General features: G+C 71.5%; 822 protein-coding genes, 19 tRNA genes, 1 other RNA gene, 11 pseudogenes and 1 riboswitch (1 of these 854 only partly in view). Of the genes and pseudogenes, 447 read left to right on the forward strand and 406 right to left on the reverse strand.

Annotated elements, in window-relative coordinates; genetic code table 11:
- Positions 1-442 precede the first annotated feature (442 nt).
- Entirely contained in the window at positions 443-1609 is a 1167-nt protein-coding gene (locus tag EWV39_RS05010) for a hypothetical protein (RefSeq protein WP_129657420.1), read from the reverse strand.
- Here EWV39_RS05010 and EWV39_RS05015 point away from each other — a divergent pair.
- The 9 genes from EWV39_RS05015 to EWV39_RS05055 all read left to right on the forward strand — a co-directional run bounded on the left by EWV39_RS05015 (position 1562) and on the right by EWV39_RS05055 (position 11322).
- Positions 1562-2563, forward strand: a complete 1002-nt coding sequence (locus EWV39_RS05015) for a hypothetical protein (protein WP_129657423.1) — start codon at positions 1562-1564, stop codon at positions 2561-2563. The genes EWV39_RS05010 and EWV39_RS05015 overlap by 48 nt on opposite strands.
- Positions 2560-3555, forward strand: a complete 996-nt coding sequence (locus tag EWV39_RS05020) for an HAD-IIA family hydrolase (protein ID WP_129657425.1) — start codon at positions 2560-2562, stop codon at positions 3553-3555. The genes EWV39_RS05015 and EWV39_RS05020 overlap by 4 nt, the downstream gene beginning before the upstream one ends.
- On the forward strand, positions 3552-4082 hold the full coding sequence (locus tag EWV39_RS05025; protein ID WP_129657427.1) for a hypothetical protein: 531 nt from the start codon (positions 3552-3554) through the stop codon (positions 4080-4082). Before EWV39_RS05020 ends, EWV39_RS05025 begins: the two co-directional genes overlap by 4 nt.
- Entirely contained in the window at positions 4079-4810 is a 732-nt protein-coding gene (locus tag EWV39_RS05030; RefSeq protein WP_129657429.1) for a TlyA family RNA methyltransferase, read from the forward strand. The genes EWV39_RS05025 and EWV39_RS05030 overlap by 4 nt, the downstream gene beginning before the upstream one ends.
- A gap of 88 nt (positions 4811-4898) precedes the next feature.
- The gene (locus tag EWV39_RS05035) at positions 4899-6032 is read left to right on the forward strand and encodes an NAD kinase (RefSeq protein ID WP_129657431.1); all 1134 of its coding nucleotides are present in this window, start codon (positions 4899-4901) and stop codon (positions 6030-6032) included.
- A complete protein-coding gene (recN, locus tag EWV39_RS05040; RefSeq protein WP_129657433.1) occupies positions 6029-7759 on the forward strand; it encodes a DNA repair protein RecN in 1731 nt (576 codons plus the stop codon). The genes EWV39_RS05035 and recN overlap by 4 nt, the downstream gene beginning before the upstream one ends.
- A 78-nt stretch (positions 7760-7837) precedes the next feature.
- Positions 7838-9538: a CTP synthase gene (locus EWV39_RS05045; RefSeq protein WP_129657435.1), complete on the forward strand. Its 1701-nt coding sequence runs from the start codon at positions 7838-7840 to the stop codon at positions 9536-9538.
- A gap of 123 nt (positions 9539-9661) precedes the next feature.
- On the forward strand, positions 9662-10345 hold the full coding sequence (locus tag EWV39_RS05050) for an NUDIX domain-containing protein (RefSeq protein WP_129657437.1): 684 nt from the start codon (positions 9662-9664) through the stop codon (positions 10343-10345).
- A complete protein-coding gene (locus EWV39_RS05055) occupies positions 10342-11322 on the forward strand; it encodes a site-specific tyrosine recombinase XerD (RefSeq protein ID WP_129657440.1) in 981 nt (326 codons plus the stop codon). The genes EWV39_RS05050 and EWV39_RS05055 overlap by 4 nt, the downstream gene beginning before the upstream one ends.
- A gap of 133 nt (positions 11323-11455) precedes the next feature.
- Here EWV39_RS05055 and EWV39_RS05060 read toward each other — a convergent pair whose 3' ends face one another.
- From EWV39_RS05060 to EWV39_RS05085, 6 genes are all read right to left on the reverse strand, one after another.
- Positions 11456-12616, reverse strand: a complete 1161-nt coding sequence (locus EWV39_RS05060) for a bifunctional 2-methylcitrate synthase/citrate synthase (RefSeq protein ID WP_129657442.1) — start codon at positions 12614-12616, stop codon at positions 11456-11458.
- Between the two features lie 38 nt (positions 12617-12654).
- Entirely contained in the window at positions 12655-13566 is a 912-nt protein-coding gene (prpB, locus tag EWV39_RS05065) for a methylisocitrate lyase (RefSeq protein WP_129657444.1), read from the reverse strand.
- Positions 13567-15087 carry an MmgE/PrpD family protein gene (locus tag EWV39_RS05070; RefSeq protein ID WP_129657446.1) on the reverse strand — a complete coding sequence of 507 codons (1521 nt, stop codon included), beginning with the start codon at positions 15085-15087 and terminating at the stop codon, positions 13567-13569.
- Entirely contained in the window at positions 15084-15740 is a 657-nt protein-coding gene (locus EWV39_RS05075) for a GntR family transcriptional regulator (protein WP_129657448.1), read from the reverse strand. The genes EWV39_RS05070 and EWV39_RS05075 overlap by 4 nt, the downstream gene beginning before the upstream one ends.
- A 278-nt stretch (positions 15741-16018) precedes the next feature.
- Complete coding sequence (locus EWV39_RS05080) at positions 16019-16738, reverse strand: response regulator (protein ID WP_129657450.1); 720 nt, start codon at positions 16736-16738, stop codon at positions 16019-16021.
- The gene (locus EWV39_RS05085; RefSeq protein ID WP_129657452.1) at positions 16735-18045 is read right to left on the reverse strand and encodes a sensor histidine kinase; all 1311 of its coding nucleotides are present in this window, start codon (positions 18043-18045) and stop codon (positions 16735-16737) included. Before EWV39_RS05085 ends, EWV39_RS05080 begins: the two co-directional genes overlap by 4 nt.
- A gap of 55 nt (positions 18046-18100) precedes the next feature.
- Between EWV39_RS05085 and EWV39_RS05090 the strand changes: the two genes are divergently transcribed.
- Entirely contained in the window at positions 18101-18697 is a 597-nt protein-coding gene (locus tag EWV39_RS05090; protein ID WP_165313161.1) for a pyridoxamine 5'-phosphate oxidase family protein, read from the forward strand.
- Between the two features lie 109 nt (positions 18698-18806).
- The gene (locus EWV39_RS05095) at positions 18807-19289 is read left to right on the forward strand and encodes a putative immunity protein (RefSeq protein ID WP_337589936.1); all 483 of its coding nucleotides are present in this window, start codon (positions 18807-18809) and stop codon (positions 19287-19289) included.
- Between the two features lie 108 nt (positions 19290-19397).
- Here the strand turns inward: EWV39_RS05095 and EWV39_RS13950 are convergent, their stop codons facing one another.
- Positions 19398-20999, reverse strand: a complete 1602-nt coding sequence (locus tag EWV39_RS13950) for an SNIPE associated domain-containing protein (protein WP_202864895.1) — start codon at positions 20997-20999, stop codon at positions 19398-19400.
- Positions 21000-21675: 676 nt separating this feature from the next.
- Between EWV39_RS13950 and EWV39_RS05105 the strand changes: the two genes are divergently transcribed.
- The 11 genes and pseudogenes from EWV39_RS05105 to EWV39_RS05155 all read left to right on the forward strand — a co-directional run bounded on the left by EWV39_RS05105 (position 21676) and on the right by EWV39_RS05155 (position 33508).
- Positions 21676-23112 carry a cation:dicarboxylate symporter family transporter gene (locus tag EWV39_RS05105; protein ID WP_129657456.1) on the forward strand — a complete coding sequence of 479 codons (1437 nt, stop codon included), beginning with the start codon at positions 21676-21678 and terminating at the stop codon, positions 23110-23112.
- Between the two features lie 196 nt (positions 23113-23308).
- A complete protein-coding gene (locus EWV39_RS05110; protein ID WP_129657458.1) occupies positions 23309-24184 on the forward strand; it encodes a ParA family protein in 876 nt (291 codons plus the stop codon).
- A 266-nt stretch (positions 24185-24450) separates the two neighbouring features.
- On the forward strand, positions 24451-25398 hold the full coding sequence (locus EWV39_RS14300; RefSeq protein WP_202864914.1) for a segregation and condensation protein A: 948 nt from the start codon (positions 24451-24453) through the stop codon (positions 25396-25398).
- A complete protein-coding gene (gene scpB, locus EWV39_RS05120) occupies positions 25395-26192 on the forward strand; it encodes an SMC-Scp complex subunit ScpB (protein WP_129657462.1) in 798 nt (265 codons plus the stop codon). Before EWV39_RS14300 ends, scpB begins: the two co-directional genes overlap by 4 nt.
- Before the next feature lie 54 nt (positions 26193-26246).
- Positions 26247-27311 carry a pseudouridine synthase gene (locus EWV39_RS05125; protein ID WP_129657464.1) on the forward strand — a complete coding sequence of 355 codons (1065 nt, stop codon included), beginning with the start codon at positions 26247-26249 and terminating at the stop codon, positions 27309-27311.
- On the forward strand, positions 27308-28447 hold the full coding sequence (locus EWV39_RS05130; protein ID WP_129657466.1) for a prephenate dehydrogenase: 1140 nt from the start codon (positions 27308-27310) through the stop codon (positions 28445-28447). The genes EWV39_RS05125 and EWV39_RS05130 overlap by 4 nt, the downstream gene beginning before the upstream one ends.
- Before the next feature lie 43 nt (positions 28448-28490).
- Positions 28491-29252 (forward strand): annotated as a pseudogene (gene cmk, locus EWV39_RS05135) ((d)CMP kinase); the annotation flags it as partial.
- A gap of 221 nt (positions 29253-29473) precedes the next feature.
- Positions 29474-31048 (forward strand): ribosome biogenesis GTPase Der, encoded by a 1575-nt coding sequence (gene der / locus EWV39_RS05140; RefSeq protein WP_129657468.1) that lies wholly within the window; start codon positions 29474-29476, stop codon positions 31046-31048.
- 275 nt (positions 31049-31323) lie between these two features.
- Positions 31324-31397 (forward strand) — tRNA-Pro (locus EWV39_RS05145).
- Positions 31398-31530: 133 nt separating this feature from the next.
- Positions 31531-31887, forward strand: coding sequence for a VOC family protein (locus EWV39_RS05150; RefSeq protein WP_129657470.1), 357 nt, complete (start codon positions 31531-31533; stop codon positions 31885-31887).
- A gap of 496 nt (positions 31888-32383) precedes the next feature.
- Positions 32384-33508 carry a polysaccharide deacetylase family protein gene (locus EWV39_RS05155; RefSeq protein WP_129657472.1) on the forward strand — a complete coding sequence of 375 codons (1125 nt, stop codon included), beginning with the start codon at positions 32384-32386 and terminating at the stop codon, positions 33506-33508.
- 57 nt (positions 33509-33565) lie between these two features.
- Here EWV39_RS05155 and EWV39_RS05160 read toward each other — a convergent pair whose 3' ends face one another.
- From EWV39_RS05160 to EWV39_RS05170, 3 genes are all read right to left on the reverse strand, one after another.
- Positions 33566-33976 (reverse strand): VOC family protein, encoded by a 411-nt coding sequence (locus EWV39_RS05160; RefSeq protein WP_129657474.1) that lies wholly within the window; start codon positions 33974-33976, stop codon positions 33566-33568.
- A gap of 257 nt (positions 33977-34233) precedes the next feature.
- Entirely contained in the window at positions 34234-34788 is a 555-nt protein-coding gene (locus EWV39_RS05165) for a TIGR03086 family metal-binding protein (protein WP_129657476.1), read from the reverse strand.
- The gene (locus EWV39_RS05170; RefSeq protein WP_129657478.1) at positions 34785-35585 is read right to left on the reverse strand and encodes a helix-turn-helix domain-containing protein; all 801 of its coding nucleotides are present in this window, start codon (positions 35583-35585) and stop codon (positions 34785-34787) included. Before EWV39_RS05170 ends, EWV39_RS05165 begins: the two co-directional genes overlap by 4 nt.
- 336 nt (positions 35586-35921) lie before the next feature.
- Between EWV39_RS05170 and EWV39_RS05175 the strand changes: the two genes are divergently transcribed.
- Positions 35922-36734 carry an alpha/beta hydrolase gene (locus tag EWV39_RS05175; protein WP_129657480.1) on the forward strand — a complete coding sequence of 271 codons (813 nt, stop codon included), beginning with the start codon at positions 35922-35924 and terminating at the stop codon, positions 36732-36734.
- A gap of 24 nt (positions 36735-36758) precedes the next feature.
- Here EWV39_RS05175 and EWV39_RS05180 read toward each other — a convergent pair whose 3' ends face one another.
- A complete protein-coding gene (locus EWV39_RS05180; RefSeq protein ID WP_165313163.1) occupies positions 36759-37292 on the reverse strand; it encodes a helix-turn-helix domain-containing protein in 534 nt (177 codons plus the stop codon).
- A gap of 74 nt (positions 37293-37366) precedes the next feature.
- Here EWV39_RS05180 and EWV39_RS05185 point away from each other — a divergent pair, with 74 nt between their 5' ends.
- The gene (locus EWV39_RS05185; protein ID WP_129657484.1) at positions 37367-37723 is read left to right on the forward strand and encodes a hypothetical protein; all 357 of its coding nucleotides are present in this window, start codon (positions 37367-37369) and stop codon (positions 37721-37723) included.
- Between the two features lie 27 nt (positions 37724-37750).
- On the opposite strand, the gene EWV39_RS05190 is transcribed toward EWV39_RS05185, so the two are convergent.
- From EWV39_RS05190 to EWV39_RS05205, 4 genes are all read right to left on the reverse strand, one after another.
- Positions 37751-38980, reverse strand: a complete 1230-nt coding sequence (locus EWV39_RS05190; RefSeq protein WP_129657486.1) for an NAD(P)-binding domain-containing protein — start codon at positions 38978-38980, stop codon at positions 37751-37753.
- Positions 38981-39249: 269 nt separating this feature from the next.
- Positions 39250-40749, reverse strand: a complete 1500-nt coding sequence (locus EWV39_RS05195) for a DUF3500 domain-containing protein (protein WP_238148102.1) — start codon at positions 40747-40749, stop codon at positions 39250-39252.
- A gap of 166 nt (positions 40750-40915) precedes the next feature.
- Entirely contained in the window at positions 40916-41845 is a 930-nt protein-coding gene (locus tag EWV39_RS05200) for an Ltp family lipoprotein (protein WP_129657488.1), read from the reverse strand.
- A gap of 197 nt (positions 41846-42042) precedes the next feature.
- Complete coding sequence (locus EWV39_RS05205; RefSeq protein WP_202864896.1) at positions 42043-43617, reverse strand: FAD-dependent monooxygenase; 1575 nt, start codon at positions 43615-43617, stop codon at positions 42043-42045.
- Between the two features lie 323 nt (positions 43618-43940).
- Between EWV39_RS05205 and ppk2 the strand changes: the two genes are divergently transcribed.
- Positions 43941-44765, forward strand: coding sequence for a polyphosphate kinase 2 (ppk2, locus tag EWV39_RS05210; protein WP_193554689.1), 825 nt, complete (start codon positions 43941-43943; stop codon positions 44763-44765).
- A 32-nt stretch (positions 44766-44797) separates the two neighbouring features.
- Here the strand turns inward: ppk2 and EWV39_RS05215 are convergent, their stop codons facing one another.
- A complete protein-coding gene (locus tag EWV39_RS05215) occupies positions 44798-45709 on the reverse strand; it encodes a LysR family transcriptional regulator (protein WP_129657491.1) in 912 nt (303 codons plus the stop codon).
- Positions 45710-45802: 93 nt separating this feature from the next.
- On the opposite strand from EWV39_RS05215, the gene EWV39_RS05220 reads away from it, so the two are divergent.
- Entirely contained in the window at positions 45803-46975 is a 1173-nt protein-coding gene (locus EWV39_RS05220) for a YeiH family protein (RefSeq protein WP_129657492.1), read from the forward strand.
- A gap of 434 nt (positions 46976-47409) precedes the next feature.
- On the opposite strand, the gene EWV39_RS05225 is transcribed toward EWV39_RS05220, so the two are convergent.
- The 5 genes from EWV39_RS05225 to EWV39_RS05245 all read right to left on the reverse strand — a co-directional run bounded on the left by EWV39_RS05225 (position 47410) and on the right by EWV39_RS05245 (position 52679).
- Positions 47410-47628, reverse strand: a complete 219-nt coding sequence (locus tag EWV39_RS05225; RefSeq protein ID WP_129657494.1) for a DUF2316 family protein — start codon at positions 47626-47628, stop codon at positions 47410-47412.
- A 327-nt stretch (positions 47629-47955) separates the two neighbouring features.
- Positions 47956-49908 (reverse strand): heavy metal translocating P-type ATPase, encoded by a 1953-nt coding sequence (locus tag EWV39_RS05230; RefSeq protein ID WP_129657496.1) that lies wholly within the window; start codon positions 49906-49908, stop codon positions 47956-47958.
- A 5-nt stretch (positions 49909-49913) separates the two neighbouring features.
- Positions 49914-50309 carry an ArsR/SmtB family transcription factor gene (locus tag EWV39_RS05235; protein ID WP_129657498.1) on the reverse strand — a complete coding sequence of 132 codons (396 nt, stop codon included), beginning with the start codon at positions 50307-50309 and terminating at the stop codon, positions 49914-49916.
- A 112-nt stretch (positions 50310-50421) separates the two neighbouring features.
- Positions 50422-51543, reverse strand: coding sequence for a mandelate racemase/muconate lactonizing enzyme family protein (locus EWV39_RS05240; protein ID WP_129657500.1), 1122 nt, complete (start codon positions 51541-51543; stop codon positions 50422-50424).
- Positions 51540-52679: an alcohol dehydrogenase family protein gene (locus EWV39_RS05245; RefSeq protein ID WP_238148103.1), complete on the reverse strand. Its 1140-nt coding sequence runs from the start codon at positions 52677-52679 to the stop codon at positions 51540-51542. Before EWV39_RS05245 ends, EWV39_RS05240 begins: the two co-directional genes overlap by 4 nt.
- Positions 52680-53012: 333 nt before the next feature.
- Between EWV39_RS05245 and EWV39_RS05250 the strand changes: the two genes are divergently transcribed.
- Entirely contained in the window at positions 53013-53759 is a 747-nt protein-coding gene (locus EWV39_RS05250; RefSeq protein WP_129657502.1) for an IclR family transcriptional regulator, read from the forward strand.
- 66 nt (positions 53760-53825) lie between these two features.
- Here the strand turns inward: EWV39_RS05250 and EWV39_RS14220 are convergent, their stop codons facing one another.
- The gene (locus EWV39_RS14220; protein WP_272947828.1) at positions 53826-53954 is read right to left on the reverse strand and encodes a hypothetical protein; all 129 of its coding nucleotides are present in this window, start codon (positions 53952-53954) and stop codon (positions 53826-53828) included.
- Between EWV39_RS14220 and EWV39_RS05255 the strand changes: the two genes are divergently transcribed.
- Complete coding sequence (locus EWV39_RS05255) at positions 53934-54371, forward strand: NADPH-dependent FMN reductase family protein (protein ID WP_193554690.1); 438 nt, start codon at positions 53934-53936, stop codon at positions 54369-54371. The two genes, EWV39_RS14220 and EWV39_RS05255, sit on opposite strands and share 21 nt — an antisense overlap.
- 83 nt (positions 54372-54454) lie before the next feature.
- Here EWV39_RS05255 and EWV39_RS05260 read toward each other — a convergent pair whose 3' ends face one another.
- Together EWV39_RS05260 and EWV39_RS05265 are read right to left on the reverse strand one after the other, a co-directional pair.
- Positions 54455-55048, reverse strand: coding sequence for a short chain dehydrogenase (locus EWV39_RS05260; protein ID WP_129657504.1), 594 nt, complete (start codon positions 55046-55048; stop codon positions 54455-54457).
- Between the two features lie 88 nt (positions 55049-55136).
- Positions 55137-56507: a CynX/NimT family MFS transporter gene (locus EWV39_RS05265; RefSeq protein ID WP_129657506.1), complete on the reverse strand. Its 1371-nt coding sequence runs from the start codon at positions 56505-56507 to the stop codon at positions 55137-55139.
- A 144-nt stretch (positions 56508-56651) separates the two neighbouring features.
- Between EWV39_RS05265 and EWV39_RS05270 the strand changes: the two genes are divergently transcribed.
- The gene (locus EWV39_RS05270; RefSeq protein ID WP_238148104.1) at positions 56652-57425 is read left to right on the forward strand and encodes an AraC family transcriptional regulator; all 774 of its coding nucleotides are present in this window, start codon (positions 56652-56654) and stop codon (positions 57423-57425) included.
- 162 nt (positions 57426-57587) lie between these two features.
- On the forward strand, positions 57588-59141 hold the full coding sequence (locus EWV39_RS05275; protein WP_129657508.1) for an LTA synthase family protein: 1554 nt from the start codon (positions 57588-57590) through the stop codon (positions 59139-59141).
- Between the two features lie 52 nt (positions 59142-59193).
- On the opposite strand, the gene EWV39_RS05280 is transcribed toward EWV39_RS05275, so the two are convergent.
- Entirely contained in the window at positions 59194-60366 is a 1173-nt protein-coding gene (locus tag EWV39_RS05280; RefSeq protein WP_129657510.1) for a calcium:cation antiporter, read from the reverse strand.
- 217 nt (positions 60367-60583) lie between these two features.
- Between EWV39_RS05280 and EWV39_RS05285 the strand changes: the two genes are divergently transcribed.
- Positions 60584-61222 (forward strand): HD domain-containing protein, encoded by a 639-nt coding sequence (locus EWV39_RS05285; protein WP_129657512.1) that lies wholly within the window; start codon positions 60584-60586, stop codon positions 61220-61222.
- Positions 61223-61338: 116 nt separating this feature from the next.
- On the opposite strand, the gene EWV39_RS05290 is transcribed toward EWV39_RS05285, so the two are convergent.
- The 3 genes from EWV39_RS05290 to EWV39_RS05300 form a co-directional block, all read right to left on the reverse strand.
- Positions 61339-61977, reverse strand: coding sequence for an endonuclease (locus EWV39_RS05290; protein ID WP_129657514.1), 639 nt, complete (start codon positions 61975-61977; stop codon positions 61339-61341).
- Between the two features lie 104 nt (positions 61978-62081).
- Entirely contained in the window at positions 62082-62915 is an 834-nt protein-coding gene (locus tag EWV39_RS05295) for a MurR/RpiR family transcriptional regulator (protein ID WP_129657516.1), read from the reverse strand.
- Positions 62916-62947: 32 nt separating this feature from the next.
- Positions 62948-63241: an antibiotic biosynthesis monooxygenase gene (locus EWV39_RS05300; RefSeq protein ID WP_165313165.1), complete on the reverse strand. Its 294-nt coding sequence runs from the start codon at positions 63239-63241 to the stop codon at positions 62948-62950.
- Between the two features lie 73 nt (positions 63242-63314).
- Here EWV39_RS05300 and EWV39_RS05305 point away from each other — a divergent pair, with 73 nt between their 5' ends.
- The 7 genes and pseudogenes from EWV39_RS05305 to EWV39_RS05330 all read left to right on the forward strand — a co-directional run bounded on the left by EWV39_RS05305 (position 63315) and on the right by EWV39_RS05330 (position 68161).
- The gene (locus EWV39_RS05305) at positions 63315-64760 is read left to right on the forward strand and encodes an MFS transporter (protein ID WP_129657520.1); all 1446 of its coding nucleotides are present in this window, start codon (positions 63315-63317) and stop codon (positions 64758-64760) included.
- Positions 64761-64862: 102 nt separating this feature from the next.
- Positions 64863-66122, forward strand: a complete 1260-nt coding sequence (locus EWV39_RS05310) for a metal-dependent hydrolase family protein (protein WP_129657522.1) — start codon at positions 64863-64865, stop codon at positions 66120-66122.
- A gap of 221 nt (positions 66123-66343) precedes the next feature.
- Positions 66344-66805 (forward strand): MarR family winged helix-turn-helix transcriptional regulator, encoded by a 462-nt coding sequence (locus EWV39_RS05315; RefSeq protein WP_129657524.1) that lies wholly within the window; start codon positions 66344-66346, stop codon positions 66803-66805.
- Positions 66774-67004 (forward strand): annotated as a pseudogene (locus EWV39_RS14305) (hypothetical protein); the annotation flags it as partial. The gene EWV39_RS05315 and the pseudogene EWV39_RS14305, both read left to right, overlap by 32 nt.
- Positions 67005-67074: 70 nt before the next feature.
- The gene (locus EWV39_RS13955) at positions 67075-67260 is read left to right on the forward strand and encodes a hypothetical protein (RefSeq protein WP_202864897.1); all 186 of its coding nucleotides are present in this window, start codon (positions 67075-67077) and stop codon (positions 67258-67260) included.
- Positions 67261-67460: 200 nt separating this feature from the next.
- On the forward strand, positions 67461-67763 hold the full coding sequence (locus EWV39_RS05325; protein WP_129657526.1) for an ArsR/SmtB family transcription factor: 303 nt from the start codon (positions 67461-67463) through the stop codon (positions 67761-67763).
- Positions 67760-68161, forward strand: coding sequence for a VOC family protein (locus EWV39_RS05330; protein WP_129657528.1), 402 nt, complete (start codon positions 67760-67762; stop codon positions 68159-68161). The genes EWV39_RS05325 and EWV39_RS05330 overlap by 4 nt, the downstream gene beginning before the upstream one ends.
- Positions 68162-68302: 141 nt before the next feature.
- On the opposite strand, the gene EWV39_RS05335 is transcribed toward EWV39_RS05330, so the two are convergent.
- Complete coding sequence (locus EWV39_RS05335) at positions 68303-68485, reverse strand: hypothetical protein (protein WP_129657530.1); 183 nt, start codon at positions 68483-68485, stop codon at positions 68303-68305.
- 266 nt (positions 68486-68751) lie between these two features.
- On the opposite strand from EWV39_RS05335, the gene EWV39_RS05340 reads away from it, so the two are divergent.
- Positions 68752-69510 (forward strand): PIG-L deacetylase family protein, encoded by a 759-nt coding sequence (locus tag EWV39_RS05340; RefSeq protein ID WP_129657532.1) that lies wholly within the window; start codon positions 68752-68754, stop codon positions 69508-69510.
- 91 nt (positions 69511-69601) lie between these two features.
- On the opposite strand, the gene EWV39_RS05350 is transcribed toward EWV39_RS05340, so the two are convergent.
- Positions 69602-71020 (reverse strand): aminotransferase-like domain-containing protein, encoded by a 1419-nt coding sequence (locus EWV39_RS05350; RefSeq protein ID WP_129657534.1) that lies wholly within the window; start codon positions 71018-71020, stop codon positions 69602-69604.
- On the opposite strand from EWV39_RS05350, the gene EWV39_RS05355 reads away from it, so the two are divergent.
- The 9 genes from EWV39_RS05355 (at position 71019) to EWV39_RS05400 (ending at position 80766) form a co-directional block, all read left to right on the forward strand.
- The gene (locus tag EWV39_RS05355) at positions 71019-71996 is read left to right on the forward strand and encodes a DMT family transporter (RefSeq protein WP_129657536.1); all 978 of its coding nucleotides are present in this window, start codon (positions 71019-71021) and stop codon (positions 71994-71996) included. The two genes, EWV39_RS05350 and EWV39_RS05355, sit on opposite strands and share 2 nt — an antisense overlap.
- Positions 71997-72265: 269 nt before the next feature.
- Complete coding sequence (locus EWV39_RS05360) at positions 72266-72982, forward strand: GTP pyrophosphokinase (protein ID WP_129657538.1); 717 nt, start codon at positions 72266-72268, stop codon at positions 72980-72982.
- A gap of 177 nt (positions 72983-73159) precedes the next feature.
- On the forward strand, positions 73160-74683 hold the full coding sequence (gene exaC, locus EWV39_RS05365) for an acetaldehyde dehydrogenase ExaC (protein WP_129657540.1): 1524 nt from the start codon (positions 73160-73162) through the stop codon (positions 74681-74683).
- Positions 74683-75096: a DUF779 domain-containing protein gene (locus EWV39_RS05370; protein ID WP_129657542.1), complete on the forward strand. Its 414-nt coding sequence runs from the start codon at positions 74683-74685 to the stop codon at positions 75094-75096. Before exaC ends, EWV39_RS05370 begins: the two co-directional genes overlap by 1 nt.
- A gap of 257 nt (positions 75097-75353) precedes the next feature.
- Positions 75354-76619 carry a hypothetical protein gene (locus tag EWV39_RS05375; RefSeq protein ID WP_129657544.1) on the forward strand — a complete coding sequence of 422 codons (1266 nt, stop codon included), beginning with the start codon at positions 75354-75356 and terminating at the stop codon, positions 76617-76619.
- Positions 76620-76818: 199 nt separating this feature from the next.
- A complete protein-coding gene (locus tag EWV39_RS05385) occupies positions 76819-78243 on the forward strand; it encodes an MFS transporter (RefSeq protein ID WP_129657546.1) in 1425 nt (474 codons plus the stop codon).
- A 55-nt stretch (positions 78244-78298) separates the two neighbouring features.
- Positions 78299-78925 (forward strand): TetR/AcrR family transcriptional regulator, encoded by a 627-nt coding sequence (locus tag EWV39_RS05390; RefSeq protein ID WP_165313167.1) that lies wholly within the window; start codon positions 78299-78301, stop codon positions 78923-78925.
- A gap of 168 nt (positions 78926-79093) precedes the next feature.
- Positions 79094-80035, forward strand: coding sequence for an ATP-binding cassette domain-containing protein (locus tag EWV39_RS05395; protein ID WP_129659070.1), 942 nt, complete (start codon positions 79094-79096; stop codon positions 80033-80035).
- On the forward strand, positions 80032-80766 hold the full coding sequence (locus EWV39_RS05400) for an ABC transporter permease (RefSeq protein ID WP_129657550.1): 735 nt from the start codon (positions 80032-80034) through the stop codon (positions 80764-80766). The genes EWV39_RS05395 and EWV39_RS05400 overlap by 4 nt, the downstream gene beginning before the upstream one ends.
- Before the next feature lie 172 nt (positions 80767-80938).
- Here EWV39_RS05400 and EWV39_RS05405 read toward each other — a convergent pair whose 3' ends face one another.
- The 4 genes from EWV39_RS05405 to EWV39_RS05420 all read right to left on the reverse strand — a co-directional run bounded on the left by EWV39_RS05405 (position 80939) and on the right by EWV39_RS05420 (position 84951).
- The gene (locus tag EWV39_RS05405; RefSeq protein ID WP_129657552.1) at positions 80939-82390 is read right to left on the reverse strand and encodes a bifunctional PIG-L family deacetylase/class I SAM-dependent methyltransferase; all 1452 of its coding nucleotides are present in this window, start codon (positions 82388-82390) and stop codon (positions 80939-80941) included.
- Positions 82387-83571 carry an acyl-CoA dehydrogenase family protein gene (locus EWV39_RS05410; protein ID WP_129657554.1) on the reverse strand — a complete coding sequence of 395 codons (1185 nt, stop codon included), beginning with the start codon at positions 83569-83571 and terminating at the stop codon, positions 82387-82389. Before EWV39_RS05410 ends, EWV39_RS05405 begins: the two co-directional genes overlap by 4 nt.
- The gene (locus tag EWV39_RS05415; RefSeq protein ID WP_165313169.1) at positions 83568-84221 is read right to left on the reverse strand and encodes a glycosyltransferase family 2 protein; all 654 of its coding nucleotides are present in this window, start codon (positions 84219-84221) and stop codon (positions 83568-83570) included. Before EWV39_RS05415 ends, EWV39_RS05410 begins: the two co-directional genes overlap by 4 nt.
- Before the next feature lie 118 nt (positions 84222-84339).
- Positions 84340-84951: a TetR/AcrR family transcriptional regulator gene (locus tag EWV39_RS05420; protein WP_165313171.1), complete on the reverse strand. Its 612-nt coding sequence runs from the start codon at positions 84949-84951 to the stop codon at positions 84340-84342.
- Positions 84952-85237: 286 nt separating this feature from the next.
- Between EWV39_RS05420 and EWV39_RS05425 the strand changes: the two genes are divergently transcribed.
- Together EWV39_RS05425 and EWV39_RS05430 are read left to right on the forward strand one after the other, a co-directional pair.
- The gene (locus EWV39_RS05425) at positions 85238-86632 is read left to right on the forward strand and encodes an MFS transporter (protein ID WP_129657559.1); all 1395 of its coding nucleotides are present in this window, start codon (positions 85238-85240) and stop codon (positions 86630-86632) included.
- Positions 86629-87750, forward strand: coding sequence for an alanine racemase (locus EWV39_RS05430; protein ID WP_129657561.1), 1122 nt, complete (start codon positions 86629-86631; stop codon positions 87748-87750). The genes EWV39_RS05425 and EWV39_RS05430 overlap by 4 nt, the downstream gene beginning before the upstream one ends.
- A 55-nt stretch (positions 87751-87805) precedes the next feature.
- Here the strand turns inward: EWV39_RS05430 and EWV39_RS05435 are convergent, their stop codons facing one another.
- Both EWV39_RS05435 and EWV39_RS05440 read right to left on the reverse strand, forming a co-directional pair.
- The gene (locus EWV39_RS05435; protein ID WP_129657563.1) at positions 87806-88162 is read right to left on the reverse strand and encodes a DUF3817 domain-containing protein; all 357 of its coding nucleotides are present in this window, start codon (positions 88160-88162) and stop codon (positions 87806-87808) included.
- 113 nt (positions 88163-88275) lie between these two features.
- Positions 88276-89955, reverse strand: coding sequence for an ABC-ATPase domain-containing protein (locus EWV39_RS05440; protein ID WP_129657565.1), 1680 nt, complete (start codon positions 89953-89955; stop codon positions 88276-88278).
- Between the two features lie 219 nt (positions 89956-90174).
- Between EWV39_RS05440 and EWV39_RS05445 the strand changes: the two genes are divergently transcribed.
- Together EWV39_RS05445 and EWV39_RS05450 are read left to right on the forward strand one after the other, a co-directional pair.
- A complete protein-coding gene (locus tag EWV39_RS05445; protein WP_129657567.1) occupies positions 90175-90636 on the forward strand; it encodes a MarR family winged helix-turn-helix transcriptional regulator in 462 nt (153 codons plus the stop codon).
- Positions 90637-90744: 108 nt separating this feature from the next.
- Complete coding sequence (locus EWV39_RS05450) at positions 90745-92052, forward strand: MFS transporter (RefSeq protein ID WP_129657569.1); 1308 nt, start codon at positions 90745-90747, stop codon at positions 92050-92052.
- Between the two features lie 247 nt (positions 92053-92299).
- Here the strand turns inward: EWV39_RS05450 and EWV39_RS05455 are convergent, their stop codons facing one another.
- The 4 genes from EWV39_RS05455 to EWV39_RS05470 all read right to left on the reverse strand — a co-directional run bounded on the left by EWV39_RS05455 (position 92300) and on the right by EWV39_RS05470 (position 97469).
- Positions 92300-93013, reverse strand: a complete 714-nt coding sequence (locus EWV39_RS05455) for an alpha-ketoglutarate-dependent dioxygenase AlkB (protein ID WP_129657571.1) — start codon at positions 93011-93013, stop codon at positions 92300-92302.
- Between the two features lie 126 nt (positions 93014-93139).
- Positions 93140-94717 (reverse strand): glycerol kinase GlpK, encoded by a 1578-nt coding sequence (glpK, locus tag EWV39_RS05460; RefSeq protein ID WP_129657573.1) that lies wholly within the window; start codon positions 94715-94717, stop codon positions 93140-93142.
- Positions 94718-94787: 70 nt separating this feature from the next.
- Positions 94788-95588 (reverse strand): MIP/aquaporin family protein, encoded by an 801-nt coding sequence (locus EWV39_RS05465; protein ID WP_420329955.1) that lies wholly within the window; start codon positions 95586-95588, stop codon positions 94788-94790.
- Between the two features lie 129 nt (positions 95589-95717).
- On the reverse strand, positions 95718-97469 hold the full coding sequence (locus EWV39_RS05470) for a glycerol-3-phosphate dehydrogenase/oxidase (protein WP_129657577.1): 1752 nt from the start codon (positions 97467-97469) through the stop codon (positions 95718-95720).
- Between the two features lie 144 nt (positions 97470-97613).
- On the opposite strand from EWV39_RS05470, the gene EWV39_RS05475 reads away from it, so the two are divergent.
- The 6 genes from EWV39_RS05475 (at position 97614) to EWV39_RS05500 (ending at position 105171) form a co-directional block, all read left to right on the forward strand.
- Positions 97614-98573 carry a sugar-binding transcriptional regulator gene (locus tag EWV39_RS05475; protein ID WP_129657579.1) on the forward strand — a complete coding sequence of 320 codons (960 nt, stop codon included), beginning with the start codon at positions 97614-97616 and terminating at the stop codon, positions 98571-98573.
- Positions 98574-98896: 323 nt separating this feature from the next.
- A complete protein-coding gene (locus EWV39_RS05480) occupies positions 98897-102382 on the forward strand; it encodes a proline dehydrogenase family protein (RefSeq protein WP_129657581.1) in 3486 nt (1161 codons plus the stop codon).
- Positions 102383-102475: 93 nt separating this feature from the next.
- Complete coding sequence (gene gcvH, locus EWV39_RS05485; RefSeq protein ID WP_129657583.1) at positions 102476-102862, forward strand: glycine cleavage system protein GcvH; 387 nt, start codon at positions 102476-102478, stop codon at positions 102860-102862.
- 215 nt (positions 102863-103077) lie between these two features.
- The gene (locus EWV39_RS05490; RefSeq protein ID WP_129657585.1) at positions 103078-103530 is read left to right on the forward strand and encodes an FHA domain-containing protein; all 453 of its coding nucleotides are present in this window, start codon (positions 103078-103080) and stop codon (positions 103528-103530) included.
- A 69-nt stretch (positions 103531-103599) separates the two neighbouring features.
- A complete protein-coding gene (gene ftsR, locus EWV39_RS05495) occupies positions 103600-104364 on the forward strand; it encodes a transcriptional regulator FtsR (protein WP_129657587.1) in 765 nt (254 codons plus the stop codon).
- Positions 104365-104628: 264 nt separating this feature from the next.
- The gene (locus EWV39_RS05500; RefSeq protein ID WP_129659072.1) at positions 104629-105171 is read left to right on the forward strand and encodes a MerR family transcriptional regulator; all 543 of its coding nucleotides are present in this window, start codon (positions 104629-104631) and stop codon (positions 105169-105171) included.
- Here the strand turns inward: EWV39_RS05500 and EWV39_RS05505 are convergent.
- The gene (locus EWV39_RS05505) at positions 105168-105959 is read right to left on the reverse strand and encodes a ParA family protein (protein WP_238148105.1); all 792 of its coding nucleotides are present in this window, start codon (positions 105957-105959) and stop codon (positions 105168-105170) included. The two genes, EWV39_RS05500 and EWV39_RS05505, sit on opposite strands and share 4 nt — an antisense overlap.
- A gap of 285 nt (positions 105960-106244) precedes the next feature.
- Here EWV39_RS05505 and EWV39_RS05510 point away from each other — a divergent pair, with 285 nt between their 5' ends.
- Positions 106245-109694 carry a pyruvate carboxylase gene (locus tag EWV39_RS05510; protein WP_129657589.1) on the forward strand — a complete coding sequence of 1150 codons (3450 nt, stop codon included), beginning with the start codon at positions 106245-106247 and terminating at the stop codon, positions 109692-109694.
- A gap of 105 nt (positions 109695-109799) precedes the next feature.
- Positions 109800-111224, forward strand: a complete 1425-nt coding sequence (locus tag EWV39_RS05515) for a mycothione reductase (protein WP_129657591.1) — start codon at positions 109800-109802, stop codon at positions 111222-111224.
- A gap of 96 nt (positions 111225-111320) precedes the next feature.
- On the opposite strand, the gene EWV39_RS05520 is transcribed toward EWV39_RS05515, so the two are convergent.
- Positions 111321-113165, reverse strand: coding sequence for an AMP-dependent synthetase/ligase (locus EWV39_RS05520; protein WP_129657593.1), 1845 nt, complete (start codon positions 113163-113165; stop codon positions 111321-111323).
- A gap of 38 nt (positions 113166-113203) precedes the next feature.
- Complete coding sequence (locus EWV39_RS05525) at positions 113204-114028, reverse strand: alpha/beta hydrolase (RefSeq protein WP_202864900.1); 825 nt, start codon at positions 114026-114028, stop codon at positions 113204-113206.
- A gap of 158 nt (positions 114029-114186) precedes the next feature.
- Between EWV39_RS05525 and EWV39_RS05530 the strand changes: the two genes are divergently transcribed.
- Together EWV39_RS05530 and EWV39_RS05535 are read left to right on the forward strand one after the other, a co-directional pair.
- A complete protein-coding gene (locus tag EWV39_RS05530; protein ID WP_238148223.1) occupies positions 114187-115086 on the forward strand; it encodes a lysophospholipid acyltransferase family protein in 900 nt (299 codons plus the stop codon).
- A gap of 99 nt (positions 115087-115185) precedes the next feature.
- Positions 115186-116544 carry a class II 3-deoxy-7-phosphoheptulonate synthase gene (locus EWV39_RS05535; RefSeq protein WP_238148225.1) on the forward strand — a complete coding sequence of 453 codons (1359 nt, stop codon included), beginning with the start codon at positions 115186-115188 and terminating at the stop codon, positions 116542-116544.
- A gap of 135 nt (positions 116545-116679) precedes the next feature.
- Here EWV39_RS05535 and EWV39_RS05540 read toward each other — a convergent pair whose 3' ends face one another.
- Complete coding sequence (locus EWV39_RS05540; protein WP_129657599.1) at positions 116680-118215, reverse strand: protein kinase domain-containing protein; 1536 nt, start codon at positions 118213-118215, stop codon at positions 116680-116682.
- Positions 118216-118282: 67 nt separating this feature from the next.
- Between EWV39_RS05540 and EWV39_RS05545 the strand changes: the two genes are divergently transcribed.
- Positions 118283-118651: an Rv2175c family DNA-binding protein gene (locus EWV39_RS05545; protein ID WP_129657601.1), complete on the forward strand. Its 369-nt coding sequence runs from the start codon at positions 118283-118285 to the stop codon at positions 118649-118651.
- A 67-nt stretch (positions 118652-118718) separates the two neighbouring features.
- On the opposite strand, the gene EWV39_RS05550 is transcribed toward EWV39_RS05545, so the two are convergent.
- Positions 118719-119831 carry a polyprenyl synthetase family protein gene (locus tag EWV39_RS05550; RefSeq protein ID WP_238148106.1) on the reverse strand — a complete coding sequence of 371 codons (1113 nt, stop codon included), beginning with the start codon at positions 119829-119831 and terminating at the stop codon, positions 118719-118721.
- 113 nt (positions 119832-119944) lie between these two features.
- On the opposite strand from EWV39_RS05550, the gene dinB reads away from it, so the two are divergent.
- The 25 genes from dinB (at position 119945) to nrdR (ending at position 149911) form a co-directional block, all read left to right on the forward strand.
- Positions 119945-121234: a DNA polymerase IV gene (gene dinB / locus EWV39_RS05555; protein WP_238148111.1), complete on the forward strand. Its 1290-nt coding sequence runs from the start codon at positions 119945-119947 to the stop codon at positions 121232-121234.
- Between the two features lie 74 nt (positions 121235-121308).
- Positions 121309-121695: a DUF3040 domain-containing protein gene (locus EWV39_RS05560; protein WP_129657603.1), complete on the forward strand. Its 387-nt coding sequence runs from the start codon at positions 121309-121311 to the stop codon at positions 121693-121695.
- A gap of 298 nt (positions 121696-121993) precedes the next feature.
- Positions 121994-122425 carry a division/cell wall cluster transcriptional repressor MraZ gene (gene mraZ, locus EWV39_RS05565; RefSeq protein WP_129657605.1) on the forward strand — a complete coding sequence of 144 codons (432 nt, stop codon included), beginning with the start codon at positions 121994-121996 and terminating at the stop codon, positions 122423-122425.
- A gap of 177 nt (positions 122426-122602) precedes the next feature.
- Positions 122603-123589: a 16S rRNA (cytosine(1402)-N(4))-methyltransferase RsmH gene (gene rsmH, locus EWV39_RS05570; RefSeq protein WP_129657607.1), complete on the forward strand. Its 987-nt coding sequence runs from the start codon at positions 122603-122605 to the stop codon at positions 123587-123589.
- On the forward strand, positions 123586-124326 hold the full coding sequence (ftsL, locus tag EWV39_RS13795) for a cell division protein FtsL (protein ID WP_165313175.1): 741 nt from the start codon (positions 123586-123588) through the stop codon (positions 124324-124326). The genes rsmH and ftsL overlap by 4 nt, the downstream gene beginning before the upstream one ends.
- Before the next feature lie 138 nt (positions 124327-124464).
- Entirely contained in the window at positions 124465-126336 is a 1872-nt protein-coding gene (locus EWV39_RS05580) for a peptidoglycan D,D-transpeptidase FtsI family protein (RefSeq protein ID WP_238148112.1), read from the forward strand.
- Positions 126337-126466: 130 nt separating this feature from the next.
- A complete protein-coding gene (locus EWV39_RS05585) occupies positions 126467-128197 on the forward strand; it encodes a Mur ligase family protein (RefSeq protein ID WP_129657609.1) in 1731 nt (576 codons plus the stop codon).
- Positions 128194-129696 carry a UDP-N-acetylmuramoyl-tripeptide--D-alanyl-D-alanine ligase gene (locus EWV39_RS05590; RefSeq protein WP_129657611.1) on the forward strand — a complete coding sequence of 501 codons (1503 nt, stop codon included), beginning with the start codon at positions 128194-128196 and terminating at the stop codon, positions 129694-129696. Before EWV39_RS05585 ends, EWV39_RS05590 begins: the two co-directional genes overlap by 4 nt.
- Positions 129697-129703: 7 nt before the next feature.
- A complete protein-coding gene (mraY, locus tag EWV39_RS05595) occupies positions 129704-130825 on the forward strand; it encodes a phospho-N-acetylmuramoyl-pentapeptide-transferase (protein WP_129657613.1) in 1122 nt (373 codons plus the stop codon).
- Complete coding sequence (murD, locus tag EWV39_RS05600) at positions 130825-132375, forward strand: UDP-N-acetylmuramoyl-L-alanine--D-glutamate ligase (RefSeq protein ID WP_129657615.1); 1551 nt, start codon at positions 130825-130827, stop codon at positions 132373-132375. Before mraY ends, murD begins: the two co-directional genes overlap by 1 nt.
- Positions 132372-133628 carry an FtsW/RodA/SpoVE family cell cycle protein gene (locus EWV39_RS05605; protein ID WP_129657617.1) on the forward strand — a complete coding sequence of 419 codons (1257 nt, stop codon included), beginning with the start codon at positions 132372-132374 and terminating at the stop codon, positions 133626-133628. The genes murD and EWV39_RS05605 overlap by 4 nt, the downstream gene beginning before the upstream one ends.
- Before the next feature lie 111 nt (positions 133629-133739).
- On the forward strand, positions 133740-134798 hold the full coding sequence (locus EWV39_RS05610) for a UDP-N-acetylglucosamine--N-acetylmuramyl-(pentapeptide) pyrophosphoryl-undecaprenol N-acetylglucosamine transferase (RefSeq protein ID WP_238148227.1): 1059 nt from the start codon (positions 133740-133742) through the stop codon (positions 134796-134798).
- The gene (murC, locus tag EWV39_RS05615; RefSeq protein ID WP_129657621.1) at positions 134795-136285 is read left to right on the forward strand and encodes a UDP-N-acetylmuramate--L-alanine ligase; all 1491 of its coding nucleotides are present in this window, start codon (positions 134795-134797) and stop codon (positions 136283-136285) included. Before EWV39_RS05610 ends, murC begins: the two co-directional genes overlap by 4 nt.
- Positions 136282-137340: a cell division protein FtsQ/DivIB gene (locus EWV39_RS05620; RefSeq protein WP_129657623.1), complete on the forward strand. Its 1059-nt coding sequence runs from the start codon at positions 136282-136284 to the stop codon at positions 137338-137340. The genes murC and EWV39_RS05620 overlap by 4 nt, the downstream gene beginning before the upstream one ends.
- 260 nt (positions 137341-137600) lie before the next feature.
- Positions 137601-138824, forward strand: a complete 1224-nt coding sequence (ftsZ, locus tag EWV39_RS05625) for a cell division protein FtsZ (RefSeq protein ID WP_129657625.1) — start codon at positions 137601-137603, stop codon at positions 138822-138824.
- Between the two features lie 196 nt (positions 138825-139020).
- Entirely contained in the window at positions 139021-139842 is an 822-nt protein-coding gene (locus EWV39_RS05630; protein ID WP_337589938.1) for a purine nucleoside phosphorylase YfiH/LACC1 family protein, read from the forward strand.
- Positions 139835-140629: a YggS family pyridoxal phosphate-dependent enzyme gene (locus EWV39_RS05635; protein WP_129657629.1), complete on the forward strand. Its 795-nt coding sequence runs from the start codon at positions 139835-139837 to the stop codon at positions 140627-140629. The genes EWV39_RS05630 and EWV39_RS05635 overlap by 8 nt, the downstream gene beginning before the upstream one ends.
- A 126-nt stretch (positions 140630-140755) precedes the next feature.
- Positions 140756-141388, forward strand: a complete 633-nt coding sequence (gene sepF / locus EWV39_RS05640) for a cell division protein SepF (RefSeq protein WP_129657631.1) — start codon at positions 140756-140758, stop codon at positions 141386-141388.
- Positions 141389-141424: 36 nt separating this feature from the next.
- Positions 141425-141724, forward strand: coding sequence for a YggT family protein (locus EWV39_RS05645; RefSeq protein WP_129657633.1), 300 nt, complete (start codon positions 141425-141427; stop codon positions 141722-141724).
- A 158-nt stretch (positions 141725-141882) separates the two neighbouring features.
- The gene (locus EWV39_RS05650) at positions 141883-142605 is read left to right on the forward strand and encodes a DivIVA domain-containing protein (RefSeq protein ID WP_129657635.1); all 723 of its coding nucleotides are present in this window, start codon (positions 141883-141885) and stop codon (positions 142603-142605) included.
- 129 nt (positions 142606-142734) lie between these two features.
- Positions 142735-143328: a signal peptidase II gene (gene lspA / locus EWV39_RS05655; RefSeq protein ID WP_238148113.1), complete on the forward strand. Its 594-nt coding sequence runs from the start codon at positions 142735-142737 to the stop codon at positions 143326-143328.
- A complete protein-coding gene (locus EWV39_RS05660; protein ID WP_129657636.1) occupies positions 143325-144287 on the forward strand; it encodes an RluA family pseudouridine synthase in 963 nt (320 codons plus the stop codon). Before lspA ends, EWV39_RS05660 begins: the two co-directional genes overlap by 4 nt.
- A gap of 119 nt (positions 144288-144406) precedes the next feature.
- Positions 144407-147898 carry a DNA polymerase III subunit alpha gene (dnaE, locus tag EWV39_RS05665; RefSeq protein ID WP_238148232.1) on the forward strand — a complete coding sequence of 1164 codons (3492 nt, stop codon included), beginning with the start codon at positions 144407-144409 and terminating at the stop codon, positions 147896-147898.
- Positions 147899-147923: 25 nt separating this feature from the next.
- Positions 147924-149303 carry a histidinol dehydrogenase gene (hisD, locus tag EWV39_RS05670; RefSeq protein WP_129657640.1) on the forward strand — a complete coding sequence of 460 codons (1380 nt, stop codon included), beginning with the start codon at positions 147924-147926 and terminating at the stop codon, positions 149301-149303.
- Positions 149303-149911 (forward strand): transcriptional regulator NrdR, encoded by a 609-nt coding sequence (nrdR, locus tag EWV39_RS05675; protein ID WP_129657642.1) that lies wholly within the window; start codon positions 149303-149305, stop codon positions 149909-149911. Before hisD ends, nrdR begins: the two co-directional genes overlap by 1 nt.
- A 133-nt stretch (positions 149912-150044) precedes the next feature.
- On the opposite strand, the gene ppgK is transcribed toward nrdR, so the two are convergent.
- Together ppgK and map are read right to left on the reverse strand one after the other, a co-directional pair.
- On the reverse strand, positions 150045-150932 hold the full coding sequence (gene ppgK, locus EWV39_RS05680) for a polyphosphate--glucose phosphotransferase (RefSeq protein WP_129657644.1): 888 nt from the start codon (positions 150930-150932) through the stop codon (positions 150045-150047).
- 59 nt (positions 150933-150991) lie between these two features.
- Positions 150992-151906 carry a type I methionyl aminopeptidase gene (gene map, locus EWV39_RS05685; RefSeq protein ID WP_129657646.1) on the reverse strand — a complete coding sequence of 305 codons (915 nt, stop codon included), beginning with the start codon at positions 151904-151906 and terminating at the stop codon, positions 150992-150994.
- A 43-nt stretch (positions 151907-151949) separates the two neighbouring features.
- Here map and EWV39_RS05690 point away from each other — a divergent pair, with 43 nt between their 5' ends.
- A complete protein-coding gene (locus EWV39_RS05690; protein ID WP_129657648.1) occupies positions 151950-152189 on the forward strand; it encodes an SPOR domain-containing protein in 240 nt (79 codons plus the stop codon).
- 87 nt (positions 152190-152276) lie between these two features.
- Here the strand turns inward: EWV39_RS05690 and panB are convergent, their stop codons facing one another.
- Complete coding sequence (gene panB / locus EWV39_RS05695) at positions 152277-153140, reverse strand: 3-methyl-2-oxobutanoate hydroxymethyltransferase (protein WP_129657650.1); 864 nt, start codon at positions 153138-153140, stop codon at positions 152277-152279.
- A 119-nt stretch (positions 153141-153259) separates the two neighbouring features.
- On the opposite strand from panB, the gene glnA (EWV39_RS05700) reads away from it, so the two are divergent.
- Positions 153260-154600 carry a type I glutamate--ammonia ligase gene (gene glnA / locus EWV39_RS05700; protein ID WP_129657652.1) on the forward strand — a complete coding sequence of 447 codons (1341 nt, stop codon included), beginning with the start codon at positions 153260-153262 and terminating at the stop codon, positions 154598-154600.
- A 23-nt stretch (positions 154601-154623) separates the two neighbouring features.
- Positions 154624-157746 carry a bifunctional [glutamine synthetase] adenylyltransferase/[glutamine synthetase]-adenylyl-L-tyrosine phosphorylase gene (locus EWV39_RS05705; protein ID WP_238148114.1) on the forward strand — a complete coding sequence of 1041 codons (3123 nt, stop codon included), beginning with the start codon at positions 154624-154626 and terminating at the stop codon, positions 157744-157746.
- 89 nt (positions 157747-157835) lie between these two features.
- Here the strand turns inward: EWV39_RS05705 and glnA (EWV39_RS05710) are convergent, their stop codons facing one another.
- Positions 157836-159260 carry a type I glutamate--ammonia ligase gene (gene glnA / locus EWV39_RS05710; protein ID WP_129657654.1) on the reverse strand — a complete coding sequence of 475 codons (1425 nt, stop codon included), beginning with the start codon at positions 159258-159260 and terminating at the stop codon, positions 157836-157838.
- Positions 159261-159490: 230 nt separating this feature from the next.
- On the opposite strand from glnA (EWV39_RS05710), the gene EWV39_RS05715 reads away from it, so the two are divergent.
- Positions 159491-159949, forward strand: coding sequence for an RDD family protein (locus EWV39_RS05715; RefSeq protein ID WP_129657656.1), 459 nt, complete (start codon positions 159491-159493; stop codon positions 159947-159949).
- Positions 159950-160012: 63 nt separating this feature from the next.
- Here EWV39_RS05715 and EWV39_RS05720 read toward each other — a convergent pair whose 3' ends face one another.
- The 7 genes from EWV39_RS05720 to EWV39_RS05750 all read right to left on the reverse strand — a co-directional run bounded on the left by EWV39_RS05720 (position 160013) and on the right by EWV39_RS05750 (position 168504).
- Positions 160013-160759 (reverse strand): DUF4191 domain-containing protein, encoded by a 747-nt coding sequence (locus EWV39_RS05720; protein ID WP_238148115.1) that lies wholly within the window; start codon positions 160757-160759, stop codon positions 160013-160015.
- A 208-nt stretch (positions 160760-160967) separates the two neighbouring features.
- Positions 160968-161975, reverse strand: coding sequence for a lipoyl synthase (gene lipA, locus EWV39_RS05725; protein WP_129657658.1), 1008 nt, complete (start codon positions 161973-161975; stop codon positions 160968-160970).
- 53 nt (positions 161976-162028) lie between these two features.
- Complete coding sequence (gene lipB, locus EWV39_RS05730) at positions 162029-162808, reverse strand: lipoyl(octanoyl) transferase LipB (RefSeq protein WP_272947829.1); 780 nt, start codon at positions 162806-162808, stop codon at positions 162029-162031.
- Positions 162809-162973: 165 nt separating this feature from the next.
- Positions 162974-163324: a hypothetical protein gene (locus EWV39_RS05735; protein ID WP_129657667.1), complete on the reverse strand. Its 351-nt coding sequence runs from the start codon at positions 163322-163324 to the stop codon at positions 162974-162976.
- A 283-nt stretch (positions 163325-163607) separates the two neighbouring features.
- Positions 163608-165362 carry a 2-oxoglutarate dehydrogenase, E2 component, dihydrolipoamide succinyltransferase gene (gene sucB, locus EWV39_RS05740; protein ID WP_129657669.1) on the reverse strand — a complete coding sequence of 585 codons (1755 nt, stop codon included), beginning with the start codon at positions 165360-165362 and terminating at the stop codon, positions 163608-163610.
- Positions 165363-165426: 64 nt separating this feature from the next.
- On the reverse strand, positions 165427-166800 hold the full coding sequence (gene lpdA / locus EWV39_RS05745) for a dihydrolipoyl dehydrogenase (protein WP_129657671.1): 1374 nt from the start codon (positions 166798-166800) through the stop codon (positions 165427-165429).
- Between the two features lie 180 nt (positions 166801-166980).
- Positions 166981-168504 carry a leucyl aminopeptidase gene (locus EWV39_RS05750; RefSeq protein WP_129657673.1) on the reverse strand — a complete coding sequence of 508 codons (1524 nt, stop codon included), beginning with the start codon at positions 168502-168504 and terminating at the stop codon, positions 166981-166983.
- 243 nt (positions 168505-168747) lie between these two features.
- On the opposite strand from EWV39_RS05750, the gene EWV39_RS05755 reads away from it, so the two are divergent.
- From EWV39_RS05755 to EWV39_RS05765, 3 genes are all read left to right on the forward strand, one after another.
- Positions 168748-169671, forward strand: coding sequence for a proteasome assembly chaperone family protein (locus tag EWV39_RS05755; RefSeq protein WP_129657675.1), 924 nt, complete (start codon positions 168748-168750; stop codon positions 169669-169671).
- Positions 169672-169822: 151 nt separating this feature from the next.
- Positions 169823-171250 carry a hypothetical protein gene (locus tag EWV39_RS05760; RefSeq protein WP_129657677.1) on the forward strand — a complete coding sequence of 476 codons (1428 nt, stop codon included), beginning with the start codon at positions 169823-169825 and terminating at the stop codon, positions 171248-171250.
- Between the two features lie 424 nt (positions 171251-171674).
- Positions 171675-172991, forward strand: coding sequence for an RNA polymerase sigma factor (locus EWV39_RS05765; RefSeq protein WP_129657679.1), 1317 nt, complete (start codon positions 171675-171677; stop codon positions 172989-172991).
- A 114-nt stretch (positions 172992-173105) separates the two neighbouring features.
- On the opposite strand, the gene EWV39_RS05770 is transcribed toward EWV39_RS05765, so the two are convergent.
- Positions 173106-173315, reverse strand: a complete 210-nt coding sequence (locus tag EWV39_RS05770) for a DUF7455 domain-containing protein (protein ID WP_129657681.1) — start codon at positions 173313-173315, stop codon at positions 173106-173108.
- 247 nt (positions 173316-173562) lie between these two features.
- Between EWV39_RS05770 and EWV39_RS05775 the strand changes: the two genes are divergently transcribed.
- The 6 genes from EWV39_RS05775 (at position 173563) to cydC (ending at position 185400) form a co-directional block, all read left to right on the forward strand.
- Entirely contained in the window at positions 173563-175671 is a 2109-nt protein-coding gene (locus EWV39_RS05775) for a DNA gyrase/topoisomerase IV subunit B (RefSeq protein ID WP_129657683.1), read from the forward strand.
- A 305-nt stretch (positions 175672-175976) separates the two neighbouring features.
- On the forward strand, positions 175977-177605 hold the full coding sequence (locus tag EWV39_RS05780; RefSeq protein ID WP_129657685.1) for an L-lactate permease: 1629 nt from the start codon (positions 175977-175979) through the stop codon (positions 177603-177605).
- A gap of 97 nt (positions 177606-177702) precedes the next feature.
- Positions 177703-178782, forward strand: a complete 1080-nt coding sequence (locus tag EWV39_RS05785) for a malate dehydrogenase (protein WP_129657687.1) — start codon at positions 177703-177705, stop codon at positions 178780-178782.
- Positions 178783-178957: 175 nt separating this feature from the next.
- Complete coding sequence (locus tag EWV39_RS05790; RefSeq protein ID WP_129657689.1) at positions 178958-180526, forward strand: cytochrome ubiquinol oxidase subunit I; 1569 nt, start codon at positions 178958-178960, stop codon at positions 180524-180526.
- Positions 180527-180537: 11 nt separating this feature from the next.
- Positions 180538-181602, forward strand: coding sequence for a cytochrome d ubiquinol oxidase subunit II (cydB, locus tag EWV39_RS05795; RefSeq protein ID WP_129657691.1), 1065 nt, complete (start codon positions 180538-180540; stop codon positions 181600-181602).
- Between the two features lie 3 nt (positions 181603-181605).
- Positions 181606-185400 carry a thiol reductant ABC exporter subunit CydC gene (gene cydC, locus EWV39_RS05800; RefSeq protein ID WP_129657693.1) on the forward strand — a complete coding sequence of 1265 codons (3795 nt, stop codon included), beginning with the start codon at positions 181606-181608 and terminating at the stop codon, positions 185398-185400.
- A 175-nt stretch (positions 185401-185575) separates the two neighbouring features.
- Here cydC and EWV39_RS05805 read toward each other — a convergent pair whose 3' ends face one another.
- A complete protein-coding gene (locus EWV39_RS05805) occupies positions 185576-188089 on the reverse strand; it encodes a DNA gyrase/topoisomerase IV subunit A (RefSeq protein WP_129657695.1) in 2514 nt (837 codons plus the stop codon).
- Between the two features lie 85 nt (positions 188090-188174).
- Here EWV39_RS05805 and EWV39_RS05810 point away from each other — a divergent pair, with 85 nt between their 5' ends.
- The 3 genes from EWV39_RS05810 to EWV39_RS05820 all read left to right on the forward strand — a co-directional run bounded on the left by EWV39_RS05810 (position 188175) and on the right by EWV39_RS05820 (position 192868).
- Positions 188175-190874 carry a bifunctional acetate--CoA ligase family protein/GNAT family N-acetyltransferase gene (locus tag EWV39_RS05810; protein WP_129657697.1) on the forward strand — a complete coding sequence of 900 codons (2700 nt, stop codon included), beginning with the start codon at positions 188175-188177 and terminating at the stop codon, positions 190872-190874.
- 162 nt (positions 190875-191036) lie between these two features.
- A complete protein-coding gene (locus EWV39_RS05815) occupies positions 191037-191636 on the forward strand; it encodes a DUF5998 family protein (protein ID WP_129657699.1) in 600 nt (199 codons plus the stop codon).
- Between the two features lie 5 nt (positions 191637-191641).
- Positions 191642-192868, forward strand: coding sequence for an alkaline phosphatase family protein (locus EWV39_RS05820; protein WP_129657701.1), 1227 nt, complete (start codon positions 191642-191644; stop codon positions 192866-192868).
- Between the two features lie 95 nt (positions 192869-192963).
- On the opposite strand, the gene EWV39_RS05825 is transcribed toward EWV39_RS05820, so the two are convergent.
- Both EWV39_RS05825 and sepH read right to left on the reverse strand, forming a co-directional pair.
- Positions 192964-194043 (reverse strand): hypothetical protein, encoded by a 1080-nt coding sequence (locus EWV39_RS05825; RefSeq protein WP_129657703.1) that lies wholly within the window; start codon positions 194041-194043, stop codon positions 192964-192966.
- A 44-nt stretch (positions 194044-194087) separates the two neighbouring features.
- A complete protein-coding gene (gene sepH, locus EWV39_RS05830; RefSeq protein WP_129657705.1) occupies positions 194088-195017 on the reverse strand; it encodes a septation protein SepH in 930 nt (309 codons plus the stop codon).
- A gap of 266 nt (positions 195018-195283) precedes the next feature.
- Here sepH and EWV39_RS05835 point away from each other — a divergent pair, with 266 nt between their 5' ends.
- Positions 195284-195583, forward strand: a complete 300-nt coding sequence (locus EWV39_RS05835) for a DUF4193 domain-containing protein (RefSeq protein ID WP_129657707.1) — start codon at positions 195284-195286, stop codon at positions 195581-195583.
- A 108-nt stretch (positions 195584-195691) separates the two neighbouring features.
- Here the strand turns inward: EWV39_RS05835 and EWV39_RS05840 are convergent, their stop codons facing one another.
- Positions 195692-196195: a DUF3093 domain-containing protein gene (locus EWV39_RS05840; protein ID WP_129657709.1), complete on the reverse strand. Its 504-nt coding sequence runs from the start codon at positions 196193-196195 to the stop codon at positions 195692-195694.
- Positions 196196-196368: 173 nt separating this feature from the next.
- On the opposite strand from EWV39_RS05840, the gene dut reads away from it, so the two are divergent.
- The 4 genes from dut to EWV39_RS05860 are packed head-to-tail and all read left to right on the forward strand — an operon-like array spanning position 196369 to position 198945.
- On the forward strand, positions 196369-196815 hold the full coding sequence (gene dut / locus EWV39_RS05845) for a dUTP diphosphatase (protein WP_129657711.1): 447 nt from the start codon (positions 196369-196371) through the stop codon (positions 196813-196815).
- Between the two features lie 15 nt (positions 196816-196830).
- Complete coding sequence (locus EWV39_RS05850; RefSeq protein WP_129657713.1) at positions 196831-197754, forward strand: DUF3710 domain-containing protein; 924 nt, start codon at positions 196831-196833, stop codon at positions 197752-197754.
- Complete coding sequence (locus tag EWV39_RS05855) at positions 197747-198205, forward strand: hypothetical protein (RefSeq protein ID WP_193554691.1); 459 nt, start codon at positions 197747-197749, stop codon at positions 198203-198205. Before EWV39_RS05850 ends, EWV39_RS05855 begins: the two co-directional genes overlap by 8 nt.
- 20 nt (positions 198206-198225) lie before the next feature.
- A complete protein-coding gene (locus tag EWV39_RS05860; RefSeq protein ID WP_129657715.1) occupies positions 198226-198945 on the forward strand; it encodes a DUF3159 domain-containing protein in 720 nt (239 codons plus the stop codon).
- A gap of 129 nt (positions 198946-199074) precedes the next feature.
- Here the strand turns inward: EWV39_RS05860 and EWV39_RS05865 are convergent, their stop codons facing one another.
- Together EWV39_RS05865 and EWV39_RS05870 are read right to left on the reverse strand one after the other, a co-directional pair.
- Positions 199075-199812 carry a potassium channel family protein gene (locus EWV39_RS05865; RefSeq protein ID WP_129657717.1) on the reverse strand — a complete coding sequence of 246 codons (738 nt, stop codon included), beginning with the start codon at positions 199810-199812 and terminating at the stop codon, positions 199075-199077.
- Position 199813: 1 nt separating this feature from the next.
- A complete protein-coding gene (locus EWV39_RS05870) occupies positions 199814-200518 on the reverse strand; it encodes a potassium channel family protein (protein WP_129657719.1) in 705 nt (234 codons plus the stop codon).
- A gap of 111 nt (positions 200519-200629) precedes the next feature.
- Between EWV39_RS05870 and EWV39_RS05875 the strand changes: the two genes are divergently transcribed.
- From EWV39_RS05875 to dxs, 4 genes are all read left to right on the forward strand, one after another.
- Positions 200630-202591, forward strand: coding sequence for an APC family permease (locus tag EWV39_RS05875; protein WP_129657720.1), 1962 nt, complete (start codon positions 200630-200632; stop codon positions 202589-202591).
- Positions 202591-204108, forward strand: coding sequence for a class I SAM-dependent RNA methyltransferase (locus tag EWV39_RS05880; protein ID WP_129657722.1), 1518 nt, complete (start codon positions 202591-202593; stop codon positions 204106-204108). Before EWV39_RS05875 ends, EWV39_RS05880 begins: the two co-directional genes overlap by 1 nt.
- A 254-nt stretch (positions 204109-204362) precedes the next feature.
- A complete protein-coding gene (acnA, locus tag EWV39_RS05885) occupies positions 204363-207170 on the forward strand; it encodes an aconitate hydratase AcnA (RefSeq protein ID WP_129657724.1) in 2808 nt (935 codons plus the stop codon).
- A 122-nt stretch (positions 207171-207292) separates the two neighbouring features.
- Positions 207293-209251, forward strand: coding sequence for a 1-deoxy-D-xylulose-5-phosphate synthase (gene dxs, locus EWV39_RS05890; protein WP_129657726.1), 1959 nt, complete (start codon positions 207293-207295; stop codon positions 209249-209251).
- 95 nt (positions 209252-209346) lie between these two features.
- Here the strand turns inward: dxs and EWV39_RS05895 are convergent, their stop codons facing one another.
- From EWV39_RS05895 to EWV39_RS05920, 6 genes are all read right to left on the reverse strand, one after another.
- Positions 209347-209853, reverse strand: coding sequence for a Rieske (2Fe-2S) protein (locus EWV39_RS05895; RefSeq protein WP_129657728.1), 507 nt, complete (start codon positions 209851-209853; stop codon positions 209347-209349).
- Positions 209854-209898: 45 nt separating this feature from the next.
- The gene (locus tag EWV39_RS05900) at positions 209899-212073 is read right to left on the reverse strand and encodes a 3-hydroxyacyl-CoA dehydrogenase NAD-binding domain-containing protein (protein ID WP_129657730.1); all 2175 of its coding nucleotides are present in this window, start codon (positions 212071-212073) and stop codon (positions 209899-209901) included.
- 59 nt (positions 212074-212132) lie between these two features.
- Entirely contained in the window at positions 212133-213446 is a 1314-nt protein-coding gene (locus EWV39_RS05905) for a ribonuclease D (protein WP_129657732.1), read from the reverse strand.
- Positions 213447-213516: 70 nt separating this feature from the next.
- A complete protein-coding gene (locus EWV39_RS05910) occupies positions 213517-214239 on the reverse strand; it encodes a DUF3000 domain-containing protein (RefSeq protein ID WP_129657734.1) in 723 nt (240 codons plus the stop codon).
- A 79-nt stretch (positions 214240-214318) separates the two neighbouring features.
- Positions 214319-214780: a peptide-methionine (R)-S-oxide reductase MsrB gene (msrB, locus tag EWV39_RS05915; protein WP_129657737.1), complete on the reverse strand. Its 462-nt coding sequence runs from the start codon at positions 214778-214780 to the stop codon at positions 214319-214321.
- Positions 214773-215264, reverse strand: coding sequence for a hypothetical protein (locus EWV39_RS05920; RefSeq protein ID WP_129657739.1), 492 nt, complete (start codon positions 215262-215264; stop codon positions 214773-214775). Before EWV39_RS05920 ends, msrB begins: the two co-directional genes overlap by 8 nt.
- A gap of 198 nt (positions 215265-215462) precedes the next feature.
- Between EWV39_RS05920 and EWV39_RS05925 the strand changes: the two genes are divergently transcribed.
- The 3 genes from EWV39_RS05925 to EWV39_RS05935 all read left to right on the forward strand — a co-directional run bounded on the left by EWV39_RS05925 (position 215463) and on the right by EWV39_RS05935 (position 218742).
- Positions 215463-216707: an alpha/beta hydrolase family protein gene (locus tag EWV39_RS05925; protein ID WP_129657741.1), complete on the forward strand. Its 1245-nt coding sequence runs from the start codon at positions 215463-215465 to the stop codon at positions 216705-216707.
- Positions 216708-216922: 215 nt separating this feature from the next.
- Positions 216923-217999: a cell division protein ZapE gene (zapE, locus tag EWV39_RS05930; protein ID WP_129657743.1), complete on the forward strand. Its 1077-nt coding sequence runs from the start codon at positions 216923-216925 to the stop codon at positions 217997-217999.
- A complete protein-coding gene (locus tag EWV39_RS05935) occupies positions 217999-218742 on the forward strand; it encodes a TSUP family transporter (RefSeq protein ID WP_129659096.1) in 744 nt (247 codons plus the stop codon). The genes zapE and EWV39_RS05935 overlap by 1 nt, the downstream gene beginning before the upstream one ends.
- A 107-nt stretch (positions 218743-218849) precedes the next feature.
- Here the strand turns inward: EWV39_RS05935 and EWV39_RS05940 are convergent.
- From EWV39_RS05940 to EWV39_RS05950, 3 genes are all read right to left on the reverse strand, one after another.
- Positions 218850-218921 (reverse strand) — tRNA-Val (locus EWV39_RS05940).
- Positions 218922-218951: 30 nt separating this feature from the next.
- Positions 218952-219022 (reverse strand) — tRNA-Cys (locus EWV39_RS05945).
- 54 nt (positions 219023-219076) lie between these two features.
- Positions 219077-219149, reverse strand: a tRNA-Gly gene (locus tag EWV39_RS05950).
- Positions 219150-219425: 276 nt separating this feature from the next.
- Here EWV39_RS05950 and EWV39_RS05955 point away from each other — a divergent pair.
- The 5 genes from EWV39_RS05955 to EWV39_RS05975 all read left to right on the forward strand — a co-directional run bounded on the left by EWV39_RS05955 (position 219426) and on the right by EWV39_RS05975 (position 223914).
- Positions 219426-219497 (forward strand) — tRNA-Val (locus EWV39_RS05955).
- 143 nt (positions 219498-219640) lie between these two features.
- Positions 219641-220528, forward strand: a complete 888-nt coding sequence (locus EWV39_RS05960; RefSeq protein WP_129657745.1) for a PD-(D/E)XK nuclease family protein — start codon at positions 219641-219643, stop codon at positions 220526-220528.
- Positions 220529-220550: 22 nt separating this feature from the next.
- Positions 220551-221249 carry a peptide deformylase gene (def, locus tag EWV39_RS05965; protein WP_129657747.1) on the forward strand — a complete coding sequence of 233 codons (699 nt, stop codon included), beginning with the start codon at positions 220551-220553 and terminating at the stop codon, positions 221247-221249.
- Positions 221249-222187, forward strand: a complete 939-nt coding sequence (gene fmt, locus EWV39_RS05970; protein WP_129657749.1) for a methionyl-tRNA formyltransferase — start codon at positions 221249-221251, stop codon at positions 222185-222187. The genes def (EWV39_RS05965) and fmt overlap by 1 nt, the downstream gene beginning before the upstream one ends.
- Positions 222184-223914: an RsmB/NOP family class I SAM-dependent RNA methyltransferase gene (locus EWV39_RS05975; RefSeq protein ID WP_129657751.1), complete on the forward strand. Its 1731-nt coding sequence runs from the start codon at positions 222184-222186 to the stop codon at positions 223912-223914. Before fmt ends, EWV39_RS05975 begins: the two co-directional genes overlap by 4 nt.
- 20 nt (positions 223915-223934) lie before the next feature.
- Here EWV39_RS05975 and EWV39_RS05980 read toward each other — a convergent pair whose 3' ends face one another.
- From EWV39_RS05980 to EWV39_RS05995, 4 genes are all read right to left on the reverse strand, one after another.
- Positions 223935-224693 (reverse strand): iron ABC transporter ATP-binding protein, encoded by a 759-nt coding sequence (locus EWV39_RS05980; protein WP_129657753.1) that lies wholly within the window; start codon positions 224691-224693, stop codon positions 223935-223937.
- Complete coding sequence (locus EWV39_RS05985; RefSeq protein ID WP_129657755.1) at positions 224690-225730, reverse strand: iron chelate uptake ABC transporter family permease subunit; 1041 nt, start codon at positions 225728-225730, stop codon at positions 224690-224692. Before EWV39_RS05985 ends, EWV39_RS05980 begins: the two co-directional genes overlap by 4 nt.
- Positions 225723-226754, reverse strand: coding sequence for an ABC transporter permease (locus EWV39_RS05990; RefSeq protein ID WP_420329945.1), 1032 nt, complete (start codon positions 226752-226754; stop codon positions 225723-225725). Before EWV39_RS05990 ends, EWV39_RS05985 begins: the two co-directional genes overlap by 8 nt.
- 126 nt (positions 226755-226880) lie before the next feature.
- Entirely contained in the window at positions 226881-227879 is a 999-nt protein-coding gene (locus EWV39_RS05995; protein WP_129657759.1) for a siderophore ABC transporter substrate-binding protein, read from the reverse strand.
- Between the two features lie 299 nt (positions 227880-228178).
- Between EWV39_RS05995 and rpe the strand changes: the two genes are divergently transcribed.
- The 9 genes from rpe (at position 228179) to hisF (ending at position 235852) form a co-directional block, all read left to right on the forward strand.
- Positions 228179-228877 (forward strand): ribulose-phosphate 3-epimerase, encoded by a 699-nt coding sequence (gene rpe, locus EWV39_RS06000; protein WP_129657761.1) that lies wholly within the window; start codon positions 228179-228181, stop codon positions 228875-228877.
- 127 nt (positions 228878-229004) lie between these two features.
- Positions 229005-229150, forward strand: a riboswitch (FMN riboswitch).
- Between the two features lie 118 nt (positions 229151-229268).
- On the forward strand, positions 229269-229988 hold the full coding sequence (pnuC, locus tag EWV39_RS06005; RefSeq protein WP_129657763.1) for a nicotinamide riboside transporter PnuC: 720 nt from the start codon (positions 229269-229271) through the stop codon (positions 229986-229988).
- Positions 229985-231085, forward strand: coding sequence for a bifunctional diaminohydroxyphosphoribosylaminopyrimidine deaminase/5-amino-6-(5-phosphoribosylamino)uracil reductase RibD (gene ribD / locus EWV39_RS06010; RefSeq protein WP_238148116.1), 1101 nt, complete (start codon positions 229985-229987; stop codon positions 231083-231085). The genes pnuC and ribD overlap by 4 nt, the downstream gene beginning before the upstream one ends.
- An 11-nt stretch (positions 231086-231096) precedes the next feature.
- Positions 231097-232542: a 3,4-dihydroxy-2-butanone-4-phosphate synthase gene (gene ribB / locus EWV39_RS06015; RefSeq protein ID WP_129657765.1), complete on the forward strand. Its 1446-nt coding sequence runs from the start codon at positions 231097-231099 to the stop codon at positions 232540-232542.
- Positions 232539-233234 (forward strand): GTP cyclohydrolase II, encoded by a 696-nt coding sequence (locus EWV39_RS06020; protein ID WP_129657767.1) that lies wholly within the window; start codon positions 232539-232541, stop codon positions 233232-233234. The genes ribB and EWV39_RS06020 overlap by 4 nt, the downstream gene beginning before the upstream one ends.
- A gap of 193 nt (positions 233235-233427) precedes the next feature.
- Positions 233428-233901: a 6,7-dimethyl-8-ribityllumazine synthase gene (gene ribH, locus EWV39_RS06025; RefSeq protein ID WP_129657769.1), complete on the forward strand. Its 474-nt coding sequence runs from the start codon at positions 233428-233430 to the stop codon at positions 233899-233901.
- A gap of 10 nt (positions 233902-233911) precedes the next feature.
- The gene (locus tag EWV39_RS06030; RefSeq protein ID WP_129657771.1) at positions 233912-234175 is read left to right on the forward strand and encodes a phosphoribosyl-ATP diphosphatase; all 264 of its coding nucleotides are present in this window, start codon (positions 233912-233914) and stop codon (positions 234173-234175) included.
- Between the two features lie 46 nt (positions 234176-234221).
- On the forward strand, positions 234222-235067 hold the full coding sequence (gene hisG / locus EWV39_RS06035) for an ATP phosphoribosyltransferase (protein WP_129657773.1): 846 nt from the start codon (positions 234222-234224) through the stop codon (positions 235065-235067).
- A gap of 20 nt (positions 235068-235087) precedes the next feature.
- Positions 235088-235852, forward strand: a complete 765-nt coding sequence (gene hisF, locus EWV39_RS06040; RefSeq protein ID WP_129657775.1) for an imidazole glycerol phosphate synthase subunit HisF — start codon at positions 235088-235090, stop codon at positions 235850-235852.
- Between the two features lie 77 nt (positions 235853-235929).
- Here the strand turns inward: hisF and EWV39_RS06045 are convergent, their stop codons facing one another.
- The gene (locus EWV39_RS06045) at positions 235930-236613 is read right to left on the reverse strand and encodes a maleylpyruvate isomerase family mycothiol-dependent enzyme (protein WP_165313177.1); all 684 of its coding nucleotides are present in this window, start codon (positions 236611-236613) and stop codon (positions 235930-235932) included.
- A gap of 66 nt (positions 236614-236679) precedes the next feature.
- On the opposite strand from EWV39_RS06045, the gene hisI reads away from it, so the two are divergent.
- From hisI to EWV39_RS06095, 10 genes are all read left to right on the forward strand, one after another.
- On the forward strand, positions 236680-237063 hold the full coding sequence (gene hisI, locus EWV39_RS06050; RefSeq protein WP_129659102.1) for a phosphoribosyl-AMP cyclohydrolase: 384 nt from the start codon (positions 236680-236682) through the stop codon (positions 237061-237063).
- Between the two features lie 29 nt (positions 237064-237092).
- Positions 237093-238667 (forward strand): anthranilate synthase component I, encoded by a 1575-nt coding sequence (locus tag EWV39_RS06055; protein WP_129657779.1) that lies wholly within the window; start codon positions 237093-237095, stop codon positions 238665-238667.
- The gene (locus tag EWV39_RS06060) at positions 238664-239293 is read left to right on the forward strand and encodes a Trp biosynthesis-associated membrane protein (RefSeq protein WP_129657781.1); all 630 of its coding nucleotides are present in this window, start codon (positions 238664-238666) and stop codon (positions 239291-239293) included. The genes EWV39_RS06055 and EWV39_RS06060 overlap by 4 nt, the downstream gene beginning before the upstream one ends.
- Before the next feature lie 119 nt (positions 239294-239412).
- Entirely contained in the window at positions 239413-239667 is a 255-nt protein-coding gene (locus tag EWV39_RS06065; protein ID WP_129657784.1) for an HGxxPAAW family protein, read from the forward strand.
- 123 nt (positions 239668-239790) lie between these two features.
- Positions 239791-240636: an indole-3-glycerol phosphate synthase TrpC gene (gene trpC, locus EWV39_RS06070; protein WP_129657786.1), complete on the forward strand. Its 846-nt coding sequence runs from the start codon at positions 239791-239793 to the stop codon at positions 240634-240636.
- Positions 240626-242035, forward strand: coding sequence for a tryptophan synthase subunit beta (gene trpB, locus EWV39_RS06075; protein ID WP_129657788.1), 1410 nt, complete (start codon positions 240626-240628; stop codon positions 242033-242035). The genes trpC and trpB overlap by 11 nt, the downstream gene beginning before the upstream one ends.
- Before the next feature lie 2 nt (positions 242036-242037).
- A complete protein-coding gene (gene trpA, locus EWV39_RS06080; RefSeq protein ID WP_129657790.1) occupies positions 242038-242865 on the forward strand; it encodes a tryptophan synthase subunit alpha in 828 nt (275 codons plus the stop codon).
- Between the two features lie 5 nt (positions 242866-242870).
- Entirely contained in the window at positions 242871-243770 is a 900-nt protein-coding gene (lgt, locus tag EWV39_RS06085; RefSeq protein ID WP_129657792.1) for a prolipoprotein diacylglyceryl transferase, read from the forward strand.
- 480 nt (positions 243771-244250) lie between these two features.
- Positions 244251-248891, forward strand: a complete 4641-nt coding sequence (gene gltB / locus EWV39_RS06090; RefSeq protein WP_129657794.1) for a glutamate synthase large subunit — start codon at positions 244251-244253, stop codon at positions 248889-248891.
- Positions 248884-250344, forward strand: coding sequence for a glutamate synthase subunit beta (locus EWV39_RS06095; protein WP_129657796.1), 1461 nt, complete (start codon positions 248884-248886; stop codon positions 250342-250344). The genes gltB and EWV39_RS06095 overlap by 8 nt, the downstream gene beginning before the upstream one ends.
- A 210-nt stretch (positions 250345-250554) precedes the next feature.
- Here the strand turns inward: EWV39_RS06095 and EWV39_RS06100 are convergent, their stop codons facing one another.
- Positions 250555-251091 carry a flavodoxin domain-containing protein gene (locus tag EWV39_RS06100; protein ID WP_165313179.1) on the reverse strand — a complete coding sequence of 179 codons (537 nt, stop codon included), beginning with the start codon at positions 251089-251091 and terminating at the stop codon, positions 250555-250557.
- Between the two features lie 190 nt (positions 251092-251281).
- Between EWV39_RS06100 and pyk the strand changes: the two genes are divergently transcribed.
- Complete coding sequence (gene pyk / locus EWV39_RS06105) at positions 251282-252754, forward strand: pyruvate kinase (RefSeq protein WP_129657800.1); 1473 nt, start codon at positions 251282-251284, stop codon at positions 252752-252754.
- A 141-nt stretch (positions 252755-252895) separates the two neighbouring features.
- A tRNA-Leu gene (locus tag EWV39_RS06110) sits at positions 252896-252977 on the forward strand.
- 164 nt (positions 252978-253141) lie between these two features.
- Here EWV39_RS06110 and EWV39_RS06115 read toward each other — a convergent pair.
- Positions 253142-254746 (reverse strand): MFS transporter, encoded by a 1605-nt coding sequence (locus EWV39_RS06115; protein WP_129657802.1) that lies wholly within the window; start codon positions 254744-254746, stop codon positions 253142-253144.
- 82 nt (positions 254747-254828) lie between these two features.
- Between EWV39_RS06115 and EWV39_RS06120 the strand changes: the two genes are divergently transcribed.
- Positions 254829-255497 (forward strand): TetR/AcrR family transcriptional regulator, encoded by a 669-nt coding sequence (locus EWV39_RS06120; protein WP_129657804.1) that lies wholly within the window; start codon positions 254829-254831, stop codon positions 255495-255497.
- A 278-nt stretch (positions 255498-255775) separates the two neighbouring features.
- Here the strand turns inward: EWV39_RS06120 and EWV39_RS06125 are convergent, their stop codons facing one another.
- Positions 255776-255976, reverse strand: a complete 201-nt coding sequence (locus tag EWV39_RS06125) for a hypothetical protein (protein ID WP_129657806.1) — start codon at positions 255974-255976, stop codon at positions 255776-255778.
- A 238-nt stretch (positions 255977-256214) separates the two neighbouring features.
- On the opposite strand from EWV39_RS06125, the gene EWV39_RS06130 reads away from it, so the two are divergent.
- Complete coding sequence (locus EWV39_RS06130; RefSeq protein WP_129657808.1) at positions 256215-256679, forward strand: SRPBCC family protein; 465 nt, start codon at positions 256215-256217, stop codon at positions 256677-256679.
- A gap of 133 nt (positions 256680-256812) precedes the next feature.
- Complete coding sequence (locus EWV39_RS06135; protein WP_129657810.1) at positions 256813-257442, forward strand: ANTAR domain-containing response regulator; 630 nt, start codon at positions 256813-256815, stop codon at positions 257440-257442.
- Between the two features lie 160 nt (positions 257443-257602).
- Here the strand turns inward: EWV39_RS06135 and EWV39_RS06140 are convergent, their stop codons facing one another.
- On the reverse strand, positions 257603-258052 hold the full coding sequence (locus EWV39_RS06140) for a PaaI family thioesterase (RefSeq protein ID WP_129657812.1): 450 nt from the start codon (positions 258050-258052) through the stop codon (positions 257603-257605).
- A gap of 91 nt (positions 258053-258143) precedes the next feature.
- Here EWV39_RS06140 and polA point away from each other — a divergent pair, with 91 nt between their 5' ends.
- The 4 genes from polA to rpsA all read left to right on the forward strand — a co-directional run bounded on the left by polA (position 258144) and on the right by rpsA (position 264923).
- On the forward strand, positions 258144-260897 hold the full coding sequence (gene polA, locus EWV39_RS06145; protein WP_129659105.1) for a DNA polymerase I: 2754 nt from the start codon (positions 258144-258146) through the stop codon (positions 260895-260897).
- Positions 260898-260937: 40 nt separating this feature from the next.
- A complete protein-coding gene (locus EWV39_RS06150) occupies positions 260938-261744 on the forward strand; it encodes an HAD family hydrolase (RefSeq protein ID WP_129657814.1) in 807 nt (268 codons plus the stop codon).
- Between the two features lie 124 nt (positions 261745-261868).
- Entirely contained in the window at positions 261869-263212 is a 1344-nt protein-coding gene (locus EWV39_RS06155) for a GNAT family N-acetyltransferase (protein ID WP_129657817.1), read from the forward strand.
- A 226-nt stretch (positions 263213-263438) separates the two neighbouring features.
- Positions 263439-264923, forward strand: coding sequence for a 30S ribosomal protein S1 (gene rpsA / locus EWV39_RS06160; RefSeq protein ID WP_129657819.1), 1485 nt, complete (start codon positions 263439-263441; stop codon positions 264921-264923).
- A gap of 157 nt (positions 264924-265080) precedes the next feature.
- Here the strand turns inward: rpsA and EWV39_RS06165 are convergent, their stop codons facing one another.
- A complete protein-coding gene (locus tag EWV39_RS06165) occupies positions 265081-265809 on the reverse strand; it encodes an IMPACT family protein (RefSeq protein WP_129657821.1) in 729 nt (242 codons plus the stop codon).
- Positions 265810-265902: 93 nt separating this feature from the next.
- Between EWV39_RS06165 and coaE the strand changes: the two genes are divergently transcribed.
- From coaE to uvrB, 3 genes are all read left to right on the forward strand, one after another.
- On the forward strand, positions 265903-266523 hold the full coding sequence (gene coaE, locus EWV39_RS06170; protein WP_129657823.1) for a dephospho-CoA kinase: 621 nt from the start codon (positions 265903-265905) through the stop codon (positions 266521-266523).
- A 121-nt stretch (positions 266524-266644) separates the two neighbouring features.
- Entirely contained in the window at positions 266645-268492 is a 1848-nt protein-coding gene (locus EWV39_RS06175; protein WP_129657825.1) for a BCCT family transporter, read from the forward strand.
- A 78-nt stretch (positions 268493-268570) separates the two neighbouring features.
- Positions 268571-270715: an excinuclease ABC subunit UvrB gene (gene uvrB, locus EWV39_RS06180; protein WP_129657827.1), complete on the forward strand. Its 2145-nt coding sequence runs from the start codon at positions 268571-268573 to the stop codon at positions 270713-270715.
- A 109-nt stretch (positions 270716-270824) separates the two neighbouring features.
- On the opposite strand, the gene EWV39_RS06185 is transcribed toward uvrB, so the two are convergent.
- Positions 270825-271058, reverse strand: a complete 234-nt coding sequence (locus tag EWV39_RS06185) for a hypothetical protein (RefSeq protein ID WP_129657829.1) — start codon at positions 271056-271058, stop codon at positions 270825-270827.
- Positions 271059-271137: 79 nt separating this feature from the next.
- Positions 271138-271362: a hypothetical protein gene (locus tag EWV39_RS06190; RefSeq protein ID WP_129657831.1), complete on the reverse strand. Its 225-nt coding sequence runs from the start codon at positions 271360-271362 to the stop codon at positions 271138-271140.
- A gap of 287 nt (positions 271363-271649) precedes the next feature.
- On the opposite strand from EWV39_RS06190, the gene EWV39_RS06195 reads away from it, so the two are divergent.
- From EWV39_RS06195 to EWV39_RS06225, 7 genes are all read left to right on the forward strand, one after another.
- On the forward strand, positions 271650-272849 hold the full coding sequence (locus tag EWV39_RS06195) for a TerC family protein (RefSeq protein WP_129657833.1): 1200 nt from the start codon (positions 271650-271652) through the stop codon (positions 272847-272849).
- A 214-nt stretch (positions 272850-273063) separates the two neighbouring features.
- On the forward strand, positions 273064-274011 hold the full coding sequence (locus tag EWV39_RS06200) for a fumarylacetoacetate hydrolase family protein (protein WP_129657835.1): 948 nt from the start codon (positions 273064-273066) through the stop codon (positions 274009-274011).
- A gap of 227 nt (positions 274012-274238) precedes the next feature.
- On the forward strand, positions 274239-275471 hold the full coding sequence (locus tag EWV39_RS06205) for a pyridoxal-phosphate-dependent aminotransferase family protein (protein ID WP_165313181.1): 1233 nt from the start codon (positions 274239-274241) through the stop codon (positions 275469-275471).
- Between the two features lie 49 nt (positions 275472-275520).
- Positions 275521-276849, forward strand: a complete 1329-nt coding sequence (locus EWV39_RS06210) for an allantoate amidohydrolase (protein WP_129657837.1) — start codon at positions 275521-275523, stop codon at positions 276847-276849.
- A 55-nt stretch (positions 276850-276904) separates the two neighbouring features.
- Positions 276905-277729, forward strand: a complete 825-nt coding sequence (locus EWV39_RS06215) for a MurR/RpiR family transcriptional regulator (protein ID WP_129657839.1) — start codon at positions 276905-276907, stop codon at positions 277727-277729.
- Between the two features lie 116 nt (positions 277730-277845).
- Positions 277846-279234, forward strand: a complete 1389-nt coding sequence (locus EWV39_RS06220) for an acetamidase/formamidase family protein (protein WP_129657841.1) — start codon at positions 277846-277848, stop codon at positions 279232-279234.
- Between the two features lie 75 nt (positions 279235-279309).
- Entirely contained in the window at positions 279310-280779 is a 1470-nt protein-coding gene (locus tag EWV39_RS06225) for an amidase family protein (protein ID WP_129657843.1), read from the forward strand.
- Positions 280780-280897: 118 nt separating this feature from the next.
- On the opposite strand, the gene EWV39_RS06230 is transcribed toward EWV39_RS06225, so the two are convergent.
- Positions 280898-282301, reverse strand: a complete 1404-nt coding sequence (locus EWV39_RS06230) for an aspartate aminotransferase family protein (RefSeq protein WP_129657845.1) — start codon at positions 282299-282301, stop codon at positions 280898-280900.
- A complete protein-coding gene (locus EWV39_RS06235) occupies positions 282298-282807 on the reverse strand; it encodes an Lrp/AsnC family transcriptional regulator (RefSeq protein WP_129657847.1) in 510 nt (169 codons plus the stop codon). The genes EWV39_RS06230 and EWV39_RS06235 overlap by 4 nt, the downstream gene beginning before the upstream one ends.
- Before the next feature lie 292 nt (positions 282808-283099).
- On the opposite strand from EWV39_RS06235, the gene EWV39_RS06240 reads away from it, so the two are divergent.
- The 6 genes from EWV39_RS06240 (at position 283100) to EWV39_RS06265 (ending at position 290255) form a co-directional block, all read left to right on the forward strand.
- Positions 283100-283669: an HAD domain-containing protein gene (locus EWV39_RS06240; RefSeq protein WP_129657849.1), complete on the forward strand. Its 570-nt coding sequence runs from the start codon at positions 283100-283102 to the stop codon at positions 283667-283669.
- 20 nt (positions 283670-283689) lie between these two features.
- Positions 283690-284733, forward strand: a complete 1044-nt coding sequence (locus EWV39_RS06245; RefSeq protein ID WP_129657851.1) for an NAD(P)-dependent alcohol dehydrogenase — start codon at positions 283690-283692, stop codon at positions 284731-284733.
- 139 nt (positions 284734-284872) lie between these two features.
- Positions 284873-286909, forward strand: a complete 2037-nt coding sequence (thrS, locus tag EWV39_RS06250; protein WP_129657853.1) for a threonine--tRNA ligase — start codon at positions 284873-284875, stop codon at positions 286907-286909.
- 353 nt (positions 286910-287262) lie between these two features.
- On the forward strand, positions 287263-288390 hold the full coding sequence (locus EWV39_RS06255) for a quaternary amine ABC transporter ATP-binding protein (protein ID WP_238148121.1): 1128 nt from the start codon (positions 287263-287265) through the stop codon (positions 288388-288390).
- On the forward strand, positions 288390-289244 hold the full coding sequence (locus EWV39_RS06260; protein ID WP_129659110.1) for an ABC transporter permease: 855 nt from the start codon (positions 288390-288392) through the stop codon (positions 289242-289244). Before EWV39_RS06255 ends, EWV39_RS06260 begins: the two co-directional genes overlap by 1 nt.
- A gap of 48 nt (positions 289245-289292) precedes the next feature.
- Entirely contained in the window at positions 289293-290255 is a 963-nt protein-coding gene (locus EWV39_RS06265) for a glycine betaine ABC transporter substrate-binding protein (RefSeq protein WP_129657857.1), read from the forward strand.
- Positions 290256-290369: 114 nt separating this feature from the next.
- Here the strand turns inward: EWV39_RS06265 and EWV39_RS06270 are convergent, their stop codons facing one another.
- Positions 290370-290867, reverse strand: coding sequence for an FBP domain-containing protein (locus tag EWV39_RS06270; RefSeq protein ID WP_129657859.1), 498 nt, complete (start codon positions 290865-290867; stop codon positions 290370-290372).
- Between the two features lie 97 nt (positions 290868-290964).
- Between EWV39_RS06270 and EWV39_RS06275 the strand changes: the two genes are divergently transcribed.
- A complete protein-coding gene (locus tag EWV39_RS06275) occupies positions 290965-291546 on the forward strand; it encodes an HIT family protein (RefSeq protein WP_129657861.1) in 582 nt (193 codons plus the stop codon).
- 71 nt (positions 291547-291617) lie between these two features.
- On the opposite strand, the gene EWV39_RS06280 is transcribed toward EWV39_RS06275, so the two are convergent.
- A complete protein-coding gene (locus tag EWV39_RS06280) occupies positions 291618-292667 on the reverse strand; it encodes a hypothetical protein (RefSeq protein WP_129657863.1) in 1050 nt (349 codons plus the stop codon).
- Positions 292668-292717: 50 nt separating this feature from the next.
- On the opposite strand from EWV39_RS06280, the gene EWV39_RS06285 reads away from it, so the two are divergent.
- The 10 genes from EWV39_RS06285 to EWV39_RS06330 all read left to right on the forward strand — a co-directional run bounded on the left by EWV39_RS06285 (position 292718) and on the right by EWV39_RS06330 (position 304183).
- On the forward strand, positions 292718-294022 hold the full coding sequence (locus EWV39_RS06285) for a Mur ligase family protein (RefSeq protein ID WP_238148123.1): 1305 nt from the start codon (positions 292718-292720) through the stop codon (positions 294020-294022).
- A complete protein-coding gene (locus EWV39_RS06290; RefSeq protein ID WP_129657865.1) occupies positions 294022-294750 on the forward strand; it encodes a type 1 glutamine amidotransferase in 729 nt (242 codons plus the stop codon). The genes EWV39_RS06285 and EWV39_RS06290 overlap by 1 nt, the downstream gene beginning before the upstream one ends.
- Before the next feature lie 218 nt (positions 294751-294968).
- Positions 294969-295730, forward strand: coding sequence for a YebC/PmpR family DNA-binding transcriptional regulator (locus EWV39_RS06295; RefSeq protein WP_129657867.1), 762 nt, complete (start codon positions 294969-294971; stop codon positions 295728-295730).
- A gap of 37 nt (positions 295731-295767) precedes the next feature.
- Positions 295768-296424, forward strand: a complete 657-nt coding sequence (gene ruvC / locus EWV39_RS06300) for a crossover junction endodeoxyribonuclease RuvC (protein ID WP_129657869.1) — start codon at positions 295768-295770, stop codon at positions 296422-296424.
- Positions 296425-296469: 45 nt separating this feature from the next.
- Positions 296470-297111, forward strand: a complete 642-nt coding sequence (gene ruvA / locus EWV39_RS06305) for a Holliday junction branch migration protein RuvA (protein ID WP_129657871.1) — start codon at positions 296470-296472, stop codon at positions 297109-297111.
- Positions 297112-297133: 22 nt separating this feature from the next.
- The gene (gene ruvB / locus EWV39_RS06310) at positions 297134-298177 is read left to right on the forward strand and encodes a Holliday junction branch migration DNA helicase RuvB (RefSeq protein ID WP_129657872.1); all 1044 of its coding nucleotides are present in this window, start codon (positions 297134-297136) and stop codon (positions 298175-298177) included.
- Between the two features lie 150 nt (positions 298178-298327).
- Complete coding sequence (yajC, locus tag EWV39_RS06315; RefSeq protein WP_129657874.1) at positions 298328-298834, forward strand: preprotein translocase subunit YajC; 507 nt, start codon at positions 298328-298330, stop codon at positions 298832-298834.
- 75 nt (positions 298835-298909) lie between these two features.
- Positions 298910-300667, forward strand: coding sequence for a protein translocase subunit SecD (secD, locus tag EWV39_RS06320; RefSeq protein WP_129657876.1), 1758 nt, complete (start codon positions 298910-298912; stop codon positions 300665-300667).
- Positions 300660-301769, forward strand: a complete 1110-nt coding sequence (gene secF, locus EWV39_RS06325) for a protein translocase subunit SecF (RefSeq protein ID WP_129657878.1) — start codon at positions 300660-300662, stop codon at positions 301767-301769. Before secD ends, secF begins: the two co-directional genes overlap by 8 nt.
- 122 nt (positions 301770-301891) lie before the next feature.
- Entirely contained in the window at positions 301892-304183 is a 2292-nt protein-coding gene (locus tag EWV39_RS06330) for a RelA/SpoT family protein (RefSeq protein WP_238148242.1), read from the forward strand.
- Positions 304184-304303: 120 nt separating this feature from the next.
- Here the strand turns inward: EWV39_RS06330 and EWV39_RS06335 are convergent, their stop codons facing one another.
- Both EWV39_RS06335 and EWV39_RS06340 read right to left on the reverse strand, forming a co-directional pair.
- A complete protein-coding gene (locus EWV39_RS06335; protein WP_129657882.1) occupies positions 304304-304936 on the reverse strand; it encodes a hypothetical protein in 633 nt (210 codons plus the stop codon).
- A 207-nt stretch (positions 304937-305143) separates the two neighbouring features.
- Complete coding sequence (locus EWV39_RS06340) at positions 305144-306502, reverse strand: DUF349 domain-containing protein (RefSeq protein WP_238148124.1); 1359 nt, start codon at positions 306500-306502, stop codon at positions 305144-305146.
- Between the two features lie 247 nt (positions 306503-306749).
- Here EWV39_RS06340 and hisS point away from each other — a divergent pair, with 247 nt between their 5' ends.
- From hisS to EWV39_RS06485, 29 genes are all read left to right on the forward strand, one after another.
- The gene (hisS, locus tag EWV39_RS06345) at positions 306750-308096 is read left to right on the forward strand and encodes a histidine--tRNA ligase (RefSeq protein WP_129657886.1); all 1347 of its coding nucleotides are present in this window, start codon (positions 306750-306752) and stop codon (positions 308094-308096) included.
- A gap of 128 nt (positions 308097-308224) precedes the next feature.
- The gene (aspS, locus tag EWV39_RS06350; protein ID WP_129657888.1) at positions 308225-310003 is read left to right on the forward strand and encodes an aspartate--tRNA ligase; all 1779 of its coding nucleotides are present in this window, start codon (positions 308225-308227) and stop codon (positions 310001-310003) included.
- A 44-nt stretch (positions 310004-310047) separates the two neighbouring features.
- Positions 310048-310506 (forward strand): D-aminoacyl-tRNA deacylase, encoded by a 459-nt coding sequence (gene dtd / locus EWV39_RS06355; protein ID WP_129657890.1) that lies wholly within the window; start codon positions 310048-310050, stop codon positions 310504-310506.
- Positions 310503-311927, forward strand: coding sequence for a replication-associated recombination protein A (locus tag EWV39_RS06360; RefSeq protein ID WP_129657892.1), 1425 nt, complete (start codon positions 310503-310505; stop codon positions 311925-311927). Before dtd ends, EWV39_RS06360 begins: the two co-directional genes overlap by 4 nt.
- A 280-nt stretch (positions 311928-312207) precedes the next feature.
- Positions 312208-312843, forward strand: a complete 636-nt coding sequence (rpsD, locus tag EWV39_RS06365) for a 30S ribosomal protein S4 (RefSeq protein ID WP_420329946.1) — start codon at positions 312208-312210, stop codon at positions 312841-312843.
- 156 nt (positions 312844-312999) lie between these two features.
- Entirely contained in the window at positions 313000-313413 is a 414-nt protein-coding gene (locus tag EWV39_RS06370; RefSeq protein WP_129657895.1) for a DUF948 domain-containing protein, read from the forward strand.
- Positions 313410-313970: a hypothetical protein gene (locus EWV39_RS06375; RefSeq protein ID WP_129657897.1), complete on the forward strand. Its 561-nt coding sequence runs from the start codon at positions 313410-313412 to the stop codon at positions 313968-313970. The genes EWV39_RS06370 and EWV39_RS06375 overlap by 4 nt, the downstream gene beginning before the upstream one ends.
- Positions 313971-314030: 60 nt before the next feature.
- On the forward strand, positions 314031-316712 hold the full coding sequence (gene alaS / locus EWV39_RS06380) for an alanine--tRNA ligase (protein ID WP_129657899.1): 2682 nt from the start codon (positions 314031-314033) through the stop codon (positions 316710-316712).
- A gap of 46 nt (positions 316713-316758) precedes the next feature.
- Entirely contained in the window at positions 316759-317280 is a 522-nt protein-coding gene (gene ruvX / locus EWV39_RS06385; RefSeq protein ID WP_129657901.1) for a Holliday junction resolvase RuvX, read from the forward strand.
- Positions 317277-318485 (forward strand): endolytic transglycosylase MltG, encoded by a 1209-nt coding sequence (mltG, locus tag EWV39_RS06390; RefSeq protein ID WP_238148126.1) that lies wholly within the window; start codon positions 317277-317279, stop codon positions 318483-318485. The genes ruvX and mltG overlap by 4 nt, the downstream gene beginning before the upstream one ends.
- The gene (locus tag EWV39_RS06395; RefSeq protein WP_129657903.1) at positions 318485-319435 is read left to right on the forward strand and encodes a shikimate dehydrogenase; all 951 of its coding nucleotides are present in this window, start codon (positions 318485-318487) and stop codon (positions 319433-319435) included. The genes mltG and EWV39_RS06395 overlap by 1 nt, the downstream gene beginning before the upstream one ends.
- Before the next feature lie 159 nt (positions 319436-319594).
- Positions 319595-320815, forward strand: a complete 1221-nt coding sequence (aroC, locus tag EWV39_RS06400) for a chorismate synthase (RefSeq protein ID WP_129657905.1) — start codon at positions 319595-319597, stop codon at positions 320813-320815.
- A gap of 2 nt (positions 320816-320817) precedes the next feature.
- Positions 320818-321435, forward strand: a complete 618-nt coding sequence (locus EWV39_RS06405; RefSeq protein ID WP_238148128.1) for a shikimate kinase — start codon at positions 320818-320820, stop codon at positions 321433-321435.
- Positions 321436-321464: 29 nt separating this feature from the next.
- A complete protein-coding gene (gene aroB / locus EWV39_RS06410) occupies positions 321465-322571 on the forward strand; it encodes a 3-dehydroquinate synthase (protein ID WP_129657907.1) in 1107 nt (368 codons plus the stop codon).
- Positions 322572-322678: 107 nt separating this feature from the next.
- Entirely contained in the window at positions 322679-323242 is a 564-nt protein-coding gene (efp, locus tag EWV39_RS06415) for an elongation factor P (protein ID WP_129657909.1), read from the forward strand.
- On the forward strand, positions 323239-323649 hold the full coding sequence (nusB, locus tag EWV39_RS06420) for a transcription antitermination factor NusB (protein ID WP_129657911.1): 411 nt from the start codon (positions 323239-323241) through the stop codon (positions 323647-323649). The genes efp and nusB overlap by 4 nt, the downstream gene beginning before the upstream one ends.
- A 132-nt stretch (positions 323650-323781) precedes the next feature.
- Positions 323782-324405 carry a bifunctional pyr operon transcriptional regulator/uracil phosphoribosyltransferase PyrR gene (gene pyrR / locus EWV39_RS06425; protein ID WP_129657913.1) on the forward strand — a complete coding sequence of 208 codons (624 nt, stop codon included), beginning with the start codon at positions 323782-323784 and terminating at the stop codon, positions 324403-324405.
- Positions 324402-325400, forward strand: a complete 999-nt coding sequence (locus EWV39_RS06430) for an aspartate carbamoyltransferase catalytic subunit (RefSeq protein WP_129657915.1) — start codon at positions 324402-324404, stop codon at positions 325398-325400. The genes pyrR and EWV39_RS06430 overlap by 4 nt, the downstream gene beginning before the upstream one ends.
- Positions 325390-326700, forward strand: coding sequence for a dihydroorotase (locus tag EWV39_RS06435; protein ID WP_129657917.1), 1311 nt, complete (start codon positions 325390-325392; stop codon positions 326698-326700). The genes EWV39_RS06430 and EWV39_RS06435 overlap by 11 nt, the downstream gene beginning before the upstream one ends.
- 12 nt (positions 326701-326712) lie before the next feature.
- Positions 326713-327252: a PH-like domain-containing protein gene (locus tag EWV39_RS06440; RefSeq protein ID WP_129657919.1), complete on the forward strand. Its 540-nt coding sequence runs from the start codon at positions 326713-326715 to the stop codon at positions 327250-327252.
- Between the two features lie 70 nt (positions 327253-327322).
- Positions 327323-328510, forward strand: a complete 1188-nt coding sequence (gene carA, locus EWV39_RS06445) for a glutamine-hydrolyzing carbamoyl-phosphate synthase small subunit (RefSeq protein ID WP_129657921.1) — start codon at positions 327323-327325, stop codon at positions 328508-328510.
- Positions 328511-328514: 4 nt separating this feature from the next.
- A complete protein-coding gene (gene carB / locus EWV39_RS06450) occupies positions 328515-331811 on the forward strand; it encodes a carbamoyl-phosphate synthase large subunit (RefSeq protein WP_129657923.1) in 3297 nt (1098 codons plus the stop codon).
- Between the two features lie 26 nt (positions 331812-331837).
- Positions 331838-332647, forward strand: coding sequence for an orotidine-5'-phosphate decarboxylase (pyrF, locus tag EWV39_RS06455; protein WP_129659122.1), 810 nt, complete (start codon positions 331838-331840; stop codon positions 332645-332647).
- A 316-nt stretch (positions 332648-332963) separates the two neighbouring features.
- The gene (mihF, locus tag EWV39_RS06460) at positions 332964-333278 is read left to right on the forward strand and encodes an integration host factor, actinobacterial type (RefSeq protein ID WP_129657925.1); all 315 of its coding nucleotides are present in this window, start codon (positions 332964-332966) and stop codon (positions 333276-333278) included.
- 6 nt (positions 333279-333284) lie between these two features.
- Positions 333285-333869, forward strand: coding sequence for a guanylate kinase (gene gmk, locus EWV39_RS06465; protein ID WP_129657927.1), 585 nt, complete (start codon positions 333285-333287; stop codon positions 333867-333869).
- A 188-nt stretch (positions 333870-334057) separates the two neighbouring features.
- Positions 334058-334471 (forward strand): DNA-directed RNA polymerase subunit omega, encoded by a 414-nt coding sequence (rpoZ, locus tag EWV39_RS06470; RefSeq protein ID WP_129657929.1) that lies wholly within the window; start codon positions 334058-334060, stop codon positions 334469-334471.
- Positions 334472-334539: 68 nt separating this feature from the next.
- Positions 334540-335895 (forward strand): bifunctional phosphopantothenoylcysteine decarboxylase/phosphopantothenate synthase, encoded by a 1356-nt coding sequence (locus EWV39_RS06475; RefSeq protein WP_129657931.1) that lies wholly within the window; start codon positions 334540-334542, stop codon positions 335893-335895.
- A 34-nt stretch (positions 335896-335929) separates the two neighbouring features.
- Complete coding sequence (metK, locus tag EWV39_RS06480; RefSeq protein WP_129657932.1) at positions 335930-337135, forward strand: methionine adenosyltransferase; 1206 nt, start codon at positions 335930-335932, stop codon at positions 337133-337135.
- 14 nt (positions 337136-337149) lie between these two features.
- Entirely contained in the window at positions 337150-339537 is a 2388-nt protein-coding gene (locus EWV39_RS06485; RefSeq protein WP_129657934.1) for a primosomal protein N' family DNA-binding protein, read from the forward strand.
- 43 nt (positions 339538-339580) lie between these two features.
- Here EWV39_RS06485 and EWV39_RS06490 read toward each other — a convergent pair whose 3' ends face one another.
- Positions 339581-340678 (reverse strand): glycosyltransferase family 4 protein, encoded by a 1098-nt coding sequence (locus EWV39_RS06490; RefSeq protein ID WP_129657936.1) that lies wholly within the window; start codon positions 340676-340678, stop codon positions 339581-339583.
- Positions 340675-341616 (reverse strand): alpha/beta fold hydrolase, encoded by a 942-nt coding sequence (locus EWV39_RS06495; protein ID WP_165313184.1) that lies wholly within the window; start codon positions 341614-341616, stop codon positions 340675-340677. The genes EWV39_RS06490 and EWV39_RS06495 overlap by 4 nt, the downstream gene beginning before the upstream one ends.
- 112 nt (positions 341617-341728) lie before the next feature.
- Between EWV39_RS06495 and leuS the strand changes: the two genes are divergently transcribed.
- The 4 genes from leuS (at position 341729) to EWV39_RS06515 (ending at position 348429) form a co-directional block, all read left to right on the forward strand.
- Complete coding sequence (gene leuS / locus EWV39_RS06500; protein ID WP_129657940.1) at positions 341729-344287, forward strand: leucine--tRNA ligase; 2559 nt, start codon at positions 341729-341731, stop codon at positions 344285-344287.
- Between the two features lie 10 nt (positions 344288-344297).
- On the forward strand, positions 344298-345257 hold the full coding sequence (locus EWV39_RS06505) for a DegV family protein (protein ID WP_129657942.1): 960 nt from the start codon (positions 344298-344300) through the stop codon (positions 345255-345257).
- A 603-nt stretch (positions 345258-345860) separates the two neighbouring features.
- Positions 345861-346574 (forward strand): ComEA family DNA-binding protein, encoded by a 714-nt coding sequence (locus tag EWV39_RS13800; RefSeq protein ID WP_165313186.1) that lies wholly within the window; start codon positions 345861-345863, stop codon positions 346572-346574.
- Between the two features lie 49 nt (positions 346575-346623).
- Complete coding sequence (locus tag EWV39_RS06515) at positions 346624-348429, forward strand: ComEC/Rec2 family competence protein (RefSeq protein ID WP_129657946.1); 1806 nt, start codon at positions 346624-346626, stop codon at positions 348427-348429.
- Positions 348430-348523: 94 nt separating this feature from the next.
- On the opposite strand, the gene EWV39_RS14100 is transcribed toward EWV39_RS06515, so the two are convergent.
- Both EWV39_RS14100 and EWV39_RS14105 read right to left on the reverse strand, forming a co-directional pair.
- Positions 348524-348910 (reverse strand): GIY-YIG nuclease family protein, encoded by a 387-nt coding sequence (locus tag EWV39_RS14100; RefSeq protein WP_238148130.1) that lies wholly within the window; start codon positions 348908-348910, stop codon positions 348524-348526.
- Positions 348911-348977: 67 nt separating this feature from the next.
- Entirely contained in the window at positions 348978-349127 is a 150-nt protein-coding gene (locus EWV39_RS14105; RefSeq protein ID WP_238148132.1) for a hypothetical protein, read from the reverse strand.
- Between the two features lie 127 nt (positions 349128-349254).
- Here EWV39_RS14105 and EWV39_RS06525 point away from each other — a divergent pair, with 127 nt between their 5' ends.
- The 3 genes from EWV39_RS06525 to EWV39_RS06535 are packed head-to-tail and all read left to right on the forward strand — an operon-like array spanning position 349255 to position 352449.
- A complete protein-coding gene (locus EWV39_RS06525; RefSeq protein ID WP_129657948.1) occupies positions 349255-349464 on the forward strand; it encodes a heavy-metal-associated domain-containing protein in 210 nt (69 codons plus the stop codon).
- Positions 349464-350111 (forward strand): YdhK family protein, encoded by a 648-nt coding sequence (locus EWV39_RS06530; RefSeq protein WP_129657951.1) that lies wholly within the window; start codon positions 349464-349466, stop codon positions 350109-350111. Before EWV39_RS06525 ends, EWV39_RS06530 begins: the two co-directional genes overlap by 1 nt.
- 43 nt (positions 350112-350154) lie before the next feature.
- On the forward strand, positions 350155-352449 hold the full coding sequence (locus tag EWV39_RS06535) for a heavy metal translocating P-type ATPase (protein ID WP_129657953.1): 2295 nt from the start codon (positions 350155-350157) through the stop codon (positions 352447-352449).
- 125 nt (positions 352450-352574) lie between these two features.
- Here the strand turns inward: EWV39_RS06535 and EWV39_RS06540 are convergent, their stop codons facing one another.
- On the reverse strand, positions 352575-352946 hold the full coding sequence (locus EWV39_RS06540) for a VOC family protein (protein ID WP_129657955.1): 372 nt from the start codon (positions 352944-352946) through the stop codon (positions 352575-352577).
- A 62-nt stretch (positions 352947-353008) separates the two neighbouring features.
- Here EWV39_RS06540 and EWV39_RS06545 point away from each other — a divergent pair, with 62 nt between their 5' ends.
- Positions 353009-353461 (forward strand): MarR family winged helix-turn-helix transcriptional regulator, encoded by a 453-nt coding sequence (locus EWV39_RS06545; RefSeq protein WP_129657957.1) that lies wholly within the window; start codon positions 353009-353011, stop codon positions 353459-353461.
- 98 nt (positions 353462-353559) lie between these two features.
- Here the strand turns inward: EWV39_RS06545 and EWV39_RS06550 are convergent, their stop codons facing one another.
- From EWV39_RS06550 to EWV39_RS06560, 3 genes are read right to left on the reverse strand one after another with little or no spacing between them, the layout of a single operon-like run.
- Entirely contained in the window at positions 353560-355242 is a 1683-nt protein-coding gene (locus EWV39_RS06550; RefSeq protein WP_129657959.1) for an ABC transporter permease, read from the reverse strand.
- Entirely contained in the window at positions 355239-356165 is a 927-nt protein-coding gene (locus tag EWV39_RS06555) for an ABC transporter ATP-binding protein (RefSeq protein ID WP_129657961.1), read from the reverse strand. The genes EWV39_RS06550 and EWV39_RS06555 overlap by 4 nt, the downstream gene beginning before the upstream one ends.
- Complete coding sequence (locus tag EWV39_RS06560; RefSeq protein WP_129657963.1) at positions 356162-356866, reverse strand: TetR/AcrR family transcriptional regulator; 705 nt, start codon at positions 356864-356866, stop codon at positions 356162-356164. Before EWV39_RS06560 ends, EWV39_RS06555 begins: the two co-directional genes overlap by 4 nt.
- A gap of 141 nt (positions 356867-357007) precedes the next feature.
- Between EWV39_RS06560 and EWV39_RS06565 the strand changes: the two genes are divergently transcribed.
- The 6 genes from EWV39_RS06565 (at position 357008) to EWV39_RS06590 (ending at position 360086) form a co-directional block, all read left to right on the forward strand.
- Positions 357008-357253, forward strand: a complete 246-nt coding sequence (locus EWV39_RS06565; protein ID WP_129657965.1) for a hypothetical protein — start codon at positions 357008-357010, stop codon at positions 357251-357253.
- Between the two features lie 20 nt (positions 357254-357273).
- A complete protein-coding gene (locus tag EWV39_RS06570) occupies positions 357274-357519 on the forward strand; it encodes a hypothetical protein (RefSeq protein ID WP_129657967.1) in 246 nt (81 codons plus the stop codon).
- Between the two features lie 218 nt (positions 357520-357737).
- A complete protein-coding gene (holA, locus tag EWV39_RS06575; protein WP_129657969.1) occupies positions 357738-358748 on the forward strand; it encodes a DNA polymerase III subunit delta in 1011 nt (336 codons plus the stop codon).
- Between the two features lie 268 nt (positions 358749-359016).
- Positions 359017-359229, forward strand: coding sequence for a hypothetical protein (locus EWV39_RS06580; protein ID WP_129657971.1), 213 nt, complete (start codon positions 359017-359019; stop codon positions 359227-359229).
- Between the two features lie 102 nt (positions 359230-359331).
- Positions 359332-359673, forward strand: coding sequence for a cupin domain-containing protein (locus EWV39_RS06585; RefSeq protein ID WP_129657973.1), 342 nt, complete (start codon positions 359332-359334; stop codon positions 359671-359673).
- The gene (locus tag EWV39_RS06590) at positions 359670-360086 is read left to right on the forward strand and encodes a DUF488 domain-containing protein (RefSeq protein ID WP_129657975.1); all 417 of its coding nucleotides are present in this window, start codon (positions 359670-359672) and stop codon (positions 360084-360086) included. The genes EWV39_RS06585 and EWV39_RS06590 overlap by 4 nt, the downstream gene beginning before the upstream one ends.
- A 133-nt stretch (positions 360087-360219) precedes the next feature.
- On the opposite strand, the gene rpsT is transcribed toward EWV39_RS06590, so the two are convergent.
- Positions 360220-360483, reverse strand: a complete 264-nt coding sequence (gene rpsT, locus EWV39_RS06595; RefSeq protein ID WP_129657977.1) for a 30S ribosomal protein S20 — start codon at positions 360481-360483, stop codon at positions 360220-360222.
- A 330-nt stretch (positions 360484-360813) separates the two neighbouring features.
- Here rpsT and lepA point away from each other — a divergent pair, with 330 nt between their 5' ends.
- Both lepA and hemW read left to right on the forward strand, forming a co-directional pair.
- Positions 360814-362670 (forward strand): translation elongation factor 4, encoded by a 1857-nt coding sequence (gene lepA, locus EWV39_RS06600; protein WP_129657979.1) that lies wholly within the window; start codon positions 360814-360816, stop codon positions 362668-362670.
- Positions 362667-363896, forward strand: a complete 1230-nt coding sequence (hemW, locus tag EWV39_RS06605; RefSeq protein ID WP_129657981.1) for a radical SAM family heme chaperone HemW — start codon at positions 362667-362669, stop codon at positions 363894-363896. The genes lepA and hemW overlap by 4 nt, the downstream gene beginning before the upstream one ends.
- Before the next feature lie 91 nt (positions 363897-363987).
- On the opposite strand, the gene EWV39_RS06610 is transcribed toward hemW, so the two are convergent.
- Both EWV39_RS06610 and EWV39_RS06615 read right to left on the reverse strand, forming a co-directional pair.
- The gene (locus tag EWV39_RS06610; protein ID WP_238148134.1) at positions 363988-364404 is read right to left on the reverse strand and encodes a DUF4870 domain-containing protein; all 417 of its coding nucleotides are present in this window, start codon (positions 364402-364404) and stop codon (positions 363988-363990) included.
- Positions 364405-364566: 162 nt separating this feature from the next.
- Complete coding sequence (locus EWV39_RS06615; protein WP_129657985.1) at positions 364567-365427, reverse strand: DUF3097 family protein; 861 nt, start codon at positions 365425-365427, stop codon at positions 364567-364569.
- Between the two features lie 204 nt (positions 365428-365631).
- Here EWV39_RS06615 and hrcA point away from each other — a divergent pair, with 204 nt between their 5' ends.
- The 3 genes from hrcA to EWV39_RS06630 all read left to right on the forward strand — a co-directional run bounded on the left by hrcA (position 365632) and on the right by EWV39_RS06630 (position 368641).
- The gene (gene hrcA, locus EWV39_RS06620; RefSeq protein WP_129657987.1) at positions 365632-366645 is read left to right on the forward strand and encodes a heat-inducible transcriptional repressor HrcA; all 1014 of its coding nucleotides are present in this window, start codon (positions 365632-365634) and stop codon (positions 366643-366645) included.
- An 84-nt stretch (positions 366646-366729) separates the two neighbouring features.
- Positions 366730-367860, forward strand: coding sequence for a molecular chaperone DnaJ (gene dnaJ, locus EWV39_RS06625; protein WP_129657989.1), 1131 nt, complete (start codon positions 366730-366732; stop codon positions 367858-367860).
- 13 nt (positions 367861-367873) lie between these two features.
- Entirely contained in the window at positions 367874-368641 is a 768-nt protein-coding gene (locus EWV39_RS06630) for a 16S rRNA (uracil(1498)-N(3))-methyltransferase (RefSeq protein ID WP_129657991.1), read from the forward strand.
- Here EWV39_RS06630 and EWV39_RS06635 read toward each other — a convergent pair.
- A complete protein-coding gene (locus EWV39_RS06635) occupies positions 368629-369549 on the reverse strand; it encodes a GerMN domain-containing protein (protein WP_129657993.1) in 921 nt (306 codons plus the stop codon). The genes EWV39_RS06630 and EWV39_RS06635 overlap by 13 nt on opposite strands.
- A gap of 155 nt (positions 369550-369704) precedes the next feature.
- Between EWV39_RS06635 and EWV39_RS06640 the strand changes: the two genes are divergently transcribed.
- The 9 genes from EWV39_RS06640 to EWV39_RS06680 all read left to right on the forward strand — a co-directional run bounded on the left by EWV39_RS06640 (position 369705) and on the right by EWV39_RS06680 (position 380092).
- Positions 369705-370778 (forward strand): PhoH family protein, encoded by a 1074-nt coding sequence (locus tag EWV39_RS06640; protein WP_129657995.1) that lies wholly within the window; start codon positions 369705-369707, stop codon positions 370776-370778.
- A complete protein-coding gene (gene ybeY, locus EWV39_RS06645) occupies positions 370775-371272 on the forward strand; it encodes an rRNA maturation RNase YbeY (protein ID WP_129657997.1) in 498 nt (165 codons plus the stop codon). Before EWV39_RS06640 ends, ybeY begins: the two co-directional genes overlap by 4 nt.
- Positions 371273-371278: 6 nt before the next feature.
- A complete protein-coding gene (locus EWV39_RS06650; RefSeq protein ID WP_129657999.1) occupies positions 371279-372568 on the forward strand; it encodes a hemolysin family protein in 1290 nt (429 codons plus the stop codon).
- A 2-nt stretch (positions 372569-372570) separates the two neighbouring features.
- On the forward strand, positions 372571-373653 hold the full coding sequence (locus EWV39_RS06655) for a GTPase Era (protein WP_129658001.1): 1083 nt from the start codon (positions 372571-372573) through the stop codon (positions 373651-373653).
- Positions 373654-373745: 92 nt separating this feature from the next.
- Complete coding sequence (locus EWV39_RS06660; RefSeq protein ID WP_238148136.1) at positions 373746-375248, forward strand: LCP family protein; 1503 nt, start codon at positions 373746-373748, stop codon at positions 375246-375248.
- A gap of 271 nt (positions 375249-375519) precedes the next feature.
- Complete coding sequence (leuA, locus tag EWV39_RS06665; protein WP_129658003.1) at positions 375520-377253, forward strand: 2-isopropylmalate synthase; 1734 nt, start codon at positions 375520-375522, stop codon at positions 377251-377253.
- Between the two features lie 134 nt (positions 377254-377387).
- A complete protein-coding gene (gene recO, locus EWV39_RS06670; RefSeq protein ID WP_165313188.1) occupies positions 377388-378146 on the forward strand; it encodes a DNA repair protein RecO in 759 nt (252 codons plus the stop codon).
- Positions 378143-378928 carry an isoprenyl transferase gene (locus EWV39_RS06675; protein ID WP_129658007.1) on the forward strand — a complete coding sequence of 262 codons (786 nt, stop codon included), beginning with the start codon at positions 378143-378145 and terminating at the stop codon, positions 378926-378928. Before recO ends, EWV39_RS06675 begins: the two co-directional genes overlap by 4 nt.
- Positions 378929-379009: 81 nt before the next feature.
- On the forward strand, positions 379010-380092 hold the full coding sequence (locus tag EWV39_RS06680; protein WP_272947833.1) for a quinone-dependent dihydroorotate dehydrogenase: 1083 nt from the start codon (positions 379010-379012) through the stop codon (positions 380090-380092).
- 160 nt (positions 380093-380252) lie between these two features.
- On the opposite strand, the gene EWV39_RS06685 is transcribed toward EWV39_RS06680, so the two are convergent.
- Positions 380253-380840 carry a DUF3043 domain-containing protein gene (locus EWV39_RS06685; protein ID WP_129658009.1) on the reverse strand — a complete coding sequence of 196 codons (588 nt, stop codon included), beginning with the start codon at positions 380838-380840 and terminating at the stop codon, positions 380253-380255.
- Positions 380841-380900: 60 nt separating this feature from the next.
- Between EWV39_RS06685 and EWV39_RS06690 the strand changes: the two genes are divergently transcribed.
- The 5 genes from EWV39_RS06690 (at position 380901) to EWV39_RS06710 (ending at position 386046) form a co-directional block, all read left to right on the forward strand.
- Positions 380901-382331, forward strand: coding sequence for a dipeptidase (locus tag EWV39_RS06690; RefSeq protein WP_129658011.1), 1431 nt, complete (start codon positions 380901-380903; stop codon positions 382329-382331).
- 76 nt (positions 382332-382407) lie between these two features.
- Complete coding sequence (locus tag EWV39_RS06695) at positions 382408-382773, forward strand: HesB/IscA family protein (protein WP_129658013.1); 366 nt, start codon at positions 382408-382410, stop codon at positions 382771-382773.
- Positions 382774-383059: 286 nt separating this feature from the next.
- Entirely contained in the window at positions 383060-383917 is an 858-nt protein-coding gene (gene ctaC, locus EWV39_RS06700) for an aa3-type cytochrome oxidase subunit II (RefSeq protein ID WP_129658015.1), read from the forward strand.
- A 10-nt stretch (positions 383918-383927) separates the two neighbouring features.
- Positions 383928-385634 (forward strand): aa3-type cytochrome oxidase subunit I, encoded by a 1707-nt coding sequence (gene ctaD / locus EWV39_RS06705; RefSeq protein ID WP_129658017.1) that lies wholly within the window; start codon positions 383928-383930, stop codon positions 385632-385634.
- A gap of 10 nt (positions 385635-385644) precedes the next feature.
- Positions 385645-386046: a cytochrome c oxidase subunit 4 gene (locus EWV39_RS06710; RefSeq protein ID WP_129658019.1), complete on the forward strand. Its 402-nt coding sequence runs from the start codon at positions 385645-385647 to the stop codon at positions 386044-386046.
- A gap of 125 nt (positions 386047-386171) precedes the next feature.
- Here the strand turns inward: EWV39_RS06710 and EWV39_RS06715 are convergent, their stop codons facing one another.
- From EWV39_RS06715 to ctaE, 7 genes are all read right to left on the reverse strand, one after another.
- Positions 386172-386789 (reverse strand): methylated-DNA--[protein]-cysteine S-methyltransferase, encoded by a 618-nt coding sequence (locus tag EWV39_RS06715; RefSeq protein WP_129659132.1) that lies wholly within the window; start codon positions 386787-386789, stop codon positions 386172-386174.
- 5 nt (positions 386790-386794) lie between these two features.
- Positions 386795-387289: an RNA polymerase sigma factor gene (locus tag EWV39_RS06720; RefSeq protein WP_129658021.1), complete on the reverse strand. Its 495-nt coding sequence runs from the start codon at positions 387287-387289 to the stop codon at positions 386795-386797.
- 78 nt (positions 387290-387367) lie between these two features.
- A complete protein-coding gene (locus EWV39_RS06725) occupies positions 387368-387898 on the reverse strand; it encodes a methylated-DNA--[protein]-cysteine S-methyltransferase (RefSeq protein WP_129658023.1) in 531 nt (176 codons plus the stop codon).
- 434 nt (positions 387899-388332) lie between these two features.
- The gene (gene qcrB, locus EWV39_RS06730) at positions 388333-389961 is read right to left on the reverse strand and encodes a cytochrome bc1 complex cytochrome b subunit (protein ID WP_129658025.1); all 1629 of its coding nucleotides are present in this window, start codon (positions 389959-389961) and stop codon (positions 388333-388335) included.
- 2 nt (positions 389962-389963) lie between these two features.
- Positions 389964-391052: a cytochrome bc1 complex Rieske iron-sulfur subunit gene (gene qcrA, locus EWV39_RS06735; RefSeq protein ID WP_129658027.1), complete on the reverse strand. Its 1089-nt coding sequence runs from the start codon at positions 391050-391052 to the stop codon at positions 389964-389966.
- Between the two features lie 52 nt (positions 391053-391104).
- Positions 391105-391902 (reverse strand): cytochrome bc1 complex diheme cytochrome c subunit, encoded by a 798-nt coding sequence (gene qcrC, locus EWV39_RS06740; protein ID WP_129658029.1) that lies wholly within the window; start codon positions 391900-391902, stop codon positions 391105-391107.
- A gap of 52 nt (positions 391903-391954) precedes the next feature.
- Positions 391955-392593 (reverse strand): aa3-type cytochrome oxidase subunit III, encoded by a 639-nt coding sequence (ctaE, locus tag EWV39_RS06745; protein WP_129658030.1) that lies wholly within the window; start codon positions 392591-392593, stop codon positions 391955-391957.
- Between the two features lie 253 nt (positions 392594-392846).
- Between ctaE and trpD the strand changes: the two genes are divergently transcribed.
- Positions 392847-393899 (forward strand): anthranilate phosphoribosyltransferase, encoded by a 1053-nt coding sequence (gene trpD / locus EWV39_RS06750; RefSeq protein WP_129658032.1) that lies wholly within the window; start codon positions 392847-392849, stop codon positions 393897-393899.
- A gap of 47 nt (positions 393900-393946) precedes the next feature.
- On the opposite strand, the gene EWV39_RS06755 is transcribed toward trpD, so the two are convergent.
- The 3 genes from EWV39_RS06755 to EWV39_RS06765 form a co-directional block, all read right to left on the reverse strand.
- Positions 393947-394351, reverse strand: a complete 405-nt coding sequence (locus tag EWV39_RS06755) for a DUF3054 domain-containing protein (RefSeq protein WP_129658034.1) — start codon at positions 394349-394351, stop codon at positions 393947-393949.
- A gap of 128 nt (positions 394352-394479) precedes the next feature.
- The gene (locus EWV39_RS06760; protein ID WP_129658036.1) at positions 394480-395112 is read right to left on the reverse strand and encodes an RES family NAD+ phosphorylase; all 633 of its coding nucleotides are present in this window, start codon (positions 395110-395112) and stop codon (positions 394480-394482) included.
- Positions 395102-395767 (reverse strand): hypothetical protein, encoded by a 666-nt coding sequence (locus EWV39_RS06765; RefSeq protein ID WP_129658038.1) that lies wholly within the window; start codon positions 395765-395767, stop codon positions 395102-395104. The genes EWV39_RS06760 and EWV39_RS06765 overlap by 11 nt, the downstream gene beginning before the upstream one ends.
- A 150-nt stretch (positions 395768-395917) precedes the next feature.
- Here EWV39_RS06765 and EWV39_RS06770 point away from each other — a divergent pair, with 150 nt between their 5' ends.
- From EWV39_RS06770 to EWV39_RS06780, 3 genes are all read left to right on the forward strand, one after another.
- Positions 395918-397282, forward strand: a complete 1365-nt coding sequence (locus tag EWV39_RS06770) for an MFS transporter (protein ID WP_238148137.1) — start codon at positions 395918-395920, stop codon at positions 397280-397282.
- A 29-nt stretch (positions 397283-397311) separates the two neighbouring features.
- On the forward strand, positions 397312-398673 hold the full coding sequence (locus EWV39_RS06775) for an MFS transporter (RefSeq protein ID WP_238148139.1): 1362 nt from the start codon (positions 397312-397314) through the stop codon (positions 398671-398673).
- Between the two features lie 174 nt (positions 398674-398847).
- Positions 398848-399417, forward strand: coding sequence for a DUF2029 domain-containing protein (locus EWV39_RS06780; RefSeq protein ID WP_129658040.1), 570 nt, complete (start codon positions 398848-398850; stop codon positions 399415-399417).
- A 107-nt stretch (positions 399418-399524) separates the two neighbouring features.
- Here the strand turns inward: EWV39_RS06780 and EWV39_RS06785 are convergent, their stop codons facing one another.
- A complete protein-coding gene (locus EWV39_RS06785) occupies positions 399525-400010 on the reverse strand; it encodes a hypothetical protein (RefSeq protein WP_129658042.1) in 486 nt (161 codons plus the stop codon).
- A gap of 532 nt (positions 400011-400542) precedes the next feature.
- Between EWV39_RS06785 and EWV39_RS06795 the strand changes: the two genes are divergently transcribed.
- Positions 400543-400929: a hypothetical protein gene (locus tag EWV39_RS06795; protein ID WP_129658044.1), complete on the forward strand. Its 387-nt coding sequence runs from the start codon at positions 400543-400545 to the stop codon at positions 400927-400929.
- Positions 400930-401126: 197 nt separating this feature from the next.
- On the opposite strand, the gene EWV39_RS06800 is transcribed toward EWV39_RS06795, so the two are convergent.
- Positions 401127-402155 carry an NADP-dependent oxidoreductase gene (locus EWV39_RS06800; protein ID WP_129658046.1) on the reverse strand — a complete coding sequence of 343 codons (1029 nt, stop codon included), beginning with the start codon at positions 402153-402155 and terminating at the stop codon, positions 401127-401129.
- A 276-nt stretch (positions 402156-402431) separates the two neighbouring features.
- Between EWV39_RS06800 and EWV39_RS06805 the strand changes: the two genes are divergently transcribed.
- From EWV39_RS06805 to EWV39_RS06815, 3 genes are all read left to right on the forward strand, one after another.
- Complete coding sequence (locus EWV39_RS06805; protein WP_129658048.1) at positions 402432-403046, forward strand: DUF4286 family protein; 615 nt, start codon at positions 402432-402434, stop codon at positions 403044-403046.
- A gap of 213 nt (positions 403047-403259) precedes the next feature.
- Positions 403260-403520: a type B 50S ribosomal protein L31 gene (locus EWV39_RS06810; RefSeq protein WP_129658050.1), complete on the forward strand. Its 261-nt coding sequence runs from the start codon at positions 403260-403262 to the stop codon at positions 403518-403520.
- 130 nt (positions 403521-403650) lie between these two features.
- A complete protein-coding gene (locus EWV39_RS06815) occupies positions 403651-404670 on the forward strand; it encodes an LCP family protein (RefSeq protein ID WP_129658052.1) in 1020 nt (339 codons plus the stop codon).
- 239 nt (positions 404671-404909) lie between these two features.
- Here the strand turns inward: EWV39_RS06815 and EWV39_RS06820 are convergent, their stop codons facing one another.
- The 4 genes from EWV39_RS06820 to EWV39_RS06835 all read right to left on the reverse strand — a co-directional run bounded on the left by EWV39_RS06820 (position 404910) and on the right by EWV39_RS06835 (position 412017).
- Positions 404910-406115: a hypothetical protein gene (locus EWV39_RS06820; RefSeq protein WP_129658054.1), complete on the reverse strand. Its 1206-nt coding sequence runs from the start codon at positions 406113-406115 to the stop codon at positions 404910-404912.
- A gap of 267 nt (positions 406116-406382) precedes the next feature.
- Positions 406383-408962 (reverse strand): aminopeptidase N, encoded by a 2580-nt coding sequence (pepN, locus tag EWV39_RS06825; RefSeq protein WP_129658056.1) that lies wholly within the window; start codon positions 408960-408962, stop codon positions 406383-406385.
- A gap of 179 nt (positions 408963-409141) precedes the next feature.
- Positions 409142-411220, reverse strand: coding sequence for an acyl-CoA dehydrogenase family protein (locus tag EWV39_RS06830; RefSeq protein ID WP_129658057.1), 2079 nt, complete (start codon positions 411218-411220; stop codon positions 409142-409144).
- Positions 411217-412017 carry a TetR/AcrR family transcriptional regulator gene (locus EWV39_RS06835; protein ID WP_238148251.1) on the reverse strand — a complete coding sequence of 267 codons (801 nt, stop codon included), beginning with the start codon at positions 412015-412017 and terminating at the stop codon, positions 411217-411219. The genes EWV39_RS06830 and EWV39_RS06835 overlap by 4 nt, the downstream gene beginning before the upstream one ends.
- A gap of 113 nt (positions 412018-412130) precedes the next feature.
- Here EWV39_RS06835 and EWV39_RS06840 point away from each other — a divergent pair, with 113 nt between their 5' ends.
- The 22 genes from EWV39_RS06840 to EWV39_RS06945 all read left to right on the forward strand — a co-directional run bounded on the left by EWV39_RS06840 (position 412131) and on the right by EWV39_RS06945 (position 435480).
- Positions 412131-413435 (forward strand): acetyl-CoA C-acetyltransferase, encoded by a 1305-nt coding sequence (locus EWV39_RS06840; protein WP_129658062.1) that lies wholly within the window; start codon positions 412131-412133, stop codon positions 413433-413435.
- A 103-nt stretch (positions 413436-413538) separates the two neighbouring features.
- The gene (locus EWV39_RS06845; protein ID WP_129658064.1) at positions 413539-414873 is read left to right on the forward strand and encodes a 3-oxoacyl-ACP reductase; all 1335 of its coding nucleotides are present in this window, start codon (positions 413539-413541) and stop codon (positions 414871-414873) included.
- Positions 414873-415808 (forward strand): MaoC/PaaZ C-terminal domain-containing protein, encoded by a 936-nt coding sequence (locus tag EWV39_RS06850; RefSeq protein WP_238148253.1) that lies wholly within the window; start codon positions 414873-414875, stop codon positions 415806-415808. Before EWV39_RS06845 ends, EWV39_RS06850 begins: the two co-directional genes overlap by 1 nt.
- Before the next feature lie 105 nt (positions 415809-415913).
- A tRNA-Leu gene (locus tag EWV39_RS06855) sits at positions 415914-415999 on the forward strand.
- Positions 416000-416335: 336 nt separating this feature from the next.
- On the forward strand, positions 416336-417301 hold the full coding sequence (locus EWV39_RS06860; RefSeq protein ID WP_129658068.1) for an L-lactate dehydrogenase: 966 nt from the start codon (positions 416336-416338) through the stop codon (positions 417299-417301).
- Positions 417302-417398: 97 nt separating this feature from the next.
- Positions 417399-417698 (forward strand): hypothetical protein, encoded by a 300-nt coding sequence (locus EWV39_RS06865; protein WP_129658070.1) that lies wholly within the window; start codon positions 417399-417401, stop codon positions 417696-417698.
- Positions 417699-417774: 76 nt separating this feature from the next.
- On the forward strand, positions 417775-418605 hold the full coding sequence (locus EWV39_RS06870) for an undecaprenyl-diphosphate phosphatase (protein WP_129658072.1): 831 nt from the start codon (positions 417775-417777) through the stop codon (positions 418603-418605).
- 32 nt (positions 418606-418637) lie between these two features.
- Positions 418638-419945: a cysteine--1-D-myo-inosityl 2-amino-2-deoxy-alpha-D-glucopyranoside ligase gene (gene mshC / locus EWV39_RS06875; protein WP_129658074.1), complete on the forward strand. Its 1308-nt coding sequence runs from the start codon at positions 418638-418640 to the stop codon at positions 419943-419945.
- 9 nt (positions 419946-419954) lie between these two features.
- Entirely contained in the window at positions 419955-421055 is a 1101-nt protein-coding gene (locus EWV39_RS06880) for a site-2 protease family protein (protein ID WP_129658076.1), read from the forward strand.
- A 110-nt stretch (positions 421056-421165) separates the two neighbouring features.
- Positions 421166-422197: a tRNA (adenine-N1)-methyltransferase gene (locus EWV39_RS06885; protein ID WP_129658078.1), complete on the forward strand. Its 1032-nt coding sequence runs from the start codon at positions 421166-421168 to the stop codon at positions 422195-422197.
- A 37-nt stretch (positions 422198-422234) separates the two neighbouring features.
- Positions 422235-423971 carry a proteasome ATPase gene (gene arc, locus EWV39_RS06890; RefSeq protein ID WP_129658080.1) on the forward strand — a complete coding sequence of 579 codons (1737 nt, stop codon included), beginning with the start codon at positions 422235-422237 and terminating at the stop codon, positions 423969-423971.
- Positions 423968-425560: a depupylase/deamidase Dop gene (gene dop / locus EWV39_RS06895; RefSeq protein ID WP_129658082.1), complete on the forward strand. Its 1593-nt coding sequence runs from the start codon at positions 423968-423970 to the stop codon at positions 425558-425560. The genes arc and dop overlap by 4 nt, the downstream gene beginning before the upstream one ends.
- 81 nt (positions 425561-425641) lie before the next feature.
- Positions 425642-425842, forward strand: a complete 201-nt coding sequence (locus EWV39_RS06900; RefSeq protein ID WP_129658084.1) for a ubiquitin-like protein Pup — start codon at positions 425642-425644, stop codon at positions 425840-425842.
- Positions 425843-425847: 5 nt separating this feature from the next.
- The gene (gene pafA, locus EWV39_RS06905) at positions 425848-427278 is read left to right on the forward strand and encodes a Pup--protein ligase (protein WP_129658086.1); all 1431 of its coding nucleotides are present in this window, start codon (positions 425848-425850) and stop codon (positions 427276-427278) included.
- A 142-nt stretch (positions 427279-427420) separates the two neighbouring features.
- Entirely contained in the window at positions 427421-428446 is a 1026-nt protein-coding gene (locus EWV39_RS06910; protein WP_165313190.1) for an FKBP-type peptidyl-prolyl cis-trans isomerase, read from the forward strand.
- Positions 428447-428471: 25 nt separating this feature from the next.
- Positions 428472-428867: an FKBP-type peptidyl-prolyl cis-trans isomerase gene (locus EWV39_RS06915; protein ID WP_129658090.1), complete on the forward strand. Its 396-nt coding sequence runs from the start codon at positions 428472-428474 to the stop codon at positions 428865-428867.
- Between the two features lie 51 nt (positions 428868-428918).
- Positions 428919-430991 (forward strand): helix-turn-helix transcriptional regulator, encoded by a 2073-nt coding sequence (locus tag EWV39_RS06920; protein WP_129658092.1) that lies wholly within the window; start codon positions 428919-428921, stop codon positions 430989-430991.
- Complete coding sequence (locus EWV39_RS06925; RefSeq protein WP_129658094.1) at positions 430991-431206, forward strand: hypothetical protein; 216 nt, start codon at positions 430991-430993, stop codon at positions 431204-431206. The genes EWV39_RS06920 and EWV39_RS06925 overlap by 1 nt, the downstream gene beginning before the upstream one ends.
- 232 nt (positions 431207-431438) lie before the next feature.
- The gene (locus EWV39_RS06930) at positions 431439-432872 is read left to right on the forward strand and encodes an MmgE/PrpD family protein (protein ID WP_129658096.1); all 1434 of its coding nucleotides are present in this window, start codon (positions 431439-431441) and stop codon (positions 432870-432872) included.
- A gap of 26 nt (positions 432873-432898) precedes the next feature.
- On the forward strand, positions 432899-433732 hold the full coding sequence (locus EWV39_RS06935) for a phosphosulfolactate synthase (protein ID WP_129658098.1): 834 nt from the start codon (positions 432899-432901) through the stop codon (positions 433730-433732).
- Positions 433733-433737: 5 nt separating this feature from the next.
- Complete coding sequence (locus tag EWV39_RS06940; RefSeq protein WP_129659145.1) at positions 433738-434580, forward strand: L-threonylcarbamoyladenylate synthase; 843 nt, start codon at positions 433738-433740, stop codon at positions 434578-434580.
- 234 nt (positions 434581-434814) lie between these two features.
- Positions 434815-435480 carry a GntR family transcriptional regulator gene (locus EWV39_RS06945; RefSeq protein WP_129658100.1) on the forward strand — a complete coding sequence of 222 codons (666 nt, stop codon included), beginning with the start codon at positions 434815-434817 and terminating at the stop codon, positions 435478-435480.
- A gap of 104 nt (positions 435481-435584) precedes the next feature.
- Here EWV39_RS06945 and EWV39_RS06950 read toward each other — a convergent pair whose 3' ends face one another.
- Positions 435585-436145 carry a VOC family protein gene (locus tag EWV39_RS06950; RefSeq protein WP_129658102.1) on the reverse strand — a complete coding sequence of 187 codons (561 nt, stop codon included), beginning with the start codon at positions 436143-436145 and terminating at the stop codon, positions 435585-435587.
- A 305-nt stretch (positions 436146-436450) separates the two neighbouring features.
- Between EWV39_RS06950 and EWV39_RS06955 the strand changes: the two genes are divergently transcribed.
- From EWV39_RS06955 to EWV39_RS06980, 6 genes are all read left to right on the forward strand, one after another.
- Positions 436451-437785, forward strand: coding sequence for a GntP family permease (locus EWV39_RS06955; RefSeq protein ID WP_129658104.1), 1335 nt, complete (start codon positions 436451-436453; stop codon positions 437783-437785).
- A 196-nt stretch (positions 437786-437981) separates the two neighbouring features.
- Positions 437982-440234 carry an alpha-ketoacid dehydrogenase subunit alpha/beta gene (locus tag EWV39_RS06960; RefSeq protein WP_129658106.1) on the forward strand — a complete coding sequence of 751 codons (2253 nt, stop codon included), beginning with the start codon at positions 437982-437984 and terminating at the stop codon, positions 440232-440234.
- Positions 440235-440262: 28 nt separating this feature from the next.
- A complete protein-coding gene (locus EWV39_RS06965; protein WP_129658108.1) occupies positions 440263-441621 on the forward strand; it encodes a dihydrolipoamide acetyltransferase family protein in 1359 nt (452 codons plus the stop codon).
- A gap of 35 nt (positions 441622-441656) precedes the next feature.
- Positions 441657-442451, forward strand: coding sequence for an SDR family NAD(P)-dependent oxidoreductase (locus tag EWV39_RS06970; RefSeq protein WP_129658111.1), 795 nt, complete (start codon positions 441657-441659; stop codon positions 442449-442451).
- Positions 442452-442482: 31 nt separating this feature from the next.
- Positions 442483-443238: an SDR family NAD(P)-dependent oxidoreductase gene (locus tag EWV39_RS06975; protein WP_129658113.1), complete on the forward strand. Its 756-nt coding sequence runs from the start codon at positions 442483-442485 to the stop codon at positions 443236-443238.
- A gap of 114 nt (positions 443239-443352) precedes the next feature.
- The gene (locus EWV39_RS06980; protein WP_129658115.1) at positions 443353-444336 is read left to right on the forward strand and encodes a cyclase family protein; all 984 of its coding nucleotides are present in this window, start codon (positions 443353-443355) and stop codon (positions 444334-444336) included.
- A 171-nt stretch (positions 444337-444507) separates the two neighbouring features.
- On the opposite strand, the gene EWV39_RS06985 is transcribed toward EWV39_RS06980, so the two are convergent.
- The 8 genes from EWV39_RS06985 to EWV39_RS07020 all read right to left on the reverse strand — a co-directional run bounded on the left by EWV39_RS06985 (position 444508) and on the right by EWV39_RS07020 (position 454016).
- The gene (locus EWV39_RS06985; protein WP_165313192.1) at positions 444508-445230 is read right to left on the reverse strand and encodes a GntR family transcriptional regulator; all 723 of its coding nucleotides are present in this window, start codon (positions 445228-445230) and stop codon (positions 444508-444510) included.
- A gap of 98 nt (positions 445231-445328) precedes the next feature.
- Positions 445329-446522 carry an ABC transporter substrate-binding protein gene (locus tag EWV39_RS06990; protein WP_165313194.1) on the reverse strand — a complete coding sequence of 398 codons (1194 nt, stop codon included), beginning with the start codon at positions 446520-446522 and terminating at the stop codon, positions 445329-445331.
- 26 nt (positions 446523-446548) lie between these two features.
- The gene (locus EWV39_RS06995) at positions 446549-447367 is read right to left on the reverse strand and encodes an inositol monophosphatase family protein (protein ID WP_129658121.1); all 819 of its coding nucleotides are present in this window, start codon (positions 447365-447367) and stop codon (positions 446549-446551) included.
- Entirely contained in the window at positions 447364-448464 is a 1101-nt protein-coding gene (locus EWV39_RS07000) for an ABC transporter ATP-binding protein (RefSeq protein WP_129658123.1), read from the reverse strand. Before EWV39_RS07000 ends, EWV39_RS06995 begins: the two co-directional genes overlap by 4 nt.
- Before the next feature lies 1 nt (position 448465).
- Positions 448466-450328 (reverse strand): ABC transporter permease, encoded by a 1863-nt coding sequence (locus EWV39_RS07005; RefSeq protein WP_202864901.1) that lies wholly within the window; start codon positions 450326-450328, stop codon positions 448466-448468.
- Between the two features lie 230 nt (positions 450329-450558).
- The gene (locus tag EWV39_RS07010) at positions 450559-451086 is read right to left on the reverse strand and encodes a PH domain-containing protein (protein ID WP_129658125.1); all 528 of its coding nucleotides are present in this window, start codon (positions 451084-451086) and stop codon (positions 450559-450561) included.
- Positions 451087-451254: 168 nt separating this feature from the next.
- A complete protein-coding gene (locus EWV39_RS07015; RefSeq protein ID WP_129658127.1) occupies positions 451255-452070 on the reverse strand; it encodes an ABC transporter ATP-binding protein in 816 nt (271 codons plus the stop codon).
- A 110-nt stretch (positions 452071-452180) separates the two neighbouring features.
- Positions 452181-454016 (reverse strand): 2-isopropylmalate synthase, encoded by a 1836-nt coding sequence (locus EWV39_RS07020; protein WP_165313196.1) that lies wholly within the window; start codon positions 454014-454016, stop codon positions 452181-452183.
- 191 nt (positions 454017-454207) lie between these two features.
- Between EWV39_RS07020 and EWV39_RS07025 the strand changes: the two genes are divergently transcribed.
- The gene (locus EWV39_RS07025) at positions 454208-454864 is read left to right on the forward strand and encodes a FadR/GntR family transcriptional regulator (RefSeq protein WP_238148140.1); all 657 of its coding nucleotides are present in this window, start codon (positions 454208-454210) and stop codon (positions 454862-454864) included.
- A gap of 19 nt (positions 454865-454883) precedes the next feature.
- Here the strand turns inward: EWV39_RS07025 and EWV39_RS07030 are convergent, their stop codons facing one another.
- Positions 454884-455759: an Fpg/Nei family DNA glycosylase gene (locus tag EWV39_RS07030; RefSeq protein WP_129658130.1), complete on the reverse strand. Its 876-nt coding sequence runs from the start codon at positions 455757-455759 to the stop codon at positions 454884-454886.
- 80 nt (positions 455760-455839) lie between these two features.
- Positions 455840-456010, reverse strand: coding sequence for a DUF2188 domain-containing protein (locus EWV39_RS07035; protein ID WP_129658132.1), 171 nt, complete (start codon positions 456008-456010; stop codon positions 455840-455842).
- Positions 456011-456150: 140 nt separating this feature from the next.
- On the opposite strand from EWV39_RS07035, the gene EWV39_RS07040 reads away from it, so the two are divergent.
- The 6 genes from EWV39_RS07040 to moaA all read left to right on the forward strand — a co-directional run bounded on the left by EWV39_RS07040 (position 456151) and on the right by moaA (position 459856).
- Complete coding sequence (locus tag EWV39_RS07040; RefSeq protein ID WP_129658134.1) at positions 456151-456519, forward strand: hypothetical protein; 369 nt, start codon at positions 456151-456153, stop codon at positions 456517-456519.
- Complete coding sequence (gene tatA, locus EWV39_RS07045; RefSeq protein ID WP_129658136.1) at positions 456512-456796, forward strand: Sec-independent protein translocase subunit TatA; 285 nt, start codon at positions 456512-456514, stop codon at positions 456794-456796. Before EWV39_RS07040 ends, tatA begins: the two co-directional genes overlap by 8 nt.
- A gap of 105 nt (positions 456797-456901) precedes the next feature.
- Positions 456902-457750, forward strand: a complete 849-nt coding sequence (gene tatC / locus EWV39_RS07050; protein ID WP_238148141.1) for a twin-arginine translocase subunit TatC — start codon at positions 456902-456904, stop codon at positions 457748-457750.
- An 86-nt stretch (positions 457751-457836) separates the two neighbouring features.
- Positions 457837-458322 (forward strand): MogA/MoaB family molybdenum cofactor biosynthesis protein, encoded by a 486-nt coding sequence (locus tag EWV39_RS07055; protein ID WP_129658138.1) that lies wholly within the window; start codon positions 457837-457839, stop codon positions 458320-458322.
- Positions 458319-458774: a molybdenum cofactor biosynthesis protein MoaE gene (locus tag EWV39_RS07060; RefSeq protein ID WP_129658140.1), complete on the forward strand. Its 456-nt coding sequence runs from the start codon at positions 458319-458321 to the stop codon at positions 458772-458774. The genes EWV39_RS07055 and EWV39_RS07060 overlap by 4 nt, the downstream gene beginning before the upstream one ends.
- A gap of 20 nt (positions 458775-458794) precedes the next feature.
- Positions 458795-459856 (forward strand): GTP 3',8-cyclase MoaA, encoded by a 1062-nt coding sequence (moaA, locus tag EWV39_RS07065; protein WP_129659157.1) that lies wholly within the window; start codon positions 458795-458797, stop codon positions 459854-459856.
- Positions 459857-459918: 62 nt separating this feature from the next.
- Here moaA and EWV39_RS07070 read toward each other — a convergent pair whose 3' ends face one another.
- Both EWV39_RS07070 and EWV39_RS13960 read right to left on the reverse strand, forming a co-directional pair.
- Complete coding sequence (locus EWV39_RS07070; protein ID WP_129658142.1) at positions 459919-460158, reverse strand: MoaD/ThiS family protein; 240 nt, start codon at positions 460156-460158, stop codon at positions 459919-459921.
- Positions 460155-460469 (reverse strand): DUF6457 domain-containing protein, encoded by a 315-nt coding sequence (locus EWV39_RS13960; protein WP_202864902.1) that lies wholly within the window; start codon positions 460467-460469, stop codon positions 460155-460157. The genes EWV39_RS07070 and EWV39_RS13960 overlap by 4 nt, the downstream gene beginning before the upstream one ends.
- A gap of 124 nt (positions 460470-460593) precedes the next feature.
- Here EWV39_RS13960 and fdhD point away from each other — a divergent pair, with 124 nt between their 5' ends.
- The 5 genes from fdhD to EWV39_RS07100 all read left to right on the forward strand — a co-directional run bounded on the left by fdhD (position 460594) and on the right by EWV39_RS07100 (position 468695).
- The gene (gene fdhD / locus EWV39_RS07080) at positions 460594-461526 is read left to right on the forward strand and encodes a formate dehydrogenase accessory sulfurtransferase FdhD (protein WP_129658145.1); all 933 of its coding nucleotides are present in this window, start codon (positions 460594-460596) and stop codon (positions 461524-461526) included.
- Positions 461527-461624: 98 nt separating this feature from the next.
- Entirely contained in the window at positions 461625-463982 is a 2358-nt protein-coding gene (locus EWV39_RS07085) for an FdhF/YdeP family oxidoreductase (RefSeq protein WP_238148152.1), read from the forward strand.
- Between the two features lie 82 nt (positions 463983-464064).
- Positions 464065-466980, forward strand: a complete 2916-nt coding sequence (locus EWV39_RS07090; RefSeq protein ID WP_129658147.1) for a DEAD/DEAH box helicase — start codon at positions 464065-464067, stop codon at positions 466978-466980.
- The gene (locus EWV39_RS07095; protein ID WP_129658149.1) at positions 466977-467828 is read left to right on the forward strand and encodes a hypothetical protein; all 852 of its coding nucleotides are present in this window, start codon (positions 466977-466979) and stop codon (positions 467826-467828) included. Before EWV39_RS07090 ends, EWV39_RS07095 begins: the two co-directional genes overlap by 4 nt.
- A gap of 117 nt (positions 467829-467945) precedes the next feature.
- Positions 467946-468695: a polyprenol monophosphomannose synthase gene (locus tag EWV39_RS07100; RefSeq protein ID WP_129658151.1), complete on the forward strand. Its 750-nt coding sequence runs from the start codon at positions 467946-467948 to the stop codon at positions 468693-468695.
- A gap of 172 nt (positions 468696-468867) precedes the next feature.
- Here the strand turns inward: EWV39_RS07100 and EWV39_RS07105 are convergent, their stop codons facing one another.
- From EWV39_RS07105 to EWV39_RS07120, 4 genes are all read right to left on the reverse strand, one after another.
- Positions 468868-469203 (reverse strand): RNA polymerase-binding protein RbpA, encoded by a 336-nt coding sequence (locus tag EWV39_RS07105; protein ID WP_129658153.1) that lies wholly within the window; start codon positions 469201-469203, stop codon positions 468868-468870.
- A gap of 124 nt (positions 469204-469327) precedes the next feature.
- The gene (locus EWV39_RS07110; protein WP_129658155.1) at positions 469328-470596 is read right to left on the reverse strand and encodes an SPFH domain-containing protein; all 1269 of its coding nucleotides are present in this window, start codon (positions 470594-470596) and stop codon (positions 469328-469330) included.
- A 33-nt stretch (positions 470597-470629) separates the two neighbouring features.
- Positions 470630-471103, reverse strand: coding sequence for an NfeD family protein (locus EWV39_RS07115; RefSeq protein ID WP_129658157.1), 474 nt, complete (start codon positions 471101-471103; stop codon positions 470630-470632).
- Positions 471104-471229: 126 nt separating this feature from the next.
- Positions 471230-472600: a CitMHS family transporter gene (locus tag EWV39_RS07120; protein WP_129658159.1), complete on the reverse strand. Its 1371-nt coding sequence runs from the start codon at positions 472598-472600 to the stop codon at positions 471230-471232.
- A 590-nt stretch (positions 472601-473190) separates the two neighbouring features.
- On the opposite strand from EWV39_RS07120, the gene EWV39_RS07125 reads away from it, so the two are divergent.
- On the forward strand, positions 473191-473616 hold the full coding sequence (locus EWV39_RS07125; RefSeq protein WP_165313198.1) for a RidA family protein: 426 nt from the start codon (positions 473191-473193) through the stop codon (positions 473614-473616).
- A 165-nt stretch (positions 473617-473781) separates the two neighbouring features.
- On the opposite strand, the gene EWV39_RS07130 is transcribed toward EWV39_RS07125, so the two are convergent.
- Genes EWV39_RS07130 through EWV39_RS07145 form a run of 4 tightly spaced genes read right to left on the reverse strand, consistent with a single transcriptional unit; the run spans position 473782 to position 477118 of the window.
- Positions 473782-474516: a hypothetical protein gene (locus tag EWV39_RS07130; protein ID WP_129658163.1), complete on the reverse strand. Its 735-nt coding sequence runs from the start codon at positions 474514-474516 to the stop codon at positions 473782-473784.
- Positions 474517-474559: 43 nt separating this feature from the next.
- A complete protein-coding gene (locus EWV39_RS07135) occupies positions 474560-475495 on the reverse strand; it encodes a TrmH family RNA methyltransferase (protein WP_165313200.1) in 936 nt (311 codons plus the stop codon).
- 22 nt (positions 475496-475517) lie between these two features.
- Complete coding sequence (locus EWV39_RS07140) at positions 475518-476330, reverse strand: sulfite exporter TauE/SafE family protein (protein WP_129658165.1); 813 nt, start codon at positions 476328-476330, stop codon at positions 475518-475520.
- A complete protein-coding gene (locus EWV39_RS07145) occupies positions 476327-477118 on the reverse strand; it encodes an ABC transporter ATP-binding protein (protein WP_129658167.1) in 792 nt (263 codons plus the stop codon). The genes EWV39_RS07140 and EWV39_RS07145 overlap by 4 nt, the downstream gene beginning before the upstream one ends.
- 95 nt (positions 477119-477213) lie before the next feature.
- Between EWV39_RS07145 and serB the strand changes: the two genes are divergently transcribed.
- Entirely contained in the window at positions 477214-478164 is a 951-nt protein-coding gene (gene serB / locus EWV39_RS07150; protein ID WP_129658169.1) for a phosphoserine phosphatase SerB, read from the forward strand.
- A gap of 278 nt (positions 478165-478442) precedes the next feature.
- Here serB and EWV39_RS07155 read toward each other — a convergent pair whose 3' ends face one another.
- Positions 478443-479192, reverse strand: coding sequence for an SDR family oxidoreductase (locus EWV39_RS07155; RefSeq protein WP_129658171.1), 750 nt, complete (start codon positions 479190-479192; stop codon positions 478443-478445).
- A gap of 43 nt (positions 479193-479235) precedes the next feature.
- Positions 479236-479967, reverse strand: coding sequence for a beta-ketoacyl-ACP reductase (locus EWV39_RS07160; RefSeq protein ID WP_129658173.1), 732 nt, complete (start codon positions 479965-479967; stop codon positions 479236-479238).
- A 273-nt stretch (positions 479968-480240) separates the two neighbouring features.
- On the opposite strand from EWV39_RS07160, the gene EWV39_RS13965 reads away from it, so the two are divergent.
- From EWV39_RS13965 to EWV39_RS07175, 3 genes are all read left to right on the forward strand, one after another.
- Positions 480241-480750 carry a DUF3099 domain-containing protein gene (locus tag EWV39_RS13965; protein ID WP_202864903.1) on the forward strand — a complete coding sequence of 170 codons (510 nt, stop codon included), beginning with the start codon at positions 480241-480243 and terminating at the stop codon, positions 480748-480750.
- A 2-nt stretch (positions 480751-480752) separates the two neighbouring features.
- Complete coding sequence (locus tag EWV39_RS07170; protein WP_129658175.1) at positions 480753-480986, forward strand: uroporphyrinogen-III synthase; 234 nt, start codon at positions 480753-480755, stop codon at positions 480984-480986.
- Positions 480987-481056: 70 nt separating this feature from the next.
- Positions 481057-482022 (forward strand): SURF1 family cytochrome oxidase biogenesis protein, encoded by a 966-nt coding sequence (locus EWV39_RS07175; RefSeq protein WP_238148154.1) that lies wholly within the window; start codon positions 481057-481059, stop codon positions 482020-482022.
- A 234-nt stretch (positions 482023-482256) separates the two neighbouring features.
- Here EWV39_RS07175 and EWV39_RS07180 read toward each other — a convergent pair whose 3' ends face one another.
- From EWV39_RS07180 to EWV39_RS07205, 6 genes are all read right to left on the reverse strand, one after another.
- Positions 482257-483855, reverse strand: coding sequence for an ABC-F family ATP-binding cassette domain-containing protein (locus EWV39_RS07180; protein WP_129658179.1), 1599 nt, complete (start codon positions 483853-483855; stop codon positions 482257-482259).
- A gap of 115 nt (positions 483856-483970) precedes the next feature.
- Entirely contained in the window at positions 483971-484309 is a 339-nt protein-coding gene (locus tag EWV39_RS07185) for a metal-sulfur cluster assembly factor (RefSeq protein ID WP_129658181.1), read from the reverse strand.
- Positions 484306-485070, reverse strand: a complete 765-nt coding sequence (sufC, locus tag EWV39_RS07190; protein WP_129658183.1) for a Fe-S cluster assembly ATPase SufC — start codon at positions 485068-485070, stop codon at positions 484306-484308. Before sufC ends, EWV39_RS07185 begins: the two co-directional genes overlap by 4 nt.
- A 52-nt stretch (positions 485071-485122) precedes the next feature.
- Complete coding sequence (sufD, locus tag EWV39_RS07195) at positions 485123-486436, reverse strand: Fe-S cluster assembly protein SufD (protein ID WP_238148156.1); 1314 nt, start codon at positions 486434-486436, stop codon at positions 485123-485125.
- Between the two features lie 3 nt (positions 486437-486439).
- Positions 486440-487897, reverse strand: a complete 1458-nt coding sequence (gene sufB / locus EWV39_RS07200) for a Fe-S cluster assembly protein SufB (RefSeq protein WP_129658185.1) — start codon at positions 487895-487897, stop codon at positions 486440-486442.
- Positions 487890-488681: a helix-turn-helix transcriptional regulator gene (locus EWV39_RS07205; protein WP_420329948.1), complete on the reverse strand. Its 792-nt coding sequence runs from the start codon at positions 488679-488681 to the stop codon at positions 487890-487892. Before EWV39_RS07205 ends, sufB begins: the two co-directional genes overlap by 8 nt.
- Before the next feature lie 100 nt (positions 488682-488781).
- Between EWV39_RS07205 and EWV39_RS07210 the strand changes: the two genes are divergently transcribed.
- The 3 genes from EWV39_RS07210 (at position 488782) to EWV39_RS07220 (ending at position 491744) form a co-directional block, all read left to right on the forward strand.
- Positions 488782-489780, forward strand: coding sequence for an ABC transporter ATP-binding protein (locus EWV39_RS07210; RefSeq protein WP_420329949.1), 999 nt, complete (start codon positions 488782-488784; stop codon positions 489778-489780).
- Complete coding sequence (locus tag EWV39_RS07215) at positions 489777-490574, forward strand: ABC transporter permease (protein ID WP_129658189.1); 798 nt, start codon at positions 489777-489779, stop codon at positions 490572-490574. The genes EWV39_RS07210 and EWV39_RS07215 overlap by 4 nt, the downstream gene beginning before the upstream one ends.
- Before the next feature lie 87 nt (positions 490575-490661).
- Positions 490662-491744: a COX15/CtaA family protein gene (locus EWV39_RS07220; RefSeq protein ID WP_129658191.1), complete on the forward strand. Its 1083-nt coding sequence runs from the start codon at positions 490662-490664 to the stop codon at positions 491742-491744.
- 24 nt (positions 491745-491768) lie between these two features.
- Here EWV39_RS07220 and EWV39_RS07225 read toward each other — a convergent pair whose 3' ends face one another.
- Positions 491769-492671 carry a dihydrodipicolinate synthase family protein gene (locus EWV39_RS07225; protein ID WP_129658193.1) on the reverse strand — a complete coding sequence of 301 codons (903 nt, stop codon included), beginning with the start codon at positions 492669-492671 and terminating at the stop codon, positions 491769-491771.
- A 7-nt stretch (positions 492672-492678) separates the two neighbouring features.
- A complete protein-coding gene (locus EWV39_RS07230; RefSeq protein WP_129659172.1) occupies positions 492679-493611 on the reverse strand; it encodes a heme o synthase in 933 nt (310 codons plus the stop codon).
- A gap of 419 nt (positions 493612-494030) precedes the next feature.
- On the opposite strand from EWV39_RS07230, the gene tkt reads away from it, so the two are divergent.
- The 5 genes from tkt to pgl all read left to right on the forward strand — a co-directional run bounded on the left by tkt (position 494031) and on the right by pgl (position 500781).
- Positions 494031-496148: a transketolase gene (tkt, locus tag EWV39_RS07235; RefSeq protein ID WP_129659175.1), complete on the forward strand. Its 2118-nt coding sequence runs from the start codon at positions 494031-494033 to the stop codon at positions 496146-496148.
- A 144-nt stretch (positions 496149-496292) separates the two neighbouring features.
- Complete coding sequence (gene tal / locus EWV39_RS07240) at positions 496293-497393, forward strand: transaldolase (RefSeq protein ID WP_129658195.1); 1101 nt, start codon at positions 496293-496295, stop codon at positions 497391-497393.
- 100 nt (positions 497394-497493) lie between these two features.
- Positions 497494-499032, forward strand: coding sequence for a glucose-6-phosphate dehydrogenase (gene zwf, locus EWV39_RS07245; RefSeq protein WP_238148158.1), 1539 nt, complete (start codon positions 497494-497496; stop codon positions 499030-499032).
- Complete coding sequence (locus tag EWV39_RS07250) at positions 499032-500024, forward strand: glucose-6-phosphate dehydrogenase assembly protein OpcA (RefSeq protein ID WP_129658199.1); 993 nt, start codon at positions 499032-499034, stop codon at positions 500022-500024. Before zwf ends, EWV39_RS07250 begins: the two co-directional genes overlap by 1 nt.
- Positions 500017-500781, forward strand: coding sequence for a 6-phosphogluconolactonase (pgl, locus tag EWV39_RS07255; protein ID WP_129658201.1), 765 nt, complete (start codon positions 500017-500019; stop codon positions 500779-500781). The genes EWV39_RS07250 and pgl overlap by 8 nt, the downstream gene beginning before the upstream one ends.
- A 165-nt stretch (positions 500782-500946) precedes the next feature.
- Here the strand turns inward: pgl and secG are convergent, their stop codons facing one another.
- The 11 genes from secG to uvrA form a co-directional block, all read right to left on the reverse strand.
- Positions 500947-501195, reverse strand: a complete 249-nt coding sequence (secG, locus tag EWV39_RS07260; protein WP_129658203.1) for a preprotein translocase subunit SecG — start codon at positions 501193-501195, stop codon at positions 500947-500949.
- Positions 501196-501332: 137 nt separating this feature from the next.
- A complete protein-coding gene (gene tpiA, locus EWV39_RS07265; protein ID WP_129658205.1) occupies positions 501333-502145 on the reverse strand; it encodes a triose-phosphate isomerase in 813 nt (270 codons plus the stop codon).
- Positions 502146-502278: 133 nt separating this feature from the next.
- Positions 502279-503502: a phosphoglycerate kinase gene (locus EWV39_RS07270; RefSeq protein ID WP_129658207.1), complete on the reverse strand. Its 1224-nt coding sequence runs from the start codon at positions 503500-503502 to the stop codon at positions 502279-502281.
- A 51-nt stretch (positions 503503-503553) separates the two neighbouring features.
- The gene (gene gap, locus EWV39_RS07275; protein WP_129658209.1) at positions 503554-504558 is read right to left on the reverse strand and encodes a type I glyceraldehyde-3-phosphate dehydrogenase; all 1005 of its coding nucleotides are present in this window, start codon (positions 504556-504558) and stop codon (positions 503554-503556) included.
- Positions 504559-504944: 386 nt separating this feature from the next.
- Positions 504945-505919 carry a DNA-binding protein WhiA gene (gene whiA, locus EWV39_RS07280; RefSeq protein ID WP_129658211.1) on the reverse strand — a complete coding sequence of 325 codons (975 nt, stop codon included), beginning with the start codon at positions 505917-505919 and terminating at the stop codon, positions 504945-504947.
- Between the two features lie 88 nt (positions 505920-506007).
- Entirely contained in the window at positions 506008-507033 is a 1026-nt protein-coding gene (locus EWV39_RS07285) for a gluconeogenesis factor YvcK family protein (protein ID WP_129658213.1), read from the reverse strand.
- Positions 507034-507044: 11 nt separating this feature from the next.
- Complete coding sequence (rapZ, locus tag EWV39_RS07290; protein WP_129659178.1) at positions 507045-507896, reverse strand: RNase adapter RapZ; 852 nt, start codon at positions 507894-507896, stop codon at positions 507045-507047.
- A gap of 122 nt (positions 507897-508018) precedes the next feature.
- On the reverse strand, positions 508019-509998 hold the full coding sequence (gene uvrC, locus EWV39_RS07295) for an excinuclease ABC subunit UvrC (RefSeq protein ID WP_129658215.1): 1980 nt from the start codon (positions 509996-509998) through the stop codon (positions 508019-508021).
- Positions 509999-510047: 49 nt separating this feature from the next.
- Positions 510048-510737, reverse strand: coding sequence for a lysophospholipid acyltransferase family protein (locus tag EWV39_RS07300; protein ID WP_129658217.1), 690 nt, complete (start codon positions 510735-510737; stop codon positions 510048-510050).
- Between the two features lie 39 nt (positions 510738-510776).
- Positions 510777-511529, reverse strand: a complete 753-nt coding sequence (locus tag EWV39_RS07305) for an HAD family hydrolase (protein ID WP_165313204.1) — start codon at positions 511527-511529, stop codon at positions 510777-510779.
- The gene (gene uvrA / locus EWV39_RS07310) at positions 511529-514420 is read right to left on the reverse strand and encodes an excinuclease ABC subunit UvrA (RefSeq protein ID WP_129658221.1); all 2892 of its coding nucleotides are present in this window, start codon (positions 514418-514420) and stop codon (positions 511529-511531) included. The genes EWV39_RS07305 and uvrA overlap by 1 nt, the downstream gene beginning before the upstream one ends.
- A gap of 226 nt (positions 514421-514646) precedes the next feature.
- On the opposite strand from uvrA, the gene EWV39_RS07315 reads away from it, so the two are divergent.
- The 4 genes from EWV39_RS07315 to EWV39_RS07330 all read left to right on the forward strand — a co-directional run bounded on the left by EWV39_RS07315 (position 514647) and on the right by EWV39_RS07330 (position 520029).
- On the forward strand, positions 514647-515315 hold the full coding sequence (locus EWV39_RS07315; protein WP_129658223.1) for an MBL fold metallo-hydrolase: 669 nt from the start codon (positions 514647-514649) through the stop codon (positions 515313-515315).
- Between the two features lie 60 nt (positions 515316-515375).
- Positions 515376-517985 (forward strand): DEAD/DEAH box helicase, encoded by a 2610-nt coding sequence (locus EWV39_RS07320; RefSeq protein WP_129658225.1) that lies wholly within the window; start codon positions 515376-515378, stop codon positions 517983-517985.
- Positions 517982-519427, forward strand: coding sequence for an alpha/beta fold hydrolase (locus EWV39_RS07325; RefSeq protein WP_129658227.1), 1446 nt, complete (start codon positions 517982-517984; stop codon positions 519425-519427). The genes EWV39_RS07320 and EWV39_RS07325 overlap by 4 nt, the downstream gene beginning before the upstream one ends.
- A gap of 95 nt (positions 519428-519522) precedes the next feature.
- Complete coding sequence (locus tag EWV39_RS07330; RefSeq protein ID WP_129658229.1) at positions 519523-520029, forward strand: GNAT family N-acetyltransferase; 507 nt, start codon at positions 519523-519525, stop codon at positions 520027-520029.
- Positions 520030-520159: 130 nt separating this feature from the next.
- Here the strand turns inward: EWV39_RS07330 and EWV39_RS07335 are convergent, their stop codons facing one another.
- Both EWV39_RS07335 and EWV39_RS07340 read right to left on the reverse strand, forming a co-directional pair.
- Positions 520160-520936 (reverse strand): SOS response-associated peptidase, encoded by a 777-nt coding sequence (locus EWV39_RS07335; protein ID WP_129658231.1) that lies wholly within the window; start codon positions 520934-520936, stop codon positions 520160-520162.
- Positions 520918-521610, reverse strand: coding sequence for a lipoate--protein ligase family protein (locus EWV39_RS07340; protein WP_129658233.1), 693 nt, complete (start codon positions 521608-521610; stop codon positions 520918-520920). The genes EWV39_RS07335 and EWV39_RS07340 overlap by 19 nt, the downstream gene beginning before the upstream one ends.
- 199 nt (positions 521611-521809) lie before the next feature.
- Between EWV39_RS07340 and EWV39_RS07345 the strand changes: the two genes are divergently transcribed.
- On the forward strand, positions 521810-523315 hold the full coding sequence (locus EWV39_RS07345; protein WP_129658235.1) for a SulP family inorganic anion transporter: 1506 nt from the start codon (positions 521810-521812) through the stop codon (positions 523313-523315).
- Between the two features lie 39 nt (positions 523316-523354).
- On the opposite strand, the gene EWV39_RS07350 is transcribed toward EWV39_RS07345, so the two are convergent.
- Positions 523355-523990, reverse strand: coding sequence for an SRPBCC domain-containing protein (locus tag EWV39_RS07350; protein ID WP_129658237.1), 636 nt, complete (start codon positions 523988-523990; stop codon positions 523355-523357).
- Between the two features lie 115 nt (positions 523991-524105).
- On the reverse strand, positions 524106-524804 hold the full coding sequence (locus EWV39_RS07355) for a TetR family transcriptional regulator (RefSeq protein ID WP_129658239.1): 699 nt from the start codon (positions 524802-524804) through the stop codon (positions 524106-524108).
- Between the two features lie 245 nt (positions 524805-525049).
- Between EWV39_RS07355 and EWV39_RS07360 the strand changes: the two genes are divergently transcribed.
- From EWV39_RS07360 to EWV39_RS07370, 3 genes are read left to right on the forward strand one after another with little or no spacing between them, the layout of a single operon-like run.
- The gene (locus tag EWV39_RS07360) at positions 525050-525349 is read left to right on the forward strand and encodes an acyl carrier protein (protein ID WP_129658241.1); all 300 of its coding nucleotides are present in this window, start codon (positions 525050-525052) and stop codon (positions 525347-525349) included.
- 16 nt (positions 525350-525365) lie between these two features.
- The gene (locus EWV39_RS07365; RefSeq protein WP_129658243.1) at positions 525366-526553 is read left to right on the forward strand and encodes an aminotransferase class I/II-fold pyridoxal phosphate-dependent enzyme; all 1188 of its coding nucleotides are present in this window, start codon (positions 525366-525368) and stop codon (positions 526551-526553) included.
- Positions 526554-526589: 36 nt separating this feature from the next.
- Entirely contained in the window at positions 526590-528119 is a 1530-nt protein-coding gene (locus EWV39_RS07370) for an MFS transporter (RefSeq protein WP_165313206.1), read from the forward strand.
- Between the two features lie 125 nt (positions 528120-528244).
- On the opposite strand, the gene EWV39_RS13805 is transcribed toward EWV39_RS07370, so the two are convergent.
- From EWV39_RS13805 to EWV39_RS07455, 17 genes are all read right to left on the reverse strand, one after another.
- Complete coding sequence (locus EWV39_RS13805; protein ID WP_165313208.1) at positions 528245-528502, reverse strand: CGNR zinc finger domain-containing protein; 258 nt, start codon at positions 528500-528502, stop codon at positions 528245-528247.
- Positions 528503-528826: 324 nt separating this feature from the next.
- Complete coding sequence (locus tag EWV39_RS07380) at positions 528827-529759, reverse strand: ketopantoate reductase family protein (protein ID WP_129658248.1); 933 nt, start codon at positions 529757-529759, stop codon at positions 528827-528829.
- Between the two features lie 351 nt (positions 529760-530110).
- Positions 530111-531085 (reverse strand): class 1b ribonucleoside-diphosphate reductase subunit beta, encoded by a 975-nt coding sequence (gene nrdF, locus EWV39_RS07385; protein WP_129659181.1) that lies wholly within the window; start codon positions 531083-531085, stop codon positions 530111-530113.
- A 118-nt stretch (positions 531086-531203) separates the two neighbouring features.
- On the reverse strand, positions 531204-533303 hold the full coding sequence (gene nrdE / locus EWV39_RS07390) for a class 1b ribonucleoside-diphosphate reductase subunit alpha (RefSeq protein ID WP_129659185.1): 2100 nt from the start codon (positions 533301-533303) through the stop codon (positions 531204-531206).
- 50 nt (positions 533304-533353) lie between these two features.
- Complete coding sequence (gene nrdI, locus EWV39_RS07395; protein ID WP_238148160.1) at positions 533354-533818, reverse strand: class Ib ribonucleoside-diphosphate reductase assembly flavoprotein NrdI; 465 nt, start codon at positions 533816-533818, stop codon at positions 533354-533356.
- 69 nt (positions 533819-533887) lie between these two features.
- Positions 533888-534124 carry a glutaredoxin-like protein NrdH gene (nrdH, locus tag EWV39_RS07400; protein ID WP_129658250.1) on the reverse strand — a complete coding sequence of 79 codons (237 nt, stop codon included), beginning with the start codon at positions 534122-534124 and terminating at the stop codon, positions 533888-533890.
- Positions 534125-534404: 280 nt separating this feature from the next.
- A complete protein-coding gene (locus EWV39_RS07405; RefSeq protein WP_129658252.1) occupies positions 534405-535490 on the reverse strand; it encodes an App1 family protein in 1086 nt (361 codons plus the stop codon).
- A 165-nt stretch (positions 535491-535655) separates the two neighbouring features.
- Positions 535656-536378 carry an urease accessory protein UreD gene (locus tag EWV39_RS07410; RefSeq protein ID WP_129658254.1) on the reverse strand — a complete coding sequence of 241 codons (723 nt, stop codon included), beginning with the start codon at positions 536376-536378 and terminating at the stop codon, positions 535656-535658.
- Positions 536379-536391: 13 nt separating this feature from the next.
- The gene (gene ureG / locus EWV39_RS07415; RefSeq protein ID WP_129658255.1) at positions 536392-537306 is read right to left on the reverse strand and encodes an urease accessory protein UreG; all 915 of its coding nucleotides are present in this window, start codon (positions 537304-537306) and stop codon (positions 536392-536394) included.
- Positions 537299-537937: an urease accessory protein UreF gene (locus EWV39_RS07420; RefSeq protein WP_202864904.1), complete on the reverse strand. Its 639-nt coding sequence runs from the start codon at positions 537935-537937 to the stop codon at positions 537299-537301. Before EWV39_RS07420 ends, ureG begins: the two co-directional genes overlap by 8 nt.
- A gap of 47 nt (positions 537938-537984) precedes the next feature.
- On the reverse strand, positions 537985-539712 hold the full coding sequence (locus tag EWV39_RS07425; RefSeq protein ID WP_129658257.1) for an urease subunit alpha: 1728 nt from the start codon (positions 539710-539712) through the stop codon (positions 537985-537987).
- Positions 539709-540014, reverse strand: a complete 306-nt coding sequence (gene ureB, locus EWV39_RS07430; protein WP_129658259.1) for an urease subunit beta — start codon at positions 540012-540014, stop codon at positions 539709-539711. Before ureB ends, EWV39_RS07425 begins: the two co-directional genes overlap by 4 nt.
- The gene (locus EWV39_RS07435) at positions 540011-540313 is read right to left on the reverse strand and encodes an urease subunit gamma (protein ID WP_129658261.1); all 303 of its coding nucleotides are present in this window, start codon (positions 540311-540313) and stop codon (positions 540011-540013) included. The genes ureB and EWV39_RS07435 overlap by 4 nt, the downstream gene beginning before the upstream one ends.
- 784 nt (positions 540314-541097) lie before the next feature.
- Positions 541098-541796, reverse strand: coding sequence for a glutamine amidotransferase (locus tag EWV39_RS07440; RefSeq protein WP_129658263.1), 699 nt, complete (start codon positions 541794-541796; stop codon positions 541098-541100).
- The gene (locus EWV39_RS07445) at positions 541793-542848 is read right to left on the reverse strand and encodes a DMT family transporter (RefSeq protein WP_129658265.1); all 1056 of its coding nucleotides are present in this window, start codon (positions 542846-542848) and stop codon (positions 541793-541795) included. The genes EWV39_RS07440 and EWV39_RS07445 overlap by 4 nt, the downstream gene beginning before the upstream one ends.
- Complete coding sequence (locus EWV39_RS07450; RefSeq protein WP_129658267.1) at positions 542845-543441, reverse strand: TetR/AcrR family transcriptional regulator; 597 nt, start codon at positions 543439-543441, stop codon at positions 542845-542847. The genes EWV39_RS07445 and EWV39_RS07450 overlap by 4 nt, the downstream gene beginning before the upstream one ends.
- Before the next feature lie 131 nt (positions 543442-543572).
- A complete protein-coding gene (locus tag EWV39_RS07455; RefSeq protein WP_129658269.1) occupies positions 543573-544832 on the reverse strand; it encodes an amidohydrolase in 1260 nt (419 codons plus the stop codon).
- Between the two features lie 141 nt (positions 544833-544973).
- Between EWV39_RS07455 and EWV39_RS07460 the strand changes: the two genes are divergently transcribed.
- From EWV39_RS07460 to EWV39_RS07470, 3 genes are all read left to right on the forward strand, one after another.
- Positions 544974-546008 (forward strand): Lrp/AsnC family transcriptional regulator, encoded by a 1035-nt coding sequence (locus EWV39_RS07460; RefSeq protein ID WP_165313212.1) that lies wholly within the window; start codon positions 544974-544976, stop codon positions 546006-546008.
- Between the two features lie 497 nt (positions 546009-546505).
- Positions 546506-547918: a sugar porter family MFS transporter gene (locus tag EWV39_RS07465; RefSeq protein ID WP_129658273.1), complete on the forward strand. Its 1413-nt coding sequence runs from the start codon at positions 546506-546508 to the stop codon at positions 547916-547918.
- Positions 547919-548218: 300 nt separating this feature from the next.
- A complete protein-coding gene (locus EWV39_RS07470) occupies positions 548219-550387 on the forward strand; it encodes a heavy metal translocating P-type ATPase (RefSeq protein WP_129658275.1) in 2169 nt (722 codons plus the stop codon).
- Positions 550388-550493: 106 nt separating this feature from the next.
- Here EWV39_RS07470 and EWV39_RS07475 read toward each other — a convergent pair whose 3' ends face one another.
- The gene (locus EWV39_RS07475; RefSeq protein ID WP_238148165.1) at positions 550494-551150 is read right to left on the reverse strand and encodes a TVP38/TMEM64 family protein; all 657 of its coding nucleotides are present in this window, start codon (positions 551148-551150) and stop codon (positions 550494-550496) included.
- A 255-nt stretch (positions 551151-551405) separates the two neighbouring features.
- Between EWV39_RS07475 and EWV39_RS07480 the strand changes: the two genes are divergently transcribed.
- The gene (locus tag EWV39_RS07480) at positions 551406-553592 is read left to right on the forward strand and encodes a glycoside hydrolase family 3 protein (protein WP_193554694.1); all 2187 of its coding nucleotides are present in this window, start codon (positions 551406-551408) and stop codon (positions 553590-553592) included.
- Between the two features lie 146 nt (positions 553593-553738).
- Here the strand turns inward: EWV39_RS07480 and EWV39_RS07485 are convergent, their stop codons facing one another.
- On the reverse strand, positions 553739-555478 hold the full coding sequence (locus EWV39_RS07485; protein WP_129658277.1) for an L-aspartate oxidase: 1740 nt from the start codon (positions 555476-555478) through the stop codon (positions 553739-553741).
- Positions 555479-555555: 77 nt separating this feature from the next.
- On the opposite strand from EWV39_RS07485, the gene EWV39_RS07490 reads away from it, so the two are divergent.
- Together EWV39_RS07490 and EWV39_RS07495 are read left to right on the forward strand one after the other, a co-directional pair.
- Positions 555556-556497: a LysR family transcriptional regulator gene (locus tag EWV39_RS07490; RefSeq protein ID WP_129659201.1), complete on the forward strand. Its 942-nt coding sequence runs from the start codon at positions 555556-555558 to the stop codon at positions 556495-556497.
- 336 nt (positions 556498-556833) lie between these two features.
- The gene (locus EWV39_RS07495; protein WP_129658279.1) at positions 556834-557667 is read left to right on the forward strand and encodes a siderophore-interacting protein; all 834 of its coding nucleotides are present in this window, start codon (positions 556834-556836) and stop codon (positions 557665-557667) included.
- Positions 557668-557783: 116 nt separating this feature from the next.
- On the opposite strand, the gene EWV39_RS07500 is transcribed toward EWV39_RS07495, so the two are convergent.
- The 3 genes from EWV39_RS07500 to EWV39_RS14110 form a co-directional block, all read right to left on the reverse strand.
- On the reverse strand, positions 557784-558836 hold the full coding sequence (locus EWV39_RS07500) for a zinc-dependent alcohol dehydrogenase family protein (RefSeq protein ID WP_129658281.1): 1053 nt from the start codon (positions 558834-558836) through the stop codon (positions 557784-557786).
- A 1312-nt stretch (positions 558837-560148) separates the two neighbouring features.
- Positions 560149-560349 carry a hypothetical protein gene (locus EWV39_RS07505; RefSeq protein WP_238148168.1) on the reverse strand — a complete coding sequence of 67 codons (201 nt, stop codon included), beginning with the start codon at positions 560347-560349 and terminating at the stop codon, positions 560149-560151.
- Between the two features lie 147 nt (positions 560350-560496).
- Entirely contained in the window at positions 560497-560706 is a 210-nt protein-coding gene (locus tag EWV39_RS14110) for a response regulator transcription factor (RefSeq protein WP_420329950.1), read from the reverse strand.
- Here EWV39_RS14110 and EWV39_RS14225 point away from each other — a divergent pair.
- From EWV39_RS14225 to EWV39_RS07525, 4 genes and pseudogenes are all read left to right on the forward strand, one after another.
- Positions 560642-561124 (forward strand): annotated as a pseudogene (locus tag EWV39_RS14225) (ATP-binding cassette domain-containing protein); the annotation flags it as partial. The gene EWV39_RS14110 and the pseudogene EWV39_RS14225 sit on opposite strands and share 65 nt — an antisense overlap.
- Before the next feature lie 279 nt (positions 561125-561403).
- Positions 561404-561580 (forward strand): annotated as a pseudogene (locus EWV39_RS07515) (hypothetical protein); the annotation flags it as partial.
- A gap of 191 nt (positions 561581-561771) precedes the next feature.
- The gene (locus tag EWV39_RS07520; RefSeq protein ID WP_129658287.1) at positions 561772-562206 is read left to right on the forward strand and encodes a cupin domain-containing protein; all 435 of its coding nucleotides are present in this window, start codon (positions 561772-561774) and stop codon (positions 562204-562206) included.
- The gene (locus EWV39_RS07525) at positions 562203-563060 is read left to right on the forward strand and encodes an aldo/keto reductase (protein ID WP_129658289.1); all 858 of its coding nucleotides are present in this window, start codon (positions 562203-562205) and stop codon (positions 563058-563060) included. Before EWV39_RS07520 ends, EWV39_RS07525 begins: the two co-directional genes overlap by 4 nt.
- A gap of 353 nt (positions 563061-563413) precedes the next feature.
- On the opposite strand, the gene EWV39_RS07530 is transcribed toward EWV39_RS07525, so the two are convergent.
- A complete protein-coding gene (locus EWV39_RS07530) occupies positions 563414-564112 on the reverse strand; it encodes an MgtC/SapB family protein (protein ID WP_238148170.1) in 699 nt (232 codons plus the stop codon).
- A gap of 245 nt (positions 564113-564357) precedes the next feature.
- Here EWV39_RS07530 and EWV39_RS07535 point away from each other — a divergent pair, with 245 nt between their 5' ends.
- From EWV39_RS07535 to EWV39_RS07555, 5 genes are all read left to right on the forward strand, one after another.
- Positions 564358-565281: a tyrosine-protein phosphatase gene (locus tag EWV39_RS07535; protein WP_129658291.1), complete on the forward strand. Its 924-nt coding sequence runs from the start codon at positions 564358-564360 to the stop codon at positions 565279-565281.
- A gap of 200 nt (positions 565282-565481) precedes the next feature.
- A complete protein-coding gene (locus EWV39_RS07540) occupies positions 565482-566015 on the forward strand; it encodes a hypothetical protein (RefSeq protein ID WP_129658293.1) in 534 nt (177 codons plus the stop codon).
- Positions 566016-566419: 404 nt separating this feature from the next.
- Positions 566420-567244 carry a class I SAM-dependent methyltransferase gene (locus EWV39_RS07545; protein WP_129658295.1) on the forward strand — a complete coding sequence of 275 codons (825 nt, stop codon included), beginning with the start codon at positions 566420-566422 and terminating at the stop codon, positions 567242-567244.
- Positions 567245-567383: 139 nt separating this feature from the next.
- On the forward strand, positions 567384-567701 hold the full coding sequence (locus EWV39_RS07550) for an ArsR/SmtB family transcription factor (protein WP_337589940.1): 318 nt from the start codon (positions 567384-567386) through the stop codon (positions 567699-567701).
- Positions 567694-567990: a hypothetical protein gene (locus EWV39_RS07555; protein WP_129658298.1), complete on the forward strand. Its 297-nt coding sequence runs from the start codon at positions 567694-567696 to the stop codon at positions 567988-567990. The genes EWV39_RS07550 and EWV39_RS07555 overlap by 8 nt, the downstream gene beginning before the upstream one ends.
- Before the next feature lie 81 nt (positions 567991-568071).
- Here EWV39_RS07555 and EWV39_RS07560 read toward each other — a convergent pair whose 3' ends face one another.
- Positions 568072-568665, reverse strand: a complete 594-nt coding sequence (locus EWV39_RS07560) for a DNA-3-methyladenine glycosylase I (protein ID WP_129658299.1) — start codon at positions 568663-568665, stop codon at positions 568072-568074.
- 55 nt (positions 568666-568720) lie between these two features.
- Positions 568721-569062, reverse strand: coding sequence for a hypothetical protein (locus EWV39_RS07565; RefSeq protein WP_238148172.1), 342 nt, complete (start codon positions 569060-569062; stop codon positions 568721-568723).
- Positions 569063-569109: 47 nt separating this feature from the next.
- On the opposite strand from EWV39_RS07565, the gene EWV39_RS07570 reads away from it, so the two are divergent.
- From EWV39_RS07570 to EWV39_RS07580, 3 genes are all read left to right on the forward strand, one after another.
- Positions 569110-569577, forward strand: coding sequence for an SDR family oxidoreductase (locus EWV39_RS07570; protein WP_129658301.1), 468 nt, complete (start codon positions 569110-569112; stop codon positions 569575-569577).
- Between the two features lie 63 nt (positions 569578-569640).
- A complete protein-coding gene (locus EWV39_RS07575; RefSeq protein WP_129658303.1) occupies positions 569641-570471 on the forward strand; it encodes an ATP-grasp domain-containing protein in 831 nt (276 codons plus the stop codon).
- 186 nt (positions 570472-570657) lie between these two features.
- Positions 570658-571101: an SRPBCC family protein gene (locus EWV39_RS07580; protein WP_129658305.1), complete on the forward strand. Its 444-nt coding sequence runs from the start codon at positions 570658-570660 to the stop codon at positions 571099-571101.
- A 183-nt stretch (positions 571102-571284) separates the two neighbouring features.
- Here the strand turns inward: EWV39_RS07580 and aztD are convergent, their stop codons facing one another.
- The 4 genes from aztD to aztB form a co-directional block, all read right to left on the reverse strand.
- The gene (gene aztD, locus EWV39_RS07585) at positions 571285-572523 is read right to left on the reverse strand and encodes a zinc metallochaperone AztD (protein WP_238148174.1); all 1239 of its coding nucleotides are present in this window, start codon (positions 572521-572523) and stop codon (positions 571285-571287) included.
- A 93-nt stretch (positions 572524-572616) separates the two neighbouring features.
- Positions 572617-573564 (reverse strand): zinc ABC transporter substrate-binding protein AztC, encoded by a 948-nt coding sequence (gene aztC / locus EWV39_RS07590; RefSeq protein WP_129658309.1) that lies wholly within the window; start codon positions 573562-573564, stop codon positions 572617-572619.
- Positions 573561-574808, reverse strand: a complete 1248-nt coding sequence (locus tag EWV39_RS07595) for a YncE family protein (RefSeq protein WP_129658310.1) — start codon at positions 574806-574808, stop codon at positions 573561-573563. The genes aztC and EWV39_RS07595 overlap by 4 nt, the downstream gene beginning before the upstream one ends.
- Positions 574809-574817: 9 nt before the next feature.
- Complete coding sequence (aztB, locus tag EWV39_RS07600; RefSeq protein ID WP_129658313.1) at positions 574818-575669, reverse strand: zinc ABC transporter permease AztB; 852 nt, start codon at positions 575667-575669, stop codon at positions 574818-574820.
- 29 nt (positions 575670-575698) lie between these two features.
- Here aztB and aztA point away from each other — a divergent pair, with 29 nt between their 5' ends.
- Positions 575699-576349: a zinc ABC transporter ATP-binding protein AztA gene (aztA, locus tag EWV39_RS07605; protein ID WP_129658315.1), complete on the forward strand. Its 651-nt coding sequence runs from the start codon at positions 575699-575701 to the stop codon at positions 576347-576349.
- A 21-nt stretch (positions 576350-576370) separates the two neighbouring features.
- On the opposite strand, the gene puuE is transcribed toward aztA, so the two are convergent.
- Together puuE and EWV39_RS07615 are read right to left on the reverse strand one after the other, a co-directional pair.
- Complete coding sequence (gene puuE, locus EWV39_RS07610) at positions 576371-577261, reverse strand: allantoinase PuuE (protein WP_202864907.1); 891 nt, start codon at positions 577259-577261, stop codon at positions 576371-576373.
- Between the two features lie 383 nt (positions 577262-577644).
- Entirely contained in the window at positions 577645-578442 is a 798-nt protein-coding gene (locus EWV39_RS07615) for a helix-turn-helix transcriptional regulator (protein ID WP_165313214.1), read from the reverse strand.
- 70 nt (positions 578443-578512) lie between these two features.
- On the opposite strand from EWV39_RS07615, the gene EWV39_RS07620 reads away from it, so the two are divergent.
- Positions 578513-578869, forward strand: coding sequence for a VOC family protein (locus EWV39_RS07620; protein WP_129658319.1), 357 nt, complete (start codon positions 578513-578515; stop codon positions 578867-578869).
- A 143-nt stretch (positions 578870-579012) separates the two neighbouring features.
- On the opposite strand, the gene EWV39_RS07625 is transcribed toward EWV39_RS07620, so the two are convergent.
- Positions 579013-579243, reverse strand: a complete 231-nt coding sequence (locus EWV39_RS07625; protein ID WP_129658321.1) for a hypothetical protein — start codon at positions 579241-579243, stop codon at positions 579013-579015.
- A 293-nt stretch (positions 579244-579536) separates the two neighbouring features.
- On the opposite strand from EWV39_RS07625, the gene EWV39_RS07630 reads away from it, so the two are divergent.
- Complete coding sequence (locus EWV39_RS07630; RefSeq protein ID WP_129658323.1) at positions 579537-580070, forward strand: hypothetical protein; 534 nt, start codon at positions 579537-579539, stop codon at positions 580068-580070.
- A 263-nt stretch (positions 580071-580333) separates the two neighbouring features.
- Positions 580334-580558 carry a hypothetical protein gene (locus EWV39_RS07635; protein ID WP_129658325.1) on the forward strand — a complete coding sequence of 75 codons (225 nt, stop codon included), beginning with the start codon at positions 580334-580336 and terminating at the stop codon, positions 580556-580558.
- Positions 580559-580692: 134 nt separating this feature from the next.
- Here the strand turns inward: EWV39_RS07635 and EWV39_RS07640 are convergent, their stop codons facing one another.
- Positions 580693-581280, reverse strand: a complete 588-nt coding sequence (locus tag EWV39_RS07640) for a TetR/AcrR family transcriptional regulator (protein WP_129658327.1) — start codon at positions 581278-581280, stop codon at positions 580693-580695.
- A gap of 144 nt (positions 581281-581424) precedes the next feature.
- Between EWV39_RS07640 and EWV39_RS13810 the strand changes: the two genes are divergently transcribed.
- The 4 genes from EWV39_RS13810 to EWV39_RS07655 all read left to right on the forward strand — a co-directional run bounded on the left by EWV39_RS13810 (position 581425) and on the right by EWV39_RS07655 (position 584536).
- Positions 581425-581607, forward strand: coding sequence for a hypothetical protein (locus EWV39_RS13810; RefSeq protein WP_165313216.1), 183 nt, complete (start codon positions 581425-581427; stop codon positions 581605-581607).
- 10 nt (positions 581608-581617) lie between these two features.
- Positions 581618-582337: a YoaK family protein gene (locus EWV39_RS07645; RefSeq protein ID WP_165313218.1), complete on the forward strand. Its 720-nt coding sequence runs from the start codon at positions 581618-581620 to the stop codon at positions 582335-582337.
- Positions 582330-583184 carry an SDR family NAD(P)-dependent oxidoreductase gene (locus EWV39_RS07650; protein ID WP_129658330.1) on the forward strand — a complete coding sequence of 285 codons (855 nt, stop codon included), beginning with the start codon at positions 582330-582332 and terminating at the stop codon, positions 583182-583184. The genes EWV39_RS07645 and EWV39_RS07650 overlap by 8 nt, the downstream gene beginning before the upstream one ends.
- Before the next feature lie 308 nt (positions 583185-583492).
- Complete coding sequence (locus tag EWV39_RS07655; protein WP_129658332.1) at positions 583493-584536, forward strand: homocysteine S-methyltransferase family protein; 1044 nt, start codon at positions 583493-583495, stop codon at positions 584534-584536.
- A gap of 136 nt (positions 584537-584672) precedes the next feature.
- On the opposite strand, the gene EWV39_RS07660 is transcribed toward EWV39_RS07655, so the two are convergent.
- Entirely contained in the window at positions 584673-586307 is a 1635-nt protein-coding gene (locus tag EWV39_RS07660) for an MFS transporter (RefSeq protein ID WP_129658334.1), read from the reverse strand.
- A gap of 104 nt (positions 586308-586411) precedes the next feature.
- Here EWV39_RS07660 and EWV39_RS07665 point away from each other — a divergent pair, with 104 nt between their 5' ends.
- Positions 586412-586906: a MarR family winged helix-turn-helix transcriptional regulator gene (locus EWV39_RS07665; protein ID WP_202864908.1), complete on the forward strand. Its 495-nt coding sequence runs from the start codon at positions 586412-586414 to the stop codon at positions 586904-586906.
- Positions 586907-586940: 34 nt separating this feature from the next.
- Here the strand turns inward: EWV39_RS07665 and EWV39_RS07670 are convergent, their stop codons facing one another.
- The 6 genes and pseudogenes from EWV39_RS07670 to EWV39_RS07695 all read right to left on the reverse strand — a co-directional run bounded on the left by EWV39_RS07670 (position 586941) and on the right by EWV39_RS07695 (position 593058).
- Positions 586941-588050: a fatty acid desaturase family protein gene (locus tag EWV39_RS07670; RefSeq protein WP_129658336.1), complete on the reverse strand. Its 1110-nt coding sequence runs from the start codon at positions 588048-588050 to the stop codon at positions 586941-586943.
- Positions 588051-588758: 708 nt separating this feature from the next.
- A complete protein-coding gene (locus tag EWV39_RS07675; protein ID WP_129658338.1) occupies positions 588759-589262 on the reverse strand; it encodes a hypothetical protein in 504 nt (167 codons plus the stop codon).
- A 68-nt stretch (positions 589263-589330) separates the two neighbouring features.
- Positions 589331-590227, reverse strand: a complete 897-nt coding sequence (locus EWV39_RS07680; protein WP_129658340.1) for an FAD:protein FMN transferase — start codon at positions 590225-590227, stop codon at positions 589331-589333.
- A 21-nt stretch (positions 590228-590248) separates the two neighbouring features.
- Positions 590249-591130, reverse strand: a pseudogene (locus EWV39_RS07685) (aldo/keto reductase).
- An 87-nt stretch (positions 591131-591217) separates the two neighbouring features.
- A complete protein-coding gene (locus EWV39_RS07690) occupies positions 591218-592093 on the reverse strand; it encodes a helix-turn-helix transcriptional regulator (RefSeq protein WP_129658342.1) in 876 nt (291 codons plus the stop codon).
- A 95-nt stretch (positions 592094-592188) separates the two neighbouring features.
- Positions 592189-593058, reverse strand: a complete 870-nt coding sequence (locus EWV39_RS07695; RefSeq protein ID WP_129658344.1) for a helix-turn-helix domain-containing protein — start codon at positions 593056-593058, stop codon at positions 592189-592191.
- 102 nt (positions 593059-593160) lie between these two features.
- Between EWV39_RS07695 and EWV39_RS07700 the strand changes: the two genes are divergently transcribed.
- On the forward strand, positions 593161-594576 hold the full coding sequence (locus tag EWV39_RS07700) for an MFS transporter (protein WP_129658346.1): 1416 nt from the start codon (positions 593161-593163) through the stop codon (positions 594574-594576).
- A 240-nt stretch (positions 594577-594816) separates the two neighbouring features.
- On the forward strand, positions 594817-595554 hold the full coding sequence (locus tag EWV39_RS07705; RefSeq protein ID WP_129658348.1) for an SDR family oxidoreductase: 738 nt from the start codon (positions 594817-594819) through the stop codon (positions 595552-595554).
- Between the two features lie 359 nt (positions 595555-595913).
- Here the strand turns inward: EWV39_RS07705 and EWV39_RS07710 are convergent.
- The 3 genes from EWV39_RS07710 to EWV39_RS07720 all read right to left on the reverse strand — a co-directional run bounded on the left by EWV39_RS07710 (position 595914) and on the right by EWV39_RS07720 (position 598434).
- Positions 595914-595986 (reverse strand) — tRNA-Ala (locus EWV39_RS07710).
- A gap of 190 nt (positions 595987-596176) precedes the next feature.
- Entirely contained in the window at positions 596177-597190 is a 1014-nt protein-coding gene (locus tag EWV39_RS07715) for a sugar phosphate isomerase/epimerase family protein (RefSeq protein WP_129658350.1), read from the reverse strand.
- A 149-nt stretch (positions 597191-597339) separates the two neighbouring features.
- Positions 597340-598434: a Gfo/Idh/MocA family protein gene (locus tag EWV39_RS07720; RefSeq protein ID WP_238148175.1), complete on the reverse strand. Its 1095-nt coding sequence runs from the start codon at positions 598432-598434 to the stop codon at positions 597340-597342.
- Between the two features lie 201 nt (positions 598435-598635).
- Between EWV39_RS07720 and EWV39_RS07725 the strand changes: the two genes are divergently transcribed.
- From EWV39_RS07725 to EWV39_RS07755, 7 genes are all read left to right on the forward strand, one after another.
- Complete coding sequence (locus tag EWV39_RS07725; RefSeq protein ID WP_129658352.1) at positions 598636-599733, forward strand: Gfo/Idh/MocA family protein; 1098 nt, start codon at positions 598636-598638, stop codon at positions 599731-599733.
- The gene (locus EWV39_RS07730; RefSeq protein WP_129658354.1) at positions 599730-600479 is read left to right on the forward strand and encodes a ThuA domain-containing protein; all 750 of its coding nucleotides are present in this window, start codon (positions 599730-599732) and stop codon (positions 600477-600479) included. The genes EWV39_RS07725 and EWV39_RS07730 overlap by 4 nt, the downstream gene beginning before the upstream one ends.
- A gap of 48 nt (positions 600480-600527) precedes the next feature.
- Positions 600528-601790, forward strand: coding sequence for a phospholipase D-like domain-containing protein (locus EWV39_RS07735; RefSeq protein ID WP_129658356.1), 1263 nt, complete (start codon positions 600528-600530; stop codon positions 601788-601790).
- Positions 601791-601795: 5 nt separating this feature from the next.
- Entirely contained in the window at positions 601796-602101 is a 306-nt protein-coding gene (locus tag EWV39_RS07740) for a hypothetical protein (protein ID WP_129658358.1), read from the forward strand.
- 230 nt (positions 602102-602331) lie between these two features.
- A complete protein-coding gene (locus tag EWV39_RS07745; RefSeq protein ID WP_165313220.1) occupies positions 602332-602988 on the forward strand; it encodes a ScbR family autoregulator-binding transcription factor in 657 nt (218 codons plus the stop codon).
- A gap of 55 nt (positions 602989-603043) precedes the next feature.
- Complete coding sequence (locus tag EWV39_RS07750) at positions 603044-603493, forward strand: SMR family transporter (RefSeq protein ID WP_129658362.1); 450 nt, start codon at positions 603044-603046, stop codon at positions 603491-603493.
- Positions 603490-603810, forward strand: coding sequence for a DMT family transporter (locus EWV39_RS07755; RefSeq protein WP_129658364.1), 321 nt, complete (start codon positions 603490-603492; stop codon positions 603808-603810). Before EWV39_RS07750 ends, EWV39_RS07755 begins: the two co-directional genes overlap by 4 nt.
- A gap of 28 nt (positions 603811-603838) precedes the next feature.
- Here the strand turns inward: EWV39_RS07755 and EWV39_RS07760 are convergent, their stop codons facing one another.
- The 3 genes from EWV39_RS07760 to EWV39_RS07770 all read right to left on the reverse strand — a co-directional run bounded on the left by EWV39_RS07760 (position 603839) and on the right by EWV39_RS07770 (position 606115).
- The gene (locus EWV39_RS07760) at positions 603839-604444 is read right to left on the reverse strand and encodes a response regulator transcription factor (protein WP_129658366.1); all 606 of its coding nucleotides are present in this window, start codon (positions 604442-604444) and stop codon (positions 603839-603841) included.
- Entirely contained in the window at positions 604441-605550 is a 1110-nt protein-coding gene (locus EWV39_RS07765; protein WP_129658368.1) for a sensor histidine kinase, read from the reverse strand. The genes EWV39_RS07760 and EWV39_RS07765 overlap by 4 nt, the downstream gene beginning before the upstream one ends.
- 82 nt (positions 605551-605632) lie before the next feature.
- Positions 605633-606115: a hypothetical protein gene (locus EWV39_RS07770; protein ID WP_129658370.1), complete on the reverse strand. Its 483-nt coding sequence runs from the start codon at positions 606113-606115 to the stop codon at positions 605633-605635.
- 230 nt (positions 606116-606345) lie between these two features.
- Here EWV39_RS07770 and recQ point away from each other — a divergent pair, with 230 nt between their 5' ends.
- Entirely contained in the window at positions 606346-608220 is a 1875-nt protein-coding gene (recQ, locus tag EWV39_RS07775) for a DNA helicase RecQ (RefSeq protein ID WP_129658372.1), read from the forward strand.
- Positions 608217-609134: a N5-glutamine methyltransferase family protein gene (locus EWV39_RS07780; protein ID WP_165313222.1), complete on the forward strand. Its 918-nt coding sequence runs from the start codon at positions 608217-608219 to the stop codon at positions 609132-609134. The genes recQ and EWV39_RS07780 overlap by 4 nt, the downstream gene beginning before the upstream one ends.
- 105 nt (positions 609135-609239) lie before the next feature.
- Here the strand turns inward: EWV39_RS07780 and EWV39_RS07785 are convergent, their stop codons facing one another.
- Positions 609240-609761 carry an OsmC family protein gene (locus EWV39_RS07785; protein ID WP_129658374.1) on the reverse strand — a complete coding sequence of 174 codons (522 nt, stop codon included), beginning with the start codon at positions 609759-609761 and terminating at the stop codon, positions 609240-609242.
- 76 nt (positions 609762-609837) lie between these two features.
- On the opposite strand from EWV39_RS07785, the gene EWV39_RS07790 reads away from it, so the two are divergent.
- Together EWV39_RS07790 and EWV39_RS07795 are read left to right on the forward strand one after the other, a co-directional pair.
- Positions 609838-611511 carry an ABC-F family ATP-binding cassette domain-containing protein gene (locus tag EWV39_RS07790; protein ID WP_129658376.1) on the forward strand — a complete coding sequence of 558 codons (1674 nt, stop codon included), beginning with the start codon at positions 609838-609840 and terminating at the stop codon, positions 611509-611511.
- 2 nt (positions 611512-611513) lie between these two features.
- Positions 611514-612119: a TetR/AcrR family transcriptional regulator gene (locus EWV39_RS07795; protein WP_129658378.1), complete on the forward strand. Its 606-nt coding sequence runs from the start codon at positions 611514-611516 to the stop codon at positions 612117-612119.
- A gap of 15 nt (positions 612120-612134) precedes the next feature.
- On the opposite strand, the gene EWV39_RS07800 is transcribed toward EWV39_RS07795, so the two are convergent.
- The 4 genes from EWV39_RS07800 to EWV39_RS07815 form a co-directional block, all read right to left on the reverse strand.
- Complete coding sequence (locus EWV39_RS07800; RefSeq protein WP_129658380.1) at positions 612135-613538, reverse strand: MFS transporter; 1404 nt, start codon at positions 613536-613538, stop codon at positions 612135-612137.
- Between the two features lie 135 nt (positions 613539-613673).
- The gene (locus tag EWV39_RS07805) at positions 613674-614462 is read right to left on the reverse strand and encodes an IclR family transcriptional regulator (protein WP_129658382.1); all 789 of its coding nucleotides are present in this window, start codon (positions 614460-614462) and stop codon (positions 613674-613676) included.
- 140 nt (positions 614463-614602) lie between these two features.
- Positions 614603-615268 carry a hypothetical protein gene (locus EWV39_RS07810; protein WP_129658384.1) on the reverse strand — a complete coding sequence of 222 codons (666 nt, stop codon included), beginning with the start codon at positions 615266-615268 and terminating at the stop codon, positions 614603-614605.
- A gap of 108 nt (positions 615269-615376) precedes the next feature.
- Positions 615377-616078, reverse strand: coding sequence for a GntR family transcriptional regulator (locus EWV39_RS07815; RefSeq protein ID WP_129658386.1), 702 nt, complete (start codon positions 616076-616078; stop codon positions 615377-615379).
- Positions 616079-616266: 188 nt separating this feature from the next.
- Here EWV39_RS07815 and EWV39_RS07820 point away from each other — a divergent pair, with 188 nt between their 5' ends.
- The 6 genes from EWV39_RS07820 to EWV39_RS07845 all read left to right on the forward strand — a co-directional run bounded on the left by EWV39_RS07820 (position 616267) and on the right by EWV39_RS07845 (position 623543).
- Entirely contained in the window at positions 616267-617550 is a 1284-nt protein-coding gene (locus EWV39_RS07820; RefSeq protein WP_129658388.1) for an NRAMP family divalent metal transporter, read from the forward strand.
- 60 nt (positions 617551-617610) lie between these two features.
- Entirely contained in the window at positions 617611-618378 is a 768-nt protein-coding gene (locus EWV39_RS07825) for a LamB/YcsF family protein (protein WP_202864917.1), read from the forward strand.
- Positions 618379-618464: 86 nt separating this feature from the next.
- Complete coding sequence (locus EWV39_RS07830; RefSeq protein WP_129658390.1) at positions 618465-620315, forward strand: 5-oxoprolinase subunit B/C family protein; 1851 nt, start codon at positions 618465-618467, stop codon at positions 620313-620315.
- Positions 620312-622102: an acetyl/propionyl/methylcrotonyl-CoA carboxylase subunit alpha gene (locus EWV39_RS07835; RefSeq protein WP_129658392.1), complete on the forward strand. Its 1791-nt coding sequence runs from the start codon at positions 620312-620314 to the stop codon at positions 622100-622102. Before EWV39_RS07830 ends, EWV39_RS07835 begins: the two co-directional genes overlap by 4 nt.
- Positions 622102-622899 carry a putative hydro-lyase gene (locus EWV39_RS07840; protein WP_475197505.1) on the forward strand — a complete coding sequence of 266 codons (798 nt, stop codon included), beginning with the start codon at positions 622102-622104 and terminating at the stop codon, positions 622897-622899. Before EWV39_RS07835 ends, EWV39_RS07840 begins: the two co-directional genes overlap by 1 nt.
- 110 nt (positions 622900-623009) lie before the next feature.
- Positions 623010-623543 (forward strand): hypothetical protein, encoded by a 534-nt coding sequence (locus EWV39_RS07845; RefSeq protein WP_129658395.1) that lies wholly within the window; start codon positions 623010-623012, stop codon positions 623541-623543.
- A gap of 172 nt (positions 623544-623715) precedes the next feature.
- On the opposite strand, the gene EWV39_RS07850 is transcribed toward EWV39_RS07845, so the two are convergent.
- Positions 623716-623958, reverse strand: coding sequence for a PspC domain-containing protein (locus EWV39_RS07850; protein WP_129658396.1), 243 nt, complete (start codon positions 623956-623958; stop codon positions 623716-623718).
- A 109-nt stretch (positions 623959-624067) separates the two neighbouring features.
- Here EWV39_RS07850 and EWV39_RS07855 point away from each other — a divergent pair, with 109 nt between their 5' ends.
- Positions 624068-625000 (forward strand): aldo/keto reductase, encoded by a 933-nt coding sequence (locus tag EWV39_RS07855; protein WP_129658398.1) that lies wholly within the window; start codon positions 624068-624070, stop codon positions 624998-625000.
- A 145-nt stretch (positions 625001-625145) separates the two neighbouring features.
- Here the strand turns inward: EWV39_RS07855 and EWV39_RS07860 are convergent, their stop codons facing one another.
- Complete coding sequence (locus tag EWV39_RS07860; protein ID WP_129658400.1) at positions 625146-625706, reverse strand: TetR/AcrR family transcriptional regulator; 561 nt, start codon at positions 625704-625706, stop codon at positions 625146-625148.
- A 107-nt stretch (positions 625707-625813) separates the two neighbouring features.
- On the opposite strand from EWV39_RS07860, the gene EWV39_RS07865 reads away from it, so the two are divergent.
- Positions 625814-626203 carry an MmcQ/YjbR family DNA-binding protein gene (locus EWV39_RS07865; protein ID WP_129658402.1) on the forward strand — a complete coding sequence of 130 codons (390 nt, stop codon included), beginning with the start codon at positions 625814-625816 and terminating at the stop codon, positions 626201-626203.
- Positions 626200-626565, forward strand: coding sequence for an MmcQ/YjbR family DNA-binding protein (locus tag EWV39_RS07870; RefSeq protein ID WP_129658404.1), 366 nt, complete (start codon positions 626200-626202; stop codon positions 626563-626565). Before EWV39_RS07865 ends, EWV39_RS07870 begins: the two co-directional genes overlap by 4 nt.
- 190 nt (positions 626566-626755) lie before the next feature.
- Here EWV39_RS07870 and EWV39_RS07875 read toward each other — a convergent pair whose 3' ends face one another.
- The gene (locus tag EWV39_RS07875; RefSeq protein ID WP_129658406.1) at positions 626756-627742 is read right to left on the reverse strand and encodes an aldo/keto reductase; all 987 of its coding nucleotides are present in this window, start codon (positions 627740-627742) and stop codon (positions 626756-626758) included.
- 2 nt (positions 627743-627744) lie between these two features.
- Positions 627745-628731, reverse strand: a complete 987-nt coding sequence (locus EWV39_RS07880; protein WP_129658408.1) for a helix-turn-helix transcriptional regulator — start codon at positions 628729-628731, stop codon at positions 627745-627747.
- Positions 628732-628969: 238 nt separating this feature from the next.
- On the opposite strand from EWV39_RS07880, the gene EWV39_RS07885 reads away from it, so the two are divergent.
- Together EWV39_RS07885 and EWV39_RS07890 are read left to right on the forward strand one after the other, a co-directional pair.
- Positions 628970-629308 (forward strand): carboxymuconolactone decarboxylase family protein, encoded by a 339-nt coding sequence (locus EWV39_RS07885; RefSeq protein WP_129658410.1) that lies wholly within the window; start codon positions 628970-628972, stop codon positions 629306-629308.
- Between the two features lie 261 nt (positions 629309-629569).
- Positions 629570-630049 (forward strand): annotated as a pseudogene (locus tag EWV39_RS07890) (MFS transporter); the annotation flags it as partial.
- Between the two features lie 3 nt (positions 630050-630052).
- Here EWV39_RS07890 and EWV39_RS07895 read toward each other — a convergent pair.
- Positions 630053-630856: a class I SAM-dependent methyltransferase gene (locus EWV39_RS07895; protein ID WP_129659219.1), complete on the reverse strand. Its 804-nt coding sequence runs from the start codon at positions 630854-630856 to the stop codon at positions 630053-630055.
- Positions 630857-631090: 234 nt separating this feature from the next.
- On the opposite strand from EWV39_RS07895, the gene EWV39_RS07900 reads away from it, so the two are divergent.
- A complete protein-coding gene (locus EWV39_RS07900; protein ID WP_193554704.1) occupies positions 631091-632284 on the forward strand; it encodes a hypothetical protein in 1194 nt (397 codons plus the stop codon).
- On the opposite strand, the gene EWV39_RS07905 is transcribed toward EWV39_RS07900, so the two are convergent.
- Genes EWV39_RS07905 through EWV39_RS07920 form a run of 4 tightly spaced genes read right to left on the reverse strand, consistent with a single transcriptional unit; the run spans position 632263 to position 636309 of the window.
- Positions 632263-633084 (reverse strand): glycosyltransferase family 2 protein, encoded by an 822-nt coding sequence (locus EWV39_RS07905; RefSeq protein ID WP_129658412.1) that lies wholly within the window; start codon positions 633082-633084, stop codon positions 632263-632265. The two genes, EWV39_RS07900 and EWV39_RS07905, sit on opposite strands and share 22 nt — an antisense overlap.
- Positions 633084-634085, reverse strand: coding sequence for a glycosyltransferase (locus tag EWV39_RS07910; RefSeq protein ID WP_129658414.1), 1002 nt, complete (start codon positions 634083-634085; stop codon positions 633084-633086). Before EWV39_RS07910 ends, EWV39_RS07905 begins: the two co-directional genes overlap by 1 nt.
- Positions 634082-635158 (reverse strand): glycosyltransferase, encoded by a 1077-nt coding sequence (locus tag EWV39_RS07915; RefSeq protein ID WP_129658416.1) that lies wholly within the window; start codon positions 635156-635158, stop codon positions 634082-634084. The genes EWV39_RS07910 and EWV39_RS07915 overlap by 4 nt, the downstream gene beginning before the upstream one ends.
- Complete coding sequence (locus tag EWV39_RS07920) at positions 635155-636309, reverse strand: glycosyltransferase family protein (protein WP_238148176.1); 1155 nt, start codon at positions 636307-636309, stop codon at positions 635155-635157. The genes EWV39_RS07915 and EWV39_RS07920 overlap by 4 nt, the downstream gene beginning before the upstream one ends.
- Positions 636310-636722: 413 nt before the next feature.
- On the opposite strand from EWV39_RS07920, the gene EWV39_RS07925 reads away from it, so the two are divergent.
- Positions 636723-637970, forward strand: coding sequence for an MFS transporter (locus EWV39_RS07925; protein WP_129658418.1), 1248 nt, complete (start codon positions 636723-636725; stop codon positions 637968-637970).
- A gap of 264 nt (positions 637971-638234) precedes the next feature.
- Positions 638235-638648, forward strand: a complete 414-nt coding sequence (panD, locus tag EWV39_RS07930; RefSeq protein ID WP_129658420.1) for an aspartate 1-decarboxylase — start codon at positions 638235-638237, stop codon at positions 638646-638648.
- Positions 638649-638732: 84 nt separating this feature from the next.
- Here the strand turns inward: panD and EWV39_RS07935 are convergent, their stop codons facing one another.
- The gene (locus tag EWV39_RS07935; RefSeq protein WP_129658422.1) at positions 638733-639332 is read right to left on the reverse strand and encodes a TetR/AcrR family transcriptional regulator; all 600 of its coding nucleotides are present in this window, start codon (positions 639330-639332) and stop codon (positions 638733-638735) included.
- A 54-nt stretch (positions 639333-639386) separates the two neighbouring features.
- Between EWV39_RS07935 and EWV39_RS07940 the strand changes: the two genes are divergently transcribed.
- The 6 genes from EWV39_RS07940 to EWV39_RS07965 all read left to right on the forward strand — a co-directional run bounded on the left by EWV39_RS07940 (position 639387) and on the right by EWV39_RS07965 (position 645750).
- Entirely contained in the window at positions 639387-640343 is a 957-nt protein-coding gene (locus tag EWV39_RS07940) for a beta-ketoacyl-ACP synthase III (protein ID WP_129658424.1), read from the forward strand.
- A gap of 423 nt (positions 640344-640766) precedes the next feature.
- Entirely contained in the window at positions 640767-642125 is a 1359-nt protein-coding gene (gene mgtE / locus EWV39_RS07945) for a magnesium transporter (RefSeq protein ID WP_129658426.1), read from the forward strand.
- Between the two features lie 146 nt (positions 642126-642271).
- The gene (locus EWV39_RS07950; protein WP_129658428.1) at positions 642272-642529 is read left to right on the forward strand and encodes a ribbon-helix-helix protein, CopG family; all 258 of its coding nucleotides are present in this window, start codon (positions 642272-642274) and stop codon (positions 642527-642529) included.
- The gene (locus tag EWV39_RS07955) at positions 642526-642765 is read left to right on the forward strand and encodes a toxin (RefSeq protein ID WP_129658430.1); all 240 of its coding nucleotides are present in this window, start codon (positions 642526-642528) and stop codon (positions 642763-642765) included. The genes EWV39_RS07950 and EWV39_RS07955 overlap by 4 nt, the downstream gene beginning before the upstream one ends.
- Positions 642766-642954: 189 nt before the next feature.
- The gene (locus EWV39_RS07960) at positions 642955-644499 is read left to right on the forward strand and encodes an MFS transporter (RefSeq protein ID WP_238148177.1); all 1545 of its coding nucleotides are present in this window, start codon (positions 642955-642957) and stop codon (positions 644497-644499) included.
- A 117-nt stretch (positions 644500-644616) separates the two neighbouring features.
- Positions 644617-645750 carry an FAD-dependent monooxygenase gene (locus tag EWV39_RS07965; protein ID WP_129658434.1) on the forward strand — a complete coding sequence of 378 codons (1134 nt, stop codon included), beginning with the start codon at positions 644617-644619 and terminating at the stop codon, positions 645748-645750.
- A 107-nt stretch (positions 645751-645857) separates the two neighbouring features.
- Here the strand turns inward: EWV39_RS07965 and EWV39_RS07970 are convergent, their stop codons facing one another.
- From EWV39_RS07970 to EWV39_RS07980, 3 genes are all read right to left on the reverse strand, one after another.
- Complete coding sequence (locus tag EWV39_RS07970) at positions 645858-646475, reverse strand: LysE family translocator (RefSeq protein WP_129658436.1); 618 nt, start codon at positions 646473-646475, stop codon at positions 645858-645860.
- Between the two features lie 76 nt (positions 646476-646551).
- Entirely contained in the window at positions 646552-647349 is a 798-nt protein-coding gene (locus EWV39_RS07975) for a helix-turn-helix transcriptional regulator (protein ID WP_129658437.1), read from the reverse strand.
- The gene (locus EWV39_RS07980; RefSeq protein WP_129658439.1) at positions 647346-647978 is read right to left on the reverse strand and encodes a Type 1 glutamine amidotransferase-like domain-containing protein; all 633 of its coding nucleotides are present in this window, start codon (positions 647976-647978) and stop codon (positions 647346-647348) included. The genes EWV39_RS07975 and EWV39_RS07980 overlap by 4 nt, the downstream gene beginning before the upstream one ends.
- 57 nt (positions 647979-648035) lie before the next feature.
- Here EWV39_RS07980 and EWV39_RS13815 point away from each other — a divergent pair, with 57 nt between their 5' ends.
- Positions 648036-648212 carry a hypothetical protein gene (locus tag EWV39_RS13815; protein WP_165313224.1) on the forward strand — a complete coding sequence of 59 codons (177 nt, stop codon included), beginning with the start codon at positions 648036-648038 and terminating at the stop codon, positions 648210-648212.
- On the opposite strand, the gene EWV39_RS07985 is transcribed toward EWV39_RS13815, so the two are convergent.
- On the reverse strand, positions 648169-648936 hold the full coding sequence (locus EWV39_RS07985) for an SDR family oxidoreductase (protein WP_129658441.1): 768 nt from the start codon (positions 648934-648936) through the stop codon (positions 648169-648171). The two genes, EWV39_RS13815 and EWV39_RS07985, sit on opposite strands and share 44 nt — an antisense overlap.
- Before the next feature lie 87 nt (positions 648937-649023).
- Here EWV39_RS07985 and EWV39_RS07990 point away from each other — a divergent pair, with 87 nt between their 5' ends.
- Positions 649024-649914 (forward strand): helix-turn-helix transcriptional regulator, encoded by an 891-nt coding sequence (locus tag EWV39_RS07990; RefSeq protein ID WP_129658443.1) that lies wholly within the window; start codon positions 649024-649026, stop codon positions 649912-649914.
- 17 nt (positions 649915-649931) lie between these two features.
- Here the strand turns inward: EWV39_RS07990 and EWV39_RS07995 are convergent, their stop codons facing one another.
- The 4 genes from EWV39_RS07995 to EWV39_RS13970 all read right to left on the reverse strand — a co-directional run bounded on the left by EWV39_RS07995 (position 649932) and on the right by EWV39_RS13970 (position 654026).
- Positions 649932-651878 (reverse strand): excinuclease ABC subunit UvrA, encoded by a 1947-nt coding sequence (locus tag EWV39_RS07995; RefSeq protein WP_238148267.1) that lies wholly within the window; start codon positions 651876-651878, stop codon positions 649932-649934.
- Positions 651860-652447, reverse strand: coding sequence for a hypothetical protein (locus EWV39_RS14120; protein ID WP_238148178.1), 588 nt, complete (start codon positions 652445-652447; stop codon positions 651860-651862). The genes EWV39_RS07995 and EWV39_RS14120 overlap by 19 nt, the downstream gene beginning before the upstream one ends.
- Before the next feature lie 320 nt (positions 652448-652767).
- A complete protein-coding gene (locus EWV39_RS13820) occupies positions 652768-652938 on the reverse strand; it encodes a hypothetical protein (RefSeq protein WP_165313228.1) in 171 nt (56 codons plus the stop codon).
- Positions 652939-653384: 446 nt separating this feature from the next.
- Complete coding sequence (locus EWV39_RS13970; protein ID WP_202864909.1) at positions 653385-654026, reverse strand: TetR/AcrR family transcriptional regulator; 642 nt, start codon at positions 654024-654026, stop codon at positions 653385-653387.
- 185 nt (positions 654027-654211) lie between these two features.
- On the opposite strand from EWV39_RS13970, the gene EWV39_RS08005 reads away from it, so the two are divergent.
- Positions 654212-655891, forward strand: coding sequence for an MDR family MFS transporter (locus EWV39_RS08005; RefSeq protein WP_129658445.1), 1680 nt, complete (start codon positions 654212-654214; stop codon positions 655889-655891).
- A gap of 199 nt (positions 655892-656090) precedes the next feature.
- Here EWV39_RS08005 and EWV39_RS08010 read toward each other — a convergent pair whose 3' ends face one another.
- The 4 genes from EWV39_RS08010 to EWV39_RS08025 form a co-directional block, all read right to left on the reverse strand.
- On the reverse strand, positions 656091-657149 hold the full coding sequence (locus EWV39_RS08010; RefSeq protein ID WP_238148179.1) for a helix-turn-helix transcriptional regulator: 1059 nt from the start codon (positions 657147-657149) through the stop codon (positions 656091-656093).
- Entirely contained in the window at positions 657146-657733 is a 588-nt protein-coding gene (locus EWV39_RS08015; protein ID WP_238148180.1) for a dihydrofolate reductase family protein, read from the reverse strand. Before EWV39_RS08015 ends, EWV39_RS08010 begins: the two co-directional genes overlap by 4 nt.
- A 1407-nt stretch (positions 657734-659140) precedes the next feature.
- Complete coding sequence (locus EWV39_RS08020) at positions 659141-661798, reverse strand: DEAD/DEAH box helicase (RefSeq protein ID WP_129658447.1); 2658 nt, start codon at positions 661796-661798, stop codon at positions 659141-659143.
- The gene (locus EWV39_RS08025) at positions 661795-662784 is read right to left on the reverse strand and encodes a HamA C-terminal domain-containing protein (RefSeq protein WP_129658449.1); all 990 of its coding nucleotides are present in this window, start codon (positions 662782-662784) and stop codon (positions 661795-661797) included. The genes EWV39_RS08020 and EWV39_RS08025 overlap by 4 nt, the downstream gene beginning before the upstream one ends.
- Positions 662785-663418: 634 nt before the next feature.
- Here EWV39_RS08025 and EWV39_RS14400 point away from each other — a divergent pair.
- Positions 663419-663679, forward strand: a pseudogene (locus EWV39_RS14400) (recombinase family protein); the annotation flags it as partial.
- 251 nt (positions 663680-663930) lie between these two features.
- On the forward strand, positions 663931-664104 hold the full coding sequence (locus tag EWV39_RS14350; RefSeq protein WP_475197636.1) for a recombinase family protein: 174 nt from the start codon (positions 663931-663933) through the stop codon (positions 664102-664104).
- 283 nt (positions 664105-664387) lie between these two features.
- On the opposite strand, the gene EWV39_RS08035 is transcribed toward EWV39_RS14350, so the two are convergent.
- A complete protein-coding gene (locus EWV39_RS08035; RefSeq protein ID WP_129658451.1) occupies positions 664388-665701 on the reverse strand; it encodes a hypothetical protein in 1314 nt (437 codons plus the stop codon).
- 100 nt (positions 665702-665801) lie between these two features.
- On the opposite strand from EWV39_RS08035, the gene EWV39_RS08040 reads away from it, so the two are divergent.
- Together EWV39_RS08040 and EWV39_RS08045 are read left to right on the forward strand one after the other, a co-directional pair.
- Positions 665802-666599 carry a hypothetical protein gene (locus EWV39_RS08040; RefSeq protein WP_129658453.1) on the forward strand — a complete coding sequence of 266 codons (798 nt, stop codon included), beginning with the start codon at positions 665802-665804 and terminating at the stop codon, positions 666597-666599.
- A gap of 63 nt (positions 666600-666662) precedes the next feature.
- Positions 666663-667139, forward strand: coding sequence for a hypothetical protein (locus tag EWV39_RS08045; RefSeq protein ID WP_129658455.1), 477 nt, complete (start codon positions 666663-666665; stop codon positions 667137-667139).
- A gap of 883 nt (positions 667140-668022) precedes the next feature.
- Here the strand turns inward: EWV39_RS08045 and EWV39_RS08050 are convergent.
- Complete coding sequence (locus EWV39_RS08050) at positions 668023-668361, reverse strand: histone-like nucleoid-structuring protein Lsr2 (protein WP_129658457.1); 339 nt, start codon at positions 668359-668361, stop codon at positions 668023-668025.
- 267 nt (positions 668362-668628) lie between these two features.
- The gene (locus tag EWV39_RS08055) at positions 668629-669531 is read right to left on the reverse strand and encodes a LysR family transcriptional regulator (protein ID WP_129658459.1); all 903 of its coding nucleotides are present in this window, start codon (positions 669529-669531) and stop codon (positions 668629-668631) included.
- A 90-nt stretch (positions 669532-669621) separates the two neighbouring features.
- Here EWV39_RS08055 and EWV39_RS08060 point away from each other — a divergent pair, with 90 nt between their 5' ends.
- Positions 669622-670611: a DMT family transporter gene (locus tag EWV39_RS08060; protein WP_129658461.1), complete on the forward strand. Its 990-nt coding sequence runs from the start codon at positions 669622-669624 to the stop codon at positions 670609-670611.
- An 874-nt stretch (positions 670612-671485) separates the two neighbouring features.
- Here EWV39_RS08060 and EWV39_RS08065 read toward each other — a convergent pair.
- The 11 genes from EWV39_RS08065 to EWV39_RS08115 all read right to left on the reverse strand — a co-directional run bounded on the left by EWV39_RS08065 (position 671486) and on the right by EWV39_RS08115 (position 683172).
- Positions 671486-671561 (reverse strand) — tRNA-Ala (locus EWV39_RS08065).
- 186 nt (positions 671562-671747) lie between these two features.
- On the reverse strand, positions 671748-672173 hold the full coding sequence (gene rsfS / locus EWV39_RS08070) for a ribosome silencing factor (protein WP_129658463.1): 426 nt from the start codon (positions 672171-672173) through the stop codon (positions 671748-671750).
- 74 nt (positions 672174-672247) lie between these two features.
- A complete protein-coding gene (locus EWV39_RS08075; protein WP_129658465.1) occupies positions 672248-673258 on the reverse strand; it encodes a hypothetical protein in 1011 nt (336 codons plus the stop codon).
- Between the two features lie 24 nt (positions 673259-673282).
- Complete coding sequence (nadD, locus tag EWV39_RS08080) at positions 673283-673990, reverse strand: nicotinate-nucleotide adenylyltransferase (protein WP_129658467.1); 708 nt, start codon at positions 673988-673990, stop codon at positions 673283-673285.
- Between the two features lie 48 nt (positions 673991-674038).
- Complete coding sequence (locus EWV39_RS08085; RefSeq protein ID WP_129658469.1) at positions 674039-674281, reverse strand: hypothetical protein; 243 nt, start codon at positions 674279-674281, stop codon at positions 674039-674041.
- Positions 674282-674361: 80 nt separating this feature from the next.
- A complete protein-coding gene (locus tag EWV39_RS08090; RefSeq protein ID WP_129658471.1) occupies positions 674362-675669 on the reverse strand; it encodes a glutamate-5-semialdehyde dehydrogenase in 1308 nt (435 codons plus the stop codon).
- Positions 675670-675765: 96 nt separating this feature from the next.
- On the reverse strand, positions 675766-676983 hold the full coding sequence (gene proB / locus EWV39_RS08095) for a glutamate 5-kinase (protein WP_129658473.1): 1218 nt from the start codon (positions 676981-676983) through the stop codon (positions 675766-675768).
- A gap of 93 nt (positions 676984-677076) precedes the next feature.
- Positions 677077-678678, reverse strand: a complete 1602-nt coding sequence (gene obgE / locus EWV39_RS08100) for a GTPase ObgE (protein WP_129658475.1) — start codon at positions 678676-678678, stop codon at positions 677077-677079.
- A gap of 138 nt (positions 678679-678816) precedes the next feature.
- The gene (rpmA, locus tag EWV39_RS08105; protein WP_129658477.1) at positions 678817-679074 is read right to left on the reverse strand and encodes a 50S ribosomal protein L27; all 258 of its coding nucleotides are present in this window, start codon (positions 679072-679074) and stop codon (positions 678817-678819) included.
- Between the two features lie 56 nt (positions 679075-679130).
- On the reverse strand, positions 679131-679442 hold the full coding sequence (gene rplU, locus EWV39_RS08110; protein ID WP_129658479.1) for a 50S ribosomal protein L21: 312 nt from the start codon (positions 679440-679442) through the stop codon (positions 679131-679133).
- A 298-nt stretch (positions 679443-679740) separates the two neighbouring features.
- Complete coding sequence (locus EWV39_RS08115; RefSeq protein WP_420329952.1) at positions 679741-683172, reverse strand: Rne/Rng family ribonuclease; 3432 nt, start codon at positions 683170-683172, stop codon at positions 679741-679743.
- Positions 683173-683377: 205 nt separating this feature from the next.
- On the opposite strand from EWV39_RS08115, the gene EWV39_RS08120 reads away from it, so the two are divergent.
- Entirely contained in the window at positions 683378-684022 is a 645-nt protein-coding gene (locus EWV39_RS08120; protein WP_238148182.1) for a vitamin K epoxide reductase family protein, read from the forward strand.
- A 97-nt stretch (positions 684023-684119) separates the two neighbouring features.
- Here EWV39_RS08120 and ndk read toward each other — a convergent pair whose 3' ends face one another.
- The 11 genes from ndk to EWV39_RS08175 all read right to left on the reverse strand — a co-directional run bounded on the left by ndk (position 684120) and on the right by EWV39_RS08175 (position 699403).
- A complete protein-coding gene (ndk, locus tag EWV39_RS08125; RefSeq protein WP_129658482.1) occupies positions 684120-684533 on the reverse strand; it encodes a nucleoside-diphosphate kinase in 414 nt (137 codons plus the stop codon).
- Positions 684534-684725: 192 nt separating this feature from the next.
- The gene (locus EWV39_RS08130; protein WP_129658484.1) at positions 684726-686102 is read right to left on the reverse strand and encodes a folylpolyglutamate synthase/dihydrofolate synthase family protein; all 1377 of its coding nucleotides are present in this window, start codon (positions 686100-686102) and stop codon (positions 684726-684728) included.
- Positions 686099-686542, reverse strand: a complete 444-nt coding sequence (locus tag EWV39_RS08135; RefSeq protein WP_129658486.1) for a DUF4233 domain-containing protein — start codon at positions 686540-686542, stop codon at positions 686099-686101. Before EWV39_RS08135 ends, EWV39_RS08130 begins: the two co-directional genes overlap by 4 nt.
- A gap of 9 nt (positions 686543-686551) precedes the next feature.
- The gene (locus tag EWV39_RS08140) at positions 686552-688114 is read right to left on the reverse strand and encodes a bifunctional folylpolyglutamate synthase/dihydrofolate synthase (RefSeq protein WP_129658488.1); all 1563 of its coding nucleotides are present in this window, start codon (positions 688112-688114) and stop codon (positions 686552-686554) included.
- The gene (ileS, locus tag EWV39_RS08145; RefSeq protein ID WP_129658490.1) at positions 688111-691437 is read right to left on the reverse strand and encodes an isoleucine--tRNA ligase; all 3327 of its coding nucleotides are present in this window, start codon (positions 691435-691437) and stop codon (positions 688111-688113) included. The genes EWV39_RS08140 and ileS overlap by 4 nt, the downstream gene beginning before the upstream one ends.
- A gap of 573 nt (positions 691438-692010) precedes the next feature.
- Positions 692011-693267, reverse strand: a complete 1257-nt coding sequence (gene cobA, locus EWV39_RS08150) for a uroporphyrinogen-III C-methyltransferase (RefSeq protein WP_129658492.1) — start codon at positions 693265-693267, stop codon at positions 692011-692013.
- 188 nt (positions 693268-693455) lie between these two features.
- Positions 693456-694901, reverse strand: coding sequence for a sulfate adenylyltransferase subunit 1 (locus tag EWV39_RS08155; protein ID WP_129658494.1), 1446 nt, complete (start codon positions 694899-694901; stop codon positions 693456-693458).
- A 1-nt stretch (position 694902) separates the two neighbouring features.
- A complete protein-coding gene (gene cysD, locus EWV39_RS08160) occupies positions 694903-695793 on the reverse strand; it encodes a sulfate adenylyltransferase subunit CysD (protein ID WP_420329958.1) in 891 nt (296 codons plus the stop codon).
- 163 nt (positions 695794-695956) lie between these two features.
- Complete coding sequence (locus EWV39_RS08165) at positions 695957-696664, reverse strand: phosphoadenylyl-sulfate reductase (protein WP_129658496.1); 708 nt, start codon at positions 696662-696664, stop codon at positions 695957-695959.
- Positions 696661-698445 carry a nitrite/sulfite reductase gene (locus EWV39_RS08170; RefSeq protein ID WP_129658498.1) on the reverse strand — a complete coding sequence of 595 codons (1785 nt, stop codon included), beginning with the start codon at positions 698443-698445 and terminating at the stop codon, positions 696661-696663. The genes EWV39_RS08165 and EWV39_RS08170 overlap by 4 nt, the downstream gene beginning before the upstream one ends.
- Before the next feature lie 205 nt (positions 698446-698650).
- A complete protein-coding gene (locus tag EWV39_RS08175) occupies positions 698651-699403 on the reverse strand; it encodes a sirohydrochlorin chelatase (RefSeq protein WP_165313232.1) in 753 nt (250 codons plus the stop codon).
- Positions 699404-699599: 196 nt separating this feature from the next.
- On the opposite strand from EWV39_RS08175, the gene valS reads away from it, so the two are divergent.
- Entirely contained in the window at positions 699600-702218 is a 2619-nt protein-coding gene (valS, locus tag EWV39_RS08180; RefSeq protein WP_129658502.1) for a valine--tRNA ligase, read from the forward strand.
- Positions 702219-702324: 106 nt separating this feature from the next.
- Positions 702325-703830, forward strand: coding sequence for an LssY C-terminal domain-containing protein (locus EWV39_RS08185; RefSeq protein ID WP_129658504.1), 1506 nt, complete (start codon positions 702325-702327; stop codon positions 703828-703830).
- Between the two features lie 39 nt (positions 703831-703869).
- Here EWV39_RS08185 and EWV39_RS08190 read toward each other — a convergent pair whose 3' ends face one another.
- The 6 genes from EWV39_RS08190 to EWV39_RS08215 form a co-directional block, all read right to left on the reverse strand.
- Positions 703870-704490: a mycothiol-dependent nitroreductase Rv2466c family protein gene (locus tag EWV39_RS08190; RefSeq protein WP_129658506.1), complete on the reverse strand. Its 621-nt coding sequence runs from the start codon at positions 704488-704490 to the stop codon at positions 703870-703872.
- Positions 704491-704509: 19 nt separating this feature from the next.
- Complete coding sequence (gene clpX / locus EWV39_RS08195; RefSeq protein ID WP_129658508.1) at positions 704510-705805, reverse strand: ATP-dependent Clp protease ATP-binding subunit ClpX; 1296 nt, start codon at positions 705803-705805, stop codon at positions 704510-704512.
- Positions 705806-706027: 222 nt separating this feature from the next.
- On the reverse strand, positions 706028-706711 hold the full coding sequence (locus EWV39_RS08200; protein WP_129658510.1) for an ATP-dependent Clp protease proteolytic subunit: 684 nt from the start codon (positions 706709-706711) through the stop codon (positions 706028-706030).
- A gap of 53 nt (positions 706712-706764) precedes the next feature.
- The gene (locus EWV39_RS08205; protein WP_165313266.1) at positions 706765-707364 is read right to left on the reverse strand and encodes an ATP-dependent Clp protease proteolytic subunit; all 600 of its coding nucleotides are present in this window, start codon (positions 707362-707364) and stop codon (positions 706765-706767) included.
- Positions 707365-707722: 358 nt separating this feature from the next.
- Positions 707723-709069, reverse strand: coding sequence for a trigger factor (gene tig / locus EWV39_RS08210; RefSeq protein ID WP_129658514.1), 1347 nt, complete (start codon positions 709067-709069; stop codon positions 707723-707725).
- 138 nt (positions 709070-709207) lie between these two features.
- Positions 709208-709280, reverse strand: a tRNA-Pro gene (locus EWV39_RS08215).
- A 148-nt stretch (positions 709281-709428) separates the two neighbouring features.
- Here EWV39_RS08215 and EWV39_RS08220 point away from each other — a divergent pair.
- Positions 709429-709499, forward strand: a tRNA-Gly gene (locus tag EWV39_RS08220).
- A 174-nt stretch (positions 709500-709673) separates the two neighbouring features.
- Here the strand turns inward: EWV39_RS08220 and EWV39_RS08225 are convergent.
- Together EWV39_RS08225 and EWV39_RS08230 are read right to left on the reverse strand one after the other, a co-directional pair.
- Positions 709674-710591, reverse strand: a complete 918-nt coding sequence (locus EWV39_RS08225; protein ID WP_129658516.1) for an Fpg/Nei family DNA glycosylase — start codon at positions 710589-710591, stop codon at positions 709674-709676.
- A gap of 28 nt (positions 710592-710619) precedes the next feature.
- Positions 710620-711117, reverse strand: coding sequence for a ribose-5-phosphate isomerase (locus tag EWV39_RS08230; protein ID WP_129658518.1), 498 nt, complete (start codon positions 711115-711117; stop codon positions 710620-710622).
- Positions 711118-711271: 154 nt separating this feature from the next.
- Between EWV39_RS08230 and pepN (EWV39_RS08235) the strand changes: the two genes are divergently transcribed.
- Positions 711272-713824, forward strand: coding sequence for an aminopeptidase N (pepN, locus tag EWV39_RS08235; protein WP_129658519.1), 2553 nt, complete (start codon positions 711272-711274; stop codon positions 713822-713824).
- Between the two features lie 70 nt (positions 713825-713894).
- The gene (locus EWV39_RS08240) at positions 713895-714296 is read left to right on the forward strand and encodes a globin (RefSeq protein ID WP_129658521.1); all 402 of its coding nucleotides are present in this window, start codon (positions 713895-713897) and stop codon (positions 714294-714296) included.
- 73 nt (positions 714297-714369) lie between these two features.
- Here EWV39_RS08240 and EWV39_RS08245 read toward each other — a convergent pair whose 3' ends face one another.
- Positions 714370-715020, reverse strand: a complete 651-nt coding sequence (locus EWV39_RS08245) for a DUF8010 domain-containing protein (protein WP_129658523.1) — start codon at positions 715018-715020, stop codon at positions 714370-714372.
- A gap of 206 nt (positions 715021-715226) precedes the next feature.
- On the opposite strand from EWV39_RS08245, the gene EWV39_RS08250 reads away from it, so the two are divergent.
- Positions 715227-716099: an acyl-CoA thioesterase gene (locus EWV39_RS08250; protein WP_129659239.1), complete on the forward strand. Its 873-nt coding sequence runs from the start codon at positions 715227-715229 to the stop codon at positions 716097-716099.
- 297 nt (positions 716100-716396) lie between these two features.
- On the opposite strand, the gene ettA is transcribed toward EWV39_RS08250, so the two are convergent.
- Complete coding sequence (gene ettA, locus EWV39_RS08255; RefSeq protein ID WP_129658525.1) at positions 716397-718079, reverse strand: energy-dependent translational throttle protein EttA; 1683 nt, start codon at positions 718077-718079, stop codon at positions 716397-716399.
- A 512-nt stretch (positions 718080-718591) separates the two neighbouring features.
- Here ettA and EWV39_RS08260 point away from each other — a divergent pair.
- The gene (locus EWV39_RS08260) at positions 718592-719200 is read left to right on the forward strand and encodes a TMEM175 family protein (RefSeq protein ID WP_238148184.1); all 609 of its coding nucleotides are present in this window, start codon (positions 718592-718594) and stop codon (positions 719198-719200) included.
- On the opposite strand, the gene EWV39_RS08265 is transcribed toward EWV39_RS08260, so the two are convergent.
- Positions 719197-720708, reverse strand: coding sequence for an SLC13 family permease (locus EWV39_RS08265; RefSeq protein ID WP_129658529.1), 1512 nt, complete (start codon positions 720706-720708; stop codon positions 719197-719199). The two genes, EWV39_RS08260 and EWV39_RS08265, sit on opposite strands and share 4 nt — an antisense overlap.
- A 353-nt stretch (positions 720709-721061) precedes the next feature.
- Between EWV39_RS08265 and ybaK the strand changes: the two genes are divergently transcribed.
- A complete protein-coding gene (gene ybaK, locus EWV39_RS08270) occupies positions 721062-721559 on the forward strand; it encodes a Cys-tRNA(Pro) deacylase (protein WP_129658531.1) in 498 nt (165 codons plus the stop codon).
- Positions 721560-721647: 88 nt separating this feature from the next.
- Here ybaK and EWV39_RS08275 read toward each other — a convergent pair whose 3' ends face one another.
- Entirely contained in the window at positions 721648-722397 is a 750-nt protein-coding gene (locus tag EWV39_RS08275; protein ID WP_129658533.1) for an SDR family NAD(P)-dependent oxidoreductase, read from the reverse strand.
- Between the two features lie 174 nt (positions 722398-722571).
- Between EWV39_RS08275 and EWV39_RS08280 the strand changes: the two genes are divergently transcribed.
- Positions 722572-723222, forward strand: coding sequence for a mismatch-specific DNA-glycosylase (locus tag EWV39_RS08280; RefSeq protein WP_129658535.1), 651 nt, complete (start codon positions 722572-722574; stop codon positions 723220-723222).
- A gap of 64 nt (positions 723223-723286) precedes the next feature.
- Here EWV39_RS08280 and EWV39_RS08285 read toward each other — a convergent pair whose 3' ends face one another.
- The 6 genes from EWV39_RS08285 to EWV39_RS08310 form a co-directional block, all read right to left on the reverse strand.
- Positions 723287-724198 carry a macrolide 2'-phosphotransferase gene (locus EWV39_RS08285; protein WP_129658537.1) on the reverse strand — a complete coding sequence of 304 codons (912 nt, stop codon included), beginning with the start codon at positions 724196-724198 and terminating at the stop codon, positions 723287-723289.
- A gap of 43 nt (positions 724199-724241) precedes the next feature.
- Positions 724242-724802, reverse strand: coding sequence for an LOG family protein (locus EWV39_RS08290; protein WP_129658539.1), 561 nt, complete (start codon positions 724800-724802; stop codon positions 724242-724244).
- Between the two features lie 113 nt (positions 724803-724915).
- Entirely contained in the window at positions 724916-725869 is a 954-nt protein-coding gene (locus EWV39_RS08295) for a ribokinase (RefSeq protein ID WP_129658541.1), read from the reverse strand.
- Positions 725866-726924, reverse strand: coding sequence for a phosphotriesterase family protein (locus tag EWV39_RS08300; protein ID WP_238148186.1), 1059 nt, complete (start codon positions 726922-726924; stop codon positions 725866-725868). The genes EWV39_RS08295 and EWV39_RS08300 overlap by 4 nt, the downstream gene beginning before the upstream one ends.
- Positions 726921-728003 (reverse strand): DMT family transporter, encoded by a 1083-nt coding sequence (locus EWV39_RS08305; RefSeq protein WP_129658543.1) that lies wholly within the window; start codon positions 728001-728003, stop codon positions 726921-726923. Before EWV39_RS08305 ends, EWV39_RS08300 begins: the two co-directional genes overlap by 4 nt.
- Before the next feature lie 3 nt (positions 728004-728006).
- Complete coding sequence (locus EWV39_RS08310; protein ID WP_129658545.1) at positions 728007-728765, reverse strand: glutamine amidotransferase; 759 nt, start codon at positions 728763-728765, stop codon at positions 728007-728009.
- Between the two features lie 146 nt (positions 728766-728911).
- Between EWV39_RS08310 and EWV39_RS08315 the strand changes: the two genes are divergently transcribed.
- A complete protein-coding gene (locus tag EWV39_RS08315; protein WP_165313234.1) occupies positions 728912-729901 on the forward strand; it encodes a LacI family DNA-binding transcriptional regulator in 990 nt (329 codons plus the stop codon).
- Between the two features lie 9 nt (positions 729902-729910).
- Here the strand turns inward: EWV39_RS08315 and EWV39_RS08320 are convergent, their stop codons facing one another.
- Positions 729911-730456: a GNAT family N-acetyltransferase gene (locus tag EWV39_RS08320; RefSeq protein WP_129658549.1), complete on the reverse strand. Its 546-nt coding sequence runs from the start codon at positions 730454-730456 to the stop codon at positions 729911-729913.
- Positions 730457-730623: 167 nt separating this feature from the next.
- On the opposite strand from EWV39_RS08320, the pseudogene EWV39_RS14310 reads away from it, so the two are divergent.
- The 3 genes and pseudogenes from EWV39_RS14310 to EWV39_RS08335 all read left to right on the forward strand — a co-directional run bounded on the left by EWV39_RS14310 (position 730624) and on the right by EWV39_RS08335 (position 731840).
- Positions 730624-731074 (forward strand): annotated as a pseudogene (locus tag EWV39_RS14310) (DinB family protein).
- 157 nt (positions 731075-731231) lie between these two features.
- Positions 731232-731438, forward strand: a complete 207-nt coding sequence (locus EWV39_RS08330) for a hypothetical protein (protein ID WP_129658551.1) — start codon at positions 731232-731234, stop codon at positions 731436-731438.
- Between the two features lie 228 nt (positions 731439-731666).
- Positions 731667-731840: an antitoxin gene (locus EWV39_RS08335; RefSeq protein WP_129658553.1), complete on the forward strand. Its 174-nt coding sequence runs from the start codon at positions 731667-731669 to the stop codon at positions 731838-731840.
- 129 nt (positions 731841-731969) lie between these two features.
- Here EWV39_RS08335 and EWV39_RS08340 read toward each other — a convergent pair whose 3' ends face one another.
- Positions 731970-732278: a hypothetical protein gene (locus EWV39_RS08340; RefSeq protein WP_129658555.1), complete on the reverse strand. Its 309-nt coding sequence runs from the start codon at positions 732276-732278 to the stop codon at positions 731970-731972.
- Positions 732279-732870: 592 nt separating this feature from the next.
- Here EWV39_RS08340 and EWV39_RS08345 point away from each other — a divergent pair.
- Positions 732871-733107, forward strand: a complete 237-nt coding sequence (locus EWV39_RS08345; RefSeq protein ID WP_129658557.1) for a hypothetical protein — start codon at positions 732871-732873, stop codon at positions 733105-733107.
- 58 nt (positions 733108-733165) lie between these two features.
- Here the strand turns inward: EWV39_RS08345 and EWV39_RS08350 are convergent, their stop codons facing one another.
- From EWV39_RS08350 to EWV39_RS08435, 18 genes and pseudogenes are all read right to left on the reverse strand, one after another.
- The gene (locus EWV39_RS08350; protein ID WP_129658559.1) at positions 733166-733891 is read right to left on the reverse strand and encodes a sulfite exporter TauE/SafE family protein; all 726 of its coding nucleotides are present in this window, start codon (positions 733889-733891) and stop codon (positions 733166-733168) included.
- Between the two features lie 118 nt (positions 733892-734009).
- A pseudogene (locus EWV39_RS08355) lies at positions 734010-734220 on the reverse strand (arsenate reductase/protein-tyrosine-phosphatase family protein); the annotation flags it as partial.
- Positions 734221-734298: 78 nt separating this feature from the next.
- Positions 734299-734661, reverse strand: a complete 363-nt coding sequence (locus EWV39_RS08360) for an ArsR/SmtB family transcription factor (protein WP_129658561.1) — start codon at positions 734659-734661, stop codon at positions 734299-734301.
- Positions 734658-735749 carry an ACR3 family arsenite efflux transporter gene (arsB, locus tag EWV39_RS08365; RefSeq protein ID WP_129658563.1) on the reverse strand — a complete coding sequence of 364 codons (1092 nt, stop codon included), beginning with the start codon at positions 735747-735749 and terminating at the stop codon, positions 734658-734660. Before arsB ends, EWV39_RS08360 begins: the two co-directional genes overlap by 4 nt.
- Positions 735746-736000 (reverse strand): YbbN family protein, encoded by a 255-nt coding sequence (locus tag EWV39_RS08370; protein ID WP_129658565.1) that lies wholly within the window; start codon positions 735998-736000, stop codon positions 735746-735748. The genes arsB and EWV39_RS08370 overlap by 4 nt, the downstream gene beginning before the upstream one ends.
- 500 nt (positions 736001-736500) lie before the next feature.
- Positions 736501-736839 (reverse strand): hypothetical protein, encoded by a 339-nt coding sequence (locus EWV39_RS08375; protein WP_129658567.1) that lies wholly within the window; start codon positions 736837-736839, stop codon positions 736501-736503.
- Between the two features lie 400 nt (positions 736840-737239).
- Positions 737240-737740 carry a hypothetical protein gene (locus EWV39_RS08380; protein WP_129658569.1) on the reverse strand — a complete coding sequence of 167 codons (501 nt, stop codon included), beginning with the start codon at positions 737738-737740 and terminating at the stop codon, positions 737240-737242.
- A gap of 335 nt (positions 737741-738075) precedes the next feature.
- Positions 738076-738954 (reverse strand): phage major capsid protein, encoded by an 879-nt coding sequence (locus EWV39_RS08385; protein ID WP_129658571.1) that lies wholly within the window; start codon positions 738952-738954, stop codon positions 738076-738078.
- Positions 738955-739155: 201 nt separating this feature from the next.
- On the reverse strand, positions 739156-739698 hold the full coding sequence (locus EWV39_RS08390) for a flagellar biosynthesis protein FlhF (RefSeq protein ID WP_129658573.1): 543 nt from the start codon (positions 739696-739698) through the stop codon (positions 739156-739158).
- A 15-nt stretch (positions 739699-739713) separates the two neighbouring features.
- Positions 739714-739929 (reverse strand): hypothetical protein, encoded by a 216-nt coding sequence (locus EWV39_RS08395; protein ID WP_129658575.1) that lies wholly within the window; start codon positions 739927-739929, stop codon positions 739714-739716.
- A 147-nt stretch (positions 739930-740076) separates the two neighbouring features.
- Complete coding sequence (locus EWV39_RS08400; protein ID WP_129658576.1) at positions 740077-740262, reverse strand: hypothetical protein; 186 nt, start codon at positions 740260-740262, stop codon at positions 740077-740079.
- Positions 740243-740446 (reverse strand): hypothetical protein, encoded by a 204-nt coding sequence (locus EWV39_RS08405; RefSeq protein ID WP_129658578.1) that lies wholly within the window; start codon positions 740444-740446, stop codon positions 740243-740245. The genes EWV39_RS08400 and EWV39_RS08405 overlap by 20 nt, the downstream gene beginning before the upstream one ends.
- Positions 740443-741807 carry an AAA family ATPase gene (locus EWV39_RS08410; RefSeq protein ID WP_129658580.1) on the reverse strand — a complete coding sequence of 455 codons (1365 nt, stop codon included), beginning with the start codon at positions 741805-741807 and terminating at the stop codon, positions 740443-740445. Before EWV39_RS08410 ends, EWV39_RS08405 begins: the two co-directional genes overlap by 4 nt.
- 114 nt (positions 741808-741921) lie before the next feature.
- A complete protein-coding gene (locus tag EWV39_RS08415) occupies positions 741922-742194 on the reverse strand; it encodes a hypothetical protein (protein WP_129658582.1) in 273 nt (90 codons plus the stop codon).
- 4 nt (positions 742195-742198) lie between these two features.
- Entirely contained in the window at positions 742199-742480 is a 282-nt protein-coding gene (locus EWV39_RS08420) for a hypothetical protein (RefSeq protein WP_129658584.1), read from the reverse strand.
- Positions 742477-742893 carry a hypothetical protein gene (locus EWV39_RS08425; RefSeq protein WP_129658586.1) on the reverse strand — a complete coding sequence of 139 codons (417 nt, stop codon included), beginning with the start codon at positions 742891-742893 and terminating at the stop codon, positions 742477-742479. Before EWV39_RS08425 ends, EWV39_RS08420 begins: the two co-directional genes overlap by 4 nt.
- On the reverse strand, positions 742890-743177 hold the full coding sequence (locus EWV39_RS08430; RefSeq protein WP_129658588.1) for a hypothetical protein: 288 nt from the start codon (positions 743175-743177) through the stop codon (positions 742890-742892). Before EWV39_RS08430 ends, EWV39_RS08425 begins: the two co-directional genes overlap by 4 nt.
- 48 nt (positions 743178-743225) lie before the next feature.
- The gene (locus tag EWV39_RS08435) at positions 743226-743453 is read right to left on the reverse strand and encodes a helix-turn-helix transcriptional regulator (protein ID WP_202864911.1); all 228 of its coding nucleotides are present in this window, start codon (positions 743451-743453) and stop codon (positions 743226-743228) included.
- 114 nt (positions 743454-743567) lie between these two features.
- On the opposite strand from EWV39_RS08435, the gene EWV39_RS08440 reads away from it, so the two are divergent.
- Both EWV39_RS08440 and EWV39_RS08445 read left to right on the forward strand, forming a co-directional pair.
- Positions 743568-744191: a helix-turn-helix domain-containing protein gene (locus EWV39_RS08440; protein WP_129658590.1), complete on the forward strand. Its 624-nt coding sequence runs from the start codon at positions 743568-743570 to the stop codon at positions 744189-744191.
- Positions 744181-745302, forward strand: a complete 1122-nt coding sequence (locus tag EWV39_RS08445; RefSeq protein WP_129658592.1) for a tyrosine-type recombinase/integrase — start codon at positions 744181-744183, stop codon at positions 745300-745302. The genes EWV39_RS08440 and EWV39_RS08445 overlap by 11 nt, the downstream gene beginning before the upstream one ends.
- 82 nt (positions 745303-745384) lie before the next feature.
- Here the strand turns inward: EWV39_RS08445 and EWV39_RS08450 are convergent.
- Positions 745385-745460, reverse strand: a tRNA-Arg gene (locus EWV39_RS08450).
- 251 nt (positions 745461-745711) lie between these two features.
- Positions 745712-747241, reverse strand: a complete 1530-nt coding sequence (gene mptB / locus EWV39_RS08455; RefSeq protein ID WP_129658594.1) for a polyprenol phosphomannose-dependent alpha 1,6 mannosyltransferase MptB — start codon at positions 747239-747241, stop codon at positions 745712-745714.
- Between the two features lie 156 nt (positions 747242-747397).
- On the opposite strand from mptB, the gene orn reads away from it, so the two are divergent.
- Together orn and EWV39_RS08465 are read left to right on the forward strand one after the other, a co-directional pair.
- On the forward strand, positions 747398-748024 hold the full coding sequence (gene orn, locus EWV39_RS08460) for an oligoribonuclease (RefSeq protein WP_129658596.1): 627 nt from the start codon (positions 747398-747400) through the stop codon (positions 748022-748024).
- 141 nt (positions 748025-748165) lie between these two features.
- Positions 748166-748241: transfer RNA gene (locus tag EWV39_RS08465), tRNA-His, on the forward strand.
- Between the two features lie 206 nt (positions 748242-748447).
- Here the strand turns inward: EWV39_RS08465 and EWV39_RS08470 are convergent.
- Positions 748448-749677 (reverse strand): cytochrome P450, encoded by a 1230-nt coding sequence (locus EWV39_RS08470; RefSeq protein WP_129658598.1) that lies wholly within the window; start codon positions 749675-749677, stop codon positions 748448-748450.
- Positions 749678-749982: 305 nt separating this feature from the next.
- On the opposite strand from EWV39_RS08470, the gene EWV39_RS08475 reads away from it, so the two are divergent.
- From EWV39_RS08475 to EWV39_RS08485, 3 genes are all read left to right on the forward strand, one after another.
- The gene (locus EWV39_RS08475) at positions 749983-751215 is read left to right on the forward strand and encodes an NAD(P)/FAD-dependent oxidoreductase (RefSeq protein WP_129658600.1); all 1233 of its coding nucleotides are present in this window, start codon (positions 749983-749985) and stop codon (positions 751213-751215) included.
- A 179-nt stretch (positions 751216-751394) separates the two neighbouring features.
- On the forward strand, positions 751395-751685 hold the full coding sequence (locus tag EWV39_RS08480) for a DUF4287 domain-containing protein (RefSeq protein WP_129658602.1): 291 nt from the start codon (positions 751395-751397) through the stop codon (positions 751683-751685).
- 74 nt (positions 751686-751759) lie between these two features.
- Positions 751760-753277: a phospholipase D-like domain-containing protein gene (locus EWV39_RS08485; RefSeq protein WP_129658603.1), complete on the forward strand. Its 1518-nt coding sequence runs from the start codon at positions 751760-751762 to the stop codon at positions 753275-753277.
- 60 nt (positions 753278-753337) lie between these two features.
- Here EWV39_RS08485 and EWV39_RS08490 read toward each other — a convergent pair whose 3' ends face one another.
- Positions 753338-754219, reverse strand: a complete 882-nt coding sequence (locus EWV39_RS08490) for a 3-hydroxyacyl-CoA dehydrogenase family protein (protein ID WP_129658605.1) — start codon at positions 754217-754219, stop codon at positions 753338-753340.
- A gap of 99 nt (positions 754220-754318) precedes the next feature.
- Here EWV39_RS08490 and EWV39_RS08495 point away from each other — a divergent pair, with 99 nt between their 5' ends.
- A complete protein-coding gene (locus EWV39_RS08495; protein ID WP_165313236.1) occupies positions 754319-756133 on the forward strand; it encodes a TetR/AcrR family transcriptional regulator in 1815 nt (604 codons plus the stop codon).
- Positions 756134-756151: 18 nt separating this feature from the next.
- On the opposite strand, the gene EWV39_RS08500 is transcribed toward EWV39_RS08495, so the two are convergent.
- A complete protein-coding gene (locus tag EWV39_RS08500; protein WP_129658609.1) occupies positions 756152-756991 on the reverse strand; it encodes an SDR family oxidoreductase in 840 nt (279 codons plus the stop codon).
- 332 nt (positions 756992-757323) lie between these two features.
- On the opposite strand from EWV39_RS08500, the gene EWV39_RS08505 reads away from it, so the two are divergent.
- On the forward strand, positions 757324-757890 hold the full coding sequence (locus EWV39_RS08505; protein ID WP_238148188.1) for a YdeI/OmpD-associated family protein: 567 nt from the start codon (positions 757324-757326) through the stop codon (positions 757888-757890).
- 48 nt (positions 757891-757938) lie between these two features.
- On the opposite strand, the gene EWV39_RS08510 is transcribed toward EWV39_RS08505, so the two are convergent.
- Positions 757939-758685, reverse strand: coding sequence for a class I SAM-dependent methyltransferase (locus EWV39_RS08510; RefSeq protein ID WP_129658611.1), 747 nt, complete (start codon positions 758683-758685; stop codon positions 757939-757941).
- Positions 758686-758869: 184 nt separating this feature from the next.
- On the reverse strand, positions 758870-759739 hold the full coding sequence (locus tag EWV39_RS08515) for an NmrA family NAD(P)-binding protein (protein WP_129658613.1): 870 nt from the start codon (positions 759737-759739) through the stop codon (positions 758870-758872).
- 332 nt (positions 759740-760071) lie between these two features.
- Here EWV39_RS08515 and EWV39_RS08520 point away from each other — a divergent pair, with 332 nt between their 5' ends.
- On the forward strand, positions 760072-760920 hold the full coding sequence (locus EWV39_RS08520) for a PRC and DUF2382 domain-containing protein (protein ID WP_129658615.1): 849 nt from the start codon (positions 760072-760074) through the stop codon (positions 760918-760920).
- Positions 760921-761046: 126 nt separating this feature from the next.
- On the opposite strand, the gene EWV39_RS08525 is transcribed toward EWV39_RS08520, so the two are convergent.
- The 6 genes from EWV39_RS08525 to EWV39_RS08550 all read right to left on the reverse strand — a co-directional run bounded on the left by EWV39_RS08525 (position 761047) and on the right by EWV39_RS08550 (position 766611).
- A complete protein-coding gene (locus tag EWV39_RS08525; RefSeq protein WP_129658617.1) occupies positions 761047-762267 on the reverse strand; it encodes an amidohydrolase in 1221 nt (406 codons plus the stop codon).
- Between the two features lie 173 nt (positions 762268-762440).
- A complete protein-coding gene (locus tag EWV39_RS08530; protein ID WP_129658619.1) occupies positions 762441-763040 on the reverse strand; it encodes an energy-coupling factor transporter transmembrane component T in 600 nt (199 codons plus the stop codon).
- Positions 763037-763726, reverse strand: a complete 690-nt coding sequence (locus EWV39_RS08535) for an energy-coupling factor ABC transporter ATP-binding protein (RefSeq protein WP_129658620.1) — start codon at positions 763724-763726, stop codon at positions 763037-763039. Before EWV39_RS08535 ends, EWV39_RS08530 begins: the two co-directional genes overlap by 4 nt.
- Positions 763723-764856, reverse strand: coding sequence for an acetyl-CoA C-acyltransferase (locus EWV39_RS08540; RefSeq protein ID WP_129658622.1), 1134 nt, complete (start codon positions 764854-764856; stop codon positions 763723-763725). The genes EWV39_RS08535 and EWV39_RS08540 overlap by 4 nt, the downstream gene beginning before the upstream one ends.
- Positions 764853-766001, reverse strand: a complete 1149-nt coding sequence (locus EWV39_RS08545; RefSeq protein ID WP_129658624.1) for an AMP-binding protein — start codon at positions 765999-766001, stop codon at positions 764853-764855. The genes EWV39_RS08540 and EWV39_RS08545 overlap by 4 nt, the downstream gene beginning before the upstream one ends.
- A gap of 7 nt (positions 766002-766008) precedes the next feature.
- Complete coding sequence (locus tag EWV39_RS08550; protein WP_420329953.1) at positions 766009-766611, reverse strand: biotin transporter BioY; 603 nt, start codon at positions 766609-766611, stop codon at positions 766009-766011.
- A gap of 173 nt (positions 766612-766784) precedes the next feature.
- Here EWV39_RS08550 and def (EWV39_RS08555) point away from each other — a divergent pair, with 173 nt between their 5' ends.
- On the forward strand, positions 766785-767357 hold the full coding sequence (def, locus tag EWV39_RS08555; RefSeq protein WP_129658626.1) for a peptide deformylase: 573 nt from the start codon (positions 766785-766787) through the stop codon (positions 767355-767357).
- A gap of 67 nt (positions 767358-767424) precedes the next feature.
- Here the strand turns inward: def (EWV39_RS08555) and EWV39_RS08560 are convergent, their stop codons facing one another.
- Positions 767425-768186: a YaaA family protein gene (locus EWV39_RS08560; RefSeq protein ID WP_129658628.1), complete on the reverse strand. Its 762-nt coding sequence runs from the start codon at positions 768184-768186 to the stop codon at positions 767425-767427.
- 30 nt (positions 768187-768216) lie between these two features.
- On the opposite strand from EWV39_RS08560, the gene rnpB reads away from it, so the two are divergent.
- An RNA gene (gene rnpB, locus EWV39_RS08565) (RNase P RNA component class A) lies at positions 768217-768588 on the forward strand.
- A 53-nt stretch (positions 768589-768641) separates the two neighbouring features.
- Here the strand turns inward: rnpB and EWV39_RS08570 are convergent.
- Together EWV39_RS08570 and EWV39_RS08575 are read right to left on the reverse strand one after the other, a co-directional pair.
- The gene (locus EWV39_RS08570; protein WP_129658630.1) at positions 768642-769175 is read right to left on the reverse strand and encodes a hypothetical protein; all 534 of its coding nucleotides are present in this window, start codon (positions 769173-769175) and stop codon (positions 768642-768644) included.
- Positions 769172-769531 carry a terminase small subunit gene (locus tag EWV39_RS08575; protein ID WP_129658632.1) on the reverse strand — a complete coding sequence of 120 codons (360 nt, stop codon included), beginning with the start codon at positions 769529-769531 and terminating at the stop codon, positions 769172-769174. The genes EWV39_RS08570 and EWV39_RS08575 overlap by 4 nt, the downstream gene beginning before the upstream one ends.
- Positions 769532-769963: 432 nt before the next feature.
- Here EWV39_RS08575 and EWV39_RS08580 point away from each other — a divergent pair, with 432 nt between their 5' ends.
- From EWV39_RS08580 to EWV39_RS08605, 6 genes are all read left to right on the forward strand, one after another.
- Positions 769964-770680 (forward strand): nucleotidyltransferase family protein, encoded by a 717-nt coding sequence (locus EWV39_RS08580; RefSeq protein WP_165313238.1) that lies wholly within the window; start codon positions 769964-769966, stop codon positions 770678-770680.
- 34 nt (positions 770681-770714) lie between these two features.
- Positions 770715-770942, forward strand: a complete 228-nt coding sequence (locus tag EWV39_RS08585) for a hypothetical protein (protein ID WP_129658636.1) — start codon at positions 770715-770717, stop codon at positions 770940-770942.
- Between the two features lie 468 nt (positions 770943-771410).
- Positions 771411-771593 (forward strand): hypothetical protein, encoded by a 183-nt coding sequence (locus tag EWV39_RS08590; protein WP_129658638.1) that lies wholly within the window; start codon positions 771411-771413, stop codon positions 771591-771593.
- A 410-nt stretch (positions 771594-772003) separates the two neighbouring features.
- A complete protein-coding gene (locus EWV39_RS08595) occupies positions 772004-772630 on the forward strand; it encodes a class I SAM-dependent methyltransferase (protein WP_129658640.1) in 627 nt (208 codons plus the stop codon).
- A 426-nt stretch (positions 772631-773056) separates the two neighbouring features.
- A complete protein-coding gene (locus EWV39_RS08600; protein ID WP_129658642.1) occupies positions 773057-773242 on the forward strand; it encodes a hypothetical protein in 186 nt (61 codons plus the stop codon).
- Between the two features lie 205 nt (positions 773243-773447).
- Positions 773448-774362 (forward strand): EamA family transporter, encoded by a 915-nt coding sequence (locus EWV39_RS08605; RefSeq protein WP_129658644.1) that lies wholly within the window; start codon positions 773448-773450, stop codon positions 774360-774362.
- Positions 774363-774501: 139 nt separating this feature from the next.
- Here the strand turns inward: EWV39_RS08605 and EWV39_RS08615 are convergent, their stop codons facing one another.
- Positions 774502-775398 carry a Nif3-like dinuclear metal center hexameric protein gene (locus EWV39_RS08615; RefSeq protein WP_129658646.1) on the reverse strand — a complete coding sequence of 299 codons (897 nt, stop codon included), beginning with the start codon at positions 775396-775398 and terminating at the stop codon, positions 774502-774504.
- Between the two features lie 199 nt (positions 775399-775597).
- On the opposite strand from EWV39_RS08615, the gene msrA reads away from it, so the two are divergent.
- From msrA to epsC, 5 genes are all read left to right on the forward strand, one after another.
- The gene (msrA, locus tag EWV39_RS08620; RefSeq protein ID WP_129658648.1) at positions 775598-776122 is read left to right on the forward strand and encodes a peptide-methionine (S)-S-oxide reductase MsrA; all 525 of its coding nucleotides are present in this window, start codon (positions 775598-775600) and stop codon (positions 776120-776122) included.
- A gap of 227 nt (positions 776123-776349) precedes the next feature.
- A complete protein-coding gene (gene cysK, locus EWV39_RS08625) occupies positions 776350-777285 on the forward strand; it encodes a cysteine synthase A (protein WP_129658650.1) in 936 nt (311 codons plus the stop codon).
- Between the two features lie 276 nt (positions 777286-777561).
- Positions 777562-779001, forward strand: coding sequence for an APC family permease (locus tag EWV39_RS08630; protein ID WP_238148190.1), 1440 nt, complete (start codon positions 777562-777564; stop codon positions 778999-779001).
- Between the two features lie 59 nt (positions 779002-779060).
- The gene (gene ddaH, locus EWV39_RS08635) at positions 779061-779831 is read left to right on the forward strand and encodes a dimethylargininase (RefSeq protein ID WP_129658652.1); all 771 of its coding nucleotides are present in this window, start codon (positions 779061-779063) and stop codon (positions 779829-779831) included.
- A gap of 180 nt (positions 779832-780011) precedes the next feature.
- A complete protein-coding gene (epsC, locus tag EWV39_RS08640; RefSeq protein WP_129658654.1) occupies positions 780012-780596 on the forward strand; it encodes a serine O-acetyltransferase EpsC in 585 nt (194 codons plus the stop codon).
- A gap of 115 nt (positions 780597-780711) precedes the next feature.
- On the opposite strand, the gene gndA is transcribed toward epsC, so the two are convergent.
- The 6 genes from gndA to EWV39_RS08670 form a co-directional block, all read right to left on the reverse strand.
- On the reverse strand, positions 780712-782241 hold the full coding sequence (gndA, locus tag EWV39_RS08645; protein WP_129658656.1) for an NADP-dependent phosphogluconate dehydrogenase: 1530 nt from the start codon (positions 782239-782241) through the stop codon (positions 780712-780714).
- Positions 782242-782358: 117 nt separating this feature from the next.
- Positions 782359-783255 (reverse strand): tyrosine-protein phosphatase, encoded by an 897-nt coding sequence (locus EWV39_RS08650; protein WP_129658658.1) that lies wholly within the window; start codon positions 783253-783255, stop codon positions 782359-782361.
- A 174-nt stretch (positions 783256-783429) separates the two neighbouring features.
- The gene (locus tag EWV39_RS08655) at positions 783430-784077 is read right to left on the reverse strand and encodes a MarR family winged helix-turn-helix transcriptional regulator (RefSeq protein ID WP_129658660.1); all 648 of its coding nucleotides are present in this window, start codon (positions 784075-784077) and stop codon (positions 783430-783432) included.
- A 274-nt stretch (positions 784078-784351) separates the two neighbouring features.
- Positions 784352-785047: a hypothetical protein gene (locus tag EWV39_RS08660; protein WP_129658662.1), complete on the reverse strand. Its 696-nt coding sequence runs from the start codon at positions 785045-785047 to the stop codon at positions 784352-784354.
- 130 nt (positions 785048-785177) lie between these two features.
- A tRNA-Val gene (locus tag EWV39_RS08665) sits at positions 785178-785253 on the reverse strand.
- A 145-nt stretch (positions 785254-785398) separates the two neighbouring features.
- Positions 785399-785812 carry a DUF3052 domain-containing protein gene (locus EWV39_RS08670; RefSeq protein WP_129658664.1) on the reverse strand — a complete coding sequence of 138 codons (414 nt, stop codon included), beginning with the start codon at positions 785810-785812 and terminating at the stop codon, positions 785399-785401.
- A gap of 330 nt (positions 785813-786142) precedes the next feature.
- Between EWV39_RS08670 and aceE the strand changes: the two genes are divergently transcribed.
- The 5 genes from aceE (at position 786143) to fabF (ending at position 792806) form a co-directional block, all read left to right on the forward strand.
- On the forward strand, positions 786143-788884 hold the full coding sequence (aceE, locus tag EWV39_RS08675) for a pyruvate dehydrogenase (acetyl-transferring), homodimeric type (protein ID WP_129658666.1): 2742 nt from the start codon (positions 786143-786145) through the stop codon (positions 788882-788884).
- A gap of 99 nt (positions 788885-788983) precedes the next feature.
- Entirely contained in the window at positions 788984-789886 is a 903-nt protein-coding gene (locus tag EWV39_RS08680) for an ACP S-malonyltransferase (protein ID WP_129658668.1), read from the forward strand.
- Between the two features lie 36 nt (positions 789887-789922).
- Positions 789923-790951 (forward strand): beta-ketoacyl-ACP synthase III, encoded by a 1029-nt coding sequence (locus EWV39_RS08685; RefSeq protein ID WP_129658670.1) that lies wholly within the window; start codon positions 789923-789925, stop codon positions 790949-790951.
- Positions 790952-791141: 190 nt separating this feature from the next.
- Positions 791142-791384: an acyl carrier protein gene (locus tag EWV39_RS08690; protein WP_129658672.1), complete on the forward strand. Its 243-nt coding sequence runs from the start codon at positions 791142-791144 to the stop codon at positions 791382-791384.
- Between the two features lie 153 nt (positions 791385-791537).
- The gene (gene fabF / locus EWV39_RS08695) at positions 791538-792806 is read left to right on the forward strand and encodes a beta-ketoacyl-ACP synthase II (RefSeq protein ID WP_129658674.1); all 1269 of its coding nucleotides are present in this window, start codon (positions 791538-791540) and stop codon (positions 792804-792806) included.
- 266 nt (positions 792807-793072) lie between these two features.
- Here fabF and EWV39_RS08700 read toward each other — a convergent pair whose 3' ends face one another.
- The 8 genes from EWV39_RS08700 to EWV39_RS08735 all read right to left on the reverse strand — a co-directional run bounded on the left by EWV39_RS08700 (position 793073) and on the right by EWV39_RS08735 (position 802579).
- Positions 793073-793579 (reverse strand): DUF3145 family protein, encoded by a 507-nt coding sequence (locus EWV39_RS08700; protein ID WP_129658676.1) that lies wholly within the window; start codon positions 793577-793579, stop codon positions 793073-793075.
- Between the two features lie 147 nt (positions 793580-793726).
- Positions 793727-794686, reverse strand: a complete 960-nt coding sequence (locus EWV39_RS08705) for a tyrosine recombinase XerC (RefSeq protein WP_129658678.1) — start codon at positions 794684-794686, stop codon at positions 793727-793729.
- Positions 794683-795621, reverse strand: a complete 939-nt coding sequence (locus EWV39_RS08710) for a uroporphyrinogen-III synthase (RefSeq protein ID WP_129658680.1) — start codon at positions 795619-795621, stop codon at positions 794683-794685. The genes EWV39_RS08705 and EWV39_RS08710 overlap by 4 nt, the downstream gene beginning before the upstream one ends.
- Positions 795622-795715: 94 nt before the next feature.
- Positions 795716-797050, reverse strand: coding sequence for a DNA-processing protein DprA (dprA, locus tag EWV39_RS08715; RefSeq protein WP_129658681.1), 1335 nt, complete (start codon positions 797048-797050; stop codon positions 795716-795718).
- A 50-nt stretch (positions 797051-797100) separates the two neighbouring features.
- On the reverse strand, positions 797101-798642 hold the full coding sequence (locus EWV39_RS08720; RefSeq protein WP_129658683.1) for a YifB family Mg chelatase-like AAA ATPase: 1542 nt from the start codon (positions 798640-798642) through the stop codon (positions 797101-797103).
- Entirely contained in the window at positions 798643-799041 is a 399-nt protein-coding gene (locus EWV39_RS08725; RefSeq protein WP_129658685.1) for a YraN family protein, read from the reverse strand.
- Between the two features lie 114 nt (positions 799042-799155).
- Entirely contained in the window at positions 799156-801549 is a 2394-nt protein-coding gene (locus tag EWV39_RS08730; protein WP_129658687.1) for a phosphoketolase family protein, read from the reverse strand.
- 172 nt (positions 801550-801721) lie between these two features.
- Positions 801722-802579 (reverse strand): aldo/keto reductase, encoded by an 858-nt coding sequence (locus EWV39_RS08735; protein ID WP_129658689.1) that lies wholly within the window; start codon positions 802577-802579, stop codon positions 801722-801724.
- 137 nt (positions 802580-802716) lie between these two features.
- Here EWV39_RS08735 and EWV39_RS08740 point away from each other — a divergent pair, with 137 nt between their 5' ends.
- Complete coding sequence (locus EWV39_RS08740) at positions 802717-803700, forward strand: NYN domain-containing protein (RefSeq protein ID WP_129658691.1); 984 nt, start codon at positions 802717-802719, stop codon at positions 803698-803700.
- A gap of 133 nt (positions 803701-803833) precedes the next feature.
- The gene (gene nhaA / locus EWV39_RS08745) at positions 803834-805714 is read left to right on the forward strand and encodes a Na+/H+ antiporter NhaA (protein WP_129658693.1); all 1881 of its coding nucleotides are present in this window, start codon (positions 803834-803836) and stop codon (positions 805712-805714) included.
- Between the two features lie 127 nt (positions 805715-805841).
- Here the strand turns inward: nhaA and EWV39_RS14125 are convergent, their stop codons facing one another.
- A complete protein-coding gene (locus tag EWV39_RS14125) occupies positions 805842-806822 on the reverse strand; it encodes an SRPBCC domain-containing protein (RefSeq protein ID WP_238148192.1) in 981 nt (326 codons plus the stop codon).
- Between the two features lie 9 nt (positions 806823-806831).
- Positions 806832-807158, reverse strand: a complete 327-nt coding sequence (locus EWV39_RS08755; RefSeq protein WP_129658695.1) for an ArsR/SmtB family transcription factor — start codon at positions 807156-807158, stop codon at positions 806832-806834.
- A 253-nt stretch (positions 807159-807411) separates the two neighbouring features.
- Between EWV39_RS08755 and EWV39_RS08760 the strand changes: the two genes are divergently transcribed.
- Positions 807412-807669, forward strand: coding sequence for a type II toxin-antitoxin system Phd/YefM family antitoxin (locus EWV39_RS08760; protein ID WP_129658697.1), 258 nt, complete (start codon positions 807412-807414; stop codon positions 807667-807669).
- A 2-nt stretch (positions 807670-807671) separates the two neighbouring features.
- Positions 807672-807932 carry a Txe/YoeB family addiction module toxin gene (locus EWV39_RS08765; protein WP_129658699.1) on the forward strand — a complete coding sequence of 87 codons (261 nt, stop codon included), beginning with the start codon at positions 807672-807674 and terminating at the stop codon, positions 807930-807932.
- Positions 807933-807971: 39 nt separating this feature from the next.
- Here the strand turns inward: EWV39_RS08765 and bla are convergent, their stop codons facing one another.
- The 19 genes and pseudogenes from bla to ftsY all read right to left on the reverse strand — a co-directional run bounded on the left by bla (position 807972) and on the right by ftsY (position 827038).
- Entirely contained in the window at positions 807972-808973 is a 1002-nt protein-coding gene (bla, locus tag EWV39_RS08770; RefSeq protein ID WP_129658701.1) for a class A beta-lactamase, read from the reverse strand.
- 264 nt (positions 808974-809237) lie between these two features.
- Positions 809238-810695 carry an SLC13 family permease gene (locus tag EWV39_RS08775; RefSeq protein ID WP_129658702.1) on the reverse strand — a complete coding sequence of 486 codons (1458 nt, stop codon included), beginning with the start codon at positions 810693-810695 and terminating at the stop codon, positions 809238-809240.
- Positions 810696-810907: 212 nt separating this feature from the next.
- The gene (locus EWV39_RS08780; protein WP_129658704.1) at positions 810908-811645 is read right to left on the reverse strand and encodes a ribonuclease HII; all 738 of its coding nucleotides are present in this window, start codon (positions 811643-811645) and stop codon (positions 810908-810910) included.
- A complete protein-coding gene (gene lepB / locus EWV39_RS08785) occupies positions 811645-812367 on the reverse strand; it encodes a signal peptidase I (RefSeq protein WP_129658706.1) in 723 nt (240 codons plus the stop codon). Before lepB (EWV39_RS08785) ends, EWV39_RS08780 begins: the two co-directional genes overlap by 1 nt.
- Positions 812368-812555: 188 nt before the next feature.
- Positions 812556-813224: a signal peptidase I gene (gene lepB / locus EWV39_RS08790; protein WP_129658708.1), complete on the reverse strand. Its 669-nt coding sequence runs from the start codon at positions 813222-813224 to the stop codon at positions 812556-812558.
- 9 nt (positions 813225-813233) lie between these two features.
- Positions 813234-813587: a 50S ribosomal protein L19 gene (gene rplS / locus EWV39_RS08795; RefSeq protein WP_129658710.1), complete on the reverse strand. Its 354-nt coding sequence runs from the start codon at positions 813585-813587 to the stop codon at positions 813234-813236.
- Positions 813588-813776: 189 nt separating this feature from the next.
- Positions 813777-814643: a tRNA (guanosine(37)-N1)-methyltransferase TrmD gene (trmD, locus tag EWV39_RS08800; RefSeq protein ID WP_129658712.1), complete on the reverse strand. Its 867-nt coding sequence runs from the start codon at positions 814641-814643 to the stop codon at positions 813777-813779.
- Complete coding sequence (gene rimM / locus EWV39_RS08805; protein WP_129658714.1) at positions 814640-815251, reverse strand: ribosome maturation factor RimM; 612 nt, start codon at positions 815249-815251, stop codon at positions 814640-814642. The genes trmD and rimM overlap by 4 nt, the downstream gene beginning before the upstream one ends.
- 208 nt (positions 815252-815459) lie before the next feature.
- Positions 815460-815633, reverse strand: a pseudogene (locus EWV39_RS08810) (KH domain-containing protein); the annotation flags it as partial.
- Position 815634: 1 nt separating this feature from the next.
- Positions 815635-816033, reverse strand: a complete 399-nt coding sequence (gene rpsP, locus EWV39_RS08815) for a 30S ribosomal protein S16 (RefSeq protein ID WP_129658718.1) — start codon at positions 816031-816033, stop codon at positions 815635-815637.
- A gap of 355 nt (positions 816034-816388) precedes the next feature.
- The gene (locus EWV39_RS08820) at positions 816389-817609 is read right to left on the reverse strand and encodes an ABC transporter permease (RefSeq protein ID WP_129658720.1); all 1221 of its coding nucleotides are present in this window, start codon (positions 817607-817609) and stop codon (positions 816389-816391) included.
- A complete protein-coding gene (locus tag EWV39_RS08825; RefSeq protein WP_129658722.1) occupies positions 817606-818559 on the reverse strand; it encodes an ABC transporter ATP-binding protein in 954 nt (317 codons plus the stop codon). The genes EWV39_RS08820 and EWV39_RS08825 overlap by 4 nt, the downstream gene beginning before the upstream one ends.
- A 132-nt stretch (positions 818560-818691) precedes the next feature.
- Positions 818692-819465 carry a response regulator transcription factor gene (locus tag EWV39_RS08830; protein ID WP_129658724.1) on the reverse strand — a complete coding sequence of 258 codons (774 nt, stop codon included), beginning with the start codon at positions 819463-819465 and terminating at the stop codon, positions 818692-818694.
- Positions 819462-820880, reverse strand: a complete 1419-nt coding sequence (locus EWV39_RS08835) for a sensor histidine kinase (RefSeq protein ID WP_129658726.1) — start codon at positions 820878-820880, stop codon at positions 819462-819464. Before EWV39_RS08835 ends, EWV39_RS08830 begins: the two co-directional genes overlap by 4 nt.
- A gap of 2 nt (positions 820881-820882) precedes the next feature.
- Positions 820883-821989, reverse strand: a complete 1107-nt coding sequence (locus EWV39_RS08840) for a hypothetical protein (RefSeq protein WP_129658728.1) — start codon at positions 821987-821989, stop codon at positions 820883-820885.
- Positions 821990-822042: 53 nt separating this feature from the next.
- A complete protein-coding gene (locus EWV39_RS08845) occupies positions 822043-822534 on the reverse strand; it encodes an NUDIX domain-containing protein (RefSeq protein WP_129658730.1) in 492 nt (163 codons plus the stop codon).
- 10 nt (positions 822535-822544) lie between these two features.
- Positions 822545-824134: a signal recognition particle protein gene (gene ffh, locus EWV39_RS08850; protein WP_129658732.1), complete on the reverse strand. Its 1590-nt coding sequence runs from the start codon at positions 824132-824134 to the stop codon at positions 822545-822547.
- Between the two features lie 149 nt (positions 824135-824283).
- Entirely contained in the window at positions 824284-825603 is a 1320-nt protein-coding gene (locus EWV39_RS08855; RefSeq protein ID WP_129659259.1) for an ammonium transporter, read from the reverse strand.
- Between the two features lie 313 nt (positions 825604-825916).
- Entirely contained in the window at positions 825917-827038 is a 1122-nt protein-coding gene (ftsY, locus tag EWV39_RS08860) for a signal recognition particle-docking protein FtsY (RefSeq protein WP_129658734.1), read from the reverse strand.
- A 108-nt stretch (positions 827039-827146) separates the two neighbouring features.
- On the opposite strand from ftsY, the gene EWV39_RS08865 reads away from it, so the two are divergent.
- Positions 827147-828385 carry an MFS transporter gene (locus EWV39_RS08865; RefSeq protein ID WP_129658736.1) on the forward strand — a complete coding sequence of 413 codons (1239 nt, stop codon included), beginning with the start codon at positions 827147-827149 and terminating at the stop codon, positions 828383-828385.
- Positions 828386-828401: 16 nt separating this feature from the next.
- Here EWV39_RS08865 and EWV39_RS08870 read toward each other — a convergent pair whose 3' ends face one another.
- Positions 828402-832145, reverse strand: coding sequence for a chromosome segregation SMC family protein (locus EWV39_RS08870; protein ID WP_193554695.1), 3744 nt, complete (start codon positions 832143-832145; stop codon positions 828402-828404).
- 239 nt (positions 832146-832384) lie between these two features.
- Between EWV39_RS08870 and EWV39_RS08875 the strand changes: the two genes are divergently transcribed.
- The 3 genes from EWV39_RS08875 to EWV39_RS08885 are packed head-to-tail and all read left to right on the forward strand — an operon-like array spanning position 832385 to position 837513.
- Entirely contained in the window at positions 832385-833416 is a 1032-nt protein-coding gene (locus tag EWV39_RS08875) for a 3-oxoacyl-ACP synthase III (protein ID WP_129658740.1), read from the forward strand.
- Between the two features lie 45 nt (positions 833417-833461).
- Positions 833462-836245 carry an alpha/beta fold hydrolase gene (locus EWV39_RS08880; protein ID WP_238148194.1) on the forward strand — a complete coding sequence of 928 codons (2784 nt, stop codon included), beginning with the start codon at positions 833462-833464 and terminating at the stop codon, positions 836243-836245.
- A complete protein-coding gene (locus EWV39_RS08885) occupies positions 836242-837513 on the forward strand; it encodes an NAD-dependent epimerase/dehydratase family protein (protein ID WP_238148195.1) in 1272 nt (423 codons plus the stop codon). The genes EWV39_RS08880 and EWV39_RS08885 overlap by 4 nt, the downstream gene beginning before the upstream one ends.
- 34 nt (positions 837514-837547) lie before the next feature.
- On the opposite strand, the gene EWV39_RS14230 is transcribed toward EWV39_RS08885, so the two are convergent.
- Positions 837548-837682, reverse strand: a complete 135-nt coding sequence (locus tag EWV39_RS14230) for a hypothetical protein (RefSeq protein WP_272947835.1) — start codon at positions 837680-837682, stop codon at positions 837548-837550.
- Here EWV39_RS14230 and EWV39_RS08890 point away from each other — a divergent pair.
- The 3 genes and pseudogenes from EWV39_RS08890 to EWV39_RS08900 form a co-directional block, all read left to right on the forward strand.
- Positions 837666-838178 (forward strand): annotated as a pseudogene (locus tag EWV39_RS08890) (MFS transporter); the annotation flags it as partial. The gene EWV39_RS14230 and the pseudogene EWV39_RS08890 sit on opposite strands and share 17 nt — an antisense overlap.
- A 372-nt stretch (positions 838179-838550) precedes the next feature.
- The gene (locus tag EWV39_RS08895) at positions 838551-838802 is read left to right on the forward strand and encodes a type II toxin-antitoxin system prevent-host-death family antitoxin (RefSeq protein WP_129658744.1); all 252 of its coding nucleotides are present in this window, start codon (positions 838551-838553) and stop codon (positions 838800-838802) included.
- Positions 838799-839209: a type II toxin-antitoxin system VapC family toxin gene (locus tag EWV39_RS08900; RefSeq protein ID WP_129658746.1), complete on the forward strand. Its 411-nt coding sequence runs from the start codon at positions 838799-838801 to the stop codon at positions 839207-839209. Before EWV39_RS08895 ends, EWV39_RS08900 begins: the two co-directional genes overlap by 4 nt.
- 273 nt (positions 839210-839482) lie before the next feature.
- Here the strand turns inward: EWV39_RS08900 and mutM are convergent, their stop codons facing one another.
- From mutM to coaD, 5 genes are all read right to left on the reverse strand, one after another.
- The gene (mutM, locus tag EWV39_RS08905; protein WP_129658748.1) at positions 839483-840484 is read right to left on the reverse strand and encodes a bifunctional DNA-formamidopyrimidine glycosylase/DNA-(apurinic or apyrimidinic site) lyase; all 1002 of its coding nucleotides are present in this window, start codon (positions 840482-840484) and stop codon (positions 839483-839485) included.
- Positions 840477-841181: a ribonuclease III gene (rnc, locus tag EWV39_RS08910; RefSeq protein WP_129658750.1), complete on the reverse strand. Its 705-nt coding sequence runs from the start codon at positions 841179-841181 to the stop codon at positions 840477-840479. Before rnc ends, mutM begins: the two co-directional genes overlap by 8 nt.
- Positions 841182-841192: 11 nt before the next feature.
- A complete protein-coding gene (gene rpmF, locus EWV39_RS08915; RefSeq protein WP_129658752.1) occupies positions 841193-841396 on the reverse strand; it encodes a 50S ribosomal protein L32 in 204 nt (67 codons plus the stop codon).
- A gap of 2 nt (positions 841397-841398) precedes the next feature.
- The gene (locus EWV39_RS08920; protein ID WP_238148198.1) at positions 841399-842010 is read right to left on the reverse strand and encodes a YceD family protein; all 612 of its coding nucleotides are present in this window, start codon (positions 842008-842010) and stop codon (positions 841399-841401) included.
- 230 nt (positions 842011-842240) lie between these two features.
- Positions 842241-842714, reverse strand: coding sequence for a pantetheine-phosphate adenylyltransferase (coaD, locus tag EWV39_RS08925; protein WP_129658754.1), 474 nt, complete (start codon positions 842712-842714; stop codon positions 842241-842243).
- Positions 842715-842750: 36 nt separating this feature from the next.
- Between coaD and EWV39_RS08930 the strand changes: the two genes are divergently transcribed.
- The gene (locus tag EWV39_RS08930; RefSeq protein WP_129658756.1) at positions 842751-844025 is read left to right on the forward strand and encodes an aminotransferase class I/II-fold pyridoxal phosphate-dependent enzyme; all 1275 of its coding nucleotides are present in this window, start codon (positions 842751-842753) and stop codon (positions 844023-844025) included.
- Positions 844026-844142: 117 nt separating this feature from the next.
- On the opposite strand, the gene rsmD is transcribed toward EWV39_RS08930, so the two are convergent.
- Genes rsmD through EWV39_RS08955 form a run of 5 tightly spaced genes read right to left on the reverse strand, consistent with a single transcriptional unit; the run spans position 844143 to position 850491 of the window.
- On the reverse strand, positions 844143-844736 hold the full coding sequence (gene rsmD / locus EWV39_RS08935) for a 16S rRNA (guanine(966)-N(2))-methyltransferase RsmD (RefSeq protein ID WP_129658758.1): 594 nt from the start codon (positions 844734-844736) through the stop codon (positions 844143-844145).
- A gap of 40 nt (positions 844737-844776) precedes the next feature.
- Entirely contained in the window at positions 844777-847119 is a 2343-nt protein-coding gene (locus EWV39_RS08940; protein WP_129658760.1) for an ATP-dependent DNA helicase RecG, read from the reverse strand.
- A 3-nt stretch (positions 847120-847122) separates the two neighbouring features.
- Complete coding sequence (locus tag EWV39_RS08945) at positions 847123-848100, reverse strand: DAK2 domain-containing protein (protein WP_129658762.1); 978 nt, start codon at positions 848098-848100, stop codon at positions 847123-847125.
- Complete coding sequence (gene thiL / locus EWV39_RS08950; RefSeq protein ID WP_238148199.1) at positions 848078-849136, reverse strand: thiamine-phosphate kinase; 1059 nt, start codon at positions 849134-849136, stop codon at positions 848078-848080. The genes EWV39_RS08945 and thiL overlap by 23 nt, the downstream gene beginning before the upstream one ends.
- 14 nt (positions 849137-849150) lie before the next feature.
- A complete protein-coding gene (locus tag EWV39_RS08955) occupies positions 849151-850491 on the reverse strand; it encodes a hypothetical protein (protein ID WP_129658766.1) in 1341 nt (446 codons plus the stop codon).
- A 223-nt stretch (positions 850492-850714) separates the two neighbouring features.
- Between EWV39_RS08955 and EWV39_RS08960 the strand changes: the two genes are divergently transcribed.
- Entirely contained in the window at positions 850715-851221 is a 507-nt protein-coding gene (locus EWV39_RS08960; protein ID WP_238148200.1) for a DUF3515 family protein, read from the forward strand.
- An 83-nt stretch (positions 851222-851304) separates the two neighbouring features.
- On the opposite strand, the gene EWV39_RS08965 is transcribed toward EWV39_RS08960, so the two are convergent.
- From EWV39_RS08965 to leuC, 6 genes are all read right to left on the reverse strand, one after another.
- On the reverse strand, positions 851305-852429 hold the full coding sequence (locus tag EWV39_RS08965; RefSeq protein WP_129658768.1) for a D-alanine--D-alanine ligase family protein: 1125 nt from the start codon (positions 852427-852429) through the stop codon (positions 851305-851307).
- Positions 852430-852494: 65 nt separating this feature from the next.
- On the reverse strand, positions 852495-853610 hold the full coding sequence (locus EWV39_RS08970; protein WP_129658770.1) for an NAD(P)H-dependent glycerol-3-phosphate dehydrogenase: 1116 nt from the start codon (positions 853608-853610) through the stop codon (positions 852495-852497).
- A 76-nt stretch (positions 853611-853686) separates the two neighbouring features.
- A complete protein-coding gene (locus EWV39_RS08975) occupies positions 853687-854487 on the reverse strand; it encodes a lysophospholipid acyltransferase family protein (RefSeq protein WP_129658772.1) in 801 nt (266 codons plus the stop codon).
- A 2-nt stretch (positions 854488-854489) separates the two neighbouring features.
- Positions 854490-855821 carry a UDP-N-acetylglucosamine 1-carboxyvinyltransferase gene (murA, locus tag EWV39_RS08980; RefSeq protein WP_129658774.1) on the reverse strand — a complete coding sequence of 444 codons (1332 nt, stop codon included), beginning with the start codon at positions 855819-855821 and terminating at the stop codon, positions 854490-854492.
- A gap of 140 nt (positions 855822-855961) precedes the next feature.
- Positions 855962-856561, reverse strand: a complete 600-nt coding sequence (gene leuD, locus EWV39_RS08985) for a 3-isopropylmalate dehydratase small subunit (protein WP_129658776.1) — start codon at positions 856559-856561, stop codon at positions 855962-855964.
- A gap of 14 nt (positions 856562-856575) precedes the next feature.
- Positions 856576-858003: a 3-isopropylmalate dehydratase large subunit gene (leuC, locus tag EWV39_RS08990; protein ID WP_129658778.1), complete on the reverse strand. Its 1428-nt coding sequence runs from the start codon at positions 858001-858003 to the stop codon at positions 856576-856578.
- Positions 858004-858197: 194 nt separating this feature from the next.
- On the opposite strand from leuC, the gene EWV39_RS08995 reads away from it, so the two are divergent.
- Positions 858198-858923: an IclR family transcriptional regulator gene (locus tag EWV39_RS08995; RefSeq protein WP_129659273.1), complete on the forward strand. Its 726-nt coding sequence runs from the start codon at positions 858198-858200 to the stop codon at positions 858921-858923.
- Positions 858924-858969: 46 nt separating this feature from the next.
- Here EWV39_RS08995 and EWV39_RS09000 read toward each other — a convergent pair whose 3' ends face one another.
- From EWV39_RS09000 to EWV39_RS09070, 15 genes are all read right to left on the reverse strand, one after another.
- Positions 858970-860661 (reverse strand): GTPase, encoded by a 1692-nt coding sequence (locus EWV39_RS09000; protein ID WP_129658780.1) that lies wholly within the window; start codon positions 860659-860661, stop codon positions 858970-858972.
- Complete coding sequence (locus EWV39_RS09005) at positions 860658-862601, reverse strand: P-loop NTPase family protein (RefSeq protein WP_129658782.1); 1944 nt, start codon at positions 862599-862601, stop codon at positions 860658-860660. Before EWV39_RS09005 ends, EWV39_RS09000 begins: the two co-directional genes overlap by 4 nt.
- A gap of 125 nt (positions 862602-862726) precedes the next feature.
- Positions 862727-862799, reverse strand: a tRNA-Glu gene (locus EWV39_RS09010).
- A gap of 117 nt (positions 862800-862916) precedes the next feature.
- A tRNA-Gln gene (locus tag EWV39_RS09015) sits at positions 862917-862988 on the reverse strand.
- A 142-nt stretch (positions 862989-863130) separates the two neighbouring features.
- Positions 863131-864651 carry a glutamate--tRNA ligase gene (gene gltX, locus EWV39_RS09020; protein ID WP_129658784.1) on the reverse strand — a complete coding sequence of 507 codons (1521 nt, stop codon included), beginning with the start codon at positions 864649-864651 and terminating at the stop codon, positions 863131-863133.
- Between the two features lie 57 nt (positions 864652-864708).
- Positions 864709-865485, reverse strand: coding sequence for a fumarylacetoacetate hydrolase family protein (locus EWV39_RS09025; RefSeq protein WP_129658786.1), 777 nt, complete (start codon positions 865483-865485; stop codon positions 864709-864711).
- A gap of 73 nt (positions 865486-865558) precedes the next feature.
- Positions 865559-866656 (reverse strand): branched-chain amino acid aminotransferase, encoded by a 1098-nt coding sequence (locus EWV39_RS09030; protein ID WP_272947836.1) that lies wholly within the window; start codon positions 866654-866656, stop codon positions 865559-865561.
- A 50-nt stretch (positions 866657-866706) separates the two neighbouring features.
- Positions 866707-867774: a 3-isopropylmalate dehydrogenase gene (locus EWV39_RS09035; protein ID WP_129658788.1), complete on the reverse strand. Its 1068-nt coding sequence runs from the start codon at positions 867772-867774 to the stop codon at positions 866707-866709.
- A gap of 84 nt (positions 867775-867858) precedes the next feature.
- Complete coding sequence (locus tag EWV39_RS09040) at positions 867859-868440, reverse strand: hypothetical protein (RefSeq protein ID WP_129658790.1); 582 nt, start codon at positions 868438-868440, stop codon at positions 867859-867861.
- Complete coding sequence (locus EWV39_RS09045; protein WP_129658792.1) at positions 868437-869048, reverse strand: winged helix-turn-helix domain-containing protein; 612 nt, start codon at positions 869046-869048, stop codon at positions 868437-868439. The genes EWV39_RS09040 and EWV39_RS09045 overlap by 4 nt, the downstream gene beginning before the upstream one ends.
- 97 nt (positions 869049-869145) lie before the next feature.
- Positions 869146-870702: a methionine--tRNA ligase gene (gene metG / locus EWV39_RS09050; protein ID WP_129658794.1), complete on the reverse strand. Its 1557-nt coding sequence runs from the start codon at positions 870700-870702 to the stop codon at positions 869146-869148.
- Between the two features lie 168 nt (positions 870703-870870).
- Positions 870871-872466, reverse strand: a complete 1596-nt coding sequence (serA, locus tag EWV39_RS09055; protein WP_238148201.1) for a phosphoglycerate dehydrogenase — start codon at positions 872464-872466, stop codon at positions 870871-870873.
- 154 nt (positions 872467-872620) lie between these two features.
- A complete protein-coding gene (ilvC, locus tag EWV39_RS09060; protein ID WP_129658798.1) occupies positions 872621-873646 on the reverse strand; it encodes a ketol-acid reductoisomerase in 1026 nt (341 codons plus the stop codon).
- A gap of 125 nt (positions 873647-873771) precedes the next feature.
- Positions 873772-874281 (reverse strand): acetolactate synthase small subunit, encoded by a 510-nt coding sequence (gene ilvN, locus EWV39_RS09065; protein ID WP_129658800.1) that lies wholly within the window; start codon positions 874279-874281, stop codon positions 873772-873774.
- Between the two features lie 4 nt (positions 874282-874285).
- Positions 874286-876103: an acetolactate synthase large subunit gene (locus EWV39_RS09070; protein WP_129658802.1), complete on the reverse strand. Its 1818-nt coding sequence runs from the start codon at positions 876101-876103 to the stop codon at positions 874286-874288.
- A gap of 376 nt (positions 876104-876479) precedes the next feature.
- Here EWV39_RS09070 and EWV39_RS09075 point away from each other — a divergent pair, with 376 nt between their 5' ends.
- The 3 genes from EWV39_RS09075 (at position 876480) to EWV39_RS09085 (ending at position 877256) form a co-directional block, all read left to right on the forward strand.
- Positions 876480-876929: a hypothetical protein gene (locus EWV39_RS09075; protein ID WP_129658804.1), complete on the forward strand. Its 450-nt coding sequence runs from the start codon at positions 876480-876482 to the stop codon at positions 876927-876929.
- A gap of 140 nt (positions 876930-877069) precedes the next feature.
- Positions 877070-877142, forward strand: a tRNA-Lys gene (locus tag EWV39_RS09080).
- A 41-nt stretch (positions 877143-877183) separates the two neighbouring features.
- A tRNA-Lys gene (locus EWV39_RS09085) sits at positions 877184-877256 on the forward strand.
- Between the two features lie 114 nt (positions 877257-877370).
- Here the strand turns inward: EWV39_RS09085 and EWV39_RS09090 are convergent.
- A complete protein-coding gene (locus EWV39_RS09090) occupies positions 877371-877889 on the reverse strand; it encodes a MarR family winged helix-turn-helix transcriptional regulator (RefSeq protein WP_129658805.1) in 519 nt (172 codons plus the stop codon).
- Between the two features lie 153 nt (positions 877890-878042).
- Here EWV39_RS09090 and bcp point away from each other — a divergent pair, with 153 nt between their 5' ends.
- The 7 genes from bcp (at position 878043) to EWV39_RS09125 (ending at position 885227) form a co-directional block, all read left to right on the forward strand.
- Entirely contained in the window at positions 878043-878540 is a 498-nt protein-coding gene (gene bcp, locus EWV39_RS09095) for a thioredoxin-dependent thiol peroxidase (protein WP_129658807.1), read from the forward strand.
- Between the two features lie 60 nt (positions 878541-878600).
- Positions 878601-878685, forward strand: a tRNA-Leu gene (locus tag EWV39_RS09100).
- Between the two features lie 107 nt (positions 878686-878792).
- Positions 878793-880406: an ABC transporter substrate-binding protein gene (locus EWV39_RS09105; protein ID WP_129658809.1), complete on the forward strand. Its 1614-nt coding sequence runs from the start codon at positions 878793-878795 to the stop codon at positions 880404-880406.
- A 155-nt stretch (positions 880407-880561) separates the two neighbouring features.
- On the forward strand, positions 880562-882082 hold the full coding sequence (locus EWV39_RS09110) for a malate:quinone oxidoreductase (protein ID WP_129659279.1): 1521 nt from the start codon (positions 880562-880564) through the stop codon (positions 882080-882082).
- Positions 882083-882249: 167 nt separating this feature from the next.
- Positions 882250-883320 carry a YihY/virulence factor BrkB family protein gene (locus tag EWV39_RS09115; protein WP_129658811.1) on the forward strand — a complete coding sequence of 357 codons (1071 nt, stop codon included), beginning with the start codon at positions 882250-882252 and terminating at the stop codon, positions 883318-883320.
- A gap of 150 nt (positions 883321-883470) precedes the next feature.
- The gene (locus tag EWV39_RS09120) at positions 883471-884571 is read left to right on the forward strand and encodes an S-(hydroxymethyl)mycothiol dehydrogenase (RefSeq protein ID WP_129658813.1); all 1101 of its coding nucleotides are present in this window, start codon (positions 883471-883473) and stop codon (positions 884569-884571) included.
- Between the two features lie 2 nt (positions 884572-884573).
- Positions 884574-885227: an MBL fold metallo-hydrolase gene (locus EWV39_RS09125; protein WP_129658815.1), complete on the forward strand. Its 654-nt coding sequence runs from the start codon at positions 884574-884576 to the stop codon at positions 885225-885227.
- A gap of 148 nt (positions 885228-885375) precedes the next feature.
- Here the strand turns inward: EWV39_RS09125 and EWV39_RS09130 are convergent, their stop codons facing one another.
- Genes EWV39_RS09130 through EWV39_RS09140 form a run of 3 tightly spaced genes read right to left on the reverse strand, consistent with a single transcriptional unit; the run spans position 885376 to position 891100 of the window.
- A complete protein-coding gene (locus EWV39_RS09130; RefSeq protein WP_129658817.1) occupies positions 885376-886770 on the reverse strand; it encodes an MFS transporter in 1395 nt (464 codons plus the stop codon).
- Positions 886767-889835 (reverse strand): AAA family ATPase, encoded by a 3069-nt coding sequence (locus EWV39_RS09135; protein ID WP_165313248.1) that lies wholly within the window; start codon positions 889833-889835, stop codon positions 886767-886769. Before EWV39_RS09135 ends, EWV39_RS09130 begins: the two co-directional genes overlap by 4 nt.
- Positions 889832-891100 carry an exonuclease SbcCD subunit D gene (locus EWV39_RS09140; protein WP_129658822.1) on the reverse strand — a complete coding sequence of 423 codons (1269 nt, stop codon included), beginning with the start codon at positions 891098-891100 and terminating at the stop codon, positions 889832-889834. Before EWV39_RS09140 ends, EWV39_RS09135 begins: the two co-directional genes overlap by 4 nt.
- Positions 891101-891165: 65 nt before the next feature.
- Here EWV39_RS09140 and EWV39_RS09145 point away from each other — a divergent pair, with 65 nt between their 5' ends.
- The gene (locus EWV39_RS09145) at positions 891166-892485 is read left to right on the forward strand and encodes an ADP-ribosylglycohydrolase family protein (protein ID WP_129658824.1); all 1320 of its coding nucleotides are present in this window, start codon (positions 891166-891168) and stop codon (positions 892483-892485) included.
- Positions 892486-893025: 540 nt separating this feature from the next.
- On the opposite strand, the gene EWV39_RS09150 is transcribed toward EWV39_RS09145, so the two are convergent.
- Genes EWV39_RS09150 through clpS form a run of 7 tightly spaced genes read right to left on the reverse strand, consistent with a single transcriptional unit; the run spans position 893026 to position 898104 of the window.
- On the reverse strand, positions 893026-893874 hold the full coding sequence (locus EWV39_RS09150) for a phosphotransferase (RefSeq protein WP_238148273.1): 849 nt from the start codon (positions 893872-893874) through the stop codon (positions 893026-893028).
- A gap of 16 nt (positions 893875-893890) precedes the next feature.
- Positions 893891-894547 (reverse strand): RdgB/HAM1 family non-canonical purine NTP pyrophosphatase, encoded by a 657-nt coding sequence (gene rdgB, locus EWV39_RS09155; RefSeq protein ID WP_129658828.1) that lies wholly within the window; start codon positions 894545-894547, stop codon positions 893891-893893.
- Positions 894544-895305, reverse strand: coding sequence for a ribonuclease PH (gene rph / locus EWV39_RS09160; RefSeq protein WP_129658830.1), 762 nt, complete (start codon positions 895303-895305; stop codon positions 894544-894546). Before rph ends, rdgB begins: the two co-directional genes overlap by 4 nt.
- Positions 895302-896144 (reverse strand): MBL fold metallo-hydrolase, encoded by an 843-nt coding sequence (locus tag EWV39_RS09165; protein WP_129658832.1) that lies wholly within the window; start codon positions 896142-896144, stop codon positions 895302-895304. Before EWV39_RS09165 ends, rph begins: the two co-directional genes overlap by 4 nt.
- 3 nt (positions 896145-896147) lie before the next feature.
- Complete coding sequence (gene murI / locus EWV39_RS09170) at positions 896148-897161, reverse strand: glutamate racemase (protein ID WP_129658834.1); 1014 nt, start codon at positions 897159-897161, stop codon at positions 896148-896150.
- A gap of 37 nt (positions 897162-897198) precedes the next feature.
- On the reverse strand, positions 897199-897765 hold the full coding sequence (locus EWV39_RS09175; RefSeq protein ID WP_129658836.1) for a DUF2017 domain-containing protein: 567 nt from the start codon (positions 897763-897765) through the stop codon (positions 897199-897201).
- Between the two features lie 3 nt (positions 897766-897768).
- Positions 897769-898104 (reverse strand): ATP-dependent Clp protease adapter ClpS, encoded by a 336-nt coding sequence (gene clpS / locus EWV39_RS09180; protein WP_129658838.1) that lies wholly within the window; start codon positions 898102-898104, stop codon positions 897769-897771.
- 179 nt (positions 898105-898283) lie between these two features.
- Here clpS and EWV39_RS09185 point away from each other — a divergent pair, with 179 nt between their 5' ends.
- On the forward strand, positions 898284-899546 hold the full coding sequence (locus EWV39_RS09185) for a nicotinate phosphoribosyltransferase (RefSeq protein ID WP_129659282.1): 1263 nt from the start codon (positions 898284-898286) through the stop codon (positions 899544-899546).
- 60 nt (positions 899547-899606) lie between these two features.
- Complete coding sequence (locus tag EWV39_RS09190) at positions 899607-900242, forward strand: isochorismatase family protein (protein ID WP_129658840.1); 636 nt, start codon at positions 899607-899609, stop codon at positions 900240-900242.
- A gap of 164 nt (positions 900243-900406) precedes the next feature.
- Here EWV39_RS09190 and EWV39_RS09195 read toward each other — a convergent pair whose 3' ends face one another.
- From EWV39_RS09195 to EWV39_RS09215, 5 genes are all read right to left on the reverse strand, one after another.
- Entirely contained in the window at positions 900407-902149 is a 1743-nt protein-coding gene (locus EWV39_RS09195; protein WP_129659285.1) for a DEAD/DEAH box helicase, read from the reverse strand.
- A 187-nt stretch (positions 902150-902336) separates the two neighbouring features.
- On the reverse strand, positions 902337-902663 hold the full coding sequence (locus tag EWV39_RS09200) for a DUF3039 domain-containing protein (protein ID WP_129658842.1): 327 nt from the start codon (positions 902661-902663) through the stop codon (positions 902337-902339).
- A gap of 130 nt (positions 902664-902793) precedes the next feature.
- Entirely contained in the window at positions 902794-904374 is a 1581-nt protein-coding gene (locus EWV39_RS13825) for a hypothetical protein (RefSeq protein ID WP_165313250.1), read from the reverse strand.
- Entirely contained in the window at positions 904356-905216 is an 861-nt protein-coding gene (locus EWV39_RS09210; RefSeq protein WP_129658844.1) for an ABC transporter ATP-binding protein, read from the reverse strand. Before EWV39_RS09210 ends, EWV39_RS13825 begins: the two co-directional genes overlap by 19 nt.
- 86 nt (positions 905217-905302) lie before the next feature.
- Complete coding sequence (locus EWV39_RS09215; RefSeq protein ID WP_129658846.1) at positions 905303-906259, reverse strand: co-chaperone YbbN; 957 nt, start codon at positions 906257-906259, stop codon at positions 905303-905305.
- A gap of 327 nt (positions 906260-906586) precedes the next feature.
- Between EWV39_RS09215 and EWV39_RS09220 the strand changes: the two genes are divergently transcribed.
- On the forward strand, positions 906587-907879 hold the full coding sequence (locus EWV39_RS09220; protein WP_238148203.1) for an AI-2E family transporter: 1293 nt from the start codon (positions 906587-906589) through the stop codon (positions 907877-907879).
- A gap of 67 nt (positions 907880-907946) precedes the next feature.
- Here EWV39_RS09220 and EWV39_RS09225 read toward each other — a convergent pair whose 3' ends face one another.
- A complete protein-coding gene (locus EWV39_RS09225; RefSeq protein ID WP_193554696.1) occupies positions 907947-908282 on the reverse strand; it encodes an ATP/GTP-binding protein in 336 nt (111 codons plus the stop codon).
- A 48-nt stretch (positions 908283-908330) separates the two neighbouring features.
- On the opposite strand from EWV39_RS09225, the gene nucS reads away from it, so the two are divergent.
- Positions 908331-909023 (forward strand): endonuclease NucS, encoded by a 693-nt coding sequence (gene nucS / locus EWV39_RS09230; protein ID WP_129658848.1) that lies wholly within the window; start codon positions 908331-908333, stop codon positions 909021-909023.
- Between the two features lie 101 nt (positions 909024-909124).
- Here the strand turns inward: nucS and EWV39_RS09235 are convergent, their stop codons facing one another.
- Positions 909125-909385 carry a F0F1 ATP synthase subunit epsilon gene (locus tag EWV39_RS09235; protein ID WP_129658850.1) on the reverse strand — a complete coding sequence of 87 codons (261 nt, stop codon included), beginning with the start codon at positions 909383-909385 and terminating at the stop codon, positions 909125-909127.
- Between the two features lie 2 nt (positions 909386-909387).
- Positions 909388-910278 carry the 3' portion of a F0F1 ATP synthase subunit beta gene (gene atpD / locus EWV39_RS09240; RefSeq protein WP_129658852.1) on the reverse strand. Its footprint extends 570 nt past the window's final position, so the window shows 891 of its 1461 coding nt (coding positions 571-1461); its start codon lies off the right edge, out of view; the stop codon is at positions 909388-909390.

Here is a 910278-nt window from a genome sequence, read left to right on the forward strand (position 1 = left end):
CCCGGTCGTTAAGGCTCTGTGCGCCGATGGTACTGCACCCGTGAGGTGTGTGGGAGAGTAGGACACCGCCGAAAATATTTTTGTTAGAGGGAGGGTCCGTCACCGTGTGGTGACGGGCCCTCCCTCTTTTTGTGTTTAAGGGGGCCTCTTTCTCCTGCTGACCCCCTCGTACAGCGGGACGGGGCAGGCTTCTCAGAGCTGGAGGGCACTGCGGCCGGGTCCTTCCGCTGTCGGTGGACGGCGTCGTGCGGATCCTGGGGTGGGCATGTGCGCTGGGAAGGGGGAGGGACTCTTCGGTCCTTCTCCCTGGCTCAGGGAGGGGAACATGCTGAACATCGCCTAGGAGCGGGCACCGCTGTGTTGGGTCGTTCCCGGCGGGTTTCGTAGAATATTCCAGAAGCCATCTTGGCGGGCCGGGCCGGCGCCCCTTCGGGCAGCGGCTCTACGCCACACATCTACATCGAGGAGTATCAGCTTGGCTGAGCACGAGCGTCGCGACGGTGAACGGCGCGATCCGAGGGACCGGGGCCGCGGGCCGGGAGACCGAGAAGGACAGCGACGTCGTGACGGGGGGCCGAGCGACCGCGGGGGGTCCGGCTCGGGCCGTCGCAATGACGGCGGCGGTGAGCGCCGCGGAGGATACTCGAACGATCGTCGCGACGGCGGCTTCTCCGCAGGATCCCGGCGGCGTGACGATCAGCGCGGCGGATACGGCGGTGACCGTGATGGCCGTGGCGATCGCGGCTATGGGGCTGGGGCCCCCCGGCGCGAGGATCGCGGCGGCAGGGACGACCGGTCGGCGCGCGGCGACCGGGGCTATCGCGAGGATCGCGGCTCCCGGGACGGGTACCGCGGCAGGAACGAGCGCGACGGCCGCGGATACGGAGAGGATCGCCGGGGCGGGAACGACCGCGGCGGATACCGGGGCGATCGGCGTGACGACGGTCCCCGCCGTTCGGATCGCGGCGACCGCGGCGGGTTCGGCGGAGATCGGGACCGCCGCCCCCGGCGCGAGGATCGTCCGGAGCGCGACGGCTACCGTGGCGGACGCGATGATCGAGAGGATCGGCGGGGCGGCTCCCGCGGCTTCGACGATCGGGAGAACCGCAGCTTCCGCAGCGATCGCCGGGATGACCGCCGGGACAGCCGTCGTGATGGCCGGCGGGATGATCGTCAGGACAACCGTCGTGATGACCGGCGGGACAATCGCCGGGACGACCGCGGCGGGTTCCGGGGGGACCGGCGTCGTGAGGACGACCGCGGGCCCCGGCAGCGCCGGGACGAGCGCGGCGGCTCGCGCGAGGAGCGCCGGGACGGCCGCAGCGGCTTCCGCCACGACCCCCGCGAGCAGCGCCAGGGACATCGGGGCGGCCGTCCCGATCGGCCGGGAGCCAGGGAGGGGCAGCGTCCCCACCAGGACCGCGAGGGATACCGTCCCTCCCGTCCCAAGGCCCCGGAGGTCGACGAGGAGGTCACCGGGCGCGAGCTGGACAAGAGCGTCGCGCGCGAGCTGAGCGTCCTGGAGCCGGACAACGCGGCGCAGGTCGCCAAGCACCTCGTGATGGCCAGCCAGTACCTGGAGGTGGACCCCGAGTTCGCCCTGGAGCACGCGCTGGCCGCGGTGCGCCGCGGAGGCCGTGTGGCCGCCGTGCGCGAGGCCGCCGCGGTCGCCGCGTACGTCGCCGAGCACTTCGACGTCGCGCTCCGCGAGCTGCGCACCCACCGCCGCATGTCCGGCTCGAGCGAGCACCTCGCCCTGATCGTCGACTCCGAGCGCGCCCTGGGGCGCGTGGAGAAGGCCCTGGAGACCGCTGCGGAGCCCACCGCCAACAACCTGGAGCCCGCGCAGAAGGTCGAGGTGGCGCTCGTCGTCGCCGGCATCCACCGCGATCAGGGAGACCTGCAGAGCGCCCGGCGCGCCCTGGAGATCCCCGAGCTGGACCGCAAGCGCGCGTTCTCCTACAGCCCTCGGCTCTTCGAGACGTACTCCGATATCCTGGAGGAGCTGGGTGAGACCCGCCAGGCCCGCTCGTGGGCGCGTCTGGCGGTCATCGCCGAGGCGGCCCTGGGACAGGGCCAGTTCGAGGAACCCGAGATCTACGAGGTCGACGTCCTTCCCGACGAGGAGCCGGAGGGGACGCCGCTGCCCGACCCTGAGGAGGAGAGCATGAGCACCGACGACATCCAGCCCGAGGACATCCAGCCCGAGGAGGACCAGGTGAGCGTGGACGGCTTCGAGCCCGAGGAACTGGCCTCGGAGGAGGTGAAGACCGAGCTCGGCGACGTCGCCGACAAGCAGCTGCTGGAGGAGGAGGACCCCGGTTCCCCCGAGTCCACGGACGAGTCCGAGATCGAGGGCGACGTCGTGAGCGAGGACGTCACGGACCACGGCCCGGACGCGGACGGCGAGGCCGACCCGCAGGAGCTCGAGGGCGACGTCGTCCCCGAGGACGTCACCGGCGAGGACCCGGAGACCGAGCCCGTGCAGGAGATCGACCGCGAGACCGAGGAGTACCTCGAGGCGCTCGACGTCGAGGAGGAGGACGAAGACACCACCGCATGAGCGCGCTGCTGAACTCCTTCGACGCGATCCTCTCCGACCTGGACGGAGTGGTCTACGCCGGCCCCGATCCCATCCACGGCGCCGTCGAGTCGCTCAACCGCGCCCAGCGGGAGGGGACGGCGGTCGCCTACGTGACCAACAACGCCTCCCGCTCGGTGGACGCCGTGGCCGAGCACCTCAACGAGCTCGGCCTGTCCACCGACGGCGAGCACGTCGTCAGCTCCGCGCAGTCCGCGGCGAGGCTCGCCGCGGAGCGCCTCGGGCCGGGGGCGCCCGTGCACATCTGCGGGTCCCCGGCACTGACGCGGTGCGCCGAGGACGCGGGGCTGCGGGTCGTCCGCGAGGGGGAGCGGCCCCGGGCCGTCCTCCAGGGGTTCAGCCCCGAGCTCGGCTGGCAGGACCTGGCCGAGGCCTCGTACCTCCTGGCCGACCCCGACGTCCTGTGGATCGCGTCCAACACCGACATGACGATCCCCAAGGAGCGCGGGATCGCGCCGGGCAACGGGACGCTGGTCTCCGCGGTGGCCGCGGCCACCCGCCGGGACCCGCTCGTCGCCGGGAAGCCCGGGGCCGCGATCTTCCGCACGATCACCGAGCGGCTCGGGGCCGAGCGGCCGGTCGTGCTGGGGGACCGGCTGGACACCGACATCCTGGGCGCCCACGAGGCCGGTCTGCCGAGCATCGCCGTGCTCACCGGGGTGCAGACGCCCCAGGACCTGCTCAACGCCCGGACCGCCGAGCGCCCCACCTACGTGCTGGAGAACCTCCGCCAGCTCTTCCGGGACTACGCGGCCCCCGAGGTCGAGTCCCGGGGCGAGGGGACGGCGGAGGCCCGGCTGGCGGGTCGCGCGCGGGCCGTCGCCGAGGGGCAGACCGTGACCATCGACGCCGGCCACGAGTCGATCGAGGGCTGGCGCGCGGGCATGAGCGCCTGGTGGGCGGCCCACCCGGAGGCGGAGACCGCGACCGAGGCTGAGATCCGGTGGCGGTGAGCGAGGAGCCGGGCTCCGCATCGGTGAGCGAGGAGCGGGGCTCCGCCTCGGCGAGCGAGGACCAGGGCCCCGTGGCGATGAGCGAGGCCCAGCAGCCCGCGGCGGTGGGCGAACCTCAGGAACCCGCTGCGGGAAGCGGGGGCCGGGACTCCGCGGCGGAGGCAGAGGCCGCGGAGGCAGAGGCCCCGGACCCCGTCGCGCGGTTCGAGGGCACCGGCGAGCCGGACCGGCTCGAGGAGGCCCTGACCGCGCTCGACGAGCTGCCGCTGGAGGAGCACGGCCCGGCCTACGAGCGCCTGCACGCCGAGCTGCGCCGCCTGCTCGACCGCGAACCCTCGGAGGTCCCGGAAGGGCTGCTGCGGGGCGTCCGGGAGCCCGCGGCGGAGGGACGGACGGCGGAGGGGCCGACGTCGGGAGCCGGCCTGGCCGCCGACGCCGCGCCGGCCGTGGATACCGGGATGCCCTCGCCCTCCGAGACGCCTGCGCCCTCCGAGACGTCCCCCGCCCCCGAGGCCGGCCGGCCGTGAGGCTGGACCGGCGCCTGGCCGAGTCCCACGGCGTCGCCTCCCGGACGCTCGCGGCCAAGCTGATCGCCGCCGGGCGGGTCAGCGTGGACGGCGTCGTGGTCGGCAAGGCCTCCCGCGAGGTCCCCGACGGGGCGCGCGTGGAGGTCCGTCCCGCCGAGGGGCGCGAGTACGTCAGCCGGGCCGGGCACAAGCTCGCCGGGGCGCTCGAGGCGTTCCCCGGCGTCGTCGTCGAGGGGAGGCGCTGCCTCGACGCCGGCGCCTCGACCGGAGGGTTCACCCAGGTCCTCCTCGAGGCGGGTGCGGCGCACGTGGCGGCCGCCGACGTCGGCCACGGCCAGCTGGACCCGCGCATCCGCGCCGACCCCCGGGTCACCGCCTACGAGGGGATGAACGTCCGGGACCTCGCCCCCGAGGCGGTCGGCGGGCCGGTGGAGCTGGTCGTGGGCGATCTCTCCTTCATCTCCCTGCGCCTGGTGGTGGGGCCGCTGGCGGGCGTCGTCGTGCCCGGCGGGGAGCTGATCCTCATGGTCAAGCCGCAGTTCGAGGTCGGCCGGGCCGCGCTCGGCAAGGGCGGCGTGGTGCGGGACGAGGCCGCGCGGCGCCGGGCCGTCGAGGGCGTCCGCCGGGCCGCGGGCGAGGCGGGCCTGGAGGTCCTGGGCGAGGAGGCCTCGCCCCTGCCCGGGCAGGACGGCAACCGCGAGCACTTCCTGCACCTGCGCCGGTCCTGACCGCGTCAATCCCCGGCCGCCTCGCCTAGGCTGGGGGAGTGCGGTCCTTCGAACGAGCCGCCCGCCCCGCGCCGAAAGGTCACCCGCCATGTCCCGCAAGATCCTGCTCTTCGCCCACACCGGCCGCCCCGAGGCCACCGCCGCCGCGACCCAGGCCTGCGAGCGGCTGCGCCAGGCCGGGCTGACGCCGGTCATGAGCCGCGGCGACCTGGAGACCATCTTCGGCGACTCGACCGACACCTGCGGGGTGCGGGTCATGCACGAGAACGTCGCGCTGGACCAGATCGAGCTCGGCGTCGTGCTGGGCGGGGACGGGTCCATCCTGCGGGCGGCCGAGATGATGCGCCACACCGACATTCCGCTGATCGGGGTCAATCTCGGCCACGTGGGCTTCCTCGCGGAGTCCGAGCGGACTGACCTCGACGAGACGGTGGACCACATCGTCAACCGCACCTACACGGTCGAGGAGCGGATGGCCATCGACGTCGCGGTCTGGAACGCCGACCGGAAGATCCACCACACCTGGGCGCTCAACGAGGCCTCGGTGGAGAAGGGCAACCGGGAGAAGATGATCGAGGTGGTCATCGAGGTCGACGAGCTGCCGCTGAGCACCTTCGGCTGCGACGGCGTCGTCATGGCCACCCCCACCGGCTCGACCGCCTACGCCTTCTCCGGCGGGGGACCGGTGGTGTGGCCCGAGGTGGAGGCCATGCTGCTGGTGCCGCTGAGCGCGCACGCGCTGTTCTCCCGGCCCATGGTGACCTCCCCGAAGTCGACCATGGCGATCGAGATCCTCCCCACCAACTCGAACTCGGGCGTACTGTGGTGCGACGGGCGCCGCATGCTGGAGCTGCCGCCGGGATCGCGGATCGAGGCGTGGCGCTCCGCGAAGCCGGTCCGGCTCGCCCGCATCCACCCCGCGCCGTTCTCGGAGCGGCTGGTGAACAAGTTCGAGCTGCCCACCCGCGGCTGGCGGGGGCCTCAGCAGGCGGGGCTCGGGCACGAGCCGGGCGCCCCCGCTGCCGAGCCGGGGACGGCAGCGGCCGCGGCGTCCTCCGCACCGGGGACCCCGGGCGCGCCGGCTCCCGCAGACGGCCGCGCCCCGGCGCCCGCCCGGAAGCCGGGCCCGGGCGCCGCCCCGGCCGTCTCCTCCGCCCCGGAGGAGCCCCCGCACACCACCGGAAACCGCACGACGTCGCAGCACGAGGAGGACCAGGCATGATCGAGGAGATCAACATCCGCGACCTCGGGGTCATCACCAACGCGACCCTGCCCCTGGGGCCCGGGCTCACCGTGCTGACCGGTGAGACCGGCGCAGGCAAGACCATGGTCGTCACGGCGCTGGGGATGCTGCTCGGCGCCCGATCGGACGCCGCCGCCGTGCGCAGCGGCGCGGGCTCCGCCCTGGCCCAGGCCGTGGTGCGGCTCCCCCCTGGCCACCGGGCCGTGCCGATGGTCGAGGAGGCCGGCGGCGAGGTCCTGGAGATCACCGGCGAGGATCTCGCCGAGACCCACCCGCACGAGGTCATCCTCTCCCGGACCGTCAACGCCTCCGGGCGCTCCCGGGCGACCGTGGGCGGGGCCGCCGCGCCCATCGGCACGCTGGCCCGGCTCGGGGAGACCCTCGTGGCGGTGCACGGCCAGGCCGACCAGCTGCGGCTGAAGTCCGCCCAGGCCCAGCGCGAGACCCTCGACGCCTACGCCGGGGAGCGCCTGGCCGGGGTCCTGGGGGAGTACCGGGAGAACTACGAGCAGTACCGGGCCGCGGCGCAGGAGCTGCGCGAGGTCCGGGAGAACTCTCGGGCCCGCGCCTTCGAGGCCCAGAGCCTGACCGCCGCCCTGAAGGAGATCGACTCCGTCCAGCCCGAGGAGGGCGAGGAGGAGTCCCTCGACGCCGAGTCCGCCCGCCTGACCAACGTGGAGCAGCTGCGCGGCGCCGCCCAGACCGCCCAGGCGGCCCTGACCGGGGGGCACGACGCCGACCCCGACGCCGGCACCGTCTCCGTCCTGCTGGACGCCGCCCGCCGCGCCCTGGAGGCCGAGGCCGAGGACGACCCCGCGCTCGCCGAGCTCTCCCGGCGCGTGCGGGAGCTGATGATCCTCGCGACCGACGTCGGCGAGGAGCTCAGCGGCTACCTCTCCGACCTCGACGCCGAGGGCCCGGGCCGGCTCGCCCAGGTCGAGTCCCGCCGCGCCGCGCTGAAGAAGCTCACCCGCAAGTACGGCGCCGACATCCCGGAGGTCCTGGAGTGGGCCCGGGTCAACCGGGAGCGGCTCGAGCAGCTCACGGACGACCCCGCCCGCGCCGAGGGCCTCGAGGACCGGCTGCGGCACCTCCGCTCGACCATGCAGGAGCAGGCCGAGGCCCTGGCCGGCCTGCGCCGGGAGGCGGGGGAGCGCCTCGCCGAGGCCGTCTCGCAGGAGCTGAGCGCGCTCGCGATGCCCAACGCCTCCTTGGTGGTGGGCGTGGAGGAGACCGAGAAGTTCGGCCCGGACGGCAAGGACGCGGTCTCCCTGATGCTCGCCCCGCACCGCGGCGCCGCGCCCCGCCCGCTGGGCAAGGGCGCCTCCGGCGGCGAGCTCTCCCGCGTGATGCTCGCCCTCGAGGTGGTGCTGGCGGAGGTGGACCCGGTGCCGACGTTCATCTTCGACGAGGTCGACGCCGGCGTCGGCGGCAAGGCCGCGGTGGAGATCGGCAAGCGGCTGTCGATGCTGGCCCGCCACGTCCAGGTGCTGGTGGTGACCCACCTCCCGCAGGTGGCCGCCTACGCGGACCGGCACGTGCTGGTGCTCAAGAGCGACGACTCGACGGTCAGCCGCGTCGACGTCCTGGACGGCTCCGAGCGGGTCGTGGAGCTGGCCCGGATGCTCGCCGGGCACGAGGACTCCGAGGCCGCCCGCCAGCACGCCAAGGAGCTGCTGCAGGGCGCGGGGCAGGCGGTCGAGTAGGCCCGCCGTCCTCCCCGCCGCGGGCGAGGTGGCGGCGGACTCATCCGGGCCCCGGCGAGGTCCCCCGGAGGAGGACTCGTGATAGGCTCAAATTCCGTGGTGAATGATAAGAAGACAGCTTCGGCAACTGACCATTCCGACGAGAAGATCACGCGGCAGATCTTCGTGACGGGCGGCGTCGCGTCGTCCCTCGGCAAGGGGCTCACGGCCTCGAGCCTCGGCCGTCTGCTCCGCTCCCGCGGCCTCTCCGTGACGATGCAGAAGCTGGACCCGTACCTCAACGTGGACCCCGGCACCATGAACCCCTTCCAGCACGGCGAGGTCTTCGTCACCGACGACGGCGCCGAGACCGACCTGGACATCGGGCACTACGAGCGCTTCCTGGACGAGCCCCTCGACGCCTCCGCCAACGTGACCACCGGCCAGGTCTACTCCACCGTGATCGCCAAGGAGCGCCGCGGCGAGTACCTCGGCGACACCGTGCAGGTCATCCCGCACATCACGGACGAGATCAAGAACCGCATGCGGCGGCGCGCCACCGGCGGCGCCGACGCCCCGGACGTCATCATCACCGAGATCGGCGGGACGGTCGGCGACATCGAGTCGCAGCCCTTCATGGAGGCCGCGCGGCAGGTGCGCCGCGACGTCGGGCGCCGGAACGTGTTCTTCCTCCACGTCTCGCTGATCCCCTTCATCGGTCCCTCGGGCGAGATGAAGACCAAGCCCACCCAGCACTCGGTCGCCGCGCTGCGCGGGCTGGGCATCATCCCCGACGGGCTGGTCCTGCGCTCCTCGAGCGAGGTCTCCGAGCCGCTGAAGGCCAAGGTCGGCAGCGCGTGCGACGTCGACACCGAGGCCGTCATCTCCTGCGCCGACGCGCCCAGCATCTACGACATCCCCAAGACCCTGCACGTCCAGGGCCTGGACACCTACGTGCTGGACTACCTGGGCCTGGACTACGCCGAGGCCGACTTCACGGAGTGGGACAAGCTCCTGAAGACTGTGCACGAGCCGGCGCACCAGGTCACGGTCGGCCTGGTCGGCAAGTACGTGGACCTGCCGGACGCCTACCTCTCCGTCTCCGAGGCGCTGCGGGCCGGCGGCTTCGCCAACGACGCCAAGGTCCACCTCAAGTGGATCGCCTCGGACCTGTGCCAGGACCCGGAGAGCGCGGCCCACCAGCTCGGCGACGTCGACGCCGTCTGCGTCCCCGGCGGCTTCGGCATCCGCGGCCTGGACGGCAAGATCGGCGCGCTGCGCTACGCCCGCGAGAACGGCATCCCGACCCTGGGCCTGTGCCTGGGCCTGCAGTGCATGGTCATGGAGTACGCCCGCAACGTGGCCGGCCTCGAGGGCGCCTCCTCGACCGAGTTCGACCCCGAGACCCCCGCCCCGGTCATCGCGACCATGGAGGAGCAGAAGCAGTTCGTGGAGGGCGCCGGGGACCTCGGCGGCACCATGCGACTGGGGCTGTACCCCGCTAAGCTCGTCGAGGGCTCGGTCGTGGCCCGGGCCTACGGGACCACCGAGGTCGACGAGCGGCACCGCCACCGCTACGAGGTCAACAACGCCTACCGCGAGCAGCTCGACGACGCCGGGCTGGTCATCTCCGGCACCTCCCCGGACGGCCGCCTGGTCGAGTTCGTGGAGCTGCCCGCCTCGGAGCACCCGTTCTACGTCTCGACGCAGGCGCACCCGGAGTACCTCTCCCGGCCGACCCGCTCCCACCCGCTGTTCCGCGGGCTGGTCGCGGCGGCCCTGGAGCGCGCCGCGGGCTGATCCCGCGTCACGCCCCGACGCCCGGTGCCCGGCCTCCCACGGCCGGGCACCGGGCGTCTTCGCATCCGGAGATCTGCTCTGCGGGGGAGCGGGGGCGCCGCCCCGGCGCGGTAGCCTGGAGGGATGAGCGAGACGAACCAGACCTCCGGCGCACAGGACCGGCCGGAGCCGGCCGACAGGATCAACCCCCGCGAGCTCCTCTCCCGGGAGACGCAGTTCGAGGGCTACGTGTTCGACGTCGTGCGGGAACGATTCCGCTTAAGCCCCGGCGAGGAGCCGCTGGCCCGGGACTTCATGCGCCACCCGGGCGCCGTCGCCATCGCCGCCCTCAACGAGCGCGACGAGATCCTGCTGATCAACCAGTACCGCCAGCCCACCGGCATGAACCTGTGGGAGATCCCGGCGGGGATGCTCGACGTCGAGGGCGAGTCGCCGCTCGCGGCCGCCCAGCGGGAGCTGCTCGAGGAGACGGACCTACGGGCCGAGACCTGGCACACCCTGGCCGAGTTCCACAACTCTCCCGGGGTCTCCACGGAGGCCAACCGGGTCTTCCTGGCCCGGGGCATCTCCGAGGTCCCCTCCGCCGAGCGGATCGAGCGCTCCGGGGAGGAGGCCGAGATCGTCGTCCGCTGGTTCCCCCTCGAGGTGGCGGTGAGCGCCGTGCTGTCCTCCCGGCTGCACTCTCCCTCCGCGGTGATCGCGATCCTGGCCGCCCGGGCCAGCGTCGAGCGCGGTCACGCCGACCTCGCCGACGCGCGCGCTGAATGGCCCGCCCACCCGCTCCTGCGGGAGGCGGCCGGGCGATGACCGCGCGCGCCGAGGCACCGCCCGCCCTGGACCGGGCGATGCGGCGCTACCTGCAGCACCTGACCGTGGAGCGCGGGCTCTCCGCCAACACGCTCTCCTCCTACCGCCGCGACCTCGAGCGCTACCTGGAGCACCTGAGGGCCGAGGGCGTGGCCAGCGGGCCGGCCGACGTCGCCACTTCCGACGTCCAGGCCTTCGTGCGGCGGCTGGCCCGCCCGGCGGGGGAGGGAGGCCTCGGGCTCTCGACCCGCAGCGTGGCCCGGGCGGTGGTCGCCGTGCGGGGGATGCACCGGTTCTGGGTCCGCGAGGGCCTGGCCGAGGTCGACGCCGCGGAGCCCGTCGCGCCGCCGCGGCCCGGCGAGCGGCTGCCCAAGGCGCTGCCGGTGGACACGGTCGCGCGGATCCTCGACGCCCCGGACCGGGAGACGCCCGCGGGAGTGCGCGACGCCGCCCTGCTGGAGTTCCTCTACTCGAGCGGGGCCCGCATCTCCGAGGCGGTGGGGGTGGACCGGGACGACCTGTCCTCCGCGGCCGGCTCCGTCACGGCCGAGGCCGGGGGCGAGGAGGGATTCGTCCGGCTGCTGGGCAAAGGCGGCAAGGAGCGGATCGTGCCGGTCGGCTCCTACGCGGGGGAGGCCATCGGGGCGTACCTGGTCCGGGGGAGGCCGCAGTTCGCCGCCAAGGGGCGCGGGAACCCCGCGCTGTTCCTCAACGCCCGCGGAGGGCGGCTGACCCGGCAGGGGGCGTGGCTGATCCTCCGGAAGGCCGCCGAGCGGGCGCACGTGAGCGAGGAGGTCTCCCCGCACACCCTGCGCCACTCCTTCGCGACCCACCTGCTGGAGGGCGGGGCCGACATCCGGGTGGTGCAGGAGCTGCTGGGGCACGCCTCGCTGACCACCACCCAGATCTACACCCGGGTCACGGCCGACACCCTCCGCGAGGTCTTCCTGACCAGCCACCCGCGGGCGCTGGGGTGAGCGGGGCGGCTGTGCCGGGCCGGCCGCCCGCCCAGCACCCAGCCGGGTGCGTCGGCGCGCGGGGTCCGGCGCGGCTCTCACCGGGGCCGGGCCGCGCCGCCCGCGGACGGGGCGGCCCACGTCGTCGTCGTGCCTACGCCTCGGCGGACCGCTCCGGCAGGTGCCGCTCCTCCGGACCGGAGTAGGCGGAGAGCGGGCGGATCAGCGAGTTGTCCGCCAGCTGCTCCATCACGTGCGCCGTCCACCCGGTGATGCGGGAGGCGACGAACAGCGGCGTGAAGGTCCGGGTGTCGAAGCCCATGAGGTGGTAGAGCGGGCCGGTCGGGTAGTCGAGGTTGGGCTTGATGCCCTTGGCCTCGTCCATCGACTTCGCCAGGCCGTTGTACAGCCCCAGCATCTCGGGCCGGCCGTAGTGCTCGATCAGCTCGTGCAGGGAATCCTGCATGGTCGGCACCCGGGAGTCGCCGTGCTTGTACACGCGGTGGCCGAAGCCCATGACCTTGCGCTTCTCGGCCAGGGCCGCGTCCATCCACTCCTTGGCGCGCCGCTCGGCGTCCTCCTCGGACTCGTCCTCGCGGATGCCGATCTCCTCGAAGGTCTCCATGACCGCCTCGTTGGCCCCGCCGTGCAGCGCCCCCTTCAGTGCCCCGACGGCCCCGGTGACCGCCGAGTGCAGGTCGGACAGGGAGGAGGCGATGGTGCGGGCGGTGAAGGTCGAGCAGTTGAAGGAGTGCTCGGCGTAGAGCACCATCGAGACCGAGAACGCGGAGACGACCTCGGGGGCGGGGACCTCTCCGAAGGTCATGTGCAGGAAGTTCTCGCAGTATCCGAGGTCCTCCCGCGGCTCCACGAGCTCCTGACCGCGGCGGCGGCGCTGGTCGTAGGCGACCACCGCGGGCATGACCGCGAACAGGCGCTGCGACTTGACCAGGTTGGCCTCCGGGGAGGAGTCCTCCGAGGCCGGGTCCTGGGCGCCCAGCACGGAGACCGCCGTGCGGCACACGTCCATGGGGTGGCAGTCCAGGGGCAGGGCGTCGATCACGGCCTTCAGCTCGGGGGAGAGCGCCCGGTGGGACCGCTCGGCCTCGAGGAACTCGGCCAGCTCCCGCTCCCCGGGCAGCTCGCCCGTCCAGATCAGCAGGGCCACCTCCTCGAAGGAGCAGCGCTCGGCCAGCTCCTGGACCGGGTAGCCCCGGTACAGCAGCGAATTGGAGTCGGGGTTCACCTTGGAGATCGCCGTGGTGTCCGCGACGACGCCGGCCAGGCCCTTGCGGATCTCGCTCTCAGTGCTCATGTCATCCTCCTCGAAGACGGTGTGGGAACCATTCTCGCTCAATCCGCGTAGCGCTGGGGGACCTCGAAGTTGAAGATCCCCTCGTCGAAGCGGTTGTACCCCTCGTAGTCCACCAGCTCGTAGAGGCGGGAGCGGGTCAGCATCGCGTCCACCGCGGCCTCCTGCGTGCCGTCGCGCCGGATGGTGTCCAGGACGCCCTCCATGGCCCCGAGCGCGCTGCGCAGCAGGGTCACGGGGTAGATGACCATGTCGGCCCCGGCCTCGCCGAGCTCCTCGACGGTGTACAGCCGGGACTTGCCGAACTCGGTCATGTTGGCCAGGATCGGCACGTCGACGGCGGCGCGCACGGCCCGGAACTCGTCCAGGTCCTTCATGGCCTCGGGGAAGATCGCGTCGGCGCCGGCGTCGACCAGGGCCCGCATCCGCTCGATCGCGGCGTCGAGGCCCTCGACGCCGCGCAGGTCGGTCCGCGCCATGACAAGGAAGTTCTCGTCCCGGCGGGCCTCCGCGGCGGCCTTGACCCGCTGGACGGCGGTCTCCTCGTCCACGATGTTCTTGTTCTCGAGGTGCCCGCACCGCTTGGGGTTGAACTGGTCCTCGATGTGGCAGCCGGCCAGCCCGGCGGCCTCGAGCTCCTGGACGGTGCGCGCGACGTTCATCGGCTCGCCGAAGCCGGTGTCCGCGTCGACGATCGCCGGCAGGTCCGTCATCCGGGCGATCTGGCCGGCGCGCTGGGCCACCTCGGTCAGCGTCGTGAGCCCGATGTCCGGGAAGCCGAGCTCGTTGGCCAGCACGGCGCCGGAGATGTAGACGCCGTCGAAGCCCTTCTCCTGGATCAGCCGCGCGGAGAGCGGGGTGTAGGCGCCGGGGAACTGCCTGATCGGGCCCTCGGAGAGGAGCCGGCGCAGCTCGCGGCGCTTCTGCTCGGGCGTGGTGCTCGGGTACAGCATCTAGAAGATTCCCTTCGGTCCGGCGGCCAGGTCGATCCCGGCGGTGAGGTTGAGCGCGCCCAGCTCCCCGGCGGTCAGCGACTCGAGGTTCTCGGCGGCGTCGATGAAGCGGTCCAGCTCGGAGTCGGCGACCGAGCCCTCGGCGAGGCCGCGCAGCTTGGCCACGTACTGCTCGCGGGCGAAGGGACGCGCGCCGAGCGGGTGGGCGTCCGCCACGGCGATCTCCTCGACGATGGTGCTCCCGTCGGTCAGCGTGATCTCCGCGCGGCCGCCGAAGGCCTTCTCGGACGGGTCGCTCGCGTGGTAGCGGCGGGTCCACTCCGGGTCCTCCCGGGTGGTGACCCTGCGCCACAGGGCCACGGTGTCCGGGCGGCCGGCGCGCTCCGGGGCGTAGGAGGCGCGGTGGTCCCACGCCCCGTCCTGCAGGGCGACGGTGAAGATGTAGGGGATCGAGTGGTCCAGGGTCTCCCGGGAGGCCGTGGGCTCGTACTTCTGCGGGTCGTTGGCGCCGGAGCCGATCACGTAGTGGGTGTGGTGGGAGGTGTGCAGCACGATGGACTCGACCCGCTCCGGGTTGCCGAGCTCGGGGTGCTCGGCGTGCAACCGGCGGGCGAGGTCGATCCAGGCCTGCGCCTGGTACTCCGCGGAGTGCTCCTTGGTATAGGTGTCCAGGATCGCGCGCTTGGGCTCGCCGGGGGCGGGCAGCGGGACCTGGTACACGGCGTCGGGCCCGTCCAGCATCCAGGCGACGACGCCGTCCTCGCCCTCGTAGATCGGCACCGGCGAGGTCTGCCCCCGCATCGCTCGGTCCACGGACTCCACGGCCATCTTCCCGGCGAAGGCGGGGGCGTAGGCCTTCCACGTGGAGATCTCGCCCTTGCGGGACTGCCGGGTGGCGGTGGTGGTGTGCAGGGCCTGCCCGATGGCCTGGAAGATCGTCTCGGCGTCCAGCCCCAGCAGGGTGCCGATGCCGGCCGCGGCCGAGGGGCCGAGGTGGGCGACGTGGTCGATCTTGTGCTCGTGCAGGCTGATGGCCTTGACCAGGTCCACCTGGACCTCGTACCCGGTCGCGATGCCGCGCAGCAGCTCCGCGCCCGAGCGGCCGGCGTGCTGGGCCACCGCGAGGATCGGCGGGATGTTGTCCCCGGGGTGGGAGTACTCGGCGGCGAGGAAGGTGTCGTGATAGTCCAGCTCGCGGACGGCGACGCCGTTGGCCCACGCGGCCCACTCGGGGGAGACTCGGGTCGCGGCGGCGTCGAGCCCGTACAGGGCGGAGCCGGCACCGTTCGGGCCGGGGGCGTGGCACAGGGCCTGGTCGCGGGCGGAGACGATCGGCGCGCGGTTCAGCGAGGCGACGGCCACCGAGGCGTTGTCGAGGATGCGGTTGACGATCATCTCGCGGACCTCGGCCTGGACCTCCACGGGGTCGGCGGCGACCTGGGCGATCCTGAAGGCCAGCTGGTCCTCGCGGGGCAGGTTCTCGTCGCTGCGGTAGACGCGGACGGGGTGGGTGACGGTCACGGGTGTTCCTCCCTGGTGGTGGAGATGGCGGCCAGGATGGCAGCCATCGAGTTGCTCAGATGGACTCGGGTGCAGGCCCGGGCGAGCTCCGGGTCGCCGGCCGCGACGGCGCGGGCGATCTGGGCGTGCTCGGCGGCCGCGCCGCGCAGGCGCCGCTCGTCGCCCTTGGACAGCCTGCGCACGCGGCTCAGGTGGACGCGCAGGCTGCGCTGGGCCTGGACGAGGTAGGAGCTGGCCACCGCGGCGTCGAGGGCGGCGTCCAGGCGGTCCGCGAGGGCGTAGTAGGCGTGGCGATCGTCGTCGTCCTGGCCCGGGTCCTCGGCCATGGCCTCGAGGCGGCGGGCGAGCTCGGCGAAGAGGCCGGCGTCGCCGCGCTGGGCGGCCAGTCCCGCGGCCTGGGCGTCCAGGGCCATGCGCAGCTCGAACATGGCCCGCACGGACTCCGCGGAGACGGGGGAGACGGCGAGGCCGCGGCCCGGCTGGGGCTCCACGAGCCCCTCGGAGAGCAGGCGGGAGAAGGCCTCGCGGACCGGCGTCCGGGAGACGCCGAGGCGGGCGGCCTGCTCGACCTCGCTGAGCACGGTGCCCGGGGCCAAGCGCCATTCGACGATGTCCTCGTGCAGGAGGCGGTGGGCGCGCTCGCCTGCTCTCATGCTGGTCCCACCTCCTCGTCCTCATCCCTTCCCGGGTCTCCCGTGCGGTGACGGGGACCACGTGCTTCTTCCTCTATGTATACACAGGTTTGGGCCAAGGCTCAAAGATCCGCGTTCCGGAGGTGAGTGCGAGCGGGGTGAACGGGTGAAGTGTATACAGAGAGGGCGTGGGGCATGGAACGGAGCGGGCGGGCGGAGCGAGGGAAGGGGCGGAACGCGGAACAGGACGGACGGGAGGAACTGGGGAAGGACGGAAGGAGGGGGTGCGGGCGGCGGGGTCAGCCGATCCAGGGGTACTCGATCTCCGGGCGCCCCGGCGTGCCGTGCCGTCCCCGCCTGCCCACGAGCGAGCCGCGGTGCAGGTGCTCGAGGTAACGGCGGGCGGTCACCCGGGAGAGGTCGAGCATCCGGGCGACCTCTCCCGCCGAGAGCGCCCGCTCGGCCTCCCGCAGCGCTCGCGAGACGGCCTCGAGGGTCTCCGGGGAGAGCCCGCGGGGCAGGTCGGCGGAGGAGGCCTCGCCGTCGCGGCCCCACAGCCTGTCGATGTCCTCCTGGGCGAAGCTCGCACCGCCGCTCAGCCGCTCGCGGAAGGATCCGTAGGCGGCGAGCTTGGCGTGGAGATGGGTGAGGCTGAAGGGCTTGACCAGGTAGCCGAAGGCCCCCTGGAGGGAGGCCGAGCGCAGGCTGGCCGCGTCCCGCCGGGCGGTCACCACGATGATGTCCACGGGCAGGTCCGCGCCGCGGATGAAGCGCGCGACCTCGAATCCGGAGCGGTCCGGCAGGGTGAGGTCGAGGAGCACGAGGTCGAGGGGGCGCTGCGCGGCGGCCTCGGCGCGCAGCGCGGCCACCGCGGCCTGGGCGTTGTAGGCGACCGCCGCCACCTCGAAGCCCTCGAGGGAGCGGATGTACTCGGCGTGGGAGGAGGCGGTGATCTGCTCGTCATCGACGACCAGCACGCGCACGGTCCCGGCAGGAGGCGGGAGGGGCTGCGGCGTCATCGGCGTGCTCCTGGGGTCTCGGGCGGAGGCGGTGCGGCGGGGGCGGTGGCGCGGCGGGGGAGGCTGACGGTGAAGACCGCGCCGGCGTCGTTGGCGGCCGTGACCGTGCCCCGGTGCCGCTCGATCATCTCACGGAGCAGGTGCAGGCCCACCCCGCGCCCGGCGCTGGTGCCGGTCTTGGAGGAGTATCCCCACTCGAAGATCAGGGACTCCGTACCGGGCGGGAGGCCGGGGCCGGAGTCGGCGACGACGATCTCCCACCCGGCGTCGGTCTCGCTCAGGTCCACCTCGATCTGACGGGGCGCGCCCTCCGGGTTCTCCGCCACGGCGTCCATCGCGTTGTCCACCAGGTTCCCGACCACCGAGACCAGCTCGACGTCGCTGAGCGGAACTTCGTCCCAGGAGCCGCGCAGCTCGACGTCGACGGCGATGCCCCGCTCCCGCGCCTCCGCCTTCTTCCCGGTCAGCAGGGCCGCCAGGGCGGGGAGCTGGTCGCCCGCCGCGAGCTCCGCCTCCCACTCGCGTCCGGTGGCGATGTCCCCCTCGGCGAAGCCCCGGGCCTCCTCCACGCGGCCCAGCTCCAGGAGGGTCAGGACGGTGTGCATCCGGTTGCGGTGCTCGTGGTTCTGGGAGCGCAGCGCGGCGGTCAGGGAGCGGGTGGCCTCGGCCTGCAGGATGTCCTCGCGGCTGAAGCCGAGCGTCGCACGGTTCAGGTAGCGGAAGATCAGGACGGTCGAGGCGGTGCTGGCGACCAGCAGCGTGCCCGCCACCAGCGCCACGAGCGGCACCTGCGCGCGGACCACCGTGGAGATCTCGTCCAGCGTCACCCCCGTGGAGACCAGGCCTAGAACCTCGCCTTCCGCGCTGTAGACCGGCGCGATGGTACGCATCGAGAGCCCCAGCGTCCCGCGCTCCTCCAGGGTCTCGGCCTCCCCGGCCTGCGCCCCGACGATCTCGCCCTGGTACGGCAGGCCGATGGAGGAGGGGTTCTCGTGCGTGTACCGCACGCCGTCGGGGGACATGATCGTGATGAAACTGACCGTGGAGTTCTCGGTGATGCCGTGCACGTAGTCCTGCAGCCCGTCGCTGGGGTCATCCGCCATCAGGCGCTCGACGACGTACGGGTCCCGGGCGAGCGAGGCGGTCAGCGTGCGGGTGACCTCCCCGGCCCGGTCCCTCGCCGCGTTCTGGGCCTGCCAGTAAAACGCGGCGGCCACCACGGCGCAGACGACGAGCACGACCAGCATCTGCGAGATGAGGAAGGAACGGGCGATGTTCCAGTGGAAGCGGGGGAGCAGGGAGCGCATGCGAGAACCCTATACGGCGGCCGGCACGGTGGGGCGCCGGTGGGAGAATGCGAGCATGACGAAGGCATCGGAGGCAGTCCTCGAGGAGATCTGGCGCTCGCTCCACGCGGCGACCGCACGGCACACGCCGTTCACCCTGGGCTATCTGGGGACGGTCGACGCGGAGGGCGCGCCCCGTGTGCGTGCGGTCATCCTCCGGCGCGTCGACCGGGAGTGGGGCGAGCTCGCCTTGGCGACCGACCGGCGCTCGGCGAAGGTCTCCGAGATCGCCGGGAACCCGCGGGTCGCGCTGACCGTGTACGACGAGGAGCGTTCGGTGCAGCAGAGGATCGAGGGGAGGGCCCGGCTGGACGACTCCGCGGAGCGTGAGCGCGTCTGGGTCTCGCTCGGCTCTCACAGCAGGGACCTCTACCGCTCGCCGTGGGCACCCGGCACGATCTTGCCGGCGGAGGCGGGCGACGACGTCGAGCCCCGGCCGGCGGAGACGCACGCGGAGGCGGCAACGGACGACGCCGCCGCCTTCGAGCGCTTCGCCTGGGTCAGGATCGAGTGCGAGCGCCTCGACTGGCTCGACCTCTCGGCCTCGCCACAGGAGCGGTGGGAGTTCAGACGGGGCGCGGACGAGTGGGAGGGGCAGCGGATCGTGCCCTAGGACTTCTCTCCCGGCATCTGAGGGCCGTGGGCGAGGTCCGGGCGTGGGAGGATGGCGGCATGGTCTCTCCCCAGGCACTCAGCGAAGCCGAGCGGCGTCTCGTCGCCGGGTGGGCTGCCGACTCGCCGAGCGGGTCCTGCCGCTCTTCGAGGCGGAGGGCCCCTCGGACGGACGGCCACGCGATGCGATCGCCCGTGCCCGGGCGTTCGGCAGGGGCGAGCTCGGTGCCGCGGAGGAGATCAAGAGGCGGTTCGTAGCCGGGCGCGCGGCCGGGTCCGCGCACACCCCGGCGGGAGCGGCCGCGGCCAGGGCGGCGGCCCAGGCCTCCGGCGTCGCGCATATGGGAGCCCACGCGCTGGGGGCGGCTGCCTACGCCGCGAAGGCTGCGGGCCTCGCCCCGCCAGACCGTCCCGGGGCGAGGCACGAGGAGATCTCCTGGCAGCTCGGGAGGATGTCGCCGGAGGTGCGTGCCGCGCTGCGGCTCCTGCCGCCGCTGGGCGAGGATGCGGCGGGGCCGCTGGGGCGGGGGCTGCTGGCAACCGGCGTCCTCGGCGAGGTCATCCGGGAGATCCAAGCGGAGCTTGGTTCGTGAGCCGCGGTGATTTGATGGGCCCTTAATTCGTAACCTCTCCTGCCCCGGAAGATGGTGGTCTGAGAGGGGGCGGCCGCCCTCTTCGTTCCATACACTGCGTGATTCGGTCTATTCACCGTGTGACATGGCAACGCTGGCCCGATACTGCTCGGCCTCCGGGACCTCGATGAATTCGAGGAGGTCGCCCTGAATCGTTGCGAGGGCATCGCGAACCTGCGCGGGAGTGGCGTGAAAGAACTCGCGGCGGGTGTTGATCCTATTGACGCGCTTCGACTCGAAGTGACGGTGCAGGTTCGATTCGACCTCGACTGCGTTCTCGGAGAAGAAGAGAGCGTGCACATCGAAGCCGAAGGGGACAGATGCGTCCCCAAGTTCTTTGACTCGGTCCATGGGATCGAGCCGCCGGGTCATCCCGATCTTCACCATCTGCTCTCCGAATGCGCCGACATTCGAGATCACGTAGACATATCCAGCCTTCTGGTTCGCCTGGCGGTAGTCGACGTCTGCGATGCCCGCCTCGATCTCGATGATCTGCTGCTGGATCTCCGAGGCGCGATCAGCATCGCCGACAGTTTCGATCCTCGAGAGGACGGTCTCATAATGAGACTTTTCCTTCTCCAGGCGATCGCGCTGCGCCTGAAGCTCGGCATCGATCCGGGCCTGCTCCTTCAGTTCAGCTCGCCGCTCCCTCTCAGCCTCTCTCTCGATCTTACGGGCAGCCTCGGCCTTCACCGCTAGTTCGAGTTCCTCAGACTTCAGGTGCTGGTATCCGTAGTCGACCCGGCACACCATGGGACTCGTGAGTCGCTCTATAGCGTCTGCTGACCGGTTGATCTTGTTGAGGGAAGCGTCCATATTGCTTGCCGTGGCGGATTTGATGATGTTTTCCGTCTCGGCGTTAAAGCACCTGACGGCCAGCTTCGCGATGTTCTTTGCGAATCTCTGCTGCTGTGACGGTTTTTCAGGCAGGGACTCCTCATATTCCACCGCTTCGTCGTCGACGATGGTCTGCTTGATCTTGGACCGATTGGTCCGAAGCTCATTCTGGAGGTCGATGTACGTGCGGGCCGGGTGCGCGAAGTCCTCAAGCGCGGCCGCGGAAAGAGCCGATTCGACGCGGAGCTGGGGCATACTGGCACGCAGCTCTTTTACTTCATTGCGAGAGGCCAATGCATACTCGTCGGCGTCGCTGATGGTCTCGGCTAGGTAGGCATCGGCCTTCGAGATGACGTCGGCCGCGTATGCGTCAGCTTCCTGCCTTCGTTGAGAGGTCTGCGTGTCAACCTTGCGGTGACTCTCCCTGGCATATGCGTCGGCGTCCCGTCTCGTCGAGTGCGCATACTCGTCGGCCTCACGGCGGAGGGCCGTCATCTGCCTGGTGGTCTCGTCTCGGGCGGCTTGGGCCTCGGCGATTGCTTGTTGATGGATGTTCTCCAGATTTTCCTGCTCAGCTGAGACCTTCAGTCCCAGCTCGTGGAGCAGCACATCCTGTGTCCATACCTCTGGGCCGCCGTGATGGTGGAGAAAGGACTCCAGATGGTGATGGTTCGCCTTGACCTGTTCCAATTCCATGTTGAGACGCGAGATCTCTTCCGCCATCCGCCACATCGAGACCTTCTTGGCACCACCTGAGAAATGGCTCATGATCTTGGTCGGTTCTATCCTCTCCACAGGGGTGGGGCCGCCATAGATGTTTGCGAAATCGCTCAACGTTCAACCTTCCATTTCTGCGGAAATTCCCTCAGGGTAGGGGTGCTCGGGGGCATTAACGGGATCGTTGCCTTTCGCTAAGACGACGAGTCCGGGCCCTTCCAGCGGAGGCAATGGCTGCACGATATGTCGTTCGGATCGGGGACGTATCCGAAGGCGGCGTGTGCTTCCTCCCCTGATGCTAGGGGCTGAGGTGCCCCAGCGAGGGAAATTACTCCGCATTCACTTCTGGATGTCGTAGTCGCGGCACCTGGTAGGCGTATGCCCGGGAGCCAAGCGCAAACCGCAGTGGCCCTCAGGAGGATCTGAAGAGGTTCCCCCATCACTACGCCCTCCGGGATACGGATGAGGGGTCACGGGTACGGGTATCAGCGAAGCGATCCCGACAGCATGGTCTGCCTCTGCCCGCCGTCATCCCAAGGGGGATATGTCTCTCGGCCAATCATCGGGGCTTGATGGGGGTTCTTTCGGGGCATTTGAGCAAGGTAGTGCCATCTGCTGGAGTGCGCTTGTGCCGAGGTGCGGATCACGCCGCCCCGTGAACTCAATGACCACAACTCCCCGCCGAGTGATGCAGGACACCATACTGCTGTGATCGACACCATCCCCGCCGAGCGCCCGACGTCGTGGCCCGGGCGGGACCATCGCACATCACACTCACCGGAGGAGCTCTCTCATGGCTCAGACCACCGCGAAGAAGCCGTGGTACAAGGACGGGACGCACCTGTTGTACGTCTTCGTGATCCTCGCCGTCGTCCTCGGCGCCACGTTCGGCCTGCTCGCACCGGAGGCGGCCCAGACCCTCAAACCCCTCGGCACCGGGTTCGTCTCGCTCATCACGATGATGATCTCCCCGGTCATCTTCTGCACGATCGTCCTGGGCGTCGGCTCGGTCGCCAAGGCCGCCACCGTGGGCCGCGTGGGCGGCATGGCGCTGATCTACTTCGTCGTCATGTCCACCTTCGCGCTCGGCATCGGGCTGGTGGTCGGCAACATCCTGCATCCGGGGCACAACCTCGACTACCACGCCACCGGCTACACCCCGGAGGGAACCGGCGAGGGTGAGGGAGAGGGCGGCACCGCGGGCTTCCTGCTGGGCATCATCCCGACCTCGCTGCTCTCCTCGTTGACCGAGGGGAACATCCTGCAGACGCTGTTCGTGGCCCTGTTGGTCGGCTTCGCCCTGCAGAAGATGGGCGAGCTCGGCAAGCCGATCCTCACCTTCATCGGCTACCTCCAGGCCCTCGTCTTCCGGCTGCTCAAGATGATCATGTGGCTCGCCCCGCTCGGCGCGTTCGGCGCGATCGCCGCCGTCGTCGGTTCCACGGGGGTGCAGGCGATCGCCTCCATGGCGGTGCTGATGATCGGCTTCTACATCACCTGCGTGCTGTTCATCGTGCTGGTCCTCGGCGGGCTGCTGAAGATCGTCACCGGCGTGAACATCCTCAAGCTGATGAAGTACCTCGCCCGGGAGTATCTGCTGATCTTCTCGACGTCGTCCTCCGAGGCCGCCCTGCCCCGTCTCATCGCCAAGATGGAGCACCTGGGCGTGTCCAAGCCGGTGGTCGGCATCGTGGTGCCCACCGGGTACTCCTTCAACCTCGACGGCACCGCGATCTATCTGACCATGGCGTCGGTCTTCGTCGCCGAGGCGATGGGCACCCCGCTGGGGCTGGGAGAGCAGGTCTCGCTGCTGGTCTTCATGATCATCGCTTCCAAGGGCGCCGCCGGGGTCTCCGGGGCGGGGATCGCGACGCTGGCCGCCGGCCTGCAGTCGCACCGGCCGGAGCTGCTGGACGGCGTCGGGCTGATCGTGGGCATCGACCGGTTCATGTCCGAGGCCCGTGCGCTCACCAACTTCACGGGCAACGCCGTGGCCACGGTGCTGGTCGGCAAGTGGAACCGGGAGGTCGACCTGGACCGGGTCCGGCAGGTCCTGGACGGGAAGCTGAAGTTCGACGAGGCGACGATGGGAGGCGAGACCGGCGTCCACGCCCCGGAGAGCGAGGCGCGCGCCGAGCAGGCCGCGGCCCTGCCGGAGACCCGGCGGAGCGAGCCCCTCGCCCCGGCGGGCGCTCCGCAGGATGGGGAGGCCTCCTCCGGGCGGCGGTGACCGTGGGACCCGCAGACGTCCCCTGACGGAAGTCTCGGCCCGCGGGATCGGCGTCATTGCTACCTGACCTGCGGTTCCGACCTTCCAGCCAGCCCCTCGATCCACAGCGCGCACCGAGCGCGGCGAGGATCGAGGGGCTGGTTGTAGGGTTAAGCGGAGTAATCGACTCGAATTGGACGACGAGGGAAAGTTGCGCGTGAGCACACAGAAGACTGAATCCGCCCAGGGCCAGGACGTCGGACCCACCGGCCGGCCGCTGCGCCGGTTCCCGGAGCCCGCCCCTCTGGACTCCCACGGCCCGGCCCGCGTGATCGCCATGGTCAACCAGAAGGGCGGCGTCGGCAAGACCACCTCGACCATCAACCTCGGCGCCGCGCTCGGCGAGCTCGGCCGCAAGGTGCTGATGGTCGACTTCGACCCCCAGGGCGCGCTCTCCGCCGGCTTCGGGGTCAACCCGCACGAGCTGGACACCACCGTGTACAACGTCATGATGGACCGCAAGGTCGACGTGCACGACGCGATCCGCTCCACCGAGTTCGAGAACATGGACCTCCTGCCCGCCAACATCGACCTCTCCGCCGCCGAGGTGCAGCTGGTCAACGAGGTGGCCCGCGAGCAGGTGCTTTCCCAGGCGCTGCGCAAGGTCAAGGAGGAGTACGACGTCGTCCTCATCGACTGCCAGCCCTCCCTCGGCCTGCTGACCGTCAACGCCCTGACCGCGGCCGACGGCGTCATCATCCCGCTGATCTGCGAGTTCTTCGCCCTGCGCGCCGTCGCGCTGCTGGTCGACTCGATCGAGAAGGTCCAGGACCGGCTCAACCCCGACCTGCAGATCGACGGCGTCCTGGCCACCATGTTCGACTCCCGGACGCTGCACTCCAAGGAGGTCATCGCCCGCATCATGGACGCCTTCGGGGACAAGGTCTTCGATACGGTCATCAAGCGCACGGTGAAGTTCCCGGACGCGACCGTCTCCGCCGAGCCGATCCTCTCCTACGCGCCCACCCACACCGGCTCGATCGCCTACCGGGAGCTGGCGAAGGAGCTGATCGAGCGCGGGGGCGCCCGCTGATCAGGGACGTGCTCGCGACGGCGTCGGGGACCGAGGCGCCGGGCGACGCCGCCCCGGACGCCGAGGCGCCGGATGCCGTCGCCGCTTCCGACGCGGCAGCTCAGGAGGCCGCAGCGTCGGGAGTCGCAGCCTCGGGATCCGCGGTCTCCGGCGCTACCGGCTCGGGGCCCGCAGCCGGGGAGACCGAAGCCTCGGGACCCGCGCCCCCTGACGCCGCAGAAGACCCGCGGCCGGAGGGGGACTCCGGCGGCGGGTTCTCGGTCTCCTTGGAGAACTTCGCCGGCCCCTTCGACGTCCTCCTCTCGCTCATCTCGCAGCGGCAGATGGACATCACGCAGGTCGCGCTGGCGGCCGTGACGGACGAGTTCATCGCCTACGTCAGGGCGCTGCGCGAGACCGGCCTCGAGCGCGCCCTGGACGAGGCCACCGAGTTCATCGTCGTCGCCGCGACCCTGCTGGACCTGAAGGCCGCGCGGCTGCTGCCCGCCGGCGAGGTCGAGGACGACGAGGACATCGCGATGCTCGAGGCCCGCGACCTCCTCTTCGCCCGCCTCCTCCAGTACAAGGCGTTCAAGGACGTCTCCGGCGTCCTCTCCGAGCGGATGGAGGCCGAGCGCAGCCGCGTCCCGCGCTCGCCGACGCTGCCGCCGGAGTTCGCCGCGCTGCTGCCCGAGCTGGTCTTCACGACGACGCCGGAGCGCCTCGCCCAGATCGCCGAGAAGGCCCTGACGCCCAAGGACCACGCCCCGGACGAGGTCTCCACGGACCACCTCCACTCCTTCCGGGTGACGATCCGCGATGAGGCCGAGACCCTGGCGGCCCGGCTGATGCCCGGCGCCCCGCTGCCCTTCACCGCCCTGGCCGCCGACGCCGAGAGCCCCCTGGTGATCGTGGTGCGCTTCCTCGCGCTGCTGGAGATGTACCGGGACCGCGTGGTCGCCTTCGCTCAGGAGGCGCCGCTGGCCGAGCTGACCGTGACGTGGGTGGGCACGGACCCGGAGTGGACCCCGGAGCGCCTGGCACACGACGACTACCGCGGCACCCCGGAGACGGCGCCCGACGCCGTCCCCTCCGGAGCCGCTGCGCCCGATACCGTTCCGGATGCGGCCGCCCCGTCCGGCGCCTCTGCATCCGGCACCGCTCCGGACGCCGCCACCCCGCTCGGCTCCGGACAGGCAGACCCGACCGATCACCAGGAGGAGAGCCCCGCATGACCGGCCAGAGCCCCGACGATGTCGTCCCGGAGGCGGCCTCCGAGGCCGCCGCCTCCGCCATCGGCGGGCCCGCCACTTCGGACTCCGCGTCCCACGGCCCCGCCGCCTCGACGCCCGCCGCCGAGGACCCCGCCCGTGTCGAGCTCGTCCCCGGTGGTCCGAAGGCGGCGATCGAGGCCATCCTCATGGTCGCGGACGCGCCCATCGCCGAGCACCAGTTCGCCGAGGCGCTGCTGGTCTCCGTGGCCACCGTGGAGCGCGCGCTCGACGAGCTGGCCCGGGACTACGACGGCTACGGCGACCTCGGCGGCGAAGCGACCGGGATCACCGGTGACCCGAGCGACGCGGCGGGCTATACTGGGAAGTCGGCCTCCGGCGTCGTGCCTCCGCGCGAGCCGCGGGGTATGGAGCTGCGCAGGGTCGCCGGCGGCTGGAGGCTCTACTCCAGGCCGGAGTTCTCCGCGTGGGTCTCGCGCTTCGTGCTGGAGGGGCAGACATCGCGTCTGTCCCAGGCGGCGCTCGAGACGCTCGCGGTGATCGCCTACCGGCAGCCCGTCTCCCGCTCCCGGGTCGCCTCGATCCGCGGGGTGAACGTGGACGGGGTCATCAGGACCCTCCGCACGAGGGGGCTGGTGACGGAGGCCGAGGAGCCGGGGGAGTCCGGTGCCGTCCTGTTCGAGACCACGCCGCTCTTCCTGGAGAAGATCGGGCTGGAGGGCCTCGAGGACCTGCCGAAGATCTCCCCCTACCTGCCCGGCGTCGAGGACGTCGGGGAGTACGAACAGCGGACGTAGGCCCCACCCGGGCCGCGCCCGCCCACACCACTCATTTCCGAGGATTGAACGAATATGGCCAACAGATCGACGGGACGTCAGAACTCCGGCAGCAACGGCGCGGGCAAGGGCCCGCGCTCCCGGCAGGGGAAGCCCTCCGCCCGGGGTGGGACGTCCAAGGACTACCAGAAGCCGCAGCGGCCCGGACGCCCGGGCGCGCGCGGACCCCAGCCGGAGGTCAAGTCCGGCGCCAACAAGAGCGACAAGAAGAAGTTCAAGGCCCGGAAGGGCCAGTCCGGCAAGATCTTCGCCCGGGAGCGCGGGGAGCGCCGGACCAGCGAGCAGTACAGCGGCCCGCACCGTCCCCGCCGTCCCCGCGCGGCGCCGGTGGATCGCCTGGACGTGCACGACGAGCACGGCATCCGCCTGCAGAAGCTCATGGCCCAGGCCGGCGTGGCCTCGCGGCGCGTGTGCGAGATGATGATCACCGAGGGCCGGGTCACGGTGGACGGCGAGCTGGTCGTCGAGCTCGGCGTGCGGGTGGACCCGGACCACGCCGTGATCCAGGTCGACGGCGTGACCATCCAGACCGACGAGTCGAAGGTCTACTACGCCTTCAACAAGCCCGAGGGCGTGCTCGCCACGATGGAGGACCCCGAGGGGCGCCCCTGCATCTCGGACTACCTGAACCCGCAGCGCCACGAGCGGATCTTCCACGTGGGACGGCTCGACGTCGCCACCGAGGGGCTCCTGCTGTTGACCAACGACGGCGAGCTCGCCAACCGGCTGACCCACCCCTCCTACGAGGTGCCCAAGAAGTACCTCGTGCAGGTGCGCGGGCCGATGGAGCACGGCGTCGGCGCCGAGATGAAGAAGGGGATCCGGCTGGAGGACGGCGTCGCGCGCGTGGACGACTTCAAGCTGGTGGACTCCACGCCGGGCCACCTGCTGATCGAGGTCACCCTCCACACCGGGCGCAACCGGATCGTCCGGCGGCTCTTCGAGGCCGTCGGCCACCCCGTGGAGAAGCTGGTCCGCACCGAGATGGGCCCGCTGCGCATCGGCTCGCAGAAGCAGGGCACCGTCCGGAACCTCTCCAAGGTCGAGATCAGCCAGCTGCTGACCTCCGTGGGGATGTGACCGGGGTGCCGGCCCGCAAGGCGGCGACCGTCTCCGGACCGGTCCTGGTCATCGGCGCCGGGCTGCTGGGCTCCTCCGTGGGCCTGGGGCTCGCGGTGCAGGGGGTCGAGACCTGGGTCTGGGACATCTCCCCGACCACCGAGGCGGTCGCCGCCGACATCGGCGCCGGCCGCTCCCTCTCCCGGCTCGTCAGAGAGGAGGGCGAGGAGGCCGCGCGCGAGCGGGTGGACCCGCAGCTGATCGTCGTGGCGACCCCGCCCGACGTCGCCGCCGCCACCGTCATCCGCTGCCTGCGGGAATACCCGGCGGCGCGGGTCATCGACATCGCCTCGGTCAAGGTCCCGATCCTCGCCGAGGTCGAGGCCTCCGGCGAGGACGTGAGCCGCTACGTCGGCACGCACCCGATGTCCGGGCGCGAGAAGTCGGGGCCGGTCGCGGCGCGCGGCGAGCTGTTCACCTCCCGGCCGTGGGTCATCTGCGAGCACGACGCCGTCGCGCCCGAGACCGTGCGCCTGGCCCACGGGCTGGCCACGGACCTCGGCTCGATCGTCACCTACCTCGACGCGCAGGAGCACGACGCGACGGTCGCGCTGATCTCCCACGTGCCGCAGGTGATGTCCTCGCTGCTGGCCTCCCGCCTGCGCCAGACCCCGCTCGAGGCGCTGGGGCTCGCGGGCCAGGGGCTGCGGGACACGACGCGGATCGCCGGCTCGGAGCCCGGGCTGTGGGTGCAGATCCTCTCGGCCAACGCCCGGCCCGTCGTCGAGACCCTCTACGGCGTCCGGGAGGACCTGGACCGGCTGATCGGCACGCTGGAGGCCCCCACGGCCGACGGCGCCCGGCTGGACATCGCCCAGCTGATGAGCGAGGGCAACGCCGGCGTCGCCCGGATCCCGGGCAAGCACGGCGGCGCGCCGAAGGCGTTCTCCGAGCTGACGATCCTCGTGGACGACACCCCCGGGCAGATCGCCCGGCTGCTCACGGAGATCGGCGAGATCGGCGTGAACATCGAGGACCTGCGGATGGAGCACTCCCCGGGCCAGCCAGTGGGTATGGTCGAGGTAGCCGTGGTTCCCACCGCCCACGACCGGCTCGTGGAGGAGCTGGACGCGCGCGGATGGAAGATCGTCAAGTAACTCGAGCGGCCGCACGCCCGTGCGGCCGCTACACCCGTACACGATGGAGGACACCGTGACCGATAACAACGAGTCGATCCTGGCCGAGGCCGCGGCACCCGCCGCCCCGGCGCGGGAGCAGTTCCAGGACGCCGAGGCGGCAGAGCAGCGGCGCTCGGAGCTGGTCGTCGCGATCGACGGGCCCTCCGGGTCGGGGAAGTCCTCGGTCTCCCGGGAGGTGGCCCGGCGCCTCGGGCTGGCCTTCCTGGACACCGGGGCCATGTACCGGGCGCTGACCTGGTGGTGCCTCGAGGCCGGCGTCGACCTTCAGGACGAGGAGGCCGTGGGGACGGCCGCGGACCAGCTGGACCTGCAGATCGGGACCGATCCGCGTCGTCCCTCGCTGATGGTCGCCGGCACCGACGTCGAGGAGGCCATCCGGGAGGACCGGATCTCCGAGAGCGTCTCCGCGGTCGCGAAGAACCAGCGGGCGCGGGCGGTGCTGGTGGCCCGCCAGCAGGTGGAGATCGAGTCCAGCGGTAACCGGATCGTCGCCGAGGGGCGGGACATCACCACCGTCGTCGCCCCCGACGCCACCGCCCGCATCCTGCTCACCGCGAGCGAGGAGGCCCGGATGGCCCGCCGCAACGAGCAGCTGGGCGGGGACCGCTCCGAGGAGCAGATGACCACGCAGGTCTCCGAGCGCGACGCCGCCGACTCCCGCGTCGTGAACTTCACCGAGGCCGCCGAGGGCGTGACCCTGGTGGACTCGACCGAGCTGGACTTCGACGAGACCGTCGACGCCGTGATGGACGTGATCCGCCGGTCCGCCGAGCAGGTGCAGGCCGAGGCGGACGCCGCCGAGCGCGCGGAGCAGGACTCCGGGGACTCGGAGGAGCGGAACGAGGACTCCGGGGAGCGGACGGAGCGCGAGGACGAGGCCGGCACCGAGCCCGGCGAGGAGCACGAGCCCGGGGCGAAGCCCGGCGAGCAGGAAGACACCGGCGCCGGCGAGGACGGCGCCCACGAGAAGAGCGGCGAGGACGGATGAACCCCATGCACGACGAGTACGAGGAGAAGTACCTCGGGAACCAGGGCGAGGAGGATCGCCTCGCCGACTACATGGCCGAGCTGGACGAGGACGACGCCGAGCAGCGCGCCGAGGCCCTGCGCGCCGGCCTGGACGAGTACGAGCTCGACGAGGAGGACCGCGAGCTCCTGCTGGACTGGGGCTTCGAGACCGGCGTCGAGCGCACGGCCGAGCCCGACCCGGTGGTGGCCGTGGTGGGCCGCCCGAACGTGGGCAAGTCCACCATCATCAACCGGATCCTCGGCCGCCGCGAGGCGGTCGTGGAGGACAAGCCCGGCGTGACCCGGGACCGGGTGTTCTACCCGGCCGAGTGGAACGACAAGACCTTCACCCTGGTGGACACCGGCGGCTGGGAGTCGGACGCCAAGGGCATCAACGCCCAGGTGGCCGCGCAGGCCGAGCTGGCGGTGGCCCACGCCGACGTCGTGATCCTCGTGGTCGACGCCCTGGTGGGCATCACCGCGATGGACGAGGCGATCGTGCAGATGCTACGCCGGGTGAGGAAGCCCCTGATCCTGGCCGCGAACAAGATCGACGACGCCTACCAGGAGCCCGAGGCCGCCGCGCTGTGGGGCCTGGGCATGGGTGAGCCGCACCCGGTCTCCGGCGTGCACGGCCGCGGCATCGCGGACATGCTGGACGAGATGCTGAAGGTCATGCCCGAGCACTCGCAGTACGCCGAGCCCGAGCAGTACGAGGGGCCGCGGCGGGTGGCCCTGATCGGCCGCCCGAACACCGGCAAGTCCTCGCTGCTGAACAAGCTGGCGGGGGAGGACCGGGCCGTGGTCAACGACCTCGCCGGGACCACCCGCGACCCGGTGGACGAGCTCGTGGAGCTCGGCGGCGTGCCGTTCCGCTTCGTGGACACCGCCGGCATCCGGCGTCGTCAGCACATGGCCAAGGGCGCGGAGTTCTACGCCTCGCTGCGGACGCAGACGGCGTTGGAGCGCTCCGAGGTGGCCGTGGTGCTGCTGGACGTCTCCGAGCCGCTGTCCGAGCAGGACGTGCGGATCCTCCAGCTGGGCATCGAGTCCGGCCGCGCCATGGTGCTCGCCTTCAACAAGTGGGACACCCTGGACGAGGAGCGCCGGTACGAGCTGGAGCGGGAGATCGACCGGGACCTCGCGCACGTGGCCTGGGCCCCGCGCGTGAACATCTCGGCGAAGACCGGCTGGCACAAGGACAAGCTGGTGCCGGCGCTGCTGAAGTCCCTGGAGTCCTGGGACTCGCGCATCCCCACCGGGCGTCTCAACGCGTTCCTGGGCGAGATCGTGGCCGCGCACCCGCACCCGGTGCGCGGCGGCAAGCAGCCCCGCATCCTGTTCGGCACGCAGGTCTCCTCGCGGCCGCCGAAGTTCGTGCTGTTCACCACCGGATTCCTGGATCCGGGGTACCGCCGCTTCATCACCCGCCGCCTCCGGGAGACCTTCGACTTCGAGGGCACCCCGATCGAGGTCACCATGCGCGTGCGCGAGCGGCGCTCCCTGACCCGAGAGGGCGGCGGGCGCGGCGGGGCCTCCAAGCGGCGCTGACGCCGACGGGGGACGGCGACGCCGCCGATGGATGACGACGCCGGGGCCGTGCCTGCTGCTGCTGGTGCGGCCCCGGCGTCGTCCTTTCCACGCGGCTGGCGTGGTTCGGGGCGGCGTCCTGGCGGGCGCGGTCCGAGCCGGTTCCGCTGCTCTCCGATGTGGCTCCGGACTGTCAACGTGCGGCGCGGTAGGGGATCGTTCCTCCGGATGTGCGAACAGCGGCGGGATGATGTAATATCTATCGAGTGCCCGGGGGGAGATCCGGGGTACGGTTTCGGGTTGTGGCGCAGCTTGGTAGCGCACCTGACTGGGGGTCAGGGGGTCGCAGGTTCAAATCCTGTCAACCCGACGAGCAGGCCGGCTCTGACTAGGTTAAACGCTTAGTGGAGCCGGTCTTTTTCGTGTCGAAACAGCGATGCACAAACAAGTTACAAGGTTCGTTCTGGCCGTCAGCGCGAGACGGGAAGACTATGATGCAGGCTATGCAGGTACAACGTGTCGTGCCGAACCTCGTCGTCGCCGATCTGCCGCGGGCGGTGTCCGAGCATCGGGAGGTGCTGGGCTTCGAGGTGCTCATGGACCACGGGTGGATCGTGACGCTCGGCGACGCCGCCGGCCACCAGCTCAGCCTCATGACGGCGGACGCCTCGGCGCCGGTCCCTCCCGCCGTCTCGGTCTTCGTCGACGACGTGGAGGAGGCCCTGCGGCGGGTCCGCGCGGCGGGGCTGCAGATCGTGCACCCGCTCACCGACGAGCCGTGGGGAGTGACCCGCTTCTTCTACCGGGACTCGCAGGGCAGCGTGATCAACGTCGGGACGCACACGTCCTCCAGATTCTGAGAGGCGGGGGAAAGCGACGCGGGGCGCATCGATCTGCGACTGTGCATCCCTGCACGGTCGCAGATCGACCTCCTCCACGACGGTGAATGGTTGGAGATCGCCGAATGCGGCCGCACCCATCCTGGCATTCCCCGAGGAGTCGGTCTCGACCCTGCGAATTGATGCCTGGCTCTGCCCGACTGCAAACGTCTCTGAGAAGTGAGACTGCTTCCCCGCGGTTCCCGGGACCCGGATCGCCCTGGATCCGGCGGTTTTTGCGGTGTTGTTCACCCCCTCCTCAGGGGCACGAGATTGCACGGGATTTCCTCGATGACAAGGCAGCAAAAACGGTCGGTTCCTGTTCGGAATTGCAGGGAAGACGGGTAAAATTAATGAGGTTCACATCTGTACCCACGAGGATGCCAGATCTTCGATGAGCGGGGGACGCGGTTGTCTCGACCCGGATGGGTGATACTCCGCTGGGCTGGGCAGCGACATCACGGAGGTCAAGAGTCAGTTGGAGACAAAGAACATCGGCCAGGTCATGGCCGAAGGTACGGACATGGACACTCTCCGGAATGCTGACAATTCCGGACTGTACTATGTGCCCACCATCGCCGTGGCCGAATCCCTGATCAACTATCCGCAGCCAGCGCGCAGCGCCGTCGTGGAGGTTCTCTCAGGGGCGGCTGGGTCCGCCGGCGTCACCCAGCTCGTGTATGAGCGGGATGTTGATGATCCTGCTGTCTGGCGGCGCACCATGGTCACCGCCGCCCGCTGGACGCCCTGGGAGCGAGTCGACGGAGCATCCGGCGGAGACGGCGAGGAGAACTCGACGTCGACCACCACGGACCGTCCTGAGACAGCGGCTCTCCGCAACGAGATCCTCGTCCAGGACTTCACTCGCCGGTACAACGTCTCCACCGGCGGCAAGGGGGCTGTAGCGTTCCGCTTCGACCACGGGCTGACCAACTTCAAAGAGATCGTCCTGCCGCTCCTGCGACAGCACCAGCTGCCGGCCGGGATCGCGATGAACTCCCGGACCTGGGCGAACCCGAACAACGCCGGCGTCACCCAGACCGAGGCCAATGCGTGGGTGACCACTGACCGCATCGAGTACTGGGCCCACGGTGCCACCCACAAGGATGCTGCGAACGAGGAGCAGCTGGTCGACGAGATCGTCCGTGGCCTGGAAGAGCTCCGTGCTCAGCTTCCCGCCGCCACCATCGACGGGTTCATGATCCCCGGCGTGGGCGGGACGGGATACAATGGGTTCAACGCCGGCAGGAACCTGAAGTCCTTCAGTGCGACCGTCGCCGGGCAGCTGATCCTGGCGAATCACGCTGTCTCCTCGGGGTATCGTCCGGGGACGGTGCAGCGTCAGCTCGATGGCGTGGTCCGGCAGGGCCTCAGCCACTACTCGTGGGAGAAAGCCACTCTCGCCGGTGTGAAGGACCAGGTCGATGCCGCGATTAAGGGGAAGACCGGCCTGGTGCTGATGATGCATCCGCAGAACATCGGCAAGACCGGGTTCGTCTCCCCGGCAGTCGTCGAGGGAGTGATCGCCTACGTCGCCGCCAAATGCGACGCCGGTGAGCTCGTCGCGCTCTCCCCGTATCAGCTGTCTGCGGCGCGTCTGTGACGGAGAAGATGGGCGCTGCTGCCCTCCTCTTCCCAGTGCGGCGGGGCCGGCCCGCGATCATCTCATGTACCTGTCCCAGAAGCCCTGCCGGGGCTCGATCTGCTCGACGACGTCCACCCACAGGCCGGAGGGATCGGCGAACCCGAATCGGCGCTGGCCGAACGGCTCGTCGGTGAGCGGGTAGGACACCGCCAGCCCGCTCTCGGACAGCAGGTCGTGGGCGGCCTGGGCGTCCTCGACCTCCAGCTCGAAGCACAGGCCGGTCCCGCCGAACGTCTCCGCACCGGGCGGGGAGGAGGGGTGGTCCGGGGTCATGAAGGCGATCGAGGCGGTGCCGTCCTCCGCGACGAGCAGGCTGAACCAGGAGCTGTCGAAGGTCACCATGAAGCCCAGGACTCCGGACCAGAAGTCGCGGGAGGCGTCCTTCTGCGTGGTGACGACGATGGGGTACCGGTCTGAGAATCGCATGGTCTGCCTCCTGGTGCGTTCTTGCTCCGTGACGCGGGCGCTGGAGCGCCGGCGGAGCTCGGAAGCGCCAGGCGCCGTCTGCGCGCCCGGCGTCGCGGTGATCGGCTCCGCTGCGAACGAGCCTACCGGAGGCCCTACCCTCGGCCACGCGGATGACGGATGATGTGAGGGAAGCGCGGCCGGCGGCGTGTGGCGGACGACGACGTCCTCGCCGGGCAGCGGCTTCCGCATACGGGGTCCAGCAGGAAGCGGAACGCTCAGCGCGGCTCCCGGCCGAGGAAGGCGAGGAGCCGCTCGCCCGCCGTCGCGTCCTCGGGGGCCGGAAGCTCCGGCCCGCAGACCCCGTCCATCCGCAGGGCGTCGCCGAAGGAGCGCGCGACCTCCAGGTAGTGGGCGGCGTCGGCGTCGTCGAGAGCCTGGTGCTCCGTCAGGCCGGCGGCCCGGGCGATGTCCCAGCGGTGGACGAGGAGGTCCATGCCGTAGAAGCGGTCGATAACCTCGGCGATGGTCGTGGGGCCGAAGAATCCCTGGAAGGTCTCCTCGCCGCGGCCGTCGTCCAGGATCGTCTGGGTGAGTGCGCGCACGGCCTCCCAGTCGGCGCGCAGCTCGCCGGAGGCGGGTCCGAGCTCGACGTGCCGGCCCAGGAAGTCGCGGTTCGTCTCCACGACGTGCCGCAGCACGCCCTGGGCGTCCCAGCCCTCGCACGGGGCGGGTGCGGACCAGGCGTCGGCGGGGACGTCGTCGAGGGCCGCCGAGAGCTGGCGGGAGAGGCGGTGGTAGCGGTCGGTGATGGGGGTGTCCGTGGTGTTCATGGCTTCATCGAAGCACCGAACCGACGGCCGCTCTTGTACGGATCGGACATGTCGGGGAACGTCGAGAAGTAGTCGGAGAGCAGCGCCGCGGGGGCCTTGCCGGTGATGCGGCGGCACTCGCGGCCCAGGTGCGCCTGGTCGACGTATCCCGCGCCCACCGCGAGCCCCGCCAACGTCGGCCGGCTCTCGGTCGCGGCGAGGGCGAGGAAACGCTGCAGCCTCACCAGGCGGCCCAGCGTGGAGGGCGCGTAGCCGAACAGGCGCAGGCAGCGTCGGTGCAGGGTGCGCGGGTGGATGGCCAGAGCCGCGGCGAGTTCGCGCACGTCCTCGTGTGGTGCGGCGGTCAGCCGGGAGAGGACCGCTTCGGCGAAAGGATCGGGCTCGCCGGCGGCGCAATGATCGAGGAGGAGGGCGGTCAGCGCGTCCCGCCGAGGGGCGAGGCCATCCGTGGCCTCGATCCGCCGGGCCCAGCTCGCCGCGGTCTCCTCGCCCAGGATCTCCGCGGCGTCGACGCGCTCCTCGCGGAACCGCGAGAGGTCGAGCCCGAACAGGGCGGAGGGGACGCCCGGGCGGAAGCGGACGCCGACCGCCGTGGTACCGGGCGGCAGCTCGAAGGACCAGGCCGTGGTCTCCGGCCCGCAGAAGAGGAAGCGGCCCGAGGAGAGCCACAGCAGATCGCAGCAGGCGTCGGGCACCAGGAGGTGCTTCCCCGTCGGCTCGGCCGTCCAGGCGCACAGCAGCAGGCGCAGGCAGTCCTCGGGAGGCTCCACGGGGTCGTACCAACCGGTGCGCAACATGGTGCTCATCGTACGTGCGCTGCGGGAGGGAAGTGTGGGGAGCGCCATGGGGGAGATCGGTACTCACAAGTACACCTGCCGGTACGATGCAATACGCAGGACGGCGTATCTTTACCGCGCCGTCCTACTCACGACGTGGCGGGCATCTGATCTTCCCACGCTCGGGCCCCGGCGCCCTCGGGCTCGGGGCAGATGCAGGACCGGGCCGGGCGGAAGCCGAGCCGGGGAGACACCGGGTCTGGGAGACGAACCTCCTCGGACCGCGTCGGCATCGCGGCGGAGCGGGATGCGGTCGCCGCCTCCGCACCACCGAGAACACCGAGAAGGGAACACCTCATGACGATCCGGCGTCGCAGCCTCCTCAGCGCGACCGCAGCCGGGGTGGCGCTCGCAGCGATCGGCGGCGCGCCCGCCACGGCGGCCACGCCCCATGCCCACGGCACCTACTTCAGCTTCACCAGCCGTAGCGTGACCAGCCAGTACCACGTCTATGCGAAGGGCGTCGTGTGGACCAAGCGGGTCGGCGTCGTCTTCTACTTCGACGGCGACCACCGGACCAAGAAGAACTCGCGGATCCACAACCCCTCCCATCCGGACATGCTGAAGATGGCGGAGCACGCCAACTGGCGCAACATGATCCTGGTGGCGGTGGTCTCCCCGGACAAGGACGCCAGCGGCGAGGGGATGACCTGGTGGGAAGACATCGACCGCAATGGCGACTGGTTTCGGGCGCTGGCGCAGAACCTCATCGCCAAGCACGGCCTGGACGCCACCCGCCTCTGGTTCTGCGGCTACTCCGGCGGGGCGGAGTTCATCAGCTACGAGGTGTTCTCGGACCGGCAGAGCTGGATCAAGGGCGGCGGTGCCGTGATCATCGGCGGGGGCGGCTCCTACGGCCTGGAGACCGCCGCGCCCGCAGCGGTCAAGCGGATCCCGATGCGATGGATCGTCGGCACCAAGGACAAGGTGGGGGCCACCAGCCCTCCCACCTGGTCCGCCTCCGCCGCCGCGGCGGAAGGCGTGCAGGCCTATCGTAAGGCGGGCTTCACGAAGACCCGGACCATCACCATCAGCGGGGACCACCTCGCCTACGACATCCCCCAGCTGCTCGAGAACGCCCTGAACGACAACGGGGTGGGACGGGCCTGACCCTGGAGGCGGCGGCCCCCGCGCTCAGCTGTCCGCCTCGGGGATGAGCACGGTCGCCAGGCTGATGCGGCGCTGCCCCGCCCTGCGCTCCTGCAGATAGGGAGCGAGCATCTCGTTGAATTCTGCCTGGAGGGCCGCGATGTCCTGCTCGTCCAGGTAGACCGGCGCGCGTGTGAACCCGAGGAAATCGCGGGCCTCGAGGTTCCCCTCCTCGAGGAAGCGCTCGAAGTCGTTCGACAGCCCGCTGAGGAAGGTCGTGAACGCCGAGCGGAGCTGGACCTCGTCCATCGCGCGCAGCTCCTCCTGATCCACGTGCGCCATCCGCTCGCCCAGGGCGAGGGTCCGCTCGACGGCGCCGCGCACCTGCCGTTCCTCGACGACGGTCAGGAGCTCCGCCTCGAGGAGTGCCGAGACGTGCCGGTACAAGGTGGCCTGCTTGACCTCCGGCAGCGCCTGGCGCAGCTGAGCCGTCGTCATGCTCCGTCCGCCCAGCTGCTGGATGATCTTCATGCGGACCGGGTGCAGCACGACGTCTGCGATCGGACGATCTGCGGGCATCGGTCTTCCTTTCATCGTTATCACCATGATAATATTCTTACTACGACGTTCCCATTCAAGCAGAGGTGAGGGCGATGACGCAGATCGACGAAGACCCGAAGGGCCTGAGCATACGGTTCCCCGCCTGGGAGGCCCTGATGGCCGGGCGGAGCGCCCTCTTCCTGCCGCGGGACGCGATCCGCTCAGCGCGTGCCGAGCCCGGGTGGACGTCGGAGGTCCTCGGCGTGCGCTCGGGACTGGCGGTCTCGGGGTATCGCAAGCTGGGCACCTTCACGCACCCTTCGGGAACGCGCCGGCTGGTGTCGATGAAGCGAGGCGTGCCCCTGCTGCGTCTGCAGGTCGACAGGGCCGAGACCGGGTTCGACGAGATCCTGCTGAGCACCGCCGAGGCTGAGGGCATCGCGCGAGTGATTCCTGACGCGCGGGCGTGAGGCCGGCCCGCCTTCGGGACGCAGCTCCTACCGCGACGCCGCCGGCTGAGGCGCAGGCTGCGCACCGAGATGCCGGTCCACCGCCCGGACCGCGTCCCGTCCCGCCCGATTGGCTCCCACCGTGGACTGCGAGGGGCCGTAGCCGATGAGGTGCACCCGGGGCTCCCCGGCGACCTGCGTGCCCCGCAGGGCGATCCCGCCGCGCTCGTTGCGCAGCCCCAGCGGGTCCAGATGGGAGAGCGCGGCCTTGAACCCCGTGGCCCAGAGGATGACGTCGACGGAGGTGAAGGAGCCGTCCGCCTCGCGGACGCCGTGCGGCTCGATCGCGGCGAACATCGGCCGGCGGTCCAGGGCGCCCCGGCGTCGTGCGGCCAGGGCGTACGGGGTCCAGAGCAGGCCGGTGTAGGAGACGACGCTGCCCGTGGGGTTCCCCGCCGCGGCGTCGTCGGCGACCTTCTCGATGACCTCGCGGCCCTCGGCCTCCGGGCGGAAGCTCCCCTCCCGGAACACCGGCTCGCGGCGGGTGTACCAGAGGACGGTGGCGACGCGGGAGATCTCCTCGAGCTGCTGCAGGGCCGAGATCCCGCCCCCGACGACGGCGACCCGGAGCCCCGCGAACTCCTCGGCCGAGACGTAGTCGCGGGTGTGCAGCTGCCGCCCCCGGAAGGTCTCCTGCCCCGGGTAGCGGGGGAGGACCGGGTTGCCCCACGTGCCGGTGGCGTTGATGACGGCCCGGGTCCGCCAGCGGCCGGCTGTGGTCTCGACGTCGAGGGGGTTGGCGGGGGAGGCGTCCTCACCGCTTTCCCGGGAGACCGCTGGGGAAGCCGACGCGGCCCCGCCACCTTCGGCGGGCACCCGCCGGACGGCCGTGACGGCGACCGGGCGCAGGATCGGCAGGCCGGCGTGCTCCTCGAAGGCGGCGAAGTAGCGGGGGACGGCGTCGCGGCTGGGCTCGGCGGCGTCGATGGGAGGCTTGGGGAAGCCGGGCAGGTCGAAGATGCCGTTGACCGTCTCCATCGTGAGCGACCTCCAGCGGTGCTGCCACGCGCCGCCGGCCGAGCGCTCGGCGTCGAGGATCACGAAGCTGCGCTCCGCCCCCGGATCCGTCAGCGCACTCGCGTACCCGTGCCGGGCCAGGTGATGCCCGGCCGAGAGGCCCGCCTGTCCCGCCCCGATGACGACGACGCTCGCGAACCGGACCGCGTCCTCCCCGGCGGGCGCGGTGCTGGCCCCTCGGCCGCCCTCGGCTCGAAGCATTCCGGAGCCTCCTTCGTCGACGCGTCCATCATAGGAGGGGATAGTTGACACATCAACTATTCGGCGACGGGGAGCGGGGCGGCGGCGATGTGGGATCCTCTCCGCGGAAACGGAAACGGAAACGGAAACGGAAACGGAAACGGAAACGGAAACGGAAACGGAAACGGAAACGGAAACGGAAGCGGGCGTGCGGGGCCGGACGTGCTCGGGGTCCTGCCGAGGCCTCGCGGCCCTCACCCCCTGAGCCGTCGCGGCGCCCGCCCCTTCCGTCAGGCCGGCGCCGCCGTGCCGCCCGCCGTGCCGGAGGCCTCCTCCCCGTCCGTGCTCTCGGTCAGCCCCGCGTAATCGGTCTCGCGGTCTCGCCAGACCGAGTGGATGTGCGGCTCGCTGAACGCCACCCCGTTCTGCATGGACAGCTCGATCCACACGCTGGGGCCGTCGATGCGCACGTAGTCCCCGGCCTCGGAGAGGTCCGTCCCGCCGGAGAAGGAGACGTAGGTGTCCTCGAGCTCGGCCTCGTAGCGTTCCATGTAGGCGGCCGCCTCGTCCTCGGGGAGGTCGTCGACGTAGGTCTCGATGGCGGCGAGCACCAGTTGCTGCTGGTCCTCCGTGAGGTCCGAGACCTTGACGCCCTCGGCCTCCTCGGGGAACTCGCCGTCCGCGCCGGGGCCGAGCAGCAGGTCGTTCTGCTCGATCTCCGCCGCGGCCAGCTCATCCTCGGAGAGCGAGTCCAGCATGGCGGTCAGCGCGGTGGTCTCCTGGGTCATGGGGTCGTAGGTCTCGCCGTCGTAGGTGAACTCGCCGGTGGGCTCGGTGCCGCGGAAGGACGGGGTGGCGCTGGCCAGCTCGCCGTCGCTGTAGGTGTTGGAGACCGCCAGGTGGTGGCCGCCGAACTGCAGCTCCCAGGTGCCGTCCTCGCTGGGATCGCCGAGGAAGGCGATGTAGTAGTTGTCCGAGCCGTAGTCGGAGCCACCGGTCTCCTGCAGGAGGTAGTCGTCCGCGGCGAGGACGGACATGACCTCGTCGTAGCCCTCGTTCTCACCGTCCCCGAGGGCCGCCTCGAGGAGGGCCTCGAGGGCCGCGCGCTGCTCCTCGGAGAGGGTGGAGATCTGCAGCCCGACGCGGCCGCTCGAGGTGCCGGAGTCCGGGGCGGCGGCGGTCTGCTCGTCTTCGGACCCCTCGCCGGCAGAGGCGGCCGCGTCGCTTTCGGCGTCGTCGGCGGGCATCTCTCCCTCGGCGGGCGGCGCGCCCTCGGCCTGGGCCGCGTCGTCGGCGGAAGCCTCGTCCCCGGGCGCCTCTCCGGCGGCGCCGGACGGGGGAGCGCCCTCGCCGCCCGCGCCCATGCCGCCCTCCAGGAGGGCCTGGGGGAAGTTGGACCAGTTGGTCGCGTTCTCGTACGTGTAGTCCTGGTAGAGGGCTTCGCGCTGCTCGTCGTCCAGGGTGTCGGCGAAGGCCTGTGCGAGTTCGAGGACTTCGGCGGCGCTGCCGTCCGAGTCGGAGGTCTCGGAGGCGGCGGCCGACTCGGTGCTGCTCTGCCCGGAGGTGTCCTGCGCGGAGGCGCTCTGCGCGGTCGTGGTGCTCGCGGTGGTCTCGGAGGCGGTGGCCGCGCAGGCGCTGGTCATCAGGATCCCCACCATGCCGAGGCCCGCCGCCGCCATCCGGGTGCGATGCCGGAGGCGGGCGGTCCATCGGGAGCGGAGCTCCCGCTCGAAGCGGGCGGGGTCCTCGAGGAGGTCGGGGTGGGCCGGGGTCTGCGTCGTGGTGTTCATGCCTCCGAGGATGCCGGAGCAGCCTATGCTGTTCACCGGGCGCCTCTATGGATGGGCTGTGAGCCGATGCCGGGGGCGTCTCCCTGGAGTCCCCCCGCATAGCAGAGGAGCTCCCCGGCCTCTACAGGCCGGGGAGCTCCCTCATACATGCTCGGCGCCTGGCGGCCTACTTGCTGAGATGCTGAATGGCGTAGTCGGCTTCCTCAGGGGTGAACTGCTCGCCGTATTCGGAGATGAGCTGGTCGTAGATCGCGTCGGGAGACATCGACATGTTCTTCTGATAGCTCTCCGCCGACTTCAGCGCGTTCTCGTTCCAGTCCGCGTCGATGGTGTCGACTGCGTACTGGGCCTCATCCGGGGTGAACTGCTCGCCGTATTCGGACGTGAGCTGATCGTAGAGGCCGGCCTTGGACATGTGCATGGTCTTGGAGTAGCTTTCCGCCGACTTCAGCGCGTTCTCGTTCCAGTCCGCATCGAGGTTGTCCACCGCGTACTGGGCCGCTTCGGCGGAGAACTTCTCCCCGTACTCGGAGGTCAGCTGATCGTAGAGGCCGGCCTTGGACATGTGCATGGTGCTGGAGTAGGTCCCCGCCTTGCGGAGGGCGGAGCTGAACTCGGCGGAGGTGCCGCCATCCGCCTCCGCGCTCTCCGTCTCGGAGGGGGTGGAGGCGCTCGTTTCGGAGGAGGCGAACGTCGGCAGCTCGAGGTCGGACGCCCCGGCGGAGGGCAGTTCCTCCGCGGCGGAGTCCTCGGTGGGTGCCGTCGTCGGCTCCGAGGCGGGGCCCGTGCTCGGCTCGGCCGGTTCAGCGGTGGGCTCTGTGGTCGGCTCGGCGGTGGGGTCTGCGGTCGGTTCCGCCGTCTGGGAGGCGGGGGAGCCCTTCGACGCTTCGCTGATCGCGTTGCCGGCGCTGTAGACGAGCGCGCCGCATCCGGCGAAGAGGAGGACGACGACGACCGCGATGATCCCCACGATCCAGGGCCACTTCTTGCGCTTCTTCTTCGGCGGTTCCTGGTAATAGCCCTGCGGAGGGTACTGACCGTTCATCGGCTGCTGCCCCTGCGGGGACTGATGGGGATCATGAGGAGAGTTGCTCATAGGGACACAAATCCTGTGCTTTTGCTGGGTGGTGAGTGGAGACCTCTTGAGTTTACTCGTCAAGCAAATGGGTGACCCTATGTTGCGCGGGGCTGCGGAGCAGGAAGTCGCCTCGGCTCCTCACCCCGGCTTCCACAAGACCATGTCCCGAGTACGCGCGTCGCCGGACAGCGAAGCCGCGACGCCGACCGTCCGGGTCAGCCCGCCGTCCCGGAGCGCTCCCCGAACCAGCGCTCCAGGCTCTCGGCCAGCTCCGGCTGAGGGTCGCCCGCCCAGACGACGTGACCGTCGGGGCGCAGGAGCACGGCCGGGGCCGCCAGCTCGTCGCTCGCGGCGACGAGGAGGTCCACCCGATCGGCCCAGCCCTCCAGCGAGAGCTCCCCGGTCTGGTCGATCAGCAGGCCCCTTCCCGTGCGCAGGAACTCGTAGAGCCGACGTCGGCCAGCTGCGGAGGGCTTCTGCCGATCGCCGCCGGCGTCAGGATCCTGCCGGAGGCCGACGGCTGTGCTGGGAGCGTCGGGAGACGGTGTCGGGACCGCCGTCGCGGTCAGGGGAGCGCCGCCCCAGCGTCGCGGAGTCAGCCCGACGTCGCGCAGCCGCCGGCCGAGGAGCGGGGACCCGCTCGGCCCGACGTCGTACCGGACGCCGATCCCGGTGATCTTCTCGACCAGCAGCCGGTTGACGTCATCGAACCCGGAGAGCTCCGCGAGGAGGCGGCGCACAGCCCGCGGACCGGGCTCGGTGGAGAGCAGCTCGGCCTGGACGCGGGTGCTGTTCAGGACGTCCTCGGCGACGGGCCGGCGCTCGGACTCGTAGCTGTCCAGCAGGCCCTCCGGCGCCCAGCCGCGCAGCTCGGCGGCGAGCTTCCAGCCGAGGTTGAAGGCGTCCTGGATGCCGAGGTTGAGGCCCTGGCCGCCCACCGGCGGGTGGACGTGGGCGGCGTCGCCGGCCAGGAGCACCCGGCCGGAGCGGTAGCGCTCCGCCAGCCGGGTGGCGTCGCCGAAGCGCGAGAGCCAGCGCGGGGAGTGGACCCCGAAGTCGGTGCCGGCGTAGAACCTCAGCCGCCGCCTGAAGTCCTCGAGCGTCGGCGGGACGGCGCGGTCCGCGGCCACGCCCTTCGCCGGCACCACCACGCGGTAGACGCCCTCACCCACCGGGCCCAGGCCGAATCCCCGCTGGGTCTCGCGCACCCGCGCCATCGCCGCGGAGACCTCCTCCGGGGCGGCGGTCACGGACATCTCCCCGAGCAGGTGCTCGGTACGCGCCGCCTCGCCCGGGAAGCCGATGCCGAGCAGCCGGCGGACCGTGCTGCGGCCGCCGTCGCACCCGACGAGGAAGCGGGCGCGCAGGCGAGTGCCGTCCTCGAGCTCGGCGATGACGGCGTCGTCCTCCTGGGACACGGCGGTCACGGCGGTGCCGCGGCGGATCCCGGCTCCGAGCTCGACCGCGTGCTCGGCCAGGATCCGGTCCGTCACCGGCTGCTGGATGCCCAGGACGTAGCCGTGGGCGGTGTCCACCGCGGGCGGCCAGGGGGCCTCCAGGCCGGCGAACCGGGCGGCCTCTGGGTACCTGGTGCCGTGCTCCAGCAGCCGTCCCAGCAGCCCCCGCTGGTCCATGATCTCGATGCTGCGCACGTGCAGGCCGAGCGAGCGGACGTGGGGAGGCGGGACGGCGTCGCGCCCCAGCACGAGCACCTCGAGGCCGTGCAGCCGCAGCTCGGCGGCGAGCATGCTCCCGGTCGGCCCCGCACCGACGATGATCGCATCCAGCATGGATATCCCCCTATGAGATCGAGACCGGCCGGCGCGTGCGCTTCCCGAAGGGGGAAATGCGCCGCGGAATCGCGGCGAGAGCGGCTCGGCGGAGACATTCTGCCCGCTCACCGGGGTCTTGCGGCAAGACCCCTCCCCGGCTATATTCTGAAAATGCAGGGAGCAGACCGCTCTCTGCTTTTCCGTCCCCCCAGCGCAGTTTGCCCGTCCGTTCCCCGAGCCCGCCGGGCATTCCGTGCGGGACGTTTCCCCCTCGCCTTCACCGGCCGCCTGCTAAGCTCGGCGTCAACCGAGGACGCGACGACGCAGCAGGGGAGCGGGACATGACCGGACGGCTGTCGAAGAAGCTCTACAAGAGGGAACTCGAGGTCCTCCAAGCCGAGCTCGTGGACATGCAGGCGTGGGTCCAGGCCACCGGCGCGCGGATCGTGGTCATCTTCGAGGGGCGCGACGCCGCCGGCAAGGGCTCCACGATCAGCCGCGTCTCGCAGTACCTCAACCCGCGCGTCACCAAGGTCGTCGCGCTCCCGACGCCGACCGAGCGGGAGAAGACCCAGTGGTACTTCCAGCGCTACGTCGCGCACCTGCCGACCGCCGGGGAGATCGTGCTGATGGACCGCTCCTGGTACAACCGGGCCGGCGTCGAGCGCGTCATGGGGTACTGTACCAACGCCGAGTACCACCGCTTCCTGCACCAGGCCCCGCTGTTCGAGCGGATGCTCGTGGAGGACGGGATCATGCTGTTCAAGTACTGGTTCAGCGTCTCCGACGTCGAGCAGGAGAAGCGCTTCCGCTCCCGCAACGAGGACCCGATGAGGCGCTGGAAGCTCAGCCCCAACGACGTCCTCTCGATCACCCGCTGGGAGGACTACTCGCGGGCCAAGGACACGATGTTCGTCCACACCGACATCCCCGAGGCGCGGTGGTTCGAGGTGGACAACGAGGACAAGCGCCGCGGCCGGATCAACATGATCTCCCACCTGCTCTCCCGCATCCCGTACGAGGTGGTCGAGCGGGATCCCATCGACATCCCGGCCCGGCCGAAGTCCGGCGGCTATGAGCGCCCGCCCCGGGAGCAGAGCGCGCTGGTGCCCGACTACGCGGCGGAGCTGGAGAGGCGGGAGCGGGAGGGGGCGGGGGAGGGCTGAGGCCCTCCGGCCCCCCAGAAGAGCCCGCCGTATCAGGCCGCGCCCCGCCCTCCGCCGACGACGTCCAGGAACTCCCGCACCCGCCGTGGCGGCCTCGCGCCGACCCAGATCGCGGTCAGCGAGCGGGTGATTCGGAGGTCCCGGACCCGGACGGGCACGAGCCGGCCGGCGCGCACGTCCTCGGAGACGGCCAGCGAGCTCAGCGCGCCCGGGGCGACGCCGGCCATGATCGCGCTGCGCACCCCGAGTGTCGTCGAGAGGACCGCCGCGGGCTCGGCACGCAGGGGATGCCCCGCCTCGGCCAGCGCGTCCTCGAGCGCCTGCCGGGTGCCGCTGCCGGCCTCGCGGAGCACCAGCCCGGTCCCCGCGAGCTCCCGGGCGGAGACCCTGCCGCTCTGCGCCCAGCGGTGCCCGCACGGCACCACGATCTCGACGGCGTCGTGGGCGACGGCGAGGGAGCCGAGGCCGGCGGGGACGCTCGGCGTCTCGATGAACCCGAGGTCGGCGTCGCCCTCGCGCACGGTCTCGACCACCGCGCTGCTGTTCTCCGCCGTGAGCTGGACGAGGGGACCGGCGTCCCCGACGCGCAGGTGCCACCGCGCGATCCACTCCGGCAGGAGGTGCTCGGCGTTGGTGAGGCTCGCGGCGATGCGCATCGTCTCCCCGCGCTCCGCCCCGAGCGAGCCGACGGCGCTGGAGAACTCGTCGGCCGCGGCCAGCAGCGGGGTCGCCCAGCCCACCACCAGCTCGCCGGCGGGCGTCAGCCGGGACCCCCGCGGGGAGCGCACCAGCAGCCGCACGCCCAGATCCCTCTCCAGGCTCCGGATGCGCAGGGACACCGCCTGCTGGCTCACCCCCAGCCGCCCGCTCGCCGCCGAGATGCTGCTCTCCTCCGCGACGAGCGCCAGCGCTCGCAGGGCCTCCAGGTCGGGCTCATGGCTCATGCTCCGCATCCTCCTCCGGGCCACAAGCATAGCTTGTCCCCCGGGCGGCATCTGCCCCTACTAGTACAGGGGATCCGGAGACACGATGGACTCATGACCCACGCACAGCACGACGACGACGTCGCCCTCGGCGGGCAGTCTCCCCGGCCCTCCCTCGCCCGGGAGGGGCCCTCGGCCGCTCACGGCCCGACGGGCGCCTTCCCAGGTCCCGGAGCGGAGCGCTCCTCCCGTCCCGAGCGGGAGGGCACCCGGCTCTCCTGTGTCCGGGCGCTCCTGCCCGGCGTCGTGCTCTGCCTCGCCGCGGCCGGGGTCTCCTACGGGGTCAGCCTGCTGCTGCCGGGGGCCAGCCCGCTCATCGTCGCGATCGCGCTGGGCGTGCTCCTGACCAACCTCGTCCGGGTGCCGGCCGCGGCCTCGGCCGGCATCGACTTCTCCGCGAAGAAGCTCCTGCGAGCGGGGATCGTCCTCCTCGGGCTCCAGCTCGTGCTCTCGGACATCCTCGACCTGGGGGCGCCGATGCTGGTGGTCGTCGTGTGCATCGTCGCCGGTGGGCTGCTGGGCACCCTCCTGCTGGGGCGGCTGCTGGGGGTCCGGCCGGGGCTCACGCTGCTGATCGCCTGCGGGTTCTCGATCTGCGGCGCGGCGGCCGTGGCGGGGGCGGCCGGCGTCGTGGACCCGGACGACGCGGCCGAGGAGGACACCGTCACCGCCGTGGCCCTCGTGGTGATCTTCGGGACCCTGATGATCCCGCTGGTGCCCCTGGGCGCGAGCCTGCTGGGGATGGGGCCCGACGCGGCGGGGATGTGGGCGGGCGGCTCCACCCACGAGATCGCCCAGGTCGTCGCGGCAGGGGGGATCATCGGCGGCGGGGCGCTCACGGTCGCGGTCGTCGTCAAGCTCGCGCGGGTGCTGCTGCTCGCCCCCGTGGTGGCGGCCCTCAGCCTCCATCAGCGCCGGATCGGGCGGGTTGCGGAGGCCTCCGGCGGGCAGGCCTCGCGAACGACGCTGCCGCCCGTGATCCCGCTGTTCGTCGTCGGGTTCATCGCCATGGTCCTGCTGCGCTCCTTCGTACCCCTGCCGGGTGCGGTGCTGGAGGCGGGCGGGGCGCTGCAGACGGGGCTGCTTGCGGCGGCGATGTTCGGCCTCGGCTGCGGGGTCAAGGTGCGGAGCCTCCTCGCGGTGGGGCTGAGGCCCTTCGCCCTGGCCGCGCTCGCGACCCTCCTGGTCGCCGGCATCGCCTACGCGGGGATCTCCCTCGTCGGATGAGGGAGGGGAGCGGTATAGCGACCGCGTGAAAAGAGGGCCGCCTGGTGGAAGGTATTCCGCGAGGCGGCCTTTCTGCACGTCGGCCCCGTATTCTTCGGGACTCGGAATATGTTGAGGGGCCTGGCGTGAAGATAGCTACATGAACACGAGCCAGGCCCCAGCGACGAATGCGAAAAAACATTCCCTCGCCGCTCCTTAAGGCTATCAGAAAATAGGCTGAGGGGTTTTCCCGTGGAAAGAGGCAGGGTTGAAACCCAGGCCCGACGACGGTGGTCCCTCGGCGACGGAGCGCGCTTCCCTTTTCGCTGACAAGAGGTGAGGGGCGTATCCGATGTGGGTCAGACGCCTTCGAGTTCACCGGTTGGTGTCGGAGATGATCTCCTCGACGTCATATAGGCCGAACCATCGCGCGGTGTCTCTGCGCATCCGTTCCGTCAGGGAGGAGTGGAGTATGGGCGCGGCATCCCGCCGGCGCTCGTTATCTCCCTCTCGAGGTAGTCGCGGACCAACCAGATATCTCGCGGATCGGTCCCCATGACGGCCAGCGTAGCGTCGGCGTGGGCGACGTCCCAGCCGAGGGTCTCGGCAAGGTCCTCGGACGTGAGCCCGGTCAGGGCGAGGTTCTGCGTGGAGCTCTTGCCGGGTCCTGTCACGTTCGACGCGGGTCAGGGACATGGACGTCCTCCTTTCCTCTCCTGGCGTCTTCTTATCAAAATCCTCTGGATGTTATCCGTGTATCAACGGAATTCTGAAGAATCAGCAGGGAACCCGCGGGCCAACTCCATGCCGGCCACCATGCTGCGGCTTATCAGGAGGAAAGGGGAGTATATGGCGCTCTGGATCTCTTCACATGGAAAGCCCTCGTGGAAACCGTCGACTGGAGAGACGTGCGGAGGTCGGACTGGACATCCCCCGTCACAGACGGAACGGGACACACCGCTCGCGGGCGGGCAACGGGCAGAAGACGGGACCGGACCAGATCAACGTTCCCACCCCTCACCCGCCCCGCCCCCGCCGCCCGCGCGCCTGCCCGGGATGAGGCGGGCGGAGTTGAGGATGAACGCCGTCTCGCTGCCCACGTGGATGAGCGCCGCCGTCACCGGGGAGAGCAGCCCGCAGGCGGCCAGACCGATGCCCACGAGGTCCACGGCGATGGTCCCGGCGAAGTTGAACATCACGATCCGCCGGGCGCGCCGGGCGACGCGCACCGTCCCCACCAGGTCGTTCAAATCGGAGCTGATGAGCACGACGTCGGAGCTCTCCCGGGCGATCTCGGTGCCCGACCCCATGGCGATGCCGACCTGGGCGCGGGCCAGCGCCGGGGCGTCGTTGACCCCGTCGCCGACCATCGCCAGGCGGTGCCCGGCCGCGCGCTCGGCGTCGATGGCGGCGAGCTTCTCCTCCGGCAGCAGCCCGGCCCGCACCTCGTCGATGCCGAGCTCGGCGGCGACGGCGCGCGCGGCGGCCTCCTGGTCGCCGGTGATGATCATCGTCCGCAGCCCGCTGCGGTGCAGCGCGGCCACGGCTGCCTTCGCCGTATCGCGGAGGGGATCGGCGAGCAGGATCGTGCCCGCGTACTCGCCGTCGACGCCCACGTGGACGGCGGTGGTGGCGCCGGGGTCAGCTCGCACGGTGGTGGCACCGGGGCCCGCTGCGGCCTCGGGCGCCCCCGGCACCAGCGCACGGCTGCCCGCCGCGATGCAGCGGCCGTCGACCTCGGCGGTGACGCCCCGGCCCGGCAGGTAGGCGAAGTCCCGCCCCGGTTCCACCTGGCGCCCTAGCCCGCGGGCGTGCGCGACGACGGCCTGCCCGAGCGGGTGCTCGGAGTAGACCTCCGCCGCGGCGGCCCGGTCCAGGAGGTCCTCCGCGTCGACGCCCGCCACGGGCCGGATCCCGACCACGGCGGGCGTGCCGGCGGTCAGGGTGCCGGTCTTGTCGAAGACCACCGTGTCCACCGTGGACAGGGCCTCGAGGTGCGCGCCGTCCTTGACGAAGGCGCCGGAGCGGGCGATCCGCGCGATCGAGGCCAGCGCGGCCAGCGGCGTGCCCGCAGCGATCCCGCAGGCCCCGGCGACGACGACCACCGAGATCGTCGCGGTCAGGTCGCGGGTGACCACGTAGGTGAGGGCCGCACCGATCAGGGCCAGGTAGACCAGGGCGGCGGCCAGGCGGTCGGCCCAGCGCTGCACCGGCGGCTCGGAGGACTGCGCCCGCGCGACGGCGGCGACGATGCGTCCGTAGGAGGACTCGGCCCCGACCCGCTCCGCCCGGACCTCCAGGGCCCCGACCTGGTTGACCGAGCCGGCGAACACCTCGTCCCCGACGCCGAGGTCGACCGGCAGCGGCTCACCGGTGATCCGCGACTGGTCGACCGCGGACCCGCCGGCGACGACGGTCCCGTCGACCGGCACGAGACCGCCCGGAGGGACCACGACCGTGTCCGAGGCGGCCACCTCGGCCAGCGCCGTCTCCGCGATCCTCCCGCCCCGGCGGACCAGCACGGTCTCGGGGAGGAAGGACATCAGGTCCGTGAGCGCGTCGCGGCCGCGGTCCATGGAGAGGTCCTCGAGGATCTCGGCGGCCAGGACGAAGGCGGTGATCACCAGGGCGGTGCCCCACTCGCCGATGGCCGCCGCCGCGGCGATCGCGATGAGCATGGACAGCTCCATGCTCATCCGCCGGTGCCGGACGTCCTCGAAGGCCTCGACCGTGATGGGCCAGCAGCCCACCACGAGCCCGACGACGGCCGCGGCGGGCGCCGCCGGCCACGGCCAGGTCACCCCGAGGGTCACCGCTAGCGCGCAGGCGGCGACGAACAGGGTCCGCGCCAGGTCGCCCCGGTCGATGCGCCTCCACAGGCTCCGCGCCGAGGCGGCCGAGGGTGTCTGATTTACCGGGACGGGCGAGGCCGAGGGGCCGACGGCGTCGGGCACCCCGCTCACCCCTTGTCCGCCGGGGCCTCCGGCGCGGCCGTGATGGAGCCGTTCGCGGTCCGGTGGTGGGCCGGCGCCCCGCCGAGGACGTGCTGGGCCTGGAACACCGCGTGGGTGACCAGCTCGCGGGCGTGCTCGTCGATGAGGCCGTAGTATGCCCGGTTGCCCTCCTGACGCGCCGCGACGATCTTGCCCCAGCGCAGCTTCGCCAGGTGCTGGGAGACCGCCGTGGGCGACTTCCCGACCTCCTCGGCCAGGTCGTTGACCGACTTCTCGGACTCGCGCAGCGCCAGGACGATGCGGACCCGGGTGGCGTCGGAGAGCAGGGTGAACACCTCGGCGGCGAAGTCCGCGTACTGGCTCTCGGGACTGAAGGTGCATTTCTTCGTATCTTCACTCATGCTTAGATACTAAGGTAGTTCGCTCGGGGCGGCAATCCCCGCCCCGGAGAGCGGCGCAGGGGCCGAAGCTCACGAGGCGGGGGACAGCTGGGCCGAGGATGTGCCGGTGGGTCTACGACCAGCTGGCGACGGGCGCCCCGAGCACCGCCTCGTCGACCTCGATGCCCAGCCCCGGCAGGTCCGGCGGCAGCACGCCGCCCTCGGCCTCGACCGGTTCGAAGGCGGCCGTGGTCAGCGTGACCATGTCCGAGGTCTTCAGCACGCACCGCAGCAGGTCGGGCGGGACCGTCGCGCCGAGGTGCACGATCGCGGCGTAGGAGATGTCGGAGCCGACCGTGTCCTGCACCGTCATCACCAGGCCCGCGGCCCGGGCGATGTCGCGCTGGCGGCGGGCGGGGGTGAGGCCGCCCGCCGGGGTGATCTTCAGCCCGAAGCCGTCGGCGGCGTCGAGCTCTATCGCGTGGGCGAGGTCGGCGTCGTCGACCGCCAGCTCGTCGAGGAGCAGCGGATACGGTGAGGCCCTGCGCACCGCCAGGGTCTCCCGCCAGGTGGCGCAGGGCGACTCGAGGACGAAGTCGAGCCCGTCGGGGAGCAGGCTGAAGAGCCGGCGCGCGGTCTCCGGGGTGAGGCCGGCGTTGGCGTCGACGAGGAACCACTCGCCGGGGCGCCGGTCGGCGAGGCAGGCGACGATGCGGGCGGCGTCGAGCGCCGGGCCGCCGTCGCGGTCGTGGGTGCCGATCTTGATCGAGTGGCCCCGGTACCCGCGGGCCCGGTGGTCTGCGACGCGGGCGCGCATCTCCTCCGGCTCGCCGGCATGGATCGAGGAGATCAACGGCATCGGCACGCCCGTCCCGCCGCCGAGCAGCTCGCTGACCGGCAGTCCCGCGGACTTGCCGAAGAGGTCCCAGCAGGCGATGTCCAGCGCCGCCTTGGCGTCGTTGTGGCCGAGCAGGGTCTCGTCCATCAGGTCGCCGACGCGGTCGACCTGGCGCGGGTCCCTGCCCAGCAGCGCCGGGGCGAGCAGCTCGATCGCGGCCCGGGTGCCGCCGGGGTGGGCGGCGGCGTAGGTGGAGCCGAAGGGGGTGCTCTCGCCCCAGCCGGTCGTGCCGTCGTCGGCGGTGATGCGCACGATCGAGGCGTCGAACGTCTCGTAGGTGCGTCCGCGCGAGAGGCGGTAGACGCCGCCCGAGTAGGGCAGGGCGGCCTGGAAGAGGTCGATTCTGGAGATCCTCATGATGCGGGGTCCTCTCGTCCCTCGGCGGGGGTCGTCTCGGAGTCCTCGTGCGGCGGGATCAGCACGAGCTTGCCCGGGTACCGTTTGGCGACGAAGTCCTCCTGCGCCCGGCGGATCTCGCTCAGCGGGTAGGTCTTCGAGACCAGCGGGTGCAGCCTGCCCTCGTTGATGTAGCCCACCACGTTCTCCATGACCTCGTCCTCCTGGAAGGTGCAGCCGAACAGCGAGAGGTCGTTGAGGTAGACGGTGCGCAGGTCGATCTCGGCCAGTGGGCCCGCGATGGCCCCGGCGATGGCGTAGCGGCCGCCGCGGCGCAGCAGGGAGAGCAGGGCGTCCACGCCCTGCCCGCCGACGAGGTCCACGACGGCGTCGACCGAGCGGGCGCCGAGCTCGGCGACGAGGTCGGCCCCGCGGTCGATGACGCGATCCGCACCCGCCGCGCGGACCGCCTCGGACTTGCCCGCCGAGCAGACGGCGATGACCTCCGCCCCGCGCAGCTTGGCCAGCTCCACGGCGGCCAGGCCGACGCCGCCCGAGGCGCCGGTGACCACGACCCGCTCGGCCCCCACTCCGGCGCGGTGGAGCATCCCCTCCGCGGTGGTGAAGGCGATCGAGATGGTGCCGAGCGCGGCCGGCGAGAGGTCGGAGCGGACGGCGAAGGTCTCGCTGGAGGGAGCCACTGCGAACTGGGCGAAGCCGCCGTCGCAGTCGCTTCCGTAGGTCCAGCACTCGTAGGGGCGGCGGTCGACGTAGTGGCGCATCAGGTTGCGGACCACCACGGCCTCGCCCACGCGGCCGGCGTCGACGTCCTCGCCCACCGCCGCGATCCTGCCGTAGACGTCGCCGCCCTGGATGCGGGGGAAGGTCAGGGGTGCGCCCGACCACGAGGCGTCGTCGTCATCTGCCTGGTCGGTGCCCGCCGCCGCGGTCGAGTTGGTGTCGCCGCGCACGGCCTTGGAGTACCAGCCGATGCGGGTGTTGATGTCGGTGTTGTTGATGCCCGCGGCCTCGACCCGGATCAGCACCTCGTCGGCGCGGGGCTGGGGGACCGGCACGTCGGTGCGGTACTCCAGCTTCTCGGGGCCTCCGTGGCCCGTCAGCAGCACCGCGGCCATCGTCTTCGGCAGAGCGTCCATCGTCCGCCACCCTTCTGCTCGTATGCGCGACGCCGGGACCGGTCCCGGGGCGCCGTCGCTCCCGTTAATCAATCTGTCCACTGTCCGGACAGCTTGTCCGAAAAATTACCAGTGCGACGCGGCCACGGCAAGACCCGGGGCGGCTGCGGCAAGATCCGGGACGGACGCGGATGGTCTGAGACGGCTGCGGCAACGTCCGGAACGGTCGCGAATGGTCCGGGGCGGCCGTGGATAGGATGGAGCCGAGCAAGGAGGGGACCCATCGACGAGAACGCAGGACCCGAGGGCGCGCCACGGGGCGCCGGAGCCGGAGCGGAGGCCGCGCCGGAGCAGATGAACCGCTCGGCGCTGCGCGCCGCGCTGCTGCTCATCGCCGCCGGGGAGCATCCCGAGGGCGCCACCACGGCCGAGCTGGCGGCGGAGACGGGGATACCGCGTCCCACCGCCTTCCGCCTGCTGCTCAGCCTCGCCCACACCGGGCTGCTCGTGCGCGAGGGCGGGGAGTTCTCGCTGGGCTGGCGCACCGCCCGGCTGGGGCGCCTCGCGGACCCGTACCGCGGCCTCCTGCCGCGCATCCAGGCGATCCTCGACCGGCTGGCGGCGGACGTCGGCGAGTCGGTCGAGTACACGGTCTTCACCGGGCCGGGAGCGCAGGAGACGATCGCGCAGTCCTCCGGCGTCCGCCTGCTCGCCCCCTCGCAGCAGTACGTCGGCCGGAGCTTCCCCCTGCACGCGAGCGCGACGGGCAAGCTCCTGCTCTCGGAGCTCGACGACGACGGCGCCCGCGCCCTGCTCCCCGAGCGCCTCGAGGCGTTCACCGCCTCCACGATCACCGACCCGGACGCCCTGCTGGCCGAACTCGGCGCAGCGCGCTCCCGGCGCTTCGTGACCCTCGACAACGAACTCGAGCAGGGGCTCTTCGTGATCGCGGTGCCCGTGCGCGACGAAGCGGGGGAGGCCTTCGCCGGGCTCGCGGTCTCGGGGCTCGACCAGCGGATGAAGGCAGCGGGCGTGGACTCCTACGTCGAGAGGCTGAGGGCTGCGGCGGGGGAGATCGCCGGGATCGTCGCGGGGCGGTGAGCGGGGCGGCCCCGTAGCCCGGGCGTCCGCTCCCCGCGCGCACCCGCGCGCGCCGGCGACCTCGCCTCAGACGACGCCGGCCACCACCGCCCCCAGCGCTTCCTTCCCCTCGGCGAAGCCGATCTTCTCCAGCACGATCACGCGGGCGAGCCCGTCCGCCGCGCCGAGGATCGCGTGCAGGGCGGCGTCGGGCACCTGGCCCTTCGCGGAGAACGGCGTGAGCGCGGCGCGGCAGCGGGCGCTGAATGCCTCGTCGGCGTCCTGGCGCAGCTCCTCCAGCTCGCTGGATCCGGAGAGGGCCCCGAGGATGCCGGGCAGCTGGCGGGCAAGCCGGCCGCCGTCTTCACCTCCACCACGGAGCGGCACGGCGGCCAGGAGGCGACGCTGCTGGCGCTGGCCCACACCCTCTTCCACTGGGGCTCGATCATCGTCCCCACCGGATACGTGGACTACCCGCTCTCCCACGCCGCCGGCGGGAACCCCTACGGTGTCAGCGCCATCACCGGGGACGGGGCGCCGAACGAGCACGTGCTGGCGCTCGCCCGTCTGCAGGGCAGGCGCGTCGCGGAGTTCGCCGACACCCTGCGCCCGGTGGAGCAGGTCAGCGCCTGAGGTGAGAAGAGCGTCTGGCAGAAGGGCCCCTCTCCCGCCGCGGCGCAACGCCCGCGGCAGGAGAGGGGCCCCGCTCGTGCTCCTCAGACCTCGATGACCCTGCCGCTGACGATCCCCTCGACGGCGAGGACGTAGGCCCTGCCGACCTCCTCGTCCGCCACCGGTCGCTGGCCGACGAACAGCGGGTGGTAGTGGGGCGAGTTCTCCAGCACGTTCGGCGAGACGGCGTTGACGCGCACCCCGCGCGGGGCCTCGGCCGCGGCGGTGGGGACGAAGGCCTCCAGGGCGCCGTTGGCCGCCGCTGCCGCCGCGCCGGTGGCGATCGGCTCGCGGGTGAGCACGCCCGTGGTCAGGGTGACGGACCCTCCGTCCCGCACCCGGGAGAGGGCCTGGCGGACGACCTCGAGCTGCGCCAGGGTCTTCCCGGTGAGCCCCGCCGCGTAGTCGCCCCGGGTCAGCTCGGTCACCGGTTTGAAGGGGACGGAGCCGAGGGCGACGACGACGGCGTCGACCTCCCCGACGGCGTCGAAGAGGAAGCGGATCGACTCGGGGTCGGTGACATCCACGGCGTGCCCGGAGCTCCGGGAGGCCCGGACCACCTCGTGGCCGCGGTCCTCGAGGGCCGCGGCGACGACCTTCCCGATGTTGCCGGTGGCGCCGATGACGAGTGCTCGCATGATGGGATCTCCTGATCGTCGATGGGGGTGGGGTTGGCTGACAGAGCGGGGCCGGGCGATGGGGTACCTCCCGCACAGGATGGCCGATTCAGGGTGCGCTGTCCACGGCCTCGGGGATCCCGCGGCTCCGGGTGGCCGCGCCCCGCGCCCTCACGTGGACGGGCCGGCTGGCGAGGACCCCGGCGATCAGCTGGGCGATGAGGAGCACGCCCAGGACGATCATCGGCACGGCCCAGCCGCCGGTCAGGCCGTGGACGGCGCCGATCCCGATGGGGCCGAGCCCGGCCAGCAGGTAGCCGAAGCCCTGCGACATCGTGGAGAGGTGGCCGGTGAAGTGCGTGTCGGGGGAGCGCCACACGATGTAGGTCAGCGAGAGGCTGATCGAAGCGCCCTGGCCCAGCCCGAGCAGCGTCATCCACACCACGGCCCCACCGGCGGCGAAGACGGCCAGGCCGAGGTAGGCGACGCCGGTGAGCACGGCCGCCAGGGCCACGGGCAGCCAGGCCGGGCGCATCCGGGCGGCCAGCGCCGGGGTGACCAGCGAGGCGAGGATGCCCGGGAAGGCCGAGTAGGCCAGCATCCAGCCGGCCGCGCCGGCGTCCATGCCCGCATCCTGCAGGATGGTGGGCACCCAGGTCAGGGCGGTGTAGTAGCTGATGCTCTGCAGGCCCATCAGCGCGGTCACCGCGATCGCGACCGGATCGGCGAGGATCGCGCGGAAGGGCGGCTCGCCCCGCTCGGTGGGGGCGTCCGCGACGGCGTCGCTGGTCTTCATGCGCCCCGGCGAACGGCGCAGCTGCGGGATCCACACCAGCAGCGCCAGCACGGCCGGGACCGCCCACACGGCCAGGGCCGCCCGCCAGCTGCCGCCGACGGCCGGCAGCAGCGGTGCGGTCAGGCCCGAGGCCACGGCCGCCCCGACGAACAGGGCCGTGGAGTACAGGCCCATCATCAGGCCGGCGCGGTGGGCGAAGTCCCGCTTGATCGCCGCCGGCATGACCACGTTGCCCACGGCGATCGCGGCCCCGACGAGCACGGTGCCGGCGAACAGGGCGAGCAGGCTCGGATGCAGGCGCAGCAGGATCCCCGCCGCCAGGACGAGCAGCGTGATCCCGAGCAGCCGGTGCATGCCGATCCGCCGGGTCAGCCCCGGGGTGAGGAACGCGAAGGCGCCGAAGGCGAAGACCGGGATCGTGGTCAGCAGGCTCGCCGAGGTCGCCGACAGGCCGAGGGAGGCCCGGACCTCGCCCAGGACCGGCCCAACGGAGGCGACCCCGATGCGCAGGTTCAGCCCGATCAGGATCAGCCCGACGCCGAGCAGCAGCAGGGCCTGCCTGCCGTGCGGGGGATCGGCGGGCTCGCCGATCTCCGCCGGGGCCGGCGGCTCTCCGCCGGGGACGGGGTAATCCTCCAGCGCGGAGGCCTCCGCCGGGTGGATGTCTGCGGGACGCGGGTCCATGGGGTCCTTCCCTGTGGGCGTGCGAGGGGTCGATGTGCTGCGCGAGAGGCCGCCGGGGTGCTGTGCTGCGCGGGTGCGGCCCCGTCGTCGTGACGTCTTCCATGCTCGGCCGGGCGGGCGGGGGCGTACAACCGGTAGGCTGACTTGCGATGCCTGAAAACCGCCACGAATCGCCCTCGCCCGAGCAGATCCACCTCCTCGGCCACGACGAGCGCACTCCAGCGCACCGTCACGAGCGGGGGGCACCTGGTCTATCCCGCCGCCGGCGTCCTCTCGATGGTCACCGACGCCGGCTCGTGGATCGCGCCGTCCAACCGGGTCGTGTGGATACCGCGCGGCTTCACCCACCAGCACCGCGCCCACGGGGCCACGGACATGCGCATCGTCTTCATGGCCGGCTCCTTCGCCGAGCTCCTGCCGCAGCGCCCGGCGGTGCTGGCCGTGACGCCCCTGGCACGGGAGGCCATGCTGACGCTCACTGGGCGGAGCGAGCGGCCCGCGGCGGCGCGCGACCGGCTCCGCACGGTGGTCATCGACGAGCTCGCCGCCGCGCCCGAGCAGCCCCTGCACCTGCCCGAGCCGCACGACGAGCGGCTGCTGGCGGTGACGCACCTGGTCGAGGAGGACATGGCCAGCCCCGCCGCCCTCGGGGAGCTGGGCCGCCGGGTCGGGGCGAGCGAGCGCACCCTGAGCCGCTTGTTCCAGGCCGAAACCGGGATGAGCTTCCGACAGTGGCGCACCCAGCTGCGCGTGCACCGGGCCCTGCTGATGCTCGCCGACGGCGCCTCCGTCATCGACACCGCGACCTCCTGCGGATGGGCCAATCCCAGCGCCTTCATCGACGCGTTCACCGCGCTGGTCGGCCAGACGCCGGGCCGATACCAGCGCGCTCATGACGCTGCTCATCACGGCACGTGACGCGCCTGACAAGGCCGAGCAGAGTGTACGCCTCCCCACGATCAGGTAAACCGCTGTTGAACCGAGAGCGTAACTTTATTAGGCTTCTATGGGCCCGAAAACGGGTTGATTGTCAAGGGCGCTCGGCGAACCTGCGGGCATCTGGAACGCGAGGTATTAGCCATGTCTGGCCGGAATCTTCACACGACTCGACGAGTCGGCGCCGTCCTGGGGAGCGTCGTCGTCTATCTCCTGATCTGGGCGGGGCTCGTGATGCTGATCGCGGGGCTCGGCATCCGCTACTACTGGGGCAAGATCTCCGTGGGGCAGATGCTCCTGAACCTCGTCTCGGTGGAGACCGACGGCGGGGGAGGGTCCATCGTCTGGACCGGCATCCTGGGGCTCGGCGTCGTGCCCGTGCTCGTCACCCTCGGGATCGCCCTGTGGCAGTACTCCCGGCGCCGCAAGCGGCGCCGCACCGGGGACCAGCGGTCCCCCCGCTTCCGCTGGACCGCGCGCGCCCTCTCCACCGTCCTGGTCGCGGCGGTGGTCGTCGGCGGCACCACCGCCTTCAGCACCACGGTGGGCATGAAGGACTACATCCGCTCGGCGAACTCCGACTACAACGTGGAGGACTACTACGCTGAGCCGAACATCACCGATGATGCGAACAAGCGCAACATGGTGGTGATCTACCTCGAGTCCGGCGAGGCGACCCTCGCGGACGACCAGCTCTTCGAGAAGAACGCCTACGAGGGCCTCCAGGAGTCGACCAAGGCCTCGGACGGGTGGCAGAGCGTGGAGGACTTCCAGCAGTACGAGGGCGGCGGCTGGACCATGGCCGGCCTCACCTCGACGCAGTGCGGGGTGCCGCTGAAGGGCACCGGCTCCGCGGCCGGCAGCGGCGCCTTCAACGAGCTCGGCGGCGGCGTCGCCAGCTACCTGGGCGGGATCGGCTGCATGGGTGACGTCCTGGCGGACCACGGCTACAAGAACGTCTTCATGGGCGGGGCCAACGGCTCCTTCGCCGGGAAGGACACCTTCCTGGAGAGCCACGGCTACACCGAGGACCTGGACCTCTCCGACTGGCGCGCCGCGGGTGAGCCGGAGGAGAACTTCCGCAGCGACTGGGGCCTGAGCGACGAGCGGCTGATGGCCCACGCCCGGGACAAGGTCGACGAGCTGCACGCGGAGTCCGAGCAGACCGGCCAGCCCTTCAACCTCTCCATGCTGACGCTGGACACGCACGAGCCGGTGCACGTCTACGACTACTGCGACGTGGACACCGACAGCGACGTCACCTCCGTCTTCTCCTGCTCCCTGGACCAGGTGGCCGGGTTCGTGGACTACATGAAGGCCCAGGGCTACCTGGAGGACACCTCCGTGGTGATCATGGGCGACCACCTCAAGCACATGAGCGCCGGCGACGCCTTCCACGAGGAGCTGGACGACCACGAGAACCGCACCATCTTCAACCGCGTGTGGGTCCCGGGCGAGGAGCAGAACACCAAGCTGCGCTCCCGCGTGGACCAGCTGAACATGTACCCCACCATGCTGGAGGCCGCCGGCCTGGAGCTGGAGGACCACGAGGCCGGCCTGGGCGTCTCCGCCTTCACCTCGGAGATCCCGGAGGACTCCGCGCAGGCGCTGGATCCGGACGCCTACGCCGAGCTGCTGGACTCCATGTCCTCGCGGTTCTACGCGGAGGCCTGGGTGGGGGAGGCCACCGAGCAGTAGCGCCGGGCCGCCTCCCCGTCGCCGCCGGCGATGGGGAGGAAGACGCTCCCGGTCACGGAGCGGAGAACACGCTCAGTCCGTAGAGCACGAACAGGAGGACGTGGGCGCCTCCCTGCAGGGCCGTGACCTTCCGCCCGGTGAAGGTGGTCACCGTGAGCAGCATCGTGACCCCGAGCAGCAGCAGGTTCGCGGGAGTCTCGGCGAGGACCACGGCCTGCCCCGTCAGGAGCCCGATGGTGAGGACGGCGGGGATGGTCAGGCCCACGGTGGAGACCAGGGCGCCGTGGCAGAGGTTGCTCACGCGCTGGATCTCCCCGCCGTGCGCGGCCCGGACCGCGGTGATGGTCTCGGGCAGGAAGACGATCATCGCGATGAGGATGCCCGAGAGCGCCGCGGGGGCGCCCGCGCGGCCGAGGACGTCGTCGAGCAGCGCCGCCATGTCGTGCGAGAGCAGTACGATCGGCACGACCGTCGCGACGAGGACCGCCGCTCGCCTCGTGACCTCGGCCCGGTGCCGGGCGATGACGCCGAGGACCGAGGGGCGCTCGACGTCGTCCCCCCGCCCCTCCGGACCGGCGGCCTCCGCGGCGGCGACCTCCTGGAAGTCCTCGCGCTGGGCGCTCATCTGCCGGTAGAGGAAGAAGGCGTAGAGGACCACCGTGAGCACGATGATCGGCACCTCCTGCCCCGCGGAGTACGAGCCCTCCGAGCCGATGAGCCCCGGCAGGGCGAACGCGACGGCGAGGAGGACCACCAGCAGCGAGAGGTAGGCGGAGACGCCTGCGCGGTTCGGCCGCAGCTCGCGGTGCCGCATGCCCCCGACGAGCAGGCAGACGCCGACGACCAGGTTGAGGATGATCATCGAGACCGCCATGACGGAGTCGCGGGCGATGACGGCGTGCTCGCCCGGCCCGAGCATCACCGCCGAGATGAGGACGACCTCGATGAGCACGATCGAGAGGGTCAGCACGAGGGTGCCGTACGGGTCGCCGAGGCGGCGGGCGAGGTGCTCGGCCTGGCCGACGACGCCGAAGGCGCACACGACGATCACGGCGACGATGCCGGCCAGGACCGCGAGCAGCGCCGGCATCGGCAGGGGGTCGGGCAGGAGCGGCTGGGAGATCTTCAGGGCGGCGAAGGCGCCCCAGCCCAGCAGGAGGCGGAGGATCACGAGCGGCGTGAGGACGGAGCGGAGGGCGGACGAAGGGTGCACGGAAGGGAGCATCCGTTTTCTGCGGGGCCGTCCCTGCTCGTGTCGTCGCCGTCGGGTCGTCCCGCCGGGGTCGTTCGGCTCCCATTGTAGCGGGACCCGCCGGTTCCGTCCGAGGGCGGCTCGAGGCCGCCTCGGCCTGCCCGTCACAGCACCGTCCAGCCATTGCCCCGCCGCGTCGCGGACGAGATGCTGGGGGCAGCACGCATCGCCCACGGAAAGGACCCTTCCCATGACGACCACGGTCGCAGGCATCACCGTTCCCGACACGGCGCTGGTCGCCGACGCCACCGAATTCATCCGCGAGAGGGAGGACGACCTGCTCTTCGACCACTCCCGCCGCGTGTTCTTCTTCGGCGCCCTGCAGGGGCGAAGGCGTGGACGCGAGGCGGACCTGGAGGAGCTCTACGTCGGCGCGATCTTCCACGACATCGGCCTGACCGAGGCCTACCGGGACTCGCACAACCGGTTCGAGGTGGACAGCGCCAACGCGGCCCGGGACTTCATGCTCGAGCACGGCGCCTCGCCAGGGGACGCGCGCCGGGTGTGGCTCGGCGTCGCCCTGCACACGACGCCGGGGATCCCGGAGTTCCTCGACGGCGAGGTCGAGCTGGTCACCGCCGGGGTGGAGACGGACGTGCTGGGGTTCGGCTACCACGACCTCAGCGAGGAGGAGCGGCGCGCCGTCACCGACGCCCACCCGCGCCCGGACTTCAAGAACCGGATCCTCCAGGCCTTCGCCGAGGGGAACTACCACCGGCCCGAGACGACCTTCGGCAACGTCAACGCCGACGTGCTGGCACACTTCATGCCCGGCTTCGAGCGGGACGACTTCGTCGAGGTCATCCGCTCCAATCCCTGGGCGGAGTAGGGGGTCGGACGTCGGTTCCGCCACGCTTGCGGGCGCAGGGGGAATCGGCGGTGGATCCGGCCGTTCCCTGAGGAGCGGCCGGGCCTGCCGACGGCCGCCGGCAGGCCGGTGCGGGCTCAGCCGGCGTCGTCCTCCAGCAGGCTCGGATCGCGCGCGACCCGGACGAGGGCGGCGGCCAGGCTCGCGAGGTCCTCCTCGTCGACCAGGCGGGACAGCTCCTCGGCGTCGTCCGGCAGCCCGGCGGCGCGGGCCCCTTTCAGCACGAGCTCGTCGGCGTAGGGGCGCACGGAGGGCCAGACCTGCTGGACCTCGCGCAGGAAGATGCTCGCCCCGGTGGGGCCGATGCCGTCGAACTCCTGCAGGAGCTTGGAGACGCGCCCGACGTCGCCCCCGGCCTCCTCGCGCAGGCGCCGGAGGTCTCCCTTCCAGCGGTCGAGCAGCAGCGCGGCGGCGTCGTCCAGGCGGGTCGCGGTGCTCTCGTCGTAGCGCCGGTATCCGCCCCGTCCCAGGGCGTCGACCCGCTGCTGCCAGGTGCTCTCCCTGAGGCGCTGCGGGGTTCGCCAGCCGGCGGAGAACAGCTCGCGGGCGGTGGCCACGGCCAGGTCAGAGCTGATCCGCGTGGACAGCAGCAGGCTGAGCACCAGGAGCTGCCAGAGAGGAGCCGGCTTGTCGCGCAGGCTGATCGAGGCGTCGGCGGCGAAGGGACGGCCGTGCTCGCGCATCAGCCGGTGTACGAGGTCTCGTCGTGTGCTCATGGGCCGATCCTATGAGATGGACCGCGGCGGATACAGGCCGGGGGGATGGCGGGGCCGGATCCCCCGGCGGGGGGGGGGTCCTGGAACGGCGGGGCGGCGCCGGGCTAGGCCTGCTCGTCCATCAGGCCGAGCTCCTCCCACGCCTGCTCGACGCGGCCGAGGGAGGCCCGCGTCGGGGTGCTCTCCAGCTCCGCGAGGATGGCCTGCACGACCGCCGACATGGCCGTGAGCGAGGGGCTCGCGGCGATCCCCTCGATCGGGGTGAGCACCACGTGGTCGGCGTCCGCGCTCAGGGGCGAGGAGCGCAGGTCCGTCAGCACGGCGACCGTGGTCCCGTTCTCCCGCCCGAGCCGGGTCAGGGAGCGCAGGGCGCGGGTGAGCCGCCAGACGTTGAGGACCACGAGGCAGTCGCGCTCGTCCATCTGGGAGACGGAGACCGCCTGGGTCGTGGCAGGCCCCGCGGCCAGCTGGACGTCGTACCCGTAGATGGAGGCGAGGTAGCACAGGATCTGGCCGGGCCCGGTGCCGGAGCCGGTGGTGACCACCACGGTGCGGCGCGCCGAGCGGATCGCCTCGGCGACGCTGCGGACGGCCTCGACGTTGGCGGGGGAGGCGGCGGCCGCGAGGTTCGCCGCGTCCTGGCGCAGCATCCGCGCCGCGGCGTCGGAGGAGGCGGGACGCTCGGCCCCGGTGGTCACGAGCGAGCCGAGGTACTCCGCCCGGAGCGTGCCGCGCAGATCCGTCCACCCCTCGAAGCCGAGCTGCTGGGCGGCGCGGACCACGGTGGAGACGTTCACCCCGGCGCGCTCGGCGACCTCCCGCGCTGAGGCGTAGGAGGCGAACTGGGGCATCTGCGCCAGGAGCTGGACGACGCGCTCGGACTGGGCGCCGAGGCGGGCCCGTCCCGCCCGCTGTGCGAGCATCGAATCGATCGTCACCCGGGTGCGCCCCTCTTCCGTTCACCTGTGCGTCATTCCTCGAGGACCTGGAGCACCTGCCCGCCCGCATCCACGGCGCCGCCCGCGGCGCCCAGGATCCCTCGCGAGAACTCCTCGCGCTCGGGGGCGCCCTGCCAGGCCTCGTACGCGGCGGCGTCGGGCCATTCCGCGACGACGACCACGTTACCGGAGTCCTCGGCGTCCACGCAGAGACGCGCAGAGGCGGCGCCGGACTCCTCGAGGATGCGGGCGCTGCGGTAGTAGCGCACGACGTCGTCGCTGCGGTCCCGGGGGACCCGAAGGGTGAGAATCGTCAGAATTGTCATGTTCCAAGTGTTGCACATCACTTATATGTGCATCTACTGTTGCATTCGACATCCCTGTTGAACGGAGCCCACCATGACCACATCGGCCGATCCGACGGCTGCGCAGCACGCCGTGCTGCTCGCGAGACTGGACAACCTGAAGCCCGGCAGGCCCCACCGCCGCCTCATGGTGATGGGCGGCCTCGGCTACACCTTCGACTCCTTCGACGGGCAGCTGATGGGGTACGCGCTCTCCGCGCTCATCGTCATCTGGGCGATCCCCTCCTCGATCTCCGGGTGGCTGCTCTCCTCGATCTTCTTCGGCTACCTGGTCGGCGCGGTGGTCGCCGGGGTGCTGGCGGACCGCTTCGGGCGCCGCCGGCTGATGATGACCTCGCTGCTGGTGTTCTGCGCCTGCAGCCTGCTGATGGGCACCGCGCACTCCGTGCCGGAGCTGTTCGTCTGGCGCGCTCTGGCCGGCCTCGGCATCGGCGCCGAGACCGCGCTGATCACCCCCTACATCTCCGAGTTCCTCCCGGCGCGCGTGCGCGGCAGGTTCGTCGCCCGCACCGTCGGCTTCCTCGCCTTCGGGTACGTCCTCGCCGGGGTCCTCGCCCCGGTGATCATCTCGCCCAACCCGGAGGTCGGTTGGCGGATCGCCGCGGTGGTGACCGCGCTGCCGGTGGTCCTGCTGCTGTGGTGGCGGCGCTCGCTGCCGGAGTCGCCGCGGTACCTGCTCTCCCGTGGGAGGTACGAGGAGGCCCTCACGGTCGTCGAGGACTTCGAGCGGCGCAGCGGAGTGGAGTCCGCCGCCCGCAGCCCTCGCGAGGAGATCCAGGCCGCCCCGGCCCCGGTGGGCGGCGCGGCGCTCGCGGCCGAGCCCCAGCCCGCCCGGCGCGGCGCCCTCGCCCCGCTGGCCGCCCTGTGGAAGGGCCGTCTGGCCCGGACGACGCTGGTGATCTGGCTGCTCTGGTTCATCCTGACCGGCGTCAACTACGGCTTCGCCTCCTGGCTGCCGGCGCTGCTGGTCACGGCCAAGGGCTTCACGCTCACCGGGTCCTTCCTCTTCGCCCTGGTGACCGCCCTCGCCCAGATCCCCGGCTACTACCTCGCGAGCGTCCTGATCGAGCGGATGGAGCGGAAGTGGCTCATCGCGATCTACGCGACGGCGGGCACCGTCTCCGCGGTCATCGTCGCCCTGGCTCAGACCAACGGGGTGCTCCTGCTCGGCTGCGCCCTGCTGGCCGCCTTCACCAACGGCGTCGCCGCCGTCTACTACGCCTACACCTCGGAGCTCTACCCGACCTCGGTCCGTGCCACGGGGATGGGCGCGGCCTCGGCCATCGGGCGGGTGGGGGCCATCGCCGCCCCGGTCGCCATCGGCTACCTCTACGCCGTCATCGGGTTCACCAACGTCTTCCTCGTCCTCGTCGGGGCCCTGGCGCTCGCCGTCGTCGTGGTGGTCGTCTTCGGCGAGCGCACCTCCGGGCGCAGCCTCAACGAGGACGTGCCCGCCGAGGACGAGGCGGCCCGAGCCTGATCCCGACCCGGGTCCGGCCCCACCGGGGTCTGGCCCGCAGCTCGACGCACCCCGCGCCGGAGGGGCCGACCCTCCGCCGCGCCGACCTCCTAAGGAGACCCAATGCGCATCCGCATCATCAACGCCCACACCCTCGAGCCCTCCACCGGGGAGCGCAGGGAGGGGGCCTGGATCGACGTCGCCGACGGGCGGATCGCCGGCAGCGGCACGGGCGAGCCCCCGGCGGCCGCCGAGGACCTGCGTCTGATCGACGCCGCCGGCGGCACCGTGATGCCGGGCCTGGTCGACGCCCACGTGCACATCATGGTGACCTCGACGGACGCCGCCGACCGGGCCAGCTGGACGCCGGGCTACACCACGGTCCGGGCCCTGCGCTCGGCCGGGGACATGCTCCGGCGCGGCTTCACCACGGTGCGCGACGTCGGCGGCGCCGACTACGGCATGGCCCGCGCGCTGGGGGAGGGGCTCGCCGTCGGCCCGCGGCTGATCTTCGGCGGCAAGGCGCTCTCCCAGACCGGCGGTCACGGCGACTTCCGGCCCCTCACCGACGACTCGTACCGCTGCTGCGAGCTCAAGCCGGACTTCGGCCGCATCGCCGACGGCGCCGACGCCGTGCGCCTGGCCGCCCGGGACGAGTTCCGCAAGGGCGCCCACCACCTCAAGCTGGTCGTCTCCGGCGGGGTGGCGTCCCCGACCGACGAGATCTCCGCGGTCCAGTACACCCCGGAGGAGATCCGGGCCGCCGTCGTCGAGGCGGAGAACCACAACCGGTACGTCACGGTGCACGCCTACCACCCGCGGGCGGTGAACCAGGCGCTGCGGGCGGGGGTGCGCTGCGTCGAGCACGGGAACCTCGTCGACGCGGAGTCGATCCGGCTGCTCGTCGAGCGGGACGCCTTCCTGGTGCCCACGATCATCACCTACGAGGCGATGTACGAGGCGGGGGAGGCCTCCGGCCTGTCCGCCGGCTCCCTGGAGAAGCTCGCCGAGGTGCGCACGGCGGCCGTCGCCGCGCTCGAGCAGGCCCACCGGGCGGGGGTGAACCTGGTCTACGGCAGCGACCTGCTCGGCGACCTGCAGACCCGTCAGCTCGACGAGTTCGCCATCCGCGCGCGGGTCCTGCCGATCATGGACGTGCTCCGCAGCGCCACCAGCACCGCGGCGCGCCTGCTCGGCATGGAGGGGGAGATCGGGACCCTCGCGCCGGGCGCCCTCGCCGACCTGCTGGTGCTGGACGGGGACCCGGAGCAGGGCGTCGAGGTCCTCACGACGCCGGAGCGGCACCTGCGGCACGTGATCCACGGCGGGGCCGTGACCGACGTGGCGGGCGCGCGAGCGGAGGACGCCGCAGCAGTGCGTTAGTCCGACGCCGCGGGGTGCTCACCAGTCAGAGGCGACGGCCGCCCGTCAGCCGGAGGTCACGGTGCCCGCCCGCCAGCCGTCACGGCACCCGCCAGCCGGACGTCGCGGGAGTCCGCCGGTCGGCGGGTCGGAAGACGATGCGGTGACGACGCCGGTGCCGCGGGAGAGAGGATCTCCTGCGGCACCGGCGTCGTCGCGTCTTGGCAGTTAGGTTTCTACCTATGACCGATCGCGCCGAGCAGTTCTCCGTCGCCATCCGCTCCATCGCCTTCGCCCAGCGGGCGGCGGCCGACGAGCGGGTGCGCACCAGCGGGCTCACCCGCCAGCAGGGCTTCACGATCGGGTACATCGAGGAGCATCAAGACTGCGGAGTGATCGCCCGCGAGATCTCTGAGGCCTCCGGGACCACGCCGGCCTCCGTCGCGAGCCTCCTGCAGGGGCTCGAGGACCGGGGCCTCATCACGCGCACGCCCTCGCCGGGCGACTCGCGCGTGAAGCTCCTCTCCGTCACCGAGGAGGGGAGCCGCCTCACCGAGGGCTTCGACGAGGCGGTCCGCGCCGCCCAGTTCCGGCTCCTGGCGGCCCTGAGCCCCGAGGAGCAGGACCAGCTGCTCGCCCTGCTGGGCCGGGTGGTCGAGGCCGTGAGCCCCGATGTGCCCCCGCGCCCCCGCAGAGGCGCTTAGCCTCCCGCCGCGCACCACCGCCGGGCCCTCTCATCCTAGGCGAGTCGCCCTGCCCGCCGCCGCGGAGCTGCTCGCGCTCCTGCCCGCCGGACGCTGGGCCGCCGTCACCTCCGGCTCGCGCACGCTGATGCGGGACCGCCTGCGGGCTGCCGGGATCCCCGTGCCGGAGGTCCTCGTCAGCGCCGAGGACGTGCGAGCGGGCAAGCCCGACCCGGAGGGCTACCTGGCCGCGGCCGCGCGGCTCGGGGTGGACCCTTCACCGCTGCCTGGTGGTCGAGGACGCGCCGGCCGGCATCGGGGCAGGGCGGGCCGCCGGCGCGCGGGTGCTCGCCGTCGCCACCTCCCACGAGCCGGGGCAGCTGGTCGAGGCCGACGTCGTGGTCGAGGACCTTCGGGCCTGCGAGATCGTCCCGGAGGAGGGTGGCCTGCGCGTCGCTCTGCGGCCCCTCTCCTGAGGGGCGCCGGGCGTTCCGGACGCGCGTCCAAGGGGCACCGCGCTCTCGGCGGCGGGCTCATCCTATCTTCCCCGGCCCCGGCTGAGTCGGCTCGGGAGCCGGGTGCGTGACGACGGCGAGGGCGGGGGCCCCTCGAGAGGCGAGGGCCGAGGGGTCCCCGTCATAGACACGCAAGTGTCCGCTTGCCTATTATGGACCGCGTGACCGACGTCTTCAAAGCCCTCGCCGACCCCACGCGCCGGATCATCCTGGATGAGCTGACGGCTCGGGACGGCCAGACGCTCTTCGAGCTCTGCGCCCGTCTGCTCACCCAGCACGGGCTCGGCTCCTCCCGCCAGGCCGTCTCACAGCACCTCGGGCTCCTCGAGGACGCCGGACTGGTCGAGGTCCGGCGCGAGGGACGCTGCAAGTTCCACTACATCAACACCGACCCGCTCGGGCCGATCGTCCAGCGGTGGCTCAGGGGCGGCGACGCCGCGGGGTCGCGAAAGGAAACGACATGAGGATCAACCTGACGAGCGTCTTCGTCGACGACCAGGAGAAGGCCGCACGGTTCTACACCGAGGTGCTGGGCTTCGTGGAGAAGCACGACGTCCCGCTGGGCGAGGACCGGTGGCTGACCGTCGTCTCGTCCCAGGACCCGGACGGCGTCGAGCTGCTGCTCGAGCCGAGCGGGCATCCCGCCGTGGGGCCCTTCAAGGAGGCGCTCGTCGGGGACGGGATCCCGGCGGCGCAGTTCGCCGTCGACGACGTCCACGCCGAGTGCGAGCGGCTCCGGGCCCTCGGGGTGCGCTTCACCCAGGAGCCCGTGGAGATGGGGCCGGTCACCACGGCGGTCTTCGACGACACCTGCGGCAACCTCATCCAGATCGCGCATCATGCAGAGGCCTCGTCCCGGTGAGCCCGGCTGCGGGCTCCGCTCGGATCCAGGCTCCTGAGGGGAGCCTGCCGCGCGGCGGACGGACAGAGCGAAGACGGGAGGCCCCCACCGATCCGGTGGGGGCCTCCCGCGTGCTTCAGCAGATCTGTCGAGAGACCTCGATCAGTAGACGATGATCTTCACGCTGACGGCGTCGAGACCCGTGCAGGACGCGATCTCCTCCGCGCTCATCCCGGCCGAGTAGGCGTTCCGGATGGCGTTGTCCCGGCTCGTGAGGGCCCGTCGTACTCCTTCGGCCTCGTCTTCCAGCAGGGTCCGGAGACCCTCGTGTGCTTCGGCTGCCATTGCCATCCTTAGAAAGTGGTGAATACGGATGGTGGCCCCGCACCCCACCCTAGACCATGCCCCCGGCGCCGACCGGACCGCCCCGTGTGGGCTCGATCCCGCCCCTGGGACGGCGGGCGCCCGATGCTGCGGGTGCCGAAATCTCACGTCATGGACGCTCCGAGGCCGAGCAGGCCGGTGGGGTCGCGACCAGCAGGAGCCCTCGCTCCGAGGAGGCTCGCCGAGCCGCACTGAACCGAGAGCGGCACGAGGTCTACGCTCGGGGTATGAGTGATAACGCAGAGGACGGGGCCGCGGACCGCGCCGAGCCCGGTCCCGAACCCCTGGACGAGGCGGGCATCGAGCGGGTCCTGGTGGTGGTGGCCCACCCCGACGACGCCGAGTACGGCACCTCGGCGGCGGTCGCGAGCTGGACCTCACGCGGCGTCGGCGTGGCCTACCTGCTGCTGACAGCGGGGGAGGCCGGGATGAAACGGCCGCCGGAGGAGGCGGGCCCCCTGCGGGCCCGGGAGCAGCGCCGGGCCGGGGAGGCCGTGGGGGTCGAGCGACTCACCATCCTCGACTTCCCCGACGGCACGCTGGAGTACGGCCTGCCCCTGCGGCGGGCGATCGCCCGCGAGATCAGGGCGTACCGCCCCGACGCGGTGGTGACCGGCTCCGGCGACCTCTTCGTGGGCTGGGGCCTCGACCACGCCGATCACCGGGCCGCCGGGCTCGCGGCCGTCGACGCCGTGCGCGACGCCGAGAACCGCTGGGTCTTCCCGGAGCTCGCGGACGAGGAGGACCTGGAGCCGTGGGGCGCGACCTGGCTGCTGCTGACCGGCCGCGAGCCCACCCGCTACGTGCCGCTGGACGAGGACGCCGAGGCGCGGGCCGTGGCCTCGCTCGAGGCCCACGAGGCATATCTCGCCGATCTGCCCGGCCACCCCACGCCCGCGGAGTTCGTCCCGTGGATGCTCGCCGGCATGGGGAGGGCCGCCGTGGTGCCCCGGGCGATGGGCTTCGACGCGCACCGGCTGCGCTAGCCTCCCACCTGGACCTGGACCTGGACCTGGACCTGGACCTGGACCTGGCTGTGACCCCGGAGCCGGCTTTGCCCCTGGTGGCGGCCCTGCCCTAGCCCTGGCCGACGACCGGCCCGAGCACGTCGCCGATCACCCGCGCCGCCTCCGGGAAGCGCTCGGGGCGCGGGCCGGAGTAGTTGAGGCGGACGTAGGCCCCGGCGGGCTCCGCCGGGAACCACTCGCCGCCCGGCGCGATCACCACGCCGCGCCCCTCGCACTCGCGGGCGAAGCCCTCGGCCTCGACGCCCTCGGGCAACCGGACCCAGAGGTTGAGCCCGCCGAGCGGCAGGTGCTCGAGGGTCGCGGCGGGCGCGTGCTCCCGCAGGCTCCCGGCCAGGAGGTCGCGCCGCTCCCGGAGCTGGCGCCGCAGCCCCCGCCGGTGCGCCTCCCACCCGGGCTGGGCGACGACGTCGAGCGCCGCCGCCTGCAGGAGCCCGCTGACGTACATCGACCCCGCCGCGTGGTCGGCGAGGATCCTGTCGCGGGCCGGCCCCCGGGCGACGACGGCCGCGACGCGCAGCGCCGGTGAGACGCTCTTGGTCAGCGAGCGCAGGTAGATCACGTGTCCGTCCCCGTCCTGGGCCGCCAGCGGCCGCGGGTCGCTGTCGATGGCCAGGTCGTGCGCCCAGTCGTCCTCGATGAGGAACGCCCCGTGCCGCCGCACGACGTCGAGCAGCTCCTCTCCGCGCCGCGGTGACCACTGCGCGCCCGTGGGGTTCGCGTACGTCGGCTGGGCGTAGAACGCGCGGGCGCCGGAGAGCTCCAGGGCCCGCTCGACCTCGGCCGGCTCCGGCCCGCGTGGCCCCGAGGGGACCGGCACGAGGACGACGCCGGCCTGCCGGGCGGCGAGGATCGCGCCCCAGTAGCTCGGGGACTCGATCAGCAGCGGCCGGCCCGGGCCGACGAGCGCGCGGAAGAGCGAGCTGAGCCCGCTCTGGCTCCCGGGGAGGACGAGCACGTCGCGGTCGCTGGGAGCGGTGGCCCCCGCCGGGGCCGTCTCGGCGAGCTCGGCGGCGAACCAGGCCTGGAGCTCCGGCAGGCCGGCAGGTGGGGAGCGGGTCCCGGCCGCCTCGGTGCGCGCCGCCCGGGCGAGCGCCGCGCGGACCAGCCGCCCCGGCAGCAGTTCCTGCGCCGGGTAGCCGGAGTGCAGCCCGATGAGGTCGGGGGCGAGGGTGCGCTGCGTCGAGGAGAGCAGCCGGCCCTGGGCGGGCGGCGGCCCCAGGGCGGCGGTCTGCCAGCCGTAGTCCGCGGGCCGGGCCGGGCGCCGCGCGCGGACGAAGGTGCCGACGCCGGGGCGGCTCTCGACGAGCCCCTGGGCCGCGAGCATCCGCATGGCCTTCTGGACGGTCACCGGGCTCGCGCCGTGGTCCGCGCTCAGCCGCCGGTTGGAGGGCAGCCTGGCGCCGGCCGGCGCCTCGGCGATCCAGGCCCTCAGCGCCGAGGCGATCCGCTCAGTGCTATCGTTGTTCATGAAAGACAATAGTAACGTTATCTCAACATTACCCACAGCGTTATCCTCCCGGGCCGGGCTCTGGTGGGGCCTGCTCGGCGTCGCCGCCTTCTCCTTCACGGTCCCCTTCACCCGGGTCGCGGTCGAGGGGATCCCGCCCCTGTTCATCGGCTCGGCTCGCGCCGTGGTCGCGGCGGTCCTCGCGGCCCTCGTGCTGGCTATCACCCGTCAGCGCCGGCCGGACCGGCGGCAGTGGGGACGGCTGGCGCTCGTGGCCGGCGGCGTCGTGCTCGGCTTCCCGATGCTGACCTCCTACGCCCTGACGACGGCGCCCGCGAGCCACGGCGCGGTGGTCACCGGCCTGCTCCCCGCCGCCACCGCGCTCGTGGCCGTCCTGAGGGGCAAGGAGCGCCCGCCGCGGGCCTTCTGGGGGTTCACGGCCCTGGGCGCGGCGGCCGCGCTCGGCTTCGCCGCGCTGCAGGGCGGCGGCCTCGGCACCCTGCACTGGGCTGACCTCCTGCTCTTCGGTGCGGTGCTCGCCGCGGCGGTCGGCTACGCCGAGGGCGGGCTGCTGGCCCGCGAGCTGGGCGCCTGGCAGACCGTCTCCTGGGCCCTGGTCCTCGCCTCGCCCCTGATGCTCGTCCTCACCCTCCTCTCGGCCGTCGAGGAGCCCCCGGCCGGGACCCCGGTCCAGTGGCTCGCCTTCGCCTACCTCGCGGTGGTGAGCATGTACCTCGGCTTCTTCGCCTGGTACCGGGGGCTGGCCATCGGGCCGATGACGCGGGTCAGCCAGATCCAGCTCGCCCAGCCCGTGATGAGCATCGTGTGGGCCGCGCTGCTCCTGCGCGAGGAGCTCACCTGGCCTACTGTCCTGGGCGGGGTCGCGGTGGTGGGCTGCGCGCTGCTGGCCGTGCGCGCCCGGGCCGGAGCCAGGGGCGTTCGGCCCGTCGCGGAATCGGGCCGGGCCGTGCCCTCGTCGGCAGAGTCGGGTCGATAGCCTGGAGCCGGATCCCTGAGGCGCAGTCGTATCGGAGGCAGAGCATGGCAGAGGCGGGCGGGCGGCGTCGTCATCCGGAGCGGGCGGAGGCGGAGCGCGAGGCGGCTCCGGCGGATGCGGGGTCCGGGAGGCCCTCTGCAGAGGCGAGGCCCGATGCGTCCGGAGCGGATGCGGGGCCCGGGGCGGCTAGCGTCGCCGCGGAGGAAGCGGCCGGGGCGGCCTGCCGGGGCGACCCCTGGGCGGGCTCGCCGCCCGCGCCGGACGCCTCGATGGTCGCCTTCGCCCGGCGGATGCGCGGGGAGTTCACCCGCTTCCTCATGGAGTACCGCTTCGCCGTGGACGAGGTGCTCACCAAGGTGACCATCCTCCGCGAGGAGTTCCTCCACCTGCACCGCTACAACCCGATCGAGCACGTCACCTCCCGGGTGAAGACGCCGGAGAGCATCCTCGGCAAGGTCGTCCGCCGGGGCATCGCCCCCGAGCTGGCGACCATCCGGAGGCACATCACCGACATCGGCGGGATCCGCATCACCTGCGCGTTCATCGCCGACACCTACCGGGTGCTCGAGGCGCTGACCTCCCAGGACGACGTCCGGGTGCTGGAGATCAAGGACTACATCGCGGATCCGAAGCCGAACGGGTACAAGAGCCTCCACGCCATCATCGAGGTGCCGGTCTTCCTCTCCACGGGCACCGTGCCCGTGATCGTGGAGGTGCAGATCCGCACCATCGCGATGGACTTCTGGGCCAGCCTGGAGCACAAGATCTTCTACAAGCACGCCGGGGAGGTGCCGGACCACATCGCCAGCGACCTCGCCGAGGCGGCGGCCGCGGCCGAGCAGCTCGACCGCCGCATGGAGCAGCTGCACACCGAGGTGCACGGCCCCGCCCCGAGCGAGGCCGAGGGCCCCGCGGACACGGAGATCGACGACGCCCTGCTCCGGCGGCTGTGGGAGCTCTCCCGCAGCTCAGGCACCGGTCCCTGATCGAGGAGCCGCCCGCCGGATCCCGCCGAGGGGCCCTCCGCTCGAAACCCGGCCGGGGGAGCCGTTCGCAGGCTCTCCCGGCCGAGGACCCCACCGGGGACCCCTGGCCGCCCGCCCTCCACGGTGACTAGAATCACAGGACAGTGCAATGACGCGCGACACCAGGAGGAACGCCGAATGACCGTCTACGCAAACCCCGGTACCGACGGATCGCTGCTCAGCTTCGACTCCCGCTACGACCACTACATCGGGGGCGAGTGGACCCCGCCGGCCAAGGGCCGGTACTTCGAGAACATCACTCCCGTGACCGGCCAGGTGTTCTGCGAGATCGCCCGCGGCACCGCCGAGGACATCGAGGCCGCCCTCGACGCCGCCCACGCCGCGGCCCCCGCCTGGGGCAAGACCTCCCCCGCCGAGCGCGCCGCGGTCCTGCTTCGCATCGCCGAGCGGATGGAGGAGAACCTCGAGCGGCTCGCCGTCGCCGAGTCCTGGGACAACGGCAAGGCCGTGCGCGAGACCCTCGGCGCCGACCTCCCGCTGGCCGTGGACCACCTGCGCTACTACGCCGGGGCGATCAGGGCCCAGGAGGGCAGGCTCTCCCAGATCGACGAGGATACCGTCGCCTACCACTTCCACGAGCCGCTCGGCGTCGTCGGCCAGATCATCCCCTGGAACTTCCCGCTGCTGATGGCGATCTGGAAGCTGGCCCCGGCGCTCGCGGGCGGCAACGCCGTGGTCCTCAAGCCCGCCGAGCAGACCCCCGCCTCGATCATGGTGCTGATGCAGCTGGTCGGCGATCTGCTGCCGGCCGGCGTGCTCAACGTGGTCAACGGCTTCGGCGCCGAGGCCGGCAAGCCGCTGGCCTCCAACAAGAGGATCAGCAAGATCGCCTTCACGGGCGAGACCACCACCGGGCGGCTGATCATGCAGTACGCCTCGGAGAACCTCATCCCCATCACCCTCGAGCTGGGCGGCAAGAGCCCCAACATCTTCTTCGAGGACGTGATGGCCCAGGACGACGCGTACTGGGACAAGGCCCAGGAGGGCTTCACCATGTTCGCGCTCAACCAGGGCGAGGTCTGCACCTGCCCCTCGCGGGCGCTGATCCAGGAGTCCATCGCGGACGACTTCCTCGACGCCGTCGTCGAGAGGACCAAGAGGATCAAGCAGGGCAACCCGCTGGACACCGAGACCATGATGGGCGCGCAGGCCTCCAACGACCAGCTGGAGAAGATCATGTCCTACCTGGACATCGGCCGCCAGGAGGGCGCCGAGGTCCTCACCGGCGGAGGCCGCCTGGAGCTCGAGGGCGACCTGGCCGGCGGCTATTACGTCCAGCCCACCATCTTCCGGGGCGGCAACTCGATGCGGGTCTTCCAGGAGGAGATCTTCGGGCCCGTGGTCTCGGTGGCGACCTTCGGCGACTACGCCGAGGCGATGGGCATCGCCAACGACACCCTCTACGGGCTCGGCGCCGGCGTGTGGTCCAGGGACGGCAACGTCGCCTACCGCGCGGGTCGGGAGATCCAGGCCGGGCGCGTGTGGGTGAACAACTACCACTCCTACCCGGCGCACGCGGCCTTCGGCGGGTACAAGTCCAGCGGCTTCGGGCGGGAGACCCACCTGATGATGCTGGACCACTACCAGCAGACGAAGAACCTGCTGGTCTCCTACTCCGAGGACGCGCAGGGGTTCTTCTGATGGGCGACGCCGCACCGCAGGCCCTGGAGTCCCGCCCCGCCGTCGAGGGGGAGCGGGACTCCCGGGTCGCCCTGAGCCCGGCCGCGGTCCGGCTGCTGCGGACCCTGTGGGACATCCACGGACCGCTGATGTTCCATCAGTCCGGCGGCTGCTGCGACGGCTCCTCGCCTATGTGCTACCCGACCGGGGACTTCCGGTCCGGGGACGCGGACGTGCTGCTCGGCGTCTTCGACCTGGACGACGACGCCGGGTCCCGGCTCGGCGAGCTCGAGTTCTGGATGAGCCGCGAGCAGTTCGAGTACTGGCGGCACACGCACCTGACGGTCGACGTCGTGGACGGGCGGGGCTCCGGCTTCTCCGTGGAGGCGCCGGAGGGCAAGAGGTTCCTGATCCGCAGCCGGCTGATGGGCTGAGCGCTCGGCCCGGTCCGGGTTGCCCCTGTCCCGGTCCGGGCTCTCCGCTCCGCCCCGGCTCGCTCCTGTCTTGGCCCGGTCGCTCCGGTCTGCCTCTCTGGGCCGCCCCCGTCCCGGCCCGGGCGCGCCGGTCCGGCGGTGCTAACCTCGTCCAAGGGAGCGGCCGCAGGCGTCCGTTCGGAGCATCGCGCCGGCCTTCCCCGCCCCGATGCTCCCTCGTGCCCGCGGCACGCCGAGAAGGAAGAACCGACCCGACCGTGCCCCTCGTCCCCTCGGCCCGCAGACGCGTCGCCCTGCTGCCCGCGCTCGCGTCCTGCGTGGCGGGCATCGTGCTCCTCCACGCCCTCCTGCTGCGGATCGCGCGGCTGCGGTTGGACGGCGCGGAGGCCGGGGTGCCGGCCGGGGCGGAGGCGGCGTCGTCGGGCTCCGGATGGTTCGACGCCGTCGCCGGCCTGCTCGCCCAGACCACCGCACCGCAGTTCTACGGCTCCGCGCTGGCGGGGCTGGGGATGATCGCGGGCGCCGGGGCGGCCCACCTGGCGGCCTCGCGGCGCTCGCGCTGGCGGGGGTTCGACGTCGCCTACGGCACCAGGCTGTGGCCGTGGGTGCTCGCCGCGGCAGGCCTCGCGCTGATCCTGTCCGACCTGCTGTGGGGCCGGGTGCGGCTGGAGGGGCAGTGGGGGGCGGCCTTCTCGGCCTTCGTCTCCGCCGCGCCTGCGATCGTGCTGATCTACGGCCCCGGCTGGCGCACCGCCGTGACCGGGGCCGTGCTGGGAACCCTCACGACGCCGCCGCTCGCCCTCCTGCTGGTCTCCGCCGCGGCAGACCCGCTGGGCCTGCCGCGCGTGACCGGGAGCGTGGCGGCCATGGCCCTCGGCGCGCTGGCGTCCTTCCTGATCTGCCGGGCGCTGCCGTGGATGCGGGCCCCCGCCCCGCTCCCGCCGCGCCGCGACGTCCAGGTGGAGGCCAACCTCATCGCCGAGCAGGGCGCGGCCGGCTCGGGAGGGCGTCGCTGGTGGCGCCGCCGCGGCCGGCGCCGGGTCCGCGGCTTCGGCATGCACGACGCGCTCTGGCTACCCCGCCGCGCGCTCGCGGACTTCACCGAGGCGCAGTTCTACGGCAGAGAGTGGGCCTCGCTGGGCCTCATCGGCGGGATGCTGGTGGGCTGGTGGTGGACGCTGCCGGCGGGAGCGGGCGTCTCCGCCCTGATCCCGGACGTGCTCGCCGCCCAGCTGCTCACCGCCTGCCTGGCGGTGTGGCTCTACGCCGACCGGTGGTCGGCGGAGGGCTGGTACCCGACCTTCGTGCCGATCGTCTCCCTCGTCCCGGCCGCCGTGCTCGACCTCGGGGGCGGCTGGCCTGTCATCCTGGCCGCCAGCGCGCTGGGCGCGGTGATCGGCCCGAGCCTGGCCCGGAGGATCGCGCGGCTGCTGCCGGTGGACTTCCACCCCTTCATCGGCAGCGTGGCGGCGATGTGCCTGCTGACGGCCGGGGGAGTGCCGGTGCTGCGCCTGTTGCTCTGAGGCGCCCCACGGGCGCCCTCTCCGGCTCCGCCCCTGCATCCGGAGCCCTCCTGCACCGTGCCCGTCCGCAGGCGGCGTCATCCGGCACCCGCCCCTTGCCCGCCTTCGCGCGGCCGATATCATCCGGCGCCTTTCCCCCCCCCTCGCACGCCCGGCGTCATCCGGCGCCCCGCGACGCGGGGCGTGGTACCTTGCGGGCATGACTCAGCACTCGCACCATGAGGCGGGAGAGGCCGGGGGGCGACGTCGTTCCGGCTGGCTCTCCGTCCCCGCCCCGCGCCCCCAGCTCGATCCCGAGACCGTCCGGCACCGGTATCCTCGGCTGAGGACCCAGGTCTTCCTCGGCATCTTCATCGGCTACGCCGCCTACTACCTCATCCGCAACAACGTCCCGCTGGTGGCCTCCATCCTGGAGGCCGAGTACGGCTTCAGCACCTTCGGCCTCGGCCTGATCACCAACGCGGCCCTGCTCTCCTACGGCTTCAGCAAGTTCCTCACCGCGATCATCTCCGACCGCTCCAACGCCCGCTGGTTCCTGCCCATCGGCCTGGTGCTCTCGGCGATCGCCAACATCGTGCTGGCCTTCTCCTCGGCGCTGAGCGTCACGGTCGCCCTGTTCGCGGTCATCATGATCTTCAACGGCCTCTTCCAGGGCATGGGGTGGCCGCCCTCGGGCCGGGTCGTGGTCCACTGGTTCTCGACCAACGAGCGCGGCTCCAAGATGGCGATCTGGAACCTGGCGCACAACGTCGGCGGGGCGGGCGCGGGCCTGCTCGCGGCGGCGTCGATCTCGGCGTTCGGCCAGTGGCAGGCCGCCTTCTGGGCGCCGTCGATCGTCTGCGTGGTGCTGGCCGGCGTCGCCTTCCTGCTGATCAGGGACAACCCGCCCTCGCAGGGGCTGCCGCCGATCGCGGAGTACCGGGACAACCCGGACAAGGTGGAGACCACCGAGGCCGAGGACTCCGAGTCCACGTGGGAGCGGGTGCGCAAGCACGTCCTGACCAACCGGACCATGATCAACCTCGCCCTGGCCAACGTGTTCGTCTACACCCTGCGCTACGGCGTGCTGGTGTGGGCGCCGATCTACCTTGTCCAGGTGCGCGGGGCGGACCTCGGGGCGGGCATCGCGGGCTTCTCGGTCTTCGAGCTCGCGGGCATCCCTGGCACGCTGCTGTGCGGCTGGGTCTCGGACAAGGTGTTCAAGGGGCGGCGCTCGCCGGCGGGCGTGCTCTTCCTGGTCGGCGTGGGGCTCGCGGTGCTGCTGTACTGGCTCCCGGCGCGCGACGAGCCGCTGTGGCTGGCCTACACGGCCCTGGTGCTGATCGGCGGACTCATCTACGGGCCGGTCATGCTGATCGGCCTGCAGGCGCTGGACCTCTCGCCCAAGCACGTGGCGGGCACCGCCGCGGGTTTCACCGGCCTGTTCGGCTACGCCCTCGGGGCGACGCTGGCCTCCTCCGGCGTCGGGTTCATCGTCCAGCGCTTCGGCTGGGACCAGGCGTTCATCTTCATCCTGGTCTGCGTGGCCCTGGGCATCCTCTTCCTGCTGCTGGTCAACACCGACGAGAAACGGCTCGCCGAGCGGGCCCGCCGTCGCGCGGAGCAGGGGGAGCCGGAGTCCTGACGGCCTCGCACGTGCCCGCCGGTTCCGCGCCGGCCGCGCTATCCTGAGAAGCGTGGTGGAATCGGAATCTCAGCCCCGCCGGCGGGGGCGCCCGCGCAAGGCGCGCACCGGCGACGCCCGGGCGGCGATCGCCGACGCCGCCTCCGCCGAGTTCGCCGAGAAGGGGTACGATGCCGCCTCGATCCGCGGCATCGCCCGCCGCGCCCAGGTTGACTCGGCGCTGGTCCACCACTACTTCGAGTCCAAGGCCGGGCTGTTCGCCGAGGTGGTCAGGCTTCCCGTCCGCCCCGACGAGGTCATCAGGCCCAGCCTGGAGGCCCCGGACGCCCGCCTCGGCGAGTCGATCGCGCGCGCGGTGCTCACGGCGTGGGAGCGGACGAGTGTGAAGTCGGTCGGGGTGACCATGCTGCGCTCCGTCGTCAGCGACTCCGCCGCCGGCCGCCTCATCCGGCAGTTCCTGATGCGCGAGATCAAGGGATCCATCGCGCGGCGGCTGCGGGCCGGGGGAGCCGACGCCGAGGAGGCGGACCTGCGGGCGACGCTGGTGCTGAGCCAGCTGGCGGGCGCCCTCATCATGAGGCACGTCCTGGGGCTCGAGCCCCTGGCATCGCTGCCGGTCGAGGACGCGGTCGCCCGCCTTGCCCCGGCGGTGCAGGCGCACCTCGACGGGATCGCCGGGTAGGAGGCTGGGACAACGGCCGCGGGGGCCGTTTCCGGCGCACTCTGCCCACCCGCTGTCCGGGGAGCCCAGCCCCTGGCCCCTGACCGGAGAGCGCAGGCCCGCCCCCTCCCAGGACGTATTCCCGAGCCCTTGACCCCGGCGTCGGCCGGTGCCATTATTCATCACATGATGAATAACGTGGTCGAGACGCGGGGCCTCACGGTCCGCCGCGGCCGCAGGACCGTGATCGACCGGCTCGACCTCGCGGTGCCCCGCGGGGCGGTCGTCGGCCTCCTCGGGCCCAGCGGCAGCGGGAAGACGACGCTCATGCGGGCGATCGTCGGCGTGCAGGTCGTCGCGGACGGGACGGTGACCGTGCTCGGCCGGCCCGCGGGGAGCGCGCCGCTGCGCGGCCGCGTCGGCTACATGACCCAGCAGGCCAGCATCTACGAGGACCTCAGCGTGCGGGCGAACCTGCGCTACTTCGCCCGCGTCCGGGGCGCGCCGGCTGCCGAGGTCGAGCACGTCCTCGAGCGCACCGACCTCACGGCCCAGGCGGACCAGCTCGCCCGCACGCTCTCGGGCGGCCAGGCCAACCGGGTCTCGCTGGCGGCGGCCATGCTCGGCTCCCCGGACCTGCTCGTGCTCGACGAGCCCACCGTCGGCCTCGACCCCGTCCTGCGCGCCGACCTCTGGGACATCTTCCGCGGCCTCGCCGAGACCGGCACGACCCTGCTGGTCTCGAGCCACGTCATGGACGAGGCGACGCGCTGCGACCGCCTGCTGCTCATGCGTGAGGGCGAGGTCATCTCCGACCTCACGCCGGAGGAGCTGCTGGAGTCCACCGGCGCGCAGAGCGCCGAGGAGGCGTTCCTCAGCATCATCGAGGCCGACGCCGCCGACGCCGCCGACGCCGCCGACGCCGCCGACATCGGCGTGGGCACCGCCAGCACCACCGACGCTGTTGGCACCTCCGGCACAGACGCGCCTGCCGTGCGGGCGGCGGGGAGGCCGACGTCGCCGGAGGTGACCCCGCCCGGGTACCGCCCGCGCCATCGACGCGACGCCGTACCCCGCTCGCGCTCACAGGGCGGACGGGACGGGGACGTCCAGGGGGAGGAGACGCCATGACGCCGCGACGGACGCTGGCCACCGCCGGGCGCGTGCTGCTGCAGATCCGCAACGACCCGCGCACGATCGTCCTGCTGCTGGTCGTGCCCAGCCTGCTCATCGGCCTCGTGGCCTGGATCTTCGACGAGACCGAGGTCTTCGCGAGCATCGGCCCGGCGATGCTCGCGCTGTTCCCCTTCATCGTGATGTTCCTCGTCACCAGTATCTCCACGCTGCGCGAGCGCCGCAGCGGCACCCTGGAGCGGCTGCTGTCGATGCCGATGGGGCGCGGCGACTTCATCCTCGGGTACACGCTCGCCTTCGGCCTGCTGGCCGTCGTCCAGACCTCGGTCGCCGTCGCCTACGCGACGCTGGTCTGCGGCCTCGAGATCGAGGGCTCCGTCGGCCTGCTCTTCGTCGTCGCCGTCGCCGACGCGCTGCTCGGCACCTCGCTGGGGCTGCTCGCCAGCGCCTTCGCCCGCACCGAGTTCCAGGTCGTGCAGTTCATGCCCGGGCTGGTGTTCCCGCAGATCCTGCTCGGCGGCATCTTCCTGCCCCGCGGGCAGCTCCCCGGCGTGCTCGAGGTGATCGGTGACTGGCTGCCCCTCTCGCACGCGATCGACGCGCTCACCGCGGTCGCGACCGGCGACGAGGATGCCGGGTACGTCTGGCTGCGGGTGTTCTTCATCGCCTGCTGGGTCGTCGGCGCCGTGACCGTCGGCTCGCTGACGCTGCGCCGCCGGACGTCGTGACCCGGCGGGGCCGCCACGGGCAGGGCCAGGGGTGGGCGCCTGCGGGCTGAGGACTGCGCGGCACGAGCCCCTCGGCATCCGCGGGCACATGGCCGGCGCTCGGTACCCGCGGGCACGACGTCGGCGCGGCCGGCGCCCGCGGACAGGACGTCGGCGCCCGACGCCGCGGATCTCACCCGCCCCGCGCCGGAGCCTCCCGCTCGCCGTCCGCGGTCCCGAGGAACTCGGCCTCCGCCACGCTGGGCCCGGGAGGGCCGAAGACCTCGATGAGGACGTCCTCGTCGCGGTAGGAGGCGTGCCGGATCCACCCCGGGGTCTCCGCGAGGGCCCGGTGCACCTGCTCCGCCGTCCGGTGGGCCTCCTCGATCGGGTGGCGCCAGTGCACGGCGATCAGGAACCCGTCCGGGGCCAGGGCCCCGCGCGTCCGTTCCCTGAAGGCGGCGAACTCGGCCTCCGAGAGGTAGTAGCCCAGCTCGCTGAGCACGACGAGGTCGAGGGGCCCCTCGGGCACCTCGCTCGCCGCCCCCTCCCGGAACTCCACGTTCGCCGCCGGCACCCTCTGCCGGGCGGTCCGCACGGCGGAGGGCACGACGTCGCTCGCCAGCACCTCCTCGCAGCGCTCGGCGAGCCGGGCGGTCAGCCAGCCGGAGGAACACCCCGGCTCGTAGGCGCGGCGGAAGCGGCGCCGGGGCAGCATCGCCGTCGTGAGCTCGAACTTCCGCTGCTCGTACCAGCGTCCGTCCACCGCCCACGGATCCTCCGACTCCCGGTAGAGGGAGGCGAAGTCCATGGCCGCTGCGGGGAACAGGACGAAGCGCTCGCGCCACATCGTCTCGAGCGCGTGCTCGGTGATCACCGGGGCGCCCGCCGGGCGGTCGACGGCGCGGCCGAGCCCGGCGTCGAGCTGCGTGGAGAAGCGGCGCATCGCCTCCACCCGGGCCTGGGCCATCGCGGGGTCCACGGGGATCGTGCGGGCGAGGTCCCACTCGACCGAGGGATCCTCGCCGGCCTTCGCGTGATGCCAGAGCCACACCGGCACGTGGACGAGGTCCAGGTCCCGGCGGGCTTCCGCGGCCCTGACGGCGGCGCGGCCGACGGCCTCGTGGTCGGGATGGCCGTCCCGGGGGTGGGTCGCCGCGAGCCAGGCCCCGCGGGGCAGGGGCTCCGCGGCGGCGAGGACGGCCCCGGCGATCTCCTCCTCGTGCCCGGCCAGCGAGCCGTCGGGCAGGTCCAGGGGGATGCGGCGGATGCCGGGCGCGCCCTCGGCGCGGAAGGTCGACTCGAGCACGGCGAGGGCCTCCTGGGACTCGCGGCGGCGCACGGCGGCCAGCTCGGCCGCCGCGATCTCCTCGGGAGGGTGGGAGCCCTCGCCCTCCGTCGCGGCGAGGACCACGACCGGCGCCCCGGCGCGCAGCGCCGTGACGATCAGCGGGGCGGCCCCGAGCACCTCGTCATCCGGGTGCGGCGCGAGGACGATCAGGGCGGGCAGGCTGCAGGGGGCCCACCGGCCCGTCAGAGGGTCCTCGCTCCCAACCGGCCAGGGCGGGAGGGCGGCATCGAAGGCGCGCAGCTCGGCCGGGGTGCTGGCGGCGGCGGCGTCGCCGTGGAAGGCCGGCTCGCTCATGCCCGGCCCCCTTCCGGGTCCGCGGCGTCCCCGGGCTCCGGGCCGAGGCCGATCAGGGTGTCCCACGGGTCCGCCGCCGCTTCCCCCGGCTCGTCGGCCGAGGCGGTATGGGCCCCGGCCGAGGTCCGGGCGGCCTCGACCGATGCCCGGACGGAGCCCTCAGAGGGCACGCCCGCCTCGGAGGCGGCCTCGGCGAGGGCCGCCGCGACCGCCGCCTCGTCGCGCTCGGCGTGCGACTGCCGGACGTAGACGGAGAGGTCCACGGCCAGCCGGGCGTGCGCGGCGTCCTCGCTCAGCGGGCCGGGGCCCAGGGCCCGGCCGGAGCGGAGGGCCACCTCGTCGCAGAGCCGCTCGACCCGGGTGCGGACCAGCAGGGCGCGGGCGGCCGCGGCCGGCCCGGCCTCCTCCGGGTGCCGGTCCACGTGCTCGGCGCTCCGGAGCAGCAGCGACCACCCCGCGGCCAGCTCGCCCGCCGCCGCCCCCGCGTGGGAGCGCAGCAGCTCGGGGGCGCCGGGGCGCAGGGCGCGGTCCAGGAGGGGACCGGCCAGGGCGCGGGCCCCGCCGAACCAGCACGCGGCCACGCCGATGCCGCCGTGCCAGAAGCCCGGGCGGTCCAGGTAGTCCGCGTGGGAGCCGAGGCGCCGGGCGGGGACGTCGTCGAAGGCGACCTGCCCCGAGTCGCTCTCCGCCATCCCCACCGCGTTCCAGGTGCCCGGCACGGGCGCGACGCCGGGGTGCGATAGGTCGACGGCGAACAGGCCGGTGCCGGCGTCGCCGCCCTCCGGCCCGGTGCCGTCCCCGGTTCCCTCCTCCGGCCCGGCCTCCCGGGCGGTCACCAGCGCGTGGGTGGAGCCGGAGGCGCCCGAGCACCACGGCTTGACGCCGCGCAGCGTCCACCCGCCGCCGGATGCGGCCGGGATGGCGCGCAGCACCGGGCTCGGCGGCTCGGCGGCCCACACGCCCCACCGGCTGCCCGGCTCCACCAGGTCCGGCAGGCCGAGGTCGGCGGAGATGGCCGCGGCGTCGGCGTGCGCCTCGGCCAGGCGGGCGGCCACCAGGTCCCGGCGGGCCCACCCGGCCAGCGTCCGCCATCGCCGGAGGGTCCGCCCCCGTCCCGGCAGCGGGAGCCGGCGGGCGGCCGCGAAGAGGCCCGCGGCGTCGGGGGTGATGGGAGGGGTCATGGGATCTCCTTCAGGAAGTGGGCGAAGCCCCCGGGAGCGCGGCCCGTCAGCCGTCCCGAGGTCACCACGGTCAGGGTGGGCGGGCGGACCACGCGCATCCCGGCGGCCGTGGCCCGGAGGTACAGGTCGACGTCCTCGTCACGCGGGAGCGGGCGGAAGCCGCCCAGGGTCAGGTAGGCGCGCGCCGTCATCGAGAGGTTCGCGCCGTGGACGTGCTCGTGGAAGCCGCGGTGCACGCCGAGGGCGTAGTCGGTGCGCCACCGCGTGCGGCGGGGCTCCGCCAGCGAGGCCCGCCCGACGCCGACGGTCCCCAGCACCATGTCCGCGCCCTGCGCCCGGTGGCTCAGCTGCCGGGCGAACCAGGTGGGCGGGACGAGGGTGTCGGCGTCGGTGGTGGCCAGCCAGAGCCGCTCGGGGGAACGGTGGCCGGCCAGGGCGAGCTCGAATCCCGCCCGTCGGGCCGCCCCCACGCTGCGCGCCCCGATCTCGAGGACCTCGGCGTCCCGGCTGCGGGCGATCTCGGCGGTCCGGTCCCCGCAGGCGTCCGCCACCACGATCAGGCGCAGCGGGGTGCGCGCGACGCGGGCGGCACGGCGCAGCGCGTCGACGGCGGCGCCGATGCTCGGAGCCTCGTCGTGGGCGGGGACCACCGCTGCGATCTCACACCCGCGGTCTCGCCGCCGGGCGGATGTGGTGGCATTGATGGGGTCTCTCCCTCGGGCTGGTGCGTCCTCCCATCGTCCCACAGGGGAGAGGGAGCGCCCAGGGCTAGCAGAGCGGATGTTCGCCCTCGGCGCCGGCGCCGAGGAGCTCGCAGACGGCCTGGACGGTGCTCCTGGCGAGGGCGTCGTCCACGGGCGAGTCGAGGGGCAGCATCAGCCGGGCGAGGACCGGGCCCATCAGCAGGTCGCGGACCGTCTCCACGGGGACGGCCCCGGCCTCGATCTCGTCCCGCTCGGCGGCGGCCTCCAGGATGGCCTCGAGGCGCGTGCGGCGGGGCACGGTGAAGTACTCGGCGAACAGCTCGCGGACGGCCGGGTCGAGCCGGAGGGGCTCCATGAGGCCGGCCAGGTTGTGGCGGAACAGCGGCGAGGACAGGGCGGTGATCTCGTCCCGCTGGAAGCGCAGGAGGTCCCCGCGCAGCGAGCCCGTGGTCTGGTAGGCCGGGCGGGTGTAGTGGCTGTTGAGCACGTCGAGGACCAGGTGGGCGAGGTTCGCGTAGCGGCGGTAGAAGGTCGGCCGGGTGGTGCCGATCTCGGTGACCAGCCGGTCCACCGACAAGTGCGAGTAGCCCTCGTCGGCCATGATGCGCTCGGCGGCCTGCATCAGTGCCTCGCTGATGCCGGATTGGAAGGGCCGCCCTACTTTTCTGCTGGTCACACCGTCACAGTAGCAATCGGGGCAGGGTGGTGGACTCGTCGAACCGCTCCTGACAGCATCATGACAAGACATGTCGGCCTCTCGGACAGCAGCTGCTCGTTGGGCGCCGCGTACGGCATGGTCCACCGGACGGTCACCGGGGGCGCGACGGCTCGCCGAGCACCATCGCGTCATCCGGCGAGGAGCGCCCGGACGTCATCCGCACCATGGCACGCGGCCGCGGGAGCCGATGCGGCGGCCTCTGCCGGGCCCGTGCCCAGAGACCCCGACAGGAGCGCAGGTTCCCATGACACAGCGAGCCTCCTCACCCTGCCCCGGCGACGCCCCCCGCCCCGAGGACGCCGACGTCGCCCCCTCGCGGAGGACGGTGCGCCAGGCGGTCGCCGCCTCTGCGATCGGCAACGGCACCGAATGGTTCGACTACGGCATCTTCGCCGTCTCGATCACCTACATCACCCACCACTTCTTCCCGGGCGACGCCGCGACGGGCACGCTCCTCTCCCTGGCCACGTTCGCCTTCTCCTTCGTCATGAGACCCCTGGGCGGGCTCTTCTGGGGGCCCCTCGGCGACCGGATCGGCCGCAAGCGGGTGCTGGCGATGACCATCCTCCTGATGGCCGGCGCGACGTTCCTGATCGGGTTGCTGCCCACCGCGGGGAGCATCGGGGCGGCGGCGCCGGTGGCCCTGATCGTCCTCAGGGCCGTGCAGGGCTTCTCCTCCGGCGGCGAGTACGGCGGGGCCGCCACGTTCATGGCCGAGTACGCCCCGGACCGGCGTCGCGGCTTCTACGGGAGCTTCCTTGAGTTCGGGACGCTCGCCGGCTACGCCTTCGGCTCCCTCATCGTCCTGACGGGCGAGATCGTCCTGGGCGGCGAGGCGATGATGGAGTGGGGATGGCGCATCCCCTTCCTCGTGGCGGGACCGCTCGGCGTCGTCGGGCTCTATCTGCGCTCCAGGCTCTCGGACTCCCCGGTCTTCGAGGAGCTCGAGGGCCGGCAGGAGCGGCAGGGCGCGCTGGCGGGCCTGAAGGTCCTCTTCCGCGACCACTGGCGCCGGATGCTCGTCATGACGGGGCTCGTGATCTCCGTGAACGTCGTCAACTACACCCTCATCAGCTACATGCCCACCTACCTGGAGGGGCAGGTCGGCATGGCGAACAGGACGGCCCTGACCGTGATGTTCCTGGCCCAGCTCATGATGATGCTGCTGATGCCGCTGGGCGGGGCCCTGTCCGACCGGCTGGGGCGCAAGCCGCTCTGGTACGCCTCGCTCGTCGGCCTCATCGTCTTCTCCGTGCCCATGTACCTGCTGATGGACCAGGGGTTCTGGCTCGCCCTGCTGGGCTTCGCGGTGCTGGGCCTGCTCTTCATCCCGCAGCTGAGCACCATCTCCGCGACCTTCCCCGCCATGTTCCCGGCACCGGTCCGGTACGCTGGGTTCGCCATCACCTACAACGTGGCGACCTCGGTCTTCGGGGGCACCGCGCCCCTGCTGAACGAATGGCTGGTCGGTGAGACGGGCAACGCCCTCGTCCCCGCCTTCTTCATGGTCGCGGCCTCCGTGCTGGGGCTCGTGGCGACCCTGTTCATGAAGGAGACCGCCGGCGCCTCCCTGCGCGGCACGGGCGTTCCCGAGACGGGCGTCCAGCCGATCCTCCCCGAAGGGACGAAGACACCATGAACCACACCCCGGGCCCGGCCCTCGAGGGCCCCGAGACGCCCGCCGTCGTCGTCGACCTCGAGGTCCTGCGGCGCAACGTCCGCCGGATGGCCGACGCCGCCGCCTCGGCCGGCCTGGCCCTGCGCCCGCACGCCAAGACCCACAAGATCCCCGAGATCGGCCGCCTGCAGGTCGAGGCCGGCGCGGCCGGGCTGACGGTGGCCACCGTGGGGGAGGCGGAGGTCTTCGCCGAGCACGGGATCGAGGTGCTGTTCATCGCCTACCCGCTGTGGGTGACGGAGCGGATGGCGCGGCGGCTCCTCGACCTCGCCGGACGGGTGCGCCTGAGCTTCGGCGTCGACTCGGCGGAGGGGGCCGCCCATGCCGCCCGCCGCCTGGCCGCCGCGTCCGGCGGGGCAGGCGGAGCCCTGCCCGAGGTGCTGGTGGAGGTGGACAGCGGCCACCATCGCAGCGGCGTCGCCCCCGGGCACGCGCTCGCCGTGGCCGAGGCGGCGCGGGCCGGCGGGCTGGAGGTCGCCGGGGTCTTCACCTTCCCGGGGCACAGCTACGGGCCCGGCGCCGCGGCAGGCGCCGCGCACAGCGAGCACGAGGCCCTCACCGAGGCCGCCTCCCTCCTCGAGGAGGCCGGCTTCGAGGTCAGGCGGCGCAGCGGCGGCTCGACGCCGAGCGCCCTGCTCACCGAGCCCGGCGGCGCCACGGAGATCCGGCCGGGCGTCTACGTCTTCGGCGACGCGCAGCAGCTCGAGCTGGGGCGCTGCGCCGCGGAGGACGTCGCGCTGACGGTGTGGTCCACGGTGGTGAGCCGGCACGAGAGCCCGGAGGGCCCGCGCCGGACGGTGCTGGACGCCGGGAGCAAGGTGCTGGGCGGGGACCGGCCGGGGTGGGCGAGCGGCTACGGGCGCCTCGCCGACCACCCGGAGGCCCGGATCGAGGCCCTGTCCGAGCACCACGCCACCGTCGTCTGGCCGGAGGACCGGGAGCTGCCGCCGCTGGGCTCGCGGCTGCGGGTGATCCCCAACCACGTCTGCCTCGTGCCCAACCTGGTGGACGAGGTGCTCGTGGACGACGGCGCCTCGCTGCGGGCCTGGCGGGTGGCCGCCCGGGGCCGCAACAGCTGAGCCGGTGCCGGGGCGGCGTCGTGACGGTCCTGGAGCCCGCGGAGGGCGGGCCGGCCTAGCGGGCCGCGGCGGCCTCCTCCGGCGCCCCCGAGGAGGGTACCCGCCGGGAGAGCCGGCCGTGGCGGCGCAGCCACATCTCCATCGGGATCGTGCACAGCGGGGGCACCGAGGCCGCCAGCGCCACGACCCCGGCGACCACGCCCCAGCGGAGGCGGACCGCGGCGATCACCGTGACCAGCACGTAGAGCAGGAACGCGAAGCCGTGGGCGTAGCCGAAGACCGTGACGACGTCCTCCGTGGTGCGGGTGACGTACTTGAGGAACATGCCGGTCAGCAGACCGAGCCAGGTGAACGCCTCGATGAAGGCGATCGTCGCGTAGAGGCGGCCGATGCCGCTGAGGGGCTGCTTCATGGGGGTCTTCCTGCTTTCTCGGAAGGCGCCGTTCCGTCGGAAGGCGCCGGTGCCCCGGAGGGCTCCGGGGCGTGGTCTCATCGGGATGGGGCGGGGCAGGCGGGTGTGGAGCCTCAGCGGACGCGGAGCCGGCGGTGCCGGCTCACGGCGGCGTGGACCTCGTGGCGCCGGGGCAGCGCGAGGTCCCCGCGGATCCTGCGGGGGCCGGTGAGGGAGTCGAGGCCCTCCTCCTCGAGCGCCTCCAGCGCCCGCCGGACGGCCTCGCCGAGGCTCGTCTCCCCGTCCAGGGAGGCTCCGACCCTCTCCAGCAGCAGTGCGATGGCGGCGGTCTGCGCGCCGTCCACCAGCTGCGGCAGGTACGCGAGGTCGATGTCCTCCTTCCCGGCCTGGATCGTCTCGCGCCCGCGGGCCCGCGGCGGCTTGCGCTCCTCGGAGCGGAGGCAGCCGCGCGCCGGGATCCGCTCGCCGGAGCGGGCGAAGGCGCCGGCGGCGGGGGCCTCCGCGGCGTCGTCCTGCGCCGCGTGCCGGGCCGCGATCCGCCGGGCGTGCTCCGTGACCTCCTCGGGGACGTAGGTGTCCATCGCGACGACGTGGTCGGCCACCGGGAAGAACGCCCCGGACCCGCCGGCCACCAGGACGGTGGAGACGCCGCGCTCGTCGAAGAGCGCGCGGACCCGGTCCACGAAGGGGGTGATCGGCTCCGAGCCGGCCGGGATCAGCTCCCGCATGGCCCGGTCGCGGATCATGAAGTTGGTGGCCGAGGTGTCCTCGTCGATGAGCAGGGCCGAGGCGCCCGCCTCCAGGGCCTCGGCGAGGTTGGTGGCCTGCGAGGTCGAGCCGGAGGCGTTGGCGGTGGTGAAGGCGGCGGTGTCCGCCCCGGAGGGCAGGTCGGAGATGAAGGGCGAGATGTCGACGCCGGCCGCGGCCCGACCGTCCTCCGCCCGGATGCTGACGGCGTCGGGCACCGTGAGCACCCACTCCCGGCCGTCGCCGCCCAGGTGCGGGTACACCCCGCGCTCCACCGCGCGCAGCAGCGTCGACTTCCCGTGGTACCCGCCGCCCACGATGACCGTCACCCCGCGCGGGATGCCCATGCCCGTCACGGTGCGGCCGCTGCGCAGCGTGAACTTGGTGCGCAGCGAAGCGGGGGAGCGGAAGGCGACGCCGCCCTCGAGGGGCAGGTCGGAGACCCCGGAGCGCCGCGGCAGCACCGCGCCGTCGCCGACGAAGGCGATCAGGCCCCGCTCGGCGAGCTGGCCGTACAGGTCCAGCTGGTCCAGGTGCAGGCGCACGTGCTCGTCCAGCCGCTCCCGGTCCATCCCCTCCAGCAGGGCCGAGTCCTCGATGAGCCGCGGCAGCTCCTCGGTGAGCAGGCGGGCGGCGGCCCGGCCCTTGACGCGGCGGCCCGCGGCCGGCAGCGAGGCCGTCATGCGGACCTCCACGGCGTCGCCGTCGATCACGACGCTGCTGCGCTCGAGGACCTCCTGGCCCGGCCGGGTGATGCGCAGGTCGCGGGAGGCCTCGGCGAGGCGGGCGGCGAGGTCGCGGGCGAGGAAGTCGGCCACGGCGGTGCGCTGCTCGCGGGTGGCGGTGGCCTCGGCCGGCACGGAGGACTCGGCGAGCGAGACCACCGCGCGGATCGAGGACGGCGGCGCGTAGGGGTCGCTCTGGACATGGTCGACCACGAGGTCGCAGGCGCCGAGGTCGTAGCGCCCGACCAGCCGCTTGTAGGCGCCGTATCCGGAGCCGTCCATCTGGTTCAGGGTCTGCTGCAGCTGCTCGCGTTCGCGCACGGGGCTCCTCGGGGATCGGCGGGTCTTCCTCCCGCCCCACCGTAGCAATCCGGGGCGTCACGAGGGGCTTCCGGCGCGCGCTTAACAATCGCTCGAGGTTGTCGAATCCGCGTAGAATGGTGTCATCAGGGCGTCAGCGAGGGGCGGCGCCCTCGGGGAACGCGGACATGAGCCTAAATAAGATAGCCAAGCTATGTAATTGGTGGTAGGATTCCAGATATGCAGTCATCGCGCGAGACCCCCCAGGCCGACGCCGCCACCGAGCGCCGCGCGAGCGAGCTCATCGTCGCCGCCAGCCGCTTCGTCAGGGCGGCGTCGCGGCACCGGGGGAGGGACCGCTCGCCGATCGTGCTGCGCACGCTCTCCAACCTCCTGGCCAGCGGCCCCATGCGCATCGGGGACCTCGCGGTCGCCGAGCACATCACCCAGCCGACCATGACCGGGGTGGTCAAGCGGATGGAGCTCGAGGGCCTGGTGGCCCGCGAGAGCGATCCCGACGACGGCCGCGCCTGGCTGGTCGCGATCACCCCGGCGGGCCAGGAGGTCCTCGAGGGCTTCCGCGTCCGGGCCGGCGAGCGGGTGGAGCCCGCCCTCGCCCACCTGACCGAGGAGGAGCGCTCCATCCTGTGGAGCGCGGCTCGCATCATGGGCAAGGTCACCGCCGAGCTCAACAGCGAGTAGCCGCACCCCGAAGCGCCGCCGCTCTCACCCGACGGGACGGCGGCATTTTTCCGGCCATATATATAGCAAGACAAAGTACACACGTCGATCCGAAGGAATCCCCCACAGATGTCATCCAGCACCTCGTCCACCGCGACGGAGACGCACGGGACGGCCGACGCCGCGCCGCCCAAGACGTCCATCCTGAAGCAGCCCATCGCCGTATGGGCCATCGCCTTCGCGTGCATGGTCTCCTTCATGGGCATCGGCCTGGTCGATCCGATCCTCCCCGCCATCAGCCAGGATCTGGACGCGACCCCCGGCCAGACCATGCTGCTGTTCACCAGCTACCTCTTCATCACCGGCATCGCGATGTTCTTCACCGGCTGGGTCTCCAGCCGCATCGGGGTCAAGAAGACGCTGCTCATCGGCCTCGTCCTGATCGTCGCCTTCGCCGCGCTCGCCGGCGCCTCCGGCAACGTCGGGGAGATCATCGGCTTCCGCGCCGGCTGGGGCCTGGGCAACGCGCTGTTCATCTCGACCGCGCTCTCGGCGATCGTCGGCGCCGCGGCCGGCGGCAGCGGCCAGGCCGTGATGCTCTACGAGGCGGCGCTGGGCGTCGGCATGGCGGTCGGCCCGCTGCTCGGCGGGCTGCTGGGATCCATCTCCTGGCGCGGTCCGTTCTTCGGCACCGCCGCGCTGATGGCCATCGGCTTCATCGCCGTCATGGCCCTGCTGCGCGGGCCCCAGAACTCCGCGCCCAGCGGCCAGAAGATCTCCCTGACCGCCGGCTTCAGCGCCCTGAAGGACCCGGCGCTGCGCATCCTGGCCCTGACCGCGCTGTTCTACAACTTCGCCTTCTTCACCCTGCTCGCCTACAGCCCCTACCCCCTGGAGGCCGCGGCCGCCCAGGTGGGCAAGGAGTTCGGCGCCCACGAGCTCGGCCTGGTCTTCTTCGGCTGGGGCCTGGCGCTGGCCATCGCCTCGGTGTTCATCGCCCCGCTGCTGACCCGCCGCTTCGGCCTGCGCCCCGTGCTGTACACCATGCTCGGCCTCCTGGCCGTCTGCATGGCGGTCGCGGCGTTGGCCATCGACTCCCTCGTGACGCTGATCGTCATGATCGTCCTCTCCGGCCTCTTCCAGGGCGTGATGAACACCGCCCTGACCGAGACCGTCATGGAGGCCACCTCCCTGCCCCGCTCGATCGCCTCCTCGACGTACTCGGGCGTGCGCTTCATCGGCGGTGGTCTCGCCCCGGCCATCGCGGGGCCGATCTCCGATGCCCTGGGCGCCGAGATCCCCTACTGGCTGGCGGTGGTCACCATCGCGGTGGCCATCGTGCTCCTGGTCTTCGGCGGCAAGCACCTGACGGCTCCCCGCCGTCCGCACGAGAGCGCGGAGGGCGAGGCCGAGGCCATCGCCGTCGGCTCCGAGTGACCGCGCCGTGAGCGCTCGCACCGCGAGGCGCTGAGGACATCCGCCGGGCCGGGTGCCCGTCCTCCACAGGGACGGGCGCCCGGCCCGTCTCATTGCGCGGCCGGCGGCGGCACCGCCCGGGGCCTCCTCGGCGGCGTTCCGGCGCGCCGCGCCAGGCCCCCGCCCTCGTCCTCGCCCCGGGACTCCGGGGAGAGCACGGCATCCGGGTGAACCTGTTCCGCCTCGCCCATCACTCGCCTAAGCCCCCTCACTCCTGCCGCCCGGTGGCCCGCACCGTGATGTTGATCCTCCCGCGGAGCACCCCGCACCCTTGCGGGGCGCTGCCCTCGAGGACCCTGGGGACCCCGTGGAACATGAAGCGGCTCGGACCGCCGAAGACGATCAGGTCGCCCGAGGCGAGCCGCAGGTCCTCGTAGGGGCGGGAGCGGGTCTGGGTGTTGCCGGCCCTGAAGACGGCGGTGTCCCCGATGCTCAGGCTCACCACCGGTGCCGAGGAGCTCTCGTCCCGGTCCTGGTGCATGCCCATCCGGGCGCCGGGCGGATAGTAGTTGACCAGGGCGACGTCGGGCTCGTAGGTCTCGGCCCAGGCGTCGAGGCGGGCGGGGTCGAGGCCCGGCCAGGAGGGGGCCGTGCGGGGGTCGAAGGCGCTGCGCAGGGCGGCGCGGGAGAGGCGGACGAGCCACTCGGGCAGCGGCAGCGGGGCGGCGCCCTCAGGGCCGGCCGTCTCACTCCACCCCGCCGGCCCCCACACGAGGCCGAGCGGGACCATCCGCACCGACATGGGGTGCCCGCCCACCAGGGGCGAGTGCGGGGCGATCGGCCCCCGGCCCCACTCCTCGAAGCGGTCCGCGATCCACCGCTGCCGCCGGAGGCTCAGCCAGGCGGGGACGTGCACGGCGCCGGGCAGCACCTCGCGCGCCCGGCGGTCCAGGCGCTCCTCGCCGAACAGCGCGTCGTCCATCTCAGGCTCCCTCCGGGAACGCGGTGCAGGGGGTCGCGGGGTGCGGGCCCTGACGCGAGCGGGCCGCCGTCCGCACCCCGCGGCGGGGGAGCGGACGGCGGCCCGGCATGCGTGGGTCCGAGGGTATCAGCCCTCGTGGACGTCGTCGTCGACCCAGTCGAAGGTCCGCGTCACGGCCTTCTTCCAGAGACGGTACTGCCGCTCGATGTCGGCCTCGTCCGCCTGCGGGCTCCAGCGCTTGTCCTCCTGCCAGTTGGCGGTGACGTCGTCCTCGCCGGACCAGAAGCCCACCGCGATGCCGGCCGCGTAGGCCGCGCCCAGCGCCGTCGTCTCGATGACGTGGGGCCGGATGACGTCCACCCGGAGCACGTCCGCCTGGAACTGCATGAGGAACTCGTTGGCGGTCATCCCGCCGTCCACGCGCAGCTCGGTCAGGTCGACGCCGGAGTCGGCGTTCATCGCGTCCAGGACCTCGCGGGACTGGAACGCGGTCGCCTCCAGCGCGGCCCGGACGATGTGCTCCTTGCGGGCGTAGCGGGTCAGGCCCACCAGCGCGCCGCGGGCGTCGGAGCGCCAGTAGGGGGCGAACAGGCCGGAGAAGGCGGGCACGAAGTAGCACCCGCCGGTGTCCTCCACCGACTTCGCCAGCTCCTCCGTCTCCTGCGCGCTGCCGATCAGGCCCAGGTTGTCCCGCAGCCACTGGATCAGCGAGCCGGAGACCGCGACCGAGCCCTCCAGCGCGTAGACCGGCTTCTGGTCCCCGAGCTGGTAGGCCACCGTGGTCAGCAGGCCGTTCTCCGAGAACACCGGCTCCTCGCCGGTGTTCATCAGCATGAAGTTGCCGGTCCCGTAGGTGTTCTTGGACATGCCCTTCTCGAAGCACGCCTGGCCGAAGGTCGCCGCCTGCTGGTCGCCCAGGATGCCCGCGATGGGGGTCCCGCGCAGCATGCCGCCGACGCGGCCCTGGCCGTACACCTCGGAGGAGGAGCGGATCTCCGGCAGCATCGACATCGGGATGCCGAAGTCCTCGGCGATGTCCTCCTCCCACTCGAGCGTGCGGATGTTCATCAGCATCGTCCGGGAGGCGTTGGTGACGTCGGTGATGTGGATGCCGCCGCTGGTGCCGCCGGTCAGGTGCCACATGACCCACGAGTCGGTGGTGCCGAACAGGAGGTCGCCCTTCTCGGCGCGCTCGCGGGCGCCCTCCACGTTGTCCAGGATCCACTTGACCTTGGGACCGGCGAAGTACGTGGTCAGGGACAGCCCCACGCGGTCGTGGTACCTGTCGTAGCCGACGTCGCCGGCGAGCTCGTCGCAGATCTTCTGGGTCCGGGTGTCCTGCCAGACGATGGCGTTGTACACCGGCTCGCCGGTGTTCTTGTCCCAGACCACCGCCGTCTCGCGCTGGTTGGTGATGCCCACCGCGGCCACCAGGTGGTGGTTGACGTCCGCGTCCGTGAGGCACTGCGCCACGGCGCGGCGCACGTTGCGCCAGATCTCCTGCGGGTCGTGCTCGACCCATCCCGCCTTGGGGAAGATCTGCTCGTGCTCGTACTGGGAGACCGAGACGATCTCGCCCTTCTTGTTGAAGAGGATCGCGCGGGAGCTCGTGGTCCCCTGATCGATCGCCAGCACGTACTGCTTGTCGGTGTCCAGAGTCTGTGAGAACAAGGTCGAGGTACCTGAATCTTCCTGCTGCGTCATTGCGGCTTCCTTTCTGTGGCGCCTCCGCGGGGGAGGCGGGGGTCTTCTCCGGCGGGCTGCGCCGCCGGGATCAGAGGGCGACGAGGAGCGGGATCACCAGGGCCGCCAGCAGACCGCCCAGGATGGGCCCCAGGACGGGGACCCACGAGTAGGACCAGTCGGAGCCGCCCTTGCCGCGGATCGGCAGCACGGCGTGCGCGATGCGGGGCCCGAGGTCTCGGGCGGGGTTGATCGCGTAGCCGGTGGGGCCGCCGAGCGAGACGCCGATGGCCAGCACGACCAGGGCGACCGGCAGCGGGCCGACCTCGGCCGGTGTCATGCCCGAGTAGAGGACGAAGCCGACGAGAACGAAGGTCGCCAGGACCTCGGTCACCAGGTTCCACCCGTAGGAGCGGATCTCGGGACCGGTCGAGAAGACGCCGAGCTTCAGGGCCGGCTCCTCGTCCTGGTCGAAGTGCTGCTTGTAGGCCAGCCAGCACAGCACGGCGCCGACGATGGCGCCGACCATCTGCGCGACGATGTAGATCGCGATGTTGGCGAAGGTGGCGGGGACGCCATCGGCCAGGTCCTCGCCCGCGGCGGCCATGCCGATCGTCACCGCCGGATTGAGGTGCCCGCCGGTGAGGTAGGCGGCGTGGACGCCGGCGTAGACGCCGAGGCCCCAGCCGAAGGAGATCATCAGCCAGCCGCCGGCGTGGCTCTTGGTCTTGGGAAGCAGCTGCCCCGCCACGACGCCCGCGCCGAGCAGGATGAGGATCGCCGTGCCGATGAACTCCGAGGCGAACATCCCCAGGGGTGTGGGGGCGCCGTCCTGGACGAAGGCGGGGGAGAGTCCGAGGATCCCCACCGCGTCGGATGCGAGAAGTGGAATCGACATTGCCACTCAACTTTCCTGGCACAGCACTGTGCCATCTCTTCAGAGGTGCCCCGGTCCCGCGAGCGCTGGACCGGGAGGTGATTGATGGGTCAGGGGTGGTCGGTGGTCAGGGGACCGGCGGGGTCAGGAGGAGTGGAGCGCGATCTTGGGCGCGATCTCGGTCTCGGCCGTGACCTCGGCGGCGGCGCTCGCGTCGTCCTCGTGGGTCTCGGCCGCGGCCATGCTCTCGACGCGGCGCCGGTAGGTCGCCAGCTCCCGCTTCCGTGCCTCGGCGTCCCAGCCCAGCTCCGCGCCGGCGATCTCGACGATCTCCTCGGCGGCGGCCAGGCCGCGGTCGCGCTGCTCGAGGTCCAGGCGGACGCGGCGGATCAGGAGGTCCTCCAGGTGCAGCGCGCCCTCGTGGCGCACGCCGAGCAGGACCTCGGCCCGCAGGAAGGCGGGGGCGTCCCGGAGGGGGCGGCCCCAGACGGGGTCCTCCTCGATCAGCTCCAGGACGTCGTCGATCTCGGAGCCGTAGCGCTCCAGCAGGCTGTCCACCCGGGCCGCCGTCCAGCCGTGCCGCTGGGCGATCGCGTCGGCGCGGTTCCGCGCCGCCTCGTAGCCCTCGGCGCCGACCAGCGGGATGTCGTGGGTGACGGAGGGGCGCGCCTTGGCGGCGGAGCCGAGGGCGAAGTCGACGGCGTCGCGCGCCATCACCCGGTAGGTGGTCAGCTTGCCGCCGGCGATGACCGACAGGCCCGGGGCCGCCTCGGTCACGGTGTGCTCGCGGGAGACCTTGGTGGACTGGGCGGCGTCGTCCTTCTTGACCACCGGCTGCAGCAGCGGGCGCAGGCCGGCGTAGGTGCTGAGGATGTCGTCCCGGGTCAGCGGCTTGTCGAGGATCGCGTTGGCGTGCTCGAGGACGTAGTCGATGTCCTCGCGGGTGGCCACCGGCCGGGAGTAGTTCTGCTCGTACGGGGTGTCCGTGGTGCCGATGACCCAGTAGCGCTGCCAGGGGATGATGAACAGCACCGACTTCTCGGTGCGCAGGAAGATCCCGGTCTCGGCGTCGATGCGCTCGCGCGGGACCACGATGTGGATGCCCTTGGAGGCCAGCACCTTCAGCCCGGCCTCGGTGCCGCCGAGCCGCTCGGTCTGCTCGGTCCACACGCCGGTCGCGTTGACCACGTGGCGGGCCTTGATCTCGTGCTCGGCGCCGGTCTCCAGGTCCGTGACCTTGGCGCCGACGACGCGGCCGGTGGAGGACTTGACCAGCTCCGTGACCTGGGTGCGGTTGGCGGCGAGGGCGCCGTAGCCGGCCGCGGTGCGCACGACGTCGACGACGAGGCGGGCGTCGTCCACCCGGGCGTCGTAGAAGCGGATGGCCCCGGTCAGGGAGTCCGGGCGGATGCCGGGGAACAGCCGGCGCGCGCCCTTCTTGGTGTAGTGCCGCTGGGTCGGGACGATCTTGCGTCCGCGGGCGCCCAGCCGGGCGAGCGTGTCGTACATCCCGATGCCGACCGCCGAGTAGCTGCGCTCGATCACCGGCATCTTCAGGGGCCACAGGAAAGGCTGGGCCTTGACCAGGTGCGGCGCGATCCGGGTGAGCAGCAGGCCGCGCTCGGCCAGTGCCTCGGAGACGAGCTTGAAGTCGAGGTTGTAGAGGTAGCGCAGTCCGCCGTGGACCAGCTTGGAGGACCAGGAGGAGGTGCCGGAGGCCCAGTCGCCGGCCTCCACGACGGCGGTGCGCATCCCGCGCGTCGCGGCGTCGAGCGCGATGCCCGCGCCGGTGATGCCGCCGCCGATGACGAGGATGTCCACCCCCTCCTCGTCGGACATGCTCTCGAGGGCTCGTGACCGGTTCTCGGCCGTGAGATGGGTGGCGGAGATCTTCATGGTTCCTCCTGTGCTGAACGCCGGATGCTTTCCTCGCCCCGCCTGACTGGGGTCTCACGGGGCGCGGGACTACATCCAGTTCTACCCAATCGTGAAAGAATGAGCACGACCTGTGCACGAACGTGCAGAAAGGAGCGTCGCCTCATGAAAAAACGTGATGACCTGGCTCACTCGGCGGCCGTGATGTACTACGTCCAGGACCAGACCATGGACGCCATCTCCACCGAGTTCGGGGTCTCCCGGGCCACAGTCTCCCGCCTGCTCAAGCACGCCCGGGACACGGGACTGGTGCGGATCACCGTCACGGACGTCTCGCGGGGGACCGACGTGCTCGCCCGCCAGCTGGAGCGGGCCTTCGGGATCACCGCCCACGTGGTCCAGGTCAGGGGCGCGGCCACCGAGGCCGTGCGCCTGGAGCAGGTCTCCAAGGTCGCCGCCTCCGTGCTCGACACCCTGATGGAGCCCGGGACCATCCTGGGGCTGGCGTGGGGCTCGACCATCACGGAGCTGTCCAGGCACCTCTCACCCCGCCGGGTCCCCGAGTCGGTCATCGTCCAGCTCAACGGGGCCGGCAGCGCGCGGCGCTCGGGCATCCCCTACACCGGCGCGATCCTGAACTCCGCCGCGGAGGCCTTCGGCTCCCAGGTCGTGCACTTCCCGGTGCCCGCCTTCTTCGACTACGCGGAGACCAAGCGGGCGATGTGGCGGGAGCGGAGCATCCGCGGGGTGCTCGCGCTGCAGGCGCAGGCCACGGTCGCCGTCTTCGGCGTCGGGGCGCTGTACGGGACGGTGCCCTCGCACGTGTACAGCTCCGGCTATTTCGACGAGGAGGACTACGCCCTGCTCGCGCGCGAGCACGTGGTGGGCGACGTCTGCACCGTGCTGCTGCGGGAGGACGGCACCTGGGCCGACATCGAGATGAACAGCAGGGCCACGGGCCCGACGCCGCACGAGCTGTCCCGGATCGAGCACCGCCTGTGCGTGGTCGCCGGCGCGCACCGGACCCCGGCCCTGCTGGGCGCCCTGCGGGCCCGCGCCGTCACCGACCTGGTGGTGGACGAGCTCACGGCGAAGCTCCTGATGGACAAGGTCGAGCCGGTCTAGGGGCCGAGGACGGCTCCTTCCCGCGGCGGGACCACCCGGGGGCGGCGCTGCCGACGATCGCCTTCGGCGTCCGGCCCTCTTCCCCCGCGGTGGCCGCTCGGCACGTCGTCGCGCGCTCGGGTAGCACCCGTCGTCGCTCCGAGGCCGGGAAAGCCCTTCCCATGCGCCGTCGGTGAACATTAACCGAATCCCGCCGGGAGATTATCGTCGCCGGATGGGCTGAACCATACTGGGAAGAGCGCCGCGGCGATCCGCATCACCAGCGATGGGTCCGGGCCGGACGGCGCTGACCGCAGCTGTACGGAGACGCCCGAGGAGGTCGCATGCCCACGCACCAGTTCACCGACGAGAAGCACCAGGCGATGGCGGACGAGGCCGTCTCCCTCGTCCAGCGGTGGGTCGAGGAGTCCCGCGCGGTGCCCGAGGACCCCGCCGCCGCGCACCTGGCCGGCGTACTCAAGGACCCGCACGGGCTGGAGTTCACCGTCGGATTCGTCGACGGCGTCATCCGCCCCGAGGACGACGCCGCCGCCGGACGCAACCTCGGCGAGCTCGCCCCCATCGCCCCGAAGTTCCTTCCCCCGCACCTGCTCGGGGCCGTCAGGGCCGGCGGCTGGGTGGCGCCGAAGCTGCCGTGGCCGGTCATCCCGATCGCCCGGACCGCGATGCGCCAGATGGTCGGCCACCTCATCGTCGACGCCCGCGAGGACAAGCTCGGTGGCGCCATCGAGCACCTGACCGCCGGCGGCAACCGGCTGAACATCAACCTGCTGGGCGAGGCCGTGCTCGGCGACGAGGAGGCCGAGCGGCGGCTGGCCGAGACCGAGCGCGTGCTGCGCCGGGACGACGTCGACTACGTCTCCATCAAGGTCTCCGCCGTCACCGGCCCGCACGCCCCCTGGGCCTTCGACGAGGTGGTCGAGCACGCCGTCGAGCGGCTGACGCCCCTGTACGAGTACGCCGCGCGCTCGGCGACGCCGAAGTTCATCAACCTGGACATGGAGGAGTACAAGGACCTCGACATGACCACCGAGGTCTTCCGCCGCATCCTCGACCAGCCGCAGCTCAAGGGGCTCGAGGCCGGCATCGTGCTCCAGGCCTACCTGCCGGACACGCTCGGCGTCCTGCAGGAGCTGCGCGACTGGGCGCAGCGGCGCGTGGAGGACGGCGGGGCCCCGATCAAGGTGCGCCTGGTCAAGGGCGCCAACCTCTCGATGGAGCTCGTCGAGGCCGCCCTGCACTGCTGGCCGCTGACCACCTGCTCCTCGAAGGAGGAGACGGACGCCAACTACAAGCGGATCCTGGACTACGCGCTGCGGCCGGAGAACGCCCGGTACGTCAAGCTCGGCGTCGCCGGGCACAACCTCTTCGACATCGCCTTCGCCCTGCTGCTGGCCCGGGAGCGCGGCGTCGAGGAGCACATCGACTTCGAGATGCTGATCGGCATGGCCGCCCAGCAGGCCGAGGTGGTCCGGCGCGACGTCGGGCAGCTGCTGCTCTACACCCCCGCGGTCCGCCCCCAGGAGTTCGACGTCGCGATCTCCTACCTGGTGCGCCGGCTGGAGGAGAACGCCTCGAGCGAGAACTTCATGTCCGCCGTCTTCGAGATCGCCGAGAGCCGTTTCCTCTTCGACCGCGAGCGCGAGCGCTTCCGCCGCGCGCTGGCGGACGTCACCGACGAGGTCCCCGGCCCCGCCCGCACCCAGAACCGGGCCGAGGAGACCGAGGAGACGGTCTTCCGCCCCGAGGGCGGCTTCGACAACGCCCCGGACACCGACACCACGCTGGCCCACAACCGCCGCTGGGGCCGGGAGATCCTGGAGCGGGCGAAGGACTCCCGCCTGGGCGTCGAGCGGATCGAGGCGGCGCAGCTCGGCACCGAGGAGGAGGTCGACGACGCCGTCGGGCGGGCCCGCGAGGCAGGCAGGCGCTGGGGCGCCCGCCCGGCCGCCGAGCGCGCGGAGATCCTCCGCGAGGCCGGCGTGCAGCTGGGCCTGCGCCGGGCCGAGCTGCTGGAGGTCATGGCCTCCGAGACCGGCAAGGTCCTGGACCAGGGCGACCCGGAGGTCTCCGAGGCCATCGACTTCGCGAACTACTACGCGCAGCTGGCCGAGGGGCTGGAGGACGTCGACGGCGCCGAGTACCACCCGGTGGCGGTCACCGTGGTGACCCCGCCGTGGAACTTCCCCGTCGCGATCCCCACCGGATCGACCCTGGCGGCGCTCGCCGCCGGCTCCGCCGTGCTGTTCAAGCCGGCGGGGGAGTCCCGCCGGTGCGGCGCGGTGATCGCCGAGGCGCTCTGGGCCGCGGGCGTGCCGGAGGACGTCCTGCAGCTGATCCAGGTGGGGGAGAAGGAGCACGGCCAGCGGCTGATCTCCCACCAGGACGTGGAACGGGTCATCCTCACCGGCGGCTACGAGACCGCCGAGCTGTTCCGCTCCTTCCGGCAGGACCTTCCGCTGCTGGGCGAGACCTCGGGGAAGAACTCGATCATCGTCACTCCCAACGCGGACCTCGACCTCGCCGCGCGCGACGTCGTGAACTCCGCCTTCGGCCACGCCGGCCAGAAGTGCTCGGCGGCCTCCACGGTGATCCTGGTCGGGACCGTGGCGACCTCCAAGCGGTTCTACCGCCAGATCGTCGACGCCGTGCAGAGCCTGCACGTCGCGCACCCCACCGACGTCCGCGCCGAGATGGGCCCGGTGATCGCCCCGCCCGAGGGCAAGCTCAAGCGCGGCCTGACGACGCTGGGCGAGGGCGAGCGCTGGATCATCGAGCCGCGCCAGCTCGACGAGACGGGGAAGCTGTGGTCCCCGGGCGTGCGGGCCGGCGTGCGGCCGGGCAGCGAGTACCACCTGACCGAGTACTTCGGGCCGATCCTCGGCGTGATGACCGCCCAGACCCTTGAGGAGGCCATCGAACTGCAGAACGCGCCCGAGTACGGCCTGACCGCGGGCCTGCACTCGCTGAGCGCCGACGAGCTGGCCCGGTGGATCGACCGGGTCGAGGCCGGGAACGTCTACGTCAACCGCGGGATCACCGGCGCGATCGTGCGCCGCCAGTCCTTCGGCGGCTGGAAGAAGTCCGCCGTGGGCACCGGCACCAAGGCGGGCGGGCCGAACTACCTGGTGGCCCTGGGGAACTGGACGCGGCGCCCCTCGCGCTCGATCGCCTCGCCGGCCGGCGAGCACGTGAGGAACCTGCTCAAGCGCATCCGCGAGCCGCACGCCTTCGGCCGCGAGGAGATCGACTTCGTCTCCCGCGCGGCGTCCTCGGACGCGGCGGCCTGGGCGGCGGAGTTCGGCGTGGGGCACGACCCCTCGCGGCTCGGCGTCGAGCGCAACATCCTGCGCTACGTCCCCCATCAGGTGCACGTTCGGCTGGACTCCGGCGGCGCCCTCGCGGACGCCCTGCGGGTCGTGGCGGCCGGCATGACCGCCGGCGCGCCGATCAGCCTCTCCACGGCCCGGGCGCTGCCGGTAGCCATCGGCGGGGCGCTCGCGGAGGCCGGCGTCGAGGTCCTGGAGGAGAACGACGCCGACTGGCGGGCCGCGCTGCGCCACCTCGCCGGGACGCCGATCGGGGAGCTCGCCGGCGGCCGCTTCGAGGGCGCGCGCATCCGGTACGTGGGCCAGGACCCGGCCTCGGTCTACGAGGCCCTGGGCGGCCGCCCCGACATCGGCGTCTACGACGGCGAGGTGACCGAGGCGGGCCGCGTCGAGATGCTCCCCTTCCTCAAGGAGCAGGCCGTCTCCATCACCGCCCACCGGTACGGGAACCCGGACCGGTTCTCGGAGGGTGTGATCTGACGCCCGTTCGTCTCGCGGTGTGAGATAATGGTGACCGGCGTCTCCCCTCTGGGTGGGCGCCGGTCACCCGTCGTCGCCAGTTGAGAGGCCCTGATGAGCAGCATCCCCGCAGAGTTGTCCTACACCGCCGAGCACGAGTGGGTCTCCGCCCCCGATGACCAGGGCATCGTGACGGTGGGCATCACCGACCACGCGCAGGACGCGCTGGGCGACGTCGTCTACGTGGACCTGCCCGAGGCCGGCACGAGCTTCCCCGCGGGGGAGAGCTTCGGCGAGGTCGAGTCCACCAAGTCCGTCTCGGACCTCTACATGCCGATCGAGGGGGAGATCGTGGAGGTCAACGACGCCGTCGGCGACGAGCCCGGCAGCCTCAACCAGGATCCCTACGGCACCGGCTGGCTGGTCAAGATCCGCCCCGCGAGCCCCGAGGCGCTGAACCCGCTGCTCGACGCGGAGGGCTACGCCGCGGAGATCTCCTGAAGGTTCGACTGCGAATTTCACTCAGGGCTGTCCGCCGCCGGCGCGCTCTGCGGATAGAATGGGGAATCAAGTCCGCGTTGCCACCGCCACGAGGACGACGACCGGCGCCTCGGGGCGGGACCGGCGGTCAGCGGGCGGGGGAGCGCCCGCTCCCTCCCGGCGCGCGGCACCTACCCAGCGTCACGAGGCGCTGCGGGCCTGATCGAGGGGAACACATGTCTGAACATCACGAAGCCGGGCCGGACACGACCGCCATCGGCATCACCCAGTCCGCCGCCTCCGTGGGCGGCAAGCGGCAGCTCGCCGAGGAGGAGATCGCGGCGATCAACGCCCTGCCGGCCGAGTCGGCGCTGCTGATCGCCCAGGGCGGTCCCAACAACAGCGCCCGGTTCCTGCTGGACGCGGACCTCCCGCAGTCCTCCGGCTCCAAGGAGGGCATCGTGGCGGGCCGTCATCCCGAGGCGGACATCTTCCTGGACGACGTCACCGTCTCGCGCAAGCACGCGCTGTTCCAGTTCAACGCGGGCGCCTTCGACCTGACCGACATCGGCTCGCTCAACGGCACCTACGTCAACGGGGACCGGGTGGACCACGTGACGCTGAAGAACGGCGACGAGGTCCGCATCGGCAAGTTCGTCTTCGTCTACTACGCCAGCACCGCCCACTAGGACTCTCCGGGCGCCCGCGCCCGTCAGAGAGGAACGCGCCCGCGCGGCAGGAAGGGGACAACGAGCTCCATGACCACGCCCGACCCCAGCAGCGATCCGAGCGCCGGCGATCCCGGGGCCGCGCGGCCCTCCGAGGCCGCCGAGGACCGCAAGGACAAGACGATCGGCCAGGTGCTGAGCCACCTGGAGGGCGACTTCCCGGGGCTGAGCGCGTCGAAGATCAGGTTCCTGGAGGACCGGGGCCTGGTGTACCCGCAGCGCACCAGCACCGGCTACCGCAAGTACTCCGGCGGCGACATCGAGCGGCTGCGCTACATCCTCACCCTGCAGCGGGACCACTACCTCCCCCTGCGGGTCATCAAGGAGAAGGTGGACGAGCTGGAGGGTGCCGGCGCCGCCGCGCCGGCCGAGGCCGAGGCCGTGCCGGAGCAGACGAGCGCCCCCGAGGGCCTGGGCCTCGGCGAGGCCGGCCGGAGCTACTCGATGCGGGAGCTCTCCAACCACACCGGCATCCCGCTGCCGATGCTGCGCGAGCTCATCAACTACGGGCTGATCGGCGAGGACGCGGAGGGGCAGTTCGACGCGAACGCGGCGCGGGTGGCCGCGCTGTGCGTCCAGCTGACCTCCCACGGGTTCGAGCCGCGGCACCTGCGCTTCTTCCGCGCCGCGGCCGACCGCGAGGTGGGCCTGGTGCAGCAGGCGGTGGCCCCCTGGGCGATCCGCCGGGACGAGCGCTCCCGGGAGCGCGCCGCCGCCACGGCGCGGGAGATCTCCGCGCTGTGCACCAGCCTGCACGCCGCCCTGGTGAACGAGCAGGTCGCCAAGAGCTGGTGAGCGCGGCCCCGCGGGGCGGCAGGACACGGGCGAATGTCTTTGACCAGCACACCTCGTGGATCTAACGTCAGTACGACAGCACGACGAGCATCATTCTTTCTGCCGAGGAGGACCCGGGTGGGCCACGAAGGATCACACGACGACCCGCGAGCGGGTCGCGCCCCCGCGGGCCTTCGGCTCACCCCCGCCCCGGCGTTCGACGAGCAGCAGCTCCCCGGCCTGGAGGCGGAGGGCCCCGGCGCCCCGCCCACCGGCCGCCAGGGCATGCTGTTCGACGAGGACCTGGTGGCCCTCGACGAGAACATCGGCTACCGGGGCCCGGTGGCCTGCAAGGCGGCCGGGATCACCTACCGGCAGCTGGACTACTGGGCGCGGACCAAGCTCGTGGAGCCCACCGTCCGCGGGGCCCGCGGGTCGGGCACGCAGCGGCTCTACTCCTTCCGCGACGTCCTGGTCCTCAAGATCGTCAAGCGGCTGCTGGACACGGGCGTCTCCCTCCAGCAGATCCGCTCCTCGGTGGAGCACCTGCGCACCCGCGGGGTCGAGGACCTCGCCGAGATCACCCTCATGTCCGACGGCGCGAGCGTCTACGAGTGCACCTCCCCCGACGAGGTGATCGACCTGGTCCAGGCCGGGCAGGGGGTCTTCGGCATCGCCGTCGGGCGCGTCTGGCGCGAGCTGGAGAACAACCTGGCGACCATGCCCGGCGAGGACCTCCGCGCCGCCGTCGAGGAGGCGGAGGCCGGAGCCCTCCCCGCGGACGAGCTCTCGGCCCGCCGGCAGTCCAAGCGCGACGCCGCGGGCTAGACCAGCAGCCCCTCCAGGATCGCGTCGAAGCGGCGGGCCGTCTCCGCGGCCTCGCCCCCGGGCCACGCGTGCACCGGGTACGCCGCCCCCTGCACCTGCTGCCACACGCTCGAGTCCTCGATCTCCGGGGAGACCACGAGCCGGCCGAACATGCTCCGCAGCTCCTCGGAACGGTACCGGTGCTCCTCCGAGTGCCGCTGCACCTTGTTCACCACGACGCCGGCCGCTGGCACCTTGAACTCGCTCTCGGTCTCGAAGCGGGCGATGGCCCGCATGGTCCGCTCGGTCCCGGCCACGGCGAAGAGGCTGGGCTCGGCGACCGAGAGCACCTTCTGCGAGGCCGCCCACCCGATCCGGGTCAGGGAGTTCAGCGTCGGCGGGCAGTCGATGAGCACCAGGTCGTAGCGGTCGGTGCGCTCCAGCGCACGGCGCAGGCGGCCCAGGTTCTTCCGGGTGGCGGGCAGCCGGTCGTAGGGGAGTGCGCGGGCCGAGCCGGCGACGACGTCGAGCCTGGCCCGCTCGCCGATGCCCGCGATGCGCCCCCAGCCCGAGGGGACGGCGCTCCGGTCGAAGGAGGCCTTCCTCGGGGCCGCGAGCAGGGCGGCGGTGTCGGCCTCGCGGGTGTCGGCGGCGGAGAGCCCCAGGCCGGTGCTGGCGTCCCCGTGGGGGTCCAGGTCCACCACCAGGGTGTCGACGCCGCGCCGGAGCGCCGCGGAGGCCAGCCCCAGAGTCACCGAGGTCTTGCCGACCCCGCCCTTGAGGGAGCTCATGCTGACGACCTGGGTCACATCCACCTCGCGATGACGTATTCGTACGGGAACGACTATCCATCATATCCGCCGCGCCCGGGTCGTCCACGCCACCGGAGGGAGGCCTCGCCCGGCGCCTCACCCGCCCGTCCTCCCGAGTACGCTCTCGTGACCGAAGGGTCACTATGTGACGTGCGGCTCCGCAATGGCGGCCTGTCCCTGTGATGCCCGTTATATTGGTGGGGACAACGGTGTCGACAAGTCACTGTCATTCGACGTGCCCTCGCGCGCCCCACCGGGGCCGGGGCAGGAAACGGACCGCGCATGTTCTCTAAGATCCTGGTCGCCAATCGTGGCGAGATCGCCATCCGCGCCTACCGCGCCGCCTACGAGCTCGGTGCCAAGACCGTCGGCGTCTTCCCCTACGAGGACCGGAACTCGATCCATCGCCAGCAGGCCGACGAGGCCTACCCGATCGGCGAGGAGGGGCACCCGGTCCGGGCCTACCTGGACGTGGACGAGATCATCAGGGTCGCCCAGGAGTCCGGCGCGGACGCGATCTACCCCGGCTACGGCTTCCTCTCGGAGAACCCCCGCCTGGCCTCCGCCGCGGCCGAGAACGGCATCACCTTCATCGGCCCGCCGCCGGAGGTCCTGGACCTGGCCGGCAACAAGGTCGCGGCGCTGAAGGCCGCGCGCAAGGCGGGCATCCCCGTCCTGGACTCCTCCGAGCCCTCCGCCGACGCCGAGGCGCTGCTGGCCGAGGCGGAGAAGATCGGCTTCCCGATCTTCGTCAAGGCCGTGGCCGGCGGCGGCGGGCGCGGCATGCGCCGGGTGGACACCGCCAAGGAGCTGCCGGACGCGCTGGCCGCAGCGATGCGCGAGGCCGAGACCGCCTTCGGGGACCCCACCGTGTTCCTCGAGCAGGCGGTGCTGCGCCCGCGGCACATCGAGGTGCAGATCCTCGCCGACTCGGACGGCGAGACCGTGCACCTGTTCGAGCGGGACTGCTCGCTGCAGCGTCGGCACCAGAAGGTCGTGGAGATCGCCCCGGCCCCGCACCTGGACGAGGACATCCGCCAGGCCCTGCACCGCGACGCCGTGAAGTTCGCCCGGGCGCTGGGCTACGTCAACGCCGGCACCGTGGAGTTCCTGGTGGACACCGCCGGGGAGCGGGCGGGCCAGCACGTGTTCATCGAGATGAACCCGCGCATCCAGGTCGAGCACACGGTCACCGAGGAGATCACCGACATCGACCTGGTCCAGTCGCAGATGCGCATCGCCGCCGGCGAGTCGCTGGAGGACCTGGGCATCCGCCAGGAGGAGCTGCGCGTCAGGGGCGCGGCCCTGCAGTGCCGCATCACCACCGAGGACCCGACCAACGGCTTCCGGCCCGACGTCGGCAAGATCAGCGCCTACCGCTCGGCCGGCGGCGCGGGGGTACGCCTGGACGGCGGCACCGTCTACGCCGGGGCGGAGATCTCCCCGCACTTCGACTCGATGCTGTGCAAGGTCACCTGCCGCGGCAAGGACTTCACCACCGCGGTCCAGCGGGCCCAGCGCGCCCTGGCCGAGTTCCGCATCCGCGGCGTGGCGACCAACATCCCCTTCATCCAGGCGGTGTTGGAGGACCCGACCTTCCAGGCCGGGGACGTCTCGACGCCGTTCATCGACGAGCACCCGGAGCTGCTGACCAAGAAGCACTCCTCGGACCGGGCCACCAAGGCGCTGTCCTACCTGGCCAAGGTGACCGTCAACCGCCCCAACGGGGCGCGCGTGGAGGGCATCGACCCGCGCGAGAAGCTGCCGCGCTTCCCCGGGGACAAGGTCTCGGAGCCCTTCCGCAGCCCCTTCGACGGGCCCACCGAGCACCAGCCGCAGGACGGCTGGCGGCAGAAGCTGCTCCAGCTGGGCCCGGAGGGCTTCGCGAAGGCCCTGCGCGAGCACCGGCAGCTGGCGGTGACCGACACGACCTTCCGCGACGCCCACCAGTCGCTGCTGGCGACCCGGGTGCGCACCCGCGACCTGCTCGCCGCGGCCCCGGCCGTGGCCCACACCCTGCCCGAGCTGTTCTCGGTGGAGGCCTGGGGCGGGGCGACCTACGACGTCGCCCTGCGCTTCCTCGGCGAGGACCCCTGGCGCCGGCTGGAGCTGCTGCGCGACGCGATGCCCAACATCCCGATCCAGATGCTGCTGCGCGGCCGGAACACGGTGGGCTACACCCCGTACCCCACCGAGGTCACCGACGCCTTCGTGGCCGAGGCCGCCGAGGCCGGGGTGGACATCTTCCGCATCTTCGACGCGCTGAACGACGTCTCCCAGATGGCCCCGGCCATCGCCGCGGTCCGGGCCACCGGCACCGCGGTGGCCGAGGTCGCGATGTGCTACACCGGCAACCTGCTGGACCCGGACGAGAAGATCTACACGCTGGACTACTACCTGGAGCTGGCGCAGCGGATCGTCGACGCCGGCGCGCACGTCCTGGCGATCAAGGACATGGCCGGGCTGCTGCGCCCGGAGGCCGCCCGCCGGCTGGTCACGGCCCTGCGCGAGCGCTTCGACCTGCCGGTGCACCTGCACACCCACGACACCGCCGGCGGCCAGCTGGCCACCCTGCTGGCGGCCTCGGAGGCCGGGGTCGACGCCGTGGACACCGCGACCGCCTCGATGGCGGGGACCACCAGCCAGGTCTCGGCCTCGGCGCTGGTCGCGGCCACCGCGGCCACCGACCGGGAGACGGGCCTGTCCCTGGACGCGGTCTGCGCCCTGGAGCCGTACTGGGAGTCGGTGCGCTCGATCTACCAGCCCTTCGAGATGGGCCTGTCCTCCCCGACGGGACGGGTGTACACCCACGAGATCCCCGGCGGGCAGCTGTCGAACCTGCGGGCTCAGGCGACCGCCCTGGGCCTGGCCGAGCACTTCGAGGCCATCGAGGACATGTACACCGCGGCCAACCGGATGCTGGGCGACATCGTCAAGGTCACCCCCTCCTCGAAGGTGGTCGGGGACCTCGCGCTGCAGCTGGTCGGGATGAGCGTGGACCCGGCCGAGTTCGAGGCGGATCCGGGCAGCTTCGACATCCCGGACTCGGTGATCGGCTTCCTCAACGGCGAGCTGGGGACCCCGCCGGCCGGCTGGCCCGAGCCGTTCCGCTCCAAGGCGCTGGCCGGGCGGAAGTCCTCCCCGCGCCTGGTCGAGATCAGCGAGGAGGACCGGCAGGGCCTGGAGGGCGACTCGCAGACCCGCCGGTCGGTGCTCAATCGCCTGCTCTTCCCGGCCCCGACCGCCGAGTTCGAGCGGACCCGCTCCGAGTACGGCGACGTGTCGATGCTGCACACCCGCGACTACCTCTACGGGATGGTCGAGGGCCGCGAGCACGTGATCTCGCTGGGCAAGGGCGTGCGCCTGCTGGCCACGCTGCAGGCGATCTCCGAGCCCAACGAGAAGGGCTTCCGGACGGTGCTGTGCACCCTCAACGGCCAGCAGCGCTCCCTGGACGTGCGCGACGAGTCGGTCGAGAGCTCGGTGGCCGCGGCGGAGAAGGCCGATCCGGGCCGGGCCGGGCACGTCGCGGCGCCCTTCGCCGGGGCCGTGACGGTCACGGTCGAGGAGGGCGAGTCGGTGGAGCCCGGCGGGCAGGTCGCGACGATCGAGGCGATGAAGATGGAGGCCTCGATCACCACCCCGTCCGGCGGGAAGGTCAAGCGCGTGGTGCTGACCGGCGTCCAGCAGGTCGCCGGCGGGGACCTCGTCGTCGAGCTCGACCCGGCGTAGGGCCCGGCGCGTCCGGCGGGGAATGAACGGCCCCGCCGGGTGGTTCCCCTCTCTGGGCGGTCCCGCGCGGGACCGTCCAGAGCCGAGACCACGCGAAGGAGCCCCATGTCCCACCAGACGCAGCCGAAGACCGAGGACTACGACCTCATCATCGTGGGGTCCGGCTCGGGCAACAGCCTCATCACCGATGAGTGGGCGGATCGCCGGGTCGCCATCGTCGACGGCGGCGTCTTCGGCGGCACCTGCCTCAACGTCGGGTGCATCCCGACCAAGATGTACGTCTACCCCTCGGCGACGGCGCAGCACGGGCTGGAGCTGGACCGGCTCGGCGTCGGGATGGAGCGCACGGAGGTCAGCTGGCCGGCGATCCGGGACCGCGTCTTCGGCAGGATCGACGCGATCTCCCGGGGCGGTCTCGAGTACCGCGAGGGGCTTCCGAACGTGGACGTCTACGCCGAGTACGCGCGGCTGGTCGAGCCCCGGGTGCTGGAGACCGCCTCCGGGGCGAGGCTGCGCGGCGAGCAGATCGTCTTCGCGGCCGGCTCCCGCAGCGTCCTGCCGGAGATCCCGGGCATCGAGCTCGAGGGCGTCCACACCTCGGACACCGTGATGCGGCTCGAGGAGCTCCCGCGCGACGTCGTGATCCTCGGCGGCGGCTTCATCGCCGCCGAGTTCGCCGGCATCTTCACCGGACTGGGCTCCCGGGTGATCCAGGTCAACCGCTCCGGGCGGGCCCTGCGCGACCATGACGCCGAGATCGCCGCGCGCTACGTCCGCGAGGCCGGCCGCCGCTGGGACCTGCGGATGAACACGCAGATCGGGCGGATCGAGCGGGCCGGCGAGCGGCTCGCGGTCACCTTGGACGCCGAGGGCGGCGAGGAGACGGTGGAGGCCGACGTCGTGCTGGTCGCCACCGGCCGCCGCTCCAATGTGGACCTGCTGGGCGCGGAGGAGGCAGGGCTCGACGTCGTCGACGGCGTGCTCGCCGCGGACCGGCACCAGCGGGTCCTCTCCGGCGGGGAGCCGGTCCCCGGCCTGTGGGCCCTCGGCGACGTCAGCTCGAGGACGCAGCTCAAGCACCTCGCCAACGCCCAGGCCCGCACGGTCTCCCACAACCTGCTCCACCCCGAGGACCTGGAGTCCACCGACGAGCGCTACGTGCCGCACGCCGTGTTCACCACCCCGCAGATCGCCGCCGTGGGCCTGACCGAGGAGGAGGCCGCCCGCGACGCCGCCCTCGGGGACTACGAGATCGCGATCAAGGTCCAGGACTACGGCGACGTCGCGTACGGCTGGGCGATGGAGGACCACGAGGGCTTCGTGAAGCTCATAGCGCGGCGGGACACCGGCGAGCTGCTGGGCGCTCACATCATCGGCACCGAGGCCTCCAACCTCATCCAGCCGCTGATCCAGGCGATGAGCTTCGGCCTCACCGCGCACCGGATGGCCCGGGGGCAGTTCTGGATCCACCCGGCGCTGGCCGAGGTGGTCGAGAACGCCCTGCTCGGGCTCGAGGTGCCGGGCAACTGAGGTCCCGCGGCGGCCGGGCGGGGCGCGGCGTCCCGCTTCCGGGCCCCGCGCCCGTCCTGCCACGGCCCGCGGCGGCCCGGCGCCCGGCCTCGTCCCTCAGGCCGTCCGCCCCGGCTTCCCCGAGGAGTAGATCTCCTCGATGACCTCGGCGTAGTCCTTCACGATCCGGGGACGGCGGATCTTCATCGAGGGCGTGAGATGCCCCGACTCCTCCGTGAAGTCCTGCGGGATGATCCGGAAGGCGCGCACCGACTCGGCCTTGGAGACCGTCTCGTTGGCGCGGTCGATGAGCTCCTGGACGGCCTCCCGCACCTCGGGGCGCTGGGCGGCCTGGGCGGCGTCGAGCCCCGGGTCCAGGCCGAGCCCGGAGAGCTGCTTCGGGAGGGTCTCCTCGTCGAGCGTGATCAGCGCGGCGATGAACGGCCGGTTGTCGCCGACGACGACGCACTGCGAGACCAGCGGCGAGGACCGGATCACGTCCTCGTAGGTGGAGGGGCTGACGTTCTTGCCGCCGGCCGTCACGATCATCTCCTTCTTGCGGCCGGTGATCCTCAGCATGCCGCGGTCCGTGAGCTCGCCCAGGTCCCCGGTCCGGAACCAGCCGTCTTCCGTGAACGCCTCGGCCTCGGCCTGCTCGTTCCGGCGGTAGTGGTGGAAGACCCCGACGCCGCGGACCAGGACCTCGCCGTCCTCGTCGATCCTCACCGCCGTGCCGGGCAGGGGCGGGCCGACCGTGCCGATCTGGAAGTCCTTCACCGTGCCCACCGTGGCGGGGGCGGTGGTCTCGGTGAGCCCGTAGCCCTCGAGGATCTTGATGCCGACGGAGTGGAAGAAGTGCCCCAGGCGCGGGGAGAGCGGGCTGCCGCCGGAGACGGCGTACCTGGCCCGCCCGCCCATCGCGGCGCGCAGCTTGCTGAAGACCAGCCGGTCGAAGAGCCGGTAGCGGGCAGCGAGCAGCGGCGGGACGCGGCGCCCGGACATCACGGCGGTCGACCACTCGACGCCGGTCCGCTCCGCCATGTCGAACAGCCTGCCCTTGAGCGAGCTCGCCTCGTGGGCCTTCGAGCGGGCGCCGTTGTAGATCTTCTCGAACAGCCTCGGCACCACCAGCAGGAAGTCGGGGGAGAAGGAGGCGATGTCCGGTACCAGCTGGGCGACGTCGGGGCTGTGGCCCACCGTCACCTCGGCATCGATGCACAGTACGTGGATGTAGCGGGCGAACACGTGGGCCAGGGGCAGGAAGAGCAGCGTCGAGTTGTCCCCGTTGGCCACCTCGGGGATCGCGAGGCGGGCGGCGCCGGAGAGGCGCACGAAGTTGCCGTGGGTGAGCTCGCATCCCTTGGGCCGGCCGGTGGTCCCGGAGGTGTAGATGATGGTCGCCACGTCCTCCAGCCCGGCGGCGGAGCGGGCCCGCTCCAGCCGCTCGTCGGAGACCTCGTGGCCCGCCCGCCTGAGCGCGTCCAGCGAGTCCTCCTCGGAGTCCTCCGCGTCGATCCGCCAGATCCTCTCCGCGGCGGCCCCCTGCTCCTCGACCGCCCGGCGGACCACGCCGGCGTGCCGCTTCGTCTCGACGAAGATCCGCGCGGCCCCCGAGTCGGTGAGGTTCCACGCCACCTGGGAGGGGGAGGAGGTCTCGTAGACCGGGACCACGACGCCGCCGGCGTACATCACGGCGAAGTCCAGCACGGCCCACTCGTACCGGGTCCGCGACATCAGCCCCACCGGGTCGCCGGGGGCGAGCCCCTCGGCCAGCAGCCCCTTCGCGATCGACGTGACCTCCGCGTGGAACTGCGCGGCGGTCACGTTCCGCCAGCTGCCGGGGGCGTCCTGGATCTTGAACAGCATCGGGTCGCGGCCCTGGCGGACCTTCTGCTCCAGCAGGTCGGTGACGTTGCCCTCCGGGTCGAAGCGCATCGGAAGTTCGACAGCGGTCTCCTGCATGAAAAGCCCTCCTGATCTGCCGCAGCGCGGCGTTGGGTTCACCGGCCGGCGGGGTGCCCGGCCCGGAGTCCTTCGTCGGCGAAGAACCTGAGTGAATTCTCGAAGATGGTCGGCGCGTCCCGGTCCAGCGTCGCGACGTGGAAGCTGCCCCGCAGCTCGAGAACCTCCGGGGGGCGCCCCAGGTGCCGCACCAGGTGGTCCAGGCTGCCCTGCGGCACCACGTGGTCCCGCAGCGACTTGAAGATCTGCACCGGCGCCGTGACGGCCGGTAGGGTCCGGCGGGTCGCGCGGAACAGCGCGTGCAGCTCTCCCGCGGCCCTCAGGGGGGTCCGCCCGTAGGCGCCCTCACTCCGGCCGGGAACGCTGATGTCGTCCCCCACGCCGTTCACCGTGGGCACCGCCGCGGCCAGCAGCCGGGCCACCGAGAGCAGGGGAGTGGGGGAGACGACGCCGGGGTTGACCAGCGAGACCGCGGAGACGGATCGCCGCGCGGCCAGGTGGAGGGCCAGGGCGCCTCCCATGGACAGGCCGGCGACGGCGACCCGCCCGGCGCGGCGGCGCAGCCGCCAGTACGCCTGGTCCGTCGCCTCGGTCCACTCCCGCCACGAGCGGGCGGCCAGGTCCTCGACGCTGGTGCCGTGCCCCGGCAGCAGGGGCAGCTCGACGGCGTATCCCGCCTCGGCCAGGGCCCGGCCCCAGGGGCGCATGCTGTGCGGGGAGCCGGTGAAGCCGTGCAGGAGCAGGACGCCGTCGGGCCCTCCCTCCCAGGAGGCCGGGGCGGTGCTGATCCCGGCGTCGGGGGTCCCCGCGGGCGCGGCGGCGCCGGACGCCATCGCGCTGACCGCTTCTGTGAGGTATCCCATATCCCCATTCTGTCACGAGGTCCGCCCGCCGGGGGGACATCCGGGGCGCAGCTCGTCGCCGTCAGCGGATAGGCTGGGCGGAGGCGTCGCGGACGGCAGCGTGGCCTCCGGCGTCGTCCGGCCATCCCCATACCCGAAAGGGAGCCCGCGTGCTGTACATGTTCCTCAAGAGATGGGTGATCGGCCCGGTCGTCGAGCGCGTCTTCCGCCCGGAGGCCGAGGGGCTGGAGCATCTGCCCGCCTCCGGGGGCGCCATCCTCGCCTCCAACCACCTCTCCTTCTCCGACTCGGTCTTCCTCCCGGTCTCGGTGCCGCGGCAGGTGTACTTCCTCGCCAAATCGGACTACTTCACGGGCAGGGGGCTGCGGGGCCGGGCGGTCGCCGCCTTCTTCCGGGGCATCCAGCAGATCCCGATGGACCGCTCGGGCGGCAGCGGCAGCCAGGCCTCGCTGGGCGCGGCCGCGGAGGCCCTCGCGGAGGGCAAGGTGCTCGGCATCTACCCCGAGGGGACGCGCTCCCCGGACGGCCGGCTCTACCGGCCCAAGCTCGGCGTCGCCCGCCTCGCGCTGGAGAGCGGCGCGCCCGTGATCCCCGTGGCGATGGTCAACACCGACGGCGTCCAGCCGGTCGGCTCGCGGCTGCCGCGCCGGCGGGGCCGGGACGGCCGCAGGATCGAGCCGGTGCGCACGGTGCTCGGGCCGCCCGTGGACCTCTCCGGGTACGCGGGCCGGGGCACCGGGCACGCCGTGCAGCGGGCGGTGGCCGACGAGATCTCCGCCGCGATCCGCGAGCTGTCGGGGCAGGAGTACGTGGACGTCTACGCCTCCACCGTGAAGTCGCTCATGGAGGGGCAGCGGATCGCGGACGCGAAGCTGGCCGTGGCCGAGCTGCTGGAGCGGGCCAGGAAGCGCACCCAGGAGACCGTCGAGACGGCGAAGGACCGGGTGGAGACGGCGAAGGACCGCGTGGCCCCCGCCCTGGAGCGGGTGGAGGAGAGGGTCAGGGAGCTGCGGCGCCCGGACCAGGAGGACGGCGGGGAGGGCCCCGAGGGGCGCTAGCTCACTCTGTGAGCAGAATGACGCGCGACATAGGTGCGGCGTCCGACATGTCCGTACACTGTACCCATGGTGAATCAGACCCAGACCGCGCTGCACAGCATGCCCACCGAACCCGCTCCTCCGGCCAAGGACTATCCGGGCCTCGACGAGTGGCGGGAGCGTGCCGTGGACCAGCAGCCGACCTGGGCGGAGCACCCCGACTTCGGGCGCGTCATCGGCGAGCTGGAGTCCGTCCCGCCGCTGGTCTTCGCCGGCGAGGTGGACAAGATGCGCCAGCGCCTGGCCGACGTCGCCGAGGGCAGGGCCTTCTTCCTGACCGGCGGCGACTGCGCGGAGACCTTCGAGGGCGCGACCGCCGACCGCATCAGCGGCCGGGTCCGCACCCTGCTCCAGATGGCGGTGGTGCTGACCTACGGCGCCTCCATGCCGGTGGTGAAGATGGGTCGCATGGCGGGCCAGTTCTCCAAGCCGCGCTCCTCCAACCTGGAGACCCGCGACGGCGTGACCCTCCCGACCTTCCGCGGCGAGATGGTCAACGGCTTCGACTTCACCGAGGAGTCCCGCGTCCACGACCCGAACCGCATGGTGCAGGGCTACCACACCTCGGCGTCGACCCTGAACCTCATTCGCGCCTTCACCACCGGCGGCTTCGCCGACCTGCGGCTGGTGCACGCCTGGAACAAGGGGTTCGTCTCCAACCCGGCGCACGCCCGCTACGAGACGATGGCGCGCGAGATCGACCGGGCCATCATGTTCATGGACGCCTGCGGCGCGGACTTCGAGGCGCTGAAGAGCACCGAGTTCTACGCCGGCCACGAGGCGCTGCTGCTGGACTACGAGCGGGCGCTGACCCGCATCGACTCCCGGACGCACCTGCCGTACGACACCAGCGCCCACTTCCTGTGGGTCGGGGAGCGCACGCGCGGGATCGAGGACGGGCACGTGGACTTCCTGTCCAAGGTCCGCAACCCGATCGGCGTCAAGCTGGGGCCGAGCACCAGCGTGGACGACACGCTGCGGCTGATCGACAAGCTCGACCCGGAGCGCGAGCCCGGCCGCCTGACCTTCATCACCCGGATGGGCGCCTCCAAGATCCGGGAGAACCTGCCCGGCCTGGTGCAGGGCGTGCGCGACGCCGGGGCGAAGGTCGTGTGGGTGACCGACCCCATGCACGGCAACACCATCTCGGTGCCCTCCGGCTTCAAGACGCGCCGGTTCAACGACGTGATCGACGAGGTCCGCGGGTTCTTCGAGGTCCACGAGGCCCTCGGGACCTTCCCGGGTGGCATCCACGTGGAGATGACCGGGGACGACGTCGCGGAGTGCCTCGGCGGCTCGGACGCGGTGGACGAGGCCGCCTTCGCCGACCGCTACGAGACGCTCGTCGACCCGCGGCTGAACCACATGCAGTCCCTCGAGGTGGCCTTCCTGGTCGCCGAGGCGCTGGCCCGCCGCTGATCCGGCCGCGCCGGCCCGCCGCGGACCGGCTCCGCGCCCGCCCCGGCACCCGCCCCTTCACGGGCGGGTGCCGGGGCGGCATCGTGTGAGGCGGCCTCCGCCGAGGGCCGGCGGCCCGGCGATCAGCCTCGCGGTTCAGCCGCCCGCGGAGACCGCGGCCCCGGCGGAGCCCGCGGCCCCGGCGGAGCCCGCCACGGCTCCCGCCTGCCCCACCTGCTGGGCGAGGATCTCGACGCCGAGCAGCCATCCCAGGTAGCCCGCCGTGCAGGCGGCGAGGACGAAGACCAGGAGCCAGACCCAGCCCCGGTGCTGGCCGCCGCCGCCGAGAGTGTGCAGCGGCACGGCCGGATCGTGCGGCGCCCGGGCGGAGGCCGGCAGGGGCGCGGGCTGCTCCCGCACCGCGGCGGTGCGGCCGGGGGAGAAGGCGCGAGTGGCGTCGTCGAGGCCCCGGGCGGCGGCGACGCTCTCGGTGGGGCGCTCCTCCGGCCCATCGGGAGCGCGGGCGCCCGGTGCGTCACCCGGGGCGTCCGCGGCGGGGGGCGGGCCGCCTGGCAGGGACGCCGCGCCGGTCATGTCGTCGGGGGAGACCGCCACCGTCGGGCCGGTGACGGGGTCCAGCGCGGCGTCGTCCTCCTCGGGCGGGACCCGGCTTGCTCCGGCGGAGGCGCGGCCCCCGGTCTCCCCGGCCCCGCCGCGCTCCGGCGAGCGCGGCATCTCCGGCAGGTCCACGGCGGCGGTGTGCGAGTCGGTGCTCAGGACGCTGAACAGGTCCCGGGCGTCCTCCCGGTAGCCGGGCGGGCGCAGGTCCAGGGCCTCGGCGTCCAGGTCCTGCGAGATGTGCAGCAGCTCTCCCAGCAGGTCCTCGGCGTGCTGCGGGCGGTTCTCGGGGTCCTTGTCGCAGCACCAGGCGATGACCTCGGCGATCTCGGGGTCCAGGCCGGGGAAGCGGCGGCCGATGTCCGGCATCGGGTCGTTCACGTGCGCCATCGAGACCGCGTAGGGGGTCGCGCCGCGGAAGGGCGGCACCCCGGTCAGCATCTCGTACAGCACGATCCCCACCGAGTACGTGTCCGCCGCCGTCCCCGCAGGCTCCCGCTTGACCAGCTCCGGGGCGATGTAGTTGGCGGAGCCGACCAGCGTCATGGTCGAGGACTCCGCCTGGACCTGCCGGGTCAGCCCGAAGTCGGTGACCTTGACCGAACCCCGAGGGGAGACCAGGACGTTCTCGGGCTTGACGTCCCGGTGGACCAGCCCCGAGCGGTGGGCGGCCGCGAGCCCCCGGCTCAGGGGGACGGCGACGCGGAGCATCTCGCGCACGGTCATCGGCGAGCGGCGCTTGACGAGGTCCCGCAGCGTCGCGCCGTCGACCAGCTCCATGACCAGGAAGGCCAGCGGGGTCTCTCCGGACTCGTCCAGCCCCTGGTCCCACACGGCCACCACGTGCGGGTCGGCGATCGCGGCCGCGGCCCGTGCCTCCTCGGCGAAGCGTCGCGCCGTGACGGCGTCGGTGCTGAGGGTCTCCTTGAGCAGCTTGACGGCGACGGGCCGGTTCAGGCGCTCGTCGAGCGCCCGGTAGACCGCGCCCATGCCGCCGCGGGCGATCAGGTCGCCCAGGACGTAGCGGCCTTCGAGGGTGCGACCCGTGTGGGGTCCCGGTGCCGTTGGTCTCATGACCCTCGATTCTAGGCGATGTCGCGGCGCGCGCCGGAACGGGCCGGGCCTGGTCTACGCTGGGAGCGTGAGTGCAACAGAAAAATCCGCAGAGCTCTTCGATCTGGTACAGGACTGGATCACCATCCCCGACATCGCCGAGACCCTGGACCTCAAGGTCACCCGGGTCCACACCCTGATCTCCGAGCGGCAGCTGCTGGCCGTGCGCGACGCCGAGGGCGTCCGGCGCGTCCCGGCGCTGTTCATGCGCGAGGACCGGGTGCTGGAGTCCCTCAAGGGCACCCTGATCGTGCTGGCCGACTCGGGCTTCTCCGACGAGGAGGCCATCAGCTGGCTGTTCACCGAGGACGAGTCGCTGCCGGGACGTCCCATCGACGCCCTGCACGACGGCCACAAGACCGAGGTCCGACGCCGGGCGCAGGCCCTGGCCTGGTAGCACCGGCGGCCGCCCCGCGGGCGGCCCCGCCGCGAGAGCGCCCCTGAGCCGGGCCGGCCGGCCCGGCTCAGGAGGCGCGGCGCAGCGCCCTGGAGGCCATGACCTCCAGGGCGCGCCTGCTCTCCGCGTCCGTCTCGATGCGCTGCAGCGCGGCCCGGACCTGGCGCTCTGTGGTGTCGATGATGCGCTCGACCTCGGTCAGCGCACCCGTGGCCCGGATGGCCTCGCGCACCCGCTCGATGCCGGCGTCGTCGAGGGCGGGATCCCCCAGCGCCTCGTCCAGAAGGGCCGCCTCCTCGGGGCCGCCGCGCTGCTCGGTCAGCGCGGTCAGCACCGTGCGCTTGCCCTCCCGCAGGTCGTCCCCGGCCGGCTTGCCGGTGAGCTCGGGCTCGCCGAAGACGCCGAGGACGTCGTCGCGCAGCTGGAAGGCCTCGCCCAGCGGCAGGCCGAAGCCGCGCAGCTGGCGCAGCAGCGGCTCGGCGGCCCCTGCCAGCGCCGCCCCGATGGCGAGCGGGTGCTCGCAGGAGTACTTCGCGGACTTGAAGCGGATCACGGTGCTCGCCCGCTCCAGGGCGGTGGTCGGGTCCTCGCCGCCGATGGCCTCGGAGAGGCCGTCCAGGTACTGCCCGGCCATGACCTCGGTCCGCATCGTGTCGAAGATCCGGCGGGCCCTCCCGCTGGCCGACTGCTCGGTGCCGATCGAGGCGAAGACCGCCTCGGAGAAGGACAGGCACAGGTCCCCGGCGATGATCCCGGCCATCTCGCCGAAGCCGCGCGCATCGTGGCGCCAGCCCTCCGCCTCGTGGACGGACTGGAAGCGCCGGTGCACGGAGGGGCGGCCGCGGCGGGTGTCGGAGTGGTCGATGATGTCGTCGTGGATCAGCGCCGCCGCCTGGAACAGCTCGATGGCGGCCCCGGCCCGGACGATCGCCGGGGCCTCGGGGTCCCCGCCGGCGCACCGCCAGCCCCAGTAGGCGAACAGGGCCCGCAGCCGCTTGCCGCCCCGGCACAGGTCCTCGATGGCGTCGATCAGGGGCAGCGCGTCCAGGGACACCTCGGTGAGCATCAGCCGCTGCCGGGTGGTGTGGTCCAGCAGGGTCCGCTCGACCGATTCGACGTACCTCTGCTCCTGCTCGCTGAGGGCGGCGTCGGCGATGGCACGGGGGGCTGGGGAGTTCACGGGCGCGTTCCTCGATCTCCGGGTCCCGCCCGCACGCGGCACCCGGGAATAGTTATGGGCTGAGCACTGCTCTTCAGTGTAGGCGAGAGCGAGAGGGAGGGGGTAGACGGCCCGTGGCGCGGACGGCATCGGATTTCAGGGACCGGGTGATCCTGCACGTCGACATGGACGCGTTCTTCGTCAACGTGGAGCTGCTGCGGCGTCCCGAGCTGAGGGGGCGGCAGGTCGTGGTCGCCGGCTCGGGGCCGCGCTCGGTGGTGCTCTCCGCCTCCTACGAGGCCCGCGAGCTGGGGGTGGGCTCGGCGATGCCGGTCTCGCGCGCCCGGGGGCTCGCCCCGCACGCGGTGTACATCGAGCCCTCCCACGGCGGGTACCGCGACTACTCGCAGCGGATCATGGAGGTCCTGCGCTCGGTCACGGACCTGGTGGAGCAGGTCAGCGTCGACGAGGCGTTCCTCGACGTCACCGGCTCGCTGCGCCGCCTCGGCGGGCCCGTGGCGATCGCCCGCGGCATCCGGCGGGAGATCTACGAGGCGACGGGCCTGGTCGCCTCCATCGGGGTGGCCGGCAACAAGTTCATCGCCAAGATGGCCTCGACCGGCTCCAAGCCCGACGGCCTCTGGCTCGTCCCCGACGACCGCATCCTCGACTTCCTCGACCCGCTGCCGGTGCGCCGCCTGTGGGGAGTGGGGGAGAAGACCGCGGCCAACCTCGACGACGCCGGGCTGCGCACCTCCGGGGACGTGCGCGGCGCGGGCCTGGACTACCTCCGGCGCCGCCTGGGCCAGGCCGCCGGGACCCACCTGCACCAGATCGTCCGGGGCATCGACGAGCGACCGGTGGTGGTCGAGCGGACGGAGAAGTCGATGGGGGCGGAGCACACCTTCACCTACGACACCGACGACCTGCAGGAGATCCGCGCGGTGCTGCTGCAGCTGAGCCACGACGTCGCCCGGCGGCTGCGGCGCTCGGGGCGGCGGGCGCGCGGCGTCGCGATCAAGGTCCGCGACCGGGACTTCAGGACCCACAGCCGCTCCCGTGCGCTGGACCAGGGGATCACCACCGGCCGGGAGGTGTACGAGGGCGCGGTGCGGCTGCTGACGGAGATGGGGCCGCTGCCCTCCCGCGTCCGGCTCGTCGGCGTGCGGGTCGAGCGCCTGGACGAGGGCGACGCCGGCCGGCAGCTCTCGCTGTGGGACGGCGACGGCTCGGCCGGCCTGCACGCCGCGCCCGAGTGGGACGAGGCCGAGAGCGCGATGGACGTGATCCGGGAGAGGTTCGGCCCCCGGGGCCTGCAGCCGGCCCGCCTGGTGAGGGGCGGGGTGAAGCCCCGTTACGGGCCGGACGGCGGTTCCGGCGCCTGTGAGGATCCGTACCCCGTGTCCGATGAAAACGAGGCCTAAAACCACTATCCTTAAGAGTACGGAGACGTCGGCCCGCACCTTGTAAGGCGGCTCCACGGGAAGAGGAGAAGATCATGCCCCTATCTGAGCGTGAACAGAAGTTGTTGGAGCAGCTCGAACAGCAGCTCAACACCGAGGATCCCAAATTCGCCGAGAGCATGGAGGGGGAGACCCACGGTCCCGGCACGGTGCGGCTGCCCTCCGTCCGGCACATCGTCCTGGGGGTCGTGGTCGCCGTGATCGGCCTGGCCGCCGTCATCGCCGGAGTCGCGAGCAAGCTCATCGTCATCGGCGTGGTGGGCTTCGTCATCATGGGGGCGGGCGTCTACCTGGCGACGCTGGGCAAGAAGCGCGAGGCGGGCAATCCCGGCCGGGCTGAGCGGGGAGGCGGCTCGGGGCAGCAGTCGTCCTTCATGTCCCGGCTCGAGCAGCAGTGGGACAAGAGGCAGGGACGCCCCTGAGCGTGAGCGCTCCCGCGCGCTGATCTCCGTCCCCTCGCACCGCAGACCGGTGGCCGACGCCTGAAGGCGTCGGCCACCGGTCTTTTGTCATGCGCGCCCGGTCCCCGCCGCTGGCTCCCCGTCACTGGCTCCGGCGTCCGCGCCTCCTGGGAAAACCCACCGAAAATCCCTTCGGTGGAGTTCATCGTGGTCTGTGTGGTGCGGAGTGGAGTAAAGTGGAGCGCACGGGAGCGGTATAGCTCATATCTCGCCCGGACGCATCGGTTGTCGGCCCCCTGCCAGTCACGGAGGTGATGAGTTGTTTCTCGGAACCTACTCGCCTCGTCTCGACGACAAGGGCCGCCTCATCCTCCCGGCGAAGTACCGGGCCGAGCTCGCCGAGGGACTGGTGCTGACGCGGGGGCAGGAGCGCTGCCTCTACGTGTTCAGCCAGGCCGAGTTCGAGAAGGTCCACGAGCAGATGCGCCAGGCCCCGATCTCCTCCAAGCAGGCGAGGGACTACATCCGCGTCTTCCTCTCGGGCGCCTCGGACGAGGTGCCCGACAAGCAGGGCCGGGTGACCATCCCGCAGGCCCTGCGGGACTACGCCGGCCTGGAGCGGGAGCTGGCGGTCATCGGGGCCGGGTCCAGGGCCGAGGTGTGGGACGCCGGAGCCTGGGAGGCCTACCTGGCGGAGAAGGAGAACGAGTTCTCCGAGACCGACGAGGAGGTGCTCCCCGGCGTGCTGTGATCTCTGGTTCGTGATCTCCAGCCGATGCTCCCGCGGTGTTTCCTGACTCATCTTCCCCTGAGGCAGGCGGCGGCGGGGAGTGTTTGGATGGGGATCAGGTACGAGAGATCTGCCCAGGGCCAGGTGCGGCCCGTGACCCGATGGACGAAGAGACGAAGATGGAGGCCGAGGCCCGCGATGCAGACCTCTGAGAATCAGCGGCCGGCGCAGGAGCGCCACGTTCCGGTGATGCTGGAGCGGTGCGTGCGCCTGTTGGAGCCCGCGCTGACGGCGGAGTCCCCCGTCGTCGTCGACGCGACCCTCGGCATGGGCGGGCACAGCGAGGCGCTGCTGGAGGCCTTCCCCGCGCTGCGGATCATCGGCGTCGACCGGGACCCGCAGGCGCACGAGCTGGCGGGGGCCCGCCTGCGCCGCTTCGGAGAGCGCTTCATCCCCTTCCACGGCGTCTACGACGAGATCCCCGAGGCACTGGAGCAGGCCGGGTGCGCCGCGGCCGACGGCGTCCTGTTCGACCTGGGCGTCTCCTCCCTGCAGCTGGACGAGCGGGAGCGCGGCTTCGCCTACTCCTACGACGCGCCGCTGGACATGCGGATGAACGCCGAGGACGAGCTGACCGCCGAGCGCATCGTGAACGAATATGACGAGGGGCGCCTGCGCCGGGTCCTCAAGGAGCTCGGTGAGGAGCGCTTCGCCGGGCGAATCGCTAAAGCTCTAGTTGAGGTTCGTCAGGATCACCGGATTTCCAGGACCGGAGAGCTGGTCGAGATCCTCACCCGTGCCGTTCCGGCCGCCGCACAGCGCACCGGAGGTCACCCGGCGAAGCGGACCTTCCAGGCGCTTCGCATTGAAGTTAATCAAGAGCTTGAAGTTCTGACCCGCGCGGTCCCGGCCGCCCTCGACGCGATCCGCATCGGGGGGCGTGTCGTGGCCATGAGCTACCACTCGCTCGAGGACAGGATCGTCAAGAGGGCGATGACCAGCCGCGCGGTCTCCTCTGCTCCCAAGGGGTTCCCCGTGGAGCTCGAGGAGCACCGCCCGGAGCTGAAGATCCTGACCCGGGGGGCGGAGCCGCCCACCGCGGAGGAGATCGAGGCCAACCCCCGCGCCGCCTCGGCCAAGCTGCGCGCTGCAGAGAAGATTCGCGACACTAGGACGGCAAGATGAGTGCAGAACCCCGGCACCCGGACTCGGAGACCGAGAACGGCGCGCCCAGCGCTCTGCACCTGACGGCGGTCAGGGAGCGCGGAAGCCTGCGGGTCGTGGGCGCCAGCGAGCCGGCCGCCGAGCCGCAGGCCCCCGCCCAGGAGCCGGCGGCGCGCCCCGCCCTGGCGCTCGCCCCCGCCGCGCGGCGCCGGCGCCGCATCCCCGCGATCATCGCCACCATCCTCGGCGTGCTCGCGGCCCTGGGCTTCGTGCTGCTGCTCAACATCTCGATGTCCTCCAACCAGTACGACCTGGTCCAGCTGCGCAGCGAGCAGCGGACGCTGATGGAGGAGAACCAGGCGATCGGCCAGGAGATCCAGTACCAGCAGGCGCCCCAGAACCTGGCGATCAGGGCCTCGCAGCTGGGCATGGTCGCGGCGACCGAGCAGGGCCAGCTCGACGTCGGGGACTCCTCGCTCTCCGGCGAGGCCAAGCCGGCCGAGCCGCTCTCCGAGGACCGCGAGGAGGCCGAGCACTCCGGTCAGGTCAACCTGATCGACCCCCCGAAGGACAGCGACACCGACGCCGCCTCGGAGGCCGAGAAGCGTGCCGCCGAGCAGGAGAAGTCGGAGTCCGGCGATGACGGCGCGTCCTCCGGCGGCTCCTCCGACTCCGGCGATGGCTCGAATGGCGGATCCGACGGGGGCGGGGCCTCCTCGGACCAGGGGGCCGCGGGGAACCAAGGGGCGTCCGACTAGCACAGGCCGTCCGGCACGAGGCCGCGCGCCCGTGCCGGACGGCCGGTCACGCGCGCCCGGGGACACGTTCTACACTGGGGTCTCGCCGCCCGCGGGCGGCGTCGCGCCCCATCACGAGCTGAGGAAGAAGAGGAGCCTGTGGATTCAACGGAGGACCGCCCCGGAGGGGCGGGCGAGCAGGGCGACGGCGAGGCCCGGGACGGCTCCCGGACCGAGGCGTCCGGGGCCGCGGCAGGACCCGCCCAGGGCATCCTGCGCCGCAGCTTCCTCGGGATCTCCGCCTTCCTCGCCGTGCTGGCCGTGCTGGCCGGCCGCCTCTTCTACGTCCAGGCGATCGACCCCACGGGCCGGGCAGAGGAGGCGCTCGAGAAGCGCCGCCGCACCCAGATCGAGCCCGCCCTGCGCGGGGAGATCCACGACGTGAGCGGCGCGGTCCTGGCCCGCTCCATCCAGCGCTACAAGATCATCGTGGACCAGACCGCGGTGACCACCTTCTCCCGGTACAACAACGACGCCCTCGAGGAGGTCACGCCGGAGGAGCTGGTCTACCAGCTGGCCGACCTGCTGGACCTGCCGGACCGCGAGGTCATGGAGGCCCTCGACGGGGACAGCAGGTACGCCGTCGTCGCCGAGGAGGTCACCCCGGACGTCTACAACGCGGTGATGGACCTCGGCGCGGACGGCATCCTCTACGGCGAGGCGGTCTCCAAGCGCAGCTACCCGGACGGCTCGGTGGGCGGCTCCGTCGTCGGCTTCCTGAACTCGGAGGGCGCGGCCGGCGGCATCGAGCAGCAGTTCGACGACGACCTGGCGGGGGAGGACGGCGAGCGCTCCTACGAGATCAGCGCCGACGGCATCCGCATCCCCGTCGGCGAGGACCTCAACCGCCCCGCCAGGAACGGCAAGACCATCCGCCTGACCATCGACCGGGACATCCAGTACTTCGCGCAGCAGCAGGTCCGGGCCCGGGCCGAGGAGCTCGACGCCGAGTGGGGCACCGCGGTGGTCCTGCGCGTCAGCGACGGGGCGGTCCTGGCGCTGGCGGACTCGAGCACGATCGACCCCAACGACCTCGACGACGCCGATCCGGGCGACTTCACGCCCCGCGCCGTCGCCAACATCACCGAGCCCGGCTCGACCGAGAAGATCCTCACCGCCTCCGCGGTGATCGACGAGGGGCTCTCCCAGCCCACCAGCGTCTTCGACGTGCCCGCCCAGCTGCGGATCGACGGCGAGCTGATCACCGACTCCTTCGACCACGGGGACGAGCGGCGCACCCTGGCCGGCATCATCGCCGACTCCATGAACACCGGGACCGTGCTGGCGGGCAAGCAGCTGAGCAGGCAGCAGCGCTACGACTGGTTCCGCAAGTTCGGCGTCGGCACACCGACCGGCATCGAGCTGCCCGGTGAGGGCCAGGGGTTGTTCTCGGAGCCGGACACCTGGGACGTGCGCCAGCAGTACACCGTGCTGTTCGGCCAAGGCGTCTCCCAGACCCCGCTCCAGAGCGTCATGGCCTACCAGGCGATCGCCAACGACGGCGTCAAGCTCACGCCGAAGATCGTGGACTCGGTGGTCGACGTCGACGGGACGGAGGAGGATCGCCCCGCCCCCGAGGGCAGCCGGGTGGTCTCCGAGGAGACGGCCCGGAAGGTGCGGGAGATGATGGAGGTGGTCGTCACCGAGGGCGGCGCCAAGGAGGCGGCCGTTCCCGGCTGGCGGGTCGGCGGCAAGACCGGCACCGCCGAGGCCCCCGCGGACGACGGCAGCGGCTTCGACGGGTACACGACGTCGTTCATCGGGATGGCCCCCATCGACTCCCCCGAGTACATGGTGGCGGTGGTCATGCACCGCCCCCAGGGCGAGGTGACCGCGATCGGCACCACGGTGGCGTTCTCCCGCATCATGCGCAACGTCCTGGAGCACTACAGGGTGCCGCGCTCCACGGGCGACCCCGTGGAGATCCCCAAGTTCGCCGACGGTGAGGGCGACGACGAGGGGCAGGGGTAGCCCGGCACGGCTAGAATCGTCTCGATCATGGGAGTGACCACCCGCTTCACGCTCCGGCGGAGGATCCCCGAGACCACGTGCCAGGAGCGTAGAGTGTCCACGTCCACCCCGCCAGAGAAGGAAGTCCCAGATGCCTCACGAGGAATCGCCGGCCCATCTAGCCCCCGGCGCTGAGCCGGCCGCCGGAGCGGCCCCGGGACGTCCGGAGGAGCGGTCCCAGGGCACCGCGCAGACGCTGCGCCCCGCCTCCGTCCCGGCCCGCACCCTCGGGGAGCTCTCGGACCTCATCCGCGGCTGGGGCCGCGCGGCCGAGCTGACGGGCCCGGCCGGGACCGAGGTCAGCGGGGTCAGCATGGACTCCCACGACGTCCAGGCGGGGGACCTGTACGTGGCGGTCCCGGGATCCAACGTCCACGGCGCCCGCTTCTGCCCGGACGCGCGCGAGCGCGGGGCGCGGGCGGTCATGACCGACGCGGCGGGCGCGGAGATCCTGCGCTCGCTCGGCGTCGGGCTGCCGGTGATCCTGGTGGAGCGGGTCCGCGAGATCGTCGGGCCGCTGGCCGGCCACGTCTACGCGAGCCAGCCCGCCTCCGCGGCCCAGCAGCAGCTGTTCGCCGTCACGGGCACCAATGGCAAGACCACCACCACCTACATGATCAACTCCCTGCTCGAGGCGCTCGGGCGCACCACCGGGCTGATCGGCACCATCGAGATCCTGGCCGGCGAGGACCGCATCCCCAGCCGCCTCACGACGCCGGAGTCCACCCACGTGCACTCCCTGGTCACGGTCATGCGGGAGCGGGGCATCACGGCGATGTCCATGGAGGTCTCCTCGCACGCGCTGGACTACCGCCGGGTGGACGGGCTGGTGTACGACGTCGCCGGCTTCACCAACCTCACCCAGGACCACCTCGACCAGCACGGCAGCATGGAGGCCTACTTCCGCAGCAAGGCCCAGCTCCTCACGCCCGGTCACGCGCGCCGCGGCGTCGTCATCGTGGATGACGCGTGGGGCGAGGCCATGGCGGCCTCGGCGCGGGAGGCCATGGGCGAGGACGCCGTGGCGACGCTGGCGACCGGCCGGGGCGCCGGCGTCGAGGGCGCTGGGAACTCCGAGGGGCCCGACGCCGACTGGACCCTCTGCGAGGTCACCCCCGCCGGCATCGGCCACCGCTTCGCCCTGCGCCACCGCGACGGCCGGGTCCTGCGCTCGGAGACCGGCATGCCCGCCGCCTTCAACGTCTCGAACGCCGCGCTCGCCCTGGCCATGGTGGCCGAGTCCGGCGCGAGCCACGAGGCGCTGACCGCCGCCCTGCGCGAGCCCGGCTGCCTGACCCCGGCCGTGCCGGGCAGGATGCAGGTCATCGCCCGGCGGCCGGCCTCGATCGTGGACTTCGCCCACAACCCCGACGCGCTGGAGCGGGCCCTCGAGGCCGTCGAGCCCGCCGAGGGCTCGGGCGGCCGGGTGATCGTCGTCTTCGGCGCCACCGGCCAGCGGGACCAGCTCAAGCGCCCCCTGATGGGAGCCATCGCCGCCCGGCACGCCGACGTCGTGATCGTGACCGACGACGACCCCCACCACGAGCCGCCCGGCCCCATCCGCGCGGCGGTGGAGGACGGCGCCCGGCGCGCGAGCCAGGAGGGCGCCCGCGCCCGGCTGATCGAGAACGTCGCGCCGCGCGCCGCGGCCGTCCGCCGCGCCGTCGAGCTCGCCGAGGACCGGGACGCGATCCTGCTGGCGGGCCGCGGCCACGAGACGCATCAGGACGTCGCCGGGGTGGACGAGGCGCTCGACGACCGTGAGGAGCTGCGCGCCGCCCTGGCGGAGCGCGCGGCCCGGATCCCCGGAGGTACAGCATGATCCCCCTGACAGCACAGCAGATCGCCGACGCCGTGGGCGGCAGGCTCGTCGGCGTCGCGGACGCGGACGGCGTCGTCTGCACCTGCGCGACCACCGACTCCCGCGAGGCGGGCCCCGGCTGCCTGTTCATCGCCAAGCCGGGCGAGGCCACCGACGGCCACCGCTTCATCGGCGCGGCGGCCGCGGCCGGCGCCGTCCTGAACCTCGCCGAGCGGGAGACCCTCGACGAGGCGGGCTCCCCGAACCCCTCGGTGCTGGTGGACGACGTCGTCCTCGCGATGGGCCGGCTGGCCCGCGAGGTCCTGCGCCTGCTGCGCGCCGCCGGGACGGTGACCGTGCTCGGCATCACCGGCTCCGCGGGCAAGACCACCACCAAGGACCTGCTCGCGGGCATCCTGGGGGAGCAGGGGCCCACGGTCGCGCCGGTCGGCTCGTACAACGGCGAGGTCGGGGTCCCCCTGACCATCTTCCGCGCCGACCACTCCACCCGCTACCTCGTGATCGAGATGGGGGCCAACGCCGTCGGCAACATCCGCTACCTGTGCGACATCGTGGCGCCGGACTACGGGGCCGTGCTCAAGGTGGGCACGGCGCACGCCGGCGAGTTCGGCGGCGTCGAGAACATCGCGCTGACCAAGGGGGAGCTCGCGGAGGGCGCCTCCGCCGGCGTCGCCCTCAACGCGGACGACCCCCGGGTGGCCCCGATGGCCTCCCGCGCCGGCGCGCCCGTGGCGTACTTCGGGGTGCGCGGCCGCCACGTGACGGACCGGCTGGCATCCCCCGCGGGCGAGGCGTCCCTGGTCGAGGCCCGGGACCTGCGCACCGACGCCTCCGGCTGCCCCTCCTTCCGCCTCGTCCTGCCGGGCGGGGAGGAGCACGAGGTGGCCTCCCAGCTGATCGGCGAGCACCACGTCTACAACCTCCTGGCCGCCGCGACCCTCGCTCACCTCGTCGGGGTCCCCGGCGAGGCCGTGGCCCGCTCGCTGAGCAGCCAGCGGGCCGGCAGCCGGTACCGCATGGAGCGCACCGACCGCCCCGACGGCGTGACGGTGATCAACGACGCCTACAACGCCAACCCCGAGTCGATGGCCGCCGCCCTGCGCACGCTGGCCCAGATGGGGCGCGACGCCGAGCCGCCGCGCCGGACCTGGGCCGTGCTGGGCGCGATGCTCGAGCTGGGCGAGGTCTCGGTGGCCGAGCACGACAAGCTCGGCCGCGACGTCGTGCGCCTGAACATCGCCCAGCTGATCGCGGTGGGCCCCGAGGCCCGTCCGGTCTACAACGCGGCCCTGCTGGAGGGCTCGTGGGGCGAGGAGGCGATATGGGTGGAGACCGCGGAGGAGGCCGAGCGCGTCCTCGAGGAGAGCCTGCGGCCGGGGGACATCGTGCTGCTGAAGTCCTCGAACGGCGCGGGCCTGCGTTTCCTGGGCGATAGAGTTGCCCAGAGCCCGGCGGGAGACACCCGGCCGGACCAGACCTCCATGGAAGAAAGGCGCTAAGCACCGCATGATCTCCATCCTGTTGGCGGCGGCCTTCGGGCTGATCCTCACGATCGCCGGGACCCCCCTGTTCACCAAGTTCCTGGTGCGGCAGCAGTACGGGCAGTTCATCCGCGAGGACGGCCCCACGAGCCACCTGACCAAGCGCGGCACGCCCACCATGGGCGGCGTCGTCATCATGGGCTCCACGGTGGTGGCGTTCTTCCTGGCCCTGCTGATCACCATGCTGCTGACCGGCCGCTGGCAGCCGCCCGGGCTCTCGGCGCTGCTGCTGCTCTTCCTGATGCTGGGGATGGCCGCCGTCGGCTTCATCGACGACTTCAAGAAGATCGCCCGGAAGCAGTCGCTCGGCCTCACCGCCGGCGGCAAGATCGTGCTGCAGGGCGCCGTGGGGATCATCTTCGGCGTGCTGGCGCTGGTGCTGCCCGACTCCTCGGGCTGGACGCCTGCGACGACGCAGATCTCCTTCACCCGGGACATCCCGTGGCTGGACCTCTCCTTCGGGATCCCCGTGCTCGGCGTCATCCTCTTCGTGGTCTGGGCGAACCTGATCTCCACCGCGACCACCAACGCCGTCAACCTGACCGACGGCCTGGACGGGCTCGCCACCGGCGCCTCGATCCTGGTCTTCTCCGGCTACCTGATGATCACCATGTGGCAGGGCAACCACCTGTGCGGCGCGAACGCCGCCTCGGGCATCTGCTACGACGTGCAGGAGGCCGGGCAGCTCGCGGTGGTCGCGGCGGCGCTGATCGGCTCCCTGATCGGCTTCCTGTGGTGGAACACCTCGCCGGCCACGATCTTCATGGGCGACACCGGCTCGCTGGGCCTGGGCGGCGCGCTGGCCGGCTTCGCGATCCTCTCCCGCACCGAGCTGCTGCTGGTCGTGCTGGCCGGGCTCTTCGTCGTCATCTCGGCCTCGGTGATCCTCCAGGTCGGGTACTTCAAGCTCTCGGGCGGCAAGCGGATCTTCAAGATGGCGCCGCTGCAGCACCACTTCGAGCTCAAGGGCTGGAAGGAGGTCACCGTCGTCGTGCGGTTCTGGATCGTCGCGGGGCTGTTCGTGGCGCTCTCCCTGGGGATCTTCTACGGCGACTGGCTGCTGAACAACGGAGGAGTGCTGAATTGATGCGAGCGAGCAACGCCAACCCCGTCCTGGGCGACGAGCGGCTCGAGGCCCTGACCACGTGGGACTCCGACTGGGCCGGGCTGCGGGTCGTCGTCGTCGGCGTCGGCGTCTCCGGGTTCGCCGCGGCGGACACCCTGATCGAGCTCGGGGCGCGCGTGGTCGTCGTGGACGGCAAGGACACCGAGGAGAACCGGTACAAGGCGCAGACGCTGGGGATCGTGGGCGCCGTGGACACGGTGCTGGGCACCGGCGCGACCGACTCCCTGCCCGACGTCGAGGGGGAGCGGCCTGAGCTGGTCGTCACCTCGCCCGGCGTCCGGCCGACCACCGGCGTCCTCGCGCAGGCCGTGGAGGAGCGGGTGCAGATCTGGGGCGACGTCGAGCTGGCCTGGCGCGTGCGCCGCCGCGCCGGGCGCCCCACCGCCGAGTGGGTGTGCATCACCGGCACCAACGGCAAGACGACGACGGTCGGGATGACCGCCTCGATCCTTCAGGCCGGGGGCCTCGAGGCGATCGCGGTGGGCAACGTGGGGACGCCGATCCTCGACGCCCTGCGCGACCCCGTGGACTACGAGGTCCTCGCCGTCGAGCTCTCGAGCTACCAGCTGCACTGGTCCTACTCCCTGGCCCCGCTGGCCTCGGCCGTGCTGAACATCGCCGAGGACCACCTGGACTGGCACGAGGGCTACGCCAACTACATGGCGGACAAGTCGCGGATCTACGAGAGCACCCGGGTGGCCTGCGTCTACAACGCCGCCGTGCCGGACACCGAGCGCATGGTCGAGGAGGCCGACGTCCAGGAGGGCTGCCGTGCCGTCTCCTTCACCACCGACACCCCGTACCTGTCCCAGCTGGGCATCGTGGACGGCCTGCTGGTGGACCGGGCCTTCGTCGCCGAGCGGAAGACCTCGGCCGCCGAGCTCGGCGCGGTGGAGGACACCGGCGAGCTGCCCACCCGGCACACCGTGGAGAACGCCCTGGCCTCGGCGGCGCTCGCCCGGGCCGCCGGCGTCGAGCCCGCGGCGGTGCGCGACGGCCTGCGCGCCTACGAGCCCGGCGCCCACCGGATCCAGCCGGTCGCGACGACGCACGGGGTGCTCTGGGTCAACGACACCAAGGCCACCAACCCCCACGCCACCGCCGCCTCGCTGGGCTCCTTCGACCCGGTGATCTGGATCGCCGGCGGGCTGTCCAAGGGGGTGCGCTACGAGGAGCTCGTGGCCGCCCACGCCGGGCGGCTGAAGGCCGTGGTGCTGATCGGCACGGACACGGCAGGACTCCTCGACGCGCTGCGGTCGCAGGCGCCGGACGTCCCCGTCCACCGCGCCGGGGAGGGCCTGCCCGAGGCGGACGGCGACGCCGTGATCCGCCGCGCCGTCGAGATCTCCCATGGCCTGGCCGAGCAGGGGGACACGGTGCTGCTGGCCCCGGCGGCGGCGTCGTTCGACCAGTTCGCCTCCTACGGCGCCCGCGGCGACGCGTTCATCCGGGCCGTGACGGAGCTGGTGGAGCGGGTCTCCGGGGAGGACGAGGGGGAGCGGGGCCGATGAGCACCGCGGCCCCCGACCGGCAGGACCGGAGGCACCGGCCCCTCGCCCGCACCAGGTCCGTGAGCCGCTCCGCCTTCCGGGGCGTGTACCGGTGGATCGTGACGGGCTCGATGACCAGCGCGGCCGTGGGCATCGCGCTGTCGGTCATGGGGCTCACCGTGCTGGGCTGCATGATGGTGCTCTCGGCCTCCTCGGTCGAGCAGATCGCCTCGGAGGCCTCGCCGTACGCCCTGTTCATCCGCCAGGCGGTCTTCGCCGTGCTCGGCATCGTCGTGATGTTCGTCGCCTCCCGGATCCCCATCGGCTTCTGGAAGCACCGCAAGGTGGTCTTCGCCTTCATGGGCGTCGCCCTGGTCATGCTGCTGATGGTGATGAGCCCGCTCGGCGTGGCGATCGGCGGCAACCGCAACTGGCTGAGCCTCGGCTTCGTGCAGTTCCAGCCCGCGGAGCTGGCCAAGTTCGCGGTGCTGCTGTGGGCCGCGTGGGGCCTGGCGAAGTCCACCCACGTGGCGACCAGCGTCCGCGCGGCGCTGATGCCCTCGTGCCTGGGATTCTTCCTCACGGTCGCCCTGGTGATGCTCGGGGGCGACGCCGGGACGGCGATCGTCTTCGTGCTCATCTACGGCGGTGCGCTCTGGTTCGGACGGGCCCCGCTGAAGATCTTCGGGTACTCCCTGATCGGCGTCGCCCTGCTGAGCGTCGTCATCGTCGCGGCCAGCCCGGCCCGCATCCAGCGCGTCATCGGCTGGCTCGTCCCCTCCCAGTGCGGCGCGGACGAGACCTGCTTCCAGTCCAACGCCGGAATGGCGGCCCTGGCCTCGGGAGCCTGGTGGGGCGAGGGCCTGGGCCAGTCGCGCCAGAAGTACAACTACCTCCCCGAGGCCCACAACGACTTCATCTTCGCGATCCTCGGCGAGGAGCTGGGCTTCATCGGGGCGCTGGTGGTGATCGGGCTGTTCGCCATCCTGGCCCTCTCCCTGGCGCGCATCATCCTGCGCTCCAGCGACCGGTTCGTCCGGGTCGCGGCGGGCTGCACCCTGGCCTGGTACGTGGGGCAGGCCTTCGTGAACATCGGCATGGTCACCGGCCTGCTGCCGGTCATCGGCATCCCGCTGCCCTTCATCTCCTACGGGGGGACCTCGCTGGTGGTCTCCCTGTTCACGGCCGGATTCGCGATGTCGCTCGCGCGCACGCCGACGCACCCGGCGATCGAGCTCAGTGCCCTGGAGGAGCCCGAGTCCCGCGTAGACTAGTGGCCGGTCGAGGATTCCCCCGACGACCTTCGAGACCCCTCGGGAGCCGAGTTGAACGAATCACTGTCAGTCGTCGTGGCCGGCGGCGGCACCGCGGGCCACGTGTCCCCGATGCTCGCGATCGCCGACGCGGTCCGGGCGACCCGTCCGGAGTCCCACGTCGTAGCGGTGGGCACCACCTCCGGCCTGGAGACGCGCCTGGTCCCGGAGGCCGGGTACGACCTGGAGTTCATCGAGCGGGTCCCGCTCCCGCGCCGTCCCAGCGCCGACCTGCTGCGCCTGCCCGGCCGCTTCCGCCGCGCGGTGGCGCAGGGCCGGGAGATCCTGCGGCGGCACCGCGCCGACGTCCTGGTCGGCGTCGGCGGCTACGTGTGCACCCCGATGTACATCGCCGCGGCGCGGGAGAATGTGCCGGTGGTGATCCACGAGGCGAACCGCCGGCCGGGCATCGCCAACCGGGTGGGCGCCCGGCGGGCCGCGGTGGTCGCCACCGCGTTCCCCGACACGCCGCTGAAGGGCGCCCGGTACGTGGGCATGCCCATGCGGCGGGGCATCGCCCTCTCCGACCGGGAGGCGGACCGGGCCGGCGCCCGCCAGCTCATGGGTCTGCAGCCGGCGCCGCCGACCATCATCGTCACCGGCGGCTCCTCGGGGGCGCAGAGCCTCAACCGGGCCGTCGCCGACTTCGTCCTCAGCCCCGAGTGGGAGCGGGCCGACGCCCAGCTGCTCCACATCACCGGCGCCGGGAAGCAGGTCCGGGACGACGCGGGCGAGCTGGTGGCCGCCCCGGCGTACTACCAGACGGAGTACGTCGACGGCATGGAGAACGTCTATGCCGCGTGCGACCTGCTGGTCGCCCGCTCGGGCGCGGCGACCGTGAGCGAGGTGGCCGCCGTCGGCTGCCCCGCCGTCTTCGTCCCCCTGCCGATCGGCAACGGCGAGCAGGCGCTCAACGCCTCGGAGCTGATCGATGCCGGCGCCGCCCTCATGGTGCGCGACGCCGACCTCACCGCGGGCTGGCTCGTGGAGAACGTCCTGCCGCTGGTCCACGACGCCGATCGCCTGCGCGCGATGTCCGAGGCCGCCCGGAACCAGGGCCACCGCGACGCGGCCGAGCGCATGGCCGACCTCATCGCGCAGGCCGCCACCGAAGGAGGAACCCGCCGATGACCACGCAGCCGTCCGCCTCGCCCCACGGCCTCCCGGACTTCATGACCCCGCCCTTCCCGGAGCGCCCCGACCCCGCCGGGCTCGGCCGGGTCCACTTCGTCGGGATGGGCGGCACCGGGATGTCCGCCGTCGCCGACCTGCTGCTGGAGCGGGGGCTGCCCGTCTCCGGCTCGGACGCGAAGGACGGCGCCGCGCTGGAGGTGCTCCGCGGCAAGGGCGCCGCGGTCCACATCCCGCAGGACGCCCGGAACGTCGAGGGCGCGGACACGGTGGTCGTCTCGACCGCCATCCGCGAGGACAACCCGGAGCTGGCGGCCGCCCGGGCGGCCGGCCTGCGCGTGCTGCACCGCTCGGACGCGCTGGCCGCCGCGATGGGGGAGAACCGCACGATCGCCGTCGCGGGCACCCACGGCAAGACCACCACCAGCTCGATGATCGCCGTCATGCTCGACGGCGTCGGCGCGCGTCCCTCCTTCGCGGTGGGCGCCTCGATCGCGGCGCTGGGCACTAACGCGGCCCTGGGCGAGCCCGGCCCCGAGGGGTGGTTCGTGGCGGAGGCCGACGAGTCGGACGGCTCCTTCGTGAAGTACCGGCCCGCCGTCGCGGTGGTGACCAACGTCGAGGCCGACCACCTGGACTTCTACGGCACGCCGGAGGCCGTGGTCGAGGCCTTCGAGCGCTTCGCCCAGTCGATCGCGCCCGGCGGCGTGCTGGTGGCCTGCGGCGACGACGCCGGCTCCCGCACGCTCGCGCAGCGGCGCCGGGCCGAGGGCGCCCCCGTGGTGACCTACGGCACCGAGCCCGGGGCGGACATCCTGATCTCCGACGTCTCGGGGGACGGCACGAGCTCCTCCGCGGCGCTCTCCTGGGCCTTCGAGCTCGGCGGGAGCACTCTCGAGGGGCAGTGCGAGCTGCGGCTCGCCGTACCGGGGGTGCACAACCAGCGCAACGCCGCGGCCGCGATCGCCTGCGCCCTGATCGCCGGGGTCGACCCCGCCCGGGCCGCGGAGGCCCTGGGCGCCTACACCGGCGCGGCCCGCCGCTTCGAGCTCCGCGGCGAGGAGAACGGGGTGAAGGTCTTCGACGACTACGCCCACCACCCGACCGAGGTCGCCGCGGCCCTGCAGGCGGCGCGCACCGTCGCCGCCGGGCACAACGTCTACGCCCTGTTCCAGCCGCATCTGTTCTCCCGCACCCGCGAGTTCGCCCGGGCCTTCGCCGAGGCGCTCTCGCTGGCCGACCGCGCCTTCGTCGTCGACATCTACCCCGCCCGCGAGGAGCCCATGGAGGGCGTGACCAGCCGGCTGATCACCGAGGCCGGGTTCACCGAGGTCCGCTACGCCTCCTCGCTGCACGAGGCCGCCGCCCGGATCGCCGCCTCCGCGGCGCCGGGGGACATCGTCATGACCATCGGCGCCGGCGACGTCACGGAGTTCGCCCCCATCCTGCTGGCCGGACTGGCCGAGGCCGGGGGAGGCCGCCGGTGACGCCCTTCCACCGACCGAGGCTGCCGCGGCTCGTCCGGCGGGGCGAGGAGGATCGCCGGACGCCGGAGGAGCCGCCCGCCGGTGCCGCCCCGGAAGCGTCGTCCCCCGCGGCCTCCCCGGAGGAGCCCGGGGAGGCCGCGGCCGCTGGTCGGGAGGCTGCGCCGCCGGCGACTCGGCGGGCCGCTCCGCCGGAGCCCGGGCCCGAGGCCGCGGGGAGCCGGCCCGCCCCCGTCCGCATCAACGCCGTGGGGAAGGTCGCGCCGCTGGGACCGGGGGACCGCCCGACGCCGCCGAGCGCGCCGGAGGTGCCGGAGGACTCCGCGGACGTCCTGGACTTCCCCGGTCGCCGCGCGGACGCCGGCCGCCGCCGGCCCCTGCGCTGGATCCTCGGCGTGCTCGTCGCGCTGGCGGCGCTGGCGGCCTTCGCCCTCGTGGTCTTCTACTCCCCGCTGCTCGCGGTCCGCGACATCACGATCGAGGGCACCGACCGGGTCCCGGAGGCCGAGGTCCGTCAGGCACTCGAGCCCCTGCAGGGGGTGCCGCTGACCCGGATCGACGACGAGCGGGTGCGCGAGCTGGTCGGCGAGGACATCATGGTGCGCGACGTCCGGGCCGAGGCCCACCCGCCGCACGAGCTCGTCGTCAACGTGACCGAGCGGGTCCCGGTGGCCACGGTGAAGGAGGGCGACCAGTTCGTCCTGGTGGACAACGACGGCGTCGCAGTGGGAGCCGTGGGCTCCGCCGAGGAGGCGGAGGTCCCGCAGATCGACGGCGGGCTCGCCGCGGTGCAGGGCGACTCCTTCGGCGAGCTGGTGCGCGTGCTGCAGGCCCTGCCGCAGCCGCTGCTGGAGCAGATGCAGAAGGCCGAGGCGGAGTCGGACTCCGACCTGCGCCTGCAGATGCGGGACGGCTCCACCGTGGTGTGGGGGACGTCCGAGGACAGCGAGTTCAAGGCGGAGGTGCTCACCAGCCTGACCGAGGCGCTGGGCGACCGGGGCGCCGGCCTGACCTACGACGTCTCCAGCCCGGAGTACCCCGTGACGCGCGGCTCCTGAGCCGGAGGCGTCTCACCCTCCCCATTATTCAACCTTCAGTTGAAGGTGAAGCATGGGGAGGGGAAAGGGTGCGTCGCGGCGGATTGACAGGAAAATCTTAGGCGCGACACCCGCTATTGGTGCAACAGCTTTTTCGGACTTGATAGTCTGTATGAGGTATTGAAAGACGCCGTACCCAAAGCATCTGACGCGGAACTTTGACCTTGAAGTCGAAGTTGAAAGATGTCGACCGGCGGCTCCACGCTCTAATCGAGGAACTCATGGACGTTACTACTCCCCAGAACTACCTGGCCGTCATCAAGGTCGTCGGCATCGGCGGTGGCGGCGTGAACGCCGTCAACCGGATGATCGAGGTCGGGCTCCGCGGCGTTGAATTCATCGCCATCAACACGGACGCGCAGGCGCTGCTCATGTCCGACGCCGACGTCAAGCTCGACGTCGGGCGGGAGATGACCCGGGGGCTGGGCGCCGGGGCCAACCCGGAGGTGGGCCGCCAGGCCGCCGAGGACCACGAGGAGGAGATTGAGGAGGTGCTCAAGGGCGCCGACATGGTCTTCGTGACCGCCGGCGAGGGCGGCGGCACCGGCACGGGCGGCGCGCCCGTGGTGGCCCGCATCGCCCGCTCGCTGGGCGCCCTCACCATCGGCGTCGTGACCCGCCCCTTCACCTTCGAGGGCCGCCGCCGGTCCAACCAGGCCGAGACCGGCATCGAGGCGCTGCGGGACGAGGTCGACACCCTGATCGTCATCCCCAACGACCGCCTGCTCTCGATCTCGGACCGCAACGTCTCGATGCTCGACGCGTTCAAGTCCGCGGACCAGGTGCTGCTCTCGGGCGTCCAGGGCATCACCGACCTGATCACCACCCCGGGTCTGATCAACCTCGATTTCGCCGACGTGAAGTCGGTCATGCAGGGCGCCGGCTCGGCGCTGATGGGCATCGGCTCCGCGCAGGGCGAGGACCGGGCCGTCAAGGCCGCGGAGCTCGCGATCGCCTCGCCGCTGCTTGAGGCCTCGATCGACGGCGCCCACGGCGTGCTGCTGTCCATCCAGGGCGGTTCCGACCTCGGTCTCTTCGAGATCAACGAGGCCGCCCGCCTGGTCCAGGAGGTCGCGCACCCGGATGCCAACATCATCTTCGGCGCCGTGATCGACGACGCGCTGGGCGACGAGGCGCGGGTCACCGTGATCGCGGCGGGCTTCGACTCCCTCAACCCGGAGACCAACAGCAACAGCCAGTCCTCGCAGCAGGCGGGCGCGGGCCGGGGCCAGCAGCAGGGCTTCGGCGGCTCCCGCCAGCCCGCCGCCGCGCCGGCCGGCGGCGCGCAGCGCAGCGGGTCCACCGCCGCGAGCCAGTGGCAGGACAACTCGGACGTCCCGGCCAACGCCGGCTTCGACGTCGACCTCCCCCCGGCCGTGGAGCCGCAGGAGGAGCAGGGTTCGTCCCGCAAGGACTCGCTGGACGTCCCCGACTTCCTCAAGTAGGAAGCCGATGCGCCGCCCCGTGCCGGGGCGCGCATCACCCGGGGCCGCTCGTCGGGCGGGCCCCGGGACCGGCCGCAGGGCTCGGGCCGCCGAGGGCGGGGTGGCGCAGGCCGCCCCGCCCTCGGCGTCTCCGGGGCGGCGCCCGGCCTCCGCCCCGCGCGGCGGCTGTGTGAACGAACGATCGAGGAGGGCAGTCGTGGTGGTGGAAGAGCACGGCGTCCCGGCGCGTCCCGCGGGGGTGCCTCCGGCCTCGGAGGGCCTCTACGCGCGCGCTGACCTGACCGGCGGCACGAGCCTGGCCTTCACCGTGGTCCCGGCGGGCAACCTCGGGCTCCACGTGGGCGAGGACCCCGCCGCCGTCCAGGCGAACCGGCGGGGGCTCGAGCGCCTGCTCGGCATCCCGGAGCGCGGGACCCTCTTCCTCGAGCAGGTGCACGGCACCGCCGTCGCGCGCGCCGAGGACCAGGAGCCGCTCAGGCCCCGGGGCGCGGCCGAGGAGCGGGCCGTCGCCCCCGTGGCCGACGCCGCCGTGACCTCCACCGGCAGGCCCCTGGCGGTCCTGACGGCCGACTGCCTCCCGATCGTCTTCACCAGCGAGGACCCCGGCCTCTACGGCGTCGCGCACGCGGGACGGCGGGGACTGCTGGACGGCGTCGTCGGGGAGGCCGTCCGGACGCTGCGCGCGCTGGGCGGCACCGGGCTGACGGCCTGGATCGGCCCGGCGATCTGCGGGGCCTGCTACGAGGTCCCGGAGGAGATGGCCCGCGACGCCGTCCGGCTGGCCCCCGGCATCGCCTCCCGCACCTCCTGGGGCACGCCCTCCCTGGACCTGCGGGCAGCGGCCGAGGAGCGGCTGCGCGAGCTGGGCGTCCCCGCGGCCGCCGGGACGCGGGGCTGCACCGCGGAGGAGACGGACCTGTACTCGCACCGGCGGGAGCCGGGAGCGGGCCGGATCGCGGGCATCGTCTGGCGCCGCGGGGAGGATACCGCGGAGGAGAGGAGCACCACCCATGGATGAACTGCGCTGCGAGCCCGGGCGCGCCCGCGAGCTCGAGGCCGGCTGCCGGAGGGTCGCGGAGGAGGTCGCCGCGGCGGCGGCCGAGACCCCGCCCGGGATCAGGGCCGAGGGGCTCGACGTCGAGCTCATCCCGGTCACCAAGTTCTTCCCGGCCTCCGACGTGGCCGCCCTGTACGACGCCGGCGTCCGCGCGGTGGGGGAGAACCGGGACCAGGAGGCCTCCGCCAAGGCGGCCCGGCTGATCGCCTCGGGGCGGACGGAGCTGAGCTGGCACTACATCGGCCAGCTCCAGACGAACAAGGCGAAGTCGGTGGTCTCCTACGCCTCGAGCGTCCACTCGGTGGATCGATCCTCGCTCGTGGCGGCGCTGGCCAAGGCGTACCGCCGGCGCCTCGAGGCGTGGGAGGCCGGCGAGGCCGCGGCCCCGCCCGCGCACGCCTCCGGAGGTCTCGAGTGCCTCATCCAGGTGGACCTCGAGGAGGGGGCCGCCGGCCGGGGCGGCGCGGCGCCCGCCGAGGTCGGCCGCCTCGCCGAGGAGATCGAGCAGGCCGAGGGCCTGCGGCTGGGCGGCCTCATGGCCGTCGCCCCGCTGGGCGCCGAGCCGGGGCCGAGCTTCGAGCGGCTCTGGGAGATCAGCCAGCGGCTCCGGGCGGAGCACCCGCAGGCGCGGCAGATCTCGGCCGGGATGAGCGGGGACTGGGCCGAAGCGATAAGATGGGGGTCCACGAGGGTCAGGGTCGGCAGCTCCATCATGGGCCCCCGGCCGGAGGCCACCGGCCCAGCCTGACTGTTGGCTGGGAGGGGGCGTGTTGCCCCTCGGATTCCGAGGGCCGCCCGGCGATAATTGACCGATACGCGACGGTACCCGGCGGCGCCGGGCCCGTTCAGACGAACATCATCGAGGAGTCTCAACATGGCCGGAACTCTGCGGCAGGCGATGGTCTTCCTTGGCCTGGCCGACGACGGGTACGAGCAGCAGCCCGCACCCCAGAAGCGCCGGCCCGAGCCGGAGGCCGAGCAGGACCTCGAGCCCGCCGAGTCCTTCCAGGAGGAGCCGGAGTACGAGCCGGCCCCCGTCCAGCAGCCCGCCCCCCGCCGCGCGAGCCGTCAGCCGGAGAGGCAGGCCGCGGCCCTCGAGCCCGTGGGGGAGCCGGAGCCGGAGGACGACGTCGAGCCCCCCGCGGAGCAGCCCGAGCACCGGGCCCCCGTGACACCCATCAAGCGTGCCGAGGCACAGAGCGAAAGCGACAACGAATTGCGACGCATCACCACCATCCACCCGCGCTCCTACAAGGACGCCAAGGTGATCGGCGAGTCATTCCGGGACAACATCCCCGTCATCATGAACGTGACGGACATGGACGTCTCGGAGGCCAAGAGGCTGATCGACTTCTCCTCGGGCCTCACCTTCGCCCTGAACGGGAGCATCGAGCGGGTGACCGAGCAGGTGTTCCTGCTGACCCCGGCCAATCTGGAGGTCCTGGCGAACGACGTCGCGGACACCGGCTACGAGCACGAGGAAGTGCCCGTCTTCAACCAGCGCTAGCCCCGTCCCGACGCCCCGCCGACGAGTAGGTAATCCGTGGTCTCCATCCTCGCCCTGTTCAACTTCGCCCTGTACCTGCTGCTGCTGGTCCTGATGTTCCGGCTGGTCCTGGACTGGGTGCAGAGCTTCGCCCGGTCCTGGCGTCCGAAGGGCGTGGCGCTGGTCTTCGCGTCCAGCGTCTACTCGCTGACCGATCCGCCCATGCGCCTGATGCGCCGCATCATCCCGCCGCTCAACCTGGGCGGCATCTCCCTGGACATGGGCTTCCTGGTCCTGGTCCTGGGGATCGGGCTGGTGCGGGCCATCGTGGGCGGGCTGATGATCTCCGCCGGCTGACCCACCGCCGGAACACGACGCGCTGCCCGCAGGGGCAGGGCGAGGGACGGTGGCCCGCCGGCCGGTGCGCGCTAGGATGAGTCTCAGGCTAGCTACCGACCGTCGGCCGGAGCCTACCGGTGACCCGGACCCACATTTCTAGACACGAGGTGACATCCATGGCATTGACCCCCGAGCAGGTCATCAACAAGACCTTCCAGCCCACCAAGTTCCGAGAGGGCTACGACCAGGAAGAGGTCGACCTCTTCCTGGACGAGGTGGTCGCCGAGCTGCGGCGCCTCAACACGGAGAACGAGGACCTCCGCCAGCAGCTCAGCGAGGCCGGGGTCTCCGCCCCCGTGAGCATCGGCACGGAGGACGAGACCGTCTCCGAGCCGGTCCGGACGGCGTCGGACGACGCCGCGGACTCCTCCGAGGACGTCCAGCCCGAGGCGCAGGCAGAGGAGCCCGTCGAGGCCGAGGCCCCCGCCCAGGAGCCCGAGCCGCTGCCCGCCGTCGAGGAGCAGACGGCCGATCAGCCCGCCCCGGCCGCCCCCGCGCAGTCCCAGGCCGCCCCTGCCGCGTCGGACTCCTCCTCCGAGTCCGCCGCCGCGGTGATCGCGATGGCCCAGCGTCTGCACGACGAGTACGTGGCCCAGGGCGAGGCCGAGCGCCAGCGCCTGATCGACGAGGGCCAGTCCGCCGCCGACTCGCTGGTCTCGGACGCCGAGACCCGCCGCCAGGACGTGCTGGCGAGCCTGGAGGAGGCCAAGCGGAGCCTGGAGACCGACGTCGAGTCGCTGCGCGGCTTCGAGTCCTCCTACCGCGCGGAGCTGCGGAGCTACCTCAAGGAGCGCCTCGACGACCTCGAGAACGGCCCCTCGCTCGAGCCGGTCTCCTGATCCCTCCCGTCCATCCCGTCCGGGGGCCGATGCCGCGCGCATCGGCCCCCGGACGAGTCTGCGCCGCCGCGCCCCCGCGGTGCGGCGGCCACACCCCCCGTGTCAGCCGAGCCCAGGAGCGCTGAACCCGTGAGCACCCAGTCCGCCGGACGCCCCGAGGGGCCCGGAGAGGCATCCGGCCGAGGGCGCCGCCCCCGGCCGCTCGCGGGCGCGCCCCTGCTGCGCGGCCGGCTGGCCGCGGCGGCCCTGCTGCTGATCGGCTACGGGGCGGATCAGCTGACCAAGTGGTGGATCGAGAGCACGCTCCGGGAAGGGCAGTCGATCACGGTGGTCGACGGGCTGCTGTGGTGGAGGTTCATCCGCAACCCCGGGGCGGCGTTCTCCATGGGGGAGTCCTACACCTGGATCTTCACCATCGTCATGGCCGTGGTCGCCGCCGTGGTGGTGGCGGTCCTCCCGAGGGCCCGGCACCGCTGGTGGCTGCTCGCCCTGGGCGGGCTGCTGGCCGGCGTGCTGGGCAACCTGACCGACCGGCTGTTCCGGCAGCCCGGCTTCGGCGTCGGGCACGTGGTCGACTTCATCTCCGTGCCCCACTTCGCGATCTTCAACATCGCAGACACCCTCATCTGCGTCAGCATCGCGGGCATCGCGCTGCTGACGCTGAGGGACGTGCCGCTCACCGGCGTCCGCCGGGGAGCCGAGGAGCAGGAGGAGACCGCGTGAGCGAGACGACCGAGAAGCAGGACGTCTGGACGGTGGGTCCCGAGGACGAGGGCACGCGGCTGGACGCCGCGATCGCCGAGCGGACCGGCTCCTCCCGCTCCGCCGCCGCCGCCTGGTGCGGCGAGGGCAGGGTGTTGGTCGAGGCGGAGGACAGGCCGCTGCGGCCCGCCAAGTCCCTGCGGCTGCCCGCCGGTGCCCGGGTCAGCGTCGTCGTGCCGCCGGCGGGGGAGACGGTGCGCGTCATCGCCGAGACCGTCGACGGGTTCTCGATCCTCCACGAGGACTCGGACATCGTGGTGGTGGACAAGCCCGCCGGCGTCGCGGCCCATCCGAGCCCCGGCTGGCACGGGCCCACCGTGGTGGGGGCGCTGGCCGCGGCCGGCGTCGGGATCTCCACCTCCGGGGCGGCCGAGCGCCGGGGCGTGGTCCACCGGCTCGACGTCGGCACCTCGGGCCTGATGGTGGTGGCCAAGAACGAGGCCTCATACTCCGCGCTCAAGCGCGCCTTCAAGGAGCGGACGGTCGAGAAGGTCTACCACACGATGGTCCAGGGCATCCCGGACCCCCTGCGCGGGACCATCGACGCCCCCATCGGCCGGCATCCCGGGCACGAGTGGCGCTTCGCCGTCGTAGAGGACGGCCGGGCCTCGGTGACCCACTACGAGGTGATGGAGGCCTTCGGGCCCGCCGCGCTGGCCGAGGTGCATCTGGAGACCGGGCGCACCCACCAGATCCGGGTGCACTTCTCAGCGCTGCACCACCCGTGCTGCGGCGACCTCACCTACGGCGCCGACCCCCGTCTCTCGGCGCGGCTGGGGCTGACCCGGCAGTGGCTGCACGCCCGCCGGCTCGGGTTCCAGCACCCCGGCACGGGGGACGCGGTGGAGTACCTCAGCGAGTACCCGGCGGACCTGGAGTTCGCCCTCGAGGCGATGCGCAGCGGGGACGCGCTGGGCTGATCCGCGTCCATCGCGGGGAAGGGGCCCCGCCCCGCGCGATGGCCTAGAATGGACGGGTGACTTCCACGGCATCCTCCTCCAAAGGCTTCACGCACCTGCACGTCCACACCGAGTACTCGATGCTCGACGGCGCGGCCCGCCTGGACGACCTCTTCGAGCACGCGCACGAGCTCGGGATGGACTCCGTGGCGACCACCGACCACGGGTACCTCTTCGGCGCCTTCGACTTCTGGAACAAGGCCCGCAACGCCGGGATCAAGCCGATCATCGGCGTCGAGGCCTACGTGACGCCCGGCACCGCCCGGCAGGACCGCACCAGGGTCAAGTTCGCCGAGGGCGGGCGCGGGGACGTCTCCGGCGGCGGCGCTTACACCCACATGACGCTGCTGGCCGAGAGCACCCAGGGCATGCACAACCTCTTCCGCGCCTCCTCGCTGGCGTCGCTGGAGGGCCACTTCTACAAGCCCCGCATGGATCGCGAGCTACTGAACACCTACTCGGAGGGCCTGATCGCGACGACGGGCTGCCCCTCCGGCGAGGTCCAGACCCGCCTGCGGCTGGGCCAGTACCGCGAGGCCCGCGAGGCGGCGGCCGAGTTCCGGGACATCTTCGGCAAGGAGAACTACTTCTGTGAGCTGATGGACCACGGGCTCTCGATCGAGAAGAACGTGAGCAGCGACCTGCTGCGCCTGGCCAAGGACCTCGACCTGCCGCTGGTCGCCACCAACGACCTCCACTACACCCGCGCCGAGGACGCCAAGGCCCACGCCGCGCTGCTGTGCGTGCAGTCGGGGTCCACCATCCAGGACCCCAAGCGTTTCAAGTTCGACGCCGACGAGTTCTACCTCAAGTCCCCGGCCGAGATGCGCGAGGTCTTCCGCGACTTCCCGGAGGCCTGCGACAACACCCTCGCCATCGCCGAGCGCTGCAACGTGGAGTTCGACACCAGCGCCAACTACATGCCGAACTTCCCCTGCCCGGAGGGCGAGAACGAGGAGTCCTGGTTCGTCAAGGAGGTCGAGAAGGGCCTCCACTACCGCTTCCCGCAGGGCATCCCGGACGAGGTCCGCAAGCAGGCGGAGTACGAGACCGGCATCATCATCCAGATGGGCTTCCCTGGGTACTTCCTGGTGGTGGCCGACTTCATCAACTGGGCCAAGAGCCAGGGCATCCGCGTGGGCCCGGGCCGCGGCTCCGGCGCCGGCTCGATGGTCGCCTACGCGATGCGCATCACCGACCTGAACCCGCTGGATCACGGGCTGATCTTCGAGCGGTTCCTCAACCCGGACCGCGTCTCCATGCCCGACTTCGACGTCGACTTCGATGATCGCCGCCGCTCCGAGGTGATCCACTACGTCACCGAGAAGTACGGCGAGGACAAGGTCGCCATGATCGTCACCTACGGGACGATCAAGGCCAAGCAGGCCCTGAAGGACTCCTCGCGCGTGCAGGGCTACCCGTTCTCGATGGGCGAGCGGCTGACCAAGGCCATGCCGCCGGACGTCATGGGCAAGGGCATCAACCTCACCGACGTCTACGACAAGGACGCGAAGCGCTACAGCGAGGCCGAGGAGCTGCGCGAGCTGCTCGCCGGCGACGAGGACGCCCGGAAGGTCTTCGACACCGCCGAGGGCCTCGAGGGACTCAAGCGCCAGTGGGGCGTCCACGCGGCGGGGGTGATCATGTCCAGCCGCAACCTGATCGACGTCATCCCCATCATGCGCCGCGAGCAGGACAACCAGGTCATCACGCAGTTCGACTACCCGACCTGCGAGGGCCTCGGACTGATCAAGATGGACTTCCTGGGGCTGCGCAACCTCACCATCATCTCCGACGCCCTGGCCAACATCGAGTCCAACCGGGGCGAGACGCTGGACCTGGAGACGCTCGGGATCGACGACCGTCCCGCCTACGAGCTGCTGGCGCGCGGCGACACGCTGGGGGTCTTCCAGCTCGACGGCGGCCCCATGCGCCAGCTGCTCAAGCTCATGCGCCCCGACAACTTCGAGGACATCTCCGCGGTCATCGCCCTGTACCGGCCGGGGCCGATGGGCGCGAACTCGCACACCAACTACGCCCTGCGCAAGACGGGGGCGCAGGAGATCACCCCCATCCACCCGGAGCTGGCGGAACCGCTGGCGGAGATCCTGGACACCACCTACGGCCTGATCGTCTACCAGGAGCAGGTCATGGCCATCGCCCAGAAGGTCGCCGGGTACTCGCTCGGACAGGCGGACATCCTGCGCCGGGCGATGGGCAAGAAGAAGAAGGCCGAGCTGGACAAACAGTACGAGGGCTTCCACCAGGGCATGCTGGACAACGGCTACTCGGAGGACGCGATCAAGACGCTGTGGGCGATCCTGCTGCCCTTCTCCGACTACGCCTTCAACAAGGCGCACTCGGCGGCCTACGGCCTCGTGGCGTACTGGACCGCCCATCTCAAGGCGCACTACCCGCAGGAGTACATGGCCGCGCTGCTCACCTCGGTGGGCGACGACAAGGACAAGCTCGCCCTGTACCTCAACGAGTGCCGCCGGATGGGCATCACGGTCTTCCCGCCCGACGTCAACGAGTCCGCCCTGAACTTCACCCCGGTGGGGCAGGACATCCGCTTCGGCATGGGGGCCGTGCGCAACGTCGGCTCCAACGTGGTGGACGCGATGGTCGCCGCCCGGGAGGAGCAGGGGAAGTTCACCTCCTTCCACGACTTCCTCAAGAAGGTGCCGGCGATCGTCTGCAACAAGCGGACCATCGACTCGATGATCAAGGCGGGCGCCTTCGACGACCTGGGGCACCGGCGTCGTGCCCTGTCCCAGGTCCACGAGGAGGCGATCGACGCCACGGTCTCGGTCAAGCGCCAGGAGGCCGCCGGCCAGTTCGATCTCTTCGGCGGCATGGGCGTCGAGGAGGCGGATCCCAGCGCCGACCTCGCCGTCGCGATCCCGGACGTCCCCGAGTGGGAGCGGCGGGACAAGCTGAACTTCGAGCGGGAGATGCTCGGCCTGTACGTCTCGGACCACCCGCTGCGGGGGCTCGACGACGCCCTGGGCCAGCTCTCCGACTCCTCCGTGCAGTCGCTGCTGGACGAGGACGGGAAGCCCGACGGCGCGACCGTGACGCTGGCGGGGATGATCACCTCGGTGCAGCGCAAGGTCGCGAAGACCAGCGGCAACGCCTATGCCCGGGTCGAGCTCGAGGACCGGACCGGCTCCATGGAGGTCATGTTCTTCGGCAAGGTCTACGCCCCGATCTCCGGGGTGCTGGCCGAGGACCTCATCTGTACCATCAAGGGCCGCCTCCAGCGCCGCGACGACGGCACGGTCACGGTCTCGGCGCAGGAGCTCAAGGTCCCGGACATCGATCCGGACGGGCAGAAGGGCCCCGTGGTGATCTCGCTGCCCGAGCACCGCGCCACCGAGCAGAACCTCCGCGAGCTGGAGGGCATCCTCCAGAACCACCGGGGCGACACCGAGGTGCGGATGATCCTCGCCGGCCGCACCAAGGATGTGCTGATGAGGCTCTCCCCGCGGCTGAGGGTCAATCCGAACCCCGCCCTGTACGGCGATCTGAAGGTGCTCTTCGGCTCGGCATGCCTCGAGAAGGCGTCCTGACGGCGAAGGGCGTTAAACTGGTGGAATGACATCGACTTCCAGCACCTTCGCCACGACCGGAGCGCCGGAGCCACGGCTGCGCGTCATCGACCTGAGGGGGCGCCGGCTCAGCGACGCCGAGTTGCGCGCCGTCGTCCCCCGGCAGAGCGGCGACTTCGTCTCCTCCGCCGAGGAGGCGGTCGCGGGGATCCTGGAGGACGTGCGGCACCGGGGCGCCGCGGCCCTCCGGGAGCTCGCGGCGCGCTTCGACGGCGTCGAGCAGCAGCGTCTGCGCGTGCCGGCCGAGGCCATCGCCGAGGCCGTCTCCGGCCTGGACCCTGCGGTCCGCCGCGGCCTGGAGGCCGCGATCGAGCGGACCCGGGCGTTCGCGGCGGCCCAGCGGCCCGCCGACTCGAGCATCGAGGTGGCCCCCGGCGCTCACCTGACCAACCGCTGGACGCCGATGCGGCGCTCCGGCCTCTACGTGCCGGGCGGGCTCGCGGTCTACCCCTCCTCGGTGGTCATGAACGTGGTCCCGGCGCAGGCGGCCGGCGTCGAGTCGGTGGTCCTGTGCACCCCGCCGCAGCGCGAGTTCGGCGGGCTGCCCCACCCCACCACGCTGGCCGCGGCCGGCCTGCTCGGCGTGGACGAGGTCTGGGCGATCGGCGGCGCGCAGGCGCTCGGCGCGATGGCCTACGGGATCGAGGACGGCGAGGACCGGCTGGAGGCCGTGGACATCCTGACCGGGCCGGGCAACATCTACGTCGCGATGGCCAAGCGGCAGCTGCGCGCGCTGGTGGGCGTGGACGGCGAGGCCGGCACCACGGAGATCGCGGTCATCGCGGACTCCTCGGCGCGCCCGGACTTCGTCGCCGCCGACCTCATCTCCCAGGCCGAGCACGACCCGAACGCGGGGTCCCTGCTCATCACCGACTCCCAGGAGACGGCCGAGGCGGTCGCGGAGGCCGTCGCCGAGCAGGCAGCGGTCACCCGGCACCGGGAGCGGGTGGCCACCGCGCTGGCGGGCCAGCAGTCCGGCGTCATCCTCACCGAGGACCTCTCGGAGAGCATCCGGGCGGCCGACGCCTATGCGGCCGAGCACCTCGAGATCCACACGCAGGACCCGGCAGGGGTCGCGGCCCGGATCCGCAACGCCGGCGCGATCTTCCTGGGCCCCTACAGCCCCGTCCCGCTGGGGGACTACGCGGCCGGCTCCAACCACGTGCTGCCCACCGGCGGCTCCGCGGCACACGCCGGCGGGCTCACCACGGCGACCTTCATGAAGCCCGTGCAGATCGTCGACTACTCGGCCGAGGCGCTGGCAGAGGTGGGCGAGGCCGTCGTCGCGCTCTCCCACGCCGAGGACCTCCCCGCCCACGGCGCGGCGATCACCGTGCGCGGGGCCGCCGCGAAGGAGCGTCCCTGATGCACTGCCCCTACTGCCGCCATCCGGACTCCCGCGTGGTCGACTCGCGGGTCGCCGACGACGGCTCGGCCATCCGCCGCCGCCGCCAGTGCGCGGCCTGCGGGCGCCGCTTCTCCACGCTGGAGACGACCACGGTCAACGTGATCAAGCGCTCGGGGGCGACCGAGCCCTTCACCCGGTCCAAGATCGTCTCGGGCGTGCGCAAGGCGTGCCAGGGGCGGCCGGTCAGCGAGGACGACCTCGCGCTGCTCGCGCAGGAGGTCGAGGAGAGCATTCGGGCCCGCGGCGTCGCGGAGATCGACGCCAACGACGTCGGGCTGGCCATCCTCGCGCCGCTGCAGCGCCTGGACGAGGTCGCCTATCTGCGCTTCGCCAGCGTGTACCAGGCCTTCGAGGGCCTCGGGGACTTCGAGCGGGCGATCGAGACCCTGCGCGCCGAGACCGCGGAGCGGGCCGGTGGCGCCGGGCAGGAGCCGGAGGCGGTCGAGGACGAGTCCGGCGAGGAGCCCGCCCCGCGCCGGGGCCGGGGCGCACGGCGCTCGGAGACGACGCGGAGGAAGCGCTCCGCTGAGACGGCCGAGGAGCCGGACCAGCCGCGTCTGCTCTGACCTCCGGGACGTTCCCGGGCCGTCGCAACCCGGCGGAGGAGAGCCTTGGACTGGACCCCGGCATGTGGTTAGATGGAACCGGACGCCGATACTTGCGGAGGGGAAGCCGCCAAGTGTCGGCGTCCGTTCTCGTCTACGCCCGGGGCCCGGTCACCTCGTTCCGGTGCTCCCGCTCGCCGGGCTGCCCGGAGGCGAACAGCGAGGCCCCGACGATCCCCGCGTTGTTGCGCAGCGCCGCCGGCACGATGGGGGTGCCGACGTCCAGGTAGGGCATGAACTTCTCGGGCTTGCGGGACACTCCGCCGCCGACCACGAAGAGGTCGGGGGAGAAGAGCCGGTCCACCTTGGCGAAGAACCGCTGCAGGCGGGCGCCGTACTCCTTCCAGGAGAGCCCCTCGCGCTCCCGGGCCCGGACGGAGGCCCTGGCCTCGGCGTCGGCCCCGTCCAGCTCCATGGCCCCCAGCTCGAGGTTGGGGACGAGCACCCCGTTGTGGATGATCGCCGAGCCGATGCCCGTGCCCAGGGTGATGGCCATGACCAGGCCGTCCTGGCCGCGGCCCTCGCCGTAGATCGCCTCGGCCAGGCCCGCGGCGTCGGCGTCGTTCACCGCGTAGACCTCCCGGCCCAGCGCCTCGCGGACCGGGCCAGCCAGGTCCGCGCCGATCCAGGAGTCGTCGATGTTGCTCGCCGACCAGGTCTTCCCGTCCTTGATGATGGCGGGGAACCCCAGCCCGACGGCGGAGGAGGGCTCGGGCGCCGGATCGCGCCGCTGGAGCTCCTCGACGATCCGGCCGATCACCGGGATCACCGTGGCGGGGGTGGCCGGGTGGGGCGTGTCGATCCGGTGCCGCTCGCCCACCAGCGAGCCGGTGCGCAGGTCCACGATGCCGCCCTTGATCCCGGTGCCCCCGATGTCGACGCCGATCGCCAGATGGCGCGGCGAGGGCGGGGGCAGCTCCTCCGCGTGGTTCAGGTCGGCGGCGACGGCCACCTCGGGCCGCACGGATGCGTTCTGGCTCATGGGACTCTCCTTGTTCGTCGGGCGAGGCGGGAGGCCGGGCGGGTTCCGCTCCGGCGGGGCTAGGGGAGGGTCAGTACGTCCGCGCCGTCGGCAGTGACCACGAGGGTGTGCTCGAACTGCGCGGAGCGGCGGCGATCCCGGGTGACCACCGTCCAGTCGTCCTCCCACAGGTCCCAGGCGACGGTGCCGAGGTTGAGCATCGGCTCGATGGTGAAGACCATGCCCTCCTCCATCACCGTGCTGTACTGGGGCGCGGCGTCGTAGTGGGGGACGATCAGGCCGGAGTGGAACTCGCGTCCCACGCCGTGTCCCGTGAAGTCCCTCACAACACCGTACCCGAAGCGGGAGGCGTACTTCTCGATCACCCGGCCGATGACGTTGATCTCGCGGCCCGGGCGCACGGCCTTGATCGCGCGGCGCAGGGATTCCTCGGTGCGCTCGACCAGCTGCCGGGACTCCTCGTCCACCTCGCCCACCAGCAGCGTGCGGTTGGTGTCGCCGTGCATGCCGTTCTTGAAGGCGGTGACGTCGAGGTTGACGATGTCCCCGTCCTCCAGCACGGTCGAGTCGGGGATGCCGTGGCAGACGACCTCGTTCAGCGAGGTGCACACCGACTTCCAGAAGCCCTTGTAGCCCAGCGTCGAGGGATAGGCGCCGTGGTCGCAGATGTACTCGTGCACGACGCGGTCGATCCGGTCGGTGGTGGTGCCGGGGACGCAGTGCTCCTCGGCGGCCACGATGGCGCCCGCCGCGATCCTGCCGGACTCGCGGACCAGCTCGATCTCCTCGGGCGTGTAGAAGTTGGAGCCGTGCCCCTCCTCGGCGGTGGTCCGCCCGACGTACTCCGGGCGCTCGATGCCCTCGGGGACCCGGCGGACGGGGGAGACCCGGCCCGGGGCCAGGGTGCCGAGGGGGGCGCGTCCCGGCTCCGCCGGCGCGTTGTGGGTTATCGAATCTGTGTTGGTTTCAGGCATATCATCAACTGTAAGTGAATTCGCCGACCCGAGGAGCATCGTCATGAGCTACAAGGACGCCAGCCACCTGCCCCCCGAGCAGCAGTTCTGGTACAACACCTACACCCGGACCGTGGAGCAGGGCGCCCAGTCCGACTACCGGCAGCTCATCGGCCCCTACGCGAGCCGGGAGGAGGCCCAGCACGCCCTCGAGCGCGCGGCGCAGCGCAACGAGGAGTGGGAGGACAGCAACGCCCGCTGGGCGGCCGGGCACCAGCCCGGCCATCACCACCGGCACGGCTGAGGCCCCGGCCCGGCCTCGCGGCGGCATCCGGCCCGATCCTCCTGAGGGGGTCGGGGCCCGGCACCCGGGGCGGCCGGCCCCGGAAGGCTACTCCTTGAAGACGTGCTCCTCGGCGGGGAAGGACCCGTCCAGCACGTCCTTCCGGTAGGCCCCGGCCGCCTGGGCGACGACGCCGCGCAGATCCGCGTACTTCTTGACGAAGCGCGGGGCCCGTCCCTCGCCGAGGCCGAGCATGTCCTGCCACACCAGCACCTGGCCGGTGGTCGAGCCGCCCGCGCCGATGCCCACGGTGGGCACCCGCAGCGCCTCGTCCGCGGCCTGGACGGCCGGCTCGGCGGTCATCTCGATCAGCACGGAGAACGCCCCGGCCTCCTCGAGGGCGAGGGCGTCGTCCAGGAGCCGCTGGGCGGCGTCGTCGCGCCCCTGGACGCGGTGGCCCCCGAGCGAGTTCACGCTCTGCGGGGTGTAGCCCACGTGGGCCATGACCGCGACGCCGGCCTGGGCCATGGCGCGCACGTGCTCGGCGTAGTACGCGCCGCCCTCCATCTTCACCCCGTGGGCGCCGCCCTCCTTCATCAGCCGCACGGCGCTCGCCACGGCCTGGGCCGGGGACTCCTCGTAGGAGCCGAAGGGCAGGTCGGCGAGGACCAGGGCGCGCTTCGCCGCGCCGGAGACGGCCCGGGTCAGGGGGATGAGCTCGTCGAGGGTGACCGGGACGGTCGAGGGATAGCCGAAGACGGTGTTGCCGGCGGAGTCGCCGATGAGCAGGACCTCGATGCCGGCCTCGTCGAAGATGCCGGCGGTCATCGCGTCGTAGCTGGTGAGCATCGAGAACCGGTGCCCCCGGTCCTTGCAGCGCTGCAGGTGGACGGTGCGGACGGTGGCGACGCGGTCCAGCCAGTCGCCCTCGGACTCGGCGGGTTCCGGGTTGTCATGGAGATATGAGGCCATGGCCACCACTTTACGACCTGGCCGCGCGCCGTCCCCGCAGATCCCCCGGGACCCGCCCCGGGGAGCGGATAGAGTGGTGCCCGTACGGCCGGGATCGGAACCAACTGACGAGGAGAGCCATGGATCGCCAGCAGGAATTTGTGCTCCGCACCATCGAGGAGCGGGACGTCCGGTTCGTCCGGATGTGGTTCACCGACGTCGTGGGCACCCTCAAATCGGTGGCGCTCGCCCCGGCCGAGGTGGAGAGCGCGTTCGACGAGGGGCTCGGCTTCGACGGCTCCTCGATCGAGGGCCTCTCCCGGGTGCACGAGTCCGACATGCTGCTGCAGCCGGACCCCTCGACCTTCCAGATCCTGCCGTGGCGCGGCGAGGTCGAGCCGACCTCCCGGATGTTCTGCGACATCCTCACCCCCGACGGCGAGCCCTCCTCCGCGGACTCCCGCGGCGTGCTCAAGCGCGTCCTGGCCAAGGCCGGGGACATGGGCTTCACCTGCTACACCGCCCCGGAGGTCGAGTTCTACCTGCTGAAGTCCCCCGAGCTCAACGCCGAGGGCCAGCCCGAGCCGGTGGACCGGGAGGGCTACTTCGACCACGTCTACGGCGGCGTCGTCCAGGACTTCCGGCGCCGGGCGGTGACGATGCTCGAGGAGGTCGGCATCTCGGTGGAGTTCAGCCACCACGAGGACGGGCCGGGCCAGAACGAGATCGACCTGCGCCACGCCGACGCCCTCCAGACCGCGGACAACATCATGACCTTCCGCTCGGTCATCAAGGAGGTCGCCTACTCCCAGGGCATCTACGCGACCTTCATGCCCAAGCCCTTCACCGAGTTCCCCGGCTCCGGGATGCACACCCACTTCTCGCTGTTCGAGGGGGACTCCAACGCGTTCTTCGAGGCGGGGGCCGAGTACCAGCTCTCCCGCACGGCCCGGCACTTCATCGCCGGCGTGCTGCACCACGCGCCCGAGTTCACCTCCATCACCAACCAGTTCGTGAACTCCTACAAGCGGCTCTGGGGCGGGGGAGAGGCCCCGAGCTACCTGTCCTGGGGCCACAACAACCGCTCGGCCCTGGTGCGCGTGCCCCTGTACAAGCCCTCCAAGATGCAGTCGGCCCGCATCGAGTACCGCGGCATCGACTCCGCGGCGAACCCGTACCTGAGCTACGCCGTCATCCTGGCGGCGGGCCTGAAGGGCATCGAGAACGAGTACGACCTGCCGATGGCGGAGTCGGAGGACGTCGCCTCGATGTCCGCCGCGGAGCGCCGCAGCCTCGGCCACAGCCCGCTGCCCTCCTCCCTCTACGACGCGATCCGGCAGACCGAGGACTCCGAGTTCATGGCCGAGGTCCTCGGCGAGCAGGTCTTCAACCAGTTCCTGCTGAACAAGCAGGAGGACTGGACCGCCTACCGCCAGGTCGTCACCCCGTACGAGCTCAAGCACAACCTCGGCCTCCTGTAGGCCCGGGGAGGAAAGGACGCGAGATGGCCGACGCGAGCGCGACCACCACGGCCCCCGACGCCGTGCCGGGCAAGCAGCGGCTTGCCGGCCTCGGCTTCACCGACCTGACCGGGGCGCAGCGGTGGCTCGCCTCGCGCGAGCTCGAGGCAGTGGACGGGACCCGGCTGTTGGAGGGGCTGCGGCTCAGCCCCTCGCCGGACATCGCGCTCAAGAACATCGTGCGGATCCTCGCGGACCGACCCGAGTTCTCCCGCCGGGTCGAGCGGGGCGCCGAGGCTCTCTCGCTCTACCGGCTGCTCGGCGCCTCGGAGGCCCTCGGGGAGTTCCTCCTGCGCCGCCCGGAGCAGCTGGAGGTCTTCGACGAGGATCCCGAGGAGCTTATCCGGGGAGTGCGCGAGGGCCGTCCCGAGGCCTACCGGGAGGCGATGCACCGCTCGGTGGGCTCGGATCCGGCGGCTGTGCGGCCCGTGGCGGAGCTGACCGGCGCGGAGGCGGCCGAGGCCCTGCGCGTGGCCTACCGGACCCAGCTGGCGCGGCTGGCGATCGCCGACCTGTGCGCCGAGGAGCCGATCGATCTCATGCCGGCCGTCGGCGCCGCGCTCGCCGACCTGGCGGGCGCGGCGGTCGACGCCGCCCTGGCCATCGCCCGGGCGGAGCTCGCCGAGGAGGAGCCGGAGGCGGCCGACGTCGCCCTGGCCGTCATCGGGATGGGCAAGTGCGGGGCGCGGGAGCTGAACTACGTCTCCGACGTCGACGTCATCTACGCCGTGGGCCCGGCCTTCCCGGCCGGGGAGGCGGAGGATGCCGGACCCGAGGGGGACGGCGGGTCGGAGGGGCCGCCCGACGAGCAGACGCAGAACCGGGTGGGCACGCTCCTGGTCAAGCGGATCGGCAGCATCCTGCACGGCGTCGCCCCCGAGCCGGGCCTCTGGGAGGTCGACGCCAACCTCCGGCCCGAGGGCAAGGACGGCCCGCTGGTGCGCACGGTGGAGTCGCACCGGGTCTACTACGAGCGCTGGGCCGAGAACTGGGAGTTCCAGGCGCTGATGAAGGCACGGCCGATCGCCGGCGACGCCGCCCTGGGCCAGCAGTACCTCGAGGCCATCACGCCCTTCGTGTGGGAGGCCTCCGGGCGCGAGGGCTTCGTCGACTCGGTGCAGGGGATGCGCCACCGGGTGACGGACAACATCCCGGAGGAGGAGCGGGACCGGCAGATCAAGCTCGGGCCAGGAGGGCTGCGCGACGTCGAGTTCACGGTGCAGCTGCTGCAGCTGGTCCATGGCCGCACCGACGAGCAGGTGCGCACCCGCTCGACCACCGAGTCCCTGGACGCCCTCTCGGAGCGCTCCTTCATCGGCCGGGGCGACGCCGCCCGGTTCAGCCGGGAGTACCGGTGGCTGCGCCTGCTGGAGCACCGGATCCAGCTGCTGCACCTGCGCCGCACCCACCTGATGCCGGTCAAGGAGGCGGACCAGACCGTCGTCGCCCGCGGGATGCGGGGCCCGGGGGAGCGGGAGAGGATCACCCCCGCCGCGTTCATCGACTCCTGGCGGAAGGTCAAGCGCTCGGTGCGGGGGCTTCACGAGCAGCTGTTCTTCCGGCCGCTGCTGGCCGCCGTCGCGCACCTCTCCGCGGCCGAGGTCGCCCTCTCCTCGGAGGCCGCGCGGGACCGGCTCGCGGCGCTGGGCTACCTGGACCCCAAGGGGGCGATGCGCCACATCGAGGCGCTCACCCGCGGGCTCTCCCGCCGCGCCGAGATCCAGCGCACCATCCTGCCGGTCCTGCTGGGCTGGTTCGCCGACGGCGTGGACCCCGACGCCGGCCTGCTGGGCTTCCGCCGCGTCTCCGAGGCGCTGGGGCAGACGCACTGGTACCTGAAGATGCTGCGCGACTCCTCCGTGGCCGCGGAGCGGCTGTGCGCGATCCTCTCCAGCTCCCGCTTCGTCACCGACCTGCTGGAGGACGAGCCGGAGTCCATCGCCTGGCTGGACCGTGAGGACCAGCTGCGGCCCGCGAGCTTCGAGGCCCTGTGGACCGAGATCCAGTCGAAGATCTCCCGGCACAACGAGGCGGAGTCCGCGGCGCGGATGGTGCGCCTGATCCGGCGCCGCGAGATCCTGCGGGTGGCGATGGGGGAGACCTCGGGCCTGCTCACCTCGGAGGAGATCATGCGGGGCCTCTCCCACATCGACCAGGCGACGATCCTGGGCGTCCAGCGGGCCGCCGAGCGGGAGATGTACTCCCAGCAGGGGGACCGCCCGCTGACCGACCTCGTCATCGTCGGCATGGGCCGGCAGGGCGGCGCCGAGATCGGGTACGGTTCCGACGCCGACGTGATGTTCGTCCACCGCCCCTGGAAGGGCAGCGACGAGAAGGAGGCCGCCGCCCAGGCGGGGACGCTGATCTCCCGGATCGTGCAGCTGCTCAAGTCCCCCACGACGCCGGCCATCCGCGCCGAGAAGACGCTGATCATCGACGCGGACCTGCGCCCGGAGGGGAAGTCGGGCCCGATGGTCCGCTCCCTGGACTCCTACGCGGAGTACTACGAGCGCTGGGCCGACACCTGGGAGTTCCAGGCGCTGCTGCGCGCCCGGCCCCTGAGCGGCTCGGCGGAGCTGGCGGAGAGCTTCGTGCGGCTGATCGACCCGTACCGGTACCCGGCCGAGTTCCCGGAGAGCCGGGTCCGGGAGGTGCGGCGGGTGAAGGCGCGGGTCGAGTCCGAGCGCATGCCGCGGGGAGCGGATCCGAACCGGCAGCTCAAGCTCGGCCGCGGCGGCCTCAGCGACGTCGAGTGGCTCGTCCAGCTGCTCCAGCTGCGGTACGCGCACGAGCATCCCGGGCTGAAGACCACCGGCACGCTCACCGCGCTCGCCGAGGCGGTCTCGTACGGGCTGGTCGCGGCCGAGGACGCCGAGACCCTGGAGACCGCCTGGCGGCTGGCCACCCGCATTCGCGGAACCAACGTGCTGCGGAGCGGACGGCCCTCGGACTCCCTGCCCTCCAGCCGGAGGGACCTGGAGGCGACGGCGCGCTGGGTGGGCTATGGCCCGGACTCGGCGGGGCGCCTCGAGGAGGACTACCTGCGGATCACGCGGCACGCCCGGGCGGTCTACGAGAAGATCTTCTACGGGCACCTCGAGGACTGAGGGCGGCTCCGCGGGAGACGGGGCCCGGACGCAGGAGGGCCGCGGACGGTGTGATCCGTCCGCGGCCCTCCGATCGGCTCAGCGGCCTGCTACACGCCGTAGTAGAGCTGGAACTCCAGCGGGTGCGGCACCAGCGAGAGCGGGAGCAGCTCGTTCTCGCGCTTGTAGGAGATCCAGGTCTCGATCAGGTCCTCGGTGAAGACGTCGCCCGCGAGCAGGAACTCGTGGTCGGCCTCCAGCGCCTCCAGCGCCTCGCCGAGCGAGGCCGGGGCCGTCTTGATGTCCTTGGCCTCCTCGGCGGGGAGCTCGTAGAGGTCCTTGTCGATGGGCTCCGGCGGCTCGATGCGGTTGCGGATCCCGTCCAGGCCCGCCATGAGCTGCGCGGCGAACGCCAGGTAGGGGTTGCAGGAGGGGTCCGGGGCGCGGAACTCGAGGCGCTTGGCCTTGGGGTTCGAGCCGGTGATCGGGATGCGGATGCCGGCGGAGCGGTTGCCCTGCGAGTACACCATGTTGACCGGCGCCTCGAAGCCCTTGACCAGGCGCTTGTACGAGTTGACGGTCGGGTTGGTGAAGGCCAGCACGGCGGAGGAGTGCTCGAGCAGGCCGCCGATGTACCAGCGGGCGGTGTCCGAGAGGTTGGCGTAGCCGCGCTCGTCGTAGAAGAGGGGCTCGCCGCCCTTCCACAGCGACTGGTGGCAGTGCATGCCGGAGCCGTTGTCCCCGAAGACGGGCTTGGGCATGAAGGTCGCGCTCTTGCCGAAGGCGTCGGCGGTGTTCTTGACGACGTACTTGAACTTCAGCAGGTCGTCGGCGCCGAGGGTCAGCGTCGAGAACGTGTAGTTGATCTCGGCCTGGCCGGCCGCGCCGACCTCGTGGTGGGACCGCTCGACCGCGAGGCCGATCTCGTCCAGGGCCACGCAGATCGCGTCGCGCAGGTCGGCCTGCTTGTCCACGGGGGAGACCGGGAAGTAGCCGCCCTTGGTGGGGGTCTTGTTGCCGAGGTTGCCGCCCTCCTCCTTGCGCCCGGAGTTCCAGGGGGCCTCGTCGGAGTCGACGGCGTAGAACGTGGACTCGGGGGAGACCTGGTACCGGACGTCCTCGAAGATGAAGAACTCGGCCTCGGAGGCGAAGTTGGCGGTGTCGGCGATGCCGGTCGACTGCATGTAGGCCTCGGCGCGCTCGGCCACGCCGCGGGGATCGCGGTGGTAGGGGTCGCCGGTGCGGGGGTTCACGATGGAGCAGGTGACCACGAGGGTCTTCTCCACGCGGAACGGGTCGACGAAGGCCGACTTGGGGTCCGGGATGAGCTGCATGTCGGACTCGGCGATGCCCTGGAAGCCGCGGATGGACGAGCCGTCGAAGAGCTGGCCGTTGACGAAGAAGTCGTCGTCCACCGCCTTGGCCGGCAGGTTGAAGTGCTGCTGCACTCCCGGCAGGTCGGTGAAGCGGAGGTCGACGAAGACGACATCCTCCTCCTGGATGTACGTCAGGACTTCCTGGGCGGTTTGGAACATGGTCCGTGTTCTCCTTAGATTGCTGGACACGACCTCGCCGGGGCCCGCTCTTCCTCGGGCCGCCCGCGTGTGTTGCACAACGGTCACACTAGCCGCATCCGGTTGCCCCCCTGTATCCCGGATGTTTCCGGTGCGTTAATGCATCCGGCCGGAGCCGGGAGGCGGCCGCCGCGGCAGCCGATGCCCCCACTCTATCGTGAGCGGCCCCGGGCGTTGGTTATTGTGGGAGCATGCCCGCTTCCACAGACCCCTCCCAGGCCGCAGAGAGCTCCTCGGGGGACGGCCGCTCCTACCCCGACTTCCCGGGCCAGCTGCTCGGCCGGCCCGAGCGGGGCCCCGGCTCGATCGCCCGCTTCCCCCGCCGCATCCTCGCCTTCGTCATCGACTGGTACCTCTGCTACGCGATCTGCCTCTGGATCCTGGGCCCCCTCGACGGATGGCTCGCGCTGGCCGCGCCGATCGCCTTCTGGCTCTACCAGAGCCTGCTGGTGGGCTTCGGCGGGCACGCCCTGGGGCACTTCATCTGCGGCATGCAGGTCCAGACCATGGCGGGGGGCCCTGCAGGCTTCCGCAGGGCGGCCGTGCGCAGCCTGCTCATCCTGCCGGTCGTCCCCGTCGTCGTCGTGGACGAGAACTCCCGCGGCCTGCACGACCGCAGCGTGGGCACCGTCCTCGTGCTCTTCCGCTGACGACGACGGCTGGACCAGCTTCCCGGACCCGCCCCCGCCGCGTCTTCCGCGTGAGCGGGCGCCTCAGCGCCCCCGCAGGCCGCGGCGGTCCGGCCGGGCCTTCATCGGGTCCACGCCCTTCGGCACCGGGAGCCCCTGGCCGAGCGAGGCGAGGCGGTTGTTGACCGCGTGCACCTCCTGCATGGTGAGCGTCTTGTCCAGCTTCTTCAGGGACTTGGCGATCTTCTTCAGCGGGACCTGGCCCTCGTCGTTGCCCGCCTTGACGACGTGCACCGGGACGTTGGGCGCCACCCGGTTCAGCTTCTTGCGCTCCTGGTTGACCAGCGAGTTCACTCGCTGGGAGGGCCCCTCGGTGACGAGCACGACGCCGGGCTTGCCGAGCGCGCGGAACACCAGGTCCTGGCTGCGCGGGTTCATCGCCACCGGCTGCTCCTCGACGATCCACCCGCGCCGCAGCGTCGACAGGGCCGCCCCGGCCGCGCCGGTCTGCCCCTCGATCTGCCCGAACGCGGCCTTCTCGGCTCTCCTGGACAGCACGATCATCGCCACCAGCACGCCCACCGGGATGCCGATGATCGTGAAGGTGATCCAGTTGCCGAGGAGCAGGCCGATGACCAGGAAGACGAGTACGACCGCCAGGGCCACCAGGAGCAGGATCCACGTGATGTTGGGATCCGACTTCTTGGTCATCTGGTAGACCTGCTTCATCTGGGCGAAGGGGCCGGGGCCCTTGCCAGCCTTCTTCTTCCGCTTCTCCTCGCGCTTCTCCTCGCGCGTGAGCTTGCCCTTCTTGGACGGCTGAGACGACACGTCGATTCCTCATGGTGGTGGGTGGGAGGCGCCGAACGGCGCCGGGACATTCTGGCACTAGTCTACGGGAGAGCGGGGCGTGCCCGGGCACGTCACCGCACGGCGGCGATCCCGGGGCCCGGCCGCTGAGAGTGCGGACGCAGTCGGGCCGCGGCGCCCCGGGGATCCCGGGAGCGCCGCGGCCCGTGCGGTGCCCGTCGTCGTCCGGCTACGCGGAGGCGGCCAGCAGCGAGCTCGCCTCCTGCCGGGCCGAGCCGGAGTCCTCGATGTGGGAGAGGTGCTCCGGGATCGGCCGGCCCATCTTCTCCATCGCGCGGGCCCACAGGCGCCCGGCGCGATAGGAGGAGCGGACCATGGGCCCGGCCATGACGCCGAGGAAGCCGATCTCCTCGGCAGCCTGGGAGAGCGCCACGAACTCCTCGGGCTTGACCCACCGGTCGATCGGGTGGAACAGCGGCGAGGGGCGCAGGTACTGCGTCAGGGTGATGATGTCGGTCCCGGCGTCGTGCAGGTCACACAGGGCCTCGTAGACCTCCTCGTTGGTCTCGCCCATCCCGAGGATCAGGTTGGACTTGGTGATCATCCCGCGGTCCTTGCCGTGGGAGATCGTCTCCAGCGAGCGCTCGTAGGTGAAGGCCGGGCGGATCTTCTTGAAGATGCGGGGCACGGTCTCCACGTTGTGGGCGTAGACCTCGGGGCCGGCGTCGACGATCATGTCCAGCCGGTCTGGCTTGCCCTGGAAGTCGGGGATGAGGATCTCGACGCCGGTGTTCGGGTTCTGCTCGTGGATCGCCCGGATGGTCTTCGCGTAGTGCATCGCGGAGCCGTCCTCGAGATCGTCGCGGGCGACGCCGGTCACGGTCGCGTAGCGCAGGTTCATCTGCTGGATCGAGCGCGCGACCTTGACGGGCTCGAGCGGGTCCAGCGCGACGGGACGTCCGGTGGCGATGTCGCAGAAGTCGCAGCGCCGCGTGCAGGTGTCGCCGGCGATGAGGAAGGTCGCCTCGCGGTCCTCCCAGCACTCGTAGATGTTGGGGCAGCCGGCCTCTTCGCACACGGTGTGCAGACCCTGGCTGCGGGCCATGGTCTTGAGCTCCTGGTACTCCGGGCCCATCCTGGCGGTGTTCTTCATCCAGGAGGGCTTCTTCTCGATCGGCACCTCGGCGTTGCGCGCCTCGACGCGGAGCAGCTTGCGGCCCTCGGGGGCGATGGTCATGGTCACTCCTTGGGTGTCCGTACGTTCAGTCGGCTCGTTGCGGCGGCCGCGCGCTAGGCGTCGGCCGTCTCCTGTTCGACGGTGAACTGGGCGGCGAGCCGGTCCGCCTGGACGGCCAGTTCCCTCTCTACCCGGTCAACCACGTCCGAGGGCGTGATATTCCGGCCGGCCTCGGCGCTCATGGTGGTCACGGACGCGTCCGTGATACCGCAGGGGATGAAGCTGGAGAAGGCGGCGAGGTCGTTGGAGCAGTTCAGCGCGAAGCCGTGCATCGTGGTCCTGCGGGAGACCCGGATGCCGATCGCGGCGATCTTCTTGTCCGGCTCGATGCCCTCGCCCAGGATCCAGACCCCCGAGCGGCCCTCGACCCGCCGGCCGTCGATGCCGAAGTCGGCCAGCACGGTGATGAGGATCTCCTCGAGCAGGCGTACGTAGGCGACGACGTCGATGGGCTCGGGCAGCCGCACGATCGGGTAGCCGACGAGCATCCCGGGACCGTGCCAGGTGAGCTTGCCGCCGCGGTCGATGGGCACGACGTCGGTGCCGTCCTGGGGGTACTCGTGCGGCTCAGTGCGCTTGCCGGCGGTGAAGACCGCCTCGTGCTCCAGCAGCATCACCGTGTTCTGCTGCTGCTTGCGGCTGACCCGTCCGTGGATCTCCTCCTGCCGAGCCAGCGCCTCCCGATAGTCCACGTAGTCCGGGGCGAACCCGACGCGTTCGATATCCAAAGCCATGCTCCTCAGCCTACTCCAGACCTCGTCGCCGCGCGGTCCGGGGCCGGCCGGGACCACGAGGTGGGACGGGCCGCCCGGCGCGCCCCTCCGCGCGTCCATTCGAGGAGCCCGGGCGTCGGTTTCCGGGGCCGCGGGAGGGATGCAGCCAGCGGGGGTGACCCGGACATGCGCGGCAGCCGGCTCCCGGCCACGGGAGGAGGAGCCGGACGCGCCGAGGCCCCGCACCGAAGGGACGATGCGGGGCCTCGGCGGCGGTGCGGGGCATCAGCTCCAGAGGGTCGCCACCGCGATGTTGATCAGCGCGAGTCCTCCCACGGCGTGCGCCAGCCCCGTGGGTACGGCGCCGTCGCGGCGGTAGCGTCGCTGGCCGATGAAGGCGGCGACGGCGATGACCAGCCCGATGACCAGCTTCACGCCCACCTTGACGTAGTTGAGGTCCGCATCCTGCATCTCGCGTACGCCGACCATCAGCACCCCGGTGACCACGGAGACCAGGGCCGCGTAGAACTGCATGGGCAGGACCTTCGGCGGCTTGAAGTTGGCCACCCACAGGCCGAAGACCAGCGCGGCGCCGAGGATGTGCAGGAAGAGGAGGATGGAGAAGAAGACCGTCATACCCCGATGGTATCGATTCCGGAGGCCTTTGGTGTCACTGTGTCAGCAAAACGTGGCGAGCGCCTCATGGCAGCGGATCGGACGAGGCCGAGGGGGTGAGAGACGGGGTGGGGCGGCGAGAAATCGGGACAGGGCAGCGCGAAATCGGGGCGGGGCGGCGGGGAAAGGCGAGGAAGCGGGATAAGACGACGAGGATGTGGGACGGGATGCGGACGCGGCGAGGGCCCGCCACGACGGAAGCGTCGTGGCGGGCCCTCTGAGACGTCCGCGGGGGAGGACCGGCCTAGAGGCCGACCTCCGACTCGAACGCGCCCTCCTCGAGGCGCTTCTTCAGCGAGGAGAGGAAGCGGCCGGCGTCGGCGCCGTCGACCAGGCGGTGATCGTAGGTCAGCGACAGGTAGCACATGTGCCGGATCGCGATCGTGTCGTTGCCCTCGGCGTCGGTGATGACCACGGGGCGCTTCACGATCGAGCCGGTGCCCAGGATCGCCACCTGCGGCTGGTTGATGATCGGCGTGTCGAAGAGCGCGCCGAACGAGCCGATGTTGGTGATCGTGAACGTGCCGCCGGACAGCTCGTCCGGGCCGATCTTGCCCGACTTGGTGCGCTCGCCGACGTCGGCGATCTTCTTGGCCAGGCCGGCCAGGTTGAGGTCGCCCGCGTCGGAGATGACGGGGACCAGCAGGCCGCGCTCGGTGTCCACCGCGATCGCGATGTCCTCCGAGGCGTGGTAGGTGATCTCCTTGCTCTCAGCGTTGTAGGAGGCGTTGACCTTCGGGTGCTGCTGCAGCGCCTCGGCCACGGCCTTGGCGAAGAACGGCAGGAACGTCAGCTTGGCGCCCTCGCGGGCGGCGAAGGCGTCCTTGGCGCGGCCGCGCAGCTTGGCCACGCGGGTCATGTCGACCTCCGCGACCTGGGTCAGCTGAGCCGAGACCTCCAGGGACTCCTTCATCCGGTTGGCGATGGTCTGGCGGATGCGGGGGGCCTTCTCGGTCTTCCCGCGCTTCTCCGTGTCGGCCTTCACCGCGGGAGCCTTCTTCTGCTCCTGCTGCGCCGGCGCGGCCTGCGCCGGGGCCTCCGACTTCTTGGCGTCGACGGCGGCCTGGACGTCCTGCTTGCGGATGCGCCCGCCCACCCCGGTGCCCTGGATGGTCGAGAGGTCGATGTTCTCCTGCTTGGCCAGCTTGCGGACCAGCGGGGTCACGTAGGCCTCGGCGCCGGAGCCGGACCCGGCGTTCGCCGTGGAGGTCGGCTGGGCGGCCTGCGGGGAGGACTCCTTGGCGTCCTCCTCCTGCTTCGGCTCGGGCTCCGGAGCGGACTCCTGGGCCTTCGGCTGCTCGGCCGGCTCGCTCGGCTCGGGCTGCTCCTCCTCGGCCTTCGGCTCCGGCTCGGAGGAGCTCGGGGCCGACGACGCGCCCTCGGCGCCGACGATGGCCAGGACCTGGCCGACCTCGGCCTCCTCGTCCTCGTCGACCTTGATCTCCAGCAGGGTCCCGGCGACCGGGGAGGGGATCTCGGTGTCGACCTTGTCGGTGGAGACCTCGACCAGCGGCTCGTCGACCTCGACGGAGTCGCCGATGGACTTCAGCCAGCGGGTCACGGTCCCCTCGGTGACGGACTCGCCCAGCGCGGGCAGGGTCACCTCGGAGCCCTCGGCGTCGCCGGAGGAGGCCGGCGCGGAGGACTCCTCCTGAGCGGGGGCCTCTTCCTGGGCGGGAGCCTCCTCGGCGGGCGCCTCCTGCTCGGGCTCGGCCTGCTGCTCCTGCTCGCCGGAGTCCGAGGACTCGTCCGAGGCGCCGGAGCCGTCGCCGATGCGCACCAGCGGGGCGCCGACCTCGACCTCCTCGTCCTCCTCGACGAGGATCTCCTCGATCACACCGGCCACGGGGGAGGGGATCTCGGTGTCGACCTTGTCGGTGGAGACCTCGACCAGAGGCTCGTCGACCTCCACGGTGTCGCCCACCGACTTGAGCCAGCGCGTAACGGTTCCTTCGGTGACGGATTCGCCCAGGGCGGGCAGTTCTACGGTTTCAGACATCGTCTTCCCGTTCTCCTTGTGAATAGTGCCAGTGTGATTCGGTCTGGTTGCGGGGTGTCCGCGCTCAGCCGTGCAGCGGGTGGCCGGCGAGGGCCATGGCGGCCTCGCCGAGGGCCTCGTTCTGCGTCGGGTGGGCGTGGATCAGCTTGGCGACGTCCTCCGGGTAGGCCTCCCAGTTGACGATCAGCTGGGCCTCGCCGATCTGCTCGCCGATGCGGCGGCCGATCGCGTGCACGCCCACGATCGGGCCGTCCTTCTCCCGGACGAACTTGATGATGCCGCCGGTGCCGAGGATCGAGCTCTTGCCGTTGCCGGCCAGGTTGTACTCGGAGGTCTCGACGTTCTCCGCGCCGAACTTCTCCTTGGCCTTGGGCTCGGTGTAGCCCACCGAGGCGATCTCCGGGTCGCTGAAGGTCACCTTGGGGATGTTGATGTCCTCGACGACGACGGGGTTCATCCCGGCGATCTCCTCGGCGAGGAAGATGCCCTGCTGGAAGCCGCGGTGCGCCAGCTGCAGGCCGGGGACGATGTCGCCGGCGGCGTAGATGTTGCCCACGCCGGTGTGCAGCCGCTCGTTCGTGATGACGAAGCCGCGGTCCATGGTGACCCCGGCCTCCTCGTAGCCCATGCCCTGGGTGTTGGGGCCGCGGCCGACCGCCACGAGCACGATGTCGGCCTCGAACTCCTTGCCGTCGGTCAGCGTGACCTTGGCCGAGTTCTCGTCCTGCTCGACCTTCTCGAAGAAGGTGCCCAGGCTGTACTTGATGCCGCGCTTCTTGAAGGTGCGCTCCAGGACCTTGATGATCGCCGGGTCCTCGTTGGGGACCAGGTGGTCCAGGCCCTCGATGATCTGGACGTCGACGCCCATCGAGCGCCACATCGAGGCGAACTCGGAGCCGATGACGCCGCCGCCCAGGACGATCGCCGACTTCGGCAGGTGGTCCAGCTCCAGCGCCTCGGTGGAGGTGAGGATGCGGCCGCCGATCTCCAGGCCGAAGGTCTTGGAGACGGAGCCGGAGGCGAGGATGATGTGCTCGCCGGTGTACTCGGTGCCGTCGACCTCGATGGTCTTCTCGCCGGTCAGCTTGCCGTAGCCGTCGATGACGGTGACGCCGCGCATCTTCAGCAGGCCCTGCAGGCCCTTGAACTTGCCCGCGATGATCTTGTCCTTGTAGTCGCGGACCTTGGCCATGTCGATGCCCTCGTAGCTGAGCTTGACGCCGTACTGCTCGGACTCGCGGGCCTCCTCGGCGACTTCCGCCGAGTGCAGGTACGCCTTGGTGGGGATGCATCCCCAGTGCAGGCAGGTGCCGCCCACCTTGGAGCCCTCGATGAGGCCCACGTTGAATCCCAGCTGAACCGCGCGCAGCGCCGCGGCGTAGCCGGCGCTTCCCCCGCCCAGAATGAGAATGTCGAAAGCTTTTGCCGAATCGGCCACGTGCTCGCTCCCTCGCGTTGTGTGGGGCCCGGTGGCCCTTCACTGTTGGTTCAGTCCCTGCCTAGCTTATATGTCACGTGGGCACCCCTCCACTTGGGGGCCGCATGACACCGCTCCGGCGGTGCGTGATCTCACAGTGTGGGAGGAGGTGGGATTTTCCCCCCTCCTCCCACGGGCGGATCAGGCTCCCGCGACGTCCTCGAGCAGGCTCACCAGGGTGCTCACCGCGGCGCCGGTCCCCTCCTTGGGCGTGTAGCCGTACGGCGAGCCCTCGTTGAAGGCGGGCCCGGCGATGTCGAGGTGGGCCCACGGGATGCGGCCCTCCTCCGAGCTGCCGACGAACTCGCGGAGGAACAGGCCGGCGATCAGCATGCCGCCGTTGCGGCCGGCCCCGACGTTCTTCAGGTCCGCGACCGGGGACTTCAGCTCCTGGGCCATGTAGTCGGGCAGCGGCATCGGCCAGAACTCCTCGCCGGCGCGCTCAGCGGCCCGGACGACGCTGGAGCGGGCCTGCTCGTCGCCCATCACGGCGGAGCAGCGGCCGCCCAGGGCGACCATCTGGGCACCGGTCAGGGTCGCGACGTCGAGCAGCAGGTCCGGGGCGGACTCGGAGGCGTGGGCGAGCCCGTCGGCCATCACCAGCCGGCCCTCCGCGTCGGTGTTGAGCACCTCCACGGTGGTGCCCCCGCGCATCGTGAGGACGTCCTCGGGCTTGGTGGCGCTGCCGGAGGGGAGGTTCTCGGCCAGGCACAGCCGGGCGGTCACGCGGACCGGCAGCCGCAGCTCGGCCGCGGCGGCGACGGCGTTGAGGGCGGCCGCGGCGCCGGCCATGTCGCACTTCATCGTCATCATCGAGCCGCCGGGCTTGAGGGACAGCCCGCCGGAGTCGAAGGTGATGCCCTTGCCGACCAGGGCCACGTGGCGCTCGGCACCCTCGGGGGAGTAGTCCACCACGACCAGCCGCGGCGGCCGCGCCGAGCCCTTGCCGACGCCGAGGATGCCGCCGAAGCCGCCCTCCTCCAGGGCCGCCTCGTCGAGCACCTCGGCGGTGACGTCGTCGAGCCCGGCGATGCGCTCCAGGGCGCGCCCGGCGAAGGAGTCCGGGTACAGGCTGTTGGGGGCCTCGTTGACCAGCCGGCGGGTGTGGTCCACGGCCTCGCCGAGGACCAGGGCGCGGGCCAGCGCCTCGTGGGCCTCCTCGGAGCGGACCGGGGAGAAGATCACGGCCTCGGTGATCGGCTCCCGCTCCGTCGCCTCAGCGGAGGTGCGCTGGCCGACGTCGTAGAAGGCCCCGAACGCGATGCCCTCGGCGATCGCGGAGACCTCCTCCAGGGAGGAGGCCGGCAGGTCCACGGTAACCGAGCCCAGGCCGGCGAGCTGCCGGACGGCGGAGCCCGCGCCGTAGCGCAGGGCCTCGAGAGTCTCGGACTCCTGCGCGCCGGGGCGGCCGAGGCCGATCAGGGCGAGCACGTCGGCGCCGGCGTCACCGAAGCCGGGCAGGCGGTGGAGCTGGTCGGCCGCCCCGGAGATGCCGAGGTCCTCCAGGACGCCCTCCAGCCCCTCGCGGACCGATCCCGAGAGGGCCGAGGGGGCGAGTTCGGGGCCGTCCGGGCCGGCGTGGACGCCGACCACGAGAGCCTTGGTGGAGACGTTGGCCGCATCCGGGGCGGCGAGGGAGAGTGCCAGTTCGTGGGACTCGGTCATGTCGGGGAGCGCTCCTCATTGATGTCGGGGCCGGCGGCCGGCGCCGGGTGATCCGCGCCGCATCCGCCGTCGACGCACAGGCCCCCGGAAATAGACGGGGCCCGTCCGTCGTTGTTCTCTATAAGAGGTTTCGGTTACCACTGTAGGCGCTCTCCGGCTCGCCGCCGGCAGGGTCCCGGCGGCGGATGTCGACCGGAGGCTCGAGCAACCGCACCTCAAGGATCGGCCCAAGGAGGGTTCACGATGCAGGATCCACGCACGCTGTACCTGGGTAACCCCGGGCTGCTCAACGACCCCCGCCTGAAGGGGCTGAACATGGTGGTCTCGCTCACCGGCTTCGCCGAGGCCGGATACACCGCGCAGCAGGTCTCCGACGAGATCCTCTCGGAGCTGGGCGCCGAGGAGGTCGTGGAGTTCGACGTCGATCAGCTGTTCGACTACCGCTCCCGCCGTCCCCGCATCCGGTTCATCGAGGACCACTTCGAGGAGCTGGAGCTGCCGGAGCTGAAGCTCTACGCCGTCACCGACGGCCTGGGGCATCCCTTCCTGCTGCTCTCGGGTCCCGAGCCGGACCTGCAGTGGAAGCGCTTCAGCGAGGCTGTCGCGCAGATCGCCGAGAAGCTCGAGGTGAACCTGTTCGCCTCGATCGCCTCGATGCCCATGCCGGTGCCGCACACCCGCCCGCTGCCCGTGACCGCCCACGGGAGCAGGGAGGACCTGGTGAAGGGGATCTCGGCCTGGAAGCCGATCGCCGAGATCGGCGCCTCGGCCTCCCACATGCTGGAGGTCACCCTCACGGAGCGCGGCTTCGGGACCGTGGGCTACACCGTCAACGTCCCCCAGTACCTCTCGGAGGCGGAGCTGCCCCAGGCGGCCGTGACGGCCTTGGAGCACCTGGGCGCCGCGACCAAGCTCAATCTGCCCACCGACCGCCTGCGCGAGGCCTCGCGCGACGTCGAGCGGCAGATCGACGAGCAGGTCGCCGCGTCGCAGGAGGTCCAGGCCATCGTGCACCACCTCGAGCAGCGCTACGACGAGAACGTCGGCGAGGAGACGCAGCGCTCGTTGCTGGCCCGCGACGAGTCGGAGATCCCCGACGCGGACGAGCTGGGCGCCGCCATCGAGGCGTTCCTGGCGGAGCAGGACGACCAGGAGGGTCAGGAGTAGGGGAGAACGACGAGGCAAGCGCGGAGCGCCTGGGTCCGCGGCCGTCCACAGACGGCCGGATCCGGGGCTCCGCGCCTTTTTCGTCCACAGAACGCCGGGACGACGCCGGTTCACGCCCGGCGGCCTCCGCCCCGGGGCGCAAGGTGGGGCCATGCGATTCCCCTCAGCTCCCCGGGACCGGCCCTCGGTCCTGAGCACCCCCGCCGGCTCCGCCGAGGACGTCCTCGCCTATATGGTCCACACGCTCGGCTACTGGCCGGACGGCTCCCTGGTGGTCGCCTCGGCCGCCGGGGGTTGCCTCGGCCCGTGCCTCCGCCTGGACCTCCCGGACGGCGCACGCTCGCCGGGCGCCTGGGCGGCCGAGCTGCCGGGCGTGCTGGGCAGCCTCGCCGCGTGGGCCCCCGGCGAGCGCGTCACCGCCTTCTTCGCGGCCTTCGCGGGAGATCCCGGCCTCCTGACCGGAACCGTGGCCGGCACGGTCCGGTTGAGCGAGGGGGACCGGTGCGAGGCCGCTCGGGCGGAGGAGGGACCGCCTCCCGCGGGCAGCCCTCCGACGCCGTCGCCCTCGGTCCCGGACGGCCGGGCTCTGCTCGGTCTCGTCTGCGCCGCCCGGGCGGCTCTCCACGCCGGGCTCGAGCCCGCCGACCTCTGGCTCGTGGACCGGGAGAGGGGCCGGTGGGGCTGGCTGCGGGTCCCGGACCCGCGGGAGGGGGGCGGGCCGGTCCGGCCCGGCGGCACGATCGACGCGATCCTCGCCAGCCCCGTGGGGGCCGCGATGACCGCGGAGGGGAACGCCCTGCGGGAGCGCTCGACGGCGGTTCGGGACGACCCCCGGCTGGGCGGTCCCTTCCGGGCCGCCGAGCTGCTGGGCGCGGCGGAGGCGGCGCGCCTGATCTCCGCCATCCGCACTGGGATGGAGCCCACGCCCGGTGGCCGGGCTCGTCCGGGGGTCGCCGCGCGAGCGGCCGGGCCCTCCCGGGACCCGGCGGGCGGACTTCCGGCGGAGGGCGGACTTCCGGCGGATGACCGGGGCCTCCTCCGCTTCACCGAGGCGGTGCGCCATCTGGAGGCGGTGCTGAGGGCTTTCGGGGAGGAGGGGGACCATCGGGGGCGGCCCGGTCGCTCGCCCGCCCAGCTCCTCGAGGCCGCGAGCCTGGCCCGGGCGGCCCCGCTCCTGGGGGACGACGTCGGCCTCGGGGCGGCGCTCCTGTGCGCCGTCGGGGGACCGGCCCTCGCCGAGCGTCACCTCGTGGCCGTCCTGGGGCGGGGGAGCGCGCCGGCCGAGGAGCCGGGGGAGCGCGTGCTGCGCGGGCTGGGGGAGGAGCCTCCGGCCGACTTCCGGTGGGCGGGCCTGAGGCTGGTGCTGACGCTGCTGGGCGAGGCGATGGGGGAGCCCGCCGCCTCGCTCGCGGCGGTGGGGAACGCGCACGTCAGCTGGTTCCTCGGGCTCAGCAGCCAGGCCCAGCTGTACCTGCGTCTGGTCCGGGATCGACGGGCCGCGTCCGCCCTGGCCGTCCTGCGGGCGCGGATGGCCCAGCGGCCGCTGCCGCGATGGCTCTCCCAGCGGGGGCGGCCGTGAGCGCCGCGCCCGCGCCCTCCGACCGGAATACGGCGCGGGGCTCCCGCCGGGCTCCGGGCCTCGACGCGGCCCACGGCCCCGCTCCGGGCGGAGGCGGTACCGACCCGGGCCGGCGCGACCCTGAGCCGGTCCGACGGGGCCCGGCCCGACCCGGCCCGGAGCGGTCTGACGAGGCGGGGATCCGTGGCAGAATGTGCGGTGGCGCACTCTCGCCCGCCGCCCCATCGCCTGCAGATCCCCGCCTCACGCACCTCCCCAGACATTTTTCCGAGGACGGGAATAAGCGATTTCGGCCGGGTGTTGACAATGTCGAACGGCCTTGCAAGCGCGGCCGGGCGATCGTCCTGCGATCGGCTCCGGGCTTGACAGGGTCATAGGTGTTTTACGCACCTTGCGCAGTCTCACATGAACGAAAGGTTTTTGAGTGTCACCAGTTGCACGCAAGAAGGCGGAAGCCGAGGAGGCAGTGACCACCGAGGGCACCGCCCCCGTGACGTCGCGCGCCCGCAAGGGGTCCGCCTCGTCGAAGTCCGCTCCCGCACGCGCCGCGGGCACGGCCAAGAAGACGGCGGCGACCCGCAAGGCCAAGGCCGGTGACGCCGCGAGCGGAAAGCCCCAGGGCGGCGCTCGCAAGGACTCGGCCGACGAGGTCGAGGAGATCATCGAGGCGGAGGGCGGCGCCCCCGAGGAGCCCGAGACCGAGGTCGAGGAGGTCCAGGAGGACGAGGAGAAGGAGGCGAAGAGGACCGTCGCCGCGAGGGGCAACGGCTTCGTCATCTCCACCACCGACGACGACGACGAGCCCGCTCAGCGCGTCAGCACCTCCGGCGCCACCGCCGACCCGGTCAAGGACTACCTCAAGCAGATCGGCAAGGTCTCCCTCCTCAACGCGGAGCAGGAGGTGGACCTGGCGATGCGCATCGAGGCCGGCCTGTACGCGGAGCACAAGCTCAAGGACCAGAAGGACTCCCTCGACGCCGCCGCGCGCAAGGAGCTGCGCTGGGTCATCCACGACGGCAAGCGGGCCAAGAACCACCTGCTGGAGGCGAACCTCCGCCTGGTGGTCTCCCTGGCCAAGCGGTACACCGGACGCGGGATGCTCTTCCTGGACCTGATCCAGGAGGGGAACCTCGGCCTGATCCGCGCCGTGGAGAAGTTCGACTACTCCAAGGGCTTCAAGTTCTCCACCTACGCGACCTGGTGGATCCGGCAGGCGATCACGCGCGCCATGGCCGACCAGGCGCGCACCATCCGCATCCCGGTGCACATGGTGGAGGTCATCAACAAGCTCGCGCGCGTCCAGCGCCAGATGCTCCAGGACCTGGGCCGCGAACCCACCCCCGAGGAGCTCGCCAAGGAGCTCGACATGACCCCCGAGAAGGTCGTGGAGGTGCAGAAGTACGGCCGCGAGCCCATCTCGCTGCACACTCCGCTCGGCGAGGACGGGGACTCGGAGTTCGGCGACCTCATCGAGGACTCCGAGGCGGTGGTCCCGGCGGACGCGGTGTCCTTCACCCTCCTCCAGGAGCAGCTGCACTCGGTGCTGGACACGCTCTCCGAGCGGGAGGCCGGCGTCGTCGCCATGCGCTTCGGCATGACCGACGGGCAGCCGAAGACCCTGGACGAGATCGGCAAGGTCTACGGGGTCACCCGCGAGCGCATCCGCCAGATAGAGTCCAAGACGATGTCCAAGCTGCGGCATCCCTCGCGTTCGCAGGTGCTGCGGGACTACCTCGACTGAGGCGTCCCGCCGCTCCGGCGGACGGCGCGCGGGATCGCCCCGCCCGGATGCGAAGAAGGCCCCGGCCCCCTTGAGGGGCCGGGGCCTTCCCGGTGTTCCAAGTCTCGTGCGGCCTCAGGCCGATGCCGAGGACAGCTTGTCCCGCTCATCCTGCCACGTGCTGGCCATGGGGCGGAGCTTCTCCTCGTTGGCGCTCGCGTGGTGCGCGCAGAAGAGCAGCTCACCGCCCGTCGCCTCGAGGACGACCCGGACGTATGCCTGAGCTCCGCAGGAGTCGCAACGATCGGTTGCGTCCAGTCCTCGCGTTTCCAGAGTTGCCGTCATGATCTTCCTCCTGACGTGATGCTTCTGATCCCGCGCCGCCTTCCGGGGAAGGCGACGCCGATCGCTTAGTAGACGGTGAGTCGATCAGCGTTCGTGTACTCATGCAAACACGACCCCGCGGCGATTTCATCCCCGTCTCACGGCAGTTCGCTGTGGGCGTGTGAACCGCCGGTGCGACCTAGGCCGTAGACTGTAGGTCGCGCCGTCGGCGCCGATCCGCCACCCACGAACCAGGAGAAGGACTCGCGTGACACCCACCACCGATGAGTACACGGCCCGGCAGCTCTCCGTCCTCGAGGGGCTGGAGGCGGTGCGCAAGCGTCCCGGCATGTACATCGGCTCCACCGACTCCCGGGGGCTGATGCACTGCCTCTGGGAGATCATCGACAACTCGGTGGACGAGGCGCTCGCCGGCTACGGGCAGTCCATCGACATCATCCTCAACCGCGACGGCTCGGTGGAGGTGCGCGACGACGGCCGCGGCGTCCCCACCGACATCGAGCCCCGGACCGGCCTGCCCGGCGTCGAGGTCGTATTCACCAAGCTGCACGCCGGCGGCAAGTTCGGCGGGGGCACCTACAGCGCCGTGGGAGGCCTGCACGGCGTCGGCGCCTCGGTGGTCAACGCGCTCTCCGCGCGCCTGGACGTCCAGGTGGACCGCGGATCGAAGACCTACCAGATGTCCTTCCAGCGGGGCATCCCCGGCCGGTTCGACGACGCCGGCGCCCCCGCCGCGGACGCCCCCTTCGCCGCGTCCGGCCCGGGCGAGGGGCTCGACGTCGTCGGCAAGGCCCGCCGCGGCGCCACGGGCACCCGCGTGCGCTACTGGGCCGACCGACAGATCTTCACCCCCGACGCCGCCTTCGACTACGGTGCCCTGGTCGAGCGGGCGCGCCAGACCAGCTTCCTGGTCCCCGGCCTGCGCCTGCGCATCCGCGACGATCGTCGCCTGCCCGGCACCCCCGGCGAGGAGGGGACCCACGAGGAGGTCTTCCAGCACGACGGCGGCCTGACCGAGTACGTCGACTTCCTGGCCTCGGACGCCCCCGTGACCGACGTCTGGCGCTTCCAGGGCTCCGACCACTTCAAGGAGACCGTGCCGGTCCTGGACGCCAACGGCCACTCGGAGCTGAAGGAGGTCCGCCGGGAGTGCGAGGTAGACGTCGCCCTGCGCTGGGGCACCGGCTACGACACCACGGTCCGCTCCTTCGTCAACATCATCTCCACGCCCAAGGGCGGCACCCACCTGAGCGGCTTCGAGCAGGGGCTGCTGAAGACGCTCCGCAGGGAGGTGGCGGCCAACGCCCGCAAGCTCAAGGCCGGCTCCGACAAGATCGAGAAGGACGACGTCATGGCTGGCCTGACCGCGGTGGTCAACGTCCGGCTCGACGAGCCGCAGTTCGAGGGCCAGACCAAGGAGATCCTCGGCACCCCGGCGGCGCGCGCGATCGTCGGCAAGATCGTCTCCGCCGAGCTGGGGAGCCGGTTCACGGCCAGGGGCCGCGCCGAGAAGCAGCAGGCCTCCCAGGTGCTGGAGAAGGTCGTCGCGGAGATGAAGTCGCGCATCTCGGCCCGCGTGCACAAGGAGACCCAGCGGCGGAAGAACGCGCTGGAGACCTCGCAGATGCCCTCCAAGCTGGTGGACTGCCGCTCCAACGACGTCGAGCGCTCCGAGCTGTTCATCGTGGAGGGGGACTCCGCGCTCGGCACCGCCCGGCTCGCGCGGGCCTCGCACTACCAGGCGCTGCTGCCCATCCGCGGGAAGATCCTCAACGTGCAGAAGGCCTCGCTGACGGACATGCTGGCCAACGCGGAGTGCGCGGCCCTCATCCAGGTCATCGGGGCCGGCTCCGGGAGGAGCTTCGACGTCGACGCCGCGCGCTACGGCAAGGTCGTGATGATGACCGACGCCGACGTCGACGGCGCCCACATCCGCACCCTGCTGCTGACCCTCTTCTACCGCTACATGCGCCCGCTGGTGGAGGCCGGCCGGGTCTACGCAGCGGTGCCGCCGCTGCACCGCGTGGAGGTCGTGACCGGCGGCGGCAAGGCCAACGAGATGATCTACACCTATTCCGAGCGGGAGCTCTACGAGACTCTGAGCCGCCTGGAGGCCGAGGGGAAGCGCTACAAGGAGCCGATCCAGCGGTACAAGGGCCTGGGCGAGATGGACGCCGACCAGCTCGCGGAGACCACGATGGACCCGCGCCAGCGGATGCTGCGCCGGGTGCGGATCGAGGACGCGGAGGCGGCCGAGCGCTCCTTCTCCCTCCTGATGGGCTCCGAGGTGGCGCCCCGCAAGGAGTTCATCATCAGCCACGCCGACGAGCTGGACCTCGAGCAGATCGACGCCTGAGCCGCCGGCCTGAGCTGTCCAGGCGGCTCGGCCGGCCTCCGCGGTCCGGTCGGCCCGGCGGCCTCCGCTGCTCCGGCCGGCCCGGCGGCTTCCGCTGCTCCGCTTGACCCGGCCGGCCTCTGCCGCCACCCCTCGAATCCTCGTCCGGGGCCGTTCAACGGCCCCGGACGAGTGCGTTCTCACCCTCCTGAGTGTGGGTTTGTCTTTGTTTCCGTGGCTATACTTGGGTTATAGCATGCGATCCGGTCCGAGACCTCGACACCCGGGGCCCGAGGCCTGATCCGCGACCCAGGAAGGCCCGTACCATGTGGCAGCAGATCTACGACCCCCTCGACTCCCTCTGGCTCTCCGCCCTGCTGGCGGCGGTCCCCCTGGCGGTCTTCCTGCTGGGGCTCACGGTCCTCAGGCTGACCGGCCTGGTCTCGGCGGCCGCCGCGCTCGTCGTGACCTGCGCCGTGGCCCTGCTGGTCTACGGCATGCCCGTCTCCACGGCCGCCTCGGCGGGGCTCTACGGGGTGCTCGGCGGCCTGTGGCCGATCGGCTGGATCGTCCTCATGGCGGTCTGGCTCTACCGGATCGCCGTGCGGGCCGGGAACTTCGAGGTCATCCGCGGCTCGATCTCCGGCATCACCGTGGACCAGCGCATCCAGGTCCTGCTCATCGCCTACTGCTTCGGGGGCTTCCTCGAGGGGGCCGCCGGCTTCGGCATCCCCATCGCCATCTGCGCGGCCCTGCTGGTCAACCTCGGCTTCGAGCCCCTGCGCGCCGCCATGCTGGCGCTGGTGGCCAACGCCGCCGCGGGGGCGTACGGGGCCATCGGCATCCCGGTGCTGGTGGGCGCCCAGCAGGGCGGCGTCGGCGTCGCGGACCTCTCGGCGACCATGGTGATCGTGACCGTGCTGATCACCGCCGCGGTGCCCTTCATGCTCATGGCCATCATGGACGGGATGCGGGGTCTGCGGGAGACCGCGCCCGCCGCGCTGCTGACCGGCGTCGTCTTCGCGGGCCTGCAGGCTGCGGTGCTCCTGCTGCTGGGGCCGGAGCTCGCCGACATCGTGCCCCCGCTGGCGGCCATGGTGGCGCTCGCGCTGCTCATGCGCAGGTGGAGCCCGCGGGTTCCCTACCGTGAGCCCGGCGCCCCCGCTGCGGAGGCCGCCCGTTCCGGCGGCCTCGGCCTCGGGCGGGTCGTGGCGGCGTGGAGCCCGTTCTACGTGCTCTCGATCCTCATCCTGATCTGGAGCCTGCCGTTCATGGACGCGCTGACCGAGGAGGGCGGGCCGCTCTCCTGGACCACGCTCGGCTGGGCCATGCCGGCCCTGGACGGGCAGGTGCTGCGCACGGCGCCCGTGGTCGCCGCCGACGCGCCGGACACGGCGGTGTGGAGCGTCCCGCTGCTGGCCGCGAGCGGCACCGCGACCCTTCTGGCGGCCCTGCTGACCACCGCCTTCTCCCGCGGCATCTCCTGGCGGGCCTCCTTCGAGGAGCTCGGCGGCGCCGTGCGGCAGCTCGCCGTGCCGGTGCTCATGATCTGCCTGGTCATGGCCGTGGCCAACGTCATGAGCTTCTCGGGGATGTCCTCGACGCTGGGGCTCGCGCTCTCCGAGGCGGGGCGGGCGTTCCCGCTGATCTCCCCCGTGATCGGCTGGATTGGGGTCTTCGTCACCGGCTCGGTGGTCAACAACAACACCCTCTTCGCGGGTCTGCAGTCCGTCACGGCGGGGCAGATCGGGACCTCGCAGACGCTGCTGGTCGCCTCGAACACCGCCGGCGGGCTCGCGGCGAAGGTCGTCTCGCCCCAGTCGATCGCGATCGCCACCGCGGCAGTGGACCGCTCGGGGCGCGAGTCCCAGGTGATGAGGATGGCGCTTCCCTACAGTGCGGCACTGCTCGCCTACCTCTGCGCGTGGGTCTTCGCCCTCTCCTTCTGGCTCTAGGGGCTCCTTGCCGCCCCAGAGGCCCGGCCCGCGGCTCCGGCGCACCGGACGGTGCGCCGGAGCCGCTTCGCGTGACGCCGACCACTAGAGTGGGGGCATGACGACGCACGAGCACGCCCAGCCGGCCTCGCCGGAGAACGCAGACCCCGCCGGAGGGGGCGCCGGGCCGGTCACCGTGACGGTGACCGGGGCCGCCGGCAGCATCGGCTACGCGACCCTCTTCCGGATCGCCGCGGGGGAGATGCTGGACTCCGGCCGCCCGGTCCGCCTCCGGCTGCTGGAGATCCCCGCCGCCCTGAAGGCCGCCGAGGGCACCGCCCTCGAGCTCCAGGACGGGGCCTTCCCGCTCCTGGAGTCCGTGGACGTCTTCGACGACCCGGTCCGGGCGTTCGACGGCGTCGGGGCCGGCCTGCTCATCGGCTCGCGCCCCCGCGGCCCGGGCATGGAGCGCGCCGACCTGCTGGAGGCCAACGGCGGCATCTTCTCCGCCCAGGGCGCGGCCATCAACGCCGGGGCAGCCGAGGACGTGCGCATCGCCGTCGTGGGCAACCCCGCCAACACCAACGCGCTCATCGCGGCCTCCCACGCCCCGGACGTGCCCCTCGAGCGCTTCACCGCGCTCACCCGGCTGGACCACCACCGGGCGATGGCGCAGCTCGCGCTGGCCACGGACTCCCCGGTCTCCTCCGTGCGGCGGGTGACGATCTGGGGCAACCACTCCGCCTCCCAGGTGCCGGACCTCTCCCGGGCCAGCGTCGGAGGGCGCCCCGCGCTCGAGGTCCTCGCCGAGCACGGGCGGGACCGCACCTGGATCGAGGAGGAGTTCATCCCGCGGGTGGCCCGGCGCGGCGCGGAGATCATCGAGGTGCGCGGGGGCTCCTCCGTGGCCTCGGCGGCGCACGCCGCGATCTGCCACGTCCGCGATTGGGTCCTGGGCACCCCGGAGGGGGACTGGACCTCGATGGCGGTCCCCTCGGACGGCTCCTACGGGGTGGAGGAGGGCATCATCAGCTCCTTCCCGGTGACCTGCGCCGCCGGGCGGTATGATATTAATCACGACGTGAAGTTGGGGGACGACGTCGAGAACCGCCTCCGCGAGTCCGTCCGGGAGCTCCAGGAGGAGCGGGATGCCGTGAGATCGCTGGGTCTGCTGGGCCCCAGGGGCGGATCCTCCTAGATTCCGCGGCTCGGGCGCGCCGCCGGGGGCGCAAAGGGTGGAATTCACCCTTACTTTGCTGTCAACCACGGTCATCTGGTAGTGGGCTCGTCCTCCCAGCCGCGCTTGCTAGCTTGTTCGCAAGTTCGGTTCCCGGCGATCCCGGAGCCGGTGGACAGCGTCTGCGAGGAGAACCGTGGATATCGTAGAAATCGCCCGGTGGCAATTCGGCATCACCACCGTCTATCACTTCATGATGGTGCCCCTGACCCTGGGGCTGGGCCTGGTCGTGGCCCTGTTCAACGTCCTCTGGGTGCGCACCGGCCGGCACGAGTACCTGCGCCTGACCAAGTTCTGGGGCAAGCTCTTCCTCATCAACTTCATCATGGGCGTGGCCACGGGGCTGGTCCAGGAGTTCCAGTTCGGGATGGCCTGGAGCGAGTACTCCCGGTTCGTCGGCGACGTCTTCGGCGCCCCGCTGGCGATGGAGGGCCTGCTCGCCTTCTTCGTCGAGTCGACCTTCCTCGGCCTGTGGATCTTCGGCTGGGGCCGGCTGAAGCCCAAGATCCACGCCGCCTGCCTCATGGCGGCGGTCGTGGCCTCCTGGTTCTCGGCGTACTTCATCATCGTCGCCAACTCGTGGATGCAGCATCCCGTGGGCTACGAGATCGTGGACGGCCGCCCCGTCCTCAACGACATCTGGGCCGTGCTGACCAACAACACCGCCATGGTCGCGTTCCCGCACGCGATCTTCGGCTCGGTCGCCGTGGCCGGCTCCTTCCTGCTGGGCATCGCCTGGTACAAGCTGTGGAAGCGCCGGGTCCGGGGGATCGACACCGTGGACGCGCAGGGCCGCGTCGTCGTGGGCTCCCTCGAGACCGGCGCCGAGGACCGCGCGGACCACGGCATCTGGCTGCGCTCGCTGCGGCTCGGCTGCCTCCTCGGGGTCATCGGCTTCGCCGGCACGGCCTTCACCGGCCACGCCCAGGCGCAGCTGATGTACGAGCAGCAGCCCCTGAAGATGGCGGCCGCCGAGGCCGCCTGCCACGACGGCACCGCCTTCTCCGTGCTGACCATCTCCTCGCCGGGCTCCCGCGACTGCGACGACGTCAACGCCCTCATCGAGCTGCCCGGCCTGCTCTCCTTCCTGGCCAACGAGAACTTCCACACCGACGTCCCCGGCATCACCACCCTGGAGCCCCAGTACGAGGAGATGTACGGCACCAACCTGGCCGACGACGACCTCTACGGGGACCGCGCCGGTAGCGAGATCAGCTACGTCCCGCTCATGGAGGTCACCTACTGGGGGTTCCGCGTCATGATCGGCTTCGGCGGGCTCGCCGCGGTGGCCTGCGTCTTCGCCTGGTGGATCACGCGCAGGGGTACCGTGCCGGAGGCGAAGTGGCTCATGCGGCTCGCGGTCTTCGGGATCCTGGCCCCGTTCGGCGCCAACATCGCCGGCTGGGTCTTCACCGAGATGGGACGGCAGCCCTTCGTCGTCGCGCCCAACCCGGACCTGCCCCTGGACCAGCGGGTGTACATGTTCACCGAGGCCGCGGTCTCGCCGAACGCCTCGCCGTGGGAGCTGATCTTCTCCCTCGCGTCGCTGTGCCTCATCTACCTCGTCCTGATGGTCGTCGAGGTCTACCTCATCGCCAAGTACGTCAGATCGGGGGTGGTCGCCGCGATGCCGGAGCTCGTCGAGGAAGAGCACGACGACGATGACGACGACTCCCGCCGCGACGTCCTCTCCTTCGCCTACTAGGAGCCAGCGCAATGTTCGAACAGTTCATGGACCAGCCCGTCCTCCCCACCGTGTGGTTCTGCGTCGTCGGCTTCTTCTGGATCGGCTACGTGATCCTCGACGGATTCGACCTGGGCGTCGGCATGCTGATGGGCCGCATCTTCTCCCGGGACGAGAAGGAGCGCCGCCTCCTGCTCAACACCATCGGCCCGGTCTGGGACGGCAACGAGGTGTGGCTGGTGACCGCGGGAGCGGCGACCTTCGCGGCGTTCCCGATGTGGTACGCCGCCCTGTTCTCCGCCCTCTACCTGCCGCTGACCCTGCTGCTGCTGGCGCTGATCCTGCGCGCGGTCTCCATCGAGTATCGCGGCAAGGGCAGCGGGCAGCGCTGGAGCAGCCGGTGGAACGCGCTGATGGTGGGCTCCTCCACCGCCATCGCCTTCCTCATCGGGGCAGCGCTCGCCCTGACCACCACCGGGCTGCCGCTGAACACGAACGGGGACCGGGTCGGGGGCCCCTTCGCGTGGGTGACCTGGCCGGCCGTGCTGGGCGGCGTCGCGATGGTGGGGTTCTGCCTGGTGCACGCCCTGGCCTTCGTGGCGCTGAAGACCGACGGGCAGGTGCGCCACCGGGCCCGGACGCTGCTGGTGCGCTTGCTGCCCGTGGCCCTGCTCCCGGCGGCGGCCTGGGTGCTGATCCTGCAGTTCCGGGGAGGGACGCCGCTCTCCTGGGCCTTCACCGCGCTGGCGGTGCTGGGCGGCGTGCTGGCGTGGGTCGCCGCCGTCTCCGGCCGCGAGGGCCGGGCCTTCGCGGGGCTCGCGGTGTTCATCGGGGCGGGCATGCTGGCCATCTTCCTGGCGCTGTACCCGGCGGTGCTGCCCTCCACCCTGGCCGGCGGGCTCGACCTGGAGATCGCGACGGCGTCGTCCTCGGCCTACACGCTGCGGGTGATGACGGTGGTCGGCGCCATCGGCGTCCCGGTGCTGCTGATCTACCAGTCGTGGACCTACTGGGTCTTCCGCAAGCGGCTCTCGACCGCGCACATCCCGGAGGCCCACAGCGTGACCGAGCTCGCGACCCGTCCCTCGGTGCGATAGCCGATGGCACGGACCCGCTCCTCCCGGCGGCCGCCGCTGGGCCCCGACGCCCGGCGGATCCTGCCGCTCCTCGCGGCCGTCAGCGCGGTCCGGGGGCTGGCGACGGCGGTCTTCGCGGCCGGCGTCGCGACGCTGCTGGCGGGGCTGGCGCGGGCTGGGTTCGACGCCGCCCAGGCCGCGGGCGACCGCAGCTCCTCGGGGCTGCCGGAGTTCATCGGCGACGCCGCGGCCCGCCTGGACGGCCTCTTCCCGGCCTGGCTCGGGCTCGAGGAGCCGGGATGGGCCTGGCGGGCGGGCGGCGTCGCGCTGCTCGCGCTCCTGGCCCGGGCGCTCGGCGACTGGGGGCTCTCGGTCGCCGCGCGGCGGGCCGCCGGACGGGCCAAGTCCGGCATCCGGGCGCGGCTGCTGGAGCGGATCCTCGGCGCGCCCGCCCCGATGGGCGGGGAGAGCGGGGCCGCCGGGAGCGCCGGGGGCGACGCCGTGCTGGTCTCCCGCGGCCTGGACGCCCTGGACGACTACTACGTCAAGACCCTCACCGCTGCCGTGGCCTCCGCGGTGATCCCCCTGCTGGTGTGGATCGTCGTGGCGCTGCACGACGTGCTCAGCGCGGTGGTGCTGGCCCTGACCGTGCCGCTGGTGCCCCTGTTCATGGCGTTGATCGGCGGGAGCACCCTCGAGGAGACCCGGCGCTCCCAGAACGGCCTGCTGCGGCTCTCCGAGCACATCGTGGAGCTCGCGCGCGGCCTGCCGGTGCTGGTGGGGCTGCGGCGGGACCGCGCCCAGGCCAAGGCTCTCGAGGAGCTGGGGGAGGACTACCGGCGTCGGACCATGCGCACGCTGCGCTCGGCCTTCATGTCCTCGCTGGCGCTCGAGCTGATCACGACCCTCTCGGTGGCCGTGGTGGCGGTGTTCATCGGGGTGCGACTGGTCAACGGCGGGATCGGCCTGGACACCGCGCTCCTGCTGCTCCTCATCGCGCCGGAGTGCTTCCAGCCCCTGCGGGACCTCGGCACCGCCTTCCACCAGTCGCAGGACGGCGTCGAGGCCCTGCGCCGCGCAGAGGAGCGGCTGGAGGCCGAGCCGCCGCGCTCCCCGGTGCGCCGGACCGGCGCCCCTGGCCTGCGCGTCGTCGATCTCCGCCTGGGCTATCCGGGGCGGGAGGCCGTGCTGCGCGGGGTCGGCCTGCGAGCGGAGCCCGGGGAGATCACGGCCCTGACCGGGCCCTCCGGCTGCGGGAAGTCGAGCCTGCTGCACAGCGTCGCCGGGCTGGTCGGCGATGAGTCCTCGGGGGAGGACAACAAGCTCTCGGGGGAGGAGGCCGCCGAGGGCGCCCGGCTGAGCGGTGAGATCGAGGTCGGCGGACCGGTGCTGTGGATCGACCAGTCCCCGGAGTTCACCGCCCCCACCGTCCTGGACGAGGTGGGCCTGATGCTCGACCCCGACCACGCGGAGCACTGGCTGCGCGGGAGCGGCGCCGAGGAGGAGGCTGAGGAGGCCCGGGAGCCCGCCCCGGAGACGACGCGGGAGGCCCGCGCCGTCCTCGTCGAGCTGGGCATCGAGGACCTCGCCGCGCTCGCCCCGGCCGCCGTCAGCTCGGGGCAGGCGCGCCGGCTCGCCGTGGCGCGCGTGCTCGCCGCCGTGCGGGGCTCCGGGGAGTCGCCGGTGGTGCTGGTCGACGAGCCCACCGCCCACCTCGACGCCGCGGCCTCGGCCCGCGTCGGCGCCGCCCTGGAGCGGCTCGCGCGGGCGGGCGCCACGGTGCTGGCGGTGACCCACGACGCCGCGCTCGCGGCCGCTGCGGACCGGCACCTGCGCATGTCCGGCTCCGGGGAGATCTCCGAGGCCGCGGACGGGGCCGTGCCGGCGGACCACGCGGCGCCGGGGAGCACAGCGGCTCCGCCTGCACCCGCCGATCCGGCACCCGCCTCGGAGCCCGCAGGGGAGCGGACGCCGCCTGCGGGGAGGGCCGACGGCGCCTCCTCCGCCCACGACGCCGCCATGCGCCGAGACGCCCGCACGGGCTCCGTCCCGCGCCCCCTCCCGACGCTGCGCGCGCTGGGCCGGCTGACCGGCGCGTCCCCGTGGCGGGTCCTCGTCAGCATCGCGCTGGCCTTCCTGACCGTGGCCTTCGGCGCCGCGCTGACCGCGCTGTCCGGGTGGCTCATCGTCCGTGCCTCCCAGCAGCCGGGGCTGATGTACCTGCTCCTGGCCATCACCGGCGTGCGCTTCTTCGGCCTGGGCCGGGCGATCTTCCGCTACGCGGAGCGGCTGTTCACCCACGACCTGGCCCTGCGCGCCTCCGAGCGCCTGCGGATCGGCTCCTGGCTGGCCACCGGCCGGTCCGCACTCGGCGTCCGCTCCCTCCTGCGCGGCAGCACCTTCCTGGACCGGCTGATCGGCGACGTCGACGACCTGCGCGACGCCCTGCCCCGCGTGCTGCTGCCCGCCGCGACCCAAGTGCCGGTCATGGCCGCGGCGGTGCTGGCCACCGCGATCACGGTGCCCTCCGCGACGTGGCTCGTGGCCCTCGCCGCGGTGCTCGGCTGCACCCTGGTCCCGTGGGCCGCGCTGCGGGCCGACCGCAGCGCGGAGCACCGCGTGCGCTCGGCGAACTCCGCGACCCTGCGCCTGGCTGCCGACGCGATCGAGGCCGCCGACGACGTCCGCGGCAACGGCCTGGTCCGCCCGGTCCTGCGTGTGGTCCGCTCCCGTGAGGCGGCTGCGCGCCGGGCCTCCGCCCGGGCCGCCTACGCCGCGGGTCTCGGCGGCGGGGCGAGCCTCGCGCTGTGGTGGGCGACCGCGCTGGGCGTCGTCGCCCTCGCCTGGGGGCCGGTGACCGAGGGCGCCGTGAGCGCCCCCGTGGCCGCGATCCCGGTGCTGCTGTGCACCGCGCTGGTGGAGCCGACCGCCCAGGCGACCGAAGCGCTGCGCTCCTGGCCCGCCCTCGCGCGCCTGGTGGCGAAGATCGACGCCGAGGTCGACGCGGCGCCCCTGCCGGACCAGGAGGAGGCGACCGACGACCGGGACGACGCCGGCGCCTCCTCGGCGGCCGGGGTCGAGGCCGAGGCGGTCGCGGCCCGCTGGCCCGGCATGGAGCGGCCCGCCCTGACGGGTCTGAGCGGCGGCGCGGCGCCCGGACGGTGGTGGGGCATCACCGGGCCCTCCGGCTCCGGGAAGACCACGGCGCTCGCCGTGCTGCTGGGCTTCCTGCCGGCGGAGGAAGGACGGGTGCAGATGGGCGGAGCCCTCGCCTCCCCGGGACGGCTCCGCGGGCTCGCGGCGTGGTGCCCGCAGAACGCCTACGTCTTCGACTCCACGCTGCGGGGCAACCTCTCCCTGGCCCGGCCGCGGGGCGAGGCGCCCACGGACGAGGAGATGGGGGTCGCCCTGGAGCGCGTGGGGCTGGACGGCCTGCTGGCCGACCTGCCGCGGGGGCTGGAGACCGGCGTCGGCGCGGGGGGCTCGAGGCTCTCCGGGGGGCAGCGGCAGCGGCTCGCGGTGGCCCGCGCCCTGCTGACCTCCTCACCCCTGCTGCTGCTCGACGAGCCGACCGCGCACCTGGACGCCGAGACGGCGGAACGAGTCATGGAGGAGATCGCCCGCGGGACGGCTGCGGGGACCCCCGCAGCCGTCGCCGCGGCCCCAGCGGCGGCTGCGGAGGGCCGCGGACGGGGACCGGCTCCGGGCCCGGCCGAAGCAGGAGCGGTGCCGAGCGTCGTGATCGTCTCCCACCGCCCGGAAGACCTCCGGCACTGCGACGACGTCACGACGCTCGGGCCGGCCGCCGTCCGGGTGTAGCGCTCCCGGCACACCCGGTCCGGGCACCGGCCCCGGGCCTGTGTCGAGCACGGATCCGGTGCCGAGCGCGGAGGATCGGCACGATCCCGGGGCACCCGGCCTCAGCACACCAGGCCCGGTGCGCCTTCCAGGCCCCAGCGCACCCGGCCCGGTGCGCCCCGCCCCGGCCCCCGCCTCACCCCGCGGAGAGCGAGGGGCCCACGGCGTCGATCGTCTGGTTCATCTGCACGCCCGAGCCGTCCCGGGCGCCGTGCTCGGTGGGCAGCGGACGGGCCACGCCCGCCGCCGAGACCGCCCGCGCCGGCCCGGGCCCTGCCCACGCCAGCGAGAGCTCCCGCTCGCCCTTGAGGAAGCGGTGCGCCCGGACGCCGCCGGTCGCCCGGCCCTTGGCCGGGTACTCCTCCAGCGGCGTGACCTTGGCCGAGGCGGCCCCCGCCCCGGGCAGCGAGCCCTCGGGCGTGGCCACGGTGACCACCACGGAGCCGTCGCTGGGGGAGGCGGCGCCGAAGAAGAGCACGGCGTCGTCCTCGGCCAGCTTGACGCCCGCGACGCCGCCGCCGGTCCTGCCCTGGGGACGGACCTTCCCGGCGTCGAACCTCAGCAGCTTGGCCTGGCGGGTGATGAAGACCAGCGCGTCGTCGTCCGCGGCGGCGCAGGCCCCCACGACCTCGTCGCCGGGCTTCAGCGCGATGCCCTCCCAGTCGTCGCGGTTCAGGGGGTACTCGGGCTGCAGGCGCTTGACGACGCCGCGCCGGGTCCCCAGGGCGAGCACGCTGTTCAGCGGGGCCAGGGCCACCAGCCGCTCGCCCTTCCCCAGGCTCAGGAACTCGCCGGCGACGGCGCCGCCGGCCGGATCCGGGAAGCCGGAGCGGACCTCGAGCTGGGGGAGGTCCATCACGTTGACGCGGACCATCCGGCCGGCCGAGGTGACCGCGCCGACCTCGCCGCGCGCGGTGGCGGGCACGAGGGAGGCGAAGGCGTCGTGCTTGGTCCGCTTGGACGGATCCGCCAGCTCCTCGCGGCCGCCGGCGCGGCCCGGGGTGCGGCCCATCCGCCCGGAGGTCGTCAGGACGGCCCAGCACGGGTCGTCCGCGATCTCCAGGGCGAGCCCCAGGCCCTTCTTGGCACCGCTCGCGGCCGCCGGGTCGGTGGCAGAGGCGGCGAGGACGGCCAGCTCGTCCTGGTCGGTCAGGCGCGTGCGCCGGTCCGTGCCGTAGCGCTCGGCGACCTCGCCGAGCTCCTCGGAGACCAGCGTCCGCAGCCTCGCGTCCGACTCCAGGATCGCGGTCAGCTCCTCGATCCGGCGCTGCAGCTCGTCCCGCTCGCCCTCCAGCTCGATCCGGGAGAACTTGGTCAGCTGCCGCAGCCGCAGCTCGAGGATGTGGTTGGCCTGCAGCTCGGACAGGTCGAAGACGGTCATCAGCCGCTCGCGGGCCTGGGCCGTCTCATCCGAGCCGCGGACGATCTGGATGACCTCGTCGATGTCCACGATCGCCAGCAGCAGGCCCTCGACCAGGTGCAGCCGGGCCTTGGACTTCCCCAGCCGGTGGCTGGTGCGGCGGCGCACGACGTCGATCCGGTGGTCCACGTAGACTCGCAGCAGGTCCAGCAGCCCCAGGGTCTGCGGCTGCCCCTGGACCAGCGCGACGTTGTTGATGCCGAAGGAGTCCTCGAGCGGCGTGTGCTTGTACAGGCTCTGCAGCACGGCGTGCGGGTTGAAGCCGTTCTTCAGCTCGATGACCAGCCGGGTGCCGTTCTTGCGGTCGGTGAGGTCCACGACGTCGGAGATCCCGGAGAGCTTCTTGGACTGCACCCCGTCCTTGATCTTGTCGATGACCTTCTCGACGCCGACCAGGTACGGCAGCTCCGTGACCACGATGCCCTGCTTGCGCGGGGTCACCTGCTCGATCGAGGTGCGCGCCCGGGTCCGGAAGGTGCCGCGCCCGGTCGCGTAGGCGTCCCGGATCCCGGCCAGCCCGGCGATGACCCCGCCGGTGGGCAGGTCGGGGCCGGGGATGAAGCCCATGACGTCGTCCAGCGTCGCCTGGGGGTTCTCGATCAGGTGCTGCGCGCCCGCGATGACCTCGCGCAGGTTGTGCGGGGCCATGTTGGTGGCCATGCCGACGGCGATGCCCGAGGAGCCGTTGACCAGCAGGTTGGGGAAGGCCGCGGGCAGCACGCCGGGCTGGGTGAACTGGTTGTCGTAGTTCGGGACGAAGTCGACGACGTCCTCGTCCAGGTCGCCGGTCAGCGCCTGCGCGGCCGGGGCCATCCGGGCCTCGGTGTAGCGGGCGGCGGCCGGGCCGTCGTCGACCGAGCCGAAGTTGCCGTGCCCGTCCACCAGCGGCAGCCGCATCGCGAAGGACTGGGCCAGGCGCACCATCGCGTCGTAGATCGCGCCGTCGCCGTGCGGGTGCAGCTTGCCCATGACCTCGCCGACCACGCGCGCCGACTTCACGTGGCCGCGTTCCGGCCGCAGCCCCATCTGCATCATCATGTACAGGATGCGCCGCTGCACCGGCTTGAGCCCGTCCCGCGCGTCCGGCAGGGCGCGGGAGTAGATCACCGAGTACGAGTACTCCAGGAAGCTGGTCTCCATCTCGGAGGAGACGTCGATGTCGACGATGTTCTCCACGACGTCGGCGGGAAACTCCTCGTGGGAGGGCGTCGACTTGCGTCGGGCTGCCATGGGGCACTCCTTGCTGCTCACGGGCACGGGCCACACCAGTGTAGATCACCGCCGATCGTGTGATCGGCGCTACTAGGATGGGAGCATGGCAGACGAGATTCCGTACCCGTCCCACTGGGAGGCCGACGTCGTCCTGCGCGACGGCGCGACCGCGCACCTGCGCCCGGTCCTCCCGACCGACCAGGACGCCCTGACCGCGATGTACTCCGGCCAGTCGGAGCGCACCATCTACCTCAGGTTCTTCACCTACAAGTCGACGCTCTCGGCCCGCGAGCTCACCCGCTTCACCACGGTGGACCACCACGACCGCGTCGCCTTCGTGATGATGAACGGCAACGAGATGATCGGCATCGGCCGCTACGACCGCACCGACGAGCCCACCGAGGCCGAGGTCGCCTTCTTCATCTCCGACGCCCACCACGGCCGCGGCATCGGCTCGATCCTGCTGGAGCACCTGGCCGCCGCCGGCCTGGAGAACGGCATCACCCGCTTCTCCGCCGAGGTCCTGCCCGAGAACCGCAAGATGCTGGACGTCTTCTCCGACGCCGGCTACGAGCTCTCCCGCGGGTACGACGACGGCGTGATCGCCGTCCACTTCGACATCGACCCGACCGAGAGGTCCCGGGCCGTGATGGAGGCCCGCGAGCACCGCGCCGAGGCGAAGTCGGTCTCCACCCTGGTCGCGCCGCGCTCGGTCGCGGTGATCGGCGCCTCCCGGGACGCGCACCAGATCGGCCACGAGATCCTGGTCAACATCGTCGAGGGCGGCTTCGCGGGGCCCGTCTACGGGGTCAACCCCGAGGCCCTGGAGCTCGCCGGGATGCAGTCCTACGCCACGATCGGGGAGGTCCCGGAGACGGTGGACCTCGCGGTGATCGCCGTGCCCATCTCCGCGGTGGCCGACGTCGTCGAGCAGTGCGGGCGGGCCGGGGTGCGCGGGGTGCTGATCGTGACCAGCGGCTACGCCGACGACGGCGCCCGCGGCCGGGCCCGGCAGCAGGCGCTGGTGCGGGTGGCCCGGACCTACGGGATGCGCGTCATCGGCCCGGCCTCGCTGGGCGTCATCAACACCGACCCGGCCGTGAGCCTGTGCGCCTCGCCGAGCATGGGGCACCCGCTGCACGGGACCCTGGGCATGTTCAGCCAGTCCGCGGCCATCGGGGCGATGCTCTACACCGCCGCGCACCGGCGCGCCATCGGCGTCTCCTCGGTGCTCTCGGCCGGCAACCGGGCGGACGTCTCGGGCAACGACCTCATGCAGTACTGGGAGGACGACCCGGACACGCTGGCCTGCTGCATGTACCTCGAGTCGATCGGCAACCCGCGCAAGTTCTCCCGGATCGCGCGCCGGCTGGCCCGCACCAAGCCGCTGATCGTGGCCAAGTCGGAGGTCACCGGGCTGCAGCTGCCGCCCGGGCACACCGGCCGCACCAGCTCCGCGCCGCCGCGGGCGATCAGCGAGATGTTCCGGCAGGCCGGCGTCATCCGGGCCGAGACCAACGAGCACCTGATGGACATCGCCCAGGTGCTGGTCTCCCAGCCGCTGCCCGCCGGGCGCCGGGTGGCGGTCTTCTCCAACGCCTTCGCGCTGGCCGGCGTCGTCTCCGACGCGTGCGCCTCCCACGGCGTCGAGGTGAGCTTCGCCGAGGGCGCGCTGGACACATCCAGCGAGGACCTGGACCCGCTGGACCTCATCCGCGAGAGCGTGCTCGGCGCCCTGGGCTCCTCCGAGGTCGACGCCGCCGTCGCGACCTTCCTGCCCTCCCCGCTGGTCTCGGCCCGGGAGATCTCCGAGGTGCTGATGGACTGCGCGGCCCGGACCGGTAAGCCCGTCCTGGCCGCGTACTCGGGCATCCTGGACGCGAGCGCCGTCCAGCGCGGGGTCCACGCGAGCCCGCGCGTCACCGAGGACGGGAAGGAGCTGCCCGGGCTGCCGTGCTTTGAGAGCCCGGGGGGCGCCGTCGGCGCGCTCGCGGCCATCGTGGAGTACGCGGAGTGGCGGGAGAAGGAGGAGGCGCTGCTCGCCGAGGTGGACGGGACGGACCGCAAGGCGGCCGAGCGCGTGATCGGGGAGCTCTCCGCACGCGTCCCCGGCGAGGGCCTGCTCCGGCTCGACCAGGAGGAGACGACCCGGCTGCTGGAGACCTACGGCATCGAGGTGCTGCGCTCCATTCCCTTCCGGGACGCCGACGAGGCCGTCGCGGCGGCGGAGGCGATCGGCTACCCGGTGGCGCTGAAGACCACCGACGAGCTGCTGCGGCACCGGCTGGACCTGGGCGGGGTGCGCCTGGGGATCGAGGACGAGCAGACGCTGAGGAGGGACATCGACCTGATGCACCGGACGCTCGAGCCCTACGGCAGCTTCGACCTCGAGGTCCAGGCGATGGCGCCCACCGGGCAGAACTGCGTCGTCCGGGCGATGGAGGATCCCCTGCTCGGCCCCGTCATCTCCTTCGGGATGGCCGGGGACTCGGTGGATCTGCTGGACGACTGGGCGCACCGGGTGCCCCCGCTGACCGAGCGCGACGTGCGGCTGATGGCCCGGGCGCCCAAGGCCTCGCGGAAGCTCTTCGGCTACGGGGGTCTGCCCCCGGTGGACGTCGCCCGTCTTGAGGACCTCCTGCGCCGGGTGGCGCAGCTGAAGGACCTGCACCCCGAGATCGCGCTGCTGGAGCTCAAGCCCGTCATGGTCTCGGAGGACTCCCTGACCGTGCTCGCGGCGCAGGTGGAGCTCGGCAACCCGCGGCGGCGGACCGACTCGGCGCGGCGGACCATGCCTGGGTGAGAGCCTCGGTCCGGGGGACGAGATCGAGGCGGGGAGGAGCCCGGCCCGCCGGCGGCCGCCGTCACGGCGCGCGGATTGACCCCGGGCGTAGACTGGTGCAGTGCTTTCCGGCCGGAGGGCGCCGGCGAACCGCCGTCATCGAAGGACCGAAGAAGCGAGTGCATGGCAGACTCAGGACCCCACGGATCGAGGCTCGACCACGACATCACCAACGCCGGCTTCTACCCGGAGCTGGTCAGGGACGTGGTCAGGGACGCCCTGGACGGGCAGGAGCCCGCCTCCCACCTCGTGCAGCTCGAGACCCACTTCGACCAGACCGAGGTGCACCGGCACATCACGGTGCTCGCGCTGGCCGGTGAGATCGTGCAGATCACCCACGTGGACGACCAGTCGCTGGACGAGGACGGCCAGGACGTCGTCGCCCACGTCTCCACGGAGACCGTCCCCGTGCGGAACCTGAGCTCGGTGACGCTCTCCTACGCCTACCGGCAGCCGCAGAACTACACCTCGGCGACCCCCGCCGCGGAGGTGACCCTGATGATGTCCTGGACCGGGAGCCAGCGGATCGACGTGCAGCCCGCCGGCTGCCAGGACCCGGAGTGCGAGGCGGACCACGGCTACACCGGCGTCGCCGCGCGCGAGGACGTCGTGCTGCGGATCAGCGCCGAGGCGGACGGTCCGCGCGCGGTCGAGGACGCCCGCGAGTTCGCCCGGGCCCTGCGGCGCGCCAACACCGCCCTGTCCGGCACCACGCACGCGTGAGCACCGTGAGCGGCGCACCGGCGGGGGAGCCCACGGACCTGCTCGGGCGGCCCCTGCCCGCCGCACCGCGCTACGGCACCGACTCGGTGGCCGACGTGCTCGTCTCCGCCGCCTCCCGGTTCCGGCCGGTCGCGGACGGGGCCGGGGGCTTCGAGGACCGCCTCGGTCTCTCCGACCGGCTCGCGGCGGCGGGCCTGCCCGCGGGGCCCTACCGGAACGTGTGCGTGGTGCTCGTGGACGGGCTGGGGGAGTCGCTGCTCTCCGGCAGCCTGGGCCACGCGCCCTCGCTGCGGCGCGCGGCGCACCTGGGGACGCTCGACGCCGCGCTGCCCTCTACCACCGCCGCCTCCCTGGCCGCGCTGGGCACGGGGGAGCCGGCGGGGCGCACGGGCATGGTGGGGTACGACGTCGTGGACCCGGAGCGCGGCGTCGTCGTCAACCAGCTCTCCGGCTGGGACCCTCAGGTGGTGCCCGAGCAGTGGCAGCCGCTGCCCACCGTCTTCGAGCGGCTGGAGGGGATCGCCGACCCGGTGACCGTCTCCATGGGCGCCTACGAGGGCTCGCCGCTGACCCGCGCCGCCCTGCGCGGCGGCAGGTTCGAGGCGGCCCGGTCCACGCTCGCCCGCGTCACCCGCGCGACCGACATCCTCTCCACCCGCTCCCCGAACTTCATGTACCTCTACTGGGGCGAGCTGGACCAGGTGGGCCACCGGCACGGCAGCGGCTCGGACCGCTGGCTCGAGGCGCTGGAGGACCTGGACTCGGGCCTGCGCCGCCTGGCGGCGAGGACCGGCGAGGAGACCCTCCTCCTCCTGACGGCGGACCACGGCATGGTCGACGTCGCGCCGGAGGACCGCATCGACTACGGGGCGATGCCCGAGCTGCTCGACGGCGTGCGGCTCACCGCGGGCGAGCCCCGCATGGTCCAGCTGCACCTCGAGGACCCGGGCGACCGGGCCCGCCGCGACCGGCTGGTCCAGGCGTGGGGCGCGGCCTTCGGGGACCGCGCGTGGATCCTCGACCGCGACGAGCTGATCGAGGCCGGGTACTTCGGCGCCGGGATGCGCCCCGGCGTGCGGGAGCGCATCGGAGACCTCATCGTGGCTGCTCACGGGCCGCTGGCCCTGTACGACCTGCGCCGGACCCGGCCCGCGGCCCTGGAGATGGTCGGGCAGCACGGGTCCTGGACCGAGGCGGAGCGCTCGGTCCCGCTGCTGGCTCTGCGGCGCTGAGCCGGGCGGTCCCTGCCGGGGCCGCCTCTGAGACCCTCCGGCGGTCCGGGGCGGGCGAGCCGGCCCCCCGGAGGGTCTCAGGCCGGTCCCAGCCCTCAGCCTCCGGTGCCCGACGGCGCGGGCTGCGCCGGCGCGGCGGTCTCCCCCTGCTGCTGCGATCCCGTCCCCGCCGGGGCGGTCGGGGCGGGGGCCTCGGTGACCGGCGGGGTCTGCGTGGCGGGCGGCGCCTGCGAGGCCGGGGGCTCCGGCGCCCCCGTCTCCGCCGGGGGCTCGGTCTCCTGCGGTTCCTCGGGCTCCGGCTCCTCGCTCTCCTCCGGTTCCGGCTCCTCGGTCTGCTCCGGCTCGGCGGGAGCGGAGGTCTCCTCCGGCTCGTCCTCGGTCTCGCTGGGGGAGGGAGTCGGCTCCGCCTGCTCGGTGGTCGCCTCGGGCGCCGGGGCGGGGGCCTGAGGCTGCTGGGGCGGCACCGCCGGCGCGGGCGCCTGCTCCTCAGGAACGGGGTCCTCGGTCTCCTCGCTCGGGCTCGGCGGAGCGGAGGAGGGCGCGGGAGAGGACGACGTCGGGGAAGCGGAGCTCGACTCGGCGGGCGAGACCGGGGCCGGATCGTCTCCGCCCGCGGTGGCCCAGATCGCGACCGCTCCGGCCCCGACCAGCACGAGCGCGCCGAGGCCCACGCCGGCGCGCGCCAGCCGGCTCCGCGAGCCCTCGGGGGCCTCCTCCTGCTCCTCCCGCGCGGAGAGCGTGGCGAAGGCGGCCCGCGGCGGTGCTGCGTCCTCCCCGTCCTCCTCCCCGGCGGCGGACGACGCCGACGCCGTCGGCAGGGGCTCCGTGCGGGCCTCGGCCGTGATGTCCTGGCCCGTTCCGCCGGCCACGGCGGCGGTTCCGGCGGCCGGGGTCGGCGAGCCGGCGCGGTGCCGCGAGACCGGGCGGCTCCTGCGGGCGCGACGCCGGCGCTCCGCCCGCTCCTCGTCCTCCGTCTCCGCCTCGGAGTCGCCGAAGAGCTCGTCGCCGAGGCTCAGGCCCTCGTCGTCCTCGCCCTCGGACGCGCCGGAGCCGCCCACGTACTCGTAGCCGGGACCCAGCTGCCCGGCGTCGTCCGCGGCGGGATCGCCCTGCGGCCGCGCATGCGGATCCTGCGGCTCGTCAGGAGATCCCTGATCGCGGTGTCTGCGGCCCATGCTCGTCCTCGCGTGCGTCCCGTCGTCGTGCTTCTCGAAGTCTCCTAGTGGCGGTTGCCGAAGAGGATGTCGTCCCAGCTCGGGACGGAGGGGCGCTTGCCGCGGCCCCGTGACTCGGGCTCCTCCGCCCCGTCCGTCCCCTCCTGCGGGGTCTCCTGCTCCGTCTCCTCCTGGGCTGCGCCCTCCTGGGCGAGCCGGTCCGTCAGGTCCTCGACGCGGGCGTCGCTGTGCGGATCCTCACCCACGCGGGTCCCGCGCCGCTCCTCGAGCTCGTCGAGCAGCTCGGCCTCCGTGTCCGGCTCATCCTCGGGCACCGCCTGCAGGGCGGCGCGGTCCTCGGCCGCCTGCTCCGGGCGCTCCCGCTCGAGGGGCCGGCCCAGCAGGAACTCCGCGACGGCGTTGCCGGCCACCACGGTCTGGTTGGCGGGGTTGTAGACGAAGCGCGCGGGGAAGTCGGAGCCCTCGGGGATCTGGTCCAGCGCGGCCCGGGAGTAGTCGACCGAGACCGAGACGTTCCACTGGCCGTCCTCGCGCTGCCACGAGTTCCACTGCGCGTCGCCCTCGGCGAAGTTCCAGCGCTCCCGCACGGCCACGACCTGGTCGTTGAGGCTGAGGCGCTCGAGGCCCTCCTCCCCGGAGAGCGGGTCGACCAGGACGGCCCGGGCCGCCGTGACGATGTGCGCGCGCTCGGCCAGGATCGGCCACTCGTAGCGCTTGACGCGCTCGGGCTTCCAGCCGGACTCGGCCACGATCTCGTCGATCGTGGCGCCCTGGCGGAAGCGCGTCTGGATGTCCCGGGGCCCGAAGACCCCGTTGCCGCTCAGGCCGCGCGCCGGGTGGGCCCGGCGGGCCTTCAGGACGGCGTTGCGCAGAGAGGAGTCGATGACCACCCTGAACCGCTCGCCGCTCTCGGGCGCCTCGAGGACGAGGTGCTCGCCGTCATCGTGGACGCCGACGAATCTCAGCTGCTGCATCAGGTCTCCTTGTCGAATCGACTCGTCGCCCCCTCGCCTGACGGGGGAGACACGCGTGTCACTTGACAGAATACCCGGTGGACTAGCGACTCCAGGAATGCCGTGCGGTCACATAATTCGCTGTGAGAACAATCGGTTGGACAGGCGCGGCCCCTATGGTGAACAATCATCGCGTTACCGGCGCACCGGGGGGCTGAGTCGCGTGACCCGAATACCAGACGGGGGCCTTGCGGCTCTCCACCCAGATCTCTCGAAAGCGAGACACCATGGCAACCGATTACGACGCACCGCGGAAGCAGGACGACGAGGGCAACAACGACTCGATCGAGGAGCTGAAGTCGCATCGCGGCGACCAGCAGTCCAACGTGGTCGACGAGGACGAGAACGCCGCCGCGGAGAGCTTCGAGCTGCCCGGCGCGGACCTCTCCCACGAGGAGCTCTCGGTCGTGGTGCTCCCGGCCCAGCAGGACGAGTTCACCTGCGCCTCCTGCTTTCTGGTGCGCCACCGCTCGCAGATCTCCCGCGAGGAGAACGGCCTCTACTACTGCATCGAGTGCGACGCGTAGGACCGATGCGAGCAGCCGCCGGGTCCCGGCGGCCGCGATGACGAAGGGCCGGCCCGATGGGCCGGCCCTTCGTCATCTGCCGGGGGCGGCGGGGCCCTCCCGGGCGTCTCAGGCGGCGGGCCCGTCCAGCGGGTCCGCGCCGAGCGCCCGAGCCAGCTCCTCGGGGCGGCGGGAGTTGGTGAGCCAGTACGGGGTGGGGTCGGCCGGGTCGGTGATCTGGATGCGCGCGATGGGGGAGACCCACGGGCGGAAGTTCATGAAGGCCCTGCCGTCGGCCTCGGGACCCGCGGCGACGCGGGCGGACTCCCCGCGGAAGACCTCGACCTCGCCCACGAACTCCCGCTCGATGTGCGCCCGGCCGACCTGCAGCGACTCGTCGGTCACCTCCAGCACCGGCGCGAGGGCCCACAGCAGGACGCCCAGCCCGGCCGCCAGCACGACGGCGACCAGGATCGCCACCGGGATGCTGATGGGGGCTCCCACGGCGAAGCAGGCGAGGCCGAACAGCGCGACCAGGACCCACACGCCGGGCGAGGGGACCAGCTTCTCGTGGTAGCGGACGGCGGAGGAGGTGGGGGCGTCGTCGTGCCCCCGGGCAACGGAATCTGACATGCCTCCAGAATCTCACGGATCGGCTCCCGGCGCGCACTCGGCGGGGAAGCGCCCCGGCCCGCCCGCTTCCCCACCCACTGCACCCGCCCACCCACTACAGTTGAGTCGTGGCGGACGCGGCCCTTGCCGTCCCGCCCCGACCCAGATCCCCGACCGCAGGACGTCCCGAACGCATGAACCCGACCCTGACCGTGAAGCTGCAGCAACTCGACGAGGGCATCGAGCCCCCGGCCTACGCCCGCGACGGCGACGCCGGGGCCGACCTGCGCTCCCGCGTCGAGCTCACCCTGGCCCCGGGGGAGCGGGCGCTGGTCCCGACCGGCGTCGCGATCGCCCTGCCGGAGGGTTACGTCGGGCTCGTGCACCCGCGCTCGGGCCTGGCCTCGAAGCACGGCATCACCATCGTCAACGCCCCCGGCACCGTCGACTCGGGGTACCGGGGGGAGCTGATGGTGACGCTGCTCAACACCGACCCCGCCCAGGAGTTCCGGGTGGGGCGCGGCGACCGCATCGCGCAGCTGGTCATCCAGCGCTGCGAGCACGCCCGGTTCGACGTCGTCCCCCGGCTCCCCGAGTCCGAGCGCGGCGGCGACGGCTTTGGCTCGACCGGACATCTCTAGGAGGTAATCACCGTGATGGCATTCGGCAAGCGCAAGAACAGGAAGAAGGACTCCCGGCCCGAGGCGGCCGCGGAGCAGGGCCCGGACTCGGCGGAGGCCGGTCAGGAGGGTGCCCCGGAGGGGCTGGCCGCCGGTGCCGGCTCCACGCCGGAGGCCGCCGGCGTCCCGGCAGCCCAGGAGGGCTCCGAGGGGAGGACCGCCCAGGAGAAGTCTTCCCAGGGTGAGCCTCCCCGGCGCAAGGACCCCGAGGGCGAGGCAGCCCAGGGGAAGGCCTCCCAGGGCCAGGACGCCGAGGAGCAGGACGCCGAGGCCGCGGCCGTGGCCGACCGCGCCTCCCAGGGCCCCTTCGACGCCTCCGAGCGGGACGAGGAGGGCCACTACATCGACCTGGGCGGGCTCATGGTCCGCCCGGCCCCGGACGTGAACATCCGGATCGACGTCGACCAGAAGCGGCAGAACGTCGTCTCCGTGACCTTCCAGCACGAGGGATCCTCGCTGCAGGTCCAGGCCTTCGCGGCGCCCAAGAGCCGCGGCCTCTGGCCCGAGATCCGCACCGAGCTCGCGGAGTCGATCCGCTCCCAGAGCGGGGTCGCCGACGTCACCGACGGGCCGCTGGGCCGCCAGGTGACCGCCAAGGTGCCCGCCGCCCTGCCCAACGGCGGGCGCGGGTTCAAGGTCGCCCGCTTCGTCGGGGTCGACGGCCCGCGCTGGTTCCTGCGCGGGGTGATCTCCGGCGACGCCGCGGTCAAGGAGCGGGCCGCCCGGCCCCTCGAGGACGTCTTCAGGTCGCTGGTGGTGGTGCGCGGCGAGCAGCCCATGGCCCCGCGGGACCTGCTGCCCCTGCGGGTGCCGCAGGACGCCGTGGCCCGGGACGCCCAGGAGGGCGAGGCCGGCCTCGACGTCCCCGAGCGCGGCCCGGAGATCACGCAGATTGGCTGAGGGCCCGCCGGCGGAGGAACGCGGTCCCGCCGCCCGGGCCGCCGTCCGCCGTCTCCGTCCCGCCGCCCGCGGGGAGGCCGGAGCCGGCCCTCCCCGGGCCAGGGTCATCGTGGAGGGCAGGGTCTCCGAGGTCGTCATCCAGCCCTACGACGCGCTGCCTCGCTACGAGGCGCTGCTCGAGGTCTCCGCGAGCCACCGGGCCGCGCCGGCCGAGGGGCGGCGTCCCTCCCGCGCCTCATCCCCTGAGGCCGATGTGCCAGAATGGGACGCGCGCGAGCTGCCGCTGCCGGCGGGGAGCCTGGTCAGGCTCGTCTGGCACGGCCAGCGCGTCGTCCCCGGCGTGGGGGCGGGGACCCGACTGCGCTGCTCGGGGATGCTCACCGGCTCCGGGCCCGACGCCGTGATCTACAATCCGCGGTACGAGATCGTCTCGCGCAACCGTCAGTACTGAGCCGGCGAGGGGAGCTGAGCATGTCCGAACGACCGCCCGAGGAGGGCCCCGCCGAGGACCGCGAGGAGCGGGAGAGCCTCGGGGACAGGATCGCGGCCTCCTACGGCGCCCAGGAGGGCATCCGCCGCGACGCCAACGGGCAGATCGACGTCCTGCACGCCGTCGGCGGCGTCCGCGGGCTGCTCGAGGCCGTGGTGCCCGGCGCCCTCTTCCTCGCGATCTACCTCTCGAGCGGCTCGCTGGCGCTGGCCCTGATCATCGCGGTCGGTCTCGCGCTGGCGGCCTCGGTGCTGCGGCTGCTCCAGCGCGGCAGCGTCATGCAGTCGTTCTCCGGGGCGGTCGGCGTCGTCATCTGCGCCGTCTTCGCCCGGGTCAGCGGCCAGGCGATCGACTACTACGTGCCCGGCCTGTGGCTGAACGCCGCGTACCTGGTGGGCTGCGGGCTCTCGATGGCCCTGCGCTGGCCCTTCGTCGGCATCCTGCTGGGGTTCATCCGCGGCGAGGAGCTGAACTGGCGCAAGCAGCCGGCGCGGATGCGGGCCTACCAGTGGGCCACCGGCTTGTTCGCCGGCATGTTCCTGCTGCGGCTGCTGGTGCAGCTGCCGCTGTACCTGGCGGACAACGTGGCGGGTATCGGGATCGCCCGCATCGTCATGGGCGTGCCCCTGTACGCCCTGATCATCTGGTGGTGCTGGATGATCAGCCGGCCCGCCGCGACCTCGAGCGCCTCGCGGGCCTGAGCGGGAGGGGCGGCCCGGCCACGCCGAGGGCCTGAGAGAGAAGGGCGGCCCGCCCGCCCCGAGCGCCTGAGGGGGGCGGCGGGCCGTCCGGTCTGAGGGCCTGAGCGGGGGCCATCCGGCCCGAGGGCCCTACAGCTCCTGGCCCTGGGCCGTCTCCTCCGCGGCGTCCTCCGGACCCTCCGCCTCCGGGGCATCGCCGCCCCTGCGGTCCTCGCGGTTCATCATCAGCTGCAGCGCCTCCTCGCCGCGCTGGGTGGTGATGAAGAACAGCTCGTCGCCCTCCTCCAGCACGTCGTCGCGGCCCGGGGGGATCGGCAGGCCGTCGCGCAGGATCGCCACCAGGGTTGTCTCCGCGGGCCACGGCACGTCCCCGACGGTCTCGCCCGCCAGCCCGTGCTCCTCCGGCACCGTGTACTCGCTCAGGGTGGCGCCGCCGGCCTGCAGGCTCAGCAGGCGGACGACGTCGCCCACCTCCACCGCCTCCTCGACCAGCGCGGTCATCAGGCGCGGCGTGGAGACCGCGACGTCGACGCCCCACGAGTCGTCGAAGAGCCACTCGTTGCGCGGGTTGTTGACCCGGCCGACGGTGCGCGGCACCCCGAACTCCGAGCGCGCCAGCAGCGAGACCACGAGGTTGGTCTTGTCATCGCCGGTGGCCGCCACGACGACGTCGACCCGGTGGGGCTCCGCGCGCTTGAGCTCGCTGAGCTCGCACGCGTCCCCCACCAGCCACTCGGCCCCGCCCAGCTCGGAGCGCCCGATGGCCTCCGGCTTCCGGTCCATCAGGGCCACCCGATGCCCGTGGCTCAGCAGCTCCCTGGCGATGGAGGAGCCCACCGAACCGGCTCCCACGATCAGCACCCGCACCCTAGCTCCTCTCGGTCTTCACGGTCCGCAGCACGCCGTCGTCCTCGTGGGGAGGGGAGGAGAGGATCCTCGAGATCTCGTCGATCTCCCGGGTGCGCATCATCGCGTGCAGGACGTCGCCCTGCTGGTAGCTCGTGTCCGCCTCGGGGAGCAGGCCCTCGCCGAAGCGCGTGATGTAGGCGATGCGGACCCCGCCCGCCTCCTCGATGTCCTTCAGGGGCCGCCCCGCCCACTCCTCGTGCAGGTGCAGCTCCGCGAGCATGAGGCGGCCGGAGGACTCCCGGTAGTCCCCGGTCAGGCTCTGCTCGGGCAGGATCCGCCGGAGCACCTGGTCGCTGCTCCACCGGACCGCCGCGACCGTGGGGATGCCCAGGCGCTGGTAGAACTCGGCGCGGTGGGGGTCGTTGATCCGCGCCACGACCCGGGTGACCCTGAAGGTCTCGCGCGCGACCCGCGCGGCGAGGATGTTGGAGTTGTCCCCGTTGGAGACGGCCGCGAAGGCGTACGCGCCCTCGATCCCGGCGCGCTCCATGGTGCCGCGGTCGAAGCCGACGCCGGTGACCTTCCGGCCCTGGAAGCCGGCGTCCAGACGGCGGAAGGCCGCCTCGTCCTGGTCGATCACCGCGACCGTGTGCCCGGCCGCCTCGAGCGTGCGGGCGAGCATCGCGCCGACGCGTCCCACGCCCATGATCACGAAATGGGGCACGGTCCCTCCGTTCCTTAGCGCTTCCCGCGCCGGCGAGCCCCGGGCGCAGGCACCAGCCTAGTCCACCGGCCCGGGGTGCCGGCAGCGGGGGGTGAGGTACCCTTGGGCACTGTGCAACCACTCACCGCTCGTGCGCGCCGGGTGCTGCTCGGCGCACCCGAGGAGACGCGGCTGATCCGCGGGCTGACCCTGCCGAAGCGGGCGGCCCTGCCCGTCTTCGGCTCGGACGGGCTCTCGGCGCTGGCCTACGCGCCGGACGAGATCATCATGGTGCTCGCGCTGTCCGGCACGGCGGCGCTGGCCCTCTCGCCCTGGGTCGGGCTCGCCATCGCCGTCACGCTGTTCCTCGTGGTGGGCACGTACCGGTACAACATCACCGAGGTCGCCCGCTCGGGCGGGGACTTCGCCGTGGTGACCGAGCGCCTCGGCCCGGCGGCCGGGACCGCGGCGGGCTCGAGCCTGCTCTTCGACTTCGTCCTGATGGTCGCGGTCTCCGTCTCCAGCGCCTCCACCTACCTGGTGACGCTCATGCCGTTCCTGCAGCCCCACCGGCCCCTCCTGGCCGTCGGGCTCGTGGCCCTGCTGACCCTGGCCTACCTGCGCGGGGCCAGGGTCGCCGGCCGCGTGGCGCCGGTGCCCACGTGGGCATTCGCCGCGCTGCTGGCGCTGACGATCGGCGTCGGCGTCGTCCAGTCCTGGACGGGAGGGCTCGGGGCGGCCCCCAGCGCCGGGTACGAGCTGGTCCCCGCCTCGCCGGAGGAGGACGCCCTGGTCGGCTTCGGCCTGGCCCTCCTGCTGGCCCGGGCGTTCTCCTCGGGGGCGGTCACGCTGACCGGCGTCGAGTCCGTGAGCAACGCGGTGCCCTTCTTCCGGCCCCCGCGCTCCCGCAACGCCGCGACGACGCTGATGATCATCGGCAGCATCTCGGCCGTGGCCCTGCTGGGCGTGCTCTACCTCGCCCACGAGAGCGGCGCCGTGGTGACCATGAGCCCGGCGCAGCTGCTCGTCGACGGCCGCCCCGTCCCCGGGGACTTCCACCAGATGCCCGTGCTGGGCCAGGTCGCGGTCGCCGTGTTCGGCAGCGGGCCCCTGGCCGAGCTGCTGCTGATCAGCACGGCCCTCCTGCTGCTGATCGCGCCGGCGGCGGCGTACATCGGCTTCCCGATCCTCGCCTCCTCCATGGCCGACCGCGGCTACCTGCCCGTGCAGCTGCGGGCGGGGGAGAACCGCTCCGCCTACGCCAGCGGCGCCCTGATGCTCGGGGCAGGGGCGGCCGCCGTCACCGCCGCCTTCGGGGCGGACGTCAACGACCTCATCCAGCTCTACGTGCTGGGCGTGCTGTTCTCGATGTCCCTGACCCAGGCCGCCGTCCTGCGCAGCAGGCACCGGCGGATCCGCCGGGTCACGGACCGCTTCCTGCGCCGGCGCATGCTGCGCGACCAGGCGATCACCACGGCGGGGCTCGCCGCGACCCTGATGGCCCTGGTCATCGTGCTCATCACCAAGATCGGCCAGGGGGCGTGGGTGACGGTGCTCGTGGTGGCCGCCCTGAGCCTGGCCGCCAACGGCATCAAGAGACACTACCGACGCATCGACGAGGAGCTGGCCGTGACCGGACGCCATCAGTACAAGGCCCTGCCCGCCCGGGTGCACGCGATGGTGGTGATCCCGAAGCTGCGGCGCCCGGCCCTCAGGGCGCTGTCCTACGCGCGCGCGACCAGGCCCTCCACCCTGGAGGCCCTGGTGCTCAACGTCGACGACGCGCAGACCCGCGAGATCCGATCCCGCTGGGACGCCTACGAGATCCCCGTGCCGATGACCGTGCTGGAGGCGCCCTACCGGGACCGGATCCGGCCGGTCCTCCAGCACGTGCGGGCCGCGCGCACCCGCTCGCCCCGCGACGTCGTCATCGTGTACCTGCCGGAGTACATCGTGGAGCGGTGGTGGCAGCGGATCCTGCACCGGCGGCAGGGCCGGCGGCTCAGCCGGGCGCTCGCCGAGGAGCCGGGCGTGGTGACCGCCCTGGTGCCGTGGCGGCTGGGCCGGGAGAACGACGACGAGGAGGAGAAGTGATGGGGCCGGGGGACGAGTTCGAGCTGGAGCTGGGGGCGATCGCCCACGGCGGGGCGAGCATCGGCAGGCACGAGGGGCGGGTCGTCTTCGTCCGCCACGGGATCCCCGGGGAGCGGGTCCGGGTGCGGGTCGAGGAGATGGGCCCTCGAGGGCGCTTCGCGACGGCGCGGCTGCTGGAGGTCCTCGAGCCCTCGCCGAGCCGCCGTCCCCATACCTGGCCCGCGGCCGACGCCCTGCTCTGCGAGGATCCGGTGGGCGGCGTCGAGTACGGGCACATGGAGCCCGCGGCCCAGCGCGAGCTGAAGGCCGAGGTGCTGCGCGAGCAGCTGACCCGCCTCGGCGGGCTGGCCGGGCACGACCCGGCGGTGCGCGGCCTCGAGGTCCTCCCCGCGCCGGGGGACGAGGAGGGCGCGGCCGGCTGGCGGACCCGGGTGCACTTCGCCGTGGACGAGTCCGGCCGCCTGGGGATGCACCCCCACCACGGCTCCGCGATCCTCCCCGTCGAGGAGTTCCCGCTGGCCGTGCCCGCGATCAACGGGCTCGGCCTGTGGCGCGGGCGCTGGCCCGGAGCGGAGCGGATCGACGTCGCCGCCCCCGCCGACGGCGGCCGGCCGCTGCTGGTCTTCACCACCCGTCCCGACGTCGAGGTGCCCGCGACGGCCCGGGAGCTGGACGAGGAGCTCGGGCGGATCCTCCCGACCGGGGCCGACGTCTCCGCCGTGGTGCGGCAGGCGGCGGTGCCGGGGCGGGGCCGCGGCGACCGCCCGGATCCGGTGACGCTGCGCGGGCAGGCGCGGGTCGAGGAGACGGTGCCCGACGTCGTCGCCGGCCCGGCGGCGCCCCGCCTGGGGTTCCGCGTCGGCGCCGGGGGCTTCTGGCAGATCCATCGCGCGGCGCCGGAGCTGCTGGCCGCCGAGGTGGCCGCCGCCAGCGGCCTGCGGGCCGGGGAGACCGCGTGGGACCTCTACGGCGGGGCGGGGCTGTTCGCGGCGGTCCTCGCGAGTCAGGTGGGCGCGGAAGGATCCGTCTGGACGGTCGAGGGCTCTCCGGTCACCTCCGCCGACGCCGCGGAGAACCTGCGGCCCGGCGGGACGGCGCGCGGGGCCGCCTCGGCGGGGGCGCGGATCCTCGCGACCCGGGCCGGGGTCGAGAGGGCGCTGGCCGCCCACGCCGGGGGGCGAGCCGGCGGCAGGGCCGGGGCGGCTGCCTCGGGCGCGTCCTCGCGCCGGCGGGGTCGCGGGCACGGCAGGGGAGCGCCGGTGGAGACGCTGCCGGGGCGGCCCGACGTCGTCGTGCTGGATCCCCCGCGGCAGGGAGCCGGGCGGGAGGCGATCGAGGCGATCGCGGCCTGCGGGGCCCGGCGCATCGTCTACGTCGCGTGCGACCCGGCCGCGCTCGGGCGCGACGCCGGCTACCTGCGCGGCCTGGGCTGGGCGCCGCGCTCGGTCCGGGGGCTGGACCTCTACCCGGGCACCCACCACCTCGAGGCGGTCGCGGTCTTCGAGGCGGAGCGCTGAGTCCGCGGTGTGAAGGCGCCCCGGGGCCGGGTTCCCGGGGTTTTCCGCCGCCACACCGGCCCCGACTCGGGATCGTCGGCCGTAAGCGGGTAGACTGCTGGACGAAGGCTTAGTGGCACAGTGTCTCCAAAGGTTTTGCATCACACCTACCTCACTTCGGCGTTCTACACACGACGCGACGGAACAGCTAGGACTCGGCCGGGGGACGCGCTACGACGCCTGAGTAAGAACAGTGGCGAGAGGAGTCCCACGCAATGAGCACTGTGGACAGCTTCGGTTCCAAGGGCGTCCTGGACGTCAACGGCACCGAGTATGAAATTTTCCGGCTGGACAAGGTCGAGGGTTCCGAGAACCTGCCCTTCAGCCTCAAGGTTCTCCTGGAGAACCTCCTGCGCACCGAGGACGGTGCCAACATCACCGACGAGCACATCAAGGCGCTCGCCGGCTGGGATCCGACGGCGGATCCCAGCACCGAGATCCAGTTCACGCCCGCGCGCGTGATCATGCAGGACTTCACCGGAGTCCCCTGCATCGTGGACCTCGCGACCATGCGCGAGGCCGTCAAGGAGCTCGGCGGCGACCCGACCAAGATCAACCCGCTGGCCCCGGCCGAGCTCGTGATCGACCACTCGGTCCAGATCGACTCGTTCGGCAACAGTGACGCGATCGAGCGCAACATGGACATCGAGTACCAGCGCAACGGGGAGCGCTACCAGTTCCTGCGCTGGGGCCAGACCGCGTTCGAGGACTTCAAGGTCGTCCCCCCGGGCATGGGCATCGTGCACCAGGTGAACATCGAGTACCTGGCCCGCACCGTCATGGCCCGCGAGGTCGACGGCGCGCTGCGCGCCTACCCGGACACCCTGGTCGGCACCGACTCCCACACGACCATGGTCAACGGCCTGGGCGTGCTGGGCTGGGGCGTGGGCGGCATCGAGGCCGAGGCCGCGATGCTCGGCCAGCCCGTGTCGATGCTGATCCCCAAGGTCGTCGGCTTCAAGCTGACCGGCAAGATCCCCGCCGGCGCGACCGCGACCGACGTCGTGCTCACCATCACCGAGATGCTGCGCGAGCAGGGCGTGGTCGGCAAGTTCGTCGAGTTCTACGGCGAGGGCGTCACCGAGGTCCCGCTGGCCAACCGCGCGACCATCGGCAACATGAGCCCCGAGTTCGGGTCGACCGCAGCGATGTTCCCCATCGACGAGGTGACTCTCGAGTACCTGCGCCTGACCGGGCGCGACGAGGAACAGGTCGCCCTGGTGGAGAAGTACACCAAGGAGCAGGGCCTGTGGCACGACCCCTCCAAGGAGATCAAGTACTCCGAGTACATGGAGCTGGACCTCTCCACGGTGGTGCCCTCGATCGCCGGGCCGAAGCGTCCGCAGGACCGCATCGCGCTGACCTCCGCGAAGGACCAGTTCCGCCGCGACCTCTCCAACTACGTCGGCGAGGACGGCTGGGAGGCCGGCGAGGAGTCCTTCCCCGCCTCGGACTCCCCCTCGGCCACCGAGACCGCCAAGGAGCGCGAGGAGCAGAAGCCCCGCCACCTCGAGACGGCCGCGAAGAACTCCAACGGCCGGCCCTCGCAGCCGGTGCACGTCTCGATGCCCGACGGGCGCGAGTTCGAGATGGATCACGGCGCGGTGTCGATCGCCTCGATCACCTCCTGCACCAACACCTCCAACCCCTCGGTGATGATGGCCGCCGGCGTGCTGGCGCGCAACGCCGTGGCCAAGGGACTGCAGTCCAAGCCGTGGGTCAAGACCTCCGTGGCGCCGGGCTCCAAGGTCGTGACCGACTACTACGAGAAGGCCGGGCTGCTGCCCGACCTCGAGAAGGTCGGCTTCTACATCGTCGGCTACGGCTGCACGACCTGCATCGGCAACTCCGGCCCGTTGGAGGACGAGGTCTCGAAGGCGATCGCCGAGAAGGACCTCTCCGTCACCTCGGTGCTCTCCGGCAACCGCAACTTCGAGGGCCGGATCAACCCGGACGTCAAGATGAACTACCTGGCCTCGCCGCCGCTGGTCATCGCGTACGCCCTGGCCGGGTCCATGGACTTCGACTTCGAGAAAGACGCCCTGGGCCAGGACCAGGACGGCAACGACGTCTACCTCGCCGACATCTGGCCGGACCCGACCGAGGTCCAGCAGATCATCGACGAGTCGGTCAGCACCGATGCCTACAAGACCGAGTACGGCTCGATCTTCGACGGCGACGAGCGCTGGAAGAACCTGGACACCCCCACGGGCGACACCTTCGAGTGGGACACCGAGTCCACCTACGTGCGCAAGCCCCCGTACTTCGAGGGCATGTCCATGGACATCAGCCCGATCGAGGACATCGAGGGCGCGCGGGTGCTGCTCAAGCTGGGCGACTCGGTCACCACTGACCACATCTCGCCCGCGGGATCGTTCAAGTCGGAGACCCCGGCCGGCCGGTACCTGATCGAGAACGGCGTCGAGCGCAAGGACTTCAACTCCTACGGCTCCCGCCGCGGCAACCACGAGGTCATGATCCGCGGCACCTTCGCCAACATCCGGATCAAGAACGAGCTGCTCGACGGCACGGAGGGCGGCTTCACCCGCGACTTCACCCGCGACGGCGAGGAGACCACGGTGTACGACGCGGCCCAGAACTACGCGGCCGAGGGAACCCCCCTGGTCGTGCTGGGCGGCAAGGAGTACGGCACCGGCTCCTCGCGCGACTGGGCGGCCAAGGGCACCCGTCTGCTGGGCGTCCGGGCAGTCATCACCGAGTCGTTCGAGCGCATCCACCGCTCGAACCTCATCGGCATGGGCGTGCTGCCGCTGCAGTTCCCGGAGGGCGAGTCCCACAAGTCGCTGGGCCTGGACGGGACGGAGACCTTCTCCATCACCGGCGTGACCGAGCTGAACGAGGGGCGCACCCCCAAGACGGTCCACGTGACCGCCACCGCCCAGGACGGCGGCGTCACGGAGTTCGACGCGGTGGTCCGCATCGACACCCCGGGCGAGGCCGAGTACTACCGCCACGGCGGTATTCTGCAGTACGTCCTGCGCAACCTGGTCCGCGGCGAATAGACCGTAGACTTGGTGCGGGAGGCTCCCCGGAGCCTCCCGCACCGCCTCACGGCGGGGGAGCTACCCCGCCTTTTTTGTCGTCTTGACCCGGCCCGGGCGGGGGCTGGTCACTAGGAGTAGATGTGGGAATTCTTGAGAGCATCCAGGAGCCTCGGGACCTGAGGAGCCTGGGCCCGGAGGAGCTGGAGCGGCTGGTCACGGAGATCCGCGAGTTCCTCATCCGCAACGTCTCCGCCACGGGCGGGCACCTCGGCCCCAACCTGGGAGTCATCGAGCTGACCCTGGGCATCCACCGCGTCTTCGACTCGCCCCGCGACTCGATCGTCTTCGACACCGGGCACCAGTCCTACGTCCACAAGCTCGTGACCGGCCGCCAGGACTTCTCGCGGCTGCGCCAGAAGGGCGGCCTCTCCGGCTACCCGGAGCGGGCGGAGTCGGTGCACGACATCGTCCAGTCCTCCCACGCCTCCTCCTCCCTGTCCTGGCTGGACGGGATCTCCCGCGCCCGGCGGCTGATGGGCGAGGACGACCGCTGGGCCGTCGCGGTGGTGGGCGACGGCGCCCTGACCGGCGGCATGACCTGGGAGGCCGTCAACAACATCGCGGCGGACAAGAACCGGCGCGCCGTCATCGTGGTCAACGACAACGGCCGCTCCTACGCCCCCACCGTGGGCGGCTTCGCCAACCACCTGGCGGACATCCAGCAGGGCTTCCAGCAGTCGATGGACAAGGTCCGCACCGACCGCCGCTACGACAGGACGCTGGACCTCATGCGCCGCGGCCTGCACCGGGCGGGGACGCCGGGGGAGATGGTCTACCGCGCCCTGCACGGGATGAAGGCGGGCCTGAAGGACGTCATGGTCCCGCACGGGATCTTCGAGGACGTCGGGATGAAGTACCTCGGCCCCATCGACGGGCACGACCTCGAGGCCCTCGAGTCCGCGCTGACCTCGGCGAAGAACTACGGCGGCCCCGTGATCGTCCACGCCATCACGGAGAAGGGCCACGGCTACGCGCCGGCCCGTGCCGACGACGCCGACCAGTTCCACGCCGTCGGGAAGATCGACCCCCTCACCGGCGAGGCCGCGCCCAAGGGGCCGGGCCGCTCCTGGACCTCGGTGTTCGGCGAGGAGATCGCCCGGATCGCCGGGGAGCGGGAGGACGTCGTCGGGATCACCGGCGCCATGACCATCCCGGTGGGACTGAAGCAGCTGGCCGCCGAGCGCCCGGACCGGGTCATCGACGTCGGCATCGCCGAGCAGCACGCCGTGACGATGTCCGCGGGCCTGGCCTTCGGCGGCATGCACCCGGTGATCGCGCTGTACGCGACCTTCCTGAACCGCGGGTTCGACCAGCTGCTGATGGACGTCGCGCTGCACCGGGCCGGCGTCACCATCGTGCTCGACCGCTCCGGGGTGACCGGGCCGGACGGGCCGAGCCACCACGGCCAGTGGGACCTCGCCCTGCTGCAGATCATCCCGCACCTGCACCTGGCCGCCCCGCGCGACGCCGTCCGCTTGCGCGAGGAGCTCCGGGAGGCCGTCGCGATCTCGGACGCCCCCACCGTGGTGCGCTACCCCAAGGGCAACGTGGGGGAGGACATCGAGGCCGTCGAGCGGCTGCACGACGGTGCCGAGGTCCTGGTGCGCTCCGGCGCGCCCGAGGAGGAGAAGGACGTGCTGATCATCTCGGTCGGCGCGATGGCGGAGCTGTCCCTGGGGATCGCGGATCGGCTGCGGGAGGAGGGAGTGAACGTCACGGTGCTGGACCCGCGATGGGTGATCCCGGTCCCGGGATCGGTCATCGAGCAGGCCGCGGCGCACCGGATCGTCGTGGTGATCGAGGACGGCGTGCGGGCCGGCGGCGTCGGCTCCCGGATCCGGCAGGAGATGCGCTCGGCGGGGGTGGACACGGCCCTCAGCGAGGTGGGTCTTCCCGCCGAGTTCCTGGAGCACGCCTCCCGCCAGGAGGTCCTGGAGGACGCCGGGCTGACCGCGGAGCGCATCACGCGCTCGACGCTGGAGCAGCTCGCAGGGCACCAGGTGCCCTACGCCCGGGCGGCCCGCCCCCGCGCGATCTGAGGGACGCCCTCCGGCAGTGCCCGGCGGAGCACGGTCGCCGGTGGGCGGCCCCGCTCCGGCGGCGCCCTCAGCCGCCGCATGGATCGACGGAGGCCTCAGCCGCCGATGACGAGCCGGCCCCCAGAGACGGAGACCGCGTACTCGGGCAGCGGCTCGGGGGCGGGCCCGCCCTGCACCGAGCCGTCCTCGGGGGAGAACTTCGAGGAGTGGCAGGGGCAGACGATCTCGGATCCCTGCACGTTCAACGTGCAGCCCTGGTGGGTGCACGCTGAGCTGAAGGCCCTGAACTCGCCCTCGGCGGGCTGGGTGAGCATGGCGGTGAACCCCTGCTCGGTGGCCTTCAGCGCGCCCCCGAGCGGGACGTCGGCCGCCGCGGCCAGGTCCACCGGCTCGCCGCCCTCCGGCGCGCCGTCGCCGTCCCCGTCCTCCTCGCTCCCGCCGCAGGCGGCCAGCAGCCCGGCGGAGCCGGCGAGCAGGCCCGCCCCGGCGATGGCGCGGCGCCTGCTGGGCGGGCACCCCCCGCAGTCCTCGGCGGCTCCTGCCGGGCTCTGGCGGGCTCCCCGCGGGGCGGTCTCGGACAGGTCGTGCTCGACGTCGGTCATACGGTCCTCGGCTCGTAGGGACGGACCGCGCCGTGCGTTGCGCCCTCAGCGGCTCCTGCGCCGCTCGAAGGCGCCGACGCGGTCGAGGTAAGGGGTGATGCCGCCGTTGAAGAACGGCCAGCCGGCCCCGAGGATCATGGCCAGGTCGATGTCCTGCCGATCCGGGACCACGCCCTCCTCCAGCATACGAGAGATCTCCGAGGCGAGGGCGTCCTCCAGGTGGCGGCGGAGTGTCGCGGCCGAGGGCGCATCCTCCTCCTCGAGGCCGAATTCCCCGACGACGCCGGCCGCCGGATCGCTCCACCCGCCGCCCCGGCCCGCGAGCGGGCGCACGCCCTCCTCCTCGAGCCGGGACAGCACGGGCGAGAGGTGGAAGCGGTCGCCGTGGTGCGTCCGCAGCGACTCGAGCAGGTGGACGGCGATCGGCAGGCCCACGAGGTCGATCAGCGCCAGCGGGCCCATCGGCAGGCCGAGCGGGGCGTAGGCCTCGTCGATGCGCTCGGGCGGGGCGCCGGCGTCGATCGCCCGGCCCTGCTCCGACAGGACCGCCCCCAGCACGCGGTTGACGACGAAGCCGGAGGAGTCCCGCGCCCCGACCGGCGTCTTGCCCAGGCGCCGGGCGAGCTCGAAGGCCGTGGCCAGCGCCCGGTCCGACGTCGTCCCCGTGCGCACGATCTCCACCAGCGGCATCGCCGCCACCGGGTTGAAGAAGTGGATCCCGACGACGCGCTCCGGGTGCCGCAGCCCCTCGGCCATCTCCGTCACCAGTAGGGAGGAGGTGTTGGTCGCGAGGATGCAGTCCGGCCGGACCACCCGCTCGAGCTCCGCGAAGACCCGCTGCTTGACCCCGATCTCCTCGAACACGGCCTCGATCACGAGGTCGCAGTCCTCGAAGCCCGAGGTCCCGACCCGGCCCGTGACCAGCTCGCCCAGCTGCTCGGACTCGCGCGGGGAGAGCCGTCCCCGCTCCACGCGCTGGGCCAGCTCGCCCCGGATGTGCTCCAGGCCGCGCTCGACCCGCTCGCGGTCGACGTCGCTGATCATCACCGGCACGCGCAGCCGGGTGAGGAAGAGCACGGCCAGCTGGGCCGCCATCAGCCCCGCGCCGACGACGCCCACGCGCCCCACGTGGGCCGGACGGGTCTCGGGCGGGACCATCGAGGGATGCCGCCCGCGCCGCTGCACCAGCTCGAGCATGGCGTAGATCGCGGCGGGCAGCTGCTCCCCGGCCACGAGGCGCCCGAGGGCCTCGACCTGGGCGCGGCGCGAGGCGGCGCGGTCCTGGGTCGGCGAGTCGGCGAAGAGCCGGAGGGCCGCGGCGCAGGCCTCGCTGGCCCCCGAGGTCTTGCGCTCGAAGAGCCGATGGGCCCGCTCCAGGGCCCGGTCCCAGGCCGCCTCGGTCTCCCCGAGCCCGGCGGCCTCGGCCGCGCCGGTGGCCTCGAGGCTCCACAGCGGGGCGTCCGGGTCCAGGGCCCCGGCCCGGTCCACCGCGGTCTGCCCGGCCACGACGCCGGCGAACCAGCCGATCGCCTCCCGGCGGGCGGCGTCGGAGCCGGCGGCGGACTCCGTCAGTGCGTCCACGACGCCGAGCTCGGCCGCCCGCTCCGCCGTCAGCGTCCTGCCGCCGGTGAGCGGGTCCTCGAAGATCACCCCGGCCGCGAGCTCGGGGCCGATCAGGCGCGGCAGCGCGAAGATCCCGCCCCAGCCCGGCACGAGCCCCAGCCGGACCTCGGGGAGCCCGAGGCCGGTGACGCCGGGATGGCTGATCCGGTAGTCCGCGGCCAGCGCGAGCTCCAGGCCTCCGCCGAGCGCGGTGCCGTTGACCCGGGCGCAGGTGGGCACGGGCAGGGCCCGCACGGCTTCGACCACCGCGTGGCCCATCTCGCCCAGCAGCTCCAGCGGCGCCCCGGCCTCGCGCAGGCCGGCGACCAGCGAGAGGTCCGCGCCGGCCGCGAAGACCGGGTCCGTGCCCTCGAGGAGCACGGCGGAGACCTCGCCCGCCTCCGCGTCGCGCCGGGTCTGCTCGAGGGCCTTGAGCAGGGCCAGCAGGGAGCGGGGGCCCAGCGTCTCGGGCCGCCGCTCGACGTCGTTGTGCAGCGTGAGGATCTCGAGCCGGCCCCCGCCGGAGGGGAGGTCCACGACCTCGCGCCGGACGTGCGTCACGGTCTCCTGCGGGCAGAGGTCGGTCAGGGGCGCGTACTGCGCGGCGGGGTCGGTCACGATCGTCCTTTGCGGTCGGGGGCGATTGCGACCAGCTTAGCTGTAGCCGAGGTCACAAACTAGTCGGTACCCGCGGTATCGTCAGTCGCTGCCCCGACCGCGGGGACGAGCAGGGGCAGGGTGTTGCGGATCTGCCACTCCCTCGCGCCCAGCTCCCGCAGCGCCCCCTCGATCTCCTCGGGCCCGGCGCCGGCGTGGTCCCAGCACAGGCGGCGCAGATGGTCCGGGGTGAGCAGGTTCTCCTGGGGCAGGCCGAGCCGCTCGGCGCCGGCGAGGACCTCCTCGCGGGCCGCCGTGAGCGCCCGGGCGGCCTCGGGGCGCTTGGCCGACCACGCCTTGACCGGCGGGGGAGCGCTGCTCGGCAGGTGCACCGGAACGGGCTCGGGGTCGGCGAGGGCCTCCTGCACGGCGCGGATCCAGCGCACCGCCTCGCGCTTGATGAGCTTGGTGTGGAAGCCGGGGATGCGCTGCAGGGCGGGCACCGTGCGCGGCATGGCCCGGGCCGCGGCGATCAGGGCGGAGTCGCCCAGCAGGCGCTTGGGGGCGATGTCCTTGGCGCGGGCGAGGTGCTCCCGCTCCCACCACAGGTTGCGCAGGGCGGTCAGCTGGCGTGGGGAGCGCAGGGCGCGCAGGCCCTTGGTCCGGCGCCAGCGCTCCGGGTCCTCGGCGGGCTCGGGAGCCGCGCACAGCGCCTCGAACTCCTCCTCGGCCCAGGCCAGCTTGCCCTGCTCCTCGAGCAGCTCGGCCACCGCCTCGCGCAGGTCGCCCAGCAGCTCGACGTCGAGCGCGGCGTAGTTCAGCCAGGGCCGGGGCAGGGGGCGCTGGGACCAGTCGGCGGCCGAGTGCTCCTTGGCCAGCCGGTAGCCCAGGATCTCCTCGGTCATGGCGCCGAGGCTGACCCGGGGGAGGCCGGCGAGGCGCCCGGCGAGCTCGGTGTCGAAGAGGCTGCGGGGGCGCATCCCGGTCTGGCGCAGGCTCGGAAGGTCCTGCGTCGAGGCGTGGATGATCCACTCGGCGTCCGCCAGGGCCTCGTCGAGGGGCTCGAGGTCCTCGAACGCCTCGGGGTCGATCAGCAGGATGGGGGAGTCGCCGCGCTTGACCTGCACCAGGAAGGGGCGCTGGCCGTAGCGGATGCCGGAGGCGCGCTCGGTGTCGATCGCGGCGGGGCCCTCGTGCGAGGCCAGGACGTCCGCTGCCTGCTCCAGTCCGCGCTGGGTGTCGATGACGTCGGGGACGCCCGCGAAGGGGGCGTCGAGGCGGACGACCTCCGGGATGCTGAGCTCGGGGTCCAGCCCCAGCTCCTCCGCGGAGGAGAGCGAGCTCTTACCGTAGGCGAGGGGGTCCGCCGCCGCGAGCTGCCGGTCCTCGGTCATGACTGGATCACGGGCTGGTTTCCATCCTTCGCTTCTCGCCGACGTGCCGGCCGCGCGTGGACGGCCAGGACTAGTTTAGGCCATGGACCGGACGCGGCCGCGCGGGGCCCTCGTCTCCCGCGGGCGGGCGGGCGCCCTGCTCGTGGAAGGGGCGGCCGTGCTCCGGAGCGGGGCGCGCCGGCTCGGGCTTGGGGCGGTCGTGCTGCGGCGCAGGACCGGCAGGCTCGGGAGCGGAGCGGGCCGGCTCGGGCGGCAGGCCGGCGCAGACGCCGACGAGGTCGCCCCAGGCCTCCAGGTGCCGGCGCATGTCCGGCCCCTGCGGGGTCCAGGAGGCGCGCAGCTCGATCTCGGTGCTCTGCTGGCCTCCGGACAGGGAGCCGAAGCCGTGGGAGAAGGAGCGGGTCGCCGTCCCGGCCGCGTGCGCGTGGAGCGCGCCGCGGCCCTCGAGCGCCTCGAGCAGCCAGTCCCACGCGACCTGGGAGAAGAGCTCGTCGGAGACGACGTCGGGCTCGACGGCGGCGCGGAGGTAGGTCACCACGCGCAGGTCCCCGCCCCACGGCTCCGGGCCGGCGGGGTCGTGCAGCAGGATGAACCGCCCGGTCGCGAGCGGGCGGTCGGCGTCGTGCGGATCCTGGACCCCCGCCGAGAAGCTCACGCCGTGCGGTGCCAGGCGGGCCGGGGAGGGCTGGCGGGAGGACAGGCGCAGGCCCGGCCGGAGCCGTGCATGTCCCAGCTGGTCCAGCGCTTCGCTGAACCGGCGCGGCGTCTCCGGACGGGCTGCTTCGATGCTCACGCCCTCAGGCTATGCTCGCCCCGCGACGCCGTCCGGTTGCCACGCCGAGCCGCTCGGTACTGATGGGTACCGTCCGGTACTAGTCCCGGTCGGAGTCCTCCGGCGCGCCGGGGGCGTCCGGGCGGAACTCCAGGGAGACGGAGTTCATGCAGTAGCGCAGGTCGGTCGGGGTGCCGAAGCCCTCGCCCTCGAAGACGTGGCCCAGGTGGGAGCGGCACGCGGCGCACCGGACCTCGACGCGCTCCATGCCGAGCGTGGCGTCGCGGATGTAGACCACGCGGTCCTCGGCCAGCGGGGCGAAGAAGGAGGGCCAGCCGCAGCGGGCGTCGAACTTCGTGTCCGCGCTGAACAGCTCGGCGCCGCAGGCCCGGCAGTAGTAGGTGCCGGGGGAGTACTCGTCCCAGTACTCCCCGCTGAAGGGCCGCTCGGTGCCTGCCTCGCGCAGCACGGCGAACTGCTCCGGCGAGAGGATCTCCCGCCACTGCGCCTCGGTCCGCCCGAGCGCGGCCCGGTTCTCGAAGGGGTTCCCGTTCTCAGTCATCGACGTACCCCGTCCCCCAGTAGAGGTGCAGCACGGGCACCCCCAGGGTCTTCTCGGCTCGGTTCGACCAGTGGATGTTGAAGGTGTCCTCGATCGGATGGGGATCGGTGATGATCAGCACCTGCTCGGCGCCGTCGGCGACCTCCTCCCGCATCGCGGCGAGGGGATCCCCCACGGCGGTGCGTCCCCGCACCGTGTACCCCCGGGCGCGGAGCTCCTCCACGGAGGCGTCCAGGATCCCCCGGGCCTCGGACTCCAGCGTCTGCGGGCCCTTCTCGGAGGAGGTGACGACGTCGACCGCCTCCTTGAAGTCCAGCAGCGTCAGCTGGTCCAGGAACTCCAGCCACAGGTTCTTCTTCAGCTCCGCGGGGACCATCAGGCGGATCTCGGTCGGCTCGTCGTCCTGGCGCGGTGCGAAGGCGTCGATGTTCTCGATGTCGGTCGGGCCCAGGATGGCCTCGGTCACCACAAGTACTGTGCTCATGCCCTCACCCTACCGGCCGGGGCCGGCCCCTCGGCGCGTCGCGCGCGCGGCGTTCGCCGCCGGCCGCACGCAAGGGGGGAGGATGGGTCCTGAGGGAGCGCGCCGTCCCGTCAGAGGGCCGGGGCCTTGCGCGGGCCGGGCGGCTCGCGGGGCCGCCCGCTCCCGCCGGATCGCCGCCGGAGGAAGGACGAGGAGAAGATGAGCGAGCAGACCATCCTCAGCCCCTGGCGCTCGGGCCTGCGCACCGGGCTGATCGCGGGCGCGGGGATCGCCGGGATCGGCGTCGGCGTGGTGGCCTCCCTGGCGGGGTACTACGCCCGGTTCGTGGTGACCCCGCCCAAGCTCGGGGCCAAGGAGGACGTGCCGGTGCTCGGCGTCGGCTTCGACACGGCCGCCCCCGAGGAGGGCCGGACGCCGACCTCGATCACCCTGCCCGCTACGCCCTACACGCTGGACCCCGGCCGCTATCTGCTGACCTTCGACGCCGGCCGCGGCAGCGCCGAGGTGGGCGAGCTCCTGGCCTACTCGCCCCGCCAGTGCACCGTGACCCGCGCGGTGCAGCGGGTGCACGGCGGGGACCTCGCCTCCGCCGTGCGCGGGAGGTGGTCGGGCTCGGTCCTCCTCGACCCGGGCCACGCGGGGTACCGCTACGCCGACGTCACGCTCGAGCTGCCGGTGGGCCGTGCCCCGGCCTGGACGGTGCCGGCGCCCGAGGGCTCCGACTGCGCCACCTGGGCCGTGATGGTCCACGGCCGCGGCGCCTCCCGCCGGGAGACCCTGCGGGCCCTGGACGCGACGCAGCGCCTCGGCATGGCCAGCGTCCATCCCTCGTACCGCAACGACGGGGAGGCGCCGCCCTCCGAGGACGGCCGCTACGGGCTCGGCTTCACCGAGTGGGAGGACGTGGACGCCGCGATCGGCTACGCCCTGGAGCAGGGGGCGCGCGACGTCGTCCTGTTCGGCTGGTCGATGGGCGGCGCGATCGTCCTGCAGGCGGCGGACAAGTCGCGCTACGCGGACTCGATCCGGGCGCTGGTGCTGGACGGGCCCGTGGTGGACTGGTTCGAGCTCATCCGTCACCACACCGAGATGATGCGCCTGCCGCTGCGGATGGGCCAGCTGGTCGCCGACATCCTGGCGACCCCGCGCTCGAAGCTGATGACCGGGCTGGACAGCCCCATCCTGCTGACCGACCTCGACTGGCTCACCCGCAGCGCCGAGCTCACGACGCCGACGCTGATCATCCACTCCCTGCGCGACGACTTCGTCCCCGCCGCGACCTCGGCCGAGCTCGCCGCCCGCAGCCCGGTGGTGGACTACGTCCCCTTCCAGGAGGGGCAGCACACCAAGGAGTGGAATGTGGACCCGGAGCGGTGGAACCGGACGGTGACGCAGTGGCTGCCGCCGCACCTGAGCCGCGGGGACGGAGCGGGCTCGGCCTGAGGGCGCCCGGGCGGGGGTGTCCGGACCGCAACGGGCCCGGGCAGGGACACTCGGCCGTAACGGATGAGAGCGGGGGCGTCCGGCCTGTCAGAGGCCGAGGCGCGGGCCGTCCGCACTGCAGGCCGCCGGGTGCCGGCCGGCGTCGAGGGTCTAGACTCGCAGTGGGCCGCCGCGGCGCCCCGCACCCCCAGCACCCAGCAGACTCAGTGAGGAACATGGTGTCCGATTCGCCCATCCACCTGGTAGACCGCAGCCCTCGGGTCTCGGCGGAGGAGCTCCTGGAGGGCTTCCGCCCCTCCGAGCGCTTCGGTGAGGTCTCCTTCGACACCTACATCCCGGACCCGAGCCAGCCCTCCCAGGAGGAGGCGCGGGAGGCCCTGCGCCGCTTCGCGGAGTCCATCGAGGCCCCCTCCGGCGGCGGGCTGCTCGGCAGGCTCTTCGGCAGGCGCGCGGCGAAGGACGCCAAGGCCGGCATCTACCTCGACGGCGGCTTCGGCGTCGGCAAGACCCACCTGCTCGCCTCGCTGTACCACGCGGTCTCCGGGCCCAAGGCCTTCGGGACCTTCGTGGAGTACACCAATCTCGTCGGCGCCCTCAGCTTCCGCAAGACCGTCGAGGCCCTGAGCGGCTACCGGCTGGTGTGCATCGACGAGTTCGAGCTGGACGACCCCGGGGACACCGTCCTGATGTCGCGGCTGATGCGCGAGCTCTCCGACGCCGGGGTCCGCCTCGCGGCGACCTCCAACACCCTGCCCGGATCCCTGGGCGAGGGCCGCTTCGCCGCCCAGGACTTCAAGCGGGAGATCCAGGTGCTCTCGGATCAGTTCGAGGTGCTGCGCATCGACGGTGAGGACTACCGCCACCGCGGGCTCCCCCAGGCCCCTGAGCCGCTGGCCGCCCAAGAGCTCGACGCCGCGGCCGCCTCCGCCTTCCCCGCCGACGCCGCGGTCGCCTCCGACGACTTCCCCGCCCTGATCGAGCACCTCTCCCGGGTGCACCCTAGCCGCTACCGGCAGCTCATCGAGGGGCTGCGGGGCATCGTGTGGCGCGAGGTCGAGACGATCACCGAGCAGGCCGTCGCGCTGCGCTTCGTGGTCCTCGCCGATCGCCTCTACGACAAGGACCTGCCGATCGTCTCCTCCGGCGTCCCCTTCGACCGGATCTTCACCGAGGAGATGATGGCCGGCGGCTACCAGAAGAAGTACTACCGCGCCGTCTCCCGGCTGACGGCCCTGGCCCGCGAGGGCCTGGAGCGCGTCGAGGGGACGGAACGGGAGCCCTCAGCCCGGTGATGCTGTGGGCCGTGCTCCCCGCCGTCATGGTCGGCGCGGTGCTGCAGAGGATCTGCGGGACCGGGGTGGGGCTGATCGTGGCCCCCACCTTCGCCGTGCTGCTCGGCGGCGGCCACGGCGTCTTCGTCACCAACATGACGACCTTCGTCTCCGGCCTGATCCTGACTCTCTCCCTCTGGCGCGAGGTCAACTGGCGGCAGTGGCTGGCCCTGTGCGCGGCGGGGATCCTGGGGACGGTCCCCGGCGCCCTCGTGGTCAGGCACACGCCCGGCCCGGTGCTGCAGGTGGTGGTGGGCGGCGTCGTGCTGGTGGCCATGGCGGCGATCCTGAGCGGTGCCGCGGGACGACGACGCAGCGGCCGCGGGGTCACGGCGCTGGCCGGTGGAGCGGGCGGGCTGCTCAACGTCACCGCCGGCGTCGCCGCGCCCGCGATGGTCGTGTACTCGCGGGTCACCCGGTGGGACCAGCGCGAGTACGCCGCCACGATGCAGCCGGTGTTCATGACCCTCGCCGCGCTCTCACTGGGGGCGAAGCTGGTGATCGGCGGGGCCGACCCCGAGCCGGCGCCCGGGCCCTCGCTGTTCCTCGGGGTCGCGGCGGCCGTCGTCGTCGGCATCCTCGTGGGGGCCCCGCTGGCCCGGCGCGTGTCCGCGGAGAGGGCACGGACCCTGGCGCTGCTCCTGGCGGGGGCCGGGGCGGTGGTCGCGGTCGTGCGCGGCGTCGTGGGCCTGGTCGCGGGCTAGGCGTCCTCGAGCCGGGAGAGGCGCGGGGCCCGAGGGCGCGTCACTCCCGCTGATCCCCTGGACAGCACAAAGCCCCGGCTCCCTAGGGGGAGCCGGGGCTTTCCTTGTGCGCGATACTGGGATCGAACCAGTGACCTCTTCCGTGTCAGGGAAGCGCGCTACCGCTGCGCCAATCGCGCTCGTCACACAAGTATACCTGTGCGCTTGCGAGGTGAGGACGGGATTCGAACCCGCGTACACGGCTTTGCAGGCCGCTGCCTAACCGCTCGACCACCTCACCATGTCCTGGTCGTGGAACTCAGGGCCATGCCTCACGGTCATGAGGCAATCTGCGAGCGGTTGACGGGATTCGAACCCGCGACATCCACCTTGGCAAGGTGGTGCTCTACCAGCTGAGCTACAACCGCATGTCCAGCGTTTCCGGCCACCCGTGGATGACCTGCTCGGCGTTCCTTCCGGTCCGTCGCGCTGACAGATGAATACTCTACACACCTTCCCGGGGGATGCAAAATCGGTGCCCCTCAAGGTCGAGATCCCCGGAATTCCGGGGTGAAAAGGGGCTCCGCGGCTCCTGAAACCGCTGATCAGCGCGAAATCGCCTCATGTGTTGTGCGTCACCGCTTTGAGGGGGTCCCTCGAATTGACTCGCACGGGAGGGTCCTCTAATGTAGTTCGAGTGCTGAGCGCGATTGGCGCAGTGGTAGCGCGCTTCGTTCACACCGAAGAGGTCACTGGTTCGAACCCAGTATCGCGCACGTAACGCAGCTGTCGGACAGCTGGAAGAAAGGCCCCCGCCGGAAGCATCCGGACGGGGGCCTTTTTCGCTGGGACCCCCGGCGGCTTCAGTCAGACGGATCGAGACCGTGCGCGAGCGCGAGGAAGAACCGGGTGTGCTCCCATGACCCAACCCAGGCTGGCGACCCAGACCGACCAGGGGCGCATGTACGCCCGCGCCGTCGGCGGGGAGCCCGAGGTTCCCTCCATCACCACCGTCATCGGCCAGCAGGCCCAGGACCTGGGCGGCTGGCACGGGTACATGGCGGCCAAGGCGGCTCTGGAGGACGACAGGTCCATCAGGGCGGGGCGCTCCGCCGGTCTGCGCCACGCCGTCATCCGCGACGCCGCGGGCGCTGCGGAGCGCTACCGGGACCAGGCCGCCGCACGCGGGGACCGGATCCACGAGTACTGCGAGAACGTCGCGCTGCGCGCCCTGGGGGAGGAGCACGACGTCGAGGGCACCCGCGAGACCCTCGCCCTGCACGCCGAGTCCGCCTGGGCCGACCGCTTCGACGAGTGGTGGGAGCTCTACCGCCCCGAGCCGATCGCGACCGAGCTGACCGTGTGGAACCAGACCGTGGGCTACGCCGGGACCCTGGACCTGGTGGCCCGGATCGGCGGCCGCGTCTGCCTCATCGACTACAAGACCAAGGGCACCGACCGGAAGGGCCGGGTCAAGCCTCTCGACGCGAAGGTGATCATGCAGCTGGTGGCCGGCGTCAAGGCCGAGGAGTCCCTCGTCGACGCCGAGACCGGCAGCTGGGAGCCCTGGCCCCACGCCGACGCCCCCGTCCTGCTGGGCGTCGCCCTGGGCGAGACCGAGGTGCGCGCGCAGCAGGCGAACCCGGACCTGCTGGAGGGCAACTGGTACAAGTTCTGCGCGCTGCGCAAGGTGTGGGGGCACCAGCGCGCGCTCGAGCTGCAGTGCCAGGACCCCTCGCAGCAGCCGCTCATGGCGGTCGTGCCCCCGCCGCTCTCCGTGGATCTGCCCCGCAAGAACGCCAGCTAGCGCCGGCCAACGAAGGAACGCCATGACAGTACTGCCCATCCGCACGATCGGCGACCCCGTGCTGCGGACCCCCTGCGAGCCCGTCACCGTCTTCGACGCCGAGCTCTCCCGCCTGATCGACGACATGGTGGAGACCATGTTCGACGTCGGCGGCGTCGGCCTGGCCGGGCCCCAGGTGGGGGTCTCCCTCCGCCTGTTCACCTACGGCGTCGAGGGGCCCGAGGGGGAGGTCGGCCACGTGATCAACCCGGTCCTGGAGACCGGCGAGGAGCCCCAGGAGGGCGGCGAGGGCTGCCTCTCCGTCCCGGAGCTCGCCGCGGACCTGCCGCGCCGCCAGTGGGCCCGGGTCACGGGCGTGGACCGGCAGAACCGGCCCCTGGTGATCGAGGGGGAGGGGCTGCTGGCCCGTTGCCTCCAGCACGAGACCGACCACCTGGACGGGAAGCTCTACATCGACCGCCTGGCGGGCGAGGAGCGCCGCCGGGTGCTCCGGGCGATCCGCGCGGGCGAGTACGAGGGGATCTCCGCCGGCGTGCGGCGCGAGCGCGGCGGGCGCACCGGCAGCGGCTTCGGCCCCGGCGCCTCCTTCGGCGGCTCCGCGGCCCCCGGCGGGGGATCGGCCTTCGGGAGCCCCCGGTCCGCCGGCAAGGGCTCCTCCTTCGGGTCCGCCCGGCCCGCCGGGCAGGGCTCATCCTCCGGCGCCGCGCGGGGAGGCCGCTGATGCGCGTGCTCTACGCCGGGACGCCGGAGATCGCCGTCGCGCCCCTGGAGGCGCTGATCGAGGCCGGGCACGACGTCGTGGGTGTGCTGACCCGCCCCGACGCGCCCCTGGGCCGCAAGCGGGTGCTGACCCCCTCGCCGGTCGCGGCGCGCGCCGAGGAGCTCGGCCTGCCGGTCATCCGTGCCCACCGCTACGACGACGAGGCGCACGCGGCGGTGCTGCGGCTGGCCCCCGAGGCCGCGGCCGTGGTCGCCTACGGGGCGCTGCTGCCGCGCCGGGCGCTGGAGGCCGTGCCCCACGGCTGGATCAACCTCCACTTCTCCCGCCTGCCGGCCTGGCGCGGCGCGGCCCCCGTGCAGCGCGCCCTGATGGCCGGTGAGACCGTCCTCTGGGCCTCCACCTTCCTCATCGAGGAGGGCATGGACACCGGCCCCGTCTTCGACGTCCTGAGCGAGCCCGTGGGCCCCGAGGACACCGCGGGCACGATGCTGCGCCGCCTCGCCGTCTCCGGCGGGCGGATGTTGGCGGGGACGCTCGGCGAGATCGAGGCCGGGACGGCCCGCCCCCGCCCCCAGGAGGGGGAGCCCACCCGCGCCGCGAAGCTCGTCCTCGAGGACGGGCGCGTCGACTGGGCCCGCCCGGCGGCGGGGATCGAGGCCCAGGCCCGCGGCGCCACGCCCGAGCCCGGCCTCTGGACCACCCTGGAGGGCCAGCGGGTCAAGCTCGCGGGCCTGCGGGCCGCCCCGCCCGAGGACGATGACGACGCCGCCCGGGTCCCCGGCGAGGCGAGGCTCGCGGGCCGCGAGGTCCGGGTGCGCGCGGCCGACGGCGACGTCGTCGTGGCCCGGATCCAGCCGGCGGGCAAGAAGATGATGGACGCGGCCGACTGGGCCCGCGGAGCAGGACGACTGACGCACGGGAGCGTGAGATTCGCATGAGCCAGCAGCAGCCACCACGATCCGGAGGGCCGCGCCGCGGCGGGCCCGAGGGCGGCGGCGACCGCCGCGGAGGAGCCGAGGGACGCGGTGGCAGCCGCGGCGGGTCCGAGGAGCGCGGCGACCGCCGCGGAGGACCCGGCGGTCGGCCGCCCCGGGACGGCGGATCGCGCCGCAACGCCAAGGGGCGCGAGCGCAACCGCGGCGGCGAGCGCGACCGGCGGTACTCGTCCTCGGCCCCGAGCCAGCGGCGCCGGGTCGCGGACCCGTCCCGCCTGGTCGCCTTCGAGGTACTCCAGGCGGTGGACACCGAGGACGCCTACGCCAACCTCGTGCTGCCCCAGCGGATCCGCCACCACCGGCTGGACCGGCGCGACGCCGCCTTCGCCACCGAGCTGACCTACGGCTCGCTGCGCGAGCGGGGCACCTACGACGCCGTCCTGGCCCGCTGCGTCGACCGCCCCCTGGAGAAGATCGACCAGAAGATCCTCACCACCCTGCGCCTGGGCGCCCACCAGCTGCTCGGCATGCGCACGCCCGTGCACGCCGCGCTCAACCAGACCGTGGGGCTGGCGCGCGGCGTCGTCGGCGCGGGGCCCTCGACCATGGTCAACGCCGTCCTGCGCCGGGTCTCGGAGAGGAGCTGCCAGGAGTGGATCGCGGAGCTCACCGAGGGGGTCACGGACGACCTCAAGCGGCTCTCGATCGAGCGCTCCCACCCCGTGTGGATCGTCCGGGCGATGCGCCAGGCCCTGGCCGCCCACGGGCGCGTGCCCACCGAGGTCGAGGAGCTGCTGGCCGCGGACAACCTCAGCCCGCTGGTCCACCTGGTCGCCCTGCCGGGCATCGGGGACCTCCGCGAGGCCGAGGAGAACGGCGCCGAGGCAGGGGAGCTGGTCGAGGGCTCGGCCACCTACCGGCACGGCGACCTCGGCCGGATGGAGTCGGTGCGCTCCGGGCGGGTGAGGGCGCAGGACGCCGGCTCCCAGATCGTCGCCCGGGCCCTCGCGGCCGCGCCCCTGGAGGGGGCCGACGAGACGTGGCTGGACCTGTGCGCCGGCCCCGGCGGCAAGGCCGCCCTGCTCGGGGCGCTCGCCGCCCGCCGCGGCGCGCACCTGGTGGCCAACGAGGTCTCCGAGCACCGGGCCCGGCTGGTCCGGGAGTCGCTGCGGGTCCTGCCCGAGCAGACCTACGGCGTCGTCGTCGGCGACGGCCGGGAGATCGCCGCGACGCTGGAGGAGGGCCCGCTGCCCGAGCCGGTCGAGCTGGCCGTGGAGGCCTTCGGTGGGAGCGGGGAGATCTTCGACCGCGTCATGGTCGACGCGCCCTGCTCCGGGCTGGGGGCGCTGCGCCGCCGCCCCGAGGCCCGCTGGCGCAAGACGCCCAGCGACATCGCCGACCTGGTGCCCCTGCAGACCGATCTGCTGCGCGCCGCCGTCGGCGTCACCCGGCCCGGCGGCGTCGTGGCGTACGTGACCTGCTCGCCGCACGCGGCGGAGACGCAGAACGTGCTCCTGGACGTCCTGGAGGGCGGGGACGTCGAGCTGCTGGACACCGCCGGGGTCATCCGCTCGGTCATGCTCCCGGGCCCCGCCCGCGACGAGCTGACCGGCCTGGAGATGCCGGGCACGACGCCGGCCGAGGGCTTCGAGCGCGCCACGACGGTCCAGCTGTGGCCGCACGTCCACGGCACCGACGCGATGTTCCTCGCGCTGCTGCGCCGGCGGTAGCGGCCCGCGGGGCCGGTCCGCTAGAAGTACACGCAGACGGGCCGCCCCTGCGGACCGTCGACCACCTCCACCGGCGTGTTGAAGATCCGGCTCAGGACCTCCCCGCGCACGATCTCCTCCGGCGGGCCGACCTCGCTGAGCCGCCCGTCGTTCATCGCCACGATCCGGTCGGCGTAGTGCGCCGCGTAGTTGATGTCGTGCAGCACGATCACGATGGTGCGTCCCAGCTCGTCGGCGGCCCGGCGCAGCTGCTTCATCATCTGCACCGAGTGCTGCATGTCCAGGTTGTTCAGCGGCTCGTCCAGCAGCACGTAGTCGGTGTCCTGGGCCAGGACCATCGCCACGTAGGCGCGCTGGCGCTGGCCGCCGGAGAGCTGGTCGAGGAACCGATCCTGCAGCTCGCCCAGGTTCAGGAACTCGACGGCTTGGGAGATGTGCCGCTCGTCCTCGGCCGTCAGCCGCCCGCGCGAGTGCGGGTAGCGGCCGAATCCGACCAGCTGCCGCACGGTGAGCCGGGTGACGAAGTGGTTCTCCTGGCGCAGGATGGACAGCACCTTGGCGATGGTCTTCGACGGCGTCCGGGCGACGTCGTGCCCGCCCACCCGGATGGTCCCCGCGTCGGGGTCCTGGAGCCGGCCGATCATGGTCAGCACGGTCGACTTCCCCGCCCCGTTGGGACCCACCAGGGCGGTCACGCCGCCCCGCGGGATGTCCAGGGTGACGGGGCCGACGGCGACGTCGTCGCTGTACCTCTTGAAGACGTTCTCGAGCGAGATCACAGTCGCCCCTTTCGCAGCAGGACGGTGAGGAAGACGATGCCGCCGACGAGCTCGACGATGATCGTCACGGCCCCGCCGGCGTAGAAGACGTTGCGGAGCACGAAGTAGGCCAGCGCCAGCACGGTGTACCCGGCGAGGAACGCGACGGGCAGGACGAGGCGGTGGTCGTAGGTGTCGGTCAGGGAGTAGGCGAGCGTGGCGACGAGGAACCCGAGGAAGGTCATGGGGCCCACCAGCGAGGTGGTCATCGCCATCATGATCGAGACGAGCAGCAGCGTCGTCATCAGCTCCCGGCGGTGGTTCAGGCCCAGGTTGTTCGTGGCGTCGCGGCCCAGGGCCATGAGGTTCATCCGCCGCGAGCGCAGCCAGATGGCGACGCCGGTCACCAGGCACACGGGGATGACGTAGGGGAGGTTCTCGGTCGAGGCGTTGGAGATGCTGCCGAGCAGCCGGGCGCTCAGGACGTCGAACTCGTTGGGCTCCAGCAGCCGCTGCATGAAGGTGGAGAGGGAGCCGAGCCCGCCCCCGATCACGACGCCGACCAGCAGCATGATGTGCAGGTTCCCGAAGCGCCCGGAGAGCAGCCAGGAGTACAGCAGCACCGCCATGAGCACCATGATCCCGGACTGGAGGAAGAAGCGGGCCGGGCCGTCCAGCAGCGTCACCCCCGAGATGCCGAGGAAGAAGACCGCGGCCGTCTGGATCGCGACGTACATCGACTCGAAGCCCATGATCGAGGGCGTGAGGATCCGGTTCTGCGTGGCGGTCTGGAAGGAGACGGTCGCGAAGGACTGGCAGAACGCGACCACGAGGATCACCACGACGGTCTCGATCCGCAGCCCCGCGATGGTCACCCACTGCCGGGACATGAAATCGGCCTTGTTGCCGTAGCCGAGGATCCCGTAGGTGGCGAGCAGGGCGAGGACGACGAGCACGCCGAGGACCACCGCGTAGCGCCGGCGCCCGGACGTGGTGGCGAAGGGACCGGTGCGCCGGGTGTCCGCCGCGGCGCCGGAGCGGGTCAGGGTCTCAGACATGGCGGCGCCTCCTGACCAGCAGGGTCACGAAGACCGCCGCGCCGACCACGCCCAGGATGAGGGAGACGGGCACCTCGAAGGGCATGATGATGGTCCTTCCGATGATGTCGCACACGGTGACCACCCAGATGCCGGTCAGGCACACCCACGGCAGGTTGGTGCGCAGGTTGTCGCCCCGGATGAGGGAGACGACGTTGGGGACGATCAGCCCGAGGAAGGGCAGCACCCCGATCACCACCGTGGTCACGCCGGTGACCAGCGCGACCATCGTCACGCCGAGGAAGATGACGAGGTTGTAGTTGAGGCCGACGTTGGTCGCGACGTCCTTGCCGAGCCCGGCGACCGTGAACTGGTCCGCCACGACGAAGACGAGGACCGCGACGATCAGCACGATCCACAGCAGCTCGTAGCGCCCGCGCACGACGCCGGTGAAGCTGCCCGCGAACCAGATGCCGAGGCTCTGCAGGAGGTCGTACTGCAGGGCGATGAAGGTGGAGATCGAGCTGACGACGGCGCCGAGCATGATGCCGATGATCGGCACGATCAGGGAGGAGCGCAGGGTGACCCGGCGCAGGAAGAGGAAGAAGACCATGGTGCCGACGAAGGAGAACAGCACCGCGCCGACCATGCGCTCGGTGATGCTCGGGGAGGGCAGCACGATCATGGTCACCAGCAGGCCGAGACCGGCCCACTCGGTGGTGCCGGTGGTGGTCGGCTCGACGAAGCGGTTCTGCGTCATCTGCTGCATGACCAGCCCGGCCATGGACATCGCGGCGCCGGCGAGCACGAGGGAGATCGTGCGCGGCACGCGGGTGATCCAGAACATCTCCCAGCCGCCCTCGCCGCCGGCGATGTCGTAGACCCCCACGAACAGCGAGAGCACGAGCAGGGCCAGGGTGGCGAGCAGGCCGAGCAGCAGCGGCCAGGTGAGGCGCCATCGGCGTCGGCGGGGCGTCCCGGTGCCGGGCGCGCCCGGCGGGGCGCCGTCGTCGGGTCTCTCGGGCGGGGTGATCGTCAGGCTCACGTGCTTCGTCTCGGTCGGGGGCGCTGGGACGGCGGGCCGGCTGGGCCCGATGATGCCCCGCATCCCCGCCCGGGCGGCGGGCGGGGATGCGGGGCGGTGCCGCGCTGGCGGCGTCTGCGGTGCTGGCTACTCGGCCTGCTCGAAGGAGTCGGCCATGGAGTCGAGGAACTCCGTGTAGAGGATGATGTCCTCGTGGACGTAGAAGTCCTTGGGCATGTAGTCGATCTGGTTCTTCTCCACGGCGGGCACGGAGGCCAGCGCCTCGGAGTTCTTGATCAGGTCCTCGGCGGCGCTGTACTCGGAGTCGTCGTCCGAGACGGCGGCGTCGCGGTCCATGACCAGCAGCCAGTCGGGGTTGGAGCCGGCGATGGCCTCGACCGAGACGTCGTCGCCCTGGTGGTTCTCGCTGCCCTCCTGCTCCAGCGCCGGGGTCAGGTCGAGCCAGTCGAAGACGGGGCCGATCGCGCGGCCCTCGCCCGGGGCGGCGTAGTTGATGTCGCCGCCGCTGGTGATGATGCCCATGACGGTGTCCTCACCGTTGTAGCTCTCGCGGGCGCGGTCCAGGGAGGCGTCGAAGTCCCCGACCAGCTTCTCGGCGTCCTCCTCGTGGCCGAAGATCTCGCCGAGCAGGTTCGTGGACTCGCGCAGGTACTCGTCCAGCGGCATGTCCTCCGGCTGGTCGAGGTTGATGAAGGCGGTGTCCTCGGGCAGCAGGTTCTTGATGTCCTCGGCGTGGCTGCTGTAGCGGTAGCCGTTGATCACGACGTCGGGATCGGCGTTGACCAGCGCCTCGAGGTCGGGCTCGCGGTGGTTGCCCAGGTTGGCGATGTCGGAGTTGCCCGGGTAGGAGACGACGTCCTCGGACATCAGGTCCAGGGGAGCCGCCGAGAGTTCCACGCCCCAGTCGTCGAGGATCTGGAAGGCGTGGTTGTCCGTCACGGCGACGCTGCTCGGGTCCGAGGGCAGCTCGACGGTGTTGCCGGCCATGTCGGTGACCTCGACGGTCGAGTCGGAGGAGGAGTCGGCGGCGGGCTCGGAGTCGCCGCCGGAGCAGGCGGCGAGGGCGAGCGTCGTGGCGGAGGCAAGGGCGATGATGGCCAGCCGGGGACGGGTGATGGTGCGCATGGTCGTTTCGTGCTCCTCACGAGGTGGGCGAGTGGGGATGACCGCGAGGGTCGGAAGGGGGTGACGCCCCTGGTGCCCTCTCAGATTAGGTAAGGCATGGCTAAGTCCAAAATTAAGATCGGGAAGCTATCGAAATGGGCGACGCGGACTTGCAATCCGCGGGACGATAGTGCAGGTGGAGGGCCCAGGTGGCAATTAGCGCACATGGACGCGCGCTTCCTCCGACCCGGCCCGCCCGGCCGGGTATCCTGGTGGGACGCGGCCGGTGCGAACCCCGTCCGCCCGTCGATTCCGTCGAGATGCCGGGAGGCAGCAGCTTGAGTCACGTCCGGATCCACCCGTCCATCCTCTCGGCCGACTTCGCCCGGCTGGGCGAGGAGCTGGCCGCCGTCGAGTCCGCGGACGCCGCCCACATCGACGTCATGGACAACCACTTCGTCCCCAACCTCACGTGGGGCCCGGCGGTGGTCGAGCGCCTGCGCCAGGTCTCGCCGGTGCCCTTCGACGTCCACCTCATGATCGACGACGCCGACCGCTGGGCGCCCCGCTATGCCGAGATCGGCTGCGAGTCGGTGACCTTCCACGCCGAGGCCGCGATCGCGCCGATCAAGCTGGCCCGGGAGCTGCGGTCCCAGGATGCCCGGGCGGGCATGGCCCTGCGGCCGGCGACGCCGGTCGAGCCGTACCTGGACCTGCTGCCCGAGCTGGACCTCCTGCTGGTCATGACGGTGGAGCCCGGATTCGGCGGGCAGTCCTTCCTGGACGTGACGCTGCCCAAGATCCGGCGCGCCGCCGAGGCCACCCGCGGCTCCTCAGCACAGGTCGCGCTGCAGGTGGACGGGGGGATCTCGGAGTCCACCATCGAGCGCGCGGCCGAGGCGGGGGCCGACGTCTTCGTCGCGGGCTCCTCGGTCTACGGCGCTGAGGACCGCGCCGCCGCCATCGGCGCCCTGCGGGAACGGGCTCGGGCGGCGTGCGGTCTGGGCGCGGCGCGCTAGCGGGGCCGAAGGCGGTCCTCGCCGGGCGATGATCCGGGGCGGGGCGTTCTCTCATCGAGAACTGACCTCCCACGTGCGAGCACGCGACCCCGCCGGTGTGTCATACTCGACATCGACGCTTTAAATTTTCGTGCTCCGGGGGTCGGTGAAATTCCGAACCGGCGGTGATAGTCCGCGACCCGCGAGAGCCGAGCGGCCCGCCCGCCCGGCAGATCGCGGCCGAACCGGTGAGATTCCGGTACCGACAGTACAGTCTGGATGAAGGTGCACGAGCTCGGCGGGCCGCGCGGCGGCACCCGGGCCCGTCGGCGAGGGATCGCCCGGGTGCGGGGATGTCGCTCCAGGCCCCGCCGTGTTCTCCCCGGGGCCCCGCAGACCCGGAAGGAGCGGCATGGATCTTCTGCGGTGGCTCTTCGATGCCCAGCTGCACATCGGCGGCGGCTTCGTGCTGTGGCGCGAGGTCCTGGGCAATCTCTTCGGCCTCGCCTCGGCCCTGGGCGGCATGCGCCGCAGGGTGTGGGCCTGGCCCGTGGGCGTGCTCGGCAACCTCCTGCTGCTCACCGTCTTCCTCGGCGCCGTCTTCGGCTCGCCGAACCCCGTCAACCTGCTCGGGCAGGCCGGCCGGCAGGTCATGTTCATCGCCGTCTCCGTCTACGGCTGGTACCGCTGGAAGAGCGCGCGCAGCGACGGCTCCGCCCCGGTCAGCCCCCGGTGGGCGAGCGGGCGCGAGCGGGTGATGCTGGTCGTCCTGCTGGTGGGCGGCACGGCCGCGCTCACGCCGGTCTTCCGGGCCCTGGGCTCCTACGAGCCGGTCTGGTCCGACGCGTGGATCTTCGTCGGCTCGCTGCTGGCCACCTGGGGGATGGCGCGGGGCTGGGTCGAGTTCTGGCTGATCTGGGTCGCGGTCGACGTCGTCGGCGTTCCCCTGCTGTTCTCCGCCGGCTACTACGCCTCCGGGCTGATGTACCTCTTCTACGGCTGCTTCACCCTCGCCGGGTTCTTCGTCTGGTGGCGGGCCCGCAACCGCGAGCAGCGGGTCAGCGTCGAGACGCAGTTCCCCGACCCCACGGTCGAGCGGGACTCCCTCCACCGGACGGGAGGCCCCCGATGAGCGGGCAGGAGGACGACGCCGCCCGCCCGCCCGGCCCCTGGAGCCGACGCGACCGGGCCGCCATGGAGGCCGCGCTCGACGCCGCCGCCCTCGGCAGCCGCGGCGGCAACCCCCTGGTCGGCGCGGTCATCGCCGACGCCGCCGGCGAGATCCTGCACGTCGGCCACCACCGCGGGGCCGGCACCCCGCACGCCGAGGTCGACGCCCTGGAGCAGGCCCGCGCCGCCGGCACCGAGCTGGGCACGGCCCGCATGTACGTGACCCTCGAGCCCTGCAACCACACCGGCCGCACCGGCCCCTGCAGCGCGGCCATCCTCGCCGCCGGCGTCGGCTCGGTGGTCTACGGGGACTCCGACACGACGGCCTGGGCCAGCGGCGGCGCCCGGTTCCTCGCCGAGCACGGCGTCGAGGTGCGCGGTGGCCTGCTGGCCGAGCGCTCCCGGCGCCTGAACCACCGCTGGTGGCTGACCCGCGAGCACCACCGCCCCTTCGTGACCGCCAAGGTCGCCGCCTCGATGGACGGCTGCGTCGCGGCCCCGGACGGCACCAGCCAGTGGATCACCGGCCCCGAGGCGCGCGCCCACGGCCACGAGCTGCGCGGCCGCGTGGACGCCGTCCTGGTCGGCACGGGCACCGTGCTCACCGACGACCCCCTGCTCACCCGCCGCGGGCCCGACGGCGCCGAGGCCGCCCGGCAGCCGCTGCGGGCGGTCATGGGCCTGCGGGACCTCCCGCCGGGGGCCCGGCTGAACTCCGGGAGGGGCCACCTGCCGCTGCGCACCCGCGTGCCGGAGGAGGCCCTGAGGGCTCTGAAGGACGCCTCGGTCGAGCACGTGCTCGTCGAGGGTGGGCCCGGGCTGATCACCGCCTTCCTCGCCGCCGGCCTGGTGGACGAGATCTACTGGTACGCGGCCCCCCTCCTGCTGGGCGGGGGCACCCGGGGGATCGGCGACCTGGGCGCCGGGACCCTCGGCCAGGCCCTCCGCTGGGAGGTCGACCCCGCGGGGTCGGAGGCCGACCATACCGAGCAGGGCGTGGGCCGCCGCGGCCCCGACCTGCTGACCCACCTGCACCCCGCACCCGCGACGAAAGGCTAGAGGCCACCATCATGTTCACCGGAATCATCGAGAGCCTGGGCACCGTCGAGGCCCTGGAGCGCGACGCCGACTCCGCCCGCCTGGTCCTGCGCGCCGAGGGCGTGGCCGAGGACCTGCCCGAGGGCGGCTCCCTCGCGGTCAACGGCGTGTGCCTCACGGCCGTGCGGGCCGTGGCGGAGCAGGGGCGCTTCGTCGCCGACGTCATGGGCGAGACCCTGGATCGGACCGGCATCGGCGCCCTCGTCCCCGGCTCCCGGGTCAACCTGGAGCGCTGCCTGCCCGCCGGCGGGCGGTTCGACGGCCACATCGTGCAGGGGCACGTGGACGGCACGGGGACCGTCGTCGGCCTGGTCGAGCACGCCGACTGGACGACCGTGCGGGTCGAGGTCCCGGCCGGGCTCGCGCCCCAGCTCGCGGAGAAGGGCTCGATCGCCCTGGACGGCATCTCGCTGACGGTGACCGCCGTGAGCCCCGCAGGGGAGGCCCGGCCGTGGTTCGAGGTCGGCGTCATCCCGGCCACCCTGCGGGCCACGACCCTCGGCGAGGCCCGGCTGGGCGACGCCGTGAACCTGGAGACCGACGCCGTCGCGAAGTACCTGCTGCGCGCCCTGCAGTTCGAGGGCCTCGGGGACCTCGGGACGGCTCCCGGGGGATCCGCCGGGGGAGGGGCGGCTCCGGCCGGGCCCGCGGGCGGAGGCGCGCCGGCGGGCCCGGGCGACGTCGTCGTCGGGATCCCCGCCGAGGTCGCGGCCGTCCTCCCGGCCCCGCCGGCGCCCCCGGGGACCGCCCTCCTCGCCGAGGAGGCCCCCACGGTCCTGGACCCCGTGCAGGACGCGCTGAGCGCCATCGCGGCCGGCGGCCTCGTCGTCGTGGTCGACGACGAGGACCGCGAGAACGAGGGCGACCTGATCGGCGCCGCCGCGCTCGCGGACCCCGAGCGCCTGGGGATGATGATCCGCTACTCCTCCGGCGTCGTGTGCGCCCCCATGACCGGCGCGCGGGCCGACGCGCTCGCGCTGCCGCCGATGGTCGCCCGCAACGAGGACCCGAAGGGCACCGCCTACACGGTGACCTGCGACGCCGCGGCCGGCGTGAGCACCGGGATCAGCGCCGCGGACAGGTCGCTGACGCTCAACCTCCTCGCCGACCCGCGCTCGGCCCCCGCCGACCTCACCCGGCCGGGCCACATCCTGCCGCTGCGCGCGGTGGACGGGGGAGTCGCCGAGCGCCCCGGCCACACCGAGGCCGCTGTCGAGCTGGCCCGGCTGGCGGGCCTGCCCGAGGTCGGCTACATCGCCGAGCTGGTGCACGACGACGGCTCGATGATGCGCTTCGAGGCGCTCCGCCGCTTCGCGAGCGAGCACGGCCTGCCGATGATCTCGATCGAGGCGCTCGCGGCCTACGCGGCCGAGGACGCCGAGCCCGCCGACCCCTCCTCCGAGGAGCTGCGAGCATGAACGACCCCCGCCGCGCGGATCCGGAGGAGCTCAGCCCCGACCCGGGCCGCCTGGTGCCCCGCACCGACCCCGAGCTGATCGCCGTGACCGACCCCGTCACGGTCCCCACCCCCTACGGCTCCTTCGCCGTGCGCGCCTGGGGATTCGCCGACGGCTCCGAGCACCTCAGCGCCACGGCCCTGGGCCCGGACGGGACGCCGGTGCTGGGCTCCGATCAGGCGCCGTACGTGCGGCTGCACTCGGAGTGCCTCACCGGCGACGTCTTCGGCTCCCGGCGCTGCGACTGCGGCCCGCAGCTGCAGGAGGGGCTGCGCATCATCGCCAGCCACGGCGGGACCCTCGTCTACCTGCGGCAGCACGAGGGCCGCGGGATCGGGCTGGTCAACAAGCTGCGCGCCTACGCGCTGCAGGACGCCGGCCTGGACACCCTCGACGCGAACCTCGAGCTCGGGCTGCCGGCCGACGCCCGCGACTACCGCCAGGCGGCCCGCATCCTCGAGGGCCTGGGGATCACCGTCCTCCACCTGGTGACCAACAACCCCGCCAAGGCCGAGGCGCTCGAGCGGGAGGGGCTGACCGTGCAGACCCTGGAGCCCGACGTCGTCGAGCCGGTCCCGGAGAACGCCCGCTACCTGCAGACCAAGCGGGACCGGATGAACCACCGCCTCCTCCTGCATCCGCCGGGGGCCTGAGCCGCCGCCGCGGGAGGGGCCGGGCACCGGCATCGCCGCCCTCCGGCCTGGAGGAGGCGGCATCCCCGCCGGCAGGGACCGCGGGCCCGCCCGTCCCGCACGCCGTCCGTCACCCGCCCACCATTCGCCAACCCACCTCACTCATCAACCCGCGCGCCGCCCGGCGCGCCCCCACCGAATCAGGAGAGCACACATGTCAGGAACCGGAGCGCACACCCCCCAGCTGGAGAGCCTCGACGCGAGCGGACTGCGCGTCGGCGTCGTCGCGGCCTCGTGGCACACCACCGTCATGGACGGCCTGCTGGCCGGGGCCCGGAGGGCGCTGGAGGAGGCCGGCGTCGAGGACGTCACCGTCGTACGGGTCCCCGGCTCCTTCGAGCTGCCGGTGGCCGCGGCCCGGCTCGCGGCGGACCACGACGCCGTCGTGGCGCTCGGCGTCGTGATCCGCGGCGGCACGCCCCACTTCGACTACGTCTGCCAGGCCGCGACCGACGGCCTGGGGCGGGTGGCCCTGGACTCGGGCAAGCCCGTCGGATTCGGGCTGCTGACCTGCGACGACGAGCAGCAGGCGCTGGACCGGGCCGGCCTCGAGGGATCGGTCGAGGACAAGGGCCACGAGGCCGCCGCCGCGGCCGTCGAGACCGCCGATGCGCTGAGCGCGTTGTAGGGTGGTCAGCGTGAAAACCTTCGATAGCCTCTTCGCCGAACTGTCCGAGAAAGCCCAGGCCCGTCCCGAGGGCTCCCGCACCGTCGCCGAGCTCGACTCCGGGGTGCATGGGATCGGGAAGAAGGTCATCGAGGAGGCGGGCGAGGTCTGGATCGCCGCCGAGTACCAGTCCGACGAGGAGCTGTCCGAGGAGATCTCCCAGCTGCTCTACCATCTGCAGGTGCTCATGATCGCCCGCGGGCTGGACCCGCAGGACGTCTACCGCTACCTCTAGACCGCCCGGACCCCTCTCCCTCCACCTCCCGAAGGACCCAACAACCATGCTGCGCATCGCCGTGCCCAACAAGGGCGCCCTCTCCCAGGCCTCCCAGACCATGCTGAGCGAGGCCGGGTACCTCCAGCGTCGCGACTCCCGCGAGCTGGTGCTCACCGACGAGGAGAACAACGTCGAGTTCTTCTACCTCCGCCCCCGCGACATCGCCGTGTACGTCGGCTCCGGGACCCTCGACGTCGGCATCACCGGCCGGGACCTGCTGATGGACTCGGACAGCGCCGCCGAGGAGGCCCTGCCCCTGGGCTTCGCGAAGTCCACCTTCCGCTTCGCCGGCCCCTTCGGGCAGTTCTCCGACGTGCGCGAGCTCGCCGGCAAGCGGATCGCCACGAGCTACGACAGGCTGCTGAGGCAGTACCTGGAGGAGGCCGGGATCGACGCCGGCGTCGTCCGCCTCGACGGCGCCATCGAGTCCTCGATCCGCCTCGGCGTGGCCGACGCGATCGCCGACGTCGTCGAGACCGGCAACACCATGCGTGCGGCGGGCCTGGAGGTCTTCGGCGAGCCGATCATGCGCTCCGAGGCGATGCTCATCCGCCAGCGCGAGGTCGAGGACACCGACGCCGTGGAGATCCTCGCCCGTCGCCTGCGCGGCGTCCTGGTCGCGCGCCAGTACGTGATGATGGACTACGACATCCGCGAGGACCTGCTCGAGGAGGCCACCGCGGTGACCCCGGGCCTGGAGGCGCCGACGGTCTCCTCGCTCTCACGCGAGGGCTGGGTCGCGGTGCGCGCCATGGTCCCGCAGCGGACCACCAACCAGACCATGGACCGCCTCTACGAGGTCGGGGCCCGGGCGATCCTCGTCTCGCCCATCGCGGCCGCGCGCCTGTAGGGCTCAGGGAGGAGCAGCACATGGGAGTCGCCATCCGGGTCATCCCCTGCCTCGACGTCGACGCCGGCCGGGTCGTGAAGGGCGTGAACTTCGAGGGCCTCCGGGACGCCGGGGACCCCGTCGAGCTCGCCAGGCGCTACAACGAGGCGGGCGCCGACGAGCTGACGTTCCTGGACGTCACCGCATCCTCGGGCGAGCGGGAGACCACCTTCGACATCGTGGCCCGCACGGCCGAGCAGGTCTTCATCCCGCTCACCGTGGGCGGCGGGGTCCGCAGCGTGGACGACGTCGACCGCCTCCTGCGCGCCGGCGCGGACAAGGCCTCGATCAACACCGCCGCGATCAGCGACCCGGACGTGATCGACGCGATCGCCGAGCGCTTCGGCAACCAGGTCCTGGTGCTCTCGGTGGACGCCAAGCGCACCGGCAACACGCCCTCGGGCTTCGAGATCACCACCCACGGCGGGCGCCGGCTGGCCGGGATCGACGCCGTGGAGTGGGCCCGCGAGGGCGCGCGGCGCGGCGCGGGGGAGATCCTGCTGAACTCGATGGACGCCGACGGCACCCGGGACGGGTTCGACGTCGAGATGATCCGCGCCGTGCGCGCGGCCGTGGGCATCCCGCTGATCGCCTCCGGAGGCGCCGGCAGGCCGGAGGACTTCCCGGCGGCCGTCGAGGCGGGGGCCGACGCCGTGCTCGCCGCCTCGATCTTCCACTTCGGCCCCGACCACGCAATCGCCGAGGTCAAGGAGGCGATCCGCGCGGCCGGCTACGAGGTCCGCTGAGGGAGCTCGCGGAAGCCGCCGGGCCTCTTCCCGGCCGCCTGGGCCCCTCCCGATCTCCGGAGGGGCCCAGGCCCGTCTCAGCCCTTCTCCGTGACCCGCGCAGCCTCCCGGCGCCCGGAGAGGTGGAGCAGCAGGTCCACCGGCTCGCCCTCCAGCACCGTCGGCCGCCCCGCGGAGGGCGCCCGCACCACGCGCTGGACCAGCCCGCCGAGGCGCGACTCCGAGGCCGGCCGGCGGATGACCCGCGAGCCCAACGCGGCGCCGCCCTCGCCGTCCGTGCCCACCAGCTCGAGGCCGTCCGGGTAGTCCTTGGCGAACATCGCCAGCGGCGGTCGCAGTGTCCTCCATACCCGTCGCTGCTCGTCCGGGGCGAAGGGCCCCACCTCCGCGGCCAAGCGCTGCGCCTCCGGCGAGCCGCGCCGGGCGTCCTCGCGGTGGATCACGTACTCCGCGAAGTTCATGGCCTCGTCCACCTTCGCCGCCCGGCGGGTCAGCGGGCGGGCCCGGCGGAACTCCCGCACGCCCCGGGCGTAGCCCTCCGCCGAGGACATGGCACCGGCCCGCTCCCGCATCATCCGTCCCGTCCGGCCGGAGAGCGGGCGCAGGAAGATGCCGAGGGCGGCGTCGGGCCGCGTCTCCCGCAGGATCAGGTGGGCCAGCAGGTCCTCGGTGTCCCAGCCCTCGCAGAGGGTGGGGCGGCCGGGGCCCACGGCATCGAGGACGTCGGCGAGGTTCTCGCGCAGATCTGTGATGACGCTCATGCTCCCCATCCTACGACCCGTCTGGAACAGGCCGCCCGGAGCACCAGGCGGTACAGTGGGCCCGTGATGAATCCCCACGACGAGACCCCGGACGCCGCTGAAGCCCTGGACCCCGCGATCGCCGGGCGGCTCAAGAAGGACGCCGCCGGGCTGGTGGCCGCCGTCATCCAGCAGCACGACACCGGCGAGGTGCTGATGCTCGGCTGGATGGACGAGGAGGCCCTGCGCCGCACCCTGACCAGCGGGCGGGTCACCTTCTGGTCCCGCTCCCGCGGGGAGTACTGGCGCAAGGGGGACACCTCCGGCCACGTCCAGCGGGTGGTCTCGGCGGCGCTGGACTGCGACGGCGACGCCCTGCTGATCCGAGTGGACCAGGTCGGCGCCGCCTGCCACACCGGGACGCGCACCTGCTTCGAGGGGCGGTCGCTGCCGGCCGTCACCGGCGCGTAAGAATTCTCAGCGAGAGCGAGGACGACTCCATGCATCAACCGGACGGGATCCGTCCCACCCGAGAGGCCTTCGGCGAGCTCGCCGAGCGGCATCGCGTCATCCCGGTCAGCGTCACGGTCGTCGCCGACGCCCTGACGCCGATCGGCATCTACCGGGCCCTGGTCGCGCGCGACGGCGCCGCCAAGCCCGGGACCTTCCTGCTCGAGTCCGCCAACGAGGGGGCCACCTGGTCCCGGTACTCGTTCATCGGCGTCGACTCGCCCTCCACGCTCACGGTCCGCGACGGCCAGGCGCACTGGCAGGGGAGCGTGCCCGAGGGCGCCCCCACCGGCGGGGACCCGGTCGAGGCCATCCGGCAGACCCTGAGCATGCTGCACACCGAGGCCTTCGAGGACCTCCCGCCGCTGACCTCCGGGCTCGTGGGGTACCTGGGCTGGGACACCGTGCGGCACTGGGAGGACCTGCCTCACCCGCCCGAGGACGACCTGGGCCTGCCCGAGTTCGCCCTCAACCTCGTGGCGGACATGGCGATCCACGATCACCGCGACGGCACCGTGACGCTGGTGGCCAACGCCGTCAACTGGGACGGCAGCCCCGAGCGGGCCGACCGCGCCTACGACGACGCCGTGCAGCGCCTGCAGCGGATGCTCAGTAGGCTCGCCGAGCCCATCGGCACCACCACCGTCTCCCGCTTCGCCGGCGGCGCGGAGCTGGAGGAGCGCCTGGAGCACGGGGTCACCGAGCGCTGGGAGCGGCAGCAGTTCCTCAACCGGATCGTGGAGGGCAAGCACGCGATCTACGACGGAGACATCTTCCAGGTGGTCATCTCGCGCCGCTTCGAGGCCGAGTGCACCGCGTCGCCGCTGGATGTCTACCGCGTGCTGCGCCGGACCAACCCCTCGCCGTACATGTACCTCTACACCTTCGCCGACGCCGAGCGGCCGGGGGAGAGCTTCAGCATCGTCGGCTCCTCCCCGGAGGCCCTGGTCACCGTCCAGGGGGACCGGGCGCAGACCCACCCGATCGCGGGCTCCCGCCCCCGCGGCGCGACCCGCTCGCAGGACGTGGCGCTGGCCGAGGAGCTGCTGGCCGACGAGAAGGAGCGCTCCGAGCACCTGATGCTGGTGGACCTCGCCCGCAACGACCTCTCGAAGATCGCCGAGCCCGGCACGGTCGAGGTCAGCCAGTTCATGGAGATCGAGCGCTTCAGCCACATCATGCACATCTCCTCGACCGTCGAGGCGACGCTGCGCGAGGGCGCCGAGGCCTACGACGTCCTGCGCGCGACCTTCCCGGCCGGGACCCTCTCCGGGGCCCCGAAGCCGCGGGCGATGCAGCTGCTCGACGAGTACGAGCCGCACCGGCGCGGGGTGTACGGCGGCGTCGTCGGCTACTTCGACTTCGCCGGCAACATGGACATGGCCATCGCGATCCGCACCGCCCTGCTGCGCGGCGGCCGCGCCTACGTGCAGGCCGGGGCCGGGATCGTGGCGGACTCGGTGCCGGAGACCGAGGCCGCCGAGACCGTCAGCAAGTCGGCGGCGCCGCTGCGCGCGGTGCTGCTGGCCGAATCCCTGAAGAGCCTGGGGGAGGAGACCGCATGAGCGCATCGACACCCGAGCCCACCGTGGAGGGGGCGGAGACCTCCGAGCCGCGCCGCGGCGCAGGAGCCGGCCGGGCCACCCTGATGGGCCTGCTCGTGCCCGGCCTGGCCTTCCTGGCGAGCCTGCCCACGTGGGTCCACGCCGAGGCCTCCAGCGCCCTCCAGGACGTCCCGGTGGACGTCCCCGGCACCGAGGCCGCGCCGGCCGTCACGGCGCTGTCCCTGGCCGCGCTCGCCGCGGTGCTCGCCCTGCGCATCTCAGGAAGGGTCCTGCGCATCGTGGTCTGCGTCGTCATCGCCGCCGCGGGGCTGGGCATGGGGGCCGCCGTCGTCACGGTGCTGATGGACCCGGCGCTCGCCTCGCAGACCTCGGTGAGCGAGGCCACGAGCATGACGGGCGCGGACGGCAGCTACGCCGTGACCGTCTGGCCGTGGCTGTGCCTGGTGCTGGCGGCCGCCACCGCGGTGACCGGCGTCTGGCTGATGCTGGCCAGCCGGCACTGGCGCACCAACTCCCGCCGCTTCGAGCGCGCCTCGCAGCGCGCCGCCGCCCCGGACGGAGGCGGCCACGCCGACGACATCGACGCCTGGGACTCGCTCTCCGAGGGACGAGACCCCACCGGCTGATCCCCCGCGGTGCGACGCCGGCCCCCGCGTGGCCGCCCTGCGCTCGCCCGCAAAGTGTTCTAGAATGTAGCCCGAAGCGCGACCGGTTCGCGCACCCGCATCGCCTAGGAGGACTCCCCGTGAGCAACGAAGACCGGACCCCGCTGGTCCCCGAGGTCGTGGACGGCCATGGAAACACCGTCGCAGCCTGGACCCTGGTGATCGTCGTGACCGTCGGTCTGATCGTCGCGACCGTTGCCTTCGACACCTTCCACACCGTCGGCATGGTCGTCGGCGGGGTCATTATGGCCCTCGGGATCATCGCGAGCCTCGTGCTCAAGGGCATGGGCTTCGGCAAGGGCGGGTCCCGTACCACGAGCCACTCGGCCCACTGAGCCGCCCGGTCGAGCAGCGTCCCCTGATTGGAGAGTCAGCGGGGCGCTGTTCGCTTATCCGCGGCCGTCCGGCCGGGGGCCGCACCCACCACCAGCAGCCACAGATCGGGGACTGAACGCTTCATGACAGTTTTGGATGACATCATCGCCGGGGTCCGCGAGGACCTGGACGCCCGCCGGCGTGAGGTGCCCCTCGAGGAGCTCCGGGAGAAGGTCGCCGCCGTCTCACCCGCCCGGGATGCGCTCTCCGCCCTCCGGGGCCCCGCCTCGAGCACGGTGGAGATCATCGCGGAGGTCAAGCGGGCCAGCCCCTCCAAGGGCGACCTCTCCGACATCCCCGAGCCGGCCGTCCTGGCCCACGAGTACGAGGCCGGGGGAGCCGCCGCGATCTCGGTCCTGACCGAGGCGCGCCGCTTCAAGGGCTCGCTCGAGGACCTCGACGCCGTCCGCGCCGCCGTCTCCATCCCGCTGCTGCGCAAGGACTTCACGGTCGACCCCTACATGATCTGGGAGGCCCGGGCGCACGGCGCGGACCTGGTCCTGCTGATCGTGGCGGCGCTGAGCGACGAGCAGCTGCGGGAGTACCTCGAGCTGACCCACCGCCTGGGCATGAACGCCATCGTGGAGACCCACACTCCCGAGGAGATCGAGCGGGCGGCCGCCGTCGGGGCCAGGATCATCGGCGTCAACGTCCGGAACCTCAAGACGCTGGAGACGGACAGCACCCACTTCGCCAGCCTGGCGGCGCACCTGCCGGAGGACGCCGTCGTCATCGCCGAGTCCGGCGTGGAGGGGCCCGAGGACGTGGCCCGGTACGCCGGCGCCGGCGCCCAGGTGGTCCTGGTGGGCGAGGCTCTGGTCCGGGACCAGGACCCCCGCGAGTCGGTCGGCGACTTCAAGAACCGCGGCCGCAAGGCCCGCACCTCCTACCTCGAGTCCGCACAGAACGAAGGCGAGCATGCAGAGTAACCCCGAGCAGCGGGCCGCCCGCGACCTGGCCGAGGGCTTCCTCGGCACCGCCGGCGCGAGCCTCAAGGAGGCCCCCGGGCCCTACTTCGGCGAGTACGGCGGCCGCTGGATGCCCGAGTCGCTGATCCGGGCGATGGACGAGCTCGAGGACACCTTCGAGAAGGCCAAGGCGGACCCGGAGTTCCTGGAGGAGTTCCAGCGCCTGTCCCGCGAGTATTCCAACCGCCCCTCGCTGCTCACCGAGGCCCAGCGGCTCTCGGAGCGCGCCGGGGTGAGGATCTTCCTCAAGCGCGAGGACCTGAACCACACCGGCTCGCACAAGATCAACAACGTCATGGGCCAGGCCCTGATCGCGCGCCGGATGGGCAAGACCCGCCTGATCGCCGAGACCGGGGCCGGGCAGCACGGCGTCGCGACCGCCACGGCCGCCGCCTTCTTCGGCATGGAGTGCGTGGTCTACATGGGCGAGGAGGACACCAGCCGGCAGGCGCTCAACGTCGCCCGGATGCAGCTGCTGGGGGCGCGGGTGGTCGCCGTGCAGACCGGCTCGCGGACGCTGAAGGACGCGATCAACGAGGCGCTGAGGGACTGGGTCGCCAACGTCGACACCACGCACTACCTGCTCGGCACCGCGGCCGGCGCCCACCCGTTCCCGGCCATGGTGCGCTACTTCCACGACGCCATCGGCGCGGAGGCGCGCGAGCAGCTGCTGGAGGCCACCGGGAAGCTGCCCGACGCCGTCGCGGCCTGCGTCGGCGGCGGCTCCAACGCCATCGGCATGTTCCACGCCTTCCTCGATGACCCCGACGTCGCCCTCTACGGCTTCGAGGCCGGCGGCGACGGCGTCGAGAGCGGCCGGCACGCGGCCACCATCAACCTGGGCCGCCCCGGAGTGCTGCACGGCGCCCGGACCTACCTCATGCAGGACGAGGACGGCCAGACGATCGAGTCCCACTCGATCTCCGCGGGCCTGGACTACCCCGGCGTGGGCCCCGAGCACGCGTACCTCTCCGACCTCGGCCGGGCCTCCTACGAGCCGGTCACCGACACCGAGGCGATGGAGGCGCTGCGCCTGCTGTGCGAGACGGAGGGCATCATCCCCGCCGTCGAGTCGGCGCACGCCCTGGCCGGCGCGCTGCGGGTGGCCCGCGGCTGGGTCGAGGAGGACCCGGAGGCCGCCCGCGGCAGGGTCATCGCGGTCTGCCTCTCCGGGCGCGGGGACAAGGACATGGACACCGCCGTGAAGTGGTTCGGCCTCGGCGCCGCGATCCCCAGCTCCGAGCTGCAGGCGGCCGCCGTCAAGGAGCAGACCGGCACGGTGGAGGCGGCCGACGCCGAGGCCGTGGAGGACCTGGGCACCGACCAGTACGACGACCCCCGGAAGGGGACCCAGCACTAACCATGAGCGCGAACAACCCCCTGACGCAGGACTTCCCGGCCTCGGACCCCGACTCCCGGCTCGCCGCGCGGCTGCGCGAGTGCCGCGAGCAGGGCCGGCCGGCGCTGATCGGCTACCTGCCGGTCGGCTACCCGACGGTCGAGGAGTCCATCCGGGCCGGCATCGAGCTGGGCCGCAACGGCGCCGACGTGATCGAGCTCGGTGTGCCCTACTCCGACCCGGTCATGGACGGCCCGGTCATCCAGCAGGCCACGGCGATCGCGCTGGAGAACGGCTTCCGGGTGGACGACGTCTTCCGCGCCGTCCGCGAGATCACCGAGGCCACCGACGCCGTCGTGGTGGTCATGACCTACTGGAACCCCGTCATGCGCACCGGGGCCGACGCCTTCTCGCGCCGGCTCGCCGAGGCCGGGGGAGCGGGCATCATCACCCCGGACCTGGTCCCGGACGAGGCGGGCGAGTGGTTCGAGGCCAGCGCTCGGCACGGCCTCGACCGGATCTTCCTGGCCGCCCCCTCCTCCACGCCGGAGCGGCTCGCGATGATCTCCCGGGCCTCGGGCGGCTTCGTCTACGCCGTCTCGGTCATGGGCGTCACCGGCGCCCGCTCGAGCGTCTCCGACCTCGCCGAGCGCCTGGTGGCCGACCTCCGCGAGGCGGGGGCCCCCGCCGTGTGCGTGGGGCTCGGCGTCTCCCGCCGGGAGCACGTCGAGGAGATCGGGGCCTACGCCGACGGCGTGATCGTCGGCACCGCGCTGGTGCGCGCCCTCGGCGAGGGCGGCCCGGAGGCGGTGGGCCACCTGACCCGTGAGCTCGCCGGCCGGGCCGGCTGAGCCCGATGCAGATCGCAGGCTCGGTGCTCGCCGCCATCCCCTCGCCCTCGTGGTCCGGGTTCCAGCTCGGGCCGCTGACCGTCCACGCCTACGCCCTGTGCATCCTGCTGGGCATCGTGGTGTGCCTGTGGCTCACCCGGCGCCGCTGGGCCGCCGCTGGCGAGGACCCGGAGACGGTGTGGGACATCGCGCTGTGGGCGATCCCGCTCGGCATCGTCGGCGCCAGGCTCTACCACGTGCTGATCACCGCGCCCGAGGACTACTTCGGCCCCGGGGCGAACCCGCTGGACGCCCTGAAGATCTGGGAGGGCGGCATCGGCATCATGGGGGCGGTGACCTTCGGCGCGCTGGGCGCCTGGATCGCCTGCCGCAGGCTGGGCCTGTCCCTGCTCCGGTTCGCCGACGCCGCCGCGCCCGGCGTCCTGATCGCCCAGGGCATCGGCCGCTGGGGCAACTGGTTCAACCAGGAGCTCTTCGGCAGGCCCACCGACCTGCCCTGGGGCCTGCGGATCGACCCCACCAGCCACAACTTCCCCGCGGGCCTGCCCGCCGACACGCTCTTCCACCCGACCTTCCTCTACGAGTCGCTCTGGAACATCCTGGGCGCCCTGCTGCTGATCTGGCTCGCCCGGCGCGGGGTGCTCAAGACCGGGCAGGTCTTCTGGGCCTACGTCGCCTACTACGGCTTCGGCCGGCTCATGATCGAGCTCTTCCTACGCATCGACCACTCGCAGGAGCTGCTGGGCCTGCGGATCCACGTCTGGACCGCGGGGGCGCTGGTGGTGCTGGGCCTGGCCATGCTGCTGTACCGGGCCGTCCGGAACCGCAGGGAGGGCCCGGAGGAGGCGGAGGAGCCCGCCGGGGACCGCGCCCTCGCCGGCGGCTCGCGGGGCGCTGCGGGCTAGCGGCGCCGGCCGCCGCAGGGCCCGCGGGCCCGCCCTCCGCCGGCCCCACGAGAGCGCCCGCGATCCCGGGGGAGACGCGCATCACACCCCCGTCTTCCCGAATCGATGAGTGTGCTGAGCTGTGGCCCGTGATACCTTTTAGCTGAACAACGCACAGACAAGACGCGACGTCGAGCATCACACACGCGAGACACGCCGACCGGCCCCGCCGTGGACGCCACCGCGTCCTCCGGGCCCCCTCTTCGTCTCGTGATCGCTGCAATGAGGCGGCTCCCGTCGGTCCTTGCGAGGCGACCGGAACCTCGGTACTCCGCTGGGCAGGACCCCGCCGGCAGCATCCGCCACCCCTCCCGGCACCCCCGTACCAGGAACCGACGGCAGCCACTGTCCCCGGCTGCTCTCCCGCAACCGGTTCCACCGTGCCCCACGCCGCTGCTTCACACGAGCATCGCTGGGCCCACATGAGGAGGTGCCTGAAGCATGACTTCCTTCGAGACATCCCACCACGCCCGCTCGCCGTTCTCCACGTTCGCCGCGATACCGGAGCAGCAGGGTCTCTACCATCCCGAGCATGAGAAGGACGCCTGCGGCCTGGCGATGATCGCGACGCTGACCGGGGAGGCGACGCACGACGTCGTGGACAAGGCCCTGACTGCGCTGCGCAGCCTCGAGCACCGGGGCGCGGTCGGCGCGGACGAGGGCACCGGCGACGGCGCCGGGCTGCTGACCCAGATCCCCCACCGCTTCCTGAGCGAGGAGGTCGACTTCGACCTGCCCGCCGAGGGGAAGTACGCCGTGGGCACCGCCTACCTGCCGACCGACGGCGTCGACGCCGACGAGCTCCAGGAGGGCCTGACCCGCATCGCCCGCGGTGAGGGCCTGGCCGTGCTCGGCTGGCGCGTGGTGCCGGTGGACGACTCCGTGGTCGGCCGCTCCTCCCGCGCCGTGATGCCCTACTTCGTGCAGATGTTCGTCGCGGAGGCGGAGACCTCCGAGACCGAGGAGGCCTTCACCGGCCACATCCCGGTGGTCGAGCTCGATCCCGAGCAGGAGCGCCGGCAGCTGGACCAGAAGGCGTTCAGGGTCCGCAAGCGCTCCCAGCACAAGCTCGGCGTGTACTTCCCCTCCTTCTCCTCGCGCACCATCACGTACAAGGGGATGCTGACCACCGCGCAGCTCGAGCCGTTCTACCCGGACCTCTCAGATCCGCGCTTCACGACCAAGCTGGCGATCGTCCACTCGCGCTTCTCCACCAACACGTTCCCCTCCTGGCCGCTGGCCCAGCCGTTCCGCTCCATCGCGCACAACGGCGAGATCAACACGGTCAAGGGCAACCGCAACTGGATGCGCGCGCGGCAGTCGGGGCTGAAGTCCCCGGTGCTCGGCCGCCGGCCCGAGGAGCTGTTCCCCATCTGCTCGGTGGGCGCCTCCGACTCGCAGTCCTTCGACGAGGTCGTGGAGCTGCTCATGCTCTCCGGCCGCTCGATGCCCGAGGCGATCATGATGATGATCCCCGAGGCGTGGGAGAACCACGAGACGATGGACGAGGACCGCCGGGCCTTCTACCGGTACCACGCGACCCTCATGGAGCCCTGGGACGGGCCCGCCGCGGTGACCTTCACCGACGGCCGGCTCGTCGGCTCGGTGCTGGACCGCAACGGCCTGCGCCCCGGGCGCTACTGGGAGACCGAGGACGGGCTGGTGATCTTCGCCTCCGAGGTGGGCGTCGTCGACATCGGCACCTCCCGGGTGGTCTCCAAGGGACGGGTCTCGCCGGGCAGGATGTTCCTGGTGGACACCGAGCAGGGCCGGATCATCCCGGACGAGGAGGTCAAGCGCGAGGTCGCCGAGCGCAACCCGTGGAGGGAGTGGGCCCGGGAGAACGTCATCTCCCTGAGCGAGCTGCCCGACCGCGAGCACATGCAGTCCTCGCCGCAGTCCATCAGCATCCGCCAGCAGACCTTCGGGTACACCCACGAGGAGCTGAAGAAGATCCTCGGCCCCATGGCGGAGAAGGGGGCCGAGCCGATCTACGCGATGGGCACGGACACCCCGATCGCCGTGCTGGCCGAGCGCCCCCGGCTGCTCTTCGACTACTTCGTGCAGTCCTTCGCGCAGGTGACCAACCCGCCGCTGGACTCGATCCGCGAGGAGCTGGTGACCTCGCTGCGCAGCTCGATCGGCCCCAACGCCAACCTGCTGCGCAACGGCTACGCCGCGACCCGCCAGCTCGAGTTGCCCTTCCCGGTGCTCGACAACGACGAGCTGGACAAGATCCTCCACCTGGACGACGAGGACGGCATGGCGATCGCCCTCAAGGTCAGGGGGCTGTACAGTCCGGAGGGCGGCGCGGCGGCCCTGCGCGCCCGGCTCACCGAGATCTGCGAGAAGGTCTCCGCGGCGATCAACCGCGGCGTGCAGTACATCGTGCTCTCCGACCGGAACTCCTCGCCGACCTGGGCGCCGATCCCCTCGCTGCTGCTCACCGCCGCGGTGCACCACCACCTGCTCCGCTCGGCGACCCGCACCAAGGCGGCCCTGCTCGTCGAGGCCGGCGACGTCCGCGAGGTCCACCACGTCGCGGCCCTGATCGGCTACGGCGCCTCCGCCGTCAACCCCTACCTGGCGATGGAGTCGGTGGAGCACCTGGTGCGCACCGAGGAGATCACCGGGGTGACCGAGGGCCAGGCCGTGAGGAACCTGATCAAGGGGCTCGGCAAGGGCCTGCAGAAGATCATGTCCAAGATGGGCATCTCCACGGTCAGCTCGTACTGCGGCGCCCAGACCTTCGAGGCGCTCGGGCTCTCGCAGAGCTTCGTGGACGAGTACTTCACCGGGACGCACTCGCAGCTGGGCGGCGTCGGCATCGACGTGATCGCCGCCGAGGTCAAGGCCCGGCACCGGCGCGCCTATCCCAGCGACGGTGTGAGCGTGCCGTACCGCTCGCTCGAGACCGGCGGCGAGTACGACTGGAGGCGCGACGGCGCCCCGCACCTGTTCAGCCCGCAGACGGTCTTCCGCCTGCAGCACGCGACCAAGACCCGCCGCTACGACATCTTCAAGAGCTACACCCGGGGCGTGGACGACCAGTCCAAGGACCTCATGACGCTGCGCGGCCTGCTCTCCTTCAAGGAGCGCGAGCCGATCCCGATCGAGGAGGTCGAGCCGGTCTCCGCCATCGTCAAGCGGTTCTCGACCGGCGCGATGTCCTACGGGTCGATCTCGAAGGAGGCCCACGAGACGCTGGCGATCGCCATGAACCGGCTGGGCGCGAAGTCCAACACCGGCGAGGGCGGCGAGGACCTGGACCGGCTCCTGGACCCCGAGCGGCGCTCGGCGATCAAGCAGGTGGCCTCCGGCCGCTTCGGAGTGACCAGCCTGTACCTGACCAACGCGGACGACATCCAGATCAAGATGGCCCAGGGCGCCAAGCCGGGCGAGGGCGGGCAGCTGATGTCCACCAAGGTCTACCCGTGGGTCGCCAGGACCCGGCACTCGACGCCGGGGGTCTCGCTGATCTCCCCGCCGCCGCACCACGACATCTACTCGATCGAGGACCTGGCCCAACTGATCTACGACCTCAAGCGCTCGAACCCCGAGGCGCGGGTCCACGTCAAGCTGGTCTCCGAGATCGGGATCGGCACGGTGGCCAGCGGCGTGACCAAGGCGAAGGCCGACGTCGTGCTTGTCTCCGGGCACGACGGCGGCACCGGCGCGGCGCCGCTGAACTCGCTCAAGCACGCCGGCGGTCCCTGGGAGCTCGGCCTGGCCGAGACCCAGCAGACGCTGATGCTCAACGGGCTGCGGGACCGCGTGGTCGTGCAGGCGGACGGGCAGATGAAGACCGGGCGCGACGTCGTCATCGCCGCCCTGCTGGGCGCGGAGGAGTACGGCTTCGCCACGGCCCCGCTGGTGGTCGAGGGCTGCATCATGATGCGCAAGTGCCACCTGGACACCTGCCCGGTCGGCGTCGCGACCCAGAACCCGAAGCTGCGCGAGCGGTTCACGGGCAAGGCGGAGCACGTGGTGAACTTCTTCGAGTTCATCGCCGAGGAGGTGCGCGAGCACCTCGCCGCGCTGGGCTTCCGGACCCTGGAGGAGGCCATCGGCCACGCCGAGGTCCTGGACACCCGCGACGCCGTCGCCCACTGGAAGGCCGCGGGCCTGGACTTGACCGGGGTGCTGCGCTCGACCGCCGTCGAGTACGGCTCGAAGGGGATCCGGAACACCCGCGCGCAGGACCACGAGCTGGACCTGCACATCGACAACGAGCTGATCCGGCTCTCCGAGGCCGCCCTGACGGAGCGGGTCCCGGTGTCGATCGACCACGCCGTGATCAACACCGACCGCGCGATCGGGACCATGCTGGGCCACCGGGTCACCAAGACCTTCGGCCCGGACTTCCTGGACCACGACACGATCACGGTCAACCTGCACGGGCAGGCGGGCCAGTCGATGGGTGCGTTCCTCCCGCAGGGCATCACCCTGCGGCTGGTGGGCGAGGCCAACGACTACACGGGCAAGGGCCTGTCCGGCGGCCGGATCGTCGTCCGCCCGGAGGCGGACGCCCTCTTCGAGGCGCAGGACAACGTGATCGCCGGCAACGTGATCGGCTACGGCGCGACCAGCGGCGAGATCTTCCTGCGCGGCCAGGTGGGCGAGCGCTTCATGGTCCGCAACTCCGGCGCCGTCGCGGTGGTCGAGGGCATCGGTGACCACGGCTGCGAGTACATGACCGGCGGCACCGTCCTGATCATCGGCGGCACGGGCAGGAACTTCGGCGCCGGCATGTCCGGCGGCGTCGCCTACGTGCTGGACCTGGACCCGGCGGACGTCAACAGGCTCGCCCGGGAGTCCGGGGAGCTGACGTTCAGCGGCCTGAGCCCGCAGGACGAGGCCGTGGTCGCCGAGCTGCTGGAGCGGCACTACGCGGAGACCGGCTCCGAGGTGGCCCGCACCATGCTGGCCGACCGGGCCGGCTCCTTCGCCCGACTGACCCGCGTCATGCCGCGCGACTTCGCGGCCGTGACCGACATCCGCAGCCGCGCGGAGACCCGGGGGCAGAACCCGGACTCCGACGCGGTCTGGCAAGAGATTCTGGAGGTGACCGCGCGTGGCTGATCCCCGCGGATTCATGACCTACACCGAGCGCCGGGATCGTCCCAAGCGCCCCGTGCCGGTGCGCATCCTGGACTGGAAGGAGGTCCAGGCCGAGCAGGACCAGGCGGTGCTGAAGCAGCAGGCCTCCCGCTGCATGGACTGCGGCGTGCCCTTCTGCCACCAGGGCTGCCCGCTGGGCAACCTCATCCCCGAGTGGAACGACCTCATGTGGCGCGGACGCACCCAGGAGGCCGTGGATCGCATGCACGCGACCAACAACTTCCCGGAGTTCACCGGCCGCGTGTGCCCCGCCCCCTGCGAGGCCTCCTGCGTGCTGGGCATCAACCAGCCGCCGGTGACCATCAAACAGATCGAGTACGAGATCGGGGAGCGGGCCTTCTCCGAGGACCTCATCGAGCCGCACCTGCCGGAGCGGCTGGTGGACCGGACGGTCGCCGTCGTCGGCTCGGGGCCCGCGGGGCTCGCCGCGGCGCAGCAGCTGACGCAGGCCGGGTTCACGGTCGCGGTGTTCGAGCGAGACGACCGCATCGGCGGCCTGCTGCGCTACGGCATCCCCGACTTCAAGATGGAGAAGGGCGTCATCGACCGGCGACTCGAGGTCATGCAGGCCGAGGGCACCCGCTTCCGGCCCGGCGTTGAGATCGGTAGGGACATCACCTGGGACCAGCTGCGGCGCCGGTACGACGCCGTGGTGGTCGCCACCGGCGCCACCCAGCCGCGCGACCTCCCGATCCCGGGGCGGGAGCTTGAGGGCGTGCACTTCGCGATGGACTACCTGGTGGAGTCCAACCGGGTGCAGGCCGGCGAGGAGGTGCCCGGCCAGATCGACGCGGCGGGCAAGCACGTGGTCATCCTGGGCGGCGGCGACACCGGCGCGGACTGCATCGGCACCGCCAACCGCCAGCAGGCGGCCTCGGTGACGACGCTGGCCATCGGCAATCGCCCGCCCGAGGAGCGCGCCGAGCACGAGCCGTGGCCGATGTTCCCCAACCTCTTCGAGGTCGCCAGCGCCCACGAGGAGGGCGGCGACCGGAACTACCTGGCCTCGACCGTGGAGTTCGTGGGGGAGGACGGCGTCCTCACCGGCATCAAGGTCGCCGAGACCGAGTACCTGGAGAACGGGAGGCGGGCTCCCAAGGCCGGCACCGAGCGCATCATCCGCGCGGACCTGGTCTTCCTGGCCCTGGGCTTCACGGGGCAGGACTCGCGGGCGATCGTGGAGCAGACCGACGCCGAGTTCGACGGCCGCACCAACGTGGCCCGCGACGAGCAGTACATGACGGCCGCGGACGGGATCTTCTCGTGCGGCGACGCCGGGCGGGGCCAGTCGCTGGTCGTGTGGGCGATCGCCGAGGGGCGCGCCTGCGCGGCGGCCGTGGAGCGGCACCTGATGGGCAGCACCGTGCTGCCGGAGCCGGTGGCGCCGAGCGATCGGCCGATCGACCTGCTCTAGTCCGGCGGTCCGCTCGCGGACGCAGACGCTCTACGACGACGGCGGGCCGGCACCTCCTCGAGGAGGCGCCGGCCCGCCGTCGTGGTGCGTGGGCTCGTCGCGGTGTGGTGGGCCGCCGGTGACGGCTGGAGCGCCGGGATGCGTGAGCCCGCCGTCGGGTCCTGGCCGAGGCGGGGAAGCAGGCAGGCCTCCGCGCGGTGGTCCCGGGGCCTAGAGCGCCCGGACGCGCTCGACGAAGGGGGCGATGCTCTCCCGGTCCGAGTAGTCCGCCTGGCCGCCGTAGCAGTCGAGCATCTGCTGATCGGTCACCGACCTGTTGGACTTGGACTTCAGGAACGCCTTGACGCCCATCATGGCCGTGCGGTGCTTCCGGGAGAGGGCCGCGTAGTCCATGCCGCCGCGGAAGTGGGCGGTGGGGGCCTCGGCGTCGAAGGCCGGGGCGAAGTTCTTGGCGAGCACGGCGTCGAGCTTCTCCTTCGGCACGGAGACGTCCCCGCTGAAGGAGACGGTGAAGTAGGCCGTCTTCCTGTCCTTCAGGGCCGGGGCGAGGCGGGAGATCTCGCCGGCGCGGGTCAGGCTGCCGGCGTAGTCGCTCGCGCCGATCACCACGGTCTCCGCGTCGGCGAGGTCGGCCTCGGCGGCCTCCTCCAGGGGAAGCGCCCGGCCGCCGAGGTCTTCGGCGATCCACTGGGCGTAGGTGCGGGCGTGGCCGTAGTGCGACCCGTAGAGCACGAGGGTGGTGGGCATGGGGCCTCCTGTGTGAGGGGTGCTGTTGGCGAGGGTGGTGCTGAAGACCAGGGTAGTCAATCCGCGCCGGCGCGCGGCCGCGGCGGGGTGGTGCGGGAAGGAATGTGGCGGATGAGACGTGAACGCGCCGATTCCCGACACTCGGACGGGGCGGTGTCCCTGGGGCGGCGATCGCACTAGAGTTGGAGGCATGAGACGAGCAAAGATCGTATGTACCCTGGGCCCCGCACTGTCGAGCTATGAAAAGGTTTCGGAGGCCATCTCTGCCGGCCTCAACGTCGCCCGCCTGAACATGAGCCACGGCGACCACTCCGTCCACTCGGAGAACTACACCAACGTGCGCCGGGCGGCGGATGAGCTGGGCGCCAACGTCGCCATCCTCGCCGACATCCAGGGCCCCAAGATCCGCCTGGAGACCTTCGCCGAGGGCAAGGTCGTCCTGAACCCGGGCGACACCTTCAAGATCACCTCCGAGGACGTGGAGGGCACCAAGGAGATCTGCGGGACCACCTACAAGGGGCTCCCCGGGGACGTGCGCCCCGGCGACCTGCTGCTGGTGGACGACGGCAAGATCCGCCTCGAGGCCACCGAGGTCACCGAGACCACGGTGACGACCCGCGTGGTGGTCGGCGGCCCCGTGTCCAACCACAAGGGCATCAACCTGCCCGGCGTGGCGGTCTCCGTGCCGGCCCTGACGCCGAAGGACGAGAAGGACCTCCGCTGGGCGCTGCAGACCGGCGTCGACATCATCGCGCTCTCCTTCGTCCGCTCGGGCGACGACATCGTCCGCGTGCACGAGATCATGGAGGAGGAGGGCCTGCACCTGCCGGTGATCGCCAAGATCGAGAAGCCGCAGGCCGTGGAGAACCTCCAGGACATCGTGGACAAGTTCGACGGCATCATGGTCGCCCGCGGCGACCTCGGCGTCGAGTACCCGCTGGAGGAGGTGCCGCTGGTCCAGAAGAAGGCCGTGACCCTGGCCCGCCGCTGGGCCAAGCCGGTGATCGTCGCGACCCAGGTGCTGGAGTCGATGATCGAGAACCCGATGCCGACCCGCGCCGAGGCCTCCGACTGCGCCAACGCCATCCTCGACGGCGCCGACGCCGTGATGCTCTCGGGCGAGACCTCGGTCGGCAAGTACCCGATCATCACCATCCAGACGATGGCGCGGATCGTGGAGTCCACCGAGCGTCACGGCCTGGACCGCGTGCCGGCCCTGGGCTCCAGCCCCCGCACCCGTGGCGGCGCGGTGACCCTCGCGGCCGTGGCGATCGCCCAGCAGCTGGACGTGGACTACATCTGCACCTTCACCCAGTCCGGCGACTCCGCCCGGCGGCTCTGCCGGCTCCGCCCGCCGCAGCCGGTGCTGGCCTTCACCCCGGATCCCAAGGTCAGGGCCTTCATGGCGCTGTTCTGGGGCGTCCAGGCGGCGCTGCAGCGCGAGGCCTACGACACGGACGAGATGATCTCGGCCGCGGACAAGTACCTGCTCTCGCACGGCATGGCCAAGCCGGACGACATGGTGGTCCTGACCGCAGGCTCCCCCATGGGTGTAGCGGGCTCGACCAACATGGTGCGCGCCCATCGCATCGGCGACATGGACGACTCCGGGGCCCGCATGCCCGAGGCGCGCGAGCACCTCGGGCCGTACGGGGAGGACTGACCCTCTCCCGACGCCGGGCCCGTCCGTGCGGGGCGGGCCCGGCGTCCCCTCCGGGGGTGTGCCAGGACGGGATTGCCCGGCGCGCGACGCCATTGTGTACAGTGGAGTCGCTCGGGGGTTCGCACTGAATCCTCGCTCCGCGCCCAAGTGGCGGAATCGGCAGACGCGCCGCACTCAAAATGCGGTATGGAAACATGTGTGGGTTCGAGTCCCACCTTGGGCACTTATCACTGTTCAACCTGGTCAGGGCCGGTTTTCTGGGACGCCTCCATGGCGTTCGGGGATCCGGCCCTGTCGTCTTGACGGTCAGGCGGACGGTCACGGGGAACCTACCTCTCTCCGGAGCTGTGAGGCCCAGGACCGCGCACTTCCTCGCCTGCACATCGATCAATCCGTGCCCTCGGACGTCACCCCGTGCTGGGCGCCCACCGAAGGTGCCCCCTCCGTCGAGCCCGGTCGCCGGGCGGAGCGCATCCGATGCACCTCGAGCACGACGAGGGCGAGCAGGGCCGCCGTCGCGAGGATGAAGGCGCCCAGGCGGAAGGTATCGGTCATGGCGACCGTGAAGAAGTCGTTGACCTTCCGCAGGAACTCCGGGATGAACTCCAGCGGCAGGTGCTCGGCTACGGCGTGGGCTCCCGCGAGGGTCTCACGCGCAGGCTCGACGATCTCCCGCGGCAGGTGCGGTGCGGCGTCGGTATCGATGCGCGAGCGGTAGACCGAGGTCCCGAAGCTCCCCAGGACCGCGATGCCCATGGCCCCGCCCAGCTCGTAGGCCGTCTCGCTGATTCCCGCCGCGGAGGCCGCGCGGTCCTTCGGCGCCGCGACGATGATCATGTCGTTGGTCAGCGTATCCGCTACCCCGACGCCCAGGCCGATGAGGGCTCCGCCGCCGAAAGCCAGGGCCATGTCCTCCGTCAGGCCGAGCTGGGAGAGGACTCCGAATCCGCCGGCGGCGACCAGCAGACCACCGCCGATCAGCCATGAGCCGCGTATATGCCGGAAGAGGATTGGGGCCAGCACGGCTCCGACCACGGCTCCGACCGCGATCGGGATGGCCCACAGCCCCGCTTCCAGCGGGGTCTTGCCGAGGGCCAGCTGAATGTACTGGGGGAAGAAGTAGAGGACGCTCGTCAGCGCGAAGATTCCCGCGAGGTTGGCCAGTACCGAGACGGTGAAGGGCGCCGAGCGGAAGAGCCAGACGTCGATCAGCGGATGGGGGAGGCGACGCTGCCGCAGGGTGAACCATGCTCCTCCGAGAGCTCCCGCCGCGAGGAGGCCCAGGGCCGCTGGCCCCCAGCCGTGCTCCGAGGCGTGCTTGAGGCCGTAGACGAAGGCGAGGACCGAGGCGATGAGCACTACGGCCGAGAAGGGGTCGAACCTGCGAGGCCGCGGATCCCGAGATTCGGGGATCAGGAACGGCCCCGCGACCAGCAGGAGGACCATGAGGGGGACGTTGATCAGGAAGACCGACCCCCAGGAGAAGCGTTCCAGGAGCGCCCCGCCGACCACCGGCCCCAGCCCCGCACCGCCCGCGAACGCCGCGGCCCAGACGGAGATGGCCCGGCGTCGTTGTGCGGGGTCCGCGAAGATTGTGCGGATCAGCGAGAGGGTGCTCGGCATCAGGGTCGCGCCGCCGATCCCCAGCAGGGCACGGGCGAGGATGAGCATCTCGGGGCTGGTGGACATCGCCGCCAGCACCGAGGCCGCCCCGAACAGCACCGAGCCGATGAGCAGCAGCCGACGCCGCCCGATCCTGTCGCTGAGAGAGCCCATGAGGATCAGCAGTCCCGCCAGGAAGATCCCGTAGACGTCCACGATCCAGAGGAGCTGGCTCGCGCTGGGGCGGAGATCTTCGCTGAGCTTCGGAACCGCCACGGAGAGTACCGTCAGGTCGATGCTCATCAAGAGGACGGGGGTGGTGAGAAGAGCCAGCGCGCACCATGACCGGAAGGTGGCGCGCTGCGGATCTGGGGAACGGTTTGCTGACATCTGAGCCTCCTTAGGATGAGCTCAGTATAAGTTGGCCAACTGGCCAAGGCAATTGGCCAACATTCCATGGTACGTTTCACCCATGGATGCAAGGGCGGACGGCAAGGGCCAGATGAGTGCCGAGGTGCGGCGGCAGCTGCTGCTGGAAGCGGCGCTCGAGGTCATGAAGGAGAGAGGCGTCGCGGCGGCGTCCACCCGGGCGATCTGCGAACGCGCTGGGATGCCGCACGGAGCCTTTCACTACTGCTTCGGCTCCAAGAAGGAGCTGTTCGCCGCACTGCTGGTCCAGAGCGTCGAGGTGCCGCTGGAGAGGGCCTGGGAGCTGCTGACGCCCGAGACCTCCCCGTCTCAGGCTTTTCGCGTGCTCTTCCGCGCCTACTGGGAGGAGGTCTCCGCAGATCCCAGCCGTGAGCTCGTCCTCTCGGAGCTCACCAATCATGCGCTGCGCGATGAGGAGCATCGGGGGCTCCCGGCCTGGGAGTCGCAGATGTACCGCGAGCGCATCGCCGAGCATCTCCGGGGCATGGCGCTGCGCACCGGTTCCAGGTACCGGATCCCCGAGCTGGAGCTCTCGGACCTGATCCTGACCCTCCTCCTCGGCGCGACGACGAGTTGGCTCGCCCATCGCAGCGACGAGACGGCGTTGCACACCCTGGAACACGCCGCGGACCTCCTCGCCCAGAACGTGGTGCCGGGCGAGGAGGCGGCGAGGTCCTATGGCCCGGCGGGGGAGGAGGAGTGGGGTTGGTGAACGACTACTCTCGTCGATCAGTGCGACCAGTGCCGTGTCCGGGGTCCTTTCGGGGTCGCATCCTCCCGCCAACATAGATGAGGGGGAGGGCGAGGAAGAGGACCCAGGAGACATAGCCGAAGTTCGCCCACCCCGGCACCAGCGTGGAGACGGCCGTTGCGAGGACGAAGAGAGCGATCAAACCGCCGACGATGATGAAGGTCCCGCCGAGCTTGGGGCGTGGTGCGATTCGAGCCATCCGGGCACCGTATCCACGGCGCGACTGCGTCCCCAAACGATTACCGGGTCCGCCTTGGCCGGCGGAAATATCCGAAGAGCAGGAAGGCTGCCCCCAGCAGCATCAGCCTCAGCGCGGCGTAACCCGGCGTTCCGCCCTGGGCCAGGCTGAGGGTCGCGGCCAGCAGGCCGAGGAACACCAGGAGCCCGCCGATGGTGATCAGGACCGGTCGGTTCAGGAGGGATGCGGCTCGGCGGGGCATGACGCCAGACTACGTGGGGATCGACTGACAGGGGGAGGACGCCGTCCCTCATTGAGGAGGCCCTCCGTCATGGAAAGATTTCGGGGGAGTGAGCCATCGGTTTCGCCCAGAGCCTCTCTCCCCGCCGTTTCCTTGATGGGCCATGCGGGCCTGGATACTGTGAACAGCACAGCCCCCGGCACGGCCGCCGCACGGCGTCGGAATGCCGGGGAACCCTAGAGGAGCAGAGGAGATTCACATGGCAGAGAACACCTCCATCACCGTCACCCGATCCGTGGACATCCCGGCGAAGGATCTCTTCAACATCCTGAGCAATCCCGAGCGGCATCCCGAGATCGACGGCTCCGGCTTCGTGGTCTCGGACGACAAGACCGACCGGATCTCCGGCCAGGGCGACGTCTTCCGCATGAACATGCACGGCGACCACATGGGCGGGGACTACAAGACCGAGAACCACGTGACCGGCTTCGAGGAGAACAAGTTCATCTCCTGGCAGACTGCTCCCGCTGGCGAGGAGCCCCCCGGCTGGGAGTGGATCTGGGAGCTCACCTCCACCGGCTCCGACTCCGCGGACATCCGGCTGACCTATGACTGGTCCAAGGTGGATCAGGAGACGGTCAACCAGATCGGCTTCCCGCTGGTCACCGAGGACCAGCTCGAGGCCTCGCTGGGCCGCCTGGCCGCCGCCGCGACCGGCGTCTAGGGGCGTCCGAGGCCCTCGGGAGGGACTCGCGGGAGCCCTCGGTCCCCGTCGGTTGCGCAGCCGACGTAAAATGGTCCGAGTTCCCGCGGGTCCCACCCGACCCCTCGAGATACAGCACTGGATGGAGATCACCATGTCCGAGACGACCCCCGAATTTTCAGGCGAGAACGCCGCCCCCCAGCCCGAGGAGGCCCCCCGGCGCCGCGTCGTCGTCGCCGAGGACGAGGCCCTGATCCGGCTGGACATCGTCGAGATCCTCAAGGACCGCGGCTTCGAGGTCGTGGCGGAGGCCGCCAACGGCGAGGAGGCGGTCGCGATGGCCAAGGAGCACGAGCCCGACGTCGTCCTGATGGACGTGAAGATGCCCAAGATGGACGGCATCAGCGCGGCCGAGATCATCGCCAACGAGCGCATCGCCCCGGTGGTGCTGCTCACGGCCTTCAGCCAGAAGGAGCTCGTGGACCGGGCCACCGAGGCCGGCGCCATGGCCTACGTGGTCAAGCCGTTCACCGAGAACGACCTCATCCCCTCGATCGAGGTCGCGATGAGCCGCTACGAGCAGATCAAGGCGCTGGAGAGCGAGGTCACCGACCTCAAGGAGCAGTTCGAGACCCGCAAGCTCGTCGAGCGCGCCAAGTCCCTGCTCATCAGCAAGATGGGGCTCAGCGAGCCGGAGGCCTTCCGCTGGATCCAGAAGACCTCGATGGACCGCAGGCTGTCCATGCGGGAGGTCGCGGACACCATCGTCAAGCAGGTCTCCTAGCCGCCCAGGCGCAAGGGCCCCGTCCGGAACGGCTTCCGCCTCGTGGAGGCCGTTCCGGACGGGGTCTCCTCGATTTCCGAGGGTCGTCTTTCAAGAGACGCGCCGCCCCTCCGGTCAGATGTCAGGGGCGCAGGCGGCCAGCGGTCACGCCGCCGCCCGGTCAGGCGCGCCTCTCCACGATCATGTTGGTGATCCGCGCCGTGGAGAGCCGCCGCCCGGCCTCGTCCCGCATCACGACCTCGTGCACGCACACGCTGCCGCCCAGGTGCAGCGCGGTGCACGTCCCGGTGACCCAGCCCGAGGTGGCCGAGCGCTGGTGCGTCGCGTTGATGTCCAGCCCCACCGCCATCCGCCCCGGCCCGGCCGCGATGTTGGCGGCCACGGAGCCAAGCGTCTCGGCGAGCACCAGGTGCGCGCCGCCGTGCAGCAGGCCGGCCGGCTGCGTGTTGCCCTCCACCGGCATGCGCGCCGTCGAGTGCTCGGGGGACATCTGCTCGAACACGATGCCCATCTTCTCCGCCAGCCCGCCCAGGCCGCGCTCGGCGAAGTAGGGGTGGTACTCCTCGGGGATGCCGCTGGCCCGGAGGCGCTCCGCGGTCGCTCTTTCCATGCTCTGCTCTCATCTCGGGGGTGATGCTGTTTAGGATTGTAGGGTGACTTCAGCCCCAGCTTCCACGACCGCCGCCCGCCCCGAGCGCCTGATGCTCATCGACGGGCACTCCATGGCCTTCCGCGCGTTCTTCGCCCTGCCCGCCGAGAACTTCTCCACCTCCACCGGCCAGTGCACCAACGCCGTCTACGGCTTCACGGCCATGCTGATCAACCTCATCAAGAACCAGGAGCCCACCCACGTGGTGGTGGCCTTCGACCTCTCGACCCCCACCTTCCGCAGCGAGGAGTACGCCGAGTACAAGGCGGGCCGGGACGAGACGCCGGAGGAGTTCAGGGGTCAGGTCGGCCTCATCGAGCAGGTCCTGGAGACCATGAACATCCCCTCGGTCACCGTGGACGGCTTCGAGGCGGACGACATCATCGCCACCCTGGCCACCACCGGCGCCGGACGCGGCATGGAGGTCCTCGTCGTCTCGGGGGACCGGGACGCATTCCAGCTGATCAACGACCAGGTCTCGGTGCTCTACCCCCGGCAGGGCGTCACCAAGGACCTGCCGCGGCTGGACGCGGCGGCCATCGAGGAGAAGTACTCGGTGCCCCCGCACCTCTACCCGGACCTCGCCGCGCTGACGGGCGAGAAGGCGGACAACCTGCCGGGGGTGCCCGGCGTCGGTCCCGGCTTCGCGGCGAAGTGGATTGCGAAGTACGGCGACCTCGAGGGCATCCTCGCCCACGCCGAGGAGATCACCGGCAAGAAGGGCGAGGCGCTGCGGGCCCACGTCGAGGACGTGCGGCGCAACCGGCGGCTGAACCGACTGGTCACCGACGTCGAGGTCCCGCTGGACTTCGCCGCTGCCCGGGACCCGCGGCCCGACCGCGAGGCCGTCAACGAGCTGTTCGACACGCTCGAGTTCAACACCCTGCGCGACCGGCTCTTCGCCGTCTTCGGAGAGGCCTCCGCGGCCCCCACGGCGTCCTCCTCGACGATCGAGAGCGTGGACTCGCCGGAGGACGCCGAGGAGCTCCGCGCCTGGCTCCGCGAGGCGCACGCCAGCTCCCCGGCCGCCGCCGAGCGGGACGACGACGCCGTGCGCGCCAACGCCGCCGTGACCCTCCGCCCGTTCTACGGCGAGGGGGAGACCGGCCGCGCCCACGAGCGCGAGATCCTGGGCCTGACGCTCGCCTCCGGCCCGCGGGCGGCCTGGCTGCCCTGGGCAGAGCTCGACGCCGGCGCCCGCGAGGCCCTGGTCGAGTGGCTGGAGGACGCCTCCTCGACCAAGATCGTCTTCGGCGCCAAGGAGGCGCACAAGTCCTTCGCGGAGGACGGCGTCGAGCTGGCCGGCGTCGTGGACGACCCGGCGCTCTCGGCCTACCTGTGCGGCTTCATCCCGCTCCCGCGCCGCCGCGACCACGTCTTCGAGGACCTGGTCGGCCAGTTCCTGCGCACCGCCCTGCCCGAGCGCTCCGACGACGCCGAGGGCACCCTCTTCGCCGCCGGCCCGGACCGGCAGTACGAGGCCCAGCTCGCAGCCCTCACCGAGGCCCTCAGCGCCACCCTGGACGGCCTGCTGGAGGAGCGCTCGATGACCGGGCTCTCCGAGAACCTCGAGCTGCCCCTGGCCCGGGTGCTCGGCGACATGGAGCGGCTGGGCGTCGCGGTGGACTCGGCGAAGATCGCCGAGCTGACGGAGTACTACGCCGGCCTCGCGGCCCAGGCCCAGCAGGCCGCGTGGGACGCCGCCGGGCACGAGGTGAACCTCGGCTCCCCGAAGCAGCTGCAGGTGGTGCTCTTCGACGAGCTGGGGATGCCCAAGACCCGCAAGATCAAGTCCGGCTACTCGACCGACGTCGAGTCCCTGCAGACCCTGCTGGAGAACGCCGCGCCGGAGTCGGCGGGGGAGCGCTTCCTCGCCGGCCTGATGACCTACCGCGACTACACCAAGCTCAAGCAGACCGTGGAGGGCCTGGCCAAGGCCACCTCCGACGACGGCCGGGTCCACACGACCTTCCAGCAGGCGATCGCCGCCACCGGCCGGCTCTCCTCCACCGAGCCGAACCTGCAGAACATCCCGATCCGCACCGAGGAGGGTCGCCGGATCCGCGGGGTCTTCGTTGTGGACCCCCGGGAGATCGGCGGCACGCGCTTCGAGGCGCTGCTGACGGCCGACTACTCGCAGATCGAGATGCGCATCATGGCCCACCTCTCCGGGGACGAGGGGCTCATCGAGGCCTACCGGTCCGGGGAGGACCTGCACCGCTTCGTCGGCTCGCAGGTCTTCGGCGTCGAGCCGCAGGACGTGACCTCGGAGATGCGCTCGAAGGTCAAGGCGATGAGCTACGGGCTGGCCTACGGCCTGTCCTCCTTCGGCCTGTCCAAGCAGCTGCGCATCTCGGTGGACGAGGCGCGGCAGCTGATGGGCAACTACTTCAAGCGCTTCGGCGCCGTGCGGACCTACCTGCGGGAGATCGTGGAGCAGGCCCGCAAGGACGGGTACACCCAGACCATGCTGGGCCGCCGCCGCTACCTGCCGGACCTGCACAGCGACAACCGGCAGCTGCGCGAGATGGCCGAGCGGGCAGCCCTCAACGCCCCCATCCAGGGCTCAGCGGCGGACATCATCAAGAAGGCGATGCTGGGCGTCGACGAGGCGCTGCGGTCCGAGGGCCTGGCCTCCCGCCTGCTGCTGCAGATCCACGACGAGCTCATCCTCGAGGTCGCCCCCGGCGAGCTGGAGCGGGCCCAGGAGATCCTGGTCGAGAAGATGAGCGGCGCCGTCGAGCTGACCGTCCCGCTGGAGGTCCAGGTGGGCCACGGCAGGTCCTGGAACGACGCCGCCCACTAGCCGCGAGGACGCCCCGCGGGGCACCGAGGAGAGGAAGAGCATGATCGGACTGGCCGTCAGCGACATGGACGGGACGTTCCTGGACGGCGAGGGCGGCTTCGACCGCGGCCTGGCCCGGGAGGTGCTGGCCGAGGCGCATGAGGCGGGCATCGAGTTCGCGGCCTGCACGGGCAAGCAGTGCGAGCGGGTCGAGGAGCTGTTCGACGGCGTCTGGGAGGACCTCTGGATCCTCGGGGACTCCGCGGCGCGGATCAAGCGCGCCGGCGAGGTCCGCTGGGAGGGCGCCCTGGAGCGCGGCCGGGCGCTGAGCATCCTTGCGGACCTGCGGGCCCTCGACCCGGACCCGACGCTGATCGCGTGCGCCGGGGACACCGCCTACGTCCACTCCTCGACGCCGGAGGAGCGCCGGGCCGTCGTCCGCCGCTCCTACCGCAGCGTCGGGACGGTGGAGGACTACGAGCAGGTCCCCGGCGAGTTCGTCAAGCTCACCGCCTACGACCCGGGCGGGCGCTCGACCGCCCTCAAGGAGGCCCTGGAGCCCGCCCACGGTGAGCACGCCTACATCATCGACTCGGAGCGGTCCTGGCTGGACGTCACCGCCCCCGGGATCGACAAGGGCAAGACCCTCGCGCGGCTGCAGGGGCGGCTCGGCGTCGGGCCCGAGCGGACGCTGGCCTTCGGCGACACCCTGAACGACCTCGCCCTGTTCGAGCGCGCCGAGTTCTCGATGTGCGTGTCCAACGGCTACCAGCGGGTCAAGGACGCCGCGCACTTCGTCATCGGCTCCAACAAGGAGTCCGCCGTGCTGCACACCCTCCGGAGGTTCGCCCGCGCCCAGACGGGATGAGCCTGCCCCCTGCCGTCCTTCCGCACCCAGGCGGGATGATCCGGCGGCCCGTCCCTCCGCACCCAGGCGGAGCAGCCCGGCGCCCTCCCGCCCCTCCACGCCCCCGTCCCCTCAGGAGACCCCCATGGCCCTCATCCCCTTCGAGCACCGCGACCATCTGGACGGAGACCGGGCGCGCCCGGAGTACGTGCGGGCGCACCGGCGGATCCACGCCGCGTTCTATCTGGACCCCGGCACGCCGGAGACCATCGACTGGCACGCCCGGGCGGACCAGGAGAACGGCCTGGTGCTGCGCGGCTTCGCCGAGGCCTCCGCGCTGCCCCACGCGGCGGGGGAGGAGCTCCCGGTCGCGACGATCGGCTGCTACCCCTCGACCCTCCAGGTCGGGACGCGGCCCGTCCCGACCTGGATGGTCACGGCCGTCGGCGTCGCCCCCACCCACCGGCGCCGCGGGTTGCTGCGGGCCATGATGGGACCCGAGCTGGCCGAGGCGCAGGAGCGGGGCCACGCACTCGCGGCGCTGACGGCCTCCGAGGCGACCATCTACGGCCGCTTCGGCTTCGGGGTCAGCTCCCGCGTGGCGACCCACCGGCTCGACCTGACCCGCCGCCCGCGGATCCTCCCGGCGGTGAGCGCCGCGGCCCGCTGCCCGGAGGCCTCCGTCCACGAGCTCCCCGCCGCGGACCTGATGCCCTACGCGGCCGAGCTGGCCGAGGCCCTCGCCCGGGGCCGGGCCGGCCAGCCGCTCAGGACCCGCTCCGTCTCCGAGGGCCGCCTGGGCGCCGTCGACCCGGAGGGGAACTCGCTGGATCCCGTCCGGACGCGGCTCGGCTACCTCTACCTCGGGCCCGAGGGGCCGGAGGGCTACGCCGCGATCCAGCGGCGCCCGGGCGGCGAGGAGGGGCCCTCGGTCATGGAGGTCAAGGACTTCCAGGCGGGGACCGACCGCGCCCGCATTGGGCTCTGGGAGCACCTGCTCTCCCTGGACCTGGTGGACCGGATCGAGTTCGAGGACGCACCGGGGCGGGAGCTCGCCGACCTGCTCACCGACCCCCGCGCGGTGACGCTCCTGCGCGACGAGGACCGGCTGTGGACCCGGATCCTGGACGTCCCGCGCGTGCTCGAGTCGCGGGAGTACCCGGCGGACGGCCGGCTGGCCCTGCTGGTCGACGACCCGGCCGGCCTGATCACCGGCGCCTACGAGCTGGAGGTCTCCGGCGGGCGGGCCGCGGTGAGGCCGGCGCCGTCGAACCCGGGCCCGGGGGAGGGCGCGGTCGAGGCGCAGGACGACGCCGCCTGGGCCCCCGGCGTCCCGCGGGCCCGGCTCTCCGCGGATCTGCTGGCCACCGCCGTCTTCCGGGGATGTGCGACGCAGGCCAGGTTCGGCGCGGTCGGCGGGCGGGGTGCGGGGCTGGCGGCGCGGCTCTTCGCCGTCGGCCGGGAGCCCTACTGCGACTTCATGTTCTGAGCCGGCCCGGGTCCCGCTCGCGTCCCCTGCGCGGGGCGCCGTCGTGCCGCGGCGGCGTGTCCGGCATCCGTTGACCCGACTTGGCGGAATCCGTAGACTGATGGGGTGCGCCCTGTGCGCGCGAGAATCCAATAAACGTCCGTACCGGCCGTGAAGCGGCCGGGTTCGCCCCCGGCCGGGTCGGACGGCCCAGTACGTCATCTATCCACATCGGAGCCCCTACTACATGACCACCAACACCCCGCAGGTCGCGATCAACGACATCGGAACCGAAGAGGACTTCCTCAAGGCCGTTGACGAGACCATCAAGTACTTCAACGACGGCGATCTTGTCTCTGGCGAAGTTGTCAAGGTCGACCGCGACGAAGTTCTGCTGGACATCGGGTACAAGACCGAAGGCGTCATCCCGTCCCGCGAACTCTCCATCAAGCACGACGTCGACCCCGGTGAAGTTGTTGCCGTTGGTGATGAGGTTGAGGCTCTCGTCCTGACCAAGGAGGACAAGGAAGGCCGCCTGATCCTCTCCAAGAAGCGGGCTCAGTACGAGCGCGCCTGGGGCGACATCGAGAAGATCAAGGAAGACGACGGCGTCGTCGAGGGCACCGTCATCGAGGTCGTCAAGGGCGGCCTCATCCTGGACATCGGGCTCCGCGGCTTCCTGCCGGCCTCCCTGGTCGAGATGCGCCGCGTGCGCGACCTGGCCCCCTACATCGGCCAGCAGATCGAGGCCAAGATCATCGAGCTGGACAAGAACCGCAACAACGTGGTCCTGTCCCGCCGCGCGTGGCTCGAGCAGACCCAGTCCGAGGTCCGCTCCAACTTCCTCCACAAGCTGGAGAAGGGGCAGGTCCGCACCGGCGTCGTCTCCTCGATCGTCAACTTCGGCGCCTTCGTGGACCTGGGCGGCGTGGACGGCCTCGTGCACGTCTCCGAGCTGTCCTGGAAGCACATCGACCACCCCTCCGAGGTCGTCGAGGTCGGCCAGGAGGTCACCGTCGAGGTGCTCGAGGTCGACATGGATCGCGAGCGCGTCTCCCTGTCGCTCAAGGCCACCCAGGAGGACCCCTGGCAGACCTTCGCCCGCACTCACGCGCTGGGCCAGGTCGTTCCGGGCAAGGTCACCAAGCTCGTTCCCTTCGGTGCGTTCGTTCGCGTCGAGGACGGCATCGAGGGCCTGGTCCACATCTCCGAGCTGGCCGTGCGCCACGTGGACCTGGCCGAGCAGGTCGTGTCCGTCGGCGAGGAGCTGTTCGTCAAGGTCATCGACATCGACCTGGACCGCCGCCGCATCTCGCTGTCGCTCAAGCAGGCCAACGAGGGCGTCGACCCCGATGGCACCGAGTTCGACCCGGCCATGTACGGCATGGCCGCGGACTACGACGAGCAGGGCAACTACAAGTACCCCGAGGGCTTCGACCCCGAGTCCAACGAGTGGCTCGAGGGCTACGAGGCGCAGCGCGCCGCGTGGGAGCAGGAGTACGCCAACGCCCAGGCTCGCTGGGAGGCCCACAAGGAGCAGGTCCGCAAGGCCCTGTCCGAGGACGCCGACGCCGCTGCCTCCGCAGCGACCAGCAGCAGCAGCTCCTCCTCTTCCGCCTCCTCGCCGGCTCCGGCCAGCTACTCCTCCGAGGCTCCGGCCGACGATGCGGGCACCCTGGCCTCCGACGAGGCCCTGGCCGCCCTGCGCGAGAAGCTCACCGGCAACAACTAAAGCCCGTGACCCTCGTCCGCGAGGGTCGTGAGCCGAGCTGAAGGGCCCTTCCTCTCCGATCCGTGATCGGAGAGGAAGGGCCCTTTTCGCGTGCGCGCGGCGCCGTGGCGCTGCGGCGCGAGGCCGGGTGCCGGAGCGCTCCCCGGGGAGAGGCCGATCAGCCGAGGGGGAGGTCGATCCAGTCGGTGCCGCCCCACTCCAGCTCCCGCTGCCCCGAGGTCAGCGAGGCGATGCGCAGCTCGGCCCGCTCCAGCGTCTCGCCCCGGTCCTCCACGGCCAGCCGCAGGACCGCGCCCTCGGCTCCGTAGTCGGCGCCCAGCACCGTGTACCCCTCAGCGCGCAGCTCGTTCTCCAGCCGGCCGGCCTCGGCGTGGGGGAGCGCGAGGGCGCCCCGGCGCAGGCGTGAGCGACGCGCCAGCGGGGCGGCGTCGAGCGTGGAGACCACCGCCTCCGTGTAGGCCCGCACCAGGCCGCCGGCGCCCAGCTTGATCCCGCCGAAGTAGCGCACGACGGCGACGCACACGTCCGAGAGGTCGGCCCGCTCCGGCTCTTCCCCGGCGTCGTCCCCGGGGGCGCGGTGGGCCAGCAGCGCCTGGAGCATGGGGATGCCCGCGGTGCCGGCCGGCTCGCCGTCGTCGGAGGAGCGCTGGACCTCGCGGTCGGCCCCGAGGACGAAGGCGGTGCACACGTGCCGGGCGTCCCGGTGGGCCTTCCTGACCGCCTCGATGTGCTCCCTCGCCTGGGCCTCGGTCTCCACGCGGGCGGCGTAGCCGAGGAACTCGCTGCGCCTGACCTCCAGGATGCTCTCGGCCCGCCCGGGGGCGGCGAGCACGGTGTAGCTGCGGGCGCGGGTCTGGGCGGCGTCGGGCGCTTCGGAGGCGGTCACCGTCCCATGCTAGACGCCCGCCCGTGCCGGAGGCCCGGTGTGGGGCTAGGCTGGGAGCGGAACCCAACGGCGTCGGAGGAGAAAGGGGCGGCCGTGCTGCACATCGGCCTCACGGGAGGCATCGGGGCGGGGAAGTCGACCGTGGCCAGGCTGCTGGCCGAGCGCGGCGCGGTGGTGATCGACGCGGACAGGATCTCCCGCGACCTGATGGCGCCGGGCTCCGTGGTGCTGGCCGAGGTCGCCGACGAATTCGGGCCCGAGGTGCTGACCCCGGAGGGGGAGCTGGACCGCGCCGCCCTCGCCCGCCTGGTGTTCGGCGACGACGAGGCCCGGCAGGTCCTCAACGCGATCGTCCACCCGGCCGTGCGGGAGGAGGCCGCGCGGCAGTGGGAGGAGGCCCCCGAGGGCGAGGGCTTCATGGGCGTGGTCGTGGAGGACATCCCGCTGCTGGCCGAGTCGGAGCAGGCCGACCGCTTCGACGGCGTCGTGGTGGTCGAGGCCGAGGAGCGCACCCGCGTCCAGCGGCTCGTGGAGGCTCGGGGGATGTCCGAGGAGGACGTGCGCGCCCGGATCGCGGCCCAGGCGAGCGATGCCCGCCGGCGAGAGATCGCGACGTGGGTGATCGACAACTCCGGGAGCCCGGAGGAGACCGCGGCCGCCGTGGACCGTCTCTGGACGGAGCTCAGGGCGCGGGCCGAGGAGACGGGAAATTGACCATCTGATCATCCGCAGGCTTATCCTTAGTGGCGGCCCGCCCTCCTGAGGCGCGGCGTTCTCCCCGGTGGTGGCATCGCGCGGGGGCAGGAACCTTCGATCCCACCGTCAGGAACCGTACGTGCTGAACAAGCTCCACGATGCGCTGGGACTGCGCACCACCCCGGCCATCTTCTTCTACTCGGCCCTCTTCATCGTCCTGTTCTCCGTCCTGACGATGGCCCTGCCGGGTCCCATGCTCGGCATCTTCGGGCACGCGTCCGACTTCCTCATGACCTACCTCGGCTGGTTCTACATCCTGGGGGCGACGGGCTTCTTCCTCTTCCTGCTGTACATGGCCGCGAGCCGCTTCGGCAGGGTCAAGCTGGGACCCGACGACTCCCGGCCCGCCTATTCCGGGCCCGCGTGGTTCGGCATGATGTTCGCGGCCGGCGTCGGCTCGCTGCTGATGTTCTGGGGCATCGCGGAGCCGATCAACCACTTCGCGGTGCCGCCGCGGCCCGGCGTCGAGCCCGGGACCCCGGAGGCCGCGATGGACGCGATCGCGACCACGGACCTTCATCTGGGCTTGTTCATGTGGGCCATCCTCGCGGTGCCGGCCCTGTGCTTCGGGTACTTCACGTACAAGCGCAAGCTGCCGCCGCGGGTCTCCTCGGCCTTCCAGCCCCTGCTCGGGGACGGGATCCACGGGCCCGTCGGCAAGGCGATCGACATCCTGACGCTCGTGGGCTCGGTCTTCGGGCTCGCCGTCTCGGTGGGGCTCGGGGCGCTGCAGCTCAACTCGGGGCTGGCGCATCAGTACGGGGTCCCCTACACCGGGCCCCTGCAGGCGATCATCATCGCCGTGATCACGGCGATGGGCCTGGTCTCCCTCCTCTCGGGCATGGACAAGGGCATCAAGCGGCTGTCCAACATCAACATCGTGATGGCCGTGGCGTTCATGATCTTCGTGCTCATGGCGGGCACCTCCATGTTCGTGCTGCAGGGGACCATCGAGTCCATCGGGCACTTCGTCGCACGGCTGCCGCAGATGGCGCTGTTCAACCACACCTTCGGCGACAGCTCGTGGCTGGGCCAGTGGACGGTCTTCTACTGGGCCTGGGACATCTGCTGGGCCCCCTTCGTGGGCCTGTTCATCGCCAAGATCTCGCAGGGCCGCACCATCCGCCAGTTCGTCATCGGGGTGCTCGGCCTGCCGACGCTGTTCACCATGGTGTGGGTCGGCGTCTTCGGGATGAGCTCCTTCGACATCGAGCTCAACGGCTCCGGCGGCCTCGTGGAGCGGGTCGTGGACGAAGGCGACATCCCCGGCGCGCTGTTCCACTTCCTGGGGAACTACCCGTGGCTGCCGGTGACCGCCGTGGCGGTGCTGCTGCTCATCCTGATCTTCTTCGTCACGACCATCGACTCCGGGGCCCTGGTGATGGACTCCATCGCCAACGGCCACGAGGGCGACTCGCCCAAGCGCCAGCGCGTCTTCTGGGCCATCTCCATCGGCCTGATCTGCGCGTCGGTGCTGCTGGTGGCGGGGGAGAACGGGCTGACCGCCCTGCAGAACATCATCATCGTCATCGGCTTCCCGATCTTCATCCTCGCCTACCTCCAGGTCTGGATGGTCTTGCGGGCCCTCAGGGAGGACGCCGGCGAGCTGCCGCCGATGAAGACGAGGCAGTGGAAGCAGGTGCTCCCGGTGGAGGAGTACCGGCGTCGTGCCACCGACGACTGGGACTCGGTGCAGGAGTACGGCATGCGCCCCGAGTTCGACGAGGAGACCGGTCCCGAGTACGAGACACGCATCCCCCGGACCACCCAGACGCGGCAGGCGAAGCCGCGGGACGGTGCGGAGGAGGACGCAGCCGGGGCCGGGGACGGGCCCGGCCGGGCCGGCGCCGTCGAGGCGAGCGAGCAGGCCGGAACGGGCGCGCAGGGCGCCTCCGGAAAGCCGGAGGGCCCCGCCGCGGACCGGTAGGGCCCGCGACTCCGCGCCCTGGTCAGCTGTCAGACGAAGCGCCGCCTGCGAGCGGGGCCGGCGGCGTAGGCTGGGACCATGAGTCTGGCACAGGAAATCAACCGCGTCGTCGCGCCCTTTGAGGTGGTCTCCGAGTTCGAGCCGGCGGGCGACCAGCCCCAGGCCATCGCCGAGCTGACCGAGCGGGTCGAGGCGGGGGAGAAGGACATCGTCCTGCTCGGCGCCACGGGCACCGGCAAGTCGGCGACCGCCGCGTGGCTGGTGGAATCGGTCCAGCGCCCGACGCTGGTGATGGTCCAGAACAAGACCCTGGCGGCCCAGCTGGCCAACGAGCTGCGCGAGCTGCTGCCGAACAACGCCGTCGAATACTTCGTCTCCTACTACGACTACTACCAGCCGGAGGCGTACGTCCCGCAGACGGACACCTTTATCGAGAAGGACTCCTCGGTCAACGAGGAGGTCGAGCGGCTGCGGCACTCGGCGACCAACGCGCTGCTGACCCGGCGCGACGTCGTCGTGGTCTCCACCGTCTCCTGCATCTACGGCCTCGGCACGCCCGAGGAGTACGTCGCCCAGATGGTGACCCTGCGCCGGGGCGAGGAGGTCGACCGGGACGAGCTGCTGCGCCAGTTCGTCAACATGCAGTACGCGCGCAACGACGTCGACTTCCACCGCGGGACCTTCCGGGTGCGCGGCGACACCGTGGAGATCATCCCGATGTACGAGGAGAACGCGATCCGCATCGAGTTCTTCGGCGACGAGATCGAGGCGATCCACACCCTGCACCCGCTCAGCGGCGAGGTGATCCGCGAGGAGGAGGAGATGTACGTCTTCCCCGCCTCCCACTACGTCGCGGGCGCGGAGCGGATGGCCAAGGCCGTGGACTCGATCCAGCAGGAGCTGGGGGAGCGGCTGAGCGAGTTCGAGGGGCAGAACAAGCTGGTCGAGGCGCAGCGGCTGCGCATGCGCACCACCTACGACCTCGAGATGATGGAGCAGATGGGCTTCTGCAACGGCATCGAGAACTACTCCCGCCACATCGACGGGCGCGAGGCGGGATCCGCCCCGCACTGCCTGCTGGACTACTTCCCGGACGACTTCATGCTCATCATCGACGAGTCGCACGTGACCGTGCCGCAGATCGGCGGCATGTACGAGGGCGACATGTCCCGCAAGCGCACCCTGGTCGAGCACGGCTTCCGGCTGCCCTCGGCGATGGACAACCGGCCCCTGAAGTGGGACGAGTTCCTCGGGCGCATCGGCCAGACCGTCTACCTCTCGGCGACGCCGGGCAAGTACGAGCTCTCCCAGGCCGACGGCTACGTCGAGCAGATCATCCGCCCCACGGGGCTGGTGGACCCGGAGATCGTGGTCAAGCCGACCAAGGGGCAGATCGACGACCTGCTCTACGAGATCAACGAGCGTGCCGCCCGCAATGAGCGCGTCCTGGTCACCACGCTGACCAAGCGCATGGCCGAGGACCTCACCGACTACCTCGTGGAGCACGGGGTCAAAGTGCAGTACCTCCACTCGGACGTGGACACCCTCAAGCGGGTCGAGCTGCTGCGCTCGCTGCGGCTGGGGGAGTTCGACGTCCTGGTCGGCATCAACCTGCTGCGCGAGGGCCTGGACCTGCCGGAGGTCTCCCTGGTGGCGATCCTCGACGCGGACAAGGAGGGCTTCCTGCGCTCGACGACGTCGCTCATCCAGACCATCGGCCGCGCGGCCCGCAACGTCTCGGGCCAGGTGCACATGTACGCCGACAAGGTCACGGACTCGATGCGCACCGCGATCGAGGAGACCAACCGGCGTCGCGAGATCCAGGTCGCCTACAACACCGAGCACGGGATCGACCCGACCCCGCTGCGCAAGAAGATCGCCGACATCACCGACACGCTCGCCCGCGAGGAGGAGGACACCAAGGAGCTCCTGGCCCTGCGCTCGGCGGCGAACAACCACACCGCCCCGGTCAAGGGGAAGGGGAAGAAGGCGGCCGCCGCGGCGGACGAGGAGAACCCTGCCCTGGCCGCGGCGGCCAAGATCAGGGAGGACGGGCTGGCGGCGGCGCCGGCCGAGGACCTGCTGCAGCTGATCGAGCAGATGACCGAGCAGATGCGCAACGCCGCGAAGGAGCTGCAGTTCGAGCTGGCCGCGCGCCTGCGCGACGAGGTCTCGGATCTGAAGAAGGAGCTGCGGCAGATGCAGGAGGCCGGCCACGCCTGAGGCGGTCCTCCTCTAGGAGGGTGGGTCTCCTTTGGGCGGGGGATCTCGCCGGAGACGACGAAGGGCGGGTGGCGTCCCATGGGACGCCACCCGCCCTTCGTCGTCGCACTCAGCCTGCCTGGCCGCGGTGGAGCTCCAGCTCCTGCCGCTCGTCCTGGGACGGCACCCGGGCCGCGTGGATCCCCATGACCACCAGCATCAGGGCGCCGAAGAGCAGCAGCCCCTTGGTGAAGTGCACGAGGAAGTCGGCGGTGGTGGGGATCGTCCAGAGCCAGAAGGCGAGGACGAGCAGGGAGAAGGCACCCCACAGAAAGCCTTTGGCGCGGGAGAGGGGCGTGGACATCGCGGTCCTTTCGACGGATCGGGCAGGTGCGCCCGATTCTACGGAGACCCCGGGCCCGCGCCCCGGCGCTTAGCCAGGCTCAGTGACCGCTGCTGAGCTCGACCTCGCTGCCGGTCCGCGGCGCGACGACGGCCGAGTAGATCCCGGCGAGCACCAGGAGCCCGGCCAGGCCCAGGAAGAAGCCCATCACGATGTGGACGAGGTTGGGGTTGTCGGTGGGCATCGCCCAGGTGAAGAAGGCGACGAGCGCGCAGGCGACGGCCTTGTAGAGGAAGCTGCGGAAGCGGGCGGCGGGAGTTTTCATGGTGGGTCCTTTCGTGGAACGCGGGAGATCCGCTTAGCTCCCCTAATTTTATCCACGAATCCCCGACACCGCCGCACGCCCGCCGAGGATCTTGCGTGCGGCGGGGTACCTTTGCCTGTATCCTTGTCCCTTGAGCAAGGGAGTATCCCCTCAAACCTGTGGACGTCAGCACGATCGGCGCCGATGCCGGTCCGGACGCGGGTCTGCGTATCGCCGAGCGCGTGCGCGGCGGGAGAGACTTGTGAGGTTTGAGTTCCCCACAACCACCTAATCCACAGGAGGCTCCCTTGGAGATCCCCACGATCCAATGGGTCATCACCCTCGTCGTGATCCTGGCGCTGCTGGCCTACGACTTCTTCTTCCACGTGCGCAAGGCCCACGAGCCGACGCTGAAGGAAGCCGCGATCTGGTCGGCGGCCTACGTCGGCATCGCGCTGCTGTTCGGCCTGGTGATCCTCGGCTTCGACGGCACCACCTACGCCGCGGAGTACTACGGCGGCTACATCACGGAGAAGGCGCTGTCTGTCGACAACCTCTTCGTCTTCCTCATCATCATGGCCTCCTTCAAGGTGCCGCGCGCGGACCAGCAGAAGGTCCTGCTCTTCGGCATCGTCTTCGCGCTGATCGCCCGCACGGTGTTCATCTTCGTCGGCGCGGCCGCCATCAACCGCTGGGCCGCCCTGTTCTACCTCTTCGGCCTGTTCCTGGTGTACACCGCCGGGAAGCTCATCAAGGGCGAGGTCACCTCTGGCTCGGAGTCCGACGAGGGCAACAACATCATGGTGCGGCTGGCCAAGAGGTTCCTGCACACCACCGACCACTACGACGGCGACAAGCTGTTCACCATCCAGAACGGCAAGCGGGCCCTGACCCCGATGCTGCTGGTCATGGTGGCCATCGGCGGCACCGACATCCTCTTCGCGCTGGACTCGATCCCCGCGATCTTCGGCCTGACGCAGGAGGTGTACATCGTCTTCACGGCCACGGCGTTCTCGCTGATGGGCCTGCGCCAGCTGTACTTCCTCATCGACGGCCTGCTGGACCGCCTCATCTACCTCTCCTGGGGCCTGGCGATCATCTTGGCCTTCATCGGCGTCAAGCTGATCCTGCACGCGCTGCACGAGAACAACCTGCCCTTCATCAACGAGGGCAACCCCGTCCCGGTGTACGAGGTCGGCATCGAGCTGTCCCTGAGCGTCATCATCGGGGTCCTGTTCGTGACCGTCATCGCCTCGCTCTACAGCCCCAAGGGCCGCGCGCTGCGCGTCATCCAGGGCTCCGAGAAGGCGGCGGTGGACTACCTCGAGCTGCCCGACGACGCGAGCGAGGAGGAGCGCGCCAAGCTCGCCGCGAAGCTGCGCTCCTACGAGGAGAAGCTGCCGAAGGTCTCCCAGAAGCACCGCGACGAGCTCATCGAATCCGAGTCGCACTTCCGCGGCGTGCTCGGCCAGGCGCGCGGCGAGCACGAGGAGTACATGAAGAGCTAACCTCTCTCCCCTCGTCAGAGGCCCCCGCGGCGTCGATCCCTCGGTCGGCGCGGCGGGGGCCTCTGTCCGCCCCGGGTCCGCCGGGGGCGAGATGCGCCTCGGGAGGGGCGGGGCACGCCGGGGCGCCGGGCGCGTCAGGCGCCGACATACGGGCTCCCGGAGCGTGCTCAGCCTGTACGCTGGTCGGAGATTCACCATCGAGGCTGGGGAGACCATGAAGCTAGGACGCGCCTTCGTCGAGAGCCTTCTCGAGCAGCACACCGGGATCTACACCTGGGTCGAGGTCGAGGGCAGACGCCACTACCTGCGTGAGGTGGGCGCCGCCAGCGTCGTGGACGGCGAGCTGTTCACCGCCGGCGACGCCGCGGAGCAGGCCCGGTGCTACTCCGCGGCCGGCGTCGAGGCGCCCGAGCACCCCCGCTCCATCACGGACGTGATGCCCGTGAAGCCCGGCAAGATCCTCTGCGTCGGCCTGAACTACCACGACCACGCCGCCGAGGTGGGCGCGGAGATCCCCGAGTACCCCAGCGTCTTCACCAAGTTCCGCAACGCCCTGGTGGGGCCGGAGGACCCGATCGCCCTGCCGGAGGAGTCCTCGAAGATCGACTACGAGGCGGAGCTGTGCGTGGTGATCGGCCAGCACGTCCGCCGGGCGGACGAGGACGAGGCACTGCGGGCGATCGCCGGCTACACCCTGCTCAACGACGTCTCGGTGCGGGACTGGCAGGGCCGCACCAGCGAGTGGTTCCAGGGCAAGAACTGGGACCACACCACGCCCTTCGGCCCCTGGGTGGTCTCCCGGGACGAGGTCGACCCGGTCGCGGGCCTGCGGATCGAGTGCCTGGTGGACGGCGAGGTCATGCAGTCCGGCAGCACCGCGGACATGATCTTCACCCCCGCCCAGCTGGTCTCCTACATCAGCCGCTTCATGACCCTGGAGCCCGGCGACGTCATCGCGTGCGGGACCCCCGCCGGGGTGGGCATGTCCAAGCGCCCGCGCCGGTTCTGGCTCAAGGAGGGGCATCGGGTGACCACGCGGATCGAGGGGATCGGGGAGATGACCAACGTGTGCCTGCCCGAGGCCCGGACCATCGAGCACTTCCAGGGCACCTCCTGGTGGGGCCCCGTCCTGTCGCAGCGCGAGGCGGAGGCGTACGGCTAGCCCGGAAGGACCGGCCGGGAACGGGGTGAAATGATAGTTTCATCACGCTCGGGGCTCTGAAACATGGGTGTTACATTCGGGTAATATCCGTGAAGCGTGGCCTCGTTAGGCTGAGGGAAGTCCCATCACGCGGATCGACCGCCGCCGGAGACGCCCACCACCTATCTCCCGCGCGCGACGCCGAGAGCCCCTCGCGATCCCCGTGTCCCGACCGAAAGGTGCCAGCCATGACCGCTGCCGCTCAGATCAACCCGCCCACCCGCCTGCTCATGGGCCCCGGCCCCATCAACGCCGACCCGCGCGTCACCCGCGCGATGTCCGCCGCCCTGGTGGGCCAGTACGACCCCGCGATGACCGCGTACATGAACGAGACGATGGGCCTCTACCGCGAGGTCTTCCAGACCCGCAACGAGGCGACCATGCTGGTGGACGGCACCTCGCGCGCCGGCATCGAGGCCGCGCTGGTCTCCCTGGTGGTCCCCGGGCAGAAGGTCCTCGTCCCCGTCTTCGGGCGCTTCGGGCTGCTGCTGCAGGAGATCGGGGAGAGGGTGGGGGCCGACGTCGTCACCATCCACCGCCCGTGGGGCGAGGTCTTCACCCCCGAGGAGATCGAGGCCGCGCTCGAGGAGCACCGCCCCGACGTCGTCGCCATGGTCCAGGGGGACACCTCGACCACCATGAACCAGCCGCTGGAGGGCATCGGCGAGCTGTGCCGCCGCCACGGCGCCCTGCTCTACGTCGACGTCACCGCCTCCATCGGCGGCAACACCTTCCTCGCCGACCAGTGGCAGATCGACGCCGCCACCGCCGGCCTGCAGAAGTGCCTCGCCGGCCCCTCCGGCTCCTCGCCGATCACGCTCTCCGAGCGGGCGGTCGAGGTCATCCGCTCCCGCAAGCACGTCGAGGCCGGCATCGCCGCCGAGGGAGAGACCGCCCGCGGCGAGCGCATCGCCTCCAACTACTTCGACCTCGGCATGATCCTCGACTACTGGGGCCCGCAGCGCCTGAACCACCACACCGAGGCCACCTCGATGCTCTACGCCGCCCGCGAGTGCGCCCGGCTGATCGGCGAGGAGGGCGTCGCGGAGACGGTCGAGCGGCACCGCGTCAACGGCGCCGCGATGGCCGCGGGCCTGGACGGCCTGGGCCTGGAGCGCTTCGGCGACCAGGAGCACCGGATGAACAACGTCGTCGCCGTCCGGATCCCCGAGGGCCTCGACGGCGACGCCGTGCGCAACGGCCTGCTGGAGAACTTCGGCATCGAGATCGGCACCTCCTTCGGCCCGCTGCACGGCAAGGTGTGGCGCGTGGGGACCATGGGCTACAACGCCCGTCCCGACGCCGTGCTCACCACGCTCTCGGCCATCGAGTCGCAGCTGCGCCTGGCCGGTCAGGGCGTGGTCGCCGGCGGCGGCGTGGGAGCCGCCCTCGAGATCTACTCGGACGCCGGGCTGCGCTGACGCCGCGCGCCCCGGACACCATCCCCCTTCGAGAAGGACACCTCTCCGCATGACACAGACCCCCGCGAACTCCGAGACCGCAGGCGCCCGCCGCCGGAAGACCGCCGTCGACGCCGTTCCCCCCGGCGCCGAGCCGGGCCAGGGCGGCGCCCGCCGGGTCATGGCCCGCTGCGACGAGGTGGCGCTGATCTCCGCCATGGAGCACGGCATCGAGCGCACGTACCTGACCTCGCAGCACAAGGCCCACAACCGCCTGGCGGCCCAGTGGATGCGGTCCGCCGGCCTGCAGACCCGCGTGGACGAGGCGGGCACCCTGCGGGGCCGCCTCCCCGGCGCGACCCCCGACGCCCCGGTGCTCTACCTCGGCTCCCACCTGGACACGGTCCCCGACGCCGGCAAGTACGACGGGATCCTCGGCGTCACCGCGGCGATCGAGGTGGCCTCCCGCTTCGCCGAGCGCGCCCAGGCCGGCGAGCCCCTCCCGTTCGCCCTCGAGGTCCTGGCCTTCGGGGACGAGGAGGGCGTGCGCTTCGGCGCGACCCTGCTCGGCTCCCGCGCGATGGCGGGCACCTGGGACCCGGACTGGTTCGAGCTGAAGGACGCCCGGGGGGTCACCCTGCGCGAGGCGATGGAGGAGTTCGGCCTCGACCCGGACCGGGTCTACGATGCCGCGATCGACCCCGAGCAGACCGTCGGCTACCTCGAGGCGCACATCGAGCAGGGGCCCTACCTCCAGGACGCCGACAAGGCCCTGGGGCTGGTCACCTCGATCGCCGGCGCCCGCCGGCTGACCGTGACCGTGATCGGCGAGGCCGGGCACGCCGGCGGCACCCCCTACGGCCGCCGTCGGGACGCGCTGATCGGCTCGAGCCACGCGGTCATCGCGATCGACAGGATCGGGCAGGAGCGCGGCGTGATCGTCACGGTCGGCGAGCTCACCGTCGTCGACGGCGCCATCAACGTGGTCCCGGGCCGGGTCGAGTTCACCATCGACCTGCGCGCCGCCACCGACGAGGACCGCGACGCCGCCTATGACGAGATGATCGCCGAGCTGCAGAGCATCTGCCTGGACCGAGATCTGCAGGTGACGGTCCACGAGCACCACCGGGCCCCGGGCGCGCTGTGCGACCCGGAGCTGATGGAGGCCGTCCGGGAGGGCATCGTCGCGACCGGGGACGAGGAGCCGATGAGCCTCTACTCCAAGGCCGGGCACGACGCGATGGCCATCGCCGAGGTGGCCCCGATGGCCATGCTCTTCACCCGCTGCCTCGACGGCATCAGCCACAACCCGGGGGAGTCGGTGCGCCACGACGACGTCGACCGCGCCCTGGACGCCCTGGAGACCGCCATCCGGCGGATCGCCCGCAACGCCGCCTAGACACCCCGGCGACGCCGGCCGGGCCCGGCCGGCGTCGTCCCCGCGAGGAGACCCCATGCAAGAGAACTCCATCGACTCGAGCATCCGCGAGAACTACGACAGGCTCGGGCCGCAGGAGCGCCGCGCCGCGGACGTGATCCTCGACCGCCTCGACGACTTCGCGATCTACAGCTCCGCCGAGATCGCGGAGCTCGCCGGGGTCTCCCGTCCCACGGTCTCCCGCCTGTACCGCCGGCTGGGCTTCGCCTCCTTCGCCGAGGTCAGGAACCGGGCGCGCAGCCTGCGGGGCCGCGGGGTGCCCGTCTACAGCGAGGGCACGGACGGGCAGGCGGGCATCGCGGCCGCGCAGGAGCACCTGCGCTCCCTGAACCGCACCCTGGCGACCCCTGAGTACGCGGCCCTGGTCGAGGCGCTCGCCGCCGCGCCGAGCGTGCACCTCATCGGCTTCCGCAACAGCTATCCCGTGGCCATGCACCTGCGGAACCAGCTGTCCCAGACCCGGAACGGCGTGGAGCTGCTGCCGCTGCCGGGGCAGACCCTCGGCGACCGGCTGCCCTTCCTGGGGCCCGAGGCCGTGGTGCTCTTCGTCGGCTTCCGACGCCGCCCGGCCCGGTTCGAGCGCTACCTCGACTTCTGCGTCGAGCACGGGCTGCGGGTGGCCCTGATCGGGGACCCCTCGGCCCGCGCGGCGGGGGCCCGGGCGGGGACGTTCCTGGAGTGCCCGATCGACTCGCCCGGCGCCTTCGACGACTACGCCGCCCCGATGACCCTGGTCTCGATCCTGGCCCACGACGTGCTGCGTGCGAGCGGTCAGGACGGCCAGGAGCACGTGAGCACGGCGACCGACGCCTACGAGGCGCTCTCCGAGCTGGAGATGTGACGCCGGGGTTTCCGCGCCGCGGATGAATTAACCCCGCGGTTACTCCCCTGAATCAGCCGCGAGACGGCCGGACGGTGTGATGGGTGCATCACCCGCACCGTCCGGAAGGCCCGTCCATGCCGCAGCTGACAGATGACCGATCCCTCGGGGCCCAGGCCGCCGAATCCCTGATCCGGGGCCTGGGGCGCCGCGGGTTCCTCCGGGCCGCGGCGGGGGCCGGCGCGGCCGGGGCGCTGACCGCCTGCGGCGGGAGCGCCCTCGCCTCGGCGCCCGGCCCCGCCGTGGCGCCGGCCGGCGCGGGATCGGCCGGGTGGGGCGGCGCCGTCCTGCAGCCGCACTCCGGCGAGATCCTCGGTCAGCACTACCTGACCAGCGAGGTCGACGACGTGCTGTGGGGGTACGTGCCCACCGTCCACGCCCGTCCCGTGACGACCGTCCGCTCGGGGGAGACCGTCACCATCGATGCCGTCTCCCACGAGGGCATCATGGAGGACCAGGGCAGGGACCCGCACGCCTTCTTCGCGGGGCACGGCGTCGGACCGGAGCAGGTGCTCTCCGACGCCGCCGCCATCGCCGCCGGGTACGTCCGCACTCTGCGCGACTTCGACCTGGACGGCCCGCACGTGGTGACCGGGCCGATCGCCGTGGAGGGCGCCGAACCCGGCGACGTGCTCAAGGTCGAGACGCTGGATGCCCGGCCGCGGGTCCCCTACGGCGTCGTCTCCTCCCGCCACGGCAAGGGCGCGCTCGGCCTGCGGCCCGACGGCACGCCGCCGGCGGGGGTCGGGGAGGATGAGGTCATGCCGCCGACGGCCCTGGACGGCCGGGGGACCGGCGACCCGCTGGAGTACGGGAACCTCTCCGTCTTCACCGCGATCGAGGGGGACCGCGGCGTCATGCGCAGCGGGCAGGCCCGCCTCTCCTTCCCGCTCCGGCCCTTCTTCGGGATGATGGGCGTCGCCGTCGCCGACGCGCCGGGGCTCACGGACCCGACCGCGAACTCCATCCCGCCGACCCTGGGTGGCGGGAACATCGACATCAGGCACCTCGGCGTCGGCTCCGCCCTCTACCTGCCCGTCAGCGCCGAAGGGGCGCTGTTCTACGTCGGGGACCCCCACATGGCCATGGGTGACGGCGAGGTCGCGCTGACCGCCGTCGAGGGCTCGCTGCGCGGGACCTTCCGACTGACCGTGTGCAAGCCGGGCTCCGGAGAGGCGCCCTCCGTCGCCCACTCCTACCCTTTCGGGGAGACCGAGGAGCACTGGATCCCCACCGGCCTCTCCGATCCCGACGGCGCGGCGGGACCCGAGCAGAACACCGACGTGAACGTCGCGATGCGCCGGGCCGTGGTCAACGCCCTGGACTTCCTGGAGCACGACCGCGGGATCGAGCGCGGCGTCGCCTACGCCTACCTCTCCGCCGCCGCGGACTTCTCCCTCTCCCAGGTCGTGGACCGGACCACCGGCGTGCACGGGCTGATCCGCAAAGCCGACCTCCTCTCCTGACCCGGAGGGACCCGACCGGCCCCTCATCGACCGGCAGGAGCCGGCCGCCCCTGCCCCGACCGGAAGGACGCACCCATGACGCAGACCACCGAGGACCCCCAGCAGACCGCGACGCCGGCGACCCCCGGCCGCCCCGGGGTCGCCCCGACCCGACGCCGCGCGATCGGCGGGGCGCTGGGCCTGGGGCTGGCCGGGGTGCTCGCGGGAACAGCCCGCGCCGCGGCGCCGGGACCGGCTTCCGTCCCGGGGCCGGCCGGCGCGCCGGGTCCCGAGGCCGTCGCGGCGCCCAGCGGCTCCGGCGCGGACCCCGCAGAGCTCGCCCGCATCTGGCGGGTGGCTCCCACCGACCTCCCGGGGTCCTCGGCCGGGCCGTGGGACCCGGCATGGGGCGCCGGGGGAGCCCTGGACGGGATGCGGGTGGCGGTCAAGGACCTCTACGCGCTGGCCGGGCAGCGGGTCGGCGCCGGCAACCCCGCCTACCTCGCCGAGGCGCCCGTCGAGCCATACTCCGCGTGGGCCGTCGAGAACCTCGCCGCGGCGGGGGCCCGGCCCGAGGGGATCGCGCACACCGACGAGTTCGCCTACTCGCTCGCGGGCCGCAACCAGGCCTACGGGACCCCGCCCAACGGGCTGGACCCGCGGCGCATCCCCGGCGGATCCTCCTCCGGCTCGGCCTCCGCGGTGGCCGCGGGCCTGGCCGAGATCGGCCTGGGCACCGACACCGGCGGCTCGATCCGCGTCCCCTCCTCCTACCAGGGGCTGTTCGGGCTGCGCACGACCCACGGCCTGATCCCGAGGGACGGGCTGCTGCCGCTCGCCCCGTCCTACGACACGGTCGGCTGGATGGCCCGGGACGCCGACGCGATGCTGGCCGCCACCCGCTCGCTGGCCGCCTCCGCGACCGGTGCGGCGTCCGACGACGCCCCGATCCGGCGGGTCCTCGTGGACCGGGCCCTCATGGCGGAGGCCGAGCCGGAGGTCGCCGAGGCGCTGCTGCGCGAGCTCGACGCCGCCCGGCGCGCGGGCGCCGTCGTCCTCGAGGAGGTCTCCACCGGGCTGGAGCGCCGCCTCGACGACTGGGCCGAGGCCTTCCGCGTCACCCAGGCCGCCGAGGCGTGGCGGGCGTGGGGCGAGTGGGTCCTGGCGCACGCGGGCTCCCTGTCCGACACCGGGCGGCAGCGCTTCGCGAGCGCCTGGGGCATCCTCCCCGCCCAGGAGGACGAGGCCCTGGGGGTGGTCGAGCAGGCGCGGCGGGCGATCCGCGACGTCGTGCCGGCGAGGGCCTGCCTGGCGGTCCCGGCGGCCGCGACCGTGGCCCCGCTGCTGGAGGCGACCTCCGACCAGGAGCAGGAGGCCCGGGAGGCCACGATGCGGCTCACCTGCCTGGGCGGGCTCTCCGGCCTGCCGATCGCGGTGGCGCCGCTGCTCACCGGGCAGGGCAACGGCGCCGGCCTGGGGCTGATGGGCTCCGCCGGCGACGACGTGGCGCTCGTCGCCGCCGCGGGGGAGTGCTCCCGGGCGTTCGGGGCGCCGGCGCGCTCCTGAGGGATCGGCCGCACCGTCTCATGGGCCCCGGCGGCACCGTCCTGCGGGATGGGCCGCCCCATCTGGCGGGGGCCCGGCCGCGTCGTCCCGCGGCCGGAGCCGGCCGGCCCGGTCCCGGTCAGATCCGGCGGGCCGCCTCGGTGAGGACCGAGCGGAGGATGCGCTCCATCTCGTCGAACTCCTCCGGGCCGGCGGTCAGCGGCGGGGCGAGCTGGATGACGGGATCCCCGCGGTCGTCGGCCCGGCAGTACAGGCCGGCGTCGAACAGCGCGTGGGAGAGGAAGCCCTCCAGCAGGCGCTCCGACTCGGCCTCGTCGAAGGTCTCCTTGGTCTTCTTGTCCTTGACCAGCTCGATGCCGTAGAAGTAGCCGGCGCCGCGGACGTCGCCCACGATCGGCAGGTCCAGCAGCTTCTCGAGGGTGGTGCGGAAGGCCGGCGCGTTCTCGTGCACCCGCCGGTTCAGCCCCTCCCGCTCGAAGATGTCCAGGTTGGCGTTGGCGACCGCGCAGGCCATGGGGTGCCCGCCGAAGGTGTACCCGTGGTAGAAGGTCTCGCCGCTGCCGAAGGGCTCGAACAGCCGGTCCGAGGCGATCATCGCACCCAGCGGCGCGTACCCGGAGGTGATGCCCTTGGCGCAGGTGATGATGTCCGGGACGTAGCCGAAGTCGTCGCAGGCGAACATCTCGCCGATCCTGCCGAAGGCGCAGATCACCTCGTCCGAGACCAGCAGGACGTCGTGCTCATCGCAGATCTCGCGGACGCGCTCGAAGTAGCCGGGCGGGGGAGGGAAGCACCCTCCGGAGTTCTGCACCGGCTCCAGGAAGACCGCGGCCACGGAGTCGGCGCCCTCGAACTCGATGGCCTCGCCGATCCGGTCCGCCGCCCAGCGGCCGAAGACCTTCTCGTCCTCGGCGTACTCGGCCGGGGCGCGGTAGAAGTTGGTGTTGGGCACCTTGTGGGCACCCGGCACCAGCGGCTCGAACTGGTTCCGCAGACCCGGCAGAGAGGTCACCGACAGCGCGCCGTGCGGGGTGCCGTGGTACGCGGTGGCCCGCGAGATGACCTTGTGCTTGCCGGGGCGGCCGGTGGCCTTGAAGTAGTTCTTGGCCAGCTTGATCGCCGACTCCACCGAGTCGCCGCCGCCGGAGGTGAGGAAGACGCGGTTCAGGTCCCCGGGCGCGTAGGCCGCCAGGCGCTCGGCGAGCTCGATCGCCGGCGGGTGGGCGTAGGACCACAGCGGCATGAAGTCGAGGGTGCGCAGCTGCTCGGCGGCGGCGCGGGCGAGCTCCTCCCGGCCGTGGCCGACCTGGACGACGAAGAGGCCCGCGAGGCCGTCGAGGTAGCGGCGGCCGGCGTCGTCGTACAGGTAGTGGCCCTCCGCCCGGGAGATCACGGGCACCTCGCCGCCCGAGATCAGGCCCCGGTGGTCGGCCATGTGCATCCAGAGGTGGTCGCGGGCGGCCGCCTGCAGGTCGGTGCCGCGGGAGGTGGTCATCGGGCGGACGGTGGACGGAAGAGTCATCGGGTTCCCCAGTCGTACTGCTGCTTGCGCAGCGAGAGATACATGAACGTCTCCGTGCTGAGCACGGCGTCGATGGTGCGGATGCGGTTGTTGATCAGGTGGAACAGCTGCTCGTCGTTCTCGCAGACGACCTCCGCCATGAGGTCGTAGGAACCGGCGGTGACCACCAGGTAGTCGATCTCCTCGAACTCGGCCAGGCGGTCGGCCACCGCCTGGATGTCCCCCCGGACGCGGATGCCGAGCATCGCCTGCCGGGCGAAGCCCAGCTGCATCGGGTCGGTCACGGCCACGATCTGCACGGCGCCGGACTCGACCAGGCGCGCGACCCGCTGGCGGACGGCGGCCTCCGAGAGCCCCACGCTCTTGCCGATCGCGGCGTAGGAGCGCCGGCCGTCGGCCTGCAGCTCCTCGACGATCAGCTTGGACTTCTCGTCCAGCGTGCCGCTCGGGCCGGTCCGCAGGGAGGCGGCCGGACGATGCTCGTGCTCCGGATGGGTGGGGGACATGTCTCCATTGAATACGTTGCGATACCCGAATTCAAGAGAGGTTTCCGTCTTGGAGCGATGATTCTACGACGAGAACATCTATGGAAACCTCCAAGGGAGACTGTATCCGTATCATTGGAGAGGGCTCGATCCGTGCCGTCTCGTCCTCCCGCCGGCACCGCCTCGTCCTCCCGCCGACACCGCCTCGGGCCGGGGCCCCGTCGCCGGTAGGTCAGCCCCCGCCGCCTGAAGGGCCGGCCGCCGCGCCTCCGGCCGATGCGCTCGCGGCCGGACTGTGGCAGAGTCTGGTGGCATGAGCCGCGTCACCCCTCTGGCCTTCATCGACGTCGACGGCGTCCTCAACCGCTTCGTCTCCGCCGAGCTCGCGGCCCGGCGCGGCTACGACACCGTGACGCTGACGCCCGCGATCCTGCCCATGAGCTTCACGCTGCACCTGGACCCGGAGGACACCCGGCGCCTCGGTGAGCTGGCCCGCTGGTTCGAGCTCGCCTGGGCCACCACCTGGTCCCATGACGCGCCCAGGCTCATCGCGCCCCGCCTCCAGCTGCCCGGCGACTGGCCCGTGGCCGAGGCGGAGGTCGAGACGCCGGGCAAGGTCCCCGGCATCCTCGAACTGGCCGGCGGGCGTCCTTTCGTGTGGTTCGACGACGCCCCCACGCCCGAGGACCGGGAGCTGCTGCGGCGCTCGCGGACGCCGCACCTGCTGCTCACCGTCGCCGCCCCCTACCTCACCATCGCCGACCCGGCGGGCGTCACAGGCCTCACCGACGAGCACGTCCAGCGGGCGATCGCCTGGGCCTCAGGGCTCGAGGATTCGGCTCCTGGCAAACACCCCCGCGGCGATGCGCGGGGCGGCGAGTGACGAGGAGTAGAACGGAAGACATGAAAGCTTTACAGTACAAAGAGATCGGACAAGCCCCGGTCGTCGTCGACCTCCCCGTCCCCGAGCCCGGCCCCGGCCAGGTCCTGCTGAAGGTCACCGCCGCCGGCGTGTGCCACTCGGACGAGTACATCATGAGCCTGCCGGAGGATCAGTTCCCCGGCGGCCTGCCGCTGACGCTGGGCCACGAGGGCGCCGGCGTCGTGCACCAGCTCGGCGAGGGCGTGGAGCACCTCTCGGTCGGCGACGCCGTCATGGTCTACGGCCCCTGGGGCTGCGGCCGCTGCCACAACTGCGCGCAGGGCAAGGAGAACTACTGCACCAACGCCGCGGCCGAGGGCATCCGCCCGCCCGGCCTGGGCGCCCCCGGCGCGATCGCGGAGTACATGCTGGTCGACGACCCCCGGCACCTGGTGCCGATGGGTGACCTCGACCCGGTGGCGAACGTCTCCCTCAGCGACGCCGGCCTGACGCCCTACCACGCCGTCAAGCAGTCCCTGCCGAAGCTGCACGCCGGCTCCTACGCCGTCGCCATCGGCGCGGGCGGGCTGGGCCACGTGGGCATCCAGCTGCTCCGCGAGCTCTCCGGGGCCACCGTCATCGCCCTGGACGTCACCGAGGAGAAGCTCGACTTCGCCCGCGAGGTCGGCGCCCACCACGCCGTGCTCAGCGACGAGCACGCCGTCGAGGCCGTCATGGAGCTCACCGGGGGACTCGGCGCCAACGCCGTCTTCGACTTCGTCGGCGCCCCGCCCACCGCCAAGACCGCCGCAGCCGTGGCCGCGATCGAGGCGGACGTGACGATCGTCGGCATCGGCGGAGGCTACTCCGAGGTCGGGTACGGCACCATCGCCTACGACGCCGCCGTGCGCTCCCCGTACTGGGGCTCCCGCGGCGAGCTCGTCGAGGTCCTCGAGATGGCCCGCCGCGGCCAGCTCTCGGTGGAGGTGGAGACCTTCTCCCTCGACGACGCCCCCAAGGCCTACGAGCGGCTCCACGAGGGCAGCCTGCGCGGGCGCGCGGTGATCGTCCCGAACGGGGACTGACCTCCGGCCCCTGACGGGCCCTCGTCGCGCGGTGCGCTGCCGCAGCGGGTAGAATCGCCACGTCGCCCCGCCCGGGCGGCAGCGCACCACGCACGCCCCAGGTACCGGCGTGCGCCCATCGAGACGCCCAGGAGTGTTCATGCCAGTGCCCGAGAACCTGCACATCACCGTCAACGGCGAGGACCAGCAGGTGGGCATCGGCACCACCGCGGCCGACCTCTTCGCCGAGCAGTCCGACGTCGTCGTGGCCCGGATCAACGACGTCCTCAAGGACCTCGCCACCGAGCTCGCCGAGGGCGACCACGTGGTCCCCGTGACCATCGGCCAGCCCGAGGGACTCGAGGTGCTCCGGCACTCGACCGCGCACGTCATGGCCCAGGCGGTCCAGCAGCTGCGCCCCGACGCCAAGCTGGGCATCGGACCCTACATCACCGACGGCTTCTACTTCGACTTCGACGTCGAGGAGCCCTTCACCCCGGAGGACCTCAAGAAGCTCGAGAAGATGATGCTGAAGATCGCCAAGTCCGGGCAGACCTTCCGGCGCCGCGTCGTCACCCACGAGCAGGCCCAGGCCGAGATGGCCGACGAGCCGTACAAGCTCGAGCTGCTGGGCCTGTCCCAGGGTCCCGGCTCCGGCAGCGACGCGGCCGAGGGCGCCTCGGTCGAGGTCGGCGAGGGCGAGATCACGATCTACGACAACGTGGACCGCAAGGGCGAGACCGTCTGGAAGGACCTCTGCCGCGGCCCGCACCTGCCGAGCACCAAGCCGATCCCCGGCGGCTACGCCCTGACCCGCGCGGGCGGCGCCTACTGGCGCGGCTCGGAGAAGAACCCGATGCTGCAGCGCATCTACGGCACCGCCTGGCCCAGCAAGGAGGACCTCGCGGCCTACAAGGAGCGCATCGCCGAGGCCGAGCGCCGCGACCACCGCCGCCTGGGTGAGGAGCTGGACCTCTTCTCCTTCCCCAAGACCATCGGGCCGGGCCTGCCCGTCTTCCACCCCAAGGGCGGCGTCATCAAGCGGGTCATGGAGGACTACGTCCGCGAGCGGCACATCGCCGAGGGCTTCGACTACGTCGGCACCCCGCACATCGCCAAGGAGGACCTGTTCTACACCTCCGGGCACCTGCCGTACTACTCGGAGGGCATGTTCCCGGCGATGGAGCTGGAGAACGGCGACTACCGCCTCAAGGCCATGAACTGCCCGATGCACAATGAGATCTTCCGCTCCCGGGGGCGCTCCTACCGCGAGCTGCCGCTGCGGCTCTTCGAGTTCGGCACCGTGTACCGCGACGAGAAGTCCGGCGTGCTCCAGGGGCTGACCCGCGTGCGGATGATCTCCCAGGACGACTCGCACAGCTACGTGACCAAGGAGCAGGCCCCGGGCGAGGTCAGGCACCTGCTGGACTTCATGCTCTCCCTGCTCGTCGACTTCGGGCTGACCGACTTCTACCTCGAGCTCTCCACCCGGGAGACCGAGGGGGAGAAGAAGGACAAGTTCATCGGCACCGACGAGCAGTGGGAGGAGGCCACCGCGATCCTCGAGCAGGTGGCCTCGGAGACCGGCCTGGAGCTGGTGGCGGATCCGGGCGGGGCGGCCTTCTACGGCCCCAAGATCTCGGTGCAGGCCAAGGACGCGATCGGCCGCACCTGGCAGATGTCCACGGTGCAGTACGACTTCAACCAGCCCGCCCGCTTCGGCCTGGAGTACCAGGCCGCGGACGGCTCCCGGCAGGAGCCGGTGATGATCCACTCGGCCAAGTTCGGCTCGATCGAGCGGTTCATGGGCGTGCTGACCGAGCACTACGCCGGCGCCTTCCCGGCCTGGCTGGCCCCGGTCCAGGTGATCGGGGTCCCGGTCGCCGAGGCGTTCAACGACTACCTGGCCGAGGTCGCCGCGAAGCTCAAGGCCCGCGGCGTGCGCGTCGAGGTCGACTACGGCTCCGACCGCTTCCCCAAGAAGATCCGCAACGCCTCGAAGCAGAAGGCGCCCTTCGTGCTCATCGCCGGCGGCGAGGACGCGGAGAACGACGCGGTGTCCTTCCGGTTCCGCGACGGCTCCCAGGACAACGGGGTGCCGGTCGACGACGCCGTGGAGCGGATCGTCGCCCACATCCGCGACCGGGTGAACCTGGACCCGACCGGGACCGGGGAGGCGCCCGCCGAGCGCGACTGACATCCCGCTAGGGGGAGATTCCCCGGAGAACCGAAGACCCGCAGCGCACGACGCCGGGGGCGCTCACGCGAGCGTCCCCGGCGTCGTGCGCTCTGCTTATACATGATGCGAGTCACGTGGTGCAAGTCATCCCTCTCCTCACCGTCACATGGGGGCGCAGGTTGCGGCCTTCGAATGATTCGCCTGCTGATGATTCCGCGCCGCCCGGCCTCGCGCGCCTGAATCGTTGACGGCTCACGTTTATGTCACATCCGCGGCACGTTCGTGTCGAGGTGATCAGCACGGTGATTAATTGCTATGTTGCTGTCAAATGCCTGTGCATTATCTGGCAATACACCTGTGGAAGGACGGACGTGAGTCACTCAACGGCTGAACCGGCCGTGCGCGTGCAGAACGTGTACAAGATCTTCGGCAAGAAGCCGAAGGACATCATCCGCCGCCTCAAGGAGGGGGAGGACCGGGAGGACCTCAAGGAGCTGGGGACCGCCGCGGTCATCGATGCCTCCTTCGAGGTGGCCCCCGGAGAGATCTTCGTGGTGATGGGGCTCTCCGGCTCCGGGAAGTCCACGCTGATCAGGACCCTGAACGGCCTGCAGCCGGCCACGGAGGGGACCGTGAGCGTGCTGGGCCAGGACATCGCCTCGGCGCCGGCCAGGGAGCTGCGGAGCATCCGCTCCCACTCCATGGCCATGGTCTTCCAGAACTTCGCCCTGCTGCCGCACCGGACGGTGCTGGAGAACGCCGCCTACGGGCTGGAGATCCAGGGCGTCGGCTCCGAGGCCCGGCGGGCGGAAGCGGCCAGGGTCCTGGACCGCGTGGGGCTGCAGGGGTGGCACGACCACTACCCGCACGAACTCTCCGGCGGGATGCAGCAGCGCGTCGGACTGGCGCGGGCGCTGGCCTCCGGCAACGACATCCTGCTCATGGACGAGGCCTTCTCCGCGCTCGACCCGCTGATCCGCCGCGAGATGCAGGAGCAGCTCAAGCAGCTGCAGAAGGAGCTCGGACGCACCATCGTGTTCATCACCCACGACCTCAACGAGGCCATGTACCTCGGCGACCGCATCGCGGTGATGAAGGACGGGAGGATCGCCCAGATCGGCACCCCCGAGGACATCCTCAGCCGGCCCGCCGACGACTACGTCGCCTCCTTCATCGCCGACGTCGACCGCGGCAGGGCCCTGACCGCGCGCTCCGTGATGCTTCCGCTCCAGGGCGTGGACGCCGGGCAGCGCGCCGCCGCGGAGCGGGCGGGGTCCGTGCGCTCCGACGCGACCCTGCAGGAGGTCGTCCCGGTCGCCCTGGAGGGCGAGGGGATCCTCGCGGTGCGGGACGGGGCCGGGGGCGACGTCGTCGGCTACCTGACCACCGCCCGGCTGCTGGAGGCGATGGGGACCCGCACCGACTTCACCGCCGCGGCGGAGGCCCAGTCGCCCGCCGAGGGGCAACCCGCCTCCCGCGACGAGGGAGGTGAGGCGTGATGGAGGACTTCCGCATCCCGCTCGGCGAGTGGGTGGAGGTCGGCCTCGACTGGCTCCTGGGAGCCTTCGCCGGTCTCTTCTCCGTCCTGCGCACCCTGATGCTCGACACCAACGACGGGCTGGTCTGGCTGCTCTCCACGCCTCCGTGGTGGGCGGTCACCCTGGTCCTGGCCGCGCTGGCGTGGTGGCTGAAGAACTGGAAGCTCGCGCTCGGCACGGTCATCGGATTCGTCGTCATCGTCGGCGTCGACCAGTGGGAGAACGCGATGGAGACGCTCGGGCTGATCGTGGTCGCGACGCTGATCGCCACCGTACTGGCCGTGCCCCTCGGGATCCTCGCCGCCAGCTCGCCCGGCCTCTCGAAGGTCATCCGGCCGGTCATGGACTTCATGCAGACCATGCCGCCGATGGTCTACCTCATCCCGGCCCTGGTCATCTTCCGGGTCGGGGTGGTGCCGGGCATGGTCGCCACCATCATCTTCGCGATGGTGCCGGGGGTCCGGTTCACCGAACTCGGCATCCGCGGGGTCAAGGCCGACGTCGTCGAGGCCGGCGAGGCCTTCGGTGCCTCCCGCTGGCGCATCCTGCGCCAGATCCAGCTGCCCCTGGCCCTGCCGACCATCATGGCCGGCATCAACCAGGTCATCATGCTGGCGCTGTCCATGGTCGTCATCGCGGGCATGGTCGGGGCGGGCGGCCTCGGCGGCGACGTCGTCGCCTCCCTGAACCGGATCGACGCCGGGCTGGGCTTCGAGGCGGGCATCTCGGTCGTCATCCTCGCCATGTACCTGGACCGGCTGACCAGCACCGGAGGGGGCCGCAAGAGGCGGCTCCGCGCACCCGGGACCGCCTGAACCGCGCGCAAGACGCAGAACGCACACCGCAACCATAAGGAGAGAAGCATGAGCAAGACGTCACGCATCACCACGGGCCTCGCCCTCACCTCGGCCCTGGGCCTGGTCCTCGCCGGATGCTCCGGCGGCGACGGCGACGGCGGAGGCGGCTCCGACGGGGAGAAGGGCGATCTCAAGATCGCCGTCTTCAACGGCTGGGAGGAGGGGATCGCCGTCTCCGAGCTGTGGAAGCACATCCTGGAGGACAAGGGCTACAGCGTCGACCTCGAGTACGCCGACGCCGCCCCCGTCTTCTCCGGCCTGGCCAGCGGCGACTACGACATGACCCTCGACGTCTGGATGCCGGTCACCCACGCCTCCTACATCGAGGAGTACGGCGACAGCATCGAGGAGTACGGCGCCTGGAACGACGAGTCCAAGCTGACGATCGCCGTCAACGACGACGCGCCCATCCAATCCCTGAGCGAGCTGGCCGACAACGCCGACGCCTTCGACAACCAGCTCGTGGGCATCGAGCCCGGTGCGGGCCTGACCGAGGTGACCCAGGACGAGGTCATCCCCACGTACGGCCTCGACGGCATGGAGTACACGACCTCCTCGACCCCCGCCATGCTGCAGGAGCTGCAGACGGCGGAGGACTCCGGAGAGAACATCGCGGTGACCCTGTGGCGCCCGCACTGGGCCTATGAGGCCTACGACATCCGCGACCTGGAGGACCCCGAGGGGGCCCTGGGCGGAACCGAGACCCTGAGCGCCTACGGCCGCGACGGCTTCGAGTCCGACAACCCCGAGGTCGCCGAGTGGATGAAGGACTTCCGGATGGACAGTGACACGCTGTACTCCCTCGAGAACGCCATGTTCAACGAGTCGGACAGCGACGACTACGCCCCCATCGTCGAGGACTGGGTGAGCGAGAACCAGGAGTACGTGGACTCCCTCACCTCAGACGACGAGGGCGACTCCGACTCCTCCGAGCAGCCCTCGGGCACCGAGGAGTCGAGCGAGTCCTGATCGGCGGCCTCCGCGCGGCCGGCCGGGGCCGGGCGCGCGGTGAGCTCCCGGGGGCATCCGCCCCCTCCCGCCTCTGCGGAAGGCCGGGCCTGCGGGCCCGGCCTTCCGCGCGTCCTACGCCTCGTGCTGGAGCCGGGCGACGAAACCGCGCGCCTTCTCCAGCGTCCGCTCCCGGCGGTCCTCCAGCGTCATCGTCTCCTCCATCTGCCGGATCCCGGCCGGGCGGCGTCGGCCCAGTGTGTAGTCCGAGCAGCGCAGGTCGGCGCAGAGGTAGGTGCCGAGGGTGTTGTGCTGCCCCGTGCGGGCCGAGGGCCGCGCCGCCGAGTAGAGGGAGACACCGCTGCCCGGGTGCAGGGTCATGCAGAACTGGCACATCTGCGCCGCACCGCTGCCGCGCCGCTCGGTCTTGGCCAGTACGATACCGCGCGGCCCGTCCTCGGTCTCGATCACGGCGTAGCCGCGCTGGGGGCTCTTCGGGTCGATCCAGCCGAGGAAGATCTCGGCCGACCACTCCCAGGCGGACAGCCCCGCGGGCAGGTTCAGCCGCTGGGCCTCGCCCTTGGAGCAGTTGATGAAGCTGTGACGGATCTGGGACTCGGTCAGGGGCTGCATGCCATCAACACTAGCCCCGTCGGCGGGGCGGGACACCCGGGGCCCCGGGCGGGCGGGGCGGTCCGTCCCGGCGTCCTCCACGTCCTAAGCTGGAGCCATGAGCGACGCGCGAGACTGCATCACCGACGATTTCGAGCTGCCGGGCGTCCCGGACGCGTTCCAGCGCCTGTGGACCCCGCACCGGCGGGCCTACGTCAGCGGCGGCCAGCGGGACTACACGGAGAGCTCCTGCCCGTTCTGCTCGGCGCCGCGGCGCGAGGACGAGGAGTCCCTGATCGTGCACCGCGGCCACAGCGTCTTCGTCGTCCTCAACCTCTACCCGTACAACCCCGGGCACGTCCTGATCTGCCCGTACCGCCACGTGGCGAACTACGACGAGGCGACGGACGAGGAGATCGACGAGATGGCCCGGTGCACGCGTACGGCCATGACGGTCCTGCGCGCCAGCTCCAACGCGGCCGGGTTCAACATCGGCATGAACCAGGGGAAGGTCGGGGGAGCGGGGATCGCCGCGCACCTGCACCAGCACGTCGTCCCCCGCTGGAACGGGGACACCAACTTCCTGCCCATCGTGGCGGGCACCAAGGCCGTGACCCAGACGCTGAGCGAGATCCGCGAGCTGCTGGCCGGGGCGTGGCCGGCGGAGCACGCGGCGCACGGCGTCGCCTCCCGGGACTGACCGCCGGGGGCGGCCCCGGTCCCGGCCCCTTCCGAGGCCGACCGCCGGGGGGCCACCCCGCCTCTCAGAAGTCAGAAGAGCGAGCGCTGGTTCCCCGTCTCCCGGCCGCTCCCCTCGACCCACACGCAGGCCCGGTTCTTCAGCCCGGCCGCGCTCGCGAGCAGAGCCGGCCCGGGCTCCTCGTCCAGCCGCCCGGTGAGGAACGGCCCCGTCCCGCCGGTCACGAGGAAGCCGAAGGGCGCGCCGTCGGGCTTCCCGCCGGGCAGGCCGGTGCCGAAGGGGTCGGCCGGTGTCAGCGGCTCCGGGTCCTCCGCCCGCAGCGCCGCGTAGGCGCTGCCCATCGCCTCCGAGGGCGCCCACCGGCCCTCCTCCACGCGGTGCTCGTCCTCCGGACCCGCGAGCCCGCCGTCCGGATCCCCGAGCAGGGCCCGCGCCCGGCCGGTCAGCGCGTCGTGGATCCGGTCCAGCTCCCCGGCCCCGAGCGGGCCGCACCAGGCGCGGAACTTCGTCGCGACCCGCTTGGCCTGCGGCAGCGCCAGCTCCGCGCCCAGCGCGTCCTCCAGCCGGCGGACGACGACGCCGTCCCGGGCCAGCGCCACGTAGCTCGCCCGGGCCACCGCCTGCTGGTCCAGCCGCGAGGTCTTCGAGCGCTCGTGGGCCGTGCCGACCTTGGAGGAGCCGTCCGGGAAGGTCGCGACGTAGAGCCAGTGCGGCATCCCCACGTAGGCCCTGACCGCCTCGGTCAGCTCCGCGCCCCGGTGCGCGCGGTGGATCGGCCGGAACCGGTCCAGGTGCAGGCAGAGCCCGCATTGCTGGCCCCGCTCGATCCGGTTCCCCTTGGGGCACGGCACGCCCCTGAACCGCGGCTCGCCCCGCTCGTCGAGGAAGGCGTGCGCGAAGCCGGAGCACCAGATGCCGGCCCCGGGGTCCTCGGGCGGCAGCGGGCGCACCCCCAGCCGCGTGCCGGGATCCAGCAGCACCCGCAGCGTCTCGCCGCCGGGCCGCCCCTCGCGCAGGGGCTCCACGACGGCGGCCGGCGCGCGGTCCTGCCAGGAGAGGTCCCGCCAGACGAAGGGCTCGCCGGGCAGGGGGACCGAGGGGGAGGGCGAGGAGGAGTCCATCCGGCCATCATGGCAGAGCCGCCCGGCCGCGGCGGGTTAGGATGGTTCCCATGCCCACCCCAAGGTTCCTCAGCCCCGTGATGCGTCCCGTGACCCGCCTGATCGGTCAGGGCATCCGGTACGCCAGCGCCCGCCGCGGCGGGGGATCGGCGTTCCCCGGCCTCGTGATGGAGAAGATCGACCCGGGGTTCGTGGCCCGGCAGCTGGCGACGCTGCCGCGCGGCGTCGTCGTGGTCTCCGGCACCAACGGGAAGACCACGACCACCAAGATGACGGTGCAGCTCCTGGAGTCCCAGGGGCTGCGGGTCTTCACCAACCGGACCGGCTCCAACTTCGTCCGCGGGGTCGCCGCCGCCCTGCTCGAGCGGCTCGACCTCTTCGGCCGCCTCAACGCGGACATCGCCGTGCTGGAGCTCGACGAGGCCCACGCCGTGCACTTCGTGAAGCTGTTCCCGCCGCGGTACGCCCTGCTGCTCAACGTCATGCGAGACCAGCTGGACCGCTTCGGCGAGATCGACACGACGCGGAAGATGCTCGCCCGGGTCGCCGCGGCCACCACCGGAACCGTGGTCCTCAACCGCGAGGACCCGCGGATCCGCCGGCTGGCCGAGGACGTGCGCCCCGGCACGGACATCGCCTACTACGGCCTCTCCGAGCCCCTGCGGGAGCGCTTCCCCTCGGACGACGAGATGCGGGACAAGCGCCCCGCGGCCCAGGCCGAGGGGCTGCCGGCGGCCGGCGTCGTGCTGCAGTCCTTCGAGGGGACCGACACCGTGCTGCGGGTCGGGGGCCGGGAACTGCGCACGGACATCCACCTCTACGGCATCTACAACATCTTCAACGCCGCCGGCGCGCTCGCGCTGACCCTCGAGGTGATGGGGGACCAGGCGCGCGAGGAGGTCCTGCTCGAGGAGCTGTCCCGGGTGACCCCCGCCTTCGGCCGCGGCGAGTCAGTGCGCCTGGGGGACCGGACCCTGCAGCTGCTGCTGGTCAAGAACCCGGCGGGCTTCCGGCTCTCGCTGGCCTCCGCGACGGGCGCGGACTACGCCACCATGATCGCCATCAACGACGAGTACGCCGACGGCCGGGACGTCTCCTGGCTGTGGGACGTGGACTTCGGGACGCTCGCGCCGGGCGGCGTCGACGTCGTCTCCGGCACCCGCGCCTACGACATGGCGCTGCGCCTGGAGCACGACGACGTCCCGGTGGGCGCCGTCGAGCCCGAGCTGCGCACCGCCCTGCGCCGCTTCGCGGAGGGCTCGGGGGACAAGCCCATGCGGGTGTTCTGCACCTACACCTCGATGCTCGCGCTGCGCCGCGAGCTCGCCACGATGACCGAGGTCGAGGAGATCTGATGACCCGGAACGAACGCCCCCTGACGATCCTGCAGCTCTACCCGCGGGACATGAACATCTACGGCGACTGGGGCAACGTGCTCTCGCTCTCCCGGCGGGCCCGGCGCCACGGCTACGCCCCGCGCCTGGTCGACTACAACCCCGGCGACGCCTTCCCCGAGGAGGTCGACATCCTAGTCGGCGGCGGCGGGCAGGACTCCGGCCAGTCCGTCATCCAGGAGGACCTGCACGCGATCGCCCCGCGGCTGCGCCGGCTCGCGGAGGACGGCGCGCCGATGCTCGTGATCTGCGGCCTCTACCAGCTCTTCGGCCACGACTTCACCACGGTCGACGGCGAGGTGCTGCGCGGCATCGGCATCTTCGACGCGCACACGGTGGGCGGCCGGGAGCGGCTGATCGGCAACATCGTCACCGAGTCCGAGGAGTTCGGCCGGATCGTGGGCTACGAGAACCACTCCGGCCTGACCACCCTGGGCCCGGACGTCCAGCGCCTGGGCACCGTGGTCAAGGGCGAGGGCAACAACCTCGAGGACGACCACGAGGGCGCCCGCCACCGCAACGTGATCGGCAGCTACCTGCACGGCTCGCTGCTGCCCAAGAACCCCCGGATCAGCGACTTCCTGGTCGAGGCGGCGGCGCGCAGGCGCTACGGCGACTTCGCCCCGGCCGAGATCGACGACTCGCTCGCCGAGCGGGCCCGCGAGGTCGCCGCCGGCCGTCCCCGCTGAGGCGCCGGCCGCCCTCTGACGCCCTCGGTCGGCTCCTCGCGCCCACCGCTTCCTCCGCCTAGCGGCGTCGTCGCTTGCGCCCGGCGTTACACTGGTAGACGGCTTGACCGCGGTCCCGTGCACCCGAGCCGGCCCCCGCCCTCCCCGGGCGGCGGGCCCCGAGCCGTCCACGGCCGACCGCGCCGGGAAACCTTCCACGACTCTCAAGGAGACTATTCATGTCGGGTCACTCCAAGTGGGCCACCACCAAGCACAAGAAGGCCGCGATCGACGCCAAGCGCGCCAAGGCCTTCGCCAAGTACATCAAGGGCATCGAGGTCGCAGCCCGCATGGGCGGCGCCGACGTCTCCGGCAACCCGGCCCTGGACCTCGCGGTCTCCAAGGCCAAGAAGAACTCGGTCCCCAACGACAACATCGACCGCGCGATCAAGCGCGGCGCCGGCCTGACCGGCGAGGTCATCGACTACACCGAGATCCTGTACGAGGCCCGCGGCCCCCAGGGCTCGGCGCTGTACATCGAGTGCCTGACCGACAACAAGAACCGCGCGGCCTCCGACGTCCGCGTGGCGGTGACCCGCAACGGCGGCACGATCGCCGACTCCGGCTCGGTCGCCTTCATGTTCGAGCGCAAGGGCGTCGTCGAGGTCGCCAAGGCCGAGGGCCTGGAGGAGGACGACGTCCTGATGGCCGTGCTCGACGCCGGCGCCGACGAGGTCAAGGAGGAGGACGAGGTCTTCGAGGTCATCTCCGAGGCCACCGACCTCCCCGCCATCCGCGCGGCCCTCGACGAGGCCGGCCTGGACTACAACAACGACGACCCGCAGTGGCGCCCGACCATGAACGTGGACCTCGACGCCGAGGGCGCGCGCAAGTTCCTCCGCCTGGCCGACGCCGTCGAGGAGCTCGATGACGTCCAGAACGTCTACTCCAACGCCCACATCTCCCCGGAGGTCATGGCGGAGCTCGAGGCGGACGACTGACGCGCCCCCGGGCGCGCGGAGGAACGGGAGGCCCGGCATGAGCGGCACGGCGGCGACCGCCGGCGCGGGCGGGAAGGGGCCCGTCAGGATCCTCGGGGTGGACCCGGGGCTGACCCGCTGCGGCTTCGGCGTGATCGAGATGACCGCCGACCGCAAGGCCCGCCTGATCGCCGTCGGCGTGGCCGGGACCCGCGCGGCCGACCCGCTCGACGCGCGGATCCTGCACATCCACCAGGCCGCAGAGTCGTGGATCGCCACGCACCGCCCGGACGTGATGGCGATCGAGCGGATCTTCTCGCAGGAGTCGGTGACCACGGTCATCGGCACGGCCCATGCCTCGGGCGCCGTCATCGCCACCGCCGCGCGGGCGGGGGTCCCGGTGGCCTGGCACACCCCCTCCGAGGTCAAGGCCGCGGTGACCGGCAGCGGCCGGGCGGACAAGGGCTCGGTGGGCCGGATGGTCACCCGCATCCTCGGCCTCGAGGAGATGCCCAAGCCCGCCGACGCCGCCGACGCCCTGGCCCTGGCCATCTGCCACGGCTGGCGCTCGGGCGGCATCGGCACCGGGTACGACATGTCCGCCGGCGTGCAGACCCACCAGGGCTCGATCCCCAGCACGGCGGGTCGCAGCACGATGACGCCGGCCCAGCGGCTCTGGAAGCAGGCGGAGGAGCGGAGCCGACGCGCCCGCTGACCGCCCCGGCTGTTACTCGCACATACGTTCGAATATGATGGTGCCATGATCTCTTCTCTCCACGGAACGGTGGGCCACGTCGGCCTGCACGAGGCCGTCATCGAGGTCGGCGGGGTGGGCATGCTCGTCCACGCGACCCCCGACACCCTGGCCGGGCTGCGCGTCGGGGAGCAGACGCGCGTCCAGACCTCCCTCATCGTCCGCGAGGACTCCCTGACCCTCTTCGGCTTCCGCGACGCCGCCGAGCGGGAGGTCTTCGAGACCATGCTCTCCGTCTCGGGGATCGGGCCGCGGATCGCGCTGGCCGTGTTGGCGGTCCACGGGCCGCGCGAGGCCGCCGCCGCCGTCGCCGCCGGGGATGACAAGGCCTTCAGCAAGGTCCCGGGGATCGGCCCCAAGGGAGCGCGCCGGATCGTGCTGGAGCTGGCCGGCAAGCTCGTGCTCCCGGAGGGGGACGAGGGGACGCTGGACCTCGCCGGCGCGGGCGCCCCGGCCGAGGGCCCCGCCTGGCGCACCCAGGTGGAGCAGGCCCTCTACGGCCTGGGCTGGAACGAGAAGGACGCCGCCGGCGCGGTGTCCTCGTTCATCGACTCCGAGCCCGACGCGGACTCGCTGACCGTCCCCGCCGCGCTCAAGGCGGTGCTGGCGAGCCTGGGCAAGACCAGCGGCATCGGCCACCGCAGCTGACCGGCGTCGTCGAGAGGAATCCATGACACAGCAGTTCCCTGAGCACGCTCCCGCGGCCGAGGCACCGGGGCAGCGCCTCGTCGCCCCGGAGGAGGAGCCCGACGACAAGGCGATCGAGTCGGCCCTGCGCCCCAAGGCGCTGGACGACTTCGTGGGGCAGCCGCGGGTCCGGCAGCAGCTCTCCCTGGTCCTCGAGGCCTCCAAGCTGCGCGGACGCAGCGCCGACCACATCCTGCTCTCGGGCCCGCCGGGCCTGGGCAAGACGACGCTGGCGATGATCGTCGCCGAGGAGATGGGCGCCCCGCTGCGGATCAGCTCGGGCCCGGCGATCCAGCACTCCGGGGACCTCGCCGCGATCCTCTCCTCGCTGACCCCCGGCGAGGTGCTCTTCCTCGACGAGATCCACCGCATGTCCCGTCCGGCCGAGGAGATGCTGTACATGGCGATGGAGGACTTCCGGGTCGACATCGTCGTCGGCAAGGGCGCCGGCGCCACCTCGATCCCGCTGGAGCTGCCGCCGTTCACCCTGGTCGCGGCCACCACCCGGGCCGGGCTGCTGCCGGGGCCGCTACGCGACCGCTTCGGCTTCACCGGGCACCTGGAGTTCTACGACGTCGCCGAGCTCGAGCTGGTGCTCCGCCGCTCGGCGGGGCTGCTGGACCTGGCGATCAGCTCGGAGGGGTTCGCCGAGATCGCCTCCCGATCCCGCGGCACGCCGCGCATCGCCAACCGGCTGCTGCGCCGCGTGCGTGACTGGGCGCTGGTGCACGGCGTCGAGGACATCGACGCCCGCGCCTGCGCCGCCGCCCTGGACATGTACGAGGTCGACGCGCGCGGCCTGGACCGGCTGGACCGCTCCGTGCTGGAGTCCCTCATCCACAAGTTCGGCGGGGGGCCCGTGGGGCTCTCCACGCTGGCCATCGCGGTGGGGGAGGAGAGCGAGACCGTGGAGACGGTCGCCGAGCCCTACCTGGTCCGGGAGGGGCTGATCGGACGGACGCCGCGCGGGCGGATCGCCCTGCCCGCCGCGTGGTCCCACCTCGGGCTGGAGACGCCCGAGGGCTGAGCGGGCCGGGGCGGCGGCGTTGATGGGATTGCCAGACTCCTCAACTACACTGGAGGGGACGCGCCGTACGTCCGCGCGCCCGGCCGACCCGCGGGTCGCCGGCCCGGCGGGCCAGGACACTCCCAGACCGTCTCCGATGCAAAGGATGTTATGTTTCTCTCCACCGTGAACGCCGACGCACAGCTTCTCGCCGCAGGGGGAGGGGGCGGCGGCGGATCGAGCATCCTCATGCTCGTGCTCATGGTCGCCATCCTCATCATCTTCCTGGTGCTGCCGATGCGCCGTCAGAAGAAGATGCGCCAGCAGCTCAAGGAGCGCCAGGACGCGATGGGCCCCGGCACGCACGTCATGACCCAGTTCGGGATGTTCGGCACCGTCGTCTCGGTCGACAAGGACACCAACACCGCCGTCCTCGAGGTCGCCCCCGGCACCAACGTCAAGGTCCACCTGCAGACCGTGACCACCGTCCTGGACGAGAACGGCCAGGTCCCCGGCACCCCCGAGGCCGCCAAGGCCTCCGCCGCCCAGGGCGCGCAGGAGGCCGAGGCCGCCCGCGCCGAGGGCCTGGAGGCGCAGGACCCGGAGCAGACCACCCTCAACGGCGAGGTCACGGATCGCGACGACGAGAACCGCGGCCCGCAGGACAACTCCCGGTAACCCCAGATCAGACCCATAGCGCGAGGCGCCCGTGATCCACGGGCGCCTCGCTCTGGAAGCGCGTAGGACTAGCTCATGGCTCGCACTCAGCGCACGGTCGGGGCCCGCAAGTCCCTGATCCTGCTCGTCGCCATCATCGCGGTGATGATCGGCGCCATCGGACTCTCGGCGACCAAGTTCGGGCAGCCGTGGACCCCGAAACTCGCCCTCGACCTCTCCGGCGGCACCCAGATGATCCTCTCCCCGCAGGTCAGCGGCTCGGAGGGCGAGGCCATCAGCTCGGACCAGCTCGACCAGGCGGTCGAGATCATCCGGCAGCGCGTCGACGGCGCGGGCGTCTCGGAGGCCGAGGTCACCACGCAGTCCGGGAGCAACGTCGTCGTCTCCCTGCCGGGCATCCCCGACCAGGAGACCCGCGACCTGATCCAGGCCTCCGCGCAGATGACCTTCCGCTCGGTCCTCCTGGAGGGGGAGGGGACCCCCGTCCCCGAGGACGCCCGCCAGGACTACTCGCAGATGGACGCGGACCCGCCCGAGCCCGCCAGCGGCTCCGACCCCAACTGGATCACCCCGGACCTGCAGGAGCAGTACGACGCCCTCGACTGCGGCGCCGAGGGGGACGACGCCCAGGAGGCGGACTCCGACGCCGCCGCGGTGGCCTGCTCCGCCGACGGCACGATGAAGTACCTGCTCGGCCCGGTCGAGCTCGCCGGCTCCGACATCAGCGACGCGAGCTACTCGCAGGTCCGCAGCGGCAACGGCACGACCACCACGGGCCAGTGGGGCGTGAACATCCAGTTCAACGACGACGCCACCGAGACCTTCCGCCAGATCACCGAGCGGCTGTACGGCATCTACGGGATGAACCAGGAGGACCCCAAGGCCGCCTTCGCCATCATGCTCGACGACGAGGTCCTCTCCGCGCCGCGGGCCGAGGCCGTCGTCGCCAACGGGCAGCCGCAGATCACCGGCAACTTCACCGAGGACCAGGCCCGGACCCTCTCCGAGCAGCTGAAGTACGGCGCCCTGCCGATCAGCTTCACCATCCAGTCCGAGCAGCAGATCTCGGCCACCCTCGGCACCGACCAGCTCGAGATGGGCATCATCGCCGGGCTCATCGGCCTGCTGCTGGTCTGCCTCTACTCCCTCTTCCAGTACCGCGTCCTGGGCCTGGTGACCATCGCCTCGCTCCTCATCGCCGGCGTCATCTCCCTGGCGGCGATCGTCCTGCTGGGCTGGGGGGTCAACTACCGCCTCTCCCTGGCCGGCGTGGCGGGCCTGATCATCTCCATCGGCCAGACCGCCGACTCGTTCATCGTCTACTTCGAGCGGATCAGGGACGGGCTGCGCGACGGCAGGGGGGTGCCCTCTGCCGTGGACCACGGCTGGCTGCGCGCCCGGCGGACCATCCTGGCCTCCAAGGCGGTGAACCTGCTGGCGGCGGTCGTGCTGTACTTCGTGGCCGTGGGCAACGTGCGCGGCTTCGCCTTCACGCTCGGCCTCACCGCGATCGCGGACCTCATCGTCATCTTCTGGTTCACCCACCCGCTCATGGTCCTGCTCTCCCGGACCAGGTACTTCGGGCAGGGCAGACGGCACTCCGGGCTCGACGCCGCCTCCCTCGGGGCCGTCCCGCTCTACCGGGGCGCCGGCCGGCTGCGCGACCCCGAGGACTCGCCGCGGCTGCGGAGAGCGGCCGAGGTCGAGGGGCCGGAGCCGCCCGACCCGATGACCATCGCCGAACGCCGCCGCGCCGAGGCCAGGCGCCGCGCCGGGGACGAGCCGTCCGAGAGCCGCGAATCCGAGAGCAGCGAAGGAGCCAGCAATGTTTAGATTCGCCCAGCTCGGCAGCAACCTCTACACGGGCCGGACCTCGGTCCCCTTCATCCCGCGCAAGCGCCTGTGGCTGTCCCTCTCCGCGGCGCTGGTGGTGCTCTCGCTGATCGCCCCGCTGCTGATGGGCGGGCTGAAGCTCGGTATCGACTTCCGCGGCGGCTCCGAGTTCACGGTCTCCAACACCGCGAGCACCGACATCGAGACCGGCGAGGACGCCGTCGCCCAGAGCACCGGGGCGGAGCAGACCGTCGTGACCAACATCGCGGCCAACACCGTCCGGGTGCAGACCGAGCAGCTCGACGACGAGGAGACCCTGGCCGTCCGCGACGCGCTGCAGCAGGCCTACGACGTCGAGGAGGGCGACGTCACCTCGACGTTCGTCGGGCCCACCTGGGGCCAGGGCGTGACCCGGCAGGCCCTATGGGGCCTGGTGGTCTTCGTCGCCCTCGCCACGATCGGCATGGCGCTGTACTTCCGCACCTTCAAGATGTCGATCTCCGCGATGGCCGGCCTGCTCTTCACGGTGATCACCACGGCCGGGGCCTACGCGGTCTCGGGCTACGAGGTCACGCCCTCGGCGATCATCGGCTTCCTCACGATCCTCTCCTACTCGCTCTACGACTCCGTCGTGGTCTTCGACAAGATCCGGGAGAACACCAAGGACCTGGAGCACAACGCGCGGCGCACCTTCGCCCAGGAGGTGAACCTCGCCGTCAACCAGACCCTGGTGCGCTCCATCAACACCTCCGTGGTGGGCATCCTCCCGGTGGGGGCCATCCTGTTCGTCGGCGCGATGCTGCTCGGGGCCGGAACGCTGCAGGACCTCTCGCTGGCGCTGTTCATCGGCATCATCATGGGCACCCTGGGGACGCTGTTCGTCTCGGCGCCGATCTACGCCGTGCTGCGCCAGCGCGAGCCCGCCGTGCGGGAGCAGGCGGAGCGCCTCGAGCGGGGCGAGATCGAGGAGGCCGCCGAGGATGAGGCGGGCGAGCCCGCCGAGGAGACCCCGGGGGAGAGCGAGGGCGAGCAGGAGGTCCAGCCCATCCCGCGGATGGACCCGAGCGGCAGGGATCGGCCCGACAACGGGGCGGTCGTCTGAGAGCGAAGCGTGGCGGGGAGCACCTCGCGGATGCGACTAGACTGGGTCCATCACACACGCGCTGAGGAGGTCGGGCCATGAATTCGCCAGGCGAGGATCGAGGACATGGGACCCACCGGGTCATGTCCGCGTCGACCAGGACCCCTGAGCGCAGGGCCTTCCCCCGCGCCCAGCTGAGCGACCCCGGCGTCATCGGCTCGGACCCGCACCGGCCCGTCTCCCCGGTCCTGGTGCCGCTGCTGCGGGCGGTCAAGGCGAACAACCCGGGTGAGGACCTCTCGACGATCGAGCGCGCCTTCGCCGTCGCCGACCGCTGCCACACCGGGCAGAAGCGCAAGAGCGGCGACCCCTACATCACCCATCCGGTCGCGGTGACCACCATCCTCGCCGAGCTCGGCGCCTCGGGGGCGACCCTGATCGCGGGCCTGCTGCACGACACCGTCGAGGACACCGACTACACCCTGGAGCAGCTGACCGCCGACTTCGGCGCCGAGGTCGCGGAGCTGGTCGACGGCGTCACCAAGCTGGACAAGGTGACCTACGGCGAGCACGCGCAGGCCGAGACAGTGCGCAAGATGGTCATCGCGATGGCCAAGGACATCCGCGTGCTGGTCATCAAGCTCGCCGACCGGCTGCACAACGCCCGCACCTGGCGGTTCGTCTCCCGCGAGTCGAGCTCGCGCAAGGCCAAGGAGACCCTGGAGATCTTCGCGCCGCTGGCGCACCGCCTGGGCATCAACACCATCAAGTGGGAGCTGGAGGACCTCTCCTTCGCGGCCCTGGAGCCCCGGATCTACGACGAGATCGTCCGCATGGTGGGGGACCGGACCCCGGAGCGGGAACGGCAGCTGCGGCAGATCCGCTCGGAGGTCATCGACGAGCTCGCGTCCTCCAAGATCGCCTGCGACGTCACGGGCCGCCCCAAGCACTACTACTCGATCTATCAGAAGATGATCCTGCGGGACAAGGAGTTCGACGAGATCTACGATCTCCTCGCCATCCGCGTCCTGGTCGACTCGGTGCGCGACTGCTACGCGGCGCTGGGCGTGATCCACGAGGTGTGGAAGCCCCTGCCGGGCCGCTTCAAGGACTACATCGCGGTCCCGAAGTTCAACACCTACCAGTCGCTGCACACGGCCGTGATCGGTCCCAACGGCCGCGCCGTCGAGGTGCAGATCCGCACCCACGAGATGCACCAGAAGGCCGAGTACGGCATCGCGGCGCACTGGAAGTACAAGGCCGCGGCCCGGGGCGAGGCCTCCGCGGACCGCTCGAGCGCGGACGAGACCGCCGAGGGCATGAAGTGGCTCCAGTCGCTGATGTCCTGGCAGAGCGAGACGAAGGACTCCTCGGAGTTCCTCGACTCTCTGCGCTACGAGGTCAACGCCCAGGAGGTCTTCGTCTTCACCCCGGCCGGGGACGTCCTGTCCCTGCCGGCCGGCTCCACGCCCGTGGACTTCGCCTACTCGATCCACACCCAGGTTGGCGACCACACCATCGGCGCCAGGGTCAACGGCAAGCTCGTGCCGCTGTCCTCGAAGCTGCAGCACGGCGACCGGATCGAGATCCTGACCACCAAGGCCGACGACGCCGGCCCCAGCGAGGACTGGCTGAAGTTCGTGGCCAGCCCCCGCGCCCGGACCAAGATCCGCCACTACCTCACCAAGGAGCGCCGCGAGGGCGCGATCGAGAAGGGCAAGGAGAACCTGACCCGCTCGATGCGCCGGCACAGCCTGCCGCTGCAGAAGCTGCTGACGAGCAAGCTGCTGGTCTCCGTGGCGGAGGAGCACCACAAGACCGACGTCGCCGCCCTCTACGAGGCGGTAGGCGAGGGGCAGATCAAGGCCCAGGAGGTCATCGACCGGCTCGTGGACCTGCTCGGCGGGCAGACGGGCACGGAGGAGGACCTCGAGGAGGAGACCTCCATCACCACCAAGTCCCGGCCGCAGTTCGGGGACTCGGGGGTCATCGTGGAGGGCGCCGACGGCGTCTACACCAAGCTCGCGCGCTGCTGCACCCCGGTGCCGCCGGACGAGATCATGGGCATCGTCACCCGCGGCAACGGCATCTCCGTGCACCGAGTGGACTGTCCCAACATGCGCCAGGCCCAGGACGACCCGCGCCGCATCGCGGTCCAGTGGGCCCCCACCAAGTCCTCGGTCTTCCTCGTGGAGATCCAGGTCGAGGCGCTGGACCGCCGCTCGCTGCTCTCCGACGTCACCCGGGTTCTCTCCGAGAGCCACGTCAACATCCTCTCGGCCAACGTGCACACCAACGTCTCCCGGCTGGCGATCTCCCGCTTCTCCTTCGAGATGGGGGACCCCCGCTACCTCGACCACGTGCTCAGCACGGTGCGCAACATCGACGGCGTCTACGACGTCTACCGCATCACCGGCTCGCGCCCCACGAGCTGAACGACGCCGCCCGCGCGCGGTCTCATCCGGTCCGAGCCGGCACGGCCGCTGGTGCCGGCAGGTGATCCCGGGAGAGCCGATTCGTCCGAGGGCGGGAGGAACGAGGGGCCGGGGTCCTCACTACGGCCAGGGCGCGAGGCGCCGGATCCGCTCGAGTGCCTCCGCCCGGTGCGGCACCCGCCGCAGGGCGTGCAGCGCCGCCTCCACCACCGGCGGCGAGCAGCCCAGCTCCGGGGCGCGCAGCATGGTGGCGATCGCGACGTCGGCCCGAGGGCCTCGGGCGAACAGGGCGAGGTCCGCGCAGGTGCGCAGCGGCGTCGTCGCGCGCACCGGTCCGCAGCCCAGGTCCTCGAAGCGGGAGTAGCCGGTGAACCGGCGCGTCACGAAGGCCTCCTCCCAGCGGTGGAACTTGTGGGTCAGGGTGCGGCGCGCCGAGCACTCGAGGAGTCGGGGCTCCGGAGCGCAGCCGTAGATCCACGCGGCGGTCATCCGGTGCAGCAGCAGCGTGCTCCGGCTGGCGGGGCGGAGGAGGAGCCCCGCCGCCCATCCCCGCAGCCGCGGGGTAGGCCGCCGGGTCGCGTAGATCCCGTGCAGCAGGGGGAAGAGGACGGCGCGGGCCGCCAGGGCCTGGGCCTCCGACTCGGTGAGGTCGAGGCCGCCGCGCAGCAGCTGCGGGGGAGGGCGGAGGGCGCTCAGCTCGGTCAGCAGGCCCCGCCGCGCCTCGCGGTACCTGGTGCCGGGAGATGCGTTCATGCCTCCATCAGACACCGGGGGCGAGGCCGGGGCGAGGGGTTCGCCGCATCTGTGGATAACCTCGTCGCGGACGACGACTTCCCGTCCCGCCCGCGGCCGGGCCCTGACGTCCCGGCCCGCTGCCGGCGGGCCACCGGGCGCGCCGCGCCTCCGTCCCGTTCCCGACGCACCGGGAGCTCGGCGCGCCGGGGCGGGGAGGGTGCGCTTCTAGCCCTCCTCGGACGTCTCGCCGGCCGAGGCGCGCAGCTGCTCCAGCCACTTCCGCCGTGCCTCGAGGGCCTCCTCGGCCTTCGAGGCGGCCTTCGCGTCGCCGGAGCGCCGGGCGGCGTCGAGCTCCTCCTCGAGGCCGGAGATCGTCTCCTCCAGCTGCGAGAGCATCGACTCGGCGCGGGCCTGCGTCTCCGGGTTGGAGCGCTCCCAGCGAGCCTGCTGGGCGTCCTCGATGGCGTTCTGCACCTTCTGCAGCTCGCCCTCGATGCGCCGCAGGTCCCGCCGCGGGACCATGCCGGCCGCGTCCCACTGGTCGAGGATGGGGTGCAGCGCGGCCTTGGCGGCCTCGACGTCGGTCACCGGGAGGATCTCCCGGGCCTGCCGCAGCAGCTCCTCCTTGACCTTCAGGTTGGCCTCGAACTCGCGCTCGGTCTCCTCGTTCGCCGCCGCCCGGGCGTGGAAGAAGACGTCCTGGGCGGCACGGAACCTGGCCCACAGCGCGTCGTCCTCCCGGCGGGAGGCGCGGGGAGCGCGCTTCCAGCGGTCCATCAGGTCCCGGTACTTCGCCGCCGTACCGGCCCAGTCGGTCGAGTCGGAGAGGGCCTCGGCCTCGGCGATCAGGCCCTCCTTGGCCCTCTTCGCCTGCGCGTTGCTCTGGTCCAGCTGGGAGAAGTAGGCGCGGCGGTGCTTGTCGAAGGCCGTGCGGGCGGTGCGGAACCGCTTCCACAGCTCGTCTTCCGTGGACTTGGGCAGGCGCGCGCTGCGCTGGGCGGTCTTCCAGGTGTCGAACAGGTCGCTCATCCGCGCGCTGGAGTTCTTCCAGTGGGTCTGCTGCGGATCCTGGGCGGCCACCTCCTCGGCGGCGCGCACGATCGCCTCGCGCTCGGCGAGGTTCCGCTCCTTGGCCTCGGCGGCCTCGGCCTGCTCGGCCTCGGCGCGCTGGGAGATGCCCTCCTCGAGGGCGGCCAGGCGCTCCTCGAGGCGGGCGATGTCCCCCACCATGCCGCGCTCGGCCAGCAGCTCGCGCAGCTTGGCCGCGGAGGCGGCGGCGTCCTGGGCCGCGGCCCTGAGCTGGAGGCGGGACTCGAGCAGGGCCAGCTGGGCCTCCGCCTCCTCGTACTTGCGGGCGAAGTACGTCAGGGCCTCCTCGGCCGTGGCGTCCGGGTAGGCGCCGACGGCGATCTCCTCGCCGCGCAGCAGGACGTAGACCGTGCCGTCCTCGCCGACCTTCCCGAAGGCCTTGGCGTCCTCGATCGGCCGCGAGGCCCCGGCGGGCGGGGCGGGCTTGCGGACCGCCGTGTGCTCGGGCAGCTGGGCGGGGGTGGGCTTTTCGTCGGATTGCTGACTAGGGGTCACCGCTGAAACTCTTTCGCATCGGGAGGGGCCCGGGGGCCATGGGGTCCACCGGCGACGCCGTCGTGCCGCGCACGGGAGGCGTCTCGCCGTCCCTCCAGCATATGGGACGTGGGTCACCGATGCTAAGCGTCGCACCCCCGTCATGCCCCGCCCGGCGCGGCCACAGGTCGAGACGGCCGTTTCGACCCCCGTGGCGGCACGGTCTACTCTTAATGGGACTGCGCTCAGCCCACCCGAGGAGAGGTACATGGCCCGTAAGGCTTCCCTGTCAGGTTTTCCCGAACTGCTGCCCGAGGAGAGGGTCGTGGAGAACCATGTGCTGGACGTCCTGCGCCGGACCTTCGAGCTGCACGGATTCTCCTCGATCGAGACCCGCTCCCTGGAGACCGTCGAGCAGCTGCTCCGCAAGGGCGAGATCGACAAGGAGGTCTACGCCGTCTCCCGGCTGCAGGAGGACGAGGCCGCGCGCTCGGCGGAGAAGCTGGCCCTGCACTTCGACCTCACCGTCCCCTTCGCGCGCTACGTCGTGGAGAACGCCGGGCACCTGAGCTTCCCGTTCATGCGGTACCAGATCCAGAAGTCGTGGCGCGGGGAGCGTCCCCAGGAGGGGCGCGCCCGCGAGTTCACCCAGGCCGACATCGACGTCGTGGGGGAGGACGCGTTGCCGTTCCGGTACGACGTCGAGCTGGCCCTGGTGATCGTCGACGCGCTGGGCAAGCTCCCCATCCCGGACTTCGTCATGCGGGTCAACAACCGCAAGCTCTCCGAGGGCTTCTACCTCGGCATCGGGCTGGAGGACACCGCCGGCGTGCTCCGATCGATCGACAAGCTGGAGAAGATCGGGCCCGAGGCCGTCGCGCAGCTGCTGCGCGAGGAGCTCGGCGCGAGCGAGGAGCAGGCCGCCGCCGCGCTGAGCCTGGCCGCCATCCGCGCCGAGGACACCTCCTTCGTCGAGCGCGTGCGCGAGCTCGGGGTGACCCACGAGCTGCTGGAGGAGGGGCTGAGCGAGCTCGCCGAGGTCATCGGCGAGGCCTCCAAGCGCGCCCCGGGCCGGGTCGTGGCGGACCTCTCGATCGCCCGCGGCCTCGACTACTACACCGGCACCGTGTACGAGACCTTCCTGGTGGGCCACGAGCAGCTGGGCTCCATCTGCTCGGGCGGGCGCTACGACGCGCTGGCCTCGACGCAGAAGCGTACCTACCCCGGCGTCGGGCTCTCGATCGGCGTGACCCGGCTGGTCGCCCGCATCCTCTCCCAGGGCCTGGCCACCGCCTCCCGCAAGGTGCCCTCGGCCGTCCTGGTGGCGCTGACCGACGACGACGCCTGGTCGGCCGCCCAGGACGTGGCGGACTCGCTGCGCTCCCGCGGCATCGCCTGCGAGGTCTCCGCCTCCGCGGCCAAGTTCGGCAAGCAGATCAAGTACGCCGACCGGCGCGGGATCCCCTACGTGTGGTTCATCGGCGAGGACGAGCACGGGCCCACCCACGAGGTCAAGGACATCCGCTCCGGCGAGCAGGTCCCGGCCGACCCCGCCCGCTGGGAGCCTCCGCACGAGGACCTGAACCCGCAGGTCGGCCCGCCCTCGGAGGGCTGAGCCGCGGCCGTGAGCTTGCCCACCTCGGGCGAGCGGGCCGCCCCCGCCGCGTGCGCCCCGGCGTAAAATCGGCACGAATCCACACCCCGGCGGGACGGACCGCCACCCTCGAAAGGACGTCACCCACTGTGCTACGCACCCACACGCTCGGCGAACTGACCGCCGCGAACATCGGAGAGACCGTCACCCTCGCCGGCTGGGTCGCCCGCCGCCGCGACCACGGCGGCGTCGCCTTCGTGGATCTGCGCGACCGCGAGGGGGTGACGCAGTGCGTGTTCCACGACGAGGCGGACTTCGAGGCGCTGCGCAACGAGTACGTCCTGCAGGTGACCGGCGAGGTCACCCGCCGGCCCGAGGGCAACGAGAACCCCAACCTCGTGACCGGCGAGATCGAGGTGGAGGTCAAGTCCACCCAGGTGCTCAACACCGCGGCCCCGCTGCCCTTCCAGATCGACGAGCACGTCGAGGTCGGCGAGGAGGCGCGGCTGCGCCACCGCTACCTCGACCTGCGCCGGCCCGCGCCGGCGTCGATCATGCGGCTGCGCTCCGAGGCGAACCGCGCGGCGCGCGAGCTGCTGCACGAGGACGGCTACCTCGAGGTCGAGACGCCCACGATGACCCGCTCGACTCCCGAGGGCGCGCGCGACTTCGTGGTGCCCGCCCGCCTCGCGCCGGGCTCCTGGTACGCCCTGCCGCAGTCCCCGCAGCTGTTCAAGCAGCTGCTGCAGGTCGGCGGCGTCGAGAAGTACTACCAGATCGCCCGCTGCTACCGGGACGAGGACTTCCGCGCCGACCGGCAGCCGGAGTTCACCCAGCTGGACATCGAGGCATCCTTCGTGGAGCAGGACGACGTGATCGACCTGGGCGAGCGGATCGTCGCTGCCCTGTGGAAGCTGATCGACGTCGAGGTGCCCCGCCCGATCCGCCGGATGACCTACGCCGAGGCCATGGCCAAGTACGGCACGGACAAGCCGGACCTGCGCTTCGGCCTCGAGCTGACCGAGCTCACCGAGTACTTCCGGGACACCACCTTCCGGGTCTTCAAGGCCCCCTACGTGGGCGCCGTCGTGATGCCCGGCGGGGCCTCCCAGCCGCGGCGGACCCTGGACGCCTGGCAGGAGTGGGCCAAGCAGCGCGGGGCCAAGGGCCTGGCGTACGTGCTGGTCCAGGAGGACGGCTCGCTGACCGGGCCGGTGGCCAAGAACATCACCGAGGCCGAGCGCGAGGGCCTGGCCGCCGCGACCGGCGCGCAGCCGGGCGACTGCGTCTTCTTCGGCGCCGGGGAGCGCCGCTCCTCCCGCGCGCTGCTGGGCGCGGCGCGCGTGGAGATCGGGCACCGCACCGGGCTGATCAAGGACGGCGACTGGGCCTTCGTGTGGGTCGTGGACGCCCCCATGTTCGAGTCGGCATCCGAGGCCGAGGAGTCCGGCGACGTCGCCCTGGGCAGCTCCGCCTGGACCGCCGTGCACCACGCCTTCACCGCGCCCAAGCCCGAGTTCGCGGACACCTTCGACCAGGATCCGGGCGAGGCGCTGGCCTACGCGTACGACATCGTCTGCAACGGCAACGAGATCGGCGGCGGCTCGATCCGCATCCACCGCCAGGACGTCCAGGAGCGCGTCTTCAACGTCATGGGCATCGGCGAGGAGGAGGCGCAGGAGAAGTTCGGCTTCCTGCTGGACGCCTTCCAGTACGGCGCGCCCCCGCACGGCGGGATCGCCTTCGGCTGGGACCGCGTCGTCGCCCTGCTGGCCGGGACCGACTCGATCCGCGAGGTCATCGCCTTCCCCAAGACCGGCAACGGCTACGACCCGCTGACCGCGGCCCCGGCGCCCATCACGCCCGAGCAGCGGCGCGAGACCGGCGTGGACGCCAAGCCGAAGAAGGCGGAGAAGGCGGAGTCCTGATCCGCTAGGGTCCTCCGCCGTCCCGCCGCCGGTAGAGTGGAGGCATGCGCATCGTGCTCCAGACCGTCTCCCGCGCCCGCGTCACCTCCGAGGACGAGGTGGTGGGCGAGATCGAAGGGCCCGGGCTCCTGGCGCTGGTGGGGATCACCCACGGCGACGGCCCGGCCGAGGTGGAGAAGCTCGCGGCGAAGACCTGGGGCCTGCGCCTGCTGCCGGGGGAGCGCTCCTGCTCCGACACCGGCGCCCCCATCCTGGCGGTCAGCCAGTTCACCCTCTACGGCGACGTGCGCAAGGGGCGGCGCCCCTCGTGGTCTGCCGCCGCCCCGGGCCCGGCCTCCGAGCCGGTCTTCGCCGCCTACGTCGCCCGTCTCCGGGAGCTCGGCGCGCGGGTGGAGACGGGCCGGTTCGGCGCGCACATGGACGTCGAGCTCGTCAACGACGGCCCCTTCACCCTGGTGCTGGACAGCGCGGAGCTGCTGCCCGGAGAGCGGAGGCCCTCATGACCCAGTCCCTGTTCGACCAGGCCGACGACGACCTGCCCGAGGGCGCCGGGCCCGCGGCCGGGGACGGCGAGCGGGGGGACGACGCCGCCGGCCGCTCCCGGCGGTCCCGCGCGCCGCTGGCGGTCCGCATGCGGCCCCGCGCCGTCGAGGAGATCGTGGGCCAGCAGCACGCCCTGACCCCCGGCTCCCCGCTGCGGGTGCTGGCGGGGGAGGACTCCGGCCCGGCGGGCCCCTCCTCGGTGATCCTCTGGGGTCCGCCGGGCACGGGCAAGACGACCATCGCGCACGTGATCGCCCGCGGCACCGGCCGCAAGTTCGTCGAGCTCTCGGCGGTCACGGCCGGGGTCAAGGACGTCCGGGCCGTGATGGAGCAGGCCCTGACGGACCGCGACCTGCACGGCATGACCACGGTGCTGTTCCTGGACGAGATCCACCGCTTCAGCAAGGCGCAGCAGGACGCGCTGCTGCCCGGCGTCGAGAACCGCTGGGTGGTCCTGGTCGCCGCGACCACGGAGAACCCCTCCTTCTCGATCATCTCGCCGCTGCTCTCCCGCTCCATCCTCGTGACGCTCAAGCCCCTGGAGGACGCCGACATCGGGGCCCTGCTGGACCGCGCGGTCGCGGACCCGCGGGGGCTGGGCGGCTCGGTCGAGCTCGAGCCCGAGGCGAGGCGGCACCTGGTCGAGATGTCCGGCGGGGACGCCCGCCGGGCGCTGACGAGCCTGGAGGCGGCCGCCGCTGTCGCCTACGGGGAGTCGGAGGACGCCGAGGAGCCGATCACGGTCACCGAGAAGCACTCGGAGGAGGCGCTGGACCGCGCCGCGCTGCGCTACGACCGCGCGGGGGACCAGCACTACGACGTCATCTCCGCCTTCATCAAGTCCATCCGCGGCTCCGACGTCGACGCCGCCCTCCACTACCTCGCCCGCATGATCGAGGCCGGCGAGGACCCCCGCTTCATCGCCCGCCGCCTCGTGGTCCACTCGAGCGAGGACATCGGCATGGCGGACCCGACGGCGCTGCAGACGGCCACGGCCGCCGCCCAGGCGGTCCAGCTGATCGGGATGCCCGAGGCGCGGATCAACCTCGCCCAGGCGGTCATCCACCTGGCGACCGCGCCGAAGTCGAACGCCGTGATCACCGCGATCGACGGCGCCCTGGCCGACGTGCGCGCCGGCGGCGCCGGCCCCGTCCCGACCCACCTGCGGGACGCCCACTACGGCGACGCCGCCCGGCTGGGCCACGGCCGCGGCTACATCTACGCGCACGACGCGCCCCACGCCGTCGCCGCCCAGCAGTACGCCCCGGACAAGCTGGTGGGCAAGGAGTACTACCGGCCCACCGAGTACGGGGCGGAGAAGGGCCTGAAGCGGCGCGTGGCGATCATCCGGGACCTGCTGCGCGGGCGACGGGGCGGATAGCGGGGGACACGGCCCCCAGCACAGGAGACGCAGGACACATCCCACGGGTGCCGCGCGGCACTGACAATCCTGCACGGTTGGTCTAGGGTTGGTGGTTGGCTGGCAAGCCGTCCAAAACGCGCCCCGCGGGGTGATCACCGGGCGGTTGTAGTGAGGGTTGCGGCTGACCCGAGCTCTCCACCGCGCAAAACCGTGCGCGGCCACCCCGATGGAGGCCAGTCCGGCAGAACAAATGGTGCCGGGCTACCGCGCCCGGGATCAACCGCATGAAAGGCAATACGTGGCTACCAACAGCAAGCGTGCGCGCAATCTTGTGCGCAAGTCCCGTGCCCTCGGGATCGCCCTGACCCCGAAGGCAGAGAAGTACTTCGAGCGTCGTCCCTACGGTCCCGGCCAGCACGGCCGTGCCCGCAAGAAGGCCGACTCCGACTACGCGGTGCGTCTGCGCGAGAAGCAGCGTCTTCGCGCCCAGTACAACATCCGCGAGGCCCAGATGCGCCGGGCCTACGCCGAGGCCAAGCGCGTCGAGGGCCAGACCGGTGAGAACCTGGTCGAGATCCTCGAGTCCCGCCTCGACGCCCTGGTGCTGCGTTCGGGCTTCGCCCGGACCATCGCCCAGGCCCGCCAGCTCGTGGTGCACCGTCACATCATGGTCGACGGCGTCCGCGTGGACCGCCCCTCCTTCCGCGTGAAGGCCGGCCAGCTGATCCACGTGCACCCGCGCTCCGAGAAGATGGAGCCGTTCCAGGTCGCCGCCACCGGCGCGCACCAGGATGTCCTCCCGGACACCCCGGCATACCTGAACGTCGAGATCGACAAGCTGCACGCGAAGCTCGAGCACGCCCCCAAGCGCGCCGAGGTTCCCGTGACCTGCGAGGAGCAGCTCGTGGTCGAGTACTACGCCCGCATGGCGTAGGGACGTGAAGCCGACCGACGGCCCGGGGCATCCGCCACGGGCCGTCGGCACGTTAAAAGTCGGATGACGTAAACTAAGACAGGTTGTGCGTCCGGAGACGAGAAACCGGGGACAGCGCCAGCACCACAGACGAGTCATCGAGGAGACGGTTCACCTATGACGGGCGGAGAGATCGCAGGACTCATCGCGGCGGCGGTGTTCGCCGTCCTCGTCGCGCTGCTGGCGATGCCCATCATCAAGCTGGGCAGGGTCTTCGACGAGACCCGGGAGATGGTCCGCCAGCTCAACGAGGGGACGGGGCCGCTGATCGAGGAGTTCACCCGCACCGTCTCCACCACCAACTCCCAGCTGGAGAAGGTCGACGGCATCACGGACAACGTCTCGGACGCCTCCGCCAACGTCTCCGCGCTCTCCAGCCTGGTCGCCTCCACCGTGGGGCAGCCCCTGATCAAGATGGCGTCGTTCTCCTACGGCGTCCGCAAGGCCTTCCGCCCGCACGACGGCGCGGCCCGGCCCGGCTCCGAGGGATCCGCCCCGCAGGACGCCGCCGAGGACGGGGGTCCGCGATGAGCGCCTGGGGACGCGTCGGGATGCTTCTGGCGGGAGCCGCCGTGGGGTACGTCGCCGCCAAGCGCGGCCGCACGGCCCTCGAGGTCGCCGGCGAGCTGGTGACCCGCGGCGGCACGCCGGCGCACCGTTCCGGGCCGGAGACGCCGCTGGGCCGGCTGTGGGACTCCCGCGCCGCCGAGCCCCTGCGCCGCGGCGCTCTCGGCGCCATCCGCTTCGCCGCGACGGTCAAGCAGGGGATGCAGGAGCGCGAGGACGAGCTGAACGGCCGCTACGCTGTACCGACCCAGCGCCCGCGTCCCGCGGCGTGGGAGAGGCTCGCGCCCGCCCCGGAGAGTCCCCGTCCCGTTCACCCGCCGCACGGGCACCAGACTCACCCCCCGCACGGACACCAGCCCCCGGCCCCGGACGCCCTCGGGCCCGGCGCTCAGACCCCCGACTCCCCGGCCCCCAGGGGCCCGGCCTCCGGCGGCCCGGCTCCCGGACCGCGGGACCGCCGCTCCGGCGGGCACCGGGACGACGACCTCCCCGACGACTTCTTCACGGGGCGCGGCGCCTGACGGCCCCCGGCCTCACCCTCTCAGCTCAGAACCCACCGGACGAAAGACGAATCAAGCCACATGCTCTCCCAGGAAATCACCCAGCGCTGGATCGACTACTTCGAGGAGCGCGGCCACACCGCGGTGCCCTCGTCCTCGCTGATCTCCCACGAGGCCGGTTCGATGTTCACGATCGCCGGCATGGTTCCCTTCATCCCGTACTTCCTGGGCCGGGAGACCCCGCCCTACTCGCGGGCCGTCTCGGTTCAGAAGTGCATCCGGACCAAGGACATCGAGGAGGTCGGCAAGACCGCCCGCCACGGCACCTTCTTCCAGATGGCCGGCAACTTCTCCTTCGGCGACTACTTCAAGAAGGAGGTCATCCCGTTCGCCTGGAACCTGCTGACCTCCCCGGTCGAGGAGGGCGGCTACGGGCTGGACCCCGAGCGCCTCTGGGTCACCGTCTACGAGGGCGACCAGGAGGCCTACGACATCTGGACCCGCGACGTCGGGTTCCCCGCCGAGCGCGTGCAGCGGATGAACATGGAGGAGAACTACTGGGACACCGGCCAGCCGGGCCCCGCCGGTCCCGACTCCGAGATCTTCTACGACCGCGGCCCCGCCTACGGGCAGGAGGGCGGCCCCGCGGTCGACGACGAGCGCTACATCGAGATCTGGAACCTCGTGTTCATGCAGTTCCAGCGCGGTGAGGGCGTCGGCAAGGACTTCGAGATCCTCGGCGAGCTGCCCCGGAAGAACATCGACACCGGCCTCGGCGTGGAGCGCCTGGCGATGCTGCTGCAGGGCGTGGAGAACTTCTACGAGACCGACCAGGTCCGTCCCGTCTTGGACAAGGCCTCCGAGCTCTCCGGCAAGCGCTACAGCGGCTCCGAGTCCTCTGCGGACGAGGGCTACGAGGACGACGTGCGGATGCGCGTCGTCGCGGACCACATCCGCTCCTCGCTGATGCTCATCACCGACGGCGTCACCCCCTCCAACGAGGGCCGTGGCTACATCCTGCGCCGGCTGCTGCGCCGCGCCATCCGGGCCATGCGCCTGCTGGGCGTCACCGAGCCCTGCCTGCCGGAGCTGCTGCCCGTCTCGCGCGACGCCATGAAGGGGGTCTACCCCGAGGTGGCCACCGACTACGAGCGGATCAGCCGGATCGCCTACGCCGAGGAGCGGGCCTTCCTGCACACCATCGAGTCCGGCACCGCGCGCCTGGGCGAGGCCGTGACCCAGGCCAAGTCGGGCGGTACTGCCGTGAGCGGCGAGGACGCCTTCGCGCTGCACGACACCTACGGCTTCCCCATCGACCTCACCCTGGAGATGGCGGCCGAGGCCGGCGTCGCCGTGGACGAGGAGTCCTTCCGCTCCCTGATGGCCGAGCAGCGCCACCGCGCCCAGGCCGACGCCAAGGCCAAGAAGGGCTCGCACGCCGACCTCTCGGCCTTCCGCGAGCTCGTGGACGAGCGCGCCTCGGTCTTCACCGGGTACACCCAGCTGCGCACCGAGACGACGCTGCGCGCCCTGCTCATCAAGGGCGTCACGACGCCGGCGGCCGGCGTGGGCCAGGAGGTCGAGGTCGTCCTGGACGAGACCCCGTTCTACGCCGAGGCCGGCGGCCAGGCCGCGGACACCGGCCTGATCACCGGGCCGGGCTTCACCCTGCGCGTCACGGACGTCCAGCAGCCGGTCAAGGGGCTCACGGTGCACCGCGCGCAGGTGACCGAGGGCGAGGTTGTGGCCGGCAGCGACGTCGTCGCCCAGGTGGACGTGCAGCGCCGCCGCGACGCCGAGAAGGCGCACTCCGGCACGCACATCGTCCACGCGGCCCTGCACACGGTGCTCGGCCCCGAGGCGGTCCAGCGCGGCTCCTTCAACAAGGAGGGCTACCTGCGCTTCGACTTCGCCTGGGCCGAGGGGCTCTCCGGCGCCGCCCGCCAGGAGGTCGAGGAGGTCTCCAACACCGCGATCCGGGACAACCACGAGGTGGTGACCCGCGAGATGCCGCTGGCCGAGGCCAAGGCCATGGGCGCCATGAGCCTGTTCGGTGAGAAGTACGGCGACGTGGTGCGCGTCGTCGAGATCAACGGCGAGTTCTCCCGCGAGCTGTGCGGCGGCACCCACGTGGGCAGCTCCGCCGAGATCGGCTCGCTCTCGCTGATCTCCGAGGCCTCGGTTGGCTCGGGCAACCGGCGCGTGGAGGCCCTCGTGGGGCTCGACTCCTTCAACCACCTCGCGACCGAGCGCACGCTGGTCAGCCAGCTCTCCTCGATGCTCAAGGTGCAGTCCTCCGCGGAGCTGCCGGAGAAGATCTCCAGCACCCTGGACCGGCTGAAGAGCGCCGAGAAGGAGCTCGAGAAGCTGCGCCGGGAGAAGCTGCAGGCCGAGGCCGGGCGGCTCACCGAGAAGGCCGAGCTGATCGGCGGCGTTCGCCTGCTGGTGCACGACGCCGGCGAGGTCGCCGCCGACGAGGTCCGCTCGCTCGCGACCGACCTGCGCCACCGCCTCGGCGGGGATCCGGCCGCCGTGGCGGTGGCCGGCGTGCAGAAGGGGCGGCCCGTGGTGGTCGTCGCGACCAACGAGGCCGCCCGCGAGGCCGGGGTCAAGGCCGGTGCGCTGGTGCGCACCGCGGCCGGGGCGCTCGGCGGCGGCGGGGGCGGCAAGGACGACCTCGCCCAGGGCGGCGGTCAGGACCCGAGCAAGATCGGCGTCGCCTTCGACGCCGTCAAGGCCCAGGTCTCGAGCGAGGCGAAGTAGAAGCGACGAGCGGATAGGCCACAGCGTGTTCGAGCGAGGAGTGAGGATGGGGGTCGACGTGGGCAACGCCCGCGTGGGCCTCGCCCTGAGCGACCCCGACGGGATCCTGGCGACCCCGCTGAAGACCCTCAAGCGCAACGTCAACACCGACTCCGACCGCCGGGTGCTGCGCAGGCTCCTGCGGGTCCACGAGGTCACCGAGGTCTTCGTCGGCTGGCCCCGGACCATGCGGGGCGGATCCAGCGCCTCGACCGGCATGGCCGAGGACTACGCGGCCGGGCTGGTCCGGGAGCTCGCGGAGGACGGCGAGGAGATCCCCGTCTGGCTGGTCGACGAGCGCCTCACCACCGTCTCGGCCCACAGGTCCCTGCACGAGGCGGGGGTCTCCTCGCGGGACTTCCGGGCCGTGGTGGACCAGGTGGCCGCCGTCAACATCCTCCAGCAGTGCCTCGACGCGCTGAAGAACGATCAATCACTGGCCGGCCATCGGGTGCGGTCGCAGAGCGCGCCGGGCCCGGAGCCAACCGGACCCGGCGTCGTTCCCGATCAGATGGGAGACCCTTCGTGAACCACGATTCCCCACGACGCCGCCGCGGACGCGAGGAGGGCGAGACCCTGCACGGCCTGCTCGCGCCGACGGAGGCCGAGGAGCGCGCCGGCTACGGGCCCCTGCGCGTGGAGCACGAGGAGATCTCTCCCGAGGACGCCAAGCGCAGGCATCTCCGCCGGCGCAACACGATGCTGACCGCCATCGTCCTCTTCGCCGTGGCCCTGATCATCTCGGGGACCATCGTGGGACCCCGGCTCGGGCTGTTCCAGACCAAGGACTACCACGGCGAGGGCAACGGCACCTCGGTGACCTTCACCGTCTCGGACGGCGACGGCAACGCCACCATCGCGCAGAACCTCGAGAGCGAGGGCGTCGTCGCGGACGCCGAGCGGTTCCTGGACGTCTACGAGGAGCGCTCCGACGGCCAGTTCATCCAGCCCGGGACCTTCGAGCTGCAGGAGCGGATGAGCTCGGAGTCGGCCGTGGACTCGATGCTGGGCACCGGGGGAGCGGCCGAGCACTACGTGGCCATCAACCAGGGCCTGCGCATGGACGAGACCTTCGACCAGCTGGCCGAGGCCACGGGCATCCCGGTCTCCGAGTTCGAGCAGTTCGAGGACGACACGGCCGCCTTCGGCATCCCCGACGAGTTCCCAACCCTCGAGGGCTACCTGCACCCCGGCGAGTACCGCTTCCCGACCGACGCCGGCGCGGAGGACGTGCTGGAGGAGATGACGCAGCGGACCAAGGACGACCTCGCGGACCTGGACATCACCGACGACGAGGAGATCTTCCACGCGGTGACCGTGGGCTCGATCCTCGAGTTCGAGGCGACGCCGCAGGACTACGCGGCGGTGGCGGGCGCCATCGACAACCGGATCGAGAACCCCGACGGCGAGACGCAGGGCTTCCTGCAGTCCGACGCCACGGTCGCCTACGGCCTGGGGGAGAAGACCTACCAGATCACCAACGAGCAGAAGGCGGACACGGGCAACCGGTACAACACCTTCGCCCACCAGGGGCTCCCCGTCGGCCCGATCGGCTCGCCGGACAAGACCGCGCTGAGCGCCGCCGCGGATCCCGAGGACAACGACTACTACTTCTGGGTCACGGTGGACCTCGACACGGGCGAGACGAAGTTCGCCCGCACCTACGAGGAGCACCAGCAGAACGTCGCCGAGTACGAGCAGTGGTGCTCCGAGAACGAGGGGAAGTGCGTCTGATGACCGCGGAGACCGATCTCGGCGGGGCCCGCGGCGGATGGGCCGCTGTGCTCGGCAGCCCCATCGAGCACAGCCTCTCCCCGGCGCTGCACCGGGCGGCCTACGAGGTGCTCGGGGCCGACCTGGGCTACGAGCGCCGCGAGGTCACGGAAGAGACGCTGGGGGACACCGCCCGTCCCGCGCTGGCCGACCCCCGCTGGCGGGGCTTCTCGGTCACGATGCCGCTGAAGTCGGCCGTGCTGGACTGGGCGGGCCGTGCCACCGGCTTCGCCCGGCTGGTGGGAGTGGCCAACACCCTGGCCCCCGTGCGCCGGGACGGCGCCGTCGAGGTCCTCGCCCACAACACCGACGTCTCCGGGATCGTCAACGCCCTGCGCCACGCGGGGGTCAGCGGCTCGACGGGCCTGCGCGCGGCGATCATCGGCGGCGGGGGGACCGCGACCGCCGCGGCGGCCGCCCTGCACGTCCTCGGCGCCGACGCCGTGCGCGTCTACGTCCGCGACCCCTCCCGCGCCGCCCGGGTGGAGTCCGTGACCCGTCAGATCGGCATGGAGCTCCAGTTCCGCGGGCTCGAGCGCGCGGCGGCGGAGCTGGGCGCGGCGGAGCTGGCGATCTGCACCCTGCCGGCCCGCGCCTTCGACGCCCAGGCGGAGCGGCTGCCTGAGGACCTCGGGCGCACCTCCGTGCTCGACGTCTCCTACGACCCGTGGCCCTCCGCCCTGGCCGAGGCCGCGACGGCGCGCGGCGCCCGCGTGGTCTCCGGCAAGGACATGCTCCTCTACCAGGCGGTGGACCAGGTCAAGCTGTTCACGGGCGCGCCGCTGGAGGAGCCGCTGCCCCGTCAGGAGGCGGTGCTCGCCGCCATGGCCCGGGCGGTCGGCCTCGGGCCGCGGGACTATGTCCCGCGCGAGATCTCCGACGAGGCGCTGCTCGCCCCGCGCGCGGGCTGAGCCCGGACCGGGAGGGCCCGCCCGGCGGCGTCGGCCCTTCACATAGTGGGCCATTCCCGGACGGGGTGCCGCGCGGGCCGGCCTGCGGCCCACAATGTACTTGAAGCATCACGGGCGCCCGCGCGAGGCGGGCGGCCGGACGAGAGAGAAGGACCGTACGTGACACTTCGCTGGCTGACCGCAGGAGAATCCCACGGCGAGGCGCTGGTGGGCATCATCGAGGGCGTCCCCGCCGGGGTCGAGCTCACCTCGGCGCACATCCGCGACGCCCTGGCCCGCCGCCGCCTCGGGTACGGGCGCGGGGCCCGGATGAAGTTCGAGGAGGACCGCGTCCGCATCCTCGGCGGCGTCCGCCACGGCGTGACCCAGGGCGGCCCGGTGGCGATCGAGATCGCCAACACCGAGTGGCCGAAGTGGACCGACGTCATGTCCTCCGACCCCGTGGACCCCGAGGTCCTCGCCGGGCGGGCCCGCAACGCGCCGCTGACCCGGCCGCGGCCCGGCCACGCGGACCTCACCGGCATGCAGAAGTACGGCTTCGACGAGGCCCGCCCGGTCCTCGAGCGGGCCAGTGCTCGGGAGACCGCCACGCGGGTCGCGCTCGGCGTCGTCGCCGCCCAGATCCTCAAGGCCCTCGGCGCGGAGCTGGTCAGCCACACCACCGCGGTGGGGACCGTCTCCTCGCCCGAGGACGCCGCCCTGCCGGGCCCGGGCGATGTCGGGGCCCTCGACGCCGACCCGCTGCGCTGCCACGACGCCGCGACCTCCGAGGCGATGGTGGCCGAGGTCGACGCCGCCCACAAGGAGGGCGAGACCCTCGGCGGCGTCGTCGAGGTCCTGGCCTACGGCCTGGCGCCGGGCCTGGGCTCCTACGTCCACTGGGACCGCCGCCTCGACTCCCGCCTGGCCGGCGCGCTGATGGGCATCCAGGCCATCAAGGGCGTCGAGGTCGGGGACGGCTTCCGCACCGCGGCCCGCCGCGGCTCGGCCGCCCACGACGAGATCGAGGCCGCCGAGCAGGGCGGGATCCGCCGCACCAGCAACCGCGCCGGCGGCATCGAGGGAGGCATGAGCATCGGGGACACGCTCCGGGTGCGCGCCGCGATGAAGCCGATCGCCACGGTGCCCAAGGCGCTGAGGACGGTGGACACCTCCTCCGGCGAGGCCACCAAGGCCCACCACCAGCGCTCGGACGTGTGCGCGGTGCCGGCGGCCGGCGTCGTCGCGGAGGCGATGGTCGCGCTCGTGCTCGCCGACGCCTACGCCGAGAAGTTCGGCGGGGACTCGATCGCGGAGACCCGCCGCAACGTCGAGGCGTACCTGGCCGCGATCCCGGAGAGCCTGCACTCGGTCTCCGACGCAGAGGGGCGGGTCGAGTAGCCGTGCCTCCCAAGAACCCCCTGGAGACCGCAGGCAGCGGCGACGACCGCCTGGACCCCGCTCTGATCAGGTCGCTGAGCGAGCACGAGGAGCCGCGCGGCCCGATCGTGCTCATCGGCCCGATGGCCGCCGGCAAGTCCTTCCTCGCCCTGCACCTGTCGAAGTTCCACGGATACAAGTTCGTCGACGCCGACCAGCTCATCGTCTCCCGCCACGGGGTCATCTCGGAGCTCTTCGAGACCTACGGCGAGCGGTACTTCCGCGACCTCGAGGCGGACACGATCACCGAGGTGCTGGGCGACCCCGAGTACGAGGGCGCGATCTTCTCGGTGGGCGGCGGCGCGCCGATGACGCCGCGGGTCCGGGAGCGGCTGGCCGAGCACCGCGTCGTCTACCTCCGGATCGACGCCGAGACCGTGGAGCCCCGGATCGCCGGGAACACCAGCCGGCCGATGCTCCGGCCGGACCCGGTGGCCCGGTGGAAGGAGATCCTCGAGCAGCGCAAGGAGACCTACGAGGCGCTGGCTGACGTCGTCATCGACGCCAGCGGCGACCGCAGCATCAACGACATGGCCGAGGAGCTGGACCGCGCGATCCGCGGCCCGGCCGCCGGCCGCTGACTCCCCAGGAAGGAACCGGCAGAGCACCCATGGCCGAAGAGAACACCACCGTGACCACCGTCCCCGTGACGGGCAGGCAGCCGAGCGAGAACTACAACGTGCTGATCGGGCACGGCCTGCTCGGCCGGCTGCCGGACATCCTCGGGCCCCGGGCGCAGCGCGTCCTGGTCGTCCACCCCCGGGCGCTGCGCTCGACCGGCGAGCTGGTCATGAACGACCTCCGCACCGCCGGCTACGAGTCGTTCTCGGCGGAGATCCCCGACGCCGAGGAGGGCAAGCACGTCCAGGTGGCGGCCTTCTGCTGGCAAGTGCTGGGGCAGAACGACTTCACGCGCTCCGACGTCGTCATCTCGGTCGGCGGCGGGGCGGTGACCGACGTCGCCGGCTTCGTCGCCGCGACGTGGCTGCGCGGAGTGCGGGTGGTCCACATCCCGACGACGCTGCTCGGCATGGTCGACGCCGCCGTGGGCGGCAAGACCGGCATCAACACCGCCGAGGGCAAGAACCTCGTGGGCTCCTTCCACCCGCCGGCGGCGGTCCTGTGCGACCTCGACACCCTGCTGACCCTGCCCGTCAACGAGCTGCTCACCGGCATGGCGGAGGTCGTCAAGTGCGGCTTCATCGCGGATCCGGAGATCCTGCGGCTCGTCGAGGAGAACCCAGACCGCGTCCGGGACTCGCAGTCGTCGGTGGTCCGCAAGCTCGTCGAGCGTTCCGTCCGGGTCAAGGCCGAGATCGTCTCGGAGGACCTCCGGGAGTCGGGGCGCCGGGAGTTCCTGAACTACGGGCACACGCTCGGGCACGCCATCGAGCTGGCGGAGCGCTACCAGTGGCGCCACGGCGCGGCGGTCGCGGTCGGCATGGTCTTCGCCGCGGAGCTGGCGGCCGCCGCCGGGAACCTGGACGAGGAGGTGGTGCACCGCACCCGCGCCGTCCTGGAGTCCCTGGGGCTGCCGGTGAGCTACCGCGGAGGCCGCTGGAAGCAGCTCAGCGACGCGATGCACCGGGACAAGAAGACCCGGGGCAACCTGCTGCGCTTCGTGGTGCTCGACGCCGTCGGCTCCCCGCGCATCATGGAGGTCCCGGACGAGTCGATCCTCTTCGCGACCTACCAGGAGATCGCGGAGGAGGCCTGAGCCGGCCGGCCGGCGCGGGGGAGCGGGGCCCGAGGCGCTACAATGGCTACCGATCCACCGGCGGCGTCCGACGACGTCGCGTGCCCAAGAACTGAGAAGGAGCGTTCGTGGCAACGACCAACGACATCAAGAACGGGACCATCCTGAAGCTGGACGGCAATCTCTGGGGCGTCATCGAGTTCCAGCACGTCAAGCCCGGCAAGGGCGGGGCGTTCGTGCGCACCAAGCTGCGCAACGTCACCAGCGGCAAGGTCGTGGACAAGACCTTCAACGCCGGCGCGAAGGTCGACGTCACCACCGTGGACCGCTCCGAGTACCAGTACCTGTACCAGGACGGCGCGGACTACGTCTTCATGGACAACAAGACCTTCGACCAGATCAACGTCCCCGAGGCCGTGGTCGGCGAGGCCGCCAACTTCATGCTGGAGAACCAGAACGTGACCGTGGCGCTGTACGAGGGCGAGCCCCTGTACATCGAGATGCCGCCGTCGGTGGTCCTGGAGATCACCTACGCCGAGCCGGGCCTGCAGGGCGACCGCTCGACCGGCGGCACCAAGCCCGCGACGCTGGAGACCGGCTACCAGATCCAGGTCCCGCTGTTCGTGGACCAGGGCACCAAGGTCAAGGTCGACACCCGTTCCGGCGACTACCTCGGGCGCGTCAACGAGTGAGGTCCCTGACGAAGGCGCGGATCCGCGCCCTGGAAGTCCTCTTCGAGGCGGACGAGCGCCGCGAGGACCTGCTCGAGGTCCTCTCGCGGCGCCGGCTCCACACCTCCGCCCTGATCTCCTCCTACTCGGAGCAGATCGTCCGCGGGGTCATCGAGCACGACGAGGAGATCTCCGAGTACCTCGAGACCTACGCGAAGGGCTGGACCCTGGACCGGATGCCGTCGGTGGACCGCGCGATCCTGAAGATCGGGGCGTGGGAGCTGCTGTACAACGACGACGTCCCGGACGCCGTCGCCGTCTCGGAGGCCGCGGGCCTGGCCCGCACCCACTCCACCGACGACTCCCCGCGGTTCGTCAACGGGCTGCTGGGGCGGCTCCAGAAGGTCAAGCCGACGCTGCTGGCCTGAGGGGCTCCCGGCTCCGGCTCCGGGCGCTCCCCGGGGCCGGCGGCTGTGGTACCTTGACATGCAGGTGCCCGCCGAGGGCGCCGAGCAACCTTTAAATTCCGTCCTGTGAGGCGGGGAAGGAGGCGAACGCACATGAGAGAGCCATCGGAGAGCATCGAGGGTCCCGGAACGGGGACCCCCCGGCGCGCCCGGGTCATTCTCGACGCTGCCGACGTCGACCGGGCCCTGACCCGGATCTCCCACGAGATCGTCGAGGCCAACAAGGGCACCGACGGACTCGTCCTGCTGGGCATCCCGCGCCGCGGCTACCCGCTGGCACGCCGCATCGCGGAGAAGATCGCCCGCTCCTACCCCGGCTTCGACCCGGCCGAGGGCCTGGGCCAGCTCGACGTCACCATGTACCGGGACGACCTGCGCCGCAGCACCTCCCGCACCCCCATGCCGACCCAGCTCCCGCCCCGCGGGATCGACCGCCGCAACGTGGTGCTGGTCGACGACGTCCTCTACTCCGGGCGCACCATCCGCGCCGCCCTGGACGCGATGGCCGACTTCGGCCGCCCCGCCGTGGTGCGGCTGGCCGTGCTGATCGACCGGGGCCACCGCCAGCTGCCGATCCGCGCCGACCACGTCGGCAAGAACCTGCCGACCTCCCTCGACGAGTCCGTGAAGGTCTACCTCGAGGAGATCGACGGCGCCGCCGGCGGCCCGGACCGCGTGCAGATCCTCGCCCCCGCCGGATCGGAGGACCGCTCGTGAGGCACCTGCTGGACACCCGGGACCTGAGCCGCGCGGAGGCCGTCTCCCTGCTCGACACCGCCGACAGGATGGGCGAGGTCGGCCACCGCGAGGTCAAGAAGCTGCCCGCCCTGCGCGGGCGCACCGTGGTCAACCTCTTCTTCGAGGACTCGACCCGGACCCGCATCTCCTTCGAGACCGCGGAGAAGCGCCTCTCCGCTGACGTGATCAACTTCGCCGCCAAGGGCTCCTCGGTGTCCAAGGGAGAGTCGCTGAAGGACACCGCCCAGACCCTCGAGGCCATCAACGCCGACGCCGTCGTGATCCGCCACCCCGGATCCGGCGCCCCGCAGCGGCTGGCCACCAGCGGCTGGATCGACGCGCCGGTCATCAACGCCGGCGACGGCACCCACGCGCACCCGACCCAGGCGCTGCTGGACGCGATGACCCTCCGGCAGCACCGCGCCCGCCTGGCCTCGGCCGACACCGCCGGGACCGACCTGGCGGGGCTGCGCGTGGCGATCGTCGGGGACGTGCTGCACTCGCGCGTCGCCCGCTCCAACGTCTGGCTGCTGCATACCCTGGGGGCCGAGGTCACCCTGGTGGCGCCTCCGACCCTGCTGCCGGTCGGCGTCGACGCCTGGCCGGTCGCCGTCGAGTACGACCTCGACGCCGCCCTGGCCCGCGGCCAGGACGCCGTGATGATGCTGCGGATCCAGCGCGAGCGCATGAACGCCGCGTTCTTCCCCTCCGCCGAGGAGTACGCGCGCCTGTGGGGCCTGACCCCCGAGCGCCTGCGCGCCCTCGAGGCCGCCGGCGGCGGCACCGCGATCCTGCATCCCGGCCCCATGAACCGCGGCCTGGAGATCAGCTCCGAGGCCGCGGACTCCGACCGATCGCTGGTGCTGGACCAGGTGACCAACGGCGTCTCGGTGCGCATGGCCGTGCTGTACCACCTGCTGACCGGCCCGCAGGCCCCCCACGGCCCCGACGAAGAAGGACACCATGACCGCTGAGAAGTACCTGATCCGCCGGGCCCGCCTGCTCGGGGAGCGGACCGCAGACCTGCTGATCGCCGACGGCGTCATCGCCGAGGTCGGCCAGGACCTGGAGGCCGAGGGCGCCCGGGTCGTCGAGGCCGAGGGCCTGATCGCCCTGCCCGGCTTCGTCGACGTCCACACCCACCTGCGCGAGCCGGGCCGCGAGGACGCCGAGACCGTGGAGACCGGCACCCGGGCCGCGGCCGCGGGCGGCTACACCGCGGTCTGCGCGATGGCCAACTCCCATCCCGTGGCGGACACGGCCGGCGTCGTCGAGCAGGTCTACGAGCTCGGCCGCGCCGCCGGCTGGGTGGACGTCCACCCGGTGGGCGCGGTGACCGTGGGCCTGGCCGGCGAGCGGCTCTCCGAGATCGGCGCGATGGCCGGCTCCCGCGCCGGGGTGCGGATGTTCTCCGACGACGGCAAGTGCGTGCACAACGCGGTGCTGATGCGCCGGGCGCTCGAGTACGTCAAGACCTTCGACGGCGTCGTCGCCCAGCACGCCCAGGAGCCGCTGCTGACCGAGGGCGCCCAGATGAACGAGGGCGCCGTCTCCGCCGACCTGGGGCTGACCGGCTGGCCGGCCGTCGCGGAGGAGTCGATCATCGCCCGCGACGTGCTGCTGGCCCAGCACGTCGGCTCCCGGGTGCACGTCTGCCACCTGTCCACGCGCGGCTCGGTGGAGATCGTGCGCTGGGCCAAGGAGCGCGGCATCGACGTGACCGCCGAGGTCACCCCGCACCACCTGCTGCTGACCGACGAGAAGGCGCGCACCTACGACCCGGTGTACAAGGTGAACCCGCCGCTGCGCACCGAGGAGGACGTGCTCGCGCTGCGCGAGGCGGTCGCGGACGGGACGATCGACGTGATCGGCACCGACCACGCCCCGCACCCGATCGAGGCCAAGGAGTGCGAGTGGTCCTGCGCCGCGATGGGCATGACCGGGCTGGAGACGGCCCTGTCCATCGTCCAGCTCGCGCTGGTGGAGACCGGCGCGATGGACTGGGCCGGCGTCGCCCGGATCATGTCCGTCACCCCCGCCCGGATCGCCCGCATCGAGGACCAGGGCCGCCCGCTGGCCGCCGGGGAGCCGGCGAACATCACGCTGGTCGACCCGCGGGCGCGCCGCACGGTGGTCCCGGAGGACCACCAGACCAAGGGCCGCAACTCGCCGTTCCGGGGCCTCGAGGTCCCGGGGAGCATCCGCGCCACGTTCTGCCACGGGCACCCGACCGTGCTCGACGGCGCCGTGGCCGGCCCCCGCACCGACGCCTAGGAAGGGGCGGACATGGACAGCAAACTCCTCACCACGGCGATCCTGGTGATCCTCGCCCTGCTGGTCTTCTGGGGGCTGCGCCGCGGCTGGCTCGCCCGCCGGGGGCGGCAGGCCGACCTCGCCCCGCTGCCCGAGGTCCCGGAGGAGCTCGACGGCGCCGAGGCCGCCTTCGGGCCCCGGGTCCAGTACGTGAGCACCACCGCGGCAGGCGACTGGCTGGACCGCATCGCCGCCCAGGGGCTGGGCATGAAGGCCAACGGCCGCGCCCTGGTCTTCCCGGACGGGCTGATCGTGGCCCGCGAGGGCGCCCGCGACCTCTGGATCCCGGCCGGGAGCATCGAGGTGCTGCGCCGGGAGTCCGGCATGGCCGGGAAGTTCGTCGAGCGGGAGGGCCTGGTCGTCGTGACCTGGCGGCTGGGCGACCGGCTGCTCGACACCGGCCTGCGCACCCGCGCCGCGGCCGAGGCGGCACCCCTGCTCGAGGCCCTGCGGGAGATCGCCCCCGAGGCCGCCGATGCACTGCCCGGCACGGACCGCGCCTCCGCCTCCTAGCCCCCACACCACCCCAGACCCACCCACGCCGCGGCCGTCCGCCGCGCAGCACGTGAGGAAGTGAACCGCAATGACCACCACCACCGCCCCGCTGGCCGGGGCCACCGAGCCGGCCGTCCTGGTCCTGGAGGACGGCACCGTCTACCGGGGCCGCGCCTACGGAGCCCGGGGGGCCACCCTGGGCGAGGCCGTCTTCTCCACCGGCATGACCGGCTACCAGGAGACCCTGACCGACCCCTCCTACGCCGGGCAGATCGTGGTGCAGACCGCGCCGCACATCGGCAACACCGGCGTCAACGCCGAGGACGCCGAGTCCCGCCGCATCTGGGTCGAGGGCTACGTGGTGCGCGACGCCGCCCGCAGGCCCTCCAACTGGCGGTCCGAGCGGCCGCTGGACGAGGAGCTCGAGGAGCAGGGCGTCGTCGGCATCCGCGGGATCGACACCCGGGCCCTGACCCGCCGGCTGCGCAGCGTCGGCTCGATGCGCTCGGGCATCTTCTCCGGCGCCGAGGCGCAGCGCCCCGAGGCCGAGCTGCTCGAGGCCGTCCGCGGCCAGGCCTCCATGAAGGGCGCCAAGCTCGCGGAGACGGTGAGCGTCGGGGAGACCCTCACCATCGAGCCCGCGGATCACGGCTGGAGCGGGGAGCCGCTGGGCACCGTCGTCGCCGTGGACCTCGGCATCAAGTCGATGACCCCGCGGCGCTTCGCCGAACGCGGCCTGCGGGTGCACGTGGTCCCCGCGACCGTCTCCTTCGAGGAGCTGCGCGCCCTGAGCCCCGACGGCGTGTTCTTCTCCAACGGCCCGGGCGACCCGGCCACCGCCGACGAGCAGGTCGAGCTGCTGCGGCGGGTGCTGCGCGAGGGCATCCCGTTCTTCGGCATCTGCTTCGGCAACCAGCTGCTGGGCCGCGCCCTGGGCTTCGGCACCTACAAGCTGCCCTTCGGCCATCGCGGCATCAACCAGCCGGTCCTGGACCGCTCGACCGGCAAGGTCGAGATCACCGCGCAGAACCACGGCTTCGCCGTCGACGCCCCGCTCGAGGGCCCGGTCACCGCTCCGCAGGAGGAGTTCGGCCGCGTCGAGGTCTCGCACGTGTGCCTGAACGACGACGTCGTGGAGGGCATCCGCTGCCTGGACGTCCCCGCCTTCTCGGTGCAGTACCACCCCGAGGCCGCCGCCGGCCCGCACGACGCCGCCTACCTCTTCGACCGCTTCACCGACCTCATGTCCGCCGGCTCCCAGAAAGCAGGTAAGTAGCCACATGCCTCGTCGTCACGACCTCAACAGCGTCCTGGTCATCGGCTCCGGCCCGATCGTCATCGGCCAGGCCGCGGAATTCGACTACTCCGGCACGCAGGCCCTGCGGGTGCTCAAGGACGAGGGCATCCGGGTCATCCTGGTCAACTCCAACCCGGCCACCATCATGACCGACCCGGAGTTCGCGGACGCGACCTACATCGAGCCGATCACGCCCGAGACGGTCGCCAAGATCATCGCCAAGGAGCGGCCCGACGCCGTCCTGCCCACCCTGGGCGGCCAGACCGCCCTGAACACCGCCATCGCCCTGGACGAGCAGGGCGTGCTCGAGGAGTACGGCGTCGAGCTGATCGGCGCCAACATCGAGGCCATCAACCTCGGCGAGGACCGGGAGGCGTTCAAGGGCGTCGTCGAGCGCTGCGGCGCCGAGTCCGCCCGCTCCGAGATCGTCCACTCGATGGACGAGGCGCTGGCCGCCGCGGAGAAGCTCGGCTACCCGATGGTGGTGCGCCCCTCCTTCACGATGGGCGGGCTGGGCTCCGGGATGGCCTACAACGAGAGGGACCTGCACCGCATCGCCGGCGCCGGCATCCAGTACAGCCCCACCTCGGAGGTGCTCCTGGAGGAGTCCATCCTCGGGTGGAAGGAGTACGAGCTGGAGATGATGCGGGACAAGAACGACAACGTCGTGGTCGTCTGCTCGATCGAGAACTTCGACCCGGTGGGCGTGCACACCGGCGACTCGATCACCGTGGCCCCGGCGCTGACCCTGACCGACCGCGAGTACCAGAAGCTGCGCGACGTCTCGATCGCCGTGATCCGCGAGGTCGGCGTGGACACCGGCGGGTGCAACATCCAGTTCGCGATCGACCCGGCGACCGGCCGCGTCGTCGTCATCGAGATGAACCCGCGTGTCTCCCGCTCCTCGGCGCTGGCCTCCAAGGCCACCGGCTTCCCGATCGCCAAGATCGCCACCAAGCTCTCGTTGGGCTACACCCTCGACGAGATCCCCAACGACATCACGCAGAAGACGCCGGCCTCCTTCGAGCCGACGCTGGACTACGTCGTCGTGAAGGTCCCGCGCTTCGCCTTCGAGAAGTTCCCGGCCGCGGACCCGACGCTGACCACCACCATGAAGTCGGTCGGTGAGGCGATGGCCCTGGGCCGCAACTTCACCGAGGCCCTGCAGAAGGCGATGCGCTCGCTCGAGCAGAAGGACGGCGCCTTCGACTTCGCCGCCGAGGAGCTGCCCGCCGAGCAGCTGGCCGAGCTGGTCGAGGCCACCCGCACGCCGACGACGCAGCGCATCCACCAGGTGCGCCGCGCCCTGGCCGCCGGGGCCAGCCTCGAGACGATGTACGAGGCCACCGGCATCGATCCCTGGTTCCTGGATCAGCTGCAGCTGCTCAACGAGGTGGCCGAGCAGGTGCGGGCGGACCCGAGCCTGACCCCGGAGACCCTGCGGGAGGCGAAGCACCACGGCTTCTCGGACGCGCAGATCGCCTCCCTGGCCCACACCCGCGAGGACGTGGTCCGCGGCGTGCGGCATGCGCTGGGCATCCGTCCGGTGTTCAAGACCGTGGACACCTGCGCCGCCGAGTTCGAGGCCTTCACCCCGTACCACTACTCCTCCTACGATCAGGAGGACGAGGTCGCCGAGCACGCGGGCGAGTCGATCATGATCCTCGGCTCGGGCCCCAACCGCATCGGCCAGGGCATCGAGTTCGACTACTCCTGCGTGCACGCCTCGATGGTGCTGCGCGAGGCCGGGTACGAGACCGTGATGGTCAACTGCAATCCGGAGACGGTATCGACCGACTACGACATCTCCACCCGGCTGTACTTCGAGCCGCTGACGCTCGAGGACGTCCTGGAGGTCATCGACTCCGAGCGCCGGACCGGCGGGCTGAAGGGCGTCTACGTCCAGCTCGGCGGGCAGACCCCGCTCAAGCTCGCCGCCGAGCTGAAGGAGGCCGGCGTGCCGATCCTGGGCACCTCGCCCGAGGCCATCGACCTGGCCGAGGACCGCGGGGAGTTCTCCGACGTCCTGGACCGCGCCGGGCTGATCGCTCCGAAGAACGGCACCGCCTCGACCTTCGAGGAGGCCAAGCGGATCGCCGACGGCATCGGCTACCCCGTGCTGGTCCGGCCCTCCTACGTGCTGGGCGGGCGCGGCATGGAGATCGTGTACGACGAGGCCAGCCTCTCCCGGTACCTGGCCAACGCCACCGAGGTCTCCGCGATGCAGCCGGCGCTGATCGACAAGTTCCTCGAGGACGCGATCGAGATCGACGTCGACGCCCTCTACGACGGCGAGGACCTCTACCTCGGCGGCGTCATGGAGCACATCGAGGAGGCGGGCATCCACTCGGGCGACTCCGCGTGCGTGCTGCCGCCGGTGACCCTCGGGCCGGACGTGATCGAGCGGGTGCGGGAGGCGACGCTGGGCATCGCCCGCGGCGTCGGCGTGCACGGGCTGATCAATATCCAGTTCGCCGTCGCCTCGGACATCCTGTACGTGATCGAGGCGAACCCCCGCGCCTCGCGCACGGTGCCCTTCGTCTCCAAGGCCACCGGCGTGCAGCTGGCCAAGGCCGCGGCGCTGATCGGCACCGGCGCCTCCATCGCGGAGCTGACCGAGCGCGGCGTGCTCCCGACCCACCTGGACGGCGCCCGCTACCCGGAGGACGCGGCGATCGCCGTGAAGGAGGCGGTCCTGCCGTTCAGCCGCTTCCGCACCCCCGAGGGCGAGGCCGTGGACTCCCTGCTCGGGCCGGAGATGCGCTCGACCGGCGAGGTCATGGGCCTGGACCGGTTCTTCGACACCGCCTTCGCGAAGTCCCAGGCCGCTATCGGCAGCGCGCTGCCCGTCGAGGGCAGGGTCTTCGTCTCGGTCGCCAACCGGGACAAGCGGGCGGCGGTCATCTACGTCAAGATGCTGCACGACCTCGGCTTCGAGATCGTCACCACCGGCGGCACCGCCCAGGTGCTGCGCCGCAACGGCATCCCGTGCACCGTGGTCGCCAAGCTGGCCGAGGCCGCCGAGAGCCAGCGGAGCATCGTGGACATGGTCACCGACGGGGAGATCGACCTGATCTTCAACACCCCCTCGGGCGGCGGCGAGGCGCGCGGCGACGGCTACGAGATCCGCGCGGCGGCGACCAGCGTCGGCGTGCCGGTCATGACCACGATCTCCGAGTTCGGCGCGGCGATCCAGTCCATCGACGCCCAGCGGCAGCACTCCTGGGGGGTCATGACCCTCCAGGAGCACGAGGCGCAGCTGGCCGGCGGCGCGGCGTGAGCGCGGGGGACCGCCTCTACGCGGCGATGCGCCGCAGCGGGCCGCTGTGCGTGGGGATCGACCCCCATCCAGGCCTGCTGGAGTCCTGGGAGCTGGCCGACGACGCCGAGGGCCTGCGCAGCTTCGCGCTGCGGACCCTCGACGCCGCCGCCGGGTCCGCCGCCGCGGTCAAGCCGCAGGTCGCCCTCTTCGAGCGCCACGGCTCGCGCGGGCTCGCGGTCCTCGAGGAGGTCCTGGCCGGGGCCCGTGAGCGCGGGCTGGAGGCGGTGGCCGACGCCAAGCGCGGCGACATCGGCTCCACGATGGCCGCCTACGCCAGCGCCTGGCTCGGCGAGGGCTCCCCGCTCGCGGCCGACGCCGTGACGCTGAGCCCCTATCTGGGCTTCGAGTCGCTGCGCCCGGCCCTGGACCTCGCCGAGGAGAACGGCCGCGGCACCTTCGTGCTGGCCCTGACCTCCAACCCCGAGGGGGCCTCGGTCCAGCACCGCGGCGGCCCCGAGTCGGTGGCGGCCGGGACCGTCCAGGCGGCCCGGGAGGAGAACGCCCGCCGCGAGTGGGAGCACGCCGGCCCGTGCGGCCTGGTGGTCGGCGCCACGGTGGGTCCCGTGCTGGAGGAGCTGGGGATCGACCTGGCCGCCTTCAACGGGCTCGTCCTGGCCCCGGGCTACGGCGCGCAGGGCGCCTCCGAGGAGGATCTGGCCCGCGTCTTCCGGGGCGCGACCGACAAGGTGCTGGTCTCCTCCTCCCGCGGCGTGCTGCGGCACGGCCCGGCCCAGGGGGCGCTGGAGGCGGAGATCCGACGCTGCAACGAAGCCCTGGGGGAGGCTCTCGGCTAGTCACACGGCGATTCGAAGCGAATGGCGATGCATCGCGGGGAGAAGGTATGCACCTTTTCCCCGCGATTTTTTATTAAAAGCTTTAGCTTTTAGAGCCTCTCCGGCGACGGTTCCACGGATCGTCGAAAACGTACTATTGAGTACGTCACTCGGTGCGGGACCGGCATATATGCCGGCCGTTCGAATCGGCCGCCGTTCCGCGTCACATGTGGCAGATCGGGGTCTTTTGGGGTACTTTGGTTCCCAGTCGCGAGGAAAAGTTTGGGGCATTTCACACATCACGTGAATTCCTCGCGGCAAGAGAAAGGGAGTATTCATGGCATTGCGCCCTCTGACGGAAGAAGAAAGGGCCGCGGCCCGCGACAAGGCGAAGCGATCGCGCCAGGAGCGAGCGGAGGCGAAGCTGGCCCTCAAGAAGCGGGAGGTCTCGATCGAGGAGTTCCTCGACCGGGCCGACGCCAACGAGGCTTTGCAACGCATTCGCGTCGAGGATATGTTGAAGTCCATCCCCAGCATCGGTGAGATCCGGGCGGCCTCGATCATGCGCGAGCTGAAGATCGCCCCGAGCCGGAGGCTCAGGGGGCTGGGTGCGCACCAGCGCAGCAGTCTGATCACATACCTCGAAGGGTGAGTCGCCATGGCCGAGAACCACACACCGCGGCTGACAGTGCTGGCCGGTCCCACCGCCGTCGGCAAGGGCACGGTCTCCGCGTACATCCGCGAGCACTATCCGAAGGTGTGGTTCTCGGTCTCGGCCACCACCCGTGACCCCCGCCCGGGGGAGCGGGACGGGGTCCACTACCACTTCGTCTCGGACGAGGAGTTCGACGCGATGGTCCGGGACCACCAGCTGCTCGAGTGGGCCACCGTGCACAACACGCATCGCTACGGCACCATGCGCTCCACGGTGGAGCGCGCCCTGGCCGCCGGCAGCCACGTGCTCCTGGAGATCGACCTCCAGGGGGCCCGTCAGGTCCGCAACTCGATGCCCGAGGCACGGCTGATCTTCCTAGCCCCGCCGAGCTGGGAGGAGCTCGTCTCCCGCCTGCAGGGCAGGGGCACCGAATCCGCCGCGGAGCAGCGGCAGCGGCTCGAGACCGCCAAGGAGGAGCTCGCGGCCGAGCCGGAGTTCGACGTCACGGTCGTCAACGACACGGTCGAGCGGGCCGCGGAGGAGATCGTCTCCCTCATGGGCGCCGACTCGGTGGCCTCCGGGAGCTGATCGCGGCCTCGCCCTGCCGGCGGGTGTCGCCGCGCACATCCCCGCCGGGACCATGCGCTTTCACGGATCGCGCGGTATGCTGGGATTTTAGTTTTGCCGGCGAGGCGCTTGACACGGTCCCTCGCGCGGATGCTCCATCGCACGGGGCGGGGTCCCGCCCCCCACGTCAACAGACACGGGAGAAGCTCTTGTCACTTTCCGAACACGAAGGCATCATCGACCCCTCGGTCGACTCGCTGCTGAGCAAGGCCGAGTCCAAGTACGGGCTGGTCATCTTCGGCGCGCGCCGGGCCCGTCAGATCAACGCCTACTACTCCCAGCTGCAGGAGGGCCTCTTCGAGCACGTCGGCCCCCTGGTGGACACCGACGTCAACGAGAAGTCCCTCTCGATCGCCATGCGCGAGATCGAGGAGGACGTCATCGAGTCCCACCACGTCGAGGGCGGGCGCTTCAACGAGAACGGGCAGCTGATCCACGACGAGGAGCCCGTCTCCGACTTCTTCACCTCCGACCTGTTCCCGACCGGCATCGAGGAGATCTCCGAGCCGTTCGTCGAGTTCAGCAACGAGGAGGACGGCCAGGGCGGCCAGCCGGAGGCGTAGCCCTCGGCACGCGCGCACGGACCTCGGGATGGTTGGGGCGGCCGGACACGGCGGCTAGACTACCGTAGGTGCGCATCATCTTAGGTATCGGCGGAGGCATCGCGGCGTACAAGGCCGCGATGCTTCTGCGTCTCTTCAGCGAAGCGGGGCACGACGTCGTCCCCATGCCCACCGACTCCGCCCTGCGCTTCGTGGGGGCTCCCACCTTCGAGGCGCTCTCCGGGCATCCCGTGCGGGTCTCCGTCTTCGAGGACGTGGAGACCGTCAACCACGTCCGGCAGGGGGAGCAGGCGGACCTGATCGTCGTCGCGCCGGCCACCGCGGACCTGCTCGCCCGGCTCGCCGCCGGCCGAGCGGACGACCTGCTGACCGGGACCGTGCTCACTGCCACCTGTCCCGTGGTCATCGCCCCGGCCATGCACACCCAGATGTGGGAGAACCCCGCCACCCGCCGCAACGTGGAGATCCTGCGCGGGTACGGGTACACGGTGGTCGAGCCCGCCGTGGGGCGCCTGACGGGCAGGGACAGCGGCGCCGGGCGGCTTCCGGAGCCGGCCGAGATCCGCGACGCCGCCCTGGCCGCCCACGCCGGGACCCGGCCCCGGGCCACCGCCCGCACCGAGGTCCGGCCTCAGACCGCCGGGCACGCCGGCCCGCGTGCCGACGACGAGCGGGCCGGGGACCGGACGCCCGGAGGCCCCCGGCGTGAGGGGCCGCTCGGCGGGCGCCGCGTCGTCGTCACCGCCGGCGGCACGCGCGAGCCGCTGGACCCGGTGCGGTTCCTCGGCAACCGATCCTCGGGGAAGCAGGGCATCGCGGTGGCGCGTGCGGCGCTGGACGCCGGCGCCGAGGTCACCCTGCTGCTGGCCCACACCGAGGTCCCCGCCCCGGCGGAGGAGGCGGGCCTGACGATCCGCAGCGTGGGCACGGCGCTGGAGCTGCGCGAGGCGGTCTTCGCCGCCCTCGCCGAGCAGCCCGCGGACGCGCTGGTCATGACGGCCGCCGTCGCGGACTTCCGGCCCGGCGCATACCGCGAGTCCAAGATCAAGAAGGACCCCGAGGCGACCGACGCGCCCGTCATCGAGCTGGTCCGCAACCCCGACATCCTGCGCGAGGTCGTCCAGCGGCGGGGGGAGGGCGGCCCCGCGCCCGCGCTGATCGTGGGGTTCGCGGCGGAGACCGGCTCCGAGGAGGCGAGCGTGGCCGAGCTCGGCCGGGCGAAGCTATGCTCCAAGGGCAGCGACGTCCTGGTGGTCAACCAGGTGGGGACCGACCTCGTGTTCGGCAGCGACCGGACCGCGGCGACGATCCTGGTCCGGCGCGGCTCCGAGACCGAGGAGACCGACGTCGCCGGCGGCAAGGATGACCTCGCGAGACGGCTCGTGGAGCTCATGGCGTCACATCCTGACATGAGACGGCGGTAGGCGGAAAGACGCGGGCAGCTAGTACAGTGGTCGCGTGACTTCGAACGAGAACCAGTACCTGCGCCTGTTCACCTCGGAATCGGTGACGGAGGGCCACCCCGACAAGATCTGCGACCAGATCTCCGACTCGATCCTCGACGCGCTGCTGGACCAGGACCCCCTGGCCAACGTGGCGGTCGAGACCATGGTCACCACCGGGCAGGTGCACGTCGCCGGCGAGGTCACGACCAACGCGTACGTGGAGATCCCCAAGATCGTCCGGGAGACGATCCTGGACATCGGCTACAACTCCTCGACCCACGGCTTCGACGGCGAGTTCTGCGGCGTCTCCGTCTCGATCGGCGAGCAGTCCCCGGACATCAACGCCGGCGTCTACGAGTCCTACGAGCAGCGCATCGGCGTCGCCGAGGACGAGCTGGACCACCAGGGCGCGGGGGACCAGGGGCTGATGTTCGGCTACGCCTCCAACGAGACGGCCTCGCTCATGCCGGCCCCGATCTGGATCGCCCACCGGCTCTCCGAGCGCCTCACCGAGGTCCGCAAGAGCGGGATCCTGCCTGGGCTGCGGCCCGACGGGAAGACGCAGGTCACCCTCGGGTACGACGGGAGCACGCCGGTCTCGGTGGACACCGTCGTCGTCTCCTCCCAGCACGCCGCGAGCTACGAGCTGGGCGCGCTGCAGCAGGACATCCGCGAGGCGGTGGTGGCCCCGGTCCTGGAGGACCTGGAGCTGGACACCTCGGACGCGAAGTTCATCATCAACCCGGCCGGCCGCTTCGTCCAGGGCGGCCCCGTCGGCGACGCCGGGCTGACCGGGCGCAAGATCATCGTGGACACCTACGGGGGCATGGCCCGCCACGGCGGAGGCGCGTTCTCGGGCAAGGACCCCTCGAAGGTCGACCGCTCGGCCGCGTACGCGATGCGCTGGGTGGCCAAGAACGTCGTCGCGGCGGGCCTGGCCGACCGCGCCGAGGTGCAGGTCGCCTACGCGATCGGCAGCGCGCGCCCGGTGGGCCTCTACGTCGAGACCTTCGGGACCCACCACGTGGACCCGCAGCGCATCGAGGCCGCCATCCGCGAGGTCTTCGACCTGCGGCCGCTGGCCATCATCCGCGACCTCGAGCTGCGGCGCCCCATCTTCGCCAAGACGGCCGCGCACGGCCACTTCGGCCGCACGGAGCCCGAGTTCACCTGGGAGAGCACCAACAGGGCGGAGGCCCTGCGGGCGGCCGCCCTCTAGCGATGGAACACGACGTGGGGGAGGCGGAGGCGCCGGGCCCGGCCGGTCTGTTCCCCATCGAGGAGGCGGCTCCCGGCGGCCGGACCTCCGGCGGCGTCGTGCTCGCCGAGCGGGACCCGGTGGCCCGCGTCGCCATCGACACCCGGGTGCCGCATCTGGACCGGCTGTTCGACTACCACGTCCCCGCCGAGCTCGACGAGGAGGCCCAGCCGGGCACCCGCGTGCGGATCGCCTTCCACCACCGGGAGACGGTCGCCTGGCTGGTGGAGCGCGTCCCGAGCAGCGACTCCTCGGTGCCGCTGCAGCCGTTGCGCGGGGTCCTCTCCCCGGTGCGGGCGCTGACGCCCGAGACGTGGGCGCTGGTCCGCGCGGTCGCGGCCCGCAGCGCCGGGCTGGACTCCGACGTGCTCCGGCTGGCGGTGCCCCCGCGCGCCGCCGGCGCGGAGAAGCGCCACCTCGCCCGGGCCGCCGACGCCGAGGAGCAGCCCCGGCCCGCCTGGACCGCGGCGGAGGGCGAGGGCGGGGAAGACGCCGTCCTCCCCGCGGAGGCCGATCCGGCATCCGGGGCGGGGGCCGGTGAATCCGCCGCTGCCGAGGGCCATCGCCCAGCCGACGCCTCGGAGGAGAACGAGGGCGCCGCCGCGGTGGAGGGAGCCGAGGCAGACGAGGGTTCCCCCGCCGGCGGAGCCTCGGGCGGAACCGAAGACTCCGTGTCGGCTGGCACCTCTGACAGCGTCGGGAGCCCCGCTGCGGACGAAGGCGCTTCCGCCGTCGAGCACGCCTCCGTCCCCGACCACGCCCCCGCCGAGGAGGCGTCCGGCTCCGGCTGGGAGCCGTACCTCGGCGGCCCCGAGTTCCTCGCCGCGCTCTCCGACGCCGAGCACCCCGCCGTCAGGAGGGTCGCCGCCTTCGCCCCGTCCGGTGGCCGGGACTGGGCGGAGCTGACGGCCCGGGCGTGCGCCGCGACGCTCACCTCGGGGCGCCGCGCGCTCGTCGTCGTCGCGGACAACGGGCGGCTGGACCGCCTCGAGGCCGCCCTCGGCCGGCTGGTCGACGCCGAGCGGATCGCCCGGCTGAGCAACGACGCCGGGCTCAGCACCCGCTACGCCCAGTTCCTGCGCGCCCTGAGCGGCGAGGCCTGGGTGGTCATCGGCACCCGGTCCGCGGCCTTCGCGCCGGTGCCGGACCTCGGCCTGGTGGCCTGCTTCGACGACGGCGACTCGAACCTGATCGAGCGGCAGGCCCCCTACTCGCACGCGCGCGACGTGCTCCTGCTCCGCGCCCAGCAGCAGGGCTGCTCGGCGCTGTTCGGCGGCTACGCCGTCTCCCCCGAGGCGCAGCGCCTCGTGCAGACCGGCTGGGCCCTGCCGCTGGCCCTGCCGCGCCCCGAGCTGCGCCTCGCCTCGCCGCACATCGTGGCGACCTCGGACTCCTTCGAGCGCACCCGGGACCCGCTGGCCGCGCTGGCCAGGATCCCGCAGACCGCCCACCGCGTCGCCCGGGAGGCGCTGGCCAGCGGACCCGTCCTGGTGCAGGTGGCCCGCACCGGCTACGCGCCGAGCCTCGCCTGCCAGCGCTGCCGTGCCTCGGCGCGCTGCCCGCACTGCCACGGCCCGCTGCGCCTGGAGAAGGACTCCCGCGCCCAGGCGACCTGCCGCTGGTGCCACCGCGGGGTCGCCGAGTGGCGCTGTCCCGAGTGCGGCTCGGACCGGTGGCGGCTGACCACGGTCGGCGCGCTGCGCACGGCCGAGGAGCTCGGCCGCGCCTTCCCGCAGGTGCCGGTGGTCAACTCGAGCGCCGAGAGCGTCCGGAGCGAGGTCGGCTCCGCGCCGAGCCTCGTGGTCGCCACCCCCGGTGCCGAGCCCCGGGCCGCCGGCGGCTACCAGGCTGCCCTCCTGCTGGACGGCGACCGCATGCTGGCGCGCGACTCCCTCCGGGCGGGGGAGGACGTGCTGCGGCGCTGGATGAACGCGTGCGCCCTGGTCAAGCCGCGGGAGGAGGGCGGCCGGGTGGTGTGCACGGCCGAGGAGTCGGGGCCGCTGGCAGCGCTGGTCCGCTGGGACCCCGCCGGCTTCTCCGCGCGGGAGCTGGCCGAGCGGCACGAGCTGGGGCTGCCGCCCGCGGTCCGCATCGCCGCGATCACCGGCCCGCGGGCTGCCGTCGAGGCCTTCCTCGTCGCCCTGGACGCCCCCGCCGTCGCGCCCCCGCCCGCCCTGCGGGTGCTGGACGCCGTCCCGCTGAGCGACGACGACGCCGAGGACGAGTACCGGGCCCTGCTCTTCATGTCCTACGCCGCGGCGCCGGCCGTCACCCGCGCCCTGCGGGGGATCCGGGCGGGGTTCTCCGCCCATCGCCGCTACGGCCCGGTGCAGATCCGCTGCGACGGGATCGACCTGCTCTGAGCGCCGGAGCCGCGGACGCCGGCCGACAGCGCGGGACCCGCCGCTAGCCGACGACGTCGCGGGCCAGCCGCGCCAGCCGCCCGGCGGAGCGATCCCAGCTGTAGCGGCCGGCGTCGCGCACCGCCGCGAGGGCTTGCCGGCGGTAGACCTCCGGCTCGGCCAGGGAGCGGATCCGCTCGACGAGCTCGCCCTCGGCCTCCGGGTCTGCCCGCAGCGCGCCGGGGGCGATCTCGCGGAAGATCTCGATGTCGCTGGTGACCACCGGCGTGCCGGCGGCCATCGCCTCGACCACCGGCAGCCCGTACCCCTCGGAGGCGCTGGCCGTGACCAGCGCCGCGCACTCCCGCAGCAGGCGCCGGTACTCGGCGTCGGTGACGCCGCCGTGGAAGGTCACTCGCGCGCCCGGCGGGACGAGGGCGCGCAGCTGTTCGGTCCGCCGCTCGGGGAAGCGGGAGAGGATCCGCAGCTCGTGCTCGGGCAGCCGCCCCATGGCCTCGATGAGCCGCTCGACCCGCTTGTAGGGCATGGCCGAGCCCATGTAGAGCAGGGAGTCCCCGCGGCCGGGGATGCGTTCGAGTGCCTCCTGCTCCTCGCAGACGGCGTCGGCCGGCGGCGCGTTGGAGACCACGTGGACGGGGCGACGGGTCAGGCGGTGCTCGGCCATGAGCCGCCGGGTGGTCTCGCTGACGGTCACGACGGCGTCGGCCCGGTTCAGCAGCATCCGCTGCGGCGCGTAGGAGGTGTGGAAGAGACGCCAGCCGAGGCGGACCGGGGCCGGCAGGAAGCCCGGCGGCTCGGGGTGCTCGTAGTAGATGAGGTCGTGCAAGGTCAGGACGAGCGGGAACCTGCGGCCCAGCCCGCCCACGGTCTGCATGGGGGAGAACAGCAGGTCCGGGCGGTAGCGGTTGAGGAGCCAGCCGGTGAGCGGCTCGAGCGGCCCGGTGGGGGAGGGACCCATGATCCAGGGCAGGCCGGGCAGCTGGGCCAGCTGCGCCTCGTCGCTGATGAGCATGGCCACGCGCAGGCCGGGCTCCTCGCCCGCCTCGATGCGGCGCCTCAGGGCATGGAGCAGCTCGGCGGTGTAGCGGCTGATGCCGTCGTGGACCGGGCGGACGTAGCGGGCGTCGAAGACCATCCTCATGCCGGCTGCGCCTCCTTCCGCAGGAAACCCTCGACGAGACCGGCGGCGCGGCGGGGGGCCTCGTAGTGGACCAGGTGCCCGACGGCGGGGATGACCTCGAGCCGGGCGTCCGGGAAGAGGCCGGCGAGCGTCCGCTGGCCGGCGACGGAGCCCAGGTCGTCCTGCTCCGCGGCGATCAGCAGCACGGGGCAGGCGACCGAGGGGGCGACGTCGCGCACGGTGTCCCGGATCGAGGAGCCGTAGGCCTCGAGCACGGTCCGGCGGCTGCTGAAGGCCCCGAAGTACGCGGCGTGCTGGCCGTTGATGAAGCTCCTCAGACCCGGGAGGCGGTTCTTCATCATGACCTCGGAGGAGATCCGGGTGATGAGGCGGGAGCGGACCAGGGCGTCCCCGGCCCGGCCGGGCAGCGCCGCGCAGACCCGGTAGAAGAGGGAAGCCGCGCCGGCCGCGGCGCGGGCCCCCGTCTCCAGGGCGGGCTCGCAGATGGGGTTGACCAGGGCGAGGGCTGAGACCGCGCCGGGATGCCGGGCGGCCAGGCGCGCGGCGACCACCGAGCCGAAGGAGTGCCCGACGACGGCGAGCGGCTCGCTTCCCAGCTCTGCGGCCAGCGCCCGGAGGACCTCGGCGTACTCGTCCGCGGTGTGCGGCAGGCTCGTCAGCGGCTCGGAGGCGCCGAAGCCGGGCAGGTCCGGGACCACGACCTCCCATTCGCGCCGCAGCGGCTCCGCGAGCAGGGCCATGCCGTGGTGGTCCCCGCGGAAGCCGTGGACCATCAGCAGCCGCGGGGCGCCGGCGCGCAGGGAGGGGTAGGTCCAGTAGCGGATCCTGGCGGCGTCGTGGACGAAGCCGCTCTCGCGGGGGAAGTAGGCGGGGCGCGGCTGCGCCTCGAAGACGCCGTCCGTCTCGCCGGCGCTCGGCCGCGGGGACTCGTGGGGCACGGGCTGGCACTCCTTCTGCTGGGGTTGGGGCCAGCTTACAAGCCGTGGCCGGCGTTGCTTGCCCGAGACGCTAGACTGTGGATGATCCCTAGCGAACGGCCCTGCCCTCGGCATGCCCCCGGCAGTGCGGCCCTTCGGAACACCTCAGCGCAAAGGAAACACTGTGCCTCACACGGATGGAGAGAACTCCGCACGGGACGCCCACGAGGAGAAGGTCTACGACTTCTCCTCGATGGAAGCCGTCTGGGCGGACTACTGGGAGCGCGAGCGGGTCTTCGCCCCCAGCGACGACGGCTCGAAGGAGCGCCGCTACGTCCTGGACATGTTCCCCTATCCCTCCGGCGACCTCCACATGGGCCACGCCGAGGCCTTCGCGATGGGCGACGTCGTGGCCCGGTACTGGATGCAGCGCGGCTACGACGTCCTGCACCCCATCGGCTGGGACTCCTTCGGCCTGCCGGCCGAGAACGCCGCCATCAAGAACGACGTGCACCCGTCCGAGTGGACGTACCGGAACATCGAGACGCAGGCGGCCTCCTTCAAGCGCTACGGCATCGCGGTGGACTGGTCGCGCCGGCTGCACACCTCCGACCCGGAGTACTACCGCTGGACCCAGTGGCTGTTCCAGCAGTTCTACGCGCGCGGCCTCGCCTACCGCAAGGACTCCCCGGTCAACTGGTGCCCCAAAGACCAGACGGTGCTGGCCAACGAGCAGGTCGTCAACGGCGAGTGCGAGCGCTGCCACACCAAGGTGACCAAGAAGTCGCTGAACCAGTGGTACTTCAAGATCACCGACTACGCCCAGCAGCTGCTGGACGACATGGACCAGCTGGAGGGCCACTGGCCCGATCGCGTGCTGGCCATGCAGCGCAACTGGATCGGCCGCTCCGAGGGCGCCCACGTGACCTTCCAGATCGAGGGGGACGGCTCCAAGCCGGCCACCGAGCTGGACGTGTTCACGACCCGCCCGGACACCCTCTACGGCTCGACCTTCTTCGTCGTCGCCGCCGACGCCGACCTGGCCCACGAGCTGGTGACGCCCGAGCAGTCGGCCGCCCTGGAGGCCTACCGCGAGGAGGTCAAGGCCTTCTCCGACATCGAGCGGCAGTCCAGCGACCGGCCGAAGACCGGCGTGTTCACCGGCCGCTACGCGATCAACCCCCTGACCGGCGAGAAGCTGCCGATCTGGGCCGCCGACTACGTGCTGGCCGACTACGGCACCGGCGCCATCATGGCCGTGCCCGCGCACGACCAGCGCGACCTCGACTTCGCCCGCGCCTTCGACCTGCCGGTGCGCGTGGTCGTGGAGACCGGCGAGGAGGACCCGGCCGAGACCGGCGTCGCCACCGCCGGCGAGGGCACGCTGGTCAACTCCGGCCCGCTGGACGGGCTGGGGAAGGCCGAGGCGATCGCGCGCGCCATCGAGCTGCTCGAGGAGCGCCGGACGGGCGAGGGGCAGACCATCTTCCGCCTGCGCGACTGGCTGCTCTCCCGCCAGCGCTTCTGGGGCGCGCCGATCCCCATCGTCCACTGCGGCTCCTGCGGCGAGGTGCCGGTGCCCGAGGACCAGCTGCCGGTGCGCCTGCCCGAGGACCTCAGGGGCGAGGAGCTCGCCCCGAAGGGTCGCTCGCCGCTGGCGTCGGTGAGCGAGTGGGTCGACGTCGAGTGCCCCTCCTGCGGCGGCCCCGCCCAGCGGGACACCGACACGATGGATACCTTCGTCGACTCCTCCTGGTACTACCTGCGCTACGCCAACCCGCACCTGGACACCGCTGCGTTCGACGCCGAGGCCCTGCGGAACTGGGCGCCGGTGGACCAGTACGTGGGCGGCGTCGAGCACGCGATCCTGCACCTGCTGTACTCGCGGTTCTTCGTCAAGGTCATCCGGGACATGGGCTACATCGACTTCGACGAGCCCTTCCGCGCCCTGCTGAACCAGGGCCAGGTGCTCAACCAGGGCAAGGCCATGTCCAAGTCCCTGGGCAACGGCGTGGACCTGGGCGAGCAGCTGAACACCTACGGGGTCGACGCCGTGCGCACCACCATGGTCTTCGCCTCCCCGCCGGAGGACGACATCGACTGGGCCGACGTCTCGCCCGGCGGCGCCGCGAAGTTCCTGGCGCGCGCCTGGCGCCTGGGCCAGGACGCGGAGAGTGCCCCGGGGGCCCCGGCGGAGGAGGGCGACGTTGCCCTGCGCCGGGTAACCCACCGGACGATGCACGAGTCCGCGCAGGCGCTGGACGCGCACAAGTTCAACGTCGTCGTGGCCAAGACCATGGAGCTGGTCAACGCGACCCGCAAGGCCATCGACTCCGGCTGCGGGCCGGCCGACGCCGCGGTCCGCGAGGCCGCTGAGGCCGTCGCCGTGCTGCTGTCCCTCTACGCGCCCTACACGGCCGAGGACCTGTGGCACGAGCTGGGGCACCAGACGCCGGTGCTGCGGGCCGGCTGGCCCGCGGTGGACGAGGCGCTGCTGGTGGACGAGACCGTCACCGCGGTGGTCCAGGTCAAGGGCAAGGTCCGGGACCGCCTGGAGGTCGCGAAGGACATCACCGCCTCGGAGCTCGAGCGCCTCGCGCTGGACTCGGAGCCGGTGCGGCGCTTCCTGGGGGACGCGCCGATCCGCAAGGTCATCGTGCGCGAGCCCAAGCTCGTGAACATCGTGGCCTAGGGGGGCAGAGATGTCCGCGGGCAGCGCTGGGGCCGGCCAGGTCGCCGTCGTCACCGACTCGGCGGCCGGGCTCGACCCGGGCGTGTCCGCGGCCTGGGAGGCAGCCGGGGACTTCGCGTGCGTGTCCATGCCCCTCATGGTCGAGGACCAGATCTATCCCGGCGGCGATGATCCCCGCCTTGAGCAGCAGCTGGTCATTGCGGCGGCCGAGGGGCGGCGGATGAGCACCTCCAAGCCCTCGCCCGGGGCCTTCGACGCCGTCTACCGGCGGCTCGCCGAGCGCGGCTTCGAGGCGGTCGTCTCGATCCACCTCTCCGAGGAGCTCTCGGGCACGGTCTCCACGGCCCGGGCCTGCTCGGGCGAGGCCCCGGTGCCGGTGACGGTGCTCGACACCCGCTCCGTGGCCATGGCGCAGGGCTTCGCGGTCGCCTCCGCGCTGGGCAGGGCCCGGGCGGGCGGCTCGGTGGAGGAGGTCCTCGCGGCGGCCCGGGCCTCCCTGGAGGGGACCCGGCTGCTTTTCTACGTTCCGACCCTCGAGGCCCTGGCCCGCAGCGGCCGCATCCCCAAGGGGCTCGCCGTGGTCGGCCAGATGTTCCAGATCAAGCCGATCGCCACCGTCGCGGCGGGGCGGCTGAAGTACCTGGAGCGGCCGCGCCAGGAGGCGGCGGCCCGCAGGAGGTTGGTCGAGCTGGCGGTGGAGGACGTGCGGCACGCCCTGAGGCGGCAGAGTGCGCTGGCCGCGGCTTCGGAGCCCGGGGAGCCGGAGGCCGCGCTCGCGGTCCACGACTTCTACGGCCGGCACGTGGCGGACCTCATCGAGGACGGCGTCGCCGCGGCCTTCGGGGATCGGGTGAGGATCCTCAGGTACCCGCTGCCGCCCGTGCTGGCGGTCCACGCCGGGCTCGGGCCGGTGGCCGTCGTGGCCGCGCCCCGGGCCCTCGCCGGCGAGCTGGCGTCCCCAACCGGCTGAAAGACCAGCGGCGGCGTCCGGCCGTCCACCGATCCGGCTGATGAGCCCCGTTCCCGCCGACGTCGTGCCCTCATCGTCCCTAGTCTCGGCACCATGGTGAAGGGAACCGAGGGGCAGGGAATCGCCGGGACGAGCGCCGGGGCGGGCAGGATCAGCACTGGCGCGGGCAGGACGGATGCCGGTGCGGGTGGGTCGCGCTCGGGGCAGATCGGGATGGCGCAGGGCGGGGTGCCACAGGACGGGGTGGTGCGCCGCGTAGTCGCGACGACCGGCCGCGCCGGGCCGCCGGCCTCGCGGGAGCGCCTGACGGCTATGATCGAGCGCCTCTCCGAGCGGGAGGGCGCCATGGGCTCGTCGGAGATCCGGGGGCGGGCCGCCGAAGCCCCCCGGGCGCGGCCTCGGGACACCGAACCGCCCGGGGAAGAGGCGCAAGTCGACTCTGTTGAGCCGGAGGAGGGGGCCCCTGCCGGGGCCCGGCAGGGCTGGGGCCGAGACGAGGACGCAGTGGAGGCCGAAGGGGCGCCACGCCATGCCGCAGCCCTGCCGGCCTCGGCCTCCTCCGTCGCGGCGCGCTGGCTGCCTTCCCGGCGTGCGGCGTGGGCGATGTTGGTGCTCGTCGCCCTGGCGGTGGCGCTGGTGCTGCTGTTCCCGCCCAGCTGCGGGGCCCGCCCGGAAGTCAGCGTGCTGGTCTCCGGTTCCCCGAGTCCCTTGCCCGACGGTCTCCCCTCCGCGCCCGCCGCCGCTTCCTCCGCTGCGGCGGGGGAGGGCGACGACGTAGTGGCGCACGTGACCGGGGCGGTGCGCCGGCCGGGTCTGGTCCGGCTGCCCGGCGGAGCCCTGGTGGACGACGCCGTGCGCGAGGCCGGCGGCCTGAGCGAGGACGCCGCGGCCGAGGGCGTCAACCTCGCCGCCGAGGTCGAGCGCGGCCAGCAGGTCCGGATCCCCACGCGCGAGGAGGCGGCGGCCGCCCCGGCCGCTGTGGGGCCCGCCACCGGGTCATCCGGCGGCCCCGCGTCCGGAGGCTCCAGCGCGGCCGGGACCGGCGGGGCAGCTGGGTCGGGCGGGACAGGGAAGCCCCCGGCCGCCTCCGGAGCAGCCGGAGGGACCTCTGCCGGAGGCGCCGAGGGGCGGATCAACCTCAACACGGCCACGGCGGCGGAGCTCCAGACGCTGCCTCGCGTGGGCCCGGTCCTCTCCGAGCGCATCGTGGACTGGCGGGAGCAGAATGGTCCCTTCGCCTCAGTCCAGGAGCTCGACGCGGTCCCGGGCATCGGGGACGCCATGATGGCCTCCCTCGAGCCGCTGGTGACGGTCTGAGGTGCGGGACGTCGACGATCTCCGCCTCCCGCCGGGACGGGCCGCGGATATGCGGCTTCTGCCCGCGGCGGGGGTCGTGTGGGGCGCCGCGGCCGCGGTCGCCGCGGGACAGCCAGCACCGCCGAGGATCTGGGCGCTCGCCGTGCTCGCCCTCGCGGTGCTGACCCAGATCGGCGCGACGCTGTGGGGACGCCTGGGCCTCCGCCCGTCGGGCCGGCGCGTGCTCCAGGGGGCGACGGCGTCGTGCGTCCTCGCGCTGGTCGCGCTCGCGGCCTTCATCGCCTGGGCCGGCGACGCCGGAGGCGGGGCGGCCGCTCGGTTGGCCGGTGCCGCCGGCTCCGAGCGGATGTTCCGGGCCGTCGTCGAGCCGGAGGGCGAGCCCCGGTTGGTCGAGGGCAGGTACGGCACTTCCCAGGTGATCGACGGCAGGGTGCTCGAGGCCGACGGCGCAGCACACGGCGAGGGACAGCCCGAGCGGATCACCCTGTGGCGGCAGGTCCCCTCGGAGGACGACGCCGAGCCAGCCTGCCCGCCGTCCCGTCCCGGCGAGACCGAGGCCCCGGACCGGACAGCATCTCCCCATAAGGCCGAGGACGACGCCGGAGCCGGCCGGGAGCGCCCGCGACCCGGTTCCTGCATGCTCTCGGTCATCGGGCAGGTGGAGCGGGACGGGGGCGGCTACACCATGCGCGTCGGGGCGCTCACGCCGGTCGCTGCGCCGTTGAAGGGCTCCGGTGGGGAGCAAGGCCTTCTCCCGGATCCGCTGCTCCGCGGCATCGACCGCCTCCGGGAGGGGTTCCGGCAGCGCGTCGAGGCCCAGCTACCGCAGGACCCCGCCGCGCTGGTCCTCGGCATGACCTACGGCGACGACTCGGGGCTGCGCCCGGAGACCCAGGACGCGCTCAAGACCTCGGGACTGACGCATCTGACGGCTGTCAGCGGCGCTAACGTGGCGCTGGTGTTCCTGCTCGGGGTCCACTCGATCCGCTGGACCCGCTGCCCACGGCCGATGACGCTCGTCGTAGGGCTGGTCGCCGTCGGCGCGTACGTGGTGCTGGTGGGCCCCGAACCCTCCGTCCTGCGCGCGGCGGTGATGGGTGTGCTGGGCGGGGTGACGCTGGCGCTCGGCCGGGGAGGAGCGGCCACCTCGGCGCTATGGGTGTCGGTGATCGTCCTGTTGTGCGCCGACCGCCATCTGGTGGACGAGCCGGGCTTCATCCTCTCGGTCCTGGCGACGGCGGGCATCGTCCTGCAGGGCGCCGTCATGAGCCGGGCCCTGGTACGGTTCATGCCGCGCATGGTCGCGGATCCGCTGGCGGTCACCGCGGTCGCGAGTCTCTGGTGCGGCCCGTATCTGGTCTGGATGACCGGCTACTGGGCGCCGTTCACCCTGCTCGCGAACCTTCTGGTGGCACCGGTGGTGCCGGGCGTGACCCTCTGCGGGCTGATGGCGCTGTGCCTCCAGGGGATCGCTCCCTGGTCCAGTGTGCTGACGACGACGGCGGGCGTGGGGGTCCGATGGGTCGAAGCCGTCGGCGTCGGTGCGGCGTCGTTGCCCGGCTCCCGGGTGGAGGCGGGTGAGGGACCGCTCCCCGTCCTGCTCGCGGTCGTCCTCGCTGTGGCCGTCGCGCTGCTCGTCTTCCGCGCGGACCCGCTGCGCGATGCCGGGAGGAAGGCGATGCCGGAGAACCTCGGACTGAGTCTGAGCCTGAGGCGCGACGCTGGGGAGGCCTTGTCAAAGGGGAGAGGCGGGGCCCTGGGCTGTGACGATGCCGCGGGCGTGTTCCTCTCCGGTGAGGCGAGCGGGCAGAGGCGGGATCATCCTTCTCGGGCAGGGCCCGGCCGGAGACGATAAACGTGGGAGGCCAGGCGATGATCACGTGATTTGTCGTCTGCATCGCTCTTTCGCGGACCTATTCGAGGCCCTCCGGGGCGAACAGGCACATGGATCAGTTGCGGTTCATGCCGTGCCTGCGCGTGTCGAGGGCGAACTTGAAGTGGCTCTCGGCCACGTCGATCTGGCTCCTCGGCGTGGAGGGGTCGAAGACCCGGAGCAGCGAGAAGCGGAACGTGCCCGGATCGGCGGTGCGCAGCTCGACGTTGCCGCCGTGGCCGTTGGCGGCGTAGGCCTCCCACCGCTGGCGGATGCTCTCCGCGCCGTCGGCCTTGCCGACGTACTGACGACCGTCCCGGGTGTCGGTGATCCGGTAGATCCCCGCCACCGAGGCCAGCGCCGTGCGCCACGAGGCGTAGGCGGGCTCGCGCATCACGGCCTGGAGGCGCGGGTAGTCCAGGACGAGCCGGTCGTAACCGGGGGAACGGCACCGGCTCCGCATCGGCGATCTCCAGCACGGGGTACCCGGCGGCGGTGTCCGCGTTGATGCGCCAGGTGCGCGGGGATCTTCATCCGATCACCAGCCTGTTCCTGAGATCGGCCAGCTGCTCGGACTCGACGAGGTCGAAGGTGCGCAGCACCCCGTCCTCGGAGATCTCACCGCGGTTCTCCAGCACCGACCAGAGCCGGGCCCGCTGACCGCCCTCCCAGTTTCCCACCCTGGATGACGCGCCATCGCGATCCGGGCGACGCACGACTCGCGAGCGTTGCACGAGTACCCCGCCAGCGTATAGCCTTCAGAGTGTCAGATACCCCTCCGGGGTATACCTAGAGGAAGGAAGCACCATGACGCAGAACCAGTACCAGGTGTCCGGCATGACCTGCGGGCACTGCGAGATGTCGGTCCGCGAAGAGGTCGGCGAGCTCCCCGGCGTCACGGGCATCGAGGTCAGCGCCCAGACCGGCACGCTCGTGGTGACCGGCGAGGGGGAGATCGACGACGCGAAGGTCCTGGCCGCGGTCGAGGAGGCCGGGTACACGGCCGAGCGGGTCTGATGAGGGCCGGGACCAGGCTCTCGCTCTACGGGGTCGGGCTGGTGGCGGCGTTCGGGGCTGCATTCGGCCTCGGCGGCGTCGCCGTCCCGGACAGCGTCGTGGAGTCGTGGACCCAGCAGAGCGGAGCGGACGAGCACGGTGAGCACGGCGAAGGAGCGGAGCAGATGAGCACGCACGACGAAGACCAGCACGAGGCCGGCGGCATGGCCGGCCACGAGCACGCAGCGGACGGCGGCGCACCGCCGGAGGGCATCGTGGCCGCCGCGGACCCCGCCTACCCGCTGGGTGAGACGGTGCGCCTGAGCGCCGACCACATGCCGGGCATGGACGGTGCGGAGGCCACGGTCTCCGGGGCGTTCGCCACGACGGCGTACTCGGTCAGCTATACGCCGACCACCGGAGGGGACCCCGTGCGCGACCACAAGTGGGTCGTCCACGAAGAGCTGCGGGATCCCGGCGAGGCACCCCTGCCCGACGGGGCCGAGGCGGTGCTCGAGGCCGATCACATGGACGGCATGGAGGGAGCCGAGGCGACGATCGACAGCTCCACCCAGGAGACCGTCTACATGGTCGACGTCGAGACGGACGACATGACGATGACCAACCACAAGTGGGTCGTCGAGAGCGAGATCCACCCCGCCGGCTGACCCGGCCGGAACGGACCGGCGGCCGCATCGGCGGCCGCCGCAGATGAGCAGGAACAGGAAGGGGCGCGCAGTGAGCACCCAAGCACCGCCGGTCGCCGAGGCCGGCATCGAGCTCGAGATCGGCGGGATGACCTGCGCCTCGTGCGCCAACCGGATCGAGAAGAAGCTGAACAAGCTCGACGGCGTGCAGGCGACGGTCAACTACGCCACCGAGAAGGCCAAGGTCACCGCCCCCGAGGCGTACGACCCGCAGCTGCTGATCGCCGAGGTCGAGAAGGCCGGCTACGCCGCCGCCCTGCCCCAGCCCCGGCGCACCGAGGCCGAGGAGACGAGCGCGGGCGGGCCCGAGGACGCCGATCCGGAGCTGACCTCGCTGCGGCAGCGGCTGATCGGCTCGATCGTGCTCACGGTTCCCGTGATCGCGATGGCGATGATCCCGGCCCTGCAATTCACCTACTGGCAGTGGCTCTCGCTGACCCTGGCCGCGCCGGTGATCGTGTGGGCGGCGTGGCCCTTCCACAAGGCGGCGTGGACCAACCTCAGGCACGGCACCGCGACCATGGACACGCTCATCTCCATGGGCACCACCGCGGCGTTCCTGTGGTCGCTCTACGCCCTGTTCTTCGGCACCGCCGGGACGCCGGGGATGGTCCACCCCTTCGAGTTCACCCTGGCACCGTCGGACGGGGCCGCGAACATCTACCTCGAGGCCGCGGCCGGGGTCACGATGTTCATCCTCGCCGGCCGCTACTTCGAGAAGCGCTCCAAGCGCCAGGCCGGAGCCGCGCTGCGCGCCCTGCTGGAACTCGGCGCGAAGGAGGTCTCGGTGCTGCGCGACGGCGTCGAGGTGAAGATCCCGACCGCGGACCTGCAGGTCGACGACGAGTTCGTCGTCCGCCCGGGGGAGAAGATCGCCACCGACGGCGTCGTCGTCTCCGGCACCTCCGCCGTGGACGCCTCGATGCTCACCGGCGAGTCCGTGCCGGTGGAGATCTCCGAGGGCGACGCCGTGACCGGCGCGACCGTCAACGCCGGCGGCCGCCTCCTCGTGCGGGCCACCCGGGTCGGGTCGGACACGCAGCTGGCGCAGATGGCCCAGCTGGTCGAGGACGCCCAGACCGGCAAGGCCGAGGTCCAGCGCCTGGCCGACAGGATCTCCGGGGTCTTCGTCCCGATCGTGATCGTCATCGCCGTCGCCACCCTCGGCGCGTGGCTCGGCGCGGGCTTCCCGACCGTCGCCGCCTTCACCGCCGCCGTCGCGGTGCTGGTCATCGCATGCCCCTGCGCCCTCGGCCTCGCCACCCCGACCGCGCTGCTGGTGGGCACCGGGCGCGGCGCGCAGATGGGCGTGCTCATCAAGGGCCCCGAGGTCCTGGAGTCCACCCGCAAGGTCGACACAGTGGTGCTGGACAAGACCGGCACCGTCACCAGCGGGAAGATGACGCTCACCGACGTGATCGCCGAGCCGGGCGTGGATCGGGCGGAGCTGCTGCGCTTCGCCGGCGCGCTCGAGAACGCCTCCGAGCACCCGATCGCGCAGGCCATCGCGGCGGGCGCGGTCGAGGAGGGCGGCGCGCTGCCGACTCCCGAGGACTTCGCCAACGTCGAGGGCAAGGGCGTGCAGGGCGTCGTCGAGGGCACCTCCGTGGTGGTGGGCCGCGAGACGCTGCTGGCCGACTGGTCGCAGAGGCTCTCCCCGGAGGTCGCCGAGGCGAAGGGCGCGGCAGAGCGCGAGGGCAAGACCGTCGTCGCCGTCGGCTGGGACGGGCGGGCGCGCGGCGTCCTCGTGGTCGCCGACGCCATCAAGCCCACCAGCGCCCGGGCCATCGCCGAGCTCAAGCAGCTCGGCCTGACCCCGGTGCTGCTGACCGGCGACAACGAGGCCGTGGCCCGCGAGATCGCCGGCGAGGTCGGCATCGAGCAGGTGATCGCCGAGGTCCTGCCGAAGGACAAGGTTGACGTCGTCTCCGGCCTCCAGGCGGAGGGGAAGGTCGTGGCGATGGTCGGCGACGGCGTCAACGACGCCCCGGCCCTGGCCCAGGCCGACCTGGGCCTAGCGATGGGCACCGGCACCGACGTCGCGATCGAGGCCGCCGACATCACGCTGGTGCGTGGTGACCTGCGCGCCGCGGTCGCCGCGATCCGGCTCTCCCGCAGGACGCTGCGGACGATCAAGACCAACCTGTTCTGGGCCTTCGCCTACAACGTCGCGGCCATCCCGGTCGCAGCACTGGGCATGCTCAACCCGATGCTCGCCGGCGCGGCGATGGCGTTCTCCAGCGTCTTCGTCGTCGGTAACAGTCTCCGTCTGCGCGGCTTCACCAGCGTCACGAAGTAGCCCGCGAGGAAAGGATCCGTCCGCCGAGGCCGGCCGAGCCGAGCCGCGTCGAAGGTCGGGACATGCGCCGCCCAGGCAGCCGGGGGAGAGCCCCGATGGCCTGGGCGGCGTGCTGCTCGCGCCCGCTAGGCCTTGTCGTGGACGGTCACGGCGTACCCGTCCGGATCGAGGAAGGTGAACGCCAGGCCGAACGGCCCGGCCTCCGGCGCACGCAGGATCGTGGTCCCCGCCGCGGCGAGGGAGTCGTGCAGCTCCTGCGAGTCGTCGCAGTGCAGCCACAGCGCGACGCCGGTGCCGGGGCGGGGAGTCGCCTGGTCCAGGTCCACACCGGGCAGCGGCTCTCGCACGGCGAAGGGGATGGGGGAGGTCGCGAAGAGGACCGCGCCGGGAGGTGCTGCCTGGACCCGGCGCAGGCCGAGGCGGGTCTCGTAGAACTCCGCGGCGCGCTCGAGGTCGCGCACCTGCAGGGCGATGAAGTCCGGACCGGTGACTGCCATGGGGTTTCCTTCCGAAGTGATGTCAGCATGTTGACATAAAGAGGATATGTCAGAATATTGACATGAAGCAACCCGCAGACGAGCTGGAAGCGATGATCGGCTACCGGCTGAAGCAGGCCCAGGCGGCGCTGCGCTCGCGCATGGACGAGACGCTGAAGCAGCTCGAGCTGACCACCTCGCAGTACTCCTGCCTCGAGACGATCGGGCGGCGCCCCGGGGCCTCGAACGCGGAGATCGCCCGGAGCGTGTTCGTCTCCCGGCAGGCGATGAACACGCTCCTGCGCGGGCTGCAGCAGCGCGGCCTCGTGACGAGGGCGGAGAGGGCGGAGGCGGGCAGGGCGCTCCCGATCAGGCTCACGGGCGAGGGGAGGCGGCTCCTGGGGGAGGCGGCGGCCCGGATCGCCAGGATCGAGAAGGCGATGTCCGACGCGCTCGGCCCGGAGCGGCGGACATCGCTGATGAGCGGTCTCACCCGATGCGTGGACGCGCTGGAGGACCTGCCCGACCCCGAATAGATCTGTGCGGGTCTCGGCCCGCTGCGTGAGGGCGCTGAGACCTCCCGGCCGGGCGAAGGTACCCCGCGGCCGCCCGCGGCCCGCGGCGTCCAGGCGCCCTACGCCCCGGCCAGATCCCGCCGGCGGAAGCCCCCGACGCCGACGCCGGCCAGCAGGAGGGCGATCCCGGCGAGGACTCCGACGGCGGCCCAGGAGACGTCCTCGGCCGGGTACTGGCCGATGTGCCGGAACACGGAGGTGCCGAGCACCGCGTCGTCGAGCTCCATCATGTCCCCGAACAGGCTCAGCACGGCCCCGTACGCGAACACGGCCCAGGTGAGGCCGATGAGCCGCGGCGCGATCCCGTAGAGCGCGAGGGCCAGTCCCAGCAGCGACCAGACGGCCGGGGCATGCGCCACGTGCCCGAGCAGCGTCGGACCGAGGAGCCCCCAGTCCCCGGTCGAGAGCGCGGCGCCGAGCCCCTCGCCGAGGCCGGCCGCGGCCAGCAGGCAGAGCGACCCGAGCGCGGAGACCGCCGCCCACGAGAGGATCCAGCCGCTGCGGGAGACCGCCGCGGCGAGCACGGACTCGGCCCGCGCGCTCTGCTCCTCGCCCCGCAGCCCCTGCGCCGAGAGGATCGCGCAGACCGCGGCGATGATGGCGAAGTAGACGCCCATGAACCCGAGGTAGCCGTCGACCATGCCCCCGGAGCCGCCGAAGACGGCGAGGATCTCCGCCGGCATCCCCTCCGCGTTCTCGGCCATCGGCTGCAAGAACGCCCCGAAGACGACGCCGCCCGCCAGCAGCGCGAACGACCACCAGGCCAACCCGGCCCGCTGCAGCCGGAAGGCGAGCGAGAACGAGCCCCGCAGCCACCGGGGCGCGGCGGCGGAACCGAGCCGATCCGGCAGGATGCCCGCGGCCAGGTCGCGTCGCGACTGCAGCGCGAAGCCGGCGAGGAGCAGCAGCGCCGTCGCCGCGAGGGAGATCGCCAGCGGCCACCACCGGTCGAGGACGAGCGGAGCGGTCTGCTGCGACCAGCCGAACGGCGAGAGCCAGGACAGCCAGTCCAGCTCCCCTCCCTGCACGGCGGACATGTCGCCGAGGCCGCGGACGGCGAAGCTCGCCGCGAGCACCGCCCCGGCGCCGCCGGAGGCCGCCCGCGAGTAGGGCGAGAGCTGCACGGTCACCGCGGCGATCCCGGCGAAGACGAGACCGGCGGCACCGACGCTGCAGCCGAACAGCAGCGAGGAGCCCAGCGACCCCGGCTCGGTCGGGGAGGCGTAGAACACCGCGGTCATGAGCCCCGCCGTCAGCAGGTTCATCAGCGTCACCAGGAGCAGGACCGCGGCCAGCGGCGCATGCCGACCCACGACGCTCGCGCGCACCAGCTCCGCCCGGCCGCTCTGCTCCTCCACGCGGGTGTGCCGGGAGACCGTCATGATGCTCATCAGCGCCGCGCCGATCATCAGGTACGCCCCGTACATCCCCACCAGGAACCGGGCCGCGGTGATGTCGTCGAAGCCGTAGGCCGGGCCGCCGACCAGCGCCATGACGGGGTTCGTGGCGAACACGGCGAAGCTCGCCAGCGACTCCTCGTCCAGCACGAGGCCGAGCGCGCTCGCGAAGTAGGCGAGCATCGCCGTCATCCCGAGCACCCAGGCGGGGAGCCAGATCCGGTCCCGGCGCAGCATGAACCGCAGCAGGCTCCCCGTTCCCGTCAGCGAGCCGCCCGACGAGGCGGTGCCGCGGTGCGCCGGGCCGGCCCGTCCCGACGGCGCGGCCGCCGGCGCCCCGCTCATGACGCGCTCCTATGCAGCTCGTCCCCGTAGTGGCGCAGCAGCAGCTGCTCGAGCGTCGGCGGCGACGCCGTGAGGGCCTGCACGCCGTGGGAGGAGAGCTCCCGCATGATCTCGGGCAGGTGCTGGGCGTCGGCGTCGAAGCGGATCTGCCCGCCCTCCTCGCGCAGATCGTGCACGCCCGGCCGGTCCGTCAGCCCGGAGACCGGACGAGCCGTCCGGGCGGTCACCGCCGTGCGGGAGAGGTGCCGCAGATCGCTCAGCGTCCCGGACTCGACCACCTTCCCGTGCCGGACGATGGAGATCCGGTCGGCGAGCGCCTCGACCTCGGCGAGGATGTGGCTGGACAGCAGCACCGTGCAGCCCTCGTCCCTCGCCCGCCGGATGCACTCCTGGAAGACCGCCTCCATGAGCGGGTCGAGCCCGGCCGTGGGCTCGTCGAGCAGGAGGACCTCGGCGTTCGAGGCCAGCGCGGAGATGAGGGCGACCTTCTGCCGGTTGCCCTTGGAGTAGGCGCGTCCCTTCTTGCGCGGGTCGAGGTCGAAGCGCTCGACGAGCTCCTCGCGCCTGCGTCTGTCGACGCCGCCGCGCAGCCGCGCGAACAGATCGATCGCCTCGCCGCCGGTCAGGCTCGGCCAGAGTTCGACGTCGCCGGGCACGTAGGCGAGCCTGCGGTGCAGCGAGACCGCATCCGACCACGGGTCACCGCCGAGCAGACGCACGGTGCCCGAGTCGTGGCGCAGGATCCCGAGGAGGATCCGGAGGGCGGTCGACTTCCCCGCGCCGTTCGGGCCGAGGAAGCCGTGGACCTCGCCCGGGGCGACGCGGAGGTCCAACCCGTCGAGCGCACGGGCGGGGCCGTAGCTCTTGACGAGGTTCGAGATGCTGATGACGGGAGTCTCGCCGTCGCGTGGGGCGGAGGTCATCGCTGATCGCCTTCGTTCGTCGTGGAGGCTTCGCCCTCCGGTCCGGCCGGAGGCGCGTCGTGCCGGCCCCCCGGAGCGGCGGAGGGCGTCGAAAGGTCCTGGCGGTCGGGTTCGGAGGTGATGAACCCGTGCCGGTACAGGTCGAGGAGGCAGGGGGCGAGTCGGGCCAGCGAGCCGGCCAGATCCTCGGTGCCGAGCGCGTGCCTGACCCTGGGCTCGAGCAGCATCGGCGAGAGTGCCAGCACCGCGATCGCGGTCGACTGCGCGCGCCGGTCCTCGGCCTGGCGGAAGGCGTAGCCGGCGAAGCCCTCGCCGATGATCTGCTCGAGGACCGCGACGTAGTGGTCGAAGAATCGCTGCCCCTGTCCGGAGGGGTCGAGCATCGACTTCAGGAAGTACTCCACGTAGGTGCGCATCGGCCCCTCGGTGAGCAGCTCGGCGAGCAGGGACGGCGGCGCCTGGGGGTTCTCCCGCTTGATGTCGGTCAGCGTCTCGAAGACGTGGTCGTCGCAGGCCGCGCGCAGCTTGGCCTTGGAGCCGAAGTGGTGGATCACCAGGCCGGGCGAGACGCTCGCTGCCGCCGCGATGCCGCGCACCGTCGTCGAGGAGAATCCCCGCGCGGCGAACTCGGTGATCGCGGTGTCCCGGATGCGCTCCGCGGTCTCGGGAGCGGTGTGCGGAGCACGAGAGGTTGAACTCATGTTCAATATTGAACGCGCGTTTTATCTCGTCGTCAACGCCTGCCGTCTTCCTTCGTCGTGAGGCGGCGAGCGGCCGATCCGCCGCCGGCAGGACCGTGGTGCTGGCGCGCAGGATCCTCTCGCCTCCCTAGACTGGGCGGCATGGGCATCAAAGAACTGATCTTCGGAGACCGGCGGGACCCTCGCCATGTGCTGGAGGAGCTGTTCGGCGGCACCGCGGAGGAGGACTCGGCTCCCGAGAGCGCCAAGACCTGGGCGCGTGAGCGGCTTGCCGCCGCCGGCGTGAACCCTGCGGCGGAGACCGTGAGAGCGGTCCGGCTGCTGCGCGTGGAGGAGCCGAGGCTGTCGCTGCTGCCGGCGGCCTACCTGGTGAAGCAGATCGCCTGAAACGTCGAGGGAGGCGTCCCATGACCTGGAAGAAGCCCGTCTACATCGCTGCGGGGATCTGCATCGGCGTCGGACTGATCCTGATGCTCTTCGTCTTCGGATCGGTGGTCTACGCGGCTCGTTTCGACCCGGGCTCAGGAGCGAACATCGGAGCCGGCCTCGCGTTCATGGCCTCGATCGCCGCGCTGCTGGCCGGCGGCGTCACCACCTGGGTGGGCATCGCGACGGACCGCCGCGAGAAGCGATCCCGCCGGGGTCCGCGCTGAGTCGCCGAAGAGGCACGACGACGCTGAGTCCGGCAGCGGCCTCAGGGGCTGTCAGACCGCGTAGGGGGCTGAGAGGCGTGAGCGTGCGTAGGATCAGGATCTTCGTCTGCAGGCGCCCCGCGCCCTAGGATGAAGGGAACACCGAGAGAACCCCGCGGCGAAACCGCACGGCCGGAAGACCCCGACCCGCGCCCCGCCCGAGACCTAAGGACCGCCCAGTGCCCCCACGCCGATCCACACGATCCCAGCAGAGCGGCCCGACGTGGCGCGACGTCGAGCCGGCGCCGGTCGTGCTGCTGCTGGGCTCCGAGGAGTACTTCGCCCACCAGGCGCGCCGCCGCCTCATCGGCCTGGCCCGCGAGGCCGGCGGGGGAGCCGAGGTCCACGACCTCTCAGCGCGCGACTACTCGGCCGGCGCGCTCCCGATGGCGACCAGTCCCTCCCTCTTCGGCGACTCCCGCGTGGTCACGGTCGGGGAGCTGGAGAAGATGAGCGAGGAGTTCCTCGAGGACGCGATGGCCTACCTCGCCTCGCCCGATCCCGACTCCACCGTCATCCTCACTCACGGCGGCGGCAACCGGGGCAAGAAGCTCATCGACGCGATCGGCCGGGCCAAGCACCCCGTCGTCGAGTGCAAGCCGCTGAAGAGCGACCGGGACAAGTCCGACTTCGTCTACGCCGAGGTCCGCGCAGCCGGCCGCCGCATCGAGCCCGACGCCGCCCGCCTGCTGATCGCCGCCGCGGGCCGGGACGTGGGCGAGCTGGCGTCGGCCTGCCGGCAGCTGGCGCAGGACGGGCCGCCCACCATCACCGACGCCGTCGTGGAGAAGTACTACGGCGGTCGCGCCGAGGTCACCGCCTTCAAGGTGGCCGACGCCGCGGTCGCCGGAAACAGCGGCGTCGCGCTCCGGGCCCTGCGCCAGGCGCTGGACTCCGGGACGGATCCCGTGCCCCTGGTCGGCGCGCTGGCCATGCGGGTCCGGCACATCTGCCAGGTGCACGGCCGCCGCGAGTCGCCCGCCGGCCTCGCCCGCTCCCTGGGCATGGCGCCGTGGCAGGTGGAGCAGGCGCAGCGGGACTCCCGGCGCTTCACCTCCGAGGCGCTCAGCCAGGTCGTGCGCAGCCTCGCCGAGGCGGACGCCCACGTCAAGGGCGAGGCCCAGGACCCCGTGTACGCCCTGGAGCGCGCCGTGCTGACCCTGACCACGGCGGGCCAGCGCCGCGGGTGAGGGCTGTCCGTAGCACGGGGGCCGCGTCGTCCACAGGAGCCTTCCATCTCAGGATCCCGATCCCCCATGCCGGGCGATGATGTGATGATGTGGGAGCATGGGGCAACGTGTTCTTCGCAGGAGATCGGAAGCTGTCGGATCGGCATCGGTCTTCGGCGATACCGAGATGAGGGCCGCGCTCGGTGAAAGCCCCACGAGCATGAAGACGCCGGGGAGCTCGCCGCTCCCGGCATGTCGTGGCAGGACGCCAGGACAGGGGGACCTCTGAATGCGGCACCAGGGACTGCGGATCGTCGCCACCGCGGCGTTCTCCGGCATCTTCACGGCCTGGCTCCTGGACCTCCTGCGCTTCGGCCTCGACCTGCGCGGCACCATGGTCGCGCTGTCGCTCCTGATCCTGACGGGCGGCGTCGCACTCTGGTCGCTTCTCTCCGACGGGACCCTTCGCCGCGACGCGGAGGAGCCGGACGAGCCTTCGTGAAGCGGATCCCTGTCCCCAACGCGCCGTGCTGACCCTGACCACGGCGGGCCAGCGCCGCTGAGGCTAGGGTGGAGGCACAGAATCGCACGAGGAGGTGCAGGAATGAGTAACCTGAACGAGGAGGCCCGCAACCATCTGCAGGCGGCTCGGGAGGACGAGCGGGGCCGCAGCGCGGGCCTGGTGGTCCACGACGGCGAGCTGCGCCAGACGGTCATCGCGCTCGCCGAGGGAGCCAGGCTCCCCGCCCACAACTCACCGCCGGCGGCGAGCCTCCAGGTGCTCACCGGCCGGGTGAGGGTCGAGCTCGGCGAGGAGGTCCAGGGGGAGTTCGCGGCCGGGGAGCTGTGGGTGCTCACGCACGAGCGGCACTCGGTCCTCGCCCTCGAGGACTCGGCGTTCCTCCTGACCACCGTCACCAGCGTCCCCAGGTCGTCCTACTCATGAGCGCGGCGTCGAAGGGATCCGAGCGGTCCTCTCAGGGAACGGGGAAGAAGCAGGCCGACGTCGTCGTGAAGAGGATCTACGAGAAGGCCGCGGACCGGGACGGCAGCCGGGTGCTCGTGGACCGGGTCTGGCCGCGGGGCATCAAGAAGGCCGATGCCGGGCTGACCGAGTGGCTGAAGGAGGTCGCGCCGACCTCCGAGCTGCGCAAGTGGTACTCCCACGACCCGGAGAAGTACGAGGAGTTCGCCCGCCGCTACCGGAAGGAGCTGGCGGAGGGACCGCAGCGCGAGGCGTTCGAGGAGCTCGTGGAGATGGCGCGCGAGAAGCGGCTGACGCTGCTGACGGCCACGAAGTCCCCGGAGATCAGCCAGGCCGAGGTCCTGCGGGGCCTGATCGCGGACCAGGCCTTCTGAACCGGCTCGGACGGGGGAGGGAAAGCCTCCTGTGAGCCCGCCCGGACGCACCGTCGAGGCCCCGCTCCGCCCGGACGCACGAAGGCCCCCGCCGGAATCCGGCGGGGGCCTTCGACTCACTTACTACCGAAGACTAGGAGAGCCCGTTGACGCGAGCGGCCAGGCCCGACTTCTTGTTGGCAGCGTTGTTCTTGTGCAGAACACCCTTGCTGACAGCCTTGTCGAACTTCTTGCCGGCCAGGCGCAGAGCCGAGACGGCCTGCTCCTTGTCGCCCGCTTCCACGGCGGCGTTGACCTTGCGCACCGAGGTGCGCAGATCCGACTTGTAGGCGTTGTTACGCAGACGAGCCTTCTCGTTGGTCAGGATCCGCTTCTTCTGGGACTTGATGTTAGCCACGTGAAAACCTTCTGTTGTTCGTCGTATAGGTCAGTGAGGGCAAACGAGCCGGTCTTGACTGAGCGGCGTGGGGATGCCTGTGACAACCGGCTCGCAGTGCCCGATGACCATCGGACACACAGCTAATGAGTCTATCAGCAAGGCCGGGTCCCGGCCATAGGGCGTCCCGGGTCGCGTACGCCACACCTCCGCGCGGCTCCCCGGCGGCGTCGTGCCCCGCGCCCGCGCACCCGGGCCCGGAGCGACTTAGCGCCGGATGGGAAAACATGGGAAACTAGGAGATCGACCGGCACGCTCACGTGCACCAGTCCATAGAAAGGGCAGCTACTCGTGGCACCTCAGGCGAGCGAAGCTCCGCGCCCCGCGGCGACCGATCCCAGCATCCTGCGGAACTTCTGCATCATCGCCCACATCGACCACGGCAAGTCCACCCTGGCGGACCGGATGCTGCAGGCGACCGGCGTGCTGACCCCCCGGGAGATGAAGAACCAGTACCTGGACCGGATGGACATCGAGCGCGAGCGCGGCATCACCATCAAGTCCCAGGCCGTGCGCATGCCGTGGGAGGTCGAGGGGACCGCCTACGCGCTGAACATGATCGACACGCCCGGCCACGTGGACTTCACCTACGAGGTATCCCGCTCCCTGGCCGCCTGCGAGGGCGCGCTCCTGCTGGTCGACGCCGCCCAGGGGATCGAGGCGCAGACGCTGGCCAACCTCTACCTGGCGATGGAGAACGACCTCACCATCATCCCGGTCCTGAACAAGATCGACCTCCCCGCGGCGCAGCCCGAGAAGTACGCGGAGGAGCTCGCCAACCTCATCGGCGTGGATCCCGAGGACGTCCTGCGCGTCTCCGGCAAGACCGGCGAGGGGGTGGAGGAGCTGCTGGACCGGATCGTCCGCGACCTCCCCGAGCCCCAGGGCATGGCCGACGCCGAGCCGCGCGCCATGATCTTCGACTCCGTGTACGACTCCTACCGCGGGGTGGTGACCTACGTCCGCGTCGTCGACGGCATGCTCAGGCCGCGGCAGAAGATCGCCATGATGTCCACCGGCGCCGAGCACGAGCTGCTGGAGATCGGCGTGATCTCGCCCGAGCCCAAGCCCACCGAGGGGCTCGGCGTCGGCGAGGTCGGCTACCTCATCACCGGCGTGAAGGACGTCCGGCAGTCGCGGGTGGGCGACACCGTCACCGACGCCAAGCGCCCCGCGCCGGAGAACCTGGGCGGCTACGAGGACCCCAAGCCCATGGTCTTCTCCGGCCTCTTCCCGATCGACGGCTCCGACTACCCGATCCTGCGCGACGCCCTGGACAAGCTGAAGCTCAACGACGCCGCGCTGGTCTACGAGCCGGAGACCTCCGCCGCGCTGGGCTTCGGCTTCCGCGTCGGCTTCCTCGGCCTGCTGCACCTCGAGATCGTCCGGGAGCGCCTGGAGCGGGAGTTCAACCTGGAGCTCATCTCCACCGCGCCCAACGTCATCTACGACATCGTGGCCGAGGACGGCACCTCGATGCGCGTGACCAACCCCAGCGAGTTCCCCGAGGGCAAGATCTCCACCATCGAGGAGCCGATGGTCGCCTGCACCGTGATCGTGCCCAGCGAGTTCATCGGCGCCGTGATGGACCTGTGCCAGTCCCGCCGCGGCCAGATGGGCGGCATGGACTACCTCTCCCAGGACCGCGTCGAGCTGCGCTACCGGATGCCGCTGGCGGAGATCGTCTTCGACTTCTTCGACCAGCTGAAGTCGCGCACCCGCGGCTACGCCTCGCTGGACTGGAAGCTCGACGGCGCCCAGGAGTCCGACCTGGTCAAGGTGGACATCCTGCTGCAGGGCGAGCGGGTGGACGCCTTCTCGGCCGTGACCCACCGGGACAACGCGTACTCGTACGGCACCACGATGGCCACCCGGCTGCGCGAGCTGATCCCGCGGCAGCAGTTCGAGGTGCCCATCCAGGCCGCCATCGGCTCCCGCATCATCGCGCGCGAGAACATCCGGGCGATCCGCAAGGACGTGCTCTCCAAGTGCTACGGCGGCGACATCTCCCGCAAGCGCAAGCTGCTGGAGAAGCAGAAGGAGGGCAAGAAGCGCATGAAGATGGTGGGCCGCGTGGAGGTCCCGCAGGAGGCGTTCATCGCGGCGCTCTCCTCGGGCGAGGAGTCGAAGGACAAGTCCAAGAAGTGAGCCCCGCCCAGCCCACCGGGGATCCGGCACCGGCGGACGGCCTGCTGCCCGCCGGCGCGGGGGCCGAGGCCGCCGCGCGCACCTTGAGCCTGTACGTCCACGTCCCGTACTGCACCGTGCGCTGCGGCTACTGCGACTTCAACACCTACGCCGCGGAGGAGTTCTCCGACGGCGTCGGGCGGCTGACCTACGCCGACGACGCCGTGCGCGAGCTCCGCTTCGCCGCCGAGGTCATGGAGCGCTCGGGCGGGCTCGGCCGGCCCCTGCACACGGTCTTCTTCGGCGGGGGGACCCCGACCCGGCTCCCGGCCGAGGACCTCGCGCGGATCCTGCGCACCGGCGTCGAGCTCTTCGGCATCGAGGACGGCGCGGAGGTCACCACCGAGGCCAACCCCGACTCGGTGACCCGCGAGGACCTCGAGACCCTGCGCGACGCCGGGTTCACCCGCGTCTCCTTCGGGATGCAGTCCGCGGTGCCCCGCGTCCTGGAGGTCCTGGACCGCACCCACACCCCGGCGAACGTGCCGAAGGTCGTGGACTGGGCCAAGGAGCTCGGCCTGCAGACCTCCGTGGACCTGATCTGCGGCGCGCCGGGGGAGACCCTGGAGGAGTGGGAGACCTCGGTCCGCGCGGCGATCGGCTACGCGCCGGACCACATCTCCGCCTACTCGCTCATCGTGGAGCCGGGCACCAAGCTCGCGGCGCAGATCGCCCGCGGGGAGCACGTGCCGGTGGACGACGACACCCAGGCGGACATGTACCAGCTGGCCGACGAGCTCTTCGCCGGCGCGGGGTACCACTGGTACGAGATCTCCAACTGGTCCACCGGGCCCGCGACCCGATCGCGGCACAACCTGGCCTATTGGCGCAACCAGGACTGGTGGGGGATCGGCCCCGGCGCCCACTCGCACGTGGGCGGGGTGCGCTGGTGGAACCTCAAGCACCCCCTGCCCTACGCCAACCGGCTGCGCGAGGGCGTCTCGCCGGCGGCCGCGCGGGAGCACCTCGAGGCGGAAACCCGCTACACGGAGGAGATCATGCTGGGCGCCCGGATCGCCGACGGCCTCCCGGTGGAGCGGCTGCGTCCCGCGGGCCGCGAGGCGACCGGCTGGCTGCTGGGCCAGGGCCTCATCGAGGCGGGGGAGCTGGAGCGCGGCCTGGTCCGCCTGACCCTGCGCGGCAGGCTCCTGGGCGACGCAGTGGTCAGGGAGTTGCTGGCGGACTGAGCCGGGGCCCGCGGGCTCCGCGCGGCCACGGCGGGGTGGGGTCGAGGGCCCCATGCCGGGCGGCTCCCGGGGCTTCAGCCCCGGGACCGGATCAGGCGTCCCGGCTGAACTTGTCCAGCAGCCGCGTGTTCAGCGGGTACTGGTACGGGTTGCCCCGGTTGACGACGACGCCGGCGATCAGCGACATCACGGTCACGTACAGCCACACCACGGCCGCCGCGAGCCCGAAGAACCAGCCGATCGCCGGGATCACCGAGAGCCCGATGCAGGCGATGATCAGGATGGTCGGCAGCAGGGTGAAGTTCAGCGCCTCCCGCGACTCCTGGGCCGTGAAGCGGCCGCGCTGGCGGACCGTGGCGTAGATGACGGCGGAGGGCAGGCATCCTGCCACGCCGCCGAAGTGCGAGAGCGTCGCCAGCGCGCGATCGTCCCTGACGCTCAGCGGCTGAGGGGTCGCCGAGACCCCCTCGAACGGAGTGCCGGACTCGGTGGTGGAGGTACGCCCCAAGGAATTCCGCCCTTTTCTCTCATGGCCCATGGTTCTAGAAGCGCGAGGTGCGCTCCGTCCATGGTACCGGTTCGGGGCCGTCCTCAAACCGCGGGCTCCCGCACGGCCTCCATGGCGTGGGAGGGGTGCGTCGTCGTCCCCGGTCCCAGCGCCCTCGAGGGGTCAGGAGCCCTCGGCGTCCTGGGTGAGGAAGTCGATGATGTGCTCCACCGGGCCGAGGATCCCTGGGTCCAGGTCCGCGTAGGTCCGCACGCTGCCCAGGATCCTCTTCCACCCGGCCGCGGACTCGGCGGGGGTGCCGTGCGGCCAGCCGATGCGCCGCAGGATTCCGGTCTTCCAGTCCTCGCCGCGCGGCACCTCGGGCCAGGCGCTGAGCCCGACGGCGGCCGGCTTCACCGACTGCCAGACGTCGACGTAGGGATGCCCGACGAACAGGACGTTCTCCCGGGCCCCGGGAAGCCTCATCGCCTCCTCCGCCAGGCGGGACTCCTTGCTGCCGGGCACCAGGTGGTCGGCCAGGACGCCCAGGCGCCGATGCGGGGCGGGGGAGAAGTCGCGGATGATCTCGGTCACGTGGTCCAGTCCGTGCATCGGCTCCACCACGATGCCCTCGTGCCGCAGGTCCTCGCCCCAGACCTTCTCCACCAGCTCGGCGTCGTGCACGCCCTCGACCAGCATGCGCGAGGCCCGGGCCGTCCTGGCCCGGGCGCGCGGAGCGGCGACCGAGCCGGAGCGGGTGCGCTGCGGCCGGCGGGAGGCGGCGGCGCGCGGCGGGACCAGGGCCACGGGCTCCCCCTCGTAGAGGAAGCCCGGGCCGAGCGGGAACGAGCGCACCGCCCCGTGCCGGTCCTCCAGCCCGACGACGCGCTGCCCGCCGATGCTCTCCAGGGACACGGCCGCGCCGACCCAGCCGGACTGGACCTCCTCGATGACCATCCCCGCCCTGACCTCCAGCTCCCGGGCCGCGGACGCCGGGGCGGCGGCCGCCGAGAGGTCCTGGGGGCCCCACGCGTATCGATCCATCGGTCTCCTCCTCGCATCTGATCAGCCGTGCGTCGGGGCTCCGGGCCCCGGCTCCTCAGCCTAGAGCTTATGGCCCGCGATCCGTTCCCGTGCCCCGACCAGGGGCGTAGAATTAGCAGGCAGGCACATTGAGTGCCAGAATGGTCAGGCACGTCCAGGCACGGCAGCGCGTCCGTGCCGCGATCTTCGAGGAGTCACACACCCGTGAACCAGCCGCGTCGGCTCGAGGTGCTCAGCGCCATCGTGGAGGACTACGTCCACTCGCGGGAGCCCGTGGGCTCGAAGGCGCTGGTGGAGCGGCACAACCTCGGCGTCTCGAGCGCCACCGTGCGCAACGACATGGCCGCCCTGGAGGAGGAGGGGATGATCACCGCCCCGCACGCCAGCGCCGGGCGGATCCCCACCGACAAGGGCTACCGCGCGTTCGTCGACCAGATCTCGGCCGTCAAGCCGCTCTCGGCCGCCGAGCGCCGCGCGATCACCGGCTTTCTCGAGTCGGCCGAGGACCTGGACCAGGTGATGGCCCGCACCGTCCGGCTGCTCTCGCAGCTGACGCACCAGGTGGCCGTGGTCCAGTACCCGGTGAGCACGGGCGAGGCCGTGCGGCACATCGACCTGGTGGAGATGTCCCCGGGGCTGGTCCTCGCCGTCGTCATCACGAGCCGGGGACGGGTCCTGCAGCGGGCGGTGGAGGTGGACCCCGCGCCCTCGGAGATCGGGCTCGCGGCCGTGCGGGCGAGCGTGCTCGACGAGGCGCTCGGCCAGCCCCTGACCGATCTGGCGCCCGGCGCGGCGCGGGCCGTCGACGCCGTGGAGCCCGCCCTGCGGCCCGCGGCCCTGACGCTGGCCGGGGCGGTCGCTGACCTCGGCAGCGGGCAGCGCGAGGAGCGCCTCCTGATGGCCGGCACCTCGTACCTCGCCCAGGCCACCGGCGACTTCACCCGCAGCATCGCCCCCATCCTCGACGCGCTCGAGGAGCAGGTGGTCATGTTGCGCCTGCTCTCCGAGATCGGGGAGGATTCCCGGGGGGTCTCGGTGCGCATCGGACGGGAGAACGCCGAGTCGCCGCTGGCGGACGCCTCCGTCGTCGCCACCGGGTACGGTCCCAGCCTGGCCTCGAAGCTGGGCGTGGTGGGGCCCACGCGCATGGACTATCCGACGACCATGTCCTCGGTCCGCGCCGTCGCGCGGTACCTGTCCCGCATCCTGCACGAATAGATCGCGGGCCGGCGCTGTTGACGTCGGGGGACACCAGACACGCAGATTCACGCGGCGAGCGGCCGCAAGAGTGAGGAAGATTCAGTGAGCAGTCATTACGAAACGCTCGGTGTGGCGCGCGATGCCAGCGCCGAGGAGATCAAGAAGGCCTACCGGAAGAAGGCCCGCAAGCTCCACCCGGACGTGAACCCCTCGTCCGAGGCCGCCGAGGAGTTCAAGCGCGTCTCGCACGCCCACGACGTCCTCTCCGACCCGGAGAAGCGGCGGGTCTACGACACCACCGGCAACGAGAACGGCAGCAACACCGGCTTCGGCGGCGGCTTCCCCGGCTCGGGCTTCGGCTTCTCCGACATCTTCGAGACCTTCTTCCAGGGCGCCGGGGCCTCCCGGGGCCCGGCCAGCCGCGTGCGCCAGGGCCAGGACGCGCTCATCAACGTCCGCGTGGACCTGCGCGACGCCGTCTTCGGCACGGAGAAGGAGGTCACGGTGGACACCGCCGTGACCTGCGAGCTCTGCCACGGCGAGGGCACCCAGGAGGGCACCAAGCCCGAGACCTGCCAGGTCTGCCACGGCCAGGGCCACGTGCAGCGCCAGGTCCAGTCGATCCTCGGCAACGTGGTCACCACCGCCGAGTGCCCCAACTGCCGCGGCTTCGGCACCGTCATCAAGAACCCCTGCCAGGAGTGCTACGGCGAGGGGCGGGTGCGCCAGCGCAAGCCGCTGACCCTGCGCATCCCGGCCGGCGTCGCCACCGGCACGCGCATCCGCCTCAACGGCCAGGGCGAGGCCGGGACCGGCGGCGGCCCCAACGGCGACCTCTACGTCGAGCTGCGGGTCACCCAGCACGAGACCTTCTCCCGCGAGGGCGACGACCTCCACGCGACCGTCACCATCCCCATGACCGCCGCGGCGCTGGGCACGACCATCTCGCTGGAGACCTTCGACGGCCCGCGCGACGTCTCGGTCAGGGCCGGCACCCAGACCGGGGACACCGCGACGCTCAAGGACCTCGGCGTGACCCGGCTGCGCGGCAACGGCCGCGGCAACCTCGTGGTCCGGTTCGCGGTGGAGACGCCGACCAAGCTGACCCACGAGCAGCGCGAGCTGCTCGAGCAGCTCGCCGCCTCCCGCGAGGAGGACCACACCAGCGCGGAGACCGTGAGCAACCAGAACCAGGGCTTCTTCTCCCGCCTCCGGGACAGGTTCCAGGACTAGGGACGACGCCGCCATGACCCGACCGATCTTCTACGCCGCCCCGGAGGACCTCGCTGACCTCGGGCCGGGGGAGACCTACGTGCTCGACGGCGCCGAGGGCCACCACGCCGCGACCGTCAGGCGGCTCGCGGCGGGCGAGGCGCTGGACCTCGTGGACGGCCGGGGCACGCGTGTGCCCGGCGTCGTGGAGGCGGTGCTCGACGCCGGCCTGGAGGTCGGCGTCACCGGCCCGCCGGTCCGCGACCAGGGCAGCGGCGTCGTGCTCGTCCAGGCCCTGGCCAAGGGCGACCGCGACCTGATGGCGGTGGAGATGGCCACCGAGCTCGGCGTCGACGGCGTGGTGCCGTGGCAGGCAGAGCGCAGCATCGTGCGGTGGAAGGGCGAGCGCGCCGCGAAGGCCCACGCCAAGTGGGAGCGCACGGCGGCGGCCGCGGCCAAGCAGGCCCGCCGCGCCGCGATCCCCGCGGTCTACGACCTGCACTCCTCGGCGGAGCTGCCCGCGGCCTTCGACCCCGGCGACCGCGTGCTGGTCCTCCACGAGGAGGCGGAGCTGGGCCTGTCCGAGGCGCTGCGCCGCGAGCCGGCCGCGGCCCGGCAGGGCGGCTCCGGCACCACCTACCTCGTGGTGGGTCCCGAGGGCGGCATCTCCCCGGCCGAGCTGGAGGCGCTGACCGGCGCCGGGGGCACGGCGGTGCGGCTGGGGCGCGACGTCCTGCGCACCTCGACGGCCGGTGCCGCCGCGCTGGCCGTGCTCCACGCGGCCTCCGGCTACTGGTCCTGAGGCACGCTCCGCTCGATCGTCCCCTCGCGGACCGTGAAGTCGTGGTCGTCCCAGAGGCTCACGTCCTGCGCGGGGTCCACGAGGCCCTGGTCGTAGACCTCCTCGTTCGGCACGAAGGCCTCGATGGTGTAGTCCCCGGGGTCCAGGGTGCGGTCGAACTGGATCTCGTGGTGCCCCGAGCCGTCGTCGCGCAGGTCCACGGCCTCCTCCTCGATGACCCCCTCGATCCCGCTGAGGCGCCAGTGCACGCTGGAGGCGATGTGGTCGGAGACGAGCTTGAAGCCGACCTCGCGGGAGTGCACGCCGCCCTGGTCCGGGTCGATCACCCACAGGGGTGATCGCGCCGCGTCGTCCCGCTGGGTGGGGGAGCCGAGGGTCTCCCCGCCGAACTGGTGCCCGGCGCGGCCGTCGACCAGCACCACCACCGTGGTGGCGTGCTCGGCGTCGAGGACCTTGGTGCTGACCGCCGTCGCCGTGGCGGTGTAGACGAGCTGCTGGAGCGCCATCCGCTCGGCCTCCTCGCCGAGGTCCTCCGGGAACATGTCGGAGGAGACGTCCAGGGTCAAGGTTCCGTCCGAGGTCACGGAGCTGCCCACCGAGCTCGCCGGGGACCAGGGGTTCTCGTAGTCGGGGTCGGCCGGCTGCATCCGGGACATCATGGACACCGCCATGGCGACGACGTCCCCGGCGGGGGCGGACTCGTCCGGGGCCAGCGGCACGTACTCGCGGAACAGGTGGGCGCGGGGCCCGGGCTGGCCGACCCAGTACAGCGGCACGCGCTGGCTCGAGGAGGAGTCCCGCAGCGCGCCGCCGGACCCCTCGGAGGAGCCGTCCAGCAGGCCGCAGCCGGTGAGGGCGAGCAGCGCCGCCGAGGCGAGGGCCGCGATGCGCGTGAGGCGTGGCGCCATGGGCGTGGGCACCTCCAGCTCTTCCAGACGACGACGGCGGCGTGGCGCGTCCCGTACATTCTATCGGCGGAGCCCCGCCCTCCCCACCCTCGCCTAGTAGGCTGGGGTCAGAAACACGTCACAGATCCACGACCCGAGAGGTTGCCCCGCTGTCCATGTCATCCACGCCTCCCGGGGCGACCCGGCCGCTGTCCGTCTCCCGCACCTACGACTTCTCCTCCCGCGACTCCATGGTCCAGTCCCTGGGGCCGCAGGACTCCTCGGTGCTCGTCATCGAGCAGGCGTTCCCCGAGGTCTCGCTGCGCGTGAGGGACCTCGAGATCGCGGTCACGGGCCCCTCGCCCCAGGTGGACGTCGTGATCCGGCTCCTCGAGGAGCTCGAGGCCCTGGCCCGCCAGGACTCGGTGATCACCGCCCAGGTGGTCAAGCGCCTGGTCGATCTCCTGGTGCGCAACATGAGCACCGCGACGCCGACGATGACGCAGAACATCCTCTCCAGCCGCGGCCGGAAGATCCGCCCCAAGACCGTGAACCAGTCGGCCTACGTGGACGCGATCGACGCGCACACCGTGACCTTCGGCATCGGCCCGGCGGGCACCGGCAAGACCTACCTCGCGATGGCCAAGGCGGTGCAGGCCCTGCAGGCCAAGGAGGTCAATCGGATCATCCTGACCCGTCCCGCGGTCGAGGCCGGCGAGCGGCTGGGCTTCCTGCCCGGCAGCCTCAACGAGAAGATCGACCCCTACCTGCGTCCCCTCTACGACGCGCTGCACGACATGATGGACCCCGAGTCCATCCCGCGGCTGATGGAGGCGGGCACGATCGAGGTCGCCCCGCTGGCCTACATGCGCGGGCGCACGCTCAACGACGCCTTCATCATCCTCGACGAGGCGCAGAACACCACCGTGGAGCAGATGAAGATGTTCCTGACCCGCCTGGGCTTCGGCTCCAAGATGGTGATCACCGGGGACGTGACCCAGGTGGACCTGCCGACCGGGGCGGCCTCGGGCCTGCGCCAGGTGCGCGGGATCCTCGAGGGCGTCGAGGACATCGACTTCACCGTCCTGGAGGCGGTCGACGTCGTGCGCCACCAGCTCGTCAGCGACATCGTCACCGCCTACGGGCGCTGGGAGGAGGGCGAGCAGCGGCGCGGGGAGCGCCCCGCCCGCCGCCGCCCGTCCCGCGGGGAGTCCCGGCCGGCCCGGGCCGAGCGGGAGGACGGCGAGTGAACCTCGACATCGAGATCCGCCCGGACGTCCCGGAACCGGAGCGCGCCGCCTTCGCCGAGCTCGACGCCGAGCGGCTGAGGGGCCTGGTCGAGCTCGCCTTCCGCCGCCTCCACGTGGACCCGGAGACCGAGCTGTCCCTCGCGGCGGTCGACGCCGCCGAGATGGCCGAGCTGCACGTGCGGTGGATGGACCTGCCCGGTCCGACCGACGTCATGTCCTTCCCCATGGACGAGATGCGGCCCGGCACCCCGGAGCGCCTCAGCGAGGGGACGCTGGGCGACATCGTCCTGTGCCCGGCTGTGGCCGCCGAGCAGGCCCGCGCGGCCGGCCACAGCACCTCGGACGAGCTGTGCCTGCTCACCGTCCACGGCGTCCTCCACTGCCTGGGCTACGACCACGGCACCGCCGAGGAGGAGCGCGAGATGTTCGGGATCCAGCGCCGGATCCTCGAGGAGTTCCTGGGCCGGCCGGCCCCCGTCGAGACGAGGCACTAGCGGCCCATGCTCCCCACGATCCTGATCCTCGCGATCCTGGTGCTCATCGGCGTCGCCTTCCTCCTCACGGCCACCGAGTCCGCCTTCACCTACCTGCCGCGCCACGAGGCCGAGAAGATCGGCGAGGAGCCCGGGCACGAGGCCCTGCGGCGGATCCTCGCCGAGCCCCGCGTGCACATGCACACGCTGCGGCTGGTGCGGGTCCTCTGCGAGAGCCTGTTCACGATCCTGCTGGTGCTGCTGATGCTCGACTTCGCGCACGCGCCGTGGCTGGCCGGGCTGCTCGCGCTGGTCATCGCGACGCTGGTCGGCTACGTCGTCATCGGCGTCTCGCCCCGGCACGTGGGCCGCTCGAACCCGCTGCGGGTGGCCTCCGCGGCCGCCGGGCCGCTACGGGGCCTCACCGTGGTCCTCGGGCCGGTGGCGCGCGGGCTGATGCGCGGAGGCGCCCGGCTCGCCCCGGCCACGGACGAGTCCGCCGGCTTCTTCACCGAGGAGGAGCTGCGCGAGTTCGTGGACCGGGCCTCGACCCGGGACATCATCGAGGACAGCGAGGCGGCCATGCTGCACTCGATCTTCGAGCTCGACGACACGCGCATCCGCGCCGTCATGGTCCCGCGCACCGACACCGTCACCGCCGAGCTCGAGGAGAGCCTCGAGGACGCACTGAACCTCTTCCTGCGCTCCGGGTACTCGCGCATCCCGGTGCTGGGCGAGGACATCGACGACGTCCGCGGCTTCCTCTACCTCAAGGACGTGGCCGAGGCGATCCTGCTGGAGCGCGGGGAGGCCCGCAGCCGCGGGGTGCGCGACCTGCTGCGCCCTGCCCGCTTCGTGCCCGAGTCGCAGAAGGTCTCCGAGCTGCTGCCGCAGATGCAGCACGAGGGCACCCACATCGCCGTCGTCGTGGACGAGTACGGCGGCACGGCGGGGCTGGTCACGCTCGAGGACCTGATCGAGGAGCTGGTCGGGGAGATCGTGGACGAGTACGACACCGCCATCCCCGAGGTCGAGCGCCTCGGGGACGGGGAGTACCGGGTCAGCGCGCGGATGAGCGTGGGGGACCTGGGCGAGCTCTTCGACGTCGACCTGGACGACGACGACGTCGACACCGTCGGCGGCCTGCTCGCCAAGGCGATGGGCCGGGTCCCCATCGTGGGCTCGAGCGCCGAGATCTACGGCATCCACCTCAAAGCGGTTAAGCTCGAAGGGCGCCGCAACCGCGTGGGGATGGTGCTGGCCTGGCAGGAGCCGGGGGAAGAGGACGACGACCAGGCCCGCGGGGCCGAGGAGTGACCATGGAATTCGCAGCCGTGCCCGAGGACTACGTCGCCGGGTTCGCCGTGCTCGTCGGGCGCCCGAACGCGGGCAAGTCCACGCTGACCAACGCCCTGGTCGGGCAGAAGGTCGCGATCACCTCCAACCGCCCCCAGACCACGCGGCACACCATCCGCGGCATCGTCCACCGGGAGCACTCGCAGCTGATCCTGATCGACACCCCCGGCCTGCACCGTCCCCGCACGCTGCTCGGGGAGCGGCTGAACGACCTGGTGGGGGAGACGCTGGCGGAGGTCGACGTCATCGGCTTCTGCATTCCGGCCGACGAGAGGATCGGCCCCGGGGACCGGTTCATCGCCGCCCAGCTCGCGGCCGCCGGCAACAAGCCGGTCGTGGCGATCGTCACCAAGGCCGACGCGGTGAGCCAGGAGCGGCTGGCCGAGCAGCTGATGGAGGTCGCCCGCCTGGGCGACGAGACGATGACGGCCGAGCGCGCCGCGCGGGAGGAGCGCCGCCGCCGGCGGGAGGCCTCCGGAGGGCGCGGAGGCGGCGAGAAGAAGCCCGCCACCCCCTTCTCGCGCGACGCCGGCCCCCGCCCCGCCGAGACCCCCGCGCACGACGACGGCCAGGGCGGCTGGGCGGACATCATCCCGGTCTCCGCGGTCGAGGGCTACCAGGTCGAGGCCGTCGCCGACCTGCTGAGCACCCACCTGCCGGACTCCCCGCCGCTCTACCCCGAGGGGGACCTCACCGACGAGCCCGAGGCCGTCATGGTGGCCGAGCTGGTCCGGGAGGCGGCCCTGGAGGGCGTGCGCGACGAGCTGCCCCACTCGGTGGCCGTGACGGTCGAGGAGATGCTCGAGCGCGAGGACCGCCCCGAGGACGACCCGATGATCGACGTGCACGTGAACCTCTTCGTCGAGCGCGAGTCCCAGAAGGCGATCATCATCGGCCGCCGCGGCGCCAGGCTCCGCGAGATCGGGACCACCGCCCGCCGCGGGATCGAGGCGCTGCTGGGCACCAAGGTCTACCTCAGCATCCACGTGAAGGTCGCCAAGGACTGGCAGCGGGACCCCCGCGCGCTGGGCCGGCTCGGCTTCTGAGGCGCTCCCGGCGGAGGCCGGTGGCGCGAACACCCAGAGACGGCGCCTACAATGTCCCGAAGCACGGCACATCGACGACCAGGAGCTCCTCAGTGACGCAGACGCCTACCGGACCGGACGAGCGCACCACGCCGCGGCTCAGCCAGCGGGGACGCCACTTCGCGAACGGCGCGGTCGTCTCCCGGCAGTGGGTGTGGATCGCGCTGTGCTGCGTCTCCCTGCTGCTGGTGGTCATGGGAGCGGGCGGCTTCGCGGCGCTGCGGCTGCAGCAGAACGTCTCGACGCAGGCGCTGAACCTCGGCGGCTCCTCGGGCTCCGCGGCCGACGTCGAGGGCCCGCTCGACATCCTGGTCATCGGCTCGGACACGCGCGGGGGAGAGAACTCCGACTACGGCGACAGCCTGGACCAGGAGTCCGGCGCCCGCTCCGACGTGATGATGCTCATGCAGATCAGCGAGGACCGGCAGAACGTCAACGTGGTCTCCTTCCCCCGCGACCTCATGGTCTCGATCCCGGAGTGCACCAACCCCGACTCCGGCAAGGTCTTCCCCGCCGCCGACGACGTCCAGATCAACGAGTCCCTGGACCACGGCGGCCCCGGCTGCACCGTGGCCACGATCAACGAGCTCACCGGCGTCGACATCGACCACTTCATGCTGGTGGACTTCAACGCCGTGAAGGAGCTGAGCTCGGTGGTGGGCGGCGTCCAGGTCTGCGTGAGCGACGCGATCGACGACGAGTACTCGGGCCTGGACATCCCCGCCGGCTCCTCCAACGTCGAGGGTGAGCAGGCGCTGGCCTTCCTCCGCTCCAGGCACGGCTTCGGGGACGGCTCGGACACCGGCCGCATCCAGGCCCAGCAGGGCTTCCTCGCCTCGCTCATGCGCAAGGTCAAGGACGAGGGGACCCTGAGCAACCCGGGCAAGCTGTACGACATCGCCGAGGCGATCACCCAGAACGTCACGGTGGACGAGGGCTTCGCCGACCCCGGGACCTTCGTGGGGATCGGCCGCGAGCTCGCCGGGATCGACCTGAACCGCGTGGTCTTCGCCACGGCGCCGACGGAGCCCTACGTCTACGACGAGAACAAGCTCCAGCTCTCCGCCGACGCCGACCGGGTCTTCGAGACCATGCGCGAGGGCGGCTCCCTCGCCGACGGCGGGGGCGAGGAGGAGCCCGCGCCGGAGGAGACGACGCCGGCCCCCACCGAGACCCCGGACCGCTCCACCCCCGTCTCGGTCCTCAACGCCTCGGGCGAGACGGGCCGGGACTCCGACGTCGCGGACCTGGTCGAGTCGATGGGCTACCTCACCGTGGCCCCGCAGGAGGGCGGCGTCGAGTACCCGGGCAGCACGGTCTACTACAGCACCGGCTACGAGGCCGAGGCCCGGGAGATCGCGGACAAGTTCGGGATCCCCGCGGCGCAGGTCCAGCTCTCCGAGAGCTACCTCGGCGTCGCGCTGTTCGTGGGCGAGGACTTCACCGAGGGCGAGAAGATCACCCAGGAGGAGTCCGAGGAGGACCCGGGGATCGTCGGCGGGGCCGCCGGGCAGACTGCGGACCAGGAGACCTGCCAGCAGGCCTTCTCCTACTGACCCGGCCTCCCGGCCCGGCGTCGTTGCGCGGGCCGGGAGACCACCGCGCCGCGCCCGCGGGGCCAGGCCCATCCAGGATGTGAGACCGAGGGTGACCCGTGACGCATCGTCGTCCGGGGCGGTGGTACTTTGGTCAGATGAACGTCACCGGATGGTCGCTACTCCTTAGCTGCCGCAGCGAGGCCTCGTAACTCAGCCAAGGCCGACATCTCGCTGCGGGTTACTCGTTGCGCCGGCCGCAACCATCTCGAGGATTGACGAGGATATCCACGTGCGAAACGTTCAGCAGGCATCATCGATGCCCTTCCACAAGTACCGCCCCTTCCACGAGCAGATCCGCATCGACCTGCCCGACCGCACCTGGCCGGACAAGGTCATCACGAAGGCGCCCCGCTGGTGCGCCGTGGACCTGCGGGACGGCAACCAGGCGCTCGTGGACCCCATGGACATCGACCGCAAGCTGGCCATGTTCAAGCTGCTGGTGCGGATGGGGTACAAGGAGATCGAGGTCGGTTTCCCCTCGGCCTCGCAGACGGACTTCAACTTCGTCCGCACCCTGATCGAGGACAGCTACATCCCCGACGACGTGACGATCCAGGTCCTGGTCCAGTGCCGCGAGCACCTGATCGAGCGGACCTACGAGGCGATCGAGGGCGCGCCGTCGGCCATCGTCCACTTCTACAACTCGACCTCGGTTCTCCAGCGCAAGGTCGTCTTCCAGGCGGACCAGGACGCGATCATGGACATCGCGCTGACGGGCGCCCGGCTGTGCGCCAAGTACGAGGAGCAGATGCGCACCTCGGTCCCGATCACCTACCAGTACTCGCCCGAGTCCTTCACCGGCACCGAGGTCGAGTACGCGGTCCGCGTGGCCAACGCCGTGACCGCCGAGCTGGGCATCGGCGACGACCGCCAGGTCATCATCAACCTGCCCGCCACCGTGGAGATGGCGACGCCGAACGTCTACGCCGACTCGATCGAGTGGATGAGCCGCCACCTGGACCACCGCGAGAACGTGGTGCTCTCCCTGCACCCGCACAACGACCGGGGGACCGGCGTCGCCGCCGCCGAGCTGGGCTACCTGGCCGGCGCGGACCGCATCGAGGGCTGCCTGTTCGGCAACGGCGAGCGGACCGGCAACGTCGACCTGGTGACCCTGGGGCTGAACCTGCTCACGCAGGGCGTCGACCCGCAGATCGACTTCTCGGACATCGACGACATCCGCCAGACCGTGGAGTACTGCAACCAGCTCAAGGTCCACGAGCGCGCCCCGTACGGCGGCGAGCTGGTGTTCACGGCCTTCTCCGGCTCGCACCAGGACGCCATCAAGAAGGGCTTCGACGCCATGGCCCGCGAGAGCGAGGCCACCGGCACGGACATCGAGGACATGGTCTGGGAGGTCCCGTACCTGCCCATCGACCCGCATGACCTGGGGCGCAACTACGAGGCTGTCATCCGCGTCAACTCGCAGTCGGGCAAGGGCGGCGTCGCCTACCTGCTGAAGCAGCAGAAGGGGCTGGACATGCCCAAGCGGGCGCAGGTCGAGTTCTCCTCGGTCGTGCAGCACCGCACCGACTCCGAGGGCGGTGAGATCACCAGCGTCGCCCTGTGGGACATCTTCAAGGACGAGTACCTGCCCGCCGAGGACGACGCGAAGCGCCGCTGGGGCCGGTTCAGGATCGTCTCGATGAACACCGAGGCCCGCGACGCCGGGGACACCACACTGAAGGTCACGCTGCAGGTCGGCGAGCACGAGTACGAGCGCTCCGCGGTGGGCAACGGCCCGATCGACGCGCTGACCCAGATCCTCTCCCGCGAGGGGGTCGACGTGCGCATCCTCGACTATTCCGAGCACGCGCTCTCGGCCGGGCAGTACGCCCAGGCGGCCAGCTACATCGAGGCCGCGGTGGGCGACCGCGTGTTGTGGGGCGTGGGCATCGACGCCAACACCACCCGCGCCGGGCTGAAGGCCGTCGTCTCGGCGGTCAACCGGGCCCTGCGCTGATCCTGGCGGGTGCAGGGAGGGCCGCCGTCCTCTTCGGGCGGCGGCCCTCCCTGCACGGACGGCCCCACCCGGCCGGCTGACACGAAGGGTGCGCTCATAGCGCGCCCTTCGCCGTGCGGTGAGATAATGGGATCGTGCCCACCTCACCCTCGCATCCGCACGTCTACCGGGACACCCTGCTCGTCCTGCGCACCCAGCAGCTCGGGGAGGCGGACCGCATCGTGGTCGGGATCAGCCCTCGCCAGGGCGTGGTCCGGGCCGTGGCGAAGGGCGTCCGCAAGAGCTCCTCGAAGCTGGGGGCGCGGCTCGAGCCGTTCATGTTCACCGACGTCTCGCTGGCGCACGGCCGCAACCTGGAGACCGTCACCCAGGCGGTGACGCGCCGGGCCTACTCGGCACCGGTGGTCGCGGACTGGGACCGCTACGTCGCCGCATCCTCGGTGTGCGAGGTCGCCGAGACCCTCGGCCTGGCCGTGGAGGCGGGGGACCCCCGCCTGTTCAACCTGACCGTGGGGGCGGTGGGGGCCCTCGCCCGCGGGGAGCATCTGGCGGGGGACGTGCTGACCTCCTACCTGCTGCGGGCCATGGCCGTCTCCGGCTGGCACGTCGAGCTCTGGGCGTGCGCGCGCTGCGGGGCGGAGGGCCCGCTGCGCTCCTGGTCCCAGGCCGACGGCGGCACGGTGTGCGACGCCTGCCGGGCGCCGGGGGACCGCCCGCTGGCCGAGGACGCCCTGGAGTACCTCCGGGCGGCCTCCGCGGGGCGCTGGGAGGTCCTCGACACGGACCCCGAGCCCGGTGTCAGGGACCGCGCGGGGAAGCTCATCAGGCGTTATGTACAGTGGCACATGGAGCGTGAGTTCCGCTCCTTCGCACTCCTGGAAGGGCCCCTATGACCGTCGTCGCACCCTTTGCCCACCCCTCGGGGAGCAGGCCTCCCGCGATACCCGCCCGCTTCGTCCCCGGGCACGTCGCGGTGGTCATGGACGGCAACGGGCGGTGGGCCAACGAGCGCGGGCTGCCGCGCAACGAGGGCCACCGGGCGGGGGAGCAGGCCCTGCTCGACGTCGTCGCCGGCGCGATCGAGATGGGCATCGGCTGCGTCAGCGCCTACGCCTTCTCAACGGAGAACTGGAAGCGCTCGGTGGACGAGGTAACCTTCCTGATGCGCTTCTGCTCGGACGTCCTGGCGCGGCAGCTGGAGACCCTCAAGTCCTGGGGCGTGCGGATCCGCTGGGCGGGCCGCCGCCCGCGCCTGTGGAAGTCGGTGATCCGGCAGCTGGAGCAGTGCGAGCGGGAGACGGCGGGCAACACCGTCTGCACGCTGGTGATGTGCGTGAACTATGGGGGCCGGGCAGAGATCGCCGACGCCGCCGCGCGCATCGCGGAGGATGCCGCGGCCGGGAGGATCAAGGGCTCCCAGGTCACGGAGAAGACCTTCGCGCGGTACCTCGACGAGCCGGACGTGCCCGACGTCGACCTCTTCCTCCGCACCTCGGGGGAGCAGCGCTTCTCCAACTTCCTGCTCTGGCAGAGCGCCTACGCGGAGATGGTGTTCATGGACGTGCTCTGGCCCGATGTGGACCGGCTGGTGCTGTGGAGGGCGGTCGAGGAGTACGCGCGCCGGGACCGGCGGTACGGCGCGGCCATCGACGCTACCGTTCAACCTAAATCTTAAGTTGAAACACTGTTATTAACCCTTACCTTTAACTTGAATATATAGCCGGTCTCGGAACCGGCCTCAGAGCAGGAGATTTCTGTGCCCCGTATCTATCCGGCCTTCTTCAAGATCGCGTTCTCCGGCATGGACGCGGAGCGCGCCCATCACCTCGGCTTCTCCGGGATCAAGGCGAGCAAGCGCAGCGGCGCCTCCCGGGCGCTGCGCGCCGTCGCCCGTCCCGATCGCTCGCTCGAGACCCGGGCGATGGGCCTGACCTTCCCCTCGCCCTTCGGGCTGGCGGCCGGCTTCGACAAGGGGGCCACCGGCGTCGTCGCCCTGACGGATCTGGGCTTCGGCCACGTCGAGGTCGGCACCGTGACGGGCCGGGCGCAGCCGGGCAACCCCGCGCCGCGGCTCTTCCGGCTCGTGGAGGACCGGGCCGTGGTGAACCGGATGGGCTTCAACAACGACGGCGCCGCGGCCGTGGGTCCGCGCCTGGCCGCCGCGCACGCCGACTTCGACGACCAGTACGGCAGCGGGACCCGCCCGGTGGTGGGCGTGAACATCGGCAAGACGAAGGCCGTGCCGCTGGAGGATGCGACCGAGGACTACCTGGTGAGCACCCGGACCCTGGCGCCCCAGGCGGACTACCTCGTGGTCAACGTCAGCTCCCCGAACACCCCGGGCCTGCGCACCCTCCAGGCGCGCGAGAGCCTGGCGCCGCTGCTGGAGGCGGTGGGGAAGGAGGCCGACCGCGTGGCCGGGCGGCACGTGCCGCTGCTGGTCAAGATCGCCCCGGACCTCACGGACGGGCAGCTGGAGGAGATCGCCGGGCTCGTCCCGGAGCTCGGGCTCGACGGCGTCATCGCGACCAACACCACGATCGAGCGGGAGAGCCTCGGCCTGGTGAGCGACCCCTCCTCGGTCTACGCCTGCGGCGAGGGCGGGCTCTCCGGGGCGCCGTTGGCCCCGCGGTCGCTGGAGGTGCTCCGCAGCCTGCGGGGGCTCCTGGGCCCGGAGCCGACCATCATCTCGGTGGGCGGGGTGAGCACCGCGGAGGACGTCCACGAGCGCCTGCGCAACGGCGCGACGCTGGTCCAGGGGTACACGGCCTTCCTCTATGAGGGGCCGTTCTGGGTCTCGCGGATCAACCGCGGGCTCAAGAAGCTCATGGCGGGCTGAGCCGCTCGCCGAGGCCCTCGCAGTTCCCGCGGGGCGACGCCGCCCGCATCGGGGAGGCGAGGGGCCGAACGGGAGACGCCCGGGGCCGGGCACCGCGGCGAAGCGGTGCCCGGCCCCGGGCGTTCGGAGGGCTTCGGGCCCAGCGCCCGGCGGTCTCGGATCAGGAGGGCTGCTCGCCCCTGCCGACCTGGGGCTTGGGGAGCCGGAGCCGGCGGATCATCATCATGCGGTTGGTCATGTACCAGGCGGAGCCGGGCTCCACGGCGCCGAACTTCTCGAGGATGCGCCTCTTGGTGCCGCGCCACTTGAAGAACGTGTCCAGGATCCACAGGATGATCACGGCCCACATGAAGACCATGGAGTACTGCTGGATCTCCGGGGGCAGGAACAGGCTCAGGACGAAGACCGCGATCAGGAAGATCAGGAAGTAGTCGCCCATGTTGTACCGGGAGTCCACCGAGTCGCGGATGAAGCGCCGCTGGGGACCGCGGTCGCGGACCGGCAGGTAGCGGTCGTCGCCGGTCTGCATGGCCTGGTTCTGCCGGATGCGCGCATCGCGCGCGGCCTCGCGGCTCGCCTGCTTGGCCGCGCGCCGATCGTCGGGCACCAGGGGCCGCTTGCGCGCGGCCTCCTGCTCCCTGCGCGTGGGGGTGGGGCGGCCCTTGCCCGCGGGTTTCGCGGCGGCCTCTTCCTGCTGGGCCGCAGGCGTCGCCTCGGCCGTGGAGTTTCTCTTCTTTCTACCGAACACCCCTCCATGCTACCCATCCGGCGCGTGCGGGCTCGTCAGCCTCGGGCATAGGCTGGCTTCATGACGACTGATGAGCAGAACCAGCACAGCGACGACACGACCTCCGACGCCGGCCCCGCGGCCCTGCGGGAGGACCTGAGCAGCCAGCGCGAGCGGATCCTCGAGGAGCTGGCGGCCCTGGTGGAGATCCCCTCGGTGGCCTGGGACGTCCACGACGCCGGCGAGGTCTGGCGCAGCGCCCGGGCGGTCGCGCAGCTCGCGGAGGAGGCGGGCCTCCCCGAGGTGGAGATCCTCACCTCCGCCCGCCCGGACGGCGAGCAGGGGATGCCGGCGGTCGTGGCGCGCCGCCGCGCGGCTCCGGGTCGGCCCACGGTCATGCTCTACGCCCATCACGACGTCCAGCCGGTCTCCGACCCCGGCGAGTGGAAGACCGAGCCTTTCCGCGCGACCCCGGTGGGAGACCGCCTCTACGGCCGCGGCGCCGCCGACGACAAGGCGGGGATCATGGTCCACATCGCCGCCGTCCGCGCCCTGCTGAGGCTGCACGGCCAGGAGCCCGGCGTCGGCATCACGCTCTTCGTGGAGGGGGAGGAGGAGGCCGGATCGCCGAGCTTCGAGAACTTCCTCCACGAGCACCGGGAGAAGCTGGCTGCCGACGCGATCGTCGTCGCCGACTCCGCGAACTGGAAGCGCGGCGTGCCCGCGCTGACCTCGAGCCTGCGGGGCGTGATCTCCGGGACCGTGCGGCTGCGGGCCCTGGGCCACGCGCTGCACTCCGGGGTCTTCGGCGGCCCGCTGGTCGACGCGAACGTCGCGATGATCCGGTTGCTGGCCACGCTGCATGACGAGGACGGCGCGGTCGCGGTCCCCGGCCTGGTGCGCTCCGCCGACCCCGAGCTGGACTACCCGGAGCGGGACTTCCGCGACGACGCCGGGATCCCCGAGTCCCTGCGCCTGGCCGGCCGCGGCTCGATCGCCTCGCGGCTGTGGAGCCAGCCCGCGCTGTCCGTGATCGGCATGGACGTCACGCCGGTCGAGCAGTCCTCCAACACCCTGGCCGCCTCCGCCCGGGCCCGGGTGAGCCTGCGGCTGGCCCCGGGCCAGGACCCCCACGAGGCCCACCGCCTGCTGGAGGAGCACCTGCGGGCCAACGCGCCCTGGGGCGCCGAGGTGGAGTACGACGCCGGGGAGGCCGGCCGTCCCTTCGAGGCGGACACCAGCTCGCCCGCCGCCCGCGCCGTCCTGGCCTCGATGCGGCAGGCCTGGGGCGTGGAGCCGGTGCTCACCGGCCTCGGCGGGTCGATCCCCTTCGTGGCCTCGCTGGTCGAGACCTTCCCCGAGGCCGCGATCCTCATCACCGGCGTCGAGGATCCGGACACCCGCGCCCACAGCGCCAACGAGTCGCTGTACCTGCCGGACTTCTTCAAGGCCGCGGAGGCCGAGGCCGCCTTCCTGCACGGAATGGCCGCGAGTCCGGAGGCGGGGGAATAGCCGTCCGCCGACGGGCGTTGACGCTGACAGGATCCCCAGCGCTAAGCTGGAACCGCACGAGAGGCAAGGAGCATCCATGACCGTAGCGACTGAGAACACCGACACCGAGCTGCCCACCCACGGCGTCATCCTGACCGACGTCGCGGCGGGGAAGGTCCGCTCGCTCCTGGAGCAGGAGGGCCGGACCGACCTGCGGCTGCGAGTCGCCGTGCAGCCCGGGGGCTGCTCGGGCCTGATCTACCAGCTCTACTTCGACGAGCGCTTCCTGGACGGCGACGCCGTGCGCGACTACGACGGCGTCGAGGTCATCGTGGACCGCATGAGCGTGCCCTACCTCGAGGGCTCGACCATCGACTTCGAGGACACCATCCAGAAGCAGGGCTTCTCCATCGACAACCCCAACGCGCAGGGCTCCTGCGCCTGCGGCGACTCCTTCAACTGAGCCGTCCGCGGCCGTCGAGCCCAGGCCCCTCCCCGTCACGCGGGGAGGGGCCTCTTCGTGTCAGGACTCACAGGCGTCCTCCAGGGGCCCGTCAGGCCGTGCCGGGAGGCGATGTCGCAGCCTGCAAACTCCCAGGGGAGGGGTTAGTCTGGTGACACGGTGTCAGTGCGAACTCCCGGCTGCGGGTAAGATGAGGCACAGACATTGCGACTGCGGCCGTCCGGTGCTGATGACCCGCACGACGGCAGTTCAATCACACGCATGCAAAGAAGAGGAAGGGCAGTCTGTGAGTTCGCAGAATCGGACCGGCTCCAGGCGGGTCAAGGGCACAGTCGCCATTGGCTCATCCGCGGCTGTAGCTCTGCTGATGACGGGGTGCGGGGACGTCGCCCAGCGGGGGTTCCTCCCCACTGAGCGCGGGACCACCAACCACGTCGACACCATCATGGATCTCTGGGTCGGTTCATGGATCGCCGCGCTCGTCGTGGGCCTGATCACCTGGGGGCTGATGCTCTGGTGCATCATCGCCTATCGCCGCCGCAAGGAGGACACGGGCTACCCCCGCCAGATGGGCTATCACCTGCCCCTGGAGATCTTCTACACGCTGGTCCCGATCATCCTGGTCGTCAGCCTCTTCTCCTTCTCGGACAAGGTCGAGCGCGATATCACCGCCCGCTCGGACGACCCCGACGTGACCGTCGAGGTCTACGGCAAGCAGTGGGCCTGGGACTTCAACTACCTGGACTCCGACGTCTACTCCTCCGGCGTGCAGGCCCACCTGACCGGTGAGGACGGCGTCGAGGAGACCCTTCCGGAGCTGTACCTGCCGGAGAACTCCGAGGTCGAGCTGGTCCTGAAGTCGCGCGACGTCAACCACTCGTTCTGGATCCCCGCCTTCCTCCAGAAGATGGACACCATCCCCGGTCAGACCAACTACATGAGCTTCGAGACCGGCGGCTCCGGCACCTACCAGGGCAAGTGCGCCGAGCTCTGCGGCGAGTACCACTCCGAGATGCTGTTCAACGTCGAGGTCCTCCCGCAGGACGAGTACGACGCGCACATGCAGCAGCTCAGCGACGAGGGCAACAACGGGCGTCTCGGCGACGAGTACAACCGCAACCCGAACATGAACGAAACCAGCTAGGGGAGTACCGGTGTCTACATTCGAGTATTCAACGGACGAAACCACAGTTGCTCCGCGTACGGTTCCCCGATCCAAGGGGCGCGTCGTGGTCAACTGGATCACGTCCACCGATCACAAGGTGATCGGCTACATGTATCTGATCACGTCCTTCGTGTTCTTCTGCCTCGCCGGCGTCATGGCCCTGCTCATGCGCCTCGAGCTCTTCTCTCCGGGCATGCAGATCATGGAGACGAAGGAGCAGTTCAACCAGCTGTTCACCATGCACGGCACCCTGATGCTGCTGATGTTCGGCACCCCCGTGTTCATCGGCTTCGCCAACGTGATCGTGCCCCTGCAGATCGGCGCGCCCGACGTCGCCTTCCCGCGGCTCAACGCGCTGGCCTTCTGGTTCTTCCTGTTCGGCTCGCTGATCGCCATCGCGGGCTTCATCACCCCCCAGGGCGCCGCCTCCTTCGGCTGGTTCGCCTACGCGCCATTGAACTCGACGACGTACAGTCCGGCGGTCGGTGGTGACCTATGGGTCTTCGGCCTGGCCCTGCAGGGCTTCGGCACGATCATGGGCGGCGTCAACTTCATCACCACCATCCTGAGCATGCGCGCCCCGGGCATGACCATGTGGCGCATGCCGATCTTCAGCTGGACCACCCTGATCACCGGCATCCTCGTGATCATGGTCTTCCCGCCCTTCGCCGCGGCGCTCTTCGCGCTGGGCATGGACCGAAGGCTCGGCGGGCACATCTTCGACCCGGAGAACGGCGGAGCCATGCTGTGGCAACACCTGTTCTGGTTCTTCGGGCACCCGGAGGTCTACATCCTGGCTCTGCCATTCTTCGGCATCGTCTCCGAGATCATCCCGGTCTTCAGCCGCAAACCGATCTTCGGCTACAAGGGGCTGGTCTACGCGACCATCGCGATCGCCGCGCTGTCCGTGACCGTGTGGGCCCACCACATGTACGTGACCGGCGCCGTGATGCTGCCGTTCTTCGCCTTCATGACCATGATGATCGCGGTCCCGACCGGCGTGAAGTTCTTCAACTGGATCGGCACGCTCTGGCAGGGGTCCCTGACGTTCGAGACACCCATGCTCTGGGTGTTCGGCTTCCTGATCACCTTCCTGTTCGGCGGCATCACCGGCATCATCCTGGCGACCCCGCCGCTGGACTTCCACCTCTCCGACACCTACTTCGTGGTGGCTCACTTCCACTACACGGTGTTCGGCACCGTCGTGTTCTCGGCGTTCGCCGCCTGCTACTTCTGGTGGCCCAAGTTCACCGGTCGCATGCTCAACGAGCGCCTGGGCAAGATCCACTTCTGGCTGCTGTTCATCGGCTTCCACACCACCTTCCTCATCCAGCACTGGCTGGGCGTCGACGGCATGCCGCGTCGCTATGCCGACTACCTGGTCGAGGACGGCTTCGAGTGGATGAACCAGCTCTCCACCATCGGTGCGATGATCCTGGCGACCTCGATGATCCCGTTCCTGTGGAACGTGTACACGACCTCCCGCAACGCGCGGAAGGTCGAGGTGGACGACCCGTGGGGCTTCGGCGGCTCGCTCGAGTGGGCGACCTCCTGCCCCCCGCCGCGCCAGAACTTCACCGCTCTGCCGCGCATCCGGTCCGAGCGCCCGGCGCTGGACCTGCACCACCCCGAGCTGTCCACCAACCACGACGTCGCAGCCGCCGCCCGCAAGGCAGCAGCCACCGTGAATTCCTAGGAGTCAACGAATGCGCGAAAACGGAATCATCTTCGGGCTGCTGTTCGTCTTCCTCATTCCCGTGACGCTGGTCTACGGCATCATGACGAACTTCGAGGAGCTCGTCGGCTTCCCGGCCCTGATCCTCACCGCCCTCATGTCGGCCTTCCTGGCGTTCTTCTTCATCTACACGGATCGGAAGCACCCGGATCAGCCCTCCGACAACCTGGACGGCGAGGTCGTCGACGCCGCGGGCGACTACGGCTTCTACTCCCCGTGGAGCTGGTGGCCCCTCCTGCTCGGGATCTCCTGCGCGGTGGCGTTCATCGCGCTGGCGATCGACTGGTGGATCCTCATGGTGATCGTGCCGGTGGCGATCGTGGCGCTGGCCGGCTGGGTGTACGAGTACAGCCGCGGCAACCACGCCCACTAGGGCGCGGACGCCTCCCCACGGCCCTCGGCCGTGAGGGAAGACGAAGGCCCCGGATGCTTGACGGCATCCGGGGCCTTCGTCCGTTCAAGGGCCTTCCCGCGGCGGTGCAGGAGGGGCCAGGGGGCTCAGAGGCCCTCGTGGCGCTCCAGGCAGAGGAGGCTCCGCTTGGCCTCCGTCCCGCCGACGTAGCCGCCCAGGGCGCCGTCCGCCCGCAGGACGCGGTGGCAGGGGACGATCACGGGCAGGGGATTGGTCGCGCAGGCGGTGCCGACGGCGCGCACGGCCCGGGGCCGCCCGAGCGTCGCGGCTACCCGGCCGTAGCTGATCGTGCTCCCGTAGGCGATGCTCGGCAGGTACCGTTGGACCTCCCCGCGGAAGCCCGTGGAGAGCCGGCGGTCCAGCGGCAGCTCGAACTCCCGGCGTCGGCCCTCGAAGTACTCCTCGAGCTGCCGTGCGGCCTCGTCGAGCCTGGAGGGGCTCTGGAGCACCCGGGGGCCGACGGCGTCCGCGAGGCCCTGCAGGACCCCGTCGAAGCCCTCGCAGGCGTATCCCAGCCGGACGACGCCCCGCTCGGTGGATGCCACCAGGAGCCGGCCGAGGGGCGAGTCGAGGAGGCGGTAGGCGACGTCGAGCTCCCCGGCTCCGGCGGCCTCCTCGCCCAGGCGGGCGCGGAGGCGCTCCAGGGCGCGGGCGTCCACGCCGAACAGCTCCTCGGGCGGGGTCTCGAGGGGATGGTCCTGCATGTCCTTCATCGTGGCTCCTCCTTCTCGGGCGCGGCGGCGAGCCGGCGCCGCAGGGTCTTGACGCCGTCGGCGGCGGCCCGCCGCACGGAGGCGCCGGAGCCGCCGATGATCTCGGCGGTCTCGGCGTGCGGGAGCCCGCCGAGGTAGTGGTAGGCGATCGCCAGCCGCTGCCGCTCGGGCAGGGCGGCGACGAGGCGCCAGACCTCGCCCTCGTCCTCGCCGGGGAGGCCGAGCGCGGAGGGGGACTCGGGAAGCTCGGCGCGGGGCACGGCGCGGCGGGCCCGGGCGCGGATCAGGTCGATGCACTTGCGCTGGGCCACGCGCACCAGCCAGGCCTGCGTGTTGGTCCCCTCGGCCAGCTCCGGCCAGGCGCGCAGGGCGGCCATGAAGGTCTCGGACCAGGCGTCCTCGGCATCGGCCCCGGGGCCCAGCACCGCGCGGCAGACCCGCAGCACGACGGCGCCGTGCCGGGCGACCGCGTGCTCGAAGGGCGTCCTCACCGGTCCGCCCTCCGCTCGGGGCGTCGTGGTCCTGGAGACGTCATGCCCTCCCCGGCCGGGGTCACGAGGCGCGGGAGGTCAGAACAGTCGCGCGTCCGCGGCATGGGCCGGCTCCTCGAGCTCGAGCAGGATGCGTTTGCGGTCCAGGCCGCCGGCGTACCCGGTCAGGGACCCGTCGGCGCCGACGACGCGGTGGCAGGGGATCACGACGCTGAGGGGGTTGCGTCCCACGACCTGCCCGACCCGCTGGGCCAGGTGCCGGTTGCCCATCCGCTCGGCCAGGGCCCCGTAGGTGGTGGTCTCGCCGAAGGGGATCTGGCGGAGCAGCTCCCACACGCGGAGGGAGAACTCGTCGCCCCGCGGGGACAGCGGCAGGTCGAAGTCGCGGCGTCGGCCCTCGAGGTACTCCCGCAGCTGCCGTCCCGCTTCCTCCAGGAGCGGGTCCCCTGCGGCGTCGGCCGAGGGACCCAGTTCCGCTTGGCCGGGCGGGTGCCGGTGGCCGGGGAAGTAGAGGCCGGTGAGCGCCTCGCCCCGCGCCGTGCACAGGAGGGAGCCGAGCGGCGTCTCCAGGGCGGCGTGGCGGGGCTCCGGGTCGGGGGTGTGGATCATGGCGGTCTCCTCGGTGGTCTCAGGATCTTCGTCCCTCATCCAGCAGACGCCGCGGCGGGGCGGAATGTGAGGTCCGGGTCGGAGATTACCCGGGCCGGAAGGTTAAGGGGGACAGGATCGGGAGGAGGGAGCGGATCATGGGTCAGCCGCGCGGGGCGGCCCAGTGATTCCGACCGATCGGCTTCGTCGTCTTCGAGCCTCCAGGATATCCCTCGCCCGGGGCAGCCAGCCGGGAAGATCGCTCGCCCGGGGAAGACGGCCGAGGAAGAGAGGCAGAGGAAGGGGGAGCGTCCTCGTCAGAGGCCGCCCGCCACCCGGGGTGATATGGGAGCCGGCCTCCCTCGGACTGGCCTCGAGGACCCCGGGAACGGCGAAGAGCCGGACCCTCCCCATGACGGGGAGGGCCCGGCTCGGAACCGATGCGCCGCGCGCGATCAGTGCTTGCTGGCCTCCAGCTCGTGGTGCTGGTGGGCCGCCTCGAGCTCGGCCGGGGTGACCGGTGCGACGCGGTCCTCGAAGAACAGCCTCGAGATCTTGCCGCGCACCTTCTCGCCCTGGGTGACCTTGCCCTTGGCGTTGGGCCGGGCGGGCTCGTACACCGGGGAGTTGAAGGACACCAGGCGGTACCGGGCGTAGTCGTCGAGGGGCTCGTGCACCTCGATGTACTCGCCGTGGGGGAGCTGGACCACGCGGCCGGTCTCGACGCCGTGGAGCACCAGCTCGCGGTCCTTGCGCTGCAGCGCCAGGCAGATCCGCCGGGTCACCTCGAAGGTGATGAACGGTCCGAAGATGAACAGGAACCGCAGCACGTACAGGACGTCGTTGAACGCCACGTGGAAGTGCGTCGCGATGAGGTCGGAGCTCGCCGCCATCATCATGATCGCGTACCAGGTGATGCCCGCCACGCCGGCGCCGGTGCGGAAGGGAGCGTTGCGCGGACGGTCGAGGATGTGGTGCTCGCGGTTGTCCCTGGTCACCCAGCGCTCGATCCACGGCCAGGTGAAGAAGAGGCCGAGCAGGATCGCCGCCGGGATCATGGGCAGCAGGACCGCGAAGACCCACGTGCCGCCGAGCTCCAGCTGCCAGTGCCACGGCCAGGCGCCGGGCATCAGCCGCAGGGCGCCGTCGACCCAGCCGATGTACCAGTCCGGCTGCGTGCCGGCCTGGACGGGGGAGGGATCGTAGGGGCCGTAGTTCCAGATCGCGTTGATCGTGGTGGTCGAGGCCAGCAGGGCGAGGATGCCGAAGACGATGAAGAAGAAGCCACCGGCCTTGGCCGCGTAGACGGGGCCGACGGGGAAGCCGACGACGTTCTTCTCGGTCCGGCCCGGGCCGGGGTACTGGGTGTGCTTGTGCACGACCACCATGAACAGGTGGATCGCGACGGTGAGCAGCAGCAGCGCCGGGACGATCATGATGTGCAGCGTGTAGAGGCGCCCGATGACCATGTGGCCGGGGAACTCGCCGCCGAAGAAGAACAGCGAGAGATAGGTGCCGACCAGCGGGATCGCCTTCATGACGCCGTCGATGATGCGCAGGCCGTTGCCGGAGAGCACGTCGTCGGGGAGGGAGTAGCCGGTGAAGCCAGCGGCCATGGCCAGGACGAAGAGCGTGCCGCCCACGACCCAGTTCAGCTCGCGCGGACGCCGGAAGGCGCCGGTGAAGAACACGCGCATCATGTGCACGGCGATCGCGACGACGAACAGCAGCGCGGCCCAGTGGTGGACCTGGCGCATGAACAGGCCGCCCCGGACGTCGAAGGAGATGTTCAGCGAGGACGCGTAGGCGCCCGACATCTCCACGCCGTGCATGGGCACGTAGGAGCCGTCGTAGACGACGGTGTCCATGGTGGGGTTGAAGAAGAAGGTCAGGTACGTCCCGGAGAGGATCAGGATGATGAGGCAGTAGAGCGCCACCTCACCGAACATGAAGGACCAGTGGTCCGGGAAGATCTTGCGGCCGAACTCCTTGACGATGCCGGACATCCCGACGCGGGAGTCCACGAAGTTCGCGATGTGGCCGGTGCGGGTCGCCGGCTTGTATTCATTGACTGCGTTAGACATGATCAGGCCTCACTCGCCATTTCTTTCTTCTGGCGGCCACGCTCCCAGTAGGCCGGGCCGACCGGCTCGTGGAAGTCGCTGCGGGCAATAAGGTAGCCGTCCGAGTCGACGGTGATCGGCAGCTGCGGCAGCGGGTGGGCAGCGGGGCCGAAGATGACGGCGCACTCGTTGGCGGCGTCGAAGGTCGACTGGTGGCAGGGGCACAGCAGGTGGTGCGTCCGCTGCTCGTAGAGGGCGATGGGGCAGCCCACGTGGGTGCAGACCTTCGAGTAGGCGATGATGCCGTCGTAGTTCCAGTCCTCGCGGTCGGCGGAGACGTTCAGCTCCTCGGGCTTCAGGCGCATGAGCAGGACCACGGCCTTGGCCTTCTCCTCGAGGTAGCCGTCCTGGTGGGAGACCTCCAGGAGGTTCTCGGGAAGCACGTGGTAGGTCGAGCCCAGGGTCACGTCGGCCGCGCGGATCGGCGTGCCCGAGGGGTCGCGGACCAGGCGGATGCCCTCGTCCCACATGGTGTGGGAGAGGACGCGGGTGTCGATCGGGCCCAGCTCGCGGAACAGCGTGATGAAGGACAGCGGGGCGAGGATGATGGCGCCGATCAGGGTGTTGCGGATCAGCGGACGGCGCTTGATGCCGGACTCGTCCAGGACGGTCTCCACGATCTCCTGGGCGTCGGCCCGGTCCTCCTCGGCGCTGACCTCGTGGCGCATCTCGACCAGCTCGTGGTCGGGCATGAGCGTGCGGGCCCAGTGGACGATGCCGATGCCGATGCCGAACATGGCGAAGGTGACGCCCAGGCCCAGCAGGAAGTTCTGCAGGCGCAGCTGCGAGGTGGGATCCGGGTTCATGACATCGTAGAAGTCGCCGTCCACCCGGACGGCGAAGAAGCCGATGAAGAACAGGATCGACCCGAGGATCGAGAGCACGAACAGCCAGGCCACCTGGCGCTCGGCCTTCTTGGCGCGGCGGGGGTCGACGTCGGTCAGACGCGGCGGGTGGTGGGGGAGTCCCGGGTTGGGGAACTGCTCCTGCTCCTGCTGGGAGGTAGTAACGGCGTCGGAAGGCTCCGGTGCCCCGTCACGATGGCTAGCCATGTGTTCCTCTTACTTCCTTGGTGCGAGATCTTATCGGTGTGATGCGGCGTCGTTACGCCGAGCGGGAGGTCAGCCAGACCGTGAAGCCCAGCACGATGGCCAGCCCGACGGTCCAGATGAACAGTCCCTCGGAGACGGGCCCCAGCGAGCCGAGTCCGAAGCCGCCCGGGGTGGTGTTGCTCTCGAGCGTCTTGAGGTAGGTGATGACGTCGCGCTTCTCATCGGGGGTGATGTTCGCGTCGTTGAACACCGGCATGTTCTGGGGGCCGGTGTCCATGGCCTCGTAGATGTGCTGCTCGGAGACGCCCATCAGCGTCGGCGCGAACTTGCCGCGGGTCAGCGCGCCGCCGGCCCCGGCGGCGTTGTGGCACATGGCGCAGTTGGCCAGGAAGACCTTGGCGCCGTTGGCGGCGTCGCCCTCCGAGACGTCCAGGTACTCGTCCTCGGGGATGGCGGGGCCGGAGCCCAGGGAGGCGACGTAGGCGGCCAGCTGCTGGGTCTGCTCCTCGTTGAACTGGCCCGGCTTGATCTGGGCCTGGGTGCCCTGCATCTGCATGGGCATGCGGCCCGTGCCCACCTGGAAGTCGACGGCCGCGGCGCCGACGCCGATCAGCGACGGGCCCTCGTCGGTCCCCTCGGCGCTCGTGCCGTGGCAGGTCGCGCAGTTCGAGTTGAACAGCTTCTCACCTTCCGCGATGTCATCTGCGGAGTAGGCGGCGCCGCCGGTCTCGGCCTTCGCTTCATTGGTGGCAGTGGCAACTGCGTAGAGGCCACCAGTGAGCAGCAGGGCGATGGCCAGCAGAGCGATGGCCGCGAACGGGTGACGTCGCTTCTGGGAAAGAGCCTTCACGTCGATAGATCCTTTGTTGTGTGAGTGCGTGTGCGAGTGCTGGTCTGGTCCGCTACTTCAGGAAGTAGACGACGAGGAACAGGACGATCCACACCACGTCGACGAAGTGCCAGTAGTAGGAGACCACGATCGACGACGTCGCCTCGTAGTGCCCGAACCGCTTGGCCAGGTACGCGCGCCCGATGATGAACAGGAACGCGATGAGGCCGCCGGTCACGTGCAGGGCGTGGAAGCCGGTCGTGATGTAGAACGCGGAGCCGTAGGGCCCGCTGGCGATGGTCACGCCCTCGGAGACGAGGGTGGCGTACTCCATGGCCTGGATGCTGACGAAGAAGGCGCCCATCACGAACGTGAGGAAGAACCACTCGATCATGCCCCACTGGCCGACCTGCCAGATGGCGCCCGAACGGCGCGCCTTGAGCTGCTCGGCCTTGAAGACGCCGAACTGGCAGGTCACCGAGCTGAGCACGAGCACGATGGTGTTCCCCAGCGCGAGGGGGATGTCGAGGAGGTCAGCACCCTCCGCCCACGCCTCGGGGGAGGTCGCGCGCAGGGTGAAGTACATGGCGAATAGTCCGGCGAAGAACATCAACTCGCTGGCGAGCCATACAACGGTCCCGACGGACACGATGTTGGGCCGGTTGAGAGTCGGTGACGCCGGCGTACTGGGAGTCTGGGTTGCAGTTGTCACACAGACATTATGTCGGTAAAAGTCCCGGGGCACCAACAGGAGGGGGCTTTCCCCGGTCCCGGCGTGTCACCCCCTCCAGGATCCCCCGGGATTCCGGGGAACGCGGGGCGGCGGGTGACGACACTCTCCCTCCTCGTGAGGCCCTGCGCCGGGGCTCCTGTGAGCAGTGCCTCACAGCCGCTTCCCAGAGCCCGCGCAGGTTCCCGGCGGGTACGCGCCGGATACTGCGCCGCCGTCCCCTAATGTGGTGTTCATGACTACAACGGACGGGACCCAGGAACCCACGTGGAAGAGGCTCATCAACCAGATCGAGCGGCGCGAGGACCTCACCTCGGAGGAGGCCTCCTGGGCGATGCGCCAGATGCTGAGCGAGGACTCCGATCCGGTGCAGGTCGCCGGATTCCTGGTGGGGCTGCACACGAAGGGTGAGACGGCCGCCGAGCTGGCCGGATTCTCCGAGGTGATGCTCGAGCTCGCGCGTCCCTACAGTGGCCCGCGGGAGGCGGTCGACATCGTCGGCACCGGCGGCGACCAGCTCAACACGGTGAACATCTCCACCATGGCCTCGCTGGTGATGGCCGGCGCGGGCGCGACGGTCGTCAAGCACGGCAACCGAGCCTCCTCCTCGACCACCGGCTCGGCGGACGCGCTCGAGCGCCTCGGCGTCCCGCTGGACGCGGACCCGGAGCGGGTCGAGGCGGCGGCCGCGGAGATCGGCATCGGCTTCCTGTTCGCCAACACCTACCACCCGGCCATGCGGCACCTGAGCCCCATCCGGCGCCGCCTGAACGTCCCCACCGTGATCAACTACCTCGGCCCGCTCTCCAACCCCGCCCGCGTGCGCTCCTCCGTGATCGGGGTGGCCCGGGAGAACATGGCGCCGCTCATGGCGGACGTCTTCGCCGAGCGGGGGGACCACGCGCTGGTCTTCACCGGTCCCATGAACCTGGACGAGCTGAGCCTGATCGGGCCCAACCTCATCTGGGAGACCCACGGCGGCGAGGTGAGCCGCACGGTGCTCGACGTCGCGGACATCGACCTGCCCCCGAACACGATCGCCGACATCACCGGCCAGGGTGCGGAGTACAACGCCGACGTCATCCGCCGGGTGCTGGCGGGCGAGCACGGGCCCATCCGCAACACGGTCCTGCTCAACGCCGCAGCCGGGCTGGTGGTGACGGAGCCGGACACCTCGACGCCGCTGGCCGAGCGCATCAACGCCGCCATCGCCCGGGCGGCGGTGTCCGTGGACACGGGCGCCGCCCAGGCCGTCCTGGAGCGGTGGATCGAGTTCCTCAAAGGGTGAACTTTGAGTTCAAGGTGAAGGCCTGACCCTAATCTTTCAGTTTAGGGTCAGGCCTTCTTCCGTCGCCGCACGCCCGCCGCGATCGCCCGGTAGCCGAGCAGGAACACGGCCGTGACGACCAGGGTGACGACGACGAACGACCAGTGCGTCCCCTGCCCGGTCAGCTGGCGCAGCACCATGCCGATCACCACCGTGCTCAGCCACAGGAGCAGGCCGGTCGGGGCGAGGGCGAGGGGGCTGCGCCAGGCCCGCGTCGCGAGCCATCCGCAGGCGAGTCCCACCAGGAAGGGCCACGCGGTCAGGGGGATCCCGGCCAGCCCCTCGCCGTGGGCGCTGCGGCCGAAGGCGGCGAAGGCTAGGACGAGGACGACGTCGGCGATCAGGCAGAGCACGGAGGTGCGGGCGGGCGTGCGGGGGACGGGGCGGGAGGCGTTCCGCTGAGATGAGGTCATGCCTCGAACATATCCCGGACGGCGGCTGCGGGCAGACCGCGGGGACGGGGAGGCCGGGTGCGCCCTCCCTCTCGGTCCCGCGGGTCCAGCCCGCAGGTCCTCCACGGCCGCCCCTCGGACGCAGGCTCTCAGTCCTCCACGACGAGGTCCGCCGAGTCGAGCACCGGGTCCACGGTGAGATCCATCTCCCGCTCCAGGAGGGCCGGGACCTTGAGGCTCTCGCCGCTCGTGCCGGTCTCGTGCTCGCCGGCGGGGCCGAAGACGTAGAGGCACTCGGGGCAGCGGCCCGCCCCGAAGCGGGAGCGTGAGCGCACGCCGTCGAACCCCGCCTCGTCCAGGGCCTTCGCCCAGGCGCGGGTGAGCGCGTAGGCATCCTCGCGGGGCGCGCTCATATCCCCCGCGACCACCCCGTAGCGCGCCGCCCGCCCCGAGAGGAGGTCGGCGACCCGCAGCGGCCCCGGCTCCAGCGGCGTGACGAGCAGGCCCGCGACCTGGGCTCCGGGGATCCTCCGGCCGCCCACCAGCCGCGGGCCCAGCATCTCGCGCACCGCGGTCCCCGGGCTCGAGGCGGTGTTGAGCGTGCCCCGAGGCTCCCGGAGGTTGAACCGGCCGGGTGCGGAGGAGTACCACCAGGGCGAATGGCGCCGGTGGTGGACCCGGTGCCACGACGTCGTCCCCTCCACGGCGTGGACGGGGAAGTCCGCGTAGGAGCCGGGGTCCAGGGGCGGTGCGACCGTGCTCTCGTGGCGCTCAGCGGGCAACGGCGTCGCTCCAGCCGGCGGCGTCGCGCGCGGCCTGGTCCAGGAGGTCGGCGATCGCGTCCTGGTCCCCTGAGTCGATGAGGTCCATGACGCTCGGCCCGTCCTGCCCCCGGGCCGGGGCGGTCAGCCAGTACAGCGCCGTCCAGGGGTCGGCCCCGGAGCCGAGGAGGGCGTCGAAGAACGGGGGCAGCGCCGGTTTGACCGTGCCGTGGGCGAACTGGAGGGCGGGGAAGAGGGAGACGCCGTCGGCCGAGACCACGCGCAGCAGCGTCCGGCGCTTGACCCGGCCGTCCACGGCCTGCCGGGAGCCGACGCCCAGGTACCTCCGGGTGCGGTCCAGCGTGTAGAGCGGGCCGATCCGCTCGTTGATCTCGCGGTTGCGCAGCTGGGTGCGCATCGCCTCGCGGGCGGCGTCGACCACCTCGCGCCGCTGCTGCAGGGTGAGCCCCTCGAGCTCGCCCCGGCGGTCCAGCTCCCGGACCATGGCCGTGAGCTCCTGGGCGATCTCCCGCGGGGAGGAGCCGCCCGGGGGAGCCGCACCGCCGATCTGCTTCCCGGCGGCGTCGAAGCGCACCTCGCCGGCCGCGAGACGGCGGGCCCGGACCCGCTGGCGGCGGATCCGCGCGGTGGCGGCGTTCCGGTGGGCTGTCGGCATGGCTGCCTCCCGTTCCTCAGTTCTCACCGCTGGATGCCTCCATCATCCCATCGAACGTCAATGCCCGTCAATGCCTGGGGCCGGAGCGACTCGGAAGCCGGGACGGGGTGCCGCGCGTTCTCTGCATCGGGCGCGCGTCGTTAGAGTCGGATGGTGACTATCCGGAACTCGAGACTCAAGTGGATCATCTGGTCGGTGGGGCTGTGCGCGTACCTCGTCGCGGTCATCAACCGCAGCTCGTTCTCCGCGCTGGGGCCGATGGCCCAGGAGCACTTCTCCGCCGAGGCGACGACGCTGTCCACCTTCGTGGTGCTGCAGCTGGTGGTCTACGCGGCCTGCCAGATCCCCGTGGGCATCTGCCTGGACCGCTTCGGGGTCTCCTGGGTCGTCGCCTGTGGGCTGGCCGCGATGTCCATCGGGCAGCTGACGCTCGGAGCGACCGACTCGATCCCGCTCGCCATCGCCGCGCGGGTGGTCATGGGCGCCGGCGACGCCTGCATCTTCACCTCGGTGGTCCGGCTGGTGGCCGAATGGTTCACGCGCCGGCAGACGCCCGTGGTCAACCAGGCGACCGGGCTGGTGGGGCAGATCGGGCAGCTGCTGGCCATCGCGCCGCTGGCCGGGCTCGTGGGTGCGGCGGGCTGGTTCGCCGGCTTCGCGGTGCTGGCCGGGGCGGGTGCGGTCGTCATGGTCCTGGTGGCGCTGCTGATGCGCGACGGCGCCGGCGTCGGCACCCTCCTGGAGCGGATCACGGGAAGGAACCGCACCACCCGCTCGACCGCCGCCCCCGAGGACGCCGACACCGGGATGCTCATCATCACCGAGGTCCTGCCCGTGGTGGGGCCGGGGTCCAGCGGCGTCCTGCCCGCCCTGAAGTCGCTCGCGAAGCGTCCGGGCATCCGCCTGGCCTTCTGGATCCACTTCTCCACGATGTTCTCCGCGGACAGCTTCCTGCTGCTGTGGGGGACGCCGTTCCTGACCGGCGGGCTGGGCTATCCCTTCGGCGTGGCGGCGGGCGTGCTCAACGTCGCGGTCGTCTCCTCGATGGTCACCGCCGTGCTGTTCGGGCCGGTGCTCTCGCGCTTCGCCCGGCACCGGGTGTGGCTGGCCTTCTACGGCGTCGTCGTCATGCTCGCCTCGTGGTGCGCGCTGCTGCTCTGGCCGGGCGCCGCGCCGGCGTGGGCGGCGGGCGCCGTCGCGCTCATCATGGGCGCCGGGATCCCGCTGTCGATGATCGCCTTCGACGTCGTCCGCTCGCACGCGCCGGTCCGGCAGCTCGGCGTGGCCACCGGGCTGGCCAACATGGGAGGCTTCACGGCGGCGCTGATCGCGATCCTGCTGATCGGCGTGGTGCTGGACCTCCAGGGCAGCGGCACCCCGGAGACCTACGAGCTGGGTGCGTTCAAGATGGCCATGGCGGTGCAGATCCCGCTGTGGCTGCTGGGGATGGTGATGATCCTCGTCGAGCGGCCCAAGGCGCTCCGGGATCTGAGAAGGCACACGCGCGGGGCGTGAACGGCGGGGGCCCTCGATAGGGTCGAGGGGTGACTCTCCCGAACTCGAAGATCAGATGGACCGTCTGGGCTGTGGCGCTGTGCGCCTACCTCGTGGCGGTGGTCAATCGCAGCTCGTTCTCCGCGCTGGGGTCCGTGGCCCAGGAGCACTTCTCCGCCGAGGCGACGACGCTGTCCAGCTTCGTCGTGCTGCAGTTGGTGGTCTACGCAGCCTGCCAGATCCCGGTGGGCGTGTGCCTGGACCGCTTCGGCGCCTCGTGGGTCGTGACCGTGGGCCTCGCGGCGATGTCCCTCGGGCAGCTGACGCTGGGTGCGACGACGTCGATCCCGCTCGCGATCGCGGCGCGGGTGGTCATGGGGATGGGGGACGCCTGCATCTTCACCTCGGTCGTGCGGCTGATCGCCGAGTGGTTCACGCCGCGGCAGATGCCGATGGTCAGCCAGGCGACCGGGCTGGTGGGCCAGACGGGGCAGCTGCTGGCCATCGCGCCGCTGGCCGGGTTGGTGGGGGCCGTGGGCTGGTTCGCGGGCTTCGCGGGGCTGGCGGCGGCGGGCGCCGTCGCCCTGGTGCTGGTGGCGCTGATCCTTCGGGACGGTCCCGGCGTCGGCACCCTCCTGGAACGGGTCACCGGGCGGAACCGCACCGCCCGTCCGCAGGCGCCGCGCGAGACGGCCGGGACCGGCACGCTGGTCATCACGGACGCCCTGCCCGTGATCGGTCCCGGGTCCAGCGGCGTCCTGCCCGCGCTGAGATCCCTGCTGAGGCGCTCGGGGGTCCGGCTGGCCTTCTGGATCCACTTCTCCACCAAGTTCTCCGCGGACAGCTTCCTGCTGCTGTGGGGGATGCCGTTCCTGACCGGCGGGCTCGGCTACTCGTTCGGCGTGGCGGCCGGGGTGCTCAACACGGCGGTCTTCGCCTCCATGGCGGCCGCGCTGCTGGCCGGCCCCCTGCTCGCGCGCGTCGCGCGCCACCGGGTGTGGCTGGCCTTCTCCGGCGTCGTGCTCACGCTCGCGGCCTGGAGCGTGCTGCTGCTGTGGCCGGGGGACGCTCCGGCCTGGCTCGCGGGGGTCGCGGCGATGAGCACGGGCATCGGGGTCCCGCTGTCGATGATCGCCTTCGACGTCGTCCGCTCCCACGCGCCGCGGCAGCAGCTGGGGGTCGCCACGGGGCTGGTCAACATGGGCGGGTTCATCGGGGCGCTCATCGCGATCCTGCTGATCGGCGTGGTGCTGGACCTCCAGGGCAGCGGGACGCCGGAGACGTATGCGGCGGTCCCGTTCAAGACTGCCATGGCCGTGCAGGTCCCGCTGTGGCTGCTGGGGATGGTCATGATCCTCCTCGAGCGGCCCCGGGCGCGGCGGGATCTGGAGCGGCACCGGCGGCGTTCCTGAGGCGGGCGGCGAGATGCCGGCCTGGTCACTCGGGAAGTATGGTCGTACAACCTGTGCTTACTGCATGAAGGCGAGGTGGTTGCCTGCAGCCAGCCGCCGTCATCGTCTCGCCGAGCACTCGTGGGTCTGGCGCTCTCCCCGGCCCGCGGGTGCCTGATTCGTAGGGAGCGGTTCATGAGCTTCACGCCGGTGCCCATCACATTCGCCATGAGCGGGTCGATCTTCATCGGGGTCCTGAACGCGGTGCCCACCTTCGTCGTGCTGCTGGTGCTGAACCTTTTCGTGCTCGGCGACGACGAAGGGATGAGCATCGGGATGCAGATCGGGGCCGCCCTGATGATCGGCGTCCTAGGCACCTGCCTGACGATGGTGATGAACCGTCATGAGCAGGTCAAGCAGCAGAAGACGGTGCCCCATGGGGCGCTGGTGGCCCTGGCGGAGGTGGCGGGGATGACCGTCGCAGGGGCTGTGATCGCACCGCTGATGGTCCAGGACCCGCGGTCCGTCTGGGTCGGTGCGGTGGCCGGTCTGCTGGGATGCGCCCCGAGCTTCTTGATCACCTCTCCGTGGAAGGAATCGGCCTCGGAGCAGGAGTTCCAGGCTCGCAACAAGCAGTTCGCCCGGATGACCGTGGAGACCCTGGAAGAGCAGAGGGAAGACGTCAGGCACAAACAACAGGAGAAGCTGCGCAAGGTGTACGGCGACCCGTGGGATCAGAGCTCGCGGCAGGATTGGTGGAAGTAGGGGGCCTGCCCAGAGGACAGCGGCTAGCAGAGGCGGGGCCCTCGGTCATGCTGCCCGACAGTATCTGCGTGAGATCCTGGGATGACGACTGAAGGTGCGCTTTGGCATTACTCGGGTTCGACCGTCTCATCCGGTGCCTGGTGATGCCGTAGTCTCCACAGATCGAGGGCCGTCCACACCGCGCCCACTGCGCACAGGAAAGCGGCGGTGACCTGCGGTGGTTCCGGGTCGAGGATGAAGAGCCAGATCCACAGCAGGCTCACGCCCATAAGCAGTGCCGCCGCGATCCACTGCCTCCGCCACTGGGATCGCAGGATCGCCTCCTGGCGGGTCGGCAAGTCTTGGAGGCGTCGCGAGAGGACGTCCATCACTCGCCAGATCGCTGCCAGCACGACGATGGGTACCAGCAGGTAGGCGACCGTCGTCCAGCCGGCGACGGTAGTCAACGACTGGCCGGGATCGTCCAGGTTGATGAACCAGAAGACCATGCCCATGATCGTGAGGGTCTTCAGCAGCCATTCCCACCAGAGGACCTTCTTGTGTCGATAGGGCTCGGCGGCTCTCGTATCCTCGGGTCTCGGTTCGGCGGTCATCGGCAGCGCCTCCTCAATGGTGAGTCTGGATTATTGGTCTACCACCAGATCACATCTGAAGCCCGCTACAGCACATGATGAATAGGTGAGGGGAGCGTGACCGCTGCGCAGGTACCGAAGGGGCTCGGACTCCATCTTCGTCATTCTCAGGAGCGAGCATGTCGCGCCGGGACGCACGGTTTGATCACCTTGCGAGTACGAGCTTGTCATGACCGACGCAGAGACCTGGTTGAGCAGACCTACGTTCAGGACCCCCACCGCCGCCTTATCGGCTAGGGGAGAGCGCCGGAAGACGCACCAGCCCACCGCCGCTGCTCGGTCATGGGCGCGGGCCGCTCCGCACGGTTGGCGAGGCCACCGTTATGTTCGGCGATGCCGACTGAAGTCTCAGCGCTCGAGAAGGCACCTTCTGCGCTGAAGACCCTCCCTATTCTTCGGTCAGTCGGCACACGCCCCCATGCTGGCCCCCGTCGGCATGTACTTGCTAAGGAGGTCAGGAGAAGTCGATCACCCGGCACCCACAGGAGGAACGATGACGAGCAACGATGAACAGGTCCCGACCGATGAGCCATCCGGGGTCGCCTTCTGGTGGCTGGCGGGGCTGGCGATCCTAGCCACCGGCCTGGTGGCCTTCGCTCCTGTCTATGCGTGGTGGGGTGTGCTGGTGGCGACGTTCGGGGTCTTCAGCGCGACGTTCATCGCGTTCCGGAAGCTGCGGTTCGGTATCAACCGGCCGCGTCCCGTGGCGCACCAGAACAAGCTCCTGATGGTCGCGTTCGCGATTTCCAGCTTCTCGGTCCTGTGGATGTACAACTTCGCCCCGCCGGCCGGGTGGGCCTTCATGATCTGCGTGGCCCTGACATTCGTCTCCTACATGCTGGTGGCGTTCTCCACGGAACGGAGGGGCGGCGAGGCCTGATCAGAGCCCAGCGAACGTTCCCAGCAGCGACCTGAGGGGGCGGGGCTGTGCTGTGCGGAGCCGCCGGGCCTCCCCGCCGGCCTGGTAGAAGGACTCGAGATCACATGCTGCCTAAGACGCTGCGGATGATGGGGCAGCCAAAAGGCCTTGGGACCGGGTGGCAGCGACGCGGGACGTCGTCGTCACCTGGCCTGACGTCACCGCGCGTCCTCGGCGACCTTGATGAGGGTCTTGCCGAAGTTCTTGCCCGACAGCATCCCGATGAAGGTCTCGGGCGCGCTGTCCAGCCCCTCGGTGATGTCCTCGCGGTACGCGATCCTGCCCTCGCGCACCCAGGCGCCCATGTCCCGCAGGAAGTCGTCGAACAGGGTCTGCTGGTACTCGGTCTGGATGAAGCCGCGGATCGTCAGCGACTGGTTGAGCACCGTCTGCAGCAGCTCCTGCGAGCGATCGGGGCCTTCCGGCAGGCCCGTGGAGTTGTAGTTCGCCGCGAGGCCGCACACCGGGACGCGGGCGAAGAGGTTCAGGTGCGGCATCACCGCCTCCCACACCGGGCCGCCCACGTTCTCGAAGTAGACGTCGATCCCCTCCGGGGCGGCGTCGGCGATCTGGTCGCCCAGGTCGCCGGCGCGGTGGTCGAGGGCGGCGTCGAAGCCGAGCTCGCGCAGGTGCTCGACCTTCTGCGGTCCGCCGGCGATGCCGATCGTGCGCAGGCCCTTGAGCTTCGCGATCTGGCCCACGGTCGCGCCCACGGGCCCGGTGGCGGCCGCCACGGCCAGGGTCTCGCCCTCCTGGGGCTTCCCGATGGAGAGCAGCCCGGAGTAGGCGGTGAATCCGGGCATGCCCAGGACCCCCAGCGCGGTGGTGACGGGGGCGTCGTCGGGGTCGATCACCCGGAGATCGGCTGCCGCCTCGACGCTGTAGGTCTGCCACCCGGCGTGACCGACGACGATCTCACCGGGCTCGAGGTCCGCGGAACGCGACTTGATCACCTCCGAGACCGTGCCCCCGACCATCACGTCCCCGATCTCCAGGTGCGCGGCGTAGGACTTCGCCTCAGACATGCGACCGCGCATGTACGGGTCGAGCGAGAGGTAGAGCGTGCGCAGGAGGACCTCGCCGTCCTCCGGCGAGCGGACCGGATGCTCCTCGATCGAGAAGTTCTCGGCGCTCGGGAACCCTTCGGGGCGTGAAGCCAAGCGGACCTGGCGGCTGGTGTGCGACATACTTGCTCCATTCGCTGGTCTTCTATCGGACTCGTCACGGTACACCGCGTATGCAACGTCCGCTAGCGCGATGCTGAGCCCTGGCCGGCCGGGGTCTCAGCTGTCAGACCGTGGTCCTCGCTCAGGAGGGGCGACGCCGGAGCTCGCGCAGGGGAGACGCCTCCCATCCGAGGCCGCTCACCGCCCGCCCGGCGAGCGGCGCGCTCGATACCCTGGAGAGGACCGTTCATTCCGTCGAGGACCGATGAGGTCCTCGTCCTCCCCGAGGAGACGCCGATGCCCCCGCATCCCGCCGATGAGACACGTCCCGAGAAGCACACCTGGCTCTTCGAGCTCCCAGGGGTCCGGTGGGACGTTCAGGAGGCACGGGAGGCAGCGGAACGAGTCCCGGAGGCCGACGTCGACATCCTAACGGCCTTCTCGGAGGAGGAGACCTGGATCTGGACCACGGCCCCGACGCCGCCAGGGACTGAGTCCGGTGGCGAGGCGGCCGGGTTCCTGGCGGCCATGCTCGGCGTCGAGCGCGATGCGCTGCCCGAGTTCCGGCATCGCCGGTTGAGGGAGCTCCTCAAGCTCGGGGACGCGGTGGACGGCGTTCGGCAGCCTTGGCTCTACACCTCGCAGACGGACATTCCGCCCGCCGTGGAGGAGGAGTTCAACAGGTGGTTCGACGAGGAGCACCTGCCGCAGCTCGCCGCGGTCGAGGGGACCGTGCACGCCGCGCGCTACCGCACGGACGGCTCTCCCCGATACCTCGCCTGCTACGACCTCAGGGACCGGGAGATCCAGGGCGGCGCCGAGTGGCGCGAGGCGATCGAGAGCCCCTGGCGCGATCGGATCCATCCCCGGTTCCTCGGTCCGCGGAAGCTGATGCTCAAGCGGCTCCTCTGAAGCGTACGGCCGCTGGCCCGGGCCGCGGCCGCTGTGTTCTCGGCCGCCGTCCGGCACCCCTGGCCGCACTGACCCGTGGGACGACGACGCCGCACAGGCCCCCGTGATACCCTGTCTAGGTTGCCCGTACGGGCGGCTCCCGACGCGTACGTGTCCGGGACGACCATACCGAGGCCTGGCAAAATCCAGTCCGTTCAAGAAGGTAGAAGACTTATGCAGACTGACATCCACCCGGACTACCACCCGGTGATCTTCCGCGACCTCGCGTCCGGCACGACGTTCCTCACCCGCTCCACGGTGACCAGCGCCAAGACCGAGACCTGGGAGGACGGCAACGAGTACCCGCTCGTCGAGGTCGAGGTCTCCTCGGCGTCGCACCCGTTCTACACGGGCAAGCAGCGGATCATGGACTCCGCGGGCCGCGTCGAGCGCTTCAACGCGCGCTTCAAGAACTTCGGCAAGGCCGGCCGCTAGAGCCGGATGCCTTAACACATGCCGGGGACTCCGCGGAGTCCCCGGCATTCGTGTATCCCCTGCCCTACACTGAAAGCTCGCACGGGCGTTTTCCGTGCGCGTCCCATCCCTGACGTGGAAGAAGAACACCGTGACGCAGTTCCTCGATGAGACCGACCAGCAGCCCCGCGAACCCCGCAGGGGAAGGCGCAAGGTCCTCACCGTCTTCCTGGTCCTCATCGCCCTGCTGCTCGTCGCGGCGATCGCCGTGGGAGCGTACCTGTTCAACCTCGCCAACAACTTCAACTCCGGCACCCAGCGGATCGACCAGGCCCTGCCGGCGACCGACGACCCGGACCGCCCCGACGACACCGACGCGGAGAATATCCTGCTGATGGGCAGCGACTCCCGCGAGGGGGAGGCGGACGAGGCCTCGGTGGGCGGTCAGCGGGCCGACACGCTCATGCTGCTGCACGTGCCCTCCGACGGCGGGGCGGCCTACGTCATCTCGATCATGCGCGACACCTGGGTGGACATCCCGGGGCACGGCCCGGCGAAGATCAACGCGGCGCTGGACCTGGGCGGCGTCGAGCTCGAGGTGCGCACCATCGAGGACCTGCTGGACACGCGGATCGACCACGTCGCCCAGATCGACTTCGAGGGTTTCCGCGAGCTCACCGACTCCGTGGGCGGCGTGACGGTCGACGTCCCGCAGGACTTCACCGCCGGCGGCCACGTCTTCACGCAGGGCCAGCAGAAGCTCGACGGCGAGGAGGCCCTCTCCTTCGTCCGCGAGCGCTACAGCTTCTCCGACGGCGACTACCAGCGGGTCCGCAACCAGCGCGCCTACCTGCGCGGCCTGCTCAACCAGGTGGCCAGCCCCAGCACGTTCAGCAACCCGGCCAAGGTCAACGACATGGTCAAGAGCTTCTCCCCGTACGTGAGCGTGGACGACTCGCTCACGGCCCGCGAGATCGCCTCCATCGGGATGCAGGTCGGCCCGAGCGGGGTGCGCAACGTCCAGATGTTCACGCTGCCCAACGCGGGCACGGGCTGGTCCGGGGACGGCCAGTCCATCGTCGAGCTCGACGACGCCGCGGTGAGCGGCCTGGCCGACGCCATGGCCGACGGCACCATGGACGAGTACGCCCGCACGGTCCCGACCGACTGACCGGCCGGATGCCGGGGCCGTGCGCGGCCCCGGCGCCGTCCGCCCCGCGGCTGGGCTCCTCCGGGACGGGCGAGGCGCCCGTCGACCCGGCCGTTCGGAGGGGGGTCGAAGAGCCCGCCGCTCCGGACACGCGAAGAGGGGCCTCCCGAAATCATCGGGAGGCCCCTCTTCGCGTGTCCGGGGACCGTATCCGCGGAGTCCCCCTCCGGAGGGCTCCTCCTGCCCCCGGAGTGTCCCTCCTAGGAGGAGCGTTCCGTCCGGGGAGCGGCGTCGAGCTCGGGGAACGCCGTGCCGGCTTCCTCGTCCGAGGCGAGCTGCGGCACCGGGGCACCGGACTGCAGCCGGGCCACGTACAGGCCGGTGAAGGCCAGCGAGCCGCCCAGGAGCAGCCCGAGGATGCCGAGGATCGGGCGGAAGAAGATCAGCACGAGGCCGAGCAGCAGCACGACCAGCCCGGCCATGCCCAGGATCCAGCCGGCCCGTCCCTGCGCCGAGAGCGGCGCGCGCCTGCGGGGCGGCCGCGGCTCCCTCCGCGGCTCCTCCTGCACCTCGGCGGGCGCGGGATCCCGCCGCTGCACCTGACGCTTGTTCTCCGGGTGCTGCTCGGCGTGGCTGGGGGCGAAGGCCGGCTCGATCTCGTAGGAGTCCTGTTCCGGGCACAGCTGGGGGAGGCTGTTCGGCAGGTGGGCGTGCCACGCCTCGGCGATGTCGTCGGCGCGCACCGCCTGCACCGTCAGGGACAGCTCGTAGGCGCTGCCGCGGATCGTCCCCCAGGCGGCGGTCAGCTTCTCCCGGGCGAAGGCGTCGCGGACCACCGGCGCCAGCTGCTCGGACATCTGGGTGCTCAGGCGCCCGACGACGCGGCGGTCGTGGAGCACGTCCACGGAGTCCACCTCCTGCCCGTCGGCCAGCCGGAGGTGGTTGGCCTCCAGGGTCAGGATGACCCGGCCCTCCCCGCTGGGGGGCAGGATCGAGTGGAGGTACTCGGCGTGGTCCTTCTCGTCCAGCACCTTCAGGCTCGGGCCCTGCGGCAGCAGGGCGGCGTGCACCGGGGAGGAGTTGGCGGGGAACAGCAGGTCCGGGCGGGAGACGGAGAGGATGGCGCGGGACTCGAGCCCCACCCTGCCGTTGACCTTGCGCATCGTGGCCCAGAACCGCACGGGGGCGACCGGGGTGTACCCGGAGGCGACGACGCGGGTCAGGGGCCTCCAGTACCGGGAGGCGTCCTCCTGGGTGAAGCGCGCGACCTTCAAGTCCTTGACGTACACCGCGATGCTGTCGGGGAAGAGGGGGTTGTCGGTCTCGGGCACCAGCGTGGCCTGCGCGTCGAGCATCTGCTCGCGGTCGAACCGCAGGCCGTCGAAGAGCCGCAGGATCTCCGTGTCGTAGTAGTCCTCCGTCACGAGGTCGATGGATCCACGGTCGCTGAGCGCATATTCCGTCACGGCACTTCTCCTCCGGTGTCCTAAAAGAACCGAGCACGTCTCCTCCTAGAATCTCACACAACCGACCGGAGGAATGCCCATTCCACCCTTCGCGGGCCGTGTTGGGCCCCAGACGCGCACGATGGGGCGGGGAACCGCGTCTCAAGAGCGGGGTGAGACTCCTCATGGGCGAGGCCGTCCTGGGGCGGGGCGGCCTCGTGGAAGGGGAGCCCCCGAGGCTTCGGGCATCTCGGTGAGAAGTCTCCGGCAGCCCCCGCGGGCGACCCCTCAGGAACGGGCCGGCGCCCCCGCCCGGCGGATGCGGCTCTCCCGCTCGGCGTCCTCGACGCACTCCGTGACCAGACGGCGCAGCGCCGCCGGCAGGTCCGGGTGCTCGTCGAGGAAGCGGCGGCCTCGGCGGGCGACGTCGATCCCGGAGTCCAGGCGCGGGAACAGCCCCCTCACGATGCGCGATGCCATCCCGATGGACCGCTCCTCCCACACCGCGGGAAGCTCCTGGAAGTAGGGCTCGGCGTAGGGGGCGCTCAGGGCGGGGTCGCCCATCATGAGCCCGGCGGCGGTCGCGGAGAGGATGTCGTTGGACAGCTCGCCCTCGTGGATGCGGCGCCACGCCTCGGCCTTCGCGTCGGCGTCGGGAATCGCGGCGAGGCAGCGGGCCCGGCCGATCTCGGCCTCCTGGCTGGGCCGCTCCGACGCCGCGCGGTCCAGCTCCTCGGCCCGCAGGCCGTCCTGGAGCACCAGGGCGGCCCGGGCGGTCCAGGCCCTCTGCTCGGAGACGGGCATGCCGTGCAGGCGGGCGTCCTGGCCCTCCCGCTCGGCGACGGCGACGACCTCGCGGGCGAGCCCCGTCAGCTCCGGGGCGTGCCGTGCGGCGCGCAGCGCATGGGCCAGGACGATCCGCTGGGCGTCCGTCCCCTCCTCGGCCCGCTCCCAGAGCCGCAGCAGCGTCTCGGCGAGGGAGCGCAGCGGGGCGTGGCGACGCTCGGGCGGGAGGTAGTCGAGGATCGCGGAGGCCGCCGTGCCGAGGTCCGCGTCCAGCAGGGTCGAGGAGGCCTCCCCGGCCAGCCCCGCCAGGGCGTGCTCGGCGTAGTCGGCGGGGCTCAGCCGTCCCTCGCGCACGAGGTTCCACAGGGTGCTGCCCAGCACGGCGCGGTCGATCGGCTCGGCGAGGGTGCGGCCCGCGGAGAGGGCGGCGTCGAGATGCTGCGGGGGCAGCCCGATCAGGGCGTAGGTCAGGTCCTCCCTGTTGAGGAGCACCAGGTCGGCCTCGCGCGCGCCGTCCGCCGGGGCGCCGCTCGCCGGGCCCTGCGCGGGGACCTCCAGGGCGACGTCGTCCTCCAGCTCCAGCCGGCCCTCGGGCAGTCGGTAGAGGCCGGCCCGCAGGGTGTGGGGCAGCAGCGCGCCGGCCGCCGAGGACGTCTGCCGGACGCGTCCCTCGGCCTCGGGGTCCCACTCGAGGCCGGTCACCCCCGAGGTCTGCAGCCAGGACCGGGCCCAGGAGCGCAGGTCGCGGCCGCTGGCCTCCTCGAGGGCGGCGAGGAAGTCGTCCAGGTCGGCGGTGCCGTAGGCGTGCCGGGCGAAGTAGGCGCGGGAGGCCTTGACGAAGGCCTCGAAGCCGACGTGGGCCACCAGCTGCTTGAGCACCGCGGCGCCCTTGGCGTAGGTGATGCCGTCGAAGTTCTGCTTGGCGGCCTCGACGTCGGCGACCTCGGCCACGATCGGGTGCGTGGTGGAGTACGAGTCCTGCCGGTACGCCCAGGCCTTGCGCCGGTTGGCGAAGGTCACCCAGGAGTCCTCGTACCCGCCGACCTCGGCCGCGGCCAGGGCGCCCATGTACTCGGCGAAGGACTCCTTCAGCCACAGGTCGGACCACCAGGCCATGGTCACCAGGTCGCCGAACCACATGTGAGACATCTCGTGCATCATCACGTTGGCCCGCGCCTCCCGCTGGGAGCGGGTGGAGCCGCCGGGGTGGAGGTAGGACTCGGTCAGCGTCACCAGCCCCGGGTTCTCCATCGCGCCGAGGTTGTACTCGGGGACGAAGGCCTGGTCGTAGGTGCCGAAGGGGTAGACGGAGTCGAAGAGCCCCTGGAAGTAGTCCAGGCCGGCGGAGGTCAGGGAGAAGATGGCCTCGGCGTCGAGGTGCTCGCTCATCGCCTGGCGGCAGTACAGGGTCATGGGGACGCTCGGCCCGCCATGCGCGCCCGGCCGGTGCAGGCGCCCGACGGCGTGGTACTGCCCGGCGAGGATCGCGGTGATGTAGGTGGAGATCCTCGCGGTGGGGGCGAAGACCCGCTTGGAGAACGCCTCGTCGCTGGGGTCCGGGACCGTGGAGGTCACCGTGGTGTTGGAGGCGACCGTCCAGTCCGCGGGGGCGGTGACCGAGAACCGGAAGGAGGCCTTGAGGTCCGGCTGCTCGAAGGCCGGGAAGACCCGGCGGCAGTCGCTCGGCTCGTACTGGGTGTAGAGGTAGGTCCGGCCGTCCTCCGGGTCGAGGAAGCGATGCAGGCCCTCGCCGGAGCGGGAGAACCACGAGTAGCCGTGGACCACGAGCTCGTTCTGCTCGCGCAGGCCGGGCAGTCGGATCCTGCTGCCCTCGACGACGTCGGCCCGGTTCAGCCGCTCCCCGTTGAGCCGCACCGAGTCGACGCTGTGGTGGATGTACTCGATGAACGTCTCGTCCCCGGCGGCGGTGTCCGCGGCGAAGCGCACCGTGGCCCTGACCGGGAACGCGGCCCGGGTGCGGTCGGCGGCGTAGCTCAGATCCAGGTGGACGTCGTAGGAGTCGATGCTCAGCAGGGCCGAGCGGCGGGCGGCCTCTTCGCGGGTCAGGTTGTCGTTCCTCATCGGCCCATTAAATCAGCCGGGCGGCGCGGGGTGGGCCCGCGCCGCCTCCCGAGCCGCTCACTCCCGTGCGGGGACCCTCGTCCCTTCACAGGCGGGGAAGCCCCGGCCCCGCCCCACAGCTGTCCCGGCACATCCCGACGGCGTCCCGGGCCCTCGGGATGTCCCGGGACGCCGTCGGCTCATCGCTTCCTGCGGGCCCGCAGCGACTTCTCGTCCACGGGCGCCTCCGAGGACGCCCGCAGCCGGTCGCGGTAGTCGGCGGCGTCCTCCTGGCGGATGCCCTCGATCCCGCTGGAGATCTCCGCGCGCAGGTGCGCCTGCTTGTACCCGAAGGCGTCCACCAGCTCCAGGGAGTACGGCTCGAGCCGCTCCATCAGCCGGTTGATGTACGGCTCCAGGGTGCGGGCGCGCCGGGTCGAGACGAAGCCGTGGGACATGTACCAGCCCATGTTCTTCTCGATCAGCGTCATCCCGAACAGGTCGCGCAGCCACGTCAGCACGACGGCGTTCTGCCCTTCCTGCTCCTCGACGGCGCGGGTCAGCGCCTCCCACTGCAGCAGCTCGCCGTGCGCGCGCCCGGCCTCGATGAGCCGCACCTGCTGGGAGTTGAACACCGCGGCGGCCTCCTCCTCGGGCAGCTTCCGCGCCCGCCGCAGCTCCTGGGCCGCAGCGCTGATCAGCGTGTGCACCCGGTTCTGCAGCAGCTCCCGCTGGCTCTGCGCCTCCTTCAGGGCGTTGACGGCCCGCCGGCTGTTCCCGCTGTCCTGGATCGACTGGGCGGCCCGGCGCAGCCCCGTCCGGTTCAGCGCCAGGTCCTCGGCGCGGCTGGTCACGTACTTGGTGATCGAGCCGACGTTGAGGGAGGCGAACTCCTTCGAGTAGTCGCCCAGCAGGCGCTTGGCGACCAGCTGCAGCAGCACGTGGTTGTCCCCCTCGAACGTCGCGTAGACGTCGAGGTCCTGGTACAGCGAGGTGAAGCGGTTCTTGGTGAGGAACCCGGAGCCGCCGCAGGCCTCGCGGCACTGCTGCAGCGTCTTCAGCGCGTGCCAGGTGCTCACCGGCTTCAGCGCCGCGGCCAGGGTCTCCAGCTCCACGCGGTCCTCGGGGCGGTCCTCCTCGGCGGTGAACACCTCGTGGAAGGTCTCCAGCAGCTCGTGGTGGGCGAAGCTCGCCGCATAGGTCTGGGCCAGCAGCGGCAGCAGGCGGCGGCGGTGCAGCTGGTAGTCCATCAGCACCTGCTCCCGGTCCCCGCCGGTGGAGAACTGGCGGCGCTCGTAGGCGTAGCGGATCGCGATGGTCAGGGCGATCTTCGAGGCGTTGGCCGCGGCGCCGTCGAGCGAGACCCGGCCCTGCACCAGGGTCCCCAGCATCGTGAAGAAGCGGCGGCCCGGGGACTCGATGGGGGAGGAGTAGGCGCCGTCGGCCGCGACGTCGCCGTACCGGTTCAGCAGGTTCTCGCGGGGGACCCGGACCCGGTCGAAGGCCAAGCGGCCGTTGTCGATGCCGTTCAGTCCGCCCTTGTGGCCGTCGTCCTCGCTGGAGACCCCCGGCAGCAGGTTCAGCTCCTCGTCCCGGATGGGGACGTAGAGGGCGTGGACGCCGTGGTTGACCCCGCGGGTGATCAGCTGGGCGAAGACCACCGCCGCCCGGCCGTGCACCGCGGCGTTGCCGATGTAGTCCTTCCACGCCGCCTTGAAGGGGGTGTGGACCTCGAACTCCTCGGTCTCCGGGTCGTAGGTGGCCGTCGTCGCGATCGAGGCGACGTCCGAGCCGTGCCCGATCTCCGTCATCGCGAAGCACCCGGGGATCTCCAGGGACATGATCCCGGGCAGCCAGCGGCGGTGGTGCTCCTCGGTGCCGAGCTGGTGCACGGCGGCGCCGAACAGCCCCCACTGTACCCCGGCCTTGATCTGCAGCGAGGGATCCGCCGCCACGAGCTCCTCGAAGCCGGCGATGTTGCCCCCGGGGTTGTCCTCCCCGCCGACGGCGCGGGGGTACGCGCGGTGCACCACCCCGTTCTCCACCAGCGTCTCCAGCTGCCCGAAGACGCGCTCGCGCTGCTCGTGGTAGGTCAGCGCCGGGTCCTTGTGCAGGGCCGGGTCCTCGATGAGGCCCCTGGTGATCCGGCGCTCGCGGGCCCAGCGGCCCATCAGCGCGGTGGTCAGGGCCGCGACGTCGAGGCCCGAGCCGGGGTGCGCCGCCGTCCCGCCGGCGGTGCGGGCCGGGGCGTCTGCGGAGGTGCTGTCGAGAGGTGTCATGGTCTCCTCCTGGGTGTCTCGGAATCGGCGGGCCGGCCGGCGGGCGCGGCCGCGAGGGGTTCGGGAAGCGAAGCGCCGGGCGGGGAAGGGAGCGAGACGGGCGTCGTGACCGGGGCCAGGATCCAGTCGGTCAGGCAGTCGACGACGACGCCGCGATCCGGCGCCCCGCCCTCCAGCTGGGCGTGCCGCCACTTCTCGGTGACCGAGTGGACCATCCCCACGACGGCGCGGGCCCAGTATCCCAGCCCCTCCCGGCGCATCGGGGAGTCCGGCGGAAGGGCTCCGGTCAGCAGGGAAGAGCTCGCCTCGGAGTCGGCGAAGTTCTGCAGCAGCAGACCCGCCACGTGATCGGCGAAGGCCCCGAGCGAGGAGGTGGGCCCCGAGGCCCCCTCCGCCCTGCTCCACCCCAGACCCGAGTAGAGGGTCACGAACTCGTGGATGGCGGGGGAGCGCTGGACCATCACCAGGTACGCGTCGACCATGCCGTGGACCAGCTGCCGGTCGTCACGCGCCCGGCTCGCCGCCTCCGCGACCTTGTCCTCGAGCCTCTCCAGCAGGAACTCGCCCAGCGCCTGGCTCAGCCCCTGCTTGTCCCGGAAGTAGCGGTAGAACACCGACTTCGACGTCCCGGACAGCTGCGCGATCTCGCCCATCGAGGCGGCGGGCCCCAGCTCGTGGATGGCACTGCGCGCCTTGATGAGGAGCTCGGTCCTCCGGAGGGCGCGATGCTGCGCCCAGCGCGTGCTCCGGCCGTCGAGGGCCGGGCGGGGACCGTCCGGCGGGGCCCCCTGATTCATGGTGTTCACGATACGCAGAGTATCAGGTAATGTTGACGAATGTAACCCCGGTCACCCTTTCCGGGGCGGGGCCGCAGGGCCCAGCAGACAGCGCCACACCACACGGAGGAAGCATGCCCGACGCCTACGTCCTCGGAGGGAACCGCATCCCCTTCGCCCGCTCCCACGGCACCTACGCCCAGGTCGGCAACCGGGAGATGCTCACCGCGGCCCTCGACGGCCTCGCCGCCCGCTACGGCCTCGCGCGCCGGGAGATCGGGGAGGTGGCGGCCGGCGCGGTCCTCAAGCACTCGCGCGACTTCAACCTCACCCGCGAGGCGGTCCTCGGATCCGCCCTCGCCCCCACGACCCCGGCCTACGACGTCCAGCAGGCCTGCGCCACCGGCATGGAGGCCGTCTGGGGCCTGAGCAACAAGATCCGCCTCGGCCAGCTCTCCTCCGCCATCGCCGGCGGGGCCGACACCGCCTCGGACGCCCCCATCGTCGTCTCCGAGGGGCTGCGCCGCCGCCTCCTCGAGCTCGCCCGCGCCCGCACGCTCGGCCAGCGCCTCGCCGCGGCCGCCAAGATCCGCCCCGGCGACCTCAAGCCCCAGGCCCCCAGTACCGAGGAGCCGCGCACCGGCCTGTCCATGGGCGAGCACCAGGCCGTGACCACCGCCGCGTGGGGCATCGAGCGCACCGCCCAGGACGAGCTCGCGCTCGCCAGCCACCACCGCCTCGCCGCGGCCTACGAGCGCGGCTTCTTCGACGACCTCGTCACCGGCTTCCGCGGGCTGAGCCGGGACGGCAACCTCCGCCCCGGCAGCACGCTCGAGAAGCTGGGCAGCCTCCAGCCCGTCTTCGGCCGCTCCCTCCAGGAGGAGGCGACGATGACGGCCGGCAACTCCACCCCGCTGACCGACGGCGCCGCGACCGTCCTGCTGGGCTCGCGGGAGTGGGCCGCCGAGCAGGGGCTGACGCCGCTGGCCCGCGTCGTCGACGCCGAGGCCGCCGCCGTGGACTTCGTGAGCGGGGAGGAGGGCCTGCTGATGGCCCCCGTCTACGCCGTCTCCCGGCTGCTGCGGCGGCTGGACCTCGGCTTCGCCGACATCGACTCCTTCGAGATCCACGAGGCCTTCGCCGCGACCGTGCTGTGCGCGCTCGCCGCGTGGGAGTCGGAGGAGTTCTGCCGGGAGCGGCTGGGGCGCAGCGAGCCGCTGGGCACCGTCGACCGGTCCAAGCTCAACGTCAACGGCTCCTCCCTGGCCGCGGGTCACCCCTTCGCGGCCACCGGCGGGCGCATCGTGGCGACGCTGGCCAAGCAGCTGCACGAGGACTCCGCCCGGACCGGCCGTCCGCAGCGCGGTCTGATCTCGGTGTGTGCGGCCGGCGGGCTCGGCGTCGCGATGGTCCTCGAGGCCGACGCCTCGACCGCCTGAGCGAGCCCGCACCGCCCGCCCCGGCGGATCCCACCCGGGGGCTCCCGGCGGGATCCGCCAGCCCGGCCCCATTCGCGAGACCACAGCACGCAAGGAGCGTCCCATGACCGATTCCTACTCCCGCCTGATCAACACGCCCCTGGGCAAGCGCGCCGCCAAGGCGCTCGGACTGCCCCACCCCGTCCCGCTGCGCCGGTACGAGCCCGGCGTCGAGGACCTGCCCGGCCGCGAGGTGCTCGTGCTCGGCGGGGAGGGCGCCGACCCCCTGGCCGCACGGCTGCTGAGCCAGGGGCGCTCGGTCCACCGCCATCCCGAGCCGCGCACCGCCTACGCCGCCGTGATCGCCGACTTCTCGGCGGCCGCGGAGCCCGGCGACCTCCAGGAGACCGCCCTGGCCCTCGGCCACGCCCTCAAGGGGATGGCGGCGCACGGGAGGATTGTCGTGCTGGGCCGGCCGGCCTCGCCGCAGGACGCGCCGGGGACGGCGGCGGCGCGGGCCGGCGTCGTCGGGCTCATGCGCTCGGTGGCCCACGAGGTGCGCCGGGGCGCGACCTGCAACGCGCTGCTGCTGGAGGACGGCGTCGAGCCGGGGTCCGACGACGCCGCCGCCCCGCTGCGCTTCCTCCTCTCCACCCGCTCGGCCTACGTCAACGGCCAGCCGCTCACCGTCCGGCCGGGCGGCGCCGCGACGGATCCGGACCGCCCGCTGGCGGGCAAGACCGCCGTGGTGACCGGCGCCGCGCGGGGGATCGGCGCGGCGATCGTCCGGCGCCTGAGCGCCGACGGCGCGCGGGTGCTGCTCGTGGACGTCCCCGCCGCCGGGGAGGCCCTGACGAACGTGGCCAACGAGGTCGGCGGGGTGGCCCTGCAGCTGGACATCACCGCCGAGGACGCCGGGCGCCGGATCGCCGAGGCCGCCTCCGCCCGCCTCGGCCCCATCGACGTCCTCGTCCACAACGCCGGCATCACCCGGGACAAGCTGCTGGCCAACATGGACGAAGCCCGGTGGGCCTCCGTCATCGCCGTCAACGTCTCCTCGCAGCTGGCCATGAACCGCCAGCTGCTGGACTCGGGCGCCCTGGGCCCGGCCCCGCGCTTCGTCTCGCTGGCCTCCACCAGCGGCATCGCGGGGAACCGGGGGCAGAGCAACTACGCGGCGTCGAAGGCGGGGATCATCGGGATGGTCGCCGCCGAGGCGGAACGCTTCGCGCGGGCCGGGGGGACCGTCAACGCCGTCGCCCCGGGCTTCATCGAGACCGAGATGACCCGGGCCATGCCGGCCGTGACCCGGGAGGTCGCCCGGCGCCTGAACTCCCTGCAGCAGGGCGGGGTCCCCGACGACGTCGCCCAGGCCGTCGGCTTCCTGGCCTCCGACGCCGCCGCCGGGATCAGCGGCCAGACGCTGCGGGTCTGCGGCCAGTCGATGGTGGGTGCGTGATGGGACTCGGAGAGCGCATGCGGCAGCACCGGGGCGAGTCCGGCCCGGCGGGGACGCTGGCGAGGGTCGCGCGGCAGGAGGCGCGCCGCAGGGTGAGGGGGCTGGGCGGATCCTCGGGGTCGGCGCAGCTGCCGGAGCCCTCGCGGATCCGTCCCGTGCAGGGCGGCGCGCGGGTGGACGCCCGGCGGCACGCCGCCTTCGTCGCGGCGGTGGCGGGGGAGGCGACCCCGCACGCCCACGGCGGCTTCCTGCACGCCCTGACGTTCCCGGTCAGCATGCGGCTGATGACGTCGGGGAGGTTCCCCCTCGGCGTCCTCGGGCTCGTGCACCTGAGGAACTCGGTGCGGCACCTGCGTCCGGTGGAGATCGGCTCCTCGGTGCGGATCCGCTCCAGCGTCGTCGAGTTCGGCAGCCACCGGCGGGGGACCACCGTGACGATCCTGGCCGAGGTGTGGGACGACGCCGGGAAGCTGGCCTTCCGGGACGAGTCGCTGTACCTGGCGCTGGGGAAGTCCGGCGGTGGAGGAGGCGACCGCGGTGAGCGGCCCGATCCCCGGGACGGGGCGCGGCGCATCGCGCGGTGGCGCCTGCCGGCCTCGACCGGCAGGGCCTACGCCGCGGTCAGCGGGGACATCAACCCCATCCACCTGAGCACCCCGAGCGCCAAGGCGCTGGGGATGAAGGGGATGATCGCGCACGGGATGTACGCGGCATCCCGTGCGCTGGGCGTCGCGGCCGGGGACGCCTCCGCGCCGGGCACGTGGTCGGTGGAGTTCGGCGCGCCCATCCGCCTGCCCGCCGAGGTCTCGATCTGGCGCGTGCTCGGGGCGGAGGTGGCAATGAGCCTGCGCGGTGTGAGCCGCTCGGGCAGGCAGCACTTCGCCTTCGAGCACATGCCCGACGTCGGCGGGGACGGCGAGCCCGAACCCGGGTGAGGAGCGTCACCAGGGGCGCCGCGGCCCCCGGTTTGCGCGAAACCCTCGGGTGCAGTAAGTTATTACTCGTTGCCCGGGAGTTGAAGCTCCTGGAGACGCTCACCTGCGCGGGTGGCGGAATAGGCAGACGCGCTAGCTTGAGGTGCTAGTCCTCGTATTAGAGGGTGGGGGTTCAAGTCCCCCCTCGCGCACGATGAAGAGACGGCCCCGGCCGGGATGTGAATCCCGGCCGGGGCCGTTTCGCATGCCCGGGGCTTTCCTCCCTCCGCTTCGACTCCGTGCCTGCCCCCCGTTTTCCAGTACGCGCACTGCATGAAGCTCCCCGGGTCGCCTGGGCCTCGGAACCGGAGCGTCCGTGCCGAGGTCGGACCACCGCCGAGAGCCCCCGTGGCGACCAAGCGGGGATCCCCTCGTCACATTCCCGAATAAAACCACATAAACCCACACAAAACATCACCTTCGTGAGATACTGGAACCATCGATCGGCCCCGACAGCGTGGCCGGCACCGATGAGAGGGGTTTTCTCCATGTCCACAGCAGCAGATCGCCCATCGACCAAGCTCGGCATCGTCGGAGCGGGGGGAGTGGGCAGCGCCATGGCCTACGCCGCCATGATCCGCGGATCGGCCCGCGAGGTGGTGCTCTACGACATCGCCGCGGAGCGCGCCGAGGCGGAGGCGCTGGACATCGCCCACGGCTCCATGTTCGCCCCCGGCACCCGGGTCACCGGCGGCGGCGACCCGGAGCTTCTGCGCGACGCCGACATGATCATCATCACCGCCGGGGCCAAACAGCAGCCCGGCCAGCCGCGGCTCGAGCTCGCCGACGCGAACGTCAGGATCCTCGAGGCCATGCTGCCCAGCCTGCTGGAGCAGGCCCCCGACGCCGTGTACATGCTCGTCACCAACCCCTGCGACGTCCTGACCGTCGTCGCCCAGAGGATCTCCGGCCTGCCCCCGCAGCGCATCCTCTCCTCGGGGACCGTGCTGGACAGCTCCCGGCTGCGGTGGCTGATCTCCAAGGAGGCCGACGTCGCCCCCTCGAGCGTGCACGCCATGATCGTGGGCGAGCACGGCGACTCCGAGTTCCCCCTGTGGTCCCAGGCCAACATCGGCCAGGTGCCGGTGGACCGCTGGAAGGCGGCCGACGGCTCCCGGCTGTTCACCGAGGACCGGAAGGCCCAGCTCGCCGAGCGGGCCATGCGCGCGGCCTACCAGGTGATCCAGGGCAAGGGCTCCACCAACTACGCCATCGGACTCTCGGGCGCCCGCATCGCGGAGGCCGTCCTGCACGGCCAGGACGCCGTGCTCCCGGTCTCGACCGTCCTGGAGGGGTACCACGGCGTCTCCAGGATCGCGCTGTCGGTGCCCTCGGTGGTGGGCTTCGGCGGGATCCGCACGGTCCTCGAGGTGCCGATGAGCGAGCGCGAGGAGCAGCTCCTGCACACCTCGGCCGAGGCGCTGGAGGCCGCGCTGCGGACCCTCGGCCACTGACGCCGTCCGCGGCGGCCGCGCCGGGCGATCCGGGCTCTCCCGGCACGCCCGGCGCGGCCTATTCCCACCCCTTCGAAAGTTGGATAGCTTTAACACCATGACTACCGATCCGCGCGTGGCCCTGAACATGCTGGTCCAGACCCTCGAAGAGCACCTCAACGCGGTGGCCTCCAAGAGAGGCGAGGAGGACAGCTCCGTGGAGGCCGCCTACTACGGCATCGCGGACGCGTTCGAGGCGTACGAGGACGCCCTCTACGCCGCCTACGACGAGGTCACGCCCCTCGAGGTCTTCGTCGAGGACGACGACGCCGAGGAGGACCTGCTCGAGGACGAGGACCTGGAGGACGTCCTGGGCGAGGACTCGGACGAGGGCGTCGAGGAGCCGGGCTCCCGGTGACCCGCTGAGCTGTTAGCTCACGCACACGCTCACCCTCCTGCACCGGCCCGGTCCGGGGGTTATGTAGAGTCTTCGTGTGGCATGGTTTCAAGCATTCATCCTCGGCCTGGTGCAGGGCCTGACGGAGTTCCTCCCCATCTCCTCCTCGGGGCACATCAGCATCGTGGGGCAGCTGCTCCCGAACACCAGTGACCCCGGCGCGGCGTTCACGGCGATCACGCAGCTCGGCACGGAGACGGCGGTCCTGCTGTTCTTCTGGCGGGACATCGTCAGGATCATCGCCCGGTGGTTCGGCTCCCTGAGGGGAACGGTCGACAAGAGGGACCCCGACGCCCGGATGGGCTGGTTCATCATCCTGGGCTCCATCCCCATCGGGATCCTGGGCCTGCTGCTGCAGGACTACATCGACGCCGAGTTCCGCAGCCTGTGGATCACCGCGACGATGCTGGTCGTCTTCGGCGTCTTCCTCGGCATCGCCGACCGCATCGGCCGCGAGCAGCTGGAGCTGAAGGACCTGACCCTCAAGCACGGCATCCTCTACGGCTTCGCCCAGGCGCTGGCCCTGATCCCGGGCGTCTCCCGCTCCGGCGGCACGATCACCGCCGGCCTGCTCATGGGGTACTCCCGCCAGGCGGCGGCGCGGTACTCCTTCCTGCTGGCCATCCCCGCCGTCTTCCTGTCCGGGCTGTACAAGCTCGCGACCTCCATCTCCGGCGGCTTCGACGAGTACTACTCGGTGGGTCCCACCATCCTCGCGACGATCATCGCCTTCGTGGTGGGCTACCTGATGATCGGGTGGTTCCTGAAGTTCGTCTCGACCCACAGCTACGGCCTGTTCGTCTGGTACCGCATCGGCCTGGGCGCCCTCGTGTTCGTCCTGCTCGGCACCGGCGTGCTGGTCCCGTAGCCCCCCATCCCCGTCCTTCCCGAAAGGCCCTCATGCGCACCTGGTCCTCACCGGCCCTGGAGCGGCTCGGCTCCACGGCAGCCGTCCCGTCCATCTTCGACACCCGCCTGGGCGGGATCGCCCAGCTCCCCGACGCCGAGGACTCGGCCGGCCTGTACGTCTGCGGCATCACCCCCTACGACGCCACCCACATGGGCCACGCCGCCACCTACATCACCTTCGACCTGCTCGTGCGGGCCTGGCTCGACGCGGGCAAGAGCGTGACCTACGTGCAGAACGTGACCGACGTCGACGACCCGCTGCTCGAGCGGGCCCGGGACACCGACGTCGACTGGCGGGACCTGGCCCAGGACCAGACCGACCTGTTCCGGGCGGACATGGAGGCGCTGTCGATCGTCCCGCCGGACCACTACGTCCCCGCCACCGAGGCCATCGACTGGCTGGTGCCCTGGGTCGAGCAGATGATCGAGGAGGGCTTCGCCTACCGGGTCCCCGCCGGCACCGGGCCCGACGGCGTCGAGCACCCTGAGGGGGACGTCTACTTCGACGTCCGCGGCGCCGCGGACACCCGCAACGAGCCCGCCCGCTGGTTCCTCGGCTACGTCTCCACCTACTCCGAGGAGCACATGGCCGAGCTGTTCCCCGAACGGGGCGGGGACCCGCAGCGTCCCGGCAAGCGGGATCCCTTCGACCCGCTGCTCTGGCGGGCGCGCCGCGACGGCGAGCCCCACTGGGACGGCGGATCGCTGGGTCAGGGCCGCCCCGGCTGGCACATCGAGTGCACCGTGATCGCCCAGCGCTTCCTCGGCATGCCCTACACCGTCCAGGGCGGCGGCTCCGACCTGCGGTTCCCGCACCACGAGATGGGCGCGGGCCACGCCTTCGCCATGACGGGCGAGCGGATGGCCGAGCACTACGTCCACACCGGCATGGTGGGGCTCGACGGCGAGAAGATGAGCAAGTCCCGCGGCAACCTCGTGCTCATCTCCGCCCTGCGCGCCCAGGGCCGGGACCCCCGGGCCATCCGCCTGGCGGTGCTGGCCAACCACTACCGCTCGGACTGGTTCTGGACGGACGAGCTGCTGACCGCCGCCGAGCACCGCCTCGAGCGGTGGCAGCGCGCCGTCGCCGCGGTCGCCGAGGAGCCCTCCGCCGCGCTGGACGCCAGCGACCGCCTCGTCGAGGAGGTCAGGCAGGCCCTGGGCCGCGACCTCGACTCCCCGCGGGCGCTGGAGGCCGTCGACGCGTGGGCCGAGCGCGCCCTCGCCGAGCCCTCCGCCGCGGGAAGCGCGGCCGACGTCGTCGCCCTGATCTCCCTCCGGCTGGGGATCGGGCTCTAGGAGGCCGTGATGTCGAGGCGAGGGCTCTACTGCGGCAGGATCGCCGGCGTCCCCATCTACCTGGCGCGCTCGTGGTTCCTGCTGACGGTGCTGATCGTGGTGCTCTACGGCGGCTTCCTCTCCCGGCGCTTCGAGGCGTTGGCGGTCAACGGCTACGTCGTCGCGCTGATCTTCGCGCTGTTCATGGCCGCCTCGGTCTTCGTCCACGAGCTGTGCCACGCCCTCACGGCCCGCGCCTTCGGGTGGCGGGTGATGAGCATCGACCTCACCCTGTGGGGCGGCCACACCAGCTTCACCCCCGGCCGCGACGCCCCCGGGCGCTCAGCGCTGGTCTCGGTGGCCGGCCCCGCGGCGAACCTCGTGATCGCGGCGGCCGGCTGGGCGCTGACCGGCACCGCCGAGGCCGGCTCGCTCGGCTCCGTGCTGCTGTACCTGGTGACGATCACCAACGGCCTGGTCGGCGTCTTCAACCTCCTGCCCGGCATCCCGCTGGACGGCGGGCACGCGGTGGCGGCGCTGGTGTGGAAGCTCACGGGATCGCGCGACGCCGGCCAGCGCACCGCCGCCTGGCTCGGCATCGCCCTCTCCCTGGCGCTGGTCGTGTGGCTGGCGGTCTCGGGGCTGTGGGCCTCGCCGCTGCTGCTGGTGGTGACCCTGCTGGTGGCCTTCTTCCTGGTCTCCGGGGCGCTGCAGACGCTGCGCGGCATCTCCTTCCGCCGCGCCGTCGGCGGCCTGAGCGTGGGAGCGCTGGCCCGTCCCGCCGTGCCGGTCCGCACCGGGCAGCGGCTCGCCGAGCTGCCCCCGCTCGACGACGCCCGCGGCGTCTACCTCGTGACCGACGAGCGCGGCCGCGGGGTCGGCGTGGTGGACCGCGCCGCGCTGGCCGCCGCGAGCCTGGCCGGCGACGACGACGCCCCGGCGGAGTCCCTCATGGTCCAGGTGACCTGGGACCGCCCGCTCCCGGCGAACCTGGGCGGCGACGCCCTCGCAGCCCGCATCGCGCAGCTGCCGGGCCGCATCTGGCCCGTCCTCGGACCAGCCCGCTCGCCCGCCCTGCTCTTCGAGGCCGACGTCATCGAGGCGATCCGCAGGCGCCAGGCCGGCGACTGAGCGCCCCGGTACGCGCCGACCCGCCTCCCCGCCCATGCGACAATGGACGCGGCCCCGGCCCGCCCGGACCGCCCCCGTACACCCCGCGCACACCCTCCAGGAGTACACACATGTCCCCAGAATCCTCCGCGACCCCCGAGCAGCACGCCACGGGCGCTCAGAATCGCCGAGGGCCGTTCCGCGCAGGGGAACGGGTCCAGCTCACCGACGAGCGCCGCCGGATGAACACCATCACGCTGGCCCAGGACGGCGAGTTCCACACCCACCGCGGCGTCCTGCTGCACAACGACCTCATCGGCCGGCCCGAGGGCACGGTCATCTCCAACTCGGTCGGCTACCAGTACCAGGCCCTGCGCCCGCTGCTGAAGGACTTCGTCCTCTCGATGCCCCGCGGCGCGGCGGTCGTCTACCCCAAGGACGCCGGGCAGATCATCACGATGGCCGACGTCTTCCCCGGCGCGCGGGTCATCGAGGCCGGCGTCGGCTCCGGGGCCCTGAGCATCTCGCTGCTGCGGGCCATCGGGGACACCGGACACCTGCGCTCCTTCGAGCGGCGCGAGGAGTTCGCCCAGATCGCCCAGGGCAACGTGGAGACCATGTTCGGCGGGCCCCACCCGGCCTGGGAGCTGACCCTCGGGGACCTCGCGGAGCAGCTCGGCGAGTACGAGCGGCCCGGCACGGTGGACCGCGCGGTGCTGGACATGCTCGCGCCGTGGGAGTGCGTGGAGGCGGTCGGCACCGCGCTGGTGCCGGGCGGCGTCGTCATGTGCTACGTCGCGACCGTGACGCAGCTCTCCCGGACGGCGGAGGCCCTGCGGGCCGACGGCCGCTTCACCGAGCCCGAGTCCTTCGAGACCATGGTCCGCGGCTGGCACGTCGAGGGCCTCGCCGTGCGCCCCGACCACCGCATGGTCGCCCACACCGGCTTCCTGATCTCCGCGCGCCGCCTCGCCGACGGCGCCGAGCGGCTGGCGCCCAAGCGGCGCGCCTCCAAGACCGACTTCTCGGAGGAGGACATGAACGCCTGGACCCCCAACGCGCTGGGGGAGCGCAACGTCTCGGATCGCAAGCTCCGCCGCGCGGCCCGGGACGCCCAGTCCCAGGCGGACCGCGCGGCGCGGCAGGGTCAGGATACGGAATAGGTTGGTCGAGCGGCGCCGCGAGTGCCAAGCTGGAGGCATGGCAGAGTCCCAGACACCCATCGACCCTCGTGAGCACCAGACCGCGCTGCGGCAGCTGAGCCTGATGCGCGATCAGCGCTCGAACCTCGACAAGCAGCTCAAGGTCGCCGCCCAGCGCAACGACAAGCTGGTCCAGGCGCTCGAGACGGCCCGCGGGGACATCCTGCGCCTCAAGCAGGCCATCTCCCAGGACCTCGAGGCCCCGATGAACCAGGCGCAGGTCCTGCGGGTGAACCGGCCGGTGCGCTCGGGGGCCTCGCTGACCGGGGACGCCCGTGCGGTCGCGGAGACCCAGGCGAGCCTCGACGTCGCGATGGGCGGGCGCACCGTCCGCGTGCCGGTCAGCCCCGTGCTGGACATCGACGACGTCCGCGTCGGGATGACGGTGCTGCTGACCGAGACCATGGGCGCCTGCGCCGCGATCGGCTACCGTCCCACCGGCGAGATCGCCACCGTGCGCGAGTTCCTGGACGAGGACCGCCTGGTCCTGGGCACCGGCTCCAACACCCAGACCGTGGCGCTGCGCTCGGGCCGGCTCGAGGGCTCCGCCCTGCGGGTCGGCGACGCGGTGTCCTTCGACTCCGTCAGCGGCGTGGCGCTCGACGTCGTGCCCAAGACCGAGGCGGAGGAGCTGGTCCTCGAGGAGATCCCCACGACCTCCTACGCCGACGTCGGCGGCCTGGGGACGCAGATCGAGCAGATCCGCGACGCCGTCGAGCTGCCCTTCCTCCACCCCGAGCTGTACCGCGAGCACGAGCTCTCGGCCCCCAAAGGCATCCTGCTGTACGGCCCTCCCGGCAACGGCAAGACGCTGATCGCCAAGGCCGTGGCCAAGTCGCTGGCCGACCGCGTCGAGGAGACCGCCGGGGCCTCGCGGAACCTGCGCGGCTACTTCCTGAACATCAAGGGCCCGGAGCTGCTGGACAAGTTCGTCGGCGAGACCGAGCGGCAGATCCGCGCCATCTTCTCCCGCGCCCGGGAGAAGGCCAGCGCGGGCAACCCCGTGGTCATCTTCTTCGACGAGATGGAGTCCCTGTTCCGCACCCGCGGCGCCGGGAAGTCCTCCGACGTCGAGACCACCATCGTCCCGCAGCTGCTCGCCGAGATCGACGGCGTCGAGTCGCTGAACAACGTGATCGTCATCGGCGCGACCAACCGCGAGGACATGATCGACCCGGCCGTGCTTCGCCCCGGCCGCCTCGACGTCAAGGTCCGCATCGACCGCCCCGACCGTGCCGGGACCGCCCAGATCTTCGGCCTCTACGTGCGCGAGGACCTCCCGCTGGACGCCGGGGTCCTGGCGGAGCACGACGGCGACCGGGCGGCCGCCGTGCGCGCCATGATCGAGGCGGTGGTCGAGGAGATCTTCCGCCGCGACGACGAGCGCCGCTACCTGGACGCGGTGCTGGCCGACGGCCGCCGCATCCCCACCTACTGGAACGACTTCCTCTCCGGCGCGCTGATCCGCAACATCGTCGACCGCGCCAAGAAGCTCGCCATCAAGACCTACCTCCAGGAGGGCGTCAAGGGAATCTCCGGGGAGCACCTGGTGCGCAGCGCCCGGGACGAGTTCGACCAGCAGCGCGACGCCGCCTCCCGCGCCGACGTCGAGGACTGGCTGAAGTACCTCGGCTTCTCCGTCGCCCTGTCCTCGCTTGAGCGCCCGCTGACGGGGGAGGACGGCCCCGAGGGACTGTCCCTGGACCCGCGCGCGAAGGACGGGGCGGGCTCGTGATCTTCGACCGCATCATCGGCTCGGAGACCGAGTTCGGGGTCACCTGCCCGGCGCGCCCGGGCGCCAACGACACGGTGCTCTCCACCCTGGTGGTGGACAGCTTCGCCGCGGTCGACGGCGGGCGGTCCGGCTGGGACTACGAGGCGGAGACGCCGCTGCGCGACGCCCGCGGCTTCGAGATGTCCGAACAGGAGGCCCACCCGAGCCAGATGACCCACCGCGGCCACGTGCTGACCAGCGAGGACATCGCCCGCGAGCTCATCGAGGAGACGCCGGACACCGTGAACCCGGCGTTCTGGGAGAGCGCCGTGATGAACCGCGTGCTGCCCAACGGCGCGCGCCTGTACGTGGACCACGCGCACCCGGAGTACTCCGCCCCGGAGGCGACCAACCCGTGGGACGCCGCCGCCTGGGACCTCGCCGGCGACCGGATCGCCGCGGCCGCCGCGGCGGCGATCCCGCGCCGCTACGCCTCCACCTGGCCGGACCCGGTGCTGCTGTACAAGAACAACACCGACAACAAGTCCGTCTCCTACGGCTCGCACGAGAACTACCTCGTGCCCCGCTCGCTGGACTTCCAGCGGCTCGCCGCCGGGCTGCTGCCGTTCCTGGCCACCCGGCAGGTCGTCACGGGGGCCGGCCGGGCCGGGATCGGCGCGAGCGAGGTCCGCCCCGGCTTCCAGATCAGCCAGCGGGCGGACTTCTTCGAGCGCCTGATCGGCCTGGAGACCACCGTGCGGCGGCCGATCGTCAACACCCGCGACGAGCCCCACGCCGACGCGGAGAGGCACCGCCGCCTGCACGTCATCACCGGCGACTCGAACCTCGCCCACACCTCCGCGGTGCTCAAGTACGCCATGGCCGCGGCGGTGCTGACCCTGATCGAGCACGACGCCGCCCCCCGCCTGGACCTCGCCGACCCGGTCGCCGCGATGCGGGCCACCAGCCACGACCCGACGCTGACCACGCGCCTCGAGCTCGCCGACGGGCGCCGGCTGACCGCCCTGGAGATCCAGCGCGAGTACGCCGAGGCGGCCCGGGCGTGGGCGGACCGCGACGGCGTCGAGCTGCGCCCGCGGGACCGCCGCCTGTTCGAGCTGTGGTTCGAGGTCCTGCGCGACCTCGAGGAGGACCCGCTACTGCTGGCGGACCGGCTTGACTGGGTCGCCAAGTACGCCCTGGTCAAGGGGTACGAGCAGCGCGGCGTCGGCCCCTCGGACCCCAAGATCCAGGCGCTGGATCTCCAGTACGCGGACCTGCGCCCCGAGCGGAGCCTGTATTCTAAGCTCGTGTCGCTCGGCCGGATCAGGACCCTGCTCGACGAGGAGCGCATCGACGCCGCCGTCGCCGGACCGCCGGAGGACACCCGGGCCTACCTGCGCGGCAGCATGATCGCGCGCTGGCCCGAGCAGATCCACAGCGCCGGCTGGGAGGTCCTGGCCGTCCGGGACCTCTCCACGGACCGGGTCCACCGATGGCTCATGGACGACCCGCGCCGCCTCACCCGCGCCGAGGTGGAGGAGGCCCTCGGCCGGGCCGCCACGGCGCACGAGGCCGTGCTCGCGCTGGGGCTCGAGACGGTCTCCTAGAAGACCAGCGGACGACGTCGTCCGCACCGCGAAGAGTGAACGCCCGGCGCCGTGCGCCGGCAGGAAAGGAAGGTGGAGACGATGGCCCAGTTCCGGGAGTCCCCGCAGGAGTCCGAGCGCGCGAGCGAGCGCGAGCAGGAGCAGGAGCTGATCTCCGAGGCGAAGCCCGTGGACCAGTCCCTGGTCACCGAGACCGACGACATCCTCGACGAGATCGACGGCATCCTCGAGGAGAACGCCGAGGAGTACGTGCGCGGCTTCGTCCAGAAGGGCGGCCAGTAGGCTCCATGCAGCGCAGGATCTTCGGGATCGAGACCGAGTTCGGCATCCGCTTCTCCCCCCGGGGGATGGGCCACCTCTCCCCGGAGGAGGCCGCCCGGGTGCTGTTCCGCCCCGTGGTGGCGTGGGGCAGGTCCTCGAACGTCTTCCTCGGCAACGGCGCCCGGCTCTACCTCGACGTCGGCTCCCACCCGGAGTATGCGACCGCCGAGTGCGCGAGCCTCAGCGACCTGGTGCGCCAGGATAAGGCCGGGGAGCGCCTCTTCGAGGACCTGGCGGAGCAGGCGGAGGACCACCTCGCCCTGCGCGGGACCGAGGGCCGGCTGCACCTGTTCAAGAACAATGTCGACTCGGCGGACCACTCCTTCGGCTCGCATGAGAACTACCTGCTCTCCCGCCGGGCCGAGTTCTCGCGGCTGGTGCGCTTCCTCGTGCCCTTCCTGGTGAGCCGCCAGCTCGTGGTCGGCGCCGGGCGGGTGCACCCCGCCGGCTGCCCCACCGCGGTGGCGATGAAGAAGGAGGGCGGCTCCTACTCCTTCTCGCAGCGGGCCGACTACGTGTGGGAGGCCGCCTCCTCCGCCACGACCCGCTCCCGGCCGCTCATCAACACCCGCGACGAGCCGCACGCCGACGCCTCGAAGTACCGCCGGCTGCACGTGATCGTCGGGGACTCGAACATGTCGGAGACGACGCTGCTGGCCCGCGCCGGGATGACCGACGTCGTGCTGCGGCTGATCGAGGACCGGGCGCGGCTGCCCGACCTTGAGCTGAAGAACCCCGGCCTGGCGCTGCGCACCATCTCGCACGACCCCACCGGGCGGCACGCCGTCCGGTTGACCGACGGCCGCAGCATCAGCGGGCTGGACCTGCAGCGCGAGTTCCTCGGCGCGGCCCAGACCCACCTGGAGCGGGAGGGCAGCGACCGCCCGGAGATGCCGTACGTGATGGACCTGTGGGAGCGCACCCTGGACGCCGTCGAGACCGGCGACGCCTCGGGGATCGATACGGAGATCGACTGGGCCATCAAGGCCAAGCTGCTGGGTGGCGCGATCGCCCGCCGCGGCACGGACTACTCCGACCCCAAGATCGCGCAGCTGGATCTGGCGTACCACGACATCAACCAGCAGCGCGGTCTGTTCTACCTCCTGCAGCGCAAGGGCCTGGCCAAGCGCTGGGTGAGCGAGGCGGAGGTCAGGATGGCCACGGAGGCCCCGCCCAGCACGCGGGCGGCCCTGCGCGGGCGGTTCGTCGACGCCGCGCGGCGCGCCGGGCTGGACCACACGGTGGACTGGGTGCACCTGAAGGTCAACCAGCATCCGGGCCTCACCCACCTCTGCCAGGACCCCTTCGCGGACGAGGACCCGGCGGTGGAGGAGAGCATCCGCACCATGCTCGCCTCGGTCCCGGCCGACGCGGACGGCGGCATGCCGCCGGTGTGACGGGCCTCTGCCGCGCGTCCGGCCGACGCCGGGCGGGCGGCTCCCGCCGGACGGCGTCGAGCGCCCGCCCAGGACGGTGTACTACAGTCGAAGCCGGTGCGTCTGCGAGGACGCACGGGAAGCCAACCTCAAGGACATGACAGTGCGCAAAACCCTCAAGCTCTCCGCCGCGGCCGTGGCGCTGACCCTGCTCCTCGCCGGATGCGGTGGAGGGGACCTCGACTCGATCGACTACGAGAACCAGGGGGAGGGCAAGGCGCCCTCGGTCTCCTTCGAGACCCCCCTGAAGGTCGACGAGCCGCAGACGCGCGTCCTCGAGGAGGGCGACGGCGACCAGATCGAGGAGGGGGACACCGTCGAGGTGAACGCCTCCCTGTTCAACGCCGAGGACCAGTCGAGCCTGGGCGACACCTACTCCGAGCAGCCGATCACCATCACGGTCGACGACACCCTGAAGGACCAGCTCCCCGAGATCTACGACCTGCTCATGGGCAACAAGGTCGGGGTCACCTTCGCCTACGCCCAGCCCGCCGACGACGCCGCGGCGAAGCAGAGCGGCGGCTCCCAGCAGCAGGGCGGTCAGAGCCCGGGCAACGCCGTGGAGATCTACTCGGTGGACTCCAAGATCCTCTCCGAGGCCGAGGGCACCGAGGTCACCCCGCCCGAGGACCTCCCCGACGTCTCCTTCGGCGAGGGCGACCCCCAGATCACCATCCCCGAGGGCCAGGACGAGCCGACCGACCTGGTCGCCCAGGACCTCATCGAGGGCGACGGCGAGGAGGTCGGCGCGGAGGACAGCGTCTTCGTCCACTACGCCGGCGTGCGCTGGGAGGACGGCGAGCAGTTCGACGCCCAGTGGACCGGCCAGCCGGCGAGCCTCTCGCTGTCCCAGGTCGTCCCCGGCTGGAGCGAGGGCCTGGCCGGCAAGAAGGTCGGCTCCCGCGTGCTGCTCGTGGTCCCGGCCGAGAAGGCGTACGGCACGGCCGAGGAGCTCGGCGAGAACGCGGAGCAGAAGCCCGCGGGCTCCCTGGTCTTCGTCGTCGACATCCTGGGCCGCTCGGCCCCGGCCGAGAACGCCGACGCCTCCGCCCAGCCCGACGACGGCACCATGCCGCAGGACGGCAACCACGGCTCCCCGGCCCCCGCCGAGTCCAGTTCCGACCAGTAACCGCAACACACCCCAGGAGGGTCCCATGTCCTTCGGACAGCGCAACCTCGACCGCACCAAGCCCGAGGTCGACTTCCCCGCCGACGCCGCCCCGCAGGAGCTCGTGATCCGAGACCTCGTCGAGGGCGCCGGCCGCGAGGTCGCCCCCGGCGACACCGTCTCCTGCCACTACGTGGGCGTGACCTACGACGGCGGCGAGGAGTTCGACGCCTCCTGGAACCGCGGCGAGCCGCTGAGCTTCCGCGCCGGCGTCGGCCAGGTCATCCAGGGTTGGGACCAGGGCCTGATCGGGATGCGGGTCGGCGGCCGCCGCCGCCTGGAGATCCCCTCCGAGCTGGCCTACGGCTCGCGCGGGGCCGGTGCCGTGATCGGGCCGGACCAGGCCCTGATCTTCGTGGTGGACCTCCTCGACGTCCGCTGACCGGACCCCTCCCGCCGTGCCGAGGCCCGACGCCGCGCGCGGGGGACGCTGATGCCGGCCAAGGTCCCTGAGCGCCTCCTCGCCCTGTACAGCCTGCTCGTGGCCCGCGAGCGGCCGCTCTCGCGCGCGCAGATCCGGGAGGGGATCGAGGCGTACCGCGAGCTCGGCTCCGCCGCCGCCTTCGAGCGCACCTTCGAGCGGGACAAAGCGGCCCTGCGCCAGCTGGGCCTGGAGATCCTCGTCGAGCACCGCCGCGGCGAGCCGGTGTACTCGCTGGACCGGTACGGCCTGTGGCTGCCCGAGGTGAGGTTCGACGCCGGTGAGCGACTGGTCCTGGGCATGGCCTCCCGGCTCTGGGAGGACCCCCGCTACGGCGAGGAGATGGACCGGGCGGTGTGGCGGCTGGGCCTGCCCGCCGACGCCGAGGCGCCTCGCGCCCGGATCGCGGTGCCGGGCCTGGACCCGGGCGGCAGCGGCTTCGAGGCGGTCCTCGCCGCCCTGCCGCGCGGCGAGGAGCTGAGCTTCGGCTACCGCGCCGGCGACAGCCTGACGCGGCGCCCCCGCCGCCTGCGGCCGTGGGGGCTGGGGCAGCGCTTCAACCACTGGTACGTCAGCGGCTGGGACCCGGAGCGCGGGGCTCCCCGCACGCTGCGGCTCTCCCGCATGTCCGGCATCGAGTCCCGGCCCAGCGATGCTCCCGGCCCGCCGCCGGGCTTCTCCATGTCCCGGGCGCTGGAGGATTTGACCGACTCCGGGGGCGCGCGGGTGCGGCTGCGCTGCGCGCCCGAGCTGCTGCCCGTCGTCGCCGACTGGCTGGAGGCGGGCATCGGTCTTCGGCGGGCCGACGCTGCGGCGGGTTCGCCCGGACGCGGGGACGACGACACGCAGGCGCCGCTCCGGCAGGAGGGCGACCTCCTGCTCCGCGCCGAGGTCACCGACCTGGAGGAGTGCTGCCGCTGCCTCGCGGAGGCCCCTGGCAAGGTTGTCCTGGAGTCCGAGGACCTGGATCCTGAGACCCTGCGGGCGGTGGAGCGTCGGGTCGCGGAGCTGGAGGAGACCGCCGCCCGGCTGACCCGCCTGCTGGCCGCGGGCCCGGCCACCGAGCCGGGGGAGGCCGACGCCGAGGCCCCGCGCACCCGGCGTCGCGAGTCGAACCCGCGCCGCTTCCTGAGGCTGCTGGACATCATCGCCTACCTCGGCTCCCGGCCCGGGACCACGGTGGGAGAGCTCGCCGAGCGCTTCGGCACCACCCGCCGGCAGATCGGCCGGGACATCGACGCCGTCGCCGCGGCCGGGGACTACCTCATCGGCAGCGGGGATCTCCGGGTCGAGTCCCTGGACGGCGAGCTGTACGTGCACCTGACGCAGCACCTGGACCGACCGCTGCGCCTCCCGCCGGAGCAGGTGCTCCGGCTGCTGCTGGCGATGCGGCTGCTGGCCGAGGTCGCCCCGGAGCTGGACCCGACCATCGCCGCGGTCGCCGAGAAGCTCGCCCGCGTGGCGCCGGAGGACAGCCTCGACGCCGAGCAGGTCTCGATCCGCGTCGAGTCCCGCACCAGCGACGTCGTCGACCGGCTCCGGGCCGCGATGGAGGACGGACACAGGGTCCGCATCGCCTACCGCTCCCGCGGCCGGGCCTCCGCGACCCCGCGCCGGGTGGAGCCCCGCGACCTCTACACGACCAACGGGAGCTGGCGCCTCCGCGCCCTGAGCCTGGAGCACGGCGAGGAGCGGACCTACCGGATCGAGGCGATCGAGCGGGTCGAGGAGGACGACTGCGGCGAGGACGCCGTGCCCGGCTCCGCCGGGGCGGCGCCGGCGGAGCGGACCCTGGTGTGGGTCTCCCGCAGCGCCCCCAGGATCGCGGAGCAGCTCGACGGCGCGGTCATGCGCCCGATGCGGCTCGCGGAGGCCCCGGGCCCCGGCATCGACCGGGAGGGCGACGTCGTCGACATCGAGCTGCGGGATCCCGCCGGGCTGCGCCGCTTCATGCTGCACCATGCCGGCCTCGTGGCGCCTCTGGACGAGCCGGAGTGGTGGGCCCGGGCGCAGGAGGCCTCGCCTGCGGTGAGCCGCAACGCCTTGACGGCCATCGAGGGCAAGACCGAGCAGGAGGAGAAGTGATGACGAGCAACGAACTGATCGTGACCGCCCGCACATGGGCGCACGGCTGGGAGCTGATCCTGGACGACGAGAACGCGACCCAGGTGCGCAGCCTGGCCCACGCCGAACAGCAGGTGCGCGACTACCTGGACACCATCGACCCTGACGCCGATCACGCCGAGGTGCGTATCCGCCTGGTGCCAGAGCTGGGTCAGGCGGCCGAGCAGCTGGACTAGGCCCGGCGGGCTCGCCGCGAGGCCGAGGCTGCCGAAGCCGCGGCGAGACCCTTCCGTCGGCGGCCAGGGACCCGCCCTCCCTCGAGCCGCTCCTCGGCGATCCCTTGACATCCCGATCTTCCTGACGTTCCATGGAGGTGAGGCATAAGGTTAGCCTCACCTAACCCACCGATGCTCAATCCGCATGGGCCCCGGGTTCCCGGGATGCCGCGGACCCCGAGGAGGGACGCTGATGACCACCACTCCCCAGACCAGCGCCGGCCCCGCCGCCGGCGCCGCAGATCCCGCCCGCCCCACCGAGGTCCGGCAGCTCGCCGAATTCGTCCACGCCGCCCGCTTCGAGGACCTGAGCCCCGAGGCGGTGGAACAGCTGAAGATCCGCGTGCTGGACACGCTCGGCGTCGCCGTCGGCGCCCTCGACGCGGAGCCCATGGTCGCGATCCGCGGCCTCGTCGAGGACCTCGGCGGCACCCCGCGGTCCACCCTGATCGGCGGCGGGCGCACCGCCCCGGACCGCGCGGCCTTCGTCAACGGGGCGCTCTCGCGCTACCTCGACTTCATGGACTCGTACCTCGCCAAGGGTGAGACCAACCATCCCAGCGACAACCTGGGCGCGGTGCTCGCCGCCTCCGAGTCCGTGGGCGGCACCGGCGCCGAGCTGCTCACCGCCTTCGCGGTCGCCTACCAGGTGCACACCCGGCTCTCCGACGTCGCCCCCGTGCGCGCCAGGGGCTTCGACCACACCACCCAGGGCGCCTACGCCGCCGCGGCCGCCGCCGCCAAGGCCATGCGCCTGCCGGCTCAGCAGATCGCCGACGCCGTCGCGATCGCCGGCACCGCGAACAACGCCCTGCGGGTGACCCGCACCGGGAACCTCTCCCACTGGAAGGGTCTCGCCTACCCGCAGGTCGCCAAGGAGGGCACCTTCGCGGCGCTGCTCGCCGGGCGCGGCATCACCGGCCCCGAGGAGGTCTTCGAGGGCAACAAGGGCTTCAAGGAGTCCATCGCCGGGGACTTCGCGATCGACTGGTCGGCCGAGGACCTCGAGTCCGTGCGCCGCACCATCATCAAGAGGCACAACGCGGAGATCCACTCCCAGACCGCCCTGGACGCGGCCCAGAACGTCCGCGCCCAGGACGGCTTCGCCGTGCGGGCGGTCGAGCGGGTGCGGTTGCGCACCTTCGATGTCGCCCACTCGATCATCGGCGGCGGCGAGGAGGGGGACAAACGCACCGTCCGCACCAAGGAGGAGGCGGACCACTCGCTGCCCTGGATGCTCGCCGTGGTGCTGCTGGACGGGGAGATCACCCCGGCCCAGTACCACCACGAGCGGATCGTGGACGACGACGTGCAGGACCTCATGCAGAAGGTCGAGATCGTCCCGGACCCCGTCTTCTCCGACCGCTTCCCCCAGGCCATGCCTGCGGACCTCGAGGTCGCCCTCGCCGACGGCACCGTCTTCCACGCCGCCCACGACTCCTACGAGGGGTTCCACACCGACCCCCTGAGCTGGGACGGAGCGCGCGCGAAGTTCGACGCGCTCACGGCCCCCTTCGCCCCGCCCGAGCTGCGCGAGGAGATCGCCGGCATCGTCCGCGATCTCGAGCGGCGCAGCGTCGCCGAGCTCACCGACGCCCTGGCCCGGGTGAGCACCGTCCGCTCCTGACCGACCACGACCCCTAGGAGGAAACCATGAGCAACGAGATCCCCTTCGACGTATCCTTCAACTTCGTCCCCCGCGCGAAGCGTCCGCAGAAGCCCCGCAGCTTCGGCCTCACCGAGATCCGCGCGCCCTACTACTCCACCTTCGGGACCCGGCACCTGCAGGACGTCTTCGACGTCGCCGGCCCCTGGGTGGACGGCATCAAGTGGGCCGGCGGCTCCTTCGCCCTGGTCCCGCCCGAGCAGGTGCGCAGGTTCTCCGACATCGCCCACGAGAACGACGCCTACGTCTCCTCCGGCGGCTGGCTCGAGACCGTGCTTCGCTACGGGGACGACGCCGTGGACCAGTACCTCAAGGAGGCCAAGGAGGTCGGCTTCGACGTCATCGAGATCTCCACCGGCTTCATCATGCTGTCCACCTCCGGGCTGCAGCGCTTGGTGGAGAAGGTGGTCAAGGCCGGCCTCAAGGCGAAGCCCGAGCTCGGCATCCAGATCGGCTCCGGCGGCGACTCCGGCGAGGCGGAGCTTGCGGCGGAGGGCGCCAAGGACATCGGCGACCTCGTCGACCGCGGGAAGAAGGCCCTGGATGCCGGCGCGGAGATCATCATGATCGAGTCCGAGGGCATCACCGAGAACGTGGGCACCTGGAACACCGGCGCCGCCGCCTCGATCATGAACGGCCTGGGCATCGAGAACGTCATGTTCGAGGCCGCCGACGGCCCCGTCTTCGAGTGGTACGTCAAGAACTACGGCAACGAGGTGAACCTCTTCGTGGACCACTCCCAGATCCTCCAGCTCGAGGGGTTGCGCCAGAACATCTGGGGCAACAAGTCCACCTGGGGCCGAGTCATCAACCCGGCATGAGCGGCATGGGAGAGGACCGGAACGGCGTCGCGACGGCGCCCGTCCCCGCACCTGCACCCGCGTCCGCGTCCGCGTCCGCGTCGACCGTGCCGTGGAACGGCGGCCTCCAGGAGGAGGCGCTCGAGCTGCTGCGGGCCGAGGGCGGGATCGTCGTCAGCCCCACCAAGGTCGGCTACGTCATCCTCGCGGCGGACAGGCGGGGCCTCGAGCGCAAGTTCGAGGTCAAGAACCGTCCGCGCACCAACCCGGGGGTCGTGCTGTGCGGCTCCCTCGAGGAGCTCGTCGAGCTCGCCGAGATCCACGAGGAGGCGCTCGGGCTGTACCGGGCGCACGACGCCGAGGACATCCTGCTGGGCTGCATCCTCCCGTGGCGCTCCGAGGGGCGGGCGCTCATCCCCGAGGGGGCCGAGCCGTACTTGATGGACGCGCGAGGCACCAGCTGCTTCGTGATCCGCTTCGGCGTCCCCGGCGAGGCGATCGCCCGCAGCCTGTGGGACGAGGAGCGCAGGCTGCTGTTCGCGAGCTCCGCGAACCCGTCGGGGCAGGGCAACCGGGGCGTCGTCGAGGGCATCGGCGAGCGCATCGCCGGCGGGGTCGACCTGGTCGTCGAGTCCGACGCGTACGTGCGCTCGATGCAGCCCGAGGCGGACGAGCGGACCCGGCACGAGCAGGGGGTCATGGTCTCCTTCGTCGACGAGGAGGGACGGCTGGTGCCCGAGCAGCACGGCGCCCGCCGGGTCTCCCCGGTGCCGACGCTGATCCGGGGAGGGCTCTCGGCGGACCGCATCATGCACCACCTGGCCCAGCGCTTCCCGAGCTGGGACTACCGGCACGGGCAGTACCACTGATCCCGGGCGACGAGGCGGGGCGGCGGTCCGGGGGGCCGCCGCCCCGCCTTCGCGCGGAGGCTGGGTTCCCCGGCGCGTGCCTGGCCGGGCCTCCGCGAGGCCGCGCCTGCCGCGCCGACCAGCCCGGGCCGCATCGGAGTGCCCGGAGAGGGGGCCCACTCCGCGGGTGGGCCCTAGTTGATACTGTTCTATCCAGCAGCCCCTCCGAACGACAGCACCGAAAGTGGTCCGCGCATGCCCGAGAACCGGGATAGTTCCGCCGCAGAGAACATGGTCTCGACCCTCCGCCAGGAGATCCTGGACGGCACCCTCGCGGGCGGCTCGCGGCTGGGGCAGGAGCTGCTCGCCGAGCGCTTCGGCGCCAGCCGCATGCCCGTGCGCGAGGCCCTGCGGAGGCTGGAGGCCGAGGGCCTGGTCAGCATCGTCCCCAACTCCGGCGCCTGGGTGGCCTCCCTGGACGCCGAGGAGTTCGCCATGACCTACCGCCTCCGCCAGGTGGTGGAGCCCTTCGCGGTGCAGGAGAGCGTGCCTCGCCTGACGGAGCGCGACGTCGCCGACCTGGAGGGCCTCTGCTCCCAGATCGCCGCGTCCATCGAGGAGCCGGCGGACATCGAGCGGTTCCTGGAGCTGGACCGCGCCTTCCACCGGGCGACCTACCGGGGCATCCGGCATCGCCAGCTGGACGAGATCGTGCAGCGAATCTGGAACACCACCCAGCAGTTCCGCCGGGTGCTGATGGCCAGGCTGAACCCCGACGAGCTCCGTGCCACCCAGCAGGACCACGAGCTGATCCTGGACAGCATCAAGCGGGGTGACGCGGAGGCCGCCGCCCACCTGGTCTGGGTCCACATCCACCGCACCCAGCAGACGCTGGAGCGGCTGGAGAACATCTTCGACTGAAAGCTCGCGCGGCCCCTCCGGCGGCCGGAATGCGCTCTGCCCGTCTCACGCGGTCTCCCGGCCGCCTCACGCCGCGCCGTTGCGCCCCGCCCGCCTCGCCGCGCTCAGTCCTGCGGCGCGCGGCAGTCCCAGAGCAGGGTCTCGGCCTCCCGCTCGTAGGCCTTGCCTCCGGGGAAGCTCACCAGCTCGAAGTACATCCCCCACGGGGCGCGGAAGTAGATCCAGCGCTGCCCCTCGCTGGGCCCGCTGCTGACGTTGGGGCCCGCGAGCACCTCCACGCCGTTCTCCCGCAGCCAGAGCACCGCGGCGTCGAGGTCGTCCACGTAGAAGGCGACGTGGTGCCCGCCGACGTCCGAGTTCCGCGGCGGGTCCGTGCGCTGCCCGGGGTCCGCGTACTGGAACACCTCGAAGTTCACGCCGGTCCGGCAGCGGTAGAAGCGGATCTGCTCCATCAGGGTCTCCTGCCCGATGTCCAGCCGCGCCGCGATCTCCGTCCCGGTGGGGTAGGGCCCCAGCGTGTACACGTGCACGCAGCCGAGGATGCGGGTCAGGAAGTCGTGGGCCTCCTCCATGTCGGGCACGGTGAAGCCGATGTGGTCCGAGCCGCGCAGGCCCGGGATGCCCGCCGGCGGCACGGCGTCGTTCTCCAGGGGCTGACGGGTCATGGCGCCCTCCATTCACGCTCCGCAGCGGCGGAGCCATCCGGCAAGGGACGCCGCACTCGGGAAGAGCGGACGCCCTAGCGGTTATTGGATACAAATTAACGGGTTGCAGACCCTATTCTTGGATCTTCTTGACTTATTGGATCCATCTCATGTCAGAATAGGGCCTGCGTTCGAGAGTTGTCCAGATCACATCATCACGGTGCCGGCGGTCGGCCCGGGCGCACCCCTCGGCCTCTTCCGCCGTCGAGGGGGACGACGAGGTTCCTCACGAGGCCGGCACGGCCTCCGTTCAGCAAGGAGAGAGAATGGCCGCAATGGGTCTGCTCGGCATCGGGCTGGGGATCGCCACCCTGATTCTTATGGCGTTTCGAGGCGTGGGCATGGTGCCGACGACGATCGTGGCCTCCCTGGTGGTCATCGCCTTCAACGGCATGGACCTCTGGGGGACGTTCCTCGACGGCTACGGCGCCACGACGGCGAACTACGTGGCCACCTACCTCGTCCTGTTCTTCCTGGGCACGCTCTTCGGGGAGCTGCTCAGCAAGTCGAACGCGGCGAAGTCCATCGCCCTGCAGGTGCTGCGCATCCCGCTGAAGAGGAAGGCCCTGCTGGTGGTGGTCCTCGCCGCAGCGATCCTCTCCTACGGCGGCGTCAACCTCTTCGTCACGGTCTTCTCGATCTACCCGATCGCGCTCGTGCTGTTCAAGCAGGAGGATCTCCCCAAGCGGCTCTTCCCCGCGGCGCTCTTCCTCGGCTGCGCCACCTTCACCATGGTCTCGCTGCCGGGGACCCCGGCCATCCAGAACCTCATCCCGGCGGAGACCTTCGGCACCACCGCCTACGCTGCGCCCACCATGGGCATCATCTGCTCCGTGGTGATGGCGGTCCTGGGCATGCTCTGGCTCCGCTACTCGCAGAACCGCCTGGCGGCCAAGGGCGTCGGCTTCGTCCCGGGGTCGCGCGACGACGTCGGCAAGATCGACATCTCCGACCGCTCGGACGTGCCCAACTTCTTCCTCTCGATCCTGCCCATCGCCCTGGTGGTCGGGATGATCTTCGGCCTCAACCACCTGATGGACACCATCTTCGTCGTGAACATCGCGCTGGCCGCGGGCGTGCTGCTGACCTCCCTCATCTTCTGGCCCAGGCTGCGCCGCGAGTACACCGAGCGCCTGAACACCGCGGGGCACGACGGGCTCGTCGCCCTCATGAACACCGCGGTGGTCGTGGGTTTCGGCGGGGTCGTGGCGGCCTCGGTCGGGTTCGACACCATCGTGGACTGGACGATGAGCCTGGACATGAACCCGCTGGTCTCCGGGGCGATCGCCGTCGGGGTGGTCTCCGCCGCGACGGGCTCGGCGTCGGGCGGCCTGCAGGTGTTCTCGGACTCCCTCGGCTCGCAGTACGTGGATCTGGCGCGGGCCGACGGCGTCTCGCTGGACGCGATGCACCGCGTCCTGGCGATGTCCGCGGCCGGGCTGGACTCCATGCCCTACTCGGGCGGCTACATCACCGCCATCACCTACACCCAGCTGACCCACCGGGAGTCCTATGGGTACTTCTTCGTCACCAACATCGTGATCACCTCGATCGGCGCGTTGGTGGGGATCTTCCTCTACCTGGCGCTCGGCATCGCCTGAACCGGAGGAGGGCGAGGGCGCCCGGAAAACCGCCGCATCCGCCTGAGTTGTATCCAATAAAGGGATGAAAGAGGAAGTAAACCCTAGTTTGAGGTTGTCCTGGATACAATCTCTGGCTAGGGTGTGATGCAAGACATGTTCCGCCGTGCGAAGGCTCAGCCCTTCCGCCCCGGCGGCCCCTACCGAGGAGGTCAGAATGCCCCAAGAGACCCCGCTGGACGTATCCACCCCCGTGACGGTGCTGACCACCGATCAGCGGGACTGGGACGAGGCGGATGAGACCCTGCTGGAGAGCATGCTCGTCCAGACCCACGCGATCCGCATCTTCGAGGAGGCCGTCCTCTCGCTGGCGGGGGAGGGACTGGTGCACGGGCCGGCCCACTCCAGCATCGGGCAGGAGGGGGCCGCCGTCGGCTCCGTGCTCGCGCTGCGGACCGCGGACGGCGTCAACGGGACCCACCGCGGGCACCACCAGTTCCTCGCCAAGGGCTTCTCCTACCTCCGCCCGGAGGGCATGAGCCTGGTCGACGGGATCAAGGGCGACGACCTCGGCGAGTTCACCCGGCGCACCCTCTCGGAGATCCTCGGCCTGAAGGACGGCTTCTCGGGCGGACGCGGCGGCTCGATGCACCTGCAGTGGATGGAGGCGGGCGCGTTGGGGACCAACGCCATCGTCGGCGGCGGGGTGCCCCTGGCCGCCGGGAACGCGTGGGCCCAGCGCCAGGACGCCGTCGTCACCCGTCACGAGGAGGGGGCGGAGGAGGTAGGCCCCCTCGACACGGGGGTCACCGTCACCTACTTCGGCGACGGGGCCTCGAACATCGGCTCGACGCTGGAGACCTTCAACCTCGCCTCCGCGTGGGACCTGCCGCTGTGCTTCTTCCTGGAGAACAACCGGTACGCCGTCTCCACCCTGGTGGACGACGTCACCGGGGAGTCCCACCTGGCCGCCCGCGGACCCGGTTTCGGCATCCGCTCCTGGCAGGTGGACGGCATGGACCCGCTGGCCGTCTACCTCGCCCAGCGGGAGGCCGTGGAGCACATGCGCGCCGGCGGAGGGCCCACCCTGATCGAGGCGCAGACCTACCGCTTCTTCCACCAGAACGGCCCGTTCCCGGGCTCGGCTTTCGGCTACCGGAGCAAGGAGGAGGAGACGCAGTGGCGGCACCGCGACCCCGTGGACCGCGTCGCCTCGGAGATGATTCGCCGCGGGCTGATCACGGAGGAGCAGAACAGCGACCTCGCCCAGCGGATCCGCGAGGTGATCGAGGAGATCGTCGCCGGGGTCACCGAGAAGGACCCGGACTCGGAGCGGGGCGCCCGCCGCATCGTCCCCGCGCTCTGGCCGGACGCCGAGGGCGTGGACGCGCACCTGCGCTCCGACGCCCCGCTCGGCGAGGTGCTCGCCGGGTCCGAGGAGCCGCCGGAGGGCGAGGGGACCGAACGCCGGTTCGTCGACGTCATCGCCGACACCCTCGGCCACCGCATGGCCCAGGATCCGGGGGTCGTGGTGCTCGGCGAGGACGTCCACCGCCTCAAGGGCGGCACCAACGGGGCGACGAGGGGCCTGGCCGCGGAGCATCCGGACCGGGTGCTGGGCACCCCGATCTCCGAGAACGCCTTCACCGGCCTGGCCGGGGGGCTGGCGATGACCGGCCGGTACCGCCCGGTCGTGGAGTTCATGTACTCGGACTTCATGTGGGTCGCGGCGGACCAGGTCTTCAACCAGATCGGGAAGGCCCGCCACATGTTCGGCGGGCAGTCCTCCATGCCGGTGGTGCTGCGCTCGAAGGTCGCGATGGGCGCCGGCTACGGCTCCCAGCACTCCATGGACCCGGTGGGGATCTTCGCCACCAGCCCCGGCTGGCGCATCGTGGCACCCTCGACGGCCGAGGACTACGCCGGGCTGATGAACACCGCGCTGGACCTGGACGACCCGGTGCTCGTCGTCGAGCACGTGGATCTGTACGGGGCGAAGTCGAGCGTGCCGGCCGGCGTCGAGGAGCACCGGCTGCCCCTCGGACGGGCGGCCGTGCGGCGGCCCGGCAGCGACGTGACGGTGCTCTCCTATCTGAACATGGTCGCCGAGGCCGTCGCCGTCGCGGAGGAGCGCCAGGACCTCGACGCGGAGGTCATCGACCTGCGCTGGCTGGACCGGGCGAGCCTCGACTGGGAGACGGTGAGCGAGTCCGTGCGCCGCACCAACAACGTGCTGATCGTCGAGCAGGGCCCCGCCGGGACCTCCTACGGGGCCTGGCTGGCCGACGAGATCCAGCGGCGCCTCTTCGACCACCTCGACCAGCCGATCCAGCGGGTCACGGGACGGGAGGCCTCGCCCTCCATCTCGAAGGTCCTCGAAGGCGCCGCCAACGCCGACCGCGAGAGCGTCCGCGCCGGATTCGACACCATCGCCCACCAGCTCGGCCTCTCCGGCGAGGACCGGGACTGAGCGCAGCCCACGGGAGAGAGAAGACATCATGGCAGAACTGATCACCATGCCCGCCATCGTCGCGGACGCCACCGAAGCGGTGCTCGCCAGCTGGATGGTCTCCGCCGGGGACGAGATCCATCGCGGGGACCCGATCGCCGAGGTCGAGACGGAGAAGGCGACGGTCGAGCTGACCTCCGAGGCCGACGGCGTCGTCGACAGGTTCCTGGTCGAGCCCGGCGCCTCGGTCGAGGTCGGGGCCCCCGTCGCCGCCGTGCGGGCCGCCGGCGAGGACGCCGACGCCGTCGAGCGCCTCCTCGCCTCCGCCGGCGGGGACCGGGGGCCCGCCGGGGAGACGGGGGCCGAGGCTCCGACACCCTCGGACGCCACGGAGAACGCTCCGGGGGAGTCGGAGCGGTCCGGGGAGGGCGGGGACTCGCCGTCCTCCGGGGAGGCCGCCCAGCGGTCCTCGCCCTCGGCGGGGCGGGACCACGCCCGTGTGTTCTCCTCGCCGCTGGCGCGTCGCATCGCGCGGGAGAACCAGCTGGACATCGCCTCCCTGCCCGGCTCGGGGCCGAGCGGGCGCATCCTCCGCAAGGACGTCGAGCGCGCCCTCGCCGCCCGGCAGGAGGAAGCGGCGGTACCAGCCCCGGCCGAGCCCGGCAGCCCGACCCCCGAGCCCGCGAGCGCGGAACGGCCCGCGGCGGACGCGCCGGCGCCGGGATACCGCGACGAGCCGCTCACCGGCATGCGCCGGGCTATCGCCCGCCGCCTCACCGAGTCAAAGACCACGGCCCCTCACTTCTACCTCTCGGTGGACGTGCAGATGGACGCCCTGCTCGCCACGCGCCGGCAGATCAACGCCGCGCTGGAGGGCACCGGCGGCAGGGCCACGGTCAACGACATGATCCTCAAGGCGCTCGGCGCGGCCCTCACCGCCGTCCCGCGGGCCAACGCCACCTGGGAGGGGGATGCGATCCGCTACTACGAGTCGGTCGACCTCGCGATGGCGATCGCCACCGAGGGCGGCCTGCTCACCCCCGTGGTCCGGGACGTGGCAGGCCAGGGGCTCGGCGCGCTCAGCCGGGCCACCGCCGACCTGAAGGACCGTGCCGCGCGCGGCAGGATCCGCCAGCACGAGCTGGAGGGAGGCACGTTCTCCGTCTCCAACCTCGGGATGTACGGCACCCGCGAGTTCTCGGCCATCATCAACCCCCCGCACGCGGGGATCATCGCCTGCGGCGCCTCGGAGCAGCGCGCCGTGGTGCGGGACGGGGAGCTGGCGGCCGCCACGATGATGACCGCCACCCTCTCCGCGGACCACCGCGTGGTCGACGGCGCCCTCGCCGCCGAGCTCATGCGCAGCTTCAAGCACACCCTCGAGAACCCCCTGGCGGTCCTGCTGTGAGCGGGCCGATCCGGACGGGGAGAAAGGACCCGACGATGACGACGGAACAGAAGCAGGAGCACGACGACGCCCCCGTCCTGGCGGTGACCGGAGGCGCCTCAGGCATCGGCAGGGCCACGGCCCGGGCCTGGGCGGCCGAGGGCGGCAGGGTCGTGCTGCTCGATCTCTCGGAGGAGGCGCTCGACGCGACGGTCGGCCAGCTGGGGGACCGCGCTCGCGGAGTCCTCGCCGACGTCACGAGCAGGGACTCCGTGGACGCGGCGTTCGCCTCCATCGCGGAGCGGGAGGGAAGGCTCGACGCACTGGTGGCATGCGCCGGCAACGCGCGGCCCGTCCCCTCCGCCGAGATGACCGACGAGCAGTTCCAGTCCCTGCTGGAGGTCCACCTCAACGGGACGATGCGCGCCGCGCGGGCCGCCCATCCGCTGCTGAAGGAGAGCGGGGGCTCCATCGTCACCCTCTCCTCGGTCGCCGGGTTCCAGGGCATGCCGCGGCGCGCGAGCTACAACACCGTCAAGCACGGGATGATCGGGCTGACCAAGACCCTCGCCGTCGAGTGGGCGGCCGACGGGATCCGCGTGAACGCCGTCGCCCCCGGGTACACCTGGACGCCGTTCAACGCGAGGCTCCAGGCCGAGGGGTCGCTGGATCCGGACCCCATCACCGCCCGGGTCCCCATGAAGCGCTGGGCACAGCCGGAGGAGATCGCGGAGCCGATCCTCTTCCTCGCGTCCCGCCGCGCCTCCTACGTCAACGGCCACACCCTCGTGGTCGACGGAGGCATGACCATCGCCGGGGACTGGTACCACTTCCCGCAGGCCGCGGGGTAGCAGCCGAAAGCACATCATGAGGAGGAGAGCAATGAACACCAGAGTATTCGCCGACGACGCCTTCCAGGGACAGCGCGTGCTGATCACCGGGGCGGGCGGAGGCATCGGCTCCCGCTGCGCCGAGATGTTCCACCGGGCCGGAGCCGAGCTGATCCTGATCGACCTGCACGAGGGGCCCCTCCGGGAGGTCGCCGCCGGCCTCGGAGAGGGGACGGACGCAGCCGTACTGGCCGGGGACGTCACGGCCCGCGAGGTGCGGGAGGGCATCGTGGGGAAGGTGGCCGAGCTCGGCGGCGTCGACCATCTCGTCCTGGCCGCCGGGATCTACCAGGACCGGCCCATCGCGGAGATGACCGACGAGGACTTCGAGCGGACCCTCTCGATCAACCTGACCTCGACCTTCCAGCTGACGCGAGACCTGCTGGGCCAGCTGCGGGACGGCGGCTCGGTCGTGAACTTCGCCTCCATGGCCGGGGAGCGCGGCAGCCGCCACCACGCCCACTACGCCGCCACCAAGGGAGGCCTCGTCTCGTTCGGGCGCAGCCTGGCCTGGGAGGTCGGCGAGCGGGGGATCCGCGTGAACGCGGTGGCCCCGGGCATCATCAGCACCTCGATGACCCAGGGCCTGGTGGACTCCGGCGGGGAGGCCCTCCTGACGGCCACCCCGCTGCGCCGCTTCGGCGAACCCGAAGATGTGGCCAGCGCCGTGCTCTACCTCTGCTCCGACGCTGCCTCGTTCCTGACCGGCGTCACCCTGCAGGTCAACGGCGGCCTGCACATGGCCTGAGGGCAGGTGCCCCGAGCAACCGACTCCGCCGTTTCCCGGCGGCAGGGCGCGGAACAGGGCCCGCGGTCGGTGGCCCCTCGCAGAGAAGACTTCATAGGAAGAGAGGAAGAGAGCATGGACACGCAGAACGGACAGGTCCCCCCGCTGAGGGAGCTCCTCGGAGCGGAGCCCGTGAACAACTGGGGCAGGTGGGGTGAGGACGACGAGCTCGGCTCGGTCAACTACCTGGGGAGGAGCGAGGCCCTCGCCGGCGTCGCGGAGGTCCGCAGCGGGGAGAGCTTCACCCTGCAGGTCCAGATGGGCAGGCAGGGCGGGGAGGGCGACCCGGTCTGGCCCGGCCGCTTCTCCATCCGGCGGAAGAACGTCCGCGACGCCCAGAAGTGGGCCGACGGGCAGACCGGCCTCGACCCCTATCCGGGCGGTCTGCAGGACGCTGACGACGTCGCTGAGATCGCCCTGCAGGGGTCGACGCAGTACGACGCACTGGGCCACACCTGGTACGACGGCAAGATCTGGAACGGATACGACGCCTCGACCACGGCGGGAGAGCTCGCGAAGGCCTCGATCCTGCCGATCGCCGAGCACGGGATCGTGGGACGCGGGGTCCTCGTCGACATGGCGCGGCACCGGGGGAAGCGGTTCCTCGACAAGGGCGAGACCTTCACCCACGAGGACCTCCAGGCCGCCGCGGAGCAGCAGGGCGTGGAGCTCAGGCCCCGGGACGTCCTGGTGGTCAGGACCGGGTTCATCGGCTCGTACTACAGCCGCGACGCCGGGGAGTTCTACGAGGACTTCGTGGAGCCGGGGCTGACCTACAGCCGGGAGCTCGCGGAGTGGTTCCAGGCCATGGAGATCCCCAACCTGGTCACGGACACCATCGCCAACGAGGTCACCTACGATCCCCGCACCGGGGTGCTGCTGCCGCTGCACGCGGTCTTCCTGAGGAACCTCGGCATCACCATGACGGAGATCGCCCAGCTGGACGAGCTGGCGGACGCCTGCGCCGAGGAGGGGCGGTGGAGCTTCCTGTACACCGCCGCGCCGCTGAAGGTCGTCGGCGGGACCGGGGCCCCGGTCAATCCCATCGTGGTCCGGTAGCGAGCTTCCGACCCGCCTCCCTCCGGCCCGCGACGACGTCATCGCGGGCCGGAGAGGCGTTCTCGGCGCGGGACACGCCTGCCCGGTCCGTCGGCGTCGCAGCGGTACGGACGCCGGGCCGGGCAGAGGCCGTCCCCTGGGGCGGCCGATGAGTTCATCGGCGCGGCGGCCCTAGGCCTGATCGACGTCGAGCACGCCCCTGACCCGGTAGTTCAGCGGATGGTAGGTGTTGCGGTTGTAGCTGTACTGGCGGTCGCCGCCGTAGGACTTGCGGAGCTCGACCAGCACGGGGGCGTCCCTCGGGATCTCGAAGAACTCCGCGACGTCGCCGGCGAGCTCGGCGGCGAACTCGTACTCGGCGTGCCGCTGGCGGATGCCCCCCAAGGTCAGCAGCTCCTCCAGGCTCCGCCTCTCGAGCTCCCGCAGGTCGAAGGTGACGATCTCCCTCGGCAGCATGTTCTCCAGCAGCGCCACCGGCAGATTGGTCGAGCTCCTCTCCCTCTTGAGGTAGATCGCCTCCATCCCCACGGGGAAGCCCGACGCGGCGGACAGCTCCTCCTCGACCCGGAACTCGCGGGTCTCGAGGAGCCTCGTCACGGGGGTGCGCATCGAGGCGCCGATGAGCTCGAAGATCGTCCCCGGCGCATCGGGACGGTAGGCCAGCGGGATGGCCTTCTCCACGACCGTCCCCACCCCGCGGCGGCGCGAGATGGTGCCGAGGGACTCCAGATGCCCCATGGCCCGACGCAGCGTCGAACGGCCGATGTCGAAGATCCGGCACAGCTCCGGCTCCGGGGGCAGGAAGGCGCCCTCTTTCAGAGCGCCGCGCCGGAGCTCCTCGTTGACCTGTGCGACGACCTGCAGGTACAACGGCATCGAGTTCGAGTGATCCACCGCTGCGAACATCAAGCCTCTTCTCTTCTCGGCCCTCGCACTCCTGCGGGAGCGGCCCCGGCTGGGCCGCTCCCGCAGAGGCGGATTCTCCAGAGAGTCTATCGGTTGGCCCTCCACAGATCCTGCCAGTAGACGGTGTCCCGGTAGTCGGCCAGCGGCGAGTCGGTGTCGAAGGGCTGGAACTCCCCCGCGTGCTCCTGGAGGCCGTAGCGGTCGTCCGGCGGGGTCACCTCCGGGTCGTAGGAGACCTTCCCATCCGGCATGATGTACTCCATTCCCTCCTGGCTCGTCGCGAAGTGGATGTAGAGCTTGGCGGCGTTGGGGCTGTCCGTGCCGGTTGCGTATCCCATCGTCTGGGGCATGCCGCCGGCGGCGAAGGGCTTCAGCCCGTAGCAGGGCGTCAGGCTGTAGCCCTTCGACTCGTTGTTGCGGTACTTGGCCGCCGCCATCTGGCCGATCGGGGGCTCGCTCTGCCCCGGCGCGCCCACGGCGTCGGAGACCTCCTCGTCGCCCTTGAAGACCGAGGGCTGGTTGTGAGCCAGCCTCATGATCCACTCGTGGTAGGCGCTGGGCTGGTCCGTCTCCAGCTCCTCCCCGTACCGGTCCTCGTAGGCCTGGGCCCATTCGTCGGAGTAGTTCCGGGCCGCCTGGCTCCAGATGTTCGTGTAGACCGCCCGGGACTCCGGATCGGGCAGCGCCACCTGGCCGGCCCACTCGGGCTCGGTCAGCTCCCAGATGTTGGAGATCGGGCACTGATCGCCGTAAGTTTCCGCGTTGTAGGTCCACATCAGATAGTTGTTGCTCGTCAGATAGGGATAGCGGGCCTCCTCGGGAAGCCTGTCCCGCACGTCGCCGGGCACCCAGTTGGTCAGGATGTCGTCCTCGTAGAGGTCGGAGTACACGGCGGGGGCGTCCGAGACCGCGAAGACGTCGGCGATGATGTTCCCGGACTCTCCCTCCCGGCGCACCTTGTCGACGCCGTTGACCTCGATCTTCACCCCGTGCGCCTCGATCCCGTACTTCTCGCTGAAGGCCTCGGCGAGCTGGGTGACCTTGCCGGTCTCGTCGTAGATCGTGATCGGACCCTCCTCCCGGGCCGCCGCGACGAGCTCGTCGAGGTCGAACCCCTCCGCGGTCTCGTCGTCCTGCAGGGGCTTGACCGTCTTCTCCGGGATCGGGGCCTGGTCGTCGTCGTTGAACCCGGGAGGGGCGCAGGAGGTCAGTCCCAGGACGGTGATCGCCGCGACGGCGCCGACGCAGGCGGCCGGCCGGACGCGTGAACGTGCGGGCATGGTGGTGCTCCTTCGCTGTGCCGTGCTCATGGCCGTGTGCTCTGCTCCCGCATGATGCGGTGGAGCAGCTCGAACCGGGCCTCGGGGACCAGCGCCATGTAGTGCGGGTTCTCGAAGTCCCGCTCCTCGGGCTGGAGCTCGCCCCCGGCGTAGGTGACGTAGACCCCTCCCGCCCGTCGGACGATGAACGCCGCGGCCGCGACGTCCCAGGAGTTCGCCCCGAAGGTGAACGTCGCGTCCGCCCATCCCGCCGCGACCCAGCACAGGGAGATGGCGCTGCTGCCCAGGGCCCGGTAGTGCGCGTACCCCTCGCTGAGCTCTGCGAACTGCTGCAGGGCCAGGTCGGGGAAGTGCACCAGGTCCCGGGGCAGCGGGAAGTTGGCGATCACCGTGGCCCGCTGCGGCTCCGCGAAGCCGCGGCTGACCAGCGGCTCGTCGCCGAGGAACGCGCCGCGGTCGTCCGCCCAGAACATCTGCTCGTTCGCGGGGTCGTAGACGACGCCGGCGACCATCTCGCCGTCGATCGCCGCGCCGATGCACACCGCCCACAGCGCCATGCCGCGGGCGAAGTTCGCCGTGCCGTCGATGGGGTCGATGTACCAGGTGAGGGAGCCCTCCCCGGAGACGCCGCCCTCCTCGCCCACGATCGCCGAGCCGGGGAACCGCTCCTCGATGAGCCCTCGGATGTGCTCCTCGCATCGGCGGTCGAACTCGGTGACCTGGTCGTGGAAGTCCTGCTTGAGGTCGATCCGCAGGCCGGCCTGCCGGAAGCCCTCCATCGCGATCTCCCCGGCGCCGCGCGCCGCCTCGATCGCCAGTTCCGTGATCTCGCGGACGTTCGTCATGCTCCCTGTACCTCTGTTCTGTTCTCGTGGATGTCGAAGACGTGCACCTTCTCGGGGGGAACGACGACGCGGACGTCGTCGGCATCGGTGAAGGGCGGCCGATGCAGGCTGGTGAGGTAGAAGTGCCGCCCGCCCGAGAGGACGTCGATGGTCCAGCTCCCGCCGGTGGGCATGACCGCGTCGAAGCGGACCGGCAGCACCAGGCCCTCGGCGCCGGCCGCCTCCTCCGCCGGCAGCAGGACCGCGGTCTCGGGGCGGAAGGCGAGGGATCCGATGCGGTCCAGGTCCTCGACCCGGCCGGAGAGGAACTCCCGCGCGGCGCGCACGTGCTCGGCGTCGCCCTCGAGGTCGATGAAGTTGATGGGCGGCACGCCCAGGAACCCGGCGACGAAGCGGTTGATCGGGCGGTCGTAGATGTCCAGGGGGGAGCCGACCTGCTGGAGGACGCCTTCGTACATCACCGCGACCCGCGTGGCCAGCGTCATCGCCTCCCACTGGTCGTGGGTGACGAAGACGACCGTCGTCTCGTTCTCCCCGTGGATCCTCTTCAGCTCCGCCCTCATCTCCAGCCGCAGCCGCGAGTCGAGGTTGGACAGCGGCTCGTCGAGGAGCATCAGCTGCGGGTCCACGGCCAGCATCCTGGCCAGGGCCACGCGCTGCTGCTGGCCGCCGGAGAGCTGGGAGGGGTACCGGTCCCGGTACCGGCCGATGCCCAGCTTCTCGGTGACCTCGTCGACGCGGCGGCGGCGCTGCTCGCGGGACTGGCCGCGCAGCTTGAGCCCGTAGTCCACGTTCTGCGCCACGCTCAGGTGGGGCCACAGCGCGTAGCTCTGGAAGACCAGGCCGATGTCCCTCTTCTCGGGCGGGACGAAGACGCTGCGCTCCGGGGAGTCCACCGGCTGGTCGCCGATCGAGAGGCTCCCGGCGGTGATGCTCTCCAGTCCCGCGATCATGCGCACCGTGGTGCTCTTGCCGCAGCCGGAGGGGCCGAGGAGGCACATGAAGTCGCCGTCCTCCACGGTGAGGTTCAGCCGGTCGACGGCGTTGGTCTCCGTTCCGTAGTTCTTGACGATGTTCTCGAGTCGGATGCTCGGCATCTCAGCCTCCAAGTCCTTGGGCCAGGTCGGTTTTCATGATTTTCTGCACGGTGTACGTGCCGAGGAAGGAGATCGCGGCGATCACGAGGACCACGCCGTTGCCGGCCTGGAGGTACCCGAAGTCCAGCAGCCGGATGGACAGCGTCGTCAGCACGTCCATGCCCGGCACCGCCAGGATGATCACCAGGCTCAGGCTCTTGAAACCGGAGATGAAGGCCATCAGCACGCTCGTCGCGAGCGCTCCCTTCTGGATGGGGAGGACGATGGTGAAGAACCGCTTCCACCACCGGGCGCCGGACATCTGGGCCGCTTCCTCGGGCTCCGAGCCGAGCTGCATCATGGAGGAGATGCCCGCCCTCGAGGCGAAGGGCATCTGCTCGGTGAAGTAGATCAGGATGAGGATCGCGGCGGTGCCGTACAGCGCCGGCAGGGGGCCCCGCTGCTCGGAGAACAGGGAGAGGTAGGCCGCCGCGAAGGCGATGCCGGGCACCAGGTAGGGCAGGAACAGCATCTGCCGCAGCCCGGTGGAGAGCCAGCGGTAGGGGGAGCGGACGATCACGTAGCCGATCAGCAGGCCCACGACGCCGGCCATGACGGCCGCGGAGCCGACGATCCAGAAGCTGTTCCACGCTGCCTGGAGCACCTCGGTGTTGAAGAGCAGTCCGTCCTCGAAGCCGGTGGTCGGCAGGTCGCGGCCGATCCAGAAGTCGAGGGTGAAGTTCCCGGGACTGAAGTCGCCGGGACGGCGCATGATCGTCGAGAGGAGCAGCACCAGGACCGGGATCGCGACGCTGACCGCGAAGAGCAGCAGGCACGCCCCGGTCGCGAAGGGCCGGGAGCGCCGAAGCTGGGCCACCGTGTTCCCGGAGCCGCTCTTGCCGGAGATGGTGACGAAGCGCTTGGCCTCCTTCAGGAAGTGGGTGTCCACCCAGAGGGAGATCGCGCCGATCAGCACGATGACGGCGGCGAGGATCGCCGCGGAGCCGGCCTGGTCGCTGTAGATGTTCCGGTAGAGGCTCGTGGCCAGCACGTTCATGTTGACCGGGAGCCCGAGGATGTAGGCGACGCCGAACTCGCCGATCACCTTGGCCAGGATGAGGGTCACGGCCGAGATGAGGGAGGGCCGCAGGATCGGGAGCACGATGGAGAAGGTGGTCCGCATCCGGGAGGCGCCGAGCAGGCGCGAGGACTCCTCGAGGGTCGAGTCGAACCGCTTCAGGGCGTTGCCCACCAGCAGGATGACGAAGGGCGAGAAGTGGCAGGCGAAGATCAGGATGATGGGCACCTGGCCGTAGGCGAGCCAGTCGGGGACGGCGATTCCCATGACCTCGAGCCAGCCGGGCTCGCCGCCGCTGCGGCGGTTCTTGAAGATGGTGAGCCACGCCAGCGCGAAGGTCCACGAGGGGAACATGTAGGGGACGATGAGCGCCGTCGCGAGCCACTTCCGCCCCCACATGTTGGTCCGCACCAGCAGCCACGCGGCGGTGATGCCCACGATGAGCACCAGCACGATGCTGCCGAAGGCGATGCCGAGGGTGTTGAGGAGCGGCTCCCAGAAGATCGACCAGGCGAAGGGGGAGAGGAAGACCCGCCACAGGTAGTAGCTGGTGGGCGAGCCCTCGTCGGCCATGGTGATCGCCATGTCCCGCCGCTGCACGACGAAGCCGTCCAGCAGCAGCGAGACGATGGGGGCCACGATGAGGTAGGCGAACAGGACCAGGCCGAGGACGCCGATGGCGGTGACCGGATTCCTCATCGCCAGCCGGAAGCGCTGCCCCAGCGGGCGGCGCGGGCCCTTCCCGCGCGGACCGGCCAGGGCTATCTGGCGTGTGCTCGGCTGCGAGTTCAACTCAGTGGTGCTCACGGTGACTTCCTCGACCTCGGCGTCTCAAACATCCCCATATAGGGATGTGATACAGAACACCATGAGGGGGAGGCTTTGTCAAGACAATTCTATTTAGGTATGTTTGCCGACTGCGTGGGGGCGAGGGTGGCTCTCTTGGGAGCGACGTCGAGGCGGGGACGTCTGCGAGGCCCCTCCTCTCAGCTGCGGTGGCAGAGGGAGAGAAGAGGGGTGAAGCTCGGCCCGCCCGCTCACCGGATCGTGACGAACTCTCCCCGCAGGTAGCGCCGATGCGCCTCGATCGCCGCCCGGGCGGGACGCGCGGGGCTCTTCAGGTCCGCCCCGTGGTCGAAGGTGCTCTCGCCCCGGCGGATGGCGGAGCGCGCCGCGGTGATGGGGGAGCGGACGGTGGTCCCGTCGCGGAGCACGACGTCGGCGGCGCCACGGTCCATGAGACGCTGCGAGATCCGCACGACGCGGACCTCCGCCCACGGGATGCGCCGGGTCCGCAGCTGCCCGACCACCGTGATGCCGAGGGTCGTCACGGTGAAGCTCTGGCGGACGCCCAGCAGGATGGGCGTGGACGGGACGGCGATGAACAGCAGGGTGCCGAGGATGGACCAGGCCGTGGGGCCCGCGCCGCGGAGGAAGAGACCGACGTTCCACGCCAGGGCGAGCGCCGCGAGGAGCATGACCGCCCCGAGGGCGAGCAGTCGCATCCAACCCGCGATGGCCGCGCGGTACAGCACGGTCTCGTGGGGCTGGGGGCGCACGCCCATGCTGGCTCCGCCTTCGGCTCGCAGGTGCCCGGACCGGAGCGGCTGGTACCGGTCTGTCGGTCTCAGGGTACCGCGGGAGCCTCGGATCGCTCCTCGTCTGCGCAGCGTCGTGCCGCACCTCGCCTCGACGATCGTCTGGCGGGCCGCTCGGGTCGTCGTCCTCCGAGCCTAGGAGACGAGCCGTCCGCTCTCAGCGGGACGCCCGGCCCGGGCGCTCCACCGCCCGTCCCGGTGCTCGATCTCGATGGGGTAGGAGAAGCATTCGGAGACGAGCTCGGTGGTGAGCACCTCGCGGGCTGGACCGGAGGCGTGGACGCGCCCGTCCTTGACGAGCAGGGCGTGGGTCGTGCTCTCCGGCAGCTCCTCGAGGTGGTGTGTCACCAGGACCGTGGCCAGCTCCGGGTGGGACCGGTGCAGCTCGTCCACGGTGGCGAGGAACTGCTCCCTCGCCGCGACGTCGAGCCCGGTGGAGGGCTCGTCGAGCAGCAGCAGGGGCGGGTCGGTCAGCAGCGAGCGCGCGATCAGGGTGCGTCCCCGCTCGCCCTGGGAGAGCGTCTCCCAGCCCGCCTCCTCCATCCCGCCGAGCCCCAGCATCCCGATGAGCTCCTCGGCCCGGGCGCTCGTGCGGGCGTCCGGGGACCACCGCATCATCAGCTCGGTGGTCCCGGTGGCGCCCGTGAGCACCACCTCGCGGACGGTGTGCGGCGAGCGCAGCGGATGGCGCGGATTGACGTGCCCGATCGACTGCCGGAGCTCCCGGATGTCGACCCGGCCGAGCCGGTGGCCCAGGACGTGGACCGTGCCCCGCGAGGGGTGCGCCACCGCCCCGCACATGCTGAGGATGGTGCTCTTGCCCGCCCCGTTGGGCCCGATGAAGGCCCAGTGCTCGCCGGCGCGGACGCTCAGGTCGACGCCGGTCAGGATGCTCTTCGCGTCCCGGACGAAGTCGACGGACTCCATCCGCAGGACCTCGTTCTCGGTCATGCCGTCCTCCTGTCCCGATGCCGCCGGCCGGTGCGGGCCGGCGGGAAGGGGCCGCCCGGGGAACTCGCGCGAGGCGGCTCCCGGGGCGGCCCACGACTGCCGCGAGAACGTTACCGCCGCGGCCCCGCGGGAGCGCGAAGCGGGGTCACATCGTGGGCGGCGCGGGCGGCCGCGATCACGGCCTCCATGCTGGCGCCCAGCACCGAGGCGGCCAGTCCCGCCGCCCAGCCGGTGCCGCCGGGCCCCCGGTACTCCACGATGCTCAGGGCCTGGCTGCCGGCCCCCTCGCCCGCGCTGCTCTGGTGCAGGTCCAGAATCTCCAGGGGCAGGCCCAGCACGGAGAGCGCCCTCGTGAGCGCCTCGACCGGCCCGACGCCGTCGTGCTCGCTGATGCGCTCGCGGTCCCCGGCGTGCAGTGAGATCCGGGTTCGGGCCGCCCCGTCCTCCTCGGTGACCTCGTACCCCGTCAGCTCGATGCCGCCGGCAGGCTCGGAGGACGCGAGGTAGGCTCGCTCGAAGACCCCCCACAGCTCCGCCGCCGTCACCTCGCGCCCTGTCGCATCGGTGTGCCGCTGGACGTGCCGGGCCAGGTCGATCTGGAGGCGGCGCGGCAGCTCGACGCCGTACTCGCTCTCCAGCAGATGCGCGATCCCGCCCTTGCCCGACTGGGAGTTGACCCGGATCACCGCGTCGTAGCTGCGACCGATGTCGGCGGGATCGATCGGCAGGTACGGCACCCGCCAGGCGATCTCGCCCTCGGCCCGTCCCTCGCGGGCGGCCCGGGCGCGGTGCTCGGCGAAGCCCTTCCGGATCGCGTCCTGGTGCGTCCCGCTGAAGGCGGTGTGCACCAGGTCGCCCACATAGGGGTGCCGGGGATGGACCTCGATGCGGTTGCAGTGCTCGACGGTCCGCCGGACCTCGTCGATGTCCGAGAAGTCGACCATCGGATCCACGCCCTGCGCGTGCAGGTTCAGCGCCAGCGTCGCGAGGTCGACGTTGCCGGTCCGCTCGCCGTTGCCGAAGATGCAGCCCTCCACGCGCTGCGCCCCCGCCAGGACGGCGAGCTCGGCGCAGGCGACGCCGGTCCCGCGGTCGTTGTGCGGGTGCACCGAGAGGATCACCCCGTCCCGGCGGGCCAGGTTCCGGTGCATGTACTCGATCTGGTCCGCGTAGACGTTGGGGCTCGCGACCTCGACCGTCGCCGGCAGGTTCAGGATCACCGGGCGCTCCGGCGTCGCGTCCCACAGGTCGGTCATCGCGTCGCACAGCTCGAGGACGTAGTCCGGCTCGGTGAGGTTGAAGACCTCGGGGCTGAACTCGAATCGCACGTTCGGCAGGTGCCCGGCGAGCTCCAGGACGTCGCGGCCGCCGGCGAGGATCAGCTCCTTCAGCGCCTCCCGGTCGTGGCCGAGGACGGCCTCCCGCCAGACGGGGGCCGTGGCGGTGTACAGATGGATCACCACCGGGTTGGCGATCCCCCGGATCGAGGCGACCGTGCGCTCGATGAGGTCCCGGCGGGCCGGGGTGAAGACGACCAGGGCGACGTCGTCCGGCGCGATCCCGGTCTCGGCGAGGAGCCGGACGAAGTCGTAGTCGGTCCGGGAGGCCGAGGGGTAGCCGACCTCGATCTCCTTGTAGCCCATGGCGACCATGAGCTCGAAGAAGCGCCGCTTCCGGGCCGAGTCCATCGGCTCGGCCAACGCCTGGTTGCCGTCGCGCAGGTCCACCGGAACCCACAGCGGGGCCTCGGCGAGGCGTCGGGTCGGCCAGGTCCGCTCCGCGTCGGCCAAGGGGATGGAGACGCGGGAGTACGCGTCGCGGTAGCGGTGCGAGGGCATCTGGGAGGAGTGCTGCCGGTTCCAGGCAGGCGCCCCGGCAGGGACGGGGCCGGCGGGCGTGGAGATGCGGGGGAACGTCGCTGCGTGCGGGGATGTCGTGGTGCTCATGGCTTCTCTCCTGCTGAAGGGGCTGCGACCGGCGGACAGGGGGCCTCCACGCCGGGGAGCCGGCCTGGCTAGGCCCCGCCGTGGCGGCTAAGGAGAAGGAGAGCGATCGCGAACATGCGGTAGACTCTAACACAACTCCGCAGACAAGTAGAGAAGAGGTGGGATCGTTGGCTCAGGTGCGACGGGCTTCGATGGCCGATCAGGCGGCGACGCTGTTGCTGGACCGGATCCGGTCCGGAGAGTGGGCGCTGGGGGAGAGGCTGCCGGGGGAGACCACGCTCGGACCGCAGCTGGGCGTGGGACGCTCGACGGTGCGGGAGGCGATCCGCCAGCTCGCGGGGCTCGGCGTGCTCGCCTCGCGCCAGGGAGCCGGGGTCTTCGTGGCCGCCCTGGACGTTCGCGAGGACTGGGACGCGGTGCTCCGGCGCTCGGACGTCGTCGACGTCGTCGAGGCCCGCATCGCGATCGAGACCGAGGCGGCGGGCCTCGCCGCCCGGCGGCGCACCCCGGCCGACCTCCGAGCGATCCGCCGGGCGCTCGCCGAGCGCGCGGAGCGCCGGACGGCGCCGGAGGAGCACGTGGACGCCGACACGGCCTTCCATCGCAGCATCGTGGCCGCCGCGCACAACCCGATCCTGACCGACCTCTTCGACGGGTTCACCCCGCGGGTCCGGCAGGCGATGCTCGAGATGCTCCGCATCCGCCGGGCCTTCGGCGGCGACGCCGACCAGCAGGCCCACGCCCGCCTGGCCGAGGCCGTCGCGGCGCGCGACGAGGCAGGGGCGGCGGAGGCGAGCCGGGCCCACCTGCTGGCCCTGCGGGAGGGCATGGCGCCCTCCTCGCCGTGATCCGGGCGTTCGCCCGGCGCTACTTCAGCAGCCGCGACATGCCCCGGTCTGCGAGGACCGTGCCGCCGGTCTGGCAGGCGGGGCAGTACTGCAGCGAGGAATCCGCGAAGACCACTTGCCGGATGACGTCGCCGCAGACCGGGCATGCCTCGCCGGCGCGGCCGTGCACCCGCAGGCCCCGCTTCTTCTCCCGCTTCAGGGAGGCGGCGGACAGCCCCGCAGCCCGCTCGGCGGCCTCTCGGAGGGTTCCCGTCAGCGCCTCGTGGAGCCGCCGCGCGTCGTCGTGCCCCATAGCGGCGGGCTTGAACGGGGACATGCGCGCGGCGTGCAGGATCTCGTCGGAGTAGGCGTTGCCGATCCCGGCCATCAGCGACTGGTCGCGCAGCACCCCCTTGATCTGCGCGCGCCCGGCTCCGGCGAGGATGCCCTCGAAGGACTCCAGGGTGAAGGAGGGGCCCAGTGGATCGGGGCCGATCCGGGCGATGCCCGGCACCTCGGCCGGGTCGCTCACCAGGTACAGGGCGAGGCTCTTCTTCGTCCCGGCCTCCGTGACGTCGAGGCATCCGGCGGGGGCCTCATCCTCCTCGGCCAGGACGAGCCGGGCCGCGAGTGGCCCCCTGCCCGGACGGGGCGGCGTCCTCGGCGTCTCCTCGCGCCAGGTGATCCACCCCGCGCGCGCCAGGTGCACGATCAGGTGGTCCCCGCCCAGGCGCAGGTCGAGGAACTTGCCGTGCCGCCCGACGTCGTCGACCCTCCGCCCGCGGAGTTCGGCGGACTGGAGGGCGACCGTCTTCAGGGCTGCGAAGGCGGGCACGTCGAGACGCTCGACGACGCGGCCGCCGATCCTCTGCTTCAGGTCGCCGGCGAGTGCTGCGACCTCGGGGGCTTCGGGCATGTCCTCATGATGGCAAGCGGGAGGCGATCCGTCCACGGCCGACGCCGCTCACCCTCACCCTGCGGCACGGCGTCCCGCGCTCACTCCCTGCCGTCCCGGACCACGAGGTCCGTGTGCTCCATGGACGCCAGCGCCTTGCCGGCCTCCACGGCCGCCGACTTGTTCTCGTACGAGCCGTTGGGATGGGCCCGTCCGATCTCCCGCACGTACCAGGTGCGGTCCTCCTGGTAGACCTCGATTGGATTCTGCATCGCTGTCCCCTTTCAGGTCCCTGTTCCTGTGATGCTACCCACAGGTCTCCGGCCCCGCCACCGCCGGAACGTCCCGCCGCCGTCAGAACCATGAGGAAACGTACAGGGGAGCCGAAGGCGGGATGCGTATAATCGGCTGCATGCCTTGGTGGTTTTGGGTGCTCCTCTGGACGACCCTGGTCGCGGTCTCCGCCGCGGTCCTGCTGCTCCTCGCGTGGCGGACCGCTGCACGGTTCTTTGCGGCCCTGAAAGAAATTGGAATACTGGGTGAGGACATGGGGGATCGGTGGGAGCAGGGCTCCCAGGAGATCGCCCAGACCATCCGCCGGGCCCCGGTGCCCGGAGTGCTCGTCCCGGTCCGCCAGGCCCGCGAGGACTACCTCCGCGGTCGTTCGACTCGACAGAAACGGAAGGTCGCCCAGCGCATCGAGCGCCGTGACCGTCTAGGACAACCCCAGCGAATCGGGGATCTGCGCTACGGCGCACGGAAAGGAAACAACTATGGGTAGGCTCTTCGACAATCCGGTGATGCTGCTGGTCCTCCTCGTGATCATCCTGCTGCTCTTCGGCGCCCCCAAGCTGCCCGGCATGGCGCGCAGCCTCGGCCAGTCGATGCGCATCTTCAAGTCCGAGGTCAAGGAGATGAAGGACGAGAAGAAGTCCGATCAGAACTCCTCCACGGTGGTCGACGGCGAGGTCATCCAGAACGACGTGCCGGACCAGGGGACCCGCGGCACCGAGACGGACCGGAAGTCGACGGGGCAGGGCACCGCGAACGACCGGTAGCCCCGCCCGAGGCAGGGAAGCGGATCCGCGGTGCCCAGGACCGGGCGCTACGGCTCCGCTTCCCTCATTCCGTCCTGTCCTCACCCACCAGAACGTAGGCGATCCATGGCAAAGCAGAGCCGGAAGTCGAATCCGCAGGCTCAGATGGCCCTCAAGGAGCACCTGAGGGAGTTCCGGAACCGACTCATCAAGTCGGCCATCGCCACGCTGCTCTGCGCCGTCGGCGGCTTCTTCCTCTACTACCCGGTGATGGAGGCCATCACCGACCCGATCCACCAGATCGCGCAGGAGCAGAACCGCAACGCCACCATCAACTTCTCCGGCGTCGCCTCCTCCTTCGACATCCTCGTCCAGGTCTCGCTGTCCATCGGGCTCGTGCTCGCCTCGCCCATCTGGCTCTACCAGCTGTGGGCATTCATCATGCCGGCACTGCACAAGAGGGAGAAGCTGTACGCCTTCGGCTTCGTCGGCGCCGCCCTCCCGCTGTTCCTCCTGGGCCTGTGGATCGCCTGGATCTGCATGCCCACCGCCGTGTACACCCTGACGATGTTCACGCCCGAGGACCAGGCGAACTTCATCGAGGCGAAGACCTACATCAACTTCGTGGTCAGGCTGCTGCTGTCCTTCGCCATCGCCTTCGTCATCCCCGTGGCGCTGGTCGCGGTGAACATGATGGGCCTGCTGCGCGGGCGGACCATCCTCAAGTCCTGGCGCTGGGTCGTCGTCCTGGTCGCGCTGCTGGCCGCGATCACCGCCCCGGGCACCGACGTGCTCACGATGTTCTACCTCATGGCCCCGCTGCTCGTGCTCTTCTTCGTGGCGGTCGTCATCTGCCTCCTCAACGACAAGCGGCGGGACAAGCGCGAGGCCAAGATCGCCGAGGGGGAGGGCGCCGGGGCCGACCAGGCGACGTCGTCCTCCGCCCTCGAGGACCTGGGGCGCGACAAGGCGTAGCGCGCTCGGGACGGCTGAGGAATCCATCGCAAGCCGCGCTTCACATGGCCTTCGCATGGCCCCTCATGGCCCGTACAGTGGAGGACATGACTTCTGACCGTCGCGCCGCGACCGTGGTGACCGTCTCAGACCGCTCGGCCCTCGGGCAGCGTGAGGACAGGTCCGGTCCGCTGGCGGCCTCCCTGCTGCACGACGCCGGGTGGTCGGCCCACGTCGTCGTCGTGCCCGACGAGCGGGAGCAGATCGCGGACGCGATCCTCGCCGCGGTGAAGCGCGGGGACGGCCTCGTCGTGACCACGGGCGGCACGGGACTGACGCCGCGGGACGTCACCCCGGAGGCGACCGAGCCGCTGCTGGAGCGGGGCCTGCCCGGTCTGGCCGAGCGCATCCGCGCCGCCGGCGTGGACCAGCTCCCCCATGCGATGCTCTCGCGAGGCCTGGCGGGCGTCGCCGGCAGGACCCTGGTCGTGAACCTCGCCGGCTCCCCGGGCGCCGTGACCGACGGCATCCCGGTGATCCTCACCGTGGCGTCCCATGTGGCCGAGCAGCTCGAAGGAGGAGGACACCCATGATCGCGCTGACGCAGCTGACTCGCGAGCCCCTGGACGTCTCCGCCCACTTGGCGGCCGTCGCCTCCCCCCGCGCGGGCGCCAGCGCGGTGTTCATCGGCACGGTGCGGGACCACGACCGGGACGCCGGGGGCACCGTCGTCACGCTCGAGTACTCGGCCCATCCCGACGCGGAGCGCATCCTGGGCGAGCTCGCCGCTCAGGCTGATGCCGCCCATGAACAGGACCCCACCGGCCTGCGGATCGCGGTCTCCCACCGGCTCGGCTCCCTGGGGGTGGGGGAGGCGGCCATCATGTGCGCGGTCTCCTCGGCCCACCGCGCCGACGCCTTCGAGGTGGCGCGCGACGTCGTGGAGCGGGTCAAGGCCGAGCTGCCCGTGTGGAAGCGTCAGCTCGAGGCGGACGGCACGGCCGGCTGGGTGGGCCTGGGCGGCCTCGAGGAGGCGATCGCGTGAGTGCACCCATCTCCCTGGGCATGCCCGGCGTCGCCAGGCCGCCGGCGGATCCCCTCGAGGGCCGGCCCGCCGGCGAGGACGTCTGGGACGGCCCCCTCGTCGACCGGTTCGGCCGCGTGCACCGTGACCTGCGGATCTCGCTGACGGACAAGTGCAACCTGCGCTGCACCTACTGCATGCCGGCGGAGGGGGTGACGTGGCTGTCCAAGGAGAACCTGCTCACCACGGACGAGATCGAGCGCGTGGCCTCCGTCCTGGCCCGCCTCGGCATCCGCGAGGTCCGCCTCACCGGCGGCGAGCCGCTGCTGCGCCGCGACATCGTGGACGTGGTGGGCAGGCTCTCGAGGCTGCAGGGCCCGGACGGCCCGCTCGAGGTGTCCATGACCACCAACGCGATCCGGCTCGACAGGGTCATGGACCAGCTGGTCGACGCCGGTCTGGCGCGCCTGAACATCAGCCTCGACACCGCCGACCCGGAGCGCTTCAAGAAGCTCACGCGTCGTGAGCGCTTCGAGGACGTGGTGCGGGGCGTCGAAGCCGCGCGGGATTCCGGGCTGCGTCCGCTCAAGCTCAACGCCGTGGCCATGCGAGACGTGAACGACGACGAGTTCTGCGACCTGCTGCGCTTCGCCGTCCGCTACGAGGCCGAGCTGCGGTTCATCGAGCAGATGCCCCTCGACGCGGGGCATACCTGGTCGCGGCACACCATGGTCCCCGGCGAGGAGGTCCTGGAGAAGCTCGGGGCCGAGTTCGCCCTGGAGCCCGTGGGGGAGCGCGGCGCCAGTCCCGCCGAGGTCTTCGCCGTCGACGGCGGTCCCGCCACCGTGGGCGTCATCGCCTCCGTCACCGCGCCCTTCTGCGGCGCGTGCGATCGCGTGCGCCTCACCGCGGACGGCCAGCTGCGCAACTGCCTCTTCGCCCGGGAGGAGTCCGACCTGCTGAGCCTGCTGCGCGCCGGCTGCACGGACGAGTCGATCGCCGCGATGCTCCGCACGTGCATCGAGGGCAAGCGCGCCGGCCACGGGATCGACGAGCCCGGCTTCCTCCAGCCAGACCGGCCCATGTCTGCGATCGGCGGCTGAGCCCCGCGCTGCTGCTGCGCCCTCGCTCGGCCGCCACGGCACCGCTCTGCCGTCGTGGCCGCTCAGCCGCCGGCGAAGGGCGGAAGGACGTCCACCGTCGCCGCATCGGGCACCTGGGCGTCGTCGGTCCCCAGACGGACTCCGTCGGCCAGCAGGGAGCAGCGGCCGAGGACGCGCGCGAACTCCGGCCCGTGCGCCGAGATCAGCGCCTCCCGCAGCTCGGCGACGCCCAGCGGACCCTCTACGGTGGATTCCTCGAGGCCGGCGGCCTCCGCCGCACCGGCGAAGTAGCGGATCCTCATCGTGATCCCGCCTCGCCCTGACCGGAACCGGCCTCGCCGGCGGGAGGCTGCTCGTCCCCGGGGCGAGCTGCGCGCCAGGCCTCGACCCTGGCGGTCACGGCTGCGGCAGCGGCCTCGGGGTCGGCGCCGTCCGCGACGGCCCGGCCGATGAGGAAGGTGGTCACGGGTCCCGCCGGGCGGGTCACCGTGTGCGCAACGTCGCGCGTGATGTCGAGGAGCAGGCGCGCGGGCACGGCTGCTGGGTCCAGCCCGAGGGCCGGCGCCACGTCGGCGATCCACTCGGCCAGTTCCGGGGGCGGGGTGCGGGACACGGGGCTCTCCTCACGTCATTCGGGCGGCCCGTGCTTCGGCCGCCCCACCGTAGTTTCTGACATCCTCCCAGGTATCCGAGTCCACCGCACCCCCCGCCCGTCCCGGACGCGTAGGGTGAGGGGCATGGGACGCATCACGCACAGCCGCCCGATCACCAAGATCCGCCTGGGGTTCGGCGTCAGCCGCCGCCCCGACACCCTCGCCGTGGAGGAGCCGCTCGAGATCCGAGTGGCCGGTGCGCCGCTGGCCGTGACCATGCGCACCCCGGGGCACGACGTGGAGCTGGCGATCGGCTTCCTCCTCTCCGAGGGCATCATCCGCCACGGCGACGACGTCGTCGCGGCCATCCACTGCGGAGGGCCCGGCACCGGCGGGGAGGAGAACACCTACAACGTCCTCGACGTCTCCCTGGCGCCGCACGTGCCGGCGCCGTCCCCGTCCGCGGAACGGAACTTCTACACCACGAGCTCCTGCGGCGTGTGCGGCAAGGCCAGCATCGACGCGGTGCACACCGTGTCCCATGTCGGGGTGGCCGACCCGGAGCTGCGCATCCGGCCCGAGCTGATCGCGACCCTGCCGGATTCCCTGCGGGAGCACCAGGCGGTCTTCGAGAAGACGGGCGGCCTGCACGCCGCCGGCCTCTTCGACGCGGCCACGGGGGAGCTGCTGGTCCTGCGCGAGGACGTGGGCCGGCACAACGCCGTGGACAAGGCCATCGGCTGGGCCGCCAAGAACGGCCGGGTCCCGCTGCGCGGCACCGTGCTGCAGGTCTCGGGGCGCGCCAGCTTCGAGCTGGTGCAGAAGGCCGTCATGGCCGGCGTCCCCGTGCTCTCCGCGGTCTCCGCGCCGTCCTCGCTGGCCGTGGAGCTCGCCCAGGAGGTGGGGCTGACCCTGCTCGGCTTCGTCCGCGGCATCAACCTCAACGTCTACACCCACCCGCAGCGTCTGCTGCCCCCGCAGGCGGAGGGGACGAGCCCGGCCTCGCGCCCGCGGGGAGAGAGCCCGGCGACGGGCGCCGCGGGAGACGGCGAGGGCGCCGAGGCGGCCGTGTCCTGAGGAGCGGCGACACAGAGCGGGAACGGGATTGCGCCGACGGGATTTGGATGCTTTCCTGGCAGTAGATGTCTGGTCATCGCCTCTGAACGGAGTTCGCCGTGGAACCCACCCAAATCGACCCGAGCTCGGATTCCTTCACCGCAGTCGGGCTGCTCAGCAAGATGCCGCGCCAAGGCGGCTACGGCCCCACGGCCTCCGGACCGGTGACCTCCGAGCCGTACCATCACCCCGCCGCCGGCTGGGGAGCCACCATGAGCGTGGGACGCGTGATCCTCACCCAGCGCGCGCCGCTGGCCGGGGGCAAGGCCATGTTCACCATGAACCACTCGCCGCGCGGCTTCGACTGCCCCGGCTGCGCGTGGCCGGACGACCAGAAGGGCCTCAAGCTCGACATCTGCGAGAACGGCATCAAGCACGTGACGTGGGAGATGACGCGCAAGCGCACGACGCCGGAGTTCCTGGCGGAGCACACCGTCACCGAGCTGTCCACGTGGACGGACTACGACCTGGAGAACGAGGGCCGCCTGACCCATCCCATGGTCTACAACGCGCAGACCGACCACTACGAGCCCATCTCCTGGGACGCCGCCTTCGGGATGATCGGCGAGGAGCTGCGGGCCCTGGACAGCCCCGACGAGGCCTCCTTCTACACCTCGGGGCGCCTGAGCAACGAGGGCACGTTCCTCTACCAGCTCTTCGCCCGCGAGTTCGGCACCAACAACCTGCCCGACTGCTCCAACATGTGCCATGAGGCCTCGGGCCGCGCGCTGAAGGCCTCCATCGGCACCGGCAAGGGCACCGTGGACATGCACGACTGGGAGCACGCCGACGCCCTCTTCCTCCTCGGCGTCAACGCTGCGTCGAACGCGCCCCGCATGCTGACGGCACTCGCCGAGGCCCACGACCGCGGCGCGCAGGTGGTGCACATCAACCCGCTGCGGGAGGCCGCGTCGACGCGGACCATCGTCCCGCACGACATCAAGGACATGGCGCGCTTCAAGACGCACCAGACCTCCACCATGAACCTGCAGGTGCGCCCCTCCGGGGACTTCGCGCTGATGCGCGGCATCGCCAAGGCGGTCTTCGAGGCGGCGGCCACGGACCCGAGCGTGCTCGCCGAGCGGTTCCTCGAGGAGAAGACGCAGGGGCTCGAGGAGTACCGCGCCGTCGTCGAGGCGACACCCTGGGACGAGCTGGTGCGCCAGTCCGGGCTGAGCGAGCAGGAGATCCGCGCCGCGGCCAAGGTGTACCTCGAGTCGGAGCGCACCATCATCGCGTGGTGCCTGGGTATCTCCCAGCAGAAGCAGGGGGTGGATACGATCCGCGAGATCGCCAACGTGCTGCTGCTGCGCGGGAACATCGCCAGGGAGGGCGCGGGCCCGTCCCCGGTCCGCGGTCACTCCAACGTGCAGGGCAACCGCACCTGCGGCGTCAACCACAACCCCGGAGCCGACCTCCTGGACGCGCTGGACCGCGAGTGCGGGATCGTCTCGCCGCGCGAGCACGGCCTCGACACGGTGCAGACCGTCAAGGCCATGAACCGCGGCGAGGTGAAGGTCTTCGTGGGCATGGGCGGGAACTTCGTGCTGGCCGCCCCGGACACCGAGCACACGGCCGCGGGGCTGGCCCAGTGCGAGCTCACCGTCCAGGTGAGCACCAAACTCAACCGGTCCCACCTGGTCCACGGCAAGAAGGCGCTGATCCTGCCGTGCCTCGGCCGCACCGAGAAGGACCTGCAGGAGTCGGGGGAGCAGGGCGTCACCGTCGAGGACGCGTTCTCCATGGTCCACGCCTCCTACGGCAAGCGCCGCCCGGCCTCCTCGCACCTGCTCTCCGAGCCCGCGATCATCGCCGGCATCGCCAGGGCGACCATGCCGGACTCGGCCACCCCGTGGGAGCACTACGTGGGGGACTACTCCCGCATCCGCGACGTCATGGCCCGCGTGCTGCCGGGCTTCGAGGGCTTCAACGAGCTGATCCAGCAGCCCGGCGGCTTCCGCATCCCGCAGCCGGCGCGCGAGGGCGAGTTCGTCACGGCCTCGGGCCTCGCGGAGTTCTCCGCCGCCGAGCTGCCCGACGCGATCCCGGAGACCGCCGAGACCCTGGTGCTCCAGACGATGCGCTCCCACGATCAGTGGAACACCACGATCTACAGCAACAACGACCGTTACCGGGGCGTGAAGAACGGCCGCGAGATCGTCTTCATGCACGAGGAGGACATGCGTGAGCGCGGCATCGCCGAGGGGTCGGCGGTGGACATCGTCGCCACTTCCCTGGACGGGACCGTGCGCGAGCTGCGCTCCTACACGGCCCTGCGCTACGACACGCCCCGCGGCAGCGCCGCGGGCTACATGCCGGAGATGAACGCCCTGATCGGCATCGAGGACTACTCCCGGCAGTCCGATCAGCCGCTCATGAAGAGCGTGCACGTGGTCATCACCCCCGCGGCCGCCTGAGGCGCCCCGGCTCGCCGCCGGCTGAACGCCCCCGGCCCCGTCCTCATCGTCAGCGCGGCCCGTGCCGGCGTAGGATGGTCCTATGCCAGGATTCGCCGATCAGTACCTCGCGGCCAAGGCCCGTCAAGAGCACCTCAAGACGCCCCTCGGCCGCTTCGAGTCCTCGCTGGACTTCCGGCTGGACGAGTTCCAGCGCCAGGCGTGCGACGCGCTGCAGGACGGGCACGGCGTGCTCGTCGCGGCGCCCACGGGGGCCGGTAAGACGGTGGTGGGGGAGTTCGCCGTCTTCCTCGCCCGCTCCCAGGGCACCAAGGCCTTCTACACGACGCCGATCAAGGCGCTGAGCAACCAGAAGTACCGCGACCTCGCCGCCATCCACGGCGCCGAGAACGTGGGCCTGCTCACCGGGGACATCTCCATCAACCCGGAGGCGCCGATCACGGTGATGACCACCGAGGTCCTGCGCAACATGCTCTACGCGCAGTCGGACACCCTGGACCGGCTCGGCTACGTCGTGATGGACGAGGTCCACTATCTCGCCGACCGGTTCCGCGGGGCGGTGTGGGAGGAGGTCATCATCCACCTCCCCGACTCGGTGAGCATCGTCTCGCTCTCGGCCACGATCTCCAACGCCGAGGAGTTCGGCCAGTGGCTCGACGTCGTGCGCGGCTCCACCCGCGTGGTGGTCTCCGAGCACCGGCCGGTGCCGCTGTGGCAGCACGCGCTGGTCGGCTCGCACCTCTACGACCTGTTCTCGGACAACACCACCATCAGCCGCGCCGCGGACATCGTGCGCCGCGAGGGCGCCGACAGCCTCTCGGTGAACCCGGACCTGCTGCGCGCGACCTCCCGCCGCGGCTACGGCCGCGGCAAGCGCGGCGGCCGCGGGCCCCACCGGCCGGGACCGCAGCGGATCCGCCGCGCGCCGCGCCCGGTGGTGCTGCGCGAGCTGGACTCCGCGGGCCTGCTGCCCGCCATCTACTTCATCTTCTCCCGCGCGGCCTGCGACGACGCCGTCAGCCAGTGCATCGACGCCGACCTGCGGCTGACCGACCAGCGGCAGGCGCAGCTGATCCGCGCCTACATCGCGGAGGCGACGGCCGGCGTCGAGCTCAAGGACCTGCGCGTGCTCGGCTTCGACGAGTGGCGCGAGGGCCTGACGCGCGGCATCGCCTCCCATCACGCGGGGCTGCTGCCGCTGTTCAAGGAGATCGTCGAGCACCTGTTCTCCGAGGGGCTGGTCAAGGTCGTCTTCGCGACCGAGACCCTCTCGCTGGGCATCAACATGCCGGCCCGCTCGGTGGTGCTGGAGAAGCTCGCCAAGTTCAACGGCGAGCAGCACGTGGACATCTCACCGGGGGAGTACACGCAGCTGACCGGGCGGGCCGGGCGGCGGGGGATCGACGTCGAGGGCCACGCCGTCGTGCTGTGGAACGACGGGATGGACGCCAAGTCGATCGCGGGGCTGGCCTCCCGCCGCACCTATCCCCTCTACTCGAGCTTCAAGCCCACCTACAACATGTCGGTGAACCTGCTCAGCCAGTTCGGGGCCGAGCGGACCCGCAGCATCCTCGAGTCCTCCTTCGCCCAGTTCCAGGCGGACCGCTCCGTGGTGAGCCTGGCGGGCAGGATCCGGCGCCAGGAGAAGGCGCTGGCGGGCTACGAGCGCTCCATGACCTGCCATCTGGGCAACTACGTCGAGTACGCGGACCTGAAGTACAGGTTGAATCAGCTCGAGAAGAAGACCTCCCGGGACCGCAAGCTGGCCAACCGCTCCGCGGCGGAGGAGACGCTGCAGCTGCTCCTGCCCGGCGACATCGTGGAGGTCCCGTGGGGGAAGAACCCCGGGCCCGCCGTGGTGGTCGCCAAGCCGGAGCTCGGCGCCTCGGTGCGGGTGAGCGTGGTGACCATGTCCGCGCATCTGCGGCACGTGACCGCGCGGGACTTCTCCGGCGAGGTCGAGCCGGTCTCCCGGGCGCGGGTTCCCAAGCACTTCACCGGCCGGACGCCCCAGGAGCGCCGGGACATGTCCTCGCGGATCCGGGACTCGCTGGCCGAGCAGCGCCCGCCGCGGGAGTTCTCGACGCAGCGGCAGCGCACCTTCGCCACGGTGGACGAGGACCGCGGGGAGATCCAGCGGCTGCGCGGCCTCGTCGAGACGCACCCCTGCCACGGGTGCTCCGAGCGGGAGGACCACGCGCGCTGGTTCCACCGGTGGACCAAGCTCCGGCGCGAGACCGACTCGCTGCGCCGGCAGGTGGACTCCCGGACCAACACCATCGCCCAGCGCTTCGAGCAGATCCTGCGGCTGCTCGAGGAGTACGACTACGTCCGGCGGGACCGGGCCGGCGAGCCGGGGCTCGCGCCGGACGGGGAGCCGCTGCGCAAGCTCTACGGCGAGCGGGACCTGCTGATCTCGCTGGCCCTGAACGCCGGCTACTTCGAGGGGCTCGACTCCGCGGCGCTGGCCGCGGCCATGACGCCGCTGATCTTCGCGGGCAAGCGCGACGAGACGGTGTTCCTGCGGAAGTACCCCGCGGACCTGGGGGAGCGGGTCACCGAGCTGCACGGGCTCTGGAGCGACCTCACCTCGGCCGAGCGGCGCCACCGCCTGCCGGAGACGCCGGTGCCCGACGTCGGGCTGATGTGGCCCCTGTACCGCTGGGCCCGGGGCGGCAGCCTGGCCCGCAGCCTCGAGGGCTCCGGGATGGTGGCCGGCGACTTCGTCCGGGCCGCCAAGCAGACCATCGACGCCCTGGACCAGCTGGGGCACGCCACGGAGGATCCCCAGCTGCGCACCGGGGCCGAGGCCGCGGTGCGGCTCATCAAGCGCGGCGTCGTCGTACACGAGCTGGACTCGGCCGGGCCGGCGGCCCGCCCCGGGGAGGACGGCGGGACGGCCGGCAGCTGGTCCGCCGACGGCGAGGGACCGCCCCGGCAGGAGCCGGAGGCGGGGGAGAGCAGCGAGACGACGAGCGAGGGAGAGGAACCCCGATGAAGGACCAGCCAGCAGGAGACCGGGCACCGCGGACGGCGATGTACCGCAACGGCTCCGTCTACAGCCCGGCGGACCCCTTCGCGACGGCCGTCCTGGTGCAGGACGGCCGCATCGCGTGGGTGGGCCAGGAGGCCGGTGCCGACTCGCTCACGGACGAGCGCGTGGAGACCGTGGACCTGGACGGACTGCTGGTCGCCCCGGGCTTCGCCGGCATTCTCGGCTCGGAGCCCGGCGAGCAGGCCCGCCGGAGCCTGCTCGAGGCGGGGTACACCGGCGTCGTGATCCGGGACGAGGAGGGCGCCGGGGCCTCCTACCGGGGGCTTGCCGAGGGGGAGGCGCCCGTGGCGGCGCCGGCCGGGCTCACGTGGGCCGGCTCGGGCGAGCCCGCCCCCGGCGCGGCGCTGATGGTGGAGGCGCGGCGAGACGGCGACGACGCCTGGATCGACGTCGTGCGCGAGGCGCTGCGGGACGGCGTCCCGGTGGGCCTGGCCCGCGCCCTCGACGCCGCGGCCCCGGAGAACCCGTGGCTGGTGGCCCAGGAGGCGCTGCGGCTGGAGTCCGAGGAGGCGGGCGTCCCCGCCCGCGCCTCCGTCACCGCTCAGACCCGGGGCGTGCTGCGGGCCTTCGCGGCGGGCGGCCCGCTGGGCGGCCAGATCGTCCCGGACGCCCCCGCACGCTTCGTGGCCTGGCGTGCCGAGTCCCTCATGGTCCAGACCGCCGACTCCCGCATCGCCGCGTGGAGCACGGATCCCCGGGCCCGCACCCCGCTGCTGCCCGAGCTCGGCACGGGGGCGACGCCGCGGGCGGAGCTGACGGTGCTGGGGGAGTCCGACCTCCCCGTCCGATAGCCGGCGGCTGCCCGGCGCGCGCGGCCGGGATGGGAAGCACCGCGCGGTTATACTGATTCGCGACCCAATGGACGAGGTGCGCGGGCAACGAGCCCGACGCGCTCAGGAGAGCACACTGTGGATTCTAAAACTCTGATTGTCATCCCCACGTACAACGAACTCGAGGCGCTGCCCATCGTCGTGCGGCGCCTGCGCGCGGCGCAGCCGGAGGCTCACGTGCTCGTGGTGGACGACAACAGCCCGGACGGCACCGGCGAGCTCGCCGACCGGATGGCCGCCGACGACGCGAACATCCGCGTCCTGCACCGCGAGGGCAAGGGCGGCCTCGGCGGGGCCTACATCGCCGGGTTCAGGTGGGGCATGGAGCACGGCTACGAGGTCCTCGTGGAGATGGACGCCGACTGCTCCCACCAGCCCGAGGAGCTCGGGCGCCTGCTCAAGGCCGTGGACGAGGGCGCCGACCTGGCCATCGGCTCGCGCTACGTGCCGGGCGGGAAGACCGTGAACTGGCCGTGGTACCGGCAGTTCCTCTCCCGCGGGGGGAACACTTACACCCGCGCCGTGCTGGGAACCCGGATCCACGACATCACGGCCGGCTACCGGGCCTTCCGCCGCAGCGCGATCGAGCGCATCGACCTGGACACCATCGAGTCGGTCGGGTACTGCTTCCAGGTGGACCTGGGCTGGCGCACGGAGCTGGCCGGCCTGAAGGTCGTCGAGGTGCCCATCACCTTTATCGAGCGCGAGATCGGCGACTCCAAGATGGACAGCTCCATCATCGTCGAGTCGATGAGCCGCATCACCCGCTGGGGGCTCACGGCACGGGCCAAGACGCTCTCGCGGAAGCTGGCGGCGCTCAGGCGCTGACGCCGTCGCGGCCCCGCTCCCGCTCCCGAGATGGGGCGGAGGGGCCCGGCCGGCAACGCGGTCGGCGGGCGCCCACGGGAAACGCAGAGGGCCCGGGCATCTGGTGAAGATGCCCGGGCCCTCTGCGTCGGCCCCCCCCGATCACGAGGACCGGGGAGCGGGGGAGGGAGCCCTAGAGGGCGTGCCGCTCCCGGTAGTAGTCGAGCCGCTTCTGCAGGGTGTCCTCAAGCTCCTCCATGCTGCGGCGCTCCAGGAGCATGTCCCAGTGCGTGCGGACGGGCTTCTCGTTGCTCACCTGCGGCCCGGAGCCGTCGACCAGGAGCGCCTCCTTGCCCGACTTCGCGGTCCAGGTGGCGGGGATCTCCGCCTCGGCGGCGAAGGTCACGAAGACCCGCTCGCCGTCCTCCGTGCGGTACTCGACGCGCTGGCGCGCGGCGGGCTCGACGCCGGCTTCGGTCTCCATGGACTGAGAGCCCAGGCGCATGCCGCGAAGGCTACGATCACTCATCTATGTCTTCATCCCTTCCGATGGACGCGGTGCAACTGCGAGGTTCAACGCCGCCCCGCATCCGATTATTCCTCGATTCTCCCACACCGCCCCGCGAACGAGCGGGGCAGCGCGGGAGAGAGGCTCAGCGCTGGCCGCCCGTCCCGGCCTCGGGGGTCTCCCCGGCGGGCTCGCCGCCCTCGGGGGACTGGCTGCGCTTCATGGACTCGGACTTCTCGGCGATCTTCTCCTCGACCGCCGACTCGCGCTCCTCGCGCCGCTCGGCCCTCGCGTCCGCCACGGCGTCCTCCCGGGGCTCGACGTCGATCGGGGCGTCCGGATCCACGCTGGAGGGCGGCATCTCGAAGTCGTCGGGATCCACGCTGGTCCGGTTGGGGTCGGCCCGGAGGTCCTCCTCGGTGACCCGCAGCTCGGGGGAGTCGACGATCGAGTCCACCGGCTCCTCGGGAGCCTCCTCGGCGGCCTCCTCCTCCGAGCCGCCCGCGAACGGGTTGAGCGGGTCGACGGGGGAGGACGCGCCGTCGCCGAAGACCTTGCCGATGCCGCGCAGCGCGTCGCCGAGCTCGGTGGGGACGAACCACAGCTTGTTGGCGCTGCCCTCGGCCAGCTTGGGCAGGGTCTGCAGGTACTGGTAGCTCAGCAGCTTCTGCGAGGGGTTCGCCCGGTGGATGGCCGTGAAGACCTTGTGCACGGCCTGGGCCTCGCCGTCGGCGCGCAGGATCGCGGCCTTGGCGTCGCCCTCGGCGGAGAGGATGGAGGCCTGGCGCTCACCCTCCGCGGTGAGGATCTGGGACTGCTTCTCGCCCTCGGCGGTCAGGATGGCCGCGCGGCGGTCCCGCTCGGCGCGCATCTGCTTCTCCATCGAGTCCTGGATGGACATCGGCGGCTTGATCTCCTTGATGTCCACGCGCGAGACGCGCAGGCCCCAGCGGCCGGTGGTGCTGTCCAGGACCCCGCGGAGCTCGGCGTTGATCTGGTCGCGCGAGGTCAGGGTCTCCTCGAGGTTCAGCCCGCCGACGACGTTGCGCAGCGTCGCGCTGGTCAGCTCGTCCACGGCGTTGATGTAGTTGGTGATCTCGTAGGTCGCGGCCTGGGAGTTCGTGACCTGGAAGTAGACCACGGTGTCGATGCCGACCACCAGGTTGTCCTCGGTGATGACCGACTGCGAGGGGAAGGAGACGACCTGCTCGCGCAGGTCGATCAGCGGCAGCACCCGGTCGATGAACGGCACGGTGAAGTGCAGGCCTGGGTTCAGCGTCGTGTGGTACTTGCCCAGGCGCTCGACGATGCCGGCGCGCGCCTGCGGGATGATGCGGACGGCCTTGAACAGGACGATCGCGACGAAGATGATCAGCAGGGCCAACAGCACGATCAGTGCTATGGAACCTCCCATGGGTGCCTCCTAGGCTCGGGTGGTGGCGGGTGGTCAGGGGGCGGGCGCCTCGCCGGAGACGGGCTCGGGCTCCACGACGGCGGTGGCGCCGTCGATCTCGACGACGCGCCCGAAGGCTCCGGGCTGCAGCGGGGCGCCGTCGCGCAGCCGCGCGGACCAGGTGTCGCCCTCGAGGCGGACCAGGCCCTGCAGCTCGGTGACGGTCTCGAGGACCTGGACCGGGCGTCCGATCAGCGCCTCGACGTTGTTCCGAGTCCCGGGCAGGTCCGGGGTCAGCCGCCGCATCAGCGAGGGGCGGACCAGGATGATCAGCAGCAGCGAGGCCACGGCGAAGGCGAGCACCTGGATGATCCAGTTGCCCGTGAAGTATGACGTGACGGCGGCGACGACGGCGCCGCCGGCCATCATGAGGCAGAAGAACTCCAGCGAGAACATCTCGATCAGCGCCAGCAGCAGGACGACGATCAGCCAGATCGCCCAGGGATTCGCGAGAAACCACATGATCATCCCAGCGTCCTTTCGGTTCGTTCTCCCTCCATGGTGCCTGGCGGAGCGCCCGGATCCTAGTGCGACGCGGCGGGAGCGGCTGCCGCGTCGGCCGGCACCGGGCACCGGGCGGTCTCGGCCCCCAGCTCAGACCTGGATGATCCCCATCAGCACCGCCGCGAGCAGCAGGACGATGCTGAAGCCCCACATGATGAGGAAGGAGTAGCGGATGTGCTTGCCGATGTTGGCCTCGGCCAGGCCCAGCGCCAGCCACATCGCCGGAGCGAACGGGCTGACGAAGGTGCCGATGATGTTGCCGACCACCAGGGCGTAGGCGGTCGAGGCCGTGTCCACCCCGAACTCGCCGGCGGTCGCCTCGACCAGCGGCAGCACGGAGAAGTAGTACGCGTCGGTGCTGGTGAGCATGTCCAGCGGGACGCCCAGGGCGCCGACGACCAGGTGCAGGTACTGCCCGAGGCCCTCCGGGATGACCTGGAGGAGGGACAGCGCCACCGACTCCAGCATCCCCGACTCGTTGAGCACGCCGAGGAAGACCGCGGCGGCGATGATGACGGCGGCCATCATCAGGGCGTTCGGCGCGTGCGCCTTGACCCGCTCCATCTGCTTCTTGGCGTTGCCGAAGTTCAGCGGCAGGACGATCGCGACGCCGATGACGAAGGCCAGCTCCGGCGGGAGCACATCGGCCAGCATCGTCGCGATCACGGCCAGGGCCACCGCCGCGTTGAGCCAGTACACCGTCCGGCTGCCGTTGAGGTCCCGCTTGATGGGCGCGCGCTCCTCATCCTGACGCCGGCTGAAGTCATCGGCGATGGTGCGGATGTCGACGTCGCCCACCGACGTCATGGTCCCGGCGGCCACCCCCCGGCGGATGCGGCGGGTCTCCCGCACCCCCAGGAGGACGGCCAGCAGCACGAGCAGCCCGATCCCCACGCCCTGGAGCGGGATGAGCTGCTGGTAGAGCTGCACCGGATCGGTGCCGGTCGCGGCGGAGGCGCGGATCAGGGGTCCGCCCCACGGGACCATGTTCATGATCGAGGCGCTCAGGCAGATCAGCAGCAGCAGCAGGTAGCGGCTCATGTTGAGCGCCTGGTACAGCGGGAGCAGGGCGGGGACGGTCAGCAGGAACGTGGTCGCGCCCGCGCCGTCGAGGTGGGCGATGGATCCGATCAGCACCGTGCCGATCGCCACGAGGATCACCCGTCCGCGGGTGAGCAGGATGAGGCCCCGGATCACGGGGTCGAAGAGGCCGGCGTCTGAGAGGATGCCGAAGAAGACGATGGCGAAGATGAACATCACCACCACGCTCATCACCGAGTCCAGCCCCGAGGAGAAGAACTCGCCGATCTCGCCGGGGCCGAAGCCGATGGCGAAGGCCCCCACCACGGGGATCAGGACCATGGCGACGACGGGCGAGACCCGGCCCCAGATGAGCAGCCCGACGGTGATGAGGATGATCGCCAGACCGGCGATCGTGAGCAGCGTGGATGGTTCGCTCATGGGCTTCGAGTGGACCTTTCGGCGGTTCGGCGAGTGATGACCGCCGCAGATCACGTCACGAAGGGCTTCCGTCGAGGCGCGGGATCGTCCGGCGGACGCAGCCGGCTGGAGCGGCTGCGCTGGCGTCCGCACGAGGCGGATCGTGCGGCCCGACGACGCCGCAGCGCGGCGTCGGGCTCCCAAAGGTTCGCAGGGCGTGTGGCGCATGTCAAAATGGTGCTCCGTGCGGCGGGATCCGGGCGTCATCCGAGCGACATGCCGCCGGCTTCCCAGTAAGCCGATAATCTACATTATGTAAAGTAGAGCGTTCCTCCGGTCCCCTTCGTTCGCTTCCCCGGCGCCTTCGCGCCTCGGGGTCAACGACCCCTTATATTCGTCTCCTTAGGGCTGATACGTCCCGCTCGTGCTTTCTCGGTCCTTCTTCAGGGATGTCGTCAGAGGCCGAGTTCAGAGCCAATAGTCTCGTAGAAGACGGTTCAGCCCAGGATTCGCGGCAGCATGAATCGCCTTTATCGAGTCCTCGGGCCGCTATGGTTGTTATTCGTCCGAACCCGAGGGGCGTGCGTAGGAAAAGCGCCCGAGCAGAAGCCGTGCAGTCCGATTCCTTCACCTTCAGTCAGCGCCTGCATCAATCAGAAGCCCCCTTCTCACATTTCGCGTGGGTTGGCGAGCTCGGTTTTGTCTCGGGCCTCATCGGTCAGCATCCGGCTCACGGCCGGCTCGTCTCTGAGGATGCATCCGAGCAATGCGAAGCCATGCTGAATAACCTCGCCACCTTATTGGATGAGGTCGGAGCGAGCTCACAGCGTTTGGTCCGGACGACGATCTACCTGACTGACTACGACGATTTCGCAGCTATCAACGAGGCGTACGGCTCCTGGCTCCAGCCTCCGTACCCCGTCAGGACTACGGTTCAGGTCGCCGGCTTGCCGCTGGGGGCTAAAGTGCAGATCGATGCGATCGTCGCCTTGGGGCAATCCCCCGCTGTCGCTTCTTCCGAGAGAGGTGCGCCGTGACCCCGGAGCGTCGGCGTGCCCTCTCCCCCGCTCTGCCTGTTGGGTGCAGGTGGCTGGGGACGCGTCGTTCGAGCGGCGCAGCCGAGGAACGCTCAAGTAGGGAAAGTGATGCAGAACACTCACCTGGAGTCTCTGCTGCGCAGTATCTGGGACATACCGGACGCCTCAGCGTCGCCTCCCCTCCTTGGGGCCGGCGATCGCAGAGACCGTTGCCACCGCTGCGAGGGCGACCACCGCGGCGACTCCCCATGTGAGGAGGACGGACCCGTCCGGAGAACGCTCGAACAGCCGCACTCCCTGCCACGCTCCGACTCCGATGAGGACCAGGAAGAGGCCGGTGACCACGAGCGAGCTCACCAAGCCTCCGCGGAGGAAGCCCAGCACGACGAGGGCGCTCAGAGCGTGCATCGCGATCAGGAACAGTGCCAACGAGGCGGCCGAGGCCGGATCCGAGGCGAGGGTCGCCAGCACCGAATCGGGAGCGGTCCGATCGCCGACGATGAGCGGCCAGGCGAGCATCGCGAGGAGGTCGATGCCGGCGGCGATCAGGGCGCCGAGCACGAGCAGCCCCGGCAGGCCCTGATGCCGGTAGCCGAAGCCCGGTCGCGACGAGGAGATCGGGAAGAAGGCCCACATGATGGCGCCGATGCTCGCGAGCACCCCGGCCCACGTCGCGTCGGCGTGGATCGGGATGTGGCTGGTCTCGTGGCGCATCAGCCCGGTGGAGGCGAGGAGCAGCAGCCCGGTGGTCCCCACGACGATCCCCACCGCGCACAGCGTGAAGAGCCGGAGATCCGCCCACCAGCTCCGGGGTGGCTGCTCGCCGCGCCGCGCCTTCCGGGAAGGTCGGGGGGCCTGTGCGCCGGATCGGTCCTGAGGGGTCTCATGGGGGTGCCGCATGGTGCGATTGTGCCGTGGGGCGCGGCCGGCGGCGCTCATTCTCTCACCGTGTCGCGTAGAAGGCCACCGCGCACGACGCCGCGACGTTGAGCGAGTCGACCCCCTGCATCATCGGGATCGTCACGCGCCGGTCGAGCCGCCGGTCGGCGCCCGGGGTCAGGCCGTGCCCCTCGGTCCCGAAGACCAGGGCGAGGGCCTCGTGGTCCTCGGCGACCAGCTCGTCCAGCTCGACCGCGCCCTCCCCCAGCGTCATGCCCGCGACGACGTAGCCGGCCTCCTGGAGCACGCGGATGTCCTCGGGCCACGAGCCGATGCGGGTCCAGGGCACCTGGAAGACCGTGCCCATGGAGACCCGGATGGAGCGCCGGTACAGCGGATCCGCGCAGCTCGGGGTCACCAGGACGGCGTCGACGCCCAGTGCCGCGGCGCTGCGGAAGGCGGCGCCGAGGTTCGTATGGTCCACCATGTTCTCGAAGACCGCGATCCGGGACCGCCGGGGAGCGCCGCCGGACGACGCCGTCGGCCGCAGCCTCTCCAGCAGGTCGGCGAGCCCCACCGGCCGCGGGCGGCGCATCACGGCCAGGGCGCCCCGGTGCAGGTGGAAGCCCGTCAGCCCCTCGAGCACGTCCTCGGCGGCCACGTAGGCGGGCACCTCGGGGCGGGCGGAGAGGACGTCCGCGAGGTCATCCGCCCACTTGTCCGACATGAGGAAGGAGAGCGGCTCGTGGCCGGCGTCCAGCGCCCTCCTCAGCACCTTGGAGGACTCGGCGATGTAGACGCCCCACTCGGACTCGCGGGAGGTCCTCATGCGCATGTCGGTGAGCCCGCGGTAGAAGCGCAGGTCGCGCAGGACGGGGTCCTCGGCGCGGCCGTCCGACGCCTGGACCTGCTCCGCGCCGATGCGCACGACGCCGGGCAGCGCGCTCACGCGCCGCGCCCGGGCCGCGATGTCCTCCGGGGTCAGCTGGGGGTGGTTCACGAAGCGCTCCCGATCCGTCGCATCAGTCGAAGAAGACCATCTTGACCATGGCCGCGAGGCCGAGGACCACGATCACCAGGCGCAGCGCCCGCGGGCTCATGCGCATCCCGACCTTGGCCCCGATCCACGAGCCGACCGTGGAGCTGACCGCGATCATCAGCACGACCCACCAGTCGATGCGGTCGAAGGCGAACAGGACGTAGGAGATCGCGGCGATGATGTTCACGGCCGCCACCAGGACCGTCTTGATGGCGTTGGCGCCCTGCATGGAGGCCATCAGGAAGACGCCGAGGATGCCCAGCAGCAGCACGCCCTGGGCGGCGACGAAGTAGCCGCCGTACACGCCCGCGAGGAACGTGAGGACGTACAGGGCGAAGGGGTGGCCGCCGGCCTGCCCGGCCTCGGCGGCCGCCTCCGCGCCGGGGCCGGCCGCCGGCTCCGAGGAGGCCCGCCGGGACCTCACCGCCGCCTGCAGCTTGGGCTGGAAGATCACGAACAGCAGGGCCACCGCGATCAGGTAGGGCGCGATGGTCTCGAAGACCGTGGGCGGCAGGTGCAGCAGCAGGTAGGCGCCCAGGATCCCGCCCACCAGAGAGCACGGCAGCAGCTTCAGCAGCGTGCCGCCCAGCCCCTTGAGCTTGCTCCGGTACCCCCACGCCCCGGTGACGTTGCCCGCCACCAGGCCCATCGCGTTGGAGATGGTGGCGGTGACCGGCGGGACGCCGAGGGAGACCAGCACCGGGAAGGTCACGAGCGTGCCCGAGCCGACGATGGTGTTGATCAGCCCGGCCCAGAGGCCGGCGACCAGCACGACGATGATCTCGAGCGTGCTCATCGGGCGGCTTTGAAGGCGGTGTAGCGCCCGTCGACCTCGGTCAGCTTCAGCGGCGTCTCGTAGGCGGCGCTCAGGTTCCCGGAGGTCAGCACGTCCTCGATCCGGCCCGCGGCGACGACTCCCCCGCGGTTCATCAGCAGCAGGTGGGTCAGCCCCCGCGGGAGCTCCTCGAGGTGGTGGGTCACCAGGATCGTCGTGGGGGCGAAGGGGTCACGGGCCAGCGAGGTCAGCCGCTCCACCAGGTCCTCGCGCCCGGCGATGTCCATCCCGGCGCCCGGCTCGTCCAGGATCAGCAGCTCGGGGTCGGTCATCAGCGCGCGGGCGATCAGGGCGCGCTTGCGCTCGCCGTCGGACAGCGAGCCGAAGGTGCGGTCGGCCAGCTCGCCCACGCCCCACTGCTCCATGAGCTCGCGGGCGCGCTGCTCGTCGTCCTCGTCGTACTGCTCCCGCCAGCGGCCGGTCACGGCGTAGGCCGCGGTGACGACGACGTTCAGCACGCTCTCGCCCCGCGGGATCTGGGTGGCCAGCGCCCCGGAGGTGACGCCGATCCGCGGCCGCAGCTCGAAGACGTCCACCGCCCCGAGGATCTCGTCGAGGATGTCCACCATGCCGCTGGTGGGGAACAGCCGGGCCGCCGCCACGCTGAGCAGCGTGGACTTGCCCGCGCCGTTGGGGCCGAGCACGGCCCACCGCTCCCCCTCGTTGACACGCCAGCTGACGCCGTCGATCAGCCGCTTCCCGGCGCCCCGGACCACGGAGACGTCCACAAGATCAAGAACCACATTCATAGGCACGACTTTAAGGCACCCGGGCGCCGCGCGCCCAAACGGTCTCGGGGCGCGGCGCGGCGGTGACCCGCCTCCCGGCTTCCTATGATGGAGCCATGAGCACATCGATCAGCATCGTCGCCCTGACCGACATCCCGTCCGCGGACGAGCACGCCGCGCTGCGGGAGCACCTCGAGGCGGCCGGCGTCGTCATCGAGTCCTTCACGCCCATGAGCTTCCCGGCGGTCGAGGAGGTCCCGGCCGGCGGGCGGGATGTTCCCGTCGAGGGGGCTGCGCCGTACGTCGCGGTCCTGGTCGACGGGCGGTTCAAGGGCTCGCTGGAGGAGCTCCGCTCGGCCCTGAACCCCGACCCGCAGGTCCAGGGGCTCCCCGGGTACGACGTCGTCGCCCAGGAGCGGCGGAAGAAGGACGCGGAGAAGAGGTGGATGCTGATCATGGACGTGGACTCCACGCTGATCGGCCAGGAGGCGGTGGACGAGCTCGCGGCGCACGCCGGGATCGAGGACCGTGTCGCCGAGATCACCGAGCAGGCCATGCGGGGCGAGCTGGACTTCCAGGAGTCGCTGCGTGAGCGGGTTGGGGCTCTGGCGGGCCTGGAGGAGGACGCGGTCCGGCGGGTCTCCGAGTCGCTGACCCTCACCCCCGGCGCCCGCGAGCTGATCGCGGCGTTCCAGGCCCGCGGCTTCCCGGTCTGCGTGGTCTCCGGCGGGTTCGTCCAGATCCTCGAGCCGCTGGCCCGGCGGCTGGGGCTGGACCACGCGCGCGCCAACCTCCTCGAGATCGAGGACGGGGTGCTGACGGGGAAGGTCTCGGGGCGGATCGTGGACGCGAACGTCAAGGAGGAGTCCCTGCGCGAGTGGGCCAAGGAGGAGGACGTGGACCTCGCCCGGGTGATCGCGATCGGCGACGGCGCCAACGACCGCCTCATGCTGGACCGGGCCGGGCTCGGCGTGGCCTTCCAGGCCAAGCCGACGCTGCGCGAGACGGCGGACGCCCAGATCACGCTCCGCAGGCTCGACGCCGCCCGGCACTTCGCGGGGCTCTAGGCCGTTCCGGACGGCGCGAGGGCGGGGCTTCAACCTTAAGACAAGATTTAAGCTTCAGTTCACGGAGATCGCCGCCAAAATCTCAAGCTCAGGAAGAGGTTGAAACCCGCCGCTGGTCCGTTCTGCCGCGGCTGCGTCTCCGCCTGTCCCATCCCGCCCCCTGAGGGTCCGATCTGTTCCCGATTGCCCGGCGCAGCCCATAGAGCAGCCCGTGGAAAAAGCGGCCCGGCGGGCTCCCTCCTCGGGGAGCCCGCCGGGCCGCTTCCGGCTCGCGAAGGTCACGCCTCGGGGACGAAGCCCTTCGCGCCGCCCACGAGCTCGACGTGCCCGGAGGCGACGTCGGCGGTCACCATGCGGGCGACCTCCTGCGCGAACTCCTCGACCGAGTACAGCTTCCCGGCCTCGGCCCGGCGCTCCTCCAGCGCACCCGGGCGGGCGCGGTTGAGCAGCGTCGCGGTCACGGTCCCCTCGATCATGTCCCCGGAGACCACCACGAGCTCGATCCCGCGCTCCTCCAGCGCCGGGATCTCCGCCACGAGGGCGTCCTCGCCGGCCCGCTTGGACCGGGCCACGGCCTCGTACTCGGGCATGGTCTCGACCTCGTGGATGAAGTGCGCCTGGTGCGAGGTCACGAAGACCACGCGCGAGCCGGGCTGCATGGCCTGGGCCGCGGTGCGCAGCAGGTCCAGCTGGGCGTCGCGGTTGAGCCGCAGGGCGTAGTCCTCGCCGAGGTCCGACTCCATGCCTCCGGAGGCGTTGAGCACGAGCACGTCGAGCGTGCCGAAGTTCTGCACCGCCGCCGCGACGAGCGCCTCGACGTCGTCGTGGTCGGTGATGTCGCCGCCGACCGCGACGGCGCGGCCGCCGGCCTCCTCGATGGCCTTGACCACCTTGTTGGCCCGGGGGGCCTTCTGACGGTAGTTCACGACGACGCTCGCGCCCTCGCCGGCGAGGATCCTGGCGGTGTCCGCCCCGACGCCTCGCGAGGAGCCGGTGACGATGATGGATTTCTGGTCGAGCTGACCCATGGGTGTCCTTTCCTGGTTCCGGATGTGTGAGCGGCGCAGTGCGTCAGTGTCCCATGCCGAGGCCGCCGTCGACGGGAATGACGGCGCCGGAGATGTATCCGGCCTCGTCCCCGGTCACCCAGCGGACCACGCGCGCGACCTCCTCGGGGGTGCCGAAGCGGTGCGCCGGGATGGTGTCCAGGTACTGCTTCTGCGTCTGTTCGGGGAGCACCGCCGTCATGTCGGTGTCGATGAAGCCGGGTGCGACCACGTTGGCCGTGACGTTGCGCGAGCCCAGCTCGCGGGTCAGCGAGCGGGCGATGCCCACCAGCCCGGCCTTGGAGGCGGAGTAGTTGATCTGCCCCGGCGAGCCGTACAGGCCCACGACCGAGGAGATCAGCACGACGCGGCCGAACTTCTTGCGCATGAATCCCTTGGCGGCGCGCTGGACCACGCGGAAGGCGCCGCTGAGGTTGGTGTCGATGACGTCGGTGAAGTCCTCCTCCTTCATCCGCAGCAGCAGCGTGTCGCGGGTGACGCCGGCGTTGGCGACGAGGATCTCCACGGGGCCGTACTCGGCCTCGACGGCCTTGAAGGCGGCGTCGACCGACGCGGAGTCGGTCACATCGGCCTGCACGGCGAAGAAGCCCTCGGGTGCCTCCCCCGAGCGGTAGGTGATGCAGACGTTGTGCCCGGCCTCGCGGTAGGCCTCGGCGATGCTCCGGCCGATGCCCCGGTTGCCTCCGGTGACGAGGACCGTCCGGGGCGTGGGGGTCTCGATGGTGTTCTCCGTCATATGCGATCCTTTCGAGGGCGATGGACGACTCGATCCGGGTCGGAGGGCGATCCGGGCCGATTCGAGAGGCCATTCAATAGGCCAATCGGTCTCCACTGTTGCGGCATTCAGTGGCCATCCTATCGGTCTCCCCAGACCCTGCCCGCGCGCCGTCCGCGGCCGGACCGCGAAGGATCCTCGTCCAGGGGGCGCGCAGAGGAACCCGAAGTGGGATAATGGAATGCTGAGTCAGGTCCCCCCGGGGCCTGCGCACGATCCCAGGAGGTGACCGGCATGGCCCGATCGCGGCACAACGGGCCCGAAGAGCCCGAGGAGGTCCACTCCATCACCACCGCGCACGGAGCCCACAGCCAGGACGTCGACGCCCGGATGAAGCGGTACGCGTTCCAGATGGGGCTGCGCATCGTCTGCCTCATCGTGGCGGTCCTGGTGGACGGCTGGCTGCGCTGGGTCGCGGTGGCCGGCGTCGCGATCCTCCCCTGGGTCGCCGTGGTGCTGGCCAACGGCAGCGACCGCGCCGAGGTCAGGGGCGCCGACTACCTGCCTGAGCAGACCCCGCCGCAGCTGGGCGCCGGCCCCGCCGAGGACGCAGGGGCGCAGACCCGGACGAGCGGGACGGAGCAGGCGGGCGACGCCGGCTCCCCCGGCCCGGACGCCCAGGACGCGGACGACGTCCCCGGCGCGGAGGACGACGTCATCGAGGGCGAGTTCCGCCCGGGCCACCTCCACGACGATCACGAGGATGAGAGCGGCGGGCGACGGCCCGGCGGAGAGGAGCGCTGAGCATGGACCTGACGGATCTGCTGGGAGAGCGCGAGGCCGAGCGCCCCGTCTGCTCCCGCCGGGGGTGCACCGCCGAGGGACTGCACAGGATCGAGTGGAACAATCCCAAGGTGCACACCCCCGAGCGCCGCAAGGTCTGGCTCGCCTGCGACGAGCACCGGGACTGGCTCGCCGACTTCCTCAAGGCCCGGGGGTTCCTCAAGCGCGTCGTCCCGATCGGGGACGAGGCCCCCTAGCACCGTCCCGGCCCCACGCCCCACCGACTCCCGCAGCCGCGGAGAAAGCGCCCACGTGTACAGATTCCTCTTGACCGGCAAATGGATCGGCGCCTTCCTCCTGTGCGTCCTGTTCTCCCTCCTGTGCGTCTACCTGGCGGGCTGGCAGATGGACCGCAAGGAGGCGATGGACTACACCAACAGCCGGATCGCGGAGAACTACGAGGCGGCCCCGGAGACCTTCGCCGAGGCGGGCGGGAACTTCGAGCGGATGGACCCGGACCTGCAGTGGCAGCCGGTGGAGATGACGGGCAGCTACCACCCGGAGGACGAGGCCCTGGTCCGCAACCGGCCGCACAACGGCCAGGTCGGCTTCGAGGTGCTCGTCCCCTTCACCACCGAGGAGGGGCAGACGGTGATCCTCGACCGCGGCTGGATGCCCACCGGGGACAACAACACCGCCCCGGCCCAGGAGGTCCCCGCGCCGCCGGAGGGGACCGTCACCGTGACCGCGCGGCTGCACGCCCCGGAGGACTCCACCGGACGGCAGTCCCCCGACGGCCAGCTGCCCTCGATCGACCTGACCGACTACGCGCAGCGGCTGGACTACCCGGTGCAGCAGGGCGCCTACGGCATCATGGCCTCGGAGGATCCCTCCCCCGCCCAGACCCCGCAGGCCCTGGCCGCGCCCGAGCAGGACGCCGGCCCCAACCTCTCCTACTCCCTGCAGTGGTACGCCTTCGCCGTGCTGATCTACGTGGCCTACGGCTGGTGCGCGCGGCAGAAGGTCCGCAACGACCGCCTGGACGCGCAGCTGGCGGCCGAGCTGGAGGAGTACTACGGCGCCTTCTACGACGAGCAGGGCCGGTACATCGGCGAGGACGACGAGGCGGTGGTGCGCCGCCGCATGGAGATGATCGACGACATGCCGCGGCACATGAAGGCCATCGTCCGCCCCAAGCCCGCCAGGAAGCGGCGCGGGGTCACGGACGAGGAGGCCGAGGACGCGGACCTCGACGCCCTCGCCGAGGCGGAGGCGCCCCGCCGGAGCCGCTGAGGCGGGCAGGCCGGGAACGGCCTAGCCCGCCGGGGAATGCGAGAGGGTGGGTCCGGCGCCGCCGGGAAGGTGCTCTCCTCCGCCCCTGCTGAGCCGTCCAGCCCGTCGTCGCCCGGGTGCTGTCCCGCCCTTCGTCATCGGGATGACCGTCCTCCCGGCGTCGCCGGACGAACAGGGGCCGCCCCGGGACCCCTGAGGGCCGGGACGGCCCCGCCCTGCCGTGAGCCGAGGGGATCAGGCGAGCGTGATGAGGTCCTGGTACTCCTTCGACCACATGTCCTCGAGGGCGTCCGGCAGCATGAGCACGCGCTCGGGCTGCAGGGCCTCCACGGCGCCGACGTCGTGGGAGACCATCACGATGGCCCCCTCGTAGGTCTTCAGCGCGTTGAGGATCTCCTCGCGGCTGGCCGGGTCCAGGTTGTTGGTGGGCTCGTCGAGCAGCAGCACGTTGGCGCTGGAGGCCACCAGGGTGGCCAGGGCCAGCCGGGTCTTCTCGCCGCCGGAGAGCACCCCGGCGGGCTTGGCGACGTCGTCCCCGGAGAACAGGAAGGAGCCGAGGATCGTGCGGACCTGGGTGTCCTGCAGGTCCGGGGCGGCCGTGCGCATGTTCTCCAGGACGCTGCGGTCCTTGTCCAGCGTGTCGTGCTCCTGGGCGAAGTAGCCGAGCTTGAGGCCGTGCCCCGGCTCGACCTGCCCCGAGTCCGGCTGAGCCACGCCCGCGAGCATCCGCAGCAGCGTGGTCTTGCCGGCGCCGTTGAGGCCCAGCACGACGACGCGCGATCCCTTGTCAATCGCCAGGTCGACGTCGTTGAAGATCTCCAGCGAGCCGTAGGACTTCGAGAGCCCGCTGGCCCGCAGCGGCGTCCTGCCGCAGGCGGCCGGCGCCGGGAAGCGGATGGCCGCGACCCGGTCCTTGACCTGCTCCGGCTCGACCTCGCGCATCAGCCGCTCGGCCCGCTTGATCATCTGCTGCGCGGCGACGGCCTTGGTGGCCTTGGCCCGCATCTTGTTGGCCTGGTCCATGAGCGCGCCGGCCTTCTTCTCGGCGTTGGCGCGCTCCCGCTTGCGGCGCTGCTCGTCCTGGTCGCGCTGCTGCAGGTAGTGCTTCCAGTCCATGTTGTAGACGTCCACGGCGCAGCGGTTCGCGTCGAGGTACAGGACCTTGTTGACCACCAGCTCCATCAGCTCGACGTCGTGGCTGATCACCAGGATGCCGCCGCGGTAGTTCTTGAGGAACTCCCGCAGCCACTCCACCGAGTCGGCGTCGAGGTGGTTGGTGGGCTCGTCCAGCAGCATCAGGTCCGCGTCGGAGAACAGGATGCGGGCGAGCTCGACGCGGCGGCGCTGGCCGCCGGACAGCGTCGAGAGGGGCTGGGAGAGGACGCGCTCCGGGAGGTCGAGGTTGTGCGTGATGGTCGCGGCCTCTGACTCGGCGGCGTAGCCTCCGCCGCTCATGAACTCGGCCTCCAGCCGGTCGTAGGAGCGCATGGCCTTGGCGCGCACGGCGTCGTCCTCGCTGGCCATGTCCTCCTGCGCCTTGCGCATCCGGCTCACGACGCCGGAGAGGCCGCGGGCGGAGAAGATCCGGTCGCGGGCCAGTTGGCTCATGTCCTCGACCTTGGGGTCCTGCGGCAGGTAGCCGATGCTCCCGGTCCGGGAGACCTCCCCCGAGGCCGGCAGGCTCTCACCGGCCAGGACCTTGGTCATGGTGGTCTTGCCGGCACCGTTGCGGCCCACGAGGCCGATCTTGTCACCCGTGGAGATGCGGAAGCTGACCTCGTCCATCAGCAGGCGGGCGCCCGCCCGCAGTTCGAGGTTTGAAACGGTAATCACGGGAGCGTGCTCGACCTTTCGACGAAGAATGGAATGGGTGTGTGACGGGCGGAACCGATCAAGGGGCCGGACCCACGGCGTGTGGTCCCGGCCCCTTGAATCGTCGCGTCTCGTCCTAGATGTTGAACCCGAGGGCGCGCATCTGGTCGCGACCGTCCTCGGTGATTCTCTCAGGACCCCACGGCGGCATCCAAACCCAGTTGACGTGCCACTCGTCGACCAGCGCGTCGATGTTCTGGGCCACCTGCTCCTCGATGACGTCCTGGAGCGGGCACGCGGCCGTGGTCAGGGTCATGTCCATGACCAGGGATCCGTCCTCGTCCCAGCGGGTGCCGTAGAGCAGGCCCAGGTCCACGATGTTGACGCCGAGCTCCGGGTCGATCACGTTGGCCAGGGCGTCCTCGATCTCCTGGGTGGAGGGACGGCTCTGGGGTGCGGCGGTCTGCTCGCTCATGCGGCGGCCCCCTTCAGGTAGTTGACGTAGCCCTCCTCCTCCAGTCGATCCGCCAGCTCGGCGCCGCCCTGGTCGGCGACCTTGCCGTCGACGAAGACGTGCACGAAGTCCGGCTTGATGTAGCGGAGGATGCGGGTGTAGTGGGTGATGAGCATGACGCCCATCTCGTTGCCCTGGTGGGCGCGGTTCACGCCCTCGGAGACGACCTGCAGGGCGTCGATGTCCAGGCCCGAGTCGGTCTCGTCGAGGATGGCGAACTTCGGGCGCAGCAGCTCGAGCTGGAGGATCTCGTGGCGCTTCTTCTCGCCGCCGGAGAAGCCCTCGTTGACGTTGCGGGAGACGAAGTCCGGGTCGATCTTCAGCTCGCCCATCGCGTTCTTGACGTCCTTGGTCCAGGTGCGCAGGGCCGGGGCCTCGCCGTCGATGGCGGTCTTGGCCGAGCGCAGGAAGTTGGACATCGTGACGCCGGGGATCTCGACCGGGTACTGCATGGCCAGGAAGAGCCCGGCGCGGGCCCGCTCGTCGACCGACATCGCGGTGACGTCCTCGCCGTCCAGCAGGATCTCGCCCGAGTCGACCTGGTACTTCGGGTGCCCCGCGACGGTCGAGGCCAGGGTCGACTTGCCGGAGCCGTTGGGGCCCATGATCGCGTGGATCTCGCCGGAGTTGATGGTCAGGTTGACGCCCTTGAGGATGGGCTTGGTGTTCTCGTCGTCCAGGATGACGGAGACGTGGAGGTCCTTGATTTCAAGAGTGGACAATGAATTCTCCTCGTGGGAAGTGAAGGGTGTGGGGATGCGGTGACGCAGGTGGTCAGTTGTCGCTGAGAGCGAGCTCGGCCTCGAAGGCCTCCATGAGGGACTCCTCGAGCTCGGGCACGCGGATCTGCTGCACGATCTCGTTGAGGAAGCCCCGGACCACCAGGCGGCGCGCCTGCTTCTCCGGGATGCCGCGGGCCATCAGGTACCACAGGTGCTCGTCGTCCATCTGGCCGGTGGTCGAGGCGTGCCCGGCGCCCTCGATGACGCCGGTCTCGATCTCCAGGTTGGGCACCGAGTCGGCGCGGGCGCCGTCGGTCAGCACGAGGTTCTGGTTCTTCTCGTAGCTGTCGGTGCCCTCCGCCTCCTTCTGGATCAGCACGTCGCCGACCCAGACGGTCCGTGCGCCCTCGCCCTGCAGGGCGCCCTTGTACAGGACGTTGGAGGTGTTGCGCGGGGCGTTGTGGTCGACGAAGGAGCGGTGCTCCAGGTGCTGGCCCGAGTCGGCGTAGTACAGGCCGAACATCTGGGCGCTGCCGCCCTCGTCCGCGTAGCGGACGTTGGAGTTCAGCCGGACGATGCGGCCGCCCAGGGTCACGGCGATGTGCTTGTAGCTGGCGTCCTTGCCGACCTCGGCGTCGTGCTGGCCGACGTGCACCGCGTCCTCGTCCCAGCGCTGCAGCGAGATGAGCGTCAGCGTCGCGCCCTCGCGGACCAGGGTCTCGACGTTGCCGTTGTGCAGCGAGGAGCCGGTGTGCTCGATCACCACGGTGGTGTGCGAGTTGGCGCCGGCCTCGATCACCAGGTGGCTGTTGGAGCGCCGCTCGGCGTCGCGGCCGGCGATCCGCACGGTGACGGGCTCGCGGCGCTCGGCGTTCTCGGGGATCCGCACGTAGCGCGCCGGACCGGCGTTGGCCGAGCCGACGACGGCGGCCCGGTCGGCCGGGCGCAGCACCGTGTCGCGGGGCTCCTGGCCGTCGGCGAGGGTGCCGGCGTCCCAGCCCTCGGGGACGTCGAGGGTGTACTCCGCCGCGGGGTCGCCCTCGCGGTCCTCGCTCGCGACGTCCTCGAAGACCCGCTGGAGCTGCTTCACCGGGCTGAACCGCCACTCCTCCTCGCGGCCCGTGGGCAGCGAGAAGTCGGCGACGTCGAAGCTCCAGGGCCGCTCGGCGCGCGAGTGCATGACCTGCGAGTCGGAACCGGCGTTCGCCGATCGGCGGGCCCGGATGGTGTCGTCGGTCGCCAGGTCCGGGGAGAGCTTCTCGCCCTCCTGGTCCATGCCGGGGATCGCGGGACGCGACTCCCCGACGACGACGCCGTCCACCTTCTCCGAGGCCTCGGTCTTCTCCGCTTTTATCTGATCAGTCATGTTCTAGCCTACGGATCCTTCCATCTGGAGTTCGATAAGACGGTTCAGCTCGAGCGCGTACTCCATGGGCAGCTCGCGCGCGATGGGCTCCACGAACCCGCGCACGATCATGGCCATCGCCTCGTCCTCGGGCAGGCCGCGCTGCATCAGGTAGAACAGCTGCTCCTCCGAGACGCGCGAGACGGTCGCCTCGTGGCCGAGGGTCACCTCGTCCTCGCGGATGTCGATGTACGGGTACGTGTCCGATCGCGAGATCGTGTCCACCAGCAGCGCGTCGCACACCACGTTGTTCTTGGAGTGCTTGGCGCCCTCGCGGATCTGCACCAGACCGCGGTACGCGGCCCGGCCGCCGCCGCGGGCGACCGACTTGGAGACGATCGAGCTGGAGGTGTTGGGGGCGATGTGCACCATCTTGGAGCCGGTGTCCTGGTGCTGGCCCTCGCCGGCGAAGGCGATGGACAGGGTCTCACCCTTGGCGTGCTCGCCGACCATGTACACGGCCGGGTACTTCTGGGTCACCTTGGAGCCGATGTTGCCGTCGATCCACTCCATGGTGGCGCCCTCGTGGGCGATCGCGCGCTTGGTCACCAGGTTGTACACGTTGTTCGACCAGTTCTGGATGGTCGTGTAGCGCACCCGGGCGTTCTTCTTCGCGATGATCTCGACGACGGCCGAGTGCAGCGAGTCCGACTTGTAGATCGGCGCGGTGCAGCCCTCGATGTAGTGGACGTAGGAGTCCTCGTCGGCGATGATCAGCGTCCGCTCGAACTGGCCCATGTTCTCGGTGTTGATCCGGAAGTAGGCCTGCAGAGGGATCTCCACGTGCACCCCCGGCGGGACGTACACGAAGGAGCCGCCCGACCACACGGCGGTGTTCAGCGCGGCGAACTTGTTGTCGCCCACCGGGATCACGGTGCCGAAGTACTCCTCGAAGAACTCGGGGTGCTCCTTCAGCGCGGTGTCCGTGTCCATGAAGATGACGCCCTGGGCCTCCAGGTCCTCGCGGATCTGGTGGTAGACGACCTCGGACTCGTACTGGGCGGCGACGCCGGCGACCAGGCGGTTGCGCTCGGCCTCGGGGATGCCCAGCTTCTCGTAGGTGTCCCGGATCTCCTCGGGGAGGTCCTCCCAGGTCTCCGCCTGCTTCTCGGTGGAGCGGACGAAGTACTTGATGTTGTCGAAGTCGATCCCGGAGAGATCGGCGCCCCAGTTGGGCATGGGCTTGCGGTCGAAGAACTTCAGCGCCTTGAGGCGGAGGTTCAGCATCCACTCGGGCTCGTCCTTCTTGCCGGAGATGTCGCGGACGACGTCCTCGCTCAGGCCGCGCTGGGCCGCCTTGCCGGCCTCGTCGGAGTCGTACCAGCCGTACTGGTAGTGGCCGATGCCCTCGAGCTCCGGGTTCCTCTCCAAGATGTCGGTGATGACGTTACCGTCGGCTGTGCGCTCAACTTGTTCAGTCATGGGACCTTTCCTTGCTGATGGGCGCTCCTCGGTGAGAAGCGTGGTTTTGCTGCTTCCCGCGTGCCAACGGGATGTGTGTGGTGCAGACGTGGGCGCCCCCGGCCATGGTGGACAGGCGCCGGACGTCGACTCCCAGGAGGGAGGCGATCATCCGGGTCTCCTGCTCGCAGAACTGGGGGAACTGCGCCGCCAGATCGCGGACGGGGCAGTGCCCCTGGCAGAACTGGATGCTGGAGAGCAGGTGCTCCGGGAGCTCGACCGTCTTGGCCGCCTCCCCCATGGCCATCACCGAGGTGCTGGCGACGAAGCCGTCCCTGGTCATGGCCCCGGCCAGCGCCCGGGTCCTGTCCGCGATGTCGGAGCCCGCGGCGTCGACGATCGGACGGTAGCGGCGCTCCATCTCCTCGAACCGGCGTCGTGCGAACTCCTCCAGGGCCTCGTCGCCGAGGGCCTCGCGCAGGGCGCTGAGCGACTCGACGGCGATGTCCAGGTAGTCGTTGCCCAGCTGGGCGTGCCCCTGGGGCGCGATGACGTAGCGGCGCGCCGGCCGCCCCGCCCCCGCTCCCTGCTTGCGGACGAGGGTCACCTCGATGAGCTGGTCCCTCTCCAGGGCCTCCAGGTGCCGCCTGATGGCGGCGGGAGTGAGGCTCAGGGCGCTGCCCAGGTCAGCGGCGGAGACCGGACCGTGAGCAAGAACACCCTGGAGGACCCGGTCCCGGGTCCTCTCCTCGGCGTCGGCTGCGCCCCGCGCCGGGGCGCTCTGTTCTTGGGCTATTTGCTTCACGGAATACACAACTGAAGTATGTCCTAATTTATTCCCCCTTCGCCACTAAGGGGAGCCTTGCCCCGGGGCATCCCGGGGCGTTCCCGCGTAGACTGTGACGGTGCCACAACTGGGAGACGAGTACGAGAACGAGCCGGACGCGCCGGAACCCGCCCTGCTGATCCGCGACCTGCGCAAGGACTTCACGGCCGGACGCCGCCGCGACCGGCGGCGCGGCCCCGTCCGCGCGGTGGATGGCATCAGTCTACGCGCCGAGTTCGGCCATGTCACCGCTCTGCTGGGTGCCAACGGAGCCGGCAAGACGACGACGCTGGCCTGCGCCCAGGGGCTCGAGCGGCCCAGCTCCGGGCTCGTGCGGCTGCTCGGCCGCGACCCCTGGCGGGCCGGTCCCGACCTGCGGGCCAGGGTCGGCATCATGCTCCAGGACGGCGGCCTCCCCCAGGCCATCCGGCCGGTGCCGCTGCTGCGGCACGTGGCCTCCATGTACCGGCGTCCTGCGGACGTGGACGCCCTGGTCCAGCGCCTGGGCATCGACGATTTCGACAGGACCTCGATCCGCCGGCTCTCCGGCGGCCAGCGCCAGCGCGTGGCCCTCGCGGCCGCCCTGGTCGGCCGGCCCCGGGTGCTCTTCCTCGACGAGCCCTCCGCGGGACTGGACCCCCACTCCCGCCGCGTGGTGTTCGAGCTGATCCAGGAGGTGCGCGCCGCCGGCACCTGCATCGTACTCACCACCCACCTCATGGACGACGCCGAGCGCCTCGCCGACTACGTGTACATCGTCGAGGGCGGCCGGAACGTGCTGGAGGGCCGCGTCGAGGAGCTGCTGACGGCAGGCCAGCGGGCCCGCACCCTGCGCTTCACCACCGGCGAGCCGGGCCTGGCGCTGACCGACCTGCTGCCCGAGGGCCTGCGCGCCTCCCTGCAGCTGCGGGAGCGCCAGAGCGGCTCCTACGAGCTGACCGGCCCCTTGGACATCTCCCACCTCGACCACCTGACCTCCCGGTGGAGCCGCCGCGGCATCACGCCCTCCAGCCTCGAGCTGCAGCCGCGCAACCTGGAGGACCTCTTCCTCGAGATCTCCGAAAGGAGCAGCCGATGAGCGCCATCGCCCCCCTCCTCGCCGATCCCGCGGCACGGGAGGACGGGCCCGCCCCCGGGGTGCGCCGCGTCCTCGCCCAGGGCGTCTTCGAGACGCTCGCGATGCTGCGCAACGGCGAACAGCTCATGCTGCTGGTCCTGTTCCCGCTGATGGCCCTGCTGGGGCTCGCCTTCACCAGCTTCCTCGACCCGTGGGCCGCGCAGTACGGCGTCTCCCGGGTCGACGTCGCCATGCCGGGCGTGCTCGCCCTCTGCGCGCTGTCCACCGCCCTGTCGGGCCAGGGCATCGCCACCGGGTTCGACCGCCGCTACGGCGTGCTGCGCTTCCTCTCCACCACGCCCCTGGGGCGCGGCGGGCTCATCCTCGGCAAGGCGCTGGCGGTGCTGGTGATCGTGGTGCTGCAGTACCTCGTGATGGGGGCCGCGGGTGCGCTGCTCGGGTGGAGCCCCGGCGTCGTCGGCGTCCTGCTCTCCCTGCCGGCCCTGCTGCTGGGGGTCGCCGCCTTCACCGCGCTGGGACTGCTGGTGGCCGGCACGATCCGGGCGGAGGCCACCCTCGCGGTGGTGAACACCCTCTGGATCGTGCTCGCGGCCGTGGGCGGCTCCCTCCTGCCCGCCCACGCCCTGCCCGGAGCAGGGACCTGGCTGGTGGAGGCGCTTCCCTCCGGGGCCCTGGGCGCGGCGCTGCGGGCCGGGATCCTCGAGCACCAGCTCTCGCTCCCCCACTGCGCCGTGCTCGCCGTCTGGGCCGTGCTGCTGGGGCTCGCCGCCAGGCGGTACTTCAAGTGGTCATGACCACGCCGGGCCCGCTGTGCGTTTCTGCTGCGGAGCACGGATAATGGGACGGGACCCCCGCGCCGCGATCAACGCAAGGAAGCCAGCATGACCTCGTCCAGAACAGAGCGATCCCCCCGGAGCACCCCCGAGGAGGGACGTCCCGCCGGAGCCTGGGGGCGGCTCTGGCTCCGCCTCGCCCCGACGCAGATCAACGGCTGGGTGCGCGCGATGGCGCTGGCCACCGTGCTGGCCAACATCACCCTGATCCTGACCGGCGGCGCCGTGCGCCTCACGCAGTCCGGCCTGGGCTGCCCGACCTGGCCCCGCTGCACCGACGCCTCCTGGAGCAACGTCCCGGAGATGGGCATCCACGGGTACATCGAGTTCGGCAACCGGCTGCTGACCTTCGTCCTGACGGTGGTCGCGGTGCTGACCTGGCTGGCCGTCGTGCGGATCCGGGCGCGCCAGCGCGACCTCTTCGTCCTGGCCACCATCCTGGCGCTGGGCATCCCGGTCCAGGCGGTCGTCGGCGGGATCTCCGTGCACATGGAGCTCAACCCGTGGGTGGTCGGCATCCACTTCATCCTCTCCGGGATCATGATCGCGCTGGGCTCCATCCTGTACTCGCGGGCCCGCCGGTACTCCCTCGAGCGCGTCCGGGAGGCCGAGCGCCTGCATGCCGTCGACGCCGCCGACCCGCTGATGCGCCGGCTCGGGATCATCGCCCTCGCGATCGCCGCCTTCGCCGTCTACATGGGCACGCTCGTGACCGGCACCGGCCCCCACTCCGGCGACGCGGAGAGCGCGCGCCACGCCTTCGACGCCGTCCTGGTCACCCGCATGCACTCGGTGCCGGTCTGGATCCTGCTGATCGTCATCGCCGCGATCCTCGTGCTGCGCGCCCGGCGCGGCTGGGCCCCCGGCGTCGCCCGCTCGGCATGGCTGCTCGTGGCGGTCATGGCCTACCAGGGCGTGGTGGGGTACACGCAGTACTTCAACGGGCTGCCGGGCTGGCTGGTCGAGCTGCACCTGCTGGGCGCCGGGCTGACCATCTGGGCCGCCGCCGCGCTGTTCGACCGGATGACGGTGCTGGGCACCTCCGCGCTGCGCGAGCGGGCGATCCAGCGGGTCAGCGCACCGGTGGACCGGGAGCTGATCGAGGAGGGCGGGCCGGCGGAGAGCGCCTAGGGGCTCCCCTCCGGGGCGCCGGTCTCAGAGGTCGGCCGCCCACCGGACCATCGCGACGGCGGAGGCCAGCGCCTCGACGTCCTCGCGGGCCACCGGCGCCAGCGGCCGCCGGGGCGGGGCGGTGGCCACACCGGTCTCCCGCGCCAGCGCGTGCAGCCCGGAGATCGGGCGGGCGCGCAACACCGCCTTGTTCAGGCCCGCCAGCGCCGTCCGCAGGCGCTCGACCTCGGGCCCGCCCTTCGCGCCGCCGGCGACGGCGAAGACCCGCGCGAACTCCCGCGGGAAGAAGGCGATGAGCCCCGAGTGCCAGGCGTCGGCGGGGCAGGCCTCCTCCAGCATCAGCCGCGCGCTCGAGAGCCCGTGGGCGAGCTCGTGGGCGCGGCGCTCGGCGAGGTAGCCGCGGCGCCGCTCGAAGGCGGCCCGGTCGGCGGCGGTGTCCTTGAAGGCGACCACCGTCTCCAGCTCGGCCAGGTCCGCGGCGAGCTCCACGGGCAGGTCGAAGCCCGTCGTCGTCGGGTTGTTGTAGACGCACAGGGGCAGCGACGTGGACTGGACCAGCGTCTCGACCTGGTCGGCGACCTCGGCGCTGGTCAGCGGGATGTAGGAGAGGGCGTTGAGGACGTAGCCGTCCGCGCCCGCGTTCTCCGCGTCCCAGGCCAGCCGCTGGACCTCGGCGGTGGTCATCGCGGAGATGCCGGCCCCGACCGGCACGCCGGTCCCCTGGGCCGCGGCCACGGCGGTCTCCACGACCTCGCGGCGCTCCTCGCGGCTGAGGTAGGCGAAGCTCCCCGAGGTCCCGAGCACGACGACGCCGTCGGGCCCCGCCTCGCAGAGCTGGGCCACGTGCGAGAACAGCTCGGCATGGTCCACGGCCCCGCCGCTGCGCAGCGGGGTGATCGGATAGGCCAGGACGCCGCGGAAGTCCATCCGCGGGCTACAGGACCGGCCCGCCGACGAACGGGTCGAAGGCGAGGGCGATGAACAGCAGGGTCAGGTAGGTGATCGAGGCGTGGAAGACGACCATCGCGGTGCGCGAGGTGGCCTGCTCCTCCAACGCCAGCCGGTGGAGCCGGTGGCACTGGAAGACGAACCACGCCCCGCTCACCAGCGCGGTGAGCCCGTAGACCCAGCCGGCGCCGCCCACGGGGATGAGCAGCAGCGAGCAGATGACGGTGGCCCAGGCGTAGAGGACCACCTGCACCGAGACCGCCTTGGGCGAGGCGATCGCCCCCAGCATGGGGATGCCGGCCCGCTGGTAGTCCTCGGCGTACTTCATGGACAGCGGCCAGTAGTGCGGGGGCGTCCACAGGAAGATGACGAGGAACAGCACCACCGCCGACCAGCTCAGGGCGTTCTCCACGGCGGCCCAGGCGATGAAGACCGGCATGCAGCCGGCGATCCCGCCCCAGACGATGTTCTGGGCGGTGCGGCGCTTGAGGATGATCGAGTAGAAGACGACGTAGAGCAGGATCGCCAGCAGCGCGAGCCCGCCGGAGAGCGGGTTCACGGCGAAGGCGAGGAAGATCACCGAGACGGCGGAGAGGAGCCACGCGAAGACGAGCGCCTGGCGGTCCGTCACCTCGCCGGTGACCAGGGGGCGCCGCTCGGTGCGGCGCATCAGGCGGTCCGCCTCGCGGTCGATGTAGCAGTTGAAGGCTCCGGCGCCTCCGGCGGCCATCGCGCCGCCCAGCATGGTCGCGAGGATCAGCAGCGGGCTCGGCCAGCCGCCGGCCGCGAAGATCATGGTGGGCGCCGTGGTGACCAGCAGCAGCTCGATCACCTGGGGCTTGGTCAGCAGGAAGTAGGCGCGCGCCTTGCGCCGCAGCCCGATCCTGGGCGCACCGGACCGCGAGGTCTCGGCGGGCACCGGCTCGGCCTGGGAGTCCGCGCCGCCCGGGTGCGACTCGACCAACGATCCGTGCTCGGTGCCGTGATGCTTCACTGAGGATGCCCTTCGACGATGGGGGTGAGGCTCGCACCTAGGACGCGGCCTCGCGCCGCCTTGGTGGAGCAACTACCAGCATATATCGCTCGCCCGGGCGTGTCCCGGCATCCCTGGTGAGATTTCCCATGGACCGCCCGGTGTGACGCGGCCCTCCCCGGGAGCGACTCGTCTTTAGCTTTCAGCACAGACGCCTATATCCGCGTGCGGACGTGCTTTATGGTGAGACATAGGACATGCAGGACGGAGGGCCCGCCAGCGGCGGGCGCCCGTCCCCACGCCGCCCTGCGCCTGCCGCCGGGACCCAGACCTCAGCACCGTCCCATGGAAGGGGATTGAATTTCGTGCCGGACCTGAACCAGAAGCTCGAATGGACCGATCAGGACAAGCGAGCGGTGGACACCATCCGGGTGCTCGCCGCCGACGCCGTGGAGAAGGTGGGCAACGGCCACCCGGGCACCGCCATGAGCCTGGCCCCGCTGGCCTACCTGCTGTTCCAGAAGGTGATGCGCCACGACCCCACGGATGACCGCTGGGCCGGGCGCGACCGCTTCGTCCTCTCCCCCGGGCACACCTCCCTGACCCTGTACCTCCAGCTGTACCTGTCCGGCTACGGCCTCGAGCTGAAGGACATCGAGTCGCTGCGCACCTGGGGCTCGCTGACCCCGGGCCACCCGGAGTACAAGCACACCAAGGGCGTGGAGATCACCACCGGCCCGCTGGGCCAGGGCCTCGCCTCGTCCGTGGGCTTCGCCTACGCCCAGCGCCGCATGCGCGGGCTGTTCGACCCCGAGGCCCCGGAGGGCTCGAGCCCCTTCGACCACACGATCTACACCATCGCCTCCGACGGCGACCTCCAGGAGGGCGTGACCAGCGAGGCATCCTCGCTCGCCGGCCACCAGGAGCTCGGCAACCTCGTGGTCATCTACGACCAGAACCACATCTCCATCGAGGACGACACCGACGTCGCGTTCACCGAGGACGTCCTGAAGCGCTACGAGGCCTACGGCTGGGACGTGCGCCGGGTGGACTGGACCGAGCACCACGGCGAGTACACCGAGGACGTCGAGGCCCTGTACGAGCAGATCGTCGCGGGCAAGAAGGAGACCGGCAAGCCGACCCTGATCGCGCTGCGCACGATCATCGGCTGGCCCGCCCCGAACAAGCAGAACACCGGCGGCGTGCACGGCTCCAAGCTGGGCGAGGACGAGGTCAAGGCCGTCAAGGAGTACCTGGGCTTCGACCCGGAGAAGTCCTTCGACGTGGCCCCCGAGGTCATCGAGCACTCCCGCAAGGTCGTGGAGCGCAGCGCCGCCGAGCGCGAGGAGTGGGAGCGCGGCTTCCACGAGTGGGAGCAGGAGAACCCCGACGCCGCGGCCCTGTACGAGCGCCTGGCCGGCGGACGCCTGCCCGAGGACTACCGGGACGCCTTCCCCGTCTTCGAGGCCGGCAAGCCCCTGGCGACCCGCGCGGCCAGCGGCGAGGTCCTCAACGCGATCGCCGAGACCTTCCCCGAGCTGTGGGGCGGCTCCGCCGACCTCGCCGGCTCGAACAACACCACCATCGACGGTGCGGACTCCTTCAACCCCACCGGTCGCAGCACCGGCAAGTTCGAGGCGAGCCCCTACGGGCGCGTCCTGCACTTCGGCATCCGCGAGCACGCGGCGGCCGCGATCGTCAACGGCATCGTGCTCTCCTCCCCCACCCGGGCCTACAGCGGCACGTTCCTGATCTTCAGCGACTACCAGCGCCCGGCGGTCCGCCTCTCGGCGCTCATGGGCGTCCCCTCGATCTACGTGTGGACCCACGACTCGATCGGGCTCGGCGAGGACGGCCCCACCCACCAGCCGGTGGAGCAGCTCTCCTCGCTGCGCGCGATCCCGAACCTCGACGTCGTGCGCCCCGCGGACGCCAACGAGACCGCCGTGGTGTGGCGGACCATCCTGGAGAACCACGAGAACCCGGCCGGCATCGCCCTGACCCGTCAGGCGGTGGCCACCGTGGCCCGCGAGGACCTGCACCCCGAGGCGGAGGGCGAGAAGCTCGCCTCGGCCGAGGGCGCCGCGAAGGGCGGCTACGTGCTCGCCGACGCTCAGGGCGAGCCCGACGTCGTGCTCATCGCCACCGGCTCCGAGGTGGACCTCGCCCTCGAGGCCCGCGAGGCCCTGAGCGGCGAGGGCGTCTCCGCCCGGGTGGTCTCCATGCCGTGCCGCGAGTGGTTCGCGCAGCAGTCCGAGGAGTACCGCGAGTCGGTCATCCCCTCCTCGGTCAAGGCCCGCGTCTCGGTCGAGGCCGGCATCGCGATGTCCTGGAACGACCTGCTGGGCGACCACGGCCGTGCGGTCTCGCTGGAGCACTTCGGCGCCTCGGCGGACTACAAGAGGCTGTACTCCGAGTTCGGCATCACCGCCGACGCCGTGGCGCAGGCCGCGCGCGACTCGATCGCCTCCCTGCGCGGCTGAGCCGCCCCGGCCCCGGCCGGCTGCTTCCGGCGGCCGGCCGGGGCCCGCGCCTCCGGCGCCTCCCCAGAGGACGCGCCGCGCGCCCCATCAGACCCTGAATCGGCGGCCCGGCGGGCCGCCGCACCATCCCAAGGAGGATCGCAGATGTCCACCCCCACCCAGAAGCTGTCGGAGGCCGGAGTCTCCATCTGGCTCGATGACCTCTCCCGCGAGCGGCTCACCAGCGGCAACCTGCAGGAGCTCATCGACGGCCGCGACGTCGTCGGCGTGACCACCAACCCGACGATCTTCGCCCAGGCGCTGTCCCAGGGCGAGTCCTACGACCAGCAGATGAAGGAGCTCGCCGCGGCCGGCAAGGACGTCGAGGAGGCCGTGTTCGCGGTCACCACCGACGACGTGCGCGACGCCTGCGACGTCCTCGCCCCGATCCACGAGGCGACCCAGGGCGTGGACGGCAAGGTCTCGATCGAGGTCGACCCCCGGCTCGCCCACGACGCGGAGAAGACCACGGAGATGGCCTCCCGCCTCTCCGAGACCATCGGCCGCGAGAACGTGCTGATCAAGATCCCGGCGACCGAGGCGGGACTGGAGCCCATCGCCGCCACGATCGCCGAGGGCATCAGCGTCAACGTCACGCTGATCTTCTCCCTCGAGCGCTACCGCGCGGTGATCAACGCCTTCATGACCGGCCTGGAGCGCGCCCTCGAGGACGGCAAGGACCTCAGCCGGATCCAGTCCGTGGCGTCCTTCTTCGTCTCCCGCGTGGACTCCGAGGTCGACAAGCGCCTCGAGGCCATCGGCACCGACGAGGCCCGCGAGCTGAAGAGCCGCGCTGGCCTCGCCAACGCCCGCCTGGCCTACCAGGTCTACGAGGAGGCCTTCTCCTCGGAGCGCTGGAACCGCCTGGCCGAGGCCGGCGCCAAGCCCCAGCGTCCCCTGTGGGCCTCCACCGGAACCAAGGACCCGAGCCTGCCGGACACGATGTACGTCACCGGCCTGGTCGCCGAGGGCACGGTCAACACCATGCCGGAGAAGACCCTGGAGGCCACCGCCGACCACGGCGAGATCACCGGGGACACCATCCGCGGGACCTACGACGAGTCCGAGGCGGTGCTCAACCGGCTCGAGTCGCTGGGCATCTCCTACAACGAGGTCGTCCAGCAGCTGGAGGCCGAGGGCGTGAAGAAGTTCGAGGACTCCTGGGAGGAGCTCCTGGAGACCGTCACCGCGGCTCTCGGCAAGTAAGCCGCCGATCCACCCCCGCCGCGGGCGCCCCGCTCGGGCGCCCGCGGCCGCGTGGGCCGGACCCGGCTCGCGCGGCCGTCGCACTCAACGAAGGATGAGCGTGTCCCCGACTCACGAATCGAATCCTCTCAGGGATCCCCAAGACAGGCGCCTGACCCGCATCGCCGGCCCCTCCGCCCTGGTGCTGTTCGGCGTCACGGGCGACCTCGCCCGCAAGAAGTTGCTGCCCGCCATCTACGACCTGATGAACCGCGGCCTGCTGCCGCCGAGCTTCGCCCTCGTTGGGTTCGGCCGGCGCGACTGGTCCGACGAGGACTTCTCCGCGCAGGTCCGCGACGCCGTCGAGCACCACTCCCGCACCCCCTTCCGCGAGGACGTGTGGAACCAGCTGACCTCGGGCATCCGCTTCGTCCAGGGCGCCTTCGATGATCCCGAGGCCTTCGGCCGGCTGCGCGAGGTCCTCGCCGAGCTGGACGAGGGGCGCGGCACCAAGGGCAACCACGCCTTCTACCTCTCGATCCCCCCGAACGCCTTCGAGCAGGTCTGCCAGCAGCTGGCCGACAACGACCTCGCGACCCACGAGCAGACCTCGGGGTGGCGGCGGGTCGTCATCGAGAAGCCCTTCGGCCATGACCTCGACTCGGCGCGGGAGCTCAACGCGATCGTCGAGCGGGTCTTCCCCGCCGACGCCGTCTTCCGCATCGACCACTACCTCGGCAAGGAGACGGTCCAGAACATCCTGGCCCTGCGCTTCGCCAACCAGATGTTCGAGCCGCTGTGGAACGCCAACTACGTGGACCACGTGCAGATCACCATGGCCGAGGACATCGGCATCGGCTCCCGCGCCGGCTACTACGACGGCGTCGGCGCGGCCCGCGACGTCATCCAGAACCACCTGCTGCAGCTGCTCGCCCTGACCGCGATGGAGGAGCCGATCAGCTTCGGCGCCGACCACCTGCGCGCGGAGAAGGAGAAGGTGCTGGCCGCCGTCCGCCTCCCCGAGGACCTCGCCGAGGCATCGGCGCTCGGGCAGTACGCCGGCGGCCTGCAGGGCGGCGAGGAGGTCAGGTCCTTCCTGGAGGAGCAGGACATCCCCTCGGACTCCCGGACCGAGACCTACGCCGCGCTGAAGCTGGACATCAACACCCGCCGGTGGTCCGGCGTCCCGTTCTACCTGCGGGCCGGCAAGCGGCTGGGGCGGCGGGTGACCGAGATCGCCGTCGTCTTCAAGTCCTCACCGAACCTGCTGTTCCGGCACCGCTCGCACGAAGAGTCGGACCAGAACGCGCTGGTGATCCGCATCCAGCCGGACGAGGGCGTGACCATCCGCCTGGCCTCCAAGGTGCCCGGCACCCAGCGGGAGCTGCGCGCGGTCAACATGGACTTCGGCTACGGGGCCTCCTTCACGGAGTCGAGCCCCGAGGCCTACGAGCGCCTCATCCTCGACGTCCTGCTCGGGGAGCCGCCGCTGTTCCCGCGCCACGAGGAGGTCGAGCTCTCCTGGAAGATCCTCGACCCCTTCGAGCGGCACTGGGAGGAGCAGCGGACCCGCCCGGAGACCTACGAGCCCGGCTCCTGGGGGCCCGACTCGGCACACCGTCTACTCGCCCGTGACGGGCGCGCCTGGAGGAGGCCATAATGGGCACCGTTCTCGAAGACACGACGACGTCCGACGTCGACAAGACACTCTCCCGGCTCCGCGCCGAGACCGGGGTCCGCACCCTCGGCCGGGTCCTCACCCTGGTCATCATCGCCGAGACCGGCCACTCCGAGAAGGCCGTCGAGGCGGCGATCGCGGCCAGCCGCGAGCACCCCTGCCGCATCATCGTCCACGTGGCCCACGACGCCGGCGCCGCCAACCGCCTCGACGCCGAGATCAACCTGGGCGGCGAGGCCGGCGCCAGCGAGGTGGTGATCCTGCGCGGCTGGGGCGAGTCCGCCCACGCCTCGGAGTCCCTGCTCGCGGCGCTGCTGCTGCCGGACGTCCCGATCGTGGTGTGGTGGCCCCACTCCCTGCCCGGCAGCGACGCCGACGACTCGATGCGCCGCATCGCCACCCGCCGGATCACCGACTCGGCCCGCGCCGAGCACCCCTGGAAGGCCCTGACCTCCCTGCGCAGGACCTACCGGCCGGGCGACACCGACCTCGCCTGGACCCGGCTGACCCAGTGGCGGATCCAGCTGGCGGCCGTGCTGGACGACCTCCCCCGCGAGGCGACCCGCAAGGTCGTGGTCGAGGGCTCGGAGCGCTCCCCCTCGGTGATCCTGCTGGGGGCCTGGCTCGGCTACAAGCTCGACGCCGACGTCGAGGTCGTCGGCGACCCCCTGGAGCGCGGCCTGTTCCGCGTCACCCTGTGCCGGGAGGGCGGGGACGTCACGATCCACCGGCCCGGCCGGAACGTCGCGACCCTCTCCCAGCCCGGCAGCCCCGACCAGCAGATCGCCCTGCCCGCCCGCAGCCTCGCGCAGTGCCTCGCGGAGGAGCTGCGGCGGCTGGACCCCGACGAGGCGTTCGGGGACGTCCTGACCCGGGGCCTGGGCACCGCGCGGGTCACCTGGGTGGAGGGGACCGTCTCCGAGGACGCCGAGACCATCGACGAGGACAACCGCACGGAGGCCTACGATGCCTGATCGCTCTCCCCTGACCATCATCCACCCGGACAAGGACCGGCTGCGCGAGGCAGCCGGCGCGCGGATCGCCCTGGCGATCGCCGACGCGCTGGCCGAGCGGGAGACCGTCCACCTCAGCCTGACCGGCGGCAGCATGGGCATCGCCGTCTGGGAGGCCGTGGCCGCGAGCCCGCTGGCGCAGGACATCGCCTGGGACCGCGTGCACTTCTGGTGGTCCGACGAGCGCTTCCTGCCCGCCGGGGACGGTGAGCGCAACGCCCAGCAGGCCTTCGAGGCCTTCCTGGGCGCCTCCGCGGTCCCCGCCGGGAACATCCACGTGATGGGCTCCAGCGACGACTACTCGGACCAGCACCGGGCCGCGGAGGTCTACGCCGCCGAGCTCGCGGAGTGGGCCGAGGAGGGCCGGCCCGCCCCCCGCTTCGACCTGACGCTGCTGGGCATGGGGCCGGACGGGCACATCGCCTCGCTCTTCCCCGGCCGCCAGGAGATCCAGGACGAGGACGACGCCGTGCTCGGCGTCGAGGACTCCCCCAAGCCGCCCCCGGGACGCGTGACGCTGACCCTGCCGCTGATCAACGACTCCGAGCGCGTGTGGTTCCTCGTGGCCGGCGAGGACAAGGCCGGGGCGTTCTCCCGCGTGCTCGCGGCCGCCTATCACCGGGCCTCCGCCGGGGAGCTGGACGAGACGCCGGCCGCCGGCGCCCGCGGGCTCCGCGAGACGCTGTACCTGGTGACCCGGGACGCCCTCGGCTCCTGAGCTTCAGCGAAGTCCGAGGGCCCCCGGCCTCTCGCAGGCACCCGCAGACGCGAAGAGCGCCGGGACCGTAACGGTCCCGGCGCTCTTCGTGTATCGGAAGGGGCGTCGTCCGCCCCTCCCCGGCCATGGTGTCTCCGCCGGCCCCAGTCCGGGAAGCCCCGGCCCCTAAGCCGCCGTGAAGCGCAGCAGCAGGGCGTAGGCGATGATCGCCACGACCCACAGCACGATGGTGCCCACGGTCAGCCGCACGAGGTTCCGCGAGGCCACGCCCGAGGAGTTCAGCGAGCTGGTCATGCCGCCGCCGAACATGTCGGAGAGGCCTCCGCCCTTGCCCTTGTTCAAGAGCACGAAGAAGACCGTGAACACGCTCGTGAGGGCGATGATCCCGATCAGGACCCAGCGAATGATTTCCACGTCGACCTTTCCCTCGCGCCGGGAAGCCGCCGCGCGGCGCTCCCCGATCGCTCTCGTGTTGTTGACCGGATCCGACTATACGGCATGGGAGGGCGGCGGGTCAGCCCGCCGCCCCGGCCCCTGCCGTCCGCCGTGCCCTAGGACGTGACGTGGTCCTCGAAGCGGGCGATGTTGGCGAACTCCTCGGCCTTCAGGGAGGCGCCGCCGACCAGGACGCCGTCGACGTCGCGCTCGCCCAGGATCGCCGCCGCGTTGGCCGCCTTGACGGAGCCGCCGTAGAGGATGCGCACCTTGCGGGCGACCTCCTCGCCGTAGAGCTTCTCAAGCTCGGCGCGGATCGCGGCGGACATCTCCTGGGCGTCCTCGGGACCGGCGACCTCGCCGGTGCCGATGGCCCAGACCGGCTCGTAGGCCACGACCAGGCTCGCGGCGTCCTCGGCGGAGACGCCGGCCAGCGAACCGCGCAGCTGCTCGAGGGTGAAGTCGACGTGGGTGCCCGCCTGGCGGACCTCGAGACCCTCGCCGACGCAGAGGATGGGGGTCAGCCCGTGCCGGTAGGCGGCGGCCACCTTGCGGGCGCACAGCTCGTCGGACTCGCTGTGGATGGTGCGGCGCTCGGAATGGCCGACCAGGGCGAAGTCGCAGTCAAGCTTCTTGAGGAAGGCCCCGGAGATGTCGCCGGTGTAGGCGCCGGAGTCCTGGTCCGAGAGGTCCTGGCCGCCGTAGGTGAGCTTCAGCTTGTCACCGGCCACCAGGGTCTGCACGGAGCGCAGGTCCGTGGCGGGCGGGAAGACGGCGACCTGGACGCGCTCGTGGTCGAACCCGGCGTCGTCGAGGGTCCAGGCGAGCTTCTGCACCAGGGCCACGCCCTCCGCGTGGTCCAGGTTCATCTTCCAGTTGCCGGCGATGAGCGGCTGACGGTCGAAGACGCCGTCGGTCTGCGTGGTCATGGGGGTTCCTTTCGAGGAGCCGCCGGGGCGGGCCGCGGCGGTCGGATGAGGGAAAGGGCCGGGGCCGTCTCGGGACGCCGGCCGGAGAGGGGCGAGGAAGGCGGACCGCGCGGTCCGCCTTCCTCGCCCTCGCTCAGGCGCCGAGCGCCTCGAGCCCGGGCAGGGTCTTGCCCTCGATGAACTCCAGGGAGGCTCCGCCGCCGGTGGAGATGTGGCCGAACTGGTCGTCGCTGAAACCGAGGTTGCGCACGGCCGAGGCGGAGTCGCCGCCGCCGATCACGCTCATCGCCGGGGAGTCGGCGATGGCCCGCGCGACGCTGCGGGTGCCCTCCGCGAAGGCGGGCATCTCGAAGACGCCCACGGGGCCGTTCCAGAAGATCGTCCCGGCCTTGGCGATGTAGTCGGCGAAGACCTCGCGGGTCTCGGGCCCGATGTCCAGGCCGGTGCCGGAGGCGCCGATCTCCCCTTCCTCGAGGGATTCGATGGGACGCACCTCGGTGCGGGCCTCGGCGTCGAACTTCTCCGCCCAGACGATGTCCCGCGGCAGCACGAACTCGGTGCCGGCCTCCTCGGCCCGCTTGAGGTACGCCTGCACGTTCTCGACCTGGTCCGCCTCGAGGATCGAGTCGCCGACCCGGTAGCCCTGGGCGGCCGCGAAGGTGTAGCCCATGCCGCCGCCGATCAGCAGGGCGTCCGCCCTGCCGATCAGGTTGTCGATGACCGCCAGCTTGTCCGAGACCTTGGATCCGCCCATGATGACGACGAAGGGACGGTCGGGGTCCTGGATGACCTTGGTGAGCACGTCCAGCTCGGTCTTGACCAGGTCCCCGAGGTAGGAGGGCAGCCGCTGCGCGATGTCGTAGACCGAGGCGTGCCGGCGGTGGACGGCGCCGAACGCGTCGTCCACGTAGGCGCCGTGCTCGCCGGTCAGGGAGGCGAGCTCCCCGGCGAGCTCGGCGCGCTCCGACTCGTCCTTGGAGGTCTCCCGCGGGTCGAAGCGGACGTTCTCCAGGACCAGGATCTGGCCGTCCCGGAGCGCCTCCGCCTTGGCGCGGGCATCCTCGCCGACGACGTCCTCGGCCGCCAGGACCTCGACGTCGGCCAGCTCGCGCAGCCGCTCGGCCGCGGGGGCCAGCGAGTACTTCGGATCCACCTGGCCCTTGGGGCGGCCCAGGTGGGCCATCACGATGACACGCGCCCCGGCGTCGGCCAACTTCTCCAGGACCGGCAGCGAGGCGCGGATGCGCCCGTCGTCGGTGACCCGGTTCCCGTCCAGCGGGACGTTGAGGTCCGAGCGGACCAGGACGGTCCGTCCCTCCACTCCCCCGGATATCAGCTCGGCCAGTGCGTGTGCCATCGTGTCAGCGCTCCAAACGTCGTCGTGAGGTGGTCCGTGTCTACCGGTAGCCTACAGCTCGGCCGCCAGCTTGTTGGTGAACATGACGGTGCGGGAGGTGTAGCCCCACTCGTTGTCGTACCAGGCGAAGACCTTGACCTGGCCGCCGATGACGGTGGTCAGCGGCGCGTCGAACACCGTGGCGATGGGCTCGCCCTCGATGTCCTTGGAGACCAGGGGCTCCTCGGAGTACTTGATGATGCCCTTGAGCTCGCCCTCGGCGGCCTCCTTGAGCGCGGCGTTGACCTGCTCGGCGGTGGCCTCCTTCTCCGGGGTGAAGGTCAGGTCGGTGATGGAGCCGGTGATGACCGGGACGCGGATGGCCAGGCCGTCCAGCTTGCCCTCCAGGGCCGGCAGCACCTTGCCGACGGTCTTGGCGGCGCCGGTGCTGGTGGGCACCATGTTCACGGCGGCCGCACGGGCGCGGCGCAGGTCCTTGTGGGGGGCGTCCTGCAGGCGCTGGTCCGCGGTGTAGGCGTGGATGGTCGTCATCAGGCCCTCCTTGATGCCGAAGCTGTCGTTCAGCACCTTCGCCAGCGGGGCCAGGCAGTTGGTGGTGCAGGAGGCGTTGGAGACGATGTTGTGCTTCGAGGAGTCGTAGTCCTGGTCGTTGACGCCCATGACGAAGGTGCCGTCGATGTTCTTGCCCGGGGCGGACAGGATCACCTTGCGGGCGCCGGCGTCGAGGTGGGCCTTGGCCTTCTCGCCGTCGGTGAACAGGCCGGTGGACTCCAGCACGATGTCGACGCCGAGGTCCTTCCAGGGCAGGTTGGCCGGGTCCTTCTCGGACAGGACGCGCAGCTCGCTGCCGTCGACGTAGATGTTGCCGTCGCGGACCTCGACCTCGGCGTCGAGGGTGCCCATGATCGAGTCGTGCTTGAGGAGGTGGGCCAGGGTCTCGGGGTCCGTCAGGTCGTTGAGGGCGACGATCTCGATGTTCTGGCCCTGCTCGCGCACGGCGCGGAAGTAGTTGCGGCCGATGCGTCCGAAGCCGTTGATTCCGATGCGTACAGTCACTGCGATCAAACTCCTCAGTTTGAGTATTAGTGGTCGTTGGGCTCGCGCCGCGAGGCGTCCGCCCAGCCGAAGCCAACGCTACGCGTAGGACGCAGCGTCCGGAACCCCGGGTGTGGGTTTCCCTTCGGACCTGTTCCTAGTTTAGGTGATTTTATGTGTGTTTGGGTGTGTTTCGCCGAGATTTTTTCGTCGGATCCGGAACAGGGCGCCGTGATCGGCCCCACAGCGGGCCGGCGGCGCCCCGGGACCCGCCGACACGGCCCGGACGCGGCACGCCGGCACGGGCCTGTCGCGGCACGACGAGAAGGACCCGCCTCGCACCGCCGGGCGGCGGACGAGACGGGTCCTTCGAGGATGGAGTCGGGAGGCTCCCGGCGGGCGCGGGGTCAGCCGGCCTCGGGCCGGTCCACCGCGTCGGTGCCGGGGATGCCCTCGGCCGCGGCGTGCTTGTCCGCCATCGCCAGCAGCCGCCGGATCCTGCCGGCGATCGCGTCCTTGGTCAGCGGCGGGTCCGCCAGCCGTCCGAGTTCGTCGAGGCTCGCGTGGCGGTGGGCCAGGCGGAGGCGGCCCGCGTAGAGCAGGTGGTCCGGGACCTCCTCGCCCAGGATCTCCAGGGCGCGCTCCACCCGGGCGCCGGCGGCCACGGCGGCCTGGGCCGAGCGGCGGAGGTTGGCGTCGTCGAAGTTGGCCAGGCGGTTGGCGGTGGCGCGCACGTCGCGGTGGGTGCGGCGGTCCTGCCACTGCTCGAGCATCCCGTGCGCGCCCATCCGGCGTAGCAGCTGGGCGATGGTCTCACCGTCGCGCACCACGACGCGGTCCGCCCCCCGGACCTCCCTCGCCTTCGCGAAGACGTCCAGCCGCCGCGCCGCGCCGACCAGCGCCAGCGCAGCCTCCGGCCCGGGACAGGTGAACTCCATGGCCGAGGAGCGGCCGGGCTCGGTCAGCGAGCCGTGGGCCAGGAACGCCCCGCGCATGACGGCCTCCGACTCGGCGAGCGAGCCGTTGACGACGGCGGGCGGCAGCCCCCGTACCGGCCGGCCGCGGGTGTCCAGCAGGCCCGTCTGCCGGGCCAGCGCCTCGCCGCCGCGGCGCACGCGCACCACGTAGTGCTCCCCGCGCTTGAGCGCTCCCCCGGAGACGCCGAGCAGCTCGCTGCGGTGCCCGTAGACCTCCTCGACCACGCCGCGCACCCGCTGTGCGGTCGGCAGGTGGTCCAGCTCGGCCTCGATGACGATCTGGTCCCCCACCAGGTGCAGCCCTCCCGCGAACCGCAGGATGGTCGCGACCTCGGCCTGCCTGGTCACGGATTTCGGCACATCGAGGGCGGCGAGTTCGTCTTTCACGAGTGCCGTGAGGGCCATGCTGAGATTACCTCCGGATTGGGGCTGGGCGGGCGCGGTCGAGAAGGCGCGCGAGATCGCCGGACGGCGATGAGGACCTGTGCCGAGGTTACACGCTCGGTTCAGGCGGTTCCACGTGGGGGCCGGCGGCCGGGCCGCACATGACCTCGCGGTAGGCCGCCGCCAGCAGCTCCGGGTCGTGGACGTCCGCGGAGCCCTCGGCGCGCACAGGGCGCCAGTGCACCCGGGCGCCGTAGCGGGCCGCCGCCGCCTCGAACTCCGCGTGGCAGTCGATCGCCTCGGGGTCCGCTATCACGACGTCGACCCGCAGCCCCGGCGCGTAGCGCTCGAGCGTCTCCAGGTGTCCGGCCGCACCCAGCCCCGCCGTCTCGTGCTGCTCCAGCCCCAGGTTCATCGTGACGCAGATCCTCGCCTGAGAGGCGAGCAGGGCCTCACGGTTGGCGGGGACGAGCAGGTGCGGCACCACCGAGGTGAACCAGGAGCCCGGCCCGAGGATCACCCACTCGGCCGAGCGGATCGACTCCACGGACTCGGGGCACGGGCGGGGGGCCTCCGGGAGCAGGGAGACGTCCTCCACCCGGGGCGCCTTCGCCAGGCGCGCCTGGCCCGCGATCGAGCGGCTGGTGCCGTTCGGGTACATCGCGCGGCCGGTGATGACCAGCGGGTCCAGGGCCATCGGCAGCACCCTGCCGTGGACCTTCAGGAGCCGGCCCGCCCACTCGAGGCCCTCGATCGGGTCCTCCAGCATCTGCCACAGGGCGAGGATGATCAGGTTCCCCATCGCGTGCCCGTGCAGCTCCTGCGGCCCCTCCGGCAGCCCCTCGAACCGGTGCTGCATGGCCCGCTGCCACAGGTGGCCCCACTCGGAGTCGTCGCACAGCGCGGAGAGCGCCATCCGGAGGTCGCCCGGGGGCAGCACGCCGAACTGCTGGCGCAGGCGGCCGGAGGAGCCGCCGTCGTCGGCCACGGTCACCACGGCGTCGATGTCCGGGGTCAGCCGGCGCAGGGCCGAGAGCGAGGCGTAGAGGCCGTGGCCCCCGCCCAGCGCGGTGACCCGCGGCCCGGACCGGTCCCGGCCCTCCCCTGCCTCGTCTGCTGCCTCCCGATGCGCCATGCCGGCCTCCCCTATTCCCGTCCCAGGTCCCGGTGCTGGACGCTGACGGTGACGTTCGGCTGGGACTTCAGGCGGCGGGCGATCTCCTCGGCGACGGCGACCGAGCGGTGCTTGCCGCCGGTGCACCCCAGCGCGATGGTCGCGTAGTGCTTGCTCTCGGCGCGGTAGCCGGGGAGCACGGAGCCGATGGCCTCCACGTAGAGGTCCACGAAGCGCGCGGCGCCGCTGTTGCCCAGCACGTAGTCCCGCACCTCGGGGTCCCGCCCCGTCTGGGGGCGCAGCCCGGGCACCCAGTGCGGGTTGGGGATGAAGCGCATGTCGGCCAGGAAGTTCGCGTCGGCCGGCACCCCGTACTTGAAGCCGAAGCTCATGACGGTCAGGTTGATCACCGAGGGACCCGTCATCGAGTAGGTGTCCGCGATGACCTTCGCCAGCTGGTGCACGTTGTAGCCGGTGGTGTCCAGCACGACGTCGGCGCGCTGGCGCAGGTCGCGCAGCAGCTCCCGCTCGGACTGGATGCCGTCCAGGATGCGCCCCTCGCCCTGGAGCGGGTGCGGGCGGCGCTGGGCCTCGTAGCGGGCGATGATCTCGGCGTCGGAGGCGTCGAGGAAGAGCACGGTGAAGTCCACCGGCGCGGTGGCCACCAGGCTCATCGCCTCGCGGAAGTCGGCGAACAGGGCCTTGCCCCGGATGTCGATGATGACCGCGAGCTTGGGCATCGACTGCGGGGCGCGGGCCACGAGGTCCACCAGGGGGTTGAGCATCTGCGGCGGGAGGTTGTCCACCACGTACCAGCCGTTGTCCTCCAGCGCGTGGGCCGCCGTCGAGCGGCCGGCGCCGGACATGCCGGTGATCACCAGCATCTCGGTCCGCTCGGGCTTCTCCGGCCGCAGCTGCTCCGGGGACTGCCTCTGGTTCTCGTCGCTCACGTGCTGACCTCGCTTCTGTGCTCGCGGGGCCGAGGTCCTCGGCTCCACCGTCCAGGTTACCCGGCGGTCGCGCTCTCCTGGGGCTCCGACTCCTCCTGGGCGATCAGGTGCTCGAGGATCTTCTCCGCGAGCTTGGGCCCGATGCCCCTGACCTCGGCGAGCTGCTCCGGCGTCGCCTCCTGGATGGCCTTGAGCGAGCCGAAGTGCTGGATCAGGGCGTCGCGGCGGCCCGCGCCGAGGCCGGGCACGCCGTCGAGGGCCGAGGCCAGCATGGCCTTGCCGCGCTTGGAGCGGTGGAAGGTGATGGCGAAGCGGTGCGCCTCGTCGCGCAGGCGCTGGAGCAGGAAGAGGCCGTTGGAGGAGCGCGGCAGGATGACGGGGAAGTCGTCGTCGGGCACCCAGATCTCCTCGAGGCGCTTGGCCAGGCCGACGACGTGGACGTCGTCGATCCCCAGGTCGTCCAGCGCACGGCGGGCCGCCGCTACCTGGGGCGGCCCGCCGTCCACGACGACGAGGTTGGGCGGGTAGGCGAACCGGCTCGGGTCCGGCGCGGCCTCGGTGATCTCCCCCGAGGCGCGCGGGGCGGCCCGGCGCTCCTCCTGCTCCGCGAGGTGGCGCTTGAAGCGGCGGTGGATGACGTCGTACATCGACGCCGTGTCGTCCCGCGCCGCCTCCCCGCGGATGGAGAACTTGCGGTAGTCCGACTTCTTCGGCAGCCCGTCCTCGAAGACCACCATCGAGGCGACGACGTTGGTCCCCTGCGAGTGGGAGATGTCGTAGCACTCGATGCGCATCAGCGCCTCCGGCAGGTCCAGCGCCTCCTGCAGCTCCTGCAGGGATGCGGAGCGGGTGGTGAGGTCCCCCGCCCGGCGGGACTTGTGCAGCATCAGCGACTGCCGGGCGTTCTCCGCCACCGTCTCCATGAGCTGCACCCGCTCGCCGCGCTGCGGCACGGAGATGGTCACCTTGGAGCCGCGCAGGCCGCTCAGCCACTCCTGGAGCTGCTCCGCCCCCTCCGGCATCACCGGGACCAGCACGGTGCGCGGGATCTCGTTGCGGGTCATCTCCTGCTCCTCCGGCGTGCTGGCCAGGGTCACCGCGGACTCGCCGTAGACCTGCTGCAGCAGCTGCGCGATCATCTCCGCCGGGGTGCGGTCCTCGACCTTCTCCACGATCCAGCCGCGCTGGCCGCGGATGCGCCCCTCGCGGACGTGGAAGACCTGGGCGGCGGCCTCGAGCTCGTCCTCGTGGAAGGCGAACAGGTCGGCGTCGACGGAGTCGGAGAGGACCACGGCGTTGCGCTCGAAGGCCTTCTTCAGGGCCTCGATGTCGTCCCGCAACTTCGCGGCGTGCTCGAACTCCATGTTCTCGGCGGCGTGCTGCATCTGGTCGGTGAGCTCGCGGATGTACTTCTCCGAGCCGCCGGCCATGAACCGGCACAGGCTGTCGGCCAGCGCCCGGTGGTCCTCCTCGCTGATGCGCCCGACGCAGGGCGCGGAGCACTTGTCGATGTACCCCAGCAGGCACGGGCGGTCGGTCTGCTCGGCGCGCTTGAACACGGTGCGCGAGCAGGTGCGGACCGGGAAGACCCGCAGCAGGGCGTCCAGGGTCTCCCGGATCGCCCAGGCGTGGGAGAAGGGGCCGAAGTAGCGGGTGCCCTTCTTCTTCTCGCCGCGCATGACCCGGGCCCGGGGGTAGCGCTCCCCCACCGAGACGGCGAGGTAGGGGTAGGACTTGTCGTCCCGGTACTTGATGTTGAACTTCGGCGCGTACTGCTTGATCCACGTGTACTCGAGCTGCAGGGACTCCAGCTCGGAGCCGACCACCGTCCACTCCACGCTCGCGCCGGCGTGGACCATCGCGTAGGTCTTCGGCGCCAGGCGGTGGGGGTCGGCGAAGTACGAGTTCAGCCGGTTGCGCAGGTTCTTGGCCTTGCCCACGTAGATGACGCGGCCGAACTCGTCGCGGAACCGGTACACCCCGGGATCCGTGGGGATCTGGCCCGTCACGGGCCGGTAGCTTGCGGGGTTGGCCATGGTGGCTCGAGCTCCTGATCTTCTCGACGCCGCCGCGTCGGATCAGCTGCTAGGCGAGGGTGCCTGCGTCCTTGTCCAACGACGGCGAGGTGTTGTAGTCGTCCTTCCGGGCCTGGCCGGACAGGGCCGCGATGCGGTCCATGATGAGGTCCGTGCTCTCCCGGCGGCGGCGGCCGGTCTGCCGGTCCCCCAGCTTCTCGAAGTAGAGCGGCTCGCCGACGCGGACCGTGAACTTCACCGGGCGGATCATCCGGGTGCCCGGCGGCTGGATGCGCTCGGTGCCGATGATCCCCACCGGGACCACGGGCGCCCCGGTCTTGTGGGCCAGCCAGGCCACGCCGATCTTGCCGCGGTAGAGGTAGCCGTCCCGGGACCGCGTCCCCTCCGGGTAGATGCCGAAGACCCCGCCCTGCTCGAGGCGCTCGAGCCCGATGTCCAGGGCCTTCAGCCGCTCCGACTGGTCCGAGCGGTTGACCGGGATGATGTCGATCAGCTCGAAGAAGTGCTTCATGAGCCGGCCCCGGATCCCGGGGGAGTTGACGTACTCGGCCTTCGCCAAGAACGCCACGCGCCGCGGCATGAGGGCGGAGAGTATGACGCTGTCCAGGAACGCGAGGTGGTTGGAGGCCACGATGACCGGGCCCTCCTTCGGGAAGCTCTCCAGCCCGGTGACCCGCGCCCGGAAGATCGTCTTGAACAGCCCGGTCACCCCGGCCTGAGCCAGCTCGTACGCCTTCACCTCTCGCGTTCCTCTCTGCTCGCGTGCTCAGTGCATACCTTACCCCGAGCGGGAGGCCCCTTCCGCGCGGCTGGCCGAGCGCTCGGCCGGGAGGAGCTCCGGCAGGCCCGCGAGCTCCGCGATCGCGGTCCGCAGCTGCCCGACGTCGTCCGCCACCGGCGCGGCGCCGGCCGCTGTCAGCTCCTCCTCCGTTCCGAACCCCCAGGACACGCCGATGCAGGGCATGCCGTTGGCGGCCGCGCCCACGGCGTCGTACTCGCGGTCCCCCACCATCACGGCGGCGCCGCTCAGGTCCTGGCCGGCGGCGCCGAGCAGCTCGAGGGCGCGGGCGAGGATCCCCGGCTTGTCCGTCGGGAGGGAGGCCGACTCGGGCCACCTGTCGTCGCGTGCGCCGCTGATCGCGTCGCAGTACTCCGCCAGCCCGAACTCGGCGGCGATGCGGTCGGCCGAGGGCTGGGGCTTCTGGGTCGCGATGGCGATGCGGACGGGGAGCCGGCGGAGGTCGGCCAGCAGCTCCGCGACGCCGGGGTAGACGCTGGAGAGCCGCCGGGCGAGCTCCGGGTACTGCGTGCGGTAGGTCTCGACGATGGCGGGGTGCGCCTCGGCCGGGATGTCGGTGTGCCGCTGGAGGCCCTCCATCGAGGAGGGGCCGACGAACTTGCGCAGCGTCGCCTCGTCGGGCCGGGTGTAGCCGTGCGCCTCGATCGCCGCGGCGATGCCGCCGGTGATCGCGCCGCCCGGGTCCAGCAGGGTCCCGTCCAGGTCGAAGAGGACGATCGGTTCGATGCTCATCATGACTCCAGTATCTCGTCGAGGAACCTGCCGGTGTGGCTCTCCGGCACGCGGGCCACCTGCTCGGGCGTGCCCTCGGCGACGACCTGCCCGCCCCCGGAGCCGCCCTCCGGGCCCATGTCCACGATCCAGTCCGCGGACTTGATGACGTCCAGGTTGTGCTCGATCGTCAGCACGGTGTTGCCCTTGTCCACCAGCGACTGCAGGACGTTCAGCAGCTTGGAGATGTCCTCGAAGTGCAGGCCCGTGGTCGGCTCGTCCAGCACGTAGATGGTCCGGCCGTTGGAGCGCTTCTGCAGCTCGGAGGCGAGCTTGACGCGCTGGGCCTCGCCGCCGGACAGCGTCGGCGCGGGCTGGCCCAGCCGGATGTACCCGAGCCCGACGTCGACCAGCGTGTTCAGGTGCCGCGCGATCGGGGTGAACGCGGAGAAGAACTCGGCGGCCTCCTCGACCGGCATGTCCAGCACCTCCGCGATGTTCTTGCCCTTGTAGCGGATCTCCAGGGTTTCGCGGTTGTACCGCGCCCCGTGGCAGACCTCGCAGGGGACGAAGACGTCCGGCAGGAAGTTCATCTCGATCTTCAGCGTGCCGTCGCCCGAGCACGCCTCGCAGCGCCCGCCCTTGACGTTGAAGGAGAAGCGGCCCGGCTGGTAGCCGCGCACCTTCGCCTCGTTGGTCTCGGCGAAGAGCCTGCGGATGTGGTCGAAGACCCCGGTGTAGGTGGCCGGGTTGGAGCGCGGCATGCGGCCGATCGGGCTCTGGTCCACGTGCACGATCTTGTCCAGGTGCTCCAGACCCTCGACGCGGCGGTGCCGCCCCGGGACCTGCTTGGCGCCGTTGAGCTTGTTGGCCAGCGCGGTGTAGAGGATGTCGTTGACCAGCGTGGACTTGCCGGAGCCGGAGACGCCGGTGATCGAGGTGAAGACCCCCAGGGGGAAGCTCACGCTCACGTCGCGCAGGTTGTTCTCCCGCGCGCCGACGACCTTGACCATCCGCTTCCGGTCCACCTTCCGGCGCTTCGCCGGGATCGCGATCTCGCGGCGCCGGGCCAGGTAGGCGCCGGTCAGCGAGTCCTGGTTCTCCAGCAGGCCGGCGTAGGGGCCGGAGTGGACGATCCGGCCGCCGTGCTCGCCCGCGCCGGGGCCGACGTCGACCACCCAGTCGGACTCCCGGATGGTGTCCTCGTCGTGCTCCACCACGATGAGGGTGTTGCCCATGTCCCGCAGCTTGGTCAGCGTCTCGATGAGCCGGCGGTTGTCCCGCTGGTGCAAGCCGATCGAGGGCTCGTCGAGCACGTAGAGCACGCCCACCAAGCCGGAGCCGATCTGGGTCGCGAGCCGGATGCGCTGGGCCTCGCCGCCGGAGAGCGTCGCGGCCGCGCGGTCCAGGGTGAGGTAGTCGAGCCCCACGTCCAGCAGGAACTGCAGGCGGGCGTTGATCTCCTTGAGCACCTGCTCGGCGATCCTCAGCTCGCGCTCGGAGAGCTCCAGGCCGTTCATGAACGCCTGGGTCTGCGCCATGGGCATGGCCGTCACGGTCGCGATGGACTCGCCGCCGACCGTCACGGCCAGCATGGTCGGGTTCAGCCGGGCGCCGCCGCAGGCCGGGCACGGGACCTGGCGCATGTACTGCTCGTAGCGGTCCTTGGCCCAGTCGGACTCGGTCTCCTCGTGCTTGCGCTTGATGTAGGCGTAGACGCCCTCGAAGCCCGAGGTGTACCGGCGCTCCCGGCCGAAGCGGTTGCGGTAGGAGACCTCGACCTTGAAGTCCTTGCCGTCGAGGATCGCCCTGCGCGCCTTCGGCGTCAGCCTGTTCCACGGCGTGTTGAGGTCGAATCCGACCTCCTTGCCCAGCCCGGCGAGCAGCCGCAGCCAGTACTCGGTGGTGGACTTGCCCTGCGACCAGGGAGCGATGGCGCCCTCCCCCAGGCTCTTCTCCGGATCGGGGATGACGAGGTCCTCGTCCACCTCGAGCCGGGAGCCGATGCCGTCGCACTGCGAGCAGGCGCCGAAGGGGCTGTTGAAGGAGAAGGCCCGCGGCTCGATCTCGGTGGACTCGAGCTCGTGCTCGTTGGGGCAGGCCAGGTACTCGCTGAAGGTGCGCGTGCGCTCCTGGGAACCGGGGTCCTCGTCCACGAAGTCGACGACGACGCGTCCGTCCGCCAGCCCGAGGGCCGTCTCGATCGAGTCGGTCATCCGCTGCATGATCGAGTCCTTGATCACCAGCCGGTCCACGATCACCGAGATGGTGTGCTTGTACTGCTTCTTCAGCGTCGGGGGCTCGGAGAGCTGGACCTGCTCGCCGTCGACCACCGCGCGGGAGTAGCCCTGCTGGGTCAGGCTCTGGAACAGGTCCGCGAACTCGCCCTTGCGGGAGCGGACCATGGGCGCGAGCACCTGGAGCCGGGTCCGCTCGGGCAGCGAGAGCAGCTGGTCCACGATGGCCTGCGGGGTCTGCCGCTCGATCGGCTCGCCGCAGACCGGGCAGTGCGGGTGGCCCACGCGCGCCCACAGCAGGCGCATGTAGTCGTAGATCTCGGTGATGGTGCCCACGGTCGAGCGGGGGTTCTTGGAGGTGGACTTCTGGTCGATCGACACGGCCGGGGAGAGGCCCTCGATGAAGTCGACGTCGGGCTTGTCCACCTGGCCGAGGAACATCCTGGCGTAGGCCGAGAGGGACTCGACGTAACGCCGCTGTCCCTCGGCGAAGATCGTGTCGAAGGCGAGCGAGGACTTGCCGGAGCCCGAGAGGCCGGTGAAGACCACCATGGCGTTGCGGGGGATGTGCAGGTCGACGTTGCGCAGGTTGTTCTCGCGCGCACCCTTCACCAGGATGTGGTCGAGGTCGTGCGGAGCGGCCGCGGCCGCCTCGTCGGCGTGGACTGAGGTCATCTGGGCACCTGTCTGCTGGGCGTGAGCTGAGCTTCGCCTCGGCGCCGCGCTCTCCGGCGGAGTCCGAGGGGAGGATTCGAAGATTTATTCTAGGGCCGGCGTCAAGCCCGCGCCCCCTCCCGGCGGGCCCTTTTTACCCGGGGCGAACACGCGCGCCCGCGGAGTGATGAACGCTTCATGACCAGGGGTTGCGCGGGATCGAGGAAACAGCCGTAAACTCGTGCCCATGATGGCTACGGCAACCAATTCGCTGGATCTGGGGGACCTGACGATCCGCCACATCAGCGTCTCCTCCATGGACAACAACGTCTACCTGATGACGTGCAGGAGCACGGGCACCCAGCTCCTCATCGACGCGGCCGACGACCCGGACGCGATCTCGGGACTGGTCGCCGCCGGCCAGCACGACGTCAGGAGCAGCTGCACCAGCTGCGGCAACGTCCAGCTCATCGTCACCACGCACTCGCACTGGGACCACGTCCGGGCCCTCGCCGAGATCAAGTCGCGCTCCGAGGCGCTGACCGCCTGCGGCTCGGCGGATGAGGCGGACATCAACGTCCCCATGGACTTCACCTTCGAGGACGGGGACACCGCGGACCTCGACGGCTTCTCCCTCGACGTGATCGGCCTGCGCGGCCACACCCCCGGCTCGATCGCCCTGGCCTACACCCCGGAGGACGGGCCGGTGCACATCTTCACCGGCGACTCGCTGTTCCCGGGCGGCGTCGGCAAGACGGGCTCGGACGCCGCCTTCCGCCAGCTGCTCTCCGACGTCACCACCCGGATCTTCGACGTCTACGACGACGACACGGTCATCCTGCCCGGCCACGGCGCGAGCACGACGCTGGGCGCCGAGCGTCCGCACCTGGAGGAATGGCGCGAACGCGGCTGGTGATCGCCCGGCCTCGGGCCCCGAGGGGCGGGGAGGGCGCGGCGCTGAGTAGACTCGGAGTCGATGAGACTCCTCGAAGCCCTTGACCCGAACCTCTCCGACGCCGCGCACCGCTACGACCGCGGCGACTTCGCCTCCAACCCGCTGACCGCAGAGGAGGTCTACGAGGGATTCACCCGCTGGATCGCCTCGCGGGACATGGAGCTGTACCCCGCCCAGGACGAGGCGGTGCTCGAGCTGGCCTCCGGCGCCAACGTCATCCTGGCCACGCCCACCGGCTCGGGGAAGTCCACCGTCGCCGTCGCGGCGCACTTCGCCGGCCTGGCCACCGGCCAGCGCTCGTACTACACCGCGCCCATCAAGGCGCTGGTCTCCGAGAAGTTCTTCGACCTCTGCGCCATCTTCGGCGCGGAGAACGTCGGCATGATCACCGGAGACTCCTCGGTCAACGCCCACGCGCCCATCGTGTGCTGCACCGCCGAGATCCTCGCGAACCTGGTGCTGCGCGAGGGCGAGGGGGCCGACGTCCGCCAGGTCGTCATGGACGAGTTCCACTTCTACTCCGACCCGCAGCGCGGCTGGGCCTGGCAGGTCCCCCTCCTCGAGCTCCCCCAGGCCCAGTTCCTCCTCATGTCCGCGACCCTGGGCGACGTCAGCCGCTTCGAGCGCGAGCTGACCGATCTGACGGGCCGTCCCACCGCGTACGTGACCAGCACGGAGCGCCCGATCCCGCTGCACTACTACTACTCCGAGGAGCCCGTGCACGAGGCCCTGGAGGAGCTGGTGAAGACGGGCCAGGCGCCGGTCTACGTCGTCCACTTCTCGCAGCTGCAGGCGATGGACCAGGCCCAGGCGCTGATGAGCATCAACGTCCTGACCCGCGAGGAGAAGGACCGGGTCGGCGAGGTGATCGCGGGCTTCCGCTTCGCGACCGGCTTCGGCAAGGTCCTCAACCGGCTGGTGCGGCACGGGATCGGGGTGCACCACGCGGGGATGCTGCCCAAGTACCGCCGCCTGGTCGAGCAGCTCGCCCAGACGGGCCTGCTGAAGGTGATCTGCGGGACGGACACGCTCGGCGTCGGGATCAACGTGCCCATCCGGACCGTGCTCATCACCGCGCTGTCCAAGTTCGACGGCGAGCGGACCCGGCGGCTCAAGGCGCGCGAGTTCCACCAGATCGCGGGCCGGGCCGGGCGCGCGGGGTACGACACGGCCGGCACCGTCGTCGTGCAGGCGCCCGAGCACGACATCGAGAACGCGAAGATCATGGAGCGGGCGCGCACCAAGTTCGGCGACGACGAGAAGAAGGTCACCCAGTCCACCCGCGGCAAGAGGAAGAAGCCGCCGCAGGGCTTCGTCGCGTGGTCCCGCAAGACCTTCGAGCAGCTCGTCGCGGCCTCCCCCGAGCCGCTGACCTCCTCCTTCACCGTGACGCACTCGATGCTGCTGAACCTGCTGGAGCGCCCGGGCGACCCCCTGGCCGCGGCGCGGAGGCTGCTGACCGAGAACGACGAGCCGCCGGCCCGGCAGCGGCAGCTGGTGCTCAAGGCCCTCGGGATCCTGCGCGAGCTGCTCGCGGCCGGCGTCCTGGAGCGGCTGGACGAGCCGGACGAGGACGGCCGCACCCTGCGGCTGACGGTCCAGCTGCAGGAGAACTTCGCGCTGAACCAGCCGCTCTCCCCCTTCGCGCTGGCGGCGCTGACCCTGCTGGACCGCGAGGACCCGGGCTACGCGCTCGACGCCGTCTCGGTCATCGAGGCCATCCTGGAGAAGCCGCGGCAGGTGCTCACGGCGCAGGAGAGGAAGGTCCGCGGCGAGGAGATCGGCCGGCTCAAGGCCGAGGGCGTGGAGTACACCGAGCGGATGAACATCGTGGACGAGATGACCTACCCGCAGCCGCTGGCCGAGCTGCTGGAGCAGGCCTTCGAGACCTACCGCAGCGACGCGCCGTGGATCTCCGAGTTCGAGCTGGCGCCGAAGTCGGTGGTCCGGGACATGTACGAGCGCGCGATGGGCTTCGGCGACTACGTCCAGCACTACCAGCTGGCCCGCTCCGAGGGGATCCTGCTGCGCTACCTCTCGGACGCCTACCGGGCGCTGCGCCAGACGGTGCCGCTCTCCGCGCTCACCCCGGAGCTCGAGGACCTCATCGCCTGGCTGGGCGAACTGATCCGGCAGACGGACAACTCGCTGATCGACGAGTGGGAGAAGATGACCTCCGGCGACGACGAGCCGCTCTCCCAGGAGACCCTCGAGGACCTGGTCGCCGAGTCGGCGCCGAAGGTCACGGACAACCGGCGGGCGTTCACGATCATGGTGCGCAACGCGATGTTCCGCCGCGTCGAGCTCTTCGCCGACGAGCAGGAGAAGGCGCTCGGGGAGCTGGACCACGGCTCCGGGTGGGACGCCGACCGCTGGGCCCAGGCGATGGACGAGTACTTCGACGAGTACGAGGACATCCACACCGACGCCGCCGCCCGCGCCCCGCACCACCTGCGGATCGACGACTCCGAGGACGGGATCTGGAGGATCCGCCAGGCGCTGGCCGACCCGGAGGAGAACTACGACTTCGCGATGCACGCGACCGTGGACCTGCTCTCCTCGGACGAGGAGGGGGCGCCGGTCATCCGCATGGACAGCGTCGGCTTCCCGGCGCCCGGGGGCAGGGCATGACGCCGGCCGGGACGCCGGGGCACCCGGTCCCCCGCCCGCTGCGGCATCTGCCGGGCGCCCGGCGCCGCGTCGGGGACCTGGAACTCGCCGACCATCGCTTCGAGGTGCCGTTGACCCACGGCTGGGGCTACGGCCACGGGGAGCCGTTCGACGCCGTCGCCCGTCCGGAGCAGGCGCGGGAGCGGGTCGAGCTGTTCGCCCGGGTGGTCACCGACCTCGGCCCCGATTCCCCGACGCCGCCCGGGGACCGGCCCTACCTGCTCTACCTCCAGGGCGGGCCCGGGATGGGCGCGCCGCGGCCGCTGTCCTCCTCCGGCTGGATCGCGGCCCTGGCGGGGCACTACCGCATCGTGCTGATGGACCAGCGCGGCACGGGGCTGTCCACGCCGCTCTCCGCCGAGCGCCTGCGCCGCCGGGGCGGCCCCGAGGCGCAGGCCTCGTACCTCGAGCACTTCCGCGCCGACTCGATCGTGGCCGACGCCGAGGCGATCCGCGTGGCGCTGACCTCCGGGGAGCGGGAGCACCGCTGGGCGACGCTCGGCCAGAGCTTCGGGGGCTTCTGCACCCTCAGCTACCTCTCCTTCGCGCCGGAGTCGCTGCTGCACTCCTGGATCACCGCCGGCCTGGCGCCCCTGACCGCCTCCCCGCGGCAGGTCTACGAGGCAACCTTCCAGCGGATGGCCGAGCGCAACGCGGAGTTCTACGGCTGGTACCCGGAGGACGAGGAGGCCGCCGCACGCGTCGCGCGGCACCTTCAGCTGTGGGAGGCCGCGCTGCCCACCGGCGAGCGGCTGACCCCGCACCGCTTCCAGATGGCCGGCCAGCTGCTGGGCGGCGCCGGACGCGTCCACGGGCTGCACTACCTCCTGGAGTCGGCCTTCGCCGAGGGCCCCGGCCGGCTCTCCGAGTCCTTCCTGCGCGAGGTCGGGGAGCTGGTCGGCTTCGGCGGGCGGCCCCTGTACGCGCTGATGCACGAGGCGATCTACTGCGACGGCCCCGGTGTGGCCAGCGGCTGGGCGGCGGACTCCGTCCGGTCCCAGCGCCCCGACTACGACGAGGATCGGCGCCCCCTGATGTTCACGGGCGAGATGATCCACCCCTGGTACTTCGCCGAGGACCCCGCGCTGGCCCCCCTCGCGGAGACCGCGGAGCTGCTGGCCGGGAAGGACGACTGGGGACGGCTGTACGACCTCGAGCGGCTGCGCCGGAACACGGTGCCGGTGGCGGCCTCGGCGTACCGGCACGACGTGTACGTGGACCACGACCTGGCCCTGGCCACAGCGGAGCTCGTCCCGAACCTCTCCGCCTGGACCTCCGAGACCCACCACCACGACGCGCTGGCGCAGGACACCGACGCCGTCCTGGGGGCTCTGGGCGAGCGTCTCGTGGGTCTCGGCGCGCTCGAGCACTCCCCCGTTTCTCCCAGTGAGAACGCGGATTGAGAAAGTTCCTCGACCTTTTCGGGGGGACCGCCGGTAGAATGGCAGAGGTAGTGCCCGTCATCGCCCGCAAGGCTGTCACGTCGTAGGAGGTCCCCATGAGCGGAAAGATCACCCTGATCGGAAAGACATGGGCGAACACCCATCCCTTGACCATCGTCTCCCGAGCCGTGTCCGAGCAGGACGCCGAGGGCCTGGCCAAGCTGTTCTTCATGTCCTACGACGACGGCTCCGTCAACAGTCAGGCGGAGGCCCGGGAGATCATCCAGCAGCTCTTCGAGGGCGAGTTCGGCTCCCTCATCCCGGACGCCTCCCAGGTCATCTCGGACGAGAACGGCCGGCTCATCGCCGCGATCCTGGTCCTGGAGTCCCGCCGCGGCGACGGCCTGCCCCAGTCTCCCTACATCTTCGAACTGTTCACCGCGGCCTCCAGGCGCCGCGAGGGCATGGCGGAGCAGCTGCTGCGGCTGGCCATCGACCGCCTGCACCACGGCGGCTACGAGGACGTCGCGCTGCGCATCGACGAGGACAACTCCGCCGCGCTGGCCCTCTACCTCACGCTCGACTTCAACCGCTGGTTCCCGGACTCCGACGACGTCTTCTAGCGGCTCGCAGCCGAGCCGGCTGGGCGGTGTCCCCACTCGGGCGCCCGGCCCTGCCGAGCCGTCCTCCGGGTCCCCGCTGGACAGATGAGGGACAGGCCTCGGCACGCCGGCCCCGCCTCGCCGAGGCCGGCTACAGCAGCGTGCCCGCCGGCTCGATGAGCTCGGGGCCGTTGCGGGAGACCTTGCCCACCTCGGGGCCGACCTCGCGCAGCTCCCAGGTCGCGGCGACGTCGTAGGCTCCCGTCCTGACCTCCTCGACCGCGGCGGCGGGGCTCTCGGAGGCGCGCAGCCAGCGGGAAAGGGCGTCGTCGTCATCGCCGGTGAAGGCCAGCGGGATCGGCAGGCGGTCGTGCAGGCGGGAGAGCTCCGAGAGCGTGGCGGCGCCGTGCTCCGCCAGCTCCGCCTCGCGCTCGCTCGGGGAGTCCATGGTGAGGATCGTCGTCGAGAGCAGCCAGCCGCCCTGCTCGGGGCCCGCCGGGATCCGCCACCACTCGTAGAGGCCCGCGAAGTAGATGTTCTGCGCCTCGTCCGCGGGGTGGACGTAGAAGGGGGTCTTGGCCGGGCGGCCGCTCCCCTGCTCCGGGGCCTTGAGCCACTCGTAGTAGCCGGTGGCGGGGACCGCGCAGTGCTGGGCCTTCACGGCGTGGCGGAAGGTCGGCTTCTCGAGCACCGTCTCGCTGCGGGCGTTGAAGGCGCGGGAGGAGAAGGACTCGTCCTTGGCCCAGCGCGGCAGCAGCCCCCAGCGCGCGCTGTGCAGCTCGCGGCGCCAGCCGCCGTCCGCGGCGTGGTCCACCAGCACGGGGACCGTCTGGGTCGGGGCCACGTTGTAGTTGGCCAGGTCCTCCTCGAGCTCGACGCCGCCCAGCAGGTCCCCCGCCATCCTGGCGATCACGTACCGTCCGCACATGGGGCCTCCCACCTCTCGTACTCGGCGAGGACCGCGTCCTCGACGTCCTCCGGGCGGACCTCGGGGACCGCCTGATCGACGGCGCCCACGGTCGCCGGGTCGAGCTCCAGCCCGAGGTGCGCGTACGCCCGGGCGAGGACCTCGGCGAGCGGCTCCCGCCCGGCGACCACCACGGCCGCAGAGAACCACCATCCGCCGGCGACGACGCGCTGCGCCGTCCCCACCAGCTTAGTCCTGGAGCCGTCCGGCAGGCGCGCGTGGACGCTGAACTCCCCGGGGCAGTACTCGGCCGGGATCTCGCCGACGGCGGCGTCGACGCCGAGGCCGGCGAGGGCGCGGGCATAGAGGGCGCCGAACTCGGCGTAGCGGGCGCGGTTCCCGCTGGTGGCGTCCGGCTCCGGCTGCAGGTGGTCGACCACGAGGCACTGCCGGTGATAGGCGGCGGCCCGGCCCCCCACCCGGCGCACGATCGGCGTGAACCCGGCCTCCTGGGCCGCGGCGGCGGCCGCGGGGAAGCCGGGGCTGAGCTCGTCCCGTCGGCCGAAGGCGACCGTGGGCGCGGGCCGGCTGATCCGCAGCAGCGGCTCCTCCTCGCCGGCGGCGATGCGGCGCAGGCGCGCGAGCAGGTCCTCGCCGGCCCGCCCGGGCCGCGTCGTCGCGCGCTCGATCAGCATGCGCCCCCTCCTTCCCCGACGTCCGGTCGCCCGGTCTCGCATGGCGCCGGTGCGTCCGGTCTCTTCCTGAACCCGATGCGTCCGGGCCGGTTCTCGATGGTCCATGGATCAGCGTAGTACCGCGCGCGGGTTTGGCGCGCGCGGACCCCGGGTATCTAATGGAGGGGTTCTCTCCCGCCCGTCCGACCCGAGGTGATCCGTGCCCAGCAGCGCCCCGACGCTCACTCCGCTCCAGCGCCGATCGGTGCTCACGACCCTGCGCAGCCCCCGCCGGACCGGCGTCGAGCTGCTGGCGGGCCTGGTCACGGCGCTGGCCCTCATCCCGGAGGCGACGGCGTTCGCGATCGTCACGGGCCTGGACCCGCGGATGGGGCTGTTCGGCGCCGTCATCGTCGCCCTGATCACCTCCGTCCTCGGCGGGCGGCCGGCGATGATCTCGGCGGCGGCGGGCTCGGTGGCGCTTGTCGCCGCCCCGCTGGTGCTCAGCCACGGCGTGCAGTACTACCTGGCGGCGGTGATCCTCTCGGGGGCCTTCCAGGTCCTGCTCGCCGCGGTGGGGGCGGCGCGGCTGATGCGCTTCATCCCGCGCTCGGTGATGAAGGGCTTCGTCAACGCGCTGGCGATCCTGATCTTCACCTCGCAGCTGCCGGAGCTGCTCGGCGTCCCGTGGATGGTCTATCCGCTGGTCGCGCTGGGCCTGGCCATCGTGTTCCTGTTCCCGCGGCTCACCACGGCGATCCCCGCGCCGCTGGTCGCCATCGTGGTGGTCACCCTCGTGGCGGTGCTGGCCGGCGCACGGGTCCCCACGGTCGGCGACCGCGGCGAGCTGCCGGACTCCCTGCCGCTGCCGGCCCTGCCCGACGTGCCGCTCAGCCTGGACATGCTCGCGGTGATCGCGCCGTACGCGCTGGCCATGGCGCTGGTCGGGCTGGTCGAGTCGCTGCTGACGGCGAAGCTCGTCGACGACCTGACGGACACCCACTCGAACAAGACCCGCGAGTCCTGGGCCCTGGGGATCGCGAACGCCGTCGCGGGCCTGTTCGGCTGCATGGGCGGCTGCGCGATGATCGGGCAGACGATGATCAACGTCAAGGCCGGCGGGGGCCGGACCCGCATCTCGGGGGTGGCGGCGGGGCTCTTCGTGCTGCTGCTGGCGGTGACGCTGAACGACGTCGTCGCCGTGATCCCCATGGCCGCCCTGGTGGCCGTCATGGTTTACATCGCCTGGACGACCTTCGACTGGCGCTCGATCGGGCTCACGGCCCTGCGCCGCATCCCCCGCTCCGAGAACCTCATCATGGTGGTGACGGTCCTCGTCACGGTGCTCACCGACAACCTCGCGCTGGGCGTGGTCATCGGCACCGTCGGGGCGATGATCGCCTTCGCCCGGCGGGTCGCGGGCTTCCTGGCCGTGGAGCGCACCCTGGAGCACGACGACGCCGGCCGGCCCGCCCTCGCCCGGTACCGGGTGCGCGGCGAGCTGTTCTTCGCCTCCTCGAACGACCTCTACTACCGCTTCGACTACGCCGGGGACCCGCCCCGGGTGGTCATCGACTTCCGCGACTCGCACGTCTGGGACGCCTCCACGGTCGCGGCGCTCGACTCGGTGCTGGACAAGTACGCCCGCGGCGGGCACGACGTCGAGGTCACGGGGCTCAACGAGGCCTCCGAGGCCATGTTCCGGCGGATGTCCGGGACGCTGTAGGGCGGGTTGCCGCGGGCGTGGCGACACCCGCGGCGGGTCTCAGCCGGCCTGCTCCTCCCCACGGTAGAAGGAGGCGGTGCGCCGGGCGGCGGCGCGGGCCTCGCCCTCCCCCGCTCCCGCCTCGCGGTGCGCGCTCTCCCACGCGGCGGCGGAGGAGTCGATGAACTCGCGGCCCTCCTCCGTCTGGTGGATCTGCGCCATCCGGCCGGGCTCGGCCCGCGGGTCGCCCCGGAGGAAGAGCGCCAGGCTGGCCAGCGCGCCGTCCCAGCCCACGCCCGTGGCGGCGGGGCCGAAGGCGCGCCAGTGCTCGTTGTCCGGGAGGGTGTGGCGCAGCGTCAGCGTGGTGCCGGACTGCCCCTCGGTCAGCACGACAGCCAGCTCGCTCTCGGACTCGCCCTTCTCGTCCCAGGTAAGCGCCAGGTGACGGGGCTTCTCGCAGGCTCGGATCGAACCCTCCAGGCCGTTCTCGGCGAGCCGGTAGCCGCCCCCGCTGCGCAGCTCGCCCTCGACGGTGCCGAACCAGCGGCTCAGGTGCTCGGGGTCGGTCAGGGCCCGCCAGAGGTCGTCGGCCGGCTCCCCGAAGGTCTTCTCCAGCACGACGACGTGCGCGTGCTCCTTGTCCGCGACGTGCCGCTCGACGTCGTCCAGCTGGTCGGTGATCCGCATCTCAGTCATGCTTCGTGTCTACAGGAGCTGCGGGGCGGGTGCAAGGACGGGTGCTTCGTCTGTGGAGAGCAGGCGGATGCGGCGAGACGTTCTGCTCTCGGCCGGCTCCTATGCCGCGGCGGGCTCAGCGGGATTCCGCCGCGGACGCCGATGCAGGCTCTCCGTCCCTGGCATCGAGGTAGTCCTGTGCGTGCCGCCGGCCGACGGCGAGGAGCCCGGCGGGGTCGGGCACCTGCAGGGAGCCGAGGAGCTGAAGCCACGCCTGCTCCACTCGGTGGGCCAGCCGGTCGAGGGCGTCGAGCCGGTCGGCGAGCTGATAGGTGCCGTACAGCACGGAGATCATCATCCATGCCTCATCCTCGAGGGAGACGGCTTCCGGCAGCTCCCCTGCTTCCTGCGCCCGGCCCAGCTGGCGCTTCACGAGAGCCATCCATGCCGTGCACGGCTGGGAGCCTCCCCCGTCGGGGGCCGAGCGGTCTCCTTCCAAGGCCATGGCGGCTCGGAAGATCGACATGTTCCTCTCGTCGGCGATGACGATGAAGACGATGGCGACCAGGGCCTCGAGCCCGGAGATCCCTCGCTGCTCCAGACGGCCGATGCACTCGGTGAGCAGCTCCTCCTGGCGGGAGAGGACCGCCCGGGCGATGTCCGCCTTCGCCGGGAAGTGGTACGTGATGAAGTTCGGGGTGCTCTTGCCCAGCGCCTTGAGGATGCCGGTGTGGGACGTGCCGCCGTAGCCGTGGCGGGCGAACTCTCCGGCGGCGGCCCTGACGATGAGGTCGCGCGTCGCGGAGGAACGCGACTGAGGGGTCCGCGTCGGCATCCGACCCTCCTCGCCTGCCTGTCGATCTTCGGGGCGGGTCTCAGTCTACCCGCGTGGCTTGCACCGACCGCCCAGAGGGCTTCCATAAGGCCAGCGCTGCGGAGCTGACGTTCGTAGCCTGCGGAATCGACGTTGTGACAAATTATTAGATGCCCATCTAATTTAATGTTAGGCTTCCTCACATCCTGGCCGGGACGGTGCACCGGAGACCGCCCCTCCGCCCGTACAGAGAAAGAGCTGTATCCATGTCCTCCACGATTGTCACTGAAGACCATCTGCGATCTATCGTCTTCGAGATCCTCGACGATGCTTTCGGGGTAGAGAGTCCCGATCTCAAAACCACGCTCGAAGACATCGGCGTCGATTCGCTGGGGCTGATCGAGCTCATCGCTGAGATCGAGACCCGCATCAACTCGCCGGAGGAACTCGAGGGCAAGCTGGCCGGCCTTGATCGCACCGGGACGTTGGGAGCACTCATTGAGCGCCTCCATGGAGCCGTCAATGCTCTGCCCCCTCCGCCCAGCTCATCTCCGAGGGAACGTTGACAAGAAAGTACGACTCATGACTGACATCCTTCTCGAGAGCCCCATCGCGGATGACTTTGCAGGGTGGCAAGCCGAAGGCGTCTCCCCGTTCTTTCCCACCGTGGGCTCCCACGCCGGTAACCGTGTGCGCATGAATAGCCGTGACGGCGTGCTGATGTTCGGATCCTGCGATTATCTCGGGTTATCTCAGCATCCTGCCGTCGCCGAGGCATCGATCAGGGCAATCCGGCAGTTCGGCACCAACACCTACGGAGCACAGGCCCTGTGCGGACGCACGGTCCTCCACGAAGGTGTCGAGGAACATCTCGCCCGTCTGCATGCCAAGGACGCAGCACTCCTGTTCCCCTCCGGCATGTCGGCCAACCTCGCAGTGCTGACCAGCCTGGCCGGCCCGGAAGACACCGTCATCAACGACCGTCTCAACCACATCTCGATCTTCATGGGCGCGAGGCTCTCCGGCGCGAAGATCCGCACCTACCAGCACAATGACATGCGCCGCTTGGAGGCGATCCTGTCCTCATCGACGGACAAACGGCGCCGCATCATCGTCACCGACGGCCTGTTCTCCGCCGACGGGGACCTCGCGCCCCTCGATGAAATCATCGTGTTGGCCCAACGATACGACGCCATGGTCGTCGTCGATGAGGCCCACTCCTTCGGGTGCTTGGGCCCGCGGGGTCTAGGGGCTGCTGATCATCACGGCGCTCTGGATAAGGTCGACGTCATCGTGGGCACCATGAGCAAAGCCGTCGGAAGCACCGGCGGATTCGTCGTCACGAACAATCAGATCCACCTCGCGCTGCGGACGACGGCTCCTTCTTACACGAGTTCACGCGGAGCATCTCCCGCCGTAGCTGGAGCCGCCCTGAAAGCGCTCGAGATCATCGAACACGACGGCCTTGCCCTCCGCACCAGACTGGGCGAGAACGTCGAGTACATCTCCTCCGGGTTGAGGTCTGAGGGCATCGACCTCGCCAATACCTCCAGCCAGATCCTCCCTGTCATGATCGGATCCGAAGACACCACCATCCGGGTAGCCCACCGACTCATCGAATACGGAGTCTTCACCGCGGCCTTCACCTTCCCCAACGTTCCGAAGGGCCAGGCTCGTCTCAGAGTCGGCGTCACCGCCACGCATACCCCGGCTGAGTGCGATGAGCTCATCGACAAGCTGCTCCTGGTACGGAAGGAATACCCCTTCTAAATGTCCGAGAAGACCCACCCAGGCTCTGACGTCCCCATGTCCACACGACCTGCGGACGGTAGTCGCCCACTCCGCACCGGATGGATCCTGGCGGCCATCGCCACCGCCTACCTCGTCGTGATGATGGACTACTCGATCATCAACGTCGCCCTCCAGACCATCCAGGAGGACTTCGGCGCCTCGAACGCCCAGCTGCAGTGGATGGTCAGCGGGTACGAGATCTTCTACGCCGCGCTGCTGCTCCCCGCCGGATTCCTCGCCGACCGGTACGGGCGCAACCGCGTCCTGATCATCGGCCTCCTCATCTTCCTCATCGGATCAGGCCTGATGGCCACCGCCGCATCGGCCGGCCAGATCGTCTCCTGGCGCGTCCTGATGGGCATCGGGGGCGCTGTAGTCCCGGCCACCACGCTCGCGATCATCAAGGACGTCTTCCCGGCAGGGCGGCAGGCCCGGGCGATGGGCGTGTGGTCGGCCGTTGGCGGCGCATCCGTCGCAGTGGGCCCTGTTCTCGGCGGCCTCCTCGTCCAGTACTTCCCCTGGTGGAGCATCTTCCTCATCAACGTGCCGATCGTCGCCGCGTGCCTCCTTGTCGTCGCCAAGGTCACGCCCGAGTCCAAGACCCCTGCCGGCGGTCGGCTCGACGTCGTCGGCATCCTCCTGTCCGCGGCGGCCGTCGGCGCCCTGACCTTCGGCCTCATCCGCGGCGGGGAGACCGCCCGGTGGACGGCGTGGGACACGGCCGGGGCGATCGCCCTCGGACTGGCCCTCCTCGTGGTCCTTGTCCTCGTCGAACGGCGCCGGATCGCTCCGATGCTCGACGTCGGCCTGCTGCGTCACCGCGCTTTCGCCACCGGCACCATGTCGATCTCCCTGGCCTACTTCGCGCTGACCGGTGGGACGTTCCTGCTCGTGTTCTACGTCCAGCTCGTCCGCGGCCAATCACCGCTCGAGCTGGGCCTGTCCATGCTGCCGGTCGCCCTCGGTGCGATCCTGGGATCACTCATCGCCGAATGGCTCATGCGGGCTCTCGGAGCACGGCTGACCGTCAGCCTGGCGATGCTCGTCCTCGCCCTTGGTTTCGGGATGTTCGGCGTCTCCGACGCCGGCACTCACCAAGTCTGGATCGAGGTCGCCTTCGGCGCCGCGGGGCTGGGCATGGGCATCACCATGGGCACGACGACGCCGCTGACGATGAGCGAGATCGACGACGCGCGCGCCGGGGCCGCCGCCGGCCTGACCAACACCATCCGCGGAGTCACCTCCATCATCGGGGTCGCGGTCCTCGGCGCCGTATATTCCCTGCAGTACCAGGCGCGGATCGCGCCCGCCCTCGATGCGACCGAGGCCGAGTTGCCGATGAGCGCCGATCAGTCTCTGTCGCAGACACTCACCGCATTGAGGGGCGCCGATGGCATCGAGCCCGGCACTATGGCAAGGCTCCTCAGCGAAGCCGAGACGGCCTTCGTGGATTCGTTCCATGCGGGGATCTGGGTCGCCGTCGGGGTTCTTGCTCTCGGCCTGCTGCTCGGATTGTTTCTCCTGCCCAGGAAGCACCGAGCCTAGAGACGCTCAGCGGGGGGATATGCCCGCTGTCCTGCCGAGCGCGAGTACCGAGGGAAAGAGGGCCGATGGTGGGAGGGGCGTTAAGCACGTCCGGTCCGCGCAGCCTCGGCAAGACGACGCGGAACTCAGGCCCCGCGGGCTCGGTACGCCCGTACGCGCTCGCGGGTCTGACAGCGGGCGGAGCAGTAGTGCTTGGTGCGCGTCGGCGAACGGTCGACCAGCACGTCGGCGCACGCTGAGGACTCGCAGATGCCCAAACGAACCTGCGGCGCCTGTCCTACGTAGTCGACCAGAGACGCTGTCAGCACCGCGAGCATCAGCCGTTCCGGGCAGTCGGTCGCCCACTCCAGGCGGATCGCCTCGTCGCCGGCGCTCAGATGCACCCTCAGCCCCGCGTCGGCGAGGGCCGCGTTGAGACGCTCTGCGGCAGAGCCCGGCCACGCGTCCGTGAACACAAGGTAGACGAGGTCGCACGCCTCGGCAACCGCGGGATCGTCGGGCTCTCCGATCTCTGAGGGCCATATCGACCGCAGGGTCCGGCGAGGTCCCGAGTCTCGTGCCGGATACCCTTCCCACGGTCGCGTTGAGACCTCTTGAGGCACGGTGGCCCATTCGTTGATGAACTCAACGACGGTCTGGACTGGCATCTGGGGCACACGCAGCGGCATGTCCCCCAGAATAGACACTCTGGCCACTGACGCACCTCATCATCGAGCTCGTACTCGTACTCGTGCTTCGCGCGGAGCCATGGCCGCGTAGATCGTATCCAGCACGGGGGTGGGCACGCCGAGTCGTTGGGATCGGTGCACGACCGCGCCGACCTGATCCTCGAGTTCGGAGGGGCGACCCGCCAGGAGGTCCCGGTGCATCGAGGAGGTCGTCTCCGGGGCGAAGCCCGAGAGGTACACCTGGAGGACCTCATCGAAATCCTCCGGAGTCAGCTGCACCCCTTCGACGGCGGCGACGGCGAAGACCTCCCGCATGGCCGCGGAGACCAGCCCTCGCGTGCGCACATCCGCCCGGGTCTGCCCGACGGGAGCGTCGACGACGGCGCCTACGCCGCCATAGGAGCAGATCAGTGCGAACTTCTTCCAGAGAGCGGCGGTGATGTCATCGGTCCACGTCGTAGCGGCGCCCGCCGCGCAGAGCGCCTCAGTGAGCCTCCTCGCCGATGACGCGGTCCGGCCGGCGGGGCTGCCCATCGTCAAGGAGACTTCGGGGCCGATCAGGCGGACGTCCAGAGGCCCGACCCGATTCGCGATGACGACCACGGTGCTGGCGAAGACCTGCCCGTCCCGAAGGTACTCTCCAGCGGAGTTCGGGGCGTCGATGCCGTTCTGTGTCGTCAGGACCGGTGCCTCCGGCGGTAGCACCGCGGAGAGGTCCCGGGCGGCTTCGGCGACCTGCCACGCCTTCGTCGCGATGATCGCGGTGTCCGCCCTCACCCCCACGAGGGAATCGATAACCTGCACTCCGCTCACTTCTTCGGCGCTTTCGCCGCCGAGGACCCTGAGAGGCTCGGTGCGACTGCGCTCGACCGCCGTGCCCCGTGCTTTGAGGATGACCTCCTCACCGGCCTGGGCAAGACGGGCCGCGAAATACAGGCCGAGGCTTCCTGCTCCGTATATGAGGGTGCTCATCGTCGTACCCCACCGGAGCAAACATTGCGGCGGGAACTGCGGGCCTGGGGAGAGCGGGGCATCGAGGCGTCCTTGTCTCGTAGATGAGGCATGTAACGCTCATCATGCCATATTCCCGTTACAGAGGTAAGGAACTGCCTCTGGTGGTCGTTGCAGGACTACGGTTTCCACGTTGTCTCACCGATGTCGAGACGGCCGGACCGATGGGGGCGCAGAGAGGGGCTTCGGACAGATGCCCCGACCGCCTGTGCAGGCTGCCCAGAGGAGCAACGGGAAAGGCCCGGACCCGCAGCACGCTGCGGGTCCGGGCCTCCCATCAGCCCTTGCGGGCCTCGAACAAGCTCTGGGGTCTCAGAAGTCCCAGTCCTCATCCTCCGTGTTCACGGCCTTGCCGATCACGTAGGACGACCCCGACCCCGAGAAGAAGTCGTGGTTCTCGTCCGCGTTCGGGGAGAGCGCGGAGAGGATCGCCGGGGAGACGTCGGTGACCGAGGAAGGGAACATCGCCTCGTAGCCCAGGTTCATCAGCGCCTTGTTGGCGTTGTAGTGCAGGAACTTCTTGACGTCCTCGGAGAGGCCGACGCCGTCGTACAGCGAGTGGGTGTAGGCGACCTCGTTCTCGTAGAGCTCGAAGAGCAGCTCGAAGGTGTAGTCCTTGAGCTCCTGGCGGCGCTCCTCGGTCTCCTGCTCCAGGGCCCGCTGGTACTTGTACCCGATGTAGTAGCCGTGGACGGCCTCGTCGCGGATGATGAGCCGGATCAGGTCCGCGGTGTTGGTCAGCTTGGCGTGCGAGGACCAGTGCATGGGCAGGTAGAAGCCCGAGTAGAACAGGAAGGACTCGAGCAGCGTCGAGGCGACCTTCTTCTTCTGGGGATCGTCGCCCTGGTAGTAGTCCATGACGATGTTGGCCTTCTTCTGCAGGTGCTCGTTCTCGCGCGACCAGCGGAAGACCTCGTCGATCTCCTTGGTGGAGCACAGCGTGGAGAAGATCGAGGAGTAGGACTTCGCGTGCACCGACTCCATGAAGGCAATGTTGGTGTACACGGCCTCCTCGTGCTGCGTCTGGGCGTCCGGCAGCAGCGAGACAGCGCCGACGGTCCCCTGGATGGTGTCCAGCAGGGTCAGCCCCGTGAACACGCGCATGGTCAGCTGCTTCTCCTCCTCGCTCAGCGTCGACCAGGACTGGACGTCGTTGGAGAGCGGGACCTTCTCGGGCAGCCAGAAGTTGCCGGTCAGCCGGTCCCAGACCTCCAGGTCCTTCTCATCCGGGATGCGGTTCCAGTTGATGGCCTCGACGTGGTGCAGCAGTTCGACCTTCTCGCTCATCATGGCGTGCTCGAGCTCCTTCGAAAGATATGGGAATTTCTTCAGTGTAGACGGACGACGTCGCCGGCCCGGCCTCGGGAAGGGCCGGGCCGACGACGTCGGGAGGGGCCGCAGGGGCCTAGAGCATGCAGGACACGCAGCCCTCGACCTCGGTGCCCTCCAGCGCGAGCTGGCGCAGGCGGACGTAGTAGATCGTCTTGATGCCCTTGCGCCACGCGTAGATCTGCGCCTTGTTGATGTCGCGGGTCGTGGCGGTGTCGCGGAAGAACAGGGTCAGCGAGAGGCCCTGGTCCACGTGCTGGGTCGCGGCGGCGTAGGTGTCGATGACCTTCTCGTAGCCGATCTCGTACGCGTCCTGGTAGTACTCGAGGTTCTCGTTGGTCAGGTACGGCGCCGGGTAGTACACGCGGCCGAGCTTGCCCTCCTTGCGGATCTCGATCTTCGAGGCGATCGGGTGGATCGAGGAGGTCGAGCCGTTGATGTAGGAGATCGATCCGGTCGGCGGCACGGCCTGCAGGTTCTGGTTGTACATCCCGTGCTCCTGCACGGCGGCCCTGAGCTCCTCCCAGTCCTGCTGGGTGGGGATGTGGACGTCGGCGAACAGCTCGCGCACCCGCTCGGTGGCCGGCTCCCACGCCCGCTGGGTGTACTTGTCGAAGAACTCCCCGCTGGCGTAGGCCGAGCGCTCGAAGCCGGCGAAGCTCTCCCCGCGCTCCCGGGCGATGATGTTGGAGGCCCGGATGGCGTGGTAGGTGACCGTGTAGAAGTAGACGTTCGTGAAGTCGATCCCCTCCTCCGAGCCGTAGAGCACCCGCTCGCGGGCCAGGTAGCCGTGGAGGTTCATCTGCCCCAGGCCGATCGCGTGGGACATGTTGTTGCCCCGCTCGATCGAGGGCACCGACTCGATGTCCGACATGTCGGAGACCGCGGTGAGGCCGCGGATGGAGGTCTCGATGGTCTTGCCGAAGTCGGGCGAGTCCATCGTCAGGGCGATGTTCAGCGAGCCGAGGTTGCAGGAGATGTCCTTGCCCACGGTCCGGTACTCCAGGCCCAGCTCGTACTCGGAGGGCTCGGAGACCTGGAGGATCTCGGAGCACAGGTTGGACATGATGATCTTGCCGTCGATCGGGTTGGCCCGGTTCACGGTGTCCTCGAACATCACGTACGGGTAGCCGGACTCGAACTGGATCTCCGCGATGGTCTGGAAGAACTCGCGCGCGTTGATCTTGGTCTTGGTGATCCGCGCGTCGTCGACCATCTCGTAGTACTTCTCGGTGACGTTGACGTCGGAGAAGGGCATCCCGTAGACATTCTCGACGTCGTACGGGCTGAAGAGGTACATGTCCTCGTTGCGCTTGGCCAGCTCGAAGGTGATGTCCGGGATGACGACGCCGAGCGAGAGGGTCTTGATGCGGATCTTCTCGTCCGCGTTCTCCCGCTTGGTGTCCAGGAACCGGTGGATGTCCGGGTGGTGGGCGTGCAGGTAGACCGCGCCGGCGCCCTGGCGCGCGCCGAGCTGGTTGGCGTAGGAGAAGGAGTCCTCCAGCAGCTTCATCACGGGGATGACGCCGGAGGACTGGTTCTCGATCTTCTTGATCGGCGCGCCGGACTCGCGGAGGTTGGTCAGCGCGAAGGCGACGCCGCCGCCGCGCTTGGACAGCTGCAGCGCCGAGTTGATGGAGCGCCCGATGGACTCCATGTTGTCCTCGATGCGCAGCAGGAAGCAGGAGACCAGCTCGCCGCGCTGCTTCTTGCCGGCGTTGAGGAAGGTGGGCGTGGCCGGCTGGAAGCGCCCGGAGATGATCTCCTCGACCAGCTCGGTGGCGAGCTTCTCGTCCCCCCGGGCGAGGTTCAGCGCGACCATCAGGACGCGGTCCTCGAAGCGCTCCAGGTAGCGCTGGCCGTCGAAGGTCTTCAGCGTGTAGGAGGTGTAGAACTTGAAGGCGCCCAGGAAGGTCGGGAAGCGGAACTTCTTGGAGTACGCCAGCTTGGACAGGGACTTGATGAAGTCCATGCTGTACTGCTCCAGCACCTCGGCCTCGTAGTACTGGTTCTCCACCAGGTACTCGAGCTTCTCCTCCAGGTCGTGGAAGAAGACGGTGTTGTTGTTCACGTGCTGCAGGAAGTACTGACGGGCCGCCTGGCGGTCGGCGTCGAACTGGATCATCCCGTTCGCGTCGTACAGGTTGAGCATGGCGTTGAGCTCGTGGTAGCCCATCCCCTTGTACTTCTCGGGGATCTTCTTCTCCGCGGGGCCGTTCTCCGCTGTCAGGCCGGGTGTCGCGAGTTTCGTGTCCACAGCTCTCTCAGTCCTTCGTTGACGCGGGCGACGTCGTCGGACGTCCCCATCAGCTCGAATTTGTACAGGACGGGGACCTCGCACTTCACGGCGATCTTGTCGGCCGCGATGCAGTAGAGGTCACCGAAGTTGGTGTTTCCCGCGCCCATCACCCCCAGCATGAGCTCCCGGTTGCGCGGGATGCGCAGGAACTTCATGACCTGGGGCGGCACGGCGCCGCCGGAGCGGGGCCTGCCGTAGGTGGGGACGCAGAGGACGAAGGGACGGTCCATCACGGGAGCGTCCTCGCCCGTACGCAGGGGAAGCCGGACCGATGCGGCCTCGAGCTTCTGCACGAATTTATGGGTGTTGCCGGAGACGGATGAGAAGTACGCCACCAGAGGGCGCTCCGTCCCGGTGTCCGTGTCCCGCTTCCCCTCCAGTGCGGTATCCACGATCTTCCTCCTCGACGAGGATGGTTCCGCGGGTCCGTCCCGGCTCGGGGCGGGCCCGCGGGGTATGGCTCAGGAGACCAGGGCGGCGTCCAGCTCCGCGATCTTGTCCGGGCGGAAGCCGGACCAGTGATCGGTCTCCGTGACGACCACCGGAGCCTGCATGTAGCCGAGGTCCTTGATGCGCTCGAGCGCCTGGGCGTCCTCGGTCACGTCCACGACGTCGTAGGCGACGCCGCGCTTGTCGAGGGCGCGGTAGGTCGCGTTGCACTGGACGCATGCGGGCTTGGTGTACACGGTCACAGACATGGTGGCTCCTTGCGATGAGATGCTCTGCTGCCCTGCGCGGGCACTGCCGGGGAAGTCGGGTTTAATACTACATCTTGTGTTGGGGCCTGCAAGGCTACCCAAGATGCTGTGGAGCCGGCCGAAACAGTTATCCCCAGCCTGTGCAAATCACATCGCTGTCATTGTAGCCCGTGATGACGCGGCGGACAGTTTCCGCGACTCGCTTTTCCCCCGCTCGGTCCACAGGGAAGTTATTTTTCCCGGTGTGGCGGACGTGGCGAACGCCCCTTCCGGCGGACCGCTAGATGAGGTCCGCCTCGCGCAGCTTGTCGGACAGCGTGGCGCCGTCGTTGGCCTCCATCCAGAGGCTGCCGGCGGCGACCTGCTTGGCCCGGTCGTCGCCCCACACGCGCCCCGACGCCAGCACCGACTCCCCCACGCTGAGGTTGCGGATGATGATGGCCGCGACGTGCTCCGGGTAGCGCAGCGCGAAGCCGTTGTAGATGTCCGGGTCCCGCTGGCCGTCGTCGCCGATCAGGATCCAGCGGACGTCGGGGAACTCGCGGACCAGGCGGCGCAGCGAGTCCACCTTGTGCGCCGCGCCCGAGCGGAACCAGCGCGTGCGGGTCGGGCCCCAGTCGGTCAGCAGCAGCGTCCCGTCCGGGTAGGCGTTGCGGGAGAGGAAGCGGCGCAGGGCCGGGGCGACGTTCCAGGCGCCGGTGGACAGGTACATGACCGGGGCGCGCGGGTGGGCGCGGTGCAGCCGCTCCATGAGCACCGCCATGCCCGGCGTCGGCATCCGGGCGTGCTCGCTGATCACGAAGGAGTTCCAGGCGGCCAGCAGCGGGCGGGGCAGGGCCGTGACCATCACCGTGTCGTCGACGTCGCACACGATGCCGATGCGCTGGCCGTCCGGCACCACGTAGACGCTGGAGACCACCTCCTCGGAGGCTCCCGTACGCATCCTCACCTCGTGCTCCCCCGGCTCCAGCTCGATCTCCAGCCGGCTGTCCAGCACGCCGCCCCGGTCCGTCGTGACGGTGAAGGCTCGGCCGCCGATGCTCACCACGACCTCGGCCTGGGAGATCGGCACCGAGGTGAAGGAGCGCCAGCCGCGGGCGGGGCTGGCGGCGCGCTGGTCCCCCGCGAGCGACTCGGTGAGGTGGGAGAAGAGCATGGTCTTGTACAGCGCCCGGCCGAGCACCCGGACCCACCGGGTGGTGCCGTACCCCACGAAGGGGACGATCACCGGCTCGTTGCCGGCGCGGATGGCCGTGCTCTCCCGGTAGTCGTGGATCCGGTCGGCCACCTTGAAGGCCATGTTGACCGCCTCCGTGCTCACCGAAGGTGCGTTTCTTCTGCCGCGAGGGAGCCGGGACTTCGCCATGGCCCCAGTTTGTCACAGCCGGGCCGACTCCTCGGCCGGACGTGCCGGGGGGCCGAGGTTCGGAGGGCCGGCGCACGGACACGGGGATCAGAGGCGCTGGGGAGGATGAGACGGGGGTGAGGAACTGAACTGGGGGCGACGCCGCAGGAGCCGGGGAGCGGCGGCTCACTGCCCCAGCGCCGCGCGCCGCCAGGCCGGCAGAACCTCTGCGAGGGCCGCGCGTCCCTCGTGGTGCCGTCCGCCCAGCCAGCGGAAGACAGCGCCGGGGGCGGCGAGGGAGAGCGTCGTGGAGCCGGCCGGCGGCGTGCCGGGCACGGCGGGCGGCCGGTAGCCGAGTGCCAGGGCGGAGGCCATCACCCGGTGCCCGGCTAGCACCGCCGGCGAGCGTCGGAGCGAGCCTCCGGTGCGCAGGTCCTCGACGAGCAGCGGCGCGCCCGCGAGCGAGACCTGCACCAGGCTGCGGAGCGAGGAACCTTCCTCACCCGCGCGCCCCAGGACCAGGGTCTCGGAGATCAGGGCGCGGGCGCCCTCGGCCAGCTCCGTCCGGAGGCACCGGGTCAGGGCGGAGCCCCGCGCCGCGATGCAGGGTGCGCCGTCCCAGGTCAGGCGGGCGCCCTCCGCGAGCTCGACGTCGCACTCCCACCGGGAGGGCTCGCCGGCCGAGTCGTAGGCGACCAGGGCCGCCGGCTCCACCAGCTCGAGCCGCGCGCCCGGGCGCAGGCGGATGCGGATCCGCAGCTCGTCCCCGCTCAGCAGCGTCATCTGGCGGCCGATCAGCGCGACGCGGGCGAGGTCGCCCTCCGGGGGGAGGGGCCGGGCGGCCAGGAAGTCGCCGGGGACGAGCCGGGCGATGCGCGGGCGTCCCCGCGGCCCGGCGTCGACCTCCACGACGGTGGGGCGGCTAATGCGCGGGGCCTTCCGGGGTCTCGTCCTGCCCGCGGGCGCCCTCCCTCCTGTGGGCCTCGTCCCGCCCCTGGGCCTCGTCCTTCCGATGGGACCCGTTCTCCCTGTGGGCCCCGTCCCGCCCGTGGGTCTCGTCCTCCCCGTGGGAGTGGACGTATCCCCCGCCCTCGCCGTCGGCGTGGAAGTGCGGGGCCATGGGGCCCGGGTCCACCGGCGTGTGCACCCCTGAGGAATGCCGCTCCATCAGGGCCAGGACCCATTCGCGCAGCGCCGCGACCGTGGGCTGGACGTTCTTGGACAGGGCCAGCACGGGGGCGCCGCCGCGTGCGGCGACGGCGTCGGCGACCATCCGGTCGACGTCGACCTCCACGTACGGGGCGATGTCGATCTTGTTGACCACCAGCAGGTCGGCCCGGCCGATCCCGGGGCCGCCCTTGCGGGCCACGTCTCCCCCGCCGGCGACGTCGAGCACGAAGATCTGGGCGTCCACGAGGGCGGGCGAGAACGTGGCGGTGAGGTTGTCCCCCCCGGACTCGACCAGCACGAGGTCCAGCGGGGAGAAGTCGGCTTCCAGGTCCTCGACGGCGAGCAGGTTGGTGGTGACGTCGTCGCGGATGGCGGTGTGCGGGCAGGCGCCGGTCTCCACCGCCCGGATCCGGTCCGGGTCCAGGACGCCGGCGGAGCGGAGGAAGCGGGCGTCCTCGTCGGTGTAGATGTCGTTGGTGATGACGCCGATGCGCAGCCGGTCCGCGAGGCTCCGGCAGATCGTGGCGATCAGGGAGGACTTGCCGGTGCCCACGGGACCCGCGACGCCCAGCCGGAGGGAGCGGTGCGGGACGGCCTCGGCGGCCGGGGCGGCGGATGTGGAGGTGGCAGCGGGCGTGGAGGTGGCGGGGACGGTGTTCTCAGGCACTGAAGAGTCTCCTGTCTCGGGCGGCGTGGGCCTGCGCCCACTGGTCGATCATGGGCGAGGACGGGGCGGGGATGGAGGCGGGGCCGGTGACGGGCAGGGCCTCGGCGAGGACGGCGTCGACCGTCCCGGCGATCCCGAGCACCCAGCCCGTCGCGGCGAAGGGGTCCCCGGGTTCGAGTTTGAGAGCGGCCGCGGCGACGGTCTGGGCGTCGTCGTAGCACATGGCGGTCACCAGCTCGGCTTCCGGGATCCCCCACACCGAGGCGATCAGCCCCATCGCGACGGCCCGGTGCGGGGACCGGCCGGCGACGCCCGGGCCCAGCTGCGCCGCGGCGGGGGCGAGGGAGCGCGCCAGCCGGATCAGGCCGCGGCCCAGCAGGGTGCTGGCGGCCCGCTGGGACTCGGCCGGCGTGCGGGCCTCCAGGGCCGTGGAGACCTCTGCGACCGTCCCGGCGTCCGGGTCCCGTGCGACGACGAGTGCCGCGGCGGCCTCGACCGTCCCCACGGTCAGCAGCCGGGAGCGGATGTAGGCCGGGATCTCCCCGGGCCGCAGCCCGTCCAGCAGCGCGGGCTCGAGCGAGGAGGAGAAGGCGTGCGCGCCGGTGGGCAACCGCGCGTCAGCCAGCAGCAACGTCACGATCCGCGCCGCGATCCCGGCCCCCGATGGCGTCCCCATGGTCAGAAGAGGCTGTAGCGCTGGGTCAGCGGCAGGGACGCGGCGGGGTGGTGCCCGACCTCCTCGCCGTCGATGCGGACGCGGAAGGTCTCCGGGTCGACGTCGATGCGCGGCGTCGCGGTGTTCAGCGGCAGGTCCGCCTTGCCCACCGCCCGGGTGTCCGCCACCGGCGTCAGGCTCCGCCGCAGCCCGAGCCGCTCCCCGAGGCCCTCGGCCAGCGCCAGCGGGGCGACGAAGGTGGTGGCCAGGTCCGCGCCGCTGGGCCCGTGACCGGCCAGCTGGCGGCGCATGAGCACCGGCTGGGGCGTGGGCAGCGAGGCGTTGGGGTCGCCCGTCTGCCCGGCCACGATCGAGCCGGCCTTGAGCACCGCGGAGGGTCGCGCCGCGAAGAAGGCGGGCGACCACAGGACCAGGTCCGCCAGCTTGCCGACCTCCACCGACCCGACGTGCTCCGAGATCCCGTGGGCGACGGCGGGGGCGATGGTGTACTTGGCGATGAACCGCCGCGCCCGCTCGTTGTCCGCCGGCTCGTCCCCGGCGTAGCCCTGCTGCCCCCTCAGGCGCTTCATGGCGTGGGCGACCTGCCAGGTCCGGGTGATGGTCTCGCCGATCCTGCCCATGGCCTGCGCGTCCGAGGAGGTGATCGAGATCGCGCCCATGTCGTGCAGGACGTCCTCGGCCATCATGGTGGTCCCGCGGATCCGCGACTCGGCGAAGGCCAGGTCCTCGGGGACCCGGGGGTCGAGGTGGTGGCAGACCATGAGCATGTCCAGGTGCTCCTCGACCGTGTTGACGGTCAGCGGGAGGGTGGGGTTGGTCGAGGCCGGGAGCACGTTCGGGTGCGCGGCGACCTCGATGATGTCCGGGGCGTGGCCTCCGCCGGCGCCCTCGGAGTGGAAGACGTGGATGCCGCGGCCGCCGACGGCTGCGAGGGTGTCCTGGACGAATCCGGCCTCGTTGAGGGAGTCGGCGTGCAGGGCGACCTGGACGCCGTACGCCTCGGCGGCGCGCAGGGCGGTGTCGATCGCGGCCGGCGTCGCGCCCCAGTCCTCGTGGACCTTGAGCCCGACGGCGCCCGCCGCGACCTGCTCCCGGCAGGCGGCGAGTGAGGCGGTGCTGCCCTTGCCGTAGACCAGGAAGTTCAGCGGGATGGTGTCCAGGCCGCGGTGGAGCGCGGCGAGGTGGGCTGGGCCGGGGGTCACGGTGGTGGCCTTGGTCCCCTCGGCCGGGCCGGTGCCCCCGCCGCCGACGGTCGTGATGCCGGAGGCCAGCGCCTCATGCAGGGCCTCGGGGCCCATCAGGTGTACGTGGGTGTCGATGCCGCCGGCGGTCAGGATCTTTCCCTCGCCGGCGAGGATCTCGGTGCCGGGGCCGATCGCCAGGTGGGGGTCGACGCCGTCGCTGATCTCCGGGTTGCCGGCCTTGCCGATGCCGGCGATGCGCCCGTCCTTGACCCCGACGTCGGCCTTGTACACGCCCGTGTGGTCCAGGATCAGCGCGTTGGTGATCACCAGGTCCGGCGCGCCGGGGACGTCGCCGGCGGGTGCGCTGAGGCGGGTGGACTGCGCCATAGACTCGCGGATGCTCTTCCCTCCGCCGAACACGACCTCCTCGCCGCCGAAGCAGAGGTCCCGCTCGGGGCTGATGAGCAGGTCGGTGTCGGCCAGGCGCACCCGATCCCCCACGGTGGGGCCGTAGAGGCGGGCGTACTCGGCGCGGGAGATCCTCATGCCGCGCCCCCGCCGAGGAGCCGGAGGCCGGGCACGACGGCGTTGCCCGCCAGGGCCACCGCTTCCACCTCACGGCTGGCCCCGGGCTCGAAGCGGACCGAGGTGCCCGCCGGGACGGCCAGGCGGTGGCCCCGGGCGGCCTCGCGGTCCAGCTCCAGCGCCGGGTTGGCCTGGGAGAGCTCGTAGTGGGAGCCGACCTGGACGGGCCGGTCGGCGAGATTGGTGATGACCAGGCGGCGCACGGGACGGCCGGCGAGCAGCTCGTGCTCGCCCTCGGCGGGGAGGATCTCGCCGGGGATCACGGGATGGGCTCCGTGATGGTGACCAGCTTGCGGCCGTCGGGGAAGGTCGCCTCGACCTGGATGTCGGCGATCATCTCCGGGACGCCCTCCATGACCTGCTCGCGGCGCAGCACGTGCCGGCCCTCGGCCATCAGCTCGGCCAGCGGGCGGCCGTCCCGCGCACCCTCGAGGGCCCAGCAGGAGATGAGCGCCACGGCCTCCGGGTGGTTGAGCAAGACGCCGCGGCCCAGGCGCTCGCGCGCGACCATGCCCGCCACGGAGAGCAGCAGCTTCTCGGTGTCTGACGGTGTGATCATCATGACGCTCATCGTGGCCCCGCGGTGTTTCGGGAACGTTTCGCGCAGCAGTGAGTTCCTTGGGCGCGGCCGGCGTCACAATGCGGCGCTTTCCGGTCCTGACTACCGCAGAAGCACCTTTTGGGGTACTACTTCCGTATGAGAGGGCGGGGAAAAGACCCGTCTGAGGTGGCAAAGGCGCTGAGGGACATGGGACGGATCATCGCGCGGTGCACGGCATCGCTGGCCGCTGCCTCGGCGCTCCTGCTGCTGCCGCCGTCCCGGCGGGACCGGGAGCCCGCGCCTCGGCCCGAAGTGCCCGTCTTCTGGGCTCCCGAGTGCCCCCGGCTGGAGGTCGTGCTCGTGGCCCCCTCGGGACCGGACGGGCCGCTGGAGGTGACGGGGACTCTGCGGCTCGGCGGGGAGGTCAGGAGGTTCCGGACGGGCGACCTCTGGGCCGGCGAGGAGACGAGCAGGCGCTTCCCAGCGCGCTCCGGCAGCGTGCCGGGCCCCGGCGGAACCGGCTCGCAGGCCTCGGGAAGGACCGGCTCGCCGGCCTCCGGTGGGGCCGAGACGCGGGTCTCCGGGAGGGCCGATGACGCCGGGACCTCGGGCGGCCCCTCCCTCTCCTGGGAGCTCTGCTGGCGAGGGCCCCCGGGACGCTGCGGGAGGGAGGAGGGCATCGCCCGCCTCGCCGGGAGGCCAGAGGGGCCTCCCGCGCCCCGTCCTTCGCCACGCGAGTGCGCGGCGCCGCGTCGGCCCTGAGGCGAGGCGCTCGGCTCCTCCCCACCGCCGGGCCTCCGCAGGCTCAGTCGAGCCGCTCCAGCCACGCCGAGAAGACCTCGTGGGCCTGGGACCTCAGGTCGGCGGCATAGTCCTGGGCCCCGCGTCGCATCTTCTCGACGTCGACCCCCTCGGAGGCGAGCTCGTGGGCATGACCCACCAGCCACGCCTCGATGTCCTCCGGCTCGACCTCGATGTGGAACTGGAGGCCCAGCAGCTTCTCCCCCAGCTGGAATGCCTGCATCGAGCAGGCGTCGGTCTCGGCCAGGCGCTCCGCGGAGTCGGGGACGGCGAAGGTCTCCGAGTGCCAGTGCAGCACCGGGCGCCCGTCCAGGGGAGCCAGCACCGAGTCCCGGCCCTCCTCGGTCAGCCGGAGGGGGCCGAAGCCGATCTCCGAGCGCTCCGCCGGGACGACCTCGGACCCCAGGGCCGCGGCCATCAGCTGCGCGCCGAGGCAGACGCCCAGCGTGGGCAGGTTGGACTGCACGCGCGTGGCGACGATCTCCCGCTCATTCTGCAGGAAGGGGTACCTTTCCGCGTCGTTGACGCCCAGGGGGCCGCCGAGGACGATCAGGAGGTCGGCCTCCTGCGCCTGGTTCGGCTCGATCGGGCCGACGGGGGCGTCGCAGTATTCGATCTCGTAGTCTCGGTGCCGCAGCTCGGCCTCCAGGAGGCCCAGGTCCTCGAAGGGGACGTGGCGGATGACGTAGGCGCTCTTGCTCATGGGGTCTCCTCGGAACGGACGTCGGCGCTTGCCGGGTGTGTTCCCAGCCTATCCGCCGGAGCCGCCTCCCCGTGAGTGGCGGTGCCCTCGGGAGCCGAGGGGCCGGCGGGTCCGGCCACGGCCGGCGTCGTCCCCGTCTCCGGCCGCGTCCCGGGCGGTGCGCCGCCGGCATTGGCCGGGGCCAGCGCCAGCACCGCGAGCACCAGCCCGATCAGCGCCAGGCCGGCCCACCCGGCCGGCTCAAGGCGCTCCCCCACCACCAGCACGGCCAGCACCGCGGCGACGGCCGGCTCGCTGAGGGTGACGGTGGTCGCCGTGCTGGCGGGCACCTTGGTCAGCCCGTAGCCGAAGAGCACGTACCCCAGGAACATCGGCACCAGCGCCATGTACGCGGCGACGCCGAGCGCCTCCGGCGTCGCCACCAGCGGCGCGCCGGTCAGCGCGAGGACCGGCATCAGCAGCAGGCCGCCGGCGCCGAAGATCGAGCCCATCGACGCCGCCCGCCCGACGCCGTCGCGCATGAGCCGCTGCGCCGCCCAGGAGTAGCCGGCGTAGGCGGTCCCGGCGAGCAGCCCCAGCGCGATGCCGCCCAGCATCGGCGCTCCGGAGGCGGAGGAGGACGCCGAGGAGACGCACAGCAGCGCGCTGCCCGCCGTCCCCAGGACCGCCGCGACCACCCACCAGCGGCTGAGCGCGCGGTGTTCGACCACCCGCTCCAGGACCCCGGAGGCCAGCGGCGCCGAGGCCAGGGAGACCACCGTCCCGATGGCCACCCCGGACAGGTGCATCGAGCTGTAGAAGGCGAGCGGGTAGACCGCCACCGCCAGGGCCCCGAGCGCGACGACGCCCGCCCGCCCTCGCAGCCTCGTCCGCGCGGACCACAGGGAGGGCAGGGCGATGAGCGCCTGCAGGAGGCCGCCGATGCCGAGCGAGGCCGCGCCGATCGCGAGGGGGCCGGCGTCGGGAGCGAAGGTGGCCGCGGTGCCGGTGGTGCCCCACAGGACGGCGGTGACGGTCAGGGCGCCGAGGCCGGCGAGCCGCCCCCGGTTCACAGCGCCCCCACGATCGCGGCGGCGAGGGCGCGGGCGCGCTCCAGCCGGGCGGGGGTGCCCTCGAGGCCAGCGCGGGCGACGCCGCCCTCGAGGAGCAGCGCGCACTGCTCCGCGGCGGCCGCGGCGGGCCCAGGCTCCGCGACCTCGGCCAGGCACTCGGCCAGGATCCGCTCGACCTGCTCCTTGTGGCGGCGCACCGCCTCCCGGCCGGGCGTTCCGGCGGGCAGCTCGGCGGCGGCGTTGAGGAGGCCGCAGCCGCGGAAGCCGCCGGCGTGCGCGTCCTCGGCGTGGTCGATGTAGGCGTCGAAGACGGCCAGCGCCCGCTCGAGCGGCGTCGCGGCCGCCTCGCTGCGGCGCCGGAGCAGCTCGAGCCACTCCTCGTGCCGCCGCTCGATGTAGGCGAGCACGAGATCGTCCTTGGAGGCGAAGTTGTTGTAGAGGCTCTGCTTCGCGACGCCGGCATCGGCGGTGATGGTGTCGATGCCGGTCGCGGTCATCCCCTCGGCGTAGAAGAGGCGGCCGGCCGCGGCGAGGATGCGCTCGCGCGCCGGGCTCGGCCGGGAGGGACGGCGCTGCTGCGGAAGGGTGGGCATGGGTGATCCTCTCAGGTCGTTAGGTAGACCAGTCTACCTAACGACCTGAGGGGCGGCCACCACGCCGGGACCGGGGCCGAGGGTCCGGGCGGCGCGGACGGACCGCCCGCGCCGCAGCCGTTGCCTCCGACTCACGCCTCCAGCGGCACCTGCGTCGCACCGGGCTCGCGGGCGGCCTGGGCCTCGAGGAGCTCGGAGCGCAGCTGCGGGTCCAGCGCAGCGTCCAGGGCGGTCAGCGCGATCACCGCGGCGCCGTCCAGCACGGCCTCGTCCGCCTCGGCGGTGATGGCGTCGGCTGCGAAGCTGGAGTGGTGCATGACGGCGTGGGAGCCGCGCACCGCGATCATGCCGTGGACCGTGGGGACCACCTGGGAGACGTTGCCCATGTCGGTGGAACCACCGCCGTCGACCGGGACGGGGTCGACCTCCCGGCCGCGCTTTTCCATGTTCGCGTCCCAGTACCGGCCGAGGCCCTCGTGCGTCAGCACGGGCGCGTAGGGGTGCTCGGTCTGCCGGTGCTCCCAGGAGCAGCCGGTGGCGACCGCAGCGCCCTCGAAGCAGGCCAGCACGCGCTGCTTCAGCGCGCGCCAGGTCTCGACGTCCTTGGCGCGCACCTCTGCCTGGAGCACCGCGGTGCCGGCGATCACGTTGGTGGCCGAGCCGCCGTCGGAGATGAAGGCGTTGGTGTTCGCGCCGGCCGGGAGGTGCTGGCGCAGGAAGGCCAGGTTCACCATCGCCAGGCTCGCGGCGGCCCCGGCGTTGATCGCCTCGAAGGGGGCACCGGCGGCGTGGGCCTCGCGCCCGGTGTAGACGACCTCGAAGCGCTCCACGGCGGTCATGGTCATGGACAGGACGCTGATGTCGCCGTCGGGCCGGCCGTGGACCATCAGGGAGAAGGCGGCGTCCTCCCAGGCGCCGGCGTTCAGCAGCGAGACCTTGCCGCCGCCGTGCTCCTCCGCGGGGGTGCCCAGCAACTTGATCCGCAGGCCCGCGGCGTCGGCCACGGAGCGCAGGGCCAGGGCGGCGCCGACGCCGGCGGAGGCGATGATGTTGTGGCCGCAGCCGTGGCCGATGTGGGGCAGGGCGTCGTACTCGGAGCAGATGACCACGGTCAGCTCGCCGCTGCCGTAGACCGCCTCCAGCGCGGTCTCCAGGCCGTAGGCCCCGCGCTCGACCTCGAAGCCGCCGGCCTCCAGCACCTCGGCGACCGCCGCCGCCGAGCGGTGCTCCTCCCAGGAGAGCTCCTCGAGCCCGTGGATGGTCCGGCTGAGCTGCAGGAGGTCCTCGCGGGAGTCCTCCACCGCCTCGGTAATGGCCGCGGCGAGCCGCTCGTGCTCGGAGGACCGCTCGTTCTCGGGCGAGGCGGCGGAGGTGGCGTCGTGGGGGGTCATGGGGATCCTTTCGCGGGTCGGACGGGGGCGGGCCGCGCCGGCCGCGGCGGGCGCAGCCGGTGACGGCGGACACTCCCATAGTCCTCGCACTGCGACTCCGCGGCATCCCATTGCACGTGTCGATGAATTATGCTGTTCGGCGTGCAAGAAGACCGGCTCGACCCCCTGGATGAGCGCATCATCCATGCCCTGCAGATCAACGGGAGGGCCCGCTGGAAGGACCTCTCCCCCGTACTGGGGGTCGACCCGGCGACGCTGTCCCGGCGGTGGGACGCACTGCGCGGCCGTGGCTTGGCGTGGGTCAGCGGCTACTTCCCGCAGCGCTCCGCGGGCGCGCTGGTCGACGTCGTCTGCGCCCCTCAGCGGGTCCGCGAGGTCGAGGAGAGCCTGCTGAGCATCCCGGAGGTCACCACGGTGGACCACACCTCGGGCGCGCGGGACATCCTCGCGACCGTGCTGACCGACACCCCGCGGGAGGTCTGGGAGGTGGCCACCGGGCGCATCGGCACCCTGCCGGGCGTGCGCGGCACCCAGAGCCACCTCATCACGACGCAGATCATGGAGGCCTCGAGCTGGCGGATCCGGGCGCTCTCCCCCGCGGAGGCCGCGCGCGTGCCCCTGCCCCGCCCGCCGCGCGGCAGGGCGCCGCGCACCCTGAGCCCCGACGTCGAGGCGGCCATCCGGTACGCCCTGCTGGAGGACGGGCGGGCCCCGGTCAGCCGGATCGCCCGCCGGTCCGGGCTCAGCGAGCAGCGCATCTCCGACGGGATCGCGCTCATGATCGCCCAGGGCGGGCTGAGGCTGCGCACCGACGTCGCGCGCACGGTGACCGGGTGGCCGATCTACGCGTGGCACTTCCTGAGGGTGCCCGCCAAGCTCGTCGCCCAGGCTCGGACCATCCTGCCGCAGGTCCCCGAGCTGCGCTCCGCCTTCGTCGTCGCCAGCCAGTACAACCTGGTCACGGCGGTCTGGCTGCGGGAGCTCGCGGACGTCACCCGCTTCGAGGCGGCCATGGAGTCGGTGCTGCCGGGGGCCCGGATCATGGACCGCAGCGTTGTGTTCTCCATGGGGAAGCACATGGGGCGGCTGTTGGACGGCGAGGGCCGGGCAACGCTGGGGTACGTCCATCCCCATCGCGACGGGGGCATGGCGGCTCCCGAACCCCAGGGGCGCTGAACGCGGCTCTGCCAGGAGCCTTCGCCGGAAGCAGGCTGGCCGCCGAGGGGCCTACTCCAACCACCGGCCCCGCCGAAGTGTTGGCAGCTGGCCGGGCCGTGGTTGGAGTGATGTAAATCAGCGGGATGAGGCTGGATCGCTGTCATACCAAGGAGCGGGGACATGTTCGGTACAACCGAGGCGGCGCCCCGAACGCTCGAAAGCATCCGGGACGCCTAGAGTTTTTGCTGACCCTGGCAGCTATCCATAGGGGGCCACGGTCTGCCAGAGACAAGTCGGGACCCTACCGACCCTTACAGTGTATCCCTTGGGCTACTCACCCTCGGCGAGCGCGCCGAGGCTCGGGTAGTTGGACTCGAGTTGATTGGCGGCCTCCAGCGCGGTGTGGGTGACCGCTGCGGCTTCTCCTCATGGCCGGGGCAACAGCCCCTCTGGACCGTTGACGACCGGCCGGAACGGTGATGGAGTGATATAAATCACTCTCCCTGGAGGCCGTCATGTCAGAGCACCAGAATCCGGCGGTGGAGGTCCCGCTCGGTCGGGTCGTCCTGGTCGCCGCCACGGCGGCCCTCGGCGGCTTCCTCTTCGGCTTCGACACGGCGGTGATCAACGGCGCGGTCGGGGCCATCGGCGAGCGGTTCGAGGCCTCGGGCTTCCTGCTCGGCTTCGCCGTCGCCTCGGCGCTCATCGGCTGCGCGGTCGGCGCCTGGTACGCCGGCCCCGTCGCGGACCGGCTCGGCCGCATCCGGGTGATGATCATCGCGGCGGCGCTCTTCGTCATCAGCTCGATCGGTTGCGGGGCGGCCTTCTCCATCTGGGACCTCTCCCTCTGGCGGGCGGTCGGCGGGCTCGGCGTCGGCGCGGCGTCGATCATCGCCCCGGCCTACATCGCAGAGGTCTCCCCGGCGGGCATCCGCGGCAGGCTGGGGTCGCTGCAGCAGCTGGCGATCGTCACCGGCATCTTCGTCGCGCTGCTAACCGCCTACGCGCTGGTCGCCGCGGCCGGCAGCGCCACCGCGCCGCTCTTCGGCATCGAGGCCTGGCGGCTGATGTTCCTCGCCGAGCTCGTGCCGGCGATCGTCTACGGCGTCCTCGCTTTTACCATCCCGGAGTCGCCGCGCTTCCTCATCTCCCGCGGGCAGCGGCAGAAGGCGCTGAAGGTCCTGAACCGCTACGTGGGCGGCGACGCGGAGCAGACCGCGGACGAGATCGAGAAGTCGTTCCGGGGACGCTCGGAGCGCCCTCGGCTCTCGATCCTGCGCGGACCCTCCGGACGCGTCTACCCGGTCGTGTGGACAGGCCTCGGCCTGGCGGTGCTCCAGCAGTTCACGGGGATCAACGTCATCTTCTACTACTCCTCGGTGCTGTGGCAGGCGGTCGGCTTCACCGAGCAGGACTCGCTGATCATCACCGTGATCACCTCCGTGACCAACATCCTCACCACGGTGGTGGCGATCCTGCTCATCGACAAGGTGGGCCGCAAGCCCCTGCTGCTGATCGGCTCGATCGGCCAGTTCGCCTCGCTCGCGGTCCTGGCGATCACCTTCGCCACGGCGCCGGTGGTCGGCGGGGAGCCGGTCCTCGAGGGGGCCGCGAGCCCGATCGCCCTGATCGCCGCCAACCTCTTCGTCGTCTTCTTCGGCTGCACCTGGGGGCCCATCATGTGGGTCATGCTCGGCGAGATGTTCCCCAACAAGATCCGGGTCATGGCGCTCGCGGTCGCCGGCGCCGCCCAGTGGGCCGCGAACTTCGCCGTCTCGACGACCTTCCCCGCCCTCTCCGAGATCGGGCTGGGCCTGGCCTACGGCGTGTACACCGCCTTCGCGTTCATCTCCATCTTCTTCGTCGCCCGGTTCATCCAGGAGACCAAGGGGCAGACCCTGGAGGAGCTCTCCGAGCGCGACGGGTAGGCGGGCGGTCCAGTGACGACGCGGAGGTCCGGCGACGACGCGACGCGGAGGGCTCGGAGGGGGGTCCGTCCCTTCCTCTTCGGTGTCCTCGCGCCGTCTCGTGCCCACGAGCCCGTTTCTCGTGCGCGCTCCTCGCCGACCGGGATCCTCCAGCCTTCCGACTCTGCGCCTGCTTTGCCCGCCCCGGGGATCGGCACCCGAGTCCCGATCTTCCGTTCACATTCTTGAAGCATACCCCTAGGGGGTATAGCGTGAGGAGGACAGACCCCTGGACGAGGAAGCAGGAGGGACGGAACGAGCATGAACGACCATCAGGCGGAGCACGGCGTGACGCGTACGGAAGGACCCGAGCACGCGGACCACGCCGGCCACCCGGCTCCCGACCACGACCACGACCACGACCACGACCACGACCACGGTAACCATGCCGGCCACGCAGGCCATGGCGACCACGCAGGCCATGGCGACCACGGGGGCCACATGGGCCACGCCGGGCACGGAGACCACGTCGGGCAGTTCCGGCGCCTGTTCTGGATCATGCTCGTCCTCGCCGTCCCCGTGGTGGCCTTCAACGGCATGTTCGCCGACCTCATCGGCTACTCCCTGCCCGACGCCGGCTGGGTCCGCTGGGTCTCCCCCGTGCTGGGCACCGTCATGTACGTCTGGGGCGGACGGCCGTTCCTGACCGGCGGGGTGAGCGAGCTCCGCTCCCGCCAGCCTGGCATGATGCTGCTGATCGCCCTGGCGATCACGGTCGCCTTCATCGCCTCCTGGGGCGCCAGCCTGCACCTGCTGGACCACGAGCTGGACTTCTGGTGGGAACTGGCGCTGCTGGTGGTCATCATGCTGCTGGGCCACTGGATCGAGATGCGCTCGCTGGCCCAGACCAGCTCGGCGCTGGACTCGCTGGCGGCCCTGCTGCCCGATCAGGCGGAGAGGGTCGAGGGCGAGGACGTCGTCACGGTCGACCCGGCGGAGCTGGCGGTGGGCGACGTCGTCGTCGTGCGTCCCGGCTCCTCGGTGCCCGCCGACGGCAGGATCGTCGATGGCGGGGCCAGCATGGACGAGTCCATGGTGACCGGGGAGTCCCGGACGGTGCGCCGCGAGGCCGGGGACCGCGTCGTCGCCGGCACCGTGGCCACCGACTCCGGCCTGAGGGTCGAGGTCACCGCGATCGGCGAGGACACCGCGCTGGCCGGCATCCGCAAGCTCGTCTCCGACGCCCAGGCCTCCTCCTCCCGCGCGCAGCGGATCGCGGACACCGCGGCCGCGTGGCTGTTCTGGTTCGCCCTGGGCTCGGCGGCGATCACGGCGCTGGTGTGGTCGCTGGTCGGGCTGCCGGACGACGCCGTGGTCCGCACCATCACCGTGCTGGTCATCGCCTGCCCCCACGCGCTGGGCCTGGCGATCCCGCTGGTGGTCTCCATCGCGACCGAGCGCGCGGCGAAGGCCGGCGTGCTGGTCAAGGACCGGCTGGCGCTGGAGTCGATGCGCACGGTGGACGCGGTGCTCTTCGACAAGACCGGGACGCTGACCAAGGGCGAACCCACCGTCACCGGGATCGAGGCCGTCGGCGAACGCTCCGAGGACGAGGTGCTCGCGCTGGCCGCCGCCGCGGAGGCCGACAGCGAGCATCCGCTGGCCCGCGCGATCACCGGCGCCGCCGGGGAGCGCGGCCTGGACGTGCCGGCGGCCTCGGACTTCTCCTCCTCCCCCGCTGTGGGGGTCAAGGCCGCCGTGGAGGGATCCGTGGCGGAGGTCGGCGGGCCGTACCTGCTGGAGCAGCGTCGTCGCGACGAGCTTCCCGTGGCCGAGCGGTGGCGCGGGGAGGGGGCGATCATCCTCCACGTCCTGCTCGACGGCGAGGTCCTCGGCGCCCTGCGGCTGGCCGACGAGATCCGGCCCGAGTCCCGCGAGGCCGTGGACGCGCTGCACGAGGCCGGCGCCCAGGTCGTCATGATCACCGGCGACGCGCAGGCGGTGGCCGATACCGTCGCAGGTCAGCTGGGCATCGACCGCGTCTTCGCCGGCGTGCGGCCCGAGGACAAGGCGGCCAAGGTCGCCGAGCTGCAGGGCGAGGGCCGCCGGGTCGCGATGGTCGGCGACGGCGTCAACGACGCCCCGGCGCTGGCCCAGGCCGACGTCGGCATCGCGATCGGCGCCGGCACCGACGTCGCGATCGGCTCGGCCGGGGTGATCCTGGCCTCCTCCGACCCGCGCTCGGTGCTCTCGGTGGTGGAGCTCTCCCGGGCCACCTTCCGGAAGATGAAGCAGAACCTGTGGTGGGCCGCCGGGTACAACCTGATCTCGGTGCCGCTGGCGGCGGGCGTCCTCGCCCCGGTGGGCTTCGTGCTGCCGATGAGCGTGGGGGCGATCCTGATGTCCGCCTCGACCGTGGTGGTGGCGCTCAACGCCCAGCTGCTGCGCCGGCTGGACCTCGACCCCGCGCGGCACGACGACGCCGGGTGAGGCCGGGGCGATGAGGCCGTCCGGGCGCTGCGGTGCCAGGTCCGGGGACCACCCCTGGCATGGTCCCGCCGCCCGGGCGCTCTCTCGTCGGGCGGCGGCGCTCGGCTCAGCCCCGCCGGCCCTCCCCGGGCAGCGGGCGCTTCGCGGTCCCCTTCCAGCTGCGGTAGGCCCACACGGTCATCACGATGACCACGGCCCAGGCGATCCCCACCACGATGCCGTGCACCACGGAGGGGGACGCGACGAAGACCCCGATGGCCACCAGCGAGATCTGCCCCGGAATCGCCGCGAGCCCGCTGGCGACCACGAAGTCCCGCTGGGAGACCCCGAAGGCCCCGCCGCCGTAGTTGACCGGCCAGTACGGCAGGCCCGGCAGCAGCCGCAGCATGAACACCGCTTGGAACCCGGCGTTCTCCAGCCGCTCCTCCACGACGCCGGCGTGGCGCCCGAGCAGCTTCTTGACGGTGCCCTTGCCGAGCCCGCGGGCGATCCAGTAGGCGCCCCAGCAGCCGATGAGCACCCCGACGATCGAGAGCACGCTGCCCTCGATGAGCCCGAAGAGCACTCCCCCGGCCACCGCCATGATGGTGACGGGGATGGGGGTGAGCGCGACGACGGCGTAGAGCGCCGTGAACACGATCCACGCCGCCCAGCCCCACCGGTCGAGGTCGGCCCGGAGGTCCTCGAGGGAGGGCAGGCGCACGTTGAAGGCCAGCCACACCATGCCGAGCAGAACCAGCACCAGCAGCGTGTTCCGGGCCACGGTCCCCCAGTGGGGGCCCTCTGACGATGCGGGTCGCTGTCCGTCATCTGGGCGCGCCGGTGGGCGGTTCTGCTCGTGGGTCATCCCCTCACTATATAGAGGACCGGGACCCGCTCTGGCCCCGCAGAGCCCGGTCCGGCTTGGGAGAGGAGCACCCGCGGCGCAGGATCGACAGGATGCCGGCGAGGCGGTAGAGCTGAAGGAGACAGGCGCCGCCGGGCCGGCGGCGCGGGCCAAGGATGAGGAGGACCGGAGATGGGCAGCGAACAGGACGTCGTCGAGGCCAGGTTCCGGGCCGCGGAGGACCCGTGGCCCTCGAGGGAGCAGGACGCGGCGGCCGCGGCCGAACTGGTCGGGCAGATGACCTTCGAGGAGAAGCTCGCCCTGCTCAGCGCGCCCATGGGCTACGGCCCCGGCGCGCCGGAGGACGCCGTCGGCTCCGCCGCGCGGGCGCAGGGGGTGCCCCGGCTCGGGGTGCCGGCCTGGGATGAGAGCGACGCGAGCCTGGGCGTGACGAATCCCATGTCGGTCCGGGGAGACGGCCCGGCCACCGCCTTCCCCAGCGGCCTCGCCCTGGGCGCCACCTTCGACCGTGGGCTCGCCGAGGCCCAGGGCCGGGCGATCGGCGTCGAGGCCCGCGCCGTCGGGATGAGCGTGCAGCTCGCCGGCGGCATGAACCTGGTCCGCGAGCCGCGGGGCGGGCGGAACTTCGAGTACCTCGGCGAGGACGCGCTGCTCACCGGCGTGCTGGCGGGGGCGAGCGTGCGCGGGATCCAGGAACAGGGGGTGATCTCCACTGTCAAGCACTTCGCGCTCAACCCCCAGGAGACGGGCCGGGTGATGGTCAGCTCCGACCTCGCCGAGCCGCAGCTGCGCGCCTCGGACCTGCTGGCCTTCCAGATCGCGCTCGAGCACGGTGGCCCGCGGGCGGTGATGAGCGGGTACAACCGGGTCAACCGGCTCTACGCCTCCGAGAACCCGTGGCTGCTGAACGGCGTGCTCAAGGGTGACTGGGGCTTCCGCGGCTTCGTCATGTCCGACTGGGGCGGCACCCACTCCGCCGCGGCGGCCGCGACGGCTGGCCTGGACCGGCAGTCCGGCTACCAGCTGGACACCCGGCACTTCTTCGGGGAGGAGCTGGAGGCCGCCGTCGAGGGCGGGCGCGTGCCGATGTCCCGGATCGACGACATGGCCGTCCGCATCCTGACCGCCCTCCTCTCCATCGGCGCGACGGGCGAGCGCAGGGGTGCCGGCGCCCCCTCGGAGGAGCAGCTGGCGGAGCACGCGGAGCTCGCCGAGCGGGTCGCCGCCTCCTCGATCGTGCTGCTGCGGAACGAGGAGGCCGTCCTGCCCCTGCCCGCCGACCTCCCGCGCCTGGTGGTGGTCGGGAAGCACGCGGACCGCGGCGTGCTGTCCGGAGGCGGCAGCTCGACCGTGACCCCGCCCGACGCCGTCCAGGAGGAGGGCTTCTCGATCGCCCAGATGTCCCTGCCGAAGGTCCTGCACCGGCCCGCCCCGCTCGACGAGCTGCGCCGCGCCCTGCCGGACACGGAGGTGGTCTTCCTGGAGGGGAGCCCCGGTCAGGTCGCCTCCTCGCTGCGGCGGGACGACACGGTGGTGGTGCTCGCCCAGCACTGGGCCACCGAGGGCCGGGACAACCCGGACCTGAGCCTGCAGGACGAGCAGGATGCCCTGATCTCCGCGGCGGCGCGGGCGGCCGGGCGGACCGTCGTCGTCCTGGAGACGCCGGGGCCGGTGCTGATGCCCTGGTTGGAGGAGGTCGACGCCGTCCTCGCCGCCTGGTACGGCGGCTCGGGCGGCGCCGGGGCCCTGGCCGCGGTCCTGACCGGGGCGGCCTCGCCCTCGGGCCGCCTGCCGCTGACCTTCCCGGCCGGCGAGGAGCAGCTCCCCCGGCGGGAGATGACCGACCCCGAGAGCACCACTTCGAATCCCGGCGAGCCGCGCACGGGGGGCTCCCCCGCGATCGACTACGACGTCGAGGGCGCGGACGTCGGCTACCGGTGGTACGAGCGCGAGGGCCTCGAGCCCCTCTTCTGGTTCGGCCACGGCCTGTCCTACACCTCGTTCTCCTACGAGGACGTGGAGATCGCGGCCGACGACGCCGGTGACCCCGCGGTGACCCTCACGGTGCGCAACTCCGGCGATCGCGCCGGCGTCGAGATCCCGCAGGTCTACCTCGCCCCGCCGGAGGGCACGGCGCGGCTCGTGGGATGGGCTCGGGTCGCCCTGGATCCCGGCCAGGCGCGGCGCGTGCGCATCGTCGCCGACGATCTCCGCTGCTACGCCCGGTACGACGTCGACGATCCGGGCTGGACGGTCGAGGAGGGGACGCACCGGGTCCGCCTGGCCCGCAGCGCCGCGCCCGGGGACGTCCTCGCCGAGTCCGCGCTCGAGCTGGGGGCCCGCCGGCTGCGGCCGTGAGCCGGGCCGGGGCTTGAGCCGCGAGCAGGGGCGCCCGTCAGAGCCAACGGGTGGCACGGTCACGACTTGAGCCGCAGGCCCGGGGGCGCGCCGTCGCGTCCCCGGGCCTGCGGCTCTCCGGCTGCGGGCGTGCCGCCCGCTCACCGCTACTCCACGAGCTTCCCCTCCGTGGAGACCTCCCGCATCAGCCCGGCGATCTCCTCGGAGACCGCTGGGATCGCCTCGCGGGTCACGCCTTCCGAGGGCGACCACACCAGGTTGACCTGCAGTGCCGGGTCCAGCTCGGGGTAGTCGCTGCGGTTGTGGCAGCCGCGGGTCTCACGCCGCTCCAGCGCCGCCTCGAGGGTGGCCCGGGCGGCCAGGACCGAGGACTTCAGGTCGAAGGCGTGGGCCAGGCCCTGGAAGCCGGCGATGTCCGGGTGGATCCCGACGTCGTCCATGCGCTCCTCGATCCGGCGCAGCTCCTCGAGCCCGGCCAGCAGCCCCTCCTCGTCCCTGACCACCCCGGCGTGCTCGGTCATGGTGTCCCGCAGGGCCCGCTGCAGCGCGCGCACGTTCTCGGTGCCGTCGGCGGCCAGCAGGTCCTCGATCTCCCGGCAGGCGGCGTCCACGGCGTCGGCAGAGCGGATCTGCGCCTCCAACCCCTCCGAGTGGCGCACGGCTGCCCGGCCCACGATGCGCCCGAAGACCAGCAGCTCGATGAGCGAGTTGCCGCCGAGCCGGTTGGCCCCGTGCAGCCCGCTCGCGGCCTCCCCGATGGCGTACAGGCCGGCGACGTCGGTGCTGTGGTCCTCCGGGTCCACCCACACCCCGCCCATGGAGTAGTGGGCGGTCGGCGCGATCTCGATCGGGGACGCGGTGATGTCCAGCATCTGCAGCTCCAGCAGCGTCTGGTAGACCCGCGGCAGCCGGTTCATGATCGTCTCGCGGGGCAGGTGGGAGACGTCGAGCCAGACCCCGCCGTTCTCCGTCCCGCGTCCCTCCTTGATCTCGGTGTAGGCGGCCAGCGCGACGCGGTCCCGGGTGGAGAGCTCGCGGCGCTCGGGATCGTAGCGGTCCATGAACCGCTCGCCCAGCGCGTTGCGCAGGATCCCGCCCTCGCCGCGCGCCGCCTCCGAGACGAGGGTGCCGGCGGCGTTCTCGGGCTCGAGGATGCCCGAGGGGTGGAACTGCACCAGCTCGGGGTCGCGCAGCCGGCCGCCCGCCTCCACCGCGAGGCGGAAGGAGTCGCCGGTGTTCTCGTCGCGCCGGGAGGAGGTGCGGCGCCAGATGCGGTTGTGGCCGCCGGCGGCGAGGATCACGGCGTCGGCTCGGATCAGGTACCGGGTGCCGTCGACGAGGTCGAATCCGTAGGCGCCGAAGACGACGCCGTCGCGCACCAGCAGCCGGGTGATGTAGACGGTGTCCAGGACCGGGACCTTCAGCTGCTCGGCGCGGCGCACGAGCGTGCGCTGGATCTCCAGGCCGGTGTAGTCGCCGGCGAAGGCGGTGCGCCGGTAGGTGTGGGCGCCGAAGAACCGCTGCGAGATCCTGCCATCCTCCTCGCGGGCGAAGCCCATGCCGTAGCGCTCGAGGTCCTCGATGCCCTCCTGGGCGCCGCGGGCCACGATCTCCACGGTGCGCGGATTGGCCAGCAGGTAGCTCTCCCTGATCGTGTCCGCGGCGTGCTGCTGCCAGCTGTCCGCCTCGTCCATGGTGCCCAGCGCCGCGTTGATGCCGCCGGCGGCCAGCGAGGTGTGGGCGTCGTGCCGGGGGCGCTTGCCGATGGCCAGCACGTCCACGCCCTGCTCGGCCACCTCGATCGCGGCGCGCAGGCCGGATCCGCCGGTGCCGATGACCAGGACGGTCGTGGAGATCTGACGTTCTGGGGTGCTCTGAGTAGTCATAGGGATCACCGTAGGGAGGCCCGGGTGATTACTCCAATGAATTATCTGAGTCGTTTCCATACACTGTTGCTATGACGATGAACCTGGAGCAGCTGCGCGGATTCCTCGAGGTGGCGCAGACCGGCCACTTCACCCGCGCCGCCGAGCGCCTGCACCTGGCCCAGCCCTCCCTGAGCCGGCAGGTCGCGACCCTCGAGCACGACCTCGGCGCCGAGCTCTTCCACCGGGCCCGCGGCCACATCTCGCTGACCGCGGCCGGCGAGGCCCTGCTGCCGCTCGCCCGGCGCATGCTCGCCGACGCCGAGACGGTGCGCCGCGAGATGGCCGAGCTGGCGGGCCTGCAGCGCGGCCGCGTGCGCCTGGGGGCGACGCCGACGCTGTGCGTGAGCCTGGCCGTGGAGGCGATCGCCGCCTTCCACGAGACGCATCCGGGCATCGAGCTGCACCTCACCGAGCGTGGCTCCCGGGACCTCCTGGCCGAGCTCTCCCAGGGTGCGCTGGACCTGGCGCTGGTGACCGTGCCGGCCGGGCGCACGGGGGCGAGCACGAGCCTGACGCGTGCGCCGCTGCTGGCGGAGGAGCTCGTCGTCGTCTCCTCGGCCGCGCTGCCGCCGGTCGGGGACGGGCCGGCGATCACCCTGGCCGAGCTGGCCCGGCTGCCGCAGATCGTCTTCCACGAGAGCTACGACCTGCGCGCCGAGACCGAGGCGGCGTTCCGGGCGGCGGGGCTGACCCCGCGCGTGGTGCTCGAGGGGCCGGAGATGGACGCCGTGCTGCGCTGCGTCGAGCGGGGGCTCGGCGTCGCCGTGGTGCCGGCGATGGTGCTGCTGGACCGCCCCGGGCTGCGCTCGATCCGGCTGACCGATCCGGCCCTGCGCCGGACCATCAGCCTGATCCACCGCTCCGACGTCCGGCCGACCCGCGCGGCGGAGGCGATGCGCCGGATTCTCGTGGAGACGGCCGACGACGTCGCCCGCCGGGACCGCGGCCACGCCGGCTTCCTGAGCCGGCCTGTCTGAGCCGACCGGCCTGAAGCAGGCAGCGAGGCCCGGCCGCCGCGAAGGCAGCCGCCGCAGAAGGTGCGGGAACTTCGCGGAGAAGCGCGGACGTGGGGAACGCCACGGCAGGGCCGGAGATCCCGCGGCGGGATGCCGGGATCGCCGCGAAGACAGCCGCCTGGCCCCGCTTCGAGGAGCGGCGGCCCGGGCCGGACCCGGTCCAGATGGCAGACGGCCCCTTCCCCCGGCGGCTCGCGCCAGTAGAGTCGATCTAGGTCGTCCAGCGCGTCCCCGCCGCGGAGCCCCGTCGGCGGGGCGGCCCGTCCGGGCGACTCCCGCAGTGTGGAAAGGAAGCCGATGACCGCCCCTCAGCCCCGCGCACGGCGCGCCCAGCGCCCCCAGATCGTCCTGGAGGTCCTGGAGCGCATCCAGCTGACCCCGCACCTGGTCCGCATCGTCGCCGGCGGCCCCGGGTTCTCCGCGGTGGAGGACAACGGGTTCACGGACGCCTACACCAAGATGCTCTTCCCCCACCCGGAGACCGACCTGACGCCGCCCTACGACATGGCCGCGCTGCGCGAGGAGCTCGCGCCCGAGCTGATGCCCGCGATGCGCACCTACACGATCCGCCGCTTCGACATGGAGCGGCGGCAGCTGTGGATCGACTTCGTGGTCCACGGCGAGGAGGGCGTCGCCGGCCCGTGGGCGGACTCCGCCCGGCCGGGCGACCCGGTGGTCCTCGGCGGGATCGGCGGCGGCTACGCCCCGGACCCCGAGGCCCGGTGGCACCTGCTGGCCGGCGACGAGTCCGCGGTCCCCGCGATCTCCTCCGCCCTGGAGCAGATGGACCGCGACGCCGTGGGCGTGGCGCTGCTCGAGGTCGACGGCGAGGCCGACCACCTCGAGATCGACGCCCCCGAGGGTGTGGAGGTGCGCTGGCTGCACCGCGACGGCCAGGAGCCGGGCACCAGCTCCCTGCTGATCGACGCCGTGCAAGCCGTCGAGTGGCGCGGCGACGGCGTGCGGGTCTTCGCCCACGGGGAGCGGGGTGCGATGAAGCTGCTGCGCCCCTACTTCACCGACACCCGCGGCCTCGACCGCTCCCAGCTCTCCCTCTCGGCCTACTGGGCCCACGGGCGCGTCGAGGACGCCTTCCAGAGCGAGAAGCGCGAGGCCATCGGCCAGATCTGAGGCCCGGGACCGGAGCGGCGAGGCGGGGTCTCACGCCCGACGTCGTCGCCCGGTCCTCGCGATCCGCAGGAGGCGAACCGCGGGCGGAGCCTGCGTCAGCTCAGTGGATCACAGGCTCACCGGATCAGGACCTTCAGCGCGTTCTCCTCGGCCGCGTTGCCGAAGACCTCGTAGGCGTCCAGGATCCGCTCGAACGGGAACTCGTGGGTGACGAACCGGTCGGCCGGCAGCTTCTTCCCGGCCACCAGCTTCAGCAGCATCGGCAGGGTGCTCGCGCTGACCAGGCCCATGGTGATCGCGATGTCGGAGATCCACAGGTCGTTGATCGCCAGCTCGACGGGCTTGCCGTGCACACCCATGTTGGCGACCGTCCCGCCGGGGCGGACGATCTCGGTCGCCGCGGTGAAGGTGGCCGGGATGCCGACCGCCTCCATCGCGACGTCGACCCCGAGCCCGTCCGTCAGCGCCCTCACCTGCTCCTGCCAGTCGTCCTCGCCGGAGTTCACGGTGTCGGTCGCGCCGAACTCCTCGGCCCGGGCCAGGCGGTTGTCGTCGAGGTCGACGGCGATCACCTTGGAGGGACCGTACAGCCGCGAGGTCATCACGGCGGCGAGCCCGACGGGCCCTGCCCCGATGACGGCGACGACGTCGCCCGGCTTGGTCCGCCCCTTCCGCACTCCGATCTCGAACCCGGTGGGCAGGATGTCGGAGAGGAGGATGCCCTCCGCGTCCGTCACGCCCTCCGGGACCTTGTAGACGGAGTTCTCTGCGAAGGGCACCCGCACGTACTCGGCCTGCGTGCCGTCGATGAGGTGGCCGAAGATCCAGCCGATGCCGGAGGCCCCCTCCTCGGCGAGGCAGTGGCTGTTCAGCCCCTGCTTGCAGTAGCTGCAGCGTCCGCAGGAGCTCACGCAGGCGAGGATCACCCGATCCCCCTCCTCGAGCCCCGCCACGCCGTCCCCGACCTCGGTGACGACGCCGATCCCCTCGTGCCCGAGGATCCGTCCGGGGGTGACCGCCGGGACGTCCCCCTTCAGGATGTGGAGGTCGGTGCCGCAGATGGTGGTGGCCTCCATCCGCACGATCACGTCGGTGGGCTGCTGGATCCGCGGGTCCGGCACCTCTTTCCAGTCCTTCTTGCCGGGGCCTTCGTATACCAGGGCCTTCATGGCTCGCTCCTTCGTCCTTCGACCAGGCGGCCGCCCGACGGAGCCTCGCCTCCGGTGGGGCGTGCGTCACGATCTATGACTGATCGTGATACGGATCACCCTACCCGACCGGAGGCGTCCACCCTCTCTGGGTCTTCACCGCTCCGGAAACCTGAGGCGCGGAATTCTCAGACGTATATCTACCCCATGGGTTAGCGGATCGACGCTCCATATGGCGGACGACCCGTTTTCTCGTCGATCCTCTCCTCATCGAGGATGCGGTGAAATATCCAAAGGATAGCGCTGCTCAGATACGGGTTCTCAGCCCTTCACGACCACTCCGTTCTCCGCCCCGGCGGGTAAGGAGAATACCGCCGCCACGGCTCCCCGGCGCCGAAAGAAGGGAGTCGGGGGAAGACGGTGACGCCGATGGAATAGGGGAAAGGGAAAGGGGAACTCCGACGGGGGGGTGGACGAGATTGCAGTCGCTCCTGTCGGCATTGCGCACTCCGACGCCCGCAAATAGAAGCGCAGAGGCGGGCCCCGGTTCTCCCGAAGGATCGGGAGGCCGGGATCCGCACTGGTTTCCCACGGCCCTGACTCGGCCGGTTCGACGAGGCGGGGGGGCTGACGGGTTCACCCGACCCCGCCGCATCCTCGTCCCCGTCGAGGCTCGGCTCACGAAGTGGCGGGCATCAGGGGGGCAGGGAGCCCCTAGCCGGGGACGGCGCCTCACGACGCGGCGTCGGGTGGATGGCGGTGCGAGTCCCGCTCGTCCCGGAGCCGTCTCAGCTCCTGCCGAAGCTGTCGATTCTGGCGGATCAGAATCCCCATACTGATAAACCATATGGCGACGACGACGATAATAGTCAGAATGAGGGTTACGGCACGTATAGGGGTTTCCTTATTGTTGATGTGACACTCAGAGAGTCTGGCGTGCACATCTTCTGCCGCTGCATCCTCTAAAAAGTTGTGTTACGGGTAATCTATTGAGCGCGTGGCGTCACATCGCGGGACGTCTTCCCTCTCGTGGAAATCCGCTGCACGCACGATGCCTGAGTCCGGGAGCATGGCCGGTGCTCCATCTGCGGCGCACGTCGTCGTGATCCGCCGCAGGACCGACCGAGGGGCTTCTGCGCTCCAGGCCCTCGGGAAACAGAAAGGCCGCGGCCGGAAGAAGTGACCTTCCGGCCGCGGCGTTCACCAGGGCTGGATCAGCGCGGTTCAGGCATCTTCGGCATGCAGGCTCTCCAACCGTCGCGGAGGCGGGCTGTTCGCGACGCCCGGCCGGGGTGCGGGCCTCCCCCCCCCCGGGTATTGCCTTGTAGGGGGCTCAGTGCGTGACCGTCGTCTGCTGGTAGAGCGCCAGCCGGGGTTCTCCGTCGATACGACGATACGTGCTGGACATGAGGGCCACGAACGGTTCGGCGAGGCCCGCATCGCCGATCTCGTACGACTCCCAGGCCAGCATGCCGTCTAGGGAGCCGGCGATCTCATCACGGGTCATCACCGTGCCGTCGACCAAGATGAACACCGCCTCTGGCGTCATCAGCCGCCCGTAGAAGGTGCCGTCAACGGAATCACAGAGCGAGCGCCAGCCGGCATGCTCGAGTGACAGGAGTTCTTCGAGGGTCAGACATCGCTCATGTCCCCACGATAGCGACGCGAGTCCGCGGCAGCGCTACCGCAATACGCCCGCTTCCCGGGTCGCCGCGACGGCGGCGGTGCGCGAGGAGACGCCGAGCTTGGTGTAGATATGCACGAGGTGGGACTTCACGGTGGCGTGGCTGATGTACAGCCGCTGGGCGATCAGGCCGTTCGAGGCGCCCTCGGCCACGAGCCGCAGCCTCGCCGCCACCCTGACCCGCCCCAGCTCCGGAGGCGTGCTCATCGGCGACGGGCCGGATGCTGTCGACGCCGCGCACCTGCCGGAGGAGGAGGGCACCGCGCTGCGGCGCGAGCGCATCGGCATCGTCTTCCAGCAGTCGAACCTGCTGCCAGCCCTCACCGCGCAGGCCGACAAGCGCCCGCAGCAGCTCTCCGGCGGCAAGCGCCAGCGCATCGCCATCGCCCACGGCCTGGTCCACGAGCCCGGCGTTCTGCTGGTCGACGAGCCCACCAGCGCCCTCGACCAGGAGCGCGGGGCGGAGATCATGCGGCTCATCGCCCCCCTCACCCACGAACGCGATACCGCGACGCTACTCGTGACCCACGATCTCGTGCACCGGGACGCCCTCGACGAGCTCGTCACCGTCTTCGACGGCCGGATCGCACCGGTCCCCGCCGGCTCGGTGGCCTCGGGAGGATGAGCCGGGCCGATCGGCCACGAGCCGAGGGGGGTGCTGGGGGTGCCCCTATCAACTCTGACTCCTCCATCCGCTGCGGGGGTGTTCCTCATGGGGACCACCGAGTTCATCGTCGCCGGGATCCTGCCCGAGATCGCGGAGGTCCTCCGCATCCCCGGCTGCGGAGAGAAGCATCCAGGGATGTTTTCCTCCCTCCCACCGCAGGCGGGGAGAGAGGCAGAATGTCAGCATGGCTGGTGATACGAAGATGAACGAGCTCGGCACGTTCCTCAAACGGCCGGCGAGCTGGTGCTCGACTGGGACACCCTCGTCGAGGCCCACGACGCCGAGCAGCAGCTCGTCGTCTGGACCGCCCCGCCGGGCAGCCCCACGCACGAGGCGCTGCGCTTCCTCGCCTCCTGGGCGGCCGGGAGGGAGGAGGAGCAGCCCGCGGCGATCCGATCCGGGAGCCCGGGATGAGGCCCCTGTCCGCCTCTCGGGTGAGAGGTCCGCATCCCCGGATGATTCCCTCCCCTGTCCCCGCTGGCCCGCCCCGGAGACGATGGCGGGAGAACGCCGCTTCCACATACGTGCGCACCGTCTCGTCATCACGAGGCATCTGGCTGGGCCGCACGATCGACGACGAACAGGACGACTGAAGGAGACACCCTATGAACGACACCGGATTCGATCAGATCTTCCCCACCGGGGACCCCAACGACGCCTTCGCCCAGTACTTCATCGGCCAGAGCTACCTCGCCCCGCTGACCGGCGGGAGCGTGCCGGTCAGCAACGTCTCCTTCGAGCCGGGCCGCCGGAACAACTGGCACATCCACCACGGTGAGAACGGCGGCGGCGACCAGATCCTGCTGTGCACCGCCGGCTCCGGCTGGTACCAGGTCGAGGGCGAGGATCCCGTCAACCTCGAGCCGGGATCGGTGATCCGCGTCCCGGCCGGGACCAAGCACTGGCACGGGGCGAAGGCCGACTCCTGGTTCTCCCACCTGGCCTTCATCACCCCGGGCGAGGACGTCAGCAACGAATGGCTCGAGCCCGTCACCGACGAGGTGTACGGCGAGCTGCCGAAGAACGGAAGTGAAGCATGAGCATCCTGAACGAGACCTACACCCTGTCCAACGACCTCACGATCCCGAAGCTGGGCCTGGGCACCTGGTTCGTCGACGACGCCGACGCCGCCCAGGCGGTCCGCGACGCCGTGGAGATCGGCTACCGCAACATCGACACCGCGCAGGCCTACGGCAACGAGCGTGGCGTCGGCGAGGGCATCCGCACCTCCGGGGTCCCGCGCGAGGAGCTGTTCGTCTCCACGAAGCTCGCCGCGGAGATCAAGGACTACGAGACCGCGGTCGCCGCTATCGACGAGTCGCTGGCGAAGCTGAACATCGGCTACATCGACCTGATGCTCATCCACGCCCCGCAGCCCTGGGACGACTTCCGCGGCGGGGACTACGCCGAGGGCAACCTCGCCGCGTGGCGAGCCATGGAGGAAGCCCATCAGGCTGGGAAGATCCGTGCCATCGGGGTGTCGAACTTCCTGCGGGAGGACCTGGATAACATCCTGACCCACGGCACGGTGGTCCCGCACGTGAACCAGATCCTCGTACACGCCGGGAACACCCCGAGTGAGCTGATCTCCTACTGCACGTCCAAGGACATCCTGGTGGAGGCCTACTCGCCGATCGCCCACGGAGAGATCCTGAACAACGAGACCGTCGCGGCGATCGCGCGGAAGTACGACGCGAGCGTGCCGCAGCTGTGCATCCGCTACACCCTGCAGGTGGGCGCGGTCTCGCTGCCGAAGACCGCGAACCCGGAGCACATGCGCTCCAACGCCGAGGTCGATTTCGAGATCACCGAGGAGGACATGGAGATGCTGCGGAACCTCGACGAGCGGGACTACGGCGAATCCAGCGCTTTCCCCGTCTACTCGGGCAAGTGATCCGCAACTGCAGGCGGGAGGAGATGGCCGAGGGCCTCACCCCCGCGGCGTTCTACGCCGGCTGACCCAAGGCGTGGGCGGTGTTCAGGACGGCCGAGCAGGCCTGCGGCGCCTGACTCGGCACCGGCGGTCAGCGCGTGAGAGGCGAGAACGCCGCGCAGCGCTGACCGTCCCGCGCGCAGCGGCGTCGGCACCATCCCCTCGGCTCCGACGCCGTAGCCGCCCAGCAGCGGCGTCGGCGCCGTAGCCACCGCACCGGACCCTGTCCCGATGCTCCTCCCCTGCCCGCGGCCTTCGCACCCTCATGACGCACGCGCGGCCCTGAGCCGCCCGACACTGAGCGGAGCTCCCCCTCAGGAGTCGTCGACCGTCTCGTCCGAGACGCTGACGGTGATGACGGACTCGATGCCGCTGAGCCGCGCGAGGAGGTCGCTGAGGTCCTTGCCGCCGGAGATCTCCAGCTCGACTCCCACGGTGCCCTCGTGGAAGCGGTGGGGCGAGCTCTCGCGGATCGCCCAGCCGGCGGTGGTGATGGCGTGCAGGATCTCGCGCAGGGTGCCGTGGCCGTCCGGGTAGGTCACCACGATCGTCTCGTGGGCGACGAGCCCGCCCGGCAGATGCCGCGAGATGGGCGTGAACCCGTAGGCCACGGCGAAGTGCAGGACCGTGACCACCAGGGCCAGCAGCCAGAGCCCGGCGCCGGCCGCCATCCCGATCGCCGAGGTCTCCCACACCGACGCCGCCGTGGTCAGCCCCCTCACGGTGCCGCGGTGCGTCAGGATCAGCCCCGCCCCCAGGAAGCCGACGCCGGAGACCACCTGCGCGGCCACCCGCGACGGGTCCACGGTGATGCTCTCGCCGAGGACCGAGTCGAAGCCGTACTTGCTGATGAGCATGAACAGCGCCGACGCCGTCCCCACGATGGCCTGGGTGCGCAGCCCCGCCTTCTTCCCCCGCAGGTGCCGCTCCATGCCGATGAAGCTGCTGAGCGCGAAGGCCAGCAGCAGCTCCGAGATCTGCAGCCATCCCTGGCCGTGGAAGACGTCCATCATCGTGAATCCCCCGTGTCCGTGCGCGGCGCTTCCTCCCCGACTCTACGCCGGGCTCCCGCGGCTGTCTGTGCCGCCCTGGCGACGGCTCTCCTGATGAGGGGACGGCACCGCCACGACGCCGCGGCCGCGGCGTCGTCCGAAGGCGTCGCCGATCGTTCACCTCGCCCGCTCCCTCGGGCAACCTGCCGGTCATCCCGCCTCGCCACGGTGTAAGGGTCCCACTCGCCCGTCTCTCGAGGTGCTTCATGACCCGCTCTTCCGTCGTCCCTCCCGCCGTCCTCCGCCGCGCCGGCGTCGTCATCATCGCCGCCGGGCTCCTCGCGACCGGCTGCCAGTCTCAGAGCTCCGAGACGGCGGCGACCGTCTCCGATCAGAGCGCGGTCCGGACGCAGGCGCCCGTCCTCGACGCCCCGAGGCTCTCGACCGCTGACAACTTCCGGGACCTCGCCGGCGTCGACACCGCGTACGCCGCCGACGGGGGCACGCTCCGTCCGGAGTCCGTCTACCGCTCCAACGCCCTCGAGGTGAACGACGAGGATCTCGCGACCCTCGAGGGCCTCGGCATCTCGACGGTGATCGATCTCCGCACGCCGGAGGAGATCGAGGAACACCCCGATCGCGTGCCCGACGGAGCCGAGTACGTCAACGTCGACATCCTCAGCGGCGGCGTCACCGGGGCGAACCCGAACGCGGATTTCGCGGTCGGGACGCCCGATGAGGCCGCTCGAACGCTCGAGGACCTCAACCACGACTTCGTGACGGACGAGGGCATGCGCGAACGCTTCGGCCAGGTGCTCACGACGATCGCGCAGGCCGAGGGACCGGTGGTCTTCCACTGCACGGCGGGCAAGGACCGCGCCGGGTGGACGGCTGCGGTCCTGCAGCTCGCCGCCGGCGTGGACGAGGAGGACGTCGTCGAGAACTATCTCGCCACGAACGACTACTCCCAGCAGCGCATCGAGGCCACCACCCAGCAGGTCGGCGATGCCGAGGGCGAGCAGGCCGCCGAGGCGTTCGGCGTGCTGCTGGGGGTGCAGGAGAGCTTCCTGCAGAGCGGCCTCGACACGATGGAGTCCGAGTACGGCGACGTCGACGGGTACCTCAGCGAGGGCCTGGAACTCGACGACGAGACCGTGGCGAACCTGAAGGACAAGCTCATCGCCGCGTAACGGCGCGCCCGGCGGCGGGCGGGGTCTCGAAGGCCGCAGTCCTCACGGGCGGCCTCATGCCGACGACGCCCTTCGGGACCCACCCGTTAGGCCGGGAGCGCAGGACCGAGTAGCATCGTGGTGGGGCCACAGCACGACTATGCGCAAGCGCAGTCGGCTGAGGTATTCCCGGGCCGGCTGCGCCCGATGGAAGGAACCGCTTGGCCCACGTCGCCACTCCCGCGGCAGTCAAACAGGACTGCGCGCGCTACCACAACTCCCACACCGCCAAGGGCATCACCTGGCGGGGCGTCCAACGCCAGGATGCCCCGGCGATCAAGGCCCTCGTGCAGCGGGCCGTACCGCGCTCCGCGGACTGGGAGCTCACCCCGCGGACCCACGGCATCGCGGCATATTCGCGGAGCGGTGCGCTGCTCGCCGCCGTCCTCGCCACCGAGCCCCGCACCGCCGCCGAGGCTCCCGGCCTGTATCTGACGGTCGCGGTCGACCTGAACTGGTACGGCACCGGCCTGGGCATGGTGGGACTGAACCTCATCCACCGCTACCTCGTCCAGCACGGGATCAACGCCTCCATGCTCTTCGGCACCTGCGCGTCCAGGGAGGCCCTCTCCTATCTCCACGCCGGCTACCACGTGGGCAAACCTCACGAGCCGATCACGCTTCCCGGTTCCGAGGCGCCCGTGTACTCCCCGAAGACCTATCATCCGTGCTGGTTCTACCGTCGCTTCGACTGAGCTCCGCAGGGCATGCGACCCGCCCGTTTTGTCCGCTGGGACCGTGGCTCCTAAGCTTGGGGTTGTCGGTGAGGGACCGGCCTGCCTCTGGCAGTTGTGGCCCCCATCGATATCTGCCAGGGGTCAGATATAACCCTTAGACGTCTCCGGTCCCCCAGGGGCCGGGGCGTCGCCTAGGACGATGACCACGCCCCCGCGCCGATGACGGTGCGGGGGCGTCGTCGTCCCTGCCTCTTCTCCAGTCGGCGGTCAGGGCCATGAGGCGGGACCAGCGAGACGGTTCGATGGGGCTCCGGCTTCTTCCCCTTCCCCATGGCCCTCCGTTTGCACCCCCTGGGCGACCACGACGAGGAAGACCCGCGAAGTGCGTATGAGAATCCTTCTCAAGAAGATACGCTGTAGACATGGATCTCAGGGACCTCGACCGTGACGGCGCGACCTTCATACCCGGCCACGGAGACGGTTATGCGGCCGCAGCCGGCGCCTACGACCTGTTCGCCGCCGCCTATTGCCCAGCCCAGGCCGACGCCCTGAGCGCCCTCCGTCCCCGGCTGCGCCCCGACGTCGGCCCGATCCTCGACATCGGGGCGGGTTCGGGAGCCGGAAGCGAATGGATCCTCACGCAGATGCCGGACTCCGAGGTCCTGGCCCTGGAGCCCAGCCGCACCATGCGCGCGCTGGCCCTCGCGCGAGTGGCGGCCCACCCGGAGTGGTTCCCGCGGATCACCGTCCGCCCGGAGGACTTCTTCTCGGCGCCGCTGCCCCGCCGCGTCGGCGGGGCGATCCTGTTGGGGGTCCTGGGGCACTTCGACCCGGGTGAGCGGGCCGCGGTCTTCGCCGAGCTCGCCGCGCGCCTGCCCGCAGGAGGGGCGGCGCTCTTCGACCTCCAGGAGCCGGCCTCCCCGGTCAGGGTGGAGCCCTATGAGTTCACCGCCGCGCAGGTCGGGCGGCTCCGCTATCGCGGGATCGCCGAGGCGTGGCCGGCGGGCGAGGAGGAGATGCGCTGGCGCATGTCCTATCTCACGCTGGACGGGGAACGCGTCCTCGTCGAGGACACCACCGAGCACACCTACCACCACCCGTCGCCTCGCACCGTGAGGCGGGAGGCGGCGGAGGCGGGCCTGCGTCTCGAGCGCATCGGGACGACGTCGTTCTGGCTGCTGTTCCGCCCTGCCCGCGACGGCGCGCGGAACGGGCGATCCGGAGCAGGCGCGGTGCCGCCGGCCTGAGCGGGCGCCGGTCCGCTGACGGCCGGCCCGCACCCCTGGGCCGCCCGGACCGCCGGATGAGAGCGGTTCTCACATAGATCAACATATTGCAATGTGTTTATGTATATGGTTCGATGGACGTGTGCACAAGGAAGAGGGATTGGAGCGAGCCGCCGAGCTGTTCAAGGTCCTCGGCCACGAGTCCCGGCTCTGGCTGGTCCGGCTGCTCGGCGACGAGGCGATGAGCGTCGGCGCGCTCACCGAGGCGACGGGAATGTCGCAGCCGCTCGTCTCCCAGCACCTGAAGACGCTGCGTCAGGCGGGGCTGGTGAGCTCGATGCGGCAGGGCAAGGCCGTCACCTACGCCCTGACCGATGACCACGTCGCGCACGTGGTCGCCGATGCGCTGGTGCACGTGAACGAACCTCCCCCGGGACCCCGGGGAGCGGATGAGGAGAGAAGGAACCATCATGACTGAGACGCACGACCGAGCAGAGCACACCCCCGCCGAGCACGAGCACGGCCCCGCCTGCGGCCACGAGGCCGTGGAGCACGGCGACCACGTCGACTACCTGCACGAGGGCCACCGCCACGCGCTCCACGAGGATCACTACGACGAGCACGACGCGCCGGCGGAGCACACCACGGCCGAGCACGAGCACGGTTCGGACTGCGGCCACGAGTCGGTCGAGCACGGCGACCACGTGGACTACCTTCATGACGGCCACCGCCACGCCGTCCACGGCGATCACTACGACGAGCACTGACGACCCCCGCTCAGAGCGGACGACGGGCCGGCTCGATGCACTCCGCGATGCGGCGTGGCACCGAGCCGGCCCGTCGTCGGGTCAGCCGCGGGGTGCGGTCACCCGCCAGCACCCGGCCAGATGGTCGTCGACCATGCCCGCGGACTGCATCAGCGCGTACATCGTGGTGGGCCCGACGAAGCGGAAGCCGCGCCTGCGCAGCGCCTTGCTCATCGCCGTCGACTCCGGGGTCACGGCCGGGACCTCCGCCATCGCGGCGGGGCGGGCGCGCTCCGCTGCCGGGCCGGTGGGCGCGAAGGACCACATCAGCTCGTCGAGCTCTCCCTCGGCCATGTCCCGCACCAGCGCGGCGTTGGAGACGGCGGCCTCGATCTTCGCGCGGTTGCGGACGATGCCGGCGTCGGCCATCAGCCGCTCGACGTCGTCCTCCCCGAAGGCGGCGACCCGCGCCGGCTCGAAGCCCTCGAAGGCCTCGCGGAAGCGCGGGCGCTTGCGCAGGATCGTGATCCAGGACAGGCCGGCCTGGAAGCCCTCCAGCGACATCTTCTCGAACAGCGCGCGGTCGCCGTGCAGCGGGAAGCCCCACTCCTCGTCGTGGTAGCGGCGGTACTCCTGGTCCTCGCCGACCCACGCGCAGCGGGAGAGTCCGTCGGGACCGGTCACGATCGCGTTCATGGGGACAAAATTACCAGCAGGGCTCCCCCGGCCACGGTCCGCGCCGCCCCGGCAGCTACTGGCTGCCCCCGGCCTCGCCGCCCTGGGACTGCGCCGGCGTTCCCTCATCCTGCCTGCCGATGCCCCTCAGGCTCCGGTCGAAGGCGGTGATCAGGAAGAACAGGACCGAGACGCCGATGACCACCCAACCGAGCACGTGCAGCCCCCCGTCGGTGGCCCTGGCCCCGTACACGTTGCCGTACACCACGGATGCCACGATCGCGCCGAGGTACATGAAGATCCGCAGCAACCCGGCCGATGAGGCGATCCGCTCGGCCTCGGGCTGGTGGTAGAGGGTGTTCTGGATCGCGAGGTTGTTGAGCCCCTGCGGGATCCCGAGCACGAGCATGGCCGCCACGAGGAACCAGATCGGCGAAGCCGCCGCACCTCGTCGTGCTGTCGATCGTGAACTGCGAGAGCGCGGGCGACTACCCGCTGTACGCCGGCAAGCTCGCCCAGGAGCGTGCCGTCGAGGCCAGCGGCATCCCGTTCACGATCGCCCGCACGACGCAGTTCCACGAGTTCGCCGCGCAGATGTGGCGTGCGGGCACGCGCGGGCCGCTGCACTTCATCCCGAGGATGCGCACCCGGCCGGTCGCCGTGCGGGAGGTCGGCGCCCGCCTCGTCGACCTCGCCGAGGCCGGGCCGGAGGGCCGGGCGGAGGACTTCGGCGGGCCGCGGGAGGAGTCCCTCGTGGACATGGCGCGCCGATACGCCCGCGCGAGCGGCGCCGGGCGCTTCGTGATCCCGGTCGGTCTGCGCGGCGCGTTCGGCCGCGCCCAGCGCGACGGTTCCCTCCTCCCGGGGCCCGGGGCGCTCCACGGCACCGAGACGTTCGACGAGTGGCTGGGGCGCGTCCATCGGGAGCGGTAGACGGCCCTCGGCACTGCAGGTCATCTCATCTGGGCGCCGGCAGCCGTTGATACGCTGGGACCCATGCTTGAACGACGGACGCGGGTGCTCTATATGACCGACCTGGCCTACAGCGCTCGCGGACGGCGCTACTGCGACGAGGACATCTTCCTCTCGTCCCGGCTGCGGGACAGCTTCGACATCGCCCTGTGCCACCCGCAGGACGCCGTCGCGCTGATGGACGATTTCGACGTGGTGCTGGTCCGCAACAGCGGCCCGGTCATCCACTACTCCGAGGACTACGCCGCGTTCGTACGCCATGCGAGAGCCACCGGAGCCAAGGTGCTCACCGAGCTGAGCGGCAAGGCCGACATGGCGGGCAAGCAGTACCTCCTGGATCTCTTCGACCAGGGCTACCCTGTCACTCCGACGGTGGGTTCGCTCGGCGACCTGGATCGGCTGCCTCCTGTGGAGGAGTACGTCGTGAAGCCCAAGCTGGGTGCGGACTCCGTGGGCCTGCGCTTCCTCATGCACGATGAACTCGCCACGCTCGAAGGGGACGAGCTGCTCATCCAGCCGCGCATCGACTTCCTCTACGAGGTCTCCTTCTACTTCATCGATCACGACTTCCACTACGCCCTGAACGCACCGGATCCGGCCCGCAGGTGGGAGCTGCAGCCGTATCAGGCCAGCGCGGAGGACCTCGCCTTCGCACGGGCGTTCATCGAGTGGAACAGCATCGACCACGGCATCCAGAGGGTGGATGCATGCCGCACTCGGAAAGGCGACCTGCTGCTGGTGGAGCTCGAGGACCTCAACCCGTACCTGTCTTTGGACCGGCTCGATCCCGAGGTGGCTGAGTCCTTCGCACGAGGCCTCGCGAAATCGGTGCAGACGCTGGCGGACGGGACGTAAGCAGGTGGAACCGCCGTGGCGGGCGGACGCCGGACGCCAGTGGGCTGCAAGGGCAAACCAGGAAGAGCCCGGAGGCTAAGGCGTTCCCGTCCCCGAAGCCTCTGCACGGTCGCAGGTCTGAGCCTCGCGGCGGAGTTCCGGCGAGGCCGCGGAGTCCCGGGGGCGACGGCGGCTTAGGATGTGAGGATGGACACTCATAATTCGCGTGTGGTCACGGCCAGCAGATTGGTGCACGCACAGCCAGAGGCGATCTTCGCGGCGATCGCAGACCCCTCCCGGCAGCCCGAGTGGGACGGCAATGACAACCTCACCCAGGCCGCCGGCGGCCAGCGCGTGAGGAAGGTCGGCGACACGTTCTCCATGACGCTCACCACCGGCGCGACACGTATGAACCACGTGGTGGAGTTCGAGGAGGGGAAGCTCATCGCGTGGAAGCCCTCCCCGCTCGAGGAGGCCCCGCCCGGGCACCTGTGGCGCTGGGAGCTCACGCCCGAGGGCGACGCGACGCGGGTCACCCACACCTACGACTGGACCGATCTGCGCGACGAGGCACGGCTGCCGAGAGCACGTGCGACGCGGGCCGAGAACCTCCGCGCATCCATCGACCGGCTCGCCGACCTCGTCGAATGACCGCGGCCTCGCCCCCACTCCCAGCACGTGAGCAGCCTGCGTTGTCCGAGGCGGTTCGGATCCTCCCTGAGGCGATGGAAGAGCGCGGAATCGAGTTCGCGGACTGACCGCCCGCAGAAGCGGATCCGCGGGAGCCGTCGAAGCCTCCCGCGGATCCGCCCTGGGCCGGAGCGCCGGACTCAGCTAGCCGGTGACGCCGGTGATCTCATTGGTCGCGTGCGGGACCTCCGCGCTCTTGACGACCTCGCCGCTGGTCAGGTCCACCACGTGGACCTCCTGGCCCGAGGGTTCGGTCACGTAGGCCCGGTCCCCCTCGACGTAGAGGGAGGGGCGAGCCTCCTGCCATTCCTCCGGCTCCTCCCAGGCCTCGACCACGGGGTAGGAGTCGGTGACCTCGCCGGACTCCGGGTCGATCACGTGCAGCTTCCCGTCAGTGCCGAGGACCAGGGCCTGCCCCTCCGGTCCGCGGCCCAGGGACTTGAAGCTGTAGGAGGTGCCCAGGTCCACCAGCTTCAGCTCGCCGGTCTGCGTGTTCGTCAGGCTGACCCGCTCGGGGCGCTCCAGCTCGGCGTCCTCGTCGACCTTGTAGTCGCCGAGGATCACCGGGGACTGCTCGGAGCCGGCCTGGTTGCCGACCCGCCCGTAGGAGTCCGGGGCGTCGACCTTCGTGAAGCTCCCGTCCTTGTAGACCAGGATCCCGTCCTCGCAGCCCAGCGCGATGGCCTCGCCCTGGGCCGCAGCCTCGCCGTGCACGCCCGGGCATTCCTCGCTGCGCGCCACCTCGTCGCCCTGCGCATCGACCACCACGGCGCCCTCGCGCTCCTCCTCGTCCCCCAGGGTGTGGAGGAGCTGGCCCTCCGGGAGCTCCACCGCCACGCCGTGGTGGGGCTCCTCGGCCTCCTTGACGGTCGGCTCCGGCGCTCCGTCGAGGAACGACTCGGAGTCGAAGACCTGGATCTTGCCGTCGCCGTCGCTGAAGAGCACCGTCTTGCCGTCGTGCCTCACCACGTGGCCCGGCTTGTCGGCCTCGTACACCGTGTCGGTCAGCTCGGGGTCGCCGGCGTAGCTGTGCGTGTGGTCCCCGTGCGGCTCGGTCCAGACTCCGGCGTCGAAGAGCTGGAAGCCCTCCGAGGTCGAGACCAGGGCGTGCCGCCCGTCACCGGCCGGGTTGACCCGATTGAATCCTTCCAGGGACGTCTCCCCGACCACCTCCAACGTGTTGGCGTCCAGCGTGAGGATGCCGCCGTCGTAGGTGGTGACCAGGCGAGGCTGCGCGGAGTCGACTTCGCTGGCCTCCTGCTCCTGGCCGGCGGCCGAGGAGGAGCCTTCCTGGCTCGGTGCGGCTGAGCTGTCGCTCGCCTCGTCGGCTCCCGAGCATCCTGCCAGCAGCGCGGATGCCGTGACCAGCGAGGCGCCGATCATCAGCCTTTTCCTAAGTGCGATCATGATGTGCCTTTCATAGTGCGAGTGCGGAGCCCGCGGGCTCCGCGGAGTGATGGTCCTGGGACCGGGTCTCTATGCGGCGGGAGCGCCGGTCAGCCCGGCGGCGATGCGATCGGCGTTGACCTCCTGCATGGCGATGTAGCTCCCCGCCTCCTCTTCGGGCTCCGTCAGCGATTCCGAGTACAGGGAGATGACCTGCACGTCGACCCCCGCCTCGTCCGCGAGCACGTCGGCCAGCTTCTGAGGCTGGGAGGAGTCCACGAAGATGGCCGGGACGTCGTTCTCCCGGATGGTCTCGGCGAGGTCCTGGAGATCGGAGGCGGAGGGAGCCGCCAGGGTGGTCCCGCTCGGGATGATCGCGCCGACGACGTCGTAGTCGAAGCGATCCGCCAGATAGCCGAAGACGTGGTGGTTGGTGACCAGCTTGCGCTGCTCCACCGGGATCGCGGACAGCTTCTCGGAGACCTCCGCGTCGAGCTGCTCCAGCTCGCCCCGGTACTCCGAGGCGGACTCGCGCACCCCGTCCATCTCCTCGTCGTCGAGCTCCTCGTCGAGGCGCTCCTCGATGACGTCCACGGCCTGGAGCATGCGCCCCGGGTCGGTCCAGAAGTGCGGATCCGCGGTCCCGGACGACGCCCCGGAGGAGTACTCCAGGGGGTCCACGTGGTCCCCGACCTCCAGGACGGGGACGTCCTGGTCCCGGGCGTTGTCGAGGTTGGAGGCGAGCCCCTCCTCGAGGCCCAGCCCGTTGGCCACGATCAGGTCGGCCTCCTCCATGTACCCGGCCTCCTGCGCCGAGACGCCGAACGAGTGCGGGTCGGCGTTCGGCTTCATCAGGACGTGGACGTCGGCGTGGTCGCCCACCAGATGCTGGACGACGTCGCCGAGGATGTTGGTGGTGACCACGATGCTGGGGCGCTCCTGAGCGGAGGAGCAGCCGCTGATCGCGAAGAGCGCGGTGAGGCACAGCGTCACGGCCGCCGCGACGGCGCCGAGCGGCCTCCCGGGCCGAGCGCTCATCGGCCCGTCACCGCGATGCTCGAGGGCGCACCGCCCACGTCGAGGCTGCGCGCCTCCCGCAGGCCGTCCGCGACGTCGATCTCCAGGACGCGTCCGCCGGCGGGATCGGAGACGTAGGCCCGCTCCCTGTCCACCGCCACGGTGGGACCGGGCGAGGACTCCTCGTCCGCGTCCTCCGGGACGTCGACGAGCTTCCGGCTGGTCAGCACCTCGCCGGTGGCGGGGTCGATCGAGTAGCCGACGCCGTCGGCGTCCAGCGCGAGCACCGTCTTGTCGTCCGGGGACACCCCGGCCGTGATGATCTCCGCGTCGGTGGAGGCGTAGACCCACTCGCCGGTGGAGGGGTCCAGGACGCCCAGGCCGGAATCCTCCAGAGGCGCCGCCATCAGCTTCTTGCCCGTGGAGAGCGACCAGGCCCGGCCGGAGGCCTCCTCCGGATAGGGCCGCAGCTCGGCGTTGAAGTCCTCGTCCACGGTGATCACGCCGTCGTCACAGGCGAAGGCGGCGGCGTCGCGCGTCGCGCCGGCCCCGTGGATCTGCTCGCAGTCGGCCTGCCCCGTCAGGTCGGCCGGGCTGCCGGACTCGTCGTAGAGGGCGAGCTCGTTCGGCAGCTCGGAGGAGTCGTCCTGCGGGGTGGTGGAGATCAGGTGGTCGTTCAGCGGAGCGGCGACGCCGTGATGGGCGCCCGAGGCGACGGTCCCGGTCTCCTCGAGCTCGCCGTCCTCCATGGCCTTCCGGTCGTACACCTTCGCCGAACCGTCCCCGTCGAAGAAGAACGCCACGGAGGAGTCGTTGGAGACGACGTGACCGGGCTTCTCACCCGAGACCTCTCCCACCTCGGAGGCGTCCGAGCGGTAGTAGTGGTAGTGGTCTCCGTGGTCGACCGTCCACACCCCGCTGTCGAAGACCCGGGCCTTCCCGTCCTCGGCATCGGTCTCGAAGAGGTACCGGTTGTCCGCCGCGCTGAGGTGCGCCTGCGGGCTCCCCTCCTCCTCGGCGACGGTCTCCTCCGTCAGCAGGTCGAGGATCTTCAGCCCGCCGCTCTCCCCGTCCTGGACGGCCAGGCGCAGCTGGGGCTCGCTGGCCTCCTCGGCGCCCTCGACGTATCCGTGCGGGGTGCTGCTCGAGCTCGCCTCCTCCCCCGTCTCCGATTCCGAGGCGGGCTCCCCCGCCCCGCACGCGGACATCCCGAGCGAGAGGACGAGCAGGCCGCCGAACAGCAGTGAACTACGTGTGTGACTCATAAGTGCTTTCTAGTGCGAATGATTCTCGTTTGCTTTAACGTAGCGTACTCGATGCGCGATGCGCTTGACCAACAGGGCGGCGAAGAACGTGGCGGCGCTCAGCAGCGCGATGGTCGCCCCTGCGGCCGTCTGGGCGTACCAGCTGACCAGGAGGCCCGCGTAGACCTGCAGCACCCCCAGGATCGCGGCGCCGAGCATGATGGATCGCGGGTCGCGGAACAGCAGCAGCCCCGTCGCCGGAGGGCCGATCAGCAGGCCGAAGACCAGCAGGGTGCCCACGATCTGGAAGGAGGCCACCGTGGCCAGGGCCGTCAGGGCGAGCATGGCCAGGTGCGCCCACCGGGGCCTGAGGCCCAGCGTGGTGGCCTTCTGCTCATCGAAGGCCAGCGCCATGAAGGGCCGGTGCAGGCCCCAGCAGGCGAGCACGGTGGCCAGGGCGGCCACCCCGATGATCAGCACGTCCTGGCGTTGCACACCCAGGACGTCGCCGAAGAGGAAGCCGGTGAGGTCCACGGCGAAGGTGTTCGAATGCGAGACGATGACGACGCCGAGCGCCAGCATCCCGATGAACTGCAGGCCGATGCTGACGTCCTGGGAGAGCTTCGCCTCCCGGGAGGTCCACACCACCCCCGCCGACATCACTAACGCGCTGACCGCGGCCCCGACCATGAGGTTGCCACCCAGCAGGGATGCTATGGCGACGCCGGGCAGCATCCCGTGGGACATGGCGTCCCCGAAGAAGGCCAGGCCGCGCAGCACGACCCAGGTGCCGACGCAGGCGCAGAGCACCGCGGCCAGGGCGCCGGCGATGAGGGCGCGCAGGACGAAGGAAACCTCGAAGGGGGCGATGAAGAACTCCATCCGATAACGATACTCATTATCATGGTGCTATGGACACTTCACTGCGTCTCATCGACCTCAGCTGCCGCTACGGCCAGAACCGGGCGCTCACCTCGCTCTCCCTCGAGATCCCCGCCGGCAGGACGACGGCGGTGATCGGCTCCAACGGGTCCGGCAAGTCGACCCTGCTCTCCGCCCTGGCCGGGACTAAGGAGGTCTCATCGGGCAGGATCGAGGGGCGCCCGCGGAACATCTCGTTCGTCGTCCAGCGCAGCTCCGTCTCGGATCGGCTCCCCCTGACGGTCCGCCGGACGGTCGAGATGGGGAGATGGCGGGAGCGCGGCGCGGTGGGCAGGCTGACGCACCGGGACCGGGACGTCGTCGAGCAGGCGCTGGAGGAGCTGGGCATCTCGGACCTGGCCGGCAGGCAGCTGGGGAGCCTCTCGGGAGGGCAGCGCCAGCGCACCCTGGTCGCCCAGGGGCTGGCCCAGCAGGCCGAGCTGCTGCTGCTCGACGAGCCCCTCGCCGCCGTCGACGAAGAGGCAGCGGCGCTCATCGCAGCCGCCATCCGCCGGCAGCGGGAGGAGGGGGTCACCGTCGTGATCGCCACGCACGAGGCGGAGCAGGCCGCGCAGGCGGACCGGGTCATCCGGCTCGAGGGCGGGGAGGTCGAGAGCGAGCACGACGGGGTCCGGCGCTGAGCACCTCCCGGCGGTGGGCCCTCAGACCTCCGGGCGGGGGTGGTGCTCGAGCCAGTGCTCGGCGATCGCGCCGCGCGTCGTCACCCACACCCCCTCCCGGGCGGTGATGTGCTCGAGGAAGCGACGCAGCGCGGTGATCCGCCCCGGGCGCCCGACCATGCGGCAGTGCAGCCCGATGCTCATCATCTTCGGCCTGGCCAGACCCGCCGGGTCGCCCTCCTCGTAGAGCGTGTCGAACTGGTCCCGGAGGTACCGGTAGAAGGGCTCGGCGTCGCTGTACCCCTGGGGGAGGCCGAAGCGCATGTCGTTGCAGTCCAGGGTGTACGGGATGACCAGGTGCGGCCGCCGCTCCCCCGACGAGGTCCGGACCGCCATCCAGAACGGCAGGTCGTCGCCGTAGTAGTCCGAGTCGTACGCCAGCCGCCCGTCGTCCACCACGAGCCGGCGCGTGTTCGGGGAGTCGCGGCCGGTGTACCAGCCCAGCGGCGGCTTGCCGGTCGTCTCCTCGATGATCTCGATGGCGCGTTCCAGGTGCTCGCGCTCCACGTCCTCGGGCACGTCCTGGTAGTTGATCCACTTCAGCCCGTGGCCGACGACGTCGTACCCGCGCTCCGCGAAGGCCTCCGCCACCGAGGGGTTGCGCTGCAGGGCCGTGGCGACGCCGAAGACGGTGAGCGGCAGCCCGAAGCGGTCGAACTCCCGCAGGACGCGCCACACCCCCTGGCGCGCCCCGTACTCGTAGACGCCGTCCATCGACATGTGCCGGGCCGCGTAGGGGTGGGGGTTGAACATCTCGGGGAGGAACCTCTCCGCCGTGGGGTCCCCGTGCAGGACGTGGTTCTCCTCGCCCTCCTCGTAGTTCAGGACGAACTGCACGGCGATGCGGGCTCCGCCGGGCCAGCGGGGGGTCATACCCCGCTTCCCCATATCCGACGAGGTCGCGAGGGTATTCGACGGTGCTGTCGTAGAACGATGAGAAAGACATGGTGCTCCTGATTGTGAGGGGACGCCCACCGAGGCGACCGCAGGGCGCCGCCGATCAGCGGAACATGCGGATGAGACCGGCTCACCGTCCGAGGTGGACCCCGCGAGGCCGGATGAGCCTCGCGGTCGATGGGTCATGAACAGCTCTTATCGTAAATGAGAATCATCATTAACTTGGTCATCTCCCTGCGTGCCTCCGGTCGGCGGTCATCGACGTTCGACGGGAGCGGACCGCGCTTTCTGGATGGTGGGGCCAGCCCGGCGGGCCATGGGCTCCCCCGATTCTTCGACTCCTGCCTCAGCGCATGCAGCTATCTGCTGTTCGCCTCGCAATGACGGGAAGCGAGGGCACCGGCGAGGCCGACGATCAGGGCACGCGCCTCGGGCGGCTCCGTGACCTCGATCTTCTCGGCGAACTGGAGGAGCTGACGCACGGCGTCGAGCTGGTCGTAGCCGACCGTGATCCGCACCGACTCCGGGGATCCGGCCGGCTCCACCGAGAGCAGGCGGCTGCCCAGGATGCGGCGGGCCATGTCCTCGGCCTTCGCGTCCAGCAGGGCGGTCACCCGGATGCTGTGCCGCTCTTCCAGGTCTGAGACGAGGCGCGCCGCGACCTCATCGAGGCTCAGCCCGGCGCGCACCCGCCGGTCCTCATCGAGCACGGACCAGGATCCGAGCCTGGCAAAGGCGAACATCCGAGGCTCCCCCTCGACGTCCGCGATGAGATACCAACGGCCCCCGCGGGAGAACACGCCGTACGGGTCGACCTCGCGCTCACGCGAGGCGGGCTCTCCGCTGGCCCGGTAGGCGATCCGCAATCTCTTCCCGCGCCGGACATCTCGGATGAGAGCGGCCACGTCGGTGGAGCCCTCCGGGGCGAACCATCCGCTGTTGTCGATCGCCACGACGTCGTGCAGCGGGAGAAGGCCGGCGGCGTCCCTGACCGGCCAGGGCCTGCGACTGGCGAGCTTCTGAGCGGCCGTGCGCGCGGCGGCCTCGATCCCGAGCTGCTCGGCCCGGGTGAGGTCCACGCCGATCAGCTCGAGCACCTCCGCCTCGTTCCCGGTCAGCCGGCCCACGTCCACCTCCGCGCCGGGCAGCAGGACCACGCCGCCGTAGCGCCCGCGCTCGGCGACGACGGGGACATCGGCATCGACCAGCGCCTGGATGTCACGCAGGATGGTGCGCCTTCTGATCTACGTGACCGACGCGGAGCGTTCGACGCGGTTCTACTCGGAGCTGTTCGAGATCGAGCCGGTCTTCGTCTCCCCCGCCTACGTCGCCTTCGAGAGCGCCGAGGGAGTGCTGTTCGCGTTGTGGAGCCGCCACGGGGAGGCCGTCGCACCGCAGATCCCGCGGCTGTCCGAGCTCGGGCTGATGGTGCCGGGTTCGGCCGAGGCGATCGACGAGCTCTACGCCAGGTGGAAGGCCCAGGGGCACACGATGGTCGAAGACATCCACGACGACGTCTTCGGGCGCACGTTCGTGATCGCCGACCCCGACGGCAACCTCGTCCGGGTCTCTCCGGTCGACTGACGGCCGACGCCGTCCGGGCCTCGGCTTCTTCCGCGAGAGGGGCTGACGCGGCGTCGCGAACCCTCAGCGTGGAACCCGGCTCGCGTTCATCCGTCACGCGCCGGCCGCGAACGCCGAGGCGCTGCTCACTGCTCCCTCGAGCATTACGACCAGGTGTTCATCGCGTCGCCGAGCGGCACGCGGCTGAGGCGGATGAGCCCGTAGCCGCCCGCCCCCGCGATCACGACGACGGCCAGGAGGACCCAGGAGGGCTGCTCCCCCTGGACCAACAGCCAGACGGCGGCAGCGGCGAACAGCAGGCCGAGGCCGATCGCGCCCCAGAGCAGGCACGCGCCGAGGAAGGCGATCACGGGGCGCTGCTCGCGGGGGCTCATGCGCCCCACTCTATCCGGCGGGATCGCGGCGGAGCGGAAGACGCAGGACTGATGCGGCGCTTCTGGCCGGCTGGGCATCAGGGCACGATCGGAGATACTGCCCGCCGGCGCCATCGATCCCTTTGCCGGGCCTCGCGTTGTTATTAAGCCGGTGGCATACAGCACACTCCGCAGACGCCCTTTTCCTATGCTCAGTACCGTCGGCCCCTAGCCGTCAGGCCGCAGGCCGCGTACGCAGCTCGTCTTTCATTCGCACCGCCGGGACAGCGCTGTCCCAGGAGAGGAAAACTGTGATGCACCAGGTCGCCACACCCGCCGCCGTCAGGCAGCACAGCAAGCGCCATCACAATCTGCACACCGTCAAAGGAATCCACTGGCGCGCCATCCGCCCCCAAGATACCCCCGGCATCGAACGTCTCGTCCGCCGACAGCCCTTCCGCCATCCGACCTGGACCCTCGAAGAGGGCACCCTCGGCATCGCCGCCTACGTCCGCTGCGGGACCCTTCTGGCCACCGTCCTGGTCACCCACGGAAGGACCCCCGGCGAATACGCCAGCCTGTTCACCGTCGTCGCTGTAGACCCAGACTGGCGCGAGGAGGGCCTGGGCCTGGTCGGGCTGAACCTGATCCCCCAGTTCCTCGCCAACGATGGGATCGCCGTGGACATGCTCTTCGGTCTCTGCTCCTCCAAGAGCGCCTCCTACTACCTCCAGGCCGGCTACGAGGTCACCAGGCCCCGCGAACAGCTGAAGGTCCCGGGGGTCTCCCAGCCGATGCTCTCCCCGGATCCGGCCCGCTCCTGCTGGTTCTACCGGCACTTCATCTGAGTCCGCACGCAATGCATGCCCCTGCCACGTACGGGGCGGGAACGTCCGCTCGAAACGAGGCGCGCTGCAAGGCGGGCCCAGGCGTCCGATCTAGGAGGCCTCTGAACGCGGCTTCCCGACAGACCACCTACTTCACAGAGAATGCGATGACACAGCCTTTATTCATCCCTCTAGAAGATCCCCGTTCCAAACCCGACCTCCGATCAGCAGCGCGGTCCATCGCCCGGCAGACGCATCTGATCGGGCTCCCTCTCACGGACTCTGTGCATTTCCTCCTGGGGGACAAGAACATCAGCCTGGTTCTCGACCCCCAGGAGGAGGGCGTCCTGCTGACGAGCGGCCTCATGCGGGACGGCGTCTTCGTCCCCGTCAACCTGCACGGCGCCGCCCTGATCCCGATGCGGCGGCTCTGCAGCATCAAAGGGCTGGCGCAATCGGTGGAAGAAGCTCTCCTGGACGCGGTGGAGGAGCTCAGGAGGTCGGACTGACCCGCTCAGGGAGAGAGACAGAGAGCCCCGTTCCGAGGGCGAGCAGGCCCGCGGGCAGCGCCCAGGATCTGAGAGATGTACTCGGCCGGGGTGAAGCCATGCGGGAGTGCTTCACCGGCGGTATCACGGCAACGCTATGAACCGCCCACCGAGCGCGCCAGGGGATCTTTCCGGAAGGCGACGGCGACCCGCTCGACCGCCTCGCGCGGGCTCTCGCCCCGGCGAGCCATGACGCGGACCGCGCAGACCACCACGAGCACCGCCTCGTCCGCCGCCATGAGCGTCTCGTCGTGGTCCTCGGGAAGGTCCAGCGATCGCGCGAGGACGGGCCACAGCAGGGCGGGGAGGTCTTCGTTCGCCTCCAGCCACACCCGCCGCAGCGCCGGGACCGTCAGCACGAGCTGCATCAGGTGGTTCCCCCAGTCGAGGCTCCCCGCTGCGACGGCTTCGCCGAACGCGTCGGCCACGGCGTCCAGGTGGTCGGACGCGCTCCCCTCGAGGCGCCGGGCGAGGGCGTCGGCGAAGCGGCGGTTGCCCGCGTCCAGGAGCGGACGGAGACTCTCGGCCTTCGTCGGGAAGTAGCGGAAGAAGGTGCGCTCGGACAGCCCCGACTCCGCCACCAGCGCGCGCGTCGGCGCATCGCCGCCGTGCTCGTGGAAGGCCTGGGCGCACTTCAGCGAGATCTTCAGGAGGGTCTCCGGGGACAGACGCGCGCGTGCCATGACTTGCACCCTAGACCATGCGCGCACCCGGCTTGGCACTGGACCATAAAGCCGGTTACTGCCATTATTGGATCAGGGCCTGCCCTGCGGACCATGGGACCTCACGGGACGGCCAAGGTTGCCCCACGACCAGAGGAGAGCGTCATGCGCACCGCTGCCGACGTCGTCGTCGAGACCACCGGAGATGCCGGGAGCCGGAGTGTCCGCGGTCTGCCGGGCGACCCGCTGGGCGGGTTCACCGCCGCCCTGCGCGCGAGCATCTCCCGCCGCGACGAGGAACTCGTCGGCCCGGCGGAGTCGAACCGACTCCCGCGACTGCCCGGCTGACGAGCGCCAAGTGCACCGGACACCGGACCCGGACGCCCGCTACCTGGTGGGCCTGTTCGCCCTGACCGTGGCCACCGGCGTGGTGGACGCGGTCAGCTACCTCGCCCTGGACCGCGTGTTCACCGGGAACATGACCGGGAACGTGCTCTTCGTCGGCTTCGGGCTCGCGGGCGCCGGGAACGTCCCGCTGGTGAACAACGCGATCGCGCTGGCCGGGTTCCTCGCCGGGGCGGTGCTCGCCGGCCGGCTCGTGCGCGGCCGGCGGCACCGGACGCGCCTGCCGACGGCGCACCTGGTGCTCCTGACCGGCACGGCGGCGGCGATCCTCCTGCTCGGGATCGCGTGGCTGCTGCTGGAGGACCCCGCGGGCGGCTGGCTGCTGGGTCTGACGGCGGTGCTCGCCGCGGCCATGGGAATCCAGGCGGTCGCCGCCCGCGGCGCGCAGATCTCCGACGTCACCACGGTCGTCGTCACGAGCACGCTGGTGAACTTCGCCCTGGACTCCCCCGTCGCCGGCGGCACCGGCGAGAAGTGGGGACGCCGCGTCGGCGCCGTCCTGTCCATGTGCGCCGGCGGCGCCCTCGGAGCGCTGCTCGTCCGGATGGGCTCCGGCGCCGAGGCGCTGCTCGTCGGCGGCGTGTTCATGGCCCTCGGCGCGGCAGCGCTGACCTGGGCGAGAAGCCGAGAGACCGCAGTGAAGAATGACGAACGAGGAGGAGACGATGAGTGAAGCACGAGTGGCAGTGGTGACGGGAGCCGCGCGAGGGATCGGGCGGGCGAGCGCCGTCGCCCTCGCGAAGGCCGGGTACCGGGTCGCGGGCGCCGACATCGCGGCGCAGGCCAGCGCCGCGATGGACTACGAGCCGGCGACGCCGGAGGACCTGGCGGAGACCGGCAGGCTGGTGGAGACCGCCGGCGCGGATTGGCTGCCGGTGGTCTTCGACCAGCGCGAGAAGGAGGCCGTCCGGGAGGGGCTCTCGCAGGTCGTCGAACGCTTCGGCGGATTCGACGTGCTCTTCGCCAACGCCGGCGTCCAGGGCTTCGCCCCGCTGATGGAGATGAGCGACGAGCTCTGGCACGACCAGATCGACATCAACCTCACCGGCACCGCCAACGTCCTGCGGGTCGCGGCCCCTCTGCTGGTCGAGCGCGGCGGCGGGCGCATCGTCATCACCTCCTCCACCCAGGGCCAGCACGGCACCCTCGACGGCTCCGGCTACTCGGCGTCGAAATGGGGGCTGATCGGGCTGATGAAGTCCGCCGCCCTGGAGCTGGGCCGGCACGGGATCACCGTCAACGCCGTCATCCCGGGACTGGTCAACACGAAGCTCACCCGGCATGAGGAGCGCTACGCGCAGATCATCCGCTCCGGCGGCGGCGAGTCCGCCGGCGACCTCGCCCGCGACGAGCAGACGGCGGCCGACGCCCAGCGCGCCAAGCTCCCGCTCGGGGTCCCGTGGGTCGAGCCCGAGGACGTCGCCCCGCTGGTCGTCTTCCTCGCCTCGGAGGAGGCCAGGATGGTCACCGGCACGAGCTTCGCGGCGACCGGGGGCGACAGCGCCAACATCACCGCCTGATCCGGGCCCCGGCGAGGGCGGGGAGGAGGTCCGGAAGGCCGAGCCTCTCCCCGTCCCGGGACGCTCGCACCCGAAAGGCTCTTAACTGGAGAGAATCCGGCGGCGATCCTTCCGGCCGCGCGCGGCCGGAGGGCCCCGACCCCCGACCGAGGGTCCGGACCGCAGGGCGTCTCTGAGACCCGGTGTGGCGCCAGATATCGCCGTATGACACCGGTTCGGTTTGTGACACGGCGCAATCGACGGCGTCGGCCGCATGGTGCATGCTGTGGGGGTCAGAGCCGTACGCCGAGAGAGCGGAGACACACCCCATGACCAACCAGCTGACCGAGCGCCTCGACGCGAGCCCCGTCATCGTCGCGGAGGGCTTCCTCTTCGAGCTCGAGCGCCGCGGCTACCTCACCGCCGGAGAGTTCGTCCCCGAGGTCGCCCTCGAGTTCCCCGAGGCGCTGAGGAGCCTGCACGTGGACTTCCAGCGGGCGGGCTCCGACATCGTGGAGGCCTTCACCTACAACGGCCACCGCGAGAAGATGCGGGTGATCGGCAAGGAGGACCTGCTCGAGCCGCTCAACCGCTCCGCCCTGCGGATCGCGCGCGAGGTCGCCGACGCGAAGCCGGGCAACCTCATGGCGGGGAACATCTCGAACTCCAACATCTGGGACCCCTCCGACGCCAAGGCCCAGGACGAGGTCCGCTCCATGTTCACGGAGATGGTGGGCTGGGCCGTGGAGGAGGGCGCCGACCTCATCATCGGCGAGACCTTCTACTACGCCGGGGAGGCCCTGGCCGCGCTCGAGATCGCGAAGGCCACCGGGCTGCCCACCGTCATCACCCTGGCCCCCATGGCCTTCGAAGAGATGGCCGACGGCCTGAGCATCGTGGAGACCGCGCAGCGCCTGGAGCAGGCGGGGGCCGACGTCGTGGGCCTCAACTGCTTCCGCGGGCCGGAGACGATGCTCCCCCACCTGCTCGAGATCCGCGAGGCCGTCTCCTGCCACGTGGGCGCGCTGCCCATCCCCTACCGCACTACCCCGGCCGAGCCGACCTTCTTCAACCTCAGCGACGTCTCCGCGAGCGTGCCGTCCCCGCACGGCCGCACCTTCCCGACTGCGCTCGACCCGCTGTACGCGAACCGCTACGAGATCGGGAAGTTCGCCCGGGACGCCTACGCCGCCGGCGTCAACTACCTGGGGGTGTGCTGCGGGGCCGCGCCCATGCACATCCGCCAGGTCGCCGAGGCGGTGGGGCTGGAGACCGAGGCCAGCCGCTTCTCGGAGAAGATGGAGAACCACTTCATGTACGGCAGCAACGAGCGGCTGCCGGAGCACATCGTGGAGCTGGGCTCCCGGGCTTGAGCTTTCCAGAGGGCCTGAGCGCCCTAGGGGTGCCCCCCGCGGGGGCACCCCTGGACGGAAGACGTTCAGGCGGCGAGCCGACGGCGTGTTCTGGACAGCGCGGAGGGCTGCCGGGACGCTCCCCGGGTTCAGGGGGTCACCGGCGTGATGCAGTTTCCGCGTCCTCGGCAGTCTCGGCGGGCGCGGACCGCACCTTCTGAGTGTTCGGGATCAACGCGGTCGCGATGACGCCCAGCACCAGGAACCCCGCCGCCAGGTAGGACCCCAGTGCGAGACCGTGGGTCATGGCGTCGCGCGCCGCATCGGCGACGAACGCGGTGTCCGGATTCGCCCCGAGCGGCTCGATGGCGGCCCCCGCGCTGTCGGTGACCGCGTCGCCGAACCGCTCGGCCTGATCCGCCGAGAGTCCCGCGTCGACCAGCCGGTCGCGCAGGTTTGAGCTCAGCGTGGAGAAGAACACGGTGGTCAGGGTCGCGATCCCGAGCGCGGAGCCGAGCTGGCGGAAGGTGCTCTGGATGCCGGAGCTCTGGCCGTCCTCGTCCTCGGGAACGTCGGCGAGGACGACGTTGGTGACCTGCGAGGTCGCGAAGCCCACGCCGATGCCGTAGAAGAAGACCGCCAGGGAGATCTGCCACCAGGCGGCGTCGGTGAAGGCCGCCACTCCGCCCAGCCCGAGGAGGCCGAGGACCTCGAGGACGAGGCCCATGCGCACCATGCCCAGCGGCGAGACCCTCGCCATCAGGGGGAAGCTGATGCCGCTGGCGACGAAGCTGCCGATCGCGATCGGCACGAGGGCGAGCCCGGCCTGCAGTGCGGTGTAGTCCATGGTGAAGACGAGCCAGAGCGGGAGCACCGCGATGATGCCGTACTCCCCCAGCCCGATGATCGTGGTGGCGACGTTGCCGTTGCGGAACGAGGCGATCGAGAACAGGTTCGTGTTCATGAAGGGCTCGCGCCTGCTGCCGGGTCGGCTGGCGAGGATCTGGCTCCAGACGAAGACCGCGAGGAGCAGGGCCGAGAGGACCAGGGCGACGAAAGCCGGCGAGAGGCCGGAGTCCCAGGTGAGGCCGGGCAGCTCGAAGGCCTTCTCGCTGAGGAACCACCCGTAGATGCGCCCCTCGATGAGCCCGAAGGCGAGCAGGCCGAGGCCGAGGATCGACAGGACCGCGCTGAGCACGTCGATGCGCCCCGGCTTGCGCGGGGTGGGCACGAGGAAGAGAGCGGCCAGCACGAGGATCAGAAGGGTGACGGGGATGTTGATGCCGAAGGCCCAGCGCCAGCTCCAGTGCTCGGAGAGCCATCCCCCGATGACCGGGCCGAGTGCGGTCGCCGCCCCGATGGTCGAGCCCCAGATCGCGAAGGCCTGCCCGCGCGCCTTCCCCGTGAACATGCGGTTCAGCAGCGCCAGCGAGGTCGGGAGGATCAGCGCCGCGGCCATCCCCTGCAGGAACCGGGCGAGGATCAGGATCTCGCCGCTGGGGGCCAGCCCGGCCAGCAGGCTGGTCAGGCCGAAGCAGATCACGCCCCAGGTGAAGACCGCCCGGGCGCCCAGCATGTCGGAGACGCGGCCCACAAGCAGCAGCAGCGCGGCGAAGATGATCGCGTAGGACTCCTGGATCCACTGCGCCTGCGTCGAGTCGATGTCGATGTCCTCGATCACCGAGGGCGTGATCACGTTCACGATCGTCGTGTCCACCACGATCAGCGCCACACCCAGGGCGATGGCGATCAGGCCCATCCAGCGTCGGGCATTCGCCGAGAGACGCGCCATTGAGTAACCTCCATATATCTTTACCAACAAGTAGTTACATGGTGAAGTTACTTTACCCAATGATACCGTGTCAACGAGTCGATCCGACGGAGGAAGGAGACCGAGTGGAGGAGAACGTCCGGGACGAGAGCGCCGCGAAGCCCGCCGGCGCCCCCGATCGGGTGATGGCGGGGCTTCGCGCCTACGGCGCGGTGTCAGCGGAGATCAGCAAGCGCTTCGCGGCGAGCCTCGACCTGCACCCCACGGACGCCTCGGCGCTGATCGAGATCCTCGAGGCCGAAGAGCGGGAGGCCCCGCTCTCGCCCGCGCGGCTCGCCAAGCGGATCGGCCTGACCTCCGGCGCGACCTCGTCCCTGCTCAACCGGCTCGAGGCGAACGGCCACATCGAGCGGAGCCGCGTCCACGCCGACCGGCGCGTGGTCACCCTGCGCTCCACCTCCCGGGTTCGGGAGGCGGCCGACGCCTTCTTCGACCCCCTGGCCTCGCGTCTGGGCATCATGATGAGCGCCTATTCCGACGAGGTGCTGCAGCAGCTCGAGGCCTTCTTGGCGGATCTCGCCTCGACCTCCGAGGGCTACCTCCGGGAGCTTCCCTCCTGACCCGCACGCCCGCCGGAGTCCTTCTGCGCGCGGGTCAGGCGGGGGCGGAGGTCCCGGGGTACTGGCGGATCTCCATGAGCGGGCAGGTGAAGACGTCGCGCTCCCCCAGCCCCACGCGGTTGATGTAGCGGACGACGACCGCGTACGAGCGGAACAGGCCCGTCTGCGTATAGGGGACGGCGTGCTCACGGCAGTACTCCGAGATGATCGGCGCCGCGCGGCGCAGATGAGGCCGCGGCATCGACGGGAAGAGATGGTGCTCGATCTGGTAGTTGAGCCCTCCCAAGGCGACGTCGATCCAGCGACCGCCGCGGATGTTGCGGCTCATCATGACCTGACGGCGCAGGAAGTCGAGCTTGAGCTCCCGCGGGACCACGGGCATCCCCTTGTGATTCGGGGCGAAGGAGACGCCCATGTAGAGCCCGAAGAGGCCCAGCTGCACGCCGAGGAACGCAAAGGCCACGCCGGGCGAGAGCACGAGGAAGACCAGGGTCAGGAAGCCGAGCAGCCGCACGCTCATGAACCCGATCTCGGCCCAGCGTCGGTCCAGGTGCTCGCGGGTCGCCACGCGGCGCACGCTCGAGGCGTGCAGCGACAGGCCCTCCAGCAGCAGGAGCGGGAAGAAGAAGATCCCCTGGTGGGCGCGGAACCACCGCAGGGGCGCCGGGCCTCGGTGCGGGGCGGCGTCCTCGGCGGTCACCGCGATGACCGGCAGCTCGATGTCCGGGTCCGAACCGAGCTTGTTCGGGTTGGCGTGATGCTTCGTGTGCTTGTGGCGCCACCAGCCGTAGCTCATGCCGACCAGCAGGTCGCCCAGGATGATGCTGATCCAGTCGTTCCAGCGGCCGGAGATGAAGATCTGCCGGTGGGCGGCGTCGTGACCCAGGAAGGCGATCTGCGTCAGGACGCAGGCGAGGGCGGCGGCGGTGAACAGCTGCCACCAGGTGTCGCCGATCCAGACGAAGGCGGCGATGGTCATGATGAGGAGCAGGGGCAGGCCGATGATCTTGGCCCAGTAGTAGCCGTACCGGCGGCGCAGCAGGCCGCTGTCGCGGATGATCTGCGCCAGCTCCGTGAAGTCCTGGAGCGGGCGGGGCTTGCCCCGATCGGCCGCAGGCGAGCTGGATGAACGGGCGGTCGTCATGATGCACTCTTGTCCGGCGCCCGCTGGTCCCTGTGGGGAGGCTGAGCACCCATTGTTCCCATGCCGTCGAGCGGGCCCAGTCCGAGGGGCGACGGCGAAGAGGCGAGACCCGAAGAATTCGTCGAGCGATCATGGGAGCGGCAATTCCTCTATGCTTCACACAATACTCCGAAATCGGGGCATTCGGCTCGGAATAGTGATGCATTCTGCGATAGTGTGCCGACTCTGTGTCCCCGAAGGGCGAACGTGGAGTCAGGTCGTGGAATCACGATCACGTCCTGTTCCCCACGGGAACGGCGCCTTGGGGCCGGGGCCCCGGGAGTCCTCCTGGACTCCCTGCCAGAGTCGTTGATGACTTTCCAGGCGCCTGAACGATATGCCGTGGAGGTGGTCTTCACGCGGCAGCCGGCGCAGCCCGTCACCGGGCAGGTGGCGGCGCCGCGTCATGAAAACCCCTCCGAAAGTCCCTGCTGAATTTTTTCAAAGAATTTCCGGGACCCTTTCCAGGAGTTCTCACAGACACTTCGAAGGAATCTCTCGACATTCTGTGAAGCTGCTGATCCGAAAATACCCCTTCTCAGGACACGGGGCCATCAAGGTTTCCATTCGAAAGAGGGGCGGAGCGGGTACGAAGAGGAGTGACGACTGACTATCTCTCATCAGCAACGCACTGATGAGATGGAGATCGTCTCCGTGTCCGTAGCGCTCTCAGCCCCGCTCGGCGGGAGTCTGGCCGGCGTCCGCGCGGGCTTCGTCGCGGACCCTGGCCAGCGCGTCGTTGAACCCGTCGGCGCAGCCGCTGGCTCCGGCGATGACCCCGACCTCGAGATCCTCGATGCTCTCGCCGACCACCTCGTCGGGCACGGCGGCGGCGAAGCGCTCCTGATAGCCGCGGGAGGTGTCGTTGTTCTCCTCCATCAGCTCCGAGTCCACGCCGGTGATCACCCCGTCTTCCAGGGAGATGGTGAAGTCCATGTAGGAGGGGGCCCCGCCGTAGACGCCGCGGGCGGTGTACGTGCCGTCCTGGTACTCGGACGAGCTCGTGCCCGATGCGGCCGGGCCGGGCTCGGGCGTCGTCGTCGAGGGATCAACCGACGTCGAGCCGGTGGCCCCGGTTCCCTCGTCGCCGTTGCCGCAGGCGGTCAGCGGCAGGAGGACGGCGGCGGAGGCCAGGGCGCCGATCGCCGGGCGGGTGAGGATGTGAGGCTTCATCGTCTGGTCCTTGGAAAGAGTCTCGGTCGGGTGGGCATCATCGTCGGGGATGGGCATCGTCGGCGGATTCAGAGGAACAGCTCGCCCGGGAAGTCGTCCGACCACTGCACGCGCCCGTCGGCGAGCATGCGCACCCAGGTGAACGCGAACTCGGCGAGCCGGCCCGGCTCGGCGAGGAACAGGGCCGTGGCCAGGCCGTCGGCGGTCGCCGCGTCCGCGGCGATGGCCCAGGTCGCCACGACGTCGGGCACGGGGCTTCCCGTGCGGCCGTCGAGGACGTGGTGCAGGCCCTCGCCCCAGGCCCGCCGCGTCGTCGACGAGGCACACAGCGCCGCGCCCTGCAGCGGCACCGTGCCGAGCACGCGGCCTGCGCGAGTGGGGTGCTCCAGGCCGACGACGACGGGCGCGGACCCGGCATGGCGCAGGTCGCCGCTGCCGTCGACGAGGAACCCTCCGACCCCGGCGGCGTCGAGGACGTCGGTGATGAGGTCCACGAGGTGGCCCTTGCCCGCCGCACCGACGTCGATGACCACCGGGCGATCCGTAATGAGATCGGTGCCTCGCCGGTGGACATCGCGAGCCCAGGAGTCCGGCACGCGCTCGGACAGGCCTGCGCGGTCGGGCCTCAGCGAGTAGCCCGCGTCATAGCCCAGCAGTTCCAGATCCCTGCCGATCAGCGGGTCCACTTCCCCGGCGGTCACGTCCACCAGGCGGTCGTAGAGATCCAGCAGCGCCGCGTCGCGGGTGGGGAACTCAAAGCGCCCCCCGCCCGGCGCGTGCGCGATCTCGGTGACCATCGAGTCGGCGCGGAACCGCGACCAGGTCCGGTCGAAGTGCTCGCACAGGGCGGCGATCTCGGTGATCACGGCGTCGGGCAGGGGATGATCCGTGCGGATCTGCCAGCCGGTGCCGATCGCCGTGAACCGGTGCACCGCGCCGGCGGGCTCCTCGTCCCTGCTCTGCATCGCGGTTCCCGGAACCGGCGCTCAGGCCTCGGGGATGTCGCGGTGGAAGCCCTCCAGGGTCACGCTGTCCGGATCGGGGCCGCCGCGCTCTCCGGTGTTCAGGCCGTCGATCGTGGCCAGCTGATCCGAGGAGAGCTCGAAGTCGAACACGTCGAAGTTCGCGGCGATCCGCTCGGGATTGACCGACTTGGGGATCGCGGAGCGGCCCTGCTGCAGGTGCCAGCGCAGCATCACCTGCGCGGGGGTCTTCCCGTGCGCCTCGGCGATCTCTCCGATCACCGGGTCGTTGAAGGTCTAGCGGTCCGAGTCTCCGCGGTAGCTGGTGATCCCTCCCATCGGCGACCACGCCTGCGTGAGAATGCCGTGCTCCCTGTTCGCAGCCTGCACCTCGGGCTGGGTGAAGTAGGGGTGCACCTCGACCTGGTTCACGGCCGGGACGACGTCGGTCCGCTCCAGCAGCCGCTCCAGGGCGTCGGGCATGAAGTTGCTGACGCCGATCGCGCGGACCTTCCCGTCCTCGAGCAGCTTCTCCAGGGCCTTGTACGCCGCGACCGTCCTGTCGAAGTCGGAGGTCAGCGGCTGGTGCAGCAGGAGCAAGTCGATCTGGTCGACGCCGAGCTTCCCGGCGGACTTGTCGAAGGCGTGCAGCGCCTCGTCGTAGCCGTAGTCGCTGATCCACAGCTTCGTCTCCACGAAGGCCTCGGACCGGTCGACGTCGGACTGCCGGATCCCTTCGCCGACCTCCCGCTCGTTGAAGTAGGAGGCGGCGGTGTCGATGAGCCGGTATCCGGTCCGCAGCGCCTCGACGACGGAGTCGACGGTCTGCTCGGGCGGGGTCTGGAAGACGCCGAAGCCCAGCGCGGGCATCTCGACGCCGTTGTTCAGGGTGATGTTCTCAGTCATGCCTCCCACGGTAGGCGCGTCCAGGGGCGTGAGGGAGGAACTGGCAGTACACCTTTTTCCGCGCGGGCGCCGGCAGAGCGTGAGAGCTCATCTCATGGTGGCCCTGCGGTCCCGGGTCTCCTCGGTGGCGGCGAGGCTGCCCAGCAGCTGGAGCCGTTCCGCGGTGGGGCTGCCGGGTTCAGCGGTGTGGGCATAGAGGAACCGGTCGGGGTCCGTCGGTATCTCCAGCGCTTCGTAGCCGAGGTCGAGCTCGCCGACGAGGGGGTGGTGGATGCGTTTGGTCCCGAGACGGTGGAAGCGCACCTCGTGCCGTCCCCAGCGGGTGCGGAACTCGTCGCTGCGGGTGGCCAGCTCGCCGATCAGGCCGGTCAGCCCGGGGTCGTGCGGCGCTTGGCCGGCGTAGCTGCGCAGGGTGGCGACCACCTCGTCGGCGACTCGGTCCCAGTCCGGGAAGAAGTCCTCCGCGTCGGGGCTGAAGAAGATGAACCGGGCGGCGTTCGCCTGGTTGACGGGATCCTCGAGGATGGGGGCGTACAGGGCTCGGCCGAGGGGGTTGGTGGCGAGGATGGTGGTCTGGCGATCCCTGATCCAGGCCGGGGTCCCGGTGATCGCCTGCAGCAACTGGTGCAGTCCCGGGCGGAGGTCGCGCCGGGTCTGAGGCCGGCGTCGGGCTGATGTTCGCGGGGCCGCGGCCCGGGCGAGGTGGTGCAGGTGGGCGGTCTCCGCCTCGTCCAGCCTCAGTGCCCGCGCGAGGCTGCCGAGCACGTCGGGTGAGACCCCGGAGAGGTCTCCGCGCTCCATGCGGGCGTAGTACTCCACGCTGATGTGGGTGAGCATGGCGACCTCTTCACGCCGCAGCCCGGGCACACGGCGTCGTCCACCGGGAAGGAAACCGGCCTGGTCGGGTGAGATGCGGTCCCGGCGACTGCGGAGGAACTGCGCCGCTTCTGCTCGATGGTCCATGCTCTACACGGTAGAGCGGGCCGCAGCTGCGTAGGAGGCACTGGCAGTACGTGGTTTGCCGACGCCGGCCGGCACGGCTGGTCAGTGCTGGCCGGTCAGTGCCGTGAGGCGGACACGTCGCTGCTGATCGCGACGCTGCCCAGCAGCTTCAGCCGCTCTTCGGACGGTGATCCGGGTTCGGCGGTGAAGGCGAACATGAACCAGTCGGGGTTCGTCGGCAGCTCCATCGCCTCGTAGGAGAGCTCCAGATCGCCGACGACGGGATGGTGGATGCGCTTGAGCCCGGCCCGATGATGGCGGACGTCGTGCTTGGCCCAGAGGTGCCGGAAGGTGTCGCTGCGGGTGACGAGCTCCCCGATCAGGTCGGTGAGCCTCTTGTCGTGCGGGCTCTGTCCGGCGTAGGTGCGCAGGGTGGCCACCATGCCCTCGGCGTTGTCCTCCCAATCGGGGAAGAAGACGTGCGAGGCCGGGTTGAGGAAGGTGAACCGAGCCGTGTTGCCCCGGTTGGCTGGATCGTCGAGCATCGGCGCGTAGAGAGCCCGGCCCAGCGGGTTGGCCGCGACGAAGTCCAGGCGCCGGTCCCTGACCCACATCGGGGCTCCGGTCACCGCGTCGAGGAAGCGCTGCAGCGTGGGCTTCACGGCCTGCTGAGTCGGTGCGGCCCGCCGACGCCGCGGCGGCGTCGGCGCGGCCGCCTGGGCGAGGTCGGCCAGATGGTCGGTCTCGGCCTCATCCAGCTGCAGGGCGCGGGCGAGCGCGTCGAGCACCTCGAGGGAGACCCCGGCGAGGTCGCCGCGTTCCATGCGCGCATAGTATTCGACGCTGACGCCGGTGAGCAGGGCGACCTCCTCGCGGCGGAGGCCCGGCACGCGCCGGCGCCCGCCGCCGATGATGCCCGCCTGTTCCGGTGTGATGCGGTCCCTGCGCGTGCGCAGGAACTCGGCGACCTGCGCACGATGTTCCATGCCTTCCACGGTAGTCGCCTGTGCTCGACTCTAGGGGGAACTGCCAGTACACCTATCAGCTGCTCCTTCCCCGCCGAGCGGAGCGCGGGTGGACTGGAGGACATGGTTACAGCTTCGTCCTCCTCCAGGCCCGCGCGGACGTCGGGCCTGCGCACCGGCGTGATCCTCGCGATCGTGCTGGTCAGCTACTTCATGATCGTGCTCGACAACTCCATCATCTTCACCGGCCTCCCCCAGATCCAGCGGAGCCTGGACCTCTCGGCCAGCGGCATGGCCTGGGCGCAGAACGCCTACACGCTCGTCTTCGGCGGACTGCTGCTGCTGGGTGCTCGCATGGGCGACCTGCTGGGGCGCCGCCGGGTGTTCGTCGTCGGGCTGGTGCTGTTCGGGCTCGCCTCCCTGCTCGTCGGCACCGCGCAGAACGAGGCCTGGATCATCGCCGCCCGGGCCTTCCAGGGCATCGGCGCGGCCGTCGTCGCGCCGTCCTCGCTGGCGCTGATCACCGCGATCTTCCCCGCCGGGCCGCAGCGGATCCGCGCGACCGCCGCCTACGGCACCACGGCGGGACTCGGGGCGAGCCTGGGCCTGGTCGTCGGCGGGGCGCTGGCCGAGTGGATCTCGTGGCGAGCGGGCTTCTACGTCAACGTGCCGATCGCGATCGTCATGGTGGTCCTGGCGCTGAGGTTCCTGCCCGGATTCGAGACGGTGCGCGGCCGCTTCGACCTCGTCGGGGCGCTGACCTCGACCCTCGGCATGGGCGCGTTCGTCTACGGGATCGTCAACGCCGGCGAGAGGGGCTGGGCGGATCCGCTGACGCTCTGGCCGATCCTCGCCGGGCTGGCGGTGCTGGCCGTCTTCGTGGTCAACGAATGGAAGGCCGGGCAGCCGATCATGCCGCTGCGCCTGTTCGCCAGCCGGCAGCGCTCGGGTGCCGCGATCGCCCGGCTGCTGTTCGCCGGGACGATGATCGCGTTCTTCTTCTTCACCACCCAGCTCTTCCAGGGCGTCTACGGCTGGACTCCGCTGCAGGCGGGCTTGGGGTTCCTGCCGATGACCGTCGTGCAGTTCGCCTCCTCGCTGTTCGTCACGCGGCTCACGCGCCGATTCGGCAACGCGCTGCTCCTGGTCGGCGGGCTCCTGCTGGTCACCGCGGGGATGATCTGGATGACGCAGATCACCGCGGAGACCCCGTTCCTCGCCGGGGCCGTGGGGCCGCTGATCCTGCTGGGGCTGGGGCAGGGCGTCGCCTTCGGTCCGCTGACCTCCGCCGGGGTGGCCGGCGCCCGGTCCGAGGACGCCGGGGCCGCCTCCGGCCTGGTCAACACCGCGCATCAGCTCGGGTCCACGCTCGGCGTCGCGGTCCTCACGGCCGCGGCGGCGGGGGCGGCCACCTTGGAGGGCCGCGTCGTCGACGCCTATATCGGCGGCAGCGTGATGCTCGGCATCGCCGTCCTCGCGGCCCTGATCCTGATCGTGCCGGGAGAGCGCGGGCGAGGGCGCCGCACGTCCGTCGAGTGACGGGAACGCCGGCCGTTCCCGCCTCCCGGAGGCACGACGGCGAGGGAGGAACTGCCAGTGCCTTCCTCACGGCCGGATCCGCTGATGCGATGAGACGTGCAAGGAGCGTGAACGAGACGAACCGGCGCTTCTCAGCCCTCCCGCCCAGGAGGGCGGCACAGGACGAAGAGGTCGATCACGCCGGCGCCGCTGCCTTCCCATCCAGGAGAGCGGCACATATCGAGATGAAGGAGTCATCACATGACTGAGAACCAGAACAGCAGCCGCGTCGCGGTCATCACCGGGGCCTCCTCCGGCATCGGCGCGGCCACCGCTCGCGCCCTGGCCGGTGAGGGGTACCGGGTCGCGCTGCTGGCACGCCGTCGGGACCGGATCGACGCGTTGGCCGCCGAGCTCGGCAACGGATCGATCGCGATCCAGGCCGACGTGACCGACCGGGACCAGCTCGCCGCGGCCGCGCAGCGCGTCCAGGACGAGCTCGGCGGCGCGGACGTGCTGGTCAACAACGCCGGCGTCATGCTGCTGGGCCCGTTCTCCTCGGATCGCCGCGAGGACTACCGCACCATGGTCGAGGCGAACCTGCTCGGCGCGATCACCGCCACCGAGGTCTTCCTCGACCAGCTGACGAGCGGCGACGGCGGGGACCTGATCAACCTCTCCTCCGTCGCCGGACGTACCGCCCGGGCGACCAACGGGGTCTACGCCGCGACGAAGTGGGGGATCAACGGGTGGTCGGAGTCGATGCGCCAGGAGCTGCTGCCCGAGGTGCGGGTGACCCTCATCGAGCCGGGCGTGGTGGACACGGAGCTGCCTTCCCACATCACCGATGAGGCCACCCGTGAACAGGTGCAGAAGGGCTACGACGCCGCGACGGTCACACCGGAGGAAGTCGCCGAAGTCATCGCCTTCGTCCTCGCCCGGCCCCGACACCTGGCCATCAACGAGGTCCTGCTCCGGCCGGCCGATCAGCTCGCCTGATAGCGGTCCGTACGGCCTTCGTCCTCGCCCGGTCGAGGGGAGAACTCGGTTCCGGTCTCTGTCCTGGTGGAGCACGTTGTGGACAGAGGCCGGGACCTGTCTGTGCTCGCCTGTCCCCTATAGCGCCGTGAGGTGGAGGCTGGATTCGCATGGCTGGGTTATCAACAGGACCCCTCACGAACAGTTAGGAGAAGTTCAGGTCTCAACTCTGTTGAGGGTGCGATTGCTGACTCCCGTGCCTCGTCGTCCAACAGCACACCTCAGTATGTAAGGATTCCACCTTCAAGCCGTGGGATCCCCTGACCCACCACACAAAAATCCCGCCCTGTCCGAGGACAGAACGGGATTTTCCTATGGAGTGGAGCTGAGGGGACTCGAACCCCTGACCCTCTGCATGCCATGCAGATGCGCTACCAGCTGCGCCACAGCCCCAACGACATATGACTTTAGCAGAGACGATCTCATGTGCCCAAATCGGCGTTCTGCTCTGTTGCCCCACGGGCCATCAGGGCACGACGCAGCCCGGCAACACGCCCCTCTCGTCCTGCCCCCGCCCCATCCCCATCCTGCCCAACGGATTCCTACCCATCCGGCTCCCGCCCCGCGGACTCCCGCCAAACCCCTACTGCCGCGAGAAAGCAGCATCAAAGGAAGCCTCCGGCATCTCCCACAGCAGCGACCGCACGAAGCGCACCGCCTCGGCCGCCCCGTGCAGCCGGTCCATGCCGGCGTCCTCCCACTCGATGGAGATCGGCCCCTCGTACCCGATGGCGCGGAGCGTCCGGAAGGCGTCCTCCCACGGCACATCCCCGCGGCCCGTGGAGACGAAGTCCCAGCCGCGTCGCGGATCCCCCCAGGGCAGGTGGGAGCCGAGGGCGCCCGAGCGGCCGTCGGGCCGCCGCAGCCGGGTGTCCTTGCAGTCCACGTGGTAGATGCGGTCCCGGAAGTCCCGGATGAACCCCACCGGGTCGATGTTCTGCCACATCATGTGCGAGGGGTCCCAGTTGAAGCCGAACGCCTCCCGGTGGCCGACGGCGTCGAGGGCCCGCTGCGAGGTCCAGTAGTCGTAGGCGATCTCCCCGGGATGCACCTCGTGGGCGAAGCGCACGCCCTCGGCGTCGAACACGTCGAGGATGGGGTCCCAGCGCTCGGCGAAGTCCTCGTATCCTCGCTCGATCATCTCCTCCCCGATCGGCGGGAACATCGCCACGTAGGGCCAGACGGAGGAGCCGGTGAAGCCCACGACGACGTCGACGTCGAGCCGGCGCGCCACGCGTGCGGCCCGCTTCATGTCCTCCGCTGCGCGCTGCCGCACGCCCTCCGCCTTGCCGTCGCCCCACACGTAGTCGCGGAGGATCGCCCGGTGGCGGAAGTCGATCGGCGCGTCGCACACCGCCTGGCCGGCGAGGTGGTTGGAGATCGCGTGGACCTCCAGGCCGTGGCGCTGGAGGATCGCGCGGCGCGAGTCGAGGTAGGCCGGGTCCTCCTCGGCGCGCCGCAGGTCCAGGTGGTCCCCGGAGGCGGCGATCTCCAGGCCGTCGTACCCCCATCCGGCCGCGAGCCGGCACACCTCCTCGAAGGGCAGGTCGGCCCACTGGCCGGTGAACAGGGTGACGGGGTGCGGGCTCTTCGACATCGCTTCCTTCTCTCCTCGGGGTCGGTTGTTCCTCGGGTAGGTCTTTCCTCGTGGCGGCCTTTCCTCGGGCCGACCGTTCCGTGCTGCGGTCGTTCGGTGATGCGATCGTTCGGTGATGCAGTCGTTCCGTGATGCGGCCGTCCCCCGCCTCAGCCGGCGGACGGCCCCGGCGGGATCTCCGTCCAGGCGCCGGAGGCCGCCGAGGCGAGCACGGCCTCGGTCAGGATCGCCGCGCGCACGCCGTCGGCGAGGGTGGGCAGCCCCTCGGGCCGCTCGCCGCGGATCGCCGCGTGCACGTCCTCGACGAAGGCGTTGAAGGCGTCCTGGTAGCCCATCGGGTGCCCGGCGGGGACGCGGGAGAGCCGCCCGGCGTCGGGCGGGAGCGTCTCCGGGTCGCGGACCAGCAGCCGCGAGCCCTCCCGGGCCCCGAGCCACAGCTCCTCCGGCCGCTCCTGCTCGAAGCGGGCGCTGGCCTGCGCGCCGTGGACCTCGAGGGTCAGCGCGTTCTTCCGCCCCGGCGCCATCTGCGAGACGAGCGCGGTGCCCAGCACCCCGCCCTCGAGCTCGAAGAGGACGGCCGCCAGGTCCTCGTTGGAGACCCGCTCGCCGCCGCGCTCGGAGAACACGGTGCGCGTGCGGGCCGTCAGGCCGGTGACGCGGCGCCCGGTGACGAACTCGACCAGGTCGAACAGGTGCGAGCCGATGTCGGCGAAGGCGCGGGATCCCCCGCCCTCGGCGCCGGTGCGCCAGTTCGCGTCGTCGGGACGCACCATCCAGTCCTGGAGGTAGCCGCAGTCGACCGTCAGGAGATCGCCGAGGCCACCGGACCGGATCCGCTCCCGGGCCTCGCGCACCATGGGGTGGTAGCGGTACACGAAGGGGACCGCCGCGCACAGGCCGCTCCCCTCCGCCCGCGCCAGCAGGGCCCGGGCGTCCTCGACGCCGGTCGCGATCGGCTTCTCGCAGATCACGTGCTTGCCCGCCGCGAGCGCGGCCCCGGCCTGCTCGGCGTGCAGTCGGTTCGGCGTGCACACGTGGACCAGGTCCACGTCCGGGGCCGCCAGCACCTCGGAGACCTCGCCGGCGCGCTCGGCACCCACCTGATCCAGGGCCTGCCGGGCGCGCTCCGGGCGTGAGGAGGCCAGCGCGGCGACCCGGCCGCGCGCCGCGCGCACGGCCCGGGCGTGGACGGTCGCCATGAAGCCGGCGCCGAGGATCGCGCTCACCGGGGGTGTCGAGGACAACGTCGTTCTCCTTCGCGTCGATCGTCTGCCGCCGGGGACGCTTGCGGCCGGACCCCGGGAATCCCCGGGGCCGCCATCGTCTCATCCGGCGCGGTCGTTGACACTCATTTTATTTAGGATCAATATAAAGTCCTACGGTATCACCCAGATCACACGATGCCGAGGCTTCCGCCGCCGAAGAACCGAAGGAGAGCATCATCCATGCCCGCTATCGACACCCCTCCCCCGCTGCGCGTCGGCGTCGTCGGCCTCGGCTGGGCCGGGCAGCAGCACCTGGACGCCTACCGGGCGATCCCCGGCGTCGAGGTCATCGCCCTGGCCGGGCAGGAGGAGGACCTGCTCCGGCGGCTCGCCGAGGAGCACGACGTCGAGCACCGCCTGAGCGACTACCGCGACCTCCTGGAGGTCCCCGGCCTCGACGCCGTGAGCATCGCGGTGCCGACCTTCCTCCACGCGCCCATCGCGCTGGCCGCCCTGGAGCGCGGCCTGCACGTGCTGTGCGAGAAGCCGATCGCCCGCACGGCCGAGGAGGGGCAGAGCATGGTCGAGGCGGCCCGGCGCGCCGGGCGCGTCCTCGAGATCGCCTTCAACCACCGGCTGCGCGGCGACGTGCGCGCCCTGGCCGAGCGCGTCTCCGCCGGTCAGATCGGGCGCCCGTACTACGGCAGGGCCTCCTGGCAGCGCCGCCGGGGCATCCCGCAGCTGGGCAGCTGGTTCACCAACCACGACATGTCCGGCGGCGGCCCGCTCATCGACCTCGGGGTGCACGTGCTGGACTACGCCCTGCACATCCTCGGGGAGCCCCGCGTGAGGAGCGTGACCGCCTCGACCTTCGCCGAGCTCGGCCCCCGCGGGCTGGGCGGGACGCCCCGCAACCCCGAGGACCGCTCGGCCCACCCCTACGAGGTGGAGGACTTCGCCTCGGCCTTCCTCCGCCTCGAGGACGGCGGCACGCTGATCGTCGAGGCGGGGTGGGCCGCGTACCGGGAGGAGACCGACCTGCTGGACTTCAGCGCCTTCGGCACCGAGGGCGGCGCCCGGCTCCACGTCGCCGGCGCCTCCGAGAACCCCTGCGGGGACCTCACCATCTATCGCGACGTCGAGGGCGAGGTCGCCGACGAGGCGGTCGAGACGATCCCGGGCCCGGCCCACCAGGGGGTGGTGGAGGCCTTCGTGGAGCACGTGAGGGATCCCGCCTGCTGGGCCGAGCACGACGGCTCGCTCGCCCTGAGCCGGGCCAGCATCATCGACGCCTGCTACCGCTCGGCCGCCGAGAAGAAGGAGGTGGAGCTGTCATGAGCCTGCGCATCCTGGTCTGGAACGAAGGGGTCCACGAGAGCACCGGCGACCCCGCGAACATCGCCGACTACTATCCCGAGGGCATCCACGGCGCCGTCGCCGCGGGCCTGCGGGAGCTGCTTCCCGAGGCGCAGGTGAGCACCGCCACCCTCGCCGACCCCGTGCACGGGCTCACCGAGGAGGTGCTGGACCGCACCGACGTCCTGCTCTGGTGGGGTCACGTCGCCCACGAGGAGGTCGACGACGCCGTCGTCGAGCGGGTGCACGAGCGGGTGCTGGCGGGGATGGGGCTGATCGTGCTGCACTCCGGTCACTTCGCCAAGATCTTCAAGCGCCTGCTGGGGACCACCTGCTCGCTGAGGTGGCGCAACGAGGGCGAGCGGGAGCTGGTCTGGACCGTGGCCCCCGACCACCCCATCGCGGCCGGCGTGCCGAACCCCGTCGTCGTCCCCCGGCAGGAGACGTACGGCGAGTTCTTCGACGTCCCGGCCCCGGACGAGCTGGTCTTCATCTCCTCCTTCACCGGGGGCGAGGTCTTCAGGTCGGGCCTGACGTACCACCGCGGGCGCGGGCGCATCTTCTACTTCAGCCCCGGGGACCAGGAGTACCCGGTCTACCTCCAGGCGGAGATCCGGCGGGTGCTGGCCAACGCCGTCGAGTGGGCGGCGCCGCGGGGACGGGAGCGGCGGATGCCGGCGGTCTCGAACGATGCACGGGGGTGGTTCCTGGCGGAGGGGGCGGAGTAACGGCAGGAACGGCGCGGCTGCTGCCGGTCCAGACCGTAGACTGGCGGGATGACGAATCCCCACAGCTCCGCCCTGGCCCGCGCCTGTCGCCTGGCAGGCAAGACAGCCCTGATCGGTACGGGCGGCCTGATCGGCGCGCAGCTCACCGTCGTCGGCGCCCTCGCCGCGATCGACGGGATCAAGCAGCGTGGCCGCAGGAAGCGCGATGCCCCGCGGCCCGGGACCTTCCACGCCCAGGTCGGGGACTCCCGTCTCAGCGTCTACACCTCGGGCGGCGCCCTCTACGACCACATGATCGAGGCCATCGACGGCGCCCAGAGCTCGATCCAGCTCGAGACCTTCATCTGGAAGGGCGACGAGATGGGCCAACGCTTCATCGACGCCCTCAACCGTGCCGGCGACCGCGGCGTCCGCGTCCACGTCATCTACGACGGTTTCGCCAACCTCGTGGTGAAGCCCTCGTTCTTCGGACAGTTCTCCGATGCGGTCGACGTGTGGCGGATGCCGGTGGTGCGGCGCGGGTTCTGGAAGGGCCTGATCCGGCATACCGGTCTGGACCATTCCAAGGTCCTCGTCGTGGACGACGCCGTCGCATTCGTGGGCGGGTACAACATCGGCTCGATGTACGCCCGTCAGTGGCGCGACACCCACGTGCGCGTGATCGGCCCCGACGTGTGGGGACTGCGCAACTCCATCTCGCGGAAATGGAACACCGCGCATGCGCCGCAGGACCACATCCCGTGGATTCCCGCGGACGACTGGAAGCAGGAGGTGCATGCGGCCTCGAACATCCCGCTTCAGCTCGTCTACCCCATCCGCGGCCTGTACCTGACCGCGATCGAGCGGGCCAAGGACCATGTCTACGTCAACACTCCGTATTTCGTACCCGACCAGCAGATCCTCTCCGCGCTCCTCGACGCCTCGCGCCGCGGGGTCGACGTGCGGGTGATGCTTCCCAAGGACTCCAACCACATCGTGGCGGACTGGGTCTCCCGGGGCTTCTACAAGGAGATGCTCGACGCCGGGGTCACGATCCTGCTGTACCGGGCCTCGATGATCCACGCCAAGACCGCCACGATCGACGGGCAGTGGTCCACCGTGGGCACGGCGAACATCGACCGGCTCTCGCTCTCGTTCAACTACGAGACCAATGTCGAGGTCATCGACGCGGCATTCGCGGCGGAGGTCGAGAAGGTCTTCGCCGCCGACTCGGAGCACTGCGAGGTCCTGAAGCCCGCGGCCTGGAGCGATCGTCCCCTGATGGCTCGCGCCGCCGAGACGATCCTGTCCCCGCTGCGCCCCTTCATGTGATGCGGATGGACTCTCCCCTCCCCCTCGACGTCGACCACTCCCATCTCTTGCCGGGCGCCCGCCTCTCCTGCTCCGAGGGGGATCCGCCCTCCGCGGGGAGCCCGGCCGAGGCGCTCGTGCGGTTCGGGGACGGCGCCGAGGCGCCGGCGAGCCTGGACGTCCTGCACGAGACGGCCGGGCGCTATCTGCTCGACGTCGGCCCCTATGAGACGGCCGCCGGGACCGACATGCCGGCGAAGGCCTGGGTGGTCGAGGCGACCGGCGAGCAGGGCTGCGGATGGACGCTGCTGGTCAAGGCGAAGGCGGGCTGACGCCGTCGGACGGGGAGATGGCCTCCGCTTCGCGAGGGGCGGCGGAGCGTCGCGAGGGGCGGGGCGGTGCGTCACGGAAGGTCGCGGGCGCTCGTCATATGGTCCGGGAACCCCGGCGTGCCGGCCCCGATACTCTAGAATGGCTGGCAGACCGGGGGCCCGAATGCGCACGGTTGGATGCGTGTTCTCGTACCCCTTCAGACCGACGCTCTCCTATGGAACGGGTATTCATGACGCGCAGACATCGCCAGCCGGCCCAGGAGCGGGGCAAGAAGACGCAGGACGCCATCCTGGCGGGCGCCGCGGCGGCCTTCCAGGAGTCGGGTTTCGCGGGGGCCTCGCTGTCGAAGATCTCCGCGCTCTCGGGCATCTCCCAGGGCTCGATGTACTTCCACTTCAAGTCCAAGGAGCAGATCGCGCTGGCGGTCATGCACGAGCAGCACGTGCGCACCTATCAGAAGATCGAGAACGCCCGCGAGGAGACCGCCGATCCGTTCGAGCAGATGATCCGCACCTCCCGCGCGCTGTGCGGTCTGCTCGCCGAGGACGACGTCGTCCGCGCCGGCATGGAGCTGACCCTGGAGAACAACGCCCTGCGCGAGGAGTCCTACGCCTTCTACGACCGCTGGTTCTCCCGTGTCGAGGCGATCCTCGAGCACGCCCGCGAAGACGGGATCCTCGTCACTCCCCTGGCCTCCGCGGAGCTGAGCCGCAGCATGGTCGGCTACTTCACCGGCAGCGACCTCGTCTGCCGCAGCTCCCAGACGGAGTCCGACCTGCTCGCCTCCATCGAGGTCATGTGGGTCGTCATCGTGAGCGCCGTCATCGCGGAGGACCGGCGGGAGGAGTACCTCGGGATCTGCCGGGAGCTGTTCCGCGCGGAGTGACGCGGCGGGCACGCGCCCCGCATCCCCTGCCCCCGGCTCGTCGCGAAGGAGACCGTTGCGGCCCTGGCCAGCGCTGATCGGCGCCATCTGCTCCGAAGTCACCGGCTCCCTGTGCCTGAAGGCGGCGCAGAGCGAGCCGCTCCTCTACCTCGCGGTCGCGGCCGCCTACGCCCTCAGCTTCACCCTCCTGGGGCTGACCCTGCGGGCGGGCATGAAGCTCGGCATCGCCTACGGCATCTGGGGTGCGACCGGCGTCGCGCTGACCGCGGTCCTCTCCGCCCTGGTCTTCGGGGAGCCCATCACCGTGCTGATGGCGGTGGGGGTCATCGTGATCGTCGCCGGGGTGCTGTGCGTGGAGCTCGGCTCGCAGCGGGCACAGCGGGAGGCCGACGCCGAGGGCACCGGTCGCAGTCCGGAGAAGACCGGTCCCGGTGCGGAGGAACGCAGCCACCAGGCCGAGAGGTCCGGCTGCGGCACGACCGGCGGCGAGGGGGCGACGTCGTGAGCCTCATCTCCCTCTGCCTCGCCATCGTCTGCGAGGTCGGCGCGACGCTGTCGCTGCGGATGGCCGTGACGGGCCGCCGGATCTGGTTCGTCCCCGTGGTGCTCGGCTACGTCCTGGCCTTCTCCCTGCTCAGCGTCACACTCGCGCACGGGATGCCGCTGGGGGCTGCCTACGGGATGTGGGCGGCGGGCGGCGTCGCGCTCACCGCGGTGCTGTCCAAGCTGCTCTTCGACGAGCCGCTCACCTGGATCATGGGGCTGGGCATCGTGCTGATCGCCGGCGGCGTGCTGCTGGTGGAGACGCAGGCCGCGCACTGATCGGAGCCGGGGCCGGCGACGCCGCGCCTCACAGCCAGCCGCTCTCGTGGGCGGTCCGCGCCGCCTCGTGGCGGGTGCCGGAGTGGGTCTTCTGGATGGCGCTCGAGAGGTAGTTGCGGACCGTCCCGTGGGCCAGGCGCAGCCTCCGCCCGATCTCCTCGGGCGAGTACCCCTCGCGGGTCCCGCGCAGCACCTCCTGCTCCCGCTCCGTCAGCGGGCAGTCGTCCATGAGGGCCTGGGCCGAGAGGTGCGCGTCGATGAAGCGGCCGCCCCCGGCCACCGTCACGGCGACCTCCGCGATGAGCGCCGGCTCCGCGTCCTTGCCGAGGAAGCCGCGCACCCCGGCGCGCAGGGCGCTGCGCAGCGTCCCCGGGCGGGCGTGCCGCGTGAGGATCACCAGGGCCGCGTCCCGGTCCAGTTCCGCGATGTGACGGGCCGCCTCCAGCCCGTCCATGACCGGCATCTCGAGGTCGAGGATCACGACGTCGGGCGCCTGCTCGGAGAAGAGACGCACGGCCTCGGCGCCGTCGCCGGCCTCCGCGACGACCTCCAGGTCCGCCTCCAGCGGCAGCAGGGTCGTCAGGGCGGACCGGATCAGCCGCTCGTCGTCGGCCAGCAGGACCGTGGTCGTCATCGCGCCTCCTCGAAGCTCAGCCGCAAGAGGAACGTCCCGTCCCGGCGCTCGGTCCGCAGGGTGCCTCCCGCCTCCCCGACGCGCTCCTCGAGAGTCGCCAGGCCTCCCCGACGGCCGGAGGGCGCGGGGGCTCCGTCGTTACCCACCACGAGCTCGCGCTCGCTGATCGAGATCCGGACGGCGCTCGCCCGGGCGTGCCGCAGGATGTTGGTCGTGGATTCGCGCAGGGCCAGCGCCATCTCGGGCTCGTACGGCGTCTCGGGCGTTCGCGGAGGATCCACCTCGGCCTGGATGCCGGCCGCATCGAAGAGCTCGACGGCGTTCGCCAGCTCCGCCGCCAGCACCAGGCGGTGGCTCGCGTGGGCCAGCTGCCGTCCCTGCTCGATGCTCGTGGCGACCAGCTCCTGGATCGTCCGGAGCTCCGAGGCCGTGCGCTCCGGGTCGGAGTGCTGCACCTTCGCCGCCACCGCGGCCTTGAGCTTGATGACGTGCAGCGTATGCCCTTGGACATCGTGCAGGTCCGCGGCGAAGGCGCTGCGCTGCCGCTGCAGGGAGGCCTCCCGCTCGGCGTCCTTGGCCCGCTCGAGCAGCCGGAGGAGATGGCGCTGGTCGTCGGTCGTGATGACGGTCATGGCCCAGAACCAGGCGAGCAGGGCCGCGGCCAGCGCGACGGACACCGCCGTATCCGGAACCGTCACCAGTCTCAGGCTCAGCACCGCCAGCACCCCGCCGCCGATGACCGCGCTCATCGTCATGCGCCGCCGAGAGCGATGCGCGGCCCAGGTGGCCAGCGTGACGCTCAGCCCCACCCCGCCGGCGATGAGGTCGCCCCAGAGAGCGGTCAGCGCCAGGGTGGCGGCGCCCACCGCGAGGGAGGCGGCCATGAGGAGCCGGGGCGGCATGCGGTCCCAGCCCGTGAACAGGACGGCGGCCCCGAGCAGCAGGCTCGGCGCCAGCAGCACCAGCCCGGAGGGATCGCTGACCGGCGGGAATGCCGTGACGACCGCGGTCACCAGGAAGGCCTCCGCGTAGTCCCGGACGGACCGCCGCCGCAGCGTGCGGTACGCCGTCTCCACGGAGGGGATCGCCGGCGGGGAGCTGTTCACGATGGTCCTGTACGCCTTCCCTCGACACGGAATAGCTTCCCTCACTCTAGTCAACGCCACCTCGCCGCTCCCGGAGCCGCGCTCACGTCAGCACGTGCAGCGCCCCGCTCGCGACGAGCATGACGAACGCCGTGTTCACCACGGCCGTCCCGATGCCCGAGATCAGCACGAGGAACCGGTTCAGCCCGGCGGCGCTCATGACGAATCCGTTGATCACGACGCTGAGGAAGAACCCGCCGAGGAACATCGCGACCGGGATGCCCCACTTCTCGACGCGGGCGAGGATCCTGCGCTCCCGCTCCCCCTTGCTCCTCCGCCCTCCGATGGAGGCGCCGAGCGTCACCGAGGCGAAGGTGGCCAGGACGGTGCCGCCGGCGGCGGGCAGGAACGCGGCGAGGGCCGGGACCCCCGCGACGATCCCGACCAGCCCGGCGACGTCGCCCTCCAGGAACGGGATGGCCCCGATGACCAGCAGGGCCAGGAACTGCAGGGTCAGGGGGAGCGTGTCGACGAACTGCTGGAGCGACTCGACGGTCGCGGCGAGGTCGGGGAGCAACGGGTTCATCCTCTTTCTCTCAGGGAGCGCCCCGGCCGGATGCGCAGGGTCTAGGACCATGCTTCCCGTCGCGCGGCGGGCCGTGGCAGTCGGCGCGCGTCATGAGTCGATGTGACGCGGCGTCACACGGCGTGGGGCCGGCACCCAGGATCCTCCTCCGCACCTCGGGAACCTCCGCCCTGCCCGGCTTTTCCACAGCCGCCGGGCGGGCGGGGTCGGGGCGGTATAGCCTGGAGGACATGATCACCGCCTCGCTCGAATCCGCCCGCACGGTCCTCTCCGAGGTCTTCGGCTACGACTCCTTCCGGGGCGAGCAGGAGGCCGTCGTGGAGCACGTGGTCGCCGGCGGGGACGCCGTCGTGCTCATGCCCACCGGCGGCGGCAAGTCGCTGTGCTACCAGATCCCCAGCATCGTGCGGCCCGGCACCGGCGTCGTCGTCTCGCCGCTGATCGCGCTGATGGCGGACCAGGTCGCGGCCCTGGAGAACCTCGGCGTGCGCGCGGCGTACCTCAACTCGACGCTCACCCTGGACCGGGTTCACGAGGTGGAGCGGCAGTTCCTCGACGGCGAGCTCGACGTCCTCTACATGGCGCCGGAGCGGCTGGTGCTGCCGCGGACCCTGGACCTGCTCGGCCGCGGCTCGATCGCCCTGTTCGCAATCGACGAGGCGCACTGCGTCTCCCAGTGGGGGCACGACTTCCGCTCCGACTACCTCGGCCTGCACGTCCTGGCGGATCGGTTCCCGGGTGTCCCGCGGATCGCGCTGACGGCCACGGCGACCCGCGCCACCCACGCCGAGCTCACCGAGCGGCTCTCGCTGCAGGACGCCCGCCACTTCGTCGCCAGCTTCGACCGACCCAACATCGAGTACCGGATCGTGCCCAAGGACGGGCCGCGGGCGCAGCTGATCGACTTCATCACCACGGAGCACCCGGGACATTGCGGCATCGTCTACTGCCTCTCGCGCCGCGGCGTGGACCAGCTCGCCGAGGCGCTGAACGCCCGGGGCATCGCGGCGCTGCCGTACCACGCCGGGCTGCCGCAGGAGGTGCGGGCCGGGAACCAGGCCCGGTTCCTGCGCGAGGACGGCCTGGTCATGGTCGCCACCATCGCCTTCGGCATGGGGATCGACAAGCCGGACGTCCGCTTCGTCGCGCACGTGGACCTGCCCCGCAGCGTCGAGGGCTACTACCAGGAGACCGGGCGCGCGGGGCGGGACGGGCTGCCCTCGACGGCGTGGATGGCCTACGGGCTGGGTGACGTCGTCTCCCAGCGCCGGCTCATCGAGTCCGGCGAGGGGGACGAGGCCTTCAAGCGGCGCTCGATGTCCCATCTGGACGCGATGCTCGCCCTGTGCGAGACGGTCGACTGCCGGCGGGTGCAGCTGCTGAGCTACTTCGGTGAGGACTCCGGGCCCTGCGGCAACTGCGACACCTGCAAGAACCCGCCCGCCACCTGGGACGCCACCGTGGAGGTGCAGAAGCTGCTCTCGGCGCTGATCCGCCTGGACCGGGAGCGGGACCAGCGCTTCGGCTCGGGCCAGGTCATCGACGTGCTGCGCGGCAAGGCCGGGGACCGCTCCCGGGCCTCCCGGCACGAGGAGCTCAGCGTATGGGGCGTGGGCGCCGACCTCTCCGAGGCGCAGTGGCGGACCGTCATCCGGCAGGCGCTGGCCCGGAGCCTGGTGGTCTCCCACGGCGACTACGGCGTCCTGGTCCCCGGGCCCGCGGGCGGGCCGGTGCTGCGCGGCGAGGAGAGGGTCTTCCTCCGCGAGGATCCCGCCGCGAAGAAGGCGGGCCGCTCCCGCCGGGGTGGCCCTCAGGGGCGTGCGGCCGCGCCGATCGAGCTGGAGCCCGCCGACGCCGCCCTGTTCGAGCAGCTGCGCTCGTGGCGGGCCGAGCAGGCGAAGGAGCAGGGGGTCCCCGCCTACGTCGTGTTCAACGACGCGACGCTCTACGGCGTCGTCGAGGCCAAGCCCGCCTCGATCGGGGAGCTCGGCGGCATCAGCGGCGTCGGGCAGAAGAAGCTGGACCGCTACGGGGAGGCGGTGCTGGGCATCGTCTCGGGCGCCGGGACTTCAGATGCGGAGGCCCCGGATCGGGAGCCAGGGTGAGAACCCGCCCAGGGCCAGATCAGGCGGGATCTCCCGATCCCTCTGATCCCGGCGACCTGGTCGAGGTCCTGCGGGCCGCAGGTTGCGTCTTCGCCGAGGAGGAGGCCGCCGTGCTGCGCGAGGCGGCGCACGACGCCGGGCGCCTCGAGGCCATGATGCGGCGGCGGGTCGCCGGGGAGCCGCTGGAGCACGTCGTCGGCTTCGTCGAGTTCATGGGGATGCGCCTGAGCGCGGGCCCCGGGGTCTTCGTCCCCCGCCAGCGCACGCGGCTGCTCGCGGAGACAGCGGTCGCGGCGGTGCGGGAGGCCGGGCGCGGGGGCGGCCGGCGGGCGGTGTTCCTGGAGGCCTTCGCCGGCGTCGGGCCCGTGGCGGCCGCCGTGCGGCGGGCCGTGCCCGAGGCCGAGGTCCACGCCGCGGAGCGGGACGCCCGCGCGCTGCGCTGCGCCCGGGAGAACCTGCGCGACGTCCCCGGGTCGGCCGAGGTGCCCGGCGCTGCCGAGCTTCCCGGGTCGGCCTGGCCTCCTGGCACGGCCAGGGCGCACGAGGCATCGGTCCTCGAGGGCCTGCCCGAGGAGCTGCGCGGCCGCGTCGACGTGATCGCCGCGGTCCCGCCCTACATCCCCCGCTCCGCCGCCGGGCTGCTCCCCCGCGAGGCGCGTGAGTCCGAGCCGGCCGAGGCGCTCTTCGGCGGGGAGGATGGGCTGACGCCCGCCCGTGTGCTCATGGATCAGGCGCGGCCCTGGTTGTCAGGGCGCGGCCCGCTGCTGCTCGAGATGAACCGGCAGCAGTGCCCCGCGGCCGCACGCCATGCCGCCGGGCTCGGGTACGGGGCCGAGCGGATCGAGGGCGATGACGGCCAGACGGCGGTCCTCTCCCTGCGCCGGGAGGATTCCGGAGGACGCCGGGAGGAGTGAGAGCCGGACAGAGCGAGGCTCGGAGCCGGTGCCGCAGACGGGACGCTCGGGCTCACGGTCCGGGCCAGTCCTGGGACGGGAAGCCGGGTCAACCACGCTGCCGGCTTAGTCGCCGCGAGGCGAGCGCTCCCCCGCGGACTCGGCCCCAGCCTCGGCCCCGGCGTCGGCCTCCCACGGCTCGGTGCGCACCGTGGCCCGCCCGCTGTCCGCCAACAGCTTCGAGACCGGGCACCGGGCGTGCGCGGCCTCGGCCAGCCGGCCGGCCAGCTCCGCGTCGGCCCCCTCGACGGAGACGTAGGCGGTGGGCACGAAGAAGTAGCCGCCGCGCGGCTCGGGCCGCAGCTCGACCTCCACCCGGACCCTCCCGCGGTGCGCGAGGCCGCGGGCGGCGATGACCACCTTCAGCGTCTCCCCCAGGCACGTGCTCCAGGCCATCGCGAGGAACTGCTCGGGGTCGTACCCCTCCCGCGGCTCGCCGGGCCCGGCCGTGGGGAGGGAAGTGCCATCCTCCATGCTGACGGCGCCCGCCGTCCCGCCGACGTTCCGCACCGACGCGGTGTACAGCGGGTCTCCCTCGACGCCGGCCTCCCGGCCCCGGGCCTCTCCCGCGCTGCTCTTCTGTGACATGCGCCCATGGTACCGCCGGAAACCGGGGCGAGGGCGAGGTCACCACCATTTATCACACCCGTGATACGTTAACGTCATGGCCCACCTCGAGATCGCATCCGTCACCCACTCCCTCCCCGGCGGCCGCCCGCTCCTGCGCGACATCTCCCTGCGCGTCGGCGAGGGGGAGCACATTGCGCTGATCGGGGCCAACGGCGCGGGCAAGAGCACCCTGCTGCGCATCGTGACCGGCGAGATAACGCCCGACGCCGGGGCTGTGACGCGGCACGGCTCCCTCGGCGTCCTGCCCCAGACGCTCGCGGGCGGGACGGTCGCCGACCTGCTGCTCTCCGTGGCGCCGCCGGCGCTGCGGCGCATCGCCGCCGACCTGGAGGCCGCGCGCCGGCGTCTGGAGGCCGAGGACTCGACGTCGTCCCAGATGGCCTACGCCTCCGCGCTCACGGCCTGGGGCGAGGCCGGGGGCTACGACGCCGAGGTGCTCTGGGACGCCTGCTCGACCTCCGCGCTCGGCCTCCCCTACGAGCGCTCCCGCGAGCGCCCGGTCTCCGCGCTCTCCGGCGGGGAGCGCAAGCGCCTCGCCCTGGAGGCCCTGCTGCACGGCCCCGACGAGCTGCTCCTGCTCGACGAGCCCGACAACTCCCTCGACCTGCCCGGCACGGCCTGGCTCGAGGAGCGCCTGGCGGCCTCCGGCAAGAGCGTCCTGTACGTCAGCCACGACCGGGAGCTGCTCGCCCGCACGGCGGACGGCGTCGTCTCCCTCGAGCTGGGCGCGGCCGGCAGCACGGCCTGGACCCACGCGGGCGGGTTCGCCACCTTCCACGAGGCGAGGCGCCGGCGCTTCGAGCGCCTCGACGAGCTGCGCCGCCGCTGGGAGGAGGAGCGGGAGAAGCTACGTGCCCTGGTCCGGATGTACAAGCAGAAGGCCGCGTACAACTCCGACATGACCTCCCGGTACCGTGCCGCCCGGACGCGGCTGGCCCGCTTCGAGGAGGAGGGTCCGCCGCAGGCCCAGCCGCGGGAGCAGCGGATCTCGATGCGGCTGCGCGGCGGACGGACCGGACGCCGGGTGCTGACCTGCGAGAGTCTGGAGCTCACCGGCCTGATGCGTCCCTTCGACGCCCAGGCCTGGTTCGGCGACCGCATCGCCGTGCTGGGCTCCAACGGCTCGGGCAAGTCCCACTTCCTGCAGCTGCTCGCCGGCGGCGGGAGCGATCCCGCACCGGAGCACGCGCCCGCCTCCGGGCTCGAGGTGGTCCCGGTGCCCCACACCGGGACCGCCCGGCTCGGCGCGCGGGTCCGGCCGGGCTGGTTCGCGCAGACCCACGGGCGGCCCGACCTCTCCGGCCGCACGCTCCTGGACATCCTGCACCGCGGCGACGAGCACCGGCCCGGGCTGCCGCGGGAGGAGGCGTCCCGGGCCCTGGCCCGGTACGAGCTCGCCGCGGCGGCCGAGCAGGACTTCGACGAGCTGTCCGGCGGGCAGCGCGCCAGGCTGCAGATCCTGCTGCTCGAGCTCGCGGGCGCTACCCTGCTGTTGTTGGACGAACCGACCGACAACCTCGACCTCGAGTCCGCGCACGTGCTCCAGGAGGCGCTGCGCTCCTTCGAGGGCACGGTGCTCGCGGTCACCCACGACCGGTGGTTCGCCCGCGACTTCGAGAGGTTCTGGGTCTTCGGATCCGACGGCCGGCTCCGGGAGACCCGGGAGCCGGTGTGGGACGAGGGCCGCGTACGACGAGAGCGAGGATGAGGATGCCCGCACGCATCGACCCGGAGCGACGCCGGGAGCTGGTGGTCGACGCCGCCTTCCGGCTGGTGGTCGCCGAGGGGATGCCGGGGGTCTCGCTGCGCAAGGTCGCGGCGGAGGCCGGCCTGAACATCGGCTCGGTGCGCCACTACTTCGAGGGGCACGAGGACCTCCTCGCCGCCGCGGCCCGGGAGTCCGGGGAGCGGATGGGCCGCCGGCTGGCGCGCCACCCGGCGGAGGGGCTGGCGGGCTTCTCCGGGGAGTTCGCGGTGGAGGCGCTGCGGGAGCTGGTCGAGCAGGTGCTGCCGGTGGACGGGGAGCGGCGGGCCGAGGCCGTCGTCGTCACCGAGCTCATCCTGGCCTCGCGCACCCGGCCCGTCTTCGCCCCCGTGGCCGCGCAGATGGCGGCGGACCTGCACGAGGTGCTCCGGGAGGCCCTGGCCGTGCTGGGACATCCCGGGCCCGACGCCGGCGCGCGGCAGATCTCGGCGCTGGTCGGCGGCCTGACCCTGGACGCGATCACCCCCCACGGTGCACTGGGACCGGGGCAGGTCCGCGAGACGCTGGAGGATGCGCTCCGCCTGCTCCTCGGGGTCCCTCGGCAGAGCTGAGCGGCGGGCCCGGCCTCACCCCCTGGAGACCTCGGAGAGGTTGATCAGGCCGGTGTCCTTCTCGTTCACGGAGGTCCTCAGCGCATCCTGCGTGCGCAGCAGGTCGCGGCTGCGGGTCTCCGGGATGAGGAAGGTGGAGGCGGTGGTGATGGCCGCGAGCACCGCCACGTACAGGCCCATCACCGCCCAGTTCCCACCTGTGATGGTCAGCAGCCACGTGCCCAGCACCCCCGCCAGGCCGCCGGCCAGAACGGCCGAGATCTCCCGGGCCATGGCGACCCCGAGGTAGCGGTGGCGGTTCCCGAACATCTCCGGCAGCAGGGCGCACTGGGGCCCGAGCATCGAGTTGACCGCGACGCCGATGCCCACCGCGATGACTGCCACCGTGAGCCAGCCGATGCTCAGCGAGAGCATCCACCACGAGGGGAAGGCGAAGAGCAGCATGAACACCGCCCCGAAGCGGTAGACAGGCCGCCGGCCGAAGCGGTCCGAGAGGTGGCCGCTGAGGGGGATGGAGAAGATGCCGATCAGCGAGCCGATGGTGACGCCCCATGTCGCGATGCCCCGGTCCACGGGGTGGGCGAGGAAGGTGCCGGCGACGAAGGCCAGCGAGACGTTCTGGTAGATGTAGGATCCACCGTTTTCCGCCATGCGCAGCCCGATGCCGGTGATCACCCCCGGCATGCCCGTGGAGAAGATGTCCCGGAAGGGGCTGCTGGCGACCTGCTCGTGCGCCTCCAGCTCGACGAAGGTCGGGGTCTCGCGCAGCCGCATCCTGATCATGAGGGCGAGGAGGATGAGAAGGAAGGAGGCCAGGAACGGCACCCGCCAGCCCCAGGACATGAGGGCCTCCTCGGGCATGAGGGTCAGCCCGGAGAAGACGACGGCCGCCAGCAGGGTGCCCGCCTGGATGCCGATGAAGGGGAGCGCGGAGAAGAAGCCGCGGCGTCGGACCGGGGCGTACTCGGCCATGAGGACGGTCGCCCCCGCCTGCTCGGCGCCCGCCCCAAGGCCCTGCAGCACTCTCATTAGCACCAGCAGCGCGGGCGCCCAGAGCCCCACCGTCTCGTAGGTCGGCAGCAGGCCGATCGCCGTGGAGGCGCCACCCATGAGCACGATCGTCACGACCAGGACCCATTTCCTGCCGAGCCTGTCCCCGATCATGCCAAAGAAGAGCCCGCCGAAGGGACGGGCGACGAAGCCGACCCCGTAGACCGCGAACGCGCCGATGACGCCCATGGCGGGGTCGCTCGGGTCGAAGAAGAGCTGGTTGAAGATCAGGGCGGTCATGAGGCCGTACAGTGCGAAGTCAAAGTACTCCAGGGCGCTGCCGACGCTCGAGGCGAGGGTCGCCCGGCGCAGATTGGCCGAGTAGTCGGGGTCATGTTCAGGATTCCTGGAGCCGTTGCCTGTGCTCACGTCATCTCCTTTGATGAGGCGCCGTCGGACTGACGTTCATCCGCAACGTACCACATGCAGGACACCGTGCAACAGAGTGGACGAACAACGGGCCCGGGGCCATCCGGCGATGGCTTCGAGACGGGAGGGAGCCCCTCAGGCCCGCGAGCCGCCACCGTCGTGGGCCATCGGGTTGGTGAGCTCCGCCACCGCGTCGTGCAGCCCCTCGCGGACCCGGGCCATGGACGCCTCGTCGGCCGAGGCCGCGGGCAGGGCGACGCCGATGGCGAGCGGCGGGTCCCCCGGCGCCCAGGGCGGCAGAGGCACCGCGACCCCGACGATCCCCTCCAGGGAGGCGCTCCGGTCGAGGGCGTAGCCCCGCCCACGGGCCTCGGCCACGACGTCGACCAGCTCCTCCGCCGTCGCGAGACTGGAGGGCGTGAGGCGCCGGAGGCCTCCGGCGCGGAAACGCTCCCGGATCTGCTCGTCGGTGAACGACATGAGGGCCGCGCGGCCCGTGGCGGTCTGCTCGGCGGGCAGCCGCGAGCCGAGCGGCGTGCCCAGGCGCTCCTGACCGCGCCCCTCGTGACGCGCGAGGTAGAGCGCGTCCCGCCCCTCCAGCATCGCGATCTGCACCAGCTCGCGCCGCAGCGGCTCCGAGGCGGCGCAGACCGAGAAGAACTCCCTGATCTGGTTGAACTGGAGGGCGAAGGCCCCGCCCAACTCGGCCGTGCGACGCCCCAGCCGATACCCGCCGGGGACGCGCTCGATCATCCGCCCCTCCTCCAGCGCCGCGCAGACGTTGGCGGCCGAGGACTTGGCGATGCCCAGGGCGCGCGCCAGCTCGCTCAGCGTCATCGGGGCGCCCCGGCTCTCCGCCAGGACCGTCAGGGCGCGCAGGGCGCGGGTGACCGCGGGGGCCGGATCTCTTTCGGGGACAGCCATTCCATTCCTTTGTCTGCCGCAGGTCCAGGTGCTCGCGCCCGCCGCGCGCGACGACGCCGTCAGGCCGGGACCGGCGCACTGTGTGGAGCCGGTCGGCCTCCCCAGCTTAGCCGCAGGTCCGGCGGCCGGCGGCGCCGCCGTCAGTCGTCGCCGTCGAAGAGCCCGCCGTCGAGCAGCCAGTGGTGGCGCAGCCGCAGGGCGCGCTCGGTGCTGGCCAGCAGGGCCGCCACCAGCAGGGCGGCGTTGAGCGTGGCGGGCAGCCGGACGGGCGAGTGGAAGACGCCGAGGCGCTCGGCGACCGGCGGTATCCGCGAGACCTCCTCCACGATCTGCGGGAGCCCGAGGACCAGGGACACCAGCAGCACCACGACGGAGACGATGCCGATGCCGCGGCTCAGAGCCGGGTGGCCGCGGTCCAGGCGGGCGCGGCGGCCCTCGGCGGAGGCGGGGTCGGGGGCCAGCTGCCGCTCCGCGCCGTCCTCGGCCACGAAGTGGCACCTCTTGAGCCCGTAGCTGCTGGTCACGACCTCGATCACGCCGCCCGGGACCTGGAAGACGGCGGGAAGCGTGGACTCGGCGTGGTGCCGGCCGTCGCGGTAGAGCCGCGCCCGCACCTCGCCGTCCGAGGAGTCGCCCCAGAGCCGGACGTCCACGGACCAGAGGTGCCGCTCGCCGTCGTCCTCGGGCAGGCGCACGTGGAGCAGCACCCGCGAGAGGGGCTGCCACCAGCGATAGCGCTGGAGCGCATGCCCGTCCCCCGGCTTGACCCTGCGGGTCGCGCGGCGTCGCCTCCAGTTCGAGAACACACCGCCACTGTACCGATCCGGTGAAGTCGGTCACCGGCGCACTCGCCGGGACGGTCGATCCGCGGAGGAAGCGCTGCGGTGACCGGCGGCCGGGCGCCGGAGCCGACCTCAGCGCTCCTCGGCGTCCCCGAGCCGCTCGTAGGCGGCCAGCAGCAGCCGCTCCGCGCTGACGAGGTAGGCGTCGAGCTCCCGGCCGGCCCGCCCGGTCTCCCCGCACTCGACCAGGGCCAGGATCTCCCGGTTGCGGTCCAGGAAGGGGGCGTGCAGGTATTCGGGATCGTCCACGATGCCGAAGGCCAGCCGCATCTCGGCCGCGAAGAGCGTGAAGATCCGGGTGAGCCGGGCGCTGTCCGCGAGCGCGATGATGGCGGTGTGGAAGGCGACGTCGGCGGTTCCCACCGCCTGCCAGTCCCCGGCGCAGCGGGAGGCCTCGGCCGCCTCCACGGCCGCGCGCATCCCGGCGATGGCCGGGTGGCGCGGGAAGGCCTGGGCCAGCGCCTGGCACTCGATCATGCGCCGCACCCGGTAGAGGTCGATGATCGAGGTGATCGTCGGTGTGGTCACGTGGGCGCCGCGGTACGGCACCTGGGTCACCAGGCCCTCCTGGCCCAGGATGCGGAAGGCCTCGCGCAGGGTGTTCCGGGAGACGCCGAGCCGCTCGGCGAGCTCGGCCTCCCGCAGCGGCGCGCCGGCCAGCAGCGAGCCGTCGATGATGCGGTCCCGCAGCGCGGCGGCGGTCTCCTCGGCTCGGGAGACCGGCCTGCCGGCGGCAGGCTCCCCGTCCGTCGTGCTGCGATCCCCGGTGCTCATCTCCCACAGCTTACCCGGCAGGGGATCATTTCGGGCGTCGTCACCCTCTGAAACGTCGTTTCCGTTCCATCAGAACCATTTTTTGTTCAACGATCTGCTTGTTTCGTTCAAGATGTGCCGGTAGTCTCATCGGATACCCTCCTATGTGAGGCACATCGCACGGAAGCCCCGAAAGGACGAGGCGGAGCATGAGCGACCACCAGCGGAACGAAGAGGGCCCCTCACGGGCCTCCACCCCGGGACCCGAGACCACCACCAGCCGCACCGCGGGCTTCGTCAAGGCGCGGAAGGGGTCGCTGCTCGGCGCGATCTTCCTGATGGCGACCTCGGCGATCGGCCCAGGGTTCATCACCCAGACCGCGACCTTCACGGTCTCCCTCGGAGCCGCCTTCGCCTTCGGCATCCTCCTGTCGATCGTCATCGACTTCGTGGTGCAGTCCAACATCTGGCGCATCATCACCGTCAGCGGCAAGCGGGCCGGCGAGCTCGCCAACGCCGCGGTGCCGGGCAGCGGATACCTGCTCGCGCTCCTCGTCGTCTTCGGCGGCCTGATCTTCAACATCGGCAACATCGCCGGGACGGGGCTGGGCCTGAACGCGATGATCGGCCTGGACCCCAAGATCGGCGGGCTGGTCAGCGCGCTGCTCGCGATCGGGATCTTCCTGGTCAAGCGCGCGGGCGCGGTGATGGACAAGGTGGTCGTGGTCCTCGGCGCCGTGATGCTCCTACTGACCCTGTACGTCGCGATCGCCTCGGGACCGCCCGTGGGCGAGGCGCTGCGCCAGACGGTCTGGCCGGACACCTTCGACTTCGCCATGATCACCACCATCGTCGGGGGCACGGTGGGCGGGTACATCACCTACTCGGGCGCGCACAAGCTGCTCGACGCCGGGGTGAGCGGTCCCGAGCACATCAGGGAGGTCACCCGCTCCGCGCTGCTGGGCATCGGCGTGACCGGCGTGCTGCGCTACCTGCTCTTCCTCGCCTTCCTCGGCGTCACCGCGAGCGGGGTGGCGATCGACGTCAGCGGCGACCCGGCGGCCCAGTCCTTCCAGGCCGCGGCCGGGGAGTTCGGGCTGCGGGCCTTCGGCGTCGTCATCTGGGCGGCGGCCGTCTCCAGCGTGATCGGCGCGGCCTTCACCTCGGTCTCGTTCACGACCGTGTTCAGCCGCCGCATGGAAGGGCGGGTCCGGGACTACGCGACCGTGGCCTTCATCGCCGTCGGCCTGATCGTCTACCTCCTGGTGGGCACGACGCCGGCCGCGCTGCTGGTCTTCGCCGGCGGCTTCAACGGGCTCATCCTGCCGATCGGGTTCACGATCTTCATGTACATCGGCTGGTTCCGCAAGGACCTGCTGGGCGGCTACCAGGTGAACCGCGGGCTGCTCGTCGCCGGGACGCTCGTGACGCTGCTGACCTGGTACATGGGGGTCATGTCCTTCGGGGAGATTTTCGCGTTCCTCGGCTCCTAGCCGGGGCCGCGGGAGGGCGAGAGCATGGAAGCGGAGCAGAGGAAGAGGAACGAGGGAGAGATCATGCGGATCGACATCAACAGCGACCTGGGCGAGCACTACGGCGCGTGGCGCATGGGCGACGACGCGGCGATGCTCGGCATCGTCACCAGCGCCAACGTGGCCTGCGGCTTCCACGCCGGGGACCCCCGCTCGGTGCTGGAGACCCTGCGGGGCGCGGCGGAGCGAGGGGTCGCGGTCGGGGCGCACGTGGCGTACCCGGACCTGGTGGGCTTCGGCCGGCGGGAGATGAATCCCACCGACGCGGAGCTGGAGGCGGACGTGATCTACCAGATCGGCGCCCTGCAGGGGCTCGCGCGGGCCGCGGGCACCGAGGTGCGCTACGTCAAGCCCCACGGCGCGCTCTACAACACGATCGCCCGCGACGAGCGGCAGGCGGCCGCGGTGCTCCGGGCCGTCCGCGCGGTGGACCCGGAGCTCCCCCTGGTGTGCCTCGCGGCCTCGCAGCTGGTGGAGCAGGCCGAGGCGGTGGGCACGCGCGCGGTGCCGGAGGCCTTCGCGGACCGCGCCTACGAGCCGAGCGGCGCGCTGGTCTCCCGGCGCGAGGCCGGGGCCGTGCTGGAGGACCCGGAGGAGGTCGCGGAGCGGATGGTGCGGATGGTGCGCGACGGCGTCGTCACCGCCCGCGACGGCAGCGAGGTGACGCTGCGGGCCGAGTCGATCTGCGTGCACGGCGACAGCGAGGGCGCGGTCCGGATGGCGGCCGCGGTGCGGGACCGGCTGGACGCGGCGGGCGTGGAGCTCGGCTCCTTCGCGGGGCGGCGATGAGCGCGGCGGGCGCGCGTCCGGGGGCCGAGGACGGCTCCCGCCGGGGCGCCGACGGGACGACGGAACCGGTGGGAGCCGCGGCACCCATGGGATCGGCCGACGTGCGGCTGCGGCCGGCGGGAGACGACGCCGTCCTGCTGGACTGTGGCGACCTCGAGGGCGCGCTGCGCGCCTTCTCCCGGCTCGACGCCGCCCGCGAGGCCGGCGAGCTGCGCATCGAGGACCTGGTCCCGGCCGCCGAGACGGTGCTGGTCCGCGGCGGCGAGGCCCGGGCCCCCCGGCGCCTCGCGGCCCGGCTGGAGGAGCTGCTGCGCGGCGCCGAGACCGCCGCGGCGCGCGAGGAGGAGGTCCCCGAGACGGTCATCCCCGTCAGCTACGACGGCGAGGACCTCGCCGAGGTCGCCTCCCTCACCGGGCTGAGCGTCGAGGAGGTCGTGGAGCGCCACACCGCCGCCCGGTACACCGTGGCCTTCACAGGCTTCGCCCCGGGCTTCGCCTACCTCTCCGGCGGCGACCCCGCCCTCGACGTGCCCCGGCGCTCCTCCCCCCGGCCCCGCATCGAGGCGGGATCCGTAGGGCTGGCTGGGCCCTTCTCCGGCGTCTACCCCCGGCAGAGCCCCGGCGGCTGGCAGCTGATCGGGCACACCGAGAGCGTGCTGTGGGACCTGGACCGCGAGCCGCCGGCCCTGCTCATGCCGGGCGGGCGCGTGCGCTTCGTCGCGGAGCGGGAGCAGGTCCGGGGCGCCGGTGCCGATCGGGCTGAAGGCGCCGGCCCGGAGGAGGCTCCCGACGACGCCGGACGGACGGCGTCGTCCGCGGAAGCTTCCACCGATGACGCCGATCGAACCGAGACCCCCGAAACCTCTCAGCGCCCCGGCCGCCTCGCCCTGACAGCCGTGACCCCGGGCCTGGGGACGCTCGTCCAGGACCGCGGACGCCCCGGCCTCGCCGACCTGGGGGTCAGCCCCTCCGGCGCGGCCGACCGCCGCGCCCTGGACCGCGCCAACCGGCTCGTCGGCAACGCCGGGCGGGCCGCGGCGCTGGAGCTCGGCGCCGGCGACGTCGTCCTCCGCGCGGAGGACACGCTCGTGCTCGCCCTCGCCGGAGCCCCCCGCCCGGCCCGCATCTCCGGCCCGCGGGGCGAGCGCCTCGCCCCGGCCGGCCGGGCCTTCCGGATGGACGAAGGCGAGACGCTCTCCCTCGGCGCACCGGAGAGCGGCCTGCGCACGGTGCTCGCGCTGCGCGGCGGCGTCGAGGTCCCGCTCGTGCTCGGCAGCGCTGCCGCCGACACGCTGGCCGGCCTGGGACCGGAGCCGCTCGCCGAGGGCGAGGAGATTCGCGCGGGCGACGCCGTTCAGGGCCCCGTCGGCCTGCCCGAGCCGGAGCGCGCGGACCTCCCCCGCCCGGAAGAGGAGACGACGCTGCGCCTGCTCCCCGGCCCCAGGGACGACTGGTTCGGCGAGGCCGGCCTGGAGCGTCTGCGGGGGCAGGCCTGGCGGGTCACGCCGCGCAGCGACCGCGTCGGCGTGCGGCTGGAGGGCGAGCCGCTGGAGCGCGCCGAGGGCCGCCGCGACCGCGAGCTGCCGAGCGAGGGCCTGGCTACCGGCGCCCTCCAGGTGCCGCCGGACGGGCAGCCGGTGCTGTTCCTCGCGGACCGGCCCCTGACCGGCGGATACCCCGTGATCGGCGTCGTGCGCGAGGAGGACCTGCGCCTCGCCGCCCAGCTGCCGCCCGGCGCCCTCGTGCGCTTCCTCCCGGAGCGTCCCGGCCTCGCCGCGGACGCCGAGGGGCCGGCCGCCGACTCCCCTGCGGATGCCGGGTCCTCCGAACCCGGTCCATCCGCCGACGTCGCCCGCACCACCGGCGACTCTCTCCCGGCGTCCCGCCCGGCCCCGGGCACCCACCGACCCACCCACGCGAAAGAGGACCGACGATGAGCCCCCACGAGCAGAAGCCCCTCCGCACCGTCCTGGTCGCCAACCGCGGCGAGATCGCGGTCCGGGTGATCCGCGCCGCCCGCGAGGCCGGCCTGCGCTCGGTGGCCGTCTACGCCGACCCCGACGCCGACGCCCTCCACGTCCGCCTCGCCGACGAGGCCTACGCCCTGCACGGCTCCGACCCCGGCGAGAGCTACCTCGACGCCTCCAAGCTGCTGGAGGCCGCGCGGCGCTCCGGGGCCGACGCCGTCCACCCCGGCTACGGATTCCTCTCCGAGAGCGCCGCCTTCGCCCGCGCCGTCGCCGAGGCCGGCCTGACCTGGATCGGCCCGGACCCCGAGACCATCGAGCTGCTGGGCGACAAGGCCCGGGCCCGCACCCTGGCCGCCGAGGTCGGCGCCCCGCTCGCCCCGGGCACCAACGACGCCGTGGCGGACGCCGAGGAGGTGCTCGCCTTCGCGGACGAGCACGGCCTGCCGGTGGCGATCAAGGCGGTGCACGGCGGCGGCGGGCGCGGCATGCGCGTGGTGCACGAGCGCGAGCGGATCCCCGAGGCCTACGAGGCGGCGGTGCGCGAGGCCGAGGCGGCCTTCGGTCGCGGCGGCTGCCTCGTCGAGCGCTTCCTGGAGCGCCCCCGGCACATCGAGGCGCAGGTGCTCGGGGACCGGCACGGCCGCATCGCGGTGCTCGGCACCCGCGACTGCTCGCTGCAGCGGCGCAACCAGAAGCTCGTGGAGGAGGCCCCGGCGCCCTTCCTCCCCGAGGAGCTGCGCGAGCGGATCCACCGGGCGGCGGCGGACGTCTGCGGGGCGGCGGACTACGTCGGCGCCGGGACGGTCGAGTTCCTGCTCGGCGAGGACGGCATGCTCTCCTTCCTCGAGGTGAACACCCGGCTGCAGGTCGAGCACCCGGTCACCGAGGCGACCACCGGCGTCGACCTCGTGCAGGAGCAGCTCCGCGTCGCCGCCGGGGAGCCCCTGCGGGTCCCGGAGGAGGTCCCCGTCTTCGGCCACGCGCTGGAGTTCCGCATCAACGCGGAGGACCCGGCGCTGGGCTTCCTGCCGACGCCGGGCACCCTCGAGCGCTTCGACCCGCCCGCGGGCCAGGGAGTGCGCCTCGACTCCGGATTCACCGGCGGCCAGACGGTGCCGGGCACCTTCGACTCACTGCTGGCCAAGCTCGTGATCTGGGGCCGGGACCGCGAGGAGGCGCTGGCGCGGGCCCGGCGGGCGCTGGAGGAGTTCCGGATCGAGGGCGTGGCCACGGTGCTGCCCTTCGACCGGTACGTCGTCGAGGACCCGGCGTTCACCGCCGCCGGCGAGGCCGGGTTCGCCGTGCACACGCGCTGGATCGAGGACGAGTGCGAGGCCGACTTCTCGGCGGCCGAGGCGGTGCCGGACCCGGGCGGGCAGCGCCTCACCCGCCTGCCGATCGAGCTGGACGGCCGCCGGATGGAGCTGGGCCTGCCCGACGCGCTGCTGAGGCGGCTGGCCGGCGCGGGCGCCGCATCGGGCGAGGACGGCCCGGAAGGCACCGGCGGCGGGACGGAGGCGGGCGGCGCCGGGGAGGACGACGGCGTCGTGCGCGCCCCCTTCGCCGGGACGCTCAGCTCCTGGAGGGCCGAGGACGGCGAGGCCGTCGAGCAGGGCCAGACGCTGGCCGTTCTGGAGGCGATGAAGATGGAGGTCCCGGTCACGGCCGGCCGCGCGGGGACGCTGCGGCGGGAGGCCGAGGCCGGGTCCGCGACGACGGCCGGGCAGCGGCTCGGCACGGTGGAGGAGGCATGATGGCCCAGGCGAGTCCCGAGCAGCTCGAGCAGGCGCGGGCGGCCCGCGCGGACTACCGGGCGGGCGCGGTCCGGCCGACCAGCGGCGTCGCCCACGGGCTCGTGCAGGCCAACCTCATCTCCGTCCCGGCCGACTGGGCCTACGACGTCCTGCTCTACTCCCAGCGCAACCCCCGGCCGTGCCCGGTGCTCGAGGTGCTCGACGCCGGCGCCGTCGAGCCGCGGCTGGCGCCCGGAGCGGACCTGCGCACCGACCTGCCCGCCTACCGCGTCTGGCGCGAGGGCGAGCTCGCGGAGGAGACCGCGGACGCCTCGGCGGCCTGGGAGGAGCACCCCGACCTGGTCTCCTTCCTCATCGGCTGCAGCTTCACCTTCGAGGCGGGGCTCGCGGACGCGGGGATCGGGATCCGGCACCAGGAGACGGGGCGGAACGTGCCGATGTACCGCACCGACCGCCCCTGCGAGCCGGCCGGCCGGATCTCGGGCGAGCTGGTGGTCTCCATGCGGCCGATCCCCGGGGACCGGGTGGCCGACGCCGTCCGCATCACGGCGCGCTACCCCGCCGTGCACGGCGCCCCGGTCCACGTGGGCGACCCGGCAGGGCTGGGGATCGACGACGTCGCATCCCCCGACTTCGGCGACCCGCCCGAGATCCGCCCGGGCGAGGTCCCGGTGTTCTGGGCGTGCGGGGTGACGCCGCAGGCCGCGATCATGGCCTCACGGCCGCCCTTCGCGCTCACCCACGCGCCGGGCTACATGTTCGTCACGGACGTCCCGGACGCGCGGTACCTCGTCTAGGAGCGGCGGGCGGGCCAGGACGACGTATCATCATCATGGGGGGCCAAGCACCGTCATGCGCTGTTGGCCGAGTGATTCCTGGGTCGACCGCGCCCTGTGAAAGGAACTCCTTGGCCCACGTCGCCACCCCCGCAGCGGTCAAACAGGACTGCGCGCGCCACCACAACTCGCACACCGTCAAGGGCATCACCTGGCGGGGCGTCCGGCCGGAGGACGCCCGGGCCGTGACGGCCCTCGTGCGCCGCGCCGTGCCCCACTCCGGGAACTGGGAGCTCACCCCCAGGACCCGGGGGATCGCCGCCCACACCCGCCATGGGGCGCTGCTCGCCGTCGTTCTCGCCACCGAGCCCCGCACCGCCTCGGAGTCCCCCAGCCTGTACCTGACCGTCGCGGTCGAGGCGAACTGGCACGACGCCGGTCTCGCCATGGTGGGGCTCAATCTCATCCACCGGTTCCTCTCCCGGGGCGGGATCAGGGCCGCCATGCTCTTCGGCACCTGCGCCTCCCGGGAGGCGGCCCTCTACCTCAACGCGGGCTATCAGGTCAGCAAGCCCCACGAGCCGCTGGTCCTCCCCGGTTCCGAGGTCCCCATGTACTCGCCGAAGGCCTACCATCCGTGCTGGTTCTTCCGCCGCTACGACTAGCCGCCCCAGGGCCCGCGGGGGCTTTCCGCCCCGCGGGGTCCCAGCGGCATCATCGTGATGCTCGCCGAGGAGCTGAAGAAGGCATGATGAACCGGCCGGAGGAGCCCCGCTCCCCCGGCCGGTGACGACGCCCTGGAATCCGATCCGGGCCGGGCTCCGGGGCGGCCCGCGCCTAACGGCCGCTCAGGACCTGCTCGAGCGGGATGCTGCCGTCCTGCCAGGGCGTCAGCACCCAGACCGCCAGGTAGAGGCCGATGCCGACCACGGGGAGGAGGAAGGCGAGGAGCACCAGCAGGCGGACCAGCCACACGTTGAGGCCGGTGGCCGTGGCGATGCCGCCCGCGATGCCTCCGACGAGCCGGCTGGGGCCGCGGCGGAAGCCGAGGCTTCTGATGGAGTTGAAGATTGATCTCATGTCTCCGAGCCTACGCGGTGTCACTGGGCTGGACAGTGGAGCTGGCCCTACTCTTGGAGGAGATCGCCCGTCGACCGCCCCCTCCACCGTCCACCGCCAAGGAAGTCCCATGCGAACGTTCACCCTGCCCGGCACCGACATCGAGGTGCCCAACGTCGTCCTCGGCCTGATGCGCATCCAGGACAAGTCCGACGAGGAGGTGCGCACGCTGGTGGACACCGCCCGCGACGCCGGCATCACCTTCCTCGACCACGCCGACATCTACGGCTCCGGAGCGCACGGCTGCGAGCGCCGCTTCGCCGAGGCCCTGGGCCTGAGCTCCTCCGAGCGCGAGCAGCTGGTCATCCAGTCCAAGGCCGGCATCGTCAAGGACGGCCCGTACTTCGACTTCTCCCGCCAACACATCGTGGAGTCCGTCAACGGGTCGCTCGAGGCGCTGGGCACCGACTACCTCGACATCCTCCTGCTGCACCGCCCCGACGCTCTGGTCGAGCCCGAGGAGGTGGCCCAGGCGTTCGACGAGCTGGCGTCGGCGGGCAAGGTGCGCGCCTTCGGCGTCTCGAACCACACCCCGCATCAGATCGAGCTGCTGCGCAGGCACGTGTCCCAGCCGATCGTCGCCAACCAGCTGCAGCTCTCGGTGACCCACGCCCCGGTCATCGCCCAGGGCGTGGCCGCGAACATGCAGGGGCTGGACCAGGCGATCGTCCGCGACAACGGGGTCCTCGACTACTGCCGCCTGCACGAGATCACCGTCCAGGCCTGGTCGCCGTTCCAGGCAGGGTTCTTCGACGGACCCTTCCTCGGTTCCGAGCGGTACCCGGAGCTGAACGCCGTCGTCGACCGGCTGAGCGGGAAGTACGGGGTGCCCGCCGAGGCGATCGCCGTCGCCTGGATCACCCGGCACCCGGCGCGGATGCAGGTGGTCCTCGGGACCACCACGCCCGAGCGCGTCACCGCCGCGGCCCAGGGCTCGGACCTCCCGCTGACCCGGCCGGAGTGGTACGAGCTGTTCCGGGCGGCGGGGTACAGGGTGCCGTAGGGCCCGGGGCCGGGGCGCGGGCGGAGAGCGGCGTCCTCGGCGGCAGGGTGTCAGGGGCCCGACGGGCTGGCGCAGGATCGTCCGCAGCCTTTCCGGGGCGACCTGATGGTTCGTTCTCCTTGCCTGCACTCGCAGCCCCGGCAGTTCATGGTTCGCTATCGAATTCCCCGGCCAGGCTGGTAAAAGCCCGCCGCACCATGTCGGGATCCAGCGGGTCGGGGTTCCAGGACTGGTAGATCCACCAGCCTTCGACGAGGGCGTCGATGGCACGTGCTGCGCGCTCGGTGAAGTGGCTTCGCAGTGCCTCGATGGCGTCTGCCTCCAGGGAGGCGATGTGGGTCGCAACCGTTGGGTTATGACTTCCGTAGTGGTACATCTCCCGGAAGAGGCGAAGCTGCTGGCGGCTCGCGCGGGTGCTCCCGCAGGTGGCCTCGACGAGGACGTCGATGGCAGCCTGCCGATCAGCGGCGTCCCTGATCGGAGCGTCGTAAAGAGGCCGGAGCTGTTCGCCGAGGAGCTCGAAGGCACTCGTGATCAGGCCCGCCAGGTTCGGGAAGTAGTACGTCATCGATCCCAGAGGCACCTGTGCGCGGGCGGCGATACGTCGATAGGTGGCCGCCTCGACGCCTTCGTCGGCGATGACCGCGGCTGCGGCCTCCCGGATGCGCTGCCTGCGGCCGGGATCGTTGGCTGTCCCTTTGCGCATGTGGCCTCCTGCCTCGTCCCTGCGGGGTTGACACGACACTATACGAGCGTACGCACTTTAGGTACGCTGAGAACTCGTATCCGCGAATGCAGGACGGAGGCACGCAGATGCAGGGCACCACGTTGCAGCAGTACGCCAGAGAACGCGCTGAGGAGCTGACCGCCGCAGCGCTTGAGCACCCCTTCGGCCCCGATTGGGAGGTCTACAAGGTCCGCGGCAAAGTGTTCATGCTGCTGACCGGCATCACGGGTGAACCGATCGTGATCCTGAAGTCCCTGCCGGACGAAGCCCGAGCTCTTCGCGGCTCCCACGAGGAGATCACGCCCGGCTATCACATGAACAAGCAGCATTGGATCACCCTGAGTCCAGGTGGGTCGATTGATAAGCAGTTCGTGGACGATCTGGTGACCGAGTCCTACCTGCTCGTCGTCGAGAAGAACCTGCCCAAGGATGACCAACCCGTCGATCCGGACACCTTCGGGCAGGACAGGCCGTGAGCTTACGAGGCGAGAACCTCCAGCAGATTGCACGTGAAGTCGCCGAGGAATTGCCGGGCACCAGCAGCGGGTATCCGTTCACCGAGCATCTGCGGGTGTGGAAAGTCGCGGGAAAGGTGTTCTTGATCATTACCGAGGATGACCCGGACCTGGAGATCATCACGGTCAAGGTCGAGCCCGGCCACGGGGATGCGCTGCGTCGTGACCACGCGTCGATCAGCCGTGGACGCTACCTGGACAAGGAACACTGGATCTCCATCGCAGCCGGGAAGTCGATCACACGCTGCCTGGTGGAGGACCTCGTACACGGCTCCTACGAGCTCGCAGAAGATCAGGCGCCCGTGAGGGACCGTCCCGAATAGGACGAGCGGAGCCTTCCCGGGGTGCGCGTGAAGGGACGAACGGGGCACCGGAATCCGTCCGCCGCGCTCGGGCCGCCGTAGCTCATACGGTCCAGCATGAGCCGGCTGGCCTTCAGACTGCTCGGATCGAGTTGCGTGTATTCCATGCCGCTCCCTCCTGATCCGGGGCTCCGGTGGCTCGGGCGGCCGGTTACCGGCCGACCAGCCCCAGGTGGAACTCGTTGTACCGTTCCCCGCTGACCCCGATCCTCCGGGCCATCGCGTCCAGGTCGGCCACCTCATCCGCGGAGAGGGCGACGTCGGTCGCCGCCGCGTTCTCCTGGATGCGGGAGGTGCGCCGGGTGCCGGGAATCGGCACGATCCAGGGCTGCTGGGCCAGCAGCCAGGCCAGGGCGATCTGTCCGGTGCTCACGCCCTTCGTCTCGGCGAGCCCGGCGACATGCTCGACCAGCGCCCGGTTCGCGGCCCGGTTCTCCTCGCTGAACCGCGGGATGCCCGAGCGGATGTCGTCCTCGCCGAAGCTCGTGGCGGCGTCGAGCGTCCCGGTGAAGAAACCCTTGCCGAGGGGGCTGAACGGGACGAAGCCGATGCCCAGCTCGGCCAGCGTCGGCAGGACCTCCGCCTCGGGGTCCCGGGTCCACAGCGAGTACTCGCTCTGGACCGCCGTGACCGGGTGCGCCGCGTGGGCGCGGCGGATCGTGGCGGCGGAGGCCTCGGACAGCCCCAGATGGCGGACCTTGCCCTCCAGGATCAGCTCCCCGACCGTGCCGGCGACGTCCTCGATGGGGACCTCCGGGTCCACGCGGTGCTGGTAGAACAGGTCGATCGCGTCGGTGCGCAGCCGGCGCAGGGAGTCCTCGGCGACCCGGCGGATCTGCTCGGGCCGGCTGTTCAGCCCGACGCTGCGGCCCTCCCGGATCTCCCACCCGAACTTCGTGGCGATCACGGCCTGATCGCGCAGCGGCTGCAGGGCCTCGCCGACGAGCTCCTCGTTGTCGTAGGGGCCGTAGACCTCGGCGGTGTCGAAGAACGTCACGCCGCTCTCCACCGCGGAGCGCAGCACCTCGATCATCTCGTCCCGGCCGCCCGGGTTCGGTCCGTAGCTCTGCGACATGCCCATGCAGCCCAGGCCGATGGCCGAGACCTCCAGATCCTGTCCCAATGTCCTCGTGTGCATCGTCAGTCCTCCTCGGGGATCGTGTTCGTCGTCGACGGCTGGGCAGGGTCGCGGCGCGGCTCCGGCGGGTTTTCGGCGGTCCCGATCCCCGGCGCTGCGCCGGCTCTCGGCTCTGTCCCGATCTCCGGGCCGACGTCCTCGCTTCGGCCGGACGCCGCCCAGCTGGCCAGCAGGTCCAGCCGCTCCTGGCTCGGCGAGCCGGGCTCGGCGGTGTAGATCAGCAGGGACAGGCCCGGCTCGGCCGTGAGCTCCATGCCCTCGTAGGTCAGCACCAGGTCGCCGACCTCGTGGTGGTGGAAGCCCTTGGTGCCGGATCCGTGACGGCGCACGTCGTGGGCTCCCCAGCGGGTGCGGAACGCATCGCTGCAGGTGGAGAGCTCCCCGATGAGGTCGTGCAGCTGCTTGTCCCGCGGATCGCGGCCGGCCTCGGTGCGCAGGATGGCGACGGTGACGTCGGCGGCGGCCTCCCAGTCGGGGTAGAACCGCCGCGCGCGCTCGTCGAGGAAGCAGAAGCGCGCCAGGTTGCCCTGGCCGGGGCCGTCGAAGACCTCGTCGTAGAAGGCCCGGCCGAGCGCGTTGGTGGCGAGGACGTCCATCCGTCCGTTGCGCACGAAGGCGGGGCCGGGCCCGATGACCTCCAGCGCCCGGATCAGGCTCCGGCGGGGCGTCCAGGTCTTCGGCTTGCGCTTGCGCACGGGCTCGGCGGCGCCGTTGGCCGCCCGCGCCAAGTCGAAGAGGTGCTCCCGCTCGGCGTCGTCGAGCCGGAGGGCGCGCGCCACGGACTCGAGGACGACGTCGGAGACCCCGGCGAGGTGGCCCCGCTCGATCTTCGCGTAGTACTCGACGCTCACGTCGGCCAGCAGCGCGACCTCGCTGCGCCGCAGCCCGCTCACCCGCCGGGGGCCGGAGACCGGCAGACCCGCTTCCTCGGGCGCGAGCTTCGCCCGGCGCGACATGAGGAACTCGCGCGCTTCGTTTCGGTTGTCCACGCCCACCACGCTACGGCCTCGGCGCGGCTCCAGGGACGTCCTGTCAGTACACCTCTCATCGGAGACTCCCCCGCCGGGCGGGAGCGGGGTCTGATGGAGGCAGGACTCCCGGAGCCGACGACGGCCGGGAGGCCCGCGGACGAGGTCCGGCAGACCGTCGTCGTCATCCGCGTATTTCCAGGATGCCCGTCCCGATTCGTCGCCGGCGGGCGTCCGCGTCGAGAAGGAGAGAGCAGCCATGGCCGAGAACACCGCAGGAGGATGGACCGGCGGGCAGAACGCATTCGGCGACTTCGCGCCGGGCATGGTCCACTACACCGACCGGATCCTCTTCGACGAGGTCTGGGAGCGCGAGGGGCTGTCCAAGCGGGACCGGAGCCTGATCACCGTCGCCGCGCTCGTGGCGACCGGCAAGATGGACCAGCTGAGGTTCCACCTCGACTTCGCCCGCAGGAACGGGGCCGGCGAGGAGGAACTGAAGGAGGCGATCACCCACCTCGCGTTCTACGCGGGCTGGCCCAACGGGATGGGGGCGATGACGGTCGCGAAGGAGGTCTTCGCCGAGGGCGAGGGGTGACCGCGGCCGGCGCCCAGGACGCCTGAGGGCCTCCATGGAAACGGCGGAGCCGGTGCCCTCCGGCTCCGCCGTTCGCATGCCCGCGGGTCCTTCGGCGCCGCCCTCCTCCCCGGAATCCGCCGGGGTCTCTCCCCCACCCGTCCGGGTCCTTCCGCCCGCCTCCCACCGGGGCCTTCCCCGCTCATGCCGAGAAGTTCCCACCCGTTTCCCCCCGGCATCTTCTCCACCCATGCCGAGAAGTTCCCGCCCGAAAGGCCGTCCATGTCCCATCCCGCCCGGCCGCCGCGCATCGGCGCCCCGCTGGCCGCGCTCCTGCCGCTGCTGACCGTCTTCGGCCCGATCTCCATGGACCTCTACCTGCCGGTCCTGCCCGCCCTGACCTCCGAGCTCGACGCCGTCACCTCCGTGGCGCAGCTGACGGTCACCGCCTGCCTGATCGGCCTGGCCCTGGGCCAGATCGTCGCCGGCCCGCTCTCGGACCGGTTCGGACGCAGGACCCCGCTGCTGATCGGCGTCGCCGCCTACGTCCTCGTCACCGTCCTGTGCGCCCTCAGCCCGACGATCGAGCTGCTGATCCTCGCGCGCTTCGTCCAGGGACTGGCCGGCGCCGTCGGCATCGTGATCGCCCAGGCGGCGGGCCGGGACCTCTACGAGGGCTCCGCGCTGGTCCGCTACTACGGGCGCATCACGGTGCTCGGCGGGGTGGCCGCGGTCCTCGGCCCCCTGCTCGGCGGGCAGCTGGCCCTACCCCACGGCCCCCAGGATCTCCGCGTGCGGCATGAGCAGCCATCCGTCGGGGTCCTCGGCCCAGCGCCTCCACCCGGCCGAGATGCGCTCCAGCGTCTCCCGGTCGGCGAGCCCGAGGCGGGCCGCGTTCTCGGCGAAGGCGGAGGCCACCGCCCGCTCGGCCCACATGCCGCCCCACCAGGCACGGTCCTCGTCCGTCTCGAAGAGCCACAGCGAGGCCGAGCAGGCGACGTCGTCGAAGCCGGCTCTCCGGGCCCACCCCTTCAGCCGGCGGCCGGCGGCGGGCTCCCCGCTGATCCCCCGGTGCACCGGGAGGTACAGCTCGAGCCACTCGGCGAGCTCCGGATGGCCCGGGGAGAAGATGACGCCTTCGTAGTCGACGTCGCGCACGGCGACGACCCCGCCTGGGGCGGTCACGCGCCGCATCTCGCGCAGCATCGCCACGGGGTCGCCCACGTGCTGCAGCACCTGGTGGGCGTGCACGACGTCGAAGGAGGCGTCCTCGAAGGCGAGCCCGTAGGCGTCCTGGACGACGAACTCGAGGTTGGCGAGACCCCGCGGCACGGCGTCGGCCCGTGCCTTCTCCACCACCTCCGCCGAGGCGTCGACCCCCACGGTCCGGCCGGGCGCGACGATCTCGGCGAGGTCCGCGGTGATGGTCCCCGGGCCGGCCCCGACGTCGAGCACCCGCATGCCGGGCCGCAGCCGGGGCAGGAGGTACGCGGCGGAGTTCTCCGCCGTGCGCCAGGTGTGGGAGCGCAGCACGCTCGAGTGGTGTCCGTGGGTATACGCGTCTGCCATGGGGGAAGCTTAGCGCCGGCGCGGGGGGACGCCCTCCACAGGGGGCGGGTTCGCTCACTGGGCGGGACGAAGGGGAAGAGGGCCTCCACGGCCCAGCCTTCCCCTCAGGGTGACTGCGGAGCGCGAAGAAAGAGAGAGACCCCTCAACGATCGATGCCATCGATAGTACGCTCTGGAACAGGGTCAGCCGCATCCACGGCTCCCGCACCCCAGACACGTCGACCGGAGGCAGTGATGAGCACATCGGACCCCGACGAATCCGGCCTGTCCATCCTGATCCTCGCAGATCCCGGCGTCCCGACCCAGCGGCTGAATGCCAGCCGGAAACGCCTGGAGAAGCGCCTGCAGGAGGCGTACGGGGCCTCGACCAGGCTGGAGCACCGCACCGAGACCCTCCAGCTGGACCCGGAGGGGGCCCTCGACTTCCATTCGGTGCACACCGTCGCGGACGAGTACCCTCAGGCCGACGCCGTGCTGATGCTGACCGAGATGCCCCGCCACGACCACAACCACCCGCTGGTGGCCGAGGTCTACGACCAGCGCAACCTGGCGGTCGTCTCCTGCCCGACGCTGGGGTTCTTCGCCACCAAGTGGCGGCTGATCACCACCGTCATGGCCTGCCTGGCCCGCATGGACCTGCCCCGCCAGCCGCCGGAGGGAGGAAGCTCCCATCTGCGATGGGGCCGGTGGTCCCACGAGAACTCCAGTGCGATCCTCTACGCCCGCACCGGCGTCGGCGCCACGCGCACCGTGGCGGGGATGGTCCGGGCCAATCAGCCGCTGAGCACCGCGCCGCGGCTCTCCGGCTCTCTGGCCACGGCGGCCGCGGTCGGGGCCTTCGGCATCTTCTACAGCTCGGTGTGGCAGATGTCGGCCACCCAGAGCACCGGCCGCCTGATCGCCATCGGCGCCCTGGCGATATGCGCCATGGTGGCCTGGCTGATGTGGAGCAACCACCTCTGGGACCGCCCGATGACCGAGGGACGGGCCTCGCTGGTCACGCTCTACAACATCTCGACCGTCCTGACGTTGCTGCTGTGCGTGACCGCGCTCTACGCCGCCCTGGTGGTCATCATCCTCATCGGCGGCCTGATCATCATCAGCCCCGGGTACATGGAGCAGGTCCTCGGGACCCAGGTCGACTTCACCTCGTACATGGACATCGCCTGGCTCAGCGCGGCGCTCGGGGTGATCGCGGGCGGGCTGGGCACCCGCTTCGACTCCCAGACCGACATCCGCCGGATCACCCACGCCCAACGCGAGCGGCAGCGGATCAGACGGCAGGATGACCCCGGCGAGGGACGGGGGCCCGGCTCGGACCGCCAGTCACCGAGCGGCACGAGGCTTCCCAGCCTGCGCCGGGCCAGGCGGCGGAAGACCTCCCTGACCGGTGCGACGCCGCGTCCTCACGCCGTGCGCCGGCGGTAGCCGCCGGCGCCGTCCCCCTCGACGAGCCCCCGCCTCTCGAACTCCTCGAGCCACCCCCGCATGGGCCACCACCCCCAGCGCTCGGCGAAGAGCGCGCCGTTGCGGAGGATGTCCTCGAGATGCCCCACGGGAGGGTCCTCGACCGGGTGATGCTGATGGTACGCACGGGCATCGCCCACCCACGCGAGTTCGACGCCGGCCCGGCGGGCCCGCTGGCCGAAGTCGGTGTCCTCCCCGCCGTACCCGGCATAGTCCTCGTCGAAGCCGCCGATGCGCCGCCAGGTCCGCGCGTCGACGGCGAAGGACAGCGACCAGAAGAGCTCGTGGGATCCGCCGAGGCGGACCTCGCCCCGCCGGGGAGCGGGCCGAGCCGGATGCGGCCGGTCGAGGGCGTCCAGCCCGCTCAGGTCGTATCCGCCGGGCCCCGGGGGCTCGAGGTAGGTCACGGGGCCGCACAGGAGGCGCCCGCGCGAGGCGGGGGCCGCCGCGGCCCGGGAGTAGCCCTCGGCGAGGCCGGGACCCGGGATGCAGTCGACGTCGAGGAAGACCAGCAGCTCCGCACCCCGCGCCAGGGCGGCCTCGGCGCCGAGGTTGCGGGCGCGGGCGAGGGGCAGCCGGGCCGGGTCGGCCTCCAGGTCCACCACGTGCAGCGGGGGATCCGCCGCGTCCCGCGGCAGCCCGGCGTCCTCGAGCGCCACGAGCACGTGCTGCTCCGCTCCCGGGGAGCCCGCCAGAGCGCGACGCTGCCGCCGCCAGTGCTCGTGCCGGCCGTGGGCGACGGTGATGAGCGCGGTGCGCATCAGCGCGCCTTCCCTTCCGCGACGCGGGCGATGAGCCCCGCGGCGCGCGAGGCTCCCTGGCCGTCGTTCCAGCTGCCCCAGCTGCTGCCGTCGAGGGCGGTGGCCCGGTCGAGCAGCGGCCCCCAGCCGTCCTGCGGGGGCTCGTCCAGGACGATCGCCGGCCAGCCACCCGACCGCAGGACCCGCCCCGTGGCCCGCTGCTCCTCGTGCGGGCGGGGCTGGGGGACGATGATCGCCGGGCGCCTGGCGGCGGAGATGTCCGCGAGCGAGCCCTGCCCCGCGTGGGAGAGCACCACGGTGGCGGCCTCCAGGTGCGGGCGCACGTCCGAGGCCCAGCTCCCGGAGCCGCCGAGGTGCTCCCAGGACCAGTCCTCCGTCTCGCGCCGAGCCCGGGAGAGGACGGCGTCGGCGAAGCCCTCTCCCCCGGTCCCGCTGAGGACGAGGACCCGCCGCCGGCCCGGCGCGCTCCCTGGCGGACGCTCCGGGAACGGCGCGAGGCGGCCGATCGCGCCGACCGGCACCAGCTTCCGCCGCGCCCGGTCCGACAGCCCGCTCAGGCAGTCAGCGGCCTGCGGCGGCCACGCCCCCAGGATCGCCGTCGCCACGTCGAAGCCGAGCTGATGGGCGGGGTCCGCCCGATCGCCGGGCAGGGCCACGGCCACCACGGGCACGCCGTGGAGGCGGACGAGGAGGGCGACCTCCACGGACACGTCCACCACGACGGCGCTCGGCCTCGCCGAGGAGATCCACCCGGAGATCAGGGCGGTCCGCTCCAGCAGGCCCGGCGAGCCCAGCGGGACCCAGTGCAGGCGGCCCTCGCCGTCGGGGTCCCGCGGTGTCCCGGCGTCGTCGTCCAGGGGCAGCTCGATCCACTCCCCCGGCCAGTCGGCGGGTCTCGGGAGGGAGGACAGGCCCGTGACCTCCTCCTCCATCGCCCGGGCGACGGCGGTCGCCCGGGCGAGGTGCCCGCTTCCGTGGTGGTGGACGTAGTAGCCGATCATACGGACCGCCGTTCGCGCGCCATGTCCTCGAAGGCCGCGACGTAGTCGTCGACCATGCGGCGGATCGAGAGGTGCCGTACCGCGTACTCGCGCACCCCGGAACGGGGCAGGGCGCGGGCGACGTCGATCGCCCGGGCGAGCTCAGAGACGTCCCCCGCGGGGCAGAGGGCGCCGCCGCCCCCGCGGACGATCTCCGTCAGGCCGCCCCGGGCGAAGGCCGCGACGGGAGTCCCGCACGCCATCGACTCCGCGGCCACCAGCCCGTAGGGCTCGTCCCACACGGGGGTGACGAGGCTGACCGCGGAGCGGCCCACCAGCTCCCGGAGGGCGTCGCTGTCCAGATGCCCGAGATACCGGGCCCCCTCCCCCAGCCGCGGCTCGACCTGCTCCCGGTAGTAGCCGTGGTCGAAGATCGGCCCGGCGAGGTCGAGGGCGACGCCGGCCTCCCGCGCCGCGTCCATCGCCAGGTGAGGGGCCTTCTCGGGGACGACGCGGCCGAACCACACCGCCCGCGTGCCGCCGGGCCCGGGCGCCCACCGATCGACGTCGACGCCGTTGCGGATCACCCCCACCTCCGCCGAGGCGCTCCAGTCCCGGGCGGTGGCCTCGCTGACGGCGACCAGGCGCGAGCTCGCGGGCGCGAAGCGCAACGCCGACTCCAACCAGGGCGTGGGCGGGGCGTGCAGGGTGGTGATCATGGGGACCTCGAGGGCGGCGCCCATCGCGATCGGCAGGTGATGCAGGCTGTTGTTGTGGATGACGTCGAAGCGGGCGGCCCCGGAACGGGCGAGCCGCAGCATGAGGGACAGATAGGCGTGATGCTCCTGCGTCCAGGCCTCCGGGGTCACGCCGATGTCGGCCCGCGCCCCCTCGGAGGGCTCGAAGCGGTCGACGTCCAGCGTGGTCACGTGCAGCTGCTCGTCGGAGCCCGGGGCCGCGAACACGCTGACCTCGTGGCCCCGCGCCAGCAGCTCGCTCGCCAGGGCGTGCGTGTGCGCCTCCATGCCGCCGGCGAAGGGCTCCTTGATGGGGAACCTGCTGGAGGCGATCATGCAGACGCGCAGGCCGCTCATCGGAGGAGCCCCTCGTACAGCTCGGCGTGGGCCTCGGCTACCGCTCGGCGCTGCGCCCGCCGCTGCTGGACCGTCACGGGACGCGGCGCCCCGGCGTCGTAGGCGCTCCGGAGAGCCCCCTCCAGCGACCCGGCGTCGAAACGCTCCTCCTCGTGGACGTACTCGAAGACCGGCCCCTGCTCGCGGTAGTAGCCGCAGCTGGGAGCGATCACCGCCGTCCCGAGGTCGCGGCAGGCCTCCAGCCACCCCGAGTGGGTGCCGAAGCGGTACGGGAGCACGGAGACGTCCAGCGAGGAGAGGTAGCTCCACAGCTGCTCGTCCTCGAGGAAGTCGTGCACGTGGAGCTCGAGCGATCCCTCCTCCGCCCCGCGGCGGAGGAAGCCCGTCAGCTCCGGATCGTAGTGCGCGCCCTCCTCGGTGAGCACGTCTCGATGCCCGTTGACCTGCAGCACGACGCCGGGCAGCCGCCCCACCGCCTCCTCCAGGGCCCGGAGCACCGGCAGGGGGTTCATGCTCGCCCGCAGGCTCTTCAGGTGCACCCCCACCCGGAAGGGCCGGGAGGACGGGGGCTGCGCGGCGACGCGGCGCATCGTCTCGAAGTCGACCACGTGCGGGTGCGGCAGGACCTGGGCCTCCCGGCCCCAGCGGGCGCGGATCTCGGCGGCCGCGCCCGGGGTGAGGGTGACGAGGGCGTCCGCCCGCGGGATGAGCACGTCCAGCTGCTCGTCGTGGAGCCCCCGGTCCCGATGGTGCGGGTTCCTGAGGTCGTGCACCGTGTAGACGAACGGCCGGCCGGTCTCGCGCAGCGCCTCCGCCCACTCCGCGAGCTGCTCCGGGGGACGGGCGTCGAAGCCGAACTGCAGGTGCAGCAGGTCGAAGTCCCGGTTGGCGCGGACCCAGGCCGGGTCGAGCATGGCGGGCGGCCACCATCGCGCCTGGGCGGGACGGTCGGGAGCATCGGGATCCGGATCCCTGAGACGCTCGACCCTCCGTACGCCGGCGAGCTCCTCCTCCGGGGCGATGTGACTGACGTACACGTGTCCCGCCGGGACGGACGCCACGCGGATGGGCCGGGACTCCTCCGGCGGCATCTCCACCTCTACCTCGCGGCGTGAGGACAAAGACGAGACCTCTTCTTCACTGGTGCGCATGCAACCTCCTACCCCCTATTAGGCACCGCGGCGACAGCCGAGGGAAGGATGTTCCTCGTCCTCTTTTGCCGGGGCCGTGAAGACCCTCTCCCGGCGGCAAAGCCGGGAGGTCGCCTCACTCACTTAAGCAGAGTGCCGCTGAGAGCGCAGGCCTTCCGCTGGAGGCGGAATTCGCGCGGCACGAGCGCTCCGAGGTGTCGGGGCCAGGGACAGCACCGGCTTCGGCCAGTCCCGCGCCGGCAGACGGGCGCCCCTTCAGGCGGGAGGCGTCGGGGCAGGCGCGCCGGGCGGCCGCTCCTCCATTCGGACATCGGGGACGCACAGTCGACAACGCGGCCGGGATGGGATTAATCTGATCGCTTGCGCAATGGGGCGAAGTCGTCCGATTCCCTGCTCATCCCGAAAGGCCGCCCATGCCCCCTCTCGCACCCGCACGCCGCGCCGTCGCCCTCTTCGCCATCGCCCTCGGCGGCTTCGGCATCGGCGTCACCGAATTCGCCTCGATGGGCCTGCTGCCGGAGATCGCACGCGATCTGCTGCCCGGCTTCGACAGCTCCCCCAGCACCGAGATCGCCCGGGCCGGGCTGCTCATCACCATGTACGCCCTCGGCGTCGTCGTCGGGGCCCCGACCGTCGCCGCGCTCGGCGCCCGGGCCTCGCAGGCGCGCCTGACCTTCCTGCTGCTCGGCCTGTTCATCGTCGGCACGCTCGCCTCAGCCCTCGCGCCCACCTTCGGCTGGCTCTCCGCCTTCCGGTTCATCGCAGCACTCCCGCACGGCGCGTACTTCGCCGTGGCCTCCCTCCTGGCCGCGCGGATCATGGGGCCGGGCAGCCAGGGCAAGGGCATCGCTCTCGCCCTCTCGGGGCTGACCGTCGCCAACGTGGTCGGGGTGCCGCTGGCGACCTGGCTCGGCCAGGGCCTCGGCTGGCGCTGGGCCTACGTCATGGTGGCCTGCATCTTCACCCTGGCGCTCGTGCTCGCACTCTTCGCGCTCCCCCGCTACGCCGGCGACCCCTCGCGCACCGCGGCCTCCGAGCTGCGCGCCTTCAGGAATGGCCGGATCTGGATCATGATCGCGGTGGGCTCCATCGGCTTCGGCGGGTTCTTCGCCGTGTACTCCTACATCGCGGAGGTCTCCACGCAGGTCGCGGGCCTCTCGGCCGCGGCCGTCCCCTGGGTCCTGGCGGTCATGGGCATCGGCATGACCATCGGCAACGTGATCGGGGGCTGGGCCACCGACCGGAACCTCACCAGGACGATCGTGTTCGGGTTCTCCGCCATGATCGCCGCGCTCGTGCTGTACACGCTGCTCGCCCCGACCGTCGTCGGCCTCTTCGTCACGGTCTTCCTCATCGGCGCGATGCAGTCGATCCTCATCCCCTCCATCCAGGCTCGGCTGATCCGCATCGCCGACGAGGCGGCGCTGCTCGGCGCGGCGGTGAACCACTCGGCGTTCAACATCGGCAACGCCCTCGGCGCGGCCCTGGGCGGCGCCTCCATCGCCGCCGGCTTCGGCTACCTCTCGCCGGGCTGGGTGGGCGTGGGGCTCGCCGCTATCGGCATGGTCCTCGCCCTGGTCAGCCTGCTGGTCACGCGTCGTGACAAGCGAGCGGACCGCAACACGGTCGGCATCAGCGTGGTCAAGGGGCCGCGGCCGTAGCGGACCGGGGGGTGCCCCTCCGCGACGCCGTCGAGGTGACGGACGCCGGACAGCTCCGCGTCCTCCGTGCCGGATCGGATGAGGATCCGTCTAGGATGGATGCCGTGCCGACTGCTCTCAGCTGGCGGGGCATCCGTCCTGCAAGCCAGAAGGGTGCGAGTTCGCCCCAGTCGGCTCCACGTTCATCCCCTCGTTCGTGCGCGCGTCGAACCGCTCGCTGCCCGGCGGGAGACGCTTCAGAAGACCGGAAGACGAAGGGACCCCATGCTCCGCACCGTACTCGGCGGGAAGATCCACCGGGCCACCGTCACGCAGGCCGACCTGCACTACGTCGGATCGATCACGATCGACGCCGACCTCGTCCGGGCGGCGGGACTCGTCGAGGGCGAGCAGGTGCAGATCGTCGACATCACGAACGGCGCCCGGCTCGAGACCTACGTGATCGAGGGGGAATCCGGGGACGGGCGCATCTGCGTCAACGGCGCGGCGGCCCACCTCGTGCAGCCCGGCGACCTGGTGATCATCATGTCCTATCTGCTGGCGGAGGACGCCGAGTTGGACGGGTACCGGCCCAGGGTCGTGCACGTGGACGCTGAGAACCGCATCCTCGCGCTCGGCGCGGACCCCGCCGAGCCGGTACCCGGCGCGGAGGATCAGCGCTCCTCGCGCGCGGGCTGAGCCGAGCCACCGCCCGCCCGGGGCCGGGGTCGGGGGGGGGCGCTCTCCCGGGACCGCTTCACGCTCGCCTCGGAAGCAATCCTCTTACACCCGGTGGTCCAGCAGGCCGCTCAGCGACCTGCGGGCGCGGGCCCCGGCCTCGGGATCGGTGCCGAGGCGGAGGCAGTGGTTGAGGCAGACCATCGTCGCGAGCAGCTCGAAGGCTGTCTGCTCCGGATCCATGGTCCTGCCGCGCAGCGCGGCGTGCTCGGCGACGAGCTCGGCGAGCTGGGCCCGCAGGTCGGTGAACATGCCGCGGATCGCGTCCCGGACCGGCCCCTCGCGGCCGTCGAACTCGGCGGCCGCGGCGACGAAGAAGCAGCCGCCGGGGAACGCCGGCTCCTCGAGGTAGGTCAGCCACGCCCGGCACGTGGAGACCAGCGGCGAGGCATCGGCGTCGGCGGTGTCGCGGCCGGGCTGGAGGACGGTCTCGCGGAACACGCCGCGGGCGTGCTCGACGACGGCGAGCTGCCATTCCGTCTTCGAGGCGAAGTAGCCCGCCAGTCCCGACTTCGAGAGCCCCATGTCGCCGGCGATCTGCCCGAAGGACAGGCCGTCCAGGCCGTGCACGGAGGCGATCTCGACGCTGTGCTGGAGCACGGCGTTCCGCGTGGCGCGCACCTGCTGAGCTGATCGACGGGGCATGCCCCCATCCTAGGGCACTCCCAGCAAATAAGCGTACGATCGTTCGGTAAGACGATGAAAGGAACGCCCATACCCTCCTCCGCCATCACGGGAACCGGCTACCACCAGCCCGAGCGGGTGCTGACGAACGACGACCTCGCCCAGCTGGTCGAGACGAACGACGAGTGGATCCAGCGCCGCACGGGCATCCGGGAGCGCCGGATCGCCGCGCCCGAGGAGCAGGTCGCCGACCTGGCCGTCCCGGCCGGGCGCATGGCGCTCACCTCCGCCGGCCTCGCCCCCGAGGACCTCGACATGGTGATCGTCGCGACCTGCTCGGCCCGTGACCGCTGCCCGAGCACCGCCTCGGAGACGGCGGGGCGGATCGGGGCGACCTCGGCGGTCTGCTTCGACGTCAACAACGCCTGCGCCGGCTTCAGCACCGCGCTCGGCATCGCGGACGCGGCGATCCAGGCCGGGCAGGCGCGGAACGTGCTGGTGATCGGCGCGGAGAAGCTGAGCGACGTCACCGACTGGACGGACCGCTCCTCCTGCATCCTCCTGGGCGACGGCGCTGGAGCGGCCGTGGTCTCCGCCGGCGAGGCCCCCGGCGTGTTCCCGACCGTCTGGGGCACGGACACCTCCAAGCGGGACAGCGTGACCATCCGCGGGGCATGGGACGCCACCTTCACCCAGAGTGGGCCGGAGGTGTTCCGCTGGGCCACCACCGCGATGGTCGGGGTCGCACACGAGGCCGTCGAGCGAGCCGGGCTCGGCATGGACGACGTCGGCGCGCTCGTCACCCACCAGGCGAACCTGCGCATCATCGAGCCCCTGGCGGAGAGGATCGGACTCGGGCACGCGATCATCGCCCGGGACGTGATCCACTCCGGCAACACCTCGGCCGCCTCGGTGCCGCTGGCGCTGGCGAAGCTCAGCCACGCCGGGGAGATCCCGGCCGGCACGCCCACGCTCCTCCTCGCCTTCGGCGGCGGCCTCTCCTGGGCGGCCCAGGTGATCCTGGCGCCCTGACGCTGCGCTGGTGGAGGTTCGGCGGGAAAGCGGTATGGTGGCACAGGCGGTCGCGGCCGATGGGCCGATCCTGCCGCTCAGGCAGCCCGTCCTCGAACAGCCCGCGGAGACCGCCATCAGCGGCAACGACGCCTCCGCATCTTCGTCACCGGCTGCCCTCCTCCCCGGCGCCTTCCCAGGTGCCGTCCGGAACCGCAGCAGTCGCAAGCCCTCATGGAGAGAAAGGCAGGTGAGGAATCGTGAACAGTGACAGTTCCCCCTATCGATCTTGCAGCGCGCCCTCCCTGCAGCACGACTCCATGATGCGATCTGATCCATGATGTGACCTGAGTCGTGCGCACCCGCGGGCGCGGTCATCCCCTCGCAGTCGCACCCCGGCCCCCGGCCGGCGCGGCGCCGTGCCTTCCGCGCAAAGGACTCATCATGAACACCCAGCAGATCACCGACGTCATCGACCTCTCGGACTCCATCCAGCCGCTGATCGAGGACAAGGACTTCGCCGGCGTCGTCGACGCCGTCACCCCCGCCACCTCCGAGCAGACCGCCTCGCTCCTCGAGCGCCTCTCTATGAACCACCGGGCCGTCGTCTACCGGCTGCTGCCCAAGGACCGCGCCATCGACGTCTTCGAGCGCCTCTCCCCCGGCCTCCAGGGCGACCTGATCCGCGCCCTCCAGGACGGGGAGGTCGCCGCGATCTTCGCCGACCTCGACCCGGACGACCGGGTGTGGCTGCTCGACGAGCTCCCGGCCGCGCTCGCTCCCCGGCTGCTCCACGGCCTCTCGCAGAAGGACCGGCAGCTCACCGCGGAGGTGCTGGGGTACCCGAAGGGCTCCGTCGGGCGGCGGATGAGCCCCGAGTACGTCTCGGCCCGGGCGGACATGAGCGTCGAGCAGGCGATGCAGCGCGTCCGCGCCCGGCTGGACGACGCCGAGACCGTGTACACGCTCCCGGTGCTCGACGGCAGCCGCCACGTCGTCGGGATCATCAGCCTGCGCGACCTCCTGCGCGCAGATCCCGAGGACCTCGTCTCGGAGATCATGCAGGACGCCAGCGTCGCCACCGCCTACCAGACCGCGGAGGCCGCGGCCCGCAAGTGCACCGACCTCAGCCTCCTCGCGCTGCCGATCGTCGACAAGGAGGACCGCCTGGTCGGCGTGCTCACCGTGGACGACGCCATGAGGATCCTGGAGCACGAGGAGACCGAGGACTCCGCCCGGCAGGGCGGCGTCGAGCCGCTGCGCCGCCCCTACTTCGCCACGCCGGTGCGGGCGCTGGTGAGCACGCGGATCGTGTGGCTGCTCGTGCTGGCCGTCGGCGCGACGCTGACCGTGCAGGTCCTCTCCGTCTTCGAGGCGACCCTCGAGCAGGTCACGGTCCTCGCGCTGTTCATGCCGCTGATGATCGGCACGGGCGGCAACACCGGCAACCAGGCCGCCACCACGGTGACGCGCGCCCTGGCGCTCGGCGACGTCCGGCCGCGCGACGTCGGGAAGGTCCTCTTCAGGGAGCTCTCCGTCGGCGTCTCCCTCGGCGCGCTCCTGGGGCTGCTGGGCGGCGTGATCACCTCCCTGATCTACGAGCCCGCGGTCGGACTCATCATCGGCCTGACGCTCTTCGCGGTCTGCGCCATGGCCGCCACCATCGGCGGCATCATGCCGATGATCGCCCGCGCGCTCCGCGTCGACCCGGCGGTGTTCTCCAACCCGTTCATCAGCACCTTCGTCGACGCCACCGGCCTCATCGTCTACTTCCTCATCGCCAAGGCGGTGCTGGGGATCTAGGGCTGGTGACGATTGACTCGCCGTCCTCCGGGGCTCCCGGCCGCTGTCTTGACGCGGCCGGGAGCCCCGACGTCGTCGTGCCGGGCGTCGGGATAGCCGGTCGCCGAAGATGGGCTGGGGAGTCTTTTTCGTATAACATTAACGGCATGACTGAGCGTGAGACGATCAACGGAGTCCCCGTCACGGAGGAGCAGATCGCGGGGTGGGCGGACGAGGCCGAGGCCGGGTACGACGTCGAGGCGCTGAAGAAGCGCGGTCGCGGACGGCCTGGCCGTGGCGCTGAGCCGTCGCAGGTCATCGCGCTGCGCCTGACCACGGATGAGATCGCGGCCCTCGACGCACGCGCCGAGCGCGAGGGGAAGACTCGTTCCGAGGTGATCCGAGAGGCCTTGGACGCCGCGTGAGACTCCATCCCTCAGCTCGCAAGCACGGTATCGCCCCCGAGGACGCGATCCAGGCTGCGACGTGGGCGACCTGGATCGAAGATCTCGATGACGATAGTCCGGCCAGACAGCTGCGTCTCGGGTTCGACACCCATGGCCGCATGCTGGAGACGGTCGTGCTCGTCTTCGACAGCGGCAACGAGCTGGTGATCCACGCGATGAAGGCTCGTCCTCAGATGCTCGACCTGCTTCCGTAGTCGAATGCCGTCACGCTCTCGACGCTGCCCGGCGGACGGCCGATGCTCGAAGATGGGCTCCACCAGGGCCGAGAGGTCGACCCACTGGGACAGCGGTGGGTAGAAGCGGACTCAGCGGGACGACCCGCCCCAGGCGGACGCCGTCGGGCTTCATTGCCCTTCTCTCCCGGCTGGAGTACAAATGCTGAGGTGACCCCTTCTGACAACTCCACCCCATCGCGCCCTGATTCCCCCGACGGCCAGCGCTTCACGCCGGAGCAGCGCAGGATCCTCCTCGTCTCCTTCGTCGTCGCCTTCCTCTCGCTGCTCAGCGTCTCGATCGTCAACGTCGTCCTCCCCTCCATCGAGTCCTCCATGGAGGCGAGCTCGGCGGCGCTGCAGTGGATCCTCTCCGGCTACGCGCTCGCCTTCGGCGTCGTGCTCGTGGCGGCGGGGCGGGCCGGGGACATCTTCGGCAGGGGCAAGCTCTTCGTCATCGGCCTGGTCCTCTTCGGCCTGGGGTCGCTCTCCGCGGGCCTGGCCGGGGACCCCCTCTGGCTCAACGTCTCCCGGGTGGTCATGGGGCTCGGCTCGGGCTTCCTCAACCCCCAGGTCACCGGGCTCATCCAGCAGTACTTCAAGGGCGCGCAGCGGGGCACCGCCTTCGGCCTGTTCGGCGGCGTCATCGGCGTCTCCGTCGCGGTCGGCCCGGTGCTGGGAGGCGTGCTCATCGCGCTGCTGGGGCCGGAGTGGGGCTGGCGCGCGGCGTTCCTCATCAACGTGCCCTTCGTGGTGCTGGGCCTGGTGGGCGCCTTCTTCTGGCTGCCGGCCTCGGCGTGGCGGCCCGTCGGGGAGGCCTCGCAGTCGGCCGCTGGCCCGGCGGAGAGCGCCGGAGCCGCGGAACCGGGGGCCGCTGCGGCCCGCCGCGGGGGCCGGCTCGCCAACCTCGACCCGGTCGGCGTGCTGCTGCTCAGCGCCGGCATCCTGCTCACCATGCTGCCCTTCGTGGAGCGCGAGGTGGGGGCGCTCATCTGGTTCTCGCTCCTCGCCGGTGCAGCGTTCATCGCCGTCTGGCTCTGGTGGGAGCGCAGGTTCGCCCGCGCCGGCCGGGAGCCCATGGTCGACCTCGCCCTGTTCCGGACGCGCTCCTTCGCCAACGGCGCCTTGCTCATCACCGTCTACTTCATGGGCATGACCAGCGTCTGGGTCCTCCTCGCGCTGTGGATGCAGCAGGGGCTGGGGCACACGGCCCTCGCGGCGGGCATGATCGGTCTGCCCTCCGCGGCCGTGAGCGCGGTCCTCTCCCCCATCGCGGGCAAGCACGTCACCCGGGTGGGGCGCCCCATGGTCCTGTGGGGCGTCCTGCTCGCCCTCACCGGGCTCGGCCTCACCGCCACCGCGGTGGTCCTGCACTACGTCGCGGGCACCAGCGAGTGGTGGCTGCTGGGATCGCTGGCGGTCCTGGGCTCCGGGCAGGCCTTCGTCGTCGGTCCCAATCAGACCCTCACGCTGGCCGAGGTGCCCATCCGCTACGCCGGCTCCGCGGGCGGGGTCCTGCAGACCGGGCAGCGCGTGGGGACCTCGATCGGTATCGCGATGATCACCGGCGTCGTCTTCTCCATGGTCGCGAGCGCCGGCTGGGCGAGCGCCTTCGCGGTGGGTCTGGGCGTCATCGCCGTCTTCATCGCGGTGGCCGGCGTCGTGGGCCTGTTCGATCTCCGTCAGGGCCGGAGGGCGTCGGGCGCCGGGGCGTGAGCGCGCTCCCCCTTCGGGCTCGCCCCTCCACGGCGCGGAGGCGGACCGCGACGGCGGGCTCCGCCCTGACTACAATCACCCGTATCCCTGCTGTTCCCAGGGAGACGAGGAGCGAGCATGCGCATCGCGGTGATCGGCGCGGGCATCGGCGGGCTCGCCGCTGCCGCCGGGCTCCAGCGTGACGGCCACGAGGTCACGGTCTACGAGCAGAGGCCGGCCCCGAGCCCCGACGGCGCGGGGCTGACGCTCTTCGGCAACGCGCTGGAGGCCCTGGACTCGCTGGGGCTCGGCGACGCGGTCAGGAGCGTCTCGACCGGCGCCATGACGTCGCTGCGCTCCGGCCAGCGACGCCCCGACGGGACGTGGCTGCTCACCGTCCCACAGAGCGCGGTCGCCTCGTTGCACAGCGTCCACCGCGTCGCGCTGCACCGGGCGCTCGCCAAGCAGCTGAGGGCCGGGACGCTGCGGGCGGGGAGCACCGCGCTCGTCCCCGCCGACGGCTCCCCTCGCATCACGCTCGGCGACCGCTCGGAGGAGGTCGACCTGGTGGTGGCCGCCGACGGCATCCGCAGCCGGAGCCGCGCGGCCCTCGGCCTGGACACCGGGCTCCGCTACGCCGGGTACACCGCCTGGCGCGGGGTGACCAGCGGCCCCGTCGACCTCCAGGGCGAGGCCGGTGAGACCTGGGGGCGCGGGCGGATCTTCGGCATCGTGCCCCTCCCCGACGAGCGGATCTACTGGTTCGGGACGCTGAAAGCCCCGCCGGGCGCCTCCTTTCCCGACGAGCACGAGGCGGTGCTCCGCGAGTTCGCCGGCTGGCACGCCCCGATCCGGGAGTGCATCGCCGCCACCCGGCCGGAGGCGGTGCTGCGCCACGACATCTACGACGTCGCGAAGCCGCTGGCCTCCTTCACGCGCGGCCGCACGGTCCTGCTCGGCGACGCGGCCCACGCGATGACGCCGAACCTCGGCCAGGGTGCGGGACAGGGGCTCGAGGACGCCACGACCCTGGCGCTCCTGCTCCGCGACGCGAGCGCGGACGACCTCGACGCGGCGCTCGCCCGCTACTCCGGGATCCGGCGGAAGCGCACCGGGGCCATCATGCGGCGCTCGCGCATGGCGGGCAGGGTCGCACAGGCCTCGAACCCGGTGACGGCCGGGCTCCGCGACGCCGCGCTGAGGCTCACGCCGGGCGGGGCCGTGGGTGTGCTGAGCCAGCGGCTTCAGGAGTGGCCGAAGGTCGCTGGATAGGGAACGCCAGCTCTGCCCCTTGTCGATAGTGTGCCCGCCCAGCCCACCGCTCCCGACGCGGTGCCGCAGAGGCCGCGGAAAAGGGCCGGTCTCTCCCGGCGTCGCGTCTACCCCAGGGCCCCGGCCGCGAAGGCGCTGATCATGCCGACGCCGAACAGGACGAGGAAGCCGCCCGCGACCCTCGTGAGCCAGGGCAGGATACGCCCCATCCGGGCGAGCGCGCGCCGGGAGTCGAGGACGACGGCGACGAAGACGTCCCACACGAGGACGACGGCGAACATCCACGCCCCGTACAGCACCATCGTCGGCGGTGCCGCGGCGGAGACCGCAGCCGCGAGGCTGACGTAGAACAGCGCGTTCTTCGGGTTCAGCAGGCCGGACGCCAGGCCGAGGCCGACGTTCCTCAGCCACGTCACGCGCTGGATGCCGAGGTCCTGCCCCGGATCGATCCCCGCCCGCGCTCTGAGGAACGCGACGCCGATGAGGATCAGGAACCCGCCGCCGGCGCATTGGATCGCGCCGAGCAGCGTGGGCTGCGAGATGAGCGAGAGCCCGGAGAACGCGGCCGCGATGAAGATCCCGTTCGCGGCGGTGATACCCAGGCATGCACCGGTCGCGTTGCGCCATCCGCTGGCCATCGCCGTGCGGGCGATGAGGAAGAAGTCGACGCCGGGTATCAGCAGAGCAAGGAAGTGCGCGACGACGACGGCGGCGAACTGCTCCATCTCTCTCCTCGATGCTCGATGGTCAACCCGTCAAGCATCGAGGAACGCTCAGCGCCCGGTCTTGTACGTTCTTGCATCAGCCCCGATAGGCGCCCGGCGAGGCGGCCACGTGGGCGCGGAAGACTCGGTGGAAGTGGCTCTGATCGGTGAACCCCAGGGCGTAGGCGGTCTCGGCGATCGTCCGGCCGCCGCGGAGCAGATGCCGCGCCCGCTGGATGCGGGCGTTCTGCCTCCAGGCCAGCGGGGAGAGCCCGGTCGCGCGTCGCATCGCGCGGATGAGCTGGTACTTCGTCATGCCGATCGACTCGGCCAGCTCGCTGAGCGCCGGATTCGACGCATCCGAGCGGAGCCGGCGCATGACCGGGGCTAGGCGGGCGAGCAGGTCGGGATCGACGTCGCTCCTCGCCAGATATGCCGGCGAAGCAGCGTCGAGCTCCGCGAACAGGACGGCGAGCCGCGCCTCGATCGTCCCCCGGCCCTCATCGGAGAAGATCGCATCGCTCAGCGTCTCCATCGGGGAGAGGAGGCCTGGACGTCGCAGCACGCTGATCCCGTCCAGCAGGCGGCTCGCTTCCCCGCCCGGCACGAGCGAGACCGCCCAGTCCTGGTCCATGTGGATCATCTGGTACAGCCATCGGCCCTCCTCCGGATTGCAGGCGTGCACCTGACCGGCCGGGATGACGACGAGGTCCCCGGCCTCCAGCCGGGTGGCCCCGTCGAGAGGACCTCTCAGCACCGACGTCCCCGCATCGATCGCGCCGATCGAGAACGAGTCGTGGGCATGCGGACGGTAGCAGAGGTTCTCCTGGCACGAACGCCGGGCCTCTACGTGGGGCAGCGCGGTGCTGCGCCGGAACTCCGCCGTCCGCCTCACCGCGAGATGACCACCTGCGACGAGCCGTCCTCCACGAGGAGCGCCTGGTCGTCGTTCAGGAAGGTGAGCGGGTACGCGGCGCCGTAGGTCTGGGCGATGCGCGCGATCAGCTCCGGCGGGTACGGCGGCAGCGCCCCGTCCGCGTGCGGGACGAGGACGGCGTCGACCAGGGCGAGCCCGGTCCGGTCCGCCAGGTCAGGGGCCTCGTCCGGGTCGTCCATGAGCGAGACCGGCTCCACGCTCAGGCCGGTGATGACCGACCCCGCGCTCGACCCGATGTAGGGCAGGCCCGCCCGCACCCGCTCGGCCACCACGGCGTCGCACCCGCGACGGCGCAGCGCCGCCAGGAGCGCGAAGGTGTTGCCGCCGGCGACGTACAGCGCGTCGACGCCGTCGAGCACCGCGGCGAACTCCGCGGCGTCCTCGTAGTCGCCGGCGGTGATGTCCTCGAGCGCATATCCGAGCCCCGCGAGCCGCTCGCGCTCGGCGGCGACGAACCATTCGCCCGCGTGGGGAGCCGCGGCGTCGTCCACATATCCGATGCGGACCTCGCCGGCGGGCCGGCCCAGGCGGGAGGAGATGAAGCCGGGCACGGCCCCGATGCCGAGGGAGAGCAGCAGAAGGTTCATCCCGCCATTTTACCGGTCAACCGCCGGATCCAGCCGGCGGTTTCGCAGGATCAAGGCATGACGCATCTCCAGGGACTCGTCAGCAGAATCCGCCTGGCCTGGTTCAACGGCGCATCCGGGGCGGGGAAGACCGCAGCCGCGCGGCTGCTCGCCGAGTCGGTGCCGGGCTCGGGCGTCCGCGACCCCGAGATCACCGTGCCATGCCGCCGTTGGCCCGCAGCACCTGCCCGTTGACCCACCGCCCGTCGGGCCCGGCCAGGAAGGAGACCACCCGGGCGATATCCTCGGGCGTGCCGAGCCGCTCCAGCGGCGGCACCTTCGCGAGGCCGTCGATCTGCTCCTGGCTCTTGCCGTCCAGGAAGAGCGCCGTCGCCGTCGGCCCCGGGGCGACGGCGTTGACGGTGACGTCGCGTCCGCGCAGCTCGCGGGCGAGGATCAGCGTGATGGCCTCGACCGCCGCCTTACTGGCGACGTAGGCGCCGTACTCCGGGAACTGCGTGGCGACGACGGTGGTGGAGAACCCGATGAAGGAGCCGCCCGCCCGCAGCCGGCGGGCCGCCTGCTGCGCGACGACGAAGGCCCCGCGGACGTTGGTCCGGTGCAACCCCTCGAGGACGCCCAGGTCCAGCTCGGCGATCGTGGACAGCGCCATCCGCCCCGCCGAGTTCACGACGACGTCCACCCCGCCGAACTCCCGCTCGGCCCGCTCGAAGACCGCGGCCACCTCCCCCTCCTCGGCGACGTCGGCCTGCATCGCAAAGGCGGCCCCGCCGGCGTCGGCGATCGACCCGACCGTCTCCCGCGCGGCCTCGGCGTCGCCCGCGTAGACGATGACGACGGCGTGCCCGTCCGCGGCGAGGCGCTGGGAGACCGCGCGGCCGATGCCCCGCGAGCCGCCGGTGACGATGGCGACCCGTCGGGCCGCGGGGATGCTGCTGTGGGTGCTGTTCTCTGTCATGCCCACCACCCTGCGCCTTCCGGCCGAGGGCAGCCAGGGGATGCGATCCCCTGTCTCCGCGCCGCGCTCCGGGCGAGAATGGGGAGCATGAGTCGTCAGAAGCACGCCGAGCTGGGAGCCTTCCTCCGGTCGCGGCGCGATCGCATCCGGCCGGAGGACGTCGGCCTCGCCCCCGGCTCCAGGCGGAGGGTCCCCGGCCTGCGCCGCGAGGAGGTCGCCCAGCTGGCGGGCGCCTCGGCGGACTACTACAACGAGCTCGAGCGCGGGGCGGGCTCGCAGCCCTCGGAGCAGATGCTCGCCGCCCTCGCCCGCGCCCTGCGCCTGACCCGGGACGAACGCGACTACCTCTTCCACCTCGCGGGCCGGCCGGTGCCCGTCGAGGCCGGCTCCGCCGCGCACGTGCACCCCGGCATGCTCGACCTGCTCAGCCGGCTGCCGGCCACGCCCGCGCAGGTCATCACGGACCTGCACGTCACGCTCGTGCAGAACCCGCTCGCCGTCGCGCTGCTGGGCGACCAGTCCGGCCTCCGGGGCAGGCGGGCGAGCTTCATCCAGCGCTGGTTCACCGACGACGCCGCGCGGGAGGTCTACCCCGAGGCGGACCACCCGAAGCAGTCGCGGACCCTCGTGGCGGACCTCCGGGCGGCGGCAGCGACCCGCGACGCCCGCGACGCCGAGGCCGCCTCGATGATCGCCGAGCTGCGGGAGTCCTCGCGCGAGTTCGCGCAGCTGTGGGCCGAGCACGACGTCGCCCTCCGCCGGGACGAGCGCAAGCGGATCATCCACCCGCAGCTCGGCGTCGTGGAGGTCAACTGCCTCAACCTCTTCAGCGAGGACGGCCGCCAGCGCCTGCTGTGGTTCACCCCGGCGCTCGGGACGGACAGCGCCGATGCCCTGGAAATGCTCGCTGTGCTCGGCACGCAGGATCTGGGCGCTCGGGAGCTCGGGGCGGGGACGCCGCGGACCGGCGGCGGCTGATCCCCGGCCGCTCCCGCTCACCGCCCCAGATGCTCCCTCAGGTACCGCCCGGTCACGCTCCCCGCCTCCCGCGCGACCTCCTCCGGGGTCCCCGTCGCGACGATCCTGCCGCCATCCGCGCCGCCGCCTGGCCCCATGTCGACGACGTGGTCGGCGTTGGCGATCATGTCGAGGTCGTGCTCGATCACCAGCACGGTGCCGCTCTGGTCGAGCAGCCGCTGGAAGACCTCGATGAGCACGCGGACGTCGTCGGGATGCAGGCCCACGGTCGGCTCGTCGAAGACGAACAGCGTGCGCGTCTGCGCCCGGCCGAGCTCGGTGGCGAGCTTGAGGCGCTGCGCCTCGCCGCCGGACAGCGCCGGGGTGGCCTCGCCGAGCGTGAGGTAGCCCAGTCCCACGTCCCGCAGCGCCTCCAGGTGCGAGCCGACCTTGCGCATGTCGGCCACGTGCGGGAGGGCCTCGGCCGCTGTGAGCGCCAGCAGATCCGGCAGGGAGAGGGCGTCCTCGCCGCTCGCGGAGGGCCGGCGGTGCTCCTGCGCGGCGGGGGCATAGCGGCGGCCGCCGCACTCGGTGCACGGGATCTCGACGTCGGGGAGGAACTGCACGTCGAGCGTGATCTCGCCGGTGCCCTCGCAGCGCGGACAGCGCAGGGACCCGGTGTTGTAGGAGAAGTCGCCGGCTCTCAGCCCGGCCTCCCGCGCGGAGTCCAGGCGGGCGTAGGCGCGGCGCAGGTCGTCGAGCACGCCGCTGTAGGTGGCGACGGTGGACCGGACGTTGACGCCGATCGGGGTCGCGTCGACGACCTTGACCTTCTCGACGTCGCCGGCCTCGGCCGAGAGGACGTGCTCCGGGAGGGGCCGGCCCTCCCCGGCCCGGAGCGCGGGCACGAGGCTCTCCAGCACCAGCGTGCTCTTGCCGGAGCCCGAGACCCCGGTGACCACGGTGAGCCTGCCGCGGGGGATCTCGACGTCGAGCGCGTGCACGGTGTGGACCGGGGCGGTGCGCAGGCGGATCGCCCCGCGCTCGAAGGTCTCGCCCTCGGGGGCGGAGGTGCGTGCCAGCACCCGCTCGCGGCCGGTGAGGTGCCGGCCGATGCGGGAGTCCGGGTCGCGGTCCAGCTCGGCGACGGTGCCGGTGGCCACGACCCTGCCGCCCTCGCTGCCGGAGCCGGGACCGATCTCGATGAGGTGCTCGGCCTCCCTGAGCACGAGCGGGTCGTGGTCGACCATGACCACGGAGTTGCCCTCGGCGAGGAGATCGGCGATGACGCCCTGGAGCCCCCGGATGTTGGAGGGATGCAGCCCGATCGAGGGCTCGTCGAGGACGTAGAGGACGCCGGTGGTCTCGTTGCGCACGGCGCGGGCGAGCTGCACGCGCTGCCGCTCCCCCGTGGAGAGCGTCGAGCCGGCCCGGTCCAGCGCGAGGTAGCCCAGCCCCAGGTCGAGCAGCCGGCGGGCCATCCCGAGGAGCGTGTCGACGAGGCCGGCGGCCAGGGGGCGCATCTCCTCCGGCAGGGCGTCCGGCACCTCGGCGGCCCAGTCCACGAGGTCCTCGAGGGTCTTCGCGGTCGCCTCCGCGAGGCCGAGCTCGCCGATCCGCGGGGCCGCCGCGGCAGGCGAGAGCCTGGTGCCGCGGCAGGCCGGGCACACGCGCTCGATGAGGAAGCGGCTCACCCGCGCCAGCCGCTTCTCGTCCTCGGCGCGCTTGAGCTCCTCGGTGACGGTGAGGCGGGCGTTGCGGAAGGTGAAGTCGAGCTCGTGCACGCCCTTCTTCGAGGTGACCGCGATGTGCTTCTTCTCCTCCGGGCCGTTCAGCACGATCTCCCGCTCCCAGTCGCGGAGGTCCCGCCAGGGCACGTCGGTGCGCACGCCGAACTCGCGGGCGATCTGCGGCTGGACGTTGAAGCCGAAGGTCTGCCACGGGAGGACCGCGCCGTCGTCGATGCTCAGGGCCTCGTCGCGGATGAGGGCGGCGTCGTCGACCTCGCGGACCGTGCCGGTCCCCTCGCAGGCGGGGCAGGCGCCGGCGGAGTTGAAGGCGAGCGCCTCCGCGCCCGGGGCCTCGAAGCCGCGCCACAGATCGGGCAGACGATCGGCTCCTCGGCGGCGACGGCCAGCGTCGGCTCCTGCCGGTGGCCATTGGGGCACACGTGCGAGGCGAGCCGGGAGAACATCAGCCGGACGACGTTGAGCAGCTCGGTGGAGGTGCCGAAGGTGGAGCGCACGCCGGGCACCCCGGGGCGCTGCCGGAGCGCGAGCGCTGCGGGCACGTGGCGGACCCGCTCGACGTCGGCGCGCGCGGCCTGGCCCATGCGGCGCCGCGTGTAGGTCGAGAGCGCCTCGATGTAGCGGCGCGAGCCCTCGGCGTAGAGCACGCCCATGGCCAGCGAGGACTTGCCGGAGCCCGAGACGCCGGCGATGGCCACGAGCGTGTCCAGCGGCACGTCGACGTCGACGTCCCGCAGATTGTGCACGCGCGCGCCGCGCACCTCGATGGCCTGCGCGGCCGAGCCGCCCTCACGTCCGCTCCGCAAGATGCCCTCCCTCTCGAGTCCGGCCTCCAGCTGTACCCGGCCCTCGCCCGGCAGTCCAGCGGAGCTCCTCCACGTGACGCCCCGGCACGTCCGCGCTCCACTGCCCCTCAGCCCTTCCGAGGGGCGACGACGCCCGATTCGGAGCGGCGTCCCCATCCGGCTCCTCATATTCGTCTCCGCAGGGGTGGGGACGGTCCAGCACATGAATACAGAGAAGCGGAATCTCTTGAATAAACCCGCAGAAGCCCTTAGCGTGAAATTGTCGGTTAGGGGCCGACGTGTCTCTGGCAGGTGTGGCCCCCATCGATAACTGCCAGGGGTCAGAAAAAACCCTTAGCCGCCTCCGGGACTCCGATGAGGCCCGGGGGCGTCGCCCATCCTTTTGTGCCCGCGGACTCTCCGGCGCCGCTGCTGGCCTCGGCGTCCTGATGGGCCTGCTTCTCAGCATCGTCGCGGTTGCCGGACTCTCCGGGATCGTTCTTGTCAGCCATCACCCACGCTTTGGCAAGAATTCCGTGGCTTCCACCGCGGTTTTTGCTTCATCACCACCCTCAGCGCCCGCGACCTGGGAAATAAATATATTCGCGACTTATTGCAGCTGTGGTGCGGGAGTGAGCGCACCCGAAAATCCCGGGGACATGCCGATCCCTCTGACACGATCACCCTCTTTTCCTCACGCATAAAAATCTTCGACGATACCGCCGCTCCCTCCTTCGCCTACCGGCATGAAATGAAAAATATAGAAGTGCATCCCTCTTGCCCGAGGACGCGTGTGCGCGGATAGCGCGCAGCAGGACTCCTCTCAGGCTCTCTACGGCCGCCGGAGGCGACGACCGCCCTCAATCGGCGGTGCATGCCCCCGCACGTTCAGCTCACACTCGGCCGTGACCTGAGCTCGGGCCGGGACAGAGATCAGAAACGGGTGCGGCCCCGCCGGTCACCGTCTCGGCGCAGCTCCCGACGCCGGGCCCACCGGTCCGGACCGGGAATCCGCGATCACCTGGTCGAGGACCAGGCGCGCTCGCGCCATCGTGCTCTCATGAGTCGATTCCACCCCGCCGTCGCCGTCCTGGCCGAGGGACTGCCCCACCCACCGCAGCACGCCTCCCAGCACGCCGGAGACCATCTCCGCCTCCGCGCGGCGGTCCCCTTCGTCCCGCCCGGGATGCTGATTGCGCAGCCGCAGCATGACGATCTCCCGGAGCTCGTCGTCGAGCTGGCCGATCTGCGCCAGGTGCTTGGACAGCAGCGTCGGCGAGGACGCGATCACCCGCATCCGATCGGCGAGGGCGTCCAGGGACTCGGTCGGCGGAGTGGCGATGATCGAGAGGGCCTCGTGCAGCAGGGGCCCGCTGCCGACGATGAAGCGGCGCGCCGCGTGCTCGTCGATGAACGGCCGGGAGCGGCCCAGGAGGGCGTCGTCCTTGGTGGGGAAATGGTTGAAGAACGTCCGCTGGCTCACTCCCGCCGCCTCGCAGACGAGGTCGACGGTGACCCCCTCGTACCCCCTGTCCAGCGCGAGGCGAAGAGCGGCATCCTCGATCGCCTTGGCGGTCGCCTCTGCCCGTGATCCTGCCATCCTCGGTCTCCTTCGTTCGTGGCGGCCCGCCGTGCGAGCCGGCCACGGCTATCACTATGATGTGCAGTTACTGTAACTTAGACTTGCAGTTCCTGCACTTGAGCGCTCGCGCCCTGCCCGGACGCAGCGCGCTCCTCTCAGGATCCCCCACTTCAGTACACGAGACCAACCACCACGGAGGCTCCATGGCACGTACGGACGGCCCACTGCTTCTCACCCAACGACGGATCTGGATCATCTTCGGCGCGCTCCTGGCCGGGATGTTCATGGCCAGCCTGGATCAGACCATCGTCTCCACGGCGATGCCCACCATCGTCGGCGAGCTGGGCGGCGTGAACCACCAGGTCTGGGTCACGACGGCGTACCTGCTCGCCAGCACCATCGTCATGCCCATCTACGGCAAGTACGGCGACGTGCTGGGCCGCCGGCCGCTCTTCCTCATCGCCATCGGCGTCTTCACCCTCGCCTCCATCGGCTGCGCGTTCGCCGGCAGCTTCTGGGCGCTCGTGGTCTTCCGCGGCCTGCAGGGCCTGGGCGGCGGCGGCCTGATGATCCTCTCCCAGGCGATCATCGCCGACATCGTCCCCGCCCGGGAACGCGGGAAGTACATGGGCCCCATGGGAGCCGTCTTCGGCATCTCCGCCGTCGCCGGGCCCCTGCTGGGCGGCCTCTTCGTGGACTCCCTGACCTGGCGCTGGGCGTTCTACATCAACATCCCGATCGGCATCGCGGCCTTCCTCAGCGCGTACTTCGCCCTGACCCTGCCCAGCAAGAGGCCGGAACGCAGGATCGACGTCCTGGGCGTCGCCTTCATCTCCCTGGCCACCGCGTGCCTGATCTTCTTCACCGACTTCGGCGCGGACGCCGAGTACGGCTGGACCTCTCCGGCCACCTGGGCGTGGGGCGCTGGCCTCGTGGTCGCCGCCGCGCTGTTCGTCCTCGTGGAGTCCCGGGCCGAGGATCCGGTGATCCCCCTGTCCCTGTTCAGGAACTACGTCTTCCTGCAGGTCACGGCGATCGGCCTGGCGCTGGGCGTGGGGATGTTCGGCGTCGTCGGCTTCATGCCCACCTTCCTGCAGATGGCCTCCGGGACCTCGGCGGCGGCCTCCGGGCTGCTCATGCTGCCCCTGATGGGCGCGATGATGGTCACCTCCATCGTCTCCGGCCTCGCGGTCTCCAGGACCGGGAGGTACAAGATCTACCCCGTCCTGGGGTTGGTCATCGCGATCCTCGCCCTCCTACTGATGACCACGATGTCGGCCCAGACGCCGATCTGGCTGATCTGCGTGTACCTCGCCGTCTTTGGCGTCGGCCTGGGCCTGATCATGCAGATCGTGGTCCTCGTGGCGCAGAACGCCGTGCCGTTCGAGCAGGTCGGTACGGCGACGAGCACCAACAACTACTTCCGCGAGGTCGGGGCCTCGCTGGGCACCGCCGTCTTCGGGGCGTTCTTCACCACCCGCCTCACCGAGCGGCTCGTGGAGGTGTTCGCAGGGACCGGCCAGAGCCCGGACGAGGCCGGGGCGGCGGCGTCGTCCATCGAGCCGGAGACCCTCGGCTCGATGCCGGAGTCGGTGCGCACGGAGATCGTCGACGCCTACGCCGACGCCCTCGTGCCGGTCTTCTGGTACGTGGTGCCGTTCCTCGTCGTCGCCCTGATCATCGCGCTCCTCCTCAAGGAGATCCCGCTATCCGAGCAGGCCGGGATGGTGGCCCGCGGCGAGGCCGTCGGGGGCGAGGAGGCCGCGCGCCTCGAGGCAGAGGCCCGCTCTGCGCACCCGGCCGATGCCGACGACGACGCCGATGCTGCGGCCCGGCCCGCCGAGTCGCACGCCGGGCGGCGCTCAGGAGACGCCGGGAGCTGAGCCAGCCTCCCCTCGGCGCAAGCCCCTCCCATCGCGGGGCATGCCCCGCAGCATCGCGGCGCCTGCGAGATCTCGGTCATCGCAGGTGCCGCGAGGCTGCAGTTCAGGACGCGCAGTTCGGCGGCTTCGCGCTCGACGCCGTCATCGAGCTGCAGGACGCCGCCCCGGCGAAGCGCGTATGACCCACGTGCCCGCCCGATCACTCCGCCCCGCCGCGCAGCCACATGATCGGATCGCCGTCCTCCTCGGCGGGCAGCACGCCGTCCTGGCGCAGCAGCGCCCGGGCGATGCCGCGGCGCTGGGCGCCGTAGGTCAGCACGTGCGCGAGGACGCTGCCCAGCACGAAGCTCTCCGGCGGGTCGCACAGGGCGTCCACCAGTCGATCGCCCCAGGCCCGCCGCTGCTCCACGTCGGCGACCATCGCCAGCCAGCGGGGGCCGATCAGATCCATCCGCTGCAGGAGCTCATCAGCAGAGGGGCACCGCCAGCCGCGGGACTCATGCTCCTGCGCCGAAGAGGAGCGGCCCTCGCGCTGCGACGCCGAGGACGGGTACTCCCTGCCCTCGATGGCGGCCAGCCACACCTCGAGCTGGGCGACGGTGGAGCCCAGCAGCGCGGCGAGCGACTCCTCCGGCCCGTTCCAGTGCAGCAGCACCAGTCCCGGCACGCGGACCCGGCTCCACTCCCGCGCATCGAGCCCGCGGGCGCTGCGCAGCAGGAACCGGAGGTCGGCGACGTCGTGGTGGGCGAGCAGGGCCGTTACCTGTTCGCCGCCGCCGCCTCCAGTGGACTCGGCGGGCTCGGCGACGATCCACAGCGAGTCCGGCGCGTGGAAGTGGATGCCGTTCGGTGCCGGCAGCCAGTGGGCGACGCCGCCCGGCCGCCCGGTCGGGCACCCGTCATCGGAGGTCCCGCCCGGCCTCCTGCCCGGGGTCTCCGAGGGCGGGTACCCGTACGCGCGCCGGTACGCGCGGGTGAAGCCCTCCACCGAGTCGTAGCCGGCCTCCCAGGCGGTCTCGGTAACGCTGCGGCCGGAGCGCAGCCGCCACGCGGCCCGCTCCAGGTCGACCTGGCGACGCAGAGCCACCGGCGACTCCCCCGCTCCCCGGCTGACCTGGCGGGCGAAGTGGTAGCGCGAGGCGTGCGCCTGATCCGCCATGTCGGTCAGCCCGCCCACAGAGTCTGCCAGGACGGCGTCCAGCAGCTCGCGCAGCCGGTCCGGTCGGCCGGCGGGACTCGGTTCGGAAGGTTCGCTCACGGTGCCCAGTCTGCCGCAGTCCGGAGGCCCTCGACCACGTAGCGGGCGCAGATGAAATCGGCGCAGACCTCGCTGGACCGCAGACGCAGCTGCAGACGGCGCGGCAGCAGCGGGGCGCCGGCTCCCAGCGTGACCGGCGCGTAGCTGACGATCAGCTCGTCGAGCAACCCGACGTCGGCCAGCTGCCCGGCCAACTCGCCCCCGCCGACCACCCACAGGACGCCGTCCGGGTCCGGCACGGCGGCCCTGATCCGCTCGAGCACGCCGGTCACGTCGCCGGAGTCGAAGCGCAGCTCGGCGCCTTCGATGGACTCGAGCTCGCGGTGGCTCAGCACCCAGGTCGGCTGCCGGTACGGCCATCCCTCCGCGACGATCTCCTCGCGGATCCATTCGTAGGTGGTGCTGCCCATCAGGAGCGCCTGGGTGCGGCTGAGCAGGGTGTCCATCCTCAGCTCGGGATCGGCCGGTTCAGTGTGCTCCTGGGCGAAGAGCCAGGCCAGGCTCTGCTGGGGGTCGGCGAGGTAGCCGTCGAGGCTGCTGGCGGTGTAGTAGATGACGTGCATGATCCCAGTCTGCACGCGCACGCGGACGTCCGACCCGACCGTTCTTGCTGACCTTCGGGGCTTCCCGATGCGGACTCCTCTGTACTCGCCGAGGGCCTTGCAGCGCCAAGGCTCGGGCCCGGGCCAAAAGGTCCTGGAGATACAGAAAACCCGTCCTGCCCGAAGACAGAACGGGGTTTCCACTCTCGAGTGGGCCTGTTCTCCTCCCGTGCAAACAAGATCCGCAGGGTCCATGGCCACCTCCTGACACGAGATGCCCTGAGATTCAGCAGGAGTATGCCGATCGACCTCGACGACAGGTTGCCATCCGCCTGTCGGATGACAGGTGCCAGCAGGTCGTTACCGAGTACTTGGCTGGTCTGACGACCTACGAGCTCGCCACCAAGTACAACTGCCACCGGGCTACCATCAGCGAGATCCTCAAGCGATCCGACGTCTCTCTTCGACGAAGCAGCCCAACCACTGATCAAGTCGATGAGATGGTGCAACTGTACACCAACGGGTTGTCACTAACAGCAGTCGGAGCACGCCTCGGCTTCAGTGCCAGAACCGTCATGACCTACCTACATGAACGTGGGGTACCGACACGTGATACCCATGGCCGGCCTCGTTGACCTACCTCCACACTCATCTCGTGTTGACAAGTTTTGGACCTACAATCCGTTGGAGGATCCGGTCATATCCCGGTCTCCGCCGTTCATCTCGGGAGCTCTCGGATTCCCTTGTGTTTATAGGGAAGCAGGCGGTTCGTTTGGTACGAGTGTAATCGGTTGGCAGTGGTATGTGATGGGTGATTTTCCGATGAGCCTGAGACAAAGATCAAGAGAAATCAGCCCATCGGCATAATCTTGTAGTCCTCTCTCCCTCAACCTCCCGTGCCACTGGCCCCTCCACATCCCTAACCCGGTGGCATGAAAGCGCGTAACGAATCCATAATCGCCAGCTACGAGGCAGGCATCTCAGTCCGCAGCGACTACCACGGTTCCTGTTATCCAACGCCTTTCGGCTGCAACTTCCAGCCCGAAGCACTGACCAGGTACGTGGCTTTCGTTAATTCATGGCTGACCGAGAGGCCATCCTTGACCTCTCTACCGATAGGACCACCCGAACCGTGGTTCACGCCTGCACACCCACACTCACAGTCCGTGACCGTATCGGGCCGAGCATTCCAGCACGGCTCGACGCAGGTCGTTGCCGTGTTTCCATACTGAATGACGAGCACCTGCTTAAATTCCTCGACGAGTGCATCAAGGACGTGCTGGGCGTGAAGTCTGGCGACTAGAAAACGCTTAGCTTGGCGGTTAAAGGTCGGGCGGGTGCGCGCGCCGCACACCTCCTTGAGCCAGTCGTAATTGGCTCCCGAAGATCCGCGCCATGGAAGATAGATCGATGCTCGTTCGCCGGGGCGGAGCGTCATGCTTGGCGTCGTCATGGCCCGGCCACCGGTGGGTCCGACTTACGGAGAATATTCTCGACCTCGTCTCGCACATCGGCCTCCAGATCCGAGATGGCAAGCAGCGCGTCGACCTCCACAGCGTTGAGCTCGTCATCGGCAGTGAAGGTGAGCAGCTCCGAGTGTTTATCAAATAGCTCGAGCGCGACGGCGCGAGAGAAACCGACTTCCTGGAGATTGATCACCTTAGGATTGGTCGAGCCGTACTCGACCAACTTCGCAATGTTAACCCCAGCCGCTTGCACGCCGAGAGCTTCGACGCTGAGATCGTGATAGTTCTCGAGGTAACTGATGATCTTGAAACGAAGGCCAGTTTCGAGGTCTTTCATCATGTTCTCGATGATGATGTTAATGTGCTTCGGATTTTTCGGGTTGAAGACCTCATCGATCGGGTGGGGCGATTTACTGAAGTCGCGGTAGGTGATAGTGCCGCGCTTCGCGTAGTACGCGATCGTATGTCGGATCACGAGGACGAGCGGATCTCCCTTGACCCAGTAAGACATGAGCGTTGCCCAATAGCGCAATCGGCCTGAGTAGCCTGGATCCTCCGATTGCACAAGTGGATCACGTCCTCCCGACTCCTCCTCCTTCCAGTTATAGGCATCACCGAGGCGCCTGAGGACGTTCTCGAAGAGTTCGTAGGTGAACTCTTCCGTATTGGCAGGAACCAATGCGCCCTCGACGCCGAGGGTCAGAAGATCCCAAACCCTGTTCTGGTACTTCGGAAGGATACTCGGCGATCGACGCAGAACGTCGACAGGGCCATGAAACTCTGAGGCTGACTTATCGAGGATCTTCGAACCATCAGGCACCTTTTCCATGAACAGCGTTCTGAGCGGCGTCTGCTGTTTCCCGAGTAGGTGGAGTAACAGGATCGATGAGTACTGCTCGGTGATGCGTCGTGCGTCGTTCGTCGTCTTACCGGCGAGCGGCTTACCCTGGAGCACCTTAGCTATATCGGTAAACGGCTTGGTCTGCCGTCCGGGGTTGACGAGGAAGCTCTCCGCAGCAATCGGTGTACCCCGCGGGATGAGTTTTCGGGTGCCAGTCTTCCAGGTATGGTGCTCGTGACGAACGCAGATTACGTTGCCTGAAAAGTCATAGGTGAGGCGGCCAGCTCGTCCGGCGAGGTTCTCAAAGTCGATCTTGCCGAACCTCGAGGACCCGTGGGTGTCATTGAGAACGAAGATGTTCTTCGCCGGGAGGTTGACCCCTTCGAGCAAGGTAGAGGTGCACGCAACGTACTGCAGCTTCGATTCAGGGGCGGAGAACAACGCTTCGACCTTCTCGCGAACCTCCTGTGGCATCTTTCCGTGGTGGAAGGCGACGCCGTGCCTGAGCGTCTTGACCAGGTAGTAATCCTTGTGGATATGTTCCTTGACGAACTTGATCAATTTGTCGAGCTTCTCATCATGCACCTCTGGCAGCGTGGCTGCAAGGTCTATCGCAAAGTCGGCAGACCGCGCCGAACTGTTGATGTAGACGATGGATTTGCGAGCGCCGCTGAGTGACCTGACCAGCTCGATTGCCGTCTGAGCTGTTGGCCTCGAATCAAGATCTTGCTGTTTCGCCTCAGACGCAGACAGGTAGTACTGCTTACGGTCGATGAGGTCTACAAAGTAGCGCTGTTGGGCGACTGTGCGCTCCTGAACGGACAGCGTGCCGTTGGTGGCTTTGCCGAAGAGTTCCAGGAAGAGCTCAGGGTTTTTGATGCTTGGGGAAGCAAAGATCAGTTTGGTGGCGAAGCGCCGGGTGACCTCGACGATCGCATGGTAATAGATCGACGACCGCGTATCCTTTTTTGAGATCACCTTCTGGGCTTCATCGATGATGAGGTAATCGATGTCGCGCTTCGGGCTAGCCAGGTACCGGAGCAGCCGCTCCGGCGTGAAGACGAAGACCGTCCGCGGATAGGTACGACGGAGGAACCGCGGGAGTGACGGGAAGGTGGCAACATTCACTTCAGGAACGTCCTGGAGGAGCGCCCGCAGATCCGCGGCGGTCTGCCCGATGAGCGCCTTGGTGGGTACGAGCACGACGACGCAATGTTGGTCGAGGTCTGAGCGCTGGACGATGTCGTAGATGGCGTCTTTGAGGATGAACGACTTACCGAGCGAGGTGGGTCCAGAGAAGCTGAAGTAATCCTCGCCGCGCATTCGCTTGGTGATCTGGTACTGCGTGTCGGTGAGCGTCTGCTTACCGTGTTTCGTTGCCTGCACGACTTCTTTGGCCGCGCGCAAAATGCCCCGTGATACCGGAAGCGAGTACTCCACATTTGAGTCGTTTATCAGGGTGCGTAACCCGGGGAAGTTACCGAGTTCGACCAGCACTGCAGATGCGACGGCTGCAACACGATTTGCGGAGCGTTCGGACAGCCCCACAACCTCCTGGTACTCACGGAGAAGGGCGATCAACATGTACGACGCCTCACGGTACTGTTCGCTCACCGCATGCGACATAACGTCGGCGTATCGAAGGAGTCGGTCAACCAGGTTGTTGTCGAGTTCGAAAGTCGATGCGCCCGTCAGGAAGGCACTGGCAACATGAGCCTCTAGGGCAGCGAAATCCTCTTTGTAGGAGGCTCGGGCCACGATCATTTCGCCAAGAACATCGGCAGCGATTCGCTCCGTCATTTCTTCGTTACCTCACGATTTCCGAGCTGAGCAGCAAGGTCAAACCGCACCTCCTCGATTCCGAGCCTATCATCTCCGGTGCCGCGCTTCGCGAACGGAATCGCATAGATGTGGAACGGATAACTGCCGAGACTTCGGTTCGAAATTTCAGCTCGAATCAAGTCGTGTTCGGTTTCGATAGCATCGGTTGCCCGTTTCTTAAGTTCGACCTCAATTTCGTCGAGTCCCATGTCCTCTGGTCTGAGATCGGAGACGTCGACCTCGTAGCCCACGAAGATCCCGAAAGCGTGGTGTGTCTTGATGCTCGAGCTGCCGTCGGAAGGAAGGATGATCGCCGATAGTGCTTCCAGCATCTCGGCGTCTAGCTGTTCCTTGAGAAGCTCTGAGTCTACGAGCCATGTGTCGAAGTCGAAGCCTTCCCGATGCACCTTACCAATCGACTCAAAGGCTGCCTTGATGCCACGTTTCGCGCTTGCTCCAACCGTTCCGGCGTCGCCGTACATCTTCGATTCACCAAAAATGAGCTGGAACGTGTTGTCGTCAACCCGAAGGAGATGAACGCCGTCAGACCCATGAACGTAGTGGTCGCTGCTTGTCTTGAGTTCCATCTTCGACAGCACCTTCGGCGCGCCTAGATGCCCTTCGAGTAAAGAATAGAGGATGATCTCACCACCTTCACCAGAAGTCTTCTCGGGCTTGCGGAACTGCGACTGAACCTTACTGGCGATCTCCATTACCAAGCTCGGATCGTCGATCATCTTCTGGTAATTGAGGCGTGACAGCACATATGCGGCACTGTTTCCCTTAAGTTCGCGGTAAAGCCCCGGCAAATCAAAGTTCCCGTTCTGCACACGAAGGATGTGCAGATGAAGGTTGGTCTTCGTCTGCAGAGCAGCGCTCGTCGGCTCGTAGAATAGCGCCATAAACTTGTCGCGGTTCCTGGCAAGCAGCGACAACGGGAGCATGGATTCTGGGGGTTTGGTCATCCTCGTTGCCCTCCACCTTCTGGCACACCTCTGGCAAACAGCTCCGCCTGCTCCATCATCAGCTCGATTACCCTGGTCCCGGCAGCTGCGCCGTGATCATTGCGTGCCACTACTCGCTACCTCCAATGAGCACGTCTCGTTCAAGCTCACCGTCGAAGGAAGCAGTCAGGACGAGGTCACGCAGCTGAACGATCCGTTCCGCCTGCCCACCTGTGGTCTCAGCCGACACCTCCGAAGTCATCGGGCGACCCCATAACGGCGTGCGTCTTGGCTACACGCGGTGGCGCTAGGGTTGTACGACCATCTGGGACTGCGCAATGTCATATTGTGGTTGTTCTCCTCCGCGCTGAGACGCGTTTTAATTGTGCCCGCGTTGCGTGTTCCACGCTATCGGCAGCCTTCGAGACTACTACGGCGCCACGCCGCTAGGCGCATCTGGCACTCTCACAAGTAGGCGTTGCCAAGCCCCAGGCGCTTGACACCTCAGTATTATAGAAGTATATACGATTCCTCCTTCATTCTTCTACCATAATCTTGAATTCTTCATTCATGCTCCGCACTCTCCTAAATTCATGTCTCTGCCGCTCATCAAATTGGCCGTGTAGGTGAACGGGTCTGGTTCTCCATACCGGCTCTGCGCGACGCGAACCAGCGACGTGCACACAGGTTGGGGGCGCTCATCGCAACCGATTTCGTTGACTGCGGTCAGTCGGGGCGAAGCAGTAACCGCCCGGAACTTCAGCGGATGCTCACATATTTAAGAGAGCACCAGATCGACTACGTCATCGTGCATAAGCTCGATCATCCCACCCGGTCTCGAGCCGATGACATCGGTATAACCCAGGCGATCCACGAGTCTGGCGTGCAGCTCGTCTCTAACATCGAGGGCATAGATACCTCAGCGAACGATGCCCTTCTCCACGGGTCACATAACCTCGCGCAAGAAGGCCTGAAAGGAATGCGGCAGAAGATGTTCCGGCACGGGCCCCGGGTTGTGCACCGATCGGCTGTTCCAACGTCCGACGCCAGACTAATGATGGGTCAGGAGTTCCGCACCGTCGTCCCTGACTCGACAGGGGCCCGCATGTCGCGTGGGCGTTCAAAACGTACGCGACGAGCAACTAAAGCGTCGTTCAGCTCGTGGCAGTGCTCGAGAGACAGGACTTACGGACTTGCCCACCCCGTCGCGACCATCTGCAGCCCTCTAGGGTCACGAGCCTTCACTGCATGCTGACCAATCCAGGCTACAAGGGCATCGTCACGATGAACTGTACACAGCACACCAGGTCACACGAACCAATCATTTCAGAAACAACCTAGGAGACAATGCAGCGACTCCTCAATGCCCATCACAATGGTGGACGAATTTGCATACACAGGCATCACCCCAAGATCGCGATCCATTCTATTGCTTCAACTGCCACCGGCGACTCTTTGGCCATAAGGATCGTCTGAAGAATGGGCGCATGCACTCTTAATTATAAATCTAAAAAGAGTAAGCGCGCAATTTTGGGCAGTTTTTAATTGGTATAAGCTCACCAAAAGTCTAACCATTTCAATAAGCGCGTTATTCTTACAGTTTAATTATATTAATTTGTAAACTCTACGTCGTGGAACTGGATGCACCGGAAGAATTCTTCCTGGTGCCCATCCACAGACTCTTGATGAATCGTATCGCTGCTAGGATCATAACACACCATGAAGCATAATTCACCAGATTCTCCCCAGGGATTACCGGCTTACCTTCACATTGCTCGCCGAGAGCCAAGGCCCAGGTTGGGTCAGAAATATTATCGTGCACCCGCTCATCATTAGTCGACATACTACATGCATCGATCGGAATTCGTGCTCGGTCGAAATCCTCCATAACAACTTGATCGAACAAAAATTCGGGCGTCAACCCCATGCGATAAACAAAGACTAACGAAGCCACGAAAAGAAGGGGGGTGAAAAAATGGCGATAAATCAGATTCGTTGATTCTTGGCCGAGCTTAGATATCACAAGGATTAATCCGAAGACATACCCTAGGATTGCCCCATACGCCGGTAGTTCAATGAGAATTCCAGGCACGAGTGGTCCTGATAAATCATTACTTGGTTGATCTAATACTGCGTCTGTCCCCGGAGATAAGGCAGCCGCAATAACTCCAGCGAGAGTTCCATACCCCACATATACCGCGAGCGACTTGAGAGCCACTGAAACCTCGATAGAAAAATGAACGACATCAATATATTTCAACACAAGCACGATCGCCACGACGCATAAGGATGTAATCGTCAGTATTGCGACCACAAACAGGGAATTATAACCCACTACAGCTTTTACAACCGCCCCCTGCGCGCCCGGTGTAGACCCTAAAGAAATTGCGAACCAGATCATTAAATAGATGCTTACAACTGCAACCAATATTACATACCCTGTTGCAAGGAACTTGAACGATAATAACCTATCTAGGGGGTTCAAAGGGAATCGCAATTCTTGCCATGATTTCGAATTTGGAGCGATAGTTCGAAATGCATTTTTGAACATCACCCCTAAGCGTCTTAAGAATAATTTCCTAAGCTCTCTCAGTAACCCTCTGGTCGTTCGCTGAGGCTTTTCTATATTATAAGCTTGCCTTCGCAAGAAATTTATAAGAAGCAATATTATTGTTAAAGTCATGGCAGCAAGGATAGCTATCGAATATGCACCCAAGGGGATTTTTGGAATGCCCAGACATACTATCGCGAATCCAAATAAGGATAAGGTTGCGGATCGAATGAGTCCCCGTGCAACACGCAAGGATCGTGGCTCACGACCTTGCGGGTCCTGCGGCGTTCGTATAACCGCTCTGATCGATATCCCCGCGCTCACAAACAGAGCAATAGCAATCACTACAAATAGAATCATAGAACCGAGTATGCCGGCAAGTTGCATTGGCGACGCTCCATTACGATCCCGCGGTGTCGCCCCCTGGTCAATGATCTCAGCGAGTACTCTCATGGAGAGTAAGCGATGCCGAACCATATTAGTCTACGTGAACCCCATCGAAGACATGCCGAAGCCTCTGACCGCCCAGCAGACCGAAGTCCTCCAATGGATCCAGGACGGATGCCTCAACGGGGTCTACGGCCCTGGCTACGCCCACCGCGCCGTCGCCCGCGGTCTGGCGGGCCGGGGGCTCGTCACCATCTCCGGCAGGGGCCCGACCTGGTCTGCCACCATCCGAGAGAAGGGCAGGGAACTCCTCGCCGCTCCCCCATCACAACCTGCAGTAGTCGAGAAGTCCGAGGCCGACGAGCTCTACGACCGGGTCATCGCGGCCGGCGGCCGCCTCGCCCTCGGCAAGGATGCCGATACCTTCGACGTCCGCCGCCTTGCGGAGCGACATCTGAAGTCGCCCCGTCGACCCCGCGGCAAGAAACTGACCGTGGACGGCGGCTACTACGACCCCACCGCGGTCATCGTCGAGGACTACTTCGACGAGCTGGTGGAAGCTCACCCTGTGCCGGTGCCCGAACGGGTGGGGAGGTACCACCCGTTGGTGAAGGAGTACAAGCAGAACCGAGACAACCAACGCGTCAGCCCGGAGCTCGTACAGCGAGCGACGCTGATCCTCCAAGCGTTGGTAGACGAAGCCGGCCGTCGCGGCATCAAGGTCACTCGACCCGCAACTGCCGCTCTCGCGGAGCACCGGGCCCAACACGAAGGGCGAGCCCCATACCTCGTCTTGGAGGTGGACGGCAACCAGTACACGGCCGGCATCCGTGAGGTCCTAGGACCTAATGCTGACCGGCAGGACTACAGCAACCAGTCGTCTCGGGATCCCGCCTAGATTCGTAGTCGGGCTTGGAAGTTCATCCCCACTGGCAAGCTCGAGCTCATCGTCGATGGCCGCTTGACGAAGATGAATGGGGATCATTACCGCGAGGGGAAGCGACAACGGCTGGAGGAGAAGCTCCCGGAGGTCTTCCGGACGCTGGAGATCTACCGACTCGGGTTGGAGGCTGCGGCGCGGAAGAAGGCGTTCGAGAAGGCCGAGTATGAGCGGTTGCGTGCGGAGGCCATCGAGGAGGCGACGCATCGCCATGAGTTGGAGCAGCGGTGGCAGCACTTCACGGAAGCCTCCGCGAAATCTCGCGAGTTCGAGGAGCACCGCGGATTCATCGCGAAAGCTATGGAGACCTTGGAGTCCTACGAGGGCGAGGACAAGGAGGAGATTCTCGAGTACCTGGACTGGGCCAAGTGCAATATCGAACGGCTCGACCCGGCGGCGAACCCGAAGCTGCTTCTGCCGAAGGCCAAAGAGCCGACTGCCGCTGATCTGGAGCAGTACCTTCCAGCCCGGGACCAGCGCTCCCGAGGCTGGTACTGATCACCGGTCCAGACGGCGAGTTGTGGGAAGGGAAAATCGCGCAAGGCCAGGGTAGGGAGGGCAGGCCTAGTGTGCTAAAGGCTTAGAGGTTTACTATCAGAGCGCTTCACGCGAACTCGCGAATACAAGGCTCCCAGGGAAACTAGACTAAGGGTGAAGGCGATAGCTATCCCGCCAAGCCACCAATGAAGTGTGTGAAACTCGCGGCACCCCGATCCCCACTGGGGTCTTGGAAGTGGTCGGCAATCGACTCCGTTTGCCCAGTCAGCCCATATCAGGATGGCAGCGATGTAAAATACTGCAGTCAGCGCGCCAAGAATGGTGAATCCAGGCCAGAAGAGCCACCTGCGGAACACACGAGTTTGTGTCGACAAAGTCCACCTAGAAATTGCATGTAATACGTGAGTTTCTAACAACACTAAAGGTTCATGGTCAGCTAATTCCGAGCGTCATAAAGCCCCATCCAGCGAATAGAAATAATGCCCACATCAAAAGTATTACGCATGATAATATCATCCCGGTAATCGACATTCCTAAACCATTGGGCATAGACTCCTTTCGGAGGGCAATGATACCAATTACTGCGCCGCCCGCGGCAAGGATAAACCCTACCGGGTTCATCAACACGTTCCATCCGAAAATTATATTAGTCAATCCGACGAAAAACGAAATCACCGACATAGGGTGTATCCGTTGTATTTTCTGATTCAGCTTACCCGGCCTCTCTCTAGATGAATGAAATGCCCAACAAGGGTCTGGGGATTAAGCCTCGTCCCTCAATGAATATATTCGGACTGGACCGCTATCACACCTGCGGGGAGCTGTGGCCCTGTTGAAGTCGACTGAAGCCGACAGCTTCCCGCAGGCTGAAGAGTCGAGTAGGTCAGCCCTGCTGGGCGGCGTAATACGCAGCCCGGATATCCTCATGGATACGACCACGGTCAGACACCCCGTAGCCGTTCTCCTTGGCCCACTGACGGATCAGCGGGGTATCCGGGTTCTTGCTGCTCGACGAAGCGCTCTTGGGGGCTCGTTGGTTCTTGTTCGGTGTTACCTTGCGTGCTGATGCCTTGAAGGGGGCTACGGCCTCCCGCAGCTTTTCGGCGTTCTCCGCCGACAGATCGATCTCGAATTGGCCCCCATCAAGCGAGAAGCGCACCGTTTCGTTCGCCTCTCCCCCATCGAGATCATCCGTCAGAATGATGTTAACCTTCTGCGCCATGAATACTCCTTGTTCAGCCTCTTCGAGAATGGACGGAAATCTATATTGCTCGAAAGCCTATCATAACCTCACATACATCATTTCCCAGGCGATGGGGTGGAGCTACGAGGGACCATCGCTACTTACCCAATTTAGGCCAATACGGCTAATACTGCATCGACAGACTCACTCAAACACGCCCTAGACCATCCATGGGAAGTGACGAATAGCAAGATGCAGAACGTTCACCCCTATTCGGGAACGACTCACCTAGAGGGGAAGGCTAGCTCATACAGCCGATAATTGGTCGGATCTGGAGTGATTTCTCATAAGTTCGAGCGCCGTCGCTGCCACCGTTCGACCCCGGCTACTCGAAGAGACGAGCACGTGGATCGAACGCACAGGAACCGGGTCAGTGATCGGGAGTATCACCACTGCCTCCGGAAGATCATGGGTCGCCAGGCGGGGAAGAACCGAGATCCCCAACCCCTTAGCCACTAACCCCAGCGCGCTGCCGTAATCAGGAGCCTGCAGGCGGAAACTCGGCTGAAACCCCAACGCCGCACAGGCATCCAACACAATCTGCCGGCAAGTCCCCCCGGGCACGTCGTTGTCGATCCAGTCCTCACTCGCCAGAGCCGACAAGGACACCTCGACCCGCTCCCCCAGCGGATGGTCTGCGGGAACGGCCACCACGAACGGATCATCCGCCAGCAGATGCTTCTCATAACCGCTCGGGGCCGCTGCCTCAGGAGGCAGTACCAGCAGCTGAAGATCCGGACGCGGCCTACGCGCCGGCTCGAATGAATCCGCCACAAAGAGCTCGATCCGGATCTCCGGATGCCGAGCGGAAAGTCCTGAGAGGATCTCCGGAATCCAGGTGGTGCCAAGCGAGGGGAAGTAGCCGATGCTCAGCGTGGAGGCCTGGCCGGCCCGCATCGTACGGAGGAACTCCTCCAATCCGTTGATCTCCGTCAAGACGCCGTCGATCCGCCGAGCCAAGGCGATGCCCTCGGGCGTGGGCTCTATGCCTCGACCCACCTTGGTCAGCAGGGGAACCCGCGCCTCCCGCTGTAATTGAGTGATCTGCTGACTCACCGCCGAAGGCGAGTACCCGAGGGCCTGGGCAGCAGCCCGAACGGAACCGGTGGCCACCACAGATCGCCAGGCGCGAAGCTGTTGGATCTCCATGGAACCATCCTAACTATCGTTTACGATCCTTGAACAGTTAGCCTAAAGTGTTTGCTTGTGCGGACAATTATTCGTAGCGAGGATCGAGATATGACCTCCTACAGACTCATTCCCGCCACTCTCCGTTCTTCCCGCGGCTCGATGCGCGTTTTCCTCGCGGCTCTGACCACGGTGGTGCTGTGGGCGTCATCGTTCGTGGTGATCCGCAGCACCGGAGAACACTACGACCCCGGATCCCTGGCGTTACTCAGAATGCTCGTCGGCAGCGCCGGCTTGGGGCTGATCGCCCTGACCCTCGGCGCCCGGTGGCCACGAGGACGCGACCTGCCGCTCATCATCGGCTGGGGCCTGGGGTGGTTCACGCTGTACAACCTCGTCCTGAACCAAGCGGAGACCGTGCTCGACGCCGGTACGGCCTCGATGCTGGTCAACCTCGCCCCGCTCATCGCCCTGCTCTTCGGCGGCCTCTTCCTGCGAGAGGGGTTCCCCCGCCCGCTGCTCGTCGGCGCTCCGCTGTCCTTCCTCGGCGTGGTGCTGATCGGCACCAGTTCCTGGACGAGCGACGTCGCCCTCAGCGGCGTGTTCCTCGCGGTGCTGGCGGCGTTCCTCTACGGCGGATCGACCGTGCTGCAGAAGCGACTGCTGCGTGATACGAACGCGACGACCCTGACGCTGATCGGCGCCATAGCCGGGGCCGCTGGCCTGCTCCCCTGGTCCGGGGAGCTGGTCCAGGACGTGGCCCACGCGCCGGCTTCAGCGACACTGGGCGTCGTCTACCTGGGATTGTTCCCCACAGCGCTGGCCTTCAGCACATGGGGCTATGTCCTCTCGCGCACCACGGCCGGTAGGACCGCGGCGACCACCTACGCGGTCCCGGTGTTCGTGCTCCTGATGTCCGCGCTGTTCCTGGGCGAGTTCCCGACGCCGGTCATGCTGACAGGCGGCGCGCTCTGTTTGATGGGCGTCTTCATCACCCGTCTGCCATCCAGATGGCTCCGCCCGAGGCGGCATCCCAAACACAAGAAACCGCCCACACGAGAGGCCCCGTCAAGCTCCCCGGTATGGATGAGTCTCCGCTAAATGTAGCTGATCATTTCGTAGCCCCGTTCGAGCAGGGTGTCAGATGGTAACGACTAGAGGGGTTATCAGTAACGGGAGTGGGGCGTCCATGCCTCTGATGCCTAGCTGCTCACCCGAGTCAGCTAGCAGAACGATTGGATACTGCTCGATCCGCTCAGCCAACCGCTCTACGGAAACCTGCCCAACGAAGTCTTCAATGGCATGAACGAGAAAGTTCGCAACGGCGGCAGTGTCAGCCGCGCCCCGATCGGGTACCTCAACACCCGCACGATCAACAACGGATGAGAGAACCGAACCGTGACCGTCGACGAGCTCCGCGCGCCACTGGTCACCTGGGCCTTCAAAGCCTGCGCCACCGACAAGTGGACCACCCGCACCCTCACCGCGGAACTCGTCCGCTGCGGTCTGACCGCCGTTCCCACCGCGCTTGGCGGAGAAACAGATCGAGGTCCGTCATCTCCATTTTCGCAGCGAACAGAAGCGTCTCGATAGTGAACTCATCGGAACCACCCGGCGCCTGGAACTGCTCACCGCAGACATCGCCGAATCCGAAGAGCTGATCAGCGTGGCACTGAATATCGCTCAGATAGCAGGTAACGCCTATCGGCAAGCCCGACCACATCCGCCGCATGTTCGATCTTCGAGAAGCTCCACGTCGTGGTGGATGAAGACGGGAACCACCTACAGGCCGAACCGGCACCACCGTTCGACCTGATTTTCAACGCCCGTACCCGTGCCCTGCTAGCGCGTGCACGCGGTGACGATCCTCAACAGTCTAGGGATACGAAAAAGCCCGCCGATGCCGGCGGGCTTTCCCTGGACGGAACGTCCGATGATGTTTTTGCTCTTGTCGATAGTTCGAATAATAATACTCTGGTGGAGCTGAGGGGACTCGAACCCCTGACCCTCTGCATGCCATGCAGATGCGCTACCAGCTGCGCCACAGCCCCAAATTCACCACCGTTTCCGATGATCCGAAGGCATTTCTTCTTCGCCCCTCCGTGGCAACTCCTCTACTCTAATGGCTTCCCGCGCCGCGTGCAAATCGAGCCGCGGGCCATGCCGGGAGCCGGTCCCACGGCGTCGTCATCCGCCTGATCCGGGGGATGACGACGCCGGGTGAGAGGCCGTTACGGTCAGGAGGCGGGCTCCTGGGCCAGCTCCGTGGCCTCCGGGATCTCGGTGACGGCCCCGAGCTCGTTCTCCACGCCCAGCTCGATGCGCGGCGCCTCGCCCCACAGGCGGTCCAGGGCGTAGAAGGCGCGCTCCTCCTCGTGCTGGACGTGCACCACGATGTCGCCGAAGTCCAGCAGGACCCAGCGGCCCTCGGACTTGCCCTCGCGGCGCAGGGGCTTGATGCCCAGCTGCTCGCGGAGCTGGTCCTCGACCTCGTCCACGACGGCGTCGACGACCCGCTCGTTCGCCGCCGAGGCGATCAGGAAGCCGTCGATCAGCCCCATGATCTCCGAGACGTCGAAGGCGTTCAGCTGGGTGGCGTGCTTGGACTCGGCCGCTCGGGCCGCGAGCTTGAGGGCTTCGATGGATGCTGATGCTGCAGTCATGTGGTCCTTTCGAGGACGAAGGTGTGAAAAGTCGGTGCCGGCCGGGCTGGCCGGAAGCGGTATGGGGGCGGAGGCTAGGGCATGAAGAACACGATGCCGAGCACGACGGCCGCGATGATCACGAGCAGGACGACGGTCCACAGCGCGATCTTCCCGCCGTTGCCGGGTGCCTTCCGGTCCAGGCCGTCCAGGTCCAGGCCATGGGCGTCCATGGCGCTGACCGGCTGCGCCGAGACCGTCTCCGGAGCGATGCTGCCCTGGGCGGCCGGTTCCTCGGGGGATCCGGCGGCCTCTGGAGCCTCGGCCGTCGCCGCCTCTGCGCTCCGATCACGGGAGGAGTCCCTCGAGTCGTCCGCGGGTGCCTCCGGGCTCGCTTCCGCGGCCCGGCCACCGGACGGCTCCGGCACCGGAGCGGGCTCTCCGCCCTCCCCCGTCTCCGGGACGCTCGATGCCTCGTCGGCGGAAGCCTCCCCGGCATCGTCCTTCCGGCCCCCGAAGACGATGGGGACGCTCATGGTCATGGGACCCAGGAGGTTCTCGTCGTACGTGGTGGTCTGGATGTCCGCGCTGGAGAACCCGGAGAGGTGGGCGGGGTTGATGGTGCTGACCGGCTGGGCGGCGGTGATGCCGCCGTCGCCGAGGATCTGGCGGCGGACGTCGTCGAGGATCTGGCGGCGGACGTCGTCGAGCCGGCCCTCCTCGCGGAACGGCAGCGCGGAGCCGTCGGCGGCCAGGAACCGCTCGAACTCCTCCTCCGCCGGCAGGGTCTCGATGCGCCCCTTCTCGGCGAGGGCCGCGAAGCGCTGCTGCAGGCGCAGGGCACCCGCCTCGGGCGCGATCACCGGCACGACGGGCACGCCCTGGGTCTCCGGGGCCGGCGCGTCGCCGCGCAGGCGCGCGAGGTAGGCGCGGCGGTACCGCATGAGCCGGCGGGGCCCGTAGCCTTCCGGCGCCGGGGGGACCTCCAGGCCGTCCTCGGCGACGTACACCTTGTCCGGCTCCGCGGAGATCTCGGTGGTGGTGGGGCGATCGGTGCTCAGCTGACAACTCCTTGACGTGCCGATCGGCGGCGGACGCCGCCTCATTGGGTCCGATTCTACCGCTACCGGTCAGGCACCCGTCCACAGGGGAAGCTGGGCCGGGCTCGCGTGGCCGGGCTCGGCGCTGGAATCCTCGGGCCCGGCGTAGATCCGGTACTTGTTGATGTACTGCACGACGCCGTCCGGCACCAGGTACCACACGGGCTTGCCGGCGGCGGAGCGGCGCCGCACGTCGGTCGAGGAGATCGCCATGGCGGGGACCTCCAGGAGCCCGACGCCGCGTGTCCGCCCGGGCGAGGCGAGCTCGTGGCCGGGCCGGGTGACGCCCACGAAGTACGCGAGGTCCCACATCTTCCCGGCGTCCTTCCAGGAGAGGATCTGCGCCATGGCGTCGGCGCCGGTGATGAAGAAGAGGTCGGCGTCGGGCCGCTGGGCGCTCAGGTCCCGCAGCGTGTCCACCGTGTAGGTGGGGCCCGGGCGGTCGATGTCCACCCGCGAGACCGTGAACCGGGGGTTGGAGGCGGTGGCGACCACCGTCATCAGGTAGCGGTGCTCCGCGGTGGAGACCTGCTTGTCCTGCTTCTGCCACGGCTGGCCGGTGGGGACGAAGACGACCTCGTCCAGGTCGAAGACGGAGGCCACCTCGCTGGCGGCCACGAGGTGCCCGTGATGGATCGGGTCGAACGTCCCTCCCATCACGCCCAGGCGGGTGCGGCCGGGGACGCGGGGAGGGACGTTCAGCCCGTCGGCGGGCGAATGCACGAGATGCGGATTCATCCGGTGGAGCCGGTGCGCGGAGGGAAGTTCGCGTCGCGGGGACGCGGACTAGCCCTGGCGGGTCTTCGCGTACTCGGCCAGGGCCTCCTGCTCGTTCTCGGAGAGCTCCGAGGGCGAGGCCTCGGAGCGGGTGACCCCGCGTCCGCTGAACGAGGCCACGACGAAGGACAGGATGATGAACACCACCATGAACACGATGGCGAACCAGATCGGCTGGACCGGCAGCTCGTTGACCACGTGGTGGCCTTCCTCGGCGAGCACGGTGGCGGCGGAGAGGACGGAGTTCGTCATGGCGTCGTTTCTTCCCTTCGAGCAGGCGCCGGGCGGCCCTGCCTCACGATCTGCGGATGCGATGGTCTCTTCGGACCATTCTAGCCCCTGATCTGGCCCTCGCCGCGGACGACCCACTGGGTCGAGGTCAGCTGCGCCATGCCCATCGGCCCGCGGGCGTGGAGCTTCTGCGTCGAGATGCCGACCTCGGCGCCGAGGCCGAGCTCGCCGCCGTCGGTGAACCGGGTCGAGGCGTTGACCATCACGGCCGCGGAGTCCACCCGGGCGACGAACTCGTCGGCCACGCGCAGGTCGTTGGTGATCACGGCCTCGGTGTGCCCGGTCGAGTACCGCTGGATGTGCTCCAGCGCCTCCTCGTGCGAGTCCACGACCCGCACGGACATCTCCAGGGCCAGCGATTCGGCCTCCCAGTCCCCCGGCTCGGCGGCGACGACCCGGTCCGAGTACCCGCCCGCCAGCTCGGCGGCGCGCTCGTCCACGTGCAGCCGCACGTTCTCCTTCAGCAGCCCCGCGAGCACCTCGCGGGCGGCCGGCGCGCCCTCGCGGATCAGCAGCGTCTCCGCCGAGTTGCAGGCGGAGGGCCGGTGGATCTTGGAGTTCACGACCAGCGGGGTCGCGCGCTTCGCCTCGGCGGTCTCGTCCAGGTAGATGTGGACGTTGCCCTCGCCCGTCTCGATGACCGGCACGCTCGCGTTGCGGACCACCGACTGGATGAGGTTGTGGCCGCCGCGCGGGATGAGCACGTCCACCCGCCCGCGGGCCTGCATGAGCGCGTTGGCGCCCTCGCGCCCGAACTCGTCCACGGACTGCACCGAGTCCACGGGGAAGCCGGCGCCGTACATGGCGTCGCGGATGATGCCCACCAGCGTGGTGTTGGTCCGGGCCGCCGCGGATCCGCCGCGCAGCATGGCGGCGTTGCCGGACTTGATCGCCAGCCCCGCGATGTCCACGGTCACGTTGGGCCGCGCCTCGTAGATCGCGCCGACGACGCCGAGCGGCACCCGGATCTGCTGCACCCGGAGGCCGTTGGGCAGGGTCTGGCCGTCGATGACCTGGCCGATGGGGTCGGTCTGCGAGGCTAGGTTGTGCAGGGCGGAGATCAGGCCGTCGATCCGTGCGTCGTCCAGGCTGAGCCGGTCGATGAGGTTCTCCGCCAGGCCCTTCTCCCGGCCGTTCTCCACGTCCTGCGCGTTGGAGCGCAGGATCGTCTGGCGCTGGGCGTCGATGGCCTCCGCGATGCGCTGCAGGGCGCGGTCCTTGCGGGCCCGGTGGGCCGTGGCCAGGACACGGGAGGCGCCGCGGGCGTCGTCGGCCATGGCCTCGACGGCGCTGCGTACCTCCTCCGGGACGGTGAACGCGGTCTCGGTCTCGTGTGTCGTGTTGGTCATGCCCCGATGATAGCCGGAACGCCCCCGCTTGCGCGGGGGCGTTTCACTCTGTGCATAACTCCGCTCGGCCGCCGGGGCCGCCGGCGGCCGGTCCGGTCAGCGCTTGGCGCTCCGGTTGGAGAGCAGGGCCAGGTTGTCCACGTGGACCACGACGCCGTCGTGCTCCTCCCCCAGCTCGTCCATCGCCTCGTCGGTGTGCTTGCCCGCGATCCGGTGCATGTCCTCGCTCGAGTACGCCGCGATGCCGTTGGCGATCGCCTTGCCGTCCTGGTCCCGCAGGGAGATCGGCTCGCCGGGCCGGAAGACGCCGTCCACGCCCGTCACGCCCGCCGCGAGCAGCGAGGTGCGGCGGCGGATGGCCTTGACGGCGCCGGGATCCAGGGTGAGCGAGCCCTTGGTCTTGGCCAGCTGTGTCAGCCACACCAGCCGCACCGAGCGGCGGCCGCCGGTGGGGGTGAACCAGGTGCCGACGTCGGCGCCGTCCAGCGCCGCGGCGGCGTTGGCCGTGGAGGTGACCAGCGCCGGGATGCCGGAGCTCGCCGCGATCTTGGCGGCCTCGACCTTGGTGACCATCCCGCCGGAGCCGACGCCGGCCCGGCCGATCGTGCCGATCTCCACGCCCTCCAGGTCCGCGACCGGGTCGGTGACCTCCGCGATCCGGGTGCCGCCCTCGGCCGGGTGCTTGGTGTAGAGGGCGTCGACGTCGGAGAGCAGCAGCAGCGCGTCGGCCTTGATGGTGTGGGCCACCAGGGCGGCGATGCGGTCGTTGTCGCCGAACTTGATCTCGTGGGTCGCGACGGCGTCGTTCTCGTTGACGATCGGCAGCACGTTCAGGTCCAGCAGGCGCTCCAGCTGCCGGTGGGCGTTGTGGTAGCGGTTGCGGTGCATGAGGTCCTCGGCGGTCACGAGCACCTGGGAGATGGTCACGTTGTACCGCGAGAAGATCTCGGTGTAGCGGTTCATGATCAGCGACTGGCCCACCGATGCTGCCGCCTGCTGGGTCGCGAGGTCCTTGGGACGGCGCGTCAGGCCCAGCGGGGCGAGGCCGGCGGCGATCGCGCCCGAGGAGACGAAGACCACCTCGACGTCGCGCGCGTGCGTCTTGGCCAGCACGTCGGCGATGGTCGCGACGGCCAGCTCGTCGAGGGAGTTGACGATGGAGGTCAGAGAGGACGAGCCGACCTTCACCACCACGCGCCGTGCGCTGGGGATGTCCGAGCGGGTCCTGATCGGGCTGATCCGGTTCTTCCCCCGCGATTCGGCGGAGCGGCGGACCGCCGCCTGACCCAGTTTGGCGTTGGACGTCTTGCTCATGTTCTGCGTCTAGCTCCTCCCGCGGCCGCATCCGGTCACGGACCGCCGCGATCGATTGTTTACTCGAACAGTCTAGGGGGTGTGCGGGACGTCTCAGTCCTCGGGGCGGTCCTCCGCGTCGTCGTGCCGGTCCGTGCCCCGCGCGGCGCGGCGGGCCCTGGCCTCCTCGACGGACTCGGTCCACTTGCCGGCGCGGCGCTCGGTCTCGAGCTCCTCCCGGGCCGCGGCGCGGGCGTCCTTGCGCTCCTGGTAGTCCTCGCGCTTCTCGGCGCGGGTCGGGCGGACGATCTCTTCCAGGCGGGCGTCGGTGCCGCGGGGGCTGGTCAGCAGCTCGGCGCCGCTCATCATGGTCGGCTCCCAGTCGAAGACCACGGCGTCGGCGGCGTCGCCGATCACCACGGCGTCCCCCGGGCGCGCGCCCTCCTTGAACAGGGCGTCCTCGACGCCGAGCTTGGCCAGGCGGTCCGCGAGGTAGCCCACCGCCTCGTCGTTGGAGAAGTCCGTCTGCTGGATCCAGCGCTCGGGCTTCTCCCCCAGCACGCGGAACAGCGGCTCGAGGCTGCGCTCCTCGCGGCGGATGGTGAAGTCCTGGGTCCTGCCGCGGCGCGAGAAGCCCTTGGGGCGGATCACGGCCTCCGGCTGCTCGGGCTCCTCCTCCACGGACTCCTCGCGGGCCTGCTCGACCAGCTGGGCCATCGCGAAGCTCAGCTGGCGCAGCCCCTCGTGCGAGGCGGTCGAGATCTCGAAGACGCGCAGGCCGCGGGCCTCCAGCTCGGGGCGGACGAAGTCGGCGAGCTCCCGGGCCTCGGGCACGTCCACCTTGTTGAGGACCACGAGATGGGGGCGCTCGGCCAGCGGGGTCGAGGTCGCGGCCGAGGGGTCCACCTCGTAGCGGGAGAGCTCGGTCTCGATGATCTCGAAGTCGCTGATCGGGTCGCGCCGGGGCTCGAGAGTCGCGCAGTCGATCACGTGGACGATCGCCGCGCAGCGCTCGACGTGGCGCAGGAAGCGCTGGCCGAGCCCCTTGCCCTCCGAGGCGCCCTCGATCAGGCCGGGGACGTCGGCGACCGTGAAGCGCACGTCGCCGGCCTCGACGACGCCGAGGTTGGGCACCAGCGTCGTGAAGGGGTAGTCGGCGATCTTGGGCCGGGCCTTGGACAGCGCCGCGATCAGCGAGGACTTGCCGGCCGAGGGGTAGCCGACCAGGGCGACGTCGGCGATGGACTTCAGCTCCAGGACGAGGTCGCGAGCCTTCCCGGGGGTCCCGAGCAGCGCGAAGCCGGGCGCCTTGCGCTTGGGCGAGGCCAGCGCGGCGTTGCCCTTGCCCCCGACGCCGCCCTCCGCGGCGACGTACTCGTCGCCCTCGCGCGCGAGGTCGGCCAGGACCTCGCCGTCCTGGGACTTCACGACCGTCCCCTGCGGCACGGAGAGCACGAGGTCCTGGCCGTGCGAGCCGTGGCTGTGGTCGCCGCGGCCGACGTCGCCCTTGGGCGCGGTCTGGTGCGGCGCGTGGTGGTACTCCAGCAGCGTCGTGGACTGCCCGTCCACGCGCAGGATCACGGAGCCGCCGTTGCCGCCGTTGCCGCCGTCGGGGCCGCCGAGCGGCTTGAACTTCTCCCGGCGGACGGAGACGCAGCCATGACCCCCGGTTCCGCCGCTCGCGTGCAGCACGACCCGGTCCACGAAACTTGCCACGTATCTCTCCTCGGTTGATGCGGGGACGGTCCCCATGAGTCTACGGAGTTAAAGCGAAAGAGGGCAGCAACCCCGGGGGAATGCTGCCCTCTTCCCGGGCCGGCGCACCGGCCCCATCAGCTGGTCCGCGAGGGAGTGCTACTCCGCCGCGGCCAGGATGTTGACGACCTTGCGGCCGCGACGACGGCCGAACTCGACCTGTCCGGCGGACAGGGCGAACAGGGTGTCGTCGCCGCCGCGGCCCACGTTCTCACCGGGGTGGAAGTGGGTGCCGCGCTGGCGGACGATGATCTCGCCGGCGTTGACGGTCTGGCCGCCGAAGCGCTTCACGCCCAGGAACTGGGGGTTGGAGTCGCGGCCGTTACGGGTTGAGCTTGCACCTTTTTTGTGTGCCATACCTGCCTACCTTGGTTTGGATTCTTCCTCCGGAGCGATCCGGAGCTGACGGGTGGTTAGGAATCGATCGCGGTGATCTTGACCTTGGTCAGATCCGCGCGGAAACCCTGCCGCTTCTTGTAGCCCGTCTTGTTCTTGTACTTCTGGATGACGACCTTGGGGCCGCGGAGGTCCTCGACCTTCTCGGCGGTGACCTTGGCGGAGGTCAGGGCCTTGGCATCGGCGGTGACCTTCTCGCCGTCGACCAGCATCAGCACGGGCAGCTCAATGGTGCTTCCAGCCTCACCGGCGACGCGGTCAAGGGTAACGAGGTCTCCGATGGAAACCTTTTCCTGGCGGCCGCCAGCGCGGACAATCGCGTACACCACTTGGGACTCACTTCTCTCGACGTTGTATGTACAAAGTTTCTGGGAGGGCGCGGCTCGGGCTTCGGCTGGGCCTGGCGCTTCATCGCCCGCGCCTGCCGGGCGCGCCGTCACCTGCACTCTCATGCTCAATCGCTGATCTCTGCCCGTCGGTTGTGCGGTCCCGGGTGGAATCCCCGAGCAGGAGGTGGCAATGAGCACCGACATATAAGGTTACGACACGCCCGCACGCCCGGCAAGTGACCAGAGCGCGTGTCGCCCGCCGAAACGGGCGACACGCATCACAGTCACCGGCCGCGGGTCACTCGGCCCGGCGGATGTCCTCGGCCCTGACCCCGGTCCCCAGCATGCGGACCTCCTCCTCGGACCCTTCGGCCCGGGCGGGAGCGGACGTGCTGGTCACCGAGGCGCCGTGCGCCGTGCCGCCGTGGCCTGAGACGACCTCGGCCCCCGAGCCGGCGGAGCCGGCCCGGCGGGAGCGGCGCCGTTTGGGGGCCGGAGCCGCCTGGGCGGCCTCGGTCCGGCCCTGCTGGGCGGGCGTCTGCCCGGCCGCGGTCTGGCCGCTCGCGGCCTGCTCGGCCTCGGGGGGCGCCGCCGCGGAGGAGGCGCCGGGGGTCGCGACGCCGGTCACCGTCGGCTGATCCGAGGGATCCGGCGCGCCGCCCACGCGGGCGCGGCGGGCGTTCCCGCCGCCGGAGGAGCGGCGGCCGGCGCGGTCCTCACCCGTACGACGGCCGGCGCGATCCTCGCCCGAACGACGACCGGTCCGGTCCTCCCCGCTGCGGCGAGCGTTCCGGTCCTCGCCGGAGGCACGGCCCCCGGTCCGGTCCTCACCGGATGATGCGGGACGCGAGCGGCGGCCGGGACGCATGTCCTCGATCGCCTCCAGCGCGGCCCGGCGGGCCGCCTCGGCGGCCTCGCGGCCGGCCCGGCGGTCAGCTGCCCCGCCGCCGCTGCTCCGGCGCTCGGCGCCGCGGCGGGCCTGCTGGCGGGATTCGCGGGTAGCAGCACGGCGCTCCCGGGGGGCGACGGCGTCGTCCCCGGCCTGCTCGCGGGAGGGACGCTCGCGCTCGGAACGCTCCGTCTCCCGGGGCTCCTCCTCTGCGGCCGCGACCTCTTCGGCGGCCGGGGCCTCTTCGGCGGCCGGGGCCTCCTCGGCGGTCTCCGGGGCGCGGTCCTCGGCGCGGCGGCGGGAGTCGCTTCGGCCCTCGTCCTCGCCGCGGCGCTCGAAGGCCTCGGTCAGGGACTCCAGGGTGAAGTCTCCCTGCTCCCCCTCGGGACCCTCGTCCTCGTCCTCCCGCTGCCCCTGGGGCAGGCTGATGAGCTCGCCGTGCAGGGTGAGCACCATGTCCGGGTCGCTCGGCCCGGAGAGCTCGGAGCGGTCCTCGCCGGACTGCCGGACCTCGTCCTGGACGCCCTCCTGGCGGCCCCTGTTCCGCTTGCGGCGCTTGCGCTTCTTGGCGGACTTGGACTCGCCGTCCTCGTGCCGCTGCTCGCCGCGCCCCGCAGGACCCCTCTGCTCGGCCTCGGAGCGCTCGGGCGCCTCCTCCGAGTCGTCGTGCGGCTTCGACGCCGCCGCGATGCTCGCCACGGCGTGGCGCGTGGCCTCGGCGCGGGCGTCCTCCTCCTGGGGACGGTGCTCGCCGCCGTTCCTGTGCTGGCCGCGACCGCGGCCGCGCTTGCGCTCGTTCCGGTCCCCGCGGTGGCTCTGCTCCGAGGCGAAGCCGCCGGTCCGCCCCTTGATGGGCTGGTCCTGGACGACGATGCCGCGCCCGGCGCAGTGCTCGCAGGGCTCGGAGAAGACCTCCAGCAGGCCGGTGCCCATCCGCTTGCGGGTCATCTGCACCAGGCCCAGTGAGGTGACCTCCGCCACCTGGTGCTTGGTACGGTCCCGGCCGAGGCACTCGACCAGGCGGCGCAGCACCAGGTCCCGGTTGGACTCGAGCACCATGTCGATGAAGTCGATGACGATGATGCCGCCGATATCCCGCAGGCGCAGCTGCCGGACGATCTCCTCGGCCGCCTCCAGGTTGTTCTTGGTCACCGTCTCCTCGAGGTTGCCCCCCGAGCCGGTGAACTTGCCCGTGTTGACGTCGATGACGGTCATGGCCTCGGTGCGGTCGATCACCAGCGAGCCGCCGGAGGGCAGGAAGACCTTGCGCTCCAGGGCCTTCGCGAGCCCCTCCTCGATCCGGTAGTGGTCGAAGAGGTCCTCCTCGCCCTCCCACTTCTCGAGGCGGTCGATCAGGTCCGGCGCCACGTAGGTCACGTAGGCCTCGATGGAGTCCCAGGCCTCGTCGCCCTGGACCGCCATGGAGGAGAAGTCCTCGTTGAAGACGTCGCGGACGGTCTTGATGGTCAGATCGGGCTCCTGGTAGAGCAGCTCGGGCGCGAGGACCTTGGTGGACTTCGACTTGCCCTCGATCTCCTCCCACTGCGCGCGCAGGCGGTTGATGTCGTGGGCGAGCTCCTCCTCGGCCGCGCCCTCGGCGGCGGTGCGCACGATCACGCCGGCGCCGTCGGGCAGCTTGTCCTTGAGGATCTTCTTCAGCCGCGCGCGCTCGGTGTCCGGGAGCTTGCGGGAGATGCCGGTCATCGAGCCGCCGGGGACGTAGACCAGGAAGCGGCCCGGCAGAGAGATCTGGCTGGTCAGCCGGGCGCCCTTGTGGCCGATGGGGTCCTTGGTCACCTGGACCAGCACGGAGTCGCCGGACTTCAGGGCGTTCTCGATCTTGCGGGGCTGCCCGTCCAGGCCCGAGGCGTCCCAGTTGACCTCGCCGGCGTAGAGCACGGCGTTGCGGCCGCGCCCGATGTCCACGAACGCCGCCTCCATCGAGGGCAGGACGTTCTGCACCTTGCCGACGTAGACGTTGCCGATCAGCGAGTCCTGCTGCGTCTCGGAGACGAAGTGCTCGGCCAGCACGCCGTCCTCCAGGACGCCGATCTGGATGCGGTCGTCCTTCTGGCGCACCATCATCTGGCGCTCCACGGACTCGCGGCGGGCGAGGAACTCGGCCTCGGTGATGACGTGACGACGCCGCCCGGAGGCGCGCGAGTCACGGCGGCGCTGGCGCTTGGCCTCCAGCCGGGTGGAGCCCTTGACCGAGGCGACCTTGTTGGAGGCCGGCCCCTCGGAGGCGCGCGGACTGCGCACCTTGGTCACGGTGTTGGGCGGGTCCTCCTCGGAGCCGCCGGTGACCTCCAGGTCGTCCGAGCCGCGGCGGCGCTTGCGGCGGCGCTTGGTGACGACCTCGCCGGCGTCCTCGGCCTCCTCCTCCGAGGAGTCCCGCTCCTGGTGCCTGGAGGCGGAGACGGACTTGATCTGCTGGAGGTCGGGGGCCTGGAAGAGCACCGAGGGGGCGGGCGGCCCGCCGGCGTCGGCGGTCTCCTGCCGGTTCGCCTCCTCGGCGGCGCCGTTCGGCTCGACGGCGTCGGCTCCGGTGTTCTCGGTGGTTCCCTCTGTCTCGTGGTTCATCTGCGTTCGTGCACTCCTATGGAGGCCGGTTCCGAACCGCACCCCGGGACCCGGCCGGTATATCGGTCTCACCCCTGTGACGGGGCGACCGGAAGTCGTCTTCTTACTCGGACGGCTCTCGGGCCTCGCGAGGCGTCCCCGCGAGGGCGGCGTCCGAGCCAATGGGTCCGCCGAGCTCCGCGTCGCGCTGGAGTCTTGTGCAAGGCGGTCTTCGTCGCCCGGAGGGCTTGACGGGGTACACGCCTGTCGGTGGCACATTGGGGGCCGCCTTCCGCGTGCGGCACGGAGCGGCTCCTCCCCCAGTATCGCACAGCTCGGACGGATCGCGACGAATATGGCGAGCCTTCCGGCGTTCTCAGTGAATTCCCAGTGGCGCCGGCCGCCCGTCCGGGAGGCTGCCAGGCGGGGTCGATAGGATGACCCCGACGAGAACCGGCAGACGGCACGGCGGAAGGACGAGCGCTTGAGCACACAGACCACCACCAGCGTCGAACGGGGGGCCGAGCGGGATCCGGACTCCCCCGAGTCCCTGGCGCGCGACCGCCGCACCGGGCTGCTCATGCTCATCACCGGCGCCGTGGGGTTCGGCGCCGCCGCGATGCTGGTCTTCGAGCGGCTCCAGGTCTACCTCGACGCCGGCCACACCTCCAGCTGCGACATCAACGCCCTGCTCAACTGCGGGACGGTGATGCGCACCAACCAGGCGGAGGCCTTCGGGTTCCCCAACCCCCTGATCGGGATCGTGGCCTACGCGGTGGTGCTCGCGATCGCGACGGCGCTGCTGGCCGGGGCGCGCTTCGCCCGCTGGTACTGGTGGTGCGTCCAGGCGGGCATCACCCTGGGCTTCGTCTTCATCTGCTGGCTCTGGTACCAGACGACCTTCCAGATCGACGCCCTGTGCATGTACTGCATGGTCGTGTGGATCGTGCAGTCGATGCTGTTCGTGCACGTGAGCATGCGCAACATGCGGGCCGGGGTGGTCCCGGTGCCCGAGCGGATCGCGGAGGCGCTCAAGGGCTGGTCCTGGTTCCTGACGCTGATCGTCCTGCTGGTGCTGTTCGGCATCATCTTCATCCGCTTCTTCAGCGTCATCATGGGGATGTTCTAGAGCCGCCGCGAGACGCGAGGAGGCCCCGCCCGGAAGTGTTCCGGACGGGGCCTCCTCGCGTCCGGCCGCCGCGGCGGCCGTGGTCCCGGGGGACGGCTCAGCCGAACCAGATGCCGATCTCGCGCTCGGCCGACTCCGGGGAGTCCGAGCCGTGCACCAGGTTCTTCTGCACCGAGGCGCCCCAGTCGCGGCCGAGGTCGCCGCGGATGGTGCCGCCGGGCGCCGTCGTCGGCTCGGAGGGGCCCATGATGGTCCGCAGCCCCTCGATCACGCGGTGGCCCTCGACGACGGCCGCGACCACGGGGCCGGACATCATGAACTCGACCAGGGGCTCGAAGAAGGGCTTGCCCTGGTGCTCGGCGTAGTGCTGCTCGAGCAGGGAGCGCTCGGGGGTGAGCATCCTCAGGTCGACGAGCCGGTAGCCCTTGGCCTCGAAGCGGGCCAGGATCTGTCCGACGAGGTTCCTCTCGACGCCGTCCGGCTTGACGAGGACGAGCGAGCGTTCGGTCATGGATTCATTCTCCTGCGGGTTGGGGGGGGTGACTGGGGCCCACACTACCGGACGGGGCGTGGCCTGCGCCGAGGCAGGCGGGCGATCCGGAGGCTGCGGGCCATGCGCGGGTCCCGGCCGACCTCGACCGGGCCCGGCCTCACCGGACGGAGCGGAGCGAAGTCGGGCCGGCCGTGCCCCGCGGCGGGCGGCTCACGCCCGCCGGTAGAGCCTGCGGACCGTGACGCCCAGGCTGCGCAGGACCGCGGTGCCGAAGGAGATGGTGCCGGCCGCCAGCACGGCGTCGTCGTCCTCCGCCCGCTCCCCGAGCCGCTCCAGCATCTGTTCCAGGGGCACCGGGCGCAGTCGCTGCCGCAGCCCCTCCGGCAGCCGGTAGTCCAGATGCCCGCTCTCCAGGGCGACGAAGCGGTGCTCGACCCCCCGCGCATCCAGCCAGTCCGCGAGCTCCTCGACGCCTTTGGTCGCCGGGAGCGACCACCAGACGGGCGGGACCGCGCCGAAGGCCTCCCGGGCCCGCTCCAGCGCGACCTCCCAGCCGGCGGGGTCGATGCACGCGTCCACCATGACCCGGCGCCCGGAGGCGGTCCGGTAGACCTGCCCCCTGCCGGGGCGCTCCAGGACGACGCCGGCCGCGGAGGGGCGCGCCCCGAGGGCCCGGGCAGCGGCCTCGGCGGCGAGCCGGCCCGCCTCGGCGTTCTGCCGTGCGAAGGGCCCCCGCGCGGTGAGCCGCAGCGGAGCCCCGTGCCGGGCGCAGACGCTCTCCAGCAGGGGCGCGACGCCCTCCTCCTGCGGCACGCTGAGGACCGGGGCCGGCCCGTGCACGAGCCCGAACTTCTCCCGGGCCACGTGCTCCAGCGTGGGCCCGAAGATGTCCAGGTGCTCCCGGAGCACGCTGGTCAGGCCCACGGCCAGCGGGTCGAAGAGGCTGACCTCGTCCCGGGCCCCGCCGAGCCCGGCCTCGTGCACGACGACGTCGGCCCCCTCCGCCGCGAGCATCGCATGCCCCAGCACGGTGAACAGCCCCGTGGGAGCCAGGTACTGTCCCGCCGGCACCCCGGCGGCGCGGACCGCCCGCTCGAGGGCCGCCAGCCACCGGTTGTACGTGCCCGCCGGCAGCGGCTCCCCGTCGAGGGCGAAGCGGTCGAGGTTGGAGAGGATGCCGGGCGAGGTGACCAGGCCGCTCCGCAGGCCGGCGCCGGTCAGGTGCGCGGCCGCCGTCGTGGCCGCCTGCCCCTTGCCCTTGGAGCCGGTGACGACCACGGTGGGGACCCCGGCGGCCGGCAGGCCGGCCTCGGCCAGCAGCTCCCGCAGGACCGCCCGGGCGGCGCCGAGGCTGCGGAGGGCGCCCTCGGGACGATCCGCCCACGAGCCGAACACGGCGCGGGACTCCAGCGCGACGTCGATGTCCTCGTGGGGGGCCGCCGAGGGGTCCGGCGCCGGCGCGGAGCCGGAGGACGCCGTCGCCCCGGCCCCGTTCGTCCCAGGAGCCGGCGCAGCGCCGGAGGACGTCGCCGCACCGGGACCGTTCGCCTCGGGCTCCGTCCCGGCGCCGGCGGTCGCCCCGCTCACGAGGCCCCGTGCCGGCGTTCCCACTCCTGCTCGGCCTCGAAGCGCTCGGCCTTCTCCCGGTCCAGCCGGACGCCGGTGACCATCGAGTACCACCAGGCGGCCAGGAAGCACGCGCCGATGACGAACATGGCCGGCAGCAGGAAGCCGGTGGCCACCAGGAGGACCTGCAGCGCCCAGCCGACCGCGTAGCCGCCCGGCCTGCGCAGGAAGCCGCACAGGACCACGAAGGCGGCCGCCAGCGCCATCCCGCCGACCATGGTCCAGACCCGCGCCGCGACGCTCGCGTGCAGGACCTCGAGGCCGAAGAAGGCGAGGGTCGCGAAGAAGACCACGAAGGCCTCCAGCAGCAGCACCGTCGAGGCGAACATCATCCGCACCGAGGCCGGCTTCTTGGGCTGTCCGGGGCGCCACTCGCGCTGCGCCCGCGTCATGCGTGCCATCAGATCCTCCTACAGGCCCAGCAGCGTGCGGGTCTCGCCCACCACCGTGATGGAGCCGGTCACCAGTACCGTGCCGTCCAGGTCCTCGCCCGCGGCCGCGTCCTGCACGGCCGCGGAGAGGGCGTCGTCGAGGTGCTCGTGGACCTCGAGGTCGTCCTCGTCGAAGCCGGCCGCCAGGGCCAGCTCGGCGAGCCGCTCGGCGGGGATGGCCCGCTGGGAGGTCGAGGCGGTCACGTAGAGCCGCGTGTCGAACTCCCGGGACTCGGCGTAGCGCTCGCGCATCGCCTCGAGCATGCTCAGGGCGTCCTTGTCCTCCAGGATCCCGACCACCAGGTCCAGGCGCCGCATCTGGAAGCTCTCCAGCACCGCCTCGGCCGAGGCCCTCACCCCGTGCACGTTGTGGGCGGCGTCGAGCACCACGGTCGGACCCGAGCCGGCGACCTCCAGGCGGCCGGGCGAGGAGACCTCCTCCAGCCCGGCGCGGACCAGCTCCTCGGGGAGGGGCTTCTCTCCCCCGCCGAGGAAGGCCTCCACGGCGGCGATGGCCAGCGAGGCGTTCTCCGCCTGGTGCGCGCCCAGCAGCGGCAGGGCGATGTCCCTATACGTCGTCCCGGCGATGCCCTGGACCGCGATGAGCTGCCCGCCCACGCCCGGCACCCGGTCCGTGACGCCGAACTCGACGCCCTCGAACCTGAACGGCGCCTCGTGGCCGCGCGCGGCGTCCAACAGGATCTCCGCGACGCCGGGCTGCTGGACGGCGGAGACCAGGAAGCCGCCGTCCTTGATGATCCCGGCCTTCTCGGTCGCGATCTCCTCCACGGTCTCCCCCAGCATCCCGGTGTGGTCCAGGTCGATCGGGGTCACCACGGAGACCGCGGCGTCGGCCACGTTGGTCGCGTCCCAGGCCCCGCCCAGGCCGACCTCCAGGACGACGACGTCGACCGGCGCGTTGGCGAAGACCGCGAACGCCAGCGTCGTCATCGCCTCGAACTCGGTCAGCGGGACCTCGCCGGCCGCCTCGAGGCGCTCGTCGACCATGAGGACGAAGGGCCGGATCTCGTCCCAGGTCCGCACGAAGGTCTCGGCGTCCACGGGCTCGCCGTCGACGCTGATCCGCTCCGTCACGTGCGCCAGGTGCGGAGAGGTGTAGCGCCCGGGGCGCAGGTCGTGGGCCATCAGCAGCCGCTCGACCATCCGCGCCGTGGAGGTCTTGCCGTTGGTCCCGGTCAGGTGGATCACCGGCGCCGCGTGGGCCGGGTCGCCCAGGAAGTCCATGGCCATCCGCATCGCGTCCAGCCGCGGGGCCATCTCCGTCTCCGGGGCGCGGCCGCGCAGCTCGGCGTGGACGGACTCGGCGGAGAACCGGGCGTCGGCCGGGTCCGGCTCCGGCTCGGGCGCGCCACCGGCGAGCTCCTCGGCCTCGTCGAGCTGGGTCAGCTCGTCGGCGATCAGCTCGTCCTCGGTGGGCTCCCCGTCCTCGGCGTCGGCGTCCGGGCCGAGCGGGGAGAGCTCCTCCGGCAGCTCCTCGCCGGGCCGCTCGGCGTCGTCCTCGAAGGGCTGCTGTCCGCTCATGCCCGTGCCTCGCTGTCCTCGTGGTCGGTCTTGGTGACGGTCACCGAGAGCTCGGGGCCCTCGGCGAGCTCGAGCTCCTCGCTCAGCGTCTCGCGGCGCACCAGCTCGGCGTTGGCCTCGACGGCGTCGCGCACGGCGGCCTCGGCGGAGATCACGGTGCGGATGCGGTCGGAGACGTCCAGGCCGGCCTCCTTGCGGGCCTGCTGGACGGCGCGGACGACGTCGCGGGCGATCCCCTCGGCCTCGAGCTCGGGCGTGAGCTCGGTGTCCAGGACCAGGAAGCCGCCGTCGATCACGGCCACCGCGCCGCCGGTCCCGGCGTCCTCGGCCACGACCGTCTCCAGCTCGTACTCGCCCTCCTCCAGGGCCAGCCCGCCCGGGACCGCCTCGAGCCCGACGACGACGGCGTCCTCGCGCACCGTCCAGTCGCCCGACTTCGCGGCCTTGATCGCGACCTGGACCTGCTTGCCCAGGCGCGGCCCGGCGGCCCGGGCGTTGACCTTGAGCCGGCGGGAGATGCCGTACTCCTCGGCGCTGGTCTGATCGGCGTCGAGGATCGTGACCCGCTTGATGTTCAGCTCGGAGGCGATGATGTCCCCGAAGGTCGAGGTGAGGTCCGCGCCGCGCGGGGCGGCGACGGTCAGCGAGGCCAGCGGCTGGCGCACGCGCAGGTTCTGGGCCTTGCGCAGCGAGGACCCGGCGGAGCAGATGGAACGGGTGATCTCCATGAGCTCGATCAGGTCGTCCTCCTCCGCGAAGGCGCCCGAGGCCGGCCAGTCGGTCAGGTGCACCGAGCGCCCGCCGGTCAGCCCCCGCCACATCTGCTCGGCGGTCATCGGCAGCAGCGGGGCGGCCACGCGGCACACGGTCTCGAGGCAGGTGTAGAGCACGTCGAAGGCGTCGATGTCCTCCTCGAAGAACCGCTCGCGGGAGCGGCGCACGTACCAGTTGGTCAGCGCGTCGACGTAGACGCGCAGGTGCTCGGCCGCGGCCCAGACGTCGTAGTCGTCGAAGGACACCGTGACGTCGCGGATCAGCTGGCGCGTCTTGGCCAGGATGAAGCGGTCCATGACGTGCTCGGAGACGTGGGTGGTGCGGGCCTCGTAGCCGCAGCCGTCGAAGGCGGCGTTGGTGTAGAGGGTGAAGAAGTGGTAGACGCTCCACAGCGGCAGCATGACCTGGCGGACGCCCTCGCGGATGCCGCGCTCGGTGACGACGAGGTTGCCGCCGCGCAGGATCGGCGAGGACATCAGGAACCAGCGCATCGCGTCCGAGCCGTCCCGGTCCAGGACCTCGGAGACGTCCGGGTAGTTCTGCAGCGACTTGGACATCTTCTGCCCGTCCGAGCCCAGCACGATGCCGTGGGAGATGACGTTCTTGAAGGCCGGGCGGTCGAAGAGCGCGGTCGCGAGGATGTGCAGGGTGTAGAACCACCCGCGGGTCTGGCCGATGTACTCGACGATGAAGTCCGCCGGGTAGTGCCCCTCGAACCACTCCTTGTTCTCGAAGGGGTAGTGGACCTGGGCGTAGGGCATCGAGCCGGAGTCGAACCAGACGTCCAGGACGTCGGGGACGCGGCGCATCGTGGAGCGGCCGGTCGGGTCGTCCGGGTTGGGCCGGGTGAGCTCGTCGATGAAGGGCCGGTGCAGGTCCGGCTCCCCCGCCTCGTTGAGCGGGATCCGGCCGAAGTCGGCCTCGAGCTCGGCCAGCGAGCCGTAGACGTCCGTGCGGGGGTGGGCGTCGTCGTCGGATACCCACACCGGGATCGGGGATCCCCAGTAGCGGTTGCGGGAGATCGACCAGTCGCGGGCGTTCTCGAGCCACTTGCCGAACTGGCCGTGCTTGACGTTCTCGGGGATCCAGTTGATCTGCTCGTTGAGCTCGACCATGCGGTCCTTGAACTCGGTCACCGCCACGTACCACGAGGTGATCGCGCGGTAGATGAGCGGGGTGCGGCAGCGCCAGCAGTGCGGGTAGGAGTGTACGTAGGACTTCTCGCGCAGCAGCACGCCCTGGGCCTTGAGCACGTTGATGATGGTGCGGTTGGCCTCGAAGACCTGCAGACCCGCGATGTCCCGCAGCGGGGTCCCGGCGTCGAGCGAGGCGTCGGCGAACAGCGGCAGGAAGTTCGCCGACTCGTCGACCGAGAGGATCACGGGGATGCCGTACTCCTCGCACACCCGCTGGTCGTCCTCGCCGTAGGCCGGCGCCTGGTGGACCAGGCCGGTGCCGTCGGTGGTGGTGACGTAGTCGGCCACCACGATCTGCCACGCCTCCCCGGTGCCCCAGGCCTCGGCGTCGGTGAAGTAGTCCCACAGGGGGCGGTAGCGGATGCCCTCGAGCTGGTCGCCGGTCCAGCGGCCGGTCACGGCCTCGCGGATCGCGGCGGCGGGGTCCTCCGCCTCGCCGTAGCCCAGGTCCCCGGCGTAGTCGGTCAGCAGGTCCTCGCCGAGGACGAAGGTCGTCCCCTCATGCTCCCCGGCGCCCTCCACGGCCACGTAGCTGATCCCGGGCCCGACGGCGATCGCCTCGTTGGTGGGCAGGGTCCAGGGGGTGGTGGTCCAGGCGAGCAGCTGCGCGCCGGCCAGCTCGCGGGCGACCTCGGGGTGCTGGGCCCGCGGGGCGTCGTCGAGGACCTCGAAGGCGACGGTGACGGTGGGGTCCTGACGGTCCTTGTAGACGTCGTCGTCCATGCGCAGCTCGTGATTGGACAGCGGCGTCTCGTCCTTCCAGCAGTACGGCAGGACGCGGAAGCCGCGGTAGGTCAGGCCCTTCTCGTGCAGCTGCTTGAAGGCCCAGATGACCGACTCCATGTACTCGACGTTGAGCGTCTTGTAGTCGTTCTCGAAGTCGACCCAGCGGGCCTGGCGGGTGACGTACTTCTCCCACTCGTCGGTGTACTTCAGGACCGAGGAGCGGCAGGCCTCGTTGAACTTCTCGATGCCCATGGCCTCGATCTGGTTCTTGTCGGTCATGCCCAGCTGCTTCATCGCCTCGAGCTCGGCGGGCAGGCCGTGGGTGTCCCAGCCGAAGCGGCGGTCCACCTTGTGGCCGCGCTGGGTCTGGTAGCGGGCGACGAGGTCCTTGACGTAGCCGGTGAGCAGGTGCCCGTAGTGGGGCAGGCCGTTGGCGAACGGAGGGCCGTCGTAGAACACGAACTCGTCGGTGTGGCCCTCGCCGTGGTCGCGCTGGTCGATGCTGGCCTGGAAGGTGCCGTCCTGCTTCCAGTACTCCAGCACGCCCTCCTCGAGCCGGGGGAAGGAGGGGGAGGCCGGCACGGAGTCGCCGGGGGTGGCAGAGGCCTTGGGGTAGTGAGTGCTCACGCGAGAATCCTGGGTCGACAACGGTGCTGATCTGATGCCTGTCAGGACGCCCCGGACGGGACGCGGTACCACCTCACTTGCCGGGGCCGAGAGACCCCGCGACGGCCGGCGTCCGGCCGTCGCGGGAGATTCTCTACGGTCTCGACCGCTTCATTCACGGCTGTCTCGGGCCTGCCCGTCCGGTTCTACTGGGGCTGTATCTATTCCGTGGGAGCCCCGCGCCGCAGCGCGTCGGTTGGGACGCCACAGGTACCGCCTGTTCTTCCGGATTGCTCGCCGGTGATTGCCGGGTCGTCGCACTGTCCCTCAGTCTAGGCAGTCCCCCAGCACGCTGTCTAACCCCTCATGGCATTCGATACGCTCCCGCGGGCCCCTCCCCGACCCGCGCGAGCGCGGGCGAGACGGGAGGACCCAGCATCTTGTGGGAGCCGGGGCCCGGGACCCCCAGGCGCGCCCTCACGGCGCGGCGGAGTATGACCAAGGATTCAGTCCGGGGCGGGTGTCCAGGCCGCGGATCGGGGGCGGGCCACCCCCTGCTGAGGCCCGGTCCTGAGGGATGAGCCCTCGGGTCGCTCAGCTCAGGGAGAGCTCGCGCGCGGCGGCCGCCGCCCCGCCGTCCGGCCCCTCGCCGGTGCGGGCCAGGCGCGCGACGTCGCCCACCACGATCACCGCCGGCGCGGCCACCCCGCGGGCCCGGGCGCGCTCCGCGATGTCCCCCAGCGTGCCCACGGTGACCCGCTGCCGCGGCGTCCAGCCCCGCTCGACGATGGCCACGGGGACCTCGGGCCCCCGTCCCGCCTCCATGAGGCGCGCGGCCGTCAGCTCGAGCTTGCTGACGCCCATGAGCAGCACCAGGGTGTGCTCCACGCTGGAGGGCACCTGCTCGATCTGGTCGTGGGCGGTCACGACGCTGAAGCCGTGCGCCAGCCCGCGGTGCGTCACCGGGATCCCTGCCGCGGCCGGGACGGAGACGGCGGAGGTGACCCCCGGGACCACCTCCACCGGGATGCCGTGCGCCGCGCAGTGCTGCTCCTCCTCGGCGCCGCGGCCCAGCACGTACGGGTCCCCGCCCTTGAGCCGTACCACCCGCGCGCCGGCCCGGGCCTCCTCGACCAGGATCTCGTTGATCCGCTCCTGCGGCACCGGGTGGAAGCCGGCGGTCTTGCCGACCTCGACGACCCGCACCCCCTCCTTGAGCCGCCCGAGCACCTCGCGCGGCCCGAGCCGGTCCGCCACGATGACGTCGGCCCCGGCCAGCAGGTAGCGCCCGCGGACCGTGAGCAGCCCGGCCTCGCCGGGCCCGCCGCCGACCAGCGCGACGCTGCCCGGCGCCTGCCGCCCCGGTGGAGCCGCGGCGTCCGCCCGCCGCGGCTCCACCGGGGCCTCGCCGCTCTCCAGGGCGGCGGCGACCCAGGCGGCGACCTCGCGCGCCCGGCGTGGGTCCCGGCCGGCGTTGACGGCCACGCTCACCCCGTGCGCGGAGGCCCGGGCGGGCACGTGCGCCGAGGCGCGCCCGGCGTCGCCGCCCTTGACGCAGAAGATCCGCCTGCGCTCGGCGGCCTCGGCGACGGCGTCCTGCACCTGCGCCGAGTCGGTGTGCGCGAGGACGAGCCAGGCGGCCTCGAGGTCCTCCTCCTCGAAGCCGCGGCGTCGCCAGTCCAGGCGGCCGGCGGCGGCGAGCTCCTCCAGCTCGGGGAGGGCGCGCGGTGCCACGAGGACGACGTCGGCCCCCTCGTCGAGCAGGCTCCCGACGCGGCGGGAGGCCAGGGCTCCCCCGCCGACGACGAGCACGCGCCTGCCCCGGAGGTCGAGGCCGAGCGGATAGGTCATGGTGTGCATCCTGTGGGGTTCGGGTCCCGCCGCGTGCGCCCGGTCGGGACCGGACGCAGGCGGCGGGGCGGTGTGTGCTTCCCGGGCGCGGCGGGCCGCCGGTCCGGGTGCGGACGATGCGAGGGGGCCGGAGCGGCCGGGCGCTGCCTCCGCGGCCCCGTCCGGCCGCCGGTCAGCCGGTCAGCCGGTCAGGCGAGCCAGTCCTCCTCGTCCCCCTCCGCGGCGGACGGCTCCGGCGCGGCGATGCCGGCCGCGAGCGTGTCCCCCGAGCGCGGGTCGATCACGAGGAACGCCCCGGTCTGCCGGTGCTCCTCGTAGGACTCCACCGGCAGCGGCGTCGCGGTCCTGATCCGCACGGTGCCGATGTCGTTGAGGCCCAGCTGCTCGGCCGGCGCGTGGGAGAGGTCGGTCAGGTCCAGGCGCGAACCGACCTCGCCCACCAGGCCCTTGACCGTCGCGGTGCCGTGCTTGATCAGCACCTTGGCGCCCGGACGCAGCGGCTGGACGTCCAGCCAGGCCAGGCTCGCCGGGAACTCGGCGTGGGCCTCGGGCACCGAGTCGGCGGCGGCCAGCAGCGACCCGCGGGCGAGGTCCAGCTGGTCGGCGACCTCCACGGTCACCGACTGCGGCGAGCGCGCCCGGGTGACGGGGCGGGCGCCGACCCAGAGGCCGGTCACCTCGGTCGCGGTCCCGGTGCCGGCGAGGGCCACACGGTCTCCCACCCGGACCTCGCCGGCGGAGATCTGGCCGGCGTAGCCGCGGAAGTCGCGGAAGCGCTCGGCGTCGGCCCCCTCGGCCAGCCCGCCCTGGGGGCGGATCACGGTCTGGACCGCGAGCCGGAAGGGCTCGGCCAGCTGCAGGGCCCGGTCCCTGTCCGGGAGGGTCTCCAGCAGGTGCAGCAGCGTCGGCCCCTCGTACCACGGGGTCCGCCCGGAGGGCGTCACCACGTTGTCGCCCCGCAGCGCGGAGACTGGCACCGTGTGGACCTCCTCGACGCCGAGCTCGGCGGCGATCCCGCGGACCTCCTCCTCGATCCCGGCGTAGCGGGCGGCATCGTAGTCCACCAGATCGATCTTGTTGACCGCGACGACGACGTGCGGGACCCGCAGCAGCCGGGTCACCGCCAGGTGCCGCCGGGTCTGCTCCAGCACGCCGTTGCGGGCGTCGACCAGCAGCACGACGGCGTCGGCCGTGGATGCCCCCGTGACGGTGTTCTTGGTGTACTCCACGTGCCCGGGGCAGTCGGCGAGGACGAAGTTGCGATGGTCGGTGGCGAAGTAGCGGTAGGCGACGTCGATCGTGATGCCCTGCTCCCGCTCGGCCCGCAGGCCGTCGGTCAGCAGCGCGAGGTCCAGCTCGCCCCGCCCGCCGCCGAAGCCGCGCTCGGCGGAGGTCCGGGCGACGGCGTCGAGCTGGTCGGCGAGGATCGCCTTGGCGTCGAAGAGCAGGCGGCCGACCAGCGTGGACTTGCCGTCGTCCACGGAGCCGGCGGTCGCGAAGCGCAGGAGGGTGCGGGGGCCGTTGCCGGCAGCCGCGAGCGTGTCGGCGGCGGCGGCGAGGCCGAGGGGCTCGGACGCGGCCTCCCGGGATCCGCTCGGAGCGGCCGGCGTCGTCTCTGTCTGGGTGTCGCTCATCCTAGAAGTACCCGTCTTTCTTCCGATCCTCCATGGCCGCCTCGGAGATCCTGTCGTCCGCGCGGGTGGCCCCGCGCTCGGTCAGGGTCGAGACGGCGACCTCCTCGACGACCTCCGCCGCGGTGCGCGCGTCCGAGGCCACGGCGCCGGTGCAGGACATGTCCCCCACCGTGCGGTAGCGCACGGTCCGGGTCACCACCTCCTCGCCGGGCTCGGGCCGGGAGACCTCCCCCACCGCCCGGATCATGCCGTCGCGCAGGAAGGTGGGCCGCTCGTGCGCGTAGTACAGCTCCGGCAGGTCGATGCCCTCGCGCTCGATGTAGCGCCAGACGTCCAGCTCGGTCCAGTTGGACAGCGGGAAGGCCCTCACGTGCTGGCCCTCGCGGTGCCGGCCGTTGTAGAGGTTCCACAACTCGGGGCGCTGGTGGCGCGGGTCCCACTGGCCGAACTCGTCGCGCAGGCTGAGCACGCGCTCCTTGGCGCGCGCCTTGTCCTCGTCGCGGCGACCGCCGCCGAAGACGGCGTCGAACCGGTGCGCGGCGATCGTGTCCAGCAGCGGGACGGTCTGCAGCGGGTTGCGGCTGCCGTCGGGGCGCTCGGCGAGCTCGCCGCGGTCGATGTAGTCCTGGACGGAGCCCACCACCAGGCGGGTCCGCAGCCGCCGGACCGTGCGGTCCCGGAACTCGAGCACCTCGGGGAAGTTGTGCCCGGTGTCGATGTGCACGAGCGGGAAGGGGATGGTCCCGGGGAAGAAGGCCTTGGCGGCGAGATGGGCCATGACCACCGAGTCCTTGCCGCCGGAGAACAGCATGCCCGGCCGCTCGAACTCGGCCACCACCTCCCGGATGATGTGGATCGCCTCCGACTCGAGCAGGTCGAGGTCGGTCAGCACGGGGGCCTCGCCCCGTTCCGCGGCCGCGGCGGGCCTGGACTGCGTCGTGATGGTGCTCAACTGGTGTGCTCCTCTGGTGTGGTGCTGCGTGCGGCGCGGGCGATGCCCTCGGCGCGCCGTGCGGGGCCCGCCGGGCCCTGGGGCCGTGGGCCCCGGCGGAGGCCTACAGGTGGATGCCGCACTCGGTCTTGGCCAGGCCCGACCAGCGCCCGGCGCGGGGGTCCTCCCCCTCGGCGACGGGCCGGGTGCAGGGCGCGCAGCCGATCGAGGGGTAGCCGTTGGACAGCAGCATGTTGACCGGCACGCGGTGCTCGCCGGCGTAGCCGACCAGCTCGTCGAAGGTCCAGGGGGCCAGCGGGTTGACCTTGATCAGCCCGTGGGCCTCGTCCCAGGTCACCAGGGGCGTGTGGGTGCGGGTGGGCGCCTCGTCGCGGCGCACGCCCGTGAACCACAGCCGGTAGCCGCTCAGCGCGCGCTTGAGCGGCTCCACCTTGCGCATGCGGCAGCAGGCGGCGGGGTCGGTGGAGAAGAGGTCCTTGCCGTGCCGCTCGTCCTGCTCCGCGACGCTGAGCTCGGGCTCGACGTCGACGACGTTGACGTCCAGCGAGCGCTGCACCTCCTCGCGCGTCGCCAGCGTCTCCTGGAAGTGGTACCCGGTCTCTAGGAACAGGACGTCGACGCCGGGCAGCTGCTCGGCCACGATCGCCGGCAGCACGGCGTCGGCCATCGAGCAGGCGACGGCGACCTCCTCCGTGCCGAAGGTGCGCGCCACCCAGGCGACGACCTCCTCGGCCGGGGCGTCCCAGCCCAGCTCCTCGGCGCCGGCCTCGGCGAGCGCCCTCAGCTCCTCTGTCCCTGCGTGCGTGGTCATACCAGCGCCTCCTCCTCCGCGTTCTTGGCCCAGTGGGCGAAGGTCTCGTCCTCCTCGCGGCGGTCCAGGTAGGTGCGGACCAGCCGCTCGACGTACTCGGCGATGCCGTCCGCTGGCACCTTCAGCCCGCGCACGGTCCGGCCGAGCTCGCCCTGGGCCTGGTTGGTGTGGTCGGCGAGCCCGCCGCCCAGGTGCACCTGGAAGCCCGGGGTCTGACCGCCCTCGCCGTCGGCGATGATCTGGCCCTTGAGCCCGATGTCCGCGGTCTGGATGCGGGCGCAGGAGTTGGGGCAGCCGTTGATGGTCAGCGTGAGCTGGCCCGGCAGCCGCTCGGCGACGTCGGCCAGCCGATCCTCGAGCTCGTCGATGGTGTCCTTGGCGGTCGCCTTGGTCTCCACGATCGCGAGCTTGCAGAACTCGATGCCGGTGCAGGCCATGGTGTCCTTGCGGAACAGGGACGGGCGGGCGGTCAGGCCCAGGTGCTCGGCGCCGGCCACCAGCTCCTCGACCCGATCCTCGGGGACGTCCAGGACCACGATCTTCTGGTACGGGGTGGTGCGCAGGCGCCCGGAGCCGGCGGCCTCCATGAGGTCGGCGAGCTCGCGCAGCACGGAGCCGCTGACCCGGCCGACCACGGGGCTGAGCCCCACGTAGTACCGGCCGTCCTTCTGCCGGTGGACGCCGACGTGGTCGCCGGTCACGGTGGGCTTGGCCGGCTCGGGGCCGTCCGCCAGCTCGTAGCCGAGGTACTCGTCCTGCAGGACCTGGCGGAACTTCTCCGGCCCCCACTCGGCGAGCAGGAACTTCAGCCGGGCCCGGTTGCGCAGCCGGCGGTAGCCGTAGTCGCGGAAGATGCGGATCACGCCGTGCCAGACGTCGGGGGCCTGGTCCGGCCGGACGAAGGCGCCCAGCCGCTCGGCCAGCCGGGGGTTGGTGGAGAGCCCGCCGCCGACCCAGAGGTCGAAGCCGGCCCCGTGCTCCGGGTGTTCGACGCCGACCAGGGAGATGTCGTTGATCTCGTGGACCACGTCCTGCGAGGGGTGGCCCGTGACGGCCGTCTTGAACTTCCTCGGCAGGTTGGATAGCTCCGGATCGCCGATGAAGCGCTCCTTGATCTCGTCGATCACCGGGGTGGGGTCCAGCAGCTCCTCCTCGGCGACGCCGGCCAGCGGCGAGCCGAGGATCACGCGGGAGACGTCGCCGCAGGCCTCGGTGGTGGACAGTCCCACCGACTCCAGGCGGCGCCAGATCTCCGGGACGTCCCGGACGTCGATCCAGTGCAGCTGGATGTTCTGCCGGTCGGTGATGTCCGCGGTGCCGCGGCCGAACTCCTCGGAGATGCCGGCGACGGTGCGCAGCTGCTCCAGGCTCAGGCGGCCGCCGTCCATGCGCACGCGCATCATGAAGTACCTGTCCTCGAGCTCGCGCGCCTCCAGCGTCGCGGTGCGGCCGCCGTCGATCCCCGGCTTGCGCTGGGTGTAGAGGCCCCACCAGCGGAAGCGGCCGTGGAGGTCGTCGTCGCTGATGGCGTCGAAGCCCTCGCGGGCGTAGCGGCTCTCGATCCGCTCGCGGACGTTGAGGCCGTTGTCCTCCTGCTTGAACTCCTCGTTGTGGTTCATGGGGTCGGTGCCGTCGACCTTCCACTGGCCGTTGGGCTTGCTCGCCCGCCGGGGCCGGGCGCTGCGCGGGGCGTCCTCGCCGGCCGGGGTCAGCCGCTTGCCGGCGGAGGGGGCGCTCCCGCTCGCCTGCTCTGCCACGTGGTCCTGTGTGTTGCCTGCCATGCATTGAACAATAGGAAGTCGGGGCCGGCGGAGGAAGCCGCCCTCAACACGGGCCAACACTGCGTCTCGCGAGGTCACAAAACTTGCCGGGAGACGTCATGCGCCCAGTGCGGGATCGATCCCGCAGCGAGCGCGGCGTCATCTCCGCCGAGCCCGCGTGGGACGTCACCCCGCGGAGCCGCCGACGCACCGGCGGCGGGGCGCCTCAGCGCTGGGTGCCCTCGAGGAACCGGTGCGCGCACTCCGCCGCCCGGGAGACCGCGAGGTCGGCGACGACGCCGGTGCCCTCGGCGTCGTCCTCCACCAGCAGCGGGGGGCTCACCCGGTCCGCCCCGGCCTCGAGCAGCCGGTCGTAGAAGGTGCCCGGGGCCAGCAGGTAGGAGGAGATCGCCACCCGGCGGGCGCCCTCGGCGCGGGCCGCCGCGACAGCCTCGCCGATCTCCGGCGCCGCCGAGGCGCCGTAGCCCAGCGAGACGGGCACCTCGAGGACCTGGCTCAGGTAGTCCCGCTGGGTCTCGGCGTCGCTGCGCCCGGAGAGCACGCTGGAGCCGGCCACGCCCATCACCACGTGCTCCTCCCCCGGCTCCCAGCCGGCCTCGCGCAGCCGGCGCGCCTGGAGGCGGGCCAGGCGCACCGAGGGGCCCAGCGGGTCCGCGACGAGCACCTCGTGCTCGGGCTCCCCGTCCCCGGGCGCCGGGAAGCGGTGGGCGGCCCGCTTGAGGTCCACGCGGGTGTGGAAGCCGGTGGAGAGCAGCAGCGGGACGATCACGCCGGAGGCGTCGGGGCTGAGCCCGGCCACGACGTCGCCCACCTCCGGCTCCTGGACGTCCACCGAGCAGCCGTGCACGGGCACGCCGGCGTGCCGCCCGATCTCCTCGACCAGGGCGGCGAGCGCGCTCTGCCCCCGCGGGTCGCGGGTGCCGTGCCCGCAGGCGACGAGGTGGAGATGGTTCAGCACGGAGAGGTCCATGGCCTGCCTTCGGTGTCGGGTCCGTCATGGGCGGGTGGCGCGGGGTGACGGGCGCCGCGGACATCCGCTCGAGCGTCCGCACCCCGCATCTCCAACCCTATAGAGGCCGAGGACGGATGTGCAGGGGGTCACGTGCGGGCACGCCGGCCCGGTCCGCCCCCTCCGACGTGAGAGAATGCGGACCATGGCTGATAACTCCCCGGGCACAGACACGCCCGCCACCGTGACCATTCCCGAGAAGCCCGCGCTCGAGGGCCTCGAGGAGAAGTACTCGAGGACCTGGCGCGAGAACGGGACCTACTCCTTCGACGACGACACCGTGCGCGCCGAGGTCTACTCGATCGACACCCCGCCGCCCACCGCCTCGGGCTCGCTGCACGTCGGTCACATGTTCTCCTACACGCAGACCGACGTCATCGCCCGTTACCAGCGGATGAGGGGCAAGAACGTCTTCTACCCCCTCGGCTGGGACGACAACGGCCTGCCGACCGAGCGGCGCGTGCAGAACTACTACGGGGTGCGCTGCGACCCCTCCCGGGAGTACGTCGAGGGCTACCGCCCCCCCGAGAAGCCCGCCAAGAACCAGCGGGACTGGGACGTGGTGTCCCGCCAGAACTTCATCGAGCTCTGCGAGGAGCTCGCGGTGAAGGACGAGAAGGTCTTCGAGCACCTGTTCATGACCCTCGGCCTCTCCGTGGACTGGGACCGCACCTACCGCACCATCGACGCCCACTCCCGCAAGGTCTCCCAGCTCGGCTTCCTCAAGGACCTCGCCGGCGGCGACGCCTACCTCGCCGAGGCGCCCACCATATGGGACGTCACCTTCCGCACCGCGGTCGCCCAGGCCGAGCTGGAGGATAAGGAGCGCGAGGGCGCCTACCACCGGATCAGCTTCCACCGCCACGACGGCGGGAAGGTCTGGATCGAGACCACTCGCCCCGAGCTGCTCGCCTCGTGCGTGGCGCTGGTGGCCCATCCCGAGGACGAGCGGTACCGCGAGCTGTTCGGCACCACCGTGACCTCCCCGCTGTTCGGCGTCGAGGTCGAGGTCAGGGCCCATCCGCTCGCCCAGCCGGACAAGGGCTCCGGCATCGCCATGATCTGCACCTTCGGCGACACCACCGACGTGACCTGGTGGCGCGAGCTGGACCTGCCCACCCGTGCGCTGGTGGGCCGCGACGGCCGCTTCGCCCGCGAGACCCCCGAGTGGATCACCGACGACGCCGGCCGCGAGCGCTACGAGCGCATGGCCGGCGCCACCGTGTTCTCCGCCCAGAAGGCCGTCGTCGAGATGCTCGGCGAGACCGGCGAGATGGAGGGCGAGCCGAAGCGGATCACGCACCCGGTGAAGTTCTACGAGAAGGGCGACAAGCCGCTCGAGATCGTCTCCTCCCGCCAGTGGTACATCCGCAACGGCGGCCGCGACGCCGGGCGGCGCGAGAAGCTCATCGGGCGCGGCCGGGAGATCTCCTGGCACCCCGGCTTCATGCGCTCCCGCTACGAGAACTGGGTCGAGGGCCTCAACGGCGACTGGCTGGTCTCCCGCCAGCGCTTCTTCGGCGTCCCGATCCCGGTCTGGTACCCGGTGGGCGAGGACGGCGAGCCCGACTACGAGCGGCCGCTGCTGCCCGCCGAGGACCGCCTCCCGGTGGACCCCGCCTCCCAGGCGCCCGAGGGCTACTCCCCCGAGCAGCGGGACCAGCCCGGCGGCTTCGTCGCGGACCCGGACGTCCTGGACACCTGGGCCACCTCCTCGCTGACCCCGCAGATCGCCACCGGCTGGGCCGTGGACGAGGACCTGCACGCCAAGACCTTCCCGATGGACCTGCGCCCGCAGGGGCACGACATCATCCGGACCTGGCTGTTCTCGACCATGGTGCGCGCCGAGAGCCTCGCCGGCTCCGTGCCGTGGACCAACACCGCCCTCTCGGGCTGGATCCTGGACCCGGACCGGAAGAAGATGTCCAAGTCCAAGGGCAACGTGGTGGTCCCCAACGACGTGCTGGAGAAGTACGGGGCCGACGCCGTGCGCTACTGGGCCGCCTCGGCCCGCCTCGGCGCGGACACCGCCTACGACGAAGGCCAGATGAAGATCGGCCGCCGCCTGGCGATCAAGCTGCTGAACGCGTCGAAGTTCGTGCTCATGCAGGGCGTGGACTCCTCCTCGGTCATCGGCCGGGGCGCGACCGCCTCGACCGTGGCCAACGGGCTGGACCGCTCGCTGATCGCCCAGCTGACCGACGTCGTCGCGGCCGCCTCGGAGGCCTTCGAGAACTACGAGTACGCCCGGGCCCTGCAACTCGCGGAGTCCTTCTTCTGGTCCTTCACGGACGACTACGTCGAGCTCGTCAAGGACCGGGCCTACGGCGCCCGGGGCCCCGAGGAGCAGGCCTCCGTGCACGCCGCGCTGGCCACGACCCTGGACGCCCTGCTGCGGCTCTTCGCCCCCTTCCTCCCCTTCGCGACCGACGAGGTGTGGTCCTGGTGGCGCGAGGGCACCGTGCACCGCGCCGCCTGGCCCGAGGCGGCCGACTACGCGGAGATCGCCGAGGGGGGCGACGCCGAGGTGCTCACCGCCGTCGGCCGGGCCCTGTCCGGGCTGCGCAAGTCCAAGTCCGAGGCGAAGGTCAAGCAGCGCACCGAGGTGACCGCCGCGACCGTGGCGGCGCCCGCCGAGGTGCTGGGCCGGCTCCGGGCCGGCTTGGAGGACCTCAAGGCGGCCGGCAACGTCCGCTCCCTCGAGCTCGCCGAGGGCGGGGAGGAGATCGAGGTGGCCGACGTCGCCCTGGCGGCCGAGGCCTGATCACCTCCGCCCGCCGGGAGGCCCCTCCCGGCGGGCGGACCGGCCGGGGCCGCCCCCGCGCGGCGCGGCCCCGGCCCTTCCCCCGCGAGCAGCGTGAAGGAGAGCCGTGCAGCACGATCCCGACTACCCCGTCTACCGCGGGGACCTCGAGCACCCGGGCGTCCGCCCCGGCTTCCAGCTGCACGCGCCGCGCCGCCTCCTGAGCGGCTTCATGGACAGGCTCTACTTCTTCTTCGCCGGGGTCGCCTCGGTCTGGCTGGCCGTCGTCGCGCTCCTGGAGGCCGTGACGCACAGCTGGTGGTCGGCCCTGCTGATCCTGGTGTTCTGGGGGCTGCTCGCCTACCTGACGCTCCCCCGCCTGCACCGCATCCTCACCGCGATCTACGTCCCGGACTACTTCATCGGCCGGACGCAGACCAGCGACGGCCTGCTCGGCGACCCCATCAACCTGGCGGTGCGCGGGGACTCCAACGACGTCCACGCCGCGATGAGCCGCGCCGGCTGGACCCTGGCCGAGGACGTCACGCTGGCCAGCTCCTGGCGCATCGTGGTCTCGACGCTGCGCCGCTCCTCCTACCCCAAGGCGCCGGTGAGCCCCCTGCTGCTGTTCGGACGCAAGCAGGACTTCGCGTACCAGCAGGAGGTCGGGGGCAATCCCGGCAAGCGGCACCACGTGCGGTTCTGGAAGACGCCGGAGGGCTGGGTCCTGCCCGGCGGGATCGCCGTGGACTGGGTCGCGGCGGGGACCTACGACCGCTCGGTCGGCGTCTCCCTGTTCACCCTCCAGGTCACCCACAAGATCGACGCGGACACCGACCACGAGCGGGACTACATCGTGGAGACCGTGACCTACGGCAACCCCGAGGCCGAGGTGCGGATGGTCGAGGACTTCTCCACCGGCTACCACTCGCGCAACGGCGGGGGCGACTCGATCAGGACCGACGGCGACCTGCCGATCCTCGAGCTGCACGACGTCGTCGAGCGGCTGCCCGAGATCCCGGACAGCCATCCGCGCTCGAGGTACTCGTACCACCGGCATCCGGCGGAGCTGGCCGAGAAGGCGCCGCTGAACCTGTGGATCGCCGGCGCGCTGGTCTCCTTCGTCGCGCTGCTGCAGATGGGGCGCGGGATCCACCGCCTCTTCGAGCCCGGCTACATCGAGCAGCTCGCGGCCGAGGGCGGCCCGGGGCCGGTGGACGGCGTCTCCGCGGAGCTGGTGGGGACCCTGCTGTGGGCCTCCACCGGCCTGCTCGTGGTGCTGGCGCTCTTCCAGGTCTACCTCGCCGTGAACGTGGTGCGCGGGCACCAGCGCGCCCGCAAGACCGTGCTCGCGCTGCTGTGCCTGACCTTCGTCGCCAACGCCGTCGGGATCCTCACCGGGACCGTGGACAGCTCGGTCATCTACGCCGTGTACGTGCTGATGGGCAGCCAGGTCGCGGCGATGCTGACGTTCACCTCGGACTCCGCGGTCAACTACACCGTGGCCTCGACCCAGGCGCGCAGGCGCCGACGCCGGCTGCGCAGACGAGGACGGCGGGGGCGCGATGACGCCCCCGCCGCGGAGTCCGCCAGCCCCGCCCCCTCGCCGGAGGCGGACCGGCCCTCCCTCTGATGCGCTCCCGGCGCTCTGCCCCGGGGCGCCCTTCGCGTCCTAGTCGAACTGCGGCCCGCGGGTGCGGGAGCGCTTGAGCTCGAAGAAGCCCTCGTAGGAGGCCAGGGCCAGGGCGCCGTCCCAGACGCGGCCGGCCTCCTCGCCCTTGGGCGCCGGGGACATCACGGGGCCGAAGAACGCGGTGCCCTCGATCGCGATGATCGGGACGCCGACGTCGTCGCCCACCAGGTCCAGGCCGCGCTGGTTCGAGGCGCGCAGGGCCTCGTCGTAGTCCGTCTTCCCGGCGTACTCGACCAGGTCCTCGGGCAGGCCGGCCTCGCGCAGGCCGCGGAGGATCGCCTCGCGGTAGCGCACCGCGTCGTCCTCCTCTCCGGTCCCCTCCGGGTGGATGGCCGTGCCGACGGCGTCGTAGAAGGGCTTGACGCTCTCCTGGCCGTGCAGCTCCCGCACCGCCATCGCGACGCGGGCGGGGCCCCAGGAGGCGGCGATGTGCTCGCGATAGCCCTCCTCGAGGTCGTTGCCCTCGTTGAGGATGCCGAGGCTGAACGGGTGCCAGGTCACCTCGACGTCGCGGATGCCCTCGATCTCGGTCATCCAGCGCGAGGTCATCCAGGCCCATGGGCAGATCGGGTCGAACCAGTAGTCGACGTGCTGGGTCATCGCAGCTCTCCTTCGTGGGTCATGATGCGTCCTTTCGGGCTTCCTCCAGGTCGTCCTTGGTGACGATCTGCGGGTCCTCGGTTCCCTCCACCGCGGCGGCGGTGATCACCACCCCGGCGACGTCCTCGCGCGAGGGGATCTCGAACATCATGGGCTGCAGCAGCTCCTCCATGATGGCGCGCAGGCCGCGGGCGCCGGTGCCGCGCGCGATCGCCAGCTCGGCGATCGCCTCGATCGCGCCGGAGACGAACGTCAGCTCGACGTCGTCCAGGGCGAACATCCGCTTGTACTGCTTCACCAGCGCGTTGCGCGGCTCGGTCAGCACCCGGGCGAGGTTCTCCGTGTCCAGGCCGCTGAGGCTGGTCAGGACCGGGAGACGGCCGATGAACTCCGGGATCAGGCCGAACTTGAGCAGGTCCTCCGGCAGCAGCTTCTGCAGGATGTCCACCTCCTTGGCGGACTCCTGGATGGGCGCGCCGAAGCCGATGCCCTTCTTGCCGACGCGGGCCCCCACGATCTCCTCGAGGCCGGCGAAGGCGCCGGCGACGATGAACAGCACGTTGCTGGTGTCGATCTGCAGGAAGTCCTGCTGGGGGTGCTTGCGCCCACCCTGCGGCGGGACCGCCGCGACCGTGCCCTCGAGGATCTTCAGCAGTGCCTGCTGCACGCCCTCGCCGGAGACGTCGCGGGTGATGGAGGGGTTCTCCGACTTGCGCGAGATCTTGTCGATCTCGTCGATGTAGATGATGCCGGTCTCGGCCTTCTTGACGTCGTAGTCGGCGGCCTGGATCAGCTTGAGCAGGATGTTCTCGACGTCCTCGCCCACATAGCCGGCCTCCGTCAGGCTCGTCGCGTCGGCGACGGCGAAGGGGACGTTGAGCTTCTTCGCCAGCGTCTGGGCCAGGTAGGTCTTGCCCGAGCCGGTGGGGCCGACCATCAGGATGTTGGACTTCGCCAGGTCCACCTCCTCGCCGGAGGTCGCCATCAGCGCCTGCCCGCTGGTGGGCTGCTCGGAGTCGCGCGCCTGGATGCGCTTGTAGTGGTTGTACACCGCGACCGACAGCGCCCGCTTGGCGGGCTCCTGGCCGATCACGTACTCCTGCAGGAAGTCGAAGATCTCGCGGGGGCGCGGCAGCTCCATCGAGGCGATCTCCGCGACCTCGGTCAGCTCCTCCTCGATGATCTCGTTGCACAGCTCGATGCACTCGTCGCAGATGTACACACCGGGACCGGCGATGAGCTTGCGCACCTGCTTCTGCGTCTTCCCGCAGAAGGAACACTTGAGCAGGTCGGCGCTTTCACCGATTCTGGACATGACTGATCCTCATTTCTGAAGAGCCCCCGGAAGGTGGGTGAGGTGAGGAGGCGGCTCCCCGCCGCCTGGCGTGCAGTGGACTCACGGTCCCTAGGCTACCCCGTACCCGGCGGGAGGACTCACCGTGTGACACCCTTCGACGACGTCGGCCCCCAGATGACGTCGCACGACGGCCGGAGGCGGCCGGACCGGGGCCCGGCCGCCTCCGTGGCCTGCCCGGGACTAGTCCTGGGTGTTGATCGCCGGCTTGTTGATCTTGCGCGACTCGAGCACCTGGTCGATGAGGCCGTAGCTCTTGGACTCCTGCGCGGTCAGGATCTTGTCGCGCTCGATGTCCTTGTTGACCTCGGCGCTGGTCTTGCCGGAGTGCAGCGCGAGGGTGTCCTCGAGCCAGGTCCGCATGCGCATGACCTCGTTGGCGTGGATCTCGATGTCCGAGGCCTGGCCGCCCTGCTGGCCGGCCAGCGCCGGCTGGTGGATCAGCACGCGTGTGTTCGGCAGCGCGAGGCGCTTGCCCGGCGTGCCGGCCGCGAGCAGCACGGCCGCAGCGGAGGCCGCCTGGCCCAGGCAGACGGTCTGGATCTCGGGGCGGATGTACTGCATCGTGTCGTAGATCGCCGTCATCGCGGTGAAGGAGCCGCCGGGCGAGTTGATGTAGAGGGTGATGTCCCGGTCCGGGTCCTGCGACTCGAGCACGAGCAGCTGGGCCATGATGTCGTCGGCCGAGGCGTCGTCGACCTGCACGCCGAGGAAGATGATGCGGTCCTCGAAGAGCTTGGCGTAGGGGTCCTGGCGCTTGTAGCCGTAGGGGGTGCGCTCCTCGAAGTTGGGGAGGATGTAGCGCGAGCTCGGCATCGTCAGGCCGGATGCCTGACCGGACGGGGTCTGAGGGGTCTGGAAGTTCATGGGTCCTCGGTTCTCCTGAAGAAGTCTGGTTCGAGCGATGGGCGGGACGGGGCCTAGGCGTCGTCCTTGAGGGTGCCGCCGCCGCCGGAGACCGAGCCGGCGCTCTGGGCGATGTGGTCGAAGAAGCCGTACTCGAGGCCCTCCTCCGCGGTGAACCAGTTGTCGCGGTCGTTGTCCCGGAGGATCTGCTCGACCGACTTGCCGGTCTGCTCGGCGGTGAGCTCGGAGAGGCGGCGCTTCATGGACAGGATCAGCTCGGCCTGCGTGCGGATGTCCGAGGCGGTGCCGCCGATGCCGCCCGAGGGCTGGTGCATCAGGATGCGCGCGTTGGGGGTCGCGTACCGCTTCCCCGGCGTGCCCGAGGAGAGCAGGAACTGGCCCATCGAGGCGGCCATGCCGGTCGCGATGGTGACGACGTCGTTGGGGATCAGCTGCATGGTGTCGTAGATCGCCATGCCTGCCGTGATCGAGCCGCCCGGGGAGTTGATGTAGAGGTAGATGTCCGCCTTGGGGTCCTCGGCGGAGAGCAGCAGCATCTGCGAGCAGATCAGGTTGGCGTTGTCGTCCCGGACGTCCGAGCCGAGCCAGATGATCCGCTCCTTGAGGAGGAGGTTGTAGACGTGCTCGTCCTGGCCGTTGGACTGCTGGCTCATCGCAGGGGTGTTCGCACTGCCTGCGCCGTAGGGAAGCTGGGGTGCCATGTGATGTCCTCTTTCACTGTCATCAGGTGGGCCTGTGGCGCCTTCGAGCGCCCGCGGTCCGCTGTTGTCTGTGTACGAGACTAGTAGGCGCTCCCGCCCGCGTCCGGCCTCTGGGGCGGTAGTTCGCTGTTGGCGTGCCGCGCTCGCCCACAGCGAGCGGGCGGCGGGGCGAGGGCGGGCCCGCTCCTGCCCTCGCCGGCCCCTGGACGCGACGACGCCGCGCCCCGCCTCCTCCCGCGCGAGGGGCGGGGGAAGGCGGTGCGCGGCGTCGTCGGCCGCCGGAGCGGCCCGGGCGTGCCGGAGGGAGAGGTTACTTCTCCTCGGCCTCGGCGGGCTCCTGCTCGGCCTCGGCCTCGGCGGCGGCCTCCTCGCCGGCGGGGCTGATCACGGAGGAGAGGTCCACGGTCTCGCCGTTGGCATCCACGACCTCGGCCTGCTCGAGCACCTTGGCCAGAGCCTTGGAGCGGCGCACCTCGCCGACCATCATGCCGGCCTGGCCGGAGGAGTCGAGCATCTGCGCGAACTGGTTGGGGTCCATGCCGTACTGCGAGGACATCGAGATGATGTACTCGATGAGCTCGGACTGCTCGACGCCGAGCTCCTCCTTCTCGGCGATGGCGTCGAGGATGACCTCGTTCTTGAAGGCGCGCGCGGTGTTCTCGCGCACCTCGGAGCGGTGCTCCTCGGAGTCGTGGTCGGCCTCGGCGTTGGGGTTCTCGAAGTGCTGCTGCACCTGGTCCTCGACGACCTTCTCCGGCACGGGGACCTCGATCATCTCGACCAGCTGGTCCAGGACCTTGTCCCGGGCGGCGTTGCCCTGCTCGGCGAGCTTGGACTGCGAGGCCTGCTTCTTGAGGTCCTCCTTCAGCTCCTCGATCGTGTCGAACTCGGAGGCCAGCTGGGCGAAGTCGTCGTCGGCCTCGGGCAGCTCGCGCTCCTTGACCGCGGTGACCTTGACCTTGACGACGGCGTCCTCACCCGAGTGCTCGCCGCCGGAGAGCTTGCTCTCGAAGGTGGCGTCCTCGCCGGCGGACAGGCCGGTGATGGCCTCGTCCAGGCCCTCGAGCATGGTGCCGGCGCCGACCTGGTAGGACAGGTCGTTCGCGGCGTCGACCTCCTCGCCGTCGATCGAGGCCTGGAGGTCCAGGGTCACGAAGTCGTCCTCGGCTGCCGGGCGCTCGATGGTCTTGAGGGTGCCGAAGCGGCCGCGGAGGTCGTCCAGGGCCTTCTGCTCGTCCTCGGCGGTGACCTCGGCGGCGTCGATCTCGACCTTGAGGCCCGCGTAGTCGGGCAGCTCGACCTCGGGGCGGACGGTGACCTCGATGGACACCGAGATGTCGGCCTCGCGGTTCTCGGCGTCCGGCTTGGCCAGGACCTCGACCTCGGGCTGGGCCAGCGGGGTCAGCTCGTTCTCGGTCAGCGCCTGCTGGTAGTAGCCGTTGAGGCCGTCGTTCAGGGCGTTCTCGACGACGAAGTCGAAGCCGACGCGCTGGTCGATCAGCGAGGCGGGCACCTTGCCCTTGCGGAAGCCGGGGAGCTGGATCTGGTTGGCCAGGTCCTTGTAGGTCTTGTTGAGATGCGGCTTGAATTCCTCGAAGGGGACGTCGACCTGGATCTTGGCCAGGGTGGGGTTCAGTTTCTCGACGTTGGTCTTCACTTCCGTGGATCTCCTACAGCTCGGTTGGTGCCCCGCGGTTGCACGGCACATGGTCAACATTCAGTGGGTCAAATGCCGCAGCGCACGACGTCGCGTGAAGACGCCACGCCCTCGGGCGGCGGATCTGCCGTTCGAACGTCGGGGCGACAGGACTCGAACCTGCGATCTCCTGCTCCCAAAGCAGGCGCGCTAGCCACTGCGCTACGCCCCGTGAAGGCAAACGCCAGTTTAGCGGCTCGCATTCCTTTTGCGAACTCCGGCGGCACGGACACGGGCTCCCCGGGGCGATTTGACGATGCGCGGCGGGGTGGGGTTATATGAATGAGTCCCGCTAGGGGCGTGCATCGACGTGCACCTGCGGGGATGTAGCTCAATGGTAGAGCCTCAGTCTTCCAAACTGATTACGCGGGTTCGATTCCCGTCATCCCCTCCGCGAGAGCCGAAGCGCCCGGGCGGCCTATGATCAGGCCGCCCGGGCGCTTTCGCGTGCAGGACCGGTCCTCAGGTCCGCCTGCGGTCCCGGGGCCCCCGTACGGCGGGATGGCCCGGGCCGCTGCGTCCACCGGGACGAGCCGTCCGCCGACCCGAGCAGCCCGTCGAGCCCTCAGCCCACCGGCGCGCCGCCCTCCCCCGCCTGGCACACGGTGCACCAGTAGAGCTTGCGTCCGCCCATGTCCTCGACGACGATCGCGTCCCGCCCGCAGACCCGGCAGTCCCGCCCCTGGCGCAGGTAGACGTAGTTGGCGTGCTCCCGCCAGGCCCGCTGGGCGGGGATGCCCGGGCGGTGCTCCGGGGCCGTGGTGACGATCCGCCCCAGCTCCATGCCGATGCCCATCAGCGTCACGTTGTCCCGCCACAGCAGGCGCAGCGTCTCCGCCGGCACCCGGCGGGCCGGGACGTGGGGGTTCGCCCCGGCCCGGAACAGGCTCTCGGCCCGGAAGATGTTGCCGATGCCGGCGATCGCCTTCTGGTCCATGAGCACGGCCCCGATGGGCCGGGAGGTGCGGGAGCAGGCGTCGTAGAACGGCTCCGGGTCGGCCTCGGGGTCCAGCGGGTCCGGTCCGAGCTGGGCGCGCAGGGCCGCGACGCCGGCCGGCTCCAGGACGCGGCAGGTCGTCGCCCCCACCAGGTCGGCGTAGCCGTGCCGGGAGGCCAGCCGCACCCGCGTCGTCGGGCGCGGGGCCGGCGGCTCGAGGTACGCCCGGGCCTCGGCCTCCCCGCCGTCGACCTCCTGCTCGCCGATCCGCCGGGGCGCGCCGATCGAGGAGGCGGCGACGAACTGCTCGTCCCCGCCGAAGGTCCAGGCGCCATACATGCCCAAGTGCACGTTCAGCGTCAGCCGGTTCCCGAACTCGAGGAAGAAGTGCTTGCCGTGCGCGTAGGAGCGCTCGACCTGCTGGCCGTCGAGCAGGGCGGCGCCCTGGCCGAAGCGGCCCTGCGGGCTGCTCACCGCCAGCTCCTCGCCCACGAAGCTCTCGCGGAAGGTGGTGGCGACGCGGTGGATCGAGTGGCCCTCGGGCATCCCTAGGCCCCCGGCCGCGCCGCGGCGGTCACCGGGCCTCCGTGCCCAGCCGGTGCCCGTGGATCCGGCCGGTGGCCTCGAACTCCTCCATCTGGCCGATGCGGCGCACGTGTCGCTCCTCCCCCGGGAACTCGGTGCTCAGGAAGATCTTGATGATCTCCAGCGCCTCCTCCCGGCTGTGCTGGCGGCCGCCGACCGCCACGACCTGCGCGTTGTTGTGCTCGCGCGCCAGGGCCGCGGTCTCGGCGTTCCAGGCCAGCGCCGCGCGGATCCCGTGGACCTTGTTGGCGGCCATCTGCTCGCCGTTGCCGGAGCCGCCCAGCACGATGCCCAGGGAGTCCTGGCCGCCCTCCCGGTCCTCGCGCACGGCCAGCGCGGCGTCGATGCAGAAGGCGGGGTAGTCGTCGAGCGGGTCGTAGTCCTGCGGTCCGTGGTCGACCATCTCGTAGCCCGCCTCGGTCAGCGATGCGATGAGGTACCGGCTGATCTCTAGTCCCGCGTGGTCCGTCGCGATGTGGATGCGCACGTTTCGTCCCGTTCCGTGATGTGTTGTCGGTGGCTGCTCGGGGGCCCGGCCTGTTCTCTGCCAGCGGTACCGGGACGCCCAGGGCCAACAGTACCGGCTTGCGTGTAATAACCTGATCCCAACGACCTGAACTTCCTTTCCGAAAGGTGTCGACATGCCAGGACTGAATCTGACGCGCCAGGAGGCCGAGGAGCGGGCCGCCGTCGTCACGCGCGTGGAATCCTACAGCGTGACGGTGGACCTGACCGTCTCCGAGCGGGTCTTCCCCTCGACCACCACCGTGGTCTTCGACGCCGTCGCCGGCTCCTCGACCTTCATCGACGCGATCACCGACCGGGTCCGCAGCGTCACGCTGAACGGCCGCGAGCTGGATCCGGCGGAGGTCTCCGACGGCGTGCGGATCCAGCTGCCGGACCTGGCCGAGCGCAACGAGCTCACCGTGGTGGCCGACGCGCTGTACACCAACACCGGCGAGGGCCTGCACCGCTTCGTGGACCCCGTGGACCAGGAGGTCTACCTCTACTCCCAGTTCGAGGTGCCCGACTCCCGCCGCGTGTTCGCGGTCTTCGAGCAGCCCGACCTCAAGGCGGAGTTCTCCTTCACCGTGAGGGCCCCGGAGCAGTGGACGGTGGTCTCCAACCAGCCGGTCGCCTCGACCGAGGCCGGGGAGGGCGGCTCCGTCTGGACCTTCGAGACGACCCCGCGCATCTCCTCCTATATCACCGCGCTGGTGGCCGGGCCGTACGACGTCGTGACCGACGAGCTGACCTCCTCCGACGGCCGGAGGATCCCGCTGGCCGTCTACGCCCGCCGCTCGCTGATGGGCTACCTGGACCACGCCGAGGTCTTCGAGCTGACCAAGCAGGGCTTCGAGTTCTACGAGGCGCAGTTCGGCGTCGCCTACCCCTTCGAGAAGTACGACCAGCTCTTCGTGCCCGAGTTCAACGCCGGTGCCATGGAGAACGCCGGCTGCGTGACGATCGTGGAGGACTACATCTTCCGGTCCAAGACCACCGAGGCGATGATCGAGCGCCGCGCGATCACCGTGCTGCACGAGCTGGCGCACATGTGGTTCGGCGACCTGGTGACCATGAAGTGGTGGAACGACCTCTGGCTCAACGAGTCCTTCGCGGAGTTCATGTCCCACCTCGCGGCGGTCGCCAACACCCGCTTCGACCACGCCTGGACCACCTTCTCCGCGATGGAGAAGACCTGGGCCTACCGGCAGGACCAGCTCCCCTCGACCCACCCGATCATGGCCCCGATCCGGGACCTGCACGACGTCCAGGTCAACTTCGACGGCATCACCTACGCCAAGGGCGCCTCGGTGCTGCGGCAGCTGGTCGCCTGGGTCGGCCAGGAGCAGTTCATGCGGGCGCTGACCGCCTACTTCGGGAAGCACTCGTGGGGCAACGCGACGCTGAAGGACCTCATGGTCGAGCTCGAGGCCACCTCCGGCCGCGAGCTGGCCTCGTGGTCCGAGGCCTGGCTGGAGACCGCCGGCGTCAACACCCTCACCCCCGCCGTGGAGACCGACGAGCAGGGGGCGATCCAGCGGATCGAGGTCATCCAGACCGCTCCCAACGACCACCCGACGCTGCGCCCGCACCGGATGACCGCCGGCTTCTACGACCTGCGGGACGGGGCGCTGGTGCGCACCCACCGCGTGGAGTTCGACGTCGACGGCGAGCGGACCGAGGTGCCCGACGTCGCCGGCCGCCCCCGCCCGGACCTGGTCCTGCTCAACGACGAGGACCTCGCCTACGCCAAGGTGCGCCTGGACGAGCGGTCCTTCGACGTCGCCGTGGAGCACCTGCGGGACTTCGAGGAGTCGTTGCCGCGCGCCGTGGTGTGGGGCGCGGCGTGGAACGGGACCCGCGACGGCCAGGTCCCCGCGCGCCACTTCGTGGACCTGGTGCTGAACAACATCGACGCCGAGACCGACTCGACGACGATCCTGACCCAGCTGCGCAACCTCGCGACCACGCTCAAGCTCTACGTCCGCCCGGACGCCCAGCAGGACACCCGGGAGAAGGCGGCGGAGCGGCTCTGGGAGATCTCCCGGGGCGCCGAGGCCGGCTCGGACCGTCAGCTGCAGTTCGTCCAGGCCTTCGCGCAGCACGCCGCGACCGAGGAGCACCTCGACGCCCTCGAGGCGCTGCTGGGCGGCGAGACCTCGCTTCAGGGCCTGGAGATCGACCAGGACCTCGAGTGGAAGCTGCTCATCGCCCTGGTCGCCGCGGGTCGCCGCGGGGCCGAGGACATCGACGCCGCCGCCGCGCGGGACAACACCTCCACCGGCGCCCAGCGCGCCGCGCAGGCCCGCGCCTCGATCCCCACGCTCGAGGCCAAGGAGGAGGTCTGGGCGCAGGTCGTGGAGCGCCACGAGCTGCCCAACGTCATCCAGCGCTCGGCGATCGCGGGCTTCAACAACACCAGCAGGAACTCCCTGCTGCGCCCGTTCATCACCCGGTACTTCGAGTCCATCGAGGGCGTGTGGGGGGAGCTCTCCCATGAGATCTCGCAGCAGATCATCGGCGGGCTCTTCCCGCAGGTCGTGGACCGGGACGTGCTGGAGGCCTCGGAGCAGTTCCTCACCGGCCTGGACGATAGCAAGGCATCGCTGCGGCGTCAGGTGATGGAGGGCCGCGACGGCATCGAGCGGGCCCTGCGGGTCCAGGCGGCGGACGAGACCGGCGAGATGTGACCGGCTGGGGGCCGGGCGCGACGTCGTCAGGCCCCGCGCGAGGCCGGGTGTGCCGTAGGATGTGGGGCCTATGGAACACCCGGCCTCTTCGCGTCCCTCCCCCAGCCTGTACGAGCAGATCGGCGGCCACGCCGCGTTCCACCGGCTGACCACCGAGTTCTACGGCCGCGTGGCCGCCGACCCCGAGTTCGCGGCGATGTACCCGGAGGAGGACCTTGAGCCCGCGCGCGTGCGCCTGGAGATGTTCCTCGAGCAGTACTTCGGCGGCCCCACGACCTACGGCGAGCAGCGGGGGCACCCCCGCCTGCGGATGCGGCACGCGCCCTTCAGGATCGACGCCGCGGCCCGCCAGAAGTGGCTGCGCTGCATGCGCGAGTCGCTGGACGTCCTCGAGCTGCCCCCGATGCTGGACGGGCTGATGTGGGACTACTTCGAGCGCGCCGCGCGGGCGATGACCAACACGCCCGGCTGAGCGGCTTCCGCTCGCGCCTCATCCGCCCGAGAAGCGCCCATCCGCGCGCCGCTGGATGGATCCGCGCCGCTTCTCAGAGCGCCGCTGGGCTGCGGGCCAGGATGTGGCCGTTGCGGTTGCTGAGCCGGCTCCAGGGGCCGCTGGTGAACAGCGTGAAGCCCAGGGCGTCGTCGTTGAAGCCCAGCACCGTGGCGCCGAAGGCGGCGCCGGTGACGAACCCGCGCTCGTCGAGGGTCCCCCAGATGCGCGAGCGCACCGTGCTGAGCACGGCGGCCCCGGGGTTGGCAGGCAGCGCGGCCTCCACGGCGCTCATGCCCTCACGGGAGGCGGCGTCGATCTCCTCGGCGCCCACCGCCCCGGCCCGCTGCCATCCGGAGGCGGGCGGGACGACGCCGGCCCACGCCGCCCGCACCTCGACGGGCGGCAGCGCGATCTCCCCCTCGGTCTTCTCCTGCCGCGCCAGCCGGTCCAGCATCGCCGAGGCCTGCACCGTGAGGTCCACCTCGGCGGGCCCGGCCAGGTGCAGGGCCCGCATGCCCAGCACGGTGGGGACCCGCTCCAGCAGCGTCTCTCCGCTCATCACCGGGACCCATGCGGCCAGCACGGCGCCGCGGGCCTGCAGCCGCACGGCGGCGTCGTCGTCGATGGACCGGGCCCGGGAGAGCAGGGTGGCGAGGTCCTTCGACTGGGCGGGGTCGGCGAGGGTGATCGATGCGTCGGGCACGGGGCAACCGTTCTGCGGTGGGGTACGGGAGGTCTCCCCCATTATGCGCCCGACGCCGGTGCGGGCGGCCACCGTATTGCGGGGCGTGAACACGCCGCGGCGGCCGGCAGGACCGGACGCGCGGCGATACAGTGGTGACCGTGAACACTTTCGACGACCATCGCACGCCAGAAGGCGACTTCGACCCCACGGACGCCCTGCTCAGCATGCTGGATCTGGAGCCCTCCGAGCCCCTGCGGACCACGGAGGACATCTTCGTCGGCCGCACGGTGGGCCCGGAGACCCGCAGGATCTTCGGCGGCCAGGTGCTGGGGCAGTCGGTGATCGCGGCCGCGCGGACGGTCGGCGAGGATCGCGCCGTCCACTCCCTGCACGGGTACTTCCTGCGGCCGGGCGACGTGACGCGGCCGATCACCTTCGGCGTCGAGCGCATGCGCGACGGCGGCTCCTTCTCGGCGCGCCGGGTGCACGCCTACCAGGAGGGGAAGGTGATCCTCTCCTGCATCGCCTCCTTCCAGTCGGAGGAGGAGGGCCTGGAGCACCAGGAGCGGATGCCCGAGGGCATCCCGGACCCGGAGAGCCTGCCCAGCGCGGCCGATCTCTGGGGGCACATCGACCATCCCCTGGCCCAGCGGGTGGTGCGCGGCCGGCCCTTCGACCTGCGCTACGTGACCGAGCCGATCTACCTGCGGCCCTCCGCCGAGCGCTCGGCGGAGAACGCCGTGTGGTTCAAGACCTACTCCAGCCTGCCCGACGACCCGCGGATCCACCGCGCGGCGATCGCGTACGCCTCCGACTACACGCCGCTGGACCCGATCCTGCGCCGGCACGGCCGCTCGTGGGCGGAGATCGGGATGAGCATGGCCTCCCTGGACCACGCGATCTGGTGGCACCGGCCGGCGCGCGCCGACGAGTGGCTGCTCTACGTCCAGAGCTCGCCCACCGCCTCCGGCGCGCGCGGCCTGGCCGGCGGGCGCATCTTCGACAGGGAGGGGAGGCTGGTCGCCAGCACCGCCCAGGAGGGCCTGGTGCGGCTTCCGAAGCCGACGACGCCGGAGGAGGGGCGCAAGGGCGCCTGAGGGGCCTCCGGAGGCTTCCCAAGGGTGCTTCAGTGGAGGGGTCAAGGTCCTCTCCAGGAGGTTGCGATCGGGGTTCCCGCCGCGCGCCGAGGACGAGCCGTCCTACAGGTCGTCGAGGGGCGGGGGCCTCTCTCCCACGGGGAAGCTCCCCCAGATGCGCGAAGGCCCCGGCTCGGTAGAGAGCCGGGGCCTTCGCCCTGCGGGCCCGCGAGCTCGCTGGCCGCCCTTGATGGGCCGGTCGGCGGCGTCGCGGGCCCCGGGCGGTCCGGTGGGAGCCGGGCCGCCCGCTGGAGGCGACTAGTCGCGGGTCAGGCGGCGGTGGGTGAAGCGGTGCGGTCGCGCCGCCTCGGGGCCGAGCCGCTCGACCTTGTTCTCCTCGTAGGCCTCGAAGTTCCCCTCGAACCAGTACCAGTTGTCCGGCTTCTCCTCGGTGCCCTCCCAGGCGAGGATGTGGGTCGCGACCCGGTCGAGGAACCACCGGTCGTGGGAGACGACCACGGCACAGCCGGGGAACTCCAGCAGCGCGTTCTCGAGCGAGCTCAGGGTCTCGACGTCGAGGTCGTTGGTCGGCTCGTCCAGCAGCAGCAGGTTGCCGCCCTGCTTGAGGGTCAGCGCGAGGTTCAGGCGGTTGCGCTCGCCGCCGGAGAGCACGCCGGCCTTCTTCTGCTGGTCCGGGCCCTTGAACCCGAACGCCGAGACGTAGGCGCGCGAGGGCATCTCGACCTGGCCGACCTGGATGAAGTCGAGCCCGTCCGAGACGACCTCCCACAGCGACTTCTCGGGGTCGATGCTGGAGCGGTTCTGGTCCACGTAGGAGATCTTGACCGACTCGCCGACCTTGAGCTCGCCGGCGTCGAGCGGCTCCAGCCCCACGATGGTCTTGAACAGGGTGGTCTTGCCGACGCCGTTGGGACCGATCACGCCGACGATGCCGTTGCGCGGCAGCGAGAAGGAGAGGTCGTCGATGAGGCTGCGCCCCTCGAAGCCCTTCTGCAGGTGCTCCGCCTCGATGACCTGCTGGCCCAGCCGCGGTCCCGGCGGGATCTGGATCTCCTCGAAGTCCAGCTTCCGGGTCTTCTCCGCCTCGGCGGCCATCTCCTCGTAACGGTTCAGACGGGCCTTGGACTTGGTCTGGCGGCCCTTGGCGTTGGAGCGGACCCACTCGAGCTCGTCCTTCAGGCGCCGGGAGAGCTTGGCGTCCTTCTTGCCCTGCACCTCCATGCGCTTCTGCTTGGTCTCGAGGTAGGTGGAGTAGTTGCCCTCGTAGCCGTGCAGGCGGCCGCGCTCGACCTCGCAGATCCATTCGGCGACGTGGTCCAGGAAGTACCGGTCGTGGGTGACGGCCAGCACGGCGCCGGGGTAGCTGGCGAGGTGCTGCTCGAGCCACAGCACGGACTCGGCGTCGAGGTGATTGGTGGGCTCGTCGAGCAGCAGCAGGTCCGGCTTCTGCAGCAGGAGCTTGCACAGCGCGACGCGGCGGCGCTCACCGCCGGAGAGGACCTTGACGTCGGCGTCGCCCGGGGGGCAGCGCAGGGCGTCCATCGCCTGGGCCAGCTGGCTGTCCAGGTCCCACGCGTTGGCGGCGTCGATGTCGGTCTGGAGCGTGCCCATCTCCTCCATCAGCGCGTCGAAGTCCGCGTCGGGGTCGGCCATCTCGGCCGAGATCTCATTGTACCGGTCGAGCTTGGACTTGATCTCGCCCACGCCCTCCTCGACGTTGCCCAGGACGGTCTTGTCCTCGTTCAGCGGCGGCTCCTGCAGCAGGATGCCGACCGAGTAGCCGGGGCTCAGCCGCGCCTCGCCGTTGGAGGGCGTGTCGAGCCCGGCCATGATCTTCAGGATCGTGGATTTGCCGGCGCCGTTGGGGCCGACGACGCCGATCTTGGCGCCGGGGTAGAACGACATCGTCACGTCATCGAGGATGACCTTGTCGCCCACCTTCTTGCGAGCTTTAGACATCGTGTAGATAAATTCAGCCATGCGTTCCAGGCTACTATGCGCCGGCGCCCGCGGTCAGGCGGTCGGGGCGGCCCGGCCCGCGTCGCCGTCCCGCCCGGAGCGAGAGTGTGGTCCGCGTCACCGTCTTGTCCGGGGCGAGAGCGTAGTATGCGTCACTGTCACGTCCGGCGCGATGGCATGGCCCGCGTCACCACCTCGCCCGATGCCGCGGAGTGATCCGCTTCTCACCCTCCCCGGGGCGGTCCGTAGAGTGTCTGGCAGGCGGTTCCCGGAAGGGCGCCCGGCCGGCCCGAGCGCCTCGCCTCGGCCCCCGCGGGGAAGAATCCGGCCCCAAAGCCCCGCACGGGGTCGCCGGCGAGCGCGGTCTCCGCCCGGCGTCATCGGGAAGGGCCCGACGACGCCGGGAGAGCCCCGCGCCAGGACCGGGTGGGCGCTTTCCGGGAACCGCTTCCACCTCGCTGCCCGGGGACTACTGTGTTCTCATGAGAGGCATATCACAGAGCAGGAGCCGGCGGCGGGGCGAGGAGCGGCACGTGGACCGCGTCGTCGCCTTCGGGGACGCCGTGGTGGCGATCGCCATCACGCTGGTGGTCCTGCCCCTGGTGGACCGGGCGACCGAGGCGCGCAGCGCCGGCGAGTACTTCTCCTCCGGGTGGCTGGACCTGGTCTCGGCGGGCCTGAGCTTCGCGGTGATCGCCGTCTTCTGGAGGGCCCACCACTGGCTGTTCGCCGACGCCCTCGGGTACACCTCCGCCGTGCTGCACCTCGAGGTGCTGTGGCTCGCCTCGATCGTGTTCCTGCCCGTAGCGACCGTCCTGGACTTCACCGGAGACGGCGGCGACCCGCTCGCCCTCGGGGTCTACATCGGCACCATGCTGGTCGGCTCGGTCGCGCTGCGCCTGGAGCGGGTCGTCCTGGAGCGCGCGGGGCTCATCCGGGAGGGGGCGCGCCTGCCGGCGCTCGAGTTGTGGACGGGGGCAGCGCTGCTTCTGCTCGCCCTGGTGCTCGCGGTGGCCCTCCCCGGCGTCGGGGCCTACTGGCTGCTGCTGCTCTTCCTGGAGGGGCCGGTCATCGCGCTCATCCGCCGCGGGGGCCGGGCGGATGCGGGGCGGGAGAGCGGGTCCGGCGCCTCCTCAGGTTAGGCGCCGCCCACCGCCCAGGGGACGAGGGTGAAGGCGAGCACCATGATCAGGCAGAAGCCGAGCGCGTTCATCCACAGTCCGGTCTTCACCATCTGGCGGATGCTCACCGCGCCCGAGCCGAAGGCGATCGCGTTGGGCGCCGTCGCCACCGGCAGCATGAAGGCGCACTGGCACGCCTGGGTGACCAGGATCGCGAGCAGGACCGGGTCGTATCCCATCCCGCTCGCCACCCCGGCGACGATGGGGACGAAGGTCGCGATAGTCGCCATCGAGCTGGTGATCTCGGTCAGCGCGAGCACGGCCAGGAGGATGACCGCGAGCACGAGCCAGAACGGCAGCCCGCCGAGCCCCGAGAACGACTCCCCGACCCAGTCGGAGAGGCCGGTGGCCGTGACCTGGCTGGAGAGCGCGAGACCGCCGCCGAAGAGGATGAGCGTGCCCCACGGGATCTCCCGCGCGGTGCCCCAGTCCATGAGCATCACGCCCTCGGCCGCCCGGGCGGGGATCAGGAAGGCGGCGAGCCCCGCGATCATCGCGATCACGGCGTCGGTGGCCCAGGGGTCGTCGAAGACCAGCGGCACGAGGATCCACGAGAGCGCGGCGCCGAGGCAGACCAGCGAGATGAGCTTCTCCCCCGCGGACATCCTGCCGAGCTTGGACAGCTCGTCCAGGAAGAGCTGGCGGCCGCCGGGCAGCTCGTCGATCTCGGGCCGCCAGATGACCTTGGCGATCAGGAACCAGCCGCCGAGGAGGAAGACCGCTGTGAAGGGGATGCCGAAGGCCATCCACTGCAGGAAGGTGACGGTGTATCCGAGGTTCTCGCTGATGAAGCCGACGACGAAGACGTTGCCCGGCGTCGCGATGATGGTCCCGAAGGCGGAGATCGTGGCCGAGTAGGCGATCCCGAGCATCAGGCCGACGCCGAAGCGGGACCTGCGCGCGACGCCGTCCTGGTCCTCGATCAGCCCCACCAGGGAGAGCCCCAGCGGGATCATCATCAGCGCCGTTGCGGTGTTGGAGACCCACATGCCCAGCGCGGCGGTGGCGATCATCATGCCCAGGATCATCCGCGTCGGCCGGGTCCCGACGGCGAGCACCACCAGCAGCGCGATCCGCCGGTGGAGGTTCCAGCGCTGGATCCCCAGGGCCAGGAGGAAGCCGCCCAGGAAGAGGAAGATGATCTGGCTCGCGTAGGAGGGCGCGAGCTCGTCCATCGTGGTGACCCCGAAGGCGGGGAAGAGCACGAGCGGCAGGAGCGCCGTGACCGGCAGGGGCGCGGCCTCCGTGATCCACCAGACGCCCATCAGCACCACGACGCCGGCCGTCACCCGGGCCTCGTGGGAGACGTCCTGCGGCATGGCCAGCCCGGCAGTCACCGCGAGCAGCGCGCCGAGCAGGAGGCCGGCGTACCGGATGTTCCGCGTGCGGGGAGCGAGCCCCTCGGCGAGGTCTCCCGCCGAGGCCTCGGATGCCTCGGCGGTCTTGGTCATGGTCACGCTCAGGGGCATGCGCCGCTCCTCTGCGGTGGTGGGTCCGACGGCGCCTCCCCCGGATGGACTGTGCCGACCGGGCGCGGAGACGCCGCGCGCCCCCTCCACGCGAGGCGCCGGGGGTGCGGATGATCCCGCCGAACGATACCAAAGGGCCCGATGCCGGGCATCGCCGCCCCCGACGATATCGGAACGTGGGACGGCGCCCCTCGGCGGGGCTACGGTGGAGGCGTGCCTCCGGTCGGGCCGGGCTCATACCCGGGTCCGCCTCCGGGCCTGGGCCTGGGCCTGGAAGCGAGGCTGATCCCGATCCCGATCCCGATCCCGATCCCGAGGCCAGGTTCCCCCGTCCCCGTCATCCAGGAGTGAGCGTGTCGAAGAAGAAGTCCGCGGCGCACGGCGCCTCCACCCCCGCCGTCGCCCAGGCGCAGCGAGCCGGGGTGGAGCACCGCATCCACTCCTACGAGCACGAGGACTCGGCCGCGTTCGGCGCCGAAGCCGCCCGGAAGCTCGGCGTCGAGGCCGGCCGGGTCTTCAAGACGCTCATGATCTCCGGGCACGGGAGCTACGCGCTCGCCGTCGTCCCTGTCCCCTCCCAGCTGGACCTCAAGCGGGCCGCGGCGGCGATGGGGTGGAAGACGGCCTCGATGGCCGACCCCCGGGACGCGGAGCGGCGGAGCGGATACGTGCTGGGCGGCATCTCCCCCCTGGGCCAGAAGACCCCCGTGCCGCTCCTGCTCGATGACTCGGCCGCCGCCTACGAGACCGTGATGGTCTCGGGCGGCCGGCGCGGCCTGGAGATCGAGCTCGCGCCGGCCGACCTGCTGCGGCTGACCCGCGGCGAGTACGCGGCCCTGGCCAAGGAGTGATCCGAGCGGCTCCGCCGCCGCCTTGATGCCCAGGCCGGAAGGACGCCCGGACCGGGGCGGCTGGGGTGCTCGGGACGCCGGTCAGGCGTCACCAGGCGTTGTAGCCGCCGTCCACCAGGTGGTAGCTGCCGGTGATGAAGCTCGCCTGGTCGCTGAGGAGGAAGCAGGTCAGCGCGGCGACCTCCTCGGGGGTGCCGAGGCGGTTCATGGCGTGCTTGGCCGCCAGCGCGTTGTACCGGTCCTCCTCCATGTTCTCCAGCAGCGGCGTGCTGACGTAGCCGGGCCCCACGGCGTTGACGCGCAGCCCCTCGGGGCCGTACTCGACGCCGGCGTTCTTGGTCAGCCCGACGACGGCGTGCTTGGTGGCCGCGTACGCCGCGGCGCCCGGCACCGCGGTCTGCCCGTGGATCGAGGACATGTTCACGATCGCCGACTCCTTCGGGTGCTTGAGCATCTCCGGGATCTGGTGGCGCATCCCGTACAGCACGCCGTTGAGGTTGATGTCGACGACGCGGTCCCAGTCCCCGACATCGAGCTCGCCGACCCGGCCGGTCTTGGGCGTGATGCCGGCGTTGTTCACCGCGTAGTTCAGCCCGCCGAAGGTCTCGACGGCGTGCCGCACCGCGGCCTCGTGCTCCTCCGGCTTGGTGGTGTCCAGGCGGTAGGCGCTCGCGACGCCGCCGGAGGCCTCGATCTCCTCGGCGACGCCCTGTGCCGCCTCCAGGTTGATGTCGGTCACCAGGACCTTCGCGCCGCGGCGCGCGATCTCCTTGACGATGGCCGCCCCGAGGCCCGATCCGGCGCCCGTGACCAGTGCTGCGCGATCCGTGAATTCCATGTCCTTCTCCTTCGTGGACGACGTCTCGAAAACCGTGAGCGGTCGCGGCGCGCTGCCGACCCCGAGGGATCCGGCCGCCGGACCGCTCATTCCTCACCCTACGCTCGGACACCGAGGCGGGAACCGTCTGGTTCCTCACCTGTGGAGGAGGTTCGGCGCGATACAGTGCCATCCATGGACATCCCCGCTTCCTCCCGCCGACCCTCTCCCCTGGGCGGCCGCAGGCCCGCCAAGGACGAGCTCGCCCGCTTCGCCACCGACGCCCCGGACGTCATGGACGACGTCATGCCCGGCCCCGGCACGCCCCTCCGCCTGCTCATGGTGGGCGTCAACCCCGGGCTGTGGACGGCGGCCGTGAATGCCCCCTTCGCCCGGCCGGGGAACCGCTTCTGGCCCTCCCTGCACCGCGCCGGCCTGACCGACCACGTCGTCGACGCGTCCACCGGCCTCTCCGACGAGGACGAGGCGCAGCTGACCGGCCGGGGCATCGGGCTGACCAACCTGGTGGGCCGGGCCACGGTCCGCGCCGACGAGCTCACCCGCGAGGAGCTGCGGGCCGGCGGCGAGCGCGTCGTGGAGATGGCCGAGCGGCTGCGCCCCGGCGTCGTCGCGGTCGCGGGGATCACTGCCTTCCGCACCGCCTTCTCCCTGCCCAAGGCGTCGCTGGGCCGGCAGGACACGGCGTCGGTCGAGGGATGGCCGGCCGACGTGCCGCTGTGGGTGGTCCCGCAGCCCAGCGGCCTGAACGCGCACGAGAACATCGACACGCTCGCCGAGAAGTGGCGCGCGGTCTGGGAGGCGGTCGAGGAGGGGGATCGCCGCTAGGACTCGGGGACGGCGCCTCGGCATCGAGCGGTCGCGGTCTCCGAGACCGGGACGGCCCGTCCGCTCACTCCCCGGCGGGGTCGAGCTGGGCCCGGGCGGCGGCCAGGTGCTCCGGCTCCCCGGTGGTCAGGGCGTACTCCGCGTAGTTGAGCGGCCCGGCGGCCTGCAGGGCCTCACAGCGCTCGACGAGGCGCCGGGGCAGCCGGCCGGCGGCCTCCTCGTAGGCGGCCGTGGCCGTGCGGAAGGTCTCCGGCGTCGAGAGCATGTGATGGTACATGAAGTCCAGCGCCGGGTCGCCCACGCCCGCCGTGGTCCAGTCCAGCACCGAGAGGATGCCGCCGTCCGGCGCCAGGAGCAGGTGGGCGGGGTACAGCTCGCCGTGGGTGAGGGCGGTGTACTCGGGCCACAGGCCGTCGTCGGTGAGCCAGGCCCTCCAGCGGCCGAGCAGCGCGGCGTCGATCGGGAAGGCCTCGGAGACCCGCTCGAGGCGCTCTGCCCACTCCCGGCGGACCGCCTCGGCGGACTGGACCGGGACGCCCGCCTCCTGCGCCCGCGCCGCGTCGATGCCGTGGAGCTCCGCGACCAGGCGCCCGAGCGAGCGCGCGTAGTCCGGGTCCTCGCGGTCGAAGTGCCACACCGGCTGGCCGTCCGCGTCGAGGGTGAGTCCCGGCTCGCCGGGGAGGCTCGGGTAGGCGATCAGGTCGCGGCCGCGGATGCGCCAGTCCGGGACGGCGGCGCTGAGCCTGCTTCTGACCAGGCGGAGGATGCGCTCCTCCCCGGCGATCTTCTCCGAGACGTCGGCCCGGCGGGGGATGCGCAGCACCCACTCCTGCCCGTCCTCGGCGGTCGCGAAGGCGACCCGGTAGTCGAGGCCGGCCTCGACGAACCGCAGGCTGCCGGGGTCGATGCTCAGGCCGTGGCGGGCGGCGAGCGCCGCGGTCTCGGCGCTTCGGTCGGATGCGTCGGGAGTCGTCATGCCCGCCATTCTCCCCTATCGGGGCGGTCGGGTGCTGGACCCCTCAGGCCCAGCGGGGCTTGGGAGGCTCCCAGTCCCGCAGCCGGGCGAGGAGGTCCTCCGGGCCGTCCACGGAGATCAGGCTCCGGCGGGCGGCGTCGGCGAGGAAGCCCTGCGAGCGCATCTCGTCGAGGAGCTCCTCGAGCCGGCGCCAGAAGCCGTCGGGCGAGTAGAGCGCGACCGGCTTGCGGTGCAGGCCCAGCATCTGCGCCGTCCAGACCTCGAAGAACTCCTCCAGGGTCCCGGCGCCGCCGGGCAGCGCGACCATCGCGTCGGCGAGCTCGGCCATGCGGGCCTTGCGCGGCCCCATCCCGGAGACCACCTCCAGCTCGGTCAGCCCCGGATGCGCGATCTCCGCGTCCACGAGGCTCTGGGGGATGACGCCGTAGACCTCGCCGCCGGCCTCCAGGGCGGCGTCGGCGAGGACTCCCATGAGCCCCCGCGCTCCCCCGCCGTAGACGATCGCATGGCCCTCCGCCGCGAGGGCGGCGCCCAGCCCGCGCGTGGCCTGGACCCACCGCGCGTCGTTGCCTTCTGATGCTCCCGTGTATATAGCTATGCGCACCGTTCGATGCTCTCATGCCGCCGCGGGATCGGTACGACGCCGGCGGGTCGCGGGTTCGGAGGGCGACGCCGGCGGTCCGCGGGTCGGCCCGCTGGGTCGCGGGCCGGCCCCGCTCAGACCTCCGGCAGCGCCTCCCCCGCCCACGGGTAGGAGGCCTGCGCGCCCTTCGAGCGGACCGCCGCGGCGCCCACCCTGACCGCCAGGCGGCTGGCCTCCTCGAGCCCCTCGCCGCGGGCGAGGCCCACGGCGAGCGCGCCCACGAACGCGTCGCCCGCGCCCGTGGTGTCCTTGGCGACGACCCGCGGGGAGGGGACGGCGGCCTCGGTCCCCGGCCCGCTGACGAGCGCGCCGGCGGCCCCGCGGGTCATCACCACCGAGGGGACGCCTGCCCCGCGCAGGGCGCGGACCACCGCGGCGTCGTCCACCCCGGAGTCGCCGCAGCCCAGCGCGCGCAGGGCCAGCCGGGCCTCGTACTCGTTGACCACCAGCGGGTCCGCGGCGCGCAGGGTGCCGGGGGCGACGTCGACCACGGGCGCGAGGTTCAGCAGGAACCGCACGCCCTCGGCGCGCGCCGCCTCGCCCAGGGCGTCCAGCACGGGGGCGGGGATCTCGCCCTGGCAGACGAGGACCCCGCTGCGGCCCAGCGCTTCGGCCAGCCCCGCCGCGTCCCGCACGGACCAGGAGCCGTTGGCCCCCGGGACGACCACGATGCTGTTCTCCCCGGACCGGTCCACGGTGACGACCGCCAGCCCCGTCTCCCGGCGGGGGTCCGCCGAGGTCCAGGTGAGGTCCACCCCGCAGTCCCGCAGCAGGGAGAGCGCCTGCTCGGCGGTCTCGTCGGCGCCCACCCGGGCTGCCAGGGCCACGTCCCCGCCGAGCCGGGCGGCCGCGACCGCCTGGTTGGCGCCCTTGCCGCCGGGAGAGCGGCTCGAGGAGCCGCCCGGCACGGTCTCCCCGGGCGAGGGGTGCCTGCCGACGCTCAGGGAGAGGTCCAGGTTGACGGAGCCCACCACGAGGATCCGCTCGGGGGTCTCGCGGGTCGGGGCCCGATGCCGCGTGTCTGTCATGCCGGTACCGCCGATCCGAGGTAGCGCTGGGGGTTGTCCGTGATCAGGGAGCGGGCCTGGACGCGGTCGACCCCGCGCTCCACCAGCTTCTCCAGGAAGACGGTCGGGACGAGGAGGAAGCCGTTGCCGCCGAGCGTGCTCCACATCTGCTTCAGGAAGAGGTCGTGGCTGAGGAGGATCTGAGGGCCGTAGCCGCGGTCCACCAGGCCGGCGACGGCGTCGGCGGTCGCGTCGAGGGAGGGTGAGACCCCCTCGCCGGGGAAGGAGACCTCCAGGCCGATCATGTCGAACTCGAGCCACACGCCGCGGTCCAGCAGGCTGCGCTGGTAGTCGACGTCGGCGCCGGAGGGGTCGCTGTGCGCCAGGGAGACCTTCGCCGGCTCGGCCCCCATCTCCTCCAGCACGACGTCGAGCACCTCGTGCCCGCGCCGCTGCCAGCCGGGCATGTGGATGTTCAGGGCGGTGCCCCGCGAGGCGCTCTGGGCCATCCCGGCGGCCCGGAGGGAGGCCCGCTCCCCGGCGGTGAACTCCGGCGAGACGCCGGCCTCGCCGATCATGCCGGCCCGGATGCCCGTGGATCCCACGCCCTCGCGCAGCTCCTCGAGCATCAGCGCCGCGATCTCCTCCACCGAACGGGCGGTGATCCGCTCCCCCTCGAACTTCTCGAGGTAGGAGCCGGTGGACATCACCACGTGCGCGCCGGTCCGCTCGGACAGCCCGCGCAGCGCCCGCGGGTCGCGGCCGATGGCCGGGGACCCCGTGGCGTCGACGATGGTCCGGCCTCCCGCCGCCAGGAAGGCGGAGACCTCCCCCGCCACGCTCTCGGGGTCCTTGGGCGCGACGTTGTCCGCGCAGCAGTACGGGTCCTGCTTCAGCGCCCACTGACGCCCCGCCGTGACGGCCGCCCCCGCGAGGGGGCGGCTGAACGGATAGGAGGGCTCGGCGACGCATCCGGTCAGGTCGTTGAAGAGGTGCTCGTGCGGCAGGACGACGCCGAGCTCCTCGGCCGGCACCTCGCCGGCGACGGTCGTGACCGTGGGCCTGCGCTCGCTCACCGGGCGCCTCCTCTCTCCTCGACGTCGACGCCGGCACCGCCGTCGTCGATCCCGGCGTCGGCCCCGATGGCCCCCTGGGCGTCCGCCGGCCCCGCGGAGGGACGCGAGCGGACGTGCTTCGAGGGGATCATCGCGATGCCGGAGGCGATCAGCGCGACCAGCGCGCCGAGGACCGTGACCACATGCACCGTGCCCATCCCCGGGATCAGCGAGTCGATGAGGATCGACCCGATGAGCTGACCCGCCGTGGAGGCCAGGGCGAGCAGCAGCAGGCCCAGCCTCCGGACGAGCAGGGCCATCAGCGCGATCGAGGCCAGGCCCAGCGGCCCGCCCAGGTACATCCACCAGGTGTCCGGCAGCGAGAAGGTCGCCGCGCCGAGCAGGAGCCGGACGACGAGCACCAGCGTCAGGGCCATGAACCCGATGAGGAAGTTCCAGGTGATCGCGACCAGCATCGACTCGGAGAGCCGCCCGACGTTCGAGTTCCCGGCCGGCTGCCACCCGGCGAGGAGCCCGCCCACGAAGGGCAGCACCACGAGCGCCAGAGCGTGCGGCACCTCGAAGCTCGGCGAGACCACCAGCACGGTCGCGGCGACCGCGAGCACCGCCCCGCCGATGCGGAAGGCGCTGAGGGCCTGCTTGAAGCGCACGCCGATCCCCAGCCGGTCGCAGACCACGCCCGAGATCACCATGCCGGAGATCAGCGCGGTCTGGAAGGTCGCGACCCCCAGCAGGTCGGCGGAGACGCCCTCGGAGAGGACGATGACGGCGCCGGAGAGCCCGGCGAAGAAGTTCGGCCACGGGATCGCCCCGCGCCGCAGCTGCCCGGGCAGCGCGAGGAAGGCGCTGCGGGTCCGCCGCCGCGGCAGCACGATCAGCAGCATCAGGATCAGCCCCGTGCCGAAGGAGACGACCGAGGCGAGGTGCCCGTCGCCGAGGTCGGTGCCCAGGCGGCCGTTCACGGCGGACTGCATGGGGCTCAGGGTCCCGGCCAGGACGGTCAGGAGAGCGAAGACGCCCACCGAGGCGGTCCGCACGGCCGGGGGACGGTCATGGACGACGCGTGTGTCGGCGGCCATGGGTCACTCCTCGCCCGCGGGGCCCGCGAGCCAGGTGACGGCCTGGTCGAACAGGGCGCCGTAGCCGGCCCAGTCCATGAACTCCGTGGGAGCCCAGTGGGGGGAGATGTCCGAGGTGAAGGCGAGGGTCCGGCCCTCCCCCTCGGTGCGCACGGCGAGCAGGGGGTCGCCCTCGACCTCGGCCAGCAGCGTCGCGTCCTCCTTCAGGCCCAGCTGCTGGTAGCCGAGCAGGATCGGCCATTCCCGGTCCAGTCCCCGGGTGACGGGGTGCCCGGGCTCGGTGACGGTGCCGCAGACGCCCTGCGGCGACTCGACGCGGTCGTCCCAGCGGGGGATGCTCACGGGCAGGATCTCCTCGATCGCGGTGCCGGAGTAGCCGGCCATCGCGCGGAAGCCCTGGAAGGAGAGGTAGCCGCCGGCCATCATCAGGCCGCCGCCGTCCCGGACCCAGTCCCGGAGCAGATGCAGGCGGTTCGGCGCCGGGCGGCCCTGGTCGAAGACCCGCGGGGGCAGCAGCAGCGTGTTCGCGCCGATGTCGGAGAGGAGGACGACGTCGTACGGCTCGAGCTCCTCGCGGGTCAGCGGGAAGAACTCCGCGACGTCGTGGGAGCGCAGGTGGGTGGCCTCGTGGCCGCGCTCGCGCAGCGCCTCGAGCAGCCGTGCGCAACCGATGTTCACCTGTGTGTGCGGGAACGGGTCGTAGCCCTTGTGGTCGATGGTCGCGCTGACCCATGATTCGCCCGCCAGGAGGACTTTTGCCATGTGGGAAACTCCTTTGTCTCATGGTCCCTATTTTGCGCAAAAGATGCGCAAAAGGATGTGCGTCACACTTTAGGCGTGTCGGAGGAAGCGCGCAAGGGCCGCCGCGTATCGTGTGGTTCGACCGTGTGGAGGCGAGGGGAAGAGCCATGTCGATATCTGCCGTTGCGCGACATGCGGAGCTGTCCGTCTCCACCGTGTCCCGCTTCCTCCGGGGCGAGCTGCGCGTCAGCGCCCGGACCGAGGAGAGGATCCGGGCGGCGATGGAGGCCACCGGCTACCGGGCCCGCCCGCAGCCGGGCCGGACGGTCGCGCTGATCGTCCCCGAGCTCTCCAACCCGTACTTCTCCCAGCTCGCGCAGGAGTTCGCCGACGTCGCCGCGGGGCGCGACGTCGAGGTGCAGATCCTCGTCTCGGGCGGCCACGAGGCGCGCGAGCGGTCGCTGCTCGGCAAGGCGGTCGCCTCGAGCGAGGTGAGCGCCGTCGTCTTCGTCTCGATGTCCGGCTCCGCCGAGGTCCTGGAGACCGTCCCCCGGAACACCCCGCTGGTGGTCTTCGACGAGCGGATGGAGGACGACGCCGGGGCCACCCGCCCCTTCGCCGGCGCGGACAACCTCGGCGGCGCCTACCAGGCCACCGCGTACCTGCTGAGCAACGGGCACCGGCGGATCGCCCACCTGGGCGGGCCGGGGGCGCTGGACTCCGCCCGGCAGCGCCTGCGCGGCTACCGCCAGGCGCTGCAGGACCACGGGCTGGCGATCGACCCGCACCTCGTCTTCGAGGGCCCCTACTCCGAGGCCTTCGGCGCGAGCGTCCTCCCCCGGCTGCTCCGGCTCAGGGACCGCCCGACGGCGGTCTTCGCCGGCAGCGACATCATGGCGGTGGGCCTGGCCGCCGCCGCGCCGATGCACGGCCTGAGCATCCCCGCGGACCTCTCGCTCATCGGCTTCGACGGCATCGAGGTGGGATCCTGGATCACGCCCCGGCTGAGCACCGTGGTCCAGCCCTACGAGCAGCTCGCCCAGCGGGCCCTGGACCACGTCGAGGCCGCCTGGACGGGCCGGACGGTGAACCCGGGGCTGCTGCCGATGCAGGTGAGGATCGCGGAGTCGGTGGGGCGGCCGCCGGCGGAGGGGTGAGGGCTCACCTCAACCCCGATCGCCGGCCAGCATGCCGAAGACGAGCGTGTCCGTCCACTCGCCCTTGCTCCACCAGTCCTGACGCAGGTGGGCCTCCTGGCGCATGCCGACCCGGCGGGCCAGCCGGGCCGAGGCGAGGTTGCGTGCGTCCATCTGCGCCGCGACCCGATGGACGCCGTAGTGATCGAAGGCCAGGCCGAGAACGGCCCCGACCGCCTCGCTCGCCAGCCCCCGGCCGCCGTGAGCCGGATCGAGCACCCAGCCCATCTCTGCGACGCGGTGCTCCCGGTCCGTGAACCAGAGCAGGACGTCGCCGACGGGGACTCCCTGATGCTCGACGACGAGGTTCAGCGATCCGCTGCTGCCGTCCAGGTCGGTCCTGCGCCTCCGCTCCGCGTTCTTCTCCCGGGCCATCGCGGCGGTCCACGGGTCATCGAGCAGGTGCCTGGCCACGTCCGGACGGGAGCAGACGCGGTGCATCCACGCGGCGTCGGACTCCCGGTGCGGTCGCAGGACCAGCCGTTCGGTGCGGAGGGGAAGCCGAGGCGATGTCATCACCGCTCACCCTATCGGCCCCGCTCCGCCGGCGAGAGGGACGGCGCTGCCCGCGCCCCGGGAAGGTACCGTATACCCATGAACACACCCTCTTCCGAGCCTGCGGCCGAGGAAACGAGCAGATGACGACGCCGGACCGGCCTGAGATCTACTCGGCCGACGTCGAAATGCAGCTCGGGGCGTTCATCGATCAGCACCGGCAGATGCTGACGGCCTGCCTGGACGGTCTCACCGAGGAGGAAGCCCGCGCCCGGATGGTGCCCGTCCAAGACCACGCTGCTCGGGATCCTGAAGCACGCGATCTTCGTCGAACGAGTCTGGTTCGAGGAGGCCCGGACGGGACGGTCCCGAGCGGAGACCGGGCTGCCCGCGGGACCGGACGAATCCTTCGACCTGAACGAGGCGGATTCCATCGAGTCCGTCAGGGCCGAGTTCCTGGCCGTCTGCGCGAGGTCCCGCGAAACCGTGCGCCATGCAGCCTCGGATGAGCTGTGGAACGGCAACCGGAGAGGAGCGCTCACTCTTCGCTGGATCGAGCTCCACGTCCTGCGCGAGCATGCCCAGCATTGCGGCCATGCGGACATCCTGCGGGAGCAGGTCCTGAGCTCGCGTCGGTGAAGGACACCGGCCGGGAAGCACCAGATGGGTCGGGGGGGGTAACTCGATGCCACGATCACCGCGAAACCTGGACTGTGGACACGGGGGCACAGCCCCGGGGGCGTCCCTGCACGACCGCGCGGATGGACCGTGTTGGTGTGGAGGGATGAATTGGAAGATGCTGCTCTACGACCTGTGCGCTCCCCTGTTCGTGACGGTGCTGATGATGTGGTTCGTGATGGGAGCGATCGACTACGGAGGCGCGCTTCGGGTGGTGGTGCTGATAGTCGGCGGAGTCGCCTGGTGCGCCTCGGTGGCGGGGTTCGTGGGGGCTTGGCGTGCTGGAAAGTATCGGCGGCCGGACGGCGAGCCGGATGAGTCATAGCTCAGGGACCATCCACATGTGTCGCTGAAGCGCGGGGCACGACCTCGGAGCGCCGTCGACCTCATCGAGGCATACAGGGCGGCGGCGTCCTCCGGGCCCTGTTCCGCCACACCGGAAGCCTCATCGCGTCCGCTCTTTCTTCATCAGACCCCTAGACATCCCCCACCGCCCCGGCAGTAGCGTGGGATACGCAACACTGATGCACGATCGGTAAAGGAGCAGCACATCATGGGACTTCTCGACAAAGCCAAGGACGCGGCCGACAACGGCAAGGGTGAAGAGATCAGCGACTCCGGCATCGACAAGGCCAAGAACTCCGCCTCGGAGAAGACCGGGGAGAAGTTCGACGATCAGATCGACAAAGGCGCGGAAGCGGCCGATAAGCACGTCGGCAACGAATAGACGGCGCATGCCTTCAGTCGGCTGAAACGGCCCTCAGGCAACATGCCGACTCCAGGAGTGGAGGCCCCGAGATATCTCGGGGCCTCCACTCATGCGCCGGCCAAGGCATCTAGCCGGTCATCTCGGCGATCACCGATTGTAGTAATCGATCGTGGAAGTCCATGTCTTGTCCTTGGGGGGATTCTTGAAGACCTTCGCGCACCCGTCGACCACCACACGGAGGTTCTGCACTCGCAGGTCCTTGGCGATGCTGTTGGTCGTGTTGTTGCATTCCTTGAAGGTCGTCGCGTAGACGAACACCGAGTTCAGCTCATAGTCCGTCGTGACCTTGGCCTGCGCGGGGGTGGCGACGGCCAGAGAGCCCATAGCCAGTGCCGCCGCAGCCGCAGCCGTTTTGAATGCCTTGCGTCCCATCTCGATCAACCGCACTTCCGTCATAGTCGTGATACTCATCACCTAATAAGTAAGTACACTTGCATACCTGAACTCCGAGGGCAACCCTTTCCACACAGGTTGCGGAGGGAAGGCCGGAAACTCTTCTAGGACGGACCGAGCACCCAGGTCAACCCGCTTCCCACCAGTAGGATCACTCCACCGGCCCCCACCCACCATGGCCACCAGCGGCGCTCGGGCTCGGGTGCGGGAAAGTCGAAGATATCGGCGTGGTGTACTTCGTACTCGGCGGGAAAACCTCTGGAGTCCCTCTCTTCCGGCCGATCAACCAATGGCCGCCTCCCCATTCATGGGAGGAGGCTCTGCAGAGCACCGATGAAGAGCAATTGTCCACATGCTCAGAACGGTATCGGTGGCACTTGAATGAGATGCGAACAGCCGATGTCCTTTCCGCGGAATCGGGGCGACGTTCGACGCCGTCCTCTCCACCCGACGTCGTCCCCTTATGCAGCCCAGGGCGGCGATAAGCATGGAGCGACCCCAGAGGTTCTGCCCACGCTGATCCGATACGTTCTCAGAGTTTACTCAGGAAGAACCCGCGGAAACTCCCAGGAACAGTCCCCCTATCATGAGGCACATGCCCATTCTCAGAGTCGAAATACGAGCCACTGACCGCATCGAGTCCAAACGGATCTTCGATCTGTATACGAGCGGGAAACGGCACCCTCCCCTGGACGAGGAAGTCATCGAAGAGGTCTGGAGACAGGGGAAGACCCCTCTGGGACCGCCGAAGTTCATGGGCCTCTCCCACGCAGAACCCATCTCGTACAAGTTCGACGTGAACATAGACTCATTGGTGGAGGGGCCGAATTAGCAGATCTTCCGCCTTCACCCTGACATAATTCCGGCAAGGACCAGAAATGGATGATAATTCACAACTCGAAAACACCCTTGAGTACCGCTGCAATAGATCCCAGTATGGCGATAACGAGGACCCCGATTCGTGCGATCCTTTGATTTATATATTGGCTGGTCAAATGCCCCACCGTCATACCGCCCAAAGCAGTACAGGTCAGTGTAATCCAAGCTATCCAGGGGAGATCAGGCACCCCTCTGGCCATCAACGATAAGACATTGATTCCCGCGAAGACCAGTTGCACGGTCGCGACGAATTCAAGGTGCCCCCATCGCACCGCCTGCGCATAGAGAACCATCGGAGGGCCGCCCAACGCGGCCGTGCTGGTCATGAACCCAGTGAGGGCTCCGGCTAATCCTGTGCCGGCTCGACCCCCAAAAACCTTGGTCCGCTGCAAGAGTTTCGTCGAGAGGAGCGCTCCCAGCGTGATACCTCCCACGATGATCAGTAGCCATGCCGCGGGGACCATCCGAGCGATGACGGCACCTGGCACCAACCCGACGACCGAGGCAGCTAACAAGATCGCGGCTCGCTGGTAGTCGATATACCCTCGCAGCATGACCGCGCTTACCACACATACTGCTAATCCGATGATCAACAGGACCTGGATACCGACTGTTGCACCAAGGATCAAAACCAATAACGGTGAAGCGACAAGTGCTAGCCCTGTCCCGGCAACCCGCTGAACTAGAGAACCGAGAAACAGTACTGCAGCTGCGGACACGACAAGCATCGGTTCCATGAGACCTCCCTGATATCAGGATTAGCACATCCACGCCTGATGACTGGGAAAGGAGTGCAGGTCGGCACTCGCTGCCTCTGAAGGGACGCAAGAGGTGTCTGCCCTTCAGACCCCCCGGCGGGCAGGCGTTGCCGCAGCCCATGGTGATCGCGACGTCGGAGTCCTGCACCGTTTCGCTCGTCAGAGCCTTGCTGCCTCGAGGCGATGTCGATTTCTGCCTCGAGCATTGCCTCGACGGCGATCGGGTTGATCTCATCGGCAGGCATCGACCCTGCGGAGCGGACCTCGATACGATCACCGGCCAGATGGCGCAGGAAGCCCGCCGCCATCTGGGAACGCCCGGCGTTGTGAATGCAGACGAAGAGGACGGAGGGCTTGTCATCGGTCGTTGAAGAACCCTTCCAGAATCAGTGGCGGGTGAGGGAATCGAGCACAGAGCCGAAAAGGGTATCGACTGCGTCGCGGCGAGAGAGTGCGATGCGGTAGTGGACCCAGGTGCCGCGGCGATCGGAGACCAGCCATCCGGTCTCCTTGAGGATCCGCAAATGGTGGGAAACTGTCGGCTGAGTCACCTCGGCGAGCTCGGCGAGGTCGCACACGCAGCACTCTCCGCGCGGGTCGGACGCTACAGCCGAAAGTATTCTCAGCCGCAGCGGGTCGGCCAAGGCCTTGAGCGCCGTCGCCGATGTCGTAGCGTCCTCCGGCGCGATCGAGCAGGTGGCGACCGGGGCACAGGTCTCAGTCTCGGGGGCAGGGACTGCTGCGGTCATCGTGCGCTCACCTCGGAGGGGGCGGTGCGGAACCAGGCCTTGGCGACCCAGAGGGAGACGTAGACAAGGCCGACGAGCACGGGCACTTCGATGAGCGGGCCGACGACTCCGGCCAGGGCCTGGCCGGACGCGGCCCCGAAGGTGCCGATGGCGACGGCGATGGCGAGTTCGAAATTGTTGCCCGCGGCGGTAAAGGCGAGGGACGTGGACCGCGCGTATCCGAGGCCGATTCCCTTGCCGAGCAGCATCCCGGCCAGCCACATGATCGCAAAGTACACGAGCAGCGGCAGCGCGACCCGGGCGACGTCGAGCGGGTTCGAGGTGATCGCCTCCCCCTGCAGGGCGAAGAGCAGCACGATCGTGAACAGCAGCCCGTACAGCGCCCAAGGGCCAACGACCGGCAGGAACTTCTCCTCGTACCAGGAGCGGCCTCGGCGCTTCTCGCCGATCCAGCGCGAGATGAGACCAGCGACGAGCGGCACGCCGAGGAACACCAGCACGTTCAGCGCGATCTGCCAGACCGAGATGTCCAACCCCTGGGCGTCCAGACCCAGCCAACCGGGCAGGACGGTCAGGTAGAACCAGCCGAGGAAGGAGAACATCACGACCTGGAAGACGGAGTTGAGCGCGACGAGCACCGCGGTCGCCTCCCGGTCACCGCAGGCCAGATCGTTCCAGATCACCACCATCGCGATGCACCGCGCAAGGCCCACGATGATCAGCCCCGTCCGGTACTCGGGCAGATCGGGGAGGAAGAGCCACGCGAGGGCGAACATCACTGCGGGACCTGCGAGCCAATTCAGCACCAGCGATGAGCCCAGCAGTTTCTTGTCGCCGGTCACCGCGGCGACCCGGTCGTAGCGGACCTTTGCGAGTACCGGGTACATCATCACCAGCAGTCCGAGCCCGATCGGCACCGAGATGCCCGCGATTTCGAGCCTGCCGAGCAGATCCGAGAGAGCAGGGATGAAACGGCCGAGCAGGAGGCCCGTGATCATCGCGAGACCGATCCACAGGGGCAGCCACTTGTCGAGAGTGGAGAGCCTCTTCGGTGATGTACGGGGAGTGGGAGCAGCGGCAACGGTCATGCGGGCAGCACCTCGACCTTCTCGGCAATCGCCGGCGTCGTGCGTGCGCCGCTGAAAGCGGCGATCGAGACGGTATTCGCGTCAGCCTCGCCCGTGACGACCTCCACCCCGCCGGCGAGCTGGTCGGGCGGTGGTATGAGCTGACGAGACGGTCCGGACCACGTGGTCCGGACATCCAGCACGACCGGCAGATCCGATTCGAGCACTTCATGACGGAAGGTTGCGCTGGCGAAGTGAGAGACGGCGCTCATGCAGAGTCTCCAAGGGTTAGTGATTCGGTGTGCTTCTATATTGAAGTTTTTCGAATCAATGAGGCAAGCTCGGCCGTATTCCGGCACCGGATGCTCATCAGGGTTCACGGTGGCGAGCTCGGATGCCGGCCAGCGAAAAGTGCACTCTCTGACAACCGGGGCTACCAGTATTCAGGCACAATCCATAGGTCGCCCTTATCGACCTCTGGTCCGAAGAGTCCATCATCAGGGATGAACGATGAGCGGGCCGACGAGTGCCGAAAATAGAAAACCCCGCCCCAACCGGGCATAGTGCCTAGTCAGAACGGGGCTGTAGTCGGTGCCCCAGGAGGGAGTCGAACCCCCGACCAAGAGATTCTAGCTAGGGTCATTCTGTTGGGTTCCGCTGGGCTAGTATCCGTTGATTTCACGGCTATCCATCCAGCCTTCACGTAAGTGAGGGTGCCGATGAGTACCCTTCGATATCACTGTTTCTGTTGGGTAAGTGTTGGGCAAATCTCTTACACCTGGTTGGTGTTTTTAGCTTCCCGAGCCAGCTCGCTGAGCTTGATGTAGTAACCCATACACGCTCGAGTGGCTGATACCAAGAAGATCACGGCGGCCAATAGCAGTACCAGGTACATCAAGGAATTGGCCGAGGCTTCAGCCGCGCCACTACCATCCCAGTTATTAAAGATGACGGTGAACCAGGCTGCATACACCGACAACAACAGACCAAGCACAACAATGAGCGCGTTGAGTCCAGACGACCAGGCATGCATCAGACTAATCCTAGTGGCGAGTTCAGCCTCTGATTGGCCCTTGTACTCTTCATACTTCGCTTTACCGAATCGTGCCATACAACCGATCTTCTCAGACGGAACACCAGTGCTACGGAGGATCTGCACCCGCGTGTCACAGCATGAACCCCCAGGAGGATCCCTACTAGACTGGCTGCATGAGTGAACTTCCTAAAAGAGTCCCTGGCTCGACAAACACTGCGGCATTCCCTTATGCAGCGGGCGATGAGTTCGCCGGATCAACGATCAAGGCAGTGGCAAGCGGGATGAACTATACGCTTACGCTCGCCGATGGACGCAAGGCCACATACTCGCCCAGCGGTGTCACACGGATGGAATGGGCCCTTGTTAGCTCAACACCGTCATCCCCGAACTGACGATTGCCTCCATGCCGCAGTAGGCAACCCTGAAAATCTGCCGTCACGGAAGAGGGCTTAAGAATTTCAGGTAGATTTAATTATTAGAATCCAACACGCTTCCGCATTGCATCGTAAATCAAATTCAAAGCGGCGGCGTTACCCTCGTTGATTCGATTCAGGAAGATACGCCCGATTTCTTCGCCACCAGCAGATACTTGGACTGTCGCCATTCCAGGCCACTCATCCCATTCAGTTGCATGGAGTTCAGAAACCGACGGTGCGTCAATTATGGAAAAATCAATATCATCAATTCTCAATACTCGCAGATAAGAATTCTTATCTTTTCCATGATCCCCCGATTCTGTGGCCGTTGCAACCACTATCCCGGAATTGGTAAAGCCAATAAGCCTTACGCCATCCTGGACGAGGAGGACACTCAAAGCTTCATAGTGTTCGCCATGCGAGACTGACCCCAATAGCTCGACACATTTAGCCAGAAGATGGTTTTGCTGACTTCCTGGATAAATATCATTTGAGCTGGACATGGAATCTTTCGCCTGCCGCATCAAACGTTTCACATCGTTTTCTATCTTGTTGCCCACCGATCAACCTTCCCGAATTTACGCCGCATAAGTCGAATAACGACTCTATGACCAGTCTACGACATCAACGATAGACTCAAGATCTGTTACCTAGCGGAAAGCCCCAGTTCCGGGGTGAGAGAGAGCAGTATGCCGTGGGGGGCACCTTTGGGCCCGGGGAGGGGCATCCCCCACCCCTTGAAGCCAGCATCCGTCACGACCCACCAGAACCTCTCTGTGTTGGGTCTCCCGGGGGGAGGTGCCGGTCTAACACCGGCCCCGAGGGCCAGGCACACGAAAAGGCCACGGCCAGGGCCCGTGAGCGGGGTCCTGGCCGCGGCCGTGTGGCGGGGCTGTTAGGCCCCGACGGTGACCGTTGCGAGGCGGTCCGGGTACTGCACCGCCCACCCAATGTGCCAGATCAGCCGCAAGGCAATCAGGTCAGAGCTAAACTGTTCGTGTTCAGACTGAGCTACCTTGACCGGTCCGGCAACCGACGAGATGGCGGATCGGTCGAGGATGAGCATCTGCTCTTCGGGAACCGATGCGTTCGTCAGAACGGGAATTCCGAACAGCTTCCTATCCTGATCCTCTGTTCCTGCGCCAAGCAGAGATGCATAGGAGTTCTCAGCAGTCTTCAGATTCCGCAGCTTTCCCCACGCGAGGGGATTGGCGATGATGTGCGTCGGCTGTGCACCGTTGGCTTCAACCTGAGCCAAGGCGTCTGCGAGAGGATCCAAGCTGGTGGTGATGTTGCCGCCTTCAACCATGCCTGCAGTCTCGGTGATACCTGACAGTCGGTAGTTGGGGTCAGTGCTGGGGAACCCGTTGAGGAAGGCGGTGTCCGCTGCTCGGGTGACTGCGCGCTGGGACCACTGCGAGAGGAGCTGTGCGTTGCTTCCGCTGTCCCACATTTCTCGGGAGATGTGGGACAGCTGGGTCAGTTTCCGCACACTGACCACGGTCTCTGCCACAGGCGGCTGGTAGACCGCCAGGTTCTTTCCCTCGGGGGTGAATACGGGGCTGCTGTTGTCCGCGGGGTTGAGAGTGACCTGTCGGTCATCGCGGATCCAGGGGATGCGCACGGCAGGTGCGTCCCCTTCGAGGGTCGTATTCACTATGGTCGAGGCCAGCATGAGCAGTGCTTCGGGGACTGCTTCACTAGGCTGGAAGTGCACCTCATCGGGGGCGAAGCCCTTCGGGGAATTGGTCGTTGTACTATTTTCGTAGGCCATTTTCTGCCTTACCTTTCCGGTGGCAGACGATATGAGTGTGCCACCGATAGAACAAGAATTAAGAGTGTTCTTGCGGTGGCCGCTGGCCGGTCCGTCAATGCCCCACGGGGGCTTGAAGTCTAGGTATAGAAATAGAGCGCCTGGCCCCGGTGACTAAACCTATGTTCAGTATACCGGGGCCGGCGTCTTTGATGCTAGTTGTTAGTGGTTCGGAGTAAAGGCGTTGGCCAGGCTATTACGCCTTCCTTCGGGCGGGGTTTCCCTTCCCAGGGAATGGTCAATGGAGTTCTTCAATCCGAAGTCTTTCCGGATTTCCTGCATGCGGTCCCGGATCTTCTGCGTATCCAGTGCCCCGTCGTCGGTGAAGAATTCACTCGGGCCGTCGGACATTTGCCAGAACAGTTTCGGAGTCATGCCCGTCACCTGCGTTTCGACCAGGGCGGCCTGTACTTGGTCCCGCTGGGTAGTGACGGATTCAAGCTTCGCTTCGGTCTCGCGTAGCTGCGTGCGGTACTTCGCGGCCTCCCGGTTAGCCTTGGAGTTCTTGCCCGCCTCCTGTTCTTCCTCCGCGTCCGGCTGCTGGTCTTCCTGGTCCTGCCCGGCCGGTGCGGGGGTCGTGTCTTCCTGGGGCTCCTGATCGGTGGCCACGTGCTCAGGGACCTCCTGCGCCGGTGTGGGGGCCTGCTCGGGGTCCTGCGGCTCCTGGTCCGGGTCCTGCTCGTGGGGAGTGTTCTGCGGTGTCATGGGTGGGTTCCTGTCTTATTCCGTGATGTTGGGGTCGTTGAGTTCGTCCCAGGTCCAGCCGAGGATCTCGGGGGAGACGGCGAGCTTGCCGGGGTATTCGGAGCCGGGGATGTAGGTGTAGAGGTCTCCGTCGTCGCTGATGACTTTCGCCGTGGCGGTGCGGAAGTTGATGTTGTGGCCGCTGTGTTGAAGCAGTTCGAGGACGGTTTGCTTATCGGGTCGGTTCGGCATTCTCGGTGTCCTTCGTATTGGGGCCCTGCTGGGCTTGGGTCTTCCAGTAGTGGAGTTCGTGCTGCAGCCGGGTATTCTCCCGGCGCAGTAGGGCGATGATGGTTGCCGGGTCAGGCCGCGGCTTCGGTGGGTTGTACTGGTAGCCGCTCATGCGCTGCCCGCCTGGTTCTCGGCAAGGTCGATCATCCGATCCGCGACCTGATGAACCTCGGACAGGGCGATGGTGACGACGTTCTTGTGAATCCGATCGAACAAGACCAGCGCGGGGGTCTGGTCGGTCTCGCAGAGGTACCCCAGGCGGACGGTGCAGCTGTTATGCGGCGTGGCGGTCATGGTCGGTGCCTTTCTGCTGGGCTTCGTAGACATCGGCCATGGCCGTGGCCACGGAGATGATCTGGTCGGTGGGGATGAACGCTTTGATGTATTGCCCGGACATGATGACCAGTCCGGGGATGGGGTTGGTGTGCGGGTCCCAGGTGTAGGGCTTGACCCGGAGGCGGTGCTGGAGCTGGCTCACGCCGCGTCTCCCTTCTGATGTGCCCACTGCTTTTCGAAGCGGGCGAAGCGTGAACTGATGTCGAGGTGGTGGGCGCATTGGTCTGCGCCTTCTACGGTGGGCAGATCGCATTCGGCCCGGCGGCAGAGCTGTGAAGGTGCCACGTCATGTAGCGAAGGTGCCGAAGGTGCCACGTTCTGGGATGCAGGCACCTTCGTGGCACCTTCGGGATCAGGTGCCGTAGGTGCCACCGGTCCCTGTGTGCTGGCACCTTCGGCACCTTGGGCACCTTCGGCGGTTTCGGTGGCACCTTCGGGGTCGATCTGCCACACCCACCCGGCACCGAAGGAAGACTTCACCGACAGGATCCGAGGGTTCTTGGATCGTGAGCGGGCCTTCTTCAACTCGTCCTTGGAGAAGCCCTCCGCGAGTCCGGCCTTGATCACATCCCCTGCCTTGGCCTCGTGAGCGTCGGTGTTCTTCAGGAAGTCGTAGACGAATCCCTGAGCGGCGTTGCGGTCATCTTCATCGGCTTCGGTCATCACATCCCGGTTGATCAGATCCGAGACGGTCAGATCTGAGGCCCCGAGGAATCGGACTTTCCCGACGTTGGCGTTACCGTCATCGGTGGGGACATCCACGGACTCCAAGGCGAACTTCCACGATCCGCACCCGGTGCCGTAGTTGTTCTTGTCCTGGGTCATGATCCGTTCCCCGCTATCGGGATCGGAGGCGAAGGCCAAGTAGGACCGGGTGAGGTCACGCCAGGCGTGGGAGCCGGAGAGCTTCGCGCCGATGCTTCCCGCGCCTTTGCCGAAGTGATTGATCAAGATGATGGCAAGATCCTTCTCCTGGGCCAGGGCCATCAGCGGTTCGTAGGACCGGCGAACGTCTTGGACCTTGTTCATGTCCCCATCCATCAGCGAGGGTGCGGGGTCGATGATGACCATACGTGCTCCGGTCTGGTCCACGGCTTCGCGGAGGAGATCCAGGTCCACCGGGAACCTCAGTTCTCGCTCATTGGTGAAGGAGTCGGTGATGGTGGCTGCCTGAACCTGGGCGACGCGGGCAAGGTCGGCGCCGGCGGCGATCAGTCGCGGGACCATGACCGTGGGCCAGTCGTCTTCGGGCCCGAAGATGATCACCGTGTGTTTGGTGCCGTAGAGGTCTCCGGGCAGTTCCCCGCGGGTCAGTTGGGCGGCGAGGTCGAGCATGAATGTGGACTTTCCTTCGCCACCGGCTCCGGCGGCGATGGTCCCGGTGGCCAGGGGGATTACTCCCTGGTGTTCCGGTGCCCACAGCCAGCGCTGTCGGTGCGGGGTGATCATGTGGGCGTAGGTGATCCGAAGCTCCCTGCGGGCTTCGGTCTGAGTCTCTGCCAAGGTGTGGCTCCTTCCCCATAGGTAAGGGATTCAACGATGAGAGGCGGGTAGGGGCCGGGCCGGGACACGACCCGTTGTGGGGAGTGTCCCGGCCCGTGCCGGAGGGGTGTTTGGTTATGCAGCGTGCCGGTTCTGCTCGCGTGTCGGATCGGAGAGATTCAGGCGCTGGTGGAACAGGTCCGGCGGCGGCGGGCCGAGGTACTTTCCGAAGTCCGCGGCCCGCGCCGTGGCGTAGTCGTCCATGGCGGTGCCGTAGATGCTCTTGCCCTGCGCGACCCCGACCACGGTCCCGGTCAGGAACGCTGCCCGGATCGCCGGGTCAGGATGGTTTAGGCAGGCCGCGGCGTGGGCCAGGTGCTCGGCATCGAGGTTCTCGGAGAAGTCCACGACATCACTCCGCCTCGCGATCACCGGTGGCGAGCCGGGTTTCCTGGATGAGCATCCAGGACATGAGCTGCCCGATGACCGCCCGAACCTCTTGGATATCGGCGTCGTGGATGTTCAGGTCCACGTTCAGCATCGGTTCAGGTCCGACGCCGGGGATGATCTCGACCGCGCACTGCAGGAACTCTGCGTTGACCTCGTCCGCGGCGTAGATCTCGCCTTCGATGAGCTGCCGGTATCGGCGGTCACCGGGAAGGACGGGGCGGAAGCGAGTGGGGATGGTGTTCATGCTGCGGCCCTCCCGTGGTTCTCACCGAACACGGTCCACGTGTTCACTGCGGCGAGGAACTGGTAGACCTCTTCGCAGTAATCTTCGGCGTCGAGGTAGCTCATGTCCGTGAAGTGCTCGAAGGAGTACTCCACCTCGAGGTCAGAGGCAGGTCCCGTATCGAGGATGAACGCGGTGACGGCCTCGTTCTCGGAGCAGGGTCCCCAGTAGAGTCCGGTGGGGCCGCCGGTGATGGGGTCGATTTCGCAGGTGAAGTTGGCGGGGATGAGCGGGTTGCGAGTAGGCTGGTGAGTCATAGCGGACTCCTTCTTGTACTTGTTGGATTGAGTTTCGTTGTTCTGAACGGTCATCGCGCTGATGTTTGGCGACAGTGCGCGGTGGCCGTTTTTCTGTGCGCTCGGGGTGGTGGTCATCGGAGCACCACCTTCGCGAGGTCTTCGGCGAGAAGACGGTTGGTCGCCGTCTCGCCGGTTTCATCCTGGTAGTCGATCACCGGTCCCAGCTCGGGATCCTGGACGATCCGGGCGACCTCCAGACTGAGCATGAGCTGCGCGAACTCGACCTCGAGATTCCCCTTCTTAAACTGTCGTGTCAGACGAGCAGCCCGGGAAGCTGACATGGGCTGCCCGGCCTGTTCGGCAAGCGCGAGGAAGGCGTCCCTGACACGGGCTTTATGGGTGTCGCGGGTAATGAGCACGGAGATCTCCCCTTCGGTTGTGCCCTGGCGTGGTGACCAGTGGCGGGATCAAGCGGCCGAGTCCTCCATGAGGGTTTCTTCCCATGCGATGACATCCGAGAGACGGAACCTCACGAACTTGTTGTTGATCTTCATTGCTTTGGGCCCGTAGCCCTGCACCCTCCAGGACTTGACCGTCTGAAGCGCGACCCCTTCGCGATCTGCGAGGTCCTGCATGGTGAGGTGACGGTCCCCCATCTCAAGCGCGGTAGCTGACTCCGGCAACGTCTTCGACATGCTGCCCCTTCTTCCTTGGTTCACTGCAACACAGTTTCGGCTTGACTGTGTTCCGGTGACTCAAGCATACGACTAGGTTCGCCAGAGTGCAAGAGGGTGCGATAATGTGTTCCCATGAAGCAAGACGATCAGAGTGACTGGGGCGCCAACCTCTCCTTGACCATCGGTCAGAACGTGAAGAAGTACCGGATGAAGCAGAAGCTATCCGCTCAAAAACTCAGTGATGCCACAGGCCGGATCGGCTATCTTGTACCCAGAAATTCAATTACAAACCTGGAGAATGGCCGAAAAACTTCTGTATCCATTCAAGACTTGTTATCAATTTCTGGAGCACTAGACGTGCCCCTCGCCAGCCTGATCGCCTCGCCCTTTAAACCAGTAGAGGGCATTGAACTTAGCCCGGGTAACCCAGTACCCTCTGTCCGAGCTTATGAGCAGGTTGCCCCCTTGTATGAGCACAGCAGACCCGAGGACTTGAGCAACGATGTGAAGCTCGCGATTCGAACGATCCACGAATATCGAGAGCGTCTTTGGGGTAAACATTTACGCGAATTAGAGAAATTGGATGCGGATAAGAAATCTCAACAGACGGGTGACCCTATTCCATCAGACTTGAAAAAGTATCTGGAACTTAGTATTCGCACAAACACTGAGGCCCTTTCATACATCAGCTTTGCATTGAGTCAACTCGGGATCGAGCCTTGGGCTATTGAAGAGGAGCAGCCAGGTGGCGCCTAGACCACCCACGCCCCTTGGGTCCTGGGGCGACATCAAGGTCAGCGAGAAGACCCCCGGGCACTTCATCGCCAAGGGCCGCTACAGAGACTACGACGGAGAACTGCGCCTCGTGGAACGCAAGGGGGCCACCGCTCGGAAGGCGGAGAACAACCTTAAAGAGGCCTTCCGGGATCGACTGACGCCCCAGGACCCGACGAAGCTGAATCGAGACTCCAGGATCGCTGTTCTCGCGGACGCATGGTGGGAACACATCCAGGGGAAGAACCTCGCGCTCCGAACCTATGACCGTTACCGAGAGGTGCTGGACGGTTGCGTGCTCCCCCGGCTCGGTGCCGTCAGGCTCTCGGAAGCCACCATCGGACTGCTGGACCAGGCCCTGCGGAACATCGCCAAGGACCACGGCCCCTCGAATGGTAAGCACGCTAAGACCGTCTTGAAGCAGATGTTCGCCCTCGCAGCACAACGGGACGCCCTGCCCACGAACCCGATGCTCTATGTCGGGTCGATCATCGTGCCCAAGAACGAGACCAGGGCTTTAACTGATGAAGAGGTCCAGAGGCTCCGCAAAGTCCTCTCGGGCGACGTTCTCGACGTGTTCGACCTGCTCCTCGGAACCGGGACCAGGATCAGCGAAGCACTCGGTCTCCGCTGGGAAGATATCGAACTGGCACCCCGCGCCCGAGTGACCATCGCGGGGGCTGCCAAGCGAGTGAAGAAGACTGGCATGGTTTGGGAGCCGCGGCCGAAGTCCCTGGGGTCGATGCACCGGCTCTACGTACCGTCGTTCACGGCCGATATGCTCCGCCGGCGGAAGCGTTACTGCCCCTGGGTGTTCCCCTCGATCCGGGGCACCCTGTGGGACCCGTCGAACTTCCGGACGCGGTTGCGTGAACAGCTCGAGGGAACCGAATTCGACTGGGTGCACCCTCACACGATCCGTACGACGGTAGGCACGCTCCTTGCCCACACGGACAGCCTGAAGGCCGCCTCAGCGCAGTTGGGCCATGCCTCCGAAGAGGTCACCCTGCGGCACTACGTGATGAAGCTGCAGGACGCACCTGACGTCTCGAACGCCCTTGAAGTGCTGGGAAGCAAGGCGGAATCAGAGTGATGGGTTTATGTTGGATCGGGAACCCCCCTACCAACGAGAAGGACCGCCTGATTCGGCGTTTTACCTAGTCAGACGGTCCATGTGGTGCCCCAGGAGGGAGTCGAACCCCCGACCAAGAGATTAGAAGGCTCCTGCTCTATCCACTGAGCTACTGAGGCGCGCCGTCTCCGCCGAGACGACCTGTCCAGAGTACCCCTCGTGCGGCACGGTCTCCACCCTGACCCGCCAGCCGCATACCCGCCCGTACGGGCAGCGATGGTGGGACGACGTCGTGAGTTCTCTTCAGTCCCTGACGTGAGGCGGTCGGTGAGGCGCCGGGAGCCGGAGCCCACCCTTACCTGCCTGCAGTGATCCGGCAGACGGCGGCGTCGCACCCGGCGGGGTGAGAAGCCTATGGGTGGAGCCCCCGTCAGACGATCGCACCCGCCGTCTTGTCGCGGCGGAACACCCTCCGGGTGGAGGGGTCCACGAACATCAGGTAGACGCCGTAGACCAGCGCGATGACCGCCGCCACGAGCCGGCCCATGTTGAGGTCCAGGTCGAGGTAGGGGAAGACGTCCAGCTGGTCCGAGACCGCCCACATCATGAAGAACACGGTGGTCAGGAAGAAGAAGTCCACGTGCCAGTCCGTGCGGATGCCCGTCGCGGCGAAGAAGGGGATCAGCCACACGACGTACCAGGCCTGGATCATGGGGTTGAACATCACGATCAGGGCGAGCCCGATGGTCAGGCGCCGGATGATCTTCTCGTCCCGGCCGAGGAAGGCGAGGATCGCCAGGCCGATGACGCCCACCACCTGCGCGCCCTTGTAGATGGCCGACTGGATGTCCCCGCCGGAGAGCCCCAGCGAGTCCGCCCAGATCTTGGCGAGGAAGCCCAGCGCCCCGATCGGCGCGTACCAGATCCACACGCCGCCGGTCGTGGAGAGCGCACCGACCCAGTCGAAGCCGAAGCCGTTGGCCAGGCCCATGAGCCACAGCTCCACCAGGGTGATCGCGAGCGTCATCGCCCAGTAGAGGAACTTCCGGGGCCAGGAGGCGCCCTTGCCCGCCCACAGCAGGCCGATGAACGGCAGGATCAGCAGCGCGATCGGCTTGACGGCCACGGCCAGCGTCGTGATGGTGATCGCCGCGATCCCGCCGTAGTGGTTGCGCCACCTCGCCGCGACGTAGACCGCCGCGACCATCAGGCCGATCATCAGCGCGTCGTTGTGCGCCGAGATCACGAAGTGCACCAGGAACATGGGGTTGGCCAGGCACAGCCAGGCGGCCCGGGTGGGGTTGACGCCGTGCATCGCCGCCAGCTTGGGCACGTAGATCGCGATCAGCACGACGCCGATCAGCGCCGCGAGCCGGAACAGGTAGAACGCGACGTCGGGCGAGGTCCCCGCGGCCCGCGCCACGATCCCCTCGATCCACAGGAACACCGGCCCGTACGGCGGCGGCGACTCGCTCCAGAGCTGGTCCGCGCCGTACTGGAGGAAGTTGTTGACCGAGGAGACGCCGGACTCGTAGGGGTTCAGCCCCGAGTCGTAGAGCCTGCCCTGCGCGTAGTAGGAGTACACGTCCCGGCTGAACAGGGGGAAGGAGAAGAGCAGAGGGGTCCCCCACGCCACCACCGCGGCCGTGACCCACCGCCTGGCCCGCTGGTCCCACGCGGAGATCTTCTGGCTCAGGCGCAGCCACTCGCGGGTGAGCGCCATCGCCCCCACCGCGGTGGCGACGATGCACGCCAGCACCGCGAGGTCGTTGTAGCGCAGCAGGATGATGAAGGAGTTCTGCCGGAACCCGGAGACGGGTGCGAGCCACCCGATCCCGAAGGACCCGAAGGTCATGAGCAGGGACCCGATGGTGCCGATGATGATCGTCCGCAGGGGGCTGCCCCGCACGAATCTAGGCTCGGGCCGCCCACTCGCCTCGACGACGGCGCTCTGGCTCAAGAATCCCCCTGGTCTGTGGTGGTCCGACGACGCCGTGGCGGCCGGACCCGCTCGAGCACCTGGACCGCTGGACGTTCACCAGGCAACTTTACAGTTTTCACGGCCCCGGGAGCGCCCGCGGCCCCACCCGGGCGGCGAGGGCGATACATTGGGCAGGTGAGTAAATCTAGTGAGAACATCGTGTGGATCGACTGCGAGATGACCGGCCTGGACCTGGAGCACGACGCTCTGATCGAGGTCGCCGTCCTGATCACCGACGCCGAGCTGAACATCCTGGACGAGGGGCTCGACGTGCTGATCAAGCCGGAGCCTGCGGCCCTGGAGCAGATGAACGACTTCGTCCGGAACATGCACACCGTCTCCGGGCTGCTGGAGGAGCTCGACGCCGGCCTCACCATGGAGGAGGCCACGGCCCGGGTCCTCGAGCACATCAAGAGGTACGTGCCGGAGCCCCGCAAGGCCCAGCTGGGCGGCAACTCGGTGGGCACCGACAAGACCTTCCTGGTCCGGGACATGCCCGAGGTGATCGAGCACCTGCACTACCGCATCGTGGACGTCTCCACCATCAAGGAGCTCGCCCGCCGCTGGTACCCCCGCGCCTACTACCGCTCCCCCGAGAAGACCGGGAACCACCGCGCCCTGGGCGACATCAGGGACTCCATCACGGAGCTGCGGTACTACCGCGAGGCGGTCTTCGTCCCGCACCCCGGACCCGACTCCGAGACGGCCCAGAAGGCGGCCCAGCGGGCGGTCGAGGCGACGGGCGGCGCCGAGGAGGGCTGACCGGCGTCGGCGCCCCGGTCGTGTGGTGCTAATCACCCTCCATGGTCGCGGGGCGGATTGGCCGCCGATCCCGCCCTGGTGTATTCTCGTATCTGTTGCCCGAAAGAGAGGCCTGACGGTCGTTCCTTCCGAGCAGATATGGTGGGTGTAGCTCAGTCGGCAGAGCGCCTGGTTGTGGTCCAGGAGGTCGCGGGTTCAACCCCCGTCACTCACCCCATGTGGGCGAGGCCCGTATCCAATCCGGAGCCATTGCTTCGGCTTGGATGCGGGCCTCGCCCTTTTTCGTTGCCCTTTCACTGCCGTCGTCGCCGGAACGGCCCGTCCGTGCGTGACCCCGCTCAGAGGCGCAGAGTCTCTGACCGGGGACGGCATCCCGCCACCGGTCCGCACCGGCCGCAGGTGCGTCCCCGGTCGCTGCGCCGCTCAGCCGCGGGTGAGGATGAGGCCGCTGCGAGGCAGCGTGGGGAACCGATCGAGCGGGATGGAGAGGTCCTGGGCGGGGATCCTCCAGTCCGTGCGGGCCAGCAGCCGCACGGCCCGCTTCAGCACCTCGACGGTGCTCCATTCGCCGGGGCAGCGGTGGTTCTCCGCGTGACGGCCGGCTCCCTGCGCGACCAGCGTGTTCGGATCCTCGTCCCAGCTCCAGCCGCGGAACCGCTCGGGCCGGAAGCTGGCCGGGTCGTCCCACAGCCGTGGATCATGGCAGGTCCCGTAGAGGTCGAGCACGACCCAGTCCCCGGCGTCGAAGGAGTGCCCGCGCCACTCGAACTCCTCCTTGACGCGGCCGGGGACGGCCGGGAAGAAGGGATAGTAGCGGCGCACCTCCTGCACGAACGGCTCGAGGTCCGCCTCCTCTCCCGCCGCGAAGGCCTCGCGCCAGCGGGAGTGCTGCTCCAGGGCGACGGCGGCGAAGACGACGAAGCGGGCGACGGCGAACAGGGGACGCACGATGTTGATGAGCTCCACCGCCGCGACCTCCGGCGAGAGCAGCTCGCCGTCGAGGTCCGCGTGGTGGGCGAAGACGTGCAGGGCGGTGCCCTCGGGCGGCGTGATCTCCCCCGCCCGCACCTTCTCCACCAGGCCCGCCGCCCACGCCTCCGTGCCGCGGCGTCGCCATTGCGCGTACCAGTTCTGCGGGCCGAAGAGGGCGACGCGGTCGATCATCAGCGACAGCTCCCTCTTCAGCCGGGGCACGTCCGTCTCCGAGAGCGGGATGCCCGCCCAGCGGCAGGCCGTCCGGGTGAGGACCTGGCGGGCGAGGTCGTGCAGGACGACGCTGTCCCGTCCCTCCACCTGCCGCAGGGCCGTGTGCCACTCCTCCTCGAACAGGTCGCCGATCCGGTCCATGGCGTCCCGGCCCATCAGGGAGAGGAACGCCTGCTTGCGGTGGTGGTGCGCCTCCCCGTCGAGCGCCTGCACGGACCCCTTGTCCTGGAGGAGGTGCTGGATGGTCGGCGGCATCGCCGCCTCGCGGGTGAAACGGTCGCCGTCGTAGAAGATCCCGGCCGCCTCCTCGCCGCGGATGAAGGTGACGGGTCTCAAGGCGAGACGGGTGGTGAACACATCGGTCCCCAGCTGATCGCAGCGTGAGGAGATGAAGGGGTAGCCCTCGCGGAGGAACGCCACCGTGCTGTCGAAAGGTCGGACCGTCATCGGACCCCCTCTGGGTTCGGTTGTGCGGGACGAGTGAACGACGTGGTTCGTCACGCTAGCACGCCTGCGCCGCGCGGCGAGGAATGGGCACCGCCTCGGCAGGAATATGTCCTTCACCTTCCCGGGCACGCGCCATCGCCGGAGGCCGTGAGCCCTGGTCACCGTTGAGCCTGTGTGCCTGTGTGCCTGTGTGCCTGTGAGCCTGTGAGCCTGTGAGCCTGTGAGCCTGTGAGCCTGTGAGCCTGTGAAGATCGTCCCGGGCAGAGGCTTGTGGAGGCCACGGCCCCCGTGGTGATACTGAGGACATGACCCATGGCGAAACCCCCTCGGCCGACGTCGTGCCCCCTGAGGCCACCCTGCTGATCATCGGCAGCGGCCCGGCGGGGGTGAGCGCGGCGCGCAGCTATGCGGACTCCGGCGGGCCGGGCACGGTCCTGATCGTCACCGCCGACGCGGACCGCCCCTATCAGCGGCCGCCGCTGTCCAAGGAGATGCTGGCCGGCGAACAGCCCGTGCACCCGCAGCCCATCGAGGAGGAGGGGTTGCCGGAGCAGGTGAGCCTGCTGCTCGGCACGGAGGTCACCGCCGTCGACAGGAGCGCCCGCACGGTGCTCTGCCGCACCTCCGAGGGGATGCGCAGCATCCGGTACTCGCAGCTGGTGATGGCGCTCGGCTCCCGTCCGAAGCCCCTGCCCGGCGTCGAGGACGGCGCCCGGGTGCATCTGCTCCGCTCGCTGCGGCAGGCCGGAGCGCTGGCGGAGGCGGCGGCCGGCGCCCGCTCCGCGGTGGTGGTGGGCTCCGGCTTCATCGGCTGCGAGGCCGCGGCCTCGCTGGCCGCCCGCGGAGTGCGCACCACGATGGTCACGCCTGAGCCGACGCCACAGGCCGCCCGGCTGGGCGAGAAGGCGGGAGCGCACGTGGCGGACTGGCTGCGCGGGGCGGGCGTCCGCGTCCTGGCGGGAACCCAGGTCGAAGCGGTGCGGGCCCCGTGCACCGTGCGGCTGGACGACGGGACGGAGATCCCCGCCGACCTGGTGCTGGCGGCCGTCGGCGTGGAGCAGAACGGCGAGGTGCCCGACGCCGCCGGCTTCCCCACGGAGGAGGGCCGGGTGCTGGTGGACGAGCAGCTGCGCGCCGGTGCCGCCGAATGGGCGGCGGGGGACCTCGCGGAGGCCCGCCACGCGGTCGCCGGCCGTCGCCTCGCCGTCGAGCACTGGGGGGATGCGCTGAGCATGGGCGAGATCGCCGGGCACAATGCGGCCGCGGCGCTCACCCGAGGCGCGGAGCCGCGGGCCTGGGACGCCGTCCCGGGCTTCTGGTCCGTCATCGGCGACCGCACGCTGAAGTACGCGGCCTGGGGAGACGGCTACTCCACCGCCCACCCCGTGGAGCACGACGACGGTTTCACGGTGTGGTACGCAGACGCCGAGGGAGTGCTCGTGGGGGTCCTGACCCACCAGGCGGATGAGGACTACGAGCGCGGCAGCGAACTCATCGAGCGCAGGAGCACGGTGGAGGAGGCTCTCCGCGGAGGGTGACGGCCGGGGCCGGCGCCGAGGGTGACGACGGGCCGAGGACGGCCCGGCGACGACGCGGTGCGGGCAGAAGGAGCCGGTGCGCCTCGCCGTCGTCCCCCTGCGCTATCCTCGGGGCATCACCCCGCCGCTCGTGAGGGTGTGCCGAGGAGACCTCCTCGCCGAATCCCGCAGGAGACCCCATGTCCTTCCAGAGCTACCTCGACGCCGCCGAAGCCAAGACCGGACTGACCCCGCGCCAGATCATCGAGCTCGCCCGTCAGCGCGGCTTCGACGAGAGCACCAAGGCCGGGCCGATCCTCGAGTGGCTCAAGGAGGAGTACGGCCTCGGCCGCGGGCACGGCATGGCGCTCGTGCACGTCATCACCAAGGGCCCCCGGATCAGCGACAAGCACGTGGGCGGCGCCGGGACGCACGCCGACGCGAGCGAGACCCTGTGGCTCGACGGCAGGGACACCGACCCGAACCGCTGACGCGCCCCGCGTCGGCTCCCCTCCGAGCCGTCCCCGCGCCCCGTCCCGAGCAGCCCAGCCCCCGAGGGAGCCCCATGACATCCATCGGCATCACCGCGTTCGCCTCCACGGCCATCGTGGTGCTCGAGTACATCGTGAAGATCGTGGCGATCGGCGTCGTCCCGGAGAACCGGCGCCCCTCCTCCTCGACGGCGTGGCTCCTGCTGATCCTGTTCCTGCCCGTCGTCGGGATCCCGCTGTTCCTCCTCCTGGGCAGTCCGTACGTCAACCGCCGGCGGGCCCGCATCCAGGCCCGGGCCAACGAGCTGCTGGCCAAGGGCACGGAGGCGGTGCCGGACACGCCCGAGTCGGTGGAGATCCCGGCGGAGCTGGCCGGCGTCGTCGAGCTCTCCCGGTCGCTGACCTCCCTGCCGATGGTCACGGCCACCAACCACGGCGTCCTCTCCGACTACCGGGCGAGCATCGACCGGATGACCTCGCTCGTGGAGCAGGCGGAGGAGACGGTCTTCGTCGAGATCTACATCATGGCCCGCGACGAGACCACCGAGGGGTTCTTCCGGGCGCTCGAGGACGCCGTCGGCCGCGGGGTGAAGGTGCGGCTGCTCCTGGACCACATGGGCTCGCGCAAGTACCCCGGCTTCCGCCGCTTCCTGCGCGGGATGACCGAGGCCGGGATCGACTGGCACCTCATGCTGCCCTTCCAGCCGCTGCGCGGGAAGGCGCGGCGGATCGACCTGCGCAACCACCGGAAGCTGCTGGTGGTGGACGGCAGGGTCGCGGTGATGGGCTCCCAGAACCTCATCGACTCCGCCTACGGCAAGGCGAGGAACCAGCGGGTGGGCCGGCGCTGGAACGACATCTCGATCCAGGTGACCGGGGAGATCGTGACCTCGCTGGAGGCCATCTTCGCGGTGGACTGGTACAGCGAGTGCGGCGAGGTCCTGGGAATCCACGCCTACCGGCAGGAGGGCGAGGAGCGCGAGGAGGCCGTGGAGGTCCTGCCCGCACAGCACGGCCCCACGCCCAGCGTCGGCGGCGAGGTCAACGCGGTGCAGCTGATCCCCTCCGGGCCCGGCTTCCGCACCGACCCCAACCTGCGGGCCTTCACCTCGCTGATGTACATGGCCCGGGAGCGGCTGGCGATCGTCAGCCCCTACTTCGTGCCCGACGAGTCGCTGCTCGCCGCGGTGGTCACCGCGGCCCACCGGGGCGTGCGAGTGGAGCTGTACGTCAGCGAGGTCGCGGACCAGTTCATGGTGGACCGCGCGCAGTCCTCCTACTACCAGGCCCTGCTCGACGCCGGGGTCCGCATCATGCTCCATCCCAAGCCCGAGGTCCTGCACACCAAGTGCTTCCTGGTGGACGACTCGTACGCCGTGATGGGCTCGTCCAACATGGACATGCGCTCCTTCGGCCTGAACTACGAGATCAGCCTGCTGGCCTACGGGGGCGACGTCGTGCAGCAGGTCGGCGAGGTGATCGAGGGCTACGCGCGGCGCAGCACCCCGCTGGATGCCCAGGCCTGGCCGAAGCGCGGGGTGCTGCGGCGCTACTCGGAGTCGATCATGCGGCTGACCTCGGCGCTCCAGTAGGGGCGAGGTCCTGCGGCAGAGGCCGCGAAGGCTCGACGCCGCCGCCCCGAGGCCCGCCGGCTACGCGGACTCGCCCTCGGCGTCGTACCGGTAGAAGCCCTCGCCGCTCTTGCGGCCCAGCTTCCCGGCGTCCACGTAGGACTTCACCAGGTCCCGCGACGCGGCCGGGATCCAGGGGTACTCCTCACGGTAGTGCTCCTCGATGTCCAGCACAACGTCCAGGCCCACGCCGTCCATCGTCGCGAACGGCCCCGAGGCCATGCCGAGGTTCGCCTTCATGATGGCGTCGACGTCGGCCGGGGTGCTCACGCCCTCGGCCACCACGGCCAGCGACTCGCGCTTGATGGCCGCCCAGATGCGGTTGAAGATGAAGCCGGTGCTCTCCCGGTGGGCGATGAACGGCAGGATGCCGTAGGCCGGCAGCTCGCGGGCCAGGAACTCGAGCGCGCCCTCGGCGGTCTTCGAGTCGCTCATCAGCTCCACGGCCATGCTGGCCGGGGGCATCGCGAAGTGCATGTTGAGCACGCGCTCGGGGTGCTCGACCTCGGTGATCACCTCTCGCGAGGCGTAGGAGGAGGAGTTGGTGGCCAGCAGGGCGTCGTCGTCGGCCATCCGGTCCAGGCTGCCGAAGAGCGGGCGCTTGAGGTCCAGCCGCTCCGGGATCGCCTCGATGACCAGCCAGGCGCCGGGCACGGCCGACTCCGGGGCCTCGTGGGCCTCGAATCCGCCCAGCGGGCGCTCCCGGCCGAGGCGGGCGCGCAGCTCCGGCACGGTCTGCTCGACGTAGGCCCGGGCCGCCTCGCGCTGCTCCTCCGCCGGGTCGACGAGGCGCACGGCCGCGCCGCCGCTGGCGAAGACCGCGGCGATGCGGCGCCCGAGCGTCCCTCCCCCGATGACGACGATCGGCCGATCCTCGATGCCCTCCGGCAGCTGATATGCCATGGTGTTCCGTTCTCCTCACATTTCGGTATAATTTGTATCCAATACATTATGTACCCGATGGGCGGCGATCGCCACCCCCTCGTGAACGGAGCACCAGACATGAGCGCACCGAGCCCCGGGACCCGACGCCGCGCGAACACCCGCGCCCGCCTGGTGGAGGCCGCCGCGGCGCTCGTCGAGGAGACCGGGACCACGCGGCTGGGGATCGACGCCGTGTGCGAGCGCGCCGGCTTCACCCGCGGGGCGTTCTACTCCAACTTCGCGTCGGTGGACGCCCTGCTCTTCGCCCTCTACGAGCGCAAGACCGCCCGGGTCCTGGAGGCCCTCGAGGAGCAGCCGGAGCAGGCGCGGCACGAGCTCGGGGGCTCGACGCTGGAGGACGCGGTGGACCGTTTCCTCGACGTCCTGCCCGTGAGCCCGCGCTGGTACGCCCTGCGCGCGGTCTTCAGCCTCCGCGCCCCGCACGACGCCGAGCTCGCCATCTCTCTGCGCGAGCACGCCGACCAGCTGCACCGGGGGCTCGAGCCCTACGTCGCCGGCCTCGTCGCCGCGCACGGACGGCGGCTGAGCACGGACCCGGCCGAGGCGACCCGCGTGGTCGTCGCCGCGCACGTGGGCGCCACCCTCCAGGGGATCCTGCTCGAGGACTCACGACGGCTGAGGCGCGACGCCGTGGCGGCGGCTCTGCGCGGGGTCTCGGAACCCGCCGGGGACGGGGCGGAGAAGGGGGCGGCCTCGGGCGGCGACGTCGCGGAGGAGGCGGAGCCGGGCGACGACGCCGCGGAATCGGGTGCATCGCAGACCTGTCGGCCGGATCAGGCCGGCGCGAGATCGGAATCGGAGAACAGGAGTTCGGACATGGAACGCAGCGATCGGAACGACGAGGGCACGACGCGTGACGGCGAGACCGCGGTGCAGGAGAAGGGCGCCGAGCGCGAGGCTCACGACCGGGAGACGGCCCGGGACGGCGTCGGAGCCGGGGGCGAGGGGCCCGTGCTGTACGGGCTGACCCTCTTCTTCCCGGGCGGCGTGCACCGCGTGGACCCCCGGACCGGCGCCGTGGAGGACCTGCTGACCGACCTCGGGGAGACGCCGGACGGGATCGTCGTGGACCCGGAGGCGCGCGAGGCGATCTTCACCTTCATGGGCGAGCCGGACGAGCCCGCCACGCGCGGCGGCGAGCCGCCCTTCACGCACCGGAACGGCTCCCTGCAGACGGTCTCCCTCGACGGCGGCCCGGCCCGCGCCCTGCTCCCCCGCGGCTCCTTCACCACCGGGAAGCAGGTGACCCGTGACCCCGAGAGCGGCCGCATCTACTGGTGCGATCGAGAGGGCTGCGGCGTCTACCGCTGCGAGGCGGACGGCTCGGGGCTGACCCCGCTGGTGCTCACGGCCGGAACCGGGCCGAGCCCCGCGGAGGAGCAGTGCGTCGGCGTGGCCGTGGACCCCGCGGCGGGCTTCCTCTACTGGACCCAGAAGGGCCCCTCGAAGGGCGGGAGGGGCCGCATCATGCGGGCCGGGCTCGAGCTGCCCGAGGGAGAGGCCCCCGAGGCGCGCGACGACGTCGAGGTGCTCTGGCAGGGACTGCCGGAGCCCATCGACCTCGAGCTCGACCCTGCCTCCGGCGCGATCTACTGGACCGACCGGGGCGCGGAACCGGAGGGGAACACGCTCAACCGGGCGCCGATCCCCGCCCCCGGCGCTCCCGGCGAGGACCCGGAGATCCTGGCCGACGGCTTCGAGGAGGCCATCGGCCTGGCGCTGGACCGGGGGCGCGACGTCGTGTACGTCTCCGACCTCAGCGGGCGGATCCGCGAGATCGGCGTGCGGGACGGGGGCGACCGCGTGGTCGCCGAGCTTCCGGCGCCGGTCACCGGCATCGCGCTGCACTGGCCGGAGGCCACGGGGCTGTGAGCGCCGCCCCGGGACAACTCAGCCGTCCTGGGCCTGGGGGCGCCAGCGGGCGAATCCACCCTCGCTGTGGATGACCTGCCCGGTGATCCAGGCCGCCTCCTCGGTGGTCAGCCAGGCGATGAGGCGGGCGGGGTCGTCGGGCTCCCCGAGGCGTCCGAGGGGGAACATGGGGAGGACGGACCGCCGTGCCTCCTCCGTCATGTAGCCGGTGTCGACCGGGCCCGGATTGATCGTGTTGACCCTGATGCCGCGATCGGCCAGCTCGTCAGCGATCGTCGTCGTGATGCCCGCGAGCGCCGCCTTGGCCGCGGCGTAGGCGATCTCGCCCGGCATCGGGCCCTGCCCCTGGCCCGAGGTCATGAAGACGATCGAGGCGGGGCTCCCCTCCTCGTGACACGCCGCGAAGGCCTGGGCCAGGAGGATGGAGGCCCGGGCGTCGACGGCCCAGTGCCGGTCGAGCATCGAGGCCTCCAACTCCCCGAGCGCGCCGTCGGGGCCGCTCATCGCCTGATTGCAGATCAGGGCGTCGAGACGGCCGAGGCTCTGCTCCGCGGCGGCGATCAGGCGCTCCGGAGCCTCGGGCTCGGCGAGGTCGAGGTGCAGGTCGGAGACGACCGCGTCGCCGACGAGGTGCTCCCGGACGCCGTCGAGCACGTCGTCGATCTCCTCCGCGCCCCAGGGCTGCTCGGCGTCGTGCGGTGAGTAGTGGTGGCAGAAGACGCTGGCCCCGTAGGCCGCGAGGCGGCAGGCGATCGCGTAGCCGATCCCCCGGCGGCGGCTCACCCCCGTCACCACTGCGCTCCTGCCGCGCAGGGGCAGCGGGTCCCGGGCCAGTCCGTCGGCGATGTGAGTGCTCATGCCTCTCATGGGATCAGCTCCGGTGATGGGAGGTGCCGCCGGACACGCCGCCGGCGTCGGATTTCTTCGGGGCCTCCCCTGTTTCCCGATGCCGGTCCCTTCCTCCCCCGTCGGATTCCTGCCCGACGCTGATTGTCTCCCCACCCTCGGTTTCCTGCCCCGCGCCGGCCTCCTCCTCGCCGTCGGCTTCCGTCTTCTTCTCCCTCCCCGGTGTCCGCCCTTCCTCCCCGGCCTCCCTTGCTCCCGGCCGTCCACAGGCCCCGCCGGAGCAGCGGTTCCGCGTCTAGAATGAGGTCCACCACCGCAGGAACGAGCACCCCAGGAGCGGGCCCATGGCCGAGCCAATGTCAACCCAGAAGAACGCCGCGAAGGCGCCGGTCAGCGGCGAGGGCCGGTTGCAGGGGATCGGCGAGCGCCTCATCATGCGGCTGCCCGGGGAGGCGAGCCTCCAGCTGCCCTCCCGGGGCCAGGTCGCGGTCGACGCCGTCCTGAACGACTACGCGACATCCACGGTGCTGGAGCCCGACGGCGCGAAGGGCCACTGGCTCGCCGTGGACGATGAGCTGCGGGAGGCCCTGGGACTCGAGGAGGGCTCCGCCGTCGTGTTCGAGCTCGCGCCGGCGGGCGCATGGCCCGAGCCGGAGGTCCCGGCGGATCTCAGGGAGGCGCTCGAGCAGGCTCCCGACCTCGCGGAGACCTGGGCGGACATCACGCCCATGGCCCGCTGGGAGTGGGTGCGGTGGATCGGGGCAACCAAGAGCGCGCAGACGCGCGGGCGCCGCGTCGAGGTCTCGATCTCCAAGCTGCGCGCGGGCAAACGGCGGCCGTGCTGCTTCGACCTCTCCTCCTGCACGGATCCGGAGCTGTCGAAGAACGGGAAGCTGCTCGGGATCGCGTGATGCGGGCACGGGCCTCGGGGAGGCCAGCGCCAGCTCCGGATGAGCCAGCTACCGCCTCGCCTCGATGAGGTGCCGGGTCGACGTCGCGACGAAGGGCTCCCCCGCGCGCATCCTGCGGTCGAGCTCGCGCAGCTCGTCCTCGTAGGCTTCCACGGAGAAGCCGGGGACCCACCAGACGCACTTGCGCAGGATCCACACCACGGCCCCGACGTCGTAGAAGGCCATCCGGCAGCGGGCGGTCTCGAGCCTCTCCACGGTGAGCCCGGCGCGTTCGGCCGCGGCGGCCTCCCGCTCCGGATCCCGCTCCTTGCGCTCCTCGGGGCGCGGTCCGAGGAAGAACTCGATGAGCTCGAAGGCCGACGCCGGCCCCACGTGCTGCGCGAGGTAGCGCCCGCCGGGCAGGAGCACCCGGTGGATCTCGGGCCAGTCGGGGCTCACCGGGTGCCGCGAGCTCACCAGCTCGAAGGAGGCCGCAGGGAACGGGAGGGGGCCGGCGTCGTGCTCCGCGACCTCGACGCCGCGCGGGCCCAGGCGCTGGCGGGCCCGGACGACGTTGGGCGGCCAGCCCTCGGTGGCCGCCGTGCGGGGCGGCAGCGCCGGGGCCTCGGCGAGGACCTCCCCGCCGCCGGTGTCCAGGTCCAGCGCGGAGCCCGCTCGCCCCAGCCGCTCGGCCAGCAGACGCGCGTACCCCCAGGGCGGGCGCTCCTCGACGGCGCGTCCGTCCAGCCATTCGAAGCCCCAGCCCTCGACGTCGGCGGCTTCTGCCTCGGACACCAGCTCCTCGAACGATCTCATGGGGGCGAGCCTAGCCGGTGGGGATCCGAGGGTCGAAGACGGACCCTGTCGTCTCGCTCGTCCTCGGGGCGGACACTGCGGGACAGGATCAGCGAGATCACGCCGCTGAAGGGCGCGTGAGGAGGGCGCGGCGATGAGGACGCGCTGCCAGCTCTCCGTCCCCCTCACTCGCCGAGGGCGACCGTCACATCAGCGGCCTCAGGTGCTCCGCCGCCCAGCTCACCAGCGTGGTGGGGGTGGTCGTCGCGTAGGTGCGCGGGTCCTCCGGCACGTAGTCGTCCCGGATGCCCGCCGTCATCATGACGATCGCCTCGACGGCCGGGGCGGGGAGGCCGGCGGCCTCGAGCCCGGCCCGCACGGCGTCGTCGGTGGTCCGGCGCGCCTCGACCGGGCGGCCGAGGACCTCCGAGAGCCGCCGGGCGACCTCCCGGAAGGTCAGGTCCTCGGAGCCGTGGACGGCCTGGACGCGGCGCCCGGCCCAGGCGGGTCCGAGCAGGCGGGCCGCGGCGACGGCGGCGATGTCCTGCGGGGCGACCCACGGCAGGGGCCGATCGAGGTCCATCGCGGTGCTCAGCACGCCCTCGCGGATCGAGTCGGCGTCCATCAGCAGGTTGGTGAGGAAGTACCCGTTGCGCAGGTGGGCGACCGAGGCTCCGCTCGCCTCGAGCTCCAGCTCGGTAGCCGCCAGGCCGTCGATCTCGCCGACCCCGCGGCGCTTCTCGGTGCCGCCGCTGGACTGGAAGACCACGCGCCCGACGCCGTTCGCCTCGACCGCGGCCCGGACGTTCGCGGCCGCGCGACGGTGGGCCTCCACGGGGTCCCGGTCCAGCGCGGTGGGACTGACCCAGTACAGGGCGGAGAGGCCGCGGGTGGCCTCCGCCACGGCGTCGGCGTCCCACGCGTCGATCGGGGCCGTCTCCACTCGCTCGGCGACGTCCTCCGTCAGGCCGGCGGGATCGTGCAGCAGGGCACGGGGCCGCTCCCCCGCCTGCACCAGCAGACGCAGCAGGTGCCGCCCGACGTTCCCCTTCGGCGTCATCACTCCGATGGTCATAGACGGCTCCCCTTCGATGACGGATGGCGGCCGGGACCTGTGACGGTGGATCCCGCGGCCTGATAGGTGATGCGTATCACCCGCGCCTCGACGGTAGCAGACCGCGCCGTGAGACCTCAGCCGCCGTATCCGAGGCCGCCCGCCGGGCGGACCGCCCGCTCGGGGCGCGAGAGGCCCGGGGCCGGCGAGAGGATCTCGCACCTCGAAATCTTTTCTCCTCGAACCTGGTGTTGCGTGCTCCCAGCCTGAACTAGGCTCGAAATTGTCTCGACTTGTCGAGAGGATCGCCGCCTGGGCTTCGGGCGGATCAACATACGGAGGATGATTGCACCATGGTCAACCACAACCTTGACTACGACGCACTCGAGAACGCCAACGTCTACGACAACGAGAGCAAGAAGATCGGCACCATCGGCCAGGTCTACCTCGACGATGAGACCCAGCGCCCCAAGTTCATGACCGTCAACATCGGCCTGTTCGGCTCGCGGGAGACCTTCATCCCCCTCGAGTCGGCCAGCCAGTCGGAGGACGGCGTCACCGTCCCCTTCTCCAAGAACTTCATCAAGGACGCGCCGAACGTCGAGGTCGACGGTCATCTGACCCCCGATGAGGAGCGGCGCCTGTTCGAGTACTACAGCCTCGACTACGAAGGCTCCGATCGCGGGGCGGCGGGCGGCCGCCGCACCGAGGACCGGGGAGGGGACGCCGCCGCGCAGGCCGGCGGCCGCGGGCGTGACGACGCCGGCCGAGGCGCCGGGGACCGACGTGGGGATCGCGCCGGCCGTGAGGGCGCCGAGGGCGAGATGGTCGCCCACGAGGAACGGCTGGAGGTCGGCACCGAGCAGCACGAGGCCGGCCGGGCACGTCTGCACAAGCGGGTGCGCACCGAGCACCAGAACGTGGACGTCCCGGTGCAGCGCGAGGAGCTCGTCGTGGAACGCGAGGAGATCGACCCGGACTCGACCGAGGCCCGCTCCACCGGCGGGATCGACTCCGAGGACACCGAGGAGACCGTGACCCTCCGGGAGGAGCGTCCGGTGGTGGACAAGGAGACCGTCGCGACCGAGAAGGTCAACATCGGCAAGCGGACGGTGCAGGACACGGAGACCGTGTCCGGTGACGTGCGCCGTGAGGAGATCGAGCTGGAGGACGAGGAGAACAAGCCCGACCGTCGCCGCTGAGCGATGCCGGAGGGCGCAGGCGGGTGAGCCTGCGCGCCTCCTCCGCTCGATCGTTCCCTCGGGGCCGGATGCGCTGACGCGCTTCCGGCCCCGAGGAGCGTCCGGGCCGGCGCGGCGTCGAGCCCCTCACCCCTCGTGGCCGACCCACTGCCACAGCCCGGCCAGCGCCGCCGTGGTGCCGGCGCGCAGGGCCGACTCGGGATCCGGGGCGAAGCGCGGCGAGTGGTTCACCGGCCCGCCCTGCTGCGGCTCGTCGACGCCGCCGAACCACCAGAAGACCGAGGGCACGCCGATCGCCGTGCCCAGCCACCCGAAGTCCTCGGAGCCCATCATCGGGGCGCTGCGCTGCACGGCCTCCTCGCCCAGGGCCTGCCGCAGGCCCTCCAGGACCCGCTCCGAGGCGGCAGCGTCGTTGACGTTGATCGGGAAGTCGTAGATCTTCTCGATCTCCGGCTCCTCGATGCCCGCCGCGATCGCCTCGCCGCGCAGGATGCGGCGGATCGCCTCGATGAGCCTCTCCCGCGTCCCCTCGGAGAGGGCCCGGGTGTTGATGGTGAACTCGGCCTCCTCGGGGATGATGTTCTCCTTGAGCCCGGCGTGGAAGGTCCCCACGGTGACGACGGCGGCCTCCTGCGGCGCCAGCTCGCGGGAGACGATGGTCTGCAGGCGGGTGACCATCGCCGCCGCGGCCACGATCGGGTCCTTGCCGTCCTGCGGCTGCGAGCCGTGCGTCTGGTGGCCCCTGACCGTGACCCGCAGCGAGTCCGCCATCGCGGTCGCCACGCCCGGCGCGAGCGCCACCGTGCCGGCGCGGGCCGGGGAGACGTGCTGTCCCAGGATCGCCTCCGGGCGGGGCGCGCGGTCCCACAGGCCGTCCTCGACCATGGCCCGGGCGCCCGCCGCCGTCTCCTCCCCCGGCTGGAAGATCAGCACGACGGTGCCGCCCCAGCGGTCCGTGTCGCAGACGAGCGCCCGCGCGGCCGCGAGCAGCGAGACGATGTGCGTGTCGTGCCCGCAGCCGTGCATGACCGGGACCTCGCGCCCGTCGGGCAGGGTCCCGCGCGCCCGGGAGGCGTACTCCCGGCCCGTGCTCTCTTCGATGGGCAGCCCGTCGGTGTCCGCGCGGAAGGCCACCACGGGCCCCTCGCCGTTCTCCAGGACGCCGACGACGCCGGTCCCGCCGCAGCGGAAGCGCTCGATTCCCAGCGCGTCCAGCTCCGCCTCGATCCGCTCCTGCGTGGCGTGCTCCTGCATGCTCAGCTCGGGATTCCGGTGCAGATGGCGGTAGAGCTCGTGGAGGGTCTCGGCCTCGTGCGCGGAGAGGCGGGGCAGTTCTGAGACGGTCATCGGGCGGTCCTTTCCGAGGGGGGCGTGCTGACGCTGCGTCGTGTGACCCAGCCTACAGGCGGCCGCTGCCAGAGGGACGCCCGATCCCCGGGGCACCGGCCCGCTCGGAGTCTGCCGCCCCCGCAGCCGAGGGGAGCCGCCCGGACCCCCGCGCACGCCGCGCGGCACCCCGCTCAGTCGCCGAGGCCGCGGGCCTCCAGGGCGTCCCCGACGTCGTCGGCGTGGCGCAGCGAGAGCACCAGCACCGGCATGACCCAGGCCCACGGGGCGAGCCGGACGCCGCGGCTGCGCTGGGCGTCCCGGACCTGACGCACGACCTCGCCCAGCTGGCCCACCGCGCTGAGCGTCAGGGCCATCGCGAGCCCCACCCGCTCGGGCCGCGCGCCGAGCCGGCGGAAGGGCCGTAGGAGCCGCTCGGCGGTCCCGACGATGCCCTCCACCGGCGTCGTGCGCGTGATGCACTGCGCGAGCAGGACCACGGCGAGCACCCGGAGCGTGTTGGTCGCGGCGAGCACCGGCGCGAGGAAGATCAGCTGCGTGACGGCGAGGAACAGGAGGATCAGACAGACCCGCCGGAGCTCGCGCAGCAGGATTCGCGGGCCCAGGCCGGCCAGCGCGAAGGCGGCGAGGGGCAGCACCAGGCAGGCCAGGCAGGTCCACCACGAGGCGGGGGCCAGGGAGAGGGCGAGGGCGAGGATCGCGAGCGCGGCGAGCTTGGCGCCCGTGGGCGCCCGGTGGACGAGGCTGTGGCCCGGCAGGTAGAGGGAGATCATGCCAGCGTCTCCTCGTAGGCGGCGATCACGGACTCGGGGGCGCCCTGCGCGCCGATGCGGCCGTCCTGGACGAGGATCGCCTCGTCGCAGCGGCGGGCCAGGTCCATGTCGTGGGTCACCAGCAGCACCTGGGGCGCGGCGGGGGCCAGCAGGAGGTCGGAGATGATCCGCCGGTGCCGGGCGTCCAGGAGGCTCGTGGGCTCGTCCGCGATGACCAGCCGGGGTCCGCGGATCAGCACCGAGCACAGCGCGAGCCGCTGCATCTGGCCGCTGGAGAGCGTCTGGCAGGCGCGGTCGGCGAGCTCCTCGAGGCTGTGCTCGGCCAGCGCCCGCTCGACGCGCGCGGCCGTCTCCGCCCGGCTCAGCCCGAGCCCGCGCAGGGACAGGGCGACGTCCTCCCGGACCGTGGGCATGATCGCCTGGGCCCCGGGGTTGGCGAAGACGAAGCCGACGCTGCGGCGCAGGCGCTTGGTCTCGGAGGTGGGGACGCCGTCGACCGCGATGCTCCCCCGGCTGGGGCGCAGCAGGCCGGCGACGGCCTTGGTCAGCGTGGACTTGCCGGAGCCGTTCTCGCCGATCACGGCCGTGCGGGGGGCCGCGAGCTGGCAGCTGACGTCGTCGAGCAGCAGGGCGGGGCCCTCGGGGCCGTCCGCCTCCACCGTCACCGCGTCCAGGACCACGCTCATGCCGCGCGCTCCAGGAGCATCGCCGCGCCCATGCCGCCGCCGATGGCGCACATCGCGACCCCGCGCGAGCCGACCGGCGCGTCGAGGAGGCGGTGGACCAGGCGGACCAGGACGACGGCGCCCGAGGCCCCCCAGGGGTGCCCGAGCGCGAGCGCGCCGCCGCGGGCGTTGACGCGCTCGTCCACGGCGTCGCCTGCCGGGTCCGCCAGGCCGAGCTCGTCCAGGGCGGCCAGGGCCTGCGCGGCGAAGGCCTCCACGATCTCGATCACCGCGACGTCGTCCCACGTCCACCCGGCCCGCTCCAGCGCGCGGCGGGCGGCGCGCACCGGGCCGAGGCCGGGCAACGCAGGGTCGGACCCGGTCAGGGCGTCCCCGCGGACGACGCAGTGCGGCCCGGCGGCCTCGGCGGCCGGGGCGAGCAGGAGGGCCGCGGCGCCGTCGGCGATCCGGGCGGCGGTGCCGGGGGTGACGCTCGCGTCCGGCGCGGAGCGGACGGGGCGGAAACGGCGCAGGAGGGCCGGGCTGGTGGAGCGGGGGCCGTCGTCGGGGATCGGGGCGGAGGCGGGGTCGCCCGGGCGCCGGAGGGGCGCCGTCTCCCCCTCCAGGGCGGCGGCGTGGGCCAGGGAGAGCTCGTGGCTGCGCACGGCGAAGGCCTCCTGCCGCGCGCGGCCGATGCCGCGGCGGGCCGCGAGGTCGTCGGCGGCCTCGATCATGTCCGGGTCCGGGAAGCCCTCCGGTGCGAAGGGGGCCCGGGAGAACGGCACGCCGTCGAGGGTCCGGACGGGCGCGGTGGAGGCGCTCTCCGCCCCGCCCGCGGCCGCCGTCTCCCCGCTCTCCCGGACGTGCCGGGCCGCCTGCGCGACGGCGACCATCCCCGAGCCGCACTGGGCGTCGACCCCCCACCCGACGCACGTCTCGCCGAAGCCCGCGCCGAGCGCCGCGAGGCGGCCCAGGTTGCCCCCGGGGCCGGTGCAGTTGCCCATCACGACGGCGTCGGGCGTCCGGGGCGCCCCCGCGGCCGCCGCCGCGAGCGCGTGGGAGGCCAGCCGGTCCGCGCTCAGGTTCGCCAGTCCCCGCGAGCGCGGGGCGATGGGGGTCCGCAGCGCGCGCAGGATCGCGACGTCGCTCATGGTGCCTCCTCCAGTCTCGTCCACTCGGCTGCGCTCAGCCGCTTCACCTTACCGCTCCCGGTCCGGGGCAGCCGGGCGACCAGCCGCCACCTGCGCGGCAGCTGACCGGGCGTGAGCAGGGGGCGGGCCCGCCGGCTCAGCTCCGCCGTGTCCAGCCACACCCCCGGCCGCGGCTGGACCAGGGCGGTCACGACCGCGCCCCACCGCGGCCGCTCCTCCCCGACCACCAGGCAGGCCTCGACGCCGGGCAGGTCGTTCAGGACGGCCTCGACGTCGGCGGGGATCACGGTCGCGCCCGCGGTGCGGATCGCGCCGTCGGAGCGGCCCAGCAGCGTGAGCCGGCCGTCCGGCTCGAGGCGGGCGCGGTCGCCCACGGTGAGCCACTCGCCGTCCCGGCGCAGCGAGCCGCCCTCCCCGATCGAGGCGCAGGCCGCCTGCCGGGTGCGGACCCACAGGACGTCCTCGCGCACCTCGGCCTCGACGCCGTCGAAGGGTCTCAGCCCCGCGCCGTCGTCGAGGGCCACGAAGGACAGCTCGGCGGCGCCCGCGTAGGCCACGACCTCGAGCCCGAGGGCCCGGGCCCGCTCGGCCAGCCGCGCGCCCAGGCGGTCCCCGCCGATCAGCACCGCCCGCAGGCTCGTGGGCGCCCCCGCCTCCAGGAGGTCGACGACGTCGGCGAGGTGGTGCGGCGTGCCGTGCATCAGCGTGGGCCTGGTCAGGTCGGCGGCGCTCAGGCGGGCCCGGGCCGGGACGCGCCAACCGAAGCCGCGCGCCCGGGCGTGGGCCGCACCGTAGACCGTCATCGAGGAGACCGGGTGGACCGGCAGGAGCATCACATCGTCCGTGTGCAGGCCCAGGGCCTCCTCCACGGCGGGGCGGGAGACCTCCCACGAGGCCTCGCTGCGCAGCAGGATCCGGGGACTGCCGGTGGTGCCCGAGGTGAAGGTCGCCCAGGCGGCCTCCCGCGGGGGCCGGGCCTCCTCGACGCTGCGCACGGCTCTGCGCCACGCCGCCTCCGACCAGCGCTCGTCGCCGATCAGGGGGATCCCGCCCTCCTGACGGACACTCAGCGCGCGCTCGATCACGGCGGCCCGGTCGGCCCCGCGCAGCGGCACGATGCGGGGGCGGAGCGCTGCCGGTCCCACGCCCCTCCTACTCGAAGGCCCGCGGGTACGCCCGCCAGAGCCCCATGGTCACGGCCGCGGCGAGGACCGCCTTCACCAGGTCCCCCGGCAGGAAGGCCATCGAGGCGAGCGCGGTCTCCCGCAGCCCGAGCCCCGTGACGAGGGACTGCACCGGAATTCCGATGAGATAGATGGCGGCGATGCCCCCGAGCACGGCACCCAGGACGGTGCTCCACCACCCGGGCCGGCGCCCGCCGGCCCGCACGATCAGGCCCACGACGACGACGCCGAGGATCCAGCCCAGCAGGAAGCCGGCGCTCGGCGCCACGAACGCCCCGATCCCGCCGCGCCCCCCGGAGAGCAGCGGCAGGCCGAGCGCCACGAGCGCCTCGAACAGCAGCACGGCGCCTAAGCCCCGCCAGGGGCCCAGGACGGCGCCGGCGAGCATCACGCCGAGCGTCTGCAGGGTGATGGGTACGGGGATGACGGGCACGGGGATCGGCCCGGCGAGACCCATCACGGCGATGAGGGCCGCGAAGATCGCGATGCGGGCCAGGCCCCGGGACGAGCCGCCGGCCGGCGTGCGGCCGGCGTCAGCCCGGCGGGCTGGCGATCGGTGCGAGACTTCCACTGCGGGGACCTCCACGGTGTCGAGGCGGATTTTTGAACAGTGTTCAACTTAGCGCATCGACGCCGTCTGCGGTAGCCCGGGGCCGCCGCGTTCCCGGCGCGGCGAGTCCCCGCGCTACGGTGGAGCCGAACAGAACCACCCCCGCCCGCGAGGGCCCGCGCCATGGAGGCACAGTGACCGTCCGTCCCATCACCATCACCGGGGAGCCGGTGCTCCACCGTCCCACCCGCCCCGTCACCAGCTTCGACGAGGAGCTGAGGCAGCTCGTCGCGGACATGTTCGAGACGATGGACCTGGCCAACGGCGTCGGGCTGGCCGCGACCCAGGTGGGCGTGGACCTGCGCCTGTTCACCTACGCCTTCGCCAACGACGACGACGCGCCGGACCGCGGCGTCGTCATCAACCCCCGCCTGGTGCTGGGGAAGATCTCCGAGGAGGACCCGGACCGGGACGAGGAGGCCGAGGGGTGCCTCTCGGTGCCCGGCCTGAGCTTCCCCCTCAAGCGCGCCGAGCAGGCGACGGTCTCCTACCAGGACGAGGACGGCGTGCAGCGCCGGTTCGAGGCGCACGGCTGGTTCGCGCGCGTGATGCAGCACGAGACCGACCACCTGGACGGGAAGCTCTACGTGGACCGGCTCAACAAGCGGTGGTCTGCGAAGGCCCGCAAGGCGATCAAGCGCGAGGGCTGGGGCGTTCCGGGCAATACCTGGCTGCCGGGGCGGGACGAGGACCCTTTCGGGCACTGAGCCGCCCCGAGGGAAGCGAACAGGGCTTGAATCTCAACCTGAGGTTCGCCGAGGAGCCCGGAATGACTCAGTCCTCACGCAGCACGATGGTCAGCTCAGCGGGCCCCTTACCCGCCGGAGAGAGTTCAACCTCCCATTGAGATCGAAGGATTTCAGCGAGCTCCTCGGGCGTCGCCGGGTCGGCCCCGGTCTCCAGGAGGTACCGGGCCACCTCGCCGCGGTAGTGCTTCGCCATGTGGGAGACGACCTGGCGACGGCCGTCCTTGAGGCGCTCGACGCGGATGGCCGCCGTGGAGGAGGGCTCGGGCTTCCATGCGGCGGCGTAGCTGGAGGAGCGGCAGTCGATGATCAGCTGGTCCCGGCCGTAGTCGCCGAGCACGGGCGAGAGCTCCCCCTTCCACCAGCTCGCCAGCGTCCCCTTCTGCGCCACCTTGGCTCCCATGGAGAGCCGGTAGGCGGGGATGCGGTCGGCGGGCCGCACCGCGCCCCACAGGGCCGAGACGATGACGACGCTGCCCTCGGCCCGCTCCCTGGCCTCCTCGCTGAGAGTGGAGTAGCCGAGCGCGTCGTAGAGCACGCCAGTGTAGACGCTGATCGCGGGGGCGGCGGGCTCTCGGCTCAGGCGGGTGTTCCGGTCGACCTCCCCGCGCAGGCTCGCGCCGACCTTGAGGCGGTCGAGGGCGTCGTCGGAGGCGCTGACGTCGGCCAGGTGACCCAGCATGGCCTCGCGGGCCTCGGTGAGCTGCGGGAAGCTGAGGTCCAGGAGGTCGGCGGGGGAACCGGCGTCGGGGGCGGTCTTGGATTCGGAGGGCGGGAGCAGAATCAACATGGCCCCTTCAGTGTAGAGTGGGGCGCTGGACGGGTCGGCTGGGCGATCGCGCGGCGTGTTGAGCGTCTCGAGGAAAGTCCGGGCTCCGCAGAGCAGGATGGTGGATAACGTCCACTCGGGGTGACCCGCAGGCGAGTGCCACAGAAAGCAGACCGCCCGCCGTGACGGCGGGTAAGGGTGAAACGGTGGTGTAAGAGACCACCAGTTCCCGCGGCGACGCGGGAAGCTCGGTAAACCCCATCCGGAGCAAGGCCAGACAGGATGCGCCACGAGGGCTGCTCGCCCCAGCATCCGGGTAGGCCGCTCGACCCCCGGAGCAATCCGGGGGCTAGATGGATGATCGCCGGTGCGCGGGAGCTTTCTCGCGCATCACAGAACCCGGCTTATCGGCCGGCCCGTCCTCTCAAACCCTCTCCATCGCTGTGTTTACACAGGATGGAGGGATTTTCCGCAGGCTACATATATTGATGCTGACTATATGTGATCATTTGCCCCCCCCCCCCCCCCCCCCCCGACGCTCTTCCGATCCCCCCGAGATAAGCGCCCTCTCGACTTGGACTTGCCCCCAGGACCAACGCCTTCTTGCCGTTGGTCTTCACGACGGTGTCGATCTTCCGCTCCAGCGCCGGCACGTCCTCGACCATGTCCACGGCGTCCGACCACGTGCCCTCGGAGGTGTTGAGGTCCTGCGCGGTGCCCAGCACCAGCTCGCCCGGCGCCGAGACGATCATCATGTACAGCGCGACGACGGTCATCACCAGCGACTTGCCGTTCTGCCGGGCGACGAGGAGAAGCATCGTGCGATAGCGGAACCGGCCGTCCGGGAGGATCTCCAGGGCCCGCTTGATGAAGTACTCCTGCCACGGATTCAGCGTCACGCCGAGAACGTGCAGCGCGAAGGCGATGCAGTCGAACCCCAACGTGGTCTCGGGGGTCAGATCGACTTGCTCAGGTGTGACGATCCGCGGGCGCTCGTGCCCGTAGATCATGCCGGCGCCTTCTTCCGACGCGCACGCTTCGCGAAATCGCCCAGCACGTCGTCCACCGGGTCCTGCTCCTCCTGGTCCTTGGAGAACTCCCCGCGAGCCTGCGGAGTGCCGCCCAGATCGTTCAGGAGTGCCTTGAGATAGGAGCCGTAGTTCTGGGCCTTGAGCATGAATTCCGAGGCTCCCGAGCCTTCGGCGGCGTCGAGGACCTTCGCGTAGTGCCGAGTGATCGCCTGGGCCGCCTCATCTGCTGCCGAGAGCCAGGTCATGGCCTCAAGGGACCGTTCCAGGGCCGCCGAGATGCGCCCGAGGGGTCTCGACTGCTTGTACTCCTCCCCTGGGAGCGCGATATCGGACATGCTGATTCCCTTCATGGGTCGGTTGTACGGGCTCAGGATCCCTTGACAGTGTTATTGGCCCGACAGAGGCCATATCGGAGGTTGTCAAGGCGCCTCAGAGCCTCGCAGTCGAGGGGAGGTAGCTCCCGGGAAAAGAGGGATGCGAGCCGGGACCGGAGCGTCTTCAGACATTTCCCGCCCCCATCTGGGGAATAACAGCTGACAGAGAGGCTTCGACTAGACCACACGCCTGGGAGCTATGGTTGGTGTGAGCAACAGTTGGGCATGGCATGGAGGAAGCTCGTGGGAAACAGCGGAAACGACGCAAATCGTGGTATGCCTGGCCACCCGTACCCCATCTGCCCTTGGAGCAATAGGCAGCTTCGCCACCTTGGAGATTCCTTACGCACTGGAACGCCCGTAGATGGGAAGACTCCTCACTATGATGACGTGATGGAATGGTATGGAGGACTCGCATATGAAGCCGTAGTTTTCCTAGAGAAGCTCGAACTTCATCGACTCCTGGAAGGCCAAGTTCCCGCCATAACAGGGCGACCCAAGACGGTCGACACGCTGACTGAGAAGCTGAAGCGTCAGCCCACCTACCAGCTCGGAAACATTCAGGGCGTCGCTGGAGCTCGGGTAGAAGCCAGGATGAACCTGATCCAGCAAGACACCTTGGTGAATCACGTAGTGGCGAGCCATGAGCAGATAGGCGTCCCCTGTGAGGTTAGCGATCTGCGCGATGATGACCACTCTGGGTACAGAGCGGTACATGTGATCGTGAAGCCGCCTGGTTCGAGGCGGTTTGAAATCCAGTTCCGAACGATGGTGCAGAGCAGGTGGGCCAACACTTATGAGGCCCTCGCGGACGTTGTCGGCCGCGACATCCGCTACGGCAGTGTTCCTCAAGAACAAGTCGTTGCAGATGCCGTGGAGCTCATGCAGGCGCTGTCTAGAGACCTGGCCAAAACGCTTGAGGATTCTGGGGTGACCCTTATCAGTCTTGAGCAACGAGGCATGAAAGCCAATACTGATAAGGATCTTGCCGAGATGGTACGGCAGCATGAGCACCTTATGTCCCAGTATGAAGAGCAGATGGAGAACATGGAGACGACGCTCCGGCAGATCGGCTCCGAGCTTGGCGGCTCCCCGCTGACGCCCAGTTGAAGGGTGTAGCCTGACCAGACCGAGAGGAACACACATGCCTGGTTTTGTAATCGAGTATCATCGCCGCACTGGCGAGAAGAAGGTCACTGAGTTCGGCCAGCAAGATGGCTACAAGCGCGCAGTCAAGGCGCGTCTTGCCCAGGAGCGAACCAATCATGACCCTGACGTAGAAATCGTCGCCTTGATGGGCAGCTCCCTGGACGCTCTGAAGCAGACTCATTCGCGCTACTTCATGGCCGACAGGACTGCCCAGAACGTATAGAAGACACCTGAATGGGCCCTCGCCGGCATGAGACGGGAGGGTTCATTCCTTATCTGTGCCTACTTCCACGAGCGGGTCAGCGTCCTCAGCCCGACGGTGGGCATCTTATTGCTGCACTCGTTGTTTCATGCGCGGCGGTTGGGCCGATAGTTGCTGGTGCCTTCGGCCAGTTCCGCGTGGGTGGAGCGCGGGTAGAGGTGGCCCAGCACGAACGCATCGTTGTTTACGTATCCACGCTACAGCGCTCCGCTGGCACCGTGCCTCCCCCCTCCAACGAGGAGAGACGCGGGGCACCGTCGTTACCCGGTAGCAGCTTCGGGGATCAGATACTTCGCTAGATCGTCCATGCTGATCTACGTCGTCTTGTGGCTCACCCGGTTCGGATCTACATCCTTCGCGCAACTCGTGACTCTAGGACGACTCCCCTCCGGCAAAAAATGCCGCTCCCGACCATGCGAGAATCATCACATGAAACGGAAGAACCTCACCTTCATCGCACTGGCCATCACCATTCTTTTCGGGGTCAGCTTCACCTTGTTTTCCGACGGACCGCCGCAGGGATACGCACCCGTGGGAGGGGCCATCGTCGCCTTGGCCTGGATCTCCCTCGGATTCTTCGGGCGAGACGACGGAACCGACAAGAAAAGCTAGATATGCGGGGCCGCGCAGACGGGGAAGGCAGATGTCGAGGCGGAGCTCCCTGAAGGAGATCCGTCCGCTGACGCTGTTCGTCCGCTCTTCTCCCCGGAAAGCGCATGGACGCCCCTGCCCTCCTCACGCTAGGGTCTCCCCCATGCGCATTGAGACGTTCACGTGGTGGCTGCCCTAGCCGGCGGCCATTCAACGCGCATTCAGACACGTCATGCGAGCCGCCCACCGGGCGGCTCTTCGTCTCTTCCCCCACCCGAGTCAGGGCCTCCGTCCGAGTGGTCGGTACGCACCGAACACCCCTGGAGGCTCCTTTGAAGGACGAACAGACATCCCATAACGCACCCGGCGAGAGCCCGAACGGCTTCGACCAGGTGATCGTCACCTCCCGACCGCTCGAGGAATACCGCGCCATGTTCGGTCTCACCGAGGAGGAGCTCGGCCTGAGCCTCCTGGACTGCGCGGCCGGCGCATCGTCGTTCGCGGCGGAGCTGAGCCGGCAGGGCGGCTCCGTCACGGCATGCGATCCCCTGTATCGGCGGGAAGCGCCCGATCCAGCCCGTATGAGGACAGACATCCTCACGGGTGACGCCTACGTACGGCGGAACTCGGATGACTACGTGTGGACCTTCCACCAGACGCCGGATGACCACCTGCGACGGCGCCTGAGCGCGGCCGAGACCTTCGCGCACGACATCCGGACCCGCCCTGAGGGGTACGTCCCGGGCAGTCTGCCGGGCCTGCCTTTCGAGGACGACGCCGTCGACGTCGTCCTCTGCTCGCACCTGCTGTTCGCCTACCCCGCCCTCTTCTCCTACGACTTCCACCTCCGCTCCATCCGGCAGATGTGGCGGGTCGCGGCTCGGGAGGGTCGGATCTTCCCTCTCCTCTCCGCCGCGGAGCCCTCGCCCTATCCCGAGCTCGACCGTCTGCGCCGGAAGCTGGAACACGCCGGCGTCTCCACGGAGGTGCGGGCGGTCCCCTACGAGTTCCAGCGCGGTGGGAACGAGATGCTGGTGTGCCGCCCTGCCGCCGGATGACGTGCGTGCCGGCTTCTCCGCCAGAGAAGGGACGGGGAGGAGAGGCGTCGATCCAGCGGCGGAGGGCGACGACGTCGTGCCGACCAGCAGATCGCCCTCCGCCGGTCGCACCGCCACGAAGAGCACGAATACCCTGGATGCTCTCGATTCGTCACTCTCGACATCCGCAGAGAGGCTTCCCGCCCTCACCCACCCTGCCGGGTCTGCTTTAAAGGGAAGTGCCCCGGACGGGCCGGGGCACTTCGAGAAAGGAGGCGACAGTGAGTCTCACTCTGAACATCATTGTCGTCCTCCTGGCACTTCCCGGAGCGGCCCTCACAACCATCCAGGTTGTCGAGAAAATCCGCGACAGAGATTAACCAGGAGCCAGGGGGTCGGGCCGATATCCCGGCCCCCAGGGTCCTTTCCATTATCCCAGGAGGAACCATGAAACTCAACGGAAGCCAAACCGCTCTCCTCGTCTGCCTCGTCGCCTGCCTGACCTGCGGCGCCATCGGGCTCCTCGCCGGATGGCCCGCGTGGAGCGTCCTCACCCTGTTCGCCATCGCCGTCCTCGACCTGGCGGGCTTCGAGACCGCGAGGAGGAACCGTGCCAGGGATCGACCCGACTGATGCGGGAGGCGATCGGGCGGGGATGGTACGCGACGGTCCAGGGCCGGTGGCCCTCGTCAGGACCCAGGTCCGGCAGTTCTCAGGCCTGGGGCTGCCCTGCCCAGGATTCCCAGGTCCGAGGCTCCCCAGTCCAGACCCCCCGGCTCCGGCGTCGTCACGGACCGCCTTCCCCAGCCGCCGCTCACCACGGGCATAGACTCGTGGGATGCCCGCCCCCACCCTCCTCATGGTCATGCTCGCCGCGGTGTTCCACGCGACGTGGAACCTCGCGGCGAAGGCCAAGCGGGGCGAGGCCTACGTGTTCGTGTGGTGGTACGCGCTGCTGACCGGCGTCGTGATGGTGCCGCTCGGCGCGGCGGAGGTGATCCGCTCCGGCGGCCTGGCCCACTACGGCGCGGCGCTGTGGTGGGCGCCGGCGATCTCGGCCGCCCTCCACATGGGGTACAACCTCACCCTGCAGACCGGCTACGAGCGGGCGCCGCTGGGCACCGTCTACCCCACCGCCCGCGGGACCGGACCCGTGATCACCATGCTGGTGGCGATCCTGCTGCTCGGCGAGCGGCCGGGCTGGCTCGCCGTCGGCGGGGCGCTGCTGATCGTCACGGGCATCGTGGTGGCCGCGGCGCCGACCACGCGGCTCACCGTCCCGGCCGCCGGGCACGACGTCGCGCACCACGGCCGTCAGGCCCGCCGCAGGCTGCTGGCCGGCCTCGGCTGGGGCTCCGCGACCGGGCTGTTCATCGCCGGCTACACCCTGTGGGACGACCACTCGGTCACCGCGCTGGGCCAGCTGCCGATCTCCTACTTCGCGATGTCCAGCGTCTACCAGGCGATCCTCATGACCTGCGGCATGAACCGCGGCCGGTGGGCGCAGGCCGGCACGACGCTGAGGCGCAACGTGTGGCCGATCGCGGCGATCACGGTGCTCTCCCCCGCCGCCTACGTGCTCGTGCTGATCGCGATGCAGACCCAGCCGGTCTCGCTCGTCGCGCCGCTGCGGGAGACCAGCATCGTCATCGGGACGCTGCTGGCGTGGCTGGTCTTCAAGGAGTCGGCGCCGGTCCAGCGGCTGCTGGGGGCGCTGGTAGTGGTGGGCGGCGTCGCGCTGATCGGGCTCTGAGACCCCTCCCGAGCCTCGAGACCCTCACGGCCGTCGGGGCTCTCACGGCCGTCGAGCCCTCGAAGCCGTGGGGGCCGTCGGGCCGCCAGGGACGTTCGGGACCATCGAGGCCGTCGGGCCCGTCGGAACCCGCCGGAGCTCAGCCCCGCTGGCCCGGATACTCCGCCGCGAGGGCGTCCGTGCTGGCCGAGCCCGGGTGCGCCTCGGGCCGCACCACGAAGTCCCACGGGTCGGTGTTGAGGCGGCTGAGCATCGTCTCGACCTCGAAGCCTCGGGCCGCCAGGACGCCGCGCAGCTCGGCGGCGGCCGCCTCAAGCCACAGCTGCTCGCTGGCGAAGTGCGAGCAGTCGATCAGGTACGGCCTCCCGCCCTGCAGCAGCGCCCGCTCGCGGGCCTCCGAGGCGGGGTGGTGGCGCAGGTCGGCGGTGACGTAGACGTCCGCGCGGGACTCGCGGACGGCGTCGAACAGGGAGTCCCCCGCCCCGCCGCAGACCGCCACCCGACGCACGACGCCGTCCCGCGGCCCGGCGACCCGCAGCCCGCCCGCCGTCGGCAGCAGCACGTCCGAGAGCCTGCGCGCGAGCTCCTCCAGCGGCAGCGGCTCCGGCAGCTCGCCCACGCGGCCGATCCCGGTCGGCTCGCCGGCGTCCACCAGCGGCTCCGCGTCCTCGACCCCGCACGCCCGGATCAGCGCGTCCGAGACGCCCCCCACCGCGCTGTCGGCGTTGGTGTGGGCGGCCAGCAGACCGACCCGGTTCTCGATGAGCTTGTGGATCACCGCGCCCTTGTCGCTGCTGTCCGGCAGGAACTTGGCCCCGCGCAGCAGCAGGGGGTGGTGGGTGAGCAGCAGGCCCGCGCCGCGCTCCACCGCCTCCTCGGCCGTGGCCGCCACGGCGTCCACGGCGAAGAGGATGGCGGGGACCGGGCGGGAGCCCCGGCCGCAGATCAGCCCGCTGGCGTCCCAGGGCTCCTGCAGCCCCAGGGGCCAGAGCTCGTGGGCGGCGCGGACGACGTCGTCGATCGTGGGGTGGGTCATGGGGCCAGTCTACGAGGCGAGCGGTCCGCGGGGCGGTTCCCGTCGGGCTCGGACGGTGCGGATCACGGGTACGCCGGGCGCAGACAGGGCAGGAGCGCGGTTCCGCCGGCCCCGCGCGGCGCCGGCCCGCGGCACGGCCCCGCTCCCCCATGAGCGAAAGCTCCTGTACGCGCCCCGCCCGGGGGTGAAGGATGAACTCATGCGAGAATTCACCGTTGCCGCAGGATGTTTCTGGTGCCTCGACGCCGTGTACCAGCGCACGGAGGGGGTCCTCTCCTCCGTCGCGGGCTACACCGGCGGGCACACCGAGGACCCCGACTACGAGCAGGTGTGCTCCGGGCGGACCGGGCACGCCGAGGCGATCCGCGTCGTGTTCGACGACGAGCAGGTGCCGCCCGAGGTCATCATGGACATGTTCTTCACGACCCACGACCCGACGAGCCTGAACCGGCAGGGCTACGACATCGGCACCCAGTACCGCTCCGCCCTCTTCTACCGCGACGAGGAGGAGAAGGAGTTCTTCGAGCGCGAGATCGCCCGGGCGCAGCGCCTGTACGAGCGGCCGATCGTCACGACGCTGGAGCCGCTGGGCACCTTCTACCGCGCCGAGGAGGTCCACCAGGACTTCGAGCGGACCAACCCGTACAACGGCTACTGCCAGGTGATCATCGACCCGAAGCTGCGGAAGGCGCGCGAGCACTTCAGCGCGTGGCTCTCGGCATGACGAGGAGGGGCGGGCCGGGACCGGCCGAGCGGCCGGAGCAGGACGCTCCGGCCCGCCCTCCCCGGACGCCCCGGCAAGCCGCCGCGACACACGGCGCAACCTTCCCGTAATTGTTACAGTATGTGGCCGGAAGCTGAGCCCGGCGCCCTCCCCCGACTACGGTGGGAGGAGAGTGCCCGGGCCCTCCACCGGCCCGGTCCCAGCCGCGATCCGTAGAAAGGCCGACCATGGCGAAGATTCTCAGCAACATCACCGAGGCCATCGGGGACACCCCGCTCGTGCGCCTCAACGAACTCGACAAGGATCTGCCCGGCAACGTCGCCGTGAAGCTCGAGTTCTACAACCCGGCCAACTCCGTCAAGGACCGCATCGGCAAGGCGATCATCGACGCCGCCGAGGAGGCCGGCGCGCTGAAGCCCGGCGGCACCATCGTCGAGGGGACCTCGGGCAACACCGGCATCGCGCTGGCCATGGTGGGCGCGGCCCGCGGATACAAGGTCATCCTGACCATGCCGGAGACCATGTCCACCGAGCGTCGCGTGATGCTGCGCGCCTACGGGGCCGAGATCGTCCTGACCCCGGGCGCCGAGGGCATGCGCGGCGCCGTCGACAAGGCCCAGGAGATCGTCGACACCACCGAGAACGCGGTCCTGGCCCGCCAGTTCGCCAACGAGGCCAACCCCAAGGTCCACTACGAGACCACCGGCCCCGAGATCTGGGACGCCACGGACGGCGAGGTCGACGTGCTCGTCGTCGGCATCGGCACCGGCGGCACCATCTCGGGCGGCGGCAAGTACCTGCGCGAGCAGAAGTCCGACCTGCGGATCGTGGCGGTCGAGCCCGCTGACTCCCCGCTGCTCACCGAGGGCAAGGCCGGCCCGCACAAGATCCAGGGCCTCGGCGCGAACTTCGTCCCGGAGACCCTGGACCGCGACATCTACGATTCGGTGACCGACGTGGGCCTGGACGACGCCGTGCGCGTGGCCCGCGAGCTGGGAGCCCGCGAGGGCATCCTCGGCGGCATCTCCACCGGCGCCAACGTCTGGGCCGCGCTGGAGGAGGCCAAGAAGTCGGAGAACGAGGGCAAGCTGATCGTCACCATCGCGTGCGACTTCGGCGAGCGCTACATCTCCACCGTCCTGTTCGAGGACATCCGCGGCTAGCAGCCCACCGCCAGGAGCCGCTCCCCCTCCGTCCTTCGGTGGGCCTTTCGGGATGCGGCCTCGAGGACCCGGCACCGCGGTTCGACGGCGCCCGCAGGCCTTCCGGCCCGGGCGCCGTCGTGCTGCGCGGCCCGGTGTCATCTCGTGGACGTCGGTTTGGCCCGCCGCGGCGGCTCCCCCTAAGGTGACGTACATCATCACGACCGTCGGTGGGCGAGGTCGCTTCGGCGTCACGACGTCGGCGAGGTGCCGCGAGTGACGCGAAGGAGCCGCCCCATGAGCCCCCTGACCCAGCAGCTGTTCAGACGGCGGATGCCGGAGGGCGTGCACGACGTCGGGACCCCGATCTCCATCGCCCAGGTCCCGGCCCGCGGGGAGCACCGGCCCAAGCTCAAGCGGTCCCTCTCGACCCTCCAGCTGACCCTGGTCGGCGTCGGCGGGACCATCGGCACCGGCATCTTCTTCATCCTCTCCGAGGCCGTGCCTGAGGCGGGGCCGGCGGTGCTCGTCTCCTTCCTGCTCGCCGCGGCCGTGGCCGGGCTGACCGTGCTGTGCTACGCCGAGCTCGCCTCGACCATGCCCTCCTCGGGCTCCTCGTACTCCTACACCTACGCCACCATGGGCGAGCTCATGGCGTTCGTCGTCGGCGCCTGCCTGATCCTGGAGTACGGGGTCTCCGCCGCGGCGGTCGCCGTGGGGTGGTCCGAGTACCTCAACCTGCTGCTGCAGAACCTCGTGGGCTGGAGCCTGCCGGCGGCGCTCTCCGCCGCGCCCGAGGCCGGCGGGGTCATCAACCTCCCCGCCGTGGTCCTGGTCGGCCTGTGCGTGTTCCTGCTGCTGCGCGGGGCGCGGGAATCGGCGCTGGCGAACTCGATCATGGTCCTCATCAAGGTGGGGGTGCTCGTGCTCTTCGCCGGCATCGCCCTCACCGGCTTCCGCGCCGACCACTTCCAGGACTTCGCGCCCGCCGGGATCTCGGGCATCTCGATCGCCGCCGGATCGCTGTTCTTCTCCTTTATCGGCCTCGATGCGATCGCCACGGCCGGCGACGAGGTGAAGGATCCGCGCCGCACGATCCCCCGCGCCCTCGTCTTCGCCCTGCTCATCGTGACCGGGGTGTACGTCCTGGTCGCCCTGGCCGCCCTCGGCGCCCAGCAGTGGACCGAGTTCTCCGGGCAAACCGCGAGCCTGGCGACCATCGTCCAGAACCTCGTGGGCTCCTCCTGGCCGGGCACGCTGCTGGCGGTGGGCGCCGTCATCTCGATCTTCTCCGTGACCCTGATCTGCCTGTACGGTCAGACGCGCATCCTCTTCACGATGGGCCGGGACGGTCTCGTCTCGCGCCGCTTCGCCCGGGTCAGCGCACGCCGCTCGGTCCCGGTGTTCAACACCCTGACGGTGGGGGCCGGCGTCGCGATCCTGGCGGGCCTGCTGCCCATCGGCATCCTCGCCGACCTGACCAGCATCGGCACCCTGACGGCCTTCGGCCTGGTCGCGGTGGGCGTCGTGGTCCTGCGCCGAACCGCCCCCGACCTGGACCGCGGCTTCAGGGTCCCCGGCTATCCCGTCACGCCGATCCTCACGGTCGCCGCGTGCGCCTACCTCGTCTCCGGGCTGAGCGGGGTCACCCTGACCGCCTTCGCCGCCTGGGTCGTCGTCGCGCTCGTCTTCTACTTCGCCTGGAGCCGCCGGCACTCGGAGCTCGCGACCCTCTGACCGCGCCGACCCCGGCCCACAGTTCCCAACCCATCAGCCACCACGAAAGGTCTGCACCCATGTCAACCATCGCCCTCGTCCGCCGCCCCGGTCCCCAGCTCGACTCCGGGATCGTCGAGAACATCGAGAAGGTCGCCGTCGACCTGGACGCCGCACGTCAGCAGTGGGAGGGCTACGTCCGGGCCCTGGAGGAGCACGGCTGGAGCACCGTCGAGGTCGAGGCCGCGGACGACTGCCCCGACGCGGTGTTCGTCGAGGACAGCGTCGTGATGTTCCGCAACGTCGCCGTGCTCACCCGCCCCGGCGCCGACGAGCGCAAGCCCGAGACCGAGGGCACGCGCCGCGCGCTGGAGGACCTGGGCTGCTCGATCAACGCGATCAAGGCCCCCGGGACGCTCGACGGCGGGGACGTCCTGAAGGTCGGGGACACCGTGTACGTGGGCCGCGGGGACCGCACCAATGCCGAAGGCATCGCCCAGCTCCGCTCGATCCTGACCCCGCTGGGCGCTCGCGTGGTGGCCGTTCCGAACCGCAGGGTCCTGCATCTGAAGACCGCCGTGACCGCGCTGCCCGACGGCACCGTCATCGGCTACCCGGAGTTCGTGGAGAACCCGGCGATCTACGACCGCTTCCTGGCCGTCCCGGAGCCGCGCGGCACCGCCGTCGTGTGCCTCAGCGAGACCGAGCTGCTGATCTCCGCCTCCGCTCCCCGGACCGCCGAGATGCTGAGGGAGATGGGCTACCGGGTCACCGAGGTCGCGATCTCCGAGTTCGAGAAGCTCGAGGGCTGCCCGACCTGCCTCTCGGTCCGTCTCCGGAACCTGGTCTGAGCCGATCACGACGCCGGCCCGGCGGCCCGGGAGACCCCGGGGACCGGGCCGGCGTCGTCGTGTCCGAGGGCCGTGGGGAGGGGGAATACCCCGTCACCCCCGGCTGTTCTCCTAGCAGGATCCCGCAGCAGGGAATCCGGGCTCGTCCGCATCCACACACCATCGACGAAAGCATGAGACGTGAGTTTCCTGAGCAGACTGCGAGAAGATCTCGACACCGCCCGCACCCATGACCCGGCCGCCCGGGGCGACGTGGAGATCCTCGTCAACTACTCGGGGCTCCATGCCATCTGGATCCACCGCCTGGCGCACCGCATGTGGCGCCGCGACGGGCTGCGCTCGCTCGCCCGCTCCGTCTCCCAGGCGGGCCGGCTGCTGACCGGGATCGAGATCCACCCCGGCGCGACCATCGGTCGCCGCTTCTTCATCGACCACGGCATGGGCGTCGTCATCGGCGAGACCGCCGAGATCGGCGAGGACGTCATGCTCTACCACGGCGTGACCCTGGGCGGCCGCTCCCTCGAGAAGGTCAAGCGCCACCCGACCATCGGCGACGGCGTCACGGTCGGGGCGGGCGCCAAGGTCCTCGGGCCCATCACCATCGGCGCGGGGTCCGCGGTGGGTGCCAACGCGGTGGTGGTGCGGGACGCCCCGCCGTCGTCCATCATCACCGGGATCCCCGCCACCGCGCGCCCTCGCACCCCCGAGAAGACCGCGCCGCTGGTGGACCCGGTGACCTACATCGATCCGGCGATGTGGATCTGAAGGGTCCCCGACGCGGCTGAGGGACCCGGTACGCGGAGAAGACGACGGGGCGCCGCCCGCCGGGGCCTCACGGCCGGCGGACGGCGCCCCGTCGTCGTGGGCGAGTCCCGGGAGCCTACTTGGAGGGCTCCTTGTTGACGCGGTCCACCGGCTCGGGCGCGATGTCGCCGTCGGTGCGCACCTCGGAGCGGTCCTCCGACCACAGCGTGTGGAAGGTGCCCTCCTCGTCCACGCGGTGGTAGGTGTGGGCGCCGAAGAAGTCCCGCTGGCCCTGGATCAGGGCGGCCGGCAGGCGGTCCCGGCGCAGGCCGTCGTAGTAGGACAGCGAGGAGGCGAAGACCGGCACGGGGATCCCGAGCGCGGTGGCCTTCACGACCACCCGGCGCCACGAGGGCACGAGCTCCTCCATGACCTTGCGGAAGCCGGGGGCGAGCAGCATGTTCACCGGCGCGTTCCCGCCCTTGTAGGCCTCCATGATCTCGCCGAGCAGCTCGGCCCGGATGATGCACCCGGCGCGCCACAGGGAGGCGATGGTGTCCAGCTTCAGGTCCCAGCCGAACTCCTCGCCGGCGGAGCCCAGCATGTCCAGGCCCTGGGCGTAGGAGACGAGCTTCGAGGCGTAGAGCGCGCGGCGCACGTCCTCCACGAACTCGGGGTCGGCGTGGGCGACGCCGGTCGAGGCGATCAGCCCGCCGCCGAGCTCCTGCTGCGCCTGCTCGCGCGCGGCGGGGTCCGAGGAGGACAGCGCGCGGGCGAACACCGACTCGGCGATCCCGGAGACCGGCGAGCCGAGGTCCAGCGCCGACTGCACGGTCCAGCGCCCGGTGCCCTTCTGCCCGGCCTGGTCCACGACGACGTCCACGAGCGGCTTGCCCGTCTTCTCGTCCACCTGCGAAAGCACCTCGGCGGTGATCTCGATGAGGTAGGAGCTGAGGTCGGTGTCGTTCCACGAGCGGAAGATCTCGGCCTGCTCGGCGGGCTCGACGCCGGCCACCGAGCGCAGCAGGTCGTAGGCCTCGCCGATGACCTGCATGTCGGCGTACTCGATGCCGTTGTGGACCATCTTGACGAAGTGGCCCGCGCCGTCGGTGTCGATCCACGCGCAGCAGGGGCTGCCGTCGTCGGCCTTGGCGGAGATCTTCTCGAGCATAGGACCCACGGACTCGTAGGACTGCTCGGAGCCGCCGGGCATGATCGAGGGGCCGTTGAGCGCGCCCTCCTCGCCGCCGGAGACGCCCACGCCCACGAAGTGGAGGTTGTGCTCGGCGCACTCCTTCTCGCGGCGGATGGTGTCCTTGAAGTAGGAATTGCCGCCGTCGATGATGATGTCGTCCTCGTCGAGGAGCGGGATGAGCGACTCGATGACCGCGTCGACGGGGGCGCCGGCCTTGACCATCACCAGGATGCGGCGCGGGGACTCGAGCGAGTCCACCAGCTCCTGCATGGTCTCGGTGCGGATGAAGTCGCCGTCGTCGCCGTGCTTGGCGAGCAGCTCGTCGGTCTTGCCGATGGAGCGGTTGTGCAGTGCCACGGTGTAGCCGTTGCGTGCGAGGTTGCGCGCGAGGTTGGCTCCCATGACGGCGAGCCCGGTGACCCCGATCTGCGCCTTGCCGGACTTTTCAGAGGATGAGGTATCTACAGCCATGCTCATAGCCTACGCGCAACGCCCGTCTCCTCGGGAGCACTGAGACACCGGGGCGGCGCGTCCGGCTAGGCGGGGCGGCGCGTCCGGCGAGGCGGGACTCCGCAGCCCCCGGCGTCGTCAGCCGGCCGCGGCCTCCGAGGAGGAGGGCGCGGTCTCGACGAGCACCTCCCGCAGCGCCTCCAGCTCCTCCTCCGCCAGCCCCAGGCCGTCCCGGAAGTAGCCGGCGACGCCGCCGTAGCGGGAGCGCGCCTCGTCCAGCGCGGTCTCCAGGTACTGCTCCTTGACCCCCAGGGCAGGCACGAGCAGGTCCGGGTCGCCGCCGGCCCGGGCGAAGCGGTCGAAGAGCGGGCGCAGGGCGGGGAGGAGGTCGCGGTTGGTCCTCAGGTAGTCGTCGACGACGTCGTCGTGGTCCACCCCCAGCACCAGCAGCAGCGACGCCGCCGCCCATCCGGTCCGGTCCTTGCCGGTGGTGCAGTGGAACAGCGCCGGCTCCCCCGCCGCCTCGGCGAGGCCCCGGAAGAGCGCCTGGTAGGACCGGCGGGCGCTCGGCAGGGAGACGATGCCGCGGTAGGCCGTCTCGAAGCGCCGCTCGGTCCTCCCGCCGCCGAAGACCTCCTCGGCCCGGGCCGGGTCCTCGAGGATCGCGGGGAGCTGGGCCGGGGCGTCGTCCTCGGCGTCGGCCAGGACGTCGAGCTCGACCCGCCGGGCCCCGCGGGGCAGCCGATCGGGGCGGACGGCGCACTCCTGGGCGGTGCGCAGGTCGTAGACGGTGCGGATGCCCAGGTCGGCGAGGGCGCGGAGGCCGACGTCGTCGAGGCGGCTGAGGTCCACGGAGCGGTAGAGGAGGCCGGGGCGCAGCCTGCCGCCGTCGGCCGTGCGGTGCCCGCCCAGGTCCCGGAGGTTGGGGAGGGTGGCGATCTCCGGGAGCCGTCCACCGGGACGGCCGGCGGCTCCCGCGGCGCGGGCGCTCCCCTGCGGGCCCTCGGACGGCGAGGACGGTTCGTGCGGGCTCATGCGTTCTCCCTTCCATCGCCCGGGCCGCTGGCGCGCTCCCGGGACGTGCCGTGGCGCGCGGCGGGGCCGAGGGGCGGGATGGCCTCTCGGCCCGGCGGCGCGCGGTTGCCCACACTCTATCGGGAAGCGGTACCGGTGGGACCCTGCTCCGCGGGCACGGCGCCCCGCGTGAGGTCAGGGCCTCCCGCCCCACCTCCCCCGCATGCCGGGGCCGAAGCCGCCGCGCATGCCGGAACCGAAGCCGGGGAAGCCGCGCTCGGGCATTCCCCCGCCGAGGCCGAAGGCCCGCTGCTTGAACATCCGCATCCGGGGATCGGGGCCCTCGGGGAGGCGCTCCTCCATCCCCTCGATGACGCGGTCCAGCAGTTCGGTCAGCTGCCGCTGCTCCTCCTCGTCGAGGACCGAGAAGGGATCCACCTCGGTCTGCTTCCCCTCCTCCTCGACGGTCTCGCGGCCCCGGGCGGTCAGCTCGACCAGGCTGCTGCGGCGATCCTCCGGGTTCGGCCGCCGCTCGACCAGCCCCGCCTCCTCCAGCTTGCCGATCTGCTCGGCCAGCGACTGGGAGCGGATCCCGAGCAGGTAGGCGAGCTCCTTCTGGGCGATCGGGGAATGCAGCGCCAGCAGGCGGAGCACCCGCCCCTGGCCCTGGAACCCGCCGGCCCGGCGCTCCCCGTGGCGCAGCTCCGCGTCGCCGCGGCGCAACAGCATCAGGAGGTACCAGAGGCGGGCGCTCAGGCGGGACTCGTCGTCCCCCGCGGCCTCCGGTTCCCGGCCCGGGCGGCCTCCGCCCGGGTCCTCATCGTGTTCCGCTGCTCCGAACATGTCCTGCTCCCTCCGTAGCTTTAAGTAGGCACCTTCCTATTATGCTCAGGTTCCTACTTATATCAACAGGCACCTACCTACTTTTCGCGGGAAGGGGCATAGGGACGCCCGGCTCACGCCCCGGGCGGGTCCGCATGATGGCCGCATGAAGTGCCGGCTCGGCGCCGGAAGCCGGCGCAGGGCCCGGGTGGGGAACGGATCGAGCCGGATCCCCCCCCCGCGGAGCGAGGCGTGCCGCCGGAGGACGACGCGGGTCTCAGATGCTCCGCGACTCTCAGGCCGGAGGGAGCTCCTCGCGGCGGTCCACCTCGGCGTCGGAGAGGATCAGCAGCTCGCGCTCGTCGTCGGTCAGGACCTTGTGGAAGCCGGGCTCGCTGTCCACCACGTAGCCGAGGACGACGTCGTCGCCCGTCTCGATCCGCTCCAGCGGCACCCAGGGGGTCCGGACGAGGGCCGCGAGCACGAGCGCGGCCAGCAGCGCGGTCAGGCCGATGCGGCGCACCGCGACCTCGGTCACCCGGTGCACGGGGCCGTGGTGCCAGAACAGCCGGGCGAGGACCATCAGCATCGCGATCACGACCGCCCCGGAGAGCACCCACCACGCGTGCTCCGTGGAGACCAGGGCGACGGTGGCGGCGGCCATGGTCGCGGCGAGCAGCAGGGCGCTGGAGGTTCGGCGTCCGCCTCCGAAGGGCCAGAGTGCCCCGATCACCGAGACCGGCAGCAGCCAGATCAGCAGGACGCCGGTGGCCACTTCGTTGGCCATGAGGGTCCCGAGCGCGATGCTGATCGCGTCGTCGAAGTTGACGGTGTGGGTGAGGGCGAAGGCGGTGTGCCAGTCCCAGCCGGAGACGGCCAGCACGCGGAGCAGGAGGAACAGCACGCCCGCGCCGACGGAGGTGAGGACGAAGGCCCGGCCGGCCCCCTCGGGCTCGCGGGAGGATTCAGGTCCAGATGCGTCTGCGGACATCGCGCCGGCCCTTCCGGGCGCCGGAAGGTGCGGCGCACCTGCTCTCGTCAGCGGGGAACCCGCCGTCCGCCGGGGGGCCGACGCCGGGACTCGCGCGCCCGGCCCGGGCTCTGCGCGGGCGGCGCTGCGGTGGTGGGTCCTACCGGGATCGAACCGATGACATCCACGGTGTAAACGTGGCGCTCTACCAGCTGAGCTAAAGACCCTTGGGCGGCCGGGTGGGCTACTTGCGCAGCGGCCAGCACCCGATCCGAGAGATCACAGTACATGAAACCCCTCGGCGCCCAGGACGCACGGGGCACCCCCGCGATGTGTCGTCGGACACACCGGTGGAGGGCACGGACGGCGTCGTCAGAATTTGGTGGTCACCAGGCGCGTGGCGGCCCACTCCGAGGAGACCGCCGCGGTGGTGGTGAGCTTGAGGCCCGCGGTCGGCGCCGCCTCCTGGAGGTCGGCCGGGGGCACGTGGCCCTCGCGGCCGGCCTTCGGGGTCAGCACCCAGACCACGCCCTTCTCGTCCAGGGTGGTCAGGGAGTCGACCAGGGCGTCCACGAGGTCCCCGTCCCCGTCGCGCCACCACAGCAGCACGGCGTCGACGACCTCCTGATCTTCCTCGTCCAGGAGCTCGCCGCCGGTGAAGTCCTCCAGGTCCTCGCGAAGGTCGAAGTCGACATCCTCGTCGTAGCCCAATTCCTGGATGAGGTCCTCATCCTTGAAACCAAGTAGGACTGCCGCGCGGGTGCCGGCGGTCTTGGTCTCGTTCACGTACGTTCCTCCTGAAGGTCGATGATCCCGGACATTCTCCGGGCTCCGGCCGGATGACTGGAAGGTCACATCCTGCGCTGCCTCCAGCCAACACCGGATTCAGCACAGTATCAAGTAGTGACCACTTCTATGTGATCCCACCCACCCATTGTAATCTTCGTGACGGGCGGCGGTGACAACCGCCTCACTCCCGACTTATCAACGTGCGCGCCGCATTCGCCCGCGTGCGTGTGACACCATAGGGACGAAGCCAAGGTGACCCGACGTCGAGCACCTCAACCACCCCACCGGGTGGGAGCTTCTTCTCACATCGACACAGAGAGGTTAAACGTGGCTCCCTCAGAGACGAATGACCACATCCTCAGCACCCTCACCCGTGGGCTGGCGGATCAGGACCACGAAGAGACGGCCGAGTGGATCGAAGCGTTCGATGACCTGGTGCAGACCCAGGGCAGCGAACGCGCTCAGTACATCATCCGCCGCCTTCTTCAGCGTGCCGGCGCCAAGAGCGTCCAGGTCCCCACCGTGACCACCACCGACTACGTCAACACCATCCCGGTCGACCAGGAGCCCGACTTCCCGGGCGACGAGGAGATCGAGCGCCGCTACCGCGCCTTCCTGCGCTGGAACGCCGCCGTGATGGTCCACCGGGCCCAGCGACCGGAGATCGGCGTCGGCGGTCACATCTCGAGCTACGCCGGCGTGGCCACCCTCTACGAGATCGGCCTCAACCACTTCTTCCGCGGCCAGGACCACCCCGGCGGCGGCGACCAGGTCTTCTTCCAGGGCCACTCCTCCCCCGGCAACTACGCCCGGGCCTACCTCGAGGGCCGCCTGACCGAGGATCAGCTCGACGGCTTCCGTCAGGAGAAGACCAAGGGCGAGAACGGCCTGCCCTCCTACCCGCACCCGCGGTGCAAGGAGGACTTCTGGCAGTTCCCCACGGTCTCCATGGGCATCGGGCCGCTCAACGCGATCCACCAGGCGCAGTTCAACAAGTACCTGCACAATCGCGGCATCAAGGACACCTCTCAGCAGCACGTCTGGGCCTTCCTGGGCGACGGCGAGATGGACGAGCCGGAGTCGCGCGGCGCCCTCCAGCTGGCCGCCAACGACAAGCTGGACAACCTGACCTTCGTCGTCAACTGCAACCTGCAGCGCCTGGACGGACCCGTCCGCGGCAACGGCAAGATCATCCAGGAGCTCGAGGCGTTCTTCCGCGGCGCCGGCTGGCACGTCATCAAGGTCCTCTGGGGCCGCGAGTGGGACGACCTGCTGGAGAAGGACAAGAACGGCGAGCTCGTCCGGGTCATGAACGAGACGCTCGACGGCGACTACCAGACCTACAAGGCCGAGAACGGCGCCTTCGTGCGCGAGCACTTCTTCGGCCGCTCCCCCGAGACCAAGGAACTGGTCGCGGACATGAGCGACGACGAGATCTGGTCGCTCAAGCGCGGCGCCCACGACTACCGCAAGGTCTACGCTGCCTACAAGGCCGCGATGGAGACCAAGGGCCGCCCGACCGTGATCCTCGCCCAGAGCATCAAGGGCTACGGCCTCGGCACCCACTTCGAGGGCCGCAACGCGACCCACCAGATGAAGAAGCTGACGCTGGACGACCTCAAGGTCTTCCGCGACCGCCTGCGCATCCCGATCAGCGACGAGCAGCTGGAGAGCGACCTCTACGGCGCGCCGTACTACCACCCGGGCGAGGACTCCCCGGAGATCAAGTACATGCTCGAGCGCCGCCGCGAGCTCGGCGGCTTCGTGCCCTACCGCGACGGCTCCCAGCGCGAGCTGGCCCTGCCGGACGACAAGGCCTACGCCAGCGCCAAGAAGGGCTCCGGCAAGCAGATGGCGGCCACCACCATGGCCTTCGTCCGCCTGCTCAAGGACCTCATGCGGGACAAGGAGTTCGGCAAGCACATCGTGCCGATCATCCCCGACGAGGCCCGCACCTTCGGCATGGACTCCTTCTTCCCGACGTCGAAGATCTACAACCCGAACGGGCAGAACTACCTCTCGGTGGACCGCGAGCTCATGCTCGCCTACAAGGAGTCCGAGCAGGGCCAGCTGCTGCACGTGGGCATCAACGAGGCCGGGGCGACCGCGGCGTTCACCGCCGTCGGCTCCTCGTACTCGACCCACGGCGTGCCGATGATCCCGGTCTACATCTTCTACTCGATGTTCGGCTTCCAGCGCACCGGCGACGCCTTCTGGGCCGCCGCCGACCAGCTGAGCCGCGGCTTCATCATCGGCGCCACCGCCGGGCGCACGACGCTGACCGGCGAGGGCCTGCAGCACATGGACGGGCATTCCCCTGTCCTGGCCGCGACCAACCCCGCCGTCATCCACTACGACGCCGCCTACGGCTACGAGCTCGGGCACATCGTCAAGCGCGGCCTCGAGCACATGTACGGGACCGGCGACGAGGACCACAACGTCATGTACTACCTCACGGTGTATAACGAGCCGATCGTCCAGCCGGCCGAGCCGGAGGACGTCGACGTCGAGGGCATCGTCAAGGGCATCCACCGCGTCAAGACGGCGGAGAACAGCGGCCCCAAGGCACAGCTGCTCGCCTCCGGCGTGGGCGTCCCGTGGGCCCTCGAGGCCCAGGAGATCCTCGCCGAGGAGTGGGGCGTGGCCGCGGACGTCTGGTCCGTGACCTCCTGGAACGAGCTGCGCCGCGACGGCATGGCCGCCGAGCGCGAGGCCATGCTCAACCCCGGCGACGAGCCGCGCGCGCCCTTCGTGGCCCAGCAGCTGAAGGGCGCCGAGGGGCCGGTCGTGGCCGCCTCCGACTTCGCCTCGGAGGTGCCGGACCAGATCCGCCAGTACGTGCCGAACGACTTCGCGAGCCTCGGCGCCGACGGATTCGGCTTCTCCGACACCCGCGCCGGCGCCCGCCGGTTCTTCCACATCGACTCGCACTCGATCGTGGTCCGCGCCCTAGAGATGCTGGCCGCCCGCGGCAAGGTCGACAAGGACGCCCCGGCGCAGGCGATCGAGAAGTACGACCTCCTCGACGTCAACGCCGGGACCAGCGGCAACTCGGGCGGCGACGCCTAGCCGAACCCCGCTGTGACTGTGGCCGGGACCCTGAGGTTCCGGCCACAGTCGTACCGTGTGAATGTGACTGACCCCCTCTTTTCTGGAAAGCTGTAGCTCGTGCTTGCAATTCTCTGCCCGGGACAGGGCTCTCAAAAACCAGGCTTCCTCGCACCGTGGCTCGAGCTGGACGGCGTCGCCGACCGGCTCCGGACCCTGGGCGACGCCGTCGACCTCGACCTCATCCACTACGGGACCGAGGCCGACGAGGAGACCATCAAGGACACCGCGATCGCGCAGCCGCTGATCGTCGCGGCCGGCATCGCCGTCGGCGAGCTGGTGCACGAGCGCCTGGGCGACGCCGAGATCCTGTGGGCCGGCCACTCGGTCGGCGAGATCACCGCCAGCGCGCTGGCCGGCGTCCTCAGCGCCGAGGACGCCATGCGCTTCATCAAGGTCCGCGCCGACGGCATGGCCGCGGCCGCCGCGGCCGAGCCCACCGGCATGGCCGCCGTGCTCGGCGGCAAGGAGGACGAGGTCCGCGCCGCCATCGAGGAGGCCGGCCTGACGCCCGCCAACGCCAACGGCGCCGGCCAGATCGTCGCCGCCGGGACCCTGGCCGAGCTCGAGGCCTTCGGGCAGAACCCTCCGCCCAAGACCCGGGTGATCCCGCTGAAGGTCGCGGGGGCCTTCCACACCGCGCACATGCGCCCCGCCGTCGGCCCCCTGCAGGAGACCGCCGAGGGGCTGAGCCCCTCCGAGCCGGTCAGCACCCTGCTCTCCAACCGCGACGGCAAGCCGGTGACCTCCGGCGCCGCCGCCCTGCAGAGCCTCGTGGACCAGGTGACCCGCCCGGTGCGCTGGGACCTGTGCATGCAGACCATGCTGGAGGACGACGTCGCAGGCCTCGTCGAGCTGACCCCGGCGGGGACCCTCGCCGGGCTGGCGAAGCGCGGCATGAAGGGCGTCCCGGCCGTCGCGCTCGCGACGCCCGAGCAGCTCGACGAGCTCTCCAGCCTCTGAATCCCGGACGCACCCTCCCAGACAGGTAAGAACCCCGTGGTCACTCTCAACACCTCACCCGTAGAGCACTACTCGAAGATCCTCTCCTTCGGGGCCGCGCGCCCCGACGTCGTGGTCACCAACGAGGACGTGTGCCAGTGGATCGACTCCTCCGACGAGTGGATCCGCACCCGGACGGGCATCAGCACCCGGCATCGCGCCGGCGAGGACACCAGCGCCCTCGATCTCGCCGTGGGCGCCTCCCGGGAGGCGATCGAGCGCGCCGGGATCGGGGCCGAGGAGATCGACGGCGTGATCGTCGCGACCGTCAGCCACCCCTACGCCACCCCGTCGATGGCGGCCCAGGTCGCCGACGCCGTCGGCGCGACCCCCGCCCCCGCCTACGACATCTCGGCCGCATGCGCCGGGTACTGCTACGGCGTCGCACAGGCCGACGCCCTGGTCCGCTCCGGCGCGGCCCGCAACGTGCTCGTCGTCGGCGTGGAGAAGCTCTCCGACTTCATCGACAACTCCGAGCGCTCCATCTCCTTCCTGCTGGGCGACGGAGCCGGCGCCGTGGTCGTCGGCCGCTCCGAGACCCCCGGGATCGCCCCGACCGTGTGGGGCTCCGACGGCTCCCGATGGGACACCGTGGGCATGACCCACTCGCTGCTCGAGCTGCGCAACCGCGACTGGGCCAACGACCCGGTGCAGGAGGGCGAGAAGGTCTGGCCGACGCTGCGCCAGGACGGCCCCACCGTCTTCCGCTGGGCCGGCTGGCAGATGGCCAAGGTGGCCCAGGAGGCGATCGATGCCGCCGGCATCACCGCCGAGGACCTGGGGGCCTTCATCCCCCACCAGGCCAACATGCGCATCATCGACCAGCTCGTGAAGACCCTGAAGCTGCCCGATTCGGTCATGGTCGGCCGCGACATCGCCGAGGCCGGGAACACCTCCGCGGCCTCGGTCCCGCTGGCCGCCCACCGCCTGCTCGAGGAGAACCCCGAGCTCTCCGGCAGGCCCGCCCTGCAGATCGGCTTCGGCGCGGGCCTGGTCTACGCCGCCCAGGTGGTCGTCCTGCCCTGATCGGGTAGGCTGATGCGCTGATGCACACGGCCCCGGCTGACGGGATATGTACTGATTCCGTCCGCGGAGCCGCTAAAATCAAGTCCGGACGACCCTTCACGCGCAGGCGTTCGACGCCGGCCCCGCCGAGGGGGCGCGAGATCCCACGGGACGCCCACGCGGCCCGTGATCCCATATCAAAGGAGTAACCATGGCAGATCAGAACGAAATCCTCGCCGGCCTGGCCGAGATCGTCAACGAGGAGACCGGCGTCGAGACCGCCGACGTCCAGCTCGAGAAGTCCTTCACCGAGGACCTCGACATCGACTCGATCTCGATGATGACGATCGTGGTCAACGCCGAGGAGAAGTTCGGCGTCACCATCCCGGACGAAGAGGTCAAGAACCTCAAGACCGTGGGCGACGCCGTCTCCTTCATCGAGAACGCCTCCTAGTTCTCCCCGCCGGGCGCGGCGCCGAGGCCGGCGCCGCGCCCCGCACTCTCCACCCGTCCATCCCGCCTCGACGCCTGACCCGGCACCCGGGCCCGGCAGCGTGGGCAAGTTGCGTTCCGCGCGTGGCGTGGAGACGAGAAGGAACTTTCGAAGATGAGTCGCACAGTCGTAGTCACCGGACTCGGTGCCATCTCCCCCATCGGCAGCAGCGCCGATCAGATGTGGCAGAACGCCCTGCAGGGGGTCTCGGGCGTCAAGGCGCTGACCGACGAGTGGGTCGCCGAGTACGACCTGCCCGTCTACATCGCCGGCCGGATCAGCCATCCCGTCAGCGAGTCCGAGTTCATCACCCGCGTGGAGGCCAAGCGCCTGGACCCCTCGGGCCAGTACGCGGTGCACAGCGCCCGCCAGGCCTGGAAGGACGCCGGCTTCAGCGGCGAGGACGCCGAGGACAGCGAGGAGCTGGACCCCGAGCGCGTCGGCGTCTCCTACGCGACCGGCATCGGCGGGGTCTGGACCCTGCTGGACAGCTGGGACACCCTGCGCGAGCGCGGGCCCCGGCGCGTCATGCCGATGACCGTGCCCATGCTCATGCCCAACGGCTCGGCGGCCGCGATCGCCCTGAACCACAAGGCCCGCGCCGCGGCGCAGACCGTGGTCTCGGCGTGCGCCTCGGGGACGGAGTCGATCCACATCGGGCTGGAGCTGATCCGCTCGGGCAAGGCCGACGTCGTCATCACCGGCGGCACCGAGGCCTCGATCCACCCGCTGCCGCTCGCGGCCTTCGCCCGCATGCAGGCCCTCTCGACCCGCAACGACGAGCCGGAGCGGGCCTCCCGCCCCTACGACCTCGACCGCGACGGCTTCGTGATGGGCGAGGGCGCCGCCGCCCTGGTCCTGGAGTCCGAGGAGCACGCCAAGGCCCGCGGCGCGCGGATCTACGCGGAGCTCGCCGGCACCGGCGTCTCCTCCGACGCCTTCCACATCACCGCCCCGGACAACGAGGGCGAGGGCGCTGCCCGGTCCCTCCGCGAGGCCATGGAGTCCGGCGACTTCGCGGCCCGGGACGTGGTGCACGTCAACGCCCACGCGACCTCGACGCCGGTGGGCGACATCCCGGAGGCGACGGCGCTGCGCCGCGCCTTCGGCGACGCGACCGACGACATCGCGGTCTCCGCGACCAAGTCGATGACCGGCCACCTGCTCGGCGCGGCCGGCGCGATCGAGTCGGTCATGACGGTGCTGGCGGTCCACGACCACAAGGCGCCGGCCACCATCAACCTGGAGAACAAGGACCCGAAGATCGACCTCGACGTCGTGACCGAGGCCCGTGACCTCCCCTCGGGGCAGATCGTGGCGGTGTCCAACTCCTTCGGCTTCGGCGGGCACAACGCCGTGGCGGCCTTCCGCAGCGTCTCCTAGCGGGGCACCGGCTCACACCGGCGTCCGTCGCCTCCTCCGCGAGGCGCGGCGCCGGTTCTGGAGCGCGGGGCCCTTCCCCTGCCCGCGACGTCGCGCTCTTGTCGTCTCCGGGGGCGGCTGCGTCTGGCCGGGCGGGGTTGTGCGGGCTCAGGCGCTGGGTGGGGCCGGATCGGCGGGAGCAGATGCCACGGAGGATCGTCCCCGGGGCTGCGGGGAGCGGGCGGCACGTCCGGGTTCAGGCAGGTCGGCGGTCTTCCCCCGCCGTCTCAGCCGACGCGGTAGAGCTGGCGCACGTCGCACGGCGCCGTGGCGCAGGAGCGGAGCGGCTCCAGCTCGGCGTCCCACGCCTCGCCCAGGGCGAGCTGGAACTGGCGGAGCAGGGCATCGGGGTCGCCGCGCGCCATCTCGTAGGCGTGGCGCACGCGGTCCTCGGTGATCATCGTGTTGCCGAGCGCGTCCGTCACGGCGTAGAAGACCCCCAGCGAGGGGGTGCAGGCCCAGCGGCCGGCGTCGTGCCCGGGGCTCGCCTCCTCGTAGACCTCGAAGTAGACCTCGGAGAACCTGCGCAGGGCCGAGGCCAGCATCGCCCCGGTGCCGGCCGGCCCGTGCCACTCCAGGGTCGCGCGGGAGTGGCCGAGGAGCCGGCTCTGGTCGCTCCACTGGAGGTCCGTGGCCTGCCCGGCCACGGCCTCGAGCGCCCACTGGACGTGCGGGCACAGGGCCCGCGGTGCCGCGTGGACGTGGATGATCCCACGGGTGTCGTCGCCGCTCACGATCGCTCCCTTGCTCGACAGATGCGTCTTCCCCGACGTTCTGGCGTCCTACGGTGGCTGTGAGGCTCCTCCTCGGTATCCTCTCATTCTTACATCACGACGCCGGGGCCCGGCGTCATCCTCCGGTCTCTTCCCCGCGGCGTGTTGTCAGGCCCGGGGGTGCGCTGACCTGTAGGAACGCGCGAGCCGGTCGACCGAGACGTGCGTGTAGACCTGGGTGGTGGCCAGGGTCGAGTGGCCGAGCATCTCCTGGACGGCGCGGATGTCGGCGCCGCCCTCGACCATGTGGGTGGCGGCCGTGTGCCGGAAGACGTGGGCGCCGCTGGCCCCCTGCGCGGTCGCGGCGGAGAGGATCCTGTTGAGGTCCTCCCGGAGCTGGCGCTGGTCGGCCCGGCCGCCGCGCGGGCCGATGAACACGGCGGGCTGGACCGCACTGCGCGCGCCCCCGCCGTGGAACCAGGCCGGCCGTCCCCCGCGCACCCATGCCTCCAGCGCGGCGAGCGCGGGGATCCCGATGGGCACGGTCCGCTGCTTGTTCCCCTTGCCGGTGACGGTCACCGTGCGCCGCTCCCGGGAGACGTCCGCCAGGTCGAGGCCGCACAGCTCGGAGATCCGCAGGCCGGCGCTGTAGAGCAGCTCCGCCACGGCCCGGGTGCGCAGCAGCCGGGGGTCGCCGGGCTGCTCCTTCCGCCGGCGCTCGATCTCCGCCAGCACCGCCTCGACGTCGGCGTGGCTGAGGACCTTGGGCAGCGACTGCCCGCCCCGGGGCGAGCGCAGCTGGGCCGCGGGGTTGCCGGAGACGATCCCCTCGTTCTCCGCCCAGCGGAAGAAGGAGCGGGCGCCCGAGGCCCGGCGGGCCATCGTGGTCCGGGCCGCGCTGCGCTCGTAGTAGCCGGCGAGCCAGCCGCGGAGGTCCTCCAGGGTGATCTGTTGCGGGCCGGTGCGCCCGGCGTCCTGGGCGGTGCGGAAGAGGTCGGTCAGGTCCGAGCGGTACGCCCGGATCGTCTCCTCGCTGCGCGACCTCTCGTAACGGAGGTAGCCCTCGAAGCGGGCGAGGGCGCCTGAGAACTCCCGGCTCAACTCGCCGTGCGGGGCCTCGCCGGTCATGGGGCGTCGTCCTCGTGCGTCTCCGGCTCGGCGGTGGGTCCGGAGGGGGCTGCGTCGCCGTACGTCTCCGGCTCGGCGACGGCTCCGGCGGGGGCGGTGGGAACGGCGTCGCCCCCGCGCCGCTCGATCCCCCAGGCCGCGACCTGGCGCAGCATCGCCCCGAGGCGGTAGCGCGGCGGGACGTGCACGCGCAGGCCGGCCTCCTCGAGCGGGCGCGCCGTCACCGGCCCCACGGCGAACAGGCCGAGCTCCTCGCGGCGGGTGCGCTCCGCGAGCGCGGCGAGCTGGACGGCGTCGGCGGCCCGCAGCCACTCGATCGAGCCGCCCGCGGCGGTGAAGATCACGGCGTCGGCCCCGCCCTCGGCGGCCTCCCGCACGCTGCGGCGCACCGGTTCCGGGTCGGCGGGCACGACGTAGCGGTAGACCACGACGCCGAGCGGCTCCGCCCCGGCCTCGCGCAGCGACTCCTCCAGGCCGTCGGTGCCCATCCCGTGGTGCTGCACCGCCACGCGCCGCCCGGCCAGATCGCCCTCCCGCAGGTAGCGCAGGACGTCCTCCGCGGTCTCCTCCGGGGAGGTCCACTCGGCCTCGAGGCCGACGGCCCTGATCGCCCCGTTGGCCTTGGCGCCGCGGGCGATGATCCTGGCTTCGCCGAGGCGGGCGAGCAGCTCGTCCCTCAACCCGTGGGCCTCGGCGGAGGCCAGCCAGCCGCGCAGGCCGATGCCGGTGGTCACGATGACGATCTGCGGGGCGAAGGCGATGATCTCGCGGGTCCGGCCCGGCAGCTGCTCGTCGTCGTCCACGGGGGTGGTGACCATGGAGGGGCAGTGGAAGATCTCGGCCCCGCGCCGGGAGAGGGCCGCGTCGATGTCCTCGGAGCGCCGCTGCGCCGTGAGGTGGACGCGGAATCCCGCGAGGTCGCTGCTGGTGGGCATGGCCGCTGGGGCCTCCTTCCGGACGGGTGCGTCGATTCCCACTGTAGCGGGCGCGCGGCGGGCGGTCCTGCCGAGGCGGCGGGGCGAAGGGGTCTCATGGTCGCTCCCCCTCGTCCCTGACGCTCCGGGGCAGCTTCCAGCCGGCACCGGACCTCTCGGCGAGGCCGAGGCCCTCCAGCTGCGCCAGCGCCACCAGAGCCTCGCGGATGCCGAGTCCGGCGACCGAGCAGAGACGGTCCGCCGGGACGGGACGGCCCACGGGGAGGGCGTCCTTGACCAGGCGCTGGACCTCGGTCAGGGGATCCTCGGGGCTCCCTTCCCCGTCCGCGGGCGCCCCGCCGGCGCCCAGGTCGCCGAGGTCCAGCGACGTCTGGCGAGGCGGCAGGAGATCGCGCAGATCCTGCGTCGTCGCGACCAGCCGGACGTATCCCTCCCGCAGCAGCCGATTGCAGCCGCCGGACTGGGCCGAGAAGACCGAGCCCGGCACCGCCGCGACGGTCCGGCCGAGGCCCAGGGCGTGGTTCGCCGTGTTGAGCGCCCCGGAGCGCAGCCGCGCCTCCACCACCACCGTGACGGCCGCCATCGCCGCGATGAGCCGGTTGCGCTGCAGGAAGCGGTGCCGCAGGGGACTGCCGCCTGGGGCGACCTCCGAGAGAACCACCCCCTCCTCCGCGATGCGCTGCAGGAGCTCGGCGTGGGCCTGCGGGTAGGCACGGTCGATGCCGCAGGCCAGGTAGGCCACGGTCGCCGGACGGCGCGTCGAGGCGGCGAGGGCGGCTCGGTGCGCCGCGGCGTCGATGCCGAAGGCCGCCCCCGAGAGCACCCCGTACCCCTCGGCCGCGAGGTCGCCGGCCAGATGGCTCACGACGCTCTCCCCGTAGGAGGTCGAGTCCCGGCATCCGACGAACGCGATGTTGTCCTCCAGCGGCGCACCCAGCCCGGCGCGGTCCCCTCGCCCCCACAGGCCGATGGGGGCGAACTCCCGCATGCCCCGGAGCGACTCGGGCCAGTCGGGGTCCTCGGGGCAGGCGAACCACGCGCCGATCCTGTCCAGGCTCTCCAGGAGCCGCTCGGGCGGACGATGCCGGGCCCGCGCGGCCCACCGCTGCCGGCTCCGCTCCAGATGGGGCTCCTGCAGGAGACTCCCGCTCTCGGGGACCCTGCGGCGGATCGCCTCGACCTCGACGTCGGCGATGTCCTCCGCGCCGGTCGCGATCTCCGCCGTGCGGACGGGTCCGAGCGTGCTGATCAGCAGCATGCCGAGGCTGTCCTGGGGCTCGAAGACCTCCATCAGGCGGAGCCTCGCGCGGCGTATCGTCTCGAGGTCGCCGGAGCCGGATGCCTCCGAGCCCCCTTCTCTCCCGAGACCGGACGGCTCCGGGCCCTCGGGGTGCTCGCGGGCGGTTGCATCGGGTCCTTCGGTGTTCATGCGCTCCTCCTCGTGTTGATCTCGCTGCAGCGGCTGGCGGCGGGGCGCCGTCAGAGGACTCCGGGGGCGCCGGCGGGCAGCCGCAGCGCGATCGCGGCCTCCAGGTGCTCCGCACCCGGCGAGGACGCTCCCTCGAGGTCGGCGATGCTCCACGCGACCCGCTGGACCCGGTCGCTCCCCCGGACCGTCAGGGCCCCGCGCTCGATCAGGCGGTGGAGCGGCGCGAGCAGCGCGGAGGAGGGCCGGAGCGGGCCGCGGAGCTGGGTGCCGGCCAGCTCCGCGTTGGAGCGCACGCCGAGCGGCGCCAGGCGCTCCCGGGCGGCCTCCCGGGCGAGGGCGACGCGGGCCGCGACGTCGGCGGTGGCCTCGCCCGGAGTCGTCGAGGTGACCTCCGCGTAGGAGAGCTTCGGGACGTTCAGGTGCAGGTCGATGCGGTCCATCAGGGGTCCGGAGAGCCGGCCCAGGTAGGAGCGCTTCTCCCGGGCCGAGCAGGTGCAGCGGTCCCCCATGCCCGTGGAGAGCCCGCAGGGGCAGGGGTTGGCCGCCAGGACGAGCTGGAACCGCGCCGGGTACCGCGCGCTGGCCCGAGCCCGGTCGATGGTGATCTCCCCGGACTCGAGGGGCTGCCGCAGCGCGTCGAGCACGCCGCGCCGGAACTCGGGGGCTTCGTCCAAGAACAGGACCCCGCGATGCGCGCGCGAGGCCGCCCCCGGCTGGGGCACCCCGCTGCCGCCGCCGACCAGAGAGGCCGTCGACGCGGTGTGATGAGGCGCCTCCCACGGTGCCTCGGTCATCAGACGGGTGAGTCGCGAGCGCCTGGCACCCAGGGAGTGGACGGCCGTGACCTCGTGCGATGCGGCGGCGTCGAGGGGCGGCAGGATGCCCGGCAGGCGCTCGGCCAGCATGGTCTTCCCGGATCCCGGTGGGCCCACCATCGACAGGTGGTGGCCGCCGGCCGCCGCGATCTCCAGAGCCCAGCGCCCCTCCGCCTGCCCCACGATCTCCGCCATGTCCGGACGGCGCCGCGGCTCCGGCGCATCCTCGGCGGGGACCTCGTGGGCGGGCGGGCGCAGCAGGCCGGGATTCACGCTCCCCGCCTCCTCCAGGACGTCGGCGACGCTCGCGCATCCCCGGACCTCCGCGCCGGGGACCAGCCGGGCCTCCGCCAGGTTCTCCCGCGCCACCACGACGCGCCGGTGCCCCGCTCCCACCGCGGCCGCGACCGCCGGGAAGACTCCGGGGACCGGTCGCAGCCCGCCGTCCAGGCCGAGCTCGGCGAGATAGGCCCACCGGCCCGTCCCCGGCACCTCGCCGGCCGCCTGCAGGGCCGCCATGAGGATGGCGAGGTCGAACCCCGTGCCGCTCTTGGGCAGCGTCGCGGGCGTCAGGCTGACGGTGATCTTGCGGTTCGCCAAGGGGGTGCCGCTGTTCTTCGCGGCGGCCCGGATCCGCTCCCGCGACTCCATCAGGGCGGTGTCCGGCAGCCCGAGCAGCACGAAGGCTGGCAGGGTCTGCCCGATGTCGGCCTCGACCTCGACCATGTGCCCGTTCAGCCCCAGCAGGGCCACCGCGTAGGTGCGCGCGAACCCCATTCAGACCACGTTCTCCAGGTGCTCGAACGTGAACTGCGCGGGGCCGCCGGTGATCGCGACGGCGTCGACCCGGATCCGCGCGCCCGGCCTGGAGCTCGCCCAGTTCCTGGCCAGCAGCCTCAGCCGCGTCGCCTTGCCGTGGTCGATCGCCTCCAGCGGGTGCCCGTACCCCAGCGTGGTGCGGGTCTTGACCTCGCAGGCGACGTACTCGGCGCCGTCGAAGCAGATCAGGTCGAGCTCCCCGCGCGGGGTCAGCGGGCCCGGCGTCGGGCGCCAGTTCCTCTCGAGCACCTCCCATCCCCTGGCCTCGAGCACCTTTGCGGCGGTGCTCTCTCCCCACGATCCGGTGCGCGAGCGCCGCTCGGCGTTCCTGGCTGCGTCAGCTGTCGTTCTCCTCATGCGCCCATCATGGGGTGCGTGCCGTCTCAGCAGGAGGGCCGGCGGGCCCGGAGGGGACCCGTCGTGGACAGAGGAGCTCAGGCGCCGCCTTTACGGGAGGCTGGGGACGCCGGCTCAGTCCCCGGCGGGCCGGAACCTCCATCCCGTGACGAAGTCCGGGTCCTCGCCGTGCTCGTAGGCGTGGGCCCTGGCGTCCTCCCGGGCCTGCTCCCAGCGCTCGGCCAGCCCCGGATGCCGCGCGTCGGCGTCCGGCACCCGCCGCAGCGCGTCGAGGGCGAGGGCGTAGCGGTCCAGGCCGTTCAGGCGCACCATGTCGAACGGCGTCGTGGTCGTGCCCAGCTCCTGGAAGCCGTGGACGTGGATCCCGGCGTCGTTCGCCCGGCGGTAGGTCAGCTGGTGCACGAGCGAGGGGTAGCCGTGGAAGGCGAAGATCACCGGGCTGGACCTCGTGAACAGGGCGTCGAAGGCGGCGTCGTCGAGCCCGTGGGGGTGCAGCGAGCTGCTCTGCAGGCGGAACAGGTCCACCACGTTCACGACCCGCACCGACAGCTCGGGTGCCTCCTCCCGCAGCAGCTGCGCCGCCGCGACCGTCTCGTAGGTCGGCACGTCGCCGGCGCAGGCGAGGACGACGTCGGGCTCCTCGCCGGCATCCGCCGCGTCCTCTCCGCCCGCCGGGGAGCCGGCGCCGCGAGGTTCGCTGCCGGCCCACCCCCAGGCGCCGATGCCGGCCTCCACGTGGGCTCGGGCCTGCTCGCCCGTCAGCCACGCCGGCTGCGGCTGCTTCCCGGCGACGACGACGTTCACCCGCCCGCTCGTGCCGAGGGCGTGCCGCATCGTGGCCAGCAGCGTGTTCGCGTCCGGCGGCAGGTAGACGCGCACGACGTCGGCCTGCTTGTTGACCACCACGTTCAGGAACCCGGGGTCCTGGTGGCTGAAGCCGTTGTGGTCCTGCCGCCACACGTGCGAGGAGAGCAGGTAGGTGAACGAGGCGACCCGCCCGCGCCACGGCACCTTCGCCGCGCTCTCGAGCCACTTGGCGTGCTGGTTGAACATCGAGTCGACGATGTGGACGAACGCCTCGTACGAGGTGAGCAGGCCGTGCCGTCCCGTCAGCAGGTAGCCCTCGAGCATCCCCTGCATCATGTGCTCGCTCAGCATCTCGATGACGCGGCCCCGCCTGGCCAGATGCTCGTCGGTCGGGACCGTCCCGCCCGCCCAAGCCCGCTCGGTCACCTCGAAGACCCCGTCCAGGCGGTTGGAGACCACCTCGTCGGGACCGAAGAGGCGGAAGTCCTCGGGGTTACGTCTCATCACCTCCGCCAGCCAGCCGCCGAGCACGCGGGTGCCCTCGGCCTCCCCCGTCCGGTCCGCCTCGACCTCGTGGCGGGTCGTCTCCGGCAGATCGAGGGGCGCGACCATCCCGCCGTTGGCGTGCGGGCTCGCGCTCATCCGCAGGGCCGGGGCCGGTCTCAGCGACCTCAGCTCGGCGGAGATCCCGCCGTCCGGGAACAGCTCCTCGGGGCGGTAGGAGGCCAGCCACCGCTCAAGCAGCTCCCGGTGCGCCGGATCCTCCCGCACCCCCGGCAGGGGCACCTGATGGGCGTGGAAGGTGCCCTCCACCTGCTGCCCGTCGACGCTGCGGGGCCCGGTCCACCCCTTGGGCGTGCGGAGCACGATCATCGGCCATCGCGGCCGCACCGGCCCCTCGCCCGCCCGGGCCGCGGACTGGATGTCCCGGATGGCGTCGAAGGCCCGGTCCATCGCTGCGGCGAGAGGGACGTGGATGCCCGCCGGGTCCTCGTCCTGCCCGGCGACGACGATCGGCTCGTACCCGTACCCGCGCAGGAGGGCGGTCAGGTCCTCCTCGTCGATGTGCGACAGCACGGTCGGGTTCGCGATCTTGTAGCCGTTGAGGTGCAGGATCGGCAGGACGGCGCCGTCCGTGACGGGATCCAGGAACATGTTGCCGAACCAGCTGGTCGCCAGCGGTCCCGTCTCGGCCTCGCCGTCGCCGATCACGCAGGCGGCGACGAGGCCGGGGTTGTCCAGCGCGGCGCCGTAGGCGTGCATGAGGCTGTAGCCGAGCTCGCCGCCCTCGTTGATCGAGCCGGGGGTCTCGGGGGCGGCGTGGGAGGGGATGCCGCCGGGGTAGGAGAACTGGCGGAAGAGCCGCTTCATCCCCTCCTCGTCCTCGCTCACCGCCGGGAAGAGCTCGGCGTAGGTGCCCTCGAGCCACGCGTTCGCGACCATGGCGGGGCCGCCGTGGCCGGGGCCGCAGACGAAGAGGACCTCGGCCTCGCGCTCGCGGATGACGCGGTTCAGGTGCGCCCACAGGAGGTTGAGGCCGGGCGAGGTGCCCCAGTGGCCGAGGAGCCGCGGCTTGATCTGCTCGGGATCCAGGCCGCCGCGGGCCAGGGGGTTGTCCCGCAGGTAGATCTGCCCCACGGAGAGGTAGTTCGCGGCGCGCCACCACGCGTCCACCGTTCGAAGGTCGGCTGACTCAGTCATCGGGCTCCTCGTCCTTCCTCATCGGGTGGTGCCACGATACGCTCCCGTGCCTCCGCGCGTCGATGGAACGGCCGGGCCTCCTCCGGACACGGGGCACCCCGCGGGGGCCTCGGGGCCGGCGGGGCTCCCGGCGTCGGGGGATTCTTCGGGAGAGACGGGCCCCATCCCGTCCCTAGATGATCTCCAGGGGCACCGGGCCGCTGGGGCGGGGGAAGGCGGCGTCGAGCTCGGCGAGGTCCTCCTCTCCCAGCTCGAGGTCGAGGGCGGCAGCGTTCTGGACGGCGTGCTCGACCGTCGACGCCTTCGGGATCGCCAGCACCGAGCCGTCCCGGATAACCCACGCGAGCGCGACCTGGACGGGGGTGGCCTCCAGCCTGCGGGCGACCCGCTCCAGGGTCCCGTCGCCGATCAGCCGGCCCTGCTCCACGGGCGAGTAGGCCATGGCCGGCACCCCGCGGCGCGCGAGCTCGGGGAACAGGTCCATCTCGGGACCGCGCCGGGTGGGGTTGTAGAGCACCTGGTCGGTCGCGAGCTCGGCGGCGAGGGGGCCGGCCTCGCGGTCGAGGTCCGCGAGGTCGCCGGGGTCGAGGTTGCTGACGCCCCACGCCCGGACGGCACCCGAGCTCTTGAGGGCGTGCAGGGCCTCGACGCTCTCGCCGAGCGGCACGCCCCCGCGCCAGTGCAGGAGGTACAGGTCGAGGTGGTCGGTGCCGAGGCGGTCGAGGCTGCGCTCGAGGGCCTCGGCGGTCCCGCGGGCCGAGGCGTTGGGGGGGAGGACCTTGGAGACCAGGAAGACCTCGTCCCTCCGGTCCGCGATCGCCTCGCCGACGAGCCGCTCGGACCGGCCGCCGCCGTACATCTCAGCGGTGTCGATCACGCGCAGCCCGGCGTCGAGCCCGGCGCGCACCGCGCGGATCTCCTCCTCGCGGGAGGCGGGGTCGTCGCCCAGGTACCAGGTGCCGATGCCGATGGCCGGGAGCGGGGCGGCGTCGTCGAGGGCGGAGGCGGGGAACTGTATGGTGTGAGTCATCCTCTCACTATGCCCGTTCGGCGCCGATCCGCACAGGGCCGCGGGAGGGGCCGACGCCGGGGCGCAAGCGGCGGCCCCGGCCCCTCGGCGCGCCGCGATACGCTGGAGTCCACATCCCCTCGACGAGAAGAGTCCCCATGGCCGAATCCGCCGACGGCCGCGTCGCCGTCTACATCGACTTCGACAACATCGTGATCTCCCGCTACGACCAGGTGCACGGGCGCAACCAGTTCCAGCGCGACAAGGCCAAGGGCTACAGCTCCTCCGACTCCGACGAGGAGGTCGGCGAGAAGCTCGCCCAGGCGACGGTCGACATCGGCGCGGTCATCGACTTCGCCTCCTCCTTCGGCACCCTCGTGCTGACCCGCGCGTACGCCGACTGGTCCACGCCGGTGAACGCCGACTACCGCGGCCAGCTCGTGGGCCGCTCCGTGGACCTCGTGCAGCTCTTCCCCGCCGCCGCGTACGGCAAGAACGGGGCCGACATCCGCCTCGCCGTCGACGCCGTGGAGGACATGTTCCGCCTCTCCGACCTGACCCACATCGTGATCGTGGCGGGCGACTCCGACTACATCGCGCTGGCGCAGCGCTGCAAGCGCCTGGGCCGCTACGTGGTGGGCATCGGCGTCGCCGGGTCCACGGCGCGCTCCCTCGCCGCCGCCTGCGACGACTTCGCCACCTACGACACGCTGCCCGGCGTCGAGGCCGCGCCCGTGGAGCCCGTCAAGCCCGCCGAGGCGGAGGCCGCGCCGGCGAAGAAGGAGAAGGGCGGGGACCGCAAGGAGGAGGCCGCCGAGGCCGAGCCCGCCCGGAAGAAGCGCGGCGCGCGCCGCGCCCAGGCCCCCGCCACGGCGATCGAGGAGGACCCCGAGCCCGAGGTCCCGGAGGATCCGCAGGAGATCGCCTCGAGCCTGCTCGAGCGCGCGCTGCGCCTGGGCCACGAGAGGGACGACGCCGAGTGGCTGCACAGCTCCCAGGTGAAGACCCAGATCAAGCGGATGGACCCCTCCTTCAGCGAGAAGGCGCTCGGGTACCGCTCCTTCTCCGACTTCGTGAAGTCGCGCCCGGCGATCGCGGAACTCGACGAGAGCAGCACCGCCCGCTTCATCCGCCTCGTCTAGGGGACGACGCCGTGGGGCCCGGGCAGCCCGCGTTTGCCGGAGTACAGTCGGAAGCGGCCGCCGTTCTTCCGTCGCCGGTCTCGGACGGCGGCCGACGCCCATCACGCAGCCCAGCCGAGGAGACGTTGCCCGTATGAGAGGACCATCCGCATCGCAAGCCGGCCCGGACGGCGGGAGCGGCGTCAGCCGCACGCTGCGTCGGACGGTGCGGCTGCGGAGGATCCTGGGCAACGAGACCTACTCGGCGCTGGCGCTCGCGCTGGCCACGGTCGCGGCGCTGGTCTGGGCCAACATCGGGACCAGCTACGAGACCCTCTGGAGCACGCCGGTCGGCTTCGGCATCGGCGACTTCTCCTTCAGCCTCCCCCTGAGTGACTGGGTGGACGAGGGCCTCATGGCCTTCTTCTTCCTGATGGTGGGGCTCGACGTGCGCCGCGAGCTCACCCTCGGCGAGCTGCGCACCAAGGAGCGCGCGATCCTGCCGGTCGCGGCCGCCGTCGGAGGCCTCCTCGCGCCCGCCCTGATCTTCCTGCTGATCACCTCCGGCGAGGACTACGCCCACGCCTGGGGCTCGGTGATCTCCACCGACACCGCCTTCGCCCTGGGCATGCTCGCGCTCCTCGGGCCGCGCAACGCGCCCCGCCTGCGGATCTTCCTGCTGGCGCTGGCCGTGGTGGACGACATCGGCGCGCTGTCCGTCATTGCCGTCTTCTACACCGACGACCTGAACGTCTGGGCGCTGGGACTGGGCGTGCTCGGCCTGATCGGGGTGTGGGCCCTGCAGAAGGCGCACGTGTGGCGGGTGACGCCGTACGCCGTGCTCGGCGTGTACACGTGGGCCTGCTTCTACGCCTGCGGCGTGCACGCGACCCTGGCCGGCGTGCTGATCGCGCTGCTCATGCCCGTCTACCCGCCCCGGCGGCGCGACGTCGCCCTGGCCACCCGGTTCTTCCGGCTCTTCCGGCAGGCCCCGCAGCCGGACATGGCGCGCAGCGTCCGCGCGGTGGTCTCCTACACCGTCCCGCTGAACCAGCGGCTCTCCTCGGTGCTGCCGCCGTACGTAAACTACCTCGTGGTCCCGCTCTTCGCACTGGCGAACGCCGGCGTGGCGCTCTCCCCCGAGTCCCTCGGCACGGCCTTCGCCTCCAAGCTCACCTGGGGCGTGGTGCTGGGCCTGGTGCTCGGCAAGTTCCTGGGCATCACGCTGGCCGCATCGGGGGTGCTGAAGCTGGTGCCCTCCTCGCGGCTGCCCGGCCTCGACCTGCCCCGCATCGCGGGCGCCGCCGCGCTGTCCGGCATGGGCTTCACGATCTCCTTGCTGGTGGTCGGGCTGGCGATCGACGCCGAGGACGTCGCGGACCAGGCCCGCGTCGGCGTCCTGCTGGCCTCGGTGGTGGCGCTGGTCCTCGCCTGGCTCGCCTTCCGCCTCGGCGACAGGCTGCGGCCGCTCCCGCCGCCGGCCGGCACGCACCTCAACCGCGCCGTTGACCCGGGCACCGACCACATCCGCGGCGACGCCGAGGCCCCCGCGACGCTGGTCGTCTACGCGGCCATGGACCTCGCCTACCGGCACGACACGGCGGAGGCGCTGGCGGAGGTCCGCCGGATGTTCGGCGACCGGCTGCGGGTGGTCCTGCGCCACCATACGACGTCGGACCGCGCGATGACCGCCGCGCTCGCCCTGGAGGCCGCCGGTGCCCAGGACAGGTTCTGGCAGCTGCACGACGCGCTCACGCGCATCCGCCACGAGATCGACACCGACTCCGTGCGCGAGGCCGCGGAGCACGCCGGAGTCGACGTCCCGACCTTCGAGGAGCGCATCTCCCGTCAGGAGGACCGCGCCCGGGTCGACGACGACAACGTGGACCTCCAGGACGCCGAGACCGGCAGCGCGCCGGTGGTGTACGTCAACGGGACCCGCTTCGACGGGCCGCTGAACAGCCTGGCCCTCGCGGGCGGCATCCGGCGCGCCCTCGCCGAGCCCTCGACGGCCACGGAGGGACCGGAGGGCTGATCTCTCTCCCTTCCCCGGCCTCCTCCGCTGAGGGAGCCGGCGGACGAGGACAGGCGGCAGCCGTCCGTGGCGAGCGGGCGGGGGCACGACCCGTCTCCGCGCTCAGCGCTCGGTGACGGCCCGTCCCTCAGCGCTCGGTGACGGCCCGCCCCTCTGCGTCGACGGGGAAGGAGACGTGCTGGTGGATCATCCGCCAGCGTCCTCCACGCCGCTCGAAGACCCGGGTGCCCCGGGACCAGTCCTCACGGACCGTGCCGTCCGGGGCCACGTTGCGCATCCGGTTCAGCCCCCACGTCACGGCGGTGTCCCCGATGACCCGGATCTGCAGGTCGGGGATGTCCCAGCGAAACTCGCCCGTCTGGTACTCCATCCCCGCCGCGCAGACCGCGCGGACGGCGTCGATCCCTCGGCGCTCCTGGGGCGCCTCGTGCTCGTAGGAGACGATGCCCTCGGCGATCGGCTCCATCTGGGCGTCCACGTCCTTGCGCTCGGATGCCTCGAACCACGCCTCGAACAGCTCGCGCAGCTCCCGCTCGGCCTCGGCGGGATCCGGGCGCCCGGCCTCGTCGCCGGATGGTTCGCTCTCGCCGGATGCTGCGGGCCCGCCGGGCTCTGCGCTCTCCTCGGATGCCTCGAGGTCCCGCGCGAGGGCCGTGAGGCAGCCCCGCCAGCCCTGCTCGTTGTCCTCGCGGAGCCGCCGGGAGTCGTATCCGGACTGCGTGAAGCGCATCCGGGTCCGCGGCGCCTCCGCGTCGCCGACCTCCTCGAGCAGCACCGTCACCACCGTCAGGGGGTTGGCGGCCGCTCCGTCGACCTGGGTGAGGGTGAGCACCAGGCGGTCCCACGGCTCGACCTCCCGGTAGAGGCCCTGCTCGGAGTACTCGTGCTCGCCGCTGTCCGAGCGGAAGTCCAGCCGCCACGCGCCGCCGGGGCGGGGGTCTGCCGCGGAGCGGAGGGTGACGTAGCCGGGAGGGGCGAACCAGCGCGCCAGGGCCTCGGCGTCGGTCCACCGGCGGAAGACCCGCTCCCGGGAGGCGGCGAACTCGCGCTCGATCTCGATGACGAGCCCCTGCTCGCCCTGCCGGCCGGTGTTCTCGGAGGTGTTCATGACGGCTCCTCAGGGTTGGTCCGACCCGAGGTCGGCTTCCAGTGCGACGAAGCGGTGCTCCCATACGGCCCTGTAGTCGCCCAGCCACGCGTCGAGATCGATCAGCGGCTCCACGCGCAGACGGCTGGGACGACGCTGCGCGTCCCTGCCGCGCGAGACCAGCCCGGCGGACTCCAGCACGCCGACGTGCTTGGAGATCGCCCGCGGGGTCAGCTCGAAGGGCTCGGCCAGCTCCGCCACGGATGCCTCCCCCCGCTCGCGCAGACAGGAGAGGATCGCGCGCCGGGTGGGGTCGGCGAGGGCGGCGAAGGTGCGGGAGAGCTGATCGACGGGCATTTTATGGAACCTTTCGGTTCGGGAACTTATAGGTTCCATAGTGAGACCGCTCACAACAAATGTCAAGGGGTCGAATCTGCACTGATCGCGCCAGCCGCTGGACTCGCCAGCTCCGCCCGGAGACGGCCCATCGAGGCCGGTGCACCGCTCCCGCCCATTCTGAGGCGTGCCCTCGTCACGAAACCGGCAGATTCACCCCTTCTTCCGCTCTCCGAGCTGACGTACAATTCTCTGTACAGGAAGAGGAGGTCTCGTGAAGACGATGAGCTACACGGAATCGCGGGCCCGCTACGCGGAGGTCCTCGATTCGGTGGTCAACGACCGTGAAGAAGTGGTGATCACCCGGGCCGGGCATGAGTCGGTGGTCATCATGTCGCTGGACGAGTTCGAGTCCATGCGCGAGACCGCGCACCTCATGCGCTCCCCCGCCAACGCCCGACGCCTGCTGGAGGCCATGGAGCGGCTGGAGGCGGGCGCGGGAGAGCCCCACGACCTCGTCGACCCCGACTGACGATGCGCCTGGTCTGGGACCGAGCGGCGTGGGAGGACTACCTGTGGTGGCAGTCCCAGGATCGCAAGATCCTGAAACGGATCAACCTGCTTGTCGAAGATGTGGTGCGCAACGGGAACGAGGGCCTCGGGAAGCCGGAGCCGCTCAGGCATGACTTCGCCGGGTACTGGTCGCGGCGCATCACCGGGGAGCATCGTCTCGTCTACAAGATGGGGGACGGCCAGATCCTCATCGCCGCCTGCCGTTATCACTACGGCCGCTGACCGCCGGCTAGCTGACCGCCGGCTACGGGGCGGCGCGGCTCACTCGAACTCCCCCAGCACGGCCTCCGCGGCGCGGGCGACGAGGGCGTCGTCGTACTCCGCCTCGGGGTCATTGCGCTGCGTCAGCACGGTGATGACGATCGGCGCGCGGTCCGGCGGGGTGACGATCGCGACGTCGTTCCTGATCCCGCCAGCGCCGCCGGACTTCTCCGCCACCGCCCAGTCCTCGGGGGCGCCGGCGCGGATCAGGGTGTCGCCGGTCGGGTTCCCGCTCATCCAGTCGATCAGGGTCTCCCGGTCCGCCGGATCGAGGACCTGCGGGGTGCGCTCGGGGTCGAACAGCGCGTCGAGGTCGGCGGTGAAGGCCGAGGGCGACGTCGTGTCGTCCGTCCCGCCGGGCTCCACGGCGTTGAGGGCTGGCTCCTCGTTCACGACCTCGGTGGTCGTATCGCCCAGCTCCTCCAGGGCCGCGTCCAGCCCGGCGGGACCGCCGATCCTGGCGAGCATCAGGTTCATGGCGGTGTTGTCGCTCTGCCGGACGGCCGCCTCGGCGAGCTCCGGGTAGGTGAGCCCCTCGTCGAGGTGCTCGGAGGTGACCGGCGAGTGGCCGGCTGCATCGACGTCCTCCTGCGTCCAGGTGACCCGCTCCTCGCGCTGATCGGCCGGGACCTGCTGGAGCAGCTCCGCGGCGGCGAGGACCTTGAGCGAGGAGGCGTATCCGAAGCGCTCGTCGGCCCGGTGCTCGACGACGTCGCCGCTGCCCGTGTCGAGGGCGCTCACGCCGATGCGGGCGTCGAACTCGGCCTCGAGGGACTCCAGGCCGCTCGAGGAGTCCGCGCCCGCCGGGGAGGCCGCACCCGCGGTGGAGCCCGCACCGGCCGAGGAGGACGCGCCGGCTGATGGGTCCGTCCCGGCCGAGGATTCCGGGGAGGACGCGCTCGCGCTCGACGACGGTGCGTCCTCCCCGGAGCCGCAGGCGGCGAGGAACGGCAGTGCGATGAGCGCCAGGGCGGCGCCCCGGCGGATGTGACGGACTGACATGGCGGATGCTCCCTCTCAGGGGTCGGGATCGCGGACAGTCACCAGGTTAGGGGTCTCCACGCCGGCGACGGCGCATCTGGCGGGGCCTGTGCGGCGGCCCCTACCACCGCGCCTCGAGCAGCTCGAGGAAGGCGAGCGCGGCCGGGCGGGGGTTGAAGCCACTCCAGGCCAGGTGCTCGACGCGGGTGGGGCCGCCGACGAGGCCGATGGTCCGCACGACATGAGCGGCCGCACCGAATCTCACCGAGCGCCGCCCCGCCCGCCTCAGAACGGCAGCAGGACGAACAGCCAGGCCAGCGCCGGTCCCGCCACCACGATGACGCCGGAGTAGATCAGCATCTGCTTGAAGTACCGGTCCCGCTCGGAGGCGTCGACGTTGGCCAGCACCATGGCGCCGTTGGTGGAGAAGGGGCTGACGTCCACCACGGTGGAGGCGATCGCGATGGCCGCGGCGAACCCGACGGCCGGGAGCTCGCCGGTCTGCAGCAGCGGCGCGGCGATCGAGAGCCCGACGCCGATGGTCGCGATCGAGGACGCCAGCGCGGAGACGATCCCGGCCATGTAGCACAGCAACAGCGCCCCCAGCATGGCCGAGCCGATGGAGACCACCCCGCCCGAGACGAAGTCCACGGTCCCTGCCGTCTCCAGGACGTTGATGTAGGTGACGACGCCGCCGACCAGTACCACCGTCCCCCACGAGATGTTGACCATCGACTTCCTGGCCTCGGCCGGCTTGACCACCGCCAGCACGGTCCCGATGATGATGGACAGCACGCCGATGTCGACGCCGAAGCCGCCCGCGCCCACGACCAGCACCGCGAGCCCGGCCAGCGTCAGCAGCTGGTACGGGGTGACGCGCGCTCCCGAGGTCACCGCCGCCGTCACCGGCGAAGCCTCGGACGACGCCCCGTTCCCCGTCGCGGACCCCCCGGCCGGCCCCTCGTCCCCGAGGTCCTCGCCTGGCCGCGCGCTCTCCCCCGCCGGGCTCGCGCCGCCGGAGCCCCGGCTCGCGGAGGCGCCCTCGGGAGACCGGACGGCGGCCGCACCCTCGGACCCCTCGGCCGCGGCGCCGCCCGCCCCCGCCAACGCGAGCGAGGCCTCCCCCGCATCGGTCACCCGCCGCCCGATCAGCGAGCGCCCGCCCATGGCGAGGTAGACGACCGCCCCGATGACGATATTGAACACCAGCGCGCACAGGAATAGGGACCACGGGCTCGCGCCCAGCCCCTGGCCGATCAGGAAGTTGTTCACGTAGATGCCGTAGACGCTCAGCGGCGAGAGCATCCCCGCCATCCCGCCGTGGACCACCATCATGCCCATCATGAGCTGGTTGATCCGGTACTTCCTGGCGAAGGGGACGGCGAGCGGGGCGACGACGCCGATCGCGAAGATCGCCCCGATCCCCATCAGCACCCCGGTCAGGGCGAAGAAGATCCACGGGGCCAGCGCGACCGTGCCCCGCACGGCCCGCAGGCTCCAGGAGAGCACCAGGTCGATGGTGCCGTTCTGCTGCGCGAAGCCGAACATGAAGGTGAGGCCCATCAGCGCGAACATGAGGTCCAGCGGGAAGCCTGCGAAGACGTCCTCCAGGTCCATCCCGACGGCGAAGAGCCCGACGAGGAAGGCCGCGACGAGCCCCAGCAGCCCCATGTTGACGTTGCGGATCGTCCCGATGAGGAACATCACCGCCAGCACCAGGATCGTGACGACTTCCACGCTCATCGTGTCTGCACCCTCCGAATCACTTCACGGCGTCGTCCGCTGCACTGCGAACCACATCACTGTAGCGAACGGGGCTGCGCCCCTCGCAGTCGAGTCCACATGCCAGTCAGGGCCGCGCAGAAGGGGCGAGGGGAAGGCGTCCTCAGGGTGGCGGGCCGGGCCACGGCAAGCCGGTGCTGACGCAGCGGGCGATATCGAGCCCGGACCGTCCCCTACGCGCAGCGCAGCGCCCGGGCGGCCTCGACGCGCTCCGGCGTCGCCCCCAGGGACCAGCTGAGCCGGTGCTCCGGCGTCGGGCCGGCCTCCTGCACGGCCCGCCGGTGCGCCGCCGAGCCGTAGCCCTTGTTCGCGGCCCAGCCGTAGGCGGGGTGCCGCTCGGCCAGGCGCTCCATCTCCCGGTCCCGCTCCACCTTGGCCACCACGCTCGCGGCCGCCACGCTGGCGCACCGGAAGTCCGCCTTGACCTCGGTGCGGACCGGCCCCTCCCATGGCTCGCCGCCCTCGCGGCCGGCCAGCGGGTCCTCGGTCTCGGCGGCCAGGCTCAGCAGGTCCGCGGGCGGGGCGCTGAGCCAGTCGTGGCTGCCGTCCAGCAGCACGGCGGAGGGCACGACGTCGTCCTCCCGGGCCAGCCGGGCCAGGGCGCGCCGGCCCGCCAGGCGCAGCGCCAGGGTCATGCCCAGCGCGTCGATCTCCGCGGGCGATGCCGAGCCGGTGCGCACCGGGACCCACGCCCGGATCAGCGGCTCCATGACCCGGCGTCGGGCCGCCGTGAGCGCCTTGCTGTCCGTGAGCCCGGCGACCTCGGCCACGGTGCCGGGCAGCACCGCGGCGGCGCCCACGGTGACGGGGCCGGCGAGGGAGCCGCGGCCCACCTCGTCCATCCCCACCACGCAGCGCGCGCCGGCGGCGAAGAGCTCGGCCTCGACCGCGAGGTCGGCGGCAGCGGGCATCAGGATCCGCTCTGCTCGGAGGCCGCCGGGATGTCGGAGAAGACCTCGGCGTGGTCGTCGAGGACCTCCCACCGGCTGATCGGCCAGGCGATCACCGAGGCGTTGCCCACGACGTCGTCCTGGCTGACGAACTCGGTGCCCTGCTCGATGTGGTAGCGGGAGTCCGCCGAGGCGTTGCGGTGGTCGCCCATGACGAAGTACTCGCCGTCCGGGACGGTCACCTCGAAGGGCATGCCGCAGGCCTCGGCGCCGGGGAACAGGTACGGGGACTCGTCGAGTTCCTGCCCGTTGACCTGGACCTTCGCGTCCGGGGCGGTGCAGGTGACGGTGTCCCCGCCCTCGCCGATGACGCGCTTGATGAGGTAGTTCTGCGAGGCGTCGGGCATCACGCCGACGAAGGAGAGGGCCGAGCGGATCGGGTTGGTCGAGGTCTCGCCCTGGGGCACCCAGTCCTGGGTGTCCTCGAAGACGATGATGTCCCCGCGCTCCGGGTCGGAGAAGTAGCTGCCGGCGACGTTGACGAAGATCCTGTCGTTGAGCTGCAGGGTGTTCTCCATCGATCCGGAGGGGATGTAGAAGCCCCGGAAGAGGAAGGTCTTCACGAGGAAGGCGATGATCAGCGCGTAGAGGACGATCAGCAGGACCTCTTTGACCTTGGGCCACAGGCCGGCCGGCTCGGGGCGCGCCGGGGACTCCTCGGAGTGCTGGTCTGCTCGTGCCATCGGGTGGTCCTCCACGGTTGGTCTGGGGCTCGACGGGTGGTCGGGGCTCGCGTCCGCGCGGCCGGGGATCCGGTCCGCTCGGCGAGGACGCCGCGGCAGCCGGACCTGCCCGCCGGGGGGTCGGGTCCTCGGGGTCCGGGGCACGGGGCCTGGACCCGGGGACCAGTCTAGACCCCCGGGCTGACGAACTAGTCCCCCACGCTGCCCATGCGGTCCAGGGGCCAGAGCACCGCCACGGGCCGTCCGATGATCGCGTCGGAGCGGATCATGCCGCCGCCCGGGGCGCCGAGCAGCTCCCGGGAGTCGTACGAGGCGGAGCGGTGGTCCCCCTGGACCCACATCCGCCCCTCCGGCACGACGACGTCGAAGGAGACCTCCGAGGGCGCGTCCCCTGGCATCACGTACGGCTCATCCACCGGCTCGCCGTTGACGCTCAGGCGCCCGTCGGCCTCGCAGCAGGAGACCCGGTCCCCGGCGACGCCGATCACGCGCTTGACGAAGACGTCGTCGCGCGGGGCGACCCCCAGCCAGGCGCCCGCGACGCCGGCGGCCTCCGCCAGCACGCCCTTCCCCGACTCGTAGGGCGCGAGGGATCCCTTGCCGTCGAAGACCACGATCTCGCCCCGCTGCGGCTCCTCCTCCCCGAGCCGCCACACCGCCAGGCGGTCGCCGGGCATCAGGGTCGGCTCCATCGAGCCGGAGGGGATGTAGAAGACCTCCAGGACCAGCGAGCGGACCAGGACCGCGATGAGGACGGCGAGCAGGAGGGCCACCACGACCAAGCGCCGGCCCCCCGCGAGGGAGGACCGGCGCTCGGTGCGCGGAGACGCCTCGGCGGCCCGCGATGCTTCTGCCATGCCGCGTGTTTACTTGGCGGGCACGCGCTTCTCGCGGATGCGAGCAGCCTTGCCGTGACGGTCGCGCATGTAGTAGAGCTTCGCGCGGCGGACGTCGCCGCGGGCAACGACCTCGATCTTGTCGATGATCGGGGAGTGCACCGGGAAGGTGCGCTCCACGCCCACGCCGAAGGAGACCTTGCGGACGGTGAAGGTCTCGCGGACGCCGGCGCCCTGGCGGCCCATCACGAAGCCCTTGAAGACCTGCACACGCGAGCGGTTGCCCTCGACGATGTTGACGTGCACGTTGAGGGTGTCGCCCGCGCCGAACTCCGGGACGTCCGTGCGCAGCGACTTGTTGTCGATGAAATCGAGAGTCTGCATGACTTTCATTTCTCCTCGGTCGACGCCGCAGGCCATCCACCGATTGGTACGACGGCGGCTCCCGGTCCGCTGACCGGTGCCCCCGACAGGCTGAAGGGGTTCCCGGCGCATCGTCGATGCGCCGGCGCCGTGTCCGTGTGGTCGCTCTTCCCCCTGCGGCAGGGGCGTGCCCGGACAAGGCCCAGCGTATTATTCTGCCACATCGTCCCCGGGGCCGCCAGCGTCGCGCAGGGTGTCGAGCACCTCGCGGTCCCGCCGGTCCAGGGCCTCCTCCGGCAGCGCCTCGATCAGGTCGGGACGACGCCGCGCCGTCCGCTCGAGCTGCCAGTCCCGGCGCTCCCGCGCGATCCGGGCGTGGTTGCCCGAGAGCAGGACCTCGGGCACGCACCGCTCGCGCCAGACGCCGGGCTTGGTGTAGACGGGGTACTCGAGCAGCCCCGCCGCGTGGGACTCCTCGACCAGGGACTCGGGATTGCCGATCACGCCGGGGATCAGGCGCGCCGTCGCCTCGACCATCGCCATCACGGCGACCTCTCCTCCGTTGAGGACGTAGTCGCCCAGGCTGACCGGGAGCACCCTGAAGCGCTCCGCGGCCCAGTCCAGCACGCGCTCGTCGATGCCCTCGTACCGCCCGCAGGCGAAGACGATGTGCTCCTCCCGGGCGAAGGACTCGGCGGTGCGCTGGGTGAAGACGCGGCCGGCGGGCGAAGGGACCACCAGGAGGGGCCTGCGGTCCTTCTCCTCGGAGGCCTGTGGAGCCTCTTCGGCCCACGGGACCTCCCCGGCCGAGGGGGCCTGCTCGTCCGGCTCGTGCCCCGGGGCCCCGGCCAGGGTCCGCTCGAGGGCCTGGGCCCACGGCTCGGGCTTCATGACCATGCCGGCGCCGCCGCCGTAGGGCGTGTCGTCCACGGTGCGGTGGCGGTCGGTCGCGAACTCGCGCAGGTCCTGGATCGTCAGCTCCAGCAGCCCGGCCCGGCGGGCCTTGCCGATGAGCGAGAGCTCCAGCGGGGCCAGGTACTCGGGGAAGATCGAGACGACGTCGTAGCGGGGGGTCACGCGCGGTCACCGCGGTCCGACGCGGCCTCGGAGCCGCCCTCCTCGCCTTCCGAGGAGCCTTCCTCCTCGTCCTTCTGCAGGCCCAGGAGCCCCGGAGGCGGGCAGATCACCACGCGACCCTCCTCCAGGTCCACCTCGGGGACGATCTCCTCGACGAAGGGGATCAGCGCGGGCGCGCCGTCGGCGAGCTCAAGGTGCAGCAGGTCCTGCGCGGCGCCGGTCTGCAGGGCGGCGACCCTGCCGACCGGCTCCCCCAGCTCCGCCTGCTCCGGGTCCTCGACGGCGTAGACCTCGAGCCCGACGAGCTCGTGCTCGTAGAACCCCTCCTCCGCCTCGGTGTCCTCGCTCTCCACCGAGAGGCGGTGGTTGCGCAGCGCCTCGGCGTCGTTGCGCGAGGACAGCTCGGCGAAGCGCACCACCAGGATGGACTTGTTCCAGCGGGAGCCGGCGACCGTGAGGACGCCGCGGGGCGCGAGCGGGGTGGCGGGCTCGACGCCGAGCGCAGCGCCCGCCGCGAACCGCTCCTCGGGCTCGTCGGTGAACAGCTGGACGGTGACTTCCCCACGGATGCCGTGGGGCTTGCCGATGCGGGCGACCTGTACCTGCACTGCGGTCTCCTGGAGCTTCGGGGCCGAAGGACGGCCCGGCGGATGCGGATGGTTAAGGATACGGGCCCGCCCCCGCCGTGCGGCGGGAACGGGCCCGTGGGAGCGAGAACGCTCGTCAGGAAGCGCCGGGGCGCCGAGGTCAGCGCTGGCGGTCGGTGTCGACGACGTCGACCCGGACCTGCTCGCCCTCGGCGAGCGCGCCGATCACGGTGCGCACCGAGGTGGCGGTGCGCCCGCCCCGGCCGATGACGCGCCCGAGGTCGTCCGGGTGGACCCGGACCTCGAGGGTCTGGCCGCGGCGGCCGCTCCGCGAGCGGACGCTCACGTCGTCAGGGTGATCAACGATCCCCCGGACGAGGTGCTCCAGCGCTTCGGCGAGCATGCTACTCGGCGTTCTCCGCCGAAGCCTCGGCGGCCTTCTCCTCACCCTTGGGGGTGATGGCCTCCACGATCACGGAGCCCTTCTCGGGCGTCACGAACTCGGGCTTGCGCTCGACGGGCTTGACGGTCGACTCGGCGTCGCCCTCGCCCTTGAACTTGGCCCAGTCGCCGGTGAGCTTCAGCAGCGCGAGCACCTGCTCGGTCGGCTGCGCGCCGACGGAGAGCCAGTACTGGGCGCGCTCGGAGTCGATCTTGACGAACGAGGGGTTCTCGGTCGGCTGGTAGACGCCGATCTCCTCGATCGCGCGACCGTCCCGCTTGGTGCGGGAGTCGGCGACGACGACGCGGTACCGGGGATCGCGGATCTTGCCGAGACGCTTGAGACGAATCTTAACTGCCACTGGTGTGGACTCCTGTATCTATACACAGTGGACCGCTCGCTCGGTGCAGACCGTGGGGCGGGCCGCGGTGAGGAGGATCCGGAAGGGACGCAATGGACGCGCGGTGAGAGGGGCCGCGCGCATCGAGTACCTGTCAAGTATACACAGGGGCCGGAGCCGGCGCAGTGTGCCGCGGGCCACGCACGACGACGCCGCGCCCCGCTCCCCGGCAAGGGTGCGGGGCGCGACGGACATCAGCGCGGCGGACATCAGCGCGGCGGACATCAGCGGAGTGCAGCGCTTAGGGCGCGGGGCCGGCCCGGGCGCGCCCGGGCCGGGGCGAACCGGGCCGGGGTGAACCGCTCCGGACCGCGCCTCACACCTTCCGGCGCAGCACCTGGGCCCACGTGAAGGCCTGGCCGGTGCGCATCACCGCCCGGCGGTAGAGGCGCCCGCACCAGATCATCACCAGCACGACCGTGACCAGGGCGATCGCCGCGGCGATCAGCCCCTGCCACCACGAGGCCGTCCCCTCCACCAGCCGCATGGGCATGATGACCGAGGAGAACACGGGGAGGTAGGACAGCACCGCCTGCAGGGTCCCCGAGGCCGCCGTGCCGCCCAGCAGCACCGCGACCAGCAGGAAGATCACCGGGCCGGTGCTGGCGTTGAGGTCCTCCGTGCGGTCGGCCATCGCCCCGACCACCGCCCAGATCGCGGCGAGGATCGCGAAGCCGACCACGAAGAAGCCGATGAACCAGCCCGTGCTGCCGAGGATCCAGCCGATGTTGATCCCGAGGTCCAGGAAGGTCGCCGCGGTGAGGCCTACGGCCGCGTAGACGATCAGCTGGGAGAAGGCGAGGACCATGTTGGCGACCAGCTTGCCCGTCAGCAGCTGCCCCACCGGGATCGAGGTCGCGATGATCTCGACCACCCGGTTCTGCTTCTCCTCCAGGATCGAGGCCGCGATGGCCATGCCGAAGGTGATCGCGGCCATGTAGAAGACGAAGGCGAAGACCAGCCCCAGGATGCGCGCCTGGGCGCTGTCCGAGGAGCTCTCCACGCCCTCGACGGTGACGTCGGTGCCGCGGTTCAGCTCCTGGAGGTCCACCCCCAGCTGCGCCGCGTTCTCCGCCTGCGCCGCGGAGGAGACCGCCTGGACGAGGTAGTCGCCCGCGGTGCCGGTGGTTCCGTCCTCGGTGATCAGGACCCACCCGTCGTCGCCCTGGAGGAGGGCCAGGTCGGCGTCGCCCTCGGAGACCATCTCGCGGGCGGCGTCGGCGTCGGAGGCCTCCGCCGTCTCCAGGGCGGGGCCGTCCGCGCCGGATGACAGCTCGGAGGCTGCCTCCACCCTCTCCTGGGCGAGGGCGCCGGTCACGGCCACCGTGTCGGTGGAGTCGCGGCCGTTCATGAAGGACATGAAGGCGGCGCCTCCCACGATGATGAGGACCGTGATGAGCGAGGTGACGATGAAGGTCTTGTCGGTGGCCCGGACCACGATCTCGCGGGCCGCCACGGTGCGCCAGGCGCCTCGGGCCGGCGCGGGGGCGGGACGCTCTGCGGCGTCCGGGCGCTCTGCGGTGCTGTGCTGGTTCATCGGGTGACCTCCCGGTAGATCTCGGCCAGGCTCGGCTGGACGCGGGCGAACTCGGTCATGCCGCGCTCGAGCCCCTCGGCCATGAGGTTCCGGCGGATGGCGGCGGTCTCCCCCTCGCGGGGGAGGTCCACGAGCGCCGTCGGGCCGTCCACGTCGACGACCTCGACGCCGCGGACGCCCCGGACCCAGCCGGCGTCCTGCGTGGAGTCGAGGCGGTAGCGCAGCGGGCCGGCGTCGCGGAGCTCCTGCGCCGTCCCGGCGACGGCCAGGCGGCCCTCCTCCAGGATGACGACGTCCTCGCAGAGCCGCTCGACCAGGTCCAGCTGGTGGCTCGAGAACAGGATGGAGACGCCACGGCGCAGGAAGGTGCCCAGCAGCGCGACCATCGAGTCGACGGCGACCGGGTCCAGCCCGGAGAACGGCTCGTCCAGCACCAGGCACTCGGGCTCGTGCACCAGCGCGGCGGCGATCTGGACGCGCTGCTGGTTGCCCAGCGAGAGCGACTCGAGCTTGTCCCCGGTCCGCTCCCCCAACCCGAACCGCTCCAGCAGCTCCCGGGCCTTCTCCCGGGCGGTCGCGGTGTCCAGCCCGCGCAGACGGCCCAGGTAGACCAGCTGGTCCAGGACCTTCTGCTTCGGGTAGAGGCCGCGCTCCTCGGGCATGTAGCCGAAGCGCGCCCGGTCCGCGCCGGTGATCGGCGCGCCGTTCCACAGCACCTCGCCTCGGCTGGGCTCCAGGACCCCCATGATCATCCGCATCGAGGTGGTCTTGCCGGCCCCGTTGGAGCCGAGGAAGCCCGTCATGACGCCGGGGCGCAGGCGGAAGGACAGGTCCTCCACCACCGTGCGGTCCCCGAAGTCCCTGCCGAGCCCCCGCACGCTAAGTCCTGCGTCGGGGGACGTGCCGTCCCTGGTCTCGTGCGCGCCGCGCGTCGCGGTGCCCTGTTCCACTGCTGCCTCCTGAGGCCTCGTCGTAGAGCCGGTGCCGTGCACCGACCGTCGTGACGATCAGCCTAGTGAGGCGCGCGGGGCCGGGGATCAGCCCAGGGGGTGAACCTGCTCCGCTCCCCTCCCCGCCGGGTCCTACGGCAGGTCGACCAGCCCGGCGCGGTGGGCGAAGAGCACCGCCTGCACCCGGTCCCGGCTGAGGGTCTTGGCGAAGATGTGGGAGACGTGGGTCTTCACGGTGGCCTGGCCGAGGAACAGGTCAGCGGCGATCTCCTGGTTGGAGCGGCCGCGGGCGATGTGGGCCAGCACCTCGCGCTCCCTCTCCGAGAGGGCCTCGAGGGCCGCGGCGTCCTCCTCGGACAGCTCGCGACGGGCGCCCTGCCCGGGTGCCGCCGGGGCGTCGTCGTGCCCCCGCCCTCCGATGGGGCCGGCGGGGCTCTGCGCGCCGGCGGCTTCCGCCCCGGCCGCCGCCTCCGCCGCGCGGGCCTGGGTGATCCGCTGGATGACGGGCAGCGTCATCTCCGGGCTGAGCAGCGCGTGGCCGCCCGCCACCGCCTCGATGGCCGCCACGAGGTCCTCCGCGCTGGCCGTCTTGAGCAGGAAGCCGCTCGCCCCGGCCTGCAGCGCCCCGAAGAGGTAGTCGTGACGGTCGAAGGTGGTCAGGATGATCACCTTCCCCAGCCCCTCGGCGACCGCGATCCGCGTCGCCTCGATGCCGGACATGCCGGGCATCTGGATGTCCATGAGCACGACGTCGGCCGCGGCCTCCCGCAGCCCGGCCAGCGCCGCGCGGGCGTTCGCCGCCTGCCCCACCACCTCGATCCCGGGCTCGGTGGAGAGCACCAGGGAGAAGCCGGAGCGGACCAGCTGCTGGTCGTCGACGAGGTAGACGCGGATGGGGGCGGTCATGAGCTGCCTTTCGATGAGCCGGCCAGCGGCAGGCCGAAGCGGGTGGTCCAGCCGGGACCGGGCACGCGGGGGCCGGCCAGGGCGTAGCCGCCGAAGGCCGCGGCCCGCTCCCGCAGGCCGGTCAGGCCGGTGCCGGTGCTGTGCACGGCGTCGGCGGGGTGCACGGCCGTGGCGCGGCCCGAGTCGGTGATCTCCGCCTCGAGCACGCGCGGGTCCTCGAGGTGGCGGACGGCCAGGCGGCAGGCCGTGGCGCTGGAGTGCTTGGCCACGTTGGTCAGCGCCTCCTGGGCCATCCGGTAGAAGGCCGCCTGCGCGGGCGGGGGCATCTCCGAGCAGGTCCGCTCCCACTCCTCGCCGAAGCCGGCGGCGTCCACCCGCTCGACCGTCACGCCCAGCCGCTCCATGCCCGCGATGAGGTCGTCGAGATCCGCCAGCCGGGGCTCGAGCCCGGTCTCCGCGGCGGGATCCTCGTCGTCCCCAGCGCGGCGCAGCACCCCCAGCAGGGACTGCAGGGCCGCGATCCCCTCCCGCGTGCTGCCCTCGACGTCCGCGAGCGAGTCCCGCACCCGGCCCGCCCTGGCCTCGTCCAGCTCCAAGCGCCCGCCCGAGGCCTCGGCCGCGGCGATCACCCGCCGCACCCCGCCCGCCAGGAGCCCGACGCCGGTGAAGTGATGCCCCACGGAGTCGTGCAGGTCCCGCGCGAGCCGCAGCCGCTCCTCGACCACCGCCTGGCGCGCGAGCCGCCGCGACTGGTCCTCGATGGTGCGCTTCTGCTCCAGGAGCCGGTGCCGGCGCAGGGTCGAGCGCCAGGTGACCGCACCGAAGGCGAGCGCGCCGCCGAAGTAGGCGAGGTTGAGCCCGAGGCTGTAGAGGAAGTAGGCGCTCGCCGCGCTGAGCGGGCCGGGGTTGCTCTCCAGGACCGGCCCGAGCAGCTGGGAGAGGTTCTCGGTGAACACCCAGGTCAGGAAGATCCAGCCGAACATGCCGACCACCACCAGGGCGCTCAGGACCACGAGCGCGGTCCGGTTGCGGGACCACGCGGCGGCGGTGTAGATGGCCGCGAAGTAGCTGCCCTGATACACCACCGTCACCGTCGCCTCGGGCGAGACGTAGGTCAGCAGGGCGAAGGCGAGGCTCGTCACCGCGAGGGTGACCAGCGGGCGCCGGCGGCGCACCGCGAGGCAGGCGGGCATGGCCGCCGCGGCCGCGTAGTCCAGGAAGCCGGGCGGCTCGTCATCGTAGGAGCCGAGGCTGTGCATGAGGACGACGGTGAGGAGCGCGGCGGCGGCCAGGACGGCGGCGATCAGCAGGTCGATGCGCTGCTGCCGGGCCGTGGGCAGGGGCCGCTTCCAGCCGCTGCCGGCCTCCTCCTCCCACAGCGCGCGCAGCCGCGGCAGCGCGCCCCGGGCGCCCACCCCTACCTCTTCCGGCGCGCGATCCACGCGCCGACGCCGAGCCCCGCGGCCGCCACGACCGTCCAGGGGTTCCTGCGGGCGGCGTCGAGGGCCCGCCCGGCGGCCTCGCGCACGGTGGGCAGGGCCTCGCCGGCCGCGCCCGGGCCCCGCGGGGCGAAGGCCAGGCGCTCGTGGCCGGGCTGGTCCGCGAAGAGCTTCCGGCCGTCGATGACCTTCGCCGCGATGTCCGGCACGCCGAGCAGCTGCAGCGCCGACTCCGGGGCGTAGCGGCCGCTCGCGTCCCGGGCGTAGCGCTCCAGGCGGCGGGAGCCGACGGCGTCGAGCCCGAAGGCGTCCGTGAGCGCGGCGACGCCGGCCACCCGGGCGGCGTCGCGCAGCCTGCTCGGGGACTGGCCGCCGACCTGTGCCTGCAGCACGTCGGCCGGGGAGTCGGCGGGATAGGAGCTCACGGCGTCGCGGGTCGGGCCCCACTCCAGGGAGACGGGCTCGCCCTCGGCGGGGCAGTAGGTCACCGCCCGGTGCTCGCCGTCGGTGTCCAGGACGACGGCGCGGGCGGCCGCGGCGTCGACCACCTCGAGCAGGGCGGGGTACGTCTCGGCGCTGACCAGGGTCCAGCCGGAGCCGGCGTCGGCCACCTCGATCTGGCCGGAGAAGTCGGCGCGGGAGAGCCAGCGCGCCAGCCGGGCCCGGTCCGCCTCGATCGTCGCGACCGCGGTGGGGTTTTCCGGGACGCCGGGACCGGTCTGCCACGAGGCGTACTCCAGGCCCGGGTAGGCCAGGATGGCCTCCATGACGTCGTTGAGCTCACTACCCAGGCTCAGCTGGCCGTCGAGGCTCGCGCGGGCCACCAGGGTCAGCTCGCCCTGGACGTGGACCGGCAGCATGAGCTGGAGGTTCTGGTCCCCCGAGCTGTACAGCGCGGGCACCGACTCCTCCCGGAGCAGCCGCAGGATGTGCTCCCGCTCGGCCGCCGGGTCCTGTCCGGCCGCCGTGACCTCTCCCTCGGCGGACTCCGTCAGCCGCTGGTGCAGGTCCAGGCGCACGGGAACCCACTGCCAGGCGATGCCGGAGGGCATCCGCCGGTCCGTGGTGTGGTCCTCGGGCGTCACGTCACTTCCTCGCTGGTCGGGTGGTTCGGGTCTTCTAGCTGGGGCGGCCGCGCTCAGTTCCAGCGGTGGGAGCTGAGCTCGATGACCGCCTCGCCCCCGCGGACCGAGAGCGCCTGGCGCAGCCGGTCCGCGAAGCCCGGGCCGAGGTAGTCGTCCAGCTCCGCCGGGGCGACGAAGCGGTACTCGAGCAGCTCCTCCTCCTGCAGGATGATCGGGGCGTCGGAGGGGATGGTCCCGCCGTCGTAGACGTAGTAGGCCGAGTCGCCCCACTCCCCCATGCTCAGGCCGTGGAAGATGAGCAGCAGGCGGCCCGGGGCGAGCTCGAGCCCGACCTCCTCCAGGACCTCGCGGAAGCAGCCCTCCTGCGGGGCCTCGCCGGCCTCGACCGTGCCGCCCGGCAGGGTCCAGCCGTCCTTGTAGTTGGGCTTGGCCACCAGGATGCCGCCGTGCTCGTCGGTGATCAGGGCGCCGGCGGCCATCCGGCGGCGCGGCAGCGACGCGACGAATGCTCGGAAGTCCTCGGGGGAGAGATAGGTATGAGCCATATGTACAGGTTTACTTTTCCCCCAGGAATTTCTCAAAGCCCTTGGGCAGGTTCATGGCGTCCTGGTCGAACTGCTGACCCTGCTGGCCGAAGGAGGAGCCCTGCTGGGCGACCTTCTGGCCGCCGCCCTTCAGCTGCGCCTCGCGCTTGGCCGGGTTGCCGGAGCGGGCCTTCTTGCCGGCCTTGCCCTTGGCGCCCTTGCCCTTCTTGCCGCCGTGGCCGCCGGCGCCCGGCATCCCGGGCATGCCGCCGCCCATCCCGGGCATGTTGGGCATGCCCTTGCCCTGGGCCATGCGCTTCATCATCTTCTGCGCCTGGCCGAAGCGCTCCATGAGCTGGTTGACCTCGGAGACGGTCACGCCGGAGCCGCGGGCGATGCGCGCCCGGCGGGAGCCGTTGATGATCTTCGGCGCCACGCGTTCATGCGGCGTCATGGAGCGGACGATCGCCTCGACCCGGTCGATCTCGCGGTCGTCGAAGTTCTCCAGCTGCTGCCGCATCTGGGCGGCGTTGGGCATCATGGCCAGCAGCTTCTTCATCGATCCCATCTTGCGGATCTGCTGCATCTGGGCGAGGAAGTCCTCGAAGGTGAAGTCCTCCTGGTCGGCGAACTTCTGCGCCATCCGGTCGGCCTCGGCCTTGTCCCAGCTGGCCTCGGCCTGCTCGATCAGGGTCAGGACGTCGCCCATGTCCAGGATGCGCTTGGCCATCCGGTCCGGGTGGAACTGCTCGAAGTCCTTCACGCCCTCGCCGGTGGAGGCGAACATGATGGGCTTGCCGGTCACCGAGGCGACCGAGAGGGCCGCGCCGCCGCGGGCGTCGCCGTCGAGCTTGGAGAGCACGACGCCGGTGAAGTCCACGCCCTCGTTGAAGGCCAGCGCGGTGTTGACCGCGTCCTGGCCGATCATCGCGTCGATGACGAAGAGGACCTCCTGCGGCACGATCGCGTCGCGGATGTCCCGCGCCTGCTTCATCAGCTCCTGGTCCACGCCGAGGCGTCCGGCGGTGTCCACGATGACGACGTCGTGCAGCTTGGCGCGCGCCGTGGCCACGCCGTCGCGGGCCACCTGCACCGGGTCGCCGGTCGGGTCGTCGAACTCGCTGGTGGTACCGGGGTGCGGGGCGAAGACGGGGACGCCCGCACGCTCGCCGACGACCTGCAGCTGGTTCACGGCGTTGGGCCGCTGGAGGTCGGAGGCCACGAGCAGCGGCTTGTGGCCCTGGCCGGCGAGCCAGCTGCCCAGCTTGCCCGCCAGCGTGGTCTTGCCGGCGCCCTGGAGGCCGGCGAGCATGATGATGGTCGGACCGGTCTTGGCCATGGCGATGCGGCGGGTCTCGCCGCCGAGGATGCCCTGCAGCTCCTCGTTGACGATCTTGACGACCTGCTGGGCCGGGTTGAGCGCCTCGGAGACCTCGGCCCCGAGGGCGCGCTCCTTGACCGCGGCGACGAACTCGCGGACCACCGGGACCGCGACGTCGGCGTCGAGCAGGGCACGGCGGATCTCGCGCACGGTGGCGTCGACGTCTGCCTCGGAGAGACGGCCCTTGCCGCGGAGGTTCTTGAAGGTCGATGCTAGGCGATCAGAAAGGGAATTGAACACGTGCCGTGGTCTACTTTCGCTGCTGAGATTCTCGGGGCGTGCCCCGCCGGCGGGATGCGCCTGCGGGAAGCGGTCGACTTACAAGAGTAGCACCGGTGCCCCCGCTCGGACTGAACGGGGGCACCGGTGCTGTGGACGGGACGGGCGGATCAGGCTCGGTGGGCGGGGGCGCGGGCGCCCGCCTCCTCCCGGACCTGCTCCGGCGAGGCGTCCGGGACGCTCGCCTCCTCCACGGAGATCCTCTGGTCGCTGAGCCCGCCCGAGGCGGTGGGGCGCAGCAGGTGCAGCTGGCCGGCGTCGTCCGCGGCGAAGAGGTAGGCCGACTCTGCGTGGGCCGTCATGTCGATGCCGCGGTCCTCCTCGCTCTCGGAGACCCGGAAGCCGATGGTCTTGTGGATCGCGAACCCGATGATCAGCGTCATCACCGCGGTGAAGGCCACCGAGACGACGGTCGCCACCGACTGGGTCAGCAGCAGGCCGAAGCCGCCGCCGTAGAACAGGCCCGGGGTGCCGGTGCTGCCGGTCGCGATGAAGCCCAGCGCCACGGTGCCGATCACGCCGGAGACCAGGTGGACGCCGACGACGTCGAGCGAGTCGTCGTACCCCCAGCGGTACTTCAGCCCCACGGCCAGCGCCGAGGCGGCGCCGGAGACCGCGCCGAGCACGATCGCCCAGCCGGGGTCCACGTTGGCGCAGGCCGGGGTGATGGCGACCAGGCCGGCCACGATGCCCGACGCTGCGCCGAGGCTCGTGGCGTGGCCGTTGCGCAGCCGCTCGACCAGCAGCCAGCCGAGCATCGCCGCGGCGGGGCTGACCAGGGTGTTGACCCAGATCAGGCCGGCCTGCGCGCCGTCGGCGGCGGCGCCGACGTTGAAGCCGAACCAGCCGAACCACAGCAGGGCCGCGCCGAGCATCACGAAGGGCAGGTTGTGCGGGCGGTGCTCCGGGTCCTTGCCGAAGCCGCGGCGGACGCCGAGGATCAGGCACAGCACCAGGGCGGCGACGCCGGCGTTGATGTGGACCACCAGGCCGCCGGCGAAGTCGATGGCCTCGCCGAGCACCGAGCCGATGGCGCCGTCCTCGGTGAACAGACCGCCGTCGGCCCAGACCATGAAGGCCAGGGGCGCGTAGACCAGGGTGACCCAGACGGGGACGAAGAGGCACCAGGCGCCGAACTTGGCGCGGTCGGCGATCGAGCCGGAGATCAGGGCCACGGTGATGATCGCGAAGGTCGCGGAGAAGCCGATGCCCAGCATGTCCGGGGTGCCGTTGGAGTTCACCAGCGCCATGTCCGCGAAGGGGTTGCCGACGACACCGGGGATCGCGCCGGGCGCGGTGGCCATCGAGGAGCCCCACAGGGCCCAGACCACGGCGACGAACCCGATGGAGACGAAGCTCATCATCATCATGTTCAGCGCCGTCTTGGCCCGGGTCATGCCCCCGTAGAAGAAGGCCAGGCCCGGGGTCATGAGCAGGACGAGCGCTGCGGCCACGACCGTCCACACCTCCTGAGCGGTGATTGTTTCCACGGCCGTCTCCCTTCCACGAGTGCTGCGCCCGAAGGCTCGGACGGCCCGACGTCGCCAGGCGCCGGGTCTTGCCGTCCATCCTCCGGCGCGGGTGTTTCGCGGGGCGGCCCGGTTGCGTTTCAGGGCGGTAACGCTTCTGGGCGGGTGTTTCGGGAGTGTGACGCGGGAGGGGCCCGCCGGATCCGGCGGGCCCCTCCTCTTCGGGGTTCGATCTGGTGCGGGAGGTCGCGTCCCGGGCCGGGACGTGCGGCCCTCAGTCGAGCAGCGCGTCCACGAAGCCCTCGGGGTCGAAGGGCGCGAGGTCGTCCGGCCCCTCCCCGAGGCCCACGAGCTTGACCGGCACGCCCAGCTCGTCCTGGATCGCGACGACGATGCCGCCCTTGGCGGTCCCGTCCAGCTTGGTCAGCACGATGCCGGTGATGTCCACGACCTCGGCGAAGACCTTGGCCTGGACCATGCCGTTCTGCCCCGTGGTCGCGTCGATGACCAGCAGCACCTCGGTCACGGGGGCGACCTTCTCGGTGACCCGCTTGACCTTGCCGAGCTGGTCCATCAGCCCGGCCTTGTTCTGCAGCCGGCCGGCGGTGTCGATCATCACCGTGTCCGCGCCCTCCTCCTTGGCCGCGGCGGCGGCCTCGTAGGCCACCGAGGCCGGGTCAGCGCCCTCCTGCTCGGAGCGCACGGTCCGCACCCCGACCCGGTTTCCCCAGGTCTGGAGCTGGTCCGCGGCGGCGGCGCGGAAGGTATCCGCGGCCCCCAGGATCAGCGTCTTCTCCTCGGCCACCATGACCCGGGCGAGCTTGCCCACGGTGGTGGTCTTGCCGACGCCGTTGACGCCGACCACCAGCACGACGCCGGGGTCCTCCCCCGCGCCGTCCAGTGCGAGCTCGCGGTCCATCTGCGGGTCCACCAGGCGGATCAGCTCCTCGCGGAGCATCTGCTTGACGTGCACCGGGTCCTCGGTGCCCTCGACGCGCACGCGGGTCTGCAGGCTCTCGACCAGCCGCTGCGAGGGCCCCGCTCCGAGGTCCGCCATGAGCAGCGTCTCCTCGATCTCGTCCCAGACGTCCTGGTCGATCCTCTCGCGGGAGAGCAGCGCGAGCAGGCCCTTGCCGAGCATCGAGTTCGAGCGCGAGAGCCGGGCGCGCAGGCGCACCAGACGCCCGGCCACGGGGGCGGGCCGCTCGGGGCGCGGCGGGGCCGGCGCCTCGGCCGTCCCCGCGGGCTCGGGAGGGGCCTGGACGTCGTCGGCGTCCCGGGTCCCGGGGTACTTGCCCTTGGGGGGCCGGGGGCCGCGCAGCAGCACGAAGGCGAGGCCGCCCAGCACGATCACGCCCAGGGCGATGAAGAGGATGAGGATGAGGGAGTCGTTCACCCTTCCAGCTTGCCACACGGCCCCGCGGCGCGTCCCTCCGGGGCGGCCCGCCGGGACAGGGGTGAGGCCGGGCCTGGAGCCCGACGCCGGGTAGTAGGGTTCTCTGACGTGGCTCGTTTCAATCTCTCCGCATTCCGCCGGCGTCGCCCCGCGGACGGCTCCGCGGCGGCCGGGCGGCCCGCCATCCCCACCGACCTGAAGGTGCTCATCGTCGCCGCCTTCGTGATCGCCGTCGGCTACGGCATCGTCGCGCCGGTGCTGCCGCAGTTCGCCTCCTCCTTCGGGGTCGGCGCGGCCGCCGCCGGCGTCGTGATCAGCGCCTTCGCCGTGATGCGCGTGGCCTGGGCTCCGGCCGCGGGGCCCATCATGTCCCGGATCGGCGAGCGGCGGACCTATCTGTGGGGGCTGGGCATCGTCGCGGCCTCCTCGGCCGCCACCGCCTTCGCGGGCAGCTACGTCTGGCTCATCGTGCTCCGCGGCCTCGGCGGCATCGGCTCCGTGATGTTCACCGTCTCCGCGATGGGGCTCATCGCCCGGCTCGCCCCGATCTCCATCCGGGGGCGGGTCTCGGGGTACTACGCGACGGCGTTCCTGCTGGGCAACATCATGGGGCCGGTGCTCGGCAGCCTCACCGCGCAGTGGGGCCTGCAGGCCCCTTTCATCATCTACGCCGCCGCGCTGGCGGTGGCGATCGCCGTCGCCGCGTGGAAGCTGCGCCCGGTGGCGCCCTCCACGGACACCGGCTCAGTGATGCTGCCGATGCGCCTGTCCGAGGCGTGGCGGACGCCGGGCTACCGCGCCCTGCTCTCCTCGAGCTTCGCGCACGGCTGGACCAACATGGGGGCGCGGGTCGCGCTCATCCCGCTGCTGGCCTCGGCGATCGTGGGCGGCTCGGGCGCCGGGGTCGCCGGCATCGCGCTGGCGGCGCTGGCCGGCGGGGCCGCGGTCGCCCAGGTGCTGCTGAGCGGGCTCTCGGACCGGATCGGGCGCCGGCCGGTGATGCTGGCGGGCCTCGCCGCGAGCGCCGTGCTGACCGGCGCGCTGGGCTTCTCCCCCAACGAGTGGACGCTGTGGGCCCTCTGCCTCACGGCGGGCTTCACCACCGGCCTCTACGCGCCCGCCCAGCAGGCCGCGCTGGCGGACATCGTCGGCTCCAAGCGCTCGGGCGGCAACGTCATGTCCGCCTACCAGGCCGCGGCCGACGCCGGGACCATCGTCGCGCCGGTGCTGCTCGGCGCCGTCGTGGACACGGTCGGCTTCGGCACCGCGTTCCTCATCTGCGCGGCGCTGTTCGCGCTCGCGACGCTGGCGTGGACGGTCACCCGCCTGCCGCGGCGCATGGACTGAGACCCGGAGCTCCGCCTCAGCGCAGCTCGGCCAGCCGCTGCGAGATCACCTGGGTGATCCCGTCGCCCCGCATGGACACCCCGTAGAGCGCGTCCGCGATCTCCATGGTCCGCTTCTGGTGCGTGATGACGATCAGCTGCGAGCTCTCCTGCAGCTCCTGGAGGATCGTCAGCAGGCGGCCCAGGTTCCGGTCGTCCAGGGCCGCCTCCACCTCGTCCATGACGTAGAACGGCGAGGGCCGGGCCTTGAAGATGGCCACCAGCAGCGCGATGGCCGTGAGCGAGCGCTCGCCGCCGGAGAGCAGCGAGAGGCGCTTGACCTTCTTGCCCGCCGGCTTGGCGTGGACGTCGATGCCGGTGGCGAGCATGTCGCTCGGGTCGGTGAGCACCAGCTTGCCCTCTCCGCCCGGGAACAGCGTCGAGAACACCCGGACGAACTGCTCCTGGGTGTCGTGGAAGGCCTGGGCGAAGACCTCGCGGACGTGCCGGTCGACGTCGCGGATGATCTCCTCGAGGTCCGCCCGCGAGCGCCGCAGGTCCTCGAGCTGCTGCACGAGGTAGGTGTGCCGCTCCTCCAGCGCCGCGAACTCCTCCAGGGCCAGCGGGTTGACCTTCCCCAGGGCGCGCAGGTCCTTGCGGGCGCGCTGGAGCCGCCGCTCCTGCTCCGCGCGCACATAGGGGCGCTCGCCCGCGGGCTCCCCCGCCTCGTCGAGCTCCGGGATCGGCAGGTGCGGGCCGTAGTCCTCCACCAGCGCGCCGGTGCTCAGGCTCAGCTCCTCGAGGATGCTCGTGCGCAGCGAGTCCAGGGTGGCCTCCCGGCCCGCGCGCTCGAGCTCGCCGGCGTGGGCGGTGGAGCGCAGCCGCTCCAGCTCGCCGCGCTGCGCCCGCTCCGCCTCGCGCGCGCCGCGCAGCCGGGTCTCGACGCCGGCCCGGCGGGTCTGCGCCTGCTCGTGCGCCTGGTGGGCCCGGGCCAGGTCGGCCTCGATGCTCTCCCGGACCCGCTCGACCATGGCCCGCGCCCCCTGCGCCGCCCGCAGCCGCAGGTCCCGGCGGCGCTCCTGCCGCTCGACCTCCGCGTGCGCGGCCCGCTCCGCGGCGAGCCCGCGCCGGGCGGCATCGATGCGCTGCCGCAGCGACTCGGTCTCCGACTCGACGCCGCGCACCCCGATCAGCGCCTGGGTCTCCTCCTGCCGGGCCTGCGCGACCGCCGCCGAGGCCTCGTCCCGGCCCCGGGCGGCGGCCTCGAGCGCCTCGGTCCCCTCGCCCTCGCTCAGCTCCACCGCGGCGGAGACCGACGCCGCGGCGTCCTCCACCCGCCGGGCGAGCCCGGGCTCCCGCTCGCGCAGCTCGGCGAGCCGGCGGCGCGCGGCCTCCAGCTCCTCGGTGGTCGAGTCGATCAGCGCGCGCAGCCGGGAGTGCTCCGCGGCGTGCGTCGAGGCCTCGCGGCTGATCCGCGCGAACTCGGTGCGGGCCTCCTCCGCCCTCTCGCGCGCCTGCGCCTGGGTCCGGGAGGCCTCCTCGCGCTCCTCCTCGGCCCGCCGCCGGGCCTCCTCCAGGCCGGCGAGCTCGCGCTGGGCCTGCTCGTGGCGGGCCGCGACCTCCAGGCCGGAGACCGCGCCCGCGGTGCCGCCGTCGGCCCGGTGCCGGCTCAGGCGCGTGCCGTCCGCGGCCGCGACCGTCCAGTCCCCGGCCCGGCCGGTCCCTTCCCGCTTGTCCTCCGCTTCCCGCTCCTCCCTCGCGGCGAGCAGGGCCGCCCGGAGCCGCGCGGCGGCGTCGGCGTCCTCGACCAGGGCGGTCCGGGTCAGGAGGGTGCGCACCAGCGGGGCGAGGCGGCCGCCGGTCACGACGTCGGGCGCCCAGCGAGCGCTCACGCCCGCGCGGGCGACGGCCCGCTCCAGCTCCTCCCGCTCGGCGGTTCCGGCGGGTCCGCTCCCCTCCCCCGGGGAAGGCTCATCCGTGGCCGCCGGGCCCTCTCCGTCATCGGCGGCTCCGACCACACCGGAAGTGTCCTCCGCGCCTGCAGCGACGGCCGCACCGGGCCTCTCCCCCGCCCCGGCGTCCTCCAGCAGGAGCGCGGCCCGGCCGAGGCCGTCCTCGCGCAGCGTGGCCAGGAGCTCGGTCAGCCGGCCCGGGTCCGCGAGCGCGAGGCCCTCGGCGAAGCGCTCCAGCGCCGCGGCGGCCGCGGCGGCGAAGGCGGGCTCGATCTCCACGGCGTCGCGCACCCTCTCCACCAGGCCGGGGTGCCGGGCCAGCAGGGCCTCGGTCGCGTCGGGGGCGGGCAGGGAGTCGCGCAGGGCCTCCACGCGGGCGCGGGCGGCGTCGAGCCGGCGGGTCGCCTCGTGGAGGCGGGCGGCGGCGGCCTCCAGGACGGTGCCGGACCGCTGGGCGGCCTCGTGCGCCTCGTCGCTGGCCTCCGAGGCGGCCCGCTGGTCCTCGGCGGTCGGTCCCCGCTGCCCGGAGAGGCGCTCCAGCTCGGTCTCGTGGCGGGCCAGCCGCTCCTCGACGGCGGCGACGTCCCGCTCCTGCTCCCCCGCGCGGGCCTGGAGGGACTCGTGCTCGGAGCGGGCCGTGGCCAGGCGCCCGCGCAGGGAGGCGAGGTTCTCGCGGCGCTCGGCCATCGCCTCCCGCAGAGCAGTGTGGTGCCGCTCCCGCTCGGCCAGCTCCCCCTCGCGCTCCTCCAGGCGCTCGCCCGCCTCGGCGTGCTCGGACCGGCGCCGCTCGGCGCGGCCCAGCGCCTCCTCCAGCTCGCCCTCCAGGCGCTCGGCGGAGGCCCGCATGGCCTCGGGGTCCCGCAGGTGGGCCCGGCCGGTGGGGACGGAGGCGGAGCGGATGCGCTCGTCGGCGAGCTGGGCCAGCGAGGCGAAGCGCTCACGGGCCTGCGAGAGCCCGTACCAGGTGTCCCTGGCGCGGGCGACGCCGGGGCCCAGCCGGGCGGCGTCGGCCTCCAGCTCGGCGATCTCCGCGGTGAGCCGCTCGTTCTCCCGCTCCGCCCGGCTCAGCTCCGCGCGGCGCCGCTCGAGCTCGGCGGAGTCGCTCTCCAGGGCCGTGGAGGCCTGGACCCAGTCGTCGGCGAACAGCCGCGCCCGGGCGTCGCGCACGTCGTGCTGGATGCGCTGGGCGCGGCGGGCCACCTTCGCCTGCCGGCCCAGGGGCGTCAGCTGGCGTCCCACCTCGGCGGTCAGGTCCTCCAGCCGGGAGACGTTGGCCTGCATCGACTCCAGCTTGCGCAGGGTCTTCTCCTTGCGACGGCGGTGCTTGAGCACTCCCGCGGCCTCCTCGATGAAGCCGCGCCGCTCCTCCGGCGTCGCCTGCAGGATGCGGTCCAGCTGGCCCTGCCCCACGATGACGTGCATCTCCCGGCCCAGCCCCGAGTCGGAGAGCAGCTCCTGGATGTCCAGCAGCCGGCAGGACGCGCCGTTGATCGCGTACTCCGAGCCGCCGGAGCGGAAGAGCGTGCGGGAGATCGTCACCTCGGAGTACTCGATGGGCAGCACGCCGTCGGCGTTGTCGATCGTCAGGGAGACGTGCGCCCGGCCCAGCGCCGCGCGCCCGGAGGTCCCGGCGAAGATCACGTCCTCCATCTTGCCGCCGCGCAGCGACTTGGCGCCCTGCTCGCCCATCACCCAGGCCAGGGCGTCCACGACGTTGGACTTCCCGGAGCCGTTGGGACCCACGACGGCGGTCACCCCGGGCTCGAACTCGAAGGACGTGGACGAGGCGAAGGACTTGAAGCCCCGCACGGTCAGCGTCTTGAGGTGCACGTCACTTCCTTTCGGGACGGCCTGGCGGACGAGCCCCGATTCTACGCGAGGTCCCCCTCCCGCCCCTCGCTCATCCCCGGGATGCCGCGGATCACATGAGCGGGAGCACAAGGCGGCGCCGGGAATTGAGCCCCCGATGAAATCGGAGGTTGCATCTCGTGCAAGTTGTAGAGTTGCCCTGTGGGTGCTCGCTGGCACCCCCGGCAGCACAGCACTAGTCCAGGCAGAAGGCTCGTTCATTGACCGCAAATTCGTCCATACGCCATCGCAACTCTGCGCTCCTCTCGGTGACCAGGGTCGAGGCCGAGGAGGTCGTCCCCTCCTCGCATTTCGATGAGCGGCTGAAGCAGACCTACAAGCGCCTCCGGATGCCCAAGGGCCTGCTGGAGCGCCTGGCCGGCATCCGCGAGCGTCGCTACTGGGGCCCGGAGAGCTCCTTCGACGACGGCGCGACCCGTGCGGGCCGCGCGGCGATGGAGCAGGCGGGGGTGGCCCCGGACCAGATCGGGCTGATGATCAACGCCTCGGTGACCCGCGACAACTTCGAGCCGGCGGTCGCCGTCGGCATCCACCACAGCCTCGGCCTGCCGCGGCACGCCCTGAACTTCGACATCACCAACGCCTGCCTCGGCTTCGTCAACGGCATCACCGTGGCATCGAGCATGATCGACGCCGGGGCCATCGACTACGCCCTCATCGTCTGCGGCGAGGACCCCTCCCCCTGGCACGAGACCGCCCTGCGGATGCTGGACGACCCCGAGGCCACCCGCGAGGACGTCATGACCCAGTTCGCGACCCTGACGCTGGGCAGCGGCGCGGCCGCCGCCGTGATCGGCCGCGCGGACCGCCACCCCGAGGGCCACCGCATCATGGGCTCGGTCTCCCGCGCCGGCACGGAGCACAAGGACCTGTGCGTCGGCGGCGACGCCGGCGAGGGCATGAGCACGGACGCCACCGGGCTGCTCAAGCACGGCCTCCAGCTCGTCACCGACGCCTGGGACCAGGCCCACGAGGACGGCTGGGACTGGGCCGAGATGGACAGCTACGTCACCCACCAGATCTCCACCTCGCACACCAACGCGATCGTCGACGCGCTCGGCATCGATCCCCAGCGCATCCCGGTGACCTTCCCCTACTGGGGCAACGTGGCGGCCGCGGCGCTTCCCATGACGCTGGCCCTCGAGGCGGAGCGCCTCCGCCCCGGCAAGCGCGTGCTGTGCATGGGCGTCGGCTCCGGCCTGAACACGGCCCTGATGGAGATCGCCTGGTAGCGCGCCACCCGTAGAACACCGCCCAGCCCGCCGGAGAGGAACCCCATGGCCCACACCCCATCGAGTCCGGAGCGTCCCGCCGAGCGGTCCGCGCCGCGCACCCCGTCCCCGGCCATGCCGCTGCGGGGGTGGCCCGGCGTCGCGCGCGAGCACAGCCGCAGCGTCCGGGTCGTCTCCACCGCGGAGGTCGACGCCGGCGCCGAGCGGACCTGGAGCTACCTCGACAACCTGGGCGAGCTCGAGCGCCGGGGCCTCACCCCGGCGGGCACGCTGCTGTGCGTGCACGGCAACCCCACCTGGTCCTACCTGTGGCGCCGCGTGGTCGCGGCCGGGGCGGACGCGGGGAACAGGCCCTGGCGCGTCGTCGCCGTCGACCAGCTCGAGATGGGCTTCTCGGAGCGGACCGGGCTGCAGCGCGGCCTGGCCGACCGGATCGCCGACCTCGGCGACTTCACCGCCGCGATCGGGCTGGACGAGCAGGCCGGGGAGCACGGCGTCGTGACCCTCGCCCACGACTGGGGCGGCCTGATCTCCCAGGGCTGGGGCGCTGCGCACCCCGCGCTGCACGCCGGGCGGGTGCTGACCAACACCGCCCTGTTCCAGCCGGAGGACGCCGAGGTGCCCGGCGCCCTGAAGCTCGCCCTCGCGCCCGCCGTGCACGGTCCCGGCACCCGCGGCACCACCGCCTTCCTGGACGTGACCCTCGGCCTGCACCGGCACCGCTGGGACCCGGAGGTCCGCGCGACCTACCGCAGCCCCTACCTGACCGCCGAGCGGCGGGACGGCATCCGCGGCTTCGTCGCGGACATCCCCGCCGACGCCGAGCACCCCTCCCACCCGGAGATGCGGCGGATCGCCGCGGCGGTCGCGACAGACGGGCTGCCGGCGCTGGTGCTCTGGGGCCCGCACGACCCGGTCTTCCAGCAGCGCTACTTCGACGACATCCTGCGCCGCCTGCCCGGCGCCACGGTGCACCGCTTCGAGAAGGCCGGGCACCTGGTCGCGGAGGACGAGGACATCGCCGCGCCGGTCTTCGCCTGGCTCTCCGAGCGCTTCACGGGGGCGCGCGACGTCGTCGCCGAGCACCTCGCCCGCCGGGAGGCCGACGAGAGCGAGGCGCCCGTCTCCCTGGGGGACCGGCCGATGCTGGCCGAGCTCGACGAGCGCTCCGAGGACGACTCCCCGGCGGTCGTGGACATGGGGCGGCCGGACCGCCGCGGCGTCTCGCCGGTGGCACGCTCGCTCTCTTGGCGCGAGCTCGCCGCCGAGGTGGAGCGGACCGCGGCGGTGCTGCGGGAGGCCGGCGTCGCCCGCGGGACCCGGGTCAGCCTCATGGTCCCGCCCGGCGCCCGGCTCACGACGCTGATCTACGCGTGCCTGCGCGTCGGAGCGATCATCGTGGTCGCCGACACCGGGCTGGGCCTCAAGGGGCTCACCACGGCCCTGCGCGGCGCCTCGCCCGAGTTCCTGGTCGGCATCCCCCGCGCCCTGCTGGCCGCCCGCGCGATGCGCTGGCCCGGCCGCAGGATCCTCGCCGGGGGCGCCGAGCGCTCCCGCCTCGCGCTCTTCGGCGCCGTCGCCGCGACCGACGCGCTCCCCTCCCGCCCCGCGGCCGAGCCGGAGCTCATCGCCTCGAACGACCCGGCGGCGATCCTCTACACCTCGGGCTCGACCGGCCCCGCCAAGGGCGTGGCCTACACGCACCGGCAGCTCGCCTCGATGCGCGACGCCATCCAGAGCACCTACCGAATCGAGAGCGGCTCGGCGCTGGTCGCGGGCTTCGCGCCCTTCGCCCTGCTGGGCCCGGCCCTGGGCGCGACGTCGGTGACCCCGGCGATGGACGTCACCCAGCCGAAGACCCTGAGCGCCCGGGCCCTGGCCCAGGCGGCGCGGGCCATCGACGCGACCGTGGTCTTCGCCTCCCCCGCCGCGCTGGTCAACGTGGTCGCCACGGCGGAGGAGCTCACCGCGGAAGAGCGCGCGGCGCTGGGACGCGTGCGCGGCCTGCTCTCGGCCGGCGCGCCGCTGACCGAGCCGCTCCTGCGGAAGGTGGCGGAGCTCGCCCCCGCGGCCTCGATCCACACCCCCTACGGGATGACCGAGGCCCTGCCGGTCTCCGACGTCAGCCTCGAGCAGATCCTCGAGGCCTCCGACGACGCCGGCCAGGGCGTGGAGGGCAGCGGCAACGGCGTCTGCGTCGGCACCCCGGTCTACGGCGCGCAGATCGCCGTGACGCCGCTGGACGAGTACGGTGCGCCGGGCTCCGAGCCGACCCACCGGCCCGCCCTGACCGGCGAGATCCTCGTCCGCGCGCCCCACATGAAGGACCACTACGACAGGCTCTGGTGGACCGAGCGCACCTCGGTGAGCGTGCCGGGGTGGCACCGGACCGGGGACATCGGCCACTTCGACGCCTCGGGCCGGCTCTGGGTCGAGGGGCGGCTGGCCCACGTGATCCTGACCGCCGGCGGCGTCCTCTCCCCGGTCGCCGCGGAGAGCGCGGCCGAGACCGTGGAGTCGGTGCGCCGTGCCGCGGTGGTCGGCGTCGGGCCGGCCGGGGCGCAGGTGCCGGTCGCCGTGATCGAGCCCGCGGAGGGGGCGGAAGGCCGTCGGGGGCCCGGACGCCGGCCCCGCGCCGGCGTCGTGGGCCACGACCTGCTGGAGCGGGTCCGGGCCGCGGTCCGCGAGGCCACCGGCGTCGAGCTCGCCGCCGTCCTGCAGGTGCCCGAGCATCCCACCGACATCCGTCACAACTCGAAGATCGACCGTCCCCGGCTCGCCGCCTGGGCCGGCCGGGTGCTCTCCGGAGGGAAGGTGCGCACGCCGTGAACAGCACAGGACAGCAGCACAGCATGCCGTGGAACCGGGGCTCGCACGCCGCGGACGGGAACGGGGCCGAGGGGCCGACGACGCCGGGCGGTTCCCCCGCGGCCGCGCCCGGGCCGTCCGGCGAGGCCGGAGCGCCCTCCGCCGTGGCGGCCGTTCCGCGCCCCGCGGCGGCCGCCGAGGCCCCTCCCCGCGAGACCGCCTGGCGCGCCCCCGACCCCGCCACCCGCCGCAGGGTCCTCCCCGACGCCGAGGCCCCCGAGGAGACCGGCCGGACCGTCCTGGTCACCGGCGCCTCCGGGATGCTGGGGCGCGAGGTCGCGCTCGGGCTGATCCGCGGCGGCCACCGCGTCACCGCCTTCCAGCGCAGCGACGCGAAGGCGCTCAAGGCGAGCCTGGGCGAGAGGGGCCGGGAGCGGCTGCACCAGCACCGCGGCACGCTGACCGACCCCGACGCCGTCGAGCGCGCCCTGGACGGCGCCGACGCCGTGATCCACCTGGCCGCCAAGGTCTCCGTCTCCGGCCCCTGGGAGGAGTACGAGGAGGCCAACGTCCGCGGCACCCGCGTGCTGCTGCAGCTGGCCCGCTGGGCGGGGGTGCGCGACGTCGTGTACGTCTCCTCCCCCTCGGTCTCCCACGCCGGCTCCTCCTTCATGGGCCAGGCCAACGAGCCCGCCGATCCCTGCGCCGCCCGCGGCAACTACGCCCGTTCCAAGGCCTACGGCGAGCGGCTGGCCCTGGAGGCCGACGGCGAGGACCTCCGGGTCGGCGTCGTGCGCCCGCACCTGGTGTGGGGGCCCGGGGACACCCAGCTGGTCGAGCGGATCCTGGAGCGCGCCTCCCGCGGCGGCCTGCCGCTGCTGGACCAGGGCGCGGCGCTGATCGACTCGACCTACGTGACCAACGCGGCCGACGCCATCGTGCGCTGCCTCGAGAGGATCGACGCCGCGCACGGCCGCCCGCTGGTGGTCACCAACGGCGAGCCGCGCACCGTGGGCGAGCTGCTGACCGGCATGTGCCGGGCCGCCGGCGTCCCCGAGCCCGTCCGGCGCATCCCCTCCCCGCTCGCGCGGCTGGCGGGCCGGGTCATCGAGAAGGTGTGGGAGAGGCGCCCCGGCGAGGACGAGCCGCCGATGACGGAGTTCCTCGCCGAGCAGCTCTCCACCGCGCACTGGTTCGACCAGCGGGAGACCCGCGAGGTCCTGGACTGGATGCCGGCGGTCTCGATCGACGCCGGGATGGAGCGGCTGCGGGAGTACTACCGGGGCTGAGCGGGGCGCCGGCGGCGGACGTCGAGCTCCCGCCTCAGGCCCCCTCGACGCTCCGCACCAGGATCCGCTCCAGCGCGGACTGCTCGAGCACCGCGTCGCTCGCGATGAGCGCGAGCCCGGTGACGCCGTCCAGGGCGCCGAGGGCGGAGCGGGCCGTGCTGGCGAACATCTCCTTCGGCGTCGTCGCGGTGATCGGCGGGATCATCGCGCTGCGGAACATGGACCGGCTGAACCGCCGCACGACCTTCCTCCTCGGCCTGGCGCTCACGACGTCGTGCCACATCCTCATCAGCATCGCCGCCGTGGTCTTCCCCGAGGGGAACCCCGCCCGGCCGTTCGTGGTGCTGGTGCTGGTGGTCGCCTTCGTCCTGTCGATGCAGACCTTCCTCAACATCGCGGTGTGGGTCTGGCTCGCGGAGATCTTCCCCCTGCACATGCGGGGGCTGGGGATGGGGATCGCCGCGGTCGGCGGCTGGGTGGTCCAGGGGGTGCTGGCGATCCTCATGCCGACGCTGCTGGCCTCGATCGGGATCGTGGGAGCGTTCCTGATGTTCGCCGCCATCGGCGTGCTCTCGCTGCTGTACGTGTGGCGACTCGTGCCGGAGACGCGCGGCCGGACCCTCGAGTCGCTGGAGGAGGACGTCACGACGGGGCGATCCACGTGATCGCGAGGTCGCGGCGGGCGCGCGCTCGGCGATGAGGCTGCGGCCCCGGCGATGGCCCGGCTGCCCCGGCCGGGGACGATAGCGCGGAGGTGAGCAAGTCAATCCGGCTCCATCCGGCCGCCGCAGCTTCCATCCAGCGGGACGAGCCCCGAACGCACCGGCGGCATCGGGCAGGAAGGCCGTACGGCCGGAGGGAGGACGCACGACGTCGTCCCTCCGGCCGCTGGTGTCTCCTTCAGATGGCCACTCGACCGGCCATTCAACGGCGCAGTCCCAGCTTGGATTCCTTGCTCCGCCCGATGATGTCGGGGCGGAGCATCGAGTATACTACCTACTGTAGGCACAATTTGCAGAGACAAGGAGGAGAGGACCATGAGCACCACCATCACCAGCCGCGACTTCAATCGCGACGTATCTGCCGCCAAGCGGGCTGCCGAGCAGGGACCGGTCACGATCACCGATCACGGACGGCGCTCGCACGTGCTGCTCACAGCCGAAGAGTTCGATCGGCTCACCAGCGGACAGGAGCCGATGGGTGATCGTCTCTGGAAGGACCAGGACCCGAGCATCGAGTTCGACCTGCCCGAGCGCCGCGTCGAGCCCGCGAGAGAGCTTGATCTATGAAGTACCTGCTCGACACCAACGTCCTCAGCGACGCACGCAGACAGGCACACCCCGCGCTCAACTCGTGGCTGGCTGCGCAGCCGCGGGCTGACCTCGCGATCAGCGTCATCGCGCTGCTGGAACTCGAGCGCGGCGTCCTGCGCTTGGAGCGACGAGACAGGACAGCTGGCGCACACCTGCGCACATGGCTGACCATGGACGTCCCCGCCGCCTTCGCCGGCTCGATCCTCGCCATAGACGAGCGCGTCGCGCGCCGCACGGCAGACCTGCACGTGCCCGACCCGATGCCCGAGATGGACGCTCTCGTCGCCGCCACGGCCCTGGAGCACAACCTCACGCTCGTCACCCGTAACACCAAGGACTTCCAGCGCGCGGGCGTCGACCTGCTCGACCCGTGGGAGCTGTGACCAGCGCATCGCCCTGTCGTGCACGACAGCGGCGAGGACATCACAGCATCCTTCGGATTGCACGTCATCTCCGCGATCAGCCCGTCGAAGCCGCTGACGAGCGCTTGGGGGCCGGAGGCGTCGCGCAGGAGGCCGGCTGCGCGCCGCGTGCTGTGGTTCAACCCGAGCTTCGGCAGGTTGCACTCGACCTCTGCGAGGATCCTGTCCGATCACAGCGGCCGACTCGTCGTCAGAGGCCATACAGGACCCGTCTTCAGCCGGCCGGACGCCCGCTCAGCCCGCCGCGCGCCCCGCCCTGAACCCCCGCGGCGCCCGCTGGCACCGCGGGCACCGGTAGGAGGACCGGTTCATAAAAGGCTCGCGCACGATGATCCCGTCCCGCCCCTCGGCCTCGCACCGCCTGCACGGCTCCCCGGCCCGGCCGTACACGTTCAGGCCGCGCTCGAAGTATCCGGATTGGCCGTTGACGTCGATGTACAGCGCATCGAAGCTCGTCCCGCCGGCCTGCAGCGCCTCGGCCATCACCTCGGAGCTCGCGCGCAGGATCGCGTCCGCCTGCGGTCCCGTCAGCGTGTCGGCGGGCTTCGCGTAGTGCAGGCGGGCGCGCCAGAGCGACTCGTCGGCGTAGATGTTGCCGATCCCGGAGAGCACCGTCTGGTCCAGCAGCACCCGCTTGATGCCGCTGGAGGTGCGCTTGAGGCGCCGGCGGAAGGCGGCGGCGTCGAAGTGGGGGTCCAGCGGGTCGCGGCCGATGTGGGCGACGCTGGCCGGCAGCAGCGGCAGCCCGAGCGCGCTGGCGGAGGCGGCCGGGGCGCCGTCGGGCTCGGGGATCAGCGGGTCCAGGAACATCCCGCCGAAGATCCGCTGGTCGACGAAGCGCAGCTCGCGGCTCGCGCCGTCGGGGGTGAGCAGGCCCATGCGGATGCGCAGGTGCCGCTCACGGGCGGCGTCGGGATCCTTGATGAGGGCCTGGCCGCTCATGCCGAGGTGGACGACGACGCCGCGCTCCCCCACCGCGCCCGGCGCCGGTGCGACGCCACGCTCCCCCGCGGCCGGTGAGGCGCCGGGCTCGGCTAGCAGCAGCCAGACGTACTTGCCGCGGCGGGCGACGTCGGCCAGGACCGTCCCCGTCAGCGCGGCGGCGAACCGCTCGGGGCCCTGCGCGTCGCGGCGCACCGAGCGGGGGTCGAGGACCTCGACGGATCGGATGAGCGAGCCCCGCAGGTGCCGCTCCAGCCCGGAGCGGACGACCTCGACCTCGGGGAGCTCAGGCACCGGCGGCCCGGGTAGGCTCCGCCATGCGGTGGTAGGCCTGCTCCGCGGCGGCGCGCTCGGCCTGCTTCTTGGCCGAGCCGATCCCGACGCCGCGCACCTCGCCCCCGATGAGGATCGAGGACTCGTACTCGCGCGCGTGCGCCGGCCCGGTGGCCGTGACCTCGTAGCGGATCTCGCCGGCGCCCTGGGCGGCGGCGAGCTCCTGGATCTCGGTCTTCCAATCCCGTCCAGCGCCCAGCACGTAGGCGTCGTCGAGCAGGTCGGCGGTGAAGCGGAGCACGAGGTCGCGGGCGACCTCCGGGCCGCAGACCATGAAGGTCGCGCCGAACAGCGCCTCCATCGTGTCGGAGAGGATCGAGTCCTTCTCCGCCCCGCGGTTCAGCTCCTCGCCGTGGCCGAGCCGGATGTGCTCGCCCACGCCGAGTGCGCGCGCGATCCGGGCCAGCGACCGCTCGGAGACGACGGCGGCCCGCCGCTTGGCGAGGCTGCCCTCCGTCTCCTCGGGGAAGCGGACGTAGAGCTCGTGGGTCACCGCGAGACCGAGCACCGAGTCCCCGAGGAACTCGAGGCGTTCGTTGTGCGGCGTGCCCGGGTGCTCGTGGGCGTAGGAGCGATGGGTGAGCGCAAGCTGAAGCGTCTCGGCGTCGATATCGACCCCGAGACGCTTCAACAGCTCTCCGTAGTGAACGGACGTCATGCTGACACCTCTTAGGCGTCGGCCACCTTGCGACCCTTGTACTCGAAGTACAGCGGGGTCCCGGCGGAGTCGGTGACGACCTTCGCCTGGTGCGGCAGGCTGTAGGTCACCTTGCCGTTTTCAACGGTCTTGACCAGCTCAGGCGCGGTTGCCTTCCACTGGGACCGGCGTGCGCGGGTGTTGGCACGGGACATTTTCCGCTTGGGAACAGCCACGGCTATCTCTCTTCTCTCGTCTCGGTTGTCTGGTGTGCGGCATCGGAGCCGAACAGCCCGGAGAGGGCCGACCAACGGGGGTCGAGCACCTCGTGGTGATGATCCAGGTCCTCCTCCAGGCGCGCCCCGCATTCGGAGCACAGGCCCTGGCAGTCTTCCCGGCACACGGGTTGGAACGGCAACTGGGTGATGACCGCATCCCGCAGAACTGACTCGAGGTCGATCAGATCGTTCTCGAGGACGTACTGCTCGTCTACTTCGTCTTGCGACTGGCCTTCGGGCATCGGCTCGAAGGCGTACAGCTCCTGGACATCGACCGTCACCGGGAAATCGATGGGATCGAGGCAGCGGCTGCACTCCCCGCGGGCTTCCGCGGAGACGACACCGCTGACCAGGATACCATCATGAACGGATTCGAGCCGGAGGTCCAGGCCGATGTCGGAGCCCTCGGGCACGCCCACGACGGCGTTGCCGAAGTTCGCCGGGGCAGGCCTGATCTCGTCCAGGGTATCCATGGTCCCCGGCCTCTTGGCCAGTTCCCTGACGGAAACCGCGAGGGGCGATGAGCTGTCCTTCTTGATGATGAACTCCTGTAACGAAATCGTGACCGACATATCAGGTTACTGCCGCAGGCCACGGCCCGGCAACCCTCGGGACGCCGCCTGCCGTCGACGTGCCCAAGATCACCGGGGCCACGGGCGACGTCGGGCGCGTCGGGCCATCCTCGCCGGGCCGCCAAGCTCGCCAGCTCGCTGACTTCCCTGGGTTCGCCCGACCCCACCGACTCGCCGAGTCCGCTGAGGCCCCCGGACCCGCCACCCCCGCCATGAGACGGCCCGTCCCGCTAGCCCCCCGCCAGCCGGCGCGCCACGCTGCGCGGCACGAAGTCGGAGACGTCCCCGCCCAGCGAGTCCACCTCCTTGATCAGGGAGGAGGAGAGCTGGGTGTAGCGCGGGTCCCCCGCCAGGAAGATGGTCTCGACGCCGGTGAGGTTCCGGTTCATGGCCGCCATCGGCGACTCGTAGTCGAAGTCCCGGGAGCTCCGCAGCCCCTTGAGGATGGTCGCCGAGCCACGGCCGCGGGCGTACTCGGCCAGCAGCCCGTCCCCCATCGCCTCGACACTGACGCCGTCCAGGAGGCTGAAGACCTCCCGCACCATCTCCAGCCGCTCCTCGATGCCGAAGCGGTAGGTCTTGGCCGGGTTGTTGGAGACCGCGACGATGACCCCGTCCGCGAAGATCTTCGCGGCGCGCGCGATCACCTCGACGTGGCCGTTGTGGATGGGGTCGAAGGATCCGGGGCACACAGCAAGCTTCATGCCCCCAAATTATCAGGGCGCCTCTACCATGTGCGTATGCCCCAGAACTCCTCAGCACCCCGCATCCCCCTGTCCGCGAGCTCCCTCGCGGCCCCGCCCCGAGCCCCCTGGGAGGCCTGCGCCCGGGGAGCCGGCCTCCTCGGGCCCGAGGGCGGGCTCTCATCGACCATCTTCGAGGAGATGAGCGCGCTGGCCTCCGCGCACGGGGCGATCAACCTCGGCCAGGGCTTCCCGGACACCGACGGCCCCGCCGTGCTGGCGGAGTCCCTCGGCGCGGCCGTGGCCGAGGGACGCAACCAGTACGCGACCATCGTCGGCGACGCCGCCCTGCGCGAGGAGATCTCGCTGCACGAGTCCCTCGCCGGCCGTCGCGCCCCGGACCCCGGCACGGAGGTGACGGTCACGGCCGGCGCCACCGAGGGGCTGACCGCGGCCATGCTCTCCTTCCTCTCCCCCGGGGACGAGGTCGTCGTCTTCGAGCCCTCCTACGACCTCTACCCGGCGATCGCGGCGCTGGCCGGGGCCGACGTCGTCGCCGTGCCGATGCTTCCGCCCGCCTTCGGCGTGGACCCGGAGCGGCTGCGCGAGGCGTTCTCCCCGCGGACCCGCATGGTCGTGGTCAACGATCCCCACAACCCCACCGGCACCGTGCTCGGTGAGGAGCTGCTGCGGCAGGTCGCCCTGCTGGCCGAGGAGTTCGACGCCCTGATCCTCACCGACTCCGTCTACGAGCACCTGGTCTTCGAGGGCGCCCCCGTGGACCTCGCCTCGCTGCCCGGCGCGCAGGGACGCACCATCTGGATCTCCTCGGCCTCGAAGACCTTCTCCGTGACGGGCTGGCGGGTCGGCTGGGTCATCGCGCCCGAGGAGCTCAGCCGGGGCGTCCGGGTGACCAAGGGGTACCTCTCGCACTCCGCGGCGGCCCCGCTCCAGGCCGCGGTCGCGGCGACGATGCGTTGGGCCCGCACCGAGGGCTTCTACGCCGAATGGCTCGCCGGCTACCGGCGGCAACGGCGGATCCTCCTGGACGGGCTGGCCGGGACGTGCCTCTCCCCGGTGGTCCCGGCGGGCACGTTCTTCGCCGTGGCGAGGCTCGACGCCGAGGCGGTGGACTGGGCGCACGACGGCGAGTCGCTCGCCCGGGCGCTGCCGGAGCGGGCCGGCGTCGCCGTCGTGCCTCTGACGGCCTTCGCGGGCGCCGAGCGGCGGGACCCCTACCGGGACTGGGTGCGCCTGGCCTTCTGCAAGCGACCCGAGGTGCTGCGGGCGGCGGGCGAGAGGATCGCGGCGGCGGGGCGGACGGTCCGCTGAGGCGAGGGGCCGCGACAGCCCGCTGAGGCGAGAGGCTGCGACAGTCCGCCGAGGCGAGGGGCCGCGACGGTCCGCCGCCGGAGGGCCGGGGTCCGAGGGTGAGGTGCGGGCCGGACGCTACCCCTCTCCCGGGACCCCCTTACCCTCGGCCGGCTCCGCGAACCACAGCGCGGTCTCCCCATAGGCGCGGTGGGCGAAGCGCTCCAGCCCCGCGCCCCAGCCGGGCTCGGGGCTGCGCGCGGAGCGCTCCGCGACCAGCACGGCCCCTTCGGCGAGTGCCCCGGCCAGGACCTCCAGCAGCTCGGTCAGCTCGGCCTCGGGCAGGTCGTAGGGCGGGTCGAGGAAGACCAGGTCCCAGGGCCCGGACCCGGCCGGCGAGCGCAGGTAGGGCATGACCGGCGAGGCCGCGATCCCCACCCGCGCCCCGACGCCGGCGCGCTCCAGCATCGCCCGGTTGGCCTCGCAGGAGCGCAGGGCCGCGCGGTCCCGGTCCACCAGCGTCACCTCGCGGGCGCCGCGGCTCGCCGCCTCCAGCCCCAGTGCCCCGGAGCCCGCGAACAGGTCCAGGACCCGCGCGCCGGCGAGCACGCCGTAGGTCTCCAGGCGCGAGAAGAGGGCCTCCTTGACCCGGTCGGTCGTGGGCCGCGTGTTCTGCCCCTTGACCGGCGCGAGGCGGGCCCCTCCCGCCGCTCCGGCGATGATCCTGCTCATGGGTGGGGCTCCCTTCCGCTGCCCGGGGCGTCCCCGGGCGCTAGCTCTGGTAGAGGTACTCGGTCTGCTCCTCGGAGCCGGTCCGGGAAGCGGCTCGCGCCAGGTCCGGGCAGCCCGCGAGCTTCGGGTCCGCGGCGATGAGGCTCCGCGCGTCCTGGCGCGCCGCCTCGATGACCTCGGGGTGCTTGAGCACCGAGAGGTTCTTCAGCGTCGAGCGGTGCCCCGACTGGCTCGCGCCGAGGATGTCCCCCTCCCGCCGCTGCTCCAGGTCCACCCGGGAGAGCTCGAACCCGTCCCGGGTGGCGGCGACGGCGTCGAGCCGGGGGCGCGAGGCGCCCTGCGCGTCCTGCTCGGTGACCAGCAGGCAGGTGCCGGGCAGCGAGCCGCGCCCGATGCGGCCCCGGAGCTGGTGCAGGGTGGAGATCCCGAGCCGGTCGGCGTCCATGACGATCATCAGCGTCGCGCTCGGCACGTCCACGCCCACCTCGATGACCGTGGTGGCCACGAGCAGGCGGAGCTCGCCGGAGACCATCCGGTCCATGACCCGGGCCTTGGCCTCGGCGTCCATCCTCCCGTGCAGCTCCCCGATCTCAACGCCGCTCAGGGCCGGCTGGGCCGCCAGCGCCCGGCTGAGCCCCTCGACCGACTGCAGCTGTCCCGCCTCGCCGCGCTGCCGCGAGCCGCCGCCCTCGCCCCGCTGCCGGGACCCGCCGCTGCCGTTGCCCTCGCCGATCGAGGGGACCACGACGAAGACCGCGTGGCCGGCGTCGACCTCCTCCCGGGCCCGCTGCCAGAGCCGCCGCTCCCAGGCGGGGTGCTCGGCCAGCGCGACGACGTGCGTGGAGACCTCCTGGCGCCCGGGTGGCATCTCGTCCAGCACGGAGACCGAGAGGTCGCCGAAGACGGTCATCGCCACCGAGCGCGGGATCGGCGTCGCGGTCATGACGAGCTGGTGCGGCACGGTGCCTTCCGAGGCCCCCAGCGCGTGCCGCTGGTTCACCCCGAAGCGGTGCTGCTCGTCCACCACGGAGAGCCCCAGGTCCGCGAAGCTCACCTTCTCCCCCAGCAGGGCGTGGGTCCCGATGACGATCTGCGCCGCCCCGCTGGCGATCCGCGCGAGGGCCTCCCGGCGCCGGGCCGCGGGCATCGAGGCGGTGAGCAGCACGACGCCGACCCCCTCCGCCTCGAACAGCCCGCCCCCGCCGGCGGGCGCGGCGAGGTCCCCCAGCGCCGCGAGGATGGAGCGGTGGTGCTGGCTCGCCAGGACCTCGGTGGGGGCCAGCAGGGCGGACTGGCCGCCGCCGTCGGCCACCTGGAGCATCGCCCGCAGGGCCACCAGGGTCTTGCCGGAGCCGACGTCGCCCTGCAGCAGCCGGTTCATGGGCCGGGTGGCGGAGAGGTCGGCGGAGATCTCCTCGCCGACCCGCCGCTGGCCGCCGGTCAGGACGTAGGGCAGGGCGGCGTCGAACCGGGCCAGCCAGCCGCCCTCCCGCGGCGCGAAGCGCTGGGCGTGCAGCAGGTCCAGCGCGGCCGCCCGGCGCGCCAGCACCGTCTGCAGGACCAGGGCCTCCCGGTAGCGGAAGTACCGCAGGGCCCGGAGGTGGTCCTCCTCGTCCCGGGGCCGGTGGATCGCCTCGTAGGCGCGGGAGGCCGGCATCAGCCGGTGCTTGCGGCGCAGCTCGGCGGGGACCGGGTCCTCGCACTGGCCCAGGTCGACCTTCGAGAGCATAGTCGCCACGGCCGCGCTGATCCGGTCGGTCATGAACTTGGCGCTCGCCGGGTAGACCGGGATGGGCGGGGGCACCTCGTCGGGCTCCCCCGCGGCGGCGAGGTCCGAGAGCACCGCGTAGTGGGGGTTGGTCAGGGTCGGCCGGCCCCGGAACTCGGAGACGCGGCCGGAGAACAGGACGTGGTCGCCCGGGGCGAGGTCCTTGGCCGCGGTGTAGGCGTTGAAGAAGGTCAGCGACATGGTCGTCCCCGGCGCAGGGGGCGCGGCCGCCGGGTCCCGCTCCTGTGCGAGCGCGTCCAGCCGCGGGCCGCCCGGCGAGGGGGCCCGCTCGGGGACGGGGAGCAGGGGCTGGGAGCCCGGCTCGAGCTGGTCGGTCACCAGGACCTCGGCGATCGACCCCCGGCGGGTGTGCATGGAGCGGGTGCTGACCGAGACGACCCGGGAGATGATCGAGGCCTCCTGGCCGAGCTCGAGCTCGTCGAAGCTGGTCAGCTGGCCCCTGCTCAGGTAGCGCCGGGGGAAGAGGTCCAGCAGCTCCCCCACGGTGTGCAGGCCCAGGTGCTTGGCCACCGCCTGCGCCGTGCGGGGGTGCAGCACGGTGGAGAGATCGCGGTCCTCGAGGCGCTCCGCGCCCGGTTCCTTCTGCGCGCCCACGGCTCAGCCGCGTCCCGCCGTGAGCGGCTCGGTGGTGATGCCCGCCGGCTTGCCGTGCTCGCTGAGCACCGACATGGCGGTCGCGGCCTCGGGGACGTGGACGTGGACCTTCCAGCGGATGGTCTCCGCGGCCGGGGTCATCGCCGTCATGATCACCGACTCCCCCACGCGGGCGAGCTCGTGGCGCACGCGCGCGGCGGTCAGGGCGTCCAGCTCGATGCTGCACATGAACTCGACGCCACCCTCGGAGAGGTCCGACTCGGGCAGCCGCCTTCCGCGCGGCGCCCGGAAGGGGGGCGCGGCCGTGCCGAGCCATTCGCCGTAGGGGCGGTTCTCCGCCCCGGGGTAGTGCCGTCCCCGGACGGTGTGGGCGAGGCAGTCGATGATGATGAGGCAGCCCAGCGCCCCGGCGTCGACCTGGCCCGTGCCCCGCAGCACGGGGAGCACCTCGCCGCTGCGGCCCACCTCCTCGGTCGCGGCGTCCACCAGGTGCACCAGCAGCTCCGCCAGGTTGCGGTTGGAGTCCTCCGGGTCCTGCCACTGCCGGGCGGCGGAGGTGATCGCGTCGACCACCGAGAGGATGGTGCCGTCCACAGGGTCGTTGAGGGCGCTGCGCACCCGCACCCTGCCGTGCTCGAGCGCCTGGGTCAGGCCGAGGACGGTGAGCCGCTGCTGGTCCGCCAGGGGGTCCGCCATGCCGGCGAGCATGACGGCGAAGAGGGTCCCGGAGTTCCCCTTGGCCTCCTCGAGGCAGTGGTGCGCGCAGATCTGGAAGAGCTCGCCGATGAGGCTGGTGTTGATCATGGTCGCGGCGGTGGCGCCGGCGTCGAGCGTGAGGGCGAGGTTGGTGCCGGTGTCCGAGTCCGCGACGGGGAAGACGTTGAGGCAGTTGAGCTGGTCCTCGTGGCGGTGCAGCGCGGCCGCCGACGATGCGAGCCACCGCCGCATGACGGCGGTGCTAGAGCCTATCCTCTGCTGCAAAATGATCCCATCCCAGGTCCTCGCGAGCTCTCCCCTCGATGCTCACGGGTGGGGCGCCCTGCTTCAACGTACGACACGAGCCTATCGCAACCACCCCTTCGGGCAGCTCGATTCCCTGTGGAAAACACGCCAGGAGGCCGTGGTCCTCGCCGCCACCCAGGACCCATTCCCAGGCGTCCGCGCCGACCCGCCGGGCGGCCTCCTCCAAAGGCTCGACGAGGGCCCGCAGCGGCTCCCGGTCCAGGTCGATCGCGACGCCGGAGGCCCTCGCGATCCGGCCGGCGTCGCGCAGGAGGCCGTCGGAGACGTCGATCATCGCGCTCGCACCGGCCGCGGCCATCGCCGGGCCGAGCGGGAGCGGCGGGCAGGGGCGCAACTGGCAGGCGGCGAGGTCCGCGAAGCCCGGCCCCGTCCGGTGCCCGGTACCCGTCCCCTCGGCCGGGACCGGGATGGGCCCCTCGGCGAGGAGGAGGCCCAGGCCGGCGGCGGCCCGGCCCACGGTGCCGGCGAGCCCGACGACGTCGCCCTCCGCCGCGCCCGAGCGCCTCACCGGCTCGCCGGGCATCAGGCCGAGGGCCGAGACGGTGGCCGAGAGCTCCCGCCCGGAGCCGAGGTCGCCCCCGGCGATCGTGCAGCCGGGCGCCCCCAGCGCGACGATCGCCGCGGCGTAGCCCCGGGCCATCCGTCCGACGAACGCCACGGGCGTCTCGGGCGGCAGCGTCAGGCTGATCACGAGGCTCACGGGCTCGGCGCCCATCGCGGCGACGTCGGCGAGGTTCTGGGCGGCGGACTTCCAGCCGAGGTCGAACCCCCGGGTGAGGTGCCCGCTCGGCCACTCCAGCAGGTAGTCCTGGCCGCTGGTCTGGGTGTCGGTGGTCAGCACGGTGCGGCCGCCCGAGAGGTCCAGGACGGCGCAGTCGTCGCCCGGTCCCAGCAGCAGCCGGTCCGCGCCGCGCGCGGCGGCGTTGTGCTCGTCGATGACGGCGCGGATCTCTGCCAGCAGCTCCTCCTCGGACGCCTGGCCGACGGTCCGCACGGCGCTCCCTCCGGTCATTCGGAGGACTCGCGGCGGCGCCGGGCCAGGGCGCGGGAGGAGCGCGCCAGGATGGCCGCGATGCCGCCGATGGCCACCAGGGAGAAGATCAGCATCGGGAGAGGGCCGCGCAGGGCCGTGAGGTAGCCCGCGGCGTCGTCCTGGGCGCCCGCGCCGGTGATCTGGCCCTCGCGGCCGTCGACGTTGCTCACCCCGGCGTTGGCGTTGGAGTCCACCGGGCGCACCGGGGCGTCGTCCCGCTCGGTCTCCAGGTAGTGGCCCACCCAGCTGGAGACGCCGGAGAGGTCGAGGGCGCCCTCCTGGGCCTGGGCGGGCTCGCCCGGGGCGGGGGCGGCGTAGGGGGCGTCTGCGTCCGAGCCTTCCGGGGCCGTTCCGCTCGGCCAGCTCGGGCTGGGGGACGACGTCGTGCCGGGCAGGGCCAGGGAGGGCCGGGGGTCCGCGGTCGGCTGGTCCCCGGCAGCCTCCGAGCCGGTGCCGGGAGCGGCCGGGCCGGGGTCGACGGCGTCCGGATCGTCCTGGGACGCCCATCCCTCGTCGCCGGGGGCCTCGACGCCGTCAGAGGGCCGGGAATCGCCGGGTGCGGCGGGACGGCCCGGGTCGGCGGGGGCGGTCGGCTCAGCGGGCTCGGCCGGGTCGCCGGGCTCCGCCGGGGCCGTCGGCTCGGGGGCGGGCTCAGTCGGCTCGGGCACCGGCTCCGTGGTCCCGGGGTCCGGGGCGCTCGGCTCGGACGATGGCGTGCTCCCGCTCGGCTCGGAGCTTCCCCCGGAGGAGCCACCCCCGGAGGGGCCGGTCTGGGGCGGGGTCGACGGCGCGGGCTCGGAGGGAGCCGCCGGTTCCGTGGACTCGCTCGGGGCGGCAGGCTCCGTGGGCCCGGCCGGGGAGCTCGGCTCGACCGGCGCGGCGGGCTCGAGGGTCTGGGCCGGGACGGTGGGCTCTGCCGGGGTCTCCGGCTCCGCGGGCCCGGACGGCGCAGCCGGCTCGCTCGGCTCGGCGGAGGGCTCCGAGCCGCCCTCCTCCGAGGAGCTCGGGGTCTCGGCGAGGTCGGCCGGGGCCGGCTCCTCGGCTCCGGCCTCTTCCGAGCCGTCGTCGGGCGCCGGGGCGACGGTAGCGCCCGCCGCCTCCTCGCTCGGGGGCGAGGTCTGCGGGACGGGTGAGGCGGTCCCGGACTCCGCGGGCGGCGTGACGGTGACGTATCCGTTCGCGGCGGAGCTGGAGGACGCCGGCTCCTCCGCCGCGTGCGCGGCGGAGAGGACCCCGAGGCTCAGAGCGCACGCGGCCGTGGCGACCGCGGCCGCGCGGCGCGGCGCGCGTCCGGGTTCCGGGGCTCTGCGGGGCATCCAAGGGCCTTTCTGCTGCTCTGCTCACGGGGGTCGCATGGCCGGGACGATGCGGAGGGCGGCCGTCGCGTCGGATACCCTGGAGGGCGTGCGCAACGTATCCCACCAACCTGCATCCCCCGGCGCGTCCAGTCTAGGGTCGGACGGGGAAAACGTACAGGCCCCCCCGTATCGTCCCACGCCCCGCCGTCTCTGGCGCCGTCTTCCGGGCGCCGCGGCGGTGGTGGGGCTCACGCTGCTGGTCAGCTCCTGCGCCGGAGCCGTGACGGTGACCCCCGCCCCGGACGCGGCGAACCCCGACTGCGCCCCCGCCATGGTGGCCATGCCGGGCACCCTCGCCGGTCTCGACCAGCGCGAGACCACCGCCCAGGCGACCTCGGCCTGGGGGGACCCCTCCGGCGTCATCCTCAAGTGCGGCGTCACCGTGGAGCGCCCCGTCGTGGACCCCTGCGTGAACGTCAACGGCGTGGACTGGGTCGTCACCCGCCAGGACGAGGACGAGGACTCCGCATCCGGGGAGGCCTCGGACGAGGTCTCCCGCGCCAGCGGCACGTGGACCGCCACGACCTTCGGCCGCTCCCCCGCCCTGCAGGTCACCTTCGACGCCGACCGCGTCTCCTCGTCCTCCCTGCTGGTCGACCTCGAGTCGGCCGCCCAGCGGATCCCCCAGACCCAGCAGTGCCTCTCCGTGGACCAGACCCTGGAGGACCTGCCCGACAGCGGCGCCTGATCGCGGGCGCGGCGGCCCCGGCCGGGGCGCACCGTCCGGGGCTCATGCGTCCCGAGCGCGGCGCGGCCCTGCCGCAGGCCGACCTACCGCAGCCCGATCGGGCGCTCGAGGGCCAGCTCGAGCAGCTCGTCCACCAGCTCCCCGTACTCCAGCCCGGAGGCCCCCCACATCACCCGGTACATCGAGCTCGGGGTGAAGCCCGGCAGGGTGTTGATCTCGTTGATGAGCACCCGGCCGTCGTCGGTGTAGAAGAAGTCGGCGCGGGCCAGCCCCTCGCCGCCGATCGCCAGGAAGGCGCGCACGGCCTCCCGGCGGATCTCCTCGGTGACCTCCTCCGACAGGTCCGCGGGGCAGCGCAGCCGCGAGGACTCCGTCTCCACGTACTTGGCCTCGAAGTCGTAGAAGGCGTGGTCGCGGCCGAGGACCTCGATCTCGCCGGGCAGCGAGGCCCGCGGCCGGGCGTGGGAGCGCCCGTCCAGCACGGCGCACTCGATCTCCCGGCCCGAGATGCCCGCCTCGACCACGACCTTCGGGTCGCAGGCCTGCGCGACGGCGATCGCGGCGTCGAGCTCGGACCAGTCGTCGATCCGGGTGATCCCCTGCGAGGACCCGGCCCGGGCGGGCTTGACGAACACCGGCAGCTCGAGCTCCCGCACCCGGGCGATGCTCTCCTCCCGCTCGCGGTCCCAGTCCCTGGCCGTGATGACCCGGTAGGGCCCGACCGCCAGCCCGGCGGACTCGAAGGCCATCTTCATGAAGTGCTTGTCCATCCCGATCGCCGAGGCCGCGACGCCGGCCCCCACGTAGGGGAGGTCGGCCATCTCCAGCAGGCCCTGGACGGTCCCGTCCTCGCCGAAGGATCCGTGCAGCAACGGCAGGACGACGTCGAGCGCGGGCCCTTCCCGGAGCCCCGCCCGGGGGTCCTGGAGGATGATGCCGCGCCCGGCGCCCATCGGTAGGGTCACCCGCGGCCCCTCCCCGGGGAAGTGCGCGAGCGCCTCGGTGGAGATCAGCCCCTCGAGCTCCTCCAGCGAGCTCAGGTGCCACGAGCCGTCCTCGGTGATCCCGATCAGCACGGGCTCGTAGCGCGTGCGGTCCAGGACCCCGAGCACGCCGTGCGCCGTGATCAGGGAGATCGAGTGCTCCGGGGAACGGCCTCCGAAGAGGATTCCGACGGTCGTCCGGTCGGCGGTGGCGGTGGAAGTCATGGGGCCTCTCTGTGAGGGTCTGGGGTCTGCGGTCGTGCGGGGACGGCGCGGGGCGGGGTGGACGCCTAGGAGCCGTGCGGGGTCTCGGCCTTGAGGCTGCGGCCCAGCAGCATCGGCTGCAGCTGGTCGACGCTGACCGCGCCGTCCAGCACGGCCACGACGCCGGCCACGATGGGCATCTCCACGCCGTGCGTGCGCGCCAGCTCGAGCACCACCGGCGCGGACTTGATGCCTTCGGCGGTCTGGGTCATCCGGGAGGCCACCTCGGCCTCGCTGAGCCCGGTGCCCAGCAGCCGTCCGGCGGTGTGGTTGCGGGAGAGCGGCGAGGAGCAGGTCGCGATGAGGTCGCCCATGCCGGCGAGCCCCGCCATCGTCTCGTGCCGGCCGCCGAGGGCCAGCGCCAGCCGGGAGGTCTCGGCCAGGCCGCGGGTCATGATGGAGGCCTTGGAGTTGTCCCCGAGGTCCCGCCCCTCGCACATGCCCACGCACAGCGCGATGACGTTCTTGACCAGCCCGCCGATCTCGACGCCGACCACGTCGGAGGAGGTGTACGGCCGGAAGTAGCCGGTCGCGCAGACTCGGCTCACCATGCCCGCCACCTCGGCCGAGGGCGCCGCCACGACCGAGGCCGTGGGCTGCTCCTGGATGATCTCCCGCGCCAGGTTCGGCCCGGAGACCACGGCGACGCGGTCCTGGGAGCCGGGCAGCGCCTGGGCGATGACCTCGGACATCCGCAGGCCGGTGCCCCGCTCCAGCCCCTTGGCCAGCGAGACGAGCACGGCCCCGGGCGGGACGGCGTCGGCCAGCCCGCCCAGCTGCTCGCGCAGCGCCTGGGCCGGGATGGCCAGCACGACGACGTCGGCCCCCTCCAGCGCCCGGCGCGCGTCCGAGGCGTAGGAGAGGTTCTCGGGCAGCCGGACGGTGGGGAAGTAACGGTCGTTGACCCCGGTCTCCTCGAGGTGGGCGATCAGCTCCGGGTCCCTGCCCCACAGGGTCACGGACCAGCCGGGGCCACCCTCGCGCTCCGCCCGGGCGGCGGCGTCGGCGGCGATCTTGGCGAAGACCGTGCCCCAGCTGCCGGCCCCCAGGACCACGACCCGGCGCGGGGTCGCCGAGGGTGCGGGCGCGCCCGGCGCTCCGGCCGGCTGGTTCGTCTCGGACTCGCGGTGCGTCTCGCTCACTCGTGCTCCTGGGGTCGGCGTGGACGGTGCGGTGCGGCGGGGCCGCGGGCTCCCGCGGCGCTCGGGAGGGATGGGATCAGGACGAGGGGGCCGCGGGGTCTCCCCCGGCGCCGACGCGCGCCCCGACCCGGGGGTCCCAGCGCCCGGCGGGCGCCCGCTCGCCGCGCAGCTGCTCGAGGAGGGAGGTGATCTCGGCCATCATCCGCTCGGTTACCTGCTCGAGGACCCGGCGGCTGACGTGCCCGCCCTCCTCCGGGTCCAGCAGGTCGGAGAAGTCGATGGGCTCGCCCACCAGGACCTTCGCCCGCTTGCGCGGGAAGGGGCGCGGCCGGGTGGCCTTGGGCGGCAGCAGCTCCTGGTCGCCCCAGTGGGCCACCGGGATCACCGGGGCGCCGGTCTCCAGCGCCAGCCGGGCGGCCCCGGTGCGGCCGGTCATGGGCCACAGCTCGGGGTCGCGGGTCAGCGTCCCCTCGGGGTAGATGATGACGGCGCTGCCCGCCTCGACCGCGGCGCGGGCCGCGGCCAGGGACTTGCGCGCGTCCATCGAGCCGCGCGGCACGGGGATCTGCGAGATCTGCCGCAGCAGCCAGCCCAGCCCCGGGGCCCGGAACAGCGAGTCCTTGGCCAGGAAGCGCGGCATCGTGCCGTGGGCGTAGACGGGATAGCCGATCGTCAGCGGATCCATCTCCGTCATGTGGTTGGCCACCACGATGTAGCCGCCCTCGCGGCGCAGGCGCTCGGCGCCCCGCCACTCCTTGGAGAGGACCAGCGAGTAGAGGACCCGCGTCAGCGTCGCGGCGACGTGGAGGATGGCGTCCCCCGAGCGCGTGGGGGCGAAGGGCCGCTCCTCCCGCTCGCTGCGTGCATCCGATCCCACGGCTACTCCGCCACCTCCGCGACGACCTCGAAGCGGGCGCCGAGCCCCTCCAGCTTCTGGACGAAGCGCTCGTAGCCGCGGTTGATGAGCTCGACGCCGGAGACCAGCGAGTCCCCCTGGGCCGCGAGCGCGGCGATCAGGTGGCTGAAGCCTCCGCGCAGGTCGGGGATGTTGATGTCGGCGCCGTGCAGCGGCGTCGGGCCGGAGATCACGGCCGAGTGCAGGAAGTTGCGCTGCCCGAAGCGGCACGGGACCGAGCCCAGGCACTCGCGGTGCAGCTGGATGCTGGCGCCCATCTCGTTGAGCGCGCCGGTGAAGCCGAAGCGGTTCTCGTACACGGTCTCGTGGACGATCGAGACGCCGTCGGCCTGGGTCAGCGCCACCACGAGGGGCTGCTGCCAGTCCGTCATGAAGCCGGGGTGCACGTTGGTCTCCACGATGAGCGAGTTGAGCTTGCCGCCCGGATGGTAGAAGCGGATGCCCTCGTCGGTGATGTCCAGGCCGCCGCCGATCTTCCGGAACGTGTTGAGGTAGGCCATCATGTCCGCCTGCTGGGCGCCGCGGACGAAGATGTCTCCCCCGGTGGCCAGCGCCGCCGAACCCCAGGAGGCCGCCTCGATGCGGTCCGGCAGCGCGCGGTGGTTGTAGCCGCTCAGCTCGGGGACGCCCTCGATGTGGATCACGCGGTCGGTCTGGACCGTGATGATCGCGCCCATCTTCTGCAGGATCGCGATGAGGTCCATGATCTCGGGCTCGGTAGCGGCGCCGCGCAGCTCGGTGTTGCCCTCGGCGCGGGTCGCGGTGAGCAGCACCTGCTCGGTCGCGCCCACCGAGGGGTAGGGCAGGTCGATCTTGGCGCCGTGCAGCCCCTTGGGCGCGGTCATCCGGATGCCGGAGGGGAGCTTGTCCACCTCGGCCCCGAACTCGCGCAGCACCTTGAGGTGGAAGTCGATGGGGCGGTCGCCGATCTTGCAGCCGCCCAGGTCCGGGATGAAGGCCTCGCCGATGGCGTGCAGCAGCGGCCCGCAGAGCAGGATCGGGATGCGGGAGTCGCCGGAGTGCGCGTCGATGTCCGCGTGCAGGGCGGCGGCGGCGTTGGTCGGATCGAGCTCGAGGTCGCCCGTCTCCGGGGCCTTGCTCACGGTCACGCCGTGGAGGGAGAGGAGGTCGGTGACGACCTTGACGTCCTTGATCTCGGGGACACTCCGCAGGGTCGAGGGGGTCGAGCCCAGCAGGGCGGCGACCATCGCCTTGGGAACGAGGTTCTTGGCCCCACGGACCGTGACCTCGCCGCGAAGGGGCTCCCCGCCCTGGATACGCAGTGTGCCGATCATAGACGTTCCAATCCTTGTGAGTTCGCCGCGGCGGATGCGCGACGATCTAGCATTCTACAGACCCTGACGAGGACCCAGGGTCCTAGGAACATCCTAGGACGCACGCCGCCGCGCCGGATGCGGCGCGGCGGCGTGGCGGTTCAGCTCTGAGCGGGAAGCGTCTTCGGCTTGAAGGTGGGCCGGCCGCCCTCGAACTCGGAGATGCTCTCCTCGTGGGCGAGTGTGAGGGAGATATCGTCCAGCCCCTCCATCAGGCGCCACCGGGTGTACTCGTCCAGGTGCATCGGGACGGTCAGGGAACCGCAGCTCACCGACATCGCCTCGAGGTCCACCGTGATCTGCGTCCCGGGGTTCTCCTCGATGGACTTCCACAGCAGCTCCACGTCCTGCTGGTCCACCTGCGCGGCCACCAGGCCCTGCTTGCCCGAGTTGCCCCGGAAGATGTCGGCGAAGCGGGCGGAGATGACGACGCGGAACCCGTAGTCCTTGAGCGCCCAGACGGCGTGCTCGCGCGAGGAGCCGGTGCCGAAGTCGGGTCCTGCCACCAGGACGGAGGCGTTCCGGTAGGGCTCCTGGTTCAGCACGAACTCGGGATCCTTGCGCCAGGCTGAGAAGAGGGCGTCGTCGAACCCCGTCTTGGTGATCCGCTTGAGGTAGACGGCGGGGATGATCTGATCGGTGTCGACGTTCGACGCGCGCAGCGGCGCGGCGACGCCGGTGTGGGTGGTGATGGGTTCCATGGCGTGCTCCTCGGTCAGGATTCGATCAGGTCGGAGGGCGAGCTCAGCGTGCCGCGCACCGCGGTGGCGGCAGCGACCAGGGGGGACACCAGGTGGGTGCGCCCGCCCTTGCCCTGCCGGCCCTCGAAGTTGCGGTTGGAGGTCGAGGCGCAGCGCTCGCCGGGGGACAGCTGGTCCGGGTTCATGCCCAGGCACATCGAGCAGCCCGCGAACCGCCAGTCGGCGCCGAAGTCCTTGAAGACCTTGTCCAGGCCCTCCTCCTCGGCCTGCTGGCGCACCCGCGCCGAGCCGGGGACCACCATCATGCGCACGTTCTCCGCCATGGTGCGGCCCTCGATGATCGCCGCGGCCGCGCGCAGGTCCTCGATCCGCGAGTTGGTGCAGGAGCCCAGGAAGACGGTGTCGACCCTGATCTCCTTCATCGGGGTGCCGGCCTCCAGGTCCATGTAGGCCAGGGCCTTCTCCGCGTTGGCGCGGGCGTTCTCGTCGCCGGCGTCGGCGGGGTCGGGGACGTCCTCGGACAGGGGCACGCCCTGGCCCGGGTTGGTCCCCCAGGTCACGAAGGGCTCGAGCCGGTCCGCGTCCAGCACCACCTCGTTGTCGAAGCGCGCGCCCTCGTCGGTCTTCAGGGAGCGCCAGTACTCGACGGCGCGGTCCCACTCCTCGCCCTTCGGGGCGTGGGGGCGGTCCCGCAGGTACTCGAAGGTGGTCTCGTCCGGGGCGACCATGCCCGCGCGGGCGCCGGCCTCGATGGACATGTTGCAGATCGTCATGCGGCCCTCCATGGAGAGCTCCTCGATCGCCGAGCCGCGGTACTCCAGGACGTAGCCCTGTCCCCCGCCGGTGCCGATCTTGGCGATCACGGCGAGGATGATGTCCTTGGCGGTCACCCCCGGCTTGAGGTGGCCGTTGACGGTGATCGCCATCGTCTTGAACGGCGCCAGGGAGAGCGTCTGGGTCGCCATCACGTGCTCGACCTCGCTGGTGCCGATGCCGAAGGCGAGCGCGCCGAAGGCGCCGTGCGTGGAGGTGTGGGAGTCGCCGCAGACCACCGTGGTGCCCGGCTGGGTCAGGCCCAGCTGGGGTCCGACGACGTGCACGATCCCCTGCTCGGAGTCGCCCAGCGAGTGGATGCGGACGCCGAACTCCTCGGCGTTGGCGCGCAGGGTCTCGATCTGCTTGCGCGAGGTCTCGTCCGCGATGCGGGCGAAGATGTCCTGCGTCGGGGTGTTGTGGTCCTCGGTCGCGATGGTCAGGTCGGGGCGGCGCAGCCGGCGCCCCGCCAGCCGGAGGCCCTCGAAGGCCTGCGGCGAGGTGACCTCGTGCAGGAGGTGCAGGTCGATGTACATCAGGTCGGGTTTGCCGTCCTGACCCTCCACGACGCGGTGCTCGTTCCAGACCTTCTCGGCCAGGGTCGTGGGCTTAGCCGGTGCATCAGCCATAGGGGTGTCCTCCGATGTCCAGGTGTGTGTGGATCCATTCTGCCCCGTCGTCCCACCGGCTTCCATTAAATGGACTTGCTTTCCAGAATATGAGATTGCATCATGGAGCCATGACATCGACCACAGAGACGACCGCCGGGGCGACCCCTCACGCCTCCGAACAGATCCTCGGCGGGATGGGCAACGCCGACCCGATGGCGGAGGGCAGCCGCTCGAGCGGGGTGGGCGTGCTGGACAAGGCCACCCACATCCTCGACTGCCTCGAGGCGGGCCCGGCGTCGCTCTCCCAGCTGGTCGAGGCCACCGGCCTCGCTCGGCCCACGGCGCACCGGCTCGCCGTCGCGCTGACCCACCACCGCCTGGTGGCCCGGGACGTCCAGGGCAGGTTCGTCCTGGGCCCGCGGCTCGGGGAGCTGGCCTCGGCCGCCGGCGAGGACCGCCTCATCGCGGCGGCCGGCCCCGTGCTCAACCACCTGCGCAACGTGACCGGCGAGTCCGCCCAGGTCTACCGGCGGCAGGGCGAGTGGCGGATCTGCGTCGCCTCGGCCGAGCGCCCCATCGGCCTGCGGGACACCATCCCGGTGGGCACGCAGCTGTCCATGAAGGCGGGCTCCGCAGCCCAGGTCCTCATCGCCTGGGAGGACCACAACCGGCTGCTGGAGGGGCTGCGTCAGGCGCGCTTCTCCGCCACGGTGCTCGCGGCCGTGCGCCGCCGCGGCTGGGCCCAGTCGGTCGGCGAGCGCGAGCGCGGCATCGCCTCCGTCTCGGCTCCCGTGCGGAACCCCTCGGGCAAGGTGATCGCCGCGGTCTCCATCTCCGGGCCCATCGAGCGGCTGACCCGGCAGCCGGGCCGGCTCCACGCCGACGTCGTCAGCCAGGCCGCCCGTCAGCTCACCGAGGCGCTGCGCACCGGCGCCTAGGGGCCGCGTTCCGGCCCAGGGCCCGGCGCACGGAGGCGCACGGGCCTCAGGCCCGCGCCGCGCGCAGGGCCCGCCGCAGCCGGGTCTGCGCGGCGACCAGCCGGCGCACGGGCGTTCCCACCAGCTCCTCGGCCGTCTCCCGGCAGCCCCGGAGCATCGCGGCGCGCACGCGCGCGATGTGCCGCCGCGCGGAGAGCCGCGCGGCCCACCGCCCCGCGAGCCCGAGCACGAGCGCCATCAGCGCGCCCCAGACGAGCAGCGCGGTCGGGGCGGGGATGCCCGTTCCCCGTAACGTGGGCGGCTCCGGCAGCCCGAGCCGGAGGTAGTCGGCGGCGAAGAGCGCGGTGAGCCATCCCAGGCCCGCCACCAGCCCGGCCAGGCCGAGCCACTGCAACGCCGCCAGCGGGCGCCACCACCAGCGGCGCCGGCCCCGCTCGAAGTCAACGCCGGCCACGGCCCGCTCGAGCGCCTCGGGGAGCTCATCGGCGCGCGAGCGCGCCGCCTCGCGGACCGCGTGGTGCCAGGGCTCCCCCGCGTCCTCGCCGGCGGCGGCCGCGCAGCGTCGCACGGCGGTGGAGACCCCGGACCGGGCCGCGGGCCCCATCGGTGGGAGGTCCAGGCGGCTGACCGAGGCCGCCGGCCCCGTGGGGCGGGTGACCCCGAGGCGCTCCAGGGGGTCCCTGCGCAGCCGGCCGACCCAGCGCAGCGGCGGCCAGCCGGTGCCGGCCAGCGCCTCGCGGCGCCGGGCCTCGCCGGAGGCCTCCGCGAGGCGGGGTCCCTCGATCGCCTCGTACAGGCCCTCGGCGAGGTCCTCGAGGGCGGCGTCGGTCATCCCCGCCATGCCGGGGCCGTCGTCGAGGGTTCCGAGGGTCTCGGTCAGCGCGTCCAGCTCGGCGGCGAGCCGGCGGTTGGCGGCGTCCCGGCCCGCCGCGACCTGCGCCAGGGCGGAGGCGACGGCGTCGAGCCCCTCCCCCGTCGCGGCGGAGACGGCCAGCGGCTGCCGGTGCAGCAGGCGGGCGACGCCGTCGGCCCGCAGCTGCCGGCCGAGGTCCTCCAGCACGATCCCGCGCTCCTCCTCGGACAGCCGGTCGGCCTGGTTCAGCACGGCGAGCATCGTCCCGCCGTGACGGGCCAGCGGCTCCACGAACTCGGCGTGGGCCACGTGGTCCGCGTACTTCTGCGGGTCGAAGACCCAGATCATGACGTCGACGCGCGCCCTGAACCGCTCGACGACGGCCCGGTGCTCCGTCCGGACCGAGTCGAAGTCCGGCAGGTCCACCAGCAGCAGGCCGCCGTGCCCGGCCTCGCCCCTGCCCTCGCGGCCGGATCCCAGCAGCCTGCGCCATCCGCCCCGCGGGGCGCCGTCGCGGTCCTCGAGCGCGGCGGTCACGGGCCCCCGGCCCGGCCGGTGCCGCTCGCCGATCCCGAGCCACTCCGGCGGCTCCTCGCCCCACAGCACGGCGCGGGGGTCGCGGGTGGTGGGACGGGTGGCCGCGACGCGCGCCAGATCCCGCCCGGCCAGGGCGTTGAACAGGCTCGACTTGCCCGAGCCGGTCGCCCCGAACAGCCCGACGACCGTGTGCTCGACGCCGATGCCCGCGCGCTGCTCGACCCGGTGCCAGCGCTGCCGGGCGGCCTCGAGCTCGGCCGGCTCGAGGACGGCCGAGGCCGCGTCCAGCGCCTCGTCGAGGGCGGCCAGCCGCGCGGTGATGCCGCGGTCCTGCGTGGACGCGCTCATCGCCGGTCCTCCCGGGCCCACGGCAGCGCGCCTCCCGCCTCCGGGTCCCCGGATCCCCCGGGGGCGGAGGAGGGGGCGCGGGGCGTGGGCTCAGCGTTCGGGGTCTCGTCCTCAGCCCCGTTCCCGGAGGAGGGGAGACCGCGCGGAGCCTCAACGACCGGGGCGTCGGCGGCCGGGGCCCGGCGCGAGACCTCGACGGCCGGGGCGTCGGCGGAGGCCGCGTCGAGGGTCCGCCCGGCCTCCAACAGCGTCTCGAGGGCTCCCGAGCGGTCCTGCGGGAGCCGGGCCAGGAACGGCTCGGCCCGCCCCTCCATCAGGGACCCCACCCGGCCCAGCAGGTCCTCGCGGGCGCGGACCGCCATGCGGCGCACCGCCTCCTCCCCGAAGACCGCCTCCAGCAGCTTCCAGCCGAGCGCCCCCGCCCCGCCGGCGATGCCGACCTCGATCCCCGTCAGCCCCCCGGTCATGGAGAAGACCACGATCATCAGCACGACGGCGCCGGCGTTGAGCCCCGCGGAGAGGAAGCGGGCCCGCTGGCGCTTCTCCGCGCCCTCCTCCGCCATCGTCTCCATGATGCCGCGCTGCCACTCGCGCAGCTCGCGCTGGACGCGGTCCGGGAAGTCATCCGGCAGGTGGCCCAGGTCCTCGCCGGCCAGCAGGCTCCGGCCGGCGGGGTCGCGGTGCCAGGCGCGCTGGGCGGCCTCGGCGGCCTCGGCCGCCTGCTCGACGATCACCCGGTACAGCCCGGTCTCCAGCTCGGCCTCCAGGCTCGCGGCCTGCCGGCGGCCGCCCCGCAGGTAGTCCCCGACCCGGTCGCGCAGGCGCCCGATCGAGGACTCGAGCCGGCGGAAGAGCTTCCCCGTGCCCACGAAGTCCTGCCAGCGGGAGAGGACCTCGCCCCGCAGGAGGGCGCCGTCGCTGATGGCCTCCTCGACCCTCGCCCGGGCCGCGGAGCAGGGCCGGGTCGCCTCCTCCGCGAGCCAGGCGCGATGCTCGACCTGCTCGCGCAGGGCGGCGGCGAGCAGGCCCACCTGCGGGCCGAGGGAGGCGACGGTGCCGCGCAGGCTCTCGGCGGCGAGCCGGGCGCGCTCCCCGGCGTCGGCGCCCAGGGAGTCGATCCAGGCGCGCAGCGGGGCGACGGCGGGCTCCGGCAGCCTCCCATCCTCTCCGCGGCGCTGCTCCCGGACGGTGATCAGCGGGTCGGGGGCGAGGCCGCGCTCGCCCAGCAGGCGGGAGAGGTCCTCGAGGATCTCCCCCTCCTCCCCCGCGGGCACCCGGTTCAGGGCCACGGCGATCCGGATCCGGCGAGCCGCGGCGCGCTCGAGGATCTCCCACGGGACGGCGTCGGCGTAGCGGTTGGCGGTGGTGACGAAGAGCCAGACGTCGGCGGCGTCCAGCAGCTGCCGGGACAGGGCGCGGTTGGCGTCCGAGACGGAGTCGATGTCCGGGGCGTCGATGAGCAGGACGCCGCGCGGGACGGCGTCGGAGGGCACCGGGCGCAGTGCCGGGGGCTCGCCGGGGGCTGAGCCCTCGTGGGACCCCGGGGCCGCGGCGGCGCCAGCCCCGGCGCGGGCCAGGCTCGGCAGGAGGCGCTCGGCGGTGACGCGCGCGGCGTCGTCGGGGTGGTGGAGCAGCAGGGGCGTGACGGTGGTCGGGCGGACGACGCCGGCGCGGCTGACCGCGCGCCCCAGCAGCGAGTTGACCAGCGTGGACTTCCCGGCCCCGGTCGAGCCGCCGACGACGATGCACAGCGGTGCCTCGAGGTCCCGCGCGCGGGGCAGCAGGTAGTCGTTCAGCTGGCGGCGCATCCTCGCGGCCAGCTCGGAGCCCCGCTCCCGCTCCGCGACGGGCAGGTCGAACCCCAGGGCCGAGACCGCCTCCTCCAGCCGGCGCAGGCCGGCGAGGAGGTCGGTGCCGCCTGCCGGGACCGTGGGGCGCATGCGAGCTCCAGACTGCCGAGGGCCTCGTGGACGCCGCCGGGTCCGACGGCGCAGACGGCGGGGCCGTCTCGATGAGAATACAATAAAAGCCCGGTGATAAAATCACCGGGCTTTCATTCCTAGCGTGACCCCAACCGGATTCGAACCGGTGTTGCCGCCGTGAGAGGGCGGAGTACTAGGCCGCTATACGATGGGGCCGTGTCAGCAAGGAATGTTCCTCTGAGCTGCCCGCACGATTCCGCACTGCGATCAATGCGAGAGTCATCCGGGCGAGGTGAAGCGCTTCGCATTCAGTGCTGAATGCTCCGCTCTTCGCTGGGATACCAGGACTCGAACCTAGAATGACGGTACCAGAAACCGTTGTGTTGCCAATTACACCATATCCCATTGGGAGCGAATCGGCCCTGCCGGGCTTTTTCATCTCCGCAACGAGAGAATACTCTACCGAAGCTCCCCCGACCTCGCAACTCGGATCGATGTGTGCTCGACCACGCCGCGGGAGGCCCCCGCGACGCGGCCGAGCCGGCCGCTATCCCGCGGCCGCCAGCTCGCGCCGCAGCGCCCCGATCCGGGCCAGCGTCGACTCGCGCCCGAGGATCTCGAGCGACTCGAACAGCGGCGGCGAGATCCGCTCTCCCGAGACCGCGATGCGCACCGGGCCGAAGGCCAGCCGCGGCTTGATGCCCAGACCGTCCACGATGGCCTCTCGCAGCGCCGTTTCGATCTCGGCGGCCTCCCACCCCTGGAGCGCCTCCAAGGCCGTCTGAGCGGCCTCCAGGACCTGCGGAGCGGACTCCTTGAGCTGCTTGCGGGCGTCCGCGGCGATCTCGATCTCATCGTCGGCGCGGAAGAGGAAGCCCAGCAGGCCCGGGGCCTCCCCCAGCAGCTGCATGCGCTCCTGGACCAGGGGCGCCGCCTCGTGGAGGATCGCGCGCTCCCGCTCGTCGGGGCCCTCGCCGCGGAGGATCCCGGCGTCGCGCAGGTACGGGACCAGGCGCTCCTCGAAGACCTCCGGCTCGAGCATCCGGATATGGGAGCCGTTGATCGCCTCGGCCTTCTTGACGTCGAAGCGGGCCGGGTTGGCCAGCACGTCGTGGACGTCGAAATGCTCCACGAGCTGCTCGACCGTGAAGACGTCCTCGTCGGCGGACAGGGACCAGCCCAGCAGGGAGAGGTAGTTCAGCAGCCCCTCCTTGATGAACCCGGCGTCGCGCAGCAGGAACAGGTTGGACTCGGGGTCGCGCTTGGAGAGCTTCTTGTTGCCCGCCCCCATCACGTAGGGCAGGTGGCCGAACTCGGGGATGAACTCGGCGACGCCGATGCCCGTCAGCGCCCGGTACAGGGCGATCTGGCGCGGGGTCGAGGAGAGCAGGTCCTCGCCGCGCAGCACGTGGGTGATGCCCATCAGCGCGTCGTCCACCGGGTTGACCAGCGTGTAGAGCGGCTTGCCGTTGGCGCGGACCACCACGAAGTCGGGGACCGTGCCGGCCTTGAAGGTGATCTCGCCGCGGACCAGGTCCCGGAAGGTGATGTCCTCGTCCGGCATCCGCAGGCGCAGCACCGGCTCCCGGCCCTCGGCGCGGAAGGCCTCCCGCTGCTCCTCGGTGAGATCCCGGTCGTAGTTGTCGTAGCCGAGCTTGGGGTCCTCGCCCTTGGCCCGGTGCCGCTCCTCGACCTCGGCCGGCGTCGAGAAGTCCTCGTAGACGTACCCGCCGGCCTTGAGCTTCTCGATCACCTCGGCGTACAGGTCCCCGCGCTGGGACTGCCGGTAGGGCTCGTGCGGGCCGCCGACGCCGACGCCCTCGTCCCACTCGATGCCCAGCCAGTGCAGGGACTCCAGCACCTGCTCGAAGGACTCCTCGGAGTCGCGGCTGGCGTCGGTGTCCTCGATGCGGAACACCAGCTTCCCGCCGGTGTGCCGGGCGTAGGCCCAGTTGAACAGGGCGGTGCGGATGAGCCCCACGTGGGGGGTGCCGGTGGGCGAGGGGCAGAAGCGGACGCGCACGGGGCGGTCATCGCTGACGGTGGGGGTGATGGCTTCAGGGGTCATGCTGGTTGCCGGGTATCGCTTTCGTCTCGGTGGGGGTGGAGTGGGTGGGTGAAGCGCTCAGGCGCGCCGCATGCGGTTGGTCAGGGCGCCGATGCCCTCGATCTCGATCTCGACCTCCTCGCCGTCCCGCACCAGGCCGACGCCGGCGGGGGTCCCGGTCAGGATCACGTCGCCGGGCAGCAGGGTGAAGGCCTCGGACACGAAGGAGACCAGCTCGGCGACGCCGAAGATCATGTCCCCGGTCGTCCCGTCCTGCCTGAGGTCGCCGTCGAGCCAGGTGCGGATGGACAGGTCCTCGGTCTCCAGCTCGGTCTGGATCCAGGGGCCGAGCGGGCACGCGCCGTCGAACCCCTTGGCCCGGGCCCACTGCAGGTCCGACTTCTGGAGGTCGCGGGCGGTGAGGTCGTTGGCGCAGGTGTAGCCGAAGACGACCTCCGGGACCCGCTCGACCGGGACGGACTTGCACATCCGCCCGATCACCACCGCCAGCTCGCCCTCGAAGGAGACCGACTCGCTGGTCTCCGGGAGGGTCACCGGGTCGCCGGGGCCGGCGACGGAGGTGTTCGGCTTGAGGAACAGCTGGGGCGAGGTCGGCGTCTCGTTGCCCAGCTCCGCCGCGTGGTCGTGCCAGTTCCGCGCCACGCCCACGATCTTGGACCGCGGGATGATGGGGGCGACCAGGCGCACGTCCTCGAGCGCGAAGCTCTTCTGCGTGGGGGTGATGCCGGTGTAGAACGGGTCGCCGGCCAGCACGGTGAGGCGCTCCTCGCCGGGCTCGCCGTCCACGCGTCCGAAGTACAGTTCGTTCTCTGCCGTGAATCTCGCAATGCGCATGTCTCCCAGGGTAGCGCGCCGGCCGCGCCCGAGGAGCGCGGCCGGCGCGGCCGGCGGACGGGAGAGGCCTGCGTTACAGCACGCGGGTGAGCCAGCCGAAGCGGTCCTCGACCCGGCCGGTCTGGATGCCGGTCAGCTGCTCCCGCAGCCAGGTGGTGACCTCGCCGTTGGGCTCGGCCGGGGCCGGGATCTCCTCGTGGGCGGAGCGCAGCCGGCCCATCGGGCTGATCACGGCGGCGGTCCCGCACGCGAAGATCTCGCTGATCCGGTCCTCGGCGACGCCGCGGCGCCACTCCTCGAGGGTGATCCGGCGCTCCTCGACGGTCAGGCCACGCTCGCGGGCCAGCTCGATCACCGAGTCGCGGGTGACGCCCTCGAGGATGGTCCCGGTCAGCTCCGGGGTCACCAGCGTGCCGTCGCGGTAGACGAAGAACACGTTCATCCCGCCGAGCTCCTCGATCGCGTCCTCGCGGGCCGGATCGGTGAAGATGACCTGCTTGCAGCCCTGGGCCTCGCCCTCGAGCTGCGGGAGCAGGCTCGCGGCGTAGTTGCCGCCGCACTTGGCGTCCCCCGTGCCGCCCTGGGCCGCCCGGGAGTACGTCTCGGAGAGCCAGATGTCCACCGGCTCCGGCGTCCCGAAGTAGTTGCCGGCGGGCGAGGCGATGACCTCGAAGAGGGCCTCGCGGGTCGGCCGCACCCCCAGGAACTTCTCGGTCGCGATCATGAACGGCCGGAGGTACAGCGAGGTGCCCTCGCCCTCGGGGATCCAGTGGGCGTCCTGGCGCACGAGCGCCTTGACCGCCTCCACGAACATCCCCTCGGGCAGCTGCGGCAGCGCCAGCCGGCGGGCCGAGCGGTTCATCCGCGCCGCGTTGGCCTCGGGGCGGAAGAGCCAGACGGAGCCGTCGGCGTGCCGGTAGGCCTTGAGGCCCTCGAAGACCTCCTGGCCGTAGTGGAGCACCGCGGTGGCCGGGTCCAGCGAGAGCGGCGCGTAGGGCTCGATCCGCGCGTCGTGCCAGGTGCCCCCCGTGGAGTAGTCGCCCTCCCACTCGACCTTGGCGACGTGGTCGGTGGTGAAGTTGCCGAATCCGGGATCCGCGAGGATCTCGGCCCGGCGGTCCGGGTGCATGGGCTGGGGGGTGGCGGTGACGGTGAACTCCGGGGTGTTCAACTCGGGATCCCTTCGAGACGGGTGTGTGATGAGACGTGCGGCGCGGGCGGTCAGCCCAGTTCCGCGAGGATCGCCTCGCCGACCTGGTGGGTCGTGCGGGGAGCGGTCCCCTTGCCGGCCATGTCGCGCTCGACGGCGGCCTCGACGTTCAGCGCGGCGGCCTCGTGGCCGAGGTGGCGCAGCAGCAGCGCGGCGGCCAGCACGGCGGCCGTCGGGTCGGCGACGCCGCGCCCGGCGATGTCCGGCGCCGAGCCGTGCACGGGCTCGAACATCGAGGGAGCGGTGCCCTCGGCGTTGATGTTCCCGCAGGCCGCGTAGCCGATGCCGCCGGTGACGGCGCCCGCCTGGTCGGTCAGGATGTCGCCGAAGAGGTTGTCGGTCACGATCACATCGAAACGAGCAGGGTCCGTGGTCATGAAGATGGTGGCCGCGTCCACGTGCAGGTAATCGGTGCTGACCTCAGGATACTCCTTCGCGACCCGGTCGAAGGTCCGCGCGTAGAGCCCGCCGGCGTTGACCAGCACGTTGTTCTTGTGGATCAGGGTCAGCCTGCGGCGCTCGCGCGATTGCGCCTTCTCGAAGGCGAAGCGGATCAGCCGCTCGACGCCGTGCGCGGTGTTGATCGAGACCTCGGTCGCGATCTCCTGCGGCGTGTCCTGGCGGATCACCCCGCCGTTGCCCACGTACGGCCCCTCGGTGCCCTCGCGCACCACGACGAAGTCGATCTCTCCCGGGTCGCTCAGCGGCGAGACCGCGCCGGGGTAGAGCCGGGAGGGCCGGAGGTTGATGAAGTGGTCGAACGCGAAGCGCAGGCGCAGCAGGATCTCTCGTTCGATGAGCCCGGAGGGCACCTGGGCCGACTTCGGGTCGGCCCCGACGGCGCCGAACAGGATGGCGTCGTGGGCCCGCAGCCGGGTCAGCGTCTCCTCCGAGAGGGTCTCCCCCGTCTCGAGCCAGGCCTCGGCGCCCAGCCGGTACTCGGTGGGGCTGACCGCCACGCCCACCGCCTCCGCCGCGCGCGTGAGGACCCTGAGGGCCTGTTCCGTGACCTCGGGGCCGATGCCGTCGCCGGGGATGACCGCGAGGTCGATGGTGCCGTTTCGCTGAGAGTCGTTCATGAGTACAAACTAGCCGCCCGGGCCGCCGGCGACCACATGTCGGAACCGTGTCTCAGGATGCGACCCCGGCCTAGGCCCCTCGCATCACGCGAGGAGCATCAGGGTGACCCCAGCCCAGGCCGCCGCCCACAGCGTCGAGGCCAGGGTGCCCAGGATGAAGCGCTCCACGGCGTCGGCGTCCTTGAGCTCCGAGAACCGCCCGAGGGCCTTGATCGCGGCCAGGACTGTGAGGCCGGTGGGCCATCCCAGCAGCAGGCAGACGACGATGGCCAGGCGTTCCAGGACCCCGATCCACAGGCCGCCGTGCAGCGTCGACTCGCGTTCGGGGTCGGAGGGCTCCGGGGCTCCGGTCACCTGCTCGCCGGAGGGCCTCCTTCCGGCCCTGCGGGAGATCTCGAGGATCGACGTCGTGACCGGGGCGCCCCCGCAGGCGGCCGCGAGGCATCCGGCAACGGTCACCGCGGCCGCTCCGGCTGGGCCCCATCCCGCGGATTCGTCGGGCAGCTGCAGGAGAAGGTACCCGGAGAGGGCCGCGGACCCGAGCAGCACCAGCTGGACCAGCGCCCATGCCCGGCGCCGGACGACGGACTGGGAGGGGACCCGGAAACAGGTGAGCGCGGCGAGCACCGCCGCCAGGCACACCAGCGTCAGGCAGAGGATGCTCATGCCGCCGCGACCCCCGGCGAGTCCTCCCCGGAGAGGCGCTCGGAGACCCGGCCGGCCAGGAGGGCGGCCTGCGCCATCAGGCCCTCGAGCTCCCGGAACAAGCCCGTGCCCAGCCGATCGGAGACCGCCTGCTGGCTGATGCCCAGCCGCTCGGCGATCTCGGACTGGCTCGCGCCGCCCAGTGCCAGGCCGTAGGCCTCACGGGTCGTGGCACGCTGCCGCCCCCTCACGCTGACCAGCACCCTCAGCGAGGCCTCGAGCATCTCGCCGTCCGCCTCCCCGGATCGCACCGAGAGGTGGGAAGGGGTCCCCTTGGCCGCTTCGACGGCCTCGCGAGCATGGACGAAGGCCGCTCCTCGGGCTCTGCGGACGTCGTCGGGCAGCGCCCCCTCGATGCCGCCGATCCCCAGCCCGCCGTGCCAGCAGCCCGTCAGCACGAGGTCCACCAGGCAGCGGACGGCCGGCCCGGCGCGGTCGAAGACGGCCTGCGCCTCGTCGCCCACGGTCCGGGTGAACCCGACGAGAGCCCCGGGGGCCGCCCCGCCCAGGCTCGGCACCGCGTCCTCGGCGGTGCGGGAGGATCTCTGGTCGACGGTCAGGACGAACATGCTTCCCAGCCTCTCAGAGAAGCTCTCAGCTCACAAGACTCCAACCCGGTATCCATAAAAACAAGGTTTAAACCCTGTGAGTTCGGTTCTGCGGGATTCAGGCCTCCTCCGGCGCCTCGTAGCGAGGGAAGACCCCCTCCGGCTTCGGCAGCGCGACGCCGGGCTCGATCCGCCGTCCCAGCGCCGCGAACATCCGGGCCTCGCCCTCGGGCTGACCGAGCTGGTCCAGCAGCCGGCCCATCGAGCTGGGCATGACCGGCTGGACCAGGATCGCGACGACGCGCAGCACCTCGAGCGTCACGTACAGCACCGTGGCCATGCGCTCGGGGTCGGTCTTGCGCAGCTTCCACGGCTCCTGCGCGGTGAAGTAGCGGTTGGTCTCGCCGACCACCCGCCAGATGCGTTCCAGGGCCCGGTGGAAGTCCAGGCGGTCGACGTCCTCCAGGACCGGGCCGCGCAGGCCGCGGGCGGCGTCGAGCATGGCGGAGTCCTCGGCGGAGAGCTCGCCGGGCGAGGGGACCTCTCCCCCGCAGTTCTTGGCGACCATGGACAGCGAGCGCTGGGCCAGGTTGCCGAGGTCGTTGGAGAGGTCGGAGTTGATCCGGGAGATGATCGCGGCGGCGCTGTAGGAGCCGTCCTGGCCGAAGGTCACCTCGCGCAGCAGGAAGAAGCGCAGGGGGTCGACGCCGAAGCTGTCCACCAGCTGCGCCGGGTCCAGCACGTTGCCCACGGACTTGGACATCTTGGCCCCGTCCACGAGGAGGAAGCCGTGGGCGAAGACCTTCTCCGGCAGCTCCAGGCCGGCGGACCAGAGGAAGGCCGGCCAGTAGACGGTGTGGAAGCGGGTGATGTCCTTGCCGATCACGTGGACGTCGGCCGGCCAGTAGCGCCGGAACAGCTCCCCCGAGGTGTCCGGGAAGCCGAGCCCGGTGAGGTAGTTGGTCAGCGCGTCGACCCACACGTACATGATGTGCTTCTCGTTGCCCGGGACCGGGATGCCCCAGTCGAAGGTGGTGCGCGAGATGGAGAGGTCCCGCAGCCCGGAGGCGACGAAGGCGGCGACCTCGTTGCTGCGGTACTCCGGCTGGGCGAACCGCTCGCCGCGGTAGAGCTCCAGCAGCCGGTCCTGGTACTTGGAGAGCCGGAAGAAGTAGGACTCCTCCTCGGTCCAGTGGACCTCGGTGTCCGTGGGGAGGGCGTAGCGCACGCCGTCCTCGCGCAGCTCGGTCTCCTCCTGGGCGTAGAAGGCCTCGTCGCGCACGGAGTACCAGCCCGCGTACTTGTCCAGGTAGATGTCCCCGTTGGCCTCCATGCGGCGCCAGATCTCCTGGCAGGCCGCGACGTGGTCGGGGTCGGTGGTCCGGATGAACCGGTCGTAGCTGACGCCCAGCATGTCGTCCATCGCCTGGATCTTCGCGCTGTTGCTGTCGGCCAGCTCCTTCGGCGAGACGCCGAGCTTCTCCGCCGAGGTCTGCATCTTCTGGCCGTGCTCGTCGGTGCCCGTCATGAAGCGCACGTCGTAGCCGTCCAGGCGCTTGTAGCGCGCCATCACGTCCGTGGCGATGTGTTCGTAGGCGTGGCCGATGTGCGGGTCGCCGTTGGGGTAGACGATGGCGGTGGTGATGTAGAAGGGCTCGGCGGCGGTGGAAGTCATGGCTCCTACTCTAGGGGAGTTCTGCGGCGGGGTCGGTGCCGGGCGGGACGGCGCCGACGGACGGGGCGGTGGCGGGCGGGTACCGCGTCGACGGGGGTCAACGCGGGAAGCGGCGCCGGGCGCCCGGACCCGCGGAGGGACCCGAGCGTCCGAAGGAGGGATGCGCCGCTAGTCGGCCAGGGAGACGTAGGCCGCCCGCTGCGCGGAGACGGTGCTCTTGATCGAGGCGACCATCTCCTGGTTGGCCTCTGAGTCCAGGGCCAGGACGCACAGCGCCCGCCCCTCCCCCTCGGCGCGGGAGACCTGCATCCCGGCGATGTTGATGCTCGCGGTGCCGAGCAGCGTGCCGAGGGCGGCGATGACGCCGGGGCGGTCGCTGTAGTCCAGCAGCAGCATGTGGTCCGTGAGCGCCACCTCGACGTCGAACCCGTTGACCCCGGTCAGCTTCTCCACGAGCTTGGGCCCGGTCACGGTGCCGGAGACGGCCACCCGGGTGCCGTCGGTCAGGGTCGCGGTCAGCGTCGTCTCGTTGCGGAAGCCCTCGACCTCCTCGGTGGTGACCAGCGAGGTCTCGACGCCGCGCTGCTCCGCGATCATCGGCGCGTTGACGTAGGAGACCTTCTCGGAGACGACGTCGGTGAACACGCCCTTGAGCGCGGCGAGCCGCAGCGAGGAGACGTCCTTGGCGGCGATCTCGCCGGCGACCTTGACCTCCACCTGCGTCAGCGGCGAGTCGATGGTCAGCGCGGTCAGCACCCGGCCCAGCTTCTCCGCCAGGGGGACGCCGGGGCGCACGTCGGTGTCGATGGGGCCGCCGGCGACGTTCACGGCGTCGGGCACCAGCTCGCCCTCCAGCGCCAGCTTGACGGAGCGGGCCACCGAGACGCCTGCCTTCTCCTGCGCCTCGGTCGTGGAGGCGCCCAGGTGCGGGGTGGTCACGACGTTGTCCATGCCGACGAAGGGCACGTCCCGGGCGGGCTCCTTGACGTAGACGTCGATGGCGGCGCCGGCGATCTCGCCGGCCTTCAGCGCCTCGGCGAGGTCGGCCTCGTCGATCAGCCCGCCGCGGGCGACGTTGACGACGCTGGCCGTGCTCTTCATGAGGCGGAAGGCCTCGGCGTCGATCATCCCCACGGTCTCGGGGGTCTTGGGCATGTGGATGGTGATGACGTCGGACTCGCGGTAGAGGGTCTCGAGGTCCACCAGCTGCGCGCCGAGTCCGGCGGCGCGGGTGCCGGTGACGAAGGGGTCGTAGGCGAGGATCTCGGTGCCGAAGGCGCGCAGCCGCTCGGCCACCAGCCCGCCGATCCGGCCCAGGCCGATGATGCCGACCTTCTTCTCGTACAGCTCGGAGCCGGTGAACTGGGAGCGCTTCCACTGGCCCTCGCGCATCGAGGCGTCGGCCGCGGAGATGTTGCGGGCGAGCCCCAGGATGTGGCCGACGGTCAGCTCGGCCGCGGAGATCACGTTGGAGGTCGGGGCGTTGACGACCATCACGCCGGCGGCGGTCGCGGCCTTGATGTCGACGTTGTCCAGGCCGACGCCGGCGCGGGCGATGACCTTCAGCCGCTGGGCGGCGCCGATCGCCTCGGCGTCGAGCTGCGTGGCGGAGCGGATCATCACGGCGTCGACGTCGGCGATGTCCTGCAGCAGCCGGGGCCGGTCGGCGCCGTCGGTGCTGCGGATCTCGAACTCGTCGCCCAGGGCGTCGATGGTGGCCGGCGAGAGCTCTTCGGCGAGGAGGACTACGGGCTTCACAGTCACAGTGCGGGTTTCCTTCGGTGTGGACCTGATGGTGGGCGGAGGGGTGGTCTGGGACGCACCGCGGCGTCCGACGACGAACGGCCACCCGGGAGGGATCATCCCCCGGATGGCCGTTCGTCATCGAGACGTCATCCGATGCGTGAGCGGTGACGGATCAGCGGGCGACCGAGCCGTCGGTGTAGTCGCTGTCGTTGTCCTTCCAGGAGAACAGCTTGCGCAGCTCCTGGCCGGTCTTCTCGATCGGGTGCGACTCGCCCTTCTTGCGGAGCTCCTTGAACTCGGGGGCGCCGGCGGCCTGGTCGTCCATGAAGCGCTTCGCGAAGGTGCCGTCCTGGATGTCGGAGAGCACGGCCTTCATGTTCTCCTTCACGTGCGAGTCGATGACGCGCGGGCCGGAGACGTAGTCGCCGTACTCGGCGGTGTCGGAGATGGACCAGCGCTGCTTGGCGATGCCGCCCTCCCACATGAGGTCCACGATCAGCTTCAGCTCGTGCAGGACCTCGAAGTAGGCGATCTCCGGCTGGTAGCCGGCCTCGGTCAGGGTCTCGAAGCCGTACTGGACCAGCTGCGAGACGCCGCCGCACAGCACCGCCTGCTCGCCGAAGAGGTCCGACTCGGTCTCCTCGGTGAAGGTGGTCTTGATGACGCCGGCGCGGGTCGCGCCGAGGCCCTTGGCGTAGGCCAGGGCGACGTCGAGGGCCTTGCCGGACTCGTCCTTCTCCACGGCGACCAGGGCGGGCACGGCGCGGCCGGCCTCGAACTCGCGGCGCACGGTGTGGCCGGGGCCCTTCGGGGCGACCATCGCGACGTCGACGCCGGCGGGGGCCTGGATGTAGCCGAAGCGGATGTTGAACCCGTGGGCGAAGAAGAGGGCGTTGCCCGGCTCCAGGTTCGGCTCGATGGACTCCTTGTAGATCGTGGCCTGGACCTGGTCCGGGGTCAGGATCATCACGATGTCGGCTTCCTTGACCGCGTCGGCGACCGTGAGGACCCGCAGGCCCTGCGCCTCGGCCTTGGCCTTCGAGGAAGAGCCCTCGGCCAGGCCGATGCGTACGTCGACGCCGGAGTCCCGCAGGTTCAGCGCGTGGGCGTGGCCCTGCGAACCGTAGCCGATGACGGCCACGGAGCGATCCTGGATGTTGGCGAGATTCGCGTCGTCGTCGTAAAAGATTTCAGCCATGAGAATGTTTTCTCCTCAGTCGATGTCTCCGCGCAGGCAGCTGCCCCGCGGCGAATAGATGATGGCGGTGCCGGCCGCAGCTCTCAGCCTACCGGCCGGCGTCCGCCGCTGTGCTCAGGTCCGCTCTAGTGTCGGAGGACCTTCTCGCTCATGGAGCGGGGGCCGCGGCCCAGACCCAGGGTTCCGGATCGGACGATCTCCTTGACCCCGAAGGGCTCGAGGACGTCGAGGAGCGCCGTGAGCTTGTCGGGCGCCCCGGTGGCCTCGATCACGACGGACTCGGTGGAGACGTCGACGATCTGGGCCCGGAAGAGATCTGCGGCCTGGGTCACCTGCAGCCGGGTTGCGGCGTCGGCACGGACCTTGACCATGATGTGCTCGCGCTGCACCGAGGTCTCCGGCGGCAGCTCGACGATCTTCAGAACGTGGATCAGCTTGTTCAGCTGCTTGGTGACCTGCTCGAGGAGCACCCCGTCCGCGTCCACCACCACGGTGATGCGGGAGATGCCGGGGGCCTCGGTCGCGCCGACCGCCAGGGAGTCGATGTTGAACTGCCGGCGGGCGAACAGGCCGGAGACCCTGGCGAGGACGCCCGGGGTGTCCTCGACCAGGACGGAGAGTGTGTGACGTGCCATGTGATTAGTCCTCTCGGTTCCAGTCGGGCGTGGTCTCGCGGGCGATCTGGATCGCGTCGTTGGACACGCCCGCGGGCACCATGGGCCAGACCATGGCGTCGGGGCTGACGGTGAAGTCGATCAGCACCGGGCGGTCGTTGATGGCCAGGGCCTTCTGGATCACGTCGTCGACGTCGTCGTCCGACTCGCAGCGGAAGGCCGCGCAGCCGTAGGCCTCCGCCAGCTTGACGAAGTCCGGGACGTGGATCGTGTCATGCCCGGTGTTCAGGTGCGTGTTGGAGTAGCGGCCCTCGTAGAACAGGGTCTGCCACTGGCGCACCATCCCCAGGGACGAGTTGTTGATGACCGCGATCTTGATCGGGATGTTGTTGATGACGCAGGTCGCCAGCTCCTGGTTGGTCATCTGGAAGCAGCCGTCGCCGTCGATCGCCCAGACCACCCGGTCGGGCTGGCCGACCTGGGCGCCCATGGCCGCGGGGATCGCGTATCCCATCGTGCCCAGGCCCGCCGAGTTCAGCCACTGGTGCGGCCGCTCGTAGCCCACGAACTGCGCGGCCCACATCTGGTGCTGGCCCACGCCCGCGGCGTAGATCGCCTCGGGGCCGGTCAGCGCGCCGATGCGCTCGATGACGTGCTGCGGGGAGCCCAGGCCGTCCTCGGTCGGGACGTAACCCAGCGGATACTCCTTCTTGAGCCGGTCCAGCACCGCCCACCAGCCGGTCAGGTCGGCGGGCTCCGCCTCGGCGCGGCGCGCCCTGACGGCCTCGATCAGCTCGGGGATGACCGTCTTGAGGTCCCCCACGATCGGCACGTCGGCGTAGCGGATCTTGGAGATCTCCGCCGGGTCGATGTCGATGTGGACCACCTTGGCGCCGCTGGCGAAGGAGTCGAGGGCGCCGGTCACGCGGTCGTCGAAGCGGGCGCCCAGGGCGATCAGCAGGTCCGACTGCTGCATCGCGGTCACGGCCGGAACGGTCCCGTGCATGCCCGGCATCCCCAGGTTCCGGGGGTCCGAGTCCGGGAAGGCGCCCCGGGCGGTCAGGGTGGTGACCACCGGCGCCCCCGTCAGCTCCACCAGCTCGGCCAGCTCCTGACAGGCGTGGGCGCGCAGCGTGCCGCCGCCCACGTACAGGACCGGGCGCTCGGCCTCGCCGATCAGGCGGGAGGCCTCGCGGACCTGCTTGGTGTGGCCCTTCACGACCGGGTGGTAGCCGCGCAGCTTCATCTGCACGGGCCACTCGAAGTCCATGAGCCCCTGCTGGGCGTCCTTGGTGATGTCCACCAGCACCGGGCCGGGGCGTCCGGTGGAGGCGATGTAGAACGCCTCGGCGAGCATCAGGGGGACGTCCTGCGCGCGCGTGGCCATGAAGGAGTGCTTGGTGATCGGCATGGTCATGCCGACGATGTCCGCCTCCTGGAAGGCGTCGGTGCCCAGCACCTTGGAGGAGACCTGGCCCGTGATCGCGACCATCGGGACCGAGTCCATGTGGGCGTCGGCCAGCGAGGTGATGAGGTTGGTCGCCCCGGGCCCGCTGGTGGCGATGCAGACCCCCACCCGCCCGGTCGCCATGGCGTAGCCCTGGGCGGCGTGGCCCGCGCCCTGCTCGTGGCGCACCAGGATGTGGTTGATGACGTCGGAGTCCAGCAGCGGGTCGTAGGTGGGGAGGATGGCCCCGCCCGGCAGGCCGAAGACGTCGGTCACCCCGAGCTTCTCCAGCGTGCGGATGACGGCCTGGGAGCCCGTCATGCGCTCAGGCCCCGGCTTCGGAGCACTCGCGGCCGCGGCGAGAGTCGCCGGCGTCACTGACGATTCGTTGCTCATGTGATCGTCCTTTGATCGTGTGCGTGGCAGTTCGTACTGACCAGGCTATGGTGTGGGCCTTGGGTGGGGAGCGCGATCTTGGTGTTCTCGCGTGCTGGCAGTAAAAAACCCCTCCACCAGGGTGCTCGGTGAGGGGTTCGCGCGGTGGGCTTCGGAGGCGTCTTCAGCCCAGGACTTCCGCGCGACCCGCAATAAGGAGCGAGACGCGTACGTCCAGGAGAACGACCGATCCACGTTGTGCCATGGCATACATCATGTACCGATCTCGAATCGCGGTCAAAACCGATCCCAGAATATGAAAGGCCCGGTGCCGCGCGAGGACGCGCCCCGACACATCCCCGCCGGCCGCCCCGCCCGGCCGACTACACTGGGGCACATGTCTGACGACCCGGAGCCCGACGAACCCCTCCACCAGCGCCTGCACGCCATCTTCGACGGGCAGGTGATGAACTACGGCGCGTACAACCTCCTGTACGCCTCGGGTTCGGCGCGGCACCTCGACGACGCCGTCGTGCAGCACCAGAGCCCCGACCAGCACCACTTCATCATCGGCTACCGGCGGGCGCCCGCCGAGCTCGTCATCGCGCCCTTCGACCCGGCGGCCATGGAGCCGCTCGGCCTGCCGATGCCGGCGGACAACACCAACACGGTCGCGCTGCAGCTGTTCCCCGAGCGCCGCGTCCGGATCGAGACCACCTCGGGCTCCCGCTTCGACCTGCAGGTCTCCCCGCTCGTGGAGGTCCCCACCGCCCGGGGCGAGGAGATCCTGGAGCAGGAGGACGACGTCGAGGACTTCGCGGAGTTCATCCGCCATCAGGTGGTCTAGGGTCCTGATCGCCCCGGGCCCGCCGGGAGGATCGGCTGCATCACAGCGGGCCGCTCCGGCTTGCACCGGTCCGGGGGTCCGCGTATAGTCTTCTTTCGTTGCAAAACGCGGCGGTGGTTCTCCCCGCCTCGTCACAGCAGGCGCCTCTAGCTCAATGGGCAGAGCAATTGACTCTTAATCAATGGGTTCTGGGTTCGAGTCCCAGGGGGCGCACGGATGTCCGGTCAGCCGGATGTTCGCTCACCGTCAGGTGGGCGCCTCTAGCTCAATGGGCAGAGCAATTGACTCTTAATCAATGGGTTCTGGGTTCGAGTCCCAGGGGGCGCACCGAAGAAGACCCGGTCATGCACAGGCATGGCCGGGTCTTCGCGTATCCGCCCCTCGACGGGGACGGCGGGCAGGACGCCACGAACCTGCCCAGCCGGTCCCCCGGCGGCCCGGCTAGGCGGGCGCGCCCGAGCTGCTGTTCAGGTCCTCGGCCACCACGCGGGACTCCTCCGGCAGGTGGGCCATGGTGTCCTGGACCACCTGGAGGGGCATCGTGTCGGTGTTGGAGAGGTCCCGGATGACCTGCTCGAGGGCGTTGCGCAGCTCGTCGTGCTCCAGCACGCCCGTGCCGGCCAGCTCCTGCTCGACCTGCAGGGCCTCGGAGAGGGCGGCCCTCCCCTTGTCCGTGATGACCATGAGGTAGCTGCGGCGATCCGCGGTGTTGCGCTCACGGGCGATGTGGCCGTACGCCTCGAGGCGCGAGAGGGTCTTCCCGATGGTCTGGGCCTGCACGCCCACCTTGTGCGCGACCTGCGCCTGGGTCAGGCTGCCCTCGCGGCTGATGACGTCCAGGGCCATGACGCCCGCGTGGGTCAGCCCCAGTGATTGGAGCTGCCGGTTCCAGTTGTACTCGAACATACGAGCAGCCGTGGACATCAGGCGGCTGATCGACCATTCCCGGATTTGTGGCATGCAAGCATCATAGTCTTTCACGCCGCCCCGCCGCCACGGCCCGTCTCAGCCCTCATCCCGTGGGGACACGGGCGCCGCGGCCCGAGACGGTACAGTCGAGGAGGGCCCCGCCCGCCCCGACAGCGCCGACCCCCAGCCGATCAGGAGACCGCCGTGAGTGAAACCGTCCGCCTCGCCCCTGGCGACGCCGCCCCCGAGTTCGCCCTTCCCGACGCGCGGGGGGAGACCGTGTCCCTCGCCGACTACGCGGGCGAGCGCGTCGTCGTCTACTTCTACCCCAAGGCCTCGACCCCCGGGTGTACGACCCAGGCCTGCGACTTCCGCGACAGCCTCGCGTCCCTGGAGGCCCACGGCTACCGCGTCGTCGGCGTCTCCCCCGACTCCGAGGACGCGCTGCGGAAGTTCGCCGAGCGGCAGGAGCTGACCTTCTCCCTGCTCTCGGACGCGGACCACTCGGTCGCCGCCGCCTACGGCGCCTGGGGCGAGAAGAAGAACTACGGGAAGGTCTACGAGGGACTCATCCGCTCCACCTTCGTCCTCGATGCGCAGGGCCGCGTGGAGCAGGCCCAGTACAACGTCAGGGCCAAGGGCCACGTGGCCAAGCTGCGTCGCGACCTCGGCATCGACGCCAAGGGCGCCCCCGCGGGCTGACCGCGCCCGCCCCTGCCCGCTCCGGCCTCGTGTAGAATTTCACAGTCCTCTGACCAGCGCGCGCGAGTGGTGGAATAGGCAGACACGCAGGATTTAGGTTCCTGTGCTTCGAACGAGCGTGCGGGTTCAAGTCCCGCCTCGCGCACTCCCCTTCCGGGTGACCAGCTCACCCGGCCGTCCCGACGCCGCGGAGCACCGCCCCGGCCGCAGACCCGTCGTCGCGCCCCGGCAAACCCGCGCCCAGGAGGTCCAGTGAACACCACGCGACGCCGCTTCCTCACCGGCTGCCTGGGCGTGCCCGCCCTCGCCCTGGCGGGGTGCGGCGAGGACTCGGGCTCGGCGGAGGCGGAGGCCTCCGCGTCCGCCGAGCCGGTGCGGTTCGTCTTCGCCAGCGCCGCGGAGGCCCCCACCCTGGACCCCTCCATCACGGCGACGCTGGAGACCTCGCGCATCTCGGCGCAGATCCTCGAACCCCTGATCCGCGCCGACCCGGACACCGGCGCCGCCCTGCCGCACCTCGCCGAGTCCTGGAGCGTCTCGGACGACGGGCTCGAGTACGTCTTCGCCCTCCGCGAGGGGGTGACCTTCCACGACGGCACGGACCTGAGCGCCGACGCCGTCGGGCGCAACTTCGAGCGATGGCTGCGCAACACCCGCGCGGAGCAGGTCAGCCAGACCACCTACCAGACGATCTTCCGGTCCACGACGCCGGAGGGCGAGCCGCGCGACTCGATCTACCAGTGCTGGGAGGCCCGCGACGAGCGCACCTTCGTCCTGCGCATCGCCGACCGCCACCCGCCGCTGCTGAGGGCCCTGACCCAGCCCGCCTTCGGCATCGGCTCCCCCGCCGCCTTCGAGGACGAGCAGAGCTACCTCGACAGCCCCGTGGGCACCGGCCCCTTCAGCATGGACGGGCACGACGGCGGGACGGTCTCCCTCCGGCGCTTCGAGGACTACTGGGGGGACGCGCCGCAGCTGGACGAGCTGACCTTCACCTCCATCACGGGCAGCGCCAAGCGGTACTACCACCTGCTGCGGGGGGACGTGGACGGCTACGACCAGGTCGGCATCGAGGACTTCGTCCGGCTCGCCCGCCGCGGCGTGCAGGTCCAGCAGCGCGACCCGTACTGCGTCACCCTGCTGGCGATCAACCAGAAGTTCGGCCCGCTCAAGGATCGCGCGGTCCGCCGGGCGCTGGCCCACGCCATCAACCGCAGCTCCGTCGCCCGCGACTACTACCCCGAGGGCACGAACGTCGCCAACGACTTCACCCCCGCCCTCTTCCAGATGGGCGGCGAGAAGACCGGCTCGGCCTACCGCCAGGACCAGTCCATGGCCCGGAAGCTGCTCGACTCCTCGGAGTACGACGGCGAGGAGCTCACCTTCTACTACCCCACCGACGTCTCGCTGCCCTATCTGCAGGAGCCGGCAGCCGTCTACGCCGAAATCGCGGCCGACCTCGTGGAGGTCGGCTTCGCGATCAAGCCGGTGCCCGTCCGGTGGAGTGACAATTATCTCAGGCGCATCGCCTCGGAGGACTCCTCCCGGGCGCTCGCCCTGACCGGTCTGATGGGGACCTACCGGGACCCCGACGACTTCATCTCCCCCCTGTTCGGCCAGGCGAATCCCCTGCTGGGGGTGGAGGACGAGGAGCTCTTCACCCGGGTCCGCAAGGCCTCGACCCTGCCCGACGGGCAGGAGCGCACCGATCTCTACCGCGGCATCAACGAACGCGTCGCGGAGGAGATGCTGGCCGTCCCCCTGGCGTACCCCGTCTCGACGGTCGCGCTGTCCCAGCGCGTGCGCCAGTACCCGCTCTCCTCGACCGGAGTGGAGAATTTCGCCCACGTGGAGGTCCAGGACTAGGCTCGCCACTGAGGCGCCGTTCCTCTCTCGCCCCGTGCCCGTGCCGTTCGACCACGGCGTCGCCGCGAGCGATACTCTGAGGGGCGGGGCCGGAGCACACCCGCCATCGACCGGCGGCCGCCCACCGTCACGCCGTGCGCAGGGCGACCGCGAGGATCAGCCGCTCCCCGTGGGCGGCAGCACAGGAGAATGCCACAGTGACCACCACGCACACCACCGACGTCGCCCTGATCGGCGGCGGGATCATGAGCGCAACCCTCGGCGTCCTGCTCAAGGAGCTCGAGCCGAACTGGGACATCACCATGTTCGAGCGCCTCGACCGGGTGGGTGCCGAGAGCTCGAACCCGTGGAACAACGCCGGCACCGGGCACTCCGCCCTGTGCGAGCTGAACTACTCCCCGATGGGTCCCGACGGCCGGGTCGACCCCGCCAAGGCGCTCAACATCAACGAGCAGTTCCAGATCAGCCGCCAGTTCTGGGCGACCCTGGTGGAGGAGGGGAAGATCTCCGACCCCCGCTTCATCAACCCCGTCCCCCACATGTCGCTGGTCTTCGGCGAGGAGCACAGCCGCTACCTCAGGAAGCGCTACGAGGCGCTGGCCCCTCAGAAGCTCTTCGAGCGGATGAGGTTCTCCACCGACCAGGCGGAGATCGCCGAGTGGGCGCCGCTGACGATGCGGGGGCGTGACGCCTCCGAGGTCGTCGCCGCCAACTACTCCCCCGAGGGAACCGACGTCGACTTCGCCAACCTGACCCAGCAGTTCACGGACCACCTGGAGGCCCAGGGCGCCTCGGTCCGCTTCGGCCAGGAGGTCACCGACCTGCGCCAGGAGTCGGACGGCTCCTGGACCCTGAAGGTCTCGAACCGCCTCAACTCCGAGGACGACCTGACGGTCCGCGCCAAGTTCGTCTTCCTCGGCGCCGGCGGCGGGGCGCTGCACCTGCTGCAGAGGTCGGGGATCCCCGAGGGCAAGGGCTTCGGCGGCTTCCCCGTGTCCGGGCTGTTCCTGCGCAACTCCCACGAGCAGACCGCCTCCCAGCACGACGCCAAGGTCTACGGCCAGGCCGCCGCGGGCGCGCCCCCGATGTCCGTGCCGCACCTGGACACCCGCTACGTCGGCGGGAAGCGCTCCCTCATGTTCGGCCCCTACGCGGGCTTCAAGACCAACTTCCTCAAGCAGGGCTCCTTCCTCGACCTGCCGAAGTCGATCCGCCCGGACAACCTCTACCCGATGGCCCGCGCCGGCCTGGACAACCTCGGGCTGGTCAAGTACCTGATGACGGAGTTGGTGAAGTCCCAGAAGTCCAAGTTCGACGCCCTGCGGGAGTACTACCCCGAGGCCTCGGAGGGCGAGTGGGAGATGATCACCGCCGGCCAGCGGGTCCAGGTCATGCGCCGGGACGCCCAGCGCGGCGGCGTCCTGCAGTTCGGCACGGAGCTGATCACCAAGGGCGACGGCTCGATCGCCGCCCTGCTGGGCGCCTCCCCCGGCGCCTCCACCGCCGTGCCGATCATGCTCAACCTCGTCAAGCAGTGCTTCCCGGACCGCGTCGCCTCCTGGACCGGCCGGATCCGCGAGATGGTCCCCGGCTACGGCCACAAGCTCAACGACGAGCCCGAGCTCGCCGACGAGCTGATGGCGCACACGGCCCGGGTGCTCAACATCGGCAGCTGAGGCCGCTCTCCTTCCCCCCTGGCACCCCGCGGGGCGCACCCCTGATGGGGTGCGCCCCGCGGCGCTTTAACCGGACGTTTCGGGTACGTTGGTCCAGGGGGCTGTATGCCCAGTCAATCGCTCATCTGCGCGGGAAGCGCCGCACGACACCTGTACGGGAAGTAGCCATGGAACTGACGGAACAGACCATCGACAAGGCGGAGAGCCCCTCGGCCAAGCATCAGGACAAGCCCGGCAAGATCACCGAGATCACGAAGCCCGGCTGGGCCTACGTGCTCAAGCGCGCCGTCAACTCCTTCACCAGCAACGGCTGCACGGACCTGGCGGCGTCGCTGACGTACTTCACCGTGCTCTCCGTCTTCCCCGGACTGCTGGCGGTGGTCTCGCTGCTCGGCGTCTTCGGACGCGGCGAGGAGACCACCCAGGCCATCCTCGACTTCGTCGAGCCCTACGCGCCGAGCAGCCTGATGCAGCTCATCGAGGGCCCCATCTCCCAGCTCACCACCTCCGGAGGCGCCGGGCTCGCCCTGGTCACCGGTGTGGTCGGCGCTCTGTGGACCGCATCGGGCTACGTCGGCGGCTTCGGGCGCGCGCTCAACCGGGTCTACGGCGTCGTCGAGGGGCGGCCCGTGTGGAAGCTGCGCCCCTTCAACCTGCTGATCACCTTCATCATGGTGGTCATCGTCGTCATCATGATGCTGCTGGTCCTGAGCTCGGGCGGCATGCTGCGCTTCTTCGGCGACTTCATCGGCCTGGGCGACACCGCCGTCATGGTCTGGAGCTGGGCGCGGTGGCCCATCCTGGTGGTCTTCGCCGTGATCCTGATCGCCCTGCTCTACTACGCGACGCCGAACATCAAGCAGCCGAAGGTCCGCTGGCTGAGCCCCGGGGCGGCCTTCGCGCTGGTCTTCATGGCCATCGCGGGAGCCGGCTTCGGCTTCTACGTCTCCAACTTCGGCAACTACAACGCGACCTACGGGACCCTCGGCGGCGTCATCGTGATGCTGCTGCTCATCTGGATCATGAACAACGTGCTGCTGTTCGGCGCCGTCCTCGACTCGGAGCTCGAGCGCGCCCGCCAGCTGCAGGCGGGGGTCAGGGCAGAGGACCACATGCAGCTGCCGCCCCGGGACGTGCGCCAGGCCGAGAAGATGAAGGACGCTCGCAGCAACCTGATCGAGGAGGGGCGCAACCTGCGGCTGGACAACGACCGGCTGGACTACTCCGAGGACAAGTGAGGGACATCTCCTCGGGCTGTGACGGAAGACCCGCCCCAGGGCCTTGACGGACGTGCGCGACGAGGCCCCCTTCCCTGTGGTTGACTGGATACCGACAGCGCCTCGGCACGCTGCCGGGACGCCGGAGTCGACTGTGAGGAGTCCCCAGGAATGCAACAGGTCAAAGCCGTCATTTCCCGCCGGAAAGACGCGCCCGTGGAGATCGCCACGATCAACGTCCCCGATCCGGGGGCCGGTGAGGCCCTCGTCAAGATCCTCACCTGCGGGGTGTGCCAGACGGATCTGCACTACAAGAAGGGCGGGGTCAGCGACGACTTCCCGTTCCTGCTGGGCCACGAGGCCTCCGGCGTCGTCGAGGCGGTCGGCGAGGACGTCACCAACGTGGCTCCCGGCGACCGCGTCGTGCTGAACTGGCGGGCCGTGTGCGGGGAGTGCCGGGCGTGCGCCAAGGGCGAGCCCCAGTACTGCTTCGCCACGCACAACGCCGAGCAGAAGATGACCCTGGAGGACGGCACCGAGCTCGAGCCCGCCCTGGGCATCGGGGCGTTCGCGGAGAAGACGCTGGTGGCCGCCGGCCAGTGCACCAAGATCGAGGGCGACCTGAGCCAGGACCAGTACGCAGCCGTCGGCCTGCTCGGCTGCGGCGTCACCGCCGGCATCGGCGCCGCGATCAACACCGGCGAGGTCAAGCGCGGCGAGAGCGTCGCGGTGATCGGCTGCGGCGGCGTCGGCACCGCGGCGATCGCGGGGGCGGCTCTGGCCGGGGCCACCACCATCATCGCCGTGGACCTCGACGACGAGAAGCTCGAGACCGCCCGCGGCCTCGGCGCGACCGACGTCGTCAACTCCAGCCAGACCGACCCGGTCGAGGCGATCCGGGAGCTGACCGGCGGCTTCGGCGCGGACCTGGTGATCGACGCCGTCGGGATCGCCAAGACCTTCGAGCAGGCCTTCCAGGCACGCGACCTGGCCGGCCGCGTGGTCCTGGTCGGCGTCCCGAACCCCGGCACCACCCTGCAGCTGCCGCTGGACGAGGTCTTCTCCCGGGGTGGCTCCATCAAGTCCGCCTGGTACGGGGACACGCTGCCCTCCCGGGACTTCCCGATGCTCGTGGACCAGTACCGGCTCGGCCGTCTGGACCTCGACGCGTTCGTCTCGGAGCGGATCGGGCTCGAGGACATCGAGCCGGCCTTCGAGAAGATGCAGCAGGGACGCGTCCTGCGCTCCGTCGTCGACATCGCGGAGGTGTGACCATGCCCGACGTCACCATCGATCACACGGAGACCAGCGGGACGTTCTCCCTCGACGGCGGCACGTGGGAGGTCGACAACAACGTGTGGGTCATCGGCGACTCGCGCGAATGCGTCGTCATCGACCCGGCCCACGACCTCGACGCCGTCGCCCGCCTGGTGGGCGACCGCACGGTCCGGGCGGTCCTGCTGACCCACGCGCACGACGACCACAGCGCGCACGCCCCCGAGGCGGGCCGCCGCTTCGGGGCCCCCGTGCACCTGCACCCGGAGGAGGCGCCGATCTGGCGGCTCGTCCACGGCGACGACGCCCCCGAGACCGTGGACCTGGCCGACGGCCAGCGCATCGCGATCGGGGACGCCGAGCTCGAGGTGCTGCACACCCCGGGGCACTCCCCCGGCTCGGTGTGCTTCTACGGGCGCGACCTCGCCTGGGAGGGGGAGACCCCGGTCCTCTTCTCGGGCGACACCCTGTTCCAGGGCGGCCCGGGGGCGACGGGACGCTCGTACAGCGACTTCCCGACGATCGTCGCCTCGATCACCGACCGTCTCCTGGTGCTGCCGGTGGAGACCACCGTGCTGACCGGGCACGGTCCCAGCACCCGGATCGGTGACGAGGCGCCGCACCGTCAGGAGTGGCTCGACCGCGGCGCCTGAGTCGCGACTGCCGGGGCGCGACGGCTCGTCGTCGCGCCCCGGCAGCGCGTCCGCTGGAGGGCATCGCCCCCGCAGCACCTCCGCGGGAGCGCCCCGCCCGGGGCGCATCTCCTCCCCCACCCCGCGCCCAGGGGTTCGGGGCGATCGGTCAGCCCTCGCCGCCGCCGTCTGCCTCGACGGGTGAAGCCGCGTGGCGGGGACGCCGGGGCGCGGCGCGGCCGCCGCGGGAGACCCGCGGCATCGGCTCCTCGAAGACCCTGCGCCAGAAGAACCCGTAGAGGTGCGCCAGCACGAGGTAGCCCAGCGCGCTCAGCAGCGGCAGCAGCAGCGCCGAGTTGTACCCCACCAGGTCGCCCAGCGAGGCGCCCCAGGTCAGTCCCAGGGCGGTGCCCGTCAGCAGCGCCGCGATGGTGGAGGTCATGACGACGTCGAGCATCCGCGTCGGCGCCACCGAGATCGCCACGGAGTCGGTCACGATCAGGGCCACGCCCACCAGGACCCCCTCGGCGACCAGCGACATCGCCATGGTCGGCAGGGAGTCCGGCACGGAGACCGGGAGGCTGACCAGGGTCAGCAGCAGCGCCGAGAGCAGCCAGGCGCCCCAGGTGGAGGTGCGCACCCGCAGCAGGATCACGATGAGCGCGGCCACCAGCGAGCTGATCCCCAGGATCGCGTACAGCAGGCCCACGGTGTTCACGGCGTCGAAGTTGACGGCGAAGCTGACCAGGGAGGACTGCATGGACCCCAGGAGCAGCCCGAGCATCCCCATCCCCGCCACCGGGAACCAGATGAGGCGCTGGCGGACCCGCACCGAAGCGCACGGCTCCTCGGCGGGCCGGGACTGCGCGACCTGCGTGCCCCGGATCCTGATGACGGCGAACGCCGTGACCGTCAGCAGGTTGATACCGATGACCAGGAACAGCGTCGTGTAGGGCAGCCAGAACACCGAGATGATCCCGGTGATCGCGGCGCCGAGGACGATCGCGACGACGTCGGCCACCGACTCGAACGCCAGGGAGGAGTTCAGCAGCGTCCGGGAGGCGAGCCGCTGGGACTCGAAGGCCCACCGGATCCTCGCCAGCGCCGCGACGGGCGCGGTGGTGACGCCCGTCAGGGCGCACGCCATGATCAGCCTCATCACCGAGACGTCGCCCGCAGAGGGCAGCGCGTAGGACTCGGCGATGAGCCAGAGCACCGCGAAGATGTTGGCGACGACGCAGAACAGCAGCACCAGCCGCTGCCCGACCCGGTGGGTGATGATGCCGTAGACCGGGACGGCCACGGCGATGCTCAGCGCCACCGTGCCCGCCGCGTAGCCCCCGAGCAGGATCTCGTCGGTCCAGGAGACCACCATGACCAGCGTGGTCAGGGGCAGGATGGCCATGGGGAGCCGGGCGATGACCGTGATCGCCAGGTAGGTGAGACCCGCGAGCCGGGTCAGCAGCCGCAGCCGCTCCAGCACGCCCCGGGCGCCCATCGTCTCGTGCGAGGGCTCGGCGCCGCCCGCCGCGGCCCGTGCCGCCCCGCCGTCGTCGCTGCTCATGATTCGCTCACCTCGATGCTGGAGCCGCTCGGGGATCGGTCGATCCTCACCTGATGGGGCACGCGCGACCTCATGTCCGCGACGTGGCTGACGACGCCGATCACCCGTCCGTGCTCCCGCAGGGCCTCGAGCGCGTCCATCACCTGCTCCAGGGTGGCGTCGTCGAGCGTCCCGAATCCCTCGTCCACGAACAGCGTATCGATATCGATGCCCCCGGCACGACCCTGGACGACGTCGGCGGTGCCCAGCGCGAGGCACAGCGAGGTCATGAAGGTCTCCCCGCCCGAGAGGGTCGAGGCGGGGCGGGCCTCGGAGGTCCAGGCGTCGAAGACCTCCAGGCCCAGGCCGGAGCGCGCCCCGTGCCGGGCCGCTGCGTCCGAGTGCCGCACCGTGTAGCGCCCGGAGGTCATCTGCCGCAGCCGCACCGAGGCGGCCTCCGCGATCTCCTCCAGCTGCGCGGCGAGGACGTAGGTGGTCAGGGACATCTTGAGCCGGTTCTCCGAGCCGCTGCCGGCGGCGACGTCGGCCAGGTCCCGGAGGGTGCCCGCCCGGCGTCTGAGCTCGGCGATCCGCTCGCCTTCGACCCCGGCCTCCTCCTCCCGGGCGGCGAGCCAGTCCCGCAGGCCCTCCTGGCGGGCGAGCTCGGCGACCGCCTCCTCCAGCGCGGCCTCCGCTGCCGCTGCGCGCTCCTCGAGGCTCTCCAGCGACCCCGGATCGGGCTCCTCCTCGCCCTCCTCGATGCGGGCGAGCAGGCGCCGGTGGGCGGGGGCGTTCCAGGCCTCGTCGACGCGGGCCTCCTCCTCGTCGTCGCGGCGGATCCGCCGCCGGAGGGCCTCGCGCTCCTCCTCGGGCAGCGCCGCGCCGCGGGCGGCCTCGACGTCGTCGAACCGGCTGCCGCGGATCAGCTCCTCGAGCTCCGCGGACTCCTCCCCGATCCTCCGCTCGAGTCCCTCGATCCGGTCCCGGAGCAGCAGCGCGCGGTGCGCCGAGCGGGCCAGCCCGGCGAGGGCGCGCTCCTTCTCGGCGACCTGCTCGGCTCCGGGGAGCCCCTGAAGGCTCTGCCGCAGCGTCGCCGAGCGCTCGCGCGACTGCTCGAGCCGGGCGCGGGCGCCGCCGGCGGCGAGCTCCGCGGTGCGCAGCTCCTCACGGGCGCGGTCCAGGGCGGCGTCGAGCTCCGTCAGCTCCCGGGCGCGGCGGGTCCGCTCGGACCGCGCCCGCTCGTGCTCCTCGAGCGCCCGGCGGGCCTGCTCCGCGCGCTGCTCGGCGCGCTCGGCGTCCTCCTCCGCCCCGGCCTGCCGCAGGGACTCCGCGCGGCTCACCGCCTCGGCGTGCCGGGCCAGCGCGGTCCGCGAACCCTCCTCCGCCTCGTCCCGCCGCCGGGCCGAGGCGTCCAGGTTCGCCTCTGTGACCTCCCCGCCCTCGGCGGCGGCCGCCGGATGGGGATGGTCCGTGCCGCCGCAGACCGGGCACGGGGAGCCCGGCTCGAGGCGCTCGGCGAGGGTCGAGGCCGCCCGCTCGAAGCGCAGCGCCAGCAGCCCCTCGTGCTCGGCGGAGCGGTCCCGGCGACGTCGCTCGGCCCGGTCCGCCTCCACCCTCAGCTCCCTGACGCGCTCGAGCTGCTCGGCGAGCGCCCGGGTCGCGGCGAGGGCCTCGCGGGCCTCCGCCTCGCGGGCGGGGACCTGCTCCCCGGCCTCGACGCGGCGGGCCAGCTCCTCACCGGCCTCGAGCGCCTCGGCCCGGGCTGCCGCGGTGCTCTCCTGATGCGCCCTCGCCCGCTCCGCCGCGCGCTCGGCCTCGGCGAGCTCCCGTTCGATCCTCCCCGTGGCGGCCTCGAGCTGGTCGTGCTCCCGGTGGAGGCGGGCCGCCTCCTCGAGCTGGCGGGCGCGGGCGTCGAGGTCCTCCAGGTAGGCGGACCCGTCCCGGGGGGCCGTCTCCGCGGCGTCGTCCCCGGGGGCCCAGAAGGCCTCCTCGCGGCGGGCCTCCTCGGGCTCCGGGACGCGCACCGCCGGCCGGCCCCGGCGCAGGGCGGAGGCCCGCTCGACCTCCGCGGCGAGCTCCTCGCGGCGGGCCGCCGCCTCCTCCCGGCTCTTGGCGGCTCGGGCGGAGGCGGCGAGGAGGGGCTCGGCGGCCTCCGCCGCCTCGAGGGACTCGCGGTCCCGGCGGCGGCGCCCGGCAGACCGCGCGGAGGCCTCCCGGCGCTCGGCGAGCAGCCGGTGCTCCCGCCACTCCGCGACGGCGCGCCGGGCGTCCTCGGCCCCGCGGCGGGCGGCCGAGGCGGCGGCGGAGCGCTCTCCCCGGGTCTGGGAGGAGGCCCCGACGGCCTCCTCCGTCCGCCGCCGTGCCGCGGCGTACCGCTGTCCGAGGGGACCGGGATCCGGGACGGGGAGGGCGTGGCGCCGCATGGCGTCCTCGAGCGCCTCCTCGGCCCGCCGGGTGCCGTCCTCCCGGAGGGCCAGCACCTCGCCCGCGCGCTGGGCGCGCTCGCGCAGGACGTCCTGGACGGTGCCGTAGACGCTGGTGGGGAAGAGCTTCTTGAGGATCGCCTCGCGCTCGGAGGAGCTCGCCGTGAGGAACTGCGCGAACCTGCCCTGGGGCAGCATGACGACCTGGACGAACTGCTCCCGGTTCAGCCCGATCCGCTCCTGGAGGTGACGGCCGGCCTCGTCGTTGCGGGTCGCCACGACCTCCCACGCGCCGTCGCTCCCCCGGCGGGAGAGGGAGACCTGCGCCTCCTCGGAGACCCAGCCGGAGCGGGCCCGCCGGGAGGGGCGCCGCCAGGCGGGGATGCGGGCCACCAGGTAGCGCTCGGTCCCCACCGTCAGCTCCAGCTCGATGCCGGGGCGGGCCGAGTCCGCCGCGAACGCGCTCTTCAGGCCCTTGCTGTTCTCCGGGGAGCTCGTGGCGCCGTAGAGGGCGAAGCACACGGCGTCGAAGACCGTGGACTTGCCCGCGCCGGTGGGGCCGGTCAGCAGGAAGAGCCCGGCCTCGTTGAGCGGCTCGAAGTCGATGGTCTCCTGCCCCGGGTAGGGGCCGAAGGCGGTGATGGAGAGACGGTGGAGCCTCACGCGGCGCCCTCCTCGTCCGAGGGCCGGGCGGCGGCGGGGCCGGTTGGCTCGCCCCGGCCGGAGGACCCCTCGGCGGGACCGGACGGATCGCCCCGGCCGGAGATCCCGGCGGCGGATGCGTCTTCCCGCCCCTCGTGCTCGCCCGCCTCGAGGGAGACCGCCTCGGCCACGGCCGCCTCCAGCACGGTCTGCTCCTCCTCGTCCAGCATCCGGCCGCGCACGCGGTCGTAGAACGCCTCGCAGGCCTCGCCGGGGGTCCTGGCCGCCGCCATCCGGCGGGAGTAGGAGACCTCGGTCTGGGTCCGCAGCCCCGAGAAGGCGAGCTCGAGGGTCTGCGGGAAGCGGGCGCGCAGCCTCTCCATCGGATGGGCGGGACGCTCGGCGTCGGTCAGCGTCACCTGGCACAGCGACTCCTCCGCCCACGCGTGCGCGGGGTCCTGGAGGAGCTCCTCGAGGCTGCCCCGCAGCTGGGCCAGCGGCAGCTGGTGCTCCCAGCGTCCGCCCTCCACCGAGACCCCCTCGGCGTCGACGTCCACCAGCCAGTAGCCCTTGGTCTGCCGCGTCTCCGAGAAGGAGAAGCGCAGGGGCGAGCCGCTGTAGCGCACGGCCTCCCGCAGCCGCTGGCGCCCGTGCAGGTGCCCCAGCGCGGCGTAGTCGAAGCCCTCGAACAGCGACGCCGGGACGGCGCCGAGGTTCCCCGAGGCGAGGATCCGCTCGGAGTCGGTGGGCTCGGCCCCGGTCGCGAAGCAGTGGGCCATGACCACCGCCCGCGGGTGCGGACGCCGCTCGAAGTCCTCCCGGGCGGCGTCGAGCGCTGCCCGCAGCACCTCGCCGTGGGTCGGCTCCACGTCCAGCCGCGAGGCGCTGGCCCGCGGGTCCAGGTACGGGATGCCGTAGACGAGCACGTCCTCGGACAGCTCGACGGGCCGGGCGCAGTCCTCCAGGCGCGTGCGCAGGTGCACCCCGGCGGTCTCCAGGATGCCGGAGGCGAATCCCAGCCGGGCCGCCGAATCGTGGTTCCCGCTGGTCAGCACGACCTGCACGCCGCGCCGGGCCAACTCGGTGAGCAGCCGCGAGAACTGGTCGATGACCTCCGTGCGGGGCGAGGCCTGGTCGTAGACGTCGCCCGCGACCAGGACGGCGTCGACCCCGCGGTCCTGGCACACCCGGATCAGCTCGCGGTGGATGATCTCCTGGTCGTCGAACAGCGAGCGCCCGTGGAACGAGCGCCCCAGATGGAGGTCCGAGGTGTGCAGAATTCTCATGCCCTCAAACCTAACCCGAGCGGCGTCCGCGGTGCGCATCGCCCGCGGCCTCCTACGATGGGGGTATGCAGCCGAACGACTCTCCCTTCTCCGCGCCCTCCCCCGCCCACCCCGACTACCCCGGCCTGGTCGGGACGCTGTGGTCCCTCGCCGGCTCCGGTCCCGTGGCCGAGGCGGCCGGCGTCGTCGCGGTCTCCGAGGGCCTGGCCGAGGTGCTGGGCTGGGCGGCGCTCGGCCAGGACGCCGACGAGACCGCCTCCGTGTGGCTCGAGCAGCTGCGCTGGGCCGCCGCGCTCGGCCTCGAGCCGGAGGACGGCGCGCCGGTGCCGCCGGCCTCCTGGTGGGAGGCCGGCGTCGCCCGCGAGCTGACGCGGGCCGGGGAGGATCCGCGCGCCGAGCTGCCGGGCCTCTGCCGGGCCCTGGTCCTCGGGCAGCTGCAGTACCCCGCGCGCACCGAGCTCGGCGGGCACGACGACGCCGGCTTCATGGGCCGCCTCGTCTCCCTCGCCGTCCACCCCCGCGACTCCCCCGCCCACCTGGGACAGCTGGCGGTCAACCTGACCTGCCTGACCCACGGCCATCCGGAGGCGCTGGGCACGGGGATGGCCTGGGCGCTGCTCCTGCGGGCCTGCCTCCGCCACGGCGGCGGTGCGGCGCGGGCGGAAGCCGCGGCCGGGGATCGAGAGGCCGTGTCCGGGGAGCAGGAGCCCGCGCCCGGGAAGCAGGAGGCCGGGGAGAGGGAGGCCGCCCCGGAACCGCACCGGGTGCTCGACCTCGGGCTCGACGCCGTCCGGACCCTCCTCGACGCCGACGACGCCGCGGCGGACGCCTCCGCCGCCCCTGAAGGCCTGCTGGCCAGGATGGCGGCGGGCGGCGGCTCGGTCCCGGCCCTGGCCCGCGTGCTCCAGGCCGCTCCCCGCACCCGCGAGGCTCTTCGGGAGGCGGGCCCCGGACCGGCGTCCCGCTCATCCTCGTGGGACGCGACGACGGACGACCCCGCCGGAAGGGATCGCGCAGGCGGTCCGGTCGGCGCAGCCGGCACGGTCGGCGCGGATGACTCAACTGGGACTGGCGACTCGACCGGGACGGACAGCTCGACCGGTAAGCCTGCGGCTCCGGCGGCCCTGGCCCGAATCATCGAGCAGGCCCGACGCGTATGCCTGGACGGGGTGGGAGCTCCCGGCGACGACCGCCCGGATGCGGGAGCCCTGGAGGCCGCCGGACCCGAGGAGCCCGCTAGGTCCATCGCCCGCGGGGCTCGCCTCCTGGCGATCTGCTGCGGGGCCCCGGCCGCGCGGCCCGCCGAGGAGGAGCGCATCTCCGAGATCGTGGCGGAGTCCGCGGAGAGGTGGGCCGACGCCGCCCGCCGCTGGGCCGAGGCCTAGAAGAGGTCAGAGGAAGCAGAGACCGGCCAGCGCGAGGAGCGGGCGGGCCGCTCGCCCGCTCCGCCCGCGCAGTCGAGAACCTGCGTCGTCATCACGGGCGGCCCCCTTCGGACGATCCTCCGGCGCTCCGGGGGACGCCGCCCAAAAAAACCGCAGGATGATCTCCTCGCAGCTAGCGCTTTTCGGAGCTTCCGTTCCGGAAATTCGGTGTTCCTGAGCCTGCTTCCCCCGCGGCTCGTCCAGATTCTCGGAACGATGACTCCGAAAACCCCTAGGTGAGCACACCATATACGTCGATCTGCTCGAACCGGTCCCGTGATGTGTCCCCGGCTGCCACGGAACCCCCGCTGCGCCGCAGCCCGGCCTCTCTGGGTGAGAGCACCTACGGGGCGGCTCTACGGGACGATCCTCCGGCCCGTCTCATTCCGGCGCGCCAGGGAGCCGGAACGTTAGGAGCCAGGGATCCGGGACGTTGGGGGCCGGGGCGCCGGGGCTCGCCGAGCGGATCCAGCACAGCGCGTGCCCCGCCTGCCTCGCCGCTCAGGCGTGGTGCTGGATCCAGTCGTCGGCCCGCTCGACCGCCTCGCGCAGGATCGCGCCCTGGAAGCCGTTGATCACGGTGTAGCCGACCGACTGCAGGGGCGTGAGCCGCTGCAGCACCTTCCCGCGCGCGGCCCATTCCTTGCCGACGCAGCGGGTCATCGTCTCCCAGCCGAACCAGTTGCCCGCCGAGGCGATGTCCCAGCTCGGATCGCCGATCGAGGCGTGGTCCCAGTCGATCACGCCGCTGATCCTGTCCTTGCGCCACAGGATGTTGTGCCCCGCGAAGTCGGAGTGGATCAGCCGCGGCTGCACCGGGTCCAGGGCCAGGGCGTCGTCGATCAGCCGCAGCGCGCGGCCCTGGTGGCCGTGCAGCAGCAGCGGGACCACGCGCTCGCGCAGCGTCTCGGCCCAGTCGCTCCCGCCCCAGTGCTGGAAGGGCGCGTCGAGGTACTGGGCCAGCGGCTCGGTGTCCACCCGGCCGATGGCCCGCAGGGTCCGGCCCAGGGTGCGCGCCGGCGCCGGCCCGGCGTCGCGCGGCGTGCCGGGGACCCAGGTGAGGCCGACGGCGGTGAGGCCGTTCTTGGTGAGGATCCGCGTCATCGGGCGGGGAACGGCGAAGGGCAGGCCCGCGGGCAGCGCGCGCAGCAGGTCGGTGCGGCGCTGGACCCGCTGGGCGACGGCGTAGGACTTCGCCACCCGCACGCTGACGCGGTCGCCCGCGTTGATCACGGTGTGCGCGGAGCCGTTGGAGTGGACCTCCCACTCGTCGGGGTCGACGCGTACGCCCGCCTGGTCGAGGACCGCCTGCACGACGGGCCGGTACCTCATGCGGGCGAAGGGGGACATGTGCGTCACGTCTCTGCTACCCCCGTCCCCCCGAAGGGGCCCCGAGGGCCTCGCGCAGGTGCGGGACCAGCGCCTCGAGCGCGCGGCCCCGGTGGCTCAGCGCGTTCTTGACCTCCGCCGGGATCTCGGCGGCGGTCCGGCCGGCCAGGTCCGCCGGCAGCTCGGAGGGGACGAAGATCGGATCGTAGCCGAAGCCGCCGTTGCCGCGGGCCTCGCGGAGGAGGGATCCCGGCATCTCGCCGTGCTCGACCCGCTCCCCGCCGCCGGGCAGCGCGAGGCTCGCCGCGCAGCGGAAGCGCGCGCCGCGGTGCTCCGCCGGGACGTCCCCCAGCTGGGCCAGCAGCAGCTCGATGTTGGCGGCGTCGTCGCCGTGGCGGCCGGACCACCGGGCGGAGAAGATGCCGGGGGCGCCGTTCATGACGTCCACGCACAGCCCCGAGTCGTCGGCGACGGCGGGCAGGCCGGTCGCCCTCATCACGGCCCGGGCCTTGAGCATGGAGTTCTCGGCGAAGCTCGTGCCGGTCTCGGTCACGTCTGGCGCCCCGACAAAGCCGGCGTCGACGACCTCGGTCTCGACCTCCAGCCCCTCGATCCGCCCGCGCAGCAGCTCCCTCAGCTCGCGCAGCTTGCCGGCGTTGTGGCTCGCCAGGACCAGGCGGGGCGAGGAGGTCATTTCTGCTCCTCCAGGGTGCGGCGCTGGATCGCCGAGAGCTCGGCGGTGCCCTCCAGCGCGAGGTCCAGCAGCTGGTTCAGCTCGGCGCGGTCGAAGGGCGCGCCCTCGGCGGTGCCCTGGACCTCCACGAAGGAGCCGCTGCCGGTGACGACGACGTTCATGTCGGTCTCCGCCCGCACGTCCTCGACGTAGGGCAGGTCGAGGACCGGCACGCCGTCGATGATCCCCACCGAGACCGCGGAGACCGAGTCGATCAGCGGGGACTTCCGGCGGTGCACGATCCCCTCGCGCTGGGCCCAGGCGATCGCGTCCGCGAGCGCGACGTAGGCGCCGGTGATGGCCGCCGTGCGGGTGCCGCCGTCGGCCTGCAGGACGTCGCAGTCCAGCACCACGGTGTTCTCCCCGAGGGCGTCCATGTCGATCACTGCGCGCAGCGAGCGGCCGATGAGCCGCGAGATCTCGTGGGTCCGCCCGCCCACCTTGCCCTTGACGGCCTCGCGGGTGGAGCGGGTGTTGGTCGCCCGAGGCAGCATCGCGTACTCCGCGGTGACCCAGCCGCGGCCCTCCCCCCGCAGCCAGCGGGGCACGCCCTCGGTGAGCGAGGCGGTGCACAGCACCCGGGTGCTGCCGAACTCGATCAGCGCGGAGCCCTCGGCGTTCTGGGACCACCCGCGGGTGATCGCGATGGGCCGGAGCTCGTTGACGGCGCGGCCGTCTGCGCGCGCGGCGGTGCTGTTCGGGGAAGTCTGAGAGGTCATGGATCAACCCTAACCCTCGCCGGGGTGATTGTCCGGTCCGGCTCCCCCGCCCCGGGGATCGGGTAGCGGTGGTCCGCCTGGGCCATGAGGACGGGGCCGGGATAGGCCCGCCGCGCCTCCTCCTCCGCCTGGACGGGGTCGTTCCAGATCGGCAGATGGGTGAGCATGAGGCGCCTGGCCCCCGCCCGGCTCGCGACCTCGCCCGCCCGCAGGCCGGTCAGGTGGATGCCGCGCAGGGCGTCGTCGCGCCCCTCCATGTAGGCGGCCTCGCACAGGAAGACGTCCGCGTCCCGGGCCGCCTCGACGAGCGCGTCGCAGGCGTCCGAGTCCCCCGAGTACGCCAGGACCGTGTCCCCCGCCGGGCCGTGGTGGACGACGCGGATCGCGTAGGGATCCGGGACCGGGTGCACCACGCGGAACGCCTCGACCGTGAAGGGGCCGATCTCCACGGCCTCCCGCTCCTGCCAGTCGTGGAACTCGAAGGAGCCGGTCAGCCCCGGGTCGAGCCCGATGCCGTGGGGATGCGCCAGGTAGGCGTGGGAGCCCGCCGGGGAGTACATCGGGATGGGCCCGCGGGGCCAGCCGCGCGGATCCCACCGGACGGCGATGTGCAGCCCCGCCAGGTCGATGCAGTGGTCCGGGTGGAGGTGGCTGACGAGGATGCCGTCGATGGCGGGCAGCGGCAGGTGCCGCTGGATGCTGCCCAGGGCACCGCTGCCCATGTCCAGCACCAGCCGCCAGGTCCTGCCCTCGGCGTCGTCCCCGCTGACCACGTAGCACGAGGCGGGCGAGTGCGGGCCCGCGAAGGAGCCGGAGCATCCGATGACCGTCAGTTCCATGCCCTATCCCGTCCTCTCGCTGATCGGGGTGGCCCCGCCGCGCCGGCCCGCGCGCACGCCGGCGCCGCGCTCGATCCGCCCGGTGGCGAGCATCTCGTCGGTCACCACGGCGAGCGAGCCCGTCGGGTAGGACTCGGCGATGCGGCTCGCATGGTGCACGCCGGTGACCTCGGGGCCGAGGAAGCGGCGGGCCAGCGTCCGGAACGACTCCGGGTCGCCGGTCGCGACGAACTCGTGCTGCGGCGGCGCCCCCGCCGGCTGCTGGAGCCCCTGGGTGGTCAGCGCGCGGAAGAGGTCCTTGGCGGTCTCCTCCGAGGAGGTCACCAGCGTCGCCTCGTCCCCCAGCACGTAGGAGATCGCCCCGGTCAGCAGCGGGTAGTGGGTGCACCCGAGGATCACGGTGTCCACTCCGGCCTCGCGCATCGGGGCCAGCCGGCGCTCGACGCAGTCCAGCAGCTCGGGCCCGCTGGTGATGCCTCGCTCCACGAAGTCGACGAACTCCGGGCAGGCCTGCGGGTGGATCTCCAGGTGCGGGGCGGCCGCGAAGGCGTCCTCGTAGGCGCGCGAGGCGATCGTGGCCCGGGTGCCGAGGACGCCGATCCGGCCGTTGCGGGTGGCTGCGACGGCGCGGCGCACGGCCGGCTGGATCACCTCCAGGACGGGGATGTCGTAGCGGGCGGTGTAGCGCTCGCGCGCGTCGCGCAGCACGGCCGCCGAGGCGGTGTTGCACGCGATGACCAGCGCCTTGACGCCCGAGTCCACGAGGTCGTCCATGATGCGCAGGGCGTTGGCCCGCACCTGCGCGATGCTCAGCGGGCCGTAGGGCCCGCGCGCGGTGTCACCGACGTAGATGACCTGCTCGCTGGGCAGCTGGTCCATGATCGCCCGCGCCACGGTCAGCCCGCCCACGCCGGAGTCGAAGACGCCGATGGGCGCGCCCGGCGTGGGCCCGGCGGGAAGGGTGCTGCCCCACGCGGTGCGGGCGGCGGGGACGGTGCTGTGCGTATCGGTGTTCATGGTGCTTTCGAGGGTATCCCCATCGCTGCGACGGGGCTCAGTGTGACCCGCTGTCGAGGCGGCCCAACATGGCCTCGACCAGGGATTCCTGGAGCCAGGAGACGAACTGGTAGACCAGCGCCATATAGGACTCGACGTCGTGGGCCTGCTCCCAGTCCGAGTACTCGGCCACGCGGGCGGCGTCCTGCTCCGTCTCGATCCCGAGGCGGGCGGCGAGGATCAGGCGGACGTCGTTCAGGGCCGCGGAGAGCGCGGCGGCGTGCTCGTCGTCGAGCTCCAGGCGGGGGGACTCGCAGTCCATCGCGGCCATCCGCAGCCGGCCGACCTTGGCCTCGCGGATCGAGCGCTCGGTGAAGCGGCGGAACTCGGCCGCCGCCTCCTCGTCCTGCGTGCCGCGGGGCAGCAGCCGGGCGAGCGCCGGGTCCTCCGGCGGCTCGGTCTCCTCGCCGATGCCCAGCAGGCGGGCCAGCGGGTCCTCGTCCTCGCGGGGGTCCGGCTCCAGCGTCAGGATGACGTCGCGGAAGAGCTTGCGGAGCAGGTCGCGCTCGGGGGCCTCGAGACCCCCGACGATTCCCTTGCGCCCGCTGCGGAACGGCGTCGCCATGGGCTATTCCCCTTCCTGGGCGAAGGTCGCCCACAGTCCGTACCCGTGCAGCGCCGTGGTGTGGCGCTCGGCCTCCTCGCGGCCGCCGGTGAAGACCACCGCGCTGCCCTGCTCGTGCACGGCGAGCATGAGCTGCCGGGCCTTCTCCTCCGAGAAGCCGAAGTAGGAGCGGAAGACGAAGGTGACGTAGCTCATGAGGTTGACGGGGTCGTTCCAGACGACCACCTTCCACGGCGGGGCCGAGCGGGAGCGCTCGAGCAGCCCCACCTCCCCCTCGGGGACGGTCTCCGGGAGGCCCTCGGCGTCCACGGGGGCGGCTGTTGAAGTAAGAGTGACCATATCCCGGTCCAGTGTAGTCACCATCGGCCCCCATGTCCGTCCGGTGCCGCGAGCGTCACTCGCCTCCGGGCCCGCCCGCTGCCGGGGTGAGCGGCTTGGGGCCTCCCGGCGCCCCCGGTAGGGTGTGAGGGGTGACTGAGACTTCGTCCGCCCTGCTCACGGACCACTACGAGCTGACCATGATCCAGGCCGCGCTGAAGGCCGGGACCCACCGGCGCCGCTGCGTGTTCGAGACCTTCACCCGGCGCCTGCCCGCGGGCCGCCGCTACGGCGTGCTGGCCGGCACCGGACGCTTCCTCGAACAGCTGGCCGGGTTCAGGTTCGACGCCGATCAGCTGGCCTTCCTGGAGGAGCAGCGGGTGGTGGACGGCCCCACCCTCGACTTCCTCTCCGACTTCCGCTTCACCGGCACCATCCGGGGCTACGCCGAGGGCGAGGCGTTCTTCCCGTACTCCCCCGTCCTGCAGGTCGAGGGCACCTTCGCCGAGGCCTGCATCCTGGAGACCCTGGTCCTCTCCATCCTCAACCACGACTCCGCCGTGGCCTCGGCAGCCTCGCGCATGACCGGCGTCGCCGAGGACCGGCCCTGCCTCGAGATGGGGGCGCGCCGCACGCACGAGCGCTCGGCGGTCGCGGCCGCCCGGGCCGCCGCCGTCGCCGGCTTCGCCGGGACCTCCAACCTGGAGGCCGGGAAGCGCTACGGCCTGCCCACCATCGGGACCTCCGCCCACGCCTTCACGATGCTCCACGACTCCGAGGAGCAGGCCTTCCGGGCCCAGATCGACTCGCTGGGCACCGGGACCACTCTGCTGGTGGACACGTACGACGTGGAGGCGGCCGTGCGCCGCGCCGTCGAGATCGCCGGCCCCGCCCTCGGCGCGGTGCGCCTGGACTCCGGCGACCTCGCCGGCCAGGCCGGCTGGGTGCGGCAGCTGCTGGACTCGCTGGGCAACCGCGAGACGCAGATCACCGTGACCTCGGACCTCGACGAGTACGCGATCGCCGGCCTCAAGGCCGCCCCGGTGGACTCCTACGGCGTCGGCACCCGGCTGGTCACCGGCTCGGGCGCGCCCACCACCTCCATGGTCTACAAGCTCGTGGCCCGGGAGAACGCCGAGGGCTCCATGGAGCCGGTGGCCAAGAAGTCCCTCGGCAAGGGCTCGGTCGGCGGCTACAAGCACGCGGCGCGGCGGCTCGGCCCCTCGGAGCGCGCCAGCGCCGAGGTGCTCGCGTTGGACCCCGAGCGGCTCTCCGAGGACTCCCTCCGCCCGCTCTCGGCGCCCCTGGTGGCCGACGGCGAGATCCTGCCCGGCGCCACCGGCCCGGAGGGCGTCGTCGCGGCCGCCGAGCGCCACCGGCTCTCCGTCGCGGAGCTGCCGGCGGCGGCCCGCCGCCTCTCCGAGGGCGAGCCCGTCATTCCTACCGAGTTCCTCGACCACTAGACTGGCCCACCGGGCGAGGAGCCCGGAACCCATCGAACGACCCCGAGACAGGAGGCGAGCATGCCCCGCGCGCTGATCATCGTCGACGTCCAGAACGACTTCTGCCCAGGCGGCTCCCTGGCGACCTCCCGCGGCGCCGAGGTGGCCGGGGAGATCTCCGAGTACCTGCTGACCCACCGGGCCGCGTACTCGGCCGTGGTCACCACCCAGGACTGGCACGTGGACCCGGGCGAGCACTTCTCCGCCGACCCCGACTACTCGACCTCCTGGCCCGAGCACTGCGTCGCGGGCACCGAGGGCGCGGCGCTGCACGAGGACCTGGACGTCGACGGCGTCGACGCCGGCTTCCGCAAGGGGGCCCACGACGCCGGGTACTCCGGCTTCGAGGGCCTGCTCGTGCCCGAGGAGGCGGTGGTCGCCGGCGACCACGAGCCGGGGCAGGTCGTCGAGGACACCCTCAACGTCTCCCTGGACGACTGGCTGCAGGAGCAGGGGGTCGACGCCGTCGACGTCGTCGGCATCGCGACCGAGCACTGCGTGCGGGCCACGGCCCTGGACGGCGTCGACGCCGGCTACGAGACGCGCGTGCTGCTGGACCTGACCGCCCCCGTGGCGCAGGACGCGGCCGAGGAGGCTGTGGAGGAGATGGAGGCCGCCGGCGTCGAGGTCTCCGACTCCGCCAGCGTCGGCAGGTAGCCCCTCCGCCGGACTCGGGCCCTTCGCTGAGCCGTCTCGCGGAAGAGAGCACGGCCTGAGGCAGTCCCTCCGCAGCCCCGGCCCCTTCCCCAGCCCGCTGGGCCCTCCCCGGCAGGGCTCCTCCCCCGGGCGGAGTCATAGGCCCGGCCGGTGCCGGCGATGGGCTAGCGCCGGCCGATGAACCAGTTCTGCAGCTTGTCGATCCGTGCCTGGATCTGGTCCGCGGTCGCCTGGGCCACGGCGGGGCCGCCGCAGGCCCTGCGCAGGGCGTTGTGCACGGATCCGTGAGGCTCGCCCGTCCGCGCCGCCCAGGCGGAGACGTTCTTGGCGAGCTTCTGCCGCAGGTCCTTGAGCTGCCGGTGGTCCGGCAGACCGGTCTCGGCGCGCTGGGCGGGCGCCTCGCCGCCCTGCCGCGAGCGCTGGTGCCGCTCCTGGAGCAGGGTGCCGACCTGATCGGCGTCGAGCAGACCCGGGATCCCGAGGAAGTCCTGGTCCTCGGAGCCGATCTCGAAGCCGTTATAGTCCTGACCGTCGTAGAGCACGCCGTGGAAGGAGGCCTGGGAGCCGATAGCCTCGAAGCGGCCCGAGGCCAGCTCCGAGCTGGCGCTCTCCTCGCGGTTGGCCTCCTCGAGGAGCTCGTCGTCCAGCCCCTCGTCGGCGGCGATGATCGCCTCCTCGTCCTGCGGCCCCTTCAGGTCCAGCGCGTGGTCGCGCTCGGCCTCCATCTCGTGGGCCAGCGTCATCAGGTGCGGCACCGAGGGCAGGAACATCGACGCCGTCTCCCCGCGCCTGCGGGCGCGGACGAAGCGGCCGATGGCCTGGGCGAAGAACATCGGCGTCGAGGTGCTGGTGGCGTAGACGCCGACCGAGAGCCGGGGCACGTCCACGCCCTCGGAGACCATGCGCACCGCGACCATCCAGCGCTCGTCCGAGGCGGAGAAGGAGTCGATGCGGTCCGAGGCGGTCTTGTCGTCGGAGAGGATCAGCGCGGGCTTGGCGCCGGTGATCTTCTCCAACCGGGCGGCGTAGGCGCGGGCGTCCTCGTGGTTGGTCGCGATGACCAGGCCGCCGGCGTCGGGCACCGTGCGGCGGACCTCGGTGAGGCGCTGGTCCGCGGCCGCGAGCACCGAGGGGATCCACTGGCCGCGGGGGTCCAGCGCGGTGCGCCAGGCCTGGGCGGTGATGTCCTTGGTGAAGCCCTCGCCCAGCTCGGCGGCCATCTCCTCGCCGGAGCTGGTGCGCCAGCGCATCTGCCCGGAGTAGGCCATGAACAGCACGGGGCGGACCACGTGGTCGGTCAGCGCCGGGCCGTAGCCGTAGGAGTAGTCGGCCTGCGAGCGCAGCAGGCCCTCCTGGTCCTCCTCGTACCTGACGAAGGGGATTTGGGAGGAGTCGGAGCGGAACGGGGTGCCGGTCAGCGCCAGGCGCCGGTGGGCGGGCTCGAAGGCCTCGCGCAGGCCGTCGCCCCAGGACAGCGCGTCGCCGGCGTGGTGGATCTCGTCGAGGATCACCAGCGTGCGGGCGTTCTCCGTGCGGGCCCGGTGCAGCAGCGGCTTGTTCGCCACCTGCGCGTAGGTCAGCGCCACGCCCTGGAAGCCGCGGGCGTGCTGGCCGTCGGCGTTCTTGAAGTTCGGGTCGATCGCGATGCCCACCCGGGAGGCGGCGTCGGCCCACTGCGACTTCAGGTGGTCGGTGGGGGCGACGACGGTGAGTCGGGCGACCGTGCCGCGATCCATCAGCTCCTTGGCCACGCGCAGCGCGAAGGTGGTCTTGCCCGCACCCGGCGTCGCGACCGTCATGAAGTCCCGCGGCTGCTCGGCGAAGTACTTCTCGAGGGCCTCGGCCTGCCAGGCGCGCAGCTTGGAGGCGGTGCCCCAGGCCGCACGGTCCGGATAGGCGGGAGGCATCTCCGCGCCGGCTCCGCCGAACAGGGAGGGCTGTGCTGAGTCTTCGGTCACTGGTGGCTACTCGCTCCTGGCTGGTCCTGGTGTGCGCGCTGGTCCGCGCGGCGCGCCGGTCGCTTTCCGAGCGCGGCACGGCGACGGCGGCGCCGTGGGCACGGCGCCGCCGGGTCAGGGGATGGGACGGAAGGGGCTACTCCCCGTCCCCGTCCTCGTCCTTCCCGCCGCGCATGGACTCGTAGACTTCCTTGCACTCGGGGCAGACCGGGAAGCGCTCGGGGTCGCGCCCCGGCGTCCAGACCTTGCCGCACAGGGCGATGACCGGCTCCCCGGACAGGGCCGACTCCATGATCTTCTCCTTGCGCACGTAGTGCGCGAAGCGCTCGTGGTCCCCGGGCTCGGCGAGCTGGCGGGTCTCCTCGCGCTCGATGGTGGCCGCGCCGCCGGGAGACGTGCCGTAGCCGGTGTCGTCCAGGGGATCGGTGGAGTTCAGGATCTCGGGTGAACGGGCAAGCATCATGCCGACCATTCTACGCCCCGCCCCGCCTCCGATGAACCTCGGGACCGCTCCGGTCCCCGCCCGGGGAGCGCCCCGCGGGAGGAGGCGGGACGGCCCGGGCGAGGAGCCGGAGCGGAGCGGGCCGGCCGGCTCAGGTGAAGCGCGCGACGTCGTCGTACAGCTCCGGCGCCCGCCGCTCGTACCAGGCCCCGCCGATCCGCACGCCCAGCCAGAGCACCACGGTCCCGCCGACGACGCCGAGCACCAGCGTCAGCCAGTTCGCCCACGCGGCGCCGGTGAACAGGTACACCAGCCCCATGACCCACGCCGGGAAGGCGAGCAGCGCGATGACGCACAGCCCCGCCATCTGCGCGAGCATGTTGGCGAAGCCGGCGCCGTTGCGCTGCGTCTTCCAGGGGCTGCCGCCGGGCGGCACCACCGGGTAGGCGTACCGGACCGAGACCACGGCCCCCACGCCCAGACCCGTCAGCAGGAAGCCCAGGGACAGCCCCAGGTTGACCGGGATCCCGCCCGGCGAGCCGGAGACGACCATCCCCGCCACCGAGGCCACGGCGACCAGCGGCAGGAAGACGATGCCGAAGCCCAGCACCCGCCCCCAGCGGTCGTCCCGCCCCCGCAGCGGCGCGGTCACGTGCAGCGAGAAGGCGGTGTTGTCGTAGGAGACGGCGTAGCAGGTGACCCATACGACGGCGATGCCGGCCACCGGACCGATCACGCTGACCGAGAGCCCTCCCGAGCCGAGCTGGGAGCTCAGCCAGAAGACCAGGAAGAGGGCGGGCACCATGATCAGGTTCAGGTTGAACCGCGGATCCTTGAACAGGTAGAGCACGGTGCGGGCGGCCACGGCGCCCGCCGGGGTCCCGGGCATGAGGCCGAGGAGCCCGATGCCGCGCGCGCCGGAGGCCCGGCCGCGGCGAGGGGACCCGCCGCCCTGCCCGATGTGGCTGATCTGGTGGGCCACCACGCGGTCCCATAGGAGCAGCCCGGCGGCCAGGTAGACCAGCAGCAGCACGGCCCGCGCGGCCGCCAGGCCGGGGGCGCCCTGCGCGAGGTCGCCCGGCACGGCCCACGCCACGCCGAGCGGGGTCCACGCCAGCACCCCGAGGGTCCGCTCGAGCGCCCCGCCCCGGCTCAGCCCCTCCCCGAGCGTCACGAGCAGGGGGCCGACCGCCACGATCACCACGAACATGACGGCCCCGATCGTCTCGGTCACGAATCGGCGGGAGCGCAGGGCCATGCTGAAGGCCGAGACCAGCCGCGAGCACACCACCACGAGCGCGTAGCCCAGCACCGAGCAGACGACGCCTGCCGCCGCGGCGGCCCCGGAGGCCCAGCCGACGGCCGGGGCCAGCAGGGCCAGCAGCGTGAGCGGCCCGACGACGCCGATGAGGGAGCCCGCCAGCTGCCCGCCCATGATCTCCCGCGGCCGCAGGGGGTAGAGCGCCAGCCGGTCCGGGTCCAGTGTCGCATCGGCCCCCGAGGCGACGAGCGGGACCAGCAGCCACGCCAGGGCGATGAGCGAGCCGAGTCCCACGGCGGTCATCTGCACCAGCTCGGTGCGCCCGTGCAGCGCGAGGAGCGCCAGGACGAGCAGGGACAGCATCCCGAGCGCGTAGACCCCGCCGATGACGGTCCCCACGATGGCCCAGGCGCTGCGCCTGAACGCGGCCCCCAGGTGCGCCAGCTTGAGCCTCAGGAGGTTCCCAACCATGTGATCCCCTCCGACTCGACGCGGCCGCCGACCAGCTCGACGAACCTCTCCTCCAGGCTCTGCTCCCCGCGCACCTCGTCCACGGTGCCCGCGGCGAGGATGCGCCCGGCGTCCATGATCGCGACGTGGTCGCACATGCGCTGCACCAGGTCCATCACGTGGCTGGAGACCACCACGGTCCCGCCGTGCCGGACGAAGCCGGCCAGGATGTCCCGGATGTTCGAGGCGGAGACGGGGTCCACCGACTCGAAGGGCTCGTCCAGCACCAGCACCTTGGGCGAGTGGACCATCGCGGAGGCCAGCGCCACCTTCTTCCGCATGCCCGCCGAGTAGTCGGTGACGGGCTTGCCGGCGGCCTCGAGCAGGTCCATCGCCCCGAGGAGGTCCTCGGTGCGCTCCCCCGCGGTCTCGCGGTCCAGGCCGTGCAGCAGGCCGGCGTAGACGATCAGCTGGCGGCCGGTGAGGCGGTCGAAGAGGTGGACGCCGTCGGGCAGGACCCCCAGCGCGGCCTTCGCCTCCCGGGGGCTCGCCCAGACGTCGATCCCGCGCACGACGGCGGCGCCGGAGCTCGGGCGGAGCAGGCCGGTGGCCATGGACAGCGTCGTGGTCTTGCCCGCGCCGTTGCGGCCCACCAGCCCGTAGGTGGAGCCGGCCGGGATGTCCAGGTCCACGGCCTGGACGGCGGCCTTGTCCCCGTAGGTCTTGGTGAGCCCGCGCAGGGCGATGGCCTCCTCCCCGCTGACGGGAGGAGGGCCGGAGGGGGCCGCCGGGCTCCCCGTCCCGGCGGGACGGGGCGGGGGCGGCTGGTCGTGGGGCGAGGGATGATGATCGTGACTGGTCATGCCCCCAGGAGACCACACCGCCGCGGGCAGCCGCATCAGACCGCGGTCTGAGTCTCGCGCGGGCGATGCGGCCGGTCCGGGCCCCGCTAGAAGAGGACGCGCATGAGGCGCCCGCGCGCCGCGGTGACCCGGGGATCCTCCGCGCCGACGACGTCGAACAGCTCCAGCAGCCGCTCCCGCACCCGGTTCTTGGTCTCCGGGGCGCTGCGGCCGATGAGGGCGATGAGCCGGTTGAAGGCGTCCTCGACGTGCCCGCCCGAGACGTCGAGGTCCGCCACGAGCAGCTGGGCCTCGACGTCCTCCGGGGCCTCAGCCGCGGCCGCGCGGGCCTGCTGCAGGTCCTGCCCCTGCACGCGCTCCAGCAGGCCGGTGCGGGCCAGCCCCACGGTCGCGTCGCGGTCCGCCGGCTGCTCGTTGAGCGCGCGCCGGTAGGCGTCCCGGGCCGCGGCGTAGTCCCCCGCCTCCAGCGCCGCCTGCGCCTCCTGGTGCAGCGGGGGCAGGGGCTTCTCCTGCGGCTCCTCCTCGCCCGCGGAGACGGGCTCGAAGGTCTCGGTGAGCTGCGACTGCCGGGCGAGGTCCACGACCTGGGCCAGCAGATCCTTGATCTGATCCGCCGGGACGGGCGCGTTGTACATCGGAGCGGGCCGGCCGCCGAGCAGGGCCAGCACGTTCAGCGAGCTCGAGGCCTGGAAGGCCTGCGCGAGCTCGGGGACGGCCTCGACGTCGGCCGCGAGCAGCAGGACGCGCCCGGCGAGCTCGTCGACCAGGCCCTCCAGCTCCGAGACCGCCTGCACGGCCCCGGCGTCCGAGCGGCTGTACAGCGCCAGCACCAGCGGCCCGTGGGCCGAGAGCTGGGCCGCCTCCTGGAACTCCTCGACGGAGGTCACCTCGCGGCGGTAGGAGGCGCCGCCCGCGGGGGCGGAGCCGCCGGCCGCGGCGCCGGCCTGCTGGGAGAGGTCGGGCGCGGAGCGGACGGAGGCCGGCAGCTCCTCGGCCGGCTCGGGAGCGTGGGGGCGGGCCTCGCCCAGGGGGTTCTCGGTCATCTGCCATCACCTTCCGTCGGGGCGGGCGCCGCAGGGCGCCCGCGCATCTCGTGCTTTCCTCCCATCCTCCCAGAAGGGGCGGCGCGGCCCGGCTCCGCAGCCGGTTTTTCTCCCACCGCTGACAGCCGCCTCCCCCGCGGGTCCGCCGCACGCCGGGGGCGAGAGGCGGGTACTCTCGGAACGGAACGGGACCGTCCGCCGAGCACCGGGCGGGCCCGTGGGGCGTCGCGGCATCCGCGGCGCGGGCGGCGAGGCGCGCCGGCCGGCCCCCGAGGCCGCCGGTGCCGCCGCGCACGCTGAGCAGGCACGAGACGGCGGAGGACCCAGATGAGCCGAAGGACCCGGAGCGTCGGCACCGGTCTGCGCGCCGCCCTCGAGCGGATCCGGGGACGACGCCGCCCCGACCGTCCCGACCGCTCCGCGCCCCTGGCCCCCTGGGCCCAGCCCCGCCCCCGCTTCGACCTGCCCGAGCAGAGCGGCCCGCCCGCCGGGACGCCGGGCGGGCCCCGGGCCGAGGAGTCGCCCCGCGTCGTCGCCGACCTCCCGCCCAGCGCCGCCCCGCAGCGGGCGGGCGTCACCCAGCGCCCCATCTACACCGGCTTCATGGTCACCGTGGGCGTGGGGCTGGCCCTGCTCTTCTACTACGTCGCGGTCAACGTGGGCGCCCTGGGCGGATGGATCACGGGCGCGATGTTCATCGCCCTCGGCCTGGACCCGCTGGTGCGGTGGATCGAGGCGCGCGGGCTGCCCCGCCCGGTCGGCGTCGTCGCCGTGCTGCTGATCCTCGCCGGGCTCGCGACGCTGCTGGGCACCGTGGTCATCCCCACCATCGCCCGGCAGGCGCTGGAGTTCCTCAACAACTTCCCGGACACCTTCGACAGGTTCCTCGAGTCGGACTTCATGGTCACCCTGGACCAGCAGTGGGGCGTCCGGGACCGGGTCGACGCCGAGGCGGAGAACTTCTTCTCCAGCCTCTTCAGCGACTCGAACGTCGTCGGCAGCTTCCTCAACAGCCTCATCAACGCAGGCTCCACCATCGCGCAGGTCATCACCGGCACCTTGATCGTGATGTTCCTGGCGCTGTACTTCCTCGCCTCGCTGCCGACCATCAAGGCGTGGGGCGTGCGGCTGGCGCCGACCTCCAGGCGGCCCCGGGTCGAGGAGCTGACCGAGAGGATCACCCGCTCGGTCGGCAACTACGTGATGGGACAGGCCATCGTGGCGCTGCTCAACGCGACCGTGGCGTTCATCCTCATGACGATCGTGGGCGTGCCGTTCCCGCTGCTGACCGCCTTCGTGGTGGCGCTGCTGGCCTTCGTGCCCCTGGTGGGCGGCGTCGTCGCCGGCATCCTGGTCACCTTCATCGCGCTGCTGCAGGGCTGGCAGACGGCCCTGATCTACGCCCTGTGCTACTTCGCCTACCTGCAGGTCGAGGCGTACTACGTCTCGCCGCGCATCATGAAGCGGGCGGTGGCGGTGCCCGCCGCGGTCGCGGTCATCGCGGTCGCCGGCGGCGGCGCGCTGTGGGGCGTGCTGGGCGCGATCGTCGCGATCCCGGTGGCCGCCTCGGGGCTGCTGCTGGTCCGGGAGGTCCTTGTCCCGCTGCAGGATCGCCGCTGAGCGTGGTGCCGGCGGCTCTCGGCGGGACCGCCCGCAGCGGGCCCGGGACGGCACGGCGCCGGAGGGCTCAGCGCCCCCTCCAGCACTTCTGGTGCCAGTGCCGGCGCTCCTCGACCGCTCTGCGGTCCCCGAACAGCGCATCGGTCCGCCAGACGACCACGTGGGCGACGCCGACCGGGATGCTCCGCCCGCACCCCGGGCAGGTGTAGACCTTCCGGGCCCCGGAGGCCGGGACGTGGCGGACGTGCCACTCCCCCTCGGCGTCGCGCTCGATCCGCGGCGCCGGGTCCAGGATGCGGGAGATGTCCCCGCCGGGAAGCTGCCGCTGCCACTTGCTCGGACCGGCCTTGCCGTGGCCTGACTGGGAGCTGCGGCCGGTGCGCCGGGGACGGGAGGGTGCCATGGGGCTCATTGTGGCACAGCCCCTCGGCCCGCTTGTACAGTGGAGCCCGTGCGTCTCGTGATAGCTGAATGCTCCGTCGATTACATCGGCCGCCTCAAGGCCCATCTCCCCCGCGCCGTGCGGCTGCTGATGGTCAAGGCCGACGGCTCCGTCCTCATCCACTCCGACGGGGGCTCCTACAAGCCGCTGAACTGGATGTCCCCGCCCGCCCGGCTCCACGTGGAGGCCGGGGCCGAGGAGGAGGATCCCGAGGTCCTGGAGACCTGGACCGTGCAGGCCGCGAAGTCCGACGATCGGCTGATCATCCGCGTGCACGCCAAGCATCACGACTCCGACCACGCGCTCGGGACCGATCCTGGGCTGATCAAGGACGGCGTCGAGGCGGACCTGCAGCGGCTGCTCGCCGAGCAGATCGACGTCCTGGGGCCGGGCTACAGCCTGGTCCGGCGGGAGTACCCCACCGCGATCGGGCCGGTGGACCTGCTGGCCCGCGACGGCGCGGGGCACACCGTGGCCGTGGAGCTCAAGCGCCGCGGGGACATCGACGGCGTCGAGCAGCTCACCCGCTACCTCGAGCTGCTGAACCGGGACCCCCTGCTGGCGCCCGTGCGCGGGATCTTCGCCGCCCAGCAGATCAAGCCGCAGGCGCGGGTCCTGGCCGTGGACCGCGGCATCGACTGCGTGACGCTGGACTACGACGCGATGCGCGGCGTCGACGATTCGGCGGGCCGCCTCTTCTGAAGGCCGCGGGGCCTCCCCTCCCCCCGCCGAAGCCCCGGCGACGACGAAGGGCCCGGAACGTCCTCACGTTCCGGGCCCTTCGCCGTTGCGGATCGGCTGCGTCAGATGTCGGCGGACTTCGCCGCGACGGTCACGCGGTCGTTGGAGACCGTCAGGAACCCCTCGTGCACGCGCGTCGTCATCCGCTCGCCCTCGGCCGGGTCGATCACGAGCTCCCCGTCCTCGGCCAGCAGCGCCATCGTGGGCACATGGCCGGGCAGGATGCCCATCTCGCCGTCGGCCGTGCGAGCGCGGATGTAGCTCGCCTCACCGCGCCAGACGACGCTCTCGCGGGAGACCACCTCCACGTTCAGAACGGCCATGATCAGTTACCGCCCTCGGCCTTGAGCTCGGCCCACTTCTTCTCGACGTCGTCGAGCCCGCCGACGTTGAAGAACGCCTGCTCGGGGATGTGGTCCAGGTCGCCGTCGCAGATCGCGGTGAAGCCCTCGATGGTGTCCTGGATGGACACGGTCGAGCCCTCGACGCCGGTGAACTGCTTGGCGGTGTAGGTGTTCTGCGAGAGGAACTGCTCGATCCGGCGGGCGCGGGAGACGACCACCTTCTGCTCCTCGGACAGCTCGTCGACGCCGAGGATGGCGATGATGTCCTGGAGCTCCTTGTTCTCCTGCAGGATGCCCTTGACCCGCGTCGCGGTGTCGTAGTGCGCCTGGCCGATGTACTGCGGGTCCAGGATGCGGGAGGTCGAGGACAGCGGGTCCACGGCGGGGTACAGACCGCGGGAGGCGATGTCGCGGGACAGCTCGGTGGTCGCGTCCAGGTGGGCGAAGGTCGTCGCCGGGGCCGGGTCGGTGTAGTCGTCCGCGGGGACGTAGATCGCCTGCATCGAGGTGATCGAGTGACCCCTCGTGGAGGTGATGCGCTCCTGCAGCAGGCCCATCTCGTCCGCCAGGTTCGGCTGGTAGCCCACGGCGGAGGGCATGCGGCCCAGCAGCGTGGAGACCTCGGAGCCGGCCTGGGTGAAGCGGAAGATGTTGTCGATGAACAGCAGCACGTCCTGGTTCTGCACATCGCGGAAGTACTCCGCCATGGTCAGCGCGGACAGCGCCACGCGCAGACGCGTTCCAGGGGGCTCGTCCATCTGGCCGAACACCAGGGCGGTGTCCTTGAGGACCCCCGCCTCCTCCATCTCGACCCAGAGGTCGTTGCCCTCGCGGGTGCGCTCGCCGACGCCGGCGAACACGGAGGTGCCGCC

The organism is Rothia halotolerans (assembly GCF_004136635.1).
GTDB lineage: Bacteria > Actinomycetota > Actinomycetes > Actinomycetales > Micrococcaceae > Rothia > Rothia halotolerans.

Bases quoted from the DNA above. Each gene is read 5' to 3' on its own strand.
- EWV39_RS05015 (WP_129657423.1), top strand. From the start codon at position 1,562: ATGGCCAGCCAGTACCTGGAGGTGGACCCCGAGTTCGCCCTGGAGCAC.
- EWV39_RS05020 (WP_129657425.1), top strand. From the start codon at position 2,560: ATGAGCGCGCTGCTGAACTCCTTCGACGCGATCCTCTCCGACCTGGAC.
- EWV39_RS05035 (WP_129657431.1), top strand. From the start codon at position 4,899: ATGTCCCGCAAGATCCTGCTCTTCGCCCACACCGGCCGCCCCGAGGCC.
- recN (WP_129657433.1), top strand. From the start codon at position 6,029: ATGATCGAGGAGATCAACATCCGCGACCTCGGGGTCATCACCAACGCG.
- EWV39_RS05050 (WP_129657437.1), top strand. From the start codon at position 9,662: ATGAGCGAGACGAACCAGACCTCCGGCGCACAGGACCGGCCGGAGCCG.
- EWV39_RS05055 (WP_129657440.1), top strand. From the start codon at position 10,342: ATGACCGCGCGCGCCGAGGCACCGCCCGCCCTGGACCGGGCGATGCGG.
- EWV39_RS05060 (WP_129657442.1), bottom strand. From the start codon at position 12,616: ATGAGCACTGAGAGCGAGATCCGCAAGGGCCTGGCCGGCGTCGTCGCG.
- prpB (WP_129657444.1), bottom strand. From the start codon at position 13,566: ATGCTGTACCCGAGCACCACGCCCGAGCAGAAGCGCCGCGAGCTGCGC.
- EWV39_RS05075 (WP_129657448.1), bottom strand. From the start codon at position 15,740: ATGAGAGCAGGCGAGCGCGCCCACCGCCTCCTGCACGAGGACATCGTC.
- EWV39_RS05080 (WP_129657450.1), bottom strand. From the start codon at position 16,738: ATGACGCCGCAGCCCCTCCCGCCTCCTGCCGGGACCGTGCGCGTGCTG.
- EWV39_RS05085 (WP_129657452.1), bottom strand. From the start codon at position 18,045: ATGCGCTCCCTGCTCCCCCGCTTCCACTGGAACATCGCCCGTTCCTTC.
- EWV39_RS05090 (WP_165313161.1), top strand. From the start codon at position 18,101: ATGACGAAGGCATCGGAGGCAGTCCTCGAGGAGATCTGGCGCTCGCTC.
- EWV39_RS05105 (WP_129657456.1), top strand. From the start codon at position 21,676: ATGGCTCAGACCACCGCGAAGAAGCCGTGGTACAAGGACGGGACGCAC.
- scpB (WP_129657462.1), top strand. From the start codon at position 25,395: ATGACCGGCCAGAGCCCCGACGATGTCGTCCCGGAGGCGGCCTCCGAG.
- EWV39_RS05125 (WP_129657464.1), top strand. From the start codon at position 26,247: ATGGCCAACAGATCGACGGGACGTCAGAACTCCGGCAGCAACGGCGCG.
- der (WP_129657468.1), top strand. From the start codon at position 29,474: ATGAACCCCATGCACGACGAGTACGAGGAGAAGTACCTCGGGAACCAG.
- EWV39_RS05150 (WP_129657470.1), top strand. From the start codon at position 31,531: ATGCAGGTACAACGTGTCGTGCCGAACCTCGTCGTCGCCGATCTGCCG.
- EWV39_RS05160 (WP_129657474.1), bottom strand. From the start codon at position 33,976: ATGCGATTCTCAGACCGGTACCCCATCGTCGTCACCACGCAGAAGGAC.
- EWV39_RS05165 (WP_129657476.1), bottom strand. From the start codon at position 34,788: ATGAACACCACGGACACCCCCATCACCGACCGCTACCACCGCCTCTCC.
- EWV39_RS05170 (WP_129657478.1), bottom strand. From the start codon at position 35,585: ATGTTGCGCACCGGTTGGTACGACCCCGTGGAGCCTCCCGAGGACTGC.
- EWV39_RS05175 (WP_129657480.1), top strand. From the start codon at position 35,922: ATGACGATCCGGCGTCGCAGCCTCCTCAGCGCGACCGCAGCCGGGGTG.
- EWV39_RS05180 (WP_165313163.1), bottom strand. From the start codon at position 37,292: ATGCCCGCAGATCGTCCGATCGCAGACGTCGTGCTGCACCCGGTCCGC.
- EWV39_RS05185 (WP_129657484.1), top strand. From the start codon at position 37,367: ATGACGCAGATCGACGAAGACCCGAAGGGCCTGAGCATACGGTTCCCC.
- EWV39_RS05190 (WP_129657486.1), bottom strand. From the start codon at position 38,980: ATGCTTCGAGCCGAGGGCGGCCGAGGGGCCAGCACCGCGCCCGCCGGG.
- EWV39_RS05195 (WP_238148102.1), bottom strand. From the start codon at position 40,749: ATGAACACCACGACGCAGACCCCGGCCCACCCCGACCTCCTCGAGGAC.
- EWV39_RS05200 (WP_129657488.1), bottom strand. From the start codon at position 41,845: ATGAGCAACTCTCCTCATGATCCCCATCAGTCCCCGCAGGGGCAGCAG.
- EWV39_RS05205 (WP_202864896.1), bottom strand. From the start codon at position 43,617: ATGCTGGATGCGATCATCGTCGGTGCGGGGCCGACCGGGAGCATGCTC.
- ppk2 (WP_193554689.1), top strand. From the start codon at position 43,941: ATGACCGGACGGCTGTCGAAGAAGCTCTACAAGAGGGAACTCGAGGTC.
- EWV39_RS05215 (WP_129657491.1), bottom strand. From the start codon at position 45,709: ATGAGCCATGAGCCCGACCTGGAGGCCCTGCGAGCGCTGGCGCTCGTC.
- EWV39_RS05220 (WP_129657492.1), top strand. From the start codon at position 45,803: ATGACCCACGCACAGCACGACGACGACGTCGCCCTCGGCGGGCAGTCT.
- EWV39_RS05235 (WP_129657498.1), bottom strand. From the start codon at position 50,309: ATGAGTGAAGATACGAAGAAATGCACCTTCAGTCCCGAGAGCCAGTAC.
- EWV39_RS05240 (WP_129657500.1), bottom strand. From the start codon at position 51,543: ATGAGGATCTCCAGAATCGACCTCTTCCAGGCCGCCCTGCCCTACTCG.
- EWV39_RS05245 (WP_238148103.1), bottom strand. From the start codon at position 52,679: ATGGACGCTCTGCCGAAGACGATGGCCGCGGTGCTGCTGACGGGCCAC.
- EWV39_RS05250 (WP_129657502.1), top strand. From the start codon at position 53,013: ATGAACCGCTCGGCGCTGCGCGCCGCGCTGCTGCTCATCGCCGCCGGG.
- EWV39_RS05260 (WP_129657504.1), bottom strand. From the start codon at position 55,048: ATGCGAGCACTCGTCATCGGCGCCACCGGCAACATCGGGAAGGTCGTC.
- EWV39_RS05265 (WP_129657506.1), bottom strand. From the start codon at position 56,507: ATGGACCCGCGTCCCGCAGACATCCACCCGGCGGAGGCCTCCGCGCTG.
- EWV39_RS05275 (WP_129657508.1), top strand. From the start codon at position 57,588: ATGTCTGGCCGGAATCTTCACACGACTCGACGAGTCGGCGCCGTCCTG.
- EWV39_RS05280 (WP_129657510.1), bottom strand. From the start codon at position 60,366: ATGCTCCCTTCCGTGCACCCTTCGTCCGCCCTCCGCTCCGTCCTCACG.
- EWV39_RS05285 (WP_129657512.1), top strand. From the start codon at position 60,584: ATGACGACCACGGTCGCAGGCATCACCGTTCCCGACACGGCGCTGGTC.
- EWV39_RS05290 (WP_129657514.1), bottom strand. From the start codon at position 61,977: ATGAGCACACGACGAGACCTCGTACACCGGCTGATGCGCGAGCACGGC.
- EWV39_RS05300 (WP_165313165.1), bottom strand. From the start codon at position 63,241: ATGACAATTCTGACGATTCTCACCCTTCGGGTCCCCCGGGACCGCAGC.
- EWV39_RS05305 (WP_129657520.1), top strand. From the start codon at position 63,315: ATGACCACATCGGCCGATCCGACGGCTGCGCAGCACGCCGTGCTGCTC.
- EWV39_RS05310 (WP_129657522.1), top strand. From the start codon at position 64,863: ATGCGCATCCGCATCATCAACGCCCACACCCTCGAGCCCTCCACCGGG.
- EWV39_RS05315 (WP_129657524.1), top strand. From the start codon at position 66,344: ATGACCGATCGCGCCGAGCAGTTCTCCGTCGCCATCCGCTCCATCGCC.
- EWV39_RS05330 (WP_129657528.1), top strand. From the start codon at position 67,760: ATGAGGATCAACCTGACGAGCGTCTTCGTCGACGACCAGGAGAAGGCC.
- EWV39_RS05335 (WP_129657530.1), bottom strand. From the start codon at position 68,485: ATGGCAGCCGAAGCACACGAGGGTCTCCGGACCCTGCTGGAAGACGAG.
- EWV39_RS05340 (WP_129657532.1), top strand. From the start codon at position 68,752: ATGAGTGATAACGCAGAGGACGGGGCCGCGGACCGCGCCGAGCCCGGT.
- EWV39_RS05355 (WP_129657536.1), top strand. From the start codon at position 71,019: ATGAAAGACAATAGTAACGTTATCTCAACATTACCCACAGCGTTATCC.
- EWV39_RS05350 (WP_129657534.1), bottom strand. From the start codon at position 71,020: ATGAACAACGATAGCACTGAGCGGATCGCCTCGGCGCTGAGGGCCTGG.
- EWV39_RS05360 (WP_129657538.1), top strand. From the start codon at position 72,266: ATGGTCGCCTTCGCCCGGCGGATGCGCGGGGAGTTCACCCGCTTCCTC.
- exaC (WP_129657540.1), top strand. From the start codon at position 73,160: ATGACCGTCTACGCAAACCCCGGTACCGACGGATCGCTGCTCAGCTTC.
- EWV39_RS05370 (WP_129657542.1), top strand. From the start codon at position 74,683: ATGGGCGACGCCGCACCGCAGGCCCTGGAGTCCCGCCCCGCCGTCGAG.
- EWV39_RS05385 (WP_129657546.1), top strand. From the start codon at position 76,819: ATGACTCAGCACTCGCACCATGAGGCGGGAGAGGCCGGGGGGCGACGT.
- EWV39_RS05395 (WP_129659070.1), top strand. From the start codon at position 79,094: ATGAATAACGTGGTCGAGACGCGGGGCCTCACGGTCCGCCGCGGCCGC.
- EWV39_RS05400 (WP_129657550.1), top strand. From the start codon at position 80,032: ATGACGCCGCGACGGACGCTGGCCACCGCCGGGCGCGTGCTGCTGCAG.
- EWV39_RS05405 (WP_129657552.1), bottom strand. From the start codon at position 82,390: ATGAGCGAGCCGGCCTTCCACGGCGACGCCGCCGCCGCCAGCACCCCG.
- EWV39_RS05410 (WP_129657554.1), bottom strand. From the start codon at position 83,571: ATGACCCCTCCCATCACCCCCGACGCCGCGGGCCTCTTCGCGGCCGCC.
- EWV39_RS05425 (WP_129657559.1), top strand. From the start codon at position 85,238: ATGACACAGCGAGCCTCCTCACCCTGCCCCGGCGACGCCCCCCGCCCC.
- EWV39_RS05430 (WP_129657561.1), top strand. From the start codon at position 86,629: ATGAACCACACCCCGGGCCCGGCCCTCGAGGGCCCCGAGACGCCCGCC.
- EWV39_RS05435 (WP_129657563.1), bottom strand. From the start codon at position 88,162: ATGAAGCAGCCCCTCAGCGGCATCGGCCGCCTCTACGCGACGATCGCC.
- EWV39_RS05445 (WP_129657567.1), top strand. From the start codon at position 90,175: ATGCAGTCATCGCGCGAGACCCCCCAGGCCGACGCCGCCACCGAGCGC.
- EWV39_RS05450 (WP_129657569.1), top strand. From the start codon at position 90,745: ATGTCATCCAGCACCTCGTCCACCGCGACGGAGACGCACGGGACGGCC.
- EWV39_RS05455 (WP_129657571.1), bottom strand. From the start codon at position 93,013: ATGGACGACGCGCTGTTCGGCGAGGAGCGCCTGGACCGCCGGGCGCGC.
- glpK (WP_129657573.1), bottom strand. From the start codon at position 94,717: ATGACGCAGCAGGAAGATTCAGGTACCTCGACCTTGTTCTCACAGACT.
- EWV39_RS05470 (WP_129657577.1), bottom strand. From the start codon at position 97,469: ATGAAGATCTCCGCCACCCATCTCACGGCCGAGAACCGGTCACGAGCC.
- EWV39_RS05475 (WP_129657579.1), top strand. From the start codon at position 97,614: ATGAAAAAACGTGATGACCTGGCTCACTCGGCGGCCGTGATGTACTAC.
- EWV39_RS05480 (WP_129657581.1), top strand. From the start codon at position 98,897: ATGCCCACGCACCAGTTCACCGACGAGAAGCACCAGGCGATGGCGGAC.
- gcvH (WP_129657583.1), top strand. From the start codon at position 102,476: ATGAGCAGCATCCCCGCAGAGTTGTCCTACACCGCCGAGCACGAGTGG.
- EWV39_RS05490 (WP_129657585.1), top strand. From the start codon at position 103,078: ATGTCTGAACATCACGAAGCCGGGCCGGACACGACCGCCATCGGCATC.
- ftsR (WP_129657587.1), top strand. From the start codon at position 103,600: ATGACCACGCCCGACCCCAGCAGCGATCCGAGCGCCGGCGATCCCGGG.
- EWV39_RS05500 (WP_129659072.1), top strand. From the start codon at position 104,629: ATGCTGTTCGACGAGGACCTGGTGGCCCTCGACGAGAACATCGGCTAC.
- EWV39_RS05510 (WP_129657589.1), top strand. From the start codon at position 106,245: ATGTTCTCTAAGATCCTGGTCGCCAATCGTGGCGAGATCGCCATCCGC.
- EWV39_RS05515 (WP_129657591.1), top strand. From the start codon at position 109,800: ATGTCCCACCAGACGCAGCCGAAGACCGAGGACTACGACCTCATCATC.
- EWV39_RS05520 (WP_129657593.1), bottom strand. From the start codon at position 113,165: ATGCAGGAGACCGCTGTCGAACTTCCGATGCGCTTCGACCCGGAGGGC.
- EWV39_RS05525 (WP_202864900.1), bottom strand. From the start codon at position 114,028: ATGGGATACCTCACAGAAGCGGTCAGCGCGATGGCGTCCGGCGCCGCC.
- EWV39_RS05530 (WP_238148223.1), top strand. From the start codon at position 114,187: ATGTTCCTCAAGAGATGGGTGATCGGCCCGGTCGTCGAGCGCGTCTTC.
- EWV39_RS05535 (WP_238148225.1), top strand. From the start codon at position 115,186: ATGCCCACCGAACCCGCTCCTCCGGCCAAGGACTATCCGGGCCTCGAC.
- EWV39_RS05540 (WP_129657599.1), bottom strand. From the start codon at position 118,215: ATGAGACCAACGGCACCGGGACCCCACACGGGTCGCACCCTCGAAGGC.
- EWV39_RS05560 (WP_129657603.1), top strand. From the start codon at position 121,309: ATGCCCCTATCTGAGCGTGAACAGAAGTTGTTGGAGCAGCTCGAACAG.
- rsmH (WP_129657607.1), top strand. From the start codon at position 122,603: ATGCAGACCTCTGAGAATCAGCGGCCGGCGCAGGAGCGCCACGTTCCG.
- ftsL (WP_165313175.1), top strand. From the start codon at position 123,586: ATGAGTGCAGAACCCCGGCACCCGGACTCGGAGACCGAGAACGGCGCG.
- EWV39_RS05585 (WP_129657609.1), top strand. From the start codon at position 126,467: ATGCCTCACGAGGAATCGCCGGCCCATCTAGCCCCCGGCGCTGAGCCG.
- EWV39_RS05590 (WP_129657611.1), top strand. From the start codon at position 128,194: ATGATCCCCCTGACAGCACAGCAGATCGCCGACGCCGTGGGCGGCAGG.
- mraY (WP_129657613.1), top strand. From the start codon at position 129,704: ATGATCTCCATCCTGTTGGCGGCGGCCTTCGGGCTGATCCTCACGATC.
- murD (WP_129657615.1), top strand. From the start codon at position 130,825: ATGCGAGCGAGCAACGCCAACCCCGTCCTGGGCGACGAGCGGCTCGAG.
- EWV39_RS05605 (WP_129657617.1), top strand. From the start codon at position 132,372: ATGAGCACCGCGGCCCCCGACCGGCAGGACCGGAGGCACCGGCCCCTC.
- EWV39_RS05610 (WP_238148227.1), top strand. From the start codon at position 133,740: ATGCTCGCGATCGCCGACGCGGTCCGGGCGACCCGTCCGGAGTCCCAC.
- murC (WP_129657621.1), top strand. From the start codon at position 134,795: ATGACCACGCAGCCGTCCGCCTCGCCCCACGGCCTCCCGGACTTCATG.
- ftsZ (WP_129657625.1), top strand. From the start codon at position 137,601: ATGGACGTTACTACTCCCCAGAACTACCTGGCCGTCATCAAGGTCGTC.
- EWV39_RS05635 (WP_129657629.1), top strand. From the start codon at position 139,835: ATGGATGAACTGCGCTGCGAGCCCGGGCGCGCCCGCGAGCTCGAGGCC.
- sepF (WP_129657631.1), top strand. From the start codon at position 140,756: ATGGCCGGAACTCTGCGGCAGGCGATGGTCTTCCTTGGCCTGGCCGAC.
- EWV39_RS05650 (WP_129657635.1), top strand. From the start codon at position 141,883: ATGGCATTGACCCCCGAGCAGGTCATCAACAAGACCTTCCAGCCCACC.
- dnaE (WP_238148232.1), top strand. From the start codon at position 144,407: ATGCTCGACGGCGCGGCCCGCCTGGACGACCTCTTCGAGCACGCGCAC.
- hisD (WP_129657640.1), top strand. From the start codon at position 147,924: ATGACATCGACTTCCAGCACCTTCGCCACGACCGGAGCGCCGGAGCCA.
- nrdR (WP_129657642.1), top strand. From the start codon at position 149,303: ATGCACTGCCCCTACTGCCGCCATCCGGACTCCCGCGTGGTCGACTCG.
- ppgK (WP_129657644.1), bottom strand. From the start codon at position 150,932: ATGAGCCAGAACGCATCCGTGCGGCCCGAGGTGGCCGTCGCCGCCGAC.
- map (WP_129657646.1), bottom strand. From the start codon at position 151,906: ATGCCTGAAACCAACACAGATTCGATAACCCACAACGCGCCGGCGGAG.
- EWV39_RS05690 (WP_129657648.1), top strand. From the start codon at position 151,950: ATGAGCTACAAGGACGCCAGCCACCTGCCCCCCGAGCAGCAGTTCTGG.
- panB (WP_129657650.1), bottom strand. From the start codon at position 153,140: ATGGCCTCATATCTCCATGACAACCCGGAACCCGCCGAGTCCGAGGGC.
- glnA (WP_129657652.1), top strand. From the start codon at position 153,260: ATGGATCGCCAGCAGGAATTTGTGCTCCGCACCATCGAGGAGCGGGAC.
- EWV39_RS05705 (WP_238148114.1), top strand. From the start codon at position 154,624: ATGGCCGACGCGAGCGCGACCACCACGGCCCCCGACGCCGTGCCGGGC.
- glnA (WP_129657654.1), bottom strand. From the start codon at position 159,260: ATGTTCCAAACCGCCCAGGAAGTCCTGACGTACATCCAGGAGGAGGAT.
- EWV39_RS05715 (WP_129657656.1), top strand. From the start codon at position 159,491: ATGCCCGCTTCCACAGACCCCTCCCAGGCCGCAGAGAGCTCCTCGGGG.
- lipA (WP_129657658.1), bottom strand. From the start codon at position 161,975: ATGACCATCGCCCCCGAGGGCCGCAAGCTGCTCCGCGTCGAGGCGCGC.
- lipB (WP_272947829.1), bottom strand. From the start codon at position 162,808: ATGGACGCGCGGAGGGGCGCGCCGGGCGGCCCGTCCCACCTCGTGGTC.
- EWV39_RS05735 (WP_129657667.1), bottom strand. From the start codon at position 163,324: ATGACGGTCTTCTTCTCCATCCTCCTCTTCCTGCACATCCTCGGCGCC.
- sucB (WP_129657669.1), bottom strand. From the start codon at position 165,362: ATGTCTGAAACCGTAGAACTGCCCGCCCTGGGCGAATCCGTCACCGAA.
- EWV39_RS05750 (WP_129657673.1), bottom strand. From the start codon at position 168,504: ATGACCGAGTCCCACGAACTGGCACTCTCCCTCGCCGCCCCGGATGCG.
- EWV39_RS05755 (WP_129657675.1), top strand. From the start codon at position 168,748: ATGCAGGATCCACGCACGCTGTACCTGGGTAACCCCGGGCTGCTCAAC.
- EWV39_RS05760 (WP_129657677.1), top strand. From the start codon at position 169,823: ATGCGATTCCCCTCAGCTCCCCGGGACCGGCCCTCGGTCCTGAGCACC.
- EWV39_RS05770 (WP_129657681.1), bottom strand. From the start codon at position 173,315: ATGACGGCAACTCTGGAAACGCGAGGACTGGACGCAACCGATCGTTGC.
- EWV39_RS05780 (WP_129657685.1), top strand. From the start codon at position 175,977: ATGTGGCAGCAGATCTACGACCCCCTCGACTCCCTCTGGCTCTCCGCC.
- EWV39_RS05785 (WP_129657687.1), top strand. From the start codon at position 177,703: ATGACGACGCACGAGCACGCCCAGCCGGCCTCGCCGGAGAACGCAGAC.
- cydB (WP_129657691.1), top strand. From the start codon at position 180,538: ATGTTCGAACAGTTCATGGACCAGCCCGTCCTCCCCACCGTGTGGTTC.
- cydC (WP_129657693.1), top strand. From the start codon at position 181,606: ATGGCACGGACCCGCTCCTCCCGGCGGCCGCCGCTGGGCCCCGACGCC.
- EWV39_RS05805 (WP_129657695.1), bottom strand. From the start codon at position 188,089: ATGGCAGCCCGACGCAAGTCGACGCCCTCCCACGAGGAGTTTCCCGCC.
- EWV39_RS05810 (WP_129657697.1), top strand. From the start codon at position 188,175: ATGGCAGACGAGATTCCGTACCCGTCCCACTGGGAGGCCGACGTCGTC.
- EWV39_RS05815 (WP_129657699.1), top strand. From the start codon at position 191,037: ATGGCAGACTCAGGACCCCACGGATCGAGGCTCGACCACGACATCACC.
- EWV39_RS05825 (WP_129657703.1), bottom strand. From the start codon at position 194,043: ATGGGCCGCAGACACCGCGATCAGGGATCTCCTGACGAGCCGCAGGAT.
- sepH (WP_129657705.1), bottom strand. From the start codon at position 195,017: ATGCAGCAGCTGAGATTCGTCGGCGTCCACGATGACGGCGAGCACCTC.
- EWV39_RS05835 (WP_129657707.1), top strand. From the start codon at position 195,284: ATGGCAACCGATTACGACGCACCGCGGAAGCAGGACGACGAGGGCAAC.
- EWV39_RS05840 (WP_129657709.1), bottom strand. From the start codon at position 196,195: ATGTCAGATTCCGTTGCCCGGGGGCACGACGACGCCCCCACCTCCTCC.
- dut (WP_129657711.1), top strand. From the start codon at position 196,369: ATGAACCCGACCCTGACCGTGAAGCTGCAGCAACTCGACGAGGGCATC.
- EWV39_RS05850 (WP_129657713.1), top strand. From the start codon at position 196,831: ATGGCATTCGGCAAGCGCAAGAACAGGAAGAAGGACTCCCGGCCCGAG.
- EWV39_RS05860 (WP_129657715.1), top strand. From the start codon at position 198,226: ATGTCCGAACGACCGCCCGAGGAGGGCCCCGCCGAGGACCGCGAGGAG.
- EWV39_RS05880 (WP_129657722.1), top strand. From the start codon at position 202,591: ATGGGGCCGGGGGACGAGTTCGAGCTGGAGCTGGGGGCGATCGCCCAC.
- acnA (WP_129657724.1), top strand. From the start codon at position 204,363: ATGAGCACTGTGGACAGCTTCGGTTCCAAGGGCGTCCTGGACGTCAAC.
- EWV39_RS05895 (WP_129657728.1), bottom strand. From the start codon at position 209,853: ATGACCGACGTCGAGCACGACCTGTCCGAGACCGCCCCGCGGGGAGCC.
- EWV39_RS05905 (WP_129657732.1), bottom strand. From the start codon at position 213,446: ATGACCGAGGACCGGCAGCTCGCGGCGGCGGACCCCCTCGCCTACGGT.
- msrB (WP_129657737.1), bottom strand. From the start codon at position 214,780: ATGACTGAGAACGGGAACCCCTTCGAGAACCGGGCCGCGCTCGGGCGG.
- EWV39_RS05920 (WP_129657739.1), bottom strand. From the start codon at position 215,264: ATGAGCACAGTACTTGTGGTGACCGAGGCCATCCTGGGCCCGACCGAC.
- EWV39_RS05925 (WP_129657741.1), top strand. From the start codon at position 215,463: ATGAGCGAGCAGACCATCCTCAGCCCCTGGCGCTCGGGCCTGCGCACC.
- zapE (WP_129657743.1), top strand. From the start codon at position 216,923: ATGGTGTCCGATTCGCCCATCCACCTGGTAGACCGCAGCCCTCGGGTC.
- EWV39_RS05935 (WP_129659096.1), top strand. From the start codon at position 217,999: ATGCTGTGGGCCGTGCTCCCCGCCGTCATGGTCGGCGCGGTGCTGCAG.
- EWV39_RS05960 (WP_129657745.1), top strand. From the start codon at position 219,641: ATGACCCAACCCAGGCTGGCGACCCAGACCGACCAGGGGCGCATGTAC.
- def (WP_129657747.1), top strand. From the start codon at position 220,551: ATGACAGTACTGCCCATCCGCACGATCGGCGACCCCGTGCTGCGGACC.
- fmt (WP_129657749.1), top strand. From the start codon at position 221,249: ATGCGCGTGCTCTACGCCGGGACGCCGGAGATCGCCGTCGCGCCCCTG.
- EWV39_RS05975 (WP_129657751.1), top strand. From the start codon at position 222,184: ATGAGCCAGCAGCAGCCACCACGATCCGGAGGGCCGCGCCGCGGCGGG.
- EWV39_RS05985 (WP_129657755.1), bottom strand. From the start codon at position 225,730: ATGTCTGAGACCCTGACCCGCTCCGGCGCCGCGGCGGACACCCGGCGC.
- EWV39_RS05995 (WP_129657759.1), bottom strand. From the start codon at position 227,879: ATGCGCACCATCACCCGTCCCCGGCTGGCCATCATCGCCCTTGCCTCC.
- rpe (WP_129657761.1), top strand. From the start codon at position 228,179: ATGCCGGGAGGCAGCAGCTTGAGTCACGTCCGGATCCACCCGTCCATC.
- pnuC (WP_129657763.1), top strand. From the start codon at position 229,269: ATGGATCTTCTGCGGTGGCTCTTCGATGCCCAGCTGCACATCGGCGGC.
- ribD (WP_238148116.1), top strand. From the start codon at position 229,985: ATGAGCGGGCAGGAGGACGACGCCGCCCGCCCGCCCGGCCCCTGGAGC.
- ribB (WP_129657765.1), top strand. From the start codon at position 231,097: ATGTTCACCGGAATCATCGAGAGCCTGGGCACCGTCGAGGCCCTGGAG.
- EWV39_RS06020 (WP_129657767.1), top strand. From the start codon at position 232,539: ATGAACGACCCCCGCCGCGCGGATCCGGAGGAGCTCAGCCCCGACCCG.
- ribH (WP_129657769.1), top strand. From the start codon at position 233,428: ATGTCAGGAACCGGAGCGCACACCCCCCAGCTGGAGAGCCTCGACGCG.
- hisG (WP_129657773.1), top strand. From the start codon at position 234,222: ATGCTGCGCATCGCCGTGCCCAACAAGGGCGCCCTCTCCCAGGCCTCC.
- hisF (WP_129657775.1), top strand. From the start codon at position 235,088: ATGGGAGTCGCCATCCGGGTCATCCCCTGCCTCGACGTCGACGCCGGC.
- EWV39_RS06045 (WP_165313177.1), bottom strand. From the start codon at position 236,613: ATGAGCGTCATCACAGATCTGCGCGAGAACCTCGCCGACGTCCTCGAT.
- hisI (WP_129659102.1), top strand. From the start codon at position 236,680: ATGAATCCCCACGACGAGACCCCGGACGCCGCTGAAGCCCTGGACCCC.
- EWV39_RS06055 (WP_129657779.1), top strand. From the start codon at position 237,093: ATGCATCAACCGGACGGGATCCGTCCCACCCGAGAGGCCTTCGGCGAG.
- EWV39_RS06060 (WP_129657781.1), top strand. From the start codon at position 238,664: ATGAGCGCATCGACACCCGAGCCCACCGTGGAGGGGGCGGAGACCTCC.
- trpC (WP_129657786.1), top strand. From the start codon at position 239,791: ATGACAGTTTTGGATGACATCATCGCCGGGGTCCGCGAGGACCTGGAC.
- trpB (WP_129657788.1), top strand. From the start codon at position 240,626: ATGCAGAGTAACCCCGAGCAGCGGGCCGCCCGCGACCTGGCCGAGGGC.
- trpA (WP_129657790.1), top strand. From the start codon at position 242,038: ATGAGCGCGAACAACCCCCTGACGCAGGACTTCCCGGCCTCGGACCCC.
- lgt (WP_129657792.1), top strand. From the start codon at position 242,871: ATGCAGATCGCAGGCTCGGTGCTCGCCGCCATCCCCTCGCCCTCGTGG.
- gltB (WP_129657794.1), top strand. From the start codon at position 244,251: ATGACTTCCTTCGAGACATCCCACCACGCCCGCTCGCCGTTCTCCACG.
- EWV39_RS06100 (WP_165313179.1), bottom strand. From the start codon at position 251,091: ATGCCCACCACCCTCGTGCTCTACGGGTCGCACTACGGCCACGCCCGC.
- pyk (WP_129657800.1), top strand. From the start codon at position 251,282: ATGAGACGAGCAAAGATCGTATGTACCCTGGGCCCCGCACTGTCGAGC.
- EWV39_RS06115 (WP_129657802.1), bottom strand. From the start codon at position 254,746: ATGTCAGCAAACCGTTCCCCAGATCCGCAGCGCGCCACCTTCCGGTCA.
- EWV39_RS06120 (WP_129657804.1), top strand. From the start codon at position 254,829: ATGGATGCAAGGGCGGACGGCAAGGGCCAGATGAGTGCCGAGGTGCGG.
- EWV39_RS06125 (WP_129657806.1), bottom strand. From the start codon at position 255,976: ATGCCCCGCCGAGCCGCATCCCTCCTGAACCGACCGGTCCTGATCACC.
- EWV39_RS06130 (WP_129657808.1), top strand. From the start codon at position 256,215: ATGGCAGAGAACACCTCCATCACCGTCACCCGATCCGTGGACATCCCG.
- EWV39_RS06135 (WP_129657810.1), top strand. From the start codon at position 256,813: ATGTCCGAGACGACCCCCGAATTTTCAGGCGAGAACGCCGCCCCCCAG.
- EWV39_RS06140 (WP_129657812.1), bottom strand. From the start codon at position 258,052: ATGGAAAGAGCGACCGCGGAGCGCCTCCGGGCCAGCGGCATCCCCGAG.
- polA (WP_129659105.1), top strand. From the start codon at position 258,144: ATGCTCATCGACGGGCACTCCATGGCCTTCCGCGCGTTCTTCGCCCTG.
- EWV39_RS06150 (WP_129657814.1), top strand. From the start codon at position 260,938: ATGATCGGACTGGCCGTCAGCGACATGGACGGGACGTTCCTGGACGGC.
- EWV39_RS06155 (WP_129657817.1), top strand. From the start codon at position 261,869: ATGGCCCTCATCCCCTTCGAGCACCGCGACCATCTGGACGGAGACCGG.
- rpsA (WP_129657819.1), top strand. From the start codon at position 263,439: ATGACCACCAACACCCCGCAGGTCGCGATCAACGACATCGGAACCGAA.
- uvrB (WP_129657827.1), top strand. From the start codon at position 268,571: ATGAGTCTGGCACAGGAAATCAACCGCGTCGTCGCGCCCTTTGAGGTG.
- EWV39_RS06185 (WP_129657829.1), bottom strand. From the start codon at position 271,058: ATGTCCACGCCCCTCTCCCGCGCCAAAGGCTTTCTGTGGGGTGCCTTC.
- EWV39_RS06190 (WP_129657831.1), bottom strand. From the start codon at position 271,362: ATGAAAACTCCCGCCGCCCGCTTCCGCAGCTTCCTCTACAAGGCCGTC.
- EWV39_RS06200 (WP_129657835.1), top strand. From the start codon at position 273,064: ATGAAGCTAGGACGCGCCTTCGTCGAGAGCCTTCTCGAGCAGCACACC.
- EWV39_RS06205 (WP_165313181.1), top strand. From the start codon at position 274,239: ATGACCGCTGCCGCTCAGATCAACCCGCCCACCCGCCTGCTCATGGGC.
- EWV39_RS06210 (WP_129657837.1), top strand. From the start codon at position 275,521: ATGACACAGACCCCCGCGAACTCCGAGACCGCAGGCGCCCGCCGCCGG.
- EWV39_RS06215 (WP_129657839.1), top strand. From the start codon at position 276,905: ATGCAAGAGAACTCCATCGACTCGAGCATCCGCGAGAACTACGACAGG.
- EWV39_RS06220 (WP_129657841.1), top strand. From the start codon at position 277,846: ATGCCGCAGCTGACAGATGACCGATCCCTCGGGGCCCAGGCCGCCGAA.
- EWV39_RS06225 (WP_129657843.1), top strand. From the start codon at position 279,310: ATGACGCAGACCACCGAGGACCCCCAGCAGACCGCGACGCCGGCGACC.
- EWV39_RS06230 (WP_129657845.1), bottom strand. From the start codon at position 282,301: ATGACTCTTCCGTCCACCGTCCGCCCGATGACCACCTCCCGCGGCACC.
- EWV39_RS06235 (WP_129657847.1), bottom strand. From the start codon at position 282,807: ATGTCCCCCACCCATCCGGAGCACGAGCATCGTCCGGCCGCCTCCCTG.
- EWV39_RS06240 (WP_129657849.1), top strand. From the start codon at position 283,100: ATGAGCCGCGTCACCCCTCTGGCCTTCATCGACGTCGACGGCGTCCTC.
- EWV39_RS06245 (WP_129657851.1), top strand. From the start codon at position 283,690: ATGAAAGCTTTACAGTACAAAGAGATCGGACAAGCCCCGGTCGTCGTC.
- thrS (WP_129657853.1), top strand. From the start codon at position 284,873: ATGCCAGTGCCCGAGAACCTGCACATCACCGTCAACGGCGAGGACCAG.
- EWV39_RS06260 (WP_129659110.1), top strand. From the start codon at position 288,390: ATGGAGGACTTCCGCATCCCGCTCGGCGAGTGGGTGGAGGTCGGCCTC.
- EWV39_RS06265 (WP_129657857.1), top strand. From the start codon at position 289,293: ATGAGCAAGACGTCACGCATCACCACGGGCCTCGCCCTCACCTCGGCC.
- EWV39_RS06270 (WP_129657859.1), bottom strand. From the start codon at position 290,867: ATGCAGCCCCTGACCGAGTCCCAGATCCGTCACAGCTTCATCAACTGC.
- EWV39_RS06275 (WP_129657861.1), top strand. From the start codon at position 290,965: ATGAGCGACGCGCGAGACTGCATCACCGACGATTTCGAGCTGCCGGGC.
- EWV39_RS06280 (WP_129657863.1), bottom strand. From the start codon at position 292,667: ATGGACTCCTCCTCGCCCTCCCCCTCGGTCCCCCTGCCCGGCGAGCCC.
- EWV39_RS06285 (WP_238148123.1), top strand. From the start codon at position 292,718: ATGCCCACCCCAAGGTTCCTCAGCCCCGTGATGCGTCCCGTGACCCGC.
- EWV39_RS06290 (WP_129657865.1), top strand. From the start codon at position 294,022: ATGACCCGGAACGAACGCCCCCTGACGATCCTGCAGCTCTACCCGCGG.
- EWV39_RS06295 (WP_129657867.1), top strand. From the start codon at position 294,969: ATGTCGGGTCACTCCAAGTGGGCCACCACCAAGCACAAGAAGGCCGCG.
- ruvC (WP_129657869.1), top strand. From the start codon at position 295,768: ATGAGCGGCACGGCGGCGACCGCCGGCGCGGGCGGGAAGGGGCCCGTC.
- ruvA (WP_129657871.1), top strand. From the start codon at position 296,470: ATGATCTCTTCTCTCCACGGAACGGTGGGCCACGTCGGCCTGCACGAG.
- ruvB (WP_129657872.1), top strand. From the start codon at position 297,134: ATGACACAGCAGTTCCCTGAGCACGCTCCCGCGGCCGAGGCACCGGGG.
- yajC (WP_129657874.1), top strand. From the start codon at position 298,328: ATGTTTCTCTCCACCGTGAACGCCGACGCACAGCTTCTCGCCGCAGGG.
- secD (WP_129657876.1), top strand. From the start codon at position 298,910: ATGGCTCGCACTCAGCGCACGGTCGGGGCCCGCAAGTCCCTGATCCTG.
- secF (WP_129657878.1), top strand. From the start codon at position 300,660: ATGTTTAGATTCGCCCAGCTCGGCAGCAACCTCTACACGGGCCGGACC.
- EWV39_RS06330 (WP_238148242.1), top strand. From the start codon at position 301,892: ATGTCCGCGTCGACCAGGACCCCTGAGCGCAGGGCCTTCCCCCGCGCC.
- EWV39_RS06335 (WP_129657882.1), bottom strand. From the start codon at position 304,936: ATGAACGCATCTCCCGGCACCAGGTACCGCGAGGCGCGGCGGGGCCTG.
- hisS (WP_129657886.1), top strand. From the start codon at position 306,750: ATGGCCCGTAAGGCTTCCCTGTCAGGTTTTCCCGAACTGCTGCCCGAG.
- dtd (WP_129657890.1), top strand. From the start codon at position 310,048: ATGCGCATCGTGCTCCAGACCGTCTCCCGCGCCCGCGTCACCTCCGAG.
- EWV39_RS06360 (WP_129657892.1), top strand. From the start codon at position 310,503: ATGACCCAGTCCCTGTTCGACCAGGCCGACGACGACCTGCCCGAGGGC.
- EWV39_RS06370 (WP_129657895.1), top strand. From the start codon at position 313,000: ATGACGGGCGGAGAGATCGCAGGACTCATCGCGGCGGCGGTGTTCGCC.
- EWV39_RS06375 (WP_129657897.1), top strand. From the start codon at position 313,410: ATGAGCGCCTGGGGACGCGTCGGGATGCTTCTGGCGGGAGCCGCCGTG.
- alaS (WP_129657899.1), top strand. From the start codon at position 314,031: ATGCTCTCCCAGGAAATCACCCAGCGCTGGATCGACTACTTCGAGGAG.
- ruvX (WP_129657901.1), top strand. From the start codon at position 316,759: ATGGGGGTCGACGTGGGCAACGCCCGCGTGGGCCTCGCCCTGAGCGAC.
- EWV39_RS06395 (WP_129657903.1), top strand. From the start codon at position 318,485: ATGACCGCGGAGACCGATCTCGGCGGGGCCCGCGGCGGATGGGCCGCT.
- aroB (WP_129657907.1), top strand. From the start codon at position 321,465: ATGGCCGAAGAGAACACCACCGTGACCACCGTCCCCGTGACGGGCAGG.
- pyrR (WP_129657913.1), top strand. From the start codon at position 323,782: ATGAGAGAGCCATCGGAGAGCATCGAGGGTCCCGGAACGGGGACCCCC.
- EWV39_RS06435 (WP_129657917.1), top strand. From the start codon at position 325,390: ATGACCGCTGAGAAGTACCTGATCCGCCGGGCCCGCCTGCTCGGGGAG.
- EWV39_RS06440 (WP_129657919.1), top strand. From the start codon at position 326,713: ATGGACAGCAAACTCCTCACCACGGCGATCCTGGTGATCCTCGCCCTG.
- carA (WP_129657921.1), top strand. From the start codon at position 327,323: ATGACCACCACCACCGCCCCGCTGGCCGGGGCCACCGAGCCGGCCGTC.
- carB (WP_129657923.1), top strand. From the start codon at position 328,515: ATGCCTCGTCGTCACGACCTCAACAGCGTCCTGGTCATCGGCTCCGGC.
- pyrF (WP_129659122.1), top strand. From the start codon at position 331,838: ATGCGCCGCAGCGGGCCGCTGTGCGTGGGGATCGACCCCCATCCAGGC.
- mihF (WP_129657925.1), top strand. From the start codon at position 332,964: ATGGCATTGCGCCCTCTGACGGAAGAAGAAAGGGCCGCGGCCCGCGAC.
- gmk (WP_129657927.1), top strand. From the start codon at position 333,285: ATGGCCGAGAACCACACACCGCGGCTGACAGTGCTGGCCGGTCCCACC.
- EWV39_RS06490 (WP_129657936.1), bottom strand. From the start codon at position 340,678: ATGAGGATGGTCTTCGACGCCCGCTACGTCCGCCCGGTCCACGACGGC.
- leuS (WP_129657940.1), top strand. From the start codon at position 341,729: ATGCCCCCGGCAGTGCGGCCCTTCGGAACACCTCAGCGCAAAGGAAAC.
- EWV39_RS06505 (WP_129657942.1), top strand. From the start codon at position 344,298: ATGTCCGCGGGCAGCGCTGGGGCCGGCCAGGTCGCCGTCGTCACCGAC.
- EWV39_RS13800 (WP_165313186.1), top strand. From the start codon at position 345,861: ATGTTGGTGCTCGTCGCCCTGGCGGTGGCGCTGGTGCTGCTGTTCCCG.
- EWV39_RS06515 (WP_129657946.1), top strand. From the start codon at position 346,624: ATGCGGCTTCTGCCCGCGGCGGGGGTCGTGTGGGGCGCCGCGGCCGCG.
- EWV39_RS14100 (WP_238148130.1), bottom strand. From the start codon at position 348,910: ATGCGGAGCCGGTGCCGTTCCCCCGGTTACGACCGGCTCGTCCTGGAC.
- EWV39_RS06525 (WP_129657948.1), top strand. From the start codon at position 349,255: ATGACGCAGAACCAGTACCAGGTGTCCGGCATGACCTGCGGGCACTGC.
- EWV39_RS06530 (WP_129657951.1), top strand. From the start codon at position 349,464: ATGAGGGCCGGGACCAGGCTCTCGCTCTACGGGGTCGGGCTGGTGGCG.
- EWV39_RS06535 (WP_129657953.1), top strand. From the start codon at position 350,155: ATGAGCAGGAACAGGAAGGGGCGCGCAGTGAGCACCCAAGCACCGCCG.
- EWV39_RS06540 (WP_129657955.1), bottom strand. From the start codon at position 352,946: ATGGCAGTCACCGGTCCGGACTTCATCGCCCTGCAGGTGCGCGACCTC.
- EWV39_RS06545 (WP_129657957.1), top strand. From the start codon at position 353,009: ATGAAGCAACCCGCAGACGAGCTGGAAGCGATGATCGGCTACCGGCTG.
- EWV39_RS06550 (WP_129657959.1), bottom strand. From the start codon at position 355,242: ATGAGCGGGGCGCCGGCGGCCGCGCCGTCGGGACGGGCCGGCCCGGCG.
- EWV39_RS06555 (WP_129657961.1), bottom strand. From the start codon at position 356,165: ATGACCTCCGCCCCACGCGACGGCGAGACTCCCGTCATCAGCATCTCG.
- EWV39_RS06560 (WP_129657963.1), bottom strand. From the start codon at position 356,866: ATGAGTTCAACCTCTCGTGCTCCGCACACCGCTCCCGAGACCGCGGAG.
- EWV39_RS06565 (WP_129657965.1), top strand. From the start codon at position 357,008: ATGGGCATCAAAGAACTGATCTTCGGAGACCGGCGGGACCCTCGCCAT.
- EWV39_RS06570 (WP_129657967.1), top strand. From the start codon at position 357,274: ATGACCTGGAAGAAGCCCGTCTACATCGCTGCGGGGATCTGCATCGGC.
- EWV39_RS06580 (WP_129657971.1), top strand. From the start codon at position 359,017: ATGCGGCACCAGGGACTGCGGATCGTCGCCACCGCGGCGTTCTCCGGC.
- EWV39_RS06585 (WP_129657973.1), top strand. From the start codon at position 359,332: ATGAGTAACCTGAACGAGGAGGCCCGCAACCATCTGCAGGCGGCTCGG.
- EWV39_RS06590 (WP_129657975.1), top strand. From the start codon at position 359,670: ATGAGCGCGGCGTCGAAGGGATCCGAGCGGTCCTCTCAGGGAACGGGG.
- EWV39_RS06615 (WP_129657985.1), bottom strand. From the start codon at position 365,427: ATGGATCGATACGCGTGGGGCCCCCAGGACCTCTCGGCGGCCGCCGCC.
- EWV39_RS06630 (WP_129657991.1), top strand. From the start codon at position 367,874: ATGACCCGACCGATCTTCTACGCCGCCCCGGAGGACCTCGCTGACCTC.
- EWV39_RS06635 (WP_129657993.1), bottom strand. From the start codon at position 369,549: ATGGCGCCACGCCTCACGCGCATCGCGGCCCTCGCCTCGGCGGCGCTG.
- EWV39_RS06640 (WP_129657995.1), top strand. From the start codon at position 369,705: ATGTCATCCACGCCTCCCGGGGCGACCCGGCCGCTGTCCGTCTCCCGC.
- EWV39_RS06650 (WP_129657999.1), top strand. From the start codon at position 371,279: ATGCTCCCCACGATCCTGATCCTCGCGATCCTGGTGCTCATCGGCGTC.
- EWV39_RS06655 (WP_129658001.1), top strand. From the start codon at position 372,571: ATGGAATTCGCAGCCGTGCCCGAGGACTACGTCGCCGGGTTCGCCGTG.
- EWV39_RS06675 (WP_129658007.1), top strand. From the start codon at position 378,143: ATGACCGTCGTCGCACCCTTTGCCCACCCCTCGGGGAGCAGGCCTCCC.
- EWV39_RS06690 (WP_129658011.1), top strand. From the start codon at position 380,901: ATGACGACTGATGAGCAGAACCAGCACAGCGACGACACGACCTCCGAC.
- EWV39_RS06695 (WP_129658013.1), top strand. From the start codon at position 382,408: ATGACCGTAGCGACTGAGAACACCGACACCGAGCTGCCCACCCACGGC.
- EWV39_RS06710 (WP_129658019.1), top strand. From the start codon at position 385,645: ATGCGCGAAAACGGAATCATCTTCGGGCTGCTGTTCGTCTTCCTCATT.
- EWV39_RS06715 (WP_129659132.1), bottom strand. From the start codon at position 386,789: ATGCAGGACCATCCCCTCGAGACCCCGCCCGAGGAGCTGTTCGGCGTG.
- EWV39_RS06725 (WP_129658023.1), bottom strand. From the start codon at position 387,898: ATGATCCACACCCCCGACCCGGAGCCCCGCCACGCCGCCCTGGAGACG.
- qcrB (WP_129658025.1), bottom strand. From the start codon at position 389,961: ATGTCTAACGCAGTCAATGAATACAAGCCGGCGACCCGCACCGGCCAC.
- qcrA (WP_129658027.1), bottom strand. From the start codon at position 391,052: ATGGCTAGCCATCGTGACGGGGCACCGGAGCCTTCCGACGCCGTTACT.
- trpD (WP_129658032.1), top strand. From the start codon at position 392,847: ATGACTACAACGGACGGGACCCAGGAACCCACGTGGAAGAGGCTCATC.
- EWV39_RS06755 (WP_129658034.1), bottom strand. From the start codon at position 394,351: ATGACCTCATCTCAGCGGAACGCCTCCCGCCCCGTCCCCCGCACGCCC.
- EWV39_RS06765 (WP_129658038.1), bottom strand. From the start codon at position 395,767: ATGCCGACAGCCCACCGGAACGCCGCCACCGCGCGGATCCGCCGCCAG.
- EWV39_RS06770 (WP_238148137.1), top strand. From the start codon at position 395,918: ATGGTGACTATCCGGAACTCGAGACTCAAGTGGATCATCTGGTCGGTG.
- EWV39_RS06780 (WP_129658040.1), top strand. From the start codon at position 398,848: ATGAGCTTCACGCCGGTGCCCATCACATTCGCCATGAGCGGGTCGATC.
- EWV39_RS06785 (WP_129658042.1), bottom strand. From the start codon at position 400,010: ATGACCGCCGAACCGAGACCCGAGGATACGAGAGCCGCCGAGCCCTAT.
- EWV39_RS06795 (WP_129658044.1), top strand. From the start codon at position 400,543: ATGACGAGCAACGATGAACAGGTCCCGACCGATGAGCCATCCGGGGTC.
- EWV39_RS06800 (WP_129658046.1), bottom strand. From the start codon at position 402,155: ATGTCGCACACCAGCCGCCAGGTCCGCTTGGCTTCACGCCCCGAAGGG.
- EWV39_RS06805 (WP_129658048.1), top strand. From the start codon at position 402,432: ATGCCCCCGCATCCCGCCGATGAGACACGTCCCGAGAAGCACACCTGG.
- EWV39_RS06810 (WP_129658050.1), top strand. From the start codon at position 403,260: ATGCAGACTGACATCCACCCGGACTACCACCCGGTGATCTTCCGCGAC.
- pepN (WP_129658056.1), bottom strand. From the start codon at position 408,962: ATGAGGAACGACAACCTGACCCGCGAAGAGGCCGCCCGCCGCTCGGCC.
- EWV39_RS06830 (WP_129658057.1), bottom strand. From the start codon at position 411,220: ATGACACCTCTCGACAGCACCTCCGCAGACGCCCCGGCCCGCACCGCC.
- EWV39_RS06835 (WP_238148251.1), bottom strand. From the start codon at position 412,017: ATGAATCAGGGGGCCCCGCCGGACGGTCCCCGCCCGGCCCTCGACGGC.
- EWV39_RS06840 (WP_129658062.1), top strand. From the start codon at position 412,131: ATGCCCGACGCCTACGTCCTCGGAGGGAACCGCATCCCCTTCGCCCGC.
- EWV39_RS06845 (WP_129658064.1), top strand. From the start codon at position 413,539: ATGACCGATTCCTACTCCCGCCTGATCAACACGCCCCTGGGCAAGCGC.
- EWV39_RS06850 (WP_238148253.1), top strand. From the start codon at position 414,873: ATGGGACTCGGAGAGCGCATGCGGCAGCACCGGGGCGAGTCCGGCCCG.
- EWV39_RS06860 (WP_129658068.1), top strand. From the start codon at position 416,336: ATGTCCACAGCAGCAGATCGCCCATCGACCAAGCTCGGCATCGTCGGA.
- EWV39_RS06865 (WP_129658070.1), top strand. From the start codon at position 417,399: ATGACTACCGATCCGCGCGTGGCCCTGAACATGCTGGTCCAGACCCTC.
- mshC (WP_129658074.1), top strand. From the start codon at position 418,638: ATGCGCACCTGGTCCTCACCGGCCCTGGAGCGGCTCGGCTCCACGGCA.
- EWV39_RS06880 (WP_129658076.1), top strand. From the start codon at position 419,955: ATGTCGAGGCGAGGGCTCTACTGCGGCAGGATCGCCGGCGTCCCCATC.
- EWV39_RS06885 (WP_129658078.1), top strand. From the start codon at position 421,166: ATGTCCCCAGAATCCTCCGCGACCCCCGAGCAGCACGCCACGGGCGCT.
- arc (WP_129658080.1), top strand. From the start codon at position 422,235: ATGGCAGAGTCCCAGACACCCATCGACCCTCGTGAGCACCAGACCGCG.
- EWV39_RS06900 (WP_129658084.1), top strand. From the start codon at position 425,642: ATGGCCCAGTTCCGGGAGTCCCCGCAGGAGTCCGAGCGCGCGAGCGAG.
- pafA (WP_129658086.1), top strand. From the start codon at position 425,848: ATGCAGCGCAGGATCTTCGGGATCGAGACCGAGTTCGGCATCCGCTTC.
- EWV39_RS06915 (WP_129658090.1), top strand. From the start codon at position 428,472: ATGTCCTTCGGACAGCGCAACCTCGACCGCACCAAGCCCGAGGTCGAC.
- EWV39_RS06920 (WP_129658092.1), top strand. From the start codon at position 428,919: ATGCCGGCCAAGGTCCCTGAGCGCCTCCTCGCCCTGTACAGCCTGCTC.
- EWV39_RS06925 (WP_129658094.1), top strand. From the start codon at position 430,991: ATGACGAGCAACGAACTGATCGTGACCGCCCGCACATGGGCGCACGGC.
- EWV39_RS06930 (WP_129658096.1), top strand. From the start codon at position 431,439: ATGACCACCACTCCCCAGACCAGCGCCGGCCCCGCCGCCGGCGCCGCA.
- EWV39_RS06935 (WP_129658098.1), top strand. From the start codon at position 432,899: ATGAGCAACGAGATCCCCTTCGACGTATCCTTCAACTTCGTCCCCCGC.
- EWV39_RS06940 (WP_129659145.1), top strand. From the start codon at position 433,738: ATGGGAGAGGACCGGAACGGCGTCGCGACGGCGCCCGTCCCCGCACCT.
- EWV39_RS06945 (WP_129658100.1), top strand. From the start codon at position 434,815: ATGCCCGAGAACCGGGATAGTTCCGCCGCAGAGAACATGGTCTCGACC.
- EWV39_RS06950 (WP_129658102.1), bottom strand. From the start codon at position 436,145: ATGACCCGTCAGCCCCTGGAGAACGACGCCGTGCCGCCGGCGGGCATC.
- EWV39_RS06955 (WP_129658104.1), top strand. From the start codon at position 436,451: ATGGCCGCAATGGGTCTGCTCGGCATCGGGCTGGGGATCGCCACCCTG.
- EWV39_RS06960 (WP_129658106.1), top strand. From the start codon at position 437,982: ATGCCCCAAGAGACCCCGCTGGACGTATCCACCCCCGTGACGGTGCTG.
- EWV39_RS06965 (WP_129658108.1), top strand. From the start codon at position 440,263: ATGGCAGAACTGATCACCATGCCCGCCATCGTCGCGGACGCCACCGAA.
- EWV39_RS06970 (WP_129658111.1), top strand. From the start codon at position 441,657: ATGACGACGGAACAGAAGCAGGAGCACGACGACGCCCCCGTCCTGGCG.
- EWV39_RS06975 (WP_129658113.1), top strand. From the start codon at position 442,483: ATGAACACCAGAGTATTCGCCGACGACGCCTTCCAGGGACAGCGCGTG.
- EWV39_RS06980 (WP_129658115.1), top strand. From the start codon at position 443,353: ATGGACACGCAGAACGGACAGGTCCCCCCGCTGAGGGAGCTCCTCGGA.
- EWV39_RS06990 (WP_165313194.1), bottom strand. From the start codon at position 446,522: ATGCCCGCACGTTCACGCGTCCGGCCGGCCGCCTGCGTCGGCGCCGTC.
- EWV39_RS06995 (WP_129658121.1), bottom strand. From the start codon at position 447,367: ATGACGAACGTCCGCGAGATCACGGAACTGGCGATCGAGGCGGCGCGC.
- EWV39_RS07000 (WP_129658123.1), bottom strand. From the start codon at position 448,464: ATGCCGAGCATCCGACTCGAGAACATCGTCAAGAACTACGGAACGGAG.
- EWV39_RS07010 (WP_129658125.1), bottom strand. From the start codon at position 451,086: ATGGGCGTGCGCCCCCAGCCCCACGAGACCGTGCTGTACCGCGCGGCC.
- EWV39_RS07015 (WP_129658127.1), bottom strand. From the start codon at position 452,070: ATGACCGAGAACGAGGTCCTGCGGATGGAGTCCGTCGACTTCGTCCGG.
- EWV39_RS07020 (WP_165313196.1), bottom strand. From the start codon at position 454,016: ATGAGCACCACGACATCCCCGCACGCAGCGACGTTCCCCCGCATCTCC.
- EWV39_RS07025 (WP_238148140.1), top strand. From the start codon at position 454,208: ATGGCCGATCAGGCGGCGACGCTGTTGCTGGACCGGATCCGGTCCGGA.
- EWV39_RS07030 (WP_129658130.1), bottom strand. From the start codon at position 455,759: ATGCCCGAAGCCCCCGAGGTCGCAGCACTCGCCGGCGACCTGAAGCAG.
- EWV39_RS07035 (WP_129658132.1), bottom strand. From the start codon at position 456,010: ATGCAGAATCCAATCGAGGTCTACCAGGAGGACCGCACCTGGTACGTG.
- EWV39_RS07040 (WP_129658134.1), top strand. From the start codon at position 456,151: ATGCCTTGGTGGTTTTGGGTGCTCCTCTGGACGACCCTGGTCGCGGTC.
- tatA (WP_129658136.1), top strand. From the start codon at position 456,512: ATGGGTAGGCTCTTCGACAATCCGGTGATGCTGCTGGTCCTCCTCGTG.
- tatC (WP_238148141.1), top strand. From the start codon at position 456,902: ATGGCAAAGCAGAGCCGGAAGTCGAATCCGCAGGCTCAGATGGCCCTC.
- EWV39_RS07055 (WP_129658138.1), top strand. From the start codon at position 457,837: ATGACTTCTGACCGTCGCGCCGCGACCGTGGTGACCGTCTCAGACCGC.
- EWV39_RS07060 (WP_129658140.1), top strand. From the start codon at position 458,319: ATGATCGCGCTGACGCAGCTGACTCGCGAGCCCCTGGACGTCTCCGCC.
- moaA (WP_129659157.1), top strand. From the start codon at position 458,795: ATGCCCGGCGTCGCCAGGCCGCCGGCGGATCCCCTCGAGGGCCGGCCC.
- EWV39_RS07070 (WP_129658142.1), bottom strand. From the start codon at position 460,158: ATGAGGATCCGCTACTTCGCCGGTGCGGCGGAGGCCGCCGGCCTCGAG.
- fdhD (WP_129658145.1), top strand. From the start codon at position 460,594: ATGGGACGCATCACGCACAGCCGCCCGATCACCAAGATCCGCCTGGGG.
- EWV39_RS07090 (WP_129658147.1), top strand. From the start codon at position 464,065: ATGCCAGGATTCGCCGATCAGTACCTCGCGGCCAAGGCCCGTCAAGAG.
- EWV39_RS07095 (WP_129658149.1), top strand. From the start codon at position 466,977: ATGAAGGACCAGCCAGCAGGAGACCGGGCACCGCGGACGGCGATGTAC.
- EWV39_RS07105 (WP_129658153.1), bottom strand. From the start codon at position 469,203: ATGAGTGATCGTAGCCTTCGCGGCATGCGCCTGGGCTCTCAGTCCATG.
- EWV39_RS07110 (WP_129658155.1), bottom strand. From the start codon at position 470,596: ATGGGAGGTTCCATAGCACTGATCGTGCTGTTGGCCCTGCTGATCATC.
- EWV39_RS07115 (WP_129658157.1), bottom strand. From the start codon at position 471,103: ATGATCATGTGGTTTCTCGCGAATCCCTGGGCGATCTGGCTGATCGTC.
- EWV39_RS07120 (WP_129658159.1), bottom strand. From the start codon at position 472,600: ATGAGCGAACCATCCACGCTGCTCACGATCGCCGGTCTGGCGATCATC.
- EWV39_RS07130 (WP_129658163.1), bottom strand. From the start codon at position 474,516: ATGCGGCACCCCCATGAGACCCCTCAGGACCGATCCGGCGCACAGGCC.
- EWV39_RS07140 (WP_129658165.1), bottom strand. From the start codon at position 476,330: ATGAGCACGCTCGAGATCATCGTCGTGCTGGTCGCCGGCCTCTGGGCC.
- EWV39_RS07145 (WP_129658167.1), bottom strand. From the start codon at position 477,118: ATGAATGTGGTTCTTGATCTTGTGGACGTCTCCGTGGTCCGGGGCGCC.
- serB (WP_129658169.1), top strand. From the start codon at position 477,214: ATGAGCACATCGATCAGCATCGTCGCCCTGACCGACATCCCGTCCGCG.
- EWV39_RS07155 (WP_129658171.1), bottom strand. From the start codon at position 479,192: ATGGGTCAGCTCGACCAGAAATCCATCATCGTCACCGGCTCCTCGCGA.
- EWV39_RS07160 (WP_129658173.1), bottom strand. From the start codon at position 479,967: ATGACGGAGAACACCATCGAGACCCCCACGCCCCGGACGGTCCTCGTC.
- EWV39_RS13965 (WP_202864903.1), top strand. From the start codon at position 480,241: ATGGCCCGATCGCGGCACAACGGGCCCGAAGAGCCCGAGGAGGTCCAC.
- EWV39_RS07170 (WP_129658175.1), top strand. From the start codon at position 480,753: ATGGACCTGACGGATCTGCTGGGAGAGCGCGAGGCCGAGCGCCCCGTC.
- EWV39_RS07185 (WP_129658181.1), bottom strand. From the start codon at position 484,309: ATGAGCGAGCAGACCGCCGCACCCCAGAGCCGTCCCTCCACCCAGGAG.
- sufD (WP_238148156.1), bottom strand. From the start codon at position 486,436: ATGACTGATCAGATAAAAGCGGAGAAGACCGAGGCCTCGGAGAAGGTG.
- sufB (WP_129658185.1), bottom strand. From the start codon at position 487,897: ATGACTGAACAAGTTGAGCGCACAGCCGACGGTAACGTCATCACCGAC.
- EWV39_RS07215 (WP_129658189.1), top strand. From the start codon at position 489,777: ATGAGCGCCATCGCCCCCCTCCTCGCCGATCCCGCGGCACGGGAGGAC.
- EWV39_RS07220 (WP_129658191.1), top strand. From the start codon at position 490,662: ATGACCTCGTCCAGAACAGAGCGATCCCCCCGGAGCACCCCCGAGGAG.
- EWV39_RS07225 (WP_129658193.1), bottom strand. From the start codon at position 492,671: ATGGACTTCCGCGGCGTCCTGGCCTATCCGATCACCCCGCTGCGCAGC.
- tal (WP_129658195.1), top strand. From the start codon at position 496,293: ATGTCCACCCCCACCCAGAAGCTGTCGGAGGCCGGAGTCTCCATCTGG.
- EWV39_RS07250 (WP_129658199.1), top strand. From the start codon at position 499,032: ATGGGCACCGTTCTCGAAGACACGACGACGTCCGACGTCGACAAGACA.
- pgl (WP_129658201.1), top strand. From the start codon at position 500,017: ATGCCTGATCGCTCTCCCCTGACCATCATCCACCCGGACAAGGACCGG.
- tpiA (WP_129658205.1), bottom strand. From the start codon at position 502,145: ATGACCACGCAGACCGACGGCGTCTTCGACCGTCAGCCGCTCATCGCC.
- EWV39_RS07270 (WP_129658207.1), bottom strand. From the start codon at position 503,502: ATGGCACACGCACTGGCCGAGCTGATATCCGGGGGAGTGGAGGGACGG.
- whiA (WP_129658211.1), bottom strand. From the start codon at position 505,919: ATGGCCCTCACGGCACTCGTGAAAGACGAACTCGCCGCCCTCGATGTG.
- EWV39_RS07285 (WP_129658213.1), bottom strand. From the start codon at position 507,033: ATGGCGCATCGGGAGGCAGCAGACGAGGCAGGGGAGGGCCGGGACCGG.
- rapZ (WP_129659178.1), bottom strand. From the start codon at position 507,896: ATGCTGGTGATCACCGGCATGTCCGGCGCCGGCCGCTCGACGGCGGCC.
- uvrC (WP_129658215.1), bottom strand. From the start codon at position 509,998: ATGGCCAACCCCGCAAGCTACCGGCCCGTGACGGGCCAGATCCCCACG.
- EWV39_RS07305 (WP_165313204.1), bottom strand. From the start codon at position 511,529: ATGAGCATCGAACCGATCGTCCTCTTCGACCTGGACGGGACCCTGCTG.
- uvrA (WP_129658221.1), bottom strand. From the start codon at position 514,420: ATGACCTCAGTCCACGCCGACGAGGCGGCCGCGGCCGCTCCGCACGAC.
- EWV39_RS07315 (WP_129658223.1), top strand. From the start codon at position 514,647: ATGATGGCTACGGCAACCAATTCGCTGGATCTGGGGGACCTGACGATC.
- EWV39_RS07320 (WP_129658225.1), top strand. From the start codon at position 515,376: ATGAGACTCCTCGAAGCCCTTGACCCGAACCTCTCCGACGCCGCGCAC.
- EWV39_RS07325 (WP_129658227.1), top strand. From the start codon at position 517,982: ATGACGCCGGCCGGGACGCCGGGGCACCCGGTCCCCCGCCCGCTGCGG.
- EWV39_RS07330 (WP_129658229.1), top strand. From the start codon at position 519,523: ATGAGCGGAAAGATCACCCTGATCGGAAAGACATGGGCGAACACCCAT.
- EWV39_RS07335 (WP_129658231.1), bottom strand. From the start codon at position 520,936: ATGTGCGGACGGTACGTGATCGCCAGGATGGCGGGGGACCTGCTGGGC.
- EWV39_RS07340 (WP_129658233.1), bottom strand. From the start codon at position 521,610: ATGCTGATCGAGCGCGCGACGACGCGGCCCGGGCGGGCCGGCGAGGAC.
- EWV39_RS07350 (WP_129658237.1), bottom strand. From the start codon at position 523,990: ATGACTGAGATGCGGATCACCGACCAGCTGGACGACGTCGAGCGGCAC.
- EWV39_RS07355 (WP_129658239.1), bottom strand. From the start codon at position 524,804: ATGCCGACGCGGACCCCTCAGTCGCGTTCCTCCGCGACGCGCGACCTC.
- EWV39_RS07360 (WP_129658241.1), top strand. From the start codon at position 525,050: ATGTCCTCCACGATTGTCACTGAAGACCATCTGCGATCTATCGTCTTC.
- EWV39_RS07365 (WP_129658243.1), top strand. From the start codon at position 525,366: ATGACTGACATCCTTCTCGAGAGCCCCATCGCGGATGACTTTGCAGGG.
- EWV39_RS07370 (WP_165313206.1), top strand. From the start codon at position 526,590: ATGTCCACACGACCTGCGGACGGTAGTCGCCCACTCCGCACCGGATGG.
- EWV39_RS07380 (WP_129658248.1), bottom strand. From the start codon at position 529,759: ATGAGCACCCTCATATACGGAGCAGGAAGCCTCGGCCTGTATTTCGCG.
- nrdF (WP_129659181.1), bottom strand. From the start codon at position 531,085: ATGAGCGAGAAGGTCGAACTGCTGCACCACGTCGAGGCCATCAACTGG.
- nrdE (WP_129659185.1), bottom strand. From the start codon at position 533,303: ATGGGCTACCACGAGCTCAACGCCATGCTCAACCTGTACGACGCGAAC.
- nrdH (WP_129658250.1), bottom strand. From the start codon at position 534,124: ATGTCTGTGACCGTGTACACCAAGCCCGCATGCGTCCAGTGCAACGCG.
- EWV39_RS07405 (WP_129658252.1), bottom strand. From the start codon at position 535,490: ATGGCGAAGTCCCGGCTCCCTCGCGGCAGAAGAAACGCACCTTCGGTG.
- EWV39_RS07425 (WP_129658257.1), bottom strand. From the start codon at position 539,712: ATGAGGATCTCCCGCGCCGAGTACGCCCGCCTCTACGGCCCCACCGTG.
- EWV39_RS07435 (WP_129658261.1), bottom strand. From the start codon at position 540,313: ATGATGATCACACCGTCAGACACCGAGAAGCTGCTGCTCTCCGTGGCG.
- EWV39_RS07440 (WP_129658263.1), bottom strand. From the start codon at position 541,796: ATGAGCAAGAGCGCCTACGTCATCCGCCACGTCCCCTTCGAGGACCTG.
- EWV39_RS07450 (WP_129658267.1), bottom strand. From the start codon at position 543,441: ATGCCCACCCTTCCGCAGCAGCGCCGTCCCTCCCGGCCGAGCCCGGCG.
- EWV39_RS07455 (WP_129658269.1), bottom strand. From the start codon at position 544,832: ATGACCCCCCACGACGCCACCTCCGCCGCCTCGCCCGAGAACGAGCGG.
- EWV39_RS07465 (WP_129658273.1), top strand. From the start codon at position 546,506: ATGTCAGAGCACCAGAATCCGGCGGTGGAGGTCCCGCTCGGTCGGGTC.
- EWV39_RS07470 (WP_129658275.1), top strand. From the start codon at position 548,219: ATGAACGACCATCAGGCGGAGCACGGCGTGACGCGTACGGAAGGACCC.
- EWV39_RS07480 (WP_193554694.1), top strand. From the start codon at position 551,406: ATGGGCAGCGAACAGGACGTCGTCGAGGCCAGGTTCCGGGCCGCGGAG.
- EWV39_RS07485 (WP_129658277.1), bottom strand. From the start codon at position 555,478: ATGACTACTCAGAGCACCCCAGAACGTCAGATCTCCACGACCGTCCTG.
- EWV39_RS07490 (WP_129659201.1), top strand. From the start codon at position 555,556: ATGAACCTGGAGCAGCTGCGCGGATTCCTCGAGGTGGCGCAGACCGGC.
- EWV39_RS07495 (WP_129658279.1), top strand. From the start codon at position 556,834: ATGACCGCCCCTCAGCCCCGCGCACGGCGCGCCCAGCGCCCCCAGATC.
- EWV39_RS07500 (WP_129658281.1), bottom strand. From the start codon at position 558,836: ATGAAGGCCCTGGTATACGAAGGCCCCGGCAAGAAGGACTGGAAAGAG.
- EWV39_RS14110 (WP_420329950.1), bottom strand. From the start codon at position 560,706: ATGAGCACGCCTCCGGAGCTGGGGCGGGTCAGGGTGGCGGCGAGGCTG.
- EWV39_RS07520 (WP_129658287.1), top strand. From the start codon at position 561,772: ATGAACGACACCGGATTCGATCAGATCTTCCCCACCGGGGACCCCAAC.
- EWV39_RS07525 (WP_129658289.1), top strand. From the start codon at position 562,203: ATGAGCATCCTGAACGAGACCTACACCCTGTCCAACGACCTCACGATC.
- EWV39_RS07530 (WP_238148170.1), bottom strand. From the start codon at position 564,112: ATGATGGACGTCTTCCACGGCCAGGGATGGCTGCAGATCTCGGAGCTG.
- EWV39_RS07535 (WP_129658291.1), top strand. From the start codon at position 564,358: ATGACCCGCTCTTCCGTCGTCCCTCCCGCCGTCCTCCGCCGCGCCGGC.
- EWV39_RS07545 (WP_129658295.1), top strand. From the start codon at position 566,420: ATGGATCTCAGGGACCTCGACCGTGACGGCGCGACCTTCATACCCGGC.
- EWV39_RS07555 (WP_129658298.1), top strand. From the start codon at position 567,694: ATGACTGAGACGCACGACCGAGCAGAGCACACCCCCGCCGAGCACGAG.
- EWV39_RS07560 (WP_129658299.1), bottom strand. From the start codon at position 568,665: ATGAACGCGATCGTGACCGGTCCCGACGGACTCTCCCGCTGCGCGTGG.
- EWV39_RS07575 (WP_129658303.1), top strand. From the start codon at position 569,641: ATGCTTGAACGACGGACGCGGGTGCTCTATATGACCGACCTGGCCTAC.
- EWV39_RS07580 (WP_129658305.1), top strand. From the start codon at position 570,658: ATGGACACTCATAATTCGCGTGTGGTCACGGCCAGCAGATTGGTGCAC.
- aztD (WP_238148174.1), bottom strand. From the start codon at position 572,523: ATGATCGGCGCCTCGCTGGTCACGGCATCCGCGCTGCTGGCAGGATGC.
- aztC (WP_129658309.1), bottom strand. From the start codon at position 573,564: ATGAGCGCTCGGCCCGGGAGGCCGCTCGGCGCCGTCGCGGCGGCCGTG.
- EWV39_RS07595 (WP_129658310.1), bottom strand. From the start codon at position 574,808: ATGAGTCACACACGTAGTTCACTGCTGTTCGGCGGCCTGCTCGTCCTC.
- aztB (WP_129658313.1), bottom strand. From the start codon at position 575,669: ATGGAGTTCTTCATCGCCCCCTTCGAGGTTTCCTTCGTCCTGCGCGCC.
- aztA (WP_129658315.1), top strand. From the start codon at position 575,699: ATGGACACTTCACTGCGTCTCATCGACCTCAGCTGCCGCTACGGCCAG.
- puuE (WP_202864907.1), bottom strand. From the start codon at position 577,261: ATGACCCCCCGCTGGCCCGGCGGAGCCCGCATCGCCGTGCAGTTCGTC.
- EWV39_RS07620 (WP_129658319.1), top strand. From the start codon at position 578,513: ATGGTGCGCCTTCTGATCTACGTGACCGACGCGGAGCGTTCGACGCGG.
- EWV39_RS07625 (WP_129658321.1), bottom strand. From the start codon at position 579,243: ATGAGCCCCCGCGAGCAGCGCCCCGTGATCGCCTTCCTCGGCGCGTGC.
- EWV39_RS07630 (WP_129658323.1), top strand. From the start codon at position 579,537: ATGCACCAGGTCGCCACACCCGCCGCCGTCAGGCAGCACAGCAAGCGC.
- EWV39_RS07640 (WP_129658327.1), bottom strand. From the start codon at position 581,280: ATGGCACGCGCGCGTCTGTCCCCGGAGACCCTCCTGAAGATCTCGCTG.
- EWV39_RS13810 (WP_165313216.1), top strand. From the start codon at position 581,425: ATGCGCACCGCTGCCGACGTCGTCGTCGAGACCACCGGAGATGCCGGG.
- EWV39_RS07650 (WP_129658330.1), top strand. From the start codon at position 582,330: ATGAGTGAAGCACGAGTGGCAGTGGTGACGGGAGCCGCGCGAGGGATC.
- EWV39_RS07655 (WP_129658332.1), top strand. From the start codon at position 583,493: ATGACCAACCAGCTGACCGAGCGCCTCGACGCGAGCCCCGTCATCGTC.
- EWV39_RS07660 (WP_129658334.1), bottom strand. From the start codon at position 586,307: ATGGCGCGTCTCTCGGCGAATGCCCGACGCTGGATGGGCCTGATCGCC.
- EWV39_RS07670 (WP_129658336.1), bottom strand. From the start codon at position 588,050: ATGACGACCGCCCGTTCATCCAGCTCGCCTGCGGCCGATCGGGGCAAG.
- EWV39_RS07675 (WP_129658338.1), bottom strand. From the start codon at position 589,262: ATGAAGCCTCACATCCTCACCCGCCCGGCGATCGGCGCCCTGGCCTCC.
- EWV39_RS07680 (WP_129658340.1), bottom strand. From the start codon at position 590,227: ATGCAGAGCAGGGACGAGGAGCCCGCCGGCGCGGTGCACCGGTTCACG.
- EWV39_RS07690 (WP_129658342.1), bottom strand. From the start codon at position 592,093: ATGGACCATCGAGCAGAAGCGGCGCAGTTCCTCCGCAGTCGCCGGGAC.
- EWV39_RS07695 (WP_129658344.1), bottom strand. From the start codon at position 593,058: ATGGAACATCGTGCGCAGGTCGCCGAGTTCCTGCGCACGCGCAGGGAC.
- EWV39_RS07700 (WP_129658346.1), top strand. From the start codon at position 593,161: ATGGTTACAGCTTCGTCCTCCTCCAGGCCCGCGCGGACGTCGGGCCTG.
- EWV39_RS07705 (WP_129658348.1), top strand. From the start codon at position 594,817: ATGACTGAGAACCAGAACAGCAGCCGCGTCGCGGTCATCACCGGGGCC.
- EWV39_RS07715 (WP_129658350.1), bottom strand. From the start codon at position 597,190: ATGTCGAAGAGCCCGCACCCCGTCACCCTGTTCACCGGCCAGTGGGCC.
- EWV39_RS07725 (WP_129658352.1), top strand. From the start codon at position 598,636: ATGCCCGCTATCGACACCCCTCCCCCGCTGCGCGTCGGCGTCGTCGGC.
- EWV39_RS07730 (WP_129658354.1), top strand. From the start codon at position 599,730: ATGAGCCTGCGCATCCTGGTCTGGAACGAAGGGGTCCACGAGAGCACC.
- EWV39_RS07735 (WP_129658356.1), top strand. From the start codon at position 600,528: ATGACGAATCCCCACAGCTCCGCCCTGGCCCGCGCCTGTCGCCTGGCA.
- EWV39_RS07740 (WP_129658358.1), top strand. From the start codon at position 601,796: ATGGACTCTCCCCTCCCCCTCGACGTCGACCACTCCCATCTCTTGCCG.
- EWV39_RS07745 (WP_165313220.1), top strand. From the start codon at position 602,332: ATGACGCGCAGACATCGCCAGCCGGCCCAGGAGCGGGGCAAGAAGACG.
- EWV39_RS07760 (WP_129658366.1), bottom strand. From the start codon at position 604,444: ATGACGACCACGGTCCTGCTGGCCGACGACGAGCGGCTGATCCGGTCC.
- EWV39_RS07770 (WP_129658370.1), bottom strand. From the start codon at position 606,115: ATGAACCCGTTGCTCCCCGACCTCGCCGCGACCGTCGAGTCGCTCCAG.
- recQ (WP_129658372.1), top strand. From the start codon at position 606,346: ATGATCACCGCCTCGCTCGAATCCGCCCGCACGGTCCTCTCCGAGGTC.
- EWV39_RS07785 (WP_129658374.1), bottom strand. From the start codon at position 609,761: ATGTCACAGAAGAGCAGCGCGGGAGAGGCCCGGGGCCGGGAGGCCGGC.
- EWV39_RS07790 (WP_129658376.1), top strand. From the start codon at position 609,838: ATGGCCCACCTCGAGATCGCATCCGTCACCCACTCCCTCCCCGGCGGC.
- EWV39_RS07795 (WP_129658378.1), top strand. From the start codon at position 611,514: ATGCCCGCACGCATCGACCCGGAGCGACGCCGGGAGCTGGTGGTCGAC.
- EWV39_RS07805 (WP_129658382.1), bottom strand. From the start codon at position 614,462: ATGGCTGTCCCCGAAAGAGATCCGGCCCCCGCGGTCACCCGCGCCCTG.
- EWV39_RS07815 (WP_129658386.1), bottom strand. From the start codon at position 616,078: ATGAGCACCGGGGATCGCAGCACGACGGACGGGGAGCCTGCCGCCGGC.
- EWV39_RS07820 (WP_129658388.1), top strand. From the start codon at position 616,267: ATGAGCGACCACCAGCGGAACGAAGAGGGCCCCTCACGGGCCTCCACC.
- EWV39_RS07830 (WP_129658390.1), top strand. From the start codon at position 618,465: ATGGGATCGGCCGACGTGCGGCTGCGGCCGGCGGGAGACGACGCCGTC.
- EWV39_RS07835 (WP_129658392.1), top strand. From the start codon at position 620,312: ATGAGCCCCCACGAGCAGAAGCCCCTCCGCACCGTCCTGGTCGCCAAC.
- EWV39_RS07840 (WP_475197505.1), top strand. From the start codon at position 622,102: ATGGCCCAGGCGAGTCCCGAGCAGCTCGAGCAGGCGCGGGCGGCCCGC.
- EWV39_RS07850 (WP_129658396.1), bottom strand. From the start codon at position 623,958: ATGAGATCAATCTTCAACTCCATCAGAAGCCTCGGCTTCCGCCGCGGC.
- EWV39_RS07855 (WP_129658398.1), top strand. From the start codon at position 624,068: ATGCGAACGTTCACCCTGCCCGGCACCGACATCGAGGTGCCCAACGTC.
- EWV39_RS07860 (WP_129658400.1), bottom strand. From the start codon at position 625,706: ATGCGCAAAGGGACAGCCAACGATCCCGGCCGCAGGCAGCGCATCCGG.
- EWV39_RS07865 (WP_129658402.1), top strand. From the start codon at position 625,814: ATGCAGGGCACCACGTTGCAGCAGTACGCCAGAGAACGCGCTGAGGAG.
- EWV39_RS07875 (WP_129658406.1), bottom strand. From the start codon at position 627,742: ATGCACACGAGGACATTGGGACAGGATCTGGAGGTCTCGGCCATCGGC.
- EWV39_RS07885 (WP_129658410.1), top strand. From the start codon at position 628,970: ATGGCCGAGAACACCGCAGGAGGATGGACCGGCGGGCAGAACGCATTC.
- EWV39_RS07895 (WP_129659219.1), bottom strand. From the start codon at position 630,856: ATGGCAGACGCGTATACCCACGGACACCACTCGAGCGTGCTGCGCTCC.
- EWV39_RS07900 (WP_193554704.1), top strand. From the start codon at position 631,091: ATGAGCACATCGGACCCCGACGAATCCGGCCTGTCCATCCTGATCCTC.
- EWV39_RS07905 (WP_129658412.1), bottom strand. From the start codon at position 633,084: ATGCGCACCGCGCTCATCACCGTCGCCCACGGCCGGCACGAGCACTGG.
- EWV39_RS07910 (WP_129658414.1), bottom strand. From the start codon at position 634,085: ATGATCGGCTACTACGTCCACCACCACGGAAGCGGGCACCTCGCCCGG.
- EWV39_RS07915 (WP_129658416.1), bottom strand. From the start codon at position 635,158: ATGAGCGGCCTGCGCGTCTGCATGATCGCCTCCAGCAGGTTCCCCATC.
- EWV39_RS07920 (WP_238148176.1), bottom strand. From the start codon at position 636,309: ATGCGCACCAGTGAAGAAGAGGTCTCGTCTTTGTCCTCACGCCGCGAG.
- EWV39_RS07925 (WP_129658418.1), top strand. From the start codon at position 636,723: ATGCCCCCTCTCGCACCCGCACGCCGCGCCGTCGCCCTCTTCGCCATC.
- panD (WP_129658420.1), top strand. From the start codon at position 638,235: ATGCTCCGCACCGTACTCGGCGGGAAGATCCACCGGGCCACCGTCACG.
- EWV39_RS07935 (WP_129658422.1), bottom strand. From the start codon at position 639,332: ATGCCCCGTCGATCAGCTCAGCAGGTGCGCGCCACGCGGAACGCCGTG.
- EWV39_RS07940 (WP_129658424.1), top strand. From the start codon at position 639,387: ATGAAAGGAACGCCCATACCCTCCTCCGCCATCACGGGAACCGGCTAC.
- mgtE (WP_129658426.1), top strand. From the start codon at position 640,767: ATGAACACCCAGCAGATCACCGACGTCATCGACCTCTCGGACTCCATC.
- EWV39_RS07950 (WP_129658428.1), top strand. From the start codon at position 642,272: ATGACTGAGCGTGAGACGATCAACGGAGTCCCCGTCACGGAGGAGCAG.
- EWV39_RS07965 (WP_129658434.1), top strand. From the start codon at position 644,617: ATGCGCATCGCGGTGATCGGCGCGGGCATCGGCGGGCTCGCCGCTGCC.
- EWV39_RS07970 (WP_129658436.1), bottom strand. From the start codon at position 646,475: ATGGAGCAGTTCGCCGCCGTCGTCGTCGCGCACTTCCTTGCTCTGCTG.
- EWV39_RS07980 (WP_129658439.1), bottom strand. From the start codon at position 647,978: ATGAACCTTCTGCTGCTCTCCCTCGGCATCGGGGCCGTGCCCGGCTTC.
- EWV39_RS13815 (WP_165313224.1), top strand. From the start codon at position 648,036: ATGACGCATCTCCAGGGACTCGTCAGCAGAATCCGCCTGGCCTGGTTC.
- EWV39_RS07985 (WP_129658441.1), bottom strand. From the start codon at position 648,936: ATGACAGAGAACAGCACCCACAGCAGCATCCCCGCGGCCCGACGGGTC.
- EWV39_RS07990 (WP_129658443.1), top strand. From the start codon at position 649,024: ATGAGTCGTCAGAAGCACGCCGAGCTGGGAGCCTTCCTCCGGTCGCGG.
- EWV39_RS13820 (WP_165313228.1), bottom strand. From the start codon at position 652,938: ATGGCTGACAAGAACGATCCCGGAGAGTCCGGCAACCGCGACGATGCT.
- EWV39_RS13970 (WP_202864909.1), bottom strand. From the start codon at position 654,026: ATGGCAGGATCACGGGCAGAGGCGACCGCCAAGGCGATCGAGGATGCC.
- EWV39_RS08005 (WP_129658445.1), top strand. From the start codon at position 654,212: ATGGCACGTACGGACGGCCCACTGCTTCTCACCCAACGACGGATCTGG.
- EWV39_RS08020 (WP_129658447.1), bottom strand. From the start codon at position 661,798: ATGACGGAGCGAATCGCTGCCGATGTTCTTGGCGAAATGATCGTGGCC.
- EWV39_RS08025 (WP_129658449.1), bottom strand. From the start codon at position 662,784: ATGACCAAACCCCCAGAATCCATGCTCCCGTTGTCGCTGCTTGCCAGG.
- EWV39_RS08035 (WP_129658451.1), bottom strand. From the start codon at position 665,701: ATGCAACTTGCCGGCATACTCGGTTCTATGATTCTATTTGTAGTGATT.
- EWV39_RS08050 (WP_129658457.1), bottom strand. From the start codon at position 668,361: ATGGCGCAGAAGGTTAACATCATTCTGACGGATGATCTCGATGGGGGA.
- EWV39_RS08055 (WP_129658459.1), bottom strand. From the start codon at position 669,531: ATGGAGATCCAACAGCTTCGCGCCTGGCGATCTGTGGTGGCCACCGGT.
- EWV39_RS08060 (WP_129658461.1), top strand. From the start codon at position 669,622: ATGACCTCCTACAGACTCATTCCCGCCACTCTCCGTTCTTCCCGCGGC.
- rsfS (WP_129658463.1), bottom strand. From the start codon at position 672,173: ATGACTGCAGCATCAGCATCCATCGAAGCCCTCAAGCTCGCGGCCCGA.
- EWV39_RS08075 (WP_129658465.1), bottom strand. From the start codon at position 673,258: ATGAGGCGGCGTCCGCCGCCGATCGGCACGTCAAGGAGTTGTCAGCTG.
- nadD (WP_129658467.1), bottom strand. From the start codon at position 673,990: ATGAATCCGCATCTCGTGCATTCGCCCGCCGACGGGCTGAACGTCCCT.
- EWV39_RS08085 (WP_129658469.1), bottom strand. From the start codon at position 674,281: ATGACGAACTCCGTCCTCTCCGCCGCCACCGTGCTCGCCGAGGAAGGC.
- EWV39_RS08090 (WP_129658471.1), bottom strand. From the start codon at position 675,669: ATGACCAACACGACACACGAGACCGAGACCGCGTTCACCGTCCCGGAG.
- proB (WP_129658473.1), bottom strand. From the start codon at position 676,983: ATGAGCAAGACGTCCAACGCCAAACTGGGTCAGGCGGCGGTCCGCCGC.
- rpmA (WP_129658477.1), bottom strand. From the start codon at position 679,074: ATGGCACACAAAAAAGGTGCAAGCTCAACCCGTAACGGCCGCGACTCC.
- EWV39_RS08115 (WP_420329952.1), bottom strand. From the start codon at position 683,172: ATGTGCCACCGACAGGCGTGTACCCCGTCAAGCCCTCCGGGCGACGAA.
- ndk (WP_129658482.1), bottom strand. From the start codon at position 684,533: ATGACCGAACGCTCGCTCGTCCTCGTCAAGCCGGACGGCGTCGAGAGG.
- EWV39_RS08135 (WP_129658486.1), bottom strand. From the start codon at position 686,542: ATGGCACGCATGACGCGGGCGCAGCGCGAGTGGCGCCCCGGACAGCCC.
- EWV39_RS08140 (WP_129658488.1), bottom strand. From the start codon at position 688,114: ATGAGCGGACAGCAGCCCTTCGAGGACGACGCCGAGCGGCCCGGCGAG.
- cobA (WP_129658492.1), bottom strand. From the start codon at position 693,267: ATGACCTATCCGCTCGGCCTCGACCTCCGGGGCAGGCGCGTGCTCGTC.
- EWV39_RS08155 (WP_129658494.1), bottom strand. From the start codon at position 694,901: ATGAGCGACACCCAGACAGAGACGACGCCGGCCGCTCCGAGCGGATCC.
- EWV39_RS08165 (WP_129658496.1), bottom strand. From the start codon at position 696,664: ATGACCACGCACGCAGGGACAGAGGAGCTGAGGGCGCTCGCCGAGGCC.
- EWV39_RS08170 (WP_129658498.1), bottom strand. From the start codon at position 698,445: ATGGCAGGCAACACACAGGACCACGTGGCAGAGCAGGCGAGCGGGAGC.
- valS (WP_129658502.1), top strand. From the start codon at position 699,600: ATGGCTGATAACTCCCCGGGCACAGACACGCCCGCCACCGTGACCATT.
- EWV39_RS08190 (WP_129658506.1), bottom strand. From the start codon at position 704,490: ATGACCCAGCACGTCGACTACTGGTTCGACCCGATCTGCCCATGGGCC.
- clpX (WP_129658508.1), bottom strand. From the start codon at position 705,805: ATGTCCAGAATCGGTGAAAGCGCCGACCTGCTCAAGTGTTCCTTCTGC.
- EWV39_RS08200 (WP_129658510.1), bottom strand. From the start codon at position 706,711: ATGAACTTCCAGACCCCTCAGACCCCGTCCGGTCAGGCATCCGGCCTG.
- EWV39_RS08205 (WP_165313266.1), bottom strand. From the start codon at position 707,364: ATGAGCCAGCAGTCCAACGGCCAGGACGAGCACGTCTACAACCTCCTC.
- EWV39_RS08225 (WP_129658516.1), bottom strand. From the start codon at position 710,591: ATGCCCGAGGGCCACTCGATCCACCGCGTCGCCACCACCTTCCGCGAG.
- pepN (WP_129658519.1), top strand. From the start codon at position 711,272: ATGCCAGGACTGAATCTGACGCGCCAGGAGGCCGAGGAGCGGGCCGCC.
- EWV39_RS08240 (WP_129658521.1), top strand. From the start codon at position 713,895: ATGGAACACCCGGCCTCTTCGCGTCCCTCCCCCAGCCTGTACGAGCAG.
- EWV39_RS08250 (WP_129659239.1), top strand. From the start codon at position 715,227: ATGCTGGATCTGGAGCCCTCCGAGCCCCTGCGGACCACGGAGGACATC.
- ettA (WP_129658525.1), bottom strand. From the start codon at position 718,079: ATGGCTGAATTTATCTACACGATGTCTAAAGCTCGCAAGAAGGTGGGC.
- EWV39_RS08265 (WP_129658529.1), bottom strand. From the start codon at position 720,708: ATGCCCCTGAGCGTGACCATGACCAAGACCGCCGAGGCATCCGAGGCC.
- EWV39_RS08275 (WP_129658533.1), bottom strand. From the start codon at position 722,397: ATGGAATTCACGGATCGCGCAGCACTGGTCACGGGCGCCGGATCGGGC.
- EWV39_RS08280 (WP_129658535.1), top strand. From the start codon at position 722,572: ATGGACATCCCCGCTTCCTCCCGCCGACCCTCTCCCCTGGGCGGCCGC.
- EWV39_RS08285 (WP_129658537.1), bottom strand. From the start codon at position 724,198: ATGACGACTCCCGACGCATCCGACCGAAGCGCCGAGACCGCGGCGCTC.
- EWV39_RS08295 (WP_129658541.1), bottom strand. From the start codon at position 725,869: ATGACAGACACGCGGCATCGGGCCCCGACCCGCGAGACCCCCGAGCGG.
- EWV39_RS08305 (WP_129658543.1), bottom strand. From the start codon at position 728,003: ATGGCCGCCGACACACGCGTCGTCCATGACCGTCCCCCGGCCGTGCGG.
- EWV39_RS08310 (WP_129658545.1), bottom strand. From the start codon at position 728,765: ATGGCAAAAGTCCTCCTGGCGGGCGAATCATGGGTCAGCGCGACCATC.
- EWV39_RS08315 (WP_165313234.1), top strand. From the start codon at position 728,912: ATGTCGATATCTGCCGTTGCGCGACATGCGGAGCTGTCCGTCTCCACC.
- EWV39_RS08320 (WP_129658549.1), bottom strand. From the start codon at position 730,456: ATGACATCGCCTCGGCTTCCCCTCCGCACCGAACGGCTGGTCCTGCGA.
- EWV39_RS08330 (WP_129658551.1), top strand. From the start codon at position 731,232: ATGCTGCTCTACGACCTGTGCGCTCCCCTGTTCGTGACGGTGCTGATG.
- EWV39_RS08335 (WP_129658553.1), top strand. From the start codon at position 731,667: ATGGGACTTCTCGACAAAGCCAAGGACGCGGCCGACAACGGCAAGGGT.
- EWV39_RS08340 (WP_129658555.1), bottom strand. From the start codon at position 732,278: ATGACGGAAGTGCGGTTGATCGAGATGGGACGCAAGGCATTCAAAACG.
- EWV39_RS08345 (WP_129658557.1), top strand. From the start codon at position 732,871: ATGCCCATTCTCAGAGTCGAAATACGAGCCACTGACCGCATCGAGTCC.
- EWV39_RS08350 (WP_129658559.1), bottom strand. From the start codon at position 733,891: ATGGAACCGATGCTTGTCGTGTCCGCAGCTGCAGTACTGTTTCTCGGT.
- EWV39_RS08360 (WP_129658561.1), bottom strand. From the start codon at position 734,661: ATGACCGCAGCAGTCCCTGCCCCCGAGACTGAGACCTGTGCCCCGGTC.
- arsB (WP_129658563.1), bottom strand. From the start codon at position 735,749: ATGACCGTTGCCGCTGCTCCCACTCCCCGTACATCACCGAAGAGGCTC.
- EWV39_RS08370 (WP_129658565.1), bottom strand. From the start codon at position 736,000: ATGAGCGCCGTCTCTCACTTCGCCAGCGCAACCTTCCGTCATGAAGTG.
- EWV39_RS08375 (WP_129658567.1), bottom strand. From the start codon at position 736,839: ATGGCACGATTCGGTAAAGCGAAGTATGAAGAGTACAAGGGCCAATCA.
- EWV39_RS08385 (WP_129658571.1), bottom strand. From the start codon at position 738,954: ATGGCCTACGAAAATAGTACAACGACCAATTCCCCGAAGGGCTTCGCC.
- EWV39_RS08390 (WP_129658573.1), bottom strand. From the start codon at position 739,698: ATGACACCGCAGAACACTCCCCACGAGCAGGACCCGGACCAGGAGCCG.
- EWV39_RS08395 (WP_129658575.1), bottom strand. From the start codon at position 739,929: ATGCCGAACCGACCCGATAAGCAAACCGTCCTCGAACTGCTTCAACAC.
- EWV39_RS08400 (WP_129658576.1), bottom strand. From the start codon at position 740,262: ATGACCGCCACGCCGCATAACAGCTGCACCGTCCGCCTGGGGTACCTC.
- EWV39_RS08420 (WP_129658584.1), bottom strand. From the start codon at position 742,480: ATGAACACCATCCCCACTCGCTTCCGCCCCGTCCTTCCCGGTGACCGC.
- EWV39_RS08425 (WP_129658586.1), bottom strand. From the start codon at position 742,893: ATGACCACCACCCCGAGCGCACAGAAAAACGGCCACCGCGCACTGTCG.
- EWV39_RS08435 (WP_202864911.1), bottom strand. From the start codon at position 743,453: ATGTCGAAGACGTTGCCGGAGTCAGCTACCGCGCTTGAGATGGGGGAC.
- EWV39_RS08440 (WP_129658590.1), top strand. From the start codon at position 743,568: ATGAAGCAAGACGATCAGAGTGACTGGGGCGCCAACCTCTCCTTGACC.
- EWV39_RS08470 (WP_129658598.1), bottom strand. From the start codon at position 749,677: ATGACGGTCCGACCTTTCGACAGCACGGTGGCGTTCCTCCGCGAGGGC.
- EWV39_RS08475 (WP_129658600.1), top strand. From the start codon at position 749,983: ATGACCCATGGCGAAACCCCCTCGGCCGACGTCGTGCCCCCTGAGGCC.
- EWV39_RS08480 (WP_129658602.1), top strand. From the start codon at position 751,395: ATGTCCTTCCAGAGCTACCTCGACGCCGCCGAAGCCAAGACCGGACTG.
- EWV39_RS08485 (WP_129658603.1), top strand. From the start codon at position 751,760: ATGACATCCATCGGCATCACCGCGTTCGCCTCCACGGCCATCGTGGTG.
- EWV39_RS08490 (WP_129658605.1), bottom strand. From the start codon at position 754,219: ATGGCATATCAGCTGCCGGAGGGCATCGAGGATCGGCCGATCGTCGTC.
- EWV39_RS08495 (WP_165313236.1), top strand. From the start codon at position 754,319: ATGAGCGCACCGAGCCCCGGGACCCGACGCCGCGCGAACACCCGCGCC.
- EWV39_RS08500 (WP_129658609.1), bottom strand. From the start codon at position 756,991: ATGAGCACTCACATCGCCGACGGACTGGCCCGGGACCCGCTGCCCCTG.
- EWV39_RS08505 (WP_238148188.1), top strand. From the start codon at position 757,324: ATGGCCGAGCCAATGTCAACCCAGAAGAACGCCGCGAAGGCGCCGGTC.
- EWV39_RS08510 (WP_129658611.1), bottom strand. From the start codon at position 758,685: ATGAGATCGTTCGAGGAGCTGGTGTCCGAGGCAGAAGCCGCCGACGTC.
- EWV39_RS08515 (WP_129658613.1), bottom strand. From the start codon at position 759,739: ATGACCATCGGAGTGATGACGCCGAAGGGGAACGTCGGGCGGCACCTG.
- EWV39_RS08520 (WP_129658615.1), top strand. From the start codon at position 760,072: ATGGTCAACCACAACCTTGACTACGACGCACTCGAGAACGCCAACGTC.
- EWV39_RS08525 (WP_129658617.1), bottom strand. From the start codon at position 762,267: ATGACCGTCTCAGAACTGCCCCGCCTCTCCGCGCACGAGGCCGAGACC.
- EWV39_RS08530 (WP_129658619.1), bottom strand. From the start codon at position 763,040: ATGATCTCCCTCTACCTGCCGGGCCACAGCCTCGTCCACCGGGCGCCC.
- EWV39_RS08535 (WP_129658620.1), bottom strand. From the start codon at position 763,726: ATGAGCGTGGTCCTGGACGCGGTGACGGTGGAGGCGGACGGCCCCGAG.
- EWV39_RS08540 (WP_129658622.1), bottom strand. From the start codon at position 764,856: ATGAGCGACGTCGCGATCCTGCGCGCGCTGCGGACCCCCATCGCCCCG.
- EWV39_RS08560 (WP_129658628.1), bottom strand. From the start codon at position 768,186: ATGTTGATTCTGCTCCCGCCCTCCGAATCCAAGACCGCCCCCGACGCC.
- EWV39_RS08570 (WP_129658630.1), bottom strand. From the start codon at position 769,175: ATGATCTACGGGCACGAGCGCCCGCGGATCGTCACACCTGAGCAAGTC.
- EWV39_RS08575 (WP_129658632.1), bottom strand. From the start codon at position 769,531: ATGTCCGATATCGCGCTCCCAGGGGAGGAGTACAAGCAGTCGAGACCC.
- EWV39_RS08580 (WP_165313238.1), top strand. From the start codon at position 769,964: ATGGAATGGTATGGAGGACTCGCATATGAAGCCGTAGTTTTCCTAGAG.
- EWV39_RS08585 (WP_129658636.1), top strand. From the start codon at position 770,715: ATGCCTGGTTTTGTAATCGAGTATCATCGCCGCACTGGCGAGAAGAAG.
- EWV39_RS08590 (WP_129658638.1), top strand. From the start codon at position 771,411: ATGAAACGGAAGAACCTCACCTTCATCGCACTGGCCATCACCATTCTT.
- EWV39_RS08595 (WP_129658640.1), top strand. From the start codon at position 772,004: ATGTTCGGTCTCACCGAGGAGGAGCTCGGCCTGAGCCTCCTGGACTGC.
- EWV39_RS08600 (WP_129658642.1), top strand. From the start codon at position 773,057: ATGAAACTCAACGGAAGCCAAACCGCTCTCCTCGTCTGCCTCGTCGCC.
- EWV39_RS08605 (WP_129658644.1), top strand. From the start codon at position 773,448: ATGCCCGCCCCCACCCTCCTCATGGTCATGCTCGCCGCGGTGTTCCAC.
- EWV39_RS08615 (WP_129658646.1), bottom strand. From the start codon at position 775,398: ATGACCCACCCCACGATCGACGACGTCGTCCGCGCCGCCCACGAGCTC.
- msrA (WP_129658648.1), top strand. From the start codon at position 775,598: ATGCGAGAATTCACCGTTGCCGCAGGATGTTTCTGGTGCCTCGACGCC.
- cysK (WP_129658650.1), top strand. From the start codon at position 776,350: ATGGCGAAGATTCTCAGCAACATCACCGAGGCCATCGGGGACACCCCG.
- EWV39_RS08630 (WP_238148190.1), top strand. From the start codon at position 777,562: ATGAGCCCCCTGACCCAGCAGCTGTTCAGACGGCGGATGCCGGAGGGC.
- ddaH (WP_129658652.1), top strand. From the start codon at position 779,061: ATGTCAACCATCGCCCTCGTCCGCCGCCCCGGTCCCCAGCTCGACTCC.
- gndA (WP_129658656.1), bottom strand. From the start codon at position 782,241: ATGGCTGTAGATACCTCATCCTCTGAAAAGTCCGGCAAGGCGCAGATC.
- EWV39_RS08650 (WP_129658658.1), bottom strand. From the start codon at position 783,255: ATGAGCCCGCACGAACCGTCCTCGCCGTCCGAGGGCCCGCAGGGGAGC.
- EWV39_RS08655 (WP_129658660.1), bottom strand. From the start codon at position 784,077: ATGTTCGGAGCAGCGGAACACGATGAGGACCCGGGCGGAGGCCGCCCG.
- EWV39_RS08660 (WP_129658662.1), bottom strand. From the start codon at position 785,047: ATGTCCGCAGACGCATCTGGACCTGAATCCTCCCGCGAGCCCGAGGGG.
- EWV39_RS08690 (WP_129658672.1), top strand. From the start codon at position 791,142: ATGGCAGATCAGAACGAAATCCTCGCCGGCCTGGCCGAGATCGTCAAC.
- fabF (WP_129658674.1), top strand. From the start codon at position 791,538: ATGAGTCGCACAGTCGTAGTCACCGGACTCGGTGCCATCTCCCCCATC.
- EWV39_RS08705 (WP_129658678.1), bottom strand. From the start codon at position 794,686: ATGACCGGCGAGGCCCCGCACGGCGAGTTGAGCCGGGAGTTCTCAGGC.
- EWV39_RS08710 (WP_129658680.1), bottom strand. From the start codon at position 795,621: ATGCCCACCAGCAGCGACCTCGCGGGATTCCGCGTCCACCTCACGGCG.
- dprA (WP_129658681.1), bottom strand. From the start codon at position 797,050: ATGAACACCGAAGGACCCGATGCAACCGCCCGCGAGCACCCCGAGGGC.
- EWV39_RS08720 (WP_129658683.1), bottom strand. From the start codon at position 798,642: ATGGGGTTCGCGCGCACCTACGCGGTGGCCCTGCTGGGGCTGAACGGG.
- EWV39_RS08725 (WP_129658685.1), bottom strand. From the start codon at position 799,041: ATGAGGAGAACGACAGCTGACGCAGCCAGGAACGCCGAGCGGCGCTCG.
- EWV39_RS08730 (WP_129658687.1), bottom strand. From the start codon at position 801,549: ATGACTGAGTCAGCCGACCTTCGAACGGTGGACGCGTGGTGGCGCGCC.
- EWV39_RS08735 (WP_129658689.1), bottom strand. From the start codon at position 802,579: ATGACTCACACCATACAGTTCCCCGCCTCCGCCCTCGACGACGCCGCC.
- EWV39_RS08740 (WP_129658691.1), top strand. From the start codon at position 802,717: ATGGCCGAATCCGCCGACGGCCGCGTCGCCGTCTACATCGACTTCGAC.
- nhaA (WP_129658693.1), top strand. From the start codon at position 803,834: ATGAGAGGACCATCCGCATCGCAAGCCGGCCCGGACGGCGGGAGCGGC.
- EWV39_RS14125 (WP_238148192.1), bottom strand. From the start codon at position 806,822: ATGAACACCTCCGAGAACACCGGCCGGCAGGGCGAGCAGGGGCTCGTC.
- EWV39_RS08755 (WP_129658695.1), bottom strand. From the start codon at position 807,158: ATGCCCGTCGATCAGCTCTCCCGCACCTTCGCCGCCCTCGCCGACCCC.
- EWV39_RS08765 (WP_129658699.1), top strand. From the start codon at position 807,672: ATGCGCCTGGTCTGGGACCGAGCGGCGTGGGAGGACTACCTGTGGTGG.
- bla (WP_129658701.1), bottom strand. From the start codon at position 808,973: ATGTCAGTCCGTCACATCCGCCGGGGCGCCGCCCTGGCGCTCATCGCA.
- EWV39_RS08775 (WP_129658702.1), bottom strand. From the start codon at position 810,695: ATGAGCGTGGAAGTCGTCACGATCCTGGTGCTGGCGGTGATGTTCCTC.
- EWV39_RS08780 (WP_129658704.1), bottom strand. From the start codon at position 811,645: ATGCCCGCTGCCGCCGACCTCGCGGTCGAGGCCGAGCTCTTCGCCGCC.
- lepB (WP_129658706.1), bottom strand. From the start codon at position 812,367: ATGGCACGAGCAGACCAGCACTCCGAGGAGTCCCCGGCGCGCCCCGAG.
- lepB (WP_129658708.1), bottom strand. From the start codon at position 813,224: ATGGCAGAAGCATCGCGGGCCGCCGAGGCGTCTCCGCGCACCGAGCGC.
- rplS (WP_129658710.1), bottom strand. From the start codon at position 813,587: ATGCAGACTCTCGATTTCATCGACAACAAGTCGCTGCGCACGGACGTC.
- EWV39_RS08820 (WP_129658720.1), bottom strand. From the start codon at position 817,609: ATGAACCAGCACAGCACCGCAGAGCGCCCGGACGCCGCAGAGCGTCCC.
- EWV39_RS08830 (WP_129658724.1), bottom strand. From the start codon at position 819,465: ATGACCGCCCCCATCCGCGTCTACCTCGTCGACGACCAGCAGCTGGTC.
- EWV39_RS08845 (WP_129658730.1), bottom strand. From the start codon at position 822,534: ATGGCTCATACCTATCTCTCCCCCGAGGACTTCCGAGCATTCGTCGCG.
- EWV39_RS08855 (WP_129659259.1), bottom strand. From the start codon at position 825,603: ATGACCCCGGGCCTGGCCTTCTTCTACGGGGGCATGACCCGGGCCAAG.
- EWV39_RS08880 (WP_238148194.1), top strand. From the start codon at position 833,462: ATGGCCCACACCCCATCGAGTCCGGAGCGTCCCGCCGAGCGGTCCGCG.
- EWV39_RS14230 (WP_272947835.1), bottom strand. From the start codon at position 837,682: ATGTTCGCCAGCACGGCCCGCTCCGCCCTCGGCGCCCTGGACGGCGTC.
- EWV39_RS08895 (WP_129658744.1), top strand. From the start codon at position 838,551: ATGAGCACCACCATCACCAGCCGCGACTTCAATCGCGACGTATCTGCC.
- EWV39_RS08900 (WP_129658746.1), top strand. From the start codon at position 838,799: ATGAAGTACCTGCTCGACACCAACGTCCTCAGCGACGCACGCAGACAG.
- rnc (WP_129658750.1), bottom strand. From the start codon at position 841,181: ATGACGTCCGTTCACTACGGAGAGCTGTTGAAGCGTCTCGGGGTCGAT.
- EWV39_RS08920 (WP_238148198.1), bottom strand. From the start codon at position 842,010: ATGTCGGTCACGATTTCGTTACAGGAGTTCATCATCAAGAAGGACAGC.
- coaD (WP_129658754.1), bottom strand. From the start codon at position 842,714: ATGAAGCTTGCTGTGTGCCCCGGATCCTTCGACCCCATCCACAACGGC.
- EWV39_RS08930 (WP_129658756.1), top strand. From the start codon at position 842,751: ATGCCCCAGAACTCCTCAGCACCCCGCATCCCCCTGTCCGCGAGCTCC.
- rsmD (WP_129658758.1), bottom strand. From the start codon at position 844,736: ATGAGCAGGATCATCGCCGGAGCGGCGGGAGGGGCCCGCCTCGCGCCG.
- EWV39_RS08955 (WP_129658766.1), bottom strand. From the start codon at position 850,491: ATGCCCCGCAGAGCCCCGGAACCCGGACGCGCGCCGCGCCGCGCGGCC.
- EWV39_RS08965 (WP_129658768.1), bottom strand. From the start codon at position 852,429: ATGACTTCCACCGCCACCGCCGACCGGACGACCGTCGGAATCCTCTTC.
- murA (WP_129658774.1), bottom strand. From the start codon at position 855,821: ATGATCGGCACACTGCGTATCCAGGGCGGGGAGCCCCTTCGCGGCGAG.
- leuD (WP_129658776.1), bottom strand. From the start codon at position 856,561: ATGGAACCCATCACCACCCACACCGGCGTCGCCGCGCCGCTGCGCGCG.
- leuC (WP_129658778.1), bottom strand. From the start codon at position 858,003: ATGGCTGATGCACCGGCTAAGCCCACGACCCTGGCCGAGAAGGTCTGG.
- EWV39_RS08995 (WP_129659273.1), top strand. From the start codon at position 858,198: ATGGCGGAGGGCAGCCGCTCGAGCGGGGTGGGCGTGCTGGACAAGGCC.
- EWV39_RS09000 (WP_129658780.1), bottom strand. From the start codon at position 860,661: ATGAGCGCGTCCACGCAGGACCGCGGCATCACCGCGCGGCTGGCCGCC.
- EWV39_RS09005 (WP_129658782.1), bottom strand. From the start codon at position 862,601: ATGCGCCCCACGGTCCCGGCAGGCGGCACCGACCTCCTCGCCGGCCTG.
- gltX (WP_129658784.1), bottom strand. From the start codon at position 864,651: ATGACCCCTGAAGCCATCACCCCCACCGTCAGCGATGACCGCCCCGTG.
- EWV39_RS09025 (WP_129658786.1), bottom strand. From the start codon at position 865,485: ATGCGCATTGCGAGATTCACGGCAGAGAACGAACTGTACTTCGGACGC.
- EWV39_RS09035 (WP_129658788.1), bottom strand. From the start codon at position 867,774: ATGAACGACTCTCAGCGAAACGGCACCATCGACCTCGCGGTCATCCCC.
- EWV39_RS09040 (WP_129658790.1), bottom strand. From the start codon at position 868,440: ATGAGCATCCTCTGCCTGACGCTGGTGTGCCTGGCGGCGGTGCTCGCC.
- EWV39_RS09045 (WP_129658792.1), bottom strand. From the start codon at position 869,048: ATGTTCGTCCTGACCGTCGACCAGAGATCCTCCCGCACCGCCGAGGAC.
- metG (WP_129658794.1), bottom strand. From the start codon at position 870,702: ATGACTTCCACCGCCGCCGAGCCCTTCTACATCACCACCGCCATCGTC.
- ilvC (WP_129658798.1), bottom strand. From the start codon at position 873,646: ATGGCTGAAATCTTTTACGACGACGACGCGAATCTCGCCAACATCCAG.
- ilvN (WP_129658800.1), bottom strand. From the start codon at position 874,281: ATGGCACGTCACACACTCTCCGTCCTGGTCGAGGACACCCCGGGCGTC.
- EWV39_RS09070 (WP_129658802.1), bottom strand. From the start codon at position 876,103: ATGAGCAACGAATCGTCAGTGACGCCGGCGACTCTCGCCGCGGCCGCG.
- EWV39_RS09075 (WP_129658804.1), top strand. From the start codon at position 876,480: ATGTCTGACGACCCGGAGCCCGACGAACCCCTCCACCAGCGCCTGCAC.
- EWV39_RS09090 (WP_129658805.1), bottom strand. From the start codon at position 877,889: ATGCCACAAATCCGGGAATGGTCGATCAGCCGCCTGATGTCCACGGCT.
- EWV39_RS09115 (WP_129658811.1), top strand. From the start codon at position 882,250: ATGGAACTGACGGAACAGACCATCGACAAGGCGGAGAGCCCCTCGGCC.
- EWV39_RS09120 (WP_129658813.1), top strand. From the start codon at position 883,471: ATGCAACAGGTCAAAGCCGTCATTTCCCGCCGGAAAGACGCGCCCGTG.
- EWV39_RS09125 (WP_129658815.1), top strand. From the start codon at position 884,574: ATGCCCGACGTCACCATCGATCACACGGAGACCAGCGGGACGTTCTCC.
- EWV39_RS09130 (WP_129658817.1), bottom strand. From the start codon at position 886,770: ATGAGCAGCGACGACGGCGGGGCGGCACGGGCCGCGGCGGGCGGCGCC.
- EWV39_RS09140 (WP_129658822.1), bottom strand. From the start codon at position 891,100: ATGAGAATTCTGCACACCTCGGACCTCCATCTGGGGCGCTCGTTCCAC.
- EWV39_RS09145 (WP_129658824.1), top strand. From the start codon at position 891,166: ATGCAGCCGAACGACTCTCCCTTCTCCGCGCCCTCCCCCGCCCACCCC.
- EWV39_RS09150 (WP_238148273.1), bottom strand. From the start codon at position 893,874: ATGTCCCCCTTCGCCCGCATGAGGTACCGGCCCGTCGTGCAGGCGGTC.
- rdgB (WP_129658828.1), bottom strand. From the start codon at position 894,547: ATGACCTCCTCGCCCCGCCTGGTCCTGGCGAGCCACAACGCCGGCAAG.
- rph (WP_129658830.1), bottom strand. From the start codon at position 895,305: ATGACCTCTCAGACTTCCCCGAACAGCACCGCCGCGCGCGCAGACGGC.
- EWV39_RS09165 (WP_129658832.1), bottom strand. From the start codon at position 896,144: ATGGAACTGACGGTCATCGGATGCTCCGGCTCCTTCGCGGGCCCGCAC.
- murI (WP_129658834.1), bottom strand. From the start codon at position 897,161: ATGAACACCGATACGCACAGCACCGTCCCCGCCGCCCGCACCGCGTGG.
- EWV39_RS09175 (WP_129658836.1), bottom strand. From the start codon at position 897,765: ATGGCGACGCCGTTCCGCAGCGGGCGCAAGGGAATCGTCGGGGGTCTC.
- clpS (WP_129658838.1), bottom strand. From the start codon at position 898,104: ATGGTCACTCTTACTTCAACAGCCGCCCCCGTGGACGCCGAGGGCCTC.
- EWV39_RS09185 (WP_129659282.1), top strand. From the start codon at position 898,284: ATGATCCAGGCCGCGCTGAAGGCCGGGACCCACCGGCGCCGCTGCGTG.
- EWV39_RS09190 (WP_129658840.1), top strand. From the start codon at position 899,607: ATGCCCCGCGCGCTGATCATCGTCGACGTCCAGAACGACTTCTGCCCA.
- EWV39_RS09195 (WP_129659285.1), bottom strand. From the start codon at position 902,149: ATGCCTCCCGCCTATCCGGACCGTGCGGCCTGGGGCACCGCCTCCAAG.
- EWV39_RS09200 (WP_129658842.1), bottom strand. From the start codon at position 902,663: ATGATGCTTGCCCGTTCACCCGAGATCCTGAACTCCACCGATCCCCTG.
- EWV39_RS13825 (WP_165313250.1), bottom strand. From the start codon at position 904,374: ATGGTTGGGAACCTCCTGAGGCTCAAGCTGGCGCACCTGGGGGCCGCG.
- EWV39_RS09210 (WP_129658844.1), bottom strand. From the start codon at position 905,216: ATGACCAGTCACGATCATCATCCCTCGCCCCACGACCAGCCGCCCCCG.
- EWV39_RS09215 (WP_129658846.1), bottom strand. From the start codon at position 906,259: ATGACCGAGAACCCCCTGGGCGAGGCCCGCCCCCACGCTCCCGAGCCG.
- EWV39_RS09220 (WP_238148203.1), top strand. From the start codon at position 906,587: ATGAGCCGAAGGACCCGGAGCGTCGGCACCGGTCTGCGCGCCGCCCTC.
- EWV39_RS09225 (WP_193554696.1), bottom strand. From the start codon at position 908,282: ATGGCACCCTCCCGTCCCCGGCGCACCGGCCGCAGCTCCCAGTCAGGC.
- EWV39_RS09235 (WP_129658850.1), bottom strand. From the start codon at position 909,385: ATGGCCGTTCTGAACGTGGAGGTGGTCTCCCGCGAGAGCGTCGTCTGG.